898 protein-coding genes, 9 tRNA genes, 30 pseudogenes and 1 other annotated feature (2 of these 938 cut by a window edge) are annotated in these 922,746 nt (G+C 44.6%); of the genes and pseudogenes, 729 read left to right on the plus strand and 208 right to left on the minus strand.

The window, feature by feature from the left end:
• The 4 genes from GN277_RS04105 to GN277_RS04120 all read left to right on the plus strand — a co-directional run.
• A protein-coding gene (locus GN277_RS04105) for a DUF3849 domain-containing protein (protein ID WP_159749923.1) crosses the window boundary here: on the plus strand, positions 1-5,101 show its 3' portion. Its footprint begins 4,031 nt before the window's first position; the window shows 5,101 of its 9,132 coding nt (coding positions 4,032-9,132); its start codon lies beyond the left edge, outside the window; the stop codon is at positions 5,099-5,101.
• Between the two features lie 10 nt (positions 5,102-5,111).
• On the plus strand, positions 5,112-5,948 hold the full coding sequence (locus tag GN277_RS04110; protein WP_159749925.1) for a DUF6674 family protein: 837 nt from the start codon (positions 5,112-5,114) through the stop codon (positions 5,946-5,948).
• 91 nt (positions 5,949-6,039) lie between these two features.
• Positions 6,040-10,659: a YodL domain-containing protein gene (locus tag GN277_RS04115; protein ID WP_159749927.1), complete on the plus strand. Its 4,620-nt coding sequence runs from the start codon at positions 6,040-6,042 to the stop codon at positions 10,657-10,659.
• Positions 10,660-10,662: 3 nt separating this feature from the next.
• Positions 10,663-10,866: a transposon-transfer assisting family protein gene (locus tag GN277_RS04120; protein ID WP_159749929.1), complete on the plus strand. Its 204-nt coding sequence runs from the start codon at positions 10,663-10,665 to the stop codon at positions 10,864-10,866.
• Positions 10,867-11,546: 680 nt separating this feature from the next.
• Here GN277_RS04120 and GN277_RS04125 read toward each other — a convergent pair.
• Positions 11,547-12,920, minus strand: a complete 1,374-nt coding sequence (locus GN277_RS04125; protein WP_159749931.1) for a relaxase/mobilization nuclease domain-containing protein — start codon at positions 12,918-12,920, stop codon at positions 11,547-11,549.
• Entirely contained in the window at positions 12,869-13,210 is a 342-nt protein-coding gene (locus GN277_RS04130) for a plasmid mobilization protein (protein WP_115625515.1), read from the minus strand. The genes GN277_RS04125 and GN277_RS04130 overlap by 52 nt, the downstream gene beginning before the upstream one ends.
• A gap of 429 nt (positions 13,211-13,639) precedes the next feature.
• Between GN277_RS04130 and GN277_RS04135 the strand changes: the two genes are divergently transcribed.
• The 4 genes from GN277_RS04135 to GN277_RS04150 all read left to right on the plus strand — a co-directional run bounded on the left by GN277_RS04135 (position 13,640) and on the right by GN277_RS04150 (position 15,961).
• Positions 13,640-14,032 carry a TetR/AcrR family transcriptional regulator gene (locus GN277_RS04135; protein ID WP_159749933.1) on the plus strand — a complete coding sequence of 131 codons (393 nt, stop codon included), beginning with the start codon at positions 13,640-13,642 and terminating at the stop codon, positions 14,030-14,032.
• Positions 14,033-14,241: 209 nt separating this feature from the next.
• Positions 14,242-15,081: a M23 family metallopeptidase gene (locus tag GN277_RS04140; RefSeq protein ID WP_244324595.1), complete on the plus strand. Its 840-nt coding sequence runs from the start codon at positions 14,242-14,244 to the stop codon at positions 15,079-15,081.
• Positions 15,082-15,140: 59 nt separating this feature from the next.
• Positions 15,141-15,539, plus strand: a complete 399-nt coding sequence (locus GN277_RS04145) for a winged helix-turn-helix domain-containing protein (protein ID WP_159749935.1) — start codon at positions 15,141-15,143, stop codon at positions 15,537-15,539.
• An 86-nt stretch (positions 15,540-15,625) separates the two neighbouring features.
• Positions 15,626-15,961, plus strand: a complete 336-nt coding sequence (locus GN277_RS04150) for a hypothetical protein (protein ID WP_159749937.1) — start codon at positions 15,626-15,628, stop codon at positions 15,959-15,961.
• A gap of 140 nt (positions 15,962-16,101) precedes the next feature.
• On the opposite strand, the gene GN277_RS04155 is transcribed toward GN277_RS04150, so the two are convergent.
• Positions 16,102-16,437, minus strand: a complete 336-nt coding sequence (locus tag GN277_RS04155) for a helix-turn-helix transcriptional regulator (RefSeq protein WP_244324955.1) — start codon at positions 16,435-16,437, stop codon at positions 16,102-16,104.
• 508 nt (positions 16,438-16,945) lie between these two features.
• Here GN277_RS04155 and GN277_RS04160 point away from each other — a divergent pair.
• From GN277_RS04160 to GN277_RS04290, 29 genes and pseudogenes are all read left to right on the plus strand, one after another.
• Positions 16,946-17,386, plus strand: a complete 441-nt coding sequence (locus GN277_RS04160; protein ID WP_159749941.1) for an RNA polymerase sigma factor — start codon at positions 16,946-16,948, stop codon at positions 17,384-17,386.
• Entirely contained in the window at positions 17,370-17,609 is a 240-nt protein-coding gene (locus GN277_RS04165) for a helix-turn-helix domain-containing protein (RefSeq protein WP_159749943.1), read from the plus strand. The genes GN277_RS04160 and GN277_RS04165 overlap by 17 nt, the downstream gene beginning before the upstream one ends.
• Before the next feature lie 446 nt (positions 17,610-18,055).
• Positions 18,056-18,250, plus strand: a complete 195-nt coding sequence (locus GN277_RS04170) for a DUF6462 family protein (protein WP_074924834.1) — start codon at positions 18,056-18,058, stop codon at positions 18,248-18,250.
• 87 nt (positions 18,251-18,337) lie between these two features.
• Positions 18,338-18,544: a hypothetical protein gene (locus GN277_RS04175; protein WP_286338602.1), complete on the plus strand. Its 207-nt coding sequence runs from the start codon at positions 18,338-18,340 to the stop codon at positions 18,542-18,544.
• 33 nt (positions 18,545-18,577) lie between these two features.
• Positions 18,578-19,819 carry a tyrosine-type recombinase/integrase gene (locus GN277_RS04180; protein ID WP_159749945.1) on the plus strand — a complete coding sequence of 414 codons (1,242 nt, stop codon included), beginning with the start codon at positions 18,578-18,580 and terminating at the stop codon, positions 19,817-19,819.
• 257 nt (positions 19,820-20,076) lie between these two features.
• Positions 20,077-20,460: pseudogene (locus tag GN277_RS04185) on the plus strand (methionine--tRNA ligase subunit beta); the annotation flags it as partial.
• A gap of 303 nt (positions 20,461-20,763) precedes the next feature.
• Positions 20,764-22,158 carry a zinc-ribbon domain-containing protein gene (locus tag GN277_RS04190; protein ID WP_159749949.1) on the plus strand — a complete coding sequence of 465 codons (1,395 nt, stop codon included), beginning with the start codon at positions 20,764-20,766 and terminating at the stop codon, positions 22,156-22,158.
• A 584-nt stretch (positions 22,159-22,742) separates the two neighbouring features.
• Positions 22,743-23,570: a ParA family protein gene (locus tag GN277_RS04195; RefSeq protein ID WP_159756353.1), complete on the plus strand. Its 828-nt coding sequence runs from the start codon at positions 22,743-22,745 to the stop codon at positions 23,568-23,570.
• Positions 23,524-24,471 (plus strand): ParB/RepB/Spo0J family partition protein, encoded by a 948-nt coding sequence (locus GN277_RS04200; RefSeq protein ID WP_159749951.1) that lies wholly within the window; start codon positions 23,524-23,526, stop codon positions 24,469-24,471. The genes GN277_RS04195 and GN277_RS04200 overlap by 47 nt, the downstream gene beginning before the upstream one ends.
• Before the next feature lie 280 nt (positions 24,472-24,751).
• Positions 24,752-28,891 carry a SpaA isopeptide-forming pilin-related protein gene (locus GN277_RS04205; protein ID WP_159749953.1) on the plus strand — a complete coding sequence of 1,380 codons (4,140 nt, stop codon included), beginning with the start codon at positions 24,752-24,754 and terminating at the stop codon, positions 28,889-28,891.
• 13 nt (positions 28,892-28,904) lie between these two features.
• A complete protein-coding gene (locus GN277_RS04210; protein ID WP_159749955.1) occupies positions 28,905-29,222 on the plus strand; it encodes a hypothetical protein in 318 nt (105 codons plus the stop codon).
• Complete coding sequence (locus tag GN277_RS04215) at positions 29,219-29,494, plus strand: hypothetical protein (protein WP_159749957.1); 276 nt, start codon at positions 29,219-29,221, stop codon at positions 29,492-29,494. Before GN277_RS04210 ends, GN277_RS04215 begins: the two co-directional genes overlap by 4 nt.
• Before the next feature lie 18 nt (positions 29,495-29,512).
• A complete protein-coding gene (locus GN277_RS04220) occupies positions 29,513-30,118 on the plus strand; it encodes a hypothetical protein (RefSeq protein WP_159749959.1) in 606 nt (201 codons plus the stop codon).
• The gene (locus GN277_RS04225; protein WP_159749961.1) at positions 30,118-30,816 is read left to right on the plus strand and encodes a hypothetical protein; all 699 of its coding nucleotides are present in this window, start codon (positions 30,118-30,120) and stop codon (positions 30,814-30,816) included. Before GN277_RS04220 ends, GN277_RS04225 begins: the two co-directional genes overlap by 1 nt.
• Positions 30,817-30,834: 18 nt before the next feature.
• Positions 30,835-31,068, plus strand: coding sequence for a hypothetical protein (locus tag GN277_RS04230; RefSeq protein WP_159749963.1), 234 nt, complete (start codon positions 30,835-30,837; stop codon positions 31,066-31,068).
• Positions 31,069-31,421: 353 nt separating this feature from the next.
• Entirely contained in the window at positions 31,422-31,547 is a 126-nt protein-coding gene (locus tag GN277_RS32100) for a hypothetical protein (RefSeq protein ID WP_280178591.1), read from the plus strand.
• A 380-nt stretch (positions 31,548-31,927) separates the two neighbouring features.
• A complete protein-coding gene (locus GN277_RS32105; protein WP_244324596.1) occupies positions 31,928-32,281 on the plus strand; it encodes a TnpV protein in 354 nt (117 codons plus the stop codon).
• A gap of 773 nt (positions 32,282-33,054) precedes the next feature.
• A complete protein-coding gene (locus GN277_RS04235) occupies positions 33,055-38,301 on the plus strand; it encodes an LPD25 domain-containing protein (protein WP_244324956.1) in 5,247 nt (1,748 codons plus the stop codon).
• 54 nt (positions 38,302-38,355) lie between these two features.
• A complete protein-coding gene (locus tag GN277_RS04240) occupies positions 38,356-38,730 on the plus strand; it encodes a TnpV protein (RefSeq protein ID WP_159749965.1) in 375 nt (124 codons plus the stop codon).
• A 290-nt stretch (positions 38,731-39,020) separates the two neighbouring features.
• Positions 39,021-39,518 (plus strand): RNA polymerase sigma factor, encoded by a 498-nt coding sequence (locus tag GN277_RS04245; protein ID WP_159749967.1) that lies wholly within the window; start codon positions 39,021-39,023, stop codon positions 39,516-39,518.
• Positions 39,503-40,261, plus strand: coding sequence for a zf-HC2 domain-containing protein (locus GN277_RS04250; RefSeq protein ID WP_159749969.1), 759 nt, complete (start codon positions 39,503-39,505; stop codon positions 40,259-40,261). Before GN277_RS04245 ends, GN277_RS04250 begins: the two co-directional genes overlap by 16 nt.
• Positions 40,249-41,172, plus strand: coding sequence for an ABC transporter ATP-binding protein (locus GN277_RS04255; RefSeq protein ID WP_159749971.1), 924 nt, complete (start codon positions 40,249-40,251; stop codon positions 41,170-41,172). The genes GN277_RS04250 and GN277_RS04255 overlap by 13 nt, the downstream gene beginning before the upstream one ends.
• On the plus strand, positions 41,160-41,924 hold the full coding sequence (locus tag GN277_RS04260; protein WP_159749972.1) for an ABC transporter permease: 765 nt from the start codon (positions 41,160-41,162) through the stop codon (positions 41,922-41,924). The genes GN277_RS04255 and GN277_RS04260 overlap by 13 nt, the downstream gene beginning before the upstream one ends.
• 12 nt (positions 41,925-41,936) lie before the next feature.
• Complete coding sequence (locus tag GN277_RS04265) at positions 41,937-42,683, plus strand: ABC transporter permease (protein WP_159749973.1); 747 nt, start codon at positions 41,937-41,939, stop codon at positions 42,681-42,683.
• Positions 42,684-42,719: 36 nt separating this feature from the next.
• Positions 42,720-42,908 (plus strand): cysteine-rich KTR domain-containing protein, encoded by a 189-nt coding sequence (locus tag GN277_RS04270; RefSeq protein WP_159749974.1) that lies wholly within the window; start codon positions 42,720-42,722, stop codon positions 42,906-42,908.
• A 483-nt stretch (positions 42,909-43,391) separates the two neighbouring features.
• A complete protein-coding gene (locus GN277_RS04275; RefSeq protein ID WP_159749975.1) occupies positions 43,392-43,907 on the plus strand; it encodes a sigma-70 family RNA polymerase sigma factor in 516 nt (171 codons plus the stop codon).
• Positions 43,908-43,994: 87 nt separating this feature from the next.
• The gene (locus GN277_RS04280) at positions 43,995-44,420 is read left to right on the plus strand and encodes an RNA polymerase sigma factor (protein WP_159749976.1); all 426 of its coding nucleotides are present in this window, start codon (positions 43,995-43,997) and stop codon (positions 44,418-44,420) included.
• A gap of 81 nt (positions 44,421-44,501) precedes the next feature.
• Positions 44,502-44,975 (plus strand): RNA polymerase sigma factor, encoded by a 474-nt coding sequence (locus GN277_RS04285; RefSeq protein ID WP_159749977.1) that lies wholly within the window; start codon positions 44,502-44,504, stop codon positions 44,973-44,975.
• 151 nt (positions 44,976-45,126) lie between these two features.
• A pseudogene (locus tag GN277_RS04290) lies at positions 45,127-46,082 on the plus strand (AAA family ATPase); the annotation flags it as partial.
• A gap of 334 nt (positions 46,083-46,416) precedes the next feature.
• On the opposite strand, the gene GN277_RS30855 reads toward GN277_RS04290, so the two are convergent.
• Positions 46,417-46,542, minus strand: a complete 126-nt coding sequence (locus GN277_RS30855) for a hypothetical protein (RefSeq protein ID WP_280178592.1) — start codon at positions 46,540-46,542, stop codon at positions 46,417-46,419.
• A gap of 35 nt (positions 46,543-46,577) precedes the next feature.
• Here GN277_RS30855 and mobV (GN277_RS04295) point away from each other — a divergent pair.
• The 41 genes and pseudogenes from mobV (GN277_RS04295) (at position 46,578) to GN277_RS04490 (ending at position 78,568) form a co-directional block, all read left to right on the plus strand.
• Positions 46,578-47,543, plus strand: a pseudogene (gene mobV, locus GN277_RS04295) (MobV family relaxase).
• An 8-nt stretch (positions 47,544-47,551) separates the two neighbouring features.
• Positions 47,552-48,406, plus strand: coding sequence for a ParB/RepB/Spo0J family partition protein (locus tag GN277_RS04300; protein ID WP_159749978.1), 855 nt, complete (start codon positions 47,552-47,554; stop codon positions 48,404-48,406).
• A 67-nt stretch (positions 48,407-48,473) separates the two neighbouring features.
• A complete protein-coding gene (locus tag GN277_RS04305; protein WP_159749979.1) occupies positions 48,474-48,704 on the plus strand; it encodes a YdbC family protein in 231 nt (76 codons plus the stop codon).
• An 82-nt stretch (positions 48,705-48,786) separates the two neighbouring features.
• A complete protein-coding gene (locus GN277_RS04310) occupies positions 48,787-48,978 on the plus strand; it encodes a stage II sporulation protein R (RefSeq protein ID WP_159749980.1) in 192 nt (63 codons plus the stop codon).
• A gap of 54 nt (positions 48,979-49,032) precedes the next feature.
• The gene (locus GN277_RS04315) at positions 49,033-50,898 is read left to right on the plus strand and encodes a recombinase family protein (RefSeq protein ID WP_159749981.1); all 1,866 of its coding nucleotides are present in this window, start codon (positions 49,033-49,035) and stop codon (positions 50,896-50,898) included.
• A gap of 91 nt (positions 50,899-50,989) precedes the next feature.
• Positions 50,990-51,493, plus strand: coding sequence for a hypothetical protein (locus tag GN277_RS04320; RefSeq protein ID WP_159749982.1), 504 nt, complete (start codon positions 50,990-50,992; stop codon positions 51,491-51,493).
• Between the two features lie 133 nt (positions 51,494-51,626).
• A complete protein-coding gene (locus tag GN277_RS04325; RefSeq protein ID WP_159749983.1) occupies positions 51,627-52,052 on the plus strand; it encodes a hypothetical protein in 426 nt (141 codons plus the stop codon).
• Between the two features lie 96 nt (positions 52,053-52,148).
• Positions 52,149-52,649 carry a hypothetical protein gene (locus GN277_RS04330; RefSeq protein WP_204162699.1) on the plus strand — a complete coding sequence of 167 codons (501 nt, stop codon included), beginning with the start codon at positions 52,149-52,151 and terminating at the stop codon, positions 52,647-52,649.
• Positions 52,650-52,659: 10 nt separating this feature from the next.
• The gene (locus GN277_RS04335) at positions 52,660-53,238 is read left to right on the plus strand and encodes a DUF2971 domain-containing protein (RefSeq protein WP_159749985.1); all 579 of its coding nucleotides are present in this window, start codon (positions 52,660-52,662) and stop codon (positions 53,236-53,238) included.
• Between the two features lie 100 nt (positions 53,239-53,338).
• Positions 53,339-54,238, plus strand: coding sequence for a helicase (locus tag GN277_RS04340; RefSeq protein WP_159749986.1), 900 nt, complete (start codon positions 53,339-53,341; stop codon positions 54,236-54,238).
• A gap of 78 nt (positions 54,239-54,316) precedes the next feature.
• Entirely contained in the window at positions 54,317-54,646 is a 330-nt protein-coding gene (locus GN277_RS04345; RefSeq protein ID WP_159749987.1) for a DUF6664 family protein, read from the plus strand.
• Between the two features lie 121 nt (positions 54,647-54,767).
• On the plus strand, positions 54,768-55,751 hold the full coding sequence (locus GN277_RS04350; protein ID WP_159749988.1) for a DUF3991 and TOPRIM domain-containing protein: 984 nt from the start codon (positions 54,768-54,770) through the stop codon (positions 55,749-55,751).
• An 82-nt stretch (positions 55,752-55,833) separates the two neighbouring features.
• The gene (locus GN277_RS04355) at positions 55,834-56,124 is read left to right on the plus strand and encodes a hypothetical protein (RefSeq protein WP_159749989.1); all 291 of its coding nucleotides are present in this window, start codon (positions 55,834-55,836) and stop codon (positions 56,122-56,124) included.
• A 103-nt stretch (positions 56,125-56,227) separates the two neighbouring features.
• Positions 56,228-56,392 (plus strand): DUF3789 domain-containing protein, encoded by a 165-nt coding sequence (locus tag GN277_RS04360; protein ID WP_159749990.1) that lies wholly within the window; start codon positions 56,228-56,230, stop codon positions 56,390-56,392.
• On the plus strand, positions 56,340-56,672 hold the full coding sequence (locus tag GN277_RS04365; RefSeq protein WP_159749991.1) for a plasmid mobilization protein: 333 nt from the start codon (positions 56,340-56,342) through the stop codon (positions 56,670-56,672). The genes GN277_RS04360 and GN277_RS04365 overlap by 53 nt, the downstream gene beginning before the upstream one ends.
• The gene (locus tag GN277_RS04370) at positions 56,672-57,124 is read left to right on the plus strand and encodes a relaxase/mobilization nuclease domain-containing protein (RefSeq protein ID WP_244324597.1); all 453 of its coding nucleotides are present in this window, start codon (positions 56,672-56,674) and stop codon (positions 57,122-57,124) included. The genes GN277_RS04365 and GN277_RS04370 overlap by 1 nt, the downstream gene beginning before the upstream one ends.
• A gap of 462 nt (positions 57,125-57,586) precedes the next feature.
• Positions 57,587-58,561, plus strand: coding sequence for an AAA family ATPase (locus GN277_RS04375; protein ID WP_159756356.1), 975 nt, complete (start codon positions 57,587-57,589; stop codon positions 58,559-58,561).
• 28 nt (positions 58,562-58,589) lie between these two features.
• Positions 58,590-58,814, plus strand: a complete 225-nt coding sequence (locus tag GN277_RS29330) for a hypothetical protein (RefSeq protein ID WP_204162700.1) — start codon at positions 58,590-58,592, stop codon at positions 58,812-58,814.
• A gap of 288 nt (positions 58,815-59,102) precedes the next feature.
• Positions 59,103-60,068, plus strand: a complete 966-nt coding sequence (gene mobV, locus GN277_RS04380) for a MobV family relaxase (protein WP_159749992.1) — start codon at positions 59,103-59,105, stop codon at positions 60,066-60,068.
• An 8-nt stretch (positions 60,069-60,076) separates the two neighbouring features.
• Positions 60,077-60,931: a ParB/RepB/Spo0J family partition protein gene (locus GN277_RS04385; protein WP_159749993.1), complete on the plus strand. Its 855-nt coding sequence runs from the start codon at positions 60,077-60,079 to the stop codon at positions 60,929-60,931.
• 67 nt (positions 60,932-60,998) lie between these two features.
• On the plus strand, positions 60,999-61,223 hold the full coding sequence (locus tag GN277_RS04390; RefSeq protein ID WP_159749994.1) for a YdbC family protein: 225 nt from the start codon (positions 60,999-61,001) through the stop codon (positions 61,221-61,223).
• A 68-nt stretch (positions 61,224-61,291) separates the two neighbouring features.
• Positions 61,292-61,483 (plus strand): hypothetical protein, encoded by a 192-nt coding sequence (locus GN277_RS04395; protein WP_159749995.1) that lies wholly within the window; start codon positions 61,292-61,294, stop codon positions 61,481-61,483.
• Positions 61,484-63,172 carry a recombinase family protein gene (locus GN277_RS04400; RefSeq protein WP_159749996.1) on the plus strand — a complete coding sequence of 563 codons (1,689 nt, stop codon included), beginning with the start codon at positions 61,484-61,486 and terminating at the stop codon, positions 63,170-63,172.
• Between the two features lie 155 nt (positions 63,173-63,327).
• Positions 63,328-63,702, plus strand: coding sequence for a TnpV protein (locus GN277_RS04405; RefSeq protein ID WP_159749997.1), 375 nt, complete (start codon positions 63,328-63,330; stop codon positions 63,700-63,702).
• A gap of 114 nt (positions 63,703-63,816) precedes the next feature.
• Positions 63,817-64,233, plus strand: a complete 417-nt coding sequence (locus GN277_RS04410; protein WP_159749998.1) for a helix-turn-helix domain-containing protein — start codon at positions 63,817-63,819, stop codon at positions 64,231-64,233.
• Positions 64,230-64,820: an ATP-dependent Clp protease proteolytic subunit gene (locus GN277_RS04415; RefSeq protein WP_159749999.1), complete on the plus strand. Its 591-nt coding sequence runs from the start codon at positions 64,230-64,232 to the stop codon at positions 64,818-64,820. The genes GN277_RS04410 and GN277_RS04415 overlap by 4 nt, the downstream gene beginning before the upstream one ends.
• Positions 64,821-65,384: 564 nt before the next feature.
• Complete coding sequence (locus tag GN277_RS04420; RefSeq protein WP_159750000.1) at positions 65,385-65,900, plus strand: sigma-70 family RNA polymerase sigma factor; 516 nt, start codon at positions 65,385-65,387, stop codon at positions 65,898-65,900.
• Positions 65,901-65,987: 87 nt separating this feature from the next.
• Positions 65,988-66,413 carry an RNA polymerase sigma factor gene (locus GN277_RS04425; RefSeq protein ID WP_159750001.1) on the plus strand — a complete coding sequence of 142 codons (426 nt, stop codon included), beginning with the start codon at positions 65,988-65,990 and terminating at the stop codon, positions 66,411-66,413.
• A gap of 83 nt (positions 66,414-66,496) precedes the next feature.
• Positions 66,497-66,657 (plus strand): annotated as a pseudogene (locus GN277_RS04430) (sigma-70 family RNA polymerase sigma factor); the annotation flags it as partial.
• A gap of 133 nt (positions 66,658-66,790) precedes the next feature.
• On the plus strand, positions 66,791-67,726 hold the full coding sequence (locus tag GN277_RS04435) for a hypothetical protein (protein ID WP_244324598.1): 936 nt from the start codon (positions 66,791-66,793) through the stop codon (positions 67,724-67,726).
• A complete protein-coding gene (locus GN277_RS04440; RefSeq protein WP_159750002.1) occupies positions 67,668-68,492 on the plus strand; it encodes a PcfB family protein in 825 nt (274 codons plus the stop codon). The genes GN277_RS04435 and GN277_RS04440 overlap by 59 nt, the downstream gene beginning before the upstream one ends.
• A complete protein-coding gene (locus tag GN277_RS04445; RefSeq protein ID WP_159750003.1) occupies positions 68,492-69,352 on the plus strand; it encodes a hypothetical protein in 861 nt (286 codons plus the stop codon). Before GN277_RS04440 ends, GN277_RS04445 begins: the two co-directional genes overlap by 1 nt.
• 12 nt (positions 69,353-69,364) lie before the next feature.
• Positions 69,365-69,562 (plus strand): hypothetical protein, encoded by a 198-nt coding sequence (locus tag GN277_RS04450; protein WP_159750004.1) that lies wholly within the window; start codon positions 69,365-69,367, stop codon positions 69,560-69,562.
• Positions 69,549-71,342 (plus strand): VirD4-like conjugal transfer protein, CD1115 family, encoded by a 1,794-nt coding sequence (locus GN277_RS04455; RefSeq protein WP_159750005.1) that lies wholly within the window; start codon positions 69,549-69,551, stop codon positions 71,340-71,342. Before GN277_RS04450 ends, GN277_RS04455 begins: the two co-directional genes overlap by 14 nt.
• Before the next feature lie 12 nt (positions 71,343-71,354).
• Positions 71,355-71,681, plus strand: coding sequence for a glutamyl-tRNA amidotransferase (locus GN277_RS04460; protein WP_159750006.1), 327 nt, complete (start codon positions 71,355-71,357; stop codon positions 71,679-71,681).
• Between the two features lie 75 nt (positions 71,682-71,756).
• Entirely contained in the window at positions 71,757-72,593 is an 837-nt protein-coding gene (locus tag GN277_RS04465) for a hypothetical protein (RefSeq protein ID WP_159750007.1), read from the plus strand.
• 24 nt (positions 72,594-72,617) lie between these two features.
• Positions 72,618-73,121, plus strand: a complete 504-nt coding sequence (locus GN277_RS04470) for a hypothetical protein (protein WP_159750008.1) — start codon at positions 72,618-72,620, stop codon at positions 73,119-73,121.
• 16 nt (positions 73,122-73,137) lie between these two features.
• A complete protein-coding gene (locus GN277_RS04475; RefSeq protein WP_159750009.1) occupies positions 73,138-73,590 on the plus strand; it encodes a PrgI family protein in 453 nt (150 codons plus the stop codon).
• A 3-nt stretch (positions 73,591-73,593) separates the two neighbouring features.
• Positions 73,594-75,948, plus strand: coding sequence for a VirB4-like conjugal transfer ATPase, CD1110 family (locus GN277_RS04480; RefSeq protein WP_159750010.1), 2,355 nt, complete (start codon positions 73,594-73,596; stop codon positions 75,946-75,948).
• A 42-nt stretch (positions 75,949-75,990) separates the two neighbouring features.
• Positions 75,991-76,764: a class B sortase gene (locus tag GN277_RS04485; protein WP_159750011.1), complete on the plus strand. Its 774-nt coding sequence runs from the start codon at positions 75,991-75,993 to the stop codon at positions 76,762-76,764.
• A gap of 34 nt (positions 76,765-76,798) precedes the next feature.
• Positions 76,799-78,568: a lysozyme family protein gene (locus GN277_RS04490; RefSeq protein ID WP_159750012.1), complete on the plus strand. Its 1,770-nt coding sequence runs from the start codon at positions 76,799-76,801 to the stop codon at positions 78,566-78,568.
• A 116-nt stretch (positions 78,569-78,684) separates the two neighbouring features.
• Here GN277_RS04490 and GN277_RS04495 read toward each other — a convergent pair whose 3' ends face one another.
• Entirely contained in the window at positions 78,685-79,074 is a 390-nt protein-coding gene (locus tag GN277_RS04495; RefSeq protein ID WP_159750013.1) for a hypothetical protein, read from the minus strand.
• Between the two features lie 141 nt (positions 79,075-79,215).
• Between GN277_RS04495 and GN277_RS32110 the strand changes: the two genes are divergently transcribed.
• Positions 79,216-79,455, plus strand: a complete 240-nt coding sequence (locus GN277_RS32110) for a helix-turn-helix domain-containing protein (protein WP_322101246.1) — start codon at positions 79,216-79,218, stop codon at positions 79,453-79,455.
• A 129-nt stretch (positions 79,456-79,584) separates the two neighbouring features.
• A complete protein-coding gene (locus GN277_RS04505; RefSeq protein WP_159750014.1) occupies positions 79,585-79,818 on the plus strand; it encodes a helix-turn-helix domain-containing protein in 234 nt (77 codons plus the stop codon).
• Between the two features lie 232 nt (positions 79,819-80,050).
• Here the strand turns inward: GN277_RS04505 and GN277_RS04510 are convergent, their stop codons facing one another.
• Together GN277_RS04510 and GN277_RS32115 are read right to left on the minus strand one after the other, a co-directional pair.
• Positions 80,051-80,236 (minus strand): Arc family DNA-binding protein, encoded by a 186-nt coding sequence (locus GN277_RS04510; protein ID WP_159750015.1) that lies wholly within the window; start codon positions 80,234-80,236, stop codon positions 80,051-80,053.
• A gap of 134 nt (positions 80,237-80,370) precedes the next feature.
• Positions 80,371-80,490, minus strand: a pseudogene (locus tag GN277_RS32115) (hypothetical protein); the annotation flags it as partial.
• A gap of 175 nt (positions 80,491-80,665) precedes the next feature.
• Here GN277_RS32115 and GN277_RS04520 point away from each other — a divergent pair.
• The 10 genes and pseudogenes from GN277_RS04520 (at position 80,666) to GN277_RS04570 (ending at position 88,453) form a co-directional block, all read left to right on the plus strand.
• The gene (locus GN277_RS04520; RefSeq protein ID WP_159750016.1) at positions 80,666-81,070 is read left to right on the plus strand and encodes a hypothetical protein; all 405 of its coding nucleotides are present in this window, start codon (positions 80,666-80,668) and stop codon (positions 81,068-81,070) included.
• Positions 81,071-81,280: 210 nt separating this feature from the next.
• Positions 81,281-82,285, plus strand: coding sequence for a helix-turn-helix transcriptional regulator (locus GN277_RS04525; protein ID WP_159750017.1), 1,005 nt, complete (start codon positions 81,281-81,283; stop codon positions 82,283-82,285).
• A gap of 150 nt (positions 82,286-82,435) precedes the next feature.
• Positions 82,436-83,035, plus strand: coding sequence for a transcriptional repressor LexA (lexA, locus tag GN277_RS04530; protein WP_159750018.1), 600 nt, complete (start codon positions 82,436-82,438; stop codon positions 83,033-83,035).
• A 125-nt stretch (positions 83,036-83,160) separates the two neighbouring features.
• A complete protein-coding gene (locus GN277_RS04535) occupies positions 83,161-83,880 on the plus strand; it encodes an ImmA/IrrE family metallo-endopeptidase (protein WP_159750019.1) in 720 nt (239 codons plus the stop codon).
• A gap of 547 nt (positions 83,881-84,427) precedes the next feature.
• Positions 84,428-85,009, plus strand: a complete 582-nt coding sequence (locus GN277_RS04545; RefSeq protein WP_159750021.1) for a sigma-70 RNA polymerase sigma factor region 4 domain-containing protein — start codon at positions 84,428-84,430, stop codon at positions 85,007-85,009.
• A 46-nt stretch (positions 85,010-85,055) separates the two neighbouring features.
• Complete coding sequence (locus GN277_RS04550; protein ID WP_159750022.1) at positions 85,056-85,631, plus strand: type II toxin-antitoxin system PemK/MazF family toxin; 576 nt, start codon at positions 85,056-85,058, stop codon at positions 85,629-85,631.
• Complete coding sequence (locus GN277_RS04555) at positions 85,618-85,848, plus strand: excisionase (protein ID WP_244324599.1); 231 nt, start codon at positions 85,618-85,620, stop codon at positions 85,846-85,848. Before GN277_RS04550 ends, GN277_RS04555 begins: the two co-directional genes overlap by 14 nt.
• 105 nt (positions 85,849-85,953) lie before the next feature.
• Positions 85,954-87,207, plus strand: coding sequence for a tyrosine-type recombinase/integrase (locus GN277_RS04560; protein WP_159750023.1), 1,254 nt, complete (start codon positions 85,954-85,956; stop codon positions 87,205-87,207).
• A 146-nt stretch (positions 87,208-87,353) separates the two neighbouring features.
• Positions 87,354-87,833: pseudogene (locus GN277_RS04565) on the plus strand (lysine--tRNA ligase); the annotation flags it as partial.
• 290 nt (positions 87,834-88,123) lie between these two features.
• On the plus strand, positions 88,124-88,453 hold the full coding sequence (locus tag GN277_RS04570; RefSeq protein ID WP_159750024.1) for a zinc-ribbon domain-containing protein: 330 nt from the start codon (positions 88,124-88,126) through the stop codon (positions 88,451-88,453).
• A 340-nt stretch (positions 88,454-88,793) separates the two neighbouring features.
• Here the strand turns inward: GN277_RS04570 and GN277_RS04575 are convergent, their stop codons facing one another.
• Positions 88,794-89,207, minus strand: a complete 414-nt coding sequence (locus GN277_RS04575) for an EamA family transporter (protein WP_159750025.1) — start codon at positions 89,205-89,207, stop codon at positions 88,794-88,796.
• Between the two features lie 226 nt (positions 89,208-89,433).
• Here GN277_RS04575 and GN277_RS04580 point away from each other — a divergent pair, with 226 nt between their 5' ends.
• The 5 genes from GN277_RS04580 (at position 89,434) to GN277_RS04600 (ending at position 92,439) form a co-directional block, all read left to right on the plus strand.
• On the plus strand, positions 89,434-89,994 hold the full coding sequence (locus GN277_RS04580) for a TetR/AcrR family transcriptional regulator (RefSeq protein WP_159750026.1): 561 nt from the start codon (positions 89,434-89,436) through the stop codon (positions 89,992-89,994).
• Positions 89,995-90,016: 22 nt separating this feature from the next.
• Complete coding sequence (locus GN277_RS04585) at positions 90,017-90,481, plus strand: YbhB/YbcL family Raf kinase inhibitor-like protein (RefSeq protein WP_244324601.1); 465 nt, start codon at positions 90,017-90,019, stop codon at positions 90,479-90,481.
• Positions 90,482-90,749: 268 nt separating this feature from the next.
• Positions 90,750-90,983 carry a 4-oxalocrotonate tautomerase DmpI gene (gene dmpI / locus GN277_RS04590; protein ID WP_159750028.1) on the plus strand — a complete coding sequence of 78 codons (234 nt, stop codon included), beginning with the start codon at positions 90,750-90,752 and terminating at the stop codon, positions 90,981-90,983.
• Between the two features lie 68 nt (positions 90,984-91,051).
• Positions 91,052-91,828, plus strand: a complete 777-nt coding sequence (locus GN277_RS04595; protein ID WP_244324602.1) for a DeoR/GlpR family DNA-binding transcription regulator — start codon at positions 91,052-91,054, stop codon at positions 91,826-91,828.
• The gene (locus GN277_RS04600) at positions 91,825-92,439 is read left to right on the plus strand and encodes an AAA family ATPase (protein WP_159750030.1); all 615 of its coding nucleotides are present in this window, start codon (positions 91,825-91,827) and stop codon (positions 92,437-92,439) included. Before GN277_RS04595 ends, GN277_RS04600 begins: the two co-directional genes overlap by 4 nt.
• 183 nt (positions 92,440-92,622) lie before the next feature.
• Here GN277_RS04600 and GN277_RS04605 read toward each other — a convergent pair whose 3' ends face one another.
• The gene (locus GN277_RS04605; protein ID WP_159750031.1) at positions 92,623-93,750 is read right to left on the minus strand and encodes a tyrosine-type recombinase/integrase; all 1,128 of its coding nucleotides are present in this window, start codon (positions 93,748-93,750) and stop codon (positions 92,623-92,625) included.
• A 423-nt stretch (positions 93,751-94,173) separates the two neighbouring features.
• On the opposite strand from GN277_RS04605, the gene GN277_RS04610 reads away from it, so the two are divergent.
• The 26 genes from GN277_RS04610 to GN277_RS04735 all read left to right on the plus strand — a co-directional run bounded on the left by GN277_RS04610 (position 94,174) and on the right by GN277_RS04735 (position 119,874).
• Positions 94,174-95,511 (plus strand): zinc ribbon domain-containing protein, encoded by a 1,338-nt coding sequence (locus GN277_RS04610; RefSeq protein ID WP_159750032.1) that lies wholly within the window; start codon positions 94,174-94,176, stop codon positions 95,509-95,511.
• Between the two features lie 97 nt (positions 95,512-95,608).
• Positions 95,609-95,881 (plus strand): hypothetical protein, encoded by a 273-nt coding sequence (locus GN277_RS04615; protein ID WP_159750033.1) that lies wholly within the window; start codon positions 95,609-95,611, stop codon positions 95,879-95,881.
• Positions 95,882-95,927: 46 nt separating this feature from the next.
• The gene (locus tag GN277_RS29335) at positions 95,928-97,484 is read left to right on the plus strand and encodes a glycosyltransferase (protein WP_204162701.1); all 1,557 of its coding nucleotides are present in this window, start codon (positions 95,928-95,930) and stop codon (positions 97,482-97,484) included.
• Positions 97,477-98,976 carry a glycosyltransferase family 2 protein gene (locus tag GN277_RS04625; protein ID WP_159750034.1) on the plus strand — a complete coding sequence of 500 codons (1,500 nt, stop codon included), beginning with the start codon at positions 97,477-97,479 and terminating at the stop codon, positions 98,974-98,976. Before GN277_RS29335 ends, GN277_RS04625 begins: the two co-directional genes overlap by 8 nt.
• Entirely contained in the window at positions 98,973-99,509 is a 537-nt protein-coding gene (gene rfbC, locus GN277_RS04630; protein ID WP_159750035.1) for a dTDP-4-dehydrorhamnose 3,5-epimerase, read from the plus strand. The genes GN277_RS04625 and rfbC overlap by 4 nt, the downstream gene beginning before the upstream one ends.
• Before the next feature lie 3 nt (positions 99,510-99,512).
• Positions 99,513-100,844 (plus strand): glycosyltransferase family 4 protein, encoded by a 1,332-nt coding sequence (locus GN277_RS04635; protein ID WP_159750036.1) that lies wholly within the window; start codon positions 99,513-99,515, stop codon positions 100,842-100,844.
• Complete coding sequence (locus GN277_RS04640) at positions 100,841-101,848, plus strand: radical SAM/SPASM domain-containing protein (RefSeq protein ID WP_159750037.1); 1,008 nt, start codon at positions 100,841-100,843, stop codon at positions 101,846-101,848. Before GN277_RS04635 ends, GN277_RS04640 begins: the two co-directional genes overlap by 4 nt.
• Positions 101,845-102,858, plus strand: a complete 1,014-nt coding sequence (locus GN277_RS04645) for an NAD-dependent epimerase/dehydratase family protein (RefSeq protein ID WP_159750038.1) — start codon at positions 101,845-101,847, stop codon at positions 102,856-102,858. The genes GN277_RS04640 and GN277_RS04645 overlap by 4 nt, the downstream gene beginning before the upstream one ends.
• Positions 102,858-104,000 carry a class I SAM-dependent methyltransferase gene (locus GN277_RS04650; RefSeq protein WP_159750039.1) on the plus strand — a complete coding sequence of 381 codons (1,143 nt, stop codon included), beginning with the start codon at positions 102,858-102,860 and terminating at the stop codon, positions 103,998-104,000. Before GN277_RS04645 ends, GN277_RS04650 begins: the two co-directional genes overlap by 1 nt.
• A gap of 13 nt (positions 104,001-104,013) precedes the next feature.
• Positions 104,014-104,916 carry an NAD-dependent epimerase/dehydratase family protein gene (locus tag GN277_RS04655; RefSeq protein ID WP_159750040.1) on the plus strand — a complete coding sequence of 301 codons (903 nt, stop codon included), beginning with the start codon at positions 104,014-104,016 and terminating at the stop codon, positions 104,914-104,916.
• Positions 104,913-105,650 (plus strand): NTP transferase domain-containing protein, encoded by a 738-nt coding sequence (locus GN277_RS04660; protein WP_159750041.1) that lies wholly within the window; start codon positions 104,913-104,915, stop codon positions 105,648-105,650. Before GN277_RS04655 ends, GN277_RS04660 begins: the two co-directional genes overlap by 4 nt.
• On the plus strand, positions 105,647-106,435 hold the full coding sequence (gene rfbF, locus GN277_RS04665; protein WP_159750042.1) for a glucose-1-phosphate cytidylyltransferase: 789 nt from the start codon (positions 105,647-105,649) through the stop codon (positions 106,433-106,435). The genes GN277_RS04660 and rfbF overlap by 4 nt, the downstream gene beginning before the upstream one ends.
• Positions 106,436-106,455: 20 nt before the next feature.
• Positions 106,456-106,626 (plus strand): hypothetical protein, encoded by a 171-nt coding sequence (locus GN277_RS04670; RefSeq protein WP_159750043.1) that lies wholly within the window; start codon positions 106,456-106,458, stop codon positions 106,624-106,626.
• A 32-nt stretch (positions 106,627-106,658) separates the two neighbouring features.
• Positions 106,659-107,747, plus strand: coding sequence for a radical SAM protein (locus GN277_RS04675; RefSeq protein ID WP_159750044.1), 1,089 nt, complete (start codon positions 106,659-106,661; stop codon positions 107,745-107,747).
• Between the two features lie 12 nt (positions 107,748-107,759).
• Positions 107,760-108,104 carry a hypothetical protein gene (locus GN277_RS04680; protein WP_159750045.1) on the plus strand — a complete coding sequence of 115 codons (345 nt, stop codon included), beginning with the start codon at positions 107,760-107,762 and terminating at the stop codon, positions 108,102-108,104.
• Positions 108,055-109,125 carry an FkbM family methyltransferase gene (locus GN277_RS29920; RefSeq protein WP_244324603.1) on the plus strand — a complete coding sequence of 357 codons (1,071 nt, stop codon included), beginning with the start codon at positions 108,055-108,057 and terminating at the stop codon, positions 109,123-109,125. Before GN277_RS04680 ends, GN277_RS29920 begins: the two co-directional genes overlap by 50 nt.
• Before the next feature lie 42 nt (positions 109,126-109,167).
• Positions 109,168-110,451, plus strand: a complete 1,284-nt coding sequence (locus GN277_RS04690) for a hypothetical protein (protein ID WP_159750046.1) — start codon at positions 109,168-109,170, stop codon at positions 110,449-110,451.
• Positions 110,452-110,480: 29 nt separating this feature from the next.
• The gene (gene rfbH, locus GN277_RS04695; protein ID WP_159750047.1) at positions 110,481-111,809 is read left to right on the plus strand and encodes a lipopolysaccharide biosynthesis protein RfbH; all 1,329 of its coding nucleotides are present in this window, start codon (positions 110,481-110,483) and stop codon (positions 111,807-111,809) included.
• Between the two features lie 27 nt (positions 111,810-111,836).
• Positions 111,837-112,892, plus strand: coding sequence for a CDP-glucose 4,6-dehydratase (rfbG, locus tag GN277_RS04700; protein WP_159750048.1), 1,056 nt, complete (start codon positions 111,837-111,839; stop codon positions 112,890-112,892).
• A 15-nt stretch (positions 112,893-112,907) separates the two neighbouring features.
• Positions 112,908-113,705: a class I SAM-dependent methyltransferase gene (locus GN277_RS04705; RefSeq protein WP_159750049.1), complete on the plus strand. Its 798-nt coding sequence runs from the start codon at positions 112,908-112,910 to the stop codon at positions 113,703-113,705.
• Positions 113,706-113,757: 52 nt separating this feature from the next.
• On the plus strand, positions 113,758-114,003 hold the full coding sequence (locus GN277_RS04710) for a hypothetical protein (protein WP_159750050.1): 246 nt from the start codon (positions 113,758-113,760) through the stop codon (positions 114,001-114,003).
• Between the two features lie 43 nt (positions 114,004-114,046).
• Positions 114,047-114,883: a glycosyltransferase family 32 protein gene (locus tag GN277_RS04715; RefSeq protein WP_159750051.1), complete on the plus strand. Its 837-nt coding sequence runs from the start codon at positions 114,047-114,049 to the stop codon at positions 114,881-114,883.
• A 496-nt stretch (positions 114,884-115,379) separates the two neighbouring features.
• Positions 115,380-116,351: an ABC transporter ATP-binding protein gene (locus tag GN277_RS04720; RefSeq protein WP_159750052.1), complete on the plus strand. Its 972-nt coding sequence runs from the start codon at positions 115,380-115,382 to the stop codon at positions 116,349-116,351.
• A gap of 3 nt (positions 116,352-116,354) precedes the next feature.
• Positions 116,355-117,149 carry an ABC transporter permease gene (locus tag GN277_RS04725; protein WP_159750053.1) on the plus strand — a complete coding sequence of 265 codons (795 nt, stop codon included), beginning with the start codon at positions 116,355-116,357 and terminating at the stop codon, positions 117,147-117,149.
• Positions 117,146-117,937: an ABC transporter permease gene (locus GN277_RS04730; protein WP_159750054.1), complete on the plus strand. Its 792-nt coding sequence runs from the start codon at positions 117,146-117,148 to the stop codon at positions 117,935-117,937. Before GN277_RS04725 ends, GN277_RS04730 begins: the two co-directional genes overlap by 4 nt.
• A gap of 26 nt (positions 117,938-117,963) precedes the next feature.
• Positions 117,964-119,874, plus strand: a complete 1,911-nt coding sequence (locus GN277_RS04735; RefSeq protein ID WP_159750055.1) for an endonuclease MutS2 — start codon at positions 117,964-117,966, stop codon at positions 119,872-119,874.
• An 84-nt stretch (positions 119,875-119,958) separates the two neighbouring features.
• Here the strand turns inward: GN277_RS04735 and GN277_RS04740 are convergent, their stop codons facing one another.
• The 4 genes and pseudogenes from GN277_RS04740 to GN277_RS04755 all read right to left on the minus strand — a co-directional run bounded on the left by GN277_RS04740 (position 119,959) and on the right by GN277_RS04755 (position 123,776).
• Positions 119,959-120,246, minus strand: a complete 288-nt coding sequence (locus GN277_RS04740; protein ID WP_330587110.1) for a GNAT family N-acetyltransferase — start codon at positions 120,244-120,246, stop codon at positions 119,959-119,961.
• 86 nt (positions 120,247-120,332) lie between these two features.
• A complete protein-coding gene (locus GN277_RS04745; RefSeq protein WP_330587111.1) occupies positions 120,333-121,658 on the minus strand; it encodes a BlaR1 family beta-lactam sensor/signal transducer in 1,326 nt (441 codons plus the stop codon).
• Positions 121,659-121,899: 241 nt separating this feature from the next.
• Positions 121,900-123,269, minus strand: a pseudogene (locus GN277_RS32575) (IS4 family transposase).
• 114 nt (positions 123,270-123,383) lie between these two features.
• Positions 123,384-123,776 carry a BlaI/MecI/CopY family transcriptional regulator gene (locus GN277_RS04755; RefSeq protein ID WP_159750056.1) on the minus strand — a complete coding sequence of 131 codons (393 nt, stop codon included), beginning with the start codon at positions 123,774-123,776 and terminating at the stop codon, positions 123,384-123,386.
• Between the two features lie 194 nt (positions 123,777-123,970).
• On the opposite strand from GN277_RS04755, the gene GN277_RS04760 reads away from it, so the two are divergent.
• The 10 genes and pseudogenes from GN277_RS04760 to GN277_RS04800 all read left to right on the plus strand — a co-directional run bounded on the left by GN277_RS04760 (position 123,971) and on the right by GN277_RS04800 (position 132,672).
• Positions 123,971-124,567: a class I SAM-dependent methyltransferase gene (locus tag GN277_RS04760; protein WP_159756377.1), complete on the plus strand. Its 597-nt coding sequence runs from the start codon at positions 123,971-123,973 to the stop codon at positions 124,565-124,567.
• Between the two features lie 30 nt (positions 124,568-124,597).
• Positions 124,598-124,792, plus strand: a pseudogene (locus GN277_RS31660) (DEAD/DEAH box helicase family protein); the annotation flags it as partial.
• A 12-nt stretch (positions 124,793-124,804) separates the two neighbouring features.
• Positions 124,805-126,190, plus strand: coding sequence for a DEAD/DEAH box helicase (locus GN277_RS04765; RefSeq protein WP_408641717.1), 1,386 nt, complete (start codon positions 124,805-124,807; stop codon positions 126,188-126,190).
• An 18-nt stretch (positions 126,191-126,208) separates the two neighbouring features.
• A complete protein-coding gene (locus GN277_RS04770; protein WP_159750057.1) occupies positions 126,209-126,424 on the plus strand; it encodes a hypothetical protein in 216 nt (71 codons plus the stop codon).
• Between the two features lie 34 nt (positions 126,425-126,458).
• A complete protein-coding gene (locus tag GN277_RS04775) occupies positions 126,459-128,057 on the plus strand; it encodes an AAA-like domain-containing protein (RefSeq protein WP_159750058.1) in 1,599 nt (532 codons plus the stop codon).
• Positions 128,058-128,155: 98 nt separating this feature from the next.
• Positions 128,156-128,722: an AAA family ATPase gene (locus GN277_RS04780; protein WP_244324607.1), complete on the plus strand. Its 567-nt coding sequence runs from the start codon at positions 128,156-128,158 to the stop codon at positions 128,720-128,722.
• 94 nt (positions 128,723-128,816) lie between these two features.
• Complete coding sequence (locus tag GN277_RS04785; protein WP_159750059.1) at positions 128,817-130,868, plus strand: thioredoxin domain-containing protein; 2,052 nt, start codon at positions 128,817-128,819, stop codon at positions 130,866-130,868.
• Positions 130,869-130,959: 91 nt separating this feature from the next.
• A complete protein-coding gene (locus GN277_RS04790; protein ID WP_159750060.1) occupies positions 130,960-131,304 on the plus strand; it encodes a helix-turn-helix domain-containing protein in 345 nt (114 codons plus the stop codon).
• Complete coding sequence (locus GN277_RS04795) at positions 131,297-132,112, plus strand: ImmA/IrrE family metallo-endopeptidase (protein ID WP_159750061.1); 816 nt, start codon at positions 131,297-131,299, stop codon at positions 132,110-132,112. The genes GN277_RS04790 and GN277_RS04795 overlap by 8 nt, the downstream gene beginning before the upstream one ends.
• Positions 132,113-132,114: 2 nt before the next feature.
• Complete coding sequence (locus tag GN277_RS04800) at positions 132,115-132,672, plus strand: hypothetical protein (RefSeq protein WP_159750062.1); 558 nt, start codon at positions 132,115-132,117, stop codon at positions 132,670-132,672.
• A 73-nt stretch (positions 132,673-132,745) separates the two neighbouring features.
• Here GN277_RS04800 and GN277_RS04805 read toward each other — a convergent pair whose 3' ends face one another.
• Positions 132,746-133,087 (minus strand): winged helix-turn-helix transcriptional regulator, encoded by a 342-nt coding sequence (locus GN277_RS04805; RefSeq protein WP_159750063.1) that lies wholly within the window; start codon positions 133,085-133,087, stop codon positions 132,746-132,748.
• 133 nt (positions 133,088-133,220) lie between these two features.
• Here GN277_RS04805 and GN277_RS04810 point away from each other — a divergent pair, with 133 nt between their 5' ends.
• The 4 genes from GN277_RS04810 to GN277_RS04825 all read left to right on the plus strand — a co-directional run bounded on the left by GN277_RS04810 (position 133,221) and on the right by GN277_RS04825 (position 137,484).
• On the plus strand, positions 133,221-133,733 hold the full coding sequence (locus tag GN277_RS04810) for a nitroreductase family protein (protein ID WP_159750064.1): 513 nt from the start codon (positions 133,221-133,223) through the stop codon (positions 133,731-133,733).
• A gap of 327 nt (positions 133,734-134,060) precedes the next feature.
• Entirely contained in the window at positions 134,061-135,194 is a 1,134-nt protein-coding gene (locus tag GN277_RS04815) for an endonuclease/exonuclease/phosphatase family protein (RefSeq protein WP_244324608.1), read from the plus strand.
• A gap of 325 nt (positions 135,195-135,519) precedes the next feature.
• On the plus strand, positions 135,520-136,803 hold the full coding sequence (locus GN277_RS04820; protein ID WP_159750065.1) for an aminotransferase class I/II-fold pyridoxal phosphate-dependent enzyme: 1,284 nt from the start codon (positions 135,520-135,522) through the stop codon (positions 136,801-136,803).
• Positions 136,804-136,827: 24 nt separating this feature from the next.
• Positions 136,828-137,484: an SdpI family protein gene (locus tag GN277_RS04825; protein ID WP_159750066.1), complete on the plus strand. Its 657-nt coding sequence runs from the start codon at positions 136,828-136,830 to the stop codon at positions 137,482-137,484.
• 126 nt (positions 137,485-137,610) lie between these two features.
• On the opposite strand, the gene cysK is transcribed toward GN277_RS04825, so the two are convergent.
• The gene (gene cysK / locus GN277_RS04830; RefSeq protein WP_159750067.1) at positions 137,611-138,537 is read right to left on the minus strand and encodes a cysteine synthase A; all 927 of its coding nucleotides are present in this window, start codon (positions 138,535-138,537) and stop codon (positions 137,611-137,613) included.
• A gap of 311 nt (positions 138,538-138,848) precedes the next feature.
• On the opposite strand from cysK, the gene rpmG reads away from it, so the two are divergent.
• The 16 genes from rpmG to GN277_RS04910 all read left to right on the plus strand — a co-directional run bounded on the left by rpmG (position 138,849) and on the right by GN277_RS04910 (position 151,071).
• Complete coding sequence (gene rpmG, locus GN277_RS04835) at positions 138,849-138,998, plus strand: 50S ribosomal protein L33 (protein ID WP_008976735.1); 150 nt, start codon at positions 138,849-138,851, stop codon at positions 138,996-138,998.
• A 22-nt stretch (positions 138,999-139,020) separates the two neighbouring features.
• A complete protein-coding gene (gene secE, locus GN277_RS04840) occupies positions 139,021-139,212 on the plus strand; it encodes a preprotein translocase subunit SecE (RefSeq protein ID WP_159750068.1) in 192 nt (63 codons plus the stop codon).
• A 33-nt stretch (positions 139,213-139,245) separates the two neighbouring features.
• Complete coding sequence (nusG, locus tag GN277_RS04845) at positions 139,246-139,761, plus strand: transcription termination/antitermination protein NusG (protein ID WP_159750069.1); 516 nt, start codon at positions 139,246-139,248, stop codon at positions 139,759-139,761.
• Between the two features lie 56 nt (positions 139,762-139,817).
• Positions 139,818-140,246 carry a 50S ribosomal protein L11 gene (gene rplK, locus GN277_RS04850; protein ID WP_159750070.1) on the plus strand — a complete coding sequence of 143 codons (429 nt, stop codon included), beginning with the start codon at positions 139,818-139,820 and terminating at the stop codon, positions 140,244-140,246.
• 77 nt (positions 140,247-140,323) lie between these two features.
• Complete coding sequence (rplA, locus tag GN277_RS04855) at positions 140,324-141,016, plus strand: 50S ribosomal protein L1 (protein ID WP_159750071.1); 693 nt, start codon at positions 140,324-140,326, stop codon at positions 141,014-141,016.
• Positions 141,017-141,331: 315 nt separating this feature from the next.
• On the plus strand, positions 141,332-142,648 hold the full coding sequence (locus GN277_RS04860; protein WP_159750072.1) for an ABC transporter substrate-binding protein: 1,317 nt from the start codon (positions 141,332-141,334) through the stop codon (positions 142,646-142,648).
• Positions 142,649-142,730: 82 nt separating this feature from the next.
• Complete coding sequence (locus GN277_RS04865; protein ID WP_159750073.1) at positions 142,731-143,612, plus strand: carbohydrate ABC transporter permease; 882 nt, start codon at positions 142,731-142,733, stop codon at positions 143,610-143,612.
• Between the two features lie 3 nt (positions 143,613-143,615).
• Positions 143,616-144,452, plus strand: a complete 837-nt coding sequence (locus tag GN277_RS04870) for a carbohydrate ABC transporter permease (protein ID WP_159750074.1) — start codon at positions 143,616-143,618, stop codon at positions 144,450-144,452.
• A gap of 38 nt (positions 144,453-144,490) precedes the next feature.
• Positions 144,491-145,687, plus strand: coding sequence for an ADP-dependent glucokinase/phosphofructokinase (locus GN277_RS04875; protein ID WP_159750075.1), 1,197 nt, complete (start codon positions 144,491-144,493; stop codon positions 145,685-145,687).
• A gap of 38 nt (positions 145,688-145,725) precedes the next feature.
• Positions 145,726-146,580, plus strand: a complete 855-nt coding sequence (locus tag GN277_RS04880) for a class II fructose-bisphosphate aldolase (protein ID WP_159750076.1) — start codon at positions 145,726-145,728, stop codon at positions 146,578-146,580.
• 85 nt (positions 146,581-146,665) lie between these two features.
• Entirely contained in the window at positions 146,666-147,493 is an 828-nt protein-coding gene (locus tag GN277_RS04885; RefSeq protein WP_159750077.1) for a MurR/RpiR family transcriptional regulator, read from the plus strand.
• A gap of 130 nt (positions 147,494-147,623) precedes the next feature.
• A complete protein-coding gene (locus GN277_RS04890; protein ID WP_159750078.1) occupies positions 147,624-148,487 on the plus strand; it encodes a ketose-bisphosphate aldolase in 864 nt (287 codons plus the stop codon).
• Positions 148,488-148,549: 62 nt separating this feature from the next.
• Positions 148,550-149,410 (plus strand): MurR/RpiR family transcriptional regulator, encoded by an 861-nt coding sequence (locus tag GN277_RS04895; RefSeq protein WP_244324609.1) that lies wholly within the window; start codon positions 148,550-148,552, stop codon positions 149,408-149,410.
• A 77-nt stretch (positions 149,411-149,487) separates the two neighbouring features.
• Positions 149,488-150,168: a D-lyxose/D-mannose family sugar isomerase gene (locus GN277_RS04900; RefSeq protein WP_159750080.1), complete on the plus strand. Its 681-nt coding sequence runs from the start codon at positions 149,488-149,490 to the stop codon at positions 150,166-150,168.
• Between the two features lie 172 nt (positions 150,169-150,340).
• The gene (locus tag GN277_RS04905; protein WP_159750081.1) at positions 150,341-150,511 is read left to right on the plus strand and encodes a DUF362 domain-containing protein; all 171 of its coding nucleotides are present in this window, start codon (positions 150,341-150,343) and stop codon (positions 150,509-150,511) included.
• 200 nt (positions 150,512-150,711) lie between these two features.
• Positions 150,712-151,071, plus strand: coding sequence for a hypothetical protein (locus tag GN277_RS04910; RefSeq protein WP_159750082.1), 360 nt, complete (start codon positions 150,712-150,714; stop codon positions 151,069-151,071).
• Here GN277_RS04910 and dnaB read toward each other — a convergent pair.
• Genes dnaB through GN277_RS04925 form a run of 3 tightly spaced genes read right to left on the minus strand, consistent with a single transcriptional unit; the run spans position 151,045 to position 154,923 of the window.
• Positions 151,045-152,394 carry a replicative DNA helicase gene (gene dnaB, locus GN277_RS04915; RefSeq protein WP_159750083.1) on the minus strand — a complete coding sequence of 450 codons (1,350 nt, stop codon included), beginning with the start codon at positions 152,392-152,394 and terminating at the stop codon, positions 151,045-151,047. The two genes, GN277_RS04910 and dnaB, sit on opposite strands and share 27 nt — an antisense overlap.
• A gap of 10 nt (positions 152,395-152,404) precedes the next feature.
• Positions 152,405-152,854, minus strand: coding sequence for a 50S ribosomal protein L9 (rplI, locus tag GN277_RS04920; protein WP_159750084.1), 450 nt, complete (start codon positions 152,852-152,854; stop codon positions 152,405-152,407).
• Positions 152,855-152,856: 2 nt separating this feature from the next.
• Positions 152,857-154,923 carry a DHH family phosphoesterase gene (locus GN277_RS04925; RefSeq protein WP_159750085.1) on the minus strand — a complete coding sequence of 689 codons (2,067 nt, stop codon included), beginning with the start codon at positions 154,921-154,923 and terminating at the stop codon, positions 152,857-152,859.
• A gap of 190 nt (positions 154,924-155,113) precedes the next feature.
• Between GN277_RS04925 and GN277_RS04930 the strand changes: the two genes are divergently transcribed.
• Positions 155,114-156,397, plus strand: a complete 1,284-nt coding sequence (locus GN277_RS04930) for a substrate-binding domain-containing protein (protein ID WP_159750086.1) — start codon at positions 155,114-155,116, stop codon at positions 156,395-156,397.
• Positions 156,398-156,547: 150 nt separating this feature from the next.
• Here GN277_RS04930 and GN277_RS04935 read toward each other — a convergent pair whose 3' ends face one another.
• Complete coding sequence (locus GN277_RS04935) at positions 156,548-157,837, minus strand: HlyC/CorC family transporter (RefSeq protein WP_159750087.1); 1,290 nt, start codon at positions 157,835-157,837, stop codon at positions 156,548-156,550.
• A 240-nt stretch (positions 157,838-158,077) separates the two neighbouring features.
• Here GN277_RS04935 and murB point away from each other — a divergent pair, with 240 nt between their 5' ends.
• The 60 genes and pseudogenes from murB to GN277_RS05225 all read left to right on the plus strand — a co-directional run bounded on the left by murB (position 158,078) and on the right by GN277_RS05225 (position 220,856).
• Complete coding sequence (gene murB, locus GN277_RS04940; protein WP_159756389.1) at positions 158,078-158,989, plus strand: UDP-N-acetylmuramate dehydrogenase; 912 nt, start codon at positions 158,078-158,080, stop codon at positions 158,987-158,989.
• A gap of 2 nt (positions 158,990-158,991) precedes the next feature.
• Positions 158,992-159,873, plus strand: a complete 882-nt coding sequence (rapZ, locus tag GN277_RS04945) for an RNase adapter RapZ (protein WP_159750088.1) — start codon at positions 158,992-158,994, stop codon at positions 159,871-159,873.
• Positions 159,874-159,945: 72 nt separating this feature from the next.
• The gene (gene whiA, locus GN277_RS04950; RefSeq protein WP_159750089.1) at positions 159,946-160,824 is read left to right on the plus strand and encodes a DNA-binding protein WhiA; all 879 of its coding nucleotides are present in this window, start codon (positions 159,946-159,948) and stop codon (positions 160,822-160,824) included.
• 19 nt (positions 160,825-160,843) lie between these two features.
• The gene (locus tag GN277_RS04955) at positions 160,844-161,101 is read left to right on the plus strand and encodes an HPr family phosphocarrier protein (protein ID WP_159750090.1); all 258 of its coding nucleotides are present in this window, start codon (positions 160,844-160,846) and stop codon (positions 161,099-161,101) included.
• 142 nt (positions 161,102-161,243) lie between these two features.
• On the plus strand, positions 161,244-162,197 hold the full coding sequence (locus tag GN277_RS04960) for a diacylglycerol/lipid kinase family protein (protein WP_159750091.1): 954 nt from the start codon (positions 161,244-161,246) through the stop codon (positions 162,195-162,197).
• A 74-nt stretch (positions 162,198-162,271) separates the two neighbouring features.
• Positions 162,272-162,416 (plus strand) — a sequence feature (ribosomal protein L10 leader region).
• Between the two features lie 63 nt (positions 162,417-162,479).
• Entirely contained in the window at positions 162,480-163,019 is a 540-nt protein-coding gene (rplJ, locus tag GN277_RS04965; RefSeq protein ID WP_159750092.1) for a 50S ribosomal protein L10, read from the plus strand.
• Positions 163,020-163,095: 76 nt separating this feature from the next.
• Positions 163,096-163,467: a 50S ribosomal protein L7/L12 gene (rplL, locus tag GN277_RS04970; protein ID WP_280178594.1), complete on the plus strand. Its 372-nt coding sequence runs from the start codon at positions 163,096-163,098 to the stop codon at positions 163,465-163,467.
• Positions 163,468-163,771: 304 nt separating this feature from the next.
• Entirely contained in the window at positions 163,772-167,641 is a 3,870-nt protein-coding gene (gene rpoB / locus GN277_RS04975) for a DNA-directed RNA polymerase subunit beta (RefSeq protein ID WP_159750094.1), read from the plus strand.
• A gap of 14 nt (positions 167,642-167,655) precedes the next feature.
• Entirely contained in the window at positions 167,656-171,402 is a 3,747-nt protein-coding gene (gene rpoC / locus GN277_RS04980) for a DNA-directed RNA polymerase subunit beta' (RefSeq protein WP_159750095.1), read from the plus strand.
• A 169-nt stretch (positions 171,403-171,571) separates the two neighbouring features.
• Complete coding sequence (locus GN277_RS04985; RefSeq protein WP_159750096.1) at positions 171,572-171,814, plus strand: Fur family transcriptional regulator; 243 nt, start codon at positions 171,572-171,574, stop codon at positions 171,812-171,814.
• 11 nt (positions 171,815-171,825) lie between these two features.
• Positions 171,826-172,038, plus strand: coding sequence for a FeoA family protein (locus tag GN277_RS04990; protein WP_159750097.1), 213 nt, complete (start codon positions 171,826-171,828; stop codon positions 172,036-172,038).
• Between the two features lie 56 nt (positions 172,039-172,094).
• Complete coding sequence (locus tag GN277_RS04995) at positions 172,095-172,316, plus strand: FeoA family protein (RefSeq protein ID WP_159750098.1); 222 nt, start codon at positions 172,095-172,097, stop codon at positions 172,314-172,316.
• 54 nt (positions 172,317-172,370) lie between these two features.
• Positions 172,371-174,524 (plus strand): ferrous iron transport protein B, encoded by a 2,154-nt coding sequence (gene feoB / locus GN277_RS05000; RefSeq protein ID WP_159750099.1) that lies wholly within the window; start codon positions 172,371-172,373, stop codon positions 174,522-174,524.
• A 113-nt stretch (positions 174,525-174,637) separates the two neighbouring features.
• Positions 174,638-174,748: a hypothetical protein gene (locus tag GN277_RS32120; protein WP_244324958.1), complete on the plus strand. Its 111-nt coding sequence runs from the start codon at positions 174,638-174,640 to the stop codon at positions 174,746-174,748.
• Positions 174,749-174,902: 154 nt separating this feature from the next.
• Entirely contained in the window at positions 174,903-175,988 is a 1,086-nt protein-coding gene (locus tag GN277_RS05010; protein WP_159756392.1) for a M24 family metallopeptidase, read from the plus strand.
• A gap of 503 nt (positions 175,989-176,491) precedes the next feature.
• Positions 176,492-176,767: a hypothetical protein gene (locus GN277_RS05015; protein ID WP_159750101.1), complete on the plus strand. Its 276-nt coding sequence runs from the start codon at positions 176,492-176,494 to the stop codon at positions 176,765-176,767.
• Positions 176,768-176,907: 140 nt separating this feature from the next.
• A complete protein-coding gene (locus tag GN277_RS05020; RefSeq protein WP_159750102.1) occupies positions 176,908-177,471 on the plus strand; it encodes an HD domain-containing protein in 564 nt (187 codons plus the stop codon).
• Between the two features lie 401 nt (positions 177,472-177,872).
• Positions 177,873-178,610, plus strand: a complete 738-nt coding sequence (locus tag GN277_RS05025) for a CpsB/CapC family capsule biosynthesis tyrosine phosphatase (RefSeq protein ID WP_159750103.1) — start codon at positions 177,873-177,875, stop codon at positions 178,608-178,610.
• Complete coding sequence (locus GN277_RS05030) at positions 178,597-179,379, plus strand: YveK family protein (RefSeq protein ID WP_159750104.1); 783 nt, start codon at positions 178,597-178,599, stop codon at positions 179,377-179,379. The genes GN277_RS05025 and GN277_RS05030 overlap by 14 nt, the downstream gene beginning before the upstream one ends.
• A gap of 13 nt (positions 179,380-179,392) precedes the next feature.
• A complete protein-coding gene (locus GN277_RS05035) occupies positions 179,393-180,103 on the plus strand; it encodes a CpsD/CapB family tyrosine-protein kinase (protein WP_159750105.1) in 711 nt (236 codons plus the stop codon).
• A gap of 18 nt (positions 180,104-180,121) precedes the next feature.
• Positions 180,122-180,802 carry an immunoglobulin-like domain-containing protein gene (locus tag GN277_RS05040; RefSeq protein ID WP_159750106.1) on the plus strand — a complete coding sequence of 227 codons (681 nt, stop codon included), beginning with the start codon at positions 180,122-180,124 and terminating at the stop codon, positions 180,800-180,802.
• 80 nt (positions 180,803-180,882) lie between these two features.
• Positions 180,883-182,334 (plus strand): LCP family protein, encoded by a 1,452-nt coding sequence (locus tag GN277_RS05045; RefSeq protein WP_159750107.1) that lies wholly within the window; start codon positions 180,883-180,885, stop codon positions 182,332-182,334.
• An 8-nt stretch (positions 182,335-182,342) separates the two neighbouring features.
• The gene (locus GN277_RS30865; RefSeq protein ID WP_280178595.1) at positions 182,343-182,468 is read left to right on the plus strand and encodes a hypothetical protein; all 126 of its coding nucleotides are present in this window, start codon (positions 182,343-182,345) and stop codon (positions 182,466-182,468) included.
• Positions 182,461-184,326 (plus strand): polysaccharide biosynthesis protein, encoded by a 1,866-nt coding sequence (locus GN277_RS05050; protein WP_159750108.1) that lies wholly within the window; start codon positions 182,461-182,463, stop codon positions 184,324-184,326. Before GN277_RS30865 ends, GN277_RS05050 begins: the two co-directional genes overlap by 8 nt.
• A 68-nt stretch (positions 184,327-184,394) precedes the next feature.
• The gene (locus GN277_RS05055) at positions 184,395-184,541 is read left to right on the plus strand and encodes a hypothetical protein (protein WP_159750109.1); all 147 of its coding nucleotides are present in this window, start codon (positions 184,395-184,397) and stop codon (positions 184,539-184,541) included.
• 122 nt (positions 184,542-184,663) lie between these two features.
• Complete coding sequence (gene loaP, locus GN277_RS05060) at positions 184,664-185,170, plus strand: antiterminator LoaP (protein ID WP_159750110.1); 507 nt, start codon at positions 184,664-184,666, stop codon at positions 185,168-185,170.
• A gap of 166 nt (positions 185,171-185,336) precedes the next feature.
• Positions 185,337-186,644: a DegT/DnrJ/EryC1/StrS family aminotransferase gene (locus tag GN277_RS05065; protein WP_159750111.1), complete on the plus strand. Its 1,308-nt coding sequence runs from the start codon at positions 185,337-185,339 to the stop codon at positions 186,642-186,644.
• Positions 186,645-186,661: 17 nt separating this feature from the next.
• Positions 186,662-187,348 carry a sugar transferase gene (locus tag GN277_RS05070; RefSeq protein WP_280178596.1) on the plus strand — a complete coding sequence of 229 codons (687 nt, stop codon included), beginning with the start codon at positions 186,662-186,664 and terminating at the stop codon, positions 187,346-187,348.
• 2 nt (positions 187,349-187,350) lie between these two features.
• Positions 187,351-188,034 (plus strand): acetyltransferase, encoded by a 684-nt coding sequence (locus GN277_RS05075; RefSeq protein WP_159750112.1) that lies wholly within the window; start codon positions 187,351-187,353, stop codon positions 188,032-188,034.
• Positions 188,035-188,045: 11 nt separating this feature from the next.
• Positions 188,046-188,990 (plus strand): ATP-grasp domain-containing protein, encoded by a 945-nt coding sequence (locus GN277_RS05080; RefSeq protein ID WP_159750113.1) that lies wholly within the window; start codon positions 188,046-188,048, stop codon positions 188,988-188,990.
• On the plus strand, positions 188,990-189,613 hold the full coding sequence (locus GN277_RS05085) for an HAD family hydrolase (RefSeq protein WP_159750114.1): 624 nt from the start codon (positions 188,990-188,992) through the stop codon (positions 189,611-189,613). Before GN277_RS05080 ends, GN277_RS05085 begins: the two co-directional genes overlap by 1 nt.
• Before the next feature lie 3 nt (positions 189,614-189,616).
• Complete coding sequence (locus GN277_RS05090; RefSeq protein ID WP_159750115.1) at positions 189,617-190,756, plus strand: glycosyltransferase; 1,140 nt, start codon at positions 189,617-189,619, stop codon at positions 190,754-190,756.
• Between the two features lie 34 nt (positions 190,757-190,790).
• Complete coding sequence (locus tag GN277_RS05095; RefSeq protein ID WP_159750116.1) at positions 190,791-191,453, plus strand: PIG-L deacetylase family protein; 663 nt, start codon at positions 190,791-190,793, stop codon at positions 191,451-191,453.
• 15 nt (positions 191,454-191,468) lie between these two features.
• Entirely contained in the window at positions 191,469-191,711 is a 243-nt protein-coding gene (locus GN277_RS29340) for a hypothetical protein (protein WP_204162702.1), read from the plus strand.
• Between the two features lie 107 nt (positions 191,712-191,818).
• Positions 191,819-192,601 carry an ATP-grasp domain-containing protein gene (locus tag GN277_RS05100; RefSeq protein WP_204162703.1) on the plus strand — a complete coding sequence of 261 codons (783 nt, stop codon included), beginning with the start codon at positions 191,819-191,821 and terminating at the stop codon, positions 192,599-192,601.
• Between the two features lie 26 nt (positions 192,602-192,627).
• On the plus strand, positions 192,628-194,127 hold the full coding sequence (locus GN277_RS05105) for a BCCT family transporter (RefSeq protein WP_159750117.1): 1,500 nt from the start codon (positions 192,628-192,630) through the stop codon (positions 194,125-194,127).
• A 49-nt stretch (positions 194,128-194,176) separates the two neighbouring features.
• Positions 194,177-195,334: a glycosyltransferase family 4 protein gene (locus GN277_RS05110; RefSeq protein ID WP_159750118.1), complete on the plus strand. Its 1,158-nt coding sequence runs from the start codon at positions 194,177-194,179 to the stop codon at positions 195,332-195,334.
• Between the two features lie 14 nt (positions 195,335-195,348).
• A pseudogene (locus GN277_RS29945) lies at positions 195,349-196,289 on the plus strand (glycosyltransferase); the annotation flags it as partial.
• 194 nt (positions 196,290-196,483) lie between these two features.
• Positions 196,484-197,902 carry an O-antigen polysaccharide polymerase Wzy family protein gene (locus GN277_RS05125; RefSeq protein WP_159750121.1) on the plus strand — a complete coding sequence of 473 codons (1,419 nt, stop codon included), beginning with the start codon at positions 196,484-196,486 and terminating at the stop codon, positions 197,900-197,902.
• Complete coding sequence (locus GN277_RS05130; protein WP_159750122.1) at positions 197,877-198,950, plus strand: glycosyltransferase; 1,074 nt, start codon at positions 197,877-197,879, stop codon at positions 198,948-198,950. Before GN277_RS05125 ends, GN277_RS05130 begins: the two co-directional genes overlap by 26 nt.
• A gap of 107 nt (positions 198,951-199,057) precedes the next feature.
• Positions 199,058-200,518, plus strand: a complete 1,461-nt coding sequence (locus tag GN277_RS05135) for a polysaccharide biosynthesis C-terminal domain-containing protein (protein WP_159750123.1) — start codon at positions 199,058-199,060, stop codon at positions 200,516-200,518.
• 108 nt (positions 200,519-200,626) lie between these two features.
• Entirely contained in the window at positions 200,627-200,971 is a 345-nt protein-coding gene (locus GN277_RS05140) for a hypothetical protein (protein WP_204162704.1), read from the plus strand.
• The gene (locus GN277_RS05145) at positions 200,929-201,741 is read left to right on the plus strand and encodes a WavE lipopolysaccharide synthesis family protein (RefSeq protein WP_244324959.1); all 813 of its coding nucleotides are present in this window, start codon (positions 200,929-200,931) and stop codon (positions 201,739-201,741) included. Before GN277_RS05140 ends, GN277_RS05145 begins: the two co-directional genes overlap by 43 nt.
• Positions 201,680-202,777, plus strand: coding sequence for a hypothetical protein (locus tag GN277_RS05150; RefSeq protein WP_244324610.1), 1,098 nt, complete (start codon positions 201,680-201,682; stop codon positions 202,775-202,777). The genes GN277_RS05145 and GN277_RS05150 overlap by 62 nt, the downstream gene beginning before the upstream one ends.
• Positions 202,778-202,803: 26 nt before the next feature.
• On the plus strand, positions 202,804-203,310 hold the full coding sequence (locus GN277_RS29950) for an aminoglycoside phosphotransferase family protein (protein ID WP_244324611.1): 507 nt from the start codon (positions 202,804-202,806) through the stop codon (positions 203,308-203,310).
• A 19-nt stretch (positions 203,311-203,329) separates the two neighbouring features.
• Positions 203,330-203,728, plus strand: a complete 399-nt coding sequence (locus GN277_RS05155; protein WP_159750125.1) for an HAD family hydrolase — start codon at positions 203,330-203,332, stop codon at positions 203,726-203,728.
• Positions 203,729-203,743: 15 nt separating this feature from the next.
• Positions 203,744-204,475, plus strand: a complete 732-nt coding sequence (locus GN277_RS05160; protein WP_322101247.1) for a glycosyltransferase family 2 protein — start codon at positions 203,744-203,746, stop codon at positions 204,473-204,475.
• A 75-nt stretch (positions 204,476-204,550) separates the two neighbouring features.
• The gene (locus GN277_RS05165) at positions 204,551-205,405 is read left to right on the plus strand and encodes an ATP-grasp fold amidoligase family protein (protein WP_204162812.1); all 855 of its coding nucleotides are present in this window, start codon (positions 204,551-204,553) and stop codon (positions 205,403-205,405) included.
• Positions 205,395-205,871, plus strand: a complete 477-nt coding sequence (locus tag GN277_RS05170) for an ATP-grasp fold amidoligase family protein (protein WP_159750127.1) — start codon at positions 205,395-205,397, stop codon at positions 205,869-205,871. Before GN277_RS05165 ends, GN277_RS05170 begins: the two co-directional genes overlap by 11 nt.
• Positions 205,872-205,884: 13 nt before the next feature.
• Positions 205,885-206,967, plus strand: coding sequence for an acyltransferase family protein (locus GN277_RS05175; protein WP_159750128.1), 1,083 nt, complete (start codon positions 205,885-205,887; stop codon positions 206,965-206,967).
• Between the two features lie 237 nt (positions 206,968-207,204).
• Positions 207,205-208,242: a glycosyltransferase family protein gene (locus GN277_RS05180; RefSeq protein WP_159750129.1), complete on the plus strand. Its 1,038-nt coding sequence runs from the start codon at positions 207,205-207,207 to the stop codon at positions 208,240-208,242.
• Positions 208,243-208,325: 83 nt separating this feature from the next.
• Positions 208,326-208,910 carry a serine O-acetyltransferase gene (locus tag GN277_RS05185; RefSeq protein ID WP_244324960.1) on the plus strand — a complete coding sequence of 195 codons (585 nt, stop codon included), beginning with the start codon at positions 208,326-208,328 and terminating at the stop codon, positions 208,908-208,910.
• Between the two features lie 12 nt (positions 208,911-208,922).
• Positions 208,923-209,591: a serine O-acetyltransferase gene (locus tag GN277_RS05190; RefSeq protein WP_204162705.1), complete on the plus strand. Its 669-nt coding sequence runs from the start codon at positions 208,923-208,925 to the stop codon at positions 209,589-209,591.
• A 40-nt stretch (positions 209,592-209,631) separates the two neighbouring features.
• Positions 209,632-210,906 carry a nucleotide sugar dehydrogenase gene (locus GN277_RS05195; RefSeq protein WP_159750130.1) on the plus strand — a complete coding sequence of 425 codons (1,275 nt, stop codon included), beginning with the start codon at positions 209,632-209,634 and terminating at the stop codon, positions 210,904-210,906.
• A 246-nt stretch (positions 210,907-211,152) separates the two neighbouring features.
• The gene (locus GN277_RS05200) at positions 211,153-212,196 is read left to right on the plus strand and encodes a helix-turn-helix domain-containing protein (RefSeq protein ID WP_159750131.1); all 1,044 of its coding nucleotides are present in this window, start codon (positions 211,153-211,155) and stop codon (positions 212,194-212,196) included.
• A gap of 67 nt (positions 212,197-212,263) precedes the next feature.
• On the plus strand, positions 212,264-213,502 hold the full coding sequence (locus tag GN277_RS05205; RefSeq protein ID WP_159750132.1) for a hypothetical protein: 1,239 nt from the start codon (positions 212,264-212,266) through the stop codon (positions 213,500-213,502).
• Complete coding sequence (locus tag GN277_RS05210; RefSeq protein ID WP_159750133.1) at positions 213,492-216,029, plus strand: P-loop NTPase fold protein; 2,538 nt, start codon at positions 213,492-213,494, stop codon at positions 216,027-216,029. The genes GN277_RS05205 and GN277_RS05210 overlap by 11 nt, the downstream gene beginning before the upstream one ends.
• A 3-nt stretch (positions 216,030-216,032) precedes the next feature.
• Positions 216,033-219,077, plus strand: a complete 3,045-nt coding sequence (locus tag GN277_RS05215) for an amidohydrolase family protein (RefSeq protein WP_159750134.1) — start codon at positions 216,033-216,035, stop codon at positions 219,075-219,077.
• Positions 219,059-219,700, plus strand: coding sequence for a Cap15 family cyclic dinucleotide receptor domain-containing protein (locus GN277_RS05220; RefSeq protein WP_159750135.1), 642 nt, complete (start codon positions 219,059-219,061; stop codon positions 219,698-219,700). The genes GN277_RS05215 and GN277_RS05220 overlap by 19 nt, the downstream gene beginning before the upstream one ends.
• A gap of 370 nt (positions 219,701-220,070) precedes the next feature.
• A complete protein-coding gene (locus tag GN277_RS05225) occupies positions 220,071-220,856 on the plus strand; it encodes an SIR2 family protein (RefSeq protein ID WP_204162706.1) in 786 nt (261 codons plus the stop codon).
• A gap of 230 nt (positions 220,857-221,086) precedes the next feature.
• Here GN277_RS05225 and GN277_RS05230 read toward each other — a convergent pair whose 3' ends face one another.
• Positions 221,087-223,351 carry a CAP domain-containing protein gene (locus tag GN277_RS05230; RefSeq protein ID WP_159750137.1) on the minus strand — a complete coding sequence of 755 codons (2,265 nt, stop codon included), beginning with the start codon at positions 223,349-223,351 and terminating at the stop codon, positions 221,087-221,089.
• Positions 223,352-223,673: 322 nt separating this feature from the next.
• On the opposite strand from GN277_RS05230, the gene GN277_RS05235 reads away from it, so the two are divergent.
• The 6 genes from GN277_RS05235 to GN277_RS05260 all read left to right on the plus strand — a co-directional run bounded on the left by GN277_RS05235 (position 223,674) and on the right by GN277_RS05260 (position 230,704).
• A complete protein-coding gene (locus tag GN277_RS05235; protein ID WP_159750138.1) occupies positions 223,674-224,204 on the plus strand; it encodes a VanZ family protein in 531 nt (176 codons plus the stop codon).
• A 49-nt stretch (positions 224,205-224,253) separates the two neighbouring features.
• Positions 224,254-226,992 (plus strand): translation factor GTPase family protein, encoded by a 2,739-nt coding sequence (locus GN277_RS05240; RefSeq protein ID WP_159750139.1) that lies wholly within the window; start codon positions 224,254-224,256, stop codon positions 226,990-226,992.
• A gap of 542 nt (positions 226,993-227,534) precedes the next feature.
• On the plus strand, positions 227,535-228,566 hold the full coding sequence (locus tag GN277_RS05245; protein ID WP_159750140.1) for a methionine ABC transporter ATP-binding protein: 1,032 nt from the start codon (positions 227,535-227,537) through the stop codon (positions 228,564-228,566).
• Positions 228,559-229,218, plus strand: coding sequence for a methionine ABC transporter permease (locus tag GN277_RS05250; protein ID WP_159750141.1), 660 nt, complete (start codon positions 228,559-228,561; stop codon positions 229,216-229,218). Before GN277_RS05245 ends, GN277_RS05250 begins: the two co-directional genes overlap by 8 nt.
• A 28-nt stretch (positions 229,219-229,246) precedes the next feature.
• On the plus strand, positions 229,247-230,110 hold the full coding sequence (locus tag GN277_RS05255; RefSeq protein ID WP_159756411.1) for a MetQ/NlpA family ABC transporter substrate-binding protein: 864 nt from the start codon (positions 229,247-229,249) through the stop codon (positions 230,108-230,110).
• A 45-nt stretch (positions 230,111-230,155) separates the two neighbouring features.
• Positions 230,156-230,704 carry a GNAT family N-acetyltransferase gene (locus tag GN277_RS05260; RefSeq protein WP_244324613.1) on the plus strand — a complete coding sequence of 183 codons (549 nt, stop codon included), beginning with the start codon at positions 230,156-230,158 and terminating at the stop codon, positions 230,702-230,704.
• 93 nt (positions 230,705-230,797) lie between these two features.
• Here GN277_RS05260 and carB read toward each other — a convergent pair whose 3' ends face one another.
• Positions 230,798-234,028, minus strand: a complete 3,231-nt coding sequence (carB, locus tag GN277_RS05265; RefSeq protein ID WP_159750142.1) for a carbamoyl-phosphate synthase large subunit — start codon at positions 234,026-234,028, stop codon at positions 230,798-230,800.
• Between the two features lie 445 nt (positions 234,029-234,473).
• Between carB and GN277_RS05270 the strand changes: the two genes are divergently transcribed.
• Positions 234,474-235,112, plus strand: coding sequence for an endonuclease III domain-containing protein (locus GN277_RS05270; RefSeq protein ID WP_159750143.1), 639 nt, complete (start codon positions 234,474-234,476; stop codon positions 235,110-235,112).
• A 24-nt stretch (positions 235,113-235,136) separates the two neighbouring features.
• Here the strand turns inward: GN277_RS05270 and GN277_RS05275 are convergent, their stop codons facing one another.
• A complete protein-coding gene (locus tag GN277_RS05275; protein WP_204162814.1) occupies positions 235,137-235,376 on the minus strand; it encodes a hypothetical protein in 240 nt (79 codons plus the stop codon).
• A gap of 132 nt (positions 235,377-235,508) precedes the next feature.
• Here GN277_RS05275 and GN277_RS05280 point away from each other — a divergent pair, with 132 nt between their 5' ends.
• The 8 genes from GN277_RS05280 to GN277_RS05315 all read left to right on the plus strand — a co-directional run bounded on the left by GN277_RS05280 (position 235,509) and on the right by GN277_RS05315 (position 245,039).
• The gene (locus GN277_RS05280; RefSeq protein ID WP_159750145.1) at positions 235,509-236,645 is read left to right on the plus strand and encodes an ROK family protein; all 1,137 of its coding nucleotides are present in this window, start codon (positions 235,509-235,511) and stop codon (positions 236,643-236,645) included.
• Between the two features lie 113 nt (positions 236,646-236,758).
• Positions 236,759-237,931, plus strand: a complete 1,173-nt coding sequence (locus tag GN277_RS05285; RefSeq protein ID WP_159750146.1) for an ROK family transcriptional regulator — start codon at positions 236,759-236,761, stop codon at positions 237,929-237,931.
• A 14-nt stretch (positions 237,932-237,945) separates the two neighbouring features.
• Positions 237,946-238,995: an NAD(P)-dependent alcohol dehydrogenase gene (locus GN277_RS05290; protein WP_159750147.1), complete on the plus strand. Its 1,050-nt coding sequence runs from the start codon at positions 237,946-237,948 to the stop codon at positions 238,993-238,995.
• A 403-nt stretch (positions 238,996-239,398) separates the two neighbouring features.
• Positions 239,399-240,175: an SDR family oxidoreductase gene (locus tag GN277_RS05295; protein WP_159750148.1), complete on the plus strand. Its 777-nt coding sequence runs from the start codon at positions 239,399-239,401 to the stop codon at positions 240,173-240,175.
• Between the two features lie 249 nt (positions 240,176-240,424).
• Positions 240,425-241,402, plus strand: coding sequence for a sugar ABC transporter substrate-binding protein (locus tag GN277_RS05300; RefSeq protein ID WP_159750149.1), 978 nt, complete (start codon positions 240,425-240,427; stop codon positions 241,400-241,402).
• Positions 241,403-241,429: 27 nt separating this feature from the next.
• Positions 241,430-242,932: a sugar ABC transporter ATP-binding protein gene (locus GN277_RS05305; protein ID WP_159750150.1), complete on the plus strand. Its 1,503-nt coding sequence runs from the start codon at positions 241,430-241,432 to the stop codon at positions 242,930-242,932.
• Positions 242,933-242,944: 12 nt separating this feature from the next.
• Positions 242,945-243,895 (plus strand): ABC transporter permease, encoded by a 951-nt coding sequence (locus GN277_RS05310; RefSeq protein ID WP_159750151.1) that lies wholly within the window; start codon positions 242,945-242,947, stop codon positions 243,893-243,895.
• A gap of 121 nt (positions 243,896-244,016) precedes the next feature.
• Complete coding sequence (locus GN277_RS05315) at positions 244,017-245,039, plus strand: zinc-dependent alcohol dehydrogenase family protein (protein ID WP_159750152.1); 1,023 nt, start codon at positions 244,017-244,019, stop codon at positions 245,037-245,039.
• 61 nt (positions 245,040-245,100) lie between these two features.
• On the opposite strand, the gene GN277_RS05320 is transcribed toward GN277_RS05315, so the two are convergent.
• Positions 245,101-245,541: an RpiB/LacA/LacB family sugar-phosphate isomerase gene (locus tag GN277_RS05320; protein WP_159750153.1), complete on the minus strand. Its 441-nt coding sequence runs from the start codon at positions 245,539-245,541 to the stop codon at positions 245,101-245,103.
• Positions 245,542-245,757: 216 nt separating this feature from the next.
• Between GN277_RS05320 and GN277_RS05325 the strand changes: the two genes are divergently transcribed.
• From GN277_RS05325 to GN277_RS05335, 3 genes are read left to right on the plus strand one after another with little or no spacing between them, the layout of a single operon-like run.
• Positions 245,758-246,603: an L-ribulose-5-phosphate 3-epimerase gene (locus GN277_RS05325; protein WP_159750154.1), complete on the plus strand. Its 846-nt coding sequence runs from the start codon at positions 245,758-245,760 to the stop codon at positions 246,601-246,603.
• Between the two features lie 31 nt (positions 246,604-246,634).
• On the plus strand, positions 246,635-248,143 hold the full coding sequence (locus GN277_RS05330; protein WP_159750155.1) for an FGGY-family carbohydrate kinase: 1,509 nt from the start codon (positions 246,635-246,637) through the stop codon (positions 248,141-248,143).
• Positions 248,144-248,177: 34 nt separating this feature from the next.
• Positions 248,178-249,263 carry an alcohol dehydrogenase catalytic domain-containing protein gene (locus GN277_RS05335; protein ID WP_159750156.1) on the plus strand — a complete coding sequence of 362 codons (1,086 nt, stop codon included), beginning with the start codon at positions 248,178-248,180 and terminating at the stop codon, positions 249,261-249,263.
• Positions 249,264-249,313: 50 nt separating this feature from the next.
• Here GN277_RS05335 and GN277_RS05340 read toward each other — a convergent pair whose 3' ends face one another.
• On the minus strand, positions 249,314-249,934 hold the full coding sequence (locus tag GN277_RS05340; RefSeq protein ID WP_159750157.1) for a DUF624 domain-containing protein: 621 nt from the start codon (positions 249,932-249,934) through the stop codon (positions 249,314-249,316).
• 333 nt (positions 249,935-250,267) lie between these two features.
• Between GN277_RS05340 and GN277_RS05345 the strand changes: the two genes are divergently transcribed.
• From GN277_RS05345 to GN277_RS05400, 12 genes are all read left to right on the plus strand, one after another.
• Positions 250,268-251,704 (plus strand): ABC transporter substrate-binding protein, encoded by a 1,437-nt coding sequence (locus GN277_RS05345; RefSeq protein ID WP_159750158.1) that lies wholly within the window; start codon positions 250,268-250,270, stop codon positions 251,702-251,704.
• A gap of 137 nt (positions 251,705-251,841) precedes the next feature.
• Positions 251,842-252,777, plus strand: coding sequence for a carbohydrate ABC transporter permease (locus tag GN277_RS05350; RefSeq protein ID WP_159750159.1), 936 nt, complete (start codon positions 251,842-251,844; stop codon positions 252,775-252,777).
• A gap of 46 nt (positions 252,778-252,823) precedes the next feature.
• On the plus strand, positions 252,824-253,648 hold the full coding sequence (locus tag GN277_RS05355) for a carbohydrate ABC transporter permease (RefSeq protein ID WP_159750160.1): 825 nt from the start codon (positions 252,824-252,826) through the stop codon (positions 253,646-253,648).
• Between the two features lie 10 nt (positions 253,649-253,658).
• Complete coding sequence (locus tag GN277_RS05360; protein ID WP_159750161.1) at positions 253,659-254,810, plus strand: ABC transporter ATP-binding protein; 1,152 nt, start codon at positions 253,659-253,661, stop codon at positions 254,808-254,810.
• A gap of 4 nt (positions 254,811-254,814) precedes the next feature.
• Complete coding sequence (locus tag GN277_RS05365) at positions 254,815-255,933, plus strand: ABC transporter ATP-binding protein (protein ID WP_159750162.1); 1,119 nt, start codon at positions 254,815-254,817, stop codon at positions 255,931-255,933.
• Positions 255,934-256,004: 71 nt separating this feature from the next.
• A complete protein-coding gene (locus tag GN277_RS05370; RefSeq protein ID WP_159750163.1) occupies positions 256,005-257,096 on the plus strand; it encodes an alcohol dehydrogenase catalytic domain-containing protein in 1,092 nt (363 codons plus the stop codon).
• 97 nt (positions 257,097-257,193) lie between these two features.
• On the plus strand, positions 257,194-258,189 hold the full coding sequence (locus tag GN277_RS05375) for a dihydroxyacetone kinase subunit DhaK (protein ID WP_159750164.1): 996 nt from the start codon (positions 257,194-257,196) through the stop codon (positions 258,187-258,189).
• Positions 258,190-258,220: 31 nt separating this feature from the next.
• Positions 258,221-258,859, plus strand: a complete 639-nt coding sequence (dhaL, locus tag GN277_RS05380) for a dihydroxyacetone kinase subunit DhaL (RefSeq protein WP_159750165.1) — start codon at positions 258,221-258,223, stop codon at positions 258,857-258,859.
• Between the two features lie 63 nt (positions 258,860-258,922).
• Positions 258,923-259,873, plus strand: coding sequence for a sugar-binding transcriptional regulator (locus GN277_RS05385; RefSeq protein ID WP_159750166.1), 951 nt, complete (start codon positions 258,923-258,925; stop codon positions 259,871-259,873).
• On the plus strand, positions 259,870-261,411 hold the full coding sequence (locus tag GN277_RS05390; protein ID WP_159750167.1) for an FGGY-family carbohydrate kinase: 1,542 nt from the start codon (positions 259,870-259,872) through the stop codon (positions 261,409-261,411). Before GN277_RS05385 ends, GN277_RS05390 begins: the two co-directional genes overlap by 4 nt.
• The gene (locus GN277_RS05395; protein WP_159750168.1) at positions 261,408-262,442 is read left to right on the plus strand and encodes a 2-hydroxyacid dehydrogenase; all 1,035 of its coding nucleotides are present in this window, start codon (positions 261,408-261,410) and stop codon (positions 262,440-262,442) included. Before GN277_RS05390 ends, GN277_RS05395 begins: the two co-directional genes overlap by 4 nt.
• Before the next feature lie 72 nt (positions 262,443-262,514).
• Entirely contained in the window at positions 262,515-263,168 is a 654-nt protein-coding gene (locus GN277_RS05400) for a class II aldolase/adducin family protein (RefSeq protein WP_159750169.1), read from the plus strand.
• A gap of 99 nt (positions 263,169-263,267) precedes the next feature.
• Here GN277_RS05400 and GN277_RS05405 read toward each other — a convergent pair whose 3' ends face one another.
• From GN277_RS05405 to GN277_RS05430, 6 genes are all read right to left on the minus strand, one after another.
• A complete protein-coding gene (locus tag GN277_RS05405) occupies positions 263,268-264,521 on the minus strand; it encodes an aminopeptidase P family protein (RefSeq protein ID WP_159750170.1) in 1,254 nt (417 codons plus the stop codon).
• Positions 264,518-264,940, minus strand: a complete 423-nt coding sequence (locus GN277_RS05410) for a bacteriohemerythrin (protein ID WP_159750171.1) — start codon at positions 264,938-264,940, stop codon at positions 264,518-264,520. Before GN277_RS05410 ends, GN277_RS05405 begins: the two co-directional genes overlap by 4 nt.
• A gap of 45 nt (positions 264,941-264,985) precedes the next feature.
• Positions 264,986-265,654, minus strand: a complete 669-nt coding sequence (locus GN277_RS05415) for a phosphatase PAP2 family protein (protein WP_159750172.1) — start codon at positions 265,652-265,654, stop codon at positions 264,986-264,988.
• A gap of 129 nt (positions 265,655-265,783) precedes the next feature.
• Positions 265,784-266,518, minus strand: a complete 735-nt coding sequence (locus GN277_RS05420; RefSeq protein ID WP_322101248.1) for a glycerophosphodiester phosphodiesterase — start codon at positions 266,516-266,518, stop codon at positions 265,784-265,786.
• A 113-nt stretch (positions 266,519-266,631) separates the two neighbouring features.
• The gene (locus GN277_RS05425; protein ID WP_159750174.1) at positions 266,632-267,615 is read right to left on the minus strand and encodes a diacylglycerol/lipid kinase family protein; all 984 of its coding nucleotides are present in this window, start codon (positions 267,613-267,615) and stop codon (positions 266,632-266,634) included.
• Positions 267,616-267,817: 202 nt separating this feature from the next.
• Positions 267,818-268,420: a TetR/AcrR family transcriptional regulator gene (locus GN277_RS05430; protein WP_159750175.1), complete on the minus strand. Its 603-nt coding sequence runs from the start codon at positions 268,418-268,420 to the stop codon at positions 267,818-267,820.
• A 297-nt stretch (positions 268,421-268,717) separates the two neighbouring features.
• Between GN277_RS05430 and GN277_RS05435 the strand changes: the two genes are divergently transcribed.
• Together GN277_RS05435 and GN277_RS05440 are read left to right on the plus strand one after the other, a co-directional pair.
• Complete coding sequence (locus tag GN277_RS05435) at positions 268,718-270,874, plus strand: Tex family protein (protein ID WP_159750176.1); 2,157 nt, start codon at positions 268,718-268,720, stop codon at positions 270,872-270,874.
• 42 nt (positions 270,875-270,916) lie between these two features.
• Positions 270,917-271,789, plus strand: a complete 873-nt coding sequence (locus GN277_RS05440) for a YitT family protein (RefSeq protein WP_159750177.1) — start codon at positions 270,917-270,919, stop codon at positions 271,787-271,789.
• Between the two features lie 638 nt (positions 271,790-272,427).
• On the opposite strand, the gene GN277_RS05445 is transcribed toward GN277_RS05440, so the two are convergent.
• From GN277_RS05445 to GN277_RS05465, 5 genes are all read right to left on the minus strand, one after another.
• Positions 272,428-272,625, minus strand: a complete 198-nt coding sequence (locus tag GN277_RS05445; RefSeq protein WP_159750178.1) for a hypothetical protein — start codon at positions 272,623-272,625, stop codon at positions 272,428-272,430.
• A 21-nt stretch (positions 272,626-272,646) separates the two neighbouring features.
• Positions 272,647-273,213, minus strand: a complete 567-nt coding sequence (locus tag GN277_RS05450) for a hypothetical protein (protein ID WP_159750179.1) — start codon at positions 273,211-273,213, stop codon at positions 272,647-272,649.
• 157 nt (positions 273,214-273,370) lie between these two features.
• On the minus strand, positions 273,371-274,438 hold the full coding sequence (locus GN277_RS05455; protein WP_159750180.1) for an AroB-related putative sugar phosphate phospholyase (cyclizing): 1,068 nt from the start codon (positions 274,436-274,438) through the stop codon (positions 273,371-273,373).
• On the minus strand, positions 274,435-275,106 hold the full coding sequence (locus GN277_RS05460; RefSeq protein ID WP_159750181.1) for an SDR family NAD(P)-dependent oxidoreductase: 672 nt from the start codon (positions 275,104-275,106) through the stop codon (positions 274,435-274,437). Before GN277_RS05460 ends, GN277_RS05455 begins: the two co-directional genes overlap by 4 nt.
• Before the next feature lie 29 nt (positions 275,107-275,135).
• Positions 275,136-275,504, minus strand: coding sequence for a VOC family protein (locus GN277_RS05465; RefSeq protein WP_159750182.1), 369 nt, complete (start codon positions 275,502-275,504; stop codon positions 275,136-275,138).
• Positions 275,505-275,824: 320 nt separating this feature from the next.
• On the opposite strand from GN277_RS05465, the gene tsaE reads away from it, so the two are divergent.
• From tsaE to GN277_RS05520, 11 genes and pseudogenes are all read left to right on the plus strand, one after another.
• Entirely contained in the window at positions 275,825-276,250 is a 426-nt protein-coding gene (tsaE, locus tag GN277_RS05470; protein ID WP_159756417.1) for a tRNA (adenosine(37)-N6)-threonylcarbamoyltransferase complex ATPase subunit type 1 TsaE, read from the plus strand.
• The gene (gene tsaB, locus GN277_RS05475) at positions 276,238-276,969 is read left to right on the plus strand and encodes a tRNA (adenosine(37)-N6)-threonylcarbamoyltransferase complex dimerization subunit type 1 TsaB (RefSeq protein ID WP_159750183.1); all 732 of its coding nucleotides are present in this window, start codon (positions 276,238-276,240) and stop codon (positions 276,967-276,969) included. The genes tsaE and tsaB overlap by 13 nt, the downstream gene beginning before the upstream one ends.
• Entirely contained in the window at positions 276,956-277,990 is a 1,035-nt protein-coding gene (locus tag GN277_RS05480; RefSeq protein ID WP_159750184.1) for a threonine aldolase family protein, read from the plus strand. Before tsaB ends, GN277_RS05480 begins: the two co-directional genes overlap by 14 nt.
• Position 277,991: 1 nt before the next feature.
• Positions 277,992-278,474, plus strand: a complete 483-nt coding sequence (rimI, locus tag GN277_RS05485; protein WP_159750185.1) for a ribosomal protein S18-alanine N-acetyltransferase — start codon at positions 277,992-277,994, stop codon at positions 278,472-278,474.
• Between the two features lie 172 nt (positions 278,475-278,646).
• Complete coding sequence (locus tag GN277_RS05490; protein ID WP_159750186.1) at positions 278,647-278,874, plus strand: hypothetical protein; 228 nt, start codon at positions 278,647-278,649, stop codon at positions 278,872-278,874.
• A gap of 18 nt (positions 278,875-278,892) precedes the next feature.
• Positions 278,893-279,801, plus strand: a complete 909-nt coding sequence (locus tag GN277_RS05495) for a ribonuclease Z (RefSeq protein WP_159750187.1) — start codon at positions 278,893-278,895, stop codon at positions 279,799-279,801.
• 18 nt (positions 279,802-279,819) lie between these two features.
• Positions 279,820-280,848, plus strand: coding sequence for a tRNA (adenosine(37)-N6)-threonylcarbamoyltransferase complex transferase subunit TsaD (gene tsaD, locus GN277_RS05500; RefSeq protein ID WP_159750188.1), 1,029 nt, complete (start codon positions 279,820-279,822; stop codon positions 280,846-280,848).
• Positions 280,849-281,559 carry a 2-C-methyl-D-erythritol 4-phosphate cytidylyltransferase gene (gene ispD, locus GN277_RS05505; protein ID WP_159750189.1) on the plus strand — a complete coding sequence of 237 codons (711 nt, stop codon included), beginning with the start codon at positions 280,849-280,851 and terminating at the stop codon, positions 281,557-281,559.
• Complete coding sequence (locus tag GN277_RS05510) at positions 281,556-282,056, plus strand: GNAT family N-acetyltransferase (RefSeq protein ID WP_159750190.1); 501 nt, start codon at positions 281,556-281,558, stop codon at positions 282,054-282,056. The genes ispD and GN277_RS05510 overlap by 4 nt, the downstream gene beginning before the upstream one ends.
• Positions 282,057-282,250: 194 nt before the next feature.
• A pseudogene (locus GN277_RS05515) lies at positions 282,251-282,476 on the plus strand (DUF6718 family protein).
• Positions 282,477-282,483: 7 nt separating this feature from the next.
• Positions 282,484-283,842: a macro domain-containing protein gene (locus GN277_RS05520; RefSeq protein ID WP_159750191.1), complete on the plus strand. Its 1,359-nt coding sequence runs from the start codon at positions 282,484-282,486 to the stop codon at positions 283,840-283,842.
• A gap of 121 nt (positions 283,843-283,963) precedes the next feature.
• Here GN277_RS05520 and GN277_RS05525 read toward each other — a convergent pair whose 3' ends face one another.
• On the minus strand, positions 283,964-284,671 hold the full coding sequence (locus GN277_RS05525; RefSeq protein ID WP_159750192.1) for a hypothetical protein: 708 nt from the start codon (positions 284,669-284,671) through the stop codon (positions 283,964-283,966).
• Positions 284,672-284,907: 236 nt separating this feature from the next.
• On the opposite strand from GN277_RS05525, the gene GN277_RS05530 reads away from it, so the two are divergent.
• The 3 genes from GN277_RS05530 to GN277_RS05540 all read left to right on the plus strand — a co-directional run bounded on the left by GN277_RS05530 (position 284,908) and on the right by GN277_RS05540 (position 287,026).
• Positions 284,908-285,630 (plus strand): ABC transporter ATP-binding protein, encoded by a 723-nt coding sequence (locus tag GN277_RS05530; protein ID WP_159750193.1) that lies wholly within the window; start codon positions 284,908-284,910, stop codon positions 285,628-285,630.
• A 16-nt stretch (positions 285,631-285,646) separates the two neighbouring features.
• Positions 285,647-286,576 carry a SufB/SufD family protein gene (locus tag GN277_RS05535; protein WP_159750194.1) on the plus strand — a complete coding sequence of 310 codons (930 nt, stop codon included), beginning with the start codon at positions 285,647-285,649 and terminating at the stop codon, positions 286,574-286,576.
• Positions 286,577-286,660: 84 nt separating this feature from the next.
• Positions 286,661-287,026, plus strand: coding sequence for an MATE family efflux transporter (locus tag GN277_RS05540; RefSeq protein ID WP_159756420.1), 366 nt, complete (start codon positions 286,661-286,663; stop codon positions 287,024-287,026).
• 66 nt (positions 287,027-287,092) lie between these two features.
• Here the strand turns inward: GN277_RS05540 and GN277_RS29345 are convergent, their stop codons facing one another.
• Together GN277_RS29345 and GN277_RS05545 are read right to left on the minus strand one after the other, a co-directional pair.
• Positions 287,093-287,260, minus strand: coding sequence for a hypothetical protein (locus GN277_RS29345; RefSeq protein WP_204162707.1), 168 nt, complete (start codon positions 287,258-287,260; stop codon positions 287,093-287,095).
• Positions 287,261-287,529: 269 nt separating this feature from the next.
• Positions 287,530-287,612, minus strand: a tRNA-Leu gene (locus GN277_RS05545).
• A 164-nt stretch (positions 287,613-287,776) separates the two neighbouring features.
• On the opposite strand from GN277_RS05545, the gene GN277_RS05550 reads away from it, so the two are divergent.
• Positions 287,777-288,307 (plus strand): ferredoxin domain-containing protein, encoded by a 531-nt coding sequence (locus tag GN277_RS05550; RefSeq protein WP_159750195.1) that lies wholly within the window; start codon positions 287,777-287,779, stop codon positions 288,305-288,307.
• A gap of 48 nt (positions 288,308-288,355) precedes the next feature.
• Here GN277_RS05550 and GN277_RS05555 read toward each other — a convergent pair whose 3' ends face one another.
• The 4 genes from GN277_RS05555 to GN277_RS05570 form a co-directional block, all read right to left on the minus strand.
• Positions 288,356-290,959, minus strand: a complete 2,604-nt coding sequence (locus GN277_RS05555; RefSeq protein ID WP_159750196.1) for an ABC transporter permease — start codon at positions 290,957-290,959, stop codon at positions 288,356-288,358.
• Positions 290,956-291,639, minus strand: coding sequence for an ABC transporter ATP-binding protein (locus GN277_RS05560; RefSeq protein WP_159750197.1), 684 nt, complete (start codon positions 291,637-291,639; stop codon positions 290,956-290,958). Before GN277_RS05560 ends, GN277_RS05555 begins: the two co-directional genes overlap by 4 nt.
• Positions 291,640-291,748: 109 nt before the next feature.
• Complete coding sequence (locus tag GN277_RS05565; RefSeq protein WP_159750198.1) at positions 291,749-292,759, minus strand: sensor histidine kinase; 1,011 nt, start codon at positions 292,757-292,759, stop codon at positions 291,749-291,751.
• 1 nt (position 292,760) lies between these two features.
• Positions 292,761-293,441 carry a response regulator transcription factor gene (locus GN277_RS05570; RefSeq protein WP_159750199.1) on the minus strand — a complete coding sequence of 227 codons (681 nt, stop codon included), beginning with the start codon at positions 293,439-293,441 and terminating at the stop codon, positions 292,761-292,763.
• Between the two features lie 142 nt (positions 293,442-293,583).
• On the opposite strand from GN277_RS05570, the gene GN277_RS05575 reads away from it, so the two are divergent.
• The 6 genes from GN277_RS05575 (at position 293,584) to GN277_RS05600 (ending at position 300,714) form a co-directional block, all read left to right on the plus strand.
• On the plus strand, positions 293,584-294,495 hold the full coding sequence (locus GN277_RS05575) for an ABC transporter ATP-binding protein (protein ID WP_159750200.1): 912 nt from the start codon (positions 293,584-293,586) through the stop codon (positions 294,493-294,495).
• Positions 294,470-296,461, plus strand: a complete 1,992-nt coding sequence (locus tag GN277_RS05580; RefSeq protein WP_159750201.1) for a DUF6449 domain-containing protein — start codon at positions 294,470-294,472, stop codon at positions 296,459-296,461. The genes GN277_RS05575 and GN277_RS05580 overlap by 26 nt, the downstream gene beginning before the upstream one ends.
• The gene (locus tag GN277_RS05585) at positions 296,462-297,370 is read left to right on the plus strand and encodes a carbohydrate kinase family protein (RefSeq protein ID WP_159750202.1); all 909 of its coding nucleotides are present in this window, start codon (positions 296,462-296,464) and stop codon (positions 297,368-297,370) included.
• A 125-nt stretch (positions 297,371-297,495) separates the two neighbouring features.
• Positions 297,496-298,980 carry an L-fucose/L-arabinose isomerase family protein gene (locus GN277_RS05590; protein WP_159750203.1) on the plus strand — a complete coding sequence of 495 codons (1,485 nt, stop codon included), beginning with the start codon at positions 297,496-297,498 and terminating at the stop codon, positions 298,978-298,980.
• Between the two features lie 4 nt (positions 298,981-298,984).
• On the plus strand, positions 298,985-300,442 hold the full coding sequence (xylB, locus tag GN277_RS05595) for a xylulokinase (RefSeq protein WP_159750204.1): 1,458 nt from the start codon (positions 298,985-298,987) through the stop codon (positions 300,440-300,442).
• Between the two features lie 83 nt (positions 300,443-300,525).
• Positions 300,526-300,714 (plus strand): hypothetical protein, encoded by a 189-nt coding sequence (locus GN277_RS05600; RefSeq protein WP_159750205.1) that lies wholly within the window; start codon positions 300,526-300,528, stop codon positions 300,712-300,714.
• Positions 300,715-300,817: 103 nt separating this feature from the next.
• Here GN277_RS05600 and GN277_RS05605 read toward each other — a convergent pair whose 3' ends face one another.
• The gene (locus GN277_RS05605; protein WP_159750206.1) at positions 300,818-301,585 is read right to left on the minus strand and encodes an HAD family hydrolase; all 768 of its coding nucleotides are present in this window, start codon (positions 301,583-301,585) and stop codon (positions 300,818-300,820) included.
• A gap of 155 nt (positions 301,586-301,740) precedes the next feature.
• Here GN277_RS05605 and rpiB point away from each other — a divergent pair, with 155 nt between their 5' ends.
• The 4 genes from rpiB to GN277_RS05625 are packed head-to-tail and all read left to right on the plus strand — an operon-like array spanning position 301,741 to position 304,554.
• Positions 301,741-302,193 carry a ribose 5-phosphate isomerase B gene (gene rpiB, locus GN277_RS05610; RefSeq protein WP_159750207.1) on the plus strand — a complete coding sequence of 151 codons (453 nt, stop codon included), beginning with the start codon at positions 301,741-301,743 and terminating at the stop codon, positions 302,191-302,193.
• A 52-nt stretch (positions 302,194-302,245) separates the two neighbouring features.
• Positions 302,246-302,878 (plus strand): HAD family hydrolase, encoded by a 633-nt coding sequence (locus GN277_RS05615; protein WP_159750208.1) that lies wholly within the window; start codon positions 302,246-302,248, stop codon positions 302,876-302,878.
• A 16-nt stretch (positions 302,879-302,894) separates the two neighbouring features.
• The gene (locus GN277_RS05620; RefSeq protein WP_159750209.1) at positions 302,895-303,662 is read left to right on the plus strand and encodes an HD domain-containing protein; all 768 of its coding nucleotides are present in this window, start codon (positions 302,895-302,897) and stop codon (positions 303,660-303,662) included.
• A gap of 34 nt (positions 303,663-303,696) precedes the next feature.
• Positions 303,697-304,554, plus strand: coding sequence for a class I SAM-dependent methyltransferase (locus GN277_RS05625; protein WP_159750210.1), 858 nt, complete (start codon positions 303,697-303,699; stop codon positions 304,552-304,554).
• Between the two features lie 57 nt (positions 304,555-304,611).
• Here the strand turns inward: GN277_RS05625 and GN277_RS29350 are convergent, their stop codons facing one another.
• Positions 304,612-304,773 carry a hypothetical protein gene (locus tag GN277_RS29350; RefSeq protein ID WP_204162708.1) on the minus strand — a complete coding sequence of 54 codons (162 nt, stop codon included), beginning with the start codon at positions 304,771-304,773 and terminating at the stop codon, positions 304,612-304,614.
• 182 nt (positions 304,774-304,955) lie between these two features.
• Between GN277_RS29350 and GN277_RS05630 the strand changes: the two genes are divergently transcribed.
• The 23 genes and pseudogenes from GN277_RS05630 (at position 304,956) to GN277_RS05740 (ending at position 329,675) form a co-directional block, all read left to right on the plus strand.
• Complete coding sequence (locus tag GN277_RS05630) at positions 304,956-306,668, plus strand: AAA family ATPase (RefSeq protein WP_159750211.1); 1,713 nt, start codon at positions 304,956-304,958, stop codon at positions 306,666-306,668.
• 33 nt (positions 306,669-306,701) lie between these two features.
• Positions 306,702-307,316 (plus strand): ECF transporter S component, encoded by a 615-nt coding sequence (locus GN277_RS05635; RefSeq protein ID WP_159750212.1) that lies wholly within the window; start codon positions 306,702-306,704, stop codon positions 307,314-307,316.
• Between the two features lie 149 nt (positions 307,317-307,465).
• Positions 307,466-307,969 (plus strand): MarR family winged helix-turn-helix transcriptional regulator, encoded by a 504-nt coding sequence (locus GN277_RS05640; RefSeq protein WP_159750213.1) that lies wholly within the window; start codon positions 307,466-307,468, stop codon positions 307,967-307,969.
• A complete protein-coding gene (locus GN277_RS05645; RefSeq protein WP_159750214.1) occupies positions 307,947-309,695 on the plus strand; it encodes an ABC transporter ATP-binding protein in 1,749 nt (582 codons plus the stop codon). The genes GN277_RS05640 and GN277_RS05645 overlap by 23 nt, the downstream gene beginning before the upstream one ends.
• Before the next feature lie 2 nt (positions 309,696-309,697).
• Positions 309,698-311,602 (plus strand): ABC transporter ATP-binding protein, encoded by a 1,905-nt coding sequence (locus tag GN277_RS05650; protein ID WP_159750215.1) that lies wholly within the window; start codon positions 309,698-309,700, stop codon positions 311,600-311,602.
• Positions 311,603-311,712: 110 nt separating this feature from the next.
• On the plus strand, positions 311,713-312,990 hold the full coding sequence (locus GN277_RS05655; protein ID WP_159750216.1) for an L-cysteine desulfidase family protein: 1,278 nt from the start codon (positions 311,713-311,715) through the stop codon (positions 312,988-312,990).
• A 131-nt stretch (positions 312,991-313,121) separates the two neighbouring features.
• Positions 313,122-316,748 carry an SNF2 helicase associated domain-containing protein gene (locus tag GN277_RS05660; RefSeq protein ID WP_159750217.1) on the plus strand — a complete coding sequence of 1,209 codons (3,627 nt, stop codon included), beginning with the start codon at positions 313,122-313,124 and terminating at the stop codon, positions 316,746-316,748.
• Positions 316,749-316,843: 95 nt separating this feature from the next.
• Positions 316,844-316,915 (plus strand) — tRNA-Glu (locus GN277_RS05665).
• Positions 316,916-316,951: 36 nt separating this feature from the next.
• A tRNA-Thr gene (locus tag GN277_RS05670) sits at positions 316,952-317,024 on the plus strand.
• A 27-nt stretch (positions 317,025-317,051) separates the two neighbouring features.
• Positions 317,052-317,125: transfer RNA gene (locus GN277_RS05675), tRNA-Ile, on the plus strand.
• A 79-nt stretch (positions 317,126-317,204) separates the two neighbouring features.
• Positions 317,205-317,278: transfer RNA gene (locus GN277_RS05680), tRNA-Asp, on the plus strand.
• Positions 317,279-317,342: 64 nt separating this feature from the next.
• Positions 317,343-317,415, plus strand: a tRNA-Val gene (locus GN277_RS05685).
• Positions 317,416-317,443: 28 nt separating this feature from the next.
• Positions 317,444-317,529 (plus strand) — tRNA-Leu (locus GN277_RS05690).
• A 298-nt stretch (positions 317,530-317,827) separates the two neighbouring features.
• Complete coding sequence (locus tag GN277_RS05695; protein WP_159750218.1) at positions 317,828-318,319, plus strand: hypothetical protein; 492 nt, start codon at positions 317,828-317,830, stop codon at positions 318,317-318,319.
• Between the two features lie 68 nt (positions 318,320-318,387).
• Positions 318,388-320,118: an ABC transporter ATP-binding protein gene (locus tag GN277_RS05700; protein ID WP_159750219.1), complete on the plus strand. Its 1,731-nt coding sequence runs from the start codon at positions 318,388-318,390 to the stop codon at positions 320,116-320,118.
• The gene (locus GN277_RS05705) at positions 320,115-321,833 is read left to right on the plus strand and encodes an ABC transporter ATP-binding protein (protein ID WP_159750220.1); all 1,719 of its coding nucleotides are present in this window, start codon (positions 320,115-320,117) and stop codon (positions 321,831-321,833) included. The genes GN277_RS05700 and GN277_RS05705 overlap by 4 nt, the downstream gene beginning before the upstream one ends.
• Before the next feature lie 18 nt (positions 321,834-321,851).
• Positions 321,852-322,337, plus strand: coding sequence for a hypothetical protein (locus GN277_RS05710; RefSeq protein ID WP_159750221.1), 486 nt, complete (start codon positions 321,852-321,854; stop codon positions 322,335-322,337).
• 3 nt (positions 322,338-322,340) lie between these two features.
• The gene (locus GN277_RS05715) at positions 322,341-323,105 is read left to right on the plus strand and encodes a LytR/AlgR family response regulator transcription factor (RefSeq protein ID WP_159750222.1); all 765 of its coding nucleotides are present in this window, start codon (positions 322,341-322,343) and stop codon (positions 323,103-323,105) included.
• A 10-nt stretch (positions 323,106-323,115) separates the two neighbouring features.
• Positions 323,116-324,051 (plus strand): trigger factor, encoded by a 936-nt coding sequence (locus tag GN277_RS05720; protein ID WP_159750223.1) that lies wholly within the window; start codon positions 323,116-323,118, stop codon positions 324,049-324,051.
• Positions 324,052-324,366 (plus strand): thioredoxin family protein, encoded by a 315-nt coding sequence (locus GN277_RS05725; RefSeq protein ID WP_016219428.1) that lies wholly within the window; start codon positions 324,052-324,054, stop codon positions 324,364-324,366.
• 12 nt (positions 324,367-324,378) lie between these two features.
• Entirely contained in the window at positions 324,379-327,159 is a 2,781-nt protein-coding gene (locus GN277_RS05730; protein WP_159750224.1) for an insulinase family protein, read from the plus strand.
• Between the two features lie 17 nt (positions 327,160-327,176).
• Positions 327,177-328,064: a YitT family protein gene (locus tag GN277_RS05735; protein WP_159750225.1), complete on the plus strand. Its 888-nt coding sequence runs from the start codon at positions 327,177-327,179 to the stop codon at positions 328,062-328,064.
• 205 nt (positions 328,065-328,269) lie between these two features.
• A pseudogene (locus GN277_RS05740) lies at positions 328,270-329,675 on the plus strand (IS3 family transposase).
• An 88-nt stretch (positions 329,676-329,763) separates the two neighbouring features.
• On the opposite strand, the gene GN277_RS05745 reads toward GN277_RS05740, so the two are convergent.
• A complete protein-coding gene (locus GN277_RS05745; protein WP_159750226.1) occupies positions 329,764-330,873 on the minus strand; it encodes a nucleoside hydrolase in 1,110 nt (369 codons plus the stop codon).
• Positions 330,874-331,484: 611 nt separating this feature from the next.
• On the opposite strand from GN277_RS05745, the gene GN277_RS05750 reads away from it, so the two are divergent.
• Positions 331,485-332,828 (plus strand): hemerythrin domain-containing protein, encoded by a 1,344-nt coding sequence (locus GN277_RS05750; RefSeq protein WP_159750227.1) that lies wholly within the window; start codon positions 331,485-331,487, stop codon positions 332,826-332,828.
• A 75-nt stretch (positions 332,829-332,903) separates the two neighbouring features.
• Here GN277_RS05750 and GN277_RS05755 read toward each other — a convergent pair whose 3' ends face one another.
• The 3 genes from GN277_RS05755 to yfcE are packed head-to-tail and all read right to left on the minus strand — an operon-like array spanning position 332,904 to position 334,525.
• Positions 332,904-333,221: an AzlD domain-containing protein gene (locus tag GN277_RS05755; protein ID WP_159750228.1), complete on the minus strand. Its 318-nt coding sequence runs from the start codon at positions 333,219-333,221 to the stop codon at positions 332,904-332,906.
• Complete coding sequence (locus GN277_RS05760) at positions 333,211-333,969, minus strand: AzlC family ABC transporter permease (protein ID WP_159750229.1); 759 nt, start codon at positions 333,967-333,969, stop codon at positions 333,211-333,213. The genes GN277_RS05755 and GN277_RS05760 overlap by 11 nt, the downstream gene beginning before the upstream one ends.
• Positions 333,956-334,525: a phosphodiesterase gene (yfcE, locus tag GN277_RS05765; RefSeq protein WP_159750230.1), complete on the minus strand. Its 570-nt coding sequence runs from the start codon at positions 334,523-334,525 to the stop codon at positions 333,956-333,958. Before yfcE ends, GN277_RS05760 begins: the two co-directional genes overlap by 14 nt.
• Before the next feature lie 200 nt (positions 334,526-334,725).
• On the opposite strand from yfcE, the gene GN277_RS05770 reads away from it, so the two are divergent.
• The 9 genes from GN277_RS05770 to GN277_RS05810 all read left to right on the plus strand — a co-directional run bounded on the left by GN277_RS05770 (position 334,726) and on the right by GN277_RS05810 (position 348,015).
• Positions 334,726-336,288, plus strand: a complete 1,563-nt coding sequence (locus tag GN277_RS05770; RefSeq protein ID WP_159750231.1) for a ClC family H(+)/Cl(-) exchange transporter — start codon at positions 334,726-334,728, stop codon at positions 336,286-336,288.
• A 260-nt stretch (positions 336,289-336,548) separates the two neighbouring features.
• Positions 336,549-336,692: a hypothetical protein gene (locus GN277_RS05775; RefSeq protein ID WP_159750232.1), complete on the plus strand. Its 144-nt coding sequence runs from the start codon at positions 336,549-336,551 to the stop codon at positions 336,690-336,692.
• On the plus strand, positions 336,680-342,703 hold the full coding sequence (locus GN277_RS05780; RefSeq protein WP_159750233.1) for a VaFE repeat-containing surface-anchored protein: 6,024 nt from the start codon (positions 336,680-336,682) through the stop codon (positions 342,701-342,703). Before GN277_RS05775 ends, GN277_RS05780 begins: the two co-directional genes overlap by 13 nt.
• A gap of 86 nt (positions 342,704-342,789) precedes the next feature.
• Positions 342,790-343,362 carry a 2-oxoacid:acceptor oxidoreductase family protein gene (locus tag GN277_RS05785; RefSeq protein WP_159750234.1) on the plus strand — a complete coding sequence of 191 codons (573 nt, stop codon included), beginning with the start codon at positions 342,790-342,792 and terminating at the stop codon, positions 343,360-343,362.
• Positions 343,363-343,665 carry a 4Fe-4S binding protein gene (locus GN277_RS05790; protein WP_159750235.1) on the plus strand — a complete coding sequence of 101 codons (303 nt, stop codon included), beginning with the start codon at positions 343,363-343,365 and terminating at the stop codon, positions 343,663-343,665.
• Position 343,666: 1 nt separating this feature from the next.
• Entirely contained in the window at positions 343,667-344,848 is a 1,182-nt protein-coding gene (gene porA, locus GN277_RS05795; protein ID WP_159750236.1) for a pyruvate ferredoxin oxidoreductase, read from the plus strand.
• Between the two features lie 12 nt (positions 344,849-344,860).
• Complete coding sequence (locus tag GN277_RS05800; protein WP_159750237.1) at positions 344,861-345,796, plus strand: thiamine pyrophosphate-dependent enzyme; 936 nt, start codon at positions 344,861-344,863, stop codon at positions 345,794-345,796.
• Positions 345,797-345,802: 6 nt separating this feature from the next.
• Positions 345,803-347,266, plus strand: coding sequence for a sodium-dependent transporter (locus GN277_RS05805; RefSeq protein ID WP_159750238.1), 1,464 nt, complete (start codon positions 345,803-345,805; stop codon positions 347,264-347,266).
• Positions 347,267-347,334: 68 nt separating this feature from the next.
• Positions 347,335-348,015: a TIGR00266 family protein gene (locus GN277_RS05810; protein ID WP_159750239.1), complete on the plus strand. Its 681-nt coding sequence runs from the start codon at positions 347,335-347,337 to the stop codon at positions 348,013-348,015.
• A gap of 348 nt (positions 348,016-348,363) precedes the next feature.
• On the opposite strand, the gene GN277_RS05815 is transcribed toward GN277_RS05810, so the two are convergent.
• Positions 348,364-348,909, minus strand: a complete 546-nt coding sequence (locus tag GN277_RS05815) for a TetR/AcrR family transcriptional regulator (protein WP_159750240.1) — start codon at positions 348,907-348,909, stop codon at positions 348,364-348,366.
• A gap of 174 nt (positions 348,910-349,083) precedes the next feature.
• On the opposite strand from GN277_RS05815, the gene GN277_RS05820 reads away from it, so the two are divergent.
• Positions 349,084-349,947, plus strand: coding sequence for a DegV family protein (locus GN277_RS05820; RefSeq protein WP_159750241.1), 864 nt, complete (start codon positions 349,084-349,086; stop codon positions 349,945-349,947).
• Positions 349,948-350,201: 254 nt separating this feature from the next.
• Here GN277_RS05820 and GN277_RS05825 read toward each other — a convergent pair.
• Positions 350,202-350,272, minus strand: a tRNA-Gly gene (locus tag GN277_RS05825).
• 130 nt (positions 350,273-350,402) lie between these two features.
• Here GN277_RS05825 and GN277_RS05830 point away from each other — a divergent pair.
• The 3 genes from GN277_RS05830 to GN277_RS05840 are packed head-to-tail and all read left to right on the plus strand — an operon-like array spanning position 350,403 to position 354,053.
• A complete protein-coding gene (locus tag GN277_RS05830; protein WP_159750242.1) occupies positions 350,403-351,122 on the plus strand; it encodes an ABC transporter ATP-binding protein in 720 nt (239 codons plus the stop codon).
• Entirely contained in the window at positions 351,119-352,681 is a 1,563-nt protein-coding gene (locus GN277_RS05835) for a COG1361 S-layer family protein (protein WP_159750243.1), read from the plus strand. The genes GN277_RS05830 and GN277_RS05835 overlap by 4 nt, the downstream gene beginning before the upstream one ends.
• Positions 352,647-354,053 (plus strand): ABC transporter permease, encoded by a 1,407-nt coding sequence (locus GN277_RS05840; protein WP_159750244.1) that lies wholly within the window; start codon positions 352,647-352,649, stop codon positions 354,051-354,053. Before GN277_RS05835 ends, GN277_RS05840 begins: the two co-directional genes overlap by 35 nt.
• Before the next feature lie 13 nt (positions 354,054-354,066).
• Here the strand turns inward: GN277_RS05840 and GN277_RS05845 are convergent, their stop codons facing one another.
• The gene (locus GN277_RS05845) at positions 354,067-354,330 is read right to left on the minus strand and encodes a hypothetical protein (RefSeq protein ID WP_159750245.1); all 264 of its coding nucleotides are present in this window, start codon (positions 354,328-354,330) and stop codon (positions 354,067-354,069) included.
• 92 nt (positions 354,331-354,422) lie between these two features.
• Between GN277_RS05845 and GN277_RS05850 the strand changes: the two genes are divergently transcribed.
• The 12 genes from GN277_RS05850 to GN277_RS05905 all read left to right on the plus strand — a co-directional run bounded on the left by GN277_RS05850 (position 354,423) and on the right by GN277_RS05905 (position 365,861).
• Positions 354,423-354,995 (plus strand): cob(I)yrinic acid a,c-diamide adenosyltransferase, encoded by a 573-nt coding sequence (locus tag GN277_RS05850; RefSeq protein ID WP_244324614.1) that lies wholly within the window; start codon positions 354,423-354,425, stop codon positions 354,993-354,995.
• Between the two features lie 141 nt (positions 354,996-355,136).
• Entirely contained in the window at positions 355,137-355,847 is a 711-nt protein-coding gene (locus tag GN277_RS05855; RefSeq protein ID WP_159750246.1) for a GTP pyrophosphokinase, read from the plus strand.
• 160 nt (positions 355,848-356,007) lie between these two features.
• A complete protein-coding gene (locus GN277_RS05860) occupies positions 356,008-356,691 on the plus strand; it encodes a PHP domain-containing protein (RefSeq protein WP_159750247.1) in 684 nt (227 codons plus the stop codon).
• 148 nt (positions 356,692-356,839) lie between these two features.
• Positions 356,840-357,445 carry a sulfurtransferase-like selenium metabolism protein YedF gene (gene yedF, locus GN277_RS05865; protein ID WP_159750248.1) on the plus strand — a complete coding sequence of 202 codons (606 nt, stop codon included), beginning with the start codon at positions 356,840-356,842 and terminating at the stop codon, positions 357,443-357,445.
• Between the two features lie 93 nt (positions 357,446-357,538).
• Complete coding sequence (gene selD, locus GN277_RS05870) at positions 357,539-358,579, plus strand: selenide, water dikinase SelD (RefSeq protein ID WP_159750249.1); 1,041 nt, start codon at positions 357,539-357,541, stop codon at positions 358,577-358,579.
• 43 nt (positions 358,580-358,622) lie between these two features.
• On the plus strand, positions 358,623-360,050 hold the full coding sequence (gene selA / locus GN277_RS05875; protein WP_159756426.1) for an L-seryl-tRNA(Sec) selenium transferase: 1,428 nt from the start codon (positions 358,623-358,625) through the stop codon (positions 360,048-360,050).
• A 39-nt stretch (positions 360,051-360,089) separates the two neighbouring features.
• Positions 360,090-362,003 carry a selenocysteine-specific translation elongation factor gene (gene selB / locus GN277_RS05880; protein ID WP_159750250.1) on the plus strand — a complete coding sequence of 638 codons (1,914 nt, stop codon included), beginning with the start codon at positions 360,090-360,092 and terminating at the stop codon, positions 362,001-362,003.
• Positions 362,003-362,914, plus strand: a complete 912-nt coding sequence (locus GN277_RS05885; protein ID WP_159750251.1) for a selenium metabolism-associated LysR family transcriptional regulator — start codon at positions 362,003-362,005, stop codon at positions 362,912-362,914. The genes selB and GN277_RS05885 overlap by 1 nt, the downstream gene beginning before the upstream one ends.
• A gap of 178 nt (positions 362,915-363,092) precedes the next feature.
• Positions 363,093-364,235, plus strand: coding sequence for an aminotransferase class V-fold PLP-dependent enzyme (locus tag GN277_RS05890; RefSeq protein ID WP_159756429.1), 1,143 nt, complete (start codon positions 363,093-363,095; stop codon positions 364,233-364,235).
• Between the two features lie 30 nt (positions 364,236-364,265).
• Positions 364,266-365,363, plus strand: a complete 1,098-nt coding sequence (gene yedE, locus GN277_RS05895; RefSeq protein ID WP_159750252.1) for a YedE family putative selenium transporter — start codon at positions 364,266-364,268, stop codon at positions 365,361-365,363.
• A gap of 55 nt (positions 365,364-365,418) precedes the next feature.
• Positions 365,419-365,622: a sulfurtransferase TusA family protein gene (locus GN277_RS05900; RefSeq protein WP_159750253.1), complete on the plus strand. Its 204-nt coding sequence runs from the start codon at positions 365,419-365,421 to the stop codon at positions 365,620-365,622.
• 2 nt (positions 365,623-365,624) lie between these two features.
• Entirely contained in the window at positions 365,625-365,861 is a 237-nt protein-coding gene (locus tag GN277_RS05905; protein WP_159750254.1) for a DUF3343 domain-containing protein, read from the plus strand.
• Positions 365,862-365,949: 88 nt separating this feature from the next.
• Here GN277_RS05905 and GN277_RS05910 read toward each other — a convergent pair whose 3' ends face one another.
• Positions 365,950-366,537, minus strand: coding sequence for a TetR/AcrR family transcriptional regulator (locus GN277_RS05910; RefSeq protein WP_159750255.1), 588 nt, complete (start codon positions 366,535-366,537; stop codon positions 365,950-365,952).
• 178 nt (positions 366,538-366,715) lie between these two features.
• A complete protein-coding gene (locus GN277_RS05915; protein WP_159750256.1) occupies positions 366,716-367,750 on the minus strand; it encodes a proline racemase family protein in 1,035 nt (344 codons plus the stop codon).
• Between the two features lie 317 nt (positions 367,751-368,067).
• Here GN277_RS05915 and GN277_RS05920 point away from each other — a divergent pair.
• The 7 genes from GN277_RS05920 (at position 368,068) to GN277_RS05950 (ending at position 374,225) form a co-directional block, all read left to right on the plus strand.
• A tRNA-Sec gene (locus tag GN277_RS05920) sits at positions 368,068-368,165 on the plus strand.
• 112 nt (positions 368,166-368,277) lie between these two features.
• Positions 368,278-369,681 carry a proline reductase-associated electron transfer protein PrdC gene (locus GN277_RS05925; RefSeq protein WP_159750257.1) on the plus strand — a complete coding sequence of 468 codons (1,404 nt, stop codon included), beginning with the start codon at positions 368,278-368,280 and terminating at the stop codon, positions 369,679-369,681.
• 238 nt (positions 369,682-369,919) lie between these two features.
• Positions 369,920-371,770, plus strand: coding sequence for a D-proline reductase (dithiol) proprotein PrdA (gene prdA / locus GN277_RS05930; protein ID WP_159750258.1), 1,851 nt, complete (start codon positions 369,920-369,922; stop codon positions 371,768-371,770).
• 25 nt (positions 371,771-371,795) lie between these two features.
• Entirely contained in the window at positions 371,796-372,080 is a 285-nt protein-coding gene (locus GN277_RS05935) for a CBO2463/CBO2479 domain-containing protein (RefSeq protein ID WP_159756432.1), read from the plus strand.
• 2 nt (positions 372,081-372,082) lie between these two features.
• Positions 372,083-372,808, plus strand: coding sequence for a D-proline reductase (dithiol) protein PrdB (prdB, locus tag GN277_RS05940; protein WP_159750259.1), 726 nt, complete (start codon positions 372,083-372,085; stop codon positions 372,806-372,808).
• 156 nt (positions 372,809-372,964) lie between these two features.
• Entirely contained in the window at positions 372,965-373,732 is a 768-nt protein-coding gene (gene prdD, locus GN277_RS05945; RefSeq protein WP_159756435.1) for a proline reductase cluster protein PrdD, read from the plus strand.
• A 13-nt stretch (positions 373,733-373,745) separates the two neighbouring features.
• Complete coding sequence (locus GN277_RS05950) at positions 373,746-374,225, plus strand: glycine/sarcosine/betaine reductase component B subunit (protein WP_159750260.1); 480 nt, start codon at positions 373,746-373,748, stop codon at positions 374,223-374,225.
• Between the two features lie 571 nt (positions 374,226-374,796).
• On the opposite strand, the gene GN277_RS05955 is transcribed toward GN277_RS05950, so the two are convergent.
• Positions 374,797-375,723, minus strand: a complete 927-nt coding sequence (locus GN277_RS05955; RefSeq protein WP_159750261.1) for a TSUP family transporter — start codon at positions 375,721-375,723, stop codon at positions 374,797-374,799.
• 289 nt (positions 375,724-376,012) lie between these two features.
• On the opposite strand from GN277_RS05955, the gene GN277_RS05960 reads away from it, so the two are divergent.
• Positions 376,013-376,612 carry a YcxB family protein gene (locus GN277_RS05960; RefSeq protein WP_159750262.1) on the plus strand — a complete coding sequence of 200 codons (600 nt, stop codon included), beginning with the start codon at positions 376,013-376,015 and terminating at the stop codon, positions 376,610-376,612.
• 22 nt (positions 376,613-376,634) lie between these two features.
• On the opposite strand, the gene GN277_RS05965 is transcribed toward GN277_RS05960, so the two are convergent.
• Together GN277_RS05965 and GN277_RS05970 are read right to left on the minus strand one after the other, a co-directional pair.
• Positions 376,635-378,002 (minus strand): sensor histidine kinase, encoded by a 1,368-nt coding sequence (locus GN277_RS05965; protein ID WP_159750263.1) that lies wholly within the window; start codon positions 378,000-378,002, stop codon positions 376,635-376,637.
• Positions 377,999-378,730 carry a LytR/AlgR family response regulator transcription factor gene (locus tag GN277_RS05970; protein ID WP_159750264.1) on the minus strand — a complete coding sequence of 244 codons (732 nt, stop codon included), beginning with the start codon at positions 378,728-378,730 and terminating at the stop codon, positions 377,999-378,001. Before GN277_RS05970 ends, GN277_RS05965 begins: the two co-directional genes overlap by 4 nt.
• A gap of 493 nt (positions 378,731-379,223) precedes the next feature.
• Here GN277_RS05970 and rpsJ point away from each other — a divergent pair, with 493 nt between their 5' ends.
• The 34 genes from rpsJ to GN277_RS06140 all read left to right on the plus strand — a co-directional run bounded on the left by rpsJ (position 379,224) and on the right by GN277_RS06140 (position 399,626).
• Positions 379,224-379,541 carry a 30S ribosomal protein S10 gene (gene rpsJ, locus GN277_RS05975; protein ID WP_159750265.1) on the plus strand — a complete coding sequence of 106 codons (318 nt, stop codon included), beginning with the start codon at positions 379,224-379,226 and terminating at the stop codon, positions 379,539-379,541.
• A gap of 67 nt (positions 379,542-379,608) precedes the next feature.
• Entirely contained in the window at positions 379,609-380,289 is a 681-nt protein-coding gene (rplC, locus tag GN277_RS05980; protein WP_159750266.1) for a 50S ribosomal protein L3, read from the plus strand.
• A gap of 29 nt (positions 380,290-380,318) precedes the next feature.
• Positions 380,319-380,939: a 50S ribosomal protein L4 gene (gene rplD / locus GN277_RS05985; RefSeq protein WP_159750267.1), complete on the plus strand. Its 621-nt coding sequence runs from the start codon at positions 380,319-380,321 to the stop codon at positions 380,937-380,939.
• A complete protein-coding gene (gene rplW / locus GN277_RS05990; protein WP_159750268.1) occupies positions 380,939-381,244 on the plus strand; it encodes a 50S ribosomal protein L23 in 306 nt (101 codons plus the stop codon). The genes rplD and rplW overlap by 1 nt, the downstream gene beginning before the upstream one ends.
• Positions 381,245-381,282: 38 nt before the next feature.
• Entirely contained in the window at positions 381,283-382,125 is an 843-nt protein-coding gene (gene rplB / locus GN277_RS05995) for a 50S ribosomal protein L2 (RefSeq protein ID WP_159750269.1), read from the plus strand.
• 24 nt (positions 382,126-382,149) lie between these two features.
• Positions 382,150-382,431, plus strand: a complete 282-nt coding sequence (gene rpsS / locus GN277_RS06000) for a 30S ribosomal protein S19 (protein ID WP_159750270.1) — start codon at positions 382,150-382,152, stop codon at positions 382,429-382,431.
• A gap of 26 nt (positions 382,432-382,457) precedes the next feature.
• On the plus strand, positions 382,458-382,844 hold the full coding sequence (gene rplV, locus GN277_RS06005) for a 50S ribosomal protein L22 (RefSeq protein ID WP_159750271.1): 387 nt from the start codon (positions 382,458-382,460) through the stop codon (positions 382,842-382,844).
• A gap of 12 nt (positions 382,845-382,856) precedes the next feature.
• On the plus strand, positions 382,857-383,510 hold the full coding sequence (rpsC, locus tag GN277_RS06010; protein ID WP_159750272.1) for a 30S ribosomal protein S3: 654 nt from the start codon (positions 382,857-382,859) through the stop codon (positions 383,508-383,510).
• 3 nt (positions 383,511-383,513) lie between these two features.
• On the plus strand, positions 383,514-383,951 hold the full coding sequence (rplP, locus tag GN277_RS06015) for a 50S ribosomal protein L16 (protein ID WP_159750273.1): 438 nt from the start codon (positions 383,514-383,516) through the stop codon (positions 383,949-383,951).
• On the plus strand, positions 383,941-384,144 hold the full coding sequence (gene rpmC, locus GN277_RS06020; protein ID WP_159750274.1) for a 50S ribosomal protein L29: 204 nt from the start codon (positions 383,941-383,943) through the stop codon (positions 384,142-384,144). Before rplP ends, rpmC begins: the two co-directional genes overlap by 11 nt.
• A 150-nt stretch (positions 384,145-384,294) precedes the next feature.
• A complete protein-coding gene (rpsQ, locus tag GN277_RS06025) occupies positions 384,295-384,549 on the plus strand; it encodes a 30S ribosomal protein S17 (protein WP_006445004.1) in 255 nt (84 codons plus the stop codon).
• 19 nt (positions 384,550-384,568) lie between these two features.
• Positions 384,569-384,937 carry a 50S ribosomal protein L14 gene (gene rplN, locus GN277_RS06030; protein ID WP_016220065.1) on the plus strand — a complete coding sequence of 123 codons (369 nt, stop codon included), beginning with the start codon at positions 384,569-384,571 and terminating at the stop codon, positions 384,935-384,937.
• A 14-nt stretch (positions 384,938-384,951) separates the two neighbouring features.
• Positions 384,952-385,263, plus strand: coding sequence for a 50S ribosomal protein L24 (gene rplX / locus GN277_RS06035; RefSeq protein WP_159750275.1), 312 nt, complete (start codon positions 384,952-384,954; stop codon positions 385,261-385,263).
• Between the two features lie 23 nt (positions 385,264-385,286).
• The gene (gene rplE / locus GN277_RS06040; RefSeq protein WP_159750276.1) at positions 385,287-385,826 is read left to right on the plus strand and encodes a 50S ribosomal protein L5; all 540 of its coding nucleotides are present in this window, start codon (positions 385,287-385,289) and stop codon (positions 385,824-385,826) included.
• A gap of 12 nt (positions 385,827-385,838) precedes the next feature.
• Positions 385,839-386,024: a type Z 30S ribosomal protein S14 gene (locus tag GN277_RS06045; RefSeq protein WP_016220062.1), complete on the plus strand. Its 186-nt coding sequence runs from the start codon at positions 385,839-385,841 to the stop codon at positions 386,022-386,024.
• A gap of 32 nt (positions 386,025-386,056) precedes the next feature.
• The gene (gene rpsH / locus GN277_RS06050) at positions 386,057-386,458 is read left to right on the plus strand and encodes a 30S ribosomal protein S8 (protein WP_159750277.1); all 402 of its coding nucleotides are present in this window, start codon (positions 386,057-386,059) and stop codon (positions 386,456-386,458) included.
• A gap of 80 nt (positions 386,459-386,538) precedes the next feature.
• Positions 386,539-387,081: a 50S ribosomal protein L6 gene (rplF, locus tag GN277_RS06055; RefSeq protein ID WP_159750278.1), complete on the plus strand. Its 543-nt coding sequence runs from the start codon at positions 386,539-386,541 to the stop codon at positions 387,079-387,081.
• A 17-nt stretch (positions 387,082-387,098) separates the two neighbouring features.
• Positions 387,099-387,467: a 50S ribosomal protein L18 gene (rplR, locus tag GN277_RS06060; protein WP_159750279.1), complete on the plus strand. Its 369-nt coding sequence runs from the start codon at positions 387,099-387,101 to the stop codon at positions 387,465-387,467.
• Positions 387,468-387,481: 14 nt separating this feature from the next.
• Entirely contained in the window at positions 387,482-387,991 is a 510-nt protein-coding gene (rpsE, locus tag GN277_RS06065) for a 30S ribosomal protein S5 (RefSeq protein WP_159750280.1), read from the plus strand.
• Positions 387,992-388,005: 14 nt separating this feature from the next.
• Positions 388,006-388,185 (plus strand): 50S ribosomal protein L30, encoded by a 180-nt coding sequence (gene rpmD / locus GN277_RS06070; RefSeq protein WP_159750281.1) that lies wholly within the window; start codon positions 388,006-388,008, stop codon positions 388,183-388,185.
• A gap of 25 nt (positions 388,186-388,210) precedes the next feature.
• Complete coding sequence (gene rplO / locus GN277_RS06075) at positions 388,211-388,651, plus strand: 50S ribosomal protein L15 (protein WP_159750282.1); 441 nt, start codon at positions 388,211-388,213, stop codon at positions 388,649-388,651.
• The gene (gene secY / locus GN277_RS06080; RefSeq protein ID WP_159750283.1) at positions 388,651-389,967 is read left to right on the plus strand and encodes a preprotein translocase subunit SecY; all 1,317 of its coding nucleotides are present in this window, start codon (positions 388,651-388,653) and stop codon (positions 389,965-389,967) included. The genes rplO and secY overlap by 1 nt, the downstream gene beginning before the upstream one ends.
• Before the next feature lie 250 nt (positions 389,968-390,217).
• Complete coding sequence (locus tag GN277_RS06085; protein ID WP_159750284.1) at positions 390,218-390,862, plus strand: adenylate kinase; 645 nt, start codon at positions 390,218-390,220, stop codon at positions 390,860-390,862.
• 4 nt (positions 390,863-390,866) lie between these two features.
• On the plus strand, positions 390,867-391,640 hold the full coding sequence (map, locus tag GN277_RS06090; protein ID WP_159750285.1) for a type I methionyl aminopeptidase: 774 nt from the start codon (positions 390,867-390,869) through the stop codon (positions 391,638-391,640).
• Between the two features lie 42 nt (positions 391,641-391,682).
• A complete protein-coding gene (locus GN277_RS06095; protein WP_159750286.1) occupies positions 391,683-391,952 on the plus strand; it encodes a KOW domain-containing RNA-binding protein in 270 nt (89 codons plus the stop codon).
• The gene (gene infA / locus GN277_RS06100; protein WP_004607275.1) at positions 391,934-392,152 is read left to right on the plus strand and encodes a translation initiation factor IF-1; all 219 of its coding nucleotides are present in this window, start codon (positions 391,934-391,936) and stop codon (positions 392,150-392,152) included. The genes GN277_RS06095 and infA overlap by 19 nt, the downstream gene beginning before the upstream one ends.
• 201 nt (positions 392,153-392,353) lie before the next feature.
• Positions 392,354-392,467, plus strand: a complete 114-nt coding sequence (gene rpmJ, locus GN277_RS06105) for a 50S ribosomal protein L36 (protein ID WP_005339020.1) — start codon at positions 392,354-392,356, stop codon at positions 392,465-392,467.
• A 279-nt stretch (positions 392,468-392,746) separates the two neighbouring features.
• Entirely contained in the window at positions 392,747-393,115 is a 369-nt protein-coding gene (gene rpsM / locus GN277_RS06110; protein ID WP_159750287.1) for a 30S ribosomal protein S13, read from the plus strand.
• 90 nt (positions 393,116-393,205) lie between these two features.
• Positions 393,206-393,601, plus strand: a complete 396-nt coding sequence (rpsK, locus tag GN277_RS06115; protein ID WP_004607272.1) for a 30S ribosomal protein S11 — start codon at positions 393,206-393,208, stop codon at positions 393,599-393,601.
• 18 nt (positions 393,602-393,619) lie between these two features.
• On the plus strand, positions 393,620-394,213 hold the full coding sequence (gene rpsD / locus GN277_RS06120; protein ID WP_159750288.1) for a 30S ribosomal protein S4: 594 nt from the start codon (positions 393,620-393,622) through the stop codon (positions 394,211-394,213).
• A gap of 30 nt (positions 394,214-394,243) precedes the next feature.
• Positions 394,244-395,203 (plus strand): DNA-directed RNA polymerase subunit alpha, encoded by a 960-nt coding sequence (locus tag GN277_RS06125; RefSeq protein WP_159750289.1) that lies wholly within the window; start codon positions 394,244-394,246, stop codon positions 395,201-395,203.
• Between the two features lie 91 nt (positions 395,204-395,294).
• A complete protein-coding gene (locus GN277_RS06130) occupies positions 395,295-395,831 on the plus strand; it encodes a bL17 family ribosomal protein (RefSeq protein WP_159750290.1) in 537 nt (178 codons plus the stop codon).
• Positions 395,832-396,066: 235 nt separating this feature from the next.
• A complete protein-coding gene (locus tag GN277_RS06135) occupies positions 396,067-397,899 on the plus strand; it encodes an NAD(P)-binding protein (RefSeq protein ID WP_159750291.1) in 1,833 nt (610 codons plus the stop codon).
• The gene (locus GN277_RS06140) at positions 397,893-399,626 is read left to right on the plus strand and encodes a [FeFe] hydrogenase, group A (RefSeq protein ID WP_159750292.1); all 1,734 of its coding nucleotides are present in this window, start codon (positions 397,893-397,895) and stop codon (positions 399,624-399,626) included. Before GN277_RS06135 ends, GN277_RS06140 begins: the two co-directional genes overlap by 7 nt.
• An 80-nt stretch (positions 399,627-399,706) precedes the next feature.
• On the opposite strand, the gene GN277_RS06145 is transcribed toward GN277_RS06140, so the two are convergent.
• On the minus strand, positions 399,707-400,792 hold the full coding sequence (locus GN277_RS06145) for a coiled-coil domain-containing protein (protein ID WP_159750293.1): 1,086 nt from the start codon (positions 400,790-400,792) through the stop codon (positions 399,707-399,709).
• Between the two features lie 154 nt (positions 400,793-400,946).
• Between GN277_RS06145 and GN277_RS06150 the strand changes: the two genes are divergently transcribed.
• The 8 genes from GN277_RS06150 to GN277_RS06185 all read left to right on the plus strand — a co-directional run bounded on the left by GN277_RS06150 (position 400,947) and on the right by GN277_RS06185 (position 409,198).
• Positions 400,947-401,513 (plus strand): hypothetical protein, encoded by a 567-nt coding sequence (locus GN277_RS06150; protein WP_159750294.1) that lies wholly within the window; start codon positions 400,947-400,949, stop codon positions 401,511-401,513.
• Positions 401,503-402,327: a Cof-type HAD-IIB family hydrolase gene (locus GN277_RS06155; RefSeq protein ID WP_159756438.1), complete on the plus strand. Its 825-nt coding sequence runs from the start codon at positions 401,503-401,505 to the stop codon at positions 402,325-402,327. The genes GN277_RS06150 and GN277_RS06155 overlap by 11 nt, the downstream gene beginning before the upstream one ends.
• 44 nt (positions 402,328-402,371) lie before the next feature.
• Positions 402,372-403,199 (plus strand): undecaprenyl-diphosphate phosphatase, encoded by an 828-nt coding sequence (locus tag GN277_RS06160; protein ID WP_159750295.1) that lies wholly within the window; start codon positions 402,372-402,374, stop codon positions 403,197-403,199.
• Between the two features lie 156 nt (positions 403,200-403,355).
• On the plus strand, positions 403,356-404,261 hold the full coding sequence (locus tag GN277_RS06165; protein ID WP_159750296.1) for a transporter substrate-binding domain-containing protein: 906 nt from the start codon (positions 403,356-403,358) through the stop codon (positions 404,259-404,261).
• A gap of 14 nt (positions 404,262-404,275) precedes the next feature.
• Complete coding sequence (locus GN277_RS06170; protein WP_159750297.1) at positions 404,276-404,986, plus strand: amino acid ABC transporter permease; 711 nt, start codon at positions 404,276-404,278, stop codon at positions 404,984-404,986.
• Positions 404,970-405,797, plus strand: a complete 828-nt coding sequence (locus tag GN277_RS06175) for an amino acid ABC transporter ATP-binding protein (RefSeq protein ID WP_159750298.1) — start codon at positions 404,970-404,972, stop codon at positions 405,795-405,797. Before GN277_RS06170 ends, GN277_RS06175 begins: the two co-directional genes overlap by 17 nt.
• A 372-nt stretch (positions 405,798-406,169) precedes the next feature.
• Positions 406,170-407,633 carry an IS66 family transposase gene (locus tag GN277_RS06180; RefSeq protein ID WP_159750299.1) on the plus strand — a complete coding sequence of 488 codons (1,464 nt, stop codon included), beginning with the start codon at positions 406,170-406,172 and terminating at the stop codon, positions 407,631-407,633.
• Positions 407,634-407,815: 182 nt separating this feature from the next.
• The gene (locus tag GN277_RS06185; RefSeq protein WP_159750300.1) at positions 407,816-409,198 is read left to right on the plus strand and encodes a diguanylate cyclase domain-containing protein; all 1,383 of its coding nucleotides are present in this window, start codon (positions 407,816-407,818) and stop codon (positions 409,196-409,198) included.
• Between the two features lie 40 nt (positions 409,199-409,238).
• Here GN277_RS06185 and GN277_RS06190 read toward each other — a convergent pair whose 3' ends face one another.
• On the minus strand, positions 409,239-410,570 hold the full coding sequence (locus GN277_RS06190; RefSeq protein WP_159750301.1) for an MATE family efflux transporter: 1,332 nt from the start codon (positions 410,568-410,570) through the stop codon (positions 409,239-409,241).
• Between the two features lie 42 nt (positions 410,571-410,612).
• Positions 410,613-411,050 (minus strand): MarR family winged helix-turn-helix transcriptional regulator, encoded by a 438-nt coding sequence (locus tag GN277_RS06195; protein ID WP_159750302.1) that lies wholly within the window; start codon positions 411,048-411,050, stop codon positions 410,613-410,615.
• Between the two features lie 204 nt (positions 411,051-411,254).
• Here GN277_RS06195 and GN277_RS06200 point away from each other — a divergent pair, with 204 nt between their 5' ends.
• The 3 genes and pseudogenes from GN277_RS06200 to GN277_RS06210 all read left to right on the plus strand — a co-directional run.
• Positions 411,255-411,452, plus strand: a complete 198-nt coding sequence (locus tag GN277_RS06200) for a hypothetical protein (RefSeq protein WP_159750303.1) — start codon at positions 411,255-411,257, stop codon at positions 411,450-411,452.
• Between the two features lie 228 nt (positions 411,453-411,680).
• The gene (locus GN277_RS29955) at positions 411,681-411,890 is read left to right on the plus strand and encodes a hypothetical protein (protein WP_244324615.1); all 210 of its coding nucleotides are present in this window, start codon (positions 411,681-411,683) and stop codon (positions 411,888-411,890) included.
• Between the two features lie 531 nt (positions 411,891-412,421).
• Positions 412,422-412,802: pseudogene (locus GN277_RS06210) on the plus strand (DegT/DnrJ/EryC1/StrS family aminotransferase); the annotation flags it as partial.
• 68 nt (positions 412,803-412,870) lie between these two features.
• Here GN277_RS06210 and GN277_RS32580 read toward each other — a convergent pair.
• Positions 412,871-414,243, minus strand: a pseudogene (locus GN277_RS32580) (IS4 family transposase).
• A gap of 171 nt (positions 414,244-414,414) precedes the next feature.
• Between GN277_RS32580 and GN277_RS06220 the strand changes: the two are divergent.
• The 18 genes from GN277_RS06220 to GN277_RS06305 all read left to right on the plus strand — a co-directional run bounded on the left by GN277_RS06220 (position 414,415) and on the right by GN277_RS06305 (position 434,268).
• On the plus strand, positions 414,415-414,693 hold the full coding sequence (locus GN277_RS06220) for an LbetaH domain-containing protein (protein WP_159750305.1): 279 nt from the start codon (positions 414,415-414,417) through the stop codon (positions 414,691-414,693).
• Between the two features lie 11 nt (positions 414,694-414,704).
• Positions 414,705-416,216, plus strand: coding sequence for a hypothetical protein (locus tag GN277_RS06225; RefSeq protein ID WP_159750306.1), 1,512 nt, complete (start codon positions 414,705-414,707; stop codon positions 416,214-416,216).
• Between the two features lie 79 nt (positions 416,217-416,295).
• Complete coding sequence (locus GN277_RS06230) at positions 416,296-416,604, plus strand: hypothetical protein (RefSeq protein WP_159750307.1); 309 nt, start codon at positions 416,296-416,298, stop codon at positions 416,602-416,604.
• On the plus strand, positions 416,594-417,736 hold the full coding sequence (locus GN277_RS06235) for a polysaccharide pyruvyl transferase family protein (RefSeq protein WP_159750308.1): 1,143 nt from the start codon (positions 416,594-416,596) through the stop codon (positions 417,734-417,736). Before GN277_RS06230 ends, GN277_RS06235 begins: the two co-directional genes overlap by 11 nt.
• The gene (locus GN277_RS06240; RefSeq protein ID WP_159750309.1) at positions 417,726-419,627 is read left to right on the plus strand and encodes a Coenzyme F420 hydrogenase/dehydrogenase, beta subunit C-terminal domain; all 1,902 of its coding nucleotides are present in this window, start codon (positions 417,726-417,728) and stop codon (positions 419,625-419,627) included. Before GN277_RS06235 ends, GN277_RS06240 begins: the two co-directional genes overlap by 11 nt.
• A gap of 16 nt (positions 419,628-419,643) precedes the next feature.
• Positions 419,644-421,020 carry a glycosyltransferase family 4 protein gene (locus tag GN277_RS06245; RefSeq protein ID WP_159750310.1) on the plus strand — a complete coding sequence of 459 codons (1,377 nt, stop codon included), beginning with the start codon at positions 419,644-419,646 and terminating at the stop codon, positions 421,018-421,020.
• A gap of 23 nt (positions 421,021-421,043) precedes the next feature.
• Positions 421,044-422,174: a rhamnan synthesis F family protein gene (locus tag GN277_RS06250; RefSeq protein ID WP_159750311.1), complete on the plus strand. Its 1,131-nt coding sequence runs from the start codon at positions 421,044-421,046 to the stop codon at positions 422,172-422,174.
• Positions 422,174-423,427: a rhamnan synthesis F family protein gene (locus tag GN277_RS06255; RefSeq protein ID WP_159750312.1), complete on the plus strand. Its 1,254-nt coding sequence runs from the start codon at positions 422,174-422,176 to the stop codon at positions 423,425-423,427. The genes GN277_RS06250 and GN277_RS06255 overlap by 1 nt, the downstream gene beginning before the upstream one ends.
• Complete coding sequence (locus GN277_RS06260; protein ID WP_204162710.1) at positions 423,415-424,947, plus strand: CDP-glycerol glycerophosphotransferase family protein; 1,533 nt, start codon at positions 423,415-423,417, stop codon at positions 424,945-424,947. The genes GN277_RS06255 and GN277_RS06260 overlap by 13 nt, the downstream gene beginning before the upstream one ends.
• On the plus strand, positions 424,895-425,809 hold the full coding sequence (locus GN277_RS06265) for a polysaccharide deacetylase family protein (protein ID WP_159750314.1): 915 nt from the start codon (positions 424,895-424,897) through the stop codon (positions 425,807-425,809). Before GN277_RS06260 ends, GN277_RS06265 begins: the two co-directional genes overlap by 53 nt.
• Positions 425,806-426,129, plus strand: a complete 324-nt coding sequence (locus GN277_RS06270) for a nucleoside-diphosphate sugar epimerase/dehydratase (RefSeq protein ID WP_159750315.1) — start codon at positions 425,806-425,808, stop codon at positions 426,127-426,129. The genes GN277_RS06265 and GN277_RS06270 overlap by 4 nt, the downstream gene beginning before the upstream one ends.
• Before the next feature lie 20 nt (positions 426,130-426,149).
• Complete coding sequence (locus GN277_RS06275) at positions 426,150-427,373, plus strand: glycosyltransferase family 2 protein (protein ID WP_159750316.1); 1,224 nt, start codon at positions 426,150-426,152, stop codon at positions 427,371-427,373.
• A gap of 14 nt (positions 427,374-427,387) precedes the next feature.
• Positions 427,388-428,950, plus strand: coding sequence for a CDP-glycerol glycerophosphotransferase family protein (locus GN277_RS06280; protein WP_159750317.1), 1,563 nt, complete (start codon positions 427,388-427,390; stop codon positions 428,948-428,950).
• Positions 428,951-429,009: 59 nt separating this feature from the next.
• The gene (locus tag GN277_RS06285) at positions 429,010-429,672 is read left to right on the plus strand and encodes a ribulose-phosphate 3-epimerase (RefSeq protein WP_159750318.1); all 663 of its coding nucleotides are present in this window, start codon (positions 429,010-429,012) and stop codon (positions 429,670-429,672) included.
• Between the two features lie 183 nt (positions 429,673-429,855).
• Positions 429,856-430,680 carry a formate/nitrite transporter family protein gene (locus GN277_RS06290; RefSeq protein ID WP_159750319.1) on the plus strand — a complete coding sequence of 275 codons (825 nt, stop codon included), beginning with the start codon at positions 429,856-429,858 and terminating at the stop codon, positions 430,678-430,680.
• Between the two features lie 60 nt (positions 430,681-430,740).
• Positions 430,741-432,060: an ATP-binding protein gene (locus tag GN277_RS06295; RefSeq protein WP_159750320.1), complete on the plus strand. Its 1,320-nt coding sequence runs from the start codon at positions 430,741-430,743 to the stop codon at positions 432,058-432,060.
• Positions 432,061-432,082: 22 nt separating this feature from the next.
• A complete protein-coding gene (locus GN277_RS06300; RefSeq protein WP_159750321.1) occupies positions 432,083-433,354 on the plus strand; it encodes a cation:proton antiporter in 1,272 nt (423 codons plus the stop codon).
• Positions 433,355-433,356: 2 nt separating this feature from the next.
• Positions 433,357-434,268 (plus strand): AEC family transporter, encoded by a 912-nt coding sequence (locus tag GN277_RS06305; protein WP_159750322.1) that lies wholly within the window; start codon positions 433,357-433,359, stop codon positions 434,266-434,268.
• Here the strand turns inward: GN277_RS06305 and GN277_RS06310 are convergent.
• Positions 434,265-435,143 carry a CPBP family intramembrane glutamic endopeptidase gene (locus tag GN277_RS06310; protein WP_159750323.1) on the minus strand — a complete coding sequence of 293 codons (879 nt, stop codon included), beginning with the start codon at positions 435,141-435,143 and terminating at the stop codon, positions 434,265-434,267. The two genes, GN277_RS06305 and GN277_RS06310, sit on opposite strands and share 4 nt — an antisense overlap.
• Positions 435,144-435,344: 201 nt before the next feature.
• Between GN277_RS06310 and GN277_RS06315 the strand changes: the two genes are divergently transcribed.
• From GN277_RS06315 to GN277_RS06455, 30 genes are all read left to right on the plus strand, one after another.
• The gene (locus tag GN277_RS06315) at positions 435,345-435,671 is read left to right on the plus strand and encodes a PadR family transcriptional regulator (RefSeq protein ID WP_159750324.1); all 327 of its coding nucleotides are present in this window, start codon (positions 435,345-435,347) and stop codon (positions 435,669-435,671) included.
• Positions 435,661-436,221: a DUF2812 domain-containing protein gene (locus GN277_RS06320; RefSeq protein ID WP_159750325.1), complete on the plus strand. Its 561-nt coding sequence runs from the start codon at positions 435,661-435,663 to the stop codon at positions 436,219-436,221. Before GN277_RS06315 ends, GN277_RS06320 begins: the two co-directional genes overlap by 11 nt.
• A gap of 85 nt (positions 436,222-436,306) precedes the next feature.
• The gene (amrA, locus tag GN277_RS06325; RefSeq protein ID WP_159750326.1) at positions 436,307-437,689 is read left to right on the plus strand and encodes an AmmeMemoRadiSam system protein A; all 1,383 of its coding nucleotides are present in this window, start codon (positions 436,307-436,309) and stop codon (positions 437,687-437,689) included.
• A gap of 214 nt (positions 437,690-437,903) precedes the next feature.
• Positions 437,904-438,503: a hypothetical protein gene (locus GN277_RS06330; RefSeq protein ID WP_159750327.1), complete on the plus strand. Its 600-nt coding sequence runs from the start codon at positions 437,904-437,906 to the stop codon at positions 438,501-438,503.
• A 172-nt stretch (positions 438,504-438,675) separates the two neighbouring features.
• Positions 438,676-440,163: an ATP-binding protein gene (locus GN277_RS06335; RefSeq protein WP_159750328.1), complete on the plus strand. Its 1,488-nt coding sequence runs from the start codon at positions 438,676-438,678 to the stop codon at positions 440,161-440,163.
• Positions 440,164-440,173: 10 nt separating this feature from the next.
• A complete protein-coding gene (locus GN277_RS31665; protein WP_330587138.1) occupies positions 440,174-440,722 on the plus strand; it encodes a hypothetical protein in 549 nt (182 codons plus the stop codon).
• 78 nt (positions 440,723-440,800) lie between these two features.
• On the plus strand, positions 440,801-441,199 hold the full coding sequence (locus tag GN277_RS31670; RefSeq protein WP_330587139.1) for a hypothetical protein: 399 nt from the start codon (positions 440,801-440,803) through the stop codon (positions 441,197-441,199).
• A gap of 21 nt (positions 441,200-441,220) precedes the next feature.
• Positions 441,221-443,338, plus strand: coding sequence for a protease Lon-related BREX system protein BrxL (gene brxL, locus GN277_RS06345; protein WP_159750329.1), 2,118 nt, complete (start codon positions 441,221-441,223; stop codon positions 443,336-443,338).
• Between the two features lie 63 nt (positions 443,339-443,401).
• Positions 443,402-443,755, plus strand: coding sequence for a 3'-5' exonuclease (locus GN277_RS06350; protein WP_159750330.1), 354 nt, complete (start codon positions 443,402-443,404; stop codon positions 443,753-443,755).
• Positions 443,756-443,768: 13 nt separating this feature from the next.
• Complete coding sequence (locus tag GN277_RS06355) at positions 443,769-443,945, plus strand: MmcQ/YjbR family DNA-binding protein (protein WP_204162711.1); 177 nt, start codon at positions 443,769-443,771, stop codon at positions 443,943-443,945.
• Positions 443,946-444,053: 108 nt separating this feature from the next.
• The gene (locus GN277_RS06360) at positions 444,054-444,569 is read left to right on the plus strand and encodes a hypothetical protein (protein ID WP_204162712.1); all 516 of its coding nucleotides are present in this window, start codon (positions 444,054-444,056) and stop codon (positions 444,567-444,569) included.
• Between the two features lie 43 nt (positions 444,570-444,612).
• Positions 444,613-445,467 (plus strand): AmmeMemoRadiSam system radical SAM enzyme, encoded by an 855-nt coding sequence (gene amrS, locus GN277_RS06365; protein ID WP_159750331.1) that lies wholly within the window; start codon positions 444,613-444,615, stop codon positions 445,465-445,467.
• A gap of 242 nt (positions 445,468-445,709) precedes the next feature.
• On the plus strand, positions 445,710-446,453 hold the full coding sequence (locus GN277_RS06370) for a LytR/AlgR family response regulator transcription factor (protein WP_159750332.1): 744 nt from the start codon (positions 445,710-445,712) through the stop codon (positions 446,451-446,453).
• A gap of 71 nt (positions 446,454-446,524) precedes the next feature.
• Positions 446,525-447,892 (plus strand): sensor histidine kinase, encoded by a 1,368-nt coding sequence (locus GN277_RS06375; RefSeq protein WP_159750333.1) that lies wholly within the window; start codon positions 446,525-446,527, stop codon positions 447,890-447,892.
• A complete protein-coding gene (locus tag GN277_RS06380) occupies positions 447,889-448,311 on the plus strand; it encodes a DUF3887 domain-containing protein (protein ID WP_159750334.1) in 423 nt (140 codons plus the stop codon). Before GN277_RS06375 ends, GN277_RS06380 begins: the two co-directional genes overlap by 4 nt.
• Positions 448,312-448,350: 39 nt before the next feature.
• Entirely contained in the window at positions 448,351-448,659 is a 309-nt protein-coding gene (locus tag GN277_RS06385; protein ID WP_244324617.1) for a DUF3784 domain-containing protein, read from the plus strand.
• Between the two features lie 118 nt (positions 448,660-448,777).
• Positions 448,778-450,325: an AAA-like domain-containing protein gene (locus GN277_RS06390; protein WP_244324618.1), complete on the plus strand. Its 1,548-nt coding sequence runs from the start codon at positions 448,778-448,780 to the stop codon at positions 450,323-450,325.
• Positions 450,326-450,490: 165 nt separating this feature from the next.
• Complete coding sequence (locus GN277_RS06395) at positions 450,491-452,230, plus strand: ABC transporter ATP-binding protein (protein WP_159750337.1); 1,740 nt, start codon at positions 450,491-450,493, stop codon at positions 452,228-452,230.
• Positions 452,231-452,242: 12 nt separating this feature from the next.
• A complete protein-coding gene (locus tag GN277_RS06400; RefSeq protein WP_244324619.1) occupies positions 452,243-453,334 on the plus strand; it encodes a coiled-coil domain-containing protein in 1,092 nt (363 codons plus the stop codon).
• Positions 453,335-453,432: 98 nt separating this feature from the next.
• Positions 453,433-453,588 carry a hypothetical protein gene (locus GN277_RS06405; protein WP_159750338.1) on the plus strand — a complete coding sequence of 52 codons (156 nt, stop codon included), beginning with the start codon at positions 453,433-453,435 and terminating at the stop codon, positions 453,586-453,588.
• A 74-nt stretch (positions 453,589-453,662) separates the two neighbouring features.
• The gene (locus GN277_RS06410) at positions 453,663-454,571 is read left to right on the plus strand and encodes a DUF2156 domain-containing protein (protein WP_159750339.1); all 909 of its coding nucleotides are present in this window, start codon (positions 453,663-453,665) and stop codon (positions 454,569-454,571) included.
• A 75-nt stretch (positions 454,572-454,646) separates the two neighbouring features.
• Positions 454,647-455,834, plus strand: coding sequence for a pyridoxal phosphate-dependent aminotransferase (locus tag GN277_RS06415; protein ID WP_159750340.1), 1,188 nt, complete (start codon positions 454,647-454,649; stop codon positions 455,832-455,834).
• Between the two features lie 15 nt (positions 455,835-455,849).
• Positions 455,850-456,905, plus strand: coding sequence for a histidinol-phosphate transaminase (gene hisC, locus GN277_RS06420; RefSeq protein ID WP_159750341.1), 1,056 nt, complete (start codon positions 455,850-455,852; stop codon positions 456,903-456,905).
• A 34-nt stretch (positions 456,906-456,939) separates the two neighbouring features.
• Positions 456,940-457,452 carry a COG2426 family protein gene (locus tag GN277_RS06425; protein WP_159750342.1) on the plus strand — a complete coding sequence of 171 codons (513 nt, stop codon included), beginning with the start codon at positions 456,940-456,942 and terminating at the stop codon, positions 457,450-457,452.
• Complete coding sequence (locus GN277_RS06430; RefSeq protein ID WP_159750343.1) at positions 457,449-457,664, plus strand: hypothetical protein; 216 nt, start codon at positions 457,449-457,451, stop codon at positions 457,662-457,664. Before GN277_RS06425 ends, GN277_RS06430 begins: the two co-directional genes overlap by 4 nt.
• A 15-nt stretch (positions 457,665-457,679) precedes the next feature.
• Entirely contained in the window at positions 457,680-458,369 is a 690-nt protein-coding gene (locus GN277_RS06435; RefSeq protein WP_159750344.1) for an ABC transporter ATP-binding protein, read from the plus strand.
• Complete coding sequence (locus tag GN277_RS06440) at positions 458,366-460,981, plus strand: ABC transporter permease (RefSeq protein WP_159750345.1); 2,616 nt, start codon at positions 458,366-458,368, stop codon at positions 460,979-460,981. Before GN277_RS06435 ends, GN277_RS06440 begins: the two co-directional genes overlap by 4 nt.
• Positions 460,982-461,074: 93 nt before the next feature.
• On the plus strand, positions 461,075-461,686 hold the full coding sequence (locus GN277_RS06445) for a TetR/AcrR family transcriptional regulator (RefSeq protein ID WP_159750346.1): 612 nt from the start codon (positions 461,075-461,077) through the stop codon (positions 461,684-461,686).
• A 229-nt stretch (positions 461,687-461,915) separates the two neighbouring features.
• Complete coding sequence (locus GN277_RS06450; RefSeq protein WP_159750347.1) at positions 461,916-462,887, plus strand: SH3 domain-containing protein; 972 nt, start codon at positions 461,916-461,918, stop codon at positions 462,885-462,887.
• 133 nt (positions 462,888-463,020) lie between these two features.
• Complete coding sequence (locus GN277_RS06455) at positions 463,021-464,445, plus strand: sensor domain-containing diguanylate cyclase (protein ID WP_159750348.1); 1,425 nt, start codon at positions 463,021-463,023, stop codon at positions 464,443-464,445.
• A gap of 122 nt (positions 464,446-464,567) precedes the next feature.
• Here the strand turns inward: GN277_RS06455 and GN277_RS06460 are convergent, their stop codons facing one another.
• From GN277_RS06460 to GN277_RS06470, 3 genes and pseudogenes are all read right to left on the minus strand, one after another.
• Positions 464,568-465,410, minus strand: coding sequence for an Rpn family recombination-promoting nuclease/putative transposase (locus GN277_RS06460; RefSeq protein ID WP_159750349.1), 843 nt, complete (start codon positions 465,408-465,410; stop codon positions 464,568-464,570).
• Between the two features lie 214 nt (positions 465,411-465,624).
• A pseudogene (locus GN277_RS29970) lies at positions 465,625-465,882 on the minus strand (recombinase family protein); the annotation flags it as partial.
• A 157-nt stretch (positions 465,883-466,039) separates the two neighbouring features.
• Positions 466,040-466,456: a GNAT family N-acetyltransferase gene (locus tag GN277_RS06470; protein ID WP_159750350.1), complete on the minus strand. Its 417-nt coding sequence runs from the start codon at positions 466,454-466,456 to the stop codon at positions 466,040-466,042.
• Between the two features lie 438 nt (positions 466,457-466,894).
• Between GN277_RS06470 and GN277_RS06475 the strand changes: the two genes are divergently transcribed.
• The gene (locus GN277_RS06475; protein WP_159756444.1) at positions 466,895-467,305 is read left to right on the plus strand and encodes a peptide deformylase; all 411 of its coding nucleotides are present in this window, start codon (positions 466,895-466,897) and stop codon (positions 467,303-467,305) included.
• Positions 467,306-467,307: 2 nt separating this feature from the next.
• Positions 467,308-467,832, plus strand: coding sequence for an O-acetyl-ADP-ribose deacetylase (locus tag GN277_RS06480; RefSeq protein WP_159750351.1), 525 nt, complete (start codon positions 467,308-467,310; stop codon positions 467,830-467,832).
• A 111-nt stretch (positions 467,833-467,943) separates the two neighbouring features.
• Here GN277_RS06480 and arr read toward each other — a convergent pair whose 3' ends face one another.
• From arr to GN277_RS06505, 5 genes are all read right to left on the minus strand, one after another.
• Positions 467,944-468,357, minus strand: a complete 414-nt coding sequence (arr, locus tag GN277_RS06485; RefSeq protein WP_159750352.1) for an NAD(+)--rifampin ADP-ribosyltransferase — start codon at positions 468,355-468,357, stop codon at positions 467,944-467,946.
• Positions 468,358-468,421: 64 nt separating this feature from the next.
• On the minus strand, positions 468,422-469,060 hold the full coding sequence (locus GN277_RS06490) for a DarT1-associated NADAR antitoxin family protein (protein WP_159750353.1): 639 nt from the start codon (positions 469,058-469,060) through the stop codon (positions 468,422-468,424).
• Between the two features lie 25 nt (positions 469,061-469,085).
• Positions 469,086-469,715 carry a class I SAM-dependent methyltransferase gene (locus GN277_RS06495; RefSeq protein WP_159750354.1) on the minus strand — a complete coding sequence of 210 codons (630 nt, stop codon included), beginning with the start codon at positions 469,713-469,715 and terminating at the stop codon, positions 469,086-469,088.
• A gap of 76 nt (positions 469,716-469,791) precedes the next feature.
• Entirely contained in the window at positions 469,792-470,124 is a 333-nt protein-coding gene (locus tag GN277_RS06500; RefSeq protein WP_159750355.1) for a DUF3795 domain-containing protein, read from the minus strand.
• Between the two features lie 163 nt (positions 470,125-470,287).
• A complete protein-coding gene (locus tag GN277_RS06505; protein WP_159750356.1) occupies positions 470,288-470,917 on the minus strand; it encodes an NAD(P)-dependent oxidoreductase in 630 nt (209 codons plus the stop codon).
• A gap of 153 nt (positions 470,918-471,070) precedes the next feature.
• On the opposite strand from GN277_RS06505, the gene GN277_RS06510 reads away from it, so the two are divergent.
• The 5 genes from GN277_RS06510 to GN277_RS29980 all read left to right on the plus strand — a co-directional run bounded on the left by GN277_RS06510 (position 471,071) and on the right by GN277_RS29980 (position 473,557).
• On the plus strand, positions 471,071-471,388 hold the full coding sequence (locus GN277_RS06510; protein WP_159750357.1) for a winged helix-turn-helix transcriptional regulator: 318 nt from the start codon (positions 471,071-471,073) through the stop codon (positions 471,386-471,388).
• A gap of 86 nt (positions 471,389-471,474) precedes the next feature.
• Complete coding sequence (locus tag GN277_RS06515; protein ID WP_159750358.1) at positions 471,475-471,846, plus strand: zinc ribbon domain-containing protein; 372 nt, start codon at positions 471,475-471,477, stop codon at positions 471,844-471,846.
• Between the two features lie 417 nt (positions 471,847-472,263).
• Positions 472,264-472,731, plus strand: coding sequence for a GNAT family N-acetyltransferase (locus tag GN277_RS06520; protein ID WP_159750359.1), 468 nt, complete (start codon positions 472,264-472,266; stop codon positions 472,729-472,731).
• A gap of 245 nt (positions 472,732-472,976) precedes the next feature.
• Positions 472,977-473,312 (plus strand): HTH domain-containing protein, encoded by a 336-nt coding sequence (locus tag GN277_RS29975; RefSeq protein WP_244324620.1) that lies wholly within the window; start codon positions 472,977-472,979, stop codon positions 473,310-473,312.
• An 11-nt stretch (positions 473,313-473,323) separates the two neighbouring features.
• Positions 473,324-473,557 (plus strand): hypothetical protein, encoded by a 234-nt coding sequence (locus GN277_RS29980; protein WP_244324621.1) that lies wholly within the window; start codon positions 473,324-473,326, stop codon positions 473,555-473,557.
• A gap of 218 nt (positions 473,558-473,775) precedes the next feature.
• On the opposite strand, the gene GN277_RS06530 is transcribed toward GN277_RS29980, so the two are convergent.
• Entirely contained in the window at positions 473,776-474,786 is a 1,011-nt protein-coding gene (locus GN277_RS06530; protein WP_159750360.1) for a hypothetical protein, read from the minus strand.
• A 187-nt stretch (positions 474,787-474,973) separates the two neighbouring features.
• Here GN277_RS06530 and GN277_RS06535 point away from each other — a divergent pair, with 187 nt between their 5' ends.
• The 4 genes from GN277_RS06535 to GN277_RS06550 all read left to right on the plus strand — a co-directional run bounded on the left by GN277_RS06535 (position 474,974) and on the right by GN277_RS06550 (position 481,672).
• Positions 474,974-477,049 (plus strand): elongation factor G, encoded by a 2,076-nt coding sequence (locus GN277_RS06535; protein WP_159750361.1) that lies wholly within the window; start codon positions 474,974-474,976, stop codon positions 477,047-477,049.
• 159 nt (positions 477,050-477,208) lie between these two features.
• On the plus strand, positions 477,209-478,567 hold the full coding sequence (trkA, locus tag GN277_RS06540) for a Trk system potassium transporter TrkA (RefSeq protein ID WP_159750362.1): 1,359 nt from the start codon (positions 477,209-477,211) through the stop codon (positions 478,565-478,567).
• Positions 478,568-478,585: 18 nt separating this feature from the next.
• Positions 478,586-480,031, plus strand: a complete 1,446-nt coding sequence (locus GN277_RS06545; RefSeq protein WP_159750363.1) for a TrkH family potassium uptake protein — start codon at positions 478,586-478,588, stop codon at positions 480,029-480,031.
• Positions 480,032-480,043: 12 nt separating this feature from the next.
• Positions 480,044-481,672: a CvpA family protein gene (locus tag GN277_RS06550; protein WP_159750364.1), complete on the plus strand. Its 1,629-nt coding sequence runs from the start codon at positions 480,044-480,046 to the stop codon at positions 481,670-481,672.
• Positions 481,673-481,966: 294 nt separating this feature from the next.
• Here GN277_RS06550 and GN277_RS06555 read toward each other — a convergent pair whose 3' ends face one another.
• Positions 481,967-482,869: an RpnC/YadD family protein gene (locus GN277_RS06555; RefSeq protein ID WP_159750365.1), complete on the minus strand. Its 903-nt coding sequence runs from the start codon at positions 482,867-482,869 to the stop codon at positions 481,967-481,969.
• A 334-nt stretch (positions 482,870-483,203) separates the two neighbouring features.
• Here GN277_RS06555 and GN277_RS06560 point away from each other — a divergent pair, with 334 nt between their 5' ends.
• Positions 483,204-484,043 carry an acyltransferase domain-containing protein gene (locus tag GN277_RS06560; protein ID WP_159750366.1) on the plus strand — a complete coding sequence of 280 codons (840 nt, stop codon included), beginning with the start codon at positions 483,204-483,206 and terminating at the stop codon, positions 484,041-484,043.
• Between the two features lie 121 nt (positions 484,044-484,164).
• On the opposite strand, the gene GN277_RS06565 is transcribed toward GN277_RS06560, so the two are convergent.
• Positions 484,165-484,587 (minus strand): hypothetical protein, encoded by a 423-nt coding sequence (locus GN277_RS06565; RefSeq protein ID WP_159750367.1) that lies wholly within the window; start codon positions 484,585-484,587, stop codon positions 484,165-484,167.
• A 307-nt stretch (positions 484,588-484,894) separates the two neighbouring features.
• Positions 484,895-486,208, minus strand: coding sequence for an IS110 family RNA-guided transposase (locus GN277_RS06570; RefSeq protein WP_159750368.1), 1,314 nt, complete (start codon positions 486,206-486,208; stop codon positions 484,895-484,897).
• Positions 486,209-486,620: 412 nt separating this feature from the next.
• Here GN277_RS06570 and leuS point away from each other — a divergent pair, with 412 nt between their 5' ends.
• From leuS to GN277_RS06585, 3 genes are all read left to right on the plus strand, one after another.
• Positions 486,621-489,050, plus strand: a complete 2,430-nt coding sequence (gene leuS / locus GN277_RS06575) for a leucine--tRNA ligase (protein ID WP_280178597.1) — start codon at positions 486,621-486,623, stop codon at positions 489,048-489,050.
• Positions 489,051-489,126: 76 nt separating this feature from the next.
• The gene (locus tag GN277_RS06580; RefSeq protein ID WP_244324622.1) at positions 489,127-490,086 is read left to right on the plus strand and encodes an HAD family hydrolase; all 960 of its coding nucleotides are present in this window, start codon (positions 489,127-489,129) and stop codon (positions 490,084-490,086) included.
• 20 nt (positions 490,087-490,106) lie between these two features.
• Positions 490,107-490,928, plus strand: coding sequence for a hypothetical protein (locus GN277_RS06585; RefSeq protein ID WP_159750369.1), 822 nt, complete (start codon positions 490,107-490,109; stop codon positions 490,926-490,928).
• A gap of 34 nt (positions 490,929-490,962) precedes the next feature.
• Here GN277_RS06585 and GN277_RS06590 read toward each other — a convergent pair whose 3' ends face one another.
• Positions 490,963-491,625, minus strand: coding sequence for a YkgJ family cysteine cluster protein (locus GN277_RS06590; protein ID WP_159750370.1), 663 nt, complete (start codon positions 491,623-491,625; stop codon positions 490,963-490,965).
• Positions 491,626-491,706: 81 nt separating this feature from the next.
• On the opposite strand from GN277_RS06590, the gene GN277_RS06595 reads away from it, so the two are divergent.
• The 3 genes from GN277_RS06595 (at position 491,707) to glf (ending at position 497,342) form a co-directional block, all read left to right on the plus strand.
• On the plus strand, positions 491,707-492,906 hold the full coding sequence (locus GN277_RS06595; RefSeq protein ID WP_159750371.1) for an exonuclease SbcCD subunit D: 1,200 nt from the start codon (positions 491,707-491,709) through the stop codon (positions 492,904-492,906).
• Positions 492,907-492,909: 3 nt separating this feature from the next.
• Complete coding sequence (locus GN277_RS06600; protein ID WP_159750372.1) at positions 492,910-496,095, plus strand: AAA family ATPase; 3,186 nt, start codon at positions 492,910-492,912, stop codon at positions 496,093-496,095.
• A gap of 116 nt (positions 496,096-496,211) precedes the next feature.
• Entirely contained in the window at positions 496,212-497,342 is a 1,131-nt protein-coding gene (gene glf / locus GN277_RS06605; protein WP_159750373.1) for a UDP-galactopyranose mutase, read from the plus strand.
• Between the two features lie 107 nt (positions 497,343-497,449).
• Here the strand turns inward: glf and GN277_RS06610 are convergent, their stop codons facing one another.
• Positions 497,450-499,057 carry a CTP synthase gene (locus GN277_RS06610; RefSeq protein ID WP_159750374.1) on the minus strand — a complete coding sequence of 536 codons (1,608 nt, stop codon included), beginning with the start codon at positions 499,055-499,057 and terminating at the stop codon, positions 497,450-497,452.
• 46 nt (positions 499,058-499,103) lie between these two features.
• Positions 499,104-500,597 (minus strand): DUF1846 domain-containing protein, encoded by a 1,494-nt coding sequence (locus tag GN277_RS06615; RefSeq protein ID WP_159750375.1) that lies wholly within the window; start codon positions 500,595-500,597, stop codon positions 499,104-499,106.
• Positions 500,598-500,788: 191 nt separating this feature from the next.
• Between GN277_RS06615 and ftsH the strand changes: the two genes are divergently transcribed.
• The 4 genes from ftsH (at position 500,789) to GN277_RS06635 (ending at position 506,545) form a co-directional block, all read left to right on the plus strand.
• Entirely contained in the window at positions 500,789-502,699 is a 1,911-nt protein-coding gene (gene ftsH, locus GN277_RS06620; protein ID WP_159750376.1) for an ATP-dependent zinc metalloprotease FtsH, read from the plus strand.
• A 97-nt stretch (positions 502,700-502,796) separates the two neighbouring features.
• A complete protein-coding gene (gene uvrC / locus GN277_RS06625; protein ID WP_159750377.1) occupies positions 502,797-504,635 on the plus strand; it encodes an excinuclease ABC subunit UvrC in 1,839 nt (612 codons plus the stop codon).
• 33 nt (positions 504,636-504,668) lie between these two features.
• Entirely contained in the window at positions 504,669-505,595 is a 927-nt protein-coding gene (gene hprK, locus GN277_RS06630; protein ID WP_159750378.1) for an HPr(Ser) kinase/phosphatase, read from the plus strand.
• Between the two features lie 17 nt (positions 505,596-505,612).
• Positions 505,613-506,545: an ROK family glucokinase gene (locus GN277_RS06635; protein WP_159750379.1), complete on the plus strand. Its 933-nt coding sequence runs from the start codon at positions 505,613-505,615 to the stop codon at positions 506,543-506,545.
• Between the two features lie 59 nt (positions 506,546-506,604).
• Here GN277_RS06635 and GN277_RS06640 read toward each other — a convergent pair whose 3' ends face one another.
• A complete protein-coding gene (locus tag GN277_RS06640) occupies positions 506,605-509,136 on the minus strand; it encodes a transglycosylase domain-containing protein (RefSeq protein ID WP_159750380.1) in 2,532 nt (843 codons plus the stop codon).
• A gap of 151 nt (positions 509,137-509,287) precedes the next feature.
• On the opposite strand from GN277_RS06640, the gene GN277_RS06645 reads away from it, so the two are divergent.
• Entirely contained in the window at positions 509,288-509,938 is a 651-nt protein-coding gene (locus tag GN277_RS06645; RefSeq protein WP_159750381.1) for a YigZ family protein, read from the plus strand.
• A gap of 143 nt (positions 509,939-510,081) precedes the next feature.
• Positions 510,082-511,325, plus strand: a pseudogene (locus tag GN277_RS06650) (IS256 family transposase).
• Positions 511,326-511,442: 117 nt separating this feature from the next.
• Here the strand turns inward: GN277_RS06650 and hpf are convergent.
• From hpf to typA, 4 genes are all read right to left on the minus strand, one after another.
• The gene (hpf, locus tag GN277_RS06655; protein WP_159750382.1) at positions 511,443-511,979 is read right to left on the minus strand and encodes a ribosome hibernation-promoting factor, HPF/YfiA family; all 537 of its coding nucleotides are present in this window, start codon (positions 511,977-511,979) and stop codon (positions 511,443-511,445) included.
• 102 nt (positions 511,980-512,081) lie between these two features.
• Entirely contained in the window at positions 512,082-512,693 is a 612-nt protein-coding gene (locus tag GN277_RS06660; protein WP_159750383.1) for a transporter, read from the minus strand.
• 13 nt (positions 512,694-512,706) lie between these two features.
• Entirely contained in the window at positions 512,707-513,597 is an 891-nt protein-coding gene (locus GN277_RS06665) for a phosphatase PAP2 family protein (RefSeq protein ID WP_159750384.1), read from the minus strand.
• Entirely contained in the window at positions 513,594-515,420 is a 1,827-nt protein-coding gene (gene typA, locus GN277_RS06670; protein WP_159750385.1) for a translational GTPase TypA, read from the minus strand. The genes GN277_RS06665 and typA overlap by 4 nt, the downstream gene beginning before the upstream one ends.
• A gap of 190 nt (positions 515,421-515,610) precedes the next feature.
• Here typA and GN277_RS06675 point away from each other — a divergent pair, with 190 nt between their 5' ends.
• The 4 genes from GN277_RS06675 to GN277_RS06690 all read left to right on the plus strand — a co-directional run bounded on the left by GN277_RS06675 (position 515,611) and on the right by GN277_RS06690 (position 520,068).
• On the plus strand, positions 515,611-516,240 hold the full coding sequence (locus tag GN277_RS06675) for a single-stranded DNA-binding protein (protein WP_159750386.1): 630 nt from the start codon (positions 515,611-515,613) through the stop codon (positions 516,238-516,240).
• Between the two features lie 76 nt (positions 516,241-516,316).
• Positions 516,317-517,207 carry a 4-hydroxy-tetrahydrodipicolinate synthase gene (dapA, locus tag GN277_RS06680; protein ID WP_159750387.1) on the plus strand — a complete coding sequence of 297 codons (891 nt, stop codon included), beginning with the start codon at positions 516,317-516,319 and terminating at the stop codon, positions 517,205-517,207.
• A 41-nt stretch (positions 517,208-517,248) separates the two neighbouring features.
• On the plus strand, positions 517,249-518,007 hold the full coding sequence (gene dapB / locus GN277_RS06685; protein ID WP_159750388.1) for a 4-hydroxy-tetrahydrodipicolinate reductase: 759 nt from the start codon (positions 517,249-517,251) through the stop codon (positions 518,005-518,007).
• 108 nt (positions 518,008-518,115) lie between these two features.
• Positions 518,116-520,068, plus strand: coding sequence for a fructose-1,6-bisphosphatase (locus tag GN277_RS06690; RefSeq protein ID WP_159750389.1), 1,953 nt, complete (start codon positions 518,116-518,118; stop codon positions 520,066-520,068).
• A 20-nt stretch (positions 520,069-520,088) separates the two neighbouring features.
• On the opposite strand, the gene GN277_RS06695 is transcribed toward GN277_RS06690, so the two are convergent.
• Positions 520,089-521,339, minus strand: a complete 1,251-nt coding sequence (locus GN277_RS06695) for an AAA-like domain-containing protein (RefSeq protein WP_159750390.1) — start codon at positions 521,337-521,339, stop codon at positions 520,089-520,091.
• Positions 521,340-521,536: 197 nt separating this feature from the next.
• On the opposite strand from GN277_RS06695, the gene GN277_RS06700 reads away from it, so the two are divergent.
• From GN277_RS06700 to GN277_RS06775, 16 genes and pseudogenes are all read left to right on the plus strand, one after another.
• Positions 521,537-521,887 (plus strand): hypothetical protein, encoded by a 351-nt coding sequence (locus GN277_RS06700; protein WP_159750391.1) that lies wholly within the window; start codon positions 521,537-521,539, stop codon positions 521,885-521,887.
• A gap of 164 nt (positions 521,888-522,051) precedes the next feature.
• A complete protein-coding gene (locus tag GN277_RS06705) occupies positions 522,052-522,243 on the plus strand; it encodes a hypothetical protein (RefSeq protein ID WP_159750392.1) in 192 nt (63 codons plus the stop codon).
• Between the two features lie 293 nt (positions 522,244-522,536).
• Complete coding sequence (locus tag GN277_RS06710) at positions 522,537-523,508, plus strand: L-lactate dehydrogenase (RefSeq protein WP_330587142.1); 972 nt, start codon at positions 522,537-522,539, stop codon at positions 523,506-523,508.
• 140 nt (positions 523,509-523,648) lie between these two features.
• Complete coding sequence (locus GN277_RS06715; protein WP_159750393.1) at positions 523,649-524,446, plus strand: CoB--CoM heterodisulfide reductase iron-sulfur subunit B family protein; 798 nt, start codon at positions 523,649-523,651, stop codon at positions 524,444-524,446.
• Complete coding sequence (locus GN277_RS06720) at positions 524,443-524,832, plus strand: 4Fe-4S dicluster domain-containing protein (RefSeq protein ID WP_159750394.1); 390 nt, start codon at positions 524,443-524,445, stop codon at positions 524,830-524,832. Before GN277_RS06715 ends, GN277_RS06720 begins: the two co-directional genes overlap by 4 nt.
• A gap of 8 nt (positions 524,833-524,840) precedes the next feature.
• Positions 524,841-526,829, plus strand: coding sequence for a CoB--CoM heterodisulfide reductase iron-sulfur subunit A family protein (locus GN277_RS06725; RefSeq protein ID WP_159750395.1), 1,989 nt, complete (start codon positions 524,841-524,843; stop codon positions 526,827-526,829).
• Positions 526,820-527,263, plus strand: a complete 444-nt coding sequence (locus GN277_RS06730; protein WP_159750396.1) for a hydrogenase iron-sulfur subunit — start codon at positions 526,820-526,822, stop codon at positions 527,261-527,263. Before GN277_RS06725 ends, GN277_RS06730 begins: the two co-directional genes overlap by 10 nt.
• Positions 527,264-527,322: 59 nt before the next feature.
• Positions 527,323-528,297 (plus strand): 4Fe-4S dicluster domain-containing protein, encoded by a 975-nt coding sequence (locus GN277_RS06735; protein WP_159756456.1) that lies wholly within the window; start codon positions 527,323-527,325, stop codon positions 528,295-528,297.
• A gap of 3 nt (positions 528,298-528,300) precedes the next feature.
• Complete coding sequence (locus GN277_RS06740) at positions 528,301-529,338, plus strand: 4Fe-4S dicluster domain-containing protein (protein ID WP_159750397.1); 1,038 nt, start codon at positions 528,301-528,303, stop codon at positions 529,336-529,338.
• Entirely contained in the window at positions 529,338-530,192 is an 855-nt protein-coding gene (locus GN277_RS06745; RefSeq protein WP_159750398.1) for an FAD/NAD(P)-binding protein, read from the plus strand. The genes GN277_RS06740 and GN277_RS06745 overlap by 1 nt, the downstream gene beginning before the upstream one ends.
• Positions 530,193-530,299: 107 nt before the next feature.
• Positions 530,300-530,974 carry a 2Fe-2S iron-sulfur cluster-binding protein gene (locus GN277_RS06750; protein WP_159750399.1) on the plus strand — a complete coding sequence of 225 codons (675 nt, stop codon included), beginning with the start codon at positions 530,300-530,302 and terminating at the stop codon, positions 530,972-530,974.
• 226 nt (positions 530,975-531,200) lie between these two features.
• A pseudogene (locus tag GN277_RS06755) lies at positions 531,201-532,601 on the plus strand (FAD-dependent oxidoreductase).
• Positions 532,602-532,641: 40 nt separating this feature from the next.
• A complete protein-coding gene (locus GN277_RS06760; RefSeq protein WP_159750400.1) occupies positions 532,642-533,484 on the plus strand; it encodes a fumarate hydratase in 843 nt (280 codons plus the stop codon).
• Positions 533,485-534,048: a Fe-S-containing hydro-lyase gene (locus tag GN277_RS06765; RefSeq protein ID WP_159750401.1), complete on the plus strand. Its 564-nt coding sequence runs from the start codon at positions 533,485-533,487 to the stop codon at positions 534,046-534,048.
• 35 nt (positions 534,049-534,083) lie between these two features.
• A complete protein-coding gene (locus GN277_RS06770; RefSeq protein WP_159750402.1) occupies positions 534,084-535,295 on the plus strand; it encodes an aspartate-alanine antiporter-like transporter in 1,212 nt (403 codons plus the stop codon).
• A gap of 670 nt (positions 535,296-535,965) precedes the next feature.
• Positions 535,966-536,718, plus strand: a complete 753-nt coding sequence (locus GN277_RS06775) for a helix-turn-helix domain-containing protein (protein ID WP_159756459.1) — start codon at positions 535,966-535,968, stop codon at positions 536,716-536,718.
• A gap of 86 nt (positions 536,719-536,804) precedes the next feature.
• Here GN277_RS06775 and GN277_RS06780 read toward each other — a convergent pair whose 3' ends face one another.
• Together GN277_RS06780 and GN277_RS06785 are read right to left on the minus strand one after the other, a co-directional pair.
• Positions 536,805-539,216: a GH36-type glycosyl hydrolase domain-containing protein gene (locus GN277_RS06780; RefSeq protein ID WP_159750403.1), complete on the minus strand. Its 2,412-nt coding sequence runs from the start codon at positions 539,214-539,216 to the stop codon at positions 536,805-536,807.
• 23 nt (positions 539,217-539,239) lie between these two features.
• Complete coding sequence (locus GN277_RS06785; RefSeq protein ID WP_159750404.1) at positions 539,240-541,939, minus strand: GH36-type glycosyl hydrolase domain-containing protein; 2,700 nt, start codon at positions 541,937-541,939, stop codon at positions 539,240-539,242.
• A 274-nt stretch (positions 541,940-542,213) separates the two neighbouring features.
• On the opposite strand from GN277_RS06785, the gene GN277_RS06790 reads away from it, so the two are divergent.
• The 9 genes from GN277_RS06790 (at position 542,214) to GN277_RS06835 (ending at position 555,756) form a co-directional block, all read left to right on the plus strand.
• On the plus strand, positions 542,214-543,584 hold the full coding sequence (locus GN277_RS06790; protein WP_159750405.1) for a carbohydrate ABC transporter substrate-binding protein: 1,371 nt from the start codon (positions 542,214-542,216) through the stop codon (positions 543,582-543,584).
• Between the two features lie 143 nt (positions 543,585-543,727).
• Positions 543,728-544,690 (plus strand): carbohydrate ABC transporter permease, encoded by a 963-nt coding sequence (locus GN277_RS06795; protein WP_159750406.1) that lies wholly within the window; start codon positions 543,728-543,730, stop codon positions 544,688-544,690.
• A gap of 4 nt (positions 544,691-544,694) precedes the next feature.
• Positions 544,695-545,540 carry a carbohydrate ABC transporter permease gene (locus GN277_RS06800; protein ID WP_159750407.1) on the plus strand — a complete coding sequence of 282 codons (846 nt, stop codon included), beginning with the start codon at positions 544,695-544,697 and terminating at the stop codon, positions 545,538-545,540.
• A 487-nt stretch (positions 545,541-546,027) separates the two neighbouring features.
• Complete coding sequence (locus tag GN277_RS06810) at positions 546,028-548,472, plus strand: glycoside hydrolase family 3 protein (protein ID WP_159750409.1); 2,445 nt, start codon at positions 546,028-546,030, stop codon at positions 548,470-548,472.
• A gap of 106 nt (positions 548,473-548,578) precedes the next feature.
• A complete protein-coding gene (locus GN277_RS06815; RefSeq protein ID WP_159750410.1) occupies positions 548,579-549,181 on the plus strand; it encodes a cytidylate kinase-like family protein in 603 nt (200 codons plus the stop codon).
• A 318-nt stretch (positions 549,182-549,499) separates the two neighbouring features.
• Positions 549,500-554,134, plus strand: coding sequence for a hypothetical protein (locus GN277_RS06820; RefSeq protein ID WP_159750411.1), 4,635 nt, complete (start codon positions 549,500-549,502; stop codon positions 554,132-554,134).
• Positions 554,128-554,484, plus strand: coding sequence for a hypothetical protein (locus GN277_RS06825; protein ID WP_159750412.1), 357 nt, complete (start codon positions 554,128-554,130; stop codon positions 554,482-554,484). The genes GN277_RS06820 and GN277_RS06825 overlap by 7 nt, the downstream gene beginning before the upstream one ends.
• 66 nt (positions 554,485-554,550) lie before the next feature.
• The gene (locus GN277_RS06830) at positions 554,551-555,132 is read left to right on the plus strand and encodes a hypothetical protein (RefSeq protein ID WP_159750413.1); all 582 of its coding nucleotides are present in this window, start codon (positions 554,551-554,553) and stop codon (positions 555,130-555,132) included.
• A 9-nt stretch (positions 555,133-555,141) separates the two neighbouring features.
• Entirely contained in the window at positions 555,142-555,756 is a 615-nt protein-coding gene (locus tag GN277_RS06835) for a hypothetical protein (RefSeq protein ID WP_159750414.1), read from the plus strand.
• A 125-nt stretch (positions 555,757-555,881) separates the two neighbouring features.
• Here the strand turns inward: GN277_RS06835 and GN277_RS06840 are convergent, their stop codons facing one another.
• On the minus strand, positions 555,882-557,051 hold the full coding sequence (locus tag GN277_RS06840) for an IS110 family RNA-guided transposase (protein WP_280178598.1): 1,170 nt from the start codon (positions 557,049-557,051) through the stop codon (positions 555,882-555,884).
• A 311-nt stretch (positions 557,052-557,362) separates the two neighbouring features.
• Between GN277_RS06840 and GN277_RS06845 the strand changes: the two genes are divergently transcribed.
• The 21 genes from GN277_RS06845 to GN277_RS06945 all read left to right on the plus strand — a co-directional run bounded on the left by GN277_RS06845 (position 557,363) and on the right by GN277_RS06945 (position 576,860).
• Positions 557,363-557,893, plus strand: a complete 531-nt coding sequence (locus tag GN277_RS06845) for a hypothetical protein (protein ID WP_159750415.1) — start codon at positions 557,363-557,365, stop codon at positions 557,891-557,893.
• 3 nt (positions 557,894-557,896) lie between these two features.
• Complete coding sequence (locus tag GN277_RS06850) at positions 557,897-559,009, plus strand: hypothetical protein (protein WP_159750416.1); 1,113 nt, start codon at positions 557,897-557,899, stop codon at positions 559,007-559,009.
• Positions 559,010-559,338: 329 nt separating this feature from the next.
• Complete coding sequence (locus tag GN277_RS06855; protein ID WP_159750417.1) at positions 559,339-559,890, plus strand: transcription termination factor NusG; 552 nt, start codon at positions 559,339-559,341, stop codon at positions 559,888-559,890.
• Positions 559,887-560,450: a transcription termination/antitermination NusG family protein gene (locus GN277_RS06860; RefSeq protein ID WP_159750418.1), complete on the plus strand. Its 564-nt coding sequence runs from the start codon at positions 559,887-559,889 to the stop codon at positions 560,448-560,450. The genes GN277_RS06855 and GN277_RS06860 overlap by 4 nt, the downstream gene beginning before the upstream one ends.
• Positions 560,451-560,503: 53 nt before the next feature.
• Complete coding sequence (locus GN277_RS06865; RefSeq protein ID WP_159750419.1) at positions 560,504-561,175, plus strand: PIG-L deacetylase family protein; 672 nt, start codon at positions 560,504-560,506, stop codon at positions 561,173-561,175.
• A gap of 3 nt (positions 561,176-561,178) precedes the next feature.
• On the plus strand, positions 561,179-561,880 hold the full coding sequence (locus GN277_RS06870; protein ID WP_159750420.1) for a sugar transferase: 702 nt from the start codon (positions 561,179-561,181) through the stop codon (positions 561,878-561,880).
• Positions 561,880-562,728 carry an NAD-dependent epimerase/dehydratase family protein gene (locus GN277_RS06875; protein ID WP_159750421.1) on the plus strand — a complete coding sequence of 283 codons (849 nt, stop codon included), beginning with the start codon at positions 561,880-561,882 and terminating at the stop codon, positions 562,726-562,728. The genes GN277_RS06870 and GN277_RS06875 overlap by 1 nt, the downstream gene beginning before the upstream one ends.
• A gap of 9 nt (positions 562,729-562,737) precedes the next feature.
• Positions 562,738-563,910, plus strand: a complete 1,173-nt coding sequence (locus GN277_RS06880) for an ATP-grasp domain-containing protein (RefSeq protein ID WP_159750422.1) — start codon at positions 562,738-562,740, stop codon at positions 563,908-563,910.
• A gap of 40 nt (positions 563,911-563,950) precedes the next feature.
• Complete coding sequence (locus GN277_RS06885; protein WP_159750423.1) at positions 563,951-565,183, plus strand: NAD/NADP-dependent octopine/nopaline dehydrogenase family protein; 1,233 nt, start codon at positions 563,951-563,953, stop codon at positions 565,181-565,183.
• A 36-nt stretch (positions 565,184-565,219) separates the two neighbouring features.
• The gene (locus GN277_RS06890; RefSeq protein ID WP_159750424.1) at positions 565,220-566,077 is read left to right on the plus strand and encodes a glycosyltransferase family 2 protein; all 858 of its coding nucleotides are present in this window, start codon (positions 565,220-565,222) and stop codon (positions 566,075-566,077) included.
• Positions 566,078-566,249: 172 nt separating this feature from the next.
• Positions 566,250-567,077, plus strand: a complete 828-nt coding sequence (locus tag GN277_RS06895) for an O-fucosyltransferase family protein (RefSeq protein WP_159750425.1) — start codon at positions 566,250-566,252, stop codon at positions 567,075-567,077.
• An 18-nt stretch (positions 567,078-567,095) separates the two neighbouring features.
• A complete protein-coding gene (locus GN277_RS06900; RefSeq protein WP_159750426.1) occupies positions 567,096-568,223 on the plus strand; it encodes a glycosyltransferase family 4 protein in 1,128 nt (375 codons plus the stop codon).
• Positions 568,216-569,079, plus strand: coding sequence for a glycosyltransferase family 2 protein (locus tag GN277_RS06905; protein WP_159750427.1), 864 nt, complete (start codon positions 568,216-568,218; stop codon positions 569,077-569,079). Before GN277_RS06900 ends, GN277_RS06905 begins: the two co-directional genes overlap by 8 nt.
• A 4-nt stretch (positions 569,080-569,083) precedes the next feature.
• Positions 569,084-570,175, plus strand: coding sequence for an EpsG family protein (locus GN277_RS06910; RefSeq protein WP_159750428.1), 1,092 nt, complete (start codon positions 569,084-569,086; stop codon positions 570,173-570,175).
• Positions 570,176-570,181: 6 nt separating this feature from the next.
• Entirely contained in the window at positions 570,182-571,606 is a 1,425-nt protein-coding gene (locus tag GN277_RS06915; RefSeq protein WP_159750429.1) for a lipopolysaccharide biosynthesis protein, read from the plus strand.
• Positions 571,607-571,947: 341 nt separating this feature from the next.
• Positions 571,948-572,295: an acyltransferase gene (locus tag GN277_RS06920; RefSeq protein ID WP_159750430.1), complete on the plus strand. Its 348-nt coding sequence runs from the start codon at positions 571,948-571,950 to the stop codon at positions 572,293-572,295.
• Between the two features lie 78 nt (positions 572,296-572,373).
• The gene (locus GN277_RS06925; protein WP_159750431.1) at positions 572,374-573,000 is read left to right on the plus strand and encodes a sugar O-acetyltransferase; all 627 of its coding nucleotides are present in this window, start codon (positions 572,374-572,376) and stop codon (positions 572,998-573,000) included.
• 41 nt (positions 573,001-573,041) lie between these two features.
• Positions 573,042-573,620 carry a hypothetical protein gene (locus tag GN277_RS06930; protein ID WP_159750432.1) on the plus strand — a complete coding sequence of 193 codons (579 nt, stop codon included), beginning with the start codon at positions 573,042-573,044 and terminating at the stop codon, positions 573,618-573,620.
• 108 nt (positions 573,621-573,728) lie between these two features.
• On the plus strand, positions 573,729-574,226 hold the full coding sequence (locus GN277_RS06935; RefSeq protein WP_159750433.1) for an MBL fold metallo-hydrolase: 498 nt from the start codon (positions 573,729-573,731) through the stop codon (positions 574,224-574,226).
• A 47-nt stretch (positions 574,227-574,273) separates the two neighbouring features.
• On the plus strand, positions 574,274-575,671 hold the full coding sequence (locus GN277_RS06940; protein WP_159750434.1) for a hypothetical protein: 1,398 nt from the start codon (positions 574,274-574,276) through the stop codon (positions 575,669-575,671).
• A 181-nt stretch (positions 575,672-575,852) separates the two neighbouring features.
• Positions 575,853-576,860, plus strand: coding sequence for an ADP-ribosylglycohydrolase family protein (locus GN277_RS06945; protein ID WP_159750435.1), 1,008 nt, complete (start codon positions 575,853-575,855; stop codon positions 576,858-576,860).
• A 69-nt stretch (positions 576,861-576,929) separates the two neighbouring features.
• Here GN277_RS06945 and GN277_RS06950 read toward each other — a convergent pair whose 3' ends face one another.
• Positions 576,930-577,820 carry a DUF2971 domain-containing protein gene (locus GN277_RS06950; RefSeq protein WP_159750436.1) on the minus strand — a complete coding sequence of 297 codons (891 nt, stop codon included), beginning with the start codon at positions 577,818-577,820 and terminating at the stop codon, positions 576,930-576,932.
• Between the two features lie 267 nt (positions 577,821-578,087).
• Here GN277_RS06950 and GN277_RS06955 point away from each other — a divergent pair, with 267 nt between their 5' ends.
• The 3 genes from GN277_RS06955 to GN277_RS06965 all read left to right on the plus strand — a co-directional run bounded on the left by GN277_RS06955 (position 578,088) and on the right by GN277_RS06965 (position 580,902).
• Positions 578,088-579,341 (plus strand): DUF6070 family protein, encoded by a 1,254-nt coding sequence (locus GN277_RS06955; protein WP_159750437.1) that lies wholly within the window; start codon positions 578,088-578,090, stop codon positions 579,339-579,341.
• 17 nt (positions 579,342-579,358) lie between these two features.
• Positions 579,359-580,258, plus strand: a complete 900-nt coding sequence (locus GN277_RS06960) for a hypothetical protein (RefSeq protein WP_159750438.1) — start codon at positions 579,359-579,361, stop codon at positions 580,256-580,258.
• Positions 580,259-580,329: 71 nt separating this feature from the next.
• On the plus strand, positions 580,330-580,902 hold the full coding sequence (locus GN277_RS06965) for a DNA-3-methyladenine glycosylase I (RefSeq protein WP_159750439.1): 573 nt from the start codon (positions 580,330-580,332) through the stop codon (positions 580,900-580,902).
• 218 nt (positions 580,903-581,120) lie between these two features.
• On the opposite strand, the gene GN277_RS06970 is transcribed toward GN277_RS06965, so the two are convergent.
• The 5 genes from GN277_RS06970 to GN277_RS06990 form a co-directional block, all read right to left on the minus strand.
• Positions 581,121-582,260 (minus strand): tyrosine-type recombinase/integrase, encoded by a 1,140-nt coding sequence (locus GN277_RS06970; protein ID WP_159750440.1) that lies wholly within the window; start codon positions 582,258-582,260, stop codon positions 581,121-581,123.
• A 160-nt stretch (positions 582,261-582,420) separates the two neighbouring features.
• On the minus strand, positions 582,421-582,963 hold the full coding sequence (locus GN277_RS06975; RefSeq protein WP_159750441.1) for a Uma2 family endonuclease: 543 nt from the start codon (positions 582,961-582,963) through the stop codon (positions 582,421-582,423).
• A gap of 78 nt (positions 582,964-583,041) precedes the next feature.
• Positions 583,042-583,233, minus strand: coding sequence for a hypothetical protein (locus tag GN277_RS06980; RefSeq protein ID WP_159750442.1), 192 nt, complete (start codon positions 583,231-583,233; stop codon positions 583,042-583,044).
• Positions 583,234-583,244: 11 nt separating this feature from the next.
• A complete protein-coding gene (locus tag GN277_RS06985; protein WP_159750443.1) occupies positions 583,245-583,484 on the minus strand; it encodes a type II toxin-antitoxin system RelE family toxin in 240 nt (79 codons plus the stop codon).
• 26 nt (positions 583,485-583,510) lie between these two features.
• Positions 583,511-584,299 carry an XRE family transcriptional regulator gene (locus tag GN277_RS06990; RefSeq protein WP_159750444.1) on the minus strand — a complete coding sequence of 263 codons (789 nt, stop codon included), beginning with the start codon at positions 584,297-584,299 and terminating at the stop codon, positions 583,511-583,513.
• A 156-nt stretch (positions 584,300-584,455) separates the two neighbouring features.
• On the opposite strand from GN277_RS06990, the gene GN277_RS06995 reads away from it, so the two are divergent.
• Positions 584,456-584,602, plus strand: coding sequence for a hypothetical protein (locus GN277_RS06995; RefSeq protein ID WP_159750445.1), 147 nt, complete (start codon positions 584,456-584,458; stop codon positions 584,600-584,602).
• A 262-nt stretch (positions 584,603-584,864) separates the two neighbouring features.
• On the opposite strand, the gene GN277_RS30870 is transcribed toward GN277_RS06995, so the two are convergent.
• On the minus strand, positions 584,865-584,990 hold the full coding sequence (locus GN277_RS30870) for a hypothetical protein (RefSeq protein ID WP_280178599.1): 126 nt from the start codon (positions 584,988-584,990) through the stop codon (positions 584,865-584,867).
• A 150-nt stretch (positions 584,991-585,140) separates the two neighbouring features.
• Here GN277_RS30870 and GN277_RS07000 point away from each other — a divergent pair, with 150 nt between their 5' ends.
• The 31 genes from GN277_RS07000 (at position 585,141) to GN277_RS07140 (ending at position 608,211) form a co-directional block, all read left to right on the plus strand.
• Complete coding sequence (locus GN277_RS07000) at positions 585,141-585,539, plus strand: hypothetical protein (RefSeq protein ID WP_159750446.1); 399 nt, start codon at positions 585,141-585,143, stop codon at positions 585,537-585,539.
• Between the two features lie 20 nt (positions 585,540-585,559).
• Positions 585,560-585,772 (plus strand): hypothetical protein, encoded by a 213-nt coding sequence (locus GN277_RS07005; protein ID WP_159750447.1) that lies wholly within the window; start codon positions 585,560-585,562, stop codon positions 585,770-585,772.
• A gap of 6 nt (positions 585,773-585,778) precedes the next feature.
• Complete coding sequence (locus tag GN277_RS30875) at positions 585,779-585,913, plus strand: hypothetical protein (RefSeq protein WP_280178600.1); 135 nt, start codon at positions 585,779-585,781, stop codon at positions 585,911-585,913.
• Positions 585,900-586,181 (plus strand): hypothetical protein, encoded by a 282-nt coding sequence (locus GN277_RS07010; protein ID WP_159750448.1) that lies wholly within the window; start codon positions 585,900-585,902, stop codon positions 586,179-586,181. The genes GN277_RS30875 and GN277_RS07010 overlap by 14 nt, the downstream gene beginning before the upstream one ends.
• Positions 586,182-586,271: 90 nt before the next feature.
• The gene (locus GN277_RS07015; protein WP_159750449.1) at positions 586,272-586,691 is read left to right on the plus strand and encodes an RNA polymerase subunit sigma-70; all 420 of its coding nucleotides are present in this window, start codon (positions 586,272-586,274) and stop codon (positions 586,689-586,691) included.
• Between the two features lie 287 nt (positions 586,692-586,978).
• The gene (locus GN277_RS07020) at positions 586,979-587,935 is read left to right on the plus strand and encodes a hypothetical protein (RefSeq protein WP_159750450.1); all 957 of its coding nucleotides are present in this window, start codon (positions 586,979-586,981) and stop codon (positions 587,933-587,935) included.
• Between the two features lie 15 nt (positions 587,936-587,950).
• Positions 587,951-588,286, plus strand: a complete 336-nt coding sequence (locus tag GN277_RS07025; protein WP_159750451.1) for a hypothetical protein — start codon at positions 587,951-587,953, stop codon at positions 588,284-588,286.
• 1 nt (position 588,287) lies between these two features.
• Positions 588,288-588,572 (plus strand): hypothetical protein, encoded by a 285-nt coding sequence (locus GN277_RS07030; protein ID WP_159750452.1) that lies wholly within the window; start codon positions 588,288-588,290, stop codon positions 588,570-588,572.
• Between the two features lie 77 nt (positions 588,573-588,649).
• The gene (locus tag GN277_RS07035; RefSeq protein ID WP_159750453.1) at positions 588,650-588,775 is read left to right on the plus strand and encodes a phage terminase small subunit-related protein; all 126 of its coding nucleotides are present in this window, start codon (positions 588,650-588,652) and stop codon (positions 588,773-588,775) included.
• A 135-nt stretch (positions 588,776-588,910) separates the two neighbouring features.
• Positions 588,911-589,543 carry a terminase small subunit gene (locus GN277_RS07040; RefSeq protein WP_159750454.1) on the plus strand — a complete coding sequence of 211 codons (633 nt, stop codon included), beginning with the start codon at positions 588,911-588,913 and terminating at the stop codon, positions 589,541-589,543.
• Positions 589,467-590,825, plus strand: a complete 1,359-nt coding sequence (locus GN277_RS07045) for a PBSX family phage terminase large subunit (protein ID WP_244324623.1) — start codon at positions 589,467-589,469, stop codon at positions 590,823-590,825. The genes GN277_RS07040 and GN277_RS07045 overlap by 77 nt, the downstream gene beginning before the upstream one ends.
• Positions 590,826-590,827: 2 nt before the next feature.
• Entirely contained in the window at positions 590,828-592,270 is a 1,443-nt protein-coding gene (locus GN277_RS07050) for a phage portal protein (RefSeq protein ID WP_159750455.1), read from the plus strand.
• A gap of 11 nt (positions 592,271-592,281) precedes the next feature.
• Positions 592,282-592,470, plus strand: coding sequence for a hypothetical protein (locus GN277_RS07055; RefSeq protein WP_159750456.1), 189 nt, complete (start codon positions 592,282-592,284; stop codon positions 592,468-592,470).
• Positions 592,454-594,166, plus strand: coding sequence for a phage minor capsid protein (locus tag GN277_RS07060; protein WP_159750457.1), 1,713 nt, complete (start codon positions 592,454-592,456; stop codon positions 594,164-594,166). Before GN277_RS07055 ends, GN277_RS07060 begins: the two co-directional genes overlap by 17 nt.
• Complete coding sequence (locus GN277_RS29355; RefSeq protein WP_204162713.1) at positions 594,167-594,343, plus strand: hypothetical protein; 177 nt, start codon at positions 594,167-594,169, stop codon at positions 594,341-594,343. It begins immediately after the preceding gene.
• Between the two features lie 54 nt (positions 594,344-594,397).
• Positions 594,398-594,697 (plus strand): ribosomal-processing cysteine protease Prp, encoded by a 300-nt coding sequence (locus GN277_RS07065; RefSeq protein ID WP_244324624.1) that lies wholly within the window; start codon positions 594,398-594,400, stop codon positions 594,695-594,697.
• Positions 594,698-594,778: 81 nt separating this feature from the next.
• Positions 594,779-595,393: a hypothetical protein gene (locus tag GN277_RS07070; RefSeq protein WP_159750458.1), complete on the plus strand. Its 615-nt coding sequence runs from the start codon at positions 594,779-594,781 to the stop codon at positions 595,391-595,393.
• A gap of 19 nt (positions 595,394-595,412) precedes the next feature.
• Positions 595,413-596,546: a phage major capsid protein gene (locus GN277_RS07075; protein ID WP_159750459.1), complete on the plus strand. Its 1,134-nt coding sequence runs from the start codon at positions 595,413-595,415 to the stop codon at positions 596,544-596,546.
• The gene (locus tag GN277_RS07080) at positions 596,546-596,962 is read left to right on the plus strand and encodes a head-tail connector protein (RefSeq protein WP_159750460.1); all 417 of its coding nucleotides are present in this window, start codon (positions 596,546-596,548) and stop codon (positions 596,960-596,962) included. The genes GN277_RS07075 and GN277_RS07080 overlap by 1 nt, the downstream gene beginning before the upstream one ends.
• Positions 596,963-596,969: 7 nt before the next feature.
• A complete protein-coding gene (locus tag GN277_RS07085) occupies positions 596,970-597,335 on the plus strand; it encodes a DUF6751 family protein (RefSeq protein WP_244324625.1) in 366 nt (121 codons plus the stop codon).
• Positions 597,336-597,719 (plus strand): minor capsid protein, encoded by a 384-nt coding sequence (locus GN277_RS07090; protein ID WP_159750462.1) that lies wholly within the window; start codon positions 597,336-597,338, stop codon positions 597,717-597,719.
• Positions 597,706-598,122 carry a hypothetical protein gene (locus tag GN277_RS07095; RefSeq protein WP_159750463.1) on the plus strand — a complete coding sequence of 139 codons (417 nt, stop codon included), beginning with the start codon at positions 597,706-597,708 and terminating at the stop codon, positions 598,120-598,122. The genes GN277_RS07090 and GN277_RS07095 overlap by 14 nt, the downstream gene beginning before the upstream one ends.
• Before the next feature lie 18 nt (positions 598,123-598,140).
• Positions 598,141-598,656 (plus strand): hypothetical protein, encoded by a 516-nt coding sequence (locus GN277_RS07100; protein WP_159750464.1) that lies wholly within the window; start codon positions 598,141-598,143, stop codon positions 598,654-598,656.
• Between the two features lie 29 nt (positions 598,657-598,685).
• Positions 598,686-599,084: a DUF6673 family protein gene (locus GN277_RS07105; RefSeq protein WP_159750465.1), complete on the plus strand. Its 399-nt coding sequence runs from the start codon at positions 598,686-598,688 to the stop codon at positions 599,082-599,084.
• A gap of 4 nt (positions 599,085-599,088) precedes the next feature.
• Positions 599,089-599,685, plus strand: a complete 597-nt coding sequence (locus GN277_RS07110) for a Gp15 family bacteriophage protein (RefSeq protein ID WP_159750466.1) — start codon at positions 599,089-599,091, stop codon at positions 599,683-599,685.
• 207 nt (positions 599,686-599,892) lie between these two features.
• On the plus strand, positions 599,893-603,423 hold the full coding sequence (locus GN277_RS07115) for a tape measure protein (protein WP_159750467.1): 3,531 nt from the start codon (positions 599,893-599,895) through the stop codon (positions 603,421-603,423).
• On the plus strand, positions 603,420-604,280 hold the full coding sequence (locus tag GN277_RS07120; RefSeq protein ID WP_159750468.1) for a mtfA protein: 861 nt from the start codon (positions 603,420-603,422) through the stop codon (positions 604,278-604,280). The genes GN277_RS07115 and GN277_RS07120 overlap by 4 nt, the downstream gene beginning before the upstream one ends.
• A complete protein-coding gene (locus GN277_RS07125) occupies positions 604,216-605,604 on the plus strand; it encodes a phage tail protein (RefSeq protein WP_159750469.1) in 1,389 nt (462 codons plus the stop codon). The genes GN277_RS07120 and GN277_RS07125 overlap by 65 nt, the downstream gene beginning before the upstream one ends.
• Positions 605,605-605,606: 2 nt before the next feature.
• Positions 605,607-606,176, plus strand: coding sequence for a hypothetical protein (locus GN277_RS07130; protein ID WP_159750470.1), 570 nt, complete (start codon positions 605,607-605,609; stop codon positions 606,174-606,176).
• 22 nt (positions 606,177-606,198) lie between these two features.
• Positions 606,199-607,686, plus strand: coding sequence for a pyocin knob domain-containing protein (locus tag GN277_RS07135; RefSeq protein ID WP_159750471.1), 1,488 nt, complete (start codon positions 606,199-606,201; stop codon positions 607,684-607,686).
• Between the two features lie 21 nt (positions 607,687-607,707).
• The gene (locus tag GN277_RS07140; RefSeq protein WP_159750472.1) at positions 607,708-608,211 is read left to right on the plus strand and encodes a hypothetical protein; all 504 of its coding nucleotides are present in this window, start codon (positions 607,708-607,710) and stop codon (positions 608,209-608,211) included.
• Here the strand turns inward: GN277_RS07140 and GN277_RS32385 are convergent.
• Positions 608,204-608,482: an H-type lectin domain-containing protein gene (locus GN277_RS32385; RefSeq protein ID WP_159750473.1), complete on the minus strand. Its 279-nt coding sequence runs from the start codon at positions 608,480-608,482 to the stop codon at positions 608,204-608,206. The two genes, GN277_RS07140 and GN277_RS32385, sit on opposite strands and share 8 nt — an antisense overlap.
• 120 nt (positions 608,483-608,602) lie before the next feature.
• Between GN277_RS32385 and GN277_RS07150 the strand changes: the two genes are divergently transcribed.
• The 10 genes from GN277_RS07150 (at position 608,603) to GN277_RS07190 (ending at position 613,717) form a co-directional block, all read left to right on the plus strand.
• Complete coding sequence (locus GN277_RS07150; RefSeq protein WP_159750474.1) at positions 608,603-608,761, plus strand: hypothetical protein; 159 nt, start codon at positions 608,603-608,605, stop codon at positions 608,759-608,761.
• Between the two features lie 22 nt (positions 608,762-608,783).
• On the plus strand, positions 608,784-609,194 hold the full coding sequence (locus GN277_RS07155) for a hypothetical protein (protein WP_159750475.1): 411 nt from the start codon (positions 608,784-608,786) through the stop codon (positions 609,192-609,194).
• Positions 609,195-609,197: 3 nt separating this feature from the next.
• On the plus strand, positions 609,198-609,305 hold the full coding sequence (locus tag GN277_RS07160; RefSeq protein WP_159750476.1) for a CD1375 family protein: 108 nt from the start codon (positions 609,198-609,200) through the stop codon (positions 609,303-609,305).
• Between the two features lie 4 nt (positions 609,306-609,309).
• Positions 609,310-609,504 carry a CD1375 family protein gene (locus GN277_RS07165; RefSeq protein ID WP_456300589.1) on the plus strand — a complete coding sequence of 65 codons (195 nt, stop codon included), beginning with the start codon at positions 609,310-609,312 and terminating at the stop codon, positions 609,502-609,504.
• A gap of 47 nt (positions 609,505-609,551) precedes the next feature.
• Positions 609,552-609,845: a hypothetical protein gene (locus GN277_RS07170; protein WP_159750478.1), complete on the plus strand. Its 294-nt coding sequence runs from the start codon at positions 609,552-609,554 to the stop codon at positions 609,843-609,845.
• Between the two features lie 18 nt (positions 609,846-609,863).
• Entirely contained in the window at positions 609,864-610,157 is a 294-nt protein-coding gene (locus tag GN277_RS07175) for a phage holin family protein (protein ID WP_159750479.1), read from the plus strand.
• Positions 610,158-610,258: 101 nt separating this feature from the next.
• Positions 610,259-610,354 (plus strand): putative holin-like toxin, encoded by a 96-nt coding sequence (locus GN277_RS29985; RefSeq protein WP_244324626.1) that lies wholly within the window; start codon positions 610,259-610,261, stop codon positions 610,352-610,354.
• 202 nt (positions 610,355-610,556) lie between these two features.
• On the plus strand, positions 610,557-611,492 hold the full coding sequence (locus GN277_RS07180; protein WP_159750480.1) for a hypothetical protein: 936 nt from the start codon (positions 610,557-610,559) through the stop codon (positions 611,490-611,492).
• 259 nt (positions 611,493-611,751) lie between these two features.
• Positions 611,752-612,459 carry a response regulator transcription factor gene (locus GN277_RS07185; RefSeq protein ID WP_159750481.1) on the plus strand — a complete coding sequence of 236 codons (708 nt, stop codon included), beginning with the start codon at positions 611,752-611,754 and terminating at the stop codon, positions 612,457-612,459.
• Positions 612,431-613,717, plus strand: a complete 1,287-nt coding sequence (locus GN277_RS07190) for a sensor histidine kinase (RefSeq protein WP_244324627.1) — start codon at positions 612,431-612,433, stop codon at positions 613,715-613,717. Before GN277_RS07185 ends, GN277_RS07190 begins: the two co-directional genes overlap by 29 nt.
• Here GN277_RS07190 and GN277_RS07195 read toward each other — a convergent pair.
• On the minus strand, positions 613,649-614,002 hold the full coding sequence (locus tag GN277_RS07195) for a hypothetical protein (protein WP_159750482.1): 354 nt from the start codon (positions 614,000-614,002) through the stop codon (positions 613,649-613,651). The genes GN277_RS07190 and GN277_RS07195 overlap by 69 nt on opposite strands.
• A 620-nt stretch (positions 614,003-614,622) precedes the next feature.
• Between GN277_RS07195 and GN277_RS07200 the strand changes: the two genes are divergently transcribed.
• Positions 614,623-614,883: a hypothetical protein gene (locus GN277_RS07200; protein WP_244324628.1), complete on the plus strand. Its 261-nt coding sequence runs from the start codon at positions 614,623-614,625 to the stop codon at positions 614,881-614,883.
• Positions 614,884-614,921: 38 nt separating this feature from the next.
• A complete protein-coding gene (locus GN277_RS07205) occupies positions 614,922-615,464 on the plus strand; it encodes a Uma2 family endonuclease (RefSeq protein ID WP_159750483.1) in 543 nt (180 codons plus the stop codon).
• A 332-nt stretch (positions 615,465-615,796) separates the two neighbouring features.
• Here the strand turns inward: GN277_RS07205 and GN277_RS07215 are convergent, their stop codons facing one another.
• The 4 genes from GN277_RS07215 to GN277_RS07230 all read right to left on the minus strand — a co-directional run bounded on the left by GN277_RS07215 (position 615,797) and on the right by GN277_RS07230 (position 619,748).
• Entirely contained in the window at positions 615,797-616,435 is a 639-nt protein-coding gene (locus tag GN277_RS07215) for an ABC transporter ATP-binding protein (RefSeq protein ID WP_159750484.1), read from the minus strand.
• Positions 616,436-616,447: 12 nt separating this feature from the next.
• Entirely contained in the window at positions 616,448-617,896 is a 1,449-nt protein-coding gene (locus tag GN277_RS07220; protein ID WP_159750485.1) for an ABC transporter permease, read from the minus strand.
• Positions 617,897-617,899: 3 nt separating this feature from the next.
• Entirely contained in the window at positions 617,900-619,117 is a 1,218-nt protein-coding gene (locus tag GN277_RS07225; RefSeq protein ID WP_159750486.1) for an ABC transporter permease, read from the minus strand.
• Between the two features lie 97 nt (positions 619,118-619,214).
• Complete coding sequence (locus GN277_RS07230) at positions 619,215-619,748, minus strand: hypothetical protein (RefSeq protein ID WP_159750487.1); 534 nt, start codon at positions 619,746-619,748, stop codon at positions 619,215-619,217.
• 310 nt (positions 619,749-620,058) lie between these two features.
• Between GN277_RS07230 and GN277_RS07235 the strand changes: the two genes are divergently transcribed.
• The 10 genes and pseudogenes from GN277_RS07235 to GN277_RS29360 all read left to right on the plus strand — a co-directional run bounded on the left by GN277_RS07235 (position 620,059) and on the right by GN277_RS29360 (position 628,323).
• Complete coding sequence (locus GN277_RS07235) at positions 620,059-620,745, plus strand: response regulator transcription factor (protein ID WP_159750488.1); 687 nt, start codon at positions 620,059-620,061, stop codon at positions 620,743-620,745.
• 15 nt (positions 620,746-620,760) lie between these two features.
• A complete protein-coding gene (locus GN277_RS07240) occupies positions 620,761-622,065 on the plus strand; it encodes a sensor histidine kinase (RefSeq protein WP_159750489.1) in 1,305 nt (434 codons plus the stop codon).
• Between the two features lie 91 nt (positions 622,066-622,156).
• Positions 622,157-622,669 carry a helix-turn-helix domain-containing protein gene (locus tag GN277_RS07245; protein WP_159750490.1) on the plus strand — a complete coding sequence of 171 codons (513 nt, stop codon included), beginning with the start codon at positions 622,157-622,159 and terminating at the stop codon, positions 622,667-622,669.
• 161 nt (positions 622,670-622,830) lie between these two features.
• Complete coding sequence (locus GN277_RS07250; protein ID WP_159750491.1) at positions 622,831-623,898, plus strand: MATE family efflux transporter; 1,068 nt, start codon at positions 622,831-622,833, stop codon at positions 623,896-623,898.
• Positions 623,899-623,944: 46 nt separating this feature from the next.
• Positions 623,945-624,196: pseudogene (locus GN277_RS07255) on the plus strand (ABC transporter permease); the annotation flags it as partial.
• Positions 624,197-624,448: 252 nt separating this feature from the next.
• Positions 624,449-625,153, plus strand: coding sequence for a LytR/AlgR family response regulator transcription factor (locus GN277_RS07260; protein ID WP_159750492.1), 705 nt, complete (start codon positions 624,449-624,451; stop codon positions 625,151-625,153).
• 84 nt (positions 625,154-625,237) lie between these two features.
• Positions 625,238-626,632 (plus strand): sensor histidine kinase, encoded by a 1,395-nt coding sequence (locus GN277_RS07265; protein ID WP_159750493.1) that lies wholly within the window; start codon positions 625,238-625,240, stop codon positions 626,630-626,632.
• Positions 626,633-626,722: 90 nt separating this feature from the next.
• Positions 626,723-627,133 carry a hypothetical protein gene (locus GN277_RS07270; protein ID WP_159750494.1) on the plus strand — a complete coding sequence of 137 codons (411 nt, stop codon included), beginning with the start codon at positions 626,723-626,725 and terminating at the stop codon, positions 627,131-627,133.
• A gap of 19 nt (positions 627,134-627,152) precedes the next feature.
• Positions 627,153-627,653 carry a hypothetical protein gene (locus GN277_RS07275; protein ID WP_159750495.1) on the plus strand — a complete coding sequence of 167 codons (501 nt, stop codon included), beginning with the start codon at positions 627,153-627,155 and terminating at the stop codon, positions 627,651-627,653.
• A gap of 94 nt (positions 627,654-627,747) precedes the next feature.
• Positions 627,748-628,323: a DUF6608 family protein gene (locus GN277_RS29360; RefSeq protein ID WP_204162860.1), complete on the plus strand. Its 576-nt coding sequence runs from the start codon at positions 627,748-627,750 to the stop codon at positions 628,321-628,323.
• A 246-nt stretch (positions 628,324-628,569) separates the two neighbouring features.
• Here GN277_RS29360 and GN277_RS07280 read toward each other — a convergent pair whose 3' ends face one another.
• Entirely contained in the window at positions 628,570-629,103 is a 534-nt protein-coding gene (locus tag GN277_RS07280) for a GyrI-like domain-containing protein (protein ID WP_330587147.1), read from the minus strand.
• Positions 629,097-629,288, minus strand: coding sequence for an AraC family transcriptional regulator (locus GN277_RS31675; RefSeq protein ID WP_330587483.1), 192 nt, complete (start codon positions 629,286-629,288; stop codon positions 629,097-629,099). Before GN277_RS31675 ends, GN277_RS07280 begins: the two co-directional genes overlap by 7 nt.
• Before the next feature lie 225 nt (positions 629,289-629,513).
• On the opposite strand from GN277_RS31675, the gene GN277_RS07285 reads away from it, so the two are divergent.
• The 11 genes from GN277_RS07285 to GN277_RS07335 all read left to right on the plus strand — a co-directional run bounded on the left by GN277_RS07285 (position 629,514) and on the right by GN277_RS07335 (position 648,814).
• Complete coding sequence (locus GN277_RS07285) at positions 629,514-630,620, plus strand: DUF3089 domain-containing protein (protein ID WP_159750496.1); 1,107 nt, start codon at positions 629,514-629,516, stop codon at positions 630,618-630,620.
• Positions 630,621-630,656: 36 nt separating this feature from the next.
• A complete protein-coding gene (locus tag GN277_RS07290) occupies positions 630,657-639,581 on the plus strand; it encodes a non-ribosomal peptide synthetase (RefSeq protein ID WP_159750497.1) in 8,925 nt (2,974 codons plus the stop codon).
• A 26-nt stretch (positions 639,582-639,607) separates the two neighbouring features.
• Positions 639,608-641,356 carry an MATE family efflux transporter gene (locus GN277_RS07295; RefSeq protein ID WP_244324629.1) on the plus strand — a complete coding sequence of 583 codons (1,749 nt, stop codon included), beginning with the start codon at positions 639,608-639,610 and terminating at the stop codon, positions 641,354-641,356.
• Positions 641,357-641,474: 118 nt separating this feature from the next.
• Positions 641,475-641,675 carry a hypothetical protein gene (locus GN277_RS07300; RefSeq protein WP_159750499.1) on the plus strand — a complete coding sequence of 67 codons (201 nt, stop codon included), beginning with the start codon at positions 641,475-641,477 and terminating at the stop codon, positions 641,673-641,675.
• 70 nt (positions 641,676-641,745) lie between these two features.
• On the plus strand, positions 641,746-642,327 hold the full coding sequence (locus GN277_RS07305) for a VOC family protein (protein WP_159750500.1): 582 nt from the start codon (positions 641,746-641,748) through the stop codon (positions 642,325-642,327).
• A gap of 9 nt (positions 642,328-642,336) precedes the next feature.
• Entirely contained in the window at positions 642,337-642,837 is a 501-nt protein-coding gene (locus tag GN277_RS07310; protein WP_159750501.1) for a cyclic nucleotide-binding domain-containing protein, read from the plus strand.
• A 36-nt stretch (positions 642,838-642,873) separates the two neighbouring features.
• Positions 642,874-643,173, plus strand: a complete 300-nt coding sequence (locus GN277_RS07315; RefSeq protein WP_159750502.1) for an STAS domain-containing protein — start codon at positions 642,874-642,876, stop codon at positions 643,171-643,173.
• A gap of 32 nt (positions 643,174-643,205) precedes the next feature.
• On the plus strand, positions 643,206-644,972 hold the full coding sequence (locus tag GN277_RS07320; protein ID WP_159750503.1) for an MATE family efflux transporter: 1,767 nt from the start codon (positions 643,206-643,208) through the stop codon (positions 644,970-644,972).
• A gap of 29 nt (positions 644,973-645,001) precedes the next feature.
• The gene (locus tag GN277_RS07325) at positions 645,002-646,168 is read left to right on the plus strand and encodes a GNAT family N-acetyltransferase (RefSeq protein WP_159750504.1); all 1,167 of its coding nucleotides are present in this window, start codon (positions 645,002-645,004) and stop codon (positions 646,166-646,168) included.
• A complete protein-coding gene (locus tag GN277_RS29990; protein WP_244324630.1) occupies positions 646,149-648,407 on the plus strand; it encodes a SpoIIE family protein phosphatase in 2,259 nt (752 codons plus the stop codon). The genes GN277_RS07325 and GN277_RS29990 overlap by 20 nt, the downstream gene beginning before the upstream one ends.
• Positions 648,404-648,814, plus strand: coding sequence for an ATP-binding protein (locus GN277_RS07335; RefSeq protein ID WP_159750505.1), 411 nt, complete (start codon positions 648,404-648,406; stop codon positions 648,812-648,814). The genes GN277_RS29990 and GN277_RS07335 overlap by 4 nt, the downstream gene beginning before the upstream one ends.
• A gap of 107 nt (positions 648,815-648,921) precedes the next feature.
• On the opposite strand, the pseudogene GN277_RS32585 reads toward GN277_RS07335, so the two are convergent.
• The 3 genes and pseudogenes from GN277_RS32585 to GN277_RS07350 form a co-directional block, all read right to left on the minus strand.
• Positions 648,922-650,292, minus strand: a pseudogene (locus GN277_RS32585) (IS4 family transposase).
• Between the two features lie 362 nt (positions 650,293-650,654).
• Positions 650,655-651,161 (minus strand): type III PLP-dependent enzyme domain-containing protein, encoded by a 507-nt coding sequence (locus GN277_RS07345; RefSeq protein WP_159750506.1) that lies wholly within the window; start codon positions 651,159-651,161, stop codon positions 650,655-650,657.
• Positions 651,162-651,178: 17 nt separating this feature from the next.
• Positions 651,179-651,784, minus strand: a complete 606-nt coding sequence (locus tag GN277_RS07350) for a type III PLP-dependent enzyme domain-containing protein (RefSeq protein ID WP_159750507.1) — start codon at positions 651,782-651,784, stop codon at positions 651,179-651,181.
• A gap of 40 nt (positions 651,785-651,824) precedes the next feature.
• Between GN277_RS07350 and GN277_RS07355 the strand changes: the two genes are divergently transcribed.
• The gene (locus tag GN277_RS07355; RefSeq protein ID WP_159750508.1) at positions 651,825-653,315 is read left to right on the plus strand and encodes a pentapeptide repeat-containing protein; all 1,491 of its coding nucleotides are present in this window, start codon (positions 651,825-651,827) and stop codon (positions 653,313-653,315) included.
• 158 nt (positions 653,316-653,473) lie between these two features.
• Here the strand turns inward: GN277_RS07355 and GN277_RS07360 are convergent, their stop codons facing one another.
• Both GN277_RS07360 and GN277_RS07365 read right to left on the minus strand, forming a co-directional pair.
• Entirely contained in the window at positions 653,474-654,124 is a 651-nt protein-coding gene (locus tag GN277_RS07360) for a PLP-dependent aminotransferase family protein (RefSeq protein ID WP_159750509.1), read from the minus strand.
• Positions 654,091-654,447: a hypothetical protein gene (locus GN277_RS07365; RefSeq protein WP_159750510.1), complete on the minus strand. Its 357-nt coding sequence runs from the start codon at positions 654,445-654,447 to the stop codon at positions 654,091-654,093. Before GN277_RS07365 ends, GN277_RS07360 begins: the two co-directional genes overlap by 34 nt.
• A gap of 156 nt (positions 654,448-654,603) precedes the next feature.
• On the opposite strand from GN277_RS07365, the gene GN277_RS07370 reads away from it, so the two are divergent.
• The 3 genes from GN277_RS07370 to GN277_RS07380 all read left to right on the plus strand — a co-directional run bounded on the left by GN277_RS07370 (position 654,604) and on the right by GN277_RS07380 (position 657,470).
• A complete protein-coding gene (locus GN277_RS07370; RefSeq protein WP_159750511.1) occupies positions 654,604-655,527 on the plus strand; it encodes a tyrosine-type recombinase/integrase in 924 nt (307 codons plus the stop codon).
• 395 nt (positions 655,528-655,922) lie between these two features.
• Positions 655,923-656,771 (plus strand): RNA polymerase sigma factor, encoded by an 849-nt coding sequence (locus GN277_RS07375; protein WP_159750512.1) that lies wholly within the window; start codon positions 655,923-655,925, stop codon positions 656,769-656,771.
• 12 nt (positions 656,772-656,783) lie between these two features.
• The gene (locus tag GN277_RS07380) at positions 656,784-657,470 is read left to right on the plus strand and encodes a DUF2461 domain-containing protein (protein WP_159750513.1); all 687 of its coding nucleotides are present in this window, start codon (positions 656,784-656,786) and stop codon (positions 657,468-657,470) included.
• 115 nt (positions 657,471-657,585) lie between these two features.
• Here the strand turns inward: GN277_RS07380 and GN277_RS07385 are convergent, their stop codons facing one another.
• Positions 657,586-658,365, minus strand: a complete 780-nt coding sequence (locus tag GN277_RS07385) for a class I SAM-dependent methyltransferase (RefSeq protein ID WP_159750514.1) — start codon at positions 658,363-658,365, stop codon at positions 657,586-657,588.
• A 110-nt stretch (positions 658,366-658,475) separates the two neighbouring features.
• Between GN277_RS07385 and GN277_RS07390 the strand changes: the two genes are divergently transcribed.
• Positions 658,476-659,351 (plus strand): LysR family transcriptional regulator, encoded by an 876-nt coding sequence (locus GN277_RS07390; RefSeq protein WP_159750515.1) that lies wholly within the window; start codon positions 658,476-658,478, stop codon positions 659,349-659,351.
• Here the strand turns inward: GN277_RS07390 and pdaA are convergent.
• The gene (gene pdaA, locus GN277_RS07395) at positions 659,336-660,181 is read right to left on the minus strand and encodes a delta-lactam-biosynthetic de-N-acetylase (RefSeq protein ID WP_159750516.1); all 846 of its coding nucleotides are present in this window, start codon (positions 660,179-660,181) and stop codon (positions 659,336-659,338) included. The genes GN277_RS07390 and pdaA overlap by 16 nt on opposite strands.
• Before the next feature lie 172 nt (positions 660,182-660,353).
• On the opposite strand from pdaA, the gene GN277_RS07400 reads away from it, so the two are divergent.
• From GN277_RS07400 to thiI, 12 genes are all read left to right on the plus strand, one after another.
• Entirely contained in the window at positions 660,354-660,944 is a 591-nt protein-coding gene (locus tag GN277_RS07400; protein ID WP_159750517.1) for a YdcF family protein, read from the plus strand.
• A 6-nt stretch (positions 660,945-660,950) separates the two neighbouring features.
• Positions 660,951-661,931: a leucine-rich repeat domain-containing protein gene (locus GN277_RS07405; RefSeq protein ID WP_244324632.1), complete on the plus strand. Its 981-nt coding sequence runs from the start codon at positions 660,951-660,953 to the stop codon at positions 661,929-661,931.
• 13 nt (positions 661,932-661,944) lie between these two features.
• Positions 661,945-663,249, plus strand: a complete 1,305-nt coding sequence (locus GN277_RS07410; protein ID WP_159750518.1) for a vWA domain-containing protein — start codon at positions 661,945-661,947, stop codon at positions 663,247-663,249.
• Positions 663,250-663,273: 24 nt separating this feature from the next.
• A complete protein-coding gene (locus GN277_RS07415; protein ID WP_159750519.1) occupies positions 663,274-664,785 on the plus strand; it encodes an ATP-binding protein in 1,512 nt (503 codons plus the stop codon).
• Between the two features lie 14 nt (positions 664,786-664,799).
• Entirely contained in the window at positions 664,800-665,147 is a 348-nt protein-coding gene (locus GN277_RS07420) for an arsenate reductase family protein (protein WP_159750520.1), read from the plus strand.
• Positions 665,144-666,103 (plus strand): adenosine deaminase, encoded by a 960-nt coding sequence (gene add / locus GN277_RS07425; RefSeq protein ID WP_159750521.1) that lies wholly within the window; start codon positions 665,144-665,146, stop codon positions 666,101-666,103. Before GN277_RS07420 ends, add begins: the two co-directional genes overlap by 4 nt.
• Positions 666,104-666,149: 46 nt before the next feature.
• A complete protein-coding gene (locus tag GN277_RS07430) occupies positions 666,150-666,920 on the plus strand; it encodes a Uma2 family endonuclease (RefSeq protein ID WP_159750522.1) in 771 nt (256 codons plus the stop codon).
• Between the two features lie 34 nt (positions 666,921-666,954).
• The gene (locus GN277_RS07435; RefSeq protein WP_159750523.1) at positions 666,955-667,533 is read left to right on the plus strand and encodes a manganese efflux pump MntP; all 579 of its coding nucleotides are present in this window, start codon (positions 666,955-666,957) and stop codon (positions 667,531-667,533) included.
• Between the two features lie 71 nt (positions 667,534-667,604).
• Positions 667,605-668,558 carry a 50S ribosomal protein L11 methyltransferase gene (prmA, locus tag GN277_RS07440; protein WP_159750524.1) on the plus strand — a complete coding sequence of 318 codons (954 nt, stop codon included), beginning with the start codon at positions 667,605-667,607 and terminating at the stop codon, positions 668,556-668,558.
• Complete coding sequence (locus GN277_RS07445) at positions 668,558-669,295, plus strand: 16S rRNA (uracil(1498)-N(3))-methyltransferase (protein WP_159750525.1); 738 nt, start codon at positions 668,558-668,560, stop codon at positions 669,293-669,295. The genes prmA and GN277_RS07445 overlap by 1 nt, the downstream gene beginning before the upstream one ends.
• A 69-nt stretch (positions 669,296-669,364) precedes the next feature.
• On the plus strand, positions 669,365-670,522 hold the full coding sequence (locus GN277_RS07450) for a cysteine desulfurase family protein (protein ID WP_159750526.1): 1,158 nt from the start codon (positions 669,365-669,367) through the stop codon (positions 670,520-670,522).
• A gap of 33 nt (positions 670,523-670,555) precedes the next feature.
• The gene (gene thiI / locus GN277_RS07455; protein ID WP_159750527.1) at positions 670,556-671,737 is read left to right on the plus strand and encodes a tRNA uracil 4-sulfurtransferase ThiI; all 1,182 of its coding nucleotides are present in this window, start codon (positions 670,556-670,558) and stop codon (positions 671,735-671,737) included.
• Positions 671,738-671,831: 94 nt separating this feature from the next.
• On the opposite strand, the gene GN277_RS07460 is transcribed toward thiI, so the two are convergent.
• The gene (locus GN277_RS07460) at positions 671,832-672,068 is read right to left on the minus strand and encodes an HPr family phosphocarrier protein (protein WP_159750528.1); all 237 of its coding nucleotides are present in this window, start codon (positions 672,066-672,068) and stop codon (positions 671,832-671,834) included.
• A gap of 253 nt (positions 672,069-672,321) precedes the next feature.
• Here GN277_RS07460 and mtaB point away from each other — a divergent pair, with 253 nt between their 5' ends.
• The 9 genes from mtaB (at position 672,322) to GN277_RS07505 (ending at position 678,986) form a co-directional block, all read left to right on the plus strand.
• Positions 672,322-673,605 carry a tRNA (N(6)-L-threonylcarbamoyladenosine(37)-C(2))-methylthiotransferase MtaB gene (mtaB, locus tag GN277_RS07465; protein ID WP_159756480.1) on the plus strand — a complete coding sequence of 428 codons (1,284 nt, stop codon included), beginning with the start codon at positions 672,322-672,324 and terminating at the stop codon, positions 673,603-673,605.
• Positions 673,606-673,662: 57 nt separating this feature from the next.
• The gene (locus tag GN277_RS07470; protein ID WP_159750529.1) at positions 673,663-673,926 is read left to right on the plus strand and encodes an IreB family regulatory phosphoprotein; all 264 of its coding nucleotides are present in this window, start codon (positions 673,663-673,665) and stop codon (positions 673,924-673,926) included.
• A gap of 3 nt (positions 673,927-673,929) precedes the next feature.
• A complete protein-coding gene (ruvX, locus tag GN277_RS07475; protein ID WP_159750530.1) occupies positions 673,930-674,373 on the plus strand; it encodes a Holliday junction resolvase RuvX in 444 nt (147 codons plus the stop codon).
• Positions 674,374-674,520: 147 nt separating this feature from the next.
• Positions 674,521-674,781 carry a DUF1292 domain-containing protein gene (locus GN277_RS07480; protein WP_159750531.1) on the plus strand — a complete coding sequence of 87 codons (261 nt, stop codon included), beginning with the start codon at positions 674,521-674,523 and terminating at the stop codon, positions 674,779-674,781.
• 6 nt (positions 674,782-674,787) lie between these two features.
• Positions 674,788-675,246, plus strand: a complete 459-nt coding sequence (locus tag GN277_RS07485; RefSeq protein ID WP_159750532.1) for a Fur family transcriptional regulator — start codon at positions 674,788-674,790, stop codon at positions 675,244-675,246.
• 27 nt (positions 675,247-675,273) lie between these two features.
• Complete coding sequence (locus tag GN277_RS07490) at positions 675,274-676,941, plus strand: ribonuclease J (RefSeq protein WP_159750533.1); 1,668 nt, start codon at positions 675,274-675,276, stop codon at positions 676,939-676,941.
• A gap of 128 nt (positions 676,942-677,069) precedes the next feature.
• Positions 677,070-677,441 (plus strand): GntR family transcriptional regulator, encoded by a 372-nt coding sequence (locus tag GN277_RS07495; protein ID WP_159750534.1) that lies wholly within the window; start codon positions 677,070-677,072, stop codon positions 677,439-677,441.
• 43 nt (positions 677,442-677,484) lie between these two features.
• Complete coding sequence (locus GN277_RS07500; protein WP_159756483.1) at positions 677,485-678,330, plus strand: ATP-binding cassette domain-containing protein; 846 nt, start codon at positions 677,485-677,487, stop codon at positions 678,328-678,330.
• Positions 678,330-678,986: an ABC-2 transporter permease gene (locus GN277_RS07505; RefSeq protein ID WP_159750535.1), complete on the plus strand. Its 657-nt coding sequence runs from the start codon at positions 678,330-678,332 to the stop codon at positions 678,984-678,986. Before GN277_RS07500 ends, GN277_RS07505 begins: the two co-directional genes overlap by 1 nt.
• Positions 678,987-679,264: 278 nt before the next feature.
• Here GN277_RS07505 and GN277_RS07510 read toward each other — a convergent pair.
• Positions 679,265-680,582, minus strand: a pseudogene (locus GN277_RS07510) (IS110 family RNA-guided transposase).
• Positions 680,583-680,990: 408 nt separating this feature from the next.
• On the opposite strand from GN277_RS07510, the gene GN277_RS07515 reads away from it, so the two are divergent.
• The 4 genes from GN277_RS07515 to GN277_RS07530 all read left to right on the plus strand — a co-directional run bounded on the left by GN277_RS07515 (position 680,991) and on the right by GN277_RS07530 (position 685,754).
• Positions 680,991-682,238: a threonine/serine exporter family protein gene (locus GN277_RS07515; protein ID WP_159750536.1), complete on the plus strand. Its 1,248-nt coding sequence runs from the start codon at positions 680,991-680,993 to the stop codon at positions 682,236-682,238.
• Positions 682,239-682,265: 27 nt separating this feature from the next.
• A complete protein-coding gene (locus GN277_RS07520) occupies positions 682,266-683,642 on the plus strand; it encodes a TrkH family potassium uptake protein (protein ID WP_159750537.1) in 1,377 nt (458 codons plus the stop codon).
• A gap of 15 nt (positions 683,643-683,657) precedes the next feature.
• On the plus strand, positions 683,658-684,305 hold the full coding sequence (locus tag GN277_RS07525) for a potassium channel family protein (RefSeq protein ID WP_159750538.1): 648 nt from the start codon (positions 683,658-683,660) through the stop codon (positions 684,303-684,305).
• Positions 684,306-684,809: 504 nt separating this feature from the next.
• On the plus strand, positions 684,810-685,754 hold the full coding sequence (locus GN277_RS07530) for a hypothetical protein (RefSeq protein ID WP_159750539.1): 945 nt from the start codon (positions 684,810-684,812) through the stop codon (positions 685,752-685,754).
• A gap of 331 nt (positions 685,755-686,085) precedes the next feature.
• Here the strand turns inward: GN277_RS07530 and GN277_RS07535 are convergent, their stop codons facing one another.
• The 3 genes from GN277_RS07535 to GN277_RS07545 form a co-directional block, all read right to left on the minus strand.
• On the minus strand, positions 686,086-686,268 hold the full coding sequence (locus GN277_RS07535) for a helix-turn-helix domain-containing protein (RefSeq protein WP_159750540.1): 183 nt from the start codon (positions 686,266-686,268) through the stop codon (positions 686,086-686,088).
• 2 nt (positions 686,269-686,270) lie between these two features.
• The gene (locus tag GN277_RS07540; RefSeq protein ID WP_159750541.1) at positions 686,271-686,786 is read right to left on the minus strand and encodes a hypothetical protein; all 516 of its coding nucleotides are present in this window, start codon (positions 686,784-686,786) and stop codon (positions 686,271-686,273) included.
• A gap of 208 nt (positions 686,787-686,994) precedes the next feature.
• Positions 686,995-687,222 (minus strand): helix-turn-helix domain-containing protein, encoded by a 228-nt coding sequence (locus GN277_RS07545; RefSeq protein WP_159750542.1) that lies wholly within the window; start codon positions 687,220-687,222, stop codon positions 686,995-686,997.
• Positions 687,223-687,452: 230 nt separating this feature from the next.
• Between GN277_RS07545 and GN277_RS07550 the strand changes: the two genes are divergently transcribed.
• From GN277_RS07550 to GN277_RS31170, 10 genes are all read left to right on the plus strand, one after another.
• Positions 687,453-688,586 (plus strand): hypothetical protein, encoded by a 1,134-nt coding sequence (locus GN277_RS07550; protein WP_159750543.1) that lies wholly within the window; start codon positions 687,453-687,455, stop codon positions 688,584-688,586.
• 10 nt (positions 688,587-688,596) lie between these two features.
• Positions 688,597-690,408 (plus strand): tetratricopeptide repeat protein, encoded by a 1,812-nt coding sequence (locus tag GN277_RS07555; protein WP_159750544.1) that lies wholly within the window; start codon positions 688,597-688,599, stop codon positions 690,406-690,408.
• Positions 690,401-690,928, plus strand: coding sequence for a tetratricopeptide repeat protein (locus GN277_RS07560; RefSeq protein WP_159750545.1), 528 nt, complete (start codon positions 690,401-690,403; stop codon positions 690,926-690,928). Before GN277_RS07555 ends, GN277_RS07560 begins: the two co-directional genes overlap by 8 nt.
• 595 nt (positions 690,929-691,523) lie before the next feature.
• Complete coding sequence (locus GN277_RS07565; RefSeq protein WP_159750546.1) at positions 691,524-692,381, plus strand: hypothetical protein; 858 nt, start codon at positions 691,524-691,526, stop codon at positions 692,379-692,381.
• A gap of 207 nt (positions 692,382-692,588) precedes the next feature.
• The gene (locus GN277_RS07570; RefSeq protein WP_159750547.1) at positions 692,589-692,774 is read left to right on the plus strand and encodes a DUF6462 family protein; all 186 of its coding nucleotides are present in this window, start codon (positions 692,589-692,591) and stop codon (positions 692,772-692,774) included.
• A gap of 60 nt (positions 692,775-692,834) precedes the next feature.
• Complete coding sequence (locus tag GN277_RS07575) at positions 692,835-692,990, plus strand: hypothetical protein (RefSeq protein WP_159750548.1); 156 nt, start codon at positions 692,835-692,837, stop codon at positions 692,988-692,990.
• Positions 692,977-694,173, plus strand: coding sequence for a tyrosine-type recombinase/integrase (locus tag GN277_RS07580; protein ID WP_159750549.1), 1,197 nt, complete (start codon positions 692,977-692,979; stop codon positions 694,171-694,173). Before GN277_RS07575 ends, GN277_RS07580 begins: the two co-directional genes overlap by 14 nt.
• A 378-nt stretch (positions 694,174-694,551) precedes the next feature.
• Positions 694,552-695,013 carry an Rpn family recombination-promoting nuclease/putative transposase gene (locus tag GN277_RS07585; RefSeq protein WP_244324633.1) on the plus strand — a complete coding sequence of 154 codons (462 nt, stop codon included), beginning with the start codon at positions 694,552-694,554 and terminating at the stop codon, positions 695,011-695,013.
• Entirely contained in the window at positions 695,010-695,180 is a 171-nt protein-coding gene (locus GN277_RS07590; RefSeq protein WP_159750551.1) for a hypothetical protein, read from the plus strand. Before GN277_RS07585 ends, GN277_RS07590 begins: the two co-directional genes overlap by 4 nt.
• A gap of 73 nt (positions 695,181-695,253) precedes the next feature.
• Positions 695,254-695,586, plus strand: coding sequence for a hypothetical protein (locus tag GN277_RS31170; protein WP_322101250.1), 333 nt, complete (start codon positions 695,254-695,256; stop codon positions 695,584-695,586).
• Here GN277_RS31170 and malQ read toward each other — a convergent pair.
• Complete coding sequence (malQ, locus tag GN277_RS07600) at positions 695,583-697,073, minus strand: 4-alpha-glucanotransferase (RefSeq protein ID WP_159750552.1); 1,491 nt, start codon at positions 697,071-697,073, stop codon at positions 695,583-695,585. The genes GN277_RS31170 and malQ overlap by 4 nt on opposite strands.
• A gap of 442 nt (positions 697,074-697,515) precedes the next feature.
• Here malQ and GN277_RS07605 point away from each other — a divergent pair, with 442 nt between their 5' ends.
• The 8 genes from GN277_RS07605 to GN277_RS07640 all read left to right on the plus strand — a co-directional run bounded on the left by GN277_RS07605 (position 697,516) and on the right by GN277_RS07640 (position 707,703).
• Positions 697,516-698,571: a LacI family DNA-binding transcriptional regulator gene (locus tag GN277_RS07605; RefSeq protein WP_159750553.1), complete on the plus strand. Its 1,056-nt coding sequence runs from the start codon at positions 697,516-697,518 to the stop codon at positions 698,569-698,571.
• Between the two features lie 362 nt (positions 698,572-698,933).
• Positions 698,934-700,253: an ABC transporter substrate-binding protein gene (locus tag GN277_RS07610; protein ID WP_159750554.1), complete on the plus strand. Its 1,320-nt coding sequence runs from the start codon at positions 698,934-698,936 to the stop codon at positions 700,251-700,253.
• A 112-nt stretch (positions 700,254-700,365) separates the two neighbouring features.
• Positions 700,366-701,430 carry a carbohydrate ABC transporter permease gene (locus tag GN277_RS07615; protein ID WP_159750555.1) on the plus strand — a complete coding sequence of 355 codons (1,065 nt, stop codon included), beginning with the start codon at positions 700,366-700,368 and terminating at the stop codon, positions 701,428-701,430.
• Positions 701,430-702,290 carry a carbohydrate ABC transporter permease gene (locus tag GN277_RS07620; RefSeq protein ID WP_159750556.1) on the plus strand — a complete coding sequence of 287 codons (861 nt, stop codon included), beginning with the start codon at positions 701,430-701,432 and terminating at the stop codon, positions 702,288-702,290. Before GN277_RS07615 ends, GN277_RS07620 begins: the two co-directional genes overlap by 1 nt.
• Positions 702,291-702,315: 25 nt before the next feature.
• Positions 702,316-703,059, plus strand: a complete 744-nt coding sequence (locus tag GN277_RS07625) for a YesL family protein (RefSeq protein ID WP_159750557.1) — start codon at positions 702,316-702,318, stop codon at positions 703,057-703,059.
• 60 nt (positions 703,060-703,119) lie between these two features.
• A complete protein-coding gene (locus tag GN277_RS07630) occupies positions 703,120-704,220 on the plus strand; it encodes an ABC transporter ATP-binding protein (protein WP_159750558.1) in 1,101 nt (366 codons plus the stop codon).
• Between the two features lie 85 nt (positions 704,221-704,305).
• Positions 704,306-705,865: an alpha-amylase family glycosyl hydrolase gene (locus GN277_RS07635; protein ID WP_159750559.1), complete on the plus strand. Its 1,560-nt coding sequence runs from the start codon at positions 704,306-704,308 to the stop codon at positions 705,863-705,865.
• Positions 705,866-706,002: 137 nt separating this feature from the next.
• Positions 706,003-707,703 (plus strand): AAA family ATPase, encoded by a 1,701-nt coding sequence (locus GN277_RS07640; RefSeq protein ID WP_159750560.1) that lies wholly within the window; start codon positions 706,003-706,005, stop codon positions 707,701-707,703.
• Positions 707,704-708,063: 360 nt separating this feature from the next.
• Here GN277_RS07640 and GN277_RS07645 read toward each other — a convergent pair.
• From GN277_RS07645 to GN277_RS07655, 3 genes and pseudogenes are all read right to left on the minus strand, one after another.
• Positions 708,064-709,276 (minus strand): annotated as a pseudogene (locus GN277_RS07645) (IS256 family transposase).
• A 128-nt stretch (positions 709,277-709,404) separates the two neighbouring features.
• Positions 709,405-711,066: a glycoside hydrolase family 13 protein gene (locus GN277_RS07650; protein WP_159750561.1), complete on the minus strand. Its 1,662-nt coding sequence runs from the start codon at positions 711,064-711,066 to the stop codon at positions 709,405-709,407.
• 30 nt (positions 711,067-711,096) lie between these two features.
• Positions 711,097-712,761: an alpha-glucosidase gene (locus GN277_RS07655; protein ID WP_159750562.1), complete on the minus strand. Its 1,665-nt coding sequence runs from the start codon at positions 712,759-712,761 to the stop codon at positions 711,097-711,099.
• A gap of 230 nt (positions 712,762-712,991) precedes the next feature.
• Here GN277_RS07655 and GN277_RS07660 point away from each other — a divergent pair, with 230 nt between their 5' ends.
• Both GN277_RS07660 and GN277_RS07665 read left to right on the plus strand, forming a co-directional pair.
• Entirely contained in the window at positions 712,992-713,177 is a 186-nt protein-coding gene (locus GN277_RS07660) for a type II toxin-antitoxin system HicA family toxin (protein WP_159750563.1), read from the plus strand.
• Between the two features lie 13 nt (positions 713,178-713,190).
• Positions 713,191-713,592 (plus strand): type II toxin-antitoxin system HicB family antitoxin, encoded by a 402-nt coding sequence (locus GN277_RS07665; protein WP_159750564.1) that lies wholly within the window; start codon positions 713,191-713,193, stop codon positions 713,590-713,592.
• A gap of 12 nt (positions 713,593-713,604) precedes the next feature.
• Here the strand turns inward: GN277_RS07665 and GN277_RS07670 are convergent, their stop codons facing one another.
• On the minus strand, positions 713,605-714,540 hold the full coding sequence (locus tag GN277_RS07670; RefSeq protein WP_159750565.1) for an AraC family transcriptional regulator: 936 nt from the start codon (positions 714,538-714,540) through the stop codon (positions 713,605-713,607).
• Between the two features lie 21 nt (positions 714,541-714,561).
• Entirely contained in the window at positions 714,562-715,170 is a 609-nt protein-coding gene (locus tag GN277_RS07675) for a TetR/AcrR family transcriptional regulator (protein WP_159750566.1), read from the minus strand.
• 210 nt (positions 715,171-715,380) lie between these two features.
• Between GN277_RS07675 and GN277_RS07680 the strand changes: the two genes are divergently transcribed.
• From GN277_RS07680 to GN277_RS07710, 7 genes are all read left to right on the plus strand, one after another.
• The gene (locus GN277_RS07680) at positions 715,381-717,507 is read left to right on the plus strand and encodes an efflux RND transporter permease subunit (protein ID WP_159750567.1); all 2,127 of its coding nucleotides are present in this window, start codon (positions 715,381-715,383) and stop codon (positions 717,505-717,507) included.
• A gap of 37 nt (positions 717,508-717,544) precedes the next feature.
• Positions 717,545-720,022, plus strand: coding sequence for a YhgE/Pip domain-containing protein (locus tag GN277_RS07685; RefSeq protein WP_159750568.1), 2,478 nt, complete (start codon positions 717,545-717,547; stop codon positions 720,020-720,022).
• A gap of 104 nt (positions 720,023-720,126) precedes the next feature.
• Positions 720,127-721,815 carry a PucR family transcriptional regulator gene (locus tag GN277_RS07690; RefSeq protein ID WP_159750569.1) on the plus strand — a complete coding sequence of 563 codons (1,689 nt, stop codon included), beginning with the start codon at positions 720,127-720,129 and terminating at the stop codon, positions 721,813-721,815.
• Between the two features lie 234 nt (positions 721,816-722,049).
• The gene (locus GN277_RS07695) at positions 722,050-723,297 is read left to right on the plus strand and encodes a Zn-dependent hydrolase (protein WP_159750570.1); all 1,248 of its coding nucleotides are present in this window, start codon (positions 722,050-722,052) and stop codon (positions 723,295-723,297) included.
• Positions 723,298-723,324: 27 nt separating this feature from the next.
• Entirely contained in the window at positions 723,325-724,485 is a 1,161-nt protein-coding gene (locus GN277_RS07700; protein WP_159750571.1) for an NAD(P)/FAD-dependent oxidoreductase, read from the plus strand.
• 9 nt (positions 724,486-724,494) lie between these two features.
• Positions 724,495-725,286 carry an electron transfer flavoprotein subunit beta/FixA family protein gene (locus GN277_RS07705; protein WP_159750572.1) on the plus strand — a complete coding sequence of 264 codons (792 nt, stop codon included), beginning with the start codon at positions 724,495-724,497 and terminating at the stop codon, positions 725,284-725,286.
• A gap of 4 nt (positions 725,287-725,290) precedes the next feature.
• Positions 725,291-726,274, plus strand: coding sequence for an electron transfer flavoprotein subunit alpha/FixB family protein (locus GN277_RS07710; RefSeq protein WP_159750573.1), 984 nt, complete (start codon positions 725,291-725,293; stop codon positions 726,272-726,274).
• Between the two features lie 105 nt (positions 726,275-726,379).
• Here GN277_RS07710 and GN277_RS07715 read toward each other — a convergent pair whose 3' ends face one another.
• A complete protein-coding gene (locus GN277_RS07715; protein WP_159750574.1) occupies positions 726,380-727,291 on the minus strand; it encodes a DUF2877 domain-containing protein in 912 nt (303 codons plus the stop codon).
• A gap of 280 nt (positions 727,292-727,571) precedes the next feature.
• On the opposite strand from GN277_RS07715, the gene allB (GN277_RS07720) reads away from it, so the two are divergent.
• The 6 genes from allB (GN277_RS07720) (at position 727,572) to GN277_RS30880 (ending at position 734,275) form a co-directional block, all read left to right on the plus strand.
• Positions 727,572-728,975, plus strand: coding sequence for an allantoinase AllB (allB, locus tag GN277_RS07720; protein WP_159750575.1), 1,404 nt, complete (start codon positions 727,572-727,574; stop codon positions 728,973-728,975).
• A 15-nt stretch (positions 728,976-728,990) separates the two neighbouring features.
• Positions 728,991-730,346, plus strand: a complete 1,356-nt coding sequence (locus GN277_RS07725; protein WP_159750576.1) for an NCS1 family transporter — start codon at positions 728,991-728,993, stop codon at positions 730,344-730,346.
• Positions 730,347-730,362: 16 nt separating this feature from the next.
• Positions 730,363-731,736 (plus strand): allantoinase AllB, encoded by a 1,374-nt coding sequence (gene allB / locus GN277_RS07730; protein WP_159750577.1) that lies wholly within the window; start codon positions 730,363-730,365, stop codon positions 731,734-731,736.
• Between the two features lie 78 nt (positions 731,737-731,814).
• Positions 731,815-733,176 (plus strand): NCS1 family transporter, encoded by a 1,362-nt coding sequence (locus tag GN277_RS07735; RefSeq protein WP_159750578.1) that lies wholly within the window; start codon positions 731,815-731,817, stop codon positions 733,174-733,176.
• 273 nt (positions 733,177-733,449) lie between these two features.
• Positions 733,450-734,196, plus strand: a complete 747-nt coding sequence (locus tag GN277_RS07740; protein ID WP_159750579.1) for a DUF3990 domain-containing protein — start codon at positions 733,450-733,452, stop codon at positions 734,194-734,196.
• Positions 734,150-734,275 carry a hypothetical protein gene (locus tag GN277_RS30880; RefSeq protein ID WP_280178601.1) on the plus strand — a complete coding sequence of 42 codons (126 nt, stop codon included), beginning with the start codon at positions 734,150-734,152 and terminating at the stop codon, positions 734,273-734,275. The genes GN277_RS07740 and GN277_RS30880 overlap by 47 nt, the downstream gene beginning before the upstream one ends.
• Positions 734,276-734,350: 75 nt before the next feature.
• On the opposite strand, the gene GN277_RS07745 is transcribed toward GN277_RS30880, so the two are convergent.
• On the minus strand, positions 734,351-735,229 hold the full coding sequence (locus tag GN277_RS07745) for an alpha/beta hydrolase (RefSeq protein WP_159750580.1): 879 nt from the start codon (positions 735,227-735,229) through the stop codon (positions 734,351-734,353).
• A 326-nt stretch (positions 735,230-735,555) separates the two neighbouring features.
• On the opposite strand from GN277_RS07745, the gene allE reads away from it, so the two are divergent.
• The 34 genes and pseudogenes from allE to GN277_RS30015 form a co-directional block, all read left to right on the plus strand.
• Positions 735,556-736,350: a (S)-ureidoglycine aminohydrolase gene (allE, locus tag GN277_RS07750; RefSeq protein WP_159750581.1), complete on the plus strand. Its 795-nt coding sequence runs from the start codon at positions 735,556-735,558 to the stop codon at positions 736,348-736,350.
• Between the two features lie 117 nt (positions 736,351-736,467).
• The gene (gene allD / locus GN277_RS07755) at positions 736,468-737,520 is read left to right on the plus strand and encodes an ureidoglycolate dehydrogenase (protein ID WP_159750582.1); all 1,053 of its coding nucleotides are present in this window, start codon (positions 736,468-736,470) and stop codon (positions 737,518-737,520) included.
• 30 nt (positions 737,521-737,550) lie between these two features.
• The gene (gene fdrA / locus GN277_RS07760) at positions 737,551-740,559 is read left to right on the plus strand and encodes a bifunctional FdrA/YlbE family protein (protein ID WP_159750583.1); all 3,009 of its coding nucleotides are present in this window, start codon (positions 737,551-737,553) and stop codon (positions 740,557-740,559) included.
• Between the two features lie 19 nt (positions 740,560-740,578).
• Positions 740,579-741,517, plus strand: a complete 939-nt coding sequence (arcC, locus tag GN277_RS07765; protein WP_159750584.1) for a carbamate kinase — start codon at positions 740,579-740,581, stop codon at positions 741,515-741,517.
• A gap of 210 nt (positions 741,518-741,727) precedes the next feature.
• A complete protein-coding gene (locus GN277_RS07770; RefSeq protein ID WP_159750585.1) occupies positions 741,728-743,341 on the plus strand; it encodes an L-lactate permease in 1,614 nt (537 codons plus the stop codon).
• 21 nt (positions 743,342-743,362) lie between these two features.
• Positions 743,363-743,560 carry a hypothetical protein gene (locus GN277_RS07775; RefSeq protein ID WP_016218732.1) on the plus strand — a complete coding sequence of 66 codons (198 nt, stop codon included), beginning with the start codon at positions 743,363-743,365 and terminating at the stop codon, positions 743,558-743,560.
• Positions 743,561-743,580: 20 nt separating this feature from the next.
• Positions 743,581-744,822, plus strand: a complete 1,242-nt coding sequence (locus GN277_RS07780; protein ID WP_159750586.1) for a M20 family metallo-hydrolase — start codon at positions 743,581-743,583, stop codon at positions 744,820-744,822.
• 69 nt (positions 744,823-744,891) lie between these two features.
• On the plus strand, positions 744,892-745,890 hold the full coding sequence (locus tag GN277_RS07785; protein ID WP_159750587.1) for a FadR/GntR family transcriptional regulator: 999 nt from the start codon (positions 744,892-744,894) through the stop codon (positions 745,888-745,890).
• A 551-nt stretch (positions 745,891-746,441) separates the two neighbouring features.
• Positions 746,442-751,814, plus strand: coding sequence for a fibronectin type III domain-containing protein (locus GN277_RS07790; protein ID WP_159750588.1), 5,373 nt, complete (start codon positions 746,442-746,444; stop codon positions 751,812-751,814).
• 20 nt (positions 751,815-751,834) lie between these two features.
• The gene (locus GN277_RS07795) at positions 751,835-752,605 is read left to right on the plus strand and encodes a hypothetical protein (RefSeq protein WP_159750589.1); all 771 of its coding nucleotides are present in this window, start codon (positions 751,835-751,837) and stop codon (positions 752,603-752,605) included.
• 164 nt (positions 752,606-752,769) lie between these two features.
• Positions 752,770-752,937: a hypothetical protein gene (locus tag GN277_RS07800; RefSeq protein ID WP_159750590.1), complete on the plus strand. Its 168-nt coding sequence runs from the start codon at positions 752,770-752,772 to the stop codon at positions 752,935-752,937.
• Positions 752,938-752,941: 4 nt separating this feature from the next.
• On the plus strand, positions 752,942-754,174 hold the full coding sequence (locus GN277_RS07805; protein WP_159750591.1) for a [Fe-Fe] hydrogenase large subunit C-terminal domain-containing protein: 1,233 nt from the start codon (positions 752,942-752,944) through the stop codon (positions 754,172-754,174).
• A gap of 130 nt (positions 754,175-754,304) precedes the next feature.
• Positions 754,305-755,234 (plus strand): tRNA dihydrouridine synthase, encoded by a 930-nt coding sequence (locus GN277_RS07810; RefSeq protein ID WP_159750592.1) that lies wholly within the window; start codon positions 754,305-754,307, stop codon positions 755,232-755,234.
• 105 nt (positions 755,235-755,339) lie between these two features.
• A complete protein-coding gene (locus GN277_RS07815; RefSeq protein WP_159750593.1) occupies positions 755,340-755,891 on the plus strand; it encodes a helix-turn-helix domain-containing protein in 552 nt (183 codons plus the stop codon).
• Between the two features lie 20 nt (positions 755,892-755,911).
• The gene (locus tag GN277_RS07820; protein ID WP_159750594.1) at positions 755,912-756,403 is read left to right on the plus strand and encodes a prolyl-tRNA synthetase associated domain-containing protein; all 492 of its coding nucleotides are present in this window, start codon (positions 755,912-755,914) and stop codon (positions 756,401-756,403) included.
• A 194-nt stretch (positions 756,404-756,597) separates the two neighbouring features.
• Positions 756,598-757,194 (plus strand): sce7726 family protein, encoded by a 597-nt coding sequence (locus tag GN277_RS07825; RefSeq protein ID WP_159750595.1) that lies wholly within the window; start codon positions 756,598-756,600, stop codon positions 757,192-757,194.
• Positions 757,191-757,526 carry a helix-turn-helix domain-containing protein gene (locus GN277_RS07830; protein ID WP_159750596.1) on the plus strand — a complete coding sequence of 112 codons (336 nt, stop codon included), beginning with the start codon at positions 757,191-757,193 and terminating at the stop codon, positions 757,524-757,526. Before GN277_RS07825 ends, GN277_RS07830 begins: the two co-directional genes overlap by 4 nt.
• Before the next feature lie 221 nt (positions 757,527-757,747).
• Positions 757,748-758,056 carry a hypothetical protein gene (locus GN277_RS07835; protein ID WP_159750597.1) on the plus strand — a complete coding sequence of 103 codons (309 nt, stop codon included), beginning with the start codon at positions 757,748-757,750 and terminating at the stop codon, positions 758,054-758,056.
• A 236-nt stretch (positions 758,057-758,292) separates the two neighbouring features.
• Positions 758,293-758,484, plus strand: a complete 192-nt coding sequence (locus GN277_RS30010; RefSeq protein ID WP_244324634.1) for a hypothetical protein — start codon at positions 758,293-758,295, stop codon at positions 758,482-758,484.
• A complete protein-coding gene (locus GN277_RS07840) occupies positions 758,474-759,253 on the plus strand; it encodes a CPBP family intramembrane glutamic endopeptidase (protein WP_244324635.1) in 780 nt (259 codons plus the stop codon). Before GN277_RS30010 ends, GN277_RS07840 begins: the two co-directional genes overlap by 11 nt.
• 156 nt (positions 759,254-759,409) lie before the next feature.
• Complete coding sequence (gene gltB / locus GN277_RS07845) at positions 759,410-763,945, plus strand: glutamate synthase large subunit (protein ID WP_159750598.1); 4,536 nt, start codon at positions 759,410-759,412, stop codon at positions 763,943-763,945.
• A gap of 11 nt (positions 763,946-763,956) precedes the next feature.
• On the plus strand, positions 763,957-765,456 hold the full coding sequence (locus tag GN277_RS07850; RefSeq protein WP_159750599.1) for a glutamate synthase subunit beta: 1,500 nt from the start codon (positions 763,957-763,959) through the stop codon (positions 765,454-765,456).
• 197 nt (positions 765,457-765,653) lie between these two features.
• On the plus strand, positions 765,654-766,808 hold the full coding sequence (locus GN277_RS07855; RefSeq protein WP_159750600.1) for a C40 family peptidase: 1,155 nt from the start codon (positions 765,654-765,656) through the stop codon (positions 766,806-766,808).
• A gap of 385 nt (positions 766,809-767,193) precedes the next feature.
• A complete protein-coding gene (rpsB, locus tag GN277_RS07860; RefSeq protein WP_159756486.1) occupies positions 767,194-767,934 on the plus strand; it encodes a 30S ribosomal protein S2 in 741 nt (246 codons plus the stop codon).
• Positions 767,935-767,960: 26 nt separating this feature from the next.
• Complete coding sequence (gene tsf / locus GN277_RS07865) at positions 767,961-768,896, plus strand: translation elongation factor Ts (RefSeq protein ID WP_204162714.1); 936 nt, start codon at positions 767,961-767,963, stop codon at positions 768,894-768,896.
• Between the two features lie 425 nt (positions 768,897-769,321).
• Positions 769,322-770,137: an abortive infection family protein gene (locus tag GN277_RS07870; RefSeq protein WP_159750602.1), complete on the plus strand. Its 816-nt coding sequence runs from the start codon at positions 769,322-769,324 to the stop codon at positions 770,135-770,137.
• Positions 770,138-770,197: 60 nt separating this feature from the next.
• On the plus strand, positions 770,198-770,539 hold the full coding sequence (locus tag GN277_RS07875) for a transposase (protein WP_159750603.1): 342 nt from the start codon (positions 770,198-770,200) through the stop codon (positions 770,537-770,539).
• Positions 770,536-771,444, plus strand: coding sequence for an IS3 family transposase (locus GN277_RS07880; RefSeq protein WP_159750604.1), 909 nt, complete (start codon positions 770,536-770,538; stop codon positions 771,442-771,444). The genes GN277_RS07875 and GN277_RS07880 overlap by 4 nt, the downstream gene beginning before the upstream one ends.
• Before the next feature lie 45 nt (positions 771,445-771,489).
• Positions 771,490-773,358: pseudogene (locus GN277_RS07885) on the plus strand (DEAD/DEAH box helicase family protein); the annotation flags it as partial.
• A complete protein-coding gene (locus GN277_RS07890) occupies positions 773,351-773,725 on the plus strand; it encodes a TnpV protein (RefSeq protein WP_016288753.1) in 375 nt (124 codons plus the stop codon). The pseudogene GN277_RS07885 and the gene GN277_RS07890, both read left to right, overlap by 8 nt.
• Before the next feature lie 127 nt (positions 773,726-773,852).
• On the plus strand, positions 773,853-774,392 hold the full coding sequence (locus GN277_RS07895) for a PadR family transcriptional regulator (protein ID WP_159750605.1): 540 nt from the start codon (positions 773,853-773,855) through the stop codon (positions 774,390-774,392).
• The gene (locus GN277_RS07900; protein ID WP_016288755.1) at positions 774,389-775,186 is read left to right on the plus strand and encodes an alpha/beta fold hydrolase; all 798 of its coding nucleotides are present in this window, start codon (positions 774,389-774,391) and stop codon (positions 775,184-775,186) included. The genes GN277_RS07895 and GN277_RS07900 overlap by 4 nt, the downstream gene beginning before the upstream one ends.
• Positions 775,167-775,352 (plus strand): cysteine-rich KTR domain-containing protein, encoded by a 186-nt coding sequence (locus GN277_RS07905; RefSeq protein WP_034229227.1) that lies wholly within the window; start codon positions 775,167-775,169, stop codon positions 775,350-775,352. Before GN277_RS07900 ends, GN277_RS07905 begins: the two co-directional genes overlap by 20 nt.
• A 95-nt stretch (positions 775,353-775,447) precedes the next feature.
• Positions 775,448-775,756 (plus strand): annotated as a pseudogene (locus GN277_RS30015) (transposase); the annotation flags it as partial.
• Positions 775,757-775,981: 225 nt separating this feature from the next.
• On the opposite strand, the gene GN277_RS30020 reads toward GN277_RS30015, so the two are convergent.
• The 5 genes from GN277_RS30020 to GN277_RS07930 form a co-directional block, all read right to left on the minus strand.
• On the minus strand, positions 775,982-777,619 hold the full coding sequence (locus tag GN277_RS30020) for a recombinase family protein (protein ID WP_159750607.1): 1,638 nt from the start codon (positions 777,617-777,619) through the stop codon (positions 775,982-775,984).
• Positions 777,603-779,267 carry a recombinase family protein gene (locus GN277_RS07920; protein WP_159750608.1) on the minus strand — a complete coding sequence of 555 codons (1,665 nt, stop codon included), beginning with the start codon at positions 779,265-779,267 and terminating at the stop codon, positions 777,603-777,605. Before GN277_RS07920 ends, GN277_RS30020 begins: the two co-directional genes overlap by 17 nt.
• Positions 779,268-779,471: 204 nt before the next feature.
• Positions 779,472-779,645, minus strand: coding sequence for a hypothetical protein (locus GN277_RS29365; protein ID WP_002578908.1), 174 nt, complete (start codon positions 779,643-779,645; stop codon positions 779,472-779,474).
• 129 nt (positions 779,646-779,774) lie between these two features.
• On the minus strand, positions 779,775-779,996 hold the full coding sequence (locus tag GN277_RS07925) for a hypothetical protein (protein WP_044934724.1): 222 nt from the start codon (positions 779,994-779,996) through the stop codon (positions 779,775-779,777).
• 150 nt (positions 779,997-780,146) lie between these two features.
• Positions 780,147-780,617 (minus strand): sigma factor-like helix-turn-helix DNA-binding protein, encoded by a 471-nt coding sequence (locus GN277_RS07930; RefSeq protein ID WP_002578907.1) that lies wholly within the window; start codon positions 780,615-780,617, stop codon positions 780,147-780,149.
• 45 nt (positions 780,618-780,662) lie between these two features.
• Between GN277_RS07930 and GN277_RS07935 the strand changes: the two genes are divergently transcribed.
• Both GN277_RS07935 and GN277_RS07940 read left to right on the plus strand, forming a co-directional pair.
• The gene (locus GN277_RS07935; RefSeq protein WP_022745063.1) at positions 780,663-780,848 is read left to right on the plus strand and encodes a hypothetical protein; all 186 of its coding nucleotides are present in this window, start codon (positions 780,663-780,665) and stop codon (positions 780,846-780,848) included.
• A gap of 25 nt (positions 780,849-780,873) precedes the next feature.
• On the plus strand, positions 780,874-781,089 hold the full coding sequence (locus tag GN277_RS07940; protein WP_159750609.1) for a hypothetical protein: 216 nt from the start codon (positions 780,874-780,876) through the stop codon (positions 781,087-781,089).
• 7 nt (positions 781,090-781,096) lie between these two features.
• Here the strand turns inward: GN277_RS07940 and GN277_RS07945 are convergent, their stop codons facing one another.
• The 4 genes from GN277_RS07945 to GN277_RS30025 all read right to left on the minus strand — a co-directional run bounded on the left by GN277_RS07945 (position 781,097) and on the right by GN277_RS30025 (position 785,603).
• On the minus strand, positions 781,097-781,867 hold the full coding sequence (locus tag GN277_RS07945) for a response regulator (RefSeq protein ID WP_159750610.1): 771 nt from the start codon (positions 781,865-781,867) through the stop codon (positions 781,097-781,099).
• Between the two features lie 187 nt (positions 781,868-782,054).
• The gene (locus GN277_RS07950; protein WP_159750611.1) at positions 782,055-784,439 is read right to left on the minus strand and encodes an ABC transporter permease; all 2,385 of its coding nucleotides are present in this window, start codon (positions 784,437-784,439) and stop codon (positions 782,055-782,057) included.
• A 14-nt stretch (positions 784,440-784,453) separates the two neighbouring features.
• On the minus strand, positions 784,454-785,119 hold the full coding sequence (locus GN277_RS07955) for an ABC transporter ATP-binding protein (protein WP_159750612.1): 666 nt from the start codon (positions 785,117-785,119) through the stop codon (positions 784,454-784,456).
• A 136-nt stretch (positions 785,120-785,255) separates the two neighbouring features.
• Positions 785,256-785,603, minus strand: coding sequence for an FtsX-like permease family protein (locus GN277_RS30025; protein ID WP_322101251.1), 348 nt, complete (start codon positions 785,601-785,603; stop codon positions 785,256-785,258).
• Positions 785,604-785,660: 57 nt separating this feature from the next.
• Between GN277_RS30025 and GN277_RS07965 the strand changes: the two are divergent.
• The 5 genes and pseudogenes from GN277_RS07965 to GN277_RS07985 form a co-directional block, all read left to right on the plus strand.
• Positions 785,661-785,870 (plus strand): annotated as a pseudogene (locus GN277_RS07965) (sigma-70 family RNA polymerase sigma factor); the annotation flags it as partial.
• 202 nt (positions 785,871-786,072) lie between these two features.
• Complete coding sequence (locus GN277_RS07970) at positions 786,073-786,522, plus strand: DUF6194 family protein (RefSeq protein WP_120468322.1); 450 nt, start codon at positions 786,073-786,075, stop codon at positions 786,520-786,522.
• A 31-nt stretch (positions 786,523-786,553) separates the two neighbouring features.
• Positions 786,554-786,718, plus strand: coding sequence for a hypothetical protein (locus tag GN277_RS07975; protein WP_159750613.1), 165 nt, complete (start codon positions 786,554-786,556; stop codon positions 786,716-786,718).
• 268 nt (positions 786,719-786,986) lie between these two features.
• On the plus strand, positions 786,987-787,343 hold the full coding sequence (locus GN277_RS07980; RefSeq protein ID WP_120468324.1) for a plasmid mobilization protein: 357 nt from the start codon (positions 786,987-786,989) through the stop codon (positions 787,341-787,343).
• Positions 787,344-787,468: 125 nt separating this feature from the next.
• Positions 787,469-788,584, plus strand: coding sequence for a recombinase family protein (locus GN277_RS07985; protein ID WP_159750614.1), 1,116 nt, complete (start codon positions 787,469-787,471; stop codon positions 788,582-788,584).
• 154 nt (positions 788,585-788,738) lie between these two features.
• Here GN277_RS07985 and GN277_RS07990 read toward each other — a convergent pair whose 3' ends face one another.
• From GN277_RS07990 to GN277_RS08020, 7 genes are all read right to left on the minus strand, one after another.
• The gene (locus tag GN277_RS07990) at positions 788,739-788,921 is read right to left on the minus strand and encodes a DUF6440 family protein (RefSeq protein ID WP_159750615.1); all 183 of its coding nucleotides are present in this window, start codon (positions 788,919-788,921) and stop codon (positions 788,739-788,741) included.
• 85 nt (positions 788,922-789,006) lie between these two features.
• The gene (locus tag GN277_RS07995) at positions 789,007-789,213 is read right to left on the minus strand and encodes a hypothetical protein (protein WP_159750616.1); all 207 of its coding nucleotides are present in this window, start codon (positions 789,211-789,213) and stop codon (positions 789,007-789,009) included.
• A 137-nt stretch (positions 789,214-789,350) separates the two neighbouring features.
• Entirely contained in the window at positions 789,351-790,016 is a 666-nt protein-coding gene (locus GN277_RS08000; protein ID WP_120474615.1) for an ABC transporter ATP-binding protein, read from the minus strand.
• A 5-nt stretch (positions 790,017-790,021) separates the two neighbouring features.
• Positions 790,022-790,261 carry a hypothetical protein gene (locus tag GN277_RS08005; RefSeq protein WP_244324961.1) on the minus strand — a complete coding sequence of 80 codons (240 nt, stop codon included), beginning with the start codon at positions 790,259-790,261 and terminating at the stop codon, positions 790,022-790,024.
• A gap of 147 nt (positions 790,262-790,408) precedes the next feature.
• On the minus strand, positions 790,409-792,796 hold the full coding sequence (locus GN277_RS08010; RefSeq protein WP_159750617.1) for an ABC transporter permease: 2,388 nt from the start codon (positions 792,794-792,796) through the stop codon (positions 790,409-790,411).
• Positions 792,797-792,961: 165 nt separating this feature from the next.
• Positions 792,962-793,993, minus strand: a complete 1,032-nt coding sequence (locus GN277_RS08015) for a sensor histidine kinase (RefSeq protein ID WP_016222137.1) — start codon at positions 793,991-793,993, stop codon at positions 792,962-792,964.
• A complete protein-coding gene (locus GN277_RS08020; protein ID WP_159750618.1) occupies positions 793,990-794,682 on the minus strand; it encodes a response regulator transcription factor in 693 nt (230 codons plus the stop codon). Before GN277_RS08020 ends, GN277_RS08015 begins: the two co-directional genes overlap by 4 nt.
• A gap of 238 nt (positions 794,683-794,920) precedes the next feature.
• Here GN277_RS08020 and GN277_RS08025 point away from each other — a divergent pair, with 238 nt between their 5' ends.
• The 3 genes from GN277_RS08025 (at position 794,921) to GN277_RS08035 (ending at position 796,932) form a co-directional block, all read left to right on the plus strand.
• Positions 794,921-795,277 (plus strand): helix-turn-helix domain-containing protein, encoded by a 357-nt coding sequence (locus GN277_RS08025; RefSeq protein WP_159750619.1) that lies wholly within the window; start codon positions 794,921-794,923, stop codon positions 795,275-795,277.
• A gap of 85 nt (positions 795,278-795,362) precedes the next feature.
• Positions 795,363-796,010: a helix-turn-helix domain-containing protein gene (locus tag GN277_RS08030; RefSeq protein WP_159750620.1), complete on the plus strand. Its 648-nt coding sequence runs from the start codon at positions 795,363-795,365 to the stop codon at positions 796,008-796,010.
• Positions 796,000-796,932, plus strand: a complete 933-nt coding sequence (locus GN277_RS08035; RefSeq protein ID WP_159750621.1) for an IS3 family transposase — start codon at positions 796,000-796,002, stop codon at positions 796,930-796,932. The genes GN277_RS08030 and GN277_RS08035 overlap by 11 nt, the downstream gene beginning before the upstream one ends.
• 307 nt (positions 796,933-797,239) lie before the next feature.
• Here GN277_RS08035 and GN277_RS08040 read toward each other — a convergent pair whose 3' ends face one another.
• From GN277_RS08040 to GN277_RS08070, 7 genes and pseudogenes are all read right to left on the minus strand, one after another.
• Positions 797,240-798,658, minus strand: a complete 1,419-nt coding sequence (locus GN277_RS08040) for a relaxase/mobilization nuclease domain-containing protein (protein WP_159750622.1) — start codon at positions 798,656-798,658, stop codon at positions 797,240-797,242.
• A gap of 57 nt (positions 798,659-798,715) precedes the next feature.
• On the minus strand, positions 798,716-798,925 hold the full coding sequence (locus tag GN277_RS08045) for a hypothetical protein (protein WP_016299138.1): 210 nt from the start codon (positions 798,923-798,925) through the stop codon (positions 798,716-798,718).
• Between the two features lie 2 nt (positions 798,926-798,927).
• Positions 798,928-799,947, minus strand: coding sequence for a PDDEXK nuclease domain-containing protein (locus GN277_RS08050; protein WP_004054162.1), 1,020 nt, complete (start codon positions 799,945-799,947; stop codon positions 798,928-798,930).
• 275 nt (positions 799,948-800,222) lie between these two features.
• A complete protein-coding gene (locus tag GN277_RS08055) occupies positions 800,223-800,537 on the minus strand; it encodes a hypothetical protein (RefSeq protein ID WP_159750623.1) in 315 nt (104 codons plus the stop codon).
• Positions 800,538-800,686: 149 nt separating this feature from the next.
• Positions 800,687-801,031, minus strand: a complete 345-nt coding sequence (locus GN277_RS08060; protein WP_004074163.1) for a plasmid mobilization protein — start codon at positions 801,029-801,031, stop codon at positions 800,687-800,689.
• Positions 801,028-801,834 (minus strand): DUF3849 domain-containing protein, encoded by an 807-nt coding sequence (locus GN277_RS08065; protein ID WP_120390723.1) that lies wholly within the window; start codon positions 801,832-801,834, stop codon positions 801,028-801,030. Before GN277_RS08065 ends, GN277_RS08060 begins: the two co-directional genes overlap by 4 nt.
• Position 801,835: 1 nt before the next feature.
• Positions 801,836-808,882 (minus strand): annotated as a pseudogene (locus GN277_RS08070) (SNF2-related protein); the annotation flags it as partial.
• 43 nt (positions 808,883-808,925) lie between these two features.
• Here GN277_RS08070 and GN277_RS30030 point away from each other — a divergent pair.
• Together GN277_RS30030 and GN277_RS08075 are read left to right on the plus strand one after the other, a co-directional pair.
• Complete coding sequence (locus GN277_RS30030) at positions 808,926-809,108, plus strand: transposase (RefSeq protein ID WP_244324550.1); 183 nt, start codon at positions 808,926-808,928, stop codon at positions 809,106-809,108.
• A 111-nt stretch (positions 809,109-809,219) separates the two neighbouring features.
• Entirely contained in the window at positions 809,220-810,077 is an 858-nt protein-coding gene (locus GN277_RS08075) for an IS3 family transposase (protein ID WP_244324962.1), read from the plus strand.
• On the opposite strand, the gene GN277_RS08080 is transcribed toward GN277_RS08075, so the two are convergent.
• Both GN277_RS08080 and GN277_RS08085 read right to left on the minus strand, forming a co-directional pair.
• Positions 810,026-810,961, minus strand: coding sequence for a hypothetical protein (locus tag GN277_RS08080; RefSeq protein WP_159750624.1), 936 nt, complete (start codon positions 810,959-810,961; stop codon positions 810,026-810,028). The two genes, GN277_RS08075 and GN277_RS08080, sit on opposite strands and share 52 nt — an antisense overlap.
• Entirely contained in the window at positions 810,889-811,245 is a 357-nt protein-coding gene (locus GN277_RS08085) for a TnpV protein (protein WP_159750625.1), read from the minus strand. The genes GN277_RS08080 and GN277_RS08085 overlap by 73 nt, the downstream gene beginning before the upstream one ends.
• 154 nt (positions 811,246-811,399) lie before the next feature.
• Here GN277_RS08085 and GN277_RS08090 point away from each other — a divergent pair, with 154 nt between their 5' ends.
• Positions 811,400-811,612, plus strand: coding sequence for a hypothetical protein (locus GN277_RS08090; RefSeq protein WP_159750626.1), 213 nt, complete (start codon positions 811,400-811,402; stop codon positions 811,610-811,612).
• Positions 811,613-811,662: 50 nt separating this feature from the next.
• Here the strand turns inward: GN277_RS08090 and GN277_RS08095 are convergent, their stop codons facing one another.
• The 22 genes and pseudogenes from GN277_RS08095 to GN277_RS08200 form a co-directional block, all read right to left on the minus strand.
• A complete protein-coding gene (locus GN277_RS08095; RefSeq protein WP_159750627.1) occupies positions 811,663-811,839 on the minus strand; it encodes a hypothetical protein in 177 nt (58 codons plus the stop codon).
• A 254-nt stretch (positions 811,840-812,093) separates the two neighbouring features.
• The gene (locus tag GN277_RS08100) at positions 812,094-812,309 is read right to left on the minus strand and encodes a transposon-transfer assisting family protein (RefSeq protein WP_016220730.1); all 216 of its coding nucleotides are present in this window, start codon (positions 812,307-812,309) and stop codon (positions 812,094-812,096) included.
• A gap of 1 nt (position 812,310) precedes the next feature.
• Positions 812,311-815,412 carry an LPD28 domain-containing protein gene (locus GN277_RS08105; RefSeq protein WP_159750628.1) on the minus strand — a complete coding sequence of 1,034 codons (3,102 nt, stop codon included), beginning with the start codon at positions 815,410-815,412 and terminating at the stop codon, positions 812,311-812,313.
• A 2-nt stretch (positions 815,413-815,414) separates the two neighbouring features.
• Positions 815,415-815,696, minus strand: coding sequence for a hypothetical protein (locus tag GN277_RS08110; protein WP_004054600.1), 282 nt, complete (start codon positions 815,694-815,696; stop codon positions 815,415-815,417).
• A complete protein-coding gene (locus GN277_RS08115) occupies positions 815,696-817,795 on the minus strand; it encodes a DNA topoisomerase 3 (protein WP_159750629.1) in 2,100 nt (699 codons plus the stop codon). Before GN277_RS08115 ends, GN277_RS08110 begins: the two co-directional genes overlap by 1 nt.
• Entirely contained in the window at positions 817,776-818,474 is a 699-nt protein-coding gene (locus GN277_RS08120) for a conjugal transfer protein TraG (protein WP_159750630.1), read from the minus strand. The genes GN277_RS08115 and GN277_RS08120 overlap by 20 nt, the downstream gene beginning before the upstream one ends.
• Positions 818,471-818,665: a hypothetical protein gene (locus GN277_RS08125; RefSeq protein WP_004054605.1), complete on the minus strand. Its 195-nt coding sequence runs from the start codon at positions 818,663-818,665 to the stop codon at positions 818,471-818,473. Before GN277_RS08125 ends, GN277_RS08120 begins: the two co-directional genes overlap by 4 nt.
• The gene (locus tag GN277_RS08130; RefSeq protein WP_159750631.1) at positions 818,662-819,384 is read right to left on the minus strand and encodes a DUF4366 domain-containing protein; all 723 of its coding nucleotides are present in this window, start codon (positions 819,382-819,384) and stop codon (positions 818,662-818,664) included. Before GN277_RS08130 ends, GN277_RS08125 begins: the two co-directional genes overlap by 4 nt.
• Positions 819,374-819,631 carry a DUF4315 family protein gene (locus tag GN277_RS08135; protein WP_004070726.1) on the minus strand — a complete coding sequence of 86 codons (258 nt, stop codon included), beginning with the start codon at positions 819,629-819,631 and terminating at the stop codon, positions 819,374-819,376. The genes GN277_RS08130 and GN277_RS08135 overlap by 11 nt, the downstream gene beginning before the upstream one ends.
• A gap of 25 nt (positions 819,632-819,656) precedes the next feature.
• Entirely contained in the window at positions 819,657-821,417 is a 1,761-nt protein-coding gene (locus GN277_RS08140; RefSeq protein ID WP_159750632.1) for a C40 family peptidase, read from the minus strand.
• A complete protein-coding gene (locus GN277_RS08145) occupies positions 821,410-821,781 on the minus strand; it encodes a DUF3851 family protein (RefSeq protein ID WP_159750633.1) in 372 nt (123 codons plus the stop codon). The genes GN277_RS08140 and GN277_RS08145 overlap by 8 nt, the downstream gene beginning before the upstream one ends.
• A complete protein-coding gene (locus GN277_RS08150; protein WP_159750634.1) occupies positions 821,778-824,171 on the minus strand; it encodes a VirB4-like conjugal transfer ATPase, CD1110 family in 2,394 nt (797 codons plus the stop codon). Before GN277_RS08150 ends, GN277_RS08145 begins: the two co-directional genes overlap by 4 nt.
• A complete protein-coding gene (locus GN277_RS08155) occupies positions 824,095-824,580 on the minus strand; it encodes a PrgI family protein (protein ID WP_016318010.1) in 486 nt (161 codons plus the stop codon). The genes GN277_RS08150 and GN277_RS08155 overlap by 77 nt, the downstream gene beginning before the upstream one ends.
• Positions 824,581-824,598: 18 nt before the next feature.
• Positions 824,599-825,468, minus strand: coding sequence for a VirB6/TrbL-like conjugal transfer protein, CD1112 family (locus GN277_RS08160; RefSeq protein WP_016223835.1), 870 nt, complete (start codon positions 825,466-825,468; stop codon positions 824,599-824,601).
• Positions 825,469-825,541: 73 nt separating this feature from the next.
• Positions 825,542-825,637: pseudogene (locus GN277_RS31175) on the minus strand (Maff2 family mobile element protein); the annotation flags it as partial.
• A 79-nt stretch (positions 825,638-825,716) separates the two neighbouring features.
• Positions 825,717-827,339, minus strand: a complete 1,623-nt coding sequence (locus GN277_RS08170; RefSeq protein ID WP_159750635.1) for a recombinase family protein — start codon at positions 827,337-827,339, stop codon at positions 825,717-825,719.
• Positions 827,340-827,468: 129 nt separating this feature from the next.
• Entirely contained in the window at positions 827,469-827,666 is a 198-nt protein-coding gene (locus GN277_RS08175; RefSeq protein WP_159750636.1) for a transposon-encoded TnpW family protein, read from the minus strand.
• Positions 827,663-828,514, minus strand: a complete 852-nt coding sequence (locus GN277_RS08180) for an ATP-binding protein (RefSeq protein ID WP_159750637.1) — start codon at positions 828,512-828,514, stop codon at positions 827,663-827,665. Before GN277_RS08180 ends, GN277_RS08175 begins: the two co-directional genes overlap by 4 nt.
• A 62-nt stretch (positions 828,515-828,576) precedes the next feature.
• Entirely contained in the window at positions 828,577-829,320 is a 744-nt protein-coding gene (locus GN277_RS08185) for a replication initiator protein A (protein WP_330587484.1), read from the minus strand.
• A gap of 122 nt (positions 829,321-829,442) precedes the next feature.
• Positions 829,443-829,829 (minus strand): cysteine-rich VLP domain-containing protein, encoded by a 387-nt coding sequence (locus tag GN277_RS08190; protein WP_120390277.1) that lies wholly within the window; start codon positions 829,827-829,829, stop codon positions 829,443-829,445.
• A complete protein-coding gene (locus GN277_RS08195; RefSeq protein ID WP_159750639.1) occupies positions 829,819-831,450 on the minus strand; it encodes a relaxase/mobilization nuclease domain-containing protein in 1,632 nt (543 codons plus the stop codon). Before GN277_RS08195 ends, GN277_RS08190 begins: the two co-directional genes overlap by 11 nt.
• The gene (locus GN277_RS08200; RefSeq protein ID WP_120471975.1) at positions 831,422-831,817 is read right to left on the minus strand and encodes a plasmid mobilization protein; all 396 of its coding nucleotides are present in this window, start codon (positions 831,815-831,817) and stop codon (positions 831,422-831,424) included. The genes GN277_RS08195 and GN277_RS08200 overlap by 29 nt, the downstream gene beginning before the upstream one ends.
• 166 nt (positions 831,818-831,983) lie before the next feature.
• Between GN277_RS08200 and GN277_RS08205 the strand changes: the two genes are divergently transcribed.
• The gene (locus GN277_RS08205) at positions 831,984-832,367 is read left to right on the plus strand and encodes a hypothetical protein (protein ID WP_159750640.1); all 384 of its coding nucleotides are present in this window, start codon (positions 831,984-831,986) and stop codon (positions 832,365-832,367) included.
• Between the two features lie 45 nt (positions 832,368-832,412).
• On the opposite strand, the gene GN277_RS08210 is transcribed toward GN277_RS08205, so the two are convergent.
• From GN277_RS08210 to GN277_RS08225, 4 genes are all read right to left on the minus strand, one after another.
• Complete coding sequence (locus GN277_RS08210) at positions 832,413-832,817, minus strand: winged helix-turn-helix domain-containing protein (protein ID WP_159750641.1); 405 nt, start codon at positions 832,815-832,817, stop codon at positions 832,413-832,415.
• A gap of 30 nt (positions 832,818-832,847) precedes the next feature.
• A complete protein-coding gene (locus GN277_RS08215) occupies positions 832,848-833,060 on the minus strand; it encodes a helix-turn-helix domain-containing protein (protein ID WP_004056518.1) in 213 nt (70 codons plus the stop codon).
• On the minus strand, positions 833,047-833,490 hold the full coding sequence (locus GN277_RS08220; protein ID WP_159750642.1) for an RNA polymerase sigma factor: 444 nt from the start codon (positions 833,488-833,490) through the stop codon (positions 833,047-833,049). The genes GN277_RS08215 and GN277_RS08220 overlap by 14 nt, the downstream gene beginning before the upstream one ends.
• 136 nt (positions 833,491-833,626) lie before the next feature.
• Positions 833,627-834,523, minus strand: coding sequence for a cation transporter (locus tag GN277_RS08225; RefSeq protein WP_016289762.1), 897 nt, complete (start codon positions 834,521-834,523; stop codon positions 833,627-833,629).
• Between the two features lie 160 nt (positions 834,524-834,683).
• Between GN277_RS08225 and GN277_RS08230 the strand changes: the two genes are divergently transcribed.
• A complete protein-coding gene (locus GN277_RS08230) occupies positions 834,684-835,241 on the plus strand; it encodes a TetR/AcrR family transcriptional regulator (RefSeq protein WP_159750643.1) in 558 nt (185 codons plus the stop codon).
• A 267-nt stretch (positions 835,242-835,508) separates the two neighbouring features.
• Here GN277_RS08230 and GN277_RS08235 read toward each other — a convergent pair whose 3' ends face one another.
• Together GN277_RS08235 and GN277_RS08240 are read right to left on the minus strand one after the other, a co-directional pair.
• Positions 835,509-835,649, minus strand: a complete 141-nt coding sequence (locus GN277_RS08235; RefSeq protein ID WP_022788348.1) for a Maff2 family mobile element protein — start codon at positions 835,647-835,649, stop codon at positions 835,509-835,511.
• 221 nt (positions 835,650-835,870) lie between these two features.
• A pseudogene (locus GN277_RS08240) lies at positions 835,871-836,122 on the minus strand (VirD4-like conjugal transfer protein, CD1115 family); the annotation flags it as partial.
• Between the two features lie 110 nt (positions 836,123-836,232).
• On the opposite strand from GN277_RS08240, the gene GN277_RS08245 reads away from it, so the two are divergent.
• The 5 genes from GN277_RS08245 (at position 836,233) to GN277_RS08265 (ending at position 838,511) form a co-directional block, all read left to right on the plus strand.
• Positions 836,233-836,475, plus strand: a complete 243-nt coding sequence (locus GN277_RS08245) for a hypothetical protein (RefSeq protein WP_159750644.1) — start codon at positions 836,233-836,235, stop codon at positions 836,473-836,475.
• A gap of 23 nt (positions 836,476-836,498) precedes the next feature.
• Positions 836,499-836,984: a GNAT family N-acetyltransferase gene (locus GN277_RS08250; protein ID WP_004604839.1), complete on the plus strand. Its 486-nt coding sequence runs from the start codon at positions 836,499-836,501 to the stop codon at positions 836,982-836,984.
• A 48-nt stretch (positions 836,985-837,032) separates the two neighbouring features.
• Positions 837,033-837,521, plus strand: a complete 489-nt coding sequence (locus tag GN277_RS08255) for a GNAT family N-acetyltransferase (protein ID WP_016284635.1) — start codon at positions 837,033-837,035, stop codon at positions 837,519-837,521.
• Positions 837,522-837,550: 29 nt separating this feature from the next.
• A complete protein-coding gene (locus tag GN277_RS08260) occupies positions 837,551-838,081 on the plus strand; it encodes a GNAT family N-acetyltransferase (protein ID WP_016284634.1) in 531 nt (176 codons plus the stop codon).
• A 61-nt stretch (positions 838,082-838,142) separates the two neighbouring features.
• Positions 838,143-838,511, plus strand: a complete 369-nt coding sequence (locus GN277_RS08265; RefSeq protein ID WP_016286587.1) for a hypothetical protein — start codon at positions 838,143-838,145, stop codon at positions 838,509-838,511.
• Between the two features lie 103 nt (positions 838,512-838,614).
• Here GN277_RS08265 and GN277_RS08270 read toward each other — a convergent pair whose 3' ends face one another.
• The 9 genes from GN277_RS08270 to GN277_RS08310 form a co-directional block, all read right to left on the minus strand.
• Positions 838,615-840,270 carry a recombinase family protein gene (locus tag GN277_RS08270; protein ID WP_159750645.1) on the minus strand — a complete coding sequence of 552 codons (1,656 nt, stop codon included), beginning with the start codon at positions 840,268-840,270 and terminating at the stop codon, positions 838,615-838,617.
• A complete protein-coding gene (locus tag GN277_RS08275) occupies positions 840,206-840,349 on the minus strand; it encodes a hypothetical protein (RefSeq protein ID WP_159750646.1) in 144 nt (47 codons plus the stop codon). Before GN277_RS08275 ends, GN277_RS08270 begins: the two co-directional genes overlap by 65 nt.
• Before the next feature lie 30 nt (positions 840,350-840,379).
• Positions 840,380-840,856: a hypothetical protein gene (locus tag GN277_RS08280; protein WP_159750647.1), complete on the minus strand. Its 477-nt coding sequence runs from the start codon at positions 840,854-840,856 to the stop codon at positions 840,380-840,382.
• Complete coding sequence (locus GN277_RS08285) at positions 840,832-842,190, minus strand: virulence-associated E family protein (RefSeq protein ID WP_204162817.1); 1,359 nt, start codon at positions 842,188-842,190, stop codon at positions 840,832-840,834. The genes GN277_RS08280 and GN277_RS08285 overlap by 25 nt, the downstream gene beginning before the upstream one ends.
• The gene (locus tag GN277_RS08290; RefSeq protein WP_204162818.1) at positions 842,180-842,806 is read right to left on the minus strand and encodes a CHC2 zinc finger domain-containing protein; all 627 of its coding nucleotides are present in this window, start codon (positions 842,804-842,806) and stop codon (positions 842,180-842,182) included. The genes GN277_RS08285 and GN277_RS08290 overlap by 11 nt, the downstream gene beginning before the upstream one ends.
• 59 nt (positions 842,807-842,865) lie before the next feature.
• Positions 842,866-844,254 carry a serine/arginine repetitive matrix protein 2 gene (locus GN277_RS08295; RefSeq protein WP_159750648.1) on the minus strand — a complete coding sequence of 463 codons (1,389 nt, stop codon included), beginning with the start codon at positions 844,252-844,254 and terminating at the stop codon, positions 842,866-842,868.
• Positions 844,251-844,484: a hypothetical protein gene (locus tag GN277_RS08300; protein ID WP_159750649.1), complete on the minus strand. Its 234-nt coding sequence runs from the start codon at positions 844,482-844,484 to the stop codon at positions 844,251-844,253. Before GN277_RS08300 ends, GN277_RS08295 begins: the two co-directional genes overlap by 4 nt.
• A gap of 263 nt (positions 844,485-844,747) precedes the next feature.
• Positions 844,748-845,053: a molecular chaperone gene (locus GN277_RS08305; RefSeq protein WP_120412423.1), complete on the minus strand. Its 306-nt coding sequence runs from the start codon at positions 845,051-845,053 to the stop codon at positions 844,748-844,750.
• Positions 845,037-845,435, minus strand: a complete 399-nt coding sequence (locus GN277_RS08310) for a hypothetical protein (protein ID WP_244324638.1) — start codon at positions 845,433-845,435, stop codon at positions 845,037-845,039. Before GN277_RS08310 ends, GN277_RS08305 begins: the two co-directional genes overlap by 17 nt.
• 205 nt (positions 845,436-845,640) lie before the next feature.
• Between GN277_RS08310 and GN277_RS08315 the strand changes: the two genes are divergently transcribed.
• The gene (locus GN277_RS08315; RefSeq protein ID WP_159750650.1) at positions 845,641-846,498 is read left to right on the plus strand and encodes a helix-turn-helix domain-containing protein; all 858 of its coding nucleotides are present in this window, start codon (positions 845,641-845,643) and stop codon (positions 846,496-846,498) included.
• Positions 846,499-846,616: 118 nt separating this feature from the next.
• Here GN277_RS08315 and GN277_RS08320 read toward each other — a convergent pair whose 3' ends face one another.
• The 12 genes and pseudogenes from GN277_RS08320 to GN277_RS08375 form a co-directional block, all read right to left on the minus strand.
• Positions 846,617-847,000: a TnpV protein gene (locus GN277_RS08320; RefSeq protein WP_159750651.1), complete on the minus strand. Its 384-nt coding sequence runs from the start codon at positions 846,998-847,000 to the stop codon at positions 846,617-846,619.
• A gap of 265 nt (positions 847,001-847,265) precedes the next feature.
• Positions 847,266-849,090, minus strand: a pseudogene (locus tag GN277_RS08325) (reverse transcriptase domain-containing protein).
• Positions 849,074-849,280 (minus strand): hypothetical protein, encoded by a 207-nt coding sequence (locus tag GN277_RS08330; protein WP_159749052.1) that lies wholly within the window; start codon positions 849,278-849,280, stop codon positions 849,074-849,076. The pseudogene GN277_RS08325 and the gene GN277_RS08330 overlap by 17 nt, the downstream one beginning before the upstream one ends.
• Before the next feature lie 441 nt (positions 849,281-849,721).
• Positions 849,722-851,239, minus strand: a pseudogene (locus GN277_RS08335) (VirD4-like conjugal transfer protein, CD1115 family); the annotation flags it as partial.
• On the minus strand, positions 851,236-851,727 hold the full coding sequence (locus tag GN277_RS08340) for a PcfB family protein (protein ID WP_016284900.1): 492 nt from the start codon (positions 851,725-851,727) through the stop codon (positions 851,236-851,238). The pseudogene GN277_RS08335 and the gene GN277_RS08340, both read right to left, overlap by 4 nt.
• Before the next feature lie 42 nt (positions 851,728-851,769).
• Positions 851,770-852,081, minus strand: coding sequence for a DUF5720 family protein (locus tag GN277_RS08345; protein WP_004054655.1), 312 nt, complete (start codon positions 852,079-852,081; stop codon positions 851,770-851,772).
• Complete coding sequence (locus tag GN277_RS08350) at positions 852,074-852,436, minus strand: DUF7768 domain-containing protein (protein ID WP_004070646.1); 363 nt, start codon at positions 852,434-852,436, stop codon at positions 852,074-852,076. The genes GN277_RS08345 and GN277_RS08350 overlap by 8 nt, the downstream gene beginning before the upstream one ends.
• A 50-nt stretch (positions 852,437-852,486) precedes the next feature.
• Positions 852,487-853,371, minus strand: coding sequence for a DUF6017 domain-containing protein (locus tag GN277_RS08355; protein ID WP_016322378.1), 885 nt, complete (start codon positions 853,369-853,371; stop codon positions 852,487-852,489).
• Between the two features lie 67 nt (positions 853,372-853,438).
• Entirely contained in the window at positions 853,439-853,630 is a 192-nt protein-coding gene (locus GN277_RS08360; protein WP_004054660.1) for a hypothetical protein, read from the minus strand.
• Positions 853,631-853,653: 23 nt separating this feature from the next.
• A complete protein-coding gene (locus GN277_RS08365) occupies positions 853,654-853,929 on the minus strand; it encodes a DUF5720 family protein (RefSeq protein ID WP_004054662.1) in 276 nt (91 codons plus the stop codon).
• Between the two features lie 11 nt (positions 853,930-853,940).
• Positions 853,941-854,870: a ParB/RepB/Spo0J family partition protein gene (locus tag GN277_RS08370; RefSeq protein ID WP_159750652.1), complete on the minus strand. Its 930-nt coding sequence runs from the start codon at positions 854,868-854,870 to the stop codon at positions 853,941-853,943.
• Complete coding sequence (locus GN277_RS08375; protein ID WP_004081473.1) at positions 854,827-855,648, minus strand: ParA family protein; 822 nt, start codon at positions 855,646-855,648, stop codon at positions 854,827-854,829. The genes GN277_RS08370 and GN277_RS08375 overlap by 44 nt, the downstream gene beginning before the upstream one ends.
• Before the next feature lie 188 nt (positions 855,649-855,836).
• Here GN277_RS08375 and GN277_RS08380 point away from each other — a divergent pair.
• From GN277_RS08380 to GN277_RS08410, 7 genes and pseudogenes are all read left to right on the plus strand, one after another.
• A pseudogene (locus tag GN277_RS08380) lies at positions 855,837-857,315 on the plus strand (recombinase family protein); the annotation flags it as partial.
• Positions 857,279-858,451 (plus strand): annotated as a pseudogene (locus GN277_RS08385) (DUF3849 domain-containing protein); the annotation flags it as partial. The pseudogenes GN277_RS08380 and GN277_RS08385, both read left to right, overlap by 37 nt.
• A 65-nt stretch (positions 858,452-858,516) precedes the next feature.
• Positions 858,517-859,809, plus strand: coding sequence for a phosphoadenosine phosphosulfate reductase domain-containing protein (locus tag GN277_RS08390; protein ID WP_159750654.1), 1,293 nt, complete (start codon positions 858,517-858,519; stop codon positions 859,807-859,809).
• Between the two features lie 29 nt (positions 859,810-859,838).
• Positions 859,839-860,201, plus strand: a complete 363-nt coding sequence (locus tag GN277_RS08395; RefSeq protein ID WP_159750655.1) for a hypothetical protein — start codon at positions 859,839-859,841, stop codon at positions 860,199-860,201.
• 90 nt (positions 860,202-860,291) lie between these two features.
• Positions 860,292-861,128, plus strand: a complete 837-nt coding sequence (locus GN277_RS08400; RefSeq protein WP_159750656.1) for a DUF6674 family protein — start codon at positions 860,292-860,294, stop codon at positions 861,126-861,128.
• Positions 861,129-861,219: 91 nt separating this feature from the next.
• Positions 861,220-864,759, plus strand: coding sequence for an ArdC-like ssDNA-binding domain-containing protein (locus GN277_RS08405; RefSeq protein WP_159750657.1), 3,540 nt, complete (start codon positions 861,220-861,222; stop codon positions 864,757-864,759).
• A gap of 3 nt (positions 864,760-864,762) precedes the next feature.
• Positions 864,763-864,966, plus strand: coding sequence for a transposon-transfer assisting family protein (locus GN277_RS08410; RefSeq protein WP_159750658.1), 204 nt, complete (start codon positions 864,763-864,765; stop codon positions 864,964-864,966).
• A 648-nt stretch (positions 864,967-865,614) separates the two neighbouring features.
• Here the strand turns inward: GN277_RS08410 and GN277_RS08415 are convergent.
• Positions 865,615-866,508 (minus strand): IS3 family transposase, encoded by an 894-nt coding sequence (locus tag GN277_RS08415; RefSeq protein ID WP_322101282.1) that lies wholly within the window; start codon positions 866,506-866,508, stop codon positions 865,615-865,617.
• A 15-nt stretch (positions 866,509-866,523) separates the two neighbouring features.
• Positions 866,524-866,766, minus strand: coding sequence for a transposase (locus tag GN277_RS30045; protein ID WP_244324639.1), 243 nt, complete (start codon positions 866,764-866,766; stop codon positions 866,524-866,526).
• A 178-nt stretch (positions 866,767-866,944) separates the two neighbouring features.
• Between GN277_RS30045 and GN277_RS08420 the strand changes: the two genes are divergently transcribed.
• The 16 genes from GN277_RS08420 (at position 866,945) to GN277_RS08495 (ending at position 884,594) form a co-directional block, all read left to right on the plus strand.
• Positions 866,945-867,481 carry a DUF4405 domain-containing protein gene (locus GN277_RS08420; RefSeq protein ID WP_244324640.1) on the plus strand — a complete coding sequence of 179 codons (537 nt, stop codon included), beginning with the start codon at positions 866,945-866,947 and terminating at the stop codon, positions 867,479-867,481.
• Positions 867,482-867,816: 335 nt separating this feature from the next.
• Positions 867,817-868,236 carry a winged helix-turn-helix domain-containing protein gene (locus GN277_RS08425; RefSeq protein ID WP_244324641.1) on the plus strand — a complete coding sequence of 140 codons (420 nt, stop codon included), beginning with the start codon at positions 867,817-867,819 and terminating at the stop codon, positions 868,234-868,236.
• Positions 868,237-868,706: 470 nt separating this feature from the next.
• Positions 868,707-869,183 (plus strand): sigma-70 family RNA polymerase sigma factor, encoded by a 477-nt coding sequence (locus tag GN277_RS08430; protein ID WP_159750660.1) that lies wholly within the window; start codon positions 868,707-868,709, stop codon positions 869,181-869,183.
• A gap of 723 nt (positions 869,184-869,906) precedes the next feature.
• On the plus strand, positions 869,907-870,431 hold the full coding sequence (locus GN277_RS30885) for a type II toxin-antitoxin system PemK/MazF family toxin (protein WP_159750661.1): 525 nt from the start codon (positions 869,907-869,909) through the stop codon (positions 870,429-870,431).
• 25 nt (positions 870,432-870,456) lie between these two features.
• Positions 870,457-870,639: an excisionase gene (locus GN277_RS08440; protein WP_159750662.1), complete on the plus strand. Its 183-nt coding sequence runs from the start codon at positions 870,457-870,459 to the stop codon at positions 870,637-870,639.
• A 110-nt stretch (positions 870,640-870,749) separates the two neighbouring features.
• The gene (locus GN277_RS08445) at positions 870,750-872,000 is read left to right on the plus strand and encodes a tyrosine-type recombinase/integrase (RefSeq protein ID WP_159750663.1); all 1,251 of its coding nucleotides are present in this window, start codon (positions 870,750-870,752) and stop codon (positions 871,998-872,000) included.
• Positions 872,001-872,465: 465 nt separating this feature from the next.
• Positions 872,466-872,744 (plus strand): BrnT family toxin, encoded by a 279-nt coding sequence (locus tag GN277_RS08450; protein WP_159750664.1) that lies wholly within the window; start codon positions 872,466-872,468, stop codon positions 872,742-872,744.
• On the plus strand, positions 872,722-872,901 hold the full coding sequence (locus GN277_RS08455; protein WP_159750665.1) for a hypothetical protein: 180 nt from the start codon (positions 872,722-872,724) through the stop codon (positions 872,899-872,901). The genes GN277_RS08450 and GN277_RS08455 overlap by 23 nt, the downstream gene beginning before the upstream one ends.
• A gap of 70 nt (positions 872,902-872,971) precedes the next feature.
• Positions 872,972-874,090: an SIR2 family protein gene (locus GN277_RS08460; RefSeq protein ID WP_159750666.1), complete on the plus strand. Its 1,119-nt coding sequence runs from the start codon at positions 872,972-872,974 to the stop codon at positions 874,088-874,090.
• A gap of 148 nt (positions 874,091-874,238) precedes the next feature.
• Positions 874,239-876,062 (plus strand): hypothetical protein, encoded by a 1,824-nt coding sequence (locus GN277_RS08465; RefSeq protein ID WP_159750667.1) that lies wholly within the window; start codon positions 874,239-874,241, stop codon positions 876,060-876,062.
• A 912-nt stretch (positions 876,063-876,974) separates the two neighbouring features.
• Positions 876,975-878,105: an IS110 family RNA-guided transposase gene (locus tag GN277_RS08470; protein ID WP_244324642.1), complete on the plus strand. Its 1,131-nt coding sequence runs from the start codon at positions 876,975-876,977 to the stop codon at positions 878,103-878,105.
• A 1,047-nt stretch (positions 878,106-879,152) separates the two neighbouring features.
• The gene (locus GN277_RS08475; protein ID WP_159750668.1) at positions 879,153-880,745 is read left to right on the plus strand and encodes an ABC transporter substrate-binding protein; all 1,593 of its coding nucleotides are present in this window, start codon (positions 879,153-879,155) and stop codon (positions 880,743-880,745) included.
• A 62-nt stretch (positions 880,746-880,807) separates the two neighbouring features.
• Positions 880,808-881,761, plus strand: a complete 954-nt coding sequence (locus tag GN277_RS08480) for an ABC transporter permease (RefSeq protein WP_159750669.1) — start codon at positions 880,808-880,810, stop codon at positions 881,759-881,761.
• A 10-nt stretch (positions 881,762-881,771) separates the two neighbouring features.
• The gene (locus GN277_RS08485) at positions 881,772-882,635 is read left to right on the plus strand and encodes an ABC transporter permease (RefSeq protein WP_159750670.1); all 864 of its coding nucleotides are present in this window, start codon (positions 881,772-881,774) and stop codon (positions 882,633-882,635) included.
• Positions 882,628-883,617 (plus strand): ABC transporter ATP-binding protein, encoded by a 990-nt coding sequence (locus GN277_RS08490; RefSeq protein WP_159750671.1) that lies wholly within the window; start codon positions 882,628-882,630, stop codon positions 883,615-883,617. The genes GN277_RS08485 and GN277_RS08490 overlap by 8 nt, the downstream gene beginning before the upstream one ends.
• The gene (locus GN277_RS08495; RefSeq protein ID WP_159750672.1) at positions 883,614-884,594 is read left to right on the plus strand and encodes an ABC transporter ATP-binding protein; all 981 of its coding nucleotides are present in this window, start codon (positions 883,614-883,616) and stop codon (positions 884,592-884,594) included. The genes GN277_RS08490 and GN277_RS08495 overlap by 4 nt, the downstream gene beginning before the upstream one ends.
• Before the next feature lie 71 nt (positions 884,595-884,665).
• Here GN277_RS08495 and GN277_RS08500 read toward each other — a convergent pair whose 3' ends face one another.
• The 3 genes from GN277_RS08500 to GN277_RS08510 form a co-directional block, all read right to left on the minus strand.
• Entirely contained in the window at positions 884,666-885,514 is an 849-nt protein-coding gene (locus GN277_RS08500) for a carbohydrate ABC transporter permease (RefSeq protein ID WP_159750673.1), read from the minus strand.
• Positions 885,515-885,517: 3 nt separating this feature from the next.
• Positions 885,518-886,399, minus strand: coding sequence for a carbohydrate ABC transporter permease (locus GN277_RS08505; protein ID WP_159750674.1), 882 nt, complete (start codon positions 886,397-886,399; stop codon positions 885,518-885,520).
• A gap of 79 nt (positions 886,400-886,478) precedes the next feature.
• Positions 886,479-887,747, minus strand: coding sequence for an ABC transporter substrate-binding protein (locus GN277_RS08510; RefSeq protein ID WP_159750675.1), 1,269 nt, complete (start codon positions 887,745-887,747; stop codon positions 886,479-886,481).
• A 432-nt stretch (positions 887,748-888,179) separates the two neighbouring features.
• Between GN277_RS08510 and GN277_RS08515 the strand changes: the two genes are divergently transcribed.
• The 7 genes from GN277_RS08515 (at position 888,180) to GN277_RS08545 (ending at position 893,360) form a co-directional block, all read left to right on the plus strand.
• The gene (locus GN277_RS08515) at positions 888,180-889,295 is read left to right on the plus strand and encodes a helix-turn-helix domain-containing protein (RefSeq protein ID WP_159750676.1); all 1,116 of its coding nucleotides are present in this window, start codon (positions 888,180-888,182) and stop codon (positions 889,293-889,295) included.
• A 31-nt stretch (positions 889,296-889,326) separates the two neighbouring features.
• On the plus strand, positions 889,327-889,530 hold the full coding sequence (locus tag GN277_RS08520) for a PLDc N-terminal domain-containing protein (RefSeq protein WP_159750677.1): 204 nt from the start codon (positions 889,327-889,329) through the stop codon (positions 889,528-889,530).
• 1 nt (position 889,531) lies between these two features.
• Positions 889,532-890,440 (plus strand): ABC transporter ATP-binding protein, encoded by a 909-nt coding sequence (locus GN277_RS08525; protein WP_159750678.1) that lies wholly within the window; start codon positions 889,532-889,534, stop codon positions 890,438-890,440.
• The gene (locus GN277_RS08530; RefSeq protein WP_159750679.1) at positions 890,424-891,185 is read left to right on the plus strand and encodes an ABC transporter permease; all 762 of its coding nucleotides are present in this window, start codon (positions 890,424-890,426) and stop codon (positions 891,183-891,185) included. The genes GN277_RS08525 and GN277_RS08530 overlap by 17 nt, the downstream gene beginning before the upstream one ends.
• Before the next feature lie 148 nt (positions 891,186-891,333).
• Positions 891,334-892,110, plus strand: a complete 777-nt coding sequence (sigG, locus tag GN277_RS08535) for an RNA polymerase sporulation sigma factor SigG (RefSeq protein WP_159750680.1) — start codon at positions 891,334-891,336, stop codon at positions 892,108-892,110.
• Positions 892,111-892,388: 278 nt separating this feature from the next.
• Complete coding sequence (locus tag GN277_RS08540) at positions 892,389-893,036, plus strand: HAD family hydrolase (protein WP_204162715.1); 648 nt, start codon at positions 892,389-892,391, stop codon at positions 893,034-893,036.
• Between the two features lie 60 nt (positions 893,037-893,096).
• A complete protein-coding gene (locus GN277_RS08545; protein WP_159750681.1) occupies positions 893,097-893,360 on the plus strand; it encodes a glyoxalase in 264 nt (87 codons plus the stop codon).
• 31 nt (positions 893,361-893,391) lie between these two features.
• Here GN277_RS08545 and GN277_RS08550 read toward each other — a convergent pair whose 3' ends face one another.
• The gene (locus tag GN277_RS08550; protein ID WP_159750682.1) at positions 893,392-893,826 is read right to left on the minus strand and encodes an FMN-binding protein; all 435 of its coding nucleotides are present in this window, start codon (positions 893,824-893,826) and stop codon (positions 893,392-893,394) included.
• Between the two features lie 132 nt (positions 893,827-893,958).
• Here GN277_RS08550 and pth point away from each other — a divergent pair, with 132 nt between their 5' ends.
• From pth to GN277_RS08565, 3 genes are all read left to right on the plus strand, one after another.
• Positions 893,959-894,546, plus strand: a complete 588-nt coding sequence (pth, locus tag GN277_RS08555; RefSeq protein ID WP_159750683.1) for an aminoacyl-tRNA hydrolase — start codon at positions 893,959-893,961, stop codon at positions 894,544-894,546.
• A 2-nt stretch (positions 894,547-894,548) separates the two neighbouring features.
• Positions 894,549-897,893 (plus strand): transcription-repair coupling factor, encoded by a 3,345-nt coding sequence (gene mfd, locus GN277_RS08560; RefSeq protein ID WP_159750684.1) that lies wholly within the window; start codon positions 894,549-894,551, stop codon positions 897,891-897,893.
• A 66-nt stretch (positions 897,894-897,959) separates the two neighbouring features.
• On the plus strand, positions 897,960-899,042 hold the full coding sequence (locus GN277_RS08565) for a peptidyl-prolyl cis-trans isomerase (protein WP_159750685.1): 1,083 nt from the start codon (positions 897,960-897,962) through the stop codon (positions 899,040-899,042).
• A 75-nt stretch (positions 899,043-899,117) separates the two neighbouring features.
• On the opposite strand, the gene GN277_RS08570 is transcribed toward GN277_RS08565, so the two are convergent.
• Positions 899,118-899,564, minus strand: a complete 447-nt coding sequence (locus tag GN277_RS08570; protein WP_159750686.1) for a GatB/YqeY domain-containing protein — start codon at positions 899,562-899,564, stop codon at positions 899,118-899,120.
• Between the two features lie 196 nt (positions 899,565-899,760).
• Between GN277_RS08570 and GN277_RS08575 the strand changes: the two genes are divergently transcribed.
• The 9 genes from GN277_RS08575 to GN277_RS08615 all read left to right on the plus strand — a co-directional run bounded on the left by GN277_RS08575 (position 899,761) and on the right by GN277_RS08615 (position 909,085).
• Positions 899,761-900,216: an NfeD family protein gene (locus GN277_RS08575; protein ID WP_330587161.1), complete on the plus strand. Its 456-nt coding sequence runs from the start codon at positions 899,761-899,763 to the stop codon at positions 900,214-900,216.
• Positions 900,217-900,218: 2 nt separating this feature from the next.
• Complete coding sequence (locus tag GN277_RS08580) at positions 900,219-901,154, plus strand: SPFH domain-containing protein (protein WP_159750687.1); 936 nt, start codon at positions 900,219-900,221, stop codon at positions 901,152-901,154.
• Between the two features lie 28 nt (positions 901,155-901,182).
• Positions 901,183-901,905, plus strand: a complete 723-nt coding sequence (locus GN277_RS08585) for a LytR/AlgR family response regulator transcription factor (RefSeq protein ID WP_159750688.1) — start codon at positions 901,183-901,185, stop codon at positions 901,903-901,905.
• Positions 901,898-902,749, plus strand: a complete 852-nt coding sequence (locus GN277_RS08590) for a sensor histidine kinase (protein ID WP_159750689.1) — start codon at positions 901,898-901,900, stop codon at positions 902,747-902,749. The genes GN277_RS08585 and GN277_RS08590 overlap by 8 nt, the downstream gene beginning before the upstream one ends.
• 85 nt (positions 902,750-902,834) lie before the next feature.
• The gene (locus GN277_RS08595; RefSeq protein ID WP_159750690.1) at positions 902,835-903,857 is read left to right on the plus strand and encodes a DUF2804 domain-containing protein; all 1,023 of its coding nucleotides are present in this window, start codon (positions 902,835-902,837) and stop codon (positions 903,855-903,857) included.
• 206 nt (positions 903,858-904,063) lie between these two features.
• Complete coding sequence (locus tag GN277_RS08600) at positions 904,064-906,412, plus strand: ABC transporter permease (RefSeq protein ID WP_159750691.1); 2,349 nt, start codon at positions 904,064-904,066, stop codon at positions 906,410-906,412.
• A gap of 12 nt (positions 906,413-906,424) precedes the next feature.
• Positions 906,425-907,189, plus strand: a complete 765-nt coding sequence (locus GN277_RS08605; RefSeq protein ID WP_159750692.1) for an ABC transporter ATP-binding protein — start codon at positions 906,425-906,427, stop codon at positions 907,187-907,189.
• Positions 907,190-907,196: 7 nt separating this feature from the next.
• Positions 907,197-907,856: a response regulator transcription factor gene (locus GN277_RS08610; protein ID WP_159756504.1), complete on the plus strand. Its 660-nt coding sequence runs from the start codon at positions 907,197-907,199 to the stop codon at positions 907,854-907,856.
• 23 nt (positions 907,857-907,879) lie between these two features.
• Complete coding sequence (locus GN277_RS08615) at positions 907,880-909,085, plus strand: sensor histidine kinase (protein WP_322101252.1); 1,206 nt, start codon at positions 907,880-907,882, stop codon at positions 909,083-909,085.
• 148 nt (positions 909,086-909,233) lie between these two features.
• Here the strand turns inward: GN277_RS08615 and GN277_RS08620 are convergent, their stop codons facing one another.
• Positions 909,234-909,521, minus strand: coding sequence for a hypothetical protein (locus GN277_RS08620; protein WP_159750694.1), 288 nt, complete (start codon positions 909,519-909,521; stop codon positions 909,234-909,236).
• A 202-nt stretch (positions 909,522-909,723) separates the two neighbouring features.
• Between GN277_RS08620 and cls the strand changes: the two genes are divergently transcribed.
• The 4 genes from cls to GN277_RS08640 all read left to right on the plus strand — a co-directional run bounded on the left by cls (position 909,724) and on the right by GN277_RS08640 (position 915,022).
• Complete coding sequence (gene cls, locus GN277_RS08625) at positions 909,724-911,286, plus strand: cardiolipin synthase (protein WP_159750695.1); 1,563 nt, start codon at positions 909,724-909,726, stop codon at positions 911,284-911,286.
• A 93-nt stretch (positions 911,287-911,379) separates the two neighbouring features.
• A complete protein-coding gene (locus GN277_RS08630; RefSeq protein WP_159750696.1) occupies positions 911,380-912,657 on the plus strand; it encodes an adenylosuccinate synthase in 1,278 nt (425 codons plus the stop codon).
• A gap of 101 nt (positions 912,658-912,758) precedes the next feature.
• Positions 912,759-914,591, plus strand: a complete 1,833-nt coding sequence (gene asnB, locus GN277_RS08635) for an asparagine synthase (glutamine-hydrolyzing) (RefSeq protein WP_159750697.1) — start codon at positions 912,759-912,761, stop codon at positions 914,589-914,591.
• A 269-nt stretch (positions 914,592-914,860) separates the two neighbouring features.
• Positions 914,861-915,022: a hypothetical protein gene (locus GN277_RS08640; protein WP_159750698.1), complete on the plus strand. Its 162-nt coding sequence runs from the start codon at positions 914,861-914,863 to the stop codon at positions 915,020-915,022.
• A gap of 98 nt (positions 915,023-915,120) precedes the next feature.
• Here the strand turns inward: GN277_RS08640 and GN277_RS08645 are convergent, their stop codons facing one another.
• Positions 915,121-915,360 carry a hypothetical protein gene (locus GN277_RS08645; protein WP_159750699.1) on the minus strand — a complete coding sequence of 80 codons (240 nt, stop codon included), beginning with the start codon at positions 915,358-915,360 and terminating at the stop codon, positions 915,121-915,123.
• A gap of 87 nt (positions 915,361-915,447) precedes the next feature.
• On the opposite strand from GN277_RS08645, the gene GN277_RS08650 reads away from it, so the two are divergent.
• The 4 genes from GN277_RS08650 (at position 915,448) to thrS (ending at position 918,658) form a co-directional block, all read left to right on the plus strand.
• On the plus strand, positions 915,448-915,954 hold the full coding sequence (locus tag GN277_RS08650) for an SEC-C metal-binding domain-containing protein (protein ID WP_159750700.1): 507 nt from the start codon (positions 915,448-915,450) through the stop codon (positions 915,952-915,954).
• A gap of 37 nt (positions 915,955-915,991) precedes the next feature.
• Positions 915,992-916,144: a hypothetical protein gene (locus tag GN277_RS08655; RefSeq protein WP_159750701.1), complete on the plus strand. Its 153-nt coding sequence runs from the start codon at positions 915,992-915,994 to the stop codon at positions 916,142-916,144.
• Between the two features lie 125 nt (positions 916,145-916,269).
• Entirely contained in the window at positions 916,270-916,713 is a 444-nt protein-coding gene (locus GN277_RS08660; protein ID WP_159750702.1) for an acyl-CoA thioesterase, read from the plus strand.
• Between the two features lie 19 nt (positions 916,714-916,732).
• A complete protein-coding gene (gene thrS / locus GN277_RS08665; RefSeq protein ID WP_159750703.1) occupies positions 916,733-918,658 on the plus strand; it encodes a threonine--tRNA ligase in 1,926 nt (641 codons plus the stop codon).
• A gap of 110 nt (positions 918,659-918,768) precedes the next feature.
• Here thrS and metA read toward each other — a convergent pair whose 3' ends face one another.
• The 5 genes from metA to GN277_RS08690 form a co-directional block, all read right to left on the minus strand.
• Positions 918,769-919,689 (minus strand): homoserine O-acetyltransferase MetA, encoded by a 921-nt coding sequence (gene metA / locus GN277_RS08670; protein ID WP_159750704.1) that lies wholly within the window; start codon positions 919,687-919,689, stop codon positions 918,769-918,771.
• A 56-nt stretch (positions 919,690-919,745) separates the two neighbouring features.
• Positions 919,746-921,152, minus strand: a complete 1,407-nt coding sequence (locus GN277_RS08675) for an AI-2E family transporter (protein ID WP_159750705.1) — start codon at positions 921,150-921,152, stop codon at positions 919,746-919,748.
• Between the two features lie 161 nt (positions 921,153-921,313).
• The gene (locus tag GN277_RS08680) at positions 921,314-921,634 is read right to left on the minus strand and encodes a DUF1540 domain-containing protein (protein WP_159750706.1); all 321 of its coding nucleotides are present in this window, start codon (positions 921,632-921,634) and stop codon (positions 921,314-921,316) included.
• Between the two features lie 68 nt (positions 921,635-921,702).
• Positions 921,703-922,569 (minus strand): LysR family transcriptional regulator, encoded by an 867-nt coding sequence (locus GN277_RS08685; RefSeq protein WP_159750707.1) that lies wholly within the window; start codon positions 922,567-922,569, stop codon positions 921,703-921,705.
• Between the two features lie 45 nt (positions 922,570-922,614).
• Positions 922,615-922,746 carry the 3' end of a sodium-dependent transporter gene (locus GN277_RS08690; protein WP_159750708.1) on the minus strand. It continues 1,224 nt past the right edge of the window, so 132 of the gene's 1,356 nt are visible here — the last part of the coding sequence; the start codon falls outside the window, past its right edge; its stop codon occupies positions 922,615-922,617.

The following is a 922,746-nucleotide window of genomic DNA, read 5'->3' on the forward strand; positions in this document are numbered from 1 at the left end:
CCAGCAGGTCATGGGGGATGTGGAAACTCTGACCGGGGGCAATCCGCCAGAACCGGGGAAGGCATCAGGAAAACAGTCGGAGATTGATAAATCAAATGCAGTGAATTACCATATCTCTTTCAACGAAGCAGAGAATACCGGGAAAGGATTTGCGCCGAAAGAGAAGTTCCGGCAGAACGTGGAAGCCATACGAACCCTTGAAAAGATTGAAAGTGAACGCCGCACTGCCACACCGGAAGAACAGGAAGTTTTAGCAAAATATGTGGGTTGGGGCGGTCTTGCAGATGCCTTTGATTCTTCCAAAGCGAACTGGGCGAATGAGTATCAGGAGTTAAAGAGCCTGTTATCCCCGGAGGAATACGCTTCTGCAAGGGAAAGCACCTTAAATGCCCATTATACAAGCCCGGTCATCATTCAGGCAATCTATGACGCAGTGGGGAAAATGGGGTTTGCCAGAGGGAATGTGTTAGATCCCGCCGCAGGCATCGGGAATTTCTATGGCTGTCTGCCGGAGGAAATGAAGGGAAGCAGGCTCTACGGGGCGGAGCTTGACGGGATTACCGGGCGCATCGCAAAACAGCTCTACCCTCATGCGGACATTCAAATCACTGGCTTTGAAAACACCACCTATCCCAATGACTTTTTTGACGTGGCGGTAGGAAATGTGCCTTTCGGACAATATAAAGTGTCTGACAGGCAGTATGACAAGCACAATTTTTTGATACACGATTATTTTTTCGCAAAGACTTTGGATAAAGTGCGTCCGGGCGGCATTGTTGCCTTTGTCACTTCAAAGGGAACGATGGATAAGAAAAACCCGGAGGTGCGGAAATACCTTGCACAGCGGGCGGAGCTTTTAGGGGCAGTCCGGCTCCCGAACACAGCCTTTAAGGAAAATGCGGGTACGGAGGTCACTTCGGACATTCTGTTCTTAAAGAAGCGTGACCGGGTGTTAGACATTGAGCCTGACTGGGTGCATCTGACGGAAAAAGACGGTATCGTGATGAACCAGTATTTCGCAGACCACCCGGAAATGGTGCTTGGAAAAATGGAGATGGTTACAGGGGCGCATGGCATGGAGAGCGCCTGTCTGCCGGATGATTCCCTTCCCCTGTCGGCACAGCTTAACCATGCGCTTTCCCATGTGGAGGGCAGCATCGAGCAGGCGGATTTTAACGAGATTGAAGATGAACTGGCAAGGGAGAACATACCCGCCGATCCGGACGTGAAGAATTACAGCTATACCGTAGTGGACGATAAAGTGTATTACCGGGAAAATTCCATTATGAAGCCTGTGGACGTGTCGGAGAAAGCGGAGCAGCGCATGAAGGGCATGGTGGCAATCCGGGACTGTACGCAGGAACTGATAAACTTCCAGTTGGAAGAATACCCGGATGAAATGATTAAAAATAAACAGACGGAGTTGAATCAATTATACGATGATTTCTCCAAAAAATTCGGTCTTATCAGTTCACAGACCAATAAAAGGGCGTTCAATCAGGATTCCAGCTACTGCCTGTTATGTTCCCTTGAAAATCTGGACGATGAGGGGAAGTTTATTGGCAAGGCGGATATGTTCACGAAGCGTACCATTAAAAAGCAGGAAGTTGTGACGAGCGTGGACACAGCCAGTGAAGCGCTGGCGGTATCTTTAAGCGAGAAGGCGGGCGTGGATTTAGCCTATATGTCACAGCTTGCGGATAAAAGCGAGGAAGAAATCACAAAAGAGCTTGCCGGGGTAATCTTCCAGAACCCGGTCACAGAGGAATGGGAAACCGCAGACGAGTATTTAAGCGGGAATGTGCGGGAGAAGCTGTCAGTGGCGAGAACCTTTGCGGAAAACCACCCGGAATACGCCATTAACGTGTCCTCACTGGAAAGCGTACAGCCGAAGGAGCTTGACGCATCGGAGATTGAGGTGCGTATCGGCGCAGCATGGATTTCCACAAAATATATTGAGGACTTCATGCGTGAAACTTTTGAAACGCCGGGATACCTGCTTGAACGTAAGACAATGGGCATACAGTATTCAGGCGTGACCGGGCAGTGGAACGTGAAGGGGAAAAATGCGGACAGGGGAAACGCACTTGTCAATATGACCTACGGAACAGGGCGGGCAAACGCATACAGGATTTTAGAGGATTCCTTAAATCTGCGTGACACCCGTATTTTTGACATTGTGACAGAGGACGGGAAAGAAAAAAGAGTCCTCAACAAAAAGGAAACCATGCTTGCAAGCCAGAAGCAGGAAGCAATCCGGGAAGCCTTTAAGGACTGGGTGTTTCGTGATCCGGAGCGCAGGCAGGATTTATGCGCAAAATATAATGAGCTTTTCAATTCCACCAGACCGAGAGAATATGACGGTTCGCACTTAAAATTCCCCGGCATGACACCGGACATTGTACTCAGACCGCACCAGCTTAACGCTGTGGCGCATCAGTTATACGGGGACAACACGCTGCTTGCCCATTGCGTGGGGGCAGGCAAGACCTTTGAAATGATTGCGGCAGCAATGGAAAGTAAAAGATTAGGATTGTGTCAAAAGAGTTTATTTGTTGTGCCGAACCACCTGACGGAGCAGTGGGCGAGTGACTTCCTGCGCCTGTATCCGGGTGCGAATATCTTAGCGGCAACCAAGAAAGATTTTGAACCCGCCAACCGGAAAAAGTTCTGTTCCAGAATCGCAACCGGGGATTACGATGCTGTGATTATCGGACATTCCCAATTCGAGAAAATCCCGCTTTCCACCGAAAGACAGATGGCGATGATTGAAAGGCAGATAACGGAAGTTGAAATGGCAATCGAAGCGCTCAAAGCGGAAAACGGCGAGCGATACTCCATTAAACAGATGGAAAAAACAAAGAAATCACTGTCCGCAAGGTTGAGCCGGTTAAATGATTCCAGCCGGAAGGACAATGTTGTGACCTTTGAACAGTTGGGCGTGGATCGGCTGTTTGTAGACGAAAGCCATAATTATAAAAACCTGTTCCTTTACACAAAAATGCGGAACGTGGCGGGCATCGCACAAACGGAAGCGCAGAAATCTTCGGATATGTTTGCCAAGTGCCAGTATATGGACGAACTGACCGGAGGGAAAGGCATCACATTTGCGACGGGTACGCCAATCTCAAATAGCATGACGGAATTATACACTAATATGCGTTATCTCCAGTACAATACCTTACAGCGTTTGGGATTGGGGCATTTCGATAGTTGGGCGGCATCATTTGGGGAAACCCAGACAGCGATTGAGCTTGCGCCGGAGGGGACTGGATACAGGGCAAAAACAAGGTTTGCAAAGTTTTTCAATCTTCCGGAGCTGATTGCGTTATTTAAGGAGAGTGCGGACATTCAGACGCCGGATATGCTGAAACTTCCTGTGCCGGAAGCAGATTATGAAAATATCGTGTTAAAGCCGAGCGAGTACCAGCAGGACATGGTTCAGTCACTTGCGGACAGGGCGGAGGCGGTCAGGGACAGGAAAGTGCAGCCGAACATCGACAATATGCTGAAAATCACCAACGATGGAAGAAAGTTAGCGTTAGACCAGCGGCTCATCAATGATATGCTTCCCGATGAAGAAAACTCCAAAGCCACAACCTGTGTGGATAAGGCGTTTGAGATTTGGGAGCATACAAAAGAGCAGAAATCGGCGCAGCTTATCTTCTGCGATTTATCCACACCGAAGGGAGATGGGACATTTAACGTATATGAGGACATCAGGGATAAGCTCATGGCGAAGGGAGTGCCGGAGCAGGAGATAGCTTTTATCCATAACGCCAATACGGAAACAAGGAAAGCGGAGCTGTTCGCAAAAGTAAGAAGCGGGCAGGTTCGTTTTTTGTTAGGCTCAACCGCAAAAATGGGAGCCGGAACCAACGTGCAGGACAGGTTGATTGCGTTACACCACCTCGATGTGCCCTGGCGTCCGTCCGACATTGAACAGCAGGAAGGGCGGATTTTAAGGCAGGGCAACATGAATGACAAGGTGAAAATATTCCGGTATGTAACAGAAGGTACGTTCGATTCGTACAGTTGGCAGCTTATCGAGAATAAGCAAAAATTCATCGGGCAGATTATGACGAGCAAATCCCCAGTCAGAAGCTGTGAGGACATAGACGAAGCGGCTCTCACTTATGCCGAGGTGAAGGCTCTGGCAACAGGCAATCCCTATATTAAAGAAAAGATGGATTTAGATATTCAGATATCCAAGCTAAAGCTGTTAAAGGCGAACCACACCAGTCAGAAGTACCGCTTAGAGGACAACATCGTGAAGCACTACCCGGTGCAGATTGCTTCCATGAAAGAACGCCTTGCGGGGTATCGTGCCGACATTCAGACCTACGCACAGAATAAATTCCCGGATAAAGACACTTTCTCCATAAAAATCGGGAACCGGGTATATACGGACAAGAAGGAAGCCGGGGCAGCGCTGATTGATATGTGCCGGAGCGCAAAACAGCCGAATATGGCGGTCACAATCGGGGAGTATCAGGGGTTCAAGATGAGCGTTTCCTTCGATTCGTTCTTTTCCAAGTTTACGGTGAATTTAAAAGGCAGCATCAGCCATGAGGTGGAAATCGGCACTGATCCGTTGGGAAATTTGCAGAGGTTAAGCAACGCCTTAGAGGGCATGACCGGGAAAATGGAAACGGTGGCGCAGAAGCTGGAGAACGTGGAGCATCAGCTTGAAACCGCAAAGGTGGAGGTCACAAAGCCATTCGCACAGGAAACGGAGCTTGCGGAGAAACTGGAACGCCTGACAGAGCTAAATGCCCTGTTAAACATGGACGAAAAGGGCGGCGATGGGATTGATATGGACGATGAGCCGGAGAATGACGGGGAACAGGAGGAACTTGATACAGAGGAAATGGGGCGTGATGCGGAAGCGGTGGCGGATGCGCCTTTCAGACCGCAGGTGAACCGGGCAGTATCGGAGAAGGTGGCGGAGCATGGGAAGGAGAGGATGTTAGCCGACAGTCCGAGAGGGCGCATTTCCGTAAAAGAGAAACTTGCCGAGATGCGTGAGAGGGCATATGGGCAGAAACAGCCGGAAAAGCCGGATATTTCAAAAGGTAAAGGAAAAGAGGAAAGTTTATAAGGAGGGCAAAATGGAAACAGCAGGACAGAACACAAAACAGGTCATGGAGGAAAATGACGCATTAAAGCAGCTTATGGAGCTGCTGAACCAGCAGAACATGAACGAGCAGTCACAGGATTTTATGGGGGTTTTCTGGTATGTGGCGGGTATGCAGGTGCAGCTTGCCGCAATGGTGGATGAATTACAGGGTGTCCGGGAGCAGCTTTCGCAGATGCAGGAGAAACAGCCGAAGTCCGTTACGGAGAACCTTATGGAGAAAATATCCCACCTTCAGGAGAAAGTCACAAGCCTGTCGGAACGTCTGACAGCGGTAAGAAACCGTCTGGTGGAAACAGCAGCGCAGGCGGTCAGCACTTTTAAGGAAAAAGGCAGGGCGGAGATGTGCAAGGTTCTCCAGAAAGGAATCTCCGGCGTGAAGTCCATGCTTTCCGGCTACCGGGAACGTCTGGTTGACGTGATAACGGACTGTGAAAAGACAGCCAACCAGATTGACAGCATCGGGGATGAATTGAAACAGATTGGGAACAGCGTTTCCAACGTGGGCAGGCTGTTAGCCGGGAAAGGAACGAAAGAGGCATCGGACGAAAAGCCGGGTGTCGGTCTGACGAGGGCGGTCAACACGCCTGTAAAAAAGGCAGTGGAGAACCTGCGGAAGAAGATTAACGGGGCGGATCAGGCGTTTGAAAAGCTGGATCGGCTCTCTGCCCGTCTGGATGCCGGGAAGGAAGCGGAGAAAGGAGGGCGGGTGTCCGTAAAGGATAAGCTGTCGCAGATGAAGGAAAAGGCGGGACAGCAGAAAAAAGCGCCGGAGCCGGATAAGGCAAAAAGCAAAGAGGAATGTTTATAAAAATATCAGCGAATAAAAATATCCAAAGAGGGGGCAGACAGGGAAACTTATCTGCCCTCTGTTTTTATGGAGGAAAAGGAGAGATAACCATATGGCAGATGCAAGAACTGAAAAACAGAAAGTAAAAGAGATAACGGACAGGCTGGAGGAAGGCTTGAAGGAGCTGTTTGAAGGGGAGAAATATAAAAGCTACCTGAACACCATGTCAAAATTCCACAATTACAGCGCAAACAATATCCAGCTCATAGAGATGCAATGCCCGGATGCGACATACGTTGCCGGCTACAGGGCATGGCAGAGGAATTTTGAACGCCATGTAAATAAGGGCGAGAGGGGTATCCGTATCCTTGCGCCTGCGCCTTATAAAATCAAAGAGGAACAGGAGAAGATTGATCCGGTAACGAATGAGCCTGTGCTTGACCGGGACGGGATGCCCGTCATGGAGGAAGTGGAGATAAAGATACCCGCCTTTCGTGTCGTGACAGTGTTCGACTATTCGCAGACGGACGGGAAAGAGCTTCCCGGACTTGGCGTGAATGAACTGCATGGGGATGTGGAGCGTTACCGGGATTTTATGGAAGCGTTAGAGAGGGTTTCCCCTGTCCCAATCCGATATGAGGAAATGGAGGGTGACAGGAAAGGATATTTTATTGATTTAAGCCGCCCTATCGCCATTAAAGAGGGCATGAGCGAAGCGCAGACCGCAAAGACCGGAGTCCATGAAGTGGCGCACGCAAAGCTCCATGCAAGGGAAGCGGAGCAGGATACGGAGAAAGCAGTCTATAAAGACCGGGAAACCAAAGAAGTGGAAGCCGAGAGCATCGCCTATACCGTATGTCAGCATTTCGGGATTGACACGTCCGATTATTCTTTCGGGTATATCGCCGGGTGGAGCAGCGGAAAAGAAATGCCGGAGTTGAAATCTTCCCTTGACACGATACGCCGGACTTCCTCAGAGCTGATAAAGGGGATTGAAGCACAGCTATTGGAAATTGAAAAAGAACGTGCCGCAGAACAGTCACAGGAGGACATTATCCTGCTTGTGTCGAATACAGACCGTTCCGAATATGACCTTTTGAATGTTAAGGGCATGGAGAGGACGGAAATATTTAACCTGCTGTCCGCTATGAAAGACGATGACAGGCAGAATGTGGAAGCCTACCTTGAAAGAGCCGGGGCATGGGTAACGCTGCTTGCCAATGAACGGAGTGAGGAAGTAGGGGAATACCATTTAGACTATGCCTATGATACGGATACCCATGAGATAACCGATTACAAGGCATTGCAGGAAGAACGGGAAAGGGCGAATGTTCCGATTGAATATGGCGATGTGATTGTGAGAATCTCCACGCCGGACAGTGGGGAATATGAAACCATTAAAATTGCGGATATGCAGTCAGAAGTGGCAAATGTTTTATATGCCATACCATTTTTGGAAGAAAATGAGTGGAATGGAAATGTGCTGGATTATCTGCAGGAGAGAGGTTTTGAGTTTGTGCCGATTATGAGAAGCGGCGGTTTGAATGACGGGTATCCGCAGTTCTATGATTTTGATGTGGATATGAGCGAATGGGAAGTGCATACCGCTTCGGAGCTTCCGGCAACGGTACAGGCGGAGCAGCTTATTAACCGCATGGAATTTCACAGGTCGGTATATGACAGCGATGAGCGCAATCTGATTATGAACCATGCGTATAGGCTGGATGATATGTATAAGACCACTTCCCTTGCACATTCCATTGCGGAGCAGAAAGACGATTCAGCCTTGCTTTGGGAAACGATCAGGGTGGCGCAGGAAGAAATTGACGCTCTCCCGGACGGAATGGTGGGGCTGTCGGAAATGCACGAATACGGATATTCATGGGATGAAATGCTCCCTCTCACAAAGGATATGGCATCGGAGCTGTTTGGGGAAGATGTGTCGGTGTACCAGCTCCACGCAGACGGTTCAGAAACGCTTGTAGAGGACAGGGCGGCATTGCAGGAGCATGACGGGCTGTTCGGCGTGGAAAAAGGCGATTGGAACGCTTATAAGGAATACCTGTCCATGAAGCAGGAATTGGAGGACAGCGAACCTAACCGGGAAGCACAGCTTTTGTATGGCAATGAGGGAAGGTTTGGCATCTACCAGCTTAAAGATTCAGCAGAAACAAGGGATATTCGTTTTATGGATATGGATTACCTTGAAAAAGAAGGTATCCCGGTTTCCAGAGAGAATTACACCCTTGTCTATACCGGGGAGCTTACGGAGGGCATGAGCCTTGAAGATATTTATACCAAGTTCAACATAGACCACCCGGCAGACTTTACCGGACATTCCCTTTCCGTAAGTGATGTGGTGGTGCTGCATCAGGACGGGGAGAACACAAGCCATTATGTGGATTCCGTTGGTTACAGGGAGATACCGGAATTTACAAAGGAGCTTTCAGTATCGGTGGAAATCAGCACAGAAAAAGATGCGGTCAGGGAGGAAACAGCGGAAATCCCGGCAGAAGCAGCGGAAGAACATACAGCGGCAGAAAATACAATGGCAGAGCCGGACAATGACAAAGTTTCCTATTATGTCATTGAGGATTTATCCACATGGGCGGAGAACAGCCCGGAAAAAAGCAGGCTGGAGCGTTTTGAGAGCCTTTCGGAAGCAATGGAGAAATTCACAGAGTACCGGGGAAAGGAAACGGAGGACAAGCCGGATATGGCGAGGGCAACTTTCGGCTTCCATGTCAATGGCAGCGAATTTGACCTGATCCACGTCAGAAACCATGAAAACTGTCTGTCGCTGGATTTTACGCACAGCAAGGCGGCAGAGGAAAGCAGTCGCTTCATGGAGGATTTGCAGACTTTAAATCACGAGGTCGGCTTTGACAAGGTACGGGTTCACCGGGAAATGTCGCCGGAGGAAATAAAGGATTTTGTGAAACAGCGGTTTGAATACCAGCTAAAGAGCAGCGGTCTTGACGATATTTCCCTCTATATGGACAGGTTTGATGCCCTCTATGGACAGGGGAAAATGGAACACCTCATGCCAACAGCCAACCAGAAGCATATCGTGGAAGATGTACCGTTTACGGAGTGGGAAAATCCGTACATAGATGCCAATGTTAGGGAAGCGGACAGGGTGGAAACAGAGCTTGCCTTCCGTCTGGCAGACCGTTATATCAGTATTCAGGAAGCCACTGAGGGGTATGATTACACCATATATGATATGGACTACCGGGAACTGGACGGGGGTGTATATGACAATCCGGACATAACAATCAGACAGGCACTTGACGAGATTGTGACGGATTTGAAAGAGCCAGCGCACAGGAGCAGTCTGGAGGGCAGTATCCGCACTGACGATGAACTGATACCGATTGATTATGACGGATTGATAGAAAAGGCAGAGCAGGCGGCAAAAGAGCATCTTGAGGAACGTATCAGAACCGAAGTGCCGGAAGCGGTGGAAAGCAAAGTGATAGCCGATTTTAAAGCCAGAACTGAGGAATTATTTAACCCTGTCAACGGGCAGACACAGGAAGATATAGAAATGAGTGTTTATGCTTATTTACAGTCCAAAATTGACGAGTATGGAATGGATATAGAGCTTGTAGATATGGCGGTTACAGGGAGCAGATGCAGAGGTTTGGAAGAACCTGTATCTGACCTTGACGTGGCTGTGGAGTACCGGGGCGGGGAAAACGAAGATACCCTGTTCAATGCCTTCAACGAGGACGGTTTTACAATCGGCGGCGTTAAGGTAGACATCAATCCCATTACAGAGGGCAAGACCGGGACGCTTGGGGAGTATCTTCCGGGTGTGGAAGCCTATCTTGAGGAAAAACGAGCCGCCCTGCAGGAGAAAGCCGCAGAGCAGGCACAGGAGGAAAAACAGACGGTTGTCACCCTTACAGTGGCGGAGTGCGGGGAATTCCACAATTTCGGAGAGTACCATGAGGGGATAGCAGACGTCCCGGAAGCAATCGCTATTTTCAACCGGATACCGCCGGAGAGGATGAACGGTATCCCAAGCATCGGCATCAATATCCATACAGAAGGGACAGAAAGCTATGAGGACACGCAGATGGATATTGTTTCGGGCAGAGTTGCGGATTTGGAGATTCTGGACTATGTGCCGGATATTACAGACAATCCGAAGGCGGTGGAGGTCATTGCGGAGCTGATCGACAAGCTGCCGGATATAGAGGTCAGGGGTTCTCTGGAGAAGTGGCAGGCGGCTTTCCTTGCTGCGGAGATAGACCAGCTTTCCTACAACTACGACACTGTTCAGTACAATCAGACAGTGGAGGACAGGGAAGCGCAGATAGCGAATATCACAGAGGACATCAGGAACGGGAATACCGGGTATCTGAATGATTTCCTTAATGCGCTCATTTCAGACAGTATCCGGGAAGGCATGACGGATATTATCGGGAAAGGGACGGAGCTTGATGACAGCGAGGGCGTACAGACCGCAAGGAAGGCGAAGGAGCTGTTAGATAAGCTGGCAGAATACAAGCCGCTTGCAAAGATTGAGGAACTGGAAGAATGTAACTATAACATGATTGATAACGTCCTGAACAATGAGAAGCCAAAAGAAGAAAAGCAAGCAGGCAGAATTTCCATAAAGGAAAAACTGGCGGAGAAAAAAGCGGTCATCGAGCAGAGGGATAAGTCAGATAAGGAAGTCCCTGAAAAGGGAACAGAGAAAAAATCAGAGAGGGAGATATAAGCGATGGATAAATTTACAGTGGAAGAAATCAATTTGATGTGTGTGTTTGAGGGGCAGGACAGAAAGGGCATGATTGCTGATATAAAGAATGTGATTCCCCACATACAGGACAGTGACATGGTGGAGCTTGCCGGACAGGTTTTAGGGAAATTGGAAACCATGAGCGATGCGGAATTTGCAGAGGTGGCATTGGAAGCGGCGGAGTGATTGACGCAAATCTTTTATAGCATTATTCGACATAACGTGCTATAATTCTCTTAGTCAGATTAGAACGAGTAGGGATAGTCTGCGGTTGTCCTTTCTGGAAACGGAAAGGAGGTCGGTATGAATACGTTAGAAGTGCTTACGTTGGTGCTGGTGATTTTTGCAGCCTTGACATACATAGACAATAAACACAACCGCAAGTAACGGAAAAGGCTATCTTCTACTGCCATAGAGGATAGCCTTGTAATCCGTATTTTTTACGCTTTATAAGTTTCCGATTGTGCAACCGTCGGACACGCTAATATCCTTCGGCTTCTAAGATGATTATAAACCAACACTGCGAATTTTGCAAGAGGGTTTAGGGAATGGGGGTGCTTCGGCACTCCTGTTTTTTTGCAGATTTGTAGACTATATTACAGGAATATGGTCTTGTTTACAAGAATTTTTTTAAATTTATATAATAAAGTAGGAAGGAATGGGTGGGATTCCGTCGCAGTCGGCATTGTGCGTAATGTGTATAACTCCCCGTCTTATGGAGCTGTGGGCAACACTGTTTGCAGGATGTGGGAAAGCTGCCCTTTGCTTTTCCACATGCTGTGAATGGTGTTGTCCATAGCGGAATGGGGAGTTATGCACATTTCCACGATGCTCTTTTGCTTTTAAAGTCTTTTTCAGACAGGGAATTACCGGGAAGGGTTATTATCCCGGTCAGGCTGTTCCTGTGCGCTTTTTGTCGGCTCTGTGCGCCCTAAATACTGGTTCAGGTTCTCCAGTTTCCGGTTCAGCGATTTCAGCTCTTTTTCACAGTTTTTGTATGTGACGGTCAGTTCTTTTTTCTGTGCGGTCAGCTCTTGATACTCCGCTTTCAGCTTGTCAATGTTCAAGCCTTTTAAGGGGATGCCCGCCTGTTCCAGCATACGCCTTGCGCCGCCATAAAGGATGATCTGGCTCTCATGCTTACGGAAATAAGCGTCAGGATTTTTGGACTTCTTATAGGCGATATTATACGCTTTATTTGCCTTGTACTGCTCCGCATATTTGATGATTTCCGCAAGGTCTTTGATGCGGTTCTCCAGCTTGCGGACAGTCTGCTTTGCTTCCTTCCCGGTGGCGGCTGTGGTGGCGATTTTCTGTTCCAGTTCTTTTATAGAGCCAGCTTCATTATATGCCTGTGCCGCAATCTTTAAATTCTCTACCGCCGCCCACCTCTGCAGCCCCGGACTGTTCTGAAATTTCTCATCAGAGGTGTCAATCAATCTCTTATTTGCGTAATCCCTTTTCGGGATAACTGCCTTCCGTTCTCGTTTTAGTTCAATCCGTTCTTTGATGCGCTCCTTTGTGTATTCCTTTCCGAGTGACTTGATGCTGCCACGCACAAAACGGTCTTTGCCGAGTGGACGGAAGGAGATAAATTTGAGGGCGTCTTCCCCAAAAGTTTCCCCTTTTATCTCATAGCCTTTTGCCCGCATCAGGAGCAGAAATTCTTCATAGGTGGAGGATGATTTTATGGCGGCGTTGATGTCTTTCCTTATCTGTGTTTTCCATGCGGCGCTGTTCTTATCTGCCTGCCATTCGTTGTATTTTTTTCCACGCTCCCCACCGGGGATAATGACAGAAAGATTATGCTCGCTGCACAGCTCGTCACTTAATTTTCGGATGCGGTAATAGCTCTGCTTGCAATCATGGTATTTGTCATGTTCTATGTTGTCAGCAGCACAGAAAATGATATGGTTATGGACGTGACCTTTATCAATATGTGTGGTGACAACATAAGAAAATTTTCCCTCTAAAACCTTGTCGGCAAGTTCTTTCCCTATCTGGTGCGCTTCATCAAAACTGACCTCACCGGGAGCGAAAGCCTGTATCAGATGATAGGCTTTATTGGGGCTGTTTTCCCGGCAGTGGTCTAAGGTATATTTAAAGTCAATCGCTGCGGTTTCCGGCGCACAGGCATAGGAAGAAATGTAGATGCTTTCATCTGTCTTGTCCGGGTTGCATATGTAGGCTACCGCTTTATCAACGGTTGCTGTGATAGCATGGATTTTTGTGACTGCCATACCTGTTTCATCAACTCCTTTACTTCGTCCATATCTTCCTGATAGACGTGGTTTGTGCTGTTAATCCTCTTTGCAATCTGGTTCAGGTTAGAGCTGATCCGCCCCAACTCCGTATTGTATTCCCGCAAAAAACTGTAATCCACGTCATAGACATATCCGTATAAAATCAGCTTCCGGATGAAAGCCGATTTGCTTTTCATGCCGGACAGCTTAAACTTCTCATCAAGGATGTACTGCTCTTTGTCATCTAAGTGAAATTCATTCCGGTTGGTGCGTGTCCTGTTTGCCATTTTTACATCGTCCTTTCTAAATTTGGGCATAAAAAAACTGCTGTAACTTGTTCGGTTTACAACAGTCTGGTTTCGTGTCTGTTCAGTTGTTTTGGATAGAATTATCCATGTGTTATTGTAGCAAATCTGCGGAAGAAGGTCAAGGACTTGCAGAGAAAAAGAGGAAAGAAAAGCAAAGAGGGTTAGGGATACTTCCCTATGGAAATTTCATCATACGGACGGCAGGGAAGTATGGGGAATTTTGCTCATGTGTCCGGACATGAGCAGTGCTTGCTATTCTACCCACGACACTCCCGGAGGGTGTGTCGGCATAACAAGACTTTAAGCAGTCCAAATATATTAAGTATCGGTATTGACCTTTTAGGTAAATAGATGTATAATAGCATTGACCTTTTAGGTAAATGCTGACAATAGGAAGGGGAACAGGCATTGACAAAGCTATTAGAGTTAGATACCCAAAGACGTGATGCTATCCTTAATGCTGCTTTAAAAGAATTTGCAGTACGGGGATATGATGACGCTTCAACAAATGTTATTGCAAAGGAAGCAGGGATTTCAAAAGCTCTTATGTTTCATTATGTGAATAGTAAACAGGAACTTTTTCTTGTGGTATATGACTTTTTTTCAGATTTGATGAAACAGGAATATTTCGAGCTGATGAACTATGAGGAAAGAGATGTTTTTGATAAGTTACATCAATCATATGTTTTGCAGATTGCATTAATACAAAAATATCCTTGGATAACGGAGCTTAATAAACTTTCATGTGTCACCAATTCAGACGAAATCAATAATGAACTTGAAAAAAGAAAAATCATTTAGAATGTTATACCAAATTGTTTGATGAAATAGATACCACTAAATTTAGAAAAGGGGTGGATATAGAAATGTGCAAGCAAATTATTCTTTGGTCTAATATCGGATTTACAAATCAACATTGCATGAGATTCGTAGTGATGAAACAAATGTAAATTCTGATGTTCTGCTAAAAAAACTTGACAGGTATTTTGATGAACTAAAGAAAATCTTTTATGGAGTTAGCAATGAGTAGGCGATATAAAAATCTTTTCATAATGCTTAAAAAGTGCATATTAAAGCACAAAAAAATAACAATATGTATTTTTGTGATTATGCTGATTTTTTTTAATTCCGCAAAGAAATGGATTGATAGGAGGAACGCTATGCTTGAAATGTATGAGCCGATTATTGTTGAGTTTCCATTACGGGGAGAATGGCTTTCTCCTAATACACCGGGGACAAAAGTACCCAGTCATGGTACAAATCAATTAGGAACAAGATATGCATACGATTTTATCCAAGTGGACTGGAATCGAATAGGTACTCCTGCTTATCGTGTTGGAGTAATGCAATATCTTTTTTCGGGTGTTAAATTGAGCGATTACTATTGTTGGGGACAAGAAGTATATTCTCCTTGTGACGGTATTGTTGTTGGCGCTGAGGACGGTTATGCTGAAAACGAAAAAACAAATCTACTGGCGGATATGTCTAACGCATATAAAAATGCCCATTATTTTGATCCGGAAAAGGACGATATTCAATCAGTCGCAGGAAACTATGTGATTATTAAATATAGTGAAAATGTATATGCTGCACTTTGTCATCTTCAAACAGGCTCTATTCAGGTTTCAGTAGGTCAAATGATAAAAAAAGGTGAAGTTATTGGCAGAGTAGGTCATTCTGGAAATTCCTTTGCTCCACACTTACATTTTCAGCTTATGGACAGTAGTGATATAAGTGTAGCAAATGGAGTGCCTTGTGCTTTTGAACAGTATGAGATATTTCGGGATAATGAGTGGCAAATAATAGAAAACGGTATTCCTACAGATAAAGATCGAATCAGGTTTTGGTAATCAAATATTAAGATAAATGATAGGGGGCGGTGTAAATCAATGACATAATGCTTATTCAAATGAAAAATGTTGATGAGGGTTTTTTATCTAAGCTTCAGCATTTAATGAATGAATATGGCTATCAATTACCTATGGAAACTGAAAAAGATACGTTGCTTTCCTTTGATGGTCTGAAACTTGTACCAGAGAATTATCAGGTTTTTCGTAATGGGACAGAAATTGTATTAACAGGAAAAGAATTTGAAATACTTATGCTGTTGGTACAGAATAGAGGGCGTGTTTTCAGCAAAGAGCAGATTTATGATGCTGTTTGGAATAATGAATATGTTTTTGATGAACGGAACATGACCGCATACATTAACAAAATTCGACGGAAGATAGAGCCTGATCCGGCACACCCAAGATATATCATCACTGTATGGGGAGTGGGTTACAAATTTAGCGAAAGAACAAAATGAGCAGATATTACAGGGCAAGATGGTAATATCTGCTCATTTTGCGTTACAATATGAAAATAAAAATTTTGAACAGGAGGAAATCAAAGATGGAAAATCAGGTATGGGTAAAAGTATCATTATTTCTAAAAGAATTACGCTGTGAGGACATTAAGAGGAACTCTGTCATTCATTTGGAGAGCTGCCAGAAAGAAAAGAAAGCCCTGAAAATAGTTAGGCAAATATGGGAGAAGGAACAAAAGAACTTATCTGAACTGCAACAGAAAACAATCTGCAATTATATAGAACAGATACAGGCGGTGTCTTTTGAGGAACAGCAGGAAGCATATTGTCAGGGAATTATAGATTGTGTGCAGATATTATCAGGTTTGGGACTATTAGAGTCGGACGGAAAAATTGAGAGAGCAATAGAAAAGTTAAAATGAAAGAAAGGCTCATTCCAGACGGATATGAGCCTTTTAAATGTAACATATCAGTCAAATCTATAATTAGGCAAGAAAAACTATAAAAAAACTATAAAAGAATTAGAAGTGGTTACATTTCAGTATAAGAAAATCTATGTTTTCTATGTATCATTTTTCTTTGTGGGATTATCCCATACCAGAGCTTCTGCGGTTGCAAGAAGAACGGAAAGCTGGTACTGGCTGCATTGACCGAGTAACTGTATGATCTTCTGATAACATGGATCGTTTATGTTTTGATTTGGGTAAACATATGAATCAGCAGATATGTTTAATGTACGCATGATGGTACAAAAAAGCTGAATACTCGGCGTACCCTTGTCATTTTCCAGATTTTTGTAATATTGGGGATGACAGCCGATGCGTTCTGCAATTTCTTCTTGTGTGAATCGCTGCTCAAGGCGAGCTTTTTTCATTATTTGCCCTAAAGTGGGAGTCATGTTTGACACTTTTTCACCTCCTGTGACTTCTTTTAAGTAGTGTATAACGATACCTTCAAAAAGTGAAAAGTGTTAGAGATTAAAATTAAATAGTGTATAACACTACCAAGACATTTGAAATCCTTTGGGATTGTAAAAAAAACGCAATCCGGCAAAGGCTTTTTCAAGTGTCTTTTTGCTTTGTGATTGCGTGGGGAGTGCCATGCAACAACTACATCTAAGAGGGGATACCGGGTATAAACGGTTAAAAAAATCTTAACAGACGAGGCAGTAGAGAACACCCTTGAAGGTAGTGTCAGAGATTACAAAGATGTAGCTATAATTTCATATTATGGGATAAAAGACGTCCGCAGGATTTGTACCTGTCCGGGCGTTTTTTATATATTTGAAAACTTTTTCAAATATTTGCAAAGTTTTCGACGTTTTGCCTATTCCCGATTGGGATATGGGGTGAAAGGGAGAACCATTTCACTCTGTCCCATTTGGATACGGAAGGAGGTGAACTCTTATGGAGCAATCTTCTTCCGAAAGAAAACAGACCGTTAGGCATCAGTTTGACAGCTTCTGCAAAATGGTATTGCATGGTGAAAAGGTCAATTATGAAAAGGAAATGGAGTACCGGAGACGGCATGAAATTTCTTTGTCACAAGTGCCGGAGGAGGAGTTGAGTCGGTTGAATACTGTGGATGAGTACATAGATGAATCGGAAATATTTCGTGTCCTTGATTATGACATCGAGGTAAAGGACGAGCTTATCAGCGAAGCGTTGAAGTATCTGCCGGAGAAAAAGCGGAATGTAATTCTTTTGTCTTTTTTCATGGATATGTCTGATACGGAAATCGCAAAACACATGAATCTGGTCAGGAGTACCATTCATCATCATCGTGTCAGCTCACTACAGGCATTAAAAAAGATTATGGAAGGAATCAGAAATGGAGAAATCAAGTAAGTGTTCAAAATTGCTGCCCTACCATATTATAGCGGCAGCGGCTTCCGGCGATGTGGAAGCAATCAACAGGGTTCTGAAGCATTATGAGGGTTACATTGCAGCATTGGCTACAAGAAAACTCTATGACGAATGCGGCATACCGCATTACTGTGTTGATGAAACCTTGCGTCGCAGATTGGAAACGAAGCTGATTACAAAGATATTGGCTTTTGAAGTCGCATAACAAAAAGTCGGCGGTGTCCCTTTCCGCTGTCTGACCGGGGTATGCGTACATGAACCTTGACAACTGAATACTGTATTGCATACAGGACGTGAGGATATGCAGAGCCACTAAGCAGATGCGCCATGACGTACCTGCCCTGATTTATAACAGGGTGAAACGTGAGGAAATGTTGAAGCAGGACATTGAAGCAAAGGTAAGGAGCGAGTGAGATCGGGCAAAATATGTAGCAGTTACATGGGGCGATGAAGCATATCTGTGATAATGATACTTCCGGGCTGTGGGGAAGCCGCAGCTCGGTCAATGAAATGACGGTGCAAGACCGATGTGGGCGGCGTAATGAGCCGCCACCTGTATTGCAGTTTTTATCTGCTAATAAATGGGAAGAAGCGTATTCTGCCTGTTTATTAGCAGATAAAGCTGTGCAAAGAATTAGGAGGATATTTTTGATGCAGAGAATACCGAAGGCGATTAACAAAAAGAGGTTAGTCAGATATAAAGAAGGCGCAGAAATGTACAGCATGGGAATGAATAAATTTCAGTCTTTGGCGAAAGATGCAGGCGCAATATTGAAAATTGATAGAATGGTATTGGTTGATTTAGATACGTTTGACCAGTATTTAGAATCATTTCGTGTGAAATAGTCAAGATGCGTATATGCAAAGCAGAAAGATTTTTCGTATAACCGAAAATAAGTGTTGACTTTTAGTTAAACTGAAAGTATAATGATTATGAAATGGATGGAGGTGTATATTGTGGCGAGGACAGGCAGACCAAAGTCTGACAATCCGAAAAAAAGCCTTATCGGGTTGAAGCTGACAGAGGAAGAAGCCGCAAAACTCAGGGAATATGCGTCCAAACATGACATGACCATAACGCAGGTGCTACAAAAGGGGATTGATTTGCAGTATGCAATGGAAGAACCGATAAGTAGTTAGTACGAAATCTCTTTCCTTGAGAAAGGAGCAGAGATGACAAAATCAAGAAAGGATAATAAAGGGAGGGTTTTAAGGAAGGGTGAAACTCAGCGCAGTTGCGATGGCAAGTATGTTTATACTTATACCGATCCGGAAGGAAAACGCCGGAGCATTTACTCTAAAGATATTATGGAACTGCGTGAGAGGGAGGAAAAACTGATTAAAGACCAGTTAGACGGATTGGATACTTATGTGGCTGGCAGTGCAACGGTCAATTTTGTTTTTGACAGGTATATATCTACAAAGTCAGAACTCAGGGGAACAACCATGAGGAACTACAAATATATGTATGACCGTTTTATCCGTAATGGGTTTGGGAAGAAGAAAATCGCAGCGATAAAGTTTTCTGATGTGTTGCAATTCTACCAGCACTTGCTGAAAGAAAAGGAAATGCAGATTAACACATTAGAAACAATCCATACGGTGCTTCACCCAACATTCCAGTTGGCGGTGCGGGATGATATTATCCGCAACAATCCGAGTGACGGGGTTATGGCGCAGATCAAAAAACAGCCGGGGAGAAATCATGGCGTAAGACACGCTTTAACTCTGGAACAGCAGAGAGCCTTTATAAACTATATAGAAAGCAATCCTACATATTACCGTTGGACATCTTTATTTAAGTTCTTATTAGGGACGGGGTGCAGGATTGGGGAAGCAATCGGGATAAGGTGGGAAGATGTAAATTTTGAAAAACGTGTAATCAGCATCAACCACAGTCTGGTTTATTACAGCAGAGAATTTAAGGAACACCCGATGTGTACGTTTTCTATATCACTCCCAAAAACAGAAGCGGGTATACGCAGTATTCCGATGATGGATGCGGTTTATGATGCACTCCGGGCGGAGCTTGCAGACCAACAGGAAAATGGATTCAACGAAACGGAGATTGACGGGATGAAAGGTTTTATCTTTATGAACCGTTTTGGGTACGTCCACAATCCACAGTCTATCAACCGGGCAATCAAGCGTATATACGAATCGTACAATGCAGAAGAAGTGGTTAATGCTTCCAAGCAACACCGGGAGCCAGTGCTAATACCACATTTTTCATGTCATCATTTGAGGCATACCTTTTGTTCGAGGTTTTGCGAGAATGAAACAAATTTAAAGGTGATCCAGTCCATAATGGGACACGCTAATATTGAAACCACGATGGACATATATGCGGAAGTCACCGATGCAAAGAAACAGGAAGCGATTGAAAATTTAGCACACAAATTGGATGTATTTTAGGAAAGAGTCCGGCTAGGACTGACAGAGGGTACGACAACTTGTGTGCCATACGACAAGAGTACGACAAATTCAAAGGTTTTAATCAATGAAATAGCGTTATATGGCTGTGGTGGAGATGCGGAAAAGCGGCTAGTTAAAGGGAAATAAGCCATTTTAAATTAAATTGACTTAAAATCCCCACAATGAAGTCCTTGGGTGGTTCTGAGGTTAAGAAAGGTCAAGAAAAGGAGGAGAAGAAGGCTGTTGAAGCGGCGAAGGAAGTGATTGATTTCTCCAAGGTGGAAATCGAGCCGTTGTTCTCGGATTGTGTGGATTTTGAGACGTTCAGTAAGTCGGATTTTAGGGCGGTAAAGGTAAAAGAATGTGTCGCCGTGCCTAAGAGTAAGAAGCTGTTACAGTTCACCTTAGACGACGGGACGGATACGGAACGCACGATTTTAAGCGGGATTCACCCTTATTATGAGCCGGAGGAGTTGATTGGTAAGACGTTGATTGCCATTACAAATCTTCCTCCGAGGGCTATGATGGGGATTGATTCCTGCGGAATGATAATAAGCGCAGTCCATGAGGAAGAAGGGGAGGAAAGGCTTCATCTTCTGATGGTGGACGACCATATCCCGGCAGGGGCGAAGTTGTATTAAGGCGGAAGGCAGGATAAAAAACATCAATGTTTTTAGGAGTCTGATTTACGCCTTTACGCCAAACTTACGCCATTCGATGCAGAAAGTTGTGCAGAGGTAAAAAAATCGCAAATTTCATACAGAGCTATTGGATTTTGAACAAAGAAATATGGATTATGAGAAAGGCTTTAAGAGAAAAGAAACTCTTAGAGCCTATTTTGCGTTTTGGGATATGTGCGGTAGGTCGCAGACTATCCTTCATATCAGATATTTTCTATACTGTATTTGTGCCGCTAACTGAAAGGCGGCGGAATGGAGATTGATATGAAAAATAGTTTAGCAGACATACACCCGGAACTTGTAAGCGAATGGTCGGAGAGTAACCTTCCACTTACCCCCGATACAGTAACCTACGGCTCAAATAAAGAAGTATGGTGGAAAGGGGCTTGCGGGCATGAATGGCAAGCCAGTGTAAAAAGCCGTTCTTCCGGCGAGAACTGTCCTATCTGTTCAGGAAAAAGAGTCGTTGAGGGTATCAATGATTTGGCGACGTTAGAACCTGAGCTTGCATTGGAATGGTCAGAAGAAAATATAAGTTTAAAGCCGTCTATGGTCGGCATAGGCTCTCACAAAAAAGTGATATGGAAAGGCAAATGCGGGCATGAATGGTCAGCCAGTGTGAAAAACCGGGTGAAGGGCAGCGGCTGTCCATACTGTTCCCATCATCTGGTATTAGAGGGGTTCAATGACCTTGCTTCGCAAATGCCAAAAGTAGCCGCTGAATGGTCTGAAAAAAATTATCCACTGCGCCCAACGATGGTTACAGCCTATACGAATCGTAAAGTATGGTGGAAGTGCAAAGAAGGTCATGAGTGGAATACGCAGATTTCGACCCGTTCATATGGAAGTAAATGCCCGTATTGCAGCGGGGAAATACTTCTCAGTGGTTTCAATGATTTTAGGACAAGACAGCCACAGCTTGCCGGGGAATGGTCAAAGCGCAATCTTCCCTTGACCCCGGACATGATAAATGAGAAATCACGCAAAAATGTATGGTGGAAATGTCAGAAATGTGGATTTGAATGGAAAGCAGTCGTCCATTCAAGAGTAAAAGGCGCAAAATGTCCCGTATGTGCGGACAGGGCAATACTTTCTGGATATAATGATTTGGCTTCGACTGACTCGTATCTGCTTGGAGAATGGGACTATGAAAAGAACACAGATATATCCCCGGAGTATATTTCAAGAAATTCCATGCGTAAGGTGTGGTGGAAATGTCCGTTTGGACATTCGTGGAAAGGGAAGATTTCTGAAAGAGCGATAGACGGGAAGGGATGTAGGGAATGTGAAAAGGAATATCAGGGTGTGTTTCCGCAATTAGCGGTTGGCTACTATGCGGCGAAGAAAGGTCTGAAAGTATTGTTTCACTCTGATACAGCCCTTGGAATCCCGCTTGAAATCTATATACCCGAAGAAAAAGTTGCAGTTGAATCTTTTGAAGGGACAAAGGAGATGGAGGGCGTAAAGAAATATATTTGCAAACAGAAAGGAATTAAGTTGGTTAAGATTATCTATCGTACAAATGATAATGAAATAGAGTTTGCTTACAAGATAAAAAGGCTGTTTCAGAGCATACATATTTTTATATCTTCAGATGTGGAACAAGATGTAATGACTATAAGAGAGCATTTTTATAAATGGAGAAAGAGACAGATGTAGTCTGTTGCTTGCCGTCTATTCTTTTCGGAGGGATAGGCGGTTTTTTTTGTGCTTAAATGAAAAAAACGGGGGAAAACAAAAAAATTTTAATGTTTTTCAAAAAAGTAGGGTGTCATTTTGCTTTTTCATTCCAAATAAGTGAAGGGGTTGACTTCTAACATTAGTTAGGGATACTTCTTTACTGTAGTTTGAAAATTGAATCAGTCATTCGCTAAGACAAAATTTCTGATGATTAGCCACCTTAGCAGGTACGCCAAGACCTTATATACAATAAATGAGCGATAATCCCCGCTATCAGTATCGGGTTGTCCCCGGTATGGCGATGACAGTCAGAATGATAATGATACTCCTGTACGCAGCTTCAAGAGTTCCTTGGAGGGGTGAGATTCCCGTGAAGCAGATAACAGTCTGTAACTTAGCGATTTCCCGAAGCATAACGCTTCTACGCAGGGGGTGTTGAGGACAAATACTGCGTTTTCGTTTTGTCGGGGACAGGCAGATTGTCCCCGGATTTACATAGCCACATAAATAGCGTGGCTAAATTTTTGAAAAAGGAGGTTGTACTTATGAACTCAGAGGAGATGATGCCAAATTGCAAAATAATCGCTCTGACTAACCAGAAGGGCGGAGTCGGAAAAACCACTACGACGGTCAATCTGGGGGTGAGCTTGGCACAGAAAGGAAAAAAAGTCCTTTTGATTGATGCCGACGCACAGGCAAATCTGACAATGTCCCTTGGCTACAGCAGACCAGATGATTTGTCTGACACCCTTTCAAGTATTATGCAGGACGTAATCGACGACAAACCGTTTGACGTACAGAAAGCTATATTGCACCATGAAGAAGGCGTTGACCTGCTCCCGTCCAACATTGAGCTGTCGGGATTAGAAGTAAGGCTTATCAATGCCATGAGCCGTGAAAGCGTGTTGAAAACATGCATTAATCAAGTAAAAGAGAAGTATGACATTGTACTGGTAGATTCGATGCCGAGCTTAGGTATGCTGACAATCAATGCCCTAGCAGCAAGCGACAGTATCATTATCCCGACCCAGCCGCATTATCTTTCAGCCAAGGGCTTAGAGCTGCTGCTTCACTCTGTATCCAAAGTTAGGCGGCAGATAAATTCCAAACTGCGGATAGAGGGAATCCTTATGACAATGGTTATGCCGCGCACAAATATTTCCAAGGAGATTACAGCTACGGTCAAAAGTGCTTATGGACAGAGAATCAGAATCTTTGAATCCCAGATACCTCATTCAATCCGAGCCGTAGAAGCGACTGCGGAGGGCAAGAGCTTATTTGCCTATGATAAAGGCAGCAAAGTAGCTATGGCATATGGACAGTTTGCAAAGGAGGTGGAAGACATTGGCGAGAAGCAGAAGAAGCAAAATAGAGCTGACCGCATACGATGACCTATTTGAAACAGACGTTAGCCGTGCAGAAGCCAGTTTAAGTAAGATAAGGGAGATACCTATTTCCGAAATAGACGAGTTTCCAGACCACCCGTTTAAGGTGCTTATGGATGAGGATATGGAACAGCTTGTTGACAGCGTTAGAAGGATTGGGGTAATGACTCCGGCAACGGTTCGGAAAAAGGAGGACGGGCGATATGAGTTAATCAGCGGTCACAGGCGGAAAAGGGCTTGTGAGCTTGCAGGGTTTGACGTGCTGAAATGTGAAGTTAAGGAGTTGAGCCGAGACGAAGCAATCATTGTGATGGTTGAGAGTAATCTGCAACGCTCCACCATACTACCAAGTGAGAAGGCATTTGCTTATAAAATGCGGCTTGAAGCGATGAAGCGACAGGCAGGCAGACCTATAAAAGATAATTATTCCCCAGTGGGAAATAATTTTGAGTTTGCAACTTCAAGCGATGAACTTGCAGAAAAGGTTGGAGAAAGTAAAAATCAAATTTTTCGTTATATCCGTCTGACCGAGCTAGTACCCGAAATCTTGGAAATGGTCGATGAACACCTGATTGCTTTCCGTCCTGCGGTAGAGATTTCCTATCTGTCCGAGGAACAGCAATACACACTCCTAGAAGCCATGGGCTACAACGACGCCACGCCCTCATTGGCACAGGCAATCAAAATGAAAAAGTTCATGCAGGAAGACAAACTGACAGACGAGGTTATTCAGTCCATCATGCAGGAGGAAAAGCCAAACCAGAAAGAAAAACCTGCATTTAAAGACGAAAGGATAACGAAGCTCATACCAAATACTATCCCCAGAGGACAAGAGACAGATTTTGTAGTCAAGGCGTTGGAGTTTTATAATCGACACCTGCAAAAGCAGCGGGGGAAGGAAAGATAACCTGACACCGAGGGAGAAGTCTGCCCTTTTGGGGACAACAAATTTTTTTGTACTCCCCCTCTCCACACCTCTCCCCCTAAATACTGCCAGTAACTATCCGAGAAAAGAAATATGCGTAGGCAACAAGCCAAGTGGACGTACTTGTACGGACATTTGGCGACTGCCACGACAGCCGAATGGCTTATGCCTTGTCATAAGTTATAAGGCGTAAAGGCTGCCAAGATGAGCAGCTTTTTTACTGCTAACAAAATCACTAAACACAAACAAACAGGAGGAAACAATGAAGATTCGTAAAATATTCAAAAGGGCGGTAGCTTATACTCTTGCGGCGGTCACAGCATTATCCGCCTTTCCTGCATCAAGGGTACTTGCAGCAGGCAGCATAGGGACGATTTCATTCGACCATACCTATGACGGTGCAGGAAACGCCATGAGATACAATTCAACCGCTAACATTGACGGTCATGTTCCGGGCAATACAGGAGAATATATCAACCGTATGTACGTAGACGGGGAAGATGCCTATTGTATTCAGCCGGGAGTACCCTTAAGGACAGGAAACATATTGGCAAAAGATTCATCAAGCGCATGGAACGTACTATCCGGGAATCAGAAAAAAGCGGTAGGGCTTGCCCTGCTCTATGGGAATCAGGGAAACAGTAATCATTTAACGGGGAATGATGATGAAAAATGGCTTGCCACCCAGACCCTTGTATGGGAGTTTGTTACAGGATACCGTGAGTCTATAGGAACTTATCGGCAGACAGGCGGAACAATCTACAACCTGCACTTTGGCTCAAATTATCCAAACAGCGGAGCAAGGGCGGCATATGACCAGATAATTGCCATGATGTCAAAGCACAACACGATTCCAAGTTTTATGTCGGGCAGCGAGGGCAGCATTACAAGAGAGCTTTCTTACAGGGATGGAAGATACAGCATGACATTCACCGATAGTAACAACACTCTCTCTGAATACGACTTTGCAAGTTCCGACAGTAACATCAGGGTATCTAAGAACGGGGACAAACTGACAGTAACATCTGAAAAGGCAGTAAAAGGTACAGTAAGGATTACGGCGGCAAGGAACAACACGCCCACCGTCAGCAGCAGCGCAAAAATGATAGCATACGGCGACCCTAATTTGCAGGATGTAATCACAGGCGTGGAAAACGTGGATACAGTTAAGGCATATATCAATGTGGAAACACCCACCGGAACAATAGCACTGAAAAAGACATCTGAGGATGGTGTGGTGGAAGGCATTTCTTTTACCATCAAAGGAGAGAATTACAGAAAGACTGTTGAAACAGATGCAAACGGAAATATGACGGTTGAGGACTTATTTCCCGGAACTTATACAGTCACAGAGCAGCCCATAGACCATTATGAACAGCCCAAAACCCAGACCGTGACGGTTATCGGAGGGGAAACATCAACAGTCACCTTCAATAACATTTTAAAGCGGGGGAGCCTTGAAGTCGTGAAAACATCCGAGGACGATTGCAACGAGGGGATACGGTTTCACCTTTACGGGACATCCCTAAGCGGGCTTGCCGTTGACGAATATGCAGTAACAGACAGAAATGGACATGCAAGGTTTGAAAATGTCCTGATAAGCGGCAACACGCCATATATACTCGAAGAAGTGGATACGGCAGACCGTTATATCATTCCAGCCACCCAGACAGCTCCGGTTGAATGGAAGAAAGTTACAAACCGCAGTTTCCATAACGTGCTGAAAAAATTCAATGTGACAGTAACTAAGGCAGACGCAGAGACAGGAACGCCACAAAGCGACGCTTCACTTGCAGGCGCAGTGTACGGTATCTATAAAGGCAAGGAACTTCTTGACACCTATACAACCGATGAAAACGGGCAGTTCACAACAAAAAATTATATATGCAGCGATGACTGGAGTATCCGGGAGCTGATTCCTTCGGAGGGATATCTTCTGGACAGCGATATCCACCATATCGGGGCAGAGCCGCAGCTTTATACGGTTGAGCATAATTCAACGAGAAATAACGTAAATGAGCAGGTCATAAAAGGAAACATCGCCATTACCAAGCATACGGACAATGGCGGGACACAGATTGAAACGCCAGAAGAAGGGGCAGTGTTTGAGGTATACCTGAAATCCGCAGGAAGTTACAAAAAGGCAGAAGAAACCGAGAGGGATATCTTAACTTGCGACGCAAACGGATTCGCCCAGACTAAATATATGCCTTACGGTATTTATACTGTGCATCAGATTTCCGGGTGGGACGGTCGTGAGCTTATGAAAGACTTCGACGTATTTATCAGCCAGAACAGCCAGACTTACCGTTACTTAATCAACAACGCAAACTTTGAGAGCTATATTAAGATTGCGAAAAAAGATATCGAAACAGGAAAGACCATACCATATGCAGGCGCAGGATTCCAGATTTACGCCCCAAATGGAGAACAGGTATCCATGACGTTCACCTATCCAGAAGTGACGGCGATTGATACGTTTTACACGACAACAGACGGGGAACTAATTACGCCGCAGCCCCTTGAATACGGAGAGGGATATACGCTTGTGGAGGTACAAGCTCCGTATGGTTACGTATTGGATTCCAATCCCATTCCATTTGACGTTGTGCAGAGGAATTCCGAAGAAGAAAGCGGTATTCCTGTAATCAAGGTAGAATGTTCCAATATTGCACAGAAAGGCACGATTACCGTATCCAAGTCCGGCGAAGTATTCAGCGGGGTATCAAGCAGCCAAGGAGTGTATCAGCCAATCTTTGCCGTAGATTCCTTAGCGGGTGCAGTCTATGAGGTTACAGCAGCCGAGGATATCGTTACGATAGACGGCACAGTCAGAGCTAAGAAGGGAGAGATAGTGGATACCCTTACCACAGGGAAAGACGGCGAAGCCAAGTCAAAGAACTTATATCTGGGAAGATATGAAGTAAAAGAGGTGACAGCCCCGCAGGGGATGGTGGTAAATGAGACTCCCCATATGGTTGAACTTGCGTATGCAGGGCAGGATATTTTAGTCACAGAAACAGCCATAGATTTTCAGAATGAACGCCAGAGAGTGGAAATAGACCTTGTAAAAAGCCTTGAAGTGAATCAGGAGTATGGGATTGGCAATAACGGCGAAATCAAAGAGGTTAGCTTCGGATTGTATGCAGAAAAAGAACTGACTGCCGCAGACGGCTCTGTTATCCCGGCAGACGGATTGTTAGAAGTAATCGACCTTGATGAAAGCGGTCACGGGAAAGCGAGAAGCGACCTGCCGACAGGAAAATATTATGTGCAGGAAATCAGTACAAATTGCGCATACCAGAAGAATGATAAAAAATATCCGATAGATTTTGAATATGCAGGGCAGGACACGGAAATCGTCCATATTACGGCAAATGAAGGCGAAGCCATAAAGAATAAGTTAATTTACGGCTCAGTCGGCGGTAAAAAGTCCGACGAGGACGGCAAAGATTTAGGCGGCGCAATTATCGGCATTTTTAAGGCTGGTACAAAAGAATATACAGAGGAAAATGCAATCCAGACTGCCACATCCAAAGATGACGGCAGTTTTTCTTTTGTGAAAGTCCCATATGGCACATGGATAATTCATGAAGTGGAAAGTCCGGAAGGATATCTGCTATCCGAGGAAGAAATTACTGTAACAATCGGCAAAGCAGGGGAATTTGTGGAAATTGAGCTTGTAAACTACTTTATTACAGGCAATCTCTCTCTGACAAAAGGAGATAAGGACAGCCCGGAAAAGAGGCTTTCAGGCGCAGTATTTGAAGTTTACGCCGATAGGAACGAAAACGAGAAGATAGATAAGGGCGATGAGCTTCTTGGAGAGATGGGGGAGACAGAGAACGGCGTTTACCAGATGGACGACCTGAGATATGGCAGATATCTTGTCAAAGAAAAAACAGCCCCAGAGGGATTTGTTCTTGACGAAAATGTGTATCCCGTATCCATTGAGGAAAACGGCAAGACTTACGATGTGGAAAACGAAGCGGGAAAGGGCTTCTTAAACGAAGCGCAGAAAGGCAGCCTTAAAATTATAAAGACATCTTCGGATAAGAAGGTGGAAGGAATTTCCTTCCGTGTTACTGGCGGCGACGGATATGACCAGACATTCATTACAGACAAAAAAGGGGAAATCTTTGTTGAGGATTTAAGGATTGGCGAATATACCGTGTCTGAGGTCAGCAACGAAGTATCCGAAAACTATATTCTGCCTATAGACCAGAAAGTGCTGGTTAAAGTGGATGAAACGGCAACGGTTACCATGCATAACGAACTCCGTGAAACCCCGGAAACAGGGGATGATTTTATTCTCGGTTTGTGGGTTTTCCTTGCAGCAGTATTTACACTGGGGGCAGGAATCTTCGGCGCAGTTGGTTATCAATGGGGAAAGAAAAGATAAGAAGGAGGCGGCGATGGAGAAATTGAAAACGCTTGAGGGGAGGGTGAAATCCCTCCTCAAGCAGAACAAAGACGCAAGGGATGACGACATGGTGTTATACCTTGCGCTATGTAACGACTGTTTGGAAAATGCGGGGGAGATACCCCTTGCCGAGATAATGGCAAGACACAAATCCCTCGGATTGCCGGGATTTGAGAGCGTCAGCAGAACACGGCGAAGGTTACAGGCACGATACCCGGAACTTTTGGGGAGTCTGCCTGTACAGGCAAGACGAACGGCAGGGGAAAAAGCCTATCGGCGGTATGCTAAGGGACAGGAGGCGGATGTGTGAATAAGGAAGTACGTTCTCAGCAGGGATATAAGATTATAGATAGCCGTACAGTTGGGAAAATGGAATTAGTTATCGGTCACAATCCCAAAGCTCCAAATCCCTATGTATGTTGGTATTGTAAAGGCGGCGACAATTATTTTTGGGGCTATTATTGCAACGAACTATCGTCGGCACGTAAAAAGATGAACGAGCGTTATCAGGCAGAGAGTCATATGCCCTACAACTATCCCTCTGCCAAGAAACAGAAAAGCAGCAATGGACGTGTACGGTAATAAGAAAGGATAGGCTAAATGGAAAATGAAGAAAAGAGGATGATAGATTCTTATGAAGTGGAACAGAGTATCCATATTGGTACAAAAGAAGTGGTTTTCGGTGTTGATAAGAAGTCTGAATACCCATTTTTAGTTTGCTATTGTACCTACGACAATATATTTTCAGCGGCACAGGCAGAGAAGGCAATCATTTCAGACGATTATCTGGAAGCGATGCAGGAGTTTCTGAATCGTGTACAGGAACAGGTTAAGATTACGCAGACAGAGAAGGAAAAATATAAATGTGATTTAAAACCATTTACCATAGAGGATTGTATCCCCGATGACAAGGGGAAAAGTATTGTGGGAAAGGTGGTTGTCGTCAATGCTGAGGTCAATCGTTATGAATACAGACATTCGGTTTATCAACTTGTGCTGGCAGAGGGCGGAAATGGTGCGATAGGCGGAAGGGGACGGGCGGTAATGGGCACGTGTCTGGCAGAGGGAAAATATGCCCGATGGGAACGAAGCGACATTCTTGGGGAAATCAAGCCAGAAAAAATGCCTGATTGGGCCAAAGAAGCCCTCGCCAAAATCCAGACGCAGAAAAAATTGAAGAAAGCAAAAAGCAGGGAGGAACGATAATGGAGATACGGGCTTTGTCACAGGCTGAACAGAAATATACTTATTCCCAGAGTATACAGCTTGAGGAACAGACGGGGTCTATTGGTCATTTCCAAGGTGATTTTTGCACTTCTGGATATGGATTTTATACGTCTTGGTTTGATTTTAAAAAGAAATTGAAAACTGACGAGTTCAAGGCAAGTTTGGACGAGGTTATCAATGCCTTACGTGAAGATAAGGGACTTCTGCATAACCGCCATGATATGGCGGCTTTTGTAAGGAAAAATCCCGAAAGTGCTTTTAAGGGCAGCTATTGTACCGAGTACGGTTTCCGTGTGGATACCGACAAATATGCTTTCCTGTTACGATGTAACCCGAAAAAGGGCGACTATAACTTTTACTGCTACTGTTATGTGAAAGAATGGCTGGATAAGCATATGAAAAATGCCGAGAAAGGCATCCGCTTTATCGACGTTGAATATAAAGAGCAGTTCCACATCCCGGACGGCGGCAAAATCATTATCACTTATGAGTGGGGGCAAAAGGCGGAAAAGACCTGCCGTTTTATTGACGAATGCCACACCGAGGTCGGCGGTTATCTCTACCATATCTGCGAGTTTGCCGAGCGTATGAAGAAGGACGGGCACAGTTGTGTACCGAAGCCGCAAGAGCCGCCGTCCACACAGAAAGCCCCGAAGCACAAAGAAAACGAACGATAACTGTAGGAGGATTGGAATATGGCAGTCAACCCCAAAGTAGTGAAAGTCTTAAACAAGGTATTGGACGCAGGCTTTACCGATGAAAAAGCCATCGCCGCTATGACGATGGATGACATTCTAACAATGCAGGGACTCACAGTGGCGGATATTGCGCTTATCAACGACCTGCAAAAGAGTGTCAAGGCAAACAAAGTTATCACATTTCTGGGAGGTGATACAAATCCGGCTGTAAGCACAAAAAATGAGAATTAAAGATTAGGAGGTGTAGCGCAGATGGCTGCAAAGTATCAGTTAATGACCGAGCTGTATCGGCGTACAGGCATTGAGATTACAAGAAATACGAAAGTTTGGCAGAACTTTCTGGCTTCAGCCTGCCATAACTACAAATGCCGCTTTGATGAACAACTTCTGATATATGCCCAACGCCCGGACGCGACTGCCGTAGCCGAAATCAGCACATGGAACAGACTATTTAAACGTTGGGTAAACAAAAACAGCAAAGCGATTGTCGTATTTGACACGAAGGGGCAAAGAAACACATTGAAATATTATTTTGATGTTTCCGACACCCACGCAGGTTATTATGGCAGTCAGCCAGTTCCCATATGGCAGATGGACAGGCGGTACGAGCAGCCAGTCATAGAAAGATTATCGGGCAGGTTCGGAGAAACAAAGTGCAGCGACTTCGCTTCCGTCTTGATGGAAACAGCAGAAAACGCCGTATCGGATAACCTGCCCGATTATCTTGTACAGCTAAAAGAAAACACGAAAGACAGCTATTTAGAAGAATTTGACGACCTTAATATAGAAGTTATTTACAGGCAATTAGCGGCGAAAAGCGTTGCTTTTATGTTATTTCGCCGCTGCGGTCTGGAAACAGACGCCTATTTTGACAAAGAGGAATTTGCGGATATTGTAAATTTCAACACACCTGCGGTTTTAAATGCTATTGGAATCGTTACCAGCGATATTTCAGAAATGGCATTGCGGGAAATCTCCCAGACTATCCGAGATGTGCAAATCGAAGCGAATAAGCAGAACCGCACATTTGCAGGAAATCTTCCAAACCAGTATGATACAGGCAAGACAGGGAAAGAAAGGAGTAAAGAGAATGAACGAAATCACATACAGCAGACAGGGGGATTATCTCATTCCCGACCTCACATTAGCGACAGAGCCAGAACTTCCCCTTGGCAGATATGCTTTGATGCACAGGGATTATTTAGAGAACCACAAAAAAGTGACATACCTCAACCTGCTGACAACAGGAAGGTTGAACGCACACTTGTACCAGACCGAGCAGACGGCATTGCAGCGTCTGGAGATTTTGACAAAACAGCTCGCCAAAGAGCAGGGAGTGACGGAAGAATTGAAAGAGAAAGCCACAATGCAGTGGCTCGGCATGATGAACAGTATCCGCAGCCAAGCGGAGGAAGTCATCTTGAGCGAACTGATTTACAATTAGAAAATTCAGAACCAGAGCCACAATCGGACGGCGGCAGGCAGAAAGAAAAAACGGCTACGGCACAGACAGCAGAGCCTGCCGAGGGCAGCGTTGCCAACGAGGAAGAAGTTGCCGCCAATCTCCCGACCATAGACGAACAGATTGAAATGATAGCTGAAGCAGAGGATAAAAAAACCTCTGCTTTTGTCATTTCCCAGGAGGATATTGACGCCGTCCTTGTAAAAGGGAACAGCGTTGCGAATGGGAAATACCGTATTTACCACCAGCTCCAGAAGCAGAGGGATAAAAAAAATAATATTGATTTTCTGAAAAGGGAATACGGCACGGGCGGGTTCTTTGTAGACTTTTCAGACGGCACGGAAGGATATGTGTGGTATAGCGGGAAGGGCATCGCCATTGAACGTGATGGCATTTCCACTGAACGCAACCTTGTGTTGAGTTGGTCTAAAGCGGAAGAACGCCTGCGTGAGCTGATTAAGGATAACCGTTATCTCAATACAAAAGAGAAAGACCATTACGCCGATTATCTGGAAAGCGTGTCTGCGCCACAGTATGAAATCGACACCCAAAAGAAACTTGCAAGGCAGCGTTTTATTGAGGAAAAAAGAGAGTTGCCCCCTGCGGACAAGCGGGACACGCTCGCCCTGCGGCTCTCCGATTTCATCCGTGATTTGGACGGTTATGAAAAATCCTTGCTTGAAAACGTAGGGCGCAGCGACCTTGCCGATGTGACCGAGGGACAGATGGAACAGCTTATCACCGACTCCGCTGCCATGCAGCAGCTTCTTGATTTTCTTAAACTGGTACAGGGCAAGACAGGCGATGTTTACAGCCGCAGCAATGCGTGGCGTTTCTCGCAGGAGTTGACAGAGTTATATCCTCTCCGCTACCTCTACCACGAGGGCGACGTGGTGTATATCGGGGCGGACAAATATGAGGTCATCGCCTTTGATGAGAACGCTGTGTCCTTGCGAAATGCAGCGTTCCCGTTGTTCGGAAAGGAGTTTAGCCGAGTTGACTTTGAAGAAAAGCTAAAAGAAAACTCTGCCAACAACCATTTAAAAACAGTGGTTACCGAGAACCAAAAAACGAGAACACCTACCGAGGAAAAATCAGACAGCCTTGCCCTTTCTGTCGGATTTTCCGAACATCCCGCCTTTTATGACAAGGAGTTGAACGACCGATTTACAAATTTGAGTTTCGCTTTGGGGAATAAACTGCTCGGCGTTTTGGATGAAAAACAGCACCGTGAAAGGGAGAACGAGGATAACCATGTCGGCTGGTATCATAAGACCGATTTTGAAATCCATGCCATTATAGACGGCGAGGAATTTAACTACGAAGGACGGTTTGATATTGGGGACGGCGAGGGGGATTTGGTAGCCCATATCCGAAATTTCTATGAATATTCCCTCTCCCCCAACTGCCCCTTTATTCCAGAATGGAAACAGCAGGGGGAAGATTACTACCAAGAGAAAATGGAATCCTTGCGTCTGGGGCGTGATAGGTTCATCCCGTTCTTGGAACGGCACACTGGGCTGACCCCAGAAGATGAAAAGCGTCTGGGTGAGATAATGGCTGCCGAGGATGATTGGTTTCACAGAAGAAAAGAACCTACCGAGAAAGAAGCGCAGGAATACGCCGACACTTTGAATCATACGGAATGTGAGGAACAGCAGGGATTCAAGCCTGACACATCTGGAACAGAAGAAAAGCAAGATAACTCTGACCTTATCGGAAAGGAACTCTCCATTGACAACCGCCGTTATATGATAGAAAGCGTCGGAAAAATCAGCGGCGAAGTTTCCATGCGTGACATCACGTTTCAGAACAACGTAGGTTTCCCGATAAACCGTGTGGAGAAAGTCGGCTATGTCCGCAGGATTTTAGAGCAGGAAAAAGAACAGAGACAACAGCAAAGACAGGCACGAAAAGAAATACAGACCGAAGAAAAAACAGAATCCCCCGCAGAGCCGACCATGGAAACCGTGGCGGAATACGCCGCCGTGGAGAATGGACTGCCTTATGACATTGTTGTAGAGAAGATACGCTTTGACGAGCCAGAGCAAGAGCAGACGAGGACAACGCTCGTTACGGCGAAACCGTCCACTCCTGCTCTCTCCGCCAAACGCCATAACTACCGCATTACCGATGAAACGTTAGGCGTTGGCGGCGCAAAAGAAAAGTTCCGCAACAATATGTCCGCAATAAGGCTTCTCCACGACCTTCAGATAGAAAACCGCCTTGCCATGCCCGAAGAACAGGAAACCCTTGCAAAGTACGTCGGTTGGGGCGGTCTGTCGATGGCGTTTGACGGGAATAATGCGGCATGGGCAAATGAATATAAGGAATTAAAATCAGCACTTTCCGACGAGGAATACCATGCCGCTATGGAATCCACGCTGACCGCTTTTTATACTCCGCCTATTGTCATCAAGGCAATGTACGAAGCACTTGACCGTTTGGGATTTTCACAGGGGAACATCTTGGAGCCGTCCTGCGGCACGGGGAATTTTTTAGGATTGCTGCCCGACAGCATGGAGAAATCAAAGCTGCACGGCATTGAGATTGACCCATTATCGGGTAGGATTGCAAAGCAGCTCTACCAGAAAGCCAGTATCGCCATTGAGGGGTTTGAGGAAACGAAGCTCCCAGACAATCACTTTGACGTGGTGCTTGGCAACATCCCGTTCGGGGAGTTCAAAGTCAACGACAGCCGCTACAATGCCCAGAAGTTCCTAATCCACGACTATTTTATCGCAAAGGCACTGGACAAGGTGCGCTCAGGCGGCGTTGTGATGTTCATCACCTCTAAGGGGACGATGGACAAAACAAGCCCAGAGGTGCGGAAGTATATCGCACAGAGAGCCGAGCTTTTAGGTGCTGTCCGCTTGCCAGACAACACGTTTCGGGCAAACGCAGGCACAGAGGTCACGAGCGACATCCTTATTTTGCAGAAACGTGACCGCATGATAGAGATAGAGCCAGAGTGGGTACACCTCGACACAGACGGGAACGGCGTCACGATGAACAGCTACTTTGTCCAGCATCCAGAGATGGTGCTTGGCGAGATGAGGATAGAAAGCACAAGGTTCGGCATGGACAGCGTTTGCAAAGCCTATCCAGACGTGCCGCTTGCGGGGCTTCTCCACGTAGCCGTGCAGCGGATAAACGGCGAAATCCCAGAGATAGAAAATGAGGTTGACCGTATTTCTGACGAGCAGGAGAAAGCTATCCCCGCCGACCCGAACGTGCGGAACTTCTCTTTTGCCCTTGTGGGAGGAAAGGTCTACTTCCGAGAAAATAACGAAATGACCCCTGCGAACGTATCCATGACGGCGGAGAACCGCATCAAGGGGCTGTTGGAAATCCGTGACTGCGTGAGAAAGCTCATCCAGTACCAGACCGACGACTGCCCAGAGGAAATGATACAGACCGAGCAGGAAAACCTAAACCGCCTATATGATGCCTTTACTAAAAAGTATGGTTTAATCAACAGCAGAGGAAATTATCTTGCTTTTGCGGCAGATGAAAGTTATTTTTTACTTTGTTCCCTTGAAGTGCTTGACGATGAGGGAAAATTCAAACGCAAGGCGGATATGTTCACGAAGCGGACGATAAAGCCCCACCGAGAAGTGACCTTTGTGGAAACCGCCAGCGAAGCCCTCGCCCTCTCCATCGGGGAGAAAGCCCGTGTCGATTTATCTTATATGGCACGGCTTACCTGCAGGTCGGAGGAAGAAATCATCAAGGAATTGCAGGGAGTTATCTACAAAGTGCCGTCTTGTGAGCCTGCAAGGTATGTGACCGCAGACGAATATTTATCGGGGAATGTGCGGGAGAAACTGAAAATTGCAGAGATAGCGGCAAAGTCAGACCCAAAGCTTGCGGTCAATGTAGCTGCTCTTAAAAAGGTTATCCCAAAGGATTTGCCCGCAAGTGAAATCTCCGTCCGTCTGGGTACGACATGGATACCGCAGAAGGATATACAGCATTTTATGATGGAGCTTTTGACGCCGTCAAGCTATGCGGCAGACAGGCTGCGAGTACGCTATACGGCATATAACGGCGACTGGTTCATCGAGAATAAGAGTTCCGACGTGGGAAATATCAAAGCGGACAGCACTTACGGCACGAAACGGGCAAGTGCCTACCGTATTATAGAAGACACATTAAATTTGAGGGACACCCGCATTTTTGACTATATTTATGACGAACACAACAATAAAAAAGCGGTGCTGAACCATAAGGAAACCACGGCGGCACAGGCAAAGCAGGAGGTGATAAAGCAGGCGTTTCAAGATTGGATTTGGAAAGACCCAGAGAGGAGGAACAGGCTTGTACGTTGCTACAATGACACATTTAACTCTATCCGCCCCCGTGAGTATGACGGAAGCCATATCACATTTGGCGGCATCAGCCCAGAGATTCAGCTAAGACCGCACCAAGTTAATGCGATTGCCCATATCCTTTACGGCGGCAATACGCTTCTTGCACACAAAGTGGGGGCGGGCAAGACTTTTGAGATGGTCGCCGCTGCGCAGGAAAGCAAACGGTTAGGGCTATGCCAGAAATCCATGTTTGTCGTGCCGAATCATCTTGTCGGGCAGTGGGCGTCGGAGTATTTGCGGCTCTACCCATCTGCTAACATTCTTGTCACGACCAAGCGGGATTTTGAAACGGGAAACCGCAAGAAGTTCTGCGGCAGGATTGCGACGGGGGCATATGATGCGGTGATTATCGGACATTCGCAGTTCGAGAAAATCCCCATCAGCGAGGAACGACAGAGGGAACAGCTCAAGCGGCAGCTTCATGATATAGAGATAGGAATAGACGAAGTGCAGGCATCCAACGGGGAACAGTTTACGGTTAAGCAACTCATGAAAACAAGGAAAGCTATCAAGGCGAAGCTAGACAAGCTCAACGACACCAAGCGGAAAGACAGCGTGATAAACTTTGAGGAATTGGGCATAGACAGGCTCTTTATAGATGAGAGTCATTTTTACAAGAACCTTTACCTTTACACCAAGATGCGGAACGTTGGCGGTATCGCCCAGACCGAAGCCCAGAAGTCAAGCGATTTGTTTATGAAATGCCGCTATCTGGACGAAATTACGGGAAACCGCGGCGTGGTTTTCGCAACAGGCACGCCCATCAGTAACTCGATGGTCGAGATGTACTCCGTGCAGAGGTACTTGCAGTATGACACCCTTGCAAGGAACGGATTGCAGCATTTTGACAGTTGGGCTTCCACGTTTGGTGAAACGGTTACGGCTCTGGAACTCGCCCCCGAAGGCACGAATTACCGAGCCAAGACAAGGTTTGCAAAGTTCTACAACCTGCCAGAATTGATGCAGATGTTCCGTGAAGTTGCGGACATTCAGACCGCCGATATGCTAAAACTGCCCGTGCCAAAGGTCAATTACCATAATATCAAGACAAAGCCGAGCCAAATCCAGACGGAAATGGTGGCGGGGCTTGCCAAGCGAGCCGAAAAAGTAAGAGCAAGGCTTGTAATGCCACAATTTGATAATATGCTCAAAATCACAAATGACGGTCGGAAACTGGCACTTGACCAGAGGTTGATTGACCCGCTGCTGCCAGACGACCCGAACAGCAAAGTCAACGCCTGTGTGAACAATATTTACCGTATCTGGGAGGAACATACCGACACCAAAGCGGCACAACTTGTATTCTCTGATTTATCGACACCTACTAATAAAAAGATAATAGAAATGCAGGAAGTCAGCGAAAATATCTTTGAAATGCTGCCCGACCAATTTGATAATGTCTATGATGATATGAGGAAGAAACTTATACAACGTGGAATCCCTGCGGAGCAGGTGCGTTTTATCCATGAAGCTACTACTGACGCACAGAAAAAAGAACTATTTGCCAAGGTAAGAAGCGGCGAGGTGCGTGTATTGTTTGGCTCTACCCAGAAGATGGGTGCGGGTACAAATTGTCAGGACAGGCTAATTGCGATTCATAACCTCGATTGCCCGTGGAAACCGTCGTGAGTAGGACGGATTTTGCGGACATTCAAAATAAAAATGAATGTGGAGGTACAGACAATGGCAAAGACAATTTTTGAGGAAATGGGCGGCAGATACGAAAGGCAAGGTGACTATTTAATTCCATGTATAGCTTTACCCGCCGAAGAAGAACAGCCGATAGGCACATGGGGACAGCGGCATCTGGACTATCTGAAGCAGTACCGCAAGGTTACATACACCAATCTTCTCACAAGCGGCAGGCTGAATGCTTACCTTGCCGACATCAACAGGCAGGCGCAGGAACGCTTTGAAAGGCTCATAGAGGGCATGAAACAGGCACAGGGCATAACGGAACGTCTAAAGGCAGAAGACGCCTTAGAATGGACAGGGCGACTAGGTAACATAAGGGCTTGTGCGAGGGAGATTGTGAATGAGGAAATAATTTTCGTATAGGTAAACGAAGCGGCAGAGCGTAAAAGCCCTGTCGTTTTTCTTTGGGAAAGTTTTATATAAATGATATAAAATCTCTGTATATAGGAGATTTATTTTATGTAAGATACAAAAGTTTATATTTGTACAGTTACAGTTGATGTGGTTTCTAAGGCAAATTATAATATTAGATGGACGGTAGGCAAAGCATTTAAAGTAAAAAATTGGGGAATGAACAGAAAAAACTATTGAAAAAAGTAAAATTAATTGTAACGAATCGCACTTGAAAAGAACTAACAATATGAGGTGCTGATATGGATAAAGAAAAAATTGATGAAATATATCGTGAAAACGCTGCAATGATATATAAATATCTATGTGGCTTAACGCAGGACAGCGGACTTGCCGAGGAACTGACGCAGGAAACATTCTTTCAAGCAATTAAAGGAATTGACAAGTTTAGGGGAGATTGTAAAATTTCCGTCTGGCTATGCGGAATTGCCAAAAAATTATGGTACAAAGAACTTGAAAAAGGAAGCAGGCATAAAACCGCCCCACTGGACGATACGATACCTTCCACAGAAAATGTTGAAAGTAAAAGTCTTAATAATTTAGAAAAAGTAGAAATTTTCCGCCTAATGCACAACCTTGATGATGTAACAAGGGAAGTCATGTATTTACGATTGGCAGGAGAATTACAATTTTCTGAAATTGCGGCTATCTTGGGGAAAACGGAAAATTGGGCTAGGGTAACTTATTACAGGGGAAAACAAAAAATAATGAAAGGAATGAAAGAATGGAACGAGAATTAGCTTGTGAGATTGTAAAAGATTTACTTCCTCTCTATGTGGACGGAATGGTAAGTGATGTTTCCAAAAAGAGTATAGAAAGCCATTTAGAGAATTGTACAGAATGTAATGAAATATATCACAATATGGCTTATCATCTGGAAATGGAAACCTTGCCAACGGAGGTTTCCGACATAAAAAGATTTTTGAAAAAAACAAAGAAAATGTATCTGCTATATGGGTTAGGCGGTCTTAGCTTTATTGCAATACTTGTCTGTCTGATTGTGGATTTGGCAGTAAACAAAGGAATTACATGGTCTTTGATTGCAGGAAGCTCTTGCTTATTTGCGGACGCTTTGATATATGCTCTATCAACCTGCAAAAAGAATAAAGGCTGTATTGCAATGGCAGTTATAAGTATTGGGTCGTTTGTCCTGCTTTCTGTCATACAGATTACCAGATATTATCTTATAGGAACAGGGACAGTCTGGCTTTTCCGTTATGGCTTACCCATCCTGCTGTTATGGCTTCTTGTCCTCTGGCTTCCAGTGCTTACAAGAACATTCCTAAAATGGAACATTTGGGATTGCATAGCATGGTTTCTGTTATTGGTAATCATAGGAAACTATGTTACTAAACTGATCATAGGAGATTATGTGTGGAATGATGTACTCCATATGCAGGGATTTATAGGTAATGCGCTTGGAGAAGTGATTGGAATAATAGTATTTGGACTTATAGGGAGGATAAAAAAATGGAGAAAATAATCAGCGTAAAAAATCTAAGAAAAACATATAAAAAGGAAACCGCCGTTGAGAATGTCTGCTTTGACCTTACACCTGGAAGTATCATGGGACTATTGGGAACAAACGGAGCGGGTAAGACTACGACATTAAAGATGATTACCAACTTGTGTTCCAAAAATAACGGGAAAATTGTCATAGACAATGTATCATTAGACGAAAACCCTGAACTGGCATTGTCAAAGGTTGGGGCTGCACTTGACACACCCAGTTTTTATCAAGAACTGACCGCAAGAGAAAATATAGAATGTTTTGCACATCTATATGAAAATATCCCTAAGGGGCAAGTCATGGAATTGCTTGATTATGTCGGGCTTAGTTCACAGGCTGAAAAGAAAGTTAAAAAGTTTTCTCTTGGAATGAAACAAAGACTGGCATTAGCAAGGGCTATGTTAGGGCAGCCAAAACTGATTATTTTAGACGAACCGGCAAACGGATTAGACCCGCAGGGACAGATTAACCTATACCGTTTGATTTGTGATATGGCAAAAGAACGAAACACAACATTTATCGTTTCATCACACCAACTACATGATATGGAAAAATTCTGTACCGATATTTTAATTTTGGATAAGGGAAAAAGTATCTTGCAGGGGAAAACGGAAGAAATTTTATCTGAAACGACAAACATTGTGGACTGTATACTGGAAGAAACGAAAACTGCCAGGAGCATCCTCTTCGAGTGCCAAGGAATAAGTTTGATTTCAGAGAACGGAAATCAGTTTACAGTCAGACTTGAAAATATCTGCTTCGACGAATTTATTAAAAAACTTGTAGCAAACCATTTGCATATCCGCTATCTTTCCATGCGGAAACACTCATTGCAGGATCTCTTTCTAAAATTAACAGGGGGAGCAGAGCCATGTATCCATTAACAAAATTATATGCGAGAAAAATATACAGACAAAAGCTGATTTACATTTTTTTTGCGTGCTTTTTTATAGCTTCTTTCTTTTATGCTTTTCTTATTTCAACACCGCAAATGGAAGACATGCTGAATATCAATATTGGAATTGTTGGGAGGAAAAATTTCCCCGAATTTATGATGAGATTTTATGTCGGAACAGTGGGTATTCTTTTTAATGTATTTCTGCTGACGTTGTCTATTTGTGAGGAAGATAGGAACAAAATGCTTTATCAGCCTTTATTGCATGGGGAAAACCGCAGCAGAATGATGCGGTCAAAAATTTATGTTGCCGTTAGTATGTCAATAATTTTTGTTTTACTGACAGCTTTTATAAATTACACAACAGCCTTTATGCGTTGGGGCTATGAAATCTTTGAACAGGCAGCTTTCATCAGAACCGTTATAAAATATCTGTTATCAGGTATCTATATGTCGGTTATTACGCTTGGAATCATTACACTTTGTATCTGTACCCGCAACGCATGGAAAACGATATTATTTGTGATTATTTATTTATTGATTGACCAATTTATTTACAGCTCCAATATTGCATTATTACAAAAAATATGGGTTGGATATTACCTTAACCTTTGGACGTTTGCATATGAGTATCAGAAAATACCATTCAGCGAAGTACTGATAGGAATATCCATTATGGTACTGTACGGAATTATTTTTTTTCAAATATCCCTATACAGAACAAAAAAAATAGATTTTTGAGTGAGGTAAAAAATGATTATAAGATTATTAAATATACAATTTACACGGCTGAAAAGGCAAAAGATATTATACTTATTTTTTGTCGTGATGGCAGTAATTATCATCTCCAATGCGCTGGGGTGCGCAGGCAGTTCAGAAGATTATGACATGGGATATTATGCAGGCGGTAAATTTCCAACGATGTGTATGCAGTCCTATATTGATATTGTCGGTACACTATTCCTTAGCTTTATCAGTGCAGTATTGATATGCGGGGAAAAGGCAAGCGGTATGTTTCGACAGCCTTTGTTGAATGGTGTTTCCAAAAGACAGCTTTTAATAGCAAAAACTGTTAGTATTTTCACAGTTGCGCTTATATGTTTTTTGTTTGTGGCAATCGTTAGTATTGTAACAGGCTTCGTTTTATGGGGCAGTCATATATTTGATAATGCACAGGAATATTTGTTACAAATGTTATTATTAGCTTTTCCGCAGACAACAATGGTTCTGTTTCTAGTGCTTTTGTCCTTGTATATGTCAAATATATCCAGTATGATGTGCGCTTCTCTGATAATTTTGTTAGTCAATAATTTATTTAGCCAGTTTTTTGGCAGTTACATTTCGTTTATAGACTTTATGTATTATCTGTATGCTTTTTCAGGATATAACGGAATAGAATTAACAAGCAAAATAATTATATTAGGAATTGCTGTAAATATCATAACAGGAATTATTCTTATTTATGGTATTATCAGACGTACAAACAATATGATAATGTAAAATTTTAAAAGAAATATTTTTAACAGGTGAGTATAAATGAAAAAACAACAATGGATACTTTGCCCTATTTGTGGCAGTAAAACTCGTGACAGAATCAGACAAGATACTATTTTGAGAAATTATCCTCTATATTGCCCGAAGTGTAAACAGGAAACGCTGATTGAAGCAAAAAATTTAAAAATAACAGTCATCACAGAGCCAGACACACAGATGCAGAGCCGATGAACAAGTGAGCAATCACAGTTCGTTAGCTCTATTTTATTTCATAAGGTTTTAAGGCAAACGCCCACCATATAAAAAAACGGTGTTATGGTGGGCGGTATTGCTATGCCCGAAAAGACTTAACAGACACTCTCCAGACCTGTTTTGAAGTTTGGAGGTTTTTTATGTCCTTTTTTCGGGCAGTAATCTATCTGCTCATGCAACGCATATTTGACTTATACATAGCATATCAGGGAATGGCAGGAAGCCAGTTAAAAAAATCCCTGCCCATGTAACGCTACTTCTCACCATGAAACCGGAAGTAGAATCTCCACTTAACAGAACATGTATCTCCTATAACCGTAGAGGTCACAGAGCCTTTGCGGTTTTTCTTTTGTCGTTTTTTATCAGATTGTGCCGCAGGGCTGTTTCTGGTGTCCGTTGCCGCTCTCCGCCCTCTCCATCTGGATTTTAGCATTTCAAAAATTCAGATGGGAGGAAAATACGGTGAAGTATGCACCAAGAAAGGTATATATCAAAGAAAACAACGTCTATGTGGAACTATCATATAAAGACTTTTGCCGCCGCAGGGAATCCGACCAGAGTTACATGGACAAGCTGTTTATCCCCGTGCAGGGCTGTCTGCTTGAAGTGGTGCGGGAACAGTACGCAGATTTCTATCGGGATAAAGAACGGTGGCGTTATCTGAAAAAACTGGACACAAATCACAAGCTGCTGTCATTAGAGGGATTTACGGATAGTGAGGGGAATGTGCTTGATTTTATTGTTGATGAAGCGGTGGACGTTGCAGAAACCGTTGTCCGTGCGGTAATGGTGGACAGGCTGAAAGCCGCCATGTCCTTATTGTCGGGAAATGAGCAGGCATTGATAAACGCAATCTTCTTTGAGGAACTTTCCGAGCGGGAAGTCGGATTGCGGTTAGGCGTGACACAGAGTGTTGTCAACAAGCGCAAAGCCAAAATCCTTGCGAAGCTGAGGAAGATAATGGAAAACAAAATTTAAGGCGTTCAGCCCCCTTGTTTTTTCCTTTGGAAAAATGAGGGGGCTTTTCCCTGCCCCCTCAATCAATTCTGATAGGAGGAAATAAGGATGGCATACAACCACGGACGGGAGGACAGGAAATGGCGCATCTGGAAAGAAGCCGAGGAAAAGGTTCTGCGCGAGTGCGGCGTTGATGAAGCGGTCATTGAACAAATCCGCACAGACGACAGGGCAGATTTTAATTCCAACAGGCGGTTTTACCGATGGGCGAGCGACTTCGGCGAATACCTTGAGGGCATGGCGGACAGGGAGAAGCAGTCGGAGGTAAGGTCTGTTTCTGATTTACTGGACGAGATTGAGGACGAAAATCTGTACCTTGCCTTAATCACGGTGGACAGGCGCACGTTACAAATCGTCCTGCTGAAAATGCAGGGCTATTCCACTAAGGAGATTGCCCCGCTTGTGCATTTAACGGCAGGGGCTATTTATGCAAGGCTCAACCATCTGCGGAAGAAGCTGCGGAAAATTTTATAAGCGTCTCATATATCCTGCTTTCCTATGGGCTATCGGGTGAGGGGCAATCCCCTCATTCAATTCTTTTCGGGAGGAAAGGAAATGGCATACGGGGCAAAGACATACACGCTTCGGGAGGAATCCATGGAAAGCGGCACAAGGTATTTTATCAGCTTTAAGGATGGGCAGGGGGAACACCACGAACTGGAAGTGTCCGAGCAGTTATTCATTGAATTTCGGCAGATGGAGCGCAGGAACAGAAACCTTCAGCAATGGAACCAGCGGCACAGGGAGTTTAACGAGGTGTGGGACGAAACGCTTTACAGACGGGCGCTGAGAGTGCCAAAAACGCTTGATGAAAGAATGATGGAAAAAGAACGGAATGAAATATTTGCTAAAGCGGTTGCCCGACTGCCAGAGATACAAAGGCGGCGTTTCCTGCTCTACTACGAGTATGATTTTAATTTTTACCAAATCGGCGAAATGGAGCATTGCACCGCTTCCGCTGTCCAGAAATCCGTTTCAGTCGCAAGGGAGAAAGTTAAGGTGGAAATGAGAAAGTATCTCCAATCTTAACGATTACTGACCGAAAAAGAAATCCATTTTTATCGGCGTGGGGATGGCGGCAGTACATACTCTCACTTCTTTGTGTGGGAGTAAATCTATTTTAGGAGGTCAATGCCTATGTGCAACAAAACCAAAGACACCCACCGAAAGGAGGAATCCCATGCAGAAGCTTCAGACAGTCAACGCCGACACGCTCCTCTATGAGCCGCTTGAGAAGCCGTCTTTCGTGGTGGACGGTCTGATACCCACGGGCTTAACCCTGTTCTGCGGCTCACAGAAAATCGGCAAGAGTTGGCTCATGCTAAAACTCTGCCTCTGCGTGTCGCAAGGAATCCCCTTGTGGGATATGCCGACACAGGAGGGTGACGTGCTTTACCTCTGTTTGGAGGACACGTTCTGCCGCATCCAAGACAGGCTGTTCCGCTTGACGGACGAAGCAAGCGGGCGACTTCACTTCGCCGTGGCAAGCGATAAGCTGTCAGACGGTCTTATCGTGCAGTTGGAGGATTATCTGAAAGAATACCCCGACAGCAGACTCATTGTGATTGACACCTTGCAGAAAGTCCGCACCGCATCCAAAGACAACGCCTATGCAAGCGATTACGGGGACATTTCCCTTATCAAAGACTTTGCAGACAGGCACTCTCTGGCGGTCATTGTCGTACACCATATCCGAAAGCAGAACGACAGTGACGTGTTCAACAAAGTGTCTGGCACGACGGGATTGACGGGGAGTCGGACGCTACCTTTGTTCTGCAACAGGAAAGCCGTGCGTCCAATGCCGCAAAGCTGTATGTGACGGGCAGGGACACGCCCTATCAGGAGTTTACGCTCCGCTTCCGTGATTGCAGTTGGGAGCTGGTGGAGCGTAAGGAGCAGGAACAGCTTGCCAGAGAAGCGATACCAGACGTTCTTTTTCGGTTAGTGGATTTCATGCAGGGCAGGGAGGAATGGACTGGCACAGCCACGGAGTTATTGGACGCTCTGGGGGAAACGGAAACAGCGGCGAATGTCTTGACAAAGTGGATGAACGAGTACCGCCTTGGCTTCCTGCTTGAAAACCATATCCGTTATGATTTCAGCCGCAGGAGCAGCGGGCGGATGATTTCCCTTGCCGTTGCCACCGACATTTAAACCTATGTGACATCGGCGGCTTTAACTTATGCGTGACGGTCATGACGATGATGACGGTGTTTTTGGGATACCCCCTGCCATCGTCACCGTCATAGCGGACGTATGTAAAATCGGCGGCTCTGCCCTTCGGGAGAACACCCCGTAAACGCAAAGTGCAGGCGTGGGCATTACTCGCCCTTTTCGGCTCGTAAAGCCACCCCTGCGGTCGGAAAAATCTACCGATTTTTCCGACTGCGTTTACAGGGTGTAACACACTACACTTTGCTCCGCAAAGTCGTGTGCCAGACGTTCCCTCTGGACTCCCTTAAAGCAGGGCTTACGCCCTGCCCATCCTCTGCCTTGCGGCTTCGGATGGAAGAATGCCGGCGTGACAGTGACGGCTATGACTGGCAATAGGGGGTATCCCAAAAACACCGTCATCATCGTCATGACCGTCACGCATACAGAGTACCCGCCGAAGAAAGGAGGAATCCTGCCATGCCCTATGCAATTCTGCGTTTCCAGAAACGCAAGGCAGGCGGCGTTGCGGCTTGTGAACGCCACAACGAGCGGAAGAAAGAAGCCTATAAAAGCAACCCAGACATTGACGTGGGACGCTCCAAAGATAACTACCATCTTGTGAAGCCGCCCCGCTACACCTACAAGAAAGAGATAAACCGAATGGTAAAATAAGCGGGCTGTAAGGTAAGGAAAGACAGCGTGATGATGGTGGAAACGCTCATCACCGCTTCGCCAGAATTCATGAACAGCTTACCGCCCGAAGAACAAAAAGCCTATTTCCAGACGGCTCTTGACTTCATTTCGGAGCGTGTGGGAAAGCAGAATATCCTCTCCGCAGTCGTCCACATGGACGAAAGGACGCCCCATATGCACCTATGCTTTGTGCCGCTTACGCCCGACAACAAGCTGTCAGCGAAGTCCATTTTAGGCAACCAAAAGAGCCTTTCCGAGTGGCAGACCGCCTACCATGAGCGGATGTCCGCACGGTGGAGCGAATTGGAAAGAGGTCAGTCCTCAATGGAAACGAAGCGGAAACACATCCCCACATGGCTCTATAAGTTGGGCGGCAGGCTGGATAAACAGTATGCGGAAATCGTGTCTGCCCTCTCCGACATCAACGCCTTTAACGCAGGCAAGAAAAGAGATAAGGCGTTAGAACTGCTCTCCGCATGGCTTCCAGACGTGGAGAAATTCTCTAAGGAAATCGGGAAACAGCAGGCGTATATTGACAGCTTGAAAGAGAGAATCGGGCGGGAATCCGACTATGCGGGGCGTATGCGTGATGAGAAGTACGAGCAGGAATTAAAGGTACAGAAAGCCAACCAGAGGATATTTGAGTTGCAGAGAACCAATCAGCAGATGGAACGGTTATTGAAAAAGATACCGCCAGAAGTGATAGAGGAATTACAGAAAAGTAATCGGAACAGAGCGAAAGAAAGGTAGGAATGTGAATGAAGAAACAGGATTTTAAGGTATTAAAGACCGCAGATTTATACCCGTTTCCCGACAACCCGTTTCATGTAGTGGAGGATGAAATGTTATCAGAATTAGCGGAAAGCATTAAGGAGTTTGGAATCGTAACGCCGATAATCACACGTCCGAAAGAGGACGGGGACGGCTATGAAATCATTGCGGGACAGCGGCGTGTCCGTGCTTCGGAGCTTGCAGGGATAAACACAGTCCCCGCTTTTGTCCTGCCCTTAGACCGTGACCGAGCCATCATCACCCTTGTTGACAGCAACTTACAGCGTGAAAATATCCTGCCATCGGAGCGGGCATTTGCCTACAAGATGAAATCCGAAGCCATGAAGCGGCAGGGCTTCCGCACGGATTTAACTTCGTCCCAAGTTGGGACGAAGTTGCGGACGGACGATAAAGTGGCGCAGGGCTTCGGCGTTGGCAGGATGACCGTGCAGAGATTTATCCGATTGACGGAGCTGATACCGTCAATTTTGCAGATGGTGGACGAGGGGAAAATCGCCCTCACGCCTGCGGTGGAACTGTCCTTTTTGAAGAAAGGCGAGCAGGAAAACCTATTCGCCACAATGGAAAGCGAGGAAGCAACGCCCTCACTCTCACAGGCACAGCGGATGAAAACCTTGAGCCAGAGCGGGCGGCTTGACATGGACACCATCTTTGCAATTATGACGGAGGAAAAGGGAAACCAGAAAGAAACCGTAAAAATCGGCATGGAGCGGTTAAAGAAATACTTCCCGAAAGGAACAACGCCGAAGCAGATGGAGGACACCATCATCAAACTTTTGGAGCGTGAATTGCAGAGGAAACGGGGCAGGGACAGCCGCTAATCTTCTCTTTTCGGATAGTAAATGCACAAAGTATCCAAGCAAAGAAAAAGTAGAATCGAGGTAGGAAATGAAAGAAATACAGTATGAGATTGTAAAGGAAATCGCCGTATTGTCTACGAGCGACAGCGGCTATACAAAGGAAATCAATTTAATCTCATGGAACGGGAAAGAGCCGAAATACGACATCCGCAGCTTTTCCCCCAGCCGTGAGAAGTGCGGAAAGGGAATCACGTTGACCGCCGATGAAGCGGCGGCTCTCCTTAAAGCATTGCAGGAAGAATCGAACAGCGGGGATTGATTGTATCTGATAGGCAGGGCGGGGACGTTTCCAGACGTTTCCAGACGCTCCCCCTGTCCTGTCTGGAAAGGAAGATTTGAATATGGGCGAGGATAAGACAGCGAACAAAAAGAGAAAACGTATTGTGGCAAGACAGCCAGTGCAGATGATTGTCAGCCGTGAATATGTCGGCACACAGACCGTTGCCGAGGCGTTCATCCCAATTATCTCCGAAGATATACGGAGGAAGATTGCCGAGGATGACACCTTCGACAATGAGGGTATGTCCGCTTAGAATGTACGCAATGGAACATGAAAACAGTTAGGGCAGATACGGAGGTTTTACAGTATGGCAGGAATCAAAGAAGAAAAGAAAATCTATTCAGTCGGCATTTACTGCCGGTTATCTAAGGATGATGGCACGGAAAATGAGAGTGCGAGCATTGCCACGCAGAAATCCATCCTTACGGATTATGTGAAAAAGCAGGGCTGGCACTTAGCAAAAACGTATGTGGACGACGGTTATTCTGGTACGAATTTCCAAAGACCGAGCTTCCAGAACATGATTAAGGACATTGAAAACGGGCTGATAAATTGCGTGATTACGAAAGATTTATCAAGGTTAGGGAGGAATTATCTTGACTGCGGATTATATCTGGAAGTCTTTTTTCCCGAAAATAACGTGCGGTATATAGCGGTCAATGACGGTGTGGACACACTCAATAAATCAGTGATGGACATTACGCCGTTCCGCAATATCCTAAATGAAATGTATGCCGCCGACATATCAGTTAAGATAAAATCGGCGTACCGAGCGAGGTTTCAACAGGGGAAATTCATGGGGACGTATGCGCCCTATGGGTATATCAAAGACCCCGCCGACCACAACCATTTGTTGATAGATGATAAGGTGGCGCACGTTGTAAGGGAGATATTCGACCTTGCGCTTGCGGGAAATGGAATCTCCAAAATCCGCAAACACATCAATAAACAGCACGTCTTGCGCCCTGCCGCTTATGCGGCGGAGCAGGGGGCGGCAGGCTATGAACGGTACTTTGAGGATAACGAGGAAAACCGCTATATTTGGAGCGAGAACAGCGTGAGGGGCATTTTAAGAAGCCCTATCTATGCGGGAAACCTTGCAGGCTACAAGCGGATTGCCGCCAACATGAAAAGCAAGAAACGCCCCTCTAAGCTGCCCGAAGAATGGGAAGTGATACCCGACACCCATGAGGGGATAGTCACGCAGGAGGAATTTGACACCGTACAGCAGCTTATGACGAGCCGCAGGCGGGAACAGAACGCAGGGGGATTTGAGAATATCTTTGCAGGCGTTATCAAGTGTGCGGACTGCGGCTATGCTTTACGGGCTATGAGCGCAAACAGGAGGAAACGCCCCGACATCATCGACTGCGTACAATACACCTGCAATAATTATGGCAGGTACGGCAACATCATGTGTACCGCACACGCCATTGAAGCGAGGGACTTATTCAACGCTGTTCTTGCCGACATCAACCGTTTTGCGGATATGGCGGTGAATGACGAGCGGGCGGTGAAGGCGATTGAGAAGCGGCTCACGGAAACAGACCAGAGCAAGGCAAAGGCAATGGAGAAAGAACAAAAGAAGCTGAACAAACGCCTTGCGGAGCTTGACAGGCTGTTTTCCTCTCTCTATGAGGATAAGGTCATGGAGCGTATCACCGAGCGGAATTTCGAGATGATGTCGGGGAAATACCAGAAAGAACAGCTTGAAATCGAAGCACGGCTGAGGGAAGTAACGGAAACGCTCAACGAAAGCTACGAGAAGTCGCAGGGAATCCGTGACTTCCTCTCCCTTCTCCGCAACTATCAAGGCTTAAAGGAACTGGACGCAACGGTTGTAAATGCACTGATAGACAAGATACTTGTTTCGGAGCGTGAGAAGATGGCAGACGGAACGGTTAGACAGGAAATCAAGATTTACTATAAATTCATCGGCTTTGTCGGTGAATTACATATCACACCTACGAAGCGGTGGACAGCGTTGCCCGCTAAACCCTGTACGGTGTGCGGCATCGAATACGTCCCTGGCTCTGGCATATCGAAGTATTGTCCCGTTTGTGCTAAGAAGATACAGAGGGAGAAATCAAATGAGAGCAAACGCAGGAGCAGGGAACAGAAAAGGATGGCATGTATTGAACTGTCTGAGAAAAGTAATTTATTTGATAGTTAATTGAAAGAGTCTTAGTTTTCGAGTATAATATAGGTGGTTTTTAATGCTGATAATATTTTAGAGAAAAATTTTAGAAAGGTTTTTTACGAATATGGAAAGAAATTGTTTGGTAATTAGTGATGCGGTTCTTTTAGATAAGCTTGAATATTTTCTATATGACTATTCAGGGGTTGAATATAATAATTTGGATATTATAGTAAATCATTTTATTGGCAACAAAAACGATGAAGAAAGAATAAAGAGCAAAGATAATATATATGAATTAAGAAAAATACTTTCGTATTATAGTACAGATACACAATTAGAAGAAAAAACACTTGACAAGGCAGTTGATTTATTTTTGCTATTTTTACGTACATATAGCATTGAAGCAACTATGGGGTTAAATGGTTTATTGGATACTATATGGAAATCAGGTAAAGTGGGTAATGAATGGAATTGTGTTAAAAGAATAACAGGTATATTAGCAGCTGTATATTTATTATATTTTGTTCATGAAGCTAAAATATATGATAAAAATGAAACTGAAAAAAACATGAGAGAGATTTTCCGAAAAATATCAGTTTCTATACTATGGAAGATAAAAGGTTCTTAACTCAAATTTTTATGCTTGAAAATCAAAATGATTGTTTGACCTATTTATTGCATTCTAATTTGAAATGCTGTGATAAAAGTGAGAAATATACAGTTGATTCAGAGCGCATTATGGCAAAAGAATTTTTAGAATATTGAAAAAATTTAAAAACGCAGAGAGATATAAAGATGCTATGTCTTTTTTAGAAGAAAGTGAACATTTATTTAGAAGGGTATCGGATTTAGAAATTAGAGGATTTTGGGAAAAGCAAAAGGCGGAACTTTTATTTAATTTAGGGAAATATGAAGAAGCAAAAAATATTCAAAATAAATATATTAATAAATTCGGAGAATCCCAAAATGTTTTCGATTTATATAATGGAGCAATATATTATGCTTGGGCGGCGAATTATAAAGAAAAAGATGATGTAAACTGGGAAATTTACATTGAAGAGGCATATAAATTAATAATTCAGGCTGAGCAACATATTTTACAAGCAAAAGTGTTACAGAAAACGGAGTATAAAGAATTTCTGTATCATGTAATTTTAGAAAAATCTTTTTACTTTCAGAAAAAGTGATTATAATGGAGCATTTGAATGTTTTGAAGAAGCATTTAATGAAGCAGATGAGGAAACAAAAAAGACTCAAATTTTAATACACATTTATGGATATTAATGAAATACATGTGTTTAAACCCAGAAAAACATGAGCTAGTAATTGATTGGATTGAGTATTTTTACAATAATTTTAGTCATAAGAAATTGAAAGAGTATGAAGTAATTGTGGATTTTGTACACTCAAATGAGTATTTAAAAAATAATTCAGAGGCATATAAAAAGATTTATGAGAGTTTAATTCAATTGCTGTTCCATGCTTTAGAAATTCGGCATGAAACCAAAATACGTGATATATCTCAATATGATGTTCTTTATTACACAAAGGCTGAACATCTTAGGCTTTTATTAGAGGATGAAACTTCTGAAAATTGTAATTATCGTTTACCAATGTTTCATGTTTACCACATGAACGACCCACAGGAGGGAAAAATTCTTCGAGGTTTATTGGAAAATGATAAGTTTGCTTCTGTTGATACAGAGGACTTTTCAGATTCTAGAAATCAGTATGAAGAAAACTATGTTTTTTTAAAATCATTTTTTTGTTATCTAAAAAAGTAAAGAAAATTCTATGAAAGAATTTTTGCCAATGTGGGTACAGTATGGGGATGATGCTAAAGGATGTTGTATAGTATTAAATAATAAAACTTTTGAAAATAGTTCTTTGCGGAGGATAATATATTTAACGGATGATGGAAAATGTGATAAAAAGGATGAAAAGGTAAAAATATTTCTGGATGAATTTTTATTTACATATCGAGATTTAGTTTCTTTCTGCAATCATAAAATTGATTTGAATTCAGAAGAAGGAAAAGAATGTTTTCTTGAAATTAAATCTCTAGCAAAATATATCATTTCGCAGATTTCATATTTATTTAAGAATCAGTCATATAAGCATGAAAATGAAATTCGATTAATAGCTAATCGAACAAGTGCGGAACTTGATGATGTGAAAGTGATTTCTGGCAGTATACCTAAAATATATATTTATAATGATTCTAAGACATATATTAATGAGGTTATATTAGGAGCAAAAATAGAAAATCCTGAAGATTATGTATCTTTTATTTACAAACAAGGAAATAAAATGTGGAAAGATGATAAACAGTCACAGATAAAAGTTACTCAATCAACGATACAATATAGATGATATTTGGGATTGTTTATTGTTTGATATGTATTGAACTGTCCGCAAAAAATGACCGACTTGCTTAGAACAGCGTCAAGGGAGGATTGAAAGGCAGGGAAATATGTTCCCAGAGGTTGAAGTCTACCGATATGTGACGGAACAAACCTTTGATGCCTACCTCTATCAGCTTGTGGAGGGAAAACAGAAATTCATCTCTCAGATAATGACGAGCAAAAGCCCTGTGCGTTCTGCCGAGGACGTGGACGAGGTCGCCCTTTCCTTTGCGGAGGTGAAAATGCTTGCCACAGGCGACGAGCGTTTCAAGGAAAAAATGGATTTGGATATGCAGGTGGCGAAGCTGAAAGTCCTGAAGCAGAGTTATCTTTCCGAGCATTACGACCTTGAGGACAGGATACTGAAGCACTACCCGAAGGAGATTAAGGATTATGAGGAACGCATTGCAGGATATGGGAACGATGTTAAGATTGCCAGTCAGCACAAGCCGCAGGGCGAGAATAAGTTCTGCCCGATGACCTTAAACGGCGTAACCTACAAAGAAAAAGCGGACGCAGGCGGGATGCTGCTTGCCATCTGCAAGGAAAATCCACTGTCACAGCCGATACAAATCGGCAGCTACCGTGGCTTTCAGATGGAGGTTTTCTATGATACCTTTAACACCTGCTACTGCCTAAACATTTGCGGAATGAGGAAATATAAGGTGGAGCTAGGTGCGGATGCCCTTGGCAATCTTACCAGAATTGAGAATGAAATCGCCAAACTCCCCGCAAGGCTGGAAGCCGCCAAGACCAGAAAGGAGGAAACTATCGCACAGCTTGAAACCGCAAAAGAGGAAGTAAAAAAGCCGTTTGCTTTTGAAAATGAGCTGAAAGAAAAGACGGAACGGCTCAATGCCCTCAATATTGAGCTGAATCTGAATGAAAAGGACAACGCTGTAATTGACGACGGGCAGGAACAGGACGGCGAACAGCCAGAGAAAAAATGTATGGACAGGGAGCGTTAAACCTAGTTTACACATTTGGATTGCTCTGTTTTGGGTAGTATAATAAAATTGGATTAGAAAAAAAGGAGGTGAGGAAGAATGTCTGATTCGTTTAGATTTGAAACTTTTGTAGATGCCCACAGCAATATCTTCCATGAATACCTTGGTTCTGTCATAGCAAAGCTGTCCAGAGAAAACGAGGAATACCGTGCCGTACAAGCCAAGATTGAGGGATTGTATGAGAAATATCCGAAAGTCTTAGGCGTGTTTGACACGGAAACAGAGGAGGAATTGACCGTGGAAGAATGTGCGGCACTGATTAAAGTGATGGAGCTGAAAAACAAACTTACAGACATGGAAATTCAGTCAGTCTACTTCCGTGGCTGTTATGACAGCGTGGGATATCTGAAAAAGGCAGGGATTTTATAATGGACTGACTGAGAGAAGACGACGTCAGCGTGAAGGTGCTGCCGTCGTATCTACATAGCCGAGAGCTTTTCTGTTAAGAAAATCCCTTGGCTTTTTCAATTTCAGGAGGTGATTGAATGGAATGAAAAGTAACACATCATACGTAAAGATTGCCCCCGAAGTAATCGAACAGGCTAGGCAAATGGATTTACTGACCTACCTGCAGCGTTACGAACCGGGCAATCTAAAAAGAGTCGCAGGCAATGTCTACTGCACCAAAGAGCATGACAGCTTAAAGATTTCCAACGGAAAATGGTATTGGTGGTCGAGAGGTTTCGGCGGCATATCTGCTCTCGACTACCTTATCAAAGTCAAAGATTACGACTTTATCAAAGCTGTAGAAACACTCACAGGGCAGACCGCCGCAGACTGGGCTCCCCTATCGGCATCCCCAATAAAGAGAGAACCCAAGATACTGCTCCTGCCGCCAAAGAATAAAAATTGTGACCGAGTAACAGAGTATCTATTCAGACGGGGCATTGATTACCCACTAATCCAAGAGTGCATTGCTAACGGAATACTCTTTGAAAGTGCTGATTACCACAACGCAATATTTATTGGAAAAGATGAAATGGGGACGCCCAGATATGCAGCCTGCCGAAGTATAGTTGGCAGCTTTAAGAGAGACGCATCGGGGAGCGACAAGCGGTATTCGTTTCGGCTTTTGCCCAAAGAGTCAAGCGAAACCGTGCATTTATTTGAAGCCGCCATTGACCTGCTGTCCTATGCCACCTATCTAAAATGCGAAGGAAAAGATTACCATGAAACAAATTTACTTTCATTGTCAGGCGTATATCAGCCTAAAAAAGAAATAAAAGATAGTAAACTTCCTATCGCTTTGACCACATTTCTGCAAGTTAATCCACAGATACAGACTATCCATCTGCATCTGGATAATGACAAAGCAGGGCGGTTATGTACCGCTGCGCTAAAAGAATTATTACAGAAACAATACCAAATCGTTGATTCCCCGCCGCCAGTAGGTAAGGACTACAACGATTTTTTATTGTCCTATCTGGGGATAGTAAGACCCAAAACTAATCAGGAAAGGAGAGACGCACGTTAATAATCAGCGAATCCCCGGTAAAGACCAGCAACCCAATCCCATTAAAATGTATCAAACAAAAACAGAAAGAGAGGAAAATCCATTGAAAGAATACAAAGTGAAGCTGAATATCCATTATGAAAAACCCCTCACTATCTATGCCGACAACTCCGAACAGGCGGCAGAAAAATTGAGAAATATTCTCTTTGACAGCAATGCAATCCAGTTCTCCGAGGAAGATTTTGCTTGCGGAGAAGCCGTTATAACCGATTCCTGCAAGGGCAATCCCAAAGAATCAGGGATGAAGAACGAAGCCTTAAAGAACAGTTATTGTTCGGGCTGTACCTTCCAGTGTCCGATATGCGGAGGATGTTGCAGCGAGGACGGATGTTAAAAACACGTCTTACCAAGCACTGAATTTGGCTAACCAAATTCGCTTGTTAGGGGAATCCCCTAATACCCCGTGCAAAAGAGAAATATAAGAAAGGAATCCAGACATGAAAGAAGCCATATTTTTTATCCTTGGCACAATGCTCGGCGGAATGTTCGGCGCAGCCAGCATGTGCATATTGCAAATAAACAGAACGTCAGAAAGAAGGGGGACAGAGCATGAGAAAGAGAAATGTGCAGATACTTTTTCGGCTGTCGGAAGAAGAAGCTGATTACCTATACAGACTTGTAGGGCAGTCAGGACGTTCCAAAGAAGCCCTTCTGCGTTCTATGGTCATGGGATACCGTCTCTGCCAAAAGCCAGACCCGGAATTCTACAAGATAATGCGGGAGCTGTCAGCAATCGGAAACCGTATCAACCAGCTTGCGGCGAAAGCAAACGCCCTCGGCTTCATAGACACACCGATGCTTCGGGAAGAAGCTAAGCGATGGCACGATTTCCAGATTGACGTCCGAAAAAAATATCTTCTCCCGAAACGGGCGGCAACATAATGGCAGTCTGCGAAATCTGGGATGTAAGGGGCAGGCTCGACCACCCTCTGGACTATGCCAAGAATCCTGATAAGACAGTCAATCCTGATTATACCGACGCTGATTTACAGGCAATGGGAGATGTGATGAAGTATGCTGCCAACAGCGACAAGACCGAACAGCAATTTTTCGTCACAGGAGTAAATTGCGACCCGGTAACCGCAAGGGATGAAATGGCAATAACAAAAGCACAGTATCAGGATGAAAGTAAGATAGTCTGCTACCACGGATTCCAGAGCTTTAAGCAAGGAGAAGTCACGCCAGAGCAGGCGCACGAAATCGGCGTAAAATTAGCGCAAAAAATGTGGGGCGACAGGTTCCAAGCTATCGTAGCGACCCATCTAAACACAAACTGTCTGCATAACCACTTTGTAATAAACTCGGTATCTTATACAGATGGAAAGCATTTTTAGAGAACATAAGATATACTAATCCTTATAATTAAATATCTGATTGCAAAGCACTCATTACTGACCGAAAGAAAAAGGTTAAGTGATGGGTGTTTCTATTTTATCAAAAAGTGAATACAACGTCTAAAAATATACTTCCCTTTTTGGGCTATTGGGTGAGAGGTCAAATCCTCCCACCCATTTTTATTGCCATGAAACCAATACAATAGATTACCGCTCCTTGAAAACTTTATAGCAGCCGCCAGAGGGATACCTGCCGCAATGGACAGTAGATTACAACACGAATCCTGCCCCCTGCTTAATCCGTGCATAGCACAGGCAGAGAGAACGCCGCTTAAAGAAAGCGTGGAACTGTATGGACTGACTGCGTTACATACTCCTGCTGTTCTTGCAGGAGTAAATATATTTAGGAGGTCATGCCTATGTGCAACAAAACCAAAGACACCGCCCGAAAGGAGGAATCCCATGCAGAAGCTTCAGACGGTCAACGCCGATACGCTCCTCTATGAGCCGCTTGAAAAGCCGTCCTTTGTGGTGGACGGTCTGATACCCACGGGCTTAACCCTGTTCTGCGGCTCACAGAAAATCGGTAAGAGCTGGCTCATGTTAAAGCTCTGCCTTTGTGTGTCGCAGGGAATCCCCTTGTGGGATATGCCGACACAGGAGGGCGACGTGCTTTACCTCTGCCTTGAGGACACGTTCTGCCGCATCCAAGACAGGCTGTTCCGCTTGACGGATGAAGCGAGCGGGCGGCTTCACTTTGCGGTGGCAAGCGACAAGCTGTCAGACGGTCTTATCGTGCAGTTGGAGGATTATTTGAAAGAATACCCCGACAGCAGGCTTATTGTGATTGACACCTTGCAGAAAGTCCGAACCGCATCCAAAGACAACGCCTACGCAAGCGACTACGGGGACATCTCCCTTATCAAAGACTTTGCCGACAGGCACTCTCTTGCGGTCATTGTCGTACACCATATTCGAAAGCAGAACGACAGCGACGTGTTCAACAAAGTGTCTGGCACGACGGGATTGACGGGGAGTGCGGACGCAACCTTTGTCCTGCAACAGGAAAGCCGTGCGTCCAATGCCGCAAAGCTGTATGTGACGGGCAGGGACACGCCCTATCAGGAGTTTACGCTCCGTTTTCGTGATTGCAGTTGGGAACTGGTGGAGCGGAAAGAGCAGGAACAGCTTGCCAAAGAAGCGATACCAGACGTCCTTTTTCGGATTGTAAATTTCATGCAGGATAAAGAGGAATGGACTGGCACAGCCACAGAGTTATTGGACGCTCTGGGGGAAACAGAAACAGCGGCAAATGTTTTAACAAAGTGGATGAATGAGTACCGCCTTGACTTCCTGCTTGAAAACCATATCCGTTATGATTTCAGCCGCAGGAGCAGCGGGCGGATGATTTCTCTTGCCGTTGCCGCCGACATTTAAACCTATGTGACATCGGCGGCTCTGCCCCATGCGTGACGGTCATGACGATGATGACGGTGTTTTTAGGATACCCCCTGCCACTGTCACTGTCATAGCGGATGTATGTAAAATTGACAGTTATGCCCTGCGGGTGACAGCGGTGACGGTGATGACAGCAATATTGGGATACCCCCGCCGCTGTCACCCTTACGGGAGAACACCCCGTAAACGCAACATGCAGGCGTGGGCATTACTCGCCCTTTTCGGCTCGTAAAGCCACCCCTGCGGTCAGAAAAATCCCCCCGATTTTTCCGACTGCGTTTACAGGGTGTAACACACTACACTTTGCCCTGCAAAGTCGTGTGCCAGACGTTCCCTCTGGACTCCCTTAAAGCAGGGCTTACGCCCTGCCCATCCTGCGCCCTGCGGCTTCGGATGGAAGAATGTCGGCTTGACAGTGACAGCTATGACAGGCGGTAGGGGGGTATCCCAAAATCACCGTCATCATCGTCATGACCGTCACCTTTTGGGAGATTACCCGCCGAAGAAAGGAAGATTGACTATGCCCTATGCAATCCTGCGTTTCCAGAAACGCAAGGCAGGCGGCGTTGCGGCTTGCGAACGCCACAACGAGCGGAAGAAAGAAGCCTATAAAAGCAACCCAGATATTGACGTGGGACGCTCCAAAGATAACTACCATCTTGTGAAGCCGCCCCGCTACACCTACAAGAAAGAGATAAACCAAATGGTAAAAGAAGCGGGCTGTAAGGTAAGGAAAGACAGCGTGATGATGGTGGAAACGCTTATCACCGCTTCGCCCGAATTTATGAACAGCTTACCGCCCGAAGAACAAAAAGCCTATTTCCAGACGGCTCTTGACTTCATTTCGGAGCGTGTGGGAAAGAAAAATATCCTCTCCGCAGTCGTCCACATGGACGAGAGAACACCCCATATGCACCTGTGCTTTGTGCCGCTTACGCCCGACAACAAGCTGTCAGCGAAGTCCATTTTAGGCAACCAAAAGAGCCTGTCCGAGTGGCAGACCGCCTACCATGAGCGGATGTCCGCACAGTGGAGCGAATTGGAAAGAGGTCAGTCCTCAATGGAAACGAAGCGGAAACACATCCCCACATGGCTCTACAAGTTGGGCGGCAGGCTGGATAAACAGTATGCAGAAATCGTGTCTGCCCTCTCCGACATTAACGCTTTTAACGCAGGAAAGAAAAGAGATAAGGCGTTAGAACTGCTCTCCGCATGGCTTCCAGACGTGGAGAAATTCTCTAAGGAAATCGGCAAACAGCAGGCGTATATCGACAGCTTGAAAGAGAGAATCGGGCAGGAATCCGACTATGCGGGGCGTATGCGTGATGAGAAGTACGAGCAGGAACGAAAGGTACAGAAAGCCAACCAGAGGATATTTGAGTTGCAGAGAACCAACGAGCAGATGGAAAGGCTGTTGAAAAAGATACCGCCAGAATTGATAGAAGAATTACAGAAAAGCAATCGGAACAGAGCGAAAGAAAGGTAGGAATGTGAATGAAGAAACAGGATTTTAAGGTATTAAAGACAGCAGATTTATACCCGTTTCCCGACAACCCGTTTCATGTGGTGGAGGATGAAATGCTGTCAGCGTTAGCGGAAAGCATTAAGGAATTTGGCATTGTAACACCGATAATCACACGCCCGAAAGAGGACGGGAATGGCTATGAAATCATTGCGGGACAGCGGCGTGTCCGTGCTTCGGAGCTTGCAGGGATAAACACAGTCCCCGCTTTTGTCCTGCCTTTAGACCGTGACCGAGCCATCATCACCCTTGTGGACAGCAACTTACAGCGTGAAAATATCCTGCCATCGGAGCGGGCGTTTGCCTACAAGATGAAATCCGAAGCCATGAAGCGGCAGGGTTTCCGCACAGACTTAACCTCGTCACAAGTTGGGACGAAGTTGCGGACGGACGATAAGGTGGCGCAGGGCTTCGGCGTTGGCAGGATGACCGTGCAGAGATTCATCCGCTTGACGGAGCTGATACCGCCTATTTTGCAGATGGTGGACGAGGGGAGAATCGCCCTCACGCCTGCGGTGGAGCTGTCCTTTTTGAAGAAAAGCGAGCAGGAAAACCTATTCGCCACAATGGAGAGCGAGGAAGCAACGCCCTCACTCTCACAGGCACAGCGGATGAAAAACCTAAGCCAGAGCGGGCGGCTTGACATGGATACCATCTTTGCGATTATGACGGAGGAAAAGGGAAACCAGAAAGAAACCGTGAAAATCGGCATGGAGAGGTTAAAGAAATACTTCCCGAAAGGGACAACGCCGAAGCAGATGGAGGACACCATCATCAAACTTTTGGAGCGTGAATTGCAGAGGAAACGGGGCAGGGAAAGCCGCTAATCTTCTCTTTTCGGGTAGTAAATGCACAGAGTATCCAAGCAAAGAAAATGTAGAATTGAGGTAGGAAATGAAAGATATTCAGTATGAGATTGTAAAGGAAATCGCCATATTGTCTACGAGTGACAGCGGCTACACAAAGGAAATCAATTTAATCTCATGGAACGGGAAAGAGCCAAAGTATGACATCCGCAGCTTTTCCCCCAACCGTGAGAAGTGCGGAAAGGGCATTACGCTGACTGAAAAAGAAGCGGGAAATCTCCTTGCCTCATTGAAAAAAGAGTTGACACAATAATTATTTTTATCTGGATTAGGGACGTTTTCAGACGCTCCTTTTCTGTCTTTAAGGGAGGATATACGCCTATGGCAAGGACAATTACACGCCCGAAGATAACGGTTCAGCCTGTCTATACGGGCAGTAAGGATATGAGGGAAGTATTTATTTCCCTGCTTGTAAACGAAGTGCGGAGGGGGAAATCTTCTCCCCGCACCTTTGAGATAATAAAGGACACGCAATACAATAAAGACAGAAAACAGAGAAAGGGGACGGAATGAATGGGAATTTTAAAGACTGCCTTGTACTGCCGTTTATCGAAAGACGATATGGCGCAGGGCGACAGCGAGAGCATTAAGACACAGAAAACCATGCTGACACAGTATGCAAAGGAACACGGCTTTATGGTGGTGGAAATCTATGTGGATGACGGTTGGAGCGGCTTAAATTTTGAAAGGCCAGACTTTAACCGTATGCTTGATGACATTGAAGCGGGAAAGATAGATGTCGTCATCACAAAGGATTTATCACGTCTGGGGCGTGACCATTTAAAGGTCGGGCATTTTACGGAGATTTATTTCCCAATGAAAAATGTAAGGTATATCGCCCTCAATGACGGGGTGGACACCGCCAACAGGAATAACGATATCGCCGCATTAAAGAATGTGATGAACGAATTTTACAGCAGGGATATTTCAAGGAAAATCCGTTCGTCTTTTCGGGCGAGGTCAAAAGCGGGGCTTTACCGCTGCTCCTACGCCCCGTTTGGATACCGCAAAGCACCAGATAACCATAACAAGCTGGTTGTGGACGGGGAAACGGCATGGGTGGTAAAGCGTATATTTGAGCTTGCGAACAAAGGGTTCGGGGTGAGGAAGATTGCAAAGGCTTTCCGCACGGAAAAGGTGGCGTGCCCGTCATGGTGGCTTCATACACGCAATGAGAAGGATTATTCATGGAGGTTTGAGAACCCAGAAAACAAATACGAATGGGCTCCCTGCGTCATCCGTGGGATAATAGGAAACCCTATATATCTTGGGCATTCGGTGATGTGCAAAACGGAGGTGATTTTCAAGGTAGGGAAATACAGGAACGTCCCAGAATCAGAGCAGATACGGGTGGACAACACGCATGAGCCGCTTGTGTCGCAGGAACTTTTTGACGGGGCAAACGCTAAGATTCAAAGCCGACGGCGTGACACGAAAAATAATTTTGTTTCCATATTTGCAGGGCTTATAAAGTGCGGCACATGCGGGAAGTCTTTGGGGCTTAGGTATTGGGGGAAAGACAAGCACCATATTTATGTTTGCAGCACTTACGCCCAGAATACAAAGGCTTGCTCTGACCACCGTATTTTCTATGAGGATTTATATAACGCGGTTCTTGCCGACATCCAGTACCATGCTCACCTTGCCTTCGAGGACAGGGAAAAAGCGGTAGCCCTGGCGTTGAAAATGAACGCAAAGGCAGACGGGAATAAGGGGAAAAATAACGAATACAGACTGAAACAGGCGAAGAAACGGTATGAGGAAGTGACAAGGCTGTTTGACCGTTTATATGAGGATTCCCTTTCTGGGCGTATCTCCAATGAAAATTTTGCACGTCTGATAGACAAGTACCAGACGGAGCAGGAGAAGCTTTTGGAAGTGATAGAGGGCATTGAACATGCCATGCAGGAAGTAAGGGACAGCCAGAAGAACGCTGTACAATGGGCTGACTTGATGGCGGAATTTGTGGGCATAGAGGAACTGACCGCCGAAAACCTCAACCTTTTAGTGGAGCGGATTGAAGTGTTTGAGCGGACGGAAACCGAAGCAGGGGCAGAACAGGTCATTAAGGTCTGCTACCGCTTCGGCGGTTACATACAGGAGCGGCGTTTTAAGGCAACCATGCTGATAAGGCATGGCAGGAGGCGTAAATACCCTTTGGGAAAAGGAACGGGCGATGGAAAAGCACCCTCTGTATCTTGATTATAATGAATGGCGGCTGACAATTCCTTGCCTTATAGATATATGGAACAGCCTTATAGCGAAGATAGATATACCGACTGCGTGGATGGACTGATTGAGAAATTTGTCTACGCAAAGAAAGTCAAAATAAAAATACGATAACGGAGGTAGTTGCAATGGCAAAGACGATTTTTGAGAAACTAGACGGCAAATACGAGCGGCAAGGAGATTACTTAATCCCGTGCTTAACTGTACCCGCCGAAGAAGAACAGCCGATAGGCGTATGGGGGCAGCGGCATCTGGACTATCTGAAGCAGTACCGCAAGGTTACATACACGAATCTTCTCACAAGCGGTAAGCTTAATACATACCTTGCCGACATCAACAGACAGGCGCAGGAACGCTTTTATTGGCTCATAGAGGGCATGAAACAGGCACAGGGCATAACGGAACAGCTAAAGGCAGAAAACGCCTTAGAATGGACAGGGCGGCTAGGTAACATAAGGGCGTGTGCGAGGGAGATTGTGAACGAGGAAATTGTTTATGCATAGCAGAATGGCGGCAGGATTATATTCTGTCGCTTTTCTGGTTTCTAATTAGGGCAATTTCTATTAAGATAATTTAAAAAAGTTATGTTATATTAAATAGGGAAAGGAGTGTCATATATGAACAATAATACAGTTGTAGAAAAAATAGTAGACTATATAGAAACGCACATTAACGAGGATTTGTCGCTTGATAAAATAGCAAATGCATTAAATTATTCAAAATTCTATATAGCCAGAATTTTTACTGAAGAAACAAAATGTACGGTTTATAAATACATACAGGGGCGTAGGTTGACTTTGGCTGCTCAAAAACTTGTAGAAACAGAGCAGCCCATTGTTGAAATTGCTTATGAAGCACATTATGATTCACAGCAAGCTTTCACATTAGCTTTTAAACAGTTATATGAATGTACGCCTAATATTTATCGAAAAAATGGTGTGTTCTATCCTAAACAATCGAAGATATGCATGATGAGTTCGTTTGATGGATGCTCATTTATTTATTATTTAGCAGGGGGTAAATTGGCAGCATGAGTACAATTCCGTATGTTATTGAACAGACAAGTCGAGGAGAACGAAGTTATGATATTTTTTCAAGATTATTGTCCGACAGAATTGTTTTTTTAGGAGAAGAAGTAAGTGATGTTTCAGCAAATTTGATTATTGCACAAATGCTATTTTTAGAATCACAAGACCCAGGAAAAGACATTCAGTTATATATAAATAGTCCAGGCGGTTCTGTTTCGGCGGGATTTGCTATTTATGATACAATGCAATATGTCAAATGTGATGTTTCGACAATATGTGTAGGTCTTGCTGCAAGTTTTGGAGCTTTTTTATTGGCAGGAGGTACAAAAGGAAAACGTCTTGCTTTGCCTAATGCAGAAATTATGATACATCAGCCTGCTATTCATGGAAATGGGATTCAAGGGCAGGCAACCGATATAAAAATTACATCTGACCACATACAAAAAAGCAAAAAGCGATTAAATACTATTTTATCAGAAAACACAGGTAAAAGTATTGATGAGGTTGCTATTGCAACGGAACGTGATAATTATATGACGGCAATAGAAGCAATGGATTTCGGCTTGATTGATAAAATTATAGATAAGCGTTGATTTTTTATAAATAAAGCATTTTTTTCTAAATAAAAATCAGTATTATTACAAAGGAGAAAATATAAAGTCGATGAACATGTGATATATAAAATCACGGTTTGTCGGCTCTATTTTATTTCATAAGGTTTTAAGGCAAACGCCCACCAAATAAAAAAAACGAGGTTCGGTGGGCGATATTGCTATGCCCGAAAAGACTTAACAGACACTCTCCAAACCTGTTTTAAAGTTTGGAGGGATTTTTTATGTCCTTTTTTCGGGCAGTAATCCATCTGCTCATGCAACGCAGATTTGACTTATACATAGCATATCGGGGATTGGCAGAAAGCCAGTTAAAAAAATCCCTGCCCATGCAACGCTACTTCTTACCATGAAACCAGAAGTAGAATCTCCACTTAATAGAATTAGAATCACTCATAACCGTAGAGGTCACAGAGCCTTTGCGGTTTTTCTTTTGTCGTTTTTTATCGGAATGTGCCGCAGCGCTGTTTCCGCTGTTGGCTGCCGTTCGCCGCCTTTCCCATCTGGGTTTTAGCATTTCAAAAATTCAGATGGGAGGTACTTACGGTGAGATACGCACCAAGAAAAGTATATATCAAAGAAAGCAGCGATTATGTGGAATTATCCTATACGGACTTCTGCCGCCGCAGGCAAGCCGACCAGAGTTACATGGACAAGCTGTTTATCCCCGTGCAGGGCTGTCTGCTTGAAGTCGTGCGGGAACAGTACACAGATTTCTATCGGGATAAGGAACGGTGGCGTTATCTGAAAAAACTGGACACAAGCCACAAACTGCTGTCATTGGAGGGATTTACAGACAGTGAGGGAAAGGTGCTTGATTTCATTGTTGATGAAGCGGTGGACGTTGCGGAAACCGTTGTCCATACGGTAATGGTGGACAGGCTGAAAGCCGCCCTGCCTTTATTGTCGAGTAGTGAGCAGACATTGATAAACGCCATCTTCTTTGAAGAACTATCCGAGCGGGAAGTCGGATTGCGGTTAGGCGTGACACAGAGCGTTGTCAATAAACGCAAAGCCAAAATCCTTGCGAAGCTGAGAAAGATAATCGAAAACAAAATTTAAGGCGTTCAGCCCCCTTATTTTTTCCTTTGGGAAAATGAGGGGGCTTTTTCCTGCCCTCTCAATCAATTCTGATTGGAGGAAATAAGGATGGCATACAACCACGGACGGGAGGACAGGAAATGGCGTATCTGGAAAGAAGCCGAGGAAAAGGTTTTGCGTGAGTGCGGTGTTGATGAAGCAACCATTGAGCAAATCCGCACAGACGACAGGGCAGATTTTAATTCCAACAGGCGGTTTTACCGATGGACAAGTGACTTCGGAGAATACCTTGAGGAAATGGCGGGCAGGGAGAAACAGGCAGAGGTAAGGTCGGTAATGGATTTACTGGATGAGATTGAGAGCGAAACGCTGTATTTTGCGTTAGTCACAGTGGACAGGCGTACATTACAAATCATCGTGCTGAAAATGCAGGGGTATTCCACAAAGGAGATTGCCCCGCTTGTGCATTTGACGACGGGAGCTGTCTATGCAAGGTTAGACCATTTGCGGAAGAAGCTGCGGAAAATTTTATAGCGTCTTAGACAGCCTGCCGTCCTGCGGGCTACTGGGTGAGGGGTGGAAATTCTCTCACTCATATTTTTCGGGAGGTAAGCAGGATGGCATACAGAGTTAAGGCTTACATGCTTCGGGAAGAATCCGCGGAAAGCGGCACGAGGTATTCTATCAGCTTCAAGGATGGCAGGGAGGGTATCACGAGTTGGAAGTATCAGAACAGTTCTTTATGGAGTTTCGGCAAATGGAAAAGCATCTCAATAACTAACAGTTCGATAATTCTATTGTTTTTATGTTTGAGATATTTCCTTTATGTTCTATAACGAGCTTTCACAGATGGAAAGCATTATCACGACAACAAGAAAAATCTACGGCTATTACGCCAGCGTTCCGATGAATTGTGCCGGGAGTATGCCCTATCTGTCATCGAAGACCCAATAGGCAGGAAGAAACCCTACGCCCTCTGCCAAGCCGAGAAGAACGGTTTACCCAATCGGGACAATGTGGCAAGGCAGGCAATCGACGAAGCCATAAGCAAGTCATTCACCCTGAAAGACTTCGACCGTCAGTTAGCAATGATGGGATACCGTATCAATCTGAATCCAAACCGAAAATACTGGACAATTATATGCAAAGGTTGGGAAAGAACCAAGCGGCTTTACAAGCTCGGCGGCGATTACACCAACGAGAGGATTATAGAGCGCATACGGGAAAATACCTACGCAGTAAAATTCACTGCCCTTGCAGAACCTAAAAAGCAAGTAAAGATATACCGAGTAAATGACAGCACCAAAAAAGTAAAGAAAATCGGCGGCTTGCGGGGGCTGTATCTTCATTATTGTTTCAGGCTCGGCATCCTGCCGAAAAGAAAGAACAAGAATTATGCAAGGCTTCACTATCTTCTCAAAGAAGATTTGATGAAGATGGATGCAATCACCAGAGAAACAAAGCTGCTCTGCCGAAACCATATAGAAACGGCAGGGCAGCTTTCCGAATATAAAGGTTCTCTGAAAACAGAGATGGAGGAATTGACCGAACAACGCAAGGGGTTATACGCCCAATCCCGAAAATTAACCGACGCTGTCCCCGGCAGTGAAAACGGAGAAAAAGAAGCGGTCAAGGCTCAAATCACAGAAATTACGGAGCGATTGAAAGCCATACGCAAGGAGGTCAGATTATGCGAGGGAATCGAAGCCCGCAGCGAAACACTCAGAAAGAAAATGCAAATCATACGGGCAGAAGAAACAAAAGAAAAAGGAAAGGAGACGATGAAAAATGAACACAGGCGGCGAAGCGGCAGAACAAATTGTAAAAATGAGCTTAGAAGGAGTTGAGGTCGCTGCAAGAATCTCCGGGGCAGGCGCGAAGAATATCACAATTCTCTTATATTCCATCTTAAAAGAAGAACAAAAAACAATGGGCAAGGCAAGGCTCACAAATATGCTCCGTTCAGGGAAAGAACTGAAAGTTTTTACCGTAAAAAACAGCGATTTAAAAAGATTTACGCAAGAAGCAAAAAAATATGGCGTCCTCTACTGCGTCCTTACAGACCGGGGAAACAAAGACCCCAATGCAGAAGTAGATGTGATAGCACGTGCGGAAGATGCGGCAAAAATCAACCGTATTGTGGAACGCTTCCATCTTGCTTCCGTGGATACTGCGTCAATCGTGACCAAAGCAGAGGAATCAAGAGATGTAAAGGACACATCAAAAAGCCAGCCAGAGACGGGAATAGATACGCAGGAGAAAGAAGAAAAAGATAAGCTGCTTGACGCCCTCATGGGCAAACCCGGACAGAAAGAAGAAAAATCCCCAAACCCCATAAAGGCAGAGACAGAAAAATCCCCTCTGTCCGAGCCTATCTCAGAGCAGCAAAAGAAATCCGCAGAGGGGGCTACTATGACTAAGGCAGAAAAACCGTCGGTCAAAGAGGAACTGCAAAAAATTAAGACAAGCAGAAAGGAAAAGGAAACCGAAGCATCCAAGAATCGAAGCAAAGAAAAAATATCTGGCGGGAAAGACAGAACGTCTACAGGGCAGACCAGACACAGGCAGCCCCAGAAGCGGAAAAGAAAACCAAAATCGAAAGGAGACAGATAATGGGCATCTATGATATTTTCAGCGGCGGCAGACCCTTTGACAAAGCAGAATGGGCGGCGCAGAAACAGGCACAGAGGGAGGAAATCTACGAACAGATTGACAATACTTGCAAAAAGATGATGGCAGACGGCAGTGCCTTCCGCCAGTATCTTGATATACAAGGGCATTTTGACCGCTATTCGGTCAACAACGCTATCTTAGTAACGGCGCAGATGCCCGAAGCGATGCAACTGAAAGACAGTAACGGATGGAAACAGAGCCATGCCTATGTGGAAAAGGGCGCGCAGAAAATTACCATTCTTGAGCCGGGGAAACCATACCAGAGAGAGGATGGGACAACGGCATTTGGATGTCAGATGAAGGTCGTCTATGACATATCCCAGACCACAGCGAAAGACAGGCAGAAGCCGCAGGAACTAAAAAGTATGCGGGAGCTGGTAGCGGCAATGATAGATGCGAGTCCGGTATCTTTTGTGCCAATAGAAGAACTGGAACTTCCCGCCTTCTATGACAGTGGACAGCAGACCATCTTTATCCAGACAGGACTCAGCGAAGAACAGCTTTTCACGGGCATGGCGAAAGAAGTGTCGGCGGCAGTTTTTGATTTTAAGCACAAAGAAAGCAGGGACAATTCTGAGTTCAAATCATACTGCGTCGCCTATATGGTCAGCTCCCGTTATGGCGTAGATACAAAAGCCTTTCACTTCGGTCAGCTCCCGAAAGAATATGCTGACATGGATATGCAGACATTCAAGGGAGAGCTTGGAAAAATGCGGGACGTACTGGGAGAAATCCAGAATGATATGTACAAAAGCCTTGGAAAAAATAAACCTGCCAAATCCAAAGGGCAGGAACGCTAGGAGGTGCAGCCAATGAAAGAAGAACGCTACAATCTGGTTCTGGACAGATATGAAAAGAATATCATGTTTCACGCACTTAATGCCTTGCGCAGTGCGCAAATCAAGGAAGAACGCCCCACAGACCCTGTTGACGACTTGATAATCAAAGTGTCCAAAGCCCCGTTAAAAAAGAGAAAGGTCATGCAGTCAAGAAATAATGAAGAACGATAACGGCAGAAAGGAGGAGCTAGTCTTCTGCCTTTGCGGAATCATTCCTGTCATATGGATTGCCTTGCTGACAGCACCCTATATCAGCGGCGGTATCATAGAGATAACAAGCAGATTTCCCGAAGCCCTGAATCATCCGTTTCAGATAACGATATGCAGGTACAGTATCAAGGCAGTCCTTATTTATCTGTTTGCTTATGGTATGGGAATCGGCGTCTATTATTCTACACGCAGGAATTACCGCAAAGGGGAGGAACATGGTTCGGCAAAATGGGGCGGCACAGGAACAGTGAACAAAAAATACCGGGACAAAGACCCGGCAAAGAATAAACTATTGACTCAGAACGTCCGTATCGGGCTTGACGGGAAGAAACACCGCAGGAATTTGAATATTCTGGTAGTCGGCGGTTCAGGGGCGGGAAAGACAAGGTTTTTTTGCAAGCCAAATGTCATGCAGTGCAACACTTCCATGGTTATCTTAGACCCTAAAGGCGAGATAGTGCGTGATACAGGAAACTTGCTTGAACAGAAAGGGTATGAGGTAAGGGTGCTGGATTTAATCAACATGCACCGCAGCCATTGTTATAATCCCTTTGTCTATCTCAGGAACGACAATGACGTACAAAGATTAGTGACGAATCTATTCAAGGCAACCACGCCAAAGGGAAGCCAGTCACAAGACCCCTTCTGGGACACAGCGGCGAGTATGCTGCTATTGTCGTTGATATTCTATCTCCGATATGAAGCCCCGTCAGAAGAACAGAATTTTCCTATGGTCATGGAACTGTTAAGGGCAGGTGAAGTCAGGGAGGACGACGATAGTTATGTAAGCCCGTTAGACGAGTTGTTCGACCGTCTGGAAATGACAGACCCGGAACATATCGCATTAAAATACTATCGTGATTACCACAGCGGAAGCGCAAAAACCTTAAAAAGCATCCAGATAACCCTAGCCGCAAAGCTGGAAAAATTCAATCTGGAAAGCCTTGCAAGCCTGACCGCAACAGACGAATTAGACCTACCCTCATTAGGAGAGAAAAAAGTTGCGCTATTCGCCCTGATACCAGACAATGATACGAGCTTTAATTTTCTTGTATCCATATTATACACACAGCTTTTTCAGCAGCTTTTTTACCTGGCAGACCACAAATACAGAGGTAGTCTGCCCGTTCATTGCCAATTTATCATGGATGAATTTGCGAACGTCAGTTTGCCTGACGATTTCGACAAGATTCTTAGCGTTATGAGGTCAAGAGGGGTATCTGTCAGTATCATACTGCAAAATCTTGCACAGCTCAAGGCACTTTTCGAGAAACAGTGGGAAAGCATTGTAGGCAATGCCGATGAATTTCTCTATCTGGGCGGCAACGAGCAGAGTACCCATAAATACGTGAGCGAGCTGCTTGGAAAATCCACCATAGATACCAATACTTACGGGAAAAGCTCCGGGCGAAGCGGCAACTATTCCACAAATTACCAGATGGCAGGGCGAGAGCTTTTGACTCCAGACGAAGTGCGTATGCTGGATAACCGCTATGCACTTCTTTTTGTGCGGGGAGAACGCCCGGTCATGGATTTAAAATATGATATCCTGAAACATCCAAATATAAAGCTGACGACCGACGGAGGGACGCCCCTTTATGTCCATGGCGAGCCGACATATGCCGCCGCTTCCCTTAGATTTAGCGGGGACATACCAGAGAACGCCGAAAACATTACGGGAGTCAGCACGTCATATGAACTTCTGTCCGAACAGGACTTAGAAGAAATATACAATTTATAAGGAGGAATTTCCATGAAACATTTTAAGAAAAAACTGCCCATGGGCAGAAAGACCAGAAAAGCATTTGCCGCCTATGTCACCTTTGTACTCTGTATGACGTTAGGCGCGGCTACCGCATTAGCCACCAGCGACCCGATTGCAGTCGTAAATAACCTTTCCAATTTCATCTTCGGGCTGATACGGGCAGTAGGGATGATTATGCTTGGCTTCGGTATTGTACAGGTGGGCTTGTCGCTGAAATCCCACGACCCGTCCCAGAGGGCGAACGGTTTCCTCACATTGGCAGGAGGCGTTGTGATTACCTTCGCAAAAGAAATCCTGACATTGATTACAGGTTAAAAAAATGAAAAATGCCTATGGAGCAGAAAGAAAGTATCTGCGCCATAGGCAGAAAAGAAATTTGGAGGTGATACGATGTCAGATAATTGGGTTGTACAGAATTTAGAGAACTCCCTTACCACATGGAATGAAAAACTGGAAGAGATATGGCAGTTAATCACCCAGTCCCCCGAACAGTTCAAGGGAGGAACGATATGGAGGGTAATGCTTGACATTAACAGCGCATTACAGGCAATCGGGCTTGCCCTGCTGGTTCTGTTTTTCGTTGTAGGGGTAATGCGTACCTGCGGCGACTTCGCACAGGTCAAAAAGCCTGAACATGCCATAAAATTATTCATCCGGTTTGCCCTTGCAAAAGGAGCAGTCACATACGGGTTAGAGTTGATGATGGCATTATTTAGAATCGTGCAAGGCATGATTTCCACCATCATGAACGCCGCAGGCTTCGGTCTGGTACAGCAGACCATATTACCTCAAGAAATCGTGACAGCCGTTGAGGATTGCGGGCTTTTTGAGAGTATCCCTTTGTGGGCGGTAACGCTCATCGGCAGCCTGTTCATTACGGTATTATCATTCATTATGATAATGTCGGTATATGGAAGGTTTTTTAAACTCTATCTCTATACTGCCATCGCCCCTGTGCCGCTGTCCTCTTTTGCAGGAGAGCCAAGCCAGAGTGTGGGAAAGAGCTTTATCAAGAGTTACGCCGCCGTCTGTCTTGAAGGGGCGGTTATTGTATTAGCCTGTATCACATTTTCCGTATTTGCCGCGTCCCCGCCTATAGTGAATCCAGATGCGGCGGCGGTGACAATGGTATGGGGATATATCGCAGAACTCATATTTAATATGCTCATGCTTGTAGGCGCGGTCAAAATGGCAGACCGGGTTGTACGGGAAATGATGGGCTTGTAACTATGGAAAAGAGAGGATTTAGAAATGAAAATAAGTAAAGAAAAGATATGGCGGTCAGCACAGAGAGCATTGAAACGGACAAAAAGTTATCAGAACTATAGGGAGATGGAGGAAAATTATGAGTTGGTTTATGTTCTAATCGAAGGAAAATATCCCTGTGGCAATAATGTGGCAGCCGTTGCAGTATATGAGAATGTGGCTATCCTGTTCTATCCGTATGGGAATAGGGAAGAACTTGAACTCTGGGGGTTTAACTTGGAACGGGATTTGTTTGAATGCCTTCAGGAAGGAGATGAGTTGGCTGGTATGTCAATGAAAAGCCATGCAGTCGTGTGGGATTTCATTGACAAGTGCCATGAAGATATTGAATCTGAGAAAGGGATGCAAAAATATCTGGGATATTGTAAGCAGAACGGTGTCACAAGAGAACGGCTGGAAAAAGAAGTAAATTATAGCGGCAAAGATGTAATGGTTCTGTATGCCCCGAAAGTCAATCGTACAAAGAAACATAAAGACCGGGAACGGTAAGGGGAGGTGGGGACGATTGGAAGTAAAGATAAATAAGGAAATACGAAACTATACGGAATCTATGTTTTTCGGTCTGTCAATGCGTCAGTTTTTGTTTTCCGTGGCTGCCTGCGGCGTGGCAGTCGGCTTGTTCTTCCTGCTTCGAGGGAGATTAGGGATGGAAACAACCAGTTGGCTGTGCATGATAGGCGCTTCGCCCTTTGCAGTAATGGGGTTCGTCAGGTACAATGGCATGACCGCAGAGCAATTCATCTGGGCATGGATAAAGTCAGAAATAATGATACCGAAAAGACTTTTGTTCCTGCCTGATAATCTATATTACGAAGCTATGAAAAATACCATAGAAGCAAAAGAAAAAGAACTTTCTCCCGCAAAGAAAAAGCGCAGGAAACGGAAACGCAGGGCGGCAAGGCGAAAGACAGCAAGGAAAAGAAGGAAACAGGCAAAGAAAGCAAACGCAAGGAGATAAATAATGATTAAGACATTAAGAAATCTGTTCCAGCAGGACAAAGAAAAATTTACCGTACCAAAATCGGTACAAGCGGTTATCCCGATGAAAACCGTCTGGGAGGACGGCATATTCCTTGTAGGCAGGAACAAATACGCAAAGACCTACAAATTTGAGGATATTAATTACGCTGTGGCAAGCCGGGAGGACAAAGAAGCCATGTTCCTTGAATACTCGGAATTACTAAACGCCCTTGACAGCGGCGCAACCACGAAAATTACCATCAACAACCGCCGTCTGAATAAAGCAGATTTTGAGCAGACCATCTTAATCCCGATGGCGCAGAAAGAAGGCAAAGCCGTTGATGACGGTCTGGATAAATACCGAAAAGAATATAACAAAATGCTTTATAACAAAGCGACCGGGGCGAACTCTATCGTACAGGATAAATATATGACCGTCTCTGTATGCAAGAAAAACATTGAAGAAGCAAGAAATTACTTTGCCCGTGTCGGGGCAGACCTGATTGGGCATTTCAACCGCCTTGGTTCAAAATGTACGGAGCTTGACGCAGCGGAAAAATTGAGGATAATCCATGACTTTTTCCGTACAGGCGAAGAAACGGCATTTTATTTTGACATGGCGCAGAATATGACGAAAGGACACGATTTCAAAGACTTTATCTGTCCCGACACATTAGAGTTTGAAAAAGACTATTTCCGTCTTGGAGACAGATACGGTCGTGTCATATTCCTGCGGGAATATGCCGCATATATCAAGGACAGCATGGTAGCAGAGCTTTGTGAACTGAACCGTAACATGATGCTCTCCGTAGACGTCGTACCAGTCCCTACTGACGAAGCCGTAAGAGAGGTGGAGAACCGCCTTCTTGGTGTGGAAACCAATATCACCAACTGGCAGAGGAAACAGAACCAGAACAACAACTTTTCCGCCGTAATCCCTTATGACTTAGAACAGCAGAGAAAGGAAAGCAAAGAATTTCTTGATGATTTGACAACCCGTGACCAGAGAATGTTGTTTGCGGTACTTACGATGGTGCATACCGCCGAGACGAAAGAACAGCTTGACAACGATACCGAAGCCCTTTTGACTACGGCAAGAAAACATCTCTGTCAGTTCGCCGTACTGAAATACCAGCAGATGGACGGGCTGAACACAGCCTTACCATTTGGCGTGAGAAAAATAGACGCCTTGCGTACTCTCACCACAGAGAGTCTTGCGGTGTTTATTCCATTCAGGGTACAGGAAATCTATCACAAAGATGGCATATATTACGGGCAGAATGTCATTTCCAAAAACATGATTATCGCAAACCGCCGCCACCTGCTCAACGGAAATTCATTCATCCTCGGCGTGTCTGGAGCAGGGAAATCATTTACAGCAAAAGAAGAAATGACCAATATTATACTGACCGACCCTAACGCTGATGTAATCATCATAGACCCCGAACAAGAGTACGCCCCACTTGTAAAAGCAATGCAGGGCGAGGTCGTCCATATCTCGGCGACGAGCAACAACCATATCAACGCAATGGACATGAACTCGGATTACGGCGACGGTGCGAACCCCGTCATTTTGAAATCAGAGTTTATTTTATCTTTATGTGAACAACTTATCGGAGGTGCAAGTCTGGGGGCAAAGCAGAAATCCATCATAGACCGCTGTACGGCGAGCGTATACCGTTATTTCCAGCAGGGTAACTATATGGGGACGCCGCCCACCTTGCAGGACTTTCGTGAAGAACTGCTGAAACAGAATGAACCAGAAGCACAGGAAATCGCCCTTGCCATAGAACTTTTCACAGACGGCTCTCTTAATACCTTTGCCAAACATACCAATGTGGACACCCACAGCCGCCTTATCTGTTATGATATTCTGGACTTGGGGAAACAGTTGCAGCCAATCGGTATGCTTGTGGTTCTTGACAGTATCCTGAACCGTATTACCCAGAACAGGGCGAAAGGAAGGAACACATTTATATTCATTGACGAGATTTATCTGCTCTTTCAGCATGAGTATTCTGCCAATTTTCTTTTTACTCTCTGGAAACGTGTGCGCAAATATGGGGCATATTGTACGGGGATTACGCAGAACGTGGACGACCTCTTACAGAGCCATACGGCGAGGACAATGCTTGCCAACAGTGAGTTTATCATTATGTTGAATCAGGCGTCCACAGACCGTATAGAGCTTGCCAAACTGCTTAATATATCCGACCTTCAGATGAGCTATATCACGAATGTAGGGGCAGGTCAGGGATTGCTTAAAGTCGGCAGTTCCCTTGTTCCGTTCGTCAATAAGTTCCCAAGGAACACAGAGCTGTATAGATTGATGACGACCAAATTTGGCGAGGTGTAGGCAATATCTTGCCGTAATTGAAAAAAGGAAAGGATTTTAAATATGAAAAAGCAGAAATCACTTATTTGTTTCATCGCCGCCGTATGCCTATTAGGTTCGGCGGCTTTTTGCATTTATCACATTTGCAGTCACTATAAACATATAGACGGGCAGATAAAAGAATTTGCTAAAATCGCTGAGGTTGTAGAAAATACTCCCGACAGCGAGCCGATACCAGAAGATAAACCATTGAGCGAAGGGGAGGACATTCTGGCAAAATATAAAGAATTATATTTACAGAATGAAAATATGGTCGGCTGGATTTCGATTGAAGATACAACCATCAATTATCCCGTCATGCAGACCCCGAAAGCGCCTAATTTTTATCTGAAGCATAACTTCAAAAAGAAGCGCAGCGACTTAGGCGTGCCTTATATCCAAGAAAACTGCGACCTCGAAACAAGCGACAACCTCATTCTCTATGGTCATCATATAAAAGGCGGCAAGATGTTCGGAGCATTGGAGAGCTATAAGGATAAACGATTTTACGAAAACCATAAGACAATCCGATTTGATACCCTCACAGAACAGGCTGAATATGAAATCATTGCCGTATTCAAGACCGTTGCATATAGCGGGGAGGGCTACCGATACTACGACTTTGTGGACGCAGAAAGCGAAAAAGACTTTGATACTTATATCCTGAAATGTAAAGAGCTTGCTCTGTATGATACGGGTGTAACCGCCGCATATGGAGATAAGCTCATTACTTTATCCACCTGCGAATACTCTGCGCCAAACGGCAGGTTTGTTGTTGTTGCAAAAAAAGTAAACTGACATGGCAGTAATTTATCCGGGAAAGGAGACGTGCATGACGGATATTAAGACTAGAGATGTGGTAAAAGGAACGATAAAGACCTTGGATAGAGCCGCCATAACCAGTGAACGGATGAAGTCTGCATATACGGGAATAAAGGGCAAAGGGGAACAAGGTTATGATGCAGAAGAACGTTCCCCGACAGAATATGCGTCTGGAAGGATGTGCCACGCCATAGGAAGTCTCCGAAGGGAGGGTATCCACCAGTATAACAGCAAAGGACAGAAATCTATTCAGATTACTAGAAAGAATATTGCGGATTTGAAAGCAAAAAGAGCCAAAAAAGCCGCAGAACAGAAAAAAGCACAGGAGACAGCCGAACAGGTCAGCCCACAACCCTATCCCGGAACAGAAAGCCGCCCTGCCGTCCCGGATATGCCAGCCAAGAATGAGACGCCCCAGACAGGGGCAAGCCAGCTTATAAAGACACGTCAGCAGGAAAGAAAGATACTCAAGACTAGCACCAGAGCAGAAAACTCAATAAAATCTACGGCGAAAGGAACAGTCAAGACGGCTGAAAAAGGCGTAAAGACCGCCCGGACGACAGCCAAAACAGCGATTAAGACCAATCCAGAGACAGCCCAAGCTGCCCAGAAAACAGTACAGGCATCCGCCCAAGCCACCCAGAAGGCTATACAGACCGCAAAAAATACGGCAAAGGCAACCGCCGAAACGACAAAAGCAACAGGAAAAGCCGTCATATCCAGTATCAAGTCGATTATCGAAGGAACGAAAGCCCTGATTTCAGCTCTCGTCGCAGGCGGTTGGATTGCTGTAACGGTAATTCTAATCATTATATTGTTTGGATGTGCCGTATCTTTGTTTGGCGGCGGCAGCCACAGCAACGCCTATACCCCGGTTAGTGAAGAAGTACAGGCGTATACGCCGCTGATACAGAAATATGCGAAGCAACATGGTATTCCTGAATATGTAGAGCTTATTAAGGCGGTAATGATGCAGGAATCAGGAGGGAGGGGGAGTGACCCCATGCAGGCGGCAGAATGTGGTTATAATACCGAATATCCGAATACACCGAACGGTATCCCCGACCCGGAATATTCTGTCGATGTGGGGATACAGAATCTTGCCGCCTGCCTAAATGCCGCCGGGGTAAAGAATCCTCTGGATATGGAAAACATCAAACTTGCGTTACAAGGCTATAATTTTGGAAATGGATATATCACATGGGCAAAGGCGAACTATGGCGGTTATTCCTATGCCAATGCGTTAGAATTTTCCGTTATGCAGGCAGAAAAGCATGGTTGGAGTGGTTATGGGGATACACAGTATGTTGCCCATGTATTGCGGTATTACCCGTATGGACGTGCATTTACAGGCGGCGGTAATCAGGCAATCGTAGAGGTGGCGTTGACGCAGCTCGGTAATGAAGGTGGTCAGCCTTATTGGTCTTGGTACGGTTTTGGCGGGCGAGTGGAATGGTGTGCCTGTTTCGTGTCATGGTGCGCCGACCAGTGCGGTTATCTTGAGAATGGGATTATCCCGAAATTTTCCCTCTGTTCGGATGGTGTGAATTGGTTCAGGGGAAATGGACAATGGCAGGGAAGGAACTATGAACCTGCGGCTGGCGATATTATATTCTTTGACTGGGGCGGTGATGGAACGATAGACCATGTGGGAATTGTAGAAAAATGTGAGAATGGCATGGTGTATACAATCGAAGGGAACTCAGGCGATGTTTGCAGACAGCAGTGTTATCCCGTAGGCAGCGGCTCAATCTATGGGTATGGCGTAGCTGTATATTGATGGAAATAGTGACTGCTCTATGGGCAGTCACTAAATAAAAATCTTTGATTTCCAAATAGTTATCACTTAGGGAAAAGCATTTTTCAATTTATAGGATATATGTTTTTGTATATTTATTAGTTTTTTATAATTTTCATTTCAAATTTTTCTGGATTGTCTTTAATATTATATGGGGGATTATTGGACGAATCTTGTGCATAAATAATCTCAAACGATTTAACATGATTATGCCATAATAATTTATTTGTATATACATGAATACGAAGTTCGGTTGGATATCCCCTTAAATCGTATGAAAACCTAATTTCTTTGAATGAATTTTCAATACATTTCTGAATTATTTCCTCAGCAAATTCTTCTGTATCCCAAATTATTAATCTATTTGCGATTATAGTAATTTCTTCTGTATATTGATTTGTTCCTGTTTCTGAAAAAGAATCATGAACAGTAACTTCCCTGTTCTGTATAAAAATAATAAGAATGATAATAACTACACTTAAACACACAACTAAGAATTTTTATACCTATGCATATCAGTCTCCTTAATCCTTTTTTGAATTTTTTACTTTCTTAATAAAATATTTTAACTCGGTAAGACTTAAAAATCAACCTATAAATGAGCAATATACTAGAATTGTTGCTGAGAGGTGAAAGATTTGACACTTGAAATCAAATATCCAGAGCGAATAAAAGCATTACGGCAAGATAATGATTTAAATCAGAAGCAGATAGCGGAGATATTAGGTGTGGCACAGACAACTTATTCACAGTATGAATTGTATAAACGTCCAATGCCAATCGAATGTCTAATGAAACTTTGTGATTATTACAATGTCTCAGCAGATTATATATTGGGATTTACGGATAACCCCAAACTAAGAAGCTAAAATCTTGTATATTATTCTTTTTTGTAATTAGTAAAATGTATAAATATCTTTAAGGTTTTAACTCGGTGTGACCTAAAAGTGAGTTTTCACATTAACTATGCACTAGAATTGTCGCAAAGAGGTGAAAAAATGGATTGCAAAAAGAATACGCTCGAAATCAAGTACCCCGAACGGATAAAGGCGTTGCGACAAGACAATGATTTGAAACAGAGGCAGATAGCAAGAATATTAGGTGTGGCACAGACGACGTATTCACAATACGAATTATATAAACGCCCAATGCCAATCGAATGTTTAATGAAACTTTGTGATTATTATAAAGTTTCGGCAGATTATATTTTAGGATTTACAAATGATAAGTAGAAAACTCTGTTGATACCAGATAAGGATAGAATGCTTGACGAATGACATACCGAATAATGATAAATATCCTCAATGCCAAAATTGAGGAAATATCTCACCACGTATAATAATAATCAATCGAAACGAAGAATATACATTGATGACTTAGATTTAACCATCATCAATAATAGAAATAAAGGATTGAAAGACTTAGTCTTCAATCCTTTTTGATTACCCTTCAACGCAATTAATACTATGAATTATTCTCATCTTTTATTTCTTTCACTCTATCTAAAGCATATTCCATACATTGTATTACTATTTTATTGAATGATAATTCGTACTCTTTCGCAACCTTTTGGGCTTTTTCAACTAATTCTTTAGGTAAACGTAATGATTTATACTCATATTCTGTATATTCTTTTTTTGGCTCAAACATACCACCACCTCTATATTTATCATAGTATAATTTTTGCCACAATGTTATACTATATATATAATATATTTTATCTTATTTTTTATAACATTATAATATTCAATTTGTCAGACAAATTTGCAATATAAGTTATATTTTTAAGATATTTCCTCTTTCTTCATCTCTTTCAAAGCATATTCTATACACTGAATGACTATTTTGTTAAACGATAATTCGTATTCTTTTGCTACTTCTTGTGCTTTTTCAACCAACTCTTTAGGTAAACGTAACGATTTATATTCATATTCTGTATACTCTTTTTGGGTTTAAACATACTATCACCTCGATATTTATTATAATATTTTGTTGATATTATTTATATGGTAGAAATATAATATCTTTTATGATATATTTTATAATATAATTTAACATATACAGAAAGGAACAATTAAAATGAAAAAAATAATCATTACTACTATTTTAAGCTTTCTCACCCTTACTATTATCTATTTACAATGGGGGCGTGATATGGAAATCTGCAATACCAGACCTGAAACTTCCAAGAACGCCTATTTTGAGGATGTTACACTAATAGCAAATAAACTTTACATATTTGACAAATATGACTTTGCTGAATCAGTAATACAAAAGTGTGTAGACAATTCTTGGAAAGAAGTTAGATTTTCTTATGATATTGCTGGATATCCTAATGAGCTATGTATTGATGTATATATAAATAGTTTTGACTTTGAGCATCGAGAAAATGCCTTTAGAATAACTTATTCTCAAGATTCTAAATTCAAATATAAATACAATATAAAAGACAATCCTGAGAAATTTACTATTACGATAGAATAGAGGTTTGCCACTTTTTTGTTTACGCTTGGCTTGATTGCAATCGCGGAAACAATTTTTATCTTTTGAGCATATATAATAGGGTGTTCCGGGCTTGATTTAGTATGATTGGTAAAAAATTCCATATCTAGCTTGAAAACAGGGATTACAATGTGTAAAATCAATTTAAAGGTTAAGGTCGAATTGACAATGTTTCCCGAAAGGACGAGGAATATGGAGTCAAAACCAAGAATATTATATTTGCTGCGGATATTAGAGCAATCTACCGACGAAGAACATCCATTGACAACGAAACAATTAATAGAAATGCTGGACGAGCAATATGGAATCTCAACTTATAGGACAACGATAGCAAAAGACATTGCTGCATTGCAGGAATTTGGTATAGATATTGTTACCATCCATTCTACACAATGTAAATATTTTATAGGAAGTCGCCAGTTTGAACTGCCAGAATTAAAACTGCTCATTGATGCAGTAGAATCATCAAAGTTCATCACAAGCAAGAAAAGCCAAGCCCTCATAGAGAAAATACATATGCTCACAAGCAGCGGGCAGAGAAAGAAATTAAAACGGAATAATTACGTCTCAGGACGGATAAAGCCTAACAATGAACGAATCTATTACATTGTTGATACAATAAATGACGCAATTAATGAAAAAAAGCAGATTTCTTATCAATATTATGAATACACAGGATTAAAAGAAAAAGTATTGAAAAACCAAGGGGAACTCTATACGATTAGCCCGTATCATTTAGTTTGGAATGACGATTACTATTATGTTGTAGGTTATTCTGAAAAGCGGCAGAAAATAGTCACATTCAGAGTTGACCGCATAGCGTCACAGCCAGAAATATTAACAATAGATGCGCAACCTGTCCCAGAAGGTTTTGATATTGCAGAATTTACAAAGCAGGTATTCTATATGTATGATGGGGAAGATGTAACAACGGTTAATTTACAATGTGATAACAGTTTGATGAAAACAATGATTGACCGATTTGGAGAAGATATATCTACGGTTTCCCACGATGTAGCTTCTTTTCAAGCGGATGTCGAGGTTTCGGTAAGCCCTACCTTTTTCGGGTGGATATTTGGGTTTGGCGGCAAAGTCAAGATACTTGCGCCAGAAAGCGTAAAAGAACAGTATCGACAGATGATATTAAGGGCGAATGAGAATATGGAGAATGAGTATATAGGTAATGCCAAAATATAATTGAACAAGAGATATAAAAATCCTCAGAGGTGTTGTGATATCGCAACACCTCTCTTTTACGTTGGAATACGCTCTTGAAAAAAATGGAAAAAGCTATATAATAAAAGTATCAGAAGCAAACTGCTTCGGATAGAAAAGCGAGGTATCTCAATGAGAAGCAAAAGCCGTGAATTAATGAAAGCCATATGCCAATATGCAGAACAATATTACCTCCAGACGGGTATTTCGCCCTCTACCACTAAAATAGCAGACGCGGTAGGAGTATCAAGGGGAACTGCATATAAATATCTGGTTGCCATGAATGACAATGGAATGATTGAATACGACGGCAAGAACATCCAGACAGATGTAACGAGGAAATTAAATACAGAAACTTCCCAGACAGCGATTGTTGGTTCTGTCCCTTGTGGTTCGCTTCAATATGAAGAAGAAAATATTGAGGAATATATTTCACTCCCGACAGCCATTTTTGGCAAAGGAGACTTCTACATACTTCACGCAAGCGGCAATTCAATGATTGACGCCGGGATAGACGACGGCGACCTTGTAGTAATCAGGAAACAAAATTATGCAAGTGACGGAGATATTGTAGTCGCACTTGTCGAGAATCAAAATACGCTGAAAACATTCTATCGTGACGAGCAGAGCCGAAAGATAATACTCCATCCTGAAAATAAAAATATGGATGATATTGTCGTTGGCGACTGCTATATACAGGGGATTGCCTGTCATGTCATAAAGGCATTATGATTTAGAGTCAGAATTATAGTATATAGAAGGAATTCGCTATCCAATTTCAGATAGTGCGGAAATAAAAGATTGCCCAATCGGTTCATAGTATCTTCCGAGAGGGCTATATTGGAGGTGAAAACAGCTTGAGTAACTATTTATCAAGGGCAGAGCTTGAAGAAATCAGCCATGGACTCATAGAAGTATATGCTAAGCAGAACCCGAAAAAAGCAGTTCAATCTATAGATATAGAACACTTTATAACAGATTTTCTAATGTTGAAGATTGAGTATACGTCCTTTGCAGAAGATGACTACAGCAAAGTCGGATTTATGGCGGACGGGGAAACACCGATTCTGCTACATTCTAACGGAGAAATTATTCCCTTTGTTTTCCCGAAGAATACTATCGTACTAGACAAATATCTTCTTGCAGAAAAAGAGTATGGCAGACGGCGGTTCACAATGGCGCACGAAGCCTCGCACCACATCTTAGGCAAAGTACAGACAACACAGGAAACAGCCCGATTCCATTCAGAATACGATAACGACCGGGTATATAGCAAGGAAGAAGTCCTGCAAATGTTCCAGTCAGCCGAATGGCAGGCAGATACAATGGCGGCATCGCTGCTCATGCCAAGATTTCTTGTGGAAAATGCCCTACACAAGTTTGCCGATTCCAAACTCATCAAGCTATATGGCGATACAACATTTACCGCAGACGGGAAAGCCATCATGCGGAATATGGCAAATTACCTCGGAGTGTCTTATAAAGCTCTGATAATCAGACTGACACACCTTAATATGTTGGAAAAGCATGATATAAGTGAATATATATCGCAGGAATTAAAGTTAGGAGGTGCGTAGCCATGCAGGCACAGGCAAGCCCCGCCAACAGCAGAAAATTGTTGTTATCCCGGATAGAAGCAGAGACATTGCAGGAAAGAGATTTGCTCTGTCCAGTATGCGGATTCAGAATACAGACACTATATTCTGATATTTCTGGTCATTTGCGTGTCAAATGCCCGAAATGTAAAGGAATCCATATACTAAACCTTGCATACTTCCGCAAGATAAAACGTATCAAGAGAAATATAGGTTCTCTAACACCAGAATCAAAAAAGTAAATAATGGATATGATTTCTAATCGAGCAAGCGGAGACAACAGATAGTTGGACTACCATGCGCCGTATGAAGCCAGATATAAAAAGGAGATATACCTTAATTATCTGATTTCTACGGCGTTTTTTTGTTGCTTCGGTTTGCTTCATACTGCATAGAGTCCTTTCCCCGGCATTGCTTGGGAAAGGCTTTTATGTTTTACGATGTTTGGCAATGCCAGACGGCAAAATACCCATAATCTCCGAATTTTGGCTTTTTAACAAAATTTCAAAATTCAAAGGAGATTATGAGAATGATAAAAATACATGGAGAAAGACAGGAACAATTCAAAAAAGAGTGCAGGATAATCAATCTTAGATATGAATACTACGGATATACAGGAAATGAGAAATGGGCGATAGTGTCCGAACTGACCGAACGGGAAATTATAAAAAAGTACCCAGAGGAAATCAAGGGCTATACGCCATTTGTACTCTTATCCATTGAACAAGGCGAAGCAATAGGCGATTATAACCGTAATGAAGATAAATTTCGTAAACGTTCTATAAATAATGAAGATGCATACGGCTATGAAGAAGGATTGACCGAATGTTTCCATAAGGAACTCATAACCGAAGATTATTGGGAGGAACAGGAACGGATGGAAACCCAAAGAATCGAATTTGAGTGTCTGCACAAAGCAATGTTAGAGCTTACCCCAAAACAGAAAAAACGTATCACACAGCATTATGTACAGGGAAAAAGCTCAAGGAAAATCGGCATGGAAGAAAATGTAAGTTATCAGGTCATAGACAGGTCAATACATGCGGCAGTAAAGAAAATGAAAAAATGTTTTTGGCGAGAGGTGGCATTTGATATTTCCCATTCCAAATAAGTGAAAGGATTTTTTTACTTATTATTAAGAAAGAGAGGTACAGATAGTGAAGGAACAGGAAAAAAAGACAATTAGGCGTGGCGAAATATACTATCATGATTTTGGAGTTACAGAAGGCTCGATTCAGAGTGGGCGCAGACCTGTATTAGTCCTGCAGGCTGACAATTTTAATGCAAAAGCCCCTACAATTATTGTCGCTGCAATTACAACGGTAATCAAAAAATGTTATCTCCCGTCCCATGTTGTTTTAGGAGAAAATTTTGGTCTGCAAAAGCCGTCGATGGTGCTGCTTGAGCAGATAAGTACGGTAAATAAGGATGAGCTGGAGGATTATATAGGCTATATTGATGATGAAAAAAGCTGGATAAGCATTAACATAGCCCTCAAGAAAGCATTTGGACTATGGATGGTTAAGAAAGACCGAAAAGGCGATATACGTTGCTTATGTCCGAAGTGTCTGAAAGATTATATGTCTAATCCTAATTATATTGTGCATAGGCTTGACCCGTTATCATCAACGAAGGACAGATGCGATAAGTGCCAGAATATGGGGTATGATTACGTGGTGTATGATAAGCGGATAGTATTTGGAAAAAGAGGTAGAGGTAGTGGACAAAAATAAGAGTATAGAAAAACAAAACGAAAAGAAGTTTGTTCCAATATGGGAAAAAAGTACACTTACGATTGAAGAAGCAGCTTTGTACTCTGGCATTGGGAGAAATAAACTACGTCAGCTTACGGATGATGAGAATTGTCCTTTTGTCCTTTGGATAGGGAGTAAGCGGCTAATAAAACGAAAGTTGTTAGATGAACATATTGAAAAAATGTTCTCACTTTAATCTTTGTAAATGCATAAATAAGAAAATCGCACATTTGGCATATAGGCATTGGCAAGGTAGAATTTTACTATGGCAATGCCTAATTCATTAAGGAGGATAGTGCTTATGGCTACAAAAGGACAAGTAAAGAGGAAGGATAAACGGAGAGTTGTTTTAAAAACAGGGGAATGTCAGCGTAAAAATGGTACGTATAGTTATAGGTGGACAGATTCCAAAGGGAAACGTTATAGTATTTATGCAAAGACTTTAGAGGAACTTAGGGAAAAGGAAAAAGAAATTGTAAAAGCGAAAAATGATGGTATAAAGACTGAGGCAAGATACATAACGGTTAATGAACTATTTGATTTATGGAAGGTATTGAAAAGGGGGTTGAAGAATAATACTTTTGAAAATTATCAATATATGTATAATACATTTGTGCGTAATAATTTAGGAAAACGAAGGATTTCCACATTGAAGAAATCAGATGTTAAGCGTTTCTATAATTATCTTGCGGATGAAAGAGGTTTGAAATCGTCAACTATTGATAGTATCCATACGGTATTACATCAAGTTTTTGAAATGGCTGTTGATGATAATTATATTAGAAATAATCCTTCGGATAATGTATTAAAAGAATTGAAGCAATCACATATATTTCAGATTGAAAAAAAGCGTGCATTGACAAAGCCAGAACAGGAATTATTGTTAAATTTTTTAAAACGTAATCATACGTATTCGCATTGGTATCCCATATTTGCAGTAATGATTGGAACAGGTCTACGTGTAGGGGAGGTGACAGGATTGAGATGGTCTGATATAAACCTTGAAAAAGGGATTATTGATGTTAATCATACTTTGGTATATTACTGCCATAGGCAGGAAAAAGCAAAAAATGGATGCTATTTTAATGTGAATACTCCTAAGACAACGGCTAGTCATAGGCAAGTTCCGATGATGGGGTTTGTTAAGGAAGCCTTCCTTCAAGAGAAAGAAAATCAAGACACATTAGGTATAGAATGTAAGGTAACGATTGATGGATACTCCGATTTTATTTTTATAAATCGTTTTGGGGCAACACAACATCAAGGGACGCTTAATAAAGCAATCCGTAGAATTATCAGAGACTGTAATGATGAGGAATTATTGAAAAATAAGGATACAAATATTTTGTTGCCCCCCTTTAGTTGTCATATACTTCGACATACATTTACGACACGGATGTGTGAAGCGGGTATAAATGTGAAAGTTATTCAAGACATATTAGGGCATCAAGATATTTCTACAACATTGAATATCTATGCAGATGTTACGAAGGAACTAAAAAATAAAGAGTTTAAAGGATTGGATGAGTATTTTAAGAAGGGAAATAAAGAATAGCTCAAGTAGCTGGTTACACCACTTACGCCAATCCATACGCCAATAAAAACATTGTATATAAGAAATTATAAATAATTATAAAAAATCTATTTTGATATATGGAGAAAAATAATAGATTTTAAATGAATACGAAGGGATATAAAATGGATAAAATGTTAATCCCCACAATGAAGTCCTTGGGTGGTTCTGAGGTTAAGAAAGGTCAAGAGAAGGCGGAGAAGAAGGCTGTTGAAGCGGCGAAGGAAGTGATTGATTTCTCCAAGGTGGAAATCGAGCCGCTGTTCTCGGATTGTGTGGATTTTGAGACGTTTAGTAAGTCGGATTTCAGGGCGGTAAAGGTAAAAGAATGTGTTGCCGTGCCTAAGAGTAAGAAGTTGTTACAGTTTACTCTGGATGATGGAACGGATAGGGAACGCACGATTTTAAGCGGTATTCACGAGTATTACGAGCCGGAGGAGTTGGTTGGTAAGACTTGTATCGCTATCGTAAATCTGCCGCCGAGAAAGATGATGGGCATTGACTCCGAGGGTATGCTGATTTCAGCCGTACACAAAGAAGACGGTGGCGAGGGACTCAATCTCTTAATGGTTGACGACCATATTCCGGCGGGGGCGAAGCTGTATTAAGGCGGATGGCAGGATAAAAAACATCAAGGGGGTTAGACCCCTGATTTACATCTTTACATCAAACTTACATCATTTGATGCAGAATGTTATGCAGAGCTGTAAAAATCGCACATTTCATACAGAAATATGGGATTTTGAATAGAAAAATAAGTGAATTACTTAGAAAGGCTTTAAGAGGAAAGAAACTCTTAGAGCCTTTTTTTGCGTTTGGGGAGATACACAGTAATCCGCAGACTATCTTCCATATCAGATATTTTCTATACTGTATGGAAAATAGGAGGAGGTTTGATATGAAAAATAGTCTAGCAGACATACACCCGGAACTTGTATGCGAATGGTCGGAGGGCAACCTGCCGCTTACCCCCGATACAGTAACCTACGGCTCAAATAAAGAAGTATGGTGGAAAGGGGCTTGCGGGCATGAATGGCAAGCCAGTGTAAAAAGCCGTTCTTCTGGTGAGAACTGTCCTATCTGCTCTGGAAAAAGAGTCGTTGAGGGTATTAATGATTTAGGAACGTTAGAACCTGAGCTTGCATTGGAGTGGTCGGAAGAAAATATAAGTTTAAAGCCGTCTATGCCGAAGTTGGTTCAAGTGCTTTCAAGTTTTCGCGAGTGGTAGTGTAAAATATAAAAATTGTACATTGTTTACCTTTGGTAGCGATTTATCTTAACGGAAAATCAGCTACCTTTTTTATTTTTAGCAGTAGAATCAGTGCAAATCTTTTATAGAACTATTCACGTAACCTGCTATAATCCGTTTAGTCATTTTATAGCAGGTAGGGATAGTGGGCGGTTGTCCTTTGAACAGAAGTATATTATCCACACTTTGCACCGGAACAGTTCTTCCCAGTATTACCATCTAATGTTAATGACCCAAAAAAAAGAGCTTGTTAAACAGAAGATGAAAGAGCATACCTTCAAACCTGCAAAATATTGACGGTGCCGTATTGAAGCCTATTTTATATAACCATGAGTAGTGTGCCTACACCAATTAGGACACATCCTGCAATGGACTTTGGTGTGAATTTCTCATGTAGGAAGATAAATGCAAGCACAAGCGTAATGACAACGCTTAATTTATCAATAGGAACAACCTTTGACGCTTCGCCCATTTGGAGGGCTTTATAATAGCACAGCCAGGATGCGCCTGTAGCCAGTCCAGAAAGGATTAGAAACAGCCAGCTTTTTTTCCCAATACTGGAAATCCCGCCCTGAGCGTTTGTTAAAAACACCATCCCCCATGCCATGAGGACCACAACCACTGTACGGATTGCTGTCGCCAGATTGGAGTTTACACCCTCAATCCCTATTTTGGCCAGTATTGATGTGAGAGCCGCAAAAATAGCTGACAGCAGGGCAAACACAAACCACATAAAACCATCTCCTTTTCTGCTTTGCTCCCTGGATTTACGGGCAAAGGTTTTATATTACATCTGCTTTATAAACGATTATGTTCTATGGATCATCTTATCATAAGCCAGACGATATTTCCATTCTATTTGGTTTCTAATCATATTTTCCATAGGGCTAAAAACGAATTGACTTCCTAATGATATTAGGATACACTATTCCTAACGATGTTAGGAATGGAGGAAAACTATGCCAAGACACGGACTTACGAAAGAGGAGGTAGTTAAAGCAGCAGCAATATTAGTAGAAGAACAAAGGTATGAAAATTTAACAATGCACAAATTGGCTGCTAAGCTAAATATAAAGCCAGCTTCACTATATACGCATATTAAGGGAATTGATGAATTATATATATCCCTTAGCCATATGGCATTGAGTCAGTTAAGCGATAAGCTCTTGAGTGGGGCGAAAGGAAAGACAAAGGAAGAAGCGCTTCGAGGGATAGCCTTCTCGTATCATGATTATGTGAAACAAAATCCTGAGATGTACCGTATTATTATGAAAGTTCCTCATAGTAATTTAGAAAATTTGGTTGAGGCAGGACGGAAGGTTAAATCAATTTTATTTAAAATACTATCCCAATATACGAAAGAAAAAACAAATATTATTTATTATTCCCGATATTTTCATAGCATTTTACACGGCTTTGTTTCATTGGAAACAGCAGGATTTTTTGATGACGAATTTTCAGTGGAGGAAAGTCTGTCTAATATCGTAGATGATTTTATCAGGCAGCTTGAAAGCAGATAGCTGGTTTGTTGGAGGTATGGAAATGAATAGTTTAATTTTTGAATGTAGTAATATGAAAAATGGAGAAAAATTTCCGGTAGAACATACAGGACGGGGGAGGGATATTTCTCCTGAATTTATCATACAAAATCTATCTTCATATGCAAAGACTCTTGCCATAATTCTTGAGGATATAAAGCATCCGGTCTTTAAGGATTTTACTCATTGGCTGATCTTTAATATACCAGCCAGAGAAAAGATAGACGGAGATATTCCGGGCGGGAAAATTCTTTCATGTTTAGGAAACGCCAGACAGGGAATCGGTTATGGTTTGTATAAGTATGCCGGTCCCAAACCGCCCAAAGGCAGGCAGCATTTATATCGTTTTACAATGTACGCCCTTGACAGTGAGATAGATTTAACAGGATTACCTACAAAAAAACGTTTTATGAAAATGGCAAAGGGACATATTATTCAGCAGGGGAGTATTGTTGGCAAATATGAGTAATGGTTTGGCGCTTTTTTGTTGACTTAAAGCGCACTTTATAGTTTATACTAATTAAAATGATAAGGCTCAATAAAATTTGCTCACAAAGAGAGGTGGGATGATATGCATTCAGCAAAGGAGACTTCAGAAATAACAGGGCTTTCATACCGATCAGATTTTTTACAGAGAACTATTAAAAGAGCCCTCGTATAAGGGAATAACATATATCGAAGAATGGAAGATGTTCAAACACGGAGACAGAAAAGTATAATCGCAAAGGAGAAAGAAAATGCCCTATATTACAGTAGAAAGTGGAACTTTATCAGATAAGCAAAAAGAGGAATTGATTAAAAGATTAACGGAAGTATCCTCTGAGATTATGGAAGTGCCACAGGAGTTTTTTGTGACAACTATAAAGGAAGTACCTGACATAAATTTTGGTATCGGTGGCAAAACGATTGATAAAGTAAAAGCGGAGTATATGCAAATTTTTGTGAATAAAAACTTGCATGTTCATGAATAAACAAGTATAATAAAATATAAACAAGATAAAACGATTGCAAACATGAAGTTGAGGCATTTATTATGTTTATGGAAGAACGTCAAAAGGATATTGTAAGTAAAATAAACGAAACGGGACGAATCCTGGTTTCAGAAATTCAGAAATATTATCAGGTTTCTGCAGATTGTGCAAGGCGGGACTTAAGGATATTGGAAAGCAAAGGATTGCTGCAGAGAACACACGGCGGCGCCATTGCAGTTAATCCAAAAGAAATTTATCCCGCCACAACATACAATCCTGTAGATATAAAAGAAATACGGACTGATTACTTGGCGGTTGCCAAAAGGGCGGTGGAATATATTGAAAACAAGGATGTCATTTATATTACCACATCTTTGGTTGGATATTATATGGCTGAAAATTTGCCGGAAGATATTACAATTACAGTATTAACTAATTCCGTTAGTATAGCAGAGGTGTTGCGGAAAAAAATGAATATATCCGTTATATTATTGGGAGGGGAAATGTCCCATCGCGGTCACTGCCATGATTTTTATACCATTCAAATGGTAGAAAATATCCGAATGGATAAAGCTTTTATGTCCCATGCGGCATTATCTTTGGATTTTGGAGCGTCTATTCACGATCCTGCCGGTGTGGAATTTGGAAAAGTCGTTATGAAGAACAGTGGGATGAATATTGGATTATATCCGTCTAAAAAGATGGGAAAAAATTCCATTCATTCTGTATGCAGGGTAAGTGATTATGATTTACTGATTACGGATAATAATATATCTGAGGATTTTCTGATACAGATAAGGGAACTTGGAGTGGCTATAGAAACAGTTAATTTGAAGGGAGTATGAAATTGTATTTTATATTAGTGACAGGTATTCCGGCAGCAGGAAAAAGCACTATGGCAGAAGCCATATCAGAAAGATTGAAGCTGCCTGTTATTTCAAAGGATACCATAAAAGAATTGCTGTTTGATCATGTTGGTTTTCAATCGAGAGCAGAAAAAGTAAATCTTGGAATTGCAAGCATGGAAATTATGTATTATGCTGCAGGTCAGCTTATGAAAGCAGGACAACCGTTTATATTAGAGAATAATTTTGAATATTCATCAGAACATGGAATAAAAAATCTTTTAGAAAAATATCAATATTCTGCATTGACCATCACATTAACAGGTGATTACAAAGTGATTTACCAGCGTTTTCAGGAACGAGAAAGCAGTCCTGACAGACACAGAGGGCATGTTGTGAATGACTGTTATCCAGAAAAGGATAATCTAAATGCCCTAAAGACAGAAACCATTTCTTATGAAAATTTTGTTTGTGGAATAGAAAAAAGAGGATTTGATGCCTTTTGGGTCGATGGCAAAAAGATTAAAGTTGATACAACAGATTTCTCAAAAATTAATATGGAAAAGTTGTTTTCACAAATTGAGGAATGGAAGGAGGAAGGTAACCTATAGCTCAAATAAACATGTTAAAAAATTTCTGGGGCAGAGTTGGCTTATAGAAGTCAACTCTGCCACAATTTAGGACTATCTATTTATCGACAGCCATATCTTTTTTTATTATTATATCCATTTCATTATTTTCACAGATTACTCTAATCTGCGAAAAATCACGTTTTTATCCCTCAAATACGGTCTTTATGGAAGTTCGTGACCCAAATATTGACCATAAATAGCTGCTAACGAGTTCATATGCTGCCGTTTGGTTTCGATGGTGGGGTGCACGTAACGATTCAGGGTAATCTTTACATCTGAGTGGCCCAATATCTCGCTTAAGCTTTTGATATCCGCTCCGCTGTTGATATAGTTTGTGGCAAAAGTGTGCCGCAGACTGTGAAAATTTTTATGCCCTATGTCTGTAGCCAGCAGATATTTCCGAAATTTATTCTGGTAGGTCCTTGGATCCAAAGGCTTATTGTTATGTAACACATATTTCCCCGCATTTTTGTAATATGGAAAAATCAGCTTTACCAATTCATCCGATAAAGGTATTTCACGCTTTGAATATACACTTTTGGGCTCTCCTTCCAAAAGAACTGTCCGGGTTTCCTTTCCGTCCATGGTAATCCTCTGTACCGTAGAATTTACATGCAGCATTTTCCTTTCAAGATCAATATCCTGCCATTTCAAAGCACAGATCTCACCCAGACGCAGACCGGTGGAAATGCAGATCACAATCCCCAGCTTAAAAACGTCCATTCCGTCATACAGATGGTGCAGCAGACGGGTCTGTTCTGTCTGGCTAAATATCTCGACCGGCTTATTTCCTGTTTTCTGCCGCTGATTTGAATATCTGATTTTTTCTGTGTGATAATTCGATGCCGCATAAGATAGGATCTGGTTCATGACACACGAAATACTTTTCTGCACACTGTCCGACAGAACCTCGTTGTTTTCATTCTGAAATATCTGTGACAAAATATCCTCATTAAGCTTTGCCAGTACCAGATTTTCCATTTTTTCTTTAATATGTTTTTGGTAGATAAAACGGTATTTGATAAAAGTAGCATGCTTTTTCGTACTTTTGACTGTGGCAAGCCATTTATCTGCCACCAGATAAAATGGGACGTCTCCTGCACATTTCCGTATTTTTGACATATATTGCGTATCCATTTTTGCCGCAGATAATTTTTCTTTTACCTCGCTGTAGCTTTTGGCATATATGGAATGAACCACATTCTTTTGGGACTGGGGTTCATATGCAGAATACCGTCCCTCCCAGCGTCCATCCTTCCTCTTCCTGATATTTTCTCCGCGCCTTGACATATTAACATTCCTCCTGACCACTTTTTTTACCCATAATAAAATAGATTCAGGGAAAAGGAACGTTTCTCATAAACTTTTGTCTGCCATATGTGTATTCTATAATGTCTGAAGTCGGGAATAATGGAAGGGAAAACATGGAAATAGGGCAGAAACAGGATTATTTGGTTGACAAATCAAAATGCCTCCTTTATAATTACATATGTAAATTGAGGCGAAAACTGATTTTATATTTGAAAATTGATGTTTTTGTTTATGGTAGAATTTCGCAGATTAGAGTAATCTGCGAAAGAATTATAGCGTAACCGTTGAGCGCATATTGAGATTAAAAAGACTACCGGAAATGCTGTGGTGCGCAGATTTGCGGAGTATACAAGACCATCTGGTGCTTGGCCTGGCTTATCTGGCATGGAAGGGTCGATTAGTATGAAAGGACATAAAGATACCATATATAAGACCGTTTATCAATATAACCAGATTCCACTTTCCGCTGCTGACATAGAACGGCTACAGGAAATCGCCAGAGACTGCCGGCAGGTCAAAAATTATGTTTATGACCGTTATAGTGGGATTCGCAGTCTCTCGAAGCTTCATCCAGGTTATACCATTCAGAATGAGATGACAAAAAGCGGGCTGCGGGAAAAGCTGGGTCTTCCGTCCGTGTATTTCTACCTGTCTGTTTTTGACGCACTAGGGGATATCAAGAGTCAGTGGACGCGTACAAAAAGCCGGGTGGGACAAAATATCCGGAACAATCCGAACCTGTCGCCAGAGGATAGGCATTATCTGCGGTTCGTCATGAAGCAGAGCCAATGTTTTGAGTCGGTGTTAATGGGAGGGGAGCCAAAACTTGTGGGTGTCTGGAAAGAGAGATACGCAGACGTCCAAAAGGACGTGGATACCCATCGACTGAATCAGTACCTGCGCAGGCAGGTGCGGCGATGCAGAAATAAACCCCATACCGATGCGGCAGACGGTTTCTTGGCTTCACCAAAGGGATATCGGTATGCAGACCATGGGATATACCTCTCTATGAAAGAAAGCCGCAGGAGGCTGTTTATCCCTCTGACAGACAATAATCGTTACAGCTGCCAGATTTACGTGCGGCTTTATCCTGAGAAAAGAGGGCTTACGTTAAATGTGCCCATAGAGGTAAAGCAGAGACATCCTGCTGGATACAGCGGAGAGATGGGGCTCGCCATGGGGCTTAAATGCATGTTTGTGACTAATCGGGGCAGGGCTTATGGAGAAAAATATTTGGAGTACCAGTCTGCGCTTACAGACTATGTGCAGAAAAGGCTGCCCCGCCACCAGAGGAATGCGAAAAATAATCCCGGTATGAAAAAATACAACGCAGGCAAGGCGAGATTGGAAGAAGCAATGCACAATTATGTGAATGAGGAGATCAATCGGATGCTGGATACAGAGAAACCAGGAGTGGTCTATCTTCCAAAGCTGCCGCCAAAGTCAAAGGCTGGCTTCAACCGGAAGGTAAACGCTACCGTCAATATGTGGCAGAAAGGCTTTGTAAAAAGCAGGCTGCTTCAAAAATGTCGCGAGCGGTCCATTGAATTGGTTGAAGTATTCGGTAAAGGGATCAGCATCCAATGCAGCCGTTGCGGAGCCGACGGGGTGAAAGAAAAAGATGTGTTTCGCTGTCCATCCTGTGGGATAGAGATGCCGGAAAGGCAGAACACCGCAAAGAATGTCCTGAAAAGGGGATGTGCGCTGCGAGAGGATGGGGTTGTGGAGAATAAACTCTAAAAAGAAGTTCATTAAGAATAATTCTGTGGATGAACGTACCGTGAGGATGCGTTTGACCAAAACCGGGGAACGGGAATAGGAACGCGGAAGAATTCTATTGATAGAAAAAACAAAGACGGCATTGGAAGCCGGTTCCTGCGGGAGCCGGGTATTGGGTATGCCAGGACCCATGGGAACTCAAGACGCGGAATTCTTGCGTATGAGAAGTACCGGGAGCGAAGCAGGCAGGTCAAAAGCACCTGTCGGCATCACCTGTAAGGGTGACAAAATGTGCCTTATTAAAAATAACAAAAAATCATTATTAAAAATAATCTACAGAAAGGCTTGTCTGCAGTCCTTGCTTTATATTAGGGAAGATATTTCTCAATAATCAAGAGGCGGTAGAGAGCATAAAACATTTCTGCACTACGCCCGGCGTGATCAATGCAGACAAGGTAATCCTACAGTCTGAAGATATGCGGCGGGTTTATATCAATGTTCTGACGGAAGATGCGGTACATGGAAAAAGTATAGAAGCTGTAATTCCGGGGGATTTGTCCTTTTGGAAAACAGAGCAGAAAATCGAACAGGTAACAGGAGTGAGCAGGGTGAAATATAAAGATATGTGCAGCACAAAAATAACTGCATATGGCAAGGACTTTTCATTTCTTCAAACCTTAGCTTATGATGACAGCGCTAAGCTATGCATCTATGGCTGCGGAGTGAATGGAGAGATAATCTGCAGATATCTAAAAGCTTTTGGCAGGGATATTGAATATTTTGTGGACCGACAGGCAGACAGCAGGGAATTTACCGTTCTTGACAAGAAGGTTATTTCGCCAGATACATTTTTGAGCCTGGCGGATGGTATACGGGTCATAGTTTCGCCCGATCATCAGGCGCCGGTGATACAGTATCTAACCGAGAAGGGCATCGATGAAAAAAATATCATATGTCCATTTAGAAAAGTAGACAAAGAGATAAGAATTCTTGAGGATAATTACGAGCCTAAGTGTTATCTGAAAGACAGTAAGAGAAACAGAAAAGAACAGGCGGACGTTATCCCGGAGGCGACTATTTTTACGATCCTATACAATACACCGAAAGGGATGCTTTGCAGAACCATAGAAAGTGTTTTGAAGCAGAGTTTTGAAAACTTTACTTACCTTATTATTGATAACGGCTCAACAGATGCTTCAGCAGATACAATCAGGCAATATATGAAAATAGACGCAAGAATTACATATATTCGTCTTGAGAAGAATGTTCCATGGACAGAAAAGGGACTTCTTACAAAACTTAAAGACAACATAAAGACAACCTATGTAGCTATGGTTGATTCTGATGATTACTATGAGCCGGATTTTTTGGAGAAGACCATAAGTATTTCCCGTGCTGACGCGTCAGATATGGTTCAGGTCAATACACTGACATATGCGCATGAGGGCTTTAGATACAGTTATTTTACACATTATTTCGGAAGAAATATCTGTATTGAAGGAGATAAGAAGAAAAACTATTTTATGCTTCGCATCCTTTGTGTCCCTGTGTGGGGAAAGCTGTATAAATCAGACTTGTTCAAGGAACTTATAGATATGATGCTGGATTGTGAGACAGAGTATGACAGAGACTGCAATTTCTGTCTCGATATATCCTGGATGACCTATATGGCTTTGGCCTGTAATCGAGTTTCTCTGTGTGATGACTTATTGCATATCCGTACTTGGAGGCCGGGAAGCAGCGAGCATTCCGACAACCACAGTTCAAAGTGGCTTTCATCTATCGTCTGGTCTTTTGAACATTTGCGAAAAAACGATGTAGAATATGAGGCGGCGCAGGTATTTGAGGAAGCAGCGCTGATGTGGTTATTCAGCCTGCCCAGAGAGGAATATAGTTTATCGGATTTTAGGATAGGTGATATAGACAATAAGAGAGTCGCAGATTTTTTAAACAGACCTGTTTGTGATAAATATAGAGGGAATCAGCATGGATAAGAATAAAGATATCATTTCATATGATGTTTATGAGTTAGATTTATATGATTTGAAAAATAAGGTTGAAAAGTTAAATGTAGACGAGGTCATTGTATACGGCATTGGAAATAATGGGGCTGAAATAAACAGACTCTTTAAAAATATAGGCGTCAAAATAAAATATTATTTAGATGTAAAGGCAAGGAATGAGGTTCGTACCTTTAAAGGAATAAAAGTTGTTGATCCCGAAGCTCTGCCTGAGATGTATAAAGGCGAATACATTGTGATCTCACCAAGTATACACGACAGTATTTACGACTGGATGAAGAAGCATAATATTCCGGATGAGAAATTGATACTGTCTTTTTACAAGACGGAGAGCATGTGCATAGATTATGGAAATCATTATGGAGTCAAACCGTCTGCGGATATTGGATACTGTGGGACCAGAACGGAAAGAGTGAAAGCCACATTTGTGACCATCGCATATAATACGCCGGAAAATTTATTAAGAAGGGCGATTGAAAGCGTGCTTAGGCAGACGTTAAGAGATATAAAGTATCTTTTTATCCTGAATGGGCCCACAGATGATACGGCACGCATAGTAAATGAATATGCCAAGATGGATGCCCGTATAAGTGTGATAGATATGGGGTGCAATCTGCCCTGGACGGATATAAAGCTGCTGAACGCCATCCGGGATAATATTGAGGGCGATTATTGCTGCCAACTAGATTCTGATGACTATTATGATGAAAGATTTCTTGAGGAGGCTGTAGAAATCGGAGATCGGAATCGTGCGGACATCATATGTGTGCGCACCTGTCTTTTTTGTGCAGATAGTGAGTATAACCCCATGGATGCCGGACTGGACTATGACTGGCACGATAAGTTCTATTTTAATGTAGTGCATCCGCAGTGCCATATAATCGGGCACAAAAATATAATGCTTGCTTATGCCAGATCGAAGATATGTTCAACATTTTGGGGAAAGCTGTATACCAACACGCTGATGAAGCGATATTTAGATTATCTCACCAATTTACCGGCTGCAGAACGTGAGCTCTATTACAGATTGGATACTGCGATGACATATAGAATTCTAAGTATGGCGGAAAGAGTTTTTTATAGCGATAAGGTTCTGCATTTTTCGCAGTACTCCAAAAAGAATTCAACCTTTACATTGGCTCCGATAGAGTGGCTTATGTCGTTATGGTATTCATACAAGGGGTTGAAGGATGAAATCTATTCGTATTATGGGAAGAAAAAAGCGAAAGCGTATTCAAAAGGATTTCTGCAAGTACATCTTCTGTGGATGGTAGGACGGAAAGGAATGCTTGATAGTGTAGATTCCAGTAAATATCGGGATGCTGTTATAGACCATTTCAGAGAGATGATATCGGATAAGATTTTTAAATCGATCCTGATAAACAAGGGGCAGTATATGAAAGCAGATTGTCGGGAGTTCTATGAAAAAGTATATGCTTTGTCTGGAAAGAGGGGTGTGGTATGACGTTTGAGAAAATGGCCATAGATGGGTGTTGTCTCATTAAGCGTAATATACCTTGGGATAACAGAGGATGTTTTTCGAGGCTTGCCGATGTCGAAGAATTCAAGACAAATGGCTTGAATGGAGAATTTGTACAGATTTCCTTCTCAAAGAATTACAGAAAAGGAACGCTGCGGGGAATGCATATGCAGGCTGAACCTTCGGCAGAAGAAAAATTCGTATGCTGTGTTGAGGGTGAGGTTTACGATGTATGTTTGGATTTAAGGAAAGACTCGCCTACATATTTGAACTATTGTTCGGCTGTTCTTTCCGGGGAAAACGGTCAGGCATTTTATATACCGAAAGGATGTGCCCATGGGTTTGTGTCACTTAAAGATAACTCCCAACTGATTTACTTTATGACTTCGGCATATGACCCAAAGTCTGAGAGAGGATACAGATGGAATGACCCGGCGTTCTCGATAGAGTGGCCGCTGCACCCATCGGTTATTTCCCCAAAGGACAACGCTTGGTCGCTGATAGGAGACAAAAGATAGCTGATGAGGATACTTCATATAGCTGCACATATGGGTGCAGGCGCAGGAAAAGCGATTTCCGGGATGGCTATATCAGATAGGGAGAATAAACACAGAATTATTCTTTTGGATAAGCCGGAGAAATCGGACCACATCATAAGGTGCGGGCAGAGAGGGATAGATGTTCTTGTCTGTATCGAAAAAGAACAGGTGAAAAAAGAAGCGTCAGAAGCGGACGTGGTGGTAGTTAATTGGTGGCATCATCCTCTCACATACAAAGCTTTGGTAGAAATTTCAGAAATTCCTACAAGAATTGTTTTGTGGAGTCATGTAAATGGTCTCAATTATCCCAGGCTAAAGTCTGAATTTGCAGCAGACTTTGATGCCTGCATGTTCACATCAAAAGCATCTTTCCAAAATCCTGATTGGAAGCATGAAGATAAGGCAGGTATACAAGAACATTCTGCACTGGTGTATGGAATGGGAGATTATAAGCCCCAGGAATTTCTGGCAAAGAAACGCTATGATATAAGGCATAACATAAGGATCGGATATGTGGGCTCGCTGGATTATGCTAAGCTGCATCCCGATTTTGCCAGATGGCTTAAGGCGGCTATAGACTGCAATAAAAATATCAGATTTGAGATTGCAGGAGATTTGACACAGGCGCTGTCAGATGATGTGGAGAAGATGGGGATTTCAGAATATGTGCAGTTTCTCGGATTTCGGACGGACATACAGGAATTGCTTCCCTTATGGGATATTTTCATATATCCGTTGAATCCGTTTAATTTCGCCACCACGGAAAACGCCTTGCTTGAGGCTATGGCAAGCGGTCTTCCTGTTGTGGCGAGCGACGGGGCTGTTGAGAGAACAATTATTAAAGACGGAAAGAACGGTCTTTTTGCTTCAGATAAAAATGTCTTTGCAGAAAAGATAAAAGAACTGTCAGAAAACATAGAACTTAGAAGGGCTTTGGGACGGAAGGCAAGAGAGGATATGATTGAAAAATATGACGCTGAAAGGAACCGATTACGATTTAATACTGTGATGAACAAGGTTATGAAAAGTCTTAAGAAGACGCATGATTTTAAATCTGTTTTTGGAGAAGATGCGTTCAGTTGGTTTCTGTCGGGCTGTGGAAAAGAAGACGCTGAGAGATTAAAAGAATTATCTGAATACAGAGAGGAAGACTTAGAGTGGGAGGAAGCAGTATTAAGGGCCGGCAGATTTGAGGGGATATATAAGGGACAATCAAAAGGCTCCGTAGAGCAGTTCGGCAGATATTACCCTGGAGATACGAGGCTTAAGAATCTGGCAAAGATTATGAAAAAATCAGAGGAGATGTCTATATGAAAGCAAAAATAGGAACCAGATACCATAAGAACAGGACAGAACTTCAAAAGGTTATTCCTTTAAGCACGCCATTCATACTTTATCTGGATCCGTCAAGCGCGTGCAATCTGAGCTGTAAATTCTGTCCGTGCGGAGGCGCCCATAAGGACCTATGGACAGAGGAGAAACGCGGCAGCATTGGCGTTATGGATTTTGATCTGTATAAAAAAATCATTGATGACTGTCAGGAATTTCCGGAAAAGATTAAGGTTTTGCGTCTATATAAGGAGGGAGAACCTCTTGTAAATAAACGGCTGCCGGAGATGATAGAATATGCGCGCAAATCCGGTAAATTTGAAACAATAGATTTTACAACCAATGGAACACTGCTTCGTCCTGAATTAAACAGGAAGCTTATAGATGCGGGATTATCAAGAATCAATATTTCCGTGGAGGCTCTTGACGCCAGGGGATATAAGGAAATAAGCGGTGTGGAGATGGACTATGACAGATTTATCGACAACATAAGAGATCTTTATGAACACAGAGGAAACTGCCGCATTTTTATAAAGACTATGGCGGATAACATTGACAGGGACATAGAACAGAGATTTTATGGTCTGTTCGGTGATATCTGTGATGAGATAGCAATAGAGCATATCGCGAACTGCTGGCCTGGATTTGAAAATACCACGGAGCAGGTAAACGTATACCATGGTGAAGGCTATAAGGAGTATGTGGTCTGTCCTAGAATTTTTTATATAATTACAGTGAATGCCAACGGCACTGTGTCGCATTGCATTGTAGACTGGAATTATAAAGGGATTATAGGGGATGCCAGGAAACAGAGTATTGTAGATATATGGAACAGTAAGGAATATCAGGATATCCGTCTGGCACATTTGAACTGCAGGCGACGGGAAATTACTCTATGTAAGGACTGTATGGAGATTGAATCTGCAGCGGTTGACAATATAGACGAATACAGGGAAATGCTCCTTGAAAGGATGACCGGTAAGCAATGAAGGTTTTATTTATAGGTGGTAATGGAAATATTAGCTGGTGGTGCGTAGAGGAAGCCATAAGGCGCGGAGATGAAGTTTATGAGCTTAACCGCAAAATGACAAGGGCTACCAGAAGAAAAGTCCAGCCAGAGGTGCATGAAATTATTGCAGACATTCGTAATGAGGAGGCAGCAGTTAAAGCACTTTCTGGTATGCACTTCGATGTGGTATGTGATTTTATCTGTTTTAATGATGCTCAGGCAAGGCAGGCAATAGAGGTTTTTAAGGGGAAAACAGATCAGTATATTGTCATATCATCGGAGGCTGTTTACAAGAGAGAGAGCAGATATTTGCCGTTTCGTGAAGATACGCCGCAATATGACGAGGACGTAGAGGATACTTATATAGCCGGAAAGATTAAGCTGGAGAGGACTTTCAATCAGGCATACAGGGCAGACGGATTCCCTGTAACCATTGTAAGACCTGGATATACCTACGATACCATCCTTCAGGTACCGGTGGGGCAGAATTGCTTTACGGCGCCCCAGAGGCTCATTGATGGATATCCATTTTTGATGTCTGGGGATGGGGAAAACCTTGTTGCGCCAATGCATTCAAAAGATTTTGCAAAAGCTTTTGTGGGTTTGATAGGGAATAAAGAAGCGATAGGAGAGGATTATCACATAACCGCAGAGCAGATGATCACATGGAACGAGATGGCGGAAACAATCCTTACAGCATTAGGGCTTGATGCAGGGAATATCATTCATATACCTCGTGACGAGGCGGTTGGGATAACGGATTTTTACAGTGTGCTCGTGAACCGGCAGCATATGTGGCATTATATTTTTGATAATACGAAAATCAAGTCTGCCGTACCGAAATGGAAACAGAAGATAAGTTTTTCTAAAGGCATTGAAGAAACGGTTTCCTGGCTGCTTGCTGACAAGGTGAGGCAGCGGATCAATCCAGAGTGTGACAGGAGGCTTAAAAACATATACAGCAGATACTGGAATGGAGGAAAAATATAGTGAGCTGCCCAATTTGTAAAAGTAATGAAAAAAAGATTCTGTACAGGCTCTGTGACAATATGAAGATTATGGGTGCAGACTTTCCGGAAACCCCTAGCTTTATTGCAAAATGTAAAAAATGCGGTCTTATATATATGGATACTAAGGCGTCGCAGAAAGACTTCTTATCTTATTACATGTATGGCGCCGTTGCCCCCAAATATTATGATATGTTCGGACAGGAAGACACGGATGAGTATTATCATCATTTGCATGAATTGATGAAACCGTACATAGGCACAGACAGTAGGATGCTTGACATTGCAGGAGCGTGGGGGGAATTTGCAGGGTATATGAGTAGGTTGGGATATAGAGACGTTACGGTTCTGGATCCCAATGAAAAATGCATCTCAAGTGCAAATAAATTTGGAGTAAAAACTTTGCTGACGGACAGTACGGGCATGGGTGATGCTGCGGATAACAGTTTTGACATGGTAATTCTGAATCATTCATTGGAACATATACTGGACGTAGACAGCACTATGAGAAATATTTCCAGAGTCTTAAAGGACGAGGGGTATCTATTTATTGAGGTCCCTGACATAGAGGGCTATGCAGATGAAGCGGCTGCCCCTTTTAATTTTCTTACATATGAGCATGTTTTACATATGTCCATGAATGATATAGAAAATCTTGCGGGAGAATATGGATTTGAGATTTTGGACAAAGGCTGCTATTACAAAAAGGTGAGTAATTATCCGTCTATATATGCTGTATTGAGAAAAGGAGAAAAACAGGCACTGGTCTATTCGGATGAGCCGGAAAAGGCACTGGTCAGATATTTAGAAAAAAGTCAGAAGACTCTTGAACATTTTCTGGCTCCGTTAAGGCAATCAGGAGAGAAACTTATTCTTTGGGGAATAGGAGCGTCTACGGCAATACTTATTGAGTCCTTTAAGGGATGCAATGTAACGGCTCTTATAGACAAAAATCCAGACCGTCAGGGATTGACCTTTAATATAAATGGCAAGCCATATGTGATTGAACCTCCGGAAAGCGTCGGAGACGGAACCATTCTAATTCTTTCAATACCATACCATGACTCTATTGAAAGGCAGATTCGGGACATGGGGCTCACTAATGAGATTGCCGCACTGAAATAGAGGTAACAGACGTATGAAATCAGCCATAGTAACCGGCGTAACCGGTTTTATAGGAACGCATCTTAGCGAGGAACTGAAAAGAAATAATATCAGTGTAACGGGACTTTCCAGGCATGACAGCCCAAATACCGGGAGACTTAAAAAAGATATAGATATCGTGTGGTGCGGCATGGACGGTTACGATTCGTTTTCGGGACCACCCGCAGATACATTTTATCATCTGGCCTGGGATGGAGCCACTGGAGTCGGACGGGATGATGAGGAGTTACAAGTAAAGAATATCGCGTGGACGGTTGCCGCGTTAAAAGCGGCAAAACGTGCGGGGTGTAGGAGATTTGTAGCGCTGGGGACGGTGTATGAGAAGCTTGTCCCCCAAGTACTTTTAGCTTCAGAGCACAGAAAAGCTGACTTTTATCTATTAGCAAAGCAAAGCGCCCATTATATGTGTCTGAAGCTTGCAAGGAAGCTTGATATAGAATTCGTCTGGGCAACAATATTCCAGCCGATCGGAAGATATATCAAAAAAGAACAGGTGATGACGTATACCATAAACGGGCTTTTAAAGGGCGAACCGCCGGAATTTGGACCGGCAATGGAGCCGTATGACATTACAGCAGTTGAAGATATCGCGTATGGCTTGAGGCTCCTTGGGGAAAAAACTCTGACAAAGCAGGAATATTATATCGGGAGCGGCAGTCCTATGCTCATGAAAGAATACCTGCAAAGGACAAAGGAAGTCCTGGGGGTGGACACAGAGCTTAAAATAGGCTGCCGTCCTGACGACGGTTTGCGATTTATGTTCGATTGGTATGACATATCGGAGATTGAAAAGGACACAGGATATTCTGCTCGGATGGGGTTTGATCAGGCGGTATTAAATGTAGCTGAGTGGGTCAGGTCAGGTGAAATGATATGAAGATGATTATATTGGCAGGTGGACAGAAAAGCACAATCAGCGGGGAACCTGAAGGCATGCCTAAGCCCATGCTTTCCATAGGAGGCAGGCCGCTTCTGTGGCACATAATGAAGCACGCTTCATTATGCGGGATAAAAGAATTCATTGTATGCGGCGGTTATAAGATAGATTCGATTAAGGATTATTTTCTGGATTTTTACATATACCAGTCTGATATCCAGGTGGATACAGGAAGCAACACGGTAAAGATTCTCGATAAAAATACGGAGGAGTGGAATGTTACCGTTGTGGATACGGGCATAAAGACCATGCCTGTGGAGCGTATAAAAAAAGTGTTAGATATAGCAGGGAAAGAGTTCCTGATATCTTACGGAGATTGTCTGTCTGATATTTCGCTTGAAAGGCTGCAGGCTGCTCACAAGAAAGAAGCAAAATCTATCACAGTAGCTGTTGCAAAGCCGTCCGGACGTAAGATGCCATTACATTTTATGAGGGAAGAAGCAAAATGGAAGAGTAGTGACAAAGCGTGGACAAGCGCAGGGGTATTTATGGCGGGAAAAGAGGCTTTTACCGACGAATGCTGCAAGGGAGATATAGAGGACATGCTGTCCCAGTCCTCCACGGCAGTATATAGGCATGAAGGTTTTTTTAGTACGATTGAGACATTAAGAGATAAAGCGGCTGCGGAGGAAATGTGGGATAAGGGGATAGCGCCCTGGATGGGAATTGTATGAAGGTTGTGATTTTAGCAGGCGGAAGAGGGACAAGGATAAGCGAAGAATCATCCTTGCGCCCTAAGCCGTTGGTAACGATAGGAGGACATCCGATCCTCTGGCACATAATGAAAATCTACTGCAGCTACGGATTTCATGATTTCATTGTGTGCTGCGGGTATAAGGGCGAATACATTAAAAGATACTTTGTCAGATATGGATTACAGCAGGCGGCTGTGAAATTTAGCTTATCACAGCTTAATGAGAATGGTCAGACGAAGGATATTACGGATAAAGAGAGCACTGAGAACTGGAAGGTGATATGTGCCAATACAGGGCTTGAGACGCTGACTGCCGGACGTATCCTGAAAATAAAAAAGTATATCGGTGAAGATGAGGAATTTATGATTACATACGGCGACGGCGTAGCGGATATCAATATAGCCAAGCTCATCAGCTTCCACCGGGAGCGTGGAAAAATCCTTACGATATCCACAACCCGTCCAGAGGGACGGTTCGGGGCAATCAGCATCGATAAAAAGGGAAATGTAGAGAGCTTCAAGGAAAAGGCAAGAAGAAGCCAGTCCTATGTCAATATTGGTTTTATGGTAGCAAATAAAAAGCTATTTGATTATCTGGGGGATGGAAATGAAATGCTTGAAAGGGAACCGTTTGAGAGGCTAGTAGCTGACGGTCAGATGGCGGCATATAAGCACCCTGGATTCTGGTCACCCATGGATAATATACATGACAGAGAGTATCTGGAGAAGCTTTGGAGCGATGGCGCTCTTTGGAAAATATGGTAGAAATTACGAGGAGGAAAGATATGAGTCAAATAATCTGGTATGGAGCAGGGAAAAATCTACGGGATCATGAGAAAGAATTTGTGGCAGAGACAGGGTATCCGGTCTGTATTTGCGATGCATCAGAACAAAAACAGGGAATCAAATATACATTTGGAGAGGGGGGCAGAAAGATTGTGACATTGTCTCGCTAAATTCTGTAAAAACAGAATATCCGGATTATGAATTGTGGCTGACGCTGGCGGAGCACAATCTTGCAGATGTGTACAAATGCCTTACGGAAAGAGAAGGCGTTTCAGCGAGGAGGATTCGGTTCTTTGGAGAACGAGAGTACCGACTGGGGTGTTTTAATTTGCAGAATTATATATACATTAGTTCTGATAATGTGAAAACCTGCGCCCATTATCCTTATACCAACCATTTCATGTTTGAGCCGGGACAGATTTTGAGTGAAAAAGATGTAATAAATAAACTTGACCAGCTAGAGGATTGGCGGAGGGAGACCATTAAAAAGCTTCAGAACGGAGAAAAAACATCCTGCCATGGTTGTTCTGCCCTGCATTGGGGGTTCTTTACAAAGGAGCCTCATGTGGAGATTTTAGGGGTTGGACCTAATTTCAAAGGGGGAACGAAGTGTAATTGTGATTGTTTTTACTGCAACCAGAATACAATAATACGGACAAAGAGCAATCAAGAACTAAGTAATTATGATATCCATCGTATCTCGGCAGAGTATTACGACACGCTGGATACCACAATTCTTGCCGATGGGGAGCCTACAATACTTCCTAAAATAGACGAAATATGTGATCTGACTATGGAAAGAAACTGGTCAATACAGTTGAATACCAATGCCATCTTGTATAAGGAAAAGCTGGCGGACGCGATTGCGTCAAATTCAAAATCCTTTATGGCAGTAGCACTGGACTCTGGCAGCAGGGAAACATACAAAAAGATAAAGAGGGTGGATACTTACGACAGGGTTATTGAGAATCTCCATAAATATAAGGAAAAGGGTTGTAATATTTTTCTAAAGTATATCCTCATTCCTGAATATAATGACAATCTTGAGGAGATTATCAAATTTTTGGATGTCTGCAGCGAGCTTAAGGTACAGCACGTAACACTTTCCCAGAATCTTTCAGGCTTCGTGGATGGAGTTAAACACAAAGCAGACCCCGATATGCCTGAGTCGATGTTCTGTCTGTTTACTTATATGGTGGCAAGGCTGCAGGAAATGGGAATTTGTTGGGATTTTCAGATAGAATTTGTCAGTAAGCATGATATTGACAGAATCGAAAAACTTAGAAAGTAAATAGGAGTTATCATGATGGAAACAATCAGAAGAGAAGATTTTGCGGACGAAAAGTCAAGGGGAATATTTGAACACAGATTTAATTATTATACGACGGGAAACATGGAGCACATTCTGAATATGGTGACAGAGGAGTATAACGATTTTGCAGGACGGATAGTAGAATTAAGAAAAAAACTCTATGCAAGGCTGAAAGAATTTGACGGAAGACTTCTTATTTATGGGGCAGGTGTGCATGCTGGTTTGACAATGGATTTTCTTGAAAGAATGGCATTAGATAATAAATTCGCAGGCTGCTGTGTAAGCGATGCCCAGGAAGGAGGGGGGGGCAAAATTAATAGAAGATTTTTGCGATAAAAAAGAATATTATCTGGTGCTTGTTCCGGAAGGAGCGTATTCTCCGGAAATGATAGAAAATTTGGAGGAGCATGGCTGGAATTCCAGTCAATATGTTTTGATACCATTTGCAATTCTTTTCGATTATGAGTTTAACGAGAAAAAGGATATAAAGGAGATTATCGAAAATCGGGACAATCACTTCATTATTTATGGTACAGACTGGAACAGTGTGTTGTTTCGTAGCCTGATGAGAGGAGCGAATCGTCATTATGATTTTTCTATTGCAGAATTATCAGGTAAGCCGATCGAAGATCTAAGCTATGTGGCGTCTATGAAAGACATGTATGTGGTTGTGTTTAATGGCCTGAGAAGAAGGAAGGCTTTAGAGGCTGGGGTGCCGGAAGAAAAAATTATACAATTTTGCAATTTGGATGAACTACAGTATTTTGACGAAGACATCGTTCCAAGACACACCAAGGGAAAGAAGGAAGTATTTGTTGATGGAGGCAGTATGAATTTATATTCCTCGGCACAATTTATGAGATGGTGCGATTATGAATGCGATAAGGTGGTCTCATTCGAGCCTGATAGAAGATGTGTGAAGATCTGTGAAGACGTTCTTGAAAAGATGCCAAGGCTCCGAGAAGTTACACAATTAGTTCCAAAGGGGCTTTGGAGTAGTGAGACAGAACTGGTATTTAATGAAGTTGATAACTATGGCTCATCTTCCTTTATTACCAGAAAAGGAGATGGGAACGAACAGGTTATTCCAACAGCATCTATTGATGAGATTATGGATGGAGGGCTGGTAACATTTATAAAAATGGATATCGAGGGGGCTGAATTAGAAGCGCTTAAAGGGGCGGAAGAAACAATTAAGAGATATCATCCGACTTTGGCGCTATCAATATATCACAAGCCGGAGGATATTGTTGAATTGCCTCGATTTATAAAATCACTGGTGCCAGAATATAAGCTGTATTTGAGAAATTACCATTTAGATCAAACGGAGACTGTACTTTATGCGATCTTCCAGTAGCAAAGGTTTATGAAGTGAAAGAAAGCAATAAGAGGACAATTAATGATTCAAAATGAAATTCTGCAATCAGACATTATCTATATAGGTGGAAAAGTGGTGCCAATAAGCGAATTTAAGAACGAGTTTCCGGATTGGTACGAGATGTGGAATAAATATGGTAGAGAGGACACGGCAGATCAGTATGTTTTTATTCCTGACTATGATTATGGCGTCTCGGCAATATTAAATGCTTTTTATTCTGTCGATTTCAATAAAGCGACAGCTGATTTTATATGTCGGTTTGACGATGAAAGAAATGAGGGAGGAATTTATCATCCTCCGATTCATATTGGAAATAGATTGGTATTTACGCCGTGCAGAGCGCATAGATGGGCATATTATGATTTGGATACCAAGGTGTTTTCATATGAAAATATTCCTGTAAAGTTATTGCCTGAAAACGATGGGATATTCGTATGCTCATGGAGACCAATAAAAGATTCAGTGGTATATATGCCGGGAGAGACCGGAATAGTCGTAAAACTGGATTATAAAACCGGTGTTGTATCATATCATGACTGTTTGGTAAAGGAGCTTCAAGTTGAAAAAGGTCAGATAGATATTTCTTCGATGGCGACTTATAAGGATTCGGTATTGTTTTTTTCAAGTGCGAACGACATTGTTTATGAAATCAATGCCGAAAGTATGGCTATAAAAAAGACGCACAGGATTGGGCCAATGATGAAGGGCGTAAAAGCAGCATTTACACTTCCAAAAACAGACTGGATATTTATTGTTGGAAATCCAGAGTTGGTAGATGCAGGAGATTGGAAAACGATATATAAATGGAATATTAAAACGGGAGAGTTATATGCAATAAAGAATCTGCCAATAAATCCATGTGTAGAAAACGCAAAGTATTTCTTTTCTGATTTTTGTTATTATTACGAAGATTTATATATTATTCCGCAACAGGGAGATTGTTTTGTAAGGATAGATGTGCATACCAATCAGGCAGAGCGAGTAGAAATAGCGTCAGATTGCAATCTATTAGACCGGAAAAATGATTTTTACAGAAGATGGGGAGATGGCATGATATTTCCGATGCTTCACTACAACGGATTTGAAAATACTCTTACTGCAACATTACCCTATGACTTTTCAATCGCAGAGATTGATTTTGACAAAAAGATACTGCGAAATAAAAGAAAATGGCATGTAAGAGGTATTGAAAAACAGATTCGCAGTTCTCTGGCAAACAAGTGGTTTGACGGTGGATTTTTTGAAAACGAATTTTATTCATTAAAGGAATTTATTGCAGAGGACAGTTCGAGAGATGTGGATTGATTCCGGCAGCAGAACAGGGGGAAATTAAAATGGATGACAATGAATTACGGTCAAGAATACTAGCTCAAGTAAAAGAATACGCCAGGTTATACCATCAAAGGAACGATTCATATACTCCGGGAGACCGTATTCCCTACGCATCCCGTGTCTATGATGAAGAAGAATTATGTAATCTGGTGGATTCGGCGCTGGAATTCTGGCTGACATCAGGCAGATATACGAAAGAGTTTGAAAAGAACTTCGGGGAGTATCTTGGAGTGAGATACTGCTCATTGGTGAATTCAGGCTCATCTGCAAATCTGCTTGCTCTTATGGCTCTTACATCGCCCCTTTTAAAAGAGAGAAGATTAAAGCCAGGGGATGAGATGATCACGGTTGCGGCAGGATTTCCCACAACGGTATCTCCTGCCATTCAATATGGCGTCATACCCGTGTTTATAGATGTTACAATTCCGCAGTACAACCTTGATACGGCCAGGCTTGAGGACGCTCTGTCGGAAAAAACAAAGGTTGTGATGGCGGCGCATACCTTAGGGAATCCCTTCAATCTGAAAACGGTAAAGGAGTTCTGCGACAAGCATAATTTATGGCTTATAGAGGATAATTGCGATGCGCTGGGCTCTGTTTATGAGATGAATGGAGAAAAGAGACTGACAGGAACCATTGGAGATATTGGTACATCATCCTTTTATCCGCCTCATCATATGACCATGGGAGAAGGAGGGGCTGTTTATACAAATAACCCGCTTCTTCATAAGATTATTCGGTCCATGCGGGACTGGGGGAGAGACTGCATATGTGTTTCCGGTGAAGATAACCGATGTGGGCATCGCTTTGACGGTCAATATGGAGAGCTGCCAGTGGGGTATGACCACAAATATGTATACTCGCATTTTGGGTACAACCTGAAAGCCACTGATATGCAGGCGGCAATCGGCGTGGCGCAGCTTAAGAAACTTCCCGGATTTACAGAGAAGAGAATGGAAAATTTCAAAAAGCTTTATACGAGACTTTCGGACGTAGGAGACAAGCTCATCCTTCCAGAAAAATGCCCTGGCTCTGAACCGAGTTGGTTTGGATTTTTGATGACATGCCGCGAGGGTGTGGACAGGAGGAAAGTTATATCCTACATAGAAGAACATGGGGTTCAGACCAGAATGCTCTTTGCGGGGAATCTGATTAAGCATCCCTGTTTTGATGGGATGAGGGAAAAGGGAACAGGCTATCGCGTTGTCGGAGATTTAATGAATACAGAGCGTATTATGAGAGATTCTTTTTGGGTGGGCGTATATCCCGGAATGACAGACGAGAAGTTGGAATATATGTCAAAAATAATTAAGGAAGCCGTTAATCAATAATGATTTATCGATAAGAGTGTAAGTTATATGAAGAATTTTTATAAAAACAAAAAGGTTCTGATTACGGGGAATACCGGATTTAAGGGGAGCTGGATGACACAAATGCTCCTGCTTCTTGGCGCGGATGTAACAGGTATTTCGCTTCGCCCTGGGACAGATCCGAGTCTTTACGAGATTTTACATCAGGGCAACAATATTAATGAATATATTGTTGATATCCGTGATTTTGAACAGGTGTTAAATATTTTTCATAAGGAAAAGCCAGAGATTGTGTTTCATCTTGCGGCGCAGCCCATAGTAATTGCTTCCTACAAGGAGCCAAGGTATACATATGACGTCAATGTTATGGGAACGGTTAATATTTGCGAATGCATCCGAAGGTCGGCTTCTGTAAGGTCTTTTGTGAATGTTACTACGGATAAGGTATATCAGAACAATGAGTGGGAGTTCCCTTACAGGGAGACGGACCGTCTGGATGGCTTTGACCCTTATTCAAACAGTAAGTCATGCAGTGAGCTTGTAACAGCCTCTTACGCCAGAGCATTCTTTAAGGGAAGGGATATTGCAGTATCTGCCTGCAGGGCAGGCAATGTTATTGGGGGCGGAGATTTCAGCGGCTTCCGTATCATTCCTGATTGCTATAGGGATACGGTGTCCGGTAAGGGGATTGCAGTGAGGAATCCGAATTCCGTAAGGCCATATCAGCATGTTTTGGAAGCGGTAAACTTTTATCTCTTAGCGGCAAAGATGCAAATGGATGACAGTTCACTTGCCGGAAATTATAACGTGGGTCCGGAATATTCGGACTGTATCAAGACATCTGAAGTGTGTGATCTTTTTTGCGGCTTTTGGGGAGGAGAGGCAAGGTGGGAGGCAATCGAAACCCAAGGACCACACGAGGCAAACCTGCTGAGGCTGGATACGTCAAAGGCAAAGTCAAGGCTTGGATGGAGACCTGTATGGGACGTAAAGCGGGCTATTAAAGAAACCGTGCAATGGTATAAAGCATTTTCGGATGGTGGAGATATGGCCGGCGTTACCGAAGGTCAGATAAAAACATATCTGAGTGAAGGGAAAGTGTGATGGAAATTATCATATATGGAGCAGGAAATAAAGGACGTGCATATCTTCAGCTTTCCGTTTATTGTTGCTGTCCGTAATGAGAAGGCGGGCGAGGTGGTAAGCCGGCTGAAGAACGATCGAAAGGAATTTTACGCAGGGTTAGACAAATTGCTTGTGGACGAGCTGCATCTGATGTCAAGGATTGATTATGAACGAGAGATTTGCGCCATAGCACATATAGACTCGATGGATCAATACTTTGAGATTGCAGAAAGCGAGGGCGCTCTTGAATTCTTTTGGGCTGACGGAGGCATCTGCCGTGAACTTTTTGGCAGATTAGATTTACAAAATACAGTAGAGTTGGCGTGTGGAAGAGGAAGACATGTGCCGCGTTACATAAATGATGCAGGCCATATTACATTAGTTGATATCCTTGAAAAAAATATAGACCTATGCAGGATGAGATTTTCGGGCGCAGATAAGATTTCATATGTTGTAAACAACGGATATGATTTGTCGGCGCTTCCTGATGACCACTATACATCGTTATTCACCTATGATTCCATGGTACATTTTGAACTATTAGATATATCGAATTACCTGAAAGAAACATACAGAATACTCAGACCAGGAGGAAAAGCACTCTTTCATCATTCCAATAATGATTCGGATTATAAGGCTTCATATGACGATGCAGTTGAATCGAGAAGTTTTATGAGTAAAAGCATTTTTGCTTATCTGGCGTATCGCGCCGGATTTGAAATAGAAGAACAGCGAATTGTGGATTGGGTTAAACCGGAGATAGATTGTCTGACACTTGTTGTAAAAAGGTAGGATACATCGCGTTTATTTTATTTGCCAGCCATACTGAAAAGGAAGTGGATAAATGAAATTGCAGTGCTGCTCATTTGATGAGTTAAATAAAAAAATCAGAGACGGTAATCATGAAATTGTCATGTTTGGAGCAGGTGTGCTTGGACAAGTGACAATGCCGCAGATTTTATTAAAATATGACCTTTTGCCATTCATCAGGTGCTATTTAGACAATGATAAAACCAAATGGGGGAGCAGGATTGAACTGTTTGGCAAATCATTTCCTGTAAATTCCCCATCTTTTTTTAGAAAAATGTAAGAAAAATACAGTTATTCTTTTAAATATCAGCAGGTTTCCGGACGTGATCGGGCAACTTCAGGGAATGGGGTGTACCGAGGAAATGGAATGCTATATCACGCCAATGCTGTGTATCTATAATTTTTGCTCAAGTCCATCAAAGGGAGAGCCAAATCTTTTAGAAGAACCCGTTATCCCCAAAAAGATTCATTATATGTGGCTTGGAAGAAAGCCTGTCCCCGAAGAACTTAAAAAATGCCTTGACAGTTGGAGGCGATTTTGTCCTGACTATGAGATTATCCAATGGAATGAAGATAACTACGATATTGCTAAAAATTCTTATATGAAGCATGCATATGAAGCCGGGGCGTATGGTTTTGTGCCGGATTATGCAAGGCTTGATATCCTATATCATCATGGAGGCTTTTATCTGGACACAGATGTGGAAATCAAGAGAAGCATTGATAAACTTAGATATCAGGAGGCATTTTGCGGGGTTGAAAAGTGGCAGACGGTAAATTTCGGGGGCTTAAGCGGGGCAGTAAAAGGAAACCCCATGATCAGGCGGTTTCTTGATGGGAGAAAAACGATAGATTTTATTGATAAAAGTGGTCAGATGAATAAAAATACCTGCGGATTTTATGATACCAGAGTTGCTCTGGATGCGGGGTACATTGTTGACGGTACAACGCAGAATCTCTGTGGAATGAATATTTATGCCTACGATTACTTTCACCCTTACGATTATATGTCGGGAATTCTGGGCAGAACAGAGCATACATATTCTGTCCATTGGTTTCATGAAGGATGGATTGACGAAAAGATGAAGAAAGCGAACGAAGAAGCAGCGAAGTGTTATTTAGCCCTTTTTGATGAGTGCAGGAGCAATAGTATCATATAGATATTCAAAAATCAAGGAGAAGGAGGTTGACATTTGTAAAGTTATAAGTTAATATAAAACCATATTTTGAAGAAAAGGTAGATATGTTTTATGTTGGTGGTATCTGTAATGACAAAAAACAACTAAAATTTAATAAAAGGGTAATTGCTTTGGAGCATAAGCACTAAGAATAGTGTTTTATTTGTGTTACCCTTTTCAGCATCTTGAATGCTGGTTGTTGTTGCCTTACAGAATACTGCATACACCGAGAATAAATGTCTTGTTTTGATGAATAAGAAAGAGGAGGGGTATGACTGTTGCGGTCATGCTTCTTTTGTTTTTGGCCAACCGTGAAATGGAGTGCATGTTTTAAGACATTGCTGCGATCCTTTTATGGGAAGGTTTTGCTACGTCATTTAAGACATATAGCTTCGTGGTTTCAGTCTATTTACAATAGGCAGAAGCCACGTTTTTTATTTAAAAAATTAAAATAATATTGATATGGGAGGTTTTGGGCATGAAGATGATACAGACAAAAAATATAACGAAAAAGTATAAACGCTATAAGAAGCAAGAGGGAGTGATTGGCAGTGTTAAGGGTCTGTTCCACAGAGAGTATGAAGAAAAAATTGCAGTAGATGCTTTTAACATGGATGTGGACGAGGGTGAGTTTATAGGATTGATTGGGCAGAACGGAGCAGGTAAAACAACTCTGGTGAAGATGCTGACCGGTATTATTGCGCCCACAAGCGGTGAGCTTCAGGTTATGGGATTTTATCCTAATAAATTAGAGAAAGCCTTCAAACAGCAGTATGCGGTAGTCATGGGGCAAAAGAGCCAGTTGTTTTTTGAACTGACAGCAGAGGATACATTGAGGCTTTTTAAAGAAATATATTGTATTCCGGAGGGCGAGTATAGGAAAAACAAAAACTTTTTTGTGGAGATGTTTCAGGTACAGGAGCTTATGAATGTACAGGTCAGGACTTTATCATTGGGGGAAAGGATGAAAATGGAATTGATTGTTGCATTACTTCATAATCCCAAAATATTGTTTTTAGACGAGCCCACAATTGGGCTGGATGCTGTGGCAAGTAAACAGATTCGGACTTTTCTGAAAGATGTAAATGAATCAAGAGGAACGACCATTCTGTTGACTTCACATTATATGGAGGATATTAAGGCGTTGTGTAAACGCTCCATTGTGGTGAATCACGGCAGAAAAATATATGACGGCGATACGAAAATGCTATTTGAACAATACCAGAAGAGTAAAAGAATGACGATATACTTTGAACATAGTGTAGAGCCTGATGTGCCAGAAAATTGCAGGATATTAGAAAAAACCAATGACAAACTGGTACTGGAAATACCAAAACAGAATACAGAAAAAGTTCTGGAATCCTATATAGGCCATTATCCCATTCGAGATATTGGAATTGAGGAAGAAGAAATAGGCTCTGTCGTAGAGCGTATTTATAAGGGGGTGTAAAACGTGAAGAAATATTTGGAAATTGCCAAGGCATACATGAAAGCACAGTTAATCTGGAGGTCAGATATATTCGTTGATGTGCTTCTATCAGTGGCCAAGATATTATTTGCATGGATTTTATGGGGGATTTTGTTTGAAGGAAAGGAGCAGATTGCAGGCTTGGAATTTCATGCTATGATTTCTTACTATATCATAAGCTCCTATTTATTTCAGATGGAAAAGTCTGCTGAAATCAGCCAGCAGATGGCGAGTATGTTGAGAAATGGTACTTTTTCAAAATATATGGTAATCCCAGTACAGACCCAAGGATATTTTGTGGCGATGGAAGCCGGAAAGATTGCATTTTCTTCAGGCATTGGCTTTTTAACAATGCTTCTTTGGTTTTGTTTGTTCAGAATTCCACTTAAACATACAGCCAGTGCAAAGATATTGTTATGTGGAATTATCATGGTTGCTTTAGGCTTGTTGTTTATGGCGCAGCTTAATTACTTCCTTGGGATTTTGACTTTAAGATTTGAGGAAATCAGTATATTTCTCATGATAAAAGACAATATTTCAGCGATTGTGACAGGAGCTGTGATACCGCTTGCACTTTTACCGGAATGGGTGATCGCAGGCATGAAAATTTTTCCGTTCTATTATGTCACATATCTCCCAAGTATGCTGTTTATAGGGAAATGTGAGGATGAAGCAGTTACAGGCTTATTCGTTTTAAGTATATGGTGTATTTTGTTTATTATTTTAAATCAAGTAACTTATGAACACGATCGAATCAAATATGATGGAGCAGGAATATGAAAGAAAATTTTAGATTTTTAGCGGAATTAATTAAATTAAGGTTATCCCACATCATGACATTCAGGCTGGGCTTCTTTGGGCCGTTTCTTGTTGACGCCAGTTTTTTTATGGTTCAGCTTTTGGCTTTTGAGGCAATTTACGGACATGTGGATAATATTCGCGGCTGGGGGCATGGGGAAATACTCGTCTTTGTGGGTACATTTTCCTTGATTAATGCTCTGAACATGACAATTTACTTTTTTGGAGTGATTTCCATACCTGAGAAAATACAGACAGGGGAGTTGGATTTGTATCTGACTAAACCGGTAAATCCTTTGCTGCGGATTACTTTTGAGAAAATAAATCCAGGCTCTATACCGCTATTGGCGTTCAGCGTATGTATTATTGCATATGGAATGAAAGAAATTGGCATGAATTATTCTTGGATTAATATCATGGGGTATCTGTTTCTTATTTTTCTGATGGCGATCTTATACTATGATATGGAGTTGCTGATACGATGCTTTGCTTTTTTTGTTTTTTCTGTAAATAATCTGACGAAAATAGAAGATACAGCGATTGAATTGTGTCTGAAAATACCAGGGATTGCTTTTTATGGAGTTTATAAGTTTATTTTTTATTGTGTATTGCCATACGGGATCATTGCAACGCTGCCAACCCAGGTATTTATAGGAGAGTTGTCAGCAAAAGGTCTGGTTTTCGGAGTAGCAATCGTATGTATTTTTACTTTTTTAGCATTGACGTTTTGGAAGTATGGGGTACACAGATATGAAAGTGCAAGCAGTTAATTTATTTTTAGAATAGGTGGGATAAAATGATTCAAACAGAGAAAGTATTAGAATTTGATAGAATTAAAAAGATGTGGAGTGAGCTGGCTCTTACAGAGTGGGCAAAGGAAAAGATTAGGGATACCTCTCTTTGCATGTCGGAGAGTGAATTGATGGCAAAGCAGAGGGAAACAAGCGAAGCCAGAGAGCTGTTGGAGAAAAATGGAAATCCGCCCTTGGTTTCTTTAAGTGGGATTAGAGAGTGCGTTCAAACGGCTGTTAAAGGAGGCTGTTTATCCATCTCACAGCTTGAAGATGTGGAAAAAGCTCTTGTTGCTGTAATGCGGTTAAAGAGTTATCTAAGCCGTTCTAAGCAATGGGAAATATCGCTGGCATACTATGAGGAGAATCTGGATTACCTGGACAATTTAAAAGAAGCCATCGGTCAGCAGATTAGAAATGGCAGGATAGATGACAATGCGTCAAAAGATTTGAAATCATTTAGAGATGAAATTGAGCGAAATGAAAGAAGAATGCGAGAGAGGGCGGATGCGGTTATACGGGCAAATAAAGAAAGTCTGTCCGATAGTTTCAGCACTTTGAGAAACGGGCATATTTGTATTCCGGTTAAAAAAGAATATAAATATAAAATAAAAGGCAATGTGATTGATAAATCATCAACAGGAAGCACAGTATTTATTGAACCCAGCTCTGTGGGGAAATATTATGAGGCATTGCAGGTTCTTCGGGTAAATGAAGAAAATGAAGAACATAGGATACTTTATTCTCTCTCTGCCATGGCAGCCGATTATGGGGAGATTTTGGAACAAAATATCAGTATGATAGAAAAACTAGATTTTATTTTTTCAAAAGGAAAACTGAGTTTAGAATACGATGGGACAGAGCCAAAAATTAATACAGAACGCTATATCCGGTTAGAAGATGGGCGGCATCCGCTTATGGCTTTGACAGAATGTGTGCCGCTTCAATTTGAGATAGGGAAAAGCTTTGACGGCGTGGTTATTACAGGGCCTAATACGGGTGGTAAAACGGTGGCGATTAAGACCGTTGCATTAAATTGTATGATGGCACAGTGCGGCTTGCATGTGGCATGTAAAAAAGCGGAAATTTGTATGAACAGTAATTTTCTGTGTGATATAGGGGACGGACAAAATATATCAGAGAACCTTTCTACATTTTCAGCACATATGATGAATGTGTTGGAAATATTAAAAAGAGTTAATAAGGACAGCCTTGTAATTATGGATGAGCTTGGTTCAGGCACAGATCCAACAGAAGGCATGGGAATAGCTGTTGCAATATTGGAAGAATTGCAAAGAAGCGAAAGTCTATTTCTTGTCACCACCCATTATCCGGAGGTAAAGCAGTATGCAGATAAAAAATCAAGGATTAAGAATGCAAAGATGACCTTTGACAAAGAAAGTCTGAAACCACTTTATCAATTAGTCATTGGAGAAGCAGGGGAAAGCTGCGCTTTTTATATAGCCGGAAAAATGGGAATGCCAGAGGAAATGTTAAAAACGGCAATGAAGGCGGCTTATGGAAATGATGAGATACCGGAGGATTTGAAACAGGTGGTTTCTAAAAATCATTTAGAAAATAAGAGGGTATGTGGTATTCAAAAAAGAAAAAGAAGGAGCAGAGGGGCACAAAAAACCCAGGAATTTCAACTGGGAGACAGTGTTCTGGTATATCCGGACAAAAAGATTGGAATTATCTGCAGGACAGCTAATGAAAAAGGAGTTTTAAGAGTGCAGATGGCGGATAGAAAAATATGGATTAATCACAAAAGAATTAAGCTTTATGTGGCTGCGGAAAAATTATACCCTGACGATTACGATTTTTCTATTATTTTTGACAGTGTAAAAAATAGAAAGCTGCGGCACCAAGTAGACAGGGGAAAGACGATCGAGGAAGAAATCACGATAGATGACTAAAAAATGTTCAGAAGGATAGAGAAAACAAAGAGGTGAGATGTTTGGAAAATTCCGGAGCTATCGGGAAACGATAGCTCCAGGTTTTTAAAATGTCAAACGCATCTGGTTCCACGATACATTTCCGTGGGTCGATTTATCTGAAATGCCTTCATTCTTAAAGCCAAACTTTGCATAATAGGGCACTAATCTATCTTTGCAGGTAAGCACGAGTCCTTTTCCTCCCTGTATTTTCGCATTGTGGATTGCACACTGAATTAATTGTCCTGCAAAGCCGTGATTCCGATAAGAAGGAAGTGTATTCACTCCGAATATCATTTGCCAGGCGCCGTGTTCGTTGTGCATACTGGCTTTTTCATACATTTCATCCGTCAAGTCAGGGATATCGGTAACAAATCCGTCAACAAAGGCAATTAATTTTTCTTATATTCTAAAGGTCTTGTTGTTCTGGTTACGTCTTGTTAGTCCCATATATTCATTTGAGATAGAATATCCAATGTTATTTTGGCGGCGTTGCTGCCTGTGGCCTCGTTATTAGAGGCAATATTTGCGGCAAAGAACCAGGTATTGTCATGGGTCTCCACATAGCCGACAAACCACCCGTTTATATCCATGCCGTCTATACATCCGGTGCCGGTTTTACCGTATAATCTTCCGGCTTCGGAAGATGACAAGAGGATAGAGTCCTTTACTGCATTGATATTCTTCGTGCTAAAGCCGAGGCTGTTTTCATAAAATTTTCGCAGAAGCTCTACCTGCTCGACGGGGGATATCTTCAAAGAAGCTTCCATCCAGTAGGAGGAGAGGCCGCCGTCAATGTTTTCATTTCCATATCCGATTTCGTGGATATAATGGTCAATGGCAGAAGCGCCAAGCTGTTGGTCGATCCCCTGAAAATACCAATTTACAGAGGACTTCATGGCAGAAGGCAAGGTCTGGTCAACATTCCAAGCTTGGAATGGATAAAGCTGGCCACTCCATTTCATGAAGGAATCCTCTAGTGTAATGACGCCTGCCTCCAGCCCAAAGAGGGCGTCATAGATTTTGTAGGTAGAGTTAGGAGAGACGCGTAAGGAGGCGTGCTCCATGTCGTAGACACTCCATGCATCTGCGGCCATATCATATAAGACGAAGCTTCCCTGATATTCCTTAAAGTGGGAGGACAAGTCTATGAGGGAAATATTTTTTGATGAGGTATCCCATTGCTTGTGGTTATATTCTGCTGCATTTACAGATAACAGGGGAACAAATCTCAGGATAAGAACTGTTATCATCAGGAAAGAAACGATGCCGGCCAGTTGTTTCCTTCGATTGGGCTTCTCATAGAGTGCAATATTGAGAATACGCCGTTTCGTCTGCTTCATGCTTCCGCTTAAACTGGCGGCAAAGGGAAAAACGGGGTGGGACAGCTTTTCTGCAAAATTAATCAAGGTATTTCCATAATCTATATAGGAGTCCTCTGTGAGCAGCTTTAATACAGAGGTATCGCAGGCAACTTCTCTGTCGTTTTGCATTTCTCTCAGTGCATACCAGATTATGGGATTGAACCAATAGACGATTTTGGCAATGGTCGTCAGATAACCTATAAGTATGTCTTTGTGTTTGTAGTGCTGCAATTCATGTAATAACATATATTTGATTGGGCGAAGCCTGTCCAGCGTCGTGGTGTACGAGTGACAGGAGGTTTTGCAGGCAACTTCCATATCCGGCTCACTGTAATCGGAGATTAAGTGAATAGGAAGGTAGATACAAGGTTTTAGAAATCCTGCTATGACGGGAGATTTCAAAAATGCGGTACTGTATCCGGCTTGACAGAATATTTCTCAATAAATATTTGGCTGTCAGGAGGACTCCGACAATAACGCTGATGAATAGGTTGCATATGAGAAATCGGATCATAAAATCAGCCATAATATGTGACTCCTTTTGTATTTTTATTTATCATTACTCAAACTTCGCACATAGATTTTAGCTATGCACCTTGAAAATTCAATATCTGGCAGTATTTAGTTGTCAATGTTCAGTCAATTATGCCACTTGCAGCTTCGATTTTAAAAGTGCAGGTATTGCATCCATAAATGCTTTTACCAGCTCGTCGATTTTTTCATCAGATATATCTATCTGATCCACAAGCAGAGTTCTGAACATTTGAAGCAGTATTTGAAAAGCCTGTATCCATGTGATATCAGACATCTCATCAGAAAAGTATAAAAACAGTTCCCCCATAGAACGGGTATCATTAGATTCCCGGTTCTCCAGGGAAAGCATCATATATCTTGTAAAAACGATTGCTGTATGGGCAGTCATTGCATCATAAGATAGGGATCTGCATTCTTTACTTAGATTAAGATAGCTCTTGCAGACTTTAAAGAATACTTCAATATCCCAACGTTTTCCATAAATGCGGATAATCTCTTCTTCACTCAGACTCACGTCTGTGGAAATGAGACAAAGATATTCCTTTCTCTTGTTTTTGTTACGGATATAGACCACTTTGGCAGGGATGGTTTTTCCTTCCTTTACAACATCTACCATGACGGAAAGCAGATACCGGGAACGTCCACGCCGTTTCCTGTTTTTCTTGTAAATAGTTGTCAGCGGCATATCTTCGCTGTTATACCGGAAGAACATTTTAGGTGTTTTCTTTACCATTGCAATTACATCATATCCGATTTCTTTGACAGCATGAAGAGCTTGGAGAAGAGAACCAGCTGTCAAACAGAACGTATTTAGCCGGAATACCAGCCTTTTTAGCAGATTTTAAAAGTTCCAGCATGGCGATCGTTCCTTTCTTGACAGCAAGCATACGGCGCTTATATCCAACCGTTCTTTTATCCGTTTCCTTTGCTTCATTGATTCTGTTCTTTTTATTTTCGGTGGAGAGAAGGACACTGTTGACCGGGAGAAAAGTGCTTCCGTCTGACCAGCCTAATGTAAGCATGCGAAAACCAAATTTATAACAATGTTTTGCATGGTCATATACCTTTGCAAGAAGTTCCACTTTTTGGAACGGTTACGTTCAAACATGGAATCGTCAATGATCAGTACGTTGACACGGTCTGCGGAATCAAGTGGAGCAATGGCATCCCTAATGATTCGGCTGGATAAAACCGTTGTGAACCGAATCCAGTTAATCTGGAGCATTTTCATAAAACGATAAACCGTATCTTTTGCAAAATCCGGTGAGTCTTTTCCAATCAGCAGGTTCATATACATACTTCTGTTTGAAAATATCAAAAGAAACAGATACTGAAAAATCAGTGCTGCAGAAATTCCCTTCTTTTTGTAGGCATTAGCAGTTTTCAATGCAGAAGAAAGATGAAACCGTGTAAAAAATCTTCTGATAGATTTGAAATCTGGTTATCATTTTGATTGTCTTGTGTTATACTTTTATTCATAGCATGAGCCTCCGGATATATGATTGTTTCTGAACAACTCAATTATATCAAAACCAGACGGTTTCATGCTATTTTTATGTCAGTTATTATTGAATTTTCAAGGTGCATAGGTACTTATTCAAGTGCGAAGTTTGAGTCATTATCTTTAGAAAGAAGAAAGCGAAGTTGTTCAAGCTCTGTATCGGACAGACCGTCGCTTTCTATATATGCAGACAGCATGTCGGTGATTTTACCGCCGTAAAAACGCTTAAGAAAAGAACGGCTTTCCTGACCAACATATTCGTTTTGCAATATAAGAGGAGTGTATACAAATATCCGTCCCTGCTTCTCATAAGCAAGGGCGCCCTTAGTGACGAGACGCTTAATCAGGGTCTGTATGGTCTTGGGACTCCAAGCTGTGGTTTTTAGTAGTTTCTCCGTGATTTCATTGGTATTGATTGGTGCGTATTTCCAAACCACCTTCATAACTTCGTATTCAGCTTCGGAAATCTGCGGTAAAGGGGCCATGATTGCTTCCTCCAAATCTTACATATGTAATAAAATATTATAGAAGGTATGCATTAAAATGTCAATTTGTATTTTGAAATTTTCTTTAATTATCATTGACTTAAAGTTACTGACCGTAATACAATCACCAATATAGTATAAGTGATATAGAGATGGAGAAGGATGTATAAGCTAAAATGAATTCACAGAAGAAGATGAATGATTTGAATAAAACGATTATGTACTATGATACAAATGCAAAAAAGTTTACAGAAGGGACGGTTTCTGTAGATTTTGGGACTATGCAAAACTATTTTTTGAATAAATTACCGGCAGATGCCGCTATACTCGATTTCGGCTGCGGCTCTGGCCGTGATACAAAGTTTTTCCTTACTCATGGCTGCAACGTAGAAGCAATAGACGGTTCGGCAGAATTGTGTAAAATAGCAAGTGATTATACAGGCATAAAAGTAAAACGTATGTTTTTTCATGAGCTGGCAGAGATAGATAAGTATGATGGCATATGGGCATGTTCGTCTATTCTGCATGTGCCGTCCCAAGAGCTGGCAGATATTATAGAAAAAATGACGGCAGCTTTGAAGGATAATGGAATTATTTATACATCTTTTAAATACGGTACTTTTGAAGGCTTCAGAAACGGACGTTTTTTTACAGATATGACAGAGGATACATTTGCGGCTATATTGAATAAAGTACAACAGATAGAGAAAGAAGAACAATGGATTACATCAGATGTTCGGGCAGGGCGAGGTGAAGAAAAATGGCTCAATTTAATTCTGCGGAAAAAATAATCCTTTGATTATGGCTTCTTTTATGGGAAACAGAAGGATACAGATAAATCTGTCATTTTTGCTTCGGTTGCGACATTAGGAAGGGAGGAGTATTTGAACCAGGATTATTTTCCGGCAGATTATTTCGATTATCTAATCATTGATGAATTCCATCACGCTGTCAATACTCAGTACAGACGGATCGTGAATTATTTTAAACCCAAGTTTATGCTTGGCCTCACCGCTACCCCAGAGAGGATGGACGGCAAGAGTATCTATGAAATCTGCGATTATAATGTGCCTTACGAGATTTCGTTAAAGGAAGCCATTAACAAGGGAATGTTAGTTCCGTTCCATTATTATGGGGTTTATGACGAGACGGATTATTCAGGTCTGCATTTGGTGAAGGGGCGTTATGATGAGAAAGAGCTGACGGAAATCTACAAAGATAATACAAAGAGATATGATATGATTTATAAATATTATATGAAATATCGTTCACATCGGGCTTTGGGCTTTTGCTGCTCTAGGCTTCATGCCGAAGAAATGGCTAAGGAATTCTGCAAGAGAGGAATACCGTCTGTGGCGGTGTACAGTAATGCGGACGGACAGTTTTCAGAGGAACGTGACAGGGCGATTGAACGGTTAATAAAACAGGAAATAAGGGTAATCTTTTCTGTGGATATGTTCAATGAGGGATTGGATATTGCATCCCTGGATATGGTAATGCTTCTAAGGCCCACGGAATCACCGATTGTATTTTTGCAGCAGTTGGGGCGCGGTCTTCGTATTTACAGGGGAAAGGAATATCTAAATGTTCTTGATTTTATCGGTAATTATGAAAAAGCAGGAAAAGCGCCGCTGTTGCTTTTAGGAGGGACGTCGTTTAGCGAAAAGAAAGCCTGTGATTACAAAGATATCGAGTATCCAGATGATTGTCTTGTGGATTTTGACATGCGTTTGATAGATTTGTTCAAAGAGTTGGATAAAAAGTCCTTATCTATAAAAGAACGGGTGCGGCGGGAATATTTTAGGGTAAAAGAATTACTGGACGGCAGAGTGCCTTCCAGAATGGAGCTTTTTACCTATATGGATGACGATATTTATCAGTATTGTATGAAGCATGCAAAAGAAAATCCATTTCGCAGATACTTGGAATTTCTGCAGGATATGCAAGAGCTTTCTGCTGACGAGGAGGCTTTATATACAGGGATTGGACGGGAATTTTTGGCTGTCATAGAAACTACCGATATGCAGAAGGTATATAAAATGCCGATTTTGTACAGTTTATATAATCATGGAAATATACGGATGGAAGTGACCGAGGAAGAAGTGCTGGAAAGCTGGAAGAGGTTCTTTCATACAGGGACGAACTGGAAGGATTTTGCGGCGGATATTTCTTATGAAGATTATAAGAGGATGACGGATAAACAACATCTTGCTAAGGCTAAATCCATGCCTATTCGATTCTTGAAATCTTCGGGAAAAGGTTTCTTTATTGATAAGGATGGATATGCGATTGCGATTCGTGAAGATTTGAGAAAATGTATTGAAAATGCTGCGTTTAAATATCATATGAAGGATATTCTGGAATATCGGACGATGGAATATTATCGAAGAAGATATGTGGTATCAGACGAATAAAATTTAAGGAGGTCTGCTATGTTCACAATATTATTTACAATACTGACATTTATCGTATTTGGAAAACTGCTCATATTTGCAATCAGAGCTTCATGGGGCCTGGCCAGAATATTGGTTACAGTCATATTTATGCCCCTTGCCCTGATCATGCTTGTAGTGGCTGGTTTGGTTTATCTTGCAGTACCCCTTTTATTGATTGCAGGTGTAGTTTCTCTTGTTAAGACGCATAATTAAAAAACTGAATAGACGTTTTGGAGGATAAGGGGCAATGGCAAAAAAATTCAATGTTACAGGACTGTGTCTGCCAAAATATCACTATATGGTAGATATTTCTGATAAGCTGGAGGAAATCAAGACATATATTGACGCAGGAGAATATTTTACAATGAATCGTGCAAGGCAGTATGGAAAGACGACTACCCTTGAAGCGCTAAAAGAAAGGATTAAAGATGAATATGTTGTATTTTCTCTCAGCTTTGAAGGTCTGACCAGCGAGATTTTTGCAGATGAGAATACCTTTTGTGTGCGTTTTTTAGGCTTACTTTATGATACGATTGAGTTTGGCGAAGTCAGAGGCATTTCTGATGGATTGAAAGAAGAATTGTTTCAATTCAGCACGGATGAATCTGGCAGAGTGAATTTTCGTTCTATGACAAATATTATCATTAAAATATGCAGAGAGTCTCCATGTCCAGTAGTGCTTATGATTGATGAGGTGGACCAGGCAAGCAATAACGAGATTTTTGCTGCTTTTTTGGGACAACTGAGAGATTTGTATATGAAGCGGAATAAAAGGCAGACATTTCGTTCTGTGATTCTTGCGGGAGTCAGAGATATCAAGAGTCTAAAAGTGAAAATGCGTTCAGAAAATGAGCATGAAAAGAATAGTCCGTGGAATATAGCAGCAGAATTTGATGTGGATATGAGTTTGCAGAAAATTGGCATTTCTGGGATGCTAAGAGAATATGAAAATGATTATCATACAGGGATGAATATAGAAAGAATTGCTGAAATGCTTTATGACTATACCTCAGGCTATCCATTTCTTGTGTCTCGTATCTGTAAGCTGATTGATGAAAAAATTGCAGGAAATAAGACATTTCTGGATAAAAGGTCTGCATGGACAAAAGAAGGTTTTTTATCTGCAATCCGTATTCTGCTTGCAGAAAAGAGTACATTGTTTGAATCCCTTACTGGAAAGCTTAAGGATTATCCGGAATTAAATGAGATGATTTTGGAGATACTTTTTTCAGGTAAAAGTGTGCCCTTTCGTCCATTGAATCCAGTAATTGGTTTGGCGGCTATGTTTGGATTTATTAAGAACAGGGATGGAGAAGTGGTAATTGCAAACAGGGTTTTCGAGACGGTTCTCTATAATCTGTATCTTTCCAAAGAAGAAATACAGAAAAACGAGATTTACAATGCATCGGTCAGGGAGAAAAATCAGTTTGTAATAGGCGGGCATCTCAATATGCGGCTTGTGCTGGAAAAATTTGTTGAGCATTATAGCAGTCTTTATGCTGACAGTGGAGAGAGATTTGTTGAAGAGTCTGGACGAAAATTATTTCTTCTTTATTTGCAGCCAATTATCAATGGGACAGGTAATTATTACATTGAATCGCGGACGAGAAGTATGGGACGCACAGATATTATTGTAGATTATTACAAAGAACAGTATATTATTGAAACCAAGATTTGGAGAGGCCAGGAGTATAATAACCGCGGGGAATTGCAGGTGGCGGGTTATTTAGAGGATTACCATAAAGATACCGGATATATGCTGAGCTTTAACTTTAATAAAAACAAGCAGGTTGGGGTAAAGGAAATTGTTGTGGGAAGCAAATTAATTATCGAGGCAGTTGTATAGATTGCAGAGATGAAATCGAGAGGCAGAGCAAATGATGTGAAACCTACGCATACGGTCAGAACTATATCGATAAATTTGTCCGTGAGTGCAGCTTTGGCGTGGGTGAAGATGATTCAGGAAAACGGGTCAATATTCCCAAAGACAGCCTTTACATAAAAAGCGAAGATATCTTGTTTGAGATCAAGAAGATACAGCAGGAGGACGCACTGGAAAGAGGTTATGTTTTTGAACTCATGAAACAAAAAGGGATAGGCAAAGAGGCGGCAGAGAAGTCCTTTGTCAGTTATGAGAACAGCTTTTATTCCAGAAAGGAGATTATGCAGTTTGCCCAGGAAAAATACTCCAATGGGGAGACAACCATGCAGCTACTTCTGGATGCGTTTATACCGGACCAGCTATATCTTCTGGATGAGCCGGAGGTTTCGTTATCTCCCGAAAATCAAGTAAAACTGGCGGAGGAGATTAATAAGATGGCGCGCTTTCTGGGATGTCAGTTCATTATTGCAACGCACTCCCCCTTTATGCTTGGAACCTTGCAGGCCAAAATCTACAATCTGGACTCTGAATGCATGGACGAGGCCCAGTGGTATGAGCTGGAGTATATCCGGTATTTTTATGAATTCTTTGAGAAGCACAGACATTTATTTTGTAAGGACACCATTTAGGAAAAAGCATTTAGGGCAAAAGAATAGGCTTACTTCTTTTGGGAGATACTAAGGGGTATTTAGAATCAATATTTTTACATTGGAAGGAGAAGCAATGTCAAATAGATTAAAAGACGAAAAATCCCCATATTTGCTTCAGCACAAGGATAATCCGGTGGAATGGTATCCCTGGTGCGACGAGGCGTTTACAAAGGCCAAGAAGGAGGATAAGCCCATTTTTCTAAGTATTGGGTATTCTACCTGCCACTGGTGCCATGTGATGGCACATGAATCCTTCGAGGATGCAGGCGTTGCAGAGCTTTTGAATCTGGGCTTTGTGTGCATCAAGGTTGATAGAGAGGAGCGGCCGGATATTGACGCTGTCTATATGTCTGTATGCCAGGCGGTTACCGGACAAGGAGGCTGGCCTCTTACAATCATTATGACGCCAAAACAGAAGCCCTTTTTTGCAGGAACATATTTTCCAAAGGAACGGTATTATGGGCGTCCTGGACTTGTGGACATCTTAAGTGAAGTCCTTGTGTTGTGGAAAGACAGGCGGGAGGACTTAATGAAGGATGGAGAAGAAATTACGGCATTGATTAACAATCAATGTACCCTCAGGGAGAAGCCTTTAAAAGATAGATTGTCTGAAAAAGAGATTTTTCACAAGGCATACCACATTTTTGTAAAGCAGTTTGATCCGGTTTGGGGAGGCTTTGGCGGTGCGCCAAAGTTTCCGTCGCCCCATAATCTCTTATTTTTAATGAGATATGCGCAGGCCGAGCATGAACCGGAAGCCTTACGCATGGCGGAAATCACTCTGAATGCAATGGCAGACGGGGGAATTCATGATCATATCGGCGGAGGCTTTTCGCGTTATTCTACGGATGAACAGTGGCTTGTCCCTCATTTTGAGAAAATGCTGTATGATAATGCGCTTTTGCTTCTGGCCTATACGGATGCGTATCAGATTACGGGAAAAGAGAAGTATAGGGATGTGGCTTTGCATACGGCGGATTATATCCTGCGTGAGCTGACGGATTGGCAGGGTGGATTTTACTGCGGGCAGGATGCAGACAGTGAAGGCGTGGAGGGAAAATATTATGTATTTACCCAAGACGAAGTAATATCTGTATTAGGGGAGGACGATGGAAAAGAATTCTGCCGTCAGTATGGGATTACAAAGGAGGGGAATTTCGAGGGAAAGAGTATTCCTAACCGGCTTCATCAAGAGCAGACAGAAGATGTGCTCAAAGGAACCGCAAATAGCAATAAAGTAAGAGAAGAACAGGCAGCGGCAGAGAATTGCCTTGACAGATTATACCAGTATCGTATCAGTCGGACAAGTCTTCATAAGGATGATAAGATTCTTCTTTCATGGAACGCCTGGACCATACTTGCGCTTGCAAGGGCGGGCGCTCTATTAAGGGAGAAGCGATATCTGGAAGCGGCGAAAAGAGCGCAGGAATTCATTGAAGAACGTATGAATGGGAAGGATGGAAGACTTTATCTGCGGTTTCGCGACGGGGAGGCCGCTCATCAGGGAATGTTGGAGGACTATGGGGTATATGCCCTTGCATTGCTGGAATTATACCGAGCTGATTTTCGTGTGGAATACCTTTCAAATGCAATACACAGGGCCAAACAGATGCTTCAATTTTTTGAAGACGATCAAGCCGGAGGATATTTTATCAATGCAGCAGATGCAGAACAGTTGATAGCTCGACCCAAGGAAATGTATGACGGGGCGATTCCTTCGGGTAATTCTGTGGCTTTCATGGTGCTTCAGAGGTTAGCGGCGCTGACAGGAGAGGTGAGCTGGCAGGAGGCGGCCCGAAGGCAGATGGCCTATTGTGTGCGTCAAATCCAGGAATATCCGGCCGGCTTAAGCTTTGCGCTTCTGGCAATGACTGAGGCGGTCTGCCCCCATAGGGAGCTAGTGTGTGCTGTTAATGGAGAGGTATCAGAGGAGATGAGAAGGCAGCTTGAGAGGCTGCCCAGGTATGGTATAGATCTTTTGGTCAAGACTAAGGAAAATGCGGATGCTCTGACGGAATGTGCGCCGTTTACGTCAGAGTATCCGCTGCCAAAGGAAGGTGTGCTGTACTATCTGTGTGAGGATGGGGCTTGTCAGGCGCCGGTAAGGGAATTGAATTTTATATGAGGAGATAGATTATTTTGCAGGTCAACATTTTGTTGACCTGCAAAATTTGAGATGATATAATAAAGGTCAAAGAGTAAAAGGGGAGGAGTTCATGTACGCAATGAATTTTGCCCAAGTGGGCGCTAACATACAGAAAAAATTAGATATAAAAGGTATGACTCAGCAGAACCTAGCGGATGCACTAGGTATTTCAAAGCAGGTTATGAATAAAATCATTAAGGGCAGTAAGGCAATCAATGTCAATGAACTAGCAAAAATAGCAGAAATTTTTAATACATCCACAGATGAATTACTTACAGTCAGAACAGAGCAGACAATGACTGACAGTCTTAGCTTTATGGGAACGGTACATGATAAGTTGACATTTGAAAAAGTGAATCTAATAAGAACTGCGATTGATGAGATTCATATGCTGGAGGAATTGCTGAATGACTGATGAATTAAATGAATTGGAAATAAAAGAAGTACAGAATTTGGCAAAGGAAAAACTGGGACTATGTAGAAAAGGAAACGATATTATTGGAACCCAGATTTTTTCTATTCTTAGTTTGTATGCGCGAGTGATCTATTATCCGCTTGGCCAGCAGGCGCCATGGGGATTTACGAGAATCAGCGGGTCGAGCAATGACGCCTATTTAGAAAAACCCTTTGTTGCAATCAATTCATCAATTCCGGTAGATTGCCAGGTGTTTGCGGCTGCGCATGAGTTGTATCACATCTGGTATGAACAGAATCCGGATTTGTTGCCGGCGGATTTGTTGAATGAACAGGATAAAGAAGTAAGTGAAAAGAAAGCGAATAGGTTTGCGGCTGAATTTCTTATTGATAAGCAGTTGTTGTATCAGGAGATTGATTTATACATGATTAGGGAAATTACAATCGAGAGCATCTTAAGACTGGCAGATTTATTTACAGTTCCCTATAGAACCATGGTAAAAAGACTTTGGGAGGCAGAGGTAATAAACGATGCTAAACTAAATGAATTTCTTTTGGAAACAGAGGATTCTGTTGATAAATACAGAAAAAGATATTCTATTTCTTACCAGAAGCCTGATGAGCGTGTTGCAATAGATAATCTGGTGGATTTAGCGGTTTCTGCTTATGAGCTTGGCCATATTACATATGAAAAGCTAGAATATTTATTGAGAATGAGTAAGTTAGAGCCGAAAGATATTGGCATTGAAAAGAAAGCTGTCTATGGATTTCCGTCGGATGATGAATTGGATTCCATCATGGAGGAATGAATATGATGGATAAGATAATTATCGATGCCGATTTGTGCATTAAAATGGGAGGGAGTAACAAATATAGATATCTTTATGAAGTTCTTCCCTTGGTTGCGGATGAGATTTATATGCATACATATGCCTATGGTGAAGTAATGATGCCGTCAAGTGCAGTCAATCAGTTAAGGGCCCTTGTTTCTGAAGGAAAAGTGTGCCTTGTTAGTGAAAGTAGTCTCAGTTGTCAAGTGAGGGCAACTTATGATGGGGCATATTATAATCTGGCAAGGGTTATGCTTGATCCAGAAAGACCAAATAAAAATAGGGGAGAAATTAGTTCTCTGGCATATGCAAAAGCAGTGGGAATACCCATATTTGCAACAGACGAGAGAGAACTTCAGCCGATTATAGATAAGCAGTTAAATACTGGAATTGATGATATTACCTGTATTAGGATTGTGGATATTGTCGTGAAAGCGAAGAATAAAGAAATTGAGATATCAAGGAGGGTGTGTAAGGCGCTTTGGGTGATTGCGGGTAAAAATAAAGAGATATTTGATAAAGAAATCTGGCCTATGTAGGTTTTGCGCGAGACTGCCGCATAAAGTGAGAGTATTGCGGCAGTCTCGTTTGATTTGTGTGCAGAAAGGATTGTTAATTTTCAGAGCATGCAGTCATTCCCTCCGCCGTCAGATAATCCTTCCCCCAATCGCACATGGCTTCCAAAACCGGAATAAAGCTCTCCCCCAAAGCTGTAAGAGAATATATGGTCTTAGGAGGCTTCTCAGGTATCACTTCCCTGTGAATCATTCCGCAGTCCTCCAAGTCATGAAGCTGCCCCGACAGCATTTTCGGGGTGGCCTTGGGAATTAGTCTTTGCAGCTCCATATAGTGGCGGGGATGACCAATCAGATGCCATAAGATTAAAGGTTTATATTTCCCGCCGATTAAGGACAATGTGGCTTCCACTGGGCAGTTAAATTCTTTCATTTTCATTATCGTTCTCCTAACTGCAAGGGTACTATATTTTAAGATAGTATCTACCTAAATAGTGCGCTCTTGCGGAAATTTATTTCAATGTTACAATATACTTGATTGCAATCATAACATATAGAAAGGATTTGATGCTATGGATTTTTTAAACATTGCGAAGCAGCGTTATTCTGTACGCAGCTACAAGAAAAAGACAGTGGAGGAGGAAAAGCTTCACAAAATTCTGGAGGCTGCTCATGCGGCCCCTACCGCGGCAAATTTACAGCCTGTGCGTTTAATCGTAGTTCAGAGTGAGGAAGGACTTGCAAAAATAGGAAAGGCAGCGAATATTTTTGGTGCGCCGCTTGCCATTATCGTTTGTGCAGACCACGAAAAAGCGTGGGTGCGTCCCTTTGATAAGAAGCAGACCTGTGACATTGACGCGTCCATCCTGACAGACCATATGATGTTGGAGGCTACGGAGTTAGGTCTTGGCTCTGTGTGGATTTGTGCTTTTAAACCAGATATCATAAGTCGGGAATTTGGACTTCCCAAATATTTAGAACCGATTAATATTCTGGCTGTCGGATATGGGGACCAAGAAGCCGCTGATCCTAATCGTCACAGTCAGACGCGTATACCTGTTAGCCAGTTAGTATCTTACAGATAAGAATGAAGGAGTAGGGTTTATGCCGGCATAGTGAATGCAGCCGTCATATTAGGCCTGACTGTATTTCCATGTTTGGCATTTATGCTTTTTGCTGTTGATAGAAAAAACATGATAGCAGTTGTCCCGATTTCTATTTTTTCAATCTGTCATTTGATATATGGAGTAGTTAATTTTATTATCTAATTTTATTATTTAATTTGTACATACGCTTCATAGAGTTCTCAAGTTGCTATTTGTGCGGATTTTCAGTATACTATATATAGAAAACCATATTTGTACAAGGGATGTTATTTGAGGTGTCAGATTGAAAAACGGAGGTACGGGAGAATGAAGGAAGGGCCGGCAAAATCTAATAAATTTTACATATCTATCATTCTAAAGCTTATACTCGGTATACTTCTGCTCTGTTTGGTTTGTATAGCAGGATATGTGATTTATATGCAGGCGAATTATTACAGGATTGAGGACCATGCGCCATTAGAGGCAGAGAATAACCAGGAGAAGACTTTAAAATTGGAGGAAATGTATACTGCCGTGACTTATAATATCGGTTTTGGAGCATACGGGCCGGAGTATAGTTTCTTTATGGATACAGGCGAGATGCAGGACGGTACTTTGACTGCGGGAAAATACGGCAAGGCGATTAGCAAGGCTTCGGTGAAGGCGAATACAAAAGGGGCGGCAGGAGAGCTTGAGAAGCTTGACGCGGATTTTATGCTTCTTCAGGAAGTAGATGTTGACGCTGACCGGAGTTACCATATCAATCAGAAGGAGGAGTTGATTGAACGGTTTTCTGATTATGGAAATGTATTTGCAAATAATTTCCACTCAGCGTATTTATTTTATCCTTTTTCAGATCCACATGGAGCCGTAGAGGCAGGACTTTTGAATTTCAGCCGTTATAAGATTGCAGAGGCGAAGCGCAGGAGTTATCCGGTGGATAACAGTTTTGTCACGAAATTTACTGATTTGGACAGGTGCTTTGCCGTGATGCGTCTGCCGGTGGAAGGTGGGAAAGAATTGGCGCTGATTAACAGCCATATGTCTGCCTATGACGAGGGCGGCAGGATTCGCGCCCAGCAGTTAGAACTGCTGAATTCTGTGATGGAGGAGGAGTATCAGGCGGGGAATTATGTGATTGTAGGAGGAGACTTTAACCATGCTTTGGGAGAAGCGGTGGCAGAGGGCTTTCCGACAGAGCAGAAGTTTCCGGCATGGGTGTCTATTCTGACCCAGGAGGAGATGGCGGAGGGAATTGCAATCCAACAGGCGGAAAATGAGCTTCACGTGCCGACCTGCCGCGGTGCGGATCTTCCCTATACAAAAGGGGTGAACTTTACGACTGTGGTGGACGGATTTCTGGTGTCTGATAATGTGAAGGCAACGGCAGAGAATATTGATACAGATTTTGGATATAGCGACCATAATCCTGTTTTGTTGCGGTTTGAACTGTTGAAGTAGGAGGTTGACGAGTTTAAAATGCAAGTTGTTTAAAAATAACTTGCATTTTTTAATGCTCATGTAGTAAAGTTTCGTTTGAAGCAGAATGAAAATGAAAGAAAAACGAGATTAAAATGCAAAAACAACTTGACTTTTTCGTGGATACTCCGTAAAATAACATATAGTTGTTACAGGAAAGAAAAATACAGACAGATTTCCTGTATATAAAAGAAGACCTTGCAGCCTGATAAGGTTTTCAAAAAAGGGGCATTTTAGGATATATGCCCCTTTTGAGTGGGGAAATAAAAGGCATGAGCCGTCAATGAGAACAGAAGGGAGTTTCGATATGGCACCATACAGCAAGTTGAGCAAAGAGAAGTTAAAGAATCTGAAGAGTGACCTTGAAAAGCAGTTCGAGGAGATTAAGAAAAAGGGGCTGCATCTGGATATGTCCCGCGGTAAACCGTCCAAGGCACAGTTGGACATTGGAATCGGGATGATGGATGTTCTGACCAGTGAATCAGACCTGGTTAGCTCTGACGGAGTGGACTGCCGGAATTATGGTGTCCTTGACGGAATCAGTGATGCAAGGAAGCTTTTGGCGGATCTGTCTGAGGTTCCTGAGCGCAGCGTTATTATATATGGGAATTCCAGCCTGAATGTGATGTTTGACACAATGTCCCGCGCTATGACCCATGGTTTTATGGGCAGTACGCCATGGGGGAGGCTTGATCATGTGAAGTTCTTATGTCCGGTACCAGGGTATGACCGTCATTTTGCCATCACGGAGTTCTTTGGAATAGAGATGATTAACGTGCCCCTTCTTGAGACTGGGCCGGATATGGATATGGTGGAGGAGTTGGTAGCCAAAGACCCATTAATCAAGGGAATCTGGTGTGTGCCGAAATACTCCAATCCCACCGGAATTTCCTACTCTGACGAGACGGTCAGACGGTTTGCCAGATTAAAGCCGGCGGCTAAGGATTTCCGTATTTTCTGGGATAACGCGTATTCCATTCATCACCTGTATGACGACAAGCGGGTGGTTGTGCTGGAATTATTAAATGAATGTATCAAAGTCGGGAATCCGGACATTGTAATTAAGTTTATTTCTACATCAAAGGTTTCCTTCCCTGGTTCTGGGATTGCGGCGTTGGCGGCCTCAAGGGGGAACCTGGAGGATGCAAGGCGTTATATGAAGTATCAGACCATCGGCCATGATAAGCTGAATCAGCTTCGCCATGTGCGGTATTTCAAGGATATGCTCGGAGTCTATGAGCACATGAGAAAGCATGCTGCAATTCTCCGGCCGAAGTTTGAGAAGGTGGATGAAGTCTTGACAAAAGAGCTTGGGGGCCTTGGAATAGGGACGTGGACAAAGCCCCTTGGGGGATATTTTATCTCCTTTGATTCAATGGAGGGATGTGCCAAGGCGATTGTTGCCAAGGCAAAAGAGGCAGGGCTTGTGATGACGGACGCAGGAGCTACCTATCCTTACGGAAAAGACCCGAAGGACTGCAATATCCGTATTGCGCCATCCTTCCCTACAGTGGAGGAATTAGAGATTGCGTCTAAGATATTCGTTCTCAGCGTGAAGCTGGTGAGTATTGAGAAGCTGCTGAATGCATGATAAACTATCATGAGGAGATTGATCATGGAAAAACAAAGAAGAATTTTCTATATTCTTATGTTTTTACCTTTGCCTGTAACTCTTATTTCATTGGTGTTTTTGCCAGATCAAATTCCTGCTCACTATGGTTCTGATAATCAAGTAACTCGTTGGGGCAGCAAATACGAAACGCTTATTTTTCCGGTTGTAACCATTATCTTTGGCTTATTTATGCTTGAGATATCAAAGTTTTCTGCCAATCAGGAAAAAGCTGGAGAAGATAACGAAAAAGTCAGTATAACGGCAGGTATTTTTTCCCTTCTTATTTTCAATGCCATGACGGGTTATTTTCTTTATACTGATTTTAACAAAATAGAAGATTTGTCTTCTGTTCCTATCGATATATATCAACTTATTTTCGTTCTATTGGGCATATTTATGATTGTCATTGGAAATATGATGCCAAAGCTTCAAATGAATTCGGCTATCGGGCTGAGGACTCATTGGAGTATGAAAAACGAGATAACGTGGGAAAAAAGCCAGCGTTTTGGTAGAACATCATCTATAATAGCAGGCATCCTTCTTATATTGGCTTGCTGTTTTACAAAAGGTTTTGCCTGCTTTATGTGGTTTATTGGCGTCTTGATACTCTATCTTCTCATCAATGTTTTTTATACATATAAGGTGGCAAAAAAATATTAATACAACTGTAAAATGAAGGGGCTGTTGCACTAAGCAAATGAATTGATTTTATGCTTAATGCGACAGCCCCTATGAGTTTACTTGAAAGATAATTCAGAAACATCCGGCGTAATCGGATTGGAGGTTTTACCCAAACAGTGGCGTTGAAAAATATCTCTCTGCTGTATCAGGAAGTAGGGTCACCACCGTCTTTCCTGCCCCTAACTTCTTTGCCAGCTTCAGAGCCGCGGCCACATTCGTTCCGCTGGAAATTCCGCACATCAGCCCCTCCAGCCTTGCAAGATCTTTGGAGGTGTTAAGGGCTTCTTCATCAGAAATGATTGTGATATCCTCGTAAATGTGTTGATTCAATACCTTTGGAACAACCCCGTCTCCGATTCCCATCTGGATATGGGTTCCTACGTTGCCTCCTGCAAGAATCGCCGCATTTTCCGGCTCCACCGCCCAGATGGTGATATTGGGGTTCGCCTCTTTCAAGGCTTCACCAATACCTGTGATGGTTCCGCCGGTTCCGATTCCAGAACAAAAGCCGTCAATAGGCCCTTCAACCTGTTCTAAAATCTCAAGCGCTGTCTGGCGGCGGTGTGCCGTTGGGTTTGCCTCGTTCTCAAATTGCTGGGGTACGAATACCTTTGGATTCTCAGCCGCCATTCGATTGGCAGTCTTGACACATTCATTGATACAGTCACCGATATTTCCTGCGTCATGGACCAGGATGACTTTCGCGCCATAATGTTCTACGAGGAAGCGTCTCTCCTGGCTGACAGAATCGGGCATGATGATAACCGTCTCATATCCTTTCACAGCCCCCACAAGGGCAAGCCCGATTCCCTGGTTGCCGCTGGTTGGTTCTACGATAACGGAGTCTTTCTTTAGGATGCCGTCCTCCTCAGCCTGGCGGATCATGCTGTATGCGGTTCTTGTTTTAATCGAGCCGCCCACATTCAATCCCTCGAACTTCACCAGTATCCTGGCAGAGTCTGGAGGAACCATGCGGTTCAACTGTATGACAGGGGTATGTCCCATGGCTTCCAATACATTATTATAAATCATATCTAATATACCTCAACTTTCATTCTTGATGCAAGCCTGCGGGAACTTTGCAGATGCTTGCAGGCAGATTTCATTTCCTATATTATTATACTAAAGAAAAAATGTTGTGTACAGTAGAATATGCCAAGAATGGGCGAAGTGTTATATTTACATAGGAAAAATTGCTGATAAGGACTTGCATTTTTCTTCTATTTATGGTAAGCTATCCTAGCGAATGGAAGTAGGTCTTTTTTTTATGCCTAAATATTTGGGTAGCCTCGCAAGCTACCAGGTAACACGTCAATGCAAAAACGTAAAGCGAGGTGGAAGTTGTGCGTACAAGAATCACATTGGAATGTACAGAATGTAAGCAGCGTAACTACAACATGACGAAGGATAAGAAATCACATCCTGAACGTATGGAGACGAAGAAGTATTGTAAGTTCTGCAAATCACACACATTGCATAAGGAAACGAAGTAGGCGCCGTAAAGGAGTGGTTGTCATGAGCGAAAAGACGCAGAAGAAAAGCTGGTTCAAGGGTCTTAACAGAGAATTTAAGAAAATTATTTGGCCAGACAAGATGACAGTAGCAAAACAGACGACAGCAGTTGTTTCCGTGTCCGTAATATTGGGAGCGATCATCGCAATCGTTGACTTTATCGCCCAGTACGGAGTAGATTTATTGGTAAGATAAGACTGATAATCTGCAGGCAAGAAAGGTGAGTTTATGTCAGAGGCAAAATGGTACGTAGTGCATACCTATTCCGGGTATGAGAACAAAGTGAAAGCCAACATTGATAAGACGATTGAGAACAGGCATCTGGAAGAACAGATCCTTGAGGTACGGGTTCCGATGCAGGATGTTGTAGAGCTTAAGAACGGCGTCCAGAAGGCAGCACAGAAGAAGATGTTTCCCGGTTATGTACTAATCCATATGATCATGAATGATGATACATGGTATGTAGTGCGGAATACCAGAGGCGTCACAGGCTTTGTGGGTCCGGGCTCCAAGCCGATTCCCCTGACGGATGCAGAGATGGCGCCCCTTGGAATCCAGCAGGAGAATATTCTGGTTGATTTTGAGGAGGGCGATACGGTTCGGGTAATTGCCGGAGCGTGGGCGGACACCGTTGGAGTTATACAGGCTATGAACGTGCCCAAGCAGAGTCTTACGATCAATGTTGAACTGTTCGGCCGCGAGACACCGGTTGAGATCAGTTTCGCAGAAGTTAAAAAGTTGTAAATCAAAAACAGTGGGAGGGATTCGTTTCCCGACATCACCACAAGGAGGTAATTGAGATGGCAAAAAAAGTAGAAGGTTACATTAAGTTGCAGATTCCTGCCGGAAAGGCAACTCCGGCGCCACCGGTTGGACCAGCTCTTGGTCAGCATGGTGTGAATATCGTTGAGTTTACAAAGCAGTTTAATGCAAGGACGGCAGATCAGGGAGATCTGATTATTCCTGTAGTTATCACCGTTTACAGTGACAGAAGTTTCAGCTTTATCACCAAGACACCGCCGGCAGCAGTTTTGATTAAGAAGGCGTGCAACATTAAGTCTGGTTCAGGCGTTCCGAATAAGACGAAGGTTGCCACCATCACGCAGGCTCAGCTCAGAGAGATTGCGGAGACAAAGATGCCGGATCTGAACGCAGCAACTGTTGAGGCTGCCATGAGTATGGTAGCGGGTACTTGCCGCAGTATGGGTGTAAAGGTAGAGGAAGCGTAGAGCGTAACTTCATTTTTATAAATGTAAACGAGTAAGTGGGAGGGTTATCCCGACATTACCACAAGGAGGTTATTTAGATGAAAAGAGGAAAGAAATATGTTGAAGCTGCAAAAGCGATTGACAGAGGAACACTCTATGACGTTGCAGATGCGGTGACATTAGTTAAAAAGACTGCAGTAGCAAAATTCGATGAGACAATCGAGGCTCATATCAGAACAGGATGTGATGGACGTCACGCTGACCAGCAGATTCGTGGTGCGGTTGTACTTCCCCACGGAACAGGTAAGAAGGTTCGTATTTTGGTATTTGCGAAGGATGCCAAGGCTGAGGAGGCAAAGGCAGCGGGAGCAGATTATGTCGGAGGAGATGAGCTGATTCCAAAGATTCAGAATGAGAACTGGTTTGAGTTCGACGTAGTAGTTGCAACACCTGATATGATGGGTATCGTTGGACGTCTTGGACGTGTCCTTGGACCAAAGGGCTTGATGCCGAACCCGAAGGCTGGAACGGTTACCATGGACGTATCAAAGGCAATCCAGGATATCAAAGCAGGTAAGATTGAGTACAGACTTGACAAGACAAACATTATCCATGTGCCGTTAGGGAAAGCTTCCTTTACTGAGGAGCAGATTACGGACAACTTCCAGACGCTTATTGACGCAATCATTAAGGCAAGACCAGCGGCAGTAAAGGGTCAGTTCTTAAGGAGCGTGACGCTTACTTCCACAATGGGGCCTGGCGTTAAGATTAATCCGATGAAATTGGTTTAATTGTTAGCGCTGATTGAATCAGATATAGAAAGATGCAGCCGCATCTGTGAATTTTATCACAGATGCGGCTGTTTTTTGTCATTCAAAAAGAAAAGGAAAGTTCTTCCAAGAAATATATATTTTTACATTGTTATTTTCAAAAAAAGTATTGACAATATGAAATTTTATTTTATAATGTAAATATACAAATAGCATAAGTAAATACGAAAAAAGTAAAATGAAGTTGTCATAGTGAACAAAAATAATGACATTTCAAGAAATATATTTCGTGATTTACAAAATGCAGAAAAAAATTTTATTTAAGGAGGAAGAATTATGAAATTCAGAACAGTAGCGAAGAAGACATTTTCCGCGGCTATGGTGGGTACGATGGTGTTGTCACTGGCAGCATGCGGCGGCAATGGTGGCAGCGGGGACTCTGGAAGTGATTCCGACAGCGGCAATGATTCCAAGAGCGAGAGCAGCGACGGCGTAACCTTGAAGTTCCAGCAGTGGTGGGGCGCAGAGCTTCCAGAAGGGTACTTAGACGAGATTGTCGAGAATTATGAGAAAGAGACAGGCGTTAAGGTTGAGCTTCTTACAGCTCCATGGGCTGACACCAAGACCGCTATTACGGCAGGCGCGACCAACAATACGATTGCTGACATCATCAGTGTTGACGGTGCATGGCTTTCTGAGTTTGTTGACATGGGAATCCTTGCAGATGTTGAGGCTGCTGGTTTTGATTCCAGTCTTGCAAGCGATGTGTGGGAGGTAGACGGAACAAAATATGTCGTTCCAGTTAATAACTTCGCATATCCAATGTATGTGAATATGGATATCTTAGAAGATGCAGGCGTTGCGGAGATTCCGACAAACTGGACGGAATTGACGGACGCATGTAAGAAGATTACAGAGGCAGGACATTCTGCATTTGCGTTGAACCTTGGTACAACCAATGCCAACGGAATCCAGAACGTATTTGGCGGAACCGGATGGGCTTCAGGAATCAAGTTAAAAGACGACAGCGGTGAATATAAGACAGACGGCAATAAGGGGCTTGCTGAATTAGCGGAGTTATTCAAGCAGATGTATGACGACGGTTCTTTATATCCAGGTATGAGCACACTGGAGGAGTCAGAGATGACCAGTAACTTTGCAGCAGGCAACTGTGCGTTTACACTTGCATCCGCAGCTACTATGAGCCAGTTTACAGACGTTAATTTTGAGGCTGTTACGGTTCCTTCAAAGGATGATTATACAGGCGAAAAGGGAATCTGCTACGCAAGCTGGGCAGTTGGTATCTCTGAAGCCAGCGAGAACAAGGAGGAGGCAGCGAAGTTCGTGAATTATCTCCTTGGCGGCATCGATGGAAAAGACGGTTCTGTTTCAGCAGGATTGGCAGCGAGCATGTCTGCATTCCCGAACAGTACGGTTGCAGAGCCGGATTACAGCGATGCACCAGAGCAGTTCCAGTCATTCTATGAGTTGTATAAAGAGGGTTATGTTATCAATGAGTATATTGGTCTTCCAAATGCTTCTGATGTTATGACCTCCATGACGAATGATCTGGTATTATATCTGGAAGGCGATCTGGAATGTGACGCAATGTTGAAGAATTGGCAGGGTTATCTTGACGAAGCCGGTAAATAGATTTATTTCGGAAGGGCGAGTCGGATTTTCGGCTCGCCCTTTTAAAAACTTAAGATTTTCCTTGGAGTAGGAGGGATTGATTTTGAAAATATTTGGAAAGAGAACAGCTCCATACAGATATCTGCTCCCGACTTTGGCACTAATGATTGTATTTTTGGTTGTGCCCATCTGTATGGTGATCAGATACTCATTTTTAGATAAGGCTGTTGTCTCAAAGACTCCGTCGTTTGTAGGGATGGGGAATTATAAGGAACTATTTGCAGACAGTGCATTCTGGAATGCAACATCCAACACAGTCATTTTCGTAGTGGTCAGCGTGGTTGCCCACCTTGTAATCGGAATGATTTTTGCGATGCTGCTGAATTCAAAGTATTTTACAACCAGGACTAAGACGATTGCCCGTGTGGTATACATCCTGCCATGGGTATTTACAGCGTCCGTTGTGGCTATTTTATGGAAGCTTATGCTACAGCCATCAGGTATCATTAATTATCTGCTGGAATTTTTACCCAACGTATCAAGAAATTCAGAGTGGCTGAGCAATAAGGATCTTGCTCTTACCGTAATCTGTTTCATTAATATCTGGTGCGGGTATCCGTTTTACATGATTAGTATTCTTGCAGGACTTCAGGGTATTTCGGGTGATTTGTATGAGAGCGCGGCCATCGACGGCGCGACCATGACCAAAAGCTTTCTCCATATTACGATTCCGCAGTTAAAGCCAATCTTAATCAGTATCGCGATGTTGGATTTTATTTGGACATTACAGTCCTTTAACGTAATCTGGATGCTGACGGGAGGAGGTCCGGTTAATGCTACGGAGACCTTGAGTATCTACATATATAAACTGGCGTTCCAGAAGCTTGATTATAGTATGGCAGGTACGGCGGCCACAGTCCTTTTGGTGGTATGTGTGATTATAGCCATTTTCTATGTAAAACAGCAGAAGAAAGTGAGGGAATAGAGCATGGTTGGCAGTTATAAAAAATCAATGAAGGTGTTACTTTCCATTCTTTTGGTTTTGGGCGGCTTGTTCGCAGGATTCCCGATTATTTGGATGATCTGCTCTTCACTGAAGGCGAACTCGGCAATTTTTTCATGGCCGCCGAAGTTCTTTGACGAGACGGCAAGCCTTTCATCTTATGTGGCTGTGCTGACTGATTCGTCGAAGGTGCGTTTCTTTATCAACAGTTATATTGTTGCGGCTTCCGTCGTATTGATTACATTATTCGTTGGAATTCTTGCAGCGTATGCGTTTAGCCGTTTTGATTTTCCGGGGAAAGGGATTTTCAACTCCCTGATTGTCAGCGTACAGGCAATCCCGCCCATCGTGCTTTTGATTCCTTATATGGGAATGATTGTTGCGATGAAGCTTTTTAATACCTATTTTGCGTTGATCCTTACTTATCTGGTGACAACGCTTCCGTATTGTATCCTGATGATGACCGGTTATTTCAACACCTTGTCAAAGGAGCTTGACGAGGCGGTAATGATTGACGGAGGTTCACGGTGGAGAGCGTTGTGGGGTGTACTTGTACCCATCTCCCTGCCAGGTATGGTTTCGGTAGGAATGTATACGTTCATGCAGGCGTGGAATGAGTATCTGTTCGCGTTGGCATTGACACAGACCACAGAGATGCGGACAGTACCAATCGGTATCAACCTGCTGATGGGGCAGCATGCATATGACTGGAGCCAAATGATGGCAATGAGCGTATTGGGCTCGATTCCGGTATTGATTTTCTTTATTTTCTTCCAGAAGTATTTTATTGCCGGTATGTCATCCGGTGGTGTTAAGGGTTAGAAGCAAGACAGCAAATTAGACATTAAGGAGACTTGGGGATGAGTGAAAGAATTGCCATGGGATTTCATACATGTGTGGATTATGAGCTTGTATGGGATACGACGGTTATAGAGGAACAGATCAAGGCATTTGACATTCGGGCCGACGAGCTGCGGATGGATATTGAAGTAGATTCGGAGAGGGCAATCTGGATCGTCTGCCTCGCACATTTTAAGGAAGGAATCGGGGGCGAGGCAGTCCCCTTAGAGCCAGAGGATTGTGAAAGGTTTGCCAGCCATTTTGAGTACAAGGTGACTCTTGGCGGAACGGCCACGCGGGCGGCAATTATCCTGGACGGTCTGGGATATGAGACTATGCTTCAGACAAGCTGCTACAATGAGCATGTTAAGCGGCTGATGCCCAAGAGTGTGCGAACTCTGCCTGGGGTAGACGAAGAACATAACAAGGTGTATCCCCATATTGTTCTGCAGTGCCGCGGCGGGGTAAGGATTCGAGGGAACGATATTGATTTTGTTACGCCCAGAGAGAACCGGATTATGGTTTCACGGGATTTTGACAGCCTGAACATTCCGATTTTGCCGGAGAAATTCGGGAAAATGATTACAGATGTGGATGTATTCCTCCTTGGATGCTTCAGCGAGGTGATTGATAAGGAGGTGCTTAAGGGATGTATGGAAAAGACACGGGCATTGCTTTCCCATTTGAAAAAGGATGCAGTCGTGGTGCTTGAGGATGGCTGTTATGTCAGAAAGGAATTCCGTTACTATGTCCATGAGCAGCTTGCATCCGTCATAGATGTGCTGAGTATGAACGAGGATGAGTTACAGGATTACATTGGCAGAAGAATCAATATTCTCGACCCACAGGCAGTAAAGGAGGTGTTGGAGAACGTCCGTGAGAGTACGGGGGTTAAGACGATGATCGTTCATTCCGCTGCATGGGCGTTAGCATATGGAGAAAATGCGTCAGGTATGAGAGAGGCGTTGGAGGGCGGCAGCATTGCGGCGGCGACACGATTCCGTATGGGGGATGGTTTTAAAGTTGAGGATTATGAGGCTACGAAGAAGATTAAGGACAAGGCGGAGGGAATCCGATTCTGTGAAGAATTGGAAAGAATGCTTGGCAATAAGGTCTGTTGTATTCCGTCCAAGGATTTAAGCTTCGTAGAACACCCGACGGTGGTTGGGCTTGGAGATACTTTTGCAGGAGGACTCCTGACGGGGCTTCTCCATTAAGACAGATGTGGGATTGACAGAAGTAAGAAGGAGAGATTATGTACGAAAAAGTAGGAAATATTTTAAAGACGGCAAAAGAGAGTAATACGGCTGCGATTGCATTTATCTGTATGGATTATGTGATGGCAAGGACGGTGGTTTATGCAGCGGAGGCGACAAACACGCCGGCGATTGTCATGCTGTTTCCAGAGCATGTCACAATCCAGCATACAACCGGATTTGAAAAATATGCTGCAATGGTGAAGGAGTTGGCGGGCGAAGTGAAGGCGCCAATCGGTCTTCACTGTGACCATGATTACAGCTATGAAGCCATCATGAGGACCATTAGCGCAGGGTTTGGATCTGTCATGATGGACGGCTCTATGAATGACTTGGATACGAATATTGCGGTGACGAAGAAGGTGGTAGAAGCGGCTCACAAGACAGGTGTTTTTGTGGAGGGCGAGATTGGACATGTGGGTACGGCGGCAGATTCGGACAATGATAAGACGGATTTGTACACAAAGCCAGAGGCGGCAGAGAAGTTCTGCAAGGAGTCTGGAGTAGATTCTCTGGCGATATCTATTGGAAACGCTCACGGCGAGTACCGCGATACACCACATCTGGATATTCGTCGTCTGGAGGATATTCATGCAGCTACCAGCGTACCTTTGGTACTCCACGGAGGAAGCGGTATACCGGATGACCAATTACTTGTTGCCTTCTCAAAAGGAATCAATAAGTTTAACTTAGGAACAGAATTTCTGGGTAAATATTTCCAGTCAGTGTCGGATTTTGCGGCGGAAAATGCAAATAATCCTGACCCTGTTAAGATTATTAATATGCCGGAGTATGTGCAGTCAAAGCTGCAGCCATATGTGGAAGGCCGCATGAGGACATTGTGTAAATTTTAATCAACTTATATCAGCCTAAAACTACTGTTTTCTTATTGTACGTGAATAAAAGCTTATGGTATCATACATATAAGAGGTGTGGATAATGAAAAGTGAAGTGCAGAAAACAGTGTTAGAAACGATTGATGAGATGTATGATAAGATTTTCCAGGCAGAGAGGAAAGTAGCGGATTTTGTCAGAAAGAACCCTGAATTGGTGGTGAATGCCAATGTGTCTGAGCTGGCGAATTACAGCGGCGTCAGCGATGCGACAGTAATTCGGATGTGCAAGCATCTGGGGTATGAGGGGTATTATCAGATGAAGATCTGCTTATCTGGAGACTTGGGAGGGACCAGCATCCTGCTGGGAAGGCGGAATTCTTCGGATACGAAGATGGATTATTTTCGAGATATTGCAGAAGGAATCCTGCAGACGGAGGCGGCAGTGGACGAGGCGGTTTTTAACGAGAGCGCGGAGTTGCTTAAGAACAGTACGATGGTACATCTGGTGGGCGTTGGGAATACGAGTCCGGTATGTCTGTACTGTGGGTTCAGGCTTGAGCGTATCGGTATACGCTGTACCTATGATGCTCTGCCGGAGTATTATATGAATCATATCAGCCTTGCGTCGCCAACGGATGTGGTGCTGGCAATCTCATGGTCTGGAACGACCAGGAATGTGGTGAGTGCGCTTAAGCTCGCTAAGGAAAAGGGGCTTAAGACGGTGGCGGTAACAGCTTATCAGCGGTCGCCTGTGTCTGCTTCAGCGGATTATCTTTTGTTGTCTGCTCTTGAGAACGGTGAGAACGGCAGAATGTCACAGTATTCCCGTATGAATGAGATGGCGGTGGTGGAGGCGTTGATTCAGGCGGTTGCGGCGGGAAAAGATGAAATATCTGAACCTGAGATGTGGCTGTCAGAGTTGAAGTATTAAGGTAACAGTGAAGCCGGAAGGCTGAACTGTTACGTATTAAGAAATTTTATTTCGTGAAAATCTTGACATAAACGGTTAAGTAGACTAAAATATATCATATAAAGAAATTTTATTTTTGGAGGAATGAACTATGTTAATGAACATGAAGGACATTTTAGCGGTTGCCAAAGAGAACAGATTCGCGCTTCCGGCATTTAATATCAGTGATTATTCCATGTTTCTGGGAATCATGGATGTGTGCGAGGAAACCAATTCTCCAGTCATCATCGAGATTCATCCAGATGAGTTAAGCTTTATCGGACAGGAGATGGTGACAGCGATTAAAGAGAAGGCTTATCGTTCACCAGTTCCGGTATGTATCCATCTTGACCACTGTGGAGATTTTGGTAAGATTATCTGGGCAATCCAGAGCGGATTTACATCTGTTATGTTTGACGGCGCTGAGCTTTCTTTTGAGGACAACATTGCAGGAACGAAGAAGGTTGTAGAGGCGGCTCATCCGGTTAATGTATCTGTAGAGGCAGAGCTTGGTACGATTGGTTCTACTAATCCGGAGGATTTAGAAGGCGGCTCAGCTAAGATTATTTACACCAATCCGGAGGATGCAGTGAAGTTTGTTGCAGAGACAGGGGTTGATACACTGGCGGTTGCCATCGGGACATGCCATGGACTGTATCCGGCAGGTATGAAGCCAGAGCTTAAGCTGGATATTCTGAAGGATATTGCTTCTAAGGTGGATATTCCGCTTGTTCTTCACGGAGGCTCTAACAATCCGGATAAGGAGATTGGAGAGTCTGTTACACTTGGAATTAATAAAATTAACATTTCCTCTGATATCAAGGCTGCTTATTTTGAGAAGATGCGCGAGGTTCTTAAGGACCAGAGCGTAAGAGAGCCGAACGTGATTGAGCCTATCTGTATGGAGGCTATGAAAGAGGTTGCAAAGCATAAGCTTGAGTTATTTAAGACCATCGGAAAAGCATCTTTATACTAATGGAAAATCCTGGTAAATTATGCTATACTATATGAAAATAATATAGCATGAGGTATCAACAGGTGGATAAAAGTAGTGCAAAAGAAGATGTTGCAGGACGGGAAGTTCTTGAGGTAATCCGTGAGAAATATGACGAGATCTTTTCTGCGGAGAAGAAGGTGGCGGATTTTATCCTTAAGAATCCGCAGAAGGCGGTGGATTCCAATGTGTCTGAGCTGGCGAAGAAAAGCGGTGTGAGCGACGCCACTGTAATCAGGATGTGTCATCATATCGGATATGCAGGATATTATCAGTTTCGGATTACGCTGGCCGGCGATTTGGGAAGGAAGCAGTATGGGGTAGACAATATTCCGGAGAGCAAGGATGCCGTAGAGAAGCGGTTTCGGGAGTATGCGGAGGAGATGCTTGTTATCGGAAGGAATATGGACTCGGATGTCATGTGGAATTGTGTGAAGCTTCTCAAGACGTGTAAGCAGGCTCATATTATGGCAGTAGGGAATACAAGTCCCCTTGCCCAGTATATGGGGTTTCGTCTGGGACGCCTTGGGATTAAGTGTACATATAATGTGGCGCCGGAGTATTTTATGAATCATGTGAATCTTGCGGACGAGGAGGATATTCTGATTGGGATTTCACAGTCTGGTACGTCGAAGCAGGTTATCCAGGGATTGGAGCTTGGGAAGGAAAAGGGTCTTAAGAGTATGGTTATTACCGCATTCCCCCAATCACCTGCGGCAGCGTTGGCGGATTATGTACTTCCTTCTGCGGGAAAAGAAGAGGCTTTTAGTTATTACAAGAGCTATGCACATTTATATGAGACAGCGGTGATTGACGCGCTGCTTAGTTTTGTAACGAACGAAGAATTAATTAAGACGAAGCATGCGGATAAGCCGGAGATTATGCTGTCGGAGACAAAGATGTAGAGTTAGATGGAGTTGTTGGGAAATGAGAACCAGAGCATTTTTCGATGACTCCATTCAATATAAAGGAGATATGTTTTATGAAGCGGTCAAGAATCAATGAAGTAATCAGGGATATGGAGGCTTTAATCAAAGAGCATGGGTTTGAGATTCCTCCCTTTGCAAAATGGAGCGCCGAGGATTGGCAGAAGATTGGTCATGAGTATGACGAGATCCGAGACAACTGCCTGGGATGGGATATCACGGACTATGGACTGGGGGATTTCGATAAGGTAGGGTTTTCTCTCCTTACCATCCGTAACGGCAACCAGAAGATGCCTGAAAAATATCCGAAGACCTATGCGGAGAAGCTGCTTATGCTCTATGAAGGGCAGACGGCTCCCATGCATTATCACTGGAATAAGATGGAGGACATTATCAATCGTGGAGGCAACGATATCTATATTACCGTGTACAATGGGACGGAGGATGGCTCGATGTTGGATACGGATGTTACGGTGCACTGTGACGGCAAGACGGAGTCTGTGCCGGCAGGGACAAAGGTATTGCTGAAGCCAGGACAGAGTATTACGATTACGCCCTATATGTATCATGATTTCATTGTACCGGAGACAGGCGGGGCGGTTCTTTTGGGTGAAGTGTCCATGTGCAATGACGACGAGAATGATAATCGGTTTTATGAGCCGATTGGACGTTTCCCTGAAGTAGAGGAGGATGAACCGCCTTACCGTCTGCTGTGCAACGAGTATCCTGTGGCATAATAGAGTTGAATTCGTTACAGCTCGCTGGCAGGCCAGGGAACTGTAATTTAACGGCAAAATTTCTCAAGGATATGTGCATATCTGCTCTTGTATATTTTGTCTTTTTGTATTATGATAATAACAGGCTGGATTTGTGTTCAAGTCTATATATTAAAAAAGGAGGGTACATACTATGGCACACGTAATTAGTAATGAATGTGTAAGCTGTGGAGCATGTGAGTCTGAATGTCCAGTAGGAGCAATCTCCCAGGGTGCTGATCATTATGAGATCGATGCTGACGCTTGTGTTGATTGTGGCGCATGTGCAGCACAGTGTCCTACAGGAGCAATCTCCCAGGGCTAGGAAGTAGGAATTGTGAAGGAACAGCCGGCGAGTTTATTCTCAATTCCGTTATACATGACAATGAAACATACGAAAAAGCGTTGTATATTCTGTCAAAGAAGCTACAGCGCTTTTTTTATGTACCTGACACCGTTTTACTTGTTTTGCAGAACAGTCGTGTTATGATAAATGGGACAAGTTTTGATAAGGGGGTATAGACCATGAGCAGTAACGCATTAGAACAGTTAAAGAGGGAGACAAAGGATGATGCGAAGCTTTTCGGCTGCATCAAAGAACTATACGAACAGGGAGTCCCGTTTTCTGAGTTAAAGGCCTTGATTCCAGACCTTAGGAGGACGCGGGACCAGCTACATATGAAACGGATGCTGGAGAATAACAATGAAGTCTTGCTGTCCATGATTACGAAAGAAATGTCTTTTATGCTGGATGCAAAGGAACGGCGGGAAGAGGAATCCTTCCGCAGACTGGACCAGCTAATCCGCCAGCAGCAATCCTATCGGAAAAATGCGGCGGAGGCCGGTCCAGTGGAAAAATTAAAAAGATTCTTCCTGCCTGCTTAGGTTGGCGAACTTTGTGTATTCGCCTAACCAAGCCAGATTAACGGTCCCTACAGGGCCGTTTCTTTGTTTTGCTATGATAATCTCTGCCTGCTTCTTAAATTCTGAGTCTTTGTTGTAGTATTCGTCTCGATAAATGAACATGACAACATCCGCATCCTGCTCAATGGCGCCGGATTCACGCAGGTCGGAGAGCATAGGCCGTTTGTCAGGCCGGCTTTCTACGGCACGGCTTAGCTGAGACAGAGCGACTACTGGCACATTCAATTCTCTTGCAAGCCCTTTTAATGAGCGGGAGATTTCTGATATCTCCTGCTGTCTGGATTCCTGGCTTTTGCCGACGCTTCCTGTCATTAACTGAAGGTAGTCGATAATGATAAGGTCCAAGCCATGTTCAAGTTTATATTTTCTGCATTTGGAGCGCAGCTCAGAGATGGAGATACCAGGTGTGTCGTCAATAATCAGGCGGGATTTGCCAATGATTCCAGCGCCTTCTATTAATTTCTCCCAGTCAGAATCCTTCATGTTGCCGGTTCGGATTGCCTGTGCATCTACCTGAGATTCCAGAGAGAACAGACGATTCACCAACTGCTCCTTAGACATCTCAAGGCTGAATATGGCAACGCTTCTGTCCTTCTTAAAGGCAATATACTGTGCAATATTCAGGACGAATGCAGTCTTTCCCATAGAGGGCCTTGCTGCAATCAGCACCAGGTCAGAGGGCTGAAGCCCAGAGAGCTTATAATCCAGGTCTATGAATCCTGTAGGGATTCCAGTGACAGTTCCCTTGCTCTTGGAGGCTTTTTCGATTCTCTCCAATGCGTTTAACACCACCTGCTTAATCGGTACAAATTCACCGGAATTTCGTCTCTGTAATAATTCAAAGACGGATTTCTCCGTCTTTTCCAGTATCGCCTCAAGAGATTCGTTTCCAGCGTAACAGACGTTGGAAATATCTTCATTCAGGCGGATTAATTTTCGCATCACAGACTTGTCTGCGACGATTTGTGCGTAATACTTGACGTTTGCCGAGGTTGACACCATATTCAGAAGATCGCGGACAAACTCAAGGCTTGAAACCTCAGCAGGAACATCCTTAGAACGAAGACGCTCCTGCAGCGTAATCAGGTCTACGGGCTGCCCTTCATTAAACAGCTCCACCATGGAGTCAAAGACAACGCCGTAGGCGCTCTGATAGAAATCATTGCCGCTGATAAGCTCGGAGGCTGTGGTGACAGCGTCCCGATCCATCAGCATGGCGCCGACGACAGACTGTTCTGCTTCGATGCTGTGGGGCATTACCCGCTTGATAAGTGCATCTTCCATGAAAAACTCCTTAAGCCTCCTCGTTTACAATTACCTTTAAATCCACAGTTACCTTTGGGTGCAGCTTAATCGGTACATTGTGAGTGCCCAGGGTCTTAATGGCTTCTTTGAGCTGAATCTTCTTTTTGTCTACATCCAGTCCCATCTGTTCCTTTACTTCTGCGGCAATCTCCTTAGAAGCGATTGAGCCGAATGCTTTGCCTCCCTCGCCTGTCTTGATGGACATCTCAACCTTTCCTGTTTCAAGCTTCTTACCAAGCTCCTTTGCCGCCTCGTACTGCTCTTGGGCCAGCTTGTCGTCATTGGCCTTCTTGAGCTTCAAATCATTGAGGTTTTTATTGTTAGCCTCCAACCCTTTTTTCTTCTTAAGAATAAAATTCCTTGCGTAGCCGTCGCTAACTTCTACAATCTCACCCTTCTTTCCAAGGGATTTTACGTCTTCTGTCAATATAACCTTCATAATTAAATGTCTCCTCCTTTTATCATATCGTCAATTACTTTCATAAGGCTTGAGATTGCCTCGTTCATGTCCGTATGGTCAAACTGGGCGCCTGATGCGTTCATATGGCCGCCTCCGCCCAGGCGTTCCATAATAATCTGAACATTCACCTCGTCGATGGACCTTGCGCTTACATAGATTCTTCCATTATACTCCGTGAGCACAAAGGATGCCTTGATATTGTTGATATCCAACAGTTCGTTCGCTGCCTGCGCTCCAATAATAGTCGGGCTTTCAATCTTAAGCGCTGTTCCTCTCGCGATGGCGAATTTCTTGTGGTAAACTTCTGCGCTGCTGATAATCTCTGCCTTAGCTCTATAGGAATCCATATCATCTCGGAACATCTTGCGGACATGGGTGATGTCGGCCCCGCATCTGCGCAGGAATGCCGCTGCCTCAAAGGTACGCACGCCTGTATGGTTCACAAAGTTGTTGGTATCAATCATGATACCGGCGTACATGCTGCTTGCTTCAATCTTAGGAATCTTGATGTCGTCCACAATGTATTGCAGAACTTCTGCCACCATCTCACATGCTGAGGAGGCATAGGGTTCAATATAGGACAACAGGGCATTTTCGATATTATCGCTGCTCTGGCGGTGATGGTCGAGCACAACGATGGTTTTTGTCTTTTTTAATAATTCTTCACGTTCCGTCATCTTGGGCCGGTTCGTGTCAACCACGACTACCATGGAATTCTCATCAGCCATCTCAATGGCCTGAGCAGATTTGAGAAACAGTCCTTCAGAATAATTGGAATCTTTTATAAAGCACTCATACAGTGGGCGAAGTGACGCGGATACTTCGTTAATTACCACATAGGCTTTTTTCTCCATAGACGCCGCTGCCCGACAGATTCCGATGGCTGCCCCGAAAGCATCCGCATCTGTCAACTTATGCCCCATGACGAAAATCCTGTCCTTTAAGGTAATAAATTCTCGAAGGGCTTCTGCCTTTACACGCGCTTTTACACGGGTGTTCTTAGAGGTCTGTTCACGTTTTCCGCCATAGTATGTAATGCCATGGCTGTCTTTGATTACTGCCTGGTCGCCGCCTCTTGCAAGAGCAAGGTCAATGGCAACCCTGGCGTAGTTATACCCCTGGGAATACGCGTCATTGCTTAGTCCAAGACCGATACTTAGGGTTGCGGGAATTCCATTCCCAATGTTCACGGACTTCACATCGTCAAGCAGAGAGAACTTGTCAGCCTCTAATTCTTTGAAATACTGCTTCTTAAGCACGATGAAATATTTATCCGTCTCCATCTTCTTGACAATGCCGTCTACTTTGGCAATATACTGGTTAATCTTCCGGTCCACCAGCGCCATCAAAAGAGATTGGCGGACTTCCTCCACACTGTTGATGACTTCGTCATAGTTGTCGATATAGATTAAGCCTGCCACTAAACGCTGCTCCTCGTTCTCCTTGATGTAACGGTTTAAATCGGTTACATCCTGAAGATGGACGGCAATAAAATATTCTTTTTCCGCCGGCATCTGAAGCAGCAGACCTGTATTGTTAAAGCCTTCCACGGAAACCTGCCGAAGCTCTGCTTTGAATTCTCGGTCAGCAAAATAGACGTCCATCTCTACCGTATCTTGAAGCTCCTTTGGAAAAATACTCCGGTTCAGTTCAGGGATGTACTTGCTAATGGGAACATCCCTCCTGGGCTTGCATCCCAGAAGCTCTTTGAACAGGTCGTTCATCCAGATTGTCTTACCATCACTCATCAGAATCGCGTAGGGTAAGGTCAGCTCTTTAAGCAGAGTGTTCTGGACGATTCCGTACTGTGCGGCAAATTCGACCAAATCCTTTAAAAGAACAGTCTTACTGCGGAAATAGAGTCCAAGGGCAATCAGGCTGTAGATTAGGACGAAGATTCCCATCAAACTTCCTGCCCGATGGTCGATAATATAGACCCAGACATTCATCGCAATAAGGAGAACAGCCATAATGGACGGCCACTGGATATACATTTTTAACTGTCCTCGCAGCTTCAGCTTTTCAGTTTCGTTTTTCTTTTCTAACATCGGCTCATCCTCATGTTTCTAAAGAATAAAATATACGAAAGTTATTATATCACTTTTTAATGCAAATGAAAAGCTATTGAGAAAAGTAGCGGAAAATTAAGAAAATATTTAACATTTTCTTAGAAAATTAGTGTATAGTGTTTGATGAAAATGTTTCACACTAATATCAGAGTGTTGGGAGAGAAGTGTTATGTTAAAGAAAATTAGAAAATGGGCTGCCGTTTTCCTGTGCGGAGCGATGTGTATATGCGGGTGTTCTGGGGAAGACAGCGCACAGGAGCAGGAGAAGCCGGTATCCACAGAGACGAAGAAGGAGCAGACTAAGAAGAAGGAGAAAGAGTATCAGAAAAAGTTGGACATGGTAAAACCGTCAGCTTATGATAACGTAATGGGGCTGAATCTTGAGGAGGGTACAACCCTTTCTATTATAGGCAAGGCAGAAGGCGTGCCATATTGGGATGAGGTAAAACGGGGTGCAGAGCAGGCGGTTAAGGATATCAACGATAATCTTGGATATGAGGGAAAGAAGCAGGTGAAGGTGACTTACAGCGCGCCAAGTACACCGGATAATGTGGATGAGCAGGTGAATATCTTAGATGAAGAATTGGCCAGGTATCCCGCTGCTCTGGGTATTTCCATTGCAGATACTAAGGCTTGTGAGGTACAGTTTGACTTGGCGGCGGAGAGTGATATTCCGGTGGTGGCGTTTGATTCTGGAAGCGATTACCAGGGCTTGATGGCAATGGTATCTACAGATAACCGTACGGCGGCGCGGGAGGCGGCGCAAAAGTTAGCGGAATCGGTGGGTGGGAAAGGCGAAGTGATGCTGTTCATACACGATTCCAAATCTGAGTCGGCAATGAGCCGTGAGCAGGCCTTCAGGGAAGAAATGGAGGCTAATTATCCTGAAATTACCATTGCGGAGGTCTATTATATGGACCGATTGTCTGACATGCAGGAAAGGATTGCGGCGGAAATGAACGGCGTGAATGAAAATGATGAGAATGGAGACATAGAACCAGCAGAAGCTGTCGGGATAGAGACAGCCGGAGAAAATGGGGAGGGCGGCGAGAAGGATGAAGGTGAAGCTTTGGCGGATGGCGAGGCGATTGCCGCAGATACCATCTCAGAGGAAGATGCCATAGACTATCTCTTTGAAAAACATCCGGAGATAAAGGGAATCTATGCAACGAACGGGGATGCTGTGAAGCAAGCGTTAGAAACCTTAGAGCGCAATGAAGCAGAGGCCCGTATCGTTGGCTTTGATGCAGATAAAGAAGAACTTGAAGCAATAAAGGATGGCAGAGTGGAAGGGCTGGTTTTACAGAATCCCTTTGGAATGGGATATGCGGCGGTGATAGCTTCTGCAAGAGCCGCGCTTTCTATGGGAAATGAGGCGGTGGTAGACACAGGATATGTGTGGATTACCAGGAAGAATTTGGAGGAGGAAGGAATTCAAAAATTATTGTACTAATAATGACAGAGGGGTATCCCCATGAAAAAGGCAGGTTTCAAAGAAACCTGCCTTTTCAGTGATATGCCATCTCTGTATTGTGGATGTTCTGAAAACTGATATGCCAATATGAATCCTCTTAATATACTGGCAGTCAGATATCAGCAAAAACTATATATCAAACGTCGGCGTCTCGTTACTGTCAGGAGCCGCCTCTGGAAGGTACAAATGTACAAGCTCAATTCTGTTCTTATCCAGCTTCTCTACAACCATGTGAATTCCATCCTCTGTGTGGATGCTGTCGCCGGGCTCCGGAAGTCGGTCAAGGCGTTCGATAATGAATCCGCCCAGCGAATCATATTCCTCTGAATTCAAATCCAAATCCAGCCGATCGTTTAAGTCGTCAAGATTCGTAGAGCCTTCTACAATATACTCTCGCTCGTCAATCTCTTGAATGAAATCTTCTTCATTCTCATCATACTCGTCATGGATCTCGCCGACGATCTCCTCCAGAATGTCCTCCAGCGTAATCAATCCGGCAGTCTCGCCATATTCGTCAAGTACGATGGCAATATTAAAGGAGGCTTTACGCATCTCCACCAAAAGCTCGGAGATATTCTTATACTCATAAGTAAAATATGCCTCTCTTAAAATATCCTGAATTTGAAATCCCTTTGTATTGTCATATAACAGCAAGTCTTTCATATTAATAGTACCAACCACATTGTCCGTCGTATCCCTGAATACCGGAAGCCTTGTGAATTTGTCTTCGCGGAAGATATCGATTAGCTCGTCGTAGGTACTGTTGACATCGGCAAATGTTACATGAACACGGGGAACCATGACATCCTTAGCCCTGGCATCACCAAGATCAAACACGTTATTAATCATTTCCCGTTCGTCAGATTCTATGACTCCGTCCTCATGGCTTACATCCACGATCGTACGAAGCTCAGTCTCTGTCATGACATTGTTCTTGGCATTCGGATCGACGCGCAGAAGAAACAGTACACCGATAGAAAGCCCGTTGATGATAAAGATAGCAGGCGTCATGATCTTCATAAACATACTGATAATCGGGGCATATAACAGCGACATCTTCTCGGAATGGATGGTAGCCATAGTCTTGGGAGTAATCTCCCCGAATAACAGGATCAGTATAGTCAATATACCGCTTGCGATTGCAACCATGGAACCACCAAAGCTGTAAGCAAGTGAGGTAGTTAGAGATGCTGCCGACAAGTTCACAATGTTGTTGCCAATCAGTATGGCACTTAACATCTTGCCGGAATCATCCGTGATTGCAAGAACTGTCCTGGCGCGCTTGCTTCCTTCATCTGCCAGGGTTCGCATCCGTATCTTATTAACGGTAGTCAGCGCTGTCTCGGCAGAAGAAAAAAATGCAGACAACAATAATAATATAAACAGAATAATGAGTTGTGTGGCGTCACTCGAGTCCAATTGATCAATTCACTCCTTTTTTACATTAAAAATTACTTGAATAAAATTCCTTTGGATTTAATATAACGCATTTGGAGAGATTTTGCAAGAGTACATTGAATTTATTGTAAAATTAGTGTATGATACCCTAGTGCAGTGTCCAATGCAAAGAGGCTTATTTTCACTGGACTGGCGCATATGGAACTGGTGTATTTTAGAATAGTGTTTCAGCAAAAAATGAGAAAGCAGATGGAGAGTTATATGGAACAGAGCACGTATCATGAACTGGCGAAGATTATACCACAGGAGAGGATCAGGACGGAAGAACCCATGAGCAGACATACCACATTCAAGGTCGGAGGACCGGCGGAGGTATTAGTGATGCCCAAGACCTTTGACGAGGTGAAGAAAACGGTCAACCTTTGCAGAACCCGTAATATTTCTTATTATATAGTAGGAAACGGCAGTAATCTTCTGGTGTCTGACCAGGGATACAGAGGCATAGTTATCCAGATTGGAAAGGAGTTTGGCGATATTCGGGTTGAGGGAGACGTTGTGACAGCCCAGGCGGGAGTTCTTCTGTCTGTGGCTGCCAATAAAGCGATGGAGGAAGGGCTGACTGGCTTGGAGTTTGCGTCTGGAATACCGGGGACGCTTGGCGGCGCATGCGTCATGAATGCAGGCGCTTACGGCGGCGAGATGAAAGATGTGCTGACGGAGTTTACTGTGCTGACACAGGAGGGAGATATTGTCAGAATACCGAGCCAGCAGATGGAGCTTGGCTATCGAACCAGTGTCGCTGCTCGTAAAGGATACATTGTGCTGGAGGCTCGCATGCAGCTTCAAAAAGGCGACCGGCAGGAGATTCGGGCAAAAATGGAAGAACTGAAGGAGAAAAGAGTCAGCAAGCAGCCTTTGGAATATCCCAGTGCAGGAAGCACCTTTAAGAGACCGGAGGGATATTTTGCCGGAAAACTGATTCAGGATGCAGGGCTTCGTGGATTTACTGTGGGAGGTGCACAGGTGTCCGAGAAGCACTGTGGATTTGTGATTAACAGAGGTGATGCGACGGCGAGAGACGTGGCAGACCTTATGAGCCGGGTATCGGAAATCGTGGAGGAGAAGTTCGGGGTCAGACTTGAGCCTGAAGTGAGAAGACTGGGAGAGTTCTAAAGATGAGATGTGTGATTGTTACGGGAATGTCGGGGGCAGGTAAGAGTACGGCCCTTAAGATGCTGGAGGATGTGGGATATTTTTGTGTGGATAATCTTCCGGTGCCCTTGATTCCGAAGATGGCAGATCTGCTGCGTGTGCCGGGAAGTGAGCTTAATAAGGCGGCGCTGGGCGTGGATATCAGAAGCGGGCAGAGTCTTACAGAGATGGCCAGAGTATTAGAAGAACTGGATAACGCAGGGATGAAGTATGAGATTCTTTTTTTGGAATCCACCGATCATGTTCTGATTAAGAGGTACAAGGAGACAAGACGGTTTCACCCGCTGGCGGGCAATGATGGACGAGTGGATGAGGGGATTTCTAAAGAGAGAGAAAGAATAAAGTTTCTTAAGAAACGCGCGGATTATCTAATTGATACCAGCCATATGCTTACCAGGGAATTGAAGAGGGAGCTGAATAAGATTTTTGTAGAGAACAAAGAATATAAGAATCTTTACATCTCTGTACTTTCCTTTGGCTTCAAGTATGGAATCCCGCCAGACTCTGATTTGGTGTTTGATGTACGGTTTCTTCCAAACCCATATTATATAGAAGATTTACGTCCCCAAAGTGGTAATGACAGAGAAGTTCGAGAATATGTCATGAATAATGAGAAAGCGATAGAATTTCTGGATAAAATGACAGAGCTGGTGGAATTTCTAATCCCTAACTATGTCCAGGAGGGGAAGACCCAGCTTGTGATTGCAATCGGGTGTACCGGCGGAAAGCATCGTTCGGTTACGCTGGCCAATGAACTTTTTGAGGCGTTGAGTAAGAATGAAAATTACGGTATTCGTGTCGAGCATCGTGACATTGGAAAAGATGCAATTACAAAGGCCAGGTAAGAAGGGGGACAGTTCTGAGGTTGTAATTACAAAGGCAAACATGTGCTGTCATAGGCAGAATAGGAGTAGGAAATGTCATTTTCGGGCAAGATAAAGGAAGAATTGGCAGAGCAGTACGCGAAGGCACGGCACTGTAATCTTGCGGAATTATCTGCAATTATTCATATGGCGGGAGGATTTTCTGACGACAGAAGGGGCGTCTGCTGCGTTCATGTCCATACGGAAAATTATACTGTTGCAAGAAAATGCTTTACATTATTGACAAAAACATTTAATATAGGAATAAGTATCGCAATACGCAGGAATATGACAAAGGGAAGTGCAAGCTACGATATATACGCAAAAGGAGAGGAATTACTTGCAGTCAGAAAGGCAATGGTACAGGCTGTCTGCTGTAAGAGGGCCTACATCCGCGGCGCCTTTATCGCGGCAGGGTCCATGAGCGATCCGGACAAATCCTATCATTTTGAGATCGTCTGTGACACGCGGGGAGAGGCAGAATATCTTAAGGCAATGGTGAATTCATTTGATATGGATGCAAAGATCGTAGCAAGGAAGAAGACCTATGTAGTATACCTGAAGGAAGGCTCGCAGATTGTGGACATACTGAATGTGATGGAGGCGCATGTGGCGCTTTTAGAGCTTGAGAATGTCAGAATCATGAAGGAGATGCGCAACTGTGTGAACCGCAAAGTGAACTGTGAGACAGCGAATATCAATAAGACTGTGTCTGCCGCTGTCAGGCAGATGGAGGACATTAAGTATATACGCGATACGGTTGGTTTTGACAAGTTGCCCGAAGGTTTGAAGGACGTTGCCCTTACGCGTCTTGAACACCCGGATGCAACTTTAAAAGAGCTTGGAGGGCTTTTGAAGGAGCCGGTCGGGAAGTCCGGAGTCAACCACAGGCTGAGAAAATTAAGTGAGATAGCGGTAAAGTTAAGGGATTAGCAAGGAGGAGCAATTTTTTATGACTAAGAGACCTGTTACTATTCAAAACAATATGGATATGGAAGACCGTCCAATTGCGCACCTGGTACAAGAGGCCAGCCAGTATGCCAGCCAGGTGTTCATTGAGATTGATAACAAGAAGATCAATGCGAAGAGTATCATGGGGATGATGAGTCTAAAGTTACAAAAAGGTGAATGTATTACGGTAGTGGCTGAAGGACAGGATGAGCATGAGGCAGTGGCAGGGATAGAAGGTTTCCTTGTCGCAAGTAACTAGTTGTATGGAATCGGAAGACCTGTTTGCTGAACAGGTGTGTATTGAGAGGAATCCGAATAAGTATACATAGTAAGATTGGTCGGGGGGACTGCTGCGGATATTGGCGGCAGTTCCTTAATACGTACAGGGAGATGCATGTGATATGAAAAGGTTATTATTTATCTATAATCCCCGTGCTGGGAAAGGGCTTCTTAAGCCGCAGTTGTCAGATATCATAGATATATTCGTGAAGGCGGGATATGAAGTGGTTGTATATCCAACCCAGGAGTATCGGGATGCATATAAAAAAGTGCAGCAGTATGATGCCCAACAGTATGATTTGGTGGTCTGCAGCGGGGGAGATGGTACGATTGATGAAATTGTGACAGGGATGATGCACAGGAATGTCAGGACACCGGTAGGATACATTCCCACTGGTACAACTAATGATTTTGCCAACAGTCTGCATATTCCCAAGGGTCTTTTGAAAGCGGCAGATAATGCGGTGAACGGCGTGCTGTTTCCCTGTGACGTGGGACGATTTAATGAGGATATCTTCGTGTATGTAGCGGCGTTCGGCATGTTTACGGACGTGTCTTATGAGACAAAGCAGGAGGTGAAGAATATCCTTGGCCATTTGGCATATGTGCTGGAGGGGACGAAACGGCTGTTTAATGTGCCCTCCTATGGAATTAAGGTAGAGCATGACGGGGAAGTGATTGAGGATGAATTCATCTTTGGGATGGTAACGAATTCCCGCTCGGTGGGTGGTTTCCGCAATATGATTGGAAAACAGGTTGTGTTTGACGACGGGCTGTTTGAGGTTACGCTTATAAAGAGGCCGAAGAATCCTATTGCCTTGCAGGAGATTATTGCGGCGCTTCTGATTGAACAGGTGGATACGAAGCACATGTATACATTTAAGACGGGACACATTACCTTTGAGTCGCTGGAGGAGATTCCATGGACATTGGACGGAGAGTTTGGCGGCGAGCATGACGAGGTGGTGATTGATAATCTGAATAAACAGTTGGAAATCATGGTGCCGGAGAAGCATGTTAAAGAACTAAAGGAAGGCGGAATGAAAGTCCCTGAATTACCGGATGGAGGAATGTAGGAGAGGCGCACGTTATCCTCAATAGAGTAGTAAAAGAATTATGAAAAATAGTTGACAGATGCGTTTGGGAGTGCTATAGTAACAAAAGGCTGCCGAAGACAGCAGGTGCTCGATGATAAGAGCGTAAGTATACCAACGCCTGCCGAGGAAAGTTAGATTCGTTGACTATGAATTAACAATACCTCTGTGTCTTTGATGCGGAGGTTTTTTCATACCATAGTATAGATATTGCACTTTTCCCATATCGCAGTCGCACAAAATATATAAGGAGGTGCACCATTCGTGGCAAAAGTTGAATTAAAACAGCCAATCGTACAGGCTATTGCAGATGACGTCAAGGACGCAGCCAGCGTCGTGCTGGTTGACTACCGCGGTCTTACTGTTGCACAGGATACTGAGCTTCGTAAGCAGTTAAGGGAAGCGGGAATCGTCTACAAGGTTTGTAAGAACACAATGATGAAGAGAGCTTTTGAGGGAACTGACTTTGCGGCATTAGACGAGCATTTGGAAGGCCCAAGCGCAATCGCAATCTCTAAGGACGATGCAACGGCTCCGGCAAGAATTCTCTGTAAGTTTGCAAAGGATGCTAAAGCTCTTGAGCTGAAAGCAGGTGTGGTTGAAGGTACGGTATATGACAGCGCCGCACTGACTGAGTTATCCAAGATCCCGTCAAGGGAGGAGTTGTTGTCCAAGCTGCTTGGAAGCCTGCAGTCACCAATCACCAATCTTGCCCGCGTTCTCAATCAGATTGCAGAGCAGGGCGGAGCAGAGAACTGCACACCGGCTCCGGCAGAAGAAGCGGCAGAGACACCGGCAGAGTAGTCATCCGGTTTTGTTCTCAGGAACTTTATGTATCGGCAAGATACAAAAATAATATGAATAAATGGAGGAAAATATAATGGCAAAGTTGACAACGGCTGAATTTATTGATGCAATCAAAGAATTATCAGTATTAGAGTTGAATGAGTTAGTAAAAGCATGTGAAGAAGAATTTGGTGTATCTGCAGCGGCAGGCGTAGTAGTTGCAGCAGCGGCAGAGGGTCCGGCAGAGGAAGAAAAGGATGAGTTCGACGTAGAATTAGTATCCGCAGGCGCTTCTAAGGTTAAGGTTATCAAGGTTGTTCGTGAGATTACAGGTCTTGGTCTGAAAGAGGCTAAGGCAGTAGTTGACGAGGCACCGAAGGTAGTGAAGGAAGGCGTTTCCAAGGCAGAGGCTGAGGAGATCAAGGCTAAACTTGAGGCTGAAGGCGCAGAGGTAAACTTGAAATAAGGAACTAAAATCTGCAAAAGAGATGATTTCAGAGAGGGCTGTCCTATAATGGGCAGCCTTTTTGTATGGGTCTATTGTTTTCATACTTACGAAATTCGAGAAATTTTTTGTAAAATCCTCAAAAAAATCGTGAAAAATCGCCAAAATTTCGTTGACAAGCCTTATGTCTATGTGGTATAGTAAAAAATGCACTATTGTGGAAAGTTCTGCCATAATATCGCATGGAGACAGTGGGGAATGCGCTGTTTCCAATGGTTTTACAATATTGTTTTCCAAAAAATTGTGAGGAGAGTGAAACGTCAATATGGAGAAAAACAGAATTCGTCCCATCAAAAGCGGAAAAAGTTCACGCATGAGTTATTCCAGACAAAAAGAAGTTCTTCAGATGCCGAATTTGATCGAAGTCCAGAAGGATTCTTACCAATGGTTTCTGGATGAAGGACTGAACGAAGTATTTGATGACATTTCCCCGATTACCGATTACAGCGGTCATCTGAGCCTGGAATTTGTTGACTTTACTTTGTGCGAGAAAGACGTGAAATACACCATCGAAGAGTGTAAAGAACGTGATGCTACTTACGCGGCGCCACTTAAGGTACGGGTGAGGCTTCATAACAAAGAGACAGATGAGATCAACGAGCACGAGATTTTCATGGGTGACCTGCCGTTGATGACGAGCACAGGTACGTTTGTAATTAACGGGGCAGAACGTGTTATCGTAAGCCAGTTGGTGCGTTCGCCGGGTATCTATTATGCAATCGCACATGACAAATTAGGCAAGAAGCTGTATTCCTCCACCGTAATCCCCAATCGTGGTGCATGGCTGGAGTATGAGACGGATTCCAATGACGTTTTTTATGTACGTGTAGATAGAACGAGAAAGGTGCCGATCACGGTGTTAGTCCGCGCGTTGGGGATTGGGACTAATCCAGAGATTGTAGAGCTGTTCGGTGAAGAACCGAAGATCATGGCAAGTTTTGAGAAGGATGCCGCGACCAATTACCAGGAAGGTCTTTTGGAATTATATAAGAAGATTCGTCCGGGCGAGCCGCTTGCTGTAGACAGCGCAGAGAGCTTGATTACGAGTATGTTCTTTGACCCCAGGCGCTATGATTTGGCTAAGGTAGGAAGATATAAGTTTAATAAGAAGCTGGCTCTGAAAAACCGTATCACCGGACAGGTGCTTGCACAGGATGTTGCAAGCCCGATTACGGGAGAGGTCATTGCCGAGGCGGGAACGAAGGTGACTCGCGAGATGGCAGAGCAGATTCAGAATTCGGCAGTTCCTTTTGTGTGGATTGACAGACCGGAGGAGGAACGAAGCATCAAGGTGATTTCCAATATGATGGTGGATCTTGATGCAGTCGTGGAGATTGACCCTAAAGAGGTAGGGGTTACGGAGCAGGTGTATTATCCTGTTCTTGAGGGAATCCTTGATGAGACCGGCGGTGACATCGATGAACTTAAGGATGTCATTCGGCGGGATATTCATGACTTGATTCCAAAGCATATTACGAAAGAGGACATTATTGCGTCCATTAACTATAATATCCATCTGGAGTATGGATTGGGCAATGACGACGATATCGATCATCTGGGTAACCGCCGTATCCGTTCTGTGGGAGAACTTTTGCAGAATCAGTACAGGATTGGTCTGTCCAGATTGGAGAGGGTGGTGCGTGAGAGAATGACCACTCAGGACCTTGAGGGTATTTCTCCCCAGTCATTGATCAATATTAAACCTGTGACAGCGGCAGTAAAGGAGTTCTTCGGTTCCTCACAGTTGTCACAGTTCATGGATCAGAATAATCCGTTGGGTGAGCTGACCCATAAGCGGCGTCTGTCCGCCCTTGGACCAGGCGGTCTGTCACGTGACCGTGCGGGCTTCGAGGTGCGAGACGTTCACTATTCACACTATGGAAGGATGTGCCCGATCGAGACGCCTGAAGGTCCGAATATCGGTCTGATTAACTCTCTTGCTACTTATGCAAGGATTAATCAGTACGGATTTATTGAGGCGCCGTACCGTAGGATTGATCACAGCGACCCATCGAATCCGGTAGTTACGGAGGAGGTTGTCTATATGACGGCGGACGAAGAGGATAACTACCATGTAGCTCAGGCCAATGAGGCATTGGATGAGGAAGGACATTTTATCCGGAAGAATGTATCCGGTCGTTACAGGGAAGAAACCCAGGAGTACGAGAGACGTATGTTTGATTACATGGATGTTTCCCCGAAGATGGTATTCTCCGTTGCGACAGCATTGATTCCTTTCCTGGAGAATGACGACGCGAATCGCGCGCTGATGGGATCTAACATGCAGCGTCAGGCGGTTCCACTTCTGCTTACGGAGGCGCCCGTTGTCGGAACCGGTATGGAGGAGAAGTCCGCAGTCGATTCCGGCGTGTGTGTGATTGCCGAAAAGAGCGGTGTGGTAGAGCGCGCCACGTCTACAGAGATTACAATCCGTCAGGAGGACGGCAACCTTAAGAGATATAAGCTGACGAAGTTTTTGAGAAGTAACCAGAGCAACTGCTATAACCAGAGGCCCATTGTATTCAAGGGCGACAAGGTGGAGGCAGGAGATGTAATTGCAGACGGACCTTCTACATCTAATGGTGAGATGGCTCTTGGCAAGAATCCGCTGATTGGATTCATGACCTGGGAAGGGTATAATTACGAGGATGCGGTCCTGCTGAGCGAGCGTCTGGTACAGGAGGATGTGTATACATCTGTTCATATAGAGGAATATGAGGCGGAAGCCCGTGATACCAAGCTTGGACCAGAGGAGGTTACAAGGGATATTCCGGGCGTGGGCGACGACGCCCTTAAGAATCTGGATGAGAGAGGCATCATTCGGATCGGTGCTGAAGTGCGCGCGGGAGATATCCTGGTAGGTAAGGTAACTCCTAAGGGTGAGACAGAGCTGACGGCAGAAGAACGTCTGCTTCGGGCAATCTTCGGTGAGAAGGCGCGTGAGGTAAGAGATACGTCTCTGAAGGTACCCCACGGTGAGTACGGTATTGTTGTGGATGCCAAGGTATTTACCCGTGATAACGGCGACGAGCTGTCTCCGGGCGTAAACCAGGCTGTCCGCATCTACATTGCGCAGAAAAGAAAGATTTCCGTAGGCGACAAGATGGCGGGACGTCACGGTAACAAGGGTGTTGTTTCCCGTGTGCTTCCGGTGGAGGATATGCCTTTCCTGCCGAACGGCCGTCCGCTGGATATCGTGCTGAATCCTCTGGGCGTACCTTCCCGTATGAATATCGGACAGGTATTGGAGATTCATCTGTCACTGGCCTCAAAGGCGCTGGGCTTTAATATTGCGACGCCTGTATTCGACGGTGCAGATGAGAATGATATTATGGATACCCTTGATTTGGCTAACGATTATGTGAATCTGAGCTGGGAAGATTTTGAAGCCAAGCATAAGGAGGAACTGCTTCCTGAGGTTATGGAGTATTTGTCTGAGAACAGAGACCACAGGGAGTTGTGGAAGGGCGTTCCGATTTCCAGAGATGGGAAGGTGCGCCTGCGGGACGGACGTACAGGAGAGTATTTCGACAGTCCGGTTACTATTGGACACATGCATTATCTGAAGCTTCATCATCTGGTTGACGATAAGATTCATGCACGTTCTACCGGTCCTTACTCTCTGGTTACACAGCAGCCCTTGGGCGGTAAGGCACAGTTTGGCGGACAGCGTTTCGGAGAGATGGAGGTATGGGCGTTGGAGGCATACGGCGCGTCCTATACTTTGCAGGAGATTCTGACTGTGAAGTCTGACGATGTGGTGGGACGTGTGAAGACCTACGAGGCAATTATCAAGGGTGAGAATATTCCAGAGCCGGGTATTCCAGAGTCCTTCAAAGTATTGTTAAAGGAGCTGCAGTCCCTTGGGCTTGATGTGCGCGTGCTTCGTGACGATAACACAGAGGTTGAGATTATAGAGACAGCAGATATGGGAGAGACAGATTTCCGCTCATTGATTGAGGGAGACAGAAAATATCATCAGGATGATGACCTTGGCGAACACGGGTATACCGAACAGGAATTCCAGGGGGAGGAACTTATTGATATTGAGGAGGAACCTGAAGAGGAAGACTTTGACGATATGGAATATGAACCCGATGATGATTTTTATGATGACTTGTCGGATGTTGAATAGGAAGGGGTGCCAGTATGCCGGAAAACAATAAGGAACAAGCATATCAGCCAATGACTTTTGATGCGATCAAGATTGGTCTGGCGTCGCCGGAGAAGATTCTGGAATGGTCCAGGGGAGAAGTGACGAAACCGGAGACGATCAACTACCGTACGCTGAAGCCGGAGAAGGACGGATTGTTCTGTGAGAGGATCTTCGGACCAAGCAAGGACTGGGAGTGTCATTGTGGTAAATATAAAAAGATCCGTTACAAGGGCGTTGTCTGTGACCGATGCGGCGTAGAGGTTACGAAGTCAAGCGTAAGACGCGAGCGTATGGGGCATATTGCTTTGGCGGCTCCTGTGTCTCATATCTGGTATTTTAAAGGAATTCCGAGCCGGATGGGTCTGATTCTTGACCTGTCCCCAAGGACATTGGAGAAGGTGCTGTATTTCGCATCTTATATTGTACTGGACAGAGGGGACAGTGACCTTCAGTACAAGCAGGTGTTGTCAGAGCAGGAGTATCAGGAGGCAAGAGAGAAGTGGGGCTCTGCTTTCCGTGTGGGAATGGGTGCGGAGTCCATTAAGGAGCTTTTGCAGTCCATTGATTTGGATAAAGATTATGAGGAGCTGCAGGAGGGCTTAAAGGGTGCGACCGGACAGAAGCGTGCAAGGATTGTGAAGCGTTTGGAGGTTGTGGAGGCTTTCCGTGAATCAGGAAATAAACCGGAGTGGATGATTATGACAGCGATTCCTGTCATTCCGCCGGATCTTCGTCCAATGGTGCAGTTGGATGGCGGACGTTTTGCTACGTCCGACTTAAATGACCTGTATCGTAGGATTATTAACCGTAATAACCGTCTGAAGCGTCTGTTGGAGTTGGGCGCGCCGGACATTATTGTAAGGAATGAGAAGAGAATGTTACAGGAGGCTGTGGACGCATTGATTGACAACGGACGCCGCGGCCGTCCGGTAACAGGACCGGGTAACAGGGCGTTAAAGTCCCTGTCCGATATGCTGAAGGGTAAATCCGGCCGTTTCCGTCAGAATCTGCTTGGAAAACGTGTGGATTACTCCGGCCGTTCCGTTATCGTGGTAGGACCAGAGCTTAAGATTTACCAGTGCGGTCTGCCCAAAGAGATGGCAATCGAGCTTTTTAAGCCCTTTGTTATGAAAGAGCTGGTGCAGAATGGAACTGCACACAACATTAAGAATGCGAAGAAGATGGTAGAGAGGGTACAGCCTGAGGTATGGGATGTATTGGAGGATGTAATCAAAGAGCATCCGGTTATGCTGAACCGTGCCCCTACCCTCCACAGGCTTGGAATCCAGGCTTTTGAGCCGATTCTGGTAGAAGGTAAGGCAATTAAGCTGCACCCGTTGGTATGTACGGCTTACAATGCAGACTTTGATGGAGACCAGATGGCGGTGCATCTGCCGCTGTCTGTGGAGGCTCAGGCAGAGTGCCGTTTCCTCCTGCTGTCCCCCAATAACCTGTTGAAGCCGTCCGACGGCGGGCCGGTTGCGGTTCCATCCCAGGATATGGTTCTTGGTATCTACTATCTGACCCAGGAAAGACCAGGGGCAAAGGGAGAGGGCAAGTTCTTTAAGAATGTGAATGAGGCAATTCTTGCCTATGAGAATGAGGCGATTACCCTTCATTCTCGTATTAAGGTACGTGTGAAGAAGATGCTTCCCGATGGTACGGTGAAGCGAGGAAATATTGAGTCTACCCTTGGACGCTTCCTGTTTAATGAGATTATACCACAGGATCTGGGCTTTGTTGACCGTGAGACAGCAGAGAATGAGCTGCTTTTAGAGGTGGATTTCCACGTTGGAAAGAAGCAGTTGAAGCAGATTCTTGAGAAGGTTATCAATACCCATGGCTCTACGGCTACAGCAGAGGTTCTGGACGCTGTTAAATCTATTGGATATAAGTATTCCACAAGAGCTGCCATGACCGTATCGATTTCTGATATGACTGTACCTCCGCAGAAACCGGAGATGATTAAGCAGGCCCAGGATACGGTGGATAAGATTACCAAGAACTTTAAGCGTGGTCTGATTACAGAGGAAGAACGATACAAAGAGGTTGTTGAGACATGGAAGGCGACGGACGACGCACTGACGGAGGCCCTGCTTTCTGGTTTGGATAAATATAATAACATTTTCATGATGGCGGACTCCGGCGCCCGTGGTTCTGACAAGCAGATTAAGCAGCTTGCAGGTATGCGTGGACTGATGGCGGATACGACGGGACGTACCATCGAGCTGCCGATTAAGTCTAACTTCCGTGAAGGTCTGGACGTACTGGAATACTTCATGTCTGCCCATGGCGCGCGTAAAGGTCTGTCTGATACAGCCCTTCGTACTGCCGACTCCGGATACTTGACCAGACGTCTGGTTGACGTATCCCAGGAGTTGATTATCCATGAGGTAGACTGTGTGGAGAAGGGTGCCGAGCTTCCGGGAATGTATGTCAAAGCATTTATGGATGGCAATGAAGAAATTGAGAGTCTTCAGGAGCGTATTACAGGACGTTATCTGTGTGAAAATATTGTTGACAAAGACGGCAATATCCTTGTGAAAGCCAACCATATGGTAACGCCGAAGCGTGCCGAGCTGATTATGAAAAAGGGTGTGGATGAGAACGGAAATACCCTGACACAGGTGAAGATTCGGACCATCCTGACCTGTAAATCCCATAACGGTGTCTGTGCGAAGTGTTACGGCGCTAACATGGCTACCGGCGAGCCGGTACAGGTGGGTGAGGCTGTGGGTATTATCGCAGCCCAGTCCATCGGTGAGCCTGGTACACAGCTTACTATGCGTACCTTCCATACAGGCGGTGTTGCCGGTGATGATATCACACAGGGTCTTCCCCGTGTCGAGGAGCTTTTTGAGGCGAGAAAGCCGAAGGGACTTGCGATTATTACAGAATTTGCCGGAACGGCGAATATTCATGATACAAAGAAGAAACGAGAGATTATCGTTACCAATAATGAGACGGGCGAGACAAAGGCTTATCTGATTCCTTATGGCTCTAGGATCAAGATTCAGGACGGTGCTGTGCTAGAGGCCGGTGACGAGCTGACAGAAGGTAGTGTGAATCCTCACGATATCTTGAAGATTAAGGGCCTTAGGGCTGTACAGGATTATATGATTCAGGAGGTACAGCGTGTATACCGTCTTCAGGGTGTTGAGATTAATGATAAGCATATCGAGGTTATCGTACGCCAGATGCTTAAGAAGGTTCGTGTCGAGGAGGCGGGAGACAGTGAGTTCCTGCCGGGCACCAATGTAGACAGACTGGAGTTCGAGGATGTGAACGCAGCGTTAGAGCGTGAAGACCTTGTACCTGCCCTGGGCGAGCAGATTATGTTGGGTATTACCAAGGCTTCCCTGGCAACCAATTCCTTCTTATCAGCGGCATCCTTCCAGGAGACCACGAAGGTTCTGACTGAGGCGGCTATTAAGGGTAAGGTAGATCCTTTGATTGGCTTGAAGGAGAATGTTATCATCGGTAAGCATATTCCGGCTGGTACGGGTATGAGGAAATACCGTGATATTCGTCTGGACAGTGACAGAGAGCTTGAGGATGAACTGGTGCTGGATGAAGCTTCCAGATTGCAGGATAATCTGATGCTGGATGTGGAGACGGATATAGATGAACTTGAGGATGAGTCTGGTCTTGGATACGAGGATTCCGATGGGCTTGGCTTAGAGGACGACGCAGACTTTAGCGCAGGAGAAGAAGAATTTGTGGAGTTGGTAGAAGAATAATAGTAAGGCGAGTTTTTAGAGGGCAGCAGACCTGAATGGTTTGCTGTTCTTTTTTCGTTCTGTTTACTTATTGAGAAAAAACAATCAATAACGTTATTGACAATCAATATCATTTGGAATACAATACCATTGTAAATGATAATCAATATCATTGCTTGCGAGGTGAGATATGAGTCAGGAAGAAAAAACCACAGCCGTAATCCGGCAGTTAAAGGGAAATGGGTATAGGATTACAGAACAGAGAAGGCTGTTGATTCAACTTATTCTGGAAAATGAATATTCTTCCTGCAAAGAGATCTATTTTGCCGCAAGAGAAAAGAATCATAATGTAGGATTGGCGACTGTCTATCGGATGGTACAGCTATTGGAGGACATGGAGCTGATACATAAAGAAATGGTTGTGCGTTTGTGAAGGAGGGATTTATGATGCCGCTGACAATGTTGAATTCCGGTGAGGACGCCGCGATTAAGCGGATTGGCGGAAAGGACGAAGCGAAACGCTTTCTGGAGAAGCTAGGTTTCACTGTGGGAGAGAAGGTTAAGATTGTGTCAAGTAATCATGGAAATGTGATTGTACAGGTTAAGGCCTCCAGGGTTGCGGTAAGCAAGGGAATTGCCAATAAGATTATGGTGTGAATTGCCGGTTGGACGCGTGTGGATACGCTGTATTAAGATGGAGGAGGAACGTGAAAATGTTTACATTAAAGGATGTAAAATGTGGCCAGAATGTAGTGGTGGTAAAGCTGCATGGAGAAGGGGCTATAAAACGAAGGATTATGGATATGGGCATTACGAAAGGAACGTCGATCTATGTCAGGAGGGTTGCGCCCCTTGGGGACCCTGTAGAAGTAAGGGTCAGGGGATACGAGCTTTCCCTGAGGAAAGAGGATGCGCAGACCATAGAGGTGCAATAAGGCTTTTAGGCAGAGACAGATTATAGAAAATAAGTGATACAAGGAGGCTGGAAAATGGGAGTGAAAATCGCACTTGCAGGAAATCCGAATTGCGGAAAGACCACATTATTCAATGCGCTTACAGGTTCAAATCAGTTCGTTGGAAACTGGCCTGGCGTAACTGTTGAGAAGAAGGAGGGAAAATTAAAGGATAACAAGGAGGTTACGGTTACGGACCTTCCGGGAATCTATTCCTTATCACCGTATACCCTGGAGGAAGTGGTGGCCAGAAATTATCTGATTGAAGAACGTCCGGATGTGATTCTGAACATTGTGGACGGTACAAATCTTGAGCGAAACCTCTATCTGAGTACACAGTTAATGGAGCTTGGAATTCCGGTTGTGATGGCAGTCAACATGATGGATGTGGTACAAAAATCCGGAGCTCAGATCAACATGCAAAAGCTTGCAGAAAACTTGGGGTGCGAAGTTGTATCTATTTCCGCCCTTAAGGGAGATGGAATCAAAGAAGCGGCAGACAGGGCTGTGGCAGCGGCGCAGGATAAAAACATGTCCGCGCATGTTCGTGAATTTTCACCAGAAGTAGAGGGATATCTCACAGAAATCCAAAAGATGCTAAGGGGTGTACCGGACGAACAGAAGCGCTTCTATGCTGTGAAATTATTTGAAAGAGATGATAAAATTCTGAAGCAGTTGTCAGAGGCGCCGGATACAGCCGATATTATAGCCAGGGCAGAGGAAAAACTTGAGGAGGATACAGAGAGTATTATCACAAATGAACGATATCAATATATTGCCGCTGTCATAGATAAATGTCTGAAAAAGGCGGATAGTGATAAGTTGACAATCTCTGATAAGATTGATAGAATCGTTACAAACCGGTGGTTTGCTCTGCCATTTTTTGCAGGTGTGATGTGGTTCGTGTATTACGTATCGGTCACGACAGTGGGAGGACCTGCTACTGACTGGACTAATGATGTGCTGTTTGGAGCAATCATTCCGCCGGCTATTGAAAATTTTCTTGTGAGCATTAACTGTGCGGACTGGCTTAAAGGTTTAATCCTGGACGGTATTGTAGGCGGTGTAGGGGCGGTTCTTGGATTTGTCCCCCAGATGCTGGTATTGTTTCTTTTTCTTGCCTTCTTAGAAGCCTGCGGATATATGGCGAGGATTGCATTTATTATGGATAGAATATTCCGTAAATTCGGATTATCCGGCAAATCATTTATTCCCATGTTAATCGGGACTGGCTGTGGTGTTCCGGCAATCATGGCATCCCGCACGATTGAAAACGACCGTGACCGGAAGATGACCATTATAACCACAACGTTCATCCCATGCGGCGCAAAATTACCAATTATCGCCTTGATTGCAGGCGCTCTGTTTGACGGGGCGTCATGGGTGGCGCCCAGCGCATATTTTGTGGGGATTGCAGCGATTATCTGCTCTGGAATTATTCTGAAGAAAACAAGATTGTTTGCCGGAGATCCGGCGCCCTTTGTTATGGAGCTTCCTGCATATCACATGCCCACAGCGGGGAATGTACTAAGGAGTATGTGGGAGAGAGGCTGGTCCTTCATTAAGAAAGCTGGTACGGTTATTCTCCTGTCAACCATCTTTATCTGGTTTACATCAAGCTTCGGTATCGTAGACGGGCAGGTTGTCATGGTAGAAGATTTAAGCGATGGATTCCTGGCAGGAATTGGCAGAATGTTTGCATGGCTTTTCATCCCGTTGGGATGGGGCGACTGGCAGGCGGCGGTTGCGGCGATTACAGGGCTTGTGGCTAAGGAGAATGTGGTGGGGACCTTTGGGGTTCTCTATGGATTTGCAGAGGTAGCAGAGGACGGAGCTGAAATTTGGGGAACTCTTGCAGCCAGTATGACCGGACTTGCGGCTTACTCCTTCCTTGTGTTCAATCTTCTTTGCGCTCCTTGTTTTGCGGCGATTGGTGCCATTAAAAGAGAGATGAATAACGGAAAATGGACTTGGTTTGCCATCGGATATCAGTGTGCATTTGCTTATGCTGTGTCAATGTGTATCTATCAGTTCGGAGTATTTTTTGCTGACGGCAGTTTTGGAGTTGGTACGATTGCGGCAATTTTGATGTTAGTTGTATTTTTGTATTTGTTATTCCGTCCCCATAGGGAAAGGACTACCCTCAGAGTGAAGCTTTCCAGTGTGGCGGTAAGAGGTGCGAAGGCGTAGTGAGTTACAGTTTATATTATATATAGGAAGGAGAAGGTATGGCATTAGCGGCAGGCAATATTTTCTCTACGTCAATAGTGGGAAGCGGTGTATTATGTATCGTGATATTGGCGATGAGAAATATTTGGAAAAAGAGGAAAGAAGGAGGCTGCAGCGGCTGTGGCTGCAGTGGCTGTGGCAGAGGGTGTCCCAGTAAAAATATGGACACAGACAGGCGGGATTGAATTGACTTTTCATAGTAGAAATACTATAATGAAACTGTCGGAACCGACGGCGTCAGGCTGTCAGTTCGGACAGCTTCTTTGTATATAATCAGGTGCAAAGAATGCCTGTTATATTAAGAATAAAAATATGTAATCAGAAAGGTTGGGGAAGACAATGGACCAGAATAAGGTGGCAAGAGTATTAAAATCAATGGAAGAACACGGGATACCACAGATGATCGTATCAGATCCGGTTGCAATTTTCTATCTTACAGGCAAATGGATTGCACCAGGCGAGAGACTTCTGGCGTTATATCTGAATGTCAGCGGTAATCATAAGCTTGTAATCAACAAATTATTCCCTCAGGAGAAGGATTTGGGTGTAGAGCTGGTATGGTATGACGATATCGAGGACGGCGTTGAGATATTGAGCAGATTTGTGGAGAAGGACAAGGTAATGGGGATCGACAAGACCTGGCCGGCAAGATTCCTTCTTAGGCTTCAGGAATTAGGCGGTGGAAGCAAGTTCGTGAATGGTTCTCCGATTATCGACTATATCCGTATGGTAAAGGACGAGAAGGAGAAAGAACTGATGCGCGAGTCTTCAAGGCTTAACGATATTGCAATGGAGAAATTGATTCCATGGGTATCCAAGGGACTGACTGAGAAAGAATTGAACGCCAAGATTCGTGAAATCTACAAAGAGCTTGGATGTGAGGACGTGTCGTTTGACCCAATTACAGCGTATGCGAAGGGTGCAGCAGATCCTCATCATGTGACAGATGATTCCAAGGGTAAGCGTGGCGATTGTGTTATCCTTGATATCGGAGCTTTTAAAGATAATTATGCTTCCGATATGACGAGAACTGTATTTATTGGTGAGGTGTCCGAGCGTGCAAAAGAGATTTATGATATTGTTGTAGAGGCGAACAGACGCGGAATTGAGGCTGCGAAGCCAGGCAACAGAATGTGTGACGTTGATCTTGCAGCAAGAAATTATATTGAAGAAAAGGGATATGGACAGTATTTTACGCACAGGACGGGGCACTCTATCGGTCTTGAAGATCATGAGTTCGGTGATGTATCTTCTGTCAATGAGGATATTATCCAGGTTGGACAGTGCTTCTCTGTAGAGCCAGGAATCTATCTTGCGGAAGAGGGAATCGGCGTACGTATTGAAGACCTTGTAATTATTACAGAGGACGGATGCGAGGTATTGAATCATTTCACCAAGGATTTGATTATTGTACCGGAAGAATAAGGGGCGTAGAGACTTATTTGCGAAGCGAACGAGCGTGATTGAGTCTGAACCGCAGTAATATGCAGATGCAGACAGGATATGAGGAGAATAAGATATCTTGTCTGCATCTTTATGTATTTGTTAAATGTCTATTCAGCCAAATGGCACTCAGGTTTTTTAATATGATGTCTGACAGACCAGAAGAAGATGTCGAACCATGTCGAAGGATTGTCAGGCTTTTTTGCTTGGAGGACTTGTATTTTATAAGAAATATCTGGTAAAATAAACTTGTGAGGATATTAGTTAAGTGGTGAGTGTTTTGCCAGTCATTATAATTGCAGATCGTTAGCCCTTGGAAGAATGAGATACAGTTCTTGTAGGCTGCTGTCTGTTTCTGGGATAATCTGTCCGGTTCGGACAATATTTTCAAGTGTAATTATTAATTTCGTCAGTGTCCCGCCTTTGTGGTGAAGACAGCCTTATTGCTGTACCCTAAAGGCAGGGAGTAGTGACAGGAGGTCTTTTTGAATAGGAGTGATACGATGAATCGAGGAAAGATGGAGAACGAGTATGTTGGATTGATGGTGAATATGTATGAGAAGTCAAACGATGAGCTTTGTGCAATCGCGGAAAGCGGGCGTATTGATGATATTATGACCGGATATCTTGTGCTGATTTTACACAAGGTAGGAGTTACAATGGAGAAAGTGAATGAGATAGACTATGGCGCCATTTTTCGGAAAATTGACGTACGGGAAGCACAGATGTTAGGACGATTATATGGAAGAAAGGCGGCATAGGAAAGAAGGGAATAAAGATAATATAAAGAACTTATTTTATTGCTTGACCTTTGAGTATAAAGAGATTATAATTTTGAACGAAAGACTTGTAAAGAACGCATACAAACGGATAAAATGAATCGAATAAAGGAGGAGCTGCAATGAATAGAGAGCAGGCACATGATATCTTAATGAGATACATGAAGGGAGAGAACTATATTACACATTCTTATGCTGTTGAGGCGATTATGAAAGGCTTAGCAAAACGCCTTGCACCAAAGGACGTTGAATATTGGGGAATTGTTGGACTGCTTCATGATCTGGATGAGGAGCAATGTGACTGGCAGCACAATATGGCGGTACATGGCCCGACCTCCGTGGAGATTTTGAAGAAAGAAGGGATTGAGGACAAGACATTGTTCGACGCGATTTGCGCGCACAATCCAAAGAGTGGTGTGAAAGCCAAGACACCGTTACAGTATGCCGTTTTGGCGGCGGATCCGATGAGCGGCTTTGTGAAGGCGGTTGCACAGATCTATCCGGACAAGAAGATTGCGAGTGTAAAGCATAAGTCGGTCATGAAGCGTTTTAATGAGCTGCGTTTTGCGTCTGGAGCAAACCGTGATTATATGGAGTCAATCGAATTTACCGGATTGAGTTTGGATGACCTCATTGATGTCGCTCTGGAGGAGATGGGAGCGATTGCGGATGTACTTGGCTTATAGAAGCTATAACAGTTAAAAAATTCACACAATAATATAATAGGAAGTAATTGGTATCTTGAGGGGAGTTTGTATGGCTCAATACAGTATTTCCCAAAGACCTTGCAGAAATATGTTGACAAATGTTGTGGGGGGTATTCTAGTCTAGTGTATTAGCACTTTGATATGCCATCTGATAGAGATAGAGTAAGATTTATCCGAATATCAGTGTGCTAATACACAGGTGTGCTGATTGCATAACAGGCAGTCAATATACCAGATACACAACAAATTGGAAATGATTGATTAAAAAACAAAAAAATGGCAAGGCTCAAGGTATCTGCATTAGCGCAAAGCGGTTGACAAAACCACATGGACAGGGTATTATTAAATACAGGCCATGTGAACAAGAAAGGTGTGAAGGTATGGAAGGCTTTATTGACATGCATTGTCATATATTGCCGGGAGTGGATGACGGCGCGAAAGATATCGACGAGACGAGGCAAATGTTAAGAATCGCATATGAGGAAGGGATACGCTGTATTATTGCTACTCCGCATCATCACCCAAGGCGTGGCAAAGAGAATCCAAAAGTGTTACGAAGACAGGCCAAGCTGCTTAGAGAAGCGGCCCACGAGATTGATGAGCATTTTCGTATTTATCTTGGGACGGAAATTTTCTTCGGTCAGGACGTGGTAGATAAGTTGGAAGCCAGGCAGATTTTGACTATGAATGGCAGAGACTATGTGCTTGTGGAATTTTCACCTTCCGATACTTATGCTTATATAAGGCAGAGTCTTCAGCAGTTGCAGCTTAGTGGTTATCAAGTAATTCTCGCCCATGTGGAGAGATATAACTGTATTGTGAAAGATGCCGAGCTGGCAGAGCAGCTATGGGAGATGGGAATACATCTGCAGGTGAACGCGGATAGTATTATCGGTGAGAACGGAAGAGAGGTCAAGAAGTTTGTGAAATATCTGATGGATTCAGATATGCTTTTCTGTGTCGGAACGGATGCGCACAGCAGCAGGCACCGAGCCCCCAGGATGAAGAAAGCGGCGGGGTTTGTAAAGAAAAAATACGGTGAAGAATATATGAGGAGGATATTCTTTAGCAATGCAAAGACGATGCTGAAGAAGTTACAGAAGAATGAGTTACGATAAGATGACGAATCCGGAATTTGATAATGACGAGATTACAATAGATTTAACCGAGCTATTTATGGTGTTGTGGTCTGAGATTCATATCATACTGCTGTCGGGAATTCTGATGGCGTTATTGGCGTTTGTGGGGACGAAGCTGTTTATTACTCCCCTTTATACATCGACGACACAGATGTATGTTTTGACGAAACAGGACAGTAATTCCAGTGTTACCTATAGTGACCTGCAGACAGGTACACAGCTTACTAAGGACTATATGGTTCTGATTAAGAGCCGTCCTGTATTGGAGCAGGTAATCTCGGTATTGAACCTTGACATAGAAGTAGAAAAGCTGGCGGATATGATCAGTGTTGAGACGGAGACGGACACCCGTGTTCTGAATATTAGTGTCAAGAATGAAGACCCAAGAGTTGCGAAGGAAATTGCCGATGCTGTCAGGGAAGCCGTAGGAATTCAGATTACTGAGATCATGGATGCAGAAGCGGTTAATACCGTACAGGAAGGTAATCTTGCAACGGCGCCGTCCTCACCGAGCGTTATGAAGAATGTACTGATCGGTGGCATCTTGGGACTGATCGTTTCAATAGGTATTATTGTATTAATATTCGTGCTGGATGATACAGTGAAGACACCGGATGACGTAGAACAGTATCTGGGACTGAATGTGCTTACGTCCATTCCGCTGCAGGCAGGGACAGAGAAAGCAAAGAAGTCCAAGAAGGTAAGAGGAAAAACTGCCAAAAAACTTATGCGGAATATGAAGAAATAGAGGAGAGAAGAAGATGCAGGAAGTAATTTTAAAGAATGTTGAAAAAGACTATCGAAGTAATGAAGCATATAAGACTCTCCGAACAAACGTAGAATTTTCCGGTGCGGATAAGAAGGTAATCGTATTCTCCTCCTGTACACCGAGCGAAGGAAAGAGTACAGTGTCCCTGTCTCTTGCCATGTCGTTGGCGGAGGGTGATAAGAATGTCTTGTTTGTAGATGCCGATCTGCGAAAATCAGTGTTGGTAGGACGTCATCAGATTAAAGGCCAGATTAAAGGGCTTAGCCACTTTTTGTCAGGACAAGCTGATGCAAAGGATGTGATTGCCAAGACTCAGGCGAACGGCCTTTTTTGTGTGCTGGCGGGAGTGGTGCCGCCGAATCCGGCTGAGCTGTTAGGAAATCGTCGGTTTGAGGCATTCATTGAGGGCGCGAAGAAGGCATATGACTATGTGATTATTGATGCGCCGCCTGTTGGAAGCGTTATTGACAGTGCGATTATTGCCAAGTTCTGTGATGCATCTATACTTGTAATCGCAGCAAACACGATTAGTTATAAATTTGCGAAAAGCGTAAAAGATCAGTTGGAGAAGTCTGGCTGCCCAATTCTGGGTGTAGTACTTAACAAAGTAAATATGAAGCAGAATAAGTATTACGGCAAATATTATGGTAAGTACTATGGTGCATATTATGGAGAATATTATAAGAAAGACGACGATGAATAGGAATAGAGGGTTTGAGCGATGAAGCATCGGGGATTAGCGCTTGTGATGGCCGCGGCATGTGCGGTTTTGACAGTGATAGCAGCATTTATTTATCTTAGGCAGGATAATACGCCGCCGGAGATTAAGATTGAGGAAAGAGACATTACCTATACAGAGGGAGATGACCACGAGGCTCTGATGGACGGAGTGTCGGCAGAGGATAAAGTTGACGGTAATCTTACAGGAAAGGTATTTGTAAGTAAGATTGTCCTTACAAGTGATGATTCGGCTATCGTATATTATGGAGTTATGGATGAACATAAGAATATTGGGACTGCAAGAAGAAGAGTAACCTACAGAAGCGCCAATACACCTCAAGAGGGTCAGGTTGATGAGACCTCTGGAGAAGTAGCGGGAATGGAAGGTGAGGACGGTCAGATTCCATCGTCTGAAACGGCATTAGAGCCGGATGGCCCCAAACCGGTTATGGCGCTTACAACCGATCAGATGACGATTAAGGTTGGACAGACATTTGATCCCCTGAGCGTAGTGCAGGGAGCGGTCGATGATAAAGATGATATGAATACATTATATCAGAATATTCATGCAGATGGAACATATGATGTGAGGACAAAAGGAACATACGAGATTCGTTATTATGTGACTGACAGTGATGGGAATGCCTCAGAGCCCCATATATTCACTTTGACAGTCGAGTAGAAACAGATTATATATAAGTATTACGACAGACTCGAAGACCAGCTATATGTAATTTAATGGTCGGATAGAGGAGATAGTATATGGAGTATTACCTCACCAGGAGGAAAAGAGACAGTATAATCGGCAAGATGATATTTTTGCTGCAGTTGATTATTTCGGTAGGATTTGCCGCGATTCTGTGGAAGAGCGGCATGATACCGAGAGAATTTCTGGTGGTGACCGTGGTTGTACTGCTTGCAATACTTGGAGTAATCTTCATATTGCTTGGAGAGGCTTTTGGGTATCAGTTTGCAGGCAGGAAGGGCAATATCACAGGTGTTGTAATTAGCTTGCTGGTGAACCTGATTCTTGGAATTGGGATTATTTATCTGGCGAAAACAGATGCGGTTCTTAAGAATGTGGGCGGGGCAACCCATAAGACGGATAACATGATTGTTGTGGTTAGGAATGAGGACCCAGCAGAAGGTATTGAGGACGCAAAGAATTATCGTTTTGGATGTCAGACGGCGCTGGATCAGGATAACAATGCGCTGATGATAAAGGATATTGAATCAAAAGTCGGCAGAGAGATAAATCTGATTGAGTGCAAAACGCTCATAGATGAGGCGGAGGCGCTTTTGGATGGCCGGATTGAAGCGGCAATCTATAATGAAGCTTATGGAAGCGTGATAGAAGAAGCTTTGGAAGGTTACGCAGACCAGGTGAGAATTCTGTATCAATATGGAATTGAGACAGAGATTGAGATAGATGAGACAGATATCGAGAAATCGTTTAACATATATATTAGTGGAATTGATGTGGCTGGTTCCATCACAAAGAACAGCCGAAGCGACGTAAACATTATAATGACGGTGAATCCAAGTACAAAGAAGATTCTTTTGACGACGACACCGCGAGATTATTATGTACAGATTCCAGGGATATCCGGTGAGACAAGGGATAAGCTTACTCATGCCGGAATCTATGGTGTGGATAGGTCCATGGCAACCTTGGAGAACCTTTATGACATCGATATTTCATATTTTGCAAGAGTGAATTTCACTTCACTGATTACGATTGTGGATACTCTGGGAGGAGTGGATGTGGAATCCGAGTATGCATTCGAGGCAGGTGGTTATAGCTTTAAAAAGGGTATGAATCATCTGGACGGAGAACAGGCGCTTGCTTTTGCCAGAGAACGCTACAGTTTTAAGGATGGAGATAATCAGCGTGGAAAAAATCAGGAGGCTATTTTGAAGGGTATTTTGGATAGAATTATGTTTCCCGATATTCTTTTCCAGGCAAATGATATATTGAATAACGTTGCGGACTGTGTGGAGACTAACATGACGCGGGATGAGATGGCAAAGTTTATTAACATGCAGCTTTCAGAACGCGCTTCGTGGGAGATTGAGACAGCAGCAGCAACAGGAAACGGAGACAAGCAGGCATGTTTCTCGTCAGGTTCACAGTTATTGTATGTAATGTGGCCGGACGAAGCGGTTGTTTCAGATATTTCAAGAAGGATGAAAAAAATAGAGGGGGAGAACTAAGGATGATCATGAATGTAATTGATCCGCAGAGAGCTATTATTGCTGCCGGTATTGTAATCCTGGTGGGTGTTGTAATCTTTGTAGTAAGAAATAATAAGATGATTGGAAACAGGTTGAGAAGCAGATATGAATAAGATATGGGAAGGCAGAGGAGTGCCCTGGGTTCACCAAGCAATCCTAGTGGCATTTCTGGATGCGCTCTTTGTTGTGATATCTTATGGCGCGGCGCTTATCCTTCGGTTTGACTTTTCTTTTTCCTCTATTCCGGAGGCATACCGGAGTGGATATCTGTGGTCCATGCCTTTCTGGATTGCATCAACGATTGTAGTGTTTTATGCATTCCGACTTTATCACAGCATTTGGAGACTGGCAAGTATTTCAGAATTGCAGATGAGTATTGCTGCGTATATTGTATTACTGCCGGTATATGGCTTGGGAATTATCTTTATGCATCTTCGGATGCCAAAGGCATATTATTTCATGGGATTTATTATCAGCTTCTGTATGACGACTGCGCTGCGGTTCTCCTACCGAATGTTCCAGACATATTTCGGCAACCGAGAAGGGGCAGGAGATGAGGAACAGAACCGTATCATGGTAATTGGCGGTGGCGCGGCAGGGCAGACGTTAATCAGAGAACTGATTAACAGCAGAAGGCTGCATACGAAGGTATGTTGTGTGATTGATGATAACCCGAATAAGATAGGAAGAGTTCTGGAAGGGATTCCGATTGTAGGAAACCGAGACGATATTCTGACTATGGTTGACCGATATAAGATTAATCATATTATCTATGCGATTCCTGCAACGACTGGAAAAAACCAGAAAGAGATTCTGAATATATGTAAAGAGACTAAATGCAGACTTCAGACAGTACCGGGGGTATATCAACTGGTAAACGGCGAGGTCAGTGTCAGCAAGCTGCGGGATGTGGATATTGCTGATTTGCTTGGAAGGGCTCAGGTAAAGGTCAATAATGACGAGATATTCAGAGCAATCCGAAGACGGAAGGTGCTTGTTACCGGAGGCGGAGGCTCTATAGGCAGCGAGTTGTGCAGACAGATTGCTAAGGCAAAGCCCAAGCAGTTGATTATATTCGATATCTATGAGAATAATGCGTATGAGATTCAACAGGAGCTTAGACGGTCATATCCCCAGCTTGATTTGGTGGTATTGATTGGCTCAGTACGCAACAGTAATCGAATTAATCAGGTTATGCACACTTATAAGCCGGATATTGTATATCACGCGGCAGCTCATAAGCATGTGCCGTTGATGGAGGACAGCCCCAACGAAGCAATTAAGAATAATGTGTTAGGAACGTACAAGACAGCAATGGCAGCCGCAAAGGTAGGAGTGAAGAAATTTGTTCTGATTTCCACAGACAAAGCAGTAAATCCCACAAACATTATGGGAGCCTCCAAGCGGTTGTGTGAGATGGTTGTACAGATGATGAATCGTAAGACGGATACTGATTTCGTTGCAGTACGGTTCGGCAATGTTCTGGGGAGTAACGGAAGTGTAATTCCTCTCTTTAAGAAACAGATTGCAGAAGGCGGTCCTGTGACCGTCACAGACAAAGATATCATACGGTATTTCATGACGATTCCGGAAGCGGTAGCTTTGGTGCTGCAGGCCTCCTATTATGCAGAAGGCGGAGAGATTTTCGTACTGGATATGGGAGATCCGGTTAGAATCGACGATATGGCGAGAAACCTGATTCGATTGTCAGGGTATGAGCCGGATGTTGATATACCGATTGTATATACAGGTCTAAGACCTGGTGAGAAGCTGTTTGAGGAATTGCTTATGGATGAAGAAGGACTCAAGGATACAGCAAATGAGATGATTCATATAGGCCACCCCATTGAGATGGATGATGAGTGGTTTGAGGAGAAGTTAAAGCTGCTGGATAAGGTGAGCAGACAGGATTCTGCCAGGATTAAAGAGATTGTGGCGGAGGTTGTGCCGACTTATCATTATAAGAAATAAGAAGTAGAGTTTACAAAATCTTAAGGTTTCAAATCGTCGCCTTGCCGCGTTTGGAAAGTTGGGATGTTATGATTGTAGTATTGAAATCTGCCCAAATAGAGACAGAATGGCGAAGCATACCCTTTTTTGAATGGGTAAAGAAAGCGAAGGATGTCTTGGAGGGGGCAGTTTTTATTTTGCTTAGAAAGCAGCCGAACGGCAGATTTCAAAAGTAATCAGGTAGTAAAAGATTTAAATGAAGAAAGAAATTTAGGTATGATTAGATATGGTTAGATTAAATCAAAATCTAATTATATCTAATTGTATGTAAATAAGGCAAGGGGATAGGAGAATTACCATGTGGTATGTTGTGCAGGTGCGCACAGGCACAGAGGAGAGCATCCGGATTCAATGCGAAAAGCATATGTCCGAGGAAGTGCTTGAGCGCTGCTTTATCCCTTATTATGAAGAAGCGAAACGTATCCGTGGAAATTGGACTACTTTAGAAAAAGTCTTGTTTCCCGGATACGTTTTTATGATTACAGAAAAATTAGAGAGGCTTTATGAGCAGCTTCATAGTGTGATTGGACTTACTAAGCTTATTGGTACCGGACAGGAGATTGTGCCCCTTTGCGCGGAAGAAATTGCATTTATACAGGGAATTGGCGGAGAAAATCAGGTGGTGGAGATGTCAGAGGGTGTGATTGTAAAGTCGAATGTGAAGATTACGTCTGGACCGCTGATGGGAAAGGAAGGAATGATTAAGAAGATTGACCGTCATAAGAGGAAAGCATGGCTGGAGGTGCCTATGTTTGGAAGGGTACAGACTGTGCAAGTGGGAGTGGAGATTGTGGCGAAGGTGTGAGGGTGGAATATTTAGGATAGAAGGAAGGTATTGTGGGTTAGAGTGAATTATAACACGGAAACGAAATAAGAAGGGAAAACCTTCTTATTTTTATGGTTAGATTTATATAAAAATAGTGAGATACTGTTTGTTTCAAAAAGAAAATGGTAGAGGGCAGTGAGAGATTATGTATATTACTAAAAAACATAGATTTGAAAAATTTTTGGACAAAGTTTGGCTTTCCAGTCCGACAATGCATGGTGATGAGTTGAAGTATATCACAGAAGCATATGAGACAAATTGGATGTCTACAGTGGGAGAAAATATTAATGAGGTAGAAAGAGAAATTGCAAAAAAAGTTGGATGTGGTTATGCGGTAGCGTTATCCGTGGGTACAGCGGCTCTTCATTTAGCCGCAAAACTAGCAGGGATGAAAGTTTATGGACATCCAAAGCCAGGACACGGCTGTTTGGAAGGAAAAAAGGTCTTTTCAAGTGATATGACATTTTGTGCAACAATTAACCCCCTAGTATATGAAGGGGCTGAGCCAATTTTTATAGATTCAGAATATGATACTTGGAATATGGATCCAGTCGCTTTGAAAAAAGCATTTGAGATTTATCCGGATGTAAAAATTGTTGTTGTGGCACATCTGTATGGAACTCCCGGAAAGATTGATGAAATTAGAGAAATTTGTAAAACATATAAGGCATTGATTATAGAAGATGCCGCAGAATCTCTGGGTGCTACATATAAAGGAAAGGAAACAGGTACCTTTGGTGACTATAACTGTATTAGTTTTAATGGTAACAAAATAATATGTGGGTCGTCAGGAGGATGTTTTCTGACAGACAGCAAGGAAGACGCCGATAAGGTTAGAAAATGGTCGACACAGGCGAGGGAAAGGGCTTCTTGGTATCAGCATGAAGAAATAGGTTACAACTATCGGATGAGTAATGTCATCGCTGGGGTAGTCAGGGGACAGATTCCATACTTAGAGAAACATATTGCTCAAAAAAGAATAATTTACGAGAGATATAAGGAAGGGCTCAAGAATCTTCCAATTAGTATGAATCCTTTTGATGCGGAAAACAGTGTGCCTAACTATTGGTTAAGTTGCATAATTATAGATGAAGATGCCATGTGTAGACAGGTAAGGGGAGAAAGTGAGACATTATTTAATCCGGAGCATGGCAAAAGTTGTCCAACAGAAATATTAAATGCTATTAACAGTATTAATGCAGAAGGCAGGCCAATTTGGAAACCTATGCATATGCAGCCGATTTATATTGTAAATGGATATGTAACAAGGGAAGGCAATGGACGGGCAAGGACTGATATGTATATTTCAGGTAGTACAGTCAGCGAAGACGGAAAACCATTTGATATAGGAATGGATATATTTCATAGAGGATTATGCTTGCCCAGTGACAATAAGATGACAGCCGAACAACAGGATAGAATAATAGAGGTTATTAATGCCTGCTTTGAGTAAAAGTAGATGGTGGAAAAATGGAAAAAGACGATAAATTATATAGAAGATGTCAAATTTCCCATAGAAAGGGAATCTATGAAAGACATTTTAAGCGTCTACAGGATTTTATTTGTGCTTTATTAGCTGCGATAGTTTTATCGCCAGTTATGCTTATTACGGCAGTAATAGTAAAAGTGAAGCTAGGTTCACCGGTAATTTTTACACAGGATCGACCTGGGCTAAACGGAAAAATATTTAAAATATACAAATTTCGGACTATGACTGAGGCGAAAGACAAGAATGGAAACAGTCTGCCGGATGCTATGCGTATGACAAAGGTTGGAAAATTTTTGCGTTCAACTTCATTGGATGAACTTCCGGAAGTGTTCAATATAATAAAAGGCGATATGAGTGTGGTTGGTCCCAGGCCGTTACTTGTACAGTATCTAGTACGATATAACAGCTTTCAAATGCGTCGTCATGAGGTACGTCCCGGTATCACGGGATTAGCACAGGTGCATGGACGTAATGCAATTAGTTGGGAGGAAAAGTTCGATTGGGATATTAAGTATGTGGAAGATATTACTTTTTTAGGGGACTGGAAGATTATTTTCCAAACAATTATGACTGTTCTAAAGAAAGAAGGAATCAGTTCAGAGACTTCTGAAACAATGGAGGAGTTTTTTGGATCAGAAGTGTCTGAAACAATGGATGGGAAGGGTTAAGAATGAAGAAATTGGCGATTATTGGTGCCAGCGGTAATGGAAAAGTAGTAGCAGATATCGCGGTTAAGAATGGATATGAGGAGATAGTTTTTTTAGATGACAATGAAAATATTTATTGCTGTGGAGAGTATCCTGTAGTGGGGAAAAGTTCTGACGCAGAAAAACAGGATGCAGACATTATTGTTGGAATAGGTAATGCAGGTATTCGGAAACGTATACAGGAAACAATTAAAAACGCGAAAATTGCAACGCTTATCCATCCCAATGCTACGGTAGCAGATGACGTCATAATCGGTGAGGGAACAGTCGTTATGGCCGGAGTGGTTATTAATTCAGGTACAAGTATTGGAAAAGGCTGTATTATCAATACTTGTTCCTCCGTTGATCATGACTGTAGAGTAGGGGATTTTGTTCATATAGCGGTAGGCAGTCATTTGTGTGGAACGGTTACAGCAGAAACAGAAACCTGGATTGGCGCTGGAGTCACAGTAAGTAATAATGTGTCAATTTGCCGTAAATGTATCATTGGTGCCGGTGCAGTAGTAATAAAAAATGTAGAAGAATCAGGTACATATGTTGGAGTACCAGCCAGAAAGGTAAATATGGAAAGTAAAGCTGTAGAATTAGGGGGGTATTTCTCAACCCATAAAATAGAAAATATAATTCAATACGTCTGGGCAGCATAGGAGGAAGTAGCATGAAAATACTATTTACCAGTGTCGGCAGGCGTGTTGAACTTGTGCAAGCTTTTCACGAAGCTGCACAGAAAATAAATATTAAGTTAGAGATTTACGGCGCTGACACTGAAAAGTCTGCACCCGCTTTGGCATTCTGTAACCATTCAGTAATTGTGCCAAGAATTAAAAATAAAAAGTATATACCAGAATTAAAGAGAATATGTGAAGAAGATGGTATAGATGCGCTAATACCAACAATTGATACGGATTTAATGGCTTTGGCACAAAATAGAAATGCTTTTGGTAAGACCAAGGTAATCATTAGCAGTCTGGAGAAAGTTGCAATATGCAGAGATAAAAGGTTTACGGCAGAATATTTTACATCTATAGGGTTACACAGTCCTCGTCCAATTGATGATTGGAAAGTATACGATGCAGGATATCCGGCATTTATAAAGCCGAAGGATGGAAGTTCCAGCATTTTTGCTTATAAGGTTGAAAATATAGATGAATTAAAATTGTTTGCTGAGCAAGTACCTGATTATATTATTCAGCCGTATATTGATGGAACAGAATATACGGTTGATATTTTTTGCGATTTTACTGGAAATGCGGTATTTATTACTCCAAGAATCCGATTGGCAGTAAGATCGGGAGAGGTCCTTAAAACTCAGATAGAACAAGATCAACAGATTATTGATGAAATAAAGAAATTAATTAAAGATTATAAACCATGCGGACAAATCACTGTGCAGCTTATTCGAGAAAAAAAAACTGGGAAGGATTACTATATTGAAATTAATCCACGTTTTGGAGGGGGAGCACCGCTTAGCATGAAAGCTGGTGCGGATAGTGCAGAAGCTTTGCTGCGGTTATTAAATGGAGAGAAGCTAAGATATATAGATAATGCGGCAAAAGACGGAGTAGTATATAGCAGGTTTGATCAGAGTATACGGGTGAAGTGATGATTGAAGTAAGCAACATATTGGAAGTTGAAAAATATATAGATGATTTGGAGGCTGTTGTATTCGATTTGGATGACACCCTATACAGTGAAAGGCAATATGTTAGAAGCGGATATCGGAAAATTGCAGACTATTTTGGATGCCCAGAAATAGAGAATGAAATGTGGAATGTGTTTGAAGCAGGAGGTAAAGCAATAGATAATGTGTTGGAAAAACATGGTTTCTTAAGCAAAAAAAACGAGGCACTGCACATTTATCGCAGTCAAAAGCCAGATATAGTACTTTACCAAGGAGTGTCTGAGATGATAGAGCGTATTAAAAAGAATAAAAAGGTTGGGATTATTACAGATGGCCGGCCGGAGGGACAAAGGGCAAAGCTCAAAATGTTGGATATAGTAGTTGATAGAGTCATTGTTACGGATGAGCTTGGTGGTATTGAATTTAGAAAGCCAAATCCCAGAGGGTTTAGATTAATGATGAAAGAGTTGGAGGTAGATTTCTCAAAGGCTTGTTATGTCGGAGATAATATAAGTAAAGATTTTATTGCTCCTCAGAAACTTGGTATGCGATGTATTTGGTTTAGAAATAGGGATGGAATTTATAATTGGGGCGAGAGGAAGTAAGAAATGAAAAAAGTGCTTATGGTTGCTACAGTGGCATCTATGATAGGATCTTTTAACTTGGACAATTTGTCAATATTACAAAAAATGGGGTATGAGGTACATGTGGCTTGTAATTTTAAAGATAGGACTGTTTGGACAGATGAGAAAGTAAAAAAATTAGTTAAGCAGTTGAAGGATATGGGGGTAAAATATCATCAAATAGATTTTCATAGAAAGCCGTCACATATTTGCAGCATTGTAAAGGCATATAGGCAGTTGAATCTACTTGTGAAAAAAAACAAATTTCATTTTATACACTGTCACACGCCAGTTGGTGGATTAGTTGGAAGAATTGTAAGTCATAGAAATCATGTAAAGGTCATCTATACGGCGCATGGATTTCATTTTTTTAATGGGGCGCCTTTAAGAAATTGGTTACTATATTATCCTGTGGAAAAATTTTTATCAAGATGGACCGATATATTAGTAACAATAAATTCTGAAGATTATATGAGAGCAAAAGCAAAATTTAAGGCTAGGAAAACATACCATATTCATGGTGTTGGAATTGAGTTGGAACAGTTTAAGACCAGTGATATGAATCGTGAAACAAAACGTAAAGAATTAGGATTATCTGTAGATAATACAATGCTTTTTTCGATAGGAGAGCTTGATAAGGAAAAAAATCATATTTTAGTTATTCAAGCTATGAAAGAGCTTTCTAAAGAAGGGTGTAAATATTATATAGCAGGAAAGGGGAAATTGCTTGACGAATTAAAGCAGATTACGGAATCAGAAAAATTGACAGATAGTGTTATATTCCTTGGATACAGGCAAGATATTACAGATTTGCTTAAGGCATCGGATGTTTTTGTGTTCCCCTCTTTGTTTGAAGGACTATCGGTTGCATTAATGGAAGCTGTTGCGGCAAAATTGCCAATTGCATGTTCTAATGTCAGAGGTAATACTGATACAGTTGTTACACCATTAAGCTATTTTGATAAAAACTCAGTGGGAGAGTTAGTGCACGTAATTAGACAGATCATGAATTCAGATATGAATAATATGACGGAAGAAAATTATGCTAATCTAATGAAATATCAATTAGCGAATGTAAGGAAAGAAATGCTCGAAATATATAAGTTAGCAGGTTGTTTTATATAAAGTGTCAACAAAGAATAAAGAGGAGTAGAACAAGATGAAAATACTAGCAGTAGGTGCGCATTTAGACGATATTGAGATTGCATGTGGAGGTACGCTTGCCAAAGCGATTGAGAATGGGCATCAAGTGAAAGCATTGATTATGAGCAAATCAGGATATACAGATAAGGAAGGACAGATTCAAAGAGAGGATGAAGTGGCTGTCATAGAGGGGACAAATGCGTTACATGCACTTGGAATTTCGGATATTGATGTGCTTGATTTCCCCACAAAAGATATTCCTTTTCAGTCAGAAGTAGTGAATACGATTGATGTTTGTATGAGTAAATATAATCCGGATATTATTTTTACACATCATCCATTTGATACGCATCAAGCACATGTTGGAGTAAGTAATGCAACAATAGCAGCAGCAAGACGGAAAAATACCGTCTTTTTTTATGAGCCAATAACACCATCTGGAAGGTCTTACGTAGCTTTTCGTCCACAATTATATATAGATATAGAAAGTACGATAGAAAAAAAGATTGCCTCGCTTCGTGAACATAAGTCGGAATATAGTAAATTCGGTGCAGAGGATTGGATAACGGGGGTTCATAGTAGATGCGGGTTCAGGGGTTATGAAATAGGGAAAAAGTATGCTGAAGCTTTTGAGGTACTTCGCATTGAAATGAGTTTTAAACAAGGGCTTCTTTTGTAAATGAAGGGGGAAAAAATGAATTGTGAATTAAGAGATTATGATTTTGTAATTTTTGCGTTAGATCATTATAATCCGTTAGGCGTTGTACGAAGTTTGGGGGAAAGTGGTATTGCTGCTACAGTAATAGCAGAAAAGAGTAAGACCGATATTTCTTCATACAGCAAATATATAAAAGAGTATATTCGCGTTGAGACTGCAGAAGAAGGATATAAATATTTAATGAACAAGTACTCAGAAGAAAAAAAAAAGTCTTTCTGATTACATGTGATGATAGAACCATTGAATTTTTGGATCAACGATATGATGAGTGGAATAACAGATTTATCGGGTTTAATGCTGGGAAATCAGGGAAAATATCAGAATATATGAATAAATATAAAGTTCTTGAACTTGCAAAGAAGTATGGATTAAAAACCCTTGATACGGTTTGTGTAAAAAAGAATGTAATTCCTAAAGGGATAGAATATCCAGTTATAACAAAATCTATTTCTCCTGTTGAGGGGGGATGGAAAGCGGATGTCCATATTTGTCATTCGGAAAATGAGTTAAAAATTGCATATGAAAAAATCAAAGCATCAACAGTTATTCTCCAAAAATATATTGAGAAAAAAAATGAATATTGCGTAGATGGTTTTTGTGCTGATAGAGGCAGGATCATGTTTAATGCGATTGAATCGACATATAATTATTTGATACCTGGATATTACAGTCCATATATGACAGTTAAGAAGTTTAATAATCCCGATCTTAGAGAAGCAATGGAAGGTATAATGAAAGAAATCGAATTTGAAGGTATTTATTCTATTGAATTTCTTATCGATCAGGACGATACGTATTATTTTAGTGAAATTAATTTTAGAAATTCGACATGGAGTTATGCCGCTACATGTGCAGGGATGAATCTTCCAGTTTTATGGGCGAAAGCAATGGTATCAGGGAAGTTAGAAACAGCAGAGGAAGATATTTGGGTAGAAGATTTTATGGCAATGGTAGAACCGATTGATTATGGTAAAAGGGTAAAACCAAAAGAGATTGGATTGGGTGAGTGGTTAATAGATTTTAAGGAAGCTAAATGTGCTTTTTACTATAATAAAGAAGACCCTGAGCCATTTATTCATATGTGCAAAAATTGGGAAAAATTCAGTTGAAAGTAAAGTTTACTGGAGTAGATTAAATGGGAAGATTAGATTTAAGACGATTTTTACCAACAGTTATGGTTATACTTATAGTATTAATTATGGTTGCGACAAATTTATCTAATGTACAGTCGTTGGTAGATTCGATTTATACCTTTATGTCTGGGCAGTTTGGCTGGCTTTTTATATTAGCAAATCTGTCTGCTTTTTTATTTTCATTATGGATTATATTCAGTCCCAAGGGGAAGATTAGGCTTGGCGGAGAAAAGTGTAAACCTGCTTTTAATATTTTTTCGTGGATTGCAATGATGTTTACAACAAGCTGTAGTGCGGGCTTAATTGTATTTGGATTTATTGAAGCTATAATTTATGCATCTGCCCCTCCATTCCAAATTGAACCATTTTCAGTACAGGCATACGAATACGCCGAGATGTATTCCCATTATCACTGGGGATTCAATGCATGGACATTGTATGTACCTGCCTCGATAGCGATTGGCTATGCTCTTTATAATAAAAGACAAAGCAGTATAAGTATTAGTGATGCATGTGAACCAATTCTCGGAAAACACAGCAGGGGTACCTCAGGAGTGGTGGTTGATGTTTTGGGAGTGTTTGGAGCAGTAGTTGCTCCGGTGACATCAATGGGATTGGGGATGCCATTACTCACATTATTATTTCAAGAGATTTTTAGTATTGGAGAAGAATATAAAGCATTTCTTCAGATTATAATACTTTTCATATGGATTTTAATTTTTGGAACAAGTACTTATTTAGGATTGAGCAAAGGAATCAAAAATTTAAGTAATATTAATATATTACTTGCTTTTATATTCATGCTTTTTGTTGGTGGTTTAAGTGGAATTCTGTACGTTGTTAAAGCAGAGATTAATACTTTGGGGCTTTATATACAAAACTTTATCCGCATGGCAACATTTACGGATCCATATGGCGATGGAAGTTTCGTGAGTTCCTGGACAGTATGGTATTGGGCATGGTTGATTGTATACATGCCTTTAATGGGCGTATTCAATGCAAGAATTTCAAAAGGAAGAACTCTGAGAGAATTGGCTGTTGGACAGATGGTATTTTGTAGCCTGGGGTGTTGGGTTGCAATGTCTATGCTTGGAAATCATGCAATTAAATTACAACAGTCAGGGGTAGATGTAGCAAAAATTCTTAATTATGAAGGGCAACCCGAAGGAATATTACTCATTTTACAAAATATGCCTATGCCTAAATTAATGATGGCTATAGTTGCAATATTATGCTTTATGTTTATGGCAACAACGGTAGATTCCAGTTCATTTGTTGCGGCAGAGATTACGACAAAACATGAAACAGAAGATGACCAGGCACCAAGATGGATAAGGGTGTTTTGGGCGGCAATAGCATGTATTATTACATTCGTATTGTTACAAGTTGGCGGATTTAATGCTGTACAGGTTCTTGCTATACTGATTGGACTACCACTGGCTATAGTCATGTTCATCGTTATTATTTCTGCAATAAAGTTGGTTTCAAGCGAATCTTTATAGTGGCAGAGATTAGAGGCAGTAGTTATTAGTTTGAGGAAGGATTATAGACATGAAGTTAGTATTTGTACATGATGGACCGATTTTTGAAGATAAGGATGGACAGTATTATGAGTATTCCTATCACGGGCTGTATGAGCGATACAAATATTTAGCAGATGAGATAACGTTTATTATGAGGGTTTATCCTGTAGAAAAAGATACGAAAGGAACAAAACTTCCTGCAGAAATTAAAGTGATAAATGTTCCTAATTTTAAATCTCCATCTAGCTATTTTTTAAAAAAAAGAATTGCTGAAAAAAATATCGAAAAGCAAATAAGAGAGACAGATTATGCAGTATTGCGGGAGTCTAGTTGTGCTAAAATAGCTCTTAAATATTGTAAAAAATATAATAAACCCTATATCTATGAATGTGTAGGATGTATATGGGACGGATTGTGGAATCATAGTCTTTTAGGGAAACTAATGGCGCCATCTTCTTTTATAATAGAAAAAAAGATAATAAAAAATGCACCATATGTTTATTATGTAACCGATCAATTTTTACAAAGACGGTATCCTACAAAGGGAAAAAGTATAGGGTGTTCAAACGTTGTAATAGACAAAGTAGACGAGTCTGTTCTAAAAAAAAGGCTGGATAAAATTTCCGGTTATCATGTAGACAATAAAATAAAAATTGGAACAGCTGCAGCTTTAGATGTACGATATAAGGGGCAGGAGTATGTAATAAAAGCGATCAAAAAGCTTGTTGAGCAAGGATATGATTTAGAATATTATCTTGCTGGAGGGAACCGTAAGCAGAGTACATTTCTAAAAGATTTAGCAGTTTCCCTGGGGGTGGAAAAAAGAGTTATATTTTGCGGAAGTTTAGATGCGGCAGAGATGCCGCATTTTTATGATTCACTTGATATTTATATACAGCCAAGCAAGCAAGAAGGACTTCCGCGCTCTGTTATTGAGGCAATGAGCAGAGGGTGTCCGGTGTTGGGGACAAAGATTGCGGGAATTCCGGAGTTAATAGAACAAAAGTGTCTGTTTAAAAAAGGGAGTGTTTCTGCTGTAACTAATTCTATAGTCTATATTCTCCATTCTGATTTGGAAAAAATATCAATATATAATTTTCAGAAGGCAAAAAAATATACAAAAGAAATATTGGCTGATAGAAGACGACATTTTTATGACCAGTTCTTGGAAGAATACCGATATTAAGAGGATGATATTATATGAAAAGATTAGTAATTATCGGAGGCTCTCTTTCTCGTGGAGGTGCAGAAAGAGTGATGATTTACTTGGCTGATTATATGGTAAAGCATGGTATTGCTACAAAGATTATTACGAGTAAACGAAATGATAATGAGTACGAATTACCAAGTGGGGTTCAGCGAATATGCTTGTCAGAAAATACATCTTCAAATAGTAAAATAGATATATTAAATCAAATTAAAAATCTACAGAAATATATTAAAAAAAATAATATAGATACAGTATTAATTATTGGAGTTCCCACTTGTTTATATGCTATACCAGGATGTATAAAAACAGGTGCAACTATTTTTGTGTCAGAACGTAATGATCCAACTCATTTCGCGGGAAAGAAAATTGTAAAATATATTTCGCGAAAATTGATGGAAAAAGCTGATGGTTATATATTTCAGACGGAAGATGCAAAAAAATTTTATGAGAAGCGTTTAAATGGGCGTGGAACTGTGATTTTTAACCCTTTACTTAATGAAAAACTACCTGATGTATATATTGGAAAAAGAGAAAAAAATATTGTTTCTGTCGGAAGGCTCGATTCACAAAAGAATCAGAAGATTTTGATTGAAGCATTTACAAGGATTGCAAAAGAATATTCAGACTATAATCTGATTTTTTATGGTGAAGGGCCATTACGGGATACGCTTAAAAGGCAAATTGAGAACTATTCTATGCAAAAACGTATTTTTTGGAAGGAAATGTATCTAATTTGTTTGATTATATAAATTCTTCTGCTATTTTTGTAATGACTTCAAATTTTGAAGGGATGCCAAATGCATTGCTTGAGGCGATGGCACTAGGATTGCCGTGCATTTCTACAGATTGCCCGTGCGGTGGACCGAGGAGTTTGATAGAAACTGGGAAAAATGGGTTATTGATTCCTGTTGGGGATATTGAGGCACTGGAGAAGGCTTTAAGAGTATTGTTAAAATCGCCAGATTTTGCGGATAGTCTAGGGAGAGAAGCGACACTGATAAGGGGGAAATTGGATATTGAAAATATAGGAAGACAATGGTTGGAGTATATGTCAAGTTTTTGAAGTGAGATTATGGAATTATAAGTAATTTTATAGAAAGATGAATATAAAGGAAAAATATTTTAATGAGAATTAATAAATTTATCGTATTTGTTGGACATATAATAGCAATATTATTATTGTTAGTTGCTAATATTACGGATTCACCCCAAATTTCAATAATTAGTCTGACCATTTTGTTAATAGCGCTTGTTGTTTTTTGTTTACAAGATTTTGATGGAAAATTAGGATTATCATTGTATTTTGTGAGTATGGTAATCTTTTTGTGCGCAAGACCAATAATTTTCTTTTGGACTAGAGATGAAAATTGGATGTGCGGTTTTTTTTCGGGAGAATTTATTCCTGCGATTAATGCAATTTTTTTATCTTTTGTCTGTTTAGCGCTTGGATATCATGCCGGAAGCCGGAAGATTAAAGTTCAAATAGGTGATTTTGGTCTTACGCGTCGTTTTGCTGACGAAAAATTCGCTATAAATAAATTAAGAACATATTCATTTTACCTTTGTGTGTTTAGCACAATAATTGCACTTTATTTTGAGATGCAAAGGCTGGCTTATGCACTTGCTAACGGTTATGTATCTCTTTATTATAGTTATGAAAACTCTAGCATAGCTATTCGTGCGCTGATTATGAGCAGATCTTGTCTTTTTATAGCTCTTGCGACAAATCCACCCATCAAATTAGCAAAGAAATTACTACTATTTTCAGCTGTTATTCCGTTTATTAAGCTTATAGAAGGTGGGCGCAGTGAATTTGTAATGATAATGATGTTTATTTTCTTTTACCTCTATACGGATAGAGAGAATAAATTGGAAAATAAAATAACATATAAAAAGATGAAATATATTTTTTTAGTTGCGTTTATCATATTCTGTGGTATGCCGTTTCTTTATGCATGGGGTTTTTTACGTACGGATAGGTCCTATGAAATGAGAAATTTGCTGGATGGAGCCATTTCATTTATGACAGAACAAAGCGGGACATTTAATTTGGTTGGATATGCTGTTAGATATGAGGGGAAATTACCTGGTATTAATTATACATTTGGGCCATTTATTGACCGTATTTTGGGAAATAATTACGCCAGTTTTACTGTTGAGGCGGCAATGAATACTAATCAATTTGGAACGGTGATGACATATCTTACGAAAACTTATAATTATTTGAATTTATATGATGGAATAGGCACATCTTATGTGGCGGAATTGTTATATGATTTTGGGTACATTGGTGTTATGGCAGGAAACTTGATAATAGGCTATATTCTGTATAAACTGACGAGATTCAAAGCAAATAGTATGTTTTTCCAGGCTATATACTTTATCTTTTTCTATTATTTTTTTAATTTGCCTAGAATGAACATATTGAATCCAATTCAGCAACTTGTATCAGCGACGAATATAAGTATATTTATCATTCTTTTTGGGATTTCTAAAAAGAGAGGTGGCACTCAGGGCTATGGAACAATTGGAGAAAAAACTTAAAGTGATACAATTCATACATGGATTTTCAATGGGAGGTGCAGAAACCCTTGTAAAAAATTATTGTATATTGTTTGATAAAGATAAGATAGAGACTATTGTAATCTGTCTGATGAATCACCATTCCCCTTATGATCAGGAATTAAAGGATAAAGGAATTAGAGTGATTTATATCTATGATTTATTGGATTCAGTTATGAAAGGACCAATGATAATAAAAAAAATATCTCATCGACTCTTAGGAAAACTTCTGCTCCGTTCAGTAATCCATAGATTGAAGCCTGATATTATCCATTCGCATTTGACGTTAAACAATTATATAGAGTTTGCAGCACCAAATAATACGAAGCTATTTCATACAGTTCATACAGATGTCAACTTAATTTGGAACAAAAGTTATGCCAGACAAAGGGATTTTCGTTCAGCAAAAAGACTTGTAACAAAGAGGGGAATGATACTAATAGCATTACATAACGAGATGTGTAATGAAGTGAATGAATTATTCCGTGTTAATAATACAATCGTATTAAATAACGGCACATTTATAGAACAGTATCAAGATGCAGGTGAAAAATATGCGCTAAGGAAAAAGTATAATATAGATAAAGAGGCCTATATCATCGGACATGTCGGTAGGTTTGCACATATCAAAAACCATGACTTTTTGATTGATGTGTTTAATTCGATATATGAGAAGCATAAGCGGTCATATTTATGGATGATCGGCGACGGAAGTTTAAGGGAAGATATACAAACTAAGGTAAAGTCTATGGGGGTGGAGGAACAAGTCATATTTTGGGGGGTGAGAACAGATATACCTCAATTGCTCAAAATGATGGATATTTTGATTATGCCATCATTTAAGGAGGGGCTGAGTGTATCTCTGGTAGAGTCCCAGATTGCTGGGATCCCATCTCTTGTGTCAGATACGATTGCCAAAGAGAGTTCTATTTCCAATCTGGTACATTTTATTAGCTTAAATAGAGATAAAAAGGATTGGGCAAAGAAGGCAATGGAAATTATCAATACTAAAAGGAAATTCAATATATGAATATATTGGAATGGGATATTAAACGTATTGTGAAAAGATTAGAAGATCTTTATTGTAGGGAATTTGAAAATGAGTAAAAAAGATCAGCCATTAATATAATTTCAGATATGTTTAGCAAAGTAGTCACATTAATTATTGGTATCATACTACCTAAACTGTATATAGATTCGTTTGGTTCAGAGGTAAATGGACTTTTATCTTCCATAAGCAATATACTAATATACATTAATTTGCTTGAAGCGGGGGTAGGAAGTGCTTCTACTCAGGCATTGTATAAGGCAATTAAAGAAAAAAAACAAGATGATATAAACGGTATACTTGCGGCAACTGATAAATTTTACAAGAGGACTGGCATATTTTTTTTTTTAATTGTATGCATTTTGGCAATCTTGTATCCGGTTTGTGTGGAGTCAGAAATCAGTTATTTGCTTGTAGTTGTATTGATCTTATTATCTGCCTTGCCTTCAGCGCTTCGATATTTTTTTCAGGGAAAGTATACTATTCTTCTAAATGCGGATAATCGTGCATACGTTTTGAATACATTAACATTGGTTATTAATCTGGCAACTAATCTATCAAAAGCGGTATTGATTATTTTGGGATTCAATGTGCTGGCTGTTCAGATTGTAAGTGCTTTTATCAGTGTATTGCAGATGTTTATCATACTTGTTTATATAAAACACCGATATAAAAAACTTGATTTGTCGGCGAAACCGGATGAACTTGCAATCAGCAAAAAAAAATACGCAATGGTTCATATGGTTACAGCAACCATTTTTTCACACATAGATGTACTTGTGTTGACGTTGTTTACAAATCTAAAAGTGGTGAGTGTGTACACTGTATATAATATGATCTATGTTCAATTATCGCAGGTTCTAAAAGGAATATCTAATAGTTTGAACGCATCATTTGGGCAGCTATATTATGAAGACAGAGAGAGATTTGGAAACATGTATAAGCTTTTTGCTGTGGTTTACAGGTATCTTACAGTAACAGTTATGGCAACTGCAGGGATTATGACATTGCCATTTTTAAAGCTTTATACTTCGACATTTCACGACATAAACTATGTGGATAAGATTCTCCCTTTACTATTTGTATCTGCCATGTATCTGGAAACCGTCAGATGGCCGGAGGTATTGGGAATTAATACGACGGGACATTTCAAAGAAACAGCGCTTGCCGCTGTTATGGAGATGATGATTAATTTAGTCTTATCGGTTGCACTGGCAGTTAAGTTCGATATATATGGGGTTCTAGTTGCGACAACCATTGCATTACTGTATCGGACGTTAGAAATGATACATTTTGTTAATAAATATGTCATTTTTAAAAAGTGGAAAAAAGATATGATTTATGTGCTGTTTTCATGGTTATTTTCCCTTTTAATGACCTATTTCAGTTATGTAATTATTGGGGAGCCTCAAGGTTATCTGGCTCTTATTTTATTAGCCGGAGAAGTTTTTGTTATAGTTAGTGTGGCACAGGTGTTTCTTTCTTTTTTGTTTTATCGTATTGAATTATTGTATATCGTTAAGAAAGTTGTGGAAATTACAAAGATTTGATTTATTGATGATAAGGGAGAATATAAACATATGAATATAAAGACAAATATGAAAGAATTTGCTAGAGAGATTATTCTCTTGCCTTTTCGGTTGACAGCGCGGTTGAATATGAAAGAAGAAGCTGTTATGAATACCTTAAAAAGGGGTATGGAGATAATGGAATCAAAAACGCAATATTTTTATTCAATAAAGAGGAGACCGAAGAAGGCTGATGATATCTATACCTTGGCGAGAGTGGATGAAATTTATCGTAAGAGCGCAATAATTATGCAGGGAGTTTTAGAGGACGAGTTCACATTGGAGACTTTGAAGGTGTATAACAAGCTCTATCCAGGAGTTCTTGTTGTTGTTTCTACTTGGGCGTCTGAGAATGAACATCTTATAAAAAAATTAGAGAAAAAAAAAACTGTATTGTTGTTCTTAGCGAATATCCTTCGCATAGCGGACTTTTAAATGTTAATTATCAGGTTACAACTACTGTTGCAGGTTTAAAAAGGGCAAAAGCCGAAGGACGTGAATTTATATTTAAGACAAGATGTGATTACCGTTTTTATAAACGTGAATTAATTCATTATTTGTATAATTTAGTCATCCAGTTTCCGCTTGAAGATTCTGAACATTGTCAGAAGTATAGAATTGTGGCCGGATCAGAAATCATGAATAGTATGTTTAAACCATTCTGGCTAGCCGATCAGTTCAATTACGGTCAGGTTGATGATATGATTCAATACTGGTCACATCCGATGGATTCCTTTAATTTGGATAAAAGGGCGCACAGAGAGATTATGAAACAGAAAGAATATTCTTGGAAAGAGCAGATTGAGAACAACATGGGAGCAGAATCGGAACTTGTATTAAGCTTCTTGGAAAGAACGTTGGGGAAAAGACCTGAAATATCAGTAGAAGAATATTGGAGAATAGTAAAAGAGAGGTTTATTGTAGTTTCCAGACAGGAATTGGGGGCATATTGGCATAAATATTTATTGAGATATGATGAATCGGTTGCAGAAGGTGAATTACATGACGGTGCGTCACCAGAGAATGGACTAACTTATAACTGGGACTTTTCCAGTTGGTTTTCATTATATTGTGGTAATCTTATTTATGATAATAGCTATGAACGTTTTGCAAAAAACAATGGTTGGAAGGATGTGAACACAAATGTTAGATGTTATAATTCCAAGTGCAAAATTGATTCCAGAGGAGCTTCAGAAAATCGGTAAGTTACCGGCAGTTATTTATCCTGTAAACCAGAGAATTGTATTTGACTATATTTATAATCAGTATAGAAATGTCGATTCTAGGTTTACTGTTATTGGTGGGGAAAACTGCGGTCTGCTCTACAAGGCGCTTTCCAGATATGATTCAAACAAAGTTGATATCATGAACCTTGATACTATATCGGATTTAGGTCATACGGTTTACGTGGCCTTGAAAGATGAACAGGAAACGGTGGTGATAAATTTTGGTGATACAATTGTATTGGAAGACGTATATGACAAGAACACAGATGCCATATTTTGCGCGTTGGATGACGTTTCATCTACATGGACTTTTTTTGAAGAAGAAGAAGGCATTCTGACCCAAATATATGATAAGATAAATATTGCTGAAAAGATTCAGAAGAAGCTCTTTGTGGGAGTATTTCGGATTTCTAATGTAAAGGATTTTAGGGAGAGCCTTGAATATGCATTTGATAATCCTATAACGGATATCAGCAGCTTTTATACAGCATTGCAGATATATAGCCGACGTCATCCTTTTTCATTTGTCTATACAGACCATTGGCTTGATATTGGCCATGCGGATAAATATTATAGTTCCAAACTTGAGGTAAACGCGAGGGAATTTAATCATATTAGCATTGACAAAAATCGCGGGATATTAAGAAAAACCAGTGACAATATAGAAAAGTTTATAGATGAAATTAAATGGTACCTTAAGTTGCCGTCGGATGTGGAGTATGTTCGTCCTAGAATATTTGAATATTCGACGGATTATTCTATGCCCTATATTTCTATGGAGTACTATGCGTACCATACAATACATGAATTGTATCTTTATGGTGATCTAAATCGAAATCAGTGGAGCGATATATTTAAAAGAATTCGTTTTGTATTACAGGACTTTTCAAGGTATAGTGTTCAGGGTGAGGGGATACTTGATTCATTATCTGATATATATATCAATAAAACAATAGAGAGAGTAAATGAACTGAAAAAAAGTTCAGAATTCATTTCATTTTTTGAAAAAGCATGACAATTAATAAAATCAAGTATAAAGGGATGGATTATATATTAGATATTTTGAAAGAAAAGATTCCAAAGCTTTTATTTGATAGCGACAAATTTTGTATCATACATGGGGATTTGTGTTTTTCTAACATAATGGTTGACAGTAATTATTCATTTGTGAAGATAATAGATCCACGAGGAAAATTTGGAAAATTTGATATATATGGCGATAGGCGATATGAGCTTGCAAAATTATTTCACAGTATTGATGGGAAATATGACTATATCATAAAAGATGCTTTTAAGGTGGAGTATTCAAGTGAAGATGCCGTCATATCATACGAAATTATAGAATCTCCAAGGGCGTTTGATTTATACGAATTATTTCTTGATTCTTTCAAGTCAGAAATTGGAGATAAATTGAGAAAAATTGAGTTAATAGAAGCATTACTTTTTTTGAGTATGATCCCCCTTCATAAAGAGAATTTGTCACATCAGATGGTAATGTTGGCTACCGGAGTTGAAATTTTGAATAGAGTTATCAATGTTACGGATTAAAATACGGAAAGGAGTAGATATGTTTAAGGAATACTCATTTATATTTGATATTGACGGCACTATATGTCCGATAAAAGAAAAGGATGAGAAATACGAGGATCTTATTCCTTATGGAAATATTGTGGAGAAGTTGAGATATTATAGAGATAATGGGGCTAAAATTGTACTTTTTACATCCAGAAATATGAATTCTTATCAAGGAAACCTTGGCTTAATCAATAAAAACACAGCAAAAATACTCCTTGAATGGCTTGATAAATGGGATATTCCATATGATGAAATTATATATGGAAAACCTTGGCCCGGACATAAAGGATTTTACGTCGATGATCGAACCATACGTCCGAATGAATTCTTGAATTGTTCAGTAGAAGAATTGAACCAAATTTGTACAAAATCCAGAGAAAAATCAGAATAGATAAAGTCAGGAGTAATGATGGAAAAAGATATAACAATTATTATAACTATGGCTGGTATGGGGACTAGATTCCATAAGGCAGGATATACTTGCCCTAAATATCAGATTGAAGCGAAAGGAAAAACATTATTTGAATGGAGTATGGATAGTCTTAAGGGGTACAATGAACATGTTGATAAATATGTTTTTGTAGTAAGGGACGATGATAATGCGGAAGAGTTTATTAGAAAAAAATGTCAAAAAAATGGAATAGATAATATTGAAATCATTGAGATTAATCACATAACGGCCGGACAGGCTGCTACTTGTATGATTGCAATTTCACATTGCAATTCTAATAATGCAATTTTGGTTTATAATATAGACACATATGTGGAGCCTTTCCATCTGAAATATGATGATATTTCAGGTGATGGACATATTCCTTGTTTTCATGCAGAAGGGGTACATTGGAGTTTTGTTAAGACGGATGACATGGGGGTCGTTACAGAGGTTAGGGAAAAGCAAAGGATATCAGATTATTGCACATTGGGAGCATATTATTTTTCATCAGCGGCATTGTACAAGGAAATGTATGAGGAATATTATAGTGATGATTCACATATAGAAAAGAACGAAAAGTACATTGCGCCACTTTACAATCATATGATTAAAAAGAAACTTACTGTCACCATGAGTGTTGTTGATTCATCTAAAGTTCACGTGTTAGGTACACCAGAAGAATTGAATGATTTTCTGAAAAGCTAAAAGAAAAGGATGACGCATATGTTTAGATTTTTTGATCCTGACTATTTATATGTTTTCTTTGCAGCGAGAGGATTGATGCCTTTTGATACAGACGAAAAATATTTATATCACAAGTTTAAGACAAGGATGGGATATTATCCAGATTTAGCCAATCCAAAAACTTTTAATGAGAAACTGCAATGGTTAAAGTTATACGACAGGAAACCGGAGTATACGAAGATGGTTGATAAATATGCCGTCAAAGAATATGTTGCCGATAAAATTGGAAAACAGTATATCATACCCACTTTGGGGGTATGGGATAGGTTCGAGGACATTGATTTTGATACCCTGCCTAATAAGTTCGTATTGAAATGTACACATGATTCGGGAGGGCTTGTTATTGTCAGAGATAAAACAAAGTTGGATAAAAGTAAAGCAAAAAAGAAATTAAGCAAAAGTCTTAGGACGAATTACTATCGGTTTGGACGTGAATGGCCGTACAAAGATGTGCAGCCGAGAATCATTGCCGAGAAATATATGGAAGACAAAAACACAGAGGAACTTCGCGATTACAAGTTTTTTGTGTTTAATGGAGTAGTTAAGGCTATGTTTATCGCAACTGATCGGTTTAAAAAAGGAGATGAAACTAAATTTGATTTTTTCGATATGGAATACAGACACCTTCCTTTGACGAACGGACATCCTAATTCCAATGTCATTCCGAAAAAACCTGAGACATTTATGGAGATGAAGCAGCTTGCATCAAAGATAGCAGAAAATCTTCCAAACGCAAGAGTTGATTTTTATGAGGTAAATGGAAGATCTTATTTTGGAGAAATTACCTTTTATCACTGGAGTGGAATGACGCCGTTTGAGCCACAAGAGTGGGACCGTAAGTTTGGGGATTGGATAACTCTCCCGAAGGGGGGGGGGTATTTTGAGAGATAATTATGTTTTATGGGTACATGAGAGATCGCTTAATAACAATTCCATAGTTCATGTTCCTAAGGAGCATAGTGGATATGATAAATCCTTAATGGATTATAAGTTTTTTTGTTTTAATGGGAAACCACAATTTTTATATATTTCTAAAGGACTGGAAAATCATTCAACTGCAGAAATGACATTTTTGGATCTTGATTGGAAAAAAACACCCTTTCAAAGAACCGATTTTAAGCAGTTTGAAGAAATACCACCAAGGCCCATGTTATTTGATGATATGAAGCAGATTGCAAAATGTCTTGCCGGAGCAATTCCGTTTATAAGAGTTGATATGTATGTCATTAGAGGACAGATCTATTTTTCTGAACTGACTTTCTCGCCATGTAGCGGATTTATGGAATTTAGAGAAAATGAACATGACAGTAAGCTTGGAGATTTATTATCGCTCCCTGAGCAGAAGCTCATTAATTAGAGAGGTATTAGATATGGGATATGTTGAAATTGACAGATCATCCAGAAATTATGGCATAGATATGATGAGAATACTATCAATGGTAATGATTTTGCTCCATCATATCTTAGGACATGGAGGCATTATAGAGTCAGTGAAGCCAGATACAGTTCAATGTGAAGTTTTATGGATACTAAGGATTTTATGTTATGGAGGTGTTGATTGCTTTGCTTTGATATCAGGTTATATTGGCTATGGGTCAAAGCATAAGTACAGGCATATTATTGGGTTAGCCGTACAGGTCATGTTTTATACGTTAAGCGTTACATTTATATTTTCCTTATTTGCAGCTGAGTTGGTGACGGCAAAAACGGTTTTCAAAGCAGTATTTCCTATATCTTATAACGTTTATTGGTATTTTTCGTCATATTTTCTTATGTTTTTTCTGATGCCGTATATGGATATAGTTGTTTCGATTATCGATGAGTTCCATGGAAAGATGTTGATTATACTATGTGTTATGCTGTATTCTGTTTTCCCCACAATGTTTTATTATGATATTGGTGGACTTAATAGAGGATATTCAACTATATGGCTTTGCCTGCTTTATGTGATAGGAGCTCTTTTTAGAAAAAATCATAATACATTTTTGGATCGCTATAATTATAAGTATTATGGATGGTGCTATCTTATTTTATGCTGTGTAACATGGCTAAGCAGAATTATTATTCGGAAAGTTTCTGTCGAATTGACCGGTATTATATTATTTGACGAATGGTTGATATCATATAATTCTCCAACAATTTTAATTGGTTCAATTTGTCTTTTACTATGTTTTTCAAAAATTGAGGTAAAGGAAAAATATCGTAAATTAATTTTAACTTTAAGCGGTGCTTCTTTTGGCGTATATTTGCTTCATGAGGAACCGTTGATCCGTGAGTATGTTATAGGCAGAATTTTTCTGACTCAGGTGGATAAATCTGGTATTTTTCTTTTTATTATTATCATTTTGAGCGTGGGGGGTATTTTCTGGGTATGGTTTCAGAAAATATTCGCAGATGGATATTCAAGATTCTTCGTATTCCATCCCTATGTATTAAGATGGAAGATTTGTTAAAACGAATATTTAGATCTTTGATAGAGCGAGTTTTCTAATGAATGACAAATTTAAATAAGCACACGGGTATCTTTAGTGATCTTAGCGGAGTTTTACAGGAAATCGGCTAATACTGCTTTGTCTCAGATGCATATCATAATTATAACGTCGATAGGGGCTAAGATATGAGACACAATTAAGAAAATAACCAAACATAGGATGCGATAACACGGCATTATTAAAAGGTAGGATTATGTTATGTCAAAATTATTTTTGTTATTTAATTGCCCTTCAGGCCAGAACGATAAGCAATGGCTTGAAGATGTCTTAAGAGAACGAGGATATGATTTTGAGATCATTGAAACAAAATTATATGTTAATGTGATGTGCCAAGATGGGGTTAGGGGGAAAATGAGGTATTATTACCGCATTCTCACTCATGCTTTCAAAGCTATTTTAAAGAGCAAGGAAAATGATATTATTATCAGTTGGTCGGATTTTACTGCTGGGTTCATCAATTTCATGAGTATGACATTGGGCAACAGACGGAAGATAATATCCATGAACTGGCTGACACCAAGGGATAAAAAGTCATATTGGGAGTATCTGGATAGGAAGCAGTTCCAGAATAAAAATGTGTTGATTACTGTAAATGCGTTAGACTCGAAGCAAAAATATCTGGAAAAGTTTCATCTGGCGAGTGGGGATAATATTTATTACATTCCGGATATATATGACACAACGGTTGATTTTGTTGAGCCATGTTATAAAAAGAATGGTGGGAGATACATATTTACCGGAGGAATGGCAAACAGGGACTGGGGCCTCGTGATGCAGATAGCCATCAGGTTTCCGACACTTTCCTTTGTATGTTGCGCGTTAGAACATGATTTTAAATCGAAAGTGGATGATGTGCCAGAAAATGTAAAGGTATACTATTCTATTTCTCCTGACGAATATTATTTGCTGATGGCTGGCGCATATCTTGTCTTGATGCCTTTGATCACTTACCGAGTATCGGGATTGATAAATATTACCAGATCCGCACAGAGCGGGGTTCCCTGCCTAGTAAGCAGGTATGATTTCACTCAGATGTATTATCCAGAAGAACTCGGCAGCTGGGTTGTAGACGGTTCGGATGTGGAAAAATGGGGGCAAGAAGTTGAGCGTGCTTTAGAGTATGCGCAAGAGCGATATATTTCAAATGTTAAGATGTTCCAGAATCATATAATAAGACATTTTGGGCCGAAAGTGGCTTTTGAGACATTAGAAAAAATGATTTCTACATTATTATAATTTTAGTATTATATCCGCGAATGGTATGGGCATATATTTACAAGCTGAGACATTAAAACCCTAATATAGGAGAAGGGAATGTGATGATGATAAAAAATAAAGAGGAGCTATATGAATATTTAATGCAAGATGCTAAAGCAAATGGTAGAGAATCTCTTACACCTCATCTGTTAGGAGATGATATATGGAAAAATATTGTTTGTCTGAGGAAAAAAGAGTACTATATGTCCTTAAAAGGACTAAAGCGGTTGGTGTTTCTTCCGGCAGCTACATGGAATAGAATGATAGGGGCCCGACTTGCTATAAAATGTGGATTCTTTTTTCCGGTTGGAGTCTTTGAAAAAGGTCTTTCTGTTGCACACAAAGGTACAATCGTTGTGAATAACATGGCGAGAATAGGAAGGAATTGCCGTATTCATGAAGGGGTTACCATAGGAGCTACAAATGGCTCTAATAATGCACCTCAAATTGGAAATAATGTGTTTATTGCTACAGGAGCAAAAATTATTGGTGATATTCATATTGCAGATGATGTGGCGATTGGGGCTAATGCCGTGGTGGTCAAATCTATAGATGAACAGGGTACAACATGGGGGGTGCCTGCCAGAAAAATTAGTAACAATAATTCACATTCTAATTTAAATAAAATGTTGGAATTGGATAAATGAAAGGAATAATACATGATAGAAAAAAAACAAGATTTAGAAGATTGGCTATCAGAAGAACGGAAAAATTACCTGAAGGAGGCTTCTTTTTTTAAATATTTTCTGCGGCTGATAGGAGGATTTGAGGATTCTATTCTTTGGAACTACCAAAGACGATTGCGAATTACAGAATACCATCTAAATGCAGGACATAAAGTGCGTTATGTATTTAGCCGAATCCGCCTGAATCATAAAATGAACAAAACTGGTATTCATATTTTTCCCAATGTCTGTGGAAAGGGGCTTAGAATTATGCATTTGGGTCCTATATTAGTCAATGGCAGAGTTCAAATGGGCGAAAATGTAAAGATACATATTATGACTTCTTTTGTTGCGGGAGGAAATAACGATGACACGCCAATAATAGGTAATAATGTAGTTATAGGGGTGGGTGCAACTATCTTAGGTAAAGCAAAAATCGCAGATGGAATTGCCGTTGGAGCCAATGCAGTTGTAAATAAATCTTTTGAAGAAAAAAATATAGCAATAGCAGGGGTGCCAGCACATAAAATTTCTGATAATGGCAGTTTGACATGGGGGGGGGTAGAAAATAGTTTAGGCATCATTGCCTATTTGTCATATTATATTGCTTTATGGTCTATAAAGAAAATGCCTTGCAGCAGTATTGTTTATCATATCAAGTAAAGCACGTAATCTGATTAAAAAGTACAGGAGTAATAGAACTATGTCAAAAACAAATATAACAATCGCCGGAACCGGTTATGTTGGCCTTTCAATGGCCGTTCTTTTATCTCAACATAATCATGTAACGGCTGTAGATATCATACCAGAAAAAGTCGTGATGATTAACAATCGTATTTCTCCGATACAGGATGAGTACATAGAAAAATACTTATCCGAAGAATCACTAGATCTTACGGCTGTTTTGAATACAGGTGAATTAATGTCTAATAACCCGGCAGTTCAAGCTTATGCAACTTCGGATTTTATCGTTATTACAGCTCCGACAAATTATGATCCAAAAGAAAATTTTTTTGATACACGTGCAGTAGAAGCTGTAGTAGAAATGATTATAAAAGCGACAGAAAATAATCGTTTAAAGCCGACTATTGTAATAAAATCGACAATTCCAGTAGGTTACACAGAATTACTTCGTAAAAAATATGAAACAGATAATATTATTTTCAGTCCTGAATTTCTGCGTGAATCAAAAGCGTTGTATGATAATCTGTATCCATCTCGGATTATTGTTGGATGTGATGATAGAACCAAAACAAAGGCAGAATTTTTTGCAGAGCTTTTGAAGGAAGGCGCGGTGAAAAAGGATATTGACACACTCTTTACAGGTGTGACAGAAGCAGAATGTACGAAACTTTTTGCAAATTGCTTTTTAAGTATGCGAGTGGCTTATTTTAATGAGCTTGATACATATTGTGAATCAAAGGATTTGAATACAAAAGATGTAATTAAGGGCGTATGTATGGATCCGCGTATTGGAGACTTTTATAACAATCCATCTTTTGGATATGGCGGCTATTGTCTTCCTAAAGATAGCAAGCAGCTGTTAGCTAATTTTTCAGATGTTCCCCAGAATATTATGAGCGCTATAGTAGAAAGTAACCGGACAAGAAAGGATTTTATCGCGGATCGTGTGCTTGCGCTTGCCGGAGCATATGGCGAGTCAGACTCATATAATCCAGCCATGGAGCAAGAAATTGTAATAGGTGTGTATCGTCTTACAATGAAAAGTAATAGCGACAATTTTCGACAGAGTAGTATTCAAGGGGTAATGAAGCGAATGAAATCTAAAGGGGTAAAGGTTATTATCTATGAACCGACACTTGAAGATGGAACAACATTTTTCGGGAGCGCAGTTATCAATGATTTGAATGGATTTAAACAACAGAGCCATGCAATTATAGCAAATCGTTATAATACGAAAGATTTAGACGATGTGAAAGACAAGGTATATACAAGAGACATATTTGATCGAGATTAGTCTTAAAAGATGTACTGAAAATATTTTCTTAATTCTAATGAACTCCCAAAAATCTATTGAATTATACCCATATTTATTGTAAACTCTTGCAAATTAATATATCCCCCTTAAATATGCAAAAGTGCATACAAAATATGTATATTTGCATAAAAAATTATAAAACAAGCTACAAAAAGCTGGCCGCAGTGCAGTCTAAAAAAATAAAATGCAGATTAGCATATTTGGAGGAAACGGAACAACAAAATCATGGAAAATGAAAAAAAACAGAAGGAGCAGATCATCCAAAGAATATTGGCGGTAATAGAGCAAAAGATGGCCGAAAAACGGATGAAGCAAAAAGCTCTGCTAGACATATGCGCAGAGAAAGGATATGTGGTTTCACAGTCTGAATTATCCCGTATCCTTTCGCATAAGATAGCCATGGGGCTGTATCCAGCATTGGCAATCTGCGACGCATTAGACATTGATATCAACCAGATCGTGCATCCCGACAGAGTAAAAAGAGAAACGACGTTTTTGCCGCAGAGTACGTTTGTGACAGACCCGAACAGGCCGGAGATTGAGAATTATCTGGGATCTTACCACACTTTATTTTATGCCACAGATTATCGGGAAGATAAACTGTTGCGTGGAAGATTGGAATTGTCTGCAAAAAAGAAAGAAAGTCAGGCATATTGCTCCGCGTTTTTTTCGTTGGATACGGAGGATACGGATATGTATGGGCAGCCAATTGAAAAAAGATATCAGGGACGTTTTTTTGTATCGCCGCAGATGGGAATAGCGTATTGTTTTCTGGCAAATAATAAATTAGGAGAGATCTGCTCTCTGGAATTCCGTCATCGGACATTCTTCTATAAAAGGGTGGAATGTCGCCTTGGATTAGTTCTGACAACATCAACAGGTGAGAAAAAGACGCCGGCGGCACATAAGATTATAGTGTATCGGGGAAAGCTTCAATCTTCACAGGAACAACAGCTTGCGCATATGCTGAAATTAGACAATGGCGAGATGCATATAGAGGCAGAAGCGCTGAAGAAAATAAATGTGCCGGAAGAAACAAGAAAACTATTAAACAGTTTGTCAGATATGCTACGGGGGACCACTTACTATACGGTTAATGCTGCAAGCCTGAAAAATGCAAACAGAAAATTAAGTAATGTGCAGATTAGCGCATTGTTTTCAATATTAAGAGACTGCTCTGAAGATGAGTATACACTACATTTGGATGCGATGGAGGATGAGATGATTTTTGATCTCATCAGCCGGGATTCCGGAAAATCTCTGCAATAAGGAAACGGTAAGATGAAACATTGACAGAATGATTAATTTGGAGAGAAAATAGAATGGAGTGTAGGTCATGGAGTGGGAACATGAATCTAAGATTATAGACAGTATTAGAATCATTTGCAAACGATCACAGAACGAAGATTTTGTTTTTTTTGAGGAGTTTTTTAAATTATGCGGGATATTTGTGATTAGGTGCGCGGAGCCTCAGATACCACATCTGAGTGAGGATGATGAAGAATATACAGATTATGAATTAGACATTACGCACAATTTTGGGTGGATGGTACAAAAAGAAAATGAGAAAATGATGCTGAAAAAAGCGATAGAAATGGTTTATGGAGGTAATAGATCTTTCAGGGATGAGCTTTCATATCTTGCACCTGTCTATGTCAATCATGATTTAAAGCTTCATAATATGCGGGAAAGATATTTTTATGCACCGGTTTTTTCCAGAGTGTATGAAAGTTTGGCAAATTTTCGTGCTGCGGTTAGAGAATTGGAGGAAACTAAGATTAATGGCAGGCATGTGAAATATTTTAGGATTTCCTGTCAGCACAAGATCAATGTATTACTGGGCAAATTGCACAAAGAGAAAGAATACAGCGGATATATGTTAATAGCGGACGCGTTAAATTTGTGCGGAAGGGAAAGGGGGTATACTCAGGGATATCTCCTGGCAGGTATTGTTGCGGACGGCGATTTGCAGTTTCTCAATGACAGCATTCATTTTTATGATAATGCGTTTACCGGCAAGAAAGAGATAGATGCATATATACATTACAGAAAGGGAAGATACTATGAAAAAATAGACCATGATGAAGAAAGGGCGCTGACAGAATATAGGAAGGCATACAGGATGGATCAATCCAATTACCGGGCATTGTTTAAGGTGGCAATTATAGAGTTAAGTATAGGCGAAATGTATATGGATTACCGGTATATACGAAGATCAATAAGTACCTTTCGGGAAATCCCAGAGCTTTTATATGACGATATAGAAAATTGTAATTTATTACCGATTCAGTTGGAATACCTGGCAAAAACATATAAGAATTTGTATGATATCTATGATATTTGGATGGAACGAAAAAGCAGCGCTATGCAGGCGCTTTATGAGCTTTGTGATTTGGAGAGGATGATTGATGAGGATGCTTTTTTTGATCATTTCTTCGGAGATGGAGAAAAGGCGGATGAAGAAAGAAGATTATTAAAATGTCATCTGAATCTTGTTTATTATAAAGATGAGAGGGATACCATAGATAATGATTATTATATAAACAAAAGAGGAAAGATAGATTATGTCAAGTAGTATATGTATCGATTTGCATAATAATTATGAAGAATATATTGAAGATGTTAAAGACTTTAACAATTCTATTTTTAAAGATGTTTACAATAGCTTATATAAAGTGCTTAATGAGATTTTGACAGAGACACAGAATAAGAGAGGGAATATTATTACAATTCTTGGAAACAGGGGAAGCGGTAAAAGTTCTTTATTGCTATCCTTTGCAAATTCACTGGTTTCCAATAAGTACAAAGCTTTTATGGAAACGGTAATAGGTGAAGATACAAGTAAGAAAGTGTATGATGACGTACAGTTCAGCGTGATGGATAGTTTGGATGCATCTATGTTAGATTCCAGCGAGGATGTTTTTGATATTTTATTATCAAGAATGTTAAGAAATGTGGATGAATATTTGGAAAAGGATGCGGCTGAAGAAAGAAGGAATCGAAAATTTCAATATGATATTTTGCAGGAGTTTGATAAGATATATGAAATTCACCAGATGATTAAGAAGGAAAAGAATAGGACAAATGAGTCGGATTTAATGTCAGGTTATTCTTCTTTGTCTTTACTTCGCAGCTTGCCGGATAGCTTAGAGATGAATGATAAATTTAAGAAACTGGTTGACAACTATTTGGAAATCGTGTTGAGAAACGGGTGTGAATGGAGAGAACAGAAAAATTATTTGATTGTACCCATCGATGATCTGGATATGAACGGAGAAAATGGTTTTGAAAGTCTTGAGCAGCTCTACCGCTATGTGGCTGTGAAAAATGTTATTGTAGTAGTAGCGGTAAAATATGAACAGATTATGCATCTGGCCGAGAAAAATGGTTATAAACTTTACTCCGACAGCTGGAATAATACGGATAAAAATGAAATGGGGTATATCAATAATTACGCAAAAGAATATCTTGCGAAGCTGCTTCCAATTCAAAATAGAGTGTATATGCCGGATATGGTGCTTCATCATCAAGAAATCCGAGAAAAATGGCATGTTCAAGAGAATGGAAAAACCATAAGAGAAAATATTTTTTGTAAGATTAAAGAGGCGACAGGGATGTGTTTCTACATAAGTGGGAAGACGATGCATTTTTTAGAGCCGGAATCTTTGCGTGAATTAAGAGGATATTATGGATACTTAGACAGTCAGTTAATGACCAGGAATTTGAAAGAAAATAAAAATCAAAAAGAAATTGTGAAGGATAATATCGAGCAATTTGCCTGTGATTTTTTAAATCGTATTACAAATAGAAAATTAAGTTATGAACATAAAAGAAAAATCTTGTTTCTTTGTGAATTAGACTATGCAGGCATGAGCGAGTATTTAATTAATAATATTTTATATGAAAAATATGGGGTGATTCCGTGCCGGTTTAAGAATAGTTACGGTGAATTGTTACTTTATTTATATCTGGCAGGCAGGGATAATCAGGAAGAAAAATTATTTGTAGATGCGATTATTATTTTCTATACGTATCTTGTACAGAGAGAAAAGATAAAGTTACAAAAAAGCGCTCGTTCCATCGGCAAAATGGATGTGATGGCGGAAATATTTCCAGACAGTTGGGCGGGAAGTTGGTCAAACTATCTTGTTCCCCAAATAATAGAAGGAAAAATAGAAGTAAAAAAAGAAGAAAAGGATGAGCAAACTTCAGGTGATAGGAGGAGGGAAAAAGAGCAGCTATGGGGATGTATTGAAAGAATTGAACTTGTAAAAGCACATCCCTACATCCAATGGGAGTACCAAGAAATTAATCATGTATGTAATTGGATTAAAAAGAATGGAAAGAAAATTAAGGATTTGGAGTGGATGTTTATCTTCTTTGAAGAATTTGCTTCTGAACATGAAAGAGAAAATATTGATTTAATAGTTGAACAAGATCCAGAAGATCCAGAGAGTGGAATGACGTGGTCGTTTACTAATAAGATGGCTGATTTTAACATTTTGGCATTTATAAAGCATTCTTATTATTATAGAAAATATTTTCATGAGCTTTATGGAGCTATTGCAAAAGCCTTAATCGATTTAACAAACAGTAAAGAAACAATAGATGATGTTAGAAAAGTATTAAAACAATCTTCCGCATTATACAAAGAATTTCAGAAATGGGAATCGGATAGTGAAGGGATTGCTGTGCCGTTTCACTATACGGATATCTATTATCATATGTTGTACTGGCTTCGGGAACAAGCGAGTGAAAAGAATCATTCAGCGGTTGAAAGTGACAGTGTGTTTGCGGTATTAAGAGGAGTGTATCAAGATATAAAAGAATTTCTTGAAAATCAAGACAAAGGGTATTCGCTTAATAAAAGTCGGAGGAAAAGCGCTGGATTTGCAGAAAATTTTGAGAAGTGCCCGATTATAAAGGTGTTTTTAAATAAAGCCCAAGAACCAGATGAGTATACGAAAAAAATGTTTGGCAGAATTGTTTATTGCTGTGCTGAACATGGCGGAAGTAATAAACGTTACGGTAAGTCTAAGAGGAGAGATTCCGAGGTGACAACCAGCGATGAGCTAGGTTATGAAACATATAGTTGGAGATAGGCTATGAAAAATGTAAGATATATCATTGAATTATTTATAAAACATGTATCATCTCAGGATATTTTAGAGAATTCTATAACCTATGATATACTTTCCATACAGCAATTATTTATAAAGCATATACCATCTCGGAATATTTTAGAGGATTCTATACCATACGATATACTTTCCACGCAGCAATTTTTGAAGCTGGCGCTTCCGTATACGAAGGAATATTCAGAAAGTGAGTTGGAAAATATTTACGCAGCAATCAAAGATATGGTGCAGGTAGAATGTGAAAAACAGTTTATAAACAGTGTGAAAGCGGTTGGTTCAAAGAGCCAGCCGCTTAATCTTTTTGGTCTGTTATTACTCGCGGCGGAAAAGATGCTTCAATTTAACGGTAATGAAGTGGTATGTCAATATCGTTATCTGTTGGATTGGCGGCAATTGACGGTACAGATTAGTGAGGACACATTTACCACGGCATTCTGTGCGATTGAGGATCTGAAATCCAGAAAAAAGAGAACGCGTTTTGATTGGCCGGCTGTAATAAGACACAATAATTTCTATTTAAATAAATTATTGCAACAGGAATTATCAGATAACCATTTCCACTTATGGGCTTCTTCGCCGCATTTTAATCTCAGTTGGATACGAATCATGAATGATACGGACAACCGTGATATCCGCAAGAAGATGAGTGAGCTGAATTATGATAAGCTAAATGTAAATCAGGCGTATTATCAAGGGTATCAAGAGAATAAATTTGAGATTCTCTACCTGCAGGCAGCGTTAATAAGACTATATTTATATTCCTGGTTCAGCGAAAGAGAAATACGGTTGAGAGAATACTATCTTCATGGGGCTTCTAATAAAACGATTTTTCAGCAGATTGAAGAAGGCGTAAAGCCAGAATATCTGGAGATACTGTCACAGTTAAAACGGAAGAAAGCGGAGGTAAATAATTCGTGGCGGCAGCAATACAGGGAAAAGGCAGGTAAAAAACGGAATAAAGACATTGATTGCTTTTTGAGAAAATTGGAGGAAAATGGAATAGAGATTCCGTTCGTGGATGGGAAAGAAGAAGACATAACATTCTGGCAATGGCTGGAACATGCGTTTAATGGGTGCGGAGACAGGGAAACGATTCCACTGGCAGTTTTAGAGCCAATCCTGCAGGAAAGAGTTTATGCTATGATGTGGAAAAGATGTACGGATGAAACTGTCGAGTCATGGCTGAGGAATGGGGCACAGCTGCAGGTGAACAGCCGGAATATCCAACTGGCAATTAACACGCTGAGGCGGGGAAGGGGATTAGCACAGCGTCAGGATTATGCTTTGTGGGGCGTGCCTGCCAGAGATCAGACGGAAAACAAAGCCCGCTGGGAATTGTGCGGCGAGAGATATTTTCTCTATACAATGTTCCAGAAAGCATATCAGGGAAATCCGAAAGATGAGAGATACTTGAATCTGTTTTATGCATATCTGGTGATGAAAGAAAATCTCAGAAGCGAGCTTATTCAATCCAATAAGAGGATTGGCTTTCGGAATTTCCAGAAATATGACAGACGAAAAGGGATGCTGATGGATCATTCGCCCTTAGAGAATGCTGTGCTTAAATTGGCGATTGAAGATACGCTCTCCGACCCATGGCTAAGGCATCTGGAAGTCAGGATTGTGCCAAAGGATACGATAAAGAAGAATGTAGAGTATATCCGAGAAATTGATCTTTCAGATGTGAAACAAAAGAATCTATTAGAGCGATATTATTTTGTGTACCATTTTGTGAAGGAACCGGACGATACTCCGGAAAAATTATACCGTTCTTCCTGCAGGCATGAGAGGAAAAGGATGCAGATCAGGCAGCAGGCTTGTTGTATTGCCGGTCTTAGGGAACGTTTTCCCCAGGTGGCAAAACGTGTCTTGGGAATTGACGCATGTTCAATGGAAATCGGCTGCAGACCTGAAGTGTTTGCGCAGGCGTTTCGATATTTGAAGAATCATTGTGTGGTAGAAAAGTGGAAGAATAATGACGAAAGGAATCTGCCGCAGTTAAGAGTAACATACCATGTAGGTGAGGATTTCCTGGATATTGTTGATGGCCTTCGTGCAATTGAAGAAGCTATCCATTTTCTAAATCTGGATTGTGGAGACCGTCTTGGTCATGTGCTTGCATTAGGGCTGGATGTAAGGGACTATTATAAGGTAAAGCAAAATGTAATCTGTTTGCCTAAACAGGATTATCTTGACAATCTTGCATGGATTTTTGGCAGAATTACAAAATATCGTCTGGGGGTGGAACTAAATAATTTACATAATTATGTGGAAAGAGAATTCAGTAAATACTTTAGTGAGGTTTACGGAGAACTTTCGCAGAAGCATAACTATAATATACGAACATATTTTGAAGCATGGAAATTAAGGGGAGATAATCCCCAATATTATAAGTTCAAAAAATTTGATAAACCTTCATGGCAGACGGGGACAAAAGGGGAATATCGTTCTTATGGCAGTTATTCTATGAATTATCAGTATCCAGAGAATTTTCATATACGAGAGACAGAAGCGGTCGCGTATCTGTATTATGCATATCATTATGACAAGAATGTAAAACTTCGTGGACAGGAGAAGCAGGAGTTTTCTGTACCAGAATGTTGGGTGGATGGTGTGGAGATACTTCAGAAGAAGTTACAGCGTAATATTGCAAAGTGGGGGATTTCAATAGAAAGTAATCCTTCATCCAACTATATGATTTCTGTTCTTGACAGTTACGAAAATCACCCTATTGTAAAATGGTACAACCATCATCTGGTACAAGAACCAGAAAAGCTATCGCAATGCCCGCAGTTGTCAGTTTCCATCAACACAGATGATAAGGGATGTTTCAGTACCTCGTTGGCGAATGAATATGCATTAATGGCATGTGCCTTAGAGCAGGCAAAGGATGAGAATGGATGGCCTCTTTACAGCCGCACAATGATCTATGAATGGTTGGACGAGATCAGGAAGATGGGGAATCTGCAAAGTTTTCAGGAAGGGGGAGAAGAATGCATGATTATGCGATAGATTTCGGTAAAAGAAGAACAGTGAATGCAATTATTATAGGTGTTTATATATTGGTGGCACTGATTGCGTTGATATGTTTGAATAATTGGCTGAAAGATGAAATTAATGAGATTGTTAATGAAATGATGAGTCAGTTGACTCCCAAGATATCTCTAAGTACAACCAGAATTTTTATAAAGATTGTTTTGTCAACGTTTATTCCTGGAATAGGAATAGGGTTATTTTATGCGTTATATGACCGTATACTTTGGAAATGTGGGTGCTTTGTCCGTATACACAAAATTCCAAATCTTAATGGGAAGTGGATAGCTGAAGTAAGTTCTCCGATGAAAGGAAGGTATAAGCCTAAAATTAAAATGACGATCAAACAGACTTGGAATAAAATTCAGGTAAATGGTACTTCTGAACATAATACATCCACCTCCAGTGAATCGGCTTCTATTCTGGAGCAGCACGGAGTAATGTACTTTAGTTATTCTTATCGTATACAGCAGATGGGAGGGCAATGCTATCAGGGGTTTAATTCTTTGGAGATTAAAGATGATGAATTAATAGGACAGTATTTTTCTGCTAAAGATGTGGTAAATAAATTTGAGAATTGTTTCAGTAAAAAAAAACAATAATAAAATATGGAATCAGGTACGCGAATTAGCTGAGGGGTGTGGAACCAAAGGTGTTATTATTTTTAGACGGGAAGAAAGATAATGGAAAATGATGATAATCTACATGAAGCGGAGAAAGCATCCTTGTATTCCAAGTTTACATATTATTGGAGATAATAGCGGGATAGTGTGATTCCTTTTGTGGTGTTAGCAAGCAGAAGAACCGTAAGCTGTTAAAAAATTGCAGAAAGTGAGAAATGCATTGAGTTCACTTGATATCGACAATGTTAAGAGACTGCTACATAATAAAAAGGAAGTGTGCATTTTCGTAGGAGCAGGGGCCTCCATAATGCATCCTAGTTGTCTGCCGTCTTTTCAGGAGTTAAATAATATGTTGCTTTCTTGTTTGTATCAATGTCTGTCAACGAGGGAAAAGTTTAAAGCAAGTTTAGAGAGAATCCATACAAAACCAGAGCAGCTTTTACAGATTATATGGGATTATACAAATGGAAATTTCAATCCAGTAGAATGTTTTCAATATACAATCCCGAACAAAAATCATTATCTGTTGGCAGAACTTATAAATCAGGGGATTAATTGTATAGTAACTCCTAATTTTGATCCTTGTCTGGAAAAAGTTCTTGAGAAACGACACATAGATTTTGAATTTTTTGATAAAATTCAAAGTGAAAGCAAAGAGGCAGAGGACTTGATTCAATCCATAAAAGGGAAAAAAGTGACAATTTGGAAACCACACGGCGGCTGTAGAGAGATGCAGACACTTTGCTACACCCGAACAAAGGTGGCGAAACTTTGTAATTCGCAATATCTTAGGGAGATATTTTCTTATATTATTCAAAATTATAATATGTTGTTTTTAGGGTATAGTGGGTATGATGATGATTTTTCCCTATCTTATATGAAAATATTCCAAATTCTAAAAGGCAGGTTGTATGGAATGCTGGCGTTGGAATTTGGGAAGAAGTCCCAGTGTATGCAAAGCATTGCCCGAACTTATACCTATCTGGCGATCGCAGACGCAAAGCATGGGAAGCGAGAAACAGCTATACAAAAGTTTAGGAAATCTTATGAAATTCATAAGCAGATTGGAGAAGGGTTAGGCTATTTTTATACTGCTTTGGAGGAATGTGAAATTGATATTTCTCAGATTCATTAGGAATACTGGCAAAGTTCTGGACGTCTATATTTACAGTCACATTTTTCTGATGAACAATATAAACACCTACGTTTACTATTCATATTAATAGAAAATGAATATATAATGTAAAGCTGTCAGAGTTAATTTTGAAAATTTGGATTTTTATCGAGAATATTAATGGAAGATGAATCGTAATAAAAAGAGCAGAGCATATATCACTTACATGCTCTGCTCTGCAACGTCAAATTTTAGACCATTTTGCGTTTCCAAACACCCAAAATAGCAATAACTGACATTCCTAACAACAAAATATATATCCCTGCATCTGTGAGATCACCGGTCTTAGGTGAACGGCTGCTGTTACTACTAGTCGTGTTTTTGGCAGTCGTCATACTGTTTGAAGACTGTTTCGCAATTTTAAATGTTGTCGCAGCCTTACCGTCTTTAAATATAATCTCTATTGTATGCGCCCCATCTTTTAAGGTATTCAGATAAGAAGGTTTAAGCGTTACGATTGTGCTTCCGCTTGTTACACTATAATTCATTGGGTCTACAACAGAGCCGTCTATTCTAACCTCTACAAACAGAGAAATATCAGCATCTGCACAGAAAGTCAGCTCTTTGTTTGAATTCATAACCCATGTGCTGCCAGCGCCTTTTATTATCTTATAATTCGGCAGCTTTTCAATAATTTCAGTCCTTGTTATCTTACATATCTGGCAGGTATAGGTCTTAACGCCCTCTGTCTGTCGTGTAGGTTCAGTCGTAATAACACCATTATCCCACTGATGCCCCTTTGCCGGAATCACTTTCAAACCTTCCAGCGTCTCGCCGCATACAGTACAACGGATTCCAGCTTCATGTCCGCTTTCTGTACAGGTTGCTTCTAATGCAGCAACGTTTTCCTTTACATGCCCCTTTGACGGTACAATATTACCTTTTTCTAAAACGGTATTACAGAGTTTACAAATCTGATCCCCAGTATATCCGGCTTCAATACAAGTTGCATCCTTCTGATTTGTCAGAATTGGCTGATGTCCTTTTGGAATCACCTGGCTGTCTTTTACAGCATCACATTTGCTGCAATGGATGGACTTACTTCCGTCGGTTGTACAAGCTGCTTCCTTGTCGATCGTATAATCAGTTTCCCACACATGTCCTTTGATGACCAGGCCTCGTGTCTCTGTAAAGGCACATACAGAGCATACTCTTTTATCACTTCCGGTATTCTCGCAATCAGGTGAGGCAATCTGCTTCCATTCGCCAAAAGAATGGCCTAATGCTGGTATATTTTCTCCTTTTGAAACTTCTTTGCCACAGACGATACATACCTCGTCACCGGTATATCCAGCTTCAGTACAAGAGGCTTCCGTCTTGTTTTTCGTCTCTGTTTTATGTTCTGCGGCGCCGATTGTCTCTGTTTTAGTACCCCCACATTTAGTACATGAATAAGTAATTACTCCGCCGGTCTCACAGGTAGCGCCGTCGGCAAGCTTGCCTGAGTCCCATTTGTGCCCTGTTTTCGGAATAGCAGAGCCTTTTTCTAATATCTCGCCGCAAACGGTACATACTTTATCGCCGGTATATCCGTCTTCCTCGCAGGTTGCGCTTTTCTTATTTTTTATTTCTTCTTTGTGTCCTAATGCCGGAAGCTCGGTCTGGGCCTTGATGACAGTATTGCATATGGAGCAATGGGAACCTTCGGTCTTGCCTGTTGTGGTACAGGTCGCTGCTACCGCCGGATCGACTACTTCATTATGCCCTGTCTTTGGGATGGTTTCAGTTCTGGTTTCGTCGCATTCCGTACAGGTATACTTTTTCTCCCCGACTTCTGTACAGGTTGCCTTTTTAGTCACAGTCCCTTTATCCCATACATGATTGTGACCTTTGACTGCTATCGAGACAGTTCTTGTAGAGTCGTCTGCCGGTGTTGCTGCCATCTGTGAGGCAGGGCTTCTGAATTCCTGCACCCAGTAATGTGTTCCATTATAATATACATGGCCGACAGCAAATGCCGTGAAATCGTCAGACAACATATTACGTCTATGTCCCTGACCATTATATTTGTCGTTCTTCTCTTGCCATGCTGTAAATACTGCTTCGGAAGTTGTGTACCCATATGCAATATTCTCTCCGGCATAGCGAGTAGTTCCTTCATACGCAGTAAAGCAATCTTCTCCATTTGGTCTTGTATGATGAAGTTTATAGTTATATGCAATCTCAGCCGCCCGAAGCATTGCAGCCTTTTCTAGCTCGTAATCATAGACAAGCGTACTGCCTTTACAATTACTTTTGGTCTGATTGTCCTCATTCCAATACCAGTTCTCACCTCCAGTTCTGAAATCGTTTACCATTTTCAGCATCTCACGGGCTTCTGTCTGTCCGTATTGCACACTAAGCGTCTTTGTGACAGTGCCGTCTGCAGCATTTGTTACAATGGTTGTACTTCCCAGAAGCAAAAGCATTGCAAATACGAATGCTGCAATTTGCCTGCATTTTTTGCAAATGTCCATTTTAATTTTACCCTCCTGTAATCATAAATTAATCTTTAAAAGATTTTGACAGTCTAATTATAGTGTGTAATTGTTTTATATTCAAGAAAAATATATATTTTTCTTGAAGAGAGGGGAGCAGATCTGTATTTAATTAATATCGTAATATTTTGTATCATTTTAGGTTTTGTATTGACTCAATCATTTTCAAACAGAAACGGTTATTGCTGTAAGCCAGAAGTCTTGCATATTGCGAACATGCAGACTTTGTGGTACTATAATCAGAATAAAGTGTTGTAAAATAGACATTATAAGAATGAATTCATCCGGAGGTACTTAGGCATTGGATTTATACCAGATTTTCATTACGCATAATCGTGCATGGACGATTCGGGAAATCGTCTGTTTTTCTATACTTTTCTTCATCGTAGCGGTTATCTTATTCAGACTGGTGGGGCGGCGCAAAATTGCTCTGTCCCAGGCAGTTGCGGGATTGCTTTTGCTGCTTTTTCTTGGAATTGTATTTGCATCAACTGTGTTTACACGGAATCCCACGGGAGTTCACCGCTATGAATTAGAAGTGTTTTGGTCATGGAAAGCCGTTCGACAGGGCAGCCGTGAGATGCTAAAAGAGAACCTGCTGAATATGATTTTATTGTTTCCGGCAGGGCTGCTTCTGCCATTTGTATTTCACAGGAAAACGTCCTGGTGGAAGGGACTTTTGATCGGTCTTACGATATCGGGAATGATTGAGACATGCCAGCTTGTATTTTGCCGCGGGTTGTTTGAGTGGGATGATATGATACACAATGGGTTCGGCTGCATGGTGGGGTGTATATTGAGCAGCGGGCTTATGAGATGTACAGACACATAAAAATAAAAATCCTTCTATGTAATATAGATGACAGAAAGGGGTATTTTTGATGGACGATTCATCAGAACATATCTGTATAGGCATACTTGCGCACGTTGACGCAGGCAAGACCACATTATCGGAGAGCCTGCTATATCTAAGCGGCAAGATCAGAGCATTAGGCCGCGTAGACCATAAGAACGCATATCTGGACACCTATGAGTTGGAACGCAGCCGAGGTATTACAATCTTCTCTAAACAGGCCGTATTCAACCTTGGAGATACCCAGGTGACACTCCTTGACACCCCAGGGCATGTGGATTTTTCCACAGAAATGGAGCGTACTTTGCAGGTATTAGATTATGCAATTCTCGTCATAAGCGGAACGGACGGTGTGCAGGGACATACACGGACCCTATGGAGTCTATTAAGACGATACCGAATACCGGTTTTTATATTTATCAATAAGATGGACCAGGAAGGAACGAACCGCGAAAAACTTCTTTGCGAATTGAAGAAGCATCTGGACGGCGCCTGCGTCGCTTTTGACCAAGAGGGGGAGGCTCTCCATGAAGAACTGGCAATGTGCGAAGAAGCTGCCCTTGAAGAATATCTGGAAAACGGCGCACTTAAGGAGGAGACCATCATACGCCTGATTGCTAAGAGAAATGTGTACCCCTGTTATTTTGGTTCTGCATTGAAGCTTTATGGCGTGGGGGAATTTATGGAAGGGCTTGAACACTATATGCGTGCAAGAGCTTTTATTTCCTGGGAAAACGAAAAAAGCAGGGCAGTATCAGGCAAGAGCCAGAAAAGCTTTGGGGCAAAGGTGTTCAAGATATCCAGAGATACCCAGGGAACTCGTCTGACCCATCTGAGGGTTACGCAAGGCACTCTGAAAGTAAAGGATATTTTGACCCAAGGCTTGGAGGCGCCAGAGCCGTGGGAAGAAAAGGTCAACCAGATTCGCATCTATTCCGGAGAAAAATACGAGATGGTTTCAGAGGCAAAAACAGGATGTGTATGTGCGGTCACTGGGCTTAATCATACATATCCAGGCGAGGGCCTGGGTGGGGAGAAGGCCTCCGGCACTCCGGTATTAGAGCCGGTGCTGAATTACCGTGTCTGTTTGCCGGAAGGATGCGACGCTCATACAATGCTTAAAGACCTCCGGCAGTTGGAGGAGGAGGACCCTATGCTTCGGATTGTGTGGGACGAGGAATTAGGGGAAATCTATGCGCAGCTCATGGGGGCGGTGCAGATAGAGATTCTGCAAAGCCTGGTAAAAGAGCGTTTTCATACAGAAATAACATTTGATACAGGAAATATTGTCTATAAGGAAACCATAAGGAATACCGTAGAAGGAGTCGGGCATTTTGAGCCTCTCCGTCATTATGCAGAGGTGCATCTTTTGTTAGAGCCAGGAGAGCCAGGAAGCGGAGTGGTGTTGGAGGCAGATTTAAGCGAGGATGAGCTGGATGGAAACTGGCAGCGGTTGGTTCTTACCCATCTGGCGGAACGAGAGCACCGCGGCATATTGACAGGGGCGGCGGTTACGGATATACGAATCACTCTGATTGCGGGACAGGCTCACCCGAAGCATACCGAGGGCGGAGATTTCCGGCAGGCGACATACCGAGCCGTCAGACAGGGATTGATGCAGGCCGATAGCATTTTGCTGGAGCCCTATTATGAATATTGTCTGGAGTTGCCGTCAGAGATGGTGGGGAGGGCAATGACAGATATCCGCAAGATGTGCGGGGAATTTGAGCAGCCGGAGATAGCGGGTGAGACGGCGTTACTTCGGGGAAAAGCGCCGGTGGCAACCATGCGGGATTATCAGATAGAGGTTCACAGTTATTCCAGAGGCAGGGGGCGGCTGACCTGTACGTTTAAGGGGTATGAGCCTTGCCATAATGCGCAGGAGATCATAGAGGAGAAGGGGTATGAGCCGGAACGGGATTTGGAGAATCCCACGGGTTCGGTATTCTGCGCCCATGGGGCAGGATTTGTTGTGCCATGGAATCAGGTGCCGGAGTATATGCATATTGAGAGCGTGCTTGAGAAAAAGGCAAGACAAAAGAACACAGAGAGTATGGTGCAGCAAGCAGGTATGAAGCATGGAGTAGCGTTTAGCCGGACAAGCTTCACCCAGGAGGAGGAAAAGGAGTTAGAGGAGATATTTATCCGTACTTACGGAAAGATAGAACGGAGGACCTCCGCAGATTCCAGATATGTCCCAGGCGGGCTGGAGAAAAAGAGGCATAAGAAGGAAGAAGCGGTTCAGGAGTATCTTCTGGTGGACGGATATAACGTCATATTTGCATGGAATGATTTAAAAGAGTTGGCTAAGGTAAACATTGATGCGGCGCGAAATAAACTGATGGATATTCTTTGTAATTATCAGGGATTCCGAAGATGCGTCGTTATCTTGGTGTTTGACGCCTACAAAGTGGACGGCTATGCGCTTGAAATCCAGAAATACCACAATATCCATGTAGTGTACACCAAGGAGGCAGAGACAGCGGACCAGTATATTGAGAAGGTGGTTCACCAGATTGGAAGAAAGTATCATGTAACCGTGGTGACCTCAGACAGCGTAGAGCAGGTTGTCACTCTGGGACAGGGTGGTACGCTGATTTCCTCCAGAGAATTCAAGGAAGAAGTAGAGCTTGTAAGAAGGCTGATTCGGGAGGAATACGCAAGCAGGAGAGAGGCGGGGAAGAATTATCTGTTTGATCATATGGATGAGAAGATGGCCAAACAGATGGAAGATGTTAGGCTTGGGCGGAAGGACTCCATAGAATAAAAGAGGTAACAGTTCAGCCTGCAACCGCGCACTTGCTGCGCGGTTAGCAGCCAATGAATTGGAGCAGCTGGGAATCAGCCTCTTTGCCGCAGGCAAACTTTAAAATGGGCGGATTCCGTAACAGTGAAGCCGGAAGGCTGAACTGTTACATTTTTATCTTTAAATAGTTCATTAATACTTGACAATTCTTTCAGATTGTTCTATTCTACTATAGAGCTGTAGAGAAATGAAGTGACAGAGAGCTCTGTATACTGTCAGGCTTTACAGTTTCTATAGAATGACAGGGAAGGAGAACCAGATATGAAGGCGACGTTTCATCAGAATATGAACCAGAATATGATGATGACAGGCTGTGTTGATATGTGCATGATGTGCATGATGAACATGGCTTATTAGTGTATGCGTCTGATTATCTGATTTTTGACATACTATTGTTATTGGGTAGAGTGTAGGGAGCAGGTACGGCGTGTACTTGTTCCTTTTTGTAGTTCATACAGACAATGGGAACAGTATAATGTAATAAACAGAGAGGAGAAAAGCACATGGCGCAGATTGAAGTAAGGCATCTGTCGAAGACATTTACTTCAAAAGATGTGAAGGTCAATGCATTGAGGGACATTAACCTTGAGATAGAACAGGGAGACATCTATGGAATCATAGGCATGTCCGGTGCAGGAAAGAGTACGCTGGTACGGTGTTTGAATTATCTGGAAAAGCCCACCGTGGGAGAGGTTTGGGTTGAGGGAAAAGAGCTTGGAGGAATGTTGGAGAAAGAGCTTCTGAAACAGAGGAAGGATATTGCGATGATTTTTCAGCATTTTAACCTGCTGATGCAGAAAAATGTGGTGGATAACGTAAGCTTCCCTCTATTGATTCAGGGTGTCAAGAAGAAGGAGGCTAGGAAGCGGGCGAAGGAATTGTTGGGAATCGTAGGGCTTGAGGAGAAGGCTCTGGCGTATCCTGCACAGCTTTCCGGCGGACAGAAGCAGAGGGTTGCCATTGCAAGGGCGTTGGCGTCAGATCCGCGGATTCTTTTGTGCGACGAGGCCACCAGCGCTCTCGACCCTCAGACAACAGCCTCCATCCTTGAGCTTTTGAAGGATATCAACAATCGCTTTGGAATTACTATTGTAATTATCACCCATCAGATGTCGGTGATTCGTAAAATTTGCAGCCATGTGGCGATTATGTCACTGGGGGAAATCAAAGAACAGGGACGGGTGGACGAGATTTTCAGCCATCCAAAGACCAAAGAAGCAAGGGAGTTGATTCTGAAGGATATGGAGGGCGAGGGACCGGTGAACCTTGCGAAGCCGCAGGAGAGGCTTAAGGAGGCAAAGAAGATTCGGATTGTATTTTCGGAGAACTCATCCTTCGAGCCTGTGATTGCCAATATGGTTTTAAAGACTGGCAGACCTGTGAATATCCTTCGTGCGGATACCAAGAATGTGGGAGGAATCGCCAAGGGAGAGATGATTTTGGGGCTTCCTGACGACAAGAGCCTGCAGCAGGAGATTGAGGATTATATCAGAGAGAGAGGATTGGAGATTGAGGAGGTGACAGGGGATGTTTAGTGCTGAAGTGATTCAGATGTTGATAAAAGGAATCGGAGAGACGCTGTACATGACGCTGGTATCCACGTTATTCGGGTATTTGTTTGGGCTTCCTATGGGAATTCTTCTGACCATAACCGACAGAGAAGGAATTAAGCCGAATGTAGTTCTCTATAAGATACTGGATATATTTGCAAATATTGTGAGAAGCGTTCCCTTTCTGATTCTGCTGATTGTGTTGATTCCGTTAGCGCGTTTCATTGTGGGAAAGAGCTACGGCTCCTCAGCCACGATTGTGTCCCTGGCGGCTGCGGCAATTCCTTACATAGCGCGTATGGTAGAGTCGTCTCTTCGGGAGGTGGATGCAGGAGTGATTGAGGCGGCCAGGTCCATGGGGGCGTCAACATTTACCATTGTGACCAAGGTTATGCTTGTGGAGGCCAGGACCTCCCTGATTGTGGGCGTTACGATTTCCCTGGGAACCATACTGGGATATTCTGCAATGGCGGGAACCTTAGGCGGAGGCGGACTTGGAGATATTGCAATCCGTTACGGATATTATCGGTATGAGGCCGGAATTATGGCGGTCACGGTTATTTTATTAATTGTGCTGGTGCAAATATTCCAGACGGTTGGTATGAAGCTGTCTGTTCATTTAGATAAAAGAAAGTAATAAATAAACAAAATGGAGGATATGTATGATGAAAAAGAAAGTATTGACAGTATTGTTGGCAGGAGTATTGGCGGCAGCAGCATTAACAGGCTGCGGCGGTTCTGATAAGGATTCTGATTCCGGTTCTTCTGGTTCTGATTCCGGTTCATCCTCGGAAGGTAAGGTGGTTAAGGTTGCGGCGTCTGCCACACCTCACGCCGAGATTCTGGAGGAGGCCAAGGGGCTTCTGGAGAAAGAAGGATATCAATTAGATGTAACAGTGTTCAACGATTATGTTCAGCCCAACGAAGTGGTGGAAAGCGGTGATTTTGACGCAAATTATTTCCAGCATATCCCTTATCTTGAGAGCTTCAATGAGGAGAAGGGAACCCATCTGGTAAATGCCGGCGGAATTCACTATGAGCCTTTTGGAATCTATCCGGGAACCAGGAAAAGCCTGGACGAGCTGGAGGAGGGAGATACGATTGCCGTTCCCAACGACACCACCAATGAGGCAAGAGCCCTTCTGCTTCTTGAGGCTAACGGCGTGATTAAGCTCAAAGACGGCGCGGGTCTGAACGCTACGGTAAATGATATTGCGGAGAATACAAAGAATGTTAAGATTCAAGAGCTTGAGGCAGCGCAGGTGTCCAGAGTTGTAGAAGAAGTTGCTTTTGTGGTGTTGAACGGGAACTATGCCCTTGAGGCGGGGTATTCTGTGAAGTCTGACGCCATTGCTTACGAAACGTCTGATTCTGAGGCGGCTAAGACCTATGTAAATGTCATTGCAGTAAAAGAGGGCAATGAGGAAAACGAGGCAATCCAGGCGTTAGTGAAGGTGCTGAAGTCTGACGATATCAAGAAATTCATTGATGGAGAGTATGACGGGGCTGTAATTGCCTTTGAAGAATAAAATAATGAAGCTATCGTATTATCATTAAATAAGCAGAATCATATAATGGATGGAAAAACAATGGAGACACATTACAGAGAATTAACCGAAAAAGAGATATGCCGCGGTTTATTCCGGCAATTCATCCGCCGTCAGATTGTTGTAGAATGTTGGCGGAGAGAAAACGAAAAGTGGGTAATACGGGACGACCCATTTATTGACGACTGGTCAGAATCGGATTACGAGTTTCTGGTTACCTGTCTCAAAAATACGATAGCTACGGGCGGCTTTGTCTATGGTTTTTTCTGCGACGGTATTCTGAAGGGATTTACCTCCGTAGAAAAAGCCTTGTTCGGAACTGCCGAAAAGTATCTTGACCTTACAAGCCTCCATGTATCCCAGGATATGAGGGGCAAGGGCATTGGAAAAATACTTTTTCATGAGGCGGGCAGATGGGCGAAAGAGCACGGCGCCGAGAAGCTGTACATCTCCGCCCACTCGGCTGTGGAGACGCAAGCCTTCTACAAGGCAATGGGGTGCGTGGAGGCAAAGGAGTATAACCAACAGCATGTAGAAGCAGAGCCTTATGACTGCCAACTAGAATGTCAGTTATAGGCTGCAAAAGAATTATCATAGGATTGCTTCCAGAATTGTATTTCAAAAAATATAATGGGGAAATCGGATCATGCCGATTTCCCCATTTATATGTTAGCCTAATCTGTCCGAAATCTCCCCATGAAGCTGCTGAAGCGACTTCACATCCCCTCTGCCATGTGCATTCATATGTTGAATTCCCCTTGCAGTTACCTTTGCAGCGGCAATGGTGGTGATATAAGGAATCTTAGCCTTAATAGCTGCTTTCCGAAGATAGCTGTCATCGTGAATGCTATCTTTGCCTACCGGCGAATTGACAATCAGGTCAATCTGTCCGTTGGTAATCAGATCCAGGATATTAGGACGCCCTTCATACAGCTTCTTTACCTTCTCGGCCTTAATTCCCGCCTCGCGGATAATCTCATAGGTGTTTCCGGTTGCAAGAAGCTTAAAGCCGTCCTCAGCAAACATTTTTGCCACCTCAGCTACCTCAGCCTTGTCCTTGCGATTGACAGAAATCAACACGGTTCCCTTAAGGGGCAGCTTGGACTGTGTGGCCTCCTGGGCCTTGTAGAAGGCTTCGCCGTAAGAGGAGGATAGTCCGAGAACTTCTCCCGTGGAGCGCATTTCCGGCCCAAGTACAGGGTCAACCTCCTGGAACATGTTGAAAGGGAACACAGCCTCCTTGACGCCATAGTAAGGAATGTCTTTCTCTTTTAATTCAGCTACCGGAGACGGGCGGCCCGTCAGCTCGGAGGTAATGATATCCGTTGCAAGGGGCACCATGCGGATGTTGCATACCTTGGATACCAGCGGTACGGTACGGGAAGCGCGCGGGTTGGCCTCCAGCACGTAAACCTTGCCGTTCTCGATGGCGTACTGCATATTCATCAGACCCTTGACATGCATTTCCTCGGCAATCTTCTTGGTATATTCCTTGATTGTCCGCACATTTTCCTCGGAAATATGTACGGAGGGGATGATGCACGCAGAGTCTCCGGAGTGTACGCCGGCAAGCTCGATATGCTCCATTACTGCCGGAACAAATGCATGGTTTCCGTCGCTGATGGCGTCGGCTTCACATTCCAGGGCGTGATTGAGGAATCGGTCAATCAGGATTGGTCGGTCAGGAGTCACGCCCACAGCAGCTTTCATGTAGCCCTCCATGCTGTCATCATCATAGACGACCTCCATGCCGCGCCCACCAAGGACGTAAGAAGGACGCACCATTACGGGATAACCAATCTTTCCTGCAATGGCGAGAGCCTCGTCTACCGTGGTTGCCATGCCGGATTCCGGCATTGGAATCTCAAGCTTGTCCATCATTGCGCGGAACAGATCGCGGTCTTCCGCCAAGTCGATGACAGAAGGAGAGGTTCCAAGAATCTTAACCCCATTCTTCTCAAGGTCGGAAGCCAGATTAAGAGGAGTCTGTCCGCCGAACTGTGCAATGACGCCCACTGGCTGTTCCTTTTTGTAGATGCTCAGCACATCCTCCAGTGTCAGCGGTTCAAAATACAACTTGTCGGAGGTGTCATAGTCCGTGGAAACGGTTTCTGGATTACAGTTTACGATAATCGTCTCAAAGCCAAGTTTTTTCAGCGCCAGTGATGCATGGACGCAGCAATAGTCGAATTCGATTCCCTGTCCAATACGGTTTGGACCACCGCCCAAGATCATGACCTTTGGCCGGTCGGTATGGATTGGATTCTTGTCTGTGCCGTTATAAGTGGAGTAGTAGTAAGCGCTGTCCGGTGTGCCGCTGACATGGACTCCCTCCCAGGTTTCTTCTACGCCAAGCTCGATTCGGCGGTTGCGGATTTCATCCTGGGATACCTCAAGAATCTGGCTTAAATATTTGTCTGAGAAACCATTTTTCTTTGCGGAAATCAACATCTCATCAGAAGGCAGGCTGCCCTTAAACGCGGCGATGGCAGTTTCTTCTTCTACCAATTCCTTCATCTGTTGGATAAAATAAGTCTTTACCTTTGTAATGTCAAAGATTTCTTCTACGGTTGCGCCTTTGCGTAACGCTTCATACATAATAAAATGGCGGTCGCTGGAGGGTGTTATCAACATTTGAAGCAGGGCTTCTTTGGTTTTTGTATGGTAGTCCCTGGCATTTCCCAGTCCATAGCGTCCGGTTTCCAGACTTCGGATTGCCTTCTGGAACGCCTCCTTGTAGGTCTTTCCAATACTCATGACCTCTCCGACGGCACGCATCTGGGTTCCAAGCTTGTCCTCAACGCCTTTGAATTTCTCGAATGCCCAGCGGGCAAATTTGATAACTACATAGTCGCCGTCTGGTACATATTTATCTAACGTGCCGTATTTGCCGCAGGGAATGTCCTTTAAGGTCAGGCCGCAGGCAAGCATGGCAGACACCAGGGCGATTGGGAAGCCGGTTGCCTTGGAGGCCAGCGCGGAGGAACGGGAGGTACGGGGGTTGATCTCGATAACCACGATACGGTCGGTCACTGGATCATGGGCAAATTGTACGTTGGTTCCGCCGATTACTTCAACGGACTCTACAATCTTGTATGCCTGCCGTTGTAATTCCCTCTGACATTCCTCAGATATGGTAAGCATTGGCGCGCAGCAGAAGGAGTCTCCGGTATGTACTCCCAGAGGGTCAATATTTTCAATAAAACATACGGTGATCATATTGTTGTCGGCGTCGCGGACAACTTCCAACTCCAGTTCTTCCCATCCAAGGATGGATTCCTCCACCAGAACCTGCCCCACTAGGCTTGCCTGTAAGCCGCGGGCGCAGACGGTTTTAAGTTCTTCCTTATTATATACGAGTCCGCCGCCAGCGCCGCCCATGGTATAGGCAGGACGAAGAACCACAGGGTATCCCAGAGTATCAGCGATTTTAAGGGCTTCGTCCACACTATATGCGACTTCGCTTCTTGCCATCTCGATTCCGAGGGCATCCATGGACTTCTTGAATTCAATTCGGTCCTCACCCCGTTCAATGGCGTCCACCTGTACGCCGATTACCTTGACCTGGTATTTGTCAAGGATTCCTTCCTTGGCAAGCTCGGCGCATAAGTTTAGTCCGGACTGTCCGCCCAGGTTCGGAAGGAGTGCGTCGGGGCGTTCCTTTGCGATAATCTGCTCTAAACGGTCTGTATTTAGCGGCTCAATGTAAGTTACGTCAGCCATCTCAGGGTCGGTCATGATGGTGGCTGGGTTGGAATTTACCAGCACAATCTCATATCCGAGGCTGCGAAGCGCTTTGCAGGCTTGTGTTCCGGAATAGTCGAACTCGCATGCCTGACCGATGATGATGGGGCCTGAGCCGATAATAAGTATCTTGTGAATGTCTGTTCTTTTTGACATGTTTTCCTCCTAAATTGATTGACATTATCTTTAATATTAGTTGAGTTTCTGATGAATGTCAATAAGAACGGAAATGATATAAGAAAAAGAACAACAAGACACCCACAATCCAATGGAATGTGGGTGTCTTGCCGTTGTTATAGTTATCTAAAAGGAATGAGAGTAAAGTGCGGCACCTGGGATAAATCCCAAGGTGCTATACTTTGTGAGGGGGGAAGATAGTTGATATGTTCTTCAACTATCTGACTCTAAGTATACAAGGTAAATGTGTCTAAAATATGTTCATTCCCTTAAACAAATCGAAAGATTCTTAAAATGATATTAAAGAAAGAATTGATTCAAGTGGTTGGAATGTTGGAGTGAAGGTGATAAAATAAGAAGGCACAAACTAAAATAAAAGAGATTCAGAAGATAAAGGGGCGTTGCACAAAGGAGGAGGGCATTTATGACAAAAAAGAAACTGGCTCTTGAGATAATTGAGCGATTGAAAAAGGAATATCCCGACGCAGGCTGTACGCTGGACTATGACCAGGCTTGGAAATTACTGGTCAGCGTCCGATTGGCTGCACAGTGTACAGATGCAAGGGTAAACGTTGTGGTGGAGGATTTATATAAGAAGTTTCCCGACGTAGACGCACTGGCAGCAGCAGAGCCGGAGGAGATCGAGGAAATCGTACGGCCCTGCGGTCTTGGAAAGAGCAAGGCAAGGGATATTAGCGGCTGTATGAAGATATTGAAAGAGGAATACGGCGGTAAAATTCCCAAGGATTTTAATGCGCTTCTAAAGCTTCCGGGGGTAGGACGTAAGAGTGCGAATCTGATTATGGGAGATGTATTTGGAGAGCCGGCAATCGTAACAGACACCCACTGTATCCGCCTGGTAAACCGCATGGGTCTTGTGGATGGAATCAAAGACCCGAAGAAAGTAGAGATGGAATTGTGGAAGCTTATCCCGCCTAAGGAGGGAAGTGATTTCTGCCATCGGCTGGTCTACCATGGGAGAGACGTCTGTACAGCAAGGACGAAGCCGTACTGCGACAGATGCTGCCTTGCAGATATTTGTGGAAAGAAGGGTGTAGAGTAGAGAAAAGGAGCCTGCCGGCTCCATTTAACTCTGGCGAAGTGCTTTCAAACACTCGATGAATTCCAGATCCTCCTGTTTCAGCTTGAGATTAGAGCAGTAATTTTTTCCCTCTGGCGTCGTAACAGTAATTTCGACGACAGCCCCCTCTATCAGTGCATCCTGAGAGACGGCGTTTAAAAATAAAGGGAATTTTGGATGGTTCAGTCGAAAACGGTCCATACAACCTTTCAGTTTTTGAATCATTGCAAGCTGATTTAAATTCATATTCAAGATTAATATACCTCCATTGTGAAAAACTCTATATTATTATACTGATATGAGCAGAGATAGTCAAAGGAGATTTATTGATAATTGGGAGTGAACAGTAACTATAGAAGAAATGGGATGGAAAGACGGATGGGAACAGATAAAATAAGTGCGAATGAAATAAAGGCAAAGAACAGACAGAATATTTATCAATATATAAGAGAGCGCGGGTCTGTATCCAAACAGGAGATTGTTGTGGATATGCAGTTGAGCCTGCCTACAGTAACTGCGAATCTGGATTATTTAAAGAAGCAAGGTTTGATTGATACCTCCGGTAAAATTAAGCATACAGGAGGAAGGAACGCTACCGCATTTTCTTATATAAAAAATGCAAGGACAGCCATTGGCGTTGACATAACTGCGAATCACATCACCGCTGTGGCGGTAGATTTATCCGGAGAGATTGTCAGTATGGAGAGACGCCGGATACAATTCAACCTGGAGGATGATTTGTATCTGCGGGAGATTGGTGAAGTTGTAGAATGTGTAAAAAGGGATGCCCAGATTGCAGATACGAACCTGTTAGGGGTGGGAATCTCTGTACAGAGCTTAATCTCCAATGATGGTGAATACATAGAGTACGGTAAGGCATTGAACTTTACCAGGAGGCGGAGGGAAGAAATTGCCGCGTACGTGCCCTACCGAAGCCGCCTGGTCCATGATTCTTACGCGGCAGGATATCGGGAGACATGGACAAACCATAAGTTTCAGAATGCATTTTATATCAGTTTAAGCAACAGTGTGGGCGGTTCGGTGATTATCGACGATGCAATCTATGAGGGAAACACCCATAAGGGCGGCGAAATCGGACATTTGGAAGTTGTTTCGGAGGGCGGCGAGCTGTGCTACTGTGGAAGAAGAGGCTGTTTTGATACTGTTTGCAGAGCGGGAAAACTTACAGACTATACGGAGGGAAGCCTGGAAGAATTTTTCCATCTCTTGGAGAATGGGGATGAGACAGCGAGAAGTTTGTGGAATACGTATCTTGACCACCTGTCAAGGGCAATCCACAATGTCCGGATGTTGTTTGACGGTATGGTGATATTGGGCGGATATGTGGGTGCGTATATGGGAAAATATCTGGATGATATATACAGACGGGTGGATGAGAGGAATCCTTTTGGAGACAGGGCGAAGGACTATCTTGTGGAATGTCAGTATAAGGTAGAAGCCTCTGCTGCGGGTGCGGCGTTGTTCTATATTGATGAATTTTTAGAAAATATATAATCTGTAGAATCTTTACAGTTGAAATTTTCATGTAATTATGGTAATATAAATATAGTTTAGAAAATGCTTGATTAAACTAGTTAAAAAAGTTTATAAGGCGGAAAGGCAAAGAGATGAAACGAGGAACCAATAGCCTGGAAGTAAAAAAACTAAACAGAAACCGAGTGTTCCGCTATGTGCACAGTCAGAGCGAGACGAGTATGCCGGACATCTCGTCTGCGTTGGATATCAGCGGGCCTACGGTTTTGACGATTATAAATGAATTAAAAAGTGCCGGAGTGGTCAAGGAAGTAGGAGAGCTTAAGTCCACTGGAGGAAGGAAGGCGAAGGCCATCGCCAGCGTCAGGGATGTAAGATATGCTGTGGGGATGGATATTACAAAGAATCATGTTGGTTTCGTCTACACTGACCTTGACAGGAAGGCGCTTGAGCATGAGAGAATCCGCAAGCCTTTTCGCTATGAAGAATTGTATTTTCAAGAGCTTGCAGAACTGCTTAGAGAATTCATAGTCAGGAACCGAATACCTGAGGAGAAGATAGAAGGAGTTGGAATTGCCCTTCCGGGAATTGTAGACAGGCAGAAGAATCTTCTGACGGATTCCCATGTGTTGGGAATCAAGGAGGTATCCATGGAAAAGTGGGCGGCTTATATACCCTATTCTTGTGAGCTGCTCAACGACGCGAACGCGGCCGCCATTACGGAGGATGTGTGCTGTAAGAGGTATGACAGTAATATGATTTATCTTTCTCTCAGTAATTCCGTAGGAGGCGCGGTGATTTTTGCGGATGAGATAAAGAGCAATGGGGGAACAGAAGTCAGCACAGAGAATGCCTCCATGTATATGGGAAATAACTGGCGAAGCGGTGAGTTTGGCCATATGGTCATCCATCCTGAGGGAAAGATGTGTTATTGCGGTAAGAAGGGGTGTCTTGACGCCTATTGCTCGGCGTCCAATCTGGCAAAGCTGGAAGACGGGAATCTGCGCGCTTTTTTTGAGAAAATGGAGTCGGGCAGGGAGGAGTACCGGCAGCTTTGGAACGAGTATCTAAGCGACCTTTCGATTGCGGTGGATAATCTGAGAATGTGTTTTGACTGCGAGGTGGTGCTTGGAGGATATGTGGGCAATTACATGGGCCCTTATATTGGACAGCTTAAAGACCTCGTTGCCAATAAGAACATTTTTGGCGGAAGCGGGGAATATGTTCGGGTATGCGGTTGTCGGGAGGAAGCGTCTGCATACGGAGCCGCACTTTATCAGATAGAAAAATATATCTCGAAAATATAAGGAGGATAAGTGAGATGGAAGGAACAATGAAGGTAGCAGTAATGAATGGAATCGGCAAGATGGGCTACACCGAGAGGCAGATTCCGTCCCCTAAGGACAACGAGGTTCTGGTAAAGCTGGAATACGTAGGAATCTGCGGAAGCGACATGCACTATTATGAGACGGGCAGGATTGGAGATTATGTGGTAGAACCACCCTTCGTACTTGGCCATGAGCCAGGTGGAGTCGTGATGGAGGTTGGAAAAGACGTAACCCATCTGAAGGTAGGCGACCGTGTTGCATTAGAGCCAGGAAAGACCTGTGGAAAATGCAAGTTCTGTCGGGAAGGGAAATATAATCTCTGTCCGGATGTGGTGTTCTTTGCAACGCCGCCGGTTGACGGTGTATTCCAGGAGTATGTGGCACACGAAGCTGATTTGTGCTTCAAGCTGCCGGATAACGTAAGCACGCTGGAGGGTGCGCTGATTGAGCCTCTGGCGGTTGGTTTCCATGCGGCAAAGCAGGGAGGCGCCCAGGCAGGACAGACGGCGGTGGTATTCGGCGCAGGCTGTATTGGTCTTGTATCCATGATGGCGCTAAAGGCATGCGGTGTTTCCAAAGTCTATGTGGTGGATATTATGGAGAAGCGTTTGGAAAAAGCCTTAGAGCTGGGAGCAGACGGCGTTATCAATGGAAAAGAAGTTGATGTATTAGAGAAGGCAAAGGAATTGACCGGCGGGGAAGGCTTTGACCTGGCTGTGGAAACAGCAGGTACAGAGATTACCACCAATCAGGCGATCCAGACGGTGCGCAAAGGGGCGAACATTGTACTGGTAGGCTATGGTAAGACAGGCATGATGAACTTGATGATTAGTCTTGCGCTGGATAAAGAGGTTACATTCAAGACAGTATTCCGCTACCGTCACATCTATCCAATGGCGATTGATGCAGTTGAGCAGGGGAAAGTGAATCTGAAAGGAATCGCAACCCATATTTTCGATTTTGATGATATTCAGACGGCTATGGACAGAAGTATTAACGAAAAGGCGGAGATTGTAAAGGCTGTTGTAAAGATTGCCAAATAAAATATAGAGTAATATAGGCAAGACGATGCTCGTTGTTTTAAAATGAGCATCGTCTTTTTGTTATGTTTGCGAATAAAATATAAAACTTGCAAACAAAAAAAATTAAAAATTAGTTGAAATCTGAGAAGAACTGTGGTAATATATAAACAATTTATAAAAGACTTAAATAAATACATTAATAAAGAATAAAACAAAAATAAATAGAAAGGTATTGTGCAAATTAGATAAAAAAATAATTTTCAAAATTTGTTTGAATTTATGTCTTGTTAGAAATCCATCAAAGTTTTATAATAAAAACAACTTTTATAAAAGCGTTTTATAAAAGAGATGTACGAAAGCAAAAATAAGTGTGTAATCAATTTGAGATGAAAATGGTTACAAGATTAACAAGGAGGAAAACAAGATGGGAATTATTGAGAAAATGAGACTGGACGGCAAGGCAATCTATGTGACAGGAGGGGCAAGCGGAATCGGTAAATCCGTAGCAACAGCGCTGGCAGAAGCAGGGGCAGACGTAGCGATTGTGGATGTTAATATTGAAGGCGCTAAAAAAGCGGCTCAGGAGATTGCACAGGCCACAGGCTCCAAGACTATTGCAGTCCAGTGCGACGTGACGAAAAAGGATGAGGTTGAAGCCATGGTCGCAAAAGTGGTGGATACATATGGCAAGCTGGACGCATGTTTTAATAATGCAGGAATCTGTCTGAATGTGCCGGCCGAGGAGATGACATTTGAACAGTGGAAGAAAGTAATTGACATTAATCTGACAGGAGTATTCTTGTGTGCAACGGCAGCAGGGCGGGTAATGCTTAAGCAGGGGTATGGCTCAATCATCAATACTGCCTCCATGTCTGGACATATTGTAAATGTTCCCCAGCCCCAGTGCGCATATAACGCATCGAAGGCAGGAGTTATCATGCTGACGAAGTCGCTGGCAGTAGAGTGGGCAAAGACAGGGGTTCGTGTAAACTGCATCAGTCCGGGATATATCGGAACCGATTTGACGCTTAATTCAGAGGCATTGAAGCCGCTGATTGCCAAGTGGAATGACATGGCTCCTATGGGAAGGCTTGGAAAGCCGGAAGAACTGCAGTCCATAGTGGTATATCTTGCCGGAGACACCAGCAGCTTTACGACAGGGTCAGACATTGTGGTAGACGGCGCGTTTACTTGTTTCTAGTTAATAGTACCAGCAGGGAAATGGTCTTGTCTCATTGGCTCGTCAGTAAATCCGACATGGATTTGCCAGAGAACAATGAGGCAGGACGCTGAGATACAGGCATATTTATATCTGCAAGAATCCAAGATGCTGTCTGATAAAGGCTCTGGGGGTTTGCAGATATAAATATAAACGAATCATTCTATGATTCGGGATAGCTGATAGCGTAGCTATATAAAATATATTATTTTTTAAGAAGGAGGAAAAGGTATGAAGAAAAGGATTGTGGCAGCGCTTTTGTGCGTGTCCATGGTCGGACTCATGCTGATGGGATGTGCGGGCACGCGTGACGATGGTACCATTAAGGTGGGTATCACGATCCAGAATCTGTCCAATGCGTACTGGGCAGGCGTTATGGGAAAGCTTGAGCAGGAGATGGAGGCAAGAGGCTGGGAGTACACGATTGTGGGCTGTGATAACAACGCCGGAACACAGGTAGGTCAGGTGGAGAATTTCATCATATCGGGATGCGACTTGATCATGGTTCATCCAGCAGACGCCCAGTCCGTCGAGGGAATCTGCAGTGAAGCGATGGAGGCGGACATTAAAGTTATGTGTTGGGATGATCCCATGGAGAATACCACGGCGAACTGGGTTCTCGATAACACAGAACTTGGAAGAGAGATTGGTAAGACGGCGTCAGAGTTCATCAATGAGCACTACACCAAGGATGAGAAGGCGCAGGTAACGGTAATCGGATATCCGTCCACGAAGGTTTTGCTTGAGAGAGCGGATGGCATCAAGGAAGGACTTGAGGAAAACTGCGAGGACAACTATGAGATTATTGCCGAGGTGGATGGCCTTGAGGCGCCTGAGGCTCAGACGAATGTGGAGACGGTTATGTCCGCCCATCCGGATGCAAATGTATTCGTAGGCGTCTGTGCAGGAGCCATGATTGGCTCGAATGAAGCGCTTCTTGCAGAGTTTGGCAAGGGAAAGATTCCGGAAAACTATGGCGTGATTACCACGGACGTTACACTGCAGCAGTTGGATTCACTGAAAGCAGGAAATGAGGCGGTCAGGGCGATTGTTGGATTTGAAGGCTCCAACGAAGATACGGCAAAGGCCTGCGCCGACATGTTTGAGCGAATCTTATCCGGTGACGACTTCTCGTCAGGCAAGAATATATACCGTGCCATCGGACCGATTACGCTGGACAATGTTGATCAGATACTCAAAGGAATGTAATAGAAAGTATAGTCACGGGGGACGAATATGAGCGAAGAATATGTATTGCAGTTACAACATATAAGGAAAGAATACCCAGGTGTCGTTGCACTGAAAGATGTTACATTGGAACTGAAAGCAGGGGAGATTCTTGCACTAATCGGGGAAAATGGCGCGGGAAAATCTACGTTAATCAAATGCTGCTCCGGAGCGGTAATCCCCACCTCCGGTAAGATTATAGTGAACGGGAAAGAATTTTCCAGTATGACGCCTCAGCTTGCGTCAGAAAATGGAATTGCCATTATTTACCAGGAGTTTAATAATGTAAAGGAATTATCAGCGGCGGAAAATTTGTTCCTGGGACGTCCAATCAGAAAAGGCATTGTTATTGACAAGAAAGCCATGGAGGAAGAAGCGGCAAAAGCATTTGAACAGTTACATATCAAGATTGATCCCAAAGCAATGATGAAGGATTTGACCGTGGGTTATCAGCAGATGGTTGAGATTGCGAAAGCAATCCAGCAGAATGCAAGGATTTTGGTTATGGATGAGCCTTCCGCCCCGCTGACCAGCGCAGAGGTAGAGAGCATGTTTGAGGTGGTGGAGCTGTTAAGGAAAAAAGGCGTTTCCATTATCTACATCTCACACAGGCTGGAGGAAATCTACCGTCTCTCAGACCGTATTGTAGTCATTCGCGACGGTGAGTACGTGAAGACGCTGATTACAAAGGAGAGCCAGGTGGAGGAGCTGATTCAGCTTATGGTTGGTCGGGAACTGACGGAGACATATCCGCCGAGAGGAAACTGTATCGATAAAAATGAAGTGGTGCTTGAGCTTAAAAATGTAACCGGAAACGGCGACAAGAATATTAATTTGAAGCTGCATAAGGGTGAGATTCTGGGACTTGGAGGTCTGGTGGGCGCAGGGCGTACAGAGCTTGCGGAGATGATTTTTGGCTCTGTACCTAAGAAGTCGGGCCAGATGTTCTATAAAGGGAAGGAGATTGATCCCAAGAGTCCGCGAGAGGCGATTGATCTTGGAATCGCTCTGGTGCCGGAGGACAGAAAACGCCATGGGGCTATGCTTGGGATATCAATCAAGAATAATATTAATATGCCAATCTATGAGAGGAATTCCCGTTTCAGCGTCATTGACGAGAAGCTTGAGCAGGAGATTGCAGAGAAATATCAGAAGAACATGGCAATAAAGACGCCAAACCTGAATCAGCTTATTAAGAACCTAAGCGGCGGAAACCAGCAGAAGGTAATTCTTGGAAGATGGATGGCAGCGAACTCAGAGCTGATTATCTTTGATGAACCCACCAGAGGGATTGATATTGGTGCGAAGTACGAGATTTACAAATTGATGAACGATCTTGTGGAGAAGGAAGGAAAGTCGATTTTGATGATTTCTTCTGAGATGGAAGAATTGATGGGTATGTCCGACAGGATTCTTGTATTGGCTGAGGGGAATATGACCGGTGAACTTAATAAGGAAGAATTCAGCCAGGAGACGATCATGACATATGCATCTGCGGCGTCAAATGAGTAGGAGGGTAGAAGGATGAAGGAAAATAAATTAGGGAATATAATTAAGAGTCAGGCAATATGGGTAGTGTTTATTGTACTTTGTGTTGGATTTACCATTGCAAACCCAAGATTTATTACGGCAACCAATCTGTTAATCATGCTTCGGCAGGTAGCGGTATGGGGGATTGCCTCTGTAGGTATGACGTTCGTAATCCTGCTTGGCGATATTGACCTGGCAACAGGTTCTGTTATTACATTTGTAAATGTATTATGCTCTTATCTGATGGTACATATGGGCGTGCCAATGGCGCTGGCGATTATTATTACGCTGGCTGCGTCTACGCTGATCGGGATTTTGAACGGCTTCATGGTATCAACCATAGGGATTCCGGCGTTGATTGCCACATTTGCCACCCAGACAGCATTTTCCGGTATCGCTTTGATTATCTGTGACGGACAGCCAATTAATGGTTTTACAGAGTCCTTCAAAGTATTTGGGCAGGGTAAGGTTGGCCCTGTACCAGTACCAGTTATTATCATGATTATTTGTTTTGCCCTTGGTGCGTTTATTCTGAACAAGACCTATTTTGGACGTTATTTTTATGCGGTTGGCGGTAATATTGAGGCGGCAAGGCTTTCCGGTATCCGTACAGGAAGAGTAAAGTATCTGGTATTCGCTCTTTCTGGGTTCTTTGCAGGATTAGCAGGCCTTGTATTGTTGTCTCGTGTGAATTCCGGTATGGGAAACGCAAGTCTTGGATATGAATTTAAGGTAATTACCTGCGTCGTTTTAGGCGGAGTATCCGTATCTGGCGGTTCAGGAAGGATGTCAGGAGTCGTGGCCGGTACGTTTATTATCAGCGCTCTGAATAATGGTATGGTATTGATTAACCTGAACAGTTGGGTACAGAATATTGTGTTGGGAATCGTACTTGTACTTGCCGTTGGGTTTGACTGCTATCAGAAAAAAAGACAGGCGAATTAATTTTAGGTATGAAAAATCTCGGTAAATAGTATATTTTCCGAGATTTTTTGAAAAAAATGGTTTATAATATAACGGCATATAAATGCTGTGCAAATTGGTTGCAAAAACAGGAGGTATTAGTATGAAAGCAGCAGTATACCATGGCCCCCAGGATTTGAGGGTGGAAGAAGTACCTGTAAGAGAGCTTAGAGACAACGAAGTTATGATTCAGGTAAAATACTGTGGAGTGTGCGGTACAGACATCCACATTTTTAACGGGGACGGAGGTTCCTTTGAAGTAAATCCGCCCCTTATCCCAGGGCATGAATTTTCCGGCGTTGTTGCCAAGGTAGGCTCGGCGGTTACGACGGTAAAAGTAGGTGACAGAGTCAGCGGTGACCCCAACGATATGTGTGGGGAGTGCTATTTCTGTAAGAATGCAATGCAGCATTTTTGTACCAATAATGTGGGTGTGGGAACAACGGTAGACGGAGGCTTTGCCGAGTATGTGATCATGCGTGAGAAGCAGGTATATAAGTTTTCTGACAGCCTAAGCTTTATGGAGGCGGCGATGGCAGAGCCGATTTCCTGCTGTCTTCATGGAATCGATCTCTGTAATATCAAGTCTGGATGTACAGTTCTTGTTATGGGCGGAGGCCCCATTGGTATGATTATGTTGCAGTTAGCAAAGAATGCAGGGGCGGCAAGGGTAATCATGTCCGAGCCTGTGGAGGAGAAGCGGAATCAGGCGTTAAAGCTTGGCGCAACGAAGGTGATTAACCCCATAGAGGAGGATGTACAGGCTGTATTGAACGATTACTGTGAGAATGTTGATGTTGTAATCGAATGTGTGGGCAACATACATACCCAGGCGGATGCAGTAAAGTTCGCGGGAAAGGGCGCAACCGTTATGTACTTCGGGCTGGCTTCACCGGAGGATTCCTATCCTCTGAAGCCGGACGATGTGTTCAAAAAGGAGCTTACCATTACGTCATCGTTCATTAATCCCTATACATTTGAGCGTGCAATCCGTGTATTGGAATCTGGAATGATTGAGCTTGAGAGCCTGATTACGAATGTGGTTCCGTTGGACGATATTGTGGACGTCTTTACCAAGCCTGAGTATCGGCGGGCAGGGAAAGCAATGATTAAGATTGCTGATTAATAGAATAGAATTGTCAAGGCTGTCGGGAGAATCTCCTGGCAGCCTTTTCTTGTCCATTGTCCTAGTGCTCTTTTTCGTATGCTACAAATGCATCTACCTTCGGCTGTGACGAGCATCCTGGTACGAATTCGTTTGTCAGAAATGCGTCGATTAATTCTTCGCGTAGTTTGTTTCCGGTAGTAAAGGCTCCCAGGCAGGCGATATTAGCGTCATTGCTCAGACGTGCCCTCTTGGCAGAGTATACGTCGGAAATCAGAGCCGCATATGCGCCCTTTACTTTATTGGCCGCGAGAGATACGCCGATGCCTGTTCCGCACAGCAGAATTCCACGGTCATATTTCTTAGCGGCAACTGCCTCTGCAACTGCGATAGCGGTATTGGCGTAGATTGGGTCCTCGCTTCCAAAGTCTGTAATCTCACCATAACCCTTTGACTCCATAAATGTGATGAGCTGTTCTTTTGCTTCCTGTGCATTTGGGTCACAACCAATAGCTATTTTCATGATCCTCTTGTCCTCCTTTATGATAATTCCATGTTCTTTTCTATATCATATAAGAGGTAGAATTCTAAGTCAAGTTTTTTAGGTGAATTTCGTACAAAAGTAAAAATAGTGGAAAAATGTCATTGCCTTTTTTGCTCAACAAATGTATAATGATTCTAATAATATTTGTGCAAATTATATAAGAAATACGAATGTGAATGAATAAGGAGGCGCTATATGGGGTTTAAGGATACATATCGTATAGGGATTTACGAGAAGGCAGTTCCGGTAGAGCTTACATGGGAGGAACGGCTTACCGTCGCCAAGGAGGCAGGGTTTGACTACATAGAGATGAGCATAGATGAGACCGATATGCGTATGTCCCGCCTTAACTGGACGGATGAGCAGATTTATGAGCTTCTTGAGGCTCAGAAGAAGGTGGGGCTTCCCATAGAGACAATCTGCTTCAGCGCTCAGAGGAAGTATCCATTGGGAAGTAAAAAGTGGGAGAGGGAGGCAAAGGAGCTGCTGGAAAAGTGTGTTCTTTTTGCCAGAAAGATGGGAATCCGTATAATCCAGACCCAAGGGTATGACTGTTACTATGAAGAAACGAGTAATGAGGAGACGAAGGAGAGGTTCTATCGGAATCTGGAGGAGGGAACCATGTTCGCGGCCTCTCATGGCGTGATGCTTGCCATGGAGACGATGGAGAATGATTTTATGAATACGGTGGAGAAGGCGATGTATGCTGTGAACCGTGTGAATTCCCCCTATTTGCAGGTATATCCGGATATCGGTAACATTTCCAATGCCACAAAGGATGTGGTGGGGGATATTATTACGGGTAAAGGCCATATCGCCGCAGCCCATTTAAAGGAGACGGTACCAGGTAAGTTCCGTGAGATTCCCTACGGGACTGGACAGGTGGATTTCCCCGCGGCAATCGTCCAATTATATAAACAGGGAATCCGCAGATATGTAGCGGAATTCTGGTATACGGGTGAAGAAAACTGGAAAGAGATTGTAAGGAAAAACCGCATTTTCCTTGATGAGCAGTTTGCGAAGGCAAAAGAGTTGTTGTAATTCTAAGGACGAAGGAAAGGAGTGTTTTGATATGGGACAATATGTAATTGGGTTGGATAATGGCGGTACATCCACCAAGGCAGCGATTTTCGACTTAAGCGGGAACGAGATTGCGACAGCGGGAAAGCAGACGAAAGTAATTACCCCGAAGTCAGGCTATACCGAGAGAGATATGGAGGAATTGTGGCTTGCCAACTGCGAGTGTGTGAAGAATGCGATTTTGAAGGCGGGAATCGACGGAGAGGATGTACTGGGGATTGCCGTATGCGGACATGGCAAGGGACTGTATCCATGGGGCAAGGACAATAAGCCTGCATATAACGGTATTATTTCTACTGACAGTCGGGCCTGGAAGTACCCGCAAAAATGGTATGAAAGCGGCGTACATAAGGAGCTCCACGACTGTCTCTGTCAGGAATTTATGGCTTGCCAGCAGGTGTCGCTGCTTGCATGGTTTAAGGACCATCACAGAGATGTATACGACAATATAAAGTATGTTTTTTCTGTAAAAGATTATGTACGGTTCCGTCTCACAGGGGAGGCGTACTGTGAGGCGACAGACATCTCTGGCTCAGGCTTGATGGACGTGAAGCATGCGAGGTTTGACAGGGAGATTCTTGAGAAGTTAGGAATCGGGGAGGTGTATGATAAGCTTGCGCCTGTGAAGTATTCCTATGATCTTTGCGGTAAGATTACAAAAGAAGCCTCCGGGCTTACCGGACTTCCGGAGGGGACGCCGGTTGCGGGCGGTATGTTTGATATTGATGCCTGCGCTGTGGCGGTGGACGTTACATCACCGAAGGAGTTGTGCACCATTGCGGGAACATGGAGTATTAACGAATACATTTCCGAAAAGCCTGTTATGGATGGAAGTATTGCTATGAATTCTCTCTTTGCAATGCCGGGCTATTATCTGGTGGAGGAGTGCAGCGCCACCTCCTCCGGCAATCTGGAATGGTTCCTGGAGAATTGTATGGAGAATGAGCAGATTCCGGAGGGCAGCAGCCTTTACAGAGTGATTAATGAGAAGGTGGAGAGCGTGAAGCCGGAGGAGTGCGACGTGTATTTCCTGCCCTTCCTCTATGGCTCTAATGCCCATCCTTTGGGCAAAGGCGCGTTTATCGGTCTGACGACTTACCATAACAAGGCCCATATGCTGCGGGCTATTTATGAGGGCGTGGTATTTTCACACAGAACCCATATCGAGAAGCTGCTTTCATCCAGAAAGCCGCCGGAGGCAATCCGTATGGCAGGCGGGGCGGTAAATTCCAAGACCTGGGTTCAGATGTTTGCAGACGCGTTGGGATTTCCGGTTGAGACGGTTAATGCCAAAGAGTTAGGAGCCCTTGGCAGCGCCATGGCAGCGGCCATTGCGGCGGGAGTCTATAAGGATTACAAAGAGGCGGCAGAGCATATGGTACATGTGTCCGACCGTATTTATCCGAATTCGGAGAGGACTGCAATCTATCAGAAAAAATACGAAAAATATCGTGCAGTCAGCAAAGCACTTGATACTGTCTGGGGACAGTTTGAAGTATAAAATATTTTTATTTTAAGAAAGGTGGAAAACAATTATGGCAAACAAAGGAAGTACTCCAAAGACAATGAAGGCGTTGGTAGCGTACAGTAAGGATGATTACCGTTTTGAGCCGGAATATCCTACACCGGAATGTGGGCCGGATGACATTATTATTAAGACAGAGGCATGTGGAATCTGTGCGGGAGATTTGAAGTGCAGTCATGGTGCGGCAATGTTCTGGGGAGACGAGGTGCAGCCCTCTTGGGTGAAGCCGCCGTTCATTCCTGGACACGAGTTCTTTGGACGTATTGTTGAGATGGGTGAGAATGTGGAAGGCTATGAGTTAGGAGACCGCATTATTGCAGATCAGATTGTTCCCTGTGGAAAATGCCGATTCTGTAAGGATGGACATTACTGGATGTGCCAGCCTCACGATATGCTTGGCTTCCAGTCTTACAATAACGGCGGAATGGCTGAGTATGTAAGATATCCGAAGAACTGTGTATTGAGCAGAGTGCCGGAAGATATGACTCTTGAGCAAGCGCTTCTGGTAGAGCCTTATGGATGCTCTAAGCATGCCGTAGACCGAGGCAGCATTACGAACGAGGATGTGGTAGTAATCTCCGGCGCGGGAACTCTTGGTCTTGGAATGATTACATATGCAAGAATGAAGAATCCGAAGCTGTTAATCGTCCTTGATATGCAGGATGTTCGTCTTGAGAAGGCCAAGGAATTTGGCGCAGACCTGGTATTCAATCCTGGAAAATGTGACATTGACAAGGAGATTAAGGCTCTGACAGACGACTATGGATGTGACGTATATATTGAAGCGACCGGACATCCTTCAAGTGTTATCCAGGGACTGACCATCACGCGTAAGCTTGGACGTTTTGTAGAGTTCAGCGTATTTGGCTCAGAGACTTCTGTAGACTGGTCCATTATCGGGGACCGCAAAGAGCTTGATATCCTTGGCTCACATTTGAGCCCATACGCATATCCGTTTGTAATTGAGAATATGATGAAGGGCAATTTAAAGACAGAAGGCGTGGTATCCAGCATGTTTGCCATTGAGGAGTGGGAGAAGGCATTCGACTATGCATCCGGCAAATACGGAGATTTTAAGGTGGCATTCAAGTTTTAATGAAACTGTAAAAAGGGGTATCGGAATATGATATCCGATACCCCTTTGACTTATAAGGCCTCGTCTGTCTTGCGGTACTTCTGAAATACTTTATCAAAAAGATTCAGATTCGCGTACACAACCAGCGCCTGACCAAAGAGAATTACCAGTCCGCGCGTCAGTATAAAACGGATCAGCAGGAAGCCGGCGGCCACATAAAAGGCTGCGGCAATCAGGGTAAGCGGCGCGTACATAAAAGTGAAGATGAATGCATTGAAAAAGATTTCGCGTAAATTGCCGACGAAATTAATCATTACCGGATATACCCAGAGCATTGTGAGTAGCAAAGTCAAAAAAGCCAGTGCGGCAACAGACAGAAGCACAGCGCGGGCGGGTATATCGGCAGTTGTCAGTATGTAGTAAGCCATGGAGAAAATGCCTGAAAGAACGGCGAGAATCAGCCAGGTAATAGTAGCCCCTTTCCAATATAGCTTCATGCCGGTGCGAAAGTTTTTAAATACTGCGGTGTCTCCGTTTATAAGCTGTTTGATGCTGTAATACTGAGCCGCCGTGGAAGCGCCGGCAGTAACAAGCGGGATACAGCATAAAAGCCAGATGAGATTTAGAAGGGTAAGACGGCTTAACAGTAACGAGAAGCGCATAAAGCCGCTGTTATAGTCAAAAAATTTCATGAATGATTCCTCCTTTAAGGTATGCATTGGCATTGATGTATTGCAAGTAATACAATGGCTTTAATCATACACCAAAAAAGATATCTTATCAAGGTACGGATAGTGTTTGTTAAAAAATAAACAAAAAATTAATAAAAATTTATCAAAAATCATATAAAAAATGCATTGACAGAATAATAAAAACGATAAATGTAAAAAAACTTGACAAAAGTAATGGCGAGATATATAATTGATTTAAACAAATCGTACAAAACATATCTTTCGTTTTGGGCAGGTAAACTGAACGGAAGAAGTTTTGCGCAGAAGACAATGATAAGGGAGGAAAAAACGAGAATGAAGAAAAGATTAGTAAGCGTACTTCTTTGTACAACAATGTTAGCAACAATGCTGGCAGGCTGTGGCGGAGGAGACGGCGGCAGCAGCAATGGCGGAGGAGACGATACGAAGGCTGAAAAGGGTAGTGCAGAAGATTTTGACTGGAAGAACTGTGACGGCACGACCATCAACGTAATGTTTAACGAACATAATTATTCAAAGGCAGTTATCTCTAAGCTTGACGAGTTTGAGGAGAAGACGGGTATCACCGTTGAGTATTCATCTACTCCGGAGGGTAACTACTTCGATAAGCTGAATACATCCTTAAGCAGCCGTTCTGGTACGCCGGACGTATTCATGACAGGCGCTTATCAGGTATGGGAGTATGCGTCAGCCGGCTATATGGAGCCGTTGGATGATTATATCAATAATCCGGCTAAGACTGCATCTGATTACAATTTTGACGATTTTATTCCAGCAACCGTTGATTCACTTCGTTGGGACCTGGTTCCAGGACACGCTGTAGGTGAAGGCTCTCAGTGGGCGCTTCCTATGGGATGGGAATTGAATAACCTGGCTTACAATAAGAACGTATTTGAGGAAAAGTCACTTGAAGTTCCGACAACGACGGATGAGCTGTTAGAGACGGCAAAGACGCTTAAGGAGTTTAACGGTTCTGGTTCTTACGGCGTTGCAGTTCGTGGTACACGTGACTGGGCTACAATTCATCCTGGATACATGTCATTGTTTGCAACATGGGGCGGACAGGATTTCGCAATCGAAGATGATAAACTGGTTTGCCAGCTTGATTCCAAAGAAGCAATCGAGATGACTGATTATTGGGTTGAGCTTATTAAGGCAGGCGGACCAAGCCAGTGGTCCAACTATACATGGTATGAAGCAAGTTCTGACCTTGGCGCAGGAAAAGCAGCTATGCTGTTCGACGCTACCAGCGCTGGATACTTCCAGAACTTTGAGGGCGCTTCTGATCAGTCCGGCAACATTGCATGGTCTACAATTCCGCTTCCGGAAGGAAAGACAGAGGCTGATATGAAGGCTAACGTTTGGATTTGGTCAATGGCTATGAATGCTGACTCCAAGAATAAAGACGCTGCATGGATGTTCTTACAGTACTTTACAAGCCCAGAGTATATGCTGTATTCCGGTACAGAAGGCGCTAGTCCGGATACTCCTCGTCAGTCTGTAATGGACAGTGATGAGTACAAAGAGACTGTTGGTTCTGCAGAGAATTATCTTGAGTCTATCGCAATACTGTCAGAGAACGCTACGATCCAGTTTACACCACAGCCATATTTCTTCGAGTGTACAACAAAGTGGGCAGAAGTTCTTCAGGACTTAGTTCTTACAGATAAATATGAATCCACAGAGGCAGCTATGAAGCAGCTTAAGAAGGATCTTGATGCAGTTGTGGCTGATTTGGAAGTGTCTGAATAATAGACAGTGGCCCTATAGGGATTGATTCATTTGTTATATGGGTTGAAAGCAAGGAGGGGTTACCTGACCCTCCTTGATTTTTTGAATTCATATTGACCGTTTTTGGAAAAGAGAAAATCAGAATTGGAGGAAACATAATGAAAGAGCAGAATAAGAACAGCGCTGCTGTGAGCGAATTGAATGTGGTGCCGTTTAAGACCAGGATGCGTCCATACTTAATCGTAGCTCCTGCATTGCTTATTACGATTGGTATTATGATTCCGTTCGTAATGTCAATTTATTATTCTTTGACAAGCTACTCCTTCAGATTACCGAATTATAGTTTCGTAGGATTGAAGAACTGGATCTCCATTCTTTCATCAGCGGGATTCTGGAAGGCAGTTTGGGTAACCCTTAGATACGCGTTCTTCAGCACACTGTTTGAGATGGGACTTGGAATGGGTGTTGCGATGCTTCTGAATAATCTTAATAACAGATTTTCTAAGATTCTCAGAGTCGTATTAATCTTCCCATTGATGGTAGCGCCGATTACGGCTACAATCATTTGGCAGTTGATGCTGAACAACTCCGTAGGTATTGTTGAGAAGTTTTTGAATATTTTTGGAGTATATAATTTCCCGTGGGCTGCGGGTGCATCGACCGCAATGATGACGGTTGTTATGATTGATGTATGGGTAAATACGTCGTTTTGTATGTTATTGGTGCTTGCAGGGTTACAGTCTTTGCCGAAGTCACCCTTTGAGTCAGCAAAGATTGATGGGGGAAGTCCCTGGTTTAATTTCCGCAATCTGACATTGCCTATGCTGAAGCCAAGTTTGTACATAGCATTGTTGTTCCGTCTGATGGCAGCGCTGCAGGAATATGCGATTATCTTTGGTTTGACCAAGGGAGGCCCTGGAGATACATTGATGAACTTATCCCTGACTTCCTATCAGACAGGCTTCCAGTTCCAGAAATTTGGATATGCGCTTCCGTATATTCTTGTACTTTGGGCATTTATCAATATGGTTGCGAAGCAGATTGTTAAGAGACAGCGTGCAGCTCAGAAGCAGGCGGCTGGTCTGGAAGAATAATTTTATACTGGAATGGTAGAAAAATAAGTCAGAAAGGATGTAAAGCATGAATTCAAATAAAAAGCTATTGAGCGCAGTTGTTCAGAATTTATTATTAGTGATATATGCGATATTTGCTTTGTTTCCATTAATTTGGATGGTGATCCTTACTTTTAAGCCGGATACACAGATGTACACCACAACATTTGTATTTAATCCGACACTGGATAACTACAAAGAAGTATTGTTTAACTCAGATTATGTAAGTTACATGATTGACAGTTTGATCGTATCGGGAGGCGCGGTTATCGTATCTGTTGTTGCAGGTGTTCCTGCGGCATATGCGCTTGCAAGATACAATTTCCCAAAGAAGGAGGATATTGCATTCCAGATTCTTTCCTTCAAATTTGCGCCTGAGATTCTGGTTGTACTGCCGTTGTTTATGATTTTCCAGAAGCTTAGGATCTATGATACCCACTTTGGATTAATCTGGGTATACCAGTTGATTTCTATGCCCCTTTTAATCTGGGTTGTAAGAGGATATTTTGAGGATATATCCGTAGAGATTGAGCATGCGGCCCAGGTTGACGGTTACACATGGTATCAGATTTTCTTCAAGATGCTGATTCCGCTTATTAAGCCGGGTCTTGTATCCTCGGCCCTCCTTGCCTTTATTTTCGCATGGAACAGCTTTACGTTCCCGTTGATTCTGGCAGGTACCAATGTTCAGCCGATTACGGTTGCGATTACCAAGTTCCTGGGTACTGACAGCGCCCACTACGGACAGCTTGCGGTAGCGGCGACAGTATCTGCATTACCGGCTATTATATTTGCACTTTGTATTCAGAAACATCTGGTTCGTGGTCTGAGTTTCGGTGCGGTGAAGGGATAGGTGTGAGAATATGTCAAGAATACAGTTGGAAAATGTTACGAAAAAATTTGGAAAAGTTACCGCACTTGACGGAGTTACACTGGATATTAAGGATAAAGAATTCTTCGTATTATTCGGGCCTGCCGGCGCCGGTAAGACAACCATCCTGAACTGTATCGCAGGTATCCAGATTCCGGAGGAGGGCGTTGTAAAATTTGACGGAGATGTTATGAACCTTGTGGACGCGGCACATAGGGATACTGCCATGGTATTCGAGAATTATGCCCTGTATCCTCAGATGACCGTATATGATAATATGGCGTCTCCTCTGAGAAGTAATCTGTATAAAAAGGACGAGGAATACATTAAGAATAAGATTCAGGAGATTGCAGAGATGATGAAGATGGATTATCTCTTGCAGCGTCTCCCAAGCCAGTTGTCCAATGGACAGAAGCAGCGTGTCGCTATGGGACGGGCGCTGGTTCGTTCTCCAAGAGTGTATCTGATGGATGAGCCTCTTGCCCATCTGGATGCGAAGCTTCGTAACGCTATGCGTACTGAGCTTAAGGAGATTCAGGCGAATTTTGGTACGACCAGTATCTACGTAACCCATGACTTCATGGAGGCAATGTCTCTGGGTGACAGAATTGCTATCGTGAACGAGGGACATATTGTCCAGATTGGTACCGGCGATGAGATATATTATATGCCGTGTAATGAATTTGTCGCTCAGTTGATGGGTGATCCGGAGATTAATATTATCGGCGGCTCACTGGCCAAGTCCGGCGACGGCTACACTTACACCATGAATGCCGGCGGCAAGGCTTATAAGCTTCCGATGGATAAGGATTTATTTAAGAAGTTTGACGAGGCTGGTCTTGATAAGATTGAGATGGGTATGAGGCCGCAGCATTTGAAGTATTCTTTTGAACCCAAGGAAGGCTATCTGAAGTGTACTGTATACAGCTATGAGAGTATTGGTAACAAGTCGGTTATTGTTGCGGAGATGGGTGAACTGCAGCTTCGTATGATTGCACCGAACGGACTGTCTGTGAAGATTGACCAGGACGTTTATGTGGATATGAAGCTTGAGCATGCAATGTTCTTTAATGCTGACACGAAAGAATATGTAGCCCGATACAACGAAGCTGAGATTAGATCTTTTGCGATACGGGAGGATTAAGAATATGGCAGGATTGAGAATTGAACATCTTTATAAACGGTATGAGAATTCCGGTAAAAAGAAGTCTGTGCAGAATGATTATGCGGTAAAAGACTTGAATCTCGTGGCTGAGCAGGGTGAGTTTATTGCTCTGTTAGGGCCCTCCGGATGCGGTAAGACAACGACCCTTCGTATGACGGCCGGACTTGAGGATATTACAAAGGGCGAGATCTATATCGGGGATACTCTGGTGAACAACCTTCATCCGAAGGATAGGCATATTGGTCTGGCTTTTGAGGATTATGCTATGTACCCGCCGCTTACGGTGTATAACAATATTGCCTTTAACCTGAAGGCCAAGGGGGTTGACAAGGCGGAGATTGACAAGCGTGTCCGCGAGATTGCGCCTCTGATGCAGTGTGATGATCTCCTGGATAAGATGCCTGTTAAGCTGTCCGGAGGACAGAAGCAGCGTGTCAATATTGCCCGTGCCATCATCCGCCGTCCTGAACTCCTTCTGATGGATGAGCCGCTGTCTCACTTAGACGGCAAGGCGCGTCAGGCCATGCGTACAGAGATTAAGCGTTTGATTAATGATATTAAGTGTACCACCATCTATGTTACACATGACCAGTTAGAGGCCATGTCACTGGCAGATAAGATTGCGATCATCAACTTCGGCGTTCTTCAGCAGTACGGTACGCCGGCAGAGGTATATGATGATCCGGTCAATGAATTTGTTGCATCCTTTATCGGTGAGCCTCCGATGAATATTCTGGAGACGACGATCAGAGGCAAAGGGGATCACTTTGTATTTACATTTGACGGAAGTAACCTTGAGATTGAGGTTCCGAAGCGTTATAATAATGTTGTAAAAGACGGTTTTAAATGTAAGATGGGCGTTCGTCCTATGGACGTGCTGATTGGCGGACCTGATTCCAAGGGTACCTCAGAGGAGGTTGCTACTTTTGAGAACCTTGGAGATGAGCGGCGTATTGGTATCCATGTGGGAGAGACGCTTTTGATGCTGATTACGGATGCTGAGACACGTTATAAACAGGGCGATATCATCAAGCTGGAGGTTCGCGGAGAGAAGACCCACTTGTTTGATCTTGAGTCAGGAGATCGTATCAGAGAGAAGTAATTTAAGAAGGTATCAAATCGACGGTGTGTCGGTTAAAAAATAAACAACATAAGAGCAGGAGGTAGTTTATTATGAGCAATTTACCAGAAAAAATGAAAGCGATCGTAGCGTATGCACCTGGAGACTACAGATTCGAGATGGTGGATACACCCAGAGCCGGCGAGGGCGAGATGATCTTGAAGGTAGAGGCATGTGGTATCTGTGCAGGAGATACCAAAGCATTTGCAGGCGCGGCAAGCTTCTGGGGATTTGACGGACAGCCGAAGTACATTAAAGAGCCTATGATTCCGGGACATGAGTTTGTAGGTAAGGTTGTTGAGATAGGACCGAACGTAAAAGGTAACTGGAAGATTGGCGACAGAATCTGTCCTGAGCAGATTGTTCCATGTGGAGAGTGTATGTTCTGTAAGACGGGCCGCCATTGGATGTGTGAGAAGCATGACCTCTTTGGCTTCCAGAACAATGTAAACGGCGGTATGGCTGAGTATGTTAAATTAACAAAAGAAGCCATCCCTTATCTTGTACCGGCAGATATGCCGATTGAGAAGGCAGCTCTGATTGAGCCTTATGGCTGTTCCTTCCACTGTGTAGACCGCGCGCAGATTAAGACTACAGATGTAGTCGTACAGTCTGGTGTAGGAACCCTTGGACTTGGTATGGTTGGGGCAATCAAGCAAGCGAATCCAAAGTGTCTGGTTGTTCTGGATATGAATGATGCACGTCTTGAGAAGGCAAAAGAGTTCGGTGCAGATATTGTTATGAATCCTGGAAAAGAGGATGTTGTGGCAAAGATTAAAGAGATGACAGGCGGTTATGGTTGTGATATCTATATTGAGGCAAGCGGACATCCCTCCAGTGTACAGCAAGGGCTTGACTGTATCCGTAAGATGGGACGCTTCGTTGAGTTCTCAGTATTCGGGGCTCCTGTAACGGTTGACTGGAGTATTATCTCTGACAGAAAAGAATTGGATCTTCTTGGCGTACATTTAAGTCCGTTCTGCTATGACACAGTTATTGAGTGGATTGGCAATGGAAAGCTGCCGACGGAAGGGGTTGTAACCCACAAGTTCCCACTTGAGAAATGGGAGGAGGGCTTCCACATTGCTAAGACTGGTGAGGGCGGCGCTTTGAAGGTTGTCCTTGTACCTGATATGGAGGCATAGTAGTAAAAACAACTGTTTAAGCTTGGACTGATTCATCATGAGAATCAGTCCGGCACCGGAAAATAATAAATTATCGGTAGTTTAGGAGGAACAAGATATGCAGCGTATAATGAATGACCCAGATATAATTGTAGACGAGATGCTGAAAGGTTTCCTGAAGGCCCACAGCGATATTGTGGAGGCAACTGAGAATCCCCGTGTTGTTAAGGCAAAAGATATTCCAGAAGGAAAAGTTGGCGTGATTACCGGAGGAGGCTCTGGACACAAGCCGGCCTTTGTAGGCTACTGCGGAAAGAACCTGTGTGATGCAGTTGCGGTAGGCGAGATCTGCTCATCACCTACGGCTCAGGCATTTCTGGATGCGGCAAAGGTTGCGGACCAGGGAAAAGGTGTTGCGTGCCTGTATGGTAATTATTCCGGAGATAACATGAATGTAAAGATGGCAGTAAAGATGGCTAAGAAGGCCGGAGTTACTGTTAAGACAGTAGTGGCGAATGATGATGTGGCTTCTGCACCGAAGGATCAGAGAGAGAAACGCCGCGGTGTTGCAGGAGAAGTCTTAATGTGGAAGGTAGGCGGAGCCAAAGCAGCAAAAGGCGGAGATCTTGACGAGGTTATTGCAGCGGCGCAGAAAGCCATTGACAATACCCGTTCCGTTGGAATCGGTCTTACGCCATGTACCCTTCCAGCAGTTGGACATCCGAATTTTGAAATCAAAGACGGAACGATGGAAGTTGGAATCGGCCATCACGGAGAGCCTGGAATCGAAGTGTGTGAGCTTGAGTCCGCTGAAAAGATGGCAAAGAGAATGGTTGACGTAGTTGTGCCGGATTATCCCTTTGAGTCAGGGGATGAGGTAGTTGTACTGGTATCTGGTCTTGGGGCAACACCGGTCATGGAGCTTTATGTTCTCTATGATGAGATTGATAAACTGCTTGCAGAAAAAGGAATTAAGACACATAAGGCATATGTGGGCAATTACTTTACATCATTGGAGATGATGGGCGCAACCCTTACAATTATGAAGTTGGACGACGAGCTGAAGGAATTAATTGATATGCCGGCAAACAGCATGGGATTAAAGCAGTTTTAGACGAGTTCTGAGAGGATGGAGGTAGTGCAAGATGGGCACATTTAAGAACGCAGACGGCAAACCGGTACTGCTTAAGATGGTAAAAGGCATCCAAGATAATAAAGCATACCTTGGAGAAGTGGACGGACTGATTGGAGACGGTGACCATGGTATGAATATGAACAAGGGGTTCAGTTTGTTTGAAGACCGTTTTAAAGATAAGGAATTCGGCTTCGCGGAAGGGCTGAATGAACTTGGAACAATCCTGTTTTCTGAGATTGGCGGCTCAATGGGTCCGATTTACGGAAATATTTTAATGGGGATGGCAGATGCCGGCGAAGATTTTGACGAGATTGGAGTAGCAGATTTGGCCGCAATGCTTGAGAATGGCTTGAAGGAGTTACAGGATATTGTAGAGGCACAGGTAGGAGATAAGACACTGGTAGATACCTTGTCTCCGGCGGTAGATGTGTTGAAGGCAGCAGGGGAAGCAGGCAAAGATTATAAAGAAGCATTAGAAGAAATGAAGGCAGCAGCGGCACAAGGCCGTGATTCTACCAAAGATATGGTAGCAAAATTCGGACGTTCCAGTCGGCTTGGCGAGCGTTCAAGAGGCGTTCTGGATGCAGGAGCGACATCTTGTTGTATTATTTTGACAGCTATGGCAGACGGAATTATGGAATTACTGTAATGTGCGATAGAACACGGGACGAGTAAGGCTTGCCCCGTGTTTTTGGCGTTTTTTGGAGGTAAAATGAGGCGGAATTTAAACGTAAAGATTGCCTACTGGTATCATACGCTAGGAATGACTCAGGATGAAATTGCAAAGAGATTATCCTTCACACGGCAGAAGGTGAATCAAATTGTCAACTCCCTGCCAGATTTGGGAATTGTCACCGTGAATATACATGGGTACGAGAGGGATAATGTAGAGCTTGAGAGTCAGCTTGAGGAGCAGTTCGGGCTTAGAGAAGCCATCGTGGCGACGGACTATGGGGAAAAGGATACGGCAATCTATAAATTGGCGAATGTGGCGGCCCAATATCTGGATGAGACTATCCAGCAGGGAGATATTATCGGTGTTTCATGGGGGAGAACACTGGCAGAGGTGACGAAGCAGATGTCCTATAAGCGACGCAGCTCATGTCGGGTTGTGCAGTTGATGGGCGCCCAGAATATTGAACAGTTGGTGGAAAAGTCAGATGAGATTGCCAGAGGGTTTGCGAATAAACTGGATTGTCCCAGTTATATGCTCTATGCCCCAGTCGTTGTAGAGCATGAGGAGACGAAGGAGTGGCTGCTTCAGGAGAGGAGTATCAAGGCTTCCTATGAATTAATGAAAAGCTGTGATATTGCTGTCCTGGGAGTCGGTGAGCTGACGGAGCACTCTACCATGTGTACCAGAGGTCATATCACAAAAAAGGATGTACAGATATTAAGGGAGCAGGGGTTTGTGGGAGATATTGCGATGAATCCCGTCAGGAAGGATGGAACCTATGACAACTGCCCGCTGACAGGCCGTCTGTTGAATGCAGATATGGATTGCCTGAAGAATATTAAGAATGTGGTGCTTATCGCGACAGGTGAGGAAAAGGTGGAAGCGATTCAGGCCGTACTTCGCTCAGGGTGTATTGATACTTTAATCATTGACGAGACGTCGGCTCGTCTTGTGATGGATGATATGGGGGAGGTAAAGCTGGAATGAAATATATGCTTGGGATAGATGTTGGAACATCGAATGTGAAGGCGGTATTATTCGACGAGTTCGGACAGGAGATCTGTGTGGCAAGTAAAGAGAGCGAGACGATCAATGCGACGGGAAATCAGGCTGAGCAGGATATGACTGTCATCTGGGAGAATGTCAAAGCATGTGTAAAGCATGTGGCAGCCTCAAGGCCGGAGGTCAAAGACAGTATCATTGGAATTGGCGTGACCGGACAGGGAGAAGGCTGCTGGCTGGTTGATGGGGAAGGGAAGCCGGTACAAAATGCGATCCTGTGGTGCGACGGCAGGGCGGTAAACGAGGTGGGGGAGATTACAAAGGAGTATCCAAAGATTGGGAGGCTATACCACAGGACCACCGGAACGCCCCCTCTTTTGGGTAACCAGATGATGCTGCTTAAGTGGATGAAGGAGAATCGGAAGGAAGCCCTGGACCGCGCAGATAAAATGATATTCTGTAAAGACTGGATACGCTATAAGATTACAGGTGAGATAAAAACAGAGATCACGGACAGCCTTACTTCGCTGATTGATGTGCACAGCGGGGAGATTGCACTAGAGCTTATGAAGGCTCTGGATATTGAGGAATACCGCAGCTACCTTCCAGAGCCGGTCCGTTCTGACGAGGTAGTGGGAACAATTCTTGATTCTTTTGCAGATGAGGCGGGGCTTAAGAGAGGGCTTCCGGTGATTGCAGGCGCTCTTGACACATCGGCAACAGCGGTAGGCTTGGGGGCGATTCATGAGAAGGATGTGTGCGTGATTCTTGGAACTACCTGTGCCAATGAGATTGTGCTCAAGAAGGAGGACTGCGATTTTGGGGCAGAGAATTCCAGGTATGAGAAGCATCCGCTGGGGGAGTTGTATGTGGAATTGCAGCCAACCTTAAACGGGACACCCAACATTGACTGGATACTGGAAAATATAGCAAAAACAAAGGATTTTAATGAGATAGATAAAATGGTTGCCGACGCGCCTGTGGGCTGCGGAGGGGTGGTCTATCATCCGTATATCAGTGTGGCAGGCGAGCGGGCGCCGTTCTATCATCCTTATGCCCGCGCAAGTTTTTTTGGCATCAGTCAGGTGACGACGCGGGAAATGTTAATCCGCGCGGGGTATGAAGGAATTAGTATGTCCATTCGCGACTGTCTGCAGAATGTGGATAAGAATGCCACTATTTTTCTTGCAGGAGGCGGCGCTAAGAGTCCGGTGTGGGCGCAGATGATCGCTGACGTGCTGGGCATGAAGGTTATGATTCCATCAGGAAAAGAGCTTGGTGCGAAAGGCGTGGCTCTGATGGTGGGAGTGAGTCAGGGATTATATCGGAATTATGAAGAAGCGGTAGAGAGAGCCTGTACCTTCCGGCATATCTATGAGCCGAATCCGGTGAACACAAAGAAGTATGATCTGCTCTATGAGCTTTACCGTAAGGTGCGGATACATAACCAGGAGATTTGGGATTACAGGCATCAGATGAATAAAAAGATTAAAGCGTTAAGCAAGGAGGAAGAAATTTCATGAAGATATTTTTTACGGCAGAATATGATGAAGAACAATTAAAACCGTTGTATGAGATGGGGGAGGTAATCAAAGACGGCTGGGCGTTGGGGCTTCCTAAGATGACGGAAGAAGAACTGGTTGAAAAGACGAAGGATGCCGACATGATCATAACCAGCTATGACGATATTACGAGAAAAGTCATCGAGAGCGCGCCAAAGCTCAAGCTGATTGCATGTACAAGGGCAACGCCTGTGAATGTAGATATGGAGGCGGCCAAGGAGAGGGGAATACCGGTGCTCTATACGCCAGGCAGAAATTCAGATTCTACGGCAGAGATGACCATTGGCCTGATGCTGTCTATCGCCAGACGGATACCCATGGCTCATTGTGCATTGAAGGAGGGGCGGTTTACTGGTAATCCTGATGCCAGGAAGGAGACAAAAGACGGGCTTAAGGTGGATATGATCTGGGATATGAATATGGATTCTCCGTATATGGTGTTTAAAGGAACACAATTACATGGTAAAACCCTTGGAATCGTAGGATACGGCAGTATCGGACGCAGAGTAGGCAAGATTGCAAGGGCCATCGGTATGGAGCTCTTAATCTACGATCCCTTCGTAGGAGAAGTAGACGTAGAGGAGTTTGGGGTAAGGAAGGCGTTGAATCTCAAACAATTGATGCAGGAGTCGGATTTTGTGACATGCCATATGAAGGTTACTGATGAGACAAAAGGCTGTATCAGCCGTGAAATGATATCATATATGAAGAAAACCGCATATTTCATTAATGCGTCCAGAGGGGCAATACTGGATGAAGAAGCGTTGATTGACGCTTTGAGAGAGAAACGGATTGCCGGCGCGGCGTTTGACGTATATGCCAGCGAGCCGTTGGCAAGCAACCATCCATATGTGGCAGAGCTGGATAATGTGGTGATTACGCCCCACATTGCCGGTGCAACGGATGATGTGTTAGTCAATCATACAAAGCAGATTGTTGCAGACGTGCGCCGTTTCTTAAACGGAGAGCACTTATTATATCAATATAGATAAGGGACACAACGGGTACGAAGGTAGTGTCAGGTAATCCGTCAACAATAGAGCAAAAGGCAGGAGGAAGATGAAATGAACAGAGAAAAGGCAAAATTGATGCAGATTGATGTGTGCAGTACAGCGCAGTCTATGTACCACAGCGGTCTTGTGGCGGGGACATGGGGAAATATTTCCGCAAGGATTGACGAGGATTATATGGTAATTACGCCGTCAGGCATGAATTATGACAGCCTGTGTCCAGAGGATATGGTTGTAGTAGATCTGAATACCTTAGAGTATGAGGGAAATTTAAAACCATCCATAGAGGCGATTGTCCATTCCGCAATCTACAAGGACAGACCAGAGGTCAATGGAATTATGCATACCCATTCCACCTATGCCCTTACGGTTGCGGCGGCAAGAAAGACTATTCCGCCAATCTGCGACGACCAGGTTCAGATTCTCGGAGGCGAGGTGAGGCTTGCAGCCTATACGATGCCAGGGACGAAGGAAATGGCCGACGAGGTGGTAAAGGCTCTGAAGGAAAGAGCCGGCGCACTGATTGCCAATCATGGGGCGATTACGGTAGGAAGAACCCTTGCAGAAGCATATACAGGCTCTCAGGTATTAGAGAAAACCGCCATGGTTTATATTAATTGCCAGAGTATTGGCGGCGGGGTGGAGATATCCCAGGAGGATATAAAATTCTTTCATGATTTCTTTATGAATAAATACGGGCAGAGGTAGTTTGAGTTAGGAATATGGTGTCAAAAAAATACAAGATATGGCACAAACTGGTTTGTGTGATGCCATATCTTGTATTTTAAATTTTTATTTGACTTACGACTATCTAAGGTTATGGCGTGCCATAAATTCTTCAATCTCCTCCACCGTCTTCGGAATTCCTCCTGACAGCACCTCGCAACCGTCCCTTGTCACAAGAAGCGTATCCTCAATACGAATTCCAAGCTTCAAGTCATCAAAATACAGTCCGGGCTCAAGGGTAAACATCATATTTTCCTCTAAAGGAACATCATTTTCCCCCACATCATGAGCATAAAGCCCGATATAGTGGCCGGAGCCGTGGAAATAATACTTGGAAATCTCATCAGGCTTCTTCATATAACCGAGACGAATTAGCTCATCAGCCATCACTGATTTGCTCAATTCCTGAAGTTCTTCCTTAGGCTGACCTGGTTTTGAGGCGGCAATGGCTGCGTCAAGCCCTTTCAGCACCACATTATAGAGCTCTTTTTGCTGTTGGGTAAATCTTCCGTTCACCGGAAATGTCCTGCTGACGTCAGAGGCATAATATCCCCATTCGGCGCCTAAGTCGAAAAGAATCATATCCCCATCCTGAAGCTTCTGGTTATTATCTTCATAATGCATACAGCAGGCATTGATTCCAGATGCGGCGATCGTAGGAAATGCGTGACGTGCATTCATAGATCGAAGGGTGTAGTCAAAATATGCCTCAATCTCATACTCGTACATATCTGGATGGAGATGAGCAAGAATATTCTCAACTCCTTTTGTGGTAATGTCACAAGCCTTTCTGTGCAGGGCAATCTCCTCGGCAGACTTCACTTGCCGCATCAAAGCCAGATGGTGAAAGGAATTGTGCATCTGAAGCGTCGGATTATATTTAAGGACGCGGGCGGCAAATCTCTGGGCTTCATTCATAGAGAAGGTTCCCTCCCAGTTTTCAAGGTCAATATAAACGTGCCGCACACGGTCCGGATGTCTGAGAAACGGAAGGGCTTCCTCAAACTTTTCCAGATATTCCACGTTCTCGATACCAGTATCCTCCTGAACGCTTTCTTTGGTGTAGAAAAGTCCGAGCCATCGTTTTGCCTTTTCGTCAGGATGGTCGATAAATAATTCCTCCCGTACCTTTCCCGCTGTTTTTGTAACCATCAGAACTGCCTTTGGCTGCGTGAAGCCGGTAAGGTAATAAAAATTAGCATTGGGGGTAAAGCGGTGCATCAAATCACCCCGATCCTCCCTTTCTCTGCCAGAAAAGACGAATCCTACGGACCCGTCTTCCAGTAAATCGCTGTATAAGCTTCTCTTTAACTTATGAAATTCTTTTGTAATCATAATCTTTCGTTATTATCCTTCATAAATTTATATTCTGCCACAGACCTGTCAAAGCCCTCGATATGTGTATAGAACCACTTGATTACGTTCTCATGTACTTTTTCTACAAATGCATTGGAGGGGCCTTCTTCTTCCACAAGCATCTCCTCAAGGTCCTTGATGGTGTTCTTGAAGGTCTCATGCTGTGCCTTGTGCTGTTCATACCCTGGATAGGCAATCTCCTGCTGAAGTTTTTCCTCTGCTGAGAAATGGAAGTCTGTGTAATCCGCAAGATAATCCATCATCTTAATCGCTGCGGTCTTCTCGTTGCTCTGGTCACAACTGTCCAATAATTTGTTGATGCGGTCAATCAACTCCTTGTGGTGGGAATCAATCATCTCGTTGCCAGTTACCAGGTTTTCACTAAATTCTGCATACATAATCTGTATCCTCCTCTTAAAAAAGTATATCTATAAAAATAAATTTTAAATTGGCTGATGGGATAATTTTGTCGCCTTCTTTTCCTGCGCAGCATACACAAAGGGATAAATCACACATGCCAGCGCAAATGCCGCAATCACATCTGTTACCGAATGCTGTTTTAAAAATACGGTAGACAGAATAATCAGCACAGCCAGCACATAGGCGCTCCACTGTATCATTCGGCGCCGTTTTAACGCCTCGCTGCGCCAGATGGCAATGCAGACGCCGATGGAATTAAATACATGGATACTTGGCAGCACATTTGTCGGTGTGTCCGTTGCATAGATGTATTTTACCAAATCCACGAAAATATTATCTCGTGCAAAAGTTATGGGACGCAGGTTCAGACCATTAGGGAAAACGGTGCATAAAAGCAGGAAAAACGTCATCCCTGTAATCAGGAAAGCACAGAGGCGATAGAACCCCTTCTTATCCGTAAAGAAAAAATATCCGGCTGCCACAGCCACAAACCCGAACCATAACAGATAGGGAACGATAAAATATTCAACAAAAGGAATATAGTCGTCGAGGGGCGAGTGAATCACGAAATAATGAACGTCTGTCCTTCTCTCCAGATAAACGAACCATGGCATGTAGATTAACCCGTAGAGCAGTACCCATGCATGCCGATATTTCTTGATAAAGTTCTTCGTCTGTTGAATAGCGTTCATAATTCATACCCCTTTATAAGCCTATTATCCCGCTTATTTTGAAAATGTAGGCGGTCCCTACAATGTATTCATGGTTCAGACTAAATTATAACATGAAAGAAAAGAATCAACAATAAAGTTCACGGTTTGTTAATAATTTTCATGCCTTTTTTCAAAAATCTGCATATCAAAATACTGGGAGCCTTTTTTTAGCATGTCCGGAGTGTTTAGTGTCCATACAGCGACAGGCACATGAAATATATGTTTGAGTATCCAGACATTGACAATGGGAAGATCGTTCAGGTTATAAGAGATAAAATCAGGCCTTCCTAAAAAATTTGACAATAAATGTTTTACCATGAAGCGAAAAAGCCATGCCTCCTTTAATGGGTCGCGGGTCAGATTAGAGGAAAGCTGCCCGCGCAGAATGTGGGGCGCATTAAGCCTAAACCACCGGATACCCATGGTGTTGAAGGACTGTATCAGGCAGGGGCCTTGGTAATGCTTAAGCTGCCTAAGAGTTTCACGGCAGATATGTACGGACGAATCCGGAATCTTAAGCTCAATCAGGAGTGGAACACGTCCTTCTACAAGAGACAGAACCTCATCAAAAGCAGGAATCGTCTCAGCAGTACCGCAGAGGCGGCAGTCCTTTAATTCTTCGTATGTCATATTTTCGATGATATCCGGACGGCCGCAGATTCTCTCCAGTGTGTCGTCATGGAAGACTACAAGCTGTCCGTCTCTGGTTAAGTGAAGGTCAATCTCGATCCCATAGCCTTTGTTTAAGGCGGCACGGAAAGCTGCCATGGAGTTTTCTGGAATTCCTTTTTCCATACAGTGATAGCCCCGATGGGCAAACATGGTGTGCCGATAGCAGCGCATATCCCTTTGGCGTGTGAAGCGGGGGGATATTGCAAATAAATATAATATAATGAGAGCTGTTAATAAAATTGCTAAAAACATATCAAAGACCTCGATAAATTTAAAATTATATATTATGGAGCGGCAATAATCCGCAGCTTTTCTGGCTCCAGCGACATGGAAGCCCTAGTCTGTTTAAGGACGGGCTCCCCGTCTGTATGGAGAGGGAGAGAAATGCTGCTTGTAATCTCCATTTTTTTGCAGGTATAGATATATACTCCGCTAAAGCGTGTATGCCATCCCTTATACGCAGTTGGAAGGAGGGCAAGAATCTTTAGCTTGGATAAGCCGGAGATTACGATGACGTCCAAAAGCCCGTCCTGGCAGTTAGCGTTGGGACAGAATTTGAAGCCGCCGCCCTCGAACTTAAGGTTCATGGCCGTGGCAAAATACGCTCTCTTAAAGTTGATTTTTCGGGAATCGTCCAATGTTAGGGTAATGCATTGGGGAGTCAGAGTAAGAATTTGACGCAGCGCAATTCCTACGTAGGTTAATTTCCCAAGGTGCAGCCTGTTCAATAGCGCCTTCACGGGTGAAACCATGGCTTCGTGGCAGATACCCGCGTCAAACCCCATTCCTGAGCTCACGGCAAAACGCCGTTTTTTACCGTTGTATGTAAGAATTCCAATATTGACAGGCAGATAGCGGGTTGGAGAAAGGATGTTGTCAAGTCCTTGGAGGGGCTCGGTGGGAAGATGGAGGCTGCGTGCAAAATCATTGCTCGAACCAGTGGGAATATATCCGAGCGTGACTTTGGACAGAAATCGAATACCGTCCACTACTTCATTAATCGTTCCGTCTCCGCCTAATGCGACGAGCGTGTGGTATTTACCATCGGAGGTCAGCTCTTGAACAAGCTTAGCGGCATGCTGGCGATATTTGGTAAAGTGTACGCTATATTTAATTGCCCGCACCTTTAAGATGGGCTCTACCTGATTCCAGATCCGATATCCCAGACCAGAGCGGGAGTTGGGGTTGACGATGAAGGTGTATTCATCAGGACAGCCAGCAGTATTTGTGTCGCTGTCTAGCCGGATTTCGTCGGTAAATGTCTGCATAAAGACCTCCTTATAGATATTACCTATAAATTGAAAAGTTATATTATAAATAATGATTGGATTTATTGGAAAGGCAGCGTTATAATACACTTACAAGATATTATTGTAAATGGTTTCACTACCATATTCCCTTCTAAAAAATCCTTTGAGTCCGCTTGCTCGAAGGATTTTTATTTTAGCAAAAAATGCGGTGAAAGCGTTGCTAAAATAATCCGTTTAAGTAGATTTCGAGGGAACGCTTCATATTTCCCTCAAAATCAGTCTTGCCGTCTTTTAAACACCATTCAAAAACATTTCCAATGACAATCATCCGGATATCTGTGGCAATGTCGTTAAGCTCCACCGACGGGGATACCACCCCTGCGTCAATGGCTTTTCGCAGATAATCTGAGACAGTGACAATGGGATAGGGACGCTCTGACCAGATGAGTGGATTTAGAGATTGATTCTTGGGCGTATAATAATTCGCCATAAATTCTACGCCTAATTTTTGGCAGTAATGTACGTAATTCAAGTAAACATAGATGATTGCCTGTTTTGCCTCATCCGCATCTGCCGGCATGTCCAGAAGATTGGGGTTGATGCGCGGCTGTTCTTCTATATAGTAGGAAAGAAGGTCATCCTTGGTCTTAAAATGATGGTAAAAACTTCCGTTTGAGACGCCGGCTTCTTCGCAGATATTTTTAATAGAGAGCTGCTCGTAGCCTTTTTTTTGTAAAATATGTTTTGCGGCGCGGAAGATTTTCGCTTTCGTCTCCTGTGATTTTAGCTGCTGTTTGGATAGTTCCTGTGACTCTTGATTCATTTATAAAACTCCTTGGGAAATATTACTTTTTAAGTATTATGCATAGAAACTGCAACTGTGTAGTTCTCAAGTGCAATTATAGCATAGAGGATTCTGGTTTTCAAGAAAACAGAGTGAACTCTATAGGGTAAGTATTATGGAAGAAATTCAAACAGAGTGAACTCTGTATTAAGTATTTCGTTGCAGATTTAGCAGATTTTAGGTATAATAAAAAACAGTGTGAGGGGGCCTGTGAAATGGGCAAAGACTATCATCTTACGGTTGATGATAAAGGAATAGTGAGAAAGGGTATAGAGCATGGATATTAATCAGAAAATTACGGAAGAACTGGGTGTGAAGAAATGGCAGGTGGATGCAGCGGTCAAGCTGATTGACGAAGGCAACACCATTCCGTTTATTGCAAGATACAGGAAAGAAGCAACGGGAACCCTGGATGACGAGCAGCTTCGGAGACTGCATGAAAGGCTGACTTATCTTCGCAATCTGGAAGAAAAGAAGGAGCAGGTATTATCCAGTATACAGGAGCAGGGAAAACTTTCAGAGGAATTGAAGAAGCAGATTCTTGCGGCAGAGACATTGGTGGTTGTGGAGGACTTATACCGCCCTTACCGCCCGAAGCGAAGAACCAGGGCCACCATAGCGAAGGAAAAGGGGTTAGAGCCGCTGGCGGCAATCATTATTTTGCAGAAGACGAAGCAGCCTGTTGAAGAACTTGCAGCGGAGTACATAGATCCTGAGAAGGATGTCAATACTGTGGAGGAGGCCATTGCAGGCGCCAAAGATATCATTGCAGAGAGCATTTCCGACGAGGCGGACTACCGTATCTGGATTCGGAAGATTACGACCCAGAAAGGGCGGGTCATTTCCGCAGCGAAGGATGAAAAGGCAGAGTCCGTGTACGAGATGTACTATGATTTTGAAGAACCTGTAAACCGTCTCGCAGGACATCGGATTCTGGCGTTGAACCGAGGGGAGAAGGAGAAGTTTTTATCCGTCAAGATTGAGGCGCCAGAGGAGGACATTATCCGTTATCTGGAGAAAAAGAACATCCATGGGGATAATCCTTACACCACGCCTATCTTGAAAGCCGTTGTTGAGGACAGCTATAAGCGGTTGATTGCGCCCGCAATCGAGAGGGAAATTCGCAGCGATCTGACGGAGAAGGCAGAGGACGGTGCGATTGAAGTGTTTAAGAAGAATCTTGAGCAGCTCTTGATGCAGCCGCCGATTGTGGGACAGACTGTTCTTGGGTGGGACCCTGCGTTCCGTACCGGTTGTAAATTGGCGGTTGTAGACCCTACGGGCAAGGTGATTGGAACTACAGTTATCTATCCCACGGCGCCGACTACGCCTCAGAAGATTAAAGCATCTAAGGACCTTTTAAAAAAGATTATTGCGAAATATAATATTACGCTGATTTCTGTGGGAAATGGTACTGCCTCCCGCGAATCAGAGATGTTTATTGTAGAACTGCTCAAGGAAATTCCTCAGAAGGTACAGTATGTAATCGTCAACGAGGCTGGGGCCTCCGTATATTCTGCAAGTAAGCTGGCCTCTGAGGAATTTCCAAAGTTCGACGTAGGGCAGAGAAGCGCCGCCTCCATAGCAAGGCGGCTGCAGGATCCTTTGGCAGAGTTGGTGAAGATAGACCCAAAATCCATAGGCGTGGGACAGTATCAGCATGATATGAACCAGAAGAAGTTAAGCGAAGCTTTGTCAGGCGTTGTTGAGGATTGTGTAAACAGAGTAGGAGTAGATTTAAATACCGCCTCTGCGCCACTCCTTTCATACATTTCTGGTATCTCAGGCGCCATTGCAAAAAATATTGTGGCATATAGGGAAGAAAACGGGAAGTTTGCCAATCGGAAGCAGCTTCTCAAGGTTGCAAAGCTAGGACCAAAGGCATTTGAACAGTGTGCAGGATTCATGAGAATCCAGGGAGGAGACAACCCTCTGGATGGAACCAGCGTACATCCGGAGACTTATGATGCTGCCGTGAAGCTTCTGACCAGGCAGGGCTTCACCGTGGAGGCTGTAAGCGGAGGCAAGCTTGTGGGATTGTCTCTGACGATTAAGGATTACAAGAGACTGGCAGAAGAATTGGGAATTGGAGAGATTACCCTGCGGGATATTGTAAAAGAGCTGGAAAAGCCTGCCAGGGACCCCCGCGACGAGATGCCGAAGCCGATTTTACGGACGGATGTTCTTGAAATGAAGGACTTGACCGAAGGGATGCTGCTTAAGGGCACGGTGAGGAACGTCATTGATTTTGGAGTTTTTGTGGATATTGGCGTTCATCAGGACGGATTGGTGCATATCTCCGAGATTACGGACAAGAAGTTTATCAAGCATCCATTAGAGGTGGTGAGCGTCGGAGATATTGTGGATGTTAAGGTGCTGAGTGTGGATTTGAAGAAGAAGCGTATCCAGCTTACCATGAAGGGAATTTCATAGATATAGTGTAGAAAGGAATCAAAGAGAGGGTAAAGAACGGATATGAAACAAAGTTGGAAAAAGAGTCTGGAAACTGTGGTATGTGTGTTACTGGGCAATATCATTCTGGCAGTTGCAGTGGCGGCATTTGTCGTGCCCCACGGAATTATCATGGGCGGGGCGACGGGTGTTGCTCTGACGATTAACCATTATGTCAATGGGAATCTGTCTGTAATTATCTTTATAGTCAATATTATGCTTTTTATATTGGGGACCATTGTATTAGGAAAAAAGTTTGCATTGACGACTTTAATTAGTACGATTGTATATCCGGTTTTTCTGTCAATCGTGCAGACGATTCCGGGAATTACGAAGCTTACGGACAATATTATGCTTGCGTCTTTGTATGGGGGAGCTTTGCTGGGACTGGGAATCGGTCTGGTGGTGAGAGTGGGCTCATCCACGGGAGGAACCGATATCCTTGCGCTGGTGCTTCATAAGTGGTTTCATATAGCTGTGGCGGTGTTCATGTATATCGTGGATTTCATTGTGTTGGTGTGCCAGGTATTTTTCTCTACTTCTGAGCAGATTCTATATGGTATTCTGGTGTTGGTAGTGACCACCATGATGATGAATCGGGTGGTGCTGATGGGGCAGTCACAGATTCAGTTATTTATCATAACGGATAAGTATGAGGAAGTGAAGGAGAAGGTGCTTAAAGAGATTGACGCAGGGGTTACGATGGTTCATATTGAGACTGGGTATGGGGCTAAACAGCAGAAGGGCGTGCTGTGTGTCGTACCGAACCGGAAGCTATACTCCATTAACCAGACGGTTCAGTCGGTTGACCCAAAGGCTTTTATCACGATTACACAGATTAATGAGGTTCGCGGACGAGGATTTACGTTAGAAAGAGAGAGTCATCCAAAGAAATAAGGGTGCTGCCGTATTAGGATAATGGTAAAATTGTCTTAATGCGGCGGTATTTATTATATAGTGTTTTTTGATATAGTTTTAAAATAACTGAATATTCTGATAATATTTATGAAAAAAATAAGTAAATAATTAAAAGTAAAAAAATAAATAAAAATACAAAAAACATATTGACAAACCACAATAAGTGTGATATCTTATATTTAACAAATAACAGAGCCGAATTACAAGACAGACGCGAGCTGTAAGTAATAGGATGTTATTTCAGAAGCAACACAAGTGTTGGAAGGAGATTCTTGAGAAAGAAAGCGCTAAGTATCAGGAATCAAAGAGTTTATGAAAAGGAGGTACGGACCACCAAGAACTTAAACTTATTTCAGAATTCAACATACCATAATCGGAAAGTGAATTGAAGAAATATCAAGAAGCTGTAAGCCGAGGAAGAAAGAGGTAAAGAGAATGATTGAAGGATTCGAGTAAAGGCGGATATCAATGAAGTAATTGGTATCCGTCTTTACACGTTTGGTTAGTCTTTTGTCTATTTTTCGATGATACATTGATGTTTTTTGCTTTTTAAATTGTAGTTAATTTGGGATTATATATGTGCAGCTTGGAAAAGAGATATCCGTCGTACCATCTTTTTACTTCAGTAAAGTCTTGATGATACTGTTCGCAACCGTCGGGGTCTGCTTATGTACAGATATTTTTGTGTACAGATATTTTTGGCGTTTACCGATTCTTTGATTTACAAAGCTAATCAGTAATGATTTGTCAATATAAATATCTTCATTTATGGCATCAAGAAATGCTTGATGCCCTGGATTTACCAAGCTTCCCACTTGGCTGACATCTCCTTGATTTTATAATTTATTTTCCATTCTGATATATCGGCGGAGTAATTCGTCGGTATCTGCAATTCCCTGTTCTAATACGGCGCGGTAGACATCCATACTAGAATATTGCTCGAATCCATATAACCCACGTTTTTGAAGTTCTTGTTTTATTCTTATAATATGTTCCTGGATTTCGGGAGTCTGCTTAACCATTTTCATAATATTTTTGCAATATGCATCTGCCTTGTTAATTGTTTCTAGGTCAAAGAACCAGAGGTCCAGATTCCATATTTCCTCATCAATTATGGTATGGAATCCGTGGAACCAGACAGTTTTCCCGTCCTCGTTTATCTCCTCCTTTGCTTCGTACCAGAGAGGATGGAAGGTTTGGAAGATATAGTAAGTCAGCTCGTATAGCTTCTCGATAGACATATCCTGGTTCTCAATATCTATGTCCAAATCATTCCACGCCATCATGTCCATCTTATAGCTGCCAATGATATGAGGGGCACCAATTTTGGACAGCCGTTCCCATAAGCCCATATCGTATAATATTTTATCTGCAATGCGTTTCCGTTCTGCGTTTGATTTCATGGCTGACCTCTTTCTTTATTAAACATTTTTGAATATTGGCACGTATTGCGGCGTGCCCTTGGATAATAAAGTATGCAGTTAGATTTGTTGTATTTCTAACTTACATACTTTATTTTATACTCCCTATTAGTTTTTATCCGTGTTTTTAGCTTTTACACTATGACATATTGTTTTTTGTTTTGTATAACTCTTTAAAATATCTGACGGCATATGAAACTTCCTCGTCCGTCATATCTTTAATAATTTCTAAATCAGATTCCGTTCTTAATACAGCCGTCATCGCGTCATTGGTCTGTTTTTTATCCTTTCTGATTGCCTTAATAATATCGGAAATATCCACATTCAGCAGCTCGCTGTCGATATCAATAATTTTCATTAGAACTTCTTCACTTCGCTTTACAGCATCTTCATTTAACAATCCTCTTTTTACGGATAAGCGATCTGCCATAATCATTCCAATCGCTACTGCAGTTCCATGAGGGATTTCATAATTTGAGACCACTTCAACGGCATGTCCAAATGTGTGGGCAAAATTCAGTTTAATCCGTTCACCTCTGTCAAACTCATCTATTTCTATAAACGTCTTTTTGTACGAAAGACTAGAGCAGACAAAATGCTGAACCGCGGTATCTTCCTTTCTTAAAAGTGATTCAATGCCCTTTTCAATGTTATCTAAACCATCTGCTCCTGCCATAATGTTAAACTTCACAACTTCTCCTAGTCCGCTTTTATAATCGCGCTCACTTAGGGTGTTAAAAAATTTTGTACAAATATGAATTTTATCAGGAGGGTAAAAAGTTCCTAATAAATTTTTGAATTTGTGATAATTTAAAGATGTTTTTCCGCCAATACAGCTATCACATGCCGCTAAAAGCGTAGTCGGAATAAACGTCCATCTAATTCCGCGGTATAATATATTTGCGACAAATCCTGTAATATCCTGAACAATGCCGCCGCCAATAGAAATTAAGTGAATATTTCTTTTTGCCGATATTTCTGTCATATCTTCACAAATACCAAGAGCCGTTTCAATGACCTTATTTCCTTCCGTTGCCTCAAGAAGTATCAATCTTCCGTCAGGAATATTTTTGAAATATTGTTCATATAAGCAATACACATTTTTATCTATGACAAACTGCACGTTTTCTGTCTCAAAGCCTGACAGGAATTCCAGTTTATCCTCAATAACCACTTCATAATCCTTTAATTTAGAATGAATCATCATTTTGACGTAAATCCTCCATCTACAGCTATTAATTGTCCGGTTATATATGTATTTTTGTCCTCGGCAAAAAAAACAATCGCATCCGCAATCTCAGACGGCTGGGCCATACGCTGAATAGGAATATCACTTTCAATCTGTTTAATCTGCTCTTTGGAATTGTTCTTATAGGTCAATTCTGTAAGTGTAAAGCCAGGACAGATTGTATTTACTAAGATATTATATTCTGCAAGTTCCACCGCCATCGTTTTGGTAATACCATGAATACCATGTTTTGTCATACTGTATACTACTCGCCCTCTCTTTGACACAATTCCCCAGATGGAGCTTATATTGACAATTCGTCCATAACGCCTTTCCTTCATTGCCGGAACGAACTTACGCAAAATTCTCAAGGGTGATACTAAATTAATTTGCATGGCTTGTTCTATCTCATCATCTGTTACTTTTTCAATATCATGGACATCATTAATCCCTGCATTATTTATTATGACATCATAAACATCATTCCTATGTAATTCCAAAAAAGCTTCTACAGAAACGGTAGATGATAAATCCAGTTCCTGTCGAGTCGGCGCCACTACTACATACCCCAACCCTTCTAACTTTTCGCATACGGCTTTCCCGATGCCTCTGCTTCCGCCTGTTACCAAGGCAACTCTGCTCACCATCAATATCCTCCCTTTGCGTTTTCGTACACTTATGCCTCAGGGCAGATTTCAACCCAGTACCCATCCGGATCATTAATAAAATAAATACCCATATCCGGATTCTCGAAGCACACGCAGTCCATTTCTTTGTGAAGCGCAAGGGCGGCATCCATGTCGTCTACGCGCATTGCCAGATGGAATTCATTATCGCCCAGATTATAAGGACGGTCCATATCCCGCAGCCAGGTAAGCTCAAGAAGGTGGGGAGTGGTCTGATCCCCAAGGAATACCAGTTTAAAACTGTTATCTTCTGCTTCCACCTCCTTGGTGATTGTAAGTCCAAGAGCCTTTTGGTAGAATTCGACCGATTTTTCCAGGTCCAGTACGTTGATGTTATTGTGGTAGAATGTAAATCTCATGTAAATCTCCTCCTGTATATTGATATATGGCAAGTTCCTGTTCACTCCCAAGCCGTGCACTACGCTGCACGGCTACAGGCCAGTACAGTAATGGGGTCAGAATCCGGCCTCTTGCCGTAAGGCAACTTTAAATAGGCTGGATTCGTTACTGTGAACACCATGGGTGTGAGCAGTAACTATGGCAATCTGACGATTGCAAAATAAGTATATCATGAGTAGCGAAAGAAGAAAAGATGTGTTATAATGACGGGGCGGGAATCAGCAGAGAGAGGATATTTTCTATGGAGACAGAGGCGAATGATGTGATAGAGACATTTCCTATAATAATAGAAACAAATTCAGAGCAAGAAACCCATGAGCTGGGTGTGAAGATGGGAAAAGAGTCCAGGGCTGGGCAGGTGTATACGCTGATTGGCGACTTGGGCGTCGGAAAGACGGTGTTTACCAAGGGATTAGCTTTAGGGCTTGGGGTTAGTGAGCCTGTCAGCAGCCCTACGTTTACCATTGTTCAGATTTACGAGGAAGGGCGGCTGCCCTTTTATCATTTTGATGTATATCGAATTGGCGACGCAGAAGAAATGGACGAGATTGGTTATGAGGATTATATCTACGGCCAGGGTGTAAGCCTGATTGAGTGGGCGGATTTGATTCGGGAGATTCTTCCAGCTCACTATACGGAGATTAAGATTGAGAAGGAGCTTGAAAAGGGATTCGATTATCGGAGGATTAGCATATGCGAATATTAGCGATGGACAGCTCAGGGCTTGTGGCAAGCGTGGCTGTGGTGGAGGACGGACCCGTTGGAGAAGTGACGGTCGCGGAGTATACGGTGAATTATAAGAAGACGCATTCCCAGACACTGCTTCCGATGTTAGATGATGTGGCGAAGATGATCGAATTAGATTTGGATACCATAGATGCCATAGCGGTTGCGGCAGGGCCAGGCTCCTTTACGGGTCTGCGAATCGGCTCGGCTACGGCGAAGGGACTGGGGCTTGCTCTTAAGAAGCCGCTGATTCATGTGCCTACCCTTCATGGTCTTGCGTATAATCTGTGCGGTTCGGATAAGCTTGTATGTCCAATAATGGACGCACGGAGGGGACAGGTCTATACAGGGATTTATGAATTTGATGGAAATGACCTTGTAGTGATAGAGAACCAGATGGCAATCAGTATCGAAGAACTGGGAGAAAAGATCTGTGCTTATGGCAGAGAGGCAATATTTTTAGGGGACGGTGTTCCAGTATTTGGCGAAGCGCTTACAGAACAGATTATGGCAGGACATAAGATTTCCTTTGCACCTGCACATATGAACAGGCAGAGGGCGGCGTCAGTGGGAGCCCTTGCGATTCGATATTACAGGGAGGGAAGGACGGAGACGGCGGCAGAGCATGGGCCGGATTATCTTCGGGTTTCCCAGGCAGAGCGTGAGAGAAGGGAGAGATTAGGAAATGATACGATTTGAATGTGATTATCTGGAGGGCGCCCACCCTCTGATTTTAAAGAGAATGGAGGAAACGAATTTTGAGCAGACGGCAGGATATGGAGAGGATGCCTTCTGCGCCTCTGCAAAGGAGAAGATTCGTAAGCTTTGCGGCGGTATAGATGTTGAGGTTCACTTCCTTGTGGGAGGAACCCAGACAAATTTCACGGTAATCAGTGCGGCGCTTCGGCCTCACCAGGGCGTGCTGGCGGCAGTTACCGGACATATTAACGTCCACGAGACGGGCGCGGTGGAGGCGGTTGGCCATAAGGTGCTTGCCCTTCCCAGCGAGGACGGCAAGATTCGTGCGTCTCAGGTGCGCATGGCTTATGAGGCCCATTGGAATGATAAGGACCATGAACATATGGTGCAGCCAGGTATGGTGTACATTTCTCACCCGACAGAGAATGGAACTCTTTACGGTAAGGAAGAATTACAGGCATTGCATGAGGTATGTCAGGAATTGTCGCTGCCCTTGTTTTTGGATGGCGCAAGGATGGGATACGGCTTGATGTCGGAGGCGGGCACACTGACGCTTAAGGATATTGCTAAGTTTACAGATGTGTTCTATATTGGCGGCACCAAGGTGGGAGCTTTGTTTGGGGAGGCGGTGGTGATTGCCAATCCGCTGCTTCGGAAGGATTTTAGGTATTTTATCAAACAGAACGGCGGTATGCTGGCAAAAGGGAGACTTTTAGGCATCCAGTTCGATACCCTTTTTACGGATGGTCTGTATTTTGAGATTGCAAAACAGGCGGATGCTCTTGCTATGCGGCTTAAGGATGCATTTGTGAAGAAGGGGTACAGGCTCAGATATGATTCTTATACCAACCAGCAATTCCCGATTCTGCCCAATGACCATATGGAGAAGTTAAAGGAGAAGTATTCCTTCGCATTCTGGGAGGAGGTGGATGCTTCCCACAGCGCGGTCCGGTTCTGTACCAGTTGGGCGACAAAGGAGGCTGCGGTGGACGAGCTGATTCGTGATATCGAGGCCCTGTGACATGCCGAAGACTGAGCAATGTCAGAAGCAGCAGGGAGAATGGAGAATTTGTGAAGTTCAATCTGGATGGGCAAATGAAATCGCAGATGTGGCGGCATTGGAGAGACATATATTTTCAGATGCATGGACGGAAAATGGAATTCGGGAGACATTGTGTCAGGAAAATGGAATCGTCCTTGGCATATGGAAGGGGGAGTTCCTTGCCGGATATGTGATTCTGTATTATGTGTTGGATGAAGGCGAGATTGCCAGGATTGCGATAGATTCTGCCTGCCGTCGTCAAGGGGTGGCCGGCAGGTTATTAGAACGCCTGTCGAAAATCTGTGAGGTAAAGGGGATTAGGCGGCTGATGCTTGAGGTCAGAACAAGCAATGAGGCGGCGATTTCCTTCTATAAAAAGAGTGGATTTACAGAAGACGGAGTCCGCAAGGGCTACTATACCAATCCCTGTGAGGATGCAATTCTTATGAGTAAACTGCTGTGAGATTTTTGGTTTTATGGAAGATGTATGGCAGGTATGACAGCAGTTCCCACTGGATTACAGGGCGGATAGAGGATATAATGTAGGCGTAACAAGAAAGAAGAAGTATCTTGCGTAGAGTTTTGTCTTTTTTGGGCTGTCACGCAGATCAGGAGATACCGACAGGAGGAATTGTATGCGCCAGTATAGAACTGAGTTAGAGAGAACAGAGAAGGTTGAGAAGATCATTTGTAATAAATGCGGTAAGGAGATTCTGGTACAAAGAGGGGTTCCCCAGGAGGATGTGCTGGAGGTTGAGAAGCGTTGGGGATATCATTCCAGAAAAGACAACCAGGTAGACCAGTTTGATCTGTGCGAGGACTGTTATGACGAGCTGGTTGGAAGTTTTCTGATTAAAGTGTAGGAAAATATGAGGTAGGATATGTTAGATGTATGTTTGTTAGGGACAGGGGGAATGATGCCGCTGCCCTATCGGTGGCTGACTGCTCTTATGATACGATATAATGGTAGCAGCGTGCTGATTGACTGTGGGGAGGGAACGCAGATTGCAATCAAGGAAAAGGGATGGAGTTTCAAGCCGATTGACGTAATCTGCTTCACCCATTACCACGGGGACCATATCAGCGGTCTTCCGGGGCTTCTGCTTACAATGGGAAATGCAGAACGTACAGCCCCTCTGACCCTTGTGGGGCCTAAGGGCTTAGAGCGAGTGGTGAAGGCGCTCAGGGTGATTGCCCCAGAGCTTCCCTTCCCTATCAAATATATGGAGATTACAGAGCCGGAGCAGACATTCGAGATGAATGGCTACCGGCTTAAAGCATTTCGGGTCAACCATAATGTTCTATGCTATGGCTATACCCTGGAGATTGACAGGGCAGGGAAATTCGACGTAGAACGCGCCAATGGGGCAGGAATTCCTCAGAGGTATTGGGGAATCTTACAAAAAGGCGAGACTGTGGAGGTTGAGGGAAACTGCTATACGCCGGACATGGTGCTTGGCCCGCCGAGAAAAGGGCTTAAGATTGCATACTGTACGGATACAAGACCCACGGATTCCATCAGGAAAAATGCGGCAGGCTCGAATCTTTTCGTCTGTGAGGGAATGTATGGAGAGAAGGATAAGCTAAAGAAGGCAAAGGAATACAAGCATATGACCTTCTATGAGGCGGCGCAGCTTGCGAAGGAAGCGGATGTAGACGAAATGTGGCTGACTCATTACAGTCCGTCGCTGACAAAGCCGGAGGAGTACATGGACGAGGTGAGGGCAATCTTCCCGCACTCGGTTGCGGCGAAGGATAAAAGGTCAATAGAATTGGTTTTCTCAGATTAATAGAAAGAGGACATAGATATGTGCGAAAAAGAAGATGTATTAATTCTGGCCATTGAAAGCTCCTGTGACGAGACGGCGGCGGCAGTCGTCAGGAACGGACGTGAAGTGAAATCGAATATCATATCTTCCCAGATTGCCCTTCACACTCTTTATGGGGGTGTTGTTCCGGAGATTGCATCCAGGAAACACATCGAGAAGATTAACCAGGTGATTGAATCTGCTCTTTTGGAGGCAGAGGTTACGCTTGAGGACATAGACGCGGTTGGAGTCACCTACGGGCCAGGGCTTGTGGGAGCCCTTTTGGTGGGGGTTGCGGAGGCGAAGGCCATTGCTTATGGGGCAAAAAAACCTTTAATCGGAGTCCACCATATTGAGGGGCATATTGCGGCAAATTTTATCGAGCATCCCAAGTTAGAGCCGCCCTTCTTTTGTCTGGTGGTGTCCGGAGGCCATACCCATCTTGTGCGGGTGAAGGATTATGGGCAATTTGATATTATCGGGCGAACAAGAGACGATGCTGCCGGAGAAGCATTTGACAAGGTGGCGCGGGCTATTGGGCTTGGATATCCCGGCGGACCGAAGATTGACAAAGTGGCAAAGGAAGGGAATCCTAAGGCGATTACATTTCCAAACGCCCATGTGGCGGACGCGCCTTATGATTTCAGCTTCAGCGGGGTGAAGTCAGCAGTATTAAACTATATCAACGGATGCCAAATGAAGGAAGAAGAATACAGCCAGGCTGACGTGGCGGCGTCATTTCAGAAGGCAGTTACAGACGCTTTGGTGGAACGTGCAATGCATGCCGTGGAGGAGTACCATGTGAAGCAGTTTGCAATCGCAGGGGGAGTTGCGTCCAACAGCGCCCTTCGATTGGCAATGAAAGAGGCGTGTGATAAGAAAGGGGTAGAGTTCTATTATCCGTCGCCGGTTTATTGTACAGATAATGCGGCCATGATCGGCGCTGCCGCTTATTATGAATATATCAATGGCACGAGGCACGGTTGGGATTTGAACGCTGTTCCGAATCTGAAGCTGGGGGAGAGATAGATGGTGACAACGAAAGATAAAAAGCGATGCGTTGCGGTGGTGCTTGCGGCGGGGCAGGGAAAACGGATGGGAACCACTGTCCAGAAGCAGTACATTGAGCTTAACGGGAAACCATTGATTTATTATGCGTTAAGGACGTTTCAGGAATCGGATATCATCGACGAGATGGTGCTTGTGGTGGGAAAGGGGCAGATATCTTATGCTGAACATGAGATTGTAGAGAAGTATGGTTTTTCAAAAGTTAGAGCGATTGTTGAGGGCGGTAAGGAACGCTATGATTCTGTGTGGCAGGGCTTGAAGGCTGTGGCTTCGGACGAGGAGGCTTACTACATATTTATCCATGACGGGGCCCGTCCCTTTGTGGACAATGGAATCCTTAAGCGGGGATATGAGACGGTGAAACGGTTTCGGGCATGTGTTGCGGGGATGCCCAGTAAGGATACAATCAAGGTGGTGGATGATGAAGGCTTTGCGGTTAATACGCCAGACCGCAAATATGTGTGGGTGATTCAGACGCCCCAGGTTTTCGAGAAGACTTTGATTGTGGAGGCATATTCTCGGCTGATGGAGGGTGAGCATCGGGATGTGACGGATGACGCTATGGCGGTAGAACGGATGATGAAGGTTCCGGTGAAGATGTTTGAAGGCTCCTATCAGAATGTAAAGATTACGACGCCGGAGGATTTGGAGATTGCGGAGGTATTACTATGAAGATTGAATTAAGAGAATGGTCAATGGATGACAAGGAAAGTATGGCAAATATATGCAATAGTGTGGAGAGGGATTATCTCTCTAACAGGCTTCCCTGTCCCTACACAATAGAAGATGCTAAGTGGTGGCTGAATATGGCGTCTAAGCAGGAGGGAAAAGAGGGAGTTTTTCGCTCGATTATGGCGGATGGAGAGATTGTGGGTAATATTTCTGTGGAGAAGAAATCGGATGTCTATGAAAAAGATGGAGAGATTGGATATTTTCTCGCGACTGAGAGCTGGTCGAAAGGCATTATGACGGAGGCGGTGAGGCAGATTTGTGAGATTGCGTTTGAGAAGCTTGACATTATCCGGATCACCGGTCTTATCTATGAGCCGAATGTGGCCTCACGCAGAGTTTTGGAGAAGAATGGATTTGAGCTGGAAGGGGTTATGAAGCGGGCGGTTGTAAAGGGTGAGAAGGTGTATGACCTCTGTATATATGGGAAGTTAAAGTGATAAAATATACGGGATGGAATATTTGTGAAAGGTGAAAATATTAAGGTGAAAGTATTTTGCCAGACAATTAAATAGCTGGCTGCATAAATATGTATATAAACGGGTATACAATAATAACGTTGGCTGGACATTGCGTAAGGAGTATGAAAATGGCAGAGTCCGAACGGAGAAAGAGTTTAAGGAGGTTTTGAACAATGTGTTATCTGATTGCCAAGAGATTTGATGATATAGGATGCCTTGCGTTGCAAACTTCTCATGGTCACGAATTGGTAGAGTTGAAAAAAATTGTTGGCTGGAATAGGCGTCGATAAGATACAGTTGGTTACCATAAGCCGTCCGTCAGCGTATGGAGAATATGAGCCGTATCGTTTTGTAGATTCAGAACAAGAATTTGAACAGGAGCTTATGAAGTTGAAGTAAATATGATATGCATACAAAAGATAAAGATATTTTAGCAATGATAAATATTGTCTGTGAGGATATCACAAAGTTTGTTAAAAGAGAGAATATTGATACGATTGTCAATCCTGCAAAGCCGACGCTCATGGGCGGGGACGAACCCAGTGTTGATTATGAGATACATAAAGCAATTAATCAAAATTTGAAAAAGAAGAAATTCAAAGATAAGATTAGACAAGAAGTTGATGGAAAAAATAAATGGGGCGAAGATGTAATCCGATGCGAACGGGGAAAAGTAGTTGTTACAAAAGGATATTCCCTATGTAAAACAGTATTTCATGTGGTCGGTCCTAAATTTGACGGTGACAGAAAAAATAATAAAATTTTCTGTACAAGCTCATGTGTACAGAAGCTGGAAGCCTGTTACCGTGAAATCATAAAAGAGATAAAGAGCCGGCAGGGGATTGAGAAAGTTGCAATTCCTATTATTGGTGCAGGCAATTATGAGATACCCTATGAGGTGGCGGTAAGGGTAGCGTTAGCTACGGTAGCGAATGAGCTGGTGGATTGGAAGAACAGAGATAGGGAATTTTTTGATTTTTCTGCGTTGAAAAAGATATATTTTTGTATCTATCATAGGGGGCGGGATACGAGACAGGTTTATTATGACAAGGCAACAGAGATTTGGAACGAATATCGTAAGATTATCAAATGTAATAATAAGGTTGTCTATCAGACTACCACGCAGGCACATTTCAGCTATTTGCTAGAGATAAAAGAACATGATGGGGAGAGAGGATATTTTGCAGTTGCAAGGAGTATACGGTTGGTGCTTCTTGTTATTCGGATATTATTTATACCTGTGTTGTTATTCAAAGATATACTGGGCGGTTATAATTGGCACAAAAGACGTGTGGTTGTGGAGATAACAGCTCTGCTGAAATTAGGATTTCCGGTTATAATCTATTTCGGGATTCGGCAGAATGGGTTGAGTGTGGAGTGTGAAAGGATCATTACAATCATTACAGCAGGTGTCATATATCTTATGCTTGATACGATTACTTATTTAGTGCTGTTGATTGTACTTTCGGATATACAGAGACCCTCGGCAAATGTAATCCGTTCCATGATTTTCCTTTTGATAAATTATCTGGAAGTGTCTTTCGATATAGGGGCTATATTTTATATTTGGAATTTGGGCAGAATAGATTTTTGGACGGCAATACAGTTCGGAATTATGCCTGATTTCTTAAGTGACAGCGGTATTGCCGACCTTGTATTATACAGACCTTTATTGTATGTGAATAACGGCATAAAATTTTTCTTTATGACATTGGCGTTCGGATATTTTGCGAATCATTTAAGGCAGAGAGAGTTTTTAAGTTAGCAGATTATGAAGCAGTGAAGTAGGGGCTGTCCTTTTAAGTAGTATCTTAGGGGCAGCCCTTACTTTATGGTGAGAGATTCTCGGTTTTTGGTTTTTCTTTACTACGGGTATTGGCACAGGCTTACCGTACCAGAAACTTTCGGATTAGGCAGCTTATGATACCAGCGATACATAAGGGCAGCAAAGTGGTATGTATCGAGCCATAGACATTAAGCGCCCCCTGTACCCCCTGAAGAAAAGCCGGAGAAGACGGTATCAGCCCGCAAAGCAGATAGGACAGGAAGGCGCCGGCATAGATAAAGATGAATGAAAACAGTCCTTTCCCTGTGTCCAGCCGGCGGTCCTTGTGGTCGCTTTTTTTGCTTCCTGTCAGTATTACCAGGAAGGAAAAGAATTCAAACAACAGCAGGAACAGGGCGATTCCGGTGTATGCGGCAAGCACATAATTCTTTTCAATAAAGGCGCGGAATACGTCGCCGTAAGCGGCGTGATGCTTCCAGAAATTCTCTGCCAACACATAAAAGATTACAGCAGTCAGGATAAGCGTAGCTGTGCGAAGCAATAGGTTCACAAGCTTATAAACGAGCTTGCCACCTGTTTTTACGGTTTTGGCGGCAGGGGAAACCAGATTCGGCGCTTTACGCCGTTTCTTTTTCCTGTTTTTTCCTTTATTATTTCTATTTTCATCTAATTCTGACAGCGTGGACAGAACATCCTCGTAATCGTCGTCATCATCATCCGCCGCATCTCGCAGAAGGTCGGAATAATCTTCTTGGTAAATGACTTCAAAATCGTCGTCAAAGATGTCTTTGGTTTTATTTATACTCATATAAAATCCCTCCTTATAAAACGTTTTTTTATTGTAGTATGATTTATTCAAATACTCAATACATATCACAGAAAGTTCACGAAGATATAAGGTTTTCTTTAGATTATAAAAGAACTATAAAATAACTTTTAAGATTCCTGTCCGTGTAGTATAATATTCCAGGCGAGATTCTTGTGACATTGAGAGTAAAAAATTGCGTAGATTTTTTAGTGATGGAAGAAAAGGAGAGTGAAGATATGCTTGAAGTGAAAAATCTGACATTCAAGGTGAATGAAAATGGAATAGAGAGAAGCATTGTTAAGAATATCAGCTTCCGTGTGGACGACGGAGAGATGCTCGTAATCACAGGACCCAACGGCGGCGGGAAGTCTACGCTTGCCAAGGTGCTGATGGGAATCGAGAAAGCAGACGAAGGACAGATTATATTAGACGGAGAAGATATTACGGCGTATGATATCAACCACAGGGCAAATGCGGGAATTGGTTATGCATTTCAGCAGCCGCCCAGATTCAAGGGAATGACGGTAATCAGGCTGTTATCCCTGGCAGCAGGGCGTGAACTGAAGGAATCGGAGTGCTGCGGGCTTTTAAGCCGTGTGGGACTGTGCGCCCAGGAATATGTGAGACGTGAAGTGGATGCAACGCTTTCTGGAGGGGAGATGAAGCGGCTTGAGATTGCGACGGTATTGGCAAAGCCTCACAAGCTTTGTATCTTTGACGAGCCGGAGGCAGGGATTGATCTGTGGAGTTTTTCCATGTTGATTCAGGAGTTTGAAAAGATTCATAGAAAGAAGGCGGAGAGCCTGATTTTGATTTCCCATCAAGAACGTATTATAAAGATGGCTGACAGAATCATGGTGATTGAAAATGGGACCATCGGAGCAGTGGGTCCAAGAGATGAGATTCTTCCCAGATTGTTGGATAAGGGAGGCAGTTGTACCTGCATGAATCGGGAATAGGAAGGAGTGGGATAGAATGGGAGAATTATTGGATAAGATTACAGAAAAGATTCTGCGGCAGATTGACGGCGCAGGATTTGAACAGAAGGGCGCGTTTAACCTGCGGCATAACGGTATTGCGCTCTGTCATGGTGACAGTGAGCATATTAAGATTAAGAAGAAGGAAGGTAAACAGGGCATTGACATTTTCATAGACGGTGAGACGAAGGGGGAACAGGTGCACATTCCAGTGGTGGTGGATGCTTCCGGAATGAGGGACGTGGTTTATAATGACTTTTATATCGCTGAGGGGGCGGATGTGACCATTGTTGCCGGATGCGGAATCCATAACAGCGGATGCAATGAAAGCCGCCATGACGGTATCCATTCCTTTCATGTAGGGAAGGGAGCAAATGTGCGCTATGAAGAAAAGCATTACGGAGAGGGCGAAGGGACCGGCGGGAAGGTTCTGAATCCGGTCACGAAGATTTATCTTAAGGAGGATGCGGTATTTACTCTGGATACGGCTCAGATAAAGGGAGTAGATTCGACTCTTCGCGAGACGGATGTAGAGATGGGGCCCAATTCTAAGCTGTATGTGGTGGAGAAATTAATGACTCATGATAATCAGACGGCAGAGTCTAATATGGAAGTCCAGATGAATGGGGAGGGAAGCTCTGCGCAGATTATATCCAGGTCGGTTGCCAAGGGGCATTCACGACAGGTGTTTCACCCCAAGGCTGTGGGAAATGCAGGATGTCACGCCCATGTACAGTGTGATTCCATTATTATGGACCATGCTGAGGTCAGTTCTATTCCAGAGATTAATGCAAGGCATCTGGACGCGGCGATTATCCATGAGGCGGCGATTGGGAGGATTAACGACGAGCAGTTGGTGAAGCTGCGTACTCTGGGGATGACGGAAGAAGATGCAGAAGATGTGATTATAAATAATTTTTTGAATTAGAAAAGATATGTTAGAAGATAAAAAACTATATCTGTTTGAAAAAGCAGCGGTGCCGAAAGCGGTGGCGTCTATGGCTCGGCAAAGATTACTGTAGGCGCGCTAGGATTGATTGCGCTTTGCTTTTATGCTGGTGCAGAGTTCTTCGTGGGGATGTTTATCCAGAATGGGGAAATAATCGGGTATGGGACAAGATTTCTAAGGGGATTATGCCTGGCATTACCATTCCTGAATATGAATTTTCTGGCAGTCGGCGTATTTCAGGCCGTGGGAATGGGCAAAAAAGCGTTTGCTTTTGCAATTCTCAGGAAAATCATTATGGAGATTCCGGCGATTTATCTTTTGAACAGGCTGCTTCCTTTGTATGGAATGGCTTATGCGCAGTTTGTGACAGAAGTAATCTTGGCGGCTGTGGCTGTGATAACGATTAGACGAATGTTTAGGGAAAAGTGACAGTAAAATAGAAATAAATCCCAGAACCTTTTATTCTAAGGCTTCTGGGATTATCATCCTTAGTTGTTACATTTCATATTCTTCAGTCGGAATACCTAAAGCAGATAACTTATTTTTGATCACCTTTAGTTGATAGTCAAGCTCAGAATTTTCATGATCACCATTTGCTTTTTTAATGCGTTGCAAATCAGTATATTTGTCAATCATTGTTGTGATTAGTTCTTTATCAGTCATATCCTGTACCATCCTTTCACCGCCTTTACCATATTAAAACAAAAGTTAAGTATTAAAGTCAGTATAGCGGATTTTGTAAAAGGTGTAAAGCCTTTATTGAATATGCTAATAAATGAAAAAGAATATAACGGATCGAAAACTTTATCAGAAACCGCCATTGACAGACATTAAAAAAAAGAACCCATAAAAATTAAGGATTCTTACGTGCATAACAAAATTTGAAAAATAGCGCGAAACATGAACTCTGTGTTCAGCTTCGCGCCTTCCGATGCGGAGAAAGGGACTTGAACCCTCACAGGATTGCTCCCACTAGAACCTGAATCTAGCGCGTCTGCCATTCCGCCATCTCCGCTAACAAAAATTATTCTATCACAAAACTTCTCATTTGGCAAATACTTTTTTAAATATATTCTAAAAATTTTATAAAAATCGTCGGTTATCAAGTTGATTATCCAAAAAAGATGTGATAGTGTGTATATACACGAAAAATATATATGTTTAAGGAGGAGGCTCATAATGTTAATTCAGGAAAAGCAGGCAGAAAAAGATGCAGTTATCCAGACTGCAAAAGCCATGTGTCAGGCGGCAAGGACAGCGCCGAAGGCAAAAGGAATGGATTATGTACATACGGCGATTTTGACCGGAGAAGAAAAGGATAAGCTTGCAGACGAGATGGACAGGCTTGCAGATGTATTTCATTATCAGTTTTTCCATAGAGATGCAGACAATCTTCGCACAGCCCAGGCAGTAGTCCTGATTGGCCAGGAGAATGCGGTACATGGGTTGAATGAAGGATGCCAATTCTGCGGCTTTCAGAACTGTAAGGCATGTCTGGAGGCAGGCGCTAATTGTGCTTACACGGCCATGGATTTGGGCATTGCCATCGGCTCGGCAGTCAGCGTGGCAACAGATGCCCGCGTGGATAACCGTGTCATGTTCTCCGTCGGACGTGCAGCAATGGAGATGAAGCTGTTAGGGGACAGAGTTTGCCAGATGGTGGGAATCCCATTGAGTGTGTCAGGTAAATCACCGTTTTTTGACCGTTAAGGCAAAGAAGGCGTATGGGGGCTTCCATACGCCTTACTGCTGCTATTTTTAATTCATCTTTAATTCATCCACAATATTATTCTTCCGAATCACTCCCATGGTATACAGCATAGTCAGGAACACCACCAGGAACACCCCAATGGCAGCCACAGACAGATATCCCCAGGGAATCAAAAACTCCACATCCGCCCCCGCGCCGAGAGTTCGGTACAATGCCGCGCTTATCAGTCCGGTAAATAAGAAGCCATAAATCAAAGAACGTATTCCATAAATCAGACATTCATAATTCATCATTTTCTGAAACCCCTTCGGAGACATTCCCATTGAGCGCAGCATGGCGAATTCTTTCCGACGAAGCATCAGGTTCGTGGAAATGGTATGGAATACATTGGCAACTGCAATCAGGGAAATCAATATCACAAATCCATAGGTCAGCACCTTCATGGCTATAATTGTATTTCTGTCTGTCTCATATTCTTCCCGTACATTTTGGAGATATCCACAGTCCGACAACTGCTTTTCCTCCATTCTAGCTTCCAGCTCACGGAAGGTTTCGGTAGAATTTTCACATTGGATGGCATACACCGCGTTCAGGAGTTCAGTCTGAAAACTGTCATAGAATTTCTGGTACATGCTTTCCGGAAGAATCATGACAATCCGGTCTGAATAGTCCTCAAAGGAGTCAGGCATCTGATTGATTGCATCGGCAAGCTCGAATTCCATGGTCTTATTAAAAACTGCGGCCAGTCCCTCGTCGTCATATTCCAGATATCCCCCGTCAAACAGTTGGTCAGGTTCTTCGGGGAAAATAGTCTGCTTTTCATACCGGTCGGTTTCAGGGTTAAAATTCTTTGCGGTATTTAAATACAAAACTTTTATGTGCCCGCTGTTTTGATAAGAGGATACATTTACCTTCTGCTCCCTGGCAAACTTCCTGAAATCCTCATCCCCAAGAATCAGCATGGTCCCGTGAATCCAGTACCTATCATTTTCCGGAGAAATCTCCTGCGAATAGACGCTGAGAAGCCCTGTCTGAGCCCATTCCTTAGGAACAGGAAAATAGACGGTTTTGACATAATGCTTCGAGACGGTGTGGATTCCCTCTGTATGATTTATTACATCCTCCACATCTGCTTCATTTTCGTCTACATCTGCATAAATCGTATACTTCAAATCTGTTTCCGGTGGGCTTAGTACGAACGCTCCGGTCTTAAGAAGGTACATATTAAACAGTCCGGCAGCCGTAAACAGCCCGATGCTCATGGTCAGAGAGATTACGGTTGCCCGATATTTTCTGCGGTCCCGCTTATAATTCTTCTGTGCCATCATCCCCTCAAGACCAAACACAGCAGAAACCCATTTTCTCGTCTTAACCTCATTTGGCCTGATACGGATATCCGTACTGGAACGGATTGCCTCCATTGGCGTAATCTTGCGAATTCTCCTGGAAGGAATCCACACAGAAATCATAATCGTCACAAATGCAATGGCAGCCGCCAAAGCCAAAGCCCAGACAGGGACATATAGAGGAATTCCCTGTTTTGTGCCGTGAATCCAGTTGGTCAGCCCTTTGCCGATATAATGAAGGGTCACGCCGATTCCGCCGACTCCTGCAAGGAGACCAAGAGGGATGCCGACAGCGCTTACGAAAAATGCTTCATACCGCATGGAGCGCCGAAGCTGTTTTTTCGTTGCCCCAATAGAGCAAAGAAGTCCAAACTGTACTGTTCTTTCACGCAGAGAAATAGAAAATGCGTTGTAAATCAGCGTAATCGAGCCAGCCATGATAACTGCAATCAATATGCCCAAAAGTCCTGTGAGTACAATGGTCAAATTGGAGTTATCCACGATTCCAAGCCACCGAAGGAGAGAGCTGTTGTACATTACTGTTGTTCCCTCCTGCTCCAGATTTTTACCTGCAAAATCATAGACCTGGCGGGGATGCTTCAATTCCAGAAATACATCCTGATATGTGGTTTCATCAGAGGTGGGGCCTGCCAGCACATCATACCCAGGCGCCCAGAAGGACACATCCGGCCAGGTGGAGTAGATACCGACCACGGTAAATGTCCGTGTGTTTGTGGGGGTAAATGTCTCGTCATCCTCGTACTCGTCATCCATGTATTCATTGTTCTGAGAAAGCCGGACGCCCTGATAGGAACGCTCGCCAAGCTCTAATGTCAGCACGTCGCCAATCTTCGTCTGATTACCCTCTGCTTCATTTGCCAGCAATAATGCAGGGACAGCAATCTCATCTGCTGTCTCAGGCATCCGCCCCTCCTTCATGTCGGCAGGCAGCATTTCTAAGGCTTCTTTGGACAACGCCCTTACATACAGATAAGGGACGGAGGGCGAATTTAGCGCTGCCGGTTCAAACCAGGCGTATCCAAGAGTTTTAAGGGTCGCCGCCTTTGCCACATCTTCATGCTCGGTCAGCTCTTTTACCTGAGTTGAATCCGTACCCGTGACGGCCACATGCCAGTTTCCGTTTGTAGAAATGCTGAAATCCACCAGAAATTTCTGGAAACTGGTGCCAAAAGTCGCAACCGCGGTAATCATAGAAGTAGATAAAATGACGCCGATAATCGTCACAATGGTTCGGACACGGTTCGCCCGCATAGTTTTCGCTGTAATCTTTGAGAAAATATTCATCGCCGGATCACCTCGTCTTTCACAATCCGCCCATCCTCCAGGGCAAGAATACGGTCTGCCTGAAGGGCGATATTTTCATCATGGGTAATTACAATGATGGTTTGGTGGTAAACTTCATTAGAATAGCGAAGAAGCTTCATAATCTCTCGACTGTTCTCACTGTCCAGGTTGCCGGTAGGCTCGTCGGCAAGGAGAAGCGCCGGTGCGTTTAACAGCGCCCTTCCGATAGAAACCCTCTGCTGCTGCCCGCCGGAGAGTTGGTTTGGAAGGTGGCCCTCCCGTTTTTTAAGCTTCAAAAGGTCAAGAAGTTCTTCTAATCGTTTCTCATTGATATCCCTACCGTCCATCAGTACAGGAAGGGACATATTTTCACGCACATTCAGTACAGGAATCAGATTATAGAACTGGTAAATCAGCCCGACCTGACGCCTGCGGAAGATAGCCAGCTCCTCCTCGTCCTGAGCGTAGACATCCACGCCGCCTACCGTCACTCTTCCAGAGGTAGGACGGTCAACACCGCCAATCAGATGCAAAAGCGTGGATTTGCCAGAACCGGAGGAACCGACAATAGAGATAAATTCTCCGCGGTTCGCAGAAAATGACACATTCTCCAATGCATGAACCGCATTTTCACCCTCCCCATAAACCTTACAAAGCTCCTCAATCCTTAATATTTCCATACGATTCCCCTTCTTCAAATAAACTTTCAGGACAATCTATCCTGATGTAAGTATAAGTATATGTTATCCATATTACTCGACCGTGACTATTCTATAACAAATCTGTCACTTACACCATTGTCTTATAAAAACGTATCCGAAACTGTCCGCCGCCCTCCTTAGCATTCTGGGCTTGAATCACTGCATTTTCCCGCGAAAGAATCATCTGTGCCAGAGCCAGCCCAATGCCGAAGCTGTCCTTTCCCGCATTTTCCCCGCGGTAAAATCGCTCAAACAGATGGGGAAGGTCTGTCTTAGGAATTCCAGGACCGGAATCAGTAATCTGAAGCTCTGTATAGAGCGGATTTTCCTCACAGCAGATGGTAAGCGCTTTGCCGTCCGGCGTATATTCCAACCCATTTTTAATCACATTCTGCACAGCCTCCAATGTCCAGGCATAGTCTCCTATAAATGATTTGTTATCCGCGCCGCTGATCTTACAGGTCTTACTGTGGATATCCATGGCAAGTTCAAAGGGTGAGACTGCATCTGCCAGGAAATTTTTAAGAGAAATCCTTTCTTTTTGCAGGGAAATGCTTCCGGCTTCCAGCTTTGACATCTTAAGGAGGGCAGTCACCAGCCACTCGATTTTGGAAAGCAGCTTCTGCGCATCCCGAAGGAGGCGTCTCCTGGCGTCTGAATTAAGCTCTGGACTTCTCATGCGTTCCAGAAGGATATGGAGCGCTGTAAGGGGCGTCCGTATCTGGTGGGAGATATCTGCAAGGGCATCTGCAAGAGAGGATTTCTCTTTTTGCAGAAGGTCCGCCTGCTCCTTTAAACGGATGGTCATTTTATAAATCTCATCCCGCAAAATTTCCAAATCACCCTCATGAAAATGTTTAAATTCCGGCATGGAATTACCATGAAGAATTTCATCAATCTGCTTTGCAAGCAGCCGTATTCCTTGGTAACGTCTGCTTTCCCGATAGAGATGCAGGATACACCAGAAGATACTGCAAAAAAACGCCGCAATCGCAGCGTTCTCACCTAATATGAACCACGCGGTCAGACCGGCAAGAAAAGTTCCTGCCGCCGACAGCCACGTCTGTCTGACAAAATCTCTGTTACGAAATCTCCACATATTACGATACCTCCATTCGATAGCCAAGTCCCCGTACTGTTTTAATGATTTCCGGATTCTGTGGATCTCGTTCAATCTTATCGCGGAGACGTTTGATATAGACGGTCAGCGTATTATCATTCACATACTCGCCCACCACATCCCAGATTTCTTCAAGTAATTGTCCGCGGGAGAGAATCTTGCCGCGGTTATTTAAGAATACAAGGAACAGGCGGTATTCCAGTGCCGAGAGGAATATTTCTTCCCCCTGGCGGGATACCACGCCCTTCTCGGTATCCACCTTCAAATCCCCTGCGTGTACGACGCCGCCGGATTTTCCAGCGCGTCTCAGTACGGAACGCATACGGGAGACCAGCTCACGGGGGCGGAAAGGCTTGCTGATATAGTCGTCCGCCCCCATGTCAAGCCCCGTTACGACTGAGAATTCATCGCCAAGGGCAGTCAGAAAGATAACAGGGATATCGTATTTTGCTTTGATAGCTGTGCAGGTGCTGTAGCCATTGCCCTCTGCAAGTGTGACGTCCAGCAGAATAAGCTTGGGGCGGTCAGCTTCGAGTAGTTCCATTGCTTTGCGCTGCCCGTCTGAGGAAATGACTTCAAAGCCTTCATCCTTTAAAAATGCCGACAGATTCTCAACGATTGTCGGGTCGTCTTCGATTAATAATACTTTGGTTTCTAACATGAGGGTTCTCCATAATTAGTTTCTTTGACCTCATTTTAACATAGAAAAGCAGACGGGGACAATCGAAAATAGTCTGCTTTGGTTGCATTTTTGCCTCCCCATGCCTATAATGTAAAAAAGCGCAGGACAAGAGGAGGAAATTATGATAGAGATACGGCATGTGACAAAACATTTTGACAGCATTACCGCTTTGAATGACGTGACATTTACCATCCCTAAGGGCAGGATATTCGGGCTGCTTGGCACCAACGGCGCGGGAAAAAGCACGCTGCTTCGGGCAATGGCGGGAATCTTATCCTGCGACGAGGGGGAGCTTCTGATAGACGGGGAGGCGTGTTATGACAATCCCAAGGTCAAGGAAAGCTTCTTTTATCTTCCAGACGACCCCTATTATTTCCCCAATGCAAGCATGGAGGTGATGACAGATTTTTACCGCCGGCAGTATAAAGGCATGAGCGCAGAAGCCGTGGGCTACATGGCAGAGCGTTTAGAGTTGGACACCAGAAGACCCTTGCGTACGTTTTCCAAGGGAATGAAGCGGCAGGCGTTTCTGATTATGGCATTGTGCGCTAATACAGATTATCTGTTATGCGACGAGGTATTTGACGGGCTTGACCCTGTGGTGACGGAGGTTATGAAGAAGTTGTTTCTAAGGGAAATGGAGGAGCAAAGCCGTACGGTTGTGGTTGCAGCCCACAAGCTTAAGGATTTGGAGGAGTTCTGCCAGGATATCGCAATCCTGCACAAAGGCGGGATGCTCCTTGCCGGAGACATGCGCAGGAGGGCAGGGGAAATCTACAAGCTTCAATGTGTGTTCGACGGGGAAATGCATGAAAAAGCGCAGGAATATCTGAACGTCTGTCTGGATGTAGTCCGATTTCGGCAGGAGGGATATTTTACCACATTGATTGTAAGAGGCGAAAAGGAGAAGATTTTAGAGCAGATTCAACGGGAAAATCCAGTGTTCTGCCGAGAGGTTCCCATGACGCTTCAGGAGATATTTCTTGCGGAAATGGAGGGGAACGGTTATGACGTCAGCAAAGTATTTCAGTAGATGGTTTCGGGAGGCTGGGCGATCCCATCTGGTATCGGTTCTTTCCTGGGGGTTTTTATCTTTGTATATGGTTATGACTCTGGTGGATATTTCTGCGGATTCAGAGTATGTATTTTTCGGGCTTGGGAGTATGGAATTATGCATTCTGTGCACAGTGCTTGGGCTTGCGTTTTCTGGTCTTGAATTCTTCTACCTGTTTCAAGTCAGGCAGCAGGACTTCTATTATAGCCTTCCTGTGAAGAAAAGTACTGTGTTTTTCAGCAGATATATTCATGGGCTTTGTCAGTTTTTTACTCCGCTTCTGGTTACTCAGATGCTTCTTGCTGTCTATGAGGCTGTGAATATTCGGAATTTTACCCCATATGCAGGGGCTTACCTGGCAAGAAGCGTTGGCGCTGCCCTGTTGGTTTTTCTGATTTTTTACCATACGGGCATACTTGCCGTGGTCATTTCAGGGAAAATAATTACGGCTGTGGCCGCGCTAGTATTGTTCCTTTTGTATTTTCAGGTGATGATACAGAATATTTTCTATGGATATGTTAAGGAATTTTATCTGCATTTTTACAGGATTCCCCTTTTTGATGAAGCCGGCAAGCTGTTGGCGCCGTTTGCGCTTGCTAAGAGTCTGATGGGAACAGGGATATACGACTGCAAGGAGGTTTGGGAGTATGAGCCAAAGGGGAGCGCTGTTTTGGCGGCGTTTCTCTGGGCGGGAGTATTTCTGACATTGGCATTGCTGGTGCACAAAGAACGAAAAACGGAGAAGACAGGGCGTGCGTTCGTATCTGCCTGGGCTGAGCGTGTGGTTGAAGGAGCTGTTTCATTACTTGCAGGGATGGGCTTTGGAATCTTACTTTTGGATATGACCCAGGTGAAGGAATACGGCATAGCGGCAGAGGTCTTGGTGATAGGAGTCTGTGGGATTGTTGGGGCGTGTGGAGGACATTTGCTCATAGAGTGTCTGGTTTGGACACAGGGGAGTGGGCTTTGGAGGAGAAAATGGCAGATGTGTGTGGTAAGCGTGTGTGCGTTTGCGGCAGGATGCATGTTCCTGGCCAACAAGACGGGCTTTGATAATTATATACCAAAAAGAGAACAGGTGGCGGAGATGGCTTTTTGCATCAACGGTATTGATATGAGCCAGAGACAGTTTGGGCGTGCAAAAACAGAGGATAATTCTGTGACAGAGGAACGGCTGCTGTGGTATTCTATGGCAGAGGAGGAGAGTATTGACGAAGGGTTTACGTGGGTCCAGGGTGTGCTTAATGGGGGAGATTCAAAAGTCACCACAGCGACGGTTTGTTATCGCTTAAAGGACGGCAGCAGACGCTACAGGCGTTATCCGCTGAATCAAAAGGCTTTGGATTCTTTTGCAAATGTATATGAGACGAAAGAGTATAAGAAACGGGCTTATCCGCTGATTGAGGTAAAGGATGTGAAGAAGGGGCAGATTACCTGGTCGGATGGGATAGACGAGAGGATGCTTGGAATGTCGGAGAGGGAGAAGGAGGCGTTGCTTGCCGCCTATAAGGAGGACGTTGCAGGGCTTAAGATGGACGATTTAAAAACGGATTTTCCCGTGGGATGTATGGAAATTATTTCCGAGGTGGACGGAATCTATCAGGAGGCAATGATTTATCCCTTCTTTGAGAAGACCCTAAAGGTCCTTGAAGGCGCGGGAGTTGACGCAGATAAATCTCTTGCCGATTATAAGATTGCATCAATGAAGGTACAAACCTCCACACCAATGTCCAAGGGGTACTCTGGCGGTGTAAATGTGCATTTTTATGACAAGGAAAATGATATTGCACAGTGGAGTAAAAAGCTGATTCCGGATAATCTGGCGATACAGCCTTTGCTTTGTCCGGTAAAACCTTACGTGGAGGCAGAGGTTCAGGTTGAGGATGAAGCTGTGGGAGGAATTGTAGTTGTGGACTGCTATGAGATGGAAGGAGGAGTGGAGTAAATGGAAACAGGAGAGCCGGAGGTATTGGTGATTGGCGCGGCAATCATAGACGTGCTAGTCCGTCCGGCGGATGAGGCGGTATTTCACACGGGCTCTTATCCGGCCGAGGACATCCGTATGTCGGTAGGGGCGGATGCGCTGAACGAGGCCACGGTGCTTGCCCGACTGGGAAAGAAGGTTGGGCTTGTTACGGTGATTGGTAATGATCAGGCCGGAGACGGGATTCTGCGGCATTGCAGGCGGGAGGGGATCCTCCTTGGGGATGATTGTGTGCGGGAAGGAATGGTGACAGGGATTAATGTGGTGCTGGTAGGGAAGGACGCTAACCGCAGCTTCCTTACGAACGCCAGAGGCAGCCTTAGAAAGCTCAGCCTTTCGGATATTCGTATGCCCTTTCCGGAGAGTGTAAAAATCATCTGTTTTGCCAGTATCTTCGTGTTCCCCAAGATCGGCGCAGATGAGCTTTTGCATATATTTGCACAGGCAAAGAGGCAGAACAAGATTGTTTGTGCGGATATGACGAAGCGTAAGAATGGGGAGACGCTTAAGGACATGGCAGAGGCATTTTCTTATATTGATTACTTATTGCCAAACCATGAGGAGGCAATGCTGCTGACGGGAAAGGACACAGCTTTTGAGGCGGCGAGGGCGATTCTTGAAACGGGTGTGAAAAACGTGGTGATTAAGTGTGGCAAGAAGGGAGCTTTGGTGATGAATCAGAAGGAAGCTTATATGGTGCCTGGGAAAAAGGGGGTATCGTGTGTTGATACGACAGGCGCGGGAGACAGCTTTGCGGCGGGATTTATTTTTGCCCTGTCTAAAGGAGGCACACTTAAGGAATGTGCGGAGTATGGAAATGAATGTGGCGCCAGGGCGGTTGCCGTAGCTGGAGCGACGGAATGGCTGTAAGTGAAGAAGGGTCGAAGGTTGAGTTTAAGATAAAGTCTAATTATTGAGTTGTATCTCGGCAAAAAAATTGATAGAATGACATTAGTATGGTAAAACGTAACGTATATTTAAGGAGGAGCAACACTATGAACAACATACCAGAATTGAAGATTGGAGTAGTAGCAGTAAGCCGTGACTGTTTCCCAGAGAGCCTGTCCGTGACAAGAAGGAAAAACTTAATGAAAGCATATACGGAGAAATATGGTGAGGAAGGAATCTACGAATGTCCGGTTTGTATCGTGGAGAGTGAGCTTCACATGGTACAGGCATTGGAGGATATTAAGGCGGCGGGATGTAACGCGCTGGTGGTATATCTTGGAAATTTTGGGCCAGAGATAGCAGAGACGCTTCTTGCTAAGCATTTTGAAGGGCCGAAGATGTTTATCGCAGCGGCCGAAGAACGGGGAGACAATCTGGTACAGGGACGGGGCGACGCATACTGCGGTATGCTCAACGCAAGCTATAACTTAAAGCTTCGCAACGTAAAGGCATACATACCGGAATATCCCGTAGGGGACGCCGAGGAATGTGCGGATATGATTCATGAGTTTATCCCAATCGCAAGGGCAATCGTAGGACTTGGTGAACTCAAAATCATCAGCTTCGGGCCAAGGCCGCTTAATTTCCTTGCATGTAACGCACCCATTAAGCAGCTCTATAACCTGGGGATTGAGATTGAGGAAAACTCAGAGCTTGATTTGTTCGAGGCATTTAACAGACATGCAGGTGATGAGAGGATTCCTGCAATCGTGAAAGAGATGGAGGATGAACTTGGAGCAGGGAATAAGAAGCCGGAGATTCTTGAGAAGCTGGCGCAGTATGAGCTGACATTGAAGGATTGGATTGACGAGCACAAGGGTTACCGCAAATACGTTGCCCTTGCCGGAAAATGCTGGCCTGCATTCCAGACTCAGTTTGGATTTGTGCCCTGCTATGTAAACAGCCGACTGACCGCACAGGGGATACCGGTATCCTGTGAGGTGGATATTTACGGTACTTTGAGTGAATTTATCGGAGCAGTAGTAAGTAAGGACGTGGTAACCCTTCTGGATATCAATAATTCTGTGCCGAAGGATATGTACGAAGAAGAAATTAAGGGTAAATATGACTATACGCAGCAGGAAACGTTTATGGGCTTCCACTGTGGCAATACAGCCTCCAAGAAGCTGACCTTCTGCGAGATGAAATATCAGATGATTATGGCAAGGACTTTGCCAGAGGAAGTGACCCAGGGAACTCTGGAGGGAGATATTGTACCGGGGGATATTACGTTCTACCGCCTGCAAAGTACGGCGGACAATAAGCTGCGCGCTTATATCGCTCACGGCGAGGTACTTCCGGTTGCAACACGCTCCTTCGGAGGCATCGGTGTATTTGCGATTCCGCAGATGGGAAGATTCTACCGCCATGTGCTGATTGAGGGCGGATATCCCCATCATGGCGCGGTAGCGTTTGGACATCACGGAAAGGCTTTGTTTGAAGTGTTTAAGTATATTGGGGTGCCGGTGGAGGAGATTGGATACAACCAGCCTGCAGGTGTAAGATACCCGACCGAGAATCCATGGAGATAGAAGTATGTTATACATAGGAGTAGATTTAGGAACGTCCGCAGTAAAGCTGTTACTGATGGACGGTGACGGAAAGATTCACAAAATCGTATCAAAGGAATATCCGCTGTATTTCCCCCATGCCGGCTGGTCTGAGCAAAAGCCGGAGGATTGGTTTACACAGGCTATGGAGGGCATCAAAGAGTTGGTCAGCGAGTGTGACAGAAGCCAGGTGGCAGGCATAAGCTTTGGAGGCCAGATGCATGGATTAGTGGCTCTCGATAAAGAAGATCGGGTGATTCGTCCCGCAATCCTGTGGAACGATGGAAGGACTGGGGCGGAGACGGATTATCTGAATCAGGAGATTGGTAAGGACAAGCTGTCTCGGTATACGGCGAATATTGCCTTTGCAGGATTTACGGCGCCTAAGCTTCTCTGGATGAAGAAGCATGAGCCGCAGAATTTTGATAGAATTAGCAAGATTATGCTGCCTAAGGATTATCTGGCATATTGTCTGTCCGGCTCATTCTGTACGGACGTTTCAGACGCGTCCGGTATGCTGCTTATGGATGTTAAGAATCGGCGCTGGTCTGAGGAAATGCTGAAAATCTGCGGGATTACGAAAGAGCAGCTTCCAAAATTATATGAAAGCTATGAGGTGGTCGGCGTCTTGAAGCCGGAGGTTGCCCGAAAATTAGGTCTTTCTGCAAAGGTAAAGGTCATTGCAGGGGCAGGCGATAACGCGGCGGCAGCAGTTGGCACCGGAACCGTAGGCGACGGAATGTGCAACATTTCCCTGGGTACGTCAGGAACCATCTTTATCTCAAGCAAGTCCTTTGGGGTGGATGAAAATAATGCGTTACATTCTTTTGCCCATGCAGACGGACATTACCATTTGATGGGATGTATGCTGAGCGCAGCGTCCTGTAACAAGTGGTGGAGTGAGGAGATTCTAAAGACAAAGGATTTCGGGGCAGAGCAGGCGAAGATTGCTAAGCTTGGGGAGAATCAGGTGTTCTATCTTCCATATCTCATGGGAGAGCGTTCCCCTCATAATAATCCGGATGCCAGAGCCATGTTTATCGGTATGTCCATGGACACAGCCAGAGAAGATATGACCCAGGCGGTACTGGAGGGAGTGACCTTCGGACTTCGGGATTCCTTAGAGGTGGCCAAGAGCCTGGGGCTTCAGATTGAGCGCACGAAGATTTGCGGCGGCGGCGCTAAGAGTTCTCTCTGGAAAAAAATTCTTGCAAATATTATGAATCTGAAAGTAGACGTGATTGAGAGCGAGGAGGGGCCCGCCCTCGGCGGCGCCATGCTTGCGGCGGTGGGATGTAAAGAGTATCCAGATGTGGAAACCATTGCAGGGAAGGTTGTAAAGGTTGTGGATACGGTAGAGCCAGAGCCAGAGTTAGTGGCAAAGTATGAGGAGAGATATCAGAAGTTTAAGAAAATCTATCCAGCGGTGAAGGAATTATTCTAAGTGAATTGAGGCTTTACACACCAAATGCTTATTGCTATAATGAAGGTATCAAATCGATGGCATGAAAAAGCGGGGTGATAGATATGCCAAGTGCAGCAGATATAATCAAGGATTATGTTACAGAATTTTCGCGGTTACAGGATTGGATGACGCCGATTAAAGATGTTGCGCCAGATACTTACGAATCAATGCATAAAAGATATTTGGAATTAAAAGTAACCCTTTCAAGTTTAGGTGTGAATCTTACAGAGATTGACAGAATAAAAGAATAATTAATATGAACAAGGTGCAAGCGTCGGGCTTCTTCCTAATCCGTTGCACCTTGTTTTTGATTATATTTCTTTAGGCAAAGGCCGTCTGCCTCAATGCTGATCGCTACAGCCGTTTGAGCACATCCTCCACCGAATCCGTCACGTCTGTGGAGTATTGCGAAATCCCAGGCGCACAGTCTGCCATGGCATAGCTGGTGCCCGCGAATTTCAGCATCTCCACATCATTATACTGATCCCCAAACGCCATACACTCCTCCGGCATAACCCCCAGATGTTCAGCCAGATTCGCGAGGGCGGTTCCTTTGTTGGCGTTAGGTGCAATAAAATCAATCCAAATCATCCCAGAGGTGACCACCTTTATCTCGGCTTCAAACATTTTCTGAAAATAAGCCATGATATTGTCTGTACCCGAAAAATCACAGACAGCAATCTTAAGGAAGGGTTCTGTAATTTCCTCCAGTCTGTCCACGATTCTCATATCATAGCGTACAACATCTAAAATATGCCGGATAAAGGCAGGGTCCTTGGAATCCGTATAGCAGGCGGACTCACAGGACAAGAGACAGTGGCAGCCGCCCCGTTCGCGGACAGCCTTAAAAATGCGAAATCCCAGATCACGTTCAATCAGACCTTTGGAAATTACCTGATTATGGCAGACACACAGAGAGCCATTTTCCGCAATATAGTGGATATCATCCTTGACAGGATCAAAGAGAAGACGAAGATTGTAGTACTGCCTTCCGCTTGCGGCAGCGAATTGTATTCCTTTTTCTTTTAACCTTTTAACGATATCACAAAAGCCGGCAGGCAATTCCTGGGCGCCGTTTTTAAGTATAGTACCGTCAAGGTCGCTTGAGATTAATTTTATCATAGATTACTCCTTTTTGCTGTTAGCAGGTTCAGTACCTTATTGAATTATAAAATGTGAAAATGTGGAAGTCAAGTGAATTTGGTGTGTTGTATGTTGCGAATTATGTGTGGGGATATTATAATGTAAGAATCATACGTGAAAGGGAGGATAGATTGATGAAAATAGGTATTGGCAACGACCATTCGGCAGTTGGGATGAAGAATGAGATTATGGAGTATCTGAAGGAATTGGGGTACGAGGTTGTGAATTATGGTACGGACAGCAATGAAAGCTGTAATTATGCCGCCTATGGTGAGAGGGTGGCAAGGGCGGTCGCAGCGAAGGAGGTAGACCTTGGAGTTTTAATCTGTGGGACAGGTGTGGGAATCTCTCTTGCCGCCAATAAGGTGAAGGGAATCAGGGCGGCCGTGTGCTCGGAGTCCTGTACGGCAAGGCTGGTGAGACAGCATAATAATGCGAACATTCTTGCATTTGGAGCAAGGATTATTGGGATAGAGACAGCAAAAGAGATTGTAAAGGCGTGGTTAGACGCTGAGTTTGAGGGCGGCCGTCATCAGGAACGGGTAGATATGATTATGGCTATTGAGGAAAGCAGAACGGATTCATAGTTAAAAAACAGGAAGATTATGAAATTAAAATAAGAAAAGGGGAAGAACATACATGGCAGTAGGCATTATATTTGATGTAGATGGAACACTGTGGGATTCCACAGATGAAGTGGCAGTCTCATGGAATCAGGCGATACGGGAGCATGCCAGGATTGAACGCACATTGACAGGAGAAGAATTGAAGAAGGAGTTTGGGAAGCCCTTAGACGAGATTATGGACGACCTGTTTCCAGAGCTTAACCGTGGCGAGAAGGATGAATTGGCGTACTACATGTATCAATATGAGAATGAGCATGTGAAGGATGCGCCTTGTGTCTGCTATGACCAGATGCCGGAGACTATCCGCACTCTGAGTGAAAAGTATCCCCTGTTCATTGTCAGTAACTGCCAGTCTGGCTATATAGAGGCATTTTTGGAAAATACAGGGCTTGGCGCTTGTATTAGAGATTTCACATGTCCTGGGGATACGGGGCAATTAAAAGGCGATAATATCAGGATTATTATGGAAAGAAACGGAATCGAGAGTGCGGTATATGTGGGTGATACCCAAGGGGATGCAGATGCCTGTAAAAAAGCAGGGGTTCCGATGATATATGCGGCATATGGCTTCGGAGATGTGAAGGGCGACTATGTGACCATTCATTCTTTTGATGAGTTACTCCGTCTTAACTTTGATAAGCTCTAGGTGATTGGGGGATAAGATGGATTTATTACACGCTAAGAAAGTATTTGAACAATATCTGGACGGATATGACAGAGAGGATGATAAGGTTCGGCTTAAGATTGTGCATACCTATGGGGTAGCAAAATGCAGCCGCCAGATTGCAGAACGGATGCAGCTTCCCAAAGAAGAACAGGAATTGGCGCAGTTAATCGGACTTCTTCATGATATCGGAAGGTTTGAACAGTTGAAACGCTTCGACAGCTTCGAGCCGGATACCATGGATCACGCAAGTTTTGGCGTTCGGATACTTTTTGAGGAGGGATTAATCCGGAATTTTGTGAAGGAGGATACCTTTGATGAGGTAATCCGGACAGCGATTGCAAAGCATAGTGATTTTCGGCTTCAGGGGATTACCGATGACCGGACATTGAGGCATGCTCGAATTATCAGGGATGCTGATAAGCTGGATAACTGCCGCGTGAAGCTGGAGGACACCATAGAGACTATATTGGGGGTTACGGCAAGGGAAGTAGGAGAGACGGCGATAAGTGGTGAGATTTTAGAACAGTTTAAAAGAAAAGAGTCCATCCTTTCCTCTGCCAGAAGGACAAAGATGGACTATTGGCTGTCTTATCTGGCGTATTTTTTTGACATTAATTATAAGGTGTCTATGGACATGATACGGGAAAATGATTACATAAAGCGGCTGATTCGCAGGATTCCTTATTCTAATCCCCAGACTAAGGTACAGATGGGAGAGGTTGAAGAAATGCTTTTAAGAAATGCCGAAGAATTTACACAATGAAACTTAAGAGACTGATAAGAAAGGAATTCTGACTATGTGGGTAGCGGATAACTGGAAAGATTATGAGATTATAGACTGCAGCAAAGGAGAGAAACTGGAACGTTGGGGAACGTATCTGCTGATTCGTCCGGACCCGCAGGTGATTTGGGATACGCCCAGGAGTGTGGGGGAGTGGAAGCAGAGAAACGGACATTATCACCGAAGTCAGAAGGGCGGCGGCGAATGGGAATTCTTCCAATTACCGGAGCAATGGCAGATTCATTACCGCAATCTGACTTTTAACCTCAAACCTTTTAGCTTCAAGCATACTGGTCTATTCCCAGAGCAGGCGGCCAACTGGGACTGGGTTTCGGATAAGATTCGCCATGCAGGGCGTAAAGTCAAGGCGCTGAACCTATTTGCCTATACAGGCGGCGCGACTCTTGCGGCTGCCGCTGCCGGCGCCAGCGTGACCCATGTGGATGCGTCTAAAGGTATGGTTGCCTGGGCAAAGGAGAATGCAGCCTCCTCTGGTCTGTCGGATAAGCCTGTCCGCTGGCTGGTGGACGACTGTGTGAAGTTTGTAGAACGGGAGATACGCAGAGGGAATCATTATGACGGAATTATTATGGACCCGCCATCTTACGGCAGAGGGCCAAAGGGTGAAATATGGAAGATTGAGGATGCCATTCATCCATTAATTAGGCTATGTGCAAACCTGTTATCGGACAGCCCTTTATTCTTTCTCGTCAATTCTTATACAACGGGGCTGGCGCCGTCTGTGCTTACTTATATGCTTGGTGTAGAGCTTGAGAGATACCAGGGTACGGTAACGGCTCAGGAGATTGGGCTTCCTGTGAGCAGTACGGGACTTTGCCTTCCCTGTGGGGCTTCTGCAAGATGGGAGCGGTAATGGCAATAAAAGAGGGGATGTTGCTTAATGCATCACCCCCTTGCCTAATCTGTATACTTAGAACTCTATTCCTCGGCCCATGGCATCCTTAAGGTAAGTGACTACCTCCTCCAGCTTATGAACCATCTCCATTTTTTCTTCCCATTCTTCCCCGTCCATGTCCTTATTCACCAGACATTGCTGAATGTGCTTAACTTCCTTGATTAATTCTCCTGTCATTGTCATTTCCCCCTTTACTTACATCCAAAGAGACTTCAGAAGTTGATAAATCTTGTCCTTAGTATACCACATTTTGGCGTGATTGGGAAATGTAAATGTATAATTGAAAGGAAAATTGAAGTATGATAGTATAAAGGGGAGCTATTGGCATGATGTTTTAGGCATTTATATAAGGGAGAAGGATGGAAATGAAAAAACTGCCAATCGGGATTGAATTTTTTGATAATTTTAAACGAGATGATTTTTACTATGTAGACAAGACGGGATTTATTCGGGATTTACTGAATACAAGGGGAAGTGTGAATCTATTTACAAGACCACGGCGATTTGGTAAGAGTCTGAATATGGATATGTTGAAGACTTTTTTTGAGCTTGGGACAGATCCATCCCTGTTCGATGAATTAGAGATTTCAGAAGATACGGCGCTCTGTGAACAGTATATGGGTAAATATCCGGTTATATCAATTAGCCTGAAGGACGTTGAAGGAACGGATTTTCAGATGGCATATGCTATGCTTGGAAGTGTAATCAGTGAAGAAGCGGGGCGTTTTAGTTTCCTTTTGGAGAGTGACAAGCTGACGAAAGCAGATAAGAAGAAGCTAAGCTATCTTATAGAGGAGGAGTTTGGAGAAGCGAGGGCTCTTCAGGGCAGTCTAAGGCTTTTGACCCAATTACTTTATAAGCATTATGGAATTCCTGTCATTGTTCTGCTGGACGAGTATGATGTTCCTTTAAATAAAGCGTATTGGAATGGCTATTATTTGGAGATGGCAACGCTAATCCGATCTGTGTTCAGCCAGGTATTGAAAACAAATAAATATTTATTTTTTGCTGTTATTACAGGATGTCTGAGAATTGCGAAGGAGAGTATTTTTACGGGGCTTAATAATTTTAAGGTACGGACAATCTCAGATATAGAATGTGCAAAGTATTTTGGATTTACAGACCATGAAGTGAGAGAAATGCTGTGCTACTATGGAGTGGAGGAACGGTTTGGGGATGTCAAGGAGTGGTACGACGGTTACCGTTTTGGAGATGTTGACGTTTATTGTCCCTGGGATGTAATCAACCAATGTGATAAGATGAGGGTTAGAAAGGACAGCCCAATGGAATCTCATTGGGAGAACAGCAGCAGTAATGCGATTGTTCGGGATATTATTGAAGAAGCCACGGAGGCGACAAAGGCTGAAATAGAAACATTGATTTCGGGAGATTATGTTGAGAAGCCAATCGTTCCGGAATTAACGTATACAGATCTTGACAGTGAGGATCCAAGCCTCCGTCAGACTTATTTGAGGAGTGTGCTTTATGCTACCGGTTATCTGACTGACTTTGAAGCGTCTAACGGCAAGGTTCATAAACTGGTTATTCCCAATAAGGAGGTTCTTGAAATATACAGAGACAGAATCTATTCATGGTTTCGGGTGAGAGTCACAAGAGACAGGGAACATTGGCAGAAGTTTTGTATGGCTATGGAAACTGGCTGCGCAAAAGAGATAGAGAATTTATTCAATAAATTCATGGAGGATTCAATCAGTATACGGGATACTTTTACAAGAAAAGAAATGAAAGAAAATTTTTACCATGGTATGTTGTTAGGGCTGCTTAAGTCGGATGGAAGATGGCTGGTTAAATCTAATGCAGAATCAGGAATTGGATATACGGATATCACGCTTGAGATTCCGTCTAAGGATATAGGATGTATCATTGAGGTGAAATATGCAGAGGATGGTGCATTTGACAGAACATGTGAGGAGGCCATGCGGCAGATAGAGGAGAGTCGATATGCTGCGGTGTTCCGTCAAAGGGGGATTCCTACAATCCGTAAGTATGGCATTGCGTGTTATAAGAAGAATTGTAAAGTGATGTATAGCGTGGAAGAAGAATCGTTTTGATATTTGGAAAACATTAGAAGGAGGAAAAGGGGAATGGATACAAAGGCAGGGGCAAGGACGAACGTGAGGCGTATGGCGCAGATGGGGATGCTGGCAGCCATATCTGTGGTATTGATGTTATTTGAGATTCCGCTTCCGTTTGCGCCTGCATTCTATGAGATTGATTTCAGCGAGGTTCCGGTAATGGTGGGGTGTTTTACCATGGGACCCGTTGCAGGGGCGGTGATTGAGCTTTTGAAGATTCTGCTGAATCTGGCCATTAATGGGACGGACACGGCAGGCGTGGGAGAGTTTGCAAACTTTCTGATTGGATGTTCGCTGGTGGTTCCGGCGGCAGTTATTTACAAGAAAAAAAGAACCAAGATGGGGGCGGTAATAGGCATGGGTGCGGGGACGCTGTTCATGACCTTTGTAGGCTGCTTTCTGAACGCTTTTGTACTACTGCCAACCTATGCCAAGGCTTTCGGGATGCCCATGGACGCGTTGATTGGAATGGGCTCGGCTGTGAATGGCCATATTACAAGCCTGGCCACATTTGCGATATTTGCAGTAGCGCCCTTCAATCTTCTGAAAGGGTTTCTGGTGTCTGTAATCGTACTGTTGATTTATAAGAAGATTAGCCCAATCTTAAAAATGAGACTTGCTTAGAGAATTTCCACCCGTACAGTTAAAAAAATAGCTGTATCTGGGTGGAAATTTTTAGATAGAGGCTTCTTGACATTTTATTTTTATGTGATAAAATATGTTTGTTATCGAACAGTTTTACAACGAACAATCTGGCTTCAAAGGAGGATGATATGAGAAAACGGGAAGAAAGAATCGGTTTCGAGATTCGCAGGCTGGATCATATGCTGGCGAGAAATCTCCAGGCACGTGTGAAAGCCGCGGGGATTGACGAGGTTACGCTGATGCATGGCTGGATTATCCGTTATCTGTATACGAACCGAGACAAGGATGTTTTCCAGAAGGATATGGAGCAGTATTTTTCCATAGGCAGATCGACGGTTACGAATATTATTCAGTTGATGGAGAAAAAAGGGTTTATTGTCCGACAGTCTGTGGAGTATGATGCCCGCCTTAAGAAAGTAGTCCTGACAGAGAAGGGTGTAAGGAATCATGAAATGCTTGAGAATCTGATTGATCATCTTGATACCAGTCTGGTGGAGGGGATTACGGATGAAGAATTGTCAGTGTTCTATTCTGTGATTGAGAAATTAAGGGAAAATCTGAATTCGCAATCGATTAAGGAATGTGCCAATGACGGAAAGGAGGAAATAGATGATCCAAACTTTATTGCGTGAAGTAAAGGAATATAAGGGCGCCTCAATCGCGACGCCGCTGTTTATGATTCTTGAGGTATTGATGGAGATGATGATACCCTTCTTAATGGCTTCGATTATTGACGACGGTGTGAATGCGGGAGATATCAATCATATTTACAAAGTCGGAGGGGTAATGGTGGCGGCTGCGGCCATCGGGCTGTTAGCCGGAATGGCAGGCGGAAGGTATGGCGCCAAGGCGTCCGCCGGACTTGCGAAGAATCTGAGGGAGACGATGTTCAACCATATTCAGACCTTTTCCTTTGCAAATATTGACAAGTACAGCACCGCAGGGCTGGTGACAAGGCTTACGACGGACGTGACCAATGTACAGAACGCCTATCAGATGACTCTGCGGATGTTTACACGAGCGCCAGCCAGCCTTCTGTGCGCCATGGTTATGGCGTTTCGCATTAACGCTAAGCTGTCTTGTGTTTATCTGATCGCCGTAGCAATACTTGGCGTCTTGCTGGCGCTGATTATGAGCCATGCCACCAAGTATTTCCAGCAGGCGTTTCCCAAGTATGACGATATGAATGCGTCTGTTCAGGAAAATGTTTCTGCTATTCGGGTGGTAAAGGCTTATGTTCGGGAAGAACAGGAGACGGCTAAGTTTAAGAAGGCAAGCGAGAATATTTACCGGATTTTTATGAAGGCGGAGTGCAATCTGGTGTACAATGCGCCTCTGATGCAGTTTACGGTGTATAGTTGTATCCTGTTAATAAGCTGGATTGGGGCGAAGATGATTGTTGCGTCCACCCTTACCACAGGAGAGTTGATGAGTCTGCTTGCCTACTGTATGAATATTCTGATGAGTCTGATGATGCTGTCCATGGTATTTGTCATGATATCCATGAGTATGGCCAGCATCCGGCGTATCTCAGAGGTGCTTAATGAAAGCAGCGATATCGAGAATCCGGCTGAACCAGTGTTTGAGGTGCCGGACGGAAGTATCGAATTCAGGAACGTGGATTTTGCTTACCGAAGGGACAGTGAAAGTCCGGTGTTAAAAGATATTAATCTCAAAATCCATTCAGGAGAGGTGATTGGAATTATTGGAGGAACCGGAAGCGCAAAGACCAGCCTTGTGAACTTAATCAGCCGTCTCTACGACGTGACAGGCGGAGAGATACTTGTAGGGGGAAGGAATGTCAAGGAATACGATATGGAAGCCCTGCGAAACCAGGTGTCTGTGGTTCTCCAGAATAACGTTTTGTTCTCCGGCTCGATTTTCGACAACCTGCGTTGGGGCAATCAGAGAGCGACGGAGGAGGAATGTAAGAGAGCGTGCTGCCAGGCTTGTGCAGATGAATTTATTTTGCGGCTCCCTGAAGGGTATGAGACACATATAGAGCAGGGAGGAAGCAACGTATCAGGCGGTCAGAGACAACGGCTTTGTATTGCAAGAGCATTGCTTAAGGAGCCGAAGATTCTTATTCTGGACGATAGCACCAGCGCGGTGGACACGGCGACTGACGCCAGAATCCGCAAGGCATTCCGAGAGGAGATTCCGAACACGACGAAGCTGATTATTGCTCAGAGAATCGGAAGTGTAAAGGATGCGGATCGGATTATCGTCATGGAGGATGGGCGTGTGGACGCCTTTGGAACTCATGATGAGCTGCTTCGTGAAAACGCCATTTACCGTGAGGTCTATGAATCACAGACAAAGGGCGGCGGAGATTTTGATGAGAAGGCAGGTGATTAGAGATGGCGGGACCGATGAATAGAGGACCAATGGGAGTGAAGCCTCAGGTTGAGAATCCCATGAAGATATTTAAACGGCTGATGGAGTATGTATTCCGGTACTATAAATTCCATTATTTGGCGGTGATTGCGCTGATTTTTGTGAGCGTCCTTGCCAATGTACAGGGGACGCTGTTTATGAAAAATCTGATTGACGACTATATAACGCCGTTTCTTATGACAGATGAGCCGGATTTTACGCCTCTGGCAAATGCCATTGTAAGGATTGCAATGTTCTACGGCGTGGGGATTATCTCTACTTATGCGTATAACCGGATTATGGTAAATGTGACTCAGGGGACGCTTAGAGCCCTTAGGGACGATTTGTTTGCACATATGGAGAGATTACCCATTAAGTATTTTGATACCCATGCCCATGGGGACATTATGTCTGTCTATACGAATGACATTGATACTCTGCGCCAGATGATCAGCCAGAGTATTCCCCAGGTGATTAACAGCGGGATTACCATTGTCAGTGTATTTGTCAGTATGGTTATTTTGAGTATTCCCCTGACGGCTGTAACTCTCGCCATGGTGGCTGTGATGATTCTAAGCTCGAAGGCGGCGGCAGGAAGAAGCGGGAAATATTTCTTAGAGCAGCAGGCGAACCTTGGGGCCGTGAACGGGTATATCGAGGAAATGATGAACGGGCAGAAGGTAGTCAAGGTTTTCTGTCACGAGGAGGAGAATAAAAAGGCGTTCAAGGAGTTGAATGACCGATTGTTCGTAAGCGCAGATCGGGCGAATACATTTGCCAATTTCCTTGGGCCGATTAACGCCCAGCTTGGAAATATCAGCTATGTGGTGTGCGCTATCGTAGGCGGCGCGCTGGCGCTGCATCATGTAGGAGGATTTACTTTAGGAGGGCTTGCAAGTTTTCTTACCTTTAATAAGAGCTTTAGTATGCCGATTAACCAGGTGAGCCAGCAGCTAAACGCTGTGGTAATGGCAATGGCAGGCGCCCAGCGGGTATTTGGCCTGTTGGATGAGAAGGCGGAAGAGGATAAGGGATATGTAACCCTGGTCAATGCTGTGGAGGAAAACGGGCAGCTTAGGGAAAGCGCCGAAAGAACCGGCAGATGGGCGTGGAAGCACACCCATCAGGCAGACGGCAGCGTGGACTATGTTGAGGTAAGAGGCGACGTTGTGTTTAACGGCGTAGATTTCGGCTACAATGACGATAAGATTGTTCTCCATGACGTGAAGCTCTTTGCCGAGCCAGGACAGAAGATTGCCTTTGTAGGCTCTACCGGTGCAGGTAAGACTACTATTACGAATCTGATTAACCGTTTTTATGATATTCAGGATGGTAAGATTCGGTATGACGGGATTAATATTAATAAGATTAAGAAAGGGGATCTGCGGCGTTCTCTGGGGATTGTACTGCAGGATACTCACCTGTTTACCGGAACGGTGATGGAAAATATACGCTTTGGGAAGCTGGACGCTACAGACGAGGAGGTTGTGGCGGCGGCAAGGCTTGCCAATGCAGACGGGTTTATCCGAAGGCTGCCTAACGGGTACGATACCATGCTGACTGGCGACGGGGCCAACTTAAGTCAGGGACAGAGACAGCTTCTTGCCATTGCAAGGGCGGCTGTGGCAGACCCACCTGTACTGATTCTTGACGAGGCCACCAGCTCGATTGATACCAGGACAGAGCGGATTGTTCAGGATGGAATGGATAAGCTTATGAATGGGCGGACGACATTCGTAATAGCCCACAGACTGTCTACTGTCCGTAATTCAGATTGTATCATGGTATTAGAGCAGGGAAGAATCATTGAGCGGGGAACCCATGAACAGTTGGTAGAGGAGAAGGGAAGATATTATCAGTTGTATACAGGAAACTCGATAAGTGCATAATGGCAAATTTTTTTGCAAATGGTTGCAACCTGTCCCGAATTTTCTTATAATATAGACAAATATGTCGTGGGGAATCGCTATGGTAAGGCGGTTTCCGAAGGAGGATAAAGGTGCAAAGATCAGATGAAAAATACCAGGCTTATGTACAGATTTTGAAGGAAGAACTGGTTCCTGCCATGGGGTGCACAGAGCCCATTGCCCTTGCATACGCAGCAGCGAAGGCGAGAGAGGTGCTGGGAGAGATTCCTGATAAGGTGCATATCGGGGCAAGCGGAAGTATTATCAAGAATGTTAAGAGCGTGATTGTGCCTAATACCAATCACCTGAAGGGAATACCTGCAGCGGCAACGGCGGGAATTATTGCTGGAAAAGCCGAGAAGGAGTTGGAGGTAATCGCAGAGGTTACCCAGGAGCAGACAAAAGATATGGTGAAGTTCCTTGACACAGTTCCGGTGAGTGTAGAGCATATTGACAATGGAATTACATTTGACATTATCGTAATCGTGTCCAAGGGTGATTCCTATGCGAAGGTTAGGATTGCCAACTACCATACAAACATTGTGCTTATTGAGAAGGACGGTGAGAAGCTTTTGGATGCTCCTGTGGAGGGAGAGAATGAAGAAGGACTGACAGACAGAAGCCTTTTGGATATGGAGAGCATCTGGGATTTTGCCAATACTGTGGATATTCAGGATGTGAAGGAGGTCCTTGACCGTCAGATTGAGTATAATACTGCCATTGCCAAGGAGGGCCTGAACGGAGAATATGGCGCGAATATCGGCAGCGTGTTGTTAGATACCTATGGAACGGATGTGAGAACCCGCGCTAAGGCCATGGCGGCAGCCGGTTCAGATGCCCGTATGAACGGATGTGAGCTTCCGGTGATCATCAATGCAGGAAGCGGGAATCAGGGGATGACCTGTTCCCTTCCGGTGCTTGAGTATGCCAAGGAGAAGGAAGCAGGGAAGGAGAAGACCTATCGGGCTCTGACGCTGTCCAATCTGGTGGCGATTCACCAGAAGACGGGTATTGGAAGGCTGTCCGCATACTGCGGAGCTGTCAGTGCAGGGGCGGCTGCGGGCGCGGGGATTGCCTACCTGTGCGGCGGCGGATATGAGGAGGCAGTACATACCGTAGTCAATGCCTTAGCAATCGTGTCCGGAATGGTCTGCGATGGGGCAAAGGCCTCCTGTGCGGCGAAGATTGCCGCGTCTGTGGACGCAGGGATTCTGGGCTACAATATGTATCTGCGGGGACAGCAGTTCTATGCAGGAGACGGGATTGTGACCAATGGTGTGGAGGCCACGATTACAAATATCGGTCGTCTTGGTAAAGAAGGCATGAGGGAGACCAATGAAGAGATTATTAAGATGATGATTGGAGAGTAAGAGTATTCTTATTTTAGGAAGAAAGAACAGGGACATTAGAAGCCTTGTTCTTTTTTTGTGTGCAGCGGCTTAGATATGTGTTATTATTTAAGAGAGAGCAAATGCAGGTCGGATCAAAGAGAGTGAGATTTATGATGGAAAAGTGGATGGATAAATTTCAAAAAAATACGCTGCTTCTAGGTAAGGAGTATTTTGACAGGGGAAGAGTCTTTGAACTTGAGGAAACAGACGGTATATATACGGCGTCTGTGGTTGAGCGGCAAAGGCGTGAGGTAAGAATTACCGGATATGGGAATCCTGAGACGTGCAGGATGTATTGTAACTGTCCTCATGCCAAGAGCGGCAGCTACTGTAAGCATATGGCGGCTGTTATGTATGCTATTGAGGAGTTTGAGGAACAGAAGGAAAGATTTGCTTGGGAGGATAGACAGATGCAAAAAACGGGGGCCATAGAGGCTTATACATATTTTGACAAGTTGAAAATTAAGGAGTCGCTGCATTTGCCGGTGGATTCTGTGCGGAAGGGAAAGGCACTTCTGGCGGCGAATAAAGTCACCGTGGAAAGTATTGATACCGGTTACTGCGAGGGATGGGATGAACTGCTTGGGTTCATTGAGGGAATGGTTGAGAGTGACCAGACAAGCTTCCCGGTTCGGATTGTATTTGCCAGGGACAGGGTGGTTTCAGCGGACTGCTGCTGCGGCATGTATGCGAGGAATTATTACCGGTACTATACGCAGATGGACAACTGTGAGCATATCGCGGCGCTGATGCAGTTACTTGGAGAGTTTTTAGACAAGAATCCTATCGGGGATGCCACGGATGTTGGGGGAAATGAGATTCTTCTTTCATTTCAGCGGAATCGGGCCAACCAGACCATCTCGGATGTTATGGGGAGCGATGCCAGTATTATACTCAAGCCGCGTCTGGTGGAAAAAGACGGGAAGCTGACCGTCTCTTTTAAGATCGGACAGAAGAAGCTGCTTCTAATCAAAGACTTGTTTGAATTTGAGGAGAATGTAAGGAATTCAGCCATGGGGAGTTACGGCACGAATATGCAGCTTAACCACCGTCTGGATAATTTTACCACTCAGGGGAGGCTTTGGATTGAGTTTATCGGGAGTCTTGTGAGGGAGGAAATGGAGTTCGGCAATCGGATTATTGAATCGGGCGCATTTACAAGAAAATCACTGGTAAAGAAAAATGAGATGAAACTGTTTGGCTGGAGGCTGGACCGGTTCTATGAGATTGCCTCCGGTGAGACGGTGCCCTATGAAGCGAGGGACGGCGGCGGTAAGAAGAAATGCGAGCTGACCTGCCGCCAAGGGAATCCCAAGATTGCCATGACGATTCGGAAGAATCGTCTGTATAAGGGAAAGACCTTCCACGGGGTTACTGTGGATTGCGATATTCCGTATTTATTTTATGGTGTGCATACGGCATATTTTATTAAGGAGGATATCTTATACCGTATAGATGAAGATTTTTTAAGAAAGATTCGTCCGTTGGCACAGCAGGGGACAGCCTTGGGGATGTCTTTCAGGATTGGCAGAAACGCGCTGTCAGAATTCTACTATTCTGTGCTTCCCCAGATTCGCGATGTGGTGGATGTAACGGAGGAGGATGGAGAAGAAATTAACCGATATCTGCCTCCGGAGGCGGAGTTTGTATTCTATCTGGACGCAGAGAATGACAATATTATCTGCAGGCCTCATGTGCGTTACGGGGAGATGGAATTTGCCATACCGAAATATGACGGGGATAACGGAAATATTTTCCGTGAGGAGCATAAGGAGCAGGAGATTTTGTTTCTGATTCGACAGTGGTTTCCGTATATGGAGGAGGGAAAGCAGGAGCTCCACTGTGGGAAGGAGGAGGAATGTATGTATCAGGTATTGGCTAAGGGTGTGGACGCCCTGCTGAACCTGGGCGAGGTCCAGTGTACCAAGCGTTTCTCCAATCTTAAGATCACACGGAAAATGCACATGTCTGTGGGTGTATCTATTTCCAGCGGCCTTTTAAAGCTGGATATATCGACAGAGGATCTTCCTATGGATGAGCTTTTGGATATTCTTGCCAGCTACCGCGGCAAGAAGAAGTACCATAGGCTAAAAAACGGAGATTTCCTGGATCTTGAGGATAATTCCTATGACATGCTTAGCGAGATGATGGATTCCCTTCACCTGTCGCCAAAGGATTTCGTCAAGGGAAAGGTAGAGCTTCCACTGTATCGGACGCTGTATCTGGACAAGATGCTGGAGGAGAATGAAAATATTTACAGTGAGAGGGACAGCCATTTCAAGAATTTGGTGAGAGGCTTCAAGACGGTAAACGACTCGGATTTCCAGCCGCCAAAGTCTCTTGTCAGGGCGCTTAGGAATTACCAGAAAAATGGGTATCGCTGGCTGCGCACGTTGGAGGCGTTTCGGTTTGGCGGGATTCTGGCGGATGATATGGGGCTTGGGAAGACCCTGCAGGTGATTGCCGTACTCCTTGCGGCAAGGCAGGAGGGGAAGAAAGGCACGTCTCTGGTGGTAGCGCCGGCTTCACTGGTATTTAACTGGGGTGAGGAGATTCGTAAATTCGCGCCAGAGCTTGAGTTTTTGCTGATTGCGGGGACACAGGAGGAACGCAGGAAAAGGCTTGAGAATTATCAGGAGGCGGATGTGCTGATTACTTCTTATGATTTGCTGAAGCGTGACGCTGTGTTCTATGAGGGGAAGGAGTTTCTGTACCAGATTATTGATGAGGCCCAGTATATCAAGAATCATCAGACTGTGGCGGCAAAGGCTGTGAAGGTCATTAAGAGCCAGACCAGGTATGCCCTGACCGGAACGCCTATTGAGAACAGGCTCAGTGAGATTTGGAGTATTTTTGACTATCTGATGCCAGGCTTTTTGTACAGATACGAGGTTTTCAAGAGGGAGATTGAGACGCCGATTGTGAAGAACCAGGACGAGTCTGCAATGGAGAGGCTTAAGAAGATGACCGCGCCCTTTATCCTGCGGCGGCTTAAGGGGGATGTGCTCAAAGACCTTCCGGATAAGATTGAAAAGACACATTTTGTGAAATTCGAGAAGAAGCAGCAGGAATTGTATGACGCGCAGGTGATACATATGCGGCAGCAGATTGCCGGACAGGACGGGGCGGAATTCCAGAAGAATAAGCTTAAGCTTCTTGCGGAGTTGGTTAAGGTGCGCCAGATCTGTTGTGACCCTTCGCTGTGCTTCGAGAATTATAAGGGTGAGTCTGCAAAGCTGGAGGCGTGTCTTGAGTTGGTTCAGAGGGCGGCAGAGGGAGGACATAAGCTTCTTTTGTTTTCTCAGTTTGTATCAATGTTGGAGATTATAAGGCAGAAGCTTGACGAGCTCGGTATATCCTTCTATATGATTACCGGTGAGACGGCGAAGGAGAAAAGGCTTAAGCTGGTGAAAAATTTTAATGATGATGATACTCAGGTATTTCTGATATCCCTGAAGGCAGGAGGCGTGGGGCTGAACCTGACAGGGGCGGATGTGGTGATTCATTACGACCCGTGGTGGAATCTTGCGGTTCAGAATCAGGCAACGGATCGGGCGCATCGGATTGGTCAGGACAAGAGGGTCACGGTCTATCAGTTGATTGCCAAAGGGTCTGTGGAGGAGAAGATTCAGAAGCTTCAGGAGTCAAAGCGGGAGTTGTTAGAGCAGGTGGTCGGCAGCGCCTCAGGGCAGTTGGGCAGTATGAGTAAAGAAGATTTTCTGGAATTGTTGGAGTAGGAAAAAAATATATAAAAATGTGAAAAAAGTGTTGCATTTTGTTGGCGGCTATGTTATTATAAATCTCGGTCAGTACGAAAGTGTATGCCGAGTATGGCTCCATGGTCAAGCGGTTAAGACATCGCCCTTTCACGGCGGTAACACGGGTTCGATTCCCGTTGGAGTCATTTGTGAATGTATTATAGAATATATTCATTGTAATTGCCGATGTGGCTCAATTGGCAGAGCAGCTGATTTGTAATCAGCAGGTTATCGGTTCGAGTCCGATCATCGGCTTAGTCCTATAAGGGACTTAATGATTTTGGACCTTTAGCTCAGTTGGTTAGAGCAATCGGCTCATAACCGATCGGTCCTGGGTTCGAGTCCCCGAAGGTCCATTATTTATGGTAGGGAGGAACTCGCAGAGTGTGTGGATTCCTTATCATATAATAGATATATAAATGTTTATTTTAATCAGGCCCAGTGGCTCAGTTGGTTAGAGCGCCGCCCTGTCACGGCGGAGGTCGAGAGTTCGAGTCTCTTCTGGGTCGTTGACATGGAACACTTAATTGAGAAGTTACTTGTTTGGTGGGAAGTGTTACAGTTTCATAAAAAGGGATCTTAGCTCAGCTGGGAGAGCATCTGCCTTACAAGCAGAGGGTCATAGGTTCGAGCCCTATAGGTCCCATTTATGATATAAAAGTATCATAAGGAATGCCGCAGTGGCGGAACTGGCAGACGCACAGGACTTAAAATCCTGCGGGACTAATCTCCCGTACCGGTTCGATTCCGGTCTGCGGCATTGGTAAAAAGTGGAGGAAACGTTGGAAATTCAACGTTTCCTTCATTTTTTTATGTTCTAATGCTTGAACACCTTTGAACACCTAATCTGTCGGCAGTCCCAAATCATGAAATGCTAAGATTTGATGTTCGTCTTTCTGTACTGCGCTTTAAACAATTGGAGTAGTGGGATGAGAGATAAAAAGACACTATGAACGAAATTGGGGACAGAATAGGATAACCTTCTTGTTAAACTGCTGATTTTATTGTAAAAATAAAGTAACATAATTGTAAAATTTTTATAAAAGGAGATTGTTGAGATGGGAACAAAAAAGATGAAGAAGACTGCGGCAGTTATCATTGCAACAGCAACCGTATGTGGAATGACGGCGGGATGTACGCCGAAAGAAGAAAAAATAGAAGTGAATGCCTCCACTTCTCCATACGAAGATATGGTGGATTATTTTGAGCAGGAAGGATTCATTTTGGAGGACTGCGAACCGGTTGATATCAATGAAACAACAGGATATCTCACAGACAATACAAACGGAGAGTTTACTGAGACGAAAGTGGCGGATAAAGCATATGATTATGATGGACTCTGGCTGTTCTGGTGGGATCAGGAAAACAAGACGGATTTATATGGCAACTATGAGTCTATGGCTGCTAACAAGGGAACGATAGTCCTTGCCGGAGGCGCCGCGGTTCTTGAGACGGAAGCGGCAAACGGAGCTTATGCGATTGCATTTTCAGAGGACTATGAAAAGAAACAGGACGCGGCCAAAGCGTTCGAAACGCTGGAAAACGAATAGCAGCTCCAATATAACTGTGAAAGTACAAAAGCAGATGCTCTGAAATTAAGAAAAGGCAGGGAAACAATATGGAACGGGTTTTTGGAAAAGACAGGGGCAGCATGGGAAGCTTTTTTCGCATGCTGCAGAAGGCAAGACTTCCTTATCTGTGGATTCTTGCATATATTGCCATTACAGCTCTTCTTACCAACGTAGGAATCAGCGTAACGGAATACACGGCCGAACTGTTTGCCGGAAATGTGAATTTTGGCACCGTGGTTCTTCCGTTTTTGGCTTTTACATTACTATCCCAGCTGATCAGTTCGGTCAGTAAAATTATGAGTAACTTGTGTGTTGCGCGAATTGACCGTAATATCAGGAAAATGATCTGGAGTAAGACCGTCAGGCTGCCGCTCCGATATTACGAAAAAAATAAGCCCAAAGAAATGATTTCCCGTATTACAACGGATATCACGGCGATCAGTCAGCTAATCATGCAAGTATTTGTTGCTATTCTCACTTCCGCGTACACGCTGGTCATTACGCTTGGAAAAATCGGCTCCTACGACCAGAAGCTGATGATTGCTCTGATCGCGGTACTTCCGCTGAATTTAGTCATTGCATTTGTTATGGGAAAGATGAAGTTCGGAGTGCTTGATCTGGTAAATCAAAAAAATGCAGAGCTGACACAGACGATTGCAGAAAAAACCAATAATCTTCTTCTCATCAAATCTTACGGAAAAGAAGAAAAGGAGCTTCAGACAGGGCAGGAGAAGATGAAAGGGTTCTATAAGAGTTCGATTCTGAATGCGTGGCTGGGATTCGCAACTCCGATGTATGCATTGGTGGGCGCTATGCAGTTTATTGTGATCGTGATGGTAGGCCGAAGCTTTTATTCATCCGGCGCATTGACTCTTACCCAATGGATTGCCTATTATGGATTCGCGGTGAACATCGTTAATCAGCTCAGCGCGTACTGTGTATATTGGACAACCTTCAAGGGCTCCCAGGGAGCAACCAGAAGAGTAGCCCAGATTATGGAAGAAATGGAAGAAGATATAGAGAACGGCGAGCATGTGGAGCATCTTTGCGGCGATATTGAATTAAGAGAGGTTGATTTCTCTTATGAAGATAAACTCCTGTTCGACAAACTCAATCTGAAGATTCCGGCAGGACGCATGACGGCGCTTATCGGACCGTCAGGGAGCGGAAAGACGACGCTTCTGAATCTGGTGGAGCGTATGTATCCGGTTTCGGGAGGTAAGATTTTATTTGGGGGCGAAGATACCGCGCGGTATTCGCTCAAGAGCTTCCGAAGCGAGATCTCATACGTAACGCAGGAAAGTACATTGTTTGCAGGAACGATCCGTGACAATATCCTGTTCGGAATTAAGAGAGAAGTCACGGATGAAGAACTGGAAAAAGCATGTACGGACGCGGAAATTATGGATTTTATCAGGGAACAGCCGGAGGGATTCCAGGCGGATGTAGGCGAGCAGGGAGAGAAGCTTTCCGGCGGACAGAAACAGCGGATTGCTTTTGCGAGGGCGCTTCTAAAACAATCGGATTATCTGTTTATGGATGAGGCGACCGCGGCTATGGACATCCGGGGAAAAGATCAGGTATGGAAGAGTGTGAAACGGCATATGGAAGGTAAAACCGTGCTTATGGTTGCCCACGACAGACAGACCGTACAGAAAGCAGATTATATCATAGTAATGCATAACGGAAAGATTATCTGTCAGGGAGAACCGGCGGAAGTATATGCCGAGAATACATATTACCGAGAATTAATAGGAAGTGAGGGACAGGGCAGATGAAAAACAACAAACATGTAATATCGTTTTTTCTGAGCTTTTACAGAAGGCTTTCAATTCCCTGGTGGCTCTACCTGATCGCATTCGGAAGCGGCGTGGTTTATGCCGAGGTCGGAATGAGAGTATCGGAGTATCTGGTCCGTGTGAACAAGGGGGAACTATATAATTCTGTTATTTTAGGTTATGTCTTTTTTACGATTTTTAATGCATTGCTGGGATTTTTGCGGCCGCTTGTGGAAGAGTATGCCAATCAAAAAGTGATCCTGCGGGTAAGGTTTTCGATGTGGAGGAAGATCCTGCATCTTCCGATGGATCAGTTCGGAAAGGAACAGCCGTCTTCGCTGGTGTCGGCCGTTACGAACGACGTAACTCAGGCGACTCTGGTGATCAGCGGAATATTCTCAGGAGCTGCGTCGCTGTTCGGATTTGTCCGCGCCTGTATGATCTTGTATCAATACAATTCGCCTCTCGCAGCATACCTTTTGCTCTGCATACCGGTTGCGGTGGCAATGTTTGTCATCGTCGGCAAGCTGCAGTTTACCATAATGAAAAAGCGCTATGCGGCGTTGAATGAAATGACCACCTTTTTCTCCGAACACCTGTCGGCCGGGAAATATGTAAAAGCGCAGGTAATGGAAGAGAAAGAGCTGGAAAGCGGATATGCGGCAATCGATTCACGGTATAAGGCAGATATATACTATGCTTTCATGGAGCAGATTCAGGTTCTGACCAATTCCCTCTACTCCCTTCTTACGACTGTCGTAATGGCAGTGGGCGGTTCCAGATTGATTAACGCCGGGAAAATGGAAGCGACAGGGATTAATATGTTCAGCACCTATATGACGCAGGTGAATCTCTATATGGCGGAGCTTTTGACGGTGTGGCAGAACGTGATGGGCTCGAAAGGCGCGCTTGTCCGTGTCGGGGATATTCTTGATATGGAAGAGGAGCATACGGAAAAAGGCAATTCCTGGACAGAATCCGAGAACAGAGATATTGTGTTCAAAAACGTGAACTTTGGATATGGGAGCGAAAAAGAAATCCTTCATGACTTTTCCGTTTGCATTCCGGGAGGAAAGACGACGGCGGTGATCGGTGATAACGGTTCCGGAAAATCTACGGTCATGAAACTGATACAGGGATTCTACCAGCCTGATTCGGGAGAAATATGGGTTGGAGGAAACAAGATAAGCGAAACGAGTCCCCGGGAATGTCATAAAAAATTTGGCTATGTACTTCAGAACAATCCGCTGATGTCAGGTACGATCCGGGATAATATTCTGTATGGCACAGAAGGAGAAACGCCGGAGGAAGAGATGAAAAAAGCGGCAGGAGAAGCCAGGGCGGATTCTTTTATAGATGCGCTTCCCAACGGATATGATACGACTCTTGGAGAGGCGGGGAATCGTTTGTCAAGCGGTCAGAAACAGAGGATAGCCATTGCCAGGGCATTGATTGCGAAGCCGGATTATCTGATACTCGACGAGGCGGGGGCGAGTCTGGACCATGACACATATATGAAGATCTATCATGGTATCAGGAAGAAGATGGAAGGCAATACTATTGTTTTCATCGCCCATGATATGCGCGAGATTGCAGAAGCAGACTATCTGGTCGTTATGCATCACGGACGTCTTGAAGCCTGCGGAACCCATGAAGAAGTATTTGCCGTAAGCAGGACTTATCAGGAATATCTGCAGTCCACTGAGGCATCTTAAAAGAAAGAAGGAATGATTATGAAGAAATTTACGATTGTGTCTTCCCTGCTTTTCGTGTTACTGTTTTGTGGGATGGTGGGATATGTGGCGTCGTCCGAAGACTTTACGCCTCCAAAGGAGGAGGAAGAAGCGGTCGTGCCTGAAGAAGACAGGGAAGCGCCTGTCTGGAATAAGACGGTGGATGAACTCGTCTCATTTCTGGAGGAGAAGGGGCTGATCCATGCAGACAGTAAAGTGACGCTCAGTGCGGAAGGTCTGTGTACACTTGCTCTAAAGTATGACGGAGCCGAAATATACTGGTGGGATCTGGAGAATCTGGCTCCGGAATCTGACGAGTATCAGGCATATGAGAGTCTCAGGACAAAAGGCGAGATCGATTTATATGGAGCCGGTACGATTATTATGCCGAAGAAAAACGGGCCTTTTGCACTTTTATTAACCTATTATGAAGGCGATGTGCAGGCGTTAGAAAAAGCGTTTGGAGAATTTGGTCAGGAGAATTGATTGATGAAAATGAAGCTTGTTCTGGTAGAAAATGATGAAACATTGTGTACAGAGCTGAAAGAATTACTGGCGTTTTATAATGTATTTGACATTGTGCATACCTTTGACGGAATAAATGAAGCCAATAAATATATCTGCCTGAACGAGGTGGACGCGGTATTTATCAATATCAAAACAGGGAATCCAAGATACAGCGGGGACGGCTCTTTTCTGGCATACAATCTGTCCCAGATAAAGCCGGACGTCCTGGTGGCGCTGTATTCGGAAGAAAAGTTAGAGGCGGGGCTGGTATTTGACTGCTGCTGCGATGAATACTTTCGGCTTCCGTTTGATAACCGTGTGCTTCAGCGGGTGGTTAAGCGGCTGCAGTATTTGTTTGAGCTGCTCCAATACAAACGGTTATCCGTGAACCGTTCTATGATGATCAAGACGAGAAACGGATATCAGCTTGTGGATATTGATAAGGTTCTCTTTATCGAACGGACGGACCGAAAGAACAAGATGGTGATGGTGGACGGAAAGGAAATGCTCCTTTCCGGATATTCTATGAACGAATTGGAACAGATTCTGGAAGGTTATAATTTTTACCGGTGCTACCAGTCTTTTATCGTGAATCTTTCCAAAGTATCTTATGTCCGGGCGGATAACGAAGCGAAAAATTTTGCTCTGATTTTCGACGGATATGCGGGGGAAGTCATGGTGAGCCGCGAGAAATATACGGAAGTGCTCCAGCTTTTAAAAAGTAAATATGCGAAGCTTACGCTTTAGGAGGAGAAAGATGAAGTCAAAAGTTTTATCGTTTGCCGAGTATGATCAGGTGGATATCAGTATGTACAAGAAAGTATTCAAGCTTGACGAGAAGGCGTACAAGAAAGAAATGGATTTTATAAAGAACAAGAACAGCACATGGGAAGAAGCGGGGGAAGTTACGGACGGAGCGCTTATTGTATGCGACATGGAATCGGCAAATCCGTTTTTTAGCAGAGAGGACCTGAAAATCATGGTAGGACAGGGGTTCTTTCACAAGAAGCTGGAAGCGATGTGCGTCGGGCTGAAAAAAGGGACGGCCGGTGTGCTGGATGTCGACGGGGAGAGAGTGACCGTAACGGTTCGTTCCATTCAGCAAAAAAAGATTCCTGTGATCACGGACGGGATGATAGAAGCTCTTGGAATTGAAGGAGTGAGCAATGTAGAACAATATGAGGCTCGTCTGATCCGGGAACAGAAAAAAAAGATTGCGGAAAACGAGGGATACGAAGCCGTTCAATATGTGATGGACAAAGTATTTGAGGCCAGTACGTTCGATCTTAAGAAGGCTGACTGGAAAGAAATGACAGATCATGAAATTAAGAGATTGAAGGAAATCTCCAGAGAACAGGGATTGAATCTGGAAACCATGACGCCAGAGGAATTTGAAGGGAAGATGCCGTTCTCAAGCTATCATGAATTATTCGCAAGCGTGCAGAACGATTCATGGGACAGGCTCTGCGGCTATCTTCTAGGGCGGGAATACGCAGAAAAAGACGGCGTCGGATATACGATGGAGCAGTACCGGGACGATATGGAAGAGTACGTGAAATTCTGGCATGAAACGAAAGAAAATGCAGAAAAAATCAATACTTATGAATATTCAGAAATTATGTTTTATGTAAATTATTATTACAATAAGGTAAAAGAATACGTGACAGAAAATTTTTTTAAGGAGGAAAAGTAGATGGCAATTCAATATGCGGATGATGAGAGTTTTAAGGAGCAGATTAAGGAAGGGTTCGTGATCGTGGATTTCTTTTCCGCAACATGCGTACCGTGTAAAGCCTTTTCCCGTATTTTGGAAGAGCTAGACGCGGAGCTTCCGTTTATCAATATCGTGAAAGTGAACACCACAGATTATCCGAAGCTTGGCAAAGAGAATCGTATTTTTGCGGTTCCAACCGTTCAATTCTACAAAGACGGTGAAAAGAAGTTTGAGAATGTAGGCGTGATGGAAGTTGAGGAAATAAAAGAGAAGATTACAGAATTCATGTATTAAGAGGGAACGGATATGGAAATCGGGGAAAAAATCTATGGATTTGAAGTTAAAGAAAAGAAGTATGTGCGGGAGGTCGAAGGAGATATTATTCAGATGGAGCACCTGTTAACCGGAGCGCAGGTCGTCGTCATAGACAATCAGGACGTTAAAAAGAGCTTTCTGGTTGGATTTCGGACCATACCAAAGGACAGCACGGGAGTTTTCCATATTCTGGAGCATTCTGTGCTGAACGGTTCCCGCAGATATCCGGATAAAACGATGTTCGTCAATCTGATGAAACATTCCATGGCAGAATTTGTCAATGCAATTACATATCCGGATCATACGGTGTATCCCTTTTGTACAGAGAATGAGAAGGATTTTATGAATCTGACGGACGTTTACCTAAACGCGGTATTTTGTCCGAATGTTCTTACGGATAAAGAGATCTTCGAACAGGAGGGCTGGCATTTTCAGTGTGAAGACGGAAAAGCTCCGGAGATTAACGGCGTTGTCTATAATGAGATGAAGGGAGTTTTCTCGTCCCTGGACAGTATATTAGAGGATGAAATGTCTAAGGCAATGTTTCCGGAAACGGCTTATCGTTTTGTTTCAGGAGGATTTCCGGATACGATTCCCGCGCTATCTTATGAGGAATTTCTGGAATATTACAGGACATTTTATAATGCTTCCAACTGCTGTATTGTTCTATATGGGAAAATGAATACGGAACAACTGTTTGAGTATATTGACAAAGTTTATCTGGGAAAAATGAAACGCTCAGAACCTGCGAAGCCGGTTATGCTGCAGAAACCCGTAAAGGGAATCCGAAATAAGCTGTATGATAAGGAGAAGTTCGGCGATCAGGGTGTGTTTGCGTCATGCACCTATAGTCTGGGTGATTTTGACAACCGGGAACGTATGAATGCAGTCTATATCCTTATGCAGGCGATTATGGGGGAAGACGAGGCGCCGATGAAGAAAGGGCTTATTCAGAGCCTTGGGATCCCGGAGATTCAGTATTTTATCATGGATGGTATCAGACAGCCCTATCTTGCCGTTAAAATAAAGAATACGGACAAAGAAACTGCCGGCCGGTTGAAAACGGTTATCACAGAACAGGCGGACAGACTTTGCAGAGAAGGAATAGGAGAAGATCTATTGGTTTCGGCGATCAACCGTCTGGAATTTTGGATGAGGGAAAAAGGCGGGGGCCAGCCGGAGGGAATTGAATATGTACTGGATATTGCCGGCGGATGGGCGCAAGGGACCGGACCTTGCGAGATGATAGAATTTGAAGAAACATATAGGAAAATGAGAACCCTTGTAAAGGAAGGATACTTTGAGTCACTTCTGAGGGAAATCCTCCTGGAAAATGATCATGAGGCAGAGGTTTCCCTGGAACCTCTTGAAAAGGCCGAAGAGAAGATGCAGACAGAAGAAGAGACAGAAGACCTGCCGGGTCTGTCTGCGGATGATCTGCTTCATAAGAAGGAGGAGCCGCTCACAAGGGCAGAGGAAGAATCCGGTATTACATATTTGAAACAAGAGATCCCTTCAAAAGGAGTGGCATATCAAAGCTGCTATTTTGATATCAGTGATCTGGAGCCGGAGAAAGTTCCTTATGCGAAGCTGTTTTCCGAACTTCTGGGCAGTCTTCCTACGAGAACGCACAGCCTGGAAGAATTAGTGATTGAGAAGAATATGTGGCTTGGAAATATAAGGGCTTATCTGGAAGCGTACACCAATACAGATGATATCCGGCATGTCAGGCTTAAATTTGTGATGGATATCAGCTGTCTGGAACAGAATCTTATGAGAGCGGTAAAACTGGGGGAAGAGCTGCTGTATGATACCATTCTGGAGCATCCGGAGATTATTCTGAAAAGGATCAGGCAGAGCCGGATGGAACTGGAAAGGGGATTTGTTACCAGTGGGAACAGCTATGCGTCCGGACGTGCGGCCGCACACTATATACCGGAAGGAGCGGCAAGGGAACTCTATAACGGAATTCACTATTATCAGTTCTTAGGAAAGCTTCTGAAGAACTTTGACGCGGACCAGGGGCAGATGATCCGGGAACTTAAGGAAATTCAGGAGAAGCTTTGCCGTAAATCTAATCTGGTGATGAGTTTTACAGGCACAGAGAAAGCTTACGGCGATTTCCGCCAGTTGATCGCAGCTTCCGGGTTCTGCGGCAGTGCAAGGGAAAGGGAACCCGGATGGTATCTGGACAATTTGCTTCCCGGGAAATCAGAGGCATTTATCATTCCGTCGGAGGTATCCTATGTTGCGCTTGGAGGAATCGGGGAATATACTGGTGAGGATTATCTTCTTGGCAGAATGGTGAGCTTCGATTATCTGTGGGCAAAGATCCGCGCTGAAGGAGGGGCTTACGGCTGCCAGATGTCTGTACTCCCAAATCAAAGCTGGGCCATGAGCTCCTATCGAGATCCGAACGTAAAAAGGACGATAGAAGCCTTCCGCAACACTTCAAGTTGGCTGAAAGATCTTGAATTAGGAGAGCAGGAGCTTCTGAATTATAAGATTGGCGCAGTTGCCGGATATGACCGGACTCCCAAAACATATGTACAGGCAAAACGAATGGATTCCTGGTATTTGCGGCAGGAAGAACCGCAGGTCAGGGCAAAGGTCAGAGAAGGGTTGTTAAAGGCGTCGGAAGAAGATTTGAAAAACAGGCGTCAGGTGATGGAGAGCTTTGCCGGAGAGGGAACCGTCTGCGTTCTTGGAAACAGAGCGAAGATCGAAGATGCGGCCGGCCAATTCGACAATGTAACGGTACTGATGGAGTAAATAGAGATGATGATAAAATGAAAAAGAACACCAGCGAAAAATTAATAAATTTATTGGGCGTTGCAGCCGGGAATGCAATATTGGCCCTTGCCGTGGTTGCTTTTATTGTTCCGGCAGGGATTCCGATGGGAGGAGCTACCGGCTTGGGAATTGCCGGGAATCATTTTTGGGGAATTCGGACTTCAATCATCGTCTTTAGCTTGAACAGTATATTGCTTATCATAGCATGGTTTATTCTGGGAAAAGGATTCGTAAAGAAAACTCTATTGAGTACATTTATCTATCCCTTATTTCTTGAACTGTTACAGAAAATTCCAGGAATCACAACTATGACAGACAATATACTGTTGTCTGCCATTTTTGGAGGACTTCTTGTAGGCGTTAGCATGGGGATTGTGGTAAGGGTCGGAGGATCGACGGGGGGAACGGATATTATTGCCCTGATAGCAAACAAAAAAACTTCCCTTTCAGTCGGCGTCACGGTGTATATGGTAGATTTTGTGGTTTTAGGCATACAGGCTTCTTTCTCTGATATGGAGCAAATACTTTATGGGATTATACTGACTCTTCTGGCAACAGTTGTGATTGATAAAGTTGTTCCGAATGGAAAGGTCTCTATGCAGGTGATGATAATTTCAAGAGAGTATAAAAAGATTCAGGAAAAAATATTGCAGGACATAGAAGCCGGAGTGACGCTTTTTCACATACAGACGGGATATAGCGGTGAAGAACAGAAAGGAGTTATGTGTGTGATTCCAAGACACAAACTATTTGCTTTGAAAGAGATGGTCTGTGAAACAGATCCGTTTGCGTTTCTTACCATTAATCAGATTAACGAGGTGAATGGTCAGGGATTTACCAGAGAACGTATTGCATATGAAGAACTCAAAAAGGAAAGAATATAAACTTCCTGTATCAAGATTTAATATCGGACTTCCATTGCTGGTATGTATAAATTCGATTATCTTAAATAAGGTTTTCAAAAATATATGAAAAAAGAAACGATGAGTTACATTAGGGGACAATTAGATGATTCCAAAATAGATTTGTAAATGAACCGACCCCCAAAAGTTAGACCAAAAATCTAACGATTGGAGGTCGGTTTATTTTATGGCTAAATATAGCTTTCAGTTTAAGAAACAGGTAATAGATGCGTACCTGCGGGGTGAGGGTGGTTACACCTATCTGGCAGGAAAATATGGCGTAACCAACAGAAGGCAGGCGCTTAATTGGGTTCATAATTACGAGAAATATGGTGATCAAGGATTAATGCGTTCCCGAAAACAGATAAGCTCCATGTGGTAGAGTTATATTTATCAAGCGAATTATCATATCAGGAGCTGGCTCTTTCTGAGGGGATCAGAAACAGTGCGTTGATCACCAAATGGGTTAATGATTTCAGGATTGCTGGCTCTGATGCTTTGAGACCCAAAAAGAAGGGACGTAAAAAAACATTGAATGCATCAGACAAAAAACAAGTAATAAATCGACAGAAACGACACCAGTTGACACAAGTGCCGAACATGTAAAGCAGCTTGAGGATGAGCTTCTCAAGTTAAGGATAGAGAATGCTTATTTAAAAGAACTGAGGAGGCTGCGTTTAGAGGAGAAAACTCTTCTGAAAAAACAGCGAGAATCGTCCACAGTCTCCGGGGAGAGTTCAAATTGAAAGACATTCGCGCTGTAATTGGTATTCCAAAAGCAACCTATATGTACTGGCAAAAAAGATTTGACAGGGAAAATCCTGATTGCAGGATAGAAGAAAAAATCATGGAGATCCATGAAGCCAACAGGGATTATGGATACCGCCGCGTGTATGGTGAACTGCGGAATCAGGGAATTGTAGCTAATAAGAAAAAAGTACAGCGGATCATGCAGAAATTTAACCTTCAGGTAACTTCCTTTACCAGAAAGAGCCGCAAATACAGTTCTTACAAAGGCAGGGTTGGCACTATCGCTCCAAACAGGATAAAGAGACGATTCCATACGCATATACCGCACCAGAAGATCACCACAGACACAACGGAATTCAAATACTATGAAGTGGATCCCAAAGGGCATATGACAATGCATAAGCTGTATCTTGATCCTTTTATGGATATGTACAACGGTGAGATTTTAAGCTATGGGATTGACAGGCATCCTTCCGCAGTAAATGTAATGTAAAGAACGCCTTAAATAAAGCAATTGAAATAACCGCTGACTGCCCTTACCGCAGGACATTCCATTCCGATCAGGGATGGGCATACCAGATGAAAGCGTACGCACATCGGCTCAAGGAGGAACGGATTTTTCAGAGTATGTCACGGAAAGGCAACTGTTATGACAATTCTGTCATGGAAAACTTCTTCGGGTTGCTGAAACAGGAGAGATATTACGGTACTGTTTATTACAGTTACGAGGAATTAAAGGTTACAATAGAAAAATATATTAAGTATTACAATGAACAAAGAATAAAGGAGAAACTGGGATGGATGAGTCCTGTGCAATACAGACTCAGTATTCCGGCTGCATAAAACTAGCGAGGCAGTCGAAACTGTCTCGCTAATAAAGTCCAACTTTAAGGGGGCACCTCAATCATAATTATCTTCTTTTCATAAACTATCACTCATCTAAAAGAGCAATAAGCTTTTCTTTAAATATCTTACTGTCTGTTTCGGTAGCAACATAGAAGTTGTAATTATCAAAGGTTATCTGAGAGTCGTAGCCGTAACCTTCCTTGTACAGAATTACCTGCCCGTACGCTTCATTGTCGTCCGTCATAACGCTTGCGTGGCAGGGTTGGGTCTTTTTAAGATAATCGTCCCACAGTACGCAAGCCATAGCGACTCCGTCGGCATCATCGGCAATCGGTAAGCCTCTTGTTTCTGTATTAAATTCTATCAGTCCGCTGAAGGCTTTGGCGAAGAATTCCGACAGTCCGCCTTTTTTCTCCAGCTCGTCAAGCTCTTCCTTGGAAAAAGTAGTTTCTTCAGGAAGCATATCGAAGCCGATTGCCGTAATCGCCACACCCGAATCAACCAGCACCTTGTACGCCTCGGCGTCATGATAAACATTGAACTCCGCAACAGGCGTTGCGTTGCCAGGTCCAAAGCCCGCGGTTCCCATCGACCAGTATTTCTTGACGCGCTTCATCGTTTCGGGATCTTTGTCAAATGCGAGCGCAAGATTGGTGACGGGACCGAGAGCGACAATTTCCACCTCGTCGGGATTCGCCTTTACCGCTTCAACGATAAAATCAACAGCGCCCTTATCCTCAGCTTTGCGCGTGGGATGAATCAGGTCTTGATCCCCCATACCATCCTTGCCGTAAACGCTGAAGGTTTCACGTTCCTTGCCGGTATATGTAGTAGAAGCGCCTGCATAAACAGGGGCGTCGCTGCCCGCCATTTCCAGCGTCATCAACGCGTTTTTGACTGCCTGATCGAGACTGACGTTTCCTGCGGAAACTGTCACGCCAAGAATATCAATGTTTTTAGCTTTTGCCGCGATAATCAACGCGGAGGCGTCGTCGCCCGCGGTGTCGGTATCAATAATGATTTTTCGCTTTTGCTGCGGTTCGTCAGACGCTTGAGTGGTTTCTGCAATTGTTGTAGCCGTTTCCAGTGTCTGCGAATTATCCTTGACGCCGCAGCCGTTCAAGGAAAGGGCGCTCACAAACAGCATAACGGCAGAAAGAATCACGCTAACCGAACGATTAAATATCAACTTCATTTTAACTTACATTCCTTTCATTATGATTTGTATATTATAACAGGAATATAAAAAATAATCCACCATAATTTCTAAGAACTACAAAATCAGTAATTAACTCAAACTTCCTAAGTCATAGTTTCTGTGCGGCGGTAGGATGACCTGTAATTTGCATAGGAGCACAGGACGATGTAATAAAAAAGAAAAGAGCCTCCGTTTGTCCGGATGCCCTTGTTAGTGACGAGTGACCGTATGAAATCTCTGTAAATTCTGCATCGAGGAAATTCTACGATTTGTTTCAGCTCTAGTTGACGTGGTTAATTGGGATTTACGGAGAGACTTTTGGAAGCATTATTGAAAATAATTATTGAATGAGATAAAATGAATGACATAGAATGTGTAGGAGGGTAGTTGTGATGAACGTGTATAGGAATACACATTGATATTTTTTACTATACGTAGTATAGTAAAGATTGACAGACAGGGAAGACTGTTTGCGAAGATAGTATTTTTCAAGATTTACTGCTTTATATGAAAAGCAACATTTAGCAGATGATGGTCTGCAAATTTAGGAAAGGAATGAAGTTCCACAGAAATTATTAGAATACATCTGTGGAAAAGGAGGATTTCATATGGAGAACCAATTAGTATGGAAGGAAGAGTACAATATCGGAGTAGACGTTATTGACAAGGAGCATCAGAGACTGTTTAAGATTATCAATAAGTTGTTTGCATTTGGGAAAGAGGAGAAGAAAAGTCAGTGGGCATGTCAGGAAGGGATTAAGTATTTCAAGGACCATGCGATGAAGCATTTTTTAGAAGAAGAAAATTACATGAAGTCAATCGGGTATGAAGGATATGCCGCCCACAGACATCTGCATGAAGGCTTCCGCAAGAAGATGCTGCCTGCGCTTGAGGAGGAGCTGGAACAGACGAATTATTCCGAGAATTCGGTTGACCATTTTTTAGGCGTCTGTGCAGGATGGCTGATTGGGCATACCTTGACAGAGGATCGTGCGATTACGGGAGAAGGGATGAGCAAGTGGATAGATCTTCTGCCGGAAGAAGAACTTGAGGCTATGAAGAAGGTAATCGTTCAACTGGTATATGATATGTTTCATCTGGAGTCCCATGTGCTTAGCGATGGTTACAGCGGGGAGAAGTTTGGGAGAGGGTTGTATTGCCGCCTGGTCTACGGAATGGAACAGGAGGAAGAAAATAGAGAGATTTTTCTGGCATTTGAAGAAAAGCTGTTAATTAACACAGTTGGAAAGGCTATGGGAATAGAGACGAACAAGCTGGATACCATGCTGGTCAATGCTACCAGATTTACGGCGCATCAGTTTGTAAAGCGTGTAATGGAGCATCTGCCCGATGCAGAAGGATGTGAGATTAAGGAAGAAAACCTTCTTACATATGAGCAGTTCCAGGATGTGTTTGAAAAGGAAAAGATGCAGGTTAGTCTGTTGTTCGATACAGGGGAGGGATACTTTGCCTATTGCGTAATAGCGCCTCATATGCTGGATAAAGGCGCGGCAACCCCGATTGGCGTGGAGAACGCCATGGCAGAGGTTGAAGAATATCTCAAGAAGCGAGATATACCACAGAGGCAGAAGATACTGATAGTAGATGATTCCATGACGATACGTCAGGGGATGAAGCAGCTATTGTGCGAGGATTATGAGATTGCCATGGCATCCTCTGGAATGTCTGCCTTCCGCTCCATTGCTTTGGACCGTCCGGACCTGGTGCTGTTGGACTATGAGATGCCGGTTTGTGACGGAAAGCAGGTATTGGAGATGATCCGCTCGGAGGAGGAGTTTGCCGATATTCCGATTATCTTTTTGACGGGCAGGACAGACCCAGGGACTGTGAGGAAGCTGGTATCGTTAAAACCGGATGGATATCTGGCGAAATATTTGAAGCCGGCAGAGATTAAGCAGAAGATTGATGCTTATTTTGAGAAGAAGATATGAAGCTTGTCTGTAATGAAGAACGAGTGATATAATAGAAGGGGATGGCGCTTTGGGATAATGCGGCATCCCCTTTATTTACATAAGATATGCAGACGCCGCCTCACATACGAACACGACGCAGCAGCAAAGAGCAGCTATCCCCATCATATTGACGCCCTTCCATGCAGCAATAATTCCCACAACTAAAGCCAGAATTCCGGCAACTGGAATCTGAGGCGCCGTGATAATCGCAGGGAAGGTCATGACCGCAAGCGTTACATAAGGCACGTAATAGAGAAATGAGCGTATAAGAGGATTTTTAATCTTTCCGCGTATCAGCGTCAGGGGAAGCACGCGGATTAGGCAGGATACTGCCGCTGCCACCAGTATGTAAATGTAGATATTATGGGTCATGTTCTGCCGCCTCCTTATCCAAATCAGCCGCTCTATGATTGTCTTCCTCATCATTTACCGGAAATAATATGGCTGCAAGTCCGGCAATGATTACGGTAAGCAGGCTGATCTTCATGCTGTCGGACATGTGATAAAACAGAGGAAGCTTTGATGCGGCAAAGCTTGCGGCAAAGCTTACGAGTACCACACCGCCGACGATTTTATCAGTTCTGGCTGCAGGAATAATGATTGCTATAAACATTCCGTACAATGCGACGCTCAAAGCGCTGACAACAGAGGGCGGCAGAATATTGCCTGCCACAATCCCTATGGCAGTACCCATAGCCCAGCTTGGCAGCGCGACAGCCATAGCGCCGTAATTATAATAAGGGTTCAGCCTTCCGGTTCTGCCAATGCTGATCCCGAAAATCTCGTCTGTTATTCCGAAGCCCACCAGGAATCTATGTGCAAGGGAGGTGACAGGATCAAATTTCTGGCTCAATGCGCAGCTCATCAGCAGATACCGTATATTAGTTACCAGAATGACGAAGACCATCTCAATATAAGGCGCATTCGCCAGAATCACGGTGAATTCGGCGTACTCCCCTGCGGAGGCATGGTTCAACATACTGGACAGAAATCCTTGAAAGGGGTTTAATCCAGCCTTTTTTGCTACAATTCCAAGTGAAAACGCTACTGCAAAATAACCTAAGGCAATGGGAATCCCGTCCCGTATCCCATTGGCAAATGCGTTCTTATTCCGATTCATTTTTTAATCCATTCTCCAGGTCAAAGTGTCGGTAAGACTGTCCGGCCAGAGTCTTCCATGTAAATACCCCCTTTTCAAGCATCATATAGCTGTGCTCGCTTGCCTCCTTCGGGATGGAGATGGAGCCAGGATTCAGGTAGTATCTGCCGTCAAAATCTTCTGCCACAGGGATATGGGTGTGTCCGTGAAGCAGGATATCGCCCTTCTTTAACATTGGCGGATTGGCGGTATTATGAATGTGTCCGTGAGTGGCGAATATCATATGTCCCTGCTCGTATAGGATACAGTAGTCCGCAAGGATTGGGAATTCCAACACCATCTGGTCTACGTCCGTGTCACAGTTCCCCCGCACGCACAGGATATCTTCCTTCATAGGGTTTAAAAGGTCTATAACCTCTTTTGGAGCATAGCCTTTGGGAAGATCATTTCTTGGTCCGTGATAGAGGATGTCTCCCAGAAGAAGCAGCTTGTCGGGTTGTTCTGCCTTGTACTGCTCCAGTAATTGTCTTAGATAGTAAGCGCTTCCGTGAATGTCAGATGCGATCATTATTTTCATGGTATATAAATCCTTTCTGTAAAATAGATTGGCAATCGATATTTGTCGATTCCCTTCACATAGTATAGCTTGTATGAAGGCGGGATTCAAGGAAAAGTTAGCTGATTTCCACTGGGCAGGCAGAAAAAACTCTGGATAATTACACTCCTTCTTGTATAATAGAAATGAGAGAGTAATATACGGAAGATGGAGGGAGAGATATGGAGAAAGATACATCCAGTACGATAAGGCGCGCTGAACAATTTCAGATGATATTGATTGGAGAGGGATTGGTAGTGGGAGGCATTGCAGGACTGGTCATTGTCCTGTATAGAATGTTTCTGGAATATGCAGGGAAATGGCTGAATATGCTTCTGGAATTCTGTAAAGGGAAGCCTATTCGGATTGCAGGCTGGTTTTTGGTCCTTCTTGTGCTGGCATGGCTGGTAGGAAAGCTACTTAAGTATGAGCCAATGATTTCAGGCAGCGGAATTCCCCAGCTTGAGGGGGAGATGACAGGAAAACTTGATCAGAGATGGTGGAGGGTTCTTCCTGCGAAATTTCTTGGAGGCTTCTTGTGCCTCTTAGGAGGTCTGGCTCTGGGGAGAGAGGGCCCGTCTATCCAGTTAGGGGCAATGGTAGGCAAAGGCGTTTCCAAAGGAATGGAACGGGGAGTGACGGAGGAAAAGTATCTCCTGACCTGCGGCGCCAGCGCAGGTCTTGCGGCGGCGTTTCATGCGCCGTTGGCAGGGGTGATGTTTTCACTGGAGGAGGTGCATAAGAATTTTTCTGTATCAGTACTGGTGTCGGTTATGACTGCCTCCTTATCGGCTGATTTCATGGCTTCCACGGTTATGGGAGTGGATTCTGTGTTTCAGTTTCAAATTATCAGGCCGCTGCCGCCGGAATATTACGGAATGATTCTGCTCTTAGGAATTGTGCTTGGAGCCCTTGGGGCGTTCTATAACTGGTTTACTTTAAAGGTGCAGTCATTTTACCGCAATGCAAAAGGCTTAAGCGTGACCAAGAAGCTTATGATTCCGTTTTTATGTGCAGGCGTCCTTGGGTTTACCATGCCGGAGTTTCTTGGAAGCGGACATGCGCTGCTTGACTATCTGACGACTGAGGACGTCATGCTTGGAACCATATTATTTTTTCTGGTAGGAAGGTTTATTTTCTCGGCGGTCTGCTTTGGCTCTGGGGCGCCGGGAGGCATCTTTTTTCCTCTGTTGGTGTTAGGCGGATTTATCGGCGGTGCGTTTGCGACGGTAGGCGTACATTATATGGGGTTGGATATGATGTACATCAATAATTTTGTTGTGCTTGCAATGGCGGGATATTTTGCGGCAATTGTGCGCGCGCCTTTGACTGGCATTATTCTAATCTTTGAAATGACAGGGTCCCTAAGCCAGATGATGACGCTGTCCATCGTTTCTGTGGTGGCGTACGTGGTGGCAACCCTGCTTCGGTCGAAGCCGATTTATGAGAGTCTTCTGGAACGGATATTGGAGCAGCGGGGGGAGGAAAAGGCTGTGGACCACGGAGAAAAGGTATTGCAGAATTTTGTTGTGCTTCAGGGCTCAAGACTTGAGGAGGCATTAATTAAAGAGATTGAGTGGCCGAAAAACTGCCTGATTGTGGCGGTGCAGAGAGGTTCTGATGAGATTATTCCCAGGGGAAGTACGAAGCTTAGGACAGGGGATGTTATTGTGGCAATGACGAATGAGAGAGAAATTGCGGCAGTACATGATGAGATGGAGAAGCTCTGTAGGGAGGTGTTTTGAAAATAATTCTGCTTTTTTTGAATAGGCATTGACAGATTGGATTAATTTGCTATAATATATTTTACCAAGCAGCGGCGCGGACAGCAGAAGACTGTCCGCAAAGCAGTCGTTTAGAAGGAGACTGATAGTTCTTATCAGTTCTTGTATTCCCAGGAATTATTTTTTATATAGCGTGTTTTACCTATATCATTTTAGTTGGACCTATTCTTTAAGTTCGATCAAGAGTCTTACATTCTAATAATTCTGAAAGCTTCAAATTCATGAATGAAGCAAATCCCAAGATTAAAAAAAATATGTTTGGAAAGGAGGGAAGGGTTCTGTCTGAGGGAAACAAAGCTGAAAGTGACTGTAGATGCCCTTGCTTTGGAATGGATAGAAAGGAGTATCATGTATGGAAAGAATAAGAAAAGGGCTTTCTTTTTTGCTGGCGCTGATGATCTGTATTTCCACTGGATTAATCTATGTGGGGAGGGCGGCTGCCTCAGATATGGAAACGAATGGTCAGACGGTTCAGCTTAAGCAGACAGAGCACGGTAAGGTGAGGTTTGCAGATTTTGACGGGACTATGAACCTGTTTCTAAAGGGAGATGTGGTTACGCTGGAGGCAGAGCCTGAAGATGGTTACAGCCTTGGAAAGCTTCAGATGTTGGATGCCCTCACAGGAGAAGATTTACAGATAGAAATAAAAGAAGATGACCGACTTGGGGAACAATACCGTTTTTCTTTTATTATGGGAGAGAAGTCTATCGTTGTACATACGGAGTTTGAGGAAATCAACAAAAATACTCAGGAAGAAGCTTTTACAGAGACGCCTAAGGAGAAGCCAGAAGAAACGCCGGATAGAGAGTATGGATTTGGGGCAGAGGGTTATATCTGGGGAAAAGACAGTGAAAAAACGGATACTGAAAGGAGTGCACGTGTAGGAGAGCAGGCGGCAGGGCGTATGCGCCGTTTGGCGTCAGGCTCAGACGTTGTAATAAAAGCGGGAGCTGTCCATAATTACGGGGAATGGGGGACAAGCGAATTCTCGGTGACTACCGGTTCTGGGCAATTCTTAGGATATTGCGCCCAGCCTACTTTAAGTCCGCCTAATGGGACTTACCAAGTTTCGGTGCTTAACAACGACCTGATTAAAGCGGCATTGATGATTGCGCCTGGCGGTGACCCGCAGATGTATGAGGAATATGGGAAGTCAATTTATATGGAGGAGAAAAACAATGTCTATGCCTTTGCCCATGCGCTAATCGGTTTTTTATATATGGGTTCGCTTAAAGGACTTGGGCCCTTTATGGCTGCAAATATACGGAGTATGGAAGAAAAGTTGAATCGCTTGATGCAGGAGTCCGGTTATGAGGAGTTCCAAAACCGTTTGAGACAGTGCACAGCCTATATCGTCTATACAGGGGATGATAAGTACCAGGATATTGTATGGCTTGAAAGGAATCCGGCTGGATATGCCAGACTTAAGAAAACTTCAGCGAATACGGGAATTACGGATGGAAACAGTTGCTACAGCCTTGCAGGAGCACAGTATGGCGTGTTTCGTGACAGTGGATGTACACAGCAGGCGGCTGTGCTGACCACGGATACAGCCGGCAATTCAGATACGGCGACACTTAATGAGGGAACATATTATGTGAAGGAGATTAGGGCTGCTAAAGGTTATGCCCTTGATTCTCAGGTGTATCCGATTCAGGTTACGACAGGTCAGACGGCAGAGCTTAAGGTCAGTGACGAACCGGTTCTTGCGCCAGCCCTTTTGATCTATAAGGTGGATAGGGAGACAAAGGGGGCAAAAGCTCTTGGCGCGGCATCCCTGGAAAATACACGATTTCGGGTGAATTTCTACAGCGGCCACTACACGAAGGGGAACCTTCCGGCAAAGGCTACCCGCTCCTGGGTAATCAAGGCCGCTGCTTTAGAAGGCAGCAAAGGAGCACGCCGAAGCGCAGTAGAAGAAAGGCCGGACAAGGTTTCCGGAGATGCTTTTTATCAGGTCGGGGAGGAGGTTATTCTGCCTCTTGGGACGCTTAGCGTGGAGGAGATACAAGCGCCGGCAGGGTATCAGCTTGACAGCTCTTATCTGAGCATTACGGGTAACAGCGGGGAAAAAGAAAGGGTGCATGTCGCTCAGATTATCCAAAGCGGTAATCAGGGGATTGTCGAGGACGGTCCTAGATACACAGTTGCGGACAGTGTAATCCGCGCAGATATGGAATTGACCAAGATTGACAAGAACACCCAAAGACCCATTGCAGGAGTACCTTTTCGGATTACGTCTAAGACAACGAAGGAGTCCCATGTGATTATGACAGATGAGAACGGGCATTATTCTTCAAGCTCAGCTTATGCCGCTCACAGCTACCGGACCAACGGCGGGCAGGCTGGGGACGGTCTGTGGTTTGGATTGGATGCAGACGGAAGAAATGTTTTGGTGGATGATGGTGTGGGCGCGCTTCCCTATGATACCTATACCATCGAAGAATTAAAATGTGCTGCCAATGAGGGGAAATTTCTGTATTCCGGTTCATTTACCATCACAAAGGCGAATTACATTGTCAATCTGGGGAATGTGGAGAATGCAGACGTAGCTATTGAGACGACGGCAAAGGACGAAGCTACGGGCACCCATTATGCCTCGGCGGGGGATGTGACGCTGCTTGATACGGTAAGATATATTGGGCTTCAGAAGGAGAAAACCTATCGTCTGACAGGGTCGTTAATGAATCGGACGACAGGACGCAGGGTCACGGATGAAGACGGGGAGCCTGTTGTCGTGACAAAGACCTTCACTCCCAAAGATTCCAATGGAGAAGTTGAGGTGGAATTTACCTTTGATGCTTTTGGACTTAAGGGAAATGACGTAGTTGTCTATGAAGAACTGTATCTTGGGAATGAAAAACTGGCTGAACATGCGGACATTAATGACGAGTCCCAGACCATCCATTTTCCAGAGATTCGGACAAGGGCGGTTGACTATGAAACAAATGGCGGGGCTGCAAAGGCGGACGAAGATATGGTAATTGTAGATACGGTATCTTACGAGAATCTGCGTGCTGGACGGAAATATAAGATTACCGGAATTTTAATGGATAAGGACACGAAACGCGCCGTTCTTGACGACAATGGCAGTAAAGTTGAAGCAGAGACAACATTTACCGCAAAGAGGGCAAGCGGAACCGTTGAGGTAGTATTTCGGTTTGGGGGGAGGAAGCTTGCAGGGAAAACTCTAGTAGCATTTGAGACTTTAGAGAAGGATAATAAAGAATATGCAGTACATCATGACATTGAGGATGAGGCCCAGACTGTGTACATTCCAAAGATTAGTACGAAAGTGTATGACAGTGATACAAAATCCCAGGTTTCCCGTGCGGATGAGGAAGTGACTTTAATTGATGAGGTGAAATACGAGAATCTTCTGGCGGGACGAGAATATCTGCTGAGAGGAACACTGGTGAATCCAGAGACGAAGAAGGCAGCGGTAGACGCCGGCGGGAATCCGATTACCGGACAGACTGTATTTGTACCGTCAAAGAAGAACGGAAGTGCAGAGGTGACCTTTCGATTTGACGGAAGCAGCCTTGCGGGGGATACTTATGTTATCTTTGAAGAACTTTTGTGTGGCGGGAAATTGCTTGCAGAACATAAAGATGCAAAAGATGAGGGGCAGACTGTTTATTTTCCTTCGCTGGAAACAAGGGCGTCAGACAGGGAGACCGGCAGAGGGATTGCTTATGCCAATGAGAGGGTGGTCATTGAGGACGTGGTGCATTATGAGAACCTGATTCCAGGTAAGAAGTATACGGTACAGGGCGTTTTGAAAGATCAGTCTACCAAAGAATCCCTTAAGGATGCCAAGGGGAAAGAGGTTACGGCAAAGAAAGAATTTACGGCGAAGGATGCCAAAGGCGATGTGACTGTGGTGTTTGAGTTTGACGGAAGTATACTTGCAGGAAAGACAACAGTTGCTTTTGAAGAATTATTTATGGAGAAAAAGAGTATCGCTATTCATGCGGATATTCATGATGAGGCCCAGACAGTAGAATTTCCCAAGATTAGGACGCAGGCAGCGGACCAAAAGTCGGGAATGAATCTGACTATGGCGTCCGACGAGATTAGGGTAGTGGACAGGGTTTCTTATCAACATCTGATTCCAGGGTGCGGATATCGCCTGGAGGGGATACTGATGGATCAGAAGACGGGGGAACCGGCAGTTGATTCTAAGGGAAAGAGGATTCAGGCGGATACCAAATTTACGGCCAAAGACAAAGACGGAACCGTGGAATTAACGTTTCAGTTTTCGGGAAATGGCCTTGCGGGGCGTACCTTCGTGGTATTTGAAGAACTTTCCATGGAGAAGTCCTGGTTTCAGGATGTGACTGTCGCAGTACATCGGGATATGGAGGATGAAGCGCAGACCATCTATCTTCCTAAGATTGGTACGGCTGTTCGTGACAAGGCTACCGGAATGAGAATGGCGCGGGCAGATTCAGAGGTGATACTGATTGATGATGTAGAGTATGAGAATCTCCTGGCCGGAAGGGAGTATGTGCTTAAGGGCACGCTGATGGATGCCGAGACGAAGAAGGAAGCGGCAGGCAGAAATGGGAAGCCCATAACTGCACAGACGGTATTTACGCCTGACAAAAAGGATGGCAGCGTACAGGTAGAATTTCGGTTTGACGGGAAAGAACTGGCAGGAAGGACGGTGGTGGTCTATGAAGAACTGCTGTGTCAGGAGCATAAGGTGGCAGAGCATAAGGATCTGAAGGATGAAAAACAGACCGTCCATTTTCCGTCTATAGCCACGACCGCCAAGGATACTAAGACAGGTGAGCGCATCTCATTTGCCGGTGAGCAGGTGACGATTGAAGACGTTGTACATTATGAGAACCTGATTCCAGGGAAAAAATATACGATAGCGGGAATGCTGATGGAGAAGTCCACAGGCAAGCCTCTTACGGACGCCAAGGGAAAGGAGATAAGGGCAGAGAAAGAATTTACGGCAGAGGAGGCGAAAGGAGATGAGACTGTGGTATTTACATTCGACGGCAGCGTGCTGGCAGGAAAAGTGACGGTTGCCTTTGAGGAATTATTTACGGAGAAAAAGAGTCTTGCCGTTCACATGGATATTGAGGATGAGCCCCAAACAGTGAAATTCCCAAGGATTCAGACGCAGGCTGCCGACAAGGAGACAAAAACGAATATGACGATGGCTTCTGAGAAAGTAACGATAGTGGATACGGTATCCTACTGGAATCTGATTCCAGAGCACCAATATCATCTGAAAGGTACGCTGATGGATTTGGAGACGAAGGAGCCGGCGCTGGACGCGGACGGAAATGAGATTCGTGCAGATATGACCTTTGTGCCAAAGGAAGCCCAAGGGACTGTGAAGCTGTCCTTCTGTTTTGCGGGAAAGGGACTGGAAGGACATACGTTTGTAGTGTTCGAGGAGTTGTCAATGGAGCAATCCTGGTTTCAGGAGACGGTTGTTGCGATACATAAGGATATGGAGGATGAGGCGCAGACCATCCATTTCCCCAAGGTTTGGACAACGGCATTGGATGATGAGACCTTGTCCCATCAGGCGAAAGCAGACGAAAAGATTGGCGTTACAGATATGGTCTATTACTCGAATGTTCTGGTTGGAAATGAGTATAGGGTGAAAGGTGTTTTGATGGATTATGAGACCGGAGAAGTGTTGAAGGATGATAAGGGGGAGGCGGTTACGGCAGAGGCTTCATTTACGGCAGAGGGAACCAAGGGAGAGATCCCTGTGGAGTTTTCTTTGAGTGGAGCATCTCTTGCAGGGAAAACAGCGGTGCTCTACGAAAGACTTGAATATGAAGATGTTTTGGTTGCCAGCCATGAGGATTTGGAGGAGACAAAACAGAGCATCTATTTCCCATCCATCAAGACCAGCGCCAGGGATAAGGAAAATGATGATAAGGAATTGGTGATTAAGGACATGGTGACCCTTACAGACGAAGTGGAGTATCAAAACTTAATTCCGGATACAGAATATCGGATGGAGGGCAGGGTTATGGATAAGAATACGGGAGAGGCACTGGTAATTGCTGATCTGCCTGTTAAGGCAGAGCGGGTATTTAAGCCTAAGAAGCCCTCTGGGAGTATTGACGTAGAATTTACCTTTCAAAGTAAAGGGATGGAGGAAAAGGAGCTGGTGGTATTCGAGAAACTCTATATGACGGACAATGGAGAAGAAGTTGTGAGTCATGAAGATTGGGAGGATGAGAATCAGACTGTGAGGCTGGTAAGAGAGCCAAGCCCGCCAAGGAGAGTAAAGACAGGAGACGGCTCTGAGAGAGAAATTCCTGTGTATGTGGTTTTAGCTGCGATAAGTGCAGCAGCGTTGTTGAGTATAGGAGGAAAAAGGAGAAGAAAATTGTAGACATAAGAGAAATCTTCAAGTACAATAGTGGATGTGAGAAAACGAAAAAACAGAGTCCACTCTACTTTAAGAAAGGATGAAGGAAGATGAGTAACCTTACAGAGATCAGATGGCATGGCCGTGGCGGCCAGGGTGCCAAGACTGCCGCTCTGCTTCTTGCAGATGTGGCGTTTCAGACGGGGAAGTATGTTCAGGGGTTTCCGGAGTACGGACCAGAGCGTATGGGAGCGCCGATTACGGCTTACAATCGAATCAGCGACACACAGATTCGCGTACATTCTAATATCTATACTCCCCAGTATGTGGTGGTGGTAGATGAATCGCTTTTGGAGGCGGTTGACGTAACCAGCGGTCTTAAGAAGGACGGTGCGATACTTATTAATACAGCGCGTCCGAAGGAGGAGATTATTCCACATTTGAAGGGATATGAAGGAAAGGTATATACCATCGATGCCCACAAGGTATCCATGGCTGCCATGGGAAAGTATTTCCCAAATACACCGCTGCTTGCGGCAATCGTTAAGGTGGCGGATGTGATGGACGAAGAAACATTTTTAAAAGAGATGCGCTCATCCTTTTCCCATAAGTTCGCCAGTAAGCCAGAGGTGATTGACGGTAATATGGCGGCTCTTAAGATGGCGCTTGAGGAGGTGCGGTAAATGACTACGGATATTACAAAATTAGGTGTGAAGGCTTCCTGGAGGGATTTGACGGAAGGAATGGTGATTGCCAAAGCAGGAACATCGAAGGAGTTCAACACAGGCGAGTGGTCTACGGATAAGCCGGTATTCATAGAGGAAAAATGTAAACAGTGTCTTCTGTGTACGCCGGTCTGTCCGGACAGTTGTATTCCGGTAAAAGAGGGCAAGAGAGGCGAATTCGACTATGATCATTGTAAGGGATGCGGCATCTGTGTAAAGTCATGCCCATTCGGCGCAATCACGATGGAAGGGGTGGAGTAAGATGGCAAAAAGAGACCGTTTATCAGGAAATGAAGCGATAGCGATAGCGTTAAGGCAGATTAATCCGGATGTATTTCCGGCGTTCCCGATCACACCGTCCACGGAGATTCCTCAGTATTTTGCCTCCTTTGTGGCAAACGGGCAGGTAGACACAGAATTTATTCCAGTGGAGAGTGAGCACAGCTCCATGAGCGCTGCAATCGGCGCGTCGGCGGCAGGTGCGAGAAGCCTTACGGCAACCTCCTCCTGCGGACTTGCCTATATGTGGGAGGAGTTGTACATAGCGGCATCCAACCGGCTTCCTTTGGCGCTGGCATTGGTAAACCGCGCATTGTCAGGACCGATTAATATTAACTGTGACCATTCGGACAGCATGGGCGCAAGAGATGCTGGATGGATTCAGATTTACGCGGAGAACAATCAGGAAGCCTATGATAACATGGTGCAGGCATACCGTATTTCCGAGCATAAGGACGTAAGGCTTCCGATTATGATTTGCCAGGATGGGTTTATTACCAGCCATGCGGTGGAGAATATGGAGCTATTAGAGGATGATGAGGTAAAGAAATTTGTCGGAGAATATGCACCTGAGAATTATCTGCTGAATCCGGACTGCCCTATGGCGGTAGGCCCCTATTCAATCACGGACTATTATATGGAAGCAAAGCGCAGCCAGGCGGAGGGAATGAAGCATGTAGAGCAGGTTGTGCTTGATGTGGCCAAAGAATTTGCGGGGATTTCCGGCAGAGAGTACGGCTTATTTGAGGCGTATTGTATGGAGGATGCCGAGTATGCGGTGGTTATGATTGGTTCAGCGGCAGGTACTACCAAGGATGCTATTGATGCTTTAAGAAAGAAAGGGGTAAAGGTTGGGCTTTTGAAGCTTCGGCTTTATCGTCCATTTCCGGCAGAAGCCATTGCAGAGGCTCTGACAGGAGTAAAAGCGGTTGCCATCATGGATCGGGCGGAGGGTTATACGAACCATGGAGGTCCCCTTGGGGCGGACGTAATGTCTGCGTTATACAGGGCAAGGTCTAAGGCTTTGGCTGTGAATTACATCTATGGACTTGGAGGACGCGATGTGCGTGTGGAGGACATGGAGGGCGTATTTGCAGCTTTGAAACAGATTGCTGAGGATGGCCATGCAGGAGAGACTTACCGATATCTTGGAATCAGAGAATAGGGGGGACAAAAGATGGGTTATAATTTCAAAGAGACGATGAGCAAACCGGAACGTCTGGCGCCTGGACATAGGATGTGCGCGGGCTGCGGCGGTACGATTGCGGTGAGAAACGTACTGCGGGGGCTTCATGAAGGAGATAAAGCTGTAATCGGAAATGCCACGGGCTGCCTGGAGGTGTCCACTTTTACCTATCCGTATACAGCGTGGGAGGACAGCTATATCCATAACGCGTTTGAAAATGCAGGTGCAACCTTAAGCGGTGTGGAGGGTGCGTACAAGGCTCTGAAAAGAAAAGGAAAATTAGATGAGACATACAAGTTTATTACCTTCGGAGGAGACGGCGGAACCTATGATATCGGATTCCAGTCATTGTCCGGCGCGATGGAGAGGAATACGGATATGGTATATGTCTGCTACGATAACGGCGCATATATGAACACGGGGATCCAGCGTTCTTCTGCAACGCCTATGTATGCAGACACCACCACCACTCCGGTGGGAAGCGCAAGTAACGGAAAGCCCCAGAATAGAAAGGATTTGGCGGCGATTATTGCGGCTCATGATATTCCTTATGTGGCGCAGACTACATTTATTCAGAATTTTAAGGACCTCCATGTAAAATCTGAGAAAGCAATCTATACGGCGGGGGCGGCATTTTTAAATATTATGGCGCCCTGTCCAAGAGGGTGGAGATATCGAACGCCGGATATTATGGAGATCTGTAAGCTGGGCGTGGAGACTTGTTACTGGCCTTTATTCGAGGTGGTGGAGGGCAAGTGGATTTTGAACTATGAGCCGAAGAAGAAGCTGCCAATCGAAGATTTTCTAAAGCCCCAGGGACGTTTTAAACATTTATTTAAGAAAGGAAACGAATATCTGATAGAGGAATTCCAGAAGGAAGTAGACCGCAGATGGGAAGAACTTAAGTTCAGATGTTCCAGAGGATAGAGAATCGTGAAAAGAGAAAAATTCGGGTCGCGTATGGGGTTCATCCTGGTATCGGCCGGATGTGCAATCGGGATTGGCAATGTGTGGAAGTTCCCCTATATGTGCGGGGAGTTTGGAGGTGCGGCGTTTATTCTCATCTACCTGGCATTTCTGCTTATCATGGGAATACCGGTCATGGTCTGTGAGTTTGCCGTGGGGAGAGGAAGCCGCCGAAGTGTGGCGGTAAGCTTCGAGAAGCTTGAACCTTGCAGCACCCGCTGGCATGTTACCAAATGGATTGGTGTAATTGGGTGTTACCTGCTTATGATGTTCTACACAACAGTCGGCGGCTGGATGATGTACTACTGTTACCGAAGCATTAAGGGCGAATTCGTGGGTGCGACGTCTGATATGGTGGCGGCTGGATTCTCAGACATGCTTGGAAATGTGCCAGTTATGACCTTCTGGACCGTATTGATTTGTATTGTGGGTTTTGCAGTTTGTTATTTTGGGATTCAGAAGGGGATTGAGCGTGTTTCTAAAGTTATGATGTCTGCCCTTCTGCTCATTATGGTAGCGTTGGCAGTCCACTCAGTATTTTTGAAGGGAGCTGGGGAGGGAATTCGCTTCTATCTGGTTCCTGATTTTGCCGGAATGAAGGAGATTGGGATTGGAAATGTAATTTTTGGGGCAATGAGCCAGGCGTTTTTCACCCTTTCCATTGGAATTGGGGCAATGTTAATCTTTGGAAGTTATATCGGCAGAGAGCGGAGTTTGACAGGGGAAGCCGTCAGCATTACAGCCCTTGATACCTTCGTGGCGTTGATGGCAGGATTTATCATTATTCCCTCCTGCTTTGCCTTTGGAATCGAGCCGGGGGCGGGGCCGAGTCTGATTTTTATTACGATACCAAATATATTTGCCCAGATGACAGGCGGAAGGCTTTGGGGAGCGTTGTTCTTTCTGTTTTTAACTTTCGCGGCGTTTACGACGATTGTGGCGGTATTCGAGAATATTATTTCATTTGCCATTGATCTGCTTGGCTGGCCCAGAAGTAAGAGTGTGCTGGTGAATGTGGTCCTGCTGATAGTCTTAAGTATGCCGTGTGTACTGGGCTTCAATGTGCTGGCAGGCTTTGAGCCGTTGGGTGCGGGGACGAATATCATGGATCTTGAGGATTTTATCGTGTCCAATAATCTTCTTCCTCTTGGAAGTCTTGGTTACGTGCTGTTCTGTACCAGAAGGAATGGCTGGGGATGGGAGAATTTCCTTGAGGAAGCCAACGCGGGAGAGGGAATTCGTTTTCCCCGTGGGTTAAAAGGATATGTGTCTTATGTGCTGCCTCTGATTATTATTGTGATTTATTTGAAGGGATATTACGACAAATTTGCAGGACAGGGGACAATGGCGCTGGTGGGCTGGATGGCAGCGGCGGTCTTGTTTTTGGGCTTCGTGCTGTTCTGTGCAGGGTCGAAATCGCTGGATACATAGTCAGATTAAGGTATAAAGCAGCGGACTTAACAGGTTTATGATATAAAAGATATACAAGGAGGTACTTTATGAGATATGAGATTAAGGGAGAGACGCTTCCGGTTGTCATCTGTCAGCTTGAAGGCGGAGAGAAGATGATTACAGAAGGAGGCGGCATGTCGTGGATGTCGCCAAACATGCTGATGGAGACAACCACCAACGGAGGAATCGGGAAAGCGTTTGGCAGGATGTTTTCAGGAGAGAAGATGTTCCAGAACGTTTATACAGCGCAGGGCGGCAGCGGTATGATTGCTTTCGCATCCAGTTTTCCAGGCTCCATCAAGGCGTACGAGATTGCCCCTGGTCAGGAGATGATTTTCCAAAAGAGCGCGTTTCTTGCTGGAGAAGCAGGAGTACAATTATCTGTATTTTTCAATAAGAAGTTCAGTTCAGGCTTGTTTGGCGGAGAAGGCTTCATTATGCAGAAGATTAGCGGGTACGGTACTGTGTTTGCTGAATTTGACGGACATGTGGTGGAATACGAGCTTCAGCCAGGGCAGCAGATTGTGGTAGATACGGGACATCTTGCGGCAATGACGGCTACCTGCCAGATGGAGATTAAGAGTGTACCAGGAGTGAAAAACATGTTGTTTGGGGGAGAAGGACTGTTTAATACGGTCATCAGCGGGCCTGGTAAAGTATGGCTTCAGACGATGCCGATTAGTAATGTGGCGGGAATATTAAGGCCATATCTGCCGTCTGGTTCATAGGTTGTCAGATGAAGATTGATATTTCTGGATACGAGCTTCTTCATTTTACTATTTTGTGAGAATAAAATACGGAAACTAAAATCCACTGTACGAATCTGCTATTCAGTACAGTGGATTTTAAAATTCTGTATCCATCGGACGATACCTCGTTTCTATTATATATTTTTGACTTTAAAGATTTAAGTTTTTGGTGGTCTGTCCTCCTTTTCTTTTGATGTCATTATAATATCACACGATACAGAATATGTCAATAGATAATCAGAAAAAAATATATGAAATAATAAAAAAACTGAAAAATTGGTATAACTATAAAAGATATACTGAAATTATTGCTTGAGCAGGCTAAAATTAAGTGTTGTGTGTGTGTGGCGCAATGCTTTGCAAGAGATTAACAAGCTCTGCAGGCGTTTCTTTCGAGCCGTTTGAGGACCAGGAGATGTAGAGATTGTATAGAGCGCCCGCAAAAGCCTGCAGGCCATAATAGGTCTCAATTCCATCTTCCGGTTTATACCAGGCTTCAACGATGTATTTGCTGATGGCTGTCAAAAGAAGGTGGCCTAAGCCGCTTTTGAACAGACTGTCAAGAAATTCCTTGTGTTTCTCAAAGTAGGAGAAACAGTGGAACAGGTTGGCGGAATCATAGATTTGCCTGTCCAGCGACAGCTCGCGGGCTTCTCTCTGATAATGGGCTAACGCCTCATCAAGATAGGAGGAGAAGATATCTTCTTTTGACTGGTAATTCCGGTAATAGGTCATCCTTGATACACCGGCTCTCTGGGTAAGCTCGGATATAGATATGGCGGACAACGGTTTTTCTTTTAATAGCTGCATCAGAGCAGTAACAATACACTCACGGGCTAATTGATTGGCCTGATTCTTTCTTTCTGTACTCATGAACAAAATCCCCTTGTTTGTCACAGTTGCATGTTAAGATATTGAATTTTAATGTTTAAAGTGTTACAATTTGTCACACTTGATTATAGACAAATACGTTGTAAATTTCAAGGGAAATGGTATCTCAAAGAGATATAAAGAGAGAATATATGAGTTGCCAGGAGGAATTGCCATATGAAGACAGCGATTATGACAGACAGTAACAGTGGAATCACAAAAAGCGAAGCAGAAAAATTAGGAATCTTTTCCCTTCCGATGCCAGTAATCATTGATGAAGTGATTTGTTATGAGGGTGTGGATCTTACGCAGGAAATGTTCTACAGCAGCCTGACGGGAGGAAAGGATGTATCCACCTCTCAGCCGTCGCCTGGGGAGGTTATGGGGATGTGGGATGAGATTCTTGCAAAAGGATATGATGAGATTGTCCATATTCCAATGTCCAGTGGTTTGAGCAATTCCTGTGAGTCAGCCATTTCTCTTGCGTCTGACTATGACGGAAAAGTAGAGGTGGTGGACAATCACAGGATTTCCGTGACCCTTAGAGAGTCGGTGTTGGAGGCCAAGGGGCTTTCTGACAGGGGCATGTCTGCCAAGGAGATTAAGAAAGAGCTGGAAGCTCGTGCGTATGAAGCCAGCATCTATATCGCGGTTGATACGTTGGAGTTTTTGAAAAAGGGAGGAAGGGTGACGCCTGCCGCTGCTGCTTTGGGTGCAGTACTGAATATCAAACCCGTACTTACAATACAGGGAGAGCGGCTGGATGCATTTGCCAAAGTACGTGGAATGAAAAAGTGTAAACATAAAATGTTAGAGGCGCTGAAAAATGATTTGGCGACACGCTTCAAGGATGTGGACATGAGCCAGATTGTAATTGGAGGCGCCGGTGCAGGGCTTAATGCCGACGAGGAAAAAGAATGGACGGATACTTTAAAAGAGACATTTCCAAAGGCTATCGTCTATTATAATCCGCTGTCTTTCAGCATTGGAAGCCATACCGGACCTGGCGCCGTAGGGACGGCCATCAGTATCCGCAGGTAAAAATCTTTGATTTTAATACCCAAGGGCATACGGGAATGCATACCCTTGGGTATATCATCCATAATCTGACCATCTGTTTATTTGTCTGATAAACATTCCGAATTGTAAAAAAATATTTGAGAAATTTTGGCGAATTGTGAAGTAATGTTGCTATTATCAAAAAAGATGCTATAATGGTTAGAAAAGAACATTTGAAATAGAAAGAATATACAAAAAAAGCTAAGAATATACATCATCCTTAGCTTTTGGTAAGAAGCAGATAACGGGAATCGAACCCGCCTCTCCAGCTTGGGAAGCTAGCATTCTACCAATGAACTATATCTGCATGCCAATGATTATATCACCTATTTGATGAAAAAGCAATTCTTTTTCTAAATTAAGAAAAAATTCATAATTTCTATCGAAAATGTTTGGATTTCAGACTTATAATGATGAGAGTATGCTAGGAGGAATCTATGGAGAGAGTAATAGAAGTAAAAAGTCTTTATAAGTTGTATCGGGTTGGCGACGAGGTTGTACGGGCGCTGGACGGAGTAGGATTCGAGATTTTTAAGGGAGAGTTCTGTGCCATTGTTGGTACGTCAGGGTCCGGCAAATCCACGCTGCTGAATATGCTGGCGGGACTTGAGAAGCCGACCAGAGGCAGCGTGGTGATTGCGGGGTCCCACATCGAGAATCTGACAGAGGAACAGTTGGTACGGTTCAGGCGGGAGAATGTGGGATTTATTTTTCAGTCCTTCCATCTGCTGGGAACCATGAACGCTGTGGAGAATGTGGCATTGCCCTTAAGCTTTCGGGGAGTGCCCAGGGATGTGCGGATGCGTAAGGCGGATAAGATGCTGGATTTGGTTAAGCTTAAGAAGCATAAGAAGCATCTGCCAAACCAGATGTCCGGCGGGCAGCAGCAGCGAGTAGGTGTTGCCAGGGCATTAGTGTTGGACCCGAAGATTATATTTGCAGATGAACCCACAGGGAATTTGGACTCTCACACATCAGAGGAGGTCATGCGGCTGATGCAGCAGGTGGTGAGAGAACAGAAGAAAACCCTTGTCATGGTTACCCATGACGCGCATCTGGCGACTTATGCAGACAGAGTCTTTCATATCCGGGATGGAAAGATTCTTAAGATTGAAGACAACCGGAAGATTGCATTACAGGGAGGACTGAAAGGATGAGAAGATTAAGGAAACTTCTGATGGGAGTATGTTTGGCTGCGCTGCTGGTCACAGTGATGACGCCGGCGGGGGTGTTGGCGGAGGATGTGCAGAAAGGGGACGATGAGGCTGTAGGTGTAGGAGCAAAGAATGGGAATGGTATTACGATTGCATCTGAGGAAAACCGAGTCCCAACATTTGAGGCAGGCAAATCAACGACCTGGACATTAATTGTACATAATAATTCAGGTGTAGATTTGAACAACGCAGTCTTATCTCCAAGCTTGGGTGATAAAAACGAAGAATGGCCTTTTAATACAGAATACCAGAGCTATGCAAGGGAACTGAATATTAAGAACGGCGAATCGCAGGCCGTTTCCTTTGAGTTTACTCAGAGAGAGGATGTGCCGACTTCGAGGCATACTTTACAATTCAATATATACGCAAAGGGATATCAGGATGCACTAGTTTCTCAGAAATTCTATGCGAATACCACCGCAAAACCAATAGAAAATCTGGAGCCTCCCGTTGGTGATAATCCAGTCCCGAATCCAGGAGACCAGATCGTCGGAGACGGGTTGGACTTCCCCTCAGTAGATGCAGGCGGCTTTAGCAACGGAGGCGCTTCCTTCAGCGGCGGAGGCGGTTCTGGCTCAGATGGCTCTGTTTCAGTTCCGCGAGTGATTGTCACAGGCTTCAACACGGACCCAGCAGAGGTACGGGCAGGAAGTAATTTTACCCTGACAATTCATTTAAAGAATACGTCAAAGGCCACCAGAGTGCGTAACATGCTGTTTGACTTAAGCGCACCGACGGAGGGCGCCGACGCCCAGACAGTAGCGCCGGCATTCCTTCCGGCATCAGGCTCCAGCTCCATTTACCTGGATGGGATTAAGGCGAATGGAACGGCAGACATATCTATTCAGCTCAATGCCAAGTCGGACCTTTTACAGAAGCCATACAGTGTGGATTTGTCCATGAAATACGAGGACAACGACGGCGCGCAGATTGACGCAGCCTCTAGTATCTCCATTCCGGTAAAGCAGGATGCAAGATTTGAGTTCAGTGAATTTGAGATAAGCCCAGAGAGCATTTCACTGGGAGACGAGGCAAATGTAATGTGTAACCTCTACAATTTGGGCAGGATTAAGCTCTACAATGTGAGAGCGATATTTGAAGGCGCCTGCATCAAAAAGGAAGAAGTGTTTCTGGGGAATGTGGAGTCCGGTGCAACGGCTTCAATTGACGCTATGCTGGAAGGTGTGCAGGCAACACAAGGACCTGCAAATGTAACAATGACCTTAAGCTACGAGGATGAGGCGGGAAAGATTTCAACTGCCACGAAGGAGCTGCAGATTGAGGTCATGGAGATGATGGAAGATTCATCCATGATGTCCGGTATGGAGATACTGGAAGAAGAAAAGTCCTTTCCTGTGATTCCGGTGGCTGTTATTGCAGGGATTGTCGTCATTGTCATTCTCATTGTGGTGATAAGGAAGAAACGGAAAAAACGGCAGAGATTGAATGAAGAGGAGGAATTGCTGGATGAGCTGGATAGATCTTCTGAGGATGAGCGGTAGCAATTTAAAGCGACGGAAGCTTCGGACCTTCCTGACTGTCCTCGGAGTGATCATTGGTACGGCCTCCATTGTAGTCATGATTTCATTGGGATTGGGTCTGCAGGAGTCTCTCTACCAGGAGGTAGAGAATTCCGGCGGTCTAACCAGCATCAAGGTGACTGGAGCTAATGCGGGAGACTCTATGGTTTCCTATTCATCCGGCGACAGCGGGGAAGAATCGAAGAAATATATCAATGATCAGGTAATCAGCGAGCTTTCAAAGATTGAGAATGTAACCATTGCATCACCGGTGTATGAGATGTGGGTGAATATGATAAAGGGTAAGTACGAAGGCAACGGTCAACTGGTTGCAATGACTCCAGAAGGCCTGGTTGCCAAGAATATTCCACTGGCAGAGGGGAAGCTTCCGGCTTCTGGAGGCAGTACGCTGGAGGTGGTGTACGGCAATGGAATACCGACGATGTTTTATGAGAAAGGGTCGGGGAAGAGCTATTACGAGACGATGGAGCTGCCTGACATTGACTTTATCCATGATTCCATTTTTATGATTCTTGACCAGGACGGATACTATAACAGTATGGGAAGCGGAATGGATATGGGAGGAGATGAAAATGGAGGACAGCAGGCCAAATCTAATACTGTTCAGAAGCATGTGGTAAGAGCATGTGGTATGGTACAAGGCGGTCCTGACGAGTATAATGCCAATTATTACTATATATATTGCGATTTGGATACACTGAAACAGATTTTGAAGAAGGAGTTCTCAGGAAGAGCGATCCCAGGACAGCCCACTACGAAATCGGGCAAGCCATATAAGGAATTCTGTTATACCTATGCCCAGGTTAATGTAGACGATATCGACAATGTAGATAAGGTGGCGGCCATCATCCGTGAAAAGGGATACAATGTAGAGACGAATGCAGAGTACTTAAACAGTATGAAAAGCCAGTTTGCCATTATTCAGGCAGTATTGGGCGGCATTGGAGCGGTGTCCCTGTTCGTGGCTGCAATCGGTATTGCTAATACAATGATGATGTCCATCTATGAGCGGACAAAAGAAATCGGAGTAATCAAGGTATTGGGTTGCAGTTTAAAGAATATTAAGCAGATGTTCCTGCTGGAAGCGGCGTTTATCGGTCTGCTTGGAGGCATGATGGGGAATGTATTGAGCTTCCTGATGTCTGCTGTCATTAATTTCCTGACCAGACAGGGTGCGACATCTATGGGATTTTCAAGTAATATCTCCTATATTCCTCCATGGCTGGTGTTGCTTTCTATGGGCTTCGCTATGCTGGTAGGGGTAATAGCAGGATATTTCCCCGCCCTTCGTGCCATGAAGCTGAGTCCCCTTGCGGCAATTCGCAATGAATAAGGAGTAAAGGGGCTTATTCTTCAATAATGTGGATTTCGAGGTAATCAAAGTCAATAGAGTCCACGAAGTTATCCTGTGTAAACCGCGTCTTGTCATGTCGTTTGAATTCATCAATCGTTGCATCCAGCCAGATTGGTTTGCTCAAATCAAATTCATAGCATATGGCATCAAGAGCGTTGAATATCTTATGGGTTCGGGTATCGTCCGTATCATCACAGATGACGGTATCCCGAACCATTCTATTGTCCTTAAATTCTTTTCCCCATAAACGAAACATAACCATACCTCATTTCCATAAAATATACTGAAAAGTATATCTGTTTTTTGCGTAGCTGTAAAGAGAAAAATTCTTAGCTATACAAATTCAAGATGAGGGCTTATAATAAGAATCGTATATATGAAAGCGGGGATGATTATATGATTGGAACAGGAAGAATACATGTATACTATGGAGACGGGAAGGGAAAGACGACTGCCGCAGTGGGATTGGCCGTTCGGGCTGTGGGCGCCGGACTTAAGGTGCTGGTGTTTCAGTTTCTAAAGGACAATTCCTCCAGTGAACGCAAGGTATTGGAGGTTCTCCCGAACGTTACCTGCCTTCCGGGAAGGGAGAAGGTAAAGTTTGTGGGTAATATGAACAGAGACGAGCGTGCACAGCTTCGCCATTACAACAATAAGGCTTTGGACGAGATCATAAAATTCTGCGCTCCATTCGATATGCTGCTGCTGGACGAGGTGCTGTGCGCCCTTAAGTTTGACGTAATCAGTGAGGACAAGCTTATCAGTTTTATCCAGCATAAGCCGAGAGGGTTGGAGATTGTGATGACAGGTCATGAGGTTACGGACAATCTGCTTGAGATGGCAGACTATGCCACGGAGATACGGAAGGTGAAGCATCAGTTTGACTTAGGCAGGTCGGCAAGACAGGGGATTGAGTTCTAAGATTTTCTTGACTATTTTTTAGGTTATTTGCAAATATAATCAGTTTCTTAAATAAATGTGAATTTCATGACATACCTTGATTCATATGGTATACTATGGACAGTACGAATTAACTCTTCGATATGAGAGGAGAGATACTATATGGAGAATGCAATAAAGAATTATGAGGATGTAGACAGTTGGAAGACTATTATGTTCCTGTATAACTCAGCATTGAAGGAAGTTGGAACGAAGCTAGAGATACTGAACGATGAATTCCAGCACGTACATAAGTATAATCCGATTGAGCATATCAAGACCAGAGTAAAGACACCAGAAAGTATAGTAAAGAAGTTAAGGAAGAACGGGTACGAGATATCGATTGAGAATATGGTCAAGCATGTCAACGATATAGCCGGCGTGAGGCTTATTTGCTCCTTCACATCCGACATTTATCAGTTGGGAGAGATGATCGGGAACCAGAGTGATTTGAAGGTTCTGGCAATCAAGGATTACATTAAGCGCCCGAAGACAAGCGGTTATAAGAGCTATCATATGCTGGTATCCGTGCCGATATTTTTATCGGACAGTGTAGTAGATACAAAAGTAGAGATTCAGATTCGGACGATTGCCATGGATTTCTGGGCAAGCCTTGAACATAAGATCTATTACAAATTTGAAGGAAATGCTCCCGAATATATAAGTCGGGAATTGAGAGAATGTGCGGAGATGGTTTCATCCCTGGATGAGAAGATGCTGTCTCTGAACAGAGCAATCCTGGATTGCTTAAGAGAACAAGAAGAGTTAAGAATCAGTACAAAGAGAAATGAAAGGAGCCATACGAGCCGTGTGGCGATGTCGGGTCTGAGTTAATCTCAGACCTCTTTTTTTGCCTATAAAGTATATCTATAAATAGAAATTATATATTATAAAAGTCTATTTGAAGCCTGGGCCATGGATTTATATAATAGAGGTAAGGGCACAGCCGCAGGCAATCATGTCGGGCATAAATCACCCGAAAGGAGAGGACAATATGTTCATAGATACCCACATGCACGAAATGACTTACTCAAAGGACAGTTTTCTAAAGCTAGAACAGATGGTAGAGCTTGCAAAGCTAAAAGGGCTTGGAGGAATCTGCATTACTGACCATGACAGCATGGGACTTAAGGAATATGCCGCAGACTATTCTAGGAGGACTGGCTTCCCCATTTTTGTGGGTATTGAATTCTTCTCTTTGCAGGGCGATATTGTTGCATTCGGGATTGACGACTACCCAAAAGAGCGCATACCTGCCCAGGAGTTTATTGATTTGGTCAAAGGACAGGGGGGCGTGTGCTATGCAGCGCATCCCTTCCGCAACAACAACCGAGGGCTAGAGGAACATCTCCTAAAGGTGCATGGCCTGGACGGTCTGGAAGTGCTTAACGGAAGCACGTCAATGGAAGCTTGCAGGACGGCGGCAGAATTTGCGCTAGAATTGGGGCTTTTCACCATGGGCGCAAGCGACTGCCATGTTCCGGAGAAGGTTGGCGTCTGTGCGACTTATTTCCCTGAAGAAGTACATACCATGCAAGAGTTTCTTTCCATATTTAAAAAGGGAGGGATGAAGCCTGCCCTTTATGACGGCAAGACCTACCATACCATAGATATCAGAAGCAGCACCGTTCGTGAAAATCTGGAAAGCTATTGCTATGCGACGTGTGTAAGGACATAACAGATTTACAGTGGTAAAAGAGTCTGGGAAATTTCTCAAACTATTTTATAATATATTAAATATTCGTTTACCTTTTTGTCAAACAATGATAGAATATGTCTATATGTGTTGGAGGTAAACGAACCGAAGAAGAAAGGTGGAATGTAAAATGGTTACAGTCAACGCAATGGGAGATAACTGTCCAATTCCGGTTATCAAGACCAAAAAGGCAATGCAGGCGCTTACAGGGCCGGAGACAATCGAGGTTCTGGTGGACAATGAGATTGCAGTACAGAACGTTACGAAGATGGCGTCAAGCGCAGGAGGAGCGGTATCCTCCGAGAAGCTTGGAGATGCGCAGTTTAAGATTACAATCCAGATGGAAGGCGCAGCAGCTCAAGATGCAGCAGAGGATGTGGTATGTGCGCCGGATGCAAGGGACAACACTGTGGTGGTCGTTTCATCTGACAGGATGGGTATAGGAAACGACGAATTGGGTAAAGTATTAATGAAAGGTTTTATCTTTGCTGTTACGCAGCTTGACACTCTGCCTAAGACCATGCTTTTCTATAATGGCGGAGCGACCCTGACGGCTGAAGGCTCTGATTCACTGGAAGACCTTAAGTCTTTGGAGGCACAGGGCGTGGAGATTATGACCTGCGGAACTTGTCTGGATTACTATGGACTTAAAGATAAGCTGGCTGTAGGTTCTGTGACGAATATGTACAGCATTGTAGAGACAATGGCGAAAGCAGGAAAGATTATTAGACCATAGTATATATTTTGCAATTTTAAGTACATCATTGTCAGGAGGCTCTGGCAATGATGTACTTGTATCAGAAAAAAGAGATGTTCAGGAGGTTTTGAAATGAAATCAGATGTTAGATTAACGCAATTAAGTAAGACGGCTGGCTGAGCGGCTAAGATAGGTCCAGAGACCCTTGCTCAGGTACTGAGTAAGCTGCCTCAATTCCATGATGACAATTTAATAGTAGGGATTGAAACATCCGACGACGCAGCCATTTATAAAGTTACTGATGAGATTGCGATGATCCAGACGGTAGATTTCTTTACTCCGATTGTTGACGACCCTTATATGTTTGGGCAGATCGCAGCGGCAAACTCTCTAAGCGACGTATGGGCTATGGGGGGAGAGCCGGCAGTAGCGCTTAACATAGTCGGTTTCCCGAATTGTCTGGATCCGGCGATTTTGGGCGACATCCTGGCGGGTGGCGCCATGAAGGTGAAAGAAGCAGGAGCTGTGCTGGTGGGAGGACATTCCGTACAGGACGATGAGCCGAAGTATGGGCTGTGTGTATCCGGCTTTGTGCATCCTGATAAGATATTTAAGAATTATGGCTGCAGGCCGGGAGATATCCTGGTGCTCACGAAGCAGATTGGAAGCGGCGTGGTAAATACTGCGATTAAGGCAGAGATGGCATCCCCGTCCGCCATTCGTGAGGCGCAGACAGTTATGGCTTCCCTGAACAAGAAGGGCAAGCAGGTGGTAGAGAAGTACGACGTATCCGCATGTACGGATATTACGGGCTTTGGGCTTCTTGGACATTGTGTGGAGATGGCCCAGGCCAGTGAGGTGACATTCGAGCTTCGTGTAAAGGATATCGCGTATTTTGAGGATGCCATTGATTATGCGAAGATGGGACTGGTTCCGGCGGGAGCTTATAAGAATCGAGGCTATTCCATCGGTAAGGTGGAGGCGGGAGCCGTAAAGGAGTATTATCTTGACCTGCTCTATGATCCCCAGACATCAGGCGGGCTGTTGATTAGCGTTTCACCGGAGTATGTTCAGGAGATGCTAAGAGACTTTGAAAAGGCAGGCATGGATACGGCAGTCTCGATTATTGGAAAGGTAGCAGACAAGAGCGATAAATTAATACGTCTGTTTTAAGGCCAGAGCAGACTGGAAATAAAATAGTTAGGAAATGAGAGAGATGAATAAGAATATGCTGTACCGCAGTATTCCGAAGGTGGACGTACTGCTGGAAAATGAAACCATCCAAAAGTTGATTGACCATTACAGCAGGGATACCGTGATGGAGGCAATCCATATAGAGATGGACAAGCTGAGAGAATTTATCGGGCAATGTGAGGAGGAGGATAGGGCAAGGGCGCAGATTGAGCTGCTTCTTGCCCATATAGAGATGACCGTTGCCGCTATGCACACTCCCAATATGTGTATGGTGATTAACGGTACGGGCACTATTCTTCACACGAACCTGGGTCGTGCGCCCATCGGACAGGAGCATATGAGGCGTCTGTCTGCAATCGCAACGGGATATTCTAACCTTGAGTACAATCTAAAGGAAGGGCGCAGGGGAGAGCGTTATTCCCATTTTGAGAAGTTATTATGCAAGATTACAGGGGCTGAGGCTGCCATGGCGGTAAATAACAACGCTGCGGCAGTCATGTTGATTCTGAGTTCACTTGCCAAGGGAGGCCAGGTGGTCGTTTCCCGTGGTGAGCTGGTGGAAATCGGGGGAAAGTTTCGGATTCCTGACGTGATGGAGCAAAGCGGCGCTACGCTGGTTGAGGTTGGCACCACCAATAAGACCCATTTTGACGACTATGAAAATGCAATCACTGAGGAGACGAAGGCTCTCCTTAAGGTTCACACCAGCAATTACAGGATTGTAGGTTTTACGGAGAGCGTGGGTATCGACGAATTGATTCCCATTGCCAAGGAGCATGAGATTCCTGTAATTGAGGATTTGGGAAGCGGCGTGCTCATTGATTTGAGTAAATACGGCATTACATATGAGCCGACGGTCCAGGATTCCATCGCCAAGGGGGCAGACGTGGTATGCTTCAGCGGCGACAAGCTGTTGGGTGGCCCCCAGGCAGGAATTATTATTGGACGGAAGAAATATATTGACATGATGAAGAAGAACCAGTTGACACGAGCGCTTAGGATCGACAAATTTACGGCAGCGGCTCTTGAGATGGTGCTGCAGGAATATCTGTCTGAGGAGAAAGCAATCCAGAATATTCCGGTTCTTCGGATGATTACGTGTCCATTGGAGGATGTGAAGTGGGAAGCTGAGGAGCTGTGTAAGATTTTGAATGAGAAAGAGCTGCCGGCTAAGATTGAGTGCGTGCCCTGCGAGTCCCAGATTGGAGGGGGCTCCCTTCCTCTTGAGCGGATTCCGAGTATGGCTGTGGCAATCCATCCCCAGAAGATTAGTGTTGCTGAGCTGGAAGAACGTATGCGGCACCTGCCCATACCTGCAATACCCAGGACGGTTAATGATACGGTGCTTCTGGATGTAAGAACCATTGAGCGGCGTTTTTTTAAGCTGCTTGCAGAGCAGTTCAAGGAGTTGGACGTGTTGGAGAAAATCAGCCTAATCGCAGGGCGGTAACAGACAGAATGGATGATAGAGTTTGTAAAGAGGTGAGAAATGAAAAATATAATCGTTGGTACGGCGGGGCATATTGACCACGGGAAGACGACGCTTATTAAGGCTCTGACAGGACGTAATACAGACCGGTGGGAGGAAGAACAGAGGCGGGGGATTACCATTGACCTGGGATTTACTTATTTTGACCTTCCATGCGGGGACCGTGTAGGCATCATTGATGTTCCGGGACATGAGCGGTTCATCAACAACATGGTTGCCGGCGTGGTGGGGATGGATTTGGTACTGCTGGTGATTGCCGCGGATGAAGGGATTATGCCTCAGACCAGAGAGCATGTGGATATCCTGAATCTGCTTGGGATAGAGAAAAGTATTATTGTTTTGAATAAATGTGACCTGGTGGATGAGGAATGGCTTGAGCTGGTGGAAGAAGAAATAAAGGAGGAGTTAGAGGGAACTTTTCTTGAAAACTCACCTGCGGTCAGGGTGTCGGCGGCGACGGGAGAAGGTCTAAAGGACCTGATTAACCTGATTGAGCGGATGACCAGTGATGAAGTAGTGGAAAAAGACGTTCAGACCATTCCGCGTCTTCCGGTTGATCGGGCGTTTACGCTGTCGGGCTTCGGGACGATTATTACCGGCACGCTGGTATCTGGAACGATTTCCAAGGAGGATACGCTTCAAATGTATCCGGTAGGCAAGGAATGTAAGATTCGCAGCATTCAGGTGCATGGGCGGGACAAGGAGGAATGTTTTGCCGGACAGCGTGTGGCAATTAATCTGTCTAATGTGAAAAAGAAGGAAATTAAGAGAGGGTGTGTGCTGGCGCCCAAGAACAGTATGAAGAACACAGACCTTTTGGACGTGAAAATTAGGATTCTGGATTCCTCTGTTCGGGTTTTGACGAACCATATGCGGCTGCATTTTTTTACAGGCACAAGCGAGGTGCTGTGCCGGGCCGTTCTGCTTGACAAGGAGGAGATAGGGCCCGCAGAGAGTGGGTTTGTACAGCTTCGGCTGGAGGAAGAAGTTGCCGTAAGGCGCGGTGATAAATTTGTGGTACGTTTCTATTCGCCGATGGAGACGATTGGAGGAGGCGTTATACTGGAGCCAAATCCAAGAGTAAAACGGCGGTTCCAGCAGGAGGTTATTGAAGAACTTGAGCGCAAAGAGTCCGGTTCAACGGCAGACGTGATTGAACTTCATGTCAAAGGGCATGGAGATACGTTGATTACCCTGGCTGAGCTTGCGAAGCTTACTGCGCTTTCGTTGGACGAGGTGCGGGAGGATGTAGAGAATTTGGAGAGCCAGGGGATAGTGTGTGTATTTCCTATGCGTAAGGATACTTATGTATGGCATAGCGACAGCAGGCGCGGTGCAGAGCAGACTCTTAAGAGCGTGCTTAAGGCTTACGAGGAGAGATTTCCCTATCGTTACGGCATGAAGAAGGCGGAGGTCCTGGCAGCTCATTTTCAGAAGATTAAGCCGAATGTTTTTGAGAGGATTCTGGATCTGCTCATTGACGATGGATGTCTGAAACGTGTGGATGAGTTTCTGTGTACGCCTGAATATGAGGTGAGGAAGGACACAACCTATGACAAGGTATCCAAGCTTCTTCTGGACACCTTTACAAAAGCTAAGTATGATTTTGTGCGCTATTCGGAGATTGAATTCAAGGGTGTGGACAGAATGACAGCGGATGATATCCTGAATATTTTGCTGGAAGAACAAAAAATCGTGAAAGTTACGGATGATATGTTTACATTAAAGGAATACATGGAGAGCGCAAAGGAAGCGATTCAGAAGAAGCTTTTGGAGGACCCGCTGATTACCATTGCACAGGTCAGGGATTTGTTTGAAACCAGTAGAAAAAGCGCCAAACCTATACTTGAGTACATGGACAGTATAAAAGTAACCAAGAAGACGGGGGCAGAGAGTGAAAGGATTGCATTCTAATGAATTTGAAACAGTTAGAGGCCTTCGTCCAGGTGGCGGAGGGCGGCAGTTTTTCAAAGGCGGCCAAGGAGCTGTTTTTAACGCAGCCAACCATAAGCGCCCATATTGCTTCTTTGGAAAAGGAGTTGAGCGTAAGGCTGTTTGTTAGAAATACGAAAGAGGTGGGCTTATCAGACGACGGGAAAGATTTATACAAATATGCAAGGCAGATTGTTGATTTGGAGAAGAAGATAGAGGAACGTTTTGGTGAAAAGGATAGCGGGGAGAAGCACTGTGTAACGATTGCTGCATCTACGATACCAGCCCAGTATCTTCTGCCAAAGATTCTAATCCGATTTAATGAGAAGCATCCGGAGGAACAGATTAAGATCATTGAGACTGACAGTACAAAGGTTGTAACCCAGATTGTTGAGCACATGGCAGATGTAGGGTTTACTGGTACTGTGCTGGAGAAGAAGCATTGTAAATATATTCCCTTTTACAAAGATGAGCTGGTAATCATTACGCCAAATACAGAAAAGTATCAGAAGCTTATGCAGGAATCGCCCAATGATATTCGCTGGCTGCTGAAGGAGCATGTTATTATGCGGGAGGAGGGCTCAGGCACGCGTAAGGAAGCGAAGAAGCAGTTGAAGCGGGCAGGAGTAAACCCGTCGGAGCTTGAGATTATCGCCAGTATTGAGAATCAGGAGACCATTAAAAAATCTGTGCGGCAGGGAATGGGGGTTTCCGTATTGTCCCGTCTTGCCACAGAGGAGGAGACGAGGGATGGATATGTGCTCGCATTTCCAATTCCGAAGGCAGACGCAGGGAGAGATATTAATCTGGTGTATAATAAGAATTATCAGTTGTCAGGGTCAGCAGAGCGGTTTATTAGGGTAGTAAGGGAAGTTTATCAAATTAAGAGGTAGATTTTACAGAGATTTAAAGGGAGAGAGTATATATAGGGTATATCTATATATACTCTCTTATATTAGGGAATTCAATTAGACGAAATGAAGAATTGGGAATATACTATAAAAAGAAACAGTCTCCGGAATTACTTGTTTCCGGAGATGTTTTTTGCTGGTGGAAAGGATGGAAACAAAAATGATTTATCTGGATAACGCGGCTACTACAATGCATAAGCCGCAGGAAGTGATTGAGGCGGTAGTGGCGGCAATGAGCTCTATGGGGAATGCGGGGAGAGGTGTAAACGATGCTTCCCTTAGTGCGTCTCGGCTCATTTATAATACGCGGGAGAAGCTATGCAAGCTGGTGGGCGGCACAGACCCCAGACAGGTTGTATTCACATGTAATTCCACGGAAAGCCTGAACATTGCCCTTCGTGGTCTTTTGGAGCCAGGGGATCATGTAATCACAACCATGCTTGAGCATAACTCTGTGCTTCGGCCTCTCTATGATTTGGAGGCAAATGGGACAAGCCTTACGATTGTGGAAAGTGATTCCAAGGGAAATTTTGATATCGAAGATATTAAGAGCGCTGTCAAGCCGGAGACAAAGGTGATTGTGTGTACAAACGGCTCGAACCTGACAGGCAATTATGTGGATTTGCAGCCAATCGGTGAATTTGCTCGAAAGAAGGGAATTCTTTTTGTGGTGGATGCTTCTCAGACGGCGGGGGTATTTCCCATCGATGTGGAGAAGATGAAGATAGATGTACTTTGTTTTACCGGACATAAGGGATTGTTGGGCCCCCAGGGAACCGGCGGTATGTATGTGAGGGAAGGGGTAAAGGTTCGTTCGCTGAAAGCGGGCGGAACCGGTGTCCAGACTTATAGTAAATCTCAGCCGGTTCAGATGCCTACGGCTCTTGAGGCGGGGACTCTGAATGGTCATGGAATTGCAGGGCTTTCCGCTGCCCTTGACTATATCGAGACATATGGAATGGACAAGATACGTGACCGCGAACAGGAATTGATGTGGCGGTTCTACGAGGGCGTTAAGGATATTGAAAACGTAACGGTATATGGGGATTTCAGCACGAAAGACCGCTGTGCGATTGTGACCCTGAACATCGGGGATTATGATTCTTCAGAAGTAAGTGACGAGCTTCTTACAGAATATGGTATTTCTACAAGGTCAGGAGGACACTGTGCACCGCTTATGCACGAGGCCCTTAAAACAGTGGAACAGGGGGCTGTGAGATTCAGCTTTTCACATTTTAATACGGATGAAGAAGTGGACGCTGCCATAAAGGCGGTCCGAGAGCTTTCTAAAGAGGAAGATTAGTAATGTTTAGGAAAGTTAGGAGGAACTAAGATGAATTTATCTGATTCAAAGAAAAAACTGGCGTTAGCCGGCGTGATCTGCGGACTTGTAGCGGCATGTCTTGCATTCATGGGGAATCCGGCAAACATGGCATTCTGTATCGCGTGTTTTATCCGTGATACTGCCGGTGCGCTTGGAATGCATCAGGCAGAGGTGGTTCAGTATGCAAGACCAGAGATTATCGGTCTGGTTCTGGGTGCATTTGCAATCTCTGTCGCAACAAAGGAATATCGTTCTACAGGAGGCTCATCTCCGATGATACGCTTTGTTTTGGGAATGATTATTGTTATTGGCTCTCTTGTATTCTTGGGATGTCCGCTGCGTATGGTGATTCGTATGTCAGCAGGGGATTTGAATGCGTGGGTCGCGTTAGTAGGCTTTATTCTTGGAGTGGCAACAGGTGTGTTTGCACTTAAAAAAGGCTTTAGTCTTGGCAGGGCTCATGCTGTAAATAAAGTGGGCGGAACAATGCTGCCGGCGATTATGATTGGAATCCTGATTCTTGCATTATGTACATCTGTTCTTAAGGCAAGTGAGGCAGGACCGGGAAGTATGCACGCACCGTTGATTGCATCATTAATTGGAGGTTTGTTATTCGGGGCGGTTGCACAGAAATCTCGGATGTGCTTCGCGGGAAGTATTCGTGATGTTATCCTGATGAAGAACTTTGATTTGTTCAGCGTGATTGCAGGCTTATTTGTAGTTATGCTTGTGTTCAACATTGCCACCAGCCGTTTTGTGGTGGGCTTCGATACACCAGGAATCATTGCTCATTCAGAGCATCTGTGGAACATTCTTGGTATGTATACGGTAGGATTCGCCGCGACACTTGCCGGAGGATGCCCCCTTCGCCAGTTGATTCTTGCAGGGCAGGGGTCCTCTGACTCGGCCGTGACGGTGATGGGAATGTTTGTGGGCGCGGCTCTGTGCCACAATTTGGGACTTGCAGCAAGTGGAACAGCCCTGAATGCAGAGACAAAGGAACTGGTGGCAGGCGCCGTACCTCCTCATGGGAAGGTGGCGTGTATCGTCTGTATTGCCGTATGCTTTGTAATAGCATTTACATGTAAACGGGATGAAGCAAAATAAAATATAGGTTGAAATTAAAGACAATACATAGTATTCTATGAAAGAAGGTAATAATATGAAGGAAGTAGATGCAAGAGGTCTTTCTTGTCCGGAGCCGTTGATGTTGACTGCAGAAGCGCTGAAAGGCGCATCAGGGCCAGTCAAGATACTGGTGACAGAACCCCACCAGAAGATGAATGTTGAGAAGTACGCTAAGGATCATGGTAAGAAATCAACTGCCAGCGAGAAGGACGGATATTTTGAAGTGGTGATTGAGTAGACATGAGAAAAAAAGAATTAAAATTGGTCGTGACATTTCATACAACTGCAGATGCAATGGCAATGGAGAAGGCATGTAAGGAATACCAGGCGCCTGGGCGGATTATCCCTGTTCCAAGGGCAATCTCAGCAGGGTGTGGCTTGTCGTGGTGCGCAGCCCTTGAGGACCGTGAGCAGATTGTTTCTATGATGCGCAAGGCGGGAATCGAGGAGGAGGAGATGCATGAGTGCATGGTATAGCGCTGGCGTGGAATGTTATGCAGGTTTTTTGCAGAAAAAAGACAGGTATGTATAAACGTACCTGTCTTTTAAGGTTCAACATCCATAGCTATACTCCTTTGATAAACAGATCTAATACATGCGGCAGCAATCGGTCGCTATATTCTGTGAGTGAAAATTTCCCATTGAAGAGCGCCCAGTCATAGATCAGTGCCCGCTCGTACATAGCATAGATGTTCATCAATTCTTCGGTTGTACTGGTATTGCTGAATTCCCCGCTTTTCAGTGAGTCATCAATAATCTCTGATATCCATCTGAAATAGAACCGCTTATGGTCAGACAGAGACTTCTTATCCTTCGTCGTGAGCTGTGAAGAATAGAGGAAGGCGAGAAGGCTGATATCGACGCTGGTTTCTATCATGAAGAATAATTCATGGTTAAGCAGCAGCAGCTTGTCATAGGCTGACATATCTGGATCAACCACAGTATACAATTCTTCATACTTTTGGTCAAACAAGTCTGACAGAGAATTAAGAAGCGCTTCTTTTCCTTTGAAATAATGATAGAAAGTTCCCTTGGACGTCTTGGACGCTGTGATAATTTCTTCTACAGTGGTATTGTCGTATCCATTCTTGTAGAACAGATTCCATGCGGCTTTTACAATGCGGCTTTTCGTTGATCGCCTTTTACGCGGCATTGGCATCATTCCTTTCCTTTTTTAGACATGCAGTCAGGGGACATGCCATAAGTTAATACTTTATAACAAGAGAAGCGGATTATTGTAACCCGCTTCTTTGCTTATTGCAGTATATCACATCTTGTCGTAAAATGCAAAACTAATACGCATCTTATTATGTAAATCTTATTATGTCAAATTAACCTACCTGGAAACCATACTTCAACGGATCTGTCGGATCGATGAGGTATGTTGCAACACCTGTTAAGTAGCAGCTTCCTGTAATCATTGGGATTACAGCATCGTAATCAGCAACCTTGGTGGTCTCTTTGATTACGCCCTTGAAGCGTGTACCGATAAAGCTCTCATAAATGAATTCTTCGCCAACTTTAATCTCGCCCCAGTGGTGCAGAGTAGCAAGCTTTGCGCTTGTACCAGTTCCGCAAGGTGAACGGTCAGCCATGGCATCACCGAAGATAACCACATTTCTCATGTTAGCTTCTCCTGGATTCGGAGTCGGTCCATAGAACTCAACCAAATCAACAGATGTGATGTCAAGCAATGGATGCTGAATCGGAATATCTCTATTGATGATATCAAGCATCTTCATACCAAGGTCTGCATACTGCGGGACAGTCTTGGGATTAATCTCACCGATGTCAAGCTTAGTGGTGTCAACCAATGCGAAGAAGCTTCCTCCAAAGGAGATAGTGAATTCGATTTCTTTTCCGTCAATCGTTACCTTCTGGTTCTCTTTGTAAACAAAAGCAGGTACGTTAGTCAAGGTTACGCTCTCTACCTTTCCGTCCTTTACAATGGCTGTTGTGCGAATCAGTCCTGCCGGTGCGTCCAGAACTACTTCGTTCTCGCCTTCTTTAGACTCTACCAATCCGGCTTCAATAGCAACCGTAACAGCGCCGATGGTACAATGTCCGCACATGTTCAGGTATCCGCCTGTGTCCATGAACATAACACCAAAATCAGCTTCTTTGTTCACTGGCTCGCACAGAAAAGCGCCGAACATATCGTGGTGTCCACGTGGCTCGAACATCAGAGCGGTACGAACCTGATCGTAGTTCTCCTCCATCCATTTCTTCTTCTCAATCATGGTGCTGCCTTCCGGCTCCGGAAAACCACCGATGACGATACGGCAGAATTCTCCTACAGTGTGGGAGTCAACTACCTGTAATGCGCTTTCAAAACGGCTGAAATTCACATTAGCTTTCAATTCCATAATTCTTGTACCTCCTATTAGGAAAATTAAATATTTATAGATAGAAACTATAAATTTGCTGTAAAAACACTTTAAAAGTCCCCGTACTTTTTCTGTGTTTTAAAAAGAATATTTACAACATACCGGAAAAAATTCACTATAAACGACAGTGAAATAAAAATTAGACTACGTTCTAGTATGCCGTTCAATTTCTTATACTTATTATGTACGAAAAACCTTGAAAAGTCAATGGTTTTTTGGGTTTATAAAAATATAAAAAAAGTGTTGAAATTAGGCGGAAATTATGCTATTGTTAAAGCACATGAGATAATGTATATGGGGGTAGTTGGGTGACTGGTGTGCCTCCTGGTCTTCAAAACCAGTGTTGGGCGTTAAGAGCGTCCTGGGTGGGTTCGATTCCCACATGCCCTCGCCAGAAAGAATCATTTATAGATGTTATTTATAGATTGCAGAGTTATACGAAGTAAGTAGACGAACTGTGAAGTTTTGTTTTTTACTTAATAAATTTTAAAAGGAGAAGGATGGCAATGGAAAATGTACAGATTTTGTTGCGTCAGCATGTTGGCGCGCCTTGTGCGGCAATCGTAAAAGCTGGGGACGAAGTAAAAAAAGGTACGAAGATTGCAACACCGACAGGCCTCGGAGCTAACATTTTTTCCAGTGTGTACGGCGTGGTGGAAGAAGTTCTGGAAGACAGAATCGTCATCAGACCGGATGAAGAACAGAAGGATGAGTTTGTACCGATTGAGGTAGAAGATGAGAACGATAAGCTTGCCCTGGTAAAAGAAGCCGGTATTGTCGGCATGGGCGGCGCTGGATTCCCGACAGGAATCAAGCTGGGAATTAACTTGGCGGAGACGGAGATGGCTGAGTTGGATGCAGAGATTAATCCAGAGCTTCCGGCAGATTTCAAGCTTGAGCACAGCTATATACTGATCAATGCTGCTGAGTGTGAGCCAGGACTTGAGCATAACATCAGACAGATTGAAGAACAGAGCGACAAGGTTGTCCGCGGCGTAAAGTATTGCATGGAGATTACCCATGCAGATAAGGCAATATTTGCGATCAAGAAGAAGAACAATAAGGCGATTGAGATTCTGAGAAAAGCGATTGCCAATGAGGCTGAGATTTCAATTCATCTCCTGCCGGATATTTACCCGATGGGTGAGGAGCGTGCGGTAGTGAGAGAATGTTTGGGTGTGAATCTTACAACTATGCAGCTTCCTTCAGCGGCAAGGTCGGTTGTTGTGAATCTTGAGACCGCTGCGAAGATTGCAGAGGCAATCGACGAGAAGAAGCCCTGTATCACGAAGAATCTGACTGTTCGTGGTAAGATTAACGGCGGTAATCAGGCGCATGTATTTATGGATGTGCCGGTAGGCGTAAGCGTTGGGGAATTGATTGAGAGAGCAGGCGGTATCGACGGCGTATATGGCGAGATTATCATGGGCGGAGCTTTTACCGGAAAGGCCACAGAACTTGACGCGCCGATTACCAAGACGACGGGCGGCATCCTTGTGACAATCGAATTCCCAGATCTTCACGGAGCGAACGTAGGACTTCTGGTTTGCGCATGCGGCGGAAGTGAAGAACGTATGCGTGAGATTGCGCAGAAGATGAACGGTAAGGTAGTATCTGTGTGCAGATGTAAGCAGGCGATTGAGAACAAGCCGGGCGCACCGCTTAAGTGCTTGAGACCGGGGAATTGTCCGGGACAGGTTAAGAACAACATGCAGTTCAAGAAAGACAAGTGCGAATACATTATTATCGGCAACTGCTCTGACTGCTCCAACACAGTTATGGCATCCGGTCCAAAGATGGGGCTTAAGGTATTCCACCAGACTGACCATGTTATGAGAACAGTTGGTCATGGGCTGTACAGGACGTTAAGGGTTTCTAAACAGGTAGACCAGCTTCCGAACGGCAAATAATACTCTGTAATTATGTTGGTATTACTATTGCAGGCAATAAGGGCAAAGGACCCCCGATTTCTTTGTCCGGAGGAAGAGAGGTAATCTCCATATTGCATGTAATTGTATATATACATTTAAGACCGTGATATCCACGGTGGCCTGCAAGGTGTACGGATTGTGTGCGCCAGAACGGGCTTAATCATCTAAGCGTACCGTAAAGTGGAACGCGCGGACCAAATTAAGGAGGGAAAACAATATGTCAATCACAGCTGAAACAGCGAAAGCTCATGCTCATGATCCAGCGGTATTATGTTGTAGAGCCGAGGGCGGCATTACAATCGAACCGGCGAATCTGGAAGATCCGGCAATCTTTGATGATTTGGTAGATTCAGGATTATTGAATCTTGACGGCTGCCTTACTATTGAGGAAGTTCTGGGAGCAAAACTTACAAAAACTTGTGATTCTCTCTGCCCACTTACTGCAGACGTTGTAGAAGGCGCAAAGGCGCCGAGCGCACCTGTAGTAGAAGCAGCAGAGGAAGTAGCGCCGGCGGCAGCGCCAGCAGCACCAGCGGCAGCGGCACCGATGGCAGGCGGAGTATTGAAGATCCATATCGGAGAAGGCAAGGATATTGACCTTGAGATTCCGGTTGGAGCTCTTGGCGGTGGAAGCGCTGTGGCAGAAGCGCCGGCAGGTGCAGCGGCAGTAGCAGCAGGTGTAGCGGCACCGGCTGCAGAGCAGGAGCCGAAGCTGATTAGAAGCTTGACAAGAAAGCACTTTAACATCACGGAGGTTAAGAGAGGACCGGAGACGAAGATTGATGGAACGACGCTTTATATCCGTGAAGGTATCGAGAAGGAATGTATCGATTCTCAGGCGTTAGTTTATGACTTGAAGATTGATATTATCACACCAGAGCAGTATCACACTTATTCCGAGACAATCATGGATGTTCAGCCAATCGCTACAAAAGAGGGCGAGGATGAGCTTGGATCTGGTGTTACGAGAGTTCTTGACGGTGTTGTTATGATGGTAACCGGTACAGATGCTAACGGAGTTCAGATTGGTGAGTTTGGTTCTTCTGAGGGTTATCTTGACGAGAACATTATGTGGGGACGTCCGGGAGCGCCTGAGAAGGGTGAGATCTTCATTAAAACCCAGGTTACGGTTAAAGAAGGAACGAACATGGAGAGACCTGGTCCGTTAGCAGCTCATACTGCAAGCGATATCATTACCCAGGAGATCCGTGAGTGCTTAAAGAAGCTGGATGAGTCTCTCGTAGTAGACACAGAGCAGTTTGATCAGTACAGAAGACCTGGCAAGAAGAAGGTCGTTATCGTTAAAGAGATTATGGGACAGGGAGCTATGCATGACAACCTGATTCTTCCTGTAGAGCCGGTTGGTATCCTTGGCGGAAAGCCGAACGTTGACTTAGGTAATGTTCCGGTAGCTGTATCTCCATTGGAGGTTCTTGACGGATGTATCCATGCACTTACATGTATCGGACCTGCATCAAAAGAGATGTCCAGACATTACTGGAGAGAGCCATTGGTTCTGGAAGCGCTGCATGATGAAGAAATTGACCTTTGCGGCGTTATCTTCGTAGGAAGCCCACAGATTAATGCAGAGAAGTTCTATGTATCTAAACGTGTAGGTCAGATTTGTGAGATGCTGGATGTAGACGGAGCATTCGTTACAACAGAAGGTTTCGGAAACAACCACATTGACTTTGCAAGCCACCATGAGCAGATCGGTATGAGAGGTATTCCGGTAGTAGGTATGTCTTTCTGTGCCGTTCAGGGAGCGCTGGTAGTTGGTAATAAGTATATGACACACATGGTTGATAATAATAAGTCTGAGTCAGGTATCGAGAACGAGGTTCTTGCTTGTAATACACTTTGTCCGGAAGATGCTGTTCGTGCATTACAGATGCTTAAGAATGCAATGGGCGGAGAAGATGTTAAAGCGGCTGAGAAGAAGTGGAATCCGAATGTGAAGTCTTCCAACGTAGAAGCAATCGAGAGTGTAACAGGAAAAGGACTTAAGCTGGTTGAGAATGAGCAGTCTCTGCCAATGAGCCAGAAGCGTAAGGAAAAATATGACTAAAGACGGGTGAACGAACATGGCGGAATTGAAATATGGCGATAAGATTATACGGATGGAAGGTATAATCGTAGAGGTACACGATGGCTCTGTGGCGATTGATTTGAAAGGTCGTCTGGGCTACCTGAAAGTACCAATGCGGATGTTCATCAGTGATTATCCCATTAAAGTGGGTCAGGAGGTTGCATGGAACATGAGTTTTGTGGAGCAGCTTGGACCTGAAGTCAATGAAAAGTATGTGAGTAACCTGAATACGTATACGCGGCGTCAGAAGGAGATGCGCGAAAAGAACCAGAACAATAAGGAGGTATAACAATGAGTTTGACATTAGTTAAGGGAATGCAATCTGAGATTTTTGTTCCTATTACTCCACCGTCTGTATGGGCTCCTGTTACGAAAGAGTTAAAGGATATGACGATTGCTCTTGCTACAGCGGCAGGTGTTCATCACAAAGACCAGGAGAGATTCAACCTGGCAGGTGATTTTACTTGGAGAAAAGTTACAGATGACATGCCATCTAACGAATTGATGGTATCACACGGCGGATATGATAACAGTGATGTTAATAAGGACATTAACTGTATGTTCCCGATTGATAGAATCCATGAGCTGGCAAAAGAAGGCTTTATCAAGGCTTGTGCGCCGGTACATGCAGGATTCATGGGCGGCGGCGGAAACCAGGAGAAGTTCAAAGGCGAGACTGGTCCTGCCATTGCACAGATGTTTAAAGAAGAAGAGGTTGACGCAGTAGTCCTCACCGCTGGCTGAGGTACCTGCCACCGCTCTGCAGTATTGGTGCAGAGAGCGATTGAAGAAGCTGGAATTCCTACAATTATTATTGCAGCTCTTCCACCGGTTGTTCGTCAGACCGGTACACCTCGTGCGGTAGCTCCGCTTGTTCCTATGGGTGCAAATGCAGGCGCTCCGAACAATGTAGAACAGCAGACTCAGATTGTAAAGGCAACTCTGGAACAGTTAGTAGAGATTCAGACTCCTGGAAAGATTGTTCCGTTGCCGTTTGAGTATATTGCTAAGGTATAATTTATAAGTTTAACAGATATGAAAAGGGCAGATATTTCATCTATCTGCCCTTTTTGGAAGAATGATAAAACAGTATATCGGAAACTCATACGATATATTGTATAACAGGTATGAGGTAGTCTGATTTTGCAGACTGCGTTGATGGAGGTGATGAAGGTGGCTGATGAAGTAAAGGACCTAAGAAAACTTGTGATCAAAGCATTCCATATGAATGATGTAGAATGGGGCGAGCATAACGATATTAAAGTAGACGGCAAGATGACAGTCAGCAAAGAGATGCTTAACGGACTGGTGGCTGAGGAGGAATACATAGAAAGCATTGATATTCAGCTTATTAAACCGGGGGACCATGACAGGTGGACGAACACAATCATGGATATTATACCAATCTCTACAAAAGTTCTTGGCAAGATTGGGGATGGGATTACGCACACGATCACCGGAGTATACGTAATGCTTACGGGTGTGGATGTGAACGGGAAGCAGTGCCATGAATTCGGCTCATCGGAAGGAAATCTAAAGGAGCAGTTGTATCTGAACCGTGCAGGGACTCCCGGAGATGATGACTATATTATTTCCTTTGACGTTACTCTTACTGCCGGAATGGGGCAGGAAAGACCAGGACCGACGGCAGCACACCGCGCCTGTGATAAGTTTATTCAGACCTATCGGGATAAGCTGAAAAAATTCCGTGGAGAGAAATGTACGGAGAGGCATGAATACCATGATATTGTAAGACCTGGCAAAAAAAGGGTGCTTATCATTAAGCAAGTGGCAGGACAGGGAGCTATGTATGATACACACTTTTTTGCAAATGAGCCGTCCGGAGTAGAGGGAGGACGCTCAATCATTGATATGGGCAATATGCCGATTCTGGTAACGCCGAATGAGTACCGGGACGGGATTATCCGCTCTATGCAGTAAGGAGGTAGAAGATATGGGAATAGGACCATCAACCAAAGAAACTTCACTGCATCATTTTAGGGATCCGCTTTTGGATGTGGTGTCAAATGATACGGACCTTGATCTGATGGGTATCCTTCTGGTAGGGACACCGGATGACAATAAGGATAAGATGTTGGTAGGGACCCGCTCAGCCGTTTGGGCAGAGGCAATGAGGGCTGACGGGGTAATCATATCATCTGATGGCTGGGGAAACAGTGATGTGGACTTCACGAATACATGCGAGCAATTAGGAATAAGGGGAATTCCAGTGACAGGGCTCAATTTCAGCGGTACGGTAGCGCAGTTCGTGGTGGTGAATGAATACCTGGATGGTATTGTAGATATAAATAAGAGCGCAGATGGGACGGAGACCAATGTAGTGGGGGAAAACAACATGGTCGCGCTCGATTGTAGAAAAGCAATGGCGCTGCTGAAACTGAAGATGCGCCAGAAGGATCAGCAGAACAAGTAAGCATGCTGACAGATATGAGAGGTTGAAGAAGAGATTTTGCATTGGAAGGCTGATGCAGAATCTCTTTTTTATATAAATAAGTAGATATAAAGAAAAGGCACGACCTGTATGTCGTGCCCTTTCTTTTTGGTATGTCATTGAGAGGTTTTCCTCGTTGCATTGCAGTTTTGTCTTATATACAAAGCTGGGGAATGCTCCTCTGTAAAGAGGACGTATATATTAATTGGAGTCCACTGTCGCAAGAACGTTCTTGGGGGAAACGATCGGCAACTGTGTAACTGCAAATACAACCGCAACGGTCTTCTTAACTGTGTAAATTCTTTAGAAATTTTTCACACACATTTAAGATAGGTTAAATATATCATCTTTAATTTGGGATGTCAATACATTTATATTACGGAAATAATTTTTGTGCAATGTGAATATTATTTATTACTAAAACAGAAAAATTTATTGCAACTTGAAATTTTAGAGAAAAAAACGGTTTCCCAATTTGGGAAACCGTTTTAATCATATTGTAATCCTCTATTAAATTGTATAATCGTTTAGCTTATGTAATCTATGATTAATGTTAAGCGGCTGAGCCTTTCTTAATACCATCGCGAAGATATAAGAAAGCTGTCAGGTATACGACAACAACGATAACCTTGGTAAGAACATCCAATGGTAAGCTCTTAACGAATGCATATGCTACATATACACCAATCGCTCCAAAGATTGCCTGTGTCCAGGAAGCAACCATATCGTATCTGCCTTCCTGAATGAACTTTGGACCATTACCAAATGCCATCAAGTATGCACAGGAACCCATCATAGCTGGGAATGCACAGTTGGCATCCATTCCTAATGCAAGAACCATAGCCATACATGGTGCGTAAAGACCAACACCGATACTCATAAGAGCACCAAATACGAAGTTACCAACAACTGCAACAATCAGCTTAACTCCTCTTAATGTTGTTGCTGTACCCTGCGTACCGAATGGACCAACGCCAAGGTTCTTCATAAGGATAACAGAAGCAAGGATAAACAAACCAACGAACAATGCATAGCGTACCATCTTTCTGTCGAATCTGGATACAACACCAGCCATCAGGAAAGAACCGATTACAGATGCAGCAATCATAAGTACAAGTGTAAGGATATCCATCTCTACAAGACCGAAGAATAAGAAAGCCTCCACACATACAGGAACGGTATCACCTACATTAAGTGTACCAGGAACCAGTACGTCGTCTACGGACTTCGTCATCTTGAAAGCCGCGGAAGATGGTGCAAAGGAACCGATACCTAAAGTATCCAGGAAGTTTGCCACAAATCCTATGATTGCGGTTGGAATAATGTGCTTCTTCTGTTCCTGCCACTGTTCCTCACCATTCAATCCAATTACAGGATCCTTCTCTGGGTTGGCACGAAGTTCTTTGTTCTTCCGCCACATTAGGAATACGTTCAGGATAATACCGATTACACATAATCCTCTCAAAATTAATAATGACATAAATCATCCCTCCAGATTATTAAATTGTAGTATGTTTCCATGAATGGAGACTTTTTATGCTACCCCCGATTGTAGCAAGTCATCCTTCATACGGTTTATTATAACGTTTTGCATAGTAAATGTCAACCTTATTGGTGTGGAATTGGAGAAAATGACGAAGAATATAAAAAACAAAGCTTGCTTATGGGAGTGTTACACTCTATAATAGGAGAGGACATACAATCTTATTGATTGAGATGATAATATGTAAATAAACAGGGCATTGAGAGAATGTCGGGAAAGGAAGAATATGACAATTTTATATGAAGTTGAGACCAGTCATACCAGTAAGGTATTGAAAGCATTTGCAAGGCTTTATAATGAGAAGACTAAGAACACCAAGAAGATTATGTTCCGATATTTTTTTGCGGCGGCAATTCTGCTTACAGTACCCAGAGCCTTTGATGTGTCGGATACAGAGAGACTTGTCTGGTGGACGTTGGGGGTGATTGTTGCGGTGGTAGGATTAACAAGAAACCAGTTGTCCTATCTAGGATTTCTGTATCGGGATCCCTATTACCGGAACGGGATTAAGATTAAGATGTCATTTGGCCATTCGGGATTTGAGGTAAAGGACGGAGGCAGGGAAAAGAAGTCCTACAAATATAATCTGATACGTGAGCTGTATTCTGACGGAGGAATCTATTTTCTCCACATGGAGGACGACGATCTCTTTGCGATTCCCAAGGAAGATTTTGTTTCGGGAGATCCGGAGAAGTTTTATGATTTTATGCAGAATGCGACCCGTAAAGAGTTTGAAGGAGTAAATCTTAATTTTAAACAGCGTCTTTTTAAGAAGAGGATGGAGATGGCCCAGGCGGCAATGGATGAGAAAAAAGAAGGGAAATAATAAGGAGCCGGTATCTTTTGTGTTAAGATATCGGCTCTGCTTTTGGGGTTTTAGAAGGCTCGCTTTTTCCGTTTAACAGCAGGGAAACCTTGAAGATATTCTCTGGGTATTCAATCCTGGCAATGCCGTTATAGTTGTCTGTTGTACTTAGGACAGAGGCTAGGCCAATTCCCTTCCTGTCTCTGACCTTGGAGGAAAGGAAGGTTCCGTCAGGCGCCAGGCGAATGCTTCCTTCATAGCTGTTGCTGACCTTGATAACCAGAATGGATGAGCTTGCCATAGACAGCTTGACGTTGATGAAGCGTTTTTTTGATTTCATGCGCTCACAGGCTTCGCAGGCATTTTCCAGCAGATTTCCAAGTATGATGCAAAACTCTGTATCCGTGACAGGCGGGGGATAGTCCAAAGAGATATCCAGGGACAAGGAGATTCCTTCTGCTTCTGTTTTCTCCTGATAATAACACAAAAGGGCATTGACGGCGACGCTGCTGCAATAAAAACGGACGGACTGTACGGGAAAGAGGACCATAGACTGACGAATGTATGCCCGTAGCCCTTCTGGATCCTTGTTATTGATATAGCCTTCTATGGCTAGGAAATGATGCCGCATGTCGTGGCGGAATCGGCTTGTCTCCTGAATATTGTGCTGCAAAAGCTCCATCTGCTTCTGCTGCGCAGCGATTTGTGTCTCCGACAGATGGAGATTCTCTTGAAGCTGTGCATTTTGGCTTACATCTATTACCATTTTTAACAGGATTATATAGGTGGAAAAGGTCAGCATAATCCACAGAGGAGGAATAAGGGAAAATTCATTTTCCGGATAATAGGTGTAGTGGGAAACATCTGTGGTAATAATCAGCGTAAAAATAGCGTTATTGCACACGGGAACTACCCATATGAATTTCCAGACCGAGAGGGATATGGTATAATCCAAGGCCGGTCGCATCATCTTCTTGTAGAACAGCCAGATAAAGGGAAAAGTCAGTATGGTAAGTACGGTCGTAATGCATGAAATCTGAAGCATGGCATACTCCGGCAGCTTATCCGTAATCAGAAAATAAATATGGGAGGATAGAAAACGGATATTTTCAGAGTAGGATTTTACCACGGCTATCATGAAGAAGCTCTGTAAAAAGTTATATCTGCAAACACTGCTAAAGATAAATACACCGATAAACGTGGAAATCATGGAGAGTACAAAACGCTGAAGCGGGCTGCCAAGAGCCAGATAGATGTAAGCGCCCCAGAAGGAGGCGGCTACAAAGAGGAAAATGCCAGCCAGAATTAGAGGGATTTCAGGTTTTTTCAACTGATCTTTGAAGACCAGAAGCAGTAAGAGTATGCAGGGGATGACAAAAAGCAGGTTGTTAATAATGTATGCAAGTGTCATGACATAAGGTCTCCTTTAGACTTGTGGTCAAATATATAGTCAGCATAGTGCTGTAAAACCTCCTGCCTGCGTGCCGATGCTATGGGAATACGCTCCTTGTTTTTTAGGATGAATTCCTTGCGGGAGAAGGATTCGATATAGTCCATGTTGACGGTACAGTTTCTGTAACACCACAAAAAGTTTGCGTAGGGTGAAAGCATTGGGAGGAACGTATCAAAGGACATATAGGAACGCACAATACAGGAAACCGTATGAACCTGAATATAGTGGTTGGAATAGTCAGTATACATGATGTCAGAGAGCATTACCCGTGTGCGGTAACGACCTTCCTTCAGTTCGATGTAGCGGGCGAATCTGGCTGCAATCCGTTCATAATGATTCAGAGCGTCTTCCAGGTCAGCATAGCTGTAGGGCTTCACGAGGTAGTCCAGGGCATGGACGCGGTATGCGGCAACAGCGTGTTCTTCGCTTGTGGTAATGAAGACAATCTGGCACTTGGCATCCTGTTTGGTTATTTCGCAGGCAAGCTGGATTCCGTTTATATGCTTCATATAAATATCAAGGAACACCAGGTCGTATACTTTGTCCTGCATGGAGTTTAAAAATGTATGTTCATTTGTGAATTTCTCGATTGTAATATACACATGATGGTCATGGCAATAACGAGACAGATAATCGTGTAATAAATTTAGGTCGCTGACAGAATCGTCTACCAGTGCTATTGTCATAGGATGCCTCCTTCGGTAAGGTATACAGAGTGTGTGAATAGATGTCACGATTCACACACTCTGGCTCACTAATACTCCCGATTTGATATTATACCACATATTTTTTATTTGTCGGAGATGAAAAACAGTAAAAAACAGGTGATTCTGGTAAAAACAGGTTGATTTGTATCAAAAAAAATACAATATTTCTTAAAAAAGGCTTGAAAAATGCGTTTGCCTCAGATATACTAAAAAAGCTGTGACATGATAGCGACGAAGCGAGAGGTTGCTGCCCGTAAGTGGCAGGTTTTCCGTGGAGCGAATGTCAAGTTAGGAAACTGGCGACAAGTCACTGTACGAATCACAACAGCCCGTTGTAGAATAATCGGCTCAAAGGTAGAGAGCGAATGCGGCGGGTAACAACGTGTGAGGTTCTCACGACACACACGGGAGAGTGTACAGTCACCGCTTGTCGTACTGAGTTGAAAAGTACGAAAAGGAGGCGACTTTTTTTATGGCAAGTCAAGTAATGAGAATCACTTTGAAGGCGTATGACCATCAGTTGGTTGATGCATCCGCCAGGAAAATCATCGAAACTGTGAAGAAGAATGGATCTAAGGTGAGCGGACCGGTGCCGCTTCCGACAAAGAAGGAAGTTGTTACAATTCTGAGAGCTGTTCACAAGTACAAGGATTCCAGAGAGCAGTTTGAGCAAAGGACTCATAAGAGACTTATTGATATCATTGCACCGACACAGAAGACGGTTGACGCTCTGTCAAGGCTTGAGATGCCGGCAGGTGTGTACATTGATATCAAGATGAAGAGCAAGTAAACAGTATTCCTATCATTTAGGATGAACGCCATGTGCGTTCCGCTGTAAATCACAGGAGGTAATTATAATGAAGAAGGCTATTTTAGCTACAAAAGTCGGAATGACTCAGATCTTCAACGAAGACGGAACACTGACACCAGTAACGGTTCTTGAGGCTGGACCTTGCGTGGTAACGCAGATTAAGACGGTTGAGAACGACGGATATGAGGCGGTTCAGGTTGGGTTCGTTGATAAGAAGAACCGGATTGTCAATAAGGACAAGAACGGTAAGAAGGAAATTGTTCATCGTCATGGCGCCACAAAGGCGGAGCAGGGACATTTTGCAAAAGCAGGTGTTTCCAGTAAGAGATTTATCAGAGAATTTAAATTTGAGAATGCAGGCGAGTATGAATTGGGACAGGAGATTAAAGCGGACATCTTCGCAGCAGGTGATAAGATTGATGCTACGGCAATCTCTAAAGGTAAGGGATTCCAGGGTGCGATTAAGAGACACGGCCAGCACAGAGGTCCTATGACCCACGGTTCTAAGTTCCATCGTCACGCAGGTTCTAACGGAGCTGCTTCTGATCCGAGTAAGGTATTCAAGGGGAAGAAGATGCCCGGACAGATGGGTAACAAGAGAATTACAATTCAGAATCTTGAGGTTGTACGCGTAGATGCTGAGAACAACCTGCTTCTGATTAAGGGTTCTGTACCCGGACCGAAGAAATCTTTAGTAACTATTAAGGAAGCGGTAAAAGCGAACTAGGCTTTGACGAAGGAAGGAGGACACTAGAGATGGCAAACGTATCCGTTTATAACATCGAAGGCAAAGAAGTTGGGACAATCGACTTAAATGATGCTGTATTTGGTGTGGAAGTGAATGAGCACCTTGTACACATGGCAGTTGTCAGCCAGCTTGCAAATAAACGTCAGGGAACACAGAAAGCGAAGACACGTTCTGAAGTTTCTGGCGGTGGAAGAAAACCATGGAGACAAAAAGGAACCGGTCATGCAAGACAGGGTTCAACAAGGGCTCCGCAGTGGACAGGCGGCGGCGTTGTATTCGCACCTGTACCGAGAGATTATTCATTTAAGATGAATAAAAAGGAGAAAAGAGCGGCTCTTAAGTCTGCTTTGACCTCCAGAGTGGAAGAAAAGAAGTTCATCGTAGTTGATGAGATTAAATTTGATGAAATCAAGACGAAGAATTTTGCTAATATTCTGAAGAATTTAGATGTATCTAAGGCGTTGGTTGTATTGGAGGACGGCAATGAGAAGGCAGAGCTTTCTGCAAGGAACATTCCGGATGTTAAGACTGCAAGGACGAATACAATCAATGTGTACGATATCTTGAAGTACAACACAGTGATCACGACGAAAGCTGCTGTTGCCAATATTGAGGAGGTGTACGCATAATGGCTAACATTCAATATTATGATGTAATCCTTAAGCCGGTTGTAACCGAAAAGAGCATGGAGCTCATGGGAGATAAGAAGTATACATTCCTGGTTCATCCGGAAGCGACAAAGTCACAGGTAAAGGAAGCTGTTGAGAAGATGTTTGGCGGAACCAAGGTGGAGAGCGTGAATACGATGAACTGCCCTGGCAAGAAAAGGAGAGTCCGTGGAACGATGAAGTTCGGCAAGACGGCTAAGACGAAGAAGGCGATTGTAAAGCTGACGGCTGACAGCGCTGAGATAGAGATTTTTGAGGGACTCTAAAACCGTGATAATAAACAGGATTGAAAGGAGAAGTAACCATGGGAATTAAAACATACCGCCCATATACGCCTTCCAGAAGACAGATGACTGGTTCTGATTTTTCGGAGATCACCAAGAAGACACCAGAGAAGTCTTTGTTAGCTCCAAGGAGCAGACAGGCAGGACGTAACAATCAAGGTAAGATTACAGTTAGACACCGCGGAGGCGGCGCTAAGAGAAAATATAGGGTCATCGACTTCAAGAGAAGGAAGGATGGAATCCACGCAACAGTTGTTGGTATCGAGTACGATCCGAACAGGACGGCGAACATCGCGCTGATCTGTTATGAGGATGGAGAGAAGGCATATATCCTTGCGCCGGAAGGCTTAAAGGATGGCATGAAGGTTATGAACGGACCGGAAGCCGAGGTAAGAGTAGGTAACTGCCTTCCCCTTTCTGAGATTCCAGTAGGTACTCAGATTCACAATATCGAGCTCTATCCAGGAAAAGGCGGTCAGCTTGTACGTTCCGCAGGAAACAGCGCACAGTTGATGGCAAAAGAGGGTAAGTATGCGACGCTTCGACTCCCTTCAGGAGAAATGAGAATGGTTCCGATTGTTTGCCGTGCATCTATCGGAGTTGTGGGCAACGGAGATCACAATCTGATTAATATCGGTAAAGCAGGACGTAAACGCCACATGGGTATTAGACCTACAGTTCGTGGTTCTGTTATGAACCCGAATGACCATCCGCATGGTGGTGGTGAAGGTAAGACTGGAATCGGACGTCCGGGTCCATGTACACCTTGGGGCAAGCCAGCACTTGGTCTTAAGACAAGGAAGAAAAACAAGTCTTCTAACAAGTTGATTGTAAGAAGAAGAGATGGCAGAGCAATCAAATAATTTTCATGGAGGAGGTTATAACCTATGGCACGTTCAGTTAAAAAAGGACCATTCGCAGATGCGAGTCTGCTTAAGAAGATTGATGCAATGAACGCTTCTGGTGACAAGTCTGTAATTAAGACCTGGTCCCGCCGTTCTACAATCTTCCCAAGCATGGTTGGACATACAATTGCCGTTCATGACGGAAGAAAACATGTACCTGTATACGTTACAGAAGATATGGTAGGCCACAAGCTGGGTGAGTTTGTTGCAACCAGAACGTATAGAGGACATGGAAAAGACGAAAAGAAATCAAGAGTCAGATAATTACACTGTGAAAGGAGGGTTCATCCATGGCAAAAGGACACAGATCCCAAATCAAGAGAGAAAGAAATGCGATCAAAGATAAGAGACCGTCTGCTAAGTTGTCTTATGCGAGGGTTTCTGTCCAGAAAGCATGTTATGTATTAGATGCCATCAGAGGCAAGGATGTAACAACAGCGCTTGGTATTTTAACTTATAATCCAAGATATGCTTCTAGTTTGATAAAGAAACTGCTGGAGTCAGCGATTGCAAACGCTGAGAACAACAACGGTATGAATGCTGAGAATCTTTATATTGCAGAGGCTTATGCAAACAAAGGACCAACAATGAAGAGAATCAGACCGAGGGCACAGGGAAGGGCTTACAGGATTGAAAAGAGAATGAGCCACATTACACTGGTGCTTGATGAAAGATAAGGAGGGGCAATCATGGGACAGAAAGTTAATCCTCATGGCTTGAGAGTCGGTATTATCAAAGACTGGGATTCTAAGTGGTATGCAGAGAAAGAGTTCGCAGATTACTTAGTGGAAGACCATGAAATCAGAAAATATCTTAAAAAGAGATTATACAGTGCCGGTATTTCACGGATTGAGATTGAGAGAGCGTCTGACCGTGTTAAAATCATTATCTACACAGCAAAGCCTGGTGTAGTAATTGGTAAGGGCGGCGCTGAGATCGAGAAGGTAAAAGGCGAGCTTGGTAAGTTTACCGATAAGAAGTTAATTGTTGATATTAAGGAGATTAAGAGACCGGACAAAGACGCTCAGCTTGTAGCAGAGAATATCGCATTACAGCTTGAGAACCGTATTTCCTTCAGACGTGCAATGAAATCCTGCATGTCAAGAACCATGAAGTCAGGAGCGCTTGGTGTAAAGACATCCGTATCCGGACGTCTTGGCGGAGCTGATATGGCGCGTACAGAGTTCTACAGCGAAGGGACAATTCCACTTCAGACATTGAGAGCAGACATTGACTACGGATTCGCTGAAGCAGACACAACCTACGGTAAGGTTGGTGTCAAGGTATGGATCTATAAAGGCGAAGTTCTTCCGGAAAAAGCAGCAAAGGAAGGAGAGAGATAAATCATGTTAATGCCAAAGAGAGTAAAACGTCGTAAACAATTCCGTGGTTCTATGAAGGGAAAAGCTCTTCGCGGAAATCAGATTACTCACGGTGAGTATGGTATTGTGGCAATGGAGCCGTGTTGGATCCGTTCCAATCAGATAGAGGCTGCCCGTATTGCTATGACTCGTTATATCAAGCGTGGCGGTAAAGTATGGATTAAGATATTCCCGGATAAACCTGTAACTACGAAACCAGCTGAGACTCGTATGGGTTCTGGTAAAGGAACCTTAGAATACTGGGTGGCAGTTGTGAAGCCAGGCCGCGTAATGTTCGAGATCGCGGGCGTTTCAGAGGAAGTTGCAAGAGAGGCACTTCGTCTGGCGACACACAAGCTGCCATGTAAATGTAAAGTAGTTTCTCGCGCAGACTTAGAAGGCGGTGATAACAGTGAAAATTAATGCATTTGTAGAAGATTTAAAAACAAAATCAGCTGCAGAGCTGAACGAAGAATTAGTAGCTGCTAAAAAGGAACTCTTTAATCTGAGATTCCAGAACGCAACGAATCAGTTAGATAATACAAGCAGAATCAAGGAAGTCAGAAGAAATATCGCAAGGATACAGACTGTGATCACACAGGCACAAAAAGGTTAGCGACGCATTGAATACTTGGCGAGGTATTTTCGAGCCTAGTATGAAAGCGGATACTCCGAGTGGAATGAGGAGTATCGACGAGCTTAGCTTTTTGGCCGTTCTTCGAGCAAAGCGAGAAGAACTTCCTTAATTATAGAAAGGAGACAGACCGTGGAAAGAAATCTTAGAAAAACCCGTGTGGGTAAGGTTGTCAGCAACAAGATGGATAAGACCATAGTTGTTGCGGTTGAAGATCATGTAAAACATCCACTTTACAAGAAGATTGTAAAGAGAACTTATAAATTAAAAGCACACGATGAAGCGAACGAGTGCAATATCGGTGACAAGGTTAAAGTTATGGAGACGAGACCGCTCTCTAAGGATAAGAGATGGAGACTCGTCGAAGTCATGGAAAAAGTGAAATAGTATAAGGAGGGAAACCTGCATGATACAGCAAGAAAGCAGACTGAGAGTAGCAGATAACACAGGCGCGAAAGAGTTACTGTGTATCCGCGTACTTGGCGGTTCAACCAGAAGATATGCAAGTATCGGCGATATTATTATTGCGACCGTTAAAGATGCAACACCAGGCGGCGTTGTTAAAAAAGGCGATGTAGTAAAAGCTGTTGTTGTTCGTACCGTAAAAAGCACACGTCGTAAAGACGGCTCATATATTCGCTTTGACGAGAATGCTGCAGTTATTATAAAAGAAGACAAGACACCAAGAGGAACCCGTATTTTTGGACCAGTAGCAAGAGAGCTTCGTGACAAGCAGTTCATGAGGATCGTTTCTCTGGCTCCGGAAGTGCTTTAAGGAGGTGCGTAGAGATGTCAATGTTAAAGATTAAAAAAGGTGACACGGTGAAGGTAATCGCCGGAAGCCAGAAGGATAAAGAGGGCAAGGTTATTGCCGTAAACCAGAAGGACGGCAAGGTTGTTGTCGAAGGCGTCAATATGCTGACAAAGCACACAAAGCCAAGCGCTGCGAATCAGAACGGCGGTATCATCCATCAGGAAGGCCCAATCAACATTTCCAACGTAATGTATGTTCACAAGGGCAAGCCGACGAGAGTAGGCATCAAGATGGATGGAGATAAGAAAGTTCGTTATGCGAAATCAACAGGCGAAGTGATTGATTAATCTGAGGAAGGAGGGCCAGTGCTTTGAGTAGACTGAAAGAACAGTACAAGAACGAAATCATTGACGCAATGAATAAGAAGTTCGGTTATAAGAATATTATGGAAGTGCCAAAGCTTGACAAGGTTGTAATCAACATGGGTGTCGGCGAGGCAAAGGATAACGCGAAGGTTTTAGATTCAGCGGTTGCTGATCTTGAGAGGATTACAGGCCAGAAGGCTGTAATCTGTAAAGCAAAGAAATCGGTTGCTAACTTCAAGTTAAGAGAAGGAATGTCAATCGGATGCAAGGTTACTTTAAGAGGAGAGAAGATGTATGAATTCGTTGACCGTCTCATCAACCTTGCTTTACCTCGTGTACGTGACTTCAGAGGTGTGAATCCTAACGCATTCGACGGAAGAGGAAATTATGCTCTTGGTATCAAGGAGCAGTTAATCTTCCCTGAAATCGAGTATGATAAGATTGACAAGGTAAGAGGTATGGATGTTATCTTTGTTACCACAGCAAAGACAGACGAAGAGGCGCGTGAATTGTTAAAGCAGTTCAATATGCCGTTTAAAAAGTAGAGGAGGTAAATTATGGCTAAGACAGCAATGAAAATCAAGCAGCAGCGCAAGCAGAAATTCTCAACCAGAGAATACAACCGCTGCAGGATCTGTGGACGTCCGCATGCATATTTGAGAAAATATGGAATTTGCCGTGTTTGCTTCCGTGAGCTGGCATACAAAGGACAGATTCCAGGCGTTAAAAAAGCAAGTTGGTAGAACTTCATTTAGAAGAGGAGGAAATATAAATCATGACTATGAGTGATCCAATCGCAGATATGCTTACAAGAATTCGTAATGCAAATACTGCTAAACATGATACAGTAGATGTGCCATCTTCCAAGATGAAGCTTGCGATAGCGAATATCTTACTGGACGAGGGGTACATTGAGAAATACGACATCGTAGAAGACGGCGTGTTCAAGACACTCCACATCACATTGAAGTACGGTGCAGACAAGAACGAGAAGGTTATCACAGGTCTTAAGAGAATCTCCAAGCCAGGACTTCGTGTATATGCAGGAAGCGCTGATGTACCGAAGGTATTCGGCGGACTTGGAACAGCAATCATTTCCACAAACAAGGGCGTGATTACAGACAAAGAAGCAAGAAAGCTCGGTGTAGGCGGAGAGGTTCTTTGCTATATTTGGTAATTAAGGAAACATCACAGCAACTGAAAACAGAGCAGACATTAGCATCTGCTCCGAGAATCTAAGTTAAGGAGGATACAGGTATGTCACGTATAGGAAGACTGCCGGTCACAATTCCAGCGGGAGTAACCGTTGAGATTGCAAAAAATAATAAAGTGACTGTAAAAGGTCCAAAAGGAACACTTGAAAGAGAACTTCCGACAGAGATGGAGATCAAGGTAGAAGGCGACACAGTCGTTGTTACAAGACCCAATGATTTAAAGAAGATGAAGTCTTTACATGGTCTGACAAGGACGCTGGTGAATAACATGGTTGTGGGCGTTACTGATGGATATCAGAAGATACTTGAGGTAAACGGTGTCGGCTACAGGGCTGCAAAGTCCGGAAACAAGCTTACATTGAGTCTTGGATATTCTCACCCAGTTGAAATGACAGATCCAGAAGGCGTTGAGACTGTAGTAGAGGGACAGAATAAAATCGTCGTTAAGGGTATCGATAAAGAAAAAGTAGGCCAATACGCAGCTGAAATCAGAGACAAGAGAAGACCAGAGCCATATAAGGGCAAGGGAATTAAGTATGCTGATGAAGTAATCAGACGTAAAGTTGGTAAGACTGGTAAGAAATAAGTAAGGAGAGTGTGAAAATGGTTAGCAAAAAATCAAGAAGTGAAGTTCGCGCAGGAAAACACAGAAGAATCCGCAACCGTTTGAGCGGCACGCCTGAGTGCCCGCGTTTGGCTGTGTTTAGAAGCAATAATCATATGTATGCTCAAATTATTGACGATACAGTTGGAAATACTCTGGTTTCCGCTTCCACTCTTCAGAAAGATGTGAAAGCAAAATTAGAAAAGACTAACAACGTTGATGCAGCAGCATATTTAGGTAAAGTGATTGCCGAGAAGGCAGTTGAGAAGGGTATTAAGGATGTAGTCTTTGACAGAGGCGGCTTTATATATCATGGTAAGATTCAGGCATTAGCAGACGCAGCTAGAGAAGCTGGGTTGAATTTCTAAAAGGAGGAGCACACATGAAACAAGAACGTATTGATGCTAATTCACTGGAATTAAATGAGAAAGTAGTGTCAATTAAGCGTGTAACCAAAGTTGTTAAAGGTGGCCGTAATATGAGATTCACAGCTTTAGTAGTTGTCGGTGATGGAAATGGCCATGTTGGTGCAGGTTTAGGAAAAGCTACAGAAATTCCGGAAGCAATCCGTAAAGGAAAAGAAGATGCAGCGAAGAATCTTATTACCGTTGCATTGGATGATAATGAGAGTATCACACACGACTTTACCGGCAAGTTTGGAGGAGCTTCCGTGCTTCTTAAGAAGGCACCGGAAGGTACAGGAGTAATCGCCGGTGGACCGGCGCGTGCCGTAATCGAGATGGCAGGAATCAAGAATATTCGTACAAAATCTCTTGGCTCCAACAATAAGCAGAACGTTGTTCTTGCTACCATCGCCGGATTACGCCAGATCAAAACTCCGGATGAAGTAGCACGTCTTCGCGGTAAATCCATTGAAGAGATCTTAGGCTAAGGAGGCAGATTCAGATGGCAGATTTAAAGGTTACATTAGTAAAATCCACGATTGGCGCTGTACCGAAGCACAAAAAGACTGTAGAGGCAATGGGACTTAGAAAGCTTAACAAGACAGTCGTACTTCCGGACAATGCGGCAACCAGAGGTATGGTAAAACAGGTTTCGCACCTGGTAAAAGTAGAGGAAGCATAATTATATCGGATAAGGAGGTGTCACAATGGATTTATCAAACTTAAGACCTGCGGACGGAGCAAAACAGAGTGATAATTTCAGAAGAGGACGTGGACACGGTTCTGGTAATGGAAAGACAGCCGGCAAGGGACACAAGGGTCAGAAGGCTCGTTCCGGAGCGACAAGGCCAGGTTTTGAAGGCGGTCAGATGCCATTATATAGAAGAATACCAAAGAGAGGCTTTACGAATCGTAATACTAAGACGATCATTGGTATTAATGTAGATGCTCTTGAAGTGTTTGATAATGACGCAGTTGTTTCTGTAGAGACGTTGATTGAGCGGGGAATCGTTAAGAATCCAAGAGATGGCGTTAAGATTCTTGGTAACGGTAAGCTGACGAAAAAACTTACTGTACAGGCCAACGCATTCAGCAAAAATGCTGTAGAGAAGATTGAGGCTGTAGGTGGAAAAGCAGAGGTGATCTAATGTTAGAGACATTTCGGAAAGCATTTCAGGTCAAAGACATCCGCAATAAGATTGCATACACGTTTTTGATGCTGATTGTAATTAGAATTGGCTCCCAATTACCAACACCTGGAGTAAATTCCAATTATATTAAAGAATTTTTCGCACAGAACACTGGTGAAGCGTTTAACTTGTTTAACGCTTTCACTGGTGGCTCTTTTGAACAGATGTCTGTATTTGCATTAAGTATTACGCCGTATATTACGTCTTCCATCATCATGCAGCTTCTCACCATCGCCATCCCAAAACTTGAGGAGATGCAGAAGGAAGGGGAGGACGGGCGGAAGAAGATTGCTGCCATTACCCGATATCTTACAGTAGGACTTGCACTGTTTGAGTCCACTGCAATGGCGGTAGGCTTCGGACGTCAGGGACTCTTGGTGAAGTTTAATTTCGTGAATGCCGCTATCGTTGTCCTTACACTGACAGCAGGCTCCGCATTTTTGATGTGGATTGGCGAGCGGATTACGGAGAAGGGCGTGGGAAATGGTATTTCTATTGTCCTAGTAATCAATATTATCTCAAGAGTGCCAAGCGATATGTCTTCGCTGTTTGAGCAGTTTGTGAAGGATAAGCCAATCGCTTCTGCCGGACTGGCAGTTATTGTGATTCTGGCAATCATCATCATGCTGGTTGTATTCGTAGTCATCCTCCAGGGTGGGGAGAGAAGAATCGCAGTTTCCTATTCCCAGAAAATGGCGGGAAGGAAAGTATATGGCGGCCGCTCCACAAATATTCCGCTGAAGGTCAATACCGCCGGAGTTATTCCGATTATCTTTTCATCATCCCTGATGCAGTTCCCAATTGTAATTGCATCATTTATGGGGAAGGGAGAAGGTTCCGGTATCGGCAGTGAGATTTTAAGAGGCTTAAACCAGGGAAACTGGTGTAATCCTGAGCAGCTTAAGTATTCCTGGGGATTGCTGGTGTATATTGCCCTGACAGTATTTTTCGCTTACTTCTATACTTCTATTACGTTCAATCCATTGGAGATTGCCAATAATATGAAGAAGAACGGCGGGTTTGTGCCAGGTATACGACCAGGCAGGCCAACGGTTGAATACTTAACCAAAATCTTAAATAATATCATCTTTATAGGGGCATGCGGACTGATTGTGATCCAGGTGGTTCCCATCTTCTTTAACGGCTGGCTTGGAGCGAGCGTATCATTTGGCGGTACTTCTCTCATCATTATTGTCAGTGTTGTGTTAGAAACGATGAAGCAAATCGAATCACAGATGCTTGTACGTAACTATAAAGGTTTTTTAAATAGCTAGTATTGCGCAAATTCCTGTGAATTCCGTATGTGGTATCCACATTATCGGTATGTGGACGAAGTTGGCTTATGTATATTGCGCGGCTCCTTCGCAGACCTATGGCTGATGGAGGATACTGCACACGGAATTTACTGTTGTTTGTACAATACAAGCAGTCACTTGGCCGAAGGTCAGTGGCGGCTTTTCTGTCGTAGAACTCGCGGAATTATTTTCGCGGGTTAAAATGCTATAAAGAGGAGGAACATTTCTTATGAAAATTATCATGTTAGGCGCGCCAGGCGCAGGCAAAGGAACACAGGCGAAGAAGATTGCCGCGAAATACGACATTCCTCATATCTCTACCGGTGATATTTTTAGGGCAAATATCAAAAACGGGACAGAACTTGGCAATAAGGCAAAAACATACATGGACCAGGGGCTTTTAGTACCAGATGAATTGGTGGTAGACCTGGTGGTAGACCGTGTGAAACAGGACGACTGTAAAAAGGGATATGTGCTGGACGGTTTTCCGAGGACGATTCCACAGGCGGAGGCGTTAGATAAGGCGTTGGCGGCAATTGGAGAGAAGATGGACTATGCCATTGACGTAAATGTTCCGGATGAGAATATTGTACACAGGATGTCTGGACGGCGCGCATGTGTGGGCTGCGGCGCTACATACCATCTTGAGTATGCGCCTACAAAGACGGAAGGAATCTGCGATGCCTGTGGTAAGGAATTAATTCTGCGGGATGATGATAAGCCAGAGACAGTAAAGAAGCGTCTTGGCGTTTACCATGAGCAGACACAGCCCCTCATTGATTATTATACAAATGCGAAAATCCTTAAGACAGTGGACGGAACTGTTGACATTAACGACGTATTCCAGACGATTGTGGATATCTTAGGAGAGTAGAAATATGGCAATTACCATCAAATCGGCAAGAGAGATTGAGTTAATGTCAGAAGCCGGACGAATATTGGAGATTGTTCACAATGAGTTAGCAAAAGCCCTTCATTCGGGAATGAGTACCTTGGACATAGACAGGCTTGGGGAGGAAGTGATCAGGAGTTACGGGTGTATCCCCTCCTTCCTTGATTACGACGGATATCCGGCTTCAATCTGTGTTTCGGTCAATGATGAAGTCGTCCACGGGATACCGGATAAACACCGGATTCTGAAAGAGGGGGATATTGTCAGCCTGGATGCAGGAGTCATCTATAAAGGATATCATTCCGATGCCGCAAGAACTTACGGCATCGGTGAAATCAGCAAAGAGGCAGAGGAGCTGATCAGAGTGACCAGAGAATGCTTCTTTGAAGGTATAAAGTATGCAAAAGATGGCAATCATCTATGTGATATTGCGGCAGCGATTGACAGTCATGCCAAAAAGCACGGGTACGGAGTGGTTCGGGATCTGTGCGGACACGGAATCGGAACGGACTTGCATGAGCCGCCCCAGATTCCCAATTATAAGATGGACAGAAAAGGTGTGAAGCTGAGGGCCGGAATGACCCTGGCCATTGAACCTATGATCAATATGGGGACATGGGAAGTGAAATGGCTTGAGGACAAATGGACTGTTGTGACGAAGGATCATAAGTATTCTGCACATTATGAGAATACAGTATTGATCACAGAGGGGGAACCAAAGCTTTTGACCCTGACGGGCCATGATAGGGCGTCGGTTTAAACGGCGAAGGACGCAGAGAAATCAAAAACGAAGGATTTAGTAATGGACAGATATAAAGCAGGAATGCTTGCGAGATCAAAAGCGGGTCACGATACGGGAAAAGTTTATGTTATAATTGAAGTGGATGACACATATATATATTTAGCGGACGGCAGTATTAGAACACTGGAGCATCTTAAGAAGAAGAAAAAGAAGCATGTCCAGATCATTTTAAAGGAATATGATGTCGCCGCAGTTGACGATACAGCAATCAAACGGATTTTAAAAGAATGGAGTATGGAGGAAAGAGAGAGATGTCAAAAGCTGACGTAATCGAAATCGAAGGAACTGTAGTAGAGAAATTGCCAAACGCAATGTTCCAGGTGGAGTTGGAGAACGGCCATCAGGTGCTTGCACACATCAGCGGAAAGCTGAGGATGAATTTTATTAAGATTCTGCCTGGAGACAAGGTAACACTGGAATTATCGCCATATGATTTGTCTAAGGGAAGAATTATCTGGAGAGATAAATAAAAATAAGCAGAGATCCAGCTAAGGCGCCGGATAAAGATGGAAATATATGAAATTGTCTATTGACTTTGCTTGACAGCAAGTGCTATAATATATAAGCGTGTTTTCGGGCATTTTTATAAAGTTTGTGAAGATTTTGTGGAAGTGTCTGGAAGATGCGTGGGTAGAATGTTGGCAGAGCAATGGATGAAAGGAGGATTTGACGTGAAGGTTAGATCATCAGTAAAACCAATTTGCGAAAAATGCAAAGTAATTAAGAGAAAAGGAAGCGTTCGCATTATCTGCGAAAACCCAAAGCATAAGCAGCGTCAGGGTTAGGCACTGAACAATGGTTTATGCATCAAATTAGGCGGCTGATAGTACTGACACGCCAGGAGGCGTGTAGACTATTTGATATACAAGGAGCACCTGTAGCCGGTGAGCATCCTTCGTATATTGCTTCTAATGCCGGCCCGTCATTACCGGATTTTATTTCGGTGGCCGGAAAGGGCATGGATACCGAAACATGCCTGGACAAAAAGGGAAATCCTTAAAAGTCCCTATTAAAGACAGTATGTAAACAGTAAAAGATTTTTTGAGAAAATGGAGGAAATTCACATGGCTCGTATTGCAGGTGTAGATTTACCAAGAGACAAACGTGTTGAAATCGGATTAACTTATATCTACGGAATCGGCAGGGCAAGCTCTAACCGTATTCTGGCTGAGGCAGGAGTGAATCCGGATATTCGCTGCAGAGACCTTACAGATGATGATGTTAAGAAGATCAGTGCAGTCATCGATGAGACTCAGATGGTAGAAGGTGACTTAAGGCGGGAGATTGCGCTGAACATCAAGAGATTACAGGAAATCGGATGCTACAGAGGAATCCGTCACAGAAAGGGCCTTCCGGTTCGTGGTCAGAAGACAAAGACCAATGCAAGAACCAGAAAAGGACCAAAGAGAACTGTTGCGAACAAAAAGAAATAGCATAGCGTTAGCTATTTCTTTGTTCTTCGAGCAAAGCGAGAAGAACTTCATTCATAAAAATAAAAAAGGAAAGAGTAGGTTAGTTTTATTATGGCAAAGAAAGTTACAAAGAAAGTGACAAAAAAGCGTGTCAAGAAAAACGTTGAACGCGGACAAGCACACATCCAGTCATCTTTTAATAACACGATTGTGACATTGACAGATGCACAGGGTAATGCACTTTCATGGGCAAGTGCAGGCGGTCTGGGATTTAGAGGTTCAAGGAAATCTACCCCTTATGCAGCACAGATGGCGGCTGAGACAGCGGCTAAGGCGGCATTGGTACATGGCCTGAAATCCGTTGATGTTATGGTAAAAGGACCAGGTTCAGGTAGAGAGGCAGCGATCCGTGCACTTCAGGCATGCGGAATCGATGTGACAAGCATTAAAGATGTTACTCCGGTACCACACAACGGATGCCGTCCACCGAAGCGTAGAAGAGTCTGATTTAGGAGGAGAAATAACATGGCAATAAATAGAGTTCCGGTCCTTAAGAGATGTAGATCTCTTGGCATGGACCCAGTTTATTTGGGAATTGATAAGAAGTCTAACAGACAGTTAAAAAGAACCAATAGAAAGATGAGCGAGTATGGCCTTCAGTTACGTGAGAAGCAGAAAGCAAAATTCATCTACGGCGTATTAGAGAAGCCATTCAGAAACTACTTCGATAAGGCTCAGCGCATGAGCGGTATGACAGGTGAGAATCTGATGAGACTGCTTGAGTCAAGACTGGATAATGTGGTATTTCGTTTGGGACTTGCAAGAACAAGACGTGAGGCAAGACAGATTGTTGACCACAAGCATATTCTTGTAAACGGCAAGCAGATTAATATTCCATCTTATCTGATTAAGGCAGGAGATGTAATTGAGATCAAAGAGAAGCACAAAAGCTCTCCAAGATATAAGGAGATTGTAGAGGTTACAGGAGGTCGCCTTGTACCAGAGTGGCTGGAGGCTGACCTTGAGAATCTTAAGGGAACTGTAAAAGAGCTTCCAAGGCGTGATGCGATTGACGTTCCTGTAGATGAGATGTTGATTGTCGAGCTGTATTCTAAATAATAACCCGTAACACCACAGGAGGTGGACTTAGTGTTTGATTTTAATAAACCCAATATTGAGATAACTGAGATTTCAGAAGATAAGAAATATGGAAAATTTGTTGTAGAGCCTCTTGAGAGAGGGTACGGTACGACATTAGGGAATTCTCTGAGAAGGATTATGCTTTCCTCCTTGCCAGGCGCTGCGATCAGCCAGGTGAAGATTGACGGAGTCCTTCATGAGTTTAGTTCTATTCCGGGTGTTAAGGAAGATGTTACGGAGATAATCATGAACTTGAAGTCCCTGGCAATCAAGAATACGTCTGAGACAGATGAACCGAAGACTGCCTATATTGAGTTTGAGGGAGAAGGCGTTGTCACGGCAGCGGATATTCAGGTGGATCAGGATATTGAGATTATGAATCCTGAGACGGTTATCGCAACATTAAACGGCGGAGCTGACAGCAAGTTATATATGGAGCTGACCATTACAAGGGGCAGAGGATATGTAAGTTCTGACAAGAATAAGAATGACGAATTACCGATCGCAGTCATTCCGATTGATTCTATCTATACGCCGGTAGAGCGTGTGAACCTTACGGTTGAGAACACACGTGTTGGACAGATTACAGATTTTGACAAATTGACGTTAGATGTATATACCAACGGTACTCTGCTTCCAGACGAGGCAGTCAGCCTTGCGGCGAAAGTGTTGAGCGAGCATCTGAAGCTCTTTATTGATCTCTCTGAGGTGGCTCAGGCTGCGGAAGTTATGATTGAGAAAGAGGATGATGAGAAGGAGAAGGTCCTTGAGATGAGTATCGACGAACTGGAGTTATCGGTTCGCTCCTTCAACTGTCTGAAGCGTGCTGGAATCAATACAGTGGAAGAACTGACCAACAGAACGCCGGAGGATATGATGAAAGTACGGAATCTTGGGCGGAAGTCTTTGGAGGAAGTGCTTGCGAAGTTAGACGAGTTGGGATTAGGGTTAAGCAGAGGCGAAGAGTAAAATTCACAGATAAACCCAAAGAGTGCTGTGAGAGCATTTGGCTAGTAAGCCCGAAGTGTATAACCAAGTGTAGAATTGGAGGATTAAAAAGATGGCTAAGTATAGAAAGCTGGGCAGAACGTCCAGTCAGAGAAAAGCATTACTGAGAAATCAGGTGACAGCTTTAATTAACCATGGAAGAATTGTTACTACCGAGGCAAAGGCAAAAGAGATTCGCAAGATTGCGGAAGGCCTGATTGCCATGGCAGTAAAAGAGAAGGACAACTTTGAGGAAGTTACTGTAAAGGCTAAGGTTGCCCGCAAGGACAAGGATGGCAAGAGAGTCAAGGAAGTTGTTGACGGCAAGAAGGTTACGGTATACGACGAAGTTGATAAGAAGATTAAAAAGGATAAGCCAAGCAGACTGCACGCACGTCGTCAGATGCTCAAGGTTCTGTATCCTGTAAAGGATGTACCGGAGAAAGCAGCCGGAAGAAAGAGAAACACCAAGCAGGTAGACCTTGTGGCAAAGCTTTTTGATGAGATTGCACCAAAGTATGAGAACCGTCACGGTGGATATACAAGAATCGTCAAGATTGGGCAGCGTAAGGGTGACGCTGCAATGGAAGTATTGATTGAGCTTGTATAGTTTTTAAGGCCTATATAGAAAACAGACAGGGCTGTCTGGAGATGATATTTTCGTTGAATATGTCATTTCCGGCAGCCTTTTTTTACTTTTGAAAGAGAATTTCTCCGTTAAATATATATCGTTGCTGTTAAAAAATCTACTTATGTTTAACATGCTTACAACCGTCTCTGAAGGTGATATAATACCTATAACTGCAATAAAATGTAGAAATAAGTAAGAAAAGAGAGGTTTAGTCATGAGCAGACTAGAGATTGACTCGCCCAAAAGAGCCAGGATAGTTATGGAAGAACTATACAAGGATTTGGAGCGAAGAATTGAGTCCAGCCCGCCGGGCCTGTGTCCCGTAGAGATGTCCCGTGCGTTTCTGGAGTTATGCCATGCGCAGACTTGCGGCAAATGTGTTCCCTGCCGCATTGGTCTGGGACAGTTGAGCTATCTCATCAAGGACGTCCTTGATGGTAAAGCAACTATGGAAACATTGGATATAATGGAGAAGACGGCGCTTTCTATCATGGAATCAGCCGATTGTGCGATCGGATACGAGGCTGCCCACATGGTATATAAGGGACTCATTGGATACCGTGACGATTATGAGGAGCATATCAGGAACGGGCGGTGTACCTGTACATACAGCCAGCCGGTGCCCTGTGTATCCTTATGTCCGGCCCATGTGGATATTCCTGGATATATCGCATTGGTGAGAGAGGGAAGATATGCGGATGCAATCCGGCTGATCCGCAAAGACAATCCATTTCCGACCACCTGCGGATTTATCTGTGAGCATCCATGCGAGGCGCGATGCAGGAGGAACATGGTAGATGACGCCATCAATATCCGCGGCCTTAAGCGTGTGGCGGCTGATTTTGCCGGAGAGGTGGACCCGCCGGCGTGCGCGCCTTCTACCGGAAAGAAGATAGCAGTCCTTGGGGGCGGTCCTGGCGGCTTAAGCGCGGCATACTATCTTCAGTTGATGGGACACCAGGCTACCGTTTATGAGATGCTTCCGAAGCTAGGCGGAATGCTGCGCTATGGTATTCCAAACTACCGTCTTCCTAAGGAACGGTTAGAGGAGGATGTGAATAGTATTTTAAAGACTGGCGTTGAGGTGAAGCATGGACTGAAGATCGGACAGGATATTACAATCCAGGATTTGCGCAAGCAGTATGACGCAGTTCTGATTACAATTGGCGCAAGTACGGATAAGAAGCTTGGACTTGAGGGGGAGGATGCGGACGGAGTGTTATCCGCAGTTCAGTTCTTAAGAAATGTAGGAAGAAACGAGATTATGGATCTGTCCGGCAAGGAGGTTGCAGTCATCGGCGGCGGCAATGTCTCCATGGACGCTGTACGTACAGCAAAACGTCTCGGCGCGAAGAAGGTAAGTATTGTTTACCGGAGGAGAGTTGCTGATATGACGGCGCTTTCTGGAGAAATTGAGGGGGCGGTTGCAGAAGGGATTGAGCTTCAGACATTGAAGGCGCCATCCTCCATTAAAGTCAATGATAAGAACCATATTGAGGGAATCTATGTGAAACCACAGATGGTAAGCTCGATTCGCGACGGCAGGGCAAGCATCAAGCCCACGGGAGAGGATGATATTTACATACCATGCGATATTTTGATTGTCGCAATCGGACAGAATATTGAGACTCGCCATTTTGAAGAAGCAGGAATACCTGTAGAAAGGGGTAAGATTCTCACCAAGAGTACGGGAACATTTGAGAATATGCCGGGCGTATTTGCAGGAGGGGACTGTGCAAGCGGCCCAGCCTCTGTAATCAAGGCGATTGCGGCGGCGAAGGTTGTAGCGGCCAATATTGATGAGTACCTGGGATACCGCCATGAGATTTCCTGTGACGTGGAGATTCCGGAGGCGCGCTTAGACGACCGTACGCCTTGCGGAAGGGTGAACCTGACGGAACGGGAGGCATGTGAGAGAGTCTGTGATTTTGAGGGCGTGGAGAACTGCATGACCGAGAAGGAGGCGAAGCAGGAGGCGGGCAGATGCCTGCGCTGCGATCACTTCGGCTACGGCATATTTAAAGGAGGCAGAGAGAAATTATGGTAAATCTTATGATTGATGGGAAACAGATATCCGTAAAAGAAAATACTACCATTATGGAGGCTGCCGCTCAGAATGGGATTCCAATCCCAAAATTATGTTATCTGAAAGGGATTAATGAGATTGCCGCCTGCCGTGTATGTGTCGTAGAGTTAGAAGGTAAGGAGAAGCTGATTACCTCCTGTAATAACGTGGCGGAGGAGGGCATGGTGATTTACACCAACAGTCCGAAGGTACGCCGTCACAGAAGGACAAATGTGGAGTTGATTTTGGCACAGCATGATTGTCAGTGTGTAAGCTGTACAAGAAGCGGTAACTGCAGTTTGCAGTCTGTGGCCAATGATTTGAATATATTGGATATTCCCTATAAGAAGGTACTGGAAAAACGTCCGTGGGATTTGTCCTTCCCGCTGATACGTGATTCCTCCAAGTGTATCAAATGTATGCGGTGCGTTCAGGTCTGCGAGAAGATTCAGGGACTTGGCGTGTGGGATGTGGAAGGTACGGGTTCCCGTACGACTGTGAATGTAGCTGGACATAAGACCATCCATGAGGCGGACTGCGCTCTGTGCGGTCAGTGCATCACCCATTGTCCGGTTGGCGCCCTTAGAGAGCGTGACGATACGGAGAAGGTATGGAGCGCGATTGCAGATAAGAATAAGACTGTGGTTGTCCAGGTGGCGCCGGCGGTACGTACTGCATGGGGAGAGGAACTGGGCATGAAGCCTGATGAGGCGACGGTAGGAAAGATATTGGATGCATGCAAGCGCATGGGGGCAGATTATGTGTTTGACACCACATTTTCCGCAGACCTTACCATTATGGAGGAGGGAACCGAATTCCTGAAGCGTTTTACAGAGGGAGAGTTAAAGGAGCGTCCCATGTTCACGTCATGCTGCCCTGGATGGATTCGTTTTATTAAGTCTCAGTACCCCCATCTGGTAAGGCAGTTGTCAACAGCGAAATCACCGCAGCAGATGTTTGGAGCTGCCATGAAGACCTATTTTGCCGATAAGATTGGAGTGTCACCTGAGCAGATTTATACAGTGTCTGTAATGCCTTGCGTTGCCAAGAAGGGCGAACGGGAGATGGAGTTGTTCCATGGTGAGTATGCGGGACACGATATTGACGCAGTCATCACCACGAGAGAGCTTGTCAAGATGATTCGCTCTGCACATATCAGTCCGGGTACCCTAAAAGACCGTGAGAGTGACCGCCCAATGCAGCAGGGTTCTGGCGCAGGCGTAATCTTTGGAGTGACCGGCGGCGTTATGGAGGCGGCCCTTCGCTCTGCCTATTATCTGCTCAAGAAGGAGAATCCGCCGGCAGATGCGTTTAAGGCGGTCAGAAGCCCAGAATTTCAGGCGAATGACGGTGTTGCTGAAGCAGAATTTTCTATTGATGATGTGAAGGTCAGGACAGCGGTAGTCAGCGGTCTTGGAAATACACGTGCGCTGCTTGATAAGATTGAGCGTGGTGAGGTGCATTATGATTTTGTGGAAGTCATGGCATGTCCAGGAGGATGTGTGGGAGGCGGCGGCCAGCCGATTCACGACGGCAAGGAGCTTGCCTTTGACCGCGGACAGAACCTCTATTGCCTGGATGAGAAGGCGCAGCTTCGTTTCTCCCATGAGAATGAGGATATACTTGTCATGTATCAGGAGTATTTCGAGAAGCCTATGTCCCATAAGGCGCATATGCTGCTGCATACAGAGCATGTAAATGCAGATTAAAGGAAAGTGTGCAGATGCTCATCAGACATAAGAGAAAGTAATCGAAAAAAGATACAGCGCCTTTAAGGCGCTGTAGTTGTCTAAAAGAATATGTTTCCTCCGATATTGATGCCGGAAACGCCAGTCCAGGCTGAGCGGAACTGGTAACAGTTAATGACAGAGGCATGTCTTGAGCCACCAAGCGCGGCCTGTGCCACAGAATACGAAGTAGAGGAGGGGCCTCTTGCAAGAGCTTTCTCCAGACTTCCATTCCACGTAGGTGCGAACTGGCCGGATTGATAGATGACTCCCCGTAATGTATTGGGATAACTTGAGCTTGCAACACGGTTCATCACCACAGTAGCTACTGCAAGCATAGGGTCGTATCCGCTTGCTTCACATTCAAGAAGAGCGGCGAATAAAGCTACATCACTAACATTCGCCTCTATCGGAGGAGAAGTAGATGTACCAGAGGAATTGCCGTTATTGTTAGGGCGTCCATTATTACCTGAAGGAACAAGGGAACCGGAAACAGCGTTATTCTGAGCAAGCTTAAGAGCCTCCTCCGCTGCCCTGGCACGTTCTAACTGTGCTGTATAATCCTCTAACTGGCTGGAGGTAGCAGAAATCTTTGAAGTAAGTGCATCCTTCTTCGCATTCAAATCCACCTGCATTGCTGCCAGCTCATCCTGCTTGGTCTTTAGGTCATTCTGTTTCTGCTCCACACTGGCACAGACTTCACCCAGCTCCTCAAGCATATCGCGGTCGTATTCACTTATAGTCGTTACATACTCGGCCTTATTCAAAAAATCGCCCATATTGTCAGATGAAAACAAAATCTCCAAAAGAGAAAGATTCCCACCTTCATACATAAACTTGATTCGACTCTTCATGGCATCATACTGGGCTTCCTCATTAAGCTGAGCCGCTGCCAAGTCAAGCTTGGCCTTTTCAACTTCGGCGGAGAGCTGCTCAATCTGGGCCGAAGCATTATCTAATTCAGCACTCAAAGATGACAACTGGCTGTTCATGTCGTTTAAGTCTTCCTTCAAGTCAGAGGTAGTAATCTCCAGTTCCTTTGCCGAAGGGGCGGAATAAACAGGAACAGTCACAGAAGCTATTGTTACGGCAGAAACGGCAGCCGCCAAAACTGACCGTAATATATGTTTCTTTTCTTTGGTTATCATATAGTTTTCCTTTCCTATGTAGCATGTGCTCAATATATTATACAACAAATTGCATTATAAAGCAAACTTTGTTATGATAGAATATAGAAAAATATTGGATAAATGTACAAAAAAATGCAGAAATTGAGGAATGGGAGGCAGTAAAAGACGAAATATGAAGAAATATGAGGACGAACAATACCAGTTTGAGAGCATCCGAGATAAGATTTATCCATGGGTGAGAAAGGAACTTGGAGATATTTCCGAAAAAGATTCTCCGGTTGTGTCATTTATTAATGACTTGAGGATTATATTTGTTATAAAACGGGATGAAGATGTATTCGAGGTGTTAAAAGACGATATGCTTTCGCTGGACTGTGATGTTGAGGCATTGTATTATGCATCCTGTGAAAATCTGGTCAGGGACGTAGAGTTTGTGATTGCCAATACATGGTACGGAGGCTTTGCTATACTGGCCGATGGGTGGCATGAGGCCAGCTCCCTGTGCTTCAAACATATCTGGCAGGTATGTGTGGATAAGTTAAAGGATGATTTGCTGATTATGGCGCCCACAAAAGATACAGTTGTATTTGCGCCGGCATCACAGAAGGAGATTGCGGGGAAGATGAAGGAGCATGGAGAGCAGGCATACCAGCAAGCCCAGGAAAGAGATAAGATTAGCAAGGGGCTGATGCTATTTTCAAAAGACAGAAAGGAATTGATGGCATATGATGAAGGTTAAGCTAATTGGGATGGATTTGGACGGGACGCTGCTTACCTCGAAAAAAGAGCTGACCGCATATACAAAAGAGATTTTGAGCCGAGCTGTTAAGCAGGGAATTATAGTGATGCCGGCCACAGGAAGGCCCCTTAAAGGAATTACGGACGATCTGCTGGAATTTTCAGGGTTTCGGTATGCAGTCACGGCAAATGGAGGCAGAGTGGTGAAGCTTAGAACAGGGGAAGCGCTGTTTGAAGAACTGGTGCCTGTGGAGACGGCCAGGAAGGTGTTGGAGGTTCTTGGACATTACGATACGCTTCGAGAGATTTATTTTGACGGCACAGGCTATGCACAGGCAGATAAATTAAAGGATATCGAACGTTATCTGGAAGAAGCGCCTATGATGGAGTATATTATGCGGACGCGGATACCGGTGCCGGATTTATGGGCAAAGTTTGAGGAGGAAAACAGGGCTGTTGACAAGGTGCAGGGGTTGTTCGTTTCACTGGAGGAAAGAGCGATGGCAATCCGTGAGCTTCGTGAGGTTTCAGGGATAGAGATTACAGGTGCGTTGAAGAAGAATATTGAGGTAAATGCAGCAGGGGTCAACAAGGGAAGGGCTCTTATAAAGCTTGGAGAGCTTCTGGGAATCCGGCGGGAGGAGATTATGGCCTTTGGCGACGGCGCAAATGATTTGAAGATGATTAAGGAGGTTGGCGTAGGAGTCGCCATGGAAAATGCAAAGGATGAGCTCAAAGAAGCGGCGGATTATATTGCAGGCTCTAATGATAAAGACGGCGTGGCGAGATTCATAGAGACATATGTACTGAGCTGACAATCAGCCGGCCGGTAATAATAATAAGCAGGAGGTGGAAAGAAATGTTAGATATCATAAAAGTAATTATTCTTGGTATTGTTGAAGGGATTACTGAGTGGCTTCCAGTCAGCAGTACGGGGCATCTCATTCTGGTAGGGGATTTGTTAAAGCCGAGTATGAGCGATGCGTTTATGGAGATGTTCAATGTAGTGATTCAACTGGGGGCGATTATGGCCGTGGTTGTGCTGTATTTTCACAAGCTGAATCCGTTTTCCCCAAGAAAGAGCCAGAAACAGAAGATGCTGACCTGGCAGATGTGGATTAAGGTAGTGATTGCATCTGTTCCGGCGGCACTTGTCGGATTGCCCTTCAATGACCTTCTGGATAAATTATTCTATAAGCCGCTGCCCGTTGCGATTATGCTCATTGTGTACGGTGTGCTCTTTATAATAGTAGAAAACCGTAATGTGGGCCGCAGGCCTTCAGTGAACCGGATTTCGGAGTTGACGGTGCCTATGCTTTTGATTATTGGCGTGTTCCAGATGCTGGCATTGATTCCGGGGACCTCAAGGTCAGGGGCAACTATTGTGGGGGCTCTGTTGATTGGCATCTCCAGAGAGGTGGCGGCGGAGTTTACCTTCTTCCTTGCGATACCGGCCATGTTTGGGGCAAGCCTTTTGAAGCTAGTGAAGTTTGGATTTCATTTTACCAGCAAAGAATTAGGGCTTTTGATGCTTGGATGTGTGGTGTCATTTGGATTGTCTGTCGTTGCCATCCGTTTCCTGATGGGATATATTAAGAAGCATGATTTCAAGATTTTCGGATATTACCGGATTATCCTTGGAGGGTTAATCGTGGTGGTGACCGTGGTTCAACTGCTTCTTGCATAAAAAATAATGTCCCTCTGTATGTGTTTTTGCATACAGAGGGTATTTTATTGCAAATAAAAAGATTTTATACTTGCTTTTTGCTGATAAAGTGGTAAAATACAAGATGTGCATTTTTATGCATGAAAACTTATAAAAAATTATGGGAGGATATGGAAAATGAAATTCAGGAAATTTACCGCTATATTATTAACTGCAGCGTGTGTCATGTCTATGGCGGCGTGCGGCTCTAAAGGTGATTCAGACAGCGGCTCAGGAAGTGATTCTAAAGGAGGGGACGACGCAGGGGCTGCTTCTACTACAGCCAAGGTTATTGATATTGATTTAACGGATGAGGAGTATGCGTTTGGTGTGGACAAGTCTCAGCCAGAGTTGTTAGAGCAGGTTAATGCATTTGTGGGGAAGATTAAGGAGGATGGAACATTAGACGAGATCTGCGACAAGTATTTTGGAGGCGGAGAGCCAGAGGCAGTAGAGTCAGCAGAACTTGACGATTCCAAGGAGCAGCTTGTGGTTGCCACCAATGCAGCATTTGAGCCCTTTGAGTATACCAAAGGCGAGAGCTACTATGGGATTGATATGGAGATTGCTTCCATGCTTGCCAAGGAGCTGAATAAGGAGTTGGTTATTCAGAACATGGATTTTGACGCTGTTTGTCTGTCTGTCAGCCAGCAGAAATGCGATATCGCCATGGCGGGTCTGACCATCAATGCAGAGAGAGAGGAGTATGTGACATTCACAGATTCCTACTATTCTGCTTCTCAGAGACTAATCGTTCCAAATAGTGATACGGCGTTTGACGATTGTGGGGACGCGGATGCCGTGGCTGAGCTTCTGGCTAAGCTGGGTGCTTCCGATTCCATCGGCGTACAGGCAGGAACCACCGGACAGTATTATGTAGAGGGAGACGAAGATTGGGGATTTGACGGTCTTGCGGCAAAATGTGTAACCTACAAGAGCGGATCTCTTGCCGTACAGGATATGCTGAATGGAAATATTAAATATGTAATTATTGACGCTGCGCCTGCGGCGGCTATTACAGAATCGATTAACGAGATGCAGTAGGATATCGGAAAACTATGGGGAATTTTGAGCAAAAGGTAAATAAATTTTTAGAGATTTTCCTGGAAGAAGGCGGCTACGTTAAGGTACTCGAAGGATTACAGAACACGCTTTTAATCGCTGTGGCGGGTCTGCTCATTGGTATTTTGATTGGGACGGTCATTGCGACAGTGCGGGTGCTGCCTAAATATAAAGTCCTGCCAAGGGTGTTAAATGGAATTTGCAGCTTCTATGTAGCGTTGTTTCGAGGGACGCCGATTGTTGTCCAGTTGCTTGTGTTCTACTATGTATTGCTGCCGATTATCGGCTGGAAGATTACTGGCGTCCAGGTTTCCATGCTGGTATTCGGCCTGAACAGCGGCGCGTACATATCAGAGATTATGCGAAGCGGGATTCAGTCTGTTGATACGGGGCAGATGGAGGCAGGGCGCGCCGTGGGCTTAAGCTTCGGCGTGAGTATGATGAAGATTGTCATTCCGCAGGCTGTCAAGAATATTCTTCCTACCTTGGGAAATGAATTCATTTCCTTGATTAAAGAGACTTCAGTAGTAAGCTTCGTGGGTGCGGCGGACCTGTATGTGGCCTTTAACTATATTGGAAGCAACAGCTATGAGTTCATGGTTCCTTATCTGGTAATGGCTCTAATCTACATTGTGCTTGTACTGTTCATTTCGCTGCTTGTTAAATTGATGGAAAGGAGCCTTAAAAAGAGTGATAGACGTAATTAATCTCAGAAAGAGCTTTGGAGATATGGAGGTTCTCAAGGGAATCAACATTACCATCAATAAGGGCGACATTGTGGCTGTAATCGGCCCGTCGGGTTCAGGAAAAAGTACATTTTTGCGCTGCCTGAACTGTATGGAGGATCCAAGCGGTGGAAGTATTGTGTTTAAGGGTGTGGATATCGCGGATATGAGCGTGGATATCAATGTGCACCGCAGGCATATGGGGATGGTATTCCAGCATTTTAATCTGTTTAACAATAAGACGGTGCTTAAGAATATTATGCTGGCGCCGGTATATTTGAGATGCAAGGATTTGAAGAAGGCGAAGCGTAAGAACAGCATGATCCGTTTCGGCAATCTGTTTCGGGGCGGCAGTAAGAGGGAGCTGCTTCCGATTACCCAGACCAGTGAGCAGATTAAGCGTGAAGTGAAGGAGCAGGCCATGGCCCTGCTTAAGCGGATTGGTCTGGAGGATAAGGCGGATGTCTATCCCTCCACGCTGTCCGGCGGGCAGAAGCAGCGGATTGCGATTGTGCGTTCCCTTGCCATGGACCCTGATGTGATACTATTTGACGAGCCAACATCTGCACTTGACCCAGAGATGGTAGGCGAGGTGCTGGAATTGATGAAGCAGCTTGCCCGCGACGGAATGACCATGGTGGTTGTGACCCATGAGATGGGATTTGCCAGAGAAGTGGCGAATCGGGTAGTATTTATGGATGAAGGCCAGATTAAGGAGGAAGGGGGTCCTAAGGAATTCTTCGGAAATCCAAAGGAGCCAAGGCTTAAGGACTTCTTATCGAAAATATTATAGAGATGACTGCTACAGGGCTTAAGGGAGATGTTTGGATTCCCTTAAGTCCTGTTTTTAGTAATGTTTGTAACAGTTCAGCCTTGCGACTGGCAAAAGAGAGAAATTGAAAAAGTTTTTTCTTCTGATTATCCACATGGAAACACGTAATTTCACGAATTTTATTGCTTTGTGATTAGTATGTGGATAACTTTTGAACAACATGTCTGTTCAGAATCCCATTTTCATAGTTTTTGTGACCGGTATTCCACAGAACCTCTGGAATACACAAAAATAATCCACCGTCATTTTGACGAACCTATTCTAAAGGATTTTTCTTTTCTATTCATTTCTGATAAACTATGGTTATCAGAAATGAACGGAAGGAGATGCCCCATGGGAAGAAAAAGCAACTATGAAAATGGAATGTACCAGCAGCTCATGGAAATCATGGGGCGTCTGGATACGGTTGAAAAAGAACACAAACAGGAAGTTGGGGAATTGAAAGCGGAAATCGCAGATTTAAAAGAAGAGAACCGGCTCTTACGTCAAGAAAACCGACTGCTTAAAGACGATAATGCACGTCTGAAAAGTATTATCAATCATGACAGCTCCAATACTTCCCTTCCACCATCTACCGATCAAAAAGGCGGAAAACCTGCAAATACCTATAACGGAAGAAAGAAAACAAAACGTAAAGCAGGCGGACAAAAAGGGCATAAAGGAACAACGCTTACAAAAGCAGAGATAGAAGTAAAAATTGCTTCCGGCAAATGCAGACATGAAGTAAAAATGATTGGTAATGCAGCCGGACAGAAATACGTCACAAAATATGTGGTTGATCTAGCTGTGGAACCGATGATTACAGAAATCCGTATCTATGCAGATAAAGAAGGGGTTTTACACATTCCAAAAGAATACCGCAGTGATGTTACCTATGGAGCAAATGTAAAAGCGCTGGCTGTATCCCTGTATAGCGAAGGGGTTATGTCAAACGACAGGATTGCTTCTTTTTTAAATGCAGCCGGTAACGGAGAACTCGAATTATCAGAAGGGAGCGTCTATGGATTTTGCAAAAAACTGGCGTCGTTTTCTCAAACAAGCATTTCAAATTTGGAAAACGGACTGTTGAACCAAAAGGTTGTTGCAACCGATGCCACAGTGGTAACAGTAAATGGGAAACAGAATTATATCCGGAATTTCAGCATAAAAAACAGCGTGGTATACCATGCCATGGACAGCAAATCCATAGAAGCACTGAAGGGACTGTATTTTTTGAAACACTATACAGGGATTCTTCTGCATGACCATGAAACCGCTTTGTACCACTTTGGCACGGATCACGCAGAATGCAATGTCCACATCATGCGTTATCTCCGAAAAAATACGGAGGAAACAGGGAATGCATGGTCCGGGGAGATGAGTGCGCTCCTGTGTGAAATGAATCGGGAACGGAAAGAATTACTAGGGCAGGGGTTCCCATCATTTCCGCCTGCAATCCTAAGGGAATATGAAGAAAAATATTTTTCCCTGATACGAAAAGGAGAGGCAGAAAATAAAACGACCAGACATAAATATGCGAAAAAAGAGGAAAAGACATTACTTAACCGTATGGATAAATACAGTCATAACCATCTTTTATTCTTGCATGATTTTTCCGTGCCCTTTGATGACAATATTTCGGAACGAGATTTACGGAAAGCAAAAAATCGCCAGAAAATGGCTGGAGGTTTTCGCAAGGAAAGCGGCAGTGAAATGTACTGTTCCATTATGACAGTCATAGAAACCCTTAAGAAAAGGAAAATGGGGATTATAGAAAATATAAAAATGTTATTTATGGGCACACCGGCTATATTTTAGCCGGTGTAATACCCGTTAGGTCAATCGCAAGGCTGAACTGTTACTAATGTTTTTTAGTAATAGGTTTGAATTATTGACTTTTTATTTCATTGGGTCTATATTTATCTTAGAGTTTGTTGGTTATTGATGAGGGAGAGGCAGCGTCAGATAGGTCATAGCTGCTAATCAGAGGGGGACATCTGATGAAAATGACAAAGAAACTGTGGGGGGATTCTTGTTTTGACCGTTATTCTTTTTGGCTTTTAATTGCTATTGAGCTTTTAATGTCCTTTACTTTTCTGGGATACATTCATATAACGCCTATTTCTATTACGATAGCATACCTGCCTATTCTGGCGGCAGGCTGTCTTTTTGGTCCAATTCAGTCCGTAATTCTGGGACTGGTGTTTGGGCTGGCCAGCATGTATAAAGCGTCTGCTTCATACGTTGCCCAGGGAGATGCGGTGTTTTCCCCCTTTTTAAGCGGAAGTCCGGTAAGCAGCATTATGCTGAGTATTGGAGTAAGAGCGCTGTTCGGGCTTGTCATTGGAGGGATGTTTTTATTTGCGAAAAAAAGGAAGCACTATCGGATTTGGATTGGAGTAATTTCTGCAATCGCGCCCAAAGTACATTCACTTTTGGTTTATACCACCATGGGGATGCTGTTTCCAGAGCTTGGATATCGTTATAGCTCAGCGTTTCATTGGAAGTGGAATGATACGGTTTTTCTTGTAATCTGCGTCGTAACTGTAGAGTTATTGTGGGCAGTATATCATAGTGATACCGTACAGAACATTAAGTATAGTATGGATCAATCTATTCATAATCCCTATGTGTCGGGAAAGATGAATCTGTTTTTTGCTGCATTTGAGTTCTTCTTATTATGCATGGCGTTTTGTGCGGCAGATTATTTTTCACATAGAGAATCTTATATGCTTAAGCAGCATGGCGTGGAAGTGTCCAAAAAGATTTCCTTTGATTTGATGCATTTGCAGGTACAGTTTTTGATTGCTTTTGTGTCATTGAATATTATTTCAGTTATTTTAATTATTTCGATCTATAAATATATGGCATATAAAGAGTATAAGGGAGAGATGGATGAGCTGACTGGGATAATGGGGAGAAGAATGTTTCTATACCATTGTGAAAAAGCGCAGAAAGCCAACAGCAGGGATTTACAGAGAAAAGGCTGGTTCCTGTTTGTAGATGTGGATTATTTTAAGGAGATTAATGATACCTTCGGTCATGGAGTTGGGGATAAGGTCTTAAGAGAGATTGCCATGAACCTGCACAATATTTTTGGGGACGAGGGAAAGGTAGGGAGAATCGGAGGAGATGAGTTTGCCGTTATTGTTGAAAAAACGATGGAGCAGCAAGAGCTGAAGCGGCTGCTGGAGCAATTTCTTAATGCTATTTCCGGTACGCTGCCTGACAAGAAGGTGAGCTGCAGTATCGGGGCATATCAGTTTATGTTTCCTCAGAATGTGAAGGATTTGCTGACGGAGACGGACAATATGCTATATAAGGCAAAGAAGAATGGAAGGGCTTGCTACATGATGAAAGCCTGTGAGATTGATAAAAGGTAGGTTGAGGACTGTCGAAAATTTTCTGACAGTCCTTTAACTTTTACCCATAATGATATTGATTTCTGCGGTTTACCAGGAACCCCACTGTTATTACCAGTGTCAATGCCTCCGCGGCTGTTACTGCAAACCAGATTCCGTCAATCCCCAGGACTATTGGAAGTGTCAGTACTACTGCCACCTGAAATACTAAAGTCCGAAGGAAGGAAATCGTTGCTGATACAATGCCATTGCTTAGAGCAGTAAAGAACGCTGAGCCGAAGATGTTGAATCCACAAATCAAAAAGGATACTGCATACAGCCGAAAGCCATGGCAGGTCATAGCGGCAAGCTCACTGTCATATCCTACGAAGATATTGGCCAGAGGAGATGCCAGTGCTTGGGCTAGAAGCACAAGCACCACTCCGCAGCCGCCTGCCAGCGACAGGCTCATATGCAGCAGGCTTTTTAGTTCAGTATGATTCCCTGCGCCGAAATGATAGCCAATAATGGGTGCGCTTCCAATGGAATATCCCAGGAATATTGCAATAAATATAAAATTCACATACATAATTGTACCGTATGCCGCGACGCCATTTTCTCCTGCAATGGAAATCAACTGTAGATTGTAGAGTGAGTTGACCACCGAAAGGGACAGGTTTGTCATTAGCTCGGAGGAGCCGTTGGCGCAGGCTTTTAACAGCACCTTGAAATCAATTCGAGCCTTTACCAGTCTGAGGAGGCTATTGTTTTTGCGTGCAAAGTACAGAATTGGAAATAGCCCGCCTATTGCTTCGCTGAATGCGGTTGCAACTGCGGCCCCTGCGATTCCCCAGTGAAATACGGCGATAAACAGGTAGTCAAGCGCAATGTTGGTAAGTCCGGCAGCAATCGTTACCTTGAGGCCAAGCTGAGGCTTTTCGGCAGTTACGAAGAAGCTTTGGAACACATTTTGTAAGAGAAATGGCGTCAAGGATATCAGCAGGATTCGACCGTATAATACACACAGTTCGACCATTTCCCCTGTTGCTCCCAGCAAAATTGCGATGGGGCGAAGCAGGAACATTCCAATGACAGCCAGGATCATTCCTCCAAGAATCGCTACATAGACCAGCATGGAAAAATACTGGTTAGCCAGCCTATGTTTCCCCTCGCCCAGAGCTTTGGAGACGATTGCACTTCCGCCTGCTCCAATCATAAATCCCAGAGCGCTTAACCCCATCAAAAGCGGCATAATCAGGTTGATGGAGGCAAACGCCGTCTTGCCTACGAAGTTTGACACGAACAGGCCGTCAATCACGCCGTAGATGGAAGTGAATATCATCATGATGATGGAAGGCAGTACGAATCGAATTAGTTTTTTGTAAGTAAAATGTTCAGATAGTTGTATTCTCATCTTAGAGTCCTCCTTGTCTATTGATCATATATTTGGCCAGCATTAGATTTGACTGGCATATTTGCGCAGACCCTCTGCGTATTTTTTGTTCAAACGTAAAAATTCCCCCTGTTCTTCTTCGGTCATATGGGTAAATGCCAGATTCTCTGCCTGAACGGCGGGGGCAATCTTTTCCTCTATCAGTGTATTGCCGGAAGGTGTCAGGAAGATCTGCATATTCCGCCCCTTGCCAGGCTTTAAGAACAGGTAGCCGTCCTTTTCCAACTTGCAGACGGAGGAGTGGACTGTTTGTTTGCTTAAGCGTGTTGCTTCGCAGATATCCTTCTGAAGACAGCCGTTTCCAATATCGCAGATGGTGTAGAGGATGTCGAAGCCGCTGTCGGACAAGCCTAATTTCAGCGCAATATCATGGTAAATATGGTTATATTCATTGAAGATTCGGTTGAATTCCTTCATTCCTGGGTGCATGTTAATGGTCATAAGAATCCTCCTTAGGTCTGATTTCGTACTTGGTGAGCTTATGAGAGGTATTATAGTCTGATTTCGTACTTGTGTCAAGCTCTAATTTGAAGCCGTTATTGAATTTTTCCTTAACATCTTATATACTAAAATCAAAGGAGTTATACTTTTTAGAAATTTAGCCGAATGGCTTAAAAGAGCTTAGATTTATGAAAGAGAGAACAGATGATAGCAACAAGAACAAATCACAGAACGGCAATCCAATTCCTTTTTACTCCAGACGGTTTTACTCCGGACTTGTCCAAGCTGTCCACGAAAGGTGGGCTTCAGGAGGCGCGGAACTTAATGATTGGGTCCGGCGGTGAGAGTTGGATTACGGAGCTTGGAAACGATGAACTGATGTCTCTGCTGAGACTTGGGTAGGAAACTGTTTTGAAAAAAATACGAACTGAAGGAGAGCGCTGGATGAGTAAATACTGGGGAGATTTCCTGCAATACAGTCAGCCTAATGTGTCTGAACAGCGGAAAAATCGGCGCAAAGTAAAAAGAAGGAGAAAGCCAAAGGGAAGATATTAGAACCTGTTACAATAAAGGGAAGAACTATTGTGGGGCGCTGGTGGGGAAAAGCATGGTGTGATAATCTGGAGCGATATGCGGATTATGAGAGTCGTCTGGACCGTGGGAAACGCTACGTCAGAACAGGGGGCTGTGATTGACCTCAAAATACAGATAGGGAAGATTCTTGCGCGTGTACAGGGGACGCGTAAGACGCCATATAAGGTAGAAATCTGGATCAGCCCTCTGTCGGAGGAGAGATGTCAGTCTATCATACTAATATGCGGCAGGAAGTTGAGAATTTAGAGGCGCTGTTGGCAGGAATTGGTTAAGTTATAAAAAGCCATTACAAAAAATGAAGTTTAAGTTTATTGACAAATTGTCGATAATATATTAGAATGTTTAGAAAATCAACGGGAAAAAGCCATTACGAAAAAGTATACCTTTTCGTAATGTATCATATTCTTAAGGAAAGTGCGTGTTCTTGAAGATTTTATATTATTCATATCAAGGAGTAAAGATGCCGCCGGATAAGATATGCAAGACAGTCCATCAGTATAATAAGAACCCAGTGGTCAGAAGGAGATATGCAGAAGCTTCTGAATATTGCAGAGGACTACAGAAAGGTTAAGAATTATGTTTATAGCCGGTATGGCGGAATCGGCAGTTTGGCTAAAATATATCCAATGTGCCTTATTAAATAATAGGTATATATATAATATTATATAAAGCATAGTTGGTGATAGAGTGTATCTATTTTTTGAAGAAATTTACAAACGAATTCATCTATATATTATGTTTTGTTTAAGGTGAAAAGAGAGAGGCTAGGGTTTAAATATGGATAAAGAGATATTCGTTACCAGATCGTCGATGCCGGATTATAAGGAATATACTGAAGCGATAAAGCCATTGTGGAATACGCATTGGCTAACAAATATGGGAATATATCATAAGCAATTAGAACTTTTGCTGAAAGAATATATGAAAGTTCCAGATGTATCGTTGACAGTTAATGGACATATGGCTTTGGAACTTGCGATCCAGGCGTTTGATTTTCCAAAGGATACTGAGGTGATAACGACACCTTTTACGTTTATTTCAACTACTCATGCAATTGTAAGAAACGGTTTGGCGCCCGTTTTTTGCGATGTTAAGCCGGATGATGGAACAATTGATGAAACTAAGATAGAAAATTTAATTACTGACTCAAACTTCGCACATAGATTTTAGCTATGCACCTTGAAAATTCAATATCTGGCAGTATTTAGTTGTCAATGTTCAGTCAATTATGCCACTTGCAGCTTCGATTTTAAAAGTGCAGGTATTGCATCCATAAATGCTTTTACCAGCTCGTCGATTTTTTCATCAGATATATCTATCTGATCCACAAGCAGAGTTCTGAACATTTGAAGCAGTATTTGAAAAGCCTGTATCCATGTGATATCAGACATCTCATCAGAAAAGTATAAAAACAGTTCCCCCATAGAACGGGTATCATTAGATTCCCGGTTCTCCAGGGAAAGCATCATATATCTTGTAAAAACGATTGCTGTATGGGCAGTCATTGCATCATAAGATAGGGATCTGCATTCTTTACTTAGATTAAGATAGCTCTTGCAGACTTTAAAGAATACTTCAATATCCCAACGTTTTCCATAAATGCGGATAATCTCTTCTTCACTCAGACTCACGTCTGTGGAAATGAGACAAAGATATTCCTTTCTCTTGTTTTTGTTACGGATATAGACCACTTTGGCAGGGATGGTTTTTCCTTCCTTTACAACATCTACCATGACGGAAAGCAGATACCGGGAACGTCCACGCCGTTTCCTGTTTTTCTTGTAAATAGTTGTCAGCGGCATATCTTCGCTGTTATACCGGAAGAACATTTTAGGTGTTTTCTTTACCATTGCAATTACATCATATCCGATTTCTTTGACAGCATGAAAGAGCTTGGAGAAGAGAACCAGCTGTCAAACAGAACGTATTTAGCCGGAATACCAGCCTTTTTAGCAGATTTTAAAAGTTCCAGCATGGCGATCGTTCCTTTCTTGACAGCAAGCATACGGCGCTTATATCCAACCGTTCTTTTATCCGTTTCCTTTGCTTCATTGATTCTGTTCTTTTTATTTTCGGTGGAGAGAAGGACACTGTTGACCGGGAGAAAAGTGCTTCCGTCTGACCAGCCTAATGTAAGCATGCGAAAACCAAATTTATAACAATGTTTTGCATGGTCATATACCTTTGCAAGAAGTTCCACTTTTTTGGAACGGTTACGTTCAAACATGGAATCGTCAATGATCAGTACGTTGACACGGTCTGCGGAATCAAGTGGAGCAATGGCATCCCTAATGATTCGGCTGGATAAAACCGTTGTGAACCGAATCCAGTTAATCTGGAGCATTTTCATAAAACGATAAACCGTATCTTTTGCAAAATCCGGTGAGTCTTTTCCAATCAGCAGGTTCATATACATACTTCTGTTTGAAAATATCAAAAGAAACAGATACTGAAAAATCAGTGCTGCAGAAATTCCCTTCTTTTTGTAGGCATTAGCAGTTTTCAATGCAGAAGAAAGATGAAACCGTGTAAAAAATCTTCTGATAGATTCTGAAATCTGGTTATCATTTTGATTGTCTTGTGTTATACTTTTATTCATAGCATGAGCCTCCGGATATATGATTGTTTCTGAACAACTCAATTATATCAAAACCAGACGGTTTCATGCTATTTTTATGTCAGTTATTATTGAATTTTCAAGGTGCATAGGTACTTATTCAAGTGCGAAGTTTGAGTAAAGAAGCGTAGAAAAATCAGAATCGGGAACGACGTGTGGCTTGGAAGAAATGTTCTCATTACCAACTATGCCGATATCGGGAATGGAGTAATAGCAGGCGCAGGCTCTATTATTACAAAAGACGTGCCGGATTATGCAGTAATAGCCGGAGCGCCGGCAAGAATCATAAGATATAGATATTCCTTCGATGAAATAGAAGGTTTAAATAAAATAGGTTGGTGGGAGTGGAGCGATGAGAAAATAAGAGAAAGATATGAAGATTTTTATCTGCCAGTCGGAGAGTTTATCAAAAAATATCAAAAAGAAGGTTAGGAGTGCTGGCAATGGAAAAGAAGTATCTGATATGGGGAACAGGAAATATAGCGAAGCTGTTTTTAAGTACGCATATTAATGAATTCTTTTTTCGTAATGAAATTGTTGCATTTGCAGACAATGATATTAAGAAAAAAGGGAAACTGTTTTTTGACAAAAAGATTATCCTGCCGTATGAGATTGAGGAATATACTTTTGATGTAATCTTAATTTGCTGCAGCGCCGAGAAAAGTATTATTCGACAGATTAGAGAGCAGTTAAAATTTCAGGGAATGGTTTTGACAATGAAGGATATTTTAATTGCTATGTACAGTTTTTATCACGATGAATTAAGAATATACGATAAGAAGATTGTGGTTGTTGGGAATCCGAATAACAGGGAGACAAATCTAAGCCGAGTATATATTTTTAAAGAAGCAGAATATGTTGAGATTAACCAGGTAGAAAAGCTTAAGAGCATGGAGTATGATTACGTGCTCTGTACATGGCCTTCTGAATATTGGCATATAAGTTCAGACAAAAGGTATGAGATTGTTGAACGTAAGTTGATTGAAAAGATTGTGGAAGCAGGGGGAGTTGACAGGAAGCTTGTGCTGACTTTTTCTGTAACGGGAATATACTGGAGTGTGGATAAAAGATATTCTCTGGGAGAGGAAAATCCCAGGCAGGTATTCCTTTTAATTAAGCCAGGGGTGGGTACAGTAGGGCTTGGAGGGGTGATCTTACAGGTAATTCCCAATATAGTGTATGCGAAAAGGAATCGTATGATACCGGTTATAGATATGGAGTCCTTCAAGAATAGTTATGTGGCGCAGGATAGAATTGGTAAAGAGAGTGGATGGGAGAAATTTTTTAAGCAGCCTGGGCAATGGCATGTAAGGGATATACAGAGGAGTAAGAATATTGTAGAAAGTATGGTAAAAAGGCCCAATATCACCATAGACGAAGAAGACTTAAACAAATATCTGGAAGCCCAGCCAATCTTAAAAAAGGAAGTAGACGAATATTGTAATACTTATTTTATAGGCAGCCGTCGAATACTGGGCGTTTTAGTCAGAGGAAGCGACTATGTGATTATGAAACCGTATGCTCATTGTATTCAGCCAGATATTGGCGACATGCTGAGAGTTGTCAGAGAAAAATTTGAGTCAGGAGGATATGACTTAATCTATTTATGCACAGAAGAAGAAGCAGTTGTAAATCTATTCAATGAGGAATTTGGGAAAAAAGTTTTTTATTATCCGTCAAAGAGGGTGGAATGTGCAGTGAAAGGCTATTTATCAGAAAGCTCGATGTACAGAGAGCAGAATCTTTATCGAGTCGGAGCTGATTACTGGATAACGCTGAACGCTTTATCCAAGTGTAATGCATTGGTGGCGGGGGATTGCAGCGGCACTCAGGTAGCGATTTTGTTAAACCAAAGCCGGTATGAAGATATCTATGTATTTAAACTTGGGAGATATGGAATAGATGATATCGTAAGCGAAGGAAAAGGAGAGTTTAGTGAGGCGTCAAAAACATAAAAAGGGAGATTTTGAAATATGGGGTTTTCGCGTTCTGAATCGCTGGATGACATTAAGAGACAGAGGCGAATCATTAACCATGTACTTTGAAGATAATGATTTATACAATATTGCAATCTATGGCTTAGGCGCTTTAGGAATACATTTGTATGAGGAGCTTCGGGAAGGAAAAGTTTCAATAGAATATGGTATAGATCAGAATGCGTCCGGTATTAAGGTGGATGGATTGGATATTAAAACATTGGAGGATAGGCTTCCGAGGGTTGATGCGGTTGTTGTAACTCCCATTGCATTTTATGAAATAGAAAAGAAAATACAAAAGAAAATGGGAAAGGAAGTTGCAATTCTTTTTATAGAGGATGTGGTGGATTATTGTTTTGGAAAATAAAGCAGCTATTCTGACTTGGTGTTATAACGGAGAGATAAATTATGGGCAGATTTTACAGTGTTATGCGATGCAGAAGCTTGTCCGCCGGTTTGGATATGAGCCTAAGGTGATTCGTTATAGAAAACAGGAGGAAAAGAGATATCTAATTGGGAGTGGAAAAGCAGAACGGTTGGATGATTGGTATGAATTGTGGTACCGGTTAGCAAAAGTAGAACACAAAATTGACATACGTATTTTAAGGTTTATTTGTTTTATTAAGAACAATATATCTTTATCAAAACAATGTTACACCAAAGAGCAGGTCGAAGAGGAATGTAAGGATTGTAAGGTGTTATTCTGCGGAAGCGACCAAATTTGGAATCCTCTGGTATTTGATGATGTATTTTTTTTGAATTTTGGAAGCAAAACTCAAAAGCGGGTCGCATTTGCCCCCAGCGGGATTTGGAAAGAAAATATGCAGACAGAAGAATTTTATGAGAAGATAAAGGAATATATTGAGCGTTTCCAAGTGGTATCTGTCCGTGAGGATGAAAGTGCAGATATTTTCAAAAAGTATATTAAACAGAAGATACAGGTTGTTGCAGACCCCACATTATTGCTCGCAAAAAAAGAATGGAACGATGTTTCTTCTATTCAGAATATAAAAGAACCATACATCTTCTGTTACTTTCTGGGAAGATTCAGACCATATAAAACATTATTGAAAAAAATTATGAAAAGCTGCCATGTTAATAAAATATTTTTTACGACCCCTGGGATATATTCAGAGGAGAATGAGTTAAATAGAGATGAATTTTTTTGTGCAAAGAATCATGCCGGCCCTGCAGAATTTCTGGCGTTGATTCGGGATGCACAGGCAGTATGTACAGATTCTTATCATGGATTAATATTTTCTGTTATTTATGAAAAGCAATTCTATATTTTTGAGCGAAATACACCATACAGGCATCCGGGAGCCAATATGGCCAGACAAGAAAGCGTATTGCGAAGGGTTGGAATTTTTAGTCAGCGTAGAATCAGATGCATAAGAGATTTGGAGAAGATAGAGTTCATTGATTATAAGAAGGTTGATTTAGAAAAACTATGGTTGGAAGCCAAAAAAATAATGGAGTGTGTACAAAATGATACATAAAATGCAAAAGGAAGATTGCTGCGGATGTCAGGCTTGCGTCAGTATATGTCCGCAGAATTGTATTTCACTAAAAACGGACGAGGAAGGTTTTTGGTATCCTATGGTGGATGAAGCAGAATGTATAAGCTGTGGGAAATGTGAAATAGTATGCCCTTTTATGTCCTCAGAGGAATGCGGTAAAGAAAAAGAAATAGATGTCTATGGCGCTTGGTGTACAGAGGAGGAGGTAAGATTTTCAAGCTCTAGCGGAGGTTTGTTTACCGTATTGGCAGACGATATCATTGAGCAGGGGGGAGTTGTGTTTGGTGTTAAGGTTGGCGCTGACGGTGATATTATACATTCTTGTACGGACAGCAAAGAAGGCATTTCTCAGTTCCGTAAATCCAAATATGTCCAGAGTAATATGAAGAATACATATCAGGATGTGAAGGGATATCTGGATATTGGGAAGAAAGTATTATTTTCAGGTACCCCTTGCCAGATTTTGGCGCTGCATAGATTTTTGGGTAAGAATTATGAAGGACTGTATACAGTGGACGTCATCTGTGTAGGAGTTTCCAGCCCCGGAGTCTGGAAAAAGTATTTGAAGCAGTTGGAGAATGAAAACCAGGGAAAAATCACAAAGATCATATTCCGTCATAAGGAAACGGACGGCGTTGTTTTGAAGAACGGACAGAGAAATCTTACGCTTCATGTTGCATTTGATAATAGCAAAACCTTGTATCAATATTGTGATGAGAATATGTTCTTTAATGGCTTTTTAAACAAGCTTTATCTGCGTCCCTCCTGTGCAGCTTGCAAAGCAAAAGATTTCAGGTCGGGAAGTGATATTCAATTAGGTGATTTTTGGGAAATTGAAAAAATGTATCCGGAAGTGTTAGATGTATCGGAAGACGGAGAAAGAATTCCGTTTGGTATTTCCGAAGTTCTTATTTATACAAAAAAGGGACAGGAATGGTTTCAGAGAATCAAGGATAGAATTAATTGTTTTAAGGCTGATCGGATGTTAGTTGAGTCTGAGCAGACAGATACAAACTGGTATTTATTGAAATCCGGCTCACAGCAGCATTGGAATAGAGATACGTTTTTTAAGGAGTACAAAGAAAACTCTGACAATGTATATGAATTGATAAAGAAAAACTTAAATATTCGCAATCTGGAAAATTTGTCCGGGAAGAATATCGGCATGTGGGGGAGTTATAATTTAAGAAACAGTATTGGAATTATTTCGGATTATACGGATTGTGAACTGAAGTTTCAATTCAGAAATTCGACAATATGCAGTTTAATGTCAGAGCCGAACACTCAGCTTCAGTATATGAAAGGTTCGTCCAATCCTTTTAGAAACCGGATGCTCAGAAACGATATTGAGAAAGAATTTCGTACCAATATTGAAAAGTATGCCAGTGAGGCGGATTTTTTCATTATGGATTTGTTGGAGGAAAGATACGACAGCTTCATTGTTGGGCAGACCATTATCACGAAAAGCGAGGGCTATTTTGAGACTACTGGTATACAGGGGATGCCGGTTTTTATAACCTTCGATATGTGGAAAAAAACATTTTGTGAATTTATGGAATTCGTACAGAGATATTTTTCGATTTCCAATATGATGATTGCTGAAAACTATTTGTGCAGCCGATATGGAAGGATTAATGCTCCTAAATATGAATATAAGGAAAAGAATAAGATTAATCGGATAAATTCTATGTTGGAAGAAAGATATAATTATATCCGTACGCAATGGCCGGAAATAAAAATGCTTCCGCCGATTCCTGACAGTCTGCTCTATACAGAAGCTTCTCATAGGTATGGATGTGTGCCAGAGCATATGAATCGCAGCGCCTGCATCTATCTGGCGCAGGAAATAGGAGAGGCGGTTGGGCAGTAAGAATAGGGAGGAATGGATGAGAATCATTATATTTGGATGCGGAAACATTTACAGAAAATATAAAAACAAGCTTCAAAATGGGGTTGAAATCGGTGGGATTATAGATCATGATGAAAAGCTTCATGGAAAAAAGCTTGATGGAATTGATGTCTGTTACCCTAAGGAGATTGAAAAATTTGATTATGATTATATTGTATTGATGAGTGATTCCGCCCCTGAAATGGGAGAGCAGTTATTACAATTAGGATATAGTGAGAAAAAAATTATTCACTATTTAGATTTTTTTGGTATGTTTCCCTGTGAGATGAAAAAGTACGCAGGAGTAAAAAATGATAATCGAATCAGCGGAAAAAGATTACTTATTGTCTCTGTAACATTATCATTTACCGGCGTGCCGATTGTTTCTTTATTAACTGCTAAAGCTGCCGTTCAATTAGGATATGAAGTAACCATAGCGGCAGATGGGGGCGATATCCGATATATTCAGGAGGCAGTAAATAATGGTATAGACGTGCTTATTTGTGATAATCTGAGAAATGCATCGTTGCAGAGGCTTTCATGGACAGAGAGATACGATAAGATATTGGTTAATTCGCTTCCAATGATACGTCTGGCAGTAAAGCTTGCCAAGAGACGTGAGGTGAATGTTTGGATTCATGAGAATCCAGACGAGTATGAGCGTATCAGATATTGGAAAAGGGAGATTGAGGCAGGCATTCAAAAAGAGACGCTTAGAATATATGCACCCAGTAAACGGGCGGCATACCATTTTGAACGGTGGTTTGGCTCTCAAAAAGAAGCGGTGATTTTGCCGCTGGGAATAGAAGACAGGGGAGATGCCGGTACTTTTATTAATAAAAAGATTTGTTATGGGCTGGTAGGAGAATTGGTGAAACGGAAAGGGCAGGACGTTTTCATGTCTGCGGTGGAACAGTTGCCTGAGAACATATTAAGGGATTCTTTTTTCTTCTTAGCAGGGAAGAAAAATATCTTTGGATTCGGTAAAGAGATTGTTAAACGGGCTGCGATGATTAATAATTGTTTTCTTCTGGGTGAACGTACACGGCAGGAGATGACAAAATTGTATCAGATGTTGGATGTTGTGGTTGTAGCGTCCCGCGAGGAAACGGTTTCTATGGCTGCCATAGAGTCTATGATGATGGGAAAGGTTTGCATCATATCAAATCAAACGGGCATGGCAGAATATATTGAACAAGGCAGGAACGGATTTATCTTCCAGAGTGAAAATGATAAAGAACTTAATTCTTTAATGACATGGTGTTATCAGCACCAGGAGCAGCTTAAAAAAATAGGACAAAATGCACGGAAAACCTATGAGCTAAATTTTACGATGGATATATTTATGCGCAATATCCAGAAGATATTGCAATAATAGAAAGGGAAAGGATTACCTAAATGAATCGTGCAGGCATTTTTGTGTTTTATGATGCCCAAGGACTGGTTGATGAATATGTAGAATTCCTTTTAAGCAGTACGGACAGCGTTCTGCAGAAGTTGATTATTATTATAAATGGAAAAATTGGGAAATCGGGATATAATAAATTAAAAAAATATTCGGACAGTATATTTAAAAGAAACAATTATGGATATGACGCCGGTGCGTATAAAGATGTTTTTATGCATTTTATGAATAAAGAAAACTGGAAAAACTGGGATGAAATCCTTCTTTTTAACGACACATTTTATGGTCCTATATTTCCATGGGAAGGTGTTTTTAGAGAGATGGAAAAAGAAGAAGTTGATTTTTGGGGATTAAGCAGACATCCTGGCGGGGGCCGCATATTAGCATCAGGCCAAGAAATGCCCCCGCATATTCAAGGATATTTCTTGGTTTGTAAAAAGTCAGTATTTTTGTCATCTCACTGGCAGAAGTTTTGGGAGGAATTAGAATATCCAAGAACATATCGGGAAGCTGTGGAAAATTTTGAAATCTATTTTTCAAGTTATTTTATTAAAAGAGGATACCGATGCAGTGCGCTCACGGATAAAATACCTATTAATATTGAATACGGTAAGAATCCTTTTATGTGTTATTTTCGGGAATTAGTCCAGAAGTTTAAGTTTCCGGTGTTAAAGCGGAAAGTAATATGTCTGCCATACCTGGATGAAGTAAAAAAAGTAATGGAATATATCAATGATCATACAGGTTATAATACAAGTTTTATTTATTCTCATATAGAACGTTTATGTAATGAAAATATTATGAATCCAATCTCACCGTTTGAACCTGTTCAAATATCTCGGTTTTATCATACGCATCGCAGAGTATATATTTTTGGGTATGGTATATGTGGTAAAGGGCTTGCAAGATACTTTGAGTATATGGGATGGAAATACGAGGGATTTATTGTTAGTAAAAATGAAAAACACGGAGAAAATGTACATACGTATGCGGATATAAAATTTGACAGGAAAGATGGAATAATTCTCGCGGTGAGTGAAAAAACGTTTTATGAAGTTTATTCAATGTTAAAAAAAGATATGGCGGATAATCAATTATTCTATCCACAATATAAGGAGCAGTGATGAAAAATGTATATGATATAAGACATGAAAAAAATTTATTATACATATTATCTCCGAATGGCGACAGCGATGAGAAGGAAACTGTTTCAGAAAATATATATGCGAAAACGGCGGTAATTTTTTACTTATATTATCTTCACACTCTTTCAGTCTATCTTCCCTATGTGGATGGAGTATCTAAGGATATAGATATCTATATTATTTCTTCCCGTAAGGAGGTGTTAGAGGCAGTCCGAACCCATTTGAATCAGTCTGGCAGGAAACGAGTTCAATATATTCTGAAGGAAAACAGGGGGAGGGATGTAAGCGCGCTTCTGGTTGAGGGCGCCGAGATTATAAAGCCGTACAAATATATCTGTTTTCTTCATGATAAGCAAGCGCGTAACGCAAAAGTAAAGCAGGACACGGATTTGTGGATTGAAAACCTTTGGGGGAATCTTATGGGAGGCTCCGATTATGTTGCCAATGTTCTCCGAATGTTTGAAGAAAACCGCCGCTTAGGAATCTTGGCGCCGCCAGAGCCTGTGGGGGACAATTTTTGTACTTGGTATGGGTATGGATGGCATAAATCATATAGCGTCACCAGAGAGCTTGCCGACATGCTTCAACTGAATACTGATCTGTCGCCGGACAAACCGCCGATCACGATTGGGACAGCATTATGGTTCAGAAGGCAGTCATTACAGAAATTATTTGATTTTGGATGGCGGTATGGAGATTTTGATGACGGGAAGCTTAGATATCAGGACTATCTAAGTTACGGAATTGAGCGTATCTTTGCCTATGTGGCACAGGATGCAGGATTTGACACGGGAACTGTTATGACGGTCGATTATGCCAGAAAACAGACTAATTATCTTCAATATTCCACTAGTATTCTTTTTTCGGAAGCAAAGCGTTTCTTTCCGGTTCCTTGTATCAGTGATTTGAAGGCTTATAAGATAAATAAAGAAAAACTGCTTCGCTTTGCAGGAAAAAACAGGAATTTATACTTATATGGAGCAGGCGAAATGGGAAGATTCTGTTTTTTCTTGCTGCGGGAGGCAAACCTGTTTCCACAGGGCTTCTTGGTCAGCGGTAGGGACGGTGGCAGCATGGTCTGCGGGCTTGCGGTAACCTCTATTCAGGATAAAAAAGAATGTCTTGATTGTGCAGTAATCGTTACTGCTTTCGAGGAAAGAATTAGAAATGAAATGGTAAAAAACTTAAAAGACAGAGGATTTTATAATTATTTGGTTTTTTGGGGGGATTAAAGTTGGTTTCCATGGAGAGAATTGGAAAGCTCTGTGAAGATACGAAACGTCTTGTCATTTATGGGGCGGGTACGGTTTCTAACATTCTATATTTGTACTTAAAATCAAAAGGACTGTCTGAAAAGATACAGTGTTTTGCTGTGACAAAAAGGGAAAATAATCCTTACTATAAATATGGATTGGAGGTGCTGGAAGCAGAAGACGCAGTTCAATTGTATCGGGATGCGTTGGTACTGGTGGGTGTTCAGAATATATTGTCTGAGGCAATCAGAGAATATCTGACTGCGCTTCAATATGAAAATTATGAATTTATAGACGTAGAAAGCCTGATTCATATTTTTTATGACAGATTGTATCGCAGCCCTATACAGAAAAATAAGATTATCTTTTCAAACATGAAAGATATGGGGTATGGAGGCAATCCGAAATATATAGCGGAAGAATTATTGAAGTCGGATTTGGAAAAAAGACTGGATTTGGTATGGGTAGTTTCACAGCAAAAATATTCATTCCCGAAGGGAATAAGGACGGTTGAAACAGGAACTTTTGAATATTATTATGAATTAGCCACAGCGCATATGTGGGTGGATAATACGCGGAAGAATTTTGACGCCAGAAAGAGGAGGGGGCAGTATTACATCCAGACATGGCATGGGGCGGCGCCCATAAAAAAGGTGGAAAAGGATGCGGAAGGTTCGCTTCCAAAATCTTATGTTGCAAACGCAAAAAAAGATTCTGAGATGGCGGATGTGTTTCTGTCAGGCAGCAAATTTTATACAGAACTGTATCGAAAATCTTTTTGGTATGATGGTCCGATTCTGAAGGTGGGGCTTCCGCGTCATGATGTTTTCTGGAAAGGAGAAGTTATACGCAGGAAAGTTTTTCAGCATTTTGGACTGATGGAAGAAAAATGCATGGTATTATATGCGCCTACTTTCCGCAAAGATTTTACAAACCAATATTATGATATTGATTTTACTGCCGTACTGTCGGCGCTGACAAAAAGGTTTGGCAGGGAGTTTGTTCTTGCTGTAAGCAAACATCCGGATAATCGCTATCTGGAATATGATTTTGCTCAGAAAGATTTTATCGCAGTTGACAGATATGATGATTTTGAAGAACTGTTAAAGGCTGCTGATGTCCTGATTTCAGACTATTCTGGATGTATGTATGATTTCTCATATACCAGACGTCCTGTATTTTTGTATCAGAGGGATTATGAGTCATATAAAGAGGACAGGGATTTTTATGTGCCGATGGAGGAGCTTCCTTATATCAAAGCGTATTCTAATGAAGAACTGGTTCGGCGTATTGAGGAATTCGATATGGCGGCCTATCAAAAGAGGCTGGATACATTTATGGATGGAATGGGCAATTATGATGATGGAACTGCATCAAAGAAAGTTTCAAAATATATATGGGGCATTTTGGATAAGATGACCTTAAGCATCAGTGAGGAGAATGCGAATGCAGAAAGTATTATGTTTGCTTTATCACAGGATTCATCCTGTGAGAGATGATATCTATCATCTGACAGTCTCCCCGAAACATTTCGAGGAGCAGATTAAATATTTGAAAAATCATTTCCCAATATTTCGGTTTGAGGAGGATTGGGCAGAGAAAAGGGAGGATGGGGTGGTCATTACCTTTGACGACGGCTATGAGGATAACTATGAATATGCGCTTCCTATTTTAGAAAAATACAAGGCTCCGGCAACTGTATTTGTGGCAACCGGATATGTGGACGGGAAGCAGGAATACTGGTGGGACGAGCTTGCCAGAGTGCTGACGGGAAACAGGGAGTATCCCAGGCAATTTGATTTACAGGATTCGCTGTATCATTACACATGGGAAACGGACAGCTATGAAAAGCGGATCGATTTAGTAAAATCCCTTCATTGGCTGCTGAGGATGGAGTCAGAGGTGGAACGGGCCAATTCATGGATTACGCAGCTAAGAAGCTGGGCAGGGATTTCACCTGAAGGAAGACGTGAAAATCTTCCTATGAATCGGGAGCAGCTCCATGAATTGAGCAGCTCACAATATATTACGATCGGCGGCCATACGGTGAACCACAGGTCGCTGGGGGCAAAGTCGCTGGAAAGCCAGCAGTATGAGATAGGGGCTTCGGTAAAATATCTTGAGAGAGAGTTAGGGAAGGAGATTGAGGTATTCTCTTATCCTTTTGGATCTCGGATGCATTTTAACCAGAATACCTTTGAGGCATGCCGCCGACATGGCATCAAAAAGGCGGCCTCAACTCTGAGAGGTGTGTGGAAAATAGGGTGTAATCCATATATCGTGCCGCGGATGGAGGTTAAGGATTGCAGCGGGGAAGATTTTAGCAAATCAGTCTGGCAGTTTTGGAGGTATGACGGATGAAATATATAGGGACAATTGAGCGCGACAATGAACTTAAGGGTGCAAGCCAGATTGTAATCTATGGGGCCGGAAAGGTTGGAAAAGAGGTTTTGGGCTTCCTAAAGGAAAATGGATGGCTGGGAAGGGTGAGCTGTTTTTGCGATAATGACAATCGGATGTGGGGAAGCAGCGTAGAGGGAGTTTTGGTTGTTAGTCTTTTGGAAGCCACCGGCAGGTATCCCCAAGGAACCTACCTGATTGCCAGTCTGTGTGTGCGCCAGATGTTAGAGAGCCTGCTTGGATACGGGATAGAGGATATTCATGTTATACGGGAGAGCTGACTTTGGGGCAGCGGAGGATTATGAAACAGGAGGGTGAGAGTATGGTTCCATTATCCGTCATTATTCCGGTATATAATACGGAAAAATATTTGTCAAAATGCTTGGACAGTATCATTAACCAAACTATGAGAGAGCTTGAAATCATCTGTGTAGACGATGGATCCACAGATTCCAGCTTCAAGATCTTGAAGGAATATGCTGACAGGGATAAAAGGATACATATTGTTCGGAAAGAAAACGGCGGGCTGGTTTCTGCAAGAAAAGCCGGTGTAAAAGAAGCGTCCGGAAGGTATATCGGTTACGTGGACAGCGACGACTGGATTGAGCCGCAGATGTATGAGAGGCTGTATGAATGGGCGGTTAAGGAGCATGCGGATATGGTAAGCAGCGGTTATCTTTTGGAAGGAAATTATATTTCCGTTCATTATGATGGTATTCCGGAGGGCTTGTATGAAGGTAATGAAATGGATTATCTGCGGGAAAACGCAATATACCATTCCAGGGAAAAGGTGGTGGGAATACAGGGCTCCTTGTGCTGTAAGATATTTCTGGCTGAAAAGTTTAAAGAAGTACAGATGAATATTCCAAACGAGGTGTCCATGTCAGAGGATAAGCTGTGTATACTGTCCTATATTTTGACGTGCGACAGGATAAGTATACGAAAAGAAGCATTTTACCACTATATCATTCGTCAAGAGTCTATGGTGCATACGCCCGATCCGCATTATCTGACCAAGGTGAATGCCGTATATCATTATTTCATCAGCTTGTACCGGCATCCGGATTTTACACAGACCATGCGTCTGCAGGCTGAACTCTATATCACGGAGATGTTGTATAAGGGAATTAATTCACGTATGGGATTTCTGAATAAAAACCTGCTGTGGATTGATCCGTTGTGGATGGAGGAGATACCGGAAAATTCTAAGGTGCTTCTATATGGGGCGGGTGAGCTTGGAGAGAAATATTATCAACAGATTATGCACAATGAAAAACTGGATTTTGCCGGCTGTATTGACTATGGGTACGAGAGGATGAGGGGGTGTTCTTTTGAAGTGACGCCTCCTGAAGAATGGACTGAGATAGAGTTCGACGTAGTTGTGATTACCATTAAAAATTCTGTAAAAGCACAGGAAATATCCTCCGGTCTATGCCAGATGGGGATTAAGCCGTCTAAAATCTATTATTTTGAGCAAAAGGAGCTGTTCTGGCGGTTTGCAGAGGCAGACGGGATTCTGGGATAAGCGGGGTGAAATAAATGGAGCTAAGGAGGCTTGAGCCAGAAAATTTGCAAAGCAGGATAGAAGCTGGCGATGGTAATATTTATCTTGTAGATTTTTCACAAAAATATATGGAAGAACTGCTTGCAAAATACGATATAGGGAGGCGGCTTGCAGGGGTTCTGTGTGACACTTTAGACAGAATGTCCGGAAGCGTCGCCAAAGGAAGCAGGTCGGTCGTTTTTCGGGAAATTGAGCTTTTGGTCTATCCCTATCAGTATATCTGCGAATTAGGAGAACAGTCGATCCTTATTATTCTGAATGATTATTTTCAAGAAACATTCCAAAAACTGGAAAAGTGGCGTCATGATTTTAAAGGCTGTATCTATTTTTTCGCAGACCGTGAAACGGAAATCGACTTATCCTATCGTGAAAAATACAGAGACAGACTGCTTAAAGATATTATCATTTTCCGCAGCGGCCCCCACGCGTCTTCTTATGTAAAGGGAATGGATTATGCGGACAACGCAAGGGCGTTATTTGAACATATGTTAAGAGAAGGGTATCACCATAAATATGAGATGGTCTGGCTGGTAAAAGAGCCGGCTGAATTCGTACATATTGTTCAGAAATATGACAATGTCCGATTTCTTTCGTATGACTGGGCCGTATCGGATGAAGAAGCAGAGAGGGACGCATACTATCACGCGCTTTGCCTTGCAAAATATATCTTTATGACGGATGCCTACGGGTTCTGCAGAAATGCAAGGAAGGATCAGGTTCGGGTTCAACTGTGGCATGGCTGCGGATTTAAGACGAGGGTTAATTTTGTCCGTTGTGAGAGACGTTATGAATATCATATTGTGGTCAGTGAGGTTTATAAAAAAATCCATCAGAAAATATACGGGCTTCGTAAAGAGCAGGTCATTGTGACAGGATACCCTAAAAATGACTGGCTGTTTCACCCTAAAAAAGAGGCATGGCAGGAGTTAGGCTTGCCGAAAGCAAAGAAATACATCTTCTGGCTGCCTACATTCCGAATGGCGAGGACGGGAATGAATGAGTTAAACGAATACGACATGGAAGGGCAGACGGGATTGCCCGTGGCGGATACTTGCGAAAAGCTGCAAAAGCTGGATTTACTGCTGCAAAAGCTGGATGCCGTTCTGATTCTGAAGCTGCATCCATTCCAGGACAGAGATAAAATCATCAGGTTTTCCATGAGTCGTATCGTACTTCTGAAGCATGAAACGCTCGTAAATATGGATATTCAGATTAATCAGATCTTGGGGCGCTCGGACGGTATGATCAGTGATTATTCTTCTGTGGCCGTGGATTATACGCTCCTTGACAAGCCCATGGGGTTCACCCTTGATGACGTGGAGGAATATGAGGATAGTCGGGGCTTCGTATTTGAAAATATCAGGGAGTGGCTTCCGGGAGAGGAGATATTTTCCCTGGAGGATATGGAGAGGTTCATAGAAAATGTGGCGTTAGGGGTAGACTCTGCGTCGGAAAAACGTCGTATGCTTATGGAGAAAATGCATAAGTTCTCGGATGATGAAAGCTGCGCAAGGGTAGTGGACGCATTATCCCTGTAACTATGTTGGCAGCCGGTTTGGAGTGAATCGTACAAGGATGAAAAAGTGAGGTAAGGGATATGCAGTTTGAGTTGATGGCATCCATGATGTGTGCAGATTATGGATATTTAGAGAAAGAAATCGAGTCACTGGAGGAAGGAGGTATCGACTCTTTCCATATAGATATTATGGACGGGCGGTATGTCCCTAATTATGCCATGTCTTTGAATGATATGCGCTATATCGCTTCTGCATCGGAGATACCTTTGGATGTACATCTGATGATTGAACATCCAATCAACAATATCGGACTGTTCCTGAATAATCTGCGCAAGGGAGACACGGTGTATATTCACCCGGAGGCGGAATACCATCCGTCAACAACCTTGCAGAGAATCATCCATGCGGATATGATTCCTGGGATTGCCATTAATCCGGGGACGTCGGTGGAGACGGTGATGGAGATGCTGCGTATTGTAAAAAAGGTTCTTGTGATGTCGGTGAATCCCGGAAATGCCGGTCAGATGTATCTGCCCTATGTGGGGAAGAAGATAACAAAGCTTTTGGCAATGAAGGAGGATATGGAGTTTGAGATTTATTGGGACGGGGCGTGCAGCGCGGATAAGATCCTGGAATTCGCCCCCAAGGGGGTGCGGGGGTTCGTGTTGGGAACAACGCTGCTGTTCGGGAAAGGGAAGCCTTATAAGGAGACATTACAGAATATCCGTGAACTGAGGTTTTGACGGGTATCCGCCGCAAAAAGCGGTTGGATTTTGCGACGGGAAAAGATGGCTGCGTGATAACGCAGCTTTTTTCATTTTATATTAATTGACTCCTTCCATATATGTATTTTACCTGTTTCAAGAATAAGAGATTTATGTTATGATAGTAAGCGGGAAAAGCTATTGATACAAGGGGGATGGAGGATGAATTTTTTTACACCAGCCGAGGTGGCGAAAAACTATATTGGAGCAGGAAAAGCCAAGGTAAACACGCCGATTAGCAAGATGTTTCTTCTGGCGGTATTGGCGGGCGCGTTCATCGCAATGGGCGGTGTGGGCGCGACGACCGTAGCAGTCTCGGTTCCGCTTGCGTCGGTGGGAAAGTTCGTCGGTGCGTGCGTGTTTCCGGGCGGCCTTACCATGGTTCTGCTTGCGGGCAGCGAATTATTCACGGGCAATACGTTGCTGGTGATTCCTCTGCTTCAAAAGGAGATTACTCCGGCAGGGATGCTTAAGAACTGGGGCGTGGTATATCTTGGGAATCTAGCCGGCGGCCTTTTAGTGGCGGCAGGCGTCGTATATTCCCATCAGCCGGATTTGTTTGGAAAACAGATGGCGGTATCCGTCATTTCCACGGCTGCCGCCAAGTGCTCGCTGTCTTTTGGGGATGCGTTCATTCGGGGAATTCTGTGTAATTTCCTGGTCTGTATCGCCGTATGGATTTCCTTTGCAGCAAAGGATGCGGCGGGGAAGATTATGGGACTGTTCTTCCCGATTATGATGTTTGTGCTCTGTGGGTTTGAACACAGCATAGCGAATATGTATTACATAGGCGCAGGGATTTTTGCCAAGGGGATACAGGAGTATGGAGATGCAGCAGCAGCGGCAGGCGTGGATATGGGCGCCATTACCTGGGGGAATTTCTTTGGGGCAAATCTGCTTCCGGTAACCATTGGCAATATCATTGGAGGCGCGGTCTGCGTCGGGTGCGTATACTGGTATATTTATCTGAGAAAAGCGGACAGATAGTCCGTATACGTATTTATTTTACGTATCGGGCAGCGAAATGTGAGAAGGGAGTGGAGGAAATTGCCGAAAGTCTGTGAAGATTTGTTATATAGTTCGATTATTCTCCCTATGATTCCCTTATGTTTTTATCCGGTGCAGAGATATGTGAAGAACCGCTTGTCCGTGTTGGCAGGTAAGATTGTCATAGCGCTTCTGGCTATGGTTTCATGTGTGGTGCTGGTTGGAAGGATTTATTCTCTGGGAGATGTGACGGATTTCATAATATATCCGGCAGGTATTTATTTCCTTTATCTGTATAACAGGGAGGTTAGGCTTTCATTTTCTAAGAAGTTGTTCGCGTTTCTTTCTGCCTGTCTTGTGGGAGGATTTTCAAAGTTATATGCTACAATGTTCGATTATACTATGCACCCGTCTGGAAATGCCCTTGCCTTTTCCTATGAAGCCCTGGGAGTGCAGGTTTTGTTTTTGGTGTTTGCTGATGTTATTCTGTATCTGCCTCTTACCAGATATATGGGTTGGGTGATGGAAAATTTTCATGAAGAAGCGGTTTGGAAAAGGGTATGGTGTTTTCCGGCGTTTTTTTTGGCGTCTACCTATTTTATGTACCCGCGTGTATATCGAAACATGTATGTGGGGTATGTGCGGCAGCTCTACCCGTTTGTTTTGCTGTTCTTTACTTTTTTTGTAGTATTTATTTATTTTCTGTTTTATGTGGTGGCACATTCTTTTGTGGAGAAGCAGAAAACGGAGATTGCAAATCAGATGCTTTTGATTCAGGGGGCGCAGTATCAGCAGTTATTAAGGAATGTTGAGGAAAACAGCCGAATCCGCCATGATTTCCGGCATCAGCTCATTGTGATTTCCGAGTTGGTGGGGCAGAAGGAGTACGAGAAGCTAAAGGAGTATGTGGGCAGATACATCGACGAGGAGCAGGCGGAGATGAAGCTGTACTCCTATTCGGCGGCATTGAATGCGCTGATTTCATATTATGAATCCATTTGCCTGAGGAGGGGTATCGAGACGGATTTCGCTGTCTCCCTGCCGAAGAAGCAACAGGTGTCGGATCAAGATTTCTGTGTGATGCTTGGTAATCTGTTGGAAAATGCCATGGACGGCGTTCGAGATATGGAGGAGCCGTATATTAGGCTGAAGATTTGGCAGACGGCGTCTAATATGGTTGCGGTGAAGGTGGAGAACCCTTATCAGGGAGAGATTAAGAAGGAGGGGAGGCATTACCGTTCATCCAAAAGGGAAGGTTTTGGCCAGGGGTTAGAATCTGTTAATATGATTGCCATGAAGTATGGCGATATGATGGAGGTGCTTACAGACGGGGGGATTTTTACAGTTAAGATTTTGCTGCAGACTCCGTCTGGAGAATAAGAAAATTGAAGGGAGAAGAAGGTTGGATACATTTCTTTTAAATACGGTTATTTTATTGGCGCTCGTAGTAGTGTTGGGATTTTTTAATGAGAAGGTGACGAAATTTACCCATGAAATCGCACTAATGCTGTTTACTGTAATTGTCGGCGGTGTGCTGCTGGTGGCGAGCGCGGTCTTAAGGGGTACGGGGACGGCATCCCAGGTTCTTGAAGAATTACAGTTTTTCAATCTGGAAGGATTTTTGATGGAGGGAGTTCTGTGCTTTATGCTGTTCGCAGGCTCATGCCATATGAGGCTTTTGGATTTTAAGAAGTATGCTAGAGCAATTTCGCTGCTGGCTGTGGGCGCTACATTTCTGGGGGCTGTGTTCTATGGACTGATTTTCTATGGGGCAGGCAAGCTTCTGGGGCTTTCGTTTACCCTTCCTGTCTGTCTGATGTTCGGCAGTATCGTTGCGCCTACGGACCCGATTGCCGCCACCAGTATTTTAAAGAGGTTTCACCTTCCCGATGGGATTAGCTTCATCATAGAGGGGGAGTCTCTGCTGAATGACGGGATGGGCGTGGCATTGTTTATCTTTTTTTCGGGAATGGTTACTGCCGAGGAAAGCGGTGGTTTTATTGCCGTGATGGCGAAGGAGATACTGGGCGCCATGTTTGTGGGAATTGTAGTAACGTTCTTATGCTTCGCCATATTCAGCCGTACGAAGGATGAGTCCAGGCAGATATTTACAAGCCTTCTGGCGGTGTCCATGTCCTATGTATTGTGCGAGTGTTTTGGATTTTCTGGGGCGATTGCGTCGGTTGTATGCGGAGTTTTATTCTCTGCGCTTCGGAATTATTCAGAGTATAAAGGGAGGCCTCTTGATCTTCGTCAGTTTGATATCTTCTGGGGAATATTGGATACGCTGCTGAATTCCGTCTTGTATGTTATGCTTGGGATTTCATTTATCCGGATTTTACAGATGCCTCATGTTCTGGTTTTGTCACTCCTTGCCATTGCTGCGAATCTCGTCGCAAGGTCGGGAAGCCTTGGAGCTGCATCCATATTCATTGGCCCTCTGCCTGACGGGTATAACAAGCCGCAGTTCATTAAGCTGTTGACCTGGGGAGGGCTTCGGGGAGGGCTTTCGGTTGCTCTTGCCATGAGCGCTCAGGGGATGGTTTCTGATGAGATTCATCTGATCATTCTTGGCGGAACCTATGCGATTGTTTTCTTTACAACGATTGTCCAGGGGATGACTATGCACAGAGTATATGAGAGGATTCAGAGCACTGTGGTAAAAGGAGAGTAAAAATGTTACTGTTACAACAGATGATTGTTTTGTTTATCTATATTGCTCTTGGATATGGGGCGGCAAAAAAGGGGGTCATGGATGAGACTTTCAGTAAGAAGATTTCCTGGGTGGTGGTAAATGTTGCAAATCCTGCTCTTACGCTGTCTGCTGTGGTAAACGGAGACGGGACGATTAAGGGAAAAGAGCTTCTTCTGACTGCGGTAATTGCTTTGGTGATTCTTGGGGGAATGGTATTGTTATCGCTTGCAATACCATTCATATTTCGTGTCAGGAAAGAACAGAGGGGCGTTTATCGGCTGATGAGTGCATTTAACAATATCGGCTTCATGGGTTTTCCGGTGATTGTGGCGGTGTATGGGCAGGAGGCGCTTCTGTATGCGGCCATATTTTCCATGCTGTTTAATGTCTTAATCTATACTTATGGGATTCAGACTGTACAGAAGGGAACGAAGGGGATTGAGTGGGGAAAGGTATTTAACATAGGGGTAATCGGCAGTATTTTGGCGATTGCGATTTATCTCCTTGGGATTCCCACTCCGGAATTCTTCAATACGACTGTGAGTGGGTTAAGCGGGCTGACCGCCCCCTTAAGTATGATGGTGATTGGCATTTCTCTGACCAGTATCAGGTTGAAGGAATTGTTTCTGGATAAGAGGCTGCTTTTGTATTCTCTGACAAAGCTTTTGGTGATTCCGATTCTTGCCATGCAGGTGATTGTCAGGGTGATTGATAACGAAATGCTGTGCGGGGTGTGTATGGTGATGCTTGCGACTCCGGCGGCGAGCATGACCGCCATGCTGGCGCAGCAGTATGGAGATGAAGAAAGCGCGGAGCAGGCGGCAAAAGGCGTGGCGCTTACCACGCTTTTGTCTGTCGTGACGATTCCCGTTGTGTCGGCTGTGGTGTTTTAGGAGTGCGAATGCTTTTCCCCCCACAGATATAGGCAGATACACGACGCTATCAGCAGAATATCAGCAAATAGAGTCCCTTCAATGCCAAAACCTACGTTGTATGCGAAACTGTTATTTGCCGTGGAGGTATCCAGACGGAAGACAGAATATGGGGATACGATACCGGAGTTTGGCAGTCCAAAAATGATATTCTGTGTAAAATTCCACATGGCATGCATGGACATGGCGCACCAGATACTGTCCATGTAATAGACCATGAATGAGAATAAAATTCCAACAATAAATATATTCAGTACGGACAAAAACGTAACGCCTTCGTTCATCAGGTGCAGGATGGCAAAAAGCAGGGAATTTCCTATAATAGCAGTTGCCGGATGCTTGTAGCTACTCTTTAACCGTTGGTACAGAAAGCCTCTGCAGACCAATTCTTCTGCCGAGGACTGTACAAAGACTGCGATAAAGATCAGTACAAAAGCAATCGGCTTTAAAGAATCATATTGTAGTGAAATGTCTTTATTAAGCCATGCCGCAAGGATACAGACGCCGTTCAAACCAAAGCCCATGACAAACCCGATAAGGAGGTTCTTCATGTTGTTGCCGAATGCCCTTCTTCCGATTGTTTTCAGGATAGGGCGGTTTTTCTTTGTAAACCGCAGATATAGTATCGTTAATATCCAGATGCCGATAAAACTCAGATACATATAGATGGTCATTGCAATATCTGTACTTGACATGAAGGGGAGGAAGCCTAATAACATTCCCAGAAATTGCCCAAGTAGGATGAGCAGTATTGTAATAATGTATAATACAAGAATATTGTCAGGGAGTCTTCGTTTTGTTACTTCTAAATTATCCATTTTTTTCTTTATTAGCATAATTGCAAATAGAACCTCCTATACATTTTGATAAAAAAATAGTATCACAGTATTTTAACAGGGTCAATGCAAATCACGGAATGTCCTTGACAAATATATCGAGGTGTGATATAAAATATATAACGAAGTGCGATATAGTGAGATTCGATATATCGGAATAAGATATATCGAGCTAAAATGTTATAAGAATGGGAGGAAGGGATGACAGACAGGATCAAAAGAGTGTATGTTCCTATGACGGAAACAGGCTTCTACATTTTATATTGTCTGCAAGATGAGATGCATGGGTATAACATCGGGCAGAAGGTGAAGCAGATGACAGGCGGGGAAGTGACCATCAGCCCCGGAACCATGTATGGAACACTGTCTAAGATGGAGAAGGACGGATTAATCAGATTTGTAAGAGAAGAAGATAAACGAAAGCTGTATGTGATTACAGAGCTTGGGTGGGAGGTATTGAACATAGAGCTTCACAGGATTGAAAGATTATACCAGAACAGTAAAGGAGAGTACAGTTATGGCGGATAGGGTCAGGTTCCGTTTCTGGACAATTACGGATTATGAGGAGGAGGAACAGTTTTTAAGAGAACAGCATCGCGAAGGGTGGAGGCTAAAAAGATATTTTCTTCCGGGATTTTATTTATTTGACAGGTGTACTCCAGAGGATATGGTGTACAGGCTGGATTTTGATCAGGCGGTTAAGGGTGAGAAGATGGGATATCTTAAGATGTATCAGGACTATGGATGGGAATATCTGTTTGATGTGAATGGGTTCAGTTATTTCCGAAAATCTGCGACTGGTTTTGATGAGGAGACAGAGATATTCAGTGATAATGACTCGCGGCTTGAGATGGTCAGGCGGATTTTCAGACGAAGGATGGTGCCGCTTCTATGCGTATTTTTGTGCTGTCTTGTCCCGCAACTTTTTATCCAATACATTAGATGGGTTGAGTATGGAGATATTGGGGCAAGGGTTCTCACAATCATTTTTGATGTGCTTTTTGTCATTTATGTGTGTTTATTCGTCCATTGTGGGAAAGGAATAAGCCGATTGAAGAATAAATACCAGAAAGACTAATGGGAGTCAGGAAAATGTAGCGGTATGCGTTGATACAAAGTGTGAAATGTGATATTCTTAGCAGAGAGTAAGGGAGGCGGCAGTTATGATATCAGGAGTTTTTATGGTTCCTCATCCTCCCCTGATTATACCGGAGATTGGCAGGGGAGAGGAAGAAAATATTCAGGACACGGTTGACGCATACCATGAGGTTGGACGAAGGATAGGGGATTTGAAGCCGGAGACAATCGTGTTAATCTCACCCCACCAGATAATGTATGCGGATTATTTCCATATTTCACCAGGAGATGAGGGAACGGGGGATTTCGGACAATTCCGTGCACCGCAGGTGAAGATAAAGGTAAACTATGATACAGAGTTTGTGGAGAATCTCTGCAAACTGGCAGAGGCAGGTGAGCTTCCGGCAGGAACAGAAGGTGAGCGCGACAGGCGGTTAGATCATGGGACAATGGTTCCCCTCTATTTTGTAAATCAGTATTGGAGGGATTATAAGCTGGTCAGGATTGGCCTGTCAGGGCTTTCACTTGTAACACATTATGAACTGGGGCGGCGTATCAGGGAAACGGCAGAAGTCCTTGGCCGAAATATTGTGGTGATAGCAAGCGGAGATCTGTCTCACAGGCTTACCGAAAAGGGACCTTACGGATACAGGGAAGAAGGGCCAAAGTACGACCACCGGATTATGGAGGTGATGGGAAGCGGCGATTTTGGGCGGCTTTTGGAATTTCCGGAGGATTTCTGTGAAAAAGCGGGAGAGTGTGGTCACAGGTCTTTTACAATAATGGCGGGAGTGCTGGATAGAACCAGTGTGCAGGCGAAGCGTCTTTCCTATGAGGGACCCTTTGGGGTAGGGTACGGCGTCTGTATTTATGAGATACGTGGCAGGGATTTGACACGGAATTTTAAAGAGCAGTACGAAGAAAAAGAGCGTGAACGGATTCGCAAGCAGAGGGCCAGAGAGGATGATTATGTAGGCCTTGCCAGGGCGGTTATAGAAGAATATGTGTGTACTGGAAAGAAGAAAGAGATACCAAAGAATCTGCCAAAGGAGATGTATACCCAGAGAGCAGGGGTATTCGTTTCCATAAAGAAGGAAGGGCAGCTTCGAGGATGTATCGGCACCATTCAGGCGGTACAGCCTTCAATAGCGGAGGAAATCAGGGAGAACGCCGTCAGTGCGTCTGTGAAGGATCCGAGATTTTCTCCTATTGAGCCGGATGAGCTTGAAAAGCTCTCGATTAGTGTGGATGTATTAGGTGAGACAGAGAAGATTGCTTCACCGGCTCAGTTGGATGTCAAACGATACGGCGTGGTTGTGACTAAGGGGTATCGGCGTGGACTGCTTCTGCCGAATCTGGACGGGGTAGATACTGTGGATGAGCAGGTTAGGATTGCGAAGCAGAAAGCGGGAATCGGGGCGCAGGAGGATGTAGAGCTTGAACGGTTTGAGGTGGTTCGGCATTATTGAAAGACAAAGAGGATGCGTGTTTCTGAATGTCTGCAAGCACAACTTCGTGAACTGGCCTCGTCTCAATGGTATGTGATGAATTTTATAATAACCAAAAAGATTACAAATGCAATAAATAATGTATCATTGGTTTCGCCCATAATAGCAACTATCACTTGAACGAAAGCAGATATTCTTCAAAGATTAAATTTAAAGAAGGTAGATAAATTTCCGTTTGTCGAAAAATCTGGCTAACTTTTCCCATTTTCAGGCACTGGAAGATGGTCGTATTGACGAAAATATGCTTGCATTGTCGATTGGTTTGGCAACGACAGGCGTATATGGTTTGGCAAGAGCAGTAAATTCTGAACAATGGTATAGAAACATTATTTTACATGATTCGTTATATTCATGCGAACAATTATTGGAGTTTGTTTATCCAGAACTTGCAAAACAGAATTCCTGGAAACTGCCTGTATGGTATTACATTTCGAAAGCGAATATCAAAAGCGAATTAGCGGAAGAAAAAGCGCCAACTTTATATAGTGATATTGTTACAGAGTCAATGATTAAAAATACCCGATCTGCAATTGGAAATAGAACTACTTGGCAGATTTGGAGAGATGAAAATAACAATTTGTTAAAAGCTATTCGCTTATTAAGTTGCATCCCAGAAGAAAAAGTAGATATTGTACAATATCAAAACATTTTGGAAACTATATTTAGAGAAAATATTAATATTTTGAGCTCACTGGATAGTCCTAATCGTAGCAATCTTAATAGAATGATAAGAATATATGATTTCTTAAAATATGGGCAAAAAAAGACCCCGTGATTCAAGCATCTGCAAGCAGACACCATCACGGAGGCTCGGACAGTTGGAATACAGGCAACATAGCATCTGTAAACAGACACCATCACGGATGCACTATAAACCTATGCTTATTATATAAGGGAAAATATTTTTTGTCAACGACCAGATTTTGGATAAAGAAGGGAGGAGGATCATGACCATAGAAGAAATTCTTGCAGGGGAATCGAAGAATGTAGAGTTCAAAGAGAACCTGCCGGAGAAAAGTATTAAATATATGAAATCTGTAGTTGCCTTTGCCAATGGAACCGGAGGTAAAATCATTTTCGGAATTGCTGATAAGACCAGAGAAGTGATTGGCTTTAACAAGGAAGATGTATTCAAGAAAATGGATGCCATTGCCAATGCTGTGTCGGATAGTTGTGAACCGGCAATTATTCCAGATATTACCTTACGGACAGTTGACGGTAAGACTGTTATTGTAGCGGAAATTTTCGAGGGCAGACAGCGTCCGTATTATATCAAGGCTCTTGGCAGAGAAGGCGGGGTATATGTCCGTGTTGCCGGAACTACCCGTCTTGCTGACGAATACATGATCAAAGAGCTGATGTTTGAAGGAAGCAACCGCTATTTCGATCAAGCTTTGTGTACTGGATTAACGATTACAGATGAAGATATTGATGCTCTTTGCAAAGCCATGAAGGAACAGGCAGTGAAAAATGCTCATAATGAGGAACAGAAAGCATCTATCAAAGGTGTTGGCAGACAGCAGTTGCGTTCTTGGGGGGTTTTGATTGAGCGTGACGGAAAAGATTATCCGTCCAATGCCTTTGCCATTTTGACTGGCAACGGAGGACTTCATGCCACAACACAATGTGGTGTGTTCAAAGGTACAACAAAAGCGGTATTTGTTGACCGTAGAGAATATCCCGGCCCGCTTTGGGAGCAAATAGATGAAGCATTTCAGTTTGTCTTGCGAAACATTCACTTGGGGGCTGCGTTTGTGGGAATTTACCGGCAGGATATTTATGAAATTCCACCGGATGCTATTCGTGAGTTGATTATCAATGCTATGGTACATCGCAGCTATCTGGATCATGGTACGATACAGGTTGCGGTATATGACAACCGACTGGAAATCACCTCCCCTGGAAAGTTGCCAATGGGACAGACGATGGAGCGTATGAAAGAAGGGTATTCCAAAATCAGAAATGAAGCTCTTGCTCATGCATTTGCTTATATGAACTTGATCGAGCATTGGGGAAGCGGCATTCCAAGAATTATTGATAAAGTAAAAGCTGCCGGACTGCGGGAGCCGGAGTTCATAGGCGGTGAGGTTGATTTGCGTATCAATATTTATCGAGGTCAGAATAACGACAATAATATCAAAAATGGCGTTAATGTAGATACCAACAGCATTGATGGCGTTGGAATTGGCGCTAATGACTTTAAAAATGACGTTGATGAAGTGGCATATACAGACAAAGTTTTTCCAGATCATATTCAAAAACTGCTGAAGATCATTGCCGAAAATCCGACAGAAACGCAGGCACAGTATGCAGAGAAGCTTGGAATATCAAAAAGAACAATTTCGAGAATTTTTGCGGAGTTAAAAGCACAAGGCATACTCGAACAGCAAGGAAACAGAAGAAAAGCAAAATGGCTTATTATAAAGAAAAGATAGGAGGCGCGGCATGGATACCGACAAAGTAATACAAGACTTGAACCGGCGGTTTGCTGTCCCTTTGCCGGAATTTTATCAGCGTCGTATCATCTTCTGGTACGATGAAGATAAAGAATTTGAGGACAAGTTGGACGAGGTGGTTCTTGAAAATGCAAAGGTGGTTGCACTGACTGGAAACAACGCATTTTCTGTGAAGAAGCTGCTTTCAGTAGACGATTTGACCACAAACTATCTGGTTTACAGTCCGTTGGCGTACAACCGCCCGGATGATAACTGGCTTTTAGATATAGAGCTTTACAGCGAGGAGTTCCGGGCAGATTTGATTTCTATTTGGATGGATGAGATGGGACTTGCATCGAATCCGGCCATGAGAAAGCAGGTGAAACATTATCGTGCCTATTTCAACGCGAAAGACCGTCGTTTGAAAATCAGCACTCAGAATAAAGTTCCGGCAACTCCGGCACAGCTGCATATGGCTGTTATGGCGGCAATCTGCGGATTGAAGGACGCACAGCCCAACCAGATTTTACGCAGTGTGTTCCGTGGTGTTAGTATATAAGTGTGGACAGGAAAAGTTGAACAACCTATACTATCAAGTGAAAAAGCAAAGGAGATGTTCTATCTCCGCAACGATTCTATGGAGTATAAACGTAATAAGCAGAAATATGATACTAAGCCGGTAACGGTTAATCTGTTGTCAGCAAACCGTAAAATCAGTAATATGATTTTTTCTCTGAATTTCTATCAGAAGGATGCTGTTGGCGCCAACCGTGAAGCAGCTGCCTATCAGGTTTACTTTACGGATGAAAATGGCAGGCAGATTAGTGATGTTCAGAAGATTATTGCAGATAAGACAAGCGATAATGGTGCAGAGCGTACTTTCCGTTGCCAGTTTAATCTGAAATCTCTGAAATACAGCAATACTGCTGCTTATTATCTGGTCATTGCAGATGAACAGGGATTGCAGATGCCGCAGCGTGAGCCATTCCAGATTGACATCGCTTTTGCGGTGGATGAGTTTGATTTCTTTAGTTAAGTACCGTAGGAGGATGGAAAGATGGAGCAATTTACAGAGGGTGAAAGCACCCGTGAAGAGATAAAGAACAAGCTCCGCCAGAACTTTGACCGTAAGATTGTTCGGAAAGACCTGACAAAGAAAATCAAGGAAGGGGCTAATGTCCCGGTCTATGTGCTTGAGTTTCTGTTAGGTCAGTATTGTAGTTCGGATGATGAATCGATCATCGAGAAAGGCGTACAGAATGTAAAGCATATTCTTGCGGATAACTTTGTACGCCCGGACGAATCGCAGAAAATTCTCTCTCAGCTGCGTAAAAAAGGCAGCCACACAATCATTGATATGGTGACAGTCCGCCTGGATATGAAAAAGGACTGCTTCTTTGCAGAGTTTTCTAATCTGGGAGTTGGAAATGTGCCGATTGCGGATGAATATCCAGAAAAGTTTGACCGGCTGCTCTGCGGTGGTATCTGGTGTATTGTTCAGCTGGACTATGAAGTGGAAGGCGACAACAATTTTGGCATTGAGGATATCGACGGAAATCCGCTTCGCTCCAAACAGAAAAAGCAGAAAGATATTTCTCCGATCAGTATCCGAAAGCTGACACCGATTCAGATGCCGCACGTTGATATTGATGAATTGAAGCAGGGACGAAAGGCATTTACCAAAGATGAATGGCTTGATATACTTCTGCGTTCTATTGGTATGGAGCCGGATGAATTTACATATCGTGAGAAATGGCTGCTTTTGACCCGTATGATTCCGTTGGTTGAGAATAATTTTAACCTTTGTGAGCTGGGGCCGAGAAGCACTGGTAAGTCCCACCTCTACAAAGAGATTTCTCCAAACAGTATTTTGATTTCCGGTGGGCAGACGACGGTGGCAAACCTGTTTTATAATATGGGACGCAAGACTGTTGGACTTGTCGGATTATGGGACTGTGTGGCTTTTGATGAAGTTGCCGGTATCCGGTTCAAGGATAAAGACGGAATCCAGATTATGAAAGACTACATGGCATCCGGTTCTTTTGCCCGTGGCAAAGAGGAAAAAGTTGCGGCTGCTTCCATGGTCTTTGTAGGTAATATCAATCAGAACGTGGATGTACTTCTGAAAACCTCCAGCCTGTTTGACCCATTCCCGCCGGAAATGGGAACTGATACGGCGTTCCTTGACCGTATGCACTGCTATCTTCCTGGCTGGGAGATTCCAAAGTTCCGACCGGGACACTTTACCGATGATTACGGGTTTATCAGCGATTATCTGGCAGAGTTTATCCGGGAACTGCGAAAAGACCAGTATGGTGATGCTCTTGACCACTATTTCCGTCTTGGCAAGAACTTAAATCAGCGTGATACGATTGCAGTCCGCCATATGGTGGATGGCTATTTGAAGCTGATGTATCCGAATGGTGAGTTTACCAAAGAAGAACTGGAAGAAATTGTTCAGATTGCTCTGGAAATGCGTCGCCGTGTCAAGGAACAGCTGAAAAAGCTGGGCGGCATGGAGTTTTATGATGTGAATTTCTCTTATATTGACATGGATGATATGTCAGAACATTATGTTTCTGTACCGGAACAGGGCGGCGGCAAGCTGATACCGGATGGAATGTGCAATCCGGGACAGGTTTATACGGTATCCAGAGGAAAAAGCGGTATGCTTGGCGTATTCCGTCTGGAAAGCCAGATGCTTCCGGGCAATGGGAAGATTGAGCGTATCGGATTGGGCAGTGATTCCAAATGCAAGGAAGCTGTGAATACGGCATTTAACTATCTGAAAGCCAATGGCAACAGGATTAGCGGCTCTATCAGCACTTCGACCAAGGACTATATCATCAATTATCAGGACTTGCAGGGTATCGGAATGACAGACAAGCTGGCACTTCCTACACTGATTGCTCTTTGCTCGATTGCACTGGGAAAACCGGTAGTCAGCAATCTGGCAGTGCTGGGCGATATTACGATCAGCGGCACGATGATAAAGGTGGATGAACTTGCCAATACGCTTCAGGTGTGCCTGGATAGCGGTGCGAAGAAAGTTTTGATTCCAAGTACCTCTTTTGTGGATTTCGCAAGTGTTCCGGCTGATCTGATGAGTGCATTTCAGTTGATTCCGTATCAGAGTGCGGAGGATGCAGTGTTTAAGGCATTGGGGGTTGAGTAAGCATATAAATTAGGAGGGCATGAATGGCTATTGAGAAGGTAATCATTCAGAATTAATTCTGATATGCATAAAACGACAGAACATGATGGGAAATTCTGGGTTCATGAGAATGATATTGCTGGATATATGGATACATATAATCCCATTCAGCTACGATATGATAAAAGAACTAAGGTGAATATGCAATTTGAAACGATGAATTTTGGCTCAGCTAAAGGGCTTACATTCAATAGGGTCTTGATATATCCGACACAACCAATGTTAAACTGGTTGTCTGGAAAATCCAAAGATATGAAAGATGAAAGCCGTTCTAAATTTTATGTTGCGGTAACAAGAGCAAGATATAGCGTAGCATTCGTATACAAGACAAAGCATCTTCCATCCAATGATATTGGAGTAAAATGGATGCCAAAGTAATGGGATAAATAAAATGACACGACAAGAAGTATTTAGCTGGTGTAAACAACAGTACAACACAGAACCGGAATATCCGTGGAATGACTGGAATGTTGTCTTACGCCACACAGACAATCAAAAATGGTATGGTCTGATTATGGAAGTCGGAAGGGATAAACTGGGACTTCCTGGAGATGGAGAAGTTGATTAATAACAAAATATAACAATTATTAAATTTCTTGAAATATATGAAATCTCAATTCCAGTTTGTTGGGAAGTCAAGTATAAAAAGAAATCGGAATTTCATAAGGTTAGAATAATGGTTAGAGAAGTAAAATGGACAAAATATTTATGGCTGAGCGTGCTCTCATTTGGAGCATTTATGCTTGAATATCTGTCAATATTCGTAATTGAAGTTACATTCCTACATATAGATATGCAGAATGATACAATGCAGCAGAGAAGCATTCATTGTATCATAATGGTTTTTATGTGGGCGTTTTTCATTGGTATTCTTCTGTTTTTTTCAAGGAAATATTATCATTTTCCAGAAAGAGGGAACAACAGGGACAAGATTTCTTTGAAAAATTGGATAGTAACGCTTGCCTGCTTCATTGGCTGCAAAATTATCACTTTCATTGATTGGCATACATTAAAGCTCATCAAAGAATCACAGGGTAAAACCGTATTCCAATTGTGTGTGCAATATTTATACTATATATTTGAAGTAATGCTTGTCATTCTAATCATAATATATGGACAAAAAGCAATTGAAACCTTGTTGAAAAAAGAAAGTCCAATTCCTTTTGGCGGTATTATATTGGCTGTGACATAAATACTTTTGTGATAAACTTATCTTATAAGTGAGGAGAGAGATTATGAAGACAGTATGCAGAGCATGTATGCATCAGTGCAGCCTAAAGCCTGAACAGCGGGGCATATGCAAAGCCAGAAAGAATGAGGGCGGCAAGATTATCTGTGAAAATTATGGGCAGGTTACTTCTCTTTCGCTGGATCCGATTGAGAAAAAGCCGCTTAAGATGTTCCGGCAGGGAAGCCAGATTCTTTCTGTCGGAAGCTACGGCTGTAATCTGAGGTGTCCGTTCTGTCAGAATCATGAGATTTCTATGGCATTTAAGAGAAATGATTCCCAGACGGTGGAGACAGTTTTTATTTCTCCCCAGGCGTTGGCAGAGGAAGCGAAAAAGTGCGCCCGAAGTATGGAAAATATAGGCGTGGCATTTACCTATAACGAGCCTTTGGTGGGATGGGAGTACGTCCGTGATACTGCAAAGCTGGTTAAGGACATGGGGATGGTTAATGTGCTGGTCACCAATGGGACGGCATCCAGAGAGGTTCTGGAGGAAATACTTCCCTATGTGGACGCTATGAATATTGATTTGAAGGCGTTTACAGGGGAAACTTACCAAAAGTATGGCGGAGATTTGGAGTCGGTGAAAGAATTCATTGTTCGTTCGGCAGGGTCTTGTCATGTGGAATTGACGACATTGATTGTGCCAGGGGAGAATGATGCTGCAAAGGAGATGGAGGAAGAAGCGCGGTGGATTGCTTCTGTAGAGGAGTCTGTCGGCAGGAAGCTTCCCCTACATGTCACACGGTTTTTCCCGCGGTATCATATGAGAGACAGAGAGGCGACGGAGGTTCAGAGGGTGTATGAGCTTGCAAAAAAGGCAAGGGAGTATCTGTCTTATGTGTTTGTGGGGAATTGCTGAGAATGTAATGAATTAATATCATTATGATGAAGGAAGCCTGGATTCCGGTATTTTAAAGCAAATAAATAATGACGCAAGCCGCAGAAAAAAGCTGCGGCTTTTTAAATTCCGATAGAATGAAAATCTGTATGTTATGTCTCAAAAACCATATGACAGGAAACTCATATTGCCGTTTGTGCAAAAAAGTTTATAATATAAATAGGATGAGTCATATCTGACAGCAAGCAAGGAGTGAATTTAACATGTATCGGATTGCCATATGTGATGACGACAGCGGACTTCGCCGGTTTTTGCGGCAGACGATTGAGGAAGAAGGACCGCCCTGTGTTGTGGATGAATTCTCAGACGGAGTGAATTTGCTTAAAAGCTATAACCAATGGGCAGCTTCTGACGTATGTGTGGGGGCTTCAGAAGAACGAGGCTTTGATATTCTGTTTTTGGATATTGATATGCCCCGAATGAATGGGATTGATACGGCAAAAAAGATTCGTACAACAGACCGAAGGGTGAAGATTATCTATGTTACAGGTTATCAGGATTATATGGGAAAATCTTTTGAAGTACATCCCTTCTCCTTCCTGGTCAAACCCGTCAAAAAGGAGGAGATTGTCAGGCAGATAAGGGAAGCCCTTCTGTACGGTAAAGCAGAAGAAAAGGAGATTCCCCTTCGATTACAGACGACAGAAGGTGTGGAGGAATTTAGGGCGTCGGATATCTATTATCTTGAATATGTTAGCCGTAAGCTTCGATTCGTCACAAAAAAGGGAGAAAGTATGGTTCGGGGAAAGATTTCCGAATATCTGGAAAGGCTTGAAGCCTATGGATTTGCTTCGCCCCACAAGAGTTTTGCGGTCAATCTCTACCATGTGAAAGCCATACGGGGATACGATATTATTATGATGAATGGGGAGAGGATTCCCTTGTCCCAGAAACGCTCGGTAGAGTTTCGGGGCTTGTTGGGAAAATATCAGGCAGACCGGCTATAAACGATAGAGACACCCAATGGGAGATAACGCTGTTTCATGAGTGGGTGCCAACCCAAAGGAGGGGAGAAGGAGTGAATTGGTCTGAATCGGCTACGCTAAATGAAACTCTTAGAATCCTGGAAACATTTGTGATTACCCTGTGTACCTGGTTTTTTATGAGCCATACAGACCAGAATATTGAAGGGAAAAAGAGATACCGCTTCCTGTTACTGCTTCTATACTGGGCTGGTTTTGCAGGGATTACATTTGGTTTAAAATACAATAGCTATATTAACCTTTTTCTTCCAATCTATATGATTGTGATGACAATGGCGACAGGTTACAGTCTGTATAACCGCCAAAGGATTTATGTCTTTTATTACTTTTTATTTCCTGTGACGATAGTAGCTGCCCGAATCTTCATAGGCTATTTAATGTATGGTTACATGTCGGCTCGGTGGGGAACCATCATTTTCGATTATTATCTGGCAAACGTGGTGTTAGTGATTAGCCAGTTGACGGCAATTCTTCTGACCGGCGTGTGGATTGTATTGCTGAACAGGTCCAAATACGAGCATATGAAGGGCGTCCGGTTTGCCGGCTTGTTCCTGCCGCCTGCTGTCAGCGTATTTATTATATTTTCCCTAATTTTTATCGGAAATGTATTTATGCAGATGTACGGAGTGTTTCTCATTATCATAGATATTTTCTTTCTGGTATTTATGAACCTTTATGTCTGGTATTTATTTTCTTACCAGTCCAAGAATGAGAAGTTAAGGGCAGAGCTTGAGCTTTGGAGGAAGCACAGTGAGATGCAGTATCAGTACTATGAGCGGGTGGAAGGCCAATATCTGGCTTCCCGCAAGATGATTCATGACATGAGGAATCACCTTCAGGCGATTGAGGCCTTAAAAGAACAGGACGGGGACAAGGGGAAGGAATATCTAAGGGATATGCATCAGATGCTGGATTCCCTTACGTTGGTAAGTTATACCCATAACCGTATGTTGAATATCATTTTGAATGAAAAGGCAGCAGCAGCCAGGGAGTCGGGAATTCTGATGGATATCCAAATCGGAAGGATTAACCTTGGGCATATGCGGGATATGGATATGACGACCATTTTTGCCAACCTTCTGGACAATGCATTGGAGGCGGCGGGCCAGGCTAAAGGAGAGGGCAGGATTCAGATTCGTGCAGATGCATTTCATGAATTTACGGTAGTGAGGATTAAAAATACCATGGGGACGCGGCATAAAAGCAGGGAGGAGGGAGGAAGGCTGCACATGGGAATCGGTCTTATTAACGTGGGCCATACGCTGGAGAAATACGGCGGGGGAATGGTGACCGAAGAAACAGAGGATGAATTTGTTGTGAAGCTTACCATACCAGACGACAGTGAAAGGATGCAAGGCAGGGTGGGAAAATGGATTTCAGAGGAAGGAGAGAAAGATTTATGAAAACAGGAAGAATGGGATATTTGTTAGGCGTTTTTATGCTGGCAGGAATGTTGGCGGGGTGCGTAGGAGGCCAGAAGCTGTCGGAGCAATTTGACGAGGAGGAAGTGAAGGCGGCCGCAGAAGAAGTGATAGAAATCTTGAATGACGGGGACGTGGATACTCTTGTAGAGGAGAAATGGAATTCTACGATGAGGGGTATGGCAGACAAGGATATGATGGAAAAAGATGTGCTTCCCATTGTGGAAGAACTAGGCGCTTTTGAGGGATTTGACAAGGAAGCAGTCACGGGAAACAAGGACAAGGATACGGAGCAGGAATTTGCGGTTGCAATTATAATAGGAAAGTATGAGAAGCGCAAGGCGCAGTTTACCATTTCCTTTGACGAGGATATGAAGGTGGGCGGTTTCTATATTAAATAGAGGTGAGACATGGGTATTAATACAAGGATATGCGTGGTAATGAGTATAGTTTTTTTGGGTCTGGCGCTTTTGTTTGGGATTTTGAAGGGGAAGGCGGCAATCCTGATTGCAGGATTTAATACGATGCCCAAAGAGCAGAGGCAGCAGTATGACAGGGAGAGAATGAGCAGGGATCAAAGAAATATATTCATCCTGTGGGCAATGATTCTTGGAGCCGGCGGCGTCCTGTCCTGCCTGTTTTCGTGGAAATATGGGGCGGATATAGCGCTGCTTATCTGGCTGGCGGTGTTTTTTCGGGATGTGCATCTGGATGAGGAGAAGGCTTTTGGTAAGTATCGGTTGAAGTAACAGGGTGACATTTGGGGGAAATGGGCTTATAATGTTCTTGGAAGATGTGGTGAGAGGATGTGGCAGAGTGAAGAAAAAATTCAATGTTACAGGCTTGTGCATGCCAGACCGACATTATATGTCAGATATATCAGAGTGTCTGAGAGCTATGAAGATATACGTTGATGATGGCGCTTATTTTACTGTCAATCGGGCAAGACAGTACGGAAAAACAACTACGCTAAATGCACTGAAACGAAAGCTTGAGAATGAATATACGGTTTTTTTGATAAGCTTCGAGGGAATTGAAGAAGAAGTTTTTGCAGATACAGGCTCTTTTTGCGTGCGTTTGCTCGGTCTGCTTCATGATACTCTGAATTTTGGCGAGGTATCAGGTATACCGGAGGATATTAGAGAAGAATTGTACCAGAGAAGCGTTGGGGTTTCCCAGGAGGTGAGTTTCCGCATTTTTACAAATATGTTGATACGTATCTGCCAAAATGCGGATAAACCGGTTGTGCTTATGATTGACGAGGTGGATCAGGCTGGTAACTATCAGGTATTTGCGACATTTCTTGGTGTCTTGAGAGATATGTACCTTAAACGGGATACAAGACCGGCATTTCAATCCGTAATTTTAGCCGGAGTGTACGATATTAAAAATTTAAAGGAGAGGATTCGTCCTGAGAAAGAGGGCGTTTCGGATAGTCCGTGGAATATAGCAGCAGATTTTGAGGTAGATATGAGCCTGTCTGTGAAGGGTATTGCGTATATGCTGCAAATGTATGAGAATGATCATCATACTGGAATGTCGATTAAGGTAATTTCGGAGATGATTTACGATTATACATCAGGATATCCATTTCTTGTTTCAAGAATCTGTAAACTGGTGGATGAAGTAATCGCAGAAAGCGAAGAATTTGCAGGAAAAAGTGCGGCATGGACAAAGGAGGGCATTCAGGCGGCAATCCGAAAATTGCTGATGGAGAGGAATACGCTTTTTGAATCACTGATGGGGAAGATAGACAGCAATCCAGAATTGGAAAGAATGTTGTACACCTTATTATTTGTGGGAAAAGATATTCCCTTTAATGCAGACAATCAGTCAATTATGTCTGCGGCTATGTTTGGATTTGTGAAGAACAGGGGTGGAAATGTAGCCTTATCCAACAGGATTTTTGAGATGCGTCTTTATAATCGATTTTTATCCGTAGAAGAAATGCGGGAAAGTGATATATATAGAGCATCTATTTATGATAAAAATCAATTTATTATTGGCGGTCATTTGAATATGCGTCTGGTCCTGGAGAAATTTGTAGAACATTTTGATGAATTATATAAGGATAGTGAAGAAAAATTTATTGAGGAATCCGGCAGAAAATTATTCTTGCTTTATTTACGTCCAATCATTAATGGAACCGGAAATTATTATATCGAATCCCGAACGAGAAGTATGGGGCGTACAGATGTAATCGTAGATTACAGGGGAGAACAATATATTACAGAAATGAAGATTTGGAGAGGTAAGGAATACAATCATCGTGGTGAGAAGCAGATTGTCGGATATCTTAAGGATTATCGCCAGACAACAGGTTATATGCTGAGCTTTTGTTTTAATAAAAAGAAGAAGGTTGGCGTATACGAGCATGTAATCGGGGATAAGAGGGTGATTGAAGCAGTAGTTTGAGATGCGATATAAAGGGCAGAAGCCATGATTTACAGATTATAGTAAATTTCTACCTTGTATTCTTGTAAGAATCTTGGTACAATAATAAAACTAAATAGAATAATTTAAACCTTCCAAAAGCAGTTCGGGAGGTTTTTTGTATGAGGAAAGAGGAATACACAATTAATGAAGGAGAAATTAAAGAAATTATTCGCCTACTATGGCCCATATAAGAGCTTGTTCTACAGCGACATGTTCTTTGCCATACTGGGCGCGGCGGTGACGCTGGTTATCCCGCTGGTGGTAAGGCACATCACCAACGAGGTTGTATACTTTGAGAAGCCGCAGGCCAGAGAAGCCATCCTGATGCTTGGCGGGCTGATGGTTGCCCTTGTGTTGTTGGAGATTTTCTGTAATTTTTATATTGCCTATTTTGGTCATATCATGGGCGCGAAGATGGAAGCAGATATGCGAAGAGATATCTTCGGTCACTACCAGAAGCTGACTTTTGCATTTTATGACAACCAGAAGGTGGGGCATCTCCTGTCAAGGATTACTAGCGATTTGTTCGACATCAGCGAGCTTCTTCACCATGGTCCAGAGGATTTAGTCATTTCAGTCATTAAGATTATAGGCTCCTTTGTCATCTTGCTGGCAGTAAATGTAAGGCTTGCCCTGGTGGCGTTTGCATTTATTCCGGTTATGGCTGTGTTTGCTTTCTACTTTAACGGGAAGATGGGCAAGGCGTTCAAGCGAAACCGAGAGAAGATTGCGGAGATTAACAGCCAGATTGAAGACAGTCTGTCGGGAATCCGAGTGGTGAAGTCATTTGCCAACGAAAAAGAGGAGATGAAGAAGTTCAAGCAAGGAAACGACAACTTCGTGGCAGCAAAGAAGGTTAGCTACAAGTACATGGGAATCTATAATTCCGGTCTTGGGGCTATGAGCACCCTCATTACGGTGGTGGTGCTGGTCGTTGGGGTCAGCATGATGCTGTCGGGTACGGTTGCGTTGACGGACTTGATTACCTTTCTTCTTTATATTAATAATTTTACTGATCCGGTCAAGAAGCTGGTATCCTTTACCGAGCAGTTTCAGAACGGATATTCAGGCTTCGAGAGATTTCTTGAGATACTGTCCATTGCGCCGGACATTAAGGATAAGCCGGACGCAGTATCGGTGGGACAGATGCGCGGAGAGATTGAGTTTCAGGACGTGTCCTTTTGCTATGAGGAGCAGAATGAAAGGGTGTTAAACCACATTAACCTGAAGGTGAATGCAGGAGATTACATGGCTTTGGTAGGACCCTCCGGTGTTGGAAAGACGACTCTTTGCAGCCTGATACCGAGATTTTATGATGTTTCATCAGGCGCCATTACGGTTGATGGCATTGATATCCGTGACATTAAGTTAGATGATCTGCGCAACAATGTGGGAATCGTCCAGCAGGATGTATACCTGTTTGCAGGAACGATTCTTGACAATATCCGTTATGGCAGAATGGACGCTACGGACGAGGAGGTTGTGAGGGCAGCGAAGAATGCCAATGCCCATGAATTTATTATGAGCTTCCCTCAGGGGTATCATACGGATATTGGGCAGCGGGGAGTGAAGCTCTCAGGCGGCCAGAAACAGCGGCTGTCTATTGCGCGGGTGTTTCTTAAGAATCCACCCATACTTATTTTTGACGAGGCTACGTCTGCGCTGGATAATGAGAGTGAGCAGATTGTAAAGAAGTCTCTGGAGGGGCTGGCCAAGGAGAGAACCACCTTTGTGATTGCCCACAGGCTGACTACGATTCAAAACGCACAGAAGATTCTTGTACTGACAGAAGACGGAATCGCAGAAGAAGGGACGCATGATGAGCTGCTTCAGAAGAAAGGAATCTATGAGGCATTGTATCACCGTAATTTTGAAAATGTTTAAAGGTGAGTGATCATGAAATCAGAATTAAGACAATGGGTGAAGGCAGGCGCTGCCGGTATTTGTACCATGACTATGATTTGTTCGGGAATGACTGTTTATGCAGATGAGCTGGACACTATGGAGAGCCAGTCTTCGGAATTGAAGAGTGAACTGGAAAGCATTAATGGAGAGCTTCTTAAGATTGGCGGTCAGATTGCGGAGATTGAAGTGGACATCGATGAGGTGAATGCGGAGATTGAGAAGAACCAGGAGCAGCTTGCCATCGCAAGAAAAAGCGAGGAACGGCAGTATGAAGATATGAAGCTGCGTATTAAGTATATCTATGAAAATGAAGGGGAATCCTGGCTGGGGTTGATTTTTTCCGCACAAAGCCTGGCAGACTTAATCAATAAGGTGGATTTTGTTCAGACTCTGAACGAGTATGATCGAAATATGGTCAGAGAGCTTCAGACCCTTCGGGAGAATATCGAGATAGAGGAAGATAGGCTGAGTGAACAACAAAAGTTGTATGCTGAAATGGAGGAGGAATTAAGCGCCAAGAAAAAAGAATTGAGCGCTAAAGCAGAAGAAACCTCCACGGATTTGAATGTTTTATCAGATAAGATTCAGAAGCTTAAGGAGGAGAAGGCGGCTGAAGCGGCGCGGGCGGCGGCGAAAGCAGCCCAGGAGGCGAAAGTAGCAAAAGCGGCCCAGGAGGCTCAGGCGAAAAAGGACGCTGCAGATAAGGCGCCTTCATCAGCAGGAGGCTCAGGCGGCGGGAGTTCATCGAAGCCCTCTGGTTCACAGTCCTCCGGTTCACAATCTTCAGGGGGAGGCTATGTGTACCCGTCCGGTTCGGGGAAGCTTAATCCTACGGTGGGCGTGGTCTATTTTAACGGTCACAGGGAGACCTATTATTCCCAGAGAGTACTGCCTGGATACGGCTTGAATATACCAGGGAGGCATGTGGCGTCTGACGGTACAATCCGCGACGCTAATGGGAATCTGTGTCTTGCCAGCAGCGACCATCCCAAGGGGACGGTGGTACAGACTTCTCTTGGTACGGGAGTTGTATATGACAGCGGCTGTGCCAGCGGAACGATTGATATTTATACAGACTGGTAGAATACCGCTTTTTTGAGAAAAGGGGCTTAAAAAGGCGGCTGTGCTTCGGTCAGTCTATTTGTATAAATGTAAAATATATGATAAGGGGAGAGAAAAATATGGAATTTAGCAGCAGAATGAGGGCTTCTATGCTCATTGTGATTATGTTTTGTGTGATGTGCGTATCTACGGTGCTTACGAGGGAGGAAAAGATTGCGGCGGCAGAAGCTGAGCAGGAAGCGAATCTCTATGTGAGTTGTGAATCGTCGTACTAGAATAGAAGATGAATATATATGCTGCCTGTGAGGCATGATACTAAAGAAAATGTTAAAAAAGAGAAGGACATGATATGGATGATATACAATTTAAGAGAGCAGAGTTGGAAGATAAGGATATTATTTCACACTATTTCAAACATCATACGAGCCGAAGCTGTGAGAGGACATTTGCCAATGTGTACCTGTGGTCGCGCCAGTATCCTGTAAAATGGGCCATTGTAGAAAATGCGCTGGTATTCAAAAGCGAGGATGAGGAGAATCTGTCCTTTGCGTATCCGGCGGGAAAGACAGAGGATGTGCGAAAGGCGATTGAGTGGCAGATGGAGTTCTGTAAAAAGCGGGGCGTTCCTTTTCAGATGTATAACCTGACGCCTGAGCATTTTGCTCAGTTAGAGGAATGGTATCCGGAAAGGTTCCAGATTGAATATGACAGGGACAGTGCGGACTATGTCTACGAGTCAGAGAAGCTTGCCACGCTGTCAGGAAAGAAGCTCCACAGTAAGCGGAACCATATCAATAAGTTTAAGGCATTGTATGGCGACAGGTGGTCGTATGAGGCTATTACGCCTGAAAATGCAGAAGAATGTTTCCAGATGGCGCTGAAATGGCGGGAGCAAAACGGATGTGAGGACGATCCCCAGAAGCGCGGAGAGATTTGTGTGACGATGAATGCCCTGCGTCTTTTTCAGGAATTAGAGCTGACAGGCGGGGTGTTGAGGATCGACGGGGAGGTGGTAGCGTTTACCATCGGAGAGCCCATTTGCTCAGATACCTTTGTCGTTCATATAGAGAAGGCATTTGCGGATGTGGAGGGCGCTTACCCCATGATTAACCAGCAGTTTGTCGAGCATGAATGTATGGATTATCCTTATGTGAACCGTGAGGAGGATACAGGGGCGGAAGGTCTTAGGAAGGCAAAGCTTTCCTATCGTCCGGTTTTCATGGTAGAAAAGGGGCGCGTGACGGAGAAGGATGCGTGATGGGTATTAGCTGCACGGCTTGAGGGAGTCTGTGACAATACCTTTGTCAGATAGGATAAAGAAGGAGAGAAGAACATGATAGCAGAGAAAATGAAGAATATGGTTGCAAACAGCTCGGCAATCCGCGCCATGTTTGAGGAGGGAAACCGGCTTGCACAGATTTACGGCGCCGAGAATGTGTTTGATTTTAGCCTCGGTAATCCCAACGTGGCGGCTCCGGAGGCGGTAAAAAAAGCAATTATGGAATTACTGGAAGAGAGCGACCCCGTGGTTCTTCATGGATACACCAACAGCAATTCCGGTTACGCAGACGTGCGGGAAACAGTGGCGGATTCCCTGAACAAGCGGTTCGGAACAAAGTTTGAAGGAAAGAATATTGTAATGTCTGTGGGGGCGGCAGGGGGATTGAATGTCATCCTAAAGACCCTTCTCAATCCTGGGGATGAGGTCATTGCCTTTGCGCCCTATTTCGGTGAATACCGTTCTTATACCAATAACTATGACGGCGTTCTGGTGGAAATCTCACCGAATACCGTGGATTTTCAGCCGAAGCTTGATGAGTTTGAACAGAAGATTACGCCTAAGACAAAGGCAGTTATTGTAAACACTCCCAATAATCCAACGGGAGTGGTTTATTCCGAAGAGACAATTAAGAAGCTGGCGGCAATTATGGAGACAAAACAGCAGGAGTATGGGACAGATCTCTATCTGATTTCCGACGAGCCCTACCGTGAGTTGGTTTACGACGGGGTGGAGGTACCCTATCTTACGAAATATTATGCCAATACGATTGTGGGGTACTCCTACAGTAAATCCCTGTCCCTTCCGGGAGAGAGAATCGGTTATCTGGTAATACCGGATGAGGTGAAGGACAGCGCCGAGGTTCTTGCAGCGGCTAATGTGGCGACGCGTATTCTGGGCTTTGTCAATGCGCCTACCCTGCAGCAGAAGTTAGTTGCCAAATGTATCAATGAGAAGACGGACATTTCCTACTATGACAGGAACAGGGAGACTTTGTACCAGGGCTTGAAGGAATGTGGATTTACATGCATTAAGCCCCAGGGAGCCTTCTATCTTTTTGTGAAGTCTCCGGTTGCGGATGAGAAGGAGTTCTGTGCAGCAGCAAAGAAGTATAACCTTTTGCTGGTGCCGGGAAGCTCTTTTGCCTGTTCGGGGTATGTAAGGCTTGCATACTGTGTGGCTTATGAGACGATTGTGAATTCATTGCCGAAGTTTAAAGAATTAGCCAAAGAATATTTTTAAACAAGGTGGAGGCTTATGAGAGAGTTCGAGAAAAATATCCGTAAGGTAGAGCCTTACGTGCCGGGCGAGCAGCCCCGGAATAAAGTGATTAAACTGAATACCAATGAGAACCCTTATCCGCCGTCTAAAAGGGTTACGAAGGCTTTGGAGGAAATGGATACGGACAGGCTTAGGCTCTATCCAGATCCTGCATGCCAAGCCCTTAGGGATGCGTTGGCGGATTTCTATCATGTGAACCATGACCAGGTGTTTGTGGGAGTAGGCTCTGATGATGTATTGTCTATGTGCTTCCTGACTTTTTTTAATTCACAGAAGCCGATTTTATTTCCGGACATTACATATTCCTTCTACAAAGTCTGGGCAGAGCTTTACCGGATTCCCTATGAATGTCAGAGACTGGGTGAAGACTTCCGGATTGTGAAGGAGGATTATTATAAGGAGAATGGCGGAGTTATTTTTCCCAATCCTAATGCGCCCACAGGACTTTATGAGGAGCTGGATTTGGTGGAGGATATCCTCAGGAAGAATCAGGATGTAATCGTGATTGTGGACGAGGCTTATGTGGACTTTGCAGGACGTTCTGCCATGGAGTTGATTGATCAGTATGAGAATCTCATTGTGGTGCAGACCTTTTCCAAGGCCAGGTCTATGGCGGGAATGCGGATTGGGTATGCTATCAGTAACCCAAGGTTGATTCAGTATCTAAATGACGCCAAGTATTCCTTTAATTCTTATACCATGAACCAGGCGGCGCTGGTCTGCGGCGTGGAGGCTGTGAAGGACAGGGAATATTTTGAGGAAGGACTCCATAAGATTATAAATACACGAGAGTGGGCTAAGGAAAGGTTTCAAGAGCTTGGTTTCAGATGCCTTGATTCCAGTGCGAACTTTATCTTTGCCATGCACCCGAAGTATGATGCCAGAAAATTATTTGAGGCTTTGAAGGAGAACGGCATCTATGTGCGGTACTGGGGAAGTGAGAGGATTGAACAGTATCTGCGAATCACCATAGGAACCAGGGAGGAGATGGAAGCCCTTTTTGAGTTTCTTGAGGAATATGTGGGAAAATAGAATTCATAGCAGTAGTTGATAAAGGAGAAGGTCTATGACAGAAACATTAGTGCAGAGTATTATTGACGCATTGGGCGGAAGCGTTGGAAAAGAAGCGATTGTGTTTATCATATCAATGATTCCAATTCTTGAGCTTCGCGGCGCCCTTTTGGTTGCGGGGCCGCTGCTTGGTGTGCCGGTGGCAAAAGCCATACCCTTATGTATCATTGGAAATATCATTCCAGTTCCCTTCATTTTACTTCTGATTACACCGATTTTTAAATGGATGAAGGGAACGAAGCTGTTTAAACCTATGGTAGATAAGCTGGAATCAAAGGCCATGAGCAAGAGCGATAAGATTGAGAAGTATGAGTTCTGGGGACTGGTGCTTTTCGTGGGAATCCCGCTTCCAGGAACCGGCGCATGGACTGGCTCGCTGATTGCGGCTCTCCTTGGGGTGAAATTTAAGAAGGCGTTTCCGGCGGTTATATTGGGAATCTGCATGGCAACGGTAATTATGTGGTTTATCTCCTATGTATTGCTCGGAGGAGTGCAGCTTCTGGGGTGATGGAGAGTACACAACATAATATTTTGTTGGACGAAGTCTGCCAGCCCTTTGGGGCAGGTGGGCTTATATTTTCTTTTATGGTAAGATATATTTATCCAGATACCAAAGTGACGAATCTCTCACAAAAAAGTCACGAAAAAGTAAGCGGTAAGTCCTATGATATGAGTAACGCAAAGGCGGGCAGACCGTTATACATCGCCTTTGGGTATTGAAAGGAGGCTCATATCATGGGATTTTTGAAAGTTGAAAATTTGTACAAGGTCTATGGAAAAGATGAAAATAAGGTGACAGCCCTTAACGGTGTATCCCTTACTATTGAAAAGGGTGGATTTACCGCAATCATCGGCTCGTCTGGCTCTGGAAAATCTACGCTTCTCCACGCCATTGCAGGGGTGGATGTGCCAACAAGCGGGAAAATCTATCTGAACGGACAGGATATCTATGCCCAGTCCAATGAAAAGCTGGCCATTTTTCGCAGGCGGCAGGTGGGACTCATCTATCAGTTCCACAATCTGATTCCTACCCTTAACGTGGTAGAAAATATCACGCTGCCTGTGCTGATGGATAAGCGGAGGGTGAACAGGCAGCGGTTGGAGGATTTGCTGGAGCTTCTCGGTCTTAAGGAGAGGCAGAACCATCTTCCCAACCAGCTTTCCGGCGGACAGCAGCAGCGTGTGGCCATTGGGCGCGCCCTTATGAACGCCCCTCAGGTCATGCTGGCGGACGAACCCACGGGAAGTCTGGACAGCCAGAATGGCCATGAGATTGTCAAGCTGCTGAAAAGAAGCAACAGACAGTTTGGGCAGACATTAATCCTGGTCACCCACGATGAAAATATTGCTTTGCAGGCAGACCGTATTATCTGTATTTCCGACGGAAAAGTGACGCGGGACGAAAGGCAGGTGCAGCAGCCATGAATATTTTTAACAAGATTGCCCTGCAGGGATTGAGAAAAAACCGTACAAGGACGATTGTGACGATAATTGGAGTGGTCCTGTCCTCCCTTATGATTACAGGTGTGACAACCTTTGGCGTGTCTCTTCTTGACTATATGGCAAGGGGAGCCATGGAGAAATATGGAGACTGGAATGTGGCGTTTCTGGATTCTGACCCTTCGTTTGTAAAGGAACAGTTAAAGGATGAAGAAGCAAAGGACACGGTAGTTTTTGAAAATATTGGATATTCTAGGATTTACAAAGGTCAGAATCCACAGAGACCCTATTTTTTTATTGCTGGGTTTTCTGAGGAAGCATTTGCCAAGCTGCGTACCACATTGTTGTCAGGCAGGCTGCCGGAAAATGACGGGGAGATTCTTATCTCCGGAAAGGCTGCGGTGGACGACGGCGCTTCTTATAAGCTTGGCGACACCCTTTCCCTTGCCGTGGGAAGCCGCATTAGAGAAGGCAGGAGACTGACACAGGCAGATGCTTTTGATCCTGAGAATGAGGTTTTTTCACCAGAGGAGGAAAAGACATATACAATCGTCGGGATTTGCAGAACGCCTGTATTTGAAACAGAGGCTTCGCCAGGCTATACCCTGATTACAAGAAATAGTGGGGAAGTAAGCCAAAACAGTCTATTCGTTACCCTGAAAAACCCCCGTAAGGTCTACTCTTATGTGGAGCGTGTAAAGGGCGGGCGTACCTGCATTTTCAATTATGAAGTGCTGCGTTTTATGGGGCAGTCAAAAGATCCTGGAGACAAAGTTTTTATGACTCTGTTATACTCCTTTGGCGGAATCGTGTTGATGATTATTATGGTAGGCTCTGTTTTCTTAATCTACAATTCCTTCAGCATTTCCTTAAACAAGAGGATTAGAGAGATTGGCGTACTGGCTTCTGTGGGGGCTACGTCAAAGCAGCTTCGCAATTCCGTTTTATTTGAAGGCTTCTGTATCGGTGTGCTCGGAATTCCTGTGGGCGTACTGGCAGGTCTTGGAGGGATCGGTCTTGTGCTTTCAGTTGTCTCAGAAAAGTTTAGGGCAATCCTCTACAGCAAAGTCGCGTTGGATATGAAGATTTCTGGCTTTGCCGTAGGCCTTGCTGTGGCAGTCAGCATGGTGACAATTCTGATTTCCGCCTATATTCCGGCAAGAAGAGCTGTCAATCTCCCTGTGATGGAATGTATCCGCCAGACCAATGAGATTAAGACAGAGGCAGGCAGCATGAGAATATCACGGCGAAAGCAGCGGATCTTCGGACTTGAAGGGACGCTGGCCCTTAAGAATTTTAGGAGGAATCGGAAACGTTACCGCAGTATCGTGCTGTCCCTTGTGCTGAGCATCGTGTTGTTTGTCGCAACCAACGCGTTGATTGACATCATGCAGCAGACAGCAGGTGACTTTAAAACAGTTTCGGATTATGACGTTGGCTTTGGAACCCAGGATATGGGTGATGAGGAGTTAATCCGTCTTTTTGACAAAATGAAGAAGGTAAGCGGCGTTACGGAACAATCCTTAAGGGAGGTAATCTCCTGTATTGGTACAATGGAGGCATCATCTTTATCAGACGCCTACTGGGATGCATATGGGGAACGCTCTTTAGAGGAAACAGTAAGCCTGCCTTTGGAGGTACATTTTTTTGACGATGAGTTTTATCAGAAAATGGTTCAGTCCTACGGGCTGCCGGCGGATGAGTATACAGGGCAGAGCGGGAAAATGATTGCGGTTGCCAAGATGAAGAATGACAGTGACGAGGCAAGAGGGCCAAAGGACCTTGAGGATATGTTTAGGAAGCCTTTGGCAGAGCTTGTCATCACTCCGAAGATGGAAGGAGTGCAGGAGGGAGGGGAGGTAAGCCAAATAGCGACCGTTAAGGAGCCAGGACAGAATGTAAGCGTGACCGTAGCGGAAGTCGTACCGCCGGATATTCCGCCTCTCTATGAATCCAGAGAAGAGGAAGAACTTCCTTACACGCTGGAGATACTTGCCCCCTGGTCTGCCAAGGAGAGGCTTGCTCCCGACGGACCTACCACTTTGGTGAAGGTCAAAGGAATGTGCTTTTTATCAGACAATCCGTCCCAGACTACGGCAGAACTTGGGAAAATAATTCAGGAAGAGGGCATTACAGCGTCTTATTTGCTGCTGAACAGCAAGGAGGCCTTCGAGCAGTTTAGGAATTATATCTTCATTGCAAATGTATTTGCCTATACCTTTATTGCAATCATATCACTGATTGCGGTCGCAAATGTATTTAATACCATTTCTACTAATATCAGGCTGCGAAAGAGAGAGCTTGCTATGCTGCGCTCTGTGGGTATGTCGGATAAGGATTTCAATAAGATGATGGGGTTCGAGTGCGCCTTCTACGGCATGAAAGCGCTGATGCTTGGGATTCCCCTTTCACTTTTGCTCTCCGCCTTGATTGTTCGGGTTATGGCGGCGGATGAGGTAAAGTTTACTCTGCCCTGGGCCAGCGTGGGAATCAGTATATTGAGCGTATTTTTAATTATATTTGTTACCATGATGTACGCAGTCAGTAAAATCAGGAAGGAGAATATCATTGACGCCCTGCGAGATGAGATGACTTAATGGGGGATAAAAGTATTGCCAACGGAAACGGAGTAGTGTATAATTTGAATAACTTGTTAAATAAACGGTTATTTTGAGGAGAAGTGATCGCTATTGGATGACACAAAAATCAAAATCATTTCCGCAGCAATTAAGGCAGTACGGCAGTACGGCCTTGAGGGTGTGAGAATTCAGAAAATCAGCGAGTTGGCAGGGGTGTCTCCAGGGGCGCTATACCGTTACTTCAACGGCAAGGAACAGTTGATGATGGAGTGCTTCACGTATATAGACAGACAGGCAGCAGCCGTTTTTGAACATTTGAAGTTTGATCCTCAGGCCATGCTCACCGATCCGGTTGGAGCGGTGAGAAGCCTGTGGGTTCCTTACTTCCGATTCTGGCTGGCAAGGCCGGACGAGACCGTCTTTTACCATCGGTTTCGGGACAGCGCCTTTTTTCCGTCATACGACAAGAACCGAGATGCAAGCTACTTTGATACTTTTGCAGGGATGGTTCGGATCTTCCTTCAGGTTTTTCCAAGGTTAAGGCAGATTAACCAGGATTTGCTGTGGCTTCATGTGCTTACCAGCACCGTCATGTACGCCAAATACGTGGTGGAGGGAGTGATTCCGGACAATCAGGAGACCGAAGATACGGTATTCCGGTTTCTGACAGAGGGACTGAGCGGTTATCTGAATTTGGAAAAGATGAAAATTGAACAGTACTAAAGACATTCCACGAAAGAGTGGTTTGTTTTTACACATAAGAGAATGAATGTTTATTTACTATTTCGCCTTTCACATATTGCCAGGCGTTATTTTTTTTTGGTATTATGTGAATGAACGTTTACTCACAATAATGGTAAAGGAGGAGGTGTAACAAAAATTTATCTGATTTACGCCAGAAAAGTAAAGAATGATTTCAGTAAAAGATAAAGATATTTAGGAGGATGAGAAAATGAACACACTGAAAAAATCAACAATTTTTCTGCTTTTGGGTATGTCAAGTCTGAGTATGCTTATGAATGGATGCACAAAACAGGAAAAAGAAAAGGAAAAAGAGGAAATTACGGTGAATGTAACGTCTGTGGACGAGGCAGAGGACAAGGAGGCAGATGAGGTTGACAAGGAGGAAAAAGAGGCAGTCGGCACGCTGGTAGACGCTTCGATGAACACAATTACAATCAGGCAGAACGACGGGACAGAGCTTACGTTCCTTTCAAATAATTGTGAGCACAATTTCAAAAACGGACTTCGGGAAGGAAATTGGATTGTAGTCACCTATACCGGCGAAATTCAAGGGGATAATACACAGAATGCATCTGTAATAAAAATAACGGACAATGATGAGAACAAGATCGAGAAGACGAAAAAGGCAATGAAGCTCAAGGCGGTTGATGAGACGGTATATGCAACTGCAGGCGTTCATATAAGGGCTTCTTATTCTACAACGTCCGACGTGATAGGCTCTCTGGCAAGCGGAGCGTCCATCAGGCGTACTGGCGTCTGTGACAACGGCTGGTCCCGTGTTGTATATAACAATCAGGATGCATATATTTATGGAGACTATCTGACGACAAAAGCGCCTGCGAAGGATAAGAAGCCTGCAAAGACCAACGGTTCAGCTCCGGCAACTCCGCAGCAGGGGAATGAGCCGGCTAAGGTTAAGAAGCCAGACAGTCTGCCGGCAGAACAGCAGCAGACGGTAAACGGCAAAGTGGTAGAGGCGTCTATGAACACGCTGACTGTTGATGTAAACGGAGAGGTTTATACTCTTAATATTATGGATGCAGCCCATGAATATGCCAATGGAATACAGGTAGGAAATATTGTAACCATTACATATGCAGGAAATCTTGCAGATCCTGAGGTGACAGTCATAAAAGTGCAGGATACAGCTCCAAACGGACCGGAAGAAAAAAATAATTAACACATAAGCGTATGAGTACAAGGGGAAAGAATCGCAAAAAACAGAAGCAATACATAGCCGGACTTGAGTAGAAGGGATTAAGAGAGCTGTTCTGGAGGTATACCAATAGCTTTTCGTTAGGGGGAATTAGGAGATGGAATTTAAGAAAAAAATAAACAGACAGGGAATCGAAAATATGGCGGCGGCCTTCATCCTGAAATCCCTCTTGGGAATTGGTTTTTTTACCGTGCTGTGGATGTTACGGTCTTACTCCGTAGATTTTTGTCTCAAAACTTTGGAGCAGGAGGCACAGGAGGTAAGAGAAAATATCTGTTTACAGATTTCCTATATTCAAAATCATCTGGAAATGGTGGCTGATGTGATAAAAGAGGAAGATGAAATTACCTCTGAGCGCGTGCTTAACCTCTTACAGTCGAATCAAAATATGGGGATGGTGTCCCGTCTTGGCATTGTCCTGCCGGATGACCGGATTCTTAAGCCGGACGGAACTGTGTCTACGCCGGTAAATGGAATCACATTTGATGAACTGGCTAAGAAAGGGGTTTTTGTTACAAATATTGAGCCGGACAACCTTGAAGCAGACAGGCTTGTCCTATTTTTTAACGTTCCGATTGAAAGAAAAGGGAAGACAGAAGGAATACTATTTGGTGTCATAGAGCCCCAAGACCTGTCTAATTATTTTGAGGTGGACATCTTTGACGGAAACGCGGATATTTTCATTGTTGATACTAAGAACAGGGAGTTCATTATGGATACTCTCCATGGCGGGACAGAGAAGGATTACGCATCGAAGGCTCATAAGATAAAAAAGGGATATGACGAAGGGCAGATTGTCAGGGATTTTGAGGATGGAGTAGGGGGAATTACGGCTTATTTTTCTACGTCCATCAAAGAGTATTTATATTCTGCTTACGAGCCAATCGGTATAAATGACTGGTTTGTTATGCTGACGGTTCCTGAAAGTATTGTTTTTAGTGAGACAAAGTATATTGAGAAGGTATTGTTTTGGCTGGGCGTCTATGAAGCGGTTGTTCTGATTACCTATTTTTTATGGGATATTATCCGTACGCGAAAGGAAATAAGTGCAAAGGAGAGGATGGCGACCACAGATCTTCTGACTGGCCTTAAGAACAGAAATGCTTATGAGCAGGCGCTTGCAGGGTATGAAGCCAGCCTTCCAGCCAGCCTGTCCTGTGTTTATGCGGATGCGAATGGTCTTCATGAGCTGAACAACAGCAAAGGTCATGCTGCCGGAGATAAAATGCTGCAAACAGTTGCAGCAGTACTGGTTGATGTCTTTGATAAGGAAAAGGTATATCGTATTGGCGGCGATGAATTCCTGGTGTTTGCAGAAATGGATTTAGGGGATGGTTTGAAGAAAGCGGCGTGGGCCAAAGAAAAGGCTTTAAAGGCAGGGTATCATGTTTCTGTGGGGGCAGCGTCGAGTGAGGAATACAGGGAGGTTGCAGCCGTTATAAAGGCAGCAGAGCAAAGAATGTATGTGGATAAAAAGCGTTACTATATGGAACATGGGAATCGGCGCAGTATGCGTCAGTAATCATTTTTGGGTCGTCCCAGAGACGACTTGTAAAGGACTTTTTAATCAAGTTATACATTTAGAGCAAAAAAATAAGACCGGGAACCTGTTCCCAGATTCTCGGTCTGTGTGAATGCGGTTACTTATGCTGTTTTATCTGCATTGAGTTTCTTTACTTCGTCAAGAGAAAGTCCGGAAATAGAAGCGATCTCATCCAGCGCATATTTCCCAGCTCTCAACATACGAAGTGCAACTTCCATCATGCCCTCTTTAAGTGTTTGGTTCCTCATATCTTCCATAGCCTTACACATGACTGCGATTCCCTCCTTACTTTCTTTGAAAAATTTTACTCTGTCTGCCAATACGCCATAGTACATATCCGATGGATTCGTACAGGAAAAATCGTGCATTAACTTCCCGATTGGCGTTTCATCCCGGTATGCTCCGTTCACATAAAGGATGTGCGTACCATCCTCAAATCTTTTGCCGGTTTCCAGTATACAGCGCTCAATCTGATATAAAGGTTTCCCTTTCCCCATTACATCATTCTCGGTTATGAAAACAACATAGGTTTCCGGGAGATTGTCAAAAGCTTCACCCTTTTTCAGAAGATTTGCGTCCATCATGCTGCTGTTGTAACGCGCTCTTTTTCGACCGGCTCCCTTGTCCGCACGCTGGATTTCAATATTGAATTTCCGTCCGACGCTGTCGGTCGCCAGTACATCCAGTCTCACAGAGCGATTCAGAAGATTTTCCACAAATACCTGTGTGCGGACGTCCAGTACATTCAAATCCGGCATATCCAGAACAATTCGGAGTACCAATTCAATACACTCTGTATTTCCCTCAAAGCATTTTGTGAGAAAATCATCATCCATAAGACGAAAACTTCTAAGGCGCTGTAAATCTTCCTGATGTTTCCGGTCTATTGTTTCCGTTACTGTCAAAATTCCCACCTGCTTTCTTTGTGATTTCTGTATGTTCATACTACCATAAATCCTCCGTCTTTTCAAGCTGGGGCGTTTTTGAATCCCCAGTGTTCTGGTATACTAAAGTTGTAACAGATGGTTCGGATAAGGTATAATAAAAATGAACAAAGGAGGAACCAGCAGAATGGACAAAGTCTATAACGAAGAATTCAAAAAGCAATTAGTGAAAGAGTATATCCAAGGAAAAAGTTATCCTATTCTTGAAAAAGAGTAAGCGGCTCATATCCGTGATGATAGTTGCCTCCACATGGCCAGCCTCGACTTCCTCCATCATGGCATTAAAGCTGGCGCGGTCAAAGTGGGTTTCCGAAATTCCATCGTCCGTAAAGTGGGTAGGATTGGGAAAACCGTTGCGTTTGGCGTAGTCCTCCAACATGGATTTCTGATTGCTGATGGAATTGGATTCTCCGTTTAATTTAGTATTCAGGGGGCAGACCCCTATGTTGATAAGGATGATAAGAAGGGGTATCTGTTTACTGGGTCTGTGCCGGATTACGACAGAATCGTACTTCGCAGGACTGACACGATAGACGGGCTGTCAGAGGCAGACCAGTGTTTGATTTTGTGTATAATTACTAAATACTTTGCAGACCGTAGAGTGGTTCGTGACGGTGGCAAATCGTATTCTACAAAACTTTTCTAAAAAATATTTCCATAGGCTGGTCGAAGGGCGTATTATGAAATACGAGTCCTCCACAATCTATATATCCTAGTTTTCGATATAAATGTTGTGCACCTTCATCAGCCTGTGTTGAAATCAAAGTCATTTTGTAGCCCTGATTTTTCATTTCGTTTTCCCAACGAATGATAGCCTGCTTTGCAAATCCTTTACTACGATAATCCTCTTTAATAAATATAAAATTCATAAATGGAATATGCTCCCATAAGATACAATGTACGATTATTCCAATGGGTTGGCTGTCTTCCCATATAACGTAACCGGATTTTGTATATACCCGATTGGCATATCCTGTATCATCGACATGTCTATCAATACTCATTACAAATTCTTTATCATTATTTGTTACAACTTTTATTTCCATAGTTTCCCTTCTTAATCGCCAGATGCCTTTAAAGCGATCTTTCCAGACTACTTTAATTCATATCCTTTTCCTCATGTTATGAAACATTATAAGAGCAAAATAAGGAAAAGAAAAATCTGTTACAAATTATAACATAAAATAAATATGACAGGAAGAACTGATTGAATAAGCTTTCTCAAATTTCTCCCTAATTTTTCCATCAAATATACTAGAAATAGTAATCTGGTTGCATTTTGAATAAAGGAATCCTATAATAGAAACTGAGCAGAATGTTATAAATACTTTATGCTAATGCGATTCCAGCGATCTGGGATTGAAGAGATTGCAAGAGGAGAGAAGGCAGAAATACTGCCAGAGAACCTGACGCGGGTGCGGGCAGGATACAGGAGTAGCTTCAAAAGATGCAGTAACTGTGGATTTGAGGGAGGAAAAGGAAGCATGGTAAAACAGATTGTAAGGGACGTGTTTTTTCTGGGGCAAAAATCAGAACCGGCAACTAAGGAGGACCTACAAGTAGGAAGGGATTTACAGGATACCTTACATGCCAACCGTGACCGTTGTGTGGGCATGGCTGCCAATATGATCGGCGTAAAGAAAAATATCATCATTGTAAATATGGGCGTTATTGATATTGTGATGTTCAATCCAGTGCTGGTTTGGGGAAACGGACTTTATGAAACAGAGGAAGGCTGCCTGTCCCTTGACGGGATTCGTAAAACCAACCGTTATAAGGAAATCGAGGTGGAGTATTTTGATTTCGATTGGAAAAAACAGAAAATAAAGCTGAAAGATTGGCCCGCTCAGATTGCGCAGCATGAAATGGACCATCTTTTGGGAAAGGTGATATAGCTATGGGATATCAGATACAGACTGTTCAGGGTGATATTACGAAAGTAGATGATCTGGAGGCAATCGTAAATGCGGCGAACAACAGCCTGCTTGGAGGAGGAGGTGTGGACGGTGCCATCCACCGTGCAGCCGGTTGCGAGCTTTTGGCTGAATGCAGAACGCTGCATGGCTGTAAGACAGGAGAGGCAAAGCTTACCAAAGCTTATCTTCTGTCGTGTAAATATGTGATCCACACGGTAGGGCCCATCTGGCATGGAGGAGATGCTTTAGAAGAACAGCTTCTTGAAAATGCGTATAGGAATTCCCTTAAGGTTGCGGTTGAGCATGGGATTCGGACAATCGCATTTCCTTCCATCTCAACAGGGGTGTATCGTTATCCGGTAGAGCAGGCTGCGCTTGTGGCAGCCAGAACAGTCCAAAAGTTCTGCGAAGAGCATATGGACAAAATTGACATTGTAAGATTTGTACTGTTTGATCCCAGGACCCTCGCCGCATATGCTCATGCGGTTTGCGAAATTAAAACTTAAAATTCAGCAGTAAGCGCAGTTATTCCAGGAGATAACTGGAAGTTAAATTAATGATCTGGGCTCCACGCACAGAAGAAAGACGTCAAAGATTCCCAATGGATTTGTCTTTAATCAGTCTATTGCTTTGATTCCCTTTTCAGATAACTGTCTAAGATTTTCAAGCATACTATTTATCACTTCCGAAGGGTGCCCCTCCCATTTCGTTACCTCTGCGATAATTTTTAATGGCTGCTTTGTTCGATAAGATTTTGTAGGATTACCAGGAAATTTATTGTCAGTAAGGTTGGGGTCATCTTCAAAATCTCCGGTTGGTTCAACAACATATATCCGCTGCGTACCGTCTCCCTCTGCCAATTCTGCGCCCCAGATTGCAGCATCCAATGTTCCGGCAAAATAAACATATCCTGATTTTCTATCATCGTTATAATTTTTTTTCATTCCTGTAACCAAGAAATCACCAATATTTAAATCGGCTTTTGTTCCATGAAAAAATGAACCCGGACTAAATATAATCTTATCACTCATATGATCTTCTCCTTTACCTATTTCGATTGTTAATCCATATAATTGTCTGAGAAACTAGAATTTATCAATAAGAAATATGTTCTTTGTGATATTGAATAAAATCCTCTTTACTAAAAGATGGCAGATACCCATATTCATCTACAATCAACTTAAGAATTGCGGCAGATCTTGCTTGAGTATTGATGCTTTTGGTAGGATTAAATTCTATATCAGTAAAATAATTATAACTTAAAATTGCATTGATTTCATCTGTTGTAAACGATTTTTTGATAGCGGTAATATAGATAAAATCATAGAATACCGTTTGGGGAATTAAAGGAAAATCTTCATTTTGGTAACGAAACGCTTTTAGGCTTCCTGATTTATGCAATCTTTCATCGCGCTTAGCTTCTTTTGGTGGCATATCAAGCAAATCAAGATAAGGACCACCATTCTCAAAAACTTTAGCGCTCTGAAAAACATTCTCAAGGGTATTGTTATTTATCTTGAGATTGAACGCACTTAATTTAATTCCAATCGTTTCCTGACTCTTAGTGCTGATTTCTAATGGCTTAGCGTTTACATCTGCTTTTATAATTGCATTGTGCAGACTTTTTATAGATTTTTGTTTTTGAGATACTGCAAAACCAGAATACCATTCAAACGAATACATTTCACTAATAACTTTTCCTTGACGAATAAAAAATGCAGGTCGTTTTGCCATCTGTCCCTCCTATATAAAATGTGGTTTATTCTTCTAATGAACTAATAAAGTCTATCTGTACCAGTTTTTTACCATTAGGTAGTTTATGCGCTAAAGTTCTGATTGCGTGATAATCAATTTCGTGCATTACTTTCTCTAATGTCTGTTCTTTTATTTGATGATGTATCTGTTCCAGTCCGTCAAATACATGTAGGTAGGGGGAATCGGACACCCAATTTTCCTCCATGTTGATTTGAATAATACACGAAACATACTTAGGATGTACTTGTCGGATTGCGTTCTGAAAGCACTGGTATCCTATATATTCAATCAATAAGTTTGCAATAACCATATCTGCTTTTGGCAGCTTATCCGCTTCATCTATTAAGTTGATGCACATGCACTCCAGAAGTCCGTCCAAATGGGGGTATCTTTGTATGGCGGATTGCAAATAAGAGGAATTGATGTCAATTCCATATACTTTTATGAATTTATCTTTCTGGATATGCTCAAGACCATTACCTCCTGCAAGGCCAAATATTATTACGCTGGAAATGGAGTAAGTATTGAATTGACCTTTCATCATTTCATTCATAGCCTGTAACTGCATAACAGAATCAAGTTTCATATGATTTTCATAATCAGCTAATGGAATTTCGATCCACGGATTTTTCATTTTCTCTCCTCATTTAATAACGATTTTAATCGATACAACTGCCTGGCAAGTAGGAAGCTGTATCGATTATGTAAGTTTATCCTTTCAGATTTTTCAGAGCGTCTGGAGTATTTGAGACAATCTCACTAAGCGCCTGACATGTTTCTGTATCTGGACAATCACCGCATGTCGTCACGCCTTTATTTAGAGCGCACTGGCGAATTTCGCAAAGGCTTTCACAGTATACCGTTTTAACTCCACCCACACGGCAGCCCTCATAATTGATGTGTTCAGGCAAAATGGGAGCGTGGTTCAATTCCGCCCATAGTTTTGCGGTTTTCGCACGTAACGCGTTGTCGTTATGGAGCGTTGCAAGATATGCATCACATTTTTCACAATCCAGTCCGCAGTATGCAATCATATTTCTCACGATTTCGTATCTCCTATCAATTCAATGTTTATATCTTCATATCGGCAATTTTAATGAAAGAATAATCTCAATAGTAAATTTCTAATGTGGTCATCACACTAGCTTAATCCTTAACTGTTTGTAGATTTTGTAGTCGCAGTCTTTAAAAACATTAAAAATCACCTTATTCTGCAACAACTGAAATTCTCTGCTGAATGTGGCTTCCATTTAACGCCTCATCAACCATAGCAACCGCATAGTCAGCATAACTGATTATGCTTTCTCCTTTCGCGTTCAATGTTAATTCTTCACCGCCTAAGATATATTTTCCAGTTCTTGCCCCGTCTGCCTGAAAATCTCCGGCAGGGCTAATATATGTCCATTTTACATCTGTTCTGGTGCGAAGCTCATCAAGCGCCTTTCCCATATTGGAAGCAAGCGGCTTGAACACCTCCGGAAAGTCCGCCCCGTCCATGACCTGTACAGTATGCTCAGGGGTCACATACAGGCTGCCCGCCCCGCCAACAACAAGAAGTCTTGTTTCCGTGCCGCTTACAAGGTTGCAAAGATGTTTCAGAGAAGTGCTGTGCTGCGGCAGAGCTTCCGGCGTCCATGCGCCAAAAGCGTCAATCACAACATCAAAGCCCTCCAAATCGGCTGCGGTCAAATCAAACAGGTCTTTTTTGATGACGCTTGTTGCTTCTGACTGGTTTTCTCTACGCACAACGGCGGTAACGTCTGCCCCTCTTGCAATAGCTTCCCTGACAATCAACTTACCCTCTTTACCATTTGCACAAATAACTGCGATTTTCATACTTTCGTTCCTCCTATTTTTTAATTTTGTTTGCGGCTTGTTTTTTCCCGCTTGCAAGATTATAATATATCCGTAGGGAGAAAACGTAAAGTAAGCACTTTATTGTGCCGTAGTTACCTAAAAGAAACTATTGTGAAGAAATGGGGGATTTTGATGGATAAAAATTTGCCTGCCTGTCCGGTAGAAACCACTTTAATGCTTATCAGTGACCGCTGGAAAGTTCTTATTATCCGTGACCTACTGGAAGGTACAAAGCGTTTTGGAGAGTTGAAAAAATCTGTTGGAAACATTTCGCAAAAAGTATTGACTGCTAATTTACGCTCAATGGAAGATAATGGACTGCTTACTCGCAAAGTTTATCCAGAAGTACCACCAAGGGTAGAATATACTCTTACCGAAACAGGTTTTAGTCTAAAACCTATTTTGGACGCTATGTTTTCATGGGGAACGGAATATAAAAAGAAAAATTGACAAATACAATGGTAATGCGGTTGCATTCTGTGTAAAGAAATAGAATGTGTTTCATTGATTGGGGAACGGCCAGAGGAATTATTCAGATGTTTTTTATTATGGGAATTACACAGGGAAGAAAAGATTTTGACTATGATCAGATGATAGTCTGTGAACATTGCGGTTCTTATGGGAGATATCAGGTGTACATGACTTATATGTGTCTGTCATTATTTTTCATTCCTTGTTTGAAATGGAACAGGCAGTATTATGTACAGAGTACATGCTGCAACACAGTTTATTCTCTTGAACCGGAGATCGGAAAGCGGATTGTAAGGGGAGAGAAGACAGAGATACTGCCAGAGAATTTAACAAAGGTGCAGGCAGGGTACAAAAGCAGCTTCAAAAGATGTAGTAACTGTGGATTTGAGACGCAGGAGGAGTTTGAATACTGTCCAAAATGTGGAAAGAAATTTTGATATGAGTACATTGTTAGGACACCAATAATTCTGCATATAGAAATTTTTTCTAATTAGGTCTGGCTTACTGTGGTGTCGGGACAGGGGGTCAGTCCAGCGTGCGGCTCACTTTGCTCCAATGATTGGAAATGGTAGCATATTGGATTTATCAAATTTCCAATACGGCGATTGTTATCTATCTGTGTTTTTTTAAAGTACGGATATAATTTTCAGGTTTGTTTTTTATTGGAGCGGTATGCTATCTGCTGGGGTTAATGCTGTGTGCAGTTTCTATTATTGGTTTTTCATCTCCTTCTGCTGAGGGGCTAAACACGAAAGGAATTTATAGATTTTCACGCTATTCTATGTATAAAAGAAGTCCGAAGATATATTTAAGCGAAAAAGGGAACCTTAGTGTTTCTGATTTGGAGGTTATAGATGCTTCATTCGACTATAGAGTTAAGGCAGACAGAAGATTCTGCTACGGTAGCAAGAATCGCAGCAGAAACAGTACGAGCTATTTATCCTCAGTATTATCCCGCTGGAGCTGTGGAGTTTTTTATAGAGCTTCATAGTGAGGAGGAAGTTAAAAAAGTAAAAAATAAAGAAGAAATTTATCTGGTGTTGGTACAGGGAGAAATCGTAGGGACAGGAAGTATCAGAAAAAATGAAATATGCAGACTGTTTATTCTGCCTGAGTATCAGGGTAAGGGGTATGGAAGCTGGCTAATGGATATATTGGAAAAAAGAATTTTAGAAAAATATGGCAAGGTTCATGTAGATGCTTCTTTTCCGGCGGAAAACATGTATTTTAAAAGAGGATATGAAATCGTTGCTTTTGAAAAGATCAAAACAGAAAACGGAGATTATCTTTGCTATCATACTATGGAGAAAATGGGATTATAAAAAATTTTACTAGAGAAGATCAGTTGTTTTCTCTCTGGGGTTTGAATTGCGGATTATGTTCCATGTGAAAAGTGTCCAGGAGGAGATGAATTTGATTCATTTATTACATACCGTAACAGATATTGGGATTTTGAGAAGTTGAAAAACGGCGTAAAAGCATATCAGAAGGAACAGAGCGAGAAAGCTGCTATTCTGAATGAACTGCTTGAGAATTATAATGATGGAAGTTAGAATTGGGGTGACAAATGATGAATTATAGTTTTTTAGACTTGGCAAAGGAAGTTCTGGAACGAAAGAATGTTCCGCTTTCGGCAGAAGAAATGTGGGAGTTTGCAGGACAACAGGGATTGTGGGAAAGATTAAATTCTTCCGGTAAAACACCGGTCCGTACCCTTTCTGCCAGAATATATGTGGATATCAAGAATAATGAGAATTCCTATTTTACGCAGGTAAGTAAGCGTCCTGCAAAATTTTATCTAAAAGACAAGATAGCCGGTCTGGATCAGTATGAAGAAAAACAGGAGAAAGCTGGGGACAGACATAAGTTTAAAGAACGTGACCTGCATATTTTACTCGTATAGGAGTAATTCGATTGGATGCAGAACACTTTATGCAGAGTGAAATCTTATTTTCGGCAAAAGAAAAAGAATCTCTGGATTGGGATACTATTAACAGGCTGGTAGATGCCAACCGAGATTTTCAGCATTTCCTCAATGATTTGATGGAAGATATTAAGGTTGGAAAAGTGAAAAGTATTTACGATGAGATTTATGAAGACGAGGAGGTTGCGCAGATAAAATGCAAGGAAAAGGGCATGTTACCCTAAAAATTTTCTGCTAGTGTTTCTAACGGCTTCTAGTGGTACACCAAAGGAGATGAAGATCAGTCTGTTGGACGGACTTGAAAGGCCAATCATCTTCAAACTTTATTTGGCACCTTTAGTATACCACTCTATAGTGATCGATCTAGTGTACCGACACATTTACATTGATTATGGCGAGATACTCTCATGATTGTCTGTCGGGAAATAGGTAGTCCCTTACTTTATCTGTTATACAGCTCATTAGCTTTTCTTACATATGCGTCAGAGATGGTTGCAGATACGCTAAAAAAGTCGAAACCAGTATCACGCAGAATCCTGTTCCGAAGGCTGATAACTACATCCATATAATGTGCATATTTAACAAGTAATGAATCGACCTTTTCTGGATCATGCAAAGCAGCTATGGCATCTGGATTATATGTAGGCGGGCCGGCTAACGTGTCGTATGGTATTCCGGTAAGAATAGATAATTGGTGTAGTTTTGCGTCACTATAGCCCGAAAATTGGGAAGGCCAGGTGCCAGATTTTTGTCCGTTGCAATCATGACAGAGTAAAGTAGCATTCTCAGTATTAAGCGGCCACAGGTAGTATACTGGCAGCGTGTGGTCAAGAGGTTTTTCACGATTACTGGAAACATGGCTTAAGTCGGCGCCGCAGCAGAAACACTTATGATGGAATCTGTTTTCGATTGCTGCACTGTCTATTCGAGGCGAGCCTGTAATATCCAGTAGTAGCCGCCTGCGCTGAGCCGCTTCTCGGTGCTGGTCGGTTAGCCTTGTGCCGTTTTTTATCTCATTGTATGCTTTTTTACATAAACGACATTCTCCCTGGCGGCCTGTTTTTCTTGCGCTATGTTTGTCAAAGTCCTCTATAGGTTTCAGAGTGTTGCAAACAATACAATATTTGTACTCTTTAGCTTCAGCAATATAGTCGTCATGATATATTGTAAATTGACCGGTAGCGACCGATTCAGGATTTCCATTTTCATCATTAACATCCATAGAGTAGTCATAAAAAACGGTTTCTCCACCAGCCTCGTGGACATAACCACATTGCGGACATTTGACTGTAAAATTTTCAGTTATATCATCTTTTCTGACAAATATAAAATATGTACAGTTTGGATTTAAACATTGAAATCCTTTAAAAGATACATCGCCCATGCCCTTCACATGGGGAGCACGTATCTGATTTGTTTTATTTACATTGCTGTATTTAGCTCGTCTTGGCATAAAAACCTACCTTTCCATTTTAAGACCTTACTTACTATTATATCAAAAATGCACATATTTTGGTAAAAGAGTTTCTGAAAAAGAAAAGAAATCCTTGTAAAATATGTATAAAAGAGTTGTAATACCACCGATTTTTTAGTACAATGTAAACATGAGATTTTACCAAATATAAGGAGGCACCGAAAATATGAAGGTTTACAGAACTGACGAGATCAGGAACGTAGTTCTCTTAGGACATGGGGGGAGCGGCAAGACAAGCCTTGCTGAAGCGATGGCTTATGTATCAGGAGCAACAAACCGTATGGGGAAGATCACAGACCACAATACGATCAGTGATTTCGATAAAGAGGAGCAAAAGAGAGAATTTTCAATCAGCACGACTTTGTTACCAATCGAGTGGGAGAAGGCGAAGATTAATATTTTAGATACGCCGGGCTACTTCGATTTTGTAGGAGAGGTCGAGGAAGCAGTCAGCGCGGCGGATGCGGCGGTAATTGTAGTTTCCGGTAAATCTGGTGTGGAAGTCGGGACAGAGAAGGCATGGGAGTTGTGCGACAAGTACAAGCTGCCGCGTATGATTTACGTGACAGAGATGGACGTAGACGACGCAAGCTTCCGTCAGGTGGTTGAGGATTTGAACGAGAGATACGGCAAGGTGATCGCACCTCATTTCCAGCCAATCAGAGAGAATGAGAAGCTGGTAGGCTATGTCAACGTTATCAAGAACGCGGGCAGACGCTATACTGGCATCGGGCAGAGAGAGGAATGTGACATTCCGGATTACTGTAAGCCGAACCTTGAGACCTACCGTGAGAAGCTGTTAGAGGCGGTAGCCGAGATCAGTGATGAATATATGGAGCGTTATTTTGCAGGCGAGGAGTTCTCTGTGGAGGAGATTCGCGCGGCGATGCGTACTGAGGTTATGGAGGGGCGGATTGTTCCGGTTGCTATGGGTTCTAACGTACAGGCACAGGGCGTTGCGAACCTGCTTTCAGATATCGTAAGATTTTTCCCAAGTCCAGACTGGAGAGAATGTGCAGGGATCAACCGCAAGACTAATGAGATCTACGAGGCGAATTATGACTTTGCCAAGGCTAAGTCTGCCTATGTGTTCAAGACTATGGTAGACCCGTTTATCGGAAAGTATTCCTTTGTGAAGGTATGCTCTGGCGTATTGAAGGGCGAGGATACCCTTTATAATGCAGATTCCGAGACGGATGAGAAGCTTGGAAAGATTTATACCATGGTTGGAAATAAACCGGTAGAGGTTAAGGAGTTATTTGCAGGAGATATTGGGGCGATTGCGAAGCTGACCAATACGAAGACAGGCGATACCCTTTCTGCAAAGACCACGCCAGTGCTGTTTGGAAAGACTGAGTATTCCAAGCCGTATACATATATGAAGTATGTGACCAAGAACAAGGGAGATGAGGACAAAGTATCTCAGGCTCTTCAGAAGATGATGGCAGAGGATATTACCTTGAAGGCGGTAAATGACAGTGAGAATCGTCAGACGCTCATCTACGGTATGGGCGACCAGCACTTGGAGATTGCGGTAAGCAAGCTGCTTGAGAGATATAAGTGTGAAGTAACCTTAGAGACGCCCAAGGTTGCATTCCGTGAGACCATTAAGAAGAATTCTGATGTGGATACCAAGTATAAGAAGCAGTCCGGCGGACACGGACAGTACGGTCACGTTAAGATGAAGTTCGCTTCCTCCGGTGATTTGGATACACCGTATATTTTTGAAGAGACGGTAGTTGGCGGCGCGGTTCCGAAGAACTATTTTCCGGCAGTAGAGAAGGGGCTTCAGGAATCTGTGGTTAAGGGACCTCTCGCCGGATATCCAGTTGTAGGTGTAAAAGCTACGCTGTACGACGGCTCCTATCATCCGGTAGACTCTTCCGAGATGGCGTTTAAGACGGCAACCATCCAGGCATTTAAGAAAGGCTTCATGGAGGCAGGGCCTGTTCTCTTAGAGCCAATCGCATCTATTAAAGTAGTTGTTCCAGATGATTATACCGGAGATGTAATGGGGGATCTGAATAAGCGCCGCGGACGTGTGCTTGGCATGAATCCCATTGCAGGAGGATTGCAGGAGATCGTGGCAGATATCCCGATGACAGGCGTATTTGGCTATTGTACAGTACTTCGTTCTATGACGGGTGGAAGGGGAACTTACTCCTATGAGTTTGCACGCTACGAGCAGGCACCGTCTGATGTCCAGGAGGCAGAGATTGCCAAGAGAGCTGCTGAGGAATAAAAACAAAATACTTAAGAATAGAAGAAAAGCCCGTAAGGGCTTTTTTTCTTATAGTAAAAGTGCTATAATCTCTTTTGCCATAGTAGTGTATGGAATGAATATAATAATACTACGGTACTTATGGCAAATACGAGAGAGACATGAATGAGGATCAAAAAAATGAAGATAGTAATTATTGGTGACGGTAAGGTTGGGCATAAACTGACAGCCCAGTTATCAGAGGAAGACTATGATATTGTTTTAATTGATCAGAATACGGGAAAACTAAAAGATGCGGTGAATCAGCTCGATATTTTCTGTATTCCTGGAAACGGAGCAGATATAGAGGTGCAGAAGCAGGCGGATGTTCCCCATGCTGATTTGGTGATTGCATGTGCGTCTATGGATGAGATGAATATGTTAAGCTGTCTCCTTGCCAAGAGGTTAGGCGCGAAGCATACCATTGCCAGGGTGCGTAACCCCATTTATTACAGGCAGATTGATTTCTTTAAGGAGGATCTGCACTTAAGTATGGCGGTCAATCCGGAATTGTCGGCGGCAAATGAAATCGCCAGAATTCTTTTATTCCCTGAGGCCAGCAAGGTGGAGACTTTTATGAAGGGCAGGGTAGAGCTGGTAGAGCATGTTTTAAAGCAGGGCAGCCCCTTGGCGGGACTTTCCCTGGCAGACATTGGGCGCAAATTCGGTATCAATATCCTGGTCTGTGCTGTTAAGAGGGGAGCCTCTGTCTATATTCCAGATGGAGATTTCGTGGTGCAGGAGGATGATAGACTGCATATTGCAGCGGGACACCAGAACCTCCGGTCATTTTTTAAGTCTCTGGGACGTAAGAGCACCAAGATTCGGCGGGTTTTGATCTGCGGCGGCGGAAACCTATGCTTCTATCTTACGCGCCAGCTACTTGAGGCAGGGATGCAGGTGAAGATTATTGAACGGAATAAGGAGAAATGTGAGTACCTGTGTGAGATGCTTCCCAAAGCCACCATCATACATGGTGATGCGGCAGATCACGACCTGCTTGTGGAGGAGGGAATCCAGAATACGGATGCAGTAGTTGCGCTGACGGGTATGGATGAGGAGAATATCATCATGTCCCTGTTTGCCAAGGCACAGGGGGTGGATAAGATTGTCGCCAAGGTAAATGAGGATTCACGGGCCCAGATGGTGGAGGGTCTTGGAATTGACAGTATCGTTTCCGTAAAAGGCGCGGCGGCGGATGAAATTGTGAATTATGTACGTGCCAGGAAGAATTCTTACAGCAATGCAGACGTGGAGACCATTTACCGACTGCTTGGCGGCAAGGTTGAGGCAATGGAGTTTATCATCAAGAAAGCCTGTGATTTTACCAATGTTCCCCTAAAGAATCTGCCCACCAAGCCAAACCATCTGATTGCGTGTATTGGCAGAAAACGGAAGATTATCATTCCAGGCGGTGATGACCATCTGGAGGTGGGCGACAGTGTTATCGTAGTTACGAAAGAGCATATTATCAATAAATTTACTGACATACTTGCGTAGGGGAGACGGGAATTAGTTATGAATACAAAGATGATACGGTATATTCTGGGGAAAATGCTGGGGGTGGAGGCGGTGCTTTTGCTGCTTCCGGCGTTGGTGTCCCTAATCTACCGAGAATTTAGCGGTGTGTTTTTCCTGATTTCGGCAGCCATTGCAGGGGTGGTTTTTCTGCTGGCAGGGGTGAAGAAGCCTGAGAACAGAAACATTTACGGGAAAGAAGGCATGATCATTGTGGCCAGCGCCTGGATTCTTTGGTCGCTGGTGGGGGCTCTGCCCTTTACCCTTTCTGGAAGTATTCCAGATTATGTGGATGCATTTTTTGAAACGGTATCCGGATTTACTACCACAGGCTCTACTATTTTGCCGGATATTGAAGCCTTGCCTCAGGGGATGCTGTTTTGGAGAAGCTTTACACACTGGATCGGCGGTATGGGAGTGCTGGTGTTTGTCTTGGTGCTCACCAAGCTGGACAAGAAAAATACCATGTATCTGATACGGGCGGAGGTGCCAGGACCGGAGAAGGATAAGCTGGTGCCAAAGACCATGTCCACGGCTAGAATCCTGTATGGAATGTATTTCGGGCTGACGGCCATTGAAGTGCTTCTTCTTCTGCTGGGAGGGATGAACCTGTACGACAGCCTGATTTTTTCCTTTGGTACGGCAGGGACAGGAGGATTTGCCAACTATTCGTCAAGTGTAGGGCACTTTGACAGCGCATATATTGACGGTGTGATTACGGTATTTATGATATTGTTTGGAATTAACTTTAACTTGTATTTTTTCCTGCTGCTTAGGGACTTCAAACCAGTCTGGAAGAATGAGGAGTTGAAGACTTATCTTTTGATGATACTGTCAGCGGCCTGCCTGATTACCCTTAATATTAACCATTTGTATGGCAATCCTTTGCATGCCTTCCGGTACGCGATTTTTCAGGTGGCGTCCATCATCACTACGACTGGTTATGCGACGGCGGATCATACGCTGTGGCCCATGTTTTCCCAGTGTGTACTGCTGTTTCTGATGATGGTTGGCGCTTGTGCCTCCTCCACTGGCGGAGGTATGAAGGTTGCTCGTTTTATGATGATGATGAAATGTATTAAGCGTGAGATTATGCAGATGGTACATCCAAAGTCTGTCAGCATCATCCGTATGAATGGGAAGAAGGTAGATGAAGATGTATTGAGAACCTTGAATGTCTATCTGATGGCGTATATCGGGATTATTGCAGGTTCGGTACTGCTGGTATCTATTGATAATATGGATTTTGGTACAACGTTTAGTTCGGTACTGACTACGCTTAACAACATTGGACCTGGAATTAATGATGTGGGTCCTAATGGGAATTTTGCAGGATTTTCGCCGTTGTCGAAGCTGGTGTTCTGCTGCGACATGCTGGCGGGGCGTCTGGAGATTTTCCCCTTCCTGATGCTGTTTACCGCTTCGGCGTGGAACAGGAAATTTTAAAAAGGAGATTATATGAATTTTAAGAAAAAGTTATTGATTGTGTTAGCCGTGATTGTGGCGGCGGGAGGATATTATTATGCGGCGCTGCCTGCGATTAATATCCATTCGTCTGAAACGTGGTTCTTTGGGATGTTTTTGCTGGTTGCTCTCGCGGCTGCCTATGCTCTGCGCAGAAAACTTGGCAGGAAAGAGTTAAAACAGAGCAAGGTAATGAAATTTTTTGGCGTGCTGATACTGGGGGCGGGAATCGTGTATCTCCTTGGCTCGTTGTTGTCATCACCCATTGTCAATGCGAAGAAATACCAGAAGCTGCTAACAGTAGAAGAGGGAGAATTTACAGAGGATATAGAGGAGCTTTCTTTCGATAAGATTCCGCTTCTGGATAAGGGGACTGCTGAGATCCTCGGTGACCGGAAGATGGGAAGCATGGTGGATATGGTTTCTCAGTTTGAGGTGGACAATATTTACAGTCAGATTAACTATAAGGATAATCCGGTTAGGGTGTCTCCACTTAGGTATGCCAGCCTGATCAAATGGTTTACTAATCGCTCGAATGGTATTCCGGCATATATCCGTATCAATATGGCGACTCAGACCACAGAGCTTGTAAAGCTTGAGAAAGGTATTCGATATACGACCAGCGAGCACTTTAACCGGAATATTTACCGGCATCTGCGGTTTGCCCATCCCACTTATATTTATGGCGAGCTGAGTTTTGAGATAGATGAGGAGGGAATCCCTTACTGGATTGCGCCGGTTAAGAAGTTCAATATCGGTCTTTTTGGCGGTGAGACGGTGGGCAAGGTGGTATTGTGCAATGCTGTGACAGGGGATATGAAGACCTATGATATCGAGGAGGTTCCGCAATGGGTGGACAGGGCTTACTCGGCAGACCTTTTGGTGCAGTTGTTTGACTACTACGGTACTTTGAAGCATGGGTTTTTCAACAGTGTGTTAAGCCAGAAGGATTGCTTAAAGACCACGGATGGGTATAATTATCTGGCGTTGGATGATGATGTGTGGATGTATACGGGTGTAACCTCGGTAAACGGCGACCAGTCGAATGTTGGTTTCGTGCTGTCCAATCAGAGAACCATGGAGACAAAGTATTACAAGGTGGAGGGTGCGACGGAGGCTTCTGCCATGTCTTCTGCGGAAGGACAGGTGCAGAACCTAAAGTATAAGGCCACGTTTCCGCTGCTGCTTAACATTTCAGATGAGCCCACATATTTTATCGCGTTGAAGGATGATGCGGGGCTGGTAAAGAAATATGCCATGGTCAACGTGCAGAAGTACCAAATTGTTGCCATTGGCGACAGTGTGAGCCAGTGTGAGGAGAATTATCTTGAGCTGTTGTTTAGCAATGGGGTTAAGGAGACAGAGAAGGACACACGGGAGGTCAAGAAGATTACCGGAAAAATAACGAAGATTGCCCAGGCGGTCATTGACGGAACGTCTCATTACTATATTATGGTGGATAGTTCACAGGATATCTTCGACATTTCTGTGGTTGATTTTATTGATGTGGTCCGCTGTGAAGAAGGACAGGAGATAGTCATGGAGTATAAAAAGGATGAGAGGGCTAATCTTGTCATGTCCCTTGAGATTCGTGGAAGCCAGATCGAGGCAGTTGAGGATTGATCCAGGCTCTTTGGGTGTACCCCAAGGGGCGCTCAGAAATGCATGCTGACGGGCAGGTGGAGTTCGTTCATCAAGGGATAGAGGATAGAAAAGGGATGTCGAAAGATGGCATCCCTTTTCTGCTCAGCTAATTTAACCAGGCATGCGTCTTTGTGTATTCGCTGGTCAGAAAGTACGATATCTTAAAAAGCCGGAAGGGATTCTGGCAGTATTATGGTATTTTTCGGGATTGTAAGAATATTGTTGAGCTTCTTTTATGTCGTCAATAATTCCAAATTGTGTATAAATCATGTGTTATTCACCTGTAAATTCAGAATGGGATTTTAAATGCTCCTTTTTCAACTGCTGAACCGTTTTAAGGGGCAGGCCAATGCGTTCTGCAATGATATTTTCATCAAGAATATCAATCAGATTTTTCGCAATCTGTAATTTCTGTTTCGCGCTGCCCTGAGAAATACCTTGGGAAAATCCGTCATTATATAACATCTGTCCAACCCTGGTCATGCGCATCGCCTCCTTAACTTCTTTTAATTCTACTGAATCTAAAAACTTTTCTGCCATGGCATAAATCACCGCCTCAAATCTTTGAATATCTTCATGATTGATGGATGTAATATCTTTTGTAATGGAAAATGCAGTGAGAATCCGATCTTTCTGAGAGGTTTTACCGTTCATTAAGGGAGACAGGGCTAATTGTACGAGATCCTGTCGGGTTACGGGTATCCCCTGCCTGAGCTTTTCTGCCAGGTCTCTGAACAATTCATCAGCATTTCTATCCTTCATGATAATAAGTATCACCCGATAAGTGTTCACGCCTTCATGCAGTTCTGTGACCGGCCTCTTAATACTTCCAGAATAAAGAACATATGTGGTGACCGGAACCTTGTGATAATAGCTGGCCGTTGCTTCATAATTGCGAAAACGCCGCAAACCAGCAATCCCTTCATTGGTGCTCTGAAATTCAAAGTGTATCCACGAGCCATCCTCCATCACGAAATTAAAATCTTGGAATAACTTCTTTATCTCAAGCTGCACCAGCTCTGTTGGTGCAAGGGAACGTACTTTACCTGAAATTCCAAAGTAAGGAATCAGTTCATCTGCGAAAAATTGAGCCATGAGCTTCATAGCCGCGTCTTCATGTTGGGCGGCAGCAGAAGTAGTTTCTAACCATGCCTCATGAGGGATAGAAATTTCCATATAGTCTCCCTTCCTGTAAAACTATATAGAGAACTATCTGATATCACTATATCAAAAATTAACTGGTAAGACAATGGATTTACAAAATAAAAATGAATAGTAACGCTTTTGAAAATATCCTGAAATATAAGGAGGATTCAATAAAAGATTGGACTAATGATTTAATAAAAGATATCTGAAGGTTTCATATCAAAAAGACAGTTCTGCCATATAGCTACCATTGTCTGTAAATAAAGTGTAATTGATAAATATAAGGTTGTCAAGAAAAAAACTCTTGCGTTATAATGAAGATATTAAAAATCTAGGTAAAATAGGATGGAGAGGTGTGGTTATAATGGGAATGACCCAGGAAAAATTATATAATCTGATTCAATTACAGCCTGAAATAATTCAAAAGTTGAAATTAATGGACAGTCATATGGATATGAAAGCGGTGGAAAATGAGTTGAATCAAATGGTTGACAGAAAATCATCCTGGGAGGCTTACCAGCGTCTTAAAACTATTTTTCAGGAAGATGAAGAACATCTGAGAATGCTCTATTGCCAGTTGGAATGTGCCTGCCGCATATATGAGAAATATGTGGAGAAGAATATTCCAGTGAACATTTACATAGACACCATGAAATGTTTTACAAGATTTATGGAGGAATGTAAGAAGAAAAACGGCCGCATGTTTTTTGACAGAGGGTGGTGGACCTACAGGCAGGTCAGTATGAGTCTGTTTAGAATTGGGGCGCTGGAATATGAATTCAAGGAGTATAACCGTGAAAATGTAATCGCAGTCCATATCCCTTCAGATGCGGATTTGTCGCTGGCTTCCGTGAGTCAATCCATGGAGCAGGCAGAAAAGTTTTTTAAAGCTTATTACAGTGATTACCAATTTTGTAAGTATACCTGCAATTCCTGGCTGCTGTCGCCAGTTTTGAAGCCATTGTTGTCAAGAGAGTCTAATATCTTATCTTTTCAGGAGAGATTTGATATTATAGAAGAAAATCAGGATGATAAAGAATTCCTGGAATGGTTGTTTCAAGCTCCGGCAGATACAGAGTATAGTAACCTTCCTTCTGTGACCAGTTTACAGAAAAGGGTTAAGACGCTGCTTCAAAATGGTAGAACAGTTGGCTCGGCATACGGAATTCTAAAAAAGAGATGCAGAAATTGGATAAAAGTTTAAGTGTATACCCAAGGGCACACCGTAATACATGCCCTTCGGGCTGGTGGACTTCGTCCACCAAGGTATAAAAAAGTATCACGGCAGATTCCCACCCATTGCCGTGATACTCCTTCGTGTTGCCTTAATTCAGATAGCTGTAGCCGCCCTCGCGGATATCAGTAAGTTCGCTCTTGTCTGCGCTTAAGCTCACAAAGAACTCAATCCCGCATTCAGTCGAAATCTTCTTCAGCCTCTCAACAAAATCCGGCACATTCTCAAGGGAGATGTCGGCGTGCTTCATAACTCCGTCAATGAAGACGCACTCAATATCATGGTTAGAACTATACATGCCATATAAAAAGCCTATGTATTCGTCCGTGTTCGTGATGGAGGTAAAATCATCCATACAGATTGTACGGATGTCAAACGTAACACTTGCCGTGTCTCTATGGGTTTTCTTGATAAATACTACGTTACCGTTACATTCTTTTGCTTTCTTATTCGCAAGCTCGATCATTTTCTGTGTCTTTCCACTCCCTTTTGGGCCAGTCAATAAATTTACCATCGTAAACCTCTCCTTTATGTATTATTCATTTACTGAAATCATCAGTATGATCTGTGTACAACTATTATACACTAAACAGGGAGTTGGAACAACTAAAATTGTGACTTTTGTATAAGAAAATATTACTTGACTTATTTTTACATTCTTCATATAATAAGTAAGAAACTCATTTTTCAGAAAGTCCAGCTAAGAAATGTCAATAGCTAAAATGAAAAATGTTAAAAAAGTTTTTCAGAAGCATTTGATGTAAAAAGGGTAACTTTAATAAGCCCACCCATGTGGAACTATTTAAAATTCATAAGACCTGTTAGGCTGCGTTCCGTACCTTGTCAGGCTGCGCTGCCAGATACCGCTCACAGTGTTCCTGAGGAGTGATGATCTCAAATGGTTTATTATCCCGGAGCATGGCAAAAATGATATTGCAGATTTTATGCATGACAGCCCCGACAGCCACGTTTTTCTTCTTGCTTTTGCATTTGTCGGTATAATAGCCGTGGATAACTGGATTTACTGGTGTTTTTGTCCCTTTATCCACCTTAAGATTATTGATAGCCACCATATGCAGGATACGCCTGGCAAGGCTAGAACCCCTCTTGGACATGTGGACTTTATCCCCATTGAACTTGCCGGATTGCTTCACGGCAGGATCCAAGCCGAAGTAAGCATAAAGCTTCTTTGGGGAAGAAAACAGGTCAAAGGAGCCCATTTCAGCGATCAGGACGGCTGCACTGAGAAAACCGACACCACGCAGGGACTGGAGAAGGAAGATACGGTCATAAACCGGCGTCCCTTCCAGCTTATCAACAGCCTTATGCAGGTCCTCAAGTATATTGTCCAGATGCTCCTGGTATTCCCGGTAGGTTTTGATATACAGCCGGATCCGGAGTGCACTGCTTTGAAGCGCACGTCCGAAAACAGCGGCGTCCTTTGCGGCAGCACGTATGGCATCATATTTGGAAACGGCATATTTTTCACCGAAACGTGCGGTTTTGCGTATGGTTTCCACAAGTATGTCTTTTGGGGCGGCAAGCATGTCTGCGGCAAGGGGGTAAGCTTCCAGGAGCTTTAAGGAAGTTTGGGTAGTGACCTTGCTAAACACTTTCCGGTATGCGGGAAAGGACACTTTCAGTTCCGCCGTGAGCTTCAGTACGACAGCGGACTGCAGGTCCTTGAAGTAATAGTAGTCCCGTACCAGGTTGCGCAGGTCAATGACCTCATCATCTGGTATGATGGAAGTCTTCAGGGAAGCATCCAGGCCGACTTTGGCAGCTTTTTTTGAATCAAATTTATCATTATGCAGTTTCCTAACGTTCATATTTGTGCTATTCTTAGTGATGATAGGATTAATGACTGAGCAGTCAAACCCCTTATCACGAAGGAAGTACAGGAGCGGGATGTGGTAGATCCCGGTGGACTCAAGGAAGCAGCGGCTTTCGAGGGAATACATCTCTTGTGCTTCCTTTATTTTTGCGACAGCTTGCTCACGGGACTGCGGATCAGAATGAATGATCTTAAAAGGTTTTCCAGAGAGAATGCCATTGGGCAGCATGATGGACATCCAGGTGAAGTCTGCGCCGACATCAAGCCCGACTGAGAGATAAGGGATGCTTTCAAGCATCATAAGTACTTTTGGTATTTCATGGTTTTATCCTTTCAGGCAGGTATCCATTTCCAGAGGGCGGATACACAACCTAGCGGTTTATACAGGTATAGCCTGGGGCTTCCCAACCAGCCAAAACATAAATCACCACCGAATGGACTGACAGACTTTCTAAGAGGTTTCACCAGCCGGAAGGCCAGTTCCCAAGGAGGCGTCGTCAATGATCCTGCCTCCAGTGATTATACCTCTATGTTTTGTCTGGTGCATTAAGGAAACCTCAGACAGGGTAAATAATGTTGCCTTATAACTTCTGATGGAAGGGGAACTCCTCCTTCTGTTATATCTATATAGATTTATTAGATTGGACTTTGTAACTATTAACCAGTGGTCATTCTTGACTACACCATTATTATACTAGAGAGGTATGAATATTATGTCGAAGATACCTTATAATCATAAAGCGATTGAGAAAAAATGGCGTGAGAATTGGGAGAAGAATCCAGTCAATGTCAAGGTGGATGAGAACGGGAAGGAACGCCAGAAGTACTATTGTCTGGACATGTTTCCTTATCCTTCGGGGAACGGGCTTCATGTTGGCCACTGGAGAGGGTATGTAATCTCTGATGTGTGGAGTAGGTATAAGCTGCAGCAGGGATATTATATCATTCATCCCATGGGATGGGATGCGTTCGGCCTTCCGGCTGAGAATTATGCCATCAAGATGGGTGTGCATCCAGCGATTTCCACGGCAGAGAATGTGAAGAACATCAAGAAGCAGATTAATGAGATTGCGGCTCTTTACGACTGGGACCGCGAGGTGAATACTACTGATCCCAAGTTCTATAAGTGGACCCAGTGGATTTTTGTGAAGATGTTTAAGGAAGGGCTTGCCTACGAGAAGGAATTTCCCATTAACTGGTGTCCCTCCTGTAAGACTGGACTTGCCAATGAAGAAGTGGTGAACGGGAAATGTGAGCGCTGCGGGGCAGAGGTTACGAAGAAGAACCTCCGCCAGTGGATGCTGAAGATTACGGCGTATGCGGAGCGTTTGCTGAATGATTTGGATAAATTAGACTGGCCGGAGAAGGTTAAGAAGATGCAGTCAGACTGGATCGGCAAATCCTACGGCGCGGAAGTAGATTTCCCCATAGAGGGAAGGGACGAGAAGATTACGGTTTATACCACAAGGCCGGATACCTTGTTTGGCGCCACCTTTATGGTGCTGGCGCCTGAGCATGAGCTGGCTAAGAGTCTGGCGACGGAGGAGACGAGGGAGGCTGTGGAGAAATATATTTTCGAGGCGTCCATGAAGTCCAATGTTGACCGTATGCAGGATAAGGAAAAGACGGGCGTGTTTACCGGAAGCTATGCCGTCAACCCATTGAATGGCGAAAAGACGCCAATCTGGCTGTCGGATTATGTACTGGCTGACTATGGTACGGGGGCGATTATGTGCGTACCGGCCCATGATGACAGGGACTTTGAGTTTGCGACCAAGTTTGGAATTCCCATTGTGCAGGTTATTGCCAAGGACGGGAAAGCGATTGAACATATGACTGAGGCATATACAGAGGCCAGCGGAACCATGATTAATTCCGGAGAATGGAACGGGATGGAGTCTGCGGTTCTTAAAAAGGAGGCGCCCCATATCATCGAGGAGAGGGGAATTGGCCGTGCCACTGTGAATTATAAGCTGCGCGATTGGGTATTCTCCCGCCAGCGTTACTGGGGAGAACCGATTCCGATTGTCCACTGTCCGGACTGCGGCAATGTTCCGGTGCCGGAGGATGAGCTGCCGCTTCGTCTGCCGGAGGTAGAGTCTTATGAGCCTACAGGAACCGGCGAGTCGCCTCTTGCTGGAATCGAGGAGTGGGTGAACTGCAAGTGTCCAGTTTGTGGAAAGGCGGCGAAGCGTGAGACGAACACCATGCCCCAATGGGCAGGGTCCTCCTGGTATTTCCTGCGGTATGTGGATAATCATAACGACAAAGAATTAGTTTCCAGGGAGAAGGCAGACGCGCTGCTTCCTGTGGATATGTATATTGGCGGCGTGGAGCATGCGGTGCTGCACCTTCTGTATTCACGTTTCTATACCAAGTTTTTGTGTGATATCGGGGCGGTTGATTTTGACGAGCCGTTCCAGAAGCTGTTTAATCAGGGGATGATTACAGGCAAGAATGGGATTAAGATGAGTAAGTCCAAGGGCAACGTGGTTTCGCCGGATGATTTGGTGCGGGATTATGGATGTGATTCTCTGCGGATGTACGAGCTGTTCGTAGGACCGCCGGAGTTGGATGCCGAGTGGGATGACCGTGGAATTGACGGTGTGAACCGTTTCCTGAAGCGTGTGTGGAATCTTGTAATGGACAATAAGGATGGAGATATCAAGGCGTCCAAGGCAATGGTTAAGGAGCGTCACAGATTGGTGTGCGATATTACCAAGCGTCTGGAAAGCTTTAGCCTTAACACAGCAATCTCTGGTTTCATGGAGCATAACAACAACCTGATTGAGATTGCAAAGAAAGAGGGCGGTATTGACAAAGAGACACTTTCAACCATGGCGGTACTTCTGTCACCCTTTGCCCCTCATATTGCGGAGGAGATTTGGGAACAGTTAGGACACGAGGGTAGCGTATTTACTGCGGGATGGCCCACCTATGATGAAGAGATGATGAAGGATGACGAGATTGAAGTGCCTGTACAGATTAACGGCAAGACCAGAGCCGTGATTTCTGTGGCGGCGGATATCTCCAAGGAGGATGCCATTGCGGCGGGTAAGGCGGCAATCGCGGATAAACTGACGGGGACGATTGTGAAAGAAATCTATGTTCCGAAGAAGATTATTAATATTGTGCAGAAATAATTTCAGAGTGTAATGAAAATAGCGTAGGGAGTGGGAACATTATCTACGCTATTCTTGCATTGAATTGGAGAAATGGATGAAAGAAAAGATATATAAATTAATTCTCATCTTAATGGTGACTCTGTCTTTGGGTTCAGGCGCCATAGTCCAAAATGAGATACGCAAGATGCTAGAAGCTTTTTCAGAAACAAGTTATGCGCAAGTTCAGGAAATTGATGAAGAAGAACAGGAGTCCGAAGAAGTAGGAAAGGAACACATCATGGAAAACACAAAAAGAATCTTGCTTTTTGATTTGGACGGAACCTTATTAAGAAATGATAAGACACTATCTGAACATACTTTGGAAATATTATCCAAATGTAGAAAGCAAGGATATTTGATTGGTATTTCAACATCAAGAAGTGAGCAAAATTGTTTGGGCTTCTTAAGAGACATGAAGCCGGATATTCTTATTTCCAGCGGCGGGGCATTGATACGGGTAAAGGGAAAAATGCTCTGTTCTTCTTTTTCAGCCGCAGAGACAAGAAGCTTTATTGAAACAGCAAGAAATATATGCGGTATGAATTGTGAGATTACGGTTGACACATTAGACGCACATTACTGGAATTATAAAACCAATCCAACGAAGCAGGACAAAAGCTGGGGCAACAGCATATATACGGATTTTAAAGACTTTAAGTACGAAGCTTTGAAGATATGTGTTGAGATACCCAATTCTAATCTGGCACAGAAATTATGCGGACATTTTCCAGAGCTTGACAGTCAGCGTTTTTCGGATGGCGATTGGTATAAGTTTACGAAAAGTGAGATTACAAAGGAAAAGGCAATATTAGCAGTATGTGAAGCCTGCCATGTTGATGTATCAGAAATCATTGCCTTTGGAGATGATTATGCAGATATAGGCATGTTAAAGATGTGTGGGATAGGCGTAGCGATGGGCAATGCAATACAAGAGGTCAAAGACATTGCTGATGATATCACACTCACTAATGAGGAGGATGGCGTAGCCGTCTATCTGGAAAAACGGATTATTTGAGCTTCAGGAGGAGATTTATAGTGGAGTTAGAGGTAAGAAAGAGAAGGACACAACTATATCGGTATCAGGGAGTGGGGATTGGAATCTGCATTCTTGCGGTGGCCTATCTGTCTTATATGGTATGGGAAATCGATTCTGATTTTATACGGTGGAAATTTGGCATAGGAATCTCTGCGTTGATTTCAATAAGCATCTGTCTTGTGTATGCGCTGCTGGTTGCTGTTGCATGTCTTATCATGCGTTTTGGCTCGCTCAAGATTGCAGAGATTCTTGCGACAGAATGTGACCCCTTCTTATATGAGGCATGCCTCCAAAAGAGCAGCAGACTTTTGCATAAGGACAGACTACTGTGCAGCATTGCGCTGGCGCAGCATTACCAGGGTAATTTTGACAGGGCATGGGAGACGCTTCAGGAGATTAACGTCTATAAGCTTAGAGGGATACACAGGGCGAATTATTATATTCTAATGTCTGACCAGTATTTTAAAAGAGGGATGGGTCAACAGGTTCATGAATTAGAGGAGAGATTCCGTCAAAGCGTGAGAGCAAAGAATAAGAGAGAATGGAAGTATTTTGAGACCCTCTGTGCCGGCAATAATCTGACCAGAGCCCTTGAGAATCAGGACTACCAAGCGGCGGCAGGTTTTCTTGGGGATAGGATCGCCCTGAATGGAAACGCCAGCAGGCCGTGGACCCGTGTAATCTTTGCCTTGAAGGAGGCTCAGATTTATCTTGGACTGGGTGAAAAGGAGAGCGCTAAACTCTGTCTTAAGTATGTGGTTGACAACGGGAACCGTATGTGGTGCGTGCAGGAGGCTATGAGGCTGTCAGAGGGTATATAAAAGGGCACATGGTAATGTATGCCCTTGAGGCTGGCTATCCTAAAAGAAAATCCTTGGCAGTCAGAAGCCTTTCATAAAATTCCTGATAAAAATCTCCTTCTTTACTATAGGGTTTCAGATAAAACTGCTTTAAAATATACATATTCAGTTTTGGGATATTTTCTCCGTGTTCAAAATCCATGGCGTATTCCTGCAGAGGCTTCAGATAATAGTGCCAGTCTGCAATGAATGCTTCATAGCGTTTGATATCAGGGGTGTCAATCCATTTGCGTATCTTGACCTTGCTCTTACCAGGGGCAGGACACTCATGTATCTGCAGAAAATACTGGAATGAATGGTTCTCATAGAAGCGTCCCAGAGGAAAGATGCGGCACATGCCAGGGCGTAAGGAGTGGATGCTGCAGCGGCCGCCACTTAGAAACACACAGGCCTCCTCCTTTTCGGTCATCCGAAGATTAGGGAGAATGATGCCGTCTACTACATTTAGCTCAAGGCATGTGCTCAATAATTCTTCAAAGGATTTCTTAAGTCCTGTGCAAAGTCTGTATGTGTCCAGAGGATCTAAGACAATAGAGCTGCCCATGCCACGACAGCAGGAGGAGCAGCCCTTGCATCCGTTGCAGTCTGTCTTTGCCATATCATTACTGCTGTAAAGCTTCCCGTCTGACACTTTATCAAGGTCAATATCTCGTAACATATCGTTTCTCCTTTTCATTGTATAGTATCCAAAATTATAAAGTACATTGACTTCACATGTAAATAGAAAGGAACAGATTTTATGAAATTTTTTCACCTGTCGGACTTACATATTGGCAAACAGCTTCATCATTATAGCTTAAAGGAGGAGCAGGAGGCGATTCTTAGGGAGGTGGTGGACTATGCGAAGGCCATCAAGCCGGATGCTGTGGTGATTGCAGGCGACATCTATGACCGGTCTGTTCCGTCTGCGGAGGCTGTGACGGTCTTTGACTGGTTTCTCACACAGTTGTCAGAGCTTGTCCCTGCAATTCCGGTATTGATTATCAGCGGAAATCATGACTCTGGGGAGAGGCTTATGTACGCGTCTCATATTCTGGAGAAGCATCATATCCATCTGGCAGGAAATGTTTTGGGGGACAGAGAGGAGAGGCTTAGAAAAGTGACGCTTAAGGATGATTTTGGCCAGGTTGATTTCTATCTTTTGCCCTTTATGAAGCCTTCTTATGTGAGAAATGTGTTTGAAGGAGAACCGCTAAAGACGAATGACCAAGGGGATGCATTACAGCGTCCCCCTGGATATACGGATGCAGTCCAAAGAATCCTTGAGAGAGAAGAAATTGATTATCAGAACCGAAGAAATGTATTGGTTTCCCACCAGTTTTATACAGGTAATATGTCTGGCGCCTGTCCTATGACGTGTGATTCAGAAATCTTTTGCGTGGGCGGGCTTGAAAATGTAGATATCCGTGTGGTGAAGGATTTTGATTATGTGGCTCTTGGCCACCTGCACAGTCCTCAAAGCGTGGGAAGCCCCCATATCCGTTATTGCGGGACGCTTCTGAAATATTCTGTCAGTGAGTGCAGCCATGTAAAGACGCTGACTGTGGTGACCCTTTTGGAGAAGGGACAGCCGCCCTTGATTGACCTGCTTCCATTACATCCTCTGCGGGATGTGAAGAAAAAGACAGGGAAGCTTGAGGACATTATAAAGCAGGCAGAAGCAGGCGAGAGGGAAGATTTTATCAGCGTGACGCTTAAGGATGAGATAGAGCCGTATAAGCCCAAAGAGCAGCTTGAGAAGGTGTTTGACCATATCCTGGAGGTGCGTGTGGATAATGCCAGAACCAGACAAAAGCTTCGTGAGATGGATGAGGAATTGGCCATGAAGGACCCCCTTGAGATTTTTGAAGATTTTTACGAGGAGATTCAGGGGACGAGGCTTAAGGATGAGGAAGTGGAGATGATGCGCCAGATCTTTGAGCAGGCAAAGGAGGAATAAGATTTGAAACCAGTCAGATTAATCATGTCGGCATTTGGCTCATATGGGGAAAAGACAGAGATTGATTTTCAAGGGGTAAGTCATGGCCTGTTTCTCATTACAGGGGATACGGGTGCAGGAAAGACGACGGTATTTGACGCGATTACCTACGCCCTGTACGACAAGACCAGCGGCAAAGCCCGTGACGGGAATATGATGAGAAGCCAGTATGCGTCGGAGGATGCAGATACTTATGTGGAGCTTACCTTTTCCTACCGTGAGGAAATATATACGGTACGCCGGAATCCGGAATATCTTAGGCTTGGAAAGAGGCGGTATGCAGACGGCTCTCCAAGATACGTAAAGGAGGCTGCGAAGGTTGAGCTGATCCTGCCAGATGGAAGCGTGTATCGTGGGAAAAAGCGGGAGACGGACCAGAAGCTTGTGGAGATTATGGGCATGGATGCCGAGCAGTTTACCCAGATTGCCATGATTGCCCAGGGAGATTTCTTGAGACTGCTTCACGCAGAATCAAAGGAGCGCAGAAAGATATTTTCAAAGATTTTTAAGACCAAACTGTATAATCGGGTGCAGGAGGAGTTAAAAAGGCGTGCAGGCGAGCTGTATACGCAGTTGGAGAGTAACCTTCGGTCTGCAAGACAGGAGATGGAAAGGGTTGAATTTGCAGGAAATCTTGCGTTTTTAGACGAGGGCGCCTTTGTGGAACGGTGGAGAGAGTTAATAAATTACGATATGATTCCCTACGAAGAAGGGCTTGAGGCATTAAAAGAGCTTATAAAAGCGGGAGTTTCATTGGAAAAGGAGAAAAAGAAGCAGGCGGAAGCCTTGCAGAAGAAGTTGGAGGAGTTAAACGGGAGGAAAAAAGAGGGAGAGACTTTAAATCGTTTGTTTGACGCATTTGATAAGATTTGCCGTGATGCAGAGGAAATCGCAGGAAAAGAGCAGGAGTGTAAGGAGTGGGAAGCAAAGCTTAAGACTGGGCAGAGGGCGGAAAAGGTGAAGGCTTATGAGACTAAGCTTGCCGAAAGTAGGGAAGCAGCAAAAAAGCTTAAGAAAAATATAGACGAGCTTGAGAGAGGATGGGAAGCCTTGCAGGCTTGTGCGAAGGAAGCCAAAGAGGAAAAGGTAAGGCTAAAGGAGGAACTTTTATGGCAGGAGAAAACCTCTAATGCCGAGCTTTTAAGGCTTGAGGAGGTGCTGCCCCAATACGGGCAGCTTCTTAAACTCCGGCAGACCTTTGTTTTGGAGGACGACAGGCTTCAGAAGAAGCATGGAGAGCAGGAAAGGCAGAAGGAGTCTCTTGATGATTTGAAGAAAAACATAGAGCGTACCAGAGGACTTCAGGAAAAATATGCCCAGAGTCCTGGAAAGATGGATGGACTGCTTCTAAGGGAGGCGCAGCAGACCGAAAGGAGCCGTGACCTTCAACAGTTGGAAAGCCAGTGGAGCCAGCTTGTGGAAGAAGAAAAAGAAGGGCAGACAAGAAGGAGGCAGGCAGAGAAGGCCCAGCAATCATATCTGGCTGTGCTTCAGGATTACGAGGAACGGTATCAGGCATTTCTTGCGGAACAGGCGGGGATTCTTGCGGGTCAGTTGGAGCCTGGAAGGCCATGCCCTGTATGCGGCTCATGGGAGCATCCCAATATCCGTAAGCTGACAGAGGGAGCGCCGACCCAGGCTGAGGTAGAGAAGGCGAAGAAGGAAAGAGATTTGGCTGAGGAGAAAAGAGAACAGTCTGTGGCGCGGCTTCATGAGCAGGCAGCAAGATGTGAGGCGGCAAGAGGGGCATTTGCCAGAGAATATGAAAGAGTTATGGGGGAGAAGGAGCAGGCGTCCTTCAAAGACGGCGACGGTATGCTTCGGGCATCAATACAGGAGGCACTTGCAGAGAATGAGCGTGCAGCAGAGAAAACGAGGGCAGAGCTTAAGCAGGTGAAGCGAGAGACAGAAAGCTACAGACAGGCGGCGGAGGCGGAAAAGGGACTGAAGGAAAAACTTGAAGGTCTTAAAAAGTCTTATGAGCAGGCAAAATCAGAGTATGAAAAGCTCTTGATGGAGGGAAAGCGTTTGGAGACAGAAATCCGAATGAAGGAGGAGAGCTTGCCCTTTCCTTCAGAGCTACAGGCAAAGGAACGGATAGATGAATTGAAGAATATACTTGAGACAGCCAGAGCGTCTTATGATCAGGCAGAGAAGAAGGAGCGTGAGTCTGTAGAAGAATTGAAGAAGCTGGAGGGCCAGAGGACAAGCTGCAGGGAGACTCTTTGGCAGCAGGAGGAGGAAGTAAAGTCGTGCCAGGTGAATTATGAGTCGTCCCTTAATGAGCAGGGCTTTGGGGATGAGAAGGCATATTTGGAAGGGAAATTATCACCGGAGTATATGGAGGAGTTAGAGGGGAGGATTAAGGAATTCCACACACTGGTAAACGAGACTGCCGGCAGGAAAAAGTCTCTTAATGAGCAGTTGGAGGGGAAGGAAAGAGCAAAGCTTTCCCAGCTTGAGGGAGAAATTGAGGTGGCAGAGAAGGCACAGAAGAAGACTCAGGAGGAATATATCCGGCTCTATACTGGGAATCAGAAGAATCGGGAGGTTCAAAATCGGTTAATGGCCTATCTTAAGAAGGATGGAGAATTTAAGCGGCAGTATGAGATGATTGGGAATCTAAGCAAGACGGCCAATGGCACTTTAAGCGGCGCGGTGAAGCTGGATTTTGAGACGTATGTGCAGAGACAGTATTTTAAACAAATCATACATGCAGCCAACAGAAGGCTTATCCGTATGACGTCAGGGGAATTTATTCTTCAGTGTCGGGAACTGAAGGCTTTGGCAAGCCAGGGACAGGCTGGCCTTAATCTGGATATCTACCATATGGCAAGCGATTCTGTGCGGGACGTTAAGACATTGTCCGGCGGAGAATCCTTTATGGCGTCTCTGTCTATGGCGCTAGGGCTTTCGGATATCGTCCAGAACGCGGCGGGTGCCATTCGTCTGGATACCATGTTCGTAGACGAAGGCTTTGGCTCTCTGGATGATTCGGCAAGAGGGCAGGCTATTCGGATTTTGACAGAGCTTGCAGATGAGAAGATGCTGGTTGGAATCATTTCCCATGTAAATGAATTAAAGGAGCAGATTGAATGTAAACTGCTGGTCAGCAAGTCGGAGAAAGGGAGTAAGGCAAAGTGGGCATGACGTAACAGTGAAGCTGGAAGGCTCAACTGTTACGGCATGACAGGTGATTTTTGACAAAGAGTTGAAAATACCGGCAAAAAAGGATATATTATTAGAAAGAGAGAGGAGAAAACGAAATGAAGTATGATTATTTGATTGTAGGCGCCGGTCTTTTTGGCGCAATCTTTGCGTATGAAGCAAACAAGGCGGGCAAGCGTGTACTTGTGATTGACCGAAGGAATCATATTGGAGGAAATATTTATACGAAAGAAGTGGAGGGAATTCAGGTACATGAGTACGGCGCCCATATTTTCCACACGTCGGACAAAGCTGTGTGGGATTATGTGCAGCAGTTTGCAGAATTTAACCGCTATACCAACAGTCCGGTGGCAAGATATGGGGATGAATTATACAATCTTCCATTTAACATGAATACGTTCAGTAAGATGTGGGGCGCCAAGACGCCTGGGGAAGCGAAGGAGATCATTGACAGACAGATAGAGGAAGCAGGAATCACTGAGCCGAAAAATCTGGAGGAGCAGGCGATTTCACTGGTGGGGAAGGATATCTATGAGAAGCTGGTGAAGGGCTACACGGAGAAACAGTGGGGAAAGAGGGCGACTGAGCTTCCAAGCTTTATTATCCGTCGGCTTCCGGTGCGCTTCGTGTATGACAATAACTATTTTAACGACAAGTATCAGGGAATTCCTATTGGGGGCTATACCCAGATAATTGAGAAGATGCTGGACGGGATTGAGGTACGCCTGAATACGGACTTTTTTGATGAGCGTGACGCGCTTAAGCAGCAGGCGGACAAGCTTGTATTTACCGGAATGATTGACGCTTATTATGATTACTGTTATGGAGAGCTGGAATACAGAAGCTTAAGATTCGAGACGGAAACACTGGATATGGAGAATTATCAGGGAAATGCTGTGGTGAATTACACAGAATATGAGATTCCGTACACACGGATTATCGAGCATAAGCATTTTGAGTACGGATGCCAGGGCGGATATGGCAATACAGGGGCAATAAATCCCAAGACGGTGATTACTAGAGAATATCCGGCATCCTGGACAAAGAAAGCTGAGCCATACTACCCTATGAATGATGAGAAGAATAACGCTCTCTATGAGAAATATAAAGCGCTGGCGGACAAAGAGGAGGGGGTTATCTTCGGCGGACGTCTGGGCATGTATCGCTACTATGATATGCATCAGGTTGTGGCAGCAGCACTTGCATGTGTGAGAGAAAATATAGGTTAGGGACTTACAATACAAAAACTACAGGATATGACAAATGAAATCATATCTTGTAGTTTTTCTGTTAAGGCAACATTATAGGCATTTTAGCGAAATGTGAATGAGACAGTTTACTGGTCTCTGTATTTAAGGGCCGCCTCAATAAATCCGCGAAACAGCGGGTGGGGGCGGTTCGGTCTGGATTTTAATTCCGGATGTGCCTGTGTGGCAATGAACCATGGGTGCTCCGTTAGTTCAATCATTTCCACAATATTCCCATCCGGCGACAGACCGGAGAGCTTCATTCCGTTGGCCGTCAGTTTTTCGCGGTAATCGTTATTGACTTCGTACCGGTGTCTGTGGCGTTCCTTTATCTCTTTGCATCCGTACAACTGATAAGCCCTGGAGTTTTCAGCGAGAACGCAAGGGTATGAGCCAAGGCGCAGGGTGCCGCCAATTTCCTCCACTCCAATCTGCTCAGGCATGATATGAATGACCGGATGGGTGGTGCCTGGGTCTAATTCTGCGCTGTGGGCGTCGTTGTATCCCAGTACGTTTCTGGCAAATTCCACGATGGCGAGCTGCATTCCCAGACACAGTCCCAGAAACGGGACGCCGTGGGTGCGGGCATAGCGGATGGCCTCTAATTTGCCGTCAACGCCTCGGTGTCCGAAGCCGCCGGGAACCAGGATTCCGCTGACCTTTTCCATGACAGAGGCAATATTTTCAGAAGTCACAGTCTCAGAATCAATCCATTTGATATTCACGGTCGCCCGACTGAAGATTCCGCCGTGCTTTAGGGCCTCCACCACACTGATGTAGGCGTCGTGGAGTTGGATGTATTTACCTACTAATGCGACTGTAATCTCGGCATTGGGATGCTTCAGATAGTCCACCATCTCAGTCCAATCCTTAAGATCAGGTTCAGGACAGTCAAGGTGCAGACATTCACAGACAACGCCAGCCAGATTTTCCTCCTCCATTGCCAGCGGCGCCTCATACAGATACTCAACATCAAGGTTTTGCAGTACCCGATTGGAGGGAACATTGCAGAACAGGGCAATCTTGTCCTTGATTCCCACGTCGAGAGGGTGCTCGGAACGGCATACTAAAATGTCCGGCCAGATTCCCATTCCCTGAAGGTCCTTGACGCTTGCCTGGGTGGGCTTGGTCTTCATCTCCTGGGATGCCCGCAGATAGGGAATTAAGGTCACATGGATCAGGATGACATTCTCGTGGCCTTTCTCATGCTGGAACTGTCGGATGGCCTCTAAGAAGGGCTGGCTCTCGATATCGCCCACCGTACCGCCCACCTCAATAATAGCAATCTCCGTGTGTTCTGCGGAAGGGTTGCGGTAGAAGCGATTCTTAATCTCATTGGTGATATGAGGGATAACCTGTACCGTTCCACCGCCAAAATCGCCCCTTCGCTCCTTTTGAAGAACCGACCAGTAGATTTTACCGGTGGTAACGTTGGAATTCTTACTCAGGCTTTCGTCAATGAAGCGCTCATAATGCCCCAGGTCTAAATCCGTCTCCGCACCGTCGTCGGTTACGAAAACCTCGCCGTGCTGAACGGGATTCATGGTGCCTGGGTCAATATTAATATAAGGATCAAACTTCTGCATGGTTACCGTATAACCACGGGCTTTTAAGAGTCTGCCCAGTGATGCGGCCGTAATCCCTTTCCCAAGTCCTGAAACAACACCGCCAGTTACAAATACATACTTTACTGCCATGGCATCCACCTCCAAGTTGAATATGGTTCAAAAAAATACTTTTGAATTATACACCTTTGCCGCCGAAAAATACAGAGTTTTTTTCATACTTTGCCTCGAAGGTTGCCTGGATGGATAATTTCTTAAACTGCTTCATGTCAACCGAGCTTACCATAACGGAGGTATGAACCTGACACCCTCTTAACTTGGGAAGCTGATCTAAGGCAAGCTTGGCCGATGGGTCTGTCGCAGCGCTGACCGAGAGAGCAATCAAGACTTCATCTGTGTGAAGCCTGGGATTCTTGCTGCCCTGGTACAGTGTCTTAAGCTTCTGTATGGGTTCAATAGCCTCCGGAGAGATAACGTGGCGTTCATGTTCAAGCCCTGCCAACTCCTTCAGTGCGTTTAAAAGCAGGGCGGCGGAGGCTCCCAGAAGATTGGAGGTCTTACCGGTAATGATGCGTCCGTCGCGAAGCTGCAAAGCGGCTGCAGGAGCTTGTGTTTCCTTTGCCCGTTCTAAGGCCGCATCTACAACCGGACGGTCATGGACATTGATTCCTGCCTGGTTCATGAGCATCTCGATTTTCATGACCTCAGAGTCTGAGCAGGTTCCAAAAAGCAGTCTCTTTAACGAGTCGTAATATCTTCGGATAATCTCCTGGCGGGAAGCCTCCTTACATGCCTCATCGTCGCAGATGCAGCTTCCGGCCATATTAACGCCCATGTCAGTGGGAGATTTGTAGGGGCTTTCCCCGTAAATGCGCTGGAACATGGCGTTTAGCACAGGGAATATCTCCACATCTCGGTTGTAGTTTACCGTAGTCTCCCCGTAAGCCTCCAGATGGAAGGGGTCAATCATATTTACATCGTTCAAATCTGCCGTGGCAGCCTCATAGGCCAGATTCACCGGATGTTTAAGCGGAATATTCCAGATTGGAAACGTCTCAAACTTGGCGTAGCCGGCGGAGATACCGCGCCGGTGCTCCTGATAGAGCTGGGATAAGCAGACCGCCATCTTGCCGCTTCCGGGACCTGGGGCGGTCACGACGGCAAGGGGTCTTGATGTCTCGATATAATCATTCTTGCCGTAGCCCTCGTCGCTTACGATAAAGGGTACGTTGGAGGGATAGCCGGGAATAACATAGTGCCTGTACACCTTGATTCCCAGTTTTTCCAGACGGCTTTTGAACAGGCTTGCGCTTTCCTGGCCGCTGTATTTGGTGATTACTACGCTTCCCACATAGAGACCCTGCTCATGGTATGCGTTCATCAGCCTTAGCACGTCTGAATCGTAGGTGATTCCCAAGTCACCCCTGACCTTGTTTTTTTCGATATCCTCAGCGCTGATGGCGATGATAATCTCCGCCTGGTCGGAAAGCTGCTTTAGCATCCTTAACTTGCTGTCCGGCTGAAAGCCCGGAAGAACCCGCGAGGCGTGATAATCGTCGAATAATTTGCCGCCGAATTCCAGATAGAGCTTCTGGCCGAACTGCTCAATGCGTTCCTGTATATGGGCAGACTGTGTCTTGAGATACTTTTCATTGTCAAATCCGATTTTCATAGATGATTCCCCTTACTTTATGTTTGACTCGAATGTTCAGAACTGATTTGATATTAACATAATTTAATTTGAAAAACAATTTAATTGTAAAAATTCCATAAAAACCATTAAAAAAGCAGTCACAGGCAATGTTTGTATTGATTTCCGGTCAGGCTGTCCGTATAATGTAAGGGTAGTACAGGAGGAAGAAGATGGACAACCAGAATAATAATAACCAGAATAACAGAAATCAGAATAATAGAAATAATAAGCAGGGCTTATCGTTTATCATATTGGTGACACTGGTTACGTCAGTCATGGTCATGGCATTGTTCCAGTTTCAGGGAATGGGAGATGATAACGAGATCAGTTATGATGAGTTCCTTGAGATGGTAGACGATAAGAAGGTAGAGGAAGTGGTGATCCACAGCACCCGAATCGTGATTACAGAGAAGAAGGAGAAGGGGCAGAAGATTGCCAAGGAATACTATACCGGAGTGGTCCGTGACGAGTCCCTTCCAGAGCGTCTTGACAAGGCTGGAGTGAAGTTCAGCCAGCAGATTCCGGATACCACGTCTGCCGTCGTGGCCCAGACCTTGCTAACGCTTTTGCCGATTGCGGTGCTTGTAGGCGTTTTCGTCTGGATGACTCGAAAGATGGCAAAAGGCGGCGGAATGATGGGAATTGGCAAGAGCAATGCCAAGATGTATGTGGAGAAGCAGACCGGCGTTACCTTCAAGGATGTGGCAGGTCAGGATGAAGCCAAGGAGTCCTTACAGGAGGTTGTGGATTTCCTCCACAATCCTGGAAAATATACCAGCGTAGGCGCCAAGCTTCCCAAGGGAGCCCTTCTGGTGGGGCCGCCGGGAACTGGTAAGACCCTGCTTGCCAAGGCGGTTGCCGGAGAGGCGAAGGTGCCCTTCTTTTCTTTGAGTGGCTCTGCCTTTGTGGAAATGTATGTGGGCGTAGGTGCGTCCAGAGTCCGGGACCTGTTCAAGCAGGCACAGCAGATGGCGCCTTGTATCATTTTCATCGACGAGATTGACGCGATCGGAAAGAGCCGTGACAATCAGTTGAACAGCAACGACGAGCGTGAGCAGACCTTAAACCAGCTACTGGCGGAGATGGATGGTTTTGAGAGCAATAAAGGACTTGTGCTTTTGGCGGCAACCAACAGACCGGAGATTCTGGACCCGGCCCTTCTTCGTCCGGGACGTTTTGACCGGCGTATCATTGTGGAGAAGCCGGATCTTAAGGGCAGGGTGGACGTTCTTAAGGTACATTCCAAGGACGTGCGCATGGACGAGACGGTGGATTTGGAGGCCATTGCACTGGCCACAAGCGGCGCCGTAGGGTCTGACCTTGCCAACATGATTAACGAGGCGGCGATTAATGCAGTTAAGAACGGAAGAACTGCCGTATCACAGGCGGATCTTTTTGAAGCGGTGGAGGTTGTGCTGGTAGGAAAAGAGAAGAAGGATCGCATCATGAGCCAGGAGGAGAGACGTATTGTTTCCTATCATGAGGTGGGCCATGCGCTGGTGAGCGCATTGCAGAAGGATGCAGAGCCGGTACAGAAGATTACCATTGTGCCGCGAACCATGGGCGCTCTGGGATATGTGATGCAGACTCCGGAGGAAGAAAAGTTTTTGAATACCAAGAAGGAGTTAGACGCAATGCTAGTAGGCTTATTGGCAGGGCGGGCTGCGGAGGAGATTGTTTTTGACACTGTGACCACAGGCGCCTCCAATGACATTGAGAAAGCTACCAAAGTGGCGCGTGCGATGGTGACCCAGTACGGTATGAGCGAGAAGTTCGGGTTAATTGGCCTTGAATCTATTCAGAACCGTTATCTGGACGGAAGGGCAGTATCCAACTGCGGACAGAAGACGGCTTCTGAGATTGATAAGGAAGTGATGAAGCTTTTGAAGGATTCCTACGAGTCGGCTAAGAAACTCCTTTCTGGCCACAGGAAGGCATTGGATAAAATAGCGGCGTTTCTCATAGAAAAAGAGACGATTACCGGAAAGGAATTCATGGAGATTTTCCACGAAGTAGAAGGAATCAATCCGGAAGACAAGAAGGAAAAGACAGAAGAACGGATTGCTATGAATCCGGTATAAACCAATGAAAAATAATAAAAAGCCCCGGAATCTCACCATTCCGGGCTTTTATGCGTCAGAAGCTTTCTGCAAAATTATGAAATGATAAGGAGTTCTCATGTTTGATATTCAGGAGGAATTGAAGAAGCTGCCAGGCAAACCTGGCGTATATATTATGCATGATGAAAGGGACGACATCATCTATGTGGGAAAGGCGATTAGTCTGAAGAACAGGGTCCGCCAGTATTTTCAGAGCAGCCGCACTAAGGGCGTTAAGATTGAGCAGATGGTGACTCATATTGTCCGTTTTGAGTATATCGTTACAGACTCTGAACTTGAGGCGTTAGTGTTGGAGTGCAATCTGATTAAAGAGCACCGGCCCAAATATAACACGATGCTGATGGATGATAAGAGTTATCCGTTTATCAAGGTGACGGTAGACGAGCCCTTTCCACGGATTATGCTGGCGAGAATGATGGCAAAGGACAAAGCCAAATATTTTGGGCCCTACACCAGCGCAGGGGCTGTGAAGGATACCATAGAGTTAATTCGCAAGCTGTACAGCATCCGAAGCTGCAACAGGAAGCTGCCTAAGGATATTGGGAAGGAAAGGCCCTGTCTGAATTACCACATTCATCAGTGCAAGGCGCCCTGCCAGGGGTATATTTCTCAGGAGGATTACCGTCAGTCCATTCATGAGGTGGTACATTTCCTGAACGGAAATTATGATATTATTTTAAAAGAGCTGGAGGGGAAGATGCAGGAGGCGTCAGAGGCCATGGAGTTTGAGAAGGCGATTGAGTACCGCGAACTGCTCTTAAGTGTGCGCAAGATTGCCCAGAAGCAGAAGATTACAGACACGGCGGGCGACGATCGGGATATCCTTGCGGCTGCAGTTGAGGAGGAGGATGCGGTAGTTCAGGTATTCTTCATTCGTGGCGGCCGTCTGATTGGAAGGGATCACTTCTATCTTAAAATCGTGAAGGGTGAGAAGGAGAGTGAGATTTTATCCAGCTTTATCAAACAGTTTTATGCAGGAACGCCTTATATTCCTGCCGAGCTGATGCTGCCGGAGGCGGTGGAGGATATGGAGGTCATTGAGGAATGGCTGACAAAAAGGCGGGGACACCGCGTACATTTGCGGATTCCTAAGAAGGGAACCAAGGAAAAGCTGGTAGAGCTGGCAAGGAAAAACGCGGCGCTGGTATTGAGCACAGACAAGGAGAGGTTAAAGCGTGAGGAGGGCAGGACCATCGGCGCGGTCAAAGAGCTTGAAAAAATGTTGGGGCTTCACGGGATTGTGCGGATGGAGGCCTTTGATATTTCCAATACCAGTGGGTTTGCGTCGGTAGGCTCTATGGTGGTCTATGAGAGAGGGAAGCCCAAGCGCAATGACTACCGGAAGTTTAAGATTAAGGGAGTAAAGGGGGCGGACGATTACGCCAGCATGGAGGAGGTGCTGACCCGTCGTTTCCAGCATGGGATGCGTGAGCAGGAGGAAGGAAAGGATATGGGAGGCTTTACCGCATTTCCGGATCTGCTTCTCATGGACGGAGGAAAGGGGCAGGTGAACGTTGCCCTTAAGGTGCTTGAAAAGCTTCAACTGGATATTCCTGTATGCGGCATGGTCAAGGACGACAATCACCGTACCAGGGGCTTGTACTATCAGAATGAGGAGATTTCCATTGATAAGAATTCCGAGAGCTTCCGGCTCATTACCAGGATTCAGGATGAAGCCCACAGATTTGCCATAACATTTCACAGGCAGCTGCGGGGAAAGAACCAGGTACATTCTATTCTGGATGATATTAAAGGGGTAGGACCTGCAAGACGTAAGGCTCTGATGCGCCATTTCGAGAATATCGACGCCATTAAGAATGCTACGGTCGAGGAGCTAAAGGAACTTCCGTCAATGAATGAAAAATCTGCACAGGATGTCTATGACTTTTTTCATTGATGTGATATAATCTTACCAAGAAAGGAGAAGATTATGGCAGGTAGAGTTGAGTTAAAGAAGGTTGTAGAGAAGATGGATCTTAAGAATCTTACCCCTAATGTGGATATCGGAGATAAGACCATCGAGATACCGGACATTAACCGTCCGGCGCTGCAGCTTACAGGATATTTTGAACATTTTGATTCTGATCGGGTACAACTGATTGGGTATGTGGAGTATACATTTCTGGAAAAGATGGATGAGGAACATAAACGGGAGATTTACACCCAGTTATTGTCCTATCCGATTCCATGTATTGTTTTCTCAAGGAGTTTAAAGCCGGAGGAGATGCTGCTTGAGATGGCGGAGGCGGCGAATATCCCGGTCTTTAATACAGAGAAGAAGACCGCCCAGTTTACGGCGGAGATTATCCGGTGGCTGAATGTCGAGCTGGCACCCTGTATCTCTATCCACGGGGTCCTGGTGGATGTATATGGCGTGGGAGTTTTGATTATGGGGGAGAGCGGAATTGGAAAGAGCGAGGCTGCCCTGGAGTTAATCAAGAGGGGACACCGTCTGGTCAGCGACGACGTGGTGGAGATTCGCAAGGTCAGCGATGCTACTCTGGTAGGGACAGCACCGGATATTACAAGGCATTTCATTGAGCTGCGAGGGATTGGCATTGTGGATGTCAAGACTCTTTACGGTGTTCAGAGTGTACGTGAGACGCAGAACATTGATTTGGTCATTACGCTTGAGGACTGGGATAAGGATAAGAAGTACGACCGGCTTGGTATGGAGGAGGAGTATACGGAGTTTTTGGGAAATAAAATCGTATGCCACCAGCTTCCCATCCGTCCTGGACGGAATCTGGCGATTATTGTGGAGACGGCGGCAATTAATTACCGGCAGAAGAAGATGGGCTACAATGCGGCTCAGGAGTTGTATAAGCGGGTACAGCAGAATCTTACAAAAAAATAGGAGGAGAGGGCAAAAGGATGGATTATTGTTTTGGTGTTGATATCGGGGGAACTACGGTGAAGATTGGACTTTTTCAGACTGACGGAGTGCTGCTGGATAAATGGGAGATTAAGACCCGTACCGAAAATGAGGGGGAGGCAATCCTTCCAGATGTGGCAGAAGCCTTGAAAAAGAAGATGGAGGAGAAGGGGCTGACATCTTCACAGATGTCAGGGATCGGAATTGGAATACCGGCTCCTGTTGATGAAGAGGGAATCGTACAGAATACGGCGAATCTGGGATGGGGCTATAAAGAGGTAAGCCGAGAGATGAAGGAATTGACCGGTATGAAGGTGGCGGCAGGCAATGACGCCAATGTAGCGGCCCTTGGAGAGATGTGGTTAGGTGCGGGCAAAGGACATAAGAATATGATTATGGTCACCCTTGGTACCGGCGTGGGAGGGGGAGTGATTGTGAACGGACAGCCGTTGACAGGTGCCCACGGCGCAGGCGGTGAGATTGGCCATCTGTGTGTGAACTACGAAGAAACAGAAAGATGCGGATGCGGGAAGCAGGGATGCTTAGAGCAGTATGGGTCGGCAACGGGGATTGCCCGTCTTGCAAGAAAGCGGTTGGCAAAGGATGATGCACCCTCCTCCTTGCGGGATATGGAGAAGGTGGATGCAAAGGCAGTATTTGATGCTCTGAAAGAAGGGGATCAAGTGTCTGAGGAGATTGTGGAAGAATTTGGCTCTTACCTGGGACATGCATTGGCCAATATTGCAGTAGTAACAGACCCTACTGTGATTGTGATTGGAGGCGGAGTGTCTAAGGCTGGGAGTATCCTGCTTAAATATATTGAAAAATATTTTACGGAAAAAGCTTTTTTTGCCAATAAGGAGACGAAGTTTGTTCTGGCAGAGTTGGGAAATGATGCGGGAATCTGCGGAGCGGCGAAGCTGATCTTGTAAAAGATTAAAAGATTAAAAATACCGGCAGAGTATAGATTCATACTCTTGCCGGTATTTTATCATTCAACGGGTACTACTGGGTCTGGTGTGTCCGGTGGATCAGGCGTTGGCGTCGGGTCAGGCGTTGGCGTCGGATCAGGTGTCGGAGTCGGCGTTGGATCTACAAGATCTGGAAACATGGATGTACCAGGATCCGTTGTATCTTCTTCTTCTTCATCTTCTTCGCCTTCGTCGCTGTCATCGTAACTGTAGCCATGTCCGGTGCATCGCTCCGTCGGCAGGATATCCGTAGCAAAATACTCTGTAATTCCTGGACAGCTTCCTGGTACGGCCAGCATGCCGCTGATGGAGCACACAGTCTTCTGCTCTACCGATGGAGGCATGGTGAATTCCTTTCTTTCCAAAGGCGCATGAATCCTGCTCATAATACTTTTCCAGAGCTGCAGATGGAAAACAGTGTTGTTCAGTTCTTTGTTATCGTCATATCCACTCCACACAGCACAGGTATAGTATGGTGTAAATGCACAGAACCAAATATCCTTATTATCGCTTGTTGTACCGGTCTTACCTGCCACAGGCATGTTGGGAAGCTGTGCGCGGGAGCCAGTACCGCCGTTCACTACATCCTGCATGGCGCTGGTAAGAAGAGCTGCCGTACTGTCCTTGATTACGGTACGGGTCTCGCCGGTTCCCTCTAACAGCACATTGCCGTCGTGGTCCAGTATCTTCGTATATAAGGTAGGTGAGTTGTACACACCTCCATTAGCGATTGACGCGTAAGCGGAACAGATCTCGTAATTATAGACGCCGTCTGTAAGACCGCCCAGTGCAAGGGTCTGGTTATCCAAATCGCTGAATACGCCGGCATCCGTCGTCTTACTCTTAACCAGCGTTGAGATGCCGAATTTTTCACAGTATTCAAAACCTAACTGCTGAGTAATCTCGTCGCTTAACTTGACTGCACATACGTTGTTGGACCAGGTAATCGCTTTTCGGATGGTGGTGTCTCCGCCGTAACGGCCGTTGGCATTCCTTAAGACTTTACCGTTCCTCAAGGTGTAAGGCTCGTCCTTAATGACAGTGGCAAGAGTCTTCCCGCAGGAATCCATACCAGGGCCATAAGCGGCAAGGATCTTAAAACAGGAACCAGGCTGTCTTTTTGAGCCCTGGTAAGCACGGTTCAGTCCCAAGCTGGTTGCCTTCGCACCGCGTCCGCCCACCATTGCCTTAATCTGGCCTGTGTTCTGATCAATAATAGTTACAGAAGCCTGGGGCTGCGGCGTGATGTTAATATTTTCATCGTATGTGTCCCCTTCCCTGGCGATGGTTGATTTCCATTCCTCCACCATGGCCCGTGCAGCCTCCTCGCTGGAGTAGACAAGCCCCTGGGGGTCTCCCCGTGTGTTCTTCACATATTGCTTGATGTGTCCGGAGCTGAAATTCTCCACAGTCCCGTCGGCGCGGGTTACGGTGATGGCGCAGTCCAGACCATATTCCTTAAGGTTTGGATAGTTGGCGTCATTATTGGCCTCCTCGTCGCAAATCTGCTGCATCATCAGGTTTTGGGTAGAGTAAATACTCAAGCCTCCGCTGTACACAGCGTTGTAAGCCTGTGTCTCAGTATAACCAAGCTGTTCCATAAGATCGTCAATCACCTGTAAGACAAGGGCGTCCACAAAGTAACTGTAAGGGCTGTTATCATTGGTAACGCTGTTGACGGTCTGGATTCTGGAATAGACGTCATCCGCCATAGCCTCGTCGTGGGCTGCCTGGTCGATATATCCCTGCTCCAGCATATCATCCAGTACTTTTTTCCTTCGCTTGGCGTTGTCCTCCGGATTGGTGATGGGATTCAGCCTTGAGGGGCTCTGGGTAATGCCGGCGATGACGGCACATTCTGACAGAGACAGGTCGTTCACCTCTTTGCCGAAATACCGCTTGGCGGCAGCTTGTACACCCAGACAGTTCTGACCTAAGTTAATGGTGTTCAGATAGCTCTCCATGATGGCGTTCTTGTCCATCTGTTTTTCAATCTGGACTGCAAGGAACTGCTCCTGAAGCTTTCGCTCCAGCCTGTCGTAAAAGGTCTCCTCATTCACGAAATCCGGAAAGACGTTGTTCTTAATCAACTGCTGGGTCAGCGTACTTGCACCCTGGGAAAAGTCTCCGGTGGTGATACCAATCACTCCGGCACGGATGATTCCCTGCAAGTCAATTCCGTTGTGGTCATAAAAACGTTCATCCTCGACTGCAACAAAGGCATGCTGCAGGTTCTCCGGAATCTCACTTATGGACTTGGAGGTACGATTAGCGCCTGATTTTACGAAACGGGCAATCTCTGTGGTACCGTCATCCGCAAATACGATAGAGGTAAATCCCTTAGGTTTAACGTCGTCGGGCGTAATCTCTGGGCTGTTGTCAATAATCTTCTTGGCAAATACACCGACTCCGGCGACGCCAACGACTGCAACCACAATCAGGCAGAGAAGAAATGCCTTAAAAAGCCGTACACCGATCCGCTTCCCCTGCATGGTGGACTTGGACGTTATCTTTTTTTGCTTTTGTGAAGCTTTTTTCTTACCATAGTTCATATGTTAAGCCTCCTTTATACCACGTTATTATAACAAACAAATGTAGCGAAATAAAGAAAAAAATGAAAACTTCATATTTCAGTAGGAAAATCTTAAGAAATTCGTTATAGTAGTATATAAGAATGTAACAGTATGGAAAGGATGAGGAAGAATGTTACCGGAATATAAGACTGTATATAGAGGCGGAGAAGGAGAAATTACTGAGAAGAAGTCAAGATTTATTGCAAACGTAGCGCCAGTAGCATCAGAGGAGGAGGTATTGGAGCTGCTGGAGGCAGCCCGTAAAAAGTATTGGGATGCCAGGCACAATTGTTTTGCATATGTAATCGGAGAGAGGGGAGAGCTTAAGAGGTTCAGTGACGACGGAGAGCCGAACGGGACGGCGGGGAAGCCGATTCTGGAGGTTCTGACAGGGGAAGGGCTTAGCAATACTCTAATCGTAGTGACCAGATATTTTGGAGGCACGCTTTTAGGAACCGGAGGATTGGTTCGGGCATACGGGGCGGCGGCGAAAGCGGGGCTTGCCGCGTCGGTGGTCATAAGCAAGTTTCCAGGACTTAAGCTTCATATTACAACGGATTATACGGGCTTAGGGAAGATTCAGTATATCCTGGGACAGAGGGGGCTTACTGTTTTGGATACGGTCTATACGGATAAGGTGGAAATGGTGGTTTTGACGCCTCAGAAGGAGACGGACGCAGTAAAGGCAGAGATTACAGAAGGAACGAACGGACAGGCTGTGCTTGAGGAGGGAGATTCCTGTTATCTGGCGGAGATTGACGGGAAAATGCAGATGGTATAGTATCAAAAGGAAAAAAGATGCCGGGAGTGTAAAATAAAGTGTGTAAGTTAGAAATACAACAAATCTAACTGCATACTTTATTTTTCTATATAAAGTGTGCTACACTCACAGAAAGGATGAAGAAAAGGATGGGTACAGCACTTATGGCACGTAAAAATAGTCAGAATACTAGAGGGGCTGCAATCGCAAAGGCTATTATGGAAGAATACCAGCCACAGACAAGGGAAGAAATGCAGGATGCTATCAAAGACGTCTTTGGGCCGATGTTTGAGGCTATGCTCCAGGGAGAGATGGATTCCCATCTGGGGTATGGGCGTAATGAGCGCGGGGAAAAGGAGACGACAAACAGGCGTAATGGTTATTCCCATAAATCTGTCAATTCTGTTTATGGAAAGCTGGATGTTGCTGTTCCAAGGGACCGGGATGGCAGCTTTGAACCGAAAGCAATCCCAAAACGTACCAAAAACGTCAGCGGGATTGAAGATAAGGTATTATCCATGTATGCACGAGGCATGAGCCAGCGTGATATCGCAGATACGGTAGAAGATATATACGGTTTTGATATCTCCCATGAAACCATTTCAACAATTACGGATAGGGTGATCAGAACCGCGGAAGAATGGCAGAACCGTCCACTGAAAAAGTTCTACACGTTCCTGTTTGTCGATTGTATTTACGTTACCATACGAAAAGAGATGGAGACAAAAAATTGTGCGGTATATGTGGTGCTGGGTTATGACGCAGACGGCAGAAAGGACGTGCTGGGGCTGTGGATTGGCGAATCAGAAGGAAAACACTATTGGATGCAGATCTTTGACGAGATCCGTGCAAGAGGTGTGGAAGATGTGCTGTTTATCAGCATGGATGGAGTATCCGGTCTGGAAGAAGGGGCAAGGAGTATCTTCCAGGATGTAGTCGTGCAGAGATGCATCGTACACCTGATCCGAAATGCTATCAAGTACATACCATCAAAAGATTATAAGGCATATAGCGCCCAGTTAAAGAAAGTATACGGAGCGCCTAGTCTGAAAGCAGCGGAAGCTGAATTTGAGCGTCTTAAACAGGCATGGTCAAAATATCCCGGAGCAATAGACGTATGGATACGCAACTGGCAGCATGTAGCCCAGCTTTATAATTATGGGAGCGCGGTCAGGAAGGTGATGTACACGACAAACGCCATAGAGTCTGTCAATTCGAGTTTGAGGAAAGTCACGAAAAGGGAGCGTTCCCCAATGAGGACGCTGTACGAAAGGCCTTCTATCTGCGGATTGTGGAATTGTATAAAAAGTGGAATGACCGTCCCGTAGCCAATTGGGCATTAGTACGTAATCAGCTTGCCATGGATGATAAGATGCAGACACGCATTCTCAAATATGAGCAGTGTTGATTCTGCATGTAAAACCGGCAGCTTTGAAAACTGCCGGTAAGGAAATTTTATAAAACTTACACACTTTACTTGACAAACCCAAGATGCCGCAGTAATGCGGCATCTCCTGGCATACACTTATGAAAATTCCGGCTCAATCAGTCCGAAGGAGCCGTTCTTCCTGCGGTATACAACATTGACCTCGTCAGTCTCCGCGTTGCAGAATACGTAGAAGTCATGTCCCAAAAGCTCCATCTGTACGCAGGCATCCTCCGGATACATAGGTTTGAAGCCGAATCGCTTGGTGCGGACGATCTTAATCTCGTTATCATCCTCTGAGGCTTCATCCCCTTCGTAGAACTCATGCTTGAAATTACCGCCCTCCTGATGTCTTGCAATCAGCTTGTTTTTATATTTTCTAAGCTGGCGTTCGATTACTTCCTCTACAAGATCAATGGAGACATACATATCGTTGCTTTCCTGTTCCGAACGGATGATGTCGCCCTTGACAGGAATCGTCACCTCAATCTTCTGACGCCCTTTCTGTACGCTCAATGTCACGTGAATCTCCGTGTCGGAGGTGAAATACCTCTCTAATTTGCCTAACTTGTTTTCTACGGCCTCCCTCAAGCCCTCTGTTACCTCGATGTTCTTTCCAATAATGATAAACTTCATACTGCCCAACTCCTTTTCGATTGCATTTCAAAAAGATTAGTCTGATAATTATTAGTCCGACTGGTAATCTATCTGATATATGTAGTATATCACGTTTGATTACTAATGTATAGAACGAATTACCTCAATTCTCGAAATTTTTTCATTGTGAAGTTTTGCAACTCGAAGGCCGCAGTCGTGGAAATAGACACATGCGCCGATACGGGCAGTCTGCTCATTCTGTGCCAGTTGGCGGTTTACCACATCCATGAGTGTCTCATTGGGCTCATGGGGAATATCTAGGCTTAACAGGCTGTTTATGGATTTGACCTTTGCGCTTGCCCGAAATATAATTGTATCCGAGATGTCAAATTCGCAGAAAAGATATTTCCGTGTAGCGAATAAGACCGCAATGGCGGTGACGCCGACTAAACTTCCCCAGATAGAGGAGTGGTCGGTGATAATCTGGCGGGCAATAGCAAAAAGCAGAACCTCGAATACCGTATCCGGCGTATGGTAATACATCATGCGGATCAGCTCGACGCCGATAATCAGGTTAAAGCAGGTCTCAAGCAAATCATCATAATTAGGCCATACTTCCAGATTAGGAATGTTGCTCATAACCCCGATCATACGGAAGCACAGGAGGATGATTCCGATTGCCAATATAATAGAAATAACAAATTCCAGAGCCTCTGTCACTTTCTTTAAAAAGCCGGCTACAATCTGCTGCATATGCGACTCCTTTCTAATTTCGGTTGATCACTTTTTGGAATAAACAGGGGTAAATAACAATCACCCATAAAACAAGTATAAAGTATTCCGTCATTTTTGCCAAGATGGAACTTCCGAATATCAGGGAAAACCCTTCTTTAATTAAGAGAGCCAGAACAAGCCCTATCAGGAGCTTCAGGATTTGCGTCCTGATTCTGCCTGTTCGTGTGTCAAAATTCAACTTTGTCCGTTCAATATACCAACCGATGGAAAAGCCCAATCCTGCGCCGGCGGCCTTACAGCAGTCCATGGCATATTTTGTCTCAATAACGCCGCTGCCAAGAAGCAGAAGAGAATAGGCGGCAGTTGCCAGGGACAGGCATACCAGTATGGCTGCGATCAGCTTCAAATGTCGGCAGTCATCCAGAAGGAGTTCTTGGAACCTCCAGATGACAGAGGCAACTATAAGGGAAAGCCCCATAGACGTAAGGACATCCTTCGGCGTGTGGCATCCTAGATACATCCTTGAAAATCCAATGAGCAGAAAAGCAGACACGCATAGACTTTTTACCCATGTCCTGGAGGTATAGAGGGACAAAGGAAAGAAAAGGCAGGTGGCGCTCTGTGTATGTCCGCTTGGGAACGAATAACCGGTGGCGCCTTCAAGGGCGCTCTCTACGGGGCTGAAGGTTGGGTCAAGTATCCAGGGCCGGGGGATACGGAAGGTAATTTTTAATGCCTGCACACACAGTCCGGCCGTAAAATAAGTAAAGCCCAGAAGATAAGCAAAGCGTTTATCTACGCACCAGTAAAATGCGCAGATAACCGCTATGATAATCAGCTCCTGTCCGAAATAGGTAATGAATTGCATCAGTTTATCTAAGAAGGGAGTTCTTATCCCTTCTAAAATCCATAAAAACGTCATGAGCGATTTCCTCGTTTCCTCATCTTGGCGTCCAGAATCTTCTTGCGGATTCTTAAGGACTTGGGAGTGACCTCCAGTAACTCGTCGGTGTCGATAAAGTCAAGAGCCTCCTCCAAGCTTAAGACCTTCGGTGGAGTCAGGCGGAGAGCTTCGTCCGCACTGGAGGAACGGGTGTTGGTCAAATGCTTGGTCTTACAGATATTGACTTCAATATCATCGGTTTTTGCGTTTTGTCCAATGACCATGCCGGAATATACCTTCTCTCCAGGTCCGATAAAGAGAATTCCGCGCTCCTGAGCGCCAAATAACCCGTAAGTGACGGATTCGCCTGTCTCAAAGGCAATCAATGAGCCGCTTTTCCGGTACTGGATGTCACCTTTATAGGGCGCATACCCTTCAAAGGCGGTATTCATGATTCCATTTCCCTTGGTGTCGGTCAGGAACTCTCCTCGATATCCTATTAAACCGCGGGCAGGAATCAGGAATTCAAGCCTGGTGTAGCCGCCGTTGGAGGTTCCCATGTTCTGAAGCTCGCCCTTGCGCTGGCTTAATTTTTCGATAACAGTTCCGGTAAATTCGTCGGGGACATCAATATAAGCAATCTCCATTGGCTCAAGGAGTTTGCCGTTCTCGTCCTGTTTATACAGAACCTCAGCCTTGCTGACGGCAAATTCATAGCCTTCCCGCCGCATATTTTCAATTAATACAGATAAATGGAGCTCGCCTCGTCCAGATACCTTGAAGCTGTCCGTACTTTCGGATTCCTCCACCCTGAGGCTTACGTCCGTGTTCAGCTCTCTAAACAGACGGTCGCGTAAGTGGCGGGAGGTGACGTATTTCCCTTCCAATCCTGCAAATGGACTGTCGTTTACGATAAACTGCATGGCAATCGTAGGCTCTGAGATTTTCTGGAAGGGGATTGCCGACGGATTTTCCGGTGAGCAGATGGTGTCTCCAATGGAGATGTCTGCAATTCCGGAGATTGCTACGATGGAGCCGATGGAGGCTTCCTTTACATCTACTTTATTTAGTCCGTCGAATTCGTATAACTTACTGATTCGTACTTTTTCCTGGCGGTCCGGCTCGTGCTCGTTCACCACTACTGCATCCATTCCCACCTTAATGGTGCCGTTGTCTACTTTTCCGATTCCAATTCGGCCTACATATTCATTATAATCTATGGTGCTGATTAACACCTGGGTATCGGCGTCAGGGTCCCCTTCAGGAGCCGGTATATAGTCAAGGATCGTCTCAAAGAGCGGCTGCATGTCCCGCTCCTCGTCCGTGAGGTCTAAGACCGCAACCCCTGCCTTGGCAGACGCATAGACAAAGGGGCAGTCAAGCTGCTCGTCGGAGGCGTCCAGATCCATGAATAATTCCAGCACTTCATCGATGACCTCATCGGGCCTTGCCTCAGGACGGTCAATCTTGTTGATACAAACAATTACAGGAAGGCTTAACTCCAGCGCTTTTCGTAAGACGAATTTCGTCTGGGGCATAGCGCCCTCGAAAGCGTCAACCACAAGAACCACTCCGTTGACCATCTTGAGCACGCGCTCTACCTCTCCGCCGAAGTCTGCATGTCCCGGCGTATCAATGATATTAATCTTGGTTCCCTTATAATAGACGGCAGTATTTTTGGACAGGATTGTGATTCCCCGTTCCCGCTCAATATCGTTGGAATCCATGACCCGTTCCTCCACGGCCTGATTTTCACGGAACACTCCGCTTTGCTTTAACAGTTCATCCACCAGGGTTGTCTTACCATGGTCTACATGTGCGATAATCGCAATATTTCTTACATCTTCACGTTTTGTTTTCATATTATTATCATCATCCTTTTCTATGCGCAACTAAAACTCACACGTTAGTTTACCATATTTTTAAAAATTTACAAGTATTTTGGTTCTAAAATAGAAATGAGCGTCATAGAATAGGTATTGACCCCGCGATAATGGGCGGGAATGCTTGACAACTCAAAATACGATTCGGAGGAAGGGAGATTGTAGAATTATGTCAGATAAGATTATTGAAAACAACCAGGTAACCATTATGGGAGAGATTGCGTCGCCGTTTCTTTTCAGCCATGAGGTCTACGGAGAAGGCTTCTACATGGTAGATGTGCATGTGAAGCGTCTGAGTAACTCGGAGGATAATATCCCTCTGATGATATCGGAGAGGCTGATTGACGTGACACAGGATTACACGGGCGAGTTCATCATGGTGAACGGACAGTTCAGGTCCTACAACCGGCATGATGAGCAGAAGAACCGTCTGGTGCTGTCGGTGTTTGTAAGAGAGGTATCTTTTATTGAGGAGGAGCTTGACGGGGCCAAGACAAACAACATTTTTCTGGATGGTTACATATGTAAGATGCCGGTTTACAGAAAGACGCCTCTTGGCAGAGAGATTGCAGATCTTCTGCTTGCCGTAAACAGGCCGTACGGGAAGTCGGACTACATACCATGTATCTGTTGGGGAAGGAACGCCAGATTTGCGTCGGGGTTTGAGGTTGGCGAGCATGTCCAGATTATCGGGAGGATTCAGAGCAGGGAATATATAAAGAAGCTGACGGAGACGGAGACAGAAAAAAGGGTGGCCTATGAGGTATCGGTCAGCAAATTGGAATGTCTGGAGGATTAGAGAACTTTCATTGACATCATATTTGATTAATGATAGAATTTTTATAAAATGAATATGAATGTCAGGAGGATTACGAATGGCTATTTTTACAGGAGCCGGAGTGGCGATTGTCACACCATTTAACGAAGACGAGAGTATTAATTATGATAGACTGGACGAATTAATCGATTTCCATTGTGAGAACGGGACGGACAGTATTATCATTTGCGGCACGACGGGGGAATCTGCCACGATGACGGAGGAGGAACATCTGGAGTGTGTGAAGTTCACCATTGAGCGTGCCAAGGGACGGATTCCGGTGATTGCCGGAACAGGTTCAAACTGCACCAGAACGGCGGTTGATATGTCTAGGGAGGCAGCGCAGTACGGGGCGGACGGGCTTTTGGTGGTGACGCCCTACTATAACAAGGCAACCCAGGCGGGGCTTATGGCCCACTATAAGGCGGTTGCTAAGGAGGCAAAGGCACCCATTATCATGTATAGCGTGGCAAGCCGTACGGGATGTAATATTGAGCCGGCGACGGTGGCGGCCCTTTTCAGGGATGTGGACAATATTGTGGGCGTGAAAGAAGCTTCCGGTAATATTTCACAGGTTGCGAAGATTATGACGCTGACAGAGGGAAGGATAGATTTATATTCGGGAAATGACGACCAGATTGTTCCAATACTTTCTCTTGGCGGCAAGGGTGTAATCTCTGTGTTGTCTAATGTGGCGCCAAAGGAGACTCATGATATGTGCGCTAAGTTCTTTGCAGGAGACGTTAAGGAGAGCGCCAGGCTTCAGCTTCAGGCAATTCCGCTGGTAGAGCAGTTGTTCAGTGAAGTGAACCCGATTCCAGTAAAGAAGGCGATGCAGTTAATGGGTATGGACTGCGGCGGTCTTCGTATGCCGCTTACAGAGCTTACGAAAGGCCATGAGGAGACCCTCAAAGCAGCCATGAAAGAATTTGGAATTAAACTTAAATAGGACATTTGTGTGGAAATACCTTATAATCAGGAGGACAAAAGATGGTACGTGCAATCATGCATGGATGTAACGGCAAGATGGGGCAGGTAATCACTGGCCTTATCAAAGCCGATGAGGGGATAGAATTAGTAGCGGGAATTGACACCTATACAGGGATAGACAATGATTATCCGGTGTTTGAGCGTATAGACCAGTGCGATGTGAAGGCAGATGTCATCATCGATTTCTCTAATGCAAAAGCGGTGGACGACCTGCTTGACTACTGCACAGACAGGAATGTTCCGGTGGTGCTATGTACCACGGGGCTTTCTAAGGAGCAGCTTGGGAAGGTGAAGAAAGCGTCCGAAAAGACGGCGGTGCTGAAATCTGCCAACATGTCTCTTGGAGTCAATCTTCTTATGAAATTGCTTCGGGATGCCGCAAAGATCCTTGGACCGGCAGGCTTCGATATTGAGCTGGTGGAGAGGCATCACAATCAGAAGGTGGACGCGCCCAGCGGGACAGCCCTTGCGCTGGCGGATTCCATCAATGAAGCCATGGACCATACTTACGAGTATGTATATGACAGAAGCCAGGTGCGCAGGAAGCGCGACCAGAAGGAGATTGGCATCTTTGCGGTTCGGGGAGGAACCATTGTGGGAGATCATGAGGTGATTTTTGCCGGCGCGGATGAGGTAATCGAATTCAGACACACGGCTTATTCCAAGACAGTGTTTGGCAAGGGAGCCGTGGAGGCGGCCAAGTTTCTTGCCGGAAAGCCGGCGGGGGCTTACGATATGTCGGACGTCATCCGGTTTTAATTTTAACAGACGAGGCCCGTCTGACCCCAGGGGATATCCAAAGGGTATCCCGTAATTATGCATAGTATACAGAAGAAAAATATATTTATTTACATTGGGAGGATAATCATGAAAGATTTGGAGGAACGTTATCTGGAACGACTTTCTCAATTATATCCGACCATCGCAATGGCATCGACGGAGATTATTAATCTTCAGGCCATCCTGAACCTTCCGAAAGGAACCGAGCATTTCCTAACGGATATCCACGGGGAATATGAGGCATTTTCCCATGTGCTTAAGAATGGCTCAGGAGCAGTACGCCGCAAAGTCGATGACGTCTTCGGGAATACTATGGGTAGCAGGACCAAACAGGCTCTTGCTACTCTTATTTATTATCCGAAAGAGAAGATGGACAGGATTAAGCGGGAAGAAGACAACATGGAGGATTGGTACAAGATTACTCTGTACCGTTTAATTGAGATCAGCAAGCGGGCGGCCAGCAAATACACTCGCTCTAAGGTGAGGAAATCACTGCCGGAGGATTTTGCCTATGTGATTGAGGAGTTGATTACAGAGAAGGCGGATATTATGGATAAAGGCTCGTACTATAATTCCATCGTGAGTACGATTATCAGAATCGGAAAGGCGGAGAAGTTTATCATTGCCTTGAGCGAGCTGATTCAGAGATTAACGGTGGATCATCTCCATATTGTGGGGGATATCTATGACAGAGGGCCAGGGCCTCATATTATTATGGATAAATTAATGAAGTACCATTCTGTGGATATACAGTGGGGAAACCATGACGTGCTGTGGATGGGGGCTGCGGCAGGCCAGAGGGGATGTATCGCCAATGTAATTCGTATCTGTGCAAGATACGGCAACCTGGATATCTTAGAGGAGGGGTATGGAATTAATCTTCTTCCGCTGGCAACATTTGCTTTGAATACCTATAAGGATGATCCCTGCAAATGCTTCCAGCTTAAGGGAGATTCCGGCCACGGCAAGAATGAGATGCTGATGGATATCAAGATGCATAAGGCGATTTCTGTGATTCAGTTCAAGGTGGAGGGGCAGATTATTCAGAAGAACCCAGGCTTTAAGATGGAGGATCGGAATCTTTTGCACCATGTTGACTATGAGAAGGGTACGATTGAGATTGACGGAAAAACCTACGAGATGCTGGATAAGAATTTCCCCACGATTGATCCGAAGAATCCCTATGGATTGACAAAGGAAGAAGAAGACATTATGGAACGGCTTGAGCAGGCGTTTCTAAACTGCGAGAAATTGCAGCGGCATATGCGTTTCCTGTTAAATAAAGGCGCGTTGTACAAGGTGTATAACAATAACCTGCTCTATCATGGGTGTGTTCCGTTAAACGAGGACGGAAGCTTAAAGACCGTGAGCGTTTATGGAAAGTCATATCAGGGAAAGAGCCTGTATGAGATTCTGGAGAGTTATGTGAGAAAGGGTTTCCACGCTCTTGACGAAGAAGAACGGGAGAGGGGCAGGGATATGATGTGGTATATCTGGCTCAGCGAGGGCTCTCCGCTGTTTGGAAAGGATAAGATGGCCACGTTTGAGAGATATTTCCTTGCGGAGAAGGAGACTCACAAGGAGAAGAAGAATCCCTATTACAGTCTTTTGGAGGAGGAGGAAGTGGTGAACGGAATCCTTAGGGAATTCGGACTGCCTTCAGAGGGAACCCATATCGTCAACGGCCATGTTCCGGTCAAGAGTAAGAACGGGGAGAATCCGGTGAAATGTGGCGGCAAGGTTATGGTTATTGACGGCGGATTCTCCAAGGCGTACCAGAAGGAGACGGGGATTGCAGGGTACACCCTTATCTCTAATTCCTATGGCTTGATTCTGGTTGCCCATGAGCCTTTTGAGTCTACGGAGGCGGCTATTGAGAAGGAGAGCGATATTCATTCAGACAGTGTAATCGTGAATCGGGTGCTGGAGAGAAAGCTTGTTGGCGACACGGATGTAGGACGGGACTTAAGAGAGCAGATTGCAGATCTGGAGGTACTTCTTCGGGCGTATCGAAGCGGGCGGATTGCGGAGAAGGTATGATAGAGTTAGAGGCTGTGGTATTATACCACAGCCTCTAGGATTGTCTTATTGTCGGCTACAATCTGATGCTCGTCAGCAACAAACTGGCTCTTGTCCTTCTGGGATGCCGTATAAATATCCATGCGCTGCAGCTTCGCACCGGACAGGTACAGATTATAAAGGCGTGTCTCAAAGATGCGGTTGGATATCTCCACCGTTCCCTGGTTGTTTCTGATAAATCCAAACATGGAGGCAATGTCAAAAGCAGGTTCATCCCCGTTGTAGGATATGGCAGAGCCTGTGAATAGTAGATTTTCAAGCAGAGTGTTCAATTCGGGATAATCATTAAGCTTCCCAATCAAAGAGTCAAATAGTGTGTTGTTCTCTGACAGCAGTATGCGTTCTGCCTCAAAAAAGCCGTCTTTTGTCCAGGGCGATTTTGTGCGGAAGCGCTCTAATTGGCTCACATCTTCGTCTATAAGCTTACATAATGCAGACACCAGATAAGGATAGCCGGAGGTGTAGTCAAAAATCAGCCCTGCCATGTCGTCAGGGTTCATTCCAGTATGCTGGTCAGCTTTGTATGCCCTTAACATTCCTGCTATATCATTTTTGGAGAAACTCATCTCTACTTTGAACCGTGTGGCAATATTCCAAGGGCTGTTCGTTTTGTGTGCCTCATCCGGACGAAGTTTTCGTTTCATGTTTTTAATGTCACAGACGCCGGCAAGGATTACGGAATGGAACGTGGGCGTACCAAGGGTATCCCTCTCCAGATAATAATTCCTTAGCTGTGCCAGGAAATCCAGAAATACCTGGTTGTCTGCGGCGCTGTCCACTTCGTCGATCATTAAGACGACGGGTTTTGGAGACATTTGGCAAATCCTGACCATATGTTGAAAAAGCTCAAATAATGAAAAATCCTTTCTATCCTCCGAGACTTCTGTATTTAATAGGGACAAGGTATCATGTAATTCCTCCGTTATTTCTGTATTCTGTCGTAAGATACGGTGCAAAAAATACTGTGCGAAGGATATGGAGAATATGTGGCCGTCTGCAAATTTCGCTGTGTCTAAGGCCTGAAAATCCAGGCTTATCACCAGGTAATCATCTAAAAGTAACTTGGTCAGAGCATGTAATGTGGTGGTCTTGCCATACTGTCTCGCCCTGTTTATGGTAAAATATGCGCCCTGTTTAACTAATTCCTGTATCTGACTGAGTTGTCTGCTGATATCGACCATATAGTGTTTAGTCGGGACGCACACACCCGTTACATTGAATATTTTCTGCATTTTTTCGGACTCCTTTCCATATACTTTTGGCACGCTGTAAGGTACGAAAATCATAGCATATAAACAGAACCCTTTCAAGGACAGCGTCATAATATTTTGTAAAAAACTACCAGTATACTATTTCCTTTTTTGCAGATATTACTGGTAACAAGTATTACTTGATTATAGATAAAGATACATGAAAGGGAGAATTAGACATGAAACAGTTAAAGAAAATGGTACTGATCCTTATGTGTACAGGCGCAATGCTTGGCATGACTGCCTGCGGCAGCGACGGTAACGCTGATGACAATGCAGCTAATAACAATGCGGCAGACGACGGTAACACCAACAATAACAACAATGGCAGCACCAACAATGGTAATACCAACGGCGCTACCGATGGTACGGACCGTGACCGTAACGACGGCGACAATATAGCCGATGAGATTGGCGATGATGTCCGTGACGGTATGGATGATGTGGGAGACGCCTTGGATGGAAATGATGACAATAACAACGTGGATAACAACGACGACGGCGTCAATGATGACAAGGTAAGAGATTAGAGATAATTTTAGGAATGATGGGCTGCTTTTTCTGGTTGATTCTGGATGAGCAGCTCTTTTCTGTGATGTTTAAGAAGATATTAGAATAAGGCTTTACACCAAATTTACTTATTGATATAATAAAAATATCATAATAAACGGCGCTTTAAAAGTGAGGTGAGAATATGCCAAGTATATCCGACATTGTAAAAGATTCCGTAGTTGAATTTTCAAGGTTACAAAATTGGATGGTATCAGCAAAAGAAAACAGTGACATGGACACGTATAAAATGATGCTTGACCGTTACAAGGAATTAAAGGTGATCCTCACTGTTGCTGGTGTCAATCTGCAGGAAATTGACAAAATAAAAGAGTAGTCAGCAAAAAGGTGTAAAGTCCATTGAATATCAAAGGCTTTGCATCTTTTTATTTAAGCCGTGATGATGGAGTTTCCTTCAGAACTCGACCAGAATATATGTTTTTCGTCAAATTGGATAAAAGAAGGGAAATATATTGTTAAAATTTCTACAAGCAAAATGCTTGTTAATTTATTATCAATGTGTTATGATGATTTCAGACGGCGGCAGGAAACGACAATTTACACAGATGTTCTGACGCCAGGCGTACTGGCATAAGCTAGAGAGAACCAGTATTCCAGAATCAGTAGAAAATGCATAGAGAAGGAGAAGAAAACATGAGCTGCAAAGTCACAATCATTGGAGCAGGAAGCGTAGGCTCCACAATTGCGTACACATTGTCCGGCGAGGACATGGCATCTGAGATCGTTCTGATCGACATCAACAAGGAGAAGGTAGAAGGCGAGGTCATGGATATTGAGCAGGGAACCTGCTTCAGAGATCCAGTAGCCATCGTTGCAGGCGAGTATGAGGATGCGAAGGATTCCGACATTGTTATTATCACATCCGGAATTGCACGTAAACCGGGACAGACAAGAATTGAGCTGACACAGACTAACGTTAATATCTTAAAGCAGATTACACCGGAGATTGTAAAAGCGGCACCGAAGGCGCTTTATATCATTGTAAGCAATCCGGTTGATGTTATGACTTATGTATTCACAAAGATTTCAGGTATTCCGGAGAATCAGATTATTGGTTCCGGAACTGTCTTAGATTCCGCGAGACTTCGCTGCGGACTTTCCGAACATTTTGATGTAGCACAGAGAAATATTCATGCATACGTATTTGGCGAGCATGGAGATACCTCCTTTATTCCATGGTCTGCTGCAAGAATCGCAGGCGTCAACGTAGACGATTTTGTGGCAATGATGCCTCACCTTGGAAAAGACGCTAAAGAATTGGACAAAGATGCAATGCTTACCTATGTACAGAAGTCCGGCGGTAAGATTATTGCCAATAAGGGAGCCACCTTCTATGCAGTCACAAGAGGCGTTTGCAGATTATGCAGTATCCTGATGTCCGCCTCCGAGTCCGTGACCACCGTATCTTCTATGATGCATGGAGAATACGGGATTGAGGATGTGTGCTTAAGTACGCTGGCATTGGTAGGGCCAAACGGTATTCAGGGAAAGATTCCAATGGCGCTTACCGAGGAGGAGGTAGGAAAGTTAAAGGCAAGTGCGGATGCATTAAAGGCTGTCATCGCACAGATTGAGCTGTAATTTAAGAAATTCTTCTGGGCAGTCAGGTACGAATGGGTTTTATTGGTGACTGCCGCAGAATAATTGACTTATGGGAAACTTCATATTAATATAAAGGATGGAGTTTCGACAAAATATATGAAGAAAGGACAGCGAGAACTATGAAGTACAGTTATTATCCGGGATGCACTTTGAGAACAAAGGCAAAGGATCTGGATGTTTATGCAAGGGCTTCAGCAGCAGCGCTTGGGATTGAGTTAGAGGAAATCGAAGACTGGCAGTGCTGCGGCGGGGTCTATCCTCTTGGTTCTGACGAAATTGCTACGAAGTTGTCTTCTGTGCGCGCCTTGAATGCGGCGAAGGAGAAGGGACAGGCGTTGGTAACCATGTGTTCCGCATGCCATCATGTCATCAAGCGTGTCAACGACGACATGAAGAATGTAGAAGACATCCGCACCAGGGCAAACAATTATATGGAGCTTGAGGAACCCTACGCAGGCGAGACACAAGTTCTTCATTTCCTGGAAGTCCTTCGCGACAAAGTAGGATTTGACGAATTAAAGAAGAAAGTGACGAATCCTCTGAAGGGAAAGAAGATTGGCGCATACTATGGGTGTCTCCTTCTTCGTCCGAGTAAACTGTTAAGCTTTGACGATCCGGAAAACCCGAAGATTATCGAAGACTTTATCCGAGCCATCGGGGCCGAGCCGGTCATTTATCCTTACCGCAACGAGTGCTGCGGCGGTTACATTTCCCTGAAAGAAAAGGAAATGTCCAAAAATATGTGCGAAAAAATCATGGCAAGTGCAGAGGGCTTCGGGGCAGAAATGCTTACCACGGCATGTCCCTTATGCCTGTATAACCTGAATAAGAGTACAGGAAAGAAGCTTCCGGTGGTCTACTTCACCGAGCTGCTTGCTAAGGCCCTGGGAGTAAAAGAGGAGGTGGCAAAGTCATGAGTTCTGAAAAGAAGCAGGCAGAACTGATTAAGGAAATCAGCGGCGTGAATCCGCTAAAATGTATGAAGTGCGGCAAATGTTCTGCCACCTGCCCATCCTATAACGAGATGGATATCAAGCCTCATCAGTTTGTGTCCTATGTGATAAATGAAGATATTGACAGCCTGGTAAATTCTAAGTCCCTGTGGAAATGTCTTTCCTGCTTCGCATGTGTGGAGAGATGTCCCCGCGACGTAAAACCAGGGAAGCTGATTGACGCCGCAAGACAGGTTGTGGTGCGTCAAAAAGGTCAGAATTACCTGCTGGCAGACGAGATTCCGGAATTATTAGATCCAGAACTCCCACAGCAGTTGTTAGTCAGTGCATACAGAAGGTACAGGAGGTGAGAAGAAAAGTGCAGAGAATCGGAGTATTTGTCTGCCATTGCGGAAGCAATATTGCCGCTACGGTAGACGTAAACAAAGTAGCAGAGATGGCGCTCATGGAGCCAGGCGTTGTCCATGCTGAGGACTACCAGTATATGTGTTCCGAAGCCGGACAGGCGAAGATTGCGGCGGCGATTCAGGAAAAGAATTTATCAGGAATCGTGGTATGTTCCTGTTCCCCGCGTATGCATGAGGCTACCTTCAGAAAGGCGGCTGAGCGCGCAGGCTTGAATCCGTATATGGTGGAAATCGCCAATATCCGTGAACACTGTTCATGGATTCACAAGGATATGGACGAGGCAACCAAGAAGGCGGTTATCCTGATGCGGGCGGCAGTTGCCAAGGTGAACTTAAACACACCCCTTCAGGCGGGAGAGAGCCGAGTTACCAAGCGTGCGCTGGTTATCGGCGGCGGTATCGCAGGTATACAGACAGCACTTGACATTGCAGACGCAGGCTATGAGGTGGATATTGTGGAGAAGACCCCAAGTATCGGAGGGCGGATGTCACAGCTTGACAAGACCTTCCCTACACTGGACTGCTCTGCATGTATCTTGACGCCTAAGATGGTAGAAGCGTCAGCCCATGAGAAGATTACCATCTATACATACAGTGAAGTGGAAAAAGTCAGCGGATTCGTAGGTGATTTCACCGTAGATATCCGCAAGAAGGCAAGAAGCGTGGATATGGACAAATGTACGGGCTGCGGTGTCTGCCAGGAGAAATGTCCGTCCAAGAAGGCGCCCAGCGAATTTAACAGGGGCCTTAACACAAGAAGCGCAATCTATACGCCGTTTGCACAGGCAATCCCCAACGTTCCGGTGATTGACCGTGAAGAATGTATCAAGTTTAAGACCGGAAAATGCGGAATCTGCTCTAAGGTGTGTCAGGCAGGGGCTATTGACTATGAGCAGAAGGATGAGATTATCTCAGAGAAATATGGTGCGATTGTGGTTGCCACAGGATTTGACACCATCAATCTTGACAAATATGACGAGTATGCATACAGCCAGAGCAAGGATGTCATCACATCCCTGGAGTTAGAGCGTGTGATGAATGCGGCAGGGCCGACCCACGGACATTTAGAGCGCCTCTCCGACGGAAAAGCGCCTAAGGAGATTGTGTTTATCCAGTGTGTGGGAAGCCGCTGCTCTGACGACAGAGGAAAGCCTTACTGTTCTAAGATTTGCTGTATGTACACAGCAAAACACGCGATGCTGATTCGAGACAAGTATCCGGACGTAAATGTAACAGTATTCTATATTGATGTGCGTACACCAGGTAAGAATTTTGATGAGTTCTACAGAAGGGCAGTCGAGCAGTATGGAGTGAACTATATTAAGGGACAGGTCGGAAAGGTTATTCCACAGCCTGATGGAAAGTTATTGGTACAGGGTTCAGACCTGCTTGACAACAGGCAGATTTTGAAAGAGGCAGATATGGTAGTTCTTGCAACAGCCATCGAGCCGAATCCAGACGTGCGCAAGATTGCCACCATGCTGACCGCAAGTATTGATACCAACAATTTCCTGACAGAAGCCCACGCAAAACTCCGTCCGGTAGAATCGCCTACAGCCGGAATCTTCTTATCAGGAGTATGCCAGGGACCAAAAGACATTCCGGAGACGGTTGCACAGGCAGGAGCCGCTGCCGTGAAAGCCATTGGACTGCTTGCAAAGGATAAGCTTTTGACAAACCCATGTACCGCTAAGGCAGATACCTTGCTGTGTAACGGATGTTCCACCTGTGAGAATGTATGTCCTTACGGTGCCATTACTTATGAAGATCAAGAGGTCAATGACCATGGAATCCGTGAGACTCGCCGTGTGGCAGTAGTCAACAACGCACTCTGCCAGGGCTGCGGCGCATGTACCGTTGCATGTCCTTCAGGCGCCATGGATCTGCAGGGCTTCTCAAATAGACAGATTATAGCGGAGGTGGATGCAATATGCCGTTAGAAAAGAAAGAATTCAAACCGAAGATTGTAGCGTTCTGCTGTAATTGGTGCAGTTATGCGGGAGCCGATTTGGCAGGAAGCAGCCGTTTGACCTATCCTGCTGATGTGAAGATTATCCGTGTGCCATGCTCATGTCGTGTGAATCCTATGTTTATTTTAAGGGCATTTGAAAAGGGCGCGGACGGAGTCATCATGTGCGGATGCCATCCGGGAGACTGCCACTACAGCACAGGCAACTACTACGCAAGAAGGCGCATGACGCTTCTGTTCTCCATGCTTGATTATCTTGGTGTGGAAAACGGGCGTACCCGTGTGGAGTGGGTGTCTGCGGCAGAGGGTGTGAAGTTCTCTGATACCATGAACAGTTTTGTAGAGAAAATCTATTCTCTCGGTGAGAATGTAAGATTGGGGGATTTGAGATGCAAGAATTTGTAGAAGCAACGAGCCAAGTGGGAGCTGGCTCACATTTGGCGACTGCAAAACAACCTGCGGTTGTGGCGCAGGTGATTAACCGTGCAAAAGAGTTGCTGGCAGACGGAACTGTGGCACGGGTTCTCGGCTGGAAGGCCGGAGACTTGCCTTACAATCCGGAACCAGCTTATTTCGAGACAGAAGAGGATTTGAAAGATTTTGTTTATAATGGCTTCTGTGGGGCGAATTTAAGCAAATACATGATTGAGGCTTCTAAGCTTAACGGAAAGACCATGGTTTGTTTAAAGCCCTGCGATACATACAGCTTCAACCAGTTAATCAAAGAGCATCGGGTAGACAGACAGAAGGCTTACATTGTCGGCGTAGGGTGCAAAGGTAAATTGGATATTGAGAGAATTAAGAAGCAGGGAGTAAAGGGAATCCAGAATATTGAAGGCGCAGAGATTACGGACGAGGCGGATACTCTGAAAATCCAGACCATTTACGGAGAAAAGACTCTTGCGTATGCAGACGCCATGTTAGAGAGATGCCATGTCTGCAAAGGCAAAGACCATATGATTTTTGACGAGCAGATTGGGGAATCCAAAGAAACCAAGGACGCAGAGCGTTTCGACGAGGTTGCAAGGATTGAGGCCATGAGTCCGGAGGAGAAATTTGCATTTTTCCAGAGTGAATTAAGCAAATGTATCCGCTGCAATGCCTGCAGAAATGCCTGTCCGGCATGTAGCTGCCGTAAATGTGTATTTGACAGCAACAAGTTTGACAGCTCACAGAAAGCCAATGTTGACTCCTTTGAGGAGAAGATGTTCCACATCATCCGCGCGTTCCACGTGGCGGGAAGATGTACAGACTGCGGCGAGTGCAGCCGTGTATGTCCTCAGGGAATCCCGCTTCACCTGTTTAACCGCAAGTTTATCAAGGATATTGATGAATTATACGGCGAATACCAGGCAGGGGCAGATACTGAATCAACAGCGCCGCTTACCGACTATACGTTTGAGGACGCGGAGCCGAGTATTGTAGGAAAGAGGGGATAATGTATGTATAAGATAGCCAAAGAGAATCTTTCCGCATTATTCCAGTTAATCGCGGATAATCAAGAGCTGTATCTTCCGGTAAAGACCGCGGGGCAGACCAACTTCGGGGTTTGGAGTAAAGATGCAGACGTAGACCTTGACACATTAAAGACCGTAAAATCGGCAAAAGACGCATTTTTCCCGCAGAGCGAAGGGCTTTACACTGTCCGGAAGGACGGAAAGAAGATGTCCATCGAGCCGGAGAGCTTAAAAGAGCAGGATTTCGTAGTGTTCGGCATGAAAGCCTGCGATGTGAAGGGCGTTGAGGTACTGGACAAAGTATTCTTATCTGATCCGGTGGATACGTTCTATGCGGCGAGAAGGGACCATGGGACGATTGTTGCTTTTGCCTGCCATGAGCCGGAGGAAACCTGTTTCTGTAAGGTGTTCGGCGTGGACGCGGCAAATCCTGCTTCCGACGTGGCAGTCTGGACCGTAGGGGAAGAACTCTACTGGAAGGCATTGACAAAAAAAGGAGAGGCTCTTACAGAGACAGTGAAAGAGCTTTTTACAGACGACGCAGACGGCGAGGCGGCAGTAGAGGCGGAGAAAGAAAATATCCATAAGATTGTGGAGAAGCTGCCATATATGAACCTTTCTCTGGAGGGCTGGAACGGAGACGCTCTTTCCGAGAAGTTCGACTCCCCAATCTGGGAGGAATTATACAAACCATGTCTGGCATGCGGCACCTGTACCTTTGTGTGCCCTACCTGCCAGTGTTATGATATCAAGGATTATACGGCAGGAAGCAGCGTATCCCGTTATAGATGCTGGGATTCCTGCATGTACTCAGACTTTACAATGATGGCTCACGGCAATAACCGTACCAGCCAGATGCAGAGATTCCGCCAGAGATTCATGCACAAGCTGGTGTACTATCCTGCCAATAACGACGGAATGTACTCCTGCGTGGGCTGCGGACGCTGCGTGGAGAAATGTCCTCAGGCCCTTAACATTGTGAAGGTTGTGAAGGCATTTCAGAATCAGGGAGGTGAAAAATAATGGGTGAATGTACATGTCATAAGAATTATACATTAGATACTCTCATCCCTCAGGTGGGCGTGATTACGGATATCCGCCAGGAGACGCCGGATGTAAAGACGTTTCGGGTCAATGCACCGGAGGGAGGCAAGCTGTTCGAGCATATGCCGGGACAGTGCGCCATGGTATGCGCGCCTGGTATCAGCGAGGGTATGTTTTCCATTACTTCTTCTCCGACCAATAAAGAATATCAGGAATTCAGTATTAAACAGTGCGGAATTCTGACGGACTATCTTCACAGCCTTGAGGTGGGCGACGAGATTACGGTTCGGGGACCTTACGGCAATTCGTTTCCGGTAGAAACAGAGCTTAAGGGGAAGAACCTTCTGTTTATCGCAGGCGGTATCGGGCTTGCGCCCCTTCGTTCTGTGATTAACTATGTGCTGGATAACCGTGAGAATTATGGGACGGTGGATATTGTCTATGGCTCACGTTCTGCGGAGGATTTGGTGCAGTTAAAAGAGATTCAGGAGGTCTGGATGAAGACAGAGGGCGTGAACGTCTATCTGACCATCGACAGAGAGCAGGATCATTGGGACGGACATGTGGGATTTGTTCCAAACTACGTAAAAGAGCTTGGATTTGATACGGACAGAACAGCATTGGTCTGCGGTCCTCCGATTATGATTAAGTTCGTGCTTGCGGGGTTAAAAGAGCTTGGATTTACCACAGAGCAGGTTTATACCACATTAGAGCTGCGTATGAAGTGTGGTGTCGGCAAATGCGGACGCTGCAATATCGGCTCAAAGTATGTCTGCAAAGACGGTCCTGTGTTCCGGTACGATGAGATTGACGAACTTCCCAATGAATATTAAAGGCTCACCAGTTTAGCCATGGCGAAGAAGCTGCGAAGCAGGGGTTTTGAGCAGCGCATGGCGAAACGTTCGATAGCCATTTAACTTATAGAAAGGATACGAATAACATGGAAAATATGGTAAATGTATATTTTAGCGGTAAGCGTTACAGTGTTCCGGCAGACCTGACAATCATGACCGCCATGGAATACGCCGGCTATACATGGAAAAGAGGATGCGGCTGCCGTCATGGCTTCTGCGGAGCCTGTGCGACCGTATACCGTATCAAGGGAAAAAATGAATTAAAGACCTGCCTTGCCTGCCAGACTCAGGTAGAAGAAGGAATGTACGTGGCAAGTATCCCATTTTTCCCCACCGACAAGAGGACCTATGAGATTGAGGATATCAAGCCGACCCAGCAGATTATGATGGAGCTTTATCCGGAAATTTATAGCTGTATCGGATGTAATGCCTGTACAAAGGCGTGTACCCAGGATTTGAACGTGATGCAGTATATTGCGTACGCGCAGCGGGGCGAGTTCGAGAAGTGTGCGGAGGAATCCTTCGACTGTATCGGCTGCGGCTGCTGTACCGTGAGATGTCCGGCAGGTATCTCCCATCCCCATGTAGGTGTTCTGGCAAGGCGTCTGACCGGAAAATACATTGCGCCTAAGACCGAGCATCTTGCGAACCGTGTAGATGAGATTAACAAAGGCGAGTATGACGGGCTGATTGAGCAGATTATGCAGAAGCCAATCACAGAGATGCAGGAACTTTATAACACCAGAGAGATTGAAAAGTAAGGGAGGCGTAAATATGTATACACCATATCCAGAGAATATGATGGAATCCATTAAAAAGGTAGAGGCTACAAGAGAAAAACGTATGTCTACGGAACCTAGACGTCTGACTGCTGATGAAAAAGACGCCCTCCTGAAAGAATTCCATCCAGACTATAATCCGGAGGCGTTTGCGGAGATCAAAGTAGGGGCGAACAAGGGACAAAAAGCGCCTTTAGAGCTTACAAAAATGCTTCACTCCACAAGCCGTATTGCAAATGAGAAGATTGATATTACGAAAATCGACTACGACGTAGACGTACTTGTCATCGGCGGCGGGGGCGCAGGCTCATCTTGTGCCATCGAGGCCCACAATGCAGGGGCGAACGTTATGATTGTTACAAAACTTCGTATCGGTGACGCTAATACCATGATGGCGGAGGGCGGTATCCAGGCTGCGGATAAGGAAAATGATTCTCCGGTACAGCATTACCTGGACTGCTTTGGCGGCGGACATTTTGCGGCAAGGCCGGAGTTGGTAAAACGTCTTGTCATGGAGGCTCCTGATGCAATCAAATGGTTAAACGAGCTTGGCGTTATGTTTGACAAGGATACAGACGGACGCATGGTAACGACTCACGGAGGCGGTACCTCCAGAAAGAGAATGCATGCATGTAAGGATTACTCCGGCGCAGAGATTATGCGTACCCTCCGCGACGAAGTGCTGAATCGTCAAATTCCGGTGGTAGAGTTTACTTCCGCAGTAGAGATTATCAAGGACGAGAAGGGTCAGGCGGCAGGCGCTATTCTTCTTAACATGGAGACAGGCGACTACTCTGTTGCAAGGGCTAAGACAGTCGTAATCGCAACAGGCGGCGCCGGAAGAATGCATTATCAGGGCTTCCCTACTTCCAACCACTATGGCGCAACGGCAGACGGTCTGGTGCTTGGATACAGGGCGGGAGTACCCCTTCTTTATCAGGATTCCATCCAGTACCATCCGACAGGTGTTGCTCATCCGGTTCAGATTCGCGGCGCCCTTGTTACTGAGAAGGTTCGTTCTGTGGGCGCTCAGCTTGTCAACGCTGAGGGCGAGGCATACATCCATCCGTTGGAGACTCGTGACGTCAATGCTTCCGGTGTTATCCGTGAGTGCAGGGAAGGCAGAGGCGTAGAGGCTCCCGGCGGACAGAAGGGCGTTTGGCTTGATACGCCTATGATTGAGCTGTTAGGCGGAGAGGGAACCATCGAGAAGAGAGAATTCCTGCTATGTTCCGTATGTATATGAATTATGGAATAGACATGAGAAAGGTTCCGATTCTGATTTATCCGACGCTGCAATTACCAGAACGGCGGTCTTGAGATTGACGGAGAAGGCTTTACCAAGACAATCCCGAATCTTTTGGCGGCAGGAGAGGCAGCAGGCGGTATTCATGGAAGAAACAGGCTCATGGGCAATTCCCTTCTTGACGTGATCGTATTTGGACGCAATGCAGGTAAGAAGGCGGCGGCAAAAGCAAAAGAAGTAGAGCTTGGTACGATGAATATGGACCATGTGGCGGCTTACGAGGAAGAACTTAAGAGTACAGGCGCAGCTTCTGGAGAAGTATCACCGCTGCTGCTGCCCAAATATGCTCGGCATGAGAGATAGAAGCTTTATCCAATAAGTAAGATATAAAGGAGACAAGATTATGCGTGAGATAGAAGTAAGCAAGATTACGGATGTCGTAGAAAAGCTGTGTATCGAAGCAAATAATCATCTTCCGGAGGACGTAAAATGTGCGATTAAAGATTGCCGCGCGTGCGAGGACGGTGAGATTGCAAAGGGTGTTCTTGATAACATTATCGAGAACTTTGAGATTGCAGACAATGAGTGCGTGCCAATCTGCCAGGATACGGGTATGGCATGTGTATTCCTTGAGATTGGCCAGGACGTACATCTGACTGGCGGCAATCTTACGGAGGCTGTGGACGAAGGTGTGCGCCGTGGTTATGACAAGGGATACCTTCGCAAATCCGTTGTAAAAGATCCAGTACGCCGTGGAAACACAGGGGATAATACGCCTGCAATGCTCTATACGGAAATCGTTCCAGGCGAGCAGATTAAGGTTACGGTAGGGCCAAAGGGCTTCGGAAGTGAGAATATGAGCCAGATTCGTATGTTTAAGCCATCCCATGGGTTACAGGGAATCAAGGATTTCATCCTGGAAGTGGTAGAGACGGCAGGACCGAACCCATGTCCGCCTATGGTGGTAGGCGTGGGAATCGGCGGAACCTTTGACAAGGCTGCTCTCCTTGCCAAGAAAGCGCTGATGCGCCCAATCGATTCCTCCAATCCGGATGCATTCTATGCAGATTTGGAGAAAGAGATGTTAGATAAGATTAACAAGCTTGGAATCGGGCCCCAGGGCTTTGGCGGAAAGACCACAGCAATCGGATTAAACATTGAGACTCTCCCGACCCATATCGCAGGCATGCCATGTGCAGTCAATATCAACTGCCATGTGACACGCCATAAAACGGAGGTGATTTAGATGGCAGCAAAGAAGATTACATTACCATTGACAGAGGAACTTGCAAAGACGCTTCACGCAGGGGACAGCGTACTGGTGACAGGAACCATCTATACATCCCGCGACGCAGGACACAAGCGGATGTGCGAGGCGCTTGCTAAGGGTGAGAAGATACCGTTTGACCCGACGGACGCTACCATCTATTATGTGGGACCGACTCCGGCAAAGCCAGGACAGGTCATTGGTTCTGCGGGACCCACTACCAGCGGGCGTATGGACGCCTATGCGCCGACCATGATGTCTGTAGGCGCAAGGGGAATGATTGGAAAAGGCGCGCGTCTTCCAGAGGTTGTGGACGCGATGAAGAAGTATTTTGGCGTATACTTCGGAGCGATCGGCGGTGCAGGCGCTTTGCTTGCGAAATGTATCAAGAAGGCCGAGCTGATTGCCTATGAAGACTTAGGAGCAGAGGCACTTCGGAAGCTGTATGTAGAGGATATGCCGCTGGTGGTTATCATTGACAGCGAGGGAAATAACCTGTATGAGAGTGGGCGTGCCGCTTATTTAAAAGAGCATGAGGCTTAAAACGGGCGTTTTTCAATAGAAGGGAGTCATATGACATGGAGTTATTTGGAGGAATATTGGCAGTTAAGGCTGTAGTATTTCTGACATTCTCAATCTTCGTGATTGCTGCCGTCGGTTATTCCATCGGCAGGATTGAAGTAAAGGGAATCGACCTTGGAACTGCCGGAGTATTTATCGTTGCTCTGGTCTATGGGTGTCTGTTATACGGAAAGCTGTCGGATAACCTGATGGCAGGAGATGTGTCATTTGCTACGGATGCGCTGAAAATCGTCGAGAATATGGGACTGGTTTTCTTTGTGACTTCCGTAGGTTTTATTGCAGGACCGAATTTTTTCGGGAATCTGAAGCGGAATTTTAAGTCTTATGTTCTGCTTGGCGCAATGATTATCCTTGCGGCTGCGGCAACTTGTGTATTATGTATTTTTATCGGCGGTAACTTTACAAATCTTGACCATGACCAGTTCAAGGCAATTCTGGTGGGAATCCTGTCAGGCGCGTTGACCAGTACGCCGGCATTCTCCGCGTCAAAGGCGGCGGTGGGCGCAGACCTTGAGGCGTTAGTGTCCGTTGGATACGGGATTGCATATCTGTTTGGCGTGATTGGAGTCGTGCTGTTTGTGCAGATTGTTCCTAAGGTCATGAAGGCGGATATGAACGAGGAGGTGGCAAAGATTGCCACAAAAGAAGGCGGAAGTGCAAAGAGAAAGAACTTGATTCTGACAGAGGTAGACGAGTTCGGATTCATGGCATTTTCACTGGCGGCGGTGGTAGGAATCCTGGTGGGAAGTATTAGTTACCGAAATTTCTCCCTGACCACGACGGGCGGATGTCTGTTGACGGCGCTTGTGTTCGGGCATTATGGGCATATCGGAAAGATTTCTATTGTGCCTAAGAGTTCTACTCTTAAAATGTTGCGGGAACTGGGGCTTATGCTGTTCCTGATTGGGGCGGGAGTGTCTGGAGGCGCGAAATTCGTACAATACTTCGAGCCAATTTATTTCCTTTATGGGGCGATAATGACGATTCTCCCTATGATTATCGGGTTCGTGATTGCGAAGAATATCTTGAAGCTGCCGCTTCTCAACAACCTTGGCTCGCTGACCGGAGGAATGACCAGTACGCCAGCTCTTGGGACGCTGATTAATATGGCGGGGACGGAGGATATTGCGGCTGCATATGCAGCCACCTATCCCATTGCATTGATTGCAGTTGTGCTGGCTTCGCAGTTGATTATCTTGTTCTGTTAAAGCAAAATGGCAGTATATGCTAAAAAGGGGGCTGTACTTAATGTACAAGCCCCTGCTTCGTCTTTTTGTGCAATCCGCTATCTGAATATACCGAACAGCCCTTTTTTTCTTGGATTTTGTGGATTTCTTGATGGTATAATTATCATCGCCGTGTCTGTTGCGGTGCTTATCCATTGCTATATATAGCTGGCAGACAGCTTCTTTGGTGTTACACCAACTGAAAGGGACGTCAATATCCTGAAACCTGAGACGAAGCCGTTTGTACTCTTGGTCGCTGATGGCCTCCGGTTTGCTAATGTCACGGTTTCCGAACATTTCTTCAAATGTATCTCTGATTTTGATAAATTTCGCCGGATTGTCTGTGATTAATTTCATAACCTGTTCTGTAAATTCTTTTTTTTCCATTTTTAAATACCTCTCTTAAAACTATACCCAAGGGAATGCGTGATATGGCTTGTATTTTGTAGTGTAATATAGATTGGTGATTATTGCAATAGGGAAACAGAGTTATTATTCATTTTTTATAGGAGGTTTAGTATATTCAAGCATTGTCTATCATGACAAAGAATGGTATATTATAAAGGAATTAGGTTTTTTTCAATAGGTAGGCAGAAACAAAGGAGTTTGGTAAACAGTATGAATGATTAGGACAGTACGAAAGGAGTATTCTATGGGATATCAGGATGAATGGCTTCTTCTGGAAGCAGAAGATGATATTGATGAAGTAGAACACAGACAGCCAACAGAAGAATTTTTGTTTTACCAAGCAGTAACGAAGGGTGATGTGAAGGCTGTCAAAGAAAACTGTGAGAAGGAAAGGTTTCTGGATAGTGAAGGAGTAGGAACACTTTCACGAAATCCTATTACCAATCTAAAATATCATTTCGTCATAACAACGGCAATGATTACCAGACTGTGTAAACAGAAAGGCATGGAGCTTGAACAGGCATTCCGCATGAGTGATTTCTACATTCAGAGATTAGACGACGTACATACGGTTCAGGGAATCAGGAATCTGCATGATGAGATGGTTCTGGATTATACGGACAAAATGCGTAAGATTTATGGGAGTGATACGAATTCCAGGCACATCTGCGTCTGTAAGGAATATATTTATTCCCATCTGAAAGAACGGATTACGATAGAAGATCTGGCGGATGAGCTTGGAGTTTCTGCAAGCTATCTGTCACGGTTGTTTAAGAAAGAAACCGGCGATTCTGTCAGCGCTTATATACGCCGCCAGAAGATTGAAATGGCGAAAAATCTTTTACAGTATAGTGAATATTCGATAATTGACATTGCAAACAGGCTGTCTTTTTCTTCACAGAGCCATTTTATACAACAATTCAGAGAATATGTAGGTATAACTCCTAAAAAATACAGGGACTTAAATCATATGATTCAGTGGGATATTGAAACATAGGTCATACGAAAGAAGTAAAGAGGACACTGTGCAGTGTCCTCCGACTAAATTTGCCCCAAAAGCATTCCACCCCAGAAAGCTTTGTGTTAGAGAATCATGCGTATCTCGTTATGCTCACTAAGAAGCTTGGCAGGAATATAATTGCTGTCCATTTTTTTGCCATTTAACGTGAACGTTTTCCATCCGGATTCCCGTTGGTTTGGATTGTCAATCAGAATATGCAGATGCTTTCCGCGGAAATCTTTTTCTATTTCCAAATGTGTCCAGTCCTTTGGAATGGATGGGGCAATGGTGATTCCGTCTAAATCAGGACGAAGACCTAAGATTCCTTCTACGCATCCGACCATCATTGTGGAGGCAGTACCAGTCAGCCAATGGACATGAGAGCGTCCCGCATATTTACTGGAGGTTCCTTCCGTAAACTGGCCATAGCAGTAGGGCTCTAAGCAGCGTAGTTCTGCTCTGTCATTCCAGGCAGCAGGCGCGTTTTCCATGAAGTAAGTGAATGCCCGCCCCCCGTGTCCGCGCAGGGCTTCCGCAAGAATCAGCCATCCTTGAGATTGGGAGAAAATTCCTGCATTTTCTTTCGCACCCTGGTTATAGATGACAGCAAGAGCGCCGTCGAAAGCATGGGCATGATAAGGCGGATTCATTAAGAGAACTCCGTATTCTGTATTCAGCTTTTCAAATACGTTTGTAAGCGAGATATCAGCCTGTTTGGCGGATGCAAGCCCGCTGATTACTGACCAGCTTTGAGGGTTCAGCCACAGGTTGGCTTCAGGGTCGCCTGCCGCGCCGATTCGCTCTCCGGCTTCTGTGTATCCGCGGATAAAGCGGTCATGGTCCCAACACATTTTCTGGATTATCTCACCGGTTTTTTCTTGTTTTTCTTTCAAGCATTCCATGTAATCTTTGTCTTTTTTGTACTCGGCAAATTCCCTCAGGATTGTCATTGCATAATAGAACTGCAGGGCAACAAAGGAGGATTCACCGTTTACACCCAAGCGCAGACAGTCGTTCCAGTCTGCATAAAGTCCGGCAGGCATGTTATGAGGGCCAAGATGATTCAGTGAGAATTTAATCGCACGCTTCAGGTGCTCATAGACGCTGGCTTCGTCTTTGTCCGCAAAAGGAATGACTTCGTCAAGGAATCCTTTGTCTCCGGTTTCGGCAATATATTTGTATATAGTCGGAAAGAGCCACAGTGCATCGTCAGCGCGATAAGCAGGATGACCGGTTTCCTGTCGGTAGGATGCGTCGTCCGGAGTATCTTCCTGACCTGGGTTATGGGTAAACTTTACAAGTGGAAGACCGCCTCCGTTACTTACCTGCGCGGAAAGCATAAAGCGGATTTTTTCTGCCGCCATTTCTGGTGCTAGGTGGATGATTCCCTGGATATCCTGCACCGTATCACGATAGCCGTAACCATTGCGCAGACCGCAGTAAATGAAGGAGGCGGCGCGGGACCAGATGAATGTCATAAAGCAGTTGTATGCATTCCAGATGTTCAGCATAGTGTTGAATTCCGGACTGGGCGTTTTTACCTTCAGATGGTCAAGCTTCTTATTCCAGTAGTCTTTAAGTTCTTTAAGTTCCTCGTCGATTTTTGTAGCCGGATTTTCATAAGTATCAAGGAGGGAGGATGCCTGACTGCTTCCTCCGGCTCCGAGCAGAAAAAGAATGGTTTTTGTTTCCTCTGGCGCTAATGTAAGCTGGCAGGAAAGGGCGCCACAGGAATTTTCGTTGTAGCTTGTAACATTCCCAAGATGCCCTGACAGAACTCCCTGGGGATTTCCATAACCGTGATATCTTCCGAGAAAGTGTTCTTTTTTACCACAGTAAGAGGAAATATCAACTCCTGCAAGGCCAAAGAAGCGTTCTGTAACATTCTTTTCATCTACCGTTTCATTCTCTGACAGGGCATCCAGATTCCCATGAATCTGTTGTATAAGACGATTCTTTTCAAATAATGTTTTTGTAATAAACAGGGAATATTGTAAGTTTATCTGATCCTGTTCGTAATTACTGTGGTTGGTAAATTCAGCATAGCCTGTCAGGGTAAGATTTCTGGTGTGCGAAGATTGATTCTTTACGGAAAGAGCCCATACCTCGTAGGTTTTCCCAAGAGGTACATAATAGGTTGCCTCGGAGAAAATTCCATCGTAGTCTGCTGTCATTTTAGTATAGCCCATACCATGCCGGCATATGCTTTTATAGCTATCCAGGCTTTTCCCCACGGGCTGCCAGGAGGCAGACCAATAGTTTTTGGAATCATTATCACGAATATAAAGGTAACGTCCGGGCTGGTCGAAGCTGTTGAAAATATAGCGGAGTATCCGCCCGTTTGCGCCGGACTTTGCGAAGCTGTATCCTCCCGCATTATTGGAGATGATTGCACCATAATCAGGAGAACCAAGATAGTTTACCCAAGGTGCGGGAGTATCCGGCCTGTCAATCACGTATTCTCGGTTTGTATCATCAAAATATCCATATCTCATATCAAATATGTCCTTTCTGTAATTTATAGTAAGTTTATGATGATTCTGTGGGCGGTATCTGACAGGGCAGTGAGCATGTTTCTTGGAAGAATGACAAAAGAATCTTCATTTACTTCAAGCTCAGTTCCGTCACAGGAGGCAGAATCAATGATATAGTCGCCGAAATCTTTGTTGTTGCTGTTTTGATAGAGAACGGTTAAGTTTTTGCCTGCAAAAGGAATGGTAATGGAAGCGGCGCCGTCTGCGTCAAACTGGCAGGAGAGAAGTTTGGGATAGAGAAGCAGATCTCCTGCCTCGCCTCGTACACCGAAAACTTCTGTTATCATTGTCAGCATGTACCAGCTTGCTGCTCCGGTTAGGTATTGATACATTCCGCGCCCGTCAGAACGGAAGTATTCCGGAATTCCCGGATAAATATGGCTGGTATCGAAATCCAGAGCCGTATCGGCGAGGGTTTTTAATGCTTTCCATCCTTCATGAACAAATCCTCTGCGGTACAGGGCGTTGGCATACATTACTGTCATATGTGAGAACACAGCGCCGTTTTCTTTTTCGCCATAGGCAAATCCGAACATACGGCCCATGTCAAACTTTAGCTCATGAAAGTCTGTATTCAGACGGTAGCCGCCGATTTCCTTCCGGTAGAGATAGCGGTCGGCGCTCAACGTTATTTTGCGGATATGTTCTTCTTCTGCAACTCCACTCATAACAGCGAATACCTGGCCGGTGAGCATCATCCGTATTTGGTCTTTGTAAAGACCTTCGACAGCATTCCCATGGTTGTCATAATAGCTGTTGAACCATCCCCTTTCGCTGTCTATGTCAATCCATTCCTGTGCCCTTAAATGCTCCATGAGCCAGTTTGCCTTTTGAATTAGGTCTACGGCAAGAACAGAGAGGGAGAGGCTGATTCGTCTGCCGCTAATGTTATGTCTGCATCTGGCGGAATAGTCAGAGAGGATTTTATGCTTTTGGTTGATGTTGTCAAATATTTCCGTATTATTTTGCAGCAAAAGTGTTATTTCCTCCAAAAGGTCGGCAGTATGTGTAGTAGAATGGCCGTCCAGAAGGCGGATTAATGAGGCAAGCTCTAGCAAATTTCCCGCATATGCACAGGTAAAAGCAACGCTTTCCCCATGCTCAGAAGCCATATCCAGGGCGTCGTTCCAGTCTGCGTCCCTAAGCCGGTAGATATTATGGTTTCCAACCTCATAGAAAGCGGTAAGCTGCTGGATAAGAAGATGCTCTAATATACTTCCGGTATAGACAGTATCTTCAACGGTACGCTGCCTGTTGCCCTGCTCCGGTTTCCATAAGTGGTCGGCTTCGGTTCCACGCATGATCTGTGAGTCTTTAAAATAAGGAATCTGCCGGTTTAATATCTCGAAGTCTCCGGTCTGGTCGATATAGAGTTTTGTTGTCATTAACGGCCAGAGTGCATGGTCCATCCAGACTCTTGTGATTCCATTCCGGTCTGCAAGAAAATTGCCGTTTCCATCGCCGATGATGGTCGCATTTGTCCCGTCAATGCGGACTCCGCCGAAATTCATGGCAATCATATGACCAACATTTTCAGGTTCCATCAAAAGCAGGGACAGACAGTCCTGCCACAAATCTCTCCAACCACGTCCACCGCGTCCATAATCATGATGGGGAAGAAAAGAGCAGCCAAACAGCCGGCGAAGAAAAGGCTGAAAGCAGACCCATTTCATCCAACAGTCAAACTTGTGTTCTCCAGTATGGAAATGGACAGCGATTTGGTTCTGCCAATAAGTTTTGGTGTCTTGGAGAGCCTGTCGTACTTTTTCGGCAGAGTTATATTTTTCAAAGAGTTTAAAAATTGCCTCCTTGTTGTCTTCCGTTCCCAAGAGCACGATATAGTCCGCGCTTTCGCCGCGGGCAAGCAAAACCGGTTCAAATCGGAAAGCCCCCATCGCTTCTTTTCCGGCAGTATGGGAAAAGGCAGACGTTCCCGCATACTGCTTATATACAGCGCCAGGATGGGTAAAGGTTCCTCCTTCTCCAAGAAAGCTTTCTACGGTAGGGTAAAAGTCAGTCGGTTTACTTCCTTTTCCCGTACAGCCCATGACATAGTAGATTTGTTTGTTGGGGCGGTGGCCTTTTTCATCAAAAGACATGGTCGGACAGACAAAAACTCCGTTTTCTGTTGTGTCAATACAATGCAGCATAGACGTTACGCTCCTGTGGTCCCGAATGTTGTCCGCGCTGCGCCCGTAGATGGGAACAGCGGCATAGGCGGTTATCTCTTGGGGGGTTTCAGAAAGGTTCTGTACGGTTATATGCATGATTTCTACATTGTCATCTCTTGGAATAAAGGAGGTAACTGTAGAGGATAATTGATAGGCTACGGAAGTCCTCTTTAAGGTCTGCCACATGAATCCGGCAGTCAGCTCGTGTTCGTCCTGCATGGAGGTGAATTTGACACTTTCCTGTTCGGCGGACGCACCGACGGCGGAGTAAGCGCCGATACCGTCTTTAGTGAACCAGAAATTGCGGGTAGAACGGTTGTTGTGCAGATTTTCCGAGCTTACCGGTTCTAATAAGAAGATTTCCTGATTAATCTTGGCATCGCCGCCTAGATTTGGTGTAACGGCGCTTTTCAATCCGGTTTCTGAAGCAAGAGGAAAATATAAGTAACTTGTATTTTCCGGCTGTTTTAATAAGAAACTTCCGTGCCCGTCAATAAATTTTAAATGATTCAATTTTATGCTCCTTTCTTAATTGATATATGTAATAAACATCATAGAAGAAATCATATATGAAAAAATAAAATACGTGTGAAAAATAACAGATTCATGACCTAAAATAGTATTAAAACTGTTGATATGGCAGGAGGGAGCAGGGACTTAAAATGTGTCATGAATTTGATATTTTTGTAAAATCCTTAGTATATCAAAAAATAATCTTTAGCTATAATTCGTTTAACAAGTGGGATGTTAAACTTGGGAAAATAATAAAGTAGGAGGATTTTTCAAAATGAAAAAGAGAGTTGTTAGCATCTTGTTGATCACAGCAATGGCAGCTAGTATGGCGGTTGGTTGTGGAAAGCCAGACGGTTCCGGAAGTGATGGCGGGGAAGGAAAGGTAATCAACATCTATAGCTGGAACAATGAATTCCGTGAGAGAGTGGAGGCAGTTTATCCGGAAGTAAAGGAAACGTCTTCAGACGGCACAGTAACTATTTTGAATGACGGTACAGAAATTCACTGGATCATTAATCCGAATCAGGACGGTGTTTACCAGCAGAAACTGGACGAGGCGCTGATGAAACAGGCAGATGCGGCGGCAGACGATAAGGTAGATATCTTCCTGTCAGAAACGGACTATGTAAATAAATATACGGATAAGGATGCAGAAGCCGCTATGCCTCTTAAAGACCTTGGAATCAATCCGGATAAGGACCTGGCAGACCAGTATGATTTTACAAAAGTTACGGCCTCAGATACAGAGGGTGTACAAAGGGGTTCTACATGGCAATGCTGTCCGGGACTTCTGGTGTACCGCCGCGATATTGCCAAAGACGTGTTCGGAACCGACGATCCGGAAGAAATCGGTAAGAAAGTAGCAGACTGGGATACGCTCAAGAAGACTGCGGAGGAGTTAAAGGCAAAAGGATACTATACATTCTCATCTTATGCAGATACATTCCGCCTCTATGGAAATAGTATTGATGAGTCTTGGGTAAGCCCCGGTGAGACGACCATTAAGGTGGATAAAAAGATTATGGACTGGGTAGACGATTCAAAAGAGTGGCTTGACGCAGGATATCTTGACAAGAATGTAAAAGGACAGTGGAATGATGACTGGAACAAGGCAATGGGTTCGGCGTCTAAAGTATTTGCTTTTCTCTTTCCAGCATGGGGAATTGATTTTACATTGAAACCGAACTGGGACGGTGAAGACGGCATGTGGGGAGTTACCAATCCTCCGCAGGAGTATAACTGGGGCGGCTCCTATGTCCATGCTTGTACCGGTACGGATAATCCGGAGCATGTTAAGGATATTATACTTGCGGTAACAGTGGATAATGATAACCTGATGAAGATTTCCAAGGAGTATTCAGATTTTACGAATACCGTAAGCGGTATGAAGAAAGCGGCAAAAGATAAAGCTTTTGCTTCAGAGTTTTTAGGAGGGCAGAATGCGTTTACATATTTTGCGCCGGTTGCTGAGAAGATTGAGATTGCGCCTCTTTCCGCTTATGACCAGGGATGTGTGGAACTGATTCAGAACTCTTTTAGCGATTACTTACAGGGTAAGGTTGATTATGATAAGGCTAAGAGTAACTTTGAAACAGCAATTGTAGAGCGTTATCCGGATATCACCGAGATTCAGTGGCCCGAATAGAGAAAAATCTTACTTCGGGGCGTTGGTTTTACGCGGGCAGTTAGCTAGATGGACGTGCATGTGCCTGCATGTGCATTGGGCTGTTGCCAAGGAGATTTTGCTTCCCCTTGCGTGGTATCTGAGAAAGAAAGGAATGACAGGTTATGAAACAAAAAAATAAAAAGGTTGACTATTCAAAATGGGGATATTTTTTTATCCTTCCGTTTTTTATAAGTTTTTTTATCTTTTCTTTTATTCCTCTGGTAGATACTATCCGGTATAGTTTTTTTGAATATTACCGTTCAGGGATTAAAGAAATCGGGCCTAACTTTGTGGGAATGGCGAATTATATAAGCCTTCTGGGGTCGGATATGCTGAAATACGCAGCCAATACCATGATTTTATGGGTGATAGGATTTATACCTCAGATCGTCATTGCGCTAGTGCTTGCCGAATGGTTTGTAGATGCGCGCTTAAAGATACATGGGACACAGTTTTTTAAGGTAGTGATCTATCTGCCGAACCTGATCATGGCGTCTGCGTTTGCAATGCTGTTTTTCACCATGTTCTCCACCAATGGACCAGTGAACGGGATTCTCATGTCCATTGGGCTGATTAGTCAGCCGATTGATTTCCTGGGCTCTGTTATGGGAACCAGGTCTTTGGTCGGGTTCATGAATTTTCTGATGTGGTTTGGGAATTCGACAATTATGCTCATGGCGGCGATTATGGGTATCAGTCCGGACGTATTTGAAGCGTCTGAACTGGATGGCTGCAACAGCTTCCAGAGATTTTTCTATATTACGCTTCCGCAGATAAGGCCGATTCTTGCTTATACATTGATTACGGCAATTATAGGAGGTCTGCAGATGTTTGATGTTCCGCAGATTCTGACAAATGGCCAGGGGAGTCCGGATCGTACGTCTATGACGCTTATTATGTTCCTGAATAGCCACCTAAAGAGCAGGAACTATGGTATGGCCGGCGCGTTGTCTGTATATCTGTTTATTGTCAGCGGTATTTTATGCTTCTTTGTGTACCGCATGACGAATAGTGATGATCCGGACGGTTCAAAGGCGGCAGCGAAGAAAGCAAAGAAGCTAGCGAAAAAACAAGGAAGGAGATAGGGGGATGAAATCGAAACAGCCAAATCATTTAAGGAGTATTATTGCACATATTGTATTGATTATCTTATCATTCATGTGCCTGTTTTTCTTCTATATTTTGATTGTCAATGCGACCCGTTCACATGCAGACCTGCAGAAAGGCTTTTCTGCGCTGCCGGGAGCTTATCTGCTTAAAAATCTGACGAATGTTGCGAATGACGGAACGTTTCCAATGTTCAGGGGGATTATCAACAGTTTGATTGTTTCAGGCTGTTCAGCGGCAATCTGTACATACTTTTCTGCATTAACGGCATATGGTCTGTATGCGTATAATTTTAAATTAAAGAAGATTGCGTTTACATTTATCATGGCAATCCTTGTTATGCCGACACAGGTAACGGCGATGGGCTTCCTGCGGTTGATTACGAATATGGGAATGTATGATTCCCTGCTTCCGTTGATTATTCCATCTATTGCGTCTCCAGCAGTATTTTACTTTATGTATAGTTATCTGCAGTCGTCGCTCCCGCTGTCGCTTGTGGAGGCGGCAAGAATTGACGGATCAGGGGAATTCATGACGTTTAACCGGATTGTGCTTCCGATTATGAAGCCGGCGATTGCGGTACAGGCAATCTTCTCATTTGTGGGTTCGTGGAATAATTACTTTGTTCCGGCGTTGGTGATTCAGTCTAAGGATAAGATGACCGTACCGATTTTAATTGCTACACTTCGGGGAGCAGATTATATGAATTTTGATATGGGTAAGATCTATACTATGATTCTTGTAGCAATCGTGCCGATTATTATCGTATACCTGCTGTTGTCTAAATTTATTATTGCAGGTGTGACGCTTGGTGGAGTCAAGGAATAGTAATGTCATGTTTAGCGAAAAAAGGCTGCCGAGACAGCCTTTTTGGCATGATTGATAAATATTTTACAGCTTTGACCCAAACCCCACAAGGGACTCGTCCCTTGACCCATTAGCGGGCTCTGCCCGCACCTGTCCTCGCCGGATGGCAGGAAAAGGGCGCAGGAAGTTATAGTAAGCGTCCCAGAGCGCTTGGCACCGTCGATGCTGTCAAAGCCGTTTGTATGACGGTGAGGGGGATGTATCTGCATATGAAGTTGATCAGCCAGCAGTTTTGCTGGTAAAGGTATTGAATAAGTTGTAACAGGTAGTATATAATGTCCATGAGTATTGGCTCCTTTTGAAGAGTAATGGTTTGTGGTGAATTCATTATACATCAGAAAGGGAGGTCAATGCTCTTTTTATTTGCAATCTCCCATAAATCAAGGTTTTAGTAACAAAAAATCAGGTAGGATTTGACACTACCAAATAAGTATAGGAGGGAAAGATTATGACAAATCAGATACACAGCGGTACATTGGAGATAAAGCTTTCTGCACGGGAGGAAAAGCACCGCCGGTTTGCAAGGAAAGCTGCGGCAGAGGGAATGGTTCTCTTAAAGAATGAAGGAGTGCTCCCCTTGAATGTGGATTCTTCCATTGCACTTTTCGGAGGTGGGGCGGTTCAGACGATAAAAGGAGGAACTGGTTCGGGAGACGTAAATAACAGGGAGAATATTTCGGTTTATCAGGGGATGAAAGAAGCGGGAGCGGTGATTACAAGCGAGAGCTGGCTTATGGAGTATGAGATTTGTTATGAGAGTGCAAGAATAGCGTGGAAGAAAAGGATTCTTAAGGCAGCGGAAAATGTAGAGAATCCTTTTGATGCATATGCTGCAAATCCTTTTTCAATGCCGGAAGGGAGAAGAATCCTGAAAGAAGATATCAAGGACGCACAAGTAGCGGTTTATGTAATCAGCCGTATCTGCGGGGAAGGAAAAGACAGGAGAAAAGAGGAGGGAGATTATTATTTAAGCAGGAGTGAGCAGGAAGATATTTTATTTTTGAATCAGTCAGGTATCCCGATTGTGCTGCTTTTAAACGTAGGGGCTCCAATAGAACTGACGGATATTTTAGAAGAAGCGGAAAATATCAGGGCGGTTTTAAATATTTCTCTGCCCGGACAGGAGGGGGGACGGGCAACCGCAGACGTGTTGTTAGGTCGTGCAGTACCGGCAGGAAGATTGACTGCTACTTGGGCAAGGCGTTATGAAGATTATCCTTCGGCAGAAGATTTCGGCTATTTGAATGGGAATTTAGATACGGAGGAATATAGGGAAGGAATTTATGTCGGATATCGGTATTTTGACAGCTTTGGAAAAAGGCCCCTTTTTTCCTTTGGATATGGACTTTCTTATACGTCCTTTTCTATGGGATATGAGGGTATTAAAAGAACAGAGCGCGGCGTTGAGCTGGTAGTTTCTGTGAAAAATACGGGGACTGTCTATTCAGGAAGGGAGGTAGTACAGGTATATGCGTCACTGCCCCAGACAGAAAGCACAAAGGAGCTGAAACGATTGGTTGGATTCGCAAAAACAAAGGACTTAAAACCACAGGAATCCCAAAGGCTTGTCATATCGATAGAACAGTCATATCTTGCCAGTTATTCGGAAGAACAGCATGCATGGAGAATTGACGCGGGAACGTATGGCATCTGGATAGGAGAGCATTCAGATGTTCTGCAGCCCGTGGTTAAGATTATAGTGCAGAAGCAGACTCTCATTAAGCGGACAAGAGCTGTCTTTCCTTCAAATACAGTTTCTGATGAATTTTTTGTGGATGAGACGGCTAGAAGGAAAGCTGAAGAATGGATTAGAATAGCAGAACAGAAGAAGATACCAAGTCTGGTGTTTGTACCTTGGGAAGAAAACAGTAGGAGTAGCCAGCCGCATCTGGCAGATATACAGCCGGTCACAGAGCTGATACCACTCTTATACGGAAATATTACACAAGGAGCCAGCACGCTTGGCTCAGCAGGAATGAGGGTACCGGGCTCAGCCGGAGAGACGACGGAGGCGCTGGAAGAAAAGTACGGGATACGTTCTTTGATTATGGCGGACGGACCGGCAGGCTTACGCCTGCGGCAAAGTTATGAAGTAGACCGTGAAACAGATACAGTATATGGCGCCGGCGTCCTTGGCTCATTGGAAAATGGCTTTCTGGAGGAAATAAAGCATCATAAAAATGCAGATATATATTACCAGTATTGTACTGCGTTTCCGGTTGGAACAGCTCTGGCACAGTCATGGGATACAGAGCTTTTGCGGGAAGTTGGGGAGGCGATTGCCGTTGAGATGGAGGAATTTCACGTTGATCTGTGGCTGGCGCCGGGTATGAACATTCATAGGAGTCCATTGTGTGGGCGTAATTTTGAATATTATTCGGAGGACCCGCTACTGTCAGGTATTATGGCGGCATGTGTAACTGAGGGGGTACAAAGCCATAAAGGATGCGGTGTGACGATTAAGCATTTTGCCTGCAATAATCAGGAAGATAATCGAATGGGGGTAAATGTACGGGTATCTGAGAGGGCTCTCAGGGAAATTTATTTACGCGGATTTGAGATTGCAGTAAAGAAAAGCAGACCTGTGGCTATGATGTCTGCCTATAATTTAGTCAACGGTATCCACGCGGCAAACAGTTGGGAGCTCTGTACGGCAGTTGCGCGTGAGGAATGGGGGTTTGAAGGTGTAATCATGTCAGATTGGAATACAACGGTTCCAGAAGATGGAAGCGTACCCTGGCAATGCATTGCTGCCGGCAATGATATCATTATGCCAGGCAATAAGAAGGATGATGAAAATATCTGTAAGGCTTATGAAGATGGGAAGCTTTCTGAAGAAATGATTCGGCGCAGTGCGGGCCGGATATTTCAAATGCTTAAGAAGCTAGGATAATAATAAATCTCTGGCATTTTTTGTTCGATTCTGGTTTTGGTGTAGCTATTTTCAGAATATTTTGCTATAATAATAATAGAATATATGGCAGGAAGGAGATTTTATTATGTCAAAACGGGTCATCTCTATAAACCGATTGTTCGGAAGTAATGGAAGGAATATTGGAAAGGCTTTGTCTGAGGAGTTGGGAATCCACTGCTATGACAAGGATTTGATACAGATTGCAAGCAAAGAGCAGGGGCTTCCCTATGAGGAGCTTCTTAAGGTGGATGAGAAGCGTGCCAGTCAATGGCGTTATCCGTTGGAGGAGCCTGCACAGATGGAGTCTCAGTACCGTTTTTATCCGATGAATGATGTGCTCTTTCAGGCGCAGCAGGATATTATCCGGTTTATTGCCAAGCGGGAGGAATGTATTTTTATTGGGCGCTGTGCAGGACAGATTCTGGGAGAAGACTGTCTGAAAGTTTTTATCCATGCGCCCTTTGAATACAGGGTGCAGGTGGCTGCCAAGCGTATGGAGATTCCGGAGAGGGATGCGCGTACATATGTAAAGAAGGCAGATAAGGAGAGGCGCAGCTTCTATGAGTATTTTACAGATGAAAAGTGGATGGATATGAGTACCTATGATATATGCATTGACAGCAGCCGGTTTATAAAAGAACAGATTGTTAAGATGCTGAAAGTGGCGTATGAGAGTATGGGGGCGTAGAGCTGGTGTAGAAGCGGATGTCTGTGAGGGTATGGGAGATAAAGAGGTGAAATAAGCGTAACAGTTCAGCCTTCCGGATTCCTGACTGCTCCAATTTATTGGCTACTAACCGCTCGGCCTGCCACTGTGAGCAACGCAGTTGCAGGCTGAACTGTTACAAATAAGCTTACAAAATTTACGAAAAGTGTCGAAAATATACGGAAAATGTGCTAATATATAAGTGGTTTATCAATGGTAAGGAAATTAGGGGAAGTGATTCCCCTTGTTTGCTTACCATTTTTTTGGTAGAGTTGAAAAATATTTGGGGATGGGAGAATTATGAAGGATACGATAGTATTTCGTATAGATGTAGATGATGAAAAAAGTTATGCGCTGCTTGCAAATTTTATCTATAAAAGAGAACATCATATGGGACTTTCACAGGAGGAGATGGGGCATGTAACTTATAAATATTATATTGGGAATTCATATAGGAAGATTAAACGTTGGGCAAGGAGAATATCATTAGACAAAGCGACATATCAATCTGTGAATCAGCCTGTAAATATTAAAAATATAACAGATAAATATGAGATTATATATTGCGTACGGGTCAATAAAGACAGTGATATAGTAGAACTTTATAATCTGTTTTTGATTAAGCATTATTACGCTGAGCTTAAGATTTTGATTCTGTTTGAGGAATGCGACAGAGCTAATTATCATAAGATTTCGCAATTTTTATACCGAATTACAAGCCATGATAAAGATTTTTATGATTCCTGTTTTTTTGTGAGCTGCGGAGAAGAACAGAGGGCGCAGATAAACAATATAAAGTTATCAAGAAGCTTTATCCCGTTGCAGGTTGTGGATCAGGATAATTTGGTGCGTTTATTCGGGAACAGCACAGAAGTATTGAGTGAAAAGTATTTACACAGAATACTTAACAATAGAGAGAAAAAGGAAGATCTTGGAGAAAAAGGAGACCTTGTAGAAGGGGGAATTAAGCTGCTTAAGGATATCCGAAAACAACTGTCCGCAATTCCGGAGGAACAGGCTATCCAGATTTTTCATGAAATGGATATTTTTGCCTTTAATTTATTATGTTATGTAATCAGCGTGAAGCAAAAGGAAGCTTTTGATTCACTGTTGTTAGAGCGTTATGCCTTTCAGATGCGGCAGTATTCTATGGCAATCCGACAGTTGGCGGAGAATATCGTGTTCCATTCAAAGACTGGCTTTGGGGTCATTGCAGTCAGGGTACACAAGCAGAATTCTTCATATATGAAACAGAAATATCATGTGTCTGGTAAAGGAAAAGAACGTATTTTTTTGGAGGTGATCGTTAGCGATTTTTGCGGCAATAACCTGTCAGGAAATATTGCAGAGAATTTCGTTTCTAATCTTGAGGATGAAGATGATAAAAAAATACTTAGCGGGTTAAAACCAAGCTCATTTTTTGGGTATGAAAAAGAAGGAGAAGCAGCCAAGTCATGGGAATATTTTTACCGAAATCCGGAAAATATAGGAAAACATTATGGGCTTCGGATATTCCAGTCTGTTGTTTCAACGTTTAAAGGTTTTTTCAAGGCAGAGAGCCATAGTGGGTATAGATGTGAATCAGGAGATTGTTTTTTTACATATCGAGATGAAGGCTCAGAAATATGTATGCCAGGTACACGATACCATATTCTTATGCCTTTAGAGATGATTCAGACGGTAATCCGGAAACAGGATTTAAGCTTAGACAGCGGGATCAATATCGGTAAACTGGTAAATAATGTTTTGGAATATCGTGTCGGAGATATGAGTATTGCCAGAATCTCTCCGGCGTTCTTAACGCAAGAGAATAAGAATAGACAGATTGTAGAATTGGCGGATTATATATGTAGTTATTTGAATAAGAATTTTTTTGATACTGTATACGTATCTATGGAAAAGGTGGAAGAAAACAGTGGAGAAATTCTGACGAAAGCGTTGATTATGGCGTTTTACCAGTTGAAAAGAGATATATCTGTAGTTCTCTATCAATGTTCAGACTACCTGAAAAAGAGTATGTTTGAAACTTTGAGGATTTTTTTTAACAATGTTAGCATCGAAGAAATGTTTTATAAATGGAAAGTTCAAATTGCTTTCTATTCTAAAGAGTTTGAGGAATTAATTATTGATTTGGGCAGTGAAAGTAATACGGATAACATTAATGCATATATTGCAAATATGAAATGTATTACTTCAACGGAATGGTATTTTAATCAGGACAAAAAAAGATATGATTTAAGTAAAGGGGCAGACAGTTATATACCGTATGATATTCTGCATGAAATCGAGATTGATGATGAGAAAAGGACAATATTTGAACATTATACGGCAGTCATATTGAATCAGAGTATCCAGACGCCTGATTTTGGATGTAAGCTGGAGAATACGCATATGAGGCTAGGCTCTACGATTCATATCGACGAGTTTTATGAAGCCGAGATTTTATTTGAGAATAAACTATTTGTCTCACGTTTTGCATTGCTTCTGGTCAAAGATATGAAAGACAGTTTGAAAAGCGTTGAAAAACTGACTCTGTATGGATATGGAACCTATTCAGAGACTGTCCTTGTACAGATGATTGATATGATTCAGGGCCTTTATCCGAAAGAGATAGATGTAGATTATATTATTCTGGAGAGAGAAGAAGAAAAAAGAGGATTTCTCCATAAAGACAGAATCCGCTATAACCGGCTGTTTCAATCAGAAGAAGACCGGATAGATTATTTTAAAGACCGTAAGATTGCAACAATCGTATTGATTAATTCAACATTAAAGACCCATTTACGGTTAATCAGTTTATTTAAAGAGGAGAATAAAAAGGAGGAGCCGGATGAGAACTGGCTGCTTTGTAATTATGCTGTGTTGCTGATTGGAAATGCAACGGAGAACCGTTATTGGACACTGGAAGATAAGACGGTAAAACTGGTGAATGGAGTTATCAATCCAACGCCGAGATATTTTGTCCATGCTCATGCTAATTACCAGGAGCCGTCAGAGTGTGATTATTGCTTTCCGGAAAATCCCCTGGCAGAGATTCCTCTTATTGAGGTAAACGCGGCATCTACAATTCCGAATCAGGGATTTGGAATCATAAAAGAAGTAAAAGAGCTAAGATTTCACTATCAGCTAATCAAGAAGGAAGAAGACCGATTTAAATGTCTGAAGGATAAGTTCATATATGGTCATATACAGAGAAATGAGAACCATTTTCTCTATTATTTCAAGACAGAAAATTTGTGGATGTGTGAAAAGGAAAGGATCAGAGGTTCGCTACGGGAATGGAAGCAGGAATGGAAGCGGGAGGAACGGCTACAATATAATATAATTGTGGCCCCAATGCATTTTAGCAATGCTGGATTTGTAGAACTGGTCAATCAGGAGGCTTTTGGTGGGAACGCTATCCTGCTGAGAATAGATTTTGATAAAGAATACCGGTGTAATGCATATACGAAATTCTCTTATCTGCGTAATTATGTGGAACAATTATATTATAAAGACAAAAAAGGGGTTATCCGTGTTCATTTTGTGGATGATGCAATTATCAGTGGACGTACTTATCACAGGGCAAAAAGCCTGGTTGAATCTGTACTGGGAATTGATGAAAATTCGTACAAAATCGAGATAAAAATTTTTGATAAGGTATTTGTTATAGTAGACCGCAATTCCATGCATAGCAGAAGGCAGTATGTAAAAAATTGTAATGCGGATTTCTATGCGTTTATTCACATTAATATATCATCTCTCCGTAATTATGGAGATTCCTGCATTTTTTGCAACTTGAAAAATGAAGCGGAACTTCTTTACAGCACAGCGTCAACAAAGCAGATTGCAGAATACTGGAAGCACTGTATAGAAAAGTTTCAGCTTTATCAACTGGACGAATACAATAATAAGCCATTAAAAGATTCGGACAGGGCGTTTAGAAGATTATTTTGTACTCATATGGCGCAGAGAATCCTGGAAGAAAAAAAACATGGAAACGACCATGAACAGACAATCTATCTGATTTTAAGATTAGTGTGTAAAGACTATGAAGGCCGCAGAAAAGAAAATAGCAAGGACAGATATGAGTATTTTTTGTCGTATCTTAAGTGTATTTCGCGTCCTTTTCTGGTGTTTAGGAGGGCTGTTAAGGAGGCAATATTTGATATCCTTCTATTGTTAATAGAGACGGTTATAAAAGGGAAAGCATTACGTGACGTGATAAAAACTGTGGAGGGTGAGAAAGCTTATTTAAAGCAAAGGCGGTTGATTCTTCTATTCAATTGGATTGACAAGAATATTTTGAATGATGCCGAGCTTACAAAGAAGGATAAACGGGATTTGGTAAGGCTTCTGATGAAACAACTGACAGAGTTAAAGAGTAATTACATTATCCGTCCGGACAAGATGGAAGCAATCTTTCGGTTTATGGATGGGATGGATGCCGAAAAGAGAGAGTTTGAAATTTATTATATGACTTTAATTGACCGCCTGGTAAGTTCTAGTTCTGATACAAATAAAAGTATTTGGCTGGATAACCAGATAACTTGCAATGAATTTCAGTATGTCAATGAGGATTACAGGAGATGGATAATATTAGAGAATACAAGGGCTTTCCGCGATGGTATTGAAAAATTATACATCATGGCATCCAAGGAATTTCGTCAGAGTTCACAGGAAAGAATAGATGTTTTGAAAAAGCGTTATGACTATCATAGGGCATATTCCATGTTTGAAGATTTTCAAAATAAAAATGCCGCTGAGTTAGAAGCATACAAAAGAGCCGCAGATGATTTGGAACATGAAAATATCTTTGAGATTAAGGAACGGATTCAACGTTTTATAAAAAGCTTGCCCCAACTTGAGACAATTGATTTCAGGAAAACTGCCTATAGCCTTGAATGTGGGAATAAGAATTGGAGTAGAATTTTTATTCAGAGAAAACAATGTTAGAAGAAGAGATAGAAGAAGAAAACGAACATGCCACAAGCGAACAGTTAAAGAGATTAATCAATCAAGAATGTGACAGTTATCAGTATGGTAATTTTTATAAAGTATTAAATCAGGATGAATATATGGATAGCGGGGAAATTTCTTCGGACGGTGCAGATATGATTGTGTGCTGTATGGAGATACTGAAGCTGTGCAGAGAGTCGGAGACAAAAGTGCTGGATAAGGTAGAGGAACTTGCGGCGTTGTTTAAAATTATTCTTAGGGCAGACAGAGTCCAATTTATTATTGAGAATGAGGACAATAATAATCTGGATGAGTGGAAAGGAAATATTGAAAACAAATATAATTAAATTGTGAAACAGTGTGGCAGTGAACATCCGCCTGAGCTCCATATAAGAGGGAAAAAACACTATTCTGTGATTGTTGAGAAAGCGGATAATGAAGATGGTAATACTGATTTATCCAAAGAAGTGGATATATTACTGTCTGACATGGTTCAAAGCAAAGACAGACTGAGCAATTATAGAATGGACAGGGAACATGGAATCGTGATATGGGAGCTTGAAAACAGCCAAAGGAGTATTTGGATCTGTATCGAGAATAAAAGCTGGACTGGGGATGGAGCGGGCCGAGAACTTAAGATTGCACGGGATATGCGGAGGGTGATGGTATTCTATCAGGAGTTGAAGAAAAAGATATTCAATCCGGAGAACGATGATTTTCTGAATGAGATATCACGTTTCCGCAAGGAACAGCGTATTTATAATAGCAATAAGGTTTATACCCATACAAAAGACTACCAGCAGGAGATGCAGTTTGAACATGCGTCCAGATACTTTATGGAGGGGCATGAGAAGGAAAACATTGGGGAAAACTATGCTTCCTATATTTTGAACCTGCTGGCAGATATTAATGTAAGCAGATATTATCGCGATGGACTACATAAAAGAATATATAAGTATGAGAAAAAGATAGAAAAACATGCGTCTTGGGGATAGCTTTCAGCGGTGTTTCGAGACAGTACGACATTCGTGTATCGTGAGAGCGACGGCGAAAAGGTATCTGTCAGGCTTGAGGTTCTGGATATAGACGAATATACCCGTATTTTGTGTGAAGACAGCAGCCGTTCCGTGCAGGAGCTTACCTTGCTGATCTATTCTTTGATTTTGAATGCGGCAGAGCAGGGACGGGGAATAAGAGAAATTCAGAAGGAAATCTCCAATCCGCATGTGCAAAAAGAACAGAAATGTGTTATAGTAAAGTTATATAAGGAAGGGGGAGATCTTATCATAGAGAATGAATGTGAAGATTTTGTACATCCGGAACAAATAGAACGGTATCAGGATCGTGTGCCTGAGTCAGAGGAGGACGGTATTTCGTTCTGGAGTTTTAATTGTTATATAAAACAGTGCATAAATTCTCTAATATTGTCAAAAATGAAAGAAACAGAAGAAAATATCCAAAGAGGCGAAATAGAGCCGGAAAAGATACGAAGCCTTGGAAGATGGATTGAGAAGCTGGCTGGCAGAGAATGTGAGATTCAGTCAGAAGGTTATGAAGTGGAAGGTAGAAATTATTTTAAAGTGAAGATTCCGATTTTTATAGAAAAATATCAGTATTAATTACGGAAAGAAAGACCAACTATTAAAAGTCAAGTAGATAATTGAAAAAATTCAAAAGAAATTTTGTAAAAAAGAGTATGACAATAAGGCCTGCTGTCAGGCAAGCCGGCATGGGTTAAAAGGATTTACACTTTTGGAACGTAAGGCCGATTGTTTTTTAGGACGGCATAAATGATGTTGCACATTTTTCTAGCAACAGCTCCAACACATGTCAAATGATGTTTGCCTTCTGCCCTCTTTTTCTGGTAATAGACACTTAATACGGGGTCTCTAAAAGAAGCGATTAGAGCGGACTGAAAAATGGCTTTCCGCAAATAAGGTGATCCGCGTTTGCTCATTACATTGTGGGCTGCTTCAAATTCACCGGATTGTGTAACAGTGGCATCGAGACCGGCAAAAGCCACCAGCTTTCTGGGGCTGTCAAATTTGGAGATATCGCCTATCTCGCTAAGAATGGTCGCTCCTGTGACAGTGCCAATTCCAGTAATGGTAGTAATGGGGGATTCCAGTTTTTCCATGATACTGGAAATTTCCGCTTCCGTTTCTGTTACCTGTTTTTCAATAAAAGAAATCTGCTCGATCAGTGATTTGAGCTGGAACGTGAAGCTGTTTTTGGCAAAGGTAACGCCGAAAGAAGAGGATGCAGCAGCTTTTAACTGTTCCGTTTTCGCAGCGCCGACTTTCTGTCTGCTAAGTTGTGCAAGAAGTTCCGCCAAGGTTTCAGATGAAACCGATTCAAAATCAATCGGTGAAGAAAACTGGAGAAGGATTTCTTTTGAGGTCTTGCCGAAAATGTCGGAAAAGATGGACTGGTATTCGGGGAATACCTGATCCAGAACACAGACAACTTTCCGTTTTAAATCACTGATGGATTCCACAAGATAAGTGCGGAAGCGAGTCAGGGTACGCAGAGAAAACAGAGCTTCGTCTGCAAGCCTGGTTTCCACGAACTGCCCATACCGGATCAGGTCAGCGATCAGGAGGGAATCAATGATGTCATTTTTGCGTTTGCGGATTTCTGTTCCCCTGCGCCATCCATCGGTTTGGATAGGGTTGATAACATGGAGAAGGAAACTTTTCTCAAAGAGGAAAGAGTAAACGGAAAGCCAGTAGTGGCCAGTAGCTTCCATACCGATCTCAAAATCAGAGGGGTTTAAAGAATAAGAAGCGAGTTTGGAAAACAACGCATTTCCGCCATCCGAAGTATTGGGAAAGGAAAAAGCTTTGAATACTACTTTGCCAGTATCATCCATCATGGAAGCAACATGATTATTTTTACCAATATCAATGCCCACAAAAACATAAGAACACCTCGAAAAAAGATTTCAGATTGGGAGACCACTCATCTAATAAGCGCCACTACCTTGTGCTAAATACGGAGAGAAGCCATAAGGCAACCAACATCCAACTCATACGCGGAAAGCTTATTAGAGAGAGGGATCAGTCTTTCAAGTACGAGCAGAATCGCTCAAGGAGAAAACGATCATCCTCTCAATCTAATAAAACAATTATCTCCTATCAGACTGGAGATGTAAAGAAGTAGGTCTAAGGGGTTATAGGTATCCCTCGAACAACCTAAATACATTATACAAGGAGGAGGATCAGAATGAAAGATATAGTAATTGTAGAAGATAAACTAAAAAAAGGAATTTCACTTGCACAACAGTTTAAGGAGTTAGAGAAAAAGCGGTCGGATTTAGAATTTAAGGTGACAACGGTATGTTACTTTAAGCCCAATATGGAAGCGGCTAAAGAAGAAATTGAAAAGTGCGGAAAGCAAGAATTTGAAGTCCTGCCTGTTTCTCTGTGGAATTTTGACGAGACGATGGACAGATATAAGGATTCTGACGGAGGGCGTTCGGTGATTATTATGGATTTCCAACTGGACGGGGACGGTTCAGGCGAAGTCCCGATGCGCAGGGTTAATATCCGCTATGCAAGAAGAAACAAAAATGACTCGGATAAACTTTGGTTCTATACGGGTACAGGAACCAATAATTATAATATATTGTGCGAGTTGGTGGGGAAGGAGCATGTGCTTGGAGTGAAGGAATCAGGGATCGATTATCTTCGGCTGGACTTGGAGGACGATAAGTTTATCCGTGTTTTAGAAAAAAGTGGGGCAGGCGGGGTGTAACCTATGGAGTTATATTATTATACCTCAACAGACACTATGAGGTACATCATAGAGAAAGGTGATATCTTTGCAACGAATATCCGCTATATGAACGATTCGGAGGAGTATACCAATGGTTTGGAGGAATTATTTCAATTAGCGGGAAATGAAGAATTGGTAAACAAATGGCTAAATGACAGGGGCCGTAACGATATCGGCACAGAAGATATCAAACAGACATTTACCGAGGAAAATTTAGAAAAGTGCAGGAGGAATATGGATTATTACTCCATCTCTTTCTGTCAGAAGAACGACTTGCTGAGTCAATGGGCGATCTACGCGAAAGAATCCGGAGTGAGCATAAAGATGAATTTTGAGAATGACTTATACCATTTTTATACGGACAGTGAGGAGAAGGGGGAAAAATCTCAATGGGAGCTTGCGCCGGAAAAAGTGCTTTATTTTACACGTGATTCGATGGAAGATGAGAAGGATGAGTATGAAAGGCAGGCCTTTCTGATTTTGGACAAGCTGTATGCCAGGGATTTCAAAGATCAGACGGAGGGGAAGGATGAAGTCTGGAGATATGTGAGTACTTTTGTCAAGCGTTATGATTTCTACCAGGAGGCCGAGAGCAGACTGGTCTTCCAGCCGACACAGACTGCGTATTATCCTAGGGTTCAGTATCGAATGGATCAGAAGGTATTAAAGCCATATTTGGATATGATATGCAAGGATGGCTGGCCTATATGGGAAATTATGATTGGGCCGGGATTCAACCAACAGGTAGTATATAATAGCGTAGAGCATTTTCTTAACCATGTAGAGATTAAAGTTGGAATCAGGGATACAGAGGATTATCTGAAACGTATAGAGGAGTACTGGAAACCATATGCGGGTGAATTGAAGGGGATTAAAATATATGATGATTTGCATCGTCATATAATGGATGCCAAAGCTGCAAATATGCGCCTGGAAGCCGCCCAGATTGCCTTTGATGAACTGATGCAGCAGGTGTGCAATTTTATCCAGGAAGATGATGTATGTAGTGAAGGATTGAAAAAGTATATAAAAAGACATCGGTTTATGAATAAGGGGATTGTCCTTTCAAGCTCAAGTATACCGTTTATATATTAAGATGTATATGGTGAAGCGGAATTGTGGGAAGGGATTAGATATTTTAAATAAATACATAATGAATAAAAAATCGCAGAGTAGGTTACTCTGCGATTTTTTCGTTCAACAGCATAATTATTATAACCACCTCAATCTCATAAATCAATACTTAATTTACTTTTGTAAAAATTTGGTGCAAAATCACAAATAAAATATCTGTTTATTTAAGTTTTTTATCAAAATAATCTGTATTTATCTTGGATAATCGTTTGATTTTTCATATTTATTATTTCAAAATTTTCGCAGAGTAACCTACTCAGCGAAAAGAGGGGATTAAAATCTGGTATTTATTGTCCTGCAAAAGACAGGAAGAACAAAAATTATTAACAATATGCAGAGAAAATCTTCCGAAAAAAGTACTGCACGGCGCATTTGTGCTTACCTATGACAAGATGCGGCGGTATGAGGGAGTCTGGCATCTGGAACGGAAGCTTCTGTTTCCGGAGTGCATATTTCTGGAAAGCGAACAGGAGGAGGCTCTAACAAAAGAGCTTATACGCTGTGGCTATTTCGCCGGAATCACTGAACAAAAAGACTGTCTGATTCCAGTAGGGCGGGAGGAGAAAGAATTTCTGAGGAGGCTGTGCGGCAAAGAGCGCCATCTGGGAATGTCCAGAGGGATTATCTGTAAAGGTGTTCCACAGATTACAGAGGGGCCGCTGAAAGGAATGGAGAATCGAATCCTCAGGATTGACAGGCATAAACGGCTGGCAAGAGTTGAGATTGCAGGAAAGCCAGATGTTTCGGTCTGTCTTAAGCAGAGGATGGAAGCCGGAACGAAGATGAAGCCGGAGTATCGTTATATTCCGGCGGGACTTGAGATAACGGGGAAGGTTGTATGAAGCAAAAAGGTTTTGGAAAGAGCAAGGATGGGTGCATGAATTGGTATGTAATGCTTACAATTCCAGGCAAAGAACAAAAAGCGGCTGCGCTTTTGGAGTCTAAGATCAACCGTTCGCTGTGGCGGGATTTTAGGATTCTAAAAAAACAGCAGTTATTCCGCGCCCAGGGAGAGTACCTGCTTTGCAGGAAAGACATGTTTCCGGGCTATATTTTTGTATGTACGGAATTTCCGGCAGAGCTGGCGGATGAGCTTAAGAAGGCAAGGCAGTTTCCTCAGATGGTTGGCAGCCAGACGGGCGGCCTTGTACCGGTTGAGGATAAGGACCTTCATTTTTTGGAAAATGTATGCGGCAAAGATTTGGCCCATGATATGTTTTTGTCCACAGTTCGGGTGAATGACGAGGGTTGTGTACAAAGTGCAAGCGGTGCGTTAAAGCCTTATGTGGGCAGGATTACGAGACAGAGGTTAAGGCACAGGTATGTAACGGCAGAGGTGCCGTTGTTCAATCGACGGGAGAATGTGCTGTTTGGGATTCGGATGGAGGGCGATCCGGTGTAATTGAAAAGATATTCTGTCTAAACGGCAGAATATGATATAGGTGGATGATAGAAATGAAATATTTAATTGTTGTGGCGCATCCTGATGATGAAGTTTTAGGCGGAGGCGCGACCATACACAAATTGGTTGGAGAAGGGCATGAGGTTGCTGTCGCTACAATGGCGAACCGTGCTGCAGCAAGGGCAAATATCTCTGATACCTTGAGCGAAGATCAGAAAGCTTCGATGGAGATTTTAGGAGTAGAAAAGACATATATTGCTGATTTTCCAAATATCAAAATGAATACAGTTCCACATTTTGAACTGGTTCAGTTTATTGAGTCCTGCATAGAGGATTGGAACGCAGAAGCTATCTTCACTCATCATCCTGCTGATACGAATAATGACCATGTTATGACGTCGTATGCAGTCCAGGCAGCCTGTCGTCTATTTCAGAGAAGAGAGAATCTTCCGGCATTGAAACAGCTCTTATATATGGAGGTCCTATCCTCAACAGAGTGGTCCTTTGATACCTCGGCTAATAGGTTTGCGCCCAATCATTTTGTGGAAATCGGCAAAGAGGGAGTTGATATCAAGATTAAAGCGCTCTCTGCTTACAAGGGTGTTATGAGGCCATATCCGCATCCGCGTTCGATAAAAGCGTTAGAGGGTCTTGCTGCTTATCGCGGAGTGCAGGCTGGATGCAACTATGCAGAGGCTTTTGAATGTGCATTTTCCAGAGGGTAAGGTATGCAAATAAAAGAGTATGAAAAAATAAAAAGAGTGTTTGATATTGTGATTTCTGTATGCGCAATCATTGTGTCATCTCCAATATGGCTCATTGGAATCGTCGGTATTTTAATCAGTGATCCTGGGCCAATTTTTTATATGGCGAACAGGGTAGGAAAAAATAATAAACAATTTAAGATGTTCAAGTTCAGGTCCATGAGAGTTTTGAAAAATTCTAAGAGGGGCAGCGAAGCATCCCTTAGGCCGGAGACAGACAGAATCTTTCCATGGGGTAAGATTATTAGGAAACTGAAGATTGATGAGCTGCCTCAATTTCTAAACATCTTTATAGGCGATATGTCTGTGGTGGGACCTCGTCCTGTTGCAAAAGACCAGATGAATATTTTTAGAATTGGCAGATACGATATTGCAAAACAAGTGAAGCCAGGGATTACAGGACCGGCTGCATTATATGATTACATATACGGCGACCAGTTTGAGGAGGCAGATATTGACGAATATATGGAGAAGGTTCTGCCAATAAGAAGGGAACTTGAAATCGTGTATGTGAAGAAGCAGGGATTCATGTTTGATACCTGGATATTTTTTGAGACTGCGCGGTGTATTCTTTGCAGCCTGGTTGGAAAAGAGAATGTAAGACTGCTTAAGAAGTTGGTTAAAATGGCGCAGGAGAGCGATTCAGAGTTAAGGGAGAATTTTTAGTGAAGGTATTGGTTACGGGAGCTTCCGGAATGATTGGGAGTTATCTTGTTCGAGAGCTTCTCGATAAAGGCTTTGATGTTATAGGAATAGAACGGTCCAAAAGAAAAATGATGAATGACAGGTATATTCACCACATGGTTGACCTTGGTGACAGAGAAGCTTTGACTGCAATTATAAGCGGTTCACAGCCTGACCGTATTATACATCTGGCGGCTCTTGCCCATTCTGTGGATGGAAAGGAATATACCTGGGATAGATACAAATATCTAAATGTGGACTGTGCAAAGAATGTTTTTTCGGCTGCCGGACAAATTCCGGTGCTGTTTATCAGTACAGTGGATGTGTTTGGATTTACTAGGGGGATTGTGAGTGCAGACACAGAACCTCGTCCGGTATCGTTTTATGCCAAGTCAAAAATGATGGCAGAAGAAGAATGTAAGAAGTTAGACAATTTTGATATCTTCCGTTTTTCACCGGTCTACACAGACGAGGTGAAGCGGGATATCCAGAAACGGTATTATTTGAAATATCCTAAGATCGCATACCTGATTGGTAAAGGAAGCGAGTATGAGATACTGAATATTAAGAGGGCTGTGGAGTCTATGGTCATTTGGTGTGGCAGAAGGCCGGAAAATAAGATAAGAATTATCAAGGATCAGAAGCGGATGAGTACAAGGGAGTATATCAAAGCAGAGAAAAAATCCGGACGGGCGAAGGTAGTGCTCTATGTGCCAAGATGGATGGCCAGGTGTGGGTATGTGTTTATTAAGAAAATTACTGGTGAAAACAAGTATACATATTTATTAAATAAAGCGGTGTTTCCGCTTAGAACACGGGATAGGGAGTAAAGATTTAATATGAGCCTTAATGAGATTGCAAAGGGAAAAAGAGTTTTGATTCTTGAAGGGTATTGTAAACAGTGTCTCCCTTTTATACGTGGATTTAAGAAATTAGGGTGTGAAGTGACAGTATTATGTCACACAAAACTTGACTGTGGATATGTGTCCAGATTGCCGGATCATAGGATAATTGGAATCTGTGATTTAAAACGGCCGAAAGAATCTGAGCAGTATATAATCAAGCTTATCAAGACTGGAAAATTTGATCTTGTTTACCCTCTGTTTGATTTTTCTGCCAGAATTCTTGCTCATAATAAAGAAAAATTATCAAAGTACGCAGTCATATATGCGAATGAAAAAGATATATTTGACAGAGCCAATGACAAAAATGAAGTGATGAGAGTCTGTATGAAGAATCATATTCCTTGTCCGAGGACGCTTTTTGATGTGAAGACGATGAGGGAGATTGAAGCTGGTCATCTGGAGTTTCCGATTATTATCAAGCCCAGGCGGATGTATGGTGCACGCGGATACCACAGATTCGATAGTTTAGATGAGATGTACAGATATGTGAGGCAAAGAGGAATCAACCTTTCAGATTATGTCGTCCAGGAGTTTATACCGGAAGGAAGCAGGGTGATGGGGGCAAATATTTTTATTAACCATGAGGGTAAGATTAAGAGCTCCTATCTCTACATATGCGAACATGTCTATCCAGAGGATGGTGGAACAAGTACGCTTAATGCCATTCTCGAAAGAGATGATATCCGAAAAAACTGTGAACGGCTAGTCAAGCTGATGAAACTTCGTGGAGAGGTTGGCGTTGACCTGATGCTTGACAGCAGGGACAATATTGGTAAAGTCATAGAAATTAATGTCAGACCGGTTCACGGTGTAGCGGTTGGATTTTTCTTTGGTGTCGATAATGCCAGGCAGGTGATGGAGGATGCATATGATCTGCCTGTAACGAGAATGAAGATTAATCGGACAGACACAGCGGTCAGGATTGGTCAGACAGATATACTCTGGTTTTTGAAGTCACCGGATAGATTTAGGAGAAGTCCCAGAAAATTGGGATATAAGCATGTAAAAGAGCAGATGTTTTTTTGGGATGATCCGCTTCCATGGTTAGCATTTTTAATCAGCGGTGTAAAAGATTATAGAAAAAAGATGTTAGAGAAAACGCAGTAAAAGGCTGTGTAAATAAAAGATTAAAGGAGATAAGAATAAGATGAAAAACGACATGAGTTATTTGAAGGAGATGCCCATCGCGGTATTGGGCGGTGGAGCAGTTGGGAAGACAGTAGCGGCAGACTGCAAGCTTGCAGGACGCGAAGTGCGCTTATATTCTCGAAGCGAAAAGTCTATTGCAGGGCTTGAAAAGAGTGGTATTCTGTTGGATGGGGTACAGCATAGTCTGTATGGTTTTGAGCGTTCCGGTAAGGCTTATATGGATGTTGTCAGCACAGATATGGAGAAAGTTGTGAAGGGAGCCGGATTGATTATCATCAGTATTCCCGCCCATGGGCATGAGCATTATCTGAAAACTCTTGTTCCCCTTCTGGAAGACGGACAAGTAATTCATGTATTTACGGACAATTACGCCAGTTTACTTCTACGCAGGTATATGAGAGAAATGGGATGTAATAAGAAGGTTATTGTGGGCGGATGGGGTTCAGCGCCTTATGGAACACGTATTGAAAAAATCGGCGGTTATATGATGCCACATGTGGGTGCTAAGTACCGTGCAATTACTCTGCGCGGTGCATGCCAGCCCATGACAGACATAGATGATTTTCTGGAGTCCGCCAAGTATCTGCCTGCTATGGATGCAATTACACAGGGCGACGGACCTGTAGCCGGTGATACAATGCTCGATATTGGCTTTTCCAATGTCAATCCAGTAATCCATGTTCCGGCATCTATTTTGGGTGTTTCCAGTATGGAGAACTGGTCGTCGGTGTATGGAAATGAGCCAGATTCCTACTCGATGTATTCCCATGGTCTTTGTCCGTCCATTGCACGTGTACAGTACCAGTTTTATCAGGAAGAAAAGGCAATCGCTGATGCTATTGGCGTCAAAGTGCCAAAATATGAGTATGAGATGTTCTTCTCCAGAAGAACCATTCTTACACAGGAGTACATGGGATTGGATGAAAACGGCAAGGACAATGTGGTGTTCCCTCTGGATAAGCCATGTAATGAAGGAAATGTAGGACCAAACACCATTGACCACCGTTATTTTACAGAGGATATTCCGGTTGGATGCAAGATATATCATGATCTAGGCGTGAAGTTTGGTGTATCGACACCGATTATTGATTGCATGATTATTCTTGGCGGCGCTATGCATGAGAAAAACTTCTTTACGGACACTAAATACGACTTGGATTATCTTGGGATTGGACACATGAGTAAGGAAGAATTGCTGAAATATCTGTATACCGGAGAGTACACGGAATAAAATTGCGGATGAAATCAGATTAAAAGGAATAAAGATATGGCGGATTTGACAGCTATCGTTCTTACAAAGGATGAGGAAAAGAATATTGATAAATGTTTAAAATCTATTCAGGGGTTTGCAAAAAGAATAGTTGTCGTGGACAGCGGCAGCACAGACAGAACGATGGAGGTTGCCAAAAAATATGGAGCAGACGTTTATCAGCATCCCTTCGAGAATTATGCCAGGCAGTTTAACTGGGGAATTGATGAGACATGTATTGATACGAAGTGGGTACTCCGTTTGGATGCTGATGAGCGTTTTACACCAGAACTTTGTACACGGTTAGAGAAGGAATGTAAGAGCCACGAACATGACGATGTAAATGGATTTGTTCTGGAAGCATGGCTGTATTTCATGGGAAGGCGTTTGAAATATGGCGGAAGCAGAAAGAAAAAGCTGATGGTGTTCAAAACAGGGATAGGACGCATAGAAGATCGAAAGATGGACGAGCACACGATTCTGTCTGAAGGGCGGACGAAAGAGATAAAAGAAAAGTTCCTCCATTATGATTATAAAGATCTGAACACCTATGTCAAAAAGTTGAACTGGTATGCTGTCAGGGAGATGCAGGATTATATGGAGGACAGGTTTTACGAATTCGGATTTGATGGTGCTGACAAAGAGATTAATTCAATTCGTGCCAAGAAAACCAGATATTATCGTTTTCCGATGTTCCTTAGATGCTGGCTTTATTTTATATATGCCTATATCTTTTGCGGTAATTGTCTGAACGGCAAAGAGGGCTTCATATATTCGTTCCTTTACCATTTGTATTACAGAATCCTTGTGGATGCAAAGATATTCGAGCAGATAAAATTTCCTAAAAAGCTTGAGAAGACAGGAGATTTGAAATGACATATAAGAAAAAATGATGGTAAGCAATCTTATAAAAATGAAATTGAAAAAAATATTCCCTGGTTTGATGGAGAATCGTTACTTATATCAAATCTACATTCTCATTTTTCATCATACAGAAAGAGAACATTATGTTCACAATAGGGCAGCGAAGACAGACTTAAAATTTTATGTGATTCGGCCGAGAGGAAATGGAATCGAAGGGCTGATGTCTTTGTTTCTATATATTTTGCAGAGAATAGACTATGCTGACAGATGTGGTATGATTCCGGTAGTGGATATGAAGAATTATAACTCCCAGTATTATGACGGCGAGCATAATGTCTGGGAATGGTATTTCACACAGCCGTCGCAGTATAATCTTGAAGACGTTAGGAATAATAAAACGAACCTTGTATGCGGATATTCTCTCCGTAGGAAAATGAATAAAGATATTGGTTCAATACAAAGTATTTTTGACCAAAGGTTGATTATGTCTGTAAATAAGCTGATTCTAAGACATATTGACTATTCGGATGAGGTAAAGTGTATTCTGGACAAGGAGATAAAAACTGTAAAACCAAAAGAATGTATAGGAGTCTATCTTAGAGGAACAGATTATATCGCCTTGCAGCCTAAAGGAGAACCGAGGCAGCCTACGGTTGAAATGGTAAAGAAGCAGATAGACGCATTTGTTGAGAAATATGGCTGCAACAGAATATTTTTGGTGACTGAAGATGCAGGCATTTTTAAGCAGTTTTGTGAAAAAGACAGGTATGAAATTGTACTGTACTCGGCAGATTCTTTCATCGCTTCATATGATGGAAAAGATTATCTGGCTTTTAGCGGGGCAATAAAAAAAGGAAAGAAAGAGGCTGGATTAGATTATTTGGTGAAAATTGCGTTGCTGTCAAAGTGTAAATACCTGGTAACCTCCATTACCAGAGGATCGATTTCTGCCGTTTATTTAAATGGCGGAAACTATAAAGATATATTCATATTCGATTTGGGAATATACTAAATTTATAGGAGTTAAATCATGAAGATAATGATGATCGGATCAGATGCAGGGGCTTATGGTTCAGCTCTTTCAATGTGTCATTTAATGAAAAATTTTAATAAACGAGGAGTTGATTTTGTTGGAATTTTGCCATCGTCTATTCTGCGGGCCGATATATGGAATGAATTTGGTGTAAAAATCAGGTTTGTAAATTTTTATAAATGGATATATATTCCCAAAGGTACTGTATATAATTGGGCTAAATGGATATATAAAATAATTTTGAATATAAATGCAGAGATAAAAGTATACAAGATTATGAAAGAAGAAAATCCAGATATTATTCATATTAATACTGCTGCAATCGGAACAGGGGCAATAGCGGCGTGTCTATCAAGAAAAAAGTTGGTTTGGCATTTCAGAGAGTTTGTAGAGGAAGATTTAGGCGCAAGATTTCACGGAAAATTTTTTTCTAAGTGTTTATTTAGGAAAGCGGATGCAAGAATTGCAGTATCAAACTCTGTTCGGAAGCACTATCAGATGATGATACGTAGGGAATGTAAATGTATTTACAATGGAGTTAATATTAATAAATTTTATTATAAACATGTCCTGTTTCATAATGAGGAAATCGTTGTTACTGTTCCTGGAAGGCTGCTGAAAAGCAAGGGACAGTATGAAGTTATACAGACATTTATAGAACTGGATGATATGCTCGGCAATTATAAAATGTACATTCTTGGAGATGGTGAAGAAGAATACACAAAATTGCTAACCGAGTTGATTGAAAAATATCATATGAATGACAAGGTTATTATGATGGGATATGTAAGCAATATTCATTCTTATTATCGGATATCAGACATAGTCATTATAAATTCTGCTAAAGAGGCATTTGGCAGAACAACTGTGGAAGCAATGCTCTCTGGGTGTGTAGTTGTTGGTAATGATACTGGCGGTACAAGTGAGCTTTTAAATAATGGGAATGGTTTTCTGTTTGATCATAAATCTTTAACATTGAAAGATGTACTATTGCAAATTATCTGTGATAAGAATAGTGCAATGATTACGGCACAGAGAGGCCAAAAATATGCAAAAGAAATGTTTACTGACGAAAAAAATGCCAGTGAGATTATAGCGCTGTATAAGGAGATATTGAATGGGTAAATATTTGCATGCCTTTGTGATATTGAATTATAACATAATAAATGAAACAATAGATTGTATAGAGTCTATAATTAAGCATATTAAAAACCAAAACTATTATATTATCGTTGTGGATAATGGTTCTTCAAAAGCCATATATGATGAATTATACGATTATATTCATTCATTAAGACTGGATAAACTTATACTATTAAAAAACAGCGATAATCTGGGCTTTGCTTGTGGAAATAATGTGGGTTTTAAATATGCAAAATACGAGTTAAATGCGGATTTTATATTGCAGATTAATAATGATACAATTATAGCGCAAGCAGATATGTTAGATATTCTTGAAGATGAATTTGAAAGAACCTGTTCATTTGTAATAGGCCCAGACATTTATGCTGTTAAACAGAAGCTTCACCAGAATCCGCAGCCGACAATTACTTATAATTTAAAATATATTGGGAAAAATATTTTAAATTCACTATGCCATATTGTTGCATTGAATTTGAAAATCGAAGATTTAATAAAGAATCCAATTGTTAAGCGTAGTAAGAATGTTTTTGACTATACAATAGAACAAGATAACGTGACGTTACATGGCTCAGCATTATACTTTACACCTTTGTATTTAGCGGCATATGATGGTATGTTTGATAAGACTTTTCTTTATCGAGAAGAAAATATATTGTTCTATTTATTGAGAGCTGACGAACACAAAATGAGATATTGCCCTAAACTTAGAATTACTCATTTGGAGGATGTTTCTACTGACAGCTCATTTGATAGTAATAGAAAGAGACGTATATTTTATTACAAGAATTTATTAAAGAGTGATTTGCAGTTGTTGAAACTGATCATGAAAAGAGGATAATTACGTGTTATATATAATAGCTTTGTTTATTGGATTTATTTCAATAATATTACCGAGAAACAAAAAACAGACAGGAATCCTTCTTTTGTTTATTTGGGCTTTATTTGCCTTAAATACATATAATCCTGACATGGCAAATTATTCATACACTTATAGAACGCTTGCGTATACCTCAGGAAATGATAATGAGTTTGGCTTTGTCTTATTGATGAAAATAGCAGATATTTTGGGGGGAAGCTATAGAGCTTTTTTGATGTTCTTTGCTTTTATTTATGTTTTTATACTCTATAATGCAGCTATAAGATTTACTAAAAATGTAAACTGGTTTTTAATATTGTTTATTTTGATGCCGTTATGGCTTGATGTCACACAGTTAAGGAGTGGATTGTCCACTGTTATCATATTTTATGGATGTTCTTTCTTATTTGATATGGAGTTATCAAATAAGAAGAGTTTTATCATATATTTATGTGTGTGGGCAATAGCTGTTTTGATTCATCAGTCGGCTTTTGCATATATCGTGTTTATACTTGCAAGATTGTTTGATTGGAAAAAGTGCTTACTCACAGTGTCAGCAGGAACGATTATGATGTTGTTTCTTACATCTTCCTATTTTTCAAAAATTTTTAATCTTTTACAGTCAATTTTTGCATCAGATCGTTTTTCTATGTGGGTTACCAGAGAGGTACAAGAATATACGAGAACTCTGGTATTTCTGATGGCATGTATATGCATTTGCTGTATCTTTATTTTTATAAAGGTTGGGAAAAAGTATAGAAGTCTATCAGACGTATCGGCTCTTACAGATATAATGGGAAAATGTGTTCTGCTTACAATGATGGTTCTTCCTATGATGCTTAGAAAACTTGAATGGCAGCGTATGTTTAGAATAGATTTTATCTTCCTAGCTGTCATAATATCTATTCTTGGACAGACCAGGAGAAGAAACGGAGTATGTCTTATGTTGTCTCTTGCCCTCTATACATTTATATTTATATATACTGCATATGGAAATACATCTTCTGATGTTGTATATTTTGATTCTGTTTTCCGATGTGTCTTTGAGGATAATCTTCTAACGGATTGGATTAGATAGTGTGCTATGAGTAATAGTAAAGTTTCTTTAAAAAAAGCAGTATTGATTAATTCTAGTGGGAAATATATTAGAATATTGTTGGCTATCGTTGTTAATGCGATTTTATCTCGCATATTATCTCCGGAAGAATTTGGAATAATAGCTATAATTACAGTATTTTCTACTTTTTTTAATACGTTATCTGATATGGGGTTTGGCGCTGCCATTATTCAGAAAAAAGATTTGACACAGTATGATATTAATCACATATATTCGTTTACTGTTTATATATCAGTTATATTAATGATGATATTTCAGGTATTGTCGATTCCGATCTCTTTTTTCTATAATGACAGTGTATACATTAGGTTGGGATTTTTACTGAGCTTATCATTGTTATTTAATACAATGAATATGGTTCCCAATGGTATGCTTAATAGGGAGAAGCAATTTATTAAACTTGCTTATAGGACAATTCTATCTTATCTTATTCCATCCATAATTGCCATTCTGGCTGCCATCATAGGGTTGAGTTTTTATTCACTCGTTCTGCAATCAATTTTGTCGTCGTTTATCTTATTTATATGGAATAGAGTGGATTATAAATTAAAGTTTGTAATTAGAATTGATTTATTTTCAATTAAAAAAGTGATGAATTACTCAAGCTACCAGTTTGCATTTAATGTTATTAACTATTTTTCCAGAAATCTTGATAATCTATTAACTGGCAAACTTCTAGGAAATGCAGAACTGGGATATTATAATAAAGCATATACGTTAATGCTATATCCAGTCAACAATCTGACAGGCGTGGTGTCGCCGGTGCTGCATCCGGTTTTGGCTGACTATCAGAGTCAATATGAGCTTATATATAAAAAATATATGAAAGTAGTATGTTTTCTGTCAGCGCTGGCCTGCTTTGTTACAGTGTTTTGTTGGTTTAATTCTTATGAACTTGTTGTTCTTATGTATGGGAGTAACTGGGCAGAGTCTGTTATTTGCTTTGAGATATTATCATTTGCAATTTTTCCGCAAATGCTGAATTCCAGCGCCGGTGCTATTTTCCAGGTTCTTGGTAAGACGAAATTATTGTTTATAAACGGATGTATTAATACTGCTATAACAGTAATCGCTATTATTATGGGGATATGCTTAGGCGGAAGTATTCAGTGTTTATCACTTGGAGTAGCGATTGCCTATATACTGCAATTTTTCTGCTGCTATGTGATGCTCATACATGCAGGATTTGGCTTTTCATTTTTCGATTTCTTAAAAGCAGTACTGCCTGATATGGTTCATATGGTCGTTTTGTTTACAGCAGCATATTTTTGGCCTTTTGAAATCAGAAATACACTTATGGCGGCAGGATGTAAGACAATCTACTTAATTGCTGTGTATGCTCTATTATTGGTGGTCAGTAAGCGGTATAAATTATTATTAGATTTATTTTAATGGACGGAGTCCACTTACCCAACATCTGACAGAAATAAAAGAAAAGGAACTAAATGAATGGATATAAGTTTAATTAAAACATTATACTTTAACTTTTACTATCTTAGATTTAAAGATGCTTTTAAGTTCCCATTTCGTGTTTATAAAGGCGTAAAAATTGGCTGTATGGGAAGTCGTGACTGCATTACAATTCTTGATAAAAATTTACATATACATTTAGGCTCTGGTCAGTCTTTTGGTTTGGGAAACTCCACGACATTTTGGAGAGTGTCCAATAATGCTCATATTGTTATAGGGGGGTAATTATTGGAAAAGGCTCTCAAGTTGTTGTTGACGGGGAATTGGTTATTGGAAGGAATTTTTATTGCAATGCTAATTGTATTATAAATTCTGGTAAAAGTATTCGCATTGGCGATGATGCTTTATTAGGATGGGATGTTACGCTTATAGATGGGGACGGACATCGCATGATCAAACAAACTAGTGAGAGAGAAGATATTTTTGCTCCAATAGAAATAGGAAATCATGTGTGGATTGCAGCCAAAAGCAGTATCTTGAAAGGCAGTTATATTGATGACGATAGCGTAATTGCTTATGGAGGTTTGGTATCAAAGAAATTTAATGAAAATAATATTTTGATTGGCGGGAATAATCAGGTATTAAAAAAAGGAATAGAATGGACAAAATAGAAATAAATAAAAAGTGATAGAAATATGCCATAAAATGTATTATGATATTCTAAGTTACAAGAAAGGAAGGCATAATCTATGACAAATAAAGAAAGACGGGACAGAGAACTCCCCTATATCACCGACGAAGATGTTTTCGAGGAGCAAAAAAAGGCCAGAAGGCTGACTCAGGCGCTAAATACGGCTGACCGGTCGGATTTTGACGCAATCGGTAAGATTGTAAAGGAGCTGCTTGGCAAATCCGACGGCGCGTTTATCAATCCGCCCTTTTATTGCGACTATGGCTTTAACATAGAAGTAGGAAAGAATTTCTTTGCAAACTACAACTGCATGATTCTGGATGTGGCAAAGGTTGTAATCGGAGATAACTGCCAGATGGCGCCCAATGTGGCAATCTATACGGCAGGCCATCCGGTACATCCGGATACCCGCAACACGGCATATGAATACGGAATTAAAGTGACAATCGGTGATAATGTCTGGATTGGCGGCAATACCGTTATCTGTCCGGGCGTACATATCGGCAGCAATACAGTAATCGGCGCGGGAAGCGTGGTCACGAAGGATATTCCCGACTGGGTGATTGCGGCGGGGAATCCGTGTAAGGTCATAAGAGAGATTACGGATGCAGACCGGAAATTCTACTTTAGAGATCGGGAATTTGACGAGGAAGCGTGGGCACATGTGTTAGAGCTTCAGAAATAAAAAAGCCCTGCCTTACAGGATAGAGGGGAAGGTGGAGGACGATGGAATCAATCGAATTAACGCCTACAGACCGCCAGCTTTTATTGTATGACATTTTCAAAGGAAGCCGCCAGGTAGAGCTTGCAGATATCACATCGCGTCTGCCTATTGGCAGAAAAATGATACAGCGGGATATGAAAACACTGAGGGATGCAGGACTTTTGGAGGCTTCTTATTCCGCCAAAGAAAAGGCTTATATAGTAAAGCGTGTAGAGCCACGGTCGCTGCCAGAGAGCGCTGCTGGGCATAAAGGCAGGAAATATTTACATTTGTCAAAATTAAATCGAATTGCCAGATTGATGAACGAGCTTTACACCGACCGAAGCTCTAATTATTGGGATGACGGGGACGCCTATTACTCATGCAAAGACTGTTATTACGAGCTTTTTCCCAATGCCAATGAACGAATGCGGCAGAGGGATTTTGCACAGTTAAACCGTATCGGTTATTTCGTACATTATGATAATTTTTTCAGGCGGTACAAAATGTGGGAGAACACGAATTTGCGAGAAGATTTTGGCGTTTACTTGGAAAATGGGAAATTGATGCGTAATATGGATTGGAGATATAATTGTTTTTAATTGTGGGTGTCGTTATATCGTCCTGGTAATGGTGTAAGGCAGGGGCGCGATGCGGCTGCAAAAATCAGAGGCTTGAGTATAACAGAGCTGGAAAGGGAATGACAGCCCATGAAGATTAAAATTTATCGTGGTACTCATCAGATTGGAGGATGTGCTACAGAAATAAGCACAGAGAAGCACCGGGTTATTATTGATTTCGGAGCAAAGCTTTCAGACAGTGAGTCGGGCAAGGGTCTGACGGACGAACAGCTTGTGGAAAAGGTTTTTCAAAATGGCAAGCCGTGTGAAGCTGTATTGTTTAGTCATTACCACGGCGATCACATTGGTCTGTATCGGAAAATTCCGGAAGGGATTCCCCTTTATCTGGGAAAGACAGCAAAGAAAATCATGGAGCAGATTACCGAAAGACTGGATAAGCTGCCTGATGTGACGGAGAAGGGACTGCCGCGCGTGCAGGCAGTCAAGCCCTATTATCCAGCTAAACCACTTCTTTTTGGCGATATCAGAATAACGCCCTATGCAGAGGCTTTTGGAGAGACGGAAACCTTTGCCATGTACCGTGATAAGCTCAAGATGTTACAGGATGGGGAAGTATTTCAAATGTAGAAGAACCGTAAGTATTAAAATATAGGGATAGGGCGAAAGGTGGTATTATGGGGAAATCATTGGAAGAAAGACTGATTACTTTTACCGTGGAATTTACGAAAACAGTTATATGTAATTATAACATAGAAATACGCCACTCGGAAGGTTTGGTTATGCATTATGGAAAGAAAGCACTTTCCATGGCAGAAATAGCGAAAAAATTAATCAATTCTGGCTGGTCAATGGAAATGTGTGTGAGACACTACTTAAGAAATCTAAAGGAAGATCAGAGATTGGATGTGAGTGAATGTAGCGCTACTTCTGGTACGAGAGGATGTGTAGCATGGACTACGGGAGTCGCTGGCATGTATGATGATGAGACGGATTCCATAAATGCATGTATGGATAAAATTGCAGGTAAATATAAATTATGCTGTGAACCAAGTCCAAGTGGGTGTGGCTTCTGTATTTATAACAGCTACTTAAATACCGACAGGGTTATATCCATTTTGCAAAATTATCAGGTATGTGATGCCGCCCAATGTCCGATTGTCGTTGTCGGACCGGATGGAACAAAAAAATCAATGCTTCGTATATATGCTTATGGCGGTTGTATTGGTCGAATTGCGACAAGAAAAAACGACTGCAACCGGTTATCGAATGATCGAGGTTATGCCAGGTATTTGCGTAACTTATCAGAGGATAGAGACGGAGTCTATTTGAAGCATATGGAGTATACGTATGCAGAAGAATTTGAAAAAACAAAAGGGGATAACTTCTGTGAAAAATTGAGCAATAAACTACAAGAAATACAGGATGGCCAGGATGGCTGGCTGCTTTTTGATATCAGTCCATTGTATGTGGAATTGATTGTAAAGGCTGCTGAAAAGAGGTTCACGAAGGGAAGCGGAGATTTAGGAGAAATGGCGATTCGGACAGCCATTGCAAGGCAGCATATGAAAAAGGATGCGTCATCCCTCTGGTGTGTTATTGATATGGAGTATGCAGTTTCAAGAAGAATCAGTCCGTTAAAAAGGCAATTTAAGCCGGATATTGTGGTTTATGACAAAGATAATGGTTTTGGCTTGATTGAGCTGAAATATGCCAATGACAGTAAAGAAAATTGTGTAAAGCATTATGAAGATTTCCAGGCAGTTATTCAGGATGCTGCGGCCTGCGGCCAAATTGTAAAAGAATTGAAACGAAGAAGCTGGTATTTATGGGAATATGGCTTAATCAGTGATACACATTATAAACACATGATGAATTCTGAAAACCCAAGGCTTTGGCAGGGATTTCTGTTTGTGGGAGGAGGGCGTAATGAAGTAATGAACACCATTGAGAACATTAAGAATGAATTTATTATCAGTGAAAATTGCCGTTTTGCCTACTTCCCTTATGATGACACAGACAGCAAGAATTGCATAGGCAATATCAAATTAGATTATGCATCCATGAAGGAATAAGAACAATTTCTAAAATAATCGTGGCTAAACATTATAGACGAGAGGAATGCTGACAATCGGCAGTTCCTCTTTTTTCTAAATATGGACGACATTATATTGTCCGTTTATGGCGAAATGTTTTGATATACTATCATCATAAGAACAATATAAAACAAATTTATAATTTAGAAAGGGGAAAAAGATGTTTGGTGCAATTTTGGGAGATATTATTGGAAGTCCTTTTGAATTTGACAGAGGGGATAAGACGAAGGTATTTAAACTGTTTACTGAGGGCTGTGGATTTACAGACGATACGGTCATGACAGTGGCAGTTGGGGAGGCTTTGCTCAAGGCAGGAGAAGACGCTGACGCAGGAATGATAAAAGCTGAGGTCAGTCTGAAAATGCAGGAGTGGGGAAGACGGTATCCCAACGCAGGATATGGGGAGCGATTCAGGGATTGGCTCTATGAAGAAGAACCAAAGCCATATGGAAGTTATGGAAATGGTTCTGCAATGCGGGTATCGGCGGCAGGATGGCTGTATTCCTCATTGGAACAGACTAGAGAGGTGGCGGCGGCTACGGCAGGCGTGACGCATAACCATTCGGAAGGGATTAAGGGGGCGGCCGCCGTGGCAAGCTGTATTTATCTTGCCCGAAACGGCTTGGGAAAGGCAGAAATTAAAGATTATGTAAAGAGAGAATTTTCTTATGATTTAGACCGGACATTAGCGCAGATTAGACCCTCATACTGCCATGTGGAATGTTGTCAGGAAACTGTGCCGGAAGCCATTATCGCTTTTTTAGAGGCATATGATTTTGAGGACGCTGTAAGAAATGCCGTATCTCTCGGCGGTGATACGGATACTCTGGCAGCGATTACGGGAAGCATTGCGGAAGCCTTTTTTGGCATATCGGAAGGGTTGAAAGAAGAATGTAGGGACAGAATTGACGACAATTTGGAGAAAATCTTGAAAATATTTGATGACAGAATCAGCAAGCAAAAAGATTTCCTGTTTCGGATTTCCAAGTATGAAGGCGGTTATAGACTTGAGAGGAATCAGAATACAGTCACAATCTGTGAGCAGCAAGGCAGGCTTGGGCTTAAGATTTTACTGAGAAGACTAGAGTATCAGTTGGGTATTCGACTTTCATTTGAGGAAGTCAAGACAATTATTGACAGGGACGGCTTCTATATGCAGACTGTTTGAGCGTGGATTTGTAAATTGGGTATGGAGATAAAAGGCGGCGTCTGACCGCCGCCTTGTACGGGGGTGATTTTAATATCTAAGTTTGATATTAGACAGGGAGACATCAGCGTCATACCCCTTGGTCTGCAGCATATATTCCATCCCGTTTTTTGCCAGGTCAATATGATTCTGGGGTGCCACCATAATCTCCTCGATTGGCAGATTTCGCTCACTCAAGGGAATCTCAATATAGGGAAGCATGAAACCGTCTTTGGGGCGGAAATACACGGTGGTATCCTTCTGCTTTTTGAAAATAAACCGATACTCCTGTTCTTGCGCAAAGCCCTCATGCTTAAAGAACATGGCATAAACCTCTGCTGTTTTCTGGAATTTTCGGCAGGCTTTTAAGTAATTGCTGTCCCTGGGGTCGCGGCTTCCGGCATCCAGAATCGCGTCCAGCGGCATGTGCAGCAGATGGGGAAGGGAAGCGCAGATAATCCTGCGAATCAACTGCTTCTGCTGCCTTGTATCGTAAACCACTAGTCCGTGATACGCAATCTCGGCAGCTTCTTCGATTCGCGCAATAATCTCGTTGCTTCGGAAGCCGATATTGTAGCCGGTCTTATTGCCGAATTCGGACCACATGGTAATGCTGTCCCTGCATTTTGAAAATGAAAGGACAAAATATTCTCTGTTCTTTTCTCTTACTGCATATATGGAATCTTTCAAAAATTGTTCTCTTAAGGCCGGATTTTTGATATTCTCACGACATACATCCTCTATAATTCCCTGAATATGGGAAAATTCATTGGGGTCGTTTAAAAAATCACTCTTAGTCGCCCAGAAACAGTTATAGTTAATAATGCCGTTGATGCCGTTACTTTTGGTATAGTGGTATAGGATACTGCCGTTCTCGGCATGCTCTAGCTTCACCTGTCTGCCGGACATGCGTGTCACTCCCTTCTGTTGATCTGCAAACATACGTGGCGTCTCTTATATTTTGATTATACAGAAAAAAGCTTATGTTTACAATAAACTTAACGGGAATTTCCTCTGCCTTTATATTTTGTCGGGCAGAGTCCGTTGGCCCGAAGAGCATGAAATACGGTGTACCCTTTGAGCGGGGTTTATTGAAAAGGGGGTTGACAAGGAGACGAGAAAGATACATAATATAAATATTACATGTGTAAGATATATAACACAGGCAAATTAATGGCCTAAAGGTGATTCAGACAGCAGGAGAATAGAATGAAGAAAAGAACAAGTATTATAGCCGCAGGAGTATTCCTTCTGATAGCAGGGATGTTGGCGTGGAGTCTGAAGCCGGCGCATGACAATGAAAGAAATAATTCTGATGGTGACGGCGGTAGTATTGAAAGCATTGCTGATGGGGAAGCTTCAGAAAACCAGACGGAAAAAGAGGCTTATGAGCTTAAAATAATAGAAATGGACGAGCAGGAAAAGGAAGAAACCCTTAAGAAGCTATTTTCATTTATGGAGAGCTGCAAAAATATTTACGAAAGCACCATTAAGGAAGGCAATACGGATGAGGACGCCCTCCATGGAATGATTGAGATTGGGGCTAAGAAGGGTCTCTCCGTAGCTTGCGGAAACCGAGACTATAACTTGTCTAACTATGAGCAGGTGGACGCTGCTTTGAGGGATGCCCTGTCAGGTAAGGAGGCAGAGGCGGAGATTTACCAGGTAAATACGGTAGGAGTATTTCGGTATTACCATCTTGCTTTTAATAAGAAAAATGAGCTTTTTGTAACGTCTGCCAGCGCCGTGTTCACAGAGGAAATGAAGCCTGCTCTTTCGCAGTTGGAGAAGATTTTGGCGTACCAATGGGAGTACACGCCTAAGGGGTGGCTAATCTGGGAAAAGGCGCTGTCCAGAAATCAAGAGATGGACATGCATATTTTCTGTCGGGTTCTGCCCCTTGATGAGCAATGCAGGAGGATTACACAGGAGTATGTCGTTCCTGTCAGCTATTTCTGTAATAACCTGTTTCTGACAGATTGGGATATGTCGAGCTTGGAGAAGCTTGAATTCAATGATTTGTTTGAGTTTCTATACGCAGAGGAATACGGAAAACGTCTGGAAAATGAGGCTTATGGGGACGGGATTCCCAAACAGGAGTTTGAGTCTGTAATTGGGCAGTATTTTGATATCTCGGTTGACGATATAGAACAATATGGCAGATATGACAGCGCAAAGGGAAGTTATCCCTTTCATGCGATTGGGATTAGGAACAGAGTGCAGCAGCTGCAGCCCTCCTTTCCGGAGGTGGTCCGATGTACAGAGAATGAGGACGGGACGGTAACGGCCTATGTGGAGGCGGTATCCATTGAGGAGGGGATGGACTGTTATTACGCCCATGAGGTGACGCTTGGCAGGAGGGAGGACGGCCGGTATGTCTATGTGGGAAATCGGGTGGACAGGGAACGCTCATACTGTATTCCGGCGTATCGGGCGAGGAGAGAGTTTGAAGGTGCAAAGTGAACAAGGGAGGAAATTATTTGAAGATACACAGAAAAGGATTGGTGATTGCAGCGGCAGTATTGTTTTTTTGCGGTTTGTGTGCCGTAAGATTTACATTTGCCGGAAAATATATTATGATACCTTACTGGACGAAGTCCACCAGCCCGAAGGGCATGCATTACGGTGTGCCCTTGGGTATACCTTACTGGACGAAGTCCACCAGCCCGAAGGGTATGCACAATTCTGTGAAGGCTGTGGCAGAGACTATGAGTCTGCTTGATGGAAAGCTTAAGGAGATTGTGAAAGAGGCGGCAGAAAAAAAGCTGGAGATTGGGATTGTGGAGAATCGGGAAGGTGAATTCGTGTTTACATTTTCCATTGATGATTTTATTGGCAGGTACAACAGCATTTACCAGGCAGACAGAGGGAATACCTATCTTGCCCCCTCCTGGGAGTGGCGGGCCTACAATTATGACAGGGCAATCCATTCGGACTATGGGTGCAGTTATTATAATTACAGTAAGGACGAGTCGATTCTGCCCTTTCCCACCATCTCTGTGTATACGCCGGCGGGCAGCGACAATGTACATGAGATTACGCTGAATTTTGATGACCATAGTTACACAGAGCCGTTGTTTAAGGCGTATGAGGACATGTGCTTCTACACCTTGAAGACCCTGCTTTACGACATGGAGGATGAGGAGATTGTGACGTTATATGCGACTCTGAATGATTTGGCGTACGAGCATCTTACTTCGGTAAACTATACGTCAGAGTCTGTACCCTATGCTGTGTATTGTCGGGGAAATGTGGCTTTGTATCCTTATTTTTCCATTGGGGAGAGTCTGCGTCTGTGTATCATTCCGGCGGCGCAGCAGTATATTGAGGAAATGGAGAGCAGAGGGGCTAAAATAATTATACCCAAGGGTACACCGTAATACATGCCCTTCGGGCTGGTGGACTTCATCCAGTAAGGTATACTTTAATTTAGAGGAAAGGAATTATCGATATGGAATGGGCTGACGGAAAGACAAGGTGTCAATGGGCGAATCCTAAGAACGAGAGGTATATCAGGTATCACGATGAGGAGTGGGGCGTTCCAGTGTATGACGACCATAAACTGTTTGAAATGCTGGTCTTAGAGTCATTTCAGGCAGGGCTTAGCTGGGAGTGTGTGCTGAATAAGCAGGAGAGCTTTAGAGAGGCGTTCGACGGCTTTGATTTGGAAAAGGTATGTACATATGACCAGGAGAAAATGGAGGAACTGGGGGGGAATCCTGACATTATCCGTAATAAGCGGAAGATTGAAAGCACTGTGACAAATGCAAGAGTATTTCGCAGTATTCAGGAGGAGTTCGGGAGTTTCTCTGATTATATCTGGGGATTTACGGATGGGAAGGTGGTCTATGAGAAGGGCTTGGCTCATTCTGCTCTATCGGACGCAATATCAAAAGACCTGAAAAAGCGGGGCATGAAGTTTGTGGGGACTACGATTATCTATGCCTATTTGCAGGCGATTGGGGTGATCTATTCCCATGAGGAGGGGTGCTTTCTTGAGCATTGCCGAAGGAGAGAGGGGTAATAAAATTTTGATAAAGGCTGTGGGAAAATGCATGTGTTTATATCATTTCCCAACAGCTTTTTTTGTTAAGAAATTTTTAAAAAAGTAAGATTTAAAGAGGCTCTTGAAAACAGGGGGTAAAGTACTTCAAACCCTCTGTTTTCAAGGCTTTCAAGAGATTTGAACAGGTATAGAATATTCCATAAAAATACGGATAAATACGAACCGTTAGTGACACGTTAGCGACAAATTTTTATCCGCTCAATCTGTTCTCTCAGTGCGTCTAATTCCCGATGCCGGTATACCTTATTGGTAACATCCAAAAAGGCGTGGCCGAGCAAGGTCTTCTTGTCGTTCTCATTTACACCGTACTTGTCACATAGCATGGAAAAGGTGTGGCGGCAGTCATGGGGAGTATGTTTCCTAATACCCAGGGATTTTAATGTCTCATACATGTCTGTGCGGAAATTCTGGACTCCTTTAGACAGATAAACCTCCTGTCGGGCTAATCTTCTTTTCACGAGAGGCAAGATAGCACTGTGGATCGGGACAATCCGGTCCTTCCCCGCCGCAGTCTTTACCCCGCCCTGGAAGTATTCCTCTCCGAGATCCGTTTTCATATCCAGGTATGCGGAGATCCGGAAGCCAGAATAGCACATGATGAGGAGCATTTCCACGGTTTCGTTGTCTTGGTGGTTCCACAGAGTTTCCAGGTCGGAGCCGGAGAAGGGTTCGCCATGTTCGTCATCATCGGATTTATTAATCTTTACAAATTTGGAGTAATCCTTGTCCGCCAGGTCATTGGCTTCGGCGTAGGCATACATCTGGTGAAAGAGGACGATGATTAGTTCCAGAGAGGAATGCTTCTTTGGGCAGCTATCCACGACTTCCTGCAGGTCGCTGGCAGTGAGAGAACGAAAGGCTTTGCTGTGGATTGATTTACAATTCTTATATGCAGCGCGCATACTATATTCCATTGTAATCTTCTTGTCTTCATGGTTATAGGGCTTATGGAACTTCCAAAGGTAATATTCCTGATAAATATCTTCAAACGTCTTCTGGTCGGCAACTTCGCGCTGGCTCTGATTGAACTTTGACAGAATACCGATAATCTGGTGTTTCAGTTCTTCGGAATCAGAGGACAGCTCCTTCTCACGGCCTTCGTAGTATTCCCCGTTCCGGTACCATGTGAGGACGGTGAAACCTTTATACCAGTCGTCTACATAACAGATAGCCTTTTGAGCTACGGGGATGCCGTTTAAATCGAATTCTTTGGTGGGAGGGTAAACTCCATAGGGGTTGGTGCGGTTTTTGCCTGAGAGGCGTTTAATGCTGCCGTAGCCGTTGGGGAGCTTGGGGTATTTCTTGCGTTTTGCCATGGTATCATCCTCCTTGAAAATGGGTATAAAAAATAACCCTCGTAAATTGTGGAGGATTATGGTATAATCTACTTGCTTAGGGCAGATGTATACCGTAAACCTCTGGTTTGCGAGTTGCATCTATGTGAAACCGTCTCTGTTGGCTCAGGGGCGGTTTTTGCTATAATAGGTCAGAAATCCTGATAGTCAGACCATTGAAAATGTAAACAGGTATTTCATCATCGAAAGAAAATAAGTTTGAATCTTCTTCGCCTTCAAAAACATAAGTCTGGACAGCTTTTTTCATTGGATTAATGATCCAGTATTCCCGGACTCCTGCAGTACGGTATTTGAATAACTTAACAGAATAATCCATCCGAGTGCTGCTAGGTGAAACGATTTCAATAATCCAATCTGGCGCACCCTTGCATCCTTGGTCTGACAGCTTATCTTTGTCACAGATGACAGAAATGTCCGGCTCTACCCAAACCTTATCGTCGGCATTCAGGTTGACGGCAAATGGGGCAGGATAAACTTCACAAGTTCCTTTGTTGGAATCAATGAATGAACCTATGGTTTGTGTTAATCGACTGACTAACCTTTGGTGTATCCGGTTCGGCGGAGCCATGGCGTATAATTTCCCGTCGATCAGCTCCGCGCGCTGTCCTTCTGGGAGGTTCCAGTAGTCTTCTGATGTGTAAATGCGTTCTTGTGGTACTTGCATTTTGTCACGTCCTTTCCTAAGGTTGATTATTACTAAGAGAGAATTATATAAACGCCGGATCGGTTATATTTTAAGGTTTTAATCCCAGTCAATAGCGTCATGAGGTATAGTTCCGTGTTCAGCTATACTTTTATTCGCTCTTTCAATAGCTTCTATTTCGTCAGGGAGTGGGGCTTCTTCAGGAACAAATCTTACTAATACCTTGAAAATCGTGTCCATATCTCTATCATCAATAAGATCTATTAATCCCTTTACCATTTCTTTACTCATCTTTTCATCTCCTATAATCTTTTATATGCTTGCCCTCTTGGTAAAACGTCTTTTATGGTTATTATTTCATTCTGAACAGAAAATAAAACCCTTAGATCACCTACACGTAAGCGATAATCGTTTGTCAAACTTTGAAGCTTAATGACATCGCCTGAGGGAAGCTTTTCAATTGCTTTTTTGACTCTTAATTTTGTTGGCTTATCCATTTTGTTAATGTGTTTTGCGGCTTCTTTTTCATATTCTATGCGCATTATTTTGTTTGTCACCTCTTTATTGGTTATTCCCCATACTTTCCAACCACTTTCCCCATACAAACAATATTATCATATTCAGAAATCGTGATGTTATCCACTTCCGGGTTCCGTGAAATGAGTTCCGTTTCTCCATATTCTTTAATATAAGCGTTATTGTTTATGATGAAGATACCTACGTCCCCATGGTTTAATTCTACCTTCTGGGAGACAAGGACGATATCGCCGTCATAGTAGTCCGGTTCCATGGAGTTCCCAGATACCTTGATCGCATAGTCTACTTTGCGGTTTTCTGGTGTATCTGGTATCGGCAACTGGTCAACGCCCTCACTGCCAAGGATGAAGACTCCCGTCCCAGCAGACGCGCTGTGGTGGTACTCTATGAGCCGTGCATTATTCTCCAGACGGGGCTGGATGTCTATGACGGTGGCTTGGGAGGTTTCCAGTTCTTTTATACGGTCTTTCTGTTTCTCTAACTGTTCAGCTATGGAATATTCATTTTCTAATACTGCGTTAATTGTTTTTGCACCATTAGGAAAATGTTTAGCTATGTAGCGGTATTTCTTAATTATGTTTTCAAATTCATCTGGTGTTGCTTCATTTTTGTATAACTCTTTTATTTCATCTTGTAAAAGGTAATTAGCATCACAATGTAAAATTTCAAATAAATCATATAAAATTGTAGCCCTTGGAGAATTTACATCCGTTTCCCAACTACCAACTGCGCTCTGGCTTACTCCAAGTGTTTTCGCAAGCTGTGGTTGAGTAATTCCAAGTGCTTCTCTTTTTTCTTTGAGTCTAGTTCCGAAACTCATATATTTCCACCTCCTAATATGGAAATATTACTATGAAAAAATGGTAAAGTCAATAAAAAAATCAGATAAACTGATAAAAAGTATTGACAAACCAGTTTAACAGGTTTATTGTATAAATGTACCAGTTAAACGGGTAGTAGAAAGGAGGAAACCAGATTGACTATTGCAGAAGCTAATAATCCTTTGACGAAAGGACTAAGGATAATCATTGCAGAAAAAGGTTTTAAAAATCTTTATGTTGCGGAAAAAGTGAGCGTTATTTATACCGGCGATGTATTGAAGCCGGCGATCTTTGAAAACTGAATATTGGTGATTGGGATTTGTATAAAATGTCGAATCATATCTATGATTGTTTGAAATAGATGGTAAAATTTTATTGCGAAGCTGCTGTATATCAAGATAAGATAAAGTAGATGGCGGCCGATTGGTTGGTAGTGACTTCATTCACTCATTTATTTTATCCATGCATTATCTGGAAGCCTGTAAGTCCCAGAAATGTATTGAAGTGCATACCTACCGTCTGGCAGTTTTATCCTTAGCGTATATCAAGTATATCTTTGGTATCTTAATGTTTTGTCAGATATACGTAAATATCAAGCGAACAGGATATCAAAGTCAGCAGGATGAAAAAATCATAACCTGTGATTAAGTATCCAAGATACGCTGCTGTAATGCTAATGATGTTTGCCATAATAACCTCCGTGTAGAAAAAGGTTGGCCGCCATCACAAAACAATTATATCAGATAAAAGCAGTAGATACAAATTTTTCCAATCATCAGTATTTGGTGGTTGGATTTTTTTATGGTTTCCAGGAGTACTGAAACCAAGGAAGGAAAGAAAATGGGACGAAACAAAGAAGAACAGGCGCGTATGGAGGGCATGGCCCAGGCGCTGAGAGTGACAAAGGAGAAGGGTATTGAAGGTCTGGAGGCGGAGCTTAAGATGCGTAACATCGCCAGCCTTCCATGTGCAGTATCAAAGAAGGCAATAGATGAATGTTTGCAGAATATTAAATTCAATACAATTGATACAATCACAATCATGGCAGTATATGTTCTGCATTGTAAATTTGGTTTTGGAAAGGTGCGTTTAGATCGGTTCATCAAGGAGTTTAATTTTCAGACTGAATGTCTGGTCGAAGATTACTGTTCTTGGGATGACTTAAGGGAAGAAATGCGCAGGGAGTGTGGGATAGAGCTTAGTATCAGGAAAAATGATAGGAATGTGCGTACGGGTTAATTTCTCAAGGGAGAACAGGAATGAAGAATTATAAGATGAATCTAGTGGAGTTTGAAGCAAAATATTTGATGGAAGGCTCCAAAGTGCTTTTGGTCTGTGACAGCGATGTACGGGAGTACGAAGTGTCACGTTTCCCAGAAAAGTATTTATCAAGAAAAGTTTTGTTTATTAGCGCATCTGATAAAGGAAAGGTAATGATTTTCTTAAAAAGTGCAAAAAGAGAGGAATGGTAAGGAAAAGTGATCTGCAGGGGTAAGGGAGAGAATAAGGAATACTGTGACAGAGTAATCGAGGATATTCTGAAACAGTGGGAAGAAAATGTATGCGGCAAAACGACGAATCAGAAGGGAGACGAGGCAAATGAGGTTGATTGATGCGGATAGATTGAATGAGGTACTCGAAAGAAACTTTGCAAAATCTGACGTTTTGAAGCAGATTGTTGACGTGCAGCCGACAGCCTATGACCTGGATAAAGTCCTTGAGAAGATGGAAGCCTATGCGTACAGTGATGGTATTTGCATACGCCATAATGGCTGCCCGTATGTCGGCAACAATGATATTAACTGTGATAACTGTGCGGCAATAGGCGCATTGGAGATTGTGAAGAACGGAGGAATTGAAAGCGCCAAAGCCGGCAGGTAATGCGGTGAAGGCTCTTATCTGGAAGATGGACGAGCACTGTAATAGAATATAGAGCCTGGAAGTGTGAGATAAAAGAGGGGGAGATTGGAATTGGACAAGAAGATTCTAAATGATTATATAGACGCATGTGCGCTTGTCAAGGATACGGAAGATGATATCCGGAGGTTAAAGAAAAAACGGAAAACCGTTATCCAGACAAATGTAAAGGGGAGCAATCCAAGATTCCCTTACCAGGCGCAGCATTTTCGGATTCAGGGCTCGGCCTTTACCTACCAGGATGACGGGAATCTGCGCATGGAAGAAAAATTGTTAGGACAGCGGAAGGAAAACGCGGAAAAGATTAAGCGTCAGGTGGAGGAATGGATGCTGACGGTTCCGATCCGGATGCAGAGAATCATTAAGTATAAGATTTTTGAGGAGAATACTTGGGAACAGGTTGCTGTCAGGATCGGGCGAAAAGCTACGGGAGATAGCGTGAGAATGGAATTTAATAATTTTATGAAAAAATAATTTCGTTTTTTTCGCTTTTTTCGTTTTTAAAGTGCTATAGTATATACTGAAAAAAGTGTATTGACGTACACGGGTTTCCTCTAATACTTGGGAAAGGGCGCTTTGCTTCGGTGGGGCGTTCTTTTTCTGTAGAATTTTTGGATTGACATATAAGAACAAATATTCTGTGATAATATCAGATTTAAATATACTTTCATACACTGTCCGAAAGCGTTGAATGTTGTCGAATAATAGTATATTATGGTAATAGTTTTCAATGTAGGGGTAGAGTGTGTGGAGGAAATGATATGGCTAAGAAACGTATATCTGTTGCAAATTTTAATGTAGTTTTTCTTGATGGGCAGAAAGAGTTACCGCTTTTATCATGTTTTGATACGCTTTTTATGCCAGCCTTAAAAAGCGGTTATGTCAGAAAAAGCGGGAATTCTACTTTTTTACTTTTGAATGTAAATATCGTGCGTGATAGACAAGGTGATTATGTTCTTGTGGGAAATATTGTGAAAAAGACGGTATTGGATGTATTGTCTGACTTAAATGAGCTTGGTGAACTTGTGGAAAAGGATGATCATTATCCATCTGCCCCGTATTCAACATTTGTGATTTATTTAAAAAATCATAGAATGATTTTTGCAGAAAATCAAAAAGGTAGTCCTTCTATTAAAAGTTTTAGAGCTACAATCAAATATATAGTTGATAAATATGTAAGAATTCATAATGTAGGGTTAAAAGAAGCGGGTAAAGCAGAATTGCCAATACCGATCATTAATGTTGTAGGGATACCGACGAGAGAAAATCTGGAAGAGACACTTAAGAAGGTAGCAAGAATTAATGAATTGAAGCTTAAGTTTTATCCATTAAATGGGGACGGAGATATTGACTATAATGGTTTATTTACGTCGCTAACGGGAAAATTGCGTTCTACTGTAGGGAGTAAAAGTGGTGAAATTGTATTACGTTCTCCAGAAAATATAAATGGAGTCATAAAAGTTGTTACTGAGTCGGAAGGTATTGTTGAACCAGTTTTTAAAGTAACCTATCCTGATAAAACGACTACTACTATAAAAAACGATATGATTTCAGAAAGGAAGCAGATAGAAATAGAAAGTGGAAATTTTTCTGACGAAATGAATAGATTAATAGAAAAGGGTAAAGAAATTGATAGCATAACATATGTTAGTGAAGAAAATAGTCGTATTTATGAAAATAATCAAGCCAAAATTATACCATTTATTAGGGTGCATTAAAAGGTGGGAATTAATTTGAAAGAAAGCATAGTGAAAAATGTTGAAAAATTGGCGAAGGTAGGAACCTCAGAAAAGAGACTGATTTCTGCATTTACAATTTTTAAACCTACTAAACGAAATTGGAAAAAATATTTGTATATACTATTTTTGTGTGGAATTCCGACTTATTTAATTAGTACTTCATTGGAAACAGTTTCTCTATTTGGAGAAGCTTTGGATATTATTATGGATGTAATATTGGCTTTATTTGGAATTATATTTACAGGCTACGCCTTTTTTCAAGCTTTAGTTAATGATGAATTGCTATTAAATATGCTTGAAGAAAGTAATATCAAAAAAAAAGAAAAGTAAATTGCAAGAGACAAATGAATTTTTTGTTGAATTGATGATGCTTTATGTAGTATCTATTATGTCATTAGTAGTGTTAAGAATTACAATTTCAGCTATTCCAGATGAATTTGTTTTGTGTAACAATTCTTTATGGAATAATTTTATAGCAGCATTTCTGATAGAGTTATATTTTGTTTTTAATGCATTCATTTTGTGGGAAACAAAAAGTTTTATTTTTAATGTTTTTCAATTATTTAATGCGCATACTGTAGCAAGAGTTATTGAATTATATAGGGGAAAAGAGTAGAATATATTTGGTATAAGTCACCCTCCAGGGTGCCTTTTCCGTGCAATAAAATAAGGCTAGAATTGAGAGGTGGTGATATGCCAAGAGCCAGAAGCCCGAAGCGGGACGAGGCATATAAGATGTGGCTTGACTCGAACGGGAAAACAAAATTAAAAGACATTGCTTCTGCCCTTGGTGTATCAGAATCCCAGGTACGGAAGTAGAAGAATTTAGATAAATGGAATAGTAACGTTACTAATCAACCGAACGGTAACGTTACTAAACGAAAACGGGGCGGCCGGCAGAGGAATGATGACAAGGTAGATCCAGCCGTTGAGCAGGTTGTAGAAAATACGGAATTGACTGATAAGCAGAAGCTTTTCTGTCTGTACTATATCCGGTGCTTTAATGCTACAAAGGCATACAAAAAAGCGTATGAGTGTAGCTATGAAACAGCAATGGTTAATGGTTCTGGCTTATTAAGAAATACTAAGGTAAAGGAAGAAATCCTCCGTCTGAAACAAAACCGTCTAAACCGTGAGATGCTGGATGAGTCGGATATATTCCAGTGGTATCTGGATATAGCGAGAGCAGACATCAAGGACTATGTCGAATTTGGCAATGAAGAAATCACCGTGACAGATAAGCAGGGCAATGAGCATACCATAAAGGTATCGAATGTAAACATTAAAAATGATACAGAAGTGGATGGTATCCTTATCTCCGAGATATCGAAAGGAAAAGACGGAGTAAAGGTCAAGCTGCCGGACAAACTCAAAGCAATGGACTGGATCGCAGACCACATGGACCTTGCTACCGAAAAGCAGAGGGCGGAAATTGAGCAAATGAGAGCCAATACAGAACGGCTCAGGAGAGATTTTTTTGACGAAGAAGAAGACGGAGTTGAGATTGTAAATGACACAGAGCAAGAAGAAACAGCAGGTAAGGATATCGGAGATCATCATCCCGAAGTATCGGGGGATATTCAATAACACGAAGATTAAGCATATTATACTGACTTCTGGCCGTGCAGGAACCAAATCCAGCTACGCGGCTATCCGTGCGGACTACCAAATTCTTGCGGATCCACACGGCTCTGTCGTTGTCCTGAGAAAGCACCATAACAAGCTGCGCAAGACCGTGTACAAGGAAATGCTCAGGGGGCTGAATCGCTTGAAGGTGAAAAAGACCGCCTTCAAGATCACCAGGTCACCCATGGAGATTACCTATAAGAAGCATGGGACGACGATCTACTTTTCCGGTTCGGATGGTATTGACGACACAAAGGGTATCATTGACGAAGACAAGCCCATTAAGTTGGTGATCCTGGATGAGCGAACAGAGTTCTTTGACGATGGCGAGGGAGAAGACGAACTGACCAATATCGAGGCAACCTTCGTCCGTGGCAACAGCAGCGGCTTTCAGATGATTTATCTGTACAATCCGCCGAAGAACCCAAATGCTGAGATTAACCAGTGGTGCAAGAAGATGGAGAAAAGGGGCGACTGCATCCATATCCATACAACATATGAAGACGTGCCGATCGCGTGGCTTGGTCAGGACTTGATTGACTCAGCCGAGGAAATGAAAAAAACGGATTTAAAAATGTATCGCTGGGTATGGCTTGGAGAAAGTACAGGAATTGATGATGCCGTTTATTATATGTTTAATCAGAGCCATATCAAAGAACCGGAGAAAGGTCAGCGCTTCTCGATTATTGGCATTGGCGGTGATTACGGCCAGCAAAATGCAACCACGTTCCAAGCTGCAGGGCTGGATTTGGGAGACCGGCAGTTGAAAGGCTTAGGAGAGTATTATCATAGTGGCCGAGAATCCGGGCATCAAAAAAGCCCTTCGGAATATGCTGCGGATTTTGTTCAGTTTGTGACGAGTTTAGGGGAAAAGTATGGAACAGAAAATGTTCGCTTTTATTTGTTCCTAGATCCTTCCGCACAAGGCTTACAGGAAGAAATCAAACGAGCCTGCTTCATAGCGAGTCTCCCAGTCGTTATTCGGAACGCTGAAAACGACGTAAAGCTGGGAATTAGCCGTGTGCAGAAAGCTCTGACCTTTCATCTGATGAGCGTATCGGCTAGACAGGAAATGGCAATTAATGAATTTCAGACATACGAATATGACAAGGACTCCATCGAAAAAGGAAAAGAAGAACCGATTAAGATTGGTGACCATTGCATGGATGGCATCCGATATCTGGTCATGGGCATGTGGACGAAGATAAAACAGTGGCTTCCAATGCTGGAAAGAGAGGATTAATTGTGAATATTTTTGCTTATTTTAAACAGAAAGACATTGATACGTTAGATCCCAAGTTTTACAGGCAAATCGAAGTGTGGCGTAGCTGGTATTATTCCAACGTCCGGAAGTTCCATAAATATAAAGTGTACAGGGGAAACGGAACATCTGTAAACTGTATTCGGTATGCCCTTGGTATGGCAAAACGGGTGTGTGAGGATATGGCGGATCTGCTGTTAAACGAGCGTGTGACCATTACCATAGCAAATGAGACTACGGATGAATTTGTCAAGCAGGTGTTAAAGGCCAATACTTTTTGGGAACTGGGGAACGAGTACCAGGAGTGGAAATCGGCGCTTGGTACTGTAGCGTATGTGGTGCATATTAACGATTCTGTTATAGATGAAGCCGGAAATATGAAGGGCGGAACGGTTGGGATTAATTATGTAGAAGCGGCCAATATCTTCCCTACTTCCTGGCAGAATAAGGTAATTACAGACTGTATTTTTACCTTTCATAAAACCCATAATCGAAAGAAATATGTCCATTTTCAGTATCATAAGCTGGAAGATGTGCCGGGTGAAAACAGGAAACAGTATGTGATTGAGAACAGCATCGTAGAAAATACGACTGGGGCAGGAAAGGAACTGGAACCAGAACAGTGGAACGAGATACCGGCTTTTTGCGGCTTGGCAGAGCGAATGGAAACCAACTCTGACAAGCCGCTTTTTATCATTGACCGTCTGAACCTTGTGAACAATGCGGACGAGGATAGCACAAATCCAATGGGAGTCTCTTTATTTGCCAATGCGATTGATACGATTAAAAAGCTGGATTTAGAGTATGACAGTTATGCAAATGAGTTCTCATTAGGGCGCAAGCGGATATTTGTAGCGCCGGAATTTTTAACGATGCAGGATGGAAGCGCTGTGTTCGATCCGGAAGATACCGTTTTCTATGAGCTGCCAGAAGATTATTTTAAAAATTCGGAATCAAAAGAGGCCATGCATGAGGTCAACATGGAATTGCGGATTGATGAGCATAGCAAGGCTCTCAATGATGACCTGAACTGGCTGTCTTTAAAATGCGGCTTTGGGACGGATCGCTATAAGTTTGAAAATGGCGGGGTAAAAACAGCGACAGAGGTGATTAGTGAGAATTCAGATATGTACCGGTCCCTGACGAAGCATGAGCTAATCCTTGAGCGTGTACTAATCCAACTGATTCAAACCATTATCCGGGCAGGGATAAGCATCGGTATCCCTGGATTGGTTGAGAATACAGATATCACAATCGCATTTGATGATTCTATCATTGAGGATAAGACAATGGAACGGCAGAGCGACCGCCAGGATGTTTCTATGGGAGTTATGGGCTTGGCAGAGTATCGCGCAAAGTGGTACGGAGAGACGCTAGAGCAGGCACAGAAAAACCTTCCTGAGCAGGCCAGTGTGATGCCAGAGTAGGGGAAGGGCTTATGAAGAAAAAGAAAGATGTATTCGGATATTTTGATTTCATTCCTGTCAGTAAAGAAGAAAAAGAGAAAATAGAGGGGCAGATAAAAGCTGAAATTCCAGTCAGGATGTTTATTATAAGAGGGGATAAAATCTATTGCGGCGGAGAGGATACCGGCGGGGGCGGGCATCAAGATGAACGGGGGGTATAAAGAAAAGCTGTCCAGGCAGATTGAAAAGAATTACCTGAAATTAGAAGAACGGATCATGCAGGACATCATCCGGAGGATACGCAAAGCGGGGGAGATCACTAGCACTGCAGATTACCAGATTAACCGTCTGATTATCCTGGGGAATTCTTCCGAGGATGTAGAAAATATGATTAAAGAGGCTCTGGGCGCCACTTATCCAGAAATGTTCGAGTTGTATGACAAGGTAATCAACTGGGAGTATGTTAGGAATAAGGACATCTATGAGCAGATTAACCAGAAGTTTATACCATACGAGGAAAATGACCAGCTCAAGCAGCTTACGGAAGGGTATATTCGACAGACGCAGGGGGAACTTGAGAACATTACACAGTCGCTTGGCTTTTATCTGGACTATGGGAATGGCAAGCGTGTCCTAACACCACTTTCACAGGTATACCAGGGGTATCTGGATGCCGCCATGCTAGATATTACAAGCGGGGCATTTGATTATAACAGCGTACTGCGCAGGGTCGTGACTCAACTAACTAACGGCGGGCTGCGGACGATAGATTATGCTTCAGGTCACAGCAACAGGGTAGAGGTGGCGGCAAGGCGGGCGGTCATGACAGGAATCTCCCAACTGTCAGGACGAATTTCTGAAATAAATGCGGAGAAGCTTGGTACAGAGTATTTTGAGGTTGCTTGGCACGCGGGCGCAAGGCCCTCACATGCAGAGTGGCAAGGGAGGGTATATTCCAAAGCAGACCTCTACCGTATCTGCGGGCTCGGCACAGTAACAGGGCTTCTGGGGGTTAATTGCTATCATGAATATTATCCGTTCTTTCCAGGTTTGTCGGAACGTAATTGGTCAGAGCAATGGCTGGAAGAAAAGGATTTGGAGGAGAACACGCCAAAGAAGTTTAATGGAAAAGAGTATACCCTGTATGAAGCAAAGCAGAGACAGAGGAAGATGGAGACGGCTATGCGCGCCCAGCGTGAGAAGGTGGAGCTTCTGAAAAAGGGCGGCGCTGATCCGGATGAAGTCATGCTTGCGAAGTGTAAATACCAGGCCCAGTTGGATGAGTATGCAAGGTTTTCCAAAAAGATGGGGCTTAAGCAGGAACGAGAGAGAATATATATGGATATGAGGGGCAGGATTGCGCCCGCAGATAAATCTGTTATGAACTATTTCCCAAAAGAAATGATTATAAATGCGGGGAAAGATATTAAGGAGTATGAAAGATATAAAAAAGTTCTTGGAGATGAAGTGGGTCCCCTTGCTAATTTTGGGAAGATAAAATATAATGATGCTAAGCAGTGGGAGTTCATGCAGTTAGATTATCAAAGGCGCAGAGAGCTTCAAGAGCATCCAGGGTTAAAGCTTCCTAATGCGGAAGACGCGATACTTCCAGATGGGAAATTTACACAGTATCTTTTTGCAGGGAACAATGAGAAAGGACTTGCAAAAGGTAGGGCTTTTACTTCAAGGCTGGGATATTCCGTTGATAACTGGAAAGAACTGCAAGATGAAATTAGAAAAAAAGCGCCGCAGTACCCTTCAATATACAAAGATAATAACGGTTACGGTAACCGGTATGAACAAAAAATAATTCTTTATGGAGAAAAAGGAACTCCGGCTAATGTGATTGTTGGATGGTTGAATACGCCTGATGGATCCACGGTGATGACGAGTGCGTACATTAAAGAGGTGAAGTAAGTGATTGTAAAACAATATGATACTGTTTTGTTAAAGGATGGAAGAGAAGCATCCATTGTTGAGGCATTTGATAATAAAGTGTTTATCGCAGATGTCGGGAGTTCACCGAAAGACTGGGAGACGATTGATGTTTATATAGATGATATAGATAAGATTATTCATGCGAATAGAGATTAAGTACCGCGAGTTCTATGGAATGCGTGGTATTTTTATACCCATTTTGGGGAGGTGATGGAATTGATAAAAGTTTCTATGAGTTTGAACAGAATCTATGTATTAGGCCATGCCAATAGTGCACCGAGGGGATTGGATATTGTGTGCGCAGCAGTTTCAGCATTAACTCTTACACTCATCCAGGGGTTAAAGAGTATTGCCCTTATGGAGTTGCAAGAGAATGTAGAACCGGGAAACGTCTGTATTGAGTGGCAGACTTTGAATGATACGGGCAAGGCTTTGATTGATACATGGTTTTTGGGTATCTGCAGGATAGCGGAGGAATACCAGGGGATTCATTTTATAAACGGTGATTAATGCATCCTTTTAGAAGGGGTGCTTTTTTCATGCCTGACGAGGCAATAAATACGGGAATTTCACGGAAAGGTGAGGAGAAAAATGAGAAAAAAATATTTTGATTTGCAGATCTTCACGGACGGCGGTGGAGACGGTGCTGGAAACGGCGGCACAGGCGACGGAACAGGTTCAGCCGGGAATGGTAACGTCAGCCGGGGGAATGCCGGAGGAACGGGAGGCGGTGCGACGTACAGTTATGAACAGGCGGAGCAGATTGCGGAGGCAAGGGCTGACCGAGCGACAAAAGCGGCTCTTGTGGATTATTTTAAGCGGCAGGGAATGAGCGAGGAGGAGGTTACTGCAGCGATTGCTGATTACAGAACAAAAAAGGCTGCTAATCAGCCCAATGTAGCGGAATTAGAAAAGCGGTTAAATGAAGCCAACGCCAAGGTGACGGAAATGGAAAACACCGATTACCTACGCAGTAAGGGTGTGAAGTCTGACGATCTTGATTATGTTCTCTTTAAGGTCGGGAAACAGGTGGATGACAAGACAGACTTCAAGAAGGCGGCGGACACATTCTTGAAGGAAAACCCGCGCTTTACGGGACATGGCTACAAAGTTGTCTCTACCGGCAAGCCAGACGGCGGATCCGGTACAGGCCAGACAACGCATGATTCTATCAATGCCTCCATTCGTTCAGCGTTTGGAAGATAAAGAAGGGAGAGAAAAGCATATGAACAGAAACAGGAAACTATTTGACTTACAGTTATTTACAGGAAGCGGTACATCCATTACCAGAAGCGATGCAGAAGCACTGATTCCTGTACAGGAAAGCCATGAGATTATCCAGGGTGTGGTAGAGCAGTCCGCCGTGTTGCAGCGCGGCCGCAGGCTTGCAGATATGACGGCGGCTCAATACCGGATGCCGGTGCTTGACATGCTGCCTATGGCGTACTTTGTCAACGGTGAGGGAGGCACGGCGAGAAAGAAGTTGACTACTATGGCATGGGATAAGAAGGTTATTTATGCGGAGGAAATTGCGGTTATCGTGCCGATTTCTGAGGCTGTCTTGGATGATGCAGATTATGATATCTGGGGAGAAGTAAGGCCGCGCTTAGTAGAGGCGTTTGGACAGAAGATTGACGGCGCAATTCTATTTGGGATTGATAAGCCCGCTACATGGAGAAAAGATGTAGTCAGTACCGCCGTTGACGCAGGCGCCAGTGTAATGCTAGGGACTGATCTGTATACTTCGATCCTGGGTGAAGACGGCGTGATTGCAAAGGTTGAAGAAAGTGGATACTTTGTCAACGGCCATATGGCGGATATCACGATGCGGGCGAAGCTTAGGGGCTTAAAGGACACAACCGGACAGCCGGTGTTCCGATCAGATATGCAGACAGGTACCAATTATACCTTGGATGGCTCACCGATGAATTTCCCGCGTAATGGTGCGTTTGATAAGTCGAAAGCAGCCATGATTTCCGGAGACTTTTCACAGTTGGCCTACAGTATCCGACAGGATATTACGTTCAAACTGTTCGACCAGGGAGTTGTTCAGGATCCGGCAACAGGCGATATTCTATATAATCTGATGCAGAATGACATGGTTGCCCTGCGTGCTGTCATGCGTTTAGGCTGGGAAATTCCGAACCCGATTAATGCTATGGTTCCAGATAAGAATAAACGCTGTCCGTTTTCCATTCTGACACTGACAGAACCGGTGAAATCCATATATGCCCAGGAAGAACTGGAAGCGATGACGGTTGATCAAATCAAGAATCTAGCATCAGCAAAGGACTATACAATTACGAAGACCGTCAAAGCTGAAATTATTGCTGAGGTTCTTGCACAACAGGAGGCGTGATGAAAATGTTTCCCTATGCAGACTATGAATTCTATGTAGAGAAGGCGTATGGAAAGCTGGATAGAGATATCTTTGAAAAGGAGGTCCTTGAGGCTTCCTTTTATCTTAGGTATATGACGTTAGGGAAAAGCGATGTCGTGCAGCCAGAGGAATTACGGTATGCCGCCTGTGCGATTACTGAGATGTATGTTCGGGAGAAGAACCATCTTACATCGGGCGGGGCCCGGAAGAAATCTGAAAACAATGACGGATATTCCGTTACATTTGTAACAGAGCTAAAGGACGGGGAAGCTATTGAGGAGCTTCTTGCGAGAAAGGCGGACCAGATTGCAAGAAAATATCTAATTAGAACTGGTCTTTTAAGTAGAAAGGTGCAAGGTGTCCATGATAACCAATGCAGATATCACACTTTATAACCATAGGATGAATAAAGAAACCCGTCTGGGTGAATGGTACAGAACCGTGCTTCAAGGTGTGCATTTTTATGTAGACCATAAGGTAAATGTCGGGGATAATGGCTTGAATGGCGCAGATGTTTACAAGCTCCGGATACCTGAAAAGGTGAATTGTCAGAAAAGTTATGTTCCGGAAAATGAATTTATATCTGTGGAAGAAGAACCAGACAGTTGGACGTTACAAAAGGGTGATGTGATTGTCTATGGAATCTGCGAACTGGAAATCGAAAAGCCTGCCGACCTGAAAAAACAAGGCATATCTTATTGTACCGTTACATCCTGGTCAGACAACCGTTTTGGCGGGCTTCCACATTGGAGGGTAGGTGGTGCGTAAATGGCTCAGAAAAGAAATATCGTTGTAGCGACTCCCAGGGGATGCGTCTACACAGTCACAACCCCGAACGGAAGCATTACTACACGGCTGAAGTGGGCGCAGGATTTTGCGCCGAAGAAAAAGGCAGCCTTCATGCGGGCCCAGGAATTTGTTGACTCAGAATGTCTGCGGTACATGAATCCAATGACGCCGCGTCTGACGGGGGCAATGGTAAAGTCGGCCACTCTTGGTACCGTGGTTGGAAGTGGGTCAATCGAGTATCTGGTGCCCTATGCAAGAAGGCAATATTATGAACACGAGGAAAAAGCAAGGTGGTTTGAACGGATGAAGGCAACTCGGAAAGAGCCGATTTTGAAAGGAGCGATGCGGATTGTCAGCGGTTAAGCCAATTATAGAGAGTATTCGGAATTATATCCTGACTTGTGATTTTTTAAAGGATGGGAAGGTTAATGTAGATTACCTACCTGACGAGATGTCCTATTCCATAGACCCTATTGGAGGGGATCCAATCTATAAGCGGTATACGGATGGGGGATGCCTAAAACAGTTCCAGTTTGCATTGACATCGAAGGAGGCATATGACGGGGATGCACGGACAGGAATTGCCAATAGTGGATTTTACCAGTTTTTTGAGGAATGGATAGAAGATAATAACATGTTGGATATTTATCCGAAACTGGAAGGACACACGCCGGTCAGAGTGGAGATAATGCAAAGCGGGTACCTATTCTCAACGGAAGCTGATTTAGGAAGATATCAAATTATCTGTAGGTTGATTTATGGGTAGAAGAAAGGATGATGTAGGATGGCAAATGAAACAGCAAGGAAATTAGTGGGAAGACATAAAAGGTTGTCTTTTATGAAGACGGAAGGTAATACATATACGAGGATGTCGGAATTTACATCCCTGTCAGAAGCAAAGGAGTCAAAGGAATATTCCAGGCAGTATGTGGATGAACCTACGGAGAGGTCGGATGTGGTCGGGTATGCAACCGGCGTTAGCTACGAATTTGACCGGCATACAGATACACCCGTACATGCAAGGCTGGCTGAGATCTCGGATGATGAGATTGTAGGGACTGAGGCCCAGGTAGAAATTGTTACGGTGGATCTTTTTGAAACGAAGCAGGGTGGGGCGTGCATGGCAAGGAAGCGGGTTTACAGCGTAATCCCGGATTCTTCGGGAGATGGAACGGATGCTTTAATTTATTCCGGAACCTTGAAAGCAGCCGGTGAGATTATAAAGGGCTCTGCTGCCAGTACGGATAAGTGGAAAACGTGTGAGTTTACGGAAGATAGTTCCGGCGGATTGACAGAGTAATGGGATTGTAAGAGGGAGGATAAGAGCCTATGAGCCTTTTTAAATATGGGGAGTTTGAGATAGAATTGGATTTTACGGATGCGGATACGCTGGCGGCGATTGAGGATGCGTATGAAAAAATGCAGGAGAATATCAAGAAGCTGCCTAAAACCGGCCGTATTTCAGAGATTATCAAGGCGCAGAATGTAGTCTATGATGACTTTTTTGATTCTTTTATGGGGGAAGGGGCAAGCAGCAGGATGTTCCAGACGAACAGCCTGGAACAAAGGATTGATGCCGCGGAACAACTGGCAGATTTCCGATTTAAGGAAGATGAACGGTTTTATGGACGAGTGGAAAAATTCCGGGTAAATAAAGTGGTAAATCATTCAGGAAACCGAGAACAGAGAAGAAACAGCCAGAAGAAGAATCATAAAAACAGGGGATGATTGAATGAATGTTCTGTTTGACTCGTTCCCAGAGACGGTAGAAGTTCAGGGAAAGAAGTATAAAATTGTGACGGATTTCCGAGAATGGATTAAATTCTCGGAACTGCTGAGGTGTACAGAACAGTTTAATATAAGGATATTAGATATGATTCTGGAATGGTATATAGATGCTCGGCCGGATGATATTGCGGCGGCCCTCACCGCTTTGCAAAAGTTTCTTAGTGCAGAAGAAATGAATCCAGAGGGGAATGAACAGACTGCCCAAGGCTGGGAGGATGATATAGAGGGTAGAGCTGAATCATCAGTAGAGGCTTTCTCTTTCGGACAGGATGCACTTTGTATCTACAGTGCGTTTATGGAAGTATATGGGATTGATATTGAAACGATTCCATATATGCATTGGTGGAAATTTCTTGTGCTGTTCTGGGGGCTTCCGTCTAGTACGGAGATTAAGGAGCGTATCCATTACAGGACGGTTGATCTGACGTCAATCAAAAATAAGGAAGAACGGGAAAGAATCAAAAAAATCCGAAAAAAGATTGTAATCAGGAATTCTCAGCGGAAGATGAACGATTATCAGATTGGAGATGTGTTTGGATGATAGGGGATTTTCAGCTACCGCGTTTTCCAATGGTGAAAAAATGGTATACTTGTCCGCATTGCGGTAAGAATCTGCTGATCTATGATAATACAGCAAAATGCTGTGGAATCTATATTCGGTGCAGACAGTGCAAAAGAACAGTAGAAGTAAGGATTTGAGCATTTGTGAGCCTGTGAGCCGTGCAGTCCTGTCGATTAGGAGGATTGTATGGCTGACGGACATTTGAATTTTGATACAAAGATAAATACAGACGGTTTTAACAAAGGGCTTTCTGCCATCGGGAGGCTGGTAAAAGGCGCGGGAAGTCAGGTGTCTGCGCTTGGGAAGTCCTTCCTGCCAGTGACGGCTGCCGTCACTGGAGTGGGGGCCGCCGCGGCAAAAACCACCATAGATTTCACGAAACTCTATGAGAGTACAATGGTCGTTTTTGAAAAAATGCTGGGCGGGAAGAATGCGGCGAATGAGTTGTATGACAGCCTGCTTTCCATTGCGAAGGCTTCAACGTTTTCGCAGGAAGCGTTTCTGACAGCGGGCAAGAAGCTGGTCGGCATGGGGGTGAATGCCCAGGATACGACAAAATACATGCAGGCCATTACGGACGCCGTAGCCGGTTTTGGAGGTACGTCAGAGAATCTTACCAATGTAGCGGAGAATTTTGCCAAGATATCCACGGCAGGACGCTTGAGTATGGAAGATGTGAATATGCTCAGTGACAATGGAATCCAGGCATTGAAGATTCTGGGGAATCAGTATGGAAAGACGACGGATGAGATTCGGGATATGATTTCCGATGGCGCGATTCCCGCGAAAGATGCCATGGATAAGCTGGCCGGAGGGATTGAAGAAGGTACGGATGGAGTCAATGGCATGACGGCCGCCATGAAAGGCATGTCGCTGGCTATGAAGGGGAAGACACTGACGGGGGCACTGGATTCTCTGAACAGTGGATTTCGGGCCTTTGCACTCAATCTGACAGGGATTAATCCCACATTGAAGGAAAATGACGAAGGATATGAGGAAAGCACGAAACGTCTGCAGCAATTAACGGCAGCAATTTCTACTGTGGCGGGCATACTGCCATCCCTGTCATCTCTGTTTACCAGTGTCACGGAAGGTGTCGGGATTCTGCTGGAAAAATTAGTCGGCGCCAATGTGGCTTTTGATGAGGCGTCTGGCAAGTGGCAGAATGTCGGAGGGATCCTTGGGACGATCCAGGAGAAGCTTGAGGATATAGAACCAGAGAAGCTGCGACAGATTGGAGATGTGATCCTGGGGATGGCTGCGGCTGGGGCTGTGCTTCCTGTCGTGGGCGGCGGGATCGCCAAAGTCGGTAATGCAGTGGATTTGTTGGGGCAGGTTATTGCACCTGTGGAAAAGGGAGTTACTGGGCTTCCGGATATATTTAAACGCACGGGAAGCGATATGAAAACTGCAGCAAAAAGTTTTGGAAATTTAAAGGACGCAATCTTACTTCCCCTTTCAGATATACCAGAAGGGATGAGAGAGTTGTGGGAGACGGGGCCAGGGGGTAAGATGATAGATGCCCTGTCAGGGGTCTCTGGAAAAATGACCGAGGAATTTGGAAAGATCGGGCCGACGCTACAAAGTAAATTTCCAGGGATATCTTCTGCATTATCGGATATGAGTTCTTATCTTGGGACCTGGGGCGGTAAGGTAGGGGAAGCGTTCCAGGGAGTTGTAAAAAGCGTTGGGAATTTTGCCCCAGGATTTATCGGTATGTTGAAATTCGGTGTGATTGCTGGTGCGCTGGTTGCAGGACTTGGATTACTGCAGGGACAGTTTGGCGAGCAGATAGTTGCATTTTTGCAGACGGCGGCAGAAAAAGGACCCGAAGTAATCACACAGTTCTGTAATGGTATTTCCAGTAATCTGCCATCGTTAATTGCCCAGGGAGCCATATTGATCCAGAATTTGCTGCAGGCAATCACGGCCAATATTCCCGCAGTTATTTCGGGTGGCGTGCAGATCATTGCCAGCCTGGTGACAGGGATTGCACAGCAGTTACCAATACTTGTGCCGATGGCGATTCAGATGATTTTGACGATTGTTCAGTCCTTATTGCAGAATCTACCGCAATTAATCAGTGCAGGGCTGCAGCTTGTAATGGGGCTTGGTCAGGGGTTAATCAATGCGATTCCTCTGTTGATTTCTGCGGCGCCGGTAATTATCCGGACACTTGTTACAGGTATTGTGCAGAATCTTCCCAATATTATTTTGGTCGGGATTCAGCTATTGCTTGCGCTAGTGAATGGGGTTGTCCAAGCGATTCCACAACTGCTTGCCCTGATACCTGAGGTATTTTCAGCTTTTGTGGAAGGTATTTTGAGTGTGGACTGGCTGAGCGTTGGGAAGCAGATATTGACTGCTATCGTTGACGGGATTAAGAGTATTGGAACGAGCCTGTGGGACGCAGTTACAGAAATATTTGATGATGGGGAAAATGAAGCAGAAGAAAAAGGACGGAATGCAGGTCAAAAATATGCGCAGGGTGTAGAGAGCACAACTGTTGAGGCACAAACTTCTGCTGCGGCTGTGGCTACAGCGGCAACGGATTCATTTGTGTTCACTATGGATTCTAATGGGGAGTTGGTCAACCAGGCGACCTGGAATATGGGAAATACTGCAAATAACGGATTGCAGATGGCTAATGTTCCAGGAGCCTTCAGTATGAACGCACAAGATGCGGCGAATGGGTTGATTACTACCTTGAATGTAAATGACATGGGTGCATTTTCGGCGGCGCAGTTAATTGGAACGGCGGCAAACTCTGGAATTGGTGCGGCTAATATGGGGGGCGCATTTTCCAATGAAGGCACGCAGGCGGGACAGGAACTAAGTTCTTCGTTAAGTGGGCAGACAGGAGCTGTTTCCGCTGCTGCAAGCCAGGTCGCTGGGTCAGCGGAAAGTTCTTTATCAAATGTAAATTTAAGCGGTTCATATTCCAATGTCGGCCTGCAGGCCATGCAGAGCTTAGCGGGATCCATCACTTCGTCCAGCCCACAGGTGAACAGTGCAGGAAAAGCCGCTGCTATGGCAGCCATAACCGGTCTGACTTCTGGAAGGATGCCGGATAAGGCAAAACAGGAAGGGACAAAGTTTATCCAGGCTCTTTCATCGTCAGTCAGATCTGGAGCCGGGACGGTGAGGGCTGCTGTCACTGCCGTTATGAATGCGGCGAAAGCGGCAGCTAACGACCTGTCCGGATCCGGATATTCTGCCGGGCAGATGTTCAGCGCCGGGATAGCAAACGGGATTCTTTCCGGGCAGAGCAGTATCGCCGCTGCGGCCGCACAAGTTGCCAATGCGGCAGTCCAGGCGGCAAAGCAAAACCTGGATATCAACAGCCCATCGAAAGTCGGGGCGTCGATCGGTGAAATGTTTGATTCCGGGATTGCAAAAGGTATTGGCGGAAATATAACCGGGATTCTTGACAGTGTGGGAAGGATGACGGGAGCCATTGAAAACGGGACCGTGTCGGCGTTGAATGCCCTTCAGAGGCAGGCAATACAGGGAATGATGGGTACGGCTGGTGGAAGCGGCGTATCTTATGGCCGGAGCCAGGGGCAGGCGGCAGACAGGCAGGTGCTGCCCGTGTATGTACAGACGAAAGCGACCCTGGTGCTGCAGGATGGCCGGGTGATTGCGGACGTGACGACGCCTTATGTGGACGCAAACATCGGCAATAACGTGGTAAAGAAAGGACGGTACCTTAAATGAGAAAAATAGAAGGGGTGTTATTGAATGACATCCACACTTACAAGGATCTGGGGCTTCGCCTTCTCGGAATACAGATTGATCCGGCTGATCCGAAGCTGGAAACGGTATCTGTCCCTATGTCCAGTAGCCGGCTGAATCTTGCAAAGTTCTTAAACCCGGATATTCAGTATGAATGGCGGAATATCGTATTAAGTTTTGATAAGCGGGATGATTATCATATGTGGGCTTTTCATGGTTCAAATATAAAGAACCTGTTCCACGGCCAGGAAGTGCAGCTGATCCTGGACTCTGACAAGGGATTTTATTATACCGGTACTGCAATCATTGAGACCAGTAAGGAAAATAATGTGTTTTGTGATTATCTTGTAACACTGGAAGCAGATCCATATAAGTATGAACGTTTCAGCAGTCTGGAACCGTGGGTCTGGGATGTATTTCCGTTCAATGGCGGTATCATCCGTAATTATAGGGATTTGGAAGTAAATGGAACTATGACATTGCTGATACCGGGACGACGGAAAAAGGTTGTTCCGGTATTTGATTGTTCTTCGGCTATGTCGTTAGGTTACGGCGGTCAGACTTATTATCTTCCGGCTGGCCGGTCTAAACTTTTAGATTTGCAATTAGGTGAGGGGGAGCATTTCCTGACCTTCCGAGGAACAGGAAAGGTGAGTGTTGACTACAGGGGGGGCGAGTTTATAATGTATCAGATTTTTTGCGACAATTCACTCTTATATGATCCCAGGGACGAAGACAATCCCATTTTAACCGGGAAGGTGAGTTTGACGGTGAATGCAACGGGGGGAGCTGACATTTTCCCTGCCGCCCATGCACAAGGGGATCGACCTGATCCGTAAGCTGAGCTCCGTGGTGCAGGTCTACGATGGTGGGGAACTCCTGTATGAAGGACGGGTGCTGGATTCCAAGTCCGATATGTACCATACAGTTACTTATACCTGCGAAGGCTCTCTTGCATACCTGTTGGACAGTATCCAACATCCCAAGGCATATCATAACCTGACACCGGCATCCTACCTAAACGACAAGCTCATACAGCATAACAGCCAGGTGGGTGCCGAGAAGCGCTTCCTTCTGGGAACCGTAGAAAAGCAGACTATGAATTATGACGCCAGGGAGGATAACCAGTATACCAATACCCTGGATACTATTATGGATAAGCTGGTGGACAGCAACGGTGGGTATCTTAGGGTAAGAAAGCAAGGGGATGACCGTTATCTGGATTATCTGGAATCTTATCACCGGACCTCCGGCCAGGTCATCCGGTTCGGGGAAAATATCCTGGACCTGACTGAGCACATCAGCGCGGAAAATGTAATTACCGTCCTAATTCCTCTCGGTAAGGCGGCAGAGGGGGAGAACAGGGAAGGCGGAAAACGGCTGACCATTGAATCCGTAAATGGTGGTAAGGACTACCTGGAAGATTTGGAAGCGGTTGCCTTATATGGCCGGATTGTCGGGACTAAGAACTGGGATGATGTGACGGTGCCGGCAAATTTAAAAACAAAAGGACAGGAATATCTGGCAGGCGCCCGCAATCTTACCGCCACGATTGAACTGACAGCCATTGACCTGCATCTGGTTGATGTGGACATAGACCGGATCAGATTAGGCGATATGATCCGCGTAGTATCACCGCCCCACAAGCTGGATAAATACATGATGGTATCCAAACGGGAATACAATCTTGTGAATCCGCAGGAGGATAAGATTGTGCTAGGCGATACCATAGCAGCCCTGACCGAAAAGCAGGTGGCTCTGCAGAAAAACATGGAGAAGCAGAAGCACTTTTCTGCCTCCGTGGAAGAAGTCCGCGGAAGTGTATCTATTTTGGCAGGAGAGGTTGATTCTGCAAAACAGGATGTGTCTGCGCTGGGAGGAAAGGTGCAAACCTTGGAGGGGAATTCTTCGGATGTACAGAAAACCCTGCAGGGTATCCATAACAGCCTGACAGCCCAGGAAGAAAAAATAAAGGGAATGAGAGAGGATATCCATGAGGATCGGGACCGGTTTAATGCGCTTGAGAGGGCAGACCAGCAAGCTGCGGAAACGACACAGGGGATTCTCGACCGCCTGGGGACTTTAGAGGGAGCTAAGCAGAATTTAGAAGAAAGGATACAGGGGATACTTACCAGGTTAGAGGCCCTGGAGGGAGGTGCATAGAAGTGACAGAGGCATTAGAACAACGGATCAGGGCATTGATACAGGAATTCCGTACTGCCATATATGGGGAGGAGGTCCGGAGGACTTATGCGGATATCGCAGAATTGGTCTGTATCGACGCAGTAAAAAAGGCGGATTATGCCACAGCTCAGGGAGATTATGCAAAGGCCCAGGGGAATTATGCGAAGACCCAGGGCGACTATGCAAAGGCCCAGGGCAACCAGGCAAGGGACCAGACAGCGGAGAACATTGCGGCGATTCATTTGGCCATGCAGCAGATACAGAATGAGTTTGGGGATATTAAGGATGTCATTAACGATACAGAGAATGGTTCCTTACTGTTAGAGATTAAAGGTCTTTTAAGCGATATGTACCGGATTGCTACAGATGCGGATATTGACCGCATTATTGCAGGCTCTTATGTGGATGAGGATGATGAAGGCTCTATCTTTGATGTGGCAAGCGAACAGGATATTGATGATATCATAAGCGGCAGCTACGTGGATATACCAGCATCCGAGGAAGTCATAGAGGATGCAGAGCTTCGGGCGATTGTAGAGCAGTCATTTTAGGTGTAAAGGAAGGTGAAGAAAAATGGCAAGAAAGATAGATATTGAACATCTGAACACCTTTACCGCATATCTGGCAGAGACGATCTACAACATATTTGTCCGGAAGCAGTTTGGCAAGGGATTATCCGAGAACGATTATACAGACGAAGAAAAGGTGAAGCTGTCCGGTATTGCAGAGGGTGCAAACCGGACGGTTACAGATGTAGTCTTAAATATTACCTCTGAGAATCCCATCCAGAATAAGGCTGTGAAAGCAGAGGCGGACAGGCTGCAAGGTGAAATAAACCAAAAAGTTCCATCCTCCCGTACTGTCAATGGGCACGCCTTAACAGGGAATATTTCACTGACAGCGGCAGACGTAGGGGCAGATGCAAGCGGCTCGGCGGCAAGCGCTTTAGGCTCTGCCAAATCTTATACGGATAAAAAGATTGTGGATTTAATCGGGGGCGCGCCGGAAACACTGGATACGTTGAAAGAGGTAGCAGACGCACTTGCGGCAAATCATGATGTCGTGGAAGCATTGGACGCGGCGATTGGCACAAAGGCCAGTGCAGAAGCCTTACAGGCGCATACCAATAGCCAATCGAATCCCCATAAAGTGACCAAGGAGCAGGTCGGCCTTGGCAATGTAGAGGATAAGACGGGCGCTGAGATCCGTGGTGAGATGACCAAAGCGGAGGTTGAGAAGGCATTAGGGTATACGCCTTCCGCAATTACAAATGTTCCAGATGTTGCGACCAACGACCAAACGCCGACATTTACCCAAGCAGCCGGAAGGGCGAATATAGCCAGCGGGGAGAAGCTGAGCACAATATTAGGTAAAATCATGAAATGGTATGCTGATTTTAAAGCGGTTGCTTTTTCTGGAAGTTATAATGACCTGAGTAACCGGCCAAGTATTCCGGCGGCGGTAGCCGTAAAAGGAAACGCGGAGTCAAGTTACCGGACAGGGAATGTGAACCTGACACCGGAAAATTTGGGCGCTGCGTCGGCAAGCCACAGCCATACCGCGGGGCAAGTGTCGGGATTGCCTTCATCGCTTCCGGCCAACGGAGGGACGGCGAATTATGCGAACTATTTAAATGCGGTTAATATACCAGCCAATGCCAACCTTAACAGCTACACAACACCAGGATTTTATTATTGCCCGGCCAATGCAACGGTGGCAACCTTATCAAACCGCCCGACGGGTAACGCTTTCTTTATGATAGTTGGGAAACATGCGGGGACATTCCAGCTCGTGGTGGAGTATATGGCATCTGGGTTTAAAGCCTATATGCGCAATTATTATAACGGTACCTGGGGAGTATGGGCGAGGATATATACCACCATAGACAAGCCGTCCACAGGGGATATCGGGGCTGCGGCATCAGGGCATACACATGGGGCTGCGACACAGTCTGCTAATGGTTTGATGTCAGCAGCGGATAAGAAAAAGCTGGATGGGATTGCCCTGGAGGAAACCCCGGAAGCGGATATTGACAAGATAATAGCGGGTACATATGCCTAGAAAGAGAGGAGATAAAAGGAAATGAAAGTCATAACAACAAACCGTCTGAATCGGTTCTGGAAGAATGGGGTTCTGCCGATTAAGAATTCCCTGGCGAGCAAGCTGAATACGGCCAATGTGGTGAATAATCTGCTTACGACACAGGCGGGATATGCGTTGGATGCCCGCCAGGGGAAAACGTTGGATGATAAGATTACTGCATTAAATAGTAAATCTACACAGACACTTACACAAACCATTAATGGTTTAAGCTGCAAATTTTATTTCACTAAAGTGGGAAAAACTGTACAATGCGCTATAGATGCGGTAGGCTCGTTGTCTTCTAACGATGCTGGCACAAATGGCGTTATCCCAGAAGCCTATCGTCCAATTTATACTTCCCGAATAATTGCCAAAAATATATCAGGTGGTGCCGAGTGCGGCACAACTCAATATAGGATAGGTAAAGATGGCCGTGTTGATATTGCATCCGGTGAAACAAGAAACGTTGAACGATATGTAACTGCTTGTTGGCTTACTAATTAATTTCACCGGCAGCGATCCACGTTATTTCGTAACCCTGGCCCACGATATTACCTTCAGGATCCATAACATATACATTACAACCGGTTTTCGTAATATCCTTTACGCTACAACCTAGCCTTACATCAATAGCGTTGGTCTGATAATTTAAAATGCTTGCAACCACATGAGGTACAGTTTTATACGCCTGGGGGAAATTGATCGGGGCGACCCGAAAATATCCATTTACATTTTGTGTAGTTACTCGGCCAGACTGAACATATTGTTTCTTCAAATTACTATTTAGTGCAGTAAGGAAAAAAAGAAAGGAAGAAATTTAATGAAAGAGATTAGAGCAGACCCATGAGGTCTTATTTTTTACCCTGAATAAATTTTTAGTAAAGGAGGCCGTAAAATGATTAAAATAGTATTCAAAAACGGGCGCGTGGACGAATGGTCCAAAGAAGAATATAGCGATTATAAGTACGATGGAAAATGTTTTATCGTGATTAAAGATAACCAATGGATCGGGTTTTACAATATGGATAGCGTTACATCTATTACAATCAAATAATAACAGGAAAGGAATAAAAGATATGAAAATTAAACTTATTGACGGATCTGTATATGATGTAGTTCGTGCAGAGGTAACCAATGGCCGGTTGGAGTTAGACTTCCAGAATAAGACGGCGGAAGAACTTCAGGACACATTTTCTGTACCGGCCTTGCTCACAAACATTGAACTGTTGACAGACACAGAGGACAAAACAGGTGATGTTCCTGGTTGGACAGTATATGGCGGTGTGATGACCCTGGGTGATATAAAGACGGTGATTCTTACCAAATCTGTAAATGTGACAGAACAGCGGTTGGCAGATGCAGAGGCCAACGCTATCGCGGCCAATTCCGTTGCAGAAGTAGCGAAAACAATGTCTTCAGAAACGGCTACACAGGTAACGGATCTGCAGATGGCAATTTGTGAACTATATGAAGGGATGGAGGTGTAAGATATGAGTTCCATGGCGAAAGTATATGCGATTCTGGTGCGTAAGGGAGAAAAGACAATAGACCAGGTACCGGAAAAGTTAATGGCAGAAGTGCAGCAGATTCTTAACTAGGAGAGTGAGAAAATTGGTTAAGGCGTTGCTGTTTTTCTTTGTAAGAAAAATATTCAGAGAGGAGGTAAACGAAGTGGCCGTAATTTATGCAACCCTGATTGTGAAGGGGAAAAAGACATTTGACCAGGTGCCGGAAAGAATCCAGGCGCAGGTAAAGGAGATTCTGTCTGATCTGGATGTGCCGGAACTTGCAGAGTAAGAAATAGGGCGGCTTTATGGCTGCCCCGCAAAAGGAGGTTAATTCCGATGCAGCAATTTATTATGAGTATCTGCACGACGGCAATGCCAATCGTGCTTGGATATATCGTCTGGCTGCTCAAAAACCAGAAAAAGGACCGAGACGCAAACAGCAAAGGCACCATGCTGCTTTTAAGGGTCCAGCTAATAGAATATCATGACAGGTATGTAGCATTAAAGCATATCCCTTCGTATGCCTTAGATAACTTTATTGAGATGTACGAGGCATACCATGATTTAGGTGGAAATGGCATGGTAACTGAGATGTATAAGGAAGTACTGGAACTTGAGATTAGAAAGTAATGAAAGGAAGGTAAAATCATGGATCTTACGTACTTATTTGACTATGTAAACTTATTAACTCTGGGGATTTGTCTGTGTGTGGGTTATTCCCTCAAGACGGCGTTTGTCTGGTTCCCCAATAAATATATCCCGTTGGCGGCACTAACGATGGGGGGAATCATTAATAGCCTGACTAATCTGGAAACCGGAATTAATGCGGCGGTCGTACTTGGCGGGATGATTTCTGGTCTGGCCAGTACGGGATTGTATGAGATGATGCGGAATCTGTTAAATAGGGATGGTAGTTTACCAGGTATGCCAGATAGAAAATAGAGATTGCCAGAAGAACGGCAGAATGATAATATAGTAGAGAGATAACCGTGTTACAGGGTGGTAGCCTCCCGTACTTTGAGAAAAGAAGGGAGGTGATGCAGATGAGTACATACGAAGTTTTAAGCCTGTTATTTTTAGGCGGTTCGTTCCTCGTTGCATTGCTTGCCTACATAGATAGGAATAAAAAGCGAAAATAAATAATCCTACCTTGTGCTTGGCCGTGCAGGTAGGATTATAACTTGCATATGGAGGTCAACCACTTTGTGGGAGGTCATCTCCTTTGTCTGTATTATATGATAAATTGAATGATATTGCAATGTGAAATTTGGAGAGTCCGGGAATTTGAACGGGCTTTCTTTTTTTTGCGCCGGCGCAAGAGCAGGCAGGAAGGAGTAGATTATGAGTTGTACCGTTGACCAGCTAATGGATAAATGCAAGCAGGCGCTAAAAGAAGATTGGCAGTATGTCTATGGTGCAAAAGGAACCATATTGAGCAGGGCGCAGATTGATGCATTACGGAATCTGTACGGAAGTAATTGTGTATGGTGGTCAGACAGCAATAAGGCAGGACACAAATGCTGTGATTGCAGCGGACTGATTACGACAGCGACGGGAGTTATGCGTGGGTCTGCGCAGTATAAATCTACAGCATTAGAGTGTTATCCCATCAGTCAGCGCAAAGCAAATATGCGCGGATGGGCGGTATGGATGGAGGGCCATATTGGTGTATATGACGGCAATGGTGGATATTATGCAATGGACGGAAGCGCCAGAAACATGGTTCATTATCCACTGTCAAAGAATAAGTTTACACATATCATTAAGCTGTGCGACGTGGATTATGGAAATGGAGTTAGCACAAATAAGGTGCCATCTGCGATCGCCAGCGGTGGCTCTTATAATGCGATCGTGAATTTTATGTATTCTGTCCGGATTGAGGATGGAAGGATTCTGCCAGAGGTAACGAATCTGAATGATTATGCAGGCATCCGAGGAAAACGGATTACGGATATAGCAATCCGCTGTGACAAAGGAAGTTTATGGTATCAGGTACATATCCTTGGAGGCGATTGGCTTCCGAAAGTATCCGGCTGTGACTGGATGGAGCCGGAGAACGGTTTTGCTGGTGACAATAAAGTAATTGATGCCGTAAGGGTATACTATAACACCCCTCACGATATCGTGAGTAGCCAAGGATACCAGCAGGCACAATACAGAACCAGCCAGATTAACCTGGGCTACGGTAAGTGGCAGTACGACGATGAAACCCAAAATGGGCAGAATGGATTTACAGGAAGTTTTGGAACGGCGATTGACCGATTCCAGTTGTTTTAATACAAGGCTGAATCCATCAAAATTTGATACAAATCATACCTGAAAATTACAAGTAAAAACGAACGGTTAGTGACACGTTAGCGACAAAATTAACGGAAATACGCCATTTTCGTTGAAAAAATTTAAGAAATTTTTAAGATTTATGTTGAGTTTCTTTTAAGGCGGCTATATTATAGTAACCATGTGAGATACATCAGATAAGATGTAAGCCAGATAACAGATATTTGACAGCAGATAGATCAGGGATGGAGGGATGCTCATGGATACGGAAACCATATTGGTTGTGGATGATAATAGAGAGATTGTGTACTCGATTAGTGAACTGTTAAAATATGAGGGCTATCAGGTAGTCAAGGCTTATGACGGCATGGAGGCATTGGAGGCGCTTGAGAGGGAGAAGATTGATTTAATCCTTCTGGATGTGATGATGCCAAGGCTTAACGGGCTGTCTGCATTGATGAAGCTGCGGGAGAAAAGCAGAATACCGGTGATTATTCTGTCGGCTAAGACCGAGGAGAGCGACAAGGTGTCAGGGCTTGTTCTGGGGGCGGATGATTATGTGGAGAAGCCTTATCAGCCGGCTGAGCTGACGGCGAGAATCAAGGCCCATCTGCGGCGGTATCATGCCTGGGGGGAAGAAAAGCCCAAGGCGGATGAAGACCGGATTGTCAACGGAGGGCTGGTGCTGGATAAGAAGCAGCGGGTAGTGATTGTGGAGGGTGAGGAGGTTCGCCTGACCGCCACAGAATACAAGATATTAGAGCTTCTCATGGAGCATCCGGGACAGATTTTTCCGGCTGAGCAGATTTATGAGATGGTGTGGAAGGAGCAGGCGGATTATGCGGTGGAGAATACGGTTATGGTGCATATCCGCCATATCCGAGAGAAGGTGGAAATTGATTCAAAGAAACCAAGATATGTAAAGGTGGTGTGGGGCATTGGATACAAGATGGAAAAATATAGTTAATAAGATTTACATTTTCTTTAAGAAAAACCAAATTCCCATATCGGGGTTGGTTCTAACGGCTTTTGGAGTGTTTGTTTTGGGTGTGATGATTGCTTATCGCCGTTCATATTCCACTGAAACAGTCCTGATGGTTGGGATATTGGGAAACGGTTGTCTGGGCTATGGGCTTAAGCTTCTTCTGAAACGGTATATGGAGAAACGGTATCAAGACTGGCGTGGGCAGATAGAGCATGATTATGAGGAATGGAAACAGAGAGAGTCTCTTTCGTTTAAGCGTCTTAATAAAGTTGGAATGGTCTGCGCTTTGGCGGCAGTCTGGTATCTGTACGACCTTGTCTGCGGCGACGGTACTTGGGGCGGGCTGAGCAGAGGATGGTATCATAATTTTTCGACTGGATATGTGATGCTCATGACGGTCTTGCTTCAGTTTATGCTGGCTTCGCGGGCGGTAGGAAGCTTCTGGCGCGGGGAAATGGACGGTGTGATGGCGCGGATGGACGAGCGTTTACAGGCGCGGCTTAAGGAAGCGTTGGAAATCGAAAGGAAAAGTCTTGAGAAGGTTTCAAGAAGCGACCAGCTTAGGGTGGACTTGATTACCAACGTGTCCCATGATTTAAAGACGCCCCTTACTTCCATCGTCGGTTATGTTGAGTTGATTAAGAAGGAGGAGTTAAGCGACGTTGTGCGGGATTATATTGATGTGATTTCGGCGCGGACGGAGAAGCTTAAGGAGATGATTAACAGCCTGTTTTCACTGGCAAAGGCCAGCAGCGGCAATGTGAAGCTGCACAAAGAAAATTTTGAGGTAAACCGGCTGATCGAGCAGATTTTTGCAGACATGGACGACAGGGTGAAGGAGAGTGACCTTAAGTTTGTGGTTAAGCTTACGGAGGAGGATACGAAGATTTATTCGGACAATACGTATTTTTACCGTATCTGCCAGAATTTGATTGAGAATGTGCTGAAATATTCTGCGAAAGGAACCCGTGCGTTTGTGAGGACATATTTGAAAGGCGAGCCGGAGGGTGAGGATGAGCGCCGTATCTGCATAGAGATTACCAACACGGCTGGGTATTTTATGGATTTTACAAAGGAGGATATTGTGGAACGGTTTGCACGGGGGGACAAGGAGAGAACCAGCGAGGGAAATGGACTTGGGCTGGCGATTGTGAGTACCTATGCGAAGGCGTTAGGCGGAGAGTTTGATATCAGGATAGACTGCGACCAGTTTAAGGCTTGTCTGGAATTTGAGCTGTGAAATTTCGGGTAGTTTTGGAAAGTATATAATGTCACACAGCTTAATGATATGTGTAAACTTATTCTTGGATAATGGGTAGTGTACCATGTTCCTTGCGCTGCCGTCCATGGCGTAATAATCGCTTTTCCCATCATATACCCCGATATGTCCCTTCATCCAGACCGCCCATCCGCGCATATTTGATTCGCGCTGGCTGAAGGGATAACACTCTAATACCGTGGATTTATACTGAACAGACCCACGCATAACTCCCGTCGCTGTCGTAATCAGTCCGCTGCAATCCAAATTTTACATTGCAATATCATTCAATTTATCATTTATCATTCTGCCGTTCTTCTGGCAATTTTTATTTTCTATCCGGCATACCTGGTAAACTCCCATCCCTATTCAACAGATTCCCCATCATCTCATACAATCCCGTACTGGCCAGACCAGAGATCATACTGCCAAGCACAACCATTTAACTATATAAAGATCTTCAGGCATTGATATCAAATCGCAACAATCTAAAATCTTATCACCTTGCGTCCTGTTGTCCTTGACAGGAAGAAGCGGTTTACGGATAGTTGCTTCTGGAAGGCTTGATAGAAATGCGAGGTTTTTTTCTTACGAGTATATTCATTTTTTTACATCACCTCCTGCTCTGGAATCTTTGGTTTCAAAAACATATTTTTTTGCTGACAAAAATTTGCGTAATCCCTTTGTCTGCAAGATATTTCTTTATTTCCAAATTTGTTTGCATATATTCGCCTCGAATCACAATATTATTGAGGCTAGTTGTAATATACTACAATAATATTGTGAATTTAACAGTTTGTCTAAAAACATCTCAAGAATTTTGTGATTTTATGTTTACATTTTCTAAATAATATTGTACTATTTGGGTACAAAGAGAGGTGAAATCAATGACTTTTGGTGAGAAATTAAAAGCCGCACGAATTAACACAGTGCTAGAGAATGAATACGCCATAGCTGAACAGTTAGAGAAACAAAAAGACCGTATAAAAGAACTGGAAACCTCTCAAGCCACCGTCATAGACATCCAGCCACATCTGGAGGACAACTCCCGGTTCATAGAGTACCATAGCAGCGCATCAGCCGGATCAGGAGTCTTCATCCTTGGCAGTGAGGGTGTTGACCAACTGCCGATACCCGACACACCGTAGAACCGCAAAGTAGAACAAAAATGAAAGGATGTGACACCATGGCTTTAGCACAACGGCTTACTTATACAATTGATGATATCTACGCCCTCCCAGACGGGCAGCGAGCGGAGCTGATCGACGGGCAGATGTATATGATGGCACCACCAAATGCAAGACATCAAGACATTATTTTTTCATTATCAAGAAAAATTGCAGACTATATTGATATTAATAAAGGATCCTGCAAAATATATCTTGCTCCTTATGCGGTATTTTTAAATGCTGACGATAAGAACTATGTTGAGCCTGATATATCTGTTATCTGTGATAAAAGCAAACTAGAAGATAAGGGATGTAACGGGGCTCCAGATTGGATTGTGGAAGTTATCTCTCCATCAACACAACGGATGGATTACAGTATCAAGCTATTTAAGTACCGCACTGCCGGGGTTCGGGAATACTGGATTGTGAACCCGATAACAAAAACGGTTCAAATATATTCTTTTGATGGCGAAGAAGATTCCAGCCAATTTTCTTTTGATGATGAAATCTCCGTCCACATATTTGATGGTCTGACTATCAAGATGTCTGATTTATTATAAAGAAAACCGCCCCTGCGCCAACAGAGACGGTTTCACCGGAACGGGGAATACTACGAAGGCCGTAAGAAGGAGCTGTCTTCTGATTCCGAGGAACTGAAACTATTATCCGGCAGTATATGAGGTAAAAATAATTGAATAAAGAAGGAAAATATTCTCCTGGCTTTTCTTATTGTACTCGTAATTTCTGTTAGTTAGCAAACGCTTTTGCTGACAATGCAAAGGTCATGGTAAAAGGGCAGGTCACAATTCTAAAAGATGTCCGAGAGGTGCCTGGTGTGGCAATATTTTTTTATTGTGGAGGGTGGCACTGCCCGAATCGTTAATTCGGCTCTCTACGCTGTAACTGATTCAATACAGCCATCTTTAATCATGATAATCTCATCTGCCTGTGCTGCAAGATACTTGCTGTGCGTTACTACAATGACGCACTTTCCAAGCTCATGCGCCGTTCTTTTTAGTAATTCTATAATTTCCCCTGCCGTGTTTTCATCAAGGTTACCCGTCGGCTCATCTGCAAGCAGCAATTTCGCGTTACTTGCCAGTGCCCTTGCAATGGCAACCCGTTGCTGCTGGCCGCCCGATAGCTGTAAAACATTTCTTTTCCAATCCTCACAAGGAATGTTTACTTTCTCCAATAAATCCTGGGGTTTTTTTGTTCCGCCAAGCCGCACGTTTTCCTCTGTCGTCAGATAATCAATCAAATTATAATTTTGAAAAACCAATGAAACATGATGCTTTCTGTGGTAGTTAAGCCCTTTTTTCTGTATATCCTCACCGTCATACAAGATGGTTCCTCTCACAGGCAGATCCAGTCCTGCAAGCAGGGACAGGAATGTCGTTTTGCCTGCCCCGCTTGCCCCGACAATCGTGTAAAACTTCTTTTCTTCAAACTGCATGGAAACATTTTTTAAAATTTCTTTTTCTTTCTGTGATTTATAAGAATACTGCACATTTTTGACTTCTAATACCATCTTTTTGTCCTCCTAACTAATTTCACTGAAAATATCTTTGGGATTTTTACGGGCAGTCAGAATGCCGGCAGCCCCAACCGATATTACAACTAACAACGCTACGCCGAACCAATCGTACAGCATGAGTTCTGGTGTAACGGCGACGGAAACACCTGTAACTGTTTCCTCTGAATCCACCGCATTCTTTGCAACTTTTCCTTCCTCTAAGACAGACTGCTCTGTTGCCTTTTGCACCTGCTGCTGCACAAGATAATCCGCTGTAATATCAGAAGCGGCGGGCGCAGCCGCAAAAGAGAGGAATAGGGCGGCGGCAGCGATCATGGATGCTTCCAATAATATCTGCCCGAATATTTTTATCTTCGGTGTGCCAAGGGCTAATAGAATCCCAATTTCCTGCACCCGCCCTTTCATCCAAAAAACGAATACTAAAAATAGGATGATCAGGCTGGCTCCTGCAACTACAATAACTAATATCTGGCTGACATTTTCCAAATCATTGAAATTTTGGGACATCTTATTAATATTACCGTTGTTGTCAATCAAATCATAGCGTTCCCAACCAATATCCACTTTCTGTATCTCTTTTTTTATTTCATCGTATTGGTTCACGTCTGCCACTTTGAAATATGCTTTTTCGTACAATGCACCTGATGTGCTTCCTTCTGCTTTTTCTGGAAATCCTAAATCTGTAAATATAATATTTTCAGAACGGTAAGTATCTCCAGCCATAACAGGCATCATTTTCTGCTGAACCCTGTAAATCCCAACAATCTCCGCCCCAAAGACGGTTCCATTCTCTACATTACGGCGGTCATTGAATTGTATCCTGTTTCCAACCGACAGATTGTTTTTTTCGGCAAGTTCTTCTGAAATCACGCATACGTCAACATCTCCCTCCGTTATCATTCTCCCATCCTTAATTGTTACATTCCCTGACAGGACATTGGCATCCAATGCCATATCCTTATTGCCGATTAAGCTGACACAAAGCAAATCAGAACTCTGGTCTACATCATCATCCTCAATTCTGGAAAAATCCACAGGATTCACTGCTGTGACGGCAGTTGTAATATTATATTCGGAAATTCCAGACACAGCGGCAATCTTTTCCATATCATTGATTAAAACCGTCTGGAACGAATTATCATACGATACCCTCCATGACGTACCATAGTTTGTTTCTATTTTTTCAACATTCACGCCATCGAAATTCCCTTCTTCCCCCTCGGTCTTTTTTGCAAGAATTTTATCCGCCCTGTTCCGCTTGTTTGCTTCGTTTGCTTCTATCACAAATCCAGCCCCTACTGCCTGCTTTGTCTTATTCTGGGTGGCGATGCTTGCGTTTCGGCTGGCCATGCCCGATAAAAAAAACAGACTGATCATAAATACTACAAAAAACAGAAGTATGCTTTTGACTGGTTTGCGTATGACCGAACGCCACGCCATTTGGAAACTATTCATTGTCTATCCCTCCATTTTTGATAAAGTTTCTTTGGGGTTCGTTCTTAATATCGGGAGCAGGGAGACTATGACTGCCGCCAATACAAGCAGGCTTCCCAAACCTGCCAGAATGCCTATATCTTTGAACTGTAATAAAACCTCTAAAGAAATGTCTGTTGTTCCAGATTCCGTAAGAAAACCTTGTAAAATGCCCGCCATAAAGTTTCCAAGACAACATGAGCCAAGGACAGCGAATGCAAAGACGAAAAATGATTCCATAAATACCTGTAAAAAAATACTGGCCTTTGATTTCCCAATACTGATAAAAATAGCAATTTCTTTCTGCCGTGTCCGCATCCACATACAAAGCAGTAGAGATACGATCACCGTTCCTGCCAGAAGCGTTAGGGCAAGCATAAGCTTTGCAGCCCTGGTAATCTGTTCTAATGGCAGAGCCATTTGTTGATACAAGGTATCAGATGTCGTAGAATCTGCTTTATCAGATAAATATTTGTTCAATTCTTCCTCTAAGACGTTTAATTGCTCTGGATTTTTGCAATAAACAGCAACTTTGGCGTAACCGTCCGTTTCAAATAAATCCGAGTAGGAAATGTTATCTATGAATATCTGGTTTTCAATACGGTTTACAGAATCCATTCCTTCTGGCTGCTTGCTTTCATTTCCAGATAAAAAGATACCGACAATTTCCAAGGGAACCCGCTTTCCATTGGTATTTTCTAATTCTATCAAGTCTCCTAATTTTAATTGATTGGCATCCGCAAGATAAGAGTTGATAACGCTCCCTTTTATGTCCCCCGCAATATAATTGCCAGATACAAGACGGTACACTCCTTCTGAAAACCCGCTGTCATTTTCCAGATTATCGTAGGATAGAAGGGATGCTTTCTGATTGGTTACTTCTGTAGAATCGCTGCCCGTAACCAATTGGAAATTTACAGGGAACGCATCGTTTTTTGCCAGACAATTTACAGTGGAAACTTCCTCTAAATCCTTTATCCATTCCACGTCATCAGGCGTAATCCTGTCATCCTCTTTCAAAATCCCCATGACAACTTTTGCTTTTGTTTTTTCTCCAATTGCCGTTTTTGAATCAGCCGTTGCACGGAGAATCATGTTTGTGCTTAGTATCATGCTGCTCACAATGAGCAGCACAAAAAACAATAAGACTGTCTTGGCTTTTTTTCGCTTCAAATACCGAAACGCAAGCTGATAAAACGCCATGTCTATTCCTCCTATTCTGTGGAAACGCCCCCTCACCCCAGGTTAGGCGGCAAATCGACGGAAGGCATGAAAGAAATGCTTCGCATTTGCCTTCCTCCTATTCATATTGGGTAATGATTACTTTTTTAGCTGTAAAATTTTCTGTGTCGTCAAAATTCCCATAAAGCAGCAATGATGTTTTTTTCTTGATATCCGCTTTGGCGGCTTCACTGACCGTGGCTTCTCCAGTCGCTATGCTTATCACTGCCTTTTGGAATATGCAGTTATCTCCATATTTAATAGTTACTTTTGCCCCCTCATTTTCGTACCCTTCCGCAGAGACGACAGCCTCGTCAACTTGATCTGATGTTACTGGGTTGACCACGCATCCATTATCTGAAAACTCGATTACATGTCCCTGCAGATCAGATGCCGCAATTATTTCATCGCCATCCATACTCCCGATATCATTTGAATTGTTCTCATTGGAACTATCTTTTTTGTCAGAGTCTGTTGTGCCATTTTCAATATAAATATCCTTCGCTTCTCTTTCTCCGTTTGTGTCTGTGCCATTTGGCGTACCGCAGCCTGCCAAAACAAAAATACTTGCCCCAACCACGAATGTCCGCATTAATTTTTTGTTCTTCATCATAATTTTCCGCCTTTCTTTTTGATATGTTTGTATTTAGAATTACGAAGCCATTGTATCTAAAAACCCTGCTAAAAATCCTGTAAATTACGAAAAGATATAAGTGACTTTTTAGAGGATTTTTACAGAATTTCATATTATACTAATACTAAGCGGATTTTAATATGCTTTCATGCTTTGGGAAAGTCAAATACCCCGCTGCAAGCAACGGGGCATCAAATTTGTAGCGCGGCAGTCGCCAAATGTGCATGCAAGCATGCCCGCTTGGCTCGTTGCTCGCGGGAATAAACAAAACCAGGAAAGGATTAAAAAAATGAAAATACTTCTTTTAGAAGATGATTTAGAGCTTTGCAGCTCGATACAATCACAATTAACAAAAAACGGTTATATGGTTGACGCTTGTAATGATGGGGAAACTGCCATGCTGTATGCCTTACATACAGATTATTCCTATGATTTAGCTATTGTGGACAGGATGCTCCCTGTTATTGACGGGCTGACAATTATTAAAGCTATGCGGAAAAAAGGCATCCAGATTCCTGTTATTATCATTACAGGGATGACCGCCCTTAATGAAAAGATAGAGGGATTGGACGGAGGGGCTGATGATTATTTAGCCAAGCCTTTCCATATACAGGAACTGCTTGCCCGTGTGAGGGCTTTAACAAGGCGTCCAGGCGAAATAAAAGCAGAAGATAAACTCTGCTACGCAGACTTGTGTTTTAATAAATCAAACCGTGAACTGACTTGCAGCCTAAAGACTATTTTTTTAACAGCAAAAGAGTCTGAATTGTTATATGTCCTTATGAAAAGTCCGGAAACACTTTTCCAAAGAGAACAATTGATATTGAAAATATGGGGTACATCATCGGAAGTTGAACAGGGGAATGTTGATAATTACATTTCTTTTTTACGGAAACGGTTAAGGGAATTAAAGAGTATCTGCGAAATAAAAACGGTATATGGGGCCGGATATTCTCTAACCCAGAAACGGAAATAAGATTGGAGACCACAAATGCTGAAACCATTGTCAAAAAAATTAAACGCCTTTTTTATAACGACTATTATGTTAATCATTACATCAATTATGATTATTCTCTGCAAAAACTATATCCACATGGAGCAATCGAATGAGATTATTTTTTTTCAGAAAATGGTCACGCAGATGATATACCAGCTTGAAGATAGCAGCCAGGATTTTGAATCCATTGCGGATTTCTACCATGAGTACAGACACTCTATATTCTGCTATATTCAAGATACCTCTGGAAAGATGATATACCAGACAGATTCTGACTTTCCTACTGATGCAGACACTCTTTTGGAGCGTTTCCGCATACAGACTAAAAAAGAAGATACTTTCATAATCACAAATGATAATAAGCCGACTACAAACCAAAGCGGCATATTTGAGTTTAATGGAACGAGAAATGACGAATATTTAGGGATACTTGCAACGATTGTAATGCCAAATAACACGGCTTGCTACCTGTCGCTGATTTACAGGCAGCAGTCCTTATTTGATATTTTAACAAAACAGGCTTTCCTCTATGCTTCCTTATGGTTTCTTTCCCTTATTGCCGTGACGATTATGAGCTATTTTCTAATAAAGAAAGCATTAGAACCAACGGAAGTAATGTTGAAAAGCCAGAAGGATTTTATCGCTTCCGCTTCGCATGAATTAAAATCGCCGCTTGCCGTTATTCTGGCAAACGCAGAGAAGCTGGAACAATTACAAATAGATAATACTGAATTTAGAAAATCTGTTAAAATATTAGACAATGAATGCATGAGAATGTCGAAACTGGTCAAGGATATGCTGCTTCTGGCTTCTTCTGATGCGAAAACATGGACATTATGTAAAAATATCATTGATATAGATACATTGTTAATCTCCTTATATGAAGCTTATGAACCAATCTGTATCAGTAAAAAAATCCGTCTGCGCTTGGAAATCAGTGAAAGCAGTTATCCTAAATTCTGTGCAGATGGAGAACGGCTTTTTCAGATCTTGACAATTTTTATGGACAATGCAATTCACCATTCCATAAACAATAAGCAAATCGAAATTAAAACAGCAGTAGCGGCAAAATATATCACATTTTTTGTAACCGATCACGGAAAGGGCATTCCGGAAGATGATAAGCCGTATATTTTTAACCGTTTCTATTGCGCCGACAAATCAAGGACAGATAAGTCAAATTTTGGATTAGGACTTAGCATAGCAGATGAACTTGCAAAAATGATGAACGGAAACGTAGGCTGTGAAGATACGGATGGGGGAGGGGCTACATTCTTTGTCAAACTTCCTTTGAAATAGTCGGAGTGCAACTTGTGATTGCTTTTTAGCACTTTTCAATCTCTTTATTCTTTCGCTTATATACTGTATAATGCAAAAAAGGAGGATTTTCATGAATACCAGAATTATTTCAAGATATTTACAGTTGCTGCGCAAAAGCCATAATTATACACAAGAGGAATTGGCAAAAAAACTGGATATATCCAGACAGGCCGTTTCAAAATGGGAAACAGGAACCACCCTTCCTGATTTAGAGGTTCTGCTAAAAATTTCTAAATTGTATGGGCTTACAATAAACGAGATTTTAGAGCCGACGATACAGACGGAACGGATATCTGATTTTGAACAAATATCCGAAATTCCGGAAAATGAACTGAAAGAAGTATTAGAGCAGTTCGACGCACGATCTCTTGTCATAGCTTCAATGGGAGCATCGCCAGAGATAAATAAATTACTGGAACGATTATTTCAAAATATTGATTATAAATTGCAAAGGGAGCATATTGGGATGGTCAGGATCACGGAAGTCGAAGCAATACAAAAAGAGATTGTTTCTATGATAAATTTATATGTCAGAGAACAGGAATTTCAATCTGCACAATGTAATCTTCAATCCGGTCAATGACATTTTCATTTATGCCCATCTCATAGGAAAATCCGCAAAGTCATTTCTCTGTCTCCATAAAAATCCGTTAAATTTTCAAAATGTCTTTGACTGTACTGTTACTGTACGGTCTATGATACCGTATACAGGAAGAAAATACAAGGTGACTGGAGGAAAAATTTGTGGAAAACTTAAATGCTTACGAGAAGCCTGTAACTCTGAAAAATATTGTAAAATTTGCCGTGCCGACGATTGCCATGACGGTGTTTATGTCCTTCTATACAATGGTTGACGGCCTGTTTGTGTCAAACCTGATCGGTACAGACGCTCTTTCAGCGATAAATCTCACGGCGCCAGTGATCCAGCTTGTCACGGCAGTCTCGACCATGCTCGCCACCGGAGGCAGCGCGGTCATTATGAAAAAAATGGGAGAGCAGAAAACGGATGAGGCAAAGGAAGATTTTACTTTCCTGATTATCGTAAATGTTATTGTGGGACTTGTTATGTGCGCGGCCGGGTATCTGGCAATGGATTTTATTTTTGCCGGTCTGTTTGTTTTCAGCCGGAAAAAGAGCCTGCTGCATTTTAAGAAACCGGTATTCCGAATCAGGGTTCTTGGGAGTGCGGCTTCAAATGGGTGTTCCGAGATGGCGACGGCACTTGTTACAGGCATTGTTACAATGATGTTCAACTGGACAATGTTACATTATGTGGGGGAAGACGGAGTTGCGGCTGTTACCATCATCATGTATGTGCTGATGTTTGCAAGCTCCCTGTATACGGGATATTCTTACGGGGTTGCCCCTATGCTGAGTTTCTATTACGGGGAACAGAACCACGAAAAACTGAAAAAGCTTGTTGGGTTGAGTATGAAAGTGATCGCGGTGATTTCTGTGATTACGGCTGCGGCTTCCTTTGTGATGACAAGGCCGCTGGTATCCGTATTTGCCAGACCGGATAATCCGGTGTATAATCTGGCGGTAACAGGAAACCGGATATGTACGGCCGCATTGCTCTTTATTGGATTTAATATTTTTGCCAGCGGGATGTTTACCGCATTATCCAACGGAATTGTTTCGGCTGTCCTCGCATTTTCCAGATCGTTCGTATTTATGCTGATTACCATGATCGCGCTTCCTTTGCTCCTTGGCGTGAATGGAATCTGGCTGGCGACGCCGGTGGCGGAGTTGATGGCGCTTAGTTTGTCATTTTTCATGCTCCTGAAATATAGAAAGAGGTATGGATACTAAGGAAAAAATTTTTTTCTCCTGTAACATTTTGTGGACATTTGCCTGCCTGACGGGAAAGCAGCTATGCCAGATGAATATTGTTGAGGGAATGTTCTATGCATTTTTTGCGGCTCTTACGGTCTTAATTGTAGGAGTACCGGTTTCTGTGGTAATATGTATGGAAGTGAGTAAAAAATCCTTTGCCGGTAAAATTGTCCCATACCAGTTTCCATTTCTGGAAATGGGGTTGTTTATCCTGGTGTTGTTTGGCATGGAACTGATTCTGTCGGTCTGGACGGTCCGCAGACAGAAAATGTAATTCCTGGTGGAGTAGATGCGGGCGTTGGAGTAATGAACTGCATACAGAAGTAAAGGAGAATCTCCATCAGGTTATATTTTCTACCAAATTACTCCGATGGTTAGAAAATGATTCCACTGCAGTGAAGCCCTTGCTTCATCATAATGCATTTCACAGCAGCAGATAAACATTTCACGGAAATCAAATTGTTTCGGCGTTTTGGACAGGCTATAATAAAATGTCTGTTCTGATGATGACTTAGGAGGTGGCACCTTGATCCATATTGCAATCTGTGATGATGAAAAACAGATGTCCGATCATATAAGGACGTTTGTTTCCGATTTTTTTCATAAAAAGAACAGGGAGATCAGCCTCCGGACGTTTCTAAGCGGCGAAGAGCTGCTGAACTACGACGGGCAGATCGACATCCTGTTTCTGGATATCCAGATGAAGGATATCGACGGTATGGAAACAGCAAGGAGACTGAGGGCGGATAAGTTTCAGGGATTTCTGATCTTCATCACGGTACTGAAAGAGATGGTATTCCAGTCTTTTGAGGTGCAGGCCTACGATTATCTGGTCAAACCGGTGGAAGAAAAACAGTTTGAGAGAACCATGGAGCGCCTGTTAGCTTCTATGCACAGTGTCGGTGAAGACAGCCTGCTCGTGCAGAAAGGATATGAAGGGCGCATTATCCGAAAGGATGAGATTGTCTTTTGTGAGATCATAGACCGGAAAATATATCTCAACCTGGTATCAGGCGAAGTTCTTGATTATTATGATCGGATTGAAAATCTGGAAACAAAACTGGGAGGCCGTTTTTTCCGATGCCACAGGAGCTATCTCATCAATCTGAAACACTTAAAAGGTTATAAAAATGGGACTGCCTATATGGATAACGGCAAAGAGGTTCCCGTATCACGGCTGCGGAGCAGGGAGTTCTCCGGCGTTGTTCTGCAGTATATGAAGAACATTTGAGATTTGAAATGGTTCTGCTTCGGATTGCCGGCCTGCCTGAAAGGGTGCCGGACAGATAGGGAGATTTTACATATGGGAGGTAAAATGGCTGAGTATTTAGACTTTTTTAACAGATATATTATGGGTGTTATCGAGATATCTATCCAGCTTTATTTTCTGGCAAAAATCCTGAAAAAGAAATTATGGATTCCTTTTTATCTCCTGTTTGCAGTATGTGCGGTGGTTGTCAACGATTTTGTTTCAGTCGGCACGATAATGGGTTTCGTGGTGTTTGTATTCCTTCTTACGGTATACGGGATGCTGGTCTGTCATGCGGATTTTAAGTTTTCTATTTTGTATGCGGCCTTGATGACTGAAATCATGCTGCTCTGCTTTGGGATTGTGAACTCCCTGACGGGTCTTTTATACTCATGGAGGCCGGATTTTTTCTGTGGTAAGGCCGGCATCGCGGTCATGCTGGGCAGCGAGGTGGCGTCACTTTTGCTGGCCGGGTTTTGTTATTATATGGTATATCGCTATTTTTCCTATTATACAGCAGCGGAAATGCAGCAGATGTTTCTGGTTTTCATCCCGATCTTGATGATCTTTATTATGAGTGAGTACATTAATACGATCGCATTTGAGTACGGGTATGAGCTTATAGGGGAGGAAGAACCTTACCTATATCTGTTCAACCACTGGCAGTTGCTCGTCATGCAGTTTTTTGGACTTTTGAGTGTGTTCTGCATCCTGTTCTCTTATAAGAAATTACAGCAGAATTTCCGCCTTAGCACAGAATTATCATTACTGGAGCAGGAAGAACATTCTCTGAATCGGTATGTAGAGGAGGCGAAGACCCGTTACGATGAAACAAAGTCATTCCGCCATGACATCAGGAACCACATCACAGTGGTAAAAAATCTCCTGCAGAGAGGGAACGTGGAGGAAGCGGTAAGCTATATGGATGATATGGATGATATGGCAGAAAAAATGTCATTCCCCTGCAGCACCAATAACCCGGTAGCGGATATTCTGGTAGGAAATAAACTGGGAATTGCAAAAAGCATGGGAATAGATGTGGACTGTTCTCTTCTTCTGCCTTACCCCTGCAGCCTTAAGGACATTGATATCTGTATTGTCCTGTCGAATGCGCTGGATAATGCAATCCATGCATGTAAAAATCTGGATGACGGCACAGATGGGCATACTTTGCCGGATAGAAGTCCGTGCACCCCGATAAGAGAATGTATTACGGGGTGCCCGAATGGGTATATCCATGTGTCCGGGCGTATCCAGGGAGATTTCCTTATGATAGAAGTGGAGAACAGTTTCCATGGAAAAGATACGTTCAAAAAAGGGACAGGTCTGTCAAATGTAAAAAAGGTAGCCGAAAAATATGGCGGCGCCATGAGTATAGAGACACGGGGGGATGTATTTATCCTGCAGGTGCTGCTGATCATCCCACAGCATCCAGAAAGCATCTCACAGCAAGTAGATTAACCTGCCGTTTCTCGCTGCCGAAAATCGAAAAAGGGTGCTGTTTGCAAATGTAAAACAGTCACCCGGCAACATGAAAGGAGGAACATATTTATGGCAATGCAGACCCTAAAGGATACCTTTATGCCATACGGCAGATTCAAGGAAATCAATGGAAATTACGCGCAGTCTAAAACCGACTACGCAGAGAGGGTGAAGGAGAAGCAGGCAGCCCTAAGAACGGAAAAAGCAAAAGAAGCTGCAGAAGTTTGTGTCTGCAATACAGATAAGGTAGACCGGGAGATCGAAAAACTGAAAGAGAAGAAAAGGGAGCTGGAGCAGCAGATCCAGTCGGCCTTCGGGGATGAAACACCCTCCGGGTATCACTCTATGCCCTCCGGCGATAAAGTGGAAAGGAAGATCCAGGAGCTGGAGAAAAAACTGGCGCAGGTAGAGCAGGAGTTAAGCCAGAAGGACAATGATACGTACCGGAAGCAGCACTCTGAATTTTCCCGGATGACATAAATACTAGGGAGGGATCATTATGCATGCGAAAACGATGGAAGGCCTTGCAGGGGCAAGTATGAATATGAAAATGATGAGTACGCCTTTCCGCGTCTACCAAGAAGCAGAAAGGAGAGGCGATACATCTGTCATGGAACGGGCAATGGGGTATGTCGGTGAGACCGCAGATAAAGCAGAGGACTATCAGAAGAAAGTTGAAAAGGGAATGAAGGAAGAAGCAAAGGAGGCGCGGGAAAAAGCGAAATCAGAGCAGGAAAACGCTATCCGGAAGCGGAAAGAAGAACACGGGGAACAGGAAAAGAGAATAGCAGAAAGCAGGAACGGGAACACAGATACAGTCAGCATCAGTGAAAATGGGAAGACAATACTGGGTGAGAGGTCTGATCTCGCTCAGGCTGGTACGGTCAGCAATATGCCGGCAGAAACGGTAGATGTTGTTAAAACAGAGCCGGTAATCTATACGAAAACCGGAGAAGCCACCAAGCCGGAATCCGGTACGAATATTTCTGTTTCTGCATAGAAGGAAGTGATCCCTGGCAGCAAAGCTGCTGGGGAAAATGTTTTTTCAGCTATTCGATAGGTTTAAATAGGTGAAGAAAAATGAATAAGAAAAAATGGATACGCATTGTGTCGCTTTATTCGATGATATATACGGGGATTACATTGTTGTGTTGAGCAGTGTTTTGTATCTTTGCAATGGTACTTATGAAGATCCAAGCGGTAACTGGCACGAATTAGACAGGGCTATGATTGGAATAGTATTATTGAAAAGGATGCCCAATCTCAAAGTGGCATTTTCAATCAACACTTTAGATGACAATTTTAGGGCGGATATGGATAAAGGCAGTTCCATAAAGGACAGGCTTCATGCAATAGAAAAATTACATAATGAGGGTATTCATACGGTTTTATTTATGTCACCTATTTTTCCGTATATCACAGAATGGAAAGACATTATTGATAGTACGAAAGAGAATGTATGTGAATATTGGTTTGAAAATCTGAATCTTAGGGGGGAATACAAAAGCAGCATCCTCTCTTATATCAATACACACTATCCAGACTTAAAAGAAAAATATGAAGCAATTTATTTAAATAAAGATAATACATATTGGAATACGTTGGCTGATTTGCTCAACACGTATTGTGATGAACTGGGATTAAATTATGTCAATTACTTTTATTTCTAAAAACTTGTTAAGGAGAAATTAAATAATCAATAGATAAATTATGAGAAGGCAAATACGCCCATTGAATAAAAAAACGATGTTCGATGGACTGTATTGCTGTACCTTAATTACCCTCTAACTTTGTTTTTGAAGTTTGGAGGGATTAAAACAGAAAGAGGGGAACCAATCGACATTAGCCGACTTCCCCCCAATTATACCCGAAGGGTATGCTTTACGGCGTGCCCTTTGAGTATACCCATGGCAATATTATTTTTTCTTTACCGGTATCCATATCTCCGCATAGTAATTTTCATCCTGCACGCCCTTGGGATATTTCTCCGGATTCTCGTACATCTCCACACAATACCCTGCCGCGAATTCGTAGTCCTTCAAAGCAGGAAGCCATTCCGAAAAAATCTTGATATTCACATCCTGAAGTGAATCCGGCATCGGGCCTTTACACGGGAATACGGCCCATGTGAACGCCGGAATGGTCCTTGTCACAAATTCCTGGGGAATGTCTTTTGCCGGATGATAGACGTCTGCGATGAGATACTCAAAAGTCTCATGTCCCATCTGGGGATCGATATTGATCCCAAACATCCCGCCTACATGCCGTCCGTTTCCGGATGTATAGTGCTCATTCCAGAACGCCGGAATCTCCTGTTTGGCGTTTTCATATTTAAATTCTTTTGCTGATGCGAGAACGGTAAAGCTCTCTTTTTTTGTAATCCTGTAATCCATGAGATAACCACCTTTCAATGATATTGTCAGCTTCAGAGGCGCGAAGTTTTTCACCATTGCGTTTCCCCTTCGGAAAGCCTGCGGCTTCGGATGTATTCCATGAGCGAACATCCGCATAACATACTGAAGCCCTTGTGAAAATAAAAGGGAGAGACAAAGACGTGTGCTGCCACGTCGTCTACCGTAAGTTCTCCTGTAATATGCTTTTCAATATAGTCCAATGCCTGCGTGATAATTGTCATCCAGTCCACAGCTTTTTCCTCCGATTGTCGTAATAATTCCTGTTTGTTTGAGCGCTCGTCTTTAGTATAACATTCTTTGGCTTCTTATTCCCGTCTTTTCTTGTTCTCTTTTGTCTAAAATATTTTTGTCCCAGAAAAATTATGAAATATCCCATCTTATAGAATCGATATTTTCAAAATGTTATAGTGAATTTAATTATGTTATGTACAGGAGGTATTACCAAGATGAAGAACAACATGAGAAAATGGCTCTTATCTCTGGCTTTCTGTATCGCACTGTGCGGTATGGCAGGCTGCGGCAAAACTTCAGATTCACCAAAGGATACAGGACAGCAGGGAAAAGACACGGTACAGGAAAGCGAAAAACCCCAGGCTTCGGAGTCGGAAACAGAGGAGGAATTTGAGATTTCGGAATTGAAGGGAGTACCGTCAGATTACTCCAAGGAGGAGAATTGGATGAGGCTGCCAGAGATTACCCATGAGGTGGATACCATATATCTCTATCCAACCTGCTATCTGGACGATTCTGAAGATGCGAAGCCAATCTGCGATATTGACAACGAAGCTGTCAGGGCGCGTGCCAGGGATATCTATGAAAACCAGGGGACGGTTTTTGAGGAATCAACCAACGTATTCGCGCCGTATTACAGACAGAGCAATATTTACGCGGTGGGAGGCTTAAGTCATGAGGAATTGGAGGAATATCAGTTGAATGAGCAGAGGACAGATGTGTATGCGGCTCTTGACTATTATTTTGAAAATTATAATGAGGGCAGGCCCTTCATGATTGCAGGCCATTCCCAGGGCTCCATCATGACGAAGATTGTTCTTGGAGAGTACATGCAGGCCCATCCGGAATATTACGAACGCATGGTTGCGGCATATCCGATTGGATTTTCCATTACCGAAGACTGGCTTTTGGAACATCCTTATCTGAAATTTGCCGAGGGCGCTGATGATACGGGCGTGATTGTATCCTGGAATACCGAGGGGAAGGGAAATCAGGGGCAGAGCAATCTGGTGGTAGAGCCGGAGGCGTTAAGTATCAATCCCATTAACTGGAAACGGGACGATACTTATGCTGATTTTGATGAAAACTTAGGCAGCAGGCTTCTGAATGAGGAGACGGGCGAGTATGAGATTGTGAAAGGGGTTGCGGACGCACAGGTGGACACTGAGAGGGGCGTGGTCATCTGTACAGCCGAGAATGTAGAATATTCACCGGCGGAATTGTTCGGACCGGAGAGCCTGCATGGCCATGATTATGATTTTTATTATGAGAATCTGCGGGAGAACGTCAAGACAAGGGTGCAAGCCTATATGAAGCAATAAGAGACTGTATGAAAAGAAAAAGGAGGAATCAGTGATATGAATTTTCTGGACGAATTTCAAAGTATGGTGCGCCGGTATCCGGACAAGACGGCTATCGTTGACCGAGGCGGGAGAAGAACCACGACGTACCGAGAGTTAGACGCTTTAAGCCGCAGGATTGCGGCGAAGCTTGCACAGTCAGGGGAGATTTCCGGACAGGCGGTTCTGGTGTGCATGGACAGGAGAATGGAGTATGCGGCGGCAGAGATTGGAGTTCTGATGGCAGGGGCGGCTTTCGCACCTGTGTTGCCGGAATACCCCAAAGAGAGGCTTGACTACATCCAGGAGGATTGCCAGGCGGCCGTACGGATTGACGCAGACTGGCTTAGGGATGTGGGCCGGTATGAGGAGGCTTCCCCTGTGAGGGTGGCGGATGAAAACAGGGCAATGCTTATCTATACCTCCGGCTCTACCGGAAGGCCCAAGGGAATCGTTCACAGTATGGCGAGCCTCACCCAGGGAATCATGAGAGTCAGGAGTATTTTGTATCTGGAGGATAAGGATGTGGTAGCTGCAATGGCGCCCATGTCCTTTGTGGTTCTGGTTATGGAGTATTTTGGCACCTTAAGCTGCGGCGCGTGCACCCATATCGTACCGGAGGAGATTCGCAAAGATGTGAGAATGATTGAGGATTATTTTGTGGAGTATGATATTACCTGCGCCTTTTTCAGTCCTCAGATCATGAAATTTTTTAAGAATAAAGGAGGAGCCCTTAAGAAGGTTGCCACAGGAAGCGAACGGGTTTCCAGGCTTTCAGGGGATGGATTTGAGCTGTATAACGTCTATGGGTGTAGTGAGACGGCGATGATTGCGTCGTACTATAAGATTGACGAGCCTATGGAGAATACGCCGATTGGAAAGCCGGCACAGGGCCTTAAGTTTTTCGTGCTGGACGAAAACGGAAATGAGGTGGCAGACGAAGAAGACGGCGAGCTTTGTATCAAGGGTATCCTTGGGGAAGCCTACTTAAATCTTGAAGAACAGAGCGCACGGACGTTTCAGAAGCAAGAGGACGGGGAGGTGCTTATACATACAGGAGATATTGTAAGAAGGCTTAAGGACGGGAATTATCTGTATGTCAACCGCAAGGACTGGATGGTAAAGATTAACGGGCAGCGAGTAGAGACGGGAGAGATTGAGATTAAGATGTCTTCCATGGAGGGCGTGGAAAATGCAGTTGTGAAGGCATTTTCGGACGAGAACGGGCAGAATTATCTCTGCGGCTACTATGTGGCAAAGCCAGAGATCATGTCAGAACAGCTTCGCGCCTTCTTAAGAGACTCATTGCCGGAGTATATGATTCCACGCTTCTTCAAGCGGCTTGACGCGCTTCCGAAGAATGTCAACGGCAAACTGGACCGTACGGTACTGCTGCCGCCGGGACCTGAGGAGTATAAGGCCAGGTATCATGAGCCAAAGAATGATGTAGAGCGTCGGATTTGCAGCGGCTTTGAGGAGGTTCTCCATTGCGGTAAAACGGGCAGGGAGGATGATTTCTTCCGTCTGGGCGGAGATTCCATCAATGTACTGCAATTACTGGAATGTGTTTCAGAGCTTCCTATGACGCCTGAGATGGTCTTAAGGGGTAGGACGCCTGAGATGATTGCAGAGCTTTTGGATGCAGATGAGGCAGAGAAAATCGAGAAGGCCTGCGGCAAGAGAGATGTTTATCCTCTGACCGATTCCCAGATGGGCGTTTATCTGGAGTGCGTAAACGACCCAGAGGCCACTATGTACAATATCCCCATGTGCTGTGAATTGCCCAAGAAGATTGACCTTAATCGATTCAAAGAGGCTGTGGGGCTTGCTGTGGCGCGGCATACCTCCTTTGGCGTAAACATTGCGCTTGATAATGGGGCGCCGGTGATGTGCCTGCATCCTGAATTCCAGAGGGCAGACCTTAAAGAATGGGAAGTGGAGGACATAGAAGCAGTAAAGAAAACCTTTGTCCGCCCGTTTTGTATGGAGGGAGAGCCTCTTTACCGTATGGCTCTCTATCGGTGTAAGGGACGCTGCTACTTTTTGTTCGACGTCCATCATCTGATTTTTGACGGTACGTCGGTCAAGGTATTTCTGGATGAAGTTTCCCTTCTCTATCAGGGAGAAGAACCAAAGCCGGAGGAGATTTCCCTGACGGATTTGGCGGTTTACGAGGAAACGCTTAAGGAAACGCCCAGGTATCAGTCTGCGAGAGAGTATTTTAAAGGCAGGTTTGCAGGCGTTGACATAGAGGAAATGCTGATTAAGGATTTTAGGAAAAAGGTAATCACCCCGCGAAGCAAGGCGGTGAGGCAGGCATGCGGCGAAGAAGTTTCCTGTATGGCCGTTGAGCAGTTTGTAAGGCAGAAGGGAATCTCCGAAAACACGCTGTTTCTCGGTGCGTTTTCCTATGTTCTGGCTAAGTTAAGCGGACTTAACAAGAGCTTCTTCTGTACCGTAAACAACGGAAGGCATACAACGAAGCTGGCTCAGTCTACAGGAATGTTTGTGCGTACCCTTCCGGTGAGCCACTCCTTCGAGGAACGGATGGCGGTAGACGAATACCTTAAAGGCTTCCAGGAGGATTTCTATGAGCTGATGAGCCATGACTGCATTTCCTTCGCAGAGCTGGCAAGGGATTACGGGATCGCCTCTGATATACTGTTCGTCTATCAGGGGGAAATGTTAAACGGTTTGACCTTTGCAGGAGAGAAATATCCGGCCAAGCCAATTCCTGCGGGAGACGTGCAGGCGAATATTTCGGTTATGGTTATGAAGAATCAGGAGGGTTATGAGATTTCCCTGGAATACCGCACGGATTTGTACCGTGATGAGACAGCAAGGGGACTTCTTCGGATGATGCAGCAGACCCTTCAAGGGATGCTCTCCTGCGTGACGTTAAAGGAGATTGCTCTGGCGTCTGAGCTTGATTTGCAAGTTTTAGATGGGTTTAACGATACGGAAAAGCTCTATGACAGAAGTAAAACCGTGGTTGATTTATTCAGAGAGCAGGCCAAGAAGACGCCGGAGAGAACGGCTGTGGTCTACTGCAACAGAAGGTATACCTATGCCGGAGTGGATGAGATTACGGACCGTCTCGCCGCTTATGTGGCAGAGATGGGAATTGGCAATGAGCAGGCTGTGTCCGTACTGATTCCAAGGTGCGAGTATATGGCCATCGCCTCCCTTGGTGTTTCCAAGGCGGGTGCGGCGTATCAGCCTTTGGACCCCTCCTATCCGAAGGACCGTCTGGAATTCATGATGAAGGATGCGGACGCGAAGCTGCTCATTGCAGATAAAGAGCTTCTTCCATTGGTGCCAAACTTTCAGGGAAAGGTTCTCTTGACAGAAGATATTTTCAGTCTGCCGAAAGTAAAACAGCTTCCGAAGCCGCCGAAGCCGGAGGATTTATTCATCCTTTTATACACTTCAGGGTCTACGGGCGTGCCCAAGGGCTGTATGTTAGAGCATGGAAATATCGCCGCGTTCTGTCACTGGTATAGTGAGTATTACGGGCTTACAAAGGAGTGTAAGGTGGCTGCGTACGCGAGCTACGGTTTTGACGCGAATATGATGGATATGTATCCGGCGCTGACTGTGGGGGCGGAGACTCATATTATTGAAGAAAATATCCGTCTGGACTTGAACGGCCTGAATCAGTATTTTGAAAAACAGGGGATTACCCATATATTTATGACTACCCAGATTGGGCGGGCATTTGCCACTAGCATGAAGAACGGAAAGCTTATGCATCTGGCCATGGGCGGCGAGGCTCTTGCACCGTTTACTCCAAAGGGGAATACGAAGTATTACAATATTTACGGGCCTACTGAGTGTACGGTAAATGTGACTGTTTACCCTCTTGAGAGATACGAGGACGAATTCCCTATTGGAAAGGCAATCTCCAATATTAAGCTCTACGTATTGGACAGCCAGGGAAGACGCGCGCCTGTGGGAATGCCAGGCGAGCTTTGTATCGCGGGATATCAGGTGAGCCGAGGGTATCTGAATAGGCCGGACAAGACAAAAGAGGTATATTCCTCCAATCCCTTCTGCGCTCTTAAGGGCTACGACAGGCTTTATCATACCGGAGATATCGTGCGGTTTTTGCCGGACGGAAGCATCCAGTTTATCGGCAGGCGTGACGGCCAGGTGAAAGTAAGAGGCTTCCGTATCGAGCTTTCTGAGGTGGAGGAGGTTATCCGCAGATTCCCAGGGATTACGGATGCCACTGTGGCGGCGTTTGACGAGCCGGCAGGCGGAAAATATATTGCCGCTTATGTGGTGTCAGAAGGGGAAGTGGATGTGGACGCTCTGAATGCATTTATCGAGGAGAGCAAACCGCCTTATATGGTTCCTGCCGTGACCATGCAGATTGACAAGATTCCGCTGAATCAGAACCAGAAGGTGAATAAGCGCGCCCTTCCTGTACCTGAGCGCAGGCAGGAGGAATTGGCGCCGCCAAAGAATGAGACGCAGCAGAAGATTTTCGACTGCATAGCAGAGGTAATCGGCCATAAGGAATTTGGCGTAACCACGGATATCTATCGGGCAGGGCTTACCTCTATTGGAGCTGTGAAGCTGAATGTCCTGCTTTCCCAGGCATTTGACGGCGCGGTTATCCGCAACAAGGATTTAAAGGAGAATGACACGGTAGAGAAGTTAGAGCAGTTCCTTGCACAAAGTCAAGGGGAGGAAGCCTTTACAAAACAGGAGGCATATCCTCTGACCCAGACCCAGAACGGCATTTTCGTGGAGTGCGCCGCCAATCCGGGCAGTACCATTTACAACATTCCATTCCTGTTCCGTCTTGGGGAAAAAGTGGACCTTGGCCGGCTTAAGAAGGCTTTGGAGGACACGGTGGAGGCTCATCCATATATTAAGACCACTCTGTATATGGATGATAACGGCGATATCTGGCAGAAGCGAAACGACGAGCTGCCCTTTGAGGTAGAAATATGCCAGTCTATGTGTAAGGAGGATTTGGTTAAGCCCTATCAGCTTATTTTAGACCGTTTATTTAGAATTTGTCTTTTCGATACGCCGGAGGGGAAATACTTGTTCCTGGAATTCCACCATATTATCAGCGATGGGGAATCCTGCGGGATCTTCCTTAGGGATATGAATCGTGCATATGAAGGCGGCGGGCTTACGAAAGAGAGCTTCACCGGCTTTGAGGCGGCGCTTGTAGAGCAGAAGGCGTTAAAAGGCGAGGAGTATGTCCTTGCGAAGCGTTATTATGACTCAGTATTTGAAGGCTGTGATACGGATTTCCTTCCGGCCAGGGATCACAGGGAGGCTTCCCCAGGCTTGGGAGTATATAAGAGGACGGACACGCTAAAGCTGGACGCTTTGAAGAAATTCTGCGAAGAACAAAGGATTACCATGAATACCCTGTTTACGGCGGCATTTGGGTTTGTAGTCGGACGTTATGTCTATAAAGACGAGGCAGTATTTACCACTATTTATAATGGAAGAAATGATTCTCGTCTGGCGTCTGTGATGAATATGCTGGTAAAGACCCTGCCTGTGTACTGTAACCTTGATGGGGAGAAGGAGGTAGGAGATTATCTGAGGGAAACTGGCGAGCAGTTGATGAACAGCATGAATTCCGATATCTACTCCTTTGCGGAAATCAGCAGGGCTTACAATATCAAGGCTGACCTTATGTTCGCGTTCCAGGGGGACAATTTCCAGTTTGACGAGATTGCCGGAGAGAAGGCGGTTTTACAAGAGCTTTCCTTAGATACGGCCAAAGCGCCGCTGTCTGTTGACGTGCTGGTGGAAAACGGGGGAATTGTGTACCAGGCAGAGTACCGAAGCGACATGTATGAGGAACGGACGGTGGCAGGGCTAATGGAGAGTCTGTCGGCTGTGGTTTTGGAATTCCAGACAAAGAAGCAGTTGAAGGAGGTCTCCATGGTAAGCGGGAAGGCCCGCCGTGAGCTTGACAGCTACAACGAGACGGATTATGAGGTGGAGCAGACTACGGCAAACCTTCTCTTTGAACGGCAGGCGGCGCTGTATCCGGACAAGACGGCTGTGATTGCCTGCGGTACGTCCCTGACCTTTAGGCAGTTGAACGAGAACGCCAACAAGATTGCTAATTACCTGATTGACATGGGCTTAAAGATTGAACAGATGGTGGGCGTTATGCTGCCTCGGACAGTGGAGGTCTACGCTGCAAGACAGGGAATTATGAAGGCGGGAGGCGCATTTCTCCCCATAGATCCTGAATATCCGGACGAGAGAATCAGTTATATCCTGGAGGATTCTAAGGCGGAGTTCTTACTGCTGCCTGAGAGTCTGGCGAAAGAGCGCAAAATGCTTCTGGATAAATTGTCGGTCAAGGCCATTTTCATCGACCAGCTTCTTTCTTCGGAGGGAAAGACAGAAAATCCCCATGTGGACATCCGGCCTGACAATCTGTGCTACTGTATCTATACCTCAGGTTCTACTGGAAAACCGAAGGGGGTAATGATTGAGCACCAAAATCTGGTCAACTATGTGGATGACAACCGTTTCAACGTGGAGGCGCAGGCGTATGTCTATAATGCCACGGTATCCCTGGCGTTTGCGGCTATTACCTTCGACGTATCCATTTTGGAGGAATGTATCCCCCTTTATCACGGGATTACGGTCTGCATGGCAAATGAGGAGGAAATCCATAATCCTCTGGCTCTTTCCAGTCTGATTTTGAAAAACGGGGTGGATATCCTGACTTGTACGCCGTCCTTCCTGATTAATATTATCGACATGCCGGAGATGAAGAAATCCCTGTCCCAGATTAAGATGTTTAACGTGGGCGCAGAGGCATTTCCGGAGGCTCTCTATGACAAGATCAGGGCTTTGGGGACAGAGGCTATTATATTCAACGGGTATGGGCCGACGGAGACCACCATTGGCTGTGCCTTTGACCAGATGACAGGGGAAAAGGTTACCATCGGAAAGCCTATGGCGAATATTAAGATGGTGATGATTGACCGTTATAGGAACCTTCTGCCTGCCGGAGCGCCGGGCGAGCTTCTGATTATCGGAAACGGCGTCGGCAGAGGCTATGTTGGGAAGCCGGAGATGACGGCGGACAAATTTATTCAGTTCGAGGGCAGGAGGGCATACCGAAGCGGTGATTTGGCGAAATGGAACCACCATGGAAAGATTGAGTTCATGGGGCGCATGGATAATCAGGTGAAGCTTAGGGGACTGCGTGTGGAGTTGGATGAGATTGAGAATGTTATGAACCAGTATCCTACGGTAAAATCCAGTGTGGTGCTGGTAAAGGAGAAGGATTCTATCCAGTTCCTGTGCGGATATTTTGTGGCGGAGAGCCAGATTGACAGGCAGAAGTTGACCTGCTTCATGCAGAAATATTTAACGCCTTACATGGTGCCCAGCGTCCTGATGCAGCTTCCTGAGCTGCCCCTTACCAACAATGGCAAGGTAAATAAGCGGGCCCTTCCTGAGCCGGAGTATACCACGGAGAACCAGAATTATGTGAAGCCGCGAACAGAATTACAGCGTAAGCTTTGCGAAATCTTTGAGATGGCTCTGGGCGCCGAGCAAATCGGAATTGAGGATGATTTCTTTGAAAACGGCGGAACGTCCCTGTCAGCTTCCAAGGTGGCTATGAAATGTATGAGCGCAGGGCTTCCGGTATCCTATGCAGATTTGTTTGACTATAAGACGCCTCTTAGCCTGGAACGCCATATTCAAGAATTAAATCAGGCAGAGAGCGAGGACGAGACAGAGGGCGGCGAGGATAAGGAAGGCTCTCTGGAGAAGATTTTAGGCAGGAACAGCGTAGAGTATGTGGATGAGATCCGTCCGTCTAAGGCTGGCAGCATCCTGTTGACAGGGGCAAACGGTTTCCTTGGGGCGCATATTCTGAAGCACTTGATTGACAATGGGGACCAGGTGATCTACTGTCTGCTTCGGAAAGGAAAAGCATTATCCTTAGAAACACGGCTTAAGAGTATGCTGGTGTACTATTTCAGTAATCCTTATGAGGAATTATTCGGCAGCCGGATTCGTCTGATTGAGGGAGATATTACGGACAGCGCTAAAGTTGACGGGCTTAAGGTCTATGATTTCGAGCAGATTATTAACTGTGCGGCCTGTGTGAAGCATTTCTCCGCGGACGATACGCTTGAGAAGGTGAATTACCAGGGAGTGCTGAATCTGATTCATCTGTGTAAAGAAACGGGACGGGAGTTAATCCAGATTTCCACCGTGAGCATTGCAGGTGAGAACGTGGCCGGAAGGTTTCCGGTAGAGAAACGTCTCCATGAGAATGAATTGTACTTCGGACAAAGCCTGACCAACAAATATATTGACACGAAATTTCGGGCAGAGAAGGCGGTGCTTGAGGCGGCTTTGGAAGGGATGAAGGGCAAGGTAATACGTGTAGGGAACTTAATGAGCCGTGTAAGCGACGGAGAGTTCCAGATTAATTCTGTGACCAATGGATTTATGCGTACCCTTCGGGGATATGTGGCTCTTGGGAAATTTCCGGTATCCATGCTGGATATGCCTGCGGAGTTTTCACCCATTGACTCCACGGCAGAGGCGATTGTAAGATTGGCTTCGTCGGAGGGAGATTTCACCGTGTTCCATGCTTACAGCAGTTATTTAATCCAGATGGCGGACGTAATCGAGCAGATGAACCAGTCAGGAATTAAGGTTGAGATTGTGAGTGATGAAGAGTTCCAGAAGGCCCTTGAGGCTGCCCTTGAAAATGAGGAGAAGAATGAACTGATTTCAGGGCTGATTGCATATTCCTCCAGTGACAAGGATAACAGCTCGGTTTACATTGACGCGGATAATGGATTTACCACCAAAGCCCTTTACCGGCTTGGGTTCAAGTGGCCGATGCCGGATGGTGATTATCTTAAGAATGCGCTGACCGCGCTTGAGACGTTGGGATTTTTTGACGGCAGAATCTAGGGGTGGATATGGAGAGAAATGCGTTTTTGATTAATAAAAAAATTCATCAGTATATTCTGCCGAGTGTGTTGATGACGGTTGCCATGCAGCTTGGGAATGTGGTGGATGGCATGATTGTGGGGAATATCCTTGGACCGGACGCTATGGCTGCTATTGAGATTTCTATGCCTGTGCTGCTCGTCCTTCAGATGCCGGCCATGATGCTGGCAATGGGAGGGGCGGCCGAGGCTGCCGTGTTGTTGGGAAAGCGAAGCACTCAGGAGGCGGATGGTGTGTTTAGCGCATCATTGGCAGCAGGACTTCTATTGTCCGTGATTTTTGCCCTTTTTACTCCGTTTCTGCCTGGGGTTCTTGCTATGGCGCTTTCTGGGAACGGGGTAATGGCGGCGTTGGTTGAGCCTTATATTGCTGTGAATTTCGGCGGGATTCCCATTCTGACCCTTGCGATTATTTTTTGCTATTTTATGAATGCAGACAATCATCCGCAGCTTGGCAGCGCCCTTTTTATCATTGCGAATGTGGTGAATCTTGCCTTGGATTTGATTTTTCTAAAGGGGTTAAAGATCGGCATGGCAGGGAGCGCCCTTGCCACTATAATCGGGTATTTGACAGGCATGGTGACGGTTCTGATTTATTTTCGGTCAAAGCATCGGATGCTGCATCTTGTAAAGCCAGACAGGGAGGCGCTTTCTTACGCCTGTCTGGCGGCAAAGGCGGGGATTCCAAGTGCGGCGTTTACCCTGATGTCAGCCTTAAAGTCGGTTATTATCAATTCTGCCATTGTAAGGCTTTTGGGAAATGATCCTATGGCGGTTTACTCGGTGTGCGCCAACGCTGTGCTGATTGCAGAGCTGTGTGTGGGCGGCATCATAGGGCTGGTTCAGAATATTGCAGGAATTCTTTACGGGGAACGGGATTATTACGGGATACGCGCGCTGTGTAAGAAGGTGCTTACATACAGCTACATTGCCATTGGGGCGCTTTTGCTTTTATTCCTTATGATTCCCCAGTTTATTGCAGGGCTTTTTGGAATTACAGAGGGGGAGATGCTTGGCATGTGCAATATGGCGCTGCGCATTTTTGCCTTAAGTTTTCCGTTCTATGTGTACAACAAGTTCCTGATGTCCTACTATCAGACCATCTTACAGCCTGGACTTTCTACGGTAATTACGGTGCTTCAGGGATTTCTGGTCATCGTGCCTCTGACCCTTGGAGGAATCCTCCTGTGGGGGCTTTTGGGCGTGTGCGTGGCGGCGGTGGCAAGCGAAGCGGTTACTATCTTGTTAAGCGCTCTGTACCGAAGCGTGGGACAGCGCAAGGGAAGATTTGCGGCAGGAGTCTATATGCTTCCCCAGGTGTCAAAGGTTAAGACATTAGACTGCTCGATCCGTAACGACTTGAGTGAAGTGGTTGCCTTCCGTGAGAAGCTGTTTACCTTCTGCGAGGAAAACGGCATCACCGAGAGGGACGGGAAAATCCTTGGACTTGCTATGGAGGAGATTGCGGCTAACATTGTGCAGTACGGCTATCGGTCTGACCAGAAAAATTATATGGACATTAGTTTTACCATTCAGGATGATAAGTATATTTTACGAATCCGTGACGACGGGATTCCCTTTAATCCTTTGGAGTATCAGCCAGGCGCGAAAGAGCAGGAGGAGAAGGTGACAGTGGGCGGAATCGGTCTGCTTCGTAAGATTATGTCTGATTTTCAGTATATGCGGGTGTTAAATATGAACAATACGGTGGCAGAATTAGATATTGTCCCAAAATAAGTATATATTATCCCAGGCACAACAATTCAAGGGATGAAATTGTTATAATTGCAGAAAGCGTCTGGAAAGAATGGGGATAACTCTTTTCAGATTGAGGCAAGAAATAACAAGGAGGAATATGGAAGTGAACCATTGTGAAAATCGAAGGCCGTGTCCTTGTACTTACGACTGTCCAAGGCATGGCAAATGCTGTGAATGTGTAGCACATCACCGCGACAATGACGAAGGGGTTCCAGGCTGTTTCTTTTCCAAAGAGGCTGAGGCAACCTATGACAGAAGTATCGAAGCATTATGCCGTGACCACGGCATCATACAGTAATTCGTATTCTTCGGACACGGGCTTCGTCCAATAAGGAATAAATAATATATAATTTAGGAGGTATACCATTATGCAAAAACCAAATTTTACGGGATTATCCCATGTTTGTATCTTTGTAGACGATGTTTCAGAGGCATTCAAGTATTATGAGAGAATTCTTGGGGCAGTTCCTAATCAGCACATTCCTCACTGGAAGAATAAAGGCTTCTTCCAGGCAGGCGGATTTGTCAAAGAGGCTGAGGAGGCGGAAGTATCCATCGGCTTCATGGATGTACCCGGAACGAAATTCACCATTGAATTAATGTGCTACCACAATCCAAAGGGACGTCAGGAACCGGTGATTTTCAAGGCAAACGACATCAGCGGCGCAAGACATGTAGCGTTAAAGGTTATCAATATTGAAGAAGCTTTTGAGTATATCAAGGCGCAGCCGGACGTGACGTTGATTAACACCACGGAGGACTACAAGGTTTACCAGATCAGTAAGACAGAACCGTCAGATTTCTACTATTTTGACGAGGCAAAAGAGAAGGATGCCGAAGGAAAACAGAAGGCGGCGGATATCCTTGGAAACACGAAATACTTTTATTTTATTGACAAGTATGGCCTTCAGTGGGAGTTTGAGCAGGGTCATACAGATATAGGAGATTAGTGGGCAGTTATGGATGAAAAAGCAAAGAAACCCAGGATGCAGACGTTTCATGCGGACGATATGATTCTCAAAGAGGGAGAAGTAAGCGGCAGTATGTTCAAGATATTATCCGGATCTGTGGCGGTATTTAACCGCTATGGAGAGAAGGATGAGCATCTGATTGGAATCTATTCCAAGGGAAGATGTTTTGGAGAGTTAAATGTATTTTCCGACCTCCCCTGTATCTACACGGCGGTTGCCTATAATGATGTGCTGGTTATGCGCGTCACCGGTGATTCGTTGGAGGAATTTATTGCCACCAATGCGAGAAATGTGATTGATATCATGCAGAACATGGCGCATACGGTACGGATGATGCAGAAGAATATTGAATTCCTGATTGACGATTTCTCCCAGAAGGAGGACGAGGAGCAGAAGAAAAAGGACGAGATTAGAAGCAAGATTATGCAGTACACCAATCCGATGAACTATCCGCTTGCGAACCTGATACATACGAATGTGAGGGTATAAAGGAAATTAATATATAAGAAATGAGGTAGGACTATCATGAATATTACAGAGAATCTGAATGGAAACCAGCTATGCCTTTCCCTTGAAGGGCGGCTTGACACGACCACCGCGCCAAAGCTTGAGAAGGTGACAAAGAGCCGTCTTGACGGCGTGACTGAGCTGGTTATTGATATGAAAGGGCTTGACTATCTTTCATCAGCAGGGCTTCGTGTGCTTCTGGGCGCACAGAAGACGATGAACAAGCAGGGAAGCATGAAGGTGACCAATGTAAATGAAACAATCATGGAAATCTTTGAGGTGACAGGCTTTGGGGATATTCTCACCATTGAGAAGTAATTCCGAAAACCTTTCAGAGCAGGGTTTTATTTATGGAACGGGAACTAAAGAGAAATAACTTTTTTTTGAAAACGGTCTACGGTAAGTATGTGATTGCATCGGTTCTTTCTATGCTTGCCGCCAGTATGGGCGGGATGATTGACACGGTAATCGTGGGACGGTTTTTGGGAGAGACGGGGTTGGCTGCCATGTCGTTGGTCAGTCCCGTCTATTTGTTCTACTATACCATCGGCGCGGTGATCGGCATGGGTGGTTCTATTGCGGCGAATCTGTATATCGGAAAAAATGACTACGAGGCATACCGGCAGGTGTTTTCACTGTCCTTCTGGATGACTGCGGTTGTGTGCGTGGTGACTACGAGCGCAGCGCTGCTTTTCATAGAGCCGTTGCTTTCCCTGCTTGGCGGCGAAGGGCTGGTAAAGGAATATGCGGCGGACTATCTGTTCTGGTATATCATCGGCGGCAGCGGTACGCTGTTTATCTATCTTCCTTTGAATTTCTTAAAATGTGAGGGAAAGCCAGAAGACTCCTCCCTCTTGTTTTTGATGTCCAGCGGTTTGAACGTGGCGCTGACCTGGCTATTTATGTCGCCTGTATGCGGGATGGGAATGAAGGGCGCCAGCATTGCCACAGGGCTTTCCATGAGCCTGACGGCGATGATAGGACTCTATCTTTTATTTTGCAGGACTTGCAATATCCGTCTGGTGAAGATGCGTCCCACAGTCCGGATGATGGGAGAGATTCTGGTCTGCGGCAGTCCGAACGGCTGTAATAATCTGTTAAATGCGTTGAAAATCCTGCTGATTAACGGGATGCTTCTTCGGATTGGCGGGGCCGTGTATCTGCCTGTATTCTCACTGGTTAAGAGTGTTTCCGACATGGTAACAGGTGTGATTGTAGGGGTTGCCTCTGCCCTCATGCCCATTGTCGGCGTATTTCTGGGAGAGAAGGACGCAGGGAGTATCCGGCGTGTGTGCCAGAGGGCGATGGGGCTTGGCGGTATCCTGACTGTGGGCTTGTCCTTCTTGATTGCGTTGTTTCCCCAGATGCTCTGTTTTCTTTTTAATATTACGGAGTCGTCTGCCAGAGAGGGAAGCCGCGGGGCAATGATTTGTCTGGCAGTCAGTTTTTTGTTTGCATTTCCCAATCTGATGATGTCCGGTTATTTTAATACCATCCGAAGGTCTATGCTGTCGAATCTGATTCTGTCTCTGCGGCTTTTTATTTACCTTGGGCCGGCGGTTCTTCTGCTTGGCTCTTTTGCAGGTGCAAAGGGAATCTGGGCGTCCCTTGCGGCGGCGGATATGCTGACTCTGGGAACGGTTTTGCTGGTGGTGAAGGCCATCCGGCGTCGTTCGCCCTGTCTTGATAGGTATCTTCTTGATACCTCCATAGAGGGTGAGGGTGAGATATCATTTTCTGTCCGCAATACGGTGGAGGATATTATGTTTGCTTCCAATAAGATTACGGATTTCTGTCAGTCCTCCGGCATTGGGATAAAAAAGACCATGCAGGTGAGCCTGGCTATTGAGGAAATGCTGACGGTGATTATTACTTATTGTATGGATAGGGAAAAAGAGCAGTTTATTGATATCCGTATTGTGAAAACGGGGGAGGACGTGCTGCTTCGTATCCGTAATTCCGGCAAGATATTTGATCCTGTGAGTTTTTATGAGGAAAATCGGGAGTGTGAGGAGATGGCGGACCAGGTGCTTGGGATTAAGATGATTGCAGGGACGGCAAAGAAGATTGAGTTTCGGGAGACTTTTGGTATGAATAATCTGCTGATTCAGTTTTGAATGGCGCGGGGTGATAAGGAGGGAGAGACATGGTATTTGAAGACAAGGGGAGGGACGGTGTTAAGGACGACGGCATGGAGTTCGTAGAGAAGGAATCAGGCAGCCGTGTGACTGTCGGCTTCCGCTTGTTCCGGCGGGGGGACGGAGAGGAATTTCGTCGATGTATTGAGGATTTCTATGGCGACGGTTATCCTTATAAGGAATATCTTAAGGAGGAATTTCTTCTGGATAAATGTGCTTCTGGGGAAATGACTGTGTTGTGCGGCGTTACTCCTGACGGTGAGATTATCAGCACCTCGGCTGTCCGGCAGGATGAGGAATTTAGAGGAAGCGCTCTTTTGATGCTGCGGGTGGTGAAGGAGGCCTATCGGGGAATGGGGATTGGAAAAGTCCAGGAGGAGTGTCTGTTTCGCTATGCCGAAAGGCAGGAGGGCGTTTATTCTCTCTATGCGGATGTGATGACCCACAACAGCATCAGCCAGGGAAGCCTTGCACGACGGGGATTCGTATTCTGCGGCATACGGATGATGCTGTACCGGAATCCTGTCATGGTGCCAGGGCTTGGGCTTGCAAAAGAAGGGAAGATGAGCCAGGCTGTCATGTGCAGAAGGGGATGTGTGCATAGGATTGGAATCCTGTATTGTCCATCCGAGCATGTGGAGGAGGTACGGCGTATCTATGGTGAGCTTGGCGTGGAGTGTGGGATTGTTAAGGAGACCAGAATAGACGTGAGTGTACAGGCGGATGGCCAAAGCCGGTGTGAATGTTTGCTCAGCAGCTCGGTTAAGATGCCAGAAGTGGAAGAAACCGATATGTCATGGAAGGAAGAAGCGGCACATAATTCTTATATTTTGATGGTTCAGAAGATGGGGAAGGATTTTGAGAAAAGGCTGTCCGTCAGGATGGAGCAGATTGGAGAGTATGGGGATGCAACGGTGGTCTGCTATCTGAATCTTCGGGACTTGGCGGCTGTTTCCGGATATGAGACGCTTTTTAGGGCAGGCTTTTTCTTTACGGGGCTTAAGCCTTTGCAGGAAAATGCGGAATACATGCTGCTTACCTATATAGGAGGGCAGAAGATCCGCTATGAGGATATCTATTTGCATGAGAATGGAGAGAAATTATTGTCTTACATAAAGAAGCACCGCCGTAGTGCAAAAAGGGGGATTAATAAGATTGAAAACAATAAAAAATAAGGTGGTTCGGCTGGTGCTCTCGATTTCTCTTGCCTCGATTCTGCTTCTTGGAGTGGCTTCGAGTTTTGAAATCTGGAGGATACGAGAGAATACCACCGACGGACTTAAGGGCTTGAACGACCAGGCGACAATGGACGCCACGGACGCCCTGCGTACCCAGAAGAAGGAGGAGCTTCAGGCAATGGCGGAAAATAAGAGCAGCCTTGCAGATACCAGCCTAAACCTGATTTTAAACCAGACCAATCTGGTGGCTATGGCTGCGCGGGAGGTATATTCCAACCAGGGGTTCTATACCCATGGGCAGCCAGACAGCGAGCTTCCGGTAAATGCCTATGATTTTTCCTGTAATTATCCGCCGGAGACTCTGGGCACATTTTCCTATCATCTGCGCGCCCCCCGTTCCCTGATGGATTCGGCTTCGATTGTGGAGGAGGACGGAACAATTATAAAGGCACGTCTTGACGAGACGCGTCTTACTGATGGGATGAGGCGGGAATTGTACCTTGCCCGTTATCTGGAAAATGCTTTGGGGGGTATCCGCAATTTTGACAATGGGGACGGTACGTACAGTGGAATCGGCGCAACCTATTTCTGTCTGGATTCGTCGGGAATTGACGTGTTGGCAGACACGCTGACTACTTCTATGGTAGAATATGATGCAAGGGAATCCTCCTGGTATAAGGAGGCGGCAAAGTTAAAGGATGGAGAGGTCTATTGGAGTCATCCCATTCAGGACGGGTCAGGGCGCGGGGTTGCGCTCATCTGTTCTATGCCGGTGTATGTGGACGGCAAGCTGGTGGGCGTGGCAGGAAGCGGCGGCCTGATAGAAAATATTCAGGAGATGGTGCAGAGTACCAGCATCGGTGAGAGTGGATATGCGTTTCTTCTAAATACCAGCAGTATGAATGTGATTGCCAATGCCAATCCGGACGAGGACAGCGAGATTAATCGTTTCAGGGACAATCTGTTGGACGCAGGAAATGAAGAACTGACAGCCGTGATGGAAAAAATCAGGGAGGGAGAATCGGGAATCACTCAGGTGACGCTGGACGGGAAGGAATCTTATCTTGCGTATTCACCCCTGACCACTACCAGTTGGGTGGTGGTGACGGTGATTGGCCTTAATGACGCCTCGATTGTGACCCATATTAATGATTTGCAGGAAAATATCAGCGCCATTACCCAACAGACCATAGAGGATATTAATGTAAAGATCAGGCTGATGGCAGGCTTATTCGTGGTCATTGCCCTGGTGATTACTGTGGTCATCATTTTCCTGTCAAATAAATTTGCCAGACGTCTGACACAGCCCATTTACACCCTGACTGAAGGGGCGGGACAGATAAGCGGAGGTAATCTGGATTACCGGATTGAAGTGGAAGCTGATGATGAAACGGCGCTGCTTGGAGAGGCGTTCAATCATATGACAGACAGCCTGAAGGATTATATTAAGAATCTTTCCCGTATCACGGCGGAGAAGGAGAGAATCGGGACGGAGTTGGATATTGCCAAGAATATTCAGGCGTCCATGCTGCCTTGTATCTTTCCGGCATTTCCGGATCGGACGGAGTTCGATATCTATGCTACCATGGACCCTGCCAAGGAGGTAGGCGGCGATTTCTATGATTTCTTTATGGTGGATGAGAGGCATCTTGCCATCGTGGTGGCGGACGTGTCAGGAAAAGGTGTTCCGGCGGCTTTATTTATGGTGATTGGAAAGACGCTGATTAAGGACCATACGAAGCCGGAGAGAGATTTGGGAGATGTGTTCACAGAAGTCAATGAGCTGTTGTGCGAGTCCAACAGCGAGGGGCTGTTTATCACGGCGTTTGAGGGAGTGCTGGATTTGGTGACGGGCGAGCTTAGGTTTGTCAATGCAGGGCATGAGATACCTTATATCTGTAAGGGAAATGAATATGAGCCGTATAAGCTTCGTGCGGGCTTCGTGCTTGCCGGCATGGAGGGGATGCGCTATCGGTGCGGCTCTATGCAGTTAGAGCCAGGAGATAAGCTGTTCCAGTATACGGACGGAGTGACAGAGGCCACCAACCAGGAGAAGGAGTTGTACGGCATGGACCGCTTGAGGGAGATTCTATGCAGGAATGTGGATGCAAAACCGCAGAAGCTCTTGGAGAGCGTGAAGGAGGATATCGACGCTTTTGTTGGAGAGGCTTTGCAGTTTGACGATATTACCATGCTGTGTCTGGAATATAAAGAAAGAATGAAGGTGGAGGAATGAAGGAATTAACCGTAGACGCGACGGTGGAAAATATTACCCAGGTGACGGCCTTTGTGGATGAGCAGCTTGAGGAGTTGGGGTGTCCAATAAAGGCCCAGATGCAGATTGATATTGCGATTGACGAGCTGTTTGGGAATATTGCGCATTATGCTTATAATCCCAAGGTCGGGGTTGCGACTGTCAGGGTGGAGGTGGTGAATGAGCCTCTTTCAGTGGTGGTGTCTTTTATTGATAATGGGGTTCCTTATGATCCTCTTGCCAGGGAGGACCCGAATGTGGGCTTGTCGTTGGAGGAGAGAGAGATTGGGGGGCTTGGGATTTATATGGTGAAAAAGAGTATGGATGAGATTACTTATGAGTATAGGGAGGGGCAGAATATTCTTAGGATTAGGAAGGAGATAGGATAAGTATTGGGGGTGGAAAATGTAAAAAACTCAAACTTCGCACATAGATTTTAGCTATGCACCTTGAAAATTCAATATCTGGCAGTATTTAGTTGTCAATGTTCAGTCAATTATGCCACTTGCAGCTTCGATTTTAAAAGTGCAGGTATTGCATCCATAAATGCTTTTACCAGCTCGTCGATTTTTTCATCAGATATATCTATCTGATCCACAAGCAGAGTTCTGAACATTTGAAGCAGTATTTGAAAAGCCTGTATCCATGTGATATCAGACATCTCATCAGAAAAGTATAAAAACAGTTCCCCCATAGAACGGGTATCATTAGATTCCCGGTTCTCCAGGGAAAGCATCATATATCTTGTAAAAACGATTGCTGTATGGGCAGTCATTGCATCATAAGATAGGGATCTGCATTCTTTACTTAGATTAAGATAGCTCTTGCAGACTTTAAAGAATACTTCAATATCCCAACGTTTTCCATAAATGCGGATAATCTCTTCTTCACTCAGACTCACGTCTGTGGAAATGAGACAAAGATATTCCTTTCTCTTGTTTTTGTTACGGATATAGACCACTTTGGCAGGGATGGTTTTTCCTTCCTTTACAACATCTACCATGACGGAAAGCAGATACCGGGAACGTCCACGCCGTTTCCTGTTTTTCTTGTAAATAGTTGTCAGCGGCATATCTTCGCTGTTATACCGGAAGAACATTTTAGGTGTTTTCTTTACCATTGCAATTACATCATATCCGATTTCTTTGACAGCATGAAGAGCTTGGAGAAGAGAACCAGCTGTCAAACAGAACGTATTTAGCCGGAATACCAGCCTTTTTAGCAGATTTTAAAAGTTCCAGCATGGCGATCGTTCCTTTCTTGACAGCAAGCATACGGCGCTTATATCCAACCGTTCTTTTATCCGTTTCCTTTGCTTCATTGATTCTGTTCTTTTTATTTTCGGTGGAGAGAAGGACACTGTTGACCGGGAGAAAAGTGCTTCCGTCTGACCAGCCTAATGTAAGCATGCGAAAACCAAATTTATAACAATGTTTTGCATGGTCATATACCTTTGCAAGAAGTTCCACTTTTTGGAACGGTTACGTTCAAACATGGAATCGTCAATGATCAGTACGTTGACACGGTCTGCGGAATCAAGTGGAGCAATGGCATCCCTAATGATTCGGCTGGATAAAACCGTTGTGAACCGAATCCAGTTAATCTGGAGCATTTTCATAAAACGATAAACCGTATCTTTTGCAAAATCCGGTGAGTCTTTTCCAATCAGCAGGTTCATATACATACTTCTGTTTGAAAATATCAAAAGAAACAGATACTGAAAAATCAGTGCTGCAGAAATTCCCTTCTTTTTGTAGGCATTAGCAGTTTTCAATGCAGAAGAAAGATGAAACCGTGTAAAAAATCTTCTGATAGATTCTGAAATCTGGTTATCATTTTGATTGTCTTGTGTTATACTTTTATTCATAGCATGAGCCTCCGGATATATGATTGTTTCTGAACAACTCAATTATATCAAAACCAGACGGTTTCATGCTATTTTTATGTCAGTTATTATTGAATTTTCAAGGTGCATAGGTACTTATTCAAGTGCGAAGTTTGAGTAAAAAAATTAAAATAAGGGGTCGAAATTTGGCGGGATATGTGGTAAGATAGAGGTGGTCGATCAATGGTAAGGTGAATGAGGAGAAGAAGATTCTCCTTATTTGTCTACCATTTTTTTATTGTAGGGATAAAAAATTGGTTTGACGGGATGCGAAGGGGGATAATTCGTAGTTATCCTATCATTAAACACTAGCAACAGCGAAAAATATAAGACTATTATTAATTTTATATCAGAGACAAAAAAGTATTATAATCGTACTGTTTTTCAATACAAAAGGCTTGTCCTTTTCTAATTGAAATATAGGAGGGTAGTGGAATACCATTAAAAATATTGGATTTTACCATAGAATAAGGAGCTGTATCACAAAAAATGATTTTTGATCCAATGTCCAAAGGAGTATCAAATGAATAATCACCAAAAATATCTCCTGCATAGCAAGTAGAACCTGCTAATCTATATGTATATTTTTTGACATGTGGTTGTGTGCCATTTATTATTTCGCATCTGTACGGTGAATGTATAATATCTGGCAAATGGCAAATGGCAGAAGCATCTAAAATAGCAGTATAGATATTATTGTACACAATATCAGTTACGGTAGCAACAAAATAACCTGCTTCCGATACTACTGCTTCGCAAGGTTCTGCAATAATTTTTAGATTGTATTTATTTTGTATTCGGTTAATAAGTTCTATGCTTTCATGTAATTTGTAATCTTCATCACAAAACAATTGACCGCCACCAATATTTAACCATTGCGCTTGATGTAAATATATTCCAAATTTTTTTCAATAACAGTTAAAGTATTGCGAAAAGTGTCCGAATATTGTTCGCACATATTATGAAAATGAATACCTTTTATATTTGAAAAATCTATTTTTTCAAGTTCCTCTATATGAACACCAAAACGTGATGATGGGTGACATGGATTAATTGCATATTTTTTGATTTCAGAATATTCAGGATTAATTCGTATTCCACAATTTAGTTTTTCCGAAATGATTGTTGTTTTAAATCGTTCCCACTGACTTATAGAATTAAAAATTATATAGTCACTAAAAGAACAAATAGAAGAAAAAGTTTTTTCGCAATAGGAAGGAGAAAAAGTATGAACCGGCAAGGAGGTCAATTCTTTTGCTAAACGAGCTTCCCATAAACTACTGGCGCTTATTCCATCAAAATGTAGAATAAAATACTTTAATATTTGCGGATTAGAAAACCCTTTTAAAGCAAAAAGTAATAATAAATTTGTCTTTTTACATAAATATTCTAAGACATTAAGATTTGATTCAATTTTATCAAGATCTATAACGTGACACGGAGTTGGTAAATCTAATAAATAATTAGTTATCATACTATAATCCTTTCTTTTCTAAGGTAAGATGGAGGGCAAAATGGATACATTACAAAAAAATTCAAGTAATACTTTAGAGGCAACTCAAACATATCATTATGAATTAAACAACAACACAAATTATGAAGAAAATGATTTACATTCTATTACATTAAAATGCTGTATTTTATCGAACTGCCATTTTACATGTACTTTATTAGCGGACAGTGATTGGGATAGCTGTCAGGTAGAAACTTGTTTTTTTAAAAACATTTCATTTGAAAATAGTGATATAACATCAACATATTTTGAAAACTGTATTTTTGTTAATGTAAGTTTTAAAGGAACAACAGCTACCGATGTCACTTTTATGAATTGTAAATTTTTTGATTGTGATTTTAATCATATAGGATTAAGTTCATCTACTTTTGTATATTGCCAATTTACGAATCTAAAACTGCGTCAAAGTTCCACAACATTAAATTTATTTGAAAATTGTATGTTCAATAATTCAAAGATAGCAGGAAATTTTTTATATAATTTATTCTTGCAAACGAGTTTTAAAGATACACTAATATCGCAAGACCTTTTATCCTCAAACGTTGGATTTACCAAAGAAAATTTAGATGAACTGTCTTTGGATAAAATAAGCATTAAGAATCTACAACAAAAGCTACTTTATAAAAAGGATGTTATAGGTGCAGCTATCATTTCAATTAATATAGATGAAAATTTCTATGATTATTCTATTTGGATATGTATGCAAGTAATCATTGATCAGTTAAAAAATAATATATTAGTCCGAGTTGAACAGCTTCTTTTCTTTAAAACTATAATTGATAACTTGCTTATGACACACAAAATATCATTATATACAGTAGTTGGCCTTCTTAATTTGCTAGAGAAGACAAAATATATAGAAAATAATATAGCTATTAAAAAAGCCGAATCTGCCATACAACAGATACAAGGTTTACTTATGGAACATTATCATCAAATAATTAATCAGCTTCATGACAAATTACACGTTATCGAAATTGAGAATAAACCTATTCAACTGAAAATTACTTATAATGAAGAACCGACTATTCCCATTTGCTCTTTACTTAGACAAATGATGTGTAAGATGAATATTTCAGGGAGTTTCCCGATTCGTACTAAAACAGAAATTGGTTCATTTATAGAATGGATTCAATGTTATGACAATATTCTTAAATGTCTACAACTTTTGGTTTCAGTTTTAGGATTAAGTATAAATTTGGTAAAAACAATAAAAACAAATACTAAATCAAAATCGAATAAATCAAACAAGGAAGATATTGATTCGGAAAATGTATATTCTGATATTCAAAAGAATAATTCTGCAGTTGATACATCAACTACCCCTATTGCATTTCAGATTCCAGAATCTGTTATTAAACAACTCAATACATCTTCGACAGAACAGAATGTGCATCAGGCAATAAATATTTTTGTAATAAATGGTATAAATATCAATAATAACTTCCAAGGGTATAACAATGTCAATATTAAGGAAATCGAAATTTTATAAATATACTTTTTCTAAATATTGTAATACTTTTTCTAACGAAAACAGTAACGGGGTTCTGTCTAATGTCAAATTGATACGAAAGCAGAACCCAAAGTTTTCACCAAATCCTTCAAGATAACCTGGTAGTAAGGAAACATTTGTTTTTTCAATCAGTGTTTTTATAAATGAATGTTGAGTTGAAATATCATATGGCACATTTTTGTCATAATTGTCATATATATACCAGATGCAGGTGTATATGAACAATAATTTTGATGGTTCTGTAATAATTTTTTTACATCAATATAATTTTGATATATATATTCCATACCTTTTTTGAGCATATACTCGTAATTATCTGACAAAAAATGTGTAATTGCCATTTCGGAAGATAATGACATCCCTCCTGCAAATAAGTCCGTCCATATATCGAAAAAATCCCGATGGGTTTGGTGGGTAATAATACATGAAAATTTCATTGCATTTGTGCCTAATACTTTATGTGGGCTATATATACTAAATAAATATTCATTTTTTATTAAATTAGTACTTAATTGAGTATATATAGAAGCTAAACTCTCATCACAAATTAAATAAATATTTTCTCTTAGAAGTAAATTCAATTTATCTGCTTCTGTTTTCTTGAATATAATATTAGTACAAAAAACAGGAGAAGTGAGCCATACAGCATCATAATTTTCTCTTACTATTCTCTCAAATGGAATTGTAAAGTTTCCATCAGTATATGTTAGTTGTTCATCATAAACAGATATCCCAAATGCCTGCAGACACGGAATTACAGAAAAATATGACGGTTGTAAAACACACATTTTTTTAATTTTTGTTTTTGCAAAAAATTAGCAATATTTACAATAGACAAAGTACTAGAAGGTAACAAAACTGAAATATTAGAAGATAAATTGAAATTTAATTTCTTTCGTATTTGAGAATGAATTTTTTCATCTATTTCATAACTATAAATATAGTCAAAATAATAGTTTATAGAAGGAAGTTCAAGATATTGATATAAATAATTTTTATATTCTTCTCCAGAATTCCAGTTTGATATATCAAATACTTGAACATTATTTTGTTTTGCTGTTTGTTCTTCAACTTCTCTAATTCTATCTATTTCTTCGATATGAAAAATCACTTTATACTCCCTACTCTCCAACTATCTTTCGATTGTAAATTTAATAGGCCCATATTATTTGGCACATTTTTTAATACAGGATAACTACGAATTATCCACCCCAATACCCCACCTCTCTGTGTTACACTATACAAAAACCACAGGAGGCTAACTCATATGAATGTAAGGTCAAAAGTAAAGCAATACCTAGAATACTGTGAATTCCGCAAAGAATTAGACGCAAAGACGCTAAAAGCCTATAGGATTGATCTCAGGCAATATTTCGATTTCGTTCACTCAGACAACCCTCAAAAGGATGAAATCGAAATATACATCACAGATTTGCATAAGAAATACAAACAAAAAACAGTAAAGAGAAAAATCGCATCTGTAAAAGCGTTTTATGCATTTCTCGAAGGAGAAGAAATAATTACAGAAAGCCCTTTTAGAAAAATAAGGGTAAAATTCAAGGAAACAGTCATACTGCCGCGAATCATCCCGCGAAGTGAGATTGAAAAATTACTGAACTCCATGTATGCATCTTTTCAACTAAGCAGAACAGATAAGCCCCAAGGACGCTGCCTGCTGCGTGACATAGCAATCGTTGAGGTATTTTTCGCCACAGGCGCAAGAGTATACGAAATCTCTAACATACAAGCCGACTGTATCGACATTGATTCAGGCGTTATTCGCATTATGGGAAAAGGGGACAAGGAAAGATATGTACAAATCAGCGAGGAATCCATCTTAAGGTTATTGAAAAAATACTACCAGCTCAACAAGAAAGTAATAAAAGAAAGTGGATATTTTTTTGTGAATTGTAGAGGAAAACGTTTTACCGAGCAATCCATCCGGATGATGCTGAAAAAGTACACAAAATTGGCAGGAATTACCAGAAATATTACTCCCCACATGTTTCGACATTCATTTGCCACATATTTAATCGAGGAGGGAGTAGATGTGAGCTGTGTACAGCAGATTCTTGGTCATAGCTCCATTAAAACTACTCAGATTTATATTCATGTTGCAGCGAAAAAGCAGGCGGAGATTCTGAAAATGCGGCATCCGAGAAATCAAATGAAAATTATTGGGGCTGCATAAAAAAGTATAGAGAACATATGTTTTTTGAAGCCAGCTTTTATAAGGTGGTCTTTTTGTGATGGAATTAGTAAAAAAATAAAGTTTTTCTGTCACACAGGTGGAAATTTTATGTCTAATCATATATACTCACAGGACAGTCGTAGTATGGTATATCCAAGGGCATACCGTAATATATGCCCTACGGACAAGTGGACTTCGTCTATTAAGGTATCCCTAAAGGACATCCCGTAATGTATGCAGCTTTGAGGCTGGCAAACGATGTCCGATGGAAGTATACTTCATGTTATAGCTGGTAGAAGGGTATATGAAAGGGAATACTCTGATTAGGAGCACATCAGGGGTTTTTGCTACATTGTTCCGTATGAAAATATAGGTGCTCCGGAAAAGAGGAGATTATGAGTAAATCAACAAATGAAGAATTATTGGCATTGGTTGAAAAGGCTGTGGCAGGAGATAAGAAATCTCTTGAGACGGTACTGTCAAGTGTGCAGGATTTGGTCTTTAACCTTTCTCTGCGAATGTTGGGGACCTTTCCTGACGCTGAGGATGCGTCCCAGGATATACTTTTAAAGGTCATGACCCACCTGTCATCCTACAAAGGAGAAAGCGCCTTCTCCACCTGGGTATTCAGCATTGCGGCAAACCACCTCAGAGACTACAAGAAGCACATGTTTGGGAAGTTTCCTCTAAGCTTTGAATTTTATGGAGACGACATTAAAAATGCGGACATCCACAACGTTCCGGATTTGACTCAGGATGTGGAGAAATCCATTCTGGCAGAGGAATTGAAGCTGTCATGTACGAATGTAATGCTGCAATGTCTTGACGCCGAGAGTCGGTGTATTTTCATTTTAGGTACAATGTTCAAAATTGACAGCCGGATTGCTGGCGATATTCTGGGGATTACTCCGGAGGCATATAGACAGCGTTTGGTAAGAGTACGGCGGAGGATGGCAGATTTCCTCTCTGAATACTGCGGTGAATATGGACAGGGTAAATGCAGATGTAAGGAACGGGTAAACTATGCAATCCAAAGCCACAGGCTTATGCCGAAGCAGTTAAGCTTCACATCGGCGTCTGTCTTAGATCAGACTGCAATGGAGGTAAAAGAGGCTATGGAGGAAATTGACGATTTGTCACAGACATTTTCTTTTTGTAAGACTTACCAGCCGCCGGAGAGTCTGAAAAAATTTATTGAAGATTTTCTGGACGGTACGTCATATTCCGTGGTGACAAATGCTTAAGGAGGAAGAAAGATGAATACACAGTTGATTTTGAATTATCTTAAAGATTTGAGTAATCATAATGAGCGTGAGTGGTATCATGCACATAAGACGGAATATAAGGAGGCCAATGCAGAGTTTGAGTTACTGCTGCATGAGCTTATTATGAAGATTGGAGAGTTTGACAGCAGTATTCTCCACAATCAGCCAAAGGACTTAACCTTCAAGCTGGTGAGGGATACACGGTTTAGTAATGATAAATCGCCTTATAATCCGGCGTTCCGCGCTCACATTTCCTCAAAAGGAAAGCTGCCGGTTCCGGTGGGATATTATCTGATGATTAAACCGGAAGGACAGTCATTTTTAGGCGGCGGGTTGTTTGCGGATATGTTTAAGGATGCCACAGCAATGGTGCGGGATTATATTGCGGCCAACGGCAGGGAGTGGGAGGAGATTCTTGGTAATCCTGATTTCCAGAAGTATTTTACCGTGAAGGGAACGGCGCTTAAGAGAGTTCCCGCGGGGTATGACAGGGAGCATCCCCAGGCAGAATTCTTGAAATTTAAGAGCTGGTATCTGGAATATCCGGTTGCCGACGCTGAATTTGGAGACGGGGAAGCATTTTTACACCACGCTGTCAGGATTTTTCAGATTATGAAGCCGTTCAATGATTATCTGAACAGGGCGCTTGCAGACTTTCGGATGCCGGAGAGAAAATAAAGGCTTCGGTCAGTTATTGGCGAGTCTGTGTGGGTTTATCCGGTTAGAAATTGGTCTTACGAATCAGACAGTTCGCAGGCCAATTTCTGACCGAATGAGTTTCCATTATTTCTGACTATTTTTGTGCGCATATCCTGATTCTGCGAAAAATTTCAAAATAAGTACCGTCTGGCTGTCGTGTCTTTTTTAACATTTCTTCTATGACCTCTTGGCGGAAGGTTTCTTTTAGCTTCTGCGGGATATATTTGATAAACGGCACCAGACAGGGTTGGTCAACCCATCCAACGATATCAGAAGCATTAGAAAAATGTCTGTCTTGGTTTAAATATCTAATTGTGCAGGAGGAAAAGCCAACCGTAGAAATGAATTCTGTATACTGTTCTTTGGACGGCAAAAACCAGGGCCATTCGTAATCTGTAAAATATTTAGAATATTGCTCATCTAATATTTTTCTTTGGATTATGTCGATAAAGGTAGCACAATTTCCCAATCCGCCAAAGTCCCACAATATTTTCCCATGGGCTTTTAAGGCTTTGTAAGCATTTTTCAAAAGCTGCTTATGGTCCTTCACCCAATGTAAGGCTGCATTGGAAAAAATAAGGTCAAATTCATTCTCAAAATTCAGCTTATTTATATCCATATGTGCAAATGTAAGATTGCTTCTGCAAATCTGTTCTGCCGTTTCAATCATCTGAATAGAAGCGTCTATCCCCAGCGCTTTTCCCTGGGGCACCAGCAAGGCTAATTGCTCAGTTAGGACACCGTCCCCGCATCCAAGATCCAATACGGCTTCATTTCCCTTGAACGAAAATTCCGAAATCAGATCGTTCCCCCACTCTTTTTGATGTTTGGAAGCGGATTTGTATTTTTCTCCGTCAAATTCAAATGTACCCATGTAAAACCTCCTGTTATATTAATTGTTTGTAGAATTATACCTCCCGTCATGATATAATTCAAATATATGGTTTTTATAAAATATATAAGTTATATTTATATGGAGGGTCTATGGATACATTTGAAAATCTTACAAGATACAAAATTTTTCTTTCCGTTGCAGAACATAAAAGCATATCCAAGGCAGCGGCTTCCCTCTACATTTCCCAGCCGGCAGTCAGTATTACCATAAAAAAGCTTGAGGAAAATCTTAACACCACACTTTTTATCAGAAGGTCAAAGGGAGTAGAGCTGACAGAAAAGGGAAGATTATTATACGACAGTGTGAAGAAGGCCCTTCATATGCTTACGGATACGGAGAAAAGTCTTAGGTTTCCCTTTTATACGGGATATCTGAGGATTGCCACCAGCAATGTATTATGCAAACATTTCCTTATGCCTTATCTAAAGGAATATATAAAACAATATCCGGACACAGAGCTGGCGATTACCTGTACGTCCTCGGCAGAAGCCCAGGTGATGCTCAAGGAGTGCAGCGTTGACTTGGCTTTGGTAGTGAAACCACAAAGCCTTGGGAAGTATGTCTATCATCCCATGGGAATGATTGAGTATATTTTTGTCTGCACCCCTGCTTATAGAGAAAAATGGAGCTGTAAAAATGATGAGATTTTTCAATATGCGAACATTATGCTTCTTAATCAAGATAATGTATCTCGAAAGCATATTAACGCTTACTATGCAAAAAATAATATTATGCCCCTGCATATCCTTGAGGTAAATGAGATGGACATGCTGATTGAATTTGCAAAAATGGGGATAGGGATATCCTGCGTTGTAAGGCAATTTGTAGAGTATGAGTTAAAATCAGGCTGTCTGATGGAAATACCCTTATCTAATCCTGTTATGCCCCGCGAAATCGGTTTTTTATATCAGGAAATACAGCCGTTCAATGAGAATATCTTAAATTTTATTTACCTCTTTTTTTGAGTCAGCTCATCCAGGGAATGGAAGGTATATCCCATGTCCTCCCATTTTCCTAACAATTCATCCAAAATCTCGGCGTTGGTGCTGGAGGTGCTATGTAAAAGAACAATGGCGCCAGGGTGGATACGTCCAAGCAGCTTGTCAAAAGCCTCGTCGTGGGAGGGCTGGTCGTCCTGATACCAGTCAACATAGGCAAGACTCCAGAAGAAGGTGTGATATCCCATATCCTTAGCCATCTTAAGATTATCGGTGCTGTATTTCCCCTGAGGGGGCCGGTAATATTTGACCATTTCCTTTCCCGTAATCTCTTTGTAGAGACTTTCCACATCCTTCAGCTCTTTTTCAAAGGCCTCCTTCGTGGAAATCTTTGACATATCGGGATGGTGATAGGTGTGGTTGCCTACAATATGCCCTTCCTCGTGCATCCGCTTCACCAGTTCTGGACTTGTGGAAATGAAGTTTCCCACAACGAAAAAAGTAGCTTGTGCTTTATGCTTCTTTAAAGCGTCCAGAATTGGCTCAGTATTCCCATTTTCGTATCCGCAGTCAAAGGTCAGATAGATTTTTTTCTCCTCCGTATTCTCTGCGTAGTAGGTATCATATTGCTTTAGCTCATCAAAGGTTGCGTTGCCAACCGGAGTCTTGCCCTCCTCCTGAAAACTAAGGCCCCAGTTTTCTGCGGCTGGTGTGATTTTGGAAGAAATGGTTTGAGAGCCGGAGGGAGAGGAGGCTTCGGGAGAGAAGTGAATGGCAACCAAGCGTCCGGCGAAATAAGATAAAACGAAAAGCAGAGTAATTGCGAATGGTTTGAGGTATTTGTGAAAGGATGACATAGATACTCCATTTAAGTTTGTTATAGTATGTATATGCATTTCCTTGGAATGTATGTGAAAAGAGTGTGTAAAGTGTATGGCTATTTATAATAAATCATGATATGATAAAAATAATAATGTGAAGCAAATTAATTGCCCGTATCCGAAAAAAAGAAGTTGCGGAGGTAAAATAATGAAGGAAACAAAGGAGAAAATCAAATGGATGGCGGCCGGATTCCTGGCGGCCCATATATTTTTGTTCTGTGTCATCTTCCGTTCACCCAAAAAGCGGTGGGACCAGGACAGCTATGACTGCGCTATCGTCTGCGGCTGTCGGGTGAAGGAGGACGGCGAGCCGTCCGACACGCTGAAGGCAAGGGTTGAGAAGGGCGTAGAGCTTTGGAAGGAGAAGAAGGTAAAGTATCTGATTATGTCGGGTGCGGCGGTTCACAGTGATTTTGTGGAGGCAGAGGCCATGAAGCGGTATGCCATAGAGCTTGGAGTGCCTGCTGAGTACATTTTGGAGGAGAAGCAGGCGGTCAGCACCTATCACAACATGCTGTATTCCTGCCGGATGATGCAGAACTGCAATTTCCATGACTGCGTTGTGGTGACCAGTGGATGGCATCTGAGAAAGGCAGACCATTATACCAGGTCCAAAGGGGTTCCTTATGTGATGGCTGCCGCTAAAAATCCGAAGAAGCAGAGACTTTTTGAAATATTGTGGCTTTATGTGCGGACGAATATTCAGATGTATTTAAATATGTGGAGAGGATATTACTGATAAAGAATGGCAATGATAGAAAAAGACCAGGGACAGATCTGTCCAGAGATTCATTATCAGAAAACAGAAAAAGGCATCCTGATTACAGGATGTTACGGTATGGACGGAGGGGTAGCGCTTCCGGATGAGATTGAAGGAATCAGGGTAAATGGAATTGGGGACTATACATTTGCCGAGAACCAGCAGGAGGAGGAGTCTCTGGTATTGAAAACCGGACAAGGTTTTTCCAAGAGCGAGAGTGTCAGGATTGGCGGCAGTATGGTGACGGAGATACGATTGCCGTCCCAGGTGACAGAGATTGGCAGGTATGCATTTTACCGCTGTAGGAATCTAAAGAAGCTGGTATTGACAGACAGTCTTCTTGAGATTGGCGGCGGGGCGTTTACCGGCTGTAATCTGTCAGAGGTTGAGCTTCATTTTCAAAGAGGAGAGAGAAGCTGTCTGAAATCTATTCTGGACGAGATGCGTTTTGCCATTCGGGTGAAGCTTTTTTATTCTGAGGAGGGAATGGCGTCCCTTTTATTTCCAGAGCATTATGAGGAGGCGGTGGAGAATACGCCGGCCAGAATTCTGTTTACCCAACACCACGGGGCTGGCGGCTACTATCGTCAATGTTTTTATGACAGAAAGCTGGATTTTAAGAAATACGACGAGCTTTTCTTCCATACAGTGGTGCAGGAGAAGCCTAAGATTGTGGCAGAGCTGGCTCTTAACCGCCTGCGTTATCCCTTTCGGCTGACGTCAAATGCGAGGGAAGGTTACGAGACTTATGTGAGAGAGCATTTGGAAGCTGCGGTGGATTATTTCATTGGGCAGGAGGATGTGGAGGGACTTCGTTTTCTTGGTACAGGAGGATACTGGACAGAGGCGGCCCTTAACTATGGAATTAGCGCGGCGGCAGAACGTAAGGAAACGGAGATTTTAAGTGTTCTGATGGATGAGAAGCATAAGAAGTTTCCAAGAGGGCGAAAAAAGTTTGAGTTGTAGAGGAAGGTGAAGCATGGAGAACGGCATGGCAGCAGGAGAAAAACTGGAAGCAGTCGGCAGGAGGATTCTCACAGTGTCACGCAATGAGCTGTATCTGAAAATGCGTTTTCTGGATGTAGCTCTTTCAAGCCTTGCCTTTGTGATGGATGTGGGGGCAGAAGGGCTTGGGACGGACGGGCTTTTTCTGTACTTCCATCCCCAATACCTGGGCGGACTTTACCGAGAAAATAGGGTGATGGTGAACCGGATCTATCTTCATCTGGTTCTCCATGGAATTTTTCACCACATTACCAGGAGAAAGGGGCGAAAAGAGCGTCTCTACTCCCTTGCCTGCGATATTGCCGCGGAATCCATGATTGACGATATGCAGCACCGCTGTGTCCTTAAGAGCCGTTCCCTGCTTCGGCGGGAAACTTATCGAAGGCTTTTAAGCGAGCTTAAGGTTTTGGCGTCAGAGAAGGTATATGGCGTACTGGACGGGTGGGCGTTGTCAGAGGATGAGCTTTTTCGACTGGAGGCAGAATTCAGGGTGGATGACCACAGTTATTGGCCCAGGGAGGATGAACAGAAGAAGCAGCAGGAGATTGAGAACCGGTGGCAGGATGTAAGCCAGCGGATGGAGACGGAGATGGAGACATTTTCAAAGGAAATGTCATCGGGGACAGGAGATTTGATTGGAAAGCTTCGGGTGGAGAATCGGGAGCGGTTTGATTACCGGCAGTTTTTAAGGAAGTTCTCGGTACTGCGGGAGGAAACGGCAGTAGACGAGGATTCTTTTGACTATGTGTTCTATACCTACGGGCTTTCATTGTATGGCAATATGCCCCTGGTCGAGCCTCTTGAATGGAAGGAAACCAGAAAGGTGGAGGAATTTGCGGTGGTAATCGATACCTCCATGTCCTGCTCTGGCGAGCTGGTGCGGAAGTTTTTGGAGGAGACTTATAGTGTGCTCAGTGAAAGTAACAGTTTTTTCAGGAAGGTGAATATTCATATCATCCAATGTGACGACCAGGTGCAGACGGACCAGGTGATTACCAGTGGGGAGGAGCTTAAGGAATATATGGAGGACTTAGAGCTTAAGGGCGAGGGCGGTACGGATTTTGGGCCGGCGTTTGAATACGTGGAGGAGTTGATGCATTGCCATGCCTTCGGGCAGTTGAAGGGACTAATCTATTTTACCGACGGAAAAGGGGCGTATCCTGCAAAGATGCCTCCCTTTGAGACGGCGTTTGTGTTTCTTAAGGATGACTATGAGGATGTGGACGTGCCGCCGTGGGCCATGAAGCTGATTCTTTCAGAGGAAGAGCTGGTAAAATAAAGGTGTACAAAAAGGAGATTCAGTATGAATATCAAGCGTGCGAAGCAGGAGATAAAGGATTCGATCGAAGCATATTTGCTGAAAAATGAGGACGGAGGCTATAAAATTCCTTCCATCCGGCAGCGGCCTATTCTTCTGATGGGGCCTCCTGGCATTGGAAAGACCCAGATTATGAGCCAGATTGCCAAGGAATGTAAGATTGGGCTGGTGGCTTATACCATTACCCACCACACCAGGCAGAGCGCCGTTGGCCTGCCTTTTATCCGTGAGAAAATCTATGGCGGCAGTAGTTATTCGGCCACTGAATATACTATGAGCGAGATTATTGCGTCTGTCTATGAGAAGATTGAGACAACGGGAATCAAAGAGGGAATCCTGTTTATCGACGAGATTAACTGTGTCTCCGAGACGCTTGCCCCAACTATGCTTCAGTTTCTTCAATGCAAGACCTTTGGTAACCAGGAGGTGCCTAAGGGGTGGGTCATTGTGGCGGCGGGCAATCCGCCGGAGTATAATAAGTCTGTGCGGGATTTTGATATCGTGACCCTTGACAGAATCCGTAAAATCGACGTGGAGGAAAACTATGAGGTATGGAAGGAGTATGCCTATCAGGTGGAAATTCATCCTGCAGTCATGGCGTACCTTGAGCTTCGGCGGGACTATTTCTACCGGATTGAGACGACTGTGGACGGGAAGGTATTTGCGACTGCCCGCGGCTGGGAGGATTTGTCGGAATTCTTAAAAGCCTGTGAGGTCTTGGGTAAACAGGCGGACCGAGAGGTGGTCCATCAGTATATCCAGCACTGGAAGATTGCGAAGGATTTTGCCAATTATCTGGAATTATATGATAAATATAAACGGGACTACGGGCTTGAACGGATTGTGGAGGGCAAGTACACAAAGGAGACCATAGAGAAGGTTCGATACGCCGCTTTTGACGAGCGCTTAAGCGTTGTGAGTATGCTGATTGGTAAGCTTGGAGGAATGTTTAAGGATTGGTTTACAGAAGAACGATTTGTGACCTTGCTCTATGAAGAACTGCTTCGATATAAGGAGTGCATGGACTTAAATCAGGTGCTTGGGGAGGTGTCAGAGAAATACGCTGGGCTTCGGAAAGCCGAGCAGCTTAACAGGACGGAGGATGGAATTTGGCGAAAAGTCTTATGTACTCTGGAAGAATATCTTCAGGTTCAGAAAAAGGAATATTTATCAGGGGAGGAAGCATTTGCCCGTACTAAAGAAATGTTTGGACAGGAGACTGAACTTCGTGAGAAGATGGTAGAAGATACCTTAGGCGCGCTTCAGAGTGCCTTTGATTTTATGGAGGAAGCCTTCGGGGACAGTCAGGAGATGGTGGCCTTTGTGACGGAATTAAATACAAACTATTACAGCGTTCAATTTTTGAAGGACAATGACTGCGAACGGTACAATCGTTATAATAAGAAGCTGTTGTTCGGGGCGCAGCAGGAGGAAATCCTAAAGGAATTGGATGAGGTTGAGCAGGAATTGAATACAGGAATCAAAGAGATGAATTGAAGGAGGAAGAAAATATGTTATTGGTGCATTATCCGAAGTGCAGCACATGCCAGAAGGCGAAGAAATGGCTTAAGGAAAAGGGGGTAACGTTTGAGGAACGGGACATTAAGGAGAAGAATCCCACCAAAGAGGAATTAAAGAACTGGCATCAGAAAAGCGGGATGCCTTTGAAGAAGTTTTTTAATACCAGCGGTATGATTTATCGGGAGATGCAGTTAAAGGACAAGCTTCCCGATATGACTGAGGAGGAGCAGTACGAATTGCTGGCCACGGATGGTATGCTGGTGAAGCGTCCGATTCTGGTGACAGATAACACAGTGGTCACAGGATTTCGAGAGAAGGAGTGGGAGAAGCTGATATGAGAATGGAGGAGTATGGTAAGATAGACTTACATCTCCATCTGGACGGCTCCTTGTCGGCAGAAACGCTTCTTAAGTTGGCGCAAAGAGATGATATAGAGCTTCCGGCGGACACACCGCAGGGGCTTCGTCCCTTTCTTACTGTAAAAAGGGATTGTGAGAGCCTTAATGAATATCTGAAATGCTTTGACCTGCCGCTGGCAGTTTTACAGAGCAATAAAAACCTTAGTCTGGCGGCTTATGAGCTTGGAATAGAGCTGTCACAAAAAGGTCTTTGCTATGGAGAAATCCGTTTTGCGCCCCAGCTTCACAGGCAGAGAGGGTTGACACAGGCAGAGGCAGTTAAGGCGGTGCTTTCAGGGCTTCACAGGGCAGTTAAGGAAAGCAACATCCGCCTTAAGGCAATCCTTTGCTGTATGCGGGGAGAGGAGGTTCATGAGGCCAACATGGAGACTGTGCAGACAGCGGCCCATTTCCTTGGCAAAGGCGTAGTGGCGGTTGACCTGGCAGGCGCGGAAGCCTTGTATCCCACCAGGGATTATGAGGAGGAGTTTCGTCTTGCCAGAAGTCTTAAGGTGCCCTTTACCATCCATGCAGGAGAAGCGGACGGGCCGGAGAGTATATGGAAGGCGCTTCACATGGGCGCCTTAAGGATTGGCCACGGGGTATGCGCGGTCAAGGACCATAGGCTGATGGATGAGCTTGCCAAAAGAGGCTGCGTATTGGAGATGTGTCCTACCAGCAATTTACAGACAAAGGCGGTCAGGAGTCTTTCGGAGTATCCCCTTCGGGAGTATTTAAACCGCGGGATAAAAGTGACGGTGAACAGCGATAACATGACGGTATCAGATACCTGGGTCGGGAAAGAATTTGCATTGCTTTCACAGGAATATGGACTTACAGAGGATGAAGCAAAGAAGCTTTTAGAGAATGCTAAAAAGGCGGTATTTGAAATGTAATACATAGACTTGGAGTATAAAAGGCAGGCGCCAGGAGGTAAGAGTTATGACGATTCAGGAAATGAAACGCAGGAAACAGGAGTGGGGATATACATATTTTCAGATTGCAGAGTTATCCGGTATCCCTGAGGAAACCGTACAGAAGATATTTGAAGGCAATGGGGGAAATGTAGATTACAGGGTGTGGAATGAGCTGGAAAATGCTTTTCGGGATAAAATGGTGGTCAAGGAAGCGTCTGCTGCCTATGGGGTGAAGCGTAAGCCAGGCTCATATACCATTGAGGATTACCGGAGCCTTCCGGACGACGTAAGGGTCGAGCTGATTGACGGATATTTTTATGATATGGCGGCGCCTACCACCTTTCACCAGTTGATGGCTGCAGAGGTTCATCGGCAGATTGCGAACCATATCATAGAACGTGACGGAACGTGTACGCCTTTTATCTCCCCTGTGGACGTTCAGTTAGACAGCGACGAAAAGACCATGCTTCAGCCGGATGTGGTAATTGTCTGTGACCCAAAGAAGATTGTCAGGCAAAATATTATGGGTGCGCCGGATTTTGTGCTGGAGGTGGTTTCTCCTGGGACCAAGCGGCGGGACTATATCGTCAAGCTGGCCAAATATGAGCAGGCAAAGGTGCGGGAATACTGGATTGTGGACCCCTATACCCAAAAGGCGCTGGTATATTTTCTGGAGGGTGCGGGGGAGGCTGCCATTTATCCCATTGACGCCCAGATTCCAATCAATATCTTTGGCGGGGAGTTAGTGCTGGATTTTTGGCGGATTGCCGGATGGGCCAAGCAGAAATGGGATTAGTTTAGATTTTACAAAAGAAAGGGGTTAAGCTTTCATGGGAATCATTGAGCTGTTTTTGATTGCAGTTGGACTTTCGATGGATGCATTTGCCGTGTCCGTCTGTAAGGGACTGTCAATGAAGAAATGTACATGGAGGAAGGCCTCCCTTGTGGGTGCATATTTTGGGGTATTCCAGGCAGGGATGCCCCTTGCAGGCTATTTCCTGGGCGTACAGTTTCGGGATGTGATTACGTCCGTTGACCACTGGATTGCATTCGTCCTTTTGGGGATTATAGGCGGAAATATGGTGCGGGAGGCATTTGCATCAGGGGATTGCTGCCAGGAGGCGGAGGAGGCTTTAGATATAAGAACCATGCTTGGGCTTGCGGTGGCTACCAGTATTGATGCCCTGGCGGTCGGGGTGACGTTTGCCTTCCTTAAGGTAAATATTGTTCCGGCTGTCTGTTTTATTGGCGTTATAACGTTTACTTTATCCGTGGCAGGTGTTAAAATAGGCAATATATTTGGGACAAAGTATCAGGCAAAGGCAGAGCTTTTGGGTGGAATTATTTTGATTTTGATGGGGCTTAAGATTCTGCTTGAGCATCTGGGAATTTTGGAGCTTGCAGGGTGATGCTTCTGCTTTGGTTTGAGGATAAGAGGGCTTGGCAAAAAGAGTTGAGTTTTTAGGAGAGGAGAAGGGTTATGAGATGGAATCAGTTTCGGCTGACGACGACGACAGAGGCGGAGGATATTGTCAGCAGTATGCTCATGGATTTGGGAATCCAGGGTGTGCAGATTGAGGACAGGGTGCCTCTGACCAAGGAGGATAAAGAGCAGATGTTTGTGGACATCCTGCCGGACTTGCCGGAGGATGACGGCAAGGCGTATCTGACATTTTATCTGGGGGAAGAAGATGATAAGGGGAGTATTCTGATGAACGTGCAAAAGGAGCTTCGGGAAATGCGCGCTTATCTGGATGTGGGCGAGTGTACCATCGAGGAATCCCAGACAGAGGATGTGGACTGGGTGAATAACTGGAAGCAGTATTTTCATCAGTTTTATATTGACGATATCCTTGTCATCCCCTCATGGGAGAAGGTAGAGGAGAAGGATGAGGATAAACTGGTTATCCATATTGATCCTGGAACAGCCTTCGGTACAGGAACCCATGAGACGACCCAGTTATGTATCCGTCAGTTGAAAAAATATGTGAAAAAAGATGCCCGTATTCTTGACGTGGGATGCGGAAGCGGGATTCTTGGGATGCTTGCGTTAAAGTTCGGCGCAGGGTACTCGGTGGGAACGGATTTGGACCCTTGCGCCATTGACGCTACCCATGAGAATATGGAGGTCAACGGCATTTCAAAAGAGCAGTATGAGGTCATGATTGGAAATATCATTGATGATACTGCGGTACAGGATGCAGTCGGTTATGAGAAGTATGATATTGTGGCTGCAAATATCCTTGCAGATGTGTTAATTCCCCTGACTCCTGTGATTGTCCGCCAGATGAAGCAGGGCGGCGTCTATATTACCAGCGGGATTATAGACAATAAGGAGGCGGTTGTGGTTAAGGCTTTAGAAGCGGCGGGCCTTGAGGTTCTGGAGGTGAACCGTCAAGGGGAATGGGTATCTGTGACAGCGAGGAAGAATTAATGCAGCATTTTTTTGTGACGCCTTCCCAGGTGGAGGGAGACAGGATCGTGATTGAGGGTTCTGATGTGAACCATATGAAGAATGTGCTTCGGATGGGCTGCGGCGAGAAGCTTATGGTAAGCGACGGCAATAATTTGAAGTATCTGTGTGGGGTAGAGGAATATGAAGGAGGAAAAGCCCTTCTTCGGATTCTGGAAGAAATGGAGTCGGATACAGAATTATCCTCCAGAATCTATCTGTTTCAGGGACTTCCCAAGCAGGACAAGATGGAGTTGATTGTGCAAAAGGCCGTGGAATTAGGGGCGTACCAGGTAATACCGGTAAGTACCAGGCGTTCGGTGGTGAAGCTTGATGAAAAGAAGGCTGCAAAAAAGGTGGAGAGATGGCAGGAGATTGCCAGGAGTGCGGCGAAGCAGGCGGGCAGGGGCTATATTCCCGAAGTGGGTAAGGTGGTGTCTTATCCGGAGGCTCTTTCCTGGGCAAAGGGGCTGGATGTGCTTCTGATTCCCTATGAGCTTAAAGAAGGTATGAAGGAGACAAAGGAAATCATAGCTTCTGTTATGCCAGGACAGTCCGTGGGTATTTTTATCGGGCCGGAGGGAGGCTTTGAGAGGAAGGAAGTGGATTTGGCTCTTGAATATGGGGCGAAGGCGGTCACTCTGGGGCGGAGAATTTTAAGGACAGAGACGGCGGGACTTGCCATGCTGTCTGTTTTGATGTTTCATTTGGAGGAATAGATTTGTGACCTAACACATAGAAAGCACATATTCTGTTAATAAGAAAATAAAAAATCAGGAAGTGAAAGAATGGGAGAAATATATTTAGACAACTCCGCAACAACCCGCGCCTATGACTGCGTCGGTGAACTGGTAAAAAAGGTAATGTGTGAAGATTATGGAAATCCATCCTCCATGCATGCCAAAGGCGTTGCGGCAGAGCAGTATATAAAAGAAGCAAAAGAGACGTTTGCCAAGCTTCTGAAGGTACAGCCAAAGGAAATCGTCTTTACATCCGGCGGAACGGAGAGCGACAACCTGGCTCTTCGGGGCGTGGCCATGGCGAACCAGCGTGCAGGGAAGCATCTGATTACCACCGCTATCGAGCATCCGGCAATTATTAATACCATGCGCCATCTGGAGGAGGAGGGCTTTCGTGTGACCTATCTTCCGGTGGACCGTTACGGAAGGGTGAAATTAGATGCGCTTAAAGAGGCATTGTGTGAGGATACCATCCTTGTGTCAATTATGTATGTGAACAATGAGGTGGGCTCCGTCCAGCCAATCCAGGAGGCGGCCGGTATTGTTAAGGCATATAACCGGAATATCCTGTTCCATGTGGACGCGGTGCAGGGCTTCGGCAAGTACCGGATTTACCCGAAGAAGCTTAAGGTAGACCTGTGCTCTATCAGCGGCCACAAGATTCACGGGCCTAAGGGTACGGGAATCCTATATATAGGTGAAAATGTGAAGATTAAGCCTATTGTATTCGGGGGAGAGCAGCAGAAGAATATTCGCTCAGGTACGGAAAATGTTCCTGGTATTGCGGGAATATCCCTTGCGGCGAAGATGATTTACCAGGATTTGGATGTGAAGATCGCGCGGATGAGGAGGCTGAAGCAAAAGTTTATCAAGGGCGTCAGCCAGATTGATGATACTACCATTCACGGGCTTTACGATGAAACCAGCGCGCCTCATATTATCAGCGTGGGGTTTGCGGGAATCCGAAGCGAGGTGCTTTTGCATGCCTTGGAGGAAAAAGGCATCTATGTATCCTCCGGCTCGGCATGCTCGTCGAATCATCCTCAGGTCAGCGGTGTTCTGAAAGGAATCGGGGCACGCCAGGAATTCTTAGACGCTACCTTGCGGTTCAGTATGTCAGAATTTACAACGCCAGAGGAGATTGACTATACGTTAGATACCCTCTATAATATAGTGCCGAACCTTCGGAAATATACCAGGCGTTAAAAAAATCTATGAATAAGAGAGAGAAGATAGAAGATGAGATATCATACTTTTTTAATTAAATACGGAGAGATAGGAATCAAAGGAAAGAACCGTTATCTGTTTGAGGATGCGCTCGTCAGACAGGTGCGGTTCGCACTGAAGGACGTGGACGGGCAGTTTGAAGTCTATAAGTCTCAGGCAAGAATCTATGTGGACTGTGAGGGAGACTATGATTATGAGGATACAATAGAGCACTTAAAAAGGGTGTTCGGTATTGTGGGAATCTGTCCGGTTGTCCGCATGGAGGATGCAGGATTTGAACAGTTGAAGAAGGATATAGTCGCATATATGGACGAGGCATATCCAGATAAGCGCCTGACCTTTAAGGTGGAGGCCAGACGCGCCAGGAAGTCCTACCCTCTGACCTCCATGGAGATTAACTGTGCTCTGGGAGAGGCAATTCTTGACGCATTTCCTGAGACCAAGGTGGACGTGCACCATCCAGACGTGATGCTGAATGTAGAGGTACGAAACGAGATTTATGTTTATTCTCGGATTATAAAAGGGGCAGGCGGAATGCCCGTAGGGACCAACGGAAAGGCAATGCTTTTGTTGTCAGGTGGGATTGACAGCCCTGTGGCGGGCTATATGATTTCCAAAAGGGGCGTGGGTATTGAGGCGACTTATTTCCATGCGCCGCCCTATACCAGTGAGCGGGCCAAGCAGAAGGTCGTGGATTTGGCCAGGATTGTGTCCCGATATGCAGGGCCGATTAAACTTCATGTGGTAAATTTTACGGATATTCAGTTGTATATTTATGACCAGTGCCCTCATGAAGAACTGACGATTATTATGAGGCGGTATATGATGCGCATTGCAGAGTATTTTGCAAAGAAGGATGGGTGCCTTGGGTTGATTACGGGTGAGAGCATCGGCCAGGTGGCGAGCCAGACTATGCAGAGCCTTGCCGCTACCAATGATGTGTGCACTATGCCGGTGTATAGGCCCGTCATTGGGTTTGACAAGCAGGAGATTGTGAATATTGCGGAAAGAATCGGAACTTATGAGACGTCTATCCAGCCTTTTGAGGACTGCTGTACCATCTTTGTGGCAAAGCATCCGGTGACAAAGCCTAATGTAGAGGTGATTCGCAGGTCGGAGGAGCATCTGAGTGAGAAGATTGATGAATTGATGAAGACGGCCCTTGAGACGGCGGAGATGATTGAGGTGAAATAGGGGTAAGCATTACTTTGCTAAATAAAAAGGGCAGGGCTTTTTCATAAGCCTGCCCGCATGTTCCCCAATACCTAAACGGATATCCAGAATACGGTTACTCGCAGATATAAGCCTTAAGCGCATCGAGAATCGTATCGATCTCAGCCGTATCAGCATGAATATTCAAGTCAATCGGCTTGGAAAGGTCTAAGCTGAAAATTCCCATAATAGACTTGGCGTCAATCACGTACCTTCCGGATACAAGATCGAAATCATGGTCAAATTTTGTGATATCATTTACAAAAGACTTTACCTTATCAATAGAATTCAAAGAAATCTGAACTGTTTTCATTGGACAAAACCTCCCTTTTATGTTTTCGTGTTCTATACCTATCTTAAGAGGAAGTGATAGAAAAGTCAAGGAACAATTTGCCAAAGATATAAAGTATTCTGTCAGAGGGCTTCTGGCAGTCTGCATAGAGAGTGTTACCCTGGAGGGCAGGTGGACTTCGTCCATAAATGTATACCCAAGGGCACACCGAAATACATGCCCTTCGGGCAGGTGGACTTCGTCCATAAATGTATAGAAAGGATTCAGCATGAACATGAAAAAAGCAGCATTACATAATCTAGGATGTAAAGTAAACGCATATGAGACAGAAGCAATGCAGGAATCGTTAGTCCGGCATGGATACGAGATTGTACCGTTTAAAGAGAAAGCGGACGTTTACATTATCAATACATGTACAGTCACTAATATGGCAGACCGCAAATCAAGGCAGATGCTGCACAGGGCAAGAAAAAAGAATCCGGAAGCTGTGGTGGTGGCCTGTGGCTGTTATGTGCAGGCTAAGAATGGAGTTCAGGACGAATGTGTGGATATTGTTGTCGGGAATAACCAGAAGAAGGATTTGATTGAGATTTTGGAAGCATATGAAGGCTGCAAAAAGGAACGTAAGAGAGAATTGGTTGACATTAACCACACAGATGAATACGAAGAATTACATCTTGAGCAGACGAAGGAGCACACCCGCGCATATGTGAAGGTTCAGGATGGGTGCAATCAGTTCTGTACCTACTGCATTATCCCTTATGTTCGGGGACGAGTCAGAAGCCGAAGAAGGAGCAGTGTGCTTGAGGAAATACAAAGGCTTGCGGATAACGGCTATAAAGAGGTGGTGCTGACTGGAATCCATCTAAGCTCTTATGGTATGGATACCAATGACAGCCTGTTAAATCTGATTGAAGCAGTACACGAAATCAAGGGAATTCAAAGAATCCGTTTAGGCTCCCTGGAGCCGAGAATCATAACTGAAGAATTTGTGAAAACACTTGCAACACTTCCGAAGCTATGCCCTCATTTCCACCTGTCCCTGCAAAGCGGCTGTAATGATACATTGAAGCGGATGAACCGCCGTTACACCTCTGAGGAATACTATGAAAAATGTGTGCTTTTAAGGAAATATTTTACCCGCCCCGCATTGACAACAGATGTAATCGTCGGCTTCCCAGGTGAGACGGAGAAAGAATTTGACCAGTCGAAAGCCTTTATCGACAAAGTCAATTTCTACGAAACTCATGTGTTTAAATATTCAAAGCGGGAGGGAACAAAGGCGGCTTCCATGGAGAACCAGGTGCCGGAGGATGTAAAGACCCTCAGAAGCAATGAGCTTCTTAATCTTAGCAGAAGGAAACAGGAAGCTTACGAGGAGGCGTTAGTTGGAACAGTCAAGGAGGTTCTGATTGAGGAAGAAATTCTGGTGGAAGGAGAGCGTTACCATACGGGACACACCAGAGAATATGTGAAGGTTGGACAGAAAATAGCCGAAAACAGGATTAATGAGTTGGTAAATGTAGAAATTGAGAGCCGTTTACAAATAATTCATTGAATTTTTCCCGTCAATAGGTTAGAATAACATTGAAGTATTTTTGGAGGACGTGAGTATATGAGAGATTTAAGCAGCACACAATTTTTTCAGGTAGAAAGCGGTCCACAGATTCAAGCAAAAGATATACTTGAGATTGTGTACAGGGCATTAAGTGAAAAAGGATATAATCCGGTGAACCAGATTGTGGGGTATATTATGTCAGGGGACCCGACATATATCACAAGTTACGACGGAGCGAGAAGCCTGATCATGAAGATGGAGCGGGACGAACTGGTAGAAGAGATGCTTAAGACGTATATTGAGCACAACAGATGGGTATAATCTATGAGAATCATGGGACTGGACTACGGCTCTAAGACGGTAGGCGTAGCAATCAGTGATGCTCTGGGTATTACTGCCCAGGGGATAGAAACGATTTGCCGTAAGGAGGAGAACAAGCTTCGCAAGACCTGTGCGCGTATCGAGGCATTAATTGAGGAGTACGGGGTAGAGCGGATTGTGCTTGGACTTCCGAAGCATATGAACAATGATATGGGGGATCGGGCGGAACAATCCATGGAGTTTGGGAAGATGCTTGAGAGGCGGACGAATCTTGAGGTCGTGATGTGGGACGAGCGTTTGAGTACTGTAGAAGCGGAACGGACATTGATTGAGAATAATGTGAGAAGGGAAGACCGCAAGAAGTATATTGACAAGGTTGCGGCTGTTATTATATTGCAGGGATATCTGGATGCCTTGGCTAATGGGACTGGTACGATGAAGCGTTAATATTTGCTGTATCAGGAATGGCAGCGGGATTTTTGCAGTTAGTTTGCCATAGCATATGAGGGAGACTGCCGGCGGCAGGCTCTTGAGTTTGCAGCAAAGCAGGAAAATGTAGTGTGGTTTCAGAAAAAGTATTCTTGAGGTAATAATATGGAGAAAATAAGGTTCAGGTCGGAAGATATTCCGGAGGAAGTGGATTTTTTTGTGCTGGAACAGACAAAGGTAAATGGTGTGTCCTATATTCTGGTTACGGATTCAGAGGAAGGAGATGCAGAATGTCTGATCCTTAAGGATACGTCAAAGGAGACGTCATCAGACAGTGTCTATGAGATTGTGGAGGATGACATGGAGCTTACGGCTATATCGAAGATTTTCCAGGAGCTGCTCGAAGATGTAGAGATCGAAAGGTAATATACTATGTCCATCAGTAAAGAGAATTTTAAGAAAATGCTGAAAGAAAAGGGTCTTAAAGTAACCAACCAGCGGTTGCTTGTATTAGAGGTACTTGCAGATCATCGCGATAAGCATATGACTGCAGAAGACATTTACGAACTGGTGAAGGAAGACTATCCGGATATCGGACTGGCTACCATTTACCGGACGGTGCAGTTGTTACGGGAAATGCAGTTGGTGGATCGGATCAATCTTGATGATGGGTGCCTGCGCTATGAGATCAGCGATATGTTTGATGGGGAGACAAAGCATCATCATCATCATTTGATATGTAAGACATGTGGGAAAGTGGTTCCGTTTGAAGAAGACCTCTTAGATGAATTAGAGCGTCTTGTTGAGCAGGAGACGGGATTCTGCGTGTCAGACCACGAATTAAAGTTCTACGGACAATGCCAAGAGTGCCTTAAAATGGCAGGAAAATAGAACGGAGACGCACGTGGAGGTGTAAATTTGAAGAAAGAAAACAATGGAAAATTGCGAATCATTCCCCTTGGAGGTCTGGAAAAGATCGGAATGAATATCACTGCCTTCGAGTATGAAGACAGTATTATTGTCGTGGATTGCGGACTGGCATTTCCGGAGGATGACATGCTTGGAATTGATCTTGTCATACCGGATGTGACCTATCTAAAGGACAATATCCAGAAGGTGAAAGGATTCGTGATTACGCATGGACATGAAGACCATATCGGCGCATTATGCTATGTATTGCGGGAGATGAATCTTCCAATCTATGCAACAAAACTGACTATGGGAATTATTGAGAGGAAATTGACTGAGCATAACCTTTTGCGCAGCACAAGAAGGAAGGTTGTGAAGCATGGGCAGTCGATTAACCTTGGACAGTTTAGGATTGAGTTTATTAAGACGAACCATAGTATCCAGGATGCGGCGGCGCTGGCGATTTATTCACCGGCGGGAATCGTAGTGCATACGGGAGACTTTAAGGTAGACTATACGCCGGTATTTGGAGACGCTATTGATTTGCAGCGGTTTGCAGAGATTGGTAAGAAGGGTGTTCTGGCTTTGATGTCAGACAGCACCAATGCGGAGAGAAAAGGGTTTACCCAGTCGGAGCGGACGGTGGGAATTACCTTTGACCATATTTTTTCGGAGCATCAGAATACAAGGATTATTATTGCGACCTTTGCATCCAATGTAGACCGAGTGCAGCAGATCATCAATTCGGCATGTAAGTATGACAGAAAGGTAGTTGTGGAAGGACGCAGCATGGTCAATATCATCCAGGTTGCCCAGGAATTAGGTTATCTGAATGTGCCGGACAAGACTCTCATTGAGATTGACCAGCTTAAGAACTATCCACCGGAGAAGACGGTGCTGATTACCACAGGAAGCCAGGGGGAATCCATGGCGGCGTTGTCCCGTATGGCGGCGGACGTGCATAAGAAGGTTTCGATTATGCCAGGCGATACGGTTATTTTCAGCTCCAATCCCATTCCTGGCAATGAGAAATCTGTTTCCAGGGTTATTAATGAGTTGTCTGCTAAGGGAGCAGATGTAATCTTTTCTGACGCCCATGTATCTGGACATGCGTGCCAGGAGGAGCTTAAGTTAATCTATTCTCTGGTAAAGCCTAAGTATGCGATACCGGTACACGGGGAATATCGTCATCTGAAGGCAAATGCTGGGATTGCAACTACCCTTGGAATACCTAAGGAGAATGTGTTTATTCTTCACTCTGGAGACGTGCTGGAGTTGTGTGCCCAGGAGGCGAAGATTGTGGACAAGGTTCACACAGGGGAGATTCTGGTGGATGGTCTTGGCGTGGGTGATGTCGGGAATATTGTACTGCGAGACAGACAGCATCTGGCGGAGGACGGAATTCTGATTGTTGTTTTGACTCTTGAGAAGGGAAGCAACCAGCTACTTGCCGGACCGGATATTGTGTCCCGTGGGTTCGTCTATGTTAGGGAGTCCGAGGGGCTGATGGAGGAGGCCCGCAACGTGGTAAGTGAGGCTGTGGAGGACTGTCTGCTGCATCAGCGCAATGCGGACTGGAGTAAGATTAAAATGGTGATTCGGGATACCATGAATGAGTTTATTTGGAAACGTACCAAGAGAAAACCTATGGTGTTACCAATTATTATGGATGTTTAAGTTTATGAAAGGCTTTTGGTGGCAGGATGTCATCAAGAGCTTTTTTTGATTATAGAAGTAAACAGTATAAAACAGTTGACAACAGTTCTAAACTGTTATATACTGTTTAGAACGAAGGGGGGATGATATTGAAATTAATCATTAATCATTCTTCCATGCAGCCAATCTACGAACAGATTGTGGAGCAGATTAAGAATAAGGTTATGCATGGAGAACTTAAAGAAGATACAGCTCTCCCGTCAGTACGGACGCTGGCTAAGGAGCTTAAGGTCAGCGCCCTGACCGTTAAGAAAGCCTATGACGTATTGGAGGAGGAAGGCTTTGTGAACACGGTTCATGGAAAGGGCAGCTTCGTAGCCTTTGCCAATCAGGGATTGATGCTTGAGGAGAAGAAGAAGGAAGTAGAGGCAGAGTTGGAAAGGGCCATTCGGAAAGGGAGAAGCTGTGGGATGACGGATTCGGAGATACGAATGCTGTTTGAGCTGGTTTTGGAGGACTAATATTAAGTCTGAAGAATGAAAAACTGTTTGGAGGGTTGACATGATGTTGAGATTGAATAAAGTAAGGAAAGAGTACAAAGGATTCCAGTTGGATTGTACCCTGGAAGTCCAGGAAGGATGTGTAACGGGACTGATTGGAAAAAACGGGGCAGGAAAAAGCACCACGTTCAAGGCAATTCTGGGACTGCTTAAGATGGATGGAGGCAGCATTGAGATTCTTGGAAAGCCGCTCCATGAGATTGGGAATCAGGATAAGGAGGATATGGGGGTCGTCATGTCAGACGCGGGGTTTAGCGGTTATCTTATGATTCAAGATTTGATTCCAGTGCTTAAAAACATGTATCGGAATTTTCAGGAGGAGGAGTTTAGGAGAAAATGTAAGAAGTTCCAGCTTCCTATGAATAAGAAGATTAAGGAGTTTTCCACAGGAATGAAGCGTAAGCTGCAGGTCTTAGCGGCTCTTTCCCACGAGGCAAGGCTATTGCTTCTGGATGAGCCCACGGCAGGGCTTGATATAATCGCAAGAGATGAGCTTTTGGATATGCTGAGAACCTATATGGAGAAAGAAGGAAGGGCGATTCTGGTAAGCTCTCATATTTCCAGTGATTTGGAAGGTCTGTGCGATGATATTTATATGATTGACGACGGGAAGATTATACTCTATGAGGAAACGGACGTCCTGTTAGATTGCTACGGAATCTTGAAGGCGACGCCAGAGCAGTTCGGAAGGATTGAACGGGAACATATCCTGCGCTACAAGAAGGAAGGATTTGGCTATAGCTGTCTGACGGATCAGAGGCAGTTCTATCAGGAGAATTACCCAGATATAGCGGTTGAGAAGGGAAACATTGATGAACTGATTATGATGATGATACGAGGTGAAGAATAATGAAAGGATTATTTATGAAGGATTTTGGGTTACTGAAAGGGCAGAAGCAATTTTTTGCTGTGATTGTGGTCATGACAGTGATATTCATGACAGCATATACGAATTTTGCCTTTATTATTTCTTATATTACTATCATGATAGGGATTATGACGCTGACGACCATCAGTTATGATGAGTTTGAAAATGGGATGGGGTATCTTTTTACGCTTCCGGTCAGCCGCAGGGAATATGTGGGGGAAAAGTATCTGTTCAGTATTATAACGACATTGCCGGGACTGGCAGCGGTTTCTGTTTTTTCCCTGGTGGTATCCAGAAGCAGAGGCATTCATTTCTCTGTTGGAGAGTGGATATTATCTGTAGTTATCAGTTTCCTGCTGGTCACAGTGATCCTGTCCATATTAATACCTTTGCAGCTAAAGTTCGGCGCGGATAAGAGCAGGGTTGCGATGATGATTTTATGGGGTGTGGGGATTATAACGGTATATTTAGGTATAAAGATATGCGAGGCCTCTGGCATTGACTGGAAGACGGCAATTAATTGGGTTTATAGGCTAGAGCCAATAAAAGCCCTGGCGGGGATTACTGTAATATGCGGAATCATCATGGTGATTTCTTATCTGTGTTCCCTTCGGTTTCTGGAGAACAGGGAATTTTAGAGGCATTTTTAATGTCAGAAGGGGAAAGAAGTAATAGATATTCAGTATTGATTTTCAGGGTAAAAATGGATATACTGTAATCTGGTAGTTTGGAAAACATCGGGGCAATCATGCAGGATTGCTCCGGTTATCTTGCGTTATTCATAAAAAAGTCCAGCTAAGAAATGTCAATAGCTAAAATGAAAAATGTTAAAAAAGTTTTTCAGAAGCATTTGATGTAAAAAGGGTAACTTTAATAAGCCCACCCATGTGGAACTATTTAAAATTCATAAGACCTGTTAGGCTGCGTTCCGTACCTTGTCAGGCTGCGCTGCCAGATACCGCTCACAGTGTTCCTGAGGAGTGATGATCTCAAAATGGTTTATTATCCCGGAGCATGGCAAAAATGATATTGCAGATTTTATGCATGACAGCCCCGACAGCCACGTTTTTCTTCTTGCTTTTGCATTTGTCGGTATAATAGCCGTGGATAACTGGATTTACTGGTGTTTTTGTCCCTTTATCCACCTTAAGATTATTGATAGCCACCATATGCAGGATACGCCTGGCAAGGCTAGAACCCCTCTTGGACATGTGGACTTTATCCCCATTGAACTTGCCGGATTGCTTCACGGCAGGATCCAAGCCGAAGTAAGCATAAAGCTTCTTTGGGGAAGAAAACAGGTCAAAGGAGCCCATTTCAGCGATCAGGACGGCTGCACTGAGAAAACCGACACCACGCAGGGACTGGAGAAGGAAGATACGGTCATAAACCGGCGTCCCTTCCAGCTTATCAACAGCCTTATGCAGGTCCTCAAGTATATTGTCCAGATGCTCCTGGTATTCCCGGTAGGTTTTGATATACAGCCGGATCCGGAGTGCACTGCTTTGAAGCGCACGTCCGAAAACAGCGGCGTCCTTTGCGGCAGCACGTATGGCATCATATTTGGAAACGGCATATTTTTCACCGAAACGTGCGGTTTTGCGTATGGTTTCCACAAGTATGTCTTTTGGGGCGGCAAGCATGTCTGCGGCAAGGGGGTAAGCTTCCAGGAGCTTTAAGGAAGTTTGGGTAGTGACCTTGCTAAACACTTTCCGGTATGCGGGAAAGGACACTTTCAGTTCCGCCGTGAGCTTCAGTACGACAGCGGACTGCAGGTCCTTGAAGTAATAGTAGTCCCGTACCAGGTTGCGCAGGTCAATGACCTCATCATCTGGTATGATGGAAGTCTTCAGGGAAGCATCCAGGCCGACTTTGGCAGCAGCTTTTTTTGAATCAAATTTATCATTATGCAGTTTCCTAACGTTCATATTTGTGCTATTCTTAGTGATGATAGGATTAATGACTGAGCAGTCAAACCCCTTATCACGAAGGAAGTACAGGAGCGGGATGTGGTAGATCCCGGTGGACTCAAGGAAGCAGCGGCTTTCGAGGGAATACATCTCTTGTGCTTCCTTTATTTTTGCGACAGCTTGCTCACGGGACTGCGGATCAGAATGAATGATCTTAAAAGGTTTTCCAGAGAGAATGCCATTGGGCAGCATGATGGACATCCAGGTGAAGTCTGCGCCGACATCAAGCCCGACTGAGAGATAAGGGATGCTTTCAAGCATCATAAGTACTTTTGGTATTTCATGGTTTTATCCTTTCAGGCAGGTATCCATTTCCAGAGGGCGGATACACAACCTAGCGGTTTATACAGGTATAGCCTGGGGCTTCCCAACCAGCCAAAACATAAATCACCACCGAATGGACTGACAGACTTTCTAAGAGGTTTCACCAGCCGGAAGGCCAGTTCCCAAGGAGGCGTCGTCAATGATCCTGCCTCCAGTGATTATACCTCTATGTTTTGTCTGGTGCATTAAGGAAACCTCAGACAGGGTAAATAATGTTGCCTTATAACTTCTGATGGAGGGGGAACTCCTCCTTCTGTTATATCTATATAGATTTATTAGATTGGACTTTGTAACTATTAACCAGTGGTCATTCTTGACTACACCATTATTATACTAGGATGTGTAAGAATGGGAGAACAGACAGAGAACAGTAGGGATTATGAATTATTGTTAAATGAAATTATCAATATAGGAAAAGAGATGATTAAAAGCGGCGCAGAGACAGACCGAGCGGAGGACAGCATGTATCGGATGCTGGAAAGCTATGATTTGGAGCAGTGCAGCGTCTTTGCGATCCAGAGTGACATTCAGGCTACGATAAAGCCTAAGGGCGGGCATTTTATTACACAGATTAGAAGGATTCACAGGACAGGCTTTAACTATGACAGGTTGGATTATCTGAATAACCTGTCCAGGCAGATTTGTATGGACACTCCGTCTGTGGAGGAGATTCGCAAAAAGTATGATGAGGTAATGAACCGAAAGCCTCTGCCCTGGTATCTACAGTTTGTTGCGCCGATTCTGGGCGGAGTGGGCTTTGGCGTATATTTTGGATGTGACTGGCTGGATACGATTGTTGGCGTTATTATCTGCGGGGTGATTGAGGTCTATCTGGGAAATATGCTCAGTAAGAAGGAGGATAACCTTGTAGTGTATAACCTGATCATTGCATTTTTGTCTGCGGCGGCGGTTCTGCTGGCGGGAAAGGTAGGATTTGGACATCATCCGGACCGGATTGTGCTGGGGCTTAACATGGTTCTGATTAGCGGTCTTGGAGTTGCCAATGGAATTCGGGATGTGCTAAAGAGAGCGTATCTGTCTGGGCTTTTGAACATTACGAACGCCTGTCTGGGGGCGGTTGCAATCGCCTGTGGGACAGGGCTTGCCATGCTGATTTTTAAAGGGGATATGTATGAAATGTACATTGCTCCCAGCATTGCCGTACAGTTGATTTCCTGCGGAGTTGCGAGTATGGGGTTTGCACTGGTGTTTAAGGCGGCGGTCAAGCAGTCGGTCTATGCGGGAATCGGCGGCGCGATTAACTGTGCTTTCTACGTGTTGGGGCTGAATCTCTGGGGCAATGATTTTGCGGCGGTCATGGCTGGCTCAGCGATTGTGGCTGCCTATGCTTTTCGGATGTCAAGAGTCCACAGAGCGCCCGCAACGATTTTCCTGACAACATCAATTATGCCTGTGATTCCTGGAGCTTCTTTGTTCTATATGATGCATGGGTTTGTCCAGGCAGATTATGAGCTGGCGTCCCAGCAGGCAATCCAGTTGGCAAAGACCTGTCTTGCTGTGGCCTTTGGTTTCCTGCTTGTTGAGATTGTGACACGTTATGTGGGAGAATGGAAGGTTACAGGGGCAGAGCAATAGAGAAGTGGTATGGATGGAGAATGAGTTGTGGATAGGAAGAAGAACATCAGATGGAATACACTGCGCATCACCGCAGTTGGATTTTTAGGCATTATATTGATAGGGGGAGCGCTGCTGTACCTGCCTGTCAGTAACACGCGGCCAATCTCGTTTATGGACGCGTTGTTTACGTCGGTAACATCAGTGTGTGTGACAGGGCTTGTGACGATTACACCGGCCTCCCAGTTTACACTGTTCGGAAAGGTTATATTACTGTTGCTGATTCAAATTGGCGGTCTTGGAGTCATTGCATGTACAGCGGTATTTTTCTTCCTGCTGAGAAGACGGATTACGCTGCGGGAAAGGCTGGTGCTTCAGGAATCCTACGGCGCGGACCGTCTCGGCGGTATCGTTCGGATGGTTAAGAAGATAATCCTTGGAACGCTGGCGGTGGAGGGATGCGGTGCGGCGCTGTATGCGTTCCAGTTTGTGCCGGAGTATGGACCGGTCAAAGGGCTTTGGTATTCCGTCTTTCATGCAGTCTCAGCATTCTGTAATGCGGGAATTGATATTCTTGGGGAAAATAGCCTTGCGGATTATGTGACTAATCCGATTATCAATATTACGACCATCCTATTGATTATCTTAAGTGGTATCGGATTTACAGTCTGGTTTGACGTGCTGGAGAATGGAAAGAAGCTTATCCATCGGGAAGTGCCGGGAAAGTGGTGGTTTACAAGGCTTAGGCTTCATTCTAAACTGGCTTTGATTATGACGCTGCTTCTAATTATTGTCGGGACTGTGTTTGTGTTTTTTGCTGAATATGGGAACCCTAATACTATCGGCGGTATGAGCTTCGGGGAAAAGCTTCTAGCCTCTATGTTTCAGTCTGTGACTACAAGGACGGCAGGATTCTATACATTTTCCCAGGGGGCGATGCATGATGAGTCGAAGCTGTTCTGCTCCATTCTTATGTTTATCGGCGGTTCTCCAGGGGGAACGGCAGGCGGAACGAAGACGACCACATTTGCGATGTTGTTCCTTGCATGCCTTACCTTCGTGAAGGGAGGAAATGATACGGAATGTATGGGCAGGAGAATTTCTGTGGCAAATTTCCGGACTGGCTTCTGTGTTGTGATGGTGGCCTTTTCCGTATTTATTACGGGGACGATCGCAATTCTTGCGATGGAGCCTGACGGTATTCCTATGATAAATATAGTCTATGAGACGGCGTCGGCTGTGGGAACTGTGGGTCTTACAGCGGATTTGACGCCTCATCTTGGCAGGGCAAGCCAGGCGGTAATCATGGTTATGATGTATATGGGGCGGCTTGGCCCCCTTACACTGGCGCTTATATTTGCGGGGAAGACCCATCCAAGGGATAAGGTGCGGCGTCTGCCCAAGGAACAGATTATGGTTGGATAGATAAAGGAGGAAATCATGAATAAGCAGTTTGTGGTATTGGGGCTTGGAAGCTTTGGGGCCAGTGTGGCAGTTACGCTTCAGAAGCTTGGCTGTGACGTCGTGGCAGTAGACCAGGATATGGAGCTTGTCACTGACATAGCGGAGAAGGTTACTTATGCGATGCAGGCGGATATCGAGAATCCAAAGCTTTTGGAATCTTTGGGGTCAAGGAATTTTGACGGAATGGTGGTGGCTTCATCAGAGAATCTGGAGGGCAGTATTCTTGCTACTCTTGCCGCTAAGGAGATGGGGATTCCTTATATCTTATGCAAGGCGCATAATGAGAGGCATGCCCAGGTTCTTAGGAAAATCGGGGCGGATGCAGTTGTATTTCCAGAGGAGGAAATGGGGCGCAAGATTGCAAAGAACCTGGTGTCTGCAAATCTTGCAGACTGGATTGAGCTGTCGCCGGACTATAGCATTGTGGAGACTGCCATACCGAAGCGGTGGATTGGCAAGACCCTTAAGGAGTTGGACGTCAGAAGGACTTATGAGGTTAATGTAGTGGGAATTCGGGAGGAGGAGGAAGGGCGTGTGGAGATTACGCCAAATCCGGAGATGCCTCTTAAGGAAGGGATGATCTTAATGCTGATTGGCGCCAATGAGGCGTTGGAGAAGATATAGAAATTAATAGGTTCTTAAGATTCTTTTCATATCTTTAATGGATTGAACACACTTTAGACATATTTATTGTTTATACTAGAGTACAGATAGTTGGTTAGGATATCAACTATCCCCCCTCAATAAAGCAAAGCACTTAGGGGAGTTACCCCTAGTGCCGCACTTTAACTCTCATTCCTTTAACTACTATAATAACAACGAAACCCGTTATCCCTTGTGGATGGCGGGTTTTCGCTGTTTACAAAAGGGATGGTGTATGTTATTATGAGGTCTGTACCAAACTTTTACCAAACTTGGATTTCACTTGAATTTCTGAGTCAAAACTGCAGTTGTATTTTAGAAAGAATTTGATATATAATATTGCTTGTCTATACTATATAAAATGAAATGCGAATGGTTTGAATGGTATGAATAGTGTGAATTTTGTATGACAGTAACTATGTTTTGTTGAGAAGCAGTTGTTTTTACCATTCATATTGCATATAATGAGGAAAAGAGGAAGAGTCAATGATAGAGACAAATTTATCTCAGACAGTCAATGCCACGAACGATTCTGGTTCTGCATATGATACAAATGTAAAATATTTGCTTTCGGACAAGCAGATATTATCATGGATTTTGAAATATACAGTTGAAGAATTTCGGGAAATGGATATTGAGGATATTATTGGATGTGTTGGCGATGATATCGAGATAGGAACGAGGCCGACTGATGCAGGACTTTCTAATCTTGGGCGTGTAAAAGGAACAGAAACGGAGGACAGTGTTCCGGGAGAAGGTATCATTTACTATGATATTCGTTTTACTGCGTACATCAAAGAAGCTGAGATGAAAATTCTGGTAAACATTGAAGCACAAAAGTCATCATGTTATAGCAAATTAGGATATCATTTGGAGAATAGAATTATCTTCTATCTTGCAAGAATGATTTCGGCACAGAAGCAGACGGAATTTTTTCACAGTGATTTTGATAATTTGAAAAAAGTCCGGAGTATTTGGATTTGTATGGATAATGATGAGACGGAAGATACCATTGAGGAAATTGGATTAGATAGAAAAATGGTTTTCGGGAATAAGAAAAACTCATATCATATGGATTTGATGAAAGGTATTATTGTCAATATAAGGAATGAGGAGAAGTGTATTTCCGGCGAGGGTATAAAGAAATCTCAAAACGTATTGATATCTATGCTGGAAGAGTTGCTTTCTGAAAAAGATGCTGTAGAAAAGAAACGTATATTGGCAGATGAGTATGGAATGAGAATGACTACTGAATTAGAAGGGAGAATCCAGATTATGTGTAATTTGTCAGAGAATATTAGAGAACGGGAAAGAATTGATGCTATTAAGAGAATGATTAGGGTTAATATCACAAAAGAGCAGATTTTATCTATGGGATATACGGAAACTGAATATAAAAAAGCGGAGAGTTTATTATGTGTAAATGTTTAAACGCATGGTGTTAAATGAGATAAATTAAAAGTATCCAGAGAATCAAAAGAGTTACATTAACTTGCCCCCTTATCATACGGATTTGATGTAGAAATTGATTATAAGGTTGAATTAGAAAAAGTCAGAGAGGAATAATATGCGAATATTCATTGATACAAAAATTCTGGCGGATGTGTTATTAGGCAGTGATATCGTAAAGGGGACATTGTTTGGAATAATTTACCTGTAGGATAGAAGCGTAATCTATCCTACAGAGGTTTTATCAAGATTTCTATGTTGATTTTTATAATCATATGATTGATTTTGGTCAGATTGATTTATGTAAAGCTGATTACAGATGACTTTGAGATACCATATAATTGATAAGAGCCTGTTTTGGAATCTTCCAGTCCTTCCCTTCTTTGTACCCTTTCAAATTGCCTGATTGTACAATCCGGTATGCCTGAGTCATGCCAATCCGGAGTAGTTCGGCAACTTCTTCTATCGTCAGGATATCGTCGTATTGTTCAAACATTCTTATCCCTTCTTTCCTTGGAATTGTAAGGTCACTGTCATGTTTGGATACATGGCTGACAGCTTATCTTGGATATGTTTTAAGCAGTCCTTCATAATCTCAGGCGTAAGGACGGAAGCCTCTGGATGGTAACTGAATGCATTGACTGCAAAATGCAGATGAGGGGCATTTCCTTTTGAACTTTTGGACGGATAACGGTACTTACCTGTAGGTGAATAGGAGTGTCCGCCCCGTTCCATGTCCAGACCGTATAATACTTGGTATCCGGGAGAAAAAAATTTTGCAACCCATACAGCCATTGGTAACAGCCAGTTAAAGTCTTGCTGACATGCGAAGGTAATACAGAAATGCCAGATTTTTTGAGGATTCTTATGAAGGGAACAGAGTTCGCTCAGTTTAAATTGTTCTATGATTGACAGATCCGGGTTACAGGTAAAGCCATAACCGCAGATACATTCTTTTTGCGCAATGTAGCCTAACACACGTTCATATACGTCATCATTGCTAGGCAGTGTCATAAAATCTGTGTAAATAAGTTGTCTGAAAATGCCCTTTGGACTACTTGATTTCTTGCTCAAAATGCCAGAATCCAGTCAAGGCAAGGGTTCCAGACTTTACGGGCTTTTGGCATTTTGATAAAATTCATTATGTCAGTCCAGAGAACTTACTCACATAATCTGACACTCTCGGTTGAATAACTGCCTTTGATTTTAGCAAGCTTGCAAGTCAATATATTTTTCTTTTTGTGGTTGTAAATCCAAACAAATAGTCCGCAGACACGTTATAGTATTTGCATAAAGCGATAAAATGCCGAATGGGCAATTCGTTTGCTTCACGCTCATAGCGTGCATACATAGTTTGAGATGTACCTAAGTAATATGCTATTTCCTTTTGAGTCAAATCATGATCTTCTCTTAAATCTCGTAATCGTTTCATATAATTATGATTGTTCATTTTTTCACCTCTTCAAAATATATCATAGTAAATATATTTACTATTGATTTTAATAAATATATTTACTATAATAAGATGTGACAAATATCGGCTGATATTGACATAATTCGGGAAAATACAGGAAGTGAGCGGTCTGTATATTGAAAGCAGCTTTCAGGTTATATGAATGGAAAGCTTTAGTTTATTCAGTGATTCAAAATACTTTATGATGACAAAGGGAGGGAATGAGAATGAGTAGTAAGGATTGCGAGATAAGTACATATCAAGGACATGAATATGTAGACATGATGAAGGATACAAGTAATTTAATCGCAAGAGAGAAGGCAGAAAGTTTGGGAGAGGTGATGACGGCTTTTAAAGAGAGTGCCCAGCTGGCTAATGAGGTTGAATTCTGGAAGTGGATGGGAGCTAATTATCCGAAGGATTTATCAAATACTGAGTTGATCCGAAGGGCAGCGGTTGATAAAAGCAGATGGTTGAATACTCAATTGCAGGGAAAAGGCTATGAATGGGACTATATGGCTAAGCAGCGTATGAAGCCTGCAAAAATATTATCCATATTTGAAGCTGGGGATTGTCCGACACAGCCGGGGATTGATATTACGGAAACGGGAGTCCTGGATAATTCTGTGAAGATGACTTATCAGAATAAGGCATATCTGAGCAGCAATAATCCTAATCTCCATAATACGCCGAAAGATGCGATTGTTGTTACTAATAGTGAGAAAGTATCATATTCCAAGAAACGGGGTTATGTAACGGAAGAGTATATGGATGCAAAAGAGATTGCGTATGTCAGGGATTCAAGATTTCAAAAGGCATTATCAAGGCGGGCAGATACATCCTATAATCTAAAAAATGTTGCGATGACTTCGGCTAAGGCTGGTGTGATGGGAGCAGCGATAGGGATTACTATTGAGACGATTTCTTCTTATAGAAAATGGAAAAGGGGTGAGATAACCGACGAAGATTATTTGAAAGAAATTTTCAGTGCAGGAGGCGAAGCAGGAGCAACTGCAGGTCTGACGACGGCGGCAATGATTCCGGTTCAGTCAGCAATTACTGCGGCAGGCGCTTCAACACTTTTATCAATCCCTGTGGTATTCGTTTTTGGTAAAGTAATCAATTCTGTAATTGCACCTTGCTTTGGGAGAGGAAAGTATAGACAGATTTTGTCTGAAGCAAGATATTATCTGGAAATAGAGAAAGTATATGATGATTTTTTACGTGCCGTAGAGCGTTCGGCAGAGCAGTATGTAAAATATATGTCTGATATGCAGGGGCAAGCTGCAAGGTATAAAGAATTAAATAGTTTGAGTAAGACGATAGATCAGGATTTAGAAAAAATATATGTATCAATTTAGGAGGGATATAATGGAGGCGAGTATTGTATCAAGAGAAGATATGAATTATCTGGCACAGCAGTCTGCCGGGAAATTAAATATGATTTTATCAGGTATGACAGCATTACTAAATGACAATGAAAACAAGGTAAATATGTTGGAATCACAAACCTGGTTCCAGAGAATGGCAAGGACACTCACTGGTAAAAATAAAATGGCACAGCAGGAAATACAGAGAAACCATGACAGGATGAATCTCTATATGTCACAAGCCATGACTGCTCTTTATGAGCAAAACTGTATAGATCATCAGATCATGATGAGCCTGGGAAATCAGATTAATGGACTGTATGCAGAACATCTGCAGTTAAAACAGATGTTAGGAGCATTTGCAAGTAAATTGAACGAGAAAATTGAGAGCATAGACAACTTTCATATTTTAGTGACAGAGATAGAACAAGGCGTATATTCTGACGAAAGCGCTATTATTTCTGTCTGTAAAATAATGGCCCAATTAGATAAGCGTACAGCTCTTGATGACAGAAAACGGGATATTTTATATCGAGGGATGCAGCAGCAGGGGATTCTTGATGATACAGAGAAGCCGTTAGGGGATTATTTATTGGAATTTACAGAGATTGGAATGGAATCAATCGGAGCAATATATCTTGAACTGGAGTCAATAAGAGATAATTATATGGCGGGACTGCTTCTCAAACTGATAGAGGGATACCACTTTCTGCCTGATATGGCAAGAAAATTAAAAAATAAGCAGAGTGTTGTAGAGGAAATTATCAGGAATGAAAATCTGGATTCGGATATTAGAGTGACTACGCAAGAGGTTTATCAAGACTTCGTAACAAGTAAAATGGAAATGTTGGACAGACAGTTGCCGGCGGAACAAATCCAAGATGGAATGATGTTGGAGGATGCAGAAAAATTATTTTTAGAGTGCAGATACAAAGAAGCTTTGGAATGCTTTGAAAGTCTGTCAGGACGAGGGAACGGACGTGCGATGTATTTCCTTGGATTATATTATGAAGGGGGATATGAGACAAAATATATCGACAAAGAGAAAGCAAAAAAATACTTTTGTGAGGGTGAAAAAAATGGAGATGTACTGGCGGCATATATGTGGGTAAATAGAATGGAGGTAGAAAAAGAAGAAAGGCAGCAGAGATATAAGGAGATAAAGGAAGAAATATTAAATCTGGCACAGACGGGAGATATTTTTGCGCAAAGAATAATTGGAGAAATGTTTGCAGGTGGATATGGAGTGCCTGTAGATTATGAGTCAGCTCTTGATTATTATATGAAATCAGCAGATGGCGGCTGTTGCGAAGCAATGAATCTTTTGGGAACTTGTTATGTTTATGGAAAAAGCTGTACAAAGAAGGATGAAGGAGAAGCTGCACAGTGGTATAAAAAAGCCGCAGACAGAGGATATGCAAGAGGACAGGCGAACTGGGGGCTATGTAATAAGTTGGGAGTAGGAGTAGAGAAGAATGGGTATGAAGCTGTGAGATGGGATAAAAAAGCCGCAGAACAAGGAGATGCAACTGGACAAAATAATTTGGGAACATGTTATTCTGATGGAGTAGGAGTGGAAAAAGACGAATATGAAGCAGTAAAGTGGTATAGAAAGGCTGTAGAGCAAGGAGATGGATCGGCACAATGCAATTTGGCAGGTTATTATGCTAATGGGAGAGGAGGATTAGTAAAAGATGAATATGAAGCAGTAAAGTGGTATAGAAAGGCTGCAGAGAACGGAAGTGAAGATGCTAGGAAAAAATTGTCGGAATCTTATGGTATTCACATAAAGGAGGAGTCGAAAAATGGTTAGTACAAAAGGAGAAGAAGATTATAGAAATGGACATAGATGCTTGATGACATCGAATAGCTACAATTTAAGAGATGCTATGATATATTTTGAGAAAGCTGCAGATGAAGGACATATAGAAGCTGCTTTTCAATTAGGATATTTGTATTTGGCAGGAGAGCCGCAAATAGCGAGAAATTGTGAAAAAGCCCTCAGTTGTTTTGAAAAATGTGCAGAGGCAGGGATGTCAAAAGCAAAATATGAAGTTGCGAAGTTTTATCTTGAGGGGATAGGTGTAGAAAGCGATGAAAAGAAGGCATTTGAATTGTTGGTTGAAGCTTTCAGAGAGGGGTTTTATCTAGCTTCTGGTGAATTATACAAATGCTATGAAAAAGGGAAAGGGACGGAAGTAGATATTGATAAAGCCCTGGAATATAATGGATACGCTCGGCAGATGGGACTTCAGGGAGCAGAGGTAGATTTTATTCATTTAGCTGCTCTGAAAAATCCTAATATAAACGAAGAAGGAAAATTAATTTATTAAAGGCGATGACATGAAGATCGGTGAGGAGAAAGGGGAAAATGTTAGAAGTAAATATAGGAAAGTAGTATAGAAACTGGAGAAAATGATTGAGGGTATATTGAAAAGGGATACAAAATGTCGCTGGATAGCAAAAGCAACAAGGCTCAGTTATATATTATTATCATGAAACCATTCATAGAAGTGGCAGGAGGAAATCATCTTCCTGCCATTTGTTATATTCAGAAGGAGGGATAACATATCTGGAAAATTATCACTACGGTAAGGAACATTAGTAAATCAATCAGTGAGATTGCTGATTTTATGAAAGGAGGGACGAATGATGAAGGGAATTGAGATTGCAATATTCGTTATCAGATGCGGAATCAAATTGGCGGAGATTATAGCGGAAGAAGATTAATGAGAAGCAGAGTCTGAAACTTACCGGAGACTGGCAGTTATTAACTCAAATGGAACGAATAGGCTGCCAGAACCGGCAAAAATAGGAAGGGGTGAAAGACAGGAATGGATAAGGATTCGGCAGGCAGTATTTGATATAGGATGTTTTACTTGTAGATTATTATATATTTATTCGGAAAACAGAGGTAGCAAGTACGAAATGATGAATCAGAAAAAGTGCAATATAAAAGAGGATGAGTTGGAATCTCGCAAAGAAGATTCCGGGTATTTGCTCAAAGATTTAGAATCACTTAAAGAAGAGATTCTTCGGATTATAAGAATTGATGGAGCAAAAGAATATAGTATCATTGAAGAAATTTTTAGCTCTATTAAAGCGGATTGGAAGAACAGAGAGAAGGAACTGCAGAAACGGAAGGAATGTTGTTATTATGAAGATGCATTAAAAGGCAGTGATCTGTATCAGAAAGAAACTCTCAGGAAACTTATAGCAGAAAGCAAAAAGGTCTATTTTGTATTTACATCGTCTGCCCGTACAGATTTTGCAAGGGCGATCATGACATACACAAATTCAAATTACTATCATGTGGCGGTTTCATTAAATGAAGGGCTGACGAACCTGTATTCCTTCTCACCGCAGATCGGGCAGGATAAATTATCAGGCGGATTTACCTGTGAAAAAATACATAGCTATAAGAAAAATGATTATGATATCCATGTAAGCTGTATGATAATAACGTCAGAGAAATATAAACAGCTTTTGCAGGAAATATCTGCAATGATGAAATATCAGAGACAGACAGAATACAATTATGCCGGATTGATTAATTATGTTTTGGGAAAACGAGAGGAAACGAATGGATACAGAATGTTCTGTTCCCAGTTTATCATGTATTTATTTCGTAAGCTGGGTATTAATGTAATTCACAAAGAACCTTGCTTTACTTCGCCGGAGGATATCGCAGGGCTGGGGGAAGATTCTGGCATGTATCACTTATATGACGGCAGAGCAGCGTTCTATGATAAAGAAAAAATCATGAAAATATTTGACGCCGTGTAAATATAGAATGTTTATACCCAAGATGGATCTGGGTTAATAAAAAAGGGTGCATAGGCGGAAAAGTTTTGATGAATCAGTAATGCGTATGCCAACGGCTATGTAAAGGTAATATAATTCAGTTGGATAGTATTATTATAAAGTGATTCATATGAGCGGCAGGAGGAGAGGTCCAATAGTGTAAATGAGAGAGCGAGTAATTTAGAAACTGTGGAAATAGAACACATTGCACTAAATGAGAAAAGGCTGCTCGATATTGGAGAATTTCAGGTATACACAAGTTTAGGAAGGAGCCGAGCAACGCAGTTGGCAAAAGAATCCGGTGCGGTATTCCGGTTTGGTCGTCGCCTTTTGATTGACCGAATAAAATTCGACGCATGGTGCGACCAGCAGTAGCCAGCTTGGAGAGACTTATGCCTCTCCAAGAATATCGGTAAGTTAAAGAGGTATTATGGAATGAAAGAAAAGTTAAATATGGAGGCTTTAGTAGAGAACGAGATGAAAGAACTGGGTGTAGGGAGTACTGAGTTTCTAAAGCGTCATGAAGAAATTATGGCGCTGATTGAAGATAGCAAACTGGCGAAAGAAAAGGATACATATGGCGAATGCTAGAGTTCTGCCCAAGGGGATTTACTTGAAAACGAATGGATTATTTGAAGGAAGGTTCCAGTATCAAGGGGAATCTTATACAATATATGGAAAGAATGTCAAGAAACTGGAAAAAGACCTTGCGGAGCTGCGTTACGAGGTGGAACATGGTTTAAAAGGAAAGGGCGATAACATGTCGCTGAACGCATGGTTTGAGACATGGTTGTATGACTATAAAAGCGAGACAATCAAGGAAAGTACAAGGGTTCGGTATGAAGATTATTATAGGATGTATATCAAGTCAAAGATGGGGCAGAAGAAAATAGCGCAATTTAAGCCGATTATGATACAGCGTCATTTGAACCAGATGGCAGCCGCAGATTACAGCACAAAGACCATCGCAGACACTTATAATATCCTTCACAGTATGTTCAAATTGGCAGTACAGAATGACATTCTATATAGAAATCCATGTGATGCAGTTGTTTTGCCCAAGACAAAGGAACGTAAAAGGCGTGTGCTGACGATAGAAGAACAGCAGCTTGTGGTTAAATATTCCAGAGGCCGTCTCTGTGAGCAGCTTGTAAGAGTGGCGCTTGGCACCGGTATGCGTGCAGGAGAACTGCAGGGGCTCATGTGGAAAGATATTGACTTTAAGAATCGGGAAATTCATGTCAATAGGACTCTGGTATACGTTCGGGATAAGCAGACGAAGAAATATGTTTTCAAGTTCCAAGTGCCGAAAACAAAAAGCGGTATCCGCACGATACCCATGCAGGATGATGTATATAAAGCTCTGCAGCGTCAGAAATGGCAGATTACGGAAATGAAAATGCGGGAAAAGAGATGGAACGTGAAGCCGGAATTTGAAAATCTGGTATTTTTAACCATTACAGGGAATCCCAGAAGAAGCAATGATTTTTTAAACGATTTAGAGAGAATAAGGGAAGCCATTAATAAGGACAGGAGAAAACAAGCAGAATCAGAAGGTAAAAAACCGGAATTAATGGAACATTTTTATCCGCATTCTCTGCGTCACACATTTGCAACAAGGTGTTTTGAGGCCGGGATTGACGTGAAAACTGTGCAGTATTATCTTGGACACGCTTCTATCGCTGTTACCATGGACTTATATACCCATGTTACCGGGGAAAAAGCATGGTCAGAAATGGAGAAATTGAATCAGTTATACCGGAAATTAGGATGAGAGAATAAGGATAGAGCTTCTCTCTATACTAAATTAGTACCAAACTTTTACCAAACTCTTATTGGAATATAGTAGCTTTCCGTAATCAACGGATACCTTGGAAACCCTTATTTTATGGACTTTCTGCACCATTTAAGCTTATAAAAGAAAGTACCTTGGCAACTCTCATTCCTTTAACTACTATAATAACAACGAAGACCGCTATCCCTTGTGGGCAGCGGTCTTTCGCTGTCTGTAGAGGAGATATTTTATGTCGCCGGAGGGCGGGTACCAGACTTTTCCAAACTTGGAATTTACTTGGATTTCTGTGTTAAAACAGAAGTTGTATTTTTAGAAAGAATTTGATATATAGTAGAAATGTGGAGAGAGGTGATTTTCATGTCCGAATTACAGAAACAGGCAATGGAGAAGGAGAACCGAGAGCATAAGGGCAGTGTCTTTGTTGACCTCTTTTATCAGGATGAAACGGCAAAGAAGAATCTGCTGAGTTTATATAATGCATTACATGACACGGAGTATGAGGATGAGGCTCTGGTGCGGAAGGTGAAGATTGATGATGTCCTATATAAAAATTTCAAAAATGACATTTCCTTTGAGGTGAATGGGCAGGTGCTTGTCTTTGGGGAACATCAAAGTACGGTGAATAAGAACATGTGTCTGCGTTGTTTGATGTATATGGGAAGGGCATATGAGCAGTTGGTCGATCGTAAGGCACGCTATAGGACCACATTGGTTAAGATACCAACCCCAGAGTTTTATACATTTTATAATGGAGAGAAGGAACAGCCATTAGAACAGATATTATCTTTGTTAGACGCATTTATGAAGATATCCAGGTGAAACAGCAGGAGGCCATGCAGCAAGGAATACAGAAAGGAATTATTTTATCAGGGAAGATTTTTCAGATGGTAAAGAAAAATCCTAATTTGGCAAATGAGCAGATAGCCTTGAAACTTGGTTGTAGCGTAGAAGAAGTCGAAAATACAAGAAAAATGTTTGTCATATAGTTTTTTATAGTTATTTTTAACGCTATCGAAGTATGTCTGATAGCGTTTTTAAATGTGCGAATATTTGTCCGCTATGAGGCAGAGCAGACTGCGTCTGCAACAAGGGAGTGGGAGGGAACGATATGACAGAGAGATACCGGATAGAGGAATCAATGTGGTCAATGCCCCTGTGGTTACGGATGAAGTTATTGCTCCTGTGAAGATTGATGAAAATGGGTTAGAGGGGCTGGATATTGTGGCTGGGCAGATTGAGGATACAAAGGCTTTGAATTCGCCTTTGAAATTAATCATTGTGAAGTACGCCATATTTGGTAAAAGGCGCCATCCAAATACCGAAAGCCCGTCAAGGGGGTTAGCCTTGACGGGCTTTCGGTATTTAAGCAAGACAATCAAGCTTGTTTCCTAACGTCCATACCGTCTTGTAATCGAAAAGATTTCCTCTTTAAGTTCTTTAGACAGATCTGCTTCTGTAAGCCTCCATCTCCAATTTTTTCCGACAGTAGAAGGCTGGTTCATACGGCAGCTATTGTCAAGCCCCATATAATCCTGAAGCGGAATGATACAGGTCCTGGCATTGCTTCGCATTACCATAGAGATAAAGGACTTATACAGCAGGTCCTTGGGGGTATGGTGGTCGCACATATAGTCCCTTGCGGCCTCCAATTCTTCCTTCTTAATAGAATCCAGCCAGCCCACAAGAGTTTCGTTGTCGTGGGTTCCTGTGTAAGCTACGCTATTCTCCACATAATTATGGGGAAGGTAGTCATTGGCGGAACCAGAATCCCTGGAGTCAAATGCGAACTCTAACACCTTCATTCCCGGAAAACCGCTTTCGTGAACCAGCCAGCGGACGGAATCCGTCACATATCCCAGATCTTCAGCGATTACGTCATGATGCCCCAGATGCTGCTCCATGCACTGGAATAATTCAATACCAGGTCCTTTCTCCCAATGACCGTTTACAGCCGAATCCTCCCCGTAAGGGATAGAGTAATATTCGTCAAACCCTCGGAAATGATCAATCCGCAGGATATCGTACAACTGGAAACAATAGGTAAGGCGGGAAATCCACCATTTATAATTCGTCTCCCTGTGGTAATCCCAGCGGTAGAGAGGATTTCCCCAGAGCTGACCTGTGGCAGAGAAGCCATCCGGCGGGCAGCCTGCTACAGCAAGGGGTACATTCTTCTCATCTAACTGGAACAGCTCAGGATGTGCCCATGTATCGGCGCTGTCCATCGCTACATAGATTGGGATATCTCCGATTAGCCTGATTCCCTTCTGGTTGGCATAGTCTTTCAATGTGCTCCACTGTTCATAGAACTTGAACTGTAGATACTGGTGGAATTCCACATAGGGGTACAGCTCCTTATAGTATTCCTCCATGGCGGCACTCTCACGCAGCCGGATATCTTCGGGCCACTGTTCCCAGGAAACGTTGTTGTACTGCTCTTTGATTGCCATGAACAGTGCATAGTCCGAGAGCCACCATTTATTCTTTCTTACAAAATGCTGATAGTCATGGTTCTCTGTAATCCAGCTTCTTTGATAGGCTTTGTAGAGCAGCGTGTAGCGGTTTTTATATATCTTTTCATAGTCAACAGTGTCAGCCTGATCTCCGAAATCAACGGCGTCACATTCCTCTTGGTGGAGAACGCCTTCATGAACTAGAGCCTCCAGGCTGATGAAATAGGGGTTGCCGGCAAAGGTAGAAAAAGACTGGTAGGGGGAATCCCCGTAGCTCGTAGGCCCCAGAGGAAGAATCTGCCAGTAGGACTGTCCGGCATCCTTAAGCCAGTCAATAAAATCATATGCACTCTGAGAAAAACAGCCGATACCATAGCGTGACGGCAGGCTGGTAATGGGGAGAAGAATCCCTGCTTTTCGTTTCATAAAATGTTACCTCCTAATTTTGTATCCGAAATTAATCTCTAATATAATCTCTAAATAGGATTTATTCCGAAAATAGTCCAAAAAATCCGACGCAAGGGTCTGCGCCTCATATATAATATAAATGTACCTCTTTTTGTGACAAAACGCAATCTGTATTTGATATTTAGTATCATTATTAGAGAAAAAAATAAAAATTTGTGCAAAATGTACACAAATAGAAAGGATGTTTATGCATTGCTAAAACTTGTTGTAGTTTTAAATATATGATATAATAAATTGCATTGACGTGCAGACATATCAGCAGATTTGGCAGGAATTTGTGACAGAGAATAGTGTGTTAAAAAGTCCCGGACGGCAGTTTGGTGCTGGGTCATGTTTTCATGGAGCGGCGTATGGACACCGGCTGGGCGTACCTTTAATGGAATCGTTACGGAGGTGTAAGATGATAACGATCAAAGATATGGCCGACATGTTAGGTACGAGTACAACGACTGTATCGAATGTGATCCATGGAAAGACGAGCGAGGTATCGCAGAAGACGGTGGAGAGAGTGGAGAAGCTTTTGGAAGAATATGATTATGTTCCAAACAACAGCGCAAGGACTTTGACCCAGAATTGCTCTAAGATTATTGGCGTTGCATTAAAGAGTCGGAAGGAGCAGTATGATAATATTCTGGCTGATCCCTTTTTCAGCGAATTGATTGGTGCGATAGAGGCTGAGATCCGAAGCAGGGGATACTATATGATGATTTATACGTCCAATGATCTTACGGAGTTAATCCGCAATATCCTGACGTGGAACGTAGACGGGCTGTTGCTGCTTGGCATTCTTCACGACGATTTCGTGAGGATTAAGAGCAGGTACAAGAAGCCAGTGGTTCTGATAGACAGTTACGCCCCCAGGGATATTATGAATTACGTGAATGTAGGGCTGGAGGATGAGAGAGGGGCTTTTGAGATGACCAGCTACCTCTTGGAGAAAGGACACCGCAGGATTGCATTTCTGGCGGATAACATGGAAGGTGTGGATTATACCCGTTATGTGGGGCATCAGAAGGCTATGGCTAAGTATGGACTGAAAGCGGATGAAAAGGATTTGCTGATCATCCGGTCAGGAATGATGGAGAGGGAGTCAAGCCTTGAGGAGCTTTATTACCTGTCCAGAAATTATACGGCGTTTATGTGCTGCTCGGATTACCATGCAGTGGTTTTGATGAGCTATTTCAGCGACAGAGGAGTGCGGATTCCGGAGGATTTGTCGTTTACAGGCTTTGACGACGTTCTCTTAGCCAGGATTGTTCGTCCGGCGCTTACTACAGTTCGGCAGAATATCACCCAGAAGGGATGTCTTGCGGTGGATACGCTGCTTAAGATGATTCAGGAGGAGGATCAGCCTAAGTGGGATGTGAAGCTGCCAGTCGAGATTGTGGTCAGAGACAGTGTGAAGACGATTTCCTCTTATGGAAGCCATGAACATATAGAGATGAAAACAGAATAGCAGCAGCGGTTTTGCTGTAGAGTCAGAGGATGTATCCAATTTGAGGGATAGGTCCTCTTTTTGTTATATCCCAATGGAAAATGCTGTTATAGTAGAATTTAAAGTAAAGTGGTGATTTTGGACAAAATTCGACCTTTTTCGCATAAGGAAATGTATTGTGATAATGAACAAAAACAAATATAATATTTTGTATATTTTATATAAATTTTCGTATTATATACGAAAATTTAAAACTTATGCGTAAAAGGTATTGCTAGTTTAAATATTTAGTGCTAATATATGAGACAAGATACCTTATGCGCAAAAGGTAGGAAAGAAAGTTCATTTGTTATAACAAAAATAATCAAATTGTGGAGGACAAAATGAAAAGGAAAGTTATTGCAGCATTTTTGGCAGCGACAATGGTATTAGGCTTAGCAGCATGTGGGTCATCAGGTGGAGATTCCAAAGACGGCGGTTCATCAGGCGGTTCTTCCTCCAAGTCAGACGGCAAGACAATCCGTCTGGTCAACGGTAAGATTGAGATTGACGGAACTCTGAAAAAGCTGGCTGAGATGTACAAGGAAGAAACCGGCGTTACGGTTGAGATCGAGTCTATGGGAGGCGGCGTTGATATCCAGGGTACGATCAAGGGTTACTACCAGGCTGGCAATATGCCGGATATCTTTGTAAATGGCCTCGCACCGGAATTTGCGAACTGGTCCGGAATGCTTGTAGATATGAGCGATGAGAAATGGGCGTCTGATACGGATAATGCATATACCGTGGAGGGAGAAGGAGTCGTAGGATATCCGTATACAGTCGAAGGTATAGGACTTGCATATAATAAGGATATCTTAGAGAAAGCCAATATTGATCCGACAACTTTAACGAATACTGAAAAACTGGAAGCAGCATTCAAGGAGATGGATTCCAAGAAGGATGAGCTTGGAATTACGGCAGTTGTAGGCTACTGTGCAGAGCCTACCAACCTCTACTGGTCCACAGGCCAGCATTTATTCGCCAATTATCTGGATGCAGGTCTTGACCGCGATGATACAACTTACATTGATTTGTTAAACGACGGTGGAAAGTTTGATGAAGAACGTCTGACTGATTTCGCAGAGTATGTAGGTGTTCTCAATGAGTATTCTGATCCGGCTCTGTTGGTTTCCGGTACATATGATCAGCAGATTCTGAATTTTGCATCTGGTAAATACGCTTTCGTGACACAGGGTTCTTGGATTGGGGCTACTATGACGTCAGATGATAAGGATGCTTATGATGCGGCAGGCAATTTTGAAGTTGGCATGATCCCATATGCATTCCAGGATGGTATTGATACAATCCTTACAAATTCACCTTCCTGGTGGTCCATCTATTCTGAGGGTAATGTAGATGCTTCCAAGGCATTCTTACAGTGGATGTCAGAAGACACAGCTCAGAAGATTCTGGTTGAGGAAGCTGGATTTATCAGCCCATTCAAGTCCTGTACTTATGTTGCGGCTGACCCGTTTGCACAGGCTATGGTAGATTACATTGCTGAAGAGAAGACATCCTCCTGGCACTGGCTTGACTTAAAGGAAGGCTATGCAATGAACTATACAGGTCAGGTATTTGCTGATTATGCGGCAGGCAGTCTGGATACGGAAGGTTTCGTAAAGACAATACAGCAGGTTACAGAGGCTTGCTATGCGAACTAATTGTTCAAGGGTTTTATTCTTGAGATTAGACCACTGTTCAAGGGGTGGACGGCAGTAGCTTGCTGCCGTCCTTTTTGTTTTCTATAAAATATGAGAGAGAGGAGCTGTAACAATGGCTGAGAACTCAAAAAATACAAAACTGTTGTCCTTTGTTTTTCTGGCGGCAGGAATTGCGGGCATGGTGTTTGCACTGGTCTTAGATTTCAGCGGCAGTAGTGCGACTTACAGAGGCCCTTTGCTGGTGATTGGGGCAATTTTATTCCTGGCAGGACTGTATTTTTTCCCAACGGTTGAACATCACCGCAGTATCATTAACTTTATATTCTTATTCCCATTATTATTTTCATTTGCCGTAACGGTCTTAATCCCGCTGGGGCTGGGTATTATATACTCCTTCACAGACTGGAACGGGATTCGTCTGACGGGAGTAGTAGGATTTGCCAATTATACGACGATGTTCAAAGATCCGGCATTTATATGGTCTGTGCTGCTTACATTTTTGTTCGTTATTTTTAACATGGTGCTGATTAATGTGATTGGCTTTATGCTTGCGCTGCTCTGTACATCAAAGATGCGGGGGATTAATTTCTTTCGGGCGTCTTATTTCCTGCCGAATCTGATTGGAGGTATCGTACTGGGTTATATTTGGCAGTTTGTATTCAATAACGTGCTCATTCAGATTACCTCTAAGTGGGGAATGATGAACTCTGTATTGTCCAACACAAAGACAGCGTTTGCTGCTATCGTAGTTGTATATATCTGGCAGTATGCAGGATATATCATGCTCATTTACGTGACCGGTCTTACAACGGTTCCGAAGGATGTTCTTGAGGCGTCCCAGATTGATGGCGCCAATGCACTGACAACCCTGTTTCGGATTAAAATTCCGATGATTGCATCTACGATTACCATCTGTACGTTCCTGACACTGACGTCAGCGTTCAAGCAGTTTGATGTAAATATGGCGTTGACCAATGGTACGGGCTCTGTAGCAGACTTTATGGGGAACTACCTGACCAATGGTACACAGATGCTTGCTCTGAATATCTACAATACTGCAATTACGAAGAACAGTTATGCACTTGGCCAGGCAAAAGCCGTTCTGTTCTTCATCATCCTGGCAACCGTATCCATTATTCAGGTACGGATATCCAACAGCAAGGAGGTAGAGTTGTAATGAGAATGAAAAAATCCAACAAAATTATTTTCACGATTCTTGGTTCGATTGTTGCAATTTATACTCTGTTTCCATTTTATCTGGTTGTATTAAATACATTTAAGAATGCCAATGGAATTGTGGCTAATCCGGTAGGAATCAGCGGAATCAGTTTTTCACAGTTGATGGCCAATATTTCCGCTGTAGTCAATAACTCGAATTTTAACTTCTGGTATGCCTTCGGTACTTCTGTAGTGATTACTGTGTTTTCCCTGGTGCTGCTGGCATTGTTTGGCGGTATGGCTGCGTGGGTCATCTGCCGGAATAAGACCAAATGGTCTACAGCCATTTATATGGTATTTATCGCATCCATGATCATACCTTTCCAGGTTGTCATGCTGCCTTTGATTTCTACATTCCGTGATGTGAGTGAGTTTATCGGTATCTCTATGCTGCAGTCTATTCCAGGTATCGTGTTCGCGTACTGTGGATTCGGCGGCGCTATGACCGTATTTATTCTGACCGGTTTTATCAAGGGTATCCCTTATGAGCTGGAAGAAGCCGCAGCTATTGACGGCTGTTCTCCGGAAGGGACGTTTTTCCGGATTATTTTCCCGCTGCTGACGCCGGTTATTACCACTGTTACGATCTTAAATGGTATGTGGATTTGGAATGACTACCTGCTGCCATCGCTGATGCTTGGACAGAACGGTAAGGTGAAGACCCTTCCGGTTGCGGTACAGGCGTTTGTAGGCTCCTACGTAAAACAGTGGGATCTGATTCTGACGGCTGCGCTTCTGGCTATCGTTCCGATGATTGTCATTTTCCTGGTTGCCCAGAAACAGATCATGAACGGAATGGTGGAAGGCGCTATCAAGTAAATATTTCGTATTGGAGGAGTCTGCTATGAATTTGTTTGATATGAATGGTCCATTGATGTACAATCTTGGGAAATTAGCGAATATCTTCCTGTGCAATGTGTTGTTCTGCCTGTTTTCCCTGCCGCTGTTTACCATCGGTGCAGCGTTGTCGGCATTGTTTGCCTGCATGCAGGCAATCTGGGATGAGGACGAGGATGATATTATGGCGAAGCAGTTCTGGAATGCATTTAAGCAGAATTTCCGGCAGGGGACTGTGCTGTGGCTTCTTTGCCTTTTGACGTTTGTATTCCTGGGTATCTACTACTTCATTGTGGTGAGTATGACAGGTACGGTGGGACGGGTATACAGAGTCAGCTTCTTTATGATGTGCCTTATCTTCCTGTTTGGGTTTCAGTATCTGTTCCCTTTACAGGCGCGATACAGAAACAGTATTAAAAATACATTGAAAAATGCATGGCTGCTTAGCGTCGCCGCGTTACCGTGGACGGTCTTAAGTATTCTGCTGGTTGCAGGAGCAGTCTATCTTTCGTTCTTCATGAATCCCAACGGTGTAAGTTTAGCCGTGTTCTTGTGGGGAACGTTGGGATTCGGTATCATTGCATATCTGAATAGTATTTTCTTTAAGAAGGCTTTTCAGATGATTGATCCTGAAAAGTTAGAGGCAGTCCATGAGGCGCCAAGTGAGGCGTTGTTCATTGATGAAGAACACCGTATAGAGAAATCACGCTATGGGAAAGCGCCTAAAGCCAAGAAGAACGGATGGCGTTAGTATCAGGCAGATTTCTAAAGCAGACTAAAGTTGAGCATTATAACTTGGAGGAGAATGATTATGGCTTCAATCAGTTTTAAAAATGTAACAAAGACCTATGATGGAGCGACATCTCCGGTTGTCCCGAATCTGAATCTGGAGATTAAGGATAAGGAATTCATTATTCTGGTAGGTCCGTCGGGATGTGGGAAGTCCACCACTCTGCGTATGATTGCAGGGCTTGAGTCCATTACAGAGGGTGAGGTATATATTGGGGATCGGCTCGTTAATAAGGTTCCGCCTAAGGACCGTGATATAGCGATGGTATTCCAGAACTATGCCCTTTATCCTCATATGAATGTGTATAAAAATATTTCTTTCGGCTTAAATCTCCGCAAAGAGGACAAAGCCGAGATTGACCGCCGTGTACATGAAGCGGCGAAGATTCTTGACTTAGAGCATCTTTTGAGCCGTAAGCCGAAGGAGTTGTCCGGCGGTCAGCGGCAGAGAGTTGCCCTTGGCAGGGCTATGGTTCGTAACCCCGCTGTATTCCTTCTTGACGAGCCTTTGTCCAACCTAGACGCCAAGCTTCGTGCTACTATGAGGACAGAGATTGCCAAGCTGCATCAGAGGCTTAATATTACCTTTGTGTATGTAACTCATGACCAGACAGAGGCAATGACCATGGGCGACCGTATTGTTGTCATGAAGGAGGGAATCGTTCAGCAGTTTGATACTCCACAGGTGCTTTATGATACGCCGGATAACCTGTTTGTGGCCGGCTTCATCGGCAGTCCGCAGATGAACTTTATGGACGCAGAGATTAAGCAGGAGGGCGGTAAGCTCTACTCAGTTGTGAAGGGAAATCAGCTTGCGATACCGGATTTCAAGAAGGAGGCGATGACTCCTTATGTTGGAAAATCGGTTGTGATGGGACTTCGTATCGAAGATTTCCTTCCGAAAGAGAAGATGACAAAGGATAATACGCTGGAGGCAGAGATGAATTTCAGCGAATTGATGGGCGCAGATTACCACTTACATCTGTCTGTGGATGACATACCGGTTACCATGAAGATTTCTTCATCGGAGGAACCCCTTCCAAAAGGTCCGGCGAAGATTGCAGCTAATATGGATAAGGCTCATTTCTTCGATAAGGATACGGAAAAGGCAATCTGCCACTAAATAGCAATGGACAGTGGTTCGGGGGTAAATCCCGAACCGCTTGTCTTTACAAAGAAAATGTTATTAAGGAAAGGAAAAAATAAACATGGTAGAATGGTTAAAAAATGCAGTATTTTATGAGATTTATCCCCAGTCCTTTGCGGATACCAATGCGGACGGAATCGGAGATATGCAGGGAATTATCGACCATCTGGATTATATCGCAGAGCTTGGATGTAATGCTATCTGGCTGAATCCTTGTTTTGAGTCGCCGTTTCTGGATGCAGGATATGACGTGTCAGATTATATGAAGGTGGCTCCCCGCTACGGAACGAATGCTGATTTAAAACGGTTGTTTGACGAGGCGCATAAGCGTGATATGCATGTATTGCTTGACCTGGTTCCTGGTCATACCTCCTGGGACCACGAGTGGTTCAAGGAATCCTTAAAGCCAGAGAAGAATCCTTATTCCGGACGTTATGTCTGGACAGACGACGCCTGGACAGAGTTTGAAGGGGACGAGAATATCCGCGGATTTCTGCGGGGTATGAGCCAGCGCAACGGCTGTGTGGCGGTGAATTTCTATGCTCACCAGCCTTGTCTGAATTATGGTTGTTATAAGGTTGAGAATCCAAGCTGGCAGCAGCCTATGGATTCCGAGGATGCGCTTAGCACCCGTGAGGCAATTAAGGATGTGATGCGCTTCTGGCTTAAGATGGGATGCGACGGGTTCCGTGTGGACATGGCTGGCTCTCTGGTAAAGAATGACCCAGACCAGGAGGGGACTATCGCCCTTTGGAGAGATTTCAGAGATTTTCTGGATAAGGAGTTTCCGGAGGCAGCCATGATATCAGAGTGGGGACAGCCAGATCGGAGTCTGCGGTCAGGATATCATATGGATTTTATGCTGCATTTCGGACCGAGTCATTATACAGAGCTGTATCATGCAGATAATCCGTACTTTTCACGCAAGGGTACAGGCAATGCGAAGGCGTTTATTGATTACTATAAGAAATGCTATGAGCCGACCAACGGTAAGGGCATGATCTGTATGCCTTCCGGTAATCACGATATGGAGAGGCTTACCAAGTGGCTGGACGAGGAGGAAGTGAAGCTTGTATTTGCATTTATCCTGTCATTGCCAGGCGCGCCGTTTATCTATTATGGAGATGAGCTCGGAATGAAGTATCTGGCGGATGTGGTGTCTGTGGAGGGTGGCTATATCCGGACAGGGTCCCGTTCTCCAATGCAATGGGACGACGGTTTGAATGCAGGCTTCTCTGAGGCGAAGGTGGATGAACTGTACATTCCTATTGATCCGGATGAGAACCGCCCCACAGCTAAGAAGCAGATGGAGGATTCTAATTCCATTTATCATGAGGTGAAGAAGCTGATTAGCGTCCGTCAGTCGGTAAAGGTGCTCCAGAGCGAGGCGAAGATTGAATTTTTGTATTGCGAGGAAAATGCTTATCCATTAGCATACAGAAGGTATAATGACGAAGAGTCTGTGCTGATTGTGGTTAATCCGTCAGGGAAGGCGGCAGATTTTGCATATGACGGAAAATTAGGAGAGGTGCTCTACCAGAATGGCGGAGATATTGAGCAAAAAGACGGAAAGATTATGGTTCCGGCGGCAACGGCTGTGTTTGTGAGAGAAGTGAAATAGATTAGGACAAAGGAAAACCGCTGATACACAAAATGAGAGTGTGTCGGCGGTTTTTTTGAAAATTATCTAATTGAATCAGTGTTGGTTTCAGGATATAATAAATATAAAAGCAGGGAAAATGGGAAGGGAGTGAGTATTTGGCCAGGACGGTTGGAATCGGGCATCAGAATTTTGAAAAAATTAGGTTAAAAAATAACTTTTATATCGACAAAACTCATTTTATCAAGGAATGGTGGGAATCGGACGATGAGGTCACATTGATTACCCGTCCAAGAAGATTCGGTAAAACCTTGAATATGAGTATGCTGGAACAATTCTTTTCTGTTAAGTATGCAGACAGGGGAGATCTGTTTGAAGGATTGTCTGTTTGGAAAGACATTAAATATAGGAAATTGCAGGGAACATATCCGGTGATATTTATAAGCTTTGCCGGAATAAAAGAGAATTCTTTTGTAGAAGCCAGAAAAAGCATTTGTAGAATTGTAGAAGAACAGTATAATAAATACGATTTCCTTCTAAAGCAAAATTTGCTGAATGAAAAGGAAACACAGTATTATGAGCAAGTTTCCACAGATATGTCAGACAGTACAGCCTCCGTTTCCTTGAGAACGCTTTCAGATTTTCTATCACGGTATTACGAAAAGAAGGTTCTTCTTCTTCTGGATGAGTATGATACTCCCATGCAGGAAGCATACGTGAATGGATATTGGGATGAAATGACGGGGTTTATTAGAAGTTTATTTCATTCTGCCTTTAAGACGAATCCATATCTGGAACGTGCAGTTATGACCGGAATTACGAGAGTCAGTAAAGAATCTGTTTTTTCGGATTTGAATAACCTTGAAGTGGTTACGACGACTTCTAATAAATATGAAGATGCCTTTGGATTTACAGAAGGAGAAGTTTTTGCGGCGTTGGAGGAGTTTGGATTATCTCATAGAATAAAGGAAGTAAAACAGTGGTATGACGGTTTTACTTTTGGCAGAATACCGGATATTTATAATCCGTGGTCAATCATCAACTATCTGGATAAGAAGGAGGAAGGGTTGTATTGGGTAAATACTAGCTCCAACAGCCTGGTAGGGAAACTTCTGAGGGAAAGTAACTCAGATATTAAGCGAACGTTTGAGCATTTGTTGGAGGGAGGTAAGCTTGTCGCAGAAATAGATGAACAGATTATTTATGAGCAGTTAGGGCAGGATGAACAGGCAATATGGGGGCTTCTTCTGGCAAGCGGATATTTAAAAGTAAGTCAATATGAGACAGTCACAGATGAATACGGGGGCTGGAAGAAAGAATATACCCTTAAGCTTACGAATTTTGAAGTAAAGGTCATGTTTCGGAATATGATACGCAGATGGTTTAGCTGTGTTGATTCGGATTATAATGATTTTATCAAGGCTTTACTTTTGGGAGATATTGACGCGATGAATGATTATATGAACGGCGTGTCACAGAGCGTATTCAGTTATTTTGATACTGGAAAGAATCCTTCAAGAAAAGAGCCGGAAAGGTTTTATCATGGCTTTGTACTGGGACTTATGGTAGAACTGAGGGGAAGGTATGTGCTGACATCTAATCGTGAAAGCGGCTTTGGGAGATATGACGTATTGTTAGAGCCGTTAAATCCAAAGGACGACGCCATAATTTTAGAATTTAAGGTATTTCAGCCCAAAAAAGAGAAGAACCTGGAAGATACGGTTGAGGCTGCCCTTAAGCAGATTGAGGATATGAAATATGACGCAGGTTTGCTTGCCAGAGGGATTACAAAAGAGCATATACGTAAGTATGGCTTTGCTTTTTGCGGGAATAAAGTGTTGATTGGAGAGCAGCTATGACAGATTAATAAGAAGGAAGGCGGGGGATATGATTTCTTGCGAGACTGTAAATAATCTTGTGTCTTTGGAGAAATAATCTTTACTGGTAGGAATCAGATATGTAGAAATCTGCTGTCGAATATCATTACTTTTATGTTGTCGAATTCTTTTTATGATAATAGTATTACCAGATAGTCAGGTTTTATACATATTTATTGATTTTTTGGCACACCAATCAGACATTAGCAGCAGAAACTCTTTCCGTGGGCTCTGCCCACACCCGGCCTCCGGAATAAGACCGGGAATTTCTGGCAATACTGCTAATGCCGATGAAATAAGGCCGGAACGTTTTGATGCGATATGTCGTTCCGGCTTTTCATTTTACAGGTACCGGGTAAGCCTCTCCCCGTACAGGACGATCAGCTGGTTCAGCACCTGGTCCCAGTTTCTGTAACGCTGTGTCCATTTTTGATCACATTTCCACTGGCAAGATAAAGCATCTTTTCCAACGCGCTGTCGCTGGGGAATACACTCTTTGTCTTTGTCACTTTCCGATACTGGCGGTTCAGTCCTTCTATGATATTTGTAGTATACATGATACGCCGGATATCATCTGAAAACTGAAAGAAGGAACTGATGTCTTCCCAGTTATTCTCCCAGTTACTTATCGCATAGGGGTATTTCCTTCCCCACTTTTCTTTGATCTTTTCCAGTTCTGAAAGAGCAGATGTTTCATTGGGGGCATTATATACTGCCTTGAAATCTGAGGAAAATTTCTTCAGGTCACTGTAATTGACATATTTGAAAGAATTGCGTAGCATATGGATGACACACCTCTGGATCTGGGCATCCGGATAGACTGCCCCTATCGCTTCCTTAAAACCGGGAAGCCCGTCCACGCAGAAGAACAGTACATCCTGTACACCGCGGTTTTTCAGATCATTTAACATGCCCAGCCAGAACTTGCTCGTTTCATTAGCTCCTACTGTGATGCTCAGGATATCTTTGTAACCATCTGCTGTGATGCCCAGCACGATATAAGCCGCCCGGCTTAAGATGCGCCCATCCTCCCTGACCTTGTAATGGATGCAGTCCATGAACACAAAAGGATAGATCGGATTCAACGGACGTGACTGCCATTCCTTTATTTCCGGCAGGACCCTGTCTGTGATCTTGCTGACCATTTCTGCTGACAGTTCCATCCCGTAAAGATCTTGTATCTGGTCATGGATGTCTCTTGTGCTCATGCCCCTTGCGTAGAGGGATATCACTTTTTCCTCTATCCCGGAAATATCCCGCTGGTATTTTGGGATCAGTTTTGGCTCAAATTCCCCTTCCCTGTCCCTTGGGACATCGATCTGGAACTCACCATACTGCTCTTCAATGTTTTAGGGGTATGTCCATTTCTCTTATTGGATGTAGGAGCCTCTCTTTTCTGATTCTTTTCATAACCGAGAGACGCATCCAATTCTGCCTCCATGAGTTCCTGAAGGATATCCTTGAAGCTGTCTCTGAGCAGGCTGTAGACATCAGCTACGCTGTTTAGGTTGTTATCTGCAATAATCTGTCGAATCTGTTCTTTTGTTGCTGGCATAAAAAATCCTCCTTTTCGATAAGAATTGTCATATCTTGATTCTTACCAAAAAAGAGGTATTTTTTTCCAAAGACACAAATTATTCTACACTACCTTTCTTGCCTTCCTTCTTATTAATTAAAACGTGCTTAGATTAGTACAAACGCCTCGTAAGGTCTTAACGTAATCTCCTTTTTGCCATAGTCATTTTCCATATTGGCAATTAAGCAGGATTTACCGACGAATTCCTCCGGTATGGTAAATGCAATCTCTTGGTCTGTAAAGTTGCAGACCGTCAGCAGCTTTTGATCATCAAGAGTCCTGGTGTAGACGAATAATTCCTCGCTGTCCTCCATAAGAGGCTCATATTTGCCGTACACCATAATGGGATTCTCTTTGCGCAATGCAATGAGCTTCTTGTAATAATGGAACACAGAGTTGGGATCAGCCGTCTCAGCCTTAGCGTTAATCTCCGTGTAATTAGGATTCACGGCAATCCACGGCGTTCCTGTGGTGAAGCCGGCCTGGTCTGAAGCATCCCACTGTACAGGAGTCCTTGCATTGTCGCGGCTTCTGGCAATGATACATGGCCAGAACTCCTCATGGGAAACCTCGCCGCTTAAGCACCACTCCTGATAAGCATTGACGCTTTCGATATCGCGGAATTCCTCTGGCTTCTGGAACGGATAATTGGTCATTCCAAGTTCTTCTCCCTGGTAAATGTAGGGAGAACCTTGCATCATATGAAGGCAGGTGGCAAGCATCTTGGCGGAAACCTCTCTGAATTCTGGCCTGTCGTCCCCAAAGCGGGAAACGGCTCTTGGCTGGTCGTGGTTATCCCAGAACAGACTGTTCCATGCCTGACCGTATAATTCGGTCTGCCAGCGGGTAAAGATATTTTTAAGCTTGGTAAGCTGCCATTTCTTGTCGTCCCATTTGCCATATTTGCCATGGTTATCAACATGTTCAAACTGGAATACCATATTAAGCTCATTAGAATCCTCACCGGCGTACTTTTTGGCTTCTTCTGTAGTCACGCCAGGCGTCTCGCCCACGGTCATGATATCATATTTGGACAGTACCTTTTCGTTCATCTCCTTTAGGTATCTGTGGACATTGGGACCGTGTATACAGTAAGGAGAGTAGTCGCCGTAGAATTCCGTTACCGGACCGTCAGGTATCTCTTTGGTCTTGGAAATCATGCTGATAACGTCCATACGGAATCCGTCAATGCCCTTGTCGCACCACCAGGTCATCATGTCAAAGACCTCCTTGCGTACCGTCTCGTTATCCCAGTTCAAATCCGGCTGCTTCTTGGAAAACAAGTGCAGGTAATACATGGCTGTCTGCTCGTCATACTGCCATGCAGAGCCGCTAAAGCATGAGCCCCAGTTATTAGGAGGCGTCTGGGCGTCTTTTCCTTCCCGCCAGATGTAGTAATCACGGTATTCGTTATCCTTTGACTTACGGCTTTCCATAAACCACTTATGCTCGTCGGAGGTGTGGTTTACCACCAGGTCCATGACCACCCGAAGCCCCCTCTTGTGGGCTTCCAAGAGCATCTCGTCGAAATCCTCCATGGTTCCGAATTCGTCCATGATTGCCTGGTAATCGCTGATATCATAGCCGTTGTCGTCGTTTGGCGATTGGTAGATGGGGGAGAGCCAGAGCACATCGACCCCTAAGTATTTCAAATAATCCAGACGGCTGGTGATTCCCTTGATATCTCCGATTCCGTCTCCGTTGCTGTCCATAAAACTGCGAGGGTAAATCTGATAGATTACAGCCTCTTTCCACCATGTTTTGTTCATAAGCTCATTCCTTTCTAGCATTTATATTTTTTACATTTCTAAAATAATAACCTGGTATCCCTTTAGCTTCAGAGTCAACCCTTCCAAAGCAAGATCGGCATCGTTGTTCAGCAACACCTTCTTATATTCAGAAGGAAGCTCTACGGCCTGAGCCTCCATCTGATAGTTTCCGATTACCAGGAGAGTCTTATCCCCCTTGCGGTAATAAGCCATCAGATTATGGGTATCTTCAAGATATGGTTCTAAAGCGCCGTAAACAACCGTCTCCTTATACTCTGGATTCTTGCGCAGGGCGATCAGTTTCTTGTAAAAGCTTCTGACAGAATCAGGGTCGCTAAGCTGGCTCTTGGCATTGATTGCAGTGTAATTGGGATTCACCTTTAACCAGGGCTTACCTGTGGTGAAGCCTGCGTTTGCTTCGTCGGACCACTGCATTGGGGTACGGGCGTTGTCACGGCTGAATTTTGCTACCACCTTTAAGGCGTCGGCAGGAGATAACCCTGCGTCCAGAGCAACCTGGTATTCATCCAGCGTGGAGATATCGTCCACTTCATCGATGGAGGAGAAGGGTACATTCTCCATTCCAATCTCCTGTCCCTGATAGATAAACGGCAGTCCTCTTAACATAAAGTTCAGGGCGGCAAGAAGCTTCTTGCTCTGTGGGCAGCATTCTCCCTCAGGGATATAACGGCTGACCCCGCGGGGCTCGTCGTGGTTTTCGATGATGTTGGAGAGAAAACCAATGTCACCGATTTTAGCCTGTGACTCGAAGCAGCACCGTTTATAGTCGTCCGGCGTGATTGGCTTTGCGTCGTACCAGCCTTTTTCACTGGTTCCGAAAATCGTCTCGTTAAAATCGAACATACTGGAGAAGTAGCCGTTTTCACCGATAAAATCAGGAATCTCCTCAGGCTTTTCGTTAAATACCTCGCCTACGGAAAAGGCGTCATAGTTTTTGAAGGTGCGGTCGCGCATCTCTCCTAAAAATTCACCGATGCCCTTAGCCTCTTTTAGCATGGTCTGGATATTGCACAGCCCGTCCTTACGGTCCGGCTCGTAGCTTCTAAAAGGCAGAGCCTTCTTGATGTTGATGATTGCGTCAATACGGAAGCCGCCAAGTCCTTTGTCAAGCCACCAGTTGATGTTCTTGTAGACCTCCTCGCGAAGCTTGGGGTTCTCCCAGTTTAAATCCGGCTGCTTCTTGTGGAATACATGAAGGTATTGCTTGTCTGTGCCAGGAAGGTCCTCCCAGACAGGGCCGCCGAAGTAAGAGCGCCAGTTGGTGGGAAGCTCCCCCTCTTTTTTATCTCTTAAGTAGAAGAAGTTTCCGTATTTTCCGTCTGGGTCCTGGCAGGCCTTCTTGAACCACTCGTGTTCGTCGGAGCAGTGGTTCACCACCAGGTCCATCAGGATGTACATATTCCGTTTTTTTGCTTCCTCCAACAACTTCTCCATATCTGCCATGGCGCCGAAGCGGGGGTCAATATCATAATAATCAGAAATATCGTACCCTTCGTCTGCAAGAGGGGAAGGATAACAGGGGGAGAGCCAGATAATGTCAACTCCCAAGTCTTGTAAATAGTCTAATTTGCTGATGATTCCAGGAATATCTCCGATTCCGTCCCCGTTGGAATCGCAGAAGCTCTTTGGATAGATTTGATAGGCTACCTTATCATGCCACCATTTTTTCGTCATAACCATACCTCCGTCATTGCTGTATTTCATTTCATAAAAACTATCAATTCTATGTAATTCATTATAATCGCATATGGGGAAAATGTCTTATACTTATCTGATTAAAAATTACGATATTTTGACTTTTGTTGATTGATATAGGGATATTAGACTGATGCTTCACACTATTAGTTAAAAAAACTTTGACACACGTGTTAATACGTGTCATAATATAATGAAAGGAGGATATAATGAAGACATCGGAACTTATAAAGCTTTTAAAGAAGAATGGATGTTTTTTCGTAGAACATGGTAAAGAACATGATAAATGGTACAGCACAAAGACGGGGAGAGATATCAGGATTCCAAGGCATGGAAGTAAAGAAATTCCAAGTGGTACAGCAAATAGGATTTTAAAAGATGCGGGGTTAAAGTAAGGAGGCATAAAGTATGGCAAAATATGTATATCCTGCGATTTTTACACAGGAAGAAACAGGATTTTCGGTATGGTTTCCGGATTTGGAAGGATGTTATACCTGCGGCGACGACTTAAACGACGCAATCGTTATGGCAGAGGATGTCCTTGCATATGTACTGTATGATTATGAAAGAGAAGGAAAAGAGATTCCCAAACCATCCGCGCGGAATATGCTTCAACTTGAATCGGAGCAAGATTTTGTGAATGATATAGCATGCGACACCATAGAATATGCAAAGCTGCATAATAATAAAGCTGTCAAAAAGACATTGACCATACCAGAATGGCTGAATGAGGAAGCCATGGCATTGGGGGTGAACTTCTCACAGGTATTGCAGGAGGCGCTTCTGAGCAAAATAAACGCAGGAAGATAACGTTTGTTCTGCTCAGAAGGATTTCCCATCCTCATGAGAATGGTTCCGGTATTTCAGAGGAGTCGTCTCTGTATGCTTCTTAAAGGCGCGGAGAAAATTTCCCAGATTATTATATCCACATTCCAGGCAGACCTCCATCACAGGCAGGTCTGTCTCCTTCAGAAGCCGCATCGCTTGTTTGATGCGGTATTCATTGAGATATTCCATGGGGGAGCGCCCGATGGATTTTTTAAAAAACCGGCAGAAATACTGCTCGTTCATATGCACCTGCGCCGCCAGGTCTTGAATGTAGATCTTCTCTTTATAATTCTCCCTGATATAAGTAAGGACAGTCTTAATCCCTTCCACCCGTTTGTCCAGATTCTTCTCCGTAGGCGTAAAGAGCTGATAGCGTGACAGGACGGCCAGGATGCGAAGGAGAGAGGACTTGATAAATAGCTGGTTGGTCAGGTCGTCTGTGACTACACCGTTTTCCAGGAAGGTCTCCTTGCTTGGCGTATGCCCAAAGGAATGCATGGTTTCAAGGAATGCATTTCGTACAGAGAGGAAGCCGGGATGGTCGGGCAGCAGACAGCGTGGAAACAGCATTTTGCCGTTTTGAATGGGCTGTATGAGCTGCATCTGTGCGGCATCGTAAGAGTCAAAGCTTAGGGTGTCCAGAGAAAAGACGATGGCGTCCTCTCCGGAGTCGCTTGTTTTTTCCGTGTAAATGCTGTGCAGTTCGCCAGGGTTGATGAAGTACAGCGCCTCCGAAGGGACAAAATATTGCTCCATGTTGATTTCCAGACGGAATTCCCCATCGGAGAAGTATAGGATTTCCACCTCGTCGTGCCAGTGGTGCTTGACTAGGGTTCCTTTGCCAGTGGAACGGGTATGGTAGATGGCGCAGGGAAATGATTTTGTGCCGTGGAGGCTGATTTCTTTTAATGTGGGTGACAGTAGCTGCATGAGAATCTCCTTCTTGCCATATTAATTTTTAACACGGTGGCTGTCGATAATCAGCCGGACTGAACGGTAAAGAAACGGCTTATACTGTTCAATAGGAAGGGGTTCTTTGTATAGAATGGAGTTATAGCCGGCGGACCCTGCAAGCTCTACAATGGTAAAAAGCATGACTTCAATATCTTCGTACTCATAGGAATCCTGATGCACCATGTCCAGAAAAAGTTCAAAAAAGTCCGTGTCAGAATGCTCCCCAGTCAAAAGTACAGACCGCAGCGCCCCCATGACCAGATTCTTGGAGATAAAATTCAAAAGGGGGGTGTTGAGAACCAGAGTATCTATAATATGATTGATAATGAAGATTAACTGCTCGTCCAGCCCCGTAATCGGCTCTGGCGCGTGGTCAAGGGCAATTTTGGCTTCATGAAACAACTCATGGGTCTTGTGGGCGATCAGCTTGTTGCGGATGTCATATTTGTCTTTAAAATACAGGTAGAAGGTACCCTTTGCAACTCCCGCCTTTTCCACAATATCGGAGATGGCTGTGGAGTTGATGCCCTTTGTGATAAAGAGGTCGTAGGCGCTGTTAAAGAGCGTCTCTTTTTTCTTTTTTTTATTCTCGTCAATTTTCCCCATTATAATTCGATAATCCTTTCTTTTGACATCCAATAAAACAGTATTCATTCATATTATAACCAGAAAAGTCGTGAATTTTCAAGTGTTTTTAAATAGAATGACTAAAAGTCAATTTTTTTGAAATAAGTATTGACTATTAGTCATTTTTGTTGTATAGTGCATATTGTAAGAAATGACTATTAGTCAGAAATAGAAAAGGAGCAGGTGAGTATGGTTCAGTTTGGTAAAAAAGTGGTGAAGTTTAGAGTACCGATATTAGTTGTCAGTATATTGCTGCTAATTCCTTCTGTACTGGGGTATGTGAACACCAGAGTGAATTATGATGTTCTGACGTATCTGCCGAAGGATATTGAGACCATGAAGGGGCAGGATATCATGGTAGAAGATTTCGGGACGGGTGCATTTTCCATGTTTATTGTGGACGGCATGGAGAATAAGGATATTGTGAAGCTGAAGAAAGATATTGAAGAGATTGACCATGTGGAGAACGTCCTGTGGTATGACTCTGTGATGGATATCTCGGTTCCGGAAAGTATGCTGCCGGATGAACTCTATGAGGTCTTTAATTCGGATACAGGGACGATGATGGCAATCTTCTTTGATGAGGGAACCTCCTCCGACGGGACCATGGACGCCATCGGGGAGATTCGTAAGCTTGCGGGGAAACAGTGCTTCTTAAGCGGAATGTCTGCCATTGTAACTGATACCAAGAATCTTGCGGAGAAGGAAACTCCTCTCTACGTGTTGATTGCGGTTGTGCTGGCAGTACTGGTCTTAGGAATTACAATGGAATCCTTCTTCGTTCCGGTTCTGTTTCTGCTTAGTATCGGAATGGCGATTCTCTATAATCTGGGAAGCAATTATTTCCTGGGGGAGATTTCTTATATTACGAAGGCTCTGGCAGCAGTATTACAGCTGGGCGTCACACTGGATTACTCCATTTTCCTGATGCACAGCTACGAGGAACAGCAGGTTCGGTTCGACGGGGATAAGAAACGGGCGATGGCCCACGCAATCTCCCATACGTTTTCCTCTGTGGTAGGAAGCTCGGTCACAACGGTTGCCGGATTTATCGCACTGTGCTTCATGAGCTTTACGTTGGGGCTGGATATCGGAGTAGTTATGGCCAAGGGCGTGGTTTTCGGCGTGATTGCCTGTGTTACGGTTCTCCCGTCCATGATTCTGTGTTGTGATAAAATCATTGAAAAAACCAAGCATAAGCCTCTGCTTCCGGATATCGGAAGGCTGTCGGAGAAGGTTACAAAGCGTTATCTCTGGTATGTGGCTGCATTTCTCATTCTGCTGGTTCCGGCAGTATATGGAAATAATCACACAGGGGTTTACTATAATCTGGATGAGACGCTTCCAAAAGACCTTCCCAGTATCATTGCAAATGAGAAGCTAAAGGAAGATTACGAGATGAATACCACTCATATTCTGTTGCTGGACAGTTCAGTGCCGTCCTCGGATGTGGGGAGGATGCTGAAAGAGATTGAGATGGTGGACGGAGTAAAGTGGGCGTTAGGGTTAGATAAGCTGGTAGGACCTGGGGTTCCCTCAGATATGCTTCCAGAATCCATTACAGGTATGCTGAAGTCAGAAAAGTATCAGATGGTGATGGTCAATTCCTTATACAAGGTAGCGTCCGATGAAGTCAACCGGCAGATTGACGAGATTAACGACATTATGGATGAGTACGACGAGAGGGCGATGCTGGTAGGGGAAGGGCCGCTGACAGCGGACTTGATTACGATTACGGATAAAGATTTCAAGACGGTGAGCGTGGTATCCATCGGAATCATTTTCATCATTATATTGTTCTTGTTCCAGTCCTTGTCCCTTCCGATTATTTTGGTGGGAGTAATCGAATTTGCAATCTTTGTCAATATGGGAATCCCCTTCTATACGGGAACGACGCTGCCCTTTGTGGCGTCTATCGTAATCGGAACCATACAGCTTGGCTCTACTGTGGATTACGCTATTCTTATGACTACAAGGTATAAGCGGGAGAGAAGTCAGGGTAGAAGCAAATACGATGCAGTTACGATTGCCCACCAGGCGTCGGCCCAGTCCATTATGGTAAGCGCGTTCAGCTTCTTTGCAGCGACAGTGGGAGTAGGTTTGTTTTCAAATATTGATATGATCAGCTCTCTGTGCATTTTAATGGCTAGAGGCGCCGTCGTCAGTATGGTTGTGGTTGTGCTGATTCTGCCGTCAATGTTTATGGTATTTGATAAGGTAATCGTAAAGACCAGTCGGGGCTTTCTGCCAAAAGAGGAAAAGGGCAGTAGTAAGCATAAGGGGTCTATGAAGGAATGTCCGAACAGCAGTATATAGAACAATGCAGGAAGGTAGATTTTAGGAGGTAATATTTATGAATAGAAACAGAAAACGGGTAATGGCGGGCGCTATGGCAGTTGTTATGACAGTGGGAGTGGCAGGCGCCTATGGATATCAGGAGGCAGGTACACAAGTTATGGCTAAGGAGGAGACTACACAGGCTCTTGAAGGGGCCGCCAATGCCGTGCTTGAGGAAAACCAAACCGAAGATGGCGGCGTGGAGGGCGGAATGTTCAAGGAGGAATCTGTGTACGTGAAAGCAGATACCGCGGGAAACGTCAGCAAGACTACGGTGACCGAGTGGCTTAAGAATCCGGAGAACGGAGAACTTGCGGATGTTTCCGGATTAAAGGATATCAGGAATATCAAGGGCGAGGAGGAATTCGCCAAGGGAAACGGCCAAGAGCTTACATGGAGGTCAGAGGGCAGCGATATCTATTATCAGGGCACCACAGATGAAAAGCTTCCTGTTGATGTGAGCATTTCCTACAAATTAGACGGGAAAGATATCAAAGCGGAGGATTTGGCAGGAAAAGACGGTAAGCTGGAGATTCATATTGATTACAAGAACCACCTAAAAGAGCAGGTAGAGATTGACGGCGAGCCTGTGGAGATGTATACTCCCTTTACCATGGTGACCTCCATGATGCTGCCAACGGATGAGTATACCAACGTGACCATCGACAACGGAAAGATTATGTCGGACGCGGATAAAAATATTGTGGTAGGGCTTGGATTCCCAGGGCTTACTGAAAATCTGAAGTTAAAAGAACTGGATTTGGATATTCCAGAGAGCGTCACCATTACGGCGGACGTAAAGGATGCCTCTGTGGGGCCTACGGTTACAGTGGCTTCCGCAGAGATTATGGAGGAGTTTGATTTAAGCGACGTCCATGATTTTGACAGTCTTAAGGATTCCATCCATGAGCTTGAGGATGCTTCCGAAAAGCTTGAGGAGGGTTCAAAAGAAGCGTCTGACGGCGCGAGTCAGCTTGCTGATGGGACGAAGATGGCTGTAAGCGGCGCGAAGGAGTTGGCGGACGGCGCGAAGGAAGCGTCTGACGGCGCGAAGGAGTTGGCGGACGGCGCGAAGGAAGCGTCTGACGGTGCGGATCAGCTTTTTAAGGGAACAAAGGAGGCTGCTGACGGCGCTAAGACATTGGCGGATGGGTCAAAGAGCGCCGCAAAAGGCGCGAAGGAGTTGGCGGACGGTGCAAAGACATTGTCAGCAGGTGTAAATGAGCTGAACAGTAAAAGCGGTGAGCTTGCGACTGGCGTAAACAGCCTGGCGGACGGCGTAAACGCTTATACCAGCGGTGTGAGCAGTCTGGCAAATGGAATCGGGGAAACAGAAAATGGCGCAAAGGAGTTGGCGGCGGGAGCTGAGAAGCTCAAAGGAAGCGTTGAGGCAGCCTATTCTGGCGCCTGTACATTGGCAGACGGATGCGCGGCTTTGGCTCAGGCCATAAATAATATTGAAAATACGGCGGGTAATCTGGCAGGGAATCTCGGCGCGGCAGAGAGCTCTCTTGTCAATGCGGCAAATGCACTTGCAGGTGCGGACACAGCGTCACAGCAATTTGCGGTTACCGGTACATCGGAGGCGGCAGCAGCTATTGCAAACATGGTAGGCGCAGAGGTGAGCGCGGCAGAAATACAGGCAATGATTGACAGCTACGTCAGCGCCGTCTCCGTAAGCCGCTTTGACCCTTCGGCAGAGATTAGCTATGCCATGTCAGAGATTAATAACGCTCAGTCTTATATCAATGCGGCTTCGGCAGCCGGCGGATCAGACGCCTCCACGACGCTTGGAGGGCTTGTGAGTCAGTTGAATACTGGTTCTTTGGATTTGAAGAATGGATTGGCCGCGATTAACGAAGGGGCGGCTGCCTTATCCGGAGGGGCTTCACAGTTATCCGGAGGCGTTTCAGAGCTTTCCCAGGGGGCGGCAGAATTGACCAGCAAAAATGACCAGTTGACGGGCGGAGCCAATCAGTTAAAGAACAGCGGCCCACAGTTGCTTGCCGGAATCAATGGGCTTGCAAATGGAGTGAACGCGCTTTCAGTAGGAGCCGACACGCTGGCAGATGGAAACCAGCAGTTGGCGGCAGGCGCAGGAGCGCTGTCAGAGGGAAATGAGCAGCTTTTTGCAGGCGCAGGAGCGCTGCTTAGCGGAAACCAGCGTTTGGCGGCAGGCGCAGGAGCGCTGTCAGAGGGAAATGAGCAGCTTTTTGCAGGCGCAGGTACGCTGGCAGACGGAAATCAACAGCTTGCCGACGGCGCAGGAGCGTTAGCTGACGGAAACAGACAGCTTGCCGACGGAATGTCAGAATTCAAGACCTCCGGCATCGATAAGCTGACCGACGTGTTCGACAATGATATACAGTCGGTACGCTCTCGGATTGACGCCATGTCAGATCTTGGAAAGAATTATAAGTCTTTTGCAGGAATCAGAGAAGGAATGGACGGAAGCACCAAGTTTATTATTGAAACAAAGGGCGTTGAAAAATAAGAGAAAAGTTTTTTCGATTGTAGAGCCGCATCCCATGTGATAAAATAGAGCATGTACAGATTGATATAGATTCTATACCTCACAAGGCAGGAGAAAGGTACATTATGGGATTAAATGTAGAAGAAATGCTGAACATCGACATTTTCAGCGGTGCAAAGCTTCTGGGGGGTGCGGCAGGCCTTGGCAATGAGATTAAGGGCGCTACGATTATAGAAGCGCCGGACATTGTGAAGTTTATAAGCGGCGGAGAAGTGCTGCTGACGAGATTCTATGCGTTCCAGTTCTGTACAGCAGAGGAATTCGACAGTTATTTTCAGGAACTGGCGCAAAAAAAGGTAAGCGCTATTGTGATTAAGCGGGGAAACGATGTTGAGCATATTGAAGAAAAGGTAAAGTATATACTGGATTTTGCAGAAAAATATGCGGTTCCGGTTTTGGAGGTGGCTTTTGAGCTGTCTTTTCGAGAAATCTTAAGACCTATTCTGGAGCGTCTTTTTAACGAAGAAGTCCGCAGGCTTAAGTATTTTAAGACCACCCATGACAACTTTACGGCGTTGGCGTTCTCCCGCGGCTCAGGGGAGGACAGCATCCAGAAGATTCTGGATGTCCTTGAGAAGCTGATTGACAATCCGGTGGCGCTCTTTAACCAGAATATGGACTATTTGGCGGGAACGGAAGGGTGTAAGACTGAGATGGCTATATCGGACAGGGCAAAGGAGTACCAGCCAAAGTTCTATTCTAACTATACGTATCTGAAACAGAAAGTTATACTGACAAAGGAGGCTTGCGACGAGTATGAGCAATTCATCGTAAAGTGGCGCGTCATGTATAATCGCAGGGTTTACCTAGTTATAACAGCCTCCGTAAGTCCCTTTGGGGATATGGATGATATTGCAATCGAGAATGGGGTGACAGCGCTCAAACAGGAGATGTTTCGCCAACATTCGGTGGAGGAATTAGAAGAAAAGTTCCAGAATGACATTATCACCCAGATTTTAAATGGTAATATTCATACCCGCAAGGAGCTGGAAAGAGAGGTTAAGCAGCTAGGTATCCCCCTTGACGCAAATTACCGCGTACTGCTCTTTAAGCTGTGGAACGAGGGTGCGGGAACATTCGAGAAGCTTAACGAGCAGTTCAAGTTTGACAGTATCCTGCGGGACGCAGTCGTAAATGAGTTCGAGGACGTCAGAGTCAGAAACGACGTGGATCAGGTGATTGTCATTCAGCAGATCAGTCAAGAGCAGAAGCAGGAGGATTACCGTAAGGAGTTGAAAAATACGGTGGAGAAGATTCAAAAGAGAATCTGCCAGAAAAATAAAAATCTTAAGGTGCGTGCAGGGGTTGGAAAGGAAGTAGAGGGAGTCCTAAAACTCTCGGACAGCTTTAAAGAGGCCAGGGACTCTCTGGAATTTATCAATATTTTCGAGAAACCAAATGCAGAACAAAGCCATCATATCGTATTTTTCTCCGATATGGGAATCTTTAAGCTTCTATGCAAGGCAGACAATCCGGAGGAGCTTTATGAATACATTCCAGAGTCGCTCCAGAAGCTGCTTCATTATAAGAAGCAGCAGAGGCAGGAACTGATTCTTACTTTGAATACATACCTTGATAGGAACCAGAACTTGACGAAGACGGCCCAGGAGCTTTTTATCCATTACAAGACAGCGGCCTACCGTATTGACAGAATTGTTAAAATCACAGGGATTGACATGAATAATGCAAGCGAGGTGCTGGCGGTAAGAATTGGACTTATTGTATATAGAATGATAGAGAATATGAAGAAATAATGCGCAGAAGACCGTACAGGTCATTAACCGGAGATATTTTTTGTCCAAAATGGATAAAGAATATCTCCTTTTTTATCCTGATTCTCCAATGTATATTGTTAATTATTTATCTATAATGTGAACTATAGATAAGATTTATAGTTCTAATAGAATTCTTCTATGCAATTTCACTATATTTATATATATAAATTTGTGAAATGTGCTGAATGAGGAAAGGAGGAAGAAGCAGCAACTATGAAAGCAAATGGAAAAAGAGTTGTTTCTCGGTTAGAGGAGATCTACCAGTGCGGAAAAAAGGAAGATGGAACCTTTACAAGAATGGCATTTTCCCCAGAGGATGTAAAAGGAAGAAAACTCTTTGCCTCCTGGGCCCAAAAGCTTGGCATGACATGCAGGATTGACGAGGCGGGCAACCTAATCTGCCGTATGGCAGGGCAGGACGACAGCCTTCCGGCAATCCTTATGGGCTCTCACTTAGATACTGTACCGGATGGAGGTAAGTATGACGGGGTTCTTGGCTGCGTGGGAGGTCTTGAGGTCTGTGAGACCTTCAAGGAGGAGGGATATGTTCCCAAGCATCCTATTGAAGTGATTGTGTTTACCGATGAGGAAGGCTTCCGTTTTGGCAAAGGACTCACCGGAAGCAGCGGCATCTGCGGTCAGAATCCAGAAGTCAGCGATTCAGAGTTAGATATTTACGGAGAAGAAAGAGGAAAGGTCATGCAGTCTTATGGCATCACCAGCGCCAATATGCTAAAGGCGGCAAAAGACCCTGAATCAGTTCATTGTTTTATAGAACTCCATGTGGAGCAGGGGGCAAGGCTATATAAGACCCACACGTCTGTGGGAGTCGTATCCTCCATCGCAGGCGTAAACCGTTACGACGTTACAGTGACCGGCGAGGCGAACCACGCCGGAAGCACAGCTATGGCTGACCGCAAAGACGCGCTGGTGGCGGCAGCAGGATTTATTAACAACATACCAGAGGTTACAACAGAATATGGCAATGAATTTACCGTTGCAACTGTAGGCACGATAAAAGTGACGCCCCATTCTGTTAATGTAATTCCAGGCACCTGCACATTCAGCCTGGAGATTAGGGATCAAGACGCAAAAGTTATGACTCTGATCGAACAAAAACTGCAGGCATCCCTGGGGGACATCTGTAAGAAATATGGAGTTTCCTATACATTTGTCCCCACATCCTTTCACGAACCGGCGCCAATGTCAAAGTGGGTGAAGGGAAGCATAGAGCAGGCGGTAAAGGAGCTTGGCATTGACTACAGCGTGATTCCAAGCGGCGCCTTCCATGACTCTCTGATTATGACAAGCGTATTCCCCACAGGAATGATTTTTGTCCCAAGCGAAAAAGGAATCAGCCATTCCAGATATGAGTTTACGGAGGATGGGGATATTGAAAATGGATGCAATGTACTTTTAAAGACTGTTTTAAATGTAGATAACATGGAAAAACCATGTTAAAAATAAAAAAGAAGGAAGGTAATCACTATGGCAAAGAAAAAAATAGGTATCATCGGCGGAGGCATTTCTGGAACAGCGCTCGGTTATCATTTAAGTCTTTATGATGGAGAAGCAGAGGTAATCGTATTTGAGAAGGATACCATCGGAGGAGCTTCCACAGCAAAATCAGCAGGAACGGTATGTCTGTTTGATGATTCTCTCAAGAACAGGTATTGGGACGTAAGACTTTACGGCTTCGAGTCTTACCTCAAGATGGAGGCAGAGGAGAAAGGGTCCGCAGGCTTCGATAAGACTGGAACGCTGGTTGTTGCTACCAACGAGGAGGTAGAAAAAGTCATTAAGACAGGTATCGCTCTTGCAAAGGCAGCAGGCTACACAGGGGAGTACATAACAGACAAAGACCGCATCAAAGAGATTCTGCCGGACATCTCCACAGACAATATTCTTGGCGCAGGCTATACTGCAGACGACGGATATTTTGACGGAACCATGATTTCTAATACATATGCAAAGAAGTTTCAGAAAAACGGCGGCGTGGTTAAGACCGGCGTTAAGGTGACAGAGGTTGTGGTAGAGAATAAGAAGGTAAAAGGACTTAAGACGGACGACGGCCAGGAATATGAATTTGACGTAGTTGTTGACTGTACAGGTCCCTGGAGTAAGTTTACAGGCGAGATGGTAGGATTAGACGTACCGATTTGGCACACCAAGGCAGAAGCCTTCTTCTTATGCCCTCCGGGAAAGAAGCTTGACTACACCTTCCCTGTACTGAAATATCCAGAGTTCTACGGACTGCGGGCAGGGGACAACATCTTTATCTGTAAGTCACACTTATCTATGGACTTAAGCAACCCGATGCATGCTGGACAGTGGGATCCAGATAAATTACCGGCGACAGGCGGAACAGACGACTACTTCATCGACTTCCTGCTTGACCAGTTAGAGGCAAAGGTTCCTGGAATCGTAGACAGCGGATTAGTATCCTCCTGGTTATCCTACCGTGCAGAGCCGAAGGACTTTTGGCCAATCTTAGGCGAGACGCCGGTTGAAGGTTACATGCTTTCCACAGGATACGGCGGAAACGGCGTTATCGAGGCACCGGCTGCAACAAGGGATCTGGCAAAACTGATTATGCGCGGCGAGAGCACACCATTACTGGAGAATTGGGCATTTAAGCGTCTTTTGTAGGAGGAAATCATGAATATAGCAGTTCTTATTAAACAGGTTCCGGTTTCAAATGATGTATCCGTAGATCCCAAGACTCATGCACTTGTGCGGGCCAGCTCAGAAGGGATGGTGAATCCGGCTGATTTAAATGCCATTGAGGAGGCCATGCTTCTGAAAGAGCAGACGGGCGGAAAGGTTGTGGTATTTACCATGGGACCGCCGGATGCAGAAAAGGCATTAAGAGATGGGATGGCGCTTGGATGCGACGAAGCTTGTCTGGTAACAGACAGAGCCGTTGCGGGCGGAGATACGGTTGCGACTGCCAAGGTACTGGCAGCGGCAATCAAGAAATACGGTGAATTCGACCTGATTCTCGGAGGCGCATTGTCGGCTGACGGCGCTACCGGACAGGTGGGCGCTATGGTTGCTGACTGTCTCGACATTCCTCATGTGGTAGAGGCGCAGGGAATGAAGTATGACGAGGCAGAGGCAGATAAGATCGTGGCGGTAAAGAAGTTCCATGACAAACGGCTGAGCATTAAGTGCGCGCTTCCGGCAATGATTTCATTTAACTTCGGCTGCAATGAGCCGCGTCTTGCAACTCTTCGTACCAAACGTGCAGCGAAGTCTAAGCCCCTTGTGACTTATACCAACGCAGAGCTGGGGCTTCCTCTTGACGAGGTTGGTATTGCAGGTTCCCCAACAGCGGTTGTGGATTCATTCTCACCAAAGGCGGGAAGAAAGGCGACTATGCTTAGTGGAACGCCGGCAGAGCTTGCTAAGAAGCTTAAGGATCTGATTGAAGATGAGAAAGGAAAGTAGACCAATGGCTAATGGAATTTGTGTTTATGCAGAAAGTTATAAGGGTAAATTAGAGCCGGTAGCTGCAGAACTGGTTTCAGCGGCTAAGGAGTTAAAGAAGACGACTGGCGAGAAGATTCAGGCAATCGTTCTGGCAGAGGATACGGACGGTATCATAGCTGACCTTGACAAGCTTGGCGTGGAGGAGATTTACGCTGTAAAGGCGGGGCGCGACTGTTCCCAGCAGGATGACGCCGTAAGCAAGGCGATCGCAGAAATGCTTAAGAAGATTGACCCATCCAGTGTTCTGATTCCAGCGACTCCAGAGGGACGTTCCATCTTTTCACGGGTGGCAATGAAGTTAGGCTGCGGCATGACGGCGGACTGTACGGAGGTTCTTGTGGGAACAAGGGAAGACGGTTCCTACTATATCAGGCAGAATAAGCCCTCCTTTGGTGAAAATGTTTTCGTAACGATTATCACGAGAGACGGGTACTATCCCCAGATGATGACCATAAGGCCAGGCGTGTATGCACCCCAGGAAGAATCGGCAGGCGGCCAGGCGAAGATAGAGTATTTTGATGATATCAAGGTTGGAGATTCCAAGATAGAGATTATTGAGGAGGCAGCAGCAGAGAACGAGACAGGAAGTATCCTTGGAGCAGAGGTCGTGGTAGTTGGCGGCAGAGGTGTTCTTGAGGATGATAACTTTGCCCTGCTTGAAAAATTTGCAGAAAAAGTTGGCGGAGCCATTGGCGGAACAAGGCCGATGGTAGATTCTGAGATGATTCCGTTTAATCACCAGATTGGGCAGACCGGCCTTACCATACGTCCGAAGATCTGTATTTCCTTTGGCGTGTCCGGTGCGATTCAGCACACGGAGGGCATTAAGGATACAAAGCTGTTCGTGGCGGTAAATACGGATGAAGACGCGGCAATCTATGGTGTTGCTGATTATGGAATTACGGCTGACTTAAAGGATGTTTTGGAGAACTATCTGAAGCTTTAGAGAAGGTTTTTGCTGGTTTGATATGACGCCATAAGGTAGAAGGGAATTGTCAGGCGAAACTTATGATGCCGGTACAATTCCCTTTTCCTTTTGGTATAAAAATATTCAAATATGCGCAAGACTCCATAGGATACCGCAGAGGGTATCTGTACCAGAAGAGTGGCCCACTGTCTCAAAGGAGGTAAGGATTTCTTTGGGTGACGGCAGCTCATACAAACGGTTCACCGGCAAGCTGAACTGGTTTTTAAGAGCGCAGGACAGAAAAGCGGCGCTGATGTCGATGGTATCGGTAAGCTTATCTGCCAGCATGTCCCTTAAGTGTTTTGCAAAGGGGTGGCCCGTACTGCCAGAGAGAAGAAAGCCTGCCAAAACCCCGCAGAGAAAATCGTCGCCGCTTGGAGTGAGGCCGGTTCCCAATCCCAGAAGACGGGTAAGCTCAAGGGCTGCCTGAGGATACTTTCTGTCAAGGATCAGGTTATTACATTGAAGAATATACCTCCTTGCAGCAGTCAGTACCAGGGATAAAGAGTCATCGGCATCCACATTCCAGTTGGCGAGAGGGTCAGGCATAAGCTGCCGGCCGGTATTGGCGCTAAATAAAGGTGCAAACCCGCCTGTATTTGCGTTTAAAATGGCTTCCTGGATACTGGCAGTAAGGGTGAGGCGCGAGGGTGTATCCAGTGGTTTTGACAGTTTCAGCTCGTAATATTCAGAAGCCCTGCAGGTGAAGCTGTAAGAAGGGCAGGGATTCCTTGCCGTATTACAGATGGTGAACCCGTCTTTGTGAAAGCGTACCTCGTCTCCGGTTTTTACTGACAGTGTACTGAATTCATCAGCAGTAAGCTGGGAAATCAGGCTGATGGGGGACAAGGGTGAACGGTCTGTCTGTAAGGACAGAAGCTGTCTGCCGTTCGTAAGATTGATGGTTCGCCGGTATACAGAATGGACGGCTCCGGTTGTGAGTGCTTCCAGTATGCTTTTGGCATAATAGGATAATTGTTTAATCTGATATTCCATGGTAAGTCTCCTTCAATGAGTCGTATTTTGCCAGTCTTTTGTATATGGTATCAGAGAACGCAGAAAATTACAATCATAAAGAATTAAAATCTGGTTTAGAATTTTAGTGCATAGTGATAATGTATTAATGATAAAAAGAGGATGGTTTTGTGAAAACTACACAAAAATGGTGGAAGATATTCTCTGTTTTGTGCTATTGTGATTTATTTCATTTTAGATTAAAATAGTATACAGATAGTTAAAATGTGGTTGACCGGTAAATTATTTTAGGAGGTATGTTATGTATGATTTAGTGATTAGAAACGGCAGGCTTGTGACTCCGGATCGTATCTACGAGGCAGATATTGCGATTCAGGACGGCAAGTATGCGGCTTTCCTGGCAGCAGGAACGAAGGCAGAGGCGAAGGAAACCATTGATGCCAAGGGAAATTATGTATTTCCAGGCATTATCGACTGCCATGCACATTTGAATGAGCCAGGTTTTGAGTACAGAGAAGATTTTGAGACAGGCTCCCGCGCGGCGGCGGTTGCAGGCTGTACAACGTTAATCGATATGCCGCTTAATAACGACCCCTCTTTGATGAACAAAGAGATTTTTGATCTGAAGATGGGTAAGATCAGCAAGCACTCTGTTATTGATTATGCGTTATGGGGCGGGCTTGTAGGCGACTATGACGATAAGCCGGATTCTGTAAAGAACAACATGAATGACCTAGTAGACCTGCACAACTGCGGCGTTGCGGCGTTTAAGGGCTTTACATGCCCCAACGGAAACCTTTTCCCTACTGTAAACATGGGAAATGTGCGCAAGGCATTGGAGGTCTTAAAACCATATAACGCACTGTGCGGCTTCCATTGTGAAGAGTACGGCCAGGTATTGGAGAGAGAGAAAGAGGCCAAGGCAAAAGAAGGCCGGACCAATGAGCAGAAGATTCGTGATTTCTTAGACTCCCATGACGTCTGGACAGAGTATGTTGCTACTAAGAATGTCATTGACATGGCAAGGGCAACTGGCGGACGCGTACATATCTGTCATGTGAGCCATCCCATGGTAGCTCAGGTTGTGAAGGACGCTATCCATGAAGGGCTCCCCATTACGGCAGAGACTTGCCCTCACTATCTTGGTTTTACAGAGGACTTCGTGTTCGAGAAGGGCGCTCCGGCAAAATGTACGCCTCCGATGCGTACAAAAGAGGATATGGAGAAGATGTGGGATTATGTCCTTGACGGGACCTTGTCATGCGTAGGAAGCGACCATTCTCCGGCGGCTGATGAGGAGAAGGACAATGCCACCAAGGATATCTGGCATGCGTGGGGCGGCCTTAATGCAATCCAGTTCTTCCTTCCGATGATGTTTGATATGGTTGTGAATAAGAAGGGATTAAGTCCTACTTTGATTGCTAAGGTGATGGACTATAATCCGGCTAAGATTTTCGGACTGTATGGACGTAAGGGCGCTTTTGAGCTTGGATTTGACGGCGACGTGGTAATCGTAGACCCTAATAAGGCATGGAAGGTTGACCAGACAAAGCTTCTGACAAAGGGACACGTATCCTGCTTCGACGGACAGGAAGGCAAAGGCGCGCCTACATGTACGATTATTCGAGGTAAGGTAGTGGCTTTAGACGGCATGTACAAAGAGGAAGCGGTAGGATATGGCGAGTATATCACACCGGTAAAATAATAAAGGAGAGAGATTATGGGTGATGTAAACAATGAAAAGAAAGAGGCAAGCTCATTAGCTCCAATTAAGCCTCAAGACCGTATCATGAGCTGGGGGTCCAACACGATGCTCTGGCTTGGCGGATGTATTTCCATCGGAACGCTGACCATGGGAAGCGCCCAGCTTGAGAAGGGCTTGAATCTGATTCAGTTGTTCCTTGCAGTATTTATTGGTTCGCTGATTCTAATTATCGGTATTGCGGCCAACGATCAGTTCAGTTATAAGACGGGTGCTCCTTATGCGATTCAGCTAAAGAGTGCGTTTGGAACAAAGGGAAGCTCGATTCCGGTATTGATTCGAGGACTTCCGGCTATCGTATGGTATGGCTTCCAGACATGGCTTGGAGGCGCGGCTCTTAACAATATTTCCATCGTGTTCTTTGGGTTTGACAATATCTGGGTATTTTTTATCTTGTTCCAGTTAATCCAGATTTTGTTATCCATCAAGGGCTTCCAGGGAGCAAAATGGGTAGGAAATATCGGCGGTGTGGTAATTTCTATCGCTATGATTTATCTGTTATATATCTGTATCTCACAGTACGGCGACGTAATTGGCGACAAGCTGATGAGCCACGGCGGAACCTGGGGGATGCCCTTTATCGGCGCTGTGATCGCTTTCTTCGGTAACAGTACGACGGTTATGTTAAATGCAGGAGATTATTCACGTGAGATGAAGGCAGGATACACCTCCGTAGCCCGTGGGGCGTCTTACTTCTGCGCTATGGTTCCTGCAACCGTATTGCTGGGACTCATTGGCGCTATGGCTTCCACAGCTACCGGTATCGCCAATCCGATTAATGCATTTGCGCAGATGGTAGACAACAAGATTGTCCTTCTGGTAACGTTAGGCTTCATCATCTTTGCTCAGTTGTCCACCAACCTTGCAAGTAATGTTATCCCGCCAGCATATGCGTTCATGGATGTATTTAAGATCAAGCACAGGACAGCCGTTATTATCGTTGGTATCCTTGCGGTAGCTACCTGCCCGTGGATTCTGACAAACGACAGCTCAGCGGCAGGGCTTGACCTGTTCGTTAAGATTTACTCCGCATTCTTCGCACCGATTTTTGCGGTACTGATTACAGACTTCTTCATTCTTCATAAGAGAAATGTATCCGAGGAGGTATTGAAGGATCTGTATAATGACAGCGGAAACCATGCGGGCATTAACTGGGCGGCGATTATCGCAATCGCTGTGGGCGCGGTTATCGGTCTGATTAATGTAAATATTTCATTCTTTACAGCAACTATTCCGACAGGGCTTGTATTCTACTTCTTAATGAAAAAGATGCCGTCCTGCGAGCGGTTCAGAAAAGGAACAACGTTGGAGTAAACAGGAGGTATTGCTAATGTATGATGTATTAGTTAAAAATGGTAAGATTGTTACGGCAGATGCCGTAACAGAAGGTAATATAGCAATCAAAGAGGGCAGGATTGCCGCAGTTCTGACCAAAGGGGAAGAACCGGAGGCAACAAATGTTATTGATGCGGCTGGAAAATATGTATTCCCAGGGGCAATCGATACCCATGCTCATTTAAACGATCCTGGTTTTGAGTGGCGTGAGGATTATGAACACGGTACGGCTGCCGCGGCTCTTGGCGGATATACCACGGTAATCGACATGCCTCTTCAGAACGACCCATGTATGACGGATGCGAAAGCATTTGACTTTAAAGAGAATAAGGTTTCTCCTAACGCATATGTTGATTACTGCTTCTGGGGCGGACTTACAAGTTATAATTTTGGAGACTTAAAGGATTTGGATGAGAAGGGCTGCGTATCCTTCAAGTCCTTCATCGGACCGGTTTCTCCGGATTATGAGTCGTTGAATTATGGTCAGGCAATGGAGGCCATGGACATGATCAAGGAGTTTGACGGACGGGCAGGCTTCCACTGTGAAGACTATGCGATTATTAAGAACCAGGAAAAGAGGATGAAGGAAGCCGGACGCAACGACTGGAAAGCCTTCCTTGAGTCCCGCCCTGTGGTTGCGGAGATTGTTGCTACTGACGCTATTATCGAGATTGCCAAGGCGACGGGATGTAAGGCGCATATCTGCCATGTTTCCCATCCGGCGGTTGCAAAGAAGATTAAGGCGGCTCAGGACGAGGGGTACGATATTACGGCTGAGACCTGTACTCATTACCTGACCTTCAGCAATGAAGACGTAATCGAGAAAGGACCTCTTTACAAGTGCGCGCCCATCCTTCAGCCAAAAGAGGCGGTAGAGGAGATGTGGGAGTATGTGAAGGCCGGCGTATTCAGCGGAATCGCTTCCGACCATTCTCCATGCTCATATGACGAGAAATTTAACGAGATTCTTGGCAATAAGATTGAGACGGTATTCGACGTATGGGGCGGATGCTCAGGTATCCAGAGCGGTTTCCAGGCGGCGTTCAGCGAGGGTGTTGTGAAGCGCGGCGTTTGCCCGACAGTGCTTGCTAATGCTATGTCCGTACTTCCGGCGAAGGCATTCGGCATCTATGGCAAGAAGGGCGACATTAAGCCAGGATTTGACGCAGACCTTTTGATTGTAGACCCGAATAAGGAGTGGGAGATTACAGAAGAATCCCTGCTGTATGTGAATAAGATTTCAGCTTTTGTGGGGCTGAAGGGCAAAGGTCTTCCGGTTATGACTCTTGTACGAGGAAATGTGATTGCCAAGGACGGTAAGGTTATTGCTAAGAAGGGTGTGGGCGAGCTGGTGAAGAAGCTTAAGTAAGGCGTGTGCTTTTGCGGCGGCAAAGCTTATATTGGCGGCTGCCGCCGTGAAAGAGAATAAAAAGGAGAGAGTGAAAGTATGAGTATAGTTGATAACAAAAACCTGAATCCGGACCTTGTTAAGAACGTGGATCCGGATCTTCAGCCAACGCAAAAACGTATTATGGGAACCTTATCCTATGCGGCGAGTTTTATGGGCGGCTGTGTGTCTATCGGTACATTTTCCATGGGCGCAGGATTAATTGGCGCTCTGACGGTTACACAGGCGATTATCGCTATGGTGATCGGATGTCTGGTTATTGCAATCGCACTTGCGATTATCGGTGAGTGCGGCCATACCTATGGTATTCCCTTTACCGTGCAGTTAAGAAGCAGCTTCGGCACAACGGGCGTCAAGATTCCTGGTGTTCTTCGCGGGCTTCCGGCGATTGTATGGTTTGGCTTCCAGAGCTGGGTGGGCGCGGGCGCCATCAACAGTTGTATGAACATCCTGTTTGGGGTCAGCAACCTTCCGGTTGTGTACGCGTTGTTTACCCTTCTGCAGGTAGCCCTTGCAATTAAGGGATTTGAGGGGATTAAGTGGCTGGAGAATATTTCCTGCGTATTTATCATTGCAATCCTTGTGTATATGTTGTATGTGGTAAATACCCAGTTTGCATCTGAGATTGGGGACGTATTCTCAGGAATCAAAGGAACATGGGGTATGCCGTTCTGGGCTGCGACCACCTCCTTCCTTGGAATTTACTCTACCATGATCATCAATGCGTCTGATTACTCACGTAATGCGACGGATGACATTAAGCCTGTAAAGGCAGCAAGCATCTATACAATCGCAATCCTTCCTGTAACGCTGTTCATGGGTCTGATTGGACTCCTTGTAACTGCCGCAACAGGAAACAGCGATCCGGTAGTGGTATTCTCTACCACAATGGGAAGCAAGTTCCTTACAATCGTGACATTATTGTTCATCGCATTTGCCCAGGTTACGACCAACGTACTGAACAACATCGTGCCTCCGGCTTATGTATTGATGGAGTCCTTTAAGATGAAGTGGACCCATGCTACTGTACTTGTAGGTATCCTTTCTGCATGCGTAATGCCTTGGAAGCTGGTAACGGATGAGTCAGCGGCAGGACTGAATTTCTTTACACAGTTCTATTCCGCATTCCTTGGACCAATCTTCGCTGTTATGGCTGTAGATTATTTTATCCTTCGCAAGAAGAAGCTGGATATTAACGATATGTATGATAAACAGGGATGCTTCAAGGGCATCAACTGGGCGGCGGTCATTGCAATCATTTTTGGTTCTCTGTGTTCTCTGCTGGTAATGCAGTTGTCTTGGTATGTGAGCCTGATTCCGACAGGAGTGGCTTATTATCTGCTGATGAAGATGATGCCGGCTTCGAAGCCGTTCTGTAAGGGAACGATTTTTGAAAAATAAGACTTGGATATATTGCCCTGCACTATCGGTGAAGCCGTCTGGCTTCACCGATAGTGCAGGGCTGTTGACTTTTCTGGCAGTTTCTGGTAGAATTTATACGATTCCTGAGAGAGTCTTCTCTCAGAAAGGATTATTTTATTTATCTGGAAATCATACGCAGTCTTCTGCGGCAAATCCACGTAATAGTTAAAATTTAGGAAGAAAGGATGGCATGAACATCCGAAAAAGATTGCATTTAATTGGCTCGGATGTTATACTCTGGGTAAGAGTAGTATGAAGAAAGAACAGATTGCAGAATTGTCAAAAAAGACGGGCATATCCGTGAAGGAGCTGAACAGGCTCAACCGAGACAGATGGTATCACGGAACATCCTTTGAGGATGCCTGCAATATTGCGAAAGAGGGCGTAATCGCCTCCTATAATCTGGGGGCTGAGCTGGATTTTGGGATGGGTTTTTATCTAACGGATACATACCAGAGAGCACAGGATTATGTCTCCAGAATACCTATAATCAATCTTGACGGTACGATGACGAAGAGAACTGGCTGGGCAGTAGTGGAATTTGAATTTAATCCCTTCCATCTGTTGTTCATTGAAGAAAATACATACCGATACAGATGCTTTCCAAAACATGACAATGAATTTGCACAGTTTACTTTTGAGAACCGTGTACATAACGTATATAATCAGAAGCCCCATGGATACGACCTTATATGGGGAGTGATGAGCGACAGTTTTCCGGATCAAGTAGTTCTGGATTACAGGAACTGTGTGGTGTCTTATGAGAGAGCGCTTGAATTACTAAAGAAGCCGAACAGTATGAGGCAGTTGTATATTGGGAACCAGAAGATATGCGATTTGCTTAGAATGACAGATATTCTGAAAAAGGAGGACAATTCATATGCGGAAAGTCTATACGGTAGAGAGCGAACTTGCGAATGCTTTGATTCTTTTTTCCAGCGGGAGATTAACGGTGGGACAGGCAAGGCAGAAGGCGAAGGAGATCGCCCCCAATTATGATATGGATAACGAGATGCTGGCACACAAAGGAATTAACTGGTATGCCAAACAGATTTTAAAGAAGATGAACATTTTATAATATGTTATACCGCGAAAAAGGAGAGTTTCCCAAGGGGAGCCCTCCTTTTTTTGTGGCATATATGCCCTAAGCAGCCTATTCGTGGGAAAGCTTTAACTCCAGAAATTTAAGAGTCGCTTCCAGCAGCCTTGATGTCACAGGATTTTTTTCGTCACGGTCGAAATCATGCATATTGTGGGACGCCACAAACCGTTGAGCCCGAAAACGGTTGCACAACTCCAGAAATTCAGAATAGGGAACATCCGTATCTCCGGTGCTGTGGGCGCAGAACAGGGGACAAGGCAGTTTTTCGCAGGTACGTAAGGTATAATCAAGATAGAAAAATTTCTGTCGTCCGGCATAGATTAGGTCAATCCAACTTCCCTTCTGCCTTGCATACACGTAGACGCTGTAATGGGTATCCAGATCTCCGTTTGTATGTATGCCTGGGGGAACAGCCTTAAGGGCTGTCTCGCTGACAGCGGGAAGCATGTTGTAGTAATTGCTGGGCGTCATAAACCATCCGTCGCACAGAAAGCCGTATCCGTAATAAGAGAGGATTCCGGCAGGTTTTTTGTCAAGTTTGCCACGGGCGCCGGCCAAAAGGCACAGATAAGCTCCCGCAGAACGTCCCCACAAAAAGTAGGGGAGAGGCTCTAAGAAGTTGTTTGCCCCATCTTCCATGTAGAGAGGAAAATTCCTGGTAAAATGGTTGATGGAGGCGCAGACGTCTTCAAGAATCAGGTCCAGCCTGGCCGACGGTGCAAGGGGATAATCGAATGCAATGATTCGGTATCCGTTTTCCGTCAATAAATGTAAGTGAAGCTCAGGAAGATCAGACCTTGAGCCGTATAATAATCCGCCGCCGTGGAAATATAAGATACAGGCTTTTGTCTTTACGTCTGTGTCATAATAGATATTGGCATGTTTTTTGCAATACTCACAGGGGATTAATATTTTTCTGTTTTGTAACATTGATGCAACTCCTTTCATGGTATTAAAAAGTGGTTGAACGCACAGGCTTTGATTTTAAATTAATTGTTTAAAAATTAACAAAGATAATGGCGGAAAATTATGCTGCCGGTAAATACCAGTATACCACAAATACCATTGGGTTCAAGAGAAAAAAACACAGAAAACTCCTGCTAAAATAGACAAAATAAAAGGTTCAGTTTTGTCTAAAATGTCAATGGAAATTTTCAGTCTAAAATGTCATAATGTATGTATAAAAACCGGTTGACCACAACGACCAAAACTATTTAATCTATCAATTTTTATTTTAAGAAAGTGAGGGACTAACAATGAGTTACTTAAACAATCAGGTTGGATACCGCGATGAGCTGTTACAGACACGTTCCATAATCAAGAAAGAGAACTGGGTGCTTCTTGAGCCAGACGGACTTGTAAAGAATGCAATTCCGGGTTATGTGAACTGTGATGTAACGATTCTCGGTTCTCCTGCAATGGGCGCTTCCTTCGCAGACTATCTTGTAACCGCACATGCAGGCGGCAAGAAGGAGGGAATCGGCGGCGACGGAATCGAGACGTTCCTTTACGTAATCGAGGGCGAGGTTACGGTAAAAAATGCAGATAAAGAGGCTGCTCTTACACAGGGCGGATACATTTACTCACCAGAGGATAAGCCGGTATCTTTCGAGAATAAGGGTAATTCAGACGTGAAGATTTACCTGTACAGACGCAGATATGAGAAGGTAGAAGGCTTTAGCGCCCACACCATCGTTGGAAATGCCAATGAATTAGAGTGGATTTCCTATGAGGGAATGGAGAACTGTTATATTCAGAATTTCCTTCCGACAGATGATTTTGGATTTGATATGAATATGCATATCCTGAAGTTCCACATTGGCGCTTCTCACGGTTATATTGAGACCCACGTACAGGAGCATGGAATGTTATTCCTGTCTGGTAAAGCAATGTACAGATTGGATGAGGACTGGGTGCCGCTTAAGAAGGGCGACTATGTATTTATGGATGCATACTGCCCTCAGGCATGCTATGCGGTAGGCGACGAGGGACGCGAGGAGGTCCTGACATACATCTATTCCAAAGACTGCAACAGAGATGTTGCATTATAAGAAGCGAAAGAGTACGGCGCAGACGCGGCGCTGTAAAGTACGACAGAACACGGCGTTTAAGCCGTGGGACATTTGCCGCAGTCAGGCGGAAATATTTATAAGGATGGTGGGGACACAATGAAGCTTTCAAGGGATGAATTAAAAGGTTTAATGAAAAATAAAATGATGCAGGCAGGTTTAAAGGAGGAGCATGCCGAGCAGACAGCAGAGATTCTTACGTGGTCACATGAGAGAGGGTATGCCTCCCACGGTGCAGTACGTGTGGAGTATTACAGCGAGAGAATCGCAAAGGGCGGTATCACAAACGACCCGAACATCACATGGAAACAGACAGGCCCTTGCTCCGGAATCATGGATGGAGACAACGGAATCGGTTACTGGGTAGCGACAAAGGCTACGGAGAAGGCAATCGAGATTGCTAAGGAAAATGGTGTGGCTATCGTTGGTATGGCCAATATTTCACATACTGGTTCTATCGGCTACTACACAGAGATGTGCGCAAAGGCAGGTCTTGCGGCAATCACATTCTGCCAGTCCGACCCGATGGCAGTTCCATACGGCGGAACAGAACCGTACTACGGAACCAATCCAATCTCATTTGCGGCTCCTACGGCAGACGAGCGCAACGTGGTATTCGATATGGCTACTACCGTTCAGGCATGGGGCAAGATTCTTGACAAGCGTTCCCAGGGCGCAGAGATTCCGGCTGACTGGGCAGTAGATGAGAACGGTGAGCCTGTGACAGACCCGCATAAAGTAAATGCCCTGACACCAATCGCAGGCGCCAAGGGATACGGTCTGATGATGATGGTGGACGTGTTCTCCGGCGTGCTTCTGGGAGTTCCCTTTGGAAAGCATGTAAGCTCTATGTACCATGACTGCTCAAAGGGGCGTGAGCTTGGACAGATGATTATCGTTATGGACCCAGAGAGATTCTGCGGCGCAGAGCAGTTTAAGAAGAGTATGTCACAGACTTGTGACGAGCTTGGCGAGATGAAGGCAGCTCCGGGCTACGGCAAGGTATATTATCCGGGCGAGAGAGCCGTTATGAGGAGAGATAAGGCATATGCATCAGGCGGAATCGAGGTCGTTGACGAGTTAGTTGAATATCTTAAGGGCGACGCGGTTCATTTCAATAGATATGACCACAAGAACAGATTTGCAGATTAATCAATTTTCTGATTCAGAAAGGGAAAAAACATGTTAAAAACAGTTGTTAAAAAAGGAAGTTATCAGGACTCAGTAGTTCTCATGCTTCTGACCAATGAGATTTCTACGATCGAGGGAGTAAAGAAGGTTTCCATTATGATGGCGACTCCGGCAAACAAGGACATCTTTAAGCAGAGTGGCCTTGACACGGATGAGCTTATGAGCGCCAGCGCCAACGATATGGTAGTCGTTGCAGATATCGACGACGACAGCCTGTTAGATACCATCATGGAGCAGGTGGAGGTGTTCCTTAAGAAGCAGTCCGCCGCAAGCGAAGGAAAGAAGGGCGCAGAGAGCGTAAAATCCTGGGACAAGGCTCTTGCAAAGATGCCGGAGGCGAACCTTGCAGTGATCTCCATTCCTGGGGCATATGCTGCATTGGAGGCAGATCGTGCATTGGACGAGGGCTTGAATGTATTCATGTTCAGCGATAACGTAACGATTGAGGATGAGAAGGCTCTGAAAGAGAAGGCTCACGCAAAAGGTCTGGCAGTTATGGGTCCTGACTGCGGAACCGGAATCATCCAGAGCGTGCCGGTTGCATTTACCAACAATGTTGCGCCAGGCTCTATCGGAATCATTGGCGCGTCAGGAACAGGTATTCAGGAATTAACCACCATTATCGACAGACTGGGCGAGGGTGTAACCAACGCAATCGGTATCGGCGGACGTGACCTGAATGCAAAGATCGGCGGAATCACCATGATGGACATGATCGACGCCATGGAGGACGACGACGCTGTAAAGGTGCTGGTAATCGTTTCCAAGCCGCCGGCAAAAGAGGTAAGAGACATGATCTCCGACAGGCTGTCTGATTTCAGCAAGCCGGTTGTTACCCTGTTCGTAGGCGAGAAGCCGGAGTATCATGAGGAGAACTTCTATCATGCGTACACGCTGGATGAGGCGGCGCGTCTGGCTGTGAGCCTGGTTCGCGGCAAGGATGTGCCGGAGGCAGAGATTGAGCTTGACGAGTCCACCTTCTACAAGGCAGAGGATAAGAAGACCATCAAGGCATACTATTCAGGCGGAACCCTTGCAAATGAAGCGGCGATGCTGATTAAGGATGCCATGAACTGTGAAGTTCCGCCGGAGGATATTGAAGGCTACATGCTTCAGTTGGACGGCAACGTAGTGGTTGACTTAGGCGACGACGCTTATACACAGGGCAAGCCGCACCCAATGATTGACCCTGCAAAGCGTATCGAGTGTATGCAGGAGGCGGTAGACGACGAGTCCACAGGCGTTGTGCTTCTTGACATCATGCTTGGTTACGGCTCTCATGCAGATATGGCCGGCTCTCTGATTCCCACCATCAAGGATCTTCAGGCGAAAGCAGACGCAGCGGGAAGAAAGGTATTCTTTATCGCAACCGTCTGTGGAACCAGGAGAGATTATCAGGGGTATGACGACGCTGTAAATAAATTAAAAGAAGCAGGCGTAATCGTCTGTGAGAACAATAAACTTGCCTGCCGTACGGCAATCCGCGCAATCGGTAGAGATTTTGACGAGCCGGCAAAAGAGATCCGCCCAAAGAAGGTTGTAGAGGTTACAAAGGCTGCGCCGTCCGAGAAGCTAAGAGAGCTTCTGTCTGCGAAGCCGCGTATTATCAATATTGGTCTTAAGAGCTTCGCGGAAGTGGTAGAGCAGTTCGGATGCGAGGTAGTACAGTACGACTGGATGCCGCCGGCAGGAGGAAATGTAGAGCTGATTAAGACTCTGAACTTCCTGAGAAATTACGAGGGAATCGACGAACTGAACCGCGCGGTTATCGCCAAGGTGGTTGCAAGTCAGCCGGTACTTAAGGACAATGTACGTGCAAAGGAAGTGATTCCAGAGTTTGCAGAAAACGGCGGCAAGGTAATCCTTCACGCAGGTCCGCCGGTAGCTTACGAGAATATGCCAGACCCGATGCAGGGTTCTTGCGTTGGCGCGGTAATGTTCGAGGAGTGGGCTGCCACAGAGGAAGAAGCAAGAAAGATGTTAGAGGGCGGAGAGATTAAGTTTATCCCATGTCACCACTGTAACGCAGTAGGCCCAATGGGAGGCATCACATCTCCGAACATGGCAGTCTTTGTTGTAGAGAACGAGGCAGGCGGCAACAAGGCATACTGTACCATGAATGAAGGTATCGGTAAAGTCCTTCGCTTCGGCGCATATGACGAGGAAGTGGTAAATCGTCTTCGCTGGATGAGAGACGTTCTTGGCCCGACCCTTGGAAAAGCGCTTCGTTCCATGGAGAATGGTCTTGCAATCAATCCGCTGATTGCTAAAGCCGTAGCAATGGGAGACGAGTTCCATCAGAGAAATATCGCTGCATCTCTTGCATTTTTGAAGGAGGTAGCACCGATTATCACAGCCATGGAGATGGACGAGAAGGACCGTTACGATGTGATTAAGTTCTTAGCTGATACAGACCAGTTCTTCTTAAATATTATGATGGCAACAGGCAAGGCTGTTATGGACGACGCCCGCAAGGACACAGACGGAACCATCGTTACCGCTATGTGCCGGAATGGTTATGAATTTGGTATCCGTATCGCAGGTATGGGAGACGAGTGGTTCACAGGTCCGGTTAATACGCCTCAGGGACTCTACTTTACAGGTTATGACGCTGAGGATGCATGTCCGGATATGGGAGACAGCGCGATTACAGAGACCTTCGGCGTAGGCGGTATGGCCATGATTGCAGCGCCGGCAGTAACAAGATTCGTAGGCGCCGGCGGTTACGAGGACGCCCTTCGCACCAGCAACGAGATGACGGAAATCTGTATCGACAGAAACCCGAACTTCACGGTTCCTACATGGAATTTCCAGGGAATCTGCTTAGGCATTGACGCAAGACTGGTTGTAGAGAAGGGAATCACTCCTGTTATCAACACCGGTATTGCCAACAAGGTTGCAGGAAGGGGACAGATTGGTGCAGGTACGGTACATCCGCCAATCGAATGTTTCGAGAAGGCTGTAAAGGCCTACGCTAAGAAGCTTGGCTTCGAGGCATAAGCAGAATAGGAGATATCTTATGGATAAGAAGAAGGTTGTCATTGCTTTGGGCGGAAACGCCCTTGGCAAAGATATAGAGGAACAGAAGGAAGCCGTAGCAAAGACCGCCAAGGTAATTGTTGACCTTGCACAGCAGGGCATGGATATTATTGTTACCCACGGCAACGGCCCCCAGGTCGGCATGATTCAGAATGCTATGGATAATCTGATTGTGATGCAGCAGAACTATAAGCAGGTGCCCCTTCCTACCAGTGTTGCTATGAGTCAGGGGTATATTGGAATTGATCTGCAAAATGCAATTAAATATGAACTGCTGAGCCGTAAGATCGACGGTAAGGTGTCTACCATCTTGTCACAGGTGGAGGTAGATAAGAACGACCCTGCATTTAACAATCCTACGAAACCAATCGGAAGATTTCTGACAAAAGAAGAAGCGCAGGAAAACGAGAAGAATGGAATCCGCTGCATGGAGGATGCCGGCAGAGGCTACCGTATTGTGGTGGCTTCCCCCATGCCGAAAAGAATCCGCGAGCTTGAGACGATTAAGACGCTGGTGGGAGCAGGGCATATCGTAATCACCTGCGGCGGCGGCGGAATACCGGTAGTCAGCGACGAAGAAGGACGACTTGTGGGAGTCAATGCAGTTATCGACAAGGATAATGCCAGCAGCCTTCTGGCGTCACAGCTTGGCGCGGATCATCTGGTTATTCTGACAGCGGTAGAGAAGGTTGCCATTAACTGGGGCAAGGAGAACCAGGAGTGGTTATCAGACCTCACGGTAGAACAGGCAAAGGAGTATATCGCCCAGGAACAGTTTGCGAAAGGCTCCATGCTTCCAAAGGTGGAGGCGGCAATCCGCTTCGCGCAGTCCGGAGAGGGCAGGCACGCGTTAATCACGCTGCTTGATAAGGCCGCGGCCGGAATTGCAGGAGAAACCGGAACCGTAATACACTCATAGTCAGGTAACAGGTTTGGCAAGAATCTGCCTGCAGGCACCAAAACATGCAGGCAGATTTTCTAATATATACCCAAAGGGCACACCGTAATACATGTCCTTCGGGTAGATGGACTTTGTCCGGCAATGTATCCCCAAGGGCGCACCGCAATGCATGCCCTTTGGGCTGATGGACTTCGTCCATTAATGTATGAGTAGTTGAGGAGAGGGAACATGAATATACCAATTAATCTGTTTATGTGGATAATGGCGTTTCTGCCCATTATCGTACTGTTGATTTTGATGATAAAATTTAACTGGGGTGCAACGGAGGCTGCACCGGTGGGACTTATGATTACGATTTTCACAGGTCTTGTATTTTTCAAGGCGAATATCCGGCTGATTGCAGCGGAGAGCGCCAAGGGAGTCTGGAATGCCCTGATTATCCTAATTATAGTCTGGACGGCAATCCTGATGTATCAGGTGGGTGACGAGGCGAAGGCGTTCCTCGTAATCCGCAATGGTATGAGGAAGTTATTGCCCAACGAGCTGCTTCTGGTGCTTGCGATGGGGTGGATATTTGAAAGCTTTCTTCAGGGAATTACAGGATTTGGGGTTCCGGTTGCCGTGGGCGCGCCGCTTCTTATTGGGATTGGCGTGAAGCCCTTGTGGGCGGTCATCATTCCGCTGCTTGGTCAGGCGTGGGGCAATACCTTCGGAACTCTTGGAGCTGCATGGGATTCCCTTGCAATGTCGGCTGGACTTACGGCGGGCAGTAAGGAATATCTGGTGACGGCAATGTGGACGGCGGCGTTTATCTGGTTTTGGAATGCCATCGGCGGATTTGCCACCTGTTGGTTCTACGGCAAAGGCAAGGCGCTTAAGAAAGGTTTTCCGGCGGTTGCCCTTATGGCAGTTATCCAGGGCGGCGGAGAGCTTTTGTTAAGCCAGGTTAATACGACCATCTGCTGTTTCGTTCCGGCATGCGTTTCTTTGATTGTCATCCTGCTGCTTGGAAGGATTAAGATGTACAACGAAGAATGGAGTATTGCCGACAGCCCGATTATGAACCGCGAGTTCGAGGAGCAGGCAGGGGGAAGCGAGGCTCCCTCCGATATGACTCTTGTACAGGCGTTCGTACCTTATTTCCTGCTTTCAGCCCTTACTCTGATTGTGCTTCTGGTAAAACCGGTCAATGCATTATTGGGACAGATATCATTTGGTTTGTCGTTTCCGGAGACATCCACAGGATATGGGCATGTGAATGCAGCGGTTGAGAGCTTCTCAGCATTTACGCCGTTCACCCATGCCAGTATGTTCCTGTTCATATCAGCGCTCGTGGGACTCCTTTATTATAAGAAGCACGGCTGGATTCGCGAAGGCGGAGTGAAGCGCATTTTTGTAAAATCCGTTTCTATGACCATGCCGTCGGGTATTGCGGTCATTGGCCTGGTTATCATGTCAAAGATTATGGACGGAACCGGACAGACTGTGGTGCTGGCAAATGGAATCGCTAATGTCCTTGGTAAAGTTTACGTGATTTTGGCGCCCTTCGTAGGACTTCTTGGAACCTTTATGACAGGAAGCAATATGAGCTCTAACATCCTGTTCGGCGGCTTCCAGATGACTACGGCCAATCTGCTGAATGTAGACCCGTCCGCAATCTTAGGGGCGCAGTCTGCAGGAGGAGCCATCGGAAGCGCGGTAAGCCCAAGTAAGATTATCCTTGGAACCACGACGGCAAGCATCCTTGGCAGAGAGGGCGAGGTTCTCAAGAAGATTATCGCGCTGACAGTGCCGACGACCATTGTGATTGGCGCAATCCTGTTTGTGCTGGTAGCCTTGTAGGAAGGAGAGTCGAAAGAGATTATGGAGAAAAAAAGTTTTTTTCAAACGAAGGAAGGCGGGCTGACAATCGCTTTTATCGTGATTATGGTGGCATTCTTTATCATACTGGCAGGTCTTGGCAGCGCAAATGATACCATTTGCCTGGTGGGATTTGTAATTATGGTAGCCGCTATGTTGTATTCGCCGGTAAAAACATTTATAATAAAGCCAAAGAAATAAGATGAAAGGAGAATATCATTATGGCGATTGAGGAGATTACAGGCAGAATAGCCAAGGATCTGGAGAGTCTGAAGCAGTTTACAGCCACACCGGGAGATGGCTGTACAAGGCTTCCGTTTACTCCGGAGGCAAGAGGGGCAGTGAATTACCTTAAGAAGATTATGGAGGAAGCCGGACTTGAGGTGAGAGAAGACGCTGCGGGCAATGTGATTGGAGTGATGAAGGGAACAGATCCTGACGCACCGTGTATCATGATGGGCTCACATTTTGATTCAGTAGTGAACGGAGGAGACTTCGACGGTATTGCAGGCGCGGTGTGCGCCATCGAGGTTGCAAGACAGTTAAAGGAGCAGGGAGTTACCCCTAAGAGAGATTTTGTTGCAGTTGGATTCTGCGACGAGGAGGGTATGCGCTTCGGAACAGGCTACTTTGGGTCTGGCGCAATGCTTGGCAACAGGGATGTGGAGTACTGCAAGAACTTTGCGGACACCAATGGAGTTTCCATCTATGACGCAATGAAAGAGTACGGACTGGATCCAGAGAAGATTGAGGATGCCAAGTGGGATGTTGATAAGATTGGCAGATTCCTTGAGTTACATATTGAGCAGGGTCCGGTGCTTGACGCGGAGAACATTGAGCTTGGACTGGTTGACTGTATCGTTGGTATCCAGCGTTATATGGTAACGGTTCACGGAAGGGCCGACCATGCGGGAACCACTCCGATGGATATGCGTATGGACGCGGTGGACGCAGCTACAAAGGTCATCTCAAAGATTCCGGACTGGGCTCGTGAGAAGGCTGACGGAACCGTAGCAACCACCGGCTTCATCCGTACAACGCCAGGCGGAATGAATATCGTTGCGGAGAAGGTAGAGTTTACGGTAGATATCCGTTCCAAGAATAATGACAATATCAATGACATTGCCAACAGAATCCGTGCTGCCCTTGACCGAGAAGTAAAAGAGATGGGCGGAAGCTATGAGATTGACACTAAGCTGGTAATCACGCCGGTATGGCTGTCTGAGGAGATGTTAGGCATCATGGAGGAGAGCTGCAAGGCGAGAGGATACAGCTACAAGAAGCTGCCAAGCGGCGCCGGCCATGACGCGCTGGAGATTGGCCAGGTAATCCCTACCGTAATGCTGTTTGTTCCCAGTAAGGAAGGGAGAAGCCACTGTCCGGTAGAATTTACAAAATACAGTGATTTTGCCAAGGCATCAGTGGTTATGTCTGAGCTTGCCAAGGATTTGCTTACCAAATAGGTCTATAAAATAAGAATATGCTGTCTTACCCATGAAGGTGAGGCAGCATATTTGGAAATGGAGAGGTATATGACAGGAATGAATCCGGTAAATAAAAAGGAGAATCTCCGATTGCTTAGAAATGCGCTCAGGCTCACCCAGAAGGAGTTTATTGAGCGTTTTCTTCCTTTGGCAGACGGAAAACCGTCCATGAGCATCGCAACCTATTCAAACCTGGAGTCCAAGGACGGGGTAAGGATGAATGAGGTGATACTGGCCGTGTCGGAGCGCCTTGGTATTGACTCCATGCTGTTTTCTATGCCGCCGGAGGAATTTGCCGAAAAACTCCATGTGCTTTTGTCGGATGACGGGGCAGGCGACCCTAGGGGCAGAGGGAATACAAAGAAGGGCAGTATCAACCATCTGGTGAATCGCCTGACCATGTATTTTGCCGAGCAGATTTTTGAAAAGCGGCTGAAAAAGGGCGACAAGATTGAATCGGACCGAAGCCTGGCGACAAAGCTTGGCGTCGGGCGTTCGGCAATACGGGAGGCGCTTAAGGTGCTGGAGGTGTTGGGGATGATTGATATCCGTCCCGGTCAGGGAACATATATCAGCAGTCATGAGGCAAGTTTTTTTATCGTTCCCCTGTCATGGTCTCTTTTTTTAAATGGAAGCCAGATTGACAGCATTGTGGAGGTGCGCAATCTTCTTGAGGTGAAGGCGGCTTATCTGGCGGCCGGATGTATGAATGAGGAAAACATGAGTAAGCTTTATGAGATCTCTCACAGGCTTCATAAGGCTTATATGGAGAAGGATTTTAAGGAATTTCTGAATGAAGACCTGGAATTCCATATCTGTATTGCGGAGTGCTCCGGAAATCCCGTAATCTACAGTATGATACAGACCATCAGCAATCTTATGCGCCATGTCAGCGGAAGCGGCATGGTAGACGCGGGACAGCTTAAAGATATCTATGAGGAGCACCAGAAGGTTTACGGGCTGATTCTGGCCAAGGACGCAAAAGGGGCTTCGGACGCCATGAAGGAGCATCTTGAGAAGTCAACGGGCCGGTATAATTATAGATGAATTTTGTATTGCCTTAAGCCTTGTAAGGGTGTATACTCTAACGTGTCAGACGGTCTTTTGGGCAGTCCCAAGAACGTCCGAATGCATTCTGTTAGATGGAAGGATCTGGCAGGAAATACATAATGTAAGAAAAAGCAGGAGGAAACAAGTATGGTTGATATCTTATTTTATGCTGTAGCAGGAGTTGCGATTGTGGGGGCGCTGATTAGGATTATTAAGTCTAAAAAGGATGACAAGTAATAAGTGGAAGTATTTTACTTCCTGAGGAGGAAGATGTATGGCCGGTTCTTTGCAGCGCCTTAAGCCAATCCTGGCTTTGGGCTGTGGCTTTAAGAGCCGGTCTTTTTTTGGTAACATACTATATATAGTGGCGTGGCCATATCCTATCCATAATTTACAAAAAATTCATTAAATTGTAAATTTTAACGTTAATTTTTGTTGAAGTCAAGACGATATTTATGGTATATTTATGCCTGGGAAGTTAGAGTGGGAGACTGCTCGAATGAACCTATAAATATAGAAGTATGGGGAGTAAGGGAAAGGAGAGAAGCATGAAGCGAATAGTTTCATTTATGCTGGCAGCAGTACTGGTATTGGCGCCGTGTATGCAGAGTTTTGCAACGGATCCTGGGACAAGTGTGCCGGCAGAGGGAGAGGCTGGCGAGGTGGGCAATACAACGCCAGACAGTAAGAATCCGACTGGTGAACCGGACGATACGACGCCGAAGGAACCAGACGGCGATAATAAAGACGACGGTAATGGAGGAGAGGACAATCCTCTGTTTACAACTCCTTCAGAGATACCAGGAGAGGGAGAGCTTGACGGTATTGGCGTAATTTCGGAGGAGGAGCTGGATATTACAGCCATGGCCAAGAATGTAAAAGGCCAGGTAGACGTGCATATTATGCAGGCATTGGACTTTAAACAAGACATCACATTTACCGTTAATCTTGCAGGTAAGGATGTGGAATACAGCACCGAGCCAAGACAGATTACGCTTAGCGGCCTTATGGGCGACAAGCTGCAGGACGGAGTTACGTTTGAAGGACTGGAAAAGGGCAAGTATACATTGTCAATCTCAGCGCCAGGATACCGAACCCGAACCCGTGAGCTTGATGTGGACGCTTTGGCGTATAAGCTGACCTATTCCACCAGCTTTTTAGGCGGATATACATACAAAGAAGGTGAATTGCAGCCGGGAGCGCTTCGGATTGGGGATGTGAACGGTGACGGAGAGATTGACGACGCTGATAAGGACCAGCTTATCGATATGATTGATTCCAGCAAACCGGAGGAGGAAGGTGCAAAGGCCGAAGACCTGAATCTGGACGGAAAGGTTGATCTTGCAGACCTTAATTTTTTTGTACAGGGATATTTTAGGAGCGATGAGGTTCCGCCCTATGCCGGAGCCAGCATTGAGACCAATGTACCCGCGTCTGCCATTTCCCATAAAACAGGTGAGAATACCCTTGTTGTGGGTGATTTAAAGAATCTTTCAACAGGCGAGGGAGGCGTGGAGTTAAAGCCAGCCAGCGGAACCCTTGCAGATAGTCCGGTTTCTGTGGAGTTCACGTTCGCAGAAGGCACTCAGACAGACGGAATTGTGATTGATTCTAAAGAGGAGAATCCGGTTGAAGAAGGAAACCTTGAGATTTTCTACGAGGAAAACGGAGTCGAGGAAAAATTTAGTGTACCTATTGTCAAAGAGCAGGATGTACATCTTTTGCTGTCCAAAGACACGGTGACGGTTGACAAGGATATCTATGGAAATATTTCCATTAATCTGGGAAGCCAGATTGCCATAAAGAGAGTAATCTTTACGATTACAGGCACAAAGAATAACAATCTTGCGGAGATTTCCAGAGTAGAGTTCGTAAACGGCATGGAAAATCGGATTCCGGAGCCTGAAAGGGACATCCCTCAGAATGTTTCGGCAGAGGTGGGCAACAAGACCTTTGTTGTTTCATGGGATAAATGTAATAACGTAACGGGATATGAGGTGCAGATTGAAGGACCTGTTGGAGAAGATGGAAAGGAAGAAATTGTAAACGAGGTTGTATCTGTAAGAGGATGTTCTCTTGCCGTATCATCACTTGGCGAGGGCAAGCTTAAGAATGGCTCCACCTACACGGTGAGAGTACAGTCTGTCAACGGGGCATGGAGAAGCGGATACAGCGGCCCTATTACAGCTATTCCGAAGGTTGACAAAGTACCGGACGCGCCGGACTATGTAAATGCAGTCGGTAAATACAAAGCGATTGACGTATCCTGGAAGAAGATGAAGGATACGGATTACTTCAATGTATATTACAGAGAAACCGGTACCCAGGAATATACGAAGGATGAAGGAATCAAGGACAGCAAATATACGATTTCCGGTTTGAAGGATCAGACAGATTATGAAATCTATGTGACAGGCGTGAACGAGATTGGTGAGGGTAATCCATCAAAGGTGAGCACAGCGAAGACAACGAATCAGGAGCCTGCACAGATGCCGAAGTACAAGCTGCTGAATCGTGCAGAGAACGGGAAGGTCAGCGAGCATATTATCAATGCAACCATTGTAAAGGGCGCTATGCAGGACAGCTTGCTGGATACGGAGCCAGGTACGGCTTGGGGAACGGTAGATAATAACCCAATGTCTCATTATTTCATGAATACCTGGGATGGCGGCGGATTTAATCCAATGGGAGTCCATGGTATTACCTATGAATTTGACAAGGTTTATAAGATGGACCGTATCGCTTTGCAGGAGGTATCTCCTCAGAGTCAGAGTTATGGCTATGCCCAGGCACAGTATTGGGATGCCGACGGTAACGCTCATGCAATTCCAAGAAGCAGTATTCGGGTTTTGAGAAAAACGGATGGAGAAGGCCGAACCTATTATGTACTTCGGTTCTCCGAGCCCATTGAGGCAAAGAAGATACAATTTGCGCTGGCACGTTCTTACGTGAACGGCACGATCTCTGTAGCAGAGGTATATTTCTATGAATATGACTCTATTGAAGAGGAGATTATGGCGCTCTATACGGATGATCTCCATACAGAGCTCAGAGAGGATGTAACTCAGGAAACGATTGATGAGCTTAGGAAACGGATTGATACGGTAGATCCAATCAGCAAGGAATACCATCCGGATAAAGAGTATCTGGAGAGGGAGCTTGCCACAGCAGAGGAGATTCTGAATGATGGCAATCTGACAAGAACGGTAAAAATTCATAACACCATCAATACAAAGGATGTGGGACGCGGCTTCGGCGGTCTGAATGCATGGCAGCCTCTTGGAGTGACGGCAGCGGCAGGCGAGGAGATTTCAGTCTATGTAGGCCACAATACTAAGCGGACCGGTGACGGTACGAATCTTCAGTTGGTAAGCACCCAGTACCACTCAGAAGCAGCGTCAATGTTCAAAGTAGTGGCAACGCTGAAGATTGGAAAGAATGACATTACCATTCCAAAACTCTGGTCACAGACAGCGGAAACTGGCGGAGCATTGTATATCCAGTATACGGGCAATAATGCCAATGACCAATATGCAGTACGTTTAAGCGGAGGCGTCCAGGTGCCAGTACTGGATCTTTATCAGACGATGGGTGCCGAGAGCGCGGCAGAACGACAGAAAAGAGCAGAGACATATATTGAGGAGCTGCAGACATATGTAGCCGAAATTGAGAAGAAGCATGAAGAAGTGCATATGAATTCCGACAACGGGTTGGTGAAGTATCCTTATAAGGCTGAGGACTGTATCCTTGGAGCTTCTGACATTATGCTGGATAAGATGATGTTGTCACTTCCGGCACAGCAGATTCTTGCAGGCACTGGAGCAGGCAGCGTGCAGGATAAGGCCAAGAAGCTGGTAACCTCCATGGAGGCTATGGAGAACATGATGTATCTGTTCTACCAGCACAAGGGCTTGAACGACACGGCCCAGGATGTGAAAGACCGTTTCCCGGCCAACCATTTGAATATTCGTTATCAGACCATGTTTGCAGGGGCGTTCATGTATGCGTCCGGTAACCATATTGGTATTGAATGGGGTTCAACTCCGGCAATGATGTCCGGCGTAACCGTTCAGGCGGATGAGAATGGCAAGTATCTGAGCGGTCAGTATTACGGATGGGGAATTGCCCATGAGATTGGACATTGTATCAATCAGGGCACTTATGCCATTGCAGAGACTACGAATAACTACTTCTCTGTACTTGCCCAGGCAAAGGATACGAATAATTCCGTGCGTTTCGAGTATCCGAAGGTATATGAGAAGGTAACATCAGGTACAAAGGGGCCAGCTACCAATGTATTTACACAGTTGGGCATGTATTGGCAGTTACATCTGGCGTATGACAATGGATTGAACTTTAAGACATATTCGGATTACAACGAGCAGCTTGCGAATCTGTTCTTTGCCAGGGTGGATACCTATTCCAGAAATCCGGCGAAAGCGCCGACGCCTGGTGATAAGGTTATGACCCTTTCCGGTGATCGTGAGCAGGATTTGATGCGTCTTGCATGTGCGGCTGCGGAGAAGGATATTCTTGAATTCTTCGTTCGTTGGGGTAAGACGCCTGACGCAGAGACTATCAGCTATGCAGGGCAGTTCCCGAAGGAGACAAGGGCAATCTACTATGTAAACGATGAATCCAGGGTATACCGTATCAGTCACAACAGCGTGCTTGGTACGGATGGAACGAAAGAGGCGGTAGGAAGCGATACGACGGCGACTGTGGATACGAATGCAGCCAATAAGGTGAATCTGAAGCTTACGTCTACGCTGAATCCGGAGGATGTCCTTGGATATGAGATTGTACGCTGTATCACCTCAAATGGAGAGGAAGAAAAGGAAGTAGCTGGTTTTGCTACCGGAAATGAATTTACAGATACAATTACCACGATGAACAATCGTGTAGTGACCTATGAGGTTACTGTGATTGACCAGCATCTGAACCGTTCTGCCATAAAGCGTCTGGAGCCGGTGAAGATCAGCCATAAGGGTAATATTGACAAGACCCACTGGAGTGTTGACACGAATGATATGAAAGCCGTAAGCAGCATTCCTGTTGATGATGCTGACGAAGATGATCCGTGTCTGCCAGAAGCAGAAGCGCCTATTAGCGCAGCAGTTGACAATAAAACAGAAACCACATATATAGGAGAAGCTGGAGTAAATGCAGAAGTTGTAATTGAGCTGAATCAGACATTTACAATATCTGGATTCCAGTACACCGTGAATGAAGGAACGCCGATTGAGGATTACAGTATCTCTGTCCGCAATGACCAGAATGAATGGATTGAGGCGGCAACAGGAACCTTTGGAAAGACAGGGGTTCATACGGTAAACTTTGGCGTCAAGGACAGCACCAATATTGCTCTGTACCAGACCTCTGCGGTGAAGCTGTCAATTAAGAACCAGCAAAACGCCAAGATTTCCATATCTGAGTTGGATGTATTAAGCACCACAGGAGATGATGTGGAATTCCGTAAATCAGAAGACGGTACGACTGCAATTGGTAAACTGGCAGCGGCTTATCAGTATGGAGATAAGAAAGAAGATGTAATTCCGGCAGGCTCTATTGTATTTACCGGAAGATACAAAGGAAACTCTGCATACAATGTGGTAATCCTGTACGACCAGGACGGAAATATCGTTGGCGGCAAGAACCAGGATGGATCGTTGAAGGCATATCAGGTACTCTTCTCAGATGTAGACGAGTCAGGCGGAAATCTTCAGAATGTCTATGACGGAACATGGATCTACTGGATTGCTCCGGGGGATGTGAATACCGGATTGGAAAAAGTACGGGCAGAGCTGTACCGTGTGGATGAAGCGACCACTAATCAGGGTCAGCGACTGGTCAGCGATTGTATGTTTGAGGTATATCCAAAAACACTACCAGATATAACATTGAGTGGCAAGAAGAAATAAAGCGATAAAAGGAGTAGAACATGAAGAAATATAGATTAGGTATGATAATGGCAGTGTTCGCATTTATCGCAATGCTGCCGCTGCGGGTATCCGCTGAAGAAACAAAGGAGATAGGCGCTACCTGTACTCCGAATGAAAAAAAGACAGAGTATTCCATAGACCTGTATCTTCCAAATGCAGCAAAAGAGGAAATCTCTGCACTGAGCTTAAAGCTTGAGGTGACTCCTAAGGAGGCGGTTGGTGAACCACAGATTAAATTTAGCAATAAGGTTATGGAGAGCGCAAAGGTGTATGAGTCCCGTTATCATAATACGCTGAATATTTATATCGCTGGAACGAAGGGTCTCTTTGACGACGACGATACTCTTAATGTTGGAACAGTATCTATGAAGGACTCCAATGATGCGCTTGTAGAGCTTAGCGAAGTTAAGCTGGCGAATACAGAGGATGCGTTTTTAGTTGTCCGAGGATGGGGAGCCGCTGAGACTCCCAACAGGGAGACTTGGGTTCCGGATCCAGACTTGGATGAACCGGCAGGGCCGGAGATTCCGACTCCACCAGAGGAGGACGATGGAAACAAAGGAGATAACATCGAAGGTGATTTTGGAGATTCAACCATAGGCGGCAGTACTGCGAAAGATCAGTATAATAAGAACCGTGAATTGAATGGCAGCAGAGTACAGGGGGTTAAGACAGGGGATACGAATCAGATGATAATCTATGTAATATCTATGGTCATTTGTATCAGTATGATTTCTGCGGCTGTTTACAGGAAACGTAAAATCAGATAATTGAATATGACTGTAAGTCAGGAAGGAACGGCTGTCCGTTATGGGCAGCCGTTATCTTTGGCTTACAGTAGAAAACTTTTGACAGCCGATTTGCAGGTATAAATTTGTCCAGAATATGCATACTATTAGCAGGAAACAATCTTGCTGAAAGGAGTATATAGGATATGAAGGAGTTGAAGCTGGACCTTCTTCCAGGTAATCTCTATGCAGCCAGGCGAAAAGCAGAGCAGCAGAAGGAAAAGGAGAAGAAGAACCGTGAGCCACAGAAAAATGTTGTGAAAATAGAGGGTGTGTCACTGAAGGTTGATCGGATAGACGGGGATAAACGGTAAGAATATGAAAAGCTTTGATGAACTTTATCATGAGCTGTTAATAAGACAGAATGCAGAGGGTGAAACGCCTCTAAAGGAATACGACCCCTTCCATTTGGATTGCCTTCTTCATCCAGAGAAATACCCGCCAGTTATTCACATTAATGAGTGTGAGAAATGCGCCTACGATCAGGTATGCCAAAACAGTTGTATTTTTGACGCAATCGAAAGGACGGAGGATGGGAGGCTTAAGATTAATCGCTCTCTGTGCGTAGGATGTGAAGCCTGTATAGAGGCATGTAAGAAGGGAAATCTGGCGGCAAGTAAAGATGCGATTCCGGCGATGAAGGCGGTAAGAGAAGGGAAAGGGCCGGTATATATGTTGGTTGCTCCTGCATTTATGGGGCAGTTTAGCGATAGGGTTACTCCCGGAAAGCTGCGCACGGCTTTTAAGGCTTTGGGCTTCACTGGTATGGTGGAGGTTGCGCTTTTTGCGGACATCCTTACTCTCAAGGAGGCGTTGGAGTTCGACCAGCATGTGCAGCAGAGGGGGGACTACCAGTTGACAAGCTGCTGCTGTCCGGTTTGGATTGCCATGATACGGAAGATTTTCCATGAATTAATGCCTCATGTTCCGGCTGCCGTGTCTCCTATGATTGCCTGCGGACGTATGATTAAGAGGCTTCATCCAGATGCGGTCACTGTGTTTGCCGGGCCTTGTCTTGCCAAGAAGAAGGAGGCAAAAGAACCGGATATCATGGATGCTGTGGATTATGTGCTTACATTTCAGGAGGTGCAGGATATCTTTGACGCGGCGGACATTCATCCGGATGAGCTTGCGGACGCCGAAAAGGAGCATGCCTCCAGGGCGGGAAGACTTTATGCCAGAACCGGAGGGGTGAGCCAGGCTGTGACAGAGATGGTGAACCAGCTTCATCCTAATCGGAGTATCCGTGTCCGTTCCGAACAAGCCGAAGGAACAAAGGCGTGTATGGAAATGATTAGGAGAATCAAAGAGGGCAGGACGGAGGCAAACTTTTTTGAAGGGATGGGCTGTGTGGGAGGCTGTGTGGGAGGTCCCAAGGCGGTTCTGAACGTGGAGGAGGGGACAAAGCATGTGGACGCATATGGCGGTAATGCTAAGTTTCGGACGCCGTTGGAGAATCCTTATGTGCGGAGAGTGTTGGAGGAATTAGGGATTCGGACGGTGGAGGAATTGTTGACGGAAGATGGGCTGTTGACGAGGGATTTTAGTTAATGTAAAAAAGAGGTTGTTGGGGAAATTTACATTTTCCGGCAGCCTCTTTTTCAAATGCGTATTGACATTTTGGGACGCTCTCAATATAATTGATTCAGTTTTCAATACATACACGAAGGAAGGATAAGAGATGCAGTATTATCTGGCCCCTTTAGAGGGGATTACGACACGGATCTACCGAAGGGTATATCACGATTGCTTTACGCCCATGGATAAATATTTTACCCCTTTTTTGTCGCCCCATTTAAAGAAGGGCTTCTCTGCAAAGGAGAAGGCTGAGCTTCTGCCGAAGAATAATCAAGGGATGCATCTGGTTCCCCAGATTTTGACGAATCGGGCGGAGGATTTTTTGAGGACAGAAGAAAAACTTGCATATTACGGCTATGAGGAGATCAACCTGAATCTGGGATGTCCTTCTAAAACTGTGGTATCAAAAGGAAGAGGCTCTGGATTTCTGGCAGATTTGGAGGGACTTGACCGTTTTCTGGATGAAATTTTTTCAAAGACAAAGGCTCGCATATCCATTAAGACCAGGATAGGAAGGGATGAACCTGAGGAATTTCAAAGGCTTTTGGAAATCTATGGACAGTATCCTCTTGAGGAATTGATTATCCATCCGCGGGTTCAGAAGGACTTTTATAAAAATAAACCGAAGCTGGAGGCATTTGAGGAGGCGGCAGAAAAAATGACCTGTCCATTGTGCTATAATGGGGATATTTGCACCAGAGAGGATGCCGCGGCCATAGAGGGGAGATTTCCAACGGTGACGGCATGTATGATTGGTAGAGGGATTATTGCAAATCCTGGGCTTCTGGGCGAGATTAAGGGGCAGGAGGAGGCTTCGCGGAAGCAGCTTCGCAGATTTCATGACCGGTTATATGAAGAATACAGAGAGCTTCATATGGGGGATAAGAATGTTCTGTTTAAGATGAAAGAAATCTGGTGCTATTTGGGACAAGCTTTTCCTGGATGTGAGAAGCTCTTAAAACGGATTAGGAAGGCGGAGAGACTGGACAGATATGAGGAGGTTGTGAACCAGTGTTTTGAATATGTATTTTAAGAGGGAGATTTTGAGAAGGCGAAGATTTTTGTCTTTACTTTTTAGGCGCCATGCAATATAATAGAAAAAAATTCTATATACAGGAATTTCTAAGGAGGAACCCCTTTGGAGCACTTGAATCATATTATTGCAGGTAATCTGAAAGAGATTAGGAAGCGTAAGGAGTTGAGCCTGGAGCAAGTGTCGGTTCTGACTTCAATCAGTAAGAGTATGCTGAGCCAGTTAGAGCGCGGAGAAGTTAATCCTACCATATCAACGGTATATAAGCTGTCTCTGGGGCTTAAGGTTCCTGTGACAGCATTTACGGCGGATCAGCCGAAGCCATTTTCCAGGACTGGCAAGGCTTATGTGATACCTCTTGTGGGAGATGAGGGAAGGTACAGGCTGTACCCAATCTTTGAATTTCGGGAGGGCCAGGATTTTGAGATTTTTGACCTGGAGTTCGATGAGGGCGGCACGATGCGGGGGCATATGCAGATGCATGGAACCAGGGAGTTTATTACGGTGTATTCCGGCGAGCTGACGCTGATTTTCGAGGACAGGGAATATGAGCTGAAAGCAGGGGATTCTGCCGCGTACAATGCATTTGACGATTATGTATACAAGAATACGGGAGAGGGCATGGTGACTGCGTGTATCGTGGTTCATTATCCGTAACAGAAAGGAGTTATAGTAAGATGGAAGACCAGAAGCAGCGCGTATATGACGCATTGGACAAGTTGAAGATTAAGTACGAGGTTGTAGAGCATGAGCCAGTACATACAATGGAGGATATGGACAGGCTTGGACTGCCGGAGAAGGGAACTCTGTGTAAGAATCTTTTCCTGCGGGATTCAAAGGGAAAGAGACACTTTCTCGTGACCTGTGAGGAGAGCAAGAAGGTAGATTTGAAGGCTCTTGGCAGACAGCTTGGAGGAGGAAATCTAAGCTTTGCCTCCGAAGACCGGTTAGAAAAATATCTGGGACTTAAGCAAGGAAGCGTGTCTCCCTTCGGACTGATGAATGATACGGACCATGTGGTAGAGTTCTTTATTGATAAGGATTTGAGCAGGTGTAAGAGCCTTGGAATCCATCCATTAGAGAATACGGCCACCGTCTTTCTTTCCTTTAAGGATTTGGATAAGTTCCTGTGGGATTTGGATGTGGATGTGGTTAAGGTTAAGCTTTAGTTTCTACTTTTTTGTGCTGGCCGGATTATTCCTGGTGAAATAATCTGGTCGGTATCATTGTTCTTTTCTAGCTCGTGGGTTATCCCATCTTTCCACTTATTATTTTATTTTAGATTTGATGAATTTCATTTCCTGCAGTTTTGCTCTAAGAAGACTTGTGAAATGAATTCTATATACGTTTAGGAGTTTGAGATATGGCTAAGAAATTGTATGACAAGGATATTCGGGAACCGTTGTTCGATTTCCTTGAGGAATACTATGGAAAAATACGAATTATTGAGGAAAAGCAGATTGGCAGGTCAAGGGCGGATATCATGATGGTGCTGCCGAATGGGGTGGCTGGAATTGAGATTAAGAGTGATGCAGATACTTATGTCCGGTTAAAAAGGCAGGTGCGAGATTATGACAGATATTTTGACTGCAATTATGTAGTTGCAGGAGGAAGCCATGGACTGCACGTAAGTGAGCATGTACCTGAGTGGTGGGGGATCATTACTGTGGAGTGGGTGGAGAATGGGGTGGATTTCTATCTGCTGCGGGAGGCAAAAGCGAATCCGAAGGCTGATTTAGGCCAAAAGCTTACACTTTTGTGGAGGCCAGAGCTTGCGAACATTCAGGAGATAAACGGGCTTGCCAAGTATAAACAGAAAAGCAAAGCATTTGTCATGGAAAAGCTTCTTGAGAAGGTTCCCAAGGCGGCGCTGAATGAGCAGATCAGCCAGGAATTGTTTGAGAGGGATTATACGGAGATTGGGAATACAATCAGGAAGTTTAAGGAGGGAAAGCTATGAGATATCCTGTGATTAGCGTGGAGAGGACAGGAAAGCGAATCAGGGACATTTGTGTAAGGCAGGGAATTTGTGCAAAGGAGATACAGGAATATATGGGCTTTTCGGCTGTCCAGTCTGTGTATGACTGGTTTCATGGGAAGAATCTGCCCAGTGTGGATAATCTGTATGCCCTGTCGCGGCTTTTAAAGGTTTCGATGGAGAGATTGTTAGTGACCTCCGACCAGGAGGAGACGGGGCGGGTGTGCGAGCTTATGGCTCTGCCTCGCAAGGATAGCCGGAAAATGGTAATGTGGTACAGGGAAGGAATAAAGTTTTTGTCAATCAGTTTGTAACTGGATGCAAAATACAGAGGGTTCTGGTATTCTATTTTTAGGAAATGTAAAGGCCCATTTCCTGTTATACCTTGCTGGACGGAGTCCACCCGCCCGACAGGGCATGCATTCGGGATGCCCTTTGGGTATACATAGATAAGATATTGCCAATACAATGACATTCATTACGAGGCAGTACAGGAATACTGAGAGAAAGAGCTGCCAATAGAGAGGCGGTCGTGTTGAATTCAACCATAGGCGGGTGTATCCCTTCGGCAAATGAGAATAATGTCAGGACAAGAACAGCAAGAGAAGAACTGAGGAATACTTCGATGGAAGAAGATGTGGAGAGATACAGGAATGAAGAAAGATTACGGGAAAAGACGGAGGAGATATTTAGGGATACGAAGTATGGGACGATGAATGAGCAGTTGTGGGAACTGCTGAAGGAGAAGGATTGTAGGAGAAAGCTGTATGTGAAGGCGCTTAAGATGTTTGGAAGAAAAGATGGAATGGAAGTATACCGAAGGATAAGAGATGAGTTATTGTGACTCGAACCAAGGGGCATAAGAAAGATGTGGCAGTATGGGAGAAACTGCTGCATCTTTTTATACCCAAGGGCACACCGCAATACATGCCCTTCGGGCTGGTGGACTTCGTCCATTAATGTATGCTTTTAGAAGAAAGTATAATATTTAATATTTTTTTAATTGCATGTTCCATAAATGAGAAGTAGAATGAATAAAGTATACGGTAATACATTCAACAGAGGAAAGAGAGGATGAATATGGAACAGCAATACAGGCAGGTACCGCCTATGACGCCGGAAACTTACGGTAAACGTATCTGGCATCTGTGGGGACCGGTTGTGATAAAATGGGTAGTGGGGATTGGAGTTGGCATGATTGCCAGGGGGAGTTTTAAGCATGGTCTATATGATGGCGGATCAGGAGGCCTTCAGAGCTGCGATGCAGAGTGAAGAGAAGATGATGGAGCTGTATGAGGAGATAATGAATCAGTACCTGAATGCTTCTACTCAGATTGTGGGTGTTGCCGCCCTGATTACGATTCCGATTATGCTTTGGTTTTTCCATTCCGATCGGGTGAAGGAGAGGAAGAACGGTTTTATTCCCAACAGGAAGGCTCCTCTCTGGAAATACGGCGCTGGGCTTCTCATGGCTCTGGCCTTAAGCCTTGGGATCAATAATCTGATTATTATAGGGAACCTGTCGGATATGAGTGAGACCTATCAGGCTTTGATGGAGGCATTCTATTCGTCTCCCCTCGCTACCCAGGTGATTGCCCTTGCTGTCCTGGTGCCGTTGAGTGAGGAGTTGGTATTCCGTGGACTGCTCTTTAGGCGTTTGCGTGAGCGTGCCACCTATATGCAGGCGGCATTGTATTCGGCAGTGGTGTTCGGATTGACCCATGTGAATCTGGTGCAGATGCTTTACGGGTTTATTCTGGGAATGATGCTTTCCTATCTCTATGAAAAATACGGTTCTATCAAGGCCCCCATTGCGGCGCATATGGCGATGAATTTGCTGTCCATACTGGCGACGGAGTTCAAACTGCCCGATTGGCTGATGGAGGACCAGATGCGGATTGGAATTGTGACGGTTGCCTGTGCATTTGTGGCGTCCACCATGTTTGTGCTGATTCAGAGGATTGAGGAGAAGCCAGAGATACCAGGGACATCCCAGGAAAAAGATAATCCTGTACAACATTGCAGGGTTGACAATGAATAAGATGTGTGGAAAAGAGTTTGATGTTCGTAGAGATATCAGACTCTTTTTTAAATATAACATAATTATCTGATTATCAGATAATTATGGCTAAACTCCCTATTTACAAATCCTAAAAAAAGTAGTATAGTAAGAAAAACTGAAGAAAGGACTGAATGTATGAACGCGCAGATTGTAAATAATCACGAAGGTCTGTATCGTCCTCAGTTTGAGCATGACAACTGTGGAATCGGTGCGGTCGTTAATATCAAGGGGCGCAAGAGTCACAGCACAGTGATGGATGCCTTGAAGATTGTAGAGAATTTAGAGCATAGGGCCGGCAAGGATGCCGAGGGTAAGACAGGCGATGGAGTTGGAATCTTGTTGCAGATTTCACATAGATTTTTTTCCAAAGTCTGTAAGCCTCTCGGCATTTTTTTAGGTTCTGAGAGAGATTACGGGGTGGGGATGTTTTTCTTCCCCCAGGATGAATTGAAGAAGAACCAGGCCAAGAAGATTTTTGAAGTGATTGTCAGGAAAGAGGGGATGAATTTCCTTGGATGGCGTGAGGTTCCGGTAAGGGAGGAGGTCTTGGGAAGTCGAGCGGCAGAGTGTATGCCATGTATTCTCCAGGGCTTCATTGAGCGTCCAGGGAAGGTTCCTCAGGGAATTGATTTTGACCGGCGGCTTTATGTGGTGCGCAGAATCTTTGAGCAGAGCAGCGACGACACCTATGTGGCCTCACTCTCCAGCAGAACCATTGCATATAAGGGAATGTTTCTGGTAGGACAGCTCAGGCCGTTTTTTGAGGATCTCAAGAGCCCAGAGTATGAATCAGCCATTGCGCTGGTACATTCCCGTTTCAGCACCAACACCAATCCCAGCTGGGAGCGCGCCCATCCCAACCGTTTTATTGTACATAACGGGGAGATTAATACCATTCGGGGCAATGCGGACAAGATGCAGGCAAGGGAAGAAAATATGGAATCAGAACACCTGAAAGGAGAGCTCCATAAGGTTCTGCCTGCTATCAACAGCTCAGGCTCGGATTCTGCCATGCTTGACAATGCCATTGAGTTCATGGTCATGAGTGGAATGGATTTGCCGCTGGCTGTGATGATTGCCATTCCTGAGCCATGGGCAAGTGCAAAGACTATGTCCCAGAAGAAGAAGGATTTCTATCAGTATTACGCCACCATGATGGAGCCTTGGGACGGTCCGGCATCTATACTGTTTTCCGACGGGGACTGCATGGGCGCTGTCCTTGACAGGAACGGGCTTCGTCCGTCCAGATACTATATCACGGACGACGACACACTGATTCTGTCCTCTGAGGTAGGGGTCCTTGACATTAATCCAGAAAAGATCGTGGTAAAAGAGCGTCTCCATCCGGGGAAAATGCTGCTTGTGGATACTATTTCCGGCAAAGTAATCGGTGATGATGAATTGAAGGAAATCTATGCCGGCAGGCAGCCCTACGGGGAATGGCTGGACAGTAATTTAATTGAGCTTAGCAGTCTTAAGATACCCAATCAGAAGGTGCCCTCCTATACGGCAGAGGAGTGTAAACGGCTCCAGAAAGCATTTGGCTACTCCTATGAGGAGGTAAAGACTTCGATTCTGGCTATGGCGCAAAACGGAACAGAAGGGACTGCGGCAATGGGAATTGACGCGCCGCTTTCGGTGCTTTCAGAAAAGCATCAGGATTTGTTTGGATATTTTAAACAGCTTTTTGCTCAGGTGACGAACCCGCCAATCGATTCAATCCGAGAGGAGGTGGTAACCTCTACCACTGTTTATATCGGTGCGGATGGGAATCTGCTGGAGGAAAGAGAAGAAAATTGCAGGATGCTCAAGGTGGATAACCCGATTCTGACCAATACGGATCTTCTGAAGATTAAGAGTATGAAGAAGGAGGGATTTTATCCTGTTGAGATTCCTATCATATACTATAAGAATTCTGGTCTTGAAAAGGCCATAGACTACCTGTTTATCGAGGTGGACCGTGCAATTCGAGAGGGTGCAAATATTTTAATTCTCACAGACAGAGGCGTGGACGAGTATCATGTTGCTATGCCGTCTCTGCTGGCGCTGTCGGGACTGCAGCAGCATTTGGTAAGGACAAAGAAGCGTACGTCTGTGGCCATCATTTTGGAGACGGGAGAGCCAAGGGAGGTTCATCACTTTGCAACTCTTTTGGGCTATGGGGCATGTGCCATCAATCCTTACCTTGCCCATGAATCCATCCGGTATCTGATTGAGACAAATATGCTGAAAAAGGATTACTATGCGGCTGTGGAGGATTATAACCATGCTGTTCTTAGCGGGATTGTGAAGATTGCCTCCAAGATGGGAATCTCAACAATCCAGTCCTACCAGGGTGCGAAGATTTTCGAGGCCATTGGATTGAAGGAGGAATTTATCCAGAAATATTTCACAGACACGGTAAGCCGCGTAGGCGGAATCGGCATAGACGAGCTTGCGGCGGACTATGTGGCGCGTCACTCCCAGGCGTTTGACCCATTAGGGCTTGAGGTGGATATGACCCTTGACAGCATCGGGCAGCACAAGTCAAAAAGCGGCGGGGAAAGGCATCTTTACAATCCCCAGACCATCCATATGCTTCAGCAGTCCACCAGGCGGGGGGATTATGAGATGTTCCGCAAATATACGGAAATGGTTAATACAGAAGGCCAGTATATTAACCTGCGGGGACAATTAGAGTTCAATTATCCCAAGAAGGGAATTCCCATTGAGGAAGTGGAAAGCGTGGATTCCATTGTGACAAGGTTCAAGACAGGCGCCATGTCCTACGGCTCTATTTCCAAGGAGGCCCATGAGACCTTGGCCATTGCCATGAACCGTCTTAAGGGCAAGTCCAACAGCGGAGAAGGAGGAGAAGAAATCGAACGGCTGGACAGCGACCGTTGTTCTGCCATCAAGCAGGTTGCCTCCGGACGGTTTGGCGTCACTAGTCGCTATCTGGTAAGCGCAAAGGAGATTCAGATTAAGATGGCCCAGGGCGCGAAGCCGGGAGAGGGAGGACATCTTCCGGGAGGAAAGGTGTACCCTTGGATTGCCAATACCCGCCATTCCACTCCTGGGGTCAGCTTGATTTCTCCGCCGCCTCACCATGATATTTATTCCATCGAGGATTTGGCACAGTTGATTTATGATTGTAAAAATGCCAACAAGGATGCAAGGATTTCGGTGAAGCTGGTGTCTGAGGCGGGCGTGGGTACGGTTGCCGCAGGCGTGGCCAAAGCGGGCGCAGGGTTGATTCTGATTTCCGGCTATGACGGAGGGACAGGCGCCGCGCCCAGAAGCTCAATCCACAATGCCGGTCTTCCCTGGGAGCTTGGCCTTGCGGAGACCCATCAGACTTTAATCCAGAATGGGCTTAGGGAACGGGTGAGGCTTGAGACGGACGGCAAGCTTATGAGCGGGCGTGATATTGCCATTGCGGCCATTCTTGGGGCAGAGGAATTTGGATTTGCTACGGCGCCGCTGATTACCCTGGGATGCGTGATGATGCGTGTCTGCAATCTGGATACCTGTCCGGTGGGGGTCGCAACCCAGAATCCCAGGCTTCGGAAGAATTTTGCCGGCAAGCCGGAGTATGTGATGAATTTTATGCGGTTTATGGCGGAGAATTTAAGAGAGTACATGGCAAAGCTAGGCATTCCCACGATTGACGAACTGGTGGGGCGCACAGACCTTTTGAGAGTGAAGGAACAGCCCACCTCCGCCCGTGCGGCTACGCTGAAGCTTGGACGAATTCTTTATAATCCGCATCAAGGAAGCAAGACGCCGGTAACATTTAACCCGAAGAAGGTGTATGATTTTGAGCTGGAAAAGACGCTGGATGAGAGGGTTTTAGTAAGACAGCTTCTTCCGTCTCTGAAAAAGGGACAGAAGCGCAGTATCGAGGTAGACGTGACCAATACGGACCGGACCTTTGGGACGATTTTTGGCTCCGAGATTACCAGGCGGCATCCGGATGGGCTTACCGAGGACAGTTATGTGGTGAAATGTACAGGTGCAGGCGGCCAATCTTTTGGGGCGTTTATTCCAAAGGGGCTTACCTTAGAGCTTGTGGGGGACAGCAACGATTACTTTGGGAAAGGTCTGTCAGGCGGCAAGCTGATTGTGTATCCGCCGCGGGGAGTGAAGTACCGCCATCACGAGAACATTATTATAGGAAATGTTGCTCTCTATGGGGCAACCAGCGGCAAGGCCTTCATCAACGGCGTGGCGGGCGAACGCTTCGCAGTACGCAACTCAGGCGCCATAGCCGTGGTGGAGGGTGTAGGCGACCATGGATGTGAATATATGACAGGAGGACGGGTGGCTGTCCTTGGCAAGACGGGCAGGAACTTTGCTGCAGGAATGAGCGGCGGGGTAGCGTATGTGCTGGATATGGACAGTGATTTGTACCGGAATGTAAACAAGCAAATGGTAAATATTGAGCGTATTTCGTCGAAGTTTGATGTCAATGAGTTAAAAGGCATGATTGAGGAGCATGTGGCTTGCACAAATTCTCAGATTGGGAAGGAGATTCTTGAGCATTTTAAGGAATATCTGCCGAAGTTTAAGAAGATTATCCCTGTAGATTATGAGCGGATGCTGACCACAATCCTTCAGTTGGAGGAGCAGGGTATGAGCAGCGAGCAGGCGAAGACGGAAGCATTTTACGCTATGAAGGGCGAGAAATAGGAGGTGGAGAAGTGGGAAAAGCGACAGGTTTTATGGAATATGACAGACAGGACAAGGTGGCGGAGGCGCCGAAGGAGAGACTAAAGCATTTTCACGAATTCCACACGCCCTTATCAAAGGAGGAGCAGGAACGCCAGGGGGCCAGATGTATGTCCTGTGGAGTGCCTTTCTGCCAGGCTGGTCAGATGATTATGGGTATGGCCAGCGGATGTCCGCTGCACAATCTGGTTCCGGAGTGGAATGACCTGATTTATCACGGGAACTGGGAGGAGGCTTATTACAGGCTTAAAAAGACCAATAATTTTCCGGAGTTTACATCCAGAGTGTGTCCGGCTCTGTGTGAAGCCGCATGTACCTGTACTTTGAACGGAGATGCGGTTTCCACCAAGGCAAACGAGTATGGTATTATTGAAAATGCCTATGAGAAGGGCTATGCAGGGGCAAGGCCGGTGAAGGTGCGTACCGGCAAGAAGGTGGCGGTTATTGGCTCTGGCCCTGCCGGTCTTGCGGCGGCGGATATGCTCAACCGGAGAGGGCACAGCATAACTGTGTTCGAGCGTGAGGACAGAGTGGGAGGCCTTCTTCGGTATGGAATTCCTAACATGAAGCTTGAGAAGCAGATTATTGATAGGAAAGTCAGTATCATGGAGGCGGAAGGGATTACCTTCATAACGGGCTGTAACGTTGGAAAGGACAAGAAGGCGGCGGAGATTTTAAAGGAGTATGACCGTGTCCTTCTGTGCTGCGGAGCATCGAATCCAAGGGATATCAAGGTGCCTGGACGGGAGGCAAATGGAATTCATTTTGCAGTAGATTTTCTAAAATCCACCACGAAGGCTCTTTGGGCGAACCAGCTTAAGCTTAAGGAGGGGGAATATATTTCCGCAAAAGGAAAGAACGTGCTGGTGATTGGAGGCGGCGATACGGGAAACGACTGTGTGGGTACATCTATGCGCCATGGAGCCAAGTCAGTGCTTCAGCTTGAGATGCTTCCCAAGGCGCCGGATGAGCGCGCCTTTGATAATCCGTGGCCGGAGTGGCCAAAGGTGTGTAAGACGGACTACGGGCAGCAGGAGGCCATTGCTGTATTCGGGAAAGACCCGCGGGTGTACCAGACCACGGTGAAGGAGTTTCAGAAGGATAAAGCGGGAAATGTCTGTAAGGCGGTTCTTGTGAAGCTTGAGCCTAAGAAAGAGGAGAAAACCGGACGGGTGGTGATGGCAGAGATTGCCGGAAGCGAGTATACGGTGGATGTGGATTTGGTGCTGATTGCGGCGGGCTTCCTTGGAAGTGAGAGCTATGTGACGAAGGCCTTTGGCGTGGAGGTTGACGGACGGACGAACGTGGCCGCAAGTCAGGGAACCTATGGAACGAATGTTCAGAATGTTTTTGCGGCTGGCGATATGCACAGGGGACAGTCCCTGGTGGTGTGGGCAATCCGCGAAGGCAGAGAGGCGGCCCAGGAGATTGATATAAGTCTTATGGGATATACGAATATGAACATCCAGTAATTTTCTTGGTTATATTTTACGAAGCGCCTTGTCGATAGAGATTCCTCTTAAAAACATTTGTTACAAAATTATTAAAAAATGTTGCAAGTTTTAGTGGTTTGAGGTATAATTGTTACCAGATGTAGAGGGACTATGTCGAAAGAACGTAGATGAGTGTAAATAGTAAGCAGAAAATACATAAAAAGGATGGTTTCACTATGAAAAGATTTGGAGCAAGACTTTTGGCCGCTATTGTTGCTGGTTCGCTGATTGTAACGCCGGTTATGGCAGCGCCGTCAATCGACGAATTGAAAGAGGACAAGGCTGAGAAGCAGAGTGAAGTAAATTCCTTACAGGAGGAATTGAAGCAGATTCTATCGAAGATTAATGGTCTGGAGGAGGATCTGGTTAAGAAGGGCGAGGAGATCATCCAGGCAACGGATGACTTGGCAGCCGCTGAAGTAAGAGAGAGAGAGCAGTATGAGGCCATGAAGCTTCGTATCAAGTATATGTACGAAGAAGGAGACACGACGGCTCTTGAGTCTCTGGTAACAGCGGAGAATTTCTCCGACCTGGTGAATAAGGCGGAATATGTACAGAATGTACATGATTATGACAGAGATCAGTTACAGGAATATGTAGAGACAAAGAATCAGATCTCAGAGCTTAAGACGACTCTTGAGGAAGACCAGAAGAAGCTGGAATCTCTGCAGGTTGAATACGAAGATCAGAAGGATGTACTGAATACGACCATTGAGGAGAAGCGGGCAGAGGTAGCCGACTTAGACGGTCAGATTCAGGCGGCGGTAGAGGCAGCGGCAAGAGAAGCTGAGGAAAGAAGACGTCAGGAGGAAGCAGCGCGTCAGGCAGCAGCAGCGGCGGCAGCTAATAATAATTCCGGAAACCGCAATAATGGTAACAATAACAGCCAGAGTACAGGAAGTTCCGGAAATCATTCGTCAAATAACTCAAGCAGCAGCGGAAGCAATAGCAATAGCAGTAGTAGCAGTAGCAATTCCGGTTATACAGGCTCCGGCAACGCATCTGTGGGAATGACAATCGTGGGCGCTGCACGTTCCCAGATTGGAGTTCCGTATGTATGGGGTGGTACAAAGCCAGGTTCAGGGCTCGACTGTTCAGGACTTACCCAGTATGCTCACAGAGTAGCGGGAATTAGTATCGGACGTACATCAGGCGAACAGGGCGGAGGAGGAGTTCCGGTCAGCAGTCCGATGCCTGGAGACATTGTTTGCTATTCCGGTCATGTAGGAATTTACACCGGAGGCGGAATGATGGTTCATGCGCCTCAACCGGGACAGAATGTGAAGGAAGTCGCTGTATATGGCTCTCCGTGGTACAGACGTTACTGGTAAGAAGTTTATGATACATATTGTGGAGTGATTATAATATAATTGCAGATATTGTGTAACAGTTTAGCCTGCAACCGCGCACTTGCTGCGCGGTTAGCAGCCAATGAATTGGAGCAGCTGGGAATCCGCCTCTTTGCCGCAGGCAAACTTTAAAATGGGCGGATTCCGTAACAGTGAAGCCGGAAGGCTGAACTGTTACGATATTGTAGAATTTAAGCAGATAAAAGCCTTGCAAATGCAGGGCTTTTATGCTATCATGAAAAAGTCGCAAAAATCACGCATTTGTTTGTTCAAGAGGGTGCCAGAGCTTGTAGACGAGTGGATAGTCAAGCGGGTTTCAAGGACTTACACATATGCGGAAGCAAAAAACCAAATGGAGGAAAGAAACATGAGTGTTATTTCAATGAAGCAACTTTTAGAAGCAGGTGTTCATTTTGGACATCAGACCAGAAGATGGAATCCTAAGATGGCTCCGTACATTTACACGGAGAGGAATGGCATCTATATTATTGACCTGCAGAAGTCTGTGGGTAAGGTAGATGAGGCATATCAGGCAGTATCTGATATTGCGGCAGACGGCGGTACAGTTCTGTTTGTTGGAACCAAGAAGCAGGCTCAGGATGCTATTAAGACTGAGGCTGAACGCTGCGGAATGTTCTATGTAAATGAGAGATGGCTGGGCGGTATGCTGACTAACTTTAAGACCATCAAGAGCAGAGTTGCACGCTTGAAAGAGATTGAAAGAATGTCAGAGGACGGAACATTCGACGTACTGCCGAAGAAGGAAGTTATCCAGTTGAAAAAAGAGTGGGAGAAGTTGGAGAAGAACTTAGGCGGAATCAAAGAGATGAAGCAGCTTCCCGACGCTATTTTCGTAGTAGATCCGAAGAAGGAGAGAATCTGCGTACAGGAGGCACATACTCTTGGAATCCCGTTGATTGGTATTGCAGATACTAACTGTGATCCAGAGGAGTTGGATTATGTGATTCCTGGTAATGATGATGCAATTCGTGCAGTAAAGCTGATTGTTTCTAAGATGGCTGACGCTGTAGTTGAGGCTAATCAGGGAATGACAGGTGTTGACGGAGTGTACGATGAGGCAGAAGCTGACGCAGAAGTTGTTGAATAGATGACAGACATTTGGAGGAGATAGACATGGCAATTACAGCTAGTATGGTAAAAGAGTTAAGAGAGATGACAGGCGCAGGCATGATGGACTGTAAGAAGGCTCTGAACGAGACGAACGGTGACATGGATGCGGCTGTAGAATACCTGAGAAAGAACGGACAGGCGAAGGCTGAGAAGAAGGCTGGACGTATTGCGGCAGAGGGTATCGTTGCTACCACAATCAAGGGCGACGACAAGGTTGCTGCAATCGTTGAGGTTAATGCAGAGACTGATTTCGTTGCAAAGAATGAAGTTTTCCAGACTTATGTGAAGGAAGTAGTAGAGCAGCTTGCGGATTCCAATGCGGCAGATGTAGAAGGATTTAAGGCAGAGCCATGGGCTCTTGATACATCTATGACTGTTCAGGATAAGCTGGCGGCTATGATTGCTAAGATTGGCGAGAATATGAACATCAGAAGATTCGAGAAGGTGGTTGCCGAGAATGGAATCGTGGTATCCTACATCCATGCAGGCGGCAAGATTGGCGTTCTGGTTGAGGCTGAGACGGAGTGTAATTCTGATGCGGTGAAGGAAGCGTTAAAGAATGTGGCTATGCAGATTGCGGCTCTGAATCCTAAGTACGTTTCTACTGATGATGTACCGGAAGAGTATAAGGAGCATGAGAAGGAGATTCTGATTGCTCAGGCTAAGAATGATCCTAAGAATGCCAACAAGCCGGAGAATATTATCGAGAAGATGATTACCGGACGTCTCAATAAAGAGCTGAAGGAAGTCTGCCTGTTAGAGCAGGAGTATGTGAAGGCTGAGAATAAGGAGACGGTTGCTAAGTATCTGGAGGCAGTTTCTAAGGAGGCTGGTTCTGCGGTTACTTTGAAGAGATTCGTACGGTTTGAGACGGGCGAAGGACTTGAGAAGAAGAATGAGGATTTTGCAGCTGAGGTTGCGGCGCAGATGAATCAGTAAACTTCTGAGAAGAATTGATTTACGAACCCCTGAAAATCCCATAGAATGGGCATTTTCAGGGGTTTTTTGCGTTCTTGGGAGAGGTTCATAACTTATCGTAAATTACCGTATTTTGAGTGCCGATTTGGGGGATTTTTGGGGGAAGAGTTGGGGGAAAGGGTATCCCCCAAATGGTGTGTGAAAGTTTGCCTCGTTCTTTTCGTAAAAGGGGAGAAGTTTGCTTGCCGTTTCTGGACGTAGATTTACATGGATTTTCTCTAAATGGTGTTAGGGTGCGTAAGCTGTTATATCTTAATCATATAGGAATTACGGTGATGATAGAGATTATTGGTTGATAGAGGCGTGAAATTGGCCTATAATGAGTAAAGAAGAAAACGATGTCATCAGAAATTATGTATCTTTATAGATAGGGGTGGGTGTTGTCATTGAAAAATAGATGGGAATTATTATGCACAGACAAGATCATCCGTATATTAATCGGAGATAATGCTGATTGTCAATCAGAAGGGTATAGATTAGGTTTGCCTTATTTAAGAGGTCAAGATATTTGTTCATTAGCGACAAGGTTCGGATTTCCAATTGTTTATAAGGAAGATGAGTTAGGCTGTAGTTCCAGATGTGAAATGTTTAAAGCATTTCTGTTAAATATCATTAAACGTGAAATGGTGTCTAATGTTTTAGCATATATGTTTTCAATGACGCAATTTGATTATTTGACAGAATTGGGTGATAGGAATACTATTCAGGAGGCATATGACAAAGCAAAGAAATGGGCATTGGACGCTATAAATGCAAATCTGTTTTTAGGAAAACATGAATTGAAGGTAGTCAATGAGAAATTTTATCTTGTTGAGTTTCAGAAAGATATACAAATAGAAGCTCCGGTTTTTAATATTGTGAATATGGAATATATACACAGTTTAAGGACAAGATGTACTGAGGATTTATCCAATGGAAATTATGATAGTGTAATAACAAAGTCGAGAACGTTGATGGAAGAAGTATTTTTATATGTTTTGGAAAATGAAAAAGTTGACGTTAAGATGAATGGTGATTTAACGCAGTATTATGGAAAGATAAAAGAGAAGTACGGATTGAATCAAAGTAGCGATATTGACAACAGAATCAATAGCTTATTTAGTGGTTTGGAAAGAATAGTAAGGGCAATTGCTGAATTAAGGAATAAAACCAGTGATAGTCATGGAGCAGGACAAAAGCGGTATGATGTTGTATCATTTTAGTTGACACCTTATACGCAAGGATTTGATGTATAATCAAAGAGAAATAAGGAGGCAGCTAATATGACAAAAAAACAACGGAAATACGACATGGAATACAAGATTCAGGCTGTAAAGCTGGCAAAGGAAATTGGCGGCGCAAAAGCAGCTTCTGAACTGGGCATCCCTGAAAACACTATGTACGCATGGACGAAAGCCGCAAGGGAGGGAAGACTGGATGCCGGTCCCGGCTCGCACACACCACAAACGGCAATGAGTCTCGCAGAGGAATTGTCCCTCCTGCGCAGACAGGTTAAAGAGCAGGAAAAAGAAATCCGCCGCTTGAAAGAAGAAAATGAATTTCTTGAGGAAGCTAGCGCTTTTTTCGCCGCCAGCCGTCGGAAGTCTGCAAAAGACAAAGAATGATCTTTCTTGCCATAAAAACGGAAGACGGCGTGATAAAGGGAAAAATTTCTTTCTACTGCCGGATACTGAAAGTCACGCGGCAGGGATTTTATAAATATCTGGCAGATAAAGACCGTCCGTGGAAATATCAGGATTTAGCCAGTATCATGCAGGCAATCGCATCAGAAGATGAATGCAACGATACTTATGGACGAATCCGTATGTATCAGGCGCTTCTCTTAAAACAACCGGAAGGTATCCGTATTCCCGGCGAGAGGACGGTCTATCGCGTCATGGAGAAGATCGGGCTTAGCCACCGTCCGAAACGCAAACCGAATGGGATCACCAAAGCAGACCGTGAAGCATGCAAATCTGATGATCTGCTGAAAGGGGATTTCCGATCTGCACAGCCACTTAAAAAATGCGTCACGGACATAACTGAAATCAAAGCAAAAGACGGGAAACTGTATGTATCTGCCATATTTGACTGTTTCGATGCAGCAGTTCTAGGCTTGGCAATGGATACAAACATGAAAGCCGTATTATGTGAAAGAACGCTTGCCAACGCCGTCCACTCCTATCCGGCGCTTAAAGGAGCGGTCATCCACTCTGACCGGGGATCACAGTATACCAGTGAAATCTATCGTAAGAGCATCGCGAAATACGGAATCCTTCAGAGTATGAACCGTGACGGTGGCCGCTGCCATGACAATGCAAGGTGCGAAAGCATGTGGGCGCGGATGAAAGAAGAACTTCTTTATGGCCGCCATAACACAGAAAAAATGACCGTTGAGGAACTAAAGACACTCATTTTTAGATACTTCATCAGCTACTGGAATAACAGGAGGATATGCTCAGCCAATGGCGGGCTTCCTCCTATGGTCAAAAGACAGAGGTATTATGTATCTCTGGATGCTGCAGCTTAGGCATTAAGTATCCTTGCAAAAAAAGTGTCAACCAATATTGACAATATCAAGGATACGTTAAACCTGCGTGACACCCGTGTCTATGACTATATCCCCACCGAGGACGGGAAGAAAAAGGCAGTCTTAAACAAAGAGGAAACCGCCATAGCGCAGGGCAAGCAGGACTTAATCAAGCAGGCGTTCCAGGACTGGATCTGGCAGAACCCGGAGCGCAGGCAGAGATTGACGGCATATTACAATGAGAATTTCAACGCCATCCGGCCGAGGGAATATGACGGGAGCCATTTGAATTTCTATGGCATGAACCCGGAGATTAAGTTAAGGCAGCACCAGAAAAACGGGGCTGCCCGCATCATTTACGGGGGGAACAGCCTGCTTGCCTATGTGGTAGGGGCTGGGAAAACCTACACGATGGTTGCGGCGGCGATGGAGTGCAAAAGGTTGGGACTCTGCAACAAATCCATGATTGTGGTTCCAAACCACATCATAGAGCAGTTTGCCGCCGAGTGGCTCCAGCTCTACCCTGCCGCCAACCTGCTTGTGGCCACCAAAAAGGATTTTGAAACCAAGAACCGGAAGAAATTCTGTGCGAGGATTGCGACCAGCGACATTGACGCAGTGATTATCGGCCACAGTCAATTTGAGAAAGTGCCGCTCAGCACAGAGAGGCAGCAGCGTATGCTGGAGGAGCAGATTGAGGAAATCATAGACGGGATAGCGGAGGCAAAGCGCAACGGGGGGAGCAGGTTCACCATCAAGCAGATGGAGAAATCAAAGAAATCCCTGCAAACCAAACTGTCAAAACTCAACGACCAGAGCCGGAAAGATGACGTTGTTTTCTTTGAAGAACTGGGCGTTGACCGCCTGTTTGTGGACGAGGCGGACGGCTATAAAAACCTTTACCTTTACACAAAAATGCGGAACGTGGGCGGCATCGCACAGACAGAGGCGCAGAAATCATCTGATATGTTCATGAAGTGCCGCTATCTGGACGGGCTAACGGGCGGGAAAGGCGTGATATTTGCCACCGGAACCCCCGTGAGCAACTCAATGGTGGAGCTTTACACCATGCAGAGGTATTTGCAGTACAACACCCTTGTGCGGAACCATTTGCAGCATTTTGACGCATGGGCGTCCACCTTCGGGGAAACCGTCTCTGCCATAGAATTAGCCCCGGAGGGTAGCGGCTACCGGATGAAAACGAGGTTTGCACGGTTTTACAACCTGCCGGAGCTTATGATGATGTTCCGAGAAGTGGCGGACATCCAGACCGCCGATATGCTGAACCTGCCCGTGCCGGAAGCGGAATACAAGGTGGTGGCGGTAAAGCCCAGCGAGATCCAAAAGGATATGGTACAGACGTTGGGGGAACGGGCGGAGCGTGTGCGAAACGGCATGGTGAACCCCATGCAGGACAATATGCTGCTGATTACCAATGACGGGCGCAAGCTGGCGTTAGACCAGCGGCTTACGAATGAAATGCTGCCGGACGAGCCGGAGAGCAAAGTCAATGCCTGTGTCAACGAAGTCTACCGCTTTTGGGAGGAGGGGAAGGAGCAGAAATTAACACAGTTATTGTTCTGCGATTTGTCCACGCCGAAGAATGACGGGACATTCAGCGTCTATAATGACGTGCGGGATAAACTGATTGCGAAAGGAATCCCGCCGCAGGAGATTGAATTTATCCATGACGCCAACACGGAGGTGAGGAAAAAGGAGCTATTCTCAAAGGTACGCAGGGGAGCCGTCCGCATCCTAATGGGCAGCACGTTTAAGATGGGCGCAGGCACAAACGTCCAGAATTTAATCATTGCCAGCCATGATTTAGACTGCCCGTGGCGTCCGAGAGATGTAGGACGGATTTTGCGGACATTCAAAATAAAAAAGAATGTGGAGGTAACAGACAATGGCTAAATCATTATTTGAGGAACTGGGCGGCAAATATGAGCGGCAAGGAGATTACTTAATACCGTGCTTAATCGTACCCGCCGAAGAAGAACAGCCCATAGGCATATGGGGACAGCGGCACTTGGACTATCTGAAGCAGTATCGAAAGGTTACATACACCAATCTTCTCACAAGCGGCAGGCTCAACGCCTACCTTGCCGACATTGACAGGCAGGCGCAGGAACGCTTTGAAAGGCTCATAGAGGGCATGAAACAGGCACAGGGCATTACGGAACGGCTAAAGGCTGAAAACGCCTTAGAATGGGTCGGGAGGATGAACAACATACGGGCTTGTGCAATGGAGATTGTAAACGAGGAAATAATCTACGCATAACAGACAGGCGGCAGAGGGTAAAAGCTCTGTCGCTGTGCATTTGTTAAAAAATATCTGTCTACTTGACTTTTAAACACAAGATGCGTATAATAGTAATGTTACTAATAGGAATATATGGAGGTTAACGATGGACAATATCATTCTTGGGCTTTTACTTATGTGCAATAGAACAATCTATCAACTAAGGGAAAGAATAGATAAAGGAATCAATTTGATGTATAGCAGTAGTATGGGAAGCATACAGGCAGCTATAAGAAAATTGCTGAATTGTGGGTTTATCAGCTATGAGGAAATAGTTGATAATGGAAAGTATAAGAAAGTTTATTGCATAACCGAAAGTGGACGGCAACATTTTTTCGAATGGATAAATGCACCCATAGAAGAACAAAGTCCCAAAAGCCCAGAGTTGGCAAAGGTCTATTTTATGGGATTTTCGGATAAAAAAAATCGTGAAATAAGCATACAACAGCATTTAATATTTTTGAATGAAAAATATAATGTATTATCGGCAATATGTGAAGAAGCAGAAAATATCAAAATTTCAGAGGAAAATAAAGATATACTTAACTATCAGTTTGTTTCCGCTCTTTATGGAAAAGAACTGATTAAATTTAATATCGACTGGTTTGAAAGCTTGTTAAGAAAGATGAGGAACGGTGAAATATGAAACAATACCATTTAGAAGAATCGCCTATTGTTTATTATATCAGTAGAAAGGAAAGGGCTGAGTGGATACTTTTTATACATGCTGCTTTTGTAAACCACAATATGTTTCAAGCACAAATTGACTATTTTCAAGATAAATATAACATTCTTACCCTTGATATTATCGGTCACGGTAAATCAACAAAAGTACAAAAAGGCGATAGTATAGATAAAATGTCATCGTGGATAAACAAAATTCTAAAAACAGAAAAAATAGAAAAGATACATATTGTCGGGATTTCATTGGGGGCTGTATTAGCGCAAGACTTTGCAAACCAGTATCCAGAAGCCGTACAATCACTTGCTTGTTTCGGCGGTTATGATATAAACAATTTCGATGTCAAAATGCAGAAGGAAAATAGCGCATCACAGATACTTATGATGCTTAAAGCTATATTTTCAATTAAATGGTTTGCAAAGTCGAATAAAAAAATATCTGCTTATACTTTACAGGCTCAAAAGGATTTTTACGAGATGAATATTCAATTTTCTAAGAAGTCATTTATGTATTTATCTTCTTTAAGCAGTATGATAAATGTTCGGCAGACAGAACCGAGGAAATACCCTTTGCTTATTGGCTGCGGAAAGTACGATATTCCAATGGAACTATCCGCCGTAGAAATGTGGAAGAAAAATGAACCAGAATGTGGTGTGATTATTTTCGAGGGAGCTGGACACTGTGTGAATATGGACACGCCGAATAAATTTAATGCAGCTATGGAGGAATTTTGGTTAAGTGGAAACGGCAAATACTAAAAGTGATTGGATACGCTGCCCTGTTTGCGGAAATAAGACCCGTGACAAAATTAGAGAAGATACGATTTTAAAAAACTATCCTCTCTATTGCCCGAAATGCAAGCAGGAAACATTGATTGAAGCAAAAAATTTACAAATAACAGTCATCAAAGAGCCAGACGCTTAAGACGCAGAGCCGATGAACAAGTGAGTAGTGATATGCTCCCCTTATGGTAGACAGATGAAATAATAAAACTGTCACTATAAGGAGGAGCATATTTTATGGGACAACATTCAAAATACTCTTTTGAAATGAAATTAGATGCCGTTACAAAATATTTGGAGGGAAGCTGTTCAACAGAAAGTATCGCCCGAAGCCTGGGAACAAATGGAACACGTATCGTCGAGTGGGTGACCTTGTATCAGTCTTTAGGAATAGAGGGGTTAAAAACAACTCCAAAACTCCGTATCTATTCCGCCGAAACAAAACAAAATGCTGTTGCCGATTACCTTTCCGGCAAAGGAACATTAAGGGAAATCCAGAAAAAGTATGGAATCCGCTCAGATAAGCAGCTTCGCAACTGGATTATGAAGTATAATGGTCATGAGAAGTTAAAGGCTTCTGGAACAGGAGGAACCAGCGTCATGACCAAAGGAAGAAAAACCTCATATGAGGAAGAACACGAGGCATTTGGGAGGGGTAAACTGCTAATTTCTCTCCAATTCGACAAATCAGTGTGCAACAATCAAATATCGCTGCTGTTACAGAATGTTTCCGTCTGGCTGCTGATGCGGTCAGGCGCTTTTTTTGCCCGATCACACCAGCCCAACAAAGCGGTAGTAAATTTTAATGTCCTGGTGTCTTTGACCGTCTATGACGGTTCGTTCTCCAACTTCAATGCGGTCAATCAGTTCCTCAATGATTTCCCGGTTCAGTTCCTGCAAGTCCAGATACTGCTGGATGGTTCCGGCCCACTGGTGGATATTGGCGATGTCCTGCTGGGCTTTCCGTTCCCCGGCTAACAGGCTGTCCAGGCGTTCCGATTTCTGGATGCGTTCCTGCTCGTTCTTTTGAATCAGAACCGAGAAGGAATCGCCGCTGATTGCCCCGCTTACCTTATCTTCATAAAGTTTTGCGGTGATCTGTTCCAGCTCCTCCAAACGCCGCCGCAAACGGCTGATTTCCTGTCGGCAGTCCTCTTGTTGCGCGGCGCTTGCGGATTGTATGTGCTGTTTCAGCTTATCCAGTACAGCGGCTTCATCGGCTGCAACCGCTTTGCCATGCGCCCGGATTTCACTCAGCACCAGGTTTTTCAGGCTGATCTCAAAAATCCGGTGCCAGGAGCAGATGCTGTGCCTGGTAGTGGCAAACCGGGAGCAGAAATAAGAAGTATAGTGCTTGACAGTGCCATTTTTCCGGCGCTGTGTTTCGCGGGCGGCAACCAGAGGATGCCCGCAGTCCGCGCAGACCAGCTTTCCGGTAAACAGAGATGCTTGGGGCGGCGTATTGTTAGCGGAAATCTGTTTCGCCGCCTGATTGATTTTCTGGACAGCCTCCCACAGCTCCGGCCCGATAATCGCCTCGTGCACGCCCTCATGGGAAATCCATTCCGATTCCGGTTTCCTTATCATGGTCTTATCCTTATAGGAACGGGAACCGGTGCAATTCTGTGTGAGCGTACCGGCATAAACATCATCGTTCAGAAGGCTTCGGACGGTTGCGTAAGCCCACAGCCGGGAATACTTGCAGCTGCCATTTCCGTAATGGACCGCCCAGTACCAGCGGGGAGGGAGAATCCCTTTCTCATTCAAAGCAGCAGCGATTTTCCCATAGGCCATGCCGGACTGACGCATCTGGAATATCTGCCGCACAACAGCGGCGGATTCCCCGTCAATGACCAGCTTGTGTCTGTCCTCCTCGCTCTTGCGGTATCCGTAGGGAGCGTAGGCGGCAAGATACTGGCCGCTTTTCTTCTTGGCATGAAGCACCGACTTGACCTTGCTGGACAGGTCCTTGAGATGGTAGTCATTCATCAGACTGCGGAAGTGCAGCATATCGGTGTTGTCCCCCTCGCTGTCCAGGCAGTCCAGAACCGATACGAACCGGCATCCGAGGGAGGGGAAAATGACGTCCGTATAACGGCCCACCTCCACAAAATCCCTGCCCAGGCGGGAAAGGTCCTTTACCAGAATCAGGTTAATCAGGCCATGCCTTGCGTCCTCCAGCATTTCCAAAAATCCGGGCCGCTGAAAATTGCCGCCGCTGTACCCATCGTCCTGATAAGTCTTGACCTCAATCCAGCCGTTCAGCATGACGAATTTGGAGAGGATTTCATATTGGTTCTCAATGCTCACCGATTCATCGCTGGGAATATAGCCCTTCGCTTTTGCGGAATTGGAGGCGTCATCCACACTCAGGCGGCAATAGATACCGACTTTATATTGCTTCGCCATAATCCCGCCCCCTTTCCTGTGCCAGCGCCCCGTCCACATTCCCGACATAGCGGTAGTACACCTTGACCTCACAAATCCGCTGCCCGTTGACCTTCTGGGTATCGCCAACCTCGATCCGGTCTACCAGTTCAAAGAGAATGGTTTCGTCCAGTTCCGAGATTTCCGTATAGCGCCGAATAATTTCCAGCCAGCGGTCGGTATCCACCTGGTTTTCCAGGTGCGCCCGGACTTTCCTTTCCAGTTCCGGGACTGCCTCCGCCTTTTCTGCCCGTTCCGCTTCATATTTCTGCATCAGGGTCTGAAATACCGTCTGCGGGATGGAGCCGGTGCATTTGTCCTCGTAGAGATTCTGCATCAGACGCTCCAAATCGGAAATACGGGCTAAGGAGGATTTTAATTCCTGCTCATAGGAGAAAAGCCGGGTGTGGGATTCTTTCTCCTTCAGCCGGAGAATCTCGCCCATCAGCCGGTCCGGGTCATATTCCGCAAAGCGGGCCTTTTCCCGGATGTCCTCCAATACCAGCTGGGTCAGCACCGTTTCATAGATGGTGTGGATGGTACACGCGCCCCTTCCGCTGCGGGAGTAGTTGCCGCAGATGAAAGAGCTGTACCGTCCCGGTCTGCCATCCTTATAGGTGAATTTTTCGATATGGTTCCGCATTTTGAAACCGCAGTCGGCGCAGTACACAAGTCCGGTGAAGATGCTCTTGCAGCCATCGGACGGGGCGCTTTTCCGCACCTTCTTTTTGCCGATGCTGGCTACGGTATCCCACAGTTCCCGCGAAATAATAGCCTCGTGGGTCCCCTCCACCCGAATCCACTCGTCCTCCGCTTTATTGACGAGCTTGCGGGATTTATAGGAGAGAGTGCCGCTTTTGCCCTGTACCATGTTCCCGATGTAGACCTCGTTGCGGACCATGTTTTTAACCGTCTGGTCGGCCCACTTGTGGTTGACCCTGCGGGGGTCGCTCTGGCCCTTGCGCTGGTAGTACAGCACACCGGGCGGATGAATCCCTTCTTCATTGAGCGCCACCGCGATAGCGTGAAATCCCATGCCTGATGCCCGCATTTCAAAGATACGGCGCACAACCGGCGCGGTTTCCTCGTCAATCACCAGATGGTGCTTATCCAGCGGGTCGCGCCGGTAGCCATAGGCGGGGTAGGTCCCCATGAATTTTCCGTTTTCGGCACAGGCTCTCTTGACCGCCTTGACCTTCTTGCTGGTGTCCCGGCTGTAAAATTCATTAAATAAGTTCAAAAAGCACATGACATCGGTGCTTCCGTTGTTGCTCATGGTGTCAATGCCGTTGTTCAGCGCGATGAATCGGCACCCAAGAGAGGGGAACAGGTAATCCGTATATTGCCCAAATTCGATGTAGTTGCGGCCAAAACGGGAAAGGTCCTTTACCAGAATCACATTGATCCGCTTTGCCTTTGCGTCCTCGATTAACCGCCTGACGCCTGGGCGGTTGAAGTTCGTGCCGGAGTATCCGTCATCAATATAGACATCGACCTCATTCCAGCCGCGCTGCCTGACATAGTTTTGAAGCAGCAGCTTCTGGTTCTCAATGCTGACCGATTCCCCGTCACGTTCATCGTCGTTGCTTAACCGGCAGTAGATGCCCACGTTGTATGTTGTATCCATCATCTTTCTTTTACCTCCCGACCATCTCAGAATCCATACCTCGTGCGGCAAAATGGCTCCGCAGGTTTTACCCTGCATGAATATCTTACCGGAGAATCCACCGCCGCGCAATGGTGCGGGTCGCCGGTGGCGACCTCTAAGCGCCAAAGGCGGTTAGAAGCACCGACCGAGCCGACAGGCGAGAACGGCAGGCCGCGAGGCTTTCTGTTATTTGGAACCGCTGGCAGCTGGAATGGCTTCCGACATGGCGCGTCTGACTGCCAGCTGTTCCAGCGTCTTTCCCAGGTCCTTTTCTCCCGAAAAAAAGCTGGTGACGCGATAAATGGTTTTCCCGATCCGCACCTCTTTGTAGGAGCTTGTCGGGGTTGTCTGTTTGGTCATAAAGACGCACCTCCGTTCAAAAATTGTTTTTACTCTATGGTTAAAAAGCAGCCGTATCGAAAGATAAGGGCGGCGGTTGCCGCTGGATACCGTCCGGTACGGCTGCTGCAATTCTGTTTGGATGGTTCGTCATATTTGCCACGCCCCCTGACGATGGGGACATAACAGGCCGCTCCCGGCAGAGCTGTCATAACTCCGCAGCGCCGTTTTACTCGTGCGCCGCAGGGTTCCCCCCAAGTCTTTGGCGGGCCGTGAGGAAGTATCTTTAAGCCCCCGCACCATCATCGCGCCCGGAACGCCATCTCCGGGTTTAAGGCTGGACGTAGATCGCTCGGATTGCCTGTCTGTCATCACCTCCTGCAAGCAACCGTCCTGGCGGCGCGCCTTTTCCGCTTCGATACGGGTTATGTACCTGTTATGCCGTATATTCAGTTGTCAAGCTGCAATGAGGGGCAAGAGGACTTGTCCCTTCAATGTGTAGGCATTGGGAAAGGCGATTTGTTAAGCCTTTTTCAAAAAAATCTTGATTTTATTTATTCGCTGTGTGATTGCACTCCGGGAACAGTTCCACAGCCTTGCGACATCGGCCTGCCGGTATCCGTCCACAATGAGCAGGGTCAGCAGTTCCAGATCGTCCTCCGGCAATTTGCAGAGCCGCCGGTACAGCAGTTCATCCTCCAGGGAGGACAGCCAGCCAAACCGCCGGGAATCCACATCGCCGGTGTCCCAGGTGCAGGACAGGGATTCAAATTTTCGGAACAGGCAGGACTGCTCGCTCTCGTCCTCACACTGTTCGCTGGGAAGGGCCTGTACGCGGTTCTGATAGGTCCGCTGGCTGCAAAACCAGGTCCAGTCATATTCCTTCATGGCCGCGATCTGCCTATCGTCCATACCGGCTGCGCGGTATTCCTGTTCCAGCCGGGTCCATTCTGCATCAAACTTCCTTTTCTCATATCCATAGTGAAAGCCCATAGTTTTCCTCCATTTCGATTCAGGCGTGGTTGACGGGTGAATCGAATGGAGGTGGGGACCGGCAGCGGTACACATCGGGAGGTTTCCCTAAAAATCGACAATAAGAAACGCCAGCTTCTCGCAATGAGAAACTGGCGCAACAAAAAACACCATGATTATGCTGATTTATATGGATTGATAATACTGATAGATAACTATAATATCCCGGAGGAGGGCCTATGCTTTTTTTAATTGATATATGTCATAGCTATTACAAATGAATATTGCAGACATGGCGGTATCCTCCTATACACCGCCCATGCTGATTGCTGAGGGTCATCTGGAGGTCTGCTTTTTAGCAAAAAGAAACGGCGGCCTTGATCTACTCAAAACCGCCGTATCCGTCAGTGATACAGGAAAGCGCACGAAATCCTCTGCCCGTCAGCGGTTTTTTTCTTTTCCCCGCTGTGGAGGCAGATGTTTGGATATGTAGGCTCGTTTCATTCCACAAAGAACAGAACCCGCCGGATCAGCTCCGGGATATTGACCGGGGCGGTGATATAGTCGTTCACGCCCTCATGCCGGTATTCATATTCCGTGGCAAGGTCGTTGTTCTCGGTGAGGATAAAGAACGGCAGAAGCCGGACAGGGGGATTCTTCATTTGGAACATCCCCGCCACCCGTCGCAGCGTATGAAACAGCTCCATTGCTGTGCCGTCCGGCAGTTCCAGATCGCACAAGATCAGTTCTATTTCTTCATCCTCAAAAATCCGACACTTGGCGTCTGCTATCGAGGAAACCAGAATCAGGTCAAGGCCCTTTTGCAGCATAGCCGCCTGCAACGCCCCGGCGCTGGTATCTTCCGCATGGACAAAGAGCAGCTTATGAAAAGTTGAATCTGGTTCGCCGGATAACTGCCGGTAAGCGTATTCCACCAGCTTATCTTGCAGCAGCAGCCCTTTCATTTTGTCCATGCACAGCGTTGCGCCCCGGCGCATAGCCTCTTGTTCGTAGTCGTCCTTGTCATGGCAGGACGCCAGAATAAAAGGCAGCTCCTTATCTGCGGCCCGCACCTCGTTCAGAAAGTCCATGCCGGAACCATCCGGCAGATCGAGATTACAGCAGACCACCAGCGGCATTTCCTCTTGGATGGCGGCCCGCGCTTCTTTCAGTGTACAAGCCGTTTTCACCGGGTAGCCCCGGTGCTGTAAGTATTTTTGCAGACACCATGTATAGGTGTCGCTGTCATCGATCAGCAGTATCTTTTTCATATATCTTCACCCCCAATATTGATTTACCACAAGCATACACTACAAATGTTACACAAATGTCCGAGGTGCCTTTGATTTCGGCAGAAAAACAGGCTGAATTGTTACAAAGCTCGGACATTTCAAAAAAATTTTTGAGAAATTGCGAAAAAAGCGGGGCAGCATACGCCGCCCCGCCGATCTCATATGGTTATTCCATCGTCCTGATTTGCTCAACAAGAGATTGCTTTTTCAGATTTCCAGTTGTGTAAGAAATCAAGGTGAATTGCACAATCAGCAGGATTGCTAAATATATCAATACGATCAGCCACGGAAATGAATAGTAAAAGTATGGATTCATCGTTTTCACAACTACCTGTACGGATAGGAAGCCCAGTCCAGTCCCCAAAACCAATGTTACCAGCGTAGCAAAAACTGAATACATTAGCCCCTCATAGCACAGCATTTTGATAAGCTGCTTTTTACTCAAACCAATCGCCTGTAACATTCCAATTTCCTGCCTACGGGATAAGAAGTTGGTGATTGTCGTATTGACAAGGTTGATTAAAGAAAAGCACACAACAATAACAGCCACGATCAACAATACCCCGAAAGAAAGTTGTTGAAGCCCGCTATAATAAGTGATACTTTCTTTTATGGTTTCCATAACCAAATCGCTATTTCCGTCTATCCGTTGATTTAATGCGGCTTCAACCGTATCAAATTTTTCCATATCGGTAATTACGGAAATCGTACCTGTGCAATCTATCCCGGTCGCTTCATTCATAAGCTGCTCTGGAAGCGTAAAGCACTTTGAGAAGCCGGAGTAAGAATATTCGTTTACAATGCCCATGACTGTATAGGTCTTTGTGCGAATTTGCCCGGATTCGGTTTTATAGTCCACTTCGACGGTATCACCCAACGAAGCCTCAATATCATAGAGATCGGCACGCTCTTGAAGCAAGACAATTCCATTGCCTGCCACCAGTTCATCATAATCAATCGTTCCCGCAATTCGCTCTTTCTCCAAATTCTGCTGCTCATCCCGGCAAAAGCCCTGAATCCATTTTCCAGAATTGCCATTTACAAGATATTCTGCGTCTGTGTAATACCAGCGCTTGATTCCTGTAACGCCATCAATAGATTCTACTGCATTTACAAAATCGGCATTTAGAAAATTCTTTTGCTGCAATCCAGACAAAGAAATACCGGCAGTGTCCCACGATTGATTTGCGTTGAGCTGGATGTTAAATTCACCGACAGGGAACACCCTGCCTCTTGCCTCTGCAACGCCATCATAGGAAACTAACATTGTCGAAATCAATACAACCAATACTCCGCCGAGTGAAAGAGAAAGTATTGTTAAAGTGGACTTTGCCTTTTGTCTGGACAGATTCATTTTAGCAAGTGAAGCAGGCGTTATTTTACGGTGCAACACGGAACTTTCTTTCATTTTCCCCTGATAATCGGAATATCGCAATGCTTCCAGCGGAGATACTGCCGCAGCTCTTTTTACAGGAGTATGAATAGCAATCATCACAATAATAAATGCAAAAAGGCCAACCCCGACCGTCACACATAAAGCAGTCAGCCAGTACCAACCGGCAGGAACCAGAAAATACCCAATCACATTTCCAATAACCAGACCAATCGGGATAGCAATGGCAGCAAGTAATTTTCCCTCGCGGTAAACCATCTTTTTGATCTGTCGTTTTGTTGTTCCGATTGTGCGAAGCTGTCCATAGTTACGGATACTGCTTGCTACTGAAATATAAAAAATCGAATAGATCACAATGCCGGAACCAATGAAAGTTATAAAACCGACCAAGAAGTAGAACAGCATATCACTTCCACGATTTTCGTCCTTTAAGTTGAAATAAGTGGAACGGACAATCACATTATCATCGGAAATTTCTAATTGCTGTGCCAAAGTATTTGCATAGTTGGCGGCTTCTTCCTCGCTCATATTTTGAGCGTCTTTCAGCCCAATGTAAAAATCAATCATGCCCTCGTCGCCATACTGCTGTCTTACTAATTCTTTCGATATAATAGCTGTATAGCGTCCAATATCGCCGGTTTTCACATTTAAGATTCCCGTCAATTTGAAATCATGGGTAGTGCCGTCAGAAAAGGGGATTTGAATTGTCTGTCCCAATTCATTTGAATAGCCCAAACTATCCAAAAAGGATTCCTGTACTACAATTTCATCCTCCGAAGCTGGTAAATCTCCCGAATAGGGCATACTTTGGGATATTAGCATATCTGCATTTGCATAAGTAAAATTCACGGTTGAATGGTTTACCTGTTCAGAAAATGCGTTAAAAAATTCCCCAACCCACGCAATTTCTTCTTGCTTGTATAGTTCCTGTCCCTGTTGTTCAGAAATCGCATGATACATAATCTGCGCTGTTTTTTGGTTGCGGTTCTGCGTTTCCTGCATAACCCCAAAGCCATAGAGGACAATAGCAGACAGCAATGCGCTGGCAAGTGCAATCGTCAAAACAATAAAGATATTTCTTTTTCGATTCGCCGATATACTGCGATTTGATATGCGCTTTACTATGCCACTGGTATCATTTTCAAAAGGCCAAGTCATAGCCTGCCACCTCCTTATTCCACAATCTTGCCATCCTCAATGCGGACAATCCGATCTGCAAGGCGGGCAATGTCATTGTTGTGGGTAATCATCACGACAGTTTGCCGGAACTCCGCGCTGGTGCGTTTGATAAGCCCCAGCACTTCGGCGCTGGTCTTGCTGTCAAGGTTGCCGGTCGGCTCGTCGGCCAGCACGATAGCCGGTTTGGTAATCAGGGCGCGGGCAATCGCCACACGTTGCTGCTGGCCGCCTGAGAGATTGTTCGGCATATTTTTCAGTTTATCTTCCAGCCCCAGCAGGTGAACAATCTCGTCCAAAAACTTCTGATCCACCGTGTCCCCGTCCAGCTCCACCGGCAGGACGATGTTTTCATACACATTCAGGATGGGAACAAGGTTATAGTTCTGGAAGATAAAACCGATGTTGCGGCGGCGGAAGATGGTGAGCTGTTCGTCGTTCTTCTTTGCCAGTTCTTCGCCTCGGACAATCACGGTTCCGCTGGTGGGAGTGTCCAGTCCGCCCATCATGTGAAGCAGGGTAGACTTTCCGCTGCCGGAGGTTCCCACAACGGTCACAAATTCGCCCTCGTCTACGGAGAAGTTCACGCCGTCAAGGGCGCGGGTAATGTTCGGCTCTGCGCCGTAATGCTTTTTCAGGTCAATCGTCTGTAAAACGCTCATATTCAAAGCTCCTTTCAACGCTTTCTGCCTGTTGATAAGGCTATTGTAAAACCCAAATGTCCGCGAAATGTTACAGCGGCCCAAAAAATTCATTGAAAATCGGGGTGAAATGTTACAATGCTCGGACATTTCAAAATCAGTCTGCCATTTTGATCCGTTCCACCAATGAATTTCTGCATTGAATTTTTAGACAGATAGCAGAAATTATAATAGGTGTTATTATTAAGCAGACACCGTAAATCAGTAATATCGTTTTCACAACTACCTGTACGGATAGGAAGCCCAGTCCAGTCCCCAAAACCAATGTTACCAGCGTAGCAAAAACTGAATACATTAGCCCCTCATAGCACAGCATTTTGATAAGCTGCTTTTTACTCAAACCAATCGCCTGTAACATTCCAATTTCCTGCCTACGGGATAAGAAGTTGGTGATTGTCGTATTGACAAGGTTGATTAAAGAAAAGCACACAACAATAACAGCCACGATCAACAATACCCCGAAAGAAAGTTGTTGAAGCCCGCTATAATAAGTGATACTTTAGTAAAGACCGTTGCTGATTTACTGAACGAGATTGAGAACGAAACCTTGTATCGGGCATTGCTTACGGTGGACAGGCGTACCCTGCAAATTATCCTGCTAAAAATGCAGGGCTATTCCACAAAGGAGATTTCCCCGCTTGTAGGATTGACAACAGGGGCTATCTATGCAAGGCTAGACCATCTGCGGAAAAAGCTACGGAAGATTTTATAATCATCTAATATAGACGGTTTTTCAGCGGGCTATTGGATGGGAGATAAAATTCTCCCATCCAATTTAAAATTAAATGAATAAAAATCCTGTCCACAGGGAATACTAAAAAGTTTACCCAAAATCTTGACACAAATATAGTCGCTATGATATTCTGAAATACTCATAGGAGAATTAGAAGTAAGTCAGAAATGGAGATGTCAGAATGACACCAGATAAAATATTGAATTACTGCCTTCAAAATCTTGAGGGGACAGTCTTAGTTGAGAGTTGGGGCGAAAAAGGGATTTTCTATAACCCAGACCATGTGCTGAAACGTGGCGTTTATATATTGACGGTTAAGGAAAAGAACGGTGATAATGACAAAGGTTCTGATTTAAACAGAGAGAATGTCTACCGTGTGAATCTGGGAATACGGAAAAGCACTTTTGCGGAATTGTTTGGGGCAGTCCCAAAACGTCCGCCGGCGGGCGGTGTTGTAGATATGGATTATGACTTTACCGTATTGAATGAGATACTCCCCCATCCTGTTTACGCATGGATGGCGTGGATATGTGCATTGAACCCCTCTGAACAGACATTCGAGGAATTGAAACCATATATCCAAGAAGCCTACGAGTATGCAAGGGAGAAATTTAAGAAACGAAAGAAGTAATCTTGAAGATTGAAAATTAAATAGCACATAGATGGAAGAATGGAATGTCAGCCAATGGATAAAGCTGACTGTCGCCGAACGTAAGCCGTCCTTTTCGGCTGGCGTATGGCAGCAAGGTTTTGAATCCCAAAGCCGTTACATAGCATTGCGAATCCGAGCAGGAGAAAATACTCCTGTCATTCGTGATGCGGTGTAGCGGCTTTTTCATTTATCCAAAAGTCAAGAGAAATCAAATCCAGAACGGAGGTGCAGGGACATAGGATTTTCTTATCGGAGGGTAAGACAGGTATGGAAGAATGCCGCTGCACAGGAAAAATGCTCTGCAGCGTTGTCCACAGAGATAGCGAGCATCGGATTGTGTCAGCCACAATCCAAATCCACGCCGCTTGTGGGCGTGGACTAACTCAGGGAACATCCCTGAATACCCTGTTAAAAATGAAATTCAAGACTGGAGGATAAGAAAAATGAGCAGAGAAAAACCAGAAAAGGACGTGCGGAATGTCCCGATTACCGTCCGATTGAACGAAGAAGAACATGAAAAATTAAAGCAGTGCGCCGCCGCTTGCGGTCTGTCCGCAGCAGAATTTATGCGCCAGTTATGCAAAGAAAACGCCCCGCAGCCACAGCCTAAAACCGAGTTTTGGGAGCTGTTAAACAAGCTCTATGAAGTGCATGACGCTTTCAAAAAGTGTGTTCCCTACTATCCGACCGCCGCCGAAATCTGTAAGGAGATTGAAGATTTTATCTTAGAACTGCAACAGAAATCAACTCTCCCACAACGGTTTAGCGTAGAAGAATTGACAGAACAGGAGGCGGTTTGATATGGCGGTAACGAGCCTATGGCATGTCAAGGGGAGCATAATCACGCTTCGGCAGGAACTATATTGAGGTCGGCTCTTACTCCGAAATCATCTACCCAGAAGCAGGTGTGAGGTTTATTGCCATCATGGACAACGTGGACACGGGCAGCCTTGAAAGCAACGAATTTGCCGCCTTTACCAACCTTTTCAACGAATGGTATCCCAAAAGCACGAGCAAAAAGGTAAAGGAAGTCAAGAAAGCGAAAGGGCTTGCAGGAGAACATCTGGGACCGCCGCCATACGGATATTTACGGAATCCAGACGACAAAACCCGTTGGCTTGTGGACGAGGAAGCGGCGGCAGTCGTCCGCAGGATATATTCACTCTGTATGCAGGGAAAGGGAATATCTGCTATTGCTGATATACTTTGGGAAGATGAAGTATTAACCCCATCCGCATATAAGGCTTCAAAAGGATTAGAAGCGGCAATCGTGTCAGGAAACCCATATAATTGGGAATCCACCACGGTGGCGTTAATTCTTGAAAATGTGGCGTATATCGGCGTTACGGAGAACTTTAAGTCCACCCGTTTAGGTTTTAAAAGCAAAAAGCGCATTCCCACTGTAAAAGAAATGCGGACGTATATTGAAAATGCCCATCCCCCTCTTGTTGACAGGGAACTATGGGAGAAAGTGCAGATGATACGGGCAAATAAACGCAGACCGACAAAAAATGGTGCAACAAGCATTTTTACAGGATTATTGGAATGTGCTGACTGCGGTACAAAACTAAGTCTGCGCTCATCAAAGAGCTATCTGTATTTCCGTTGTTCCAAATATAAAGGAAACAGCAGGAGCGGCGTATGCACACAGCATTATATCAGGGAAGATGCCCTATACCAGTTGGTATTAAAACAGCTTCAGCATTTCCTGTCCTATTTACAGCAGTTTGAAAGGGTATTTATCCGACAGCAGATTGACGCCACCCTTGCGGAACGCCGATACGAGTTATACGCAAAGCAGAAACAGATTGAAAAAGACGAAAAGCGCATGGAAGAACTTGACCGCCTATTCCGTAAAATCTATGAAGAGAGCTTTTGTCAAGGGAGCGTTTCATATAAGGCAAAATCTTTTGCAATCGGCATAACAGAGCAGCTGCTGAGATACAGTTTGGTGAACCCTCGCCTCGTAATAACGAACCCTGTATCACAAAGGCGCAAGGCTGTCAAGGCATTGGCTACGCCTCGCCTACGGCGGCCTTGACAGCCTTACAGCTTTGACCCTCTGGTAGTCAAGAGGGGGCTAAAGCCCCTCTTAATATAGCACGAAACACCTGGGCAACGGACTGCCATAAGTACCGGGCAGATCCGGTCCCTTAGCATCCCGTCGCCCAGGTGCTACCAAGCGAAAAGGAAAGTTAGTTGTTTTCAATCGGAGAAATAACGGGTTTTCCCTCTTTGCCCAGTAACGGTGTCATTCCTCCCGCATACCCATCTTTACGAAACACATAATTCACGCCAGTCTCTGTATCTATCCAAATCTCCGTTACATCCAAAGTCCCCTGTGAATAAACCTTCTTAAATCGTTTTTGGTCAGCCATTTTATTTACCTCCAATAATCGTAATTTGTCGATTTGTGACCGCCGACGAGCACAGTATACCACCGGCATACACAATAGTCAATTCTCATTTATAGGTGCAGCTAGTAGTGGCTAGCAATGTCTGGGGATATACCAGCCGTTTGTTGAGGGCTGGCCGCCCCCAAGCCCCTGTTAAATCAGGAGCATTGCTCCCGATTTTTAAGCCGCCTTCGGCGTCTGCTGTGCTGCTCTTTCCAGCAGGGAGCGGAAGCTGTTCTGCATGGTTGATCGGCGCATGGCTTGGTATAGCCACCCTCTGCCAATGGCCGTTCTGAACCCCGCATATTGCGGGATCTTCAAGCGCCTAATTGTCCACGCAACGCCAACGGCCTTTTTAAAATATGCCACTGGTATCATTTTCAAAAGGCCAAGTCATAGCCTGCCACCTCCTTATTCCACAATCCTGCCATCCTCAATGCGGACAATCCGATCTGCAAGGCGGGCAATGTCATTGTTGTGGGTAATCATCACGACAGTTTGCCGGAACTCCGCGCTGGTGCGTTTGATAAGCCCCAGCACCTCGGCGCTGGTCTTGCTGTCAAGGTTGCCGGTCGGCTCGTCGGCCAGCACGATAGCCGGTTTGGTAATTAAGGCGCGGGCAATCGCCACACGCTGCTGCTGGCCGCCGGAGAGATTGTTCGGCATATTCTTCAGTTTATCTTCCAGCCCCAGCAGGTGAACAATCTCGTCTAAAAACGTTTGATCCACCGTGTCCCCGTCCAGCTCCACCGGCAGGACGATATTCTCATACACATTCAGGATGGGAACAAGGTTATAGTTCTGGAAGATAAAACCGATGTTGCGGCGGCGGAAGATGGTGAGCTGTTCGTCGTTCTTCTTTGCCAGTTCTTCGCCCCGGACAATCACGGTTCCGCTGGTGGGAGTGTCCAGCCCGCCCATCATGTGAAGCAGGGTAGACTTGCCGCTGCCGGAGGTTCCCACAACGGCCACAAATTCGCCCTCGTCTACGGAGAAGTTCACGCCGTCAAGGGCGCGGGTGATGTTCGGCTCTGTGCCGTAATACTTTTTCAGGTCGATCGTCTGTAAAATGCTCATAAAATTCAATCCTTTCTTTGTTTGTTGTAAATGCGGAACGCTGCTGCGCCGGTGGCTGCCAACTGTACCAGAATCAGCACAGCGAACAGGCCGAAGCTCTCATAGTAGAATAGTTCATCCCAAAACAGGAGAACATCACAGAGAGCAGTCAAGGCAACCGTCCAACGGATATGCCGGGCCAGCCATTGACGAAACACCAGCACAAGGACAACGGGCGGGACGATCAGCAGCGCCAGATTCAAAATCTAGGTCGGGGTCAGTTCCATTGCGTCGCCTCCTCACTTTTGTTGATAAGGTCATTGTAAAACCCAAATGTCCGCGAAATGTTACAGCGGCCAAAAAATTTCATTGAAAATCGGGGTGAAATGTTACAATGCTCGGACATTTCAAAATCAGTCTGCCATTTTGATCCGTTCCACCAATGAATTTCTGCATTGAATTTTTAGACAGATAGCAGAAATTATAATAGGTGTTATTATTAAGCAGACACCGTAAATCAGTAATGGAATAAAAGGAAAAGCATATTGAAAATAAGTTAATCCATTCGCAGACAATATCCGTACTAACAAACAACCCATCAAGGTTCCTGCCACAACCGTAATAATCAAGCATGGAATAATCAGTAAGACACTTTCATGCAGCAGCATTTTCTTTATCTGTTTTTTTGTCATACCGATAGACTCCAATATTCCAAATTCTTTTCTCCTTGTGCTGATACGACTAATCAAGGTGTTTGTCAGATTAAAAATGCTAAACATAATGACAAAGGCAGATACCCCATAAACTTGTACGCTGGTATTATGAATCGTATTTGCCGAAGATGCTTTTACCTCTTGTAAGGTTTCCATTACCAAATCAGGGTGTCGGGACAGTATTTTATTTAATTTGCTTTCTACTGATTTACCCACTTTTTCATATTCAGGTACGGACAAAGTTAAGGAAGCTGTTAAATCCATATCGCCCCACAACTTTTCTATGGTTTCTTTTGGAAGATAAAAGCCCTCATTCATACTTTTTTCGGAAGTACCGGCAATTAAAACATCTATGCTGTGTTCAGTTCCATCAAACCATCGTAATGTCACTTTTTCTCCTATTGACGGGCAAGTATGATAGACTTCTTTCTGTACGCTTGTCCCTAATATAACCATAGCGTCTTGTTCCACCAATGTTTCGTATGTCCAATCGACAGGAAGCGTTTTCAAAATTTCCTCCTGATTATCAGGTGTAATCGGAATAATGGGAATTTCTAATTGTTCATCGTGATACTCAATAATGGCTGCGGTTCTCTCCGTAGTATAAATCTCTTTGACTTCCGGGATTTGTTGCAATTCTTCCATGAGTTCCTGTGAAAAAGGCGTATCAACTTGATACTCCGAAATACCATACGGTTTGGGGTTGACTAATGTATTGTGGTTAATCGCAATATAATATTCTCCATCTTCCAAATTGCCCATCCGCGCAAAGGAATCTGGATTCCATGATGATATAAATGTGGCTCCAACCATAAATAAAATCCCGCCGATTGCAAGCGAGGCAATCGTCAGATTGTGTTTTTTTCGATCCTGCTTTTCGCTCAATACGGCTAAAGAATACGGTGAGAGACGAATATGATTTTTCCTGTTGCGCACTCTACTTTCTTTTAGTTCTGGATCGTTTCCAACATATTTTGTTGCTTCAATAGGGGAAATATTTGAAGCTATTTGTGCGGGCTTGTATACGGAAATTTGTACGATGATAATACCTAATATTATTGCAAAAATACTTGTGGCTATGGCATTGATAATCGTTATCCCATTCGGCTCTAATAAATATGCAAATATGATACCTACTGTAATACCGGCAGGTATTCCGAACAGGCAGAAACGATACCCCTCTTTACGAATCATCCGCTTAATCTGTTTTTCTGTCATGCCAATAGTTTTGAGCTGTCCAATCTGCGACACTTGATTTGATACCGAAAGGTAGAACACACTGTATATGACAATTCCGCTTGAAAATGCAATAAAAAGAGTAGCTAAAAGAACACCTCCCATTCCTGATCCACTAATAAGTGAGGAACAGAATTTGCTATTAAAATAAAGTTGGTTCCTGCTTATGTCTTGGGATAAAGCCAGACGATATACTGTATTCTCAAAATCAACAAGCCCCATTTCCGTGGCGCCATTTATACGAATCAAGGCACTATATGGAATATCAGATAATAACGCTCCCTGTTCTGCATACGCTGGGGAAACATAAAAGTAAAATGTTCCTGTTTCCACATTATCAGTAAAACCAGTAATGATGAAGTCCTCTGTTTTGCTCCCAGCCGTTGGTAAAGTGATGGTATCTCCTATATTTAGCTGATACCCCAGCTCTAACTGAACATTTTTATCAATTACAATTTCATTGTACTGTTCTGGACAGGTTCCACTGACTAATTCATAGGATTTTATAATTCCAAAACCAGCCGGCATATAAACCGCTTCAAATTTGATCCCATCCATCAGAAAACTATCACTATGCTTATAGGGTACAATATCTTCAAGATCAGGTTCTTTTTTCAGAACTTCTATCTGTTCTGCTGTAAGCCCCCCGATGGTAGCTTGCTGCATTTGATTCAAAATCTTTTGTTCACTAATTTTGCTGCCTTGTTGGAATAAGGAGATTCCCACAATCAAACTAATTGCCAGTGCAATCGTCAAAACATTAAAAAGGCAAAAAATACGATTTGAAGATACATTGCGTTTTGCTAATTTCTTTACAATGGCGCTTGTATCGTTCTCAAAAGGCCATGTCATAGTTGTATCACCTCCATATTTGATAAGGCTATTGTAAAACCCAAATGTCCGCGAAATGTTACAGCGGCCAAAAAATTTCATTGAAAATCGGGGTGAAATGTTACAAAGCTCGGACATTTCAAAAAAATTTACGGCGGGCAGCCGGAAATGGCCGTCCGCCGCGTTCTATTTTGTAGGCAGCATAATGGAAAATTCCGAACCCTTGCCCGGCTCCGAAACCACTTTGATATAGCCGCCCTGCCGCGTTACGATCTCGCGGGCCAGATACAGGCCAATGCCCACGCCCTGCTGTTCGTGTACTTCTTCCTCACGATAGAAGCGCCGGAAGATGGCAGCCTGATTGCTTTCGGAAATGCCCTTGCCGGTGTCGGTCACTTTGATCTCCACATACATTTCCCACAGCACCACCGACACAGCGATTTTCCCGCCTGCCGGAGTGTACTTCACCGCATTGTCCAGCAGGTTAAAGAGAGCTTCGGATGTCCATTTGCTGTCATGGGAAACGGCCAAATCCTCCGGGCAGTCCACAGACACGGCGATTTCTTTTTTCTCCGCTGCATATACAATCCCACTCATAGCCTGCGCTACGGTATCAAAAAGGTGGCCAGGTTTCTTATCCAACTGGATCACGCCCGTTTCCAGCCGGGAGGTTTTCACAAGGGCTTGAAAGAGAAAGTCCAGCTTATCCGTCTGGCTGCGGATTCCCCGGATAAAGTCGGTTCGCTCCGCCTCGGTCATGGGCTTTTCCAAAAGGGTGTCCGCTGCCATTTTCAGATTGCTTACTGGCGTTTTCACCTGATGGGAAATATCCGATACAAGGGCCTGTAACTCCTGCCGTTCCTCGTCCACAAGACGACGGTTCTCCTGCATGATCTGATAAAGCCTTGCCAGCCGGTGTCCGATTCTGGCAAGCTGGGTTTCGCTGTCCTCTGGTCGCTGGGGCGCTTCATTCCCGGCGATCATGTGGTCTAAAGTCTGGCACAGGTCAGCGGTAAACTGTGACAGCCGCTTTCCAAACGCTTGCGTCAGTACAAAAATCCCCACAAGGGCACACAGCAGCAGCGCCCCGCCAGTCAGCAGCACCGCTGCCTGTTTTGTCACAAAAAACAGGGCTATGGTAATCCCGGACATGGAGAGGACAAGTCCTATTGCTACCCGGCCAAACAGCCGCTTTACCGAGAGGTTTTGAAACTTCATTTCGCCTCGCCTCCCGTCCACTGATAGCCCATGCCGTAAACGGTCTTGATGTAGGGCGTGCCACCGTCGGATTCAATCTTGCTGCGAATCCGGCTGATGGAGGTTGTCAGGGTGTGTTCATCCACAAATTTCTCGTCTATATCCCACAGCTTTTCCAGAAGCTGCCCACGGGTCAGCACTTGCCGGGGATTTTTACGGAACAGGTTCAGCATTTTGTATTCCATCGGGGATAAGGTCAGGGGCTTGCCGTTTAGGGAAGCCGCCTGCTCCGAGAAGTCCAGAAACAGCCGCCCGTCGTCGTAAATGTCCTTGGCCGGTTTGTGGTGTTCCAGCATGGCGAACATGGCTTTGATTTTCCGCTGCAAGGCCCCGATCACAAAGGGCTTTGTGATGTAGTCCACCGCGCCCACCTCATAGCCCCGTATCTGGTCGCTTTCCTGATCGTTGGCGGTCAGGAAGATTACAATGGTGTCCGGGTGCTGGGGCTTTATCAGCCTGCACAGTTCAAAACCGTTCCCATCCGGCAGGTTGATGTCCAGCAGCACTAAATCAAATTCCCGCTGGCGCAGGACATCAGCTGCGGTTCTGGCATTTAGGGCAGAAGTCAAGCCGTACCCGTCTGCGGTCAGGTTATAGGCTAACATCTTATTCAAAAAACTGTCGTCCTCGACAATTAAAATCTGCTTCATATCCTCACTTCCTTTGCTTTTTGCAGATAGTATAACAGGCAAATGTCCGCGAAATGTTACAGCGGACAGATTTTTTCAAAAAAATATCCACCTCTATTATAATTTGATTTGGTTAGTGATACAAGGATAGCGTTTATATCTCACTAAAAAAACAGCATAATCATACCTGTTAGTCGGCATAATAAGGTTATTCCTTTGTGTAAATCGGCACGATAGAATATATTCGAGGTGAATGATTATGCCGATTGATGATTTAACCGCTTTAGGGCAAAAAATGCGGGAAGCCCGAAAAGGAAAAAGCCTGACACAGCAGGAGCTTTCTGATTTGAGCCATGTATCTGTAAAGCAGATTGCCAAGATTGAAAAAGGGCAGATGAATCCGTCCTTTTTGATTTTGAAGGCACTGGCAAAGGTACTGCCGATTTCTCTGGATTCTTTAATCAATCCGGATGTTTCCCCGGAAGATGAGGGAGCCGGTCAGATGAAGATGCTGTATTGCAGCTGCCCGTCAGAAATGCGTGAAACCCTCTTGCACCATACGCAGGAAACCATGAAAGAACTAACCGAACTATCCGGGAAATTTAAAACGAATTGAGCCGGTGAGTGAATTTAATGATATGCTCCCCTTATGGTAGACAGATGAAATAATAAAACTGTCACTATAAGGAGGAGCATATTTTATGGGACAACATTCAAAATACTCTTTTGAAATGAAATTAGATGCCGTTACAAAATATTTGGAGGGAAGCTGTTCAACAGAAAGTATCGCCCGAAGCCTGGGAACAAATGGAACACGTATCGTCGAGTGGGTGACCTTGTATCAGTCTTTAGGAATAGAGGGGTTAAAAACAACTCCAAAACTCCGTATCTATTCCGCCGAAACAAAACAAAATGCTGTTGCCGATTACCTTTCCGGCAAAGGAACATTAAGGGAAATCCAGAAAAAGTATGGAATCCGCTCAGATAAGCAGCTTCGCAACTGGATTATGAAGTATAATGGTCATGAGAAGTTAAAGACTTCTGGAACAGGAGGAACCAGCGTCATGACCAAAGGAAGAAAAACCTCATATGAGGAACGGGTGGAAATTGTAACATACTGCATAGAGCATGGAATGGATTATGCCCAGGCAGCAGAAAAATACCAGGTATCCTACCAACAGATTTACCAATGGACAAGGAAATACCAGTCAAACGGCGTAGAAGGGCTTATTGACAAAAGAGGGAAAAGAAAATCTGAAACAGAAATGTCGGAACTGGAGAAGCTGCGTGCGGAAAATAAGCTTCTTCAAGCGGAAAAGCGCAGAGCCCAGCTGGAGGTTGCTTTCTAAAAAAACTCGACGAAATCGAAAGGAGGCGGTTCTAAGCCAGACACAAAATGAAACGGTTTATCTGGCGATACAGGAAATATATGACGAGCAGGGATGTTCAATATCAGAACTCTGCAGATTTGCGGGAATTTCGCGTTCTGCTTATTATAAATGGCTGAACCGAAAACCAAGTGAAAATGAGAAATTCAACCAGAAATTATGTGTCCTTATCAGAGATGCGTACGAGGAAAAAAGCGGGATTCTGGGTTACAGGCAGATGACGATTAAATTAAACCGTGAAAATGAATTTCAAGTCAACGCAAAGAGAATCTTGCGCCTTATGCGGATTTTACATCTGAAATCTGTGTGCCGGCGCAGGAGAAGAAACTATGTAAAATCAACGCCAGAGGTTACTGCCGAAAACATCTTAAACCGGGAGTTCCATGCGGAACGTTTTGGGGAAAAATGGCTTACGGATGTAACGGAGATGAAATATGGAGCCAGTGGGAAGGCATACCTGAGCGCCATTCTGGACTTGTCAGATAAAAGTATTGTTTCCTTTGTCATTGGACATTCCAATAATAATGCCCTTGTTTTTGAAACCTTTGACACTGCCCATGAAAACCATCCAGATGCAAGGCCTTTATTCCACAGTGACCGTGGATACCAATACACCTCAAAATACTTCCGTAAAAAGCTTAACAAAGCGGGAATGACACAAAGCATGTCAAGAGTATCCAGATGTATTGATAACGGACCAATGGAAGCGTTCTGGGGGATGCTGAAATCAGAAATGTATTACCTGAAGAAATTTCAAACATATGAGGAGCTAAAGGAGGCTGTATCAGATTACATAGATTATTATAATAATCATCGGTATCAGAAACGCTTAAACTGTATGACACCGATAGAATATAGAAACTATTTGAAAGATGCTGCATAAAAGCTCTGCCAGTCCTCTTTGCGACTGGCAGGTAAAAATTTTTATTTTTTTAACTGTCTACTTGACAGGGAGCGGTTCATAACAAATTCCTCACCGGCTTTGTTCTTTTTCGAGAAAAAGAAGGTTATCCCGTTCCGGGATAACCGTGGCAAGCAATGCCCCAGGATAGCCATTCGGCTCCTGGCGCTGCTTGTTGGGGATTCCCCAAGCCCCTTTTGAACACAGAATTTCATTCTGTGGCTGCGCGTTCCTGCGGAACGCTTTTCACCTGCCTGCGGCGGTGAGAAAATACGAAAAAACGGGCGCGTCAGCGGTCCTGCCCCTGTTCCTTTTCCCGGTCATTCTGGCGTTCCTCCCCGTATCCCATCAGCCGGTCCACGTTGGCTTTTGCGGCCAGCAGTTCCCGCATTTCCTCGCGGGATCGCCGGTACTCGGCATAGTCTTTTTTCTTTTCTTCCAACAATGTTGCGTACTCGGCCTGCAAGCTCTTGACGGTGGGCAGCTTCTTGATACCCAAATCGTCAAAAGCCTGTTTTGCCGCCTTGTGGAGCAAAATATCCGCTTCATGTTCCGCTAAAAATTTCTTGGAATATCCCGCCTTGCGGTAGGCCGCATAGACCTCGCGGGTTTTCACATAATTGATGATGTGGGTCCGCAGTGTGGCAATCTCCGCCATGCGGGTTTCCGCCGCCTTGATCTGTGCCGACAGCTCATTGTGGCGGGTGGTAGCAGCAGCCGCTTTTTCTTCCAAGACTGCGTATTCCAGCAGGCCATGCTCGGTGAGGTAGTTCATTGTCTGCGCCATCTGTTTGAGATTAAATACCTTTGCCCAGCGCGCGTAGCCAGCGCCTTTGCCGGCCTGCAATTTCTCCTGAATATCCACCATCAGATTGACCTTCGGAGTGGGAGTTGAAACTGCGTCTTTTCTGCGGGGCGTATGCTGCTTTTCTCCGGCAAGGACCGCCCGTATTTCATCTTCGCTGTACCCTTGTCCCAGCTTTTCATCCATGCGGGCAACATTCTTCCAGCCGGGGGCTTTGAGCCGGATTGCCTGTCCCCGGCGCGACACTTCACAGCCCATTTCTGTAAGCAGTTTTAACAGCCCGTCAAAGTCTGCCGGTTTCTGTTCTAATGCCTGGTCAATCATCACGCGGAGCTGTTCCCGGTGGGAGGGCTTTGCCCGATCCCCCAGCCATTTGTTGTAGCTTTTTCCATGCGGTTTTGGGTCCTCTACAATGGAATAGCCGTTCTCAACGCAGATAGTATCGTTGAGCCGCCGGACCGCGCGGGTACTGCCCCAAAAGTTTCGGAATTTCCGGTCACAGTTCAGATTGACCGCGTTCCAGATGATGTGGTTATGGATATGGGACTTGTCGATATGGGTGCAGACCACAAAGGCGTGATTGCCCTTGGTGAACCGCTTTGCAAACTCCACGCCCAGCCGGTTGGCTTCTTCCGGGGTAATCTCGCCGGGGACAAAGGACTGCCGGACATGGTAGGCCAGCACATCGTCCGCGCCCCGTACCCGCCCGGTGGTGGAAATGTACTCCCGTTTTGCCAGCAGAAACTCGGCGTCGGCTACCCGGCTGTCACACGCAAAGCCGGTGACGAGCCTGCCGTTATCTGTCTTTTGCGGGTTGGATACATAGTCGATAATGTCACTGACCGCCTGACTTTCGGTGCGGCCTTTGCCAATGTGCAGCGGCATGATGCGTGTGGTTGCCATGATGGAATCCTCCCTTCATAACAAAACGGCCTGCATATGCAGACCGCCTGTTTCTTTTTATTCACCATTTTTATATCGGATGACCGGAATCTGTCTGACCTTTTTTCCAATGGTCCGGCGTTCTAACGCAAAAATCATATCGCTGGTGCGCTCAAAAAATCCGATGTCCTTTTTCCAGCTCATCCCGCATTTACAATGCTGTAAGCCGATAAACTGCTGTTTCATTTTTCTGCCGCAGACGGGGCAGACTTTATTACTGGTTCCCATATTTATTCTTCCATCTTATAAAAGCTGTCCAAGTTCAGCTCCCGTTTCAGTTCTTCTTCGGATGGCAGATAAGTAAAATACTTCGACGCGAATATCTGGCGGTTATCTTCCGGCAGCGTGTATTTTACAATGGAATCTCCTTTGTCCGCGCAAAGGACAATGCCAATCGGCGGCGTATCACCGTCATTCATCATCTCACGAGTGTAATAATTCACATACATCTGCATCTGGCCCAAATCCTGATGGGTCAGCTTGCCCATTTTCAAATCTATGAGGACAAAGCATTTCAGAATATAATTATAAAAAACCAGGTCGATGAAAAAGTCCTGCCCATCCAGTGTAAACCGTTTTTGGCGCGCCACAAATGAAAAGCCGCGTCCAAGCTCTAAAAGGAAGTGCTGAAGATGGTCGATCAGGGCTTGCTCCAGTTCGCCCTCATACACATGAGTGTCCGGCTGGATCTGCAAAAATTCCATTACATAAGGGTCCTTGATTATTTTTTCATATTCCGGTTTTGGCTCGGTAGTCTGGATTTCTTTTGCCACAAGCGATTTATCCTGACTTGCTAAAATGCGCTGGTAGTACATGGTGTTAATCTGCCGTTCCAGCTGCCGGACACTCCACGCAGATTTTGCACATTCTTCTGCATAAAAAGTCCTTGCCTGTTCATCCTGGACACGCATTAAAAGCCGATAATGGGACCAGCTCAATTCGGCACACAGTGTGTGCCGAATCGGAAACAAGCAATAAAACTGGCGCATTGCCCGAAGATTACGGACGGTAAAACCCTTTCCAAACTCAACAGTCAGCTGTTCAGATAAATAATCCAGAAGTTTTTTTCCATACTCGGCCCGGTCATTTTCTCCACACGCTTTATAGATTTGTTCTCCTATTTCCCAGTAGGTGATTACCATTGTGGAATTTACCGCCGCGCTTAAACGGTGTTGCGCGGAAACAATCGAATTGCGGATAGAATGATAGGTCTGTTCCGCATTTTGATTGATTTGCAAATCGTGATTCAATTTTGCTCCCTCCTTGCCTATGGACATTATACCACGCAATCACAAAAAAACAAATGCCCCAAAAATCTTGCTGTCTTTTTCATAAAAGCTGCGCTTTCTCTCATCAGAGATTGTAAAAAACTTGAAATAATGTGACCACGCCAATTTAACAGACGGTGTCTGGCATTTTCCATACATCCACTCCTCTATGAAAAGACCCGCCCGTTTGCGGGGACTGTCTGCGCTTTGGCCTTTATCAGTATATCCTATTTTATGCCGAAAGTAAATCGCCAAAGCTATCTGGCGTTTCCTTTTTCCCACCTCTCCAAACGGGATTGGCACAGTGCGGCAATTTCGTTTTTATCTTCCTCCGTCACATTCCTGCGTCCCTTTGTCCGCTGGATTTCCAGATAGCTTTCATAATCGGAAAGCAGAAGGTCAAAAAGCTCCTTTGGGGTACGGCAGACCATGCCGCTGCAATAGCCGGGTAATTCCCCTGTCCCATGAAACTCCACCCGGATATACCCATACCGGCTTTTGCAGACTTCCATTTCTGTATCCAATGCCAGATAGTCCCCAAAAATGTCTATCACCTGTTCAAATGACGTCATAGCAGTCCACTCCTTTCGTAAAACCCTGTTCTGCCGCTATTATCCATGATTCCGGCGCATCCGGCAAGTTTACCGTCAAAAAGAAAAAGCGGAGGAAGGCGCGGCGAAGAACGCCGTTCCTCCCTCCGCAGATGGGGTAAACTCTCCGGTCAGGAGAGCTTGGAAAGCTGGGCCAGTATCTTCTGCACACCGTCCCAAAGCTGTTCCTGCCGCTGGGATATATCCTCCAAATCAGCGTCATAAACCCGCCCGGTTTCATGCACTTTACGGGTCAGCTGGTTTAAGTTGTTGCTGGAATAGCGCATCAGGGACACCAGCTCCTTCAGCTCCGGCAAATCCAGCTTTACCACATAACCGTCCAACGCCATTTTCCGTAGATAGGCTTCCCGGTTGACTGTCCCAAGCTGGGACATTTTCTGCTCAATCAGAGCCAGCTCCTCCGGGGAAACCCGGAAATTCACCTGTACTTCCCGTTTCCGCTTTGCCGCGCTCATCGTTCCGGTTCCCGTTTCTTAGGGGTGACGGGTCTGCGTTCCGGCGGCTCCTGTTTGAGTTTTTCCAGGACGGAGCCTTTCTCCGGGGGTTGAAGGACTTTCCGCGCCTGCTTCACAAACAGATCGGTCAGACCGGGATTGACCTTATCCACCACCAGGGCATAACTGTGGCGGGGATCGCCGCCATCCTCCGGCATGGGGATTGTTTTCGCCCAGGCTTTGTTGTCGCGGGAGATACGCCCGTCATGCTCCTTTTTCAGCACCGTATTGGCAAGGATGACCTGCACACGCTCCGGCCCGAACTGTTCCAGCACCTCTTTGACAGCGGCCTCGGTATTCAGGCGGTTATCCCCATAGTGGGCGCTGATGGCCTGTTCAATGGCTTCTTTGCAGGCAAGACTGGCTTGCAGGGAGGCGCGGTACTGTGCCATCTCCCCATGCTCGGACGCATAGGCGGCGGAGTGGGGATAGAGCGGGGCGGCCCTCTGTTCTTCTTTGACCCTGTGCATCTCATTGGCCCGTTCCTCAATGCTTTCCCGTATCACATCCATATAGCCGGTTTCCAGCTTTTCAAAATGGCGGTACACATCAGCCAGCGGCGAAGGGGAATCCAGCAGCGCCTGGGCCTGGGCGTCTGTCAGCTCCAATACCTCCATCGCCATCACGATGTCCTCCCGGATGGTGTACTCGTAAGCATGGTTTAAGACTTCCTCCGGGGACTGGCTTTTCAGCCAATCACGGAAGGTATCCTGTTCAGCGGCCATCTTCTCATAAAGGGCCGTATTCTTTTCATTGCTGTTCATATTATCTTGCCTCCTGTTCCTGTTGTCTGGGTTTCTTTTCCATGCTGCGGGGCGGGAGCGGACGTTTCAGCCCTTCCAGCACCGAGGGCCTTTCGCGTTTGGCAATCGCCGCTTCTGGACGGGACTGCCCCTTGCTGTCCATGTTCAGCTCCATATCCAGCTCTACCAGACGGGCGTTCTTGACCCGCAATTCCTCCTCATAGGGGAAGGCTTTGCCCACTTCCTCCTTTGCGGCGGCCTGCTGCTGGTAAAGGTTATCCAGCTGGACTTTGACGCTTTCCAACCGCTGGGGCATCTGGGAAAGGGCGTTGTCAATACGGGTCAGGTTGCCGCGCGGGTCCGCGCCCAGGGCGGTACGGTGGGTCATGCGGCCTTTCAGTTGGAGCATATATTCCTTCTGAAAAGCGTCAAAAGTTACAAGCATAGCAAATCCCCGGTAGCTGCCGACCTGCACCGGCTCGGAGCCTTTAACCTCCTTGCAGGCGTCCAAAAGGGCGGCTCCGGCGTTCTCTTTGTCGGTGAGCGTATCGCCCCGGATTTCCATGCCGGTAAATCCGTCTGTTGGGTGTGGGTGTGCCGCCAGGGTTTCCATATCTGTTTCCAGGCCCTGGATAAAGCCCTTGTGTTTCTCGATCTCCTCCGGGAAATGTTTTAACAGCTGATCTTCCAGCCGGTACTGCTTGCTCTGGTGGTCGGCCTTCATCAGCTTTAAGCGGGATACTTCCACATCCAGGTCCATACGCTCCTTGATACGGGGGTCCCCGGCGCACAGGGCCTTGATCTCCGCAAAGGACAGGGCGGTTTCGTCCACATCGTCACAGCTGCGGACCGGGGATTTTGAAGTCATAATCTGCGAGATGAATTTCTGCTTGTTCTCCACTGTCTGCCAAAGGTATGCGTCGAAAGTCCCCTCCGTCACATAGCGGTAAACATGGACCAGCGGGTTTTGGTTGCCCTGGCGCTCGATACGCCCTTTTCGCTGGGCCAGATCTCCGGGCCTCCAGGGGCAGTCCAGATCGTGAAGGGCCACCAGCAAATCCTGTACGTTGGTTCCGGCCCCCATCTTCTGGGTAGAGCCTAACAGGACGCGCACCTGGCCGGAGCGGACTTTGGAAAACAGCTCCTTTTTGCGGACTTCGGTATTTGCTTCATGGATAAAAGCAATCTGGCTGGCGGGCATACCCTGTGCGATGAGTTTCTGCCGGATGTCCTCATAGACCGTAAAGGCCAGCGGTTTCTCCGGCTCTGGAACCGCTTGTTCCAAAGCATGAAGTATCGGGTTATCCAGCGTTTTAGCCACCTTTTTGGAGCCAGCCGCCTGGGGTGTGGAAATATCGCAAAACACCAGCTGGGTCAGCTTTTCCGGCTGTCCGTCCCGCCAGATTTGCAGGATATTGTCCACGCACTGGTTGACTTTTGTACCGGGTTCGTCCGGCAGCATGGGGTTGATGATGCGCTGGTCCAGCCCCAGCTTTCGGCCATCCGAGGTGATTTTCAGCATATTGTCGGTTGATGGGTCAACAGTCCCCGAATGGACTTTGGCGGCGCGCTCGGAGAGGGCCTTCACCATATCCTGCTGGTGTTCGGTGGGCTTTGCCACGATGTTGTGGTATTCCACCTCCGGGGTGGGCAGGTCCAGCTGGTCGGCGGTCTTGATGTCCGCAACCTCTTTGAACAGGTTCATCAGTTCCGGCAGGTTAAAGAATTTGGAAAATCTTGTCCGCGCCCGGTAGCCCGTCCCCTCCGGGGCCAGTTCCAGGGCTGTCACCGTTTCCCCGAACCGGCTGGCCCAGCAGTCGAAATGGGTCATGTTCAATTCCTGGAGCCGCTCATACTGGAGGTAGCGTTGGATGGTATAAAGTTCGGTCATACTGTTGCTGACCGGCGTTCCGGTGGCGAACACAACGCCCCGGCTGCCGGTGATCTCGTCCATGTAGCGGCATTTGGCAAACATATCGGAGGATTTCTGCGCGTCTGTGGTAGAAAGTCCCGCCACATTCCGCATTTTGGTGTATAAAAAGAGGTTCTTATAATTGTGGCTCTCGTCCACAAACAGCCGGTCCACGCCCAGCTGCTCAAAGGTAATCACATCGTCCTTGCGGCCCTCGGCCTGCAATTTTTCCAGCCTTGCCTCCAACGATTTTTTGGTGCGTTCCAGCTGCTTGACGGTAAAGCGTTCCCCGCCGCTGGCCTCCACCTCGGCAATCCCGTCGGTGATCTCGTTGATCTGCTCCCGCAGCAGGCGCTCCTGCCGTTCCCGGCTGATGGGAATACGCTCAAACTGGGAGTGTCCGATAATCACCGCGTCATAGTCCCCGGTGGCGATTCTGGCGCAGAATTTCTTGCGGTTGTGGCTTTCAAAATCCTTTTTGGTGGTGACAAGGATATTCGCGGAAGGGTAGAGCCGTAAAAACTCAGAGGCCCACTGCTCGGTCAGGTGGTTCGGCACCACAAAGAGGGATTTCTGGCACAGGCCCAGCCGCTTGGATTCCATCGCGGCGGCTACCATTTCAAAGGTCTTGCCCGCGCCCACCTCATGGGCCAGCAGGGTGTTCCCGCCGTACAGCACATGGGCGATGGCGTTTTTCTGGTGTTCCCGTAACGTAATTTCCGGGTTCATGCCCGCAAACCGGATATGCTGCCCGTCATACTCGCGGGGGCGGATGCTGTTCATTTCCTCGTTGTACTGGCGCACCAGCGTCTGCCGCCGCTGTGGGTCCTTCCAAATCCAGTCCCGGAAGGCTTCCCGGATCGCCATCTGCTTCTGGGCGGCAAGGGTGGTTTCTTTGGCGTTGAGTACCCGGCGCTCCCGCCCCTCGGCGTCCTCAACGGTGTCATAGATGCGGACATCCCGCAGGTTTAAGCTGTCCTCCAGAATCTTGTAGGCGTTGGCCCGGTCGGTTCCGTAGGTGGTGTTGGCGGCTACATCGCCGTACCCAACGGCGTTTTTGCTGGTGATCTGCCACTCGGCGGTGTAGGGGACATACTTGACCTCAATCTTCCCTTGCAGATAGTACGGGGTGTGGAAGGTTTCGTACATGAATTGCTGGATGTAGTCTTTGTCAATCCAGGTAGCGCCCAGGCGTACCTCGATTTCCGATGCGTCCAAATCCTTGGGCTGGGCGGCGGTCAGCGCCTCCACATTGACAGAAAAGGCGGGGTCTTTGTCCGCCGCCCGCTGTGCCTGCCGCAGTTTCCGGCGCACGTTGCCGGAGAGGTATTCATCCGCTGTCACATAACGGGGCGATTCCCCCTCCGCCAGTGGTCCGGGCAGACGGAAGATCACGCCCCGCAGCTCCTGCGCCAATTCCTCCTGGGTTTTGCCGCTCAGTTCGGCCATGTACGCCATATCCACCTCGGCCTTTTCCGCGATGGAAACAGCCAGGGCTTCACTGGCGGTGTCCACCGCAGTAACAGCCTGATGGGGCTTGATGGTGCGCTTGGTGAACATATCCGCCTTTTGCTTCAGATGTCCGTCATCGTCAATGACTTCCAGCGCGCAGAGCAGATAATAGCTGGAATCATCGGCAAAGGCCAGCCGGTTCCCCCGGTCATTGATCAGCCCGTACTTTGCGGAAAATGCGTCATAGAGCCGGTTCAATTCGGCCTGGGTTTCACGGATTGCCGCATCCGAAACAAAGCTGTCCATCTGCTGTGCGATGAGCTTCTGCACACAGTCCCGCAGTTCCACCAGCCCCTTTACGCGGGCCTCGGCGGTGGCGTTTAAGTCGGGGCGCACCATGCGGCTGTTTTCCCGATAGTACACCGCACCGTCCACAACGGTATAGGAATAGTTTTTTACATCAGGGTCAGCGGGGATAGAAGTATCAATTTCTTCCCCCTCGCCCAGCTCCGGCAGTTCGGCCTCCTGATAGGTCCCGCGAATGTATTTGATGGCGTCGTGCAGCTGGTCGGAAAGTTCCAATCCCTCAATGGGGGCCACTGTGTAATCCTGTTTTCCGTATTGGGTGCTTTCTGAAACAGTGCGGCCCAGCACCATTTCCGGGTGGTCCAGGAAATAGCGGTTGATGGTAAAATCATCTTCGGTCTGTCCGGTCTGCGTCCAGTCCGGGGCAATGTCAATCGGGCGGTCACGTTTTTGCAGGAAAATGATGTCGGATACCACCTCTGTCCCTGCATTGGCCTTAAACGCATTGTTGGGCAGACGGATCGCGCCCAACAGCTCCGCCCGCTGTGCCAGATACCGGCGCACCGTAGAATCCTTGGAATCCATCGTGTAGCGGCTGGTGACAAAGGCCACCACACCGCCTGGACGCACCTGGTCCAGCGATTTTGCAAAAAAGTAGTTGTGGATGTTGAAGTTCAGCTTGTTATAGGCCCGGTCATTGACGGAATACTGGCCAAACGGCACGTTTCCTACGGCTAAATCATAAAAATCCCGCCGGTCAGTGGTTTGAAAGCCCGCGATAGTGATGTCTGCTTTGGGATAGAGCTGTTTTGCGATGCGCCCGGTGATGGAATCCAGTTCCACGCCGTACAGTTTGCTGCCCCGCATTTCCTCCGGCAGCATACCGAAGAAGTTGCCCACGCCGCAGGAGGGTTCCAGGATGTTGCCGGTCTGGAATCCCATTTTACCCACCGCTTCATAAATGGCCTGGATAACGGTAGGGCTGGTGTAATGGGCGTTCAGGGTCGTTCCTCTGGCGGCTTCATATTCCTCCGGGGACAGCGTTGCATAGAGTTCCGCAAACTCCTTGGACCAGGCGGGCTTGCTCTCGTCAAATGCGTCTGACAGACCGCCCCAGCCCACATACCGGGAAAGGGTTTCCTGTTCCTCCGGCGTGGCCTGCCGGTTTTCAAACTCCAATTCTTTCAGGAGATTGATTGCGTCCATATTGGCCCGAAACTTTGCTTTTGGCCCTCCTTCGCCCAGGTGAATGTCGGTGATACGGAAGTTCCCGGCAGTCGGCTGGGGAGGGGTGGGTTCCGGCTCATCAAAGTGCAGCGTATGAATCTCTATATCGTAGGGCAGATGGTTCTGTTCGCCCGGATAACGGGTGACAGGGGTGGTAGTCATTCGCGGCGCTGGTTCCGGTGCGGGAGGATTCCCCAAATCCGGCTGTTTCTCTGCTGGCTGTTCCTTTAGCTGTGCCGGTTCGTGGGAGAATCCGTCCAGTTCCTGCTGGTAGAGGGCGCGGAGTGCGGCGGCAACCGGTTCCCAGCTTTCATACAGCGCCGCCAGAACCGTTTCATCCTCCCGCAAAATCTCTACTTCCATGCCTTTGTCGGTTGTTCTGTAATCTGCCGTATCCCCGGTTTCCAGCTGCATGGTTTCCACTGTACCCGAAAACCGCTGGGAAAGATGCTGGGCAACAGCCGGATTGCCTGCGCCGCTTCGGAGCAGTACCGCTATATCCTCCTTTGCAGTCGTATCCAGCAAACCGCCCTCCCCGGTCAGGACTTCCCGCAAATCCGGGGAAAACTGGTCCAGATCGGCGGGGAGATAGTCGGTGATGGCGCTGTTGCGCGGGTCCTGCCGGATGGCGCGTTCAAACTGTTCTTTGCTTTCCGTCCGGTAAATGGGGTAGGCCAGCGCGGGGTCATTCAGCTGGACATAGCCCCGCTGCAAATCGGTGATGCGGTACTCGGTATTTTCCAGAAAAACAAAATCCCCTACGCCATAGGCCGATGCCAGCGGGTCGCGGGGAAGTGTTCCCGGTTCGTCCGCAGCGGGTGCGGCTGTTTCCTGTGCCGGTTCCTCTTGCCGGTCCGCCTTTATCTCTTGTGGTTCCAGCCCGGCCAGGAATTGCTCCGCAGCTTCTTCTCTTGAAAATGTCCGTACCGTTCCATCGGAGGCGGTATAGTAATCATTGGTCTGATTATCCCAGACAGCAAACGCATCTTCCGGGTCGGGAAACGCATCGCTGGTCATAACAACGGAAAAGCGTGGTTCTGCTTCTTCGGCGGCAATCTGCTCCACATCAGCCATGACCTGCTGGATAAAGGGGTCATTGTCCAGCTTCTCCGGTTCTGTTACCTGCCCGTTTACAATGCCGCGCTGGGCCAGATTTTCCCGGATTGCGATAGGGTCTATATCGTCCAGATTATCCCGTTCAGCCTCTGTAAAAAAGCGGTCCTCTTTGATAAGCTGGGCGATCCGGCGCTGTACCTTGGGCCAGGGCAGTTCCATTTCTTCGGGGCTTCCGGCGCGGACAATGAACAGGTTTGTATGTTCAGGACCGCCGTACTCCCTGGACAGCCATGCGGCAGTGTCTTTTTCCCTCCCATGCTCTTTCATATAGCGGACTACGGCCCGTTTGCTGTCCATATCGCCGTTCCATGCACAGAGGGCTTCGTCAATATCGTCCTGGGAGAGAGGGCGCAGAAGCTCATGGAGCTTTGGATAGGTTTCGGCAATCACCTCTTGATGCAGGCGGTGGCGGAACTCCGGCACATCCGAATACTGTTTGAGAAGCTGCATATTACCGGAGCCAAGAACCGCGCGGCGCACAGCGGCGTTGCCCTCAATCACAGCGTTTTCATGGTCAGTATGGCCGCAGGCGTTGCGGTATGCCGTATCCTCCATGATGGCGGCGGTCACAACCGGCTTGTACTGTTCCAGCAATTCTTCCAGCGCGGGCTGGGGCGGTTCTGTTTCGGTTTCATGGACAGGAGCAGGCTGGCTCTGTGATTCTACAATGCCCGCCTCTGCCAGTTCCTTTTCTGCCTGGATTTTCTCATACTGTTCCCGTTCTGCTTCGGTCAGATAACGGTCCTTTTGGATCAGGCCAGCAACCAGCTTCACGACCTTATCCCAGGTCAGGCGTACATCGTCACAGCCGTTTTTCTGGTAGCGCAGGCCCTTTCCATCGTGATCTTCGCCACTGTGCGTTGCACCGGACAGTGCGTGGGAGCGTCCGCCGGTTCCGTATTCCTGCCGGAGAAACGCGGTTTTTTCCTTGTCGGTATGGGGCTGCTGGAAAAAGGCATAAATGCGCCCTTTGCCCCCGGCAAAACCGCTGCCGCCAGAAAGGGCCGCGCCGATCTCATCTGGTGTTAGTATATAAGTGTGGACAGGAAAAGTTGAACAACCTATACTATCAAGTGAAAAAGCAAAGGAGATGTTTTACATGGCGAAAAACCAGAAATCTTACACTCCGGAATTCAAGCAGCAGATCGTGGATCTGTATAATGCCGGAGGAACCTCGTATCCGCAACTGGAGCGTGAATATGGCGTAAATCGAAGCACACTCAGCAACTGGGTAAAACAGCTCTCCCCATCAAAGTATCCGGGAGGAGACGGTCACCCTTAAGGAGTATAAGGCTCTCCAGAAAGAAATCCAACGCCTTAAGATTGAGAATGAAATATTAAAAAAAGCGACCGCCATATTCGCGAAAGAACAATAGCCGAGATTGTTTCCTTTATCCAGAACAACTTAACCCGCTACTGTGTATCTCAGCTTTGCAGCGCTCTGAAATTCCCAAGGAGTACCTATTACAAGGCTCTGGTTTGTGTACCCTCAAATAAGCAGAAGGCATATGCGGAATTCGGCAGGAAAGTGAAACAGGCATATGATGACTCAAAACAAAGGTATGGGGCTGTCAAAATATGCCGTGTGCTGAATGATAATGGTACACCTTGCAGCGTCAAGAGGGTGCAGAGGCATATGGCAGAGCAGGGACTGCGCTCTATCGTAGTAAAGAAGTACAATCATCATGCCAACCATGGCAGCATCCCGGAGGATAAGAAAAATATCCTGAGGCGTGATTTTGGGACGGAGACCATCAACCAGAAATGGTGTACGGATATCACTTACATCCATGTACAGAAAGAAGGATGGACCTATCTGGCTTCTGTCATGGATCTGTGCAGCCGAAAGATTATAGGGTATGCCTATGGCACATCTATGACGGCGGAACTGGCGGTTAAAGCGGTAGAAAACGCATGCCTGAATGTCAGGGATACCGAGGGGATCATCCTTCATAGTGATCTTGGAAGTCAGTATACGAGCCAGGCATTTGAAGACTGCCTGGGCAGTAAAGGAATCCTGCATTCATTTAGTCGTAAGGGAAATCCATACGATAATGCCTGTATGGAATCTTTCCATTCCGTACTGAAAAAGGAAGAAATCTATCTTCATACTTACCAGGATTTAAGGGAAGCTCGCAGAGCAATCTTTAAATACATAGAGGGCTGGTATAACCGTAAACGGATCCATAGCTCTATCGGTTATCTGACACCACAGCAAAAGGAGGATGAGGAACTCAAAAAAGCAGCATAATCTTTCAACTTTTTTTGTCTAAAGTATTGACATAGATCCACATCCTCCGTAATAAACTGCTTAACCGCAGGAACCTCTGCCATTTCAGATGAAAAGGCTTTGTGGGACAGTGACAGGTCTTTCAGGTTCTCCCAAATCTCCTTTGGCTTGTGGTAATGGAAACGCAGCAAGTTACGGTCTTGCGTATAGGCAGTCCAAAAGGCGGCGTATTCTTCTGTGAGGGGCTGGCGGAAAGCCGGGTCACGCAGCTGCTCAGTGAGCCATGCGGATTCTTCTGGAAACCCGTTGCCCTTGATTTCTGACAGACTGGGTAAATATCCGGCTTCTCTGGCTTCATCGCTCAAATCGTGATACAGGTTCCAGAGCTTGTTGGCAAGGAGGGAGCGTTCATAACCCTCCGCCTCGGCAAGCTCCACATTGGAAGCAAATTGACCGGATTCCAGCAGCTCGCCAATTCGTTCCGCCGCGCCCTCCCAGGAAATGACCTGCGCGGATTTATCATAACGGGCGGATTTTCCATAAGAGAGATGGATTCCGTCCTCACCATACCAGACTGTGATACGGCCTGCATCGGTGGTAAAACCGTTACCGCCATGATAGAGGGATTGCAGGGCGGCAGCTATTTCCGGGACCGGCTTCTGCTTTTCAAATTCAGCTGTCACGCGCTCCCGCAGACGGTCGGTATTGCCGCCCAGCCGCAGCACATGGTCGATGTCCTTTTGGGCAAAAGAAAAAGCAGAGGACGCTTTCACATTCTCTGCTTCATCAATATTCTGAATCTGTTCCGCTTCGGACAGAAACAGGTTTAAGGTCAGCTGTTGATAAGTTCCGCCAGCAGAATCTCCTCCGCCTGGGCCTTGCAGCTGTTCATCAGGCCCACCCACTGCATCATGTCGCGGGCTTTCAGTTCCTCGGTCACGCCCGCCGCCTGCGCCAGTTCCGGCATCAGCTGCTCCAATCGGCTGTTCGCGGTCCGGTCGATCTCCAACAGGTGCGGGTACAGCTTCTCGCTCATCAGCAGACGGTTGTAAAGGATGGGCCGGTGATCCTTCAAGTAAGTTTTCCGCATCCTGCCGTACTTGCCCAGGGGCGTTTCGGGCTGTTCTGTCAGTTGCAGGTTGGGAATCAGATAATTCCCGTTCTGAATGTAAGTTAAGGTGTTGTTCATTTTGCTGGCTCCTTTCTTTGTTGGCCTCTCGTTCCACATTTAGAATGGTTACGCCGATCTGCCGCAGCACCTGCTGGTTGATCTGGCTGACCGCCGTTCCCAGCGCCCCAACGGTGGCCGGTGTGTTGAAATCGAAAACCGGCATGAAATCCTCGTGGGTGAAATACTGCTCCGGGGCCAGCCCGCAGCGGGACATCAGGGAATAGGCGATGCTGACGGTGGCGGCGGCTTTGAATTGGACTTCGATGTTAAGTTCATCGTACTCCTCCAAAAAGGAATCGTCAACGATGTAAAGGAAGTCCCGCCCGTTGTCCGCCCAGTATTCACCGGCCAGCCTGCGGGCGATCTCGGTCAGCTGCCCGCCTAAATCATCGCCGCCTACACCATACCGGTTTTCCAGCATGGCGGAGATGGAATCTATATGCCGTTCCTCCATCTTCCAGAGCCAGGGTGTGCGGGAGTGCGGGCGGGTTCCGGTATCGGAAATGTCAAAGACATACCGCAGCCGGGTCCGGTCCCCGGAATCGTCCACCAGGGCGATGCCCTTGGAACCGCGCCGGACATAGCGGCCCATCTTGTCATTCCACAGGTCATACTCCGCGCAGGCGGTAGCGTCCGGGCGCTGGGCGTAGATCATCAGCTGGTCGTGGAAGGGGTATTTGTAAAGCCTGGAGGCTGTGTCGAGAAACCGCATCCACTCATTCCAGCTGGAAGTAAGCTGCACCGCCGCATGGTCGGCCATTTGTGCGTACATCTGCGCTTTGGTTGCCATTGTTTTCGGCCCTCCTTTCGGGTTTTGGATAAAAGGAAGGGGCGGCACAGCGCTAGCCCCTCCGGTCTGTTGGTTCCTATTCGTCAAAGTCCGGGTACAGTTCCAGACTGTCAAACTCCGCGTCCGTCATGGCGCGCAGCTTATGAAGGGCGCTGTCGGTCAGTTCCATCAGCTCCGTTTCCTCCGGCGAGAGGTAGCCGCGCATCTCGGTCAGGCTCTCCATCAGTCCGGCGCGGGTTCCGGTGTTGTATATGCACATCAGATTCATTTCTTCAAAGGTAAAGTGTCCCATATCAAAGCTCCCTTTCCGCGCTCTTTTTCGGCGCTGTCTTTTTGCTTTCCTGCTTCGGCTGCTGGTGGAGCTGTTCCACCACCGATTTCCGCTTGTCCCCGTCCTCCCGGTGGACCGCAGCCGCCAAATCCATCAGGGAAATCGGCTGGCCGCTTCTGGCCTGCTGTTCCAGCTGGGCTACGGTCGGCTCTTTGGGACCGTTGTTGATGATCCCGTCAATCATGCCGTAATCGTCCTCCATAGACATTTCCGCATTTTTCAGCGGGTTCGCGTCAAGAAAACCGGTGATCTGCTGAAAGCCAAAGCTATCGCAGTAATGACAGGATAACGCGCCGTCCCTGCGGATGGCAACGATGTCGCTGACGCTCATGGAGGGGCTGTGATAGTCCTTGGGGTGTTCGTTGTTGAAGCGGTAGAACAGCTGCTCCGCCACAACTTCCGGCGTATCTTTGCCGGAAAGGGGCGCGGTGTAGATCAGGTCGTAGTTTTCACGCTCCACCTCGCGCCCGATGGATTGGAGCCAGTCCAGCCCCTCAAAACGGATTTCCCGCAGGCTGTCATCATCCTTTACCTGATAGATGGCAAAGCAGTCCCCCTCATGAGAGAGAAACGCCTGCTCCCGTTCCTGCTGGCGGTTCAGCCGGTCCTGCACCAGCCCGTCAAAGGCTGGGCTTTCCTCCCATTCCTCGCGGGAAAGGGCGAACACCGTACCGGGCAGCTGGGTTTCAAATTCCTCCCGGTCAAAGAGCATTTCCGCGCCGCCCCCGTCCACCACCGCATACACCGTCAAATCCTGCTCAAACAGTTCCAGCGCCCGCTCTTTGGAGAGGGGCAGCAAGTCCCCGTCCTGATAGCCGCAGTTTTTCAGATCGTCCTCCCGCAGCAAAGGGTCCGGCATCGGGTATTCATCCAGCGTCTGCTCCGGCGCGTCAGGCAGCGGGGCGGCTTCTGCGGCATGGCCGATGGAATCCAGCGCCCGCGGGTTTTGGCTGGCGGGCAAAAGGGCGTATTCCCGTTCCTGTTCGGCGGTCAGCGGCTGGGGGTAGTCGATACAGCCAAAGGCAGTGATGGAATCCTGTTCCACCTTTACCGGCGCGGCAAGTTCAGTGATGGTTTTCCCGTCCATCAAAGGATAGGTTCCCACATCCAGCGATTCCTGGGTAATGTAATAGCGGAACATGGAGGGGTCCTGCTCCGGCAGTTCGGCGGGGATTTTCCAGGAGGGTTCCGGTTCAGGGGAAACCTCTTGATTCTCCGTATCGGCCTGCGGGTTTTCCGGCTGCATGGTTTCTTTTCCGGCGTCCTGCTCCGGCCCGGATTCCAGATCAATGCCGCGCTCCTTGCAGACCTCCTGAAAATGGCGGTCAATATCGGCAATCAGAGTACCGGCGGTCTTGTTGATGGTTTCCAAGCTGGCCCGCAGTTCCTTCAGCTCCTTGCCCTGGCTCCAGTTCGCAATGTACCCAAAGCTGTTTGCGCCGGTCTGAATCCCAAAATATTGGCAGACCGCGTAAGAGATGCTCTCGGCCTCCACCTCCTCAGTGCGCCGGTCCTTTTTATGGTCCTGCAAAAACCGCTGGGCGGTCTTTTCGCCGCCGTTAAAGTCCAGGCCGGATTCATCGGTCAGGGGGAGATACCCTTGCTCCGGCAGTTCCAGCGGCTTTGCGGTTATGACGGAACCGGCGTGGTTGACGATAACCCGTTCCTCGACCGCAACCGGCGCGCCGGGGTCATCATCGGAACCGCGCAGGTCATAACAAAACAGTCCGTCCGGCAGATCGTCTGCGGCAATCCGCTCATTGGAGAACAGGGCTGGCTGTCCAAACAGCTCCACTTCCTGATACAAGGGCGCGTCCGGGTTGTCCGGCACATCAAAGTTGTGCAGCTTGCTGTGGGCGATCTCATGGACAGCGGCGGAAACCGTCTGCACCTCGCTCATGCCCTGGCGGATGGCGATGCGCTGCTGGCTGGAAGAAAAATATCCGTCCGTATCCGCGTCCATTTCCTCAAACGCAAGGGGAACCGGGGCGGAGCGTTTCAGCGCCTCCATAAACGCCTCAAAGTGCCGGACATTCCCGAACAGGTCCGCCGCCAGGGAGGGCAGGGGCTTTCCGTCCGTCTGGCTCACATCAAAGACCTTGACCGGACGGAACAGCGGGATTTCCACCTCTTTTTCCTCCATGACCACCCTGCCGTTTGCGTCCAGCACCGGTGCATGGGTGTCCGGGTCCAGCTTCTGTTCCTCGATTTTCTTCTTATAGGGGGTGGGCGCGATGATGGTGATGCCGCGCTCGCCCTTCTTCACATGGCGCTCAAACTGGTTCTTCCACTTGTTATAGCCAGCCACAAGGGTCGCGTCCGGCTTCTGCATATAGATCAGCATGGTATTATTGACCGAGTAGCGGTGGAACCGGGACATCACCGACAGATAGCGCATATACTTTTCGCTCTCAAACAGTTCCTTGATGTTCTGCTCAATGCCCTCGGTGATTTCCCGCAATCGCTCCCGGTTGGTGGGTTTCTCTGCCATTTCCTTGTTTCTCCTTTCCAAATCCATGATTTTTGTTAGGTGTTCTGCAATCCATGTTTTTTGTTCCTCGATGCCATCCTCCATCAGAAAGTCCAGAAGATACTCCACATAGTCCTTTTGGTGCAGCGCCTCCACAAAAAGGGGGTGCGGCTCATCCTCCGGGGTCAGGGGCGCAAGGCCGGTTTCCCAGCCCCGCAGCAGATGGGCGTAGTCTGCCAGCGCGCGGAAACACCGCTGCTTGGATTCCCGGAATTTCTGCGCTTCTGACTTTTGACGGACATAGGTTTTCTTCGGGGGCGCCTGGCTGTCATAGAGCAGTCCAAAATCCTGGGCCAGTTTTTCCGCAGCCTCTTTGGGGGAGAGGTTATAGAGCTTGGCGGCAAAGTCGATCACATCACCGTCCGCCCCGCAGCCGAAACAGTGAAAGCGGCGGTCTAATTTCATGCTGGGCGTCCTGTCATCGTGAAAGGGACAGCAGGCCATGCCGTTCCGCTTTACCTCGATTCCATAGTGTTCCGCCGCTTCTCTGGTGGTGATGGACTGCTTTACCGTTTCAAAGACATTCCCGCCCATGCTTATTGACCGGAGGAGGATTTCAACGGCGGCTTATAACCTGCGGCCCTGGCGCGCTCACTGGCGGCTTTGCGCCGCTTTTCGCTGTACGGCTCCCGGACCGATACGCAGCGTTTGGGGACAATGAAGTTGTGGGCGTCCTTCTTGATGATCTGCTCCGGGTATTTTTCCGCCAGCTGCTCCAGCTTCTTCATCAGCTTGGGGTCATGGGTATAGACCTCTGCCGCAGACTCGGCCTGGTTATAAAGGAGAACCGTTTCCTGTTCCAGCAGCGACAGCTTCATCACGAGCCTCCTTTCCGCTGGCCAAAGTCCAGCTTGAAGTTCACATACTCGCCGGTATCCTCCAAAAGCACATCCGCGTCATAGGTTTTTCCGGTTTTTTCCGAGTAGCAGCCGGTGAGCCTTGCCCGCCCGTCTTTTAAGAGGGCCGCGACAATGGCCTTGGTGGGCTGTTTCTTCTTGGCGCTCCACCACTTGCTGTCTTTCCAGATGGCAAATCTGCAAGTTTCACTTTGGCAGAAAAATCCCTTTTGCGATTCTGTAACCTCACCGCCGCACCGGGGGCATCTGCCTACTGCTTCGCGGGGCGGGGAGAACAGGTACTCGGTCCCCTTAACCACCTGATAGGTTGCCGCCAGCTCCCGCAGCATGGCATAAATCCCGGACAGAAACTCCTCCGGGGAAAGCTCGCCGCGCTCAATCTCGCCCAGCCGGTACTCCCACTCGGCGGTGAGCAGCGGGGATTGCAACTGCTCCGGCAGAACCGTAATGAGGGAACGCGCATCGCGGGAGGGCATCAGCTGGACCGTCTTTTTGCTCTTTTTCCGTTCCAGAAAACCAGTGGAGGCCAGCTTTTCCAGAATCCCGGCGCGGGTGGCAGGCGTACCCAATCCCTTGCGCTCGGCAGTATCCGGCATATCCTCTTTACCGGCGTTCTCCATCGCGGAAAGAAGGGTATCTTCGGTGAAATGTTTTGGCGGGCTGGTTTTCCCCTCCTTGACGGAGGCATTGGAAACAGGCAAAGACTGTCCCTGGGAGAGTTCCGGCAGCGTCTTTTCCTCTGGTCTTTCCTCCGGCTCCGGGGCATTTTTCAGACCGGCGTGATAAGCGGCATCCAGCCTGCGCCAGCCGGGGCGCTGAATGGTTTTCCCTTTTGCGGCAAACTCCTGACCGGCGCAGACCAGCGTGGCGGCGGTTTCCTCGTAGAGATGGGGTTCCGCCACCGCGCACAGCAGCCTTGCGGCCACCAGCTCCAGCACCGCTTTTTCCCCCACAGGGAGGGCGGACAAATCCGCATCCCGAAGATTACGGGTGGGGATCACCGCATGGTGGTCGGTCACTTTCTTATCGTTGATGACCGCCTCCGGATTGCAGGTAATGCCGATCCCCTTTCGGAACGGCATCGCATTGGCGGTGAGGTTGACCAGCACCGGCAGCCCCTCCGCCATATCCGAGGTCAGATACCGGCTGTCCGTCCTGGGATAAGTACACAGCTTTTTCTCATAGAGATTTTGCAGATAATCAAGCGTTTGCTGGGCGGTAAACCCCAGCAGGCGGTTGGCGTCCCGCTGTAAGGTGGTCAGGTCATAAAGGGCGGGCGGCTTTTCGGACTTCTCTTTCCGCTGCGCCTGTTTCACCACCGCAGAACCGCCCCGGCAGGCGGTTTGCAGCTCTTTCGCGGTGGTTTTGTCTTTCATCCGCGCCCCCACAGCGGTAAATCCGGGCAGTTCCAGCGCCACCGTATAGAACGGCTCCGGCTGGAAGGCTTCAATCTCTGCTTCCCGCTGGACGATAAGGGCCAGTGTCGGGGACATGACCCGACCGATGTTGAGGGTTCGGCGGTACAGCACTGAAAACAGCCGGGTAGCGTTGATGCCCACCAGCCAGTCAGCCTTGGCGCGGCAGAGCGCCGCCTGATGCAGACCGTCATAGTCCGCGCCGGGGCGGAGGTTTTCAAAGCCCTCCCGGATTGCCGAATCCTCCATGCTGGAAATCCAGAGCCGCTTCATGGGCTTTTTGCAGCCCGCCAGCTCATAGACGTTGCGGAAAATCAGTTCGCCCTCCCGTCCCGCGTCACAGGCGTTTACCACCTCGGTCACATCCGGGGCGCACAGCAGCTTTTTGAGAATATCAAACTGTTTCTTCTTGTCCCGCCCCACGCTCATTTTCCAGTCCGAGGGCAGGATCGGCAGATCGTCATAGCGCCACTTGGCGTATTTAGGGTCATAGCTGTCCGCGTCGGCAAGCCCCGCCAGATGCCCCACGCACCAGCTGACCCGCCAGCCGTTCCCTTCCAGATACCCGTCCCTGCGGGCATTGGCCCCGATCACAGCGGACAGGCTTTGGGCCACCGACGGTTTTTCAGCAATCACTAACCTCATAATCTTCATCCTCCCATTCTTCCCGCATAGATGTACGCAGTTTTTCCTCAATGCTGTTATCCTCTGTCAGCATCAGGTCATAGCCGAACCGGTAATCATATCGGTACAGTTTTCCTACCAGATCATTGATGAGAATGCGGCAGGCCAGAATGACACGTTTTTTATCCACCTGCATCAGCTGGTAGCGTTGATAATCGTTGTAATAGGACTCATGCCGGTGCGCGCGGCTGTTGGCGTCCTCCAGCAGCCAGTCTACCGGGTCCTGGCAGCCTTCCTCTTTTTCCCCCTCCATATATTTCAGCAGTTCCATCACCATCGGAAAGCTCTGCTCGTCCATGCGGGCTTCTTCTTTCAGATAGCCGATCAGGGCGCATAAAAGCAGGCGGGCCGCTGTCTGTTCCCGTTCCGTTAATGCCTCCATCGTCTTTGCGGCGTCCGGCAGAAGCCTTTCTTCTACAAAAGTTTCCACATCGCCGGAGTACAGCTGGCGGATGGAATCTATGGACAGCGGGGCGGCTGTGTCGCCATCCATAGAAAAGTCATAAAGGTCGTCGCTCTGTGCAGGCTTTTTCCGAAGTTTGCGTGTCAGGGCAGTCAGAATATCGCCGCCCAGATACACCGCCAGACAGCACAGGTCAAAAACAGCAACGATTTTGATAAATAAAATAAGATACTTCATTTCCGATCTCTCCTTTCTTTCAGCTGCTTTTCCAGTTCCCGGTGGCAGAATCCCACACAGGGCCTCCCGTAGTTGCCGCAGCCATAGCAGGGGTGGCTTTTGGGTAAAGAAGGAGGGCGGGAAGTTTTCTTCCTGCCCTCCGGTTTCTGTGTCATCATGCGCTCAAAGGGGCTGTCGGTGAAGCGGGTCATTCCGGTTCTTCCTCACTTTCCTCCGGTTCCTCCTCCGCGCCCTCCTCGGATTCCCACAGCTCATCTTCCTCATCGCCGTAGTCATAATCGTCCAGATTGTCCGCGCCTTTGGTTTTCGGCTTGTTCTTCATAAACTTGAAGTAGTAGAGCGCGCCCCCGCCGCCTAACAGGGCCACAACCAAAAGCAGGACAGCCGGATTCATGCCGGACTTTTTCTCCGGTTCCGGCTCCATTGCAGGCGGCTCCTCCGGTTCCGCCGCCTTGCCGGTGCAGCTTGTCATGGTAAAGGCGCAGACCGGGCAGTTCCGGTTGATTGCGCCTGCCTGACATTTCTCGGTGCAGCTGCAAACAGCGGGAGGCTCCTCGCTGTCCCCGTCCTCCATCAGCGCCATCAGGTCGGCTTCGTCTACCTGGTTCAGAAAATGGACGGTGTTTTCCCCCTCGTCATCCCGGTCCACCAGGATATAGAAGTAGTTGCCGTTTTTGGTGGTAACGGTAATCAGCTGCTTGTTCCCGCCGTAATCGTCCACCAGGGTGGCGTTGCCATCCGGGGTGAGGGGAGGCGTTTCCTCCGGCTGCTCCACCTGTACGTTGGAATCGTTGGTTTCATCAGCCGGTTCCCCGCCGCCGCCCGCGTAGGCGGGGACAGAAAAACCGCCCATAAGAACCAGGGCGGTGCAAAGCGCGGCCAGTGTCCGCAATAGTTTTTTAGATTTCATCGTGATTTTCCTCCTTTTCCTGGGCGTCTGGCGCAGGCGTTCCCACGCCGGGAATCCCGCCGCCGGACAGCAGCGCGTTCAGCTCCTGCGGGGTCATGCGGACCGCCCGCACCAGCTGGACGATTTGCAGGTTCTCCGCCTCGGTTTTCTGCGCCTCCAATTCCCGCAGCCGGTTCTGGTATTCCGCCAGCTTTTCGCGGGTCTTTGCGATCTCCCGGTCAATCCGGTCGATTTTGTTCGTTGCCATCTGTAACACTCCTCTCCAATATGATTTAGTTCCAGTTCATCAGGCCGTAGCCCTTGATGCACTGGTAATTCAGGTCATAGCTTTTGATTTTGCAGGCGTCGCCGGAATTGCCCTCCACCGTATAGACCCGGCTCCCGTCTGTGCCGATCACAATGCCGACATGGTCGGCGGAACCGTCCAAATCCCAGTCAAAGAAAATGGCGTCGCCGGGGGCGATGTTGGCATATCCGCGCCCGCCCCATTGTCCATGCGACTGGAACCAGGGTACGCCCTGGGACTGGCAGCCCGCAAAGCGCGGTTCGCTTTTCCCGGCCTGGTTATAGCACCAGCTCACGAAGCAGGCGCACCATTCCACCCGGCTGTTAAAGCCGTACCAGCTCCAATACGGATAGCCGCCCACGTTTCCCACCTGACGCTTTGCCAGATCGACCAGTCCCGGATTGCCGGGGCGGGTCCCGTTTATAAACTCCACGCCGCTCAAATCCTCGGAATTTCCCATATCCGGGGAACCGCCGCCAAACAGCAGCGGCTTGTTGCCCCTGGTGGCGATATAGACCTGGTACATCTCATATTCATCCGGGGTGAGAAGCTCCGGCGCAAGGGCGGAAATCTGTGTGTTCACAAGCTCCACATGGAGGATGTAGTATTCATAGGGGACTTCCTCGCTGGTTGTTTCCCCGGTTTCCGGGTCGGTGCTGGTTTCGGTGCGGTAGCGGATTTCCACCTCCTCGGTCAGTGTCAGGACATATTGGAGGTCAAAGACCCGCTGTAACTGTGCCGCCGCGCTCTGGGGCGTGTACTCATGGAGCAGGGCGCTTAAATAAGCCGCAAGCTCATGGGGATTGTGGCCGATAGGGTCCAGATTGTACCGGTACTCGTCATAGCCGGGGTGCAGGCTCTCCATGTTATCCAGTTCGGCTTGCAGTTCCGCCTCCTTTGCGGCATAGTCCGCTTCCGTCCCCAGCATATCCTCGTCTTTGGAGGGATAGGTGGAGCCGGACACCGCCGAGCCGATGCTCTGGGCCAGCATGGAGCAGGAGGACAGGGTATTCATCAGCAGGCAGACCAGCAGAAACAGCGCCAGCGCAATCAGGAATCCCTTCTTGTGCCGCATGACAAACCGGCCTGCCTGTTCCGCTTTTTCTTTGACGGACTTTGCCGCCTTGCCGGTCTTTTGCGCGGTCTTGGTGGTATGGCCTGCGGCCTGTGCCGTATGCCCAGCCGTTTGACCGGCGCGTTTGGCGGCGGCATATTCCTTTTTGATGGCCTGCTTTTGCTGCCAGCGGGAAAGGGGATTGCTGGCAAGCTGGGGGTTCTCCGCCAGGGACTTTTGGTACAGGGCGTTGATGTTTGCTTTTTCCAGCTTTTGCTCCGCCTTTGCCGCTTCGCGGTAGGGTTTCAGTTTATGGCTGCGGTATCCCTCCCGCACCAGCCGCGCGCTGACTTCAACAGCCTGCTCGGTCTTGTGCGCCCCTTCCACGCCCACATTGTCCTGTTCGGACTTGCGGATTTCCTTATGCGCCCCGGCAAGCAGCGCGTTGGCCGGAGCGCCCCGTACCGCATGGGACAGCTTGGAGGGCGGCTTTGCCTGTTCCTCAAAGGTCAGTTTCGTTGTTTTCTTTCCGGTATCGGGGTCAATAACGGTCTGCCGGACCTTCTTTTTGGGTATCCTGGCCTGCGCCTTGTCTGCCCGGACAGCCGCTTTCTCCGCGCGGCGGATCGGCTTTTCCAGCGCCGGGTCGGTCTGTTCCTCCCTCGTAAAGCGCAGGCGCGGCTCCTTAATCAAACCATTCCCCCAGCATCAGCGCCTCCATCATATAGAGCAGTTCCACATAGAGGCCCATGCCAGCCGGGGTGTGCAGGGGGCGGAGGACCAGGCAGGCATAGACCTGTGCCAGCACATCGGCCAGAAGCTCCGCGCCCCGGCCCTCCAAAACCCTGCCGCCGGTGCCGGGGGAGAGGCAGCACCAGATTTCCGCAAGGCGGAGCAGGCCCGTTTCCCCGTCACGGTTCAGTTCTGCCGCCATGCTCTCCGCAGTACGGCACTCGCTTACCGCGTCCGCCATCGCCAGAAGCAGCTGGCGGCGCTGAATGTCCATCGCCCGCTTCAAAAACAGCCGGGGATTGTGTTTGATTTTCTGTGCAGTCATGATTGCTTTCCCTCCTTTAATTCCTGTAATTTTGTGGTCATGATGCGGTACAGCTCGGTGTCCTTGGGGAACCGGTCGATAAAGGGCAGGATGATGTTGCCGTAGAACAGCAGCCCTTCGCCCTCGCCGGAGTGGGTCACATAGGACAGCTGGTGCGGGGAGATGCCCAGCTGTCTTGCCAGAATCTGCCGGTCCCCGCTTGCCTGGTTGAGCATATATACAAAGTCCGAGTTCTCAAAGATGTTCTCGATCTCCCGGCTGGCAAGCAGGTCCTTGATGTTCTGGGTGATGCCGGTGGGAATCCCGCCCCACTTCCGAAACCGTTTCCAGATTTCAATGGTATAGGCGGCGGTCTGGTCCTCTTTGAGCAGAAGGTGCATCTCGTCAATGTAGTAACGGGTGGACTTGTGGGCGGCGCGGTTGATGGTGACGCGGTTCCACACCTGGTCCTGCACCACCAGCATACCGATTTTTTTCAGCTGCTTGCCTAACTCCTTGATGTCATAGCAGACAATGCGGTTGTCGATGTTTACATTGGTCCGGTGGTTGAACACATTCAGGGAGCCGGAAACATAGATTTCCAGCGCCGTAGCGATGTACTGCGCTTCTTTTTCCTCCTGGGTCAGCAGAAGGTTGTATAAATCCTCCAATACCGGCATATTTTCCGGCCTGGGGTCGTTCAGGTAATCATGGTAGACCAGCCGCACACAGCGGTCGATGATGGTTTTCTGGACCGGCTGCAAGCCCTCCTTGCCGCCCACGATCAGCTCGCACAGCGACAGGATGAAGTCGGATTTCAAAGACAGCGGGCTTTCATCATCCGAATAGTCCAGGTTTAAGTCCATCGGGTTAATGTAGTCCCCGGAGGTGGGCGAAATCTTGATAACCTGCCCATGCAGCCGCTCCACAAGGGGCGCGTACTCCGCCTCCGGGTCGCACACAATAATGTCATCGGTAGTGAGCAGAAAACAGTTGGCGATTTCCCGCTTGGCGGAAAAGGACTTGCCGGAGCCGGGAGTGCCGAGAATCAGGCCGTTGGGGTTTTTCAGCTTCTTGCGGTCCACCATGATAAGGTTGTTGGACAGGGCGTTGATGCCGTAGTACAGCGCCTCTTTCCCGTTCTGGAAAAGCTCCTGGGTGGTGAAAGGAATAAAGATGGCGGTGCTGGAAGTAGTCAGGCCCCGCTGGATTTCCACCTGGTTTTGTCCCAAAGGCAGGCAGCTCATCAGCCCTTCCTCCTGCTGGAAGTCCAGCCTTGCCAGCTGGCAGTTGTACTTCTGCGCGATGCTGGACGCCTGAAAAACATTGTTGCCCAGCTGTCTGGCGGTGTCCGCCGTATTCAGCACCAGAAAGGTCACAAGGAACATCCGCTCGTTGCGGCTCTGTAAATCCTGCAACAGCTTTTTGGCCTCGTTTCCGTAGGTAGCCAGGTCGCTGGGAATGATGTCCATATCGTACCCTGACCGGACCGCCTTTTTCTGTTCCTCGATCTTGGCCCGGTCCAGGTCGGTGATTTTGCGCTTGACCGTCTTGATGGCCTTTACCTGGTCTAAGGACTGCACATGGAGGCTGACAATCAGGGAGCTTTCCATATCCAGAAAATCCGCCAGCATCCGGTCGTTCAATTCCGGCGCGAGAATCTGCACAAAGCTGACCGCGCCGTACTTTTTCCCCATGCGGAACTGCCTGCCGGTGCGGAACTCAAAGGCAGTGGGGGCAATAAAATCCTTGGTGGAAAGGCCGGAGGGGGCCAGCCAGTCCCACGAAAAGGAAAAGGGAACCTGTTCATCCATGTGGAATACGCCATGCAGCTGGGACAGCCGCGCCCGCCCGTCCAGCGGCTCCGCCACTACGCCCAGCCTCTTGAAGTTGTTGAGCAGGTCGGTTTCAATCCGTTCCAGCCGGGGCTTTGCCGCCCGGATGCTGTCCGCGTCAATGCCGAAGGTCAGGTATTTTGTCTTAATCAGGCCGTTGTTCCCCTTTGCCAGCTGGTTTTGCAGCATCTGGGTGTACTCGCCGCGGATGTTGTCAAAATCGTCCCCCTGGGGCGGGATGGTGATGGACCGGGCAAAGGTTTCCTGGGACGCGGCCAGGTTGAGGAAGGACAGCTGGAACCGGATGGAGCTGTCAAAGTAGTTGAGGAAATCGCACCAGCCCTCGAAGATGGCGGTCTTATCCTCGTTTTGGGACAGCTGGTAATTGATGTCCTGAAACTGAATGGTCTTGGTATAGTAGCAGCCGGTCACGCGGCAGATGCCGTCCGGCCACATCCGTTCATAGGGGATGCTGTCCTGCGCGGAAATCCCCTTCTGGTCAGTGCGGCTGGCGCGGGAAATGGCGGCTTCGATCTGCTTCCGATCCGCGCGGGAGAGCTTCTTTTTCACCGGCATTGGCCCTTCGCCCTCCGGCGCTCTGCCGTTTGTCCGGTTTTTCTTTGCCGTAAACAATGTCATACACCTCCTTGTCGAGTTTGTCCTGCCGCTCCAATACGGCATAGAAGTTGTTGGTCTGGTAGGGGCGCTGCCGGGGCCGGAGAAAGGATACCCGGATCATGTTGCCGATGATCTTTTCCAGCGGCTGGCCGTTCTTCTCGTACATCGCCAGCAGGAAAAAGGGCAGCATGACAAGCATCATGCACAGGGCGGCGGCGCTGTTCCCGGCTGGCCCCCGAAGCAGAAAGAAAAGCGGTACGCCAATCAGCGCCCCGCCGCCAAAGCAGACTAACTGCCGTTTGGTGAGGTTGAAGGCCACCTTTGTCTTGACCTTCGTTAAGTCTTTGGGTACGGGTACATAAGCCATTTTTGCACACTCCTTTCGTCAGTGGGCCTGGAAGATCGCCTTGGCCATGCTGCCGCTCTTAAAGAGGGTCAGGCAGAGCAGGACCGTATATCCCACACAGGACCAGATGGCGGCAATCGTGTCCTCGTCGGTGGCGATGTTCTGCACCAGGACCGCGTAGATTGCCACGCAGACCATGATGAGGAACGCCTGAAAGCCTAACGCCATTAGGGAACGCAGGTAATTCTGCCCCATGCCGCCCCATTCCCTGCCCATCATAGCGGCCATCGGGACCGGCGCGACCGAGGTGACGAGATATATTTCCAGCATACGGCCATAAATGACGATAAAAATACAGATGGTCAGCGCCCACATGGTAAGGCCGATAAACAGGGACTGGAACCACAGCCCGAACAGCGGCCCCAAATCCATCTCCATGAGCCTTGGCTCCAAATCCGCCATCGCGGAGGAAATGTCGATGGAAGCGTCCGCGCCGATGACGCCGGAAGCCTGGGCCACGATGCCCTGGGCCACATCAAACACGCCCATCACGATATTCCAGGTGTTGGTGACAATGAGGATGGCACAGGCGGTCTTGAATATCCACTTGAAAAACACAGCGGTTTCAATATCGTGGAAGTTGTTCTTGTCGGTGATAATCTGAATCAGCTCCAGCGTCATTACAAAGGCCAGGATCACGCCTGCTATGGGGAGAATGACCGTTTCCGAAAGGCTTTGGACCATGCTGAAAATACCCGCGTTCCAGCCCTGGGGCGTCTGCCCGATCTGCCCCGATATGTCCGCCACCTGGTTGTTGACCGAATCGAACATACTGGAAAGGTTGCTCATTATGCCGCCCACCAGCATTTCTTTCAGCCAGGTGGTGATTGCATCCAGCAGAAAATCCATACAGTGCTACCTCCTTTCCGCCCCTCCCGCGTTTGCGGGAGGGGCAAAGGTATGGGTGTTTCTGGTGCGGGGATTAGCCGAACAGACCGGAGAGCAGGGGTACAAGCACCATGCCGATGAGGGCAACGCCGCCGCCCGCCATGAGCTGCTTCATGCCCTGGCTTTTTGCTCATGTGAGATAAAGAAGTAAAAGAAGTGCAAAAAATTTTGCCGTTCCCTATCCGGCTGACTGCCGGACGGGTCGGGCTTTAGTCGGGCAATTCTACCTTGCCGACAAAAGAGTAATAGATTTCGATTTCCTGTCTGCGGAGCTTCCCCCGGCGTTTCCCGTCAAGGGCTTCCGATTCGTGGATTATGATTTTCTCCACAAACTCCCGCAACAGGGTGGGGGTGAGTTCCTCAAAGCTGGTGTACTTGCGTACCACTTTCATAAACTTTTCAGCGTTTGCCGTGGCTTCCAGCGTCTTGGAAAGCTCGCTCTGCAAGGCGGCGGCTTTCTCTTTCAGTTCCTTTTGCTCGGCTTCGTAGTCTGCCGAAAGTTCCGTGAAACGCTCGTCCGATATGCGCCCGGTCACGCTGTCCTCATACAGCCGCTTGAAGATGGCGGAGAGTTCCGCAATCCGTTTTTCTGCCGCTTCCAGTTCTTTCTTCCTTGCGGCATTCCAGCGTTTGCTCCCGTCCTCGGTCTGCTCGGTCAACAGCTTCATAAACCGGGCTTCATGCTTGGCGGCGTAGCTTGTGACTTTCCGTAAATTCTCGGTCACTCCCTCGGTCAACAAGTCGGTGCGGATAAAGTGCGCCGTACAGTCTGCCGTGCGCTTCTTATAGCTGCCGCATATGTAGCAGTCCTGCCGCCGTTTGTCCGTCTGGTATCTCTGCTGGTACATGACGCTGCCGCAATCCGCACAAAAGAGTATGCCGGAGAACAAGCCCACTTCATCATAGCGGTTAGGGCGTTTGCGCTGCTTGCGTAGCTCCTGCACACGCTCCCATGTTTCCCGGTCAATGATTGCTTCGTGGTGGTTCTCAAAGATTGCCTGTTTTTCCACGGGGTTCTCTTTGCTCTGCTTCACCTTGTAGGACACTTTCTCGGTCTTGAAGTTCACAAGGCAGCCTGTGTATTCCCGGTTTTCAAGGATGTGCGCCACGGTGTTTGTCGCCCACCTGCACTCATAGCCGGGGTGGTAGCGGCGGGTGCTTCCCGTCCGGCGGTATTCCAGTGTTCCCGGCGTGGGGATTTGCTGTTCCGCAAGCATACGGGCTATCTTGGTCGGACCGTTCCCGGCAAGGCAAAGGCTGTATATCTGCTTCACCACGGGGGCGGCTTCCCCGTCAATGATGAAATTTTCGTCCTCGTCCATGAGGTAGCCATATACGGGCTTGCTTGTGACGGGCTTCCCGCTCATGCCTTTTGACCTCTTGACTGCCTTGATTTTCTTGCTCGTATCCCTCACCAGCCATTCGTTAAAAATGTTACGCAAGGGGGCAAAATCATTGTCGCCCTGTGCGCTGTCAACGCCGTCATTGATGGCAATGAAACGGACGCCGTTCTGTGGGAAAATCATTTCCGTGTACATTCCCACTTGTAAGTAGTTTCGCCCTAACCGTGACATATCTTTTACGATAACCGTTCCCACAAGCCCCGCTTCAATGTCGGCAAGCATGGACTGGAAGCCGGGTCTTTGGAAATTTGCCCCGGAGAATCCGTCGTCCGTGTACCATTTGAGGTTGGAAAAGCCGTTCTGTTTTGCGTAGGCTTCCAGAATCCGCTTCTGGTTGCTTATGGAGTTGGATTCGCCTTGAAGCGTGTCCTCGTGCGACAATCTCGGATAAAGGGCGGTAATGAGTTTTTGGGTGGTCTGTCTTGGCATAATGTCCTCCGTTTCCGACAGCCAGCCCCACTATTCCGTAGGTTTATTATACCATAGGGCGGGGCTGGCTGTACAGTCTTTTCTGCTTCTTTACCGCCCGTCAAAATGACGGTTTTTATCTGCGGGTTGTCATGCGCTGTAAATCGGCTTGTGTCCGGCTGCGCTTTCGGCTTCCAGCACTTTCATCATCTTGTCGGCGGCGGTGACGGTAGTGCCTTGCTTGAAGTAGCCGGAAACCACAAGGACGGTGTTCCCCCGGCGTACCTCTGTCACGCAATCCGGGCGGCGGGCGGTAGTGGCGGTGCTTCTGTTGGGGGTGTCGGTCATAGGCTCTCCTTTCTGTTCAGCAGCTTTTTAAGCTGTTCCATTTTTTCCCTTGCTCTGGCTTTTCTGAAATTCTCCCCGGTAATGCGGACGGGGGTACACATTTCCGTAAGGCGGTCATATATCCGGGCATGGGCGGTGTCCTCTGGGTTCTGCAATTCCTCCAACGTCAAGTTTGTTGTCACGATTAAGGGCTTGCCGCTTCGGTATCTGCTGTCAATCACGTTGTAAACCTGTTCAAGCCCGTATTCTGTGCCACGCTCCATGCCGAAATCGTCAAGGATAAGCAGAGGGAAGCTACAAAGGCGGGCTATGTATTCGTTCCTGTCCTTGTAGCTGGCGGCAAGGTCATTGAGGATAAGGGCAAAGTTTGTCATGCACACGGAAACCTCTTGCTCCATGAGGGCGTTGGCGATACACCCGGCGAAATAGCTCTTGCCTGTGCCTGCCATGCCCCATAACAGATAGCCGATATTCCCGGCTTTCATTTCCTCCCAACACTCTACATAGGCATGGGCTTTGTGCATTTGGGGGCATTTCCCGTTGTCGTTCTCAAACGTCCATTCCCGCATAGCCGGGTCGGTGAAGCCTGTCCGTTTCAGCCGTTCCACTTCCTCCCGGTGCTTGTATTCCCGGCGGCTGGCTTCCAGCTTTTCCCGGCGTTTTCTCTGGCAGTCACATTCTTTGGGGTATCGGTCACGTCCGAAAAAGGTCTTGCCCTCCGGGAAGTAGGCTTCTTTGGGCTGGCGGCAGCTCCCGCAATATAAAAGCCCGTCCTCGCCCGTGTAGTCCTCCGGCTCTGCTTCCTGTGACGTGGCAAGCCGAAAAATGGCGTTATCGTAATCACTCATAAAATTTTCCTCCTTGTTCATGGTCTTTTACGCCCTGTTTACGGGGCGTTGTGTCTATGAGGTCAAAGGCTCTCGCCCTCTTTGTAGGAATAATCGGGGATTCCTTTCTTTCCTGTGCCTTTCCTGTCACGTTTTGCCCACATACGGACAGCGGCGGCATGGTTGGCGTACACTTTCCCGTAGGCGGCTATGTACTCGCTTAATTCCTCAATGAACCGTTCCAGCCTGTCCGGGTATTCCCCTTTCAGCTCCGCATACTCGGATTCGGAGAGGAAAAGGTTTTTATATCTGCCAAAGGGTGCGGGCTGCTCCCCACTCACTCCTTTTCGTTGGTTCTCTTTTAGTTGGTTTATAGTAAGTTGGTTAGGGGTCGGTTTTCCGTCCAACGCAAAGGTCGGTTTTCCGTCCTTATGAGGGTCGCTTTTCCGGCTATCAGAGGGTCGGTTTTCCGGCTGTATGGCTGTCATATGGTCGGAAAACTGTACCACTGGCATTTGCGGTATTTTTATATAAAGGCGGTTCGGTGCGGAGAAGCCCCGGCGTTCCCTCACCAGAAGCCCGGCAGCGTCCAGCTCGTTCAGTGCGCTTTTTATGGCGGTGCTGCCTTTATCCAGCATTTCCGTTATCTCCGAAACGGGATAGACAATATACGTCCTGCCCTCGCTGTCCTGCCAGCCGTTCTTCTGTGAGAGGGTGGAACGGTTAAGAAGCAGCCCATAGAGCAGCCTTGCGGTATGCGACAAGTCCATTTTCAGCAGAAAATAGGGATAGGGCAGAAAACGGGGCAATATGGTGTCGGCTGTGATGTATTCGGTTATGGTTCTCACCTCCTGTCTGTGGCTTCTTGTTACGCAGTTAAAACGGCATTTTCGGGGGTAAAGGATAAATGTATCGGCTACCCTTTGAGGGCGGTCAAAAAAGCCTTGATTTACGGGCTTCTTTCATAGCCTAAATGCGTAGAAAGGTGGTATCTTTTCCGCTGTCTGTCGGCTTCTTTCCGGCGGCGCACTCTTGCGGCGCAATCCGGGCAGTATTTCCCCCGGTTTGACTTGGGGAGAAAATACCCGCCGCACTCGGTACAGCGTTTCCTGTCTGCCCGGTGGAGTAGGGCGGCTTCTAGTTTCCCGTCCAGCGGCAGAACGGCGGTAATGAACCAGCGGCAGATAAGCGAATAGCTGATACTCTGGACGCATACGCAAGGCTCGCCGTTATCCAGCAAGATACAGTTGCCGTTATCGTAGTTGCAGCACTCATGTACAAGGCGGCGGGCGGCTCTGTACTGTGGGTAGTCCATGTAGGGGCGTTTACCGTTCATTTTCCCGCCCCTTTCCCCGTTCCGGCTCACGGCGCAATATTTTGTCAAGATTGCTTTTCACGGTCTGCAATTCCCGGACGTTCTCTTTCTTCTCCCGGTACTCGTTGTAAAGGGCGTTTTTCTCTTTGGTAAGCTGCTCAATCTCCATTTGCAAGGTCTTGGAAGCTGGCAGTTTGGTAATGCCCTGTGCCTTGAAATACCGGGCGGCAGATTCGGAAATGATAAACTCACTTTCATGCTGTTCCCGGTAGGCTCTCCGGGCTTTCTCGGTTTTCTGCGCCCGCAATCCGTCACGGGCTGGCTTGGTCTTGATGTACGCCAATAGCTGTTTCTGCAAGTCTTTTTTCTCCCGCAAAGTGCTTTCCACGGCTTTCAGTTTCCCGGTGGTTTCATGCAGTCTGGCACTGGCGGCGGCAAGGGTGGCTTCCAGTTCTTCCGGGGAAGAAAAGCCGGATTCCTCGTAAACGCTCATGGTAGCCGCCATTTGCTTTAGATTGTGAACAGCCGCCCAGCGGTCATATCCTATACCCTTTCCCTCGGCTCGTTTCGCTTCCCGGTCTACCATGCGTTGTACTCCGTCATTTTTCGGGGCGTTTATGGCGGCTTTGCCACGCTGTAAACGGTCTTTTATGCTGCGGGGGTATTCCTGTTGGGGTAGGGGCGTTTCGGCGGCTCTGGCGGCGTTCTGTGCGTTTATGGTGAGTGTTTCCAGTACGGCGGCACGGTCAAAATCATCACCTAATTTCCGGGCGGTGATGGGCTTCGTCCTGTCCGGCGTGAGATACGATAATCTCCCCCGGCTCTCTTTGACGGTCACGCCCTCCCGGAGCAGCAGAGAGGAAAAGTCGTCAAAGGTGGCAGCGGCGGCAAGGGCTTTCCGTATGGTCTGCCTTAGCTTTTCCTTGTCGGTTTCAAACTTGGTCTGTTTGAGCGGCTCTCCTGTGGCGGCTTGGGAAGCGTTCTCTTTATCCAGTGCGGCTTGTCCTTTCCGTTTCGCCCAATACTCCCTCTCGGTGACACGGTTCTTGCTCCCGTGGAGTAAATCAATCTGATAGAGATTTTCCCGGTGGCACATCTCCATTACTTCCGCTTTGAAATATTCCATAGCTGCGTCCGTACAGCGGTGCTTGCAGCCCTCCCTTGTGTCCGCTGGTCTTTCCATGTAGGGCAATAACGGCACTTCCGCAATCCGTAGGGAATTGATTACGATATGCACATGAATGTTGCCGCTGTGGTTATGCCCGTCCGGGTGGGTGCATACCAACGCTTGGTGTCCGGGGAAATGCTCTTTACAGAACTGCTCGCCTAACCGTTGCGCCCGGTCTACGGTCAAGCCGTTGTCCTGTGCGTCACGGGGGTCAAAACTGATAATGTAATGGTGGCTCTTTACGTCCTCCCGTTTCTGGTTCTTGCCGTATTTCAGATTGGAGCGCATACAGGCGATTGCAAAATCTTCCTCACCGCAATTCAGAGAGGAAATGCGGTAATCGTCACGGAGAACAAGCCGCCCGTTTCCGTCCAGTGTGGGCTTCATGGTAAACTCGTCATGCTCAAAGGTTAGGTACTGTTCAGCCGCCCCATAATCGGCATTTTTAGAGCTGATATGTTTGAATGTTGCCAACGGCTTCACCTACTTTCTGCAAGACTTCAAACTTCAAGGCGGCAAGCTCCGCTGTGGCGGCTCGTACCTCTTGGGAGAGGGCGTTATAGGGTGCGCCGTACTCGTTCAGACAGCGGGCAATCTGGTTCAAGTTGCCGCCGATTTTCCCGTATTCGGCTGTGAGTTTTCCCACGGCAGAGAGTAATTCATCATTGACCGGGGAAACGGTAATGACCGGGCGTATGCTTGACTTGATAAGGGCTTGCCGGATAAACTCGGCTTGGCTCATTTTGCAGAGGGAAACACGCTCGGAAAACTCGGCGTATTCTTCCTCGGTCAAGCGTGTTTTGATTACCCGGTGGCGGTGGGGTGTGTTGTATTTCTTCATGGCTGTGAACCTCCTTTCGTGGGTGGATTTTTTCAAGCGGCGCAAGCCGCAAAAAGGCGGGCTTGGGGTGGCAACCCCAACAAGATTCCCGCAGGACAAAATGAGCCGATAGGCGAAATTTGGTACTGTGGTAGAATCTTGCTCTAAGAAAGTGGCGGCTTCCTCTGTGTGGGCTTTTGCTGATACCCCCGGCTTGCTCGGCGTGGATTCTGCCAACTATGCGGCGGTATTTCTCCCTCTATTACTTACTACGCACGGCAAGGCAAATCTGGCAAAGTTCCCCGGAATTTCTTTTCGTGTTTTCACAACAGCATTTGACAAAAACGGAAAACTGGAAGCCTTTTTTGGCTTGAAATCAGTTCCGTTTTGTAGTGATATACGGACAGTTTCAAAAAACGCCAAACTTTCCGGCAATTATTTTTCCCCTTATTACCTACTACGGGAAAAAAGGAAATTTAGGCAATGTTTTCAGAAAGTAGTTGAATTATTTTATTACGGTGCAAAATCCGGCTTGGTTTTGGGCGCAAAAAAACAGGAAACCTTTTCTTGATTTCCTGTCTTTGGCTGCCGCTGATGGGCGGCGGTTATTCTGTTATCATTCCCCGGAAGCAAACTTGTAGCCCACGCCTAAAACGGTCTTTATGTAAGTGGGCTTTCCGCTATCCGGCTCTATCTTTTTCCGTAGATTGCATATCACATTCGCCACGTTTGACTGGCAGCTTTCACTTTCCATGCTCCAAACGGCTTCAAAGATTTGCGCCTTTGTGAACACCCTCCCCGGACTGGCGGCAAGGTAGCAGAGTGCGCCATACTCTAAACGGGTGAGGGGAATATCTGTGCCGTTTTTTAATACCCGGCGTTGGTGCAATTTTATTTCCAATCCCGGAAAAGTAAGTGCCGGGGAGTGGGGCGGCTGCATGGCTTCCAGCGGTATCATATCGGCAAGGGCAGCTATGGCTTTCTCAACCGCTTTTTCTTCGGTGTCGTTAAACATAAGCATAACTATTTTTGCGACAAATCTCACCTCCTGTTAGGTAGGCTGTCCGTCAAAGCGGAACTGGAACAGGGCAGCGATAAGCCGCCGTTTGATGTTGTCCTCGGTGTCCTTGTTGACCTGTCCGTTTTCAAGGGAAGCAAGCCGGATTCGCTTGCTGTAATGCCGCAAAACCTCGTCAATGGCTTCCGGCTCGCCGCTGGTCGCCCGGACAATCGTTTCATACGGCACAAGTTTAGGATTCCTCACGGAAAAGCACCTCCATTTCTTTATGCAGCATTTGCAAGGCACTGTGTATGTGATGCCACGCCGTACTCCGGCAGCGTCCGTACATTTCCCCGATTTCCTGTTGTGTATAATCTCCGAAAAAGTAAAGGAAAATAATTTCCCGCTTTCTTTCCGGCAGAGATAACAGGGCGGCGGCAAGTTCCCCATTGGTGAGGATAACTGTCTGACCGCATATCGTAATGGGATATTCTTCATAGGGTGCTTCAAAATATTCGTCTGTCGTGCCTAAAGGGTAAAACTTTTCTTCTGTGAGGTATTCAAGGGATATTTCTTTTTGCCGCCGTTTGCTCCTATCACGCCATGCGTTGAGTGCCGCAAAGCGTATGACGGTCTTGCAAAAGCCATTGAACGTATACATGATATGTTCCTTGTATGCTTCTGTGCAAGGCATAGATGATTCCCCCTTTCTCCCACATAGGGCGGTGCATGGTTTATGGTTGCTTGTTTATAATTCAAAGTAACAACAACTCTATGCGCAGGTCTTAACTCATTTCGCTACTTTAATTATCTTCTCCCGGTATCACATTTTACCATTCACAAAAAACAATTTCAGCATTTTCGTAAATAGGACATATATCTTTCAAGATATTCCTTTTGACAGTTTGTATTTTTTTATAATCAATATTATTGGTAATATAAATGCAAACTTTTATGTGCATACCAATTTTATATATGTCACATTTTTGCAATGTCATAATACCGCTAAGATTCTTTTCTACAAATTGGAAAACTGTTCTTTTTAGTTCCTGATTCGTTGTCAACCCTCCTGACAATTCGCGGAAAGAAGATATGAAAACACTTATCGGTTCTTTTATTGCAGGCAAGACTATAATTGTCGTAATGAAAAAATCTCCAGTATAATGAAGGAAACCCAAACTTCCGTTAATATCTATCAGTTTTATCAAGAACGCAGACAGTGCTACGCCCAAAGATAATATGCCGTCGATAAAATTTCCTTTCGATTCTGTTGCTAAAAGTGTACTGGAATCATTAGTTTTACGGCTCTGGCTTCTGTTAAAAAAAGACAGCCCAAAACATATGATACACATAAGTATCTCATAAGGAATTACAGGTTCAATCATCAAAGGGGTTCCAACGCCATATGCAAAATACCCCCATGCTGCTTTTGCAGTACGAGCAACAGAAGAAAACAGCAGCACCAATGTTAATAAAGTTCTAAAAATAGAATATAATGGCTCTAAAAAATAAAGACCGTCCGGGTAATTCTTTGTCTTTTTATTACTAATTTTTGAAATTTCCAATGCTGCCAAACAAGAGCAGGAAGCAATCATTGAAAAGGAACAGTCTAAAAACAGAGCTTGAATATTTGTTATCGAAAAAATCCAAAACCCACCTATTGCCATTATTAAGTTTACAATGCAGCTTACTATCAGCGATTTGCGTTCAATTTGTTTTTGTGTCATGGTTACCTCCATTGCCTTGGAATTTTATAGTATTCAGATTGACATATCCGTACAACAAGCAGTATACTATAACATGTGTCGTTTTTCTATCTTCAATTTTATCTATAATTGTTGCCTAAACGACACTGCCGCTCGAAACTGTTGTTTAAAGGAGAAAACTATGAATAAACATGATAGGCGGGTCAAAAAGACAATAAAAGCATTACAGTCTGCTCTTGCTGACGCAATGCTTGATAAGGAACTTCAAAAAATTACAGTACAGGAATTAGTCAACAAGGCAGACATACATAGAGCTACTTTTTATTCGCACTACCATGATGTGTATGACTTATATGAGCAAATGGAACATGACGCTATATCTGAGTTCACTAAATTTATTAACGATAATCCAGCAGGTCATTACGAAAATATTTATAATTCCATTATTGATTATATTTATGAAAATCCTGCCCTAAGCCGTTTGCTTTTTTTCGGAAAGGGAATTGACCACAAATTTCAAGAGCATATGTATGACATCATCGAAGAAAAATATCTTGAAATATGGATGCAAGAAGAAAATATATTTTCCGTTTCAGAAGAAATGCTCTATATGGCGACATATCATATTCAAGGCTGCCTCTCAATAATCTCACTTTGGATTAAGAATAATTTTTCTACCCCAAAGGAAAAAATAATCCAGCTTATTTATTCTATTGACGCAAGTTGGAATATGCCATAAAAGAAATAATCTGTGTGGAGATAAAGAGGGATTCCGTAGTAGTCGGCACTGTGGGAATGTGCATAACTTGCTGTCTTATGGAGTTGTGGGAAAGTCTGTTTGCAGAATGTGGGAAAGCTGCACTTTAGCTTTTCCATGTTCTGTGAACGGACTTTTCCATGACGGAATAGCAAGTTATACACATTTCCACGGTGCTTGTCTTTTGGTCTTTGGTTCGGAATAGTGTGGTACTGGCGGTCTATCTCTTGTTTTCGGTTGCTTGCTTCTTTACCGTACATGAGCATTCGCGCCAGGGTTATCATTGCCGTAACCTTCCAGCAGGTTGATGACGCCCCAGATTCCAAGGCCGGCTCCCAGTGCGATAACGAGGGTCTGCAAAACGTCGATTGCGCTGTTGAAAAATTCCATACTTTAATTTAGCCGGAATCGCTTTGTGGTTAGTGTTGGTTCATAGGCATACAAAAGCCGGACAACAAAACCGCCCTGAATTTTGGGCGGCTCGATTCCGGCTATCCTCCTTCTTCATTTTTTTGTTGAGCTGTCCGCTTTGTACGCCAATGGCCTCAACCGAGGCAGGTTTCAGGGACCCTGGCGGGTAGATAAGATCACTCCTTTCTCGCGGAACGGGATTATTCGCCCTCGGTGTCTACGTCAACTTCAAACACATCGTAGACCTCGTTGGGTTTTGGTTTGAGCCGGGTGGACAGAAACGCTTCAATGTCAAAGGCGTTCTTATCGTCCGCGTCGGCGGTGTACTGAAAATTGGGGTGCCTGGTGATGTCATACTTATCCGACAAAAACGGGCGGACGCCCCGCAGCTGGAGGATACATTTTCCCCCGTCCATCACCGCAAGCTCATCCTGGCTCATCAACTCTTTGCCACATTGTCAAGTGAAGAATTCATTCCTTTTGCTTTTTCATACACGGAATCTTGTAGATGTTCTATAAATGTGCTAAACTATAGCAAATCAGAATATAAGGAGAAATATATATGCGTATTTGGAAAATAATATTTTCGGTTCTGACAGTTGTTTTTGGTTCTATTGGATTGATGAAATTACTGCCTTATGATATAACGTTACCTATTATGTTTGTGTTTATGGGATTAGTTATGTCATTAAATGCGAAAGAATGCTATGATAAAAAATCGAAAACAGATGCTGCTATTTTTGGCGGAGTAGCAATTTTTGTTTATGCAGTCACAGCATTTAATTTGGTTAGCCGATTGCTATAATTCAAATTTGCGAGGGAAAATATATGATTAGAATAAGACCATATAAAGCTTCGGATGTAGATACGATATTATCGTGGTGTCAAGATGAAAAAGCATTTTATCAATGGACAGCAGGTGTACTTGGTAATTACCCAATAACACAAAATGAATTTTGCTTTGTTGAATCTCTAATGCCGTTTACTGCATTTGATGAAACTGGAATTGTTGGTTTTTTTACACTAAGGAATCCTGATGAATCTTTGGATGAATTACGCTTTGGATTTGTTATTATAAATCCTCACAAGAGAGGAAAAGGCTATGGAAAAGCTATGCTCCAGTTAGGTCTAAAATTTGCATTTGAAATATATGGAGCAAAAAAAGTATCATTGGGTGTTTTTGAGAATAATCTTCCAGCTTATTACTGTTATAAGGCAGTCGGTTTTAGCGACGTAGTTCTTGATACAACAGAAAGATATTGTATTCTGGGTGAGGAATGGAAGTGCAAAGAATTGATTATGGAAAATAGATAGATTCCAGTTTATAGATTTGAACAAATCGGTATTTAAGGAGTTGTTGAAATGGAGATTAGATACATCACCAAAGATGATAATCCTCTTGAAATAAGCAAAATATATGAAAGTAGTTGGAAATACGCATATAAAAACATTATTCCTCAAAACTATCTTAATAGTATTCCAACGGGGCAATGGGCTAATAGTATCAATAAAATTGGTATGAATAACCTTGTTCTGATAGAACATGGGCGTCTTATAGGTACTGCAAGTTTCTGTAAATCAAGATGGGAAAAATACAGCGAATATGGAGAAATCGTTTCCATATATTTTTTGCCTGATTACATTGGAAAAGGATACGGTAGGTTATTGCTTAACAAGTGTATTAAAGAATTAAAACAATGCGGATTTAGTAAAGTGCTTTTATGGGTTTTGGAGGATAATCATAGAGCAAGAAAATTTTATGAAAAAAACGGATTTATTTATTCAGAAGTATTTCGGGATGATAATATCGGTGGGAAAGATATAAGAGAGGTATTGTATTTCCTTGTATAGATAAATTCAAATTTGTGAGGATGAATGTGATGCGTGAATTGATGTTGGTTAGGCCATCTAAACTATATGCAAAACAAGTCATGTCATATAAAGAAGAAATGTTACAATGTGGAGATAGTTTTGATGGTTGTGCAGGTCTTGAAGATGTCCAATCATTTGATGAGTGGATTGACTTTGAGAGAAGATTAAGAGAAAAATATAAAAGCGGATATGTTCCATCAGAAGTGTTTTTAGCGGTAAGGCGAAAAGACGATTTTGTTGTTGGTATGATTGATTTTCGACACCCATTATCGGATTTTCTCAAAAATTTTGGGGGTAATATTGGATATAGTGTTCGTCCGTCAGAAAGACGAAAAGGTTATGCGTCTGAAATGCTGGGATTAGTTTTACCTTTTTGCCGTGCGTTTGGAGAAAGCAAGGTTTTAGTAACCTGCGATAAGCGAAATGTAGCTTCGCAAAGGACGATTATTAAAAACGGTGGAGTGATGGAAAATGAAATTGTTGATACAGTGGGATTAAGTAAAAGTGGCATTATTCAAAGATTTTGGATTTCAATATAGTGTCTTTCTCAACCATTTCCAGTTTGACATACTGGGAAATCGCAATTTAAAGGAGAAAATTATGAATATAGAACAATTTTGGAAAGCCGTTCTTGCCCAAGATGAAAGAGAAATTAGAAAATACTTTCATGCAGAAGCCTATGTAAATTGGCATTGCACCAACGAGCATTTTACGGTGGATGAATATATTGTTGCGAATTGTGAGTACCCCGGAGAATGGGACGGACTCGTTGAAAGAGTAGAAATTGTGAATGATTTAATTATTACAGTTGTTCGTATCTATCCCAAAGATAGAAGTATTTCTTTTCATGTGACTTCGTTTATTCAAACAAAAAACGATAAAATTACAGCAATGGACGAATATTATGCCGATGATGGAATGGCACCACAATGGAGATTGGATAAACGCATTGGGACACCTATCAAATAAATCTCAGTTTTTTCTGGAAGCCGGAGAATAGGGAACCCGGCTTCTTTTTCGTGTACGGGCAAAAAGAAAACCCTTCCCCCAAAAAGAGAGAAGGGCATTGCCGTTATTCTGTTACCGCCGGTATCTCCCCGACAAAGTTATAAATGATTTTGATTTCCTGAAACTTCTCCCCGTCAACCTTTTTCACCTCACCCACCAGAATCCGGCTGATAAGGCGGTTTAAGATACCCTCGTCCAATTCCTGTATCGTGGCATACTGCCGGATTTCACGGATAAAGGTGCGGACATCGCTTTCCTGCTCATTGGAACGGCGCAGGGAGAGTGCCAATTCTTTAAGCTGCTTCTGGTTTTCCTCCTGTTCCCGCTCCATTACCGCCGTCAGCTTCACAAAACGCTGCTCGGACAGGATTCCCTTTGCCTTGTCGGTATACAGGTTCAGGAACATATCGTCAATCTCCCGGTTCCTTGCTTCCAGCCGTCCCCGCTCCTTCTCCATCTCCGAAGCGTCCGCCAGATACCGCCGCTCCATACGGCTGCTAATCCGCTGGTAGAACGATTCCACGTCTTTAAGCGCCATTGTTGCAAGTTCCTGAATGTCCCTCAACACAAGATTGTACAAATCCCTGGCTTCCACCTTATGGCTGGTGCAGGAGTTCTTCCCCAGCCGGTTATACGTCTGGCAGATATAATACGCCTTGTCTATCGGCTCCCGTTCCTCGCCGGTAAAGCGGTTCTTCCCGGTTCTGCCTACTTTCTCATAGCGTACCTGCATGGACTTCCCGCAGGTGGCACAGTAGATAATGCCGTGGAACAGGTTATAGAAGGGGCAGGCGTTCCCCTCCATGATGGGAGGGCGGCGGTCAATCAGTTCCTGCACCTTCTCCCAGTCCTCCGGGCTTACGATGGCTTCATGGCAGCCCTCAAGGACTTCCCATTCCTCACGGGGAATGATGTCATAGGTATTGGAGCGGATTCCCTTCTGGTGCGTCCGGCAGACAAGATGTGCGCCCTTGTAAAACGGGTTCCGCAGGATATGGCTAATCCTTGCGCTCCCCCACGAATAATAATTCACGTCACATTCCGTATTGCTTTTTACCCGTGTGATGGGGATTTTATCCTCCATCAGTTGTTTGGCTATCCGCATACACCCCCAGCCGTTTAAGGCAAGGTCATAGATTTTACGGATAGTAGGCGCTGTTTCCGGGTCAAGGATAAGGTGTCCCCTTTCCTCCGGGTCACGCATCAAGCCAAGGGGCGGCTGCCCGCCGCCAAACTTCCCCTGACGTGAGCGTGTCATGCGACCAGCCAGCACTTTCTTTGAAATATCCCGGCTGTACATGTCATTCAGGATATTTTTGAACGGCGTAATATCCATTTCCTGCCTTGTCAGGCTGTCCACGCCGTCCGTGACTGCTATATACCTTACATTGTGTTTCGGGAAAAAGATTTCGATATAACTGCCCGCTTCAATATAGTTCCTCCCAAGCCTTGAAAGGTCTTTGGTTATCACGCAGCCCACCTTCCCCGCTTCAATGTCGGCAATCAGACGCTTAAACGAAGGGCGGTTGAAATTCCTTCCCGTATACCCGTCGTCCACGTAATACTCGTACCGGGGCATACCGTTCTTTTCAGCGTAATCTTTGAGCAGAAGTTTCTGGTTCGAGATACTCATGCTCTCATTCTGGCTGCCGTCATCAAGGGAAATCCTGCAATAGAGGGCGGTTATTTTCTGATTCGATAGATGATTTTTCCTGCTCATAGGCTTCTCCTTCTATGAACAGGGACACGATACCATGATAATACCATGCCCCCGCCATTTGTTCAACTGTTTTCTGCAAGATTCCCGGTTTTTCTCCGGTTTCCGCCCTTTAGCCTGCCTGCCGTTTCTGCCATTCCTCGAACCGCTCACAGGTCTGCCTCTCGATAAGCTGCTCAAAGGCTTCCCGCATGGTCTGGCTTCCCGCAAACTCACGGGAAACGATAAACTGTACTTTTTTATTTTCCTTCCGGTTCTGCGCCGGATAATCTGCCTGTTTTGCCATATGCATTTCCCTCCATAAAGATACCCGGAGCGTTTCCGTCCGGGTGTGATAGTGTGGACTGCCGGGCAGGTGGGAGCCTGACAACGGGGGCTGACAACGGACGTTAAAAAACTCCGCACACAAAACCCGGCTTTCCGTTTTCTGTTCTGATTGATTTTCTTTCTGTTTTTCCGTTGCTTTCGTTGTCAGGGAAAGAAAAAGCCCTGAAAAACGGCATTTGTTAGGCGGCTTCCCGGCAACGGGCTTGACAACGGGAGGGGCAACCAGCCGACAACCGGCTACGGTTTTCCCGCTTCCAGCCATTCCTCCGGCAGCCCAAGCTGGACGGCTTCCCCTTCGGGCAAAGGCTGGAAACCTGATTTTCCATGTCCTCCGTTGTCAGGCGGCTCCACCCGTTCCCAACCCTTCTGCCGGTTATAGGGCGAGGGGAAATGCCGGGGATTCTCAAAGGCTTTCCAGCCCGCCGCATAGTTCTTCATAATGGAATTAATATCACGGATATCATACTGTTTTGGTTCCTCATAAGCCGGGTGTCCCAGCCCTTCATGGTAGATTTGTAGGGAGCATACCATCTTCCCGCCGTACCCGTCTAAAAAGTTCAGAATCCGGGTGGCGAGGGTGTCCTCCGGCATGAATGACCGTTGGTGTTCTTTCAGATACTTCTCCATTGCCGGGCTTAATTTCAACTTTACATCCCCCTTCCGGTAAACCTCCATGACCTCCGCCCACATCTGCCCGATATAGGCTCTGGAAGCGGCTTCATCTTCCAGAATGTGAACCTCCGCCGCTTCCGCCTGCACCTGCACCGGCAGGAAACGCCGGTTCCCGGTTCGGTCAAGGGGCAGGAAGTCCAGCGTGTTGGAAGTCCCGGCAAACACGCACTGCCGCTTATGGTCTTTTGGGTGGACTTCATAAGGGGCTTTGTAGGTTTCCTTCTGGCGGCTCAAAAAGGACTTAATATCCTCAATGCTCTTTGCGTTCGCCGTGGCAATCATTTCCGACATTTCAATAATCCAATGCCCTTGCAGCTTCCGGTATACGTTATCATCGTCTAACTTCCGCAGGTCATCGGAAAACCACTCATCACGGACAGCAAGGAACCGGAAGAAGGTGGACTTCCCGGCTCCCTGGCCGCCCACCAGACAGAGCATGACCTCAAACTTTGTCCCCGGCTTGAATACCCGTGCCACCGCCCCCAGCATGAACAGCAGGAGGACTTCGTAATTGTAATCGCTCACCTCCGCACCGAGGAAATGGCGCAGGGCATAGCGCACCCGCTCCGTCCCGTCCCATTGCAGGCTGTTCAGGTAATCACGGACAGGGTGATACCGGTATTCATTGGCGGCTACCTTGATAGCCCCCTCAATCCGCTTCTCTGATGTCAGCCCGTAGTGTTCCTCCAAATACAGAACTAAATATTGAATATCCACGTCCGTCAGCCGGTTCCCGTCCCGATACCAGCCAAGGGGCTTCACAATGTCAACCCGGTCAGTCAGGAGGTTGCTACTGAACGCCCTTCGAAGCAGCGGGTCATGCAAAAACACCGCCCTGTAATTCCCCGGCGTGTTGGCGGTCTGCCCCTTCTGGGTGGTTTCCAGCATCTGCCGGACTTCCCCCACCGTCTTTTCACCGTCCATGCTGTCTACGGCTGTTCCCACGGCTTGCCTGACCTCTGGCGGCAAACTTTGATACCCTCCGCTCAATCCGTTCCACCTCCTTCCCATGCCCCGTGATGACTGCGGCTTTTTCCTCCTTTGTCCCGGTCAGCAGCGTGTCTAAAAGATAACCCACATACTCCCGTTTCTGCATGGCTTCCACGAACAGCGGGTTCCACCCGTCCCCCGGCGATTTCGGCGCATATGCCGTTTCCCACCGCTCCAACAGATGGAGATAATCACTAAGCACCCGGAAGCATTTCCGCTCCGCCTGCAAGAACCGCAGTTCTGCCGACACGCTCCGTCTTGCCGGTTTTGGGGAAGCCCGCCCCCGGCTGTCATAAGAAATGCCAAAATCCGAAGCCAGCTTTTTCGCCGCTTCCAGACCGGGCAGCCCGTAAAGCCTTGCCACAAAGTCAATCACGTCCCCGTCCGCCTGGCAGCCGAAACAGTGGAACCGCTTATCCACCTTCAAGCTGGGATTCCTGTCATCATGGAAAGGGCAGCACGCCATGCCGTTCCGGTTCACCCGGATGCCGTACATTTCCGCCGCCTGCCTTGCCGTTACATTTTCCTTTACTGCTTCAAATACATTCATACCGTCCCTTCCCGGAAATAAAAAAGCATCTGCCATTTCCACAGCGGAAAGCAAATGCTTCAAATCTCCATATCTTTTTTTGTTGCTGCCCTTACGTTCCTGCGCTCCATGCGCTCCCGGTTCACCCGGTCAGCTTCTATTTTCCCCCTTGCGAGCCTGTCCTTCATGGATTCCCTTGCCTTCTCTTTAATCTGCTCCTTGTTTGCACGGCTCACCTCCGGCTTTTGGAGCGCAGACTGGACTTTCCTTAACACTTTCTGCGCCGCATTTTTAATCTGCTCCTGAACCGTACACAGGCACTTCACGGCGAAATCCCTTTTCTCCTGCGGGGCTTTCCGTTCCGGCGAAGCCAGCCACTTTTTGTAATCCTCCACCGCCCGGATGTCCTCCTTCTGCGTTTCCGCCCGGACGGTATCCGCCACAACTTCGCAGGCTTTCTCATAAGCCGTGTCCGCCACTTCCTCCACCAGCGATTCCATGTCTGCAATCTTCATGGTGACAGTGGCAAGTGCCGCCTGCTTTTCCGAAAGTTCCCGCCCTTTTTCCGCAATCAGCCCCTCCTGCTTTTCCAGTTCCTTTTCTTTTTCTGAAACGGCTTTTACGGCTTTATCAAACTTCTTTTCCTGCTCCGCTATGGCTACGGTGTTTTTCGTCAAGGCTTCCCCCTGTGCGGAGAGTATTTTCTTCTGTTTTTCAATGATGAAGTCCTGCTTTTCCAGATAATCCCGCCCGCCGTAGGACGGCTCTGCCTGCAAGTGAAGGTTATGTGCGGCGCAGATACGGAAAAGCATCTTCCGGCACTCCGCATCAAAAGTCTGCTTGCGGTTGTTGTTCCTTCCCTTTTTCTTATCCGGTTCAGGGAGCGGCACTCCCAGTTCTTCCAACGCCTTTTCCTGCTGGGGGCATAACTCCCCATACCGGTTTTTGCAATCGAATACATGGCGCTCATGGATATGCGGCGTCCCCTCGTCCAGATGGAGCGCCCAGTCCAGAAGATGCACGTGGGAACCAAAACGCCGGTCAAACTCTGCATAAAACTCATTCACAATCTGGAACAAGGTTTCCGGCGGGACGGATTCCTCCACCGTCCCAATCTGGTAAATGCTTTCCTCCGGGCAGGTCTTATTGTTCTTTAACAAATCCCCCACCGTGCGGTTGCGTTCCGTGTGCCGGTTCTTCTCATTCCTTGCGTTCTGGGCTTCAATGAAATCCGAATAATTCTCGGTGTAATAAGCCAGTTCTATCTGCTCAAAGCTGAAATCCGGCTGGGAAGAATCCTCCCGGCTCCCGGCGGTGGTATAGCCCCGGTAGCAGTCCCAGTATACATTTTTCTTTGCCCGCTCCGAATCAATATGACCGCTGTTTTCCACGTCAAAGCGGCGGTCATTGTGGCGTGGGTTGTACGTGCCGTTTTTGCCGGAGCGTCCGTTGTGCCGTGTCAGTTTCAATCCAAAATCCCCCTTTCCTTTTTACCGATTCCCGGGCTGGCGGGAGGGCTGCGAAGCCGCCGAACCTGCGGGGCTTGCGTCAGGTAATACCCAGTACGAATTGACGCAAGCGCCAACTCTAGCTGGGCAAGGCGTTTCACCCTTGACCCGATAAGGACTGCCGCCCTTAACCCGCCAATGGGCGTTGCCCCTTGACCCCAACAGGGCTGCTGCGCCCCTGTACCCCGCATAAAAGGTTGCCGCCAACGTGAGTGCGCTGCGCCCGCCCACGTCAAAGACGGCTCCCTTTTTCCGTATCAGAAAATCAGAACGCGCCGCGCTCGTTCTGATTTCCTACAGAAACCGCAGCCATTCCCCATGACAGCCGGAAAAACACGCCCAAAACAGGCATTTCCGCCGTCCGGGGCTTCCCTGATGTCTGATACCTCTACCGTGAACCACGGGGAAAATACCGGCTCCGCACCCGTTGTTTTGACCGTAAAACGCCCCCAAATCAGGCAATATCCTTCCCGCCCGGCATGGACTTGAAGCCGTGTTCTTTGGCATATGCCCTCGCCGCCGCCCGCCGTTCCTCACTGTAAGGCGGAACCAGCCGGATAGACAGCCGGGACTTATCCAGAACATAGGTCACGCTCCCTTCCGGCGTGGACTTCTCCAAACGGCACAGGAGCGGATATTTTTTGCTGAACTCCGCCAGCCGCCGCTTCAAGTCCGCATTGAATGTGTAAATACTGGCTTCCTTCTCACCCTCGTTGAAGTTGACAATCGTTTCCTTTTCATACTTAGACGGCTTTCCCATAAAATCCCTCCCAGTCTGTGCTTTTTTCAACCATGCGGATATGCTTCTTTGCTTCAAAATATCCTTCCATTTCCAAACGGAGATGGCGGTAAAAACAGGGATACCATTCCCCGGCTCCGCCGTCATCCAGCTTCCTTGCCAGGCACAGCACCCGGCGTTTCACTTTTTCATCCACTGTCAGGGCAGTGACCCATTTCAGCCTGCGGACGGTGTTCTCATGGCTCCCGCACCCGAAGGCATATAAAATCTTCTTTTCCTCAATGCTTAACTTCATGTTCCTTCCTCCATAATTGATAGTTTGTTTTCCTGCCGTTTTGCCTGCAATCCGTTCCTGCCCGGAATCACCCCAGCGTTTTCCGTTCCTTTGGTATGCTCCTGTCATGGCACTACTTCTCCGGGAACGGTATCACTTGCAGCCGGTCATTCTGTTTTCAATGTCCTGTGACACTGAAATCTTATCAAAATAAACCGGCTTCCCCCGTATGTCCGAAAGGCTGGAAAATTTCCCGAAAACGCAAAATTTCCACGCTTTCGGAAATGCCCCGTGCTATAATGGCCATGAACCATGTTTTGAGAGGAGGGGCGCAATGTATATAAAACTGACGCTTCAGGAGAAATTGAAAGACGAGAGAACCAGCCGCCACATGACGCTTGCGGAACTGGAAAAGGCAACGGGCATAGCAAGAGCCACGCTGGGAAAATATGAATCCGACAAATGCACGGATATAAGCCCGTTCAACCTTGCAAAGCTGGCGGAATACTACGGCCTTTCCATGGATTACCTCATGGGGCTGACCGAAAACAAGAACCACCCGAACACCGCCCTGCATGAGCTGCACTTGAATGATTCCACGGTTGATTTGTTAAAAAGCGGCGCACTCAACAACCGGCTTCTCTGTGAGTTTGTCTGCCATCCGGGATTCCTGCGCCTGCTGACGGATATGGAAGTCTGCATTGACCGGATTGCGGATATGCGTATCCGTGACATGAACTTAGTTCTGGAACAGGCAAGGCAGTCCGTCATGGAACAGCGGCAGCCCCCGGAAAACGACCTCTATATGCGCACGCTGGAACTGGGGCAGGTCAGCGAGGAACTGTTTTTCAGCCACGTCATCCATGATGACCTTGACCGGATTGTAAAAGACCTCCGCACCCGGCACGAATCCGACAAGACCACTGCCGAACTGGAAACCCCCGCAGCAGATTTTGCCCGGAACATCCCGGTGATACTGCTGGACGCCCTCATGCACAAAGGCACGGCGGACGAAAAACGGGCGTTTACGATCTGCCGGGTATTCGGCATTGATTATATGAACCTCCCGGAAGAGGAACGTGCCACCCTTGCCCGTGTGTTTAAAAAATCCCCCCTGCTCCCCACAGCTTCCAGCCAGCGTGGAAAATCAAAGCTGCTGTCCCTGTTTGGGAAGAAAAAGACGAAAGAATGACGCAAAAAGGGCTGCCATTCCCGAAAAATCCGGTTAGCAGTCCTCTTTACTGTATCGTGTGTCCCATGTTCAATTTTCCGGCTTTAGAGCCGCTTTTTCCAGACAGGAGCCAGCCGCATTATACATAGACCAGTTCCGCATAGATAATTTCCTCCGCCCGGCTGCGGATAGAATTGCAGCGGCGCACCCATTCAAGCTGGTCATCCGCTTTCAATTTCTCCGTCACGCCTTCGGCGGCTTTCATCTGCTCCATGATAAGGTCAAGCCGTTCCTGTGCCTGCTCGTCCACGTCGGCAAGGTGCGTCCAGAGTTTCCCGGATAACAGCAGGCTGCAATAAAGGGCGGGGCGGGCTTCTTCCAGATAGGCTTTACGCCTGCGCCCCCAATGCCCGATAGGGCGGGATTCCTCCGTCAGCCGCAGGGCGGGAATGTAATAATCACCCACAAGAACGTAGTCAAGGCCGTTGTTATCGTCATGGATTCTTTTTGGCAGTTCTTTCATTCGTGACCTCCTGTATTCAGTTTTCCAGAATCCAGTTGTTCGTGTCCCTGTTCATGTGAATTTGTTAGGCAACTGAACTCTTCACGAACAAGTATGGCATATCTTTCCCCAATTTCTGATAGTTGAGAGAGTGGGAGGTTTCCCGCCCCCGGCTCTCCCCGGTGTTGTAAGTGTCATGAGGTAAGCGCCTCGTGGACGCTCCCTCCCGAACCGTGCGGGCACCTCTCGATGCACACGGCTCTCCATATGCCATCAACTAACAAAATCAGTCTTTTCCGTGTATCTCACGGTGGCACGCCGGGCATACTGCCAGCGTTTTCCTATGGTTCTTTAACATAACTTTTTCCCACTCATATTTACCGCTAAGGCTTTTCAGCCGTTTCACCTGATGAATCTCCACGTCATTTGTGTACTGTCCGCAGAGTTCACAGGTTTTGGAGCGCAGTTTTGCCGCTATGCGGTTCGGTTTATCATACCGCTTATAGGCGGGCAGGATATCTGCCTGCGGCACATTAGGCTTGTCCTTGCGGATAAAAGGCCCTCTGTAAAATACGCTCTCCTTCATACCGCCTTTTGTCTTATAAATGACTGTAAACCGTCCATTTCTGAAATATCTCTTTTTGATTTTTCTGGTCTTTGTGCGGTATTTATTTGCGAATGTTTTCAACATACTATAATGCATTAAACTCGCATACTTGCTCATTGCGCATACATTACATGCCAGTGAGTAATAGTTGTACAAACCTCTGATTTCAGAGTTGTACTTTGACAGGATTTCGATATCCTTACGGTTAATGAGCTGTGGTCTGTGAATGGCTTTCCAATGCTCTTTTTGTGTAACTTTGTCCTTCTTGATACGGATTGCGCCATACTCCAACAGTTTTGATTCCCATTTTTCATGCGGCATGTATAACTTTACTGCGCCGCTGTACCCCTTCACTTTCCTGCCTTGGCGTTTTGTGATTTCCCGGCTCTTTGAAATAGAGATATCATAGCCGAGGAATCTCGCCCGGTCAGTAGCATAGGTGATTTTGGTTTTCTCCACTGACAGCGTAAGGTTTAATTTTTCTTTGAGGAATACAGCAAGGTCTGCTTTTAATTCTTCCGCATCCCTTTTGCTCCCGATAATGCTTATGATAAAGTCATCCGCATAACGGACGTATTGCAGGTTTTTATAGGTTTCATCCCTGAACTGCTTAGACGGGATTTCCCTCTGTTTCTCCCGCAGTCTGCGTAATTCCCCGGCACGTTCTTTCTTTTCGGCTTCGGTAAGCGTATCCCATACTTCCCTGTTCTGGCGCATGAACTTCTGCACTTCACGGTTCCGTCTGGCGTATTCCGGGTTCACTTTACGGTTTACCCGGTTCCCTTTTATAAAGCCTTCTTTGTATTCCTCCACATACATATCCAATTCATGCAGGTAAATATTTGCCAATATGGGACTGATACCGGAACCCTGCGGAGTGCCGCAGTAAGTCCTGTTGTACTGCCATTGTTCCATATATCCGGCTTTCAAATTTCCACATCAATGAGATAAAAGCTTCGTCATCAATGCGCCTGCGCAGAATATCAATGATAACATGGTGGTCGAAGCTGTCAAAACATGCCTGAATGTCACCTTCCACAAACCAGTTTGCCCCCGCAAATGTCCGCTGTATCTGTTCGAGGGCTGTATGGCAGCTCCTTTTCGGGCGGAATCCGTGGGAATAGTCGGAGAAGGTTGGCTCATAAATGCTTTCCAATATCATTCGGACTACTTCCTGCACCAGCTTGTCATCCCCGGAAGGAATCCCAAGCGGACGCTTCTTACTGCTGTTTTTCTTTGCAATATATGTACGCCGTGCAGGTTTTGGGCGGTAAGAACGGTCTTTTAATGCGCTGATGATACGCTCTATTCTCGGACTGCTCATTCCGTCCAGTGTTTCACCATCCACACCCGGCGTCATGCTTCCCTCATTGGCGTAGATATTTCTATATGCCAAAAGGTAAAACTCCGGGTTGTACAGGTTCCGGTAGAGCCTTTGGAACCTATACGATAAATCTTTAGACTGTTTGTTTAGGCTATTCAATACATCAGTTGGATTTCTCATGATGCCTCACGCACCTTCCTTTCTTTCTCTGTATTAAAAGCATACTGCTCCCCTTCGTCATGTGGGCGGCTCTCCCGCTTCCGTTTTTACGGCTATCCCTGTAAATCCAGAGTCCACGGGCTACTATGGGAGCTGTGTAACCATGCCCGCATATGGGCGGGTTTAGGTCATCCCCGGTAGCGTATGCCATACTTAGCGTTCCGTGTTGTCGGTAATCTTTGTAGATATGTGGCGTTCGCCGTTCAACCTAATCTAAGGCTTGCCCTGCTTTGGATATCGCACGTCTGCCGACGATTGAGCGACAGACGCCAAAGCACCGTGCGTTTCATCTTCTTTCGCACGTAGGCCAGATACTCCCAGGCTCCGGCTACCAATCAAGCAGTTTAGCTTTCATCCTCATACACGGATTTTCATCCCCACATAAAACAGCGGTTAGAAGATTGCGCCGTTTTATGCCAGTTATAGCGTTAATAGTGGCGGCTATAACAACGACATGCTACACTCCCCAGAGGGTTTCCCCTCACGGATAAGTCGTGGAATGATAGACTATAAATTTTCACCGTCCTTTCTTTGATATCTTTGTCTACCGCTTGCTAAAGGCGGTTTATGGCATACACCCTAACGGGCGCACAATAGTTTCTTTTCCCAGGGCGGCGGCTAACTCCTTTAAGGTGGTGGGTTCTTTGCCGCCCAGAAAGATGGAAGTGTCCATATTTCCGATGATGGTGTCGGCGTTGTCCTTGTAGATGGCCTTTAACTGGGACTGCGCCTGCAATACCAGACAGGCGGAAATCTCCCGGCTTCGGATGGTGGCTACCAGCTTTTCCAGCTTTGGAATCTGCCCGATGTTGGCACACTCGTCAATCAGGCAGCGCACATGGACCGGGAGCCTGCCGCCGTACACATCGTCCGCTTTTTCACAGAGCAGATTAAACAGCTGGGTATAGCACATGGAAATCAGGAAGTTAAAGCTGTCATCGGTATCGCTCATAATGAGAAATAAGGCGGTTTTTTTGTCCCCCAGGGTGTCCAGTTCCAGCTCGTCATAGGCTGTGACCTCCCGCAGCTCGGCAATATCGAATACCGCCAGCCGCGCGCCGCAGGAAATCAGAATCGACTTCGCGGTTTTGCCCGCCGCCAGTTTATATTTTTTGTACTGCCGCACCGCAAAATGGTTGGGCTTCTCGGATTCCAGCGCGTCAAACATCAGGTCAACAGGGTTTTTGTATTCCTCATCGTCCTCCCGGACCTCCATCGCGTTAATAAACTCAATCAGGGTGGAGAAGTTCTGCTCCTCCACCGGGGCCTCGTAGTGGATATATCCAATCAGGGCGCAGTACAGCAGCGTTTCCGCTTTGACCCAGAAATCGTCACTGGCTTTCCCCTCGCCCTTGGTGTTGGCGATTAAGGTTGTCACCAGCTTCAAGATGTCCTTTTCGCTGTGGATATAGGCGAAAGGATTGTATTTCATGGATTTTTTGAAGTTGATGGTATTCAGCACCTTGATCCGGTACGGTTCATAGATAGTTTTGCCGTTCTTGTCCTTCATGGGCTTTCCGTCCTTATCCAGCTTCGGCGCGCCCCGTTGGAGCAGCTTTCCACATTCGACCAGGATTGTGCCTTTCGGATCAGTAACCACATACGAGCTATGGAGCTGCATCAGGTTGGGCTTGAGCCAGAACCGGGTCTTGCCGGAGCCGGAACCGCCGATTACCAGCACATTTTTGTTGCGGGCGGTCTTGGGGTCCTTGGGGCGGCTGCTCATGGTAAGGCGTTCCGTCTGGGTGAGGATCACATTGTTCTGGAATACCGGATCGACATAAGGGGCGATGTCCTGGGAATTTCCCCATCTCGCAGAACCGTACTCGATATTCGGGCGGTACTTCTTGGCGTTTTTGCCTTTCAGGTAAACAGCCAGCCGGAGCGCCGCGCCGCAGCACAGCCCGACCAGCAGGTCCAGCGGGTGAAAGCTGGGCCAGAAACTTCCAAGAGCCGCCGGAAGGACGGAGATTAAAGACAATACCTTTTCCGAAGCGTCCGCGCCCTGGGCCATCCGCCACGCCTCCCCGAAGTTGGTGGAAAACAGCCCCATCAGGATATAGGGCAGGTTCAGCAAAACGAGCTTCTTGATGTTCAGGGGCTTTTTCATCGTTCCAGCTCCTTTCGCTTTGTGCGGTCCACCACCGCGTTTTTCACCAGCTCCTTGAACTGGTTCAGCTTCGCCAGCACAGACGGGCGGGACGCCTTGCGGACCTTCTTCTGGGTGTACTCGGTAAACGCGGAGGTCAGCGCGTCCGCGTCGCGGGCCTTGAAAAAGACCAGGTACTTGGGCGGGGAGCAGCTGCGGTCCTTCTTTACCGCGTAATCCACGCCGTACTTCCGGGCAACCCGTTCAAACACCTTGATGGAGGGGTCTGTGATCTCAAGATTGGACACGCCCTGGTTCTGCCCGATGAGCTGCTTCACCGTCTGCCTGCCCTGGGGCTTGACCTCCGCGCCCTTTTCCCGCTGTTTCTGCATCTTTTGCTCTTTCAGGTGCGCCAGATACTTCATAATTGCCGCTTTGAACAGCCTGCCGGTGAACTTTGTGCCGCTGACAATGAGCGTCAGGGTTTTGCTTTCCACTTCGTCCTGCATGGGTGTTTCGCCTCCTCTCTATGGATTTTCTGCATGGTTTCTCTATCGGAGCTGGTCTTGCCGGTCATAGCGCAGGTTTCCGTTTCGGACCTTCGCATGGCTCACAATCCTGATATGCCCCTGTTCCTGGCGTTCCAGGGACTTTTTATATCCCTCCTCGGTGAGAAAGGCGCGGCTGCGTTCCCCTTTCCAGCCAACAGGGGAATCAGCGGTCAGGGTATCAAAAATAATCATGTGCCGGGTGTCCTCCGCGAACCGGTTTAAGTCCATGTAACTATGGCCGGAATACTCCCGCGCCCCGGCTTTAAGCCGCATTTCCTCCATCAGCTGGCCGATGGTCTTTTGCTCAGGCATGGTGTGCGCCCCCTTTCTCCCGGCCCTGGCCTTTCACCGTCAGAATCCCGTCCAGCGTGGTGGCGGTGATCCGCAGGCGTTCAGCGGTGGCAATATCGTTTTTGACCGTTTCATCGGTCGAGTGTCCACAGACCACCAGCACATGGGATCGGCGCAGGTAATCTCTGGCGATGTCGATTCCGTCCTTGTGTTCCTGGGGGATTTCATCTTTCAAAAACAGCGGCAGGAACAAAACAGGGCAGACCGGGGAATATCCGGCGTCATACACCTGGCGGCAGTAGCTGGCGGCGTTTGCCGCATTTTCATGGGGGTTCTTGCTCCAGGGAGCGGTGATATACGCAAGCGGTCGTTTCATAACAGATTCCTTTCTCCCGGCAGTTCCGGGCAGACAAAAACGGCCAGCTTTCAGAAGCCGCCGTACATATCGTGGTTGACCTGTGAGGTGTAATGGTTGCTCATGGTGGTGGGCGCGTTGAACAGCACCGTCAAAAGGTACTGCTTCATGTTCCGTACCTCGGTGGTGTTCTTTTGCAGGCAGTCCATGACAAACTCGATGTGGGAGCTGTCCAGCTTCAGGAAGCGGGAGCGCACTACCTCATGGGGGAAGTCCGCCCCGGCAATCCGGGTGGTCTTACGCTTCGCGCAGACCGTTTCCACCAGCAGCTCCACAATCTCGTCCAAATCCTCCCGGTAGGTCCCAAACCGCTGTTTGAGGCAGTCATACTCGATATTCTCCAAAATCAGCTCCCGATAACTTTCCATCTCTGTGAGCGACATCGTTTCCCTTCGTTTCGGTTCCGGTGGCTTTGCCGCCGTTCCCCGGAAGGGAAGGGAATCGGTAATTGATCCGTCAGTAATTGATTTTTGGGTATTTAATTTCTCTATATTTATTTGCGTTGGATTTTCCGTTGACGGTTTTCCCGTTGACGGATTATCCGTTGTCGGAAAACCCGACAACGGTTTTTCCAACAACGGTTGGGCGGGCGGTTCCTCTGTTACCGGACGCTCATAAATCACATACTCGTTGGCGCTGAACTTGCCGCCCGCGTCGGTGGTCTGGCGGCGCTTGATGTACCCCGCCTTTTCCAGCTCATTGACTGCGGAGCGGATCGCGTCCTTGCTTTCCCGGTTGATAACAGCCAGGCCGGAAAGGGTGTAGTCCCAATCCTCCGGCAGTGAGAGCATCTGGGACAGCAGGCCCTTTGCTTTCAGGCTCAGGCTCTTGTCCCGCAGATGATAGTTGCTCATGACGGTGTATCCCTGTGTGCGTTCTACGCGAAAAACGGCCATTTTCTGCACTCCTTTCGTTTCCCAGGGCATGAAAAAAGCCACAATCCCGTAAAAAGAATTGCGGCGTTCATTTGCTGGCTGACTTCTGCCTGTACCGGTGAAAAAACGGCGGCATGGGCGGTTTGTCAAACAGGCTCTCTAACTGCGGAAACGTCAGGGTTTGAAAAATCCTGTCAATCTCAATGGTTTCCATGTTTCGCTGGGAGCGGCAGTCCTCCCGGATGGCTTCTCTGATTTCCTTAACGGTACACATATTCATTCCTTCCTCTCAATTTGTCGGGTTTACGGGTGGCGTTTCTTTTTGGGCTTGAAGTCCAGGATATGCCCCTCAATGACGCGGGCATACCGTTTGATTTTGATGTCCCGGCGTTTCTGGCTGGCGAGAACGGCCTGGTAGCCGTCCTCGTCCAGAAACAGGCGCGTTTCATCACCGGGTGCGCCGTAGGCGGTACGGGGCCGCAGGACGGAAAACTCCACCATCCAGCGGGTCTTATCCTGAAACCGTTCCACAGCCAGTATGTTGTGGCCCTTTAACTCCCTGGCAACGTGATCTCTCATAGGCGCTCCTTTCAGCGTTCCTGATCTCTCTGACGCTTTTTCTGCCACTGTTCCAGCAGTTTGATGATGGTTTCCTGCATCCGGGCAGGGGTGTAGCTTTTGGGAAAATACTTCCGCAGGGTGTCGGAGGTAAACGTCACCTTGTCCAGATCGCTTTTCTTTTCCTCGCCCATAATCGCCCGCATTACATCTATGGATAAACGCCCCTCCTGGCTGAATTTCTTGAGCCGCTGGGCTTGGGAAAGGGAGGGGGTGGCCTGTTCGCTGTCCATCGCGTCCAAAAGCTGTGTCTGTTCTTCTTTTTTGAGAAAGGACAGCTCATAGGCCGGGTTCAGGGCAATTTTCTTTTCGTCCACCATGTTCAGCAGTTCGGGGATTAACTCGGTCAGGCGGATGTAGCGTTGCACCTGCCTTTGACTTTCACCAGCTTGATTTGCGACAAGCTGAATAGAAGTACTGGACTTCTCGCCAACTTGGCGAGAAGTTAAATCCGACCGTTCTCCTTGATGTTTGATGGCCTCCAATTTCATCTTGTAGGCAAAGGCCCTCTCGCTGGGGAGCAGGCTTTCCCTTTGCAGGTTGCTGTCAACCATGATAATCGTGGCGGCGTCATCGTCCAAATCCCGGACAATGACCGGCATGGTTTCTTTCTCTGCCAGTTCACTGGCCCGATGCCGCCTGTGTCCGGCTACCAGCTCATAGCCGCCGCTGGGGTCGGGTCTGGCAATCGCCGGAACCAGAACGCCGTACTGCCGGATGCTGTCCGCTGTTTCCATCATGGCATCATCATCTTTGACCTTGAAGGGGTGTCCCTTGAACGGGTGCAGCTCGCTCAAAGAGATTTCTACCACCTTTTCCCGCCCCGCGTCGGCGCGGCTTTCCTCGGTGGTAAACAGATCATCGACCGATGCCAGCTCTACTTTTTTCGCGCTGCTTTTCAAGTTTCAACACCTCCTTGGTCAGATTTGCGTAGCCCTCCGCTACTTTGCCGCCTGGGTCATGGGCGAAAATGCTCCTGCCCTCCGCGCTGGTTTCCTTTGCCCGGACAGAATGGGGAATCTCTGTGCCGAATACCTTGATTTTGCTGCCGTAGGTTTCCCGCAGCAGGGCGGCAATCTCTTTGGCAAAGTTGGTGCGGTTGTCCACCATCGTCAGCAGGATACCGTCTATTTGCAGTTTCGGGTTGATCTGTCGCTTGACTTTGGCTACCGTAGAGAGCAGCTGTTCCAGCCCTTTGGCGGGCAGATACTCCGCCTGGACGGGGATTATGATCCGGTTGGCGGCGGCCAGCGCGTTGACGGTGAGCATACCCAGGGAGGGCTGGCAGTCTATGAGGATATGGGAATACTGCCCCTTTACACTGTCCAGATATTGCCGCAGAATCGTTTCCCGGCTCATAGCGTTTACCAGCGACACCTCCATGCCGGACAGCTGAATATCCGCCGGCATCAGGTCCACACCCTCCGGGTGGCGCAGAATCCCCTCGCCGGGGCGGACCGGCTGATCGGTCAGGATACGGCCCATCGCGTCAGAGAGGGTAAAGGGCAGCTTATCCGGCTGGGGATTGCCCAGGCTGATGGTCAGGCTCCCTTGCGGGTCCCCGTCAATGAGAAGCACTTTCTTTCCGGCCTGCGCCAGTCCAATCCCTAAGTTGGCACAGGTTGTGGTCTTGCCCACACCTCCCTTTTGGTTGGCGATGGCGATGATTTGCGTGTTCAAGATAATCACCTCGTTTCTTGGTATGAAAAAAGGGAGAATGTGACCGGAATCAACATTCTCCCTTAGAAACGATATGTGATTGTGCAATAATCTGTCTTTTGTGAGGTTAGCTTTTGAGAGCCATCTCGCCGCAAACCCGCATGAATACTGGGTTTTTGCCTGTTTGCTTTCCCTTTCCCCAATAACCTGTGTTCAACGAAATGTACTCTGCCGATGTGTCGGTCAAGATAAAATCGGCGTACCGTGCGAGGTTCCAGCAGGGGAAATTCATGGGGACGTATGCACCCTATGGGTATATCAAAGACCCCGCCGACCATAACCACCTGCTGATAGATGATAAGGTTGCCCATGTAGTGAGGGAGATATTTGAACTTGCATTAGAGGGAAATGGAATCTCCAAAATCCGCAAGCACATCAATAAACAGCATATCTTACGCCCTGCCGCTTATGCGGTGGAGCAGGGGGCGGCAGGCTATGAGCGGTACTTTGAGGGGAACGAGGAAAACCGCTATATCTGGAGCGAGAACAGCGTGAGGGGCATTTTAAGAAGCCCGATATATGCGGGGAACCTTGCAGGCTACAAGCGGATTGCCGCCAACATGAAAAGCAGGAAACGCCCCTCTAAGCTGCCCGAAGAATGGGAAGTGATACCCGACACCCATGAGGGGATAGTCACGCAGGAGGAGTTTGACACCGTACAGCAGCTTATCACAAGCCGCAGACTGCCCGAAAACAAGGGCGGCTTTGAGAACATTTTTGCAGGCGTTATCAAGTGTGCGGACTGCGGCTACGCTCTTCGGGCTATGAGTGCCAACAGAAGAAAACGCCCCGACATCATCGACTGCGTACAATACACCTGCAATAATTATGGCAGGTATGGCAACGTCATGTGTACCGCACACGCCATTGAAGCGAGGGATTTATTCAATGCCGTGCTTGCAGATATTAACCGTTTTGCGGATATGGCTGTGAAAGACGAGCGGGCAGTGAGGGCGATTGAGAAGCGGCTCACGGAAACAGACCAGAGCAGGGCAAAGGCAATGGAGAAAGAACGGAAGAAGCTGAACAAACGCCTTGCAGAGCTTGACAGGCTGTTTTCCTCTCTCTATGAGGATAAGGTCATGGAGCGTATCACCGAGCGGAATTTTGAGATGATGTCGGGGAAATACCAGAAAGAGCAGTTTGAAGTCGAAGCAAGACTGAAAGAGGTAACGGAAACGCTCAATGAAAGCTATGAGAAATCGCAGGGAATCCGTGACTTCCTCTCCCTTATCCGCAACTATCAAGGATTAAAGGAACTGGACGCAACGATTGTAAACGCCTTGATAGACAAGATACTTGTTTCGGAGCGTGAGAAGATGGCAGACGGAACAGTTAGGCAGGAAATCAAGATTTACTATAAATTCATCGGCTTTGTCGGTGAATTACATATCACACCCACAAAACGGTGGACAGCATTATCCGCTAAACACTGTACAGTGTGCGGTGTTGAATACGTCCCCCACTCCGCAATATCGAAGTATTGTCCAGAGTGCAGGGGAAAGATAAGAAAGGCTCAAGGGACAGAAACGAAACGTAGGAGCAGAGAACGAAATAGACAGGAATGTATTGAACTGTCCGCAAAAAATGACCGACTGACATTGAACAGCAGGAAGGGCGGATTTTAAGACAGGGCAACATGAATGACAAGGTAAAGATTTTCCGGTATGTGACGGAAGGCACATTCGATTCGTACAGTTGGCAGCTTATCGAAAATAAGCAAAAATTTATCGGGCAGATTATGACGAGCAAATCCCCGGTCAGAAGCTGTGAGGACATAGACGAAGCGGCTCTCACTTATGCAGAAGTGAAGGCTCTGGCAACGGGCAATCCCTATATAAAAGAAAAGATGGATTTAGATATTCAGGTATCCAAGCTGAAGCTGTTAAAGGCGAACCACACCAGCCAGAAGTACCGTCTGGAGGACAACATCGTGAAGCATTACCCGGTACAGATTGCTTCCATGAAAGAACGCCTTGCGGGGTATCGTGCCGACATTCAGACCTACGCACAGAATAAATTCCCGGATAAAGACACTTTCTCCATAAAAATCGGGAACCGGGTATATACGGACAAAAAGGAAGCCGGGGCAGCGCTGATTGATATGTGCCGGAGCGCAAAACAGCCGAATATGGCGGTCACAATCGGGGAGTATCAGGGGTTTAAGATGAGCGTTTCCTTCGATTCGTTCTTTTCCAAGTTTACGGTGAATTTAAAGGGCAGCATCAGCCATGAGGTGGAAATAGGCACTGATCCGTTGGGGAATTTGCAGAGGTTAAGCAATGCTTTAGAGGGCATGACCGGGAGAATGGAAACGGTGGCACAGAAGCTGGAGAACGTGGAGCATCAGCTTGAAACCGCAAAGGTGGAGGTCACAAAGCCATTTGCACAGGAAGCGGAGCTTGCGGAGAAACTGGAACGCCTGACGGAATTAAATGCCCTGTTGAACATGGATGAAAAGGGCGGCGATGGAATTGATATGGATGATGAGCCGGAGAATGACGGGGAACAGGAGGAACTGGATACCGGGGAAAGGGAACTTGATGCGGAAGCGGTGGCGGATGCGCCTTTTAAGCCCCAGATAAACCGGGCAGTATCGGAAAAAGTGGCAGAGCATGGGAAAGAGCGTATGCTGGCGGACAGTCCGGGAGGGCGTATTTCCATTAAAGAAAAACTTGCCGAGATGCGCCAGAAGGCATACGGGCAGAAAGCGCCAGAAAAACCGGACATCTTAAAGGGAAAAGGGCAGGAAGAAATTTTATAACATCTTTGCGAAATGGGCAGCGATGGAAAACTGCCCGTTTCCATTATTTAGAAAAAGGAGGCAACATGAACAAACATACAATCGGCGATTTATATCAGATGCAGTCGCTTCCGCTTTCGGCAAAAATACGGATGACACAGTACCGTATCCGGGAGTGGGTAGACTATTATGGGGATGATGGAGTTTACGTCAGTTTCAGTGGTGGAAAGGACAGCACTGTTTTATTACATATCGCAAGGGAAATGTATCGGAACATAGGGGCTGTCTATGTGGATACCGGACTGGAATACCCGGAGGTCAGGGAATTTGTAAAACAGCATGAAAATGTGGAGATAATCAGACCGAAAATGAATTTCCGGCAGATTATCATAAAGTACGGATACCCAATGATTGGGAAGGAAGTGGCAGGCTGTGTGTATGGTGCAAGGCGTTATGTGGAGAAACTGGCAGAACGGGAGAAAAAGGCGGGCGGTGGAGAAATCATTCCGAATTACAGTTATATGGCGGATTTGGTAGGCATAGACCGGAGGGAGGACAGGGAAAATGCAGCTTACCAGAGCCTGAGCCGGGGAGAGATACCGAGTGCGGATATTAAAACGCCTGTCCGCTATCTTATTCTGCAGGGAAAATATCCCCATAAAGAAAACGGGGTGGAAACATCGGAATATTCCAAGATGTACAATAAAGAGAGATATAAATTCTTTCTTGATGCGCCTTTTGAAATATCAGACCATTGTTGTTCCATTATGAAAAAAGCGCCCATGCACAATTACGCAAAGAAAACGGGAAAAATGCCAATGACAGCACAAATGGCAAGCGAAAGCAGGCTCCGGACAACGAACTGGCTGAAAAATGGCTGCAACGGTTTTGATATGAAAAGCCCGATCAGCAACCCAATGTCATTCTGGACAGAGCAGGACGTTTTAGAATACATTTACCATAACCATATCCCGGTTGCAAGTGTGTACGGGGAAGTAGTGGCAGACTACGGGAAAGGAAAACCGACAGAAAATACAATGGATATGGGGATATTTGATATAGGCAAGCCTGTATTTGACACTACCGGATGTGACAGGACGGGGTGTGTTTATTGTGGTTTTGGATGCCATAGAGAGAAATCGCCGAACCGGTGGGAGCTTGCGGAGAAACTCTCGAATCCGGCTCTTATAGATTATATGATGCGTGGAGGGGCGTTTGATGAAAAGGGTATTTGGAAGCCGGATAACCGGGGACTTGGTTTCTGGTTTGTTGTGGAATGGATTAACGTGCATGGAAAGCTGCATATCATCATGCCGCACCGGGAGGAATATCTTGGACAGTATATGACGGAAGATACAGAGAAATATCTTGCAGCATAAAAACAGGGATACGGAAAAGGAGAACCATAATGGGAAGAAAGACAGGGGATCAGAAAACAGGGAAAGCGATTCTTACATTTACAGTGGCAGAATGTGGGGAATACCACAGCCTCGGAAAATACTATGAGGGCATTAAAACTTTGGAGGAAGCGGTCAATCTTTATCAGCAGATACCACCGGAGCGCATGAACGGTATCCCTTCGATTGGTATCAATCTCCATGTGGAAGGGACGGATAAGATGGAGGATGTACAGGCAGACCTACTTTCCGGGGACGAAATAGACATAGGTTTTATCAACCTTATACCAGAGTTTTGTGGGAATCCAGAGGTAGAGGCGGCGGTAAAGATGATAATTGGGAGGTTTCCGGATAAAGAGGTGATTGAGTATTAAACCTAATATTGGAAATATCCGGCATACAAGGGCGGTCAAAAAAGGCTGTCTTTTATTATGATTAAAATTAGGAAAATGGAGGTTAGAAAAATGGAAACAGCAGGACAGAACACAAAACAGGTCATGGAGGAAAATGGCGTATTAAAGCAGTTCATGGAGCTGCTTAACCAGCAGAACATGAAAGAGCAGTCACAGGACTTTATGGGGATTTTCTGGTATGTGGCGGGGATGCAGGTACAGCTTTCCGCAATGGTGGATGAATTACAGGGCGTCCGGGAACAGCTTTCACAGATGCAGGAGAAACAGCCGAAGCCTGTTACGGAGAACCTCATGGAGAAAGTGTCGCACCTTCAGGAGAAAATCACGAGCCTGTCGGAACGCCTGACAGAAGCAAGAAACCGTCTGGTGGAAACAGCGGCGCAGGCAGTCAGCGCCTTTAAGGAAAAAGGCAGGGCGGAGATGTGCAAAGTTCTCCAGAAAGGAATCTCCGGCATGAAGTCCATGCTTTCCGGCTACCGGGAACGTCTGGTTGACGTGATGACGGACTGTGAAAAGACAGCCAACCAGATTGACAGCATCGGGGATGAATTGAAGCAGATTGGGAACAGCGTTTCCAACGTGGGCAGGCTGTTAGCCGGGAAAGGCACGAAAGAGGTATCGGACGAAAAGCCGGGTGTCGGTCTGACAAGGGCAGTCAACACGCCTGTAAAAAAGGCAGTGGAGAACCTCCGGAAGAAGATTGACGGGGCGGACAAAGCATTTGAAAAGCTGGATCGGCTCTCTGCCCGTCTGGATGCCGGGAAGGAAGCGGAGAAAGGAGGGCGGGTGTCCGTAAAGGATAAGCTGTCGCAGATGAAGGAAAAAGCAGGACAGCAGAAAAAAGCGCCGGAGCCGGACAAGGCAAAAAACAAAGAGGAATGTTTATAAAATTATCAGCACATAAAAATATCCAAAGCGGGGGCAGACAGGGAAACTTATCTGTCCCCTGTTTTTATGGAGGAAAAGGAGAGATAACCATATGGCAGATGGAAGAACTGAAAAACAGAAAGTAAAGGAGATAACGGACAGGCTGGAGGAAGGCTTGAAGGAGCTGTTTGAGGGGGAGAAATATAAAAGCTATCTGAACACCATGTCAAAATTCCACAATTATAGCGCAAACAATATCCAGCTTATAGAGATGCAATGCCCGGATGCGACATACGTTGCCGGGTACAAGGCATGGCAGAGGAATTTTGAACGCCATGTAAACAAGGGCGAGAGGGGTATCCGTATCCTTGCGCCCGCACCTTACAAAATCAAAGAGGAACAGGAAAAGATTGATCCGGTGACGAATGAGCCTGTGCTTGACCGGGACGGGATGCCCGTCATGGAGGAAGTGGAGATAAAGATACCCGCCTTTCGTGTTGTCACAGTGTTTGATTATTCACAGACAGATGGGAAAGAACTTCCCGGACTTGGCGTGAGCGAGCTGCATGGGGATGTGGAGCGTTACCGGGATTTTATGGAAGCGTTAGAGAGGGTTTCCCCTGTTCCCATCCGCTATGAGGGCATGGAGGGGGACAGAAAAGGCTATTTTATTGATTTGAGCCACCATATCGCCATTAAAGAGGGCATGAGTGAAGCACAGACCGCAAAAACAGGAGTCCATGAGGTGACACACGCTAAACTCCATGCAAGGGAAGTAGAACAGGATACAGAAAAAGCAGTTTATAAAGACCGGGAAACGAAAGAGGTGGAAGCCGAGAGTGTTGCCTACACTGTATGCCAGCATTTCGGGATTGACACGTCCGATTATTCTTTCGGGTATATCGCCGGGTGGAGCAGCGGAAAAGAGATGTCGGAGTTAAAATCTTCCCTAGACATCATTCGCCGGACTTCTTCTGAACTGATAAAGGGGATTGAAACACAGCTTTTAGAGATTGAAAAGGAGCGTGCAACAGAACAGGCACAGGAGGACATTTTGCTTTTAGTTGCGAATACAGACCGTTCCGAATATGACCTTTTGAATGTTAAAGGTATGGAGAGGGCAGATTTACTTAATGCGCTTCTTTCCATGAAAGACGATGACAGGCAGAGCATGGAAGCCTACCTTGAAAGAGCCGGGGCGTGGGTAACGCCGCTTGCCAATGAACGAAGCGAGGAAGTGGGGGAATACCACTTAGACTATGCTTACAATACGGATACCCATGAGATAACGGATTTTAAGGCATTACAGGAAGAACGGAAAAAAGCCAATATCCCGGTTGAATATGGAGATGTGATTGTGAGAATCTCCACACCGGACAGTGGGGAATATGAAACCATTAAAATCACAAATATGCAGTCGGAAGTAGCAAACGTTTTATATGCCATACTGTTTTTGCAAGAAAATGAGTGGAATGGAAATGTTCTGGACTATCTGCAGGAGAAAGGTTTTGAGTTTGTGCCGATTATGAGAAGCGGCGGTTTGAATGACGGTTATCCGCAGTTCTATGATTTTGATGTGGATATGAGCGAATTGGAAGTACATACCGCTTCGGAACTTCCGGCAACGGTGCAGGCGGAGCAGCTCATTAACCGCATGGAATTTCACAGGTCGGTGTATGACACTGATGAGCGCAACCTGATTATGAACCACGCCTATAAGCTGGATGATATGTATAAGACCACTTCCCTTGCACATTCCATTGCGGAGCAGAAAGATGATTTACCTCTGCTTTGGGAAACGATCAGGACAGCGGAAGAAGAAATTGATGCGCTCCCGGACGGAATGGCAGGACTGTCACAGATGCACGAATACGGGTATTCATGGGATGAAATGCTCCCTCTGACAAAGGATAAGGCATCGGAGCTGTTCGGGGAGGATGTGGCGGTGTACCAGCTCCACGCAGACGGTTCAGAAACGCTTGTGGAGGACAGGGCGGCATTAGAGGGGCATGATGGACTGTTTGGCGTGGAAAAAGGCGACTGGAACGCTTATAAGGAATACCAGTCCATGAAGCAGGAATTAGAGGACAGCGAAGCCAACCGGGAAGCACAGCTTTTATATGGTAATGGAGGAAGTAAAGATATAGGGGAAGTTCCGGTCATGGACAGCACAGCAGAAGTGCCAGAGAATACTGTAGAAAGTGGCATACAAGGAGAACAGGATTCGGATAAATTTACCTATTATGTCATTGAAGATTTATCCGCAAGGGTAGGCAACAATCCGGAAAAAGGTGAGGTGGAGCGTTTTGGCAATCTTGCGGAAGCAATCGGAAGATTTAAGGAATATAGGGAGAGGGAAGATGCCGATCAGACAGGTATGACGAAGGCGGTATTTGGCTTTGGAATCAATGGCAAAGAATTTGATGTACTTCATGTGAAAAACAACCAGAACTGTGTACCATTGGAATTTACGCAGAAAGAAGTGGAACATAGCCAGTTTAAGAGCGATTTGCAGGCTCTATATTATGAGGTTGGCTTTGACAGGGCAGAGATTTATCGGGAGAGATTGCCGGAGGAAACAAAGGATTTGGTAAAGGAACTGTTTGAGATTCAGTTAAAGACCAGCGGTATAAATAATGTTTCGCTTTATATGGACAGGTTTGATACTCTCTATGAACAGGGGAAAATGGAAAAACTGATGCCCAAAGGAGAGCAGAATTATGTTCTTGAAAATATCCCTTTTGTGGAATGGAAGAATCCGTACATAGATGTCAATGCCAGGGAAACGGCAGAGCAGGCACAGGATGGAAAACAGACAGTTGTTACCCTTACAGTGGCGGAGTGCGGGGAGTTCCACAATTTCGGAGAATACCATGAGAATATCGCAGGAGTGGAGGAAGCAATCGCCATTTTCAACCAGATACCACCAGAGAGGATGAACGGTATCCCAAGCATCGGCATCAATATCCATACAGAGGGGACAGAAAGTTATGAGGACACGCAGATGGATATTGTTTCGGGCGGAGTTGCGGATTTGGAGTTTCTGGATTATGTGCCGGATATTACAGACAACCCGAAGGCGGTGGAGGTTATTGCGGAGCTGATCGACAAGCTGCCGGACATTGAGGTGCGTGGTTCTCTGGAGAAGTGGCAGGCAGCTTTCCTTGCTGCAGAGATAGACCAGTTATCTTATGACTTTGACACTTACGAGTACAGAGATACGGTGGACGACAGGGAAGCGCAGATAGCAAATATCACAGAGGACATCAGAAACAGAAATACCAAGTATCTGAATGACTTCCTTAATGCGATTGTTTCGGACAGCATCAGAGAGGGCATGGCGGATATTTTCGGGGAAGGGACGGAGCTTGATGACAGTGAGAGCGTTCAGATAGCAAGGAAGGCGAAGGAACTGTTAGATAAGCTGGCAGAGTACAAGCCGCTTGCAAAGGTTGAGGAACTGGAAGAATGTAACTATAACATGATTGATAATATCCTGAACAATGAGAAGCCAAAAGAAGAGAAGCAAGCAGGCAGAGTTTCCATAAAGGAAAAACTGGCGGAGAAAAAGGCGGTCATCGAGCAGATGGATAAGTCAGAAAGAGAAGTCCCGGAAAAGGGAACAGAGAAAAAATCAGAGAGGGAGATATAAGTGATGGATAAATTCACAGTAGAAGAAATCAATTTCATGTGTGTGTTTGAGGGGCAGGACAAAACGGGCATGATTGCCGATATAAAGAACATAATCCCCCACATACAGGACAGCGATATGGTGGAGCTTGCAGAACAGGTTTTAGGGAAACTGGAAGCCATGAGCGATGCGGAATTTGCAGAGGTGGCATTGGAAGCGGCGGAATGATTAACGCAAATCTTTTATGGCATTATTCGACATAACGTGCTATAATTCTCTTAGTCAGATTAGAGCAGGTAGGGATAGTCTGCGGTTGTCCTTTCTGGAAACGGAAAGGAGGTCGGTATGGATACGTTAGAAGTGCTTACGTTAGTGCTGGTGATTTTTGCAGCCTTGACATACATAGACAATAAACACAACCGCAAGTAACGGAAAAGGCTATCTTCTACTGCAATAGAGGATAGCCTTGTAATCCGTTTGATTTTTAAACTGTTATTGTTTCCGATTGAACAACCGTCGGACACGCCATATCCTCCGGCTTCTAAGATGATTATAAACCAACACTGCGAATTTTGCAAGAGGGTTTAGGAAATGGGGGTGCTTCGGCACTCCTATTTTTTTACAGATTTGTAGACTATATTACAGGAGCATGGTCTTATCTGCAAGGATTTTTTTATGTTTTTTAAAACAAGGTAGGAAGGAATGGAGGGATTCCGCCGCCTTCGGCATTGTGGGCAATGTGTATAACTTCCTGTCTTATGGAGCTGTGGGCAACACTGTTTGCAGGATGTGGGAAAGCTGCTTTTGCTTTTCCATATGCTGTGAATGGTGTTGTCTGGATCTATGTCAATACTTTAGACAAAAAAAGTTGAAAGATTATGCTGCTTTTTTGAGTTCCTCATCCTCCTTTTGCTGTGGTGTCAGATAACCGATAGAGCTATGGATCCGTTTACGGTTATACCAGCCCTCTATGTATTTAAAGATTGCTCTGCGAGCTTCCTTTAAATCCTGGTAAGTATGAAGATAGATTTCTTCCTTTTTCAGTACGGAATGGAAAGATTCCATACAGGCATTATCGTATGGATTTCCCTTACGACTAAATGAATGCAGGATTCCTTTACTGCCCAGGCAGTCTTCAAATGCCTGGCTCGTATACTGACTTCCAAGATCACTATGAAGGATGATCCCCTCGGTATCCCTGACATTCAGGCATGCGTTTTCTACCGCTTTAACCGCCAGTTCCGCCGTCATAGATGTGCCATAGGCATACCCTATAATCTTTCGGCTGCACAGATCCATGACAGAAGCCAGATAGGTCCATCCTTCTTTCTGTACATGGATGTAAGTGATATCCGTACACCATTTCTGGTTGATGGTCTCCGTCCCAAAATCACGCCTCAGGATATTTTTCTTATCCTCCGGGATGCTGCCATGGTTGGCATGATGATTGTACTTCTTTACTACGATAGAGCGCAGTCCCTGCTCTGCCATATGCCTCTGCACCCTCTTGACGCTGCAAGGTGTACCATTATCATTCAGCACACGGCATATTTTGACAGCCCCATACCTTTGTTTTGAGTCATCATATGCCTGTTTCACTTTCCTGCCGAATTCCGCATATGCCTTCTGCTTATTCGAGGGTACACAAACCAGAGCCTTGTAATAGGTACTCCTTGGGAATTTCAGAGCGCTGCAAAGCTGAGATACACAGTAGCGGGTTAAGTTGTTCTGGATAAAGGAAACAATCTCGGCTATAGTTCTTTCGCGAATAAGGCGGTCGCTTTTTTAATATTTCATTCTCAATCTTAAGGCGTTGGATTTCTTTCTGGAGAGCCTTATACTCCTTAAGGGTGACCGTCTCCTCCCCGGATACTTTGATGGGGAGAGCTGTTTTACCCAGTTGCTGAGTGTGCTTCGATTTACGCCATATTCACGCTCCAGTTGCGGATACGAGGTTCCTCCGGCATTATACAGATCCACGATCTGCTGCTTGAATTCCGGAGTGTAAGATTTCTGGTTTTTCGCCATGTAAAACATCTCCTTTGCTTTTTCACTTGATAGTATAGGTTGTTCAACTTTTCCTGTCCACACTTATATACTAACACCAATGTCAGGAGGCGGCTCGTAAAGCAGGGATTCCTCTGCCTGAACGGGAAGAACCAATTTTTACTAATTTTATCCGTTAGAGCGAAAGGAGGCGGGTAGCATGAAACGGAAAACAATTTTGAAAATCGTGGTCGATATTGGAATGACGGTCATGCTGCTGCTTCTGATGACTTATGAACTGATTGGTGAGGCGGCGCATGAATGGCTTGGGATCGGGATGTTTGGTCTTTTCATTATCCACCATATTTTGAATCGAAAATGGAGCCGGTGCGTTTTCAAAGGGAAATATACATTGTTCCGTATTTGGCAGACGATTCTTGTTATTGGAATCCTGCTTACCATGATCGGTTCTATGTATAGCGGAGTGATTCTTTCCGAACACGCATTGTCATTTCTGCCAATCAAGGGTGGGCGGGCTTTTGCCAGAGAGGTTCACATGCTTTCCGCTTATTGGGGATTTGTGTTGATGTCACTTCATCTTGGATTACATTGGAGCATAATGATGGGGATGGCAAAGCGGTTTGTAAAAGAACTTCCAACAGCAGGAAAATGGCTGCTTCGTGGGATTACCGCTTTTATCGCCGGGTATGGCGTGTATGCTTTCATACAGCGGGAAATCGGTCGGTATATGCTTTAAAAAAATCATTTTGCATTTTTTGATTTTGAAGAACCATTATTTTTCTTTTTGGCAGATTATATGGCGGTTATGGTTTTGTTTGTATGGGGGAACCATTACTTTTCTAAAGGACTAAGGTACATAATACAGAAATTATAAGAATAGTTTTTCCATAAGCATGAATATATCTGTTTACAAACATAAAGTGGTTTTGGATAGATAGATTAGATTGCTGAAAATGGTTAAGGATAAAAATTAAGTCTTTAAGAAGTTTTTCAAAATATTCTTGTTTTGTCATGATTAGGATATGTTTTAACATCATGCGAGGTGGTGGTAGTATAGGACGATTGCTTATTATGGAGTTTGTGGATAATGAAAGTTCTACTTTTGATGAAGTGATAGAGCTTTTAAAAAAGCATCCTAATTTTCAAAAGTGTGAAATGCAAATGGATTCTAAATTATCGTTTCCTGGAATTGAAATTTACCCTGAGCGCAGAAAAGTATATTGTAACGGTAAGGAAGTTCATCTAACAGCAAAAGAATATAGGCTATTATGGTTGTTAGCAGTAAATAAAGGACAGGTACTTACTTATCAGCAAATTTACGAAAAAGTTTGGGGAGATTTTTCTTCGGGTGGTGAAAGCACTGCTATTGGATACCATATCTGCAACTTAAGAGATAAATTATATGACGCTTTCCCTGATGCACCGTTTGAAATCCGGTGTGTTAGGGAAGTAGGCTATTGTTTTGAGGTTAATGTTATACAATCTATATAGACAGTCTGATTATAATATCAGGCTGTTTTTCTTGTCTAAATTTGCGATATTCCTTGACAAAAACCAGTTTAATATCCGGTGATTCCCAAAATGCATACAGTATAATTCTTTTATTGCCTAAAATTATGGGAATTATAGAATGTGTTGCCGATATTTGTATTCCCCGTAAAGAACGAGGATATGAGTATAGGAATGCGAAAAGTAATTTGCATATTAAATAAGAAACAGCGCCGATATAGATTTACAATAATTTCAAGAGGAAATGAAAATTATTTTTGCCCGACAAATACTTTCTTATTTTTGCCAATTCTAACAAATAAATATATGAAATCTCAAGAGGGTGTATCCAGCCAAGAGCGGATACGCCCTTTTCTTGTCTTATTAAGGCAGTATTTGTCGTTTCGTGGCGGGCGTTCACCACCTTCCAATCTGGATTTTTAACAAAAAAATTCAGATTGGAGGAAAGGAATATGGAGGGTAACCGCCCAAAAAGAAGAAAGGATAAGTATAATCCTTATAATATATACGAAAAGGACAAGCATTATTACATTTCATTTAAAGACGGACAAGGAGCTTTACATAAACTGGAAATCAGCAGGGCATTGTATGACACGTTTGATTCCTTTGAATTAGATGATCTGGTGTATCTCAACGTAGTGGACAGGCATATTGAGCAGTCCGAGGTATGGGAAACGACTTTGAATGTGAGGGCAATAGAAAAGCCGGAGAGCATAGAAGAAGTCGTGCTGAAAAAGATTCAGATTGAAGCATTACATACAGCAATGAAAATATTGCCGGAAATGCAGCGTCGCAGGATGCAGTTATATTATTTTGAGGGCATGACCTATGAGCAGATAGCAAAAAAGGAAGGTTGTACGAAAATGCCAGTCAAGCGTTCTATTGAAGCTGCTGTTGAACGTCTGAAAAAAGAATTGAAAAAAATTTAAAATTAGGTAGCTACTTTTTGCGTTTAAGTGAGGAAACAGGTGAGGGAGATAAAAAATCCCTTGCCTGTTTTCCGTTTTGTGGTGAATGGGTTTGTACCATGAAAATTTCATACCCATTCACCAAGCACATTCCTGTTGTTATCGTGATGAGCGTAAGCCACGTTAGCAGGTACGCCATGAGCTGGATGGGGATAAAAGCAGCGGAATCGCACAGACAGAAAGATAATGGTTTGCGGCTGTCCTATCCCCATCTAAGGAGCGGGAAATACCGGGCTATAACTACCAGTTTGCTACTGATAGGGCGATAACAGGCAGCAGGGACAATGATACTCCCGTCCAGTCACAAGTCGAGCGTTAGAAGCGTCGCAACAAATGAGGGCGGCTCCGGGCGATCCCCGGAGGGGTGCGAATCCCGTGGAACTGGCCAGCAGCCAGTCGTTTGGTGACTTCCCTATATTTATCGTGAAAACGGTAGATATGAAAGCCGGGATGTCGAGGACAAATAGGCTTATAAGGCTAAAAATGACAGCCGGACATAAAGCATGAAAATATTCTGATGAATAATCAAAAAGCTTTGGTTTTGTGTTCGGCTAATACATACCTGAAATGCAGAGGTATTTTATTTTTCAGCAGATAAGGTGTATTTTGTAAATTTGTATTTTCGCCATAAAAGAAAAAACAGACTAGATTCAGTAAGTAAAGATTGTGGAGGATACTTTTATTATGGAAGAAAGAGAAATCAGGCGTGGAGATATTTATCGTGCGAATTTAAATCCCGTTGTGGGAAGTGAGCAGGGAGGATACCGTCCAGTATTGGTGATTCAGAATAATAGAGGGAATAAACATAGTCCAACGGTTGTTGTCGCTGCGATTACAAGTAGGCCAAAGAATAAGATGCCTACCCATGTACCGCTAAAAGGGATTGTAGGATTAGAAAAGGATTCCGTAGTGTTGTTGGAGCAGTTGAGAACCATTGATAAAAAACGTTTGGATGCTTACGTGGGAGTATTGGACAGGCAGCAGATGTTAAAAGTTGAGAAAGCATTATGTTCCAGCACAGGGATGAGAAAATTAGATAAGCCAATTTTGATGTGTCTTTGCCCGGTATGTGCAAAGCCATTTTTTGAATCCACAGAGCATTTCGTGCAGAGAAAAGATAAAAATCAGAAATTGAAGGAAACCTGTATGTTCTGTAATGTCAGACAAGGGTATGACTATTGTATAAGGAAAAAATACAACAATCAGTAGCGGTAGCAGGCAAGGAGATATATAAATGGAAGATAGTAAAATTTTATTGAATGTGGAGGAAACAGCGGCATACTTAAATATAGGAAAGACAAAGACAAGGGAAATAATGAAAGACAATGAAAAAATATTTGTTGTCCGAATTGGCAACCGGAATTATGCACATAAGACACTGCTTGATAAATGGCTTCTTGCACAGATAAAAAATTAGAGAAATGTCAAGGGTACAAATTTTGATTTTGTACCTTTGTTTTGTTAAATGAAAAATGTTATTTTCATGGGGAAGCCAGCAAATATTTCAATTTCAAGGAGGACGGCATTATGGCAAAGGTAAAATTACCCAGAGGAATAAGGGAAAATAAAGGAACATACGAGGCACGGGCAATGGTAAACGGAGTGAAAATCTGTTTATATAATTCCGACCTGAATCAACTGAAAGAAGAATTTGAACAGGCGAAACAGCAGGCGAGGAACAACCTTGATTACAAAAGGACACAGATGAACTTAAATGAATGGTTTGAAGAATGGTTCACCGATGTGAAAGCGCATAAAGTAAAAGAAACAAGTATCAGTCCCATGAGAAATAATTTTAAAAGGACATTTGGATTTTACATTGGTACAATGAAAATCAAAAATATAAGACCGATGGATGTACAGCAGGCAATCAATGCAATGGAAAAAGATGGAATGTCTAACAGTGCAATGCGAGAGGCGTTAGGCAGGCTTCGGGAATGTATGGAGTTTGCAGTGGGCAGTCAGTTGATTCCCACAAATCCGTGCTTGATTGTGGAAGTTCCCTGGACATATAAGAAATCAAAGGAGGAGATAGCACTGACGCAGGAAGAACAGAACGCACTACTTGACGAGGTGGAGGACAGTTGGTATAAAGAAATGTTTTATTTCATGTGCTTAACCGGAGTGCGAGTGGGAGAACTTGGAGGGCTGAAATGGTCGGATATTGATTTTGAGAAGAAAGTCATCTGTATCAATCGGTCATTAAGCTGTAGCTACTGTAATGGGGTGAAAAGAGAAATTTTGGTAAGTCCTAAGACAGTAAATTCAATCAGACAGGTTCCTTTCCTTGGTGAAATGGAAGAAATCTTAGAGTCACAGAGAGAAAAGCAAATCAAGCTGAAAAAAGAGTTGGGGGCAAGGTGGCGGAGCGGAGATGAATTTGACGATTTAGTGTTCACTACGGGAATGGGAAGTCCGTGCAGCAGATATATCGTGCAAAAGGAGATAAAAAAGGCGGTCAAGCGGATGAGAGAGCAAGAAGCAGTGGCGGCAGTGCAGGAAAAGAGGGAACCTAGAGTTGTCAGAGATTTCCATCCGCATACATTAAGGCATACTTTTGCTACTCGCTGTTTTGAGAATAAGATGGAGCCAAAAGTAGTGCAGGCATTGTTGGGGCATTCCAGTATCAGTATTACCCTGAATATCTATACCCATGTATTGGATAAGAAGATGGACGAGGAACTCCAGAAGTTTGGTTCAGCGAAAACACAGGAACGGGAGGCATATGCCGGACTTGATGTAAAAAAGGTAAAAATCACAGCTTTGAGCCATTGCTGAGTAAATTTGGGGGAAGAACCTTACCCCCAAATTCCCCCCAATGGAGAATGGCTATCCCCCAAATTTGAAAAATCAGAAATCGGAATTTTTATATAGCAAAATGAATTTTCCCCCAAAATATAATTTGGGGGATGCAGTTGAAAAGGAATAGATATAGGGCAGTTAAAAATTACTGGAAAGCCAGTAAAATACATAGTTCCGGGGATATATGACCGGAACATGAAAAAGGGAAAGTTCGCAAAACAGATGAATGCGTAGAAATTTGTCGAAATCAGGCGAATAGCGATAAGAATGAGAACCCTTGTAAGTGGTATATATGTACCATTTGCAGGGGTTTTTGCCTTGTTAAATTTGTCAGACAATGTCTGGCAAATTTGAAAAGTGATTAGGAAAAATGTAATTGATGGGCTTACTATTTAATGGTATACTGTTAGCATAGAATAATTAATGAAGGAATAGTCAAAAATGAAATTTGAGTGGGACGAACATAAGAACTTTATAAATAAAGAGAAACATAAGATTTCTTTTGAAACAGCAGCATATGTGTTTGACGATCCTTATTATATTGAGATGTATGATTTTGAGCATAGTGTTGAAGAAGATAGATATATTGCGATAGGGAAAGTTGGAGATGTATTGTTTGTAGTATTTACAGAACGAAAAGAAACAATTCGATTAATTTCAGCCAGACTTGCAACAAATGCAGAAAAGGAGCTTTATTATGATCAGAACTTTAATTATTGAGAGTGGACAAAAACCCACGGAAGAACAATTGAAAGAGGTTGAAGATGCGAAAAAAAGTCCAATTAACTTCGATGAGGATTGTGAGGAATTGTCGCCAGCCATGATGAAGGCATTTAAGAGTGCGGTTGTACAACGAAACCGTAAGAAGAAAGCTTAAAAGCTGTCGAATTAAAATATGTAAAAAGTATAAACGAATATAACATTTTAATGTTAGGAGCATCATAATTATGGTTAATGCTAATGGAATATTAAATCATTATATTGAAGCGAAAAAGATCATAGCTGAGGCAAGAAAGGATGGACAGTTGGTTATATTTGTTGGAGCTGGGGCTTCTATATCTTCTGGAATGCCGACATGGTCTCAGGCAATAAGAGCGATTGCCTCTCATTTAGGTATTGATGATAAGGAACTTAATTTTTTGCGCATCCCACAATATTACTTTAATGCTAGAGGCAAAAAAGAATATACGCAATTAATGCGCAAGATATTTCGTTATGGAGATTTTCTTCAAAAACATGAGATTCACGATAGAATTATTGAGTTTAATACTCATACAATTATTACCACAAATTATGATAGTCTAATTGAGAAGGCAGCAGAGGATAACAGTGAGGTAATTTGTGTTGTTAGCAAAGATGCGGATCTTCCATATAGGAAAGGCGGAAAAGAACTTCTCAAAATTCATGGAGATTTTGAGAACGATAATTTTGTATTGAAAGAAGATGATTATCTCTCATATTCACGTAATTTTAGGCTTATTGAGAATTATGTGAAATCTCTTATTGGAACTAAGGTCGTTCTGTTTGTAGGGTACTCTTTTAATGATCCAGATATTAAACAAATATTTTCCTGGTCAAAAGATATTCTTCATGGAGATTTTCAGAGAGCATATTTGATTGAATCTGGTAAAGAGTACGATTCAAATGAAGCTGATTATTACGAAAATTTTGGAATTAATGTGCTTTATGCGTCTCTTCAGCTTAATGAGAATTTTAAAGAGAATGATTTGACATTAAATCTTCTTAATATGCTTAACTGGCTTTTAGAGGAAGAAAAACCTGCGAAATTAGATGAATTATATGATGATTTAAAATTATTCAAGTCTATGGGATTTGCTGGTGATCGATATTTGGAAACGGCTTTTAGAAAGGCTGGACTTAGAATTGAAATGGGCGTTTTAAGTGAGTTTACATCGATAAGAGAACATAAAGAATCCAGTAAAATTTTTAGAAGTCTTGCATATGAGCAATGTATAAGACTTAGTTTAGCAGAGAGCAATAAAATTGATAACGAGGATAACGAAGATAGTAAGAATAACATAGAGAAAAAAAGAACGCATCCATAAATTTTTAAAGGATTGGGAACCTGAAGAATGTGATCAAGAAAAGATAAAGATAATTATTGACATTCTTGAGAAAAGCAGTGTCTGTTGTTTAGAATTGTATACTCCATCAGAAAATAATTTTGGGAGGCATCGTGATTTTTTAGAATTAATGAATCATGATATTCCAGATTGGGTTGAGGCTGTAAATACTTTTGATTATCGTGCATTAAAAAATATTGTAGATAAGAATATCCCATATCTTGCAGAAAGCAGACCGCAATTATATGCAGAACAAGGATATCTGTATTATATATTGAAGGAATACTTTTCTGCTTATAATTGTTTTAAGATGGCAACGAGTATTTATTATAGACAGCGAGAATATATTAAGTATTTTATAGCTGAAACGAATCGATATTTAATTGGACAGATAGTTATTGATAGTAATGGCACCATTAGTGGTGTAGGTCATAGCGATGTCAAGATAGTAAAAGAGGAAATCAATGCAATTGATTTAGATAGAACATATCGGAGTTTGCCAAATATGGGTGGCAATAATAAAGTATTAAAAGATATTTATACATTTAATATAGCCCATGCATTGTTTCAGGATGCATATTCTACGTCTGAAAAGGTAAAAGAACAGGCAGATTCAAATTATACATTTTTTAGTGGAATATCCGCTTTTTCTTCTATGAGAAGAAGCATGGAGGATTATTATAATTATATTGTGTTAAATCAATTGGCTGTAGATAGATATACAGAACATATAAAAATTTTTAGAATATATTTTCAAAGTATCATTGGATCAGTAACGGCAGCTAATATGGGAAATTATGATCCCGTTCACAAAGCTAAAGTGGGAAATGTCCATGCAGATAAGCTAAATCGGTTTGATTTGATGGTAGCTTTAAAATATGAAGAATTTAAAAAGTTACAGAGATTACTGAAAAATATTTCTATCAATCTTCCTATGGAAGAGGATGCAATAGATTATCTAATGGTTGTGATAAGCAGATATGAAAAATGGCCAGTCAAAAGTATATTTTTAGAAGATAATTTTTTTTTTTGGAAAGCAATTTTAATATTGGGATATTGTGAACTTAATGAGAAATTAGTAGAAATAACCCTTAATAAGATTAATGAATGTATAAATATTCTTGATTATAGAGAATATGGAAATGTGATAATTCGTTTCTTGAAAAATGCGGAAACTCATGGCTTAATAAATAATTTTAATATTGAATTGATTGAATTATTTTTAAAAACAGAGATGAAGTATTTATGTAATGACAAAACTGAATCAATAATGCATATTAGCCTTGTGCTTCAAAGTGCTTGGCTGTGTCAGAAATATATGCATACATATGATGACAAGGAAACTATTTCACAACTACTTTCTGATGAAGGGAGGATGCTGTGTATAAAAATATATCCTTATGTTGGCAATGCATGTAAAAATATAATATGTGAGACTTATAAGGATTGGAAATTAAAGCGCGGTAATCAAGATTTTGATTTCTACTGTTCATTAGTAGAGTTAGGAATATTAGTGCCAGATAAGAACGCTGAACAAGAAATTTTTTCCTATTATAAAGAACAAAGGAAAGAGGCTGAAATAGATAAGGAAACTATGTTTATATTACCAACTCAAAATGATAATGAATTAATCTTTCATCTTGTTGAATTATATTTAAAAGATTGTATTATTGATACAGAGAGTTTAATCAAAATTGCGAAAGAAAGGGATATTGAGTCTGCGTTATGGCTGATGGATTATGAAAACTTTGATTATGATTTGTTTGATATAAACTGGGTTAAATTATGTTCGTCACGTCTTTTAGAAGATATGTCAAGTTCATTTTCTGTAAAACAAAACATTTCTAAAAAATTTGTTGATGCTTATAATATGGGCAAAATTGACCGTGATCTTTTAGATGTATATTTTCACTACTTTGCAGGGGCATTAGATGAAAGCAATAAAGATGCATAAATGCTAGGAAAATAGTAAGTGGTTTTTATTTTTGTTAGGCCACGATTTTTGGGGGAAGAGTTGGGGGAAGGGGTATCCCCCAAATGGTGTGTGAAAGTTTGCCCCGTTCTTTTAGGAAAAGGGGAGAAGTTTGCTTAGTGTTTCTTTTCGGGACTTCCAATCTGGTACAGTAGCATGGATAAGGCAAATGAAGATTATTTTTTCCTATCCGCCGTGAAAAGACCAATGAGGATATCAAAATACAAACCCTAAATTTAATCACTTGTAAAAGATTAGTTTTTGATTTATAATCATATTAGGAGTAATCATAAGGATATTGGCGTGTCCAATGATTGCCTTTGTAGTTTTCCGTTAGGCTAACATTCTATTGCCGTAGAAGTTAGCCTATTTTTCTTTTCTATGATTGTCTAAGTATGTAAGGGCTAGAAATATTACGTTGAGTAGAGTTAATACCTCAATCAAATTCATATTCATACAAATTACTCCTCGTATAATAAGTTTGTAAGCAAGAAAAACTGCTTACAGACTTATTCTTTTTTGATTAGACAGAAGGATAATTCTAAACATCCTTTCCGAAGATTCTTCTTCAATCACGCTGGTTCATCCATTCTCTGTCTATTGGTTAATAAGTTACTTTATAGTCATGGTCCCAGATGTTACAATAAGTTCCATAAGAATTGTAGCTATGGTCATTGCTTCATCGCTCCTGCAAAGCGTTTGCTATTGCCAAGAAAGCATGCAACCCTAATACTGCGCTAAGACTTATTACACAAATGCTGCATCCTGGTATCTAGCCACCAGCAGGGTATTTCTTCCAGGTAATGCTCATAACGCGAGGTTTAGGCCGGCGTAGTGGTCTGGGATAAGCCATGATTACTCTTCTTCACTTTTATTGAAAGGTGGTGATGATCCGTGAAAGAACATATTGATTACCTCTCAACACTGTTTGTTGGGATTGATATTGCATCCCGTGTTCATGTTATCTCTGCACTTGATTTCAACGAGGAATTCTACATCAGGATGAAATCTGTAGAAAACACTCAGGAAGGTGCAGCTTTTATTGAACAGATGATTTCTGATGTATTAAAACACAACCATCAGTTCAAATACGTTATGATCGGTATGGAAGCTACTGGTTTCTATGGTGTCCATCTGGCGAATTATCTTTCTGCCAGTGACCTGCTTGCTCCATTCTCTGTCAGAGTTTACTGTCTCAATCCGAAAGAAGTTAAGAACTACAAAAAGTCCTTTAACGATATCGGAAAAAATGATGGCATTGACTCTTATGTGATTGCCGATTTTGCCCGTGTGGGACGTATTGCAATCAAACCCTGGCGTGGCTCCCAATACCTTGCCTTACAGCGTCTTACCAGACACCGTATGCACATCACTGAATGTATCGCAAGAGAAAAGACTTACATGCTTAACAACATTTATCTCAAGTTCAGTGAATACGCATTACTCCGTGATGGGCAGCATCCATTCGCAAACAAATATGGTGCCACAGCCGAAGCCATTCTTACCGAGTACACAACGAATGAAGATATCGCAAAATCATCCGTAGAAGACCTCGTTGCTTTTATTAACTCCAAGAGCAAAGGCCGTATTGCTGATCCGGAAGAAACAGCAAAAATCTTACAGGCTGCAGCCCGCAACTCATACCGGCTTGATAAATGCCTCTATGAGCCGCTTACTATCTCAATCGCTTCTTCCTTTAACTGTATCAGTTCCTTTGAAAGAGAACTCAAAGCGATTGATAAAGCAGTCCTTCAAACAGTTCAGGGACTAAACCCTGACGAGTACACTGTACTGAATTCCATTCCTGGGATTGGTAAAGTTTATTCAGCCGGTATCTTGGCCGAAATGGGTTCCATTAAGGCTTTTCCTAATGCCAATGCCCTCGCAAAATACTGTGGTATCGTTTGGAACGATAATGACTCTGGCGACTTCGTAGCCGAAGACAAACACATGAGCAAAGCTGGCAACAGATATCTGCGACTACATCATAGAAGCTGCCGGAAGTGTTATAAGACACTGTCCTGAATACAAAGCTTTCTATGACAAAAAATATGCTGAGACAAGAAACCATCAGCATAAACGAGCACTCGCGTTGACTTCCCGTAAATTTATACGTCTGCTCTTTGGTCTGCTGGACAAGGGCCAACTCTACTCTCCGGAAAAGAGTTGGTAATCCATACCGCATATCGAACTTACGTTCTAAATAGGCCGTAGGTCTATTAAGGTTACCCTTTTCCAAGAAAATCTTTTTCATTTTCCTCTTGACATATTACCAAATTGCTTTCTCTGGGAAAGGCAATTATGGACTATCCGAAGTTTACCCCTAATTCGATTATATACATTATATCCTTTATTTGAAAATATTTCAAACCCCTTTGTGTATGTATAAACTTGTATCTTGGAATATATTAAATTATCCGATAACTACTTAAAATACTTGTTATATTCGCTTATATCATTGCCTTACCTATCTATCTGTACGATAACAGTGTATTTCACCATTGTACTCCATTGTTTGCTCAATTATATCTTTTGTACCTTTTTTTGACGATGTAAAACTTACCATTCGTCATAAGGAGCTTTGAATTCGCTTGTAATCCTCTCTGGGTTGTTCCCATGTTGGAGGTAAGATATTTAATAGATAGCTATAGAACTTATCTTGAAATGTAATAAAAGTATAGTCATTCTTCTTGATTTGAACATAGGTAATTGATATACAAGAAAAATGTATAGATAAATTCACCCCCATATTTATTTAAAAAGTAGTGATATAGATATAGAATTCTATAAGAGATTGACGGGCGCCGCATGGCAGACCTTAAGTACGGATATATCCATCCGTGGGCCACTTTTGGGCTGAGTGACCTTGAAATAGAGGTTCCGGCTGCAAAATAATAGACAGAGATATAATGTTTTCAATAGGGACGGAGAAGCCATTATAAATGAGAACCTATGTATAGCATTTATAAATAAATGACCTTCATTCATATTTTTTAACGATTGGACAGTCAGAGTAAATCTAAGATACAATAGATAAGCTAAGAAGTATTGAAAAATTCAAAGGAGGAAAAGATGAAGAAAAAACTGGTAAGTATTTTGCTATGCGCCGCTCTGGCTGTAACAGCCTTCACTGGCTGCGGCAGCTCCGATCCAGAAGAAGAAGCAAAATCAAAAGCGGCTTTAGAAGGCAGCGACACAGAAGGAGGAACGAAAACAACGGGAGCAGAGGGTGTCTTTACATACGCTATTGGGGGCGACACAGGTAACACTCTGAACCCACTTACGGCAGACGACAGATGGGGACTGATGACCTGCCATCTTCTGTACTCACCGGCATATTATATTTATGCGGACGGAACGGTTGACTATATTCTTGCAGAGAGTATGGAGCCCTCAGAGGACGGACTAACTTATACAATGAAGCTAAAGGAAGGCTTGAAATGGAGTGATGGGAAGCCGTTGACAGCAGATGACATTATCTATACTTATGAGGAACAGAATAAGCAGACAGAGAATCTGTTCATCGGGGGTAAACCGATTCAGTTTCAGAAGGTGGACGACCTGACAGTAGAATTCAAGCTTCCCTCCGTATGCGCCAGCGCTATGGAGATGCTGTCCTCTGAGGCGAGTATCCTTCCAAAACATTATTTTGAAGGAAAGAATACCTTTGATATTAATATGCTTGAGGAGGAGGTTGTTGGGGCAGGCCCATATGTGCTTGAGGAGTATCAGACAGGACAACATCTCAAATTCAAGAAAAACCCCAATTATGCAAATGGTGAGGCGAATATTGATACCATCGTTTACCGGATTATTGAGAACAATGATACAGCTACCCTTGCTCTGCAGAACGGTGAGATTGACGCATGGATTGGACTTCCGGACTTGTTAGACCCATACCAGGACAATGACGGCTTCAATATCACCAACTACAGCGAGGGGCGGGTGGCTTATATGAGGCTGAACCCAAAGTCTCCCAATATGCAGGAAAAGTCCTATCGTGAAGGGATCCTGTATGCTATGGACCGCGAGGAGATCATGGTAGCCGCTTATACGGACAAGGAGTTCTTTGATTTGGGATATTCCTTCCTGCCTCCGAACAACAGTTATTACAGTGATGATGTAGAGAAATGGGAGCAGGATTTGGACAAGGCAAAGGAGTTGACAGCAGACGGCTCAAAAGCGTTGAAGCTTTGCTATGTGGAAGAAGATCCGGTTCAGACAAACCAAGGTCTTACAATCCAGGCAGAGTTGAAAGAGATTGGTATTGAGGTAGAATTGGCAGGCATGAACCAGGCGGCATACATGAAGGTGGCCTATGACAATGAGAATACAGAATATGATATCTTCCTTGGCGGATACGTTATGGGAGTAGATCCGGATATCTATTCTTCTCTGTTTGTTTCAACGAAAGACAATATGATTAATTATAACAATGCAGAGATTGACCAGTTATTTGCCGATGGAAATGGTACTCTTGATGAGGACGAAAGAAAAGAAATCTATGATGAAGTTCAGAAAAAGGTATCAGAAGAAGCAATCTTTTATCCATTTGGCTCCAACTTACGGACGCTTGTAACGACTGCCCGTGTAGACGGTCTTGAAGAAGCAAAATTCGTACCAATCTACACATTTGGAGATTTGTCTAAACTGGAACTGAAATAACAGTGTATGGTGAAAGGGAGGCATAGTATGTCTCCCTTTTTTAGATATTAGTAGGAGGAAATATGTTAAAGTACATTGTAAAGCGTATTTTGCAGGCGATTCCGCTTTTACTGCTTATCACTCTCATTTGTTTTACTCTGATTAATCTGGCGCCCTATGACGCCATTGACTCCATCACAACGCCGGATATGACCAAGGCAGAAGTGGAGGCAAAGAGGGAAGCCTATGGTCTGAATGATCCGATGATTGTGCAGTATGGACGGTGGGTGGGAAATATTCTGAAGGGGGATTTCGGATATTCACTTCTGTCCCATACCAGTATTAAGTATGACCTAAAGATACGGATTCCGGCTACGATTAAGCTGGTGCTGCCGTCCTACCTAAGCGCATACCTTCTTTCTATCGTGCTTGGGCTATTGGCAGGAAGCCACAAAAACAAATGGCAGGACAAACTGATTGACGGCTTCTGCTCAGTGGGAATCTCTATGCCTACCTTCTGGTTTGCCATGATTGTGATGTATTTCTTGGGATATAAGTTTAAGATTTTCCCGTTGATGGGGATGCATACTATTGGGATGGAGGATTCATTTGCAGATTTTATGAAGCATTTTGTCATGCCCTACATCGTGCTGACAGTAGGCTTTCTGCCGGATCTGACCCGCTATGTGAGAGGCTCTACCATTGGGCAGCTCAAGGAAGATTATGTAATTGTACAACAGGCATTCGGAGCCAAAAAGACAGAGATTTTATTCAAGCATGTGGGGAGAAATGTATTGATTCCCCTTATTACAAAGCTTGGTATGGCGCTCCCAATGCTTGTGACAGGGGCGGTAATTACAGAAACAATTTTTTCATGGCCAGGGATTGGCTCTTATTTTGTGAAAGCAATCTCGGCAATGGATTATCCGATTGTAATGAGTATCCTTGTACTTTCCGGAACCCTGGTAATTCTTGGCAACCTGCTTTCGGATGTTCTCTACTGTCTGACAGATCCGAGAATCAAGACGATAAAATAGAGGTGAGGGCATGAAGAAAAAGAATCGTAGACTGGAAAATGTGATATATGAATTCAAGCATAACAAGCAGGCGATTTTTGCCGCTGTGTATCTCTGTCTAATCATATGTATCAGTATATTTGTAGTATTTGTAAATGTAGACCCAGACGCAATTGACGTAACCCATAAGCTTGAGTATCCTTCTAAAAACCACTGGTTTGGTACAGATGAGATGGGGCGGGATTATTTTATCCGTGTATTGTACGGAGGAAGAGTATCTCTTCTGGTGGGCGTGCTGGCAATGGTTACGTCCATCGTAATCGGTGTGACGGTGGGAATGATGTCAGGATATTTCGGCGGGCTTCTGGACAGCCTGCTTATGCGGCTGGTAGACGTATTTTCATCGATTCCATGGATTATAATGGTTACTGTATTCGGGCTTTTGTTCAAACGAGGACTCTTTTCTATTATTATTGTGATTGGTCTGTTCAGTTGGATGGGGATTGCCAGATTGGTGCGCTCGGAGGTGTTATCAGCTAAAGAAAGGGAATATGTGCAGTATGCAAGATTTATTGGGAGGAATCCCGCCCAGGTTATGACAAACCATGTGCTGCCCTCTATATTTCCGACCATCATTACAGCGGCGACAGCGGAGATTGCCAGTGCGATTATGATGGAAAGCGCATTAAGCTTCCTGGGAATCGGCGTGGCTGCTCCTATGTCAAGCTGGGGAAGCCTTCTGCAAAGCTCACAACAGTATTTGCAGAAAGCTCCTTACATGGCGGTACTCCCTGGAATCCTGATTATTTTGACAGTATATTCCTTTAATAAGTTAGGGGATGTACTCCGTGTATTCGTAGAACCTAAGATAACGGCAGGTGAGAAAAATGAATAAGAAAAAGATATTGGAAGTGGAGAATTTAAGGACTGTATTCAAAAGCCGTGGACAGGAGGTTCATGCCGTACGCGGAGTAAGCCTTTCGGTTGAGGAGGGTGAACTCCTTGGATTAGTTGGAGAGTCTGGAAGCGGAAAATCTGTAACTATGAAGGCAGTACTTGGGATTCTTCCGGAAAATGCAGAGGTTTCAGGAGACAGTCTGAAGTTAAACGAAACAGAGCTTTTGGGGCTTAAGGAGGAGGAGTACCGGAAAATGCGGGGAAAGGATATGACCATGATATTCCAGGACCCCATGACTGCGTTAAATCCACTGATTAAGATTGGAAAGCAGTTGGAGGAGGTAATTATGCGTCATAGCAGATGCTCTAAAGCAGAGGCAGGCAGAAGGGCTGTTGAGATGCTTAAAAAGGTGGGAATTCCTATGCCGGAGCAGAGATTAAAGCAGTACCCTCATGAATTTTCCGGAGGCATGCGCCAGAGGGTTCTAATCGCAATGGCTCTTGCGTGCGAGCCGAAGCTTTTAATTGCGGATGAACCGACGACGGCCCTTGACGTAACCATTCAGGCACAGATTTTAGATTTGCTCAAGGAGCTTAAGGAGGAATATAAAACGTCGATTGTGCTCATTACCCATGATATGGGAGTAGTGGCGACGGTTTGCACCAAGGTTGCGATTATGTATGGAGGGCTGATTATGGAGTGCGGAACATCAGAGGAGATATTTTACGAGCCAAAGCATCCATATACAAAGGCCCTTCTTCGGGCGATTCCTTCTTTGGACTTAAAAGAGGGAGAACGTCTTCAATCCATTGAAGGGCTTCCGCCCTCCCTTAGCAATCCGCCTGATGGCTGCCCCTTTGCTATGCGGTGCGAACATGCGTCTAAACGATGTCATGAAGAAAGGCCAAAATATCAGCAATTCAGCGAGACGCACAGTGCAATGTGTTTCTTAAATGTACGGGAGGAGGCAAGAGCATGAGTCAGGAGATTTTGATTTCTGCATCGGAGTTGAAAAAATATTTTCCCGTGAAAGGCTTCTTAGGAGGAAAAACGCGGTATGTGAAGGCTGTAGATGGAATAGACCTTGAGATTCGTAAAGGAGAAACTTTCGGTCTTGTGGGTGAATCCGGATGTGGAAAATCTACGCTGGGAAGAACGCTGATTCGTATGTATGATGTGACGGGCGGAAAGCTTATCTATAAGGGTAAGGACATTACTCACGCAAAGGCTTTGGAATTGAAAGAGTTCCAGAACAAGATGCAGATTATTTTCCAGGATCCCTATTCCGCGCTTAACCCCTTCTGGAATGTGGAAGAAATACTAAGTGAACCCATGAAGCAGATTGGAATGACCGAGGGAGAGAGGAAAGAACGGATGGAGTATCTTCTAAATAAGGTTGGGATGAAGTCAGAGGCGCTGCTTCGGTTTCCCTATGAGTTTTCCGGCGGGCAGCGCCAGAGGATTGGAATTGCAAGGGCGCTGACGGTTAATCCAGAGTTTATTATGTGTGACGAGCCGATTGCGGCGTTGGATGTGTCCATTCAAGCGCAGGTGGTGAATATGCTGGAGGATCTGCAGGAGGAGTTTGGGCTTACCTATCTGTTTGCGGCCCACGACCTGTCTATGGTGCGTTATATCAGTACCAGGATTGGCGTGATGTATCTGGGTAATCTGGTGGAGGTCACAAAGAGTAATGAATTGTATGAGAATCCCATGCATCCCTATACCCAGGCTTTATTGTCCGCGATTCCGGTGGCTGATCCTAAGAAAGCGCTCAAACGTGAACGGATTAAGCTTACGGGAGAGCTCCCAAGTCCTATGGATGTGCCCAAGGGATGTCATTTTGCACCGCGCTGTCCATATATGAAGGAGAGGTGTAGGGAAGAATGTCCGAAGCTTAGGGAGATGGATGATAACCATTTTGTGGCATGCCATTTTGCAGAGAAATTGGGATAAGAGAGTTGAAATTGGGAAAGGTACTTAACCTTTCCCAATGTATTTTGTCTTTATGTTGACTATTTGTTATTCTAGCCCTTCACACCGCCAGAGGCAAGTCCGCTGACCAGATTCTTTTCAATACCCATAAACAGGATTACAACAGGAACAATCGCAAAGAGTGACGCTGCAAACAGATATTGCCACTCAATCATATTGTATCCATTAAATACATTAATTCCCACAGTCAGAGGTTCACGCTCGCTTGTGGAAATCAAACACAGCGCAACCGTGTACTCATTCCATGCATTAATAAAGATGAAAATCAAAGTGGTTACGATTCCAGGAGCAGCCACAGGAAGCAGAACCTTTGTCATGCCCTGGAGACGGTTACAGCCGTCGATGGTGGCCGCCTGCTCCATCTCTACGGAAATACCTATGAAGGTTCCGCGCAGCAGCCATATGGTAAACGCCTGGTTAAAAGCAGCATTGATGAAAATCAGTCCGATGATGCTGTCCGTCAGACTTAAGATGGACATTACCTTATAGATACCAATCAACAGTACCACAGGTGCGAACATCTGGGAAACGATGACAAATCCCAAAAAAATCGTCTGGCCTTTGAACTTCATACGTGCAAGGGCATATGCGGCAGGAATTCCGCAAAGCATGGCAATAATCGTAGAGCCGCCGGCAATCATGAGTGAGTTCAGCATGTAATTGGCCATAGGCGCCCGATGCCAAACATCGATAAAGTTGGACCAAACCGCCGTAATGGGAAGTATGGTGCCGTTCATGGAGAAGATCTCCGCCCTGTTCTTAAGAGCAGTACAGAACATGGCAAAATAAGGATACAGCGTAACAATGCAGACTATGACTACAACGATGTACAGCAGGATACGCAGAAGGATTCTTTTTGGAGAATTTGATTTATTTGCCATATATTATTCATCTCCTTTCCGCAGGGTGTAGACCATGTATACACTGGCGCAGATTAACAGGATTGTAAAGCCGATAACGGAAACCGCGGCTGCCTGTCCCTGCTTACCATTGTAGAATGCCAGTTTATACAGATATGTAACCAATGTGTCCGTATGGTTGGCAGGGTCGCCCTTGGTAATCGTCCAAATGATGGGGAAGGAGTTGAAAACATAGATAATGTTCAACACCGTACTTACCGTCAGGGAAGAACGAACCAGAGGCATGGTAATCTGGAAAAGCTGCTGCCAGTAATTAGCTCCGTCTACCGTTGCAGCCTCATAATAAGTGGTATCAATACTTTGCAGACCGGAGAGGACGCAGAACGTAACAAACGGAATGGTTACAAAGATACCACAGGCAATCTCCCACATAAAATATGCCTCCGCAGTAGGAGTCCAGTTGATAGAATGGTCTATCAGACCAAACCTGAGCAGCAGAGTGTTCAATGTACCATAGTCAGTGTCAATGATGAATTTCCACGCGCTTGCCTGGATAACCAGTGTTGTGGCCCACGGGAAAACCATAACGGCTCTGGCAATCTTACGTCCGCGGAATTCGTTGTTCAGTATCAGGGCAAGTATGAAGCCCAGTACCGTGGACAGAACCACAACAGCAACGGTCCAGACGATGGTGTTGCGAAGAACCAGCTTGAACGCGGAACTGTTCATTACTTTGGTGAAGTTGGCAAAACCGGAAAATCCTCGGATGATACCAGCCTTGCTGACTTCGCTTAACGACATCCTAAAGACGAAGATAATTGGAATTAAGATAAAAACTGCCATTAGGATGATACTTGGCAGAATCCAGATATAAGGCTCTACCTTGCGATATGCTTTGTTTTTCACGGAGACACCTCCCTTTTAATCTCGAAAATAAATTTAAATTTAAAACCCCGCAGTAAGCTGCGGGGTAATTATGAAATCCTTATTCTGCAATTTCATTCTGAAGTTCGTCTAACAGCTCCTTGACATTGCCCCCAAGTAATGCCTGCTGCTCAACATTGATAACGCCCTGTTTTACATCATCCCATTCAGTCTTTGCGGTTGGGTAGAACTTACAGCTTCCTACGATATCAACCCAGCTAGCCATACTCTCGTCTTCTTTTGCAAGAATCTCTCCGCCAGTAGAAGTTGCGGGAAGGAAACCTTCCATCAGAACCCACTCAGAGTAACGAGCATCTTCATAGAAGAAATCGAAGAATGTCTTGATTGCTTCCAGTTCCTCGTCAGAATACTCATTGTCGAAGCACATGAAACGATCCATAACACCTGCGGAAACGGAATCAACGCCGCCGTTCGTCGGGATAGGAGCAACTGCATAATTGATAGAATAACCGCCGTCAGCAATGTATGTAGGGATACTGTTAGGACCGATCATCATAGCAACCTGTCCTGCACCGAACATATCCTGCAGGTCATAACGTGTGTCGTTGGCAGGGTCACTGTTGGTATATCCTTCCTTCACCATGTTCACGGCATATTCGATGGCTTCAACGTTCTTGTCGCTGTTAAGCGCCCAGTTATTATCTTCGTCTACAAAGCCGCCGCCGTTGTTCCATGTGTAGTAAGCAAAAGCCGCCTGTCCTTCGTCAGTGGTCATATCAATGCCCCATGGATAGATATTGGAGTCGTGCTCCTTAATCTTCTTACAAGCTTCTGTCAGCTCATCCCATGTGGTAGGAACCTCAACACCGGCCGCCTCCAGGATATCAGCATTGTAATACAGCGCACGAGCGGAAGCCAAATCAGGAATCGCCCAGATTGTACCGTCTACATCAGACTGCTCTAAGAATGCCGGATACATCTTGTCATAAGTCTCCTTGGATACGAAATCCTCAGCGGGGAGCAGAAGATCGTCTGCCTGATAGTTGGCAAATACGTCGATATTCAAAATATCAGGCGCATCATTATTGGAAATCCTAGTATTCACTACTGTATAAATATCATTCCAAGATTCAACCTCTACCGTAAGATCAATGTCAGAGTGCTCTGCCTTGAAATCCTTAACGAAATCCTCCCACCATGTCTTTGTGTTCTGACCGTACTGTGCGGCGATGACATTAATAGAAACTTTTCCATCAGATTTCCCCTTATCTTTGGAGTCCGATCCCCCATCGGATGATCCACTGTTGCTGCATGCCGCCAATCCACACATCATGGAAAGGATCATGGATAATGCTACCAACTTTTTCATAACTAAAAAACCTCCTTTTGATTGTCTGACTCTGTTCGTCAGAATTAATGTTGTTAAAGGGAGTATACCATGTCATTTTGGTTTCGTCAATATGAATATTAAAATAAAAAATGATAATAAATTATTATACAAAATAACGAAAATAGAGAAGGTTACAAATGTAATTTAATGTGATTTTTGATAAATATTGTTAAAGTTTTTAAAGATATTTTGGGTGGATTAAAATATATAACTTAGATATGTGCAGGACAAGTGTTATTTTGCCGTTTCGGGTACCAGCTTCTGGGAAAATGTTCTATTACGCAAGCATGCAGTTGTGTTTCCTGACAGTTGATTTTATTTCCTAAAGTATCGGTACATTCGATTGCTGTACATGGATACTCTTATTATAATTAGAGATGTAAGAAATACATTTGGATAGGAGAAGATAGTATGTATGGATTAGATTTGGCAGATAACATTGCCCGATTACGGCATGAGCGGAAGATTACGCAGGAGGAGCTGGCGGATTTTCTGGGGGTGACGAAAGCTTCTGTGTCTAAGTGGGAGAATGCTCAGAGCACGCCGGATCTGTTGATGGTGCTTGAGCTGGCGACATTTTTTGACGTGACCGTAGACGGACTGCTTGGGTATGAGCCCCAGCTTTCCCGTGAGCAGATTCGCCGCCGCTATGGAGAGTTATCAGGAGATTTTGCAAAGCTTCCCTTTGATGAGGCTCTGGGTAAGGTGCGAAGTCTGGCACATCGGTATTACTCCTGTTATCCTTTTCTGTTACAGCTTAGTATTCTTTACTGGAACCACTTTATGCTGGCAGATACAAGGGAAGAACAGCTTAAGCTTCTTGAGGAGGCAGATGCCTGGTGTGACCACATCTTAGAGAATTGCAGTGATGTAGGAGTGTGCGGCAGCGCTTTAGTGGTAAAAGCAGGACTGAACCTGCAGATGGGGAGGGCCGCGGAGACCATTGCGCTGTTAGAGCCGGCAGCAGAACCAGAACGTCTTGCCGGACAGGATAGCGGCCTTTTAGTTCAGGCATACCAGATGGTAGGAGAGAGGGAGAAGGCCAGAAGCTATGTCCAGGCGAGACAATATCTGGGACTGTTAAACATGGTGGGAGATGGGATGCTGTCCCTTGCTCTGTATGAAGATGACCTGCCGCGGTGTGAAGAAACGATTCACAGACTGAAAGGTCTGATGAGAGGATACCAGTTGGAGGTACTGCACCCGAATATGGCTGCACAGTTTTATTTCCAGTCAGCCCTGGTCTACGCAGTAAATGAGAAGTGGGATGAAGCTTTGGAGGCTCTTGGAGCTTTTGAGAAATGTATAAGCCGCCTTTTGGAAGCAGAGGAGATTACACTCCATGGGGATGAATATTTCGATTTGCTGGATGAGTGGATTGAGAGGCTTCCCTTAGGAAATATGGCGCCAAGGGATAGAGGTTTTATCTATAAAAATGTAGGGGAATCACTAGGGCATCCGGCTTTTTATGGGATGAGGGAGAGAAAAGAATTTCAAAGGCTTGTGCGTCGCTTTACAAATAACTAATTTTTAGCTTCAAAAAGAGGAGGAAAAAATAATGCCTGATATGTATGAATTGTTACCGTTTTTTATTCCACTGGCAATCGCGGAGTTTGGTCTGTTAGCTTATACGCTTTACCATATCCTGACCCATAAGACTTATAAGCGGGGAAGCCGAGGGTTATGGATTGTCGTCACATTGGTTGGAATGCAGTTTATCGGACCGATTCTGTATTTCCTGCTGGGAAAGGAGGACAGTTAATATGGATATGCTGACCCTTTCCAATGTAGAAAAGCATTTTGGTGAAAAACAAGTATTAAGAGATGTTACCTTTTCAGTTCCGGAGCATACGGTGTTCGGATTCGTGGGGCAAAACGGCGCAGGAAAGACCACTTCTATGAAGATCATACTTGGACTGCTTTGTGCGGACGGCGGTGAGATACGAATAAACGGGCTGCCTGTCCGCTATGGAAATACGACCACGAATCGTTATGTGGGTTATCTGCCGGACGTGCCGGAATTCTATTCCTACATGACTCCTGGGGAATATCTAGGGTTTTGCGGGAAAATCGCCGGCATGACAGAGAAGGAGATTAAGAGCCGAACAGAGGAGATGCTCTGTCTGGTGGGGCTTAAAGGAGAGAAACGCCGGATTAAGGGATTTTCCCGCGGTATGAAGCAGCGGCTTGGAGTTGCCCAGGCGTTGTTTGGGCGTCCCAAGCTGCTGATTTGTGATGAGCCCACCTCTGCCCTTGACCCTGTGGGACGCAGAGAGCTGCTGCACATCCTGGAGTCGGCAAAGGAGGAGACTACGGTGCTTTTTTCCACACACATTCTCTCGGATGTTGAACATATCTGTGATGAAATCGCATTTCTCCATGAGGGGAGGATTGTGCTTCAGGGCTCTCTTGAGGAGGTGCGCAAGAGGAAGAAGGAGGCGGCCATGGAGATTGAGACAGAGAGAGCACAGGATGCCAAGGCTCTTAGGTCTGTATTTCCCTTCTTAAAAGGAATAGGAAGAAATAGCTTGTTATTGGAGGATACAAAAGGTATGCCAGACCTTCTGCGTTTCATTGCGGATAAGAACATGGCAATCCTGCGCATAGAAAGGCAGGAGGCAGCATTGGAGGATTTATTTATGGAGGTGGTATTAAATGAGAGCGTTTCTTAAAAAAGAATGGCTGGAATGGAGCAGGACCGGACGGTTTCTGGTTCTGCTGCTAGTCTTTACAGTATTCGGAATCATGAATCCAGCGCTTGCGAAGCTTACCCCATGGCTTGTGGAGATTATGTCAGAATCCCTGACGGATATGGGGCTTGTGGCTTCGGAGGTCACTGTGGATGCTATGGATTCCTGGGTGCAGTTTTATAAAAATATTCCTATGGCATTGATTATTTTCGTCTTGGTGTGCAGCGGCAGTTTTACCGGTGAATACGAGAAGGGAACGTTCATTCCTGTAGTGACCAAAGGGCTTTCGCGCAGAAAGATTCTGGCGGCTAAGGCGCTGCTTCTGTATGGCATGTGGACGGTAATGTATGGGCTTTGTTTCGGGATTACTTACGGGTATAATGAATATTTTTGGGATAACAGCATTGCAGGGCATCTGTTTGCAGCCGCAGCCTGCACCTGGTTGTTCGGTGTGTGGGTGATTGGGCTTCTGATTTGTTTTTCTGCCTTTGCAAAAAGCAGCTCCCAGGTACTTCTGGGAACTGGGGGCGTAGCTATGGGGGTCTATCTCTTGGGGATGTTCCCAAAGCTCGCCTCTTTTCTTCCGGCGAAGCTGATGGAGGGCCTGGCTCTTTTGCAGCAGGTTTGTGAAGTGGAAGACTATATTGCCAGTGCGGTGACTTCTGGGCTTCTGGTTTTTTTGTGTATGTGTATGGCTGTGGTATGTTTTGACAGGAAACAGCTCTGAAAGTAATGTAAGGCATATGGATTTTATCCATGTCAAGGACTAAAACTTTTTTTATTTTTATATTTCGGGAATATGACGCCCTCCAAGTGAGAATCATTTTACTATACAAAGATTCAAAATCATTTATCTGGTAGGAGGGCTCTTTATTATGGCACAGGGAAAAGTAGAAATATGCGGGGTGAATACGGCGAAGCTACCAATCCTTAAGGAAGAAGAAAAGGAGGCTTTGATTGCCCGAATCAAGGCGGGGGATGCAGAGGCGAAGGAAGAATATATTAAGGGCAATCTCCGGCTTGTGCTGAGTGTGATTAAGCGTTTCGGGGCAAGCAATGAGAACCCTGACGATTTGTTTCAGATCGGATGTATCGGTCTGATTAAAGCGATTAATAATTTCAATACAGAACTTGACGTGAAGTTTTCTACTTACGCTGTACCCATGATTATCGGTGAAATCAGGCGGTATATGAGGGACAATAATTCCATCCGTGTCAGCCGTTCTTTGCGGGATACTGCGTATAAGGCTATTTACGCAAAGGAAAACTATGTGAAACGGAATCTAAAGGAACCGACGGTTCAGGAGATTGCGGAGGAGATTGGGATTTCCAAGGAGGATATAGTGTTTGCCCTGGATGCAATCCAGGCGCCTATGAGCCTGCAGGAGCCGGTCTATAATGACGGAGGGGACGCCCTTTATGTGATGGACCAGATCAGCGATACGAAAAATAAAGAAGAAAAATGGGTGGAGGACCTGTCTTTGGAGGCTGCCATGGAGCATCTTGGAGAGCGGGAAAGGTATATCATTAAGCTTCGGTTTTTCGAGGGAAAGACCCAGATGGAGGTGGCTGAGCAGATTCAGATTTCCCAGGCCCAGGTCAGCAGGCTTGAGAAGAATGCCCTTCGGGTAATGAAGCAGTATCTCTCCTGATATGTTAAAATTTATATTTTACAGGCCAGTACAGTAATGGGGACGTTACTGTTCACTCCTGAGCCGTGCACTACGCTGCACGGCTACAGGCCAGTATGGTAATGGGGGCAGAATCCGGCCTCTTGCCGTAAGGCAACCTTAAATAGGCCGGATTCGTTACTGTGAACACCATGGGTGTGAACAGTAACATGGGGACGCGCTACCTTTGGAAAAAGAGTGCGTTCCCACTTGCATTTTTCCAGGGTCTATACTATGATTAGGGCATGGAGGATATTTATATGATGAAAGCATGCATATTTGACTTAGACGGAACACTGACTGACACACTGGAATCTTTAGCTTACTCGGTAGGGGAGACGTTAAAGGAGATGGGACTTTCGCCTATCACGTCGGATGAATGCCGCAGGTTTGTAGGCAACGGCGCCAGGGCTTTGATGGAAAAAGCCCTTAAGGCGGCAGGTGAAACAGACGGCAGCAGGCTTGACGAGGGGATGGAGGTTTATGGACGTATATTTGACGCCAACTGTACATATCATGTAACACCCTACGAAGGTGTCAGGGAAATGCTTGCTGAGCTTAAAAGACGGGGAATGAGGCTTGGGGTCCTGTCTAATAAGCCACATCTGCAGACAGTGAAGGTGGTCAGAGAGGTCTTTGGAGAGGATGTCTTTGACTGCGTTCAGGGACAGCAGGAGGGGATTGCCAGGAAGCCTTCTGCCGAAGGGGTGTACCGATTAATGGAGGCGCTTGGCGTAGCGAAAGAAGAATGTCTGTATGTGGGTGATTCTGAGGTAGATATCCGTACAGGGAAGAATGCAGGTGTCAGGACCATTGGAGTCTCATGGGGATTTCGCAGCAGAGAGGTCTTGGCAGACGCCGAAGCGGAGACAATTATTGACGCGCCAGAAGAGCTGCTTAGTATTTAAGAAGCATCCGTTGGTGCGAAAGGTCATCAGCTTAATACCATAAAGGGAGGAAGAAGGAAGATGTATGAGTATGATGAAGATTGCCTGAAAACATTTATTAAAAAGCAGGGACAGTTATTTGACGAGCCGGTAGCAGAGACGCTTGCGGAAGCAGAGGCATTTCTTGAGGACTGTATGGCGGTTGTTGTGGACAGTATCGGGGAAGTGAAGGAATTTTTGAAGGAAGAGGGCGCTGATGTGGAGGGAATGTCTGCCGAGGAGTTAGAGGAAGCGTCAGAGGTATTTGCCCTTTCTGGAGGAAGATATCTGATTGTGGAAGGATAGGAATGTATATAGCATGAATAAAAAGCCGTAACTACTTGGTAGTTTCGGCTTTTTTCAGCGCTTCTTCGATTGCATTGATGATTACCTGAGAAGTATAGGGATTATCTTCGGAATACTGGATATTTTCTAAGGACTGATGGTCATATACCTGCTCTGCAATATCTTCTATCGCCGGCTGGATTAAGGGAAACATGGTTGCTACGGTTTCGTCCAGGTTGGAGAAGCGAATGGAGTTGATGTGGGCTTCATCCACTGTGACCTCCACCTCAAGAGCGGTATTATTCAGGGTGACTGTGGAGGTGTAGACTCCAGGCATGTATTTTTCTTCGTTGGTTCTGGCCTCTTTATTCTTAGGAAGGAACATGAACATAAGCAGTACAATCAAAAGGACTGCCAAAGCTGCAAATACCGCCGTGTAGATAATCTCCTTCATATGCAATACGACTATTTTTGTTCTGGAACTCATAAACTGCCTCCTGTATTGGGTATGATATTTGGTTTTCTATAATGTATGAGAAAAGAAGGAAAATTATTCATTTCTTTTTGCGTGACAAATGAACCTGCTTCTTGTATAATAGGAATTCGAGGTGAAGAAAACATGTATATCATTGCAGGGCTTGGGAATCCTACATTGCAGTATGAAGGAACCAGGCATAATGTGGGTTTTAATGTCATAGATGTCCTTGCGGACAAATATAATATTTCTGTGGATACTAGAAAAAATCGGGCATATATCGGAAAGGGGATAATCTGCGGCAGGAAGGTGCTTCTGGCAAAACCCCAGACCTATATGAATCTCAGCGGGGAGAGTATCCGTGGGCTTTTGGATTATTATAAGTCAGACCCAGAAGATGAGCTTTTGGTAATCTATGATGACGTGAGCCTGGATGTGGGACAGATTCGTGTCCGCAAGAAGGGAAGTGCAGGCGGACACAATGGAATCAAGAATATTATCTCGAATCTTGGCACAGAGGTGTTTGGGCGTATCAAGGTGGGAGTAGGAGAGAAGCCGAAGAACTACGACCTTGCGGATTATGTGCTCGGACATTTTTCCAAAGCAGAGAGAGAACTTATGGAGGAAGGCTACCAGCGGGCGGTCTGTGCGGTTTTGACGACTCTTGAGGAGGGAATGGAGCCTGCTATGAACCTATATAACAGGAAGGTAAAGCCGAAGAAGGAGGCATAAGGATGCAAGCCTTAATCGCGCCGTTAAATGAGTTGGCGGAGTTTGAAGAACTTTATAAGAACCGGACAAAGGAATCGGGAATGATACGTGTCTGCGGATGCGTCAATTCCCAAAAGACACATATGATGTATGCCCTTGGCGATGGCTTGAAATATAAAGTCATCGCTTGCTCCAGTGAGCTTAAGGCAAAGCAGATTTATGAGGAATACCATTTCCTTGATTCTCAGACCTATCTGTATCCGGCGAAGGATTTGCTGTTTTACCAGGCGGATCTTCGCAGTAAGGAGTTACTTCGCCAGCGCATGGAGGTCCTTCAGGCGTTGGAGGAAGAAAAGCCTATGACGGTTGTGACAAGCTTCGACGCCTTCTTAGATTCTCTGGCTCCCAAGGAGGTAATCGGAGAGAGATTTCTTCATATTAGGAATGACAGCGCTCTGGACCTTGGGGAGATGCAAAAACGGCTTATAGAACTTGGTTATGACAGGGAGGTTCAGATTGAGAGCTTTGGGCAGTTTGCCATTCGGGGCGGAATCCTGGATGTGTACCCTCTGACAGAAGAACTTCCTGTGCGTATCGAGATGTGGGGGGACGAGGTGGACTCCATTCGTACCTTTGACGTTGAGACTCAGAGGTCGATTGAGAATCTGACGGAGATTTCTATCTGTCCGGCGGTGGAATTCCCCCAGGATGGGGAACGTCGGGTATCATTTCTGGATTATTTCCCTGTGGACGAAACCATCTTGTTTTTGGATGAACCTGTCAGGCTTCGAGAGAAGGGGGAGGGCGTGGAAGCAGAGTTCATGGAGGCCCAGAAAAAGCGGGTGGAGAACGGCTGCGAGATGACGGAGGGGGAGGTGCTCCTCTTTGGCACAGAAGAAATTCTGCGCAAGATGAACGCTTACAGCAGTATCGGATTTTTTGCGCTGGATATGCGCTGTAAAGTTCTGGAAACCAGAGGCTCTCTAAGCCTTCAGGCAAAAACTGTCAATCCGTATAACAGCAGCTTCGATATGCTGACGCGGGATTTGAAGCGGTTAAAGAGAAACGGGTATCGGGTGGTTTTGCTTTCCGGCTCACGTACCAGGGCGAAGCGGTTGGCGGAGGACTTAAGAGACTATAACTTGAGCAGCTTTTACAGTGATGATTTGAATCGGGAGGCTGCGCCTGGCGAGATTATGACGGCTTACGGCCATGTGGCCACAGGGTATGAGTACCCGATGATTAAGTATACGGTGATCTCAGAGACAGACATTTTCGGGAAGGTAAAAAAGAAGAAAAAACGCAAGCTCTACGAGGGGCGTAGAATTCAGGAATTTTCCGAGTTAAAGCCAGGGGATTATGTGGTTCATGAGAATCATGGACTGGGAATCTATCAGGGAATCGAGAAGATTGAGGTAGATAAGGTTTCCAAGGATTATATGAAGATTTCCTATGCCAAGGGAGGCAACTTATATATTCCGGCGACACAGCTTGATCTGATTCAGAAGTATGCCAATGCGGATGCAAAGAAACCCAAACTTAACCGTCTTGGAACCCAGGAGTGGAACCGGACGAAAACACGGGTTAAAGGAGCGGTGCGGGAGATTGCCAGGGATTTGGTAAAGCTGTACGCAGCAAGACAGAAGCAAGAAGGCTATGTGTACGGGGAGGATACAATCTGGCAGAAGGAATTCGAGGAAATGTTTCCATTTGAGGAGACGGAGGACCAGCTTTTGGCAATCGAAGCTGTAAAGCGGGATATGCAGAGCCATAAGATTATGGACCGCCTGATTTGCGGGGATGTAGGCTTTGGAAAGACAGAGATTGCCATTCGTGCGGCGTTTAAGGCAGTACAGGAGGATAAGCAGGTGGTATATCTGGTGCCAACCACCATTCTGGCCCAGCAGCACTATAATACATTTTTACAGAGGATGAAGGATTTTCCGGTAAGGGTGGATTTGATGTGCCGTTTCCGGACGCCTGCCCAGCAGAAGAAAACAATAGAGGATACGAAGCGGGGGCTGGTGGATATTGTAGTCGGCACCCACAGGGTTTTGGGAGACGACTTGAAGTTCAAAGACCTTGGGCTTTTGATTATCGACGAGGAACAGCGCTTCGGCGTACAGCACAAGGAGAAGATTAAGAAGCTTAAGGAAAATGTGGACGTGCTGACGCTGACAGCAACGCCGATTCCCCGTACACTCCATATGAGCCTGATTGGGATTCGGGATATGAGTGTTCTGGAGGAGGCGCCCAATGACCGTATGCCGATTCAGACTTATGTGATGGAATACAATGACGAGATGGTGCGGGAGGCTATTGAGCGGGAATGTGCGAGACAAGGGCAGGTCTACTATGTGTATAATCGGGTGGAGGATATAGCAGAGGTCACGGCTCATATCCAGAAGTTGGTTCCGGAGGTTTCCGTGGAGTTTGCCCACGGGCAGATGAAGGAGCACCAGCTTGAGAAGATTATGTATGAATTTATTAACGGGGAAATCGACGTGCTGGTATCCACCACCATCATTGAGACGGGGCTTGACATTTCCAACGTCAACACCATGATTATTCACGATTCAGACCGGCTGGGGCTGTCACAGCTCTATCAGCTCAGGGGAAGAGTGGGGCGCTCTAACCGGATGGCGTACGCATTCCTTCTGTACCGCAGAGACAAGATGTTAAAGGAGATTGCGGAAAAACGTCTTGCGGCCATCCGCGAATTTACAGACCTTGGCTCTGGGTTTAAGATTGCCATGAGAGATTTGGAGATTCGCGGCGCAGGCAATCTTCTGGGGGCAGAGCAGCATGGCCATATGGAGGCCGTGGGATATGATATGTACTGTAAAATGTTGAACGAGGCGGTTCGCCACTTAAAGGGTGAGATGGAGGAGGAAACCTATGTGACGACGCTGGATTTGAACGTGGACGCGTTTATCCCAGATTCCTATATCCCCAATGAGTACCAGAAGTTAGATATCTATAAGCGGATTGCAGCCATTGAAAATGAAGATGAAAAGGAAGACATGACCGAGGAGTTGACGGACCGTTTTGGGGATATTCCAAAGAAGGTGGAAAAGCTTTTGGAGGCGGCTGGTTTAAAGGCTCTGGCCCACAGCGTCTATGTCACTTCCGTGGAGCAAAAAGGCGAGACATATTATTTTACCATGTATGAGAAGGCGAAGCTTGTGCCAGGGAAGATTCCTTTACTGATAAATGAATTTCGGGGAGATTTGACCCTTAAGACAGACGGAAACCAGCCCTGTTTTATCTATGAGAAAAAGGGAAGGATGCAAAAGGGAAAAAGCCCCGATGCCCTTACAGTTGTGAAAAATGTGTTAATTGGCATGAAGGGATTGATTGAGCAGTAAAAAAGGGATATAATGTGGAAGTATGTCGATAGGCTTTAAGGGATGATACGAAGGAGGTATATAGAGATGAAGAAGAAATTTTTGATGCTGTTGATGGCAGGGATGCTTGGTGTATTTTCTCTTGCCGGATGCAGTTCATTTGAAGAAGATGAAGTAGTTATGACGGTGGGAGAACAGAAGGTTACGGCTGACATTGCGAATTTTTATGCAAGGTATGTGCAGGCCCAGTATGAGACTTACTATTCAGCGTATTTGGGAGAGGATATGTGGAACAGTGAGGCGGCTGAGGGGAAGACCTATGAAGAATCTGTAAAGGATTCGGTGCTTGAGAGTCTGGAGGATATGGTGGTTCTGGAAGCCCATATGAAGGATTATGACATGTCTCTTTCCGATGAAGAAAAGAAGATCATAGAGGATGCTGCCAAGAAGTTCGATTCTGTGAACGCGCTGGAGGATAAGGAGAAGGTGTCTGGCTCTGAGGAGACGGTAAAGCGTGTCATGACACTGATGGCAATTCAGAAGAAGATGCAAAGTAAGATTCAGGAGGGCGCTGATACGGAGGTATCAGACGAGGAAGCTGCACAGAAGAGTATGCAGTATGTGTTATTTTCCTATAAGACAAAGGATGAGGACGGTAATACCAAGGACATGACCGATAAGGAGAAGAAAGAGGTTGACAAAAAGGCGGAGGAATTTGCCAAGGGCGTGAAGGATGCCGAGGATTTTGAAGCCTATGCCAAGGAGAAGGAGTTGGAGGTAGAAAAAGGCACCTTTGATTCCGAGTCAAAAAGTCCGGCGGAGGCTCTGATTAAGGAAGCAGACAAGCTAAATGAGGGAGAGATTACCGGTGTTGTAAAGTCGGACTATGGCTGTTATGTGGCAAAGGTCACAAGTATGCTGGACCGTGAGGCGACGGACGCAAGGAAGGATACCATTGTGAACGACAGAAAGCAGGAGTTGTATGCCGATACTTGTAAGGAGTGGCGCAAGGATGCGGATATTAAGGTGGATCAAGAGGTCTGGAAGAAGATAGATTTCAAAGATCTTAAGGTTACCATAAGAGAAGAAGTAAAAGACCCTTATTCTAATAACGTAGAGACGGACGACGTGGCGGATGCAAAGAAAGAGGCGGAGGAGAACGCCGATTAAGAGAAACTAAAATGGAAAGCTAATCTGTTGGAGGACAGACTGAGCTTTCCATTTTTATACACAGGGAATGAGCAGCTACTGCATAAAGGTGGCGAGCAGCTCATTTACCAGTTTGCCGTCGGCCTTGCCTTTTACCTTAGGCATCAGAACTTTCATAATCTTGCCCTTGTCCTTGGCTGTGGGGGCTTCCACTCCTATCTCCTTCAAAGTGGCGGAAATTACATCACGGATTTCGGCTTCATCCATCATTTTCGGCGCGTACTGCTCTAAGACAGCGAGCCGTTTGTTGCAGTCCTCAATCATCTCGGTGCGGTCGGCAGGCGTCATCTCCAAAGCTTCCTTCGTCTGCTTGATTTCCTTCATGATTACCTGAGTTTCTTCTTCTTCAGTCAGGTCGTCCCGTTTGTCGATTGCTTTATTCTTAAGGGCGGCAAGCAGCATAGACAGTGTTTCCTTGGTTTCTTTGTCGCCGGCTTTCATGGCCTTGACCATATCGCCGCGGACTTCTTCGATTTTACTCATGTGAATCCCTCCTTGTATTTGCAGCCAATCTGCCAGACAGACTGCTGGTTTGGTTCCTCATTATTATACAGAAGTATGGGGGAAATATCCAGTAAAAATTAGTTATTCAATCACGAAATCACCGTATTCGCGCAATATCTATTGAATACTCCATGGAAGTTTGTTACCATAGGTTCAACAGAAAGGAAGTGAATATATGGTGATGCAGGACAGTTATATTACGATTGCCTGGCTTGGGCTTCTGATCATTCTGCTGGTTATTGAGATCATCACCGTGGGTCTTACGAGTATCTGGGCGGCCGGCGGTGCGCTGGCGGCGCTGATCTTGAATATCCTGGGGCTTTCCCTGGTGTGGCAGGTCGTCGCATTCTTTGGCGTAACCTTTGTTCTTCTTATCTTCACAAGGCCCTTTGCGGTGCGGTTCATCAATACCCAGCGGGAGAAGACAAATTACGAGGGGATTATCGGTAAGACCATCCGCATCGCAGAGAGAGTGGATAACATCAGACAGACGGGGATGGCTGTGGTGAACGGGCAGGAATGGACCGTGCGGGCAGAGGATGAGCAGGAGATTCTTGAGCCTGAGACGCTGGCCAAGGTAGTGAACATATCAGGTGTGAAACTGATTGTAAGAAAGTATGAGGAGGAATAGGAATGAGTAATGGTTTTATTGGTTTATTTGTGGTAGTTATAGTGGTTCTTATCGTTTTGATGCTTCTGATTTCCTGTATCAAGATTGTACCTCAGGCGAGGGCAATGGTTGTAGAGCGTCTGGGCGCCTACCAGGCCACATGGAGTACAGGACTTCATTTTAAACTGCCGATTATCGACAGGGTAGCAAGACGGGTTGACTTAAAAGAGCAGGTTGTAGATTTCGCACCCCAGCCGGTAATCACAAAGGATAATGTTACCATGCGGATTGACACGGTTGTATTCTATCAGATTACAGACCCGAAGATGTTCTGCTATGGTGTGGCGAATCCTATTATGGCGATTGAGAATCTGACGGCAACGACCCTGCGTAACATTATCGGTGATTTGGAGCTTGACCAGACATTGACCTCCAGAGAGACCATTAATACGAAGATGCGCGCATCCCTTGACGTGGCTACAGACCCCTGGGGAATCAAGGTAAACCGTGTAGAGTTAAAGAACATTATTCCGCCGGCAGCGATTCAGGATGCCATGGAGAAGCAGATGAAGGCAGAGCGTGAACGCCGTGAGGCAATTCTTAGGGCGGAAGGTGAGAAGAAGTCAACCATTCTTGTGGCGGAAGGTAACAAGGAGTCGGCAATTCTGGATGCAGAGGCGGAGAAGCAGGCGGCCATCCTGCGTGCAGAGGCCCAAAAGGAAGCCATGATTCGTGAGGCCGAAGGTGAGGCGGAAGCTATTTTGAAGGTACAGAAGGCCAATGCAGACGGTATCCGTTTCCTGAAGGAAGCAGGAGCGGATGAGGCGGTACTGACCATGAAGAGTTTGGAAGCATTCGAGAAAGCGGCAGACGGTAAAGCGACGAAGATTATTATCCCGTCAGAGATTCAAGGAATTGCAGGACTGGTTAAGAGCGCCAAGGAGGTTATGGCAGAGTAAGTCTTTGGCAGCAGAAGGAGGCGGCAGTATGACACACGTATTGATTCTGGAGGATGACAGGGCTTCATTGGAAGCCCTAAAAAAGATACTGACAGAGTATTCAGAGAATATCTGTGTTCATGCTGCTTCTTCTTATGAAGAAGCAAAAGAATTTTTGGCTATGAACATCCGATATGGATTATTCCTGCTGGACGTGAATTTAGGCGGTGAGAATCGGGAGGATATTGGAGGAATTTTGTTTGCAAGAGAGCTGAGGGAACAATTCCGTTATACATTTACTCCGGTTGTCATGGTCACTTCCGTAGGAGCCATGGAAATGCAGGCATACAGGGAATTACACTGTTATCAGTACATTATGAAGCCCTTTCATCCAGAACAGGTAAGAGAAGTGGTGAGGAAGGTGCTTGACCAGGAGAAACAGGAGGAACCGCCTTCAATTATGGTAAAGCGGGACGGCGTCAATTATCAGGTCAGATGCGAGGATATCCGCTACATAGAGGCAGTACACAGGGGGGTCTGCCTTCATATGAAGGGGGAGGACTGGAAAGTGCCTTATGTGACGCTTAAGCAGATTCTGTTAAAGGTACCGGAAGGGATGTTTCTGCAATGCCATCGAATATTTGCCGTAAACCGGCGGGAGGTGGAGTACTTCGATACAGTAAACCGTATCGTGAAGCTTAGGGACTGTGGGGATGTGATTGAGATTGGAGTCACATATAAAGCGGAGATAGGGAGGCTTGTGAGTGGCTAACTGGGCGAGAAAATTTTTATACCGTATCTTCTGTGTCCTTGCGATGCTGGTGTCAGTATATCTTATTGTGGATTTTCTGGTCAGCGGCACGTTTGACTATCGGATATTTACTATGTTCCTGCTGCTTACCGTGGTGGAAATCTGGGGGATTATTGACTGGAGAAGAAACTATCTCCTGATGCAGCAGAAGGAATCAGAGCTTAAGCTTTATAAGCATTATATCCGTCCCCTGGAGGAGTTAGTCAAGGAGATACGGGCCAAGCAGCATGAGTTTGATAACCATGTCAATGCAATATTGAATATGCATCTGACAGTGAACGATTACGAGGAGCTGGTGGCGCGTCAGTCGGCATATATTACAGAGGTAATTCGGGATGACGACAGCAGGAGATATCTGCCCCTTCTTCGTATCAGCGATAAGGTGCTGGCGGGCTTCCTCTATAGTAAGATTGTCCGCGCCCCGTCCTTTATTAAGACGGAGGTGGAGGTAAAGAGCCTTGAGATTATCTCCGGAATCTCAGAGCATCATCTGATTGAGATTGTGGGTACGCTGGTGGATAATGCTTATGAAGCATGTACAAAGGAAATGAATCGTGTAGTGATGGAACTGGATTCAGAGAATGACAGATTGGTTTTTCTGATTAAGAATCAGCTGCAGGGCATGAAGCTTAAGAATATCCACAGATTTTTTGAGAAGGGCTATTCAACCAAGACGGATTCTGACCGCCATGGTCTGGGACTTTATAATGCCAAGATGCTGATTGGACGGTATCATGGGGAGATTGTTGTGAGTATGGAGAAGATGAACGGGGCGGATTTTATCTGTATGAAAGTGGTTGTGTAATTAAAAATTTTCAAACTTTTTTGTGTCAACTCCTATTTTTGTGCTACAATTAAGAAAATGGAAGTTCAAAGAGAGGAGAAGAACTATGAGGAACCACGAGGTAACAAGGAGGCAGCCCTTATTAAAGGAGGACGGCTCCCTGCGGGAAGCGGGATGGTCCAGACAGTTAGTCCAGTGTTATGACCGTACCAAGATTAAAGCGCCGGCATTTCGTATCAAGGAGTGGGATTATTATCTGGTGTTAAATGAGGATTTTGCAGGCGCGTTTACCGTTTCGGACGACGGTTACATCGGTTTGCAGTCTGTGTCCCTATTGAATTTTAAAGAGGGATGGGAGCACACAGAGACAATTCTTAATCCATTTCCCATGGGAAGGCTTCATATGCCGTCCACCTCAAAGGAGGGGGATACGATTTACCATGATAAGAGGCTTCACATTGAGTTTCGCAATGGGGAGGGCAGACGGAGGCTTCTGTGCAAATTTCGGAATTTCTATCAGGGAAAGGATTTTGAATGCAATATTACTCTGAGGCAGCCCCAGATGGATACCATGGTAATCGCTACGCCGTGGAAGGAAGATAAGAGGGCGTTCTACTATAACCAGAAGATTAACTGTATGTCTGCCAGCGGAAGTATGAGGTATGATGGGAAGACATATACCTTTTGTCCTGAGACGGATTTTGGAACCCTGGACTGGGGCAGAGGTGTGTGGACTTATGATAACCGCTGGTACTGGGGGTCCGGTAATTGTATGATTGAGGGTAAGCCCTTTGGGTTCAATATTGGATACGGGTTCGGGGATACTTCTGCGGCATCTGAGAATGTGCTGCACTATGACGGAAAGGCGCATAAGCTGGATGATGTGACGTTTCATATCCCAAAAGGGGATTATATGAAGCCTTGGAAATTTACGTCCAGTGACGGAAGGTTTGAGATGGATTTCCTGCCGGTGCTTGACCGGAAGGCAAAGACGGAGGCTGTGATTATTGAGACAGACCAGCATCAAGTGTTCGGGCGTATGAGCGGACAAGCGGTTCTGGACGACGGAAAGGTGATTGAAGTTAAGGATTTGATGTGCTTTGCAGAGGATGTGCATAATCGGTATTAGAGGTAGATGGGGTATAACTGATATAACAGTTTATACGCAGCATCATAAGCTTAAGAAAACGGAGGAGAACCTGTGTACAGATTCCCCTCCGTTTCATTGTTAGGGCATAATGAAAATAAAAATATATTTTTAAGTTCGTGTATTTAAGGATTATTTAATAATTTACATGTCATAATGGAAACACAAAAATGAAAAGGAGCAGCAAAATGTTTTTACGAATACTAAAAAAAGACATTAAGCGCAAGAAAACTATGAATATCATCCTGCTGATTTTTGTGATTTTGGCAGTAACATTCATGGCAAGCAGCGCAAATAACCTGATTACAGTAAGCACGGCACTGGAGAATTATTTTGAGAAGGCGGGAATACCAGATTACTGGTTTGCTACAATGAATGCCTCAGATACCGCAAGGTTTGAAGAATTTGCTAAAGAAAACGGATATGACTATTATATTTCGCAGATGATTCAGATTGAGCCGAAAAATGTCCTTATTGAAGGAAAGAAGCTTTATTATTCCAGTACGCTGGCGCTTTCAGGGCTTGGCGGAATGAAAACCTTCGATAAAAATAATGAGGAGATTACCCACATTAACGATGGTGAGATATACGTCCCTAACTTTATTTTTGTATCGCCGGAAAATGATTTTCACGAGGGTGGTAAAATATTGGTAAGTCAGAATGGAACGAGAAAGGAATTTACCATAAAGGGATACTCTAAGGATGCCCTTTTCAGTTCGGAAATGATGGGAATGACCAGGTTTCTCATTAGCGAAAAGGATGCGGCAATGTTCAGGGGAAAGGATGCCTCGATTTGCAGCGCAGTTGGGATTTACACAGATGACGCTGGCTATCGCAACCGTTTTAACGAGCTGGGCATAAATACCGTAATGTCTATTGAGCGTTCGATGGTTAAGATGATCTATATTATGGATATACTTATCGCGGCTATCCTGTTAGTCGTGAGTGTATGCCTGATATTGATTTCGATGGTTGTTCTGCGGTTTATCATCAATTTTACGATAACCGAGGAATTTCGGGAGATTGGTGTGTTGAAGGCGATTGGCATTCATAACAATCAGATCAGGGGACTGTATATTGTAAAATATCTGGCAATTTCCGTAATCGGTGCGACCCTTGGACTGCTCATTAGTTTTCCGGTTAGTAAAATAATGCTCGGCGCAGTTTCGCAAAAGATTGTAGTTTCAAGCAGAGATAATTTTTGGATAAATATTGCAGCCGCGGTTTTGGCAGGCATGAGTGTGGTATTGTTCAGCTACCTCTGCACCCGAAGAATCTGCCGGTTTTCACCCATTGATGGGATACACGGCGGCGAGACGGGGGAGCGTTATTCCCAAAAAGGAATTATACATTTAAGCAAATCAAGAATTCCGGCAGTCTTATTTTTAGCGGTAAATGATATTTTAAGCGGAATGAAAAATTACGTTTCTATGATTATTATTTTCTTACTTGGGACTTTGCTGGTAATCATTCCTGTGAACACAATCAATACGCTGTGCTCCGATGATTTAATCACAACGTTTAATATGGTAAAAAGTGATCACATCATTTCTCAGGAGCTGCTTTTCTATCCAAACCAGAACAATGTAGAGAAGGTTGAGCAGCAGTTTTACAAGGTGAGGGAAATGTTTGCCCAAAACAGAATTGATGTGAAGGTTTTTCAGGAAATATTGTTTAGAAGCAATGTACGCAAAGGTGATAAACTTACAAATTCCTTGTCTTTTCAGGGAATGGGCGAGGTAACGGCGGATATGTACATCTATTTAGAAGGCACGCCTCCTCAGAATGCTCATGAGGTTGCGCTAACCTATCTTACGGCGGAGCAGATCGGCGCAAAGATTGGAGACAGGGTGGAGATTAAGGTGGGCGAAGATACAAAGGAGTATATCGTAACCGCGATAAACCAGAGTCTGAATAATATGGGAGAGGGCGTTCGTTTTCATCCGGATGCCAAGCTTGATTACAGATATGCGGCGGGAAGCTTCGGAATTCAGGTGATTTACAAGGACAACCCGGATAAGGAGGAGCTTGCAAGACGAAAAGAGCTGCTTGAGAGACTTTTTCCTGATGGGAAAATATACACCTCCGGCGAGTATATCGGCCATATGATTGGTGATATTGTGGGGCAGCTTGACCGCTTGAAAGTATTAATCCTAATCGTTGTTTTGGGAATTAACACGCTTGTGGCTGTGCTTATGGTGAAGAGCTTTATCATCAAGGAAAAGAGTGAAATTGCGCTGCAAAAAGCCATGGGATTTCAAGATCGTTCACTCATTTTGTGGCAGAGCCTGCGTATTGGAATTGTGCTTTTAACCTCGGTAATCTTTGGGGTGCTGGTTTCTTCACCGTTGTCATCGCTGATTATCACGCCGATTTTTCAAATGATGGGAGCATACAGCATTAAGTATGAGATTAAAACGGTTGAAGTTTATATTGTCTTCCCGATGATAGTTCTTGCAGCGACGTCCTTCGCATCGTTTTTATCGGCACAAGGCTTAAGGAGAATTGTACCATCAGAAATTTCAAATATCGAATAAAGGAGAATTTTTATGACTAGTATTCTTGAAGTGAAAGACCTTTGCAAAACTTATGTAGTAAACAAAAGGCAGAATAATGTGCTGAAAAATGTGAATTTCGTGGTTTATGAGGGCGAAATGGTTGCGGTTATGGGACCTTCCGGTTCAGGAAAATCCACGCTGTTGTATGCGGTCTCAGGGATGGATCATATTACTGCCGGTGATGTGGAGTTTTGCGGCAAAAGCATCCCCAAATTAAACCAAAAGGAGCTTGCGAAGCTTCGGCTTGATGATATGGGATTTATTTTCCAACAGATGTATATGCTTAAGAATCTTTCGATTTTGGACAATATTATACTTCCTGCATGTCAGTCGGATAAAATCAAGGAAAGCCGCAAAACGACTGTGGAGAGAGGCTGCCAGCTAATGCACAAGCTTGGAATTATCGAGGTTGCGGACAACGATATTAACGAAGTGTCCGGCGGACAGCTGCAGCGCGCGTGCATTTGCAGGAGTATGATAAACCTGCCGAAGATGATTTTTGCTGATGAGCCCACAGGCGCGTTAAATAGAGCTTCTTCAGATGAGGTTATGGAAGAACTGACCAGGCTTAACAGTGAGGGTACGACGATTATGCTTGTTACCCATGATGTCAAGGTTGCCGCAAAATGTACAAGGGTTCTGTATATCGTTGACGGAAATATAAGAGGCGAGTACACAATGGAAAAATATGATAAGTTAAAACTTCGTGAGCGGGAACGTGCCCTCAACGGCTGGCTTATAGAAATGGGTTGGTGATAGCTTGATAGATGTTTTAGTTGTAGAGGATAACAAAGAATTGTCAATGGTCCTGTGTGATTTCCTGCAAGCGGAAGGCTATACGGTGTCTGCTGCCGAAAATGCCAGGAAAGCCTTGTCGCTGTATCAAAGGTACGGCGCAAGGCTTGTGGTGCTTGATATCATGTTGCCTGGGGAGGATGGATTTTCAATCTGCGAAAAAATCCGCAGGGAGAGCAACACGCCGATTCTGATTGTAAGTGCGAAAACGGGCAAGGAGGATAAACTGCTTGGGCTGAATCTTGGCGCAGATGATTACATGGAAAAGCCCTATGATATTGACATCATGCTTGCGAAAATCGGCGGAATATTTAAGCGCAGATATTCGGCAGACGGACTGATTGACGGAGATATTCGGATTAATAAAATGAACCGTGCCGTAGTCAAAAATAATTTAACCCTTGAAATGACGTCCAAGGAGTTCGAGCTATTAATACTTCTGATTGAAAACAAGGGACGCACCCTTTCCAAAGAATATATTTTCAATACAATCTGGGGCAGCGACAGCTTATCCGAGCAGCAGACCCTTACGGTTCACATAAAATGGCTGCGGCAAAAAATTGAAGAAGACCCGAAAAAACCACAGAAAATTCTGACTGTTTGGGGAGTGGGGTACAAGTATATATGAAAGCCTTCAGGAGATTATTTGCGTTGGCATTCCTTTGCATTTCTATCATTTTTATTGGTTTGAATTTACTCTTAAAAAATATGAGCGCTGTGGAAAGCGGCAGGCCATACAGGGTTGAAATCAACAGAATTGCCCTTCAAATCGAGAAAAATGGTTTTCAAAGCGTTGATTTGTCCAAGTGCGAATATGTAAACTATATTGAGGCGTTCCAAGAAGATTTTTACAATTCTGACAGCGATTATGTGATTTGTGAAATAAATGGAACGCTGTATCGCTTTGATTACGACGCAAAAAACGATACGGGAAATAAGAAAATGGTTATTATGGTTAATGGGATATTGGCGGTAATGTCTGCTTTGGTGTTCCTTATTTTACTTTATATCCAGAAAGAAATTTTGAGCCCCTTTGAACGGCTTAAGGATGTTCCATATGAGCTTTCAAAGGGGAACCTGACCTTTCCGGTCAGGGAAAATAAGAATCGGTTTTTCGGTAAATTTTTGTGGGGAATCGACATGCTGCGTGAAAGTATGGAACAGCAGAAACGGCGTGAGCTTGAGCTTGAAAGGGAAAAGAAGACGCTTTTATTATCCCTCTCCCACGACATCAAAACGCCGCTTTCCGCTATAAAATTATACGCTAAGGCGCTGTCGAGAAATTTGTATTCCGATAGGGAAAAGCAGCGTGAAACTGCAGAAAAGATAAACGAAAAGGCGGACGAAATAGAACACTATGTTTCTCGGATTATTACTGCCTCCCGTGAAGACTTTTTAAGTCTTGAAGCAGAGGACGGGGAGTTTTATTTGGGGGAGCTGGTACAAAATATTGCCGCATATTATAGTGAAAAATTAGCGTTAGTCAAGACAGAATTTATAATCGGAGAATATCAGGACTGCCTGATTTTTGGTGACTTTGACCGGAGTGTCGAGGTGCTGCAGAACTTAATGGAAAATGCAATAAAATACGGTGATGGAAAAAGGATTACCCTGGGGTTTTCCAATGATGACGAGGGCGTTTTTGTTTCAGTTGAAAACAGCGGCTGTACTCTTGCTGAATCGGATTTACCCCATATTTTTGAGAGCTTTTGGCGGGGCAGAAATTCCGAAAAAATGGAAGGAAGCGGCCTTGGTCTGTATATTTGCAGACAGCTTATGCACAAAATGAATGGGGATATTTTTGCCGAAATGAACGACGGAGTAATTGAGATTACGACTATTTTTCGTCGGGTATAGCCGGCACAAAGTTTTGCGGGGCTTCTTTTTCCCTAATATAGAATAAACCTCCAAACTGAGTAATTTTATCTTACATCAGTTTGAAGGTTTATATAATCTTCGGGATACTCCCGCCTTTTCTTCCTGTCTAACTCAAAATGACGGTCGGCTAGTCTTCCTTCACTTCTTCTTTGGCAGTATCATCTTGCGCGTCGGTATCTTCTTCGCCAGCCTGCTCAGTCTCAGCAGCCTCATCCTTGGCAGAAGCGTTCAAAGAAACGTATTCCCGATCTGCTACAGGCTTTAAGTCACTGTCAAGATCAAAGTCATTATCTTCAAATTCATCTTCAAATTCATCGTCTTCACTGGAATCTTTTTTCTTTAAATAATAGATAAGGCCTGCAATCGTTCCAGCGGCAGCAGCCAGCCCAAATAAACCTTTGCCCCATTTCTTCATAATCATTTTAACTCCTTTCAAATGTATTCTAAAATATATCATACCACACATTGCATTATTTTTCCTCTAAAATAATCATAAAATGTATAGAAATTGATGGATGAGCCCGAAAGGTATACCTGTTAGCAGCACTGGATTAATCTGTTAAATTGTGTTAAACTGTAGGATATTGTTATTTTTAAGCAAAAGGAGAGGTTGTACAATGAACAAATATGAAGCGACTGGTACGGCTAAAAAAGGGTTGTTCCGCATCATATTCAGCAGGACAGGAATCATTCTTCTTCTGGTTCTGGCACAGTTTGGAATGATGGTTTCGTCGGTTTATTATCTGCGGGAGTATCTTCCTTATATATATGGCGCGATGATTATTTTGGAGGCGGTTGTGGTAATTTATATTATCAACACCAAGGGTAATCCGGCCTTTAAAATGACTTGGATTTTATGTGTCCTGGTTTTTCCGCTGATTGGCGTGTTATTCTATGTGTTCGTGCAGATGCAGGTGGGGACGCGGTTTATGCAGAACCGGCTGTCTACCTTGCGGCTTGAGACGGCTCCCTATATGCAGCAGGACCAGGAGATTGTGGACTGCCTGCGTGCCAGTAAGTCGGCCAATGCCCAGTTGTCCTACTATCTGTCCAGGCAGTTGGGATTTCCCACGTACCGCAACACGGAGATATACTATTATCCCTTGGGAGAATATAAGTTTAAGGCAATGCTAAATGAACTTCAAAAGGCACGGAAATATATTTTCATGGAATACTTTATTGTAGAAATGGGTTATATGTGGGGGAGTATCCTGGATATCCTTAAGCGAAAGGCGGGACAGGGCGTGGAGGTCAGATTCATGTATGACGGAATGTGCTCCATCTCCATGCTGCCCTATAATTATCCCAGACAGCTTGAGAAATGGGGAATTCAGTGTAAAATATCCAATCCTATTGTTCCATTTTTGTCTACCACCCAGAATAACCGCGACCACAGAAAGATCTGTGTCATCGACGGAAAGGTGGCCTTTACCGGAGGCGTGAATCTGGGGGATGAGTATATCAACCAAAAGGAGAGGTTCGGCCATTGGAAGGATACTGCGGTGATGCTTAAGGGGGATGGTGTACAGAGCCTTACCATGCTTTTTCTGCAGATGTGGAACATAGGGGAACGAAGACCGGAGAAATATATGCGGTATCTGACGCCTAAGCGGTCAGAGCTTCATAGGGGCATGGGATATGTGATTCCTTATGGGGACAGCCCCTTTGACAATGAAAATGTGGGGGAAGAGGTGTATTTCCATATTTTGAACCATGCGAAGAAGTATGTACATATCATGACGCCTTATCTGATTCTGGATAACGAGATGATTACAACTCTTACAAGGGTTGCAAAAAGCGGAATCGAGGCTGTGATTATTATGCCTCATATTCCCGATAAATGGTATGCATTTGCCGTTGCCAAGACATACTATAAAGAGCTGATTGAAAGCGGTGTGCAGATTTACGAGTATACGCCGGGCTTTGTCCATGCAAAGGTGTTTGTGTCGGATGACGACACGGCGACGGTAGGGACGATTAACCTGGATTACCGAAGCCTGTATCTCCATTACGAGTGCGGCGTATTTATTTACAACAATCCAGAGGTGGATAAGATTGAGGCTGATTTCCAGAAGACACTGGCAAAATGTCATAAGGTAACGCTGGTGGAGGTGAAGGAGAGAAGTATGCTTACAAAGGTTACAGGGCATGTGCTCAGGCTGGTTGCACCCCTAATGTAAAAAATGCATTTTACAGGAGTGGAAAAATATAGTATAATGCTAAGTGGTTTTAAGACTCATGTAAATGATGCAGATAACGCAGGAGGAATTGATATGGTAAAAGCAGTAGTTGGCGCCAACTGGGGAGATGAAGGCAAGGGAAAGATTACGGATATGCTTGCAAAGAAAGCGGATATTATCGTGAGATTCCAGGGAGGAGCGAATGCAGGGCATACAATCGTTAATGATTATGGGAAGTTTGCACTTCACACCCTGCCGTCAGGTGTATTTTACGGTCACACGACGAGTATGATTGGCAATGGGGTTGCCTTAGATGTCCCAGTGCTTTTTAGGGAGATCCAGTCTATTGTTGACAGGGGAGTTCCGAAGCCGAAGCTCCTTGTATCGGACCGCGCCCAGATGGTCATGTCCTATCATAAGAATTTTGACGCATATGAGGAGGAACGGCTCGGTGGGAAATCCTTTGGCTCAACCAAGTCCGGTATTGCACCGTTCTATTCCGATAAATATGCGAAGATTGGTTTTCAAGTCAGCGAACTTTTTGATGATGAGTTATTAAAAGAGAAGGTAGTAAGGATTGCAAAGCAGAAGAATGTTTTGCTTGAGCATCTGTACCATAAGCCGTTAATCAGTCCAGACGAGCTGTATGGTGAGTTAATGGAATATAAGGAGATGGTTGCCCCTTATGTGTGCGATACTGCACTTTATCTGCACAATGCGCTGAAGGAGGGCAAGGAGATTCTGCTGGAGGGACAGTTAGGCTCTCTTAAGGATCCAGATCACGGTATCTATCCTATGGTAACGTCCTCCTCAACTCTGGCGGCATACGGCGCCATCGGCGCAGGGATTCCTCCCTATGAGATTAAGCAGATTATTACGGTCTGCAAGGCATATTCCAGCGCTGTGGGGGCAGGTGCATTTGTCAGTGAGATTTTCGGAGACGAAGCGGACGAGTTAAGGAACCGCGGCGGAGACGGCGGTGAGTTCGGAGCCACGACGGGACGCCCAAGGAGAGTAGGGTGGTTCGACTGTGTGGCGTCCAAATACGGCTTAAGGATGCAGGGAACCACAGATGTGGCGTTTACCGTATTGGACGTGCTAGGTTATCTGGACGAGATTCCAGTGTGTGTTGGCTATGAGGTTGACGGGGAAGTAACGACAGAATTCCCGACTACTCACCTGCTTGACAAGGCGAAGCCAGTGATTAAGAAGCTGGCGGGATGGAAGTGTGACATCAGAGGCATAAAGAATTATGATGAGCTGCCAGAGAACTGCCGCAAGTATATTGAGTTTGTAGAGGAGCAGTTGGGATATCCGATTACTATGGTGTCAAACGGACCTGGAAGAGATGATATCATCTATCGCAATTAGTATATATTGGAAATTAAAATTAGGAACTGTAGATCTGTTTTCCGCAATGGGGCGGGGTGATTTACAGTTCCAGTAATTTAGGCGGAAGAAGGGCGTAAAATATGTGTGGAATTTGTGGAATTATCGGAGAGACGAAAGATAAGGAGAAAGTACTTGCCAGAATGATGAAGGTTATGGAGCACCGCGGGCCAGACGGAGGAGATACCTATGCTTCCGACGGTGCCCTGTTAGGCTTCCGAAGGCTTAGTATTATTGATTTGGATACAGGGATGCAGCCAATGGTCAACGAGGATGGCTCCATGGCTCTGGTGTTCAACGGGGAGATCTATAACTATCAGACTCTTAGGAAGGTATTGAAGCAGAAGGGCCATGAGTTCCGGAATTCATCAGATTCAGAGGTGATTCTCCATGGATATGAGGAATACCAAAAAGAGCTTCTGGGGAAATTAAGGGGCATGTTCGGATTTGCAGTCTGGGATGACAAGAAGAAGTCATTGTTCGCGGCAAGGGATTATTTCGGGATTAAGCCCTTCTACTATGCCGTGGTTGAGAATACCCTGGTGTTTGCGTCTGAGATTAAATGTATCCTGGAATATCCTGGCTATCAGAAGAAAGTCAACGAGGAAGCGCTGGAGCAGTATCTCTCCTTCCAGTATTCAGCCCTTCCGGAGACATTTTTCAAGGGAATCTATAAACTCTTGCCCGGACATTATCTTACCTTTGAGAACCAAGAACTGAAGGTAGGACGCTATTTCGAGCCCACTTTGGACCCAGGCGCCAAGGAGAGTGAGAGTGCCATGATTGCTGAGACGAGAAAGGTTATGAATCAGTCTGTTAAGAGGCATCTCATCAGCGACGTGGAGGTAGGAAGCTTTTTGTCAAGCGGTGTGGACTCAAGCCTGATTGCCGCTTTGTCAAAATGTAACCGGACGTTTACCGTAGGCTTTGCCCATGAGGGAGATAAGTACAACGAGATTACCTATGCGAAGGAATTGTCTAAGAAGATTGGAATTGAGAACCAGTGTAAATACATTTCCAGGGAGGAGTTTAAGGAGGCAATCCCGAAGGTTATGTACCATATGGACGAGCCTTTGGCGGATGCGTCTGCGGTGGCCCTTTATTTTCTGGCCCAGGAGGCGTCTAAAAAGGTGAAGGTTGTGCTGTCGGGAGAAGGCGCAGACGAGATCTTTGGAGGGTATAACATTTACCTTGAGCCCAAGGCTCTTGGATGGAGCCGGTGGATTCCTCTTAAAGTTAGAGAAAAGTTAGCCAGTGCGGCAGAGCGTCTTCCAAGACACATGAAGGGAAGGAATTATTTGATTCGCGCGGCCCGCCCCTTAAGCGAGCGGTATATCGGAAATGCTTATATTTTCACGGCAGATGAGAGAAAGAGGCTTCTGAGAAGAAAGAAGGAAGGGCCTAAGCCTAATGAGCTGCTTAAGAAGGAGTATGACAAGATGAGAGGGCTTCCTGATTCTGACCAGATGCAGGCGTTGGATTTGGTGTACTGGCTTCCAGGGGATATTCTTTTGAAGGCGGATAAGATGAGTATGGCCCACTCCCTTGAGGTGCGGGTACCGTTTTTGGATAAGGATGTGTTTGAGGTGGCACGCCGGATTCCTCATTCCCTGAAGACCAAGAAATATACCACCAAATATGTGCTGCGCAAGGTGGCGGACGAGTATCTTCCAGAGCAGGTGGCGAAAAAGAAGAAGCTTGGCTTCCCTATTCCGATCCGCAACTGGTTTAAGGAGGAGGACTGGTATCAGCAGATTAAGACAGCATTTACCGGTGAGACGGCTGCAAAATATTTCTGCACTAAGCGTTTGGTCAGGCTTCTTGAGGAGCACCGGTCAGGCAGGGAGGACAACAGCAGAAAGATTTGGACTGTGTATGCGTTTCTGGTATGGCATCAGGTATTCTTTGAGGCATAGGATGTTAAGAATATTTCTATTTCCTTAAGAAATATCTAACCTTTCTTTTAGAATTCTGCCATAGCATGGACATATTTACCTGTTATTCTGTATATACCTTGATGGACGAAGTCCACCAACCCCTCTCCCAAGGGACACGAATTAGGGTGTGCCCTTTGGGGAGCGTTAAAAAATCAGAAGGATTAGTCATATTATGCCAGGTATGCCCATATAATAATAATGAGGGATTAGGCAGTCCTTTTGGTATGAATAGGATAGGAGGTATTACGATGCAGCAGAAAAAGGAATCAAACCACACGGAAGTAATCTCAATAGAAGAATACCTTACGAAGAGAAAAAGGCTCAGGAATTTGGATAAAAGCCAGAGATGGGGAGGAATTCCGGAGGAGAACCACGCATTGGTTCTGGTGTCCTGTCTTGTCGGTAATTAGGCAGGTTCATCTGTCTATTACATACAAGACATGATACCGGTGGAATCATAGATCTGAGAAGAAGAGGCAGGCAGCGGGAAAGCCTGCCTTTTGAATTGTCAGAAGCCGTCTTTGCCGCCGCCGTCCCCGTTCCCTTTTACCAGCCGGTATACCAGTGTAAATGCATAGAGAAGCACCGGAAGAATGATGGTACAGGCAATGGAGGCTTTCAGAAGACCTTTGGCGGCGGAGTGGTCAATCAGCGCGAAGATGAGGGTAAGGGCGTACATGGAAAAGAGCAGAAATGCACCTAATGCCGCTAAAACACGTTTGATTGTATGAGATTTTTTATTTTTCATGAGAATCATCCTTTACATCTGAATAAGACTTTAGTATATTATATAAGTGACAGAAAAAAAAAGCAATACAAAGGAGTAGTATATATTATGAGCGGTACATTGTTAGAACAGTGGAGAGGCGTGGCTTACGACCAGACAGCAGGTGCGCAGAATCTTCAAAGATTCTGGGACAAATATTTTGAGATTGAGAAGGACATCTATGAGAAGCTTCTTTCCAATCCGAATGAGGAAGTGAAGGGAACTGTAAAAGAGTTAGCAGAGAAGTACGGCCAGGACGTTATGACCATGGTTGGGTTCCTGGACGGCATTAACGAGAGCTTGAAGGTGGAGAACCCCATCGAGACCATGGAGGAGGATACAGTTGTGAGCCTTGGTTTTGACAAGGAGAAGCTGTATAAGAATATGGTAGCTGCCAAGGCGGACTGGCTCTACAACCTTCCCCAGTGGGATGCAATCTATTCGGAGGAGGAGAGAAAGAAGCTCTACAAAGAGCAGAAGGAGTCCGGCACCATCCGTAAGGAGAAGAAGATTGGGCGAAACGATCCCTGTCCATGCGGCTCTGGGAAGAAATATAAGAAATGCTGCGGGAAATAGGATTGACAAAGAAAAATCCCGTGTTATAATATTTGTTATGAAAATGTTGAACACGTTGACGAGACGAGTAGACTGGGAAAGGGATGTCAGAGAGAGAAGTCATGGGCTGAAAGCTTCTTATTCCGGAACCTTTGCGAAAACTACCTCTGAGTGGCTGCAAAACAGTCCGGTGATTCCGTTATCATCATGAATGAAGTGGCTTCGGTGCATTTGCCGGAGTAATTAGGGTGGAACCGCGAGAATATCGTCCCTTACAGTGAGGTTAAGCTGTAAGGGACGTTTTGTTATTTGCAGAAAGGAGGCTTATGTTGGGTTATGAATCAGAAAAAAGAGTGGGAGCCTTATGAGCATAAGGTACAATATTATGAGACTGACCAGATGGGAATCGTTCATCATTCCAACTATATCCGCTGGTTTGAAGAAGCGCGGACGGATTACATGGAAAAGATGGGTATGGGATATGACCAGATGGAGGCGCGGGGCATCTTAAGTCCGGTGCTTTCTGTGGAGGCAGACTACCACCAGATGGTCCGGTTTGGCGAGACGGTGACAATCGAGACGTTTATCAAGGAATACAACGGGATTCGGCTGACTGTGGGCTATGAGGTGATTGACCAGAAGAATCAGAGGCTTTGCTGTCGGGGAACGACCAAGCACTGTTTTCTGGACCGAGAAGGGAAGTTTCTGTCTCTGAAACAGGCGTGTATTGAATATCATCAGATGTTTGTACAGGGACTTGAAGATCACAAGGATAAATAAACCAGGGAGGTATGAGATTATGAGAATTACATTGAAGGACGGTTCCGTCAAGGAATACGAAGGCAGCAGGTCGGCGCTTGATATTGCAAAGGATATCAGCGAAGGACTTGCAAGAGCAGCCACCAGCGCTAAGGTGAACGGCGATATTGTGGATTTGAGGAAGGAGATTTCAGAGGACTGTGAGCTTGAGCTTCTGACCTTTGACTCTGAGGATGGAAAGGGTGCGTTCTGGCATACCACCTCTCATATCATGGCTCAGGCTGTGAAGCGTCTGTATCCGGAGACAAAGCTGGCAATCGGGCCGTCTATTGACAATGGCTTTTACTATGACCTTGACCGTGAGACTCCGTTTGTGGCTGAGGATTTGGAGAAGATTGAGACAGAGATGAAGAAGATTGTAAAGGAGAATCTGTCCATTGAGAGATTTACCAAGTCCAGAGAGGATGCCATTGCATATTTTAAGGAAAACGGCGAGCCTTACAAAGTAGAGCTGGTGGAGGACCTTCCTGTGGGTGAGGAGATTAGCTTCTATCGGCAGGGCGAGTTCGTTGACCTGTGTGCGGGCCCTCATCTTTTGTCAACCAAGAATGTGAAGGCTGTAAAGCTTACAAGCCTTGCAGGCGCATACTGGCGCGGCAGCGAAAAGAATAAGATGCTTACCAGAATCTACGGGATTTCCTATCCGAAGAAGGCAGAGCTTGAGGAATATCTTAACAGGCTTGAGGAGGCGAAGAAGCGCGACCACAGGAAGCTTGGACGTGAACTGGGGCTGTTTATGATGTGCGACGAGGGCCCTGGCTTCCCCTTCTTCCTTCCAAAAGGAATGGTGCTTAAGAATACGCTGATGGAGTATTGGAGAGAGCTTCATAAAAGGAACGGTTATGTGGAGATTGCCACGCCGATTATCTTAAGCCGCCATCTGTGGGAGAATTCCGGACATTGGGACCACTATAAGGATAATATGTATACAACGGTGATTGACGAGGAGGATTTTGCTGTTAAACCTATGAACTGTCCAGGGGGGATGCTGGTTTATAAGTCTGAGCCTCGTTCATATAAGGATCTGCCCCTTAGGGCCGGTGAGATTGGCCTGGTGCACAGGCATGAGAAGTCCGGCGCCCTTCACGGCCTGTTCCGTGTAAGATGCTTTAACCAGGATGATGCTCATATTTTCATGATGCCGGAGCAGATTCGAGATGAGATTAAGGGTGTGGCAAGACTGATTGACGAGGTGTACAGCCTGTTTGGCTTCAAGTACCATGTGGAGTTGTCCACACGTCCTGAGGACAGCATGGGAAGCGACGAGGATTGGGAGATGGCGACAGAAGGTCTTCGGGGTGCGCTGGATGACTTAGGGCTTGACTATGTGGTCAACGAGGGAGACGGCGCGTTCTACGGTCCGAAGATTGATTTCCATCTGGAGGATTCCATCGGAAGAACCTGGCAGTGCGGGACGATTCAGTTGGATATGCAGATGCCTCAGAGATTTGATTTGGAGTATACGGGTGCAGATGGAGAGAAGCACAGGCCCATTATGATTCACAGGGTTGCATTTGGCTCGATTGAACGGTTTATCGGTATCCTGATTGAGCATTTTGCAGGTGCATTCCCCACCTGGCTTGCGCCGGTTCAGGTGAAGGTGCTGCCCATTTCAGAGAAGCATCTGGATTATGGCAAGAAGGTATTGAAGGAGTTAGAAGCCGCAGGAATTCGCGCAGAGATTGACGAGAGGGCGGAGAAGATTGGCTATAAGATTCGCGAGGCACAGATGAATAAGATTCCGTATATGCTGGTTGTGGGCGCCAAGGAGGAGGAACAAGAGTTGGTGGCTGTAAGAAGCCGTTTCGCAGGCGACGAAGGCCAGAAGGGAATCAGTGAGTTTATCGAGGCTGTGAAGGAGGAAATTGCCAGTAAGACTCAGCGGGAGATTGTGAAGGAAGATTAACTTATTCAGAATTTAAATGAAGGAAGTAAATCACAAAAATGGTTTACTTCCTTCTGAACCTTCTTGGTATGGAATATTTCACCTCTTTTTTAAATTTATTTATATCTGTATTAAAATGGCGTTCCATACAAATCATAAGGCGTCACCTGGTACACATAATAGTTGAGCCAGTTGGTATAAAGGTTATTGGCAGTAGCCCGCCAGGTAAGCAGCGGCTTATTCTGCGGATTATCATCTGTATAATAATTCTTCGGAATCTCAATAGGCAGACCCTTCTTTAAGTCCCGCTTGTATTCGCCGTCCAGCGTCACTCGGTCATACTCAGGATGGCCCATGACGAAAATCTGGCGGCCGCCTTTTGCCATAGCAAGGAACAGCCCCGCTTCCTCGGATTCTGCCAGTATGGTCAGACGTTTTTCAGAACGAATCTTGTCCATGGGCACCTCCGTATGGCGGGAGTGGGGAGCAAGGAACACGTCGTCAAAGCCCCGAATCAGGGGAATCTTGCGGTTCATTACCTTGTGCTTAAAGATTCCGAATACTTTGTTCTCTACAGGAACCTTGTCGATTCCGTAGTGGTAGTAGATGCCTGCCTGTGCGCCCCAACAAAGGTGCAGGGTGGAGGTTACATGGGTCTTGCTCCATTCCATGATTTCCTTTAATTCCTCCCAGTAGTCAACCTCCTCAAAGGGCATCTGCTCCACCGGTGCGCCGGTAATGATAAAACCATCGTATTTTTTATCTTTTATCTCGTTAAATCGGTGATAGAACTGGTTTAAATGGCTGGTGGGCGTATTCCTGGACTCATGGGTGGACACTGTGACAAAGGACACGTCCACCTGAAGCGGTGTGTTTGACAGAGACCTTAGAATCTGAAGCTCTGTGTCTTCCTTGAGGGGCATCAGGTTAAGCAGCCCGATTTTAATCGGGCGGATATCCTGATGGGTGGCCCGATGCTCGTCCATGACGAATATATTTTCATGTTCCAGTATCTCCTTTACCGGAAGATTATTTTGAACTCTGATTGGCATAGTATCATTCCCCTTTTCTATTTTGCTATTGTACATCCAAAGGCATGCCGCCATGTCTATTCGGCATTCTGTGTCTCTCCCTCTGAATGGTAGTAGGTTCCCTCGTCGTCCACATAACTCATGGTGTCATAGTATTCTGAGCCTGTGGGAAGGCTCTTTCTCTCCAGGTGATTGTTTACCAGCATCTGGACAATGTAGTAGAGGACGGCAAATGTTGGAACTCCCATGACCATCCCCACGAATCCAAATAAGCCTCCGCCGAGCAGGATTGCAACGATAACCCAGAAGGCGGACAACCCTGTGGAATTTCCAAGAATCTTTGGACCCAGGATGTTGCCGTCAAACTGCTGTAGCAGCAGGATAAATATGACGAAATATACGCCTTGAATCGGGTTGGCAAGCATAATCAGGATGGTGCTTGGTACTGCACCGATGTATGGCCCGAAAAACGGAATGATATTGGTAACGCCAACGATTACGCTGACCAGCATCACATAGGGCATCTTCAATATAGATAGCCCGACAAAGCATAAGACTCCGATAATTGCGGAATCAATTAATTTTCCTATAATAAAACCGCCGAAAATGTCGTTGCTCTTGGTGGTCAGATGGAGTACCATATTGGCATGTCTGGCGGAGAGGACCGCGTAAACACATTTCTTTGACTGGCGTACAAAGGTTTCCTTGCTGAACAGAATATAGATTGAAACAATCAGCCCGATTACTGCGTTGAAAATCTCGCTTACGATGTTCAAAACGCCCACCGTCAGGTTAGACATCAGCTCGTTTGCCTTCGCCATAAGGTCCGTACGCAGCCAGTCCATGAGCATATCCGTTCCCTCTTTGATAGCGGTCTTAATTAGTGTGCTGGTCGTTGAGTCATCCAGCTTCACTTCGCTTAGCTCAGAAACCAGATCGTCTAACTGTCGTGGCAGGGTAATCACCAGATTGCGGATGCTGGAATATAACTCCGGAATCAGCAGGTTACACAGTGTAACGATTAATACGAGAAGGAGTACGACCGCAGCCAGAATGCCGACTGCGCGGGAAACCTTCTCTGCCTGTCCTTTTTTCTTAAGCTTTAACTTTAGAAGCGGAACCAGATACTTGTCTGCCTGTTTTACGATTGGATTCAAAAGGTATGCCAGTGCGCAACCATAGATTACTGGTTTTAATACTCCAAATACCTCCTGAAATACATGGGAAATGTTCGTAAGCCGAAGCAGGGCAAAATAAAAGATGATGCTGGCAGCAATCACCAGGAAAAAGGTCATGCCGCGGCTGAACTGCTGGCGCAGCTTCGACGGGCCGCCTTTACCGAGACTTGGACGGCTGAAGTAATGAGCCTGCCGCTCTGTCTGTGTGTCGGTATCTGCCTGCGCAAATGTATCGGTTTTCTGTTGGCTGATCTCCTCACTTTTATCATTTACCAGATTCTCTGTTTTGGTTGTTTTGGCGCTCATATTATTACCTCTTCCCTTTGCAGATAATATTATTATACTATCGGGGTATATTTGCGTCAATCATAAAAACAGGATATAATTGGTTCGTGAAAATGAAAAAGACAAGCAAAAAGCAATGGCTTCTTACTCGTCTTTTTTGTACTTATTTTGGGCAGACTAAGCTATTTGCAGCCGCAAGTAAACGTTGCGCACTCTGTCTGGTCACAGTGGCAGGCGCTGCTTCCCTCTACGCTAATCTTTCCGGCATGGCACTTACATTCATTGTTGTACGTGCAGTCTGTAGCCTTACAGTCAATCGTGCTTGTGGGAGACGCCTCGCCGGTTACGTTGCTGTAGGAATCGCCTTTGCGCTCCTCAAAGCTGTCGCAGCAGGTCTCCTCGGCACGCTTGGCAGAGTTGCCGCCTACCACGATTCCATCCAAATCACAGTAAAAATTCTTGTTGTGGGTACATGTCTGTACGGTACATCTTAACTCTGGCATAATCTTACCTCCTAATATTCATAGATATCAAGACTTATTATGCCCGTTTTTTTATTTTTTATAAAAAATTATTTTAGATAATTCTGCGCGTATTCGATAAAAATCTTCATAGCCGGCGACAGATCGCCAGGCGATGCGACAGCTATTCCAAGCCGGCGAAGCGCGTAAGGCTTCAGAGGGCGCGCCTCAAAGTTCCCTGTTTTCCCCCGAAGAATTAACTCCGGCAGGATGCTGATACCAAGATTGTGCTCCACCATGGACAGGATCGAATAGTCATTGTGAGAAGTATATTTGATATCTGGTGTCACACCTGCGGTCTTCAAGATCCGATGGACGTCGTTCAGATAAGTATAGTCAGACACAACGAAAGCAGAGCTCTCAAATAATTCAATCGGAACCTCATCATATGCGGCAAGAGGATGCCCCTTTGGCATTACCGCAAGCATGGGATCGTCATATAGGTGGATAAAATGATAGGAAGCGCTGTTCTGATAGCTGGTAAATGCGATATCCACCTTATGATCCCGAATCCAATCGGAAAGCTCGGCTTCATTTCCTTCTGAGATATCAAAATGAATTCCTGGATATTCTTTCCGGAATGTATGAATAATTCCAGGAATCCAGTGGATAGAGCAGCTTGTGTAGGTTCCAATCTTCAGCGTTCCTTTTCGCGCTCCCGTCAGAAAAGAAATCTCCTGATTCAAGGCTTCATTGGCGGCAAGGAGATATCTGATGGAGGGAAGAAGCGCAACTCCCTCCTTGGTCAGAGATACCCCCTGGTGTCCTTTGTGGAATAAAGGAAACCCCACTTCTTTTTCAAGGGATTTCATCATCTGGGTGATACCCGCTTGCGTATAACCCAACTCCTCGCCGGCCTTGGTAAAACTGCCAGAATCTACTACTGCAAGGAATACATTCCATTTTCTAAGCCCCATGGCTTTTATTCCCTTCTAAATTAAAATATCTTGAAAAACCTTAAATTACAGCTTGAATAATCCAAGGCCGCTTGCCACAGAGCTTATAAGAATGATAAACAGGAAAAGGGGCGCCACCCATTTAATCATTATGTTAAACATTCCTTCTGACCTAAAGGTTCCGTCTGTTTCCTTTAC

It is taken from the genome of Sporofaciens musculi, assembly GCF_009830285.1.
GTDB lineage: Bacteria > Bacillota > Clostridia > Lachnospirales > Lachnospiraceae > Sporofaciens > Sporofaciens musculi.

Excerpts from the sequence above, each read along its gene's own strand:
- GN277_RS04110 (WP_159749925.1), top strand. The coding sequence starts at position 5,112 with ATGGAAACAGCAGGACAGAACACAAAACAGGTCATGGAGGAAAATGAC.
- GN277_RS04115 (WP_159749927.1), top strand. The coding sequence starts at position 6,040 with ATGGCAGATGCAAGAACTGAAAAACAGAAAGTAAAAGAGATAACGGAC.
- GN277_RS04120 (WP_159749929.1), top strand. The coding sequence starts at position 10,663 with ATGGATAAATTTACAGTGGAAGAAATCAATTTGATGTGTGTGTTTGAG.
- GN277_RS04125 (WP_159749931.1), bottom strand. The coding sequence starts at position 12,920 with ATGGCAGTCACAAAAATCCATGCTATCACAGCAACCGTTGATAAAGCG.
- GN277_RS04130 (WP_115625515.1), bottom strand. The coding sequence starts at position 13,210 with ATGGCAAACAGGACACGCACCAACCGGAATGAATTTCACTTAGATGAC.
- GN277_RS04140 (WP_244324595.1), top strand. The coding sequence starts at position 14,242 with ATGGAGTTAGCAATGAGTAGGCGATATAAAAATCTTTTCATAATGCTT.
- GN277_RS04145 (WP_159749935.1), top strand. The coding sequence starts at position 15,141 with ATGAAAAATGTTGATGAGGGTTTTTTATCTAAGCTTCAGCATTTAATG.
- GN277_RS04150 (WP_159749937.1), top strand. The coding sequence starts at position 15,626 with ATGGAAAATCAGGTATGGGTAAAAGTATCATTATTTCTAAAAGAATTA.
- GN277_RS04155 (WP_244324955.1), bottom strand. The coding sequence starts at position 16,437 with ATGACTCCCACTTTAGGGCAAATAATGAAAAAAGCTCGCCTTGAGCAG.
- GN277_RS04160 (WP_159749941.1), top strand. The coding sequence starts at position 16,946 with ATGGAGCAATCTTCTTCCGAAAGAAAACAGACCGTTAGGCATCAGTTT.
- GN277_RS04165 (WP_159749943.1), top strand. The coding sequence starts at position 17,370 with ATGGAGAAATCAAGTAAGTGTTCAAAATTGCTGCCCTACCATATTATA.
- GN277_RS04170 (WP_074924834.1), top strand. The coding sequence starts at position 18,056 with ATGCAGAGAATACCGAAGGCGATTAACAAAAAGAGGTTAGTCAGATAT.
- GN277_RS04175 (WP_286338602.1), top strand. The coding sequence starts at position 18,338 with ATGAAATGGATGGAGGTGTATATTGTGGCGAGGACAGGCAGACCAAAG.
- GN277_RS04180 (WP_159749945.1), top strand. The coding sequence starts at position 18,578 with ATGACAAAATCAAGAAAGGATAATAAAGGGAGGGTTTTAAGGAAGGGT.
- GN277_RS04190 (WP_159749949.1), top strand. The coding sequence starts at position 20,764 with ATGAAAAATAGTTTAGCAGACATACACCCGGAACTTGTAAGCGAATGG.
- GN277_RS04195 (WP_159756353.1), top strand. The coding sequence starts at position 22,743 with ATGCCAAATTGCAAAATAATCGCTCTGACTAACCAGAAGGGCGGAGTC.
- GN277_RS04205 (WP_159749953.1), top strand. The coding sequence starts at position 24,752 with ATGAAGATTCGTAAAATATTCAAAAGGGCGGTAGCTTATACTCTTGCG.
- GN277_RS04210 (WP_159749955.1), top strand. The coding sequence starts at position 28,905 with ATGGAGAAATTGAAAACGCTTGAGGGGAGGGTGAAATCCCTCCTCAAG.
- GN277_RS04220 (WP_159749959.1), top strand. The coding sequence starts at position 29,513 with ATGGAAAATGAAGAAAAGAGGATGATAGATTCTTATGAAGTGGAACAG.
- GN277_RS04225 (WP_159749961.1), top strand. The coding sequence starts at position 30,118 with ATGGAGATACGGGCTTTGTCACAGGCTGAACAGAAATATACTTATTCC.
- GN277_RS04230 (WP_159749963.1), top strand. The coding sequence starts at position 30,835 with ATGGCAGTCAACCCCAAAGTAGTGAAAGTCTTAAACAAGGTATTGGAC.
- GN277_RS32100 (WP_280178591.1), top strand. The coding sequence starts at position 31,422 with ATGGCAGATGGACAGGCGGTACGAGCAGCCAGTCATAGAAAGATTATC.
- GN277_RS32105 (WP_244324596.1), top strand. The coding sequence starts at position 31,928 with ATGAACGAAATCACATACAGCAGACAGGGGGATTATCTCATTCCCGAC.
- GN277_RS04235 (WP_244324956.1), top strand. The coding sequence starts at position 33,055 with ATGCAGCAGCTTCTTGATTTTCTTAAACTGGTACAGGGCAAGACAGGC.
- GN277_RS04240 (WP_159749965.1), top strand. The coding sequence starts at position 38,356 with ATGGCAAAGACAATTTTTGAGGAAATGGGCGGCAGATACGAAAGGCAA.
- GN277_RS04245 (WP_159749967.1), top strand. The coding sequence starts at position 39,021 with ATGGATAAAGAAAAAATTGATGAAATATATCGTGAAAACGCTGCAATG.
- GN277_RS04250 (WP_159749969.1), top strand. The coding sequence starts at position 39,503 with ATGGAACGAGAATTAGCTTGTGAGATTGTAAAAGATTTACTTCCTCTC.
- GN277_RS04255 (WP_159749971.1), top strand. The coding sequence starts at position 40,249 with ATGGAGAAAATAATCAGCGTAAAAAATCTAAGAAAAACATATAAAAAG.
- GN277_RS04260 (WP_159749972.1), top strand. The coding sequence starts at position 41,160 with ATGTATCCATTAACAAAATTATATGCGAGAAAAATATACAGACAAAAG.
- GN277_RS04265 (WP_159749973.1), top strand. The coding sequence starts at position 41,937 with ATGATTATAAGATTATTAAATATACAATTTACACGGCTGAAAAGGCAA.
- GN277_RS04270 (WP_159749974.1), top strand. The coding sequence starts at position 42,720 with ATGAAAAAACAACAATGGATACTTTGCCCTATTTGTGGCAGTAAAACT.
- GN277_RS04280 (WP_159749976.1), top strand. The coding sequence starts at position 43,995 with ATGGCATACAACCACGGACGGGAGGACAGGAAATGGCGCATCTGGAAA.
- GN277_RS04285 (WP_159749977.1), top strand. The coding sequence starts at position 44,502 with ATGGCATACGGGGCAAAGACATACACGCTTCGGGAGGAATCCATGGAA.
- GN277_RS30855 (WP_280178592.1), bottom strand. The coding sequence starts at position 46,542 with ATGCGTGACGGTCATGACGATGATGACGGTGTTTTTGGGATACCCCCT.
- GN277_RS04300 (WP_159749978.1), top strand. The coding sequence starts at position 47,552 with ATGAAGAAACAGGATTTTAAGGTATTAAAGACCGCAGATTTATACCCG.
- GN277_RS04305 (WP_159749979.1), top strand. The coding sequence starts at position 48,474 with ATGAAAGAAATACAGTATGAGATTGTAAAGGAAATCGCCGTATTGTCT.
- GN277_RS04310 (WP_159749980.1), top strand. The coding sequence starts at position 48,787 with ATGGGCGAGGATAAGACAGCGAACAAAAAGAGAAAACGTATTGTGGCA.
- GN277_RS04315 (WP_159749981.1), top strand. The coding sequence starts at position 49,033 with ATGGCAGGAATCAAAGAAGAAAAGAAAATCTATTCAGTCGGCATTTAC.
- GN277_RS04320 (WP_159749982.1), top strand. The coding sequence starts at position 50,990 with ATGGAAAGAAATTGTTTGGTAATTAGTGATGCGGTTCTTTTAGATAAG.
- GN277_RS04330 (WP_204162699.1), top strand. The coding sequence starts at position 52,149 with ATGAAATACATGTGTTTAAACCCAGAAAAACATGAGCTAGTAATTGAT.
- GN277_RS04335 (WP_159749985.1), top strand. The coding sequence starts at position 52,660 with ATGAAAGAATTTTTGCCAATGTGGGTACAGTATGGGGATGATGCTAAA.
- GN277_RS04340 (WP_159749986.1), top strand. The coding sequence starts at position 53,339 with ATGTTCCCAGAGGTTGAAGTCTACCGATATGTGACGGAACAAACCTTT.
- GN277_RS04345 (WP_159749987.1), top strand. The coding sequence starts at position 54,317 with ATGTCTGATTCGTTTAGATTTGAAACTTTTGTAGATGCCCACAGCAAT.
- GN277_RS04350 (WP_159749988.1), top strand. The coding sequence starts at position 54,768 with ATGAAAAGTAACACATCATACGTAAAGATTGCCCCCGAAGTAATCGAA.
- GN277_RS04360 (WP_159749990.1), top strand. The coding sequence starts at position 56,228 with ATGAAAGAAGCCATATTTTTTATCCTTGGCACAATGCTCGGCGGAATG.
- GN277_RS04365 (WP_159749991.1), top strand. The coding sequence starts at position 56,340 with ATGAGAAAGAGAAATGTGCAGATACTTTTTCGGCTGTCGGAAGAAGAA.
- GN277_RS04370 (WP_244324597.1), top strand. The coding sequence starts at position 56,672 with ATGGCAGTCTGCGAAATCTGGGATGTAAGGGGCAGGCTCGACCACCCT.
- GN277_RS04375 (WP_159756356.1), top strand. The coding sequence starts at position 57,587 with ATGCAGAAGCTTCAGACGGTCAACGCCGATACGCTCCTCTATGAGCCG.
- GN277_RS29330 (WP_204162700.1), top strand. The coding sequence starts at position 58,590 with ATGCGTGACGGTCATGACGATGATGACGGTGTTTTTAGGATACCCCCT.
- mobV (WP_159749992.1), top strand. The coding sequence starts at position 59,103 with ATGCCCTATGCAATCCTGCGTTTCCAGAAACGCAAGGCAGGCGGCGTT.
- GN277_RS04385 (WP_159749993.1), top strand. The coding sequence starts at position 60,077 with ATGAAGAAACAGGATTTTAAGGTATTAAAGACAGCAGATTTATACCCG.
- GN277_RS04390 (WP_159749994.1), top strand. The coding sequence starts at position 60,999 with ATGAAAGATATTCAGTATGAGATTGTAAAGGAAATCGCCATATTGTCT.
- GN277_RS04395 (WP_159749995.1), top strand. The coding sequence starts at position 61,292 with ATGGCAAGGACAATTACACGCCCGAAGATAACGGTTCAGCCTGTCTAT.
- GN277_RS04400 (WP_159749996.1), top strand. The coding sequence starts at position 61,484 with ATGGGAATTTTAAAGACTGCCTTGTACTGCCGTTTATCGAAAGACGAT.
- GN277_RS04405 (WP_159749997.1), top strand. The coding sequence starts at position 63,328 with ATGGCAAAGACGATTTTTGAGAAACTAGACGGCAAATACGAGCGGCAA.
- GN277_RS04410 (WP_159749998.1), top strand. The coding sequence starts at position 63,817 with ATGAACAATAATACAGTTGTAGAAAAAATAGTAGACTATATAGAAACG.
- GN277_RS04415 (WP_159749999.1), top strand. The coding sequence starts at position 64,230 with ATGAGTACAATTCCGTATGTTATTGAACAGACAAGTCGAGGAGAACGA.
- GN277_RS04425 (WP_159750001.1), top strand. The coding sequence starts at position 65,988 with ATGGCATACAACCACGGACGGGAGGACAGGAAATGGCGTATCTGGAAA.
- GN277_RS04440 (WP_159750002.1), top strand. The coding sequence starts at position 67,668 with ATGAACACAGGCGGCGAAGCGGCAGAACAAATTGTAAAAATGAGCTTA.
- GN277_RS04445 (WP_159750003.1), top strand. The coding sequence starts at position 68,492 with ATGGGCATCTATGATATTTTCAGCGGCGGCAGACCCTTTGACAAAGCA.
- GN277_RS04450 (WP_159750004.1), top strand. The coding sequence starts at position 69,365 with ATGAAAGAAGAACGCTACAATCTGGTTCTGGACAGATATGAAAAGAAT.
- GN277_RS04455 (WP_159750005.1), top strand. The coding sequence starts at position 69,549 with ATGAAGAACGATAACGGCAGAAAGGAGGAGCTAGTCTTCTGCCTTTGC.
- GN277_RS04460 (WP_159750006.1), top strand. The coding sequence starts at position 71,355 with ATGAAACATTTTAAGAAAAAACTGCCCATGGGCAGAAAGACCAGAAAA.
- GN277_RS04465 (WP_159750007.1), top strand. The coding sequence starts at position 71,757 with ATGTCAGATAATTGGGTTGTACAGAATTTAGAGAACTCCCTTACCACA.
- GN277_RS04470 (WP_159750008.1), top strand. The coding sequence starts at position 72,618 with ATGAAAATAAGTAAAGAAAAGATATGGCGGTCAGCACAGAGAGCATTG.
- GN277_RS04480 (WP_159750010.1), top strand. The coding sequence starts at position 73,594 with ATGATTAAGACATTAAGAAATCTGTTCCAGCAGGACAAAGAAAAATTT.
- GN277_RS04485 (WP_159750011.1), top strand. The coding sequence starts at position 75,991 with ATGAAAAAGCAGAAATCACTTATTTGTTTCATCGCCGCCGTATGCCTA.
- GN277_RS04490 (WP_159750012.1), top strand. The coding sequence starts at position 76,799 with ATGACGGATATTAAGACTAGAGATGTGGTAAAAGGAACGATAAAGACC.
- GN277_RS04505 (WP_159750014.1), top strand. The coding sequence starts at position 79,585 with ATGGATTGCAAAAAGAATACGCTCGAAATCAAGTACCCCGAACGGATA.
- GN277_RS04510 (WP_159750015.1), bottom strand. The coding sequence starts at position 80,236 with ATGTTTGAGCCAAAAAAAGAATATACAGAATATGAGTATAAATCATTA.
- GN277_RS04520 (WP_159750016.1), top strand. The coding sequence starts at position 80,666 with ATGAAAAAAATAATCATTACTACTATTTTAAGCTTTCTCACCCTTACT.
- GN277_RS04525 (WP_159750017.1), top strand. The coding sequence starts at position 81,281 with ATGGAGTCAAAACCAAGAATATTATATTTGCTGCGGATATTAGAGCAA.
- lexA (WP_159750018.1), top strand. The coding sequence starts at position 82,436 with ATGAGAAGCAAAAGCCGTGAATTAATGAAAGCCATATGCCAATATGCA.
- GN277_RS04545 (WP_159750021.1), top strand. The coding sequence starts at position 84,428 with ATGATAAAAATACATGGAGAAAGACAGGAACAATTCAAAAAAGAGTGC.
- GN277_RS04560 (WP_159750023.1), top strand. The coding sequence starts at position 85,954 with ATGGCTACAAAAGGACAAGTAAAGAGGAAGGATAAACGGAGAGTTGTT.
- GN277_RS04570 (WP_159750024.1), top strand. The coding sequence starts at position 88,124 with ATGAAAAATAGTCTAGCAGACATACACCCGGAACTTGTATGCGAATGG.
- GN277_RS04575 (WP_159750025.1), bottom strand. The coding sequence starts at position 89,207 with ATGTGGTTTGTGTTTGCCCTGCTGTCAGCTATTTTTGCGGCTCTCACA.
- GN277_RS04580 (WP_159750026.1), top strand. The coding sequence starts at position 89,434 with ATGCCAAGACACGGACTTACGAAAGAGGAGGTAGTTAAAGCAGCAGCA.
- GN277_RS04585 (WP_244324601.1), top strand. The coding sequence starts at position 90,017 with ATGAATAGTTTAATTTTTGAATGTAGTAATATGAAAAATGGAGAAAAA.
- dmpI (WP_159750028.1), top strand. The coding sequence starts at position 90,750 with ATGCCCTATATTACAGTAGAAAGTGGAACTTTATCAGATAAGCAAAAA.
- GN277_RS04595 (WP_244324602.1), top strand. The coding sequence starts at position 91,052 with ATGGAAGAACGTCAAAAGGATATTGTAAGTAAAATAAACGAAACGGGA.
- GN277_RS04600 (WP_159750030.1), top strand. The coding sequence starts at position 91,825 with ATGAAATTGTATTTTATATTAGTGACAGGTATTCCGGCAGCAGGAAAA.
- GN277_RS04605 (WP_159750031.1), bottom strand. The coding sequence starts at position 93,750 with ATGTCAAGGCGCGGAGAAAATATCAGGAAGAGGAAGGATGGACGCTGG.
- GN277_RS04610 (WP_159750032.1), top strand. The coding sequence starts at position 94,174 with ATGAAAGGACATAAAGATACCATATATAAGACCGTTTATCAATATAAC.
- GN277_RS04625 (WP_159750034.1), top strand. The coding sequence starts at position 97,477 with ATGGATAAGAATAAAGATATCATTTCATATGATGTTTATGAGTTAGAT.
- rfbC (WP_159750035.1), top strand. The coding sequence starts at position 98,973 with ATGACGTTTGAGAAAATGGCCATAGATGGGTGTTGTCTCATTAAGCGT.
- GN277_RS04635 (WP_159750036.1), top strand. The coding sequence starts at position 99,513 with ATGAGGATACTTCATATAGCTGCACATATGGGTGCAGGCGCAGGAAAA.
- GN277_RS04640 (WP_159750037.1), top strand. The coding sequence starts at position 100,841 with ATGAAAGCAAAAATAGGAACCAGATACCATAAGAACAGGACAGAACTT.
- GN277_RS04645 (WP_159750038.1), top strand. The coding sequence starts at position 101,845 with ATGAAGGTTTTATTTATAGGTGGTAATGGAAATATTAGCTGGTGGTGC.
- GN277_RS04655 (WP_159750040.1), top strand. The coding sequence starts at position 104,014 with ATGAAATCAGCCATAGTAACCGGCGTAACCGGTTTTATAGGAACGCAT.
- GN277_RS04660 (WP_159750041.1), top strand. The coding sequence starts at position 104,913 with ATGAAGATGATTATATTGGCAGGTGGACAGAAAAGCACAATCAGCGGG.
- rfbF (WP_159750042.1), top strand. The coding sequence starts at position 105,647 with ATGAAGGTTGTGATTTTAGCAGGCGGAAGAGGGACAAGGATAAGCGAA.
- GN277_RS04670 (WP_159750043.1), top strand. The coding sequence starts at position 106,456 with ATGAGTCAAATAATCTGGTATGGAGCAGGGAAAAATCTACGGGATCAT.
- GN277_RS04680 (WP_159750045.1), top strand. The coding sequence starts at position 107,760 with ATGATGGAAACAATCAGAAGAGAAGATTTTGCGGACGAAAAGTCAAGG.
- GN277_RS29920 (WP_244324603.1), top strand. The coding sequence starts at position 108,055 with ATGCCCAGGAAGGAGGGGGGGGCAAAATTAATAGAAGATTTTTGCGAT.
- GN277_RS04690 (WP_159750046.1), top strand. The coding sequence starts at position 109,168 with ATGATTCAAAATGAAATTCTGCAATCAGACATTATCTATATAGGTGGA.
- rfbH (WP_159750047.1), top strand. The coding sequence starts at position 110,481 with ATGGATGACAATGAATTACGGTCAAGAATACTAGCTCAAGTAAAAGAA.
- rfbG (WP_159750048.1), top strand. The coding sequence starts at position 111,837 with ATGAAGAATTTTTATAAAAACAAAAAGGTTCTGATTACGGGGAATACC.
- GN277_RS04705 (WP_159750049.1), top strand. The coding sequence starts at position 112,908 with ATGGAGCAGGAAATAAAGGACGTGCATATCTTCAGCTTTCCGTTTATT.
- GN277_RS04710 (WP_159750050.1), top strand. The coding sequence starts at position 113,758 with ATGAAATTGCAGTGCTGCTCATTTGATGAGTTAAATAAAAAAATCAGA.
- GN277_RS04720 (WP_159750052.1), top strand. The coding sequence starts at position 115,380 with ATGAAGATGATACAGACAAAAAATATAACGAAAAAGTATAAACGCTAT.
- GN277_RS04730 (WP_159750054.1), top strand. The coding sequence starts at position 117,146 with ATGAAAGAAAATTTTAGATTTTTAGCGGAATTAATTAAATTAAGGTTA.
- GN277_RS04735 (WP_159750055.1), top strand. The coding sequence starts at position 117,964 with ATGATTCAAACAGAGAAAGTATTAGAATTTGATAGAATTAAAAAGATG.
- GN277_RS04755 (WP_159750056.1), bottom strand. The coding sequence starts at position 123,776 with ATGGCCCCTTTACCGCAGATTTCCGAAGCTGAATACGAAGTTATGAAG.
- GN277_RS04760 (WP_159756377.1), top strand. The coding sequence starts at position 123,971 with ATGAATGATTTGAATAAAACGATTATGTACTATGATACAAATGCAAAA.
- GN277_RS04765 (WP_408641717.1), top strand. The coding sequence starts at position 124,805 with ATGGACGGCAAGAGTATCTATGAAATCTGCGATTATAATGTGCCTTAC.
- GN277_RS04770 (WP_159750057.1), top strand. The coding sequence starts at position 126,209 with ATGTTCACAATATTATTTACAATACTGACATTTATCGTATTTGGAAAA.
- GN277_RS04775 (WP_159750058.1), top strand. The coding sequence starts at position 126,459 with ATGGCAAAAAAATTCAATGTTACAGGACTGTGTCTGCCAAAATATCAC.
- GN277_RS04785 (WP_159750059.1), top strand. The coding sequence starts at position 128,817 with ATGTCAAATAGATTAAAAGACGAAAAATCCCCATATTTGCTTCAGCAC.
- GN277_RS04790 (WP_159750060.1), top strand. The coding sequence starts at position 130,960 with ATGTACGCAATGAATTTTGCCCAAGTGGGCGCTAACATACAGAAAAAA.
- GN277_RS04795 (WP_159750061.1), top strand. The coding sequence starts at position 131,297 with ATGACTGATGAATTAAATGAATTGGAAATAAAAGAAGTACAGAATTTG.
- GN277_RS04800 (WP_159750062.1), top strand. The coding sequence starts at position 132,115 with ATGATGGATAAGATAATTATCGATGCCGATTTGTGCATTAAAATGGGA.
- GN277_RS04805 (WP_159750063.1), bottom strand. The coding sequence starts at position 133,087 with ATGAAAATGAAAGAATTTAACTGCCCAGTGGAAGCCACATTGTCCTTA.
- GN277_RS04810 (WP_159750064.1), top strand. The coding sequence starts at position 133,221 with ATGGATTTTTTAAACATTGCGAAGCAGCGTTATTCTGTACGCAGCTAC.
- GN277_RS04815 (WP_244324608.1), top strand. The coding sequence starts at position 134,061 with ATGAAGGAAGGGCCGGCAAAATCTAATAAATTTTACATATCTATCATT.
- GN277_RS04820 (WP_159750065.1), top strand. The coding sequence starts at position 135,520 with ATGGCACCATACAGCAAGTTGAGCAAAGAGAAGTTAAAGAATCTGAAG.
- GN277_RS04825 (WP_159750066.1), top strand. The coding sequence starts at position 136,828 with ATGGAAAAACAAAGAAGAATTTTCTATATTCTTATGTTTTTACCTTTG.
- cysK (WP_159750067.1), bottom strand. The coding sequence starts at position 138,537 with ATGATTTATAATAATGTATTGGAAGCCATGGGACATACCCCTGTCATA.
- secE (WP_159750068.1), top strand. The coding sequence starts at position 139,021 with ATGAGCGAAAAGACGCAGAAGAAAAGCTGGTTCAAGGGTCTTAACAGA.
- nusG (WP_159750069.1), top strand. The coding sequence starts at position 139,246 with ATGTCAGAGGCAAAATGGTACGTAGTGCATACCTATTCCGGGTATGAG.
- rplK (WP_159750070.1), top strand. The coding sequence starts at position 139,818 with ATGGCAAAAAAAGTAGAAGGTTACATTAAGTTGCAGATTCCTGCCGGA.
- rplA (WP_159750071.1), top strand. The coding sequence starts at position 140,324 with ATGAAAAGAGGAAAGAAATATGTTGAAGCTGCAAAAGCGATTGACAGA.
- GN277_RS04860 (WP_159750072.1), top strand. The coding sequence starts at position 141,332 with ATGAAATTCAGAACAGTAGCGAAGAAGACATTTTCCGCGGCTATGGTG.
- GN277_RS04870 (WP_159750074.1), top strand. The coding sequence starts at position 143,616 with ATGGTTGGCAGTTATAAAAAATCAATGAAGGTGTTACTTTCCATTCTT.
- GN277_RS04875 (WP_159750075.1), top strand. The coding sequence starts at position 144,491 with ATGAGTGAAAGAATTGCCATGGGATTTCATACATGTGTGGATTATGAG.
- GN277_RS04880 (WP_159750076.1), top strand. The coding sequence starts at position 145,726 with ATGTACGAAAAAGTAGGAAATATTTTAAAGACGGCAAAAGAGAGTAAT.
- GN277_RS04885 (WP_159750077.1), top strand. The coding sequence starts at position 146,666 with ATGAAAAGTGAAGTGCAGAAAACAGTGTTAGAAACGATTGATGAGATG.
- GN277_RS04890 (WP_159750078.1), top strand. The coding sequence starts at position 147,624 with ATGTTAATGAACATGAAGGACATTTTAGCGGTTGCCAAAGAGAACAGA.
- GN277_RS04900 (WP_159750080.1), top strand. The coding sequence starts at position 149,488 with ATGAAGCGGTCAAGAATCAATGAAGTAATCAGGGATATGGAGGCTTTA.
- GN277_RS04905 (WP_159750081.1), top strand. The coding sequence starts at position 150,341 with ATGGCACACGTAATTAGTAATGAATGTGTAAGCTGTGGAGCATGTGAG.
- GN277_RS04910 (WP_159750082.1), top strand. The coding sequence starts at position 150,712 with ATGAGCAGTAACGCATTAGAACAGTTAAAGAGGGAGACAAAGGATGAT.
- dnaB (WP_159750083.1), bottom strand. The coding sequence starts at position 152,394 with ATGGAAGATGCACTTATCAAGCGGGTAATGCCCCACAGCATCGAAGCA.
- rplI (WP_159750084.1), bottom strand. The coding sequence starts at position 152,854 with ATGAAGGTTATATTGACAGAAGACGTAAAATCCCTTGGAAAGAAGGGT.
- GN277_RS04925 (WP_159750085.1), bottom strand. The coding sequence starts at position 154,923 with ATGTTAGAAAAGAAAAACGAAACTGAAAAGCTGAAGCTGCGAGGACAG.
- GN277_RS04930 (WP_159750086.1), top strand. The coding sequence starts at position 155,114 with ATGTTAAAGAAAATTAGAAAATGGGCTGCCGTTTTCCTGTGCGGAGCG.
- murB (WP_159756389.1), top strand. The coding sequence starts at position 158,078 with ATGGAACAGAGCACGTATCATGAACTGGCGAAGATTATACCACAGGAG.
- rapZ (WP_159750088.1), top strand. The coding sequence starts at position 158,992 with ATGAGATGTGTGATTGTTACGGGAATGTCGGGGGCAGGTAAGAGTACG.
- whiA (WP_159750089.1), top strand. The coding sequence starts at position 159,946 with ATGTCATTTTCGGGCAAGATAAAGGAAGAATTGGCAGAGCAGTACGCG.
- GN277_RS04955 (WP_159750090.1), top strand. The coding sequence starts at position 160,844 with ATGACTAAGAGACCTGTTACTATTCAAAACAATATGGATATGGAAGAC.
- GN277_RS04960 (WP_159750091.1), top strand. The coding sequence starts at position 161,244 with ATGAAAAGGTTATTATTTATCTATAATCCCCGTGCTGGGAAAGGGCTT.
- rplL (WP_280178594.1), top strand. The coding sequence starts at position 163,096 with ATGGCAAAGTTGACAACGGCTGAATTTATTGATGCAATCAAAGAATTA.
- rpoB (WP_159750094.1), top strand. The coding sequence starts at position 163,772 with ATGGAGAAAAACAGAATTCGTCCCATCAAAAGCGGAAAAAGTTCACGC.
- rpoC (WP_159750095.1), top strand. The coding sequence starts at position 167,656 with ATGCCGGAAAACAATAAGGAACAAGCATATCAGCCAATGACTTTTGAT.
- GN277_RS04985 (WP_159750096.1), top strand. The coding sequence starts at position 171,572 with ATGAGTCAGGAAGAAAAAACCACAGCCGTAATCCGGCAGTTAAAGGGA.
- GN277_RS04990 (WP_159750097.1), top strand. The coding sequence starts at position 171,826 with ATGATGCCGCTGACAATGTTGAATTCCGGTGAGGACGCCGCGATTAAG.
- GN277_RS04995 (WP_159750098.1), top strand. The coding sequence starts at position 172,095 with ATGTTTACATTAAAGGATGTAAAATGTGGCCAGAATGTAGTGGTGGTA.
- feoB (WP_159750099.1), top strand. The coding sequence starts at position 172,371 with ATGGGAGTGAAAATCGCACTTGCAGGAAATCCGAATTGCGGAAAGACC.
- GN277_RS32120 (WP_244324958.1), top strand. The coding sequence starts at position 174,638 with ATGAGAAATATTTGGAAAAAGAGGAAAGAAGGAGGCTGCAGCGGCTGT.
- GN277_RS05010 (WP_159756392.1), top strand. The coding sequence starts at position 174,903 with ATGGACCAGAATAAGGTGGCAAGAGTATTAAAATCAATGGAAGAACAC.
- GN277_RS05020 (WP_159750102.1), top strand. The coding sequence starts at position 176,908 with ATGAATAGAGAGCAGGCACATGATATCTTAATGAGATACATGAAGGGA.
- GN277_RS05025 (WP_159750103.1), top strand. The coding sequence starts at position 177,873 with ATGGAAGGCTTTATTGACATGCATTGTCATATATTGCCGGGAGTGGAT.
- GN277_RS05030 (WP_159750104.1), top strand. The coding sequence starts at position 178,597 with ATGAGTTACGATAAGATGACGAATCCGGAATTTGATAATGACGAGATT.
- GN277_RS05035 (WP_159750105.1), top strand. The coding sequence starts at position 179,393 with ATGCAGGAAGTAATTTTAAAGAATGTTGAAAAAGACTATCGAAGTAAT.
- GN277_RS05040 (WP_159750106.1), top strand. The coding sequence starts at position 180,122 with ATGAAGCATCGGGGATTAGCGCTTGTGATGGCCGCGGCATGTGCGGTT.
- GN277_RS05045 (WP_159750107.1), top strand. The coding sequence starts at position 180,883 with ATGGAGTATTACCTCACCAGGAGGAAAAGAGACAGTATAATCGGCAAG.
- GN277_RS30865 (WP_280178595.1), top strand. The coding sequence starts at position 182,343 with ATGAATGTAATTGATCCGCAGAGAGCTATTATTGCTGCCGGTATTGTA.
- GN277_RS05050 (WP_159750108.1), top strand. The coding sequence starts at position 182,461 with ATGAATAAGATATGGGAAGGCAGAGGAGTGCCCTGGGTTCACCAAGCA.
- GN277_RS05055 (WP_159750109.1), top strand. The coding sequence starts at position 184,395 with ATGATTGTAGTATTGAAATCTGCCCAAATAGAGACAGAATGGCGAAGC.
- loaP (WP_159750110.1), top strand. The coding sequence starts at position 184,664 with ATGTGGTATGTTGTGCAGGTGCGCACAGGCACAGAGGAGAGCATCCGG.
- GN277_RS05065 (WP_159750111.1), top strand. The coding sequence starts at position 185,337 with ATGTATATTACTAAAAAACATAGATTTGAAAAATTTTTGGACAAAGTT.
- GN277_RS05070 (WP_280178596.1), top strand. The coding sequence starts at position 186,662 with ATGGAAAAAGACGATAAATTATATAGAAGATGTCAAATTTCCCATAGA.
- GN277_RS05075 (WP_159750112.1), top strand. The coding sequence starts at position 187,351 with ATGAAGAAATTGGCGATTATTGGTGCCAGCGGTAATGGAAAAGTAGTA.
- GN277_RS05080 (WP_159750113.1), top strand. The coding sequence starts at position 188,046 with ATGAAAATACTATTTACCAGTGTCGGCAGGCGTGTTGAACTTGTGCAA.
- GN277_RS05085 (WP_159750114.1), top strand. The coding sequence starts at position 188,990 with ATGATTGAAGTAAGCAACATATTGGAAGTTGAAAAATATATAGATGAT.
- GN277_RS05090 (WP_159750115.1), top strand. The coding sequence starts at position 189,617 with ATGAAAAAAGTGCTTATGGTTGCTACAGTGGCATCTATGATAGGATCT.
- GN277_RS05095 (WP_159750116.1), top strand. The coding sequence starts at position 190,791 with ATGAAAATACTAGCAGTAGGTGCGCATTTAGACGATATTGAGATTGCA.
- GN277_RS29340 (WP_204162702.1), top strand. The coding sequence starts at position 191,469 with ATGAATTGTGAATTAAGAGATTATGATTTTGTAATTTTTGCGTTAGAT.
- GN277_RS05100 (WP_204162703.1), top strand. The coding sequence starts at position 191,819 with ATGAATAAATATAAAGTTCTTGAACTTGCAAAGAAGTATGGATTAAAA.
- GN277_RS05105 (WP_159750117.1), top strand. The coding sequence starts at position 192,628 with ATGGGAAGATTAGATTTAAGACGATTTTTACCAACAGTTATGGTTATA.
- GN277_RS05110 (WP_159750118.1), top strand. The coding sequence starts at position 194,177 with ATGAAGTTAGTATTTGTACATGATGGACCGATTTTTGAAGATAAGGAT.
- GN277_RS05125 (WP_159750121.1), top strand. The coding sequence starts at position 196,484 with ATGAGAATTAATAAATTTATCGTATTTGTTGGACATATAATAGCAATA.
- GN277_RS05130 (WP_159750122.1), top strand. The coding sequence starts at position 197,877 with ATGGAACAATTGGAGAAAAAACTTAAAGTGATACAATTCATACATGGA.
- GN277_RS05135 (WP_159750123.1), top strand. The coding sequence starts at position 199,058 with ATGTTTAGCAAAGTAGTCACATTAATTATTGGTATCATACTACCTAAA.
- GN277_RS05140 (WP_204162704.1), top strand. The coding sequence starts at position 200,627 with ATGAAAGAAGAAGCTGTTATGAATACCTTAAAAAGGGGTATGGAGATA.
- GN277_RS05150 (WP_244324610.1), top strand. The coding sequence starts at position 201,680 with ATGTTAGATGTTATAATTCCAAGTGCAAAATTGATTCCAGAGGAGCTT.
- GN277_RS29950 (WP_244324611.1), top strand. The coding sequence starts at position 202,804 with ATGGATTATATATTAGATATTTTGAAAGAAAAGATTCCAAAGCTTTTA.
- GN277_RS05155 (WP_159750125.1), top strand. The coding sequence starts at position 203,330 with ATGTTTAAGGAATACTCATTTATATTTGATATTGACGGCACTATATGT.
- GN277_RS05160 (WP_322101247.1), top strand. The coding sequence starts at position 203,744 with ATGATGGAAAAAGATATAACAATTATTATAACTATGGCTGGTATGGGG.
- GN277_RS05165 (WP_204162812.1), top strand. The coding sequence starts at position 204,551 with ATGCCTTTTGATACAGACGAAAAATATTTATATCACAAGTTTAAGACA.
- GN277_RS05175 (WP_159750128.1), top strand. The coding sequence starts at position 205,885 with ATGGGATATGTTGAAATTGACAGATCATCCAGAAATTATGGCATAGAT.
- GN277_RS05180 (WP_159750129.1), top strand. The coding sequence starts at position 207,205 with ATGTCAAAATTATTTTTGTTATTTAATTGCCCTTCAGGCCAGAACGAT.
- GN277_RS05185 (WP_244324960.1), top strand. The coding sequence starts at position 208,326 with ATGATGATAAAAAATAAAGAGGAGCTATATGAATATTTAATGCAAGAT.
- GN277_RS05190 (WP_204162705.1), top strand. The coding sequence starts at position 208,923 with ATGATAGAAAAAAAACAAGATTTAGAAGATTGGCTATCAGAAGAACGG.
- GN277_RS05195 (WP_159750130.1), top strand. The coding sequence starts at position 209,632 with ATGTCAAAAACAAATATAACAATCGCCGGAACCGGTTATGTTGGCCTT.
- GN277_RS05200 (WP_159750131.1), top strand. The coding sequence starts at position 211,153 with ATGGAAAATGAAAAAAAACAGAAGGAGCAGATCATCCAAAGAATATTG.
- GN277_RS05205 (WP_159750132.1), top strand. The coding sequence starts at position 212,264 with ATGGAGTGGGAACATGAATCTAAGATTATAGACAGTATTAGAATCATT.
- GN277_RS05210 (WP_159750133.1), top strand. The coding sequence starts at position 213,492 with ATGTCAAGTAGTATATGTATCGATTTGCATAATAATTATGAAGAATAT.
- GN277_RS05215 (WP_159750134.1), top strand. The coding sequence starts at position 216,033 with ATGAAAAATGTAAGATATATCATTGAATTATTTATAAAACATGTATCA.
- GN277_RS05220 (WP_159750135.1), top strand. The coding sequence starts at position 219,059 with ATGCATGATTATGCGATAGATTTCGGTAAAAGAAGAACAGTGAATGCA.
- GN277_RS05225 (WP_204162706.1), top strand. The coding sequence starts at position 220,071 with ATGTTGCTTTCTTGTTTGTATCAATGTCTGTCAACGAGGGAAAAGTTT.
- GN277_RS05230 (WP_159750137.1), bottom strand. The coding sequence starts at position 223,351 with ATGGACATTTGCAAAAAATGCAGGCAAATTGCAGCATTCGTATTTGCA.
- GN277_RS05240 (WP_159750139.1), top strand. The coding sequence starts at position 224,254 with ATGGACGATTCATCAGAACATATCTGTATAGGCATACTTGCGCACGTT.
- GN277_RS05245 (WP_159750140.1), top strand. The coding sequence starts at position 227,535 with ATGGCGCAGATTGAAGTAAGGCATCTGTCGAAGACATTTACTTCAAAA.
- GN277_RS05250 (WP_159750141.1), top strand. The coding sequence starts at position 228,559 with ATGTTTAGTGCTGAAGTGATTCAGATGTTGATAAAAGGAATCGGAGAG.
- GN277_RS05255 (WP_159756411.1), top strand. The coding sequence starts at position 229,247 with ATGAAAAAGAAAGTATTGACAGTATTGTTGGCAGGAGTATTGGCGGCA.
- GN277_RS05260 (WP_244324613.1), top strand. The coding sequence starts at position 230,156 with ATGGATGGAAAAACAATGGAGACACATTACAGAGAATTAACCGAAAAA.
- carB (WP_159750142.1), bottom strand. The coding sequence starts at position 234,028 with ATGTCAAAAAGAACAGACATTCACAAGATACTTATTATCGGCTCAGGC.
- GN277_RS05270 (WP_159750143.1), top strand. The coding sequence starts at position 234,474 with ATGACAAAAAAGAAACTGGCTCTTGAGATAATTGAGCGATTGAAAAAG.
- GN277_RS05275 (WP_204162814.1), bottom strand. The coding sequence starts at position 235,376 with ATGAATTTAAATCAGCTTGCAATGATTCAAAAACTGAAAGGTTGTATG.
- GN277_RS05280 (WP_159750145.1), top strand. The coding sequence starts at position 235,509 with ATGGGAACAGATAAAATAAGTGCGAATGAAATAAAGGCAAAGAACAGA.
- GN277_RS05285 (WP_159750146.1), top strand. The coding sequence starts at position 236,759 with ATGAAACGAGGAACCAATAGCCTGGAAGTAAAAAAACTAAACAGAAAC.
- GN277_RS05290 (WP_159750147.1), top strand. The coding sequence starts at position 237,946 with ATGGAAGGAACAATGAAGGTAGCAGTAATGAATGGAATCGGCAAGATG.
- GN277_RS05295 (WP_159750148.1), top strand. The coding sequence starts at position 239,399 with ATGGGAATTATTGAGAAAATGAGACTGGACGGCAAGGCAATCTATGTG.
- GN277_RS05300 (WP_159750149.1), top strand. The coding sequence starts at position 240,425 with ATGAAGAAAAGGATTGTGGCAGCGCTTTTGTGCGTGTCCATGGTCGGA.
- GN277_RS05305 (WP_159750150.1), top strand. The coding sequence starts at position 241,430 with ATGAGCGAAGAATATGTATTGCAGTTACAACATATAAGGAAAGAATAC.
- GN277_RS05310 (WP_159750151.1), top strand. The coding sequence starts at position 242,945 with ATGAAGGAAAATAAATTAGGGAATATAATTAAGAGTCAGGCAATATGG.
- GN277_RS05315 (WP_159750152.1), top strand. The coding sequence starts at position 244,017 with ATGAAAGCAGCAGTATACCATGGCCCCCAGGATTTGAGGGTGGAAGAA.
- GN277_RS05320 (WP_159750153.1), bottom strand. The coding sequence starts at position 245,541 with ATGAAAATAGCTATTGGTTGTGACCCAAATGCACAGGAAGCAAAAGAA.
- GN277_RS05325 (WP_159750154.1), top strand. The coding sequence starts at position 245,758 with ATGGGGTTTAAGGATACATATCGTATAGGGATTTACGAGAAGGCAGTT.
- GN277_RS05330 (WP_159750155.1), top strand. The coding sequence starts at position 246,635 with ATGGGACAATATGTAATTGGGTTGGATAATGGCGGTACATCCACCAAG.
- GN277_RS05335 (WP_159750156.1), top strand. The coding sequence starts at position 248,178 with ATGGCAAACAAAGGAAGTACTCCAAAGACAATGAAGGCGTTGGTAGCG.
- GN277_RS05340 (WP_159750157.1), bottom strand. The coding sequence starts at position 249,934 with ATGAAATTTTTTGACTATAACAGCGGCTTTATGCGCTTCTCGTTACTG.
- GN277_RS05345 (WP_159750158.1), top strand. The coding sequence starts at position 250,268 with ATGAAGAAAAGATTAGTAAGCGTACTTCTTTGTACAACAATGTTAGCA.
- GN277_RS05350 (WP_159750159.1), top strand. The coding sequence starts at position 251,842 with ATGAAAGAGCAGAATAAGAACAGCGCTGCTGTGAGCGAATTGAATGTG.
- GN277_RS05355 (WP_159750160.1), top strand. The coding sequence starts at position 252,824 with ATGAATTCAAATAAAAAGCTATTGAGCGCAGTTGTTCAGAATTTATTA.
- GN277_RS05360 (WP_159750161.1), top strand. The coding sequence starts at position 253,659 with ATGTCAAGAATACAGTTGGAAAATGTTACGAAAAAATTTGGAAAAGTT.
- GN277_RS05365 (WP_159750162.1), top strand. The coding sequence starts at position 254,815 with ATGGCAGGATTGAGAATTGAACATCTTTATAAACGGTATGAGAATTCC.
- GN277_RS05370 (WP_159750163.1), top strand. The coding sequence starts at position 256,005 with ATGAGCAATTTACCAGAAAAAATGAAAGCGATCGTAGCGTATGCACCT.
- GN277_RS05375 (WP_159750164.1), top strand. The coding sequence starts at position 257,194 with ATGCAGCGTATAATGAATGACCCAGATATAATTGTAGACGAGATGCTG.
- dhaL (WP_159750165.1), top strand. The coding sequence starts at position 258,221 with ATGGGCACATTTAAGAACGCAGACGGCAAACCGGTACTGCTTAAGATG.
- GN277_RS05385 (WP_159750166.1), top strand. The coding sequence starts at position 258,923 with ATGAGGCGGAATTTAAACGTAAAGATTGCCTACTGGTATCATACGCTA.
- GN277_RS05390 (WP_159750167.1), top strand. The coding sequence starts at position 259,870 with ATGAAATATATGCTTGGGATAGATGTTGGAACATCGAATGTGAAGGCG.
- GN277_RS05395 (WP_159750168.1), top strand. The coding sequence starts at position 261,408 with ATGAAGATATTTTTTACGGCAGAATATGATGAAGAACAATTAAAACCG.
- GN277_RS05400 (WP_159750169.1), top strand. The coding sequence starts at position 262,515 with ATGAACAGAGAAAAGGCAAAATTGATGCAGATTGATGTGTGCAGTACA.
- GN277_RS05405 (WP_159750170.1), bottom strand. The coding sequence starts at position 264,521 with ATGATTACAAAAGAATTTCATAAGTTAAAGAGAAGCTTATACAGCGAT.
- GN277_RS05410 (WP_159750171.1), bottom strand. The coding sequence starts at position 264,940 with ATGTATGCAGAATTTAGTGAAAACCTGGTAACTGGCAACGAGATGATT.
- GN277_RS05415 (WP_159750172.1), bottom strand. The coding sequence starts at position 265,654 with ATGAACGCTATTCAACAGACGAAGAACTTTATCAAGAAATATCGGCAT.
- GN277_RS05420 (WP_322101248.1), bottom strand. The coding sequence starts at position 266,518 with ATGCGCTGCTATCGGCACACCATGTTTGCCCATCGGGGCTATCACTGT.
- GN277_RS05425 (WP_159750174.1), bottom strand. The coding sequence starts at position 267,615 with ATGCAGACATTTACCGACGAAATCCGGCTAGACAGCGACACAAATACT.
- GN277_RS05430 (WP_159750175.1), bottom strand. The coding sequence starts at position 268,420 with ATGAATCAAGAGTCACAGGAACTATCCAAACAGCAGCTAAAATCACAG.
- GN277_RS05435 (WP_159750176.1), top strand. The coding sequence starts at position 268,718 with ATGGATATTAATCAGAAAATTACGGAAGAACTGGGTGTGAAGAAATGG.
- GN277_RS05440 (WP_159750177.1), top strand. The coding sequence starts at position 270,917 with ATGAAACAAAGTTGGAAAAAGAGTCTGGAAACTGTGGTATGTGTGTTA.
- GN277_RS05450 (WP_159750179.1), bottom strand. The coding sequence starts at position 273,213 with ATGAAATCAAACGCAGAACGGAAACGCATTGCAGATAAAATATTATAC.
- GN277_RS05455 (WP_159750180.1), bottom strand. The coding sequence starts at position 274,438 with ATGATGATTCATTCTAAATTAAAGGATTATGAAGTGGTTATTGAGGAT.
- GN277_RS05460 (WP_159750181.1), bottom strand. The coding sequence starts at position 275,106 with ATGGTGAGCAGAGTTGCCTTGGTAACAGGCGGAAGCAGAGGCATCGGG.
- GN277_RS05465 (WP_159750182.1), bottom strand. The coding sequence starts at position 275,504 with ATGAGATTTACATTCTACCACAATAACATCAACGTACTGGACCTGGAA.
- tsaB (WP_159750183.1), top strand. The coding sequence starts at position 276,238 with ATGCGAATATTAGCGATGGACAGCTCAGGGCTTGTGGCAAGCGTGGCT.
- GN277_RS05480 (WP_159750184.1), top strand. The coding sequence starts at position 276,956 with ATGATACGATTTGAATGTGATTATCTGGAGGGCGCCCACCCTCTGATT.
- rimI (WP_159750185.1), top strand. The coding sequence starts at position 277,992 with ATGCCGAAGACTGAGCAATGTCAGAAGCAGCAGGGAGAATGGAGAATT.
- GN277_RS05490 (WP_159750186.1), top strand. The coding sequence starts at position 278,647 with ATGCGCCAGTATAGAACTGAGTTAGAGAGAACAGAGAAGGTTGAGAAG.
- GN277_RS05495 (WP_159750187.1), top strand. The coding sequence starts at position 278,893 with ATGTTAGATGTATGTTTGTTAGGGACAGGGGGAATGATGCCGCTGCCC.
- tsaD (WP_159750188.1), top strand. The coding sequence starts at position 279,820 with ATGTGCGAAAAAGAAGATGTATTAATTCTGGCCATTGAAAGCTCCTGT.
- ispD (WP_159750189.1), top strand. The coding sequence starts at position 280,849 with ATGGTGACAACGAAAGATAAAAAGCGATGCGTTGCGGTGGTGCTTGCG.
- GN277_RS05510 (WP_159750190.1), top strand. The coding sequence starts at position 281,556 with ATGAAGATTGAATTAAGAGAATGGTCAATGGATGACAAGGAAAGTATG.
- GN277_RS05520 (WP_159750191.1), top strand. The coding sequence starts at position 282,484 with ATGCATACAAAAGATAAAGATATTTTAGCAATGATAAATATTGTCTGT.
- GN277_RS05525 (WP_159750192.1), bottom strand. The coding sequence starts at position 284,671 with ATGAGTATAAATAAAACCAAAGACATCTTTGACGACGATTTTGAAGTC.
- GN277_RS05530 (WP_159750193.1), top strand. The coding sequence starts at position 284,908 with ATGCTTGAAGTGAAAAATCTGACATTCAAGGTGAATGAAAATGGAATA.
- GN277_RS05535 (WP_159750194.1), top strand. The coding sequence starts at position 285,647 with ATGGGAGAATTATTGGATAAGATTACAGAAAAGATTCTGCGGCAGATT.
- GN277_RS29345 (WP_204162707.1), bottom strand. The coding sequence starts at position 287,260 with ATGACTGATAAAGAACTAATCACAACAATGATTGACAAATATACTGAT.
- GN277_RS05550 (WP_159750195.1), top strand. The coding sequence starts at position 287,777 with ATGTTAATTCAGGAAAAGCAGGCAGAAAAAGATGCAGTTATCCAGACT.
- GN277_RS05555 (WP_159750196.1), bottom strand. The coding sequence starts at position 290,959 with ATGAATATTTTCTCAAAGATTACAGCGAAAACTATGCGGGCGAACCGT.
- GN277_RS05560 (WP_159750197.1), bottom strand. The coding sequence starts at position 291,639 with ATGGAAATATTAAGGATTGAGGAGCTTTGTAAGGTTTATGGGGAGGGT.
- GN277_RS05565 (WP_159750198.1), bottom strand. The coding sequence starts at position 292,759 with ATGTGGAGATTTCGTAACAGAGATTTTGTCAGACAGACGTGGCTGTCG.
- GN277_RS05570 (WP_159750199.1), bottom strand. The coding sequence starts at position 293,441 with ATGTTAGAAACCAAAGTATTATTAATCGAAGACGACCCGACAATCGTT.
- GN277_RS05575 (WP_159750200.1), top strand. The coding sequence starts at position 293,584 with ATGATAGAGATACGGCATGTGACAAAACATTTTGACAGCATTACCGCT.
- GN277_RS05580 (WP_159750201.1), top strand. The coding sequence starts at position 294,470 with ATGACGTCAGCAAAGTATTTCAGTAGATGGTTTCGGGAGGCTGGGCGA.
- GN277_RS05585 (WP_159750202.1), top strand. The coding sequence starts at position 296,462 with ATGGAAACAGGAGAGCCGGAGGTATTGGTGATTGGCGCGGCAATCATA.
- GN277_RS05590 (WP_159750203.1), top strand. The coding sequence starts at position 297,496 with ATGAACAACATACCAGAATTGAAGATTGGAGTAGTAGCAGTAAGCCGT.
- xylB (WP_159750204.1), top strand. The coding sequence starts at position 298,985 with ATGTTATACATAGGAGTAGATTTAGGAACGTCCGCAGTAAAGCTGTTA.
- GN277_RS05600 (WP_159750205.1), top strand. The coding sequence starts at position 300,526 with ATGCCAAGTGCAGCAGATATAATCAAGGATTATGTTACAGAATTTTCG.
- GN277_RS05605 (WP_159750206.1), bottom strand. The coding sequence starts at position 301,585 with ATGATAAAATTAATCTCAAGCGACCTTGACGGTACTATACTTAAAAAC.
- rpiB (WP_159750207.1), top strand. The coding sequence starts at position 301,741 with ATGAAAATAGGTATTGGCAACGACCATTCGGCAGTTGGGATGAAGAAT.
- GN277_RS05615 (WP_159750208.1), top strand. The coding sequence starts at position 302,246 with ATGGCAGTAGGCATTATATTTGATGTAGATGGAACACTGTGGGATTCC.
- GN277_RS05620 (WP_159750209.1), top strand. The coding sequence starts at position 302,895 with ATGGATTTATTACACGCTAAGAAAGTATTTGAACAATATCTGGACGGA.
- GN277_RS05625 (WP_159750210.1), top strand. The coding sequence starts at position 303,697 with ATGTGGGTAGCGGATAACTGGAAAGATTATGAGATTATAGACTGCAGC.
- GN277_RS29350 (WP_204162708.1), bottom strand. The coding sequence starts at position 304,773 with ATGACAGGAGAATTAATCAAGGAAGTTAAGCACATTCAGCAATGTCTG.
- GN277_RS05630 (WP_159750211.1), top strand. The coding sequence starts at position 304,956 with ATGGAAATGAAAAAACTGCCAATCGGGATTGAATTTTTTGATAATTTT.
- GN277_RS05635 (WP_159750212.1), top strand. The coding sequence starts at position 306,702 with ATGGATACAAAGGCAGGGGCAAGGACGAACGTGAGGCGTATGGCGCAG.
- GN277_RS05640 (WP_159750213.1), top strand. The coding sequence starts at position 307,466 with ATGAGAAAACGGGAAGAAAGAATCGGTTTCGAGATTCGCAGGCTGGAT.
- GN277_RS05645 (WP_159750214.1), top strand. The coding sequence starts at position 307,947 with ATGATCCAAACTTTATTGCGTGAAGTAAAGGAATATAAGGGCGCCTCA.
- GN277_RS05650 (WP_159750215.1), top strand. The coding sequence starts at position 309,698 with ATGGCGGGACCGATGAATAGAGGACCAATGGGAGTGAAGCCTCAGGTT.
- GN277_RS05660 (WP_159750217.1), top strand. The coding sequence starts at position 313,122 with ATGATGGAAAAGTGGATGGATAAATTTCAAAAAAATACGCTGCTTCTA.
- GN277_RS05695 (WP_159750218.1), top strand. The coding sequence starts at position 317,828 with ATGGGAACAAAAAAGATGAAGAAGACTGCGGCAGTTATCATTGCAACA.
- GN277_RS05700 (WP_159750219.1), top strand. The coding sequence starts at position 318,388 with ATGGAACGGGTTTTTGGAAAAGACAGGGGCAGCATGGGAAGCTTTTTT.
- GN277_RS05705 (WP_159750220.1), top strand. The coding sequence starts at position 320,115 with ATGAAAAACAACAAACATGTAATATCGTTTTTTCTGAGCTTTTACAGA.
- GN277_RS05710 (WP_159750221.1), top strand. The coding sequence starts at position 321,852 with ATGAAGAAATTTACGATTGTGTCTTCCCTGCTTTTCGTGTTACTGTTT.
- GN277_RS05715 (WP_159750222.1), top strand. The coding sequence starts at position 322,341 with ATGAAAATGAAGCTTGTTCTGGTAGAAAATGATGAAACATTGTGTACA.
- GN277_RS05720 (WP_159750223.1), top strand. The coding sequence starts at position 323,116 with ATGAAGTCAAAAGTTTTATCGTTTGCCGAGTATGATCAGGTGGATATC.
- GN277_RS05725 (WP_016219428.1), top strand. The coding sequence starts at position 324,052 with ATGGCAATTCAATATGCGGATGATGAGAGTTTTAAGGAGCAGATTAAG.
- GN277_RS05730 (WP_159750224.1), top strand. The coding sequence starts at position 324,379 with ATGGAAATCGGGGAAAAAATCTATGGATTTGAAGTTAAAGAAAAGAAG.
- GN277_RS05735 (WP_159750225.1), top strand. The coding sequence starts at position 327,177 with ATGAAAAAGAACACCAGCGAAAAATTAATAAATTTATTGGGCGTTGCA.
- GN277_RS05745 (WP_159750226.1), bottom strand. The coding sequence starts at position 330,873 with ATGAAGTTGATATTTAATCGTTCGGTTAGCGTGATTCTTTCTGCCGTT.
- GN277_RS05750 (WP_159750227.1), top strand. The coding sequence starts at position 331,485 with ATGGAGAACCAATTAGTATGGAAGGAAGAGTACAATATCGGAGTAGAC.
- GN277_RS05755 (WP_159750228.1), bottom strand. The coding sequence starts at position 333,221 with ATGACCCATAATATCTACATTTACATACTGGTGGCAGCGGCAGTATCC.
- GN277_RS05760 (WP_159750229.1), bottom strand. The coding sequence starts at position 333,969 with ATGAATCGGAATAAGAACGCATTTGCCAATGGGATACGGGACGGGATT.
- yfcE (WP_159750230.1), bottom strand. The coding sequence starts at position 334,525 with ATGAAAATAATGATCGCATCTGACATTCACGGAAGCGCTTACTATCTA.
- GN277_RS05770 (WP_159750231.1), top strand. The coding sequence starts at position 334,726 with ATGGAGAAAGATACATCCAGTACGATAAGGCGCGCTGAACAATTTCAG.
- GN277_RS05775 (WP_159750232.1), top strand. The coding sequence starts at position 336,549 with ATGAATGAAGCAAATCCCAAGATTAAAAAAAATATGTTTGGAAAGGAG.
- GN277_RS05780 (WP_159750233.1), top strand. The coding sequence starts at position 336,680 with ATGGAAAGAATAAGAAAAGGGCTTTCTTTTTTGCTGGCGCTGATGATC.
- GN277_RS05785 (WP_159750234.1), top strand. The coding sequence starts at position 342,790 with ATGAGTAACCTTACAGAGATCAGATGGCATGGCCGTGGCGGCCAGGGT.
- GN277_RS05790 (WP_159750235.1), top strand. The coding sequence starts at position 343,363 with ATGACTACGGATATTACAAAATTAGGTGTGAAGGCTTCCTGGAGGGAT.
- porA (WP_159750236.1), top strand. The coding sequence starts at position 343,667 with ATGGCAAAAAGAGACCGTTTATCAGGAAATGAAGCGATAGCGATAGCG.
- GN277_RS05800 (WP_159750237.1), top strand. The coding sequence starts at position 344,861 with ATGGGTTATAATTTCAAAGAGACGATGAGCAAACCGGAACGTCTGGCG.
- GN277_RS05810 (WP_159750239.1), top strand. The coding sequence starts at position 347,335 with ATGAGATATGAGATTAAGGGAGAGACGCTTCCGGTTGTCATCTGTCAG.
- GN277_RS05815 (WP_159750240.1), bottom strand. The coding sequence starts at position 348,909 with ATGAGTACAGAAAGAAAGAATCAGGCCAATCAATTAGCCCGTGAGTGT.
- GN277_RS05820 (WP_159750241.1), top strand. The coding sequence starts at position 349,084 with ATGAAGACAGCGATTATGACAGACAGTAACAGTGGAATCACAAAAAGC.
- GN277_RS05830 (WP_159750242.1), top strand. The coding sequence starts at position 350,403 with ATGGAGAGAGTAATAGAAGTAAAAAGTCTTTATAAGTTGTATCGGGTT.
- GN277_RS05835 (WP_159750243.1), top strand. The coding sequence starts at position 351,119 with ATGAGAAGATTAAGGAAACTTCTGATGGGAGTATGTTTGGCTGCGCTG.
- GN277_RS05840 (WP_159750244.1), top strand. The coding sequence starts at position 352,647 with ATGAGCTGGATAGATCTTCTGAGGATGAGCGGTAGCAATTTAAAGCGA.
- GN277_RS05845 (WP_159750245.1), bottom strand. The coding sequence starts at position 354,330 with ATGTTTCGTTTATGGGGAAAAGAATTTAAGGACAATAGAATGGTTCGG.
- GN277_RS05850 (WP_244324614.1), top strand. The coding sequence starts at position 354,423 with ATGAGGGCTTATAATAAGAATCGTATATATGAAAGCGGGGATGATTAT.
- GN277_RS05855 (WP_159750246.1), top strand. The coding sequence starts at position 355,137 with ATGGAGAATGCAATAAAGAATTATGAGGATGTAGACAGTTGGAAGACT.
- GN277_RS05860 (WP_159750247.1), top strand. The coding sequence starts at position 356,008 with ATGTTCATAGATACCCACATGCACGAAATGACTTACTCAAAGGACAGT.
- yedF (WP_159750248.1), top strand. The coding sequence starts at position 356,840 with ATGGTTACAGTCAACGCAATGGGAGATAACTGTCCAATTCCGGTTATC.
- selA (WP_159756426.1), top strand. The coding sequence starts at position 358,623 with ATGAATAAGAATATGCTGTACCGCAGTATTCCGAAGGTGGACGTACTG.
- selB (WP_159750250.1), top strand. The coding sequence starts at position 360,090 with ATGAAAAATATAATCGTTGGTACGGCGGGGCATATTGACCACGGGAAG.
- GN277_RS05885 (WP_159750251.1), top strand. The coding sequence starts at position 362,003 with ATGAATTTGAAACAGTTAGAGGCCTTCGTCCAGGTGGCGGAGGGCGGC.
- GN277_RS05890 (WP_159756429.1), top strand. The coding sequence starts at position 363,093 with ATGATTTATCTGGATAACGCGGCTACTACAATGCATAAGCCGCAGGAA.
- yedE (WP_159750252.1), top strand. The coding sequence starts at position 364,266 with ATGAATTTATCTGATTCAAAGAAAAAACTGGCGTTAGCCGGCGTGATC.
- GN277_RS05900 (WP_159750253.1), top strand. The coding sequence starts at position 365,419 with ATGAAGGAAGTAGATGCAAGAGGTCTTTCTTGTCCGGAGCCGTTGATG.
- GN277_RS05905 (WP_159750254.1), top strand. The coding sequence starts at position 365,625 with ATGAGAAAAAAAGAATTAAAATTGGTCGTGACATTTCATACAACTGCA.
- GN277_RS05910 (WP_159750255.1), bottom strand. The coding sequence starts at position 366,537 with ATGCCGCGTAAAAGGCGATCAACGAAAAGCCGCATTGTAAAAGCCGCA.
- GN277_RS05915 (WP_159750256.1), bottom strand. The coding sequence starts at position 367,750 with ATGGAATTGAAAGCTAATGTGAATTTCAGCCGTTTTGAAAGCGCATTA.
- GN277_RS05925 (WP_159750257.1), top strand. The coding sequence starts at position 368,278 with ATGGAAAATGTACAGATTTTGTTGCGTCAGCATGTTGGCGCGCCTTGT.
- prdA (WP_159750258.1), top strand. The coding sequence starts at position 369,920 with ATGTCAATCACAGCTGAAACAGCGAAAGCTCATGCTCATGATCCAGCG.
- GN277_RS05950 (WP_159750260.1), top strand. The coding sequence starts at position 373,746 with ATGGGAATAGGACCATCAACCAAAGAAACTTCACTGCATCATTTTAGG.
- GN277_RS05955 (WP_159750261.1), bottom strand. The coding sequence starts at position 375,723 with ATGTCATTATTAATTTTGAGAGGATTATGTGTAATCGGTATTATCCTG.
- GN277_RS05960 (WP_159750262.1), top strand. The coding sequence starts at position 376,013 with ATGACAATTTTATATGAAGTTGAGACCAGTCATACCAGTAAGGTATTG.
- GN277_RS05965 (WP_159750263.1), bottom strand. The coding sequence starts at position 378,002 with ATGACACTTGCATACATTATTAACAACCTGCTTTTTGTCATCCCCTGC.
- GN277_RS05970 (WP_159750264.1), bottom strand. The coding sequence starts at position 378,730 with ATGACAATAGCACTGGTAGACGATTCTGTCAGCGACCTAAATTTATTA.
- rpsJ (WP_159750265.1), top strand. The coding sequence starts at position 379,224 with ATGGCAAGTCAAGTAATGAGAATCACTTTGAAGGCGTATGACCATCAG.
- rplC (WP_159750266.1), top strand. The coding sequence starts at position 379,609 with ATGAAGAAGGCTATTTTAGCTACAAAAGTCGGAATGACTCAGATCTTC.
- rplD (WP_159750267.1), top strand. The coding sequence starts at position 380,319 with ATGGCAAACGTATCCGTTTATAACATCGAAGGCAAAGAAGTTGGGACA.
- rplW (WP_159750268.1), top strand. The coding sequence starts at position 380,939 with ATGGCTAACATTCAATATTATGATGTAATCCTTAAGCCGGTTGTAACC.
- rplB (WP_159750269.1), top strand. The coding sequence starts at position 381,283 with ATGGGAATTAAAACATACCGCCCATATACGCCTTCCAGAAGACAGATG.
- rpsS (WP_159750270.1), top strand. The coding sequence starts at position 382,150 with ATGGCACGTTCAGTTAAAAAAGGACCATTCGCAGATGCGAGTCTGCTT.
- rplV (WP_159750271.1), top strand. The coding sequence starts at position 382,458 with ATGGCAAAAGGACACAGATCCCAAATCAAGAGAGAAAGAAATGCGATC.
- rpsC (WP_159750272.1), top strand. The coding sequence starts at position 382,857 with ATGGGACAGAAAGTTAATCCTCATGGCTTGAGAGTCGGTATTATCAAA.
- rplP (WP_159750273.1), top strand. The coding sequence starts at position 383,514 with ATGTTAATGCCAAAGAGAGTAAAACGTCGTAAACAATTCCGTGGTTCT.
- rplN (WP_016220065.1), top strand. The coding sequence starts at position 384,569 with ATGATACAGCAAGAAAGCAGACTGAGAGTAGCAGATAACACAGGCGCG.
- rplX (WP_159750275.1), top strand. The coding sequence starts at position 384,952 with ATGTCAATGTTAAAGATTAAAAAAGGTGACACGGTGAAGGTAATCGCC.
- GN277_RS06045 (WP_016220062.1), top strand. The coding sequence starts at position 385,839 with ATGGCTAAGACAGCAATGAAAATCAAGCAGCAGCGCAAGCAGAAATTC.
- rpsH (WP_159750277.1), top strand. The coding sequence starts at position 386,057 with ATGACTATGAGTGATCCAATCGCAGATATGCTTACAAGAATTCGTAAT.
- rplF (WP_159750278.1), top strand. The coding sequence starts at position 386,539 with ATGTCACGTATAGGAAGACTGCCGGTCACAATTCCAGCGGGAGTAACC.
- rplR (WP_159750279.1), top strand. The coding sequence starts at position 387,099 with ATGGTTAGCAAAAAATCAAGAAGTGAAGTTCGCGCAGGAAAACACAGA.
- rpsE (WP_159750280.1), top strand. The coding sequence starts at position 387,482 with ATGAAACAAGAACGTATTGATGCTAATTCACTGGAATTAAATGAGAAA.
- rpmD (WP_159750281.1), top strand. The coding sequence starts at position 388,006 with ATGGCAGATTTAAAGGTTACATTAGTAAAATCCACGATTGGCGCTGTA.
- rplO (WP_159750282.1), top strand. The coding sequence starts at position 388,211 with ATGGATTTATCAAACTTAAGACCTGCGGACGGAGCAAAACAGAGTGAT.
- secY (WP_159750283.1), top strand. The coding sequence starts at position 388,651 with ATGTTAGAGACATTTCGGAAAGCATTTCAGGTCAAAGACATCCGCAAT.
- GN277_RS06085 (WP_159750284.1), top strand. The coding sequence starts at position 390,218 with ATGAAAATTATCATGTTAGGCGCGCCAGGCGCAGGCAAAGGAACACAG.
- map (WP_159750285.1), top strand. The coding sequence starts at position 390,867 with ATGGCAATTACCATCAAATCGGCAAGAGAGATTGAGTTAATGTCAGAA.
- GN277_RS06095 (WP_159750286.1), top strand. The coding sequence starts at position 391,683 with ATGGACAGATATAAAGCAGGAATGCTTGCGAGATCAAAAGCGGGTCAC.
- infA (WP_004607275.1), top strand. The coding sequence starts at position 391,934 with ATGTCAAAAGCTGACGTAATCGAAATCGAAGGAACTGTAGTAGAGAAA.
- rpsM (WP_159750287.1), top strand. The coding sequence starts at position 392,747 with ATGGCTCGTATTGCAGGTGTAGATTTACCAAGAGACAAACGTGTTGAA.
- rpsK (WP_004607272.1), top strand. The coding sequence starts at position 393,206 with ATGGCAAAGAAAGTTACAAAGAAAGTGACAAAAAAGCGTGTCAAGAAA.
- rpsD (WP_159750288.1), top strand. The coding sequence starts at position 393,620 with ATGGCAATAAATAGAGTTCCGGTCCTTAAGAGATGTAGATCTCTTGGC.
- GN277_RS06130 (WP_159750290.1), top strand. The coding sequence starts at position 395,295 with ATGGCTAAGTATAGAAAGCTGGGCAGAACGTCCAGTCAGAGAAAAGCA.
- GN277_RS06135 (WP_159750291.1), top strand. The coding sequence starts at position 396,067 with ATGAGCAGACTAGAGATTGACTCGCCCAAAAGAGCCAGGATAGTTATG.
- GN277_RS06140 (WP_159750292.1), top strand. The coding sequence starts at position 397,893 with ATGGTAAATCTTATGATTGATGGGAAACAGATATCCGTAAAAGAAAAT.
- GN277_RS06145 (WP_159750293.1), bottom strand. The coding sequence starts at position 400,792 with ATGATAACCAAAGAAAAGAAACATATATTACGGTCAGTTTTGGCGGCT.
- GN277_RS06150 (WP_159750294.1), top strand. The coding sequence starts at position 400,947 with ATGAAGAAATATGAGGACGAACAATACCAGTTTGAGAGCATCCGAGAT.
- GN277_RS06155 (WP_159756438.1), top strand. The coding sequence starts at position 401,503 with ATGAAGGTTAAGCTAATTGGGATGGATTTGGACGGGACGCTGCTTACC.
- GN277_RS06160 (WP_159750295.1), top strand. The coding sequence starts at position 402,372 with ATGTTAGATATCATAAAAGTAATTATTCTTGGTATTGTTGAAGGGATT.
- GN277_RS06165 (WP_159750296.1), top strand. The coding sequence starts at position 403,356 with ATGAAATTCAGGAAATTTACCGCTATATTATTAACTGCAGCGTGTGTC.
- GN277_RS06170 (WP_159750297.1), top strand. The coding sequence starts at position 404,276 with ATGGGGAATTTTGAGCAAAAGGTAAATAAATTTTTAGAGATTTTCCTG.
- GN277_RS06180 (WP_159750299.1), top strand. The coding sequence starts at position 406,170 with ATGGGAAGAAAAAGCAACTATGAAAATGGAATGTACCAGCAGCTCATG.
- GN277_RS06185 (WP_159750300.1), top strand. The coding sequence starts at position 407,816 with ATGAAAATGACAAAGAAACTGTGGGGGGATTCTTGTTTTGACCGTTAT.
- GN277_RS06190 (WP_159750301.1), bottom strand. The coding sequence starts at position 410,570 with ATGAGAATACAACTATCTGAACATTTTACTTACAAAAAACTAATTCGA.
- GN277_RS06195 (WP_159750302.1), bottom strand. The coding sequence starts at position 411,050 with ATGACCATTAACATGCACCCAGGAATGAAGGAATTCAACCGAATCTTC.
- GN277_RS06200 (WP_159750303.1), top strand. The coding sequence starts at position 411,255 with ATGATAGCAACAAGAACAAATCACAGAACGGCAATCCAATTCCTTTTT.
- GN277_RS29955 (WP_244324615.1), top strand. The coding sequence starts at position 411,681 with ATGCGGATTATGAGAGTCGTCTGGACCGTGGGAAACGCTACGTCAGAA.
- GN277_RS06225 (WP_159750306.1), top strand. The coding sequence starts at position 414,705 with ATGGAAAAGAAGTATCTGATATGGGGAACAGGAAATATAGCGAAGCTG.
- GN277_RS06230 (WP_159750307.1), top strand. The coding sequence starts at position 416,296 with ATGTACTTTGAAGATAATGATTTATACAATATTGCAATCTATGGCTTA.
- GN277_RS06240 (WP_159750309.1), top strand. The coding sequence starts at position 417,726 with ATGATACATAAAATGCAAAAGGAAGATTGCTGCGGATGTCAGGCTTGC.
- GN277_RS06245 (WP_159750310.1), top strand. The coding sequence starts at position 419,644 with ATGAGAATCATTATATTTGGATGCGGAAACATTTACAGAAAATATAAA.
- GN277_RS06250 (WP_159750311.1), top strand. The coding sequence starts at position 421,044 with ATGAATCGTGCAGGCATTTTTGTGTTTTATGATGCCCAAGGACTGGTT.
- GN277_RS06255 (WP_159750312.1), top strand. The coding sequence starts at position 422,174 with ATGAAAAATGTATATGATATAAGACATGAAAAAAATTTATTATACATA.
- GN277_RS06265 (WP_159750314.1), top strand. The coding sequence starts at position 424,895 with ATGCAGAAAGTATTATGTTTGCTTTATCACAGGATTCATCCTGTGAGA.
- GN277_RS06270 (WP_159750315.1), top strand. The coding sequence starts at position 425,806 with ATGAAATATATAGGGACAATTGAGCGCGACAATGAACTTAAGGGTGCA.
- GN277_RS06275 (WP_159750316.1), top strand. The coding sequence starts at position 426,150 with ATGAAACAGGAGGGTGAGAGTATGGTTCCATTATCCGTCATTATTCCG.
- GN277_RS06280 (WP_159750317.1), top strand. The coding sequence starts at position 427,388 with ATGGAGCTAAGGAGGCTTGAGCCAGAAAATTTGCAAAGCAGGATAGAA.
- GN277_RS06285 (WP_159750318.1), top strand. The coding sequence starts at position 429,010 with ATGCAGTTTGAGTTGATGGCATCCATGATGTGTGCAGATTATGGATAT.
- GN277_RS06290 (WP_159750319.1), top strand. The coding sequence starts at position 429,856 with ATGAATTTTTTTACACCAGCCGAGGTGGCGAAAAACTATATTGGAGCA.
- GN277_RS06305 (WP_159750322.1), top strand. The coding sequence starts at position 433,357 with ATGTTACTGTTACAACAGATGATTGTTTTGTTTATCTATATTGCTCTT.
- GN277_RS06310 (WP_159750323.1), bottom strand. The coding sequence starts at position 435,143 with ATGCTAATAAAGAAAAAAATGGATAATTTAGAAGTAACAAAACGAAGA.
- GN277_RS06315 (WP_159750324.1), top strand. The coding sequence starts at position 435,345 with ATGACAGACAGGATCAAAAGAGTGTATGTTCCTATGACGGAAACAGGC.
- GN277_RS06320 (WP_159750325.1), top strand. The coding sequence starts at position 435,661 with ATGGCGGATAGGGTCAGGTTCCGTTTCTGGACAATTACGGATTATGAG.
- amrA (WP_159750326.1), top strand. The coding sequence starts at position 436,307 with ATGATATCAGGAGTTTTTATGGTTCCTCATCCTCCCCTGATTATACCG.
- GN277_RS06335 (WP_159750328.1), top strand. The coding sequence starts at position 438,676 with ATGACCATAGAAGAAATTCTTGCAGGGGAATCGAAGAATGTAGAGTTC.
- GN277_RS31665 (WP_330587138.1), top strand. The coding sequence starts at position 440,174 with ATGGATACCGACAAAGTAATACAAGACTTGAACCGGCGGTTTGCTGTC.
- GN277_RS31670 (WP_330587139.1), top strand. The coding sequence starts at position 440,801 with ATGGAGTATAAACGTAATAAGCAGAAATATGATACTAAGCCGGTAACG.
- brxL (WP_159750329.1), top strand. The coding sequence starts at position 441,221 with ATGGAGCAATTTACAGAGGGTGAAAGCACCCGTGAAGAGATAAAGAAC.
- GN277_RS06350 (WP_159750330.1), top strand. The coding sequence starts at position 443,402 with ATGCATAAAACGACAGAACATGATGGGAAATTCTGGGTTCATGAGAAT.
- GN277_RS06355 (WP_204162711.1), top strand. The coding sequence starts at position 443,769 with ATGACACGACAAGAAGTATTTAGCTGGTGTAAACAACAGTACAACACA.
- GN277_RS06360 (WP_204162712.1), top strand. The coding sequence starts at position 444,054 with ATGGTTAGAGAAGTAAAATGGACAAAATATTTATGGCTGAGCGTGCTC.
- amrS (WP_159750331.1), top strand. The coding sequence starts at position 444,613 with ATGAAGACAGTATGCAGAGCATGTATGCATCAGTGCAGCCTAAAGCCT.
- GN277_RS06370 (WP_159750332.1), top strand. The coding sequence starts at position 445,710 with ATGTATCGGATTGCCATATGTGATGACGACAGCGGACTTCGCCGGTTT.
- GN277_RS06380 (WP_159750334.1), top strand. The coding sequence starts at position 447,889 with ATGAAAACAGGAAGAATGGGATATTTGTTAGGCGTTTTTATGCTGGCA.
- GN277_RS06385 (WP_244324617.1), top strand. The coding sequence starts at position 448,351 with ATGAGTATAGTTTTTTTGGGTCTGGCGCTTTTGTTTGGGATTTTGAAG.
- GN277_RS06390 (WP_244324618.1), top strand. The coding sequence starts at position 448,778 with ATGTCAGATATATCAGAGTGTCTGAGAGCTATGAAGATATACGTTGAT.
- GN277_RS06395 (WP_159750337.1), top strand. The coding sequence starts at position 450,491 with ATGAAGGAGAAATTAAAGAAATTATTCGCCTACTATGGCCCATATAAG.
- GN277_RS06400 (WP_244324619.1), top strand. The coding sequence starts at position 452,243 with ATGAAATCAGAATTAAGACAATGGGTGAAGGCAGGCGCTGCCGGTATT.
- GN277_RS06405 (WP_159750338.1), top strand. The coding sequence starts at position 453,433 with ATGGAATTTAGCAGCAGAATGAGGGCTTCTATGCTCATTGTGATTATG.
- GN277_RS06410 (WP_159750339.1), top strand. The coding sequence starts at position 453,663 with ATGGATGATATACAATTTAAGAGAGCAGAGTTGGAAGATAAGGATATT.
- GN277_RS06415 (WP_159750340.1), top strand. The coding sequence starts at position 454,647 with ATGATAGCAGAGAAAATGAAGAATATGGTTGCAAACAGCTCGGCAATC.
- hisC (WP_159750341.1), top strand. The coding sequence starts at position 455,850 with ATGAGAGAGTTCGAGAAAAATATCCGTAAGGTAGAGCCTTACGTGCCG.
- GN277_RS06425 (WP_159750342.1), top strand. The coding sequence starts at position 456,940 with ATGACAGAAACATTAGTGCAGAGTATTATTGACGCATTGGGCGGAAGC.
- GN277_RS06435 (WP_159750344.1), top strand. The coding sequence starts at position 457,680 with ATGGGATTTTTGAAAGTTGAAAATTTGTACAAGGTCTATGGAAAAGAT.
- GN277_RS06440 (WP_159750345.1), top strand. The coding sequence starts at position 458,366 with ATGAATATTTTTAACAAGATTGCCCTGCAGGGATTGAGAAAAAACCGT.
- GN277_RS06450 (WP_159750347.1), top strand. The coding sequence starts at position 461,916 with ATGAACACACTGAAAAAATCAACAATTTTTCTGCTTTTGGGTATGTCA.
- GN277_RS06455 (WP_159750348.1), top strand. The coding sequence starts at position 463,021 with ATGGAATTTAAGAAAAAAATAAACAGACAGGGAATCGAAAATATGGCG.
- GN277_RS06460 (WP_159750349.1), bottom strand. The coding sequence starts at position 465,410 with ATGAACATACAGAAATCACAAAGAAAGCAGGTGGGAATTTTGACAGTA.
- GN277_RS06470 (WP_159750350.1), bottom strand. The coding sequence starts at position 466,456 with ATGGAAATAAAAGTTGTAACAAATAATGATAAAGAATTTGTAATGAGT.
- GN277_RS06475 (WP_159756444.1), top strand. The coding sequence starts at position 466,895 with ATGGTAAAACAGATTGTAAGGGACGTGTTTTTTCTGGGGCAAAAATCA.
- GN277_RS06480 (WP_159750351.1), top strand. The coding sequence starts at position 467,308 with ATGGGATATCAGATACAGACTGTTCAGGGTGATATTACGAAAGTAGAT.
- arr (WP_159750352.1), bottom strand. The coding sequence starts at position 468,357 with ATGAGTGATAAGATTATATTTAGTCCGGGTTCATTTTTTCATGGAACA.
- GN277_RS06490 (WP_159750353.1), bottom strand. The coding sequence starts at position 469,060 with ATGGCAAAACGACCTGCATTTTTTATTCGTCAAGGAAAAGTTATTAGT.
- GN277_RS06495 (WP_159750354.1), bottom strand. The coding sequence starts at position 469,715 with ATGAAAAATCCGTGGATCGAAATTCCATTAGCTGATTATGAAAATCAT.
- GN277_RS06505 (WP_159750356.1), bottom strand. The coding sequence starts at position 470,917 with ATGAAAATCGCAGTTATTTGTGCAAATGGTAAAGAGGGTAAGTTGATT.
- GN277_RS06510 (WP_159750357.1), top strand. The coding sequence starts at position 471,071 with ATGGATAAAAATTTGCCTGCCTGTCCGGTAGAAACCACTTTAATGCTT.
- GN277_RS06515 (WP_159750358.1), top strand. The coding sequence starts at position 471,475 with ATGTTTTTTATTATGGGAATTACACAGGGAAGAAAAGATTTTGACTAT.
- GN277_RS06520 (WP_159750359.1), top strand. The coding sequence starts at position 472,264 with ATGCTTCATTCGACTATAGAGTTAAGGCAGACAGAAGATTCTGCTACG.
- GN277_RS29975 (WP_244324620.1), top strand. The coding sequence starts at position 472,977 with ATGATGAATTATAGTTTTTTAGACTTGGCAAAGGAAGTTCTGGAACGA.
- GN277_RS06530 (WP_159750360.1), bottom strand. The coding sequence starts at position 474,786 with ATGCCAAGACGAGCTAAATACAGCAATGTAAATAAAACAAATCAGATA.
- GN277_RS06535 (WP_159750361.1), top strand. The coding sequence starts at position 474,974 with ATGAAGGTTTACAGAACTGACGAGATCAGGAACGTAGTTCTCTTAGGA.
- trkA (WP_159750362.1), top strand. The coding sequence starts at position 477,209 with ATGAAGATAGTAATTATTGGTGACGGTAAGGTTGGGCATAAACTGACA.
- GN277_RS06545 (WP_159750363.1), top strand. The coding sequence starts at position 478,586 with ATGAATACAAAGATGATACGGTATATTCTGGGGAAAATGCTGGGGGTG.
- GN277_RS06550 (WP_159750364.1), top strand. The coding sequence starts at position 480,044 with ATGAATTTTAAGAAAAAGTTATTGATTGTGTTAGCCGTGATTGTGGCG.
- GN277_RS06555 (WP_159750365.1), bottom strand. The coding sequence starts at position 482,869 with ATGGAAATTTCTATCCCTCATGAGGCATGGTTAGAAACTACTTCTGCT.
- GN277_RS06560 (WP_159750366.1), top strand. The coding sequence starts at position 483,204 with ATGGGAATGACCCAGGAAAAATTATATAATCTGATTCAATTACAGCCT.
- GN277_RS06565 (WP_159750367.1), bottom strand. The coding sequence starts at position 484,587 with ATGGTAAATTTATTGACTGGCCCAAAAGGGAGTGGAAAGACACAGAAA.
- GN277_RS06570 (WP_159750368.1), bottom strand. The coding sequence starts at position 486,208 with ATGATGCTTGAAAGCATCCCTTATCTCTCAGTCGGGCTTGATGTCGGC.
- leuS (WP_280178597.1), top strand. The coding sequence starts at position 486,621 with ATGTCGAAGATACCTTATAATCATAAAGCGATTGAGAAAAAATGGCGT.
- GN277_RS06580 (WP_244324622.1), top strand. The coding sequence starts at position 489,127 with ATGAAAGAAAAGATATATAAATTAATTCTCATCTTAATGGTGACTCTG.
- GN277_RS06590 (WP_159750370.1), bottom strand. The coding sequence starts at position 491,625 with ATGTTACGAGATATTGACCTTGATAAAGTGTCAGACGGGAAGCTTTAC.
- GN277_RS06595 (WP_159750371.1), top strand. The coding sequence starts at position 491,707 with ATGAAATTTTTTCACCTGTCGGACTTACATATTGGCAAACAGCTTCAT.
- glf (WP_159750373.1), top strand. The coding sequence starts at position 496,212 with ATGAAGTATGATTATTTGATTGTAGGCGCCGGTCTTTTTGGCGCAATC.
- GN277_RS06610 (WP_159750374.1), bottom strand. The coding sequence starts at position 499,057 with ATGGCAGTAAAGTATGTATTTGTAACTGGCGGTGTTGTTTCAGGACTT.
- GN277_RS06615 (WP_159750375.1), bottom strand. The coding sequence starts at position 500,597 with ATGAAAATCGGATTTGACAATGAAAAGTATCTCAAGACACAGTCTGCC.
- ftsH (WP_159750376.1), top strand. The coding sequence starts at position 500,789 with ATGGACAACCAGAATAATAATAACCAGAATAACAGAAATCAGAATAAT.
- uvrC (WP_159750377.1), top strand. The coding sequence starts at position 502,797 with ATGTTTGATATTCAGGAGGAATTGAAGAAGCTGCCAGGCAAACCTGGC.
- hprK (WP_159750378.1), top strand. The coding sequence starts at position 504,669 with ATGGCAGGTAGAGTTGAGTTAAAGAAGGTTGTAGAGAAGATGGATCTT.
- GN277_RS06635 (WP_159750379.1), top strand. The coding sequence starts at position 505,613 with ATGGATTATTGTTTTGGTGTTGATATCGGGGGAACTACGGTGAAGATT.
- GN277_RS06640 (WP_159750380.1), bottom strand. The coding sequence starts at position 509,136 with ATGAACTATGGTAAGAAAAAAGCTTCACAAAAGCAAAAAAAGATAACG.
- GN277_RS06645 (WP_159750381.1), top strand. The coding sequence starts at position 509,288 with ATGTTACCGGAATATAAGACTGTATATAGAGGCGGAGAAGGAGAAATT.
- hpf (WP_159750382.1), bottom strand. The coding sequence starts at position 511,979 with ATGAAGTTTATCATTATTGGAAAGAACATCGAGGTAACAGAGGGCTTG.
- GN277_RS06660 (WP_159750383.1), bottom strand. The coding sequence starts at position 512,693 with ATGCAGCAGATTGTAGCCGGCTTTTTAAAGAAAGTGACAGAGGCTCTG.
- GN277_RS06665 (WP_159750384.1), bottom strand. The coding sequence starts at position 513,597 with ATGACGTTTTTATGGATTTTAGAAGGGATAAGAACTCCCTTCTTAGAT.
- typA (WP_159750385.1), bottom strand. The coding sequence starts at position 515,420 with ATGAAAACAAAACGTGAAGATGTAAGAAATATTGCGATTATCGCACAT.
- GN277_RS06675 (WP_159750386.1), top strand. The coding sequence starts at position 515,611 with ATGTCAGATAAGATTATTGAAAACAACCAGGTAACCATTATGGGAGAG.
- dapA (WP_159750387.1), top strand. The coding sequence starts at position 516,317 with ATGGCTATTTTTACAGGAGCCGGAGTGGCGATTGTCACACCATTTAAC.
- dapB (WP_159750388.1), top strand. The coding sequence starts at position 517,249 with ATGGTACGTGCAATCATGCATGGATGTAACGGCAAGATGGGGCAGGTA.
- GN277_RS06690 (WP_159750389.1), top strand. The coding sequence starts at position 518,116 with ATGAAAGATTTGGAGGAACGTTATCTGGAACGACTTTCTCAATTATAT.
- GN277_RS06695 (WP_159750390.1), bottom strand. The coding sequence starts at position 521,339 with ATGCAGAAAATATTCAATGTAACGGGTGTGTGCGTCCCGACTAAACAC.
- GN277_RS06700 (WP_159750391.1), top strand. The coding sequence starts at position 521,537 with ATGAAACAGTTAAAGAAAATGGTACTGATCCTTATGTGTACAGGCGCA.
- GN277_RS06705 (WP_159750392.1), top strand. The coding sequence starts at position 522,052 with ATGCCAAGTATATCCGACATTGTAAAAGATTCCGTAGTTGAATTTTCA.
- GN277_RS06710 (WP_330587142.1), top strand. The coding sequence starts at position 522,537 with ATGCATAGAGAAGGAGAAGAAAACATGAGCTGCAAAGTCACAATCATT.
- GN277_RS06715 (WP_159750393.1), top strand. The coding sequence starts at position 523,649 with ATGAAGTACAGTTATTATCCGGGATGCACTTTGAGAACAAAGGCAAAG.
- GN277_RS06720 (WP_159750394.1), top strand. The coding sequence starts at position 524,443 with ATGAGTTCTGAAAAGAAGCAGGCAGAACTGATTAAGGAAATCAGCGGC.
- GN277_RS06730 (WP_159750396.1), top strand. The coding sequence starts at position 526,820 with ATGCCGTTAGAAAAGAAAGAATTCAAACCGAAGATTGTAGCGTTCTGC.
- GN277_RS06740 (WP_159750397.1), top strand. The coding sequence starts at position 528,301 with ATGTATAAGATAGCCAAAGAGAATCTTTCCGCATTATTCCAGTTAATC.
- GN277_RS06745 (WP_159750398.1), top strand. The coding sequence starts at position 529,338 with ATGGGTGAATGTACATGTCATAAGAATTATACATTAGATACTCTCATC.
- GN277_RS06750 (WP_159750399.1), top strand. The coding sequence starts at position 530,300 with ATGGAAAATATGGTAAATGTATATTTTAGCGGTAAGCGTTACAGTGTT.
- GN277_RS06760 (WP_159750400.1), top strand. The coding sequence starts at position 532,642 with ATGCGTGAGATAGAAGTAAGCAAGATTACGGATGTCGTAGAAAAGCTG.
- GN277_RS06765 (WP_159750401.1), top strand. The coding sequence starts at position 533,485 with ATGGCAGCAAAGAAGATTACATTACCATTGACAGAGGAACTTGCAAAG.
- GN277_RS06770 (WP_159750402.1), top strand. The coding sequence starts at position 534,084 with ATGGAGTTATTTGGAGGAATATTGGCAGTTAAGGCTGTAGTATTTCTG.
- GN277_RS06775 (WP_159756459.1), top strand. The coding sequence starts at position 535,966 with ATGGGATATCAGGATGAATGGCTTCTTCTGGAAGCAGAAGATGATATT.
- GN277_RS06780 (WP_159750403.1), bottom strand. The coding sequence starts at position 539,216 with ATGAGATATGGATATTTTGATGATACAAACCGAGAATACGTGATTGAC.
- GN277_RS06790 (WP_159750405.1), top strand. The coding sequence starts at position 542,214 with ATGAAAAAGAGAGTTGTTAGCATCTTGTTGATCACAGCAATGGCAGCT.
- GN277_RS06795 (WP_159750406.1), top strand. The coding sequence starts at position 543,728 with ATGAAACAAAAAAATAAAAAGGTTGACTATTCAAAATGGGGATATTTT.
- GN277_RS06800 (WP_159750407.1), top strand. The coding sequence starts at position 544,695 with ATGAAATCGAAACAGCCAAATCATTTAAGGAGTATTATTGCACATATT.
- GN277_RS06810 (WP_159750409.1), top strand. The coding sequence starts at position 546,028 with ATGACAAATCAGATACACAGCGGTACATTGGAGATAAAGCTTTCTGCA.
- GN277_RS06815 (WP_159750410.1), top strand. The coding sequence starts at position 548,579 with ATGTCAAAACGGGTCATCTCTATAAACCGATTGTTCGGAAGTAATGGA.
- GN277_RS06820 (WP_159750411.1), top strand. The coding sequence starts at position 549,500 with ATGAAGGATACGATAGTATTTCGTATAGATGTAGATGATGAAAAAAGT.
- GN277_RS06825 (WP_159750412.1), top strand. The coding sequence starts at position 554,128 with ATGTTAGAAGAAGAGATAGAAGAAGAAAACGAACATGCCACAAGCGAA.
- GN277_RS06845 (WP_159750415.1), top strand. The coding sequence starts at position 557,363 with ATGAAAGATATAGTAATTGTAGAAGATAAACTAAAAAAAGGAATTTCA.
- GN277_RS06850 (WP_159750416.1), top strand. The coding sequence starts at position 557,897 with ATGGAGTTATATTATTATACCTCAACAGACACTATGAGGTACATCATA.
- GN277_RS06860 (WP_159750418.1), top strand. The coding sequence starts at position 559,887 with ATGAAGCAAAAAGGTTTTGGAAAGAGCAAGGATGGGTGCATGAATTGG.
- GN277_RS06865 (WP_159750419.1), top strand. The coding sequence starts at position 560,504 with ATGAAATATTTAATTGTTGTGGCGCATCCTGATGATGAAGTTTTAGGC.
- GN277_RS06870 (WP_159750420.1), top strand. The coding sequence starts at position 561,179 with ATGCAAATAAAAGAGTATGAAAAAATAAAAAGAGTGTTTGATATTGTG.
- GN277_RS06880 (WP_159750422.1), top strand. The coding sequence starts at position 562,738 with ATGAGCCTTAATGAGATTGCAAAGGGAAAAAGAGTTTTGATTCTTGAA.
- GN277_RS06885 (WP_159750423.1), top strand. The coding sequence starts at position 563,951 with ATGAAAAACGACATGAGTTATTTGAAGGAGATGCCCATCGCGGTATTG.
- GN277_RS06890 (WP_159750424.1), top strand. The coding sequence starts at position 565,220 with ATGGCGGATTTGACAGCTATCGTTCTTACAAAGGATGAGGAAAAGAAT.
- GN277_RS06900 (WP_159750426.1), top strand. The coding sequence starts at position 567,096 with ATGAAGATAATGATGATCGGATCAGATGCAGGGGCTTATGGTTCAGCT.
- GN277_RS06905 (WP_159750427.1), top strand. The coding sequence starts at position 568,216 with ATGGGTAAATATTTGCATGCCTTTGTGATATTGAATTATAACATAATA.
- GN277_RS06915 (WP_159750429.1), top strand. The coding sequence starts at position 570,182 with ATGAGTAATAGTAAAGTTTCTTTAAAAAAAGCAGTATTGATTAATTCT.
- GN277_RS06925 (WP_159750431.1), top strand. The coding sequence starts at position 572,374 with ATGACAAATAAAGAAAGACGGGACAGAGAACTCCCCTATATCACCGAC.
- GN277_RS06930 (WP_159750432.1), top strand. The coding sequence starts at position 573,042 with ATGGAATCAATCGAATTAACGCCTACAGACCGCCAGCTTTTATTGTAT.
- GN277_RS06935 (WP_159750433.1), top strand. The coding sequence starts at position 573,729 with ATGAAGATTAAAATTTATCGTGGTACTCATCAGATTGGAGGATGTGCT.
- GN277_RS06940 (WP_159750434.1), top strand. The coding sequence starts at position 574,274 with ATGGGGAAATCATTGGAAGAAAGACTGATTACTTTTACCGTGGAATTT.
- GN277_RS06945 (WP_159750435.1), top strand. The coding sequence starts at position 575,853 with ATGTTTGGTGCAATTTTGGGAGATATTATTGGAAGTCCTTTTGAATTT.
- GN277_RS06950 (WP_159750436.1), bottom strand. The coding sequence starts at position 577,820 with ATGTTTGCAGATCAACAGAAGGGAGTGACACGCATGTCCGGCAGACAG.
- GN277_RS06955 (WP_159750437.1), top strand. The coding sequence starts at position 578,088 with ATGAAGAAAAGAACAAGTATTATAGCCGCAGGAGTATTCCTTCTGATA.
- GN277_RS06965 (WP_159750439.1), top strand. The coding sequence starts at position 580,330 with ATGGAATGGGCTGACGGAAAGACAAGGTGTCAATGGGCGAATCCTAAG.
- GN277_RS06970 (WP_159750440.1), bottom strand. The coding sequence starts at position 582,260 with ATGGCAAAACGCAAGAAATACCCCAAGCTCCCCAACGGCTACGGCAGC.
- GN277_RS06975 (WP_159750441.1), bottom strand. The coding sequence starts at position 582,963 with ATGCAAGTACCACAAGAACGCATTTACACATCAGAAGACTACTGGAAC.
- GN277_RS06980 (WP_159750442.1), bottom strand. The coding sequence starts at position 583,233 with ATGAGTAAAGAAATGGTAAAGGGATTAATAGATCTTATTGATGATAGA.
- GN277_RS06985 (WP_159750443.1), bottom strand. The coding sequence starts at position 583,484 with ATGCGCATAGAATATGAAAAAGAAGCCGCAAAACACATTAACAAAATG.
- GN277_RS06990 (WP_159750444.1), bottom strand. The coding sequence starts at position 584,299 with ATGAGTTTCGGAACTAGACTCAAAGAAAAAAGAGAAGCACTTGGAATT.
- GN277_RS30870 (WP_280178599.1), bottom strand. The coding sequence starts at position 584,990 with ATGGCAAACATCATTAGCATTACAGCAGCGTATCTTGGATACTTAATC.
- GN277_RS07000 (WP_159750446.1), top strand. The coding sequence starts at position 585,141 with ATGGGACGAAACAAAGAAGAACAGGCGCGTATGGAGGGCATGGCCCAG.
- GN277_RS07005 (WP_159750447.1), top strand. The coding sequence starts at position 585,560 with ATGAAGAATTATAAGATGAATCTAGTGGAGTTTGAAGCAAAATATTTG.
- GN277_RS07010 (WP_159750448.1), top strand. The coding sequence starts at position 585,900 with ATGAGGTTGATTGATGCGGATAGATTGAATGAGGTACTCGAAAGAAAC.
- GN277_RS07020 (WP_159750450.1), top strand. The coding sequence starts at position 586,979 with ATGGCTAAGAAACGTATATCTGTTGCAAATTTTAATGTAGTTTTTCTT.
- GN277_RS07035 (WP_159750453.1), top strand. The coding sequence starts at position 588,650 with ATGCCAAGAGCCAGAAGCCCGAAGCGGGACGAGGCATATAAGATGTGG.
- GN277_RS07045 (WP_244324623.1), top strand. The coding sequence starts at position 589,467 with ATGACACAGAGCAAGAAGAAACAGCAGGTAAGGATATCGGAGATCATC.
- GN277_RS07055 (WP_159750456.1), top strand. The coding sequence starts at position 592,282 with ATGAAGAAAAAGAAAGATGTATTCGGATATTTTGATTTCATTCCTGTC.
- GN277_RS07060 (WP_159750457.1), top strand. The coding sequence starts at position 592,454 with ATGAACGGGGGGTATAAAGAAAAGCTGTCCAGGCAGATTGAAAAGAAT.
- GN277_RS07065 (WP_244324624.1), top strand. The coding sequence starts at position 594,398 with ATGGAATTGATAAAAGTTTCTATGAGTTTGAACAGAATCTATGTATTA.
- GN277_RS07070 (WP_159750458.1), top strand. The coding sequence starts at position 594,779 with ATGAGAAAAAAATATTTTGATTTGCAGATCTTCACGGACGGCGGTGGA.
- GN277_RS07075 (WP_159750459.1), top strand. The coding sequence starts at position 595,413 with ATGAACAGAAACAGGAAACTATTTGACTTACAGTTATTTACAGGAAGC.
- GN277_RS07080 (WP_159750460.1), top strand. The coding sequence starts at position 596,546 with ATGAAAATGTTTCCCTATGCAGACTATGAATTCTATGTAGAGAAGGCG.
- GN277_RS07085 (WP_244324625.1), top strand. The coding sequence starts at position 596,970 with ATGAATAAAGAAACCCGTCTGGGTGAATGGTACAGAACCGTGCTTCAA.
- GN277_RS07090 (WP_159750462.1), top strand. The coding sequence starts at position 597,336 with ATGGCTCAGAAAAGAAATATCGTTGTAGCGACTCCCAGGGGATGCGTC.
- GN277_RS07100 (WP_159750464.1), top strand. The coding sequence starts at position 598,141 with ATGGCAAATGAAACAGCAAGGAAATTAGTGGGAAGACATAAAAGGTTG.
- GN277_RS07105 (WP_159750465.1), top strand. The coding sequence starts at position 598,686 with ATGAGCCTTTTTAAATATGGGGAGTTTGAGATAGAATTGGATTTTACG.
- GN277_RS07110 (WP_159750466.1), top strand. The coding sequence starts at position 599,089 with ATGAATGTTCTGTTTGACTCGTTCCCAGAGACGGTAGAAGTTCAGGGA.
- GN277_RS07115 (WP_159750467.1), top strand. The coding sequence starts at position 599,893 with ATGGCTGACGGACATTTGAATTTTGATACAAAGATAAATACAGACGGT.
- GN277_RS07120 (WP_159750468.1), top strand. The coding sequence starts at position 603,420 with ATGAGAAAAATAGAAGGGGTGTTATTGAATGACATCCACACTTACAAG.
- GN277_RS07125 (WP_159750469.1), top strand. The coding sequence starts at position 604,216 with ATGCAACGGGGGGAGCTGACATTTTCCCTGCCGCCCATGCACAAGGGG.
- GN277_RS07135 (WP_159750471.1), top strand. The coding sequence starts at position 606,199 with ATGGCAAGAAAGATAGATATTGAACATCTGAACACCTTTACCGCATAT.
- GN277_RS07140 (WP_159750472.1), top strand. The coding sequence starts at position 607,708 with ATGAAAGTCATAACAACAAACCGTCTGAATCGGTTCTGGAAGAATGGG.
- GN277_RS07150 (WP_159750474.1), top strand. The coding sequence starts at position 608,603 with ATGATTAAAATAGTATTCAAAAACGGGCGCGTGGACGAATGGTCCAAA.
- GN277_RS07155 (WP_159750475.1), top strand. The coding sequence starts at position 608,784 with ATGAAAATTAAACTTATTGACGGATCTGTATATGATGTAGTTCGTGCA.
- GN277_RS07160 (WP_159750476.1), top strand. The coding sequence starts at position 609,198 with ATGAGTTCCATGGCGAAAGTATATGCGATTCTGGTGCGTAAGGGAGAA.
- GN277_RS07170 (WP_159750478.1), top strand. The coding sequence starts at position 609,552 with ATGCAGCAATTTATTATGAGTATCTGCACGACGGCAATGCCAATCGTG.
- GN277_RS07175 (WP_159750479.1), top strand. The coding sequence starts at position 609,864 with ATGGATCTTACGTACTTATTTGACTATGTAAACTTATTAACTCTGGGG.
- GN277_RS29985 (WP_244324626.1), top strand. The coding sequence starts at position 610,259 with ATGAGTACATACGAAGTTTTAAGCCTGTTATTTTTAGGCGGTTCGTTC.
- GN277_RS07180 (WP_159750480.1), top strand. The coding sequence starts at position 610,557 with ATGAGTTGTACCGTTGACCAGCTAATGGATAAATGCAAGCAGGCGCTA.
- GN277_RS07185 (WP_159750481.1), top strand. The coding sequence starts at position 611,752 with ATGGATACGGAAACCATATTGGTTGTGGATGATAATAGAGAGATTGTG.
- GN277_RS07200 (WP_244324628.1), top strand. The coding sequence starts at position 614,623 with ATGACTTTTGGTGAGAAATTAAAAGCCGCACGAATTAACACAGTGCTA.
- GN277_RS07205 (WP_159750483.1), top strand. The coding sequence starts at position 614,922 with ATGGCTTTAGCACAACGGCTTACTTATACAATTGATGATATCTACGCC.
- GN277_RS07215 (WP_159750484.1), bottom strand. The coding sequence starts at position 616,435 with ATGGTATTAGAAGTCAAAAATGTGCAGTATTCTTATAAATCACAGAAA.
- GN277_RS07220 (WP_159750485.1), bottom strand. The coding sequence starts at position 617,896 with ATGAATAGTTTCCAAATGGCGTGGCGTTCGGTCATACGCAAACCAGTC.
- GN277_RS07225 (WP_159750486.1), bottom strand. The coding sequence starts at position 619,117 with ATGGCGTTTTATCAGCTTGCGTTTCGGTATTTGAAGCGAAAAAAAGCC.
- GN277_RS07230 (WP_159750487.1), bottom strand. The coding sequence starts at position 619,748 with ATGATGAAGAACAAAAAATTAATGCGGACATTCGTGGTTGGGGCAAGT.
- GN277_RS07235 (WP_159750488.1), top strand. The coding sequence starts at position 620,059 with ATGAAAATACTTCTTTTAGAAGATGATTTAGAGCTTTGCAGCTCGATA.
- GN277_RS07240 (WP_159750489.1), top strand. The coding sequence starts at position 620,761 with ATGCTGAAACCATTGTCAAAAAAATTAAACGCCTTTTTTATAACGACT.
- GN277_RS07245 (WP_159750490.1), top strand. The coding sequence starts at position 622,157 with ATGAATACCAGAATTATTTCAAGATATTTACAGTTGCTGCGCAAAAGC.
- GN277_RS07265 (WP_159750493.1), top strand. The coding sequence starts at position 625,238 with ATGGCTGAGTATTTAGACTTTTTTAACAGATATATTATGGGTGTTATC.
- GN277_RS07270 (WP_159750494.1), top strand. The coding sequence starts at position 626,723 with ATGGCAATGCAGACCCTAAAGGATACCTTTATGCCATACGGCAGATTC.
- GN277_RS07275 (WP_159750495.1), top strand. The coding sequence starts at position 627,153 with ATGCATGCGAAAACGATGGAAGGCCTTGCAGGGGCAAGTATGAATATG.
- GN277_RS29360 (WP_204162860.1), top strand. The coding sequence starts at position 627,748 with ATGGATACGCATTGTGTCGCTTTATTCGATGATATATACGGGGATTAC.
- GN277_RS07280 (WP_330587147.1), bottom strand. The coding sequence starts at position 629,103 with ATGGTGAAAAACTTCGCGCCTCTGAAGCTGACAATATCATTGAAAGGT.
- GN277_RS31675 (WP_330587483.1), bottom strand. The coding sequence starts at position 629,288 with ATGACAATTATCACGCAGGCATTGGACTATATTGAAAAGCATATTACA.
- GN277_RS07285 (WP_159750496.1), top strand. The coding sequence starts at position 629,514 with ATGAAGAACAACATGAGAAAATGGCTCTTATCTCTGGCTTTCTGTATC.
- GN277_RS07290 (WP_159750497.1), top strand. The coding sequence starts at position 630,657 with ATGAATTTTCTGGACGAATTTCAAAGTATGGTGCGCCGGTATCCGGAC.
- GN277_RS07300 (WP_159750499.1), top strand. The coding sequence starts at position 641,475 with ATGGAAGTGAACCATTGTGAAAATCGAAGGCCGTGTCCTTGTACTTAC.
- GN277_RS07305 (WP_159750500.1), top strand. The coding sequence starts at position 641,746 with ATGCAAAAACCAAATTTTACGGGATTATCCCATGTTTGTATCTTTGTA.
- GN277_RS07310 (WP_159750501.1), top strand. The coding sequence starts at position 642,337 with ATGGATGAAAAAGCAAAGAAACCCAGGATGCAGACGTTTCATGCGGAC.
- GN277_RS07315 (WP_159750502.1), top strand. The coding sequence starts at position 642,874 with ATGAATATTACAGAGAATCTGAATGGAAACCAGCTATGCCTTTCCCTT.
- GN277_RS07320 (WP_159750503.1), top strand. The coding sequence starts at position 643,206 with ATGGAACGGGAACTAAAGAGAAATAACTTTTTTTTGAAAACGGTCTAC.
- GN277_RS07325 (WP_159750504.1), top strand. The coding sequence starts at position 645,002 with ATGGTATTTGAAGACAAGGGGAGGGACGGTGTTAAGGACGACGGCATG.
- GN277_RS07335 (WP_159750505.1), top strand. The coding sequence starts at position 648,404 with ATGAAGGAATTAACCGTAGACGCGACGGTGGAAAATATTACCCAGGTG.
- GN277_RS07350 (WP_159750507.1), bottom strand. The coding sequence starts at position 651,784 with ATGATAACTAATTATTTATTAGATTTACCAACTCCGTGTCACGTTATA.
- GN277_RS07355 (WP_159750508.1), top strand. The coding sequence starts at position 651,825 with ATGGATACATTACAAAAAAATTCAAGTAATACTTTAGAGGCAACTCAA.
- GN277_RS07360 (WP_159750509.1), bottom strand. The coding sequence starts at position 654,124 with ATGTGTGTTTTACAACCGTCATATTTTTCTGTAATTCCGTGTCTGCAG.
- GN277_RS07370 (WP_159750511.1), top strand. The coding sequence starts at position 654,604 with ATGAATGTAAGGTCAAAAGTAAAGCAATACCTAGAATACTGTGAATTC.
- GN277_RS07375 (WP_159750512.1), top strand. The coding sequence starts at position 655,923 with ATGAGTAAATCAACAAATGAAGAATTATTGGCATTGGTTGAAAAGGCT.
- GN277_RS07380 (WP_159750513.1), top strand. The coding sequence starts at position 656,784 with ATGAATACACAGTTGATTTTGAATTATCTTAAAGATTTGAGTAATCAT.
- GN277_RS07385 (WP_159750514.1), bottom strand. The coding sequence starts at position 658,365 with ATGGGTACATTTGAATTTGACGGAGAAAAATACAAATCCGCTTCCAAA.
- GN277_RS07390 (WP_159750515.1), top strand. The coding sequence starts at position 658,476 with ATGGATACATTTGAAAATCTTACAAGATACAAAATTTTTCTTTCCGTT.
- pdaA (WP_159750516.1), bottom strand. The coding sequence starts at position 660,181 with ATGTCATCCTTTCACAAATACCTCAAACCATTCGCAATTACTCTGCTT.
- GN277_RS07400 (WP_159750517.1), top strand. The coding sequence starts at position 660,354 with ATGAAGGAAACAAAGGAGAAAATCAAATGGATGGCGGCCGGATTCCTG.
- GN277_RS07405 (WP_244324632.1), top strand. The coding sequence starts at position 660,951 with ATGGCAATGATAGAAAAAGACCAGGGACAGATCTGTCCAGAGATTCAT.
- GN277_RS07410 (WP_159750518.1), top strand. The coding sequence starts at position 661,945 with ATGGAGAACGGCATGGCAGCAGGAGAAAAACTGGAAGCAGTCGGCAGG.
- GN277_RS07415 (WP_159750519.1), top strand. The coding sequence starts at position 663,274 with ATGAATATCAAGCGTGCGAAGCAGGAGATAAAGGATTCGATCGAAGCA.
- GN277_RS07420 (WP_159750520.1), top strand. The coding sequence starts at position 664,800 with ATGTTATTGGTGCATTATCCGAAGTGCAGCACATGCCAGAAGGCGAAG.
- add (WP_159750521.1), top strand. The coding sequence starts at position 665,144 with ATGAGAATGGAGGAGTATGGTAAGATAGACTTACATCTCCATCTGGAC.
- GN277_RS07430 (WP_159750522.1), top strand. The coding sequence starts at position 666,150 with ATGACGATTCAGGAAATGAAACGCAGGAAACAGGAGTGGGGATATACA.
- GN277_RS07435 (WP_159750523.1), top strand. The coding sequence starts at position 666,955 with ATGGGAATCATTGAGCTGTTTTTGATTGCAGTTGGACTTTCGATGGAT.
- prmA (WP_159750524.1), top strand. The coding sequence starts at position 667,605 with ATGAGATGGAATCAGTTTCGGCTGACGACGACGACAGAGGCGGAGGAT.
- GN277_RS07445 (WP_159750525.1), top strand. The coding sequence starts at position 668,558 with ATGCAGCATTTTTTTGTGACGCCTTCCCAGGTGGAGGGAGACAGGATC.
- GN277_RS07450 (WP_159750526.1), top strand. The coding sequence starts at position 669,365 with ATGGGAGAAATATATTTAGACAACTCCGCAACAACCCGCGCCTATGAC.
- thiI (WP_159750527.1), top strand. The coding sequence starts at position 670,556 with ATGAGATATCATACTTTTTTAATTAAATACGGAGAGATAGGAATCAAA.
- GN277_RS07460 (WP_159750528.1), bottom strand. The coding sequence starts at position 672,068 with ATGAAAACAGTTCAGATTTCTTTGAATTCTATTGATAAGGTAAAGTCT.
- mtaB (WP_159756480.1), top strand. The coding sequence starts at position 672,322 with ATGAAAAAAGCAGCATTACATAATCTAGGATGTAAAGTAAACGCATAT.
- GN277_RS07470 (WP_159750529.1), top strand. The coding sequence starts at position 673,663 with ATGAGAGATTTAAGCAGCACACAATTTTTTCAGGTAGAAAGCGGTCCA.
- ruvX (WP_159750530.1), top strand. The coding sequence starts at position 673,930 with ATGAGAATCATGGGACTGGACTACGGCTCTAAGACGGTAGGCGTAGCA.
- GN277_RS07480 (WP_159750531.1), top strand. The coding sequence starts at position 674,521 with ATGGAGAAAATAAGGTTCAGGTCGGAAGATATTCCGGAGGAAGTGGAT.
- GN277_RS07485 (WP_159750532.1), top strand. The coding sequence starts at position 674,788 with ATGTCCATCAGTAAAGAGAATTTTAAGAAAATGCTGAAAGAAAAGGGT.
- GN277_RS07500 (WP_159756483.1), top strand. The coding sequence starts at position 677,485 with ATGTTGAGATTGAATAAAGTAAGGAAAGAGTACAAAGGATTCCAGTTG.
- GN277_RS07505 (WP_159750535.1), top strand. The coding sequence starts at position 678,330 with ATGAAAGGATTATTTATGAAGGATTTTGGGTTACTGAAAGGGCAGAAG.
- GN277_RS07515 (WP_159750536.1), top strand. The coding sequence starts at position 680,991 with ATGGGAGAACAGACAGAGAACAGTAGGGATTATGAATTATTGTTAAAT.
- GN277_RS07525 (WP_159750538.1), top strand. The coding sequence starts at position 683,658 with ATGAATAAGCAGTTTGTGGTATTGGGGCTTGGAAGCTTTGGGGCCAGT.
- GN277_RS07530 (WP_159750539.1), top strand. The coding sequence starts at position 684,810 with ATGATAGAGACAAATTTATCTCAGACAGTCAATGCCACGAACGATTCT.
- GN277_RS07535 (WP_159750540.1), bottom strand. The coding sequence starts at position 686,268 with ATGTTTGAACAATACGACGATATCCTGACGATAGAAGAAGTTGCCGAA.
- GN277_RS07540 (WP_159750541.1), bottom strand. The coding sequence starts at position 686,786 with ATGACACTGCCTAGCAATGATGACGTATATGAACGTGTGTTAGGCTAC.
- GN277_RS07545 (WP_159750542.1), bottom strand. The coding sequence starts at position 687,222 with ATGAACAATCATAATTATATGAAACGATTACGAGATTTAAGAGAAGAT.
- GN277_RS07550 (WP_159750543.1), top strand. The coding sequence starts at position 687,453 with ATGAGTAGTAAGGATTGCGAGATAAGTACATATCAAGGACATGAATAT.
- GN277_RS07555 (WP_159750544.1), top strand. The coding sequence starts at position 688,597 with ATGGAGGCGAGTATTGTATCAAGAGAAGATATGAATTATCTGGCACAG.
- GN277_RS07560 (WP_159750545.1), top strand. The coding sequence starts at position 690,401 with ATGGTTAGTACAAAAGGAGAAGAAGATTATAGAAATGGACATAGATGC.
- GN277_RS07565 (WP_159750546.1), top strand. The coding sequence starts at position 691,524 with ATGATGAATCAGAAAAAGTGCAATATAAAAGAGGATGAGTTGGAATCT.
- GN277_RS07575 (WP_159750548.1), top strand. The coding sequence starts at position 692,835 with ATGAAAGAAAAGTTAAATATGGAGGCTTTAGTAGAGAACGAGATGAAA.
- GN277_RS07580 (WP_159750549.1), top strand. The coding sequence starts at position 692,977 with ATGGCGAATGCTAGAGTTCTGCCCAAGGGGATTTACTTGAAAACGAAT.
- GN277_RS07585 (WP_244324633.1), top strand. The coding sequence starts at position 694,552 with ATGTCCGAATTACAGAAACAGGCAATGGAGAAGGAGAACCGAGAGCAT.
- GN277_RS31170 (WP_322101250.1), top strand. The coding sequence starts at position 695,254 with ATGAGGCAGAGCAGACTGCGTCTGCAACAAGGGAGTGGGAGGGAACGA.
- malQ (WP_159750552.1), bottom strand. The coding sequence starts at position 697,073 with ATGAAACGAAAAGCAGGGATTCTTCTCCCCATTACCAGCCTGCCGTCA.
- GN277_RS07605 (WP_159750553.1), top strand. The coding sequence starts at position 697,516 with ATGATAACGATCAAAGATATGGCCGACATGTTAGGTACGAGTACAACG.
- GN277_RS07610 (WP_159750554.1), top strand. The coding sequence starts at position 698,934 with ATGAAAAGGAAAGTTATTGCAGCATTTTTGGCAGCGACAATGGTATTA.
- GN277_RS07615 (WP_159750555.1), top strand. The coding sequence starts at position 700,366 with ATGGCTGAGAACTCAAAAAATACAAAACTGTTGTCCTTTGTTTTTCTG.
- GN277_RS07620 (WP_159750556.1), top strand. The coding sequence starts at position 701,430 with ATGAGAATGAAAAAATCCAACAAAATTATTTTCACGATTCTTGGTTCG.
- GN277_RS07625 (WP_159750557.1), top strand. The coding sequence starts at position 702,316 with ATGAATTTGTTTGATATGAATGGTCCATTGATGTACAATCTTGGGAAA.
- GN277_RS07630 (WP_159750558.1), top strand. The coding sequence starts at position 703,120 with ATGGCTTCAATCAGTTTTAAAAATGTAACAAAGACCTATGATGGAGCG.
- GN277_RS07635 (WP_159750559.1), top strand. The coding sequence starts at position 704,306 with ATGGTAGAATGGTTAAAAAATGCAGTATTTTATGAGATTTATCCCCAG.
- GN277_RS07650 (WP_159750561.1), bottom strand. The coding sequence starts at position 711,066 with ATGAACAAAACATGGTGGAAAGAGGCTGTAATCTATCAGATTTACCCT.
- GN277_RS07655 (WP_159750562.1), bottom strand. The coding sequence starts at position 712,761 with ATGACGAAAAAATGGTGGCATGATAAGGTAGCCTATCAAATCTATCCA.
- GN277_RS07660 (WP_159750563.1), top strand. The coding sequence starts at position 712,992 with ATGAAGACATCGGAACTTATAAAGCTTTTAAAGAAGAATGGATGTTTT.
- GN277_RS07665 (WP_159750564.1), top strand. The coding sequence starts at position 713,191 with ATGGCAAAATATGTATATCCTGCGATTTTTACACAGGAAGAAACAGGA.
- GN277_RS07670 (WP_159750565.1), bottom strand. The coding sequence starts at position 714,540 with ATGCAGCTACTGTCACCCACATTAAAAGAAATCAGCCTCCACGGCACA.
- GN277_RS07675 (WP_159750566.1), bottom strand. The coding sequence starts at position 715,170 with ATGGGGAAAATTGACGAGAATAAAAAAAAGAAAAAAGAGACGCTCTTT.
- GN277_RS07680 (WP_159750567.1), top strand. The coding sequence starts at position 715,381 with ATGGTTCAGTTTGGTAAAAAAGTGGTGAAGTTTAGAGTACCGATATTA.
- GN277_RS07685 (WP_159750568.1), top strand. The coding sequence starts at position 717,545 with ATGAATAGAAACAGAAAACGGGTAATGGCGGGCGCTATGGCAGTTGTT.
- GN277_RS07690 (WP_159750569.1), top strand. The coding sequence starts at position 720,127 with ATGGGATTAAATGTAGAAGAAATGCTGAACATCGACATTTTCAGCGGT.
- GN277_RS07695 (WP_159750570.1), top strand. The coding sequence starts at position 722,050 with ATGAAAGCAAATGGAAAAAGAGTTGTTTCTCGGTTAGAGGAGATCTAC.
- GN277_RS07700 (WP_159750571.1), top strand. The coding sequence starts at position 723,325 with ATGGCAAAGAAAAAAATAGGTATCATCGGCGGAGGCATTTCTGGAACA.
- GN277_RS07705 (WP_159750572.1), top strand. The coding sequence starts at position 724,495 with ATGAATATAGCAGTTCTTATTAAACAGGTTCCGGTTTCAAATGATGTA.
- GN277_RS07710 (WP_159750573.1), top strand. The coding sequence starts at position 725,291 with ATGGCTAATGGAATTTGTGTTTATGCAGAAAGTTATAAGGGTAAATTA.
- GN277_RS07715 (WP_159750574.1), bottom strand. The coding sequence starts at position 727,291 with ATGGAATATCAGATTAAACAATTATCCTATTATGCCAAAAGCATACTG.
- allB (WP_159750575.1), top strand. The coding sequence starts at position 727,572 with ATGTATGATTTAGTGATTAGAAACGGCAGGCTTGTGACTCCGGATCGT.
- GN277_RS07725 (WP_159750576.1), top strand. The coding sequence starts at position 728,991 with ATGGGTGATGTAAACAATGAAAAGAAAGAGGCAAGCTCATTAGCTCCA.
- allB (WP_159750577.1), top strand. The coding sequence starts at position 730,363 with ATGTATGATGTATTAGTTAAAAATGGTAAGATTGTTACGGCAGATGCC.
- GN277_RS07735 (WP_159750578.1), top strand. The coding sequence starts at position 731,815 with ATGAGTATAGTTGATAACAAAAACCTGAATCCGGACCTTGTTAAGAAC.
- GN277_RS07740 (WP_159750579.1), top strand. The coding sequence starts at position 733,450 with ATGAAGAAAGAACAGATTGCAGAATTGTCAAAAAAGACGGGCATATCC.
- GN277_RS07745 (WP_159750580.1), bottom strand. The coding sequence starts at position 735,229 with ATGTTACAAAACAGAAAAATATTAATCCCCTGTGAGTATTGCAAAAAA.
- allE (WP_159750581.1), top strand. The coding sequence starts at position 735,556 with ATGAGTTACTTAAACAATCAGGTTGGATACCGCGATGAGCTGTTACAG.
- allD (WP_159750582.1), top strand. The coding sequence starts at position 736,468 with ATGAAGCTTTCAAGGGATGAATTAAAAGGTTTAATGAAAAATAAAATG.
- fdrA (WP_159750583.1), top strand. The coding sequence starts at position 737,551 with ATGTTAAAAACAGTTGTTAAAAAAGGAAGTTATCAGGACTCAGTAGTT.
- arcC (WP_159750584.1), top strand. The coding sequence starts at position 740,579 with ATGGATAAGAAGAAGGTTGTCATTGCTTTGGGCGGAAACGCCCTTGGC.
- GN277_RS07770 (WP_159750585.1), top strand. The coding sequence starts at position 741,728 with ATGAATATACCAATTAATCTGTTTATGTGGATAATGGCGTTTCTGCCC.
- GN277_RS07775 (WP_016218732.1), top strand. The coding sequence starts at position 743,363 with ATGGAGAAAAAAAGTTTTTTTCAAACGAAGGAAGGCGGGCTGACAATC.
- GN277_RS07780 (WP_159750586.1), top strand. The coding sequence starts at position 743,581 with ATGGCGATTGAGGAGATTACAGGCAGAATAGCCAAGGATCTGGAGAGT.
- GN277_RS07785 (WP_159750587.1), top strand. The coding sequence starts at position 744,892 with ATGACAGGAATGAATCCGGTAAATAAAAAGGAGAATCTCCGATTGCTT.
- GN277_RS07790 (WP_159750588.1), top strand. The coding sequence starts at position 746,442 with ATGAAGCGAATAGTTTCATTTATGCTGGCAGCAGTACTGGTATTGGCG.
- GN277_RS07795 (WP_159750589.1), top strand. The coding sequence starts at position 751,835 with ATGAAGAAATATAGATTAGGTATGATAATGGCAGTGTTCGCATTTATC.
- GN277_RS07800 (WP_159750590.1), top strand. The coding sequence starts at position 752,770 with ATGAAGGAGTTGAAGCTGGACCTTCTTCCAGGTAATCTCTATGCAGCC.
- GN277_RS07805 (WP_159750591.1), top strand. The coding sequence starts at position 752,942 with ATGAAAAGCTTTGATGAACTTTATCATGAGCTGTTAATAAGACAGAAT.
- GN277_RS07810 (WP_159750592.1), top strand. The coding sequence starts at position 754,305 with ATGCAGTATTATCTGGCCCCTTTAGAGGGGATTACGACACGGATCTAC.
- GN277_RS07820 (WP_159750594.1), top strand. The coding sequence starts at position 755,912 with ATGGAAGACCAGAAGCAGCGCGTATATGACGCATTGGACAAGTTGAAG.
- GN277_RS07825 (WP_159750595.1), top strand. The coding sequence starts at position 756,598 with ATGGCTAAGAAATTGTATGACAAGGATATTCGGGAACCGTTGTTCGAT.
- GN277_RS07830 (WP_159750596.1), top strand. The coding sequence starts at position 757,191 with ATGAGATATCCTGTGATTAGCGTGGAGAGGACAGGAAAGCGAATCAGG.
- GN277_RS30010 (WP_244324634.1), top strand. The coding sequence starts at position 758,293 with ATGGAACAGCAATACAGGCAGGTACCGCCTATGACGCCGGAAACTTAC.
- GN277_RS07840 (WP_244324635.1), top strand. The coding sequence starts at position 758,474 with ATGCAGAGTGAAGAGAAGATGATGGAGCTGTATGAGGAGATAATGAAT.
- gltB (WP_159750598.1), top strand. The coding sequence starts at position 759,410 with ATGAACGCGCAGATTGTAAATAATCACGAAGGTCTGTATCGTCCTCAG.
- GN277_RS07855 (WP_159750600.1), top strand. The coding sequence starts at position 765,654 with ATGAAAAGATTTGGAGCAAGACTTTTGGCCGCTATTGTTGCTGGTTCG.
- rpsB (WP_159756486.1), top strand. The coding sequence starts at position 767,194 with ATGAGTGTTATTTCAATGAAGCAACTTTTAGAAGCAGGTGTTCATTTT.
- tsf (WP_204162714.1), top strand. The coding sequence starts at position 767,961 with ATGGCAATTACAGCTAGTATGGTAAAAGAGTTAAGAGAGATGACAGGC.
- GN277_RS07875 (WP_159750603.1), top strand. The coding sequence starts at position 770,198 with ATGACAAAAAAACAACGGAAATACGACATGGAATACAAGATTCAGGCT.
- GN277_RS07880 (WP_159750604.1), top strand. The coding sequence starts at position 770,536 with ATGATCTTTCTTGCCATAAAAACGGAAGACGGCGTGATAAAGGGAAAA.
- GN277_RS07890 (WP_016288753.1), top strand. The coding sequence starts at position 773,351 with ATGGCTAAATCATTATTTGAGGAACTGGGCGGCAAATATGAGCGGCAA.
- GN277_RS07895 (WP_159750605.1), top strand. The coding sequence starts at position 773,853 with ATGGACAATATCATTCTTGGGCTTTTACTTATGTGCAATAGAACAATC.
- GN277_RS07900 (WP_016288755.1), top strand. The coding sequence starts at position 774,389 with ATGAAACAATACCATTTAGAAGAATCGCCTATTGTTTATTATATCAGT.
- GN277_RS30020 (WP_159750607.1), bottom strand. The coding sequence starts at position 777,619 with ATGGCGAAGCAATATAAAGTCGGTATCTATTGCCGCCTGAGTGTGGAT.
- GN277_RS07920 (WP_159750608.1), bottom strand. The coding sequence starts at position 779,267 with ATGATGGATACAACATACAACGTGGGCATCTACTGCCGGTTAAGCAAC.
- GN277_RS29365 (WP_002578908.1), bottom strand. The coding sequence starts at position 779,645 with ATGACCAAACAGACAACCCCGACAAGCTCCTACAAAGAGGTGCGGATC.
- GN277_RS07925 (WP_044934724.1), bottom strand. The coding sequence starts at position 779,996 with ATGACAGACAGGCAATCCGAGCGATCTACGTCCAGCCTTAAACCCGGA.
- GN277_RS07930 (WP_002578907.1), bottom strand. The coding sequence starts at position 780,617 with ATGGGCTTTCACTATGGATATGAGAAAAGGAAGTTTGATGCAGAATGG.
- GN277_RS07935 (WP_022745063.1), top strand. The coding sequence starts at position 780,663 with ATGGAGGTGGGGACCGGCAGCGGTACACATCGGGAGGTTTCCCTAAAA.
- GN277_RS07940 (WP_159750609.1), top strand. The coding sequence starts at position 780,874 with ATGAATATTGCAGACATGGCGGTATCCTCCTATACACCGCCCATGCTG.
- GN277_RS07945 (WP_159750610.1), bottom strand. The coding sequence starts at position 781,867 with ATGAAAAAGATACTGCTGATCGATGACAGCGACACCTATACATGGTGT.
- GN277_RS07950 (WP_159750611.1), bottom strand. The coding sequence starts at position 784,439 with ATGACTTGGCCTTTTGAAAATGATACCAGTGGCATAGTAAAGCGCATA.
- GN277_RS07955 (WP_159750612.1), bottom strand. The coding sequence starts at position 785,119 with ATGAGCGTTTTACAGACGATTGACCTGAAAAAGCATTACGGCGCAGAG.
- GN277_RS07970 (WP_120468322.1), top strand. The coding sequence starts at position 786,073 with ATGACACCAGATAAAATATTGAATTACTGCCTTCAAAATCTTGAGGGG.
- GN277_RS07975 (WP_159750613.1), top strand. The coding sequence starts at position 786,554 with ATGGAAGAATGGAATGTCAGCCAATGGATAAAGCTGACTGTCGCCGAA.
- GN277_RS07980 (WP_120468324.1), top strand. The coding sequence starts at position 786,987 with ATGAGCAGAGAAAAACCAGAAAAGGACGTGCGGAATGTCCCGATTACC.
- GN277_RS07985 (WP_159750614.1), top strand. The coding sequence starts at position 787,469 with ATGGACAACGTGGACACGGGCAGCCTTGAAAGCAACGAATTTGCCGCC.
- GN277_RS07990 (WP_159750615.1), bottom strand. The coding sequence starts at position 788,921 with ATGGCTGACCAAAAACGATTTAAGAAGGTTTATTCACAGGGGACTTTG.
- GN277_RS08000 (WP_120474615.1), bottom strand. The coding sequence starts at position 790,016 with ATGAGCATTTTACAGACGATCGACCTGAAAAAGTATTACGGCACAGAG.
- GN277_RS08010 (WP_159750617.1), bottom strand. The coding sequence starts at position 792,796 with ATGACATGGCCTTTTGAGAACGATACAAGCGCCATTGTAAAGAAATTA.
- GN277_RS08015 (WP_016222137.1), bottom strand. The coding sequence starts at position 793,993 with ATGAAGTTTCAAAACCTCTCGGTAAAGCGGCTGTTTGGCCGGGTAGCA.
- GN277_RS08020 (WP_159750618.1), bottom strand. The coding sequence starts at position 794,682 with ATGAAGCAGATTTTAATTGTCGAGGACGACAGTTTTTTGAATAAGATG.
- GN277_RS08025 (WP_159750619.1), top strand. The coding sequence starts at position 794,921 with ATGCCGATTGATGATTTAACCGCTTTAGGGCAAAAAATGCGGGAAGCC.
- GN277_RS08030 (WP_159750620.1), top strand. The coding sequence starts at position 795,363 with ATGGGACAACATTCAAAATACTCTTTTGAAATGAAATTAGATGCCGTT.
- GN277_RS08040 (WP_159750622.1), bottom strand. The coding sequence starts at position 798,658 with ATGGCAACCACACGCATCATGCCGCTGCACATTGGCAAAGGCCGCACC.
- GN277_RS08045 (WP_016299138.1), bottom strand. The coding sequence starts at position 798,925 with ATGGGAACCAGTAATAAAGTCTGCCCCGTCTGCGGCAGAAAAATGAAA.
- GN277_RS08055 (WP_159750623.1), bottom strand. The coding sequence starts at position 800,537 with ATGACGTCATTTGAACAGGTGATAGACATTTTTGGGGACTATCTGGCA.
- GN277_RS08060 (WP_004074163.1), bottom strand. The coding sequence starts at position 801,031 with ATGAGCGCGGCAAAGCGGAAACGGGAAGTACAGGTGAATTTCCGGGTT.
- GN277_RS08065 (WP_120390723.1), bottom strand. The coding sequence starts at position 801,834 with ATGAACAGCAATGAAAAGAATACGGCCCTTTATGAGAAGATGGCCGCT.
- GN277_RS30030 (WP_244324550.1), top strand. The coding sequence starts at position 808,926 with ATGGCGAAAAACCAGAAATCTTACACTCCGGAATTCAAGCAGCAGATC.
- GN277_RS08085 (WP_159750625.1), bottom strand. The coding sequence starts at position 811,245 with ATGAACAACACCTTAACTTACATTCAGAACGGGAATTATCTGATTCCC.
- GN277_RS08095 (WP_159750627.1), bottom strand. The coding sequence starts at position 811,839 with ATGACCTGTGGAATGACAAGATGGGCCGCTATGTCCGGCGCGGTTCCA.
- GN277_RS08100 (WP_016220730.1), bottom strand. The coding sequence starts at position 812,309 with ATGGGACACTTTACCTTTGAAGAAATGAATCTGATGTGCATATACAAC.
- GN277_RS08105 (WP_159750628.1), bottom strand. The coding sequence starts at position 815,412 with ATGGGCGGGAATGTCTTTGAAACGGTAAAGCAGTCCATCACCACCAGA.
- GN277_RS08110 (WP_004054600.1), bottom strand. The coding sequence starts at position 815,696 with ATGAAGCTGTCGCTGCTGGAACAGGAAACGGTTCTCCTTTATAACCAG.
- GN277_RS08115 (WP_159750629.1), bottom strand. The coding sequence starts at position 817,795 with ATGAGGTTAGTGATTGCTGAAAAACCGTCGGTGGCCCAAAGCCTGTCC.
- GN277_RS08120 (WP_159750630.1), bottom strand. The coding sequence starts at position 818,474 with ATGAAGTATCTTATTTTATTTATCAAAATCGTTGCTGTTTTTGACCTG.
- GN277_RS08125 (WP_004054605.1), bottom strand. The coding sequence starts at position 818,665 with ATGACCCGCTTCACCGACAGCCCCTTTGAGCGCATGATGACACAGAAA.
- GN277_RS08130 (WP_159750631.1), bottom strand. The coding sequence starts at position 819,384 with ATGAAATCTAAAAAACTATTGCGGACACTGGCCGCGCTTTGCACCGCC.
- GN277_RS08135 (WP_004070726.1), bottom strand. The coding sequence starts at position 819,631 with ATGGCAACGAACAAAATCGACCGGATTGACCGGGAGATCGCAAAGACC.
- GN277_RS08145 (WP_159750633.1), bottom strand. The coding sequence starts at position 821,781 with ATGACTGCACAGAAAATCAAACACAATCCCCGGCTGTTTTTGAAGCGG.
- GN277_RS08150 (WP_159750634.1), bottom strand. The coding sequence starts at position 824,171 with ATGCCGGTGAAAAAGAAGCTCTCCCGCGCGGATCGGAAGCAGATCGAA.
- GN277_RS08155 (WP_016318010.1), bottom strand. The coding sequence starts at position 824,580 with ATGGCTTATGTACCCGTACCCAAAGACTTAACGAAGGTCAAGACAAAG.
- GN277_RS08160 (WP_016223835.1), bottom strand. The coding sequence starts at position 825,468 with ATGGATTTTCTGCTGGATGCAATCACCACCTGGCTGAAAGAAATGCTG.
- GN277_RS08170 (WP_159750635.1), bottom strand. The coding sequence starts at position 827,339 with ATGCCAAGACAGACCACCCAAAAACTCATTACCGCCCTTTATCCGAGA.
- GN277_RS08175 (WP_159750636.1), bottom strand. The coding sequence starts at position 827,666 with ATGACCGACACCCCCAACAGAAGCACCGCCACTACCGCCCGCCGCCCG.
- GN277_RS08180 (WP_159750637.1), bottom strand. The coding sequence starts at position 828,514 with ATGAGTGATTACGATAACGCCATTTTTCGGCTTGCCACGTCACAGGAA.
- GN277_RS08190 (WP_120390277.1), bottom strand. The coding sequence starts at position 829,829 with ATGAACGGTAAACGCCCCTACATGGACTACCCACAGTACAGAGCCGCC.
- GN277_RS08200 (WP_120471975.1), bottom strand. The coding sequence starts at position 831,817 with ATGAAGAAATACAACACACCCCACCGCCACCGGGTAATCAAAACACGC.
- GN277_RS08210 (WP_159750641.1), bottom strand. The coding sequence starts at position 832,817 with ATGCTTATGTTTAACGACACCGAAGAAAAAGCGGTTGAGAAAGCCATA.
- GN277_RS08220 (WP_159750642.1), bottom strand. The coding sequence starts at position 833,490 with ATGCCTTGCACAGAAGCATACAAGGAACATATCATGTATACGTTCAAT.
- GN277_RS08225 (WP_016289762.1), bottom strand. The coding sequence starts at position 834,523 with ATGACACAAAAACAAATTGAACGCAAATCGCTGATAGTAAGCTGCATT.
- GN277_RS08230 (WP_159750643.1), top strand. The coding sequence starts at position 834,684 with ATGAATAAACATGATAGGCGGGTCAAAAAGACAATAAAAGCATTACAG.
- GN277_RS08235 (WP_022788348.1), bottom strand. The coding sequence starts at position 835,649 with ATGGAATTTTTCAACAGCGCAATCGACGTTTTGCAGACCCTCGTTATC.
- GN277_RS08245 (WP_159750644.1), top strand. The coding sequence starts at position 836,233 with ATGCGTATTTGGAAAATAATATTTTCGGTTCTGACAGTTGTTTTTGGT.
- GN277_RS08250 (WP_004604839.1), top strand. The coding sequence starts at position 836,499 with ATGATTAGAATAAGACCATATAAAGCTTCGGATGTAGATACGATATTA.
- GN277_RS08255 (WP_016284635.1), top strand. The coding sequence starts at position 837,033 with ATGGAGATTAGATACATCACCAAAGATGATAATCCTCTTGAAATAAGC.
- GN277_RS08260 (WP_016284634.1), top strand. The coding sequence starts at position 837,551 with ATGCGTGAATTGATGTTGGTTAGGCCATCTAAACTATATGCAAAACAA.
- GN277_RS08265 (WP_016286587.1), top strand. The coding sequence starts at position 838,143 with ATGAATATAGAACAATTTTGGAAAGCCGTTCTTGCCCAAGATGAAAGA.
- GN277_RS08270 (WP_159750645.1), bottom strand. The coding sequence starts at position 840,270 with ATGAGCAGGAAAAATCATCTATCGAATCAGAAAATAACCGCCCTCTAT.
- GN277_RS08280 (WP_159750647.1), bottom strand. The coding sequence starts at position 840,856 with ATGGCTGGAAGCGGGAAAACCGTAGCCGGTTGTCGGCTGGTTGCCCCT.
- GN277_RS08285 (WP_204162817.1), bottom strand. The coding sequence starts at position 842,190 with ATGGACGGTGAAAAGACGGTGGGGGAAGTCCGGCAGATGCTGGAAACC.
- GN277_RS08290 (WP_204162818.1), bottom strand. The coding sequence starts at position 842,806 with ATGAATGTATTTGAAGCAGTAAAGGAAAATGTAACGGCAAGGCAGGCG.
- GN277_RS08300 (WP_159750649.1), bottom strand. The coding sequence starts at position 844,484 with ATGCGGGGTACAGGGGCGCAGCAGCCCTGTTGGGGTCAAGGGGCAACG.
- GN277_RS08305 (WP_120412423.1), bottom strand. The coding sequence starts at position 845,053 with ATGGGAAAGCCGTCTAAGTATGAAAAGGAAACGATTGTCAACTTCAAC.
- GN277_RS08310 (WP_244324638.1), bottom strand. The coding sequence starts at position 845,435 with ATGACAGGAGCATACCAAAGGAACGGAAAACGCTGGGGTGATTCCGGG.
- GN277_RS08315 (WP_159750650.1), top strand. The coding sequence starts at position 845,641 with ATGTATATAAAACTGACGCTTCAGGAGAAATTGAAAGACGAGAGAACC.
- GN277_RS08320 (WP_159750651.1), bottom strand. The coding sequence starts at position 847,000 with ATGAAAGAACTGCCAAAAAGAATCCATGACGATAACAACGGCCTTGAC.
- GN277_RS08330 (WP_159749052.1), bottom strand. The coding sequence starts at position 849,280 with ATGGCATACGCTACCGGGGATGACCTAAACCCGCCCATATGCGGGCAT.
- GN277_RS08340 (WP_016284900.1), bottom strand. The coding sequence starts at position 851,727 with ATGCAGGACGAAGTGGAAAGCAAAACCCTGACGCTCATTGTCAGCGGC.
- GN277_RS08345 (WP_004054655.1), bottom strand. The coding sequence starts at position 852,081 with ATGCCTGAGCAAAAGACCATCGGCCAGCTGATGGAGGAAATGCGGCTT.
- GN277_RS08350 (WP_004070646.1), bottom strand. The coding sequence starts at position 852,436 with ATGAAACGACCGCTTGCGTATATCACCGCTCCCTGGAGCAAGAACCCC.
- GN277_RS08355 (WP_016322378.1), bottom strand. The coding sequence starts at position 853,371 with ATGGCCGTTTTTCGCGTAGAACGCACACAGGGATACACCGTCATGAGC.
- GN277_RS08360 (WP_004054660.1), bottom strand. The coding sequence starts at position 853,630 with ATGAATATGTGTACCGTTAAGGAAATCAGAGAAGCCATCCGGGAGGAC.
- GN277_RS08365 (WP_004054662.1), bottom strand. The coding sequence starts at position 853,929 with ATGAGAGATCACGTTGCCAGGGAGTTAAAGGGCCACAACATACTGGCT.
- GN277_RS08390 (WP_159750654.1), top strand. The coding sequence starts at position 858,517 with ATGAACAAACATACAATCGGCGATTTATATCAGATGCAGTCGCTTCCG.
- GN277_RS08395 (WP_159750655.1), top strand. The coding sequence starts at position 859,839 with ATGGGAAGAAAGACAGGGGATCAGAAAACAGGGAAAGCGATTCTTACA.
- GN277_RS08400 (WP_159750656.1), top strand. The coding sequence starts at position 860,292 with ATGGAAACAGCAGGACAGAACACAAAACAGGTCATGGAGGAAAATGGC.
- GN277_RS08405 (WP_159750657.1), top strand. The coding sequence starts at position 861,220 with ATGGCAGATGGAAGAACTGAAAAACAGAAAGTAAAGGAGATAACGGAC.
- GN277_RS08410 (WP_159750658.1), top strand. The coding sequence starts at position 864,763 with ATGGATAAATTCACAGTAGAAGAAATCAATTTCATGTGTGTGTTTGAG.
- GN277_RS30045 (WP_244324639.1), bottom strand. The coding sequence starts at position 866,766 with ATGGCGAAAAACCAGAAATCTTACACTCCGGAATTCAAGCAGCAGATC.
- GN277_RS08420 (WP_244324640.1), top strand. The coding sequence starts at position 866,945 with ATGAAACGGAAAACAATTTTGAAAATCGTGGTCGATATTGGAATGACG.
- GN277_RS08425 (WP_244324641.1), top strand. The coding sequence starts at position 867,817 with ATGGAGTTTGTGGATAATGAAAGTTCTACTTTTGATGAAGTGATAGAG.
- GN277_RS08430 (WP_159750660.1), top strand. The coding sequence starts at position 868,707 with ATGGAGGGTAACCGCCCAAAAAGAAGAAAGGATAAGTATAATCCTTAT.
- GN277_RS30885 (WP_159750661.1), top strand. The coding sequence starts at position 869,907 with ATGGAAGAAAGAGAAATCAGGCGTGGAGATATTTATCGTGCGAATTTA.
- GN277_RS08440 (WP_159750662.1), top strand. The coding sequence starts at position 870,457 with ATGGAAGATAGTAAAATTTTATTGAATGTGGAGGAAACAGCGGCATAC.
- GN277_RS08445 (WP_159750663.1), top strand. The coding sequence starts at position 870,750 with ATGGCAAAGGTAAAATTACCCAGAGGAATAAGGGAAAATAAAGGAACA.
- GN277_RS08450 (WP_159750664.1), top strand. The coding sequence starts at position 872,466 with ATGAAATTTGAGTGGGACGAACATAAGAACTTTATAAATAAAGAGAAA.
- GN277_RS08455 (WP_159750665.1), top strand. The coding sequence starts at position 872,722 with ATGATCAGAACTTTAATTATTGAGAGTGGACAAAAACCCACGGAAGAA.
- GN277_RS08460 (WP_159750666.1), top strand. The coding sequence starts at position 872,972 with ATGGTTAATGCTAATGGAATATTAAATCATTATATTGAAGCGAAAAAG.
- GN277_RS08465 (WP_159750667.1), top strand. The coding sequence starts at position 874,239 with ATGAATCATGATATTCCAGATTGGGTTGAGGCTGTAAATACTTTTGAT.
- GN277_RS08475 (WP_159750668.1), top strand. The coding sequence starts at position 879,153 with ATGAAGAAAAAACTGGTAAGTATTTTGCTATGCGCCGCTCTGGCTGTA.
- GN277_RS08480 (WP_159750669.1), top strand. The coding sequence starts at position 880,808 with ATGTTAAAGTACATTGTAAAGCGTATTTTGCAGGCGATTCCGCTTTTA.
- GN277_RS08485 (WP_159750670.1), top strand. The coding sequence starts at position 881,772 with ATGAAGAAAAAGAATCGTAGACTGGAAAATGTGATATATGAATTCAAG.
- GN277_RS08490 (WP_159750671.1), top strand. The coding sequence starts at position 882,628 with ATGAATAAGAAAAAGATATTGGAAGTGGAGAATTTAAGGACTGTATTC.
- GN277_RS08495 (WP_159750672.1), top strand. The coding sequence starts at position 883,614 with ATGAGTCAGGAGATTTTGATTTCTGCATCGGAGTTGAAAAAATATTTT.
- GN277_RS08500 (WP_159750673.1), bottom strand. The coding sequence starts at position 885,514 with ATGGCAAATAAATCAAATTCTCCAAAAAGAATCCTTCTGCGTATCCTG.
- GN277_RS08510 (WP_159750675.1), bottom strand. The coding sequence starts at position 887,747 with ATGAAAAAGTTGGTAGCATTATCCATGATCCTTTCCATGATGTGTGGA.
- GN277_RS08515 (WP_159750676.1), top strand. The coding sequence starts at position 888,180 with ATGTATGGATTAGATTTGGCAGATAACATTGCCCGATTACGGCATGAG.
- GN277_RS08520 (WP_159750677.1), top strand. The coding sequence starts at position 889,327 with ATGCCTGATATGTATGAATTGTTACCGTTTTTTATTCCACTGGCAATC.
- GN277_RS08525 (WP_159750678.1), top strand. The coding sequence starts at position 889,532 with ATGGATATGCTGACCCTTTCCAATGTAGAAAAGCATTTTGGTGAAAAA.
- GN277_RS08530 (WP_159750679.1), top strand. The coding sequence starts at position 890,424 with ATGAGAGCGTTTCTTAAAAAAGAATGGCTGGAATGGAGCAGGACCGGA.
- sigG (WP_159750680.1), top strand. The coding sequence starts at position 891,334 with ATGGCACAGGGAAAAGTAGAAATATGCGGGGTGAATACGGCGAAGCTA.
- GN277_RS08540 (WP_204162715.1), top strand. The coding sequence starts at position 892,389 with ATGATGAAAGCATGCATATTTGACTTAGACGGAACACTGACTGACACA.
- GN277_RS08545 (WP_159750681.1), top strand. The coding sequence starts at position 893,097 with ATGTATGAGTATGATGAAGATTGCCTGAAAACATTTATTAAAAAGCAG.
- GN277_RS08550 (WP_159750682.1), bottom strand. The coding sequence starts at position 893,826 with ATGAGTTCCAGAACAAAAATAGTCGTATTGCATATGAAGGAGATTATC.
- pth (WP_159750683.1), top strand. The coding sequence starts at position 893,959 with ATGTATATCATTGCAGGGCTTGGGAATCCTACATTGCAGTATGAAGGA.
- mfd (WP_159750684.1), top strand. The coding sequence starts at position 894,549 with ATGCAAGCCTTAATCGCGCCGTTAAATGAGTTGGCGGAGTTTGAAGAA.
- GN277_RS08565 (WP_159750685.1), top strand. The coding sequence starts at position 897,960 with ATGAAGAAGAAATTTTTGATGCTGTTGATGGCAGGGATGCTTGGTGTA.
- GN277_RS08570 (WP_159750686.1), bottom strand. The coding sequence starts at position 899,564 with ATGAGTAAAATCGAAGAAGTCCGCGGCGATATGGTCAAGGCCATGAAA.
- GN277_RS08575 (WP_330587161.1), top strand. The coding sequence starts at position 899,761 with ATGGTGATGCAGGACAGTTATATTACGATTGCCTGGCTTGGGCTTCTG.
- GN277_RS08580 (WP_159750687.1), top strand. The coding sequence starts at position 900,219 with ATGAGTAATGGTTTTATTGGTTTATTTGTGGTAGTTATAGTGGTTCTT.
- GN277_RS08585 (WP_159750688.1), top strand. The coding sequence starts at position 901,183 with ATGACACACGTATTGATTCTGGAGGATGACAGGGCTTCATTGGAAGCC.
- GN277_RS08595 (WP_159750690.1), top strand. The coding sequence starts at position 902,835 with ATGAGGAACCACGAGGTAACAAGGAGGCAGCCCTTATTAAAGGAGGAC.
- GN277_RS08600 (WP_159750691.1), top strand. The coding sequence starts at position 904,064 with ATGTTTTTACGAATACTAAAAAAAGACATTAAGCGCAAGAAAACTATG.
- GN277_RS08605 (WP_159750692.1), top strand. The coding sequence starts at position 906,425 with ATGACTAGTATTCTTGAAGTGAAAGACCTTTGCAAAACTTATGTAGTA.
- GN277_RS08620 (WP_159750694.1), bottom strand. The coding sequence starts at position 909,521 with ATGAAGAAATGGGGCAAAGGTTTATTTGGGCTGGCTGCTGCCGCTGGA.
- cls (WP_159750695.1), top strand. The coding sequence starts at position 909,724 with ATGAACAAATATGAAGCGACTGGTACGGCTAAAAAAGGGTTGTTCCGC.
- GN277_RS08630 (WP_159750696.1), top strand. The coding sequence starts at position 911,380 with ATGGTAAAAGCAGTAGTTGGCGCCAACTGGGGAGATGAAGGCAAGGGA.
- asnB (WP_159750697.1), top strand. The coding sequence starts at position 912,759 with ATGTGTGGAATTTGTGGAATTATCGGAGAGACGAAAGATAAGGAGAAA.
- GN277_RS08640 (WP_159750698.1), top strand. The coding sequence starts at position 914,861 with ATGCAGCAGAAAAAGGAATCAAACCACACGGAAGTAATCTCAATAGAA.
- GN277_RS08645 (WP_159750699.1), bottom strand. The coding sequence starts at position 915,360 with ATGAAAAATAAAAAATCTCATACAATCAAACGTGTTTTAGCGGCATTA.
- GN277_RS08650 (WP_159750700.1), top strand. The coding sequence starts at position 915,448 with ATGAGCGGTACATTGTTAGAACAGTGGAGAGGCGTGGCTTACGACCAG.
- GN277_RS08655 (WP_159750701.1), top strand. The coding sequence starts at position 915,992 with ATGAAAATGTTGAACACGTTGACGAGACGAGTAGACTGGGAAAGGGAT.
- GN277_RS08660 (WP_159750702.1), top strand. The coding sequence starts at position 916,270 with ATGAATCAGAAAAAAGAGTGGGAGCCTTATGAGCATAAGGTACAATAT.
- thrS (WP_159750703.1), top strand. The coding sequence starts at position 916,733 with ATGAGAATTACATTGAAGGACGGTTCCGTCAAGGAATACGAAGGCAGC.
- metA (WP_159750704.1), bottom strand. The coding sequence starts at position 919,689 with ATGCCAATCAGAGTTCAAAATAATCTTCCGGTAAAGGAGATACTGGAA.
- GN277_RS08675 (WP_159750705.1), bottom strand. The coding sequence starts at position 921,152 with ATGAGCGCCAAAACAACCAAAACAGAGAATCTGGTAAATGATAAAAGT.
- GN277_RS08680 (WP_159750706.1), bottom strand. The coding sequence starts at position 921,634 with ATGCCAGAGTTAAGATGTACCGTACAGACATGTACCCACAACAAGAAT.
- GN277_RS08685 (WP_159750707.1), bottom strand. The coding sequence starts at position 922,569 with ATGGGGCTTAGAAAATGGAATGTATTCCTTGCAGTAGTAGATTCTGGC.